This is a genomic window from Streptomyces luteogriseus (assembly GCF_014205055.1).
GTDB lineage: Bacteria > Actinomycetota > Actinomycetes > Streptomycetales > Streptomycetaceae > Streptomyces > Streptomyces luteogriseus.
In genome coordinates this window covers 4,262,706-5,172,211 of record NZ_JACHMS010000001.1, presented here as the reverse complement: position 1 = coordinate 5,172,211, position 909,506 = coordinate 4,262,706, and the positions used below count along the sequence as shown (strand labels likewise).

Here is a 909,506-nt window from a genome sequence, read left to right as displayed (position 1 = left end):
GTGGGCTCCGCATCGAGGTTCCGAGACTATCCGGACGGGTCCCCCGAACAGCGGAAGCGTGGACCGATGTTGTCTTATTTTATTGACGTCTGAGGGTGCATCAGCCCACGGAACGCGCCATCCGCACTTGCCAGTAGCCTTCCGTGCGCCCGTCGGCCGCGCATGCGGAATGACGGAATTTCACCGCCCGAACAAGGGCACTCCACCTGTTCTCGACACCCGGACGCATCGGTTCCCGACAGCGGGGCCCCTCAGGGGTGTTCGTCATCCCCAGGTATGACACCGCCCGCCCCGGTCAGACCCGAGTCGGCCTTCGGAACCGGAACAACGGGTGACTACACGGCGCCGTGGGACCCGGACGATGGAACACGTCCTTCCCGTACACAGCCGTCCGACAGGAGAGCCATCCCGTGACCACCGCTTCCCTCACCGACCGGGCCACCACCGCGGCCGCGCGCGCCACGGATCTCTCGAAGATCTACGGGCAGGGTGAGACCCAGGTGGTCGCCCTGGACCGCGTCTCCGTCGACTTCCGGCAGGCCGAGTTCACCGCGATCATGGGCCCCTCCGGCTCCGGCAAGTCCACCCTGATGCACTGCGTGGCCGGCCTCGACTCCTTCTCCTCCGGGTCGGTGCGCATCGGTGACACCGAACTCGGCTCGCTGAAGGACAAGCAGCTGACCAAGCTGCGCCGGGACAAGATCGGCTTCATCTTCCAGGCGTTCAACCTGCTGCCCACCCTGACCGCCCTGGAGAACATCACCCTCCCGATGGACATCGCGGGCCGCAAGCCGGACAAGCAGTGGCTGGACTCCGTCATCCGGATGGTCGGCCTGGCGGACCGGCTCGGCCACCGGCCGTCCCAGCTGTCCGGCGGTCAGCAGCAGCGCGTCGCCGTGGCCCGGGCGCTGGCCTCCCGGCCCGAGATCATCTTCGGGGACGAGCCCACCGGAAACCTCGACTCGCGCTCCGGCGCCGAGGTGCTGGGCTTCCTGCGCAACTCCGTGCGGGAGCTGGGCCAGACGGTGGTGATGGTGACGCACGACCCGGTGGCCGCGGCCTACGCGGACCGGGTGATCTTCCTGGCGGACGGCCGGATCGTCGACGAGATGCACGGGCCGACGGCCGACTCCGTGCTCGACCGCATGAAGGCGTTCGACGCCAAGGGCCGCACCAGCTGATCCCCCGTCAGGACCGACAGGACTGAGAAGAAGAACCCATGTTCCGTACCGCCTTGCGCAATGTGCTCGCACACAAGGCCCGGCTCCTGATGACTGTGCTCGCCGTGATGCTCGGCGTCGCGTTCGTCTCCGGCACCCTGGTCTTCGCCGACACCCTCTCCAACGCCTTCCGCAACCAGTCGGCGAAGAGCTACGACGACGTCGCCGTCGCCGTCTCCTCGTACACCGACCCGGACAACTCCGAGGAGGAGCCGGGCCTGTCCGGCAAGGTCCTCGACAGGATCTCGGCCGTGGACGGCGTCGCAGGGGTGTACGGCCGCGTCGAGGGCTTCGCCGGGGTCGCCGACCCCGACGGGAAGCTGATCGGCGTCGGCTGGTCCAACAAGGGCTCCAACTTCGCCCCCGGCAAGGACGGCAAGGACGCCGCCTACACGTTCACCGACGGCTCCGGCCCGGTGAAGGACGACCAGATCGCCCTGGACAAGGAGTCCGCCGCCAAGGGCGAGTACAAGGTCGGCGACCGGGTGCGCGTCGCGACCAACGGCCCGGTGAGGGAGTACACCCTCAGCGGGGTGTTCACCACCGAGGACGGTGCGGTCAACGCCGGCGGCAGCCTGGTCCTCTTCGACACCGCCGTCGCCCAGAAGCAGTACCTCAAGCCGGGCTACTTCGACAGCGTCACCGTCACCGCCACCCCCGGCGCCGACGACGCGAGGATCCTGAACGCCGTCAAGCCGCTGCTGCCCGACACCGCCGAGGCGCAGACCGGCCAGGCGCTCGCCGACGAGCAGGCCGAGCAGATCGAGCAGGGCATGGGGAACCTCAAGCAGGTCCTGCTCGGCTTCGCGGGCATCGCGCTCTTCGTCGGGATCTTCCTGATCTCCAACACGTTCACGATGCTGGTCGCCCAGCGCACCAAGGAGATCGCCCTGATGCGCGCCGTCGGCGCGTCCCGCAGGCAGATCACCCGCTCGGTGCTCGCCGAGGCCGCGCTGGTGGGTCTGGTCGCCTCGGCCGTCGGCTTCGGCCTCGGCATCGGCCTGGCCGTCGGACTCCGCTCCGGAATGGCCGCGTTCGACATGAAGATGCCGGACGGTCCGCTGATCCTGTCCGCCACTCCCGTGATCGCGGCTCTCTCGGTGGGCGTGCTGATCACGACGTTCGCCGCCTGGCTGCCCGGCCGCCGCGCCGCGAAGATCCCGCCGGTGGCGGCCATGAACAGTGTCCACGCGGTGGCCACCACCAAGTCGCTGGTCCTGCGCAACTCCATCGGTGCGGTCGTCACCGCCCTCGGTGCGGTGGGGATCGTGGCGGGTGCCTCGACCGGCGGCGACGACGGCCGCATGTACATCGGGGCGGGTGCCTTCCTCGCGCTGATCGGCGTCATCATCCTGATCCCGCTGCTGTCGCGGCCCGTGATCGCACTCGTCCGTCCGTTGCTCGTCGGCCCCTTCGGGGTGGCGGGCAAGCTGGCCGGCCAGAACGCGGTCCGCAACCCGCGCCGCACCGGCGCCACCGCCTCGGCGCTGGCCATCGGGCTGACGCTGGTGACCGGCCTGTCGGTGCTCGGCATCACGGTCGGCACGGCCATCGACAAGATGACCACCGACAACATCAAGGCCGACTACATGGTCTCGATGGCCAACGGCGGTGACCTCGACCGGTCCGCGCTGACGGCGCTGGAGAAGGCCGAGGGCGTGTCCGCGGTCTCGCCGCAGCAGGACGCCTACTTCCAGGTCGACGGCGACGACTTCGTGTCCGCCTCGGCGGTCACCCCGGGCGACATCGAGAAGGTCCTGACCGTCGACGTCGTCAGCGGCAGCGCGGACTCGCTCGCCGACGGCCGGATCGCGGTCGCCGAGAAGACGGCGAAGAGCAGGGGCTGGAAGACCGGCGACACCGTCGCCGTCACCTTCGGCGACGACAAGAAGGCCAAGCTGACGGTCGGCGCCGTCTACAAGGACAGCGAGTTCCTCTCCCCCGTCCTCATCGACCGGAAGATCGTGGACCGGCACGAGACGAAGCCGTCCATCCGGCAGGTCTTCGTGAAGGTCGACGGCGGCCAGACCGCGGCGAACGAGAAGGTCCTCGTCGACGCGCTGGGGGACAACCCCGCGATCACCATGATGGACCGGCAGGACATCCGCAACGAGTTCGGCGGCGCCATCAACACCCTGCTGAACATCATGTACGGCCTGCTGGCGATGGCTTTGATCATCGCGGTGCTGGGCGTGGTCAACACCCTCGCGATGTCGGTCTTCGAACGGCAGCAGGAGATCGGCATGCTCCGCGCCATCGGCCTGGACCGGCGCCGGGTGAAGCGGATGGTCCGACTGGAGGCCGTCGTCATCTCGGTGTTCGGCGCGGTGGTCGGCATCGGTCTCGGGGCGTTCCTCGGCTGGGCGATCGGCGAGACCTTCGCGGACCAGATCCCGGGGTACACGCTGGTCCTGCCCTGGGACCGGATCGGGATCTTCCTGGTGCTGGCCGGTCTGGTCGGCGTCCTGGCCGCGCTGTGGCCGGCCCGCAACGCCGCGCGGCTGAACATGCTGAACGCGATCAAGGCGGAGTGACCGCGTCGCTCCGCGGTACGCCGAAGGGCCGGGTTCCCCGTGACGGGGAGCCCGGCCCTTCCGGTCGTGCCCCGGTCAGTCCCGGGCGGGCGCACCCCAGGTGCGGGCCCGCAACGGCATCCCGGAGGTGCCCGATTCCGGGGTCCGCACGGCGAGGACCTGGTTGACGCCGATGCGGTTGTGTTCGAAGGCGAGGGCGGACGCCGCCATGTAGAGGCGCCAGACGCGGGCGCGGCCGGGGCCGGCCAGCCGGACGGCATGCTGCCAGTCGGCCTCCAGGCGGTCGACCCACCGGCGCAGGGTCAGGGCGTAGTGCTCGCGGATCGCCTCGACGTCGCGCACCTCGAACCCGGCGCGCTCCAGCTGGGCCACGGTGCTGCCGATCGGCTGGAGCTCACCGTCGGGGAAGACGTAGGAGTCGATGAAGGCGTCGACGCTGTACGTCGTCTCCTCCCGCTGCGGGCGGCGGGCGATCTGGTGGTTCAGAAGCCGCCCGCCGGGCTTGAGCAGGTCGTACAGGGCGGCGGCGTACTCCAGGTACTGCTCGGCACCGACGTGTTCGGCCATGCCGATGGAGGAGATCGCGTCGTAGGGCCCGTCGCGGACGTCGCGGTAGTCCTGGACGCGGATCTCGATCCTGTCGGTGAGGCCCTCGTCGGCGACGCGCTTGCGGGCGTAGGCGGCCTGCTCCTGGGAGAGCGTGACGCCGACGACGCTCACACCGTGCTCGCGGGCCGCGTGGATGGCCATCGAGCCCCAGCCGCAGCCGACATCGAGCAGCCGCAGGCCGGGTCTCAGGCCGAGCTTGCGGCAGACGAGTTCGAGCTTGTCCCGCTGGGCCTGTTCGAGGGTGCTGTCCGGCGTGGGCCAGTAGGCGCAGGAGTACACCATGGACGGACCGAGGACGATCTCGTAGAAGTCGTTGCCGACGTCGTAGTGGTGGCTGATGGCGCGTCGGTCGGTGCGCTTGGTGTGCAGGTGGCGGCGGGGGCTGCGGGTCTCCTCGCGGGGCGGGGCGGGCGGCAGCGGGGGGCCGGCCAGCTTGAACAGTCCGCGGACGGCGGCGCGGACCTCGGGGTCGCGCAGGGCCTGGGCGAGGGTGCGGGCGTCGTCGCCGCGCTCCCAGATGAGTCCGGCCAGCAGATCGAGGGTCGTGTAGAGGTCGCCCTCGATGTCGAGGTCGCCCGCCACCCAGGCGCGGGCCAGGCCCAGTTCGCCCGGCTTCCACAGCAGGCGGCGCAGCGCGCGGCGGTTGCGTACGACCAGGGTCGGCGCGCCCGGCGGGCCGGACTGCGAACCGTCCCAGGCGCGGATGCGCACCGGGAGCGGTGCTCCCAGCAACTGTGTGAAGAGGCCCTGCAGCCGCGGCGCGGCGTCTGCCATGGTGTACACCTCCGTGACGGGAATCCCGGAATGTCCGACACCACGTAAACACCTGCGGGGGTCCGGCGCAGTCCCCGGCACGCGTCATGACTGGGCAAAACACGCCGAAGGGCCTCCCGCACCACGGATGGCGGGAGGCCCTTCGTCAGGCAGATGACCGACCGGAGGTCAGGAGGCCTTGGCCTTCTCCTCGGTCTTCTCCTTCGGCGCGGCGGCGACCGGGGCCGGCTTGGCGGCCTCGTAGAACTCCTCGCGCGGCGTCTCGATGGCGCCGAGCGAGACGACCTCGCGCTTGAGGAACATGCCGAGGGTCCAGTCGGCGAAGACGCGGATCTTGCGGTTCCAGGTCGGCATCGCCAGACCGTGGTAGCCGCGGTGCATGTACCAGGCGAGACGGCCCTTGAGCTTGATCTTCATCTTGCCCATGACGATCATCGCGACGCCCTTGTGGAGGCCGAGACCGGCCACCGCGCCCTTGTTGGCGTGCGAGTAGTCCTTCTGCGGGAAGCCCCGCATGCCGGACACCACGTTGTCACCGAGGACCCGGGCCTGGCGCAGCGCGTGCTGGGCGTTCGGCGGGCACCAGGCGTTCTCGTTGCCCGCCTTGCGGCCGACGAGGTCCGGAACCTGGGCGTTGTCGCCGGCGGCCCAGATGTAGTCGGTGCCCTTGACCTGGAGGGTCGGCTCGCAGTCGACGTGACCGCGGGGGCCCAGCGGCAGGCCGTAGCGGGCCAGGGCCGGGTTGGGCTTGACGCCGGCGGTCCAGACGATGGTGCTGGAGTCGACCTCGAGGCCGTTCTTCAGCACCACGTGGCCGTCGACGCAGGAGTCCATGGAGGTGGACAGGTAGACCTCGACGCCGCGGCCCTCGAGGTGCTCCTTGCCGTACTTGCCGAGCTTGGGGCCGACCTCGGGGAGGATCTTGTCGGCGGCGTCGACCAGGATGAAGCGCATGTCCTCACGGGACACGTTCTTGTAGTACTTCGCGGCGTCCCGGGCCATGTCCTCGACCTCGCCGATGGTCTCCGCACCGGCGAACCCGCCGCCCACGAAGACGAAGGTGAGCGCCTTGCGGCGGATCTCCTCGTCGGTGGTGGAGTCGGCCTTGTCGAGCTGCTCGAGGACGTGGTTGCGCAGGCCGATGGCCTCCTCGACGCCCTTCATGCCGATGCCCTGCTCCGCGAGCCCGGGGATCGGGAAGGTACGGGAGACCGCGCCGAGCGCGATCACCAGGTAGTCGAAGGGCAGCTCGTAGGCCTCGCCGACCAGCGGGGAGACCGTGGCGACCTTGCGGTCCTGGTCGATGGTGGTGACCCGGCCGGTGAGAACCTCCGCCTTGGGCAGCACGCGTCGCAGCGGGACGACGGGCGCGGGGAGATGTTGCCGGCGGCGGCTTCGGGGAGGAAGGGCTGGTAGGTCATGTACGACCGGGGGTCGACGACCGTGACGGTCGCCTCGCCGTAGCGCATCTTCTTCTGGATGCGCCGAGCTGCGTACAGGCCTACGTACCCACCGCCTACTACGAGGATCCTGGGACGCTCCGTGGTGCTCATGCCATCGAGTATCCACCCGTCTCAGGGGGGTGGCTCGTGCGCCCCTTCACAAGCTCGGGTGGGGTGTGTGTTATCCTCCGCGACCCACGTGATCCACGTCATGGTGACAACCGGGCTCCTTTGTGCACACCGGAGCGTTGTCAATGCCGCGTGAGCTGCCTCTCTGTGCCGGAGGAGCCTCCGTGAGGCACTCCCCGGGAGCCCCTTCGAGTCGCCCGCCGGACCCCTCCATACCATGCTTCTGAACATGTTCAAAGGGCTGTTCAGCCCCCGGACGGGTCAACGGGACCCCTCTCGTCGCCCGGGAGGGCCGAATTCCTTGTGAAGAACTTCACGAACTTTCTCGACGGGCTGCCGTCCGGGGGTCCCGCGGGACCTCCTAATCGCGCTCATTCGTGATCCATGCCTGCTCAGAAGCGGGCTACGCGACCGACCACGCGATGCCGTCGAGGATTTCCCATGAACGCGCCTCCCGTACGCGACGACGTCCACACCTGGCTGGTGTACACGGAAATGCGTACACTTCTTTCATGGCCGATAACACCGTGACCGTCAGGGAAGCACGCGCACACCTCGCGGAACACATCAACCGCGCCGAGGAAGGCACTCCGACCGTTATAACGCGCAACGGCGCCCCGGTAGCCGCGGTCGTGCCGATCGCCGACTTCGAAGCGCTGGAGGAGGCGGCCGACGTGATGCTGGCCCGGGAGGCGGAAGCGGTTCTGGCCGACGGCGGGCCCACCGTTGCCATGGCCGAGCTGCTGGCGGACCTGTTCAGCGAGCGCGGTGAAGGCGCCGCGTGAAGTACGCCTTCCGGTTCACTACTGCTGCACAGCGGCAGCTGCGGGCCATCAGCCGGCACGATGCCATGCGCATCCTGACCGCCTTGACCGCGCTCGGCGACGATCCGTACCGCGAGGACGCCGATGTCAAGAAGCTCACCGGCCCGTCCGGGCTCTACCGGCTCAGGGTCGGCAGCTACAGGGTCGCCTACCAGATCAACGATGGTGAGCTCGTCATCCTCGTCGTCAAGGTAGGCGACCGGCGGGACGTGTACCGCAACCTGTAGGCGGTCAGGCCAAGGACCAGCCGATGCCGTCGAGGATGTCGTGCTCGCTCACGACGACCTCCCGCGCACCGATCCGCTCCATGATCGCCAGGAGCACGAGGGCACCCGCCCCGATCACGTCGACCCGGCCCGGGTGCATGGAGGGCACGGCCGCGCGCTCGGCGTGGGTGGAGCGCAGCAGCCACTCGGTGATCTCGCGGACCCGGTCGTGGGAGACACGGGAGTGGTGGATGGCCTCGGAGTCGTACTCCGGCAGTTCCTGCGCGATCGCCGACACGGTCGTCACGGAGCCGGCGAGGCCCACCAGCGTGCGCGCCTCGCGCAGCGGAACCGTCTGCTCGGCGAGGTCGAGCGCGGCCTCGATGTCGGCCCGCATGGCCGCGATCTGCTCCGCGGCCGGCGGGTCGCTCACCACCCCGTCCCGGACCAGGTGCCGCTCGGTCATGCGGACGCAGCCGATGTCCACCGAGCGGGCCGCCCGGACCCGGTCGTCGCCCACGACGAACTCGGTCGAGCCGCCGCCGATGTCCACGACCAGGTAGGGCTTCGGGAGGTGGTCGCCCCCGGCGAGCTCCTTGGTGGCGCCGGTGAAGGAGAACGCGGCCTCCTGGTCCCCGGAGATCACCTCGGGCTCGACGCCCAGGATGTCCAGCACGCCTCGCACGAACTCGTCCCGGTTCTCGGCGTCCCGGGAGGCGGACGTCGCCACGAACCGCAGCCGCTCCGCCCCGTGCTCCTTGATGATCCCGGCGTACTCGCGGCAGGCCGCGAAGGTCCGCTGGAGCGCCTCGGGGGCGAGCCGGCCGGTGCGGTCGACACCCTGCCCGAGCCGCACGATCGTCATCCGGCGGTCCAGGTCGACGAGCTCACCGGTGGCGGGGTCGGCGTCGGCGACCAGGAGCCGGATGGAGTTCGTACCGCAGTCCACGGCGGCGACACGGGTCACTGGGCGTCCTCCTCGGCGGTCGTCACACAGGCGCCCTTGCGCCACCACTGCGGCAGCATGGCCAGCGCCTCGTCGCCCAGCGGGTTCACGCCCGGCCCCGCGGCCAGCGAGTGGGCCACCAGGACGTGCAGGCACTTCACCCGGTCCGGCATGCCGCCCGCGCTCGGGAAGTTCTTCAGCTCCTCGATCTCGTCGCGCCGCCGGATGTAGTCCTCGTGCGCGGCCCGGTAGGCGGCCGCCAGCTCCGGGTCCGAGGCCAGCCGCTCGGTCATCTCCTTCATCACGCCGTTGGCCTCCAGCGTGCCGATCGCCGAGTTCGCCTTCGGGCACGTCAGGTAGTACAGCGTGGGGAACGGCGTGCCGTCCGGCAGCCGCGGGGCCGTCTCGACGACGTCGGGCTGCCCGCACGGGCAGCGGTGCGCGATCGCGCGCAGACCGCGCGGGGGCCGACCGAGCTGCTGCTTGAAGGCCTCGACGTCGGCGTCGGTGGGCTCGGTGCGCGGAGTGGTCGGCGGGGGCGTTTCCATGACTGTCTTCAGGCTGTCTTTCTCTGGGTTCAGGTCACTGAGCGGGACGCGGGTCACCGGCCGGAGGCGTCGGCCTTGTCGACCCCGTCCCAGACGTTCGAGTACCAGGGGCGGTCGGCCGTCCCCAGGTCGGTGCGCGACTGCTTCGCCGCGTGCGGGTCGACGACGATGAAGCCCGTCTCCCCCGGCATGACGTAGTGCAACCGCCGCCGGATCTGCTGCTCGGCGTACGCGTCGTCCTGCCAGCGCGCCTTCAGGTCGCGCAGCCGTTCGACGCGCTCGCGGGCCTGCCGCTGTTCGCGCTGGAGGTCCTCGATCTCGGCACGCTGCGAGACGTACTCCCGCATCGGGTAGGCCAGGGCCACGATCAGCGAGCACATCACCAGGGCGAGCAGCGCGGCGCGGCCGGTCAGCCGCGAGCGGCGGGCCTGGCGCTTGGTCTGGGAACGGTAGACCCGGGCCGCGGTCTGCTCACCGAGCAGCCGGATCCTGGTCGCGGTGGAGAACCGGTCCCGGTCCTTCACGGCCATCTGTCCGCCTCCCGCTCCACCGTCATACGCGCGTACGTCCCCGGACACGGTACGGGACCGAGTACGGGGACGTACGTACGACTGGCTAAGGCTTGACCCGGTGGGTCGTTCAGCCCTTGAAGCGCGGGAAGGCGCTGCGGCCGGCGTAGACCGCGGCGTCGTCGAGGATCTCCTCGATGCGCAGCAGCTGGTTGTACTTGGCGACGCGCTCGGAGCGGGCCGGGGCGCCGGTCTTGATCTGGCCGCAGTTGGTGGCGACGGCCAGGTCGGCGATGGTGACGTCCTCGGTCTCGCCGGAGCGGTGGGACATCATGCACTTGAAGCCGTTGCGCTGGGCCAGCTCGACGGCGTCCAGGGTCTCGGTGAGCGAGCCGATCTGGTTGACCTTGACCAGGAGCGCGTTGGCCGCGCCCTCCTCGATGCCGCGGGCGAGGCGCTCGGGGTTGGTGACGAACAGGTCGTCGCCGACGAGCTGGACCTTGTCACCGAGCTTGGCGGTGATGGTCTTCCAGCCCTCCCAGTCGTCCTCGAACAGCGGGTCCTCGATGGAGACGAGCGGGTACGCGTCGACGAGCTCCGCGTAGTACTCGGTCATCTCGGCCGCCGAGCGGTCCTTGCCCTCGAAGGTGTAGACACCGTCCTTGTAGAACTCGGAGGCGGCGACGTCGAGGGCGAGGGCGATCTGCTCGCCGGGCGTGTAGCCGGCTTCCTTGACGGCCTCGAGGATGAGGTCGAGGGCCTCGCGGTTGGAGCCCAGGTTCGGGGCGAAGCCGCCCTCGTCGCCGAGGCCGGTGGCCAGGCCCTTGCTCTTCAGGACCTTCTTCAGCGTGTGGTAGACCTCGGCGCCCCAGCGCAGGGCCTCGGAGAAGGACTCCGCGCCGATCGGGGCGATCATGAACTCCTGGATGTCCACGTTGGAGTCGGCGTGCGAGCCGCCGTTCAGGATGTTCATCATCGGCACCGGCAGCAGGTGCGCGTTGGGGCCGCCCAGGTAGCGGAACAGCGGCAGGTCGCTGGCCTCGGAGGCGGCGTGGGCGACGGCGAGCGAGACGCCGAGGATGGCGTTGGCGCCGAGGGAGCCCTTGTTGTCGGTGGCGTCCAGGTCGAACATCGCCTGGTCGATCAGGCGCTGCTCGGTGGCGTCATAGCCGACCAGCTCCGGGCCGATCTGCTCGATGACCGCGAGGACGGCTTTCTCCACACCCTTGCCGAGGTAGCGGTTCGAGTCGCCGTCGCGGAGCTCGATGGCCTCGAAGGCGCCCGTGGAGGCGCCGGACGGGACGGCGGCACGACCGGTGCTGCCGTCGTCGAGGCCGACCTCGACCTCGACCGTGGGGTTGCCTCGGGAGTCCAGGATTTCCCGGGCTACGACGACGTCGATGGACGGCACGAGCATCTCCTTTTGATGTGACGCGGTGACGCGGGTCGCGCGGACCCGGCGAGGTGCGGGCCTTGGTGGCTCGCGACATGAGCCTAACCGGCTCCGGGCGATCGGCCACCGGGTCGCCCACCTCATGGACAGAACCGAGAGTAAATTGTTTCCGAACGGAACAAAGCCGGTTGCCGAAAGAACCCCGCCCCGGTGCGTACGGGGGAGGACGCACCGGGGCGGGGAGCCTGTGGACCCTGGGCGGGTCCGGGCGGGCCGGGCCCCTGGCGGGCCCGGTGGGCCGCTGGTTACTTCAGGTGCAGCTGCTGGCCCGGGTAGATCAGGTTGGCATCGGTGACGATGTCCTTGTTCAGCTCGAAGAGCTTCTCCCAGCCGCCCTTGACCTTCTCGTCCGCGGCGATCGAGCTGAGGGTGTCACCCTTGACGACCTTGTACTCGCCGTCGCCCTTCTTGACCTTCTTGCCGGTCGGGGTGGTGACGGTCTTCTTGGCCGCGGGGCGCTCGTCGGAGCGGGAGGCCGGCTGCTGGGTCTCGCGGGACTCGGTGCTCTGCTGCTGGCTCTGCGAGGAGCTGCCCGAGTCGTTCGTGGAACCGCCGCCGGTGTAGGCGGCGCTCGACAGGCCCTTGCCGCAGACCGGCCAGGCACCCTTGCCCTGGCCCGCGAGGACCTTCTCGCCGATCTCGATCTGCTGCGCCTTGGTGGCCTGGTCGGCGGTGGCGGCGTACTTGGTGCCGCCGTAGCCGGCCCACGTGGAGGCGGAGAACTGCAGACCGCCGTAGTAGCCGTTGCCGGTGTTGATGGACCAGTTGCCGCCGGCCTCGCACTGGGCGACGGCGTCCCACTCGGAGGCGGTGGCGGCGGAGGCGCTGCCGGCCGCCATCAGCGGAGCGGCGACGGCGGCACCGGTGACGCCGGCGAGCGCGACGACGCGGGTGGCCTTGGACGGACGGCGGTGCTTGCCCTTGCTGGAAAACAGCATGGTGGATCCCCTCACCGACGCCTGCGAGGTGAGCTGTCGGGTTCGGGCCGGTTGAGTTGCCCGGCCGCGCCCCTCCCGGGACGCGGCTTCACCCCAAGCCCTTCCGGCACAACTGTCCGGTCGGGCACCTACCTTGGGTCCCCCGCTCCTGCCTACGGCGCTTGACGCGACGACTGTTCCCGTACGGCCGCTGGCAGGATTCGGCGTTGCGGCAGCCGGGGCTCGTGGTGACGAGCGGTCACGACCGTAGACACGCGATCCACGGAATTTCAAAGACGATCAGGGCTTCTGAGATCTATCTCTCACGGGTCCCAAACGGTACATTAGCCGCTAATCATGACGTGAACTCGCGCGGTTTCGGGGTGACTTCCACCCTCGTTTCCGCACTGCCCGAACGGCTACTTCTCGTCCCCTTCGCCCTCCACCGCGAGCTTCTGACCGGGGTGAATGAGGTTCGGGTCGGTACCGACGGCCTTCTCGTTGCCGTCGTAGAGCGCGTGCCATCCACCGCTGACGTCAAGGGAGTCGGCGATGGACCAGAGACTGTCGCCGACTCCCACGATGTAGTCGCCCTGGGCGGGGTCGACAGAGCCCTCGTCGGAGCCCGCGTCGCCGCGCGAGGCGTGACGGCCCGTGGACTCGTCCGCGCGGCCGCTGTCGGACGGGAGGGTTTCGTCGGCACTGGGGCCGCGGTGACGGCCGGATCCGGTGTCGGTCAGCTCCGAGGAGTCGTCACTCTGCCGCGACTTACCGGACTTGCCACTCCCGGGGGTGGCCGACGGAGAGCTGCCGGACCGCTGATCCCGCTCTGTGGAGTCGGAAGATTCAGGCGACTTGTCCGACTTAGCCTTTTCATCCTCCTCATCCGACGGCGAGTCGGACGACGACGGGGACGAGGACGGACTTGCCGAAGGCGACGACCCGAGCGAGTCGAGCAGGCCGGGCGAGTCCGTCGGGCCGGACGAATCGGATGAACCGGACGCGTCGGAGTCCGAGTCCTTGCCCTGCTCGAGCCCGGAGAGCAGTCCGCAGGTGCGCCACGCGCCGACCCCCTGGTCGGCGAGGATTCTCTCGGCCACGGCTATCTGCTGGGAGCGGCTGGCCAGGTCCGCGCTCGCGGCGTAGTCGAGGCCGCCGTGGTTCTCCCAGTCCTCCTGGGACAACTGCAGGCCGCCGTAATAGCCGTTGCCGCTGTTCTGGCTCCACGCACCGCCGGTCTCGCAGTCCGCGACCCGGTCCCAGGTCGTGCCGTCGGCCGCACTGGCGCCGGAGGCCCCGAGGAGCGGGATCGCGATGGCGGAGCCGGTCACGCCGGCCGCCACGAGGAGAGCCGGAGCCTGACGGGGGCGGCGGTGCCGACCGTTCCCGGAGAGCATACGGAGACCTTTCGCGAGACAGCAGTGAGCAACGCTGCGTGATTCCCCGCCGCGTTGATGGGTGAACGTATCGGCAGACGATCACTTGTCACAAGTTCATGCCGCGCAGATCACGTGAAGATCACAGGTCTGATGTTTCGTCACGTCATGCCGGTGCGAACTCCACCGGCAGCGTGCGCAGCCCTCGCATGATGAGGCCGCCGCGCCACCGCAGCTCGGCCGGATCCGCGGCGAGCCGGAGGTCAGGGAGCCGGGTGAGCAGGGTGGCGAGCGCGGTCTGGCCCTCCAGGCGGGCGAGCGGGGCGCCGAGGCAGTAGTGGATGCCGTGGCCGTACCCGAGGTGTTGGTTGTCACGTCGGGAGAGGTCCAGCACGTCCGGATCGGCGAACCGCTCCGGGTCCCGGTCCGCGGCGGCCAGGACGACGAGGACGGGGTCGCCGGCCCCGATGCGCTGCCCGCCGAGGGTGAGGGGCTGCGTGGCGAAGCGCCAGGTGGCGAGTTCGACCGGGCCGTCGTAGCGGAGGAGCTCCTCGACGCCGGTCTCCAGGAGGCCGCTCTCCCCGGCGGCGAGGGACGCCTGGAGCCGTGTGCGCTGCTCGGGGTGGGTGAGGAGGGCGTAGGTGCCGTTGCCGATCAGGTTCACGGTCGTCTCGAAACCGGCGAACAGCAGGATGAAGGCCATGGCCGCCGCCTCGTTCTCGGTGAGGTGCTCGCCGTGGTCGGAGGCGCGGATGAGACCGGAGATGAGGTCCTCGCCGGGGGCGGCTTGCGCAGGCAGCGCCTCCCGCTTGCGGTGGATGAGGTCGGCGAGGTAGCCGCGCATCTTCTTCACGGACCGCGCGACGCCTCCCCTGGGGCCGCCCTGGTGACGGATCATCATGCCCGCCCAGTCGCGGAAGTCGTCCTGGTCCTCGCGCGGGACGCCGAGCAGGTCACAGATGGCGTAGATGGGGAGCGGGAACGCGAACTCGTGGATCAGGTCGGCGGCCCCCTTGTCCGCGAACCCGTCGATGAGGGTGTCGGTGAGCTCCTGCACCCGCGGCGCGAACTCGGCGACCCGGCGGGGGGTGAACGCCTTGGACACCAGCCGTCGCAGCCGGGTGTGGTCCGGCGGGTCGATGTTGAGCAGATGGGTCATCAGCTCGGCCTTGCGCTCCCCGGGGATCCCGGTCTTGCCCTTGGCGTGCGCCGGTTCGTCGTGGTGCGCGGGGTTCTTGGAGAGCCGGTGGTCGGCGAGCGTCTGCTTGGCGTCGGCGTACCGCGTGACCAGCCAGGCCTCCACACCGCTGGGGAGCCGCGTCCTGTGGACGGGGCTGTGCTCGCGGAGCCAGGCGTACGCGGGGTAGGGGTCGCTCGCGAACTCCCAGGTGAAGAGGTCGGGAGCGGTCGTGGGAGTGCGGGGCTGGGGCTGGTCGGTCACGCCTCGACCGTATCCGTCCTCCGGCTACCGGCAGCCCCGGGCTCCGTCCCCGGCCCGCTCAGCCCTCGGCGTCCCTGATCGTGTCCCGGTACGCGCGGGCCGCCGCTCTCAGGGCCGCTTCCGGGTCGACGCCCTCCGACTCGGCGCGGACGGCCAGGGCCAGGAGGTCGTAGCCGATGCCCTCGACGGGTGGGAGCGGTATCTCCAGGCCCGCCGTGCGGACGCGGGAGGCCAGCTTGGCGGCGAGGGCCAGACCGGGCTGGCCGAGGGGGATGCCCTCGGTGATCGAGGTGCGCTGCTTCTCGACCGCCTTGGTGCGCAGCCAGTGCTCCTTGACCTCCTCGGGGGTGGTGGCGGTCGCGTCACCGAAGACATGCGGATGGCGGTGGATCAGCTTGGCGACGATGCCACCGGCCACGTCGTCGATGGAGAAGGGCTCCTCACCGTCCTCCGGGCGGCCCTCCTCCGCGATGCGGGCGTGGAAGACGACCTGGAGGAGGACGTCGCCGAGCTCCTCGCGCAGTTCGTCGCGGTCGCCCTCCTCGATCGCCTCGACGAGTTCGTACGCCTCCTCGATGCCGTACTTGGCCAGGCCCTCGTGGGTCTGCCGGGAGGACCAGGGGCATTCGGCGCGGATACGGTCCATGACCTGGACGAGGTCGAGGAGCCGGGCGCCCGGCAGGTCGTAGGAGGCGGGCAGCAGCTCCAGCTCGGGCATGGCGATGCGGCCGGTGCCGGCGAGGCGGGCCAGGCCGTCCGTCAGGACCGGTTCACCCTCGCCGGTCGCGACCACGACCAGCGTGTGTCCGCCGGCGCAGGCGTCGACCAGCTCTTGCGCGGTCGGGGACGCCTCGTCGACGGTGATCCCCGCCTCGCGCAGATACGGCAGCTGCGGGTGCGTGCCGTCCGCGCACAGCACCCGGTCGGCCGCGTGCAGGGCCTGCCAGGCGGGCCAGGAGAGCAGACCGGGGGCGACGCGGTGGCTGGTGGTGAGCAGGACGATGCGGCCGGGGGCGGCGGCCGCGTCGGGGGCGGTCCGCTCGGGGCCCGGGGTGACTTCGGGGCTGTTGGCGTTCACGGTTCGAAGCTATCCCACGCCGCCGACGGCGCCCGAAGTTGTCCACAGGGTCCCGAGCCCGGGTTGTCCACAGCCTTCTGAGCCCGGGTTGTCCACAGGCTCAGGAGGTCAGGTTGTCCACAGAGCCCGGCGGCCGGGCGTCCTACATGCCCTGCTGCGTCTGTGCCGCCGTGACGTCCCGCACCCACGGCGTCTTGGCGTCGGCGCGGCTGCTCTTCTGGACGTCCCAGGTGCCGTAGCGCGGGTTGAGGTCGACGTTCAGGTCCTTGGAGGCGTCGGAGAGGGCCTTCCAGAACTCGGGACGGTCGGTGTTCGTGCCGAGCTTCTCGGCGAGCTTCTGGGCCTCCAGCTGGAGCCGGAGGTTCTCGTCGAGGCGCTGCGGCGGGATGCCGTACTGCTGGAGCCAGGTCGTCTCCAGCGCCTTCGCGCCGCCGGCCTGCTGTTCCAGGCCGGACCGCATCGCCTGGATCTCCTTGCGGGAGACGGACACTCCGGCGTTCTCGGCGGCGCGGTGCAGCACCCGGTCCAGGACCATGGTGTGCAGGGTGTCGCGGGTGAGGGTGCCGGTCCTGGCGATGGCCTGCTGGTACTGCGCCTCGTCCGCCACGGCCGCCCGCTGGGCCGCGCGAACCTCGCCGACCCTCTCGTCCAGCTGGGAGACGGTGATCCGCTGGCCTCCCACCACGGCTGCCGCGCCGGGATGCGCGTCGTTGCCGCAGGCCGTGAGAAGGGGCGCCGCGGCGGCGATCGCTGCGGTGAGGACGAGCGCGGTGCGACGGCGGCGGTGCAAGGGAACCTCCCGAGGAGATTGTGCGACGGTGCACAAGGTCTTGCGATGATCGATGGTAGGCATCGGGCAAGCTCTGGCCAACCCATTCGACCAACGATTCACCGGGACTTCCGGCACCGCCGCGCCTCGCCCCGGGCGGTCGTCAGCCGCGGACCTGACTCAGCCACTGCAGTGTCCTGCGGATCTCCGCACCGAGCGGGTGCCCGGGGCCATGGGTGCGCTCCACGTCGTGCAGCAGCCGGGCGAGGGTGTCGTGGGCGGCACCGCGGTCCCCGAGGGCGAGCTGGAGGTGCCCGATCCGGCGGCGGACGTCGTGCGCGAGCTCGGGTCCACCGGCGGCGACGTACTGGTTCTCGTAGTACGGCAGGACCGCCCGGTACTCGGCGAGCGCCGCGACGGGTTCGCCCAGCTGTTCGAGGCATTGGGCGGCTTCGTAGCGGTGGCGCAGGGCCTGCGGGTCGGCCTGGCCGGCCTCGGCGGCGCGTTCGTCGGCGAGGCGGCGCAGCTCGGGCAGGGCGCGCCGGTACTGGCCGTCGTCCAGGAGCGTCGCCGCGTGCTGCTTGCGCAGGGTGCGCACGACCGGGGAGTGCGTGCCGTGCTGTTCCGCGGCGGCGGGCAGGATCGCCCCGAGGATGTCGACGGCCTGGGTGACGCGGCCCTCGCCGAGGAGCCGTTTGACCTCGTCGACGGCGCGGGCGATGCCCGTCTGCCCCGGTGTGTCGGTGACGGGGGTGGCGGGCGTGGGCTGGGGCGCGGGGGTGCGCGCACGGTCGGGCCAGGGGGCGTGCGGGCGCAGGAAGGGGCGGGTGGGATCGAGGGCCGCTCCGGTGGGTGTCCCGCGCGCGGGCAGGAGCAGCTCCAGGTGCTCGTAGACCTCCTGTGCGGAGGCGGGCCGGTGCTGCGGGTCCTTGGCCAGGAGGCGCAGGACGAGGGCCTCCAGGGCCTCGGGGACTTCGGGCCGGGTGCGGCGTACGGGCAGCGGGGGCTCGTACAGGTGCCGGTGCAGGACGCCGAGGGCCGTGGAGCCGGAGAAGGGCACGTCGCCGCTGAGCAGTTCGTGCAGGACGACACCGAGCGCGTACAGGTCGGTGTAGGGGCCGACGGCGCCGCCCATCGCCTGCTCCGGGGCCATGTAGGCGGGCGAGCCGATGGGCGTGCCGGTATGGGTGAGGCGGGTGGTGTCCGCGTCCATGACGGAGGCGACGCCGAGGTCGAGGACGGTGACCGTGCCGTCCTGCTTCACCATGACGTTCCGCGGCTTGAGGTCGCGGTGGACGATCGGCACCGCGTGGACGGCGCTCAGCACGGCGCACAGCTGCGCGGCGACCGCGACCGCCCACTGCCAGGGGTACGGGGTGCGCTCGGCGAGGTGGCCGGCGAGGTCGGCCCCGTCGATGTACTGCATGACGAGGAACAGCTCCTCGCCCTCACTGCCCGCGTCGTGCACGGTGACCAGGCCGGGGTGGTCGACCTGTGCGGTCACCCGGCACTCGCGCACGAAACGGCGCCGCAGTTCCTCCGCGTCCTGGCCCGCCACCTTGTCGGGGCGCAGCAGCTTCACCGCCACGCGCCGGTCGAGCCGCTGGTCGTACGCCGTCCAGACCTGGCCCATGCCGCCCTGCCCGAGGACGGCGGACAGTTCGTAGCGGCCGGCGACGACGCGTCCCGCCGCCGCGGTCACCGTCCGCCCTCGTGGTTGCCGTCCCGGTGGCCTTCGCCCTCGTGCCGACGCAGGTAGTCGCTGAGCTCGTCGAGTTCGGCGCGGACCTGGTCGATGCGGGCCGGGGCGGGGCGCTGGGGCGAGGGGGGCGGCTGGATCGGGCCCGCGACCGGGGGCGTGTGGTGCGGGGCGGGGGTGTGGGGTCCCGGGGGCTGCGGGACGGGCATGGACGTCGGGGCGTAGGGCGGCGCCTGGTGCGGATAGCCGTACGGGCTCTGTGCGACGGTCGGTGCGTGGGGTGAGGCGTAACCGGCGAACCTCCGCCGCTCGCCGTGGTGTCCGATGTCCACGACGAGGAAGTGGACGGCGGCGGCCGCTCCGAGCAGCAGGATCACGGCCAGCGCGATGTCGGTCCGGTAGTCGTCCTCGGACAGTGTGCCGATCACGACGAAGCACGAGATGGACAGCGGGAGACTCACCCAGGCCAGCACCCAGTCGAGGGCCCGCCCGCGCAGGACGGCCACCCGGAACAGTGGTACGCAGGCCAGCACGCCGCACGTGAGGAAGCCGGCTGCGGCGAACAGCACACGCAGGGAGATGACCGTTGCCGCGCTGCGGGGAGGCGGCGCCGCGCCGTGGCCGTACATGACTGCTCCTGGACCGGTGTGGCCGATGGGGACGGACGTGCGAGTGACGGAGACCCTGTTGGGGAATCCGAGCGTATAGCCCGACACGGACAACCGGTCACGGGTTGTACCGAACCGTTGTCATGCTGATCACTTCGTGTGAAGAGCCCGCCCCCGTCCCGTCGTAGGCCGTACCGCCCGTCACGTTCCACAGGGGCGCCGCGACAGGCGGGTGCCGCCTACAGGGAGCCGCCTACAGGGGGTGCCGCATCCACACGTTGGGCTCGACGTACACCGCGTACCCGCGCTCCACCTCGCAGCGCACCGGCACCAGAGCGCCCGGCACCTCGATGTCGCCGTCGGTGTCGAAGGGCAGGCCCGTCCAGCGGCGCCAGTCGGAGAGCGGGGCGGCCACCGTCATGGACGCCGGGGCCACCGAGTCGATGCCGGCTCCGGCCCGGGCGTGGACGCGCAGCCACGGGTCCTGGGGCAGGCCGTCGGGGCGGACGCGGCGGGCGTACTCCTCCATCGGCGTGTGCGGTTCCAGGTGCTTGGCGTTGGGGCGGACCGGGGCGACGACCTCGCGGAAGCCGCGGGCCCGGGCGTTGTCCCGCATGGCCGAGAGCATCACCCCGGACAGGCCGCGTCCCTGTGCCCGCGGGGCGATGGAGACCGAGATCGCGCTGACGGTGTCGGGCCGGACTCCGCGCCGCAGATCGGAGAAGGCCCACACCAGCACCTTGTCCCAGCCGTTGGCCGGCAGCCGGCCGCGGTGTTCGGCTTCGAGGGCGAACGGCACGCTGTAGGCGTTCGCCACGACCTCGCCCCGCTCGTCCTCGGCGAACAGGACGTACTCCGGCAGTTCGGCGGCGATCCGCGGGAAGTGGGCGGCGCCCACGAGGTCCTGGATCACGAACTCCGGCCAGCTGTCCGCCATCCCGACGACCCGCTCCAGCATGTCCGGGCGGTCGGCGAGGCTCGATATCTTCGGCTGCATGTGATCACGGTAGGCCCGGGCGGCGGACACACGGGACCGAATATCCGAGCGGGCTCCCCGGTCCGCCGCCTGGGAAGACCCGGCTCGCTGTGCGGCGATCGGCGTCAACTGCCCGCCGGGCAGGGGCGCTACCCGCCGCACTGCTTCAGCATCATCTCCTTGTCGGCCGCGGTCACCGGGAGTTCGTACTTCAGCGACACCTGGGCGAAACGCACCGAGTAGGCGCAGCGGATCCGCTTGTTCGGGGGCAGCCAGGACGCCGGGCCGGAGTCCCCCTTCGAGCCGTTCGTCGGCCCGTCCACCGGGACGAGGTTGAGCGGGTCGTTGGCGATGGATTCCCGCTTGTCCTTCGTCCAGCGCGAGGCACCCATCTGCCAGTCGTACGACAACGGCATGACGTGGTCTATCTGGACCTTGATCGCATGGGACTTGGTCCACTCGATGACCCTCCCGGTGTACGGGTCGTGCAGCGTCAGCGAGGCGACCACGCAGTCCGACCCCGCACGGAAGCGCAGGTCCTCCCCGTCTCGCTTCAGGAGGTCGTTCCGCGAGTCGCAGCCGTTGTGCGAGAAGGGGACGTCTCGTGGTGCCGAATCCATCCAGGCGTAGCCGAACTTGTCCCTTTCGTAGCCCGTCCTGGGGCCACGGCCCTTCGTCGCCACCTTCTCGATCAGGGCGCGTGCCCGCTCCTTGTCCGCGCCGGAGGTGATCGCCGCCAGTCCCGGTTTGGTGCCGTCCGGGTTGTCCAGCGGGTTCGCCGCGCGTCCGTCGCCGGCCGCCGGGGCGCCGGAAGCGGAGGAGCCACCGCCGTCCGCGGGCGGGGCCAGACCCTCGCAGCCGGCCAGTGCCGAACCGGTGAACACCATCGCGACACACAGTGCCGCCCCGCCCCTCAGACGCGTCACTCTGCGCCCCTCCTCTGTCTGTCCGTTCCGCTCCGGCACGGGCGGCCCGCGCCCGGTCCCACGGTAGCGAGGAAGAGGTTCAGACCACATCGGGCCTCAATGCGCATTCTTCGCATCTCGCGCGTATCGTCGATGTTGAGTCACCTCCGGAGGGAGCTTTGCATGGGCATCTTCGACAAGTTCAAGAGCCAGGCGCGGAACAAGGGCAAGCAGGGCTCTGACACCGCGGAAGAGCGGATCAACGAGAGGACCGGCCGCAAGTACGAGGACCAGGTCGACTCCGGCCAGCAGCGCGTCGAGGGCTCGCTGGGCATGGACCGCGACCGGGAACGACCCGAACAGCAGTAGGCCTCCGACTCCGAGGCCGTCCGCGGAGACCCACGGATGTCTTCTGCGGGCGGCTTCACACGCGTCTGCCGCGGGCGGTCCAGGTGTGTTTCCTGGTTGGCGGCAGCCCGGGTGCCGAGCCCGCTTGACCTTGACACTGGTGTCAGGGTCGGACGATCACCGCATGGCAACCCCGAATCCGAGGACCAGGCGGCAGAACGCGCGGGCGGCCCCGCGAACCGTGCTCGTCACCGGCGCCGGCAGCGGCATAGGCCGTGCCACCGCGCACGCCTTCGCCGACGAGGGCGCACACGTCGTGGCGGTGGGCCGACGCGAGGCACCCCTCGTCGAGACCGCCGGACACGACCCGTCCCGCATCAGCCCGCTCGTCGCCGACATCACGGCCGCCGACGGCCCCGCGACCCTCGTCCGTACCGCACTCAGCCGGCACGGCCGTCTCGACGTCCTGGTGAACAACGCCGGCGTCGTCGACGCCCGCTCGCTGCGCACCTACACGCGTGCCACCGCCGAGCCCCTGCTCGCGACGAACCTCCTCGCCCCCGTCCTGCTCACCCAGGCGGCACTCCCGGCGCTGGAGGACAGCCGCGGTGTCATCGTGAACGTGACGACGTCGGTGGGGCAGCGCGGCTGGCCCGGCAACTCCCTCTACGCGGCCGGGAAGGCGGCCCTGGAGGTGCTCACCCGCAGTTGGGCGGTGGAGCTCGCGCCGCTCGGGATCCGGGTCGCCGCCGTCGCGCCGGGCGCGATCGACACACCCATCGGCGACCACGCCGGTCACACCCCCGAGCAGCGGGCCGCGATCCGCGCCTGGCAGCTCGACCACACGCCGCTCGGCCGGATCGGCCGCCCCGAGGAGGTGGCGTGGGCGATCGCCCGACTGGCGTCGCCGCAGGCCTCGTTCATCACCGGCGTGGTCCTTCCGGTGGACGGTGGCGCGGTCGTCACATGACACTGGCGCACATGGCGGCACCTCGCATGCGGATCGGTGAACTCGCCGACGCGACCGGCACGTCGGCGCGCGCCCTGCGCCACTACGAGCAGGCGGGCCTCATCTCCTCCGAGCGGGCCGCGAACGGCTATCGCCTGTACGACGCCGGTACGGCCGTGCGCGTCCGCAACATCCGGCAGCTGCTCGACGTGGGGCTGACGCTCGACGACGCACGGGTGTTCCTGCCGTGCCTGGACGGTGACGTCGCGGCCGGGCCCGCCTCCGAGAAGGGGCTGCGGGTGGCCGCGGATCGTCTGGCGGTGCTGGAGGCCCGTATCGCCGCGCAGGTCGCCGTCCGCGACCGGCTCGCCACGGCACTGCGTCAGGCCGGCGGCAGCGCACCCGCCCCGCCGGTGACCCGGCACCGGGCCACCGGCGCTCAGGGACGGCCGGCGGGCTGACCGGCCCTCAGCGGGGCCGGGGCGTCGGCGACGCCCCGGCCCCGACGCATCACGAACCCAGCACCGACGTCAGGAACTCCCCGACCCACGCCAGCAGTTCCCGCCCGACCAGCGGCTTGCCGCCCACCTTCGCGGTCTTCGGACGCGGCACCAGCACCTGGTGCACCGCCGGCTTGATGACGACCCCCGGGTACAGCCGCTTGACCCGCAGCTCCTGGGACTCGCGCAACTCCACCGGCGCGAACCGGATGTTGGTGCCCTGGAGCACGATCTCGCCGACGCCGCACGCCCGCGCGAACATGCGCAGGCCCGCGACGAGCAGCAGGTTCTCCACCGGCTCGGGCAGCTTGCCGTAGCGGTCGACGAGTTCCTCGCGGACCGCCTTGATGTCCTCCTCCGAGTTGGCGGAGGCGATGGCGCGGTACGCCTGGAGCCTGAGCCGCTCGCCCGGCGCGTAGTCGTGCGGGACATGCGCGTCGACGGGCAGCTCGATCTTGACCTCGAGCGGCGGCTCCTCCTCGATCTCGCCGGTCTCCAGCTGACGCCGGTAGTCCGCGACAGCCTCGCCGACCATCCGCACGTACAGGTCGAAGCCGACGCCCGCGATGTGTCCGGACTGCTCGCCGCCGAGGAGGTTGCCCGCGCCGCGGATCTCCAGGTCCTTCATGGCCACGTACATACCGGCGCCCATCTCGGTGTGCTGGGCGATGGTCGCGAGCCGCTCGTGCGCGGTCTCGGTCAGCGGCTTCTCCGGCGGGTAGAGGAAGTAGGCGTAGCCGCGCTCACGGCCACGGCCCACCCGGCCGCGCAGCTGGTGGAGCTGGCTGAGTCCGAAGTTGTCGCCGCGCTCCACGATCAGGGTGTTGGCGTTGGAGATGTCGATGCCGGACTCCACGATCGTCGTGGAGACCAGCACGTCGAACTTTTTCTCCCAGAAGTCGACGACGACCTGCTCCAGGGCCGACTCCGACATCTGCCCGTGGGCGGTGGCGATGCGCGCCTCGGGGACAATCTCGCGCAGCCGGGCCGCCGCGCGGTCGATCGACTCGACGCGGTTGTGGATGTAGAAGACCTGGCCCTCGCGCAGCAGCTCACGGCGGATGGCGGCGCCGATCTGCTTCTCCTCGTAGGGGCCGACGAAGGTCAGGACCGGGTGGCGCTCCTCCGGCGGGGTGGTGATCGTCGACATCTCGCGGATGCCGGTGACCGCCATCTCCAGCGTCCTGGGGATCGGGGTCGCGGACATCGTCAGCACGTCGACGTTCGCGCGGAGCTTCTTGAGCTGCTCCTTGTGCTCGACGCCGAAGCGCTGCTCCTCGTCGACGATGACCAGGCCCAGGTCCTTGAACTTCGTCTCGGACGAGAACAGCCGGTGGGTGCCGATGACGATGTCGACCGAGCCCTCGCGCAGACCCTCCAGGACCGCCTTGGCCTCGGTGTCGGTCTGGAAGCGGGACAGGGCCTTCACACTGACCGGGAACTGCGCGTACCGCTCGCTGAACGTCCCGAAGTGCTGCTGCACCAGCAGCGTGGTGGGCACCAGGACGGCCACCTGCTTGCCGTCCTGGACGGCCTTGAAGGCGGCGCGGACCGCGATCTCGGTCTTGCCGTAGCCGACGTCGCCGCAGATCAGGCGGTCCATGGGGACCGTCTTCTCCATGTCCTCCTTGACCTCGGCGATGGTGGTGAGCTGGTCGGGCGTTTCCGCGTAGGGGAAGGCGTCCTCCAGTTCGCGCTGCCAGGGGGTGTCCGCGCCGAAGGCGTGCCCGGGGGCGGCCATGCGCGCGCTGTACAGCTTGATGAGGTCGGCCGCGATCTCCTTGACGGCCTTCTTCGCGCGGGCCTTGGTCTTCGTCCAGTCGGCACCGCCGAGGCGGTGCAGGGTGGGGGCCTCACCGCCGACGTACTTGGTGATCTGCTCCAGCTGGTCGGTGGGGATGTAGAGGCGGTCGCCGGGCTGGCCGCGCTTGGCGGGGGCGTACTCGACGACCAGGTACTCGCGGGTGGCGCCCTGGACGGTGCGCTGCACCATCTCGATGTAGCGGCCCACGCCGTGCTGCTCGTGGACGATGTAGTCGCCCGGCTCCAGGGTGAGCGGGTCGATGGTCTTGCGGCGGCGGGCCGGCATGCGGGCGCCCTCGCGGCCGGACGCCTTCTGACCCGACAGGTCCGTCTCGGTCAGGACGGCGAGTCCGAGGGCCGCGTCGACGAAGCCGTGGTCGATCGAGCCGCACGCCACGTGCACGACGGACGGGGAGATCTCGGCGAGGTCGGAGTCGAGACGGGCCGCGATGCCCTCGCCGCCCAGCACCTCGACCGTGCGGGCCGCCGGGCCGTGTCCCTCGGTGACGAACACCGTGCGCCAGCCGTCGGCGAGCCAGCCCTTGGTGTCGGCGAGGGCCTTGGCGGTGTCGCCGCGATAGGTCTCCGGGGCGTGCATGCCGAGCTTGAGGGTGTCTCCTTCGAGCTCCTCGTCGGCGGCGAACGGCGACACCGACCACCACATCATGTCCAGCTCGCGGGCCCGGTCCCGGACGTCCGCGATGGACCACAGGGAGGCCGCGCCGACGTCGATGGGTGCCTCGCCGCCCCCGGCGGTGGCCGCCCAGGAGGCCTGGAGGAACTCCTGCGAGGTGGCCACGAGGTCCGACGCGCGTGTGCGGACCCGCTCCGGGTCGCACACGACGGCCATGGCGCCCTTGGGCAGCACGTCGAGCAGCAGTTCCATGTCGTCGACGAGGACCGGCGCGAGGGACTCCATGCCCTCGACCGCGATGCCCTCGGCGATCTTGCCGAGCAGTTCACCGAGCTCGGGGTGCTGTTCGGCGAGGGCACGCGCGCGGTTGCGGACGTCCTCGGTGAGCAGCAGCTCGCGGCACGGCGGCGCCCACAGGCCGTGCTCGGCGACTTCGAGGGAGCGCTGGTCGGCGACCTTGAAGTAGCGGATCTCCTCTACGTCGTCGCCCCAGAACTCGACGCGCAGGGGGTGTTCCTCGGTGGGCGGGAACACGTCGAGGATGCCGCCGCGCACGGCGAACTCGCCGCGCTTCTCGACGAGCTCCACGCGCGCGTAGGCGGCTGCCGCGAGGGCTTCGACAATCTCGTTGAGGTCGGTGGTCTGCCCGGTCCTCAGAGAGACCGGTTCCAGGTCACCGAGGCCCTTGACCTGCGGCTGGAGCACGGACCGGACGGGTGCGACGACGACGGAGACCGGGCCGGTCTCGGGGTCGTCGGGGCGGGGGTGTGCCAGGCGGCGCAGGACGGCCAGCCGGCGGCCGACGGTGTCGCTGCGGGGGCTGAGCCGCTCGTGCGGGAGCGTCTCCCAGGACGGGTACTCCACGACCCCCTCGGCCGGGAGGAGGGAGCGCAGGGCCGCGGCCAGGTCCTCCGCCTCACGGCCCGTCGCCGTGACCGCCAGCACCGGGCGGCCCGTCTCACGGGCCAGGGCGGCGACGGCGAAGGGCCGGGCAGCGGGGGGGCCGACCATGTCGACGTGCATGCGGTTGCCGTCTGCGGCCGCCCTGATCGCTTCCGCGAGGGCGGCGTCCTTGACTACGGCGTCGAGCAGACCGTGCAGGCTCATTCGGGGCTTTCCGTCCAGGGGGTGGGCAGGTCGACGGTCAGGAGGTGGGCAAGTCGAGGGCAGGGGGTGGGCAGGACGGCGGGCCTGACGCGCGCCGCGGGCCGGGGGGTCTCCAGCGTACGACGATGCGCGCCCGCGCGGCGGGCCTGTGGATAACGCCCGTTCTCCCCGGAGCGAACACCCGTTCCCCCCGGGGGTGACCGGCGGCCCGTCCGCGCCGGCGGCGCACGGCGGCCGGGGCGGCCGGGGCGCGGCCGGCGCCGACAACGAGACCCGCCCCGGAGGCGATGCCTCCGGGGCGGGCCCGTCCTCCGCAACCCCCGTGTGCGGTGGCTCGTGCGCGACGGCCGGCTACTCCGTCGCGATGGCGTTCAGCACGTTCATCCGGCCCGCCCGGAACGCCGGGATCAGTGCCGCGAACAGGCCCACGAACGCCGAGCTGATGAAGACGCCGATGATCGTCGGCCAGGGGATGTCGAGGACCCCCAGGCCCTCCAGGGCGAGCAGCTGCTGCGCCGTGGCGCCCCAGCCCATGCCCAGTCCGAGACCCAGCAGGGCACCGAAGAGGGCGATGACCACCGACTCCATGCGGATCATGCGGCGCAGCTGGCGACGCGAGAGACCGATCGCCCGCATCAGGCCGATCTCCCTGGTGCGCTCCACCACCGACAGGGCCAGCGTGTTCACCACGCCCAGGATGGCGACGATGATCGCCAGGGCCAGCAGGCCGTAGATCATGTTGAGCAGCTGGCCGATCTGGTCCTTCAGGGCGTCCTTGTAGTCGGTCTGGTCGCGCACGATGTACTGCGGGTAGTCGTGCAGCGCCGACTTCAGGGACGTGTAGGCGGCGTCCTGCCGTCCGTCCTTGGCGCTGGCGAAGACCAGCGAGTCCAGCGGCATCTTGTCGGCCGGGACGTACTTGGCCAGCGTCGAGATGGACGTGTACATCGAGCCCGCGTCGATCACGACGTCGCTGCTGGTGATCGCCCGGACGGTGAGGTCGGCCGCGGAGCCGTCCCTGAAGGCCACCTTGATCTTGGAGCCGAGGCGGATGCCGTGGTCCTTGGCGAACTTCTCGTGGACCGACATCGAGTCGGCCTTGTAGGCGTCGGGGAGCTTGCCGGCGACCGTCTCGGTGCGCAGGTCGGTCGCGTACGTGGGGTCGGCGGCCGTGATCGCCGTGTCCTTGAGCGTCTTGCCGTCAGGGGTGGTGAAGTCGGCCTGGGTCGTTTTGTACTCGGTGACGTGCGCCAGGTCCGGGGACGACTTCACGGCCCGGACCGCCTGCGGGGTGATCAGCTGGCTCCGGTCGGACTGGATGATGAAGTCCGTGCCGACGGTCTTGTCGAGCTGGTCGGTGGCGGACGCCACCATGGAGGAGCCGACCACGGACAGGCACGCCACCAGGGCGAGGCCGATCATCAGCGCGGCTCCGGTCGCGCCGGTGCGGCGCGGGTTGCGCAGGGCGTTGCGCTCGGCCATGCGGCCGACGGGGCCGAACATGCGCAGCAGCACGGCGCCCAGGACGCGGACCACGGCGCCGGCGAGCAACGGGCCGATGACGACGAAGCCGATCAGCGACAGCACGATGCCGAGGCCGAGCCACAGGGAGCCGTCCTTGGCCTTGTCGGCCGCCGACGCGAGGTAGAGAGCGAAGCCGCCGGTCCCGGTGAGGACCGTGCCGATCGCGGCGCGGATCCAGCCGGCCTTGGCGTCCGCGGGGGCTCCCGCGTCGCGCAGGGCGGCCATCGGGGAGATCTTGCCGGCGCGCCGGGCGGGCAGGTAGGCGGCCAGCACGGTGACGATCACGCCGAGGACGAGGCCGACCACCGGGGTCGTCCAGGCCACCGTGAGGTCGTCGGTGGACAGTTCCATGCCCATCTGGCCCATGAGCTTCATCAGGCCGACGGCGAGGCCGACGCCCGCGCCGACGCCGAGCACCGAGCCGACGACGCCGAGCAGCAGCGCCTCGACCAGCACGGAGCGGTTGACCTGCTTGCGGGAGGATCCGATGGCCCGCATCAGGCCGATCTCCCGGGTGCGCTGGGCGACCAGCATGGAGAAGGTGTTGATGATCAGGAAGATGCCGACGAGGAAGGCGATCCCGGCGAAGCCGAGCATCGCGTACTTCATGACGTTCATGAAGCCCGCGACGTCCTTCTGGTTGGCGTCGGCGGTCTCCTTGGCCGTCTTCACCTGGAAGGCGCCGCCGAGTTCGGCGGTGACGTTCTTCTTCAGCTGCGCGTCGGTGACGCCGCTGGCGGCGGTGACGTTGACGTTGGTGTAGACGTCGCTCTCGCCGACCAGGGCCCGCTGGGCGGTCTTGGTGTCGAGGTAGAAGATCGCGGCGCCGGGGTTGGTGACGGTGAAGTCGGCGATGCCGGAGATCTTCGCGGTGTGGGTGCCGACCGCGCTGATCACGCCGATCTCGTCGCCGAGCTTCAGGTCGTGCTTGTCGGCGGTGTCGGCGTCGACCATGATCTGGTCGGCGCTCCGGGGAGCCGCACCGGAAGTGATCTTCATGGTGCGGGCCTCGTTGGCGTTCCAGCCGCCGACGATGGTCGGGGCGCCGCTGGAGGGCGACAGGTTGTCCTTGTCGGCGTCGACGACCGTCACCGAGGTGGAGAACACCGCGCCCTCGGCGGACTTCACGCCCTGCGCCTTGCGGACCTCGCCCAGCACGGAGGCCGGCATGACCGGCGGCTTGCCGTTGTCGGCGGTGGTCTCACCGCTGTCGGAGGCACCCTTGGCGCTCACCGTCACATCGGAGGTGGTGGCCGCGAAGAGCTTGTCGAACGTCGTCGACATGGTGTCCGTGAAGACGAGCGTGCCGCAGACGAAGGCGACCGACAGCAGCACGGCGACCGCGGAGAGCGCCATCCGCCCCTTGTGCGCGAAGAAGTTGCGCATCGAGGTCTTCATGACGGTCATGACGTGCGCCCCCGGGCGTCGAAGTCCTTCATGCGGTCGAGGACGGCCTCCGCGGTCGGCTTGTACATCTCGTCGACGATGCGGCCGTCGGCGAGGTACAGCACCCGGTCCGCGTAGCTGGCGGCCACCGGGTCGTGGGTGACCATCACGATGGTCTGGCCCAGTTCGTCGACGGACCGGCGCAGGAAGCCGAGGACCTCGGCGCCGGCGCGGGAGTCGAGGTTTCCGGTCGGCTCGTCCCCGAAGATGATCTCGGGCCGGGCCGCGAGGGCCCGCGCCACGGCGACACGCTGCTGCTGGCCGCCGGACAACTGGGTGGGACGGTGCTTGAGGCGGTCTGCGAGCCCGACGGTCTCCACGACCCGCGTCAGCCACTCCTTGTCCGGCTTGCGGCCGGCGATGTCCATGGGCAGCGTGATGTTCTCGATCGCGTTCAGCGTCGGCAGCAGGTTGAACGCCTGGAAGATGAACCCGATCCGGTCCCGGCGCAGCCGCGTGAGCTTCTTGTCCTTCAGACCGGTGATCTCGGTCTCGTCGAGGTAGATCTGGCCGTCCGTCACGGTGTCGAGTCCGGCGAGGCAGTGCATGAGCGTGGACTTGCCGGACCCCGAGGGGCCCATGATCGCGGTGAACTGGCCGCGTGCGATGTCCACGTCGACATGGTCGAGGGCGACGACACGGGTTTCACCGGAGCCGTACGCCTTCACGACCTGCCGCGCCCGCGCGGCAACGGCCGTACGCCCTCCAGTACCCCCGTGCCTGGGAATGGTCACAGCCGAAGTCACGGTATGTCTCCTATATCGATCAGCAGATGGTGAAGGCGGTCACCTGGTCGACAGCCGCTGTGCGCGGTGCCGGACCAGGAGTCCGTTCGTCGCGTTGTCAGTCTCGCGGCGGGGAGGGGTCCCGCGCCCTGGTGTTCAGCGCAGTCTTTTGCTGTGGAAAACCCCACCCCCGCCGGTGTGCCAACCGCCCCCCGGCGGCGTAAAGCCAGGTTAAGGACCGGCCCCTGCCCGTCTCGTCCTCCGTCGGTACGAACCCTCCCCAGGTCGTAGTACGGAGGTACCCCTAGGGGCAGTCCACCGCAGGGTGGAGGCGGTCTCAGGGTTTGCTCCACCCGTCGGCCCGTTCAGGCTCCACCCTCCCGCTGCGTCAGGGTCAAGTGGCAAGCTGTCCGCGGTAGGTAGGTGCAAGGGGCAGGCATACGACGGAACCCGTGGCGCGGGCGCGGCCGGGGCGAGGGGGAGGGCACCGGGGGTGGGCAGCACCAGTTCCGCGGCACGAGAGGCCGCACGTCCCGCCACAACCGGCCGGCGCGGGGCCGTCGTCGCGGCGCTGATGCTCTCGATGGCGCTGGCGGCGCTCGACGCGACCATCGTCTCGACCGCCGTCCCGCAGATCGTCGGGGACCTCGGCGGCTTCTCCGTCTTCTCCTGGCTGTTCTCCGGCTATCTGCTGGCCGTGACCGTCACCCTGCCCGTGTACGGCAAGCTCTCCGACACCTTCGGCCGCAAACCGGTCCTCATAGCCGGGTCGGTGGTGTTCCTGCTGGGGTCCCTGCTGTGCGCGGTGGCCTGGAACATGGGGGCACTCATCGCCTTCCGCGTCGTGCAGGGCCTGGGCGGCGGCGCGCTCCAGGGCACGGTGCAGACGCTCGCCGCCGACCTGTACCCGCTGAAGGAGCGCCCCAAGATCCAGTCGAAGCTGTCGACGGTGTGGGCGGTGTCCGCGGTCGCCGGCCCGGGTCTCGGCGGGGTGCTCGCCGCGTACGCGGACTGGCGCTGGATCTTCCTGGTCAACCTTCCGATCGGCGCGGTCGCCCTGTGGCTGATCGTCCGTCACCTCCACGAGCCGGAGCGGGAGACCACCCCGCACGCGCGCGTGGACTGGGCGGGTGCGCTCGCGGTGTTCGCGTGCGGCGGCGTTCTGCTCACCGCGCTGGTGCAGGGCGGGGTGGCGTGGCCGTGGCTGTCGGCACCCTCACTGGCGTTGTCCGGTGCGGGACTCGCCCTGGTCGCGGTGGTGGTGCTGGTGGAGCGCCGGGCGGCGGAGCCGATCATCCCGGGCTGGGTGTGGCGGCGCCGTACGATCGCCGCGGTCAATCTGGCCCTGGGCGCGCTGGGCCTGCTGATGGTCGCGCCGTCGGTGTTCCTGCCCACCTACGCCCAGTCGGTGCTGGGCCTCGCGCCCGTTGCCGCCGGGTTCGTGCTGTCCGTCTGGACGCTGAGCTGGCCCGTGTCGGCGGCGCTGAGCCAGCACGTGTACCGCAGGATCGGCTTCCGCAACACGGCGATGCTGGGCATCGGCACGGCCGCGCTGATCCTGTTCGCCTTCCCCTTCCTGCCCTATCCCGGGCAGGCGTGGCAGCCGACGCTGCTGATGCTGCTGCTGGGCGCCGCGCTGGGCCTGTTCCAGCTGCCGCTGATCGTCGGTGTGCAGTCGACGGTGGGATGGGCGGAGCGCGGTACGACGACCGCGTCCGTGCTGTTCTGCCGCCAGAGCGGCCAGACGATCGGCGCCGCGGTGTTCGGCGCGGTCGCCAACGGGGTGCTGGCCGCCAGGCTCGGCGGAGCGGGCGACCTGGACTCGGTGACGCGGGCGCTCGACGCGGGCACGGCACCGGAGGCGACCCGGCGCGCGATCGCCGACGCGGTGCACGCCGTCTACCTCGGCGCGGCGGGCGCGGCGGCACTGGCGTTCCTGGTGCTGCTGTTCCTCGCGCCCCGGAAATTCCCGGTGCTGGGGGACTGAGCGTCCGTATCCTCACGCCCATGGTGACCTTGGAACCCCTGCGGGCGGATCACGCGGACGCGCTGCTGGCGTTCGAGCGGGAGAACCGGGCGTACTTCGCGCGTACGGTGCCCGACCGCGGGGACGCCTTCTTCACGCCGGCGGGGTTCGCCGCCCGCCTCCAGGCACTCCTCGATGAGCAGCACGCGCGCGTGTGCCGCTTCCATGTGGTCCTCGGGGAGGACGGCGAGCTGATCGGCCGGGTCAACCTGATGGATCTGGCGGACGGCACCGCCGAACTCGGCTACCGCGTCGGCGAACAGGCCGCCGGCCGGGGTGTGGCGACGGCGGCCGTCGCCCAGGTGTGCCGGCTGGCGGCGACGGACTACGGCCTGACGTCCCTCACCGCGCGAACGACCCTCGACAACCAGGCTTCCATGAGGGTCCTGACCCGCAACGGCTTCACCCGGGTGGAGAACACGACGGTGGGGGGACAACCGGGAGTCCGCTACGTGCGCCGGACCCTCGACAGCCTCTGAGAGGTCGTGGCATCGACCAGGGGGAGGCCGACGGCACACGGACTCTCCAGAACGGTGCTTCGCGCAGCGGCGCGCATCAGGCCGCTGACGTCGCCTCGGAGTGCATCCGGCCGGTGCGGGATCCGTAGACCGGGGAATCGGAGCCGTACGTGACCGGGGCATCGCCGATGGTGCCGACGAAGAGCCGGCGGTGCTTCCGCGCGGGAGCGCCGAACTGGATTCGCGCTCCCTCCGACTCCACGACGAAGGGGTGTTCGCGCAGGGCGTCGGGGAGCGCGTCAGTCGTGCGTCAGAACGGCATCAGCGGCGCCGGTCATTGTTGTTCTCAAGAACGGCCCGCGAAACACCGGGCAGTTTTGGGAGAGGTGCCCGGAGCGGTTTATCGGGGGCCTGAGCCTCGGCTCGACGGTCGGGTCCAATGGGCCCACGCAGGTTCGAATCCTGCCCTCTCCGCGGTCCCGTCGAATGACCGGGACAGTATCGGGAGAGGTGCCCGGAGCGGTTTATCGGGGGCCTGAGCCTCGGCTCGACGGTCGGGTCCAATGGGCCCACGCAGGTTCGAATCCTGCCCTCTCCGCGGTCCCGTCGAATGACCGGGACAGTATCGGGAGAGGTGCCCGGAGCGGTTTATCGGGGGCCTGAGCCTCGGCTCGACGGTCGGGTCCAATGGGCCCACGCAGGTTCGAATCCTGCCCTCTCCGCCGGTCTCTCACATGACCTCCAGGAGCCCCTGCACGCTGCGGCTGATGCCGTCGACGCCGGTCGGCGCTCTGCCGACGCTCCGGTCGTCCATGGTGGGCCGCCAGGCCTTGGCCTTTCCCACGCGGGTCCGCGGTGCGGACGAACCACCGGGAACGTACTGACGGCTGCGGCCACGGCGGTGGCCGAGACGCCGCACACCGAGGCCGTCGCCCACTACCGCATCCGTCCGTGAACGACGGCCCCTTCACCGAGATCGCGCTCGCAGCCGCGCCCTGTACGCATCGCGTCCCGCCCGTGGCGATCTCTCCGGGCCGGACCGGGGCTGTCGTCTCACCCCCCGCCGTCGGTCGACGTCTGCACCGACCTGCGAAGAATCCGAGTCAACGCGGGTAACGCCCGAGGTCGGAAAGGTAAGCGCATACCGACCGATCAGTTTGCGGAAACCCTCGCGCTGAACCCCTACTCCGAAGTAGCCTGCGTGGCTCCCGCCCCCCACCTCCCTGCGGCCCGCCGCACCGGATCCAACCCTCGCAAGGAGACCCGGGATGTCCTACGACCCGTCCCCGTCCTACCCGTACCGACCACCCGGTCCGTCCCCGGCCCGCGACCCGTACACGTACGACACCTACCCCTGGGCACCGCAGGAGGCGCCCGAACCGGCCGGACGGCCTCCCCAGCGCCACACCGCGCTCGGGCACCACAGCGACCTGCGGGTCCTGCGCAGCGCCTATCGCCGGCAGCGGCGCGTGGCCACGCTCACGGCGCTCGGCTACTTCGTCCTGTTCCTCATCCTGTCGGCGTTCGCGCCGTCCTTCATGACGAGCACCGTCACCGACGGCCTGCCCACCGGCCTGCTGCTCGCGCTCATCCAGGTCCCCGTGACCTGGCTGGCGATCGCCCTGTACGAGCAGACGGCCCGCCGCCGCGTCGACCCGATCGCGGACCGGATACGCAAGCACGCCGAGCTGGACGCGAAGCGGGAGGGAACGCGGTGAACACCGACTTCAGCGGCAACGCCCAGGCCATGTCCCTGGTCGGCTTCTCCGCCGTCGCCACCATCACGCTGCTGCTGTGCGTCATGACGGGCCCGGACCGGGACGACCTCGACGAGTTCTACACCGGCTACAGCTCCCTGTCCCCCATGCGCAACGGCCTGGCCATCGCGGGCGACTACATCTCCGCCGCGACCGTCCTCGGCACCGGCGGCGTCATCGCGCTGTTCGGCTACGACGGGATCGTGCTGGCCCTGAGCACGGCCCTGTCGCTGATGCTGCTGATGTTCCTGCTGGCCGAACCGCTGCGCAACGCGGGCCGGTTCACCATGGGCGACGCGCTGACCCGCCGGATGCCGGGACGCGCTGTCCGCATCGCGGCCTGCGCGGTGACCCTGGCGGCACTGCTGCCGCTGATGCTGGTCCAGCTGGCGGGCACCGGGCAGCTGATGGCGTTCATCCTCGGCTTCTCCGGCGAGTCACTTCAGACCGGCTGCATCATCGGCGTGGGCGCGCTGATGATCAGCTACGCGGCGATCGGCGGCATGAAGGGCACCGCCCTCATCCAGATCCTGAAGATCGTGATGCTGCTCGGCTCCGGCATGGTGGTCGCGGTGCTGATCCTCAACCGGTTCGACTGGGACCCGGGCGCCCTGTTCACCGCGGCCTCCCGGAACAGCGGCGTGGGCTCGGCGTTCCTCTCCTCGGGTCTGCAGTTCTCCGCCGGCCCCAGCCCCGACCTGGACATGATCACCGCGCAGTTGACGGTGGTCCTCGGTGGTGGCGTCCTGCCGCACGTCACCATGCGCATGTACACGGCCTCCAGTGCCCGGCAGGTGCGGCGCTCGATGTCCTGGGCGGTGTCGGGCGTGGCCCTGTTCGTGCTCGTCATCACGGTCGTCGGCTTCGGCGCGACCGCCCTGGTCGGGCGGGAGCTGATCGCGCAGGTCGACCCGCAGGGCAACACGGCGTATCTGCTGGGGTCACAGGCGGCGTTCGGCGCGGACGTGTCGTCGGCGGAGACGTTCCTCTTCACGACCGTCACCACGGCGGTCTTCCTCACGCTGCTCGCCTCCGTCGCCGGCATGATCCTGGCCTGCGCCAACTCCCTCGCGCACGACGTGTTCGCGGCCCGGGTGCAGGAGATGTCGCCGCGGCGCGAGATGACCGTGGCGCGGCTGTCGGCACTGGCCGTGGGCGTCCCCGCGATCCTGCTGGCCACCCAGGTCCAGCATCGCAGCCTGCAATGGCTGGTGACCCTGTCCTTCTGCCTGGGCGCCTCGGCCATCGCGCCCGCGCTGGTCTACAGCCTGTTCTGGCGCCGCTTCACGCGAACGGGCCTGCTCAGCACGCTCATCGGCGGCTCCCTCGCGGTCCTGTTGCTGATGCCGGGCACCAACCTGGTCTCCGGCTCACCCGTCTCGGCCTTCCCCGAGGCCGACTTCAACTGGTTCCCGTTCACCACCACGGGCCTGGTCTCCATCCCCCTGGGCTTCGCCTGCGGCTGGCTGGGCACGATGGCCTCCGGCCACCGGAAGTCGGAGGAACAGCGCCACCAGTACGAGGCGGTGGAGGGCTGGATCCTGGCGGGCGCGGTCCGCAGGGACCAGTGACGCGGCCGGCGGCACGGCAGCCGAGAACGGCCCCGCCGTGCCGCCGGGGGGACGGAAAAAGACCGACCGACACACATGCGCGGAGCGCGGGGCACCCACTCCCCACAACCGGGCGGCGGCGGTCGTGTGCGGCCGTCGTCGGTCTCACTCCGCCGCCACCCGACCCGCCCAGGCCGTGAGGCTGGTGTGGACGTGGTCGATGTGGGCGCGGGCATCGTCCCGTTGCTCGGCGTGTTCACCGAGGAGGCGGTCCGTCTCCTCCGCCACGGCCTCCGCGTGCTCGCGGGCCCGGGCGACCAGCTCCGCCGCGTGGGTATGGGCCTCCTCCTCCAGGTCTCGGGCGGAGTCCTCCGCGTCGGCGAAGACCTGCTCGGCGTCGGACAGCGCTTCCCCGGCGCGCGTCAGCGCCTCCTCCTCGTGCGCGGCCAACGCCGCCTCGCGGGCGGCCTCCTCGCGCTCCGCCTCCGCCCACCGTTCGGCGTGCTCCTTGTCCTGCTCGGCCAGCATCCCGGCGGTGCGCCGGCGCATCTCCCGCAGCGCGGCCACTGCCTCGCCCCGCTCTTCATCCGCCTCACGCCCTGCCACGCCCAGGATCTCGTCGGCCTCGGCGTGCGCGGCGAGCAGCCGCTGCCGGGCGCGTTCGTCGCCGTCGGCACGCACGGCATCGGCGTGCGCCTGCGCGGCCTCGCGCGCACCGGCCGCGGACGACCGTGCCCCGTCCACGCGTTGCCGCACTTCCCGCAGCGCCCCCTCCCGTACGGCCACGGCCTCCTGCTCGCCGAGCTCGAAGAGCCGCTGCGCGCGTTCCCCGAGCGTCTCGTAGGTCTGTGGGGCCAGCCCGGCCACGGTCTCGCGCAGCCGCTCCAGTTCCTCGTCCATCCGCCGGGCGAGCACCGTCAGGCGGGCCGCCCTCTCCCAGGCCGCGTCCCGGTCCGCGGAGAGGGCCTCGGCGTACGCGTCGACCTGCTCGGGACGGTAGCCGCGCCCCCGCACGGCCGTGAAGCCGTGCGGTGACACCGTCGCGCTGCTCATCCGGACCCCTCTCCACCACACCGATGCGAAGGCGCGCACCGATGTGAAGTAGCGCTAGAAATGGGACGATTTCGCGCACATCTTGGTGGATCAGACGGAAGTGTTCATAACGCGACACTCCGCACAGAGGTCAGGGTCCCACGGCCGACCCGCATAAGCCGTACGGGCCGCCAAGCCCTCCAGGCCGTACGGGCCGTACTCCCCGTCAGCCCCAGGTGGTGCCCGCGGGCTCCTGGATGGTCGTGTTGATGCGGTTGAACATGTTGGTGACCGAGACGGTGAGGATCAGCGCGGAGAGTTCCCTCTCGTCGAAGTGGTCCGCCACCTCGTCCCACAACGCGTCCGGCACCGACTCCCCCGAGAGGTCGGACAGCCGCGTCATCGCCTCGGTCAGCTTCAGCGCGGCGCGCTCGGCGTCCGAGAAGAAGGGCGCGTGCCGCCACGCGGCGACGGCCGCGATGCGCTCCTCGCTCACCCCGGCTTTGCGGAGATTGGCGACGTGCCCGTGCACACAGGCCCCGCAGCCGTTGATCTGGCTGGCGCGCAGCCCGGCCATCTCCGCCACGTCCTGGGCCAGGCCGCCCTCCCCGATCGCCTGGAAGAGGGTGCCGATGCCCTTCATCGCGCCGGAAAGGACGTACGCCGGGTTCGTCATCCGTGCCTGCATGATCTCTGCCTCCTGGGTCGGCGGTGCGTCGCTGTCACTGCACTGACGGAACGGCGGAGGGAGATGTGACAGCCCGGTGCGAGAAATCTTCGGCACGGACGGGAAAAGCCGGGCCCGGTCGTACGAACGACCGGGCCCGGCTCCTTGGGCACGTCAGCGGCGACGTGTCACAGCAGTCCGTCCCACATCTCCTCCAGCAGCACCGACCACCAGCTCTCCGGCGACCCCAGTGCCGCCGGGTCGAGCGCGGCCAGCTGTGCCTGGAAGTCGACGGTCCAGCGGCCCGCCTGCTCCTGGTTCAGCCCGAACCGCAGCCGCCACATCCGCCCGAGCAGCGCCAGACAGCGCGCGAACTCCGGCAGCCCGGTGTTCACGAACTGCGGCGGCACGGGCGCCCCGCCCGGTCCCGCCTCCACCGGCACGGCCACGATGTTCGCCGTGCCGTACTGCACGCAGATCGCCTTGCCGAAGTCGCTGCCCATCACCAGGTAGGAACCGGCGTCCGAGGCCGGCTGCACACCACGCTCGCCCGCCAGCTCCGCCAGCGTCGGAACCGGACGGCCCGGCTGCGCCTGTGCCCAGAAGAACGGGCCCATGTCCATCGGCAGTCCGGCCGCCACCAGCGTGTGCGCGACCACCGGCGGCACACCCTGCCGCGACACGGCGGCCTGCTCGAACCGGAAGACCCCCGGCCCGAACGCCGCCGCCAGCTCCTGCCCGATGGCCTCCGGCGGGATCGGCGGCACCGCCTGCACCGGCGGCAGCGGAGCGCGCACCGGGGCCGGACGCGCCGGGCCGTCCGCCACCTGGTGCAACTCGCCCTGGTGGGCCAGCAGCTGCTGCATGCCCTGCTGCCGGCTCGCATGGTCCGTGCCGTACGGCGCGATGCTCGTGATGCGCGCCTGCGGCCACTGCTCCCGGATCATCCGCGCGCAGTACGCACCCGGCAGCTCGCACGACTCCAGCTCGGTGTGCAGCTCGAGCACCTGGTCCGGGGGCACGTTCATGGCCCGCAGCTCGTGGAAGATCTGCCACTCCGGGTGCGGCGTACCCGGCGCCGAACGCCGGATCAGCTGCTGCTCGGAACCGTCCTGCGCGCGGTAGCGCAGCACGGCCTGGTAGCCGGGGCCCACGGTCGGCTGCCCGGTCGGCGGCTGCGGATAGCCGTACGCCTGCGGCTGCCCGGGGAGGGGCATGCCGGGCGGCGGCATCGCACCCGGAGGCATCGCCCCCGGGGGCATCGCGCCGGGCGGCATACCGGGCGGCACCGCACCCGGCATCCCCGGCGGCAGCGGCTGCGCACCGGGTGTGCCGGGGGCGCCCGGGGCGGCACCCGGGGCGGCGGGCGGCGCGCCGGGAGCCTGCGGCGGCGGAGGCACGCCGGGGCCGCCCGCCGGGGGCGTGGCCAGCATGGTCTCCGCGTGGTGCACGGGCCCCGGACCGCCGGGAGCACCCGGCGCACCGGGCGGGCCGGGCGGGTTGGGGGCGCCCGGCGGATGCGGCACCCCCGGGGCCTGGGGCGCGCCCGGAGCGCCGGGCGCTCCGGGGGGAGCCGGAGGCTGCGGCGCACCCGGGCCCATCCGGCCCGGGTCGGCAAACATCGTGGCAGCGTGGTGGACACCGCCGGGCGGCGTACCGCCCGGGGCCCCCGGCGGGCCGGGCGGGTTCGGGGCACCGGGAGCGCCAGGAGCCCCCGGCGGCGGAAGGGGCATGCCCGTACCCGAAGAGTCCCCGGACGCCGGCCCGGACCCGGATCCACCCGGACCGTCAGGCCCGAGCGCCGACACCATCTGCGTGGGCACGTAGCCACCCGCGGGGGTGCCCGGCGCCCCGGGCCCCGACGGCGGAGGCGTACCGCCCGGCTGAGCACCGGGCGTGCCCGGGGCACCCGGAGGAGGCGGAGTGGACGGACCCGTACCCCGGCGCCCGGGCGGCGGAGCGGCCTTGCTGGTCGCTGCGTCGGCAATGTCCCCGGCGTTCGGAGCGGCCCCCGGCCCGGCGGCCGGCGGAGGCGTACTCCCCGGCTGGGCCTGCGGATACCCGTACGGCTGCCCGCCGGGCACAGGCGGAGGTGTACTGCCCTGCGGCACACCACCGGGCGGCGTCCCGGGGATCCCACCCGGCGGCGTCCCCGGCACACCCGGAGCACCCCCCGGCCCCGCCGGAGAGCCGTACCCGGGACCACCGGACGCCGGCGCGGCCCCCGATCCCAGCGCGTTCGGGTCGTCCACCGCCGGCGACAGCGCCGTCGGCGGCAGCTGACTGCCACCCGACATCAGAGTCGTCTTGGCCCCGGGCGTCGCCGAAGGCGGCGCCCCGTCGCTGTCGGCCCCGCTCAGCGGCGGAGCGAAAACCGTCGCAGGCAGTGGCACGGAACGGTCGTCACCGGCGTCCGCGTTGGTGTCCGTACCGGCCCAGGGCGTCGCCCCCGCGGGCACACCGGGCGCCGCCGGAGCCCCGGGAGCACCCGTGTCGGCGTCGGAGTCGCCGCCCCCGGCCGCCGGCCACGAGGCTCCACTGCCCGGCGCGGCGGGCGCGCCCTGCGCAGGAGTCACCGACCCGGAATCAGGCCCGGAACCGGAGCCCGAGCCAGGCCCGGAACCAGAGCCGGAATCCGGCTCCCCGGCAGCGGAAGGCCCCTGACCCGCGGCTCCCGCACCCGCACCCGCACCCGCACCCGCACCCCGACGATCCGGAATACCCAGCTTGTCCGCCGCATCCTGCAACCACTCCGGCGGAGTCAGCAGGAACGACGTCTGATTCAGATCCACCCGTGCGGCAGGCGCCGCCGGAGCCGGCTCGTCCACCGCGTCCGGACGGCCGTACTCCTCCTCGTACCGGCGGATCACCTCACCCACCGGCAACCCGGGCCACAGCGTCGCCTCGCCGCTGTCCCGCGCGATCACCAGCCGCTGCGCACCACCGTCCGACCGCGGCCCGTCCGCCCGGTCCTCGGCCCACACCACGAACCCGAGATCGAACTCACGCACCCGCACCTCACGATGCTGGTACGACGGCAGATCCCCGTTGATCCACTCCTCCGCACGCTCCTGCGCCTGCGCGAAAGTCACCATCGCCGACCTCACTCCCCCACGGCCGAGGACGACACCGCACCCACCGGCACCACACGCGCGAACCCGCCGTCCACCATCAGGTTCGCCACCGTCTCCAACTCCGGCGGATTGCCCGCCAGCCGCGACAGGAAGACATCGAAGTCGTCCCCGCACGGCAGCAGCAACCGCTCCACCCGCTCCGGCGGCGGCATCGAGGGATCCACGTCCCGCGCGTCGTCGTACGCGCAGAACCACACCGAACCGATCCGCTCGCCCTGCACCTTCACGGCCAGCAGCCCGCCCTGGACGAACGCGATCCCCAGATAGTCCTTGGTCAGATGGTCACGCAGACACTTGTTGACATACACCAGGTCATTGACCGCGGCCTCGTCACGCACCGTGAAGAACGGCTGGTCCACCAGCAGCCCCAGCTCCGCGTCCAGCGCGGCACCCACCGGCGCACAACCACCCGCCGCCTTCAGGAACGACCGGTACGCACCCGGCAACCGGTAGCCGAGGTCCTCCTCGACGCCCTGCACCTGCGACTCCGTCACCGCGACACCCGACTTCGGCAGCCCGAAATGCGCCGGACGCGTCTCCTGCAACGGCCGCGTGCCCCGCTTGGCATGGTCGACACCCGACGTCGCCACACCCCCGTGATGCCGCAGCAGCGCCTTCACCTCGACCGGAACCAGCTCAAGACGCCGCGTGCCCACCACGTGGTGCCACGTCCAGCCGTGCGGCGTCGCCACCGCCGGCACCGTGTCCCACAACTCGTGCCCGGACGCCGACAGCGCCGTGTTCGCCGACACGTAGTCCGTCAGCCGCAACTCGTCGACACCGAAGCCCTCCGGCGGCTCCGCGATCTCCGCGGCCGCGCGCGCGTAAGCCGAGAAGTCGGGGTAACCGTGCTCGTCGACCCGTACCCCTCTCGGGTGACGTGCCGCCCGGACCGGATCCGGGAAATGCACGACCTGCCCGGCGTAGGCCGCGTTCGGCGGCGCGGCTTGCTGCCCGAGCCGACCTGTCGTCATGGCGGTTGCCCCCTGCGGCACTCTGTACGACCCGTATTGACCACCCTTGGCGCACTACGACCCGTATCGACTGTCACTGCACGCGCCGACCCGCGGATCACCCTCCGGTTCACTCCATCGAGCTCCGAACGGATCACCGCATCGCCCGCGGTGCCGACAGCCTATGCGGTACGACGGCACCGGTCACCGGCACCGGCCGGCACCCCCTCCGCTTCCGTGACCAGCCGTCACCCCACCGTGACGGCACACCCCGCAATGGGCGTGTCGCCGCGCCCCAGCTTCCGCACCAGCCACGGCATTTGGCAGTCTGTGCCCCCCGGGGGGATGCACGGAGGGGAAGACGATCATGAATGCCACGCAGACGGGACCACACACCGGCAGGTCCGCCGACCCACGAAACGGCGACCCCCGAGGCGGCCCCCACGGCACCGGCCCCCAGGCCGGCGACCCACGAGCCACCGACCCCCGCAGCGGCGACCCCCGCATCGGCTGGAGCGCCACCGAGGCAGCCCACGCCCCCACCCTCCGACACCGCCGCGACGGCATCCTCCCCACCGTCGCCGCCGCCCTCTCCGTCCGCGGCGCCACCCTCACCGGCACCGCCGCCCGCGGCGACACACCCCCCGCCCTGCACCCCCTCGTCCAGGACTTCCTCGACACCCTCACCAGCGCCCAGCGCGACCGCTACACCGGCCGCTGCGCCGAAACCATCCTCATCTCCCGCCACATCGCCGCCGCCGACACCGCCCGCAGCAAACGCGCCGCACGCAAACCCATGACCAACGGCGAGGCACGCAAAGCCCTCAAGCAGGCCAAACTCACCGCCCGACGCATCCGCGAGGACGGCGACCCCCTCCACGGCAGCTTCGCCACCCCCTGCCGCGCCTGCACCGCGCTCAGCGCCCACTTCGGCGTCCGCATAGTCGACCCGGCATCCCAGAACGGCTGACGCCACCCACCCCCCACACCCGCACGACCCCACACACGCGCGCCCCCACGCACACCACCACCCCATGACCTCGACGAGACGAAGGGCAGATGCACACCGACCGCACCTCCACCACCCGCTTCGCCGTACCCGTCGACGCCGCCCTGCGCGCCGCCGGATGGCAACCCGGACGCTGGGACATCAAACAAGCCGAGATCTGGGCCGACGCCCTGCGCGACCACACCTCCCCCGCCGGCCACCGCCACACCGTCTTCCCCGCCGCCGTCGAGGCCTGGGCCGAATTCGGCGGACTCCACATCACCCCCACCGGCCCCGGCCGCCAGGTCGCCCCCGCCCACCTCCACCTCGACCCACTGCACGGCCTCCACATGGCCCGCACCCTCGGCGACCTCGGCCGCGCCCTCGGCACCGACGTCTGCCCCCTCGGCGCCGAAACCGACAGCCAGGCCCTCCTCGCCATCGACACCGACGGCCGCGTCTACACCCTCGACCACACCGGCGACTGGTACCTCGGCCCCGACATCGACCAAGCCCTCGCCACCCTCATCGGCGGCACCGCACCCGCCCGCCTCACCACCGGCTGAGCACCCAGCCGCATCACGACGCCGGAATCACCGCCGACACCCGAAAACCCCCCGCATCCGTCGGCCCCGACACAAACACACCACCCAGCGCCGCAACCCGCTCCCTCATCCCCACCAGCCCGTTCCCCCCGGACGGCAACCGCGCCGACGACGCCGCCTCCTCAGGCGGCTCGTTCTCCACCTGCATCGCGATCTCCGACACCCGATGCGCCAACCGCACATACGTCTTCGCCCCGGCCGCGTGCTTGTGGACGTTCGTCAACGCCTCCTGCACCACCCGATACGCCGTCTGCTCCACCAACGGCGCATACGACCGGACATCCCCCTCCACCGACAACGCCACCACCATCCCCGCGGCAGCCGACTGCCCCACCAACTCGTCGATCTCCGCCAGACACGGCCCCTCGTCATCCGCCGCCCGCGAAGCCGCCGCAGCAACCGCCGCAGCCACCCCCACCGCCGCCAACGGCGCCGAAGCCCCCGGCTCCCGCCGCTCACCGCCACCACTGCGCAGCACCCCGAGCATCTCCCGCAGCTCCGTCAGCGCCTGCCGCCCCATGTCCCCCACCAGAGCCGCATTCCTGACGGCCTTCTCCGGATCCTTCCGCGCCACCGCCTGCAGCGCCGCCGCATGCACCACCATCAGACTCACCCGGTGCGCCACGACATCGTGCATCTCCCGCGCGATCCGCGTCCGCTCCTCGTTCCGGGCCCACTCGGCCCGCTCCTCCGCCCGCTCCGCGAGCAACTGAAGCTCCCGCTCCAGACTGTCCGCCCGCTCCCGCAGACTCTCCATCAGCCGCCGCCGCGCCCCCACATACAGCCCCAGCAGCACCGGCGGCGCCGTGAAGCCCAGCGACATCGTGATCGCCGCGAAGGGGACGAACCAGTCCCCTATCTCCAGATCTCCCCGCGACATGTCCTGCTGCGTCTTCACGAACGTCACGATCAACGTCCCCACCAGCGACATCCCCGCCAGCGAGGCGATGATCCGACGGGGCATCTCCGCCGCGGCCAGCGTGTACAGACCCACGACGCCCATCAGGAAGCCCATCTCGGCGGGCGTGATGGCGATCGACACCAGAACGACGGCGATCGGCCACCGCCGCCTGACGAGCAGCACGGAACCGGCCACCAACCCGAAGACGACCCCCGCCGCCACCGGGATCCCCGCGTCCCGCGCGAACGGGATCCCCTCCAGCGCGCACTCCAGCGCGGACACCACGGCCAGGCTCACATCGAACACGGCGCTACGCCGCCTGGCCCACCACCACGGCCCTCCCCGGGCCGTCACATGCTCTTCCCCCGTCGCGGTCATGCCTCCCAGCCTAAAGGCGCCCCCCGCCCGCTTTCCGGCGAGTTTCCGGGACTGGCCCGCATCACACTCCGTGACCGTTCGGCTGCGATACCGCCCGATATCCCTCGAACTGCTGAATCGCTCACCGTTCGACCCCGGAAGCGATCATTCCGCCCGGACGGTATGCGTATGACACATGCACCCGGCAAGTACGCCGACTTCGAGGGGCTGCGCGAGAGGGCGGTGGAGCTGCGGCGCGCAGGGCTGAGCCGACGCCAGATCCGCGACCGCCTGCACGTCGACAACAACGACATCCTCAACCGACTGCTGGAGGGCGAACCCGCGCCGGCCTGGACGAAGCGCCCGAACGCGAAGGACGACCTGAGGGAGAAGGCGAGGGAACTCCGACTCCAGGGCTGGACCTACGACCAGATCCAGGCGGAGCTGGGGTGCTCGAAGAGTTCGATCTCGTTGTGGGTGCGGGACTTGCCGAAGCCTGAGCGCAAGCGCTCAACCGAGGAAGCGTCGGCTATCGCGAGGCGGGGCTGGGAAGTCACCCTGCGCCTACGGGACGAAGAACGGCAGCAGATTAAGGAGGCAGCCAAGCAAGCCGTCGGCGCACTGTCGCCGCGCGAGCTGTTCCTCTTGGGTGTCGGCCTGTACTGGGCAGAGGGCAGCAAGGACAAGCCCTACGACCGCCGTGAGAACGTCTGCTTCGTCAACAGCGATCCCGGCATGATCCGGGTCTTCCTGGCCTGGCTCGATCTGCTGGGCGTGGAGCGAGATCGCATTCGGTACGCGGTGATGATCCACGAGTCTGCCGACATCCCGGGCGCCGAACTGTACTGGGCTGAACTCGTCGGCGCCGATCGCTCCGCGTTCCACAAGACGACACTCAAGAAACACAACCCCAAGACGGTCCGCAAGAACACCGGCGACTCATACCGGGGCTGCCTTGCGATCAAGGTCCGGAAGAGTGCCGACCTGTACCGTCGCATCGAAGGCTCTTGGTACGGCATAGTGTTGGGAGCCACCCAGCCAATCGGCGAGATGTCCGATTAGCCGGGCTTATAGTCCCCTGTGGTGTAATCGGCAACACGGGTCACTTTGGATGATTTGTTCCAGGTTCGAGTCCTGGCAGGGGAGCACACACTCGGTTCGGGTCCTGGCTGATGCCAATGCCGGTCAGGCCCCACACCCACACCCCCCACAAAACCCCCCGGTATCCTGCGGATGTCACCCCACCCCATCCACAGCCGAAGGGCATCCCGTGAGCGCCAACCGCCCGGCAGCCGTCGTCGTTCTCGCAGCGGGTGAGGGCACCCGTATGAAGTCGGCCACACCCAAGGTCCTGCATGAGCTCTGCGGCCGCAGTCTCGTGGGGCACGTGCTCGCCGCCGCAGGTGAGCTGCAGCCACAGCACCTGGTCGTCGTGGTCGGCCACGCCCGCGAGAAGGTCACCGCCCATCTCGGCGACATCGCCCCCGACGTCCGCACCGCCGTACAGGCGGAGCAGAACGGCACGGGGCACGCCGTGCGGATGGGTCTGGAGGAGCTGGGCGGGGCCGTCGACGGGACGGTCGTCGTCGTGTGCGGTGATACGCCCCTGCTGACGGGTGCGACCCTCCAGGCGCTGGCGGCCACGCACTCCGCCGACGGCAACGCGGTGACCGTGCTGACCGCCGAGGTGCCGGACGCGACGGGGTACGGGCGGATCGTGCGGGACGACGCCACGGGTGCCGTGACGGCGATCGTGGAGCACAAGGACGCCACCGACGCGCAGCGGTCGATCCGTGAGATCAACTCGGGTGTGTTCGCGTTCGACGGGCAGTTGCTGGCCGATGCGCTGAAGAAGGTGCGGACGGACAACAGCCAGGGCGAGGAGTATCTGACCGACGTGCTCGGGATCCTGCGTGAGGCGGGGCACCGGGTCGGGGCATCGGTGGCCGGCGACCACCGTGAGATCGCCGGGATCAACAACCGTGTGCAGTTGTCGGAGGCCCGCCGGATTCTGAACGACCGGCTGCTGACCGAGGCCATGCTCGCCGGTGTGACCGTCATCGACCCCGCGACCACCTGGATCGACGTGACGGTCACCTTCGAGCAGGACGCCGTCGTCCACCCGGGCACGCAGTTGCACGGCTCGACGCACCTGGCCGAGGGCGCCGAGGTCGGGCCCAACTCGCGGCTGACCGACACCCGGGTGGGTGCCGGTGCGCGGGTCGACAACACCGTGGCCTCGGGCGCCGAGGTCGGCGCGGAGGCGACGGTGGGTCCGTACGCGTATCTGCGTCCGGGGACGCGGCTCGGTGCGAAGGGCAAGATCGGGACGTACGTGGAGACGAAGAACGCGTCGATCGGTGAGGGGACGAAGGTGCCTCACCTGTCGTACGTGGGTGACGCGACGATCGGCGAGCAGACGAACATCGGTGCCGCGAGCGTGTTCGTGAACTACGACGGCCAGGAGAAGCACCACACGACCATCGGTTCGCACTGCCGGACGGGCTCGGACAACATGTTTGTGGCGCCTGTCACGGTGGGGGACGGCGCGTACACCGCTGCCGGGTCCGTGATCACGAAGGATGTGCCGGCGGGTTCGCTGGCCGTGGCCCGTGGTCAGCAGCGGAATATCGAGGGTTGGGTGGCTCGGAAGCGTCCGGGGAGCGCGGCCGCGAAGGCGGCGGAGGCGGCTTCCCGGGAGTCGGCCGGCGAGGGCTGACCGGAAACCGATGCCTGAAACACGGCGTACGGTGATAAGTGCACACCCGCACCCCCACCAGCTGAGACGGCCTCCGGCAAGCCGGCTGCGAGGCTTCTCGACCCCTAGCTGCGACACCTCTGAGGAGACAGTGCTGTGACCGGGATCAAGACGACCGGCGAGAAGAAGTTGATGTTCTTCTCCGGCCGCGCCCACCCCGAGCTTGCCGAGGAGGTCGCCCAGCAGTTGGGTGTCGGGGTTGTCCCGACGAAGGCCTTCGACTTCGCGAACGGTGAGATCTATGTGCGTTATCAGGAGTCGGCGCGTGGCGCGGACTGCTTCCTGATCCAGAGCCACACGGCTCCGATCAACAAGTGGATCATGGAGCAGTTGATCATGATCGACGCGCTGAAGCGTGCGTCGGCGCGCTCCATCACGGTCATCGTGCCGTTCTACGGTTACGCGCGGCAGGACAAGAAGCACCGTGGACGTGAACCGATTTCGGCGCGTCTGATCGCGGACATGATGAAGACCGCGGGTGCGGACCGGCTCCTGACGGTGGATCTGCACACGGATCAGATCCAGGGCTTCTTCGACGGTCCGGTGGACCATCTGTTCGCGTTGCCGCTGCTGGCGGACTACGTGGGGCGGAAGGTGGACCGGGAGAAGCTGACGGTCGTGTCGCCGGACGCGGGCCGGGTGCGGGTCGCGGACCGCTGGTGCGACCGGCTGGGTGCGCCGCTGGCGATCGTGCACAAGCGGCGTGACAAGGACGTCGCGAACCAGGTCACCGTCCACGAGGTCGTGGGTGAGGTGAAGGGTCGCGTGTGTGTCCTGGTGGACGACATGATCGACACCGGTGGGACGATCTGTGCCGCTGCGGACGCGCTGTTCGCGCACGGTGCGGAGGATGTGATCGTGACGGCTACGCACGGTGTGCTGTCGGGCCCGGCGGCGGACCGGCTGAAGAACTCGCGGGTGAGTGAGTTCGTGTTCACGGACACGCTGCCGACGCCGGGTGAGCTGGGCCGGGATCTGGAGAAGATCTCGGTGCTGTCGATCGCGCCGACGATCGCGAGTGCGGTGCGTGAGGTGTTCGAGGACGGTTCGGTGACGAGCCTGTTCGACGAGCAGTAGGAGTCCGTGGTCGGGCTTCTGTAGATCGTTTTGGGTGCGGCCTGTCTTGCCGAGTAGACTGCTGAAGTTGCTCGGCGAGGGAGGCCGTTCCCGTTTCGGGATGTGCGGCTCTCCGTTATCGACGCGCTCTTCGTAGCAGGCCGTTCGTGGCCGGGTGACCACGTCCGTTCTGATTTCGAGGAGTGACTATGTCCGAGGTGAAGATCTCCGCCGCGACGCGCACCGAGTTCGGCAAGGGTGCCGCGCGCCGTATCCGTCGTGAAGACAAGGTTCCGGGTGTCCTGTACGGGCACGGTTCGGACCCGCTGCACCTGACCCTGCCGGGTCACGACCTGCTGATGGCGCTGCGTACGCCGAACGTGCTGATCGCGCTGGACATCGACGGCAAGACCGAGCTGGCGATTCCGAAGTCGGTGCAGCGTGACCCGCTGAAGGGTTTCCTGGAGCACGTGGACCTGCTGCTGGTGAAGCGCGGCGAGCAGGTCAACGTCGACATCTACGTCCACACCGAGGGTGAGCTGGCCCCGGGTGCCTACCTGCTGGAGCACGTGCTGAACGCGCTGCCGGTCGAGGCCGAGGCGACGCACATCCCGGAGTCCGTGACCGTCTCCATCGAGGGTCTGGCGGCCGGTGACTCCATCCTCGCCAAGGACATCCCGCTGCCGAAGGGCACGACCCTGGCCGTCGAGGAGGACACCGTCGTCCTTCAGGTCCTGGCCGCGCAGGCCGAGGAGGCCCCGGAGGGTGAAGAGGCCGCGGGCGACGAGGCCGCCGAGGCCTGATCCTCTTCGTCGTCGTTGCGTCGGCCGCTGTTCCCGTGCGGGGCAGCGGCCGACGCGTATGAAGGAGACATGGACGTGACGACCGATGCCGCCGCTCCCTGGCTGATCGTGGGGCTGGGCAATCCGGGGCCGGAGTACGCGGGGAACCGGCACAACGTGGGTTTCATGGTGGCCGATCTGCTGGCGGACCGGGTCGGGGGGCGGTTCAAGCGGGCCGGGCGGGCGCAGGCGCAGGTCGTGGAGGGCCGGATCGGGCCTCCTGGGCCGTTGAACCGGCGGGTGGTGCTGGCGAAGCCGATGTCGTACATGAACCTGTCGGGTGGGCCGGTGAATGCGCTGCGGGATTTCTACAAGGTGCCGGTGGGCCATGTGGTGGCGGTGCATGACGAGTTGGACATCGACTACGGGGTGCTGCGGCTGAAGCTGGGCGGCGGGGACAACGGGCACAACGGGCTGAAGTCGATGACGAAGGCGTTCGGTGCGGAGTATCACCGGGTGCGGTTCGGGATCGGGCGGCCGCCGGGGCGGATGCAGGTGGCGGATTTCGTGCTGAAGGACTTCTCGTCGTCGGAGCGCAAGGAGCTGGACTACTTCGTGGACCGGGCGGCGGATGCGGTGGAGGCTCTGGTGATCGAGGGGCTGGAGCGGGCGCAGAGTACGTACAACTCCTGACTTGTCACCCGTCGAGTTGACGGGTCGTTCAGGCATGGCCAATGATCCCGGCCATGCCTGCCATTGCCACCTCGTCGTCCCAGGGCTCGGCCGCCGTGCTGCGGTTCGGGCGGTTCGCGGCGATGGGTACGGTCGCGGTGCTGATCCTGATCGCGGGTGTGTGGGCGTCGTGGGGTACGGCGCAGCATGTGATGCTGACGAAGGGCCGGGAGCGGGGCACGGTCGATGTGGCACGGTGCGGGCCGGATGCGTGCTGGGGCCGGTACACGCCGTTGTCGGAGGGGTCGCAGCCGCGGGCGCGGGTGGTGCTGGAGAACTCGGTCGCGGTGGAGAGGGGCCGGACCTATTCGGTGGTCCTGAAGCCCGGTGGTGATGACGCGGTGCGTTCGGGTCCGGCGGGTGTGCTGTACGCGTGGGTTCCGCTGGGTGGCGCGTTGTTGCTGGCGTCGGTCGTGGTGGCGGGTGGTCTGCTGCGGACGCGGGCGGCGTGGGTGATGGCGTTGTCGGGTGTGGGGTTGCTGACGGCGGCGTTCGTGACCGTCTGAGGGGCTGGGGCGTTCTCTCCTTCGGTGGAGGGGCGAGCGTTGTGTGTTCGTGATTGACGTGTCGGCGGGCGAGGCTGGAAGCTGAGCCGCCCCCTCCACATCTTCCCGGTCACTTCTCGAAGATGGACGACCTCCCCATGCGAATGCCTTCTCGCCTCGGCGCTGTCTGCGCCGCCGCTTCCGCGGTCCTTCTGCTCGCTCCGGCCGCCCACGCCACGCCTCCCGGTGACAACGGCACGGTGAAGATCCATGACGCCTCGACGGGTGAGGAGCTGCGCCGCAACGAACCGCATGTGTGCACGTTCTATCTGGATGCCTTCGGTTTCGACGGCGGTCAGCAGGTCGACTGGCACATCGACGCGATCCCTCCGAGCGAGAACAAGGGGGAGACGGTGGAGTCCGGTGCGCTGACGCTGGACGCCCGGGGTCACGGCCGCAGCGAGGACCTGTCGCTGCCCGACGGGCACTACAAGCTGTTCTGGAACTTCGGGGGTGAGAAGGGGTCGGCCAAGCACAAGGTGTTCTGGACGGACTGCGAGGACGAGCAGGAGCCGGGTGGTGCGACGCCGTCCGGGTCGGTTTCGCCGTCGTCCTCGTCGGGGGCGTCCGAGGCGCCGTCGGGTGAGCCGGGTGTGTCGGCGTCCCCGAGTGCGTCGGCGGGCGGGGGTGTGTCGGCGTCCTCGTCGCCGTCCCCGCAGGGCGGTGCGGACGGTGACCTCGCCGAGACGGGCAACGGGGCCCCGGTGGGTGCGCTGTCGGGGGTCGCGGCGGCGCTGGTGGCGGCGGGCGGTTTCCTGGTGCTGCGGCGCCGGCGGGCCGGCCGCGGCTGACGGGTGAACGAGCGTGCCCCCGAGCCTGTACGGCTCGGGGGCACGCTCGTGTCCGGGATGGGTCAGCCGGTGTTGCGCAGGCCGGCTGCCACGCCGTTGACGGTGAGGAGGAGGGCGCGGGCGAGGAGCGGGTCGGGCTGCTCGCCGGCTTCGGCGGCGTCGCGCTGCCGCTTGAGGAGGGCGACCTGGAGGTAGGAGATGGGGTCGAGGTAGGCGTCGCGGATGGTGAAGGTCTGCTTCAGGACGGGCGCGGCGTCGAGGAGTTCCTCTTCGCCGGTGACGCGCAGCACTTCACGCACGGTCAGTTCGTGTTCGGCCTTGATGGTGTCGAAGACGTGCTTGAGCTCGTCGGGGACGAGGCTGTCGACGTAGTGCTGGGCGATCCGCAGGTCGGTCTTGGCCAGGGTCATCTCGACGTTGGAGATGAAGTTGCGGAAGAAGTGCCACTGTCCGTACATCTCGTCGAGGACGGTGTCGAGGCCGGCTTCGCGCAGGGCCTTGAGGCCGGAGCCGACGCCGAACCAGCCGGGGACGATCTGCCGGGACTGGGTCCAGCCGAAGACCCAGGGGATGGCGCGCAGGCCGTCGAGCGAGACGCCGGAGCCGGGGCGGCGGGAGGGCCGGGAGCCCAGGTGCAGGTCGGCGAGCTGGTCCACCGGCGTCGACGCGAGGAAGTACGTCGGCAGGTCGGGGTCCTCGACGAGGCGGCGGTAGGAAGCGTGGGCGGCGTCGGAGACGACGTCCATCGCGGCGTCCCAGCGGGCGAGGGCCTCGGTGGACTGGCGGGGTGCGGTGTGCAGGGCGGAGGCCTGGAGGGTGGCCGCGACGGTGAGTTCGAGGTTCTCCCGGGCCAGGGAGGGGATGAGGTACTTGTCGGAGATGACCTCGCCCTGCTCGGTGACCTTGATCTCGCCTTCGAGGGTGCCCCAGGGCTGCGCGAGGATGGCGTCGTGGGTGGGGCCGCCGCCGCGGCCGACGGTGCCGCCACGGCCGTGGAAGAGGCGCAGGCGTACGCCGTAACGGTGGGCGACGTCACGCAGGCGGCGCTGGGCACGGTGGATTTCCCACTGGCTGGTGGTGATGCCGCCGAACTTGGAGGAGTCGGAGTAGCCGAGCATGACCTCCTGGACGTCGCCCCGGAGCGCGACGAGGCGCCGGTAGGACGGGTCGGAGAGCATGTCCTCGAGGATGGTGTCGGCGGCCTTGAGCTCGTCGGTGGTCTCGAGGAGCGGCACGATGCCGATCTTGGCCCAGCCGGCGTGGAGGTCGATGAGTCCGGCTTCGCGGGCGAGGACGGCGGCGGCGAAGACGTCGTCGGCGCCCTGGCACATGGAGATGATGTAGGACTCGATGACCTCGGGTCCGAAGACCTCCAGGGCGCGCTTGACGGTGCCGAAGACGCCGAGGGTCTTCTCGCCGGGGGCGTCGACGGGCGCCGGGGTGGGTGCGAGCGGCCTGCGGGACCTCAGTTCCTTGGCGAGGAGCTTGGCGCGGTAGTCGCGGGGCATGTCGGCGTAGCGCCAGGATTCCTCGCCGAGCCGGTCGAAGAGCTGGCCGAGGGCGTGGTGGTGGGCGTCGGCGTGTTCGCGGACGTCCATGGTGGCGAGCTGGAGGCCGAAGGCGGCGAGGGTGCGGATGGTGCGGGCGAGGCGGCCGTCGGCGAAGAGTCCGCCGCGGTGCTCGCGCAGGGAGCGCTGGATGATCCGCAGGTCGTCGAGGAGTTCGCCGGTGCCGAGGTAGTCGCGGCCGTCGCGGTGGGCGGTGCCCTTGGCGAGGCGCTTCTTGGTGTTCTCCAGCTTCTGCCGGATGCAGGTGGCCTTGAGCCGGTAGGGCTCTTCGGCGTTGAGGCGCTTGTAGCGGGGGCTGATCTCGGGGAGGTTCTCCAGGTCGGTCTGGAGGGAGGTCAGCAGTTCCTCGGTGGCGCCGGCGTAGCGGATGGAGTTGGAGAGGAAGCCGCGGAGTTCGTCGATGGTCTCCAGGGCGTCGTTGATGCCGTGCTCGTGCTGGAGGATCAGGACGTCCCAGGTGACCTGGGGGGTGACGTTGGGGTTGCCGTCGCGGTCGCCGCCGATCCAGGTGCCGAAGGTGAGGGGGCGGGTGTCGTCGGGGAGCTTGACCCCGGCGCGCTCCAGTTCGGCGGTGAGGTCTTCCAGGACGTCGCCGACGGCGCCCGCGTGCAGTTCGTCGAGGTAGTAGATGGCGTTGCGGGCCTCGTCGGCGGGCTCGGGGCGTACGACGCGCAGTTCGTCGGTCTGCCAGACGAGGTCGATGTTCTCGGCCAGACGGGTGTCCAGGCGGCGCCGGTCGGACTCGATGACCGGGGTCTCGAGGAGTGCGGCGATGCGCCGGAGCTTGTTGAGGACCGAGCGGCGTGCGGCCTCGGTGGGGTGGGCCGTGAAGACGGGGCGGACGTTGAGGTTGGCGACCGTCTCGCGCAGGTGCTCGGGGTCGGCGTCCTTGAGCCGGTCGGCCGTACGGGCGAGGAGTCCGCCTTCGGCGGCGCGGCGGGCGCGCAGCTCGCGGCCGCGGTGGACCTGCTCGGTGACGTTGGCCAGGTGGAAGTAGGTGGAGAAGGCGCGGACCAGCTTGGCCGCGGTGTCGAGTTCGGTGCCGCGCAGCAGCTCGGCGGCGGCCTCGCCGTCCTCGCGGGTGAGGCGGCGGACCTTCTCGACGAGTTCCAGCAGCTCGGGGCCCTCTTGGCGGACGAGGGTCTCGCCGAGCAGGTCGCCCAGCCGGCGGATGTCGGCACGCAGCTCGCTGCTCGTCGTGGTGGTCTGGTCGTCGGCACTGCTCACAGGTGCGGCTCCTTGCAGTGTTGAAGCTCGTCTGGGAGGGGAACCCGGACGGCGTCTCGCGCGGCGGGGCGCCGCTTACGGTCCGGACATCCGGGAAGAAATCAGAGCGGACCGCGCTGTCCGACCGACTCCAGGATAGGTGTCGGCCGAGACGCGCAGGTTCGCGGGCTCTTGCCGCCCGGCGACGCACTGCCATACTTACGATGCCGTAGGTTACGGAACCGTAGGAAGCACGTCACGGTTCGCGTGCCCCGGCCACTCCTTCTCCGTCCACATACCCCCCAGGGGACGCGTATGACCAGTAGTTCCGATGTGATCGAGGACGCCCCGAAGGCGCCCGGTCAGGCCACCGATGCCGCTCACGCCACGCTCGGCGGCGAGAAGAAGCGGTCCATCGAGCAGATCGCCCTGCTCCTCTTCATCACCGTTCCGTTCGTCGCGCTGCTGGCGGCCGTGCCGCTGGCGTGGGGCTGGGGAGTGAGCTGGCTGGACCTCGGTCTGCTGGTCTTCTTCTACTACCTGGGGTGCCACGGCATCACGATCGGCTTCCACCGTCACTTCACGCACGGTTCCTTCAAGGCCAAGCGGCCGCTGAAGATCGCCCTGGCGATCGCGGGGTCGATGGCGGTCGAGGGTCCGCTGGTGCGCTGGGTGGCCGATCACCGCAAGCACCACAAGTTCTCGGACGCGGAGGGCGACCCGCATTCGCCGTGGCGGTTCGGGGAGACCCTTCCGGCCCTGATGAAGGGTCTGTGGTGGGCGCACATCGGATGGATGTTCGACGAGGAGCAGACGTCGCAGGAGAAGTACGCCCCGGACCTGATCAAGGACAAGACGCTCCGCGCCATCTCGCGCCAGTTCGTCCTGTGGACGGTGGTGTCGCTGGGGCTGCCGCCGCTGATCGGCGGTCTGGTCACGATGTCCTGGTGGGGCGCGTTCACCGGGTTCTTCTGGGGCTCGCTGGTGCGGGTGGCCCTGCTGCACCACGTGACCTGGTCGATCAACTCGATCTGCCACGCGGTCGGCAAGCGCCCCTTCAAGTCGCGGGACCGTTCGGGCAACGTGTGGTGGCTGGCGGTGCTGTCCTGCGGTGAGTCCTGGCACAACCTGCACCACGCCGACCCGACGTCCGCCCGGCACGGCGTGATGCGCGGGCAGCTGGATTCGTCCGCCCGGCTGATCCGCTGGTTCGAGATGGCGGGCTGGGCCTACGACGTGCGGTGGCCGTCACGCTCGCGTATCGATTCGCGCCGTGACACCGGGGAAGGCGGCTCCCCGCGCGGAAAGGAGCCCGTCGAGGCGGCATGATGGGCGCTGTGGCGACCGACTCGAGCAGCACCCCCAGCAATGACAAGCCGCGGCGAGCGCGTCGCACCCGGATGACCGGTGCCGAGCGCCGTCAGCAGCTGCTGGAGATCGGTCGCACGCTCTTCGCGGCGAAGGGTTTCGAGGGCACGTCGGTGGAGGAGATCGCGGCGAAGGCCGGGGTCTCCAAGCCGGTGGTGTACGAGCACTTCGGCGGCAAGGAAGGGCTGTACGCGGTCGTGGTGGACCGTGAGATGCGGCGCCTGCTGGACATGGTGACCAGCTCCCTCACGGCCGGTCATCCCCGCGAACTGTGCGAGCAGGCGGCGTTCGCGCTGTTGGACTACATCGAGGAGTACACGGACGGTTTCCGCATCCTGGTCCGTGACTCCCCCATCCCCCAGTCGACGGGCTCCTTCGCCTCGCTGATCTCGGACATCGCCACGCAGGTGGAGGACATTCTGGGCCGCGAGTTCAAGAGCCGCGGCTTCGACCCCAAGCTGGCCCCGCTGTACGCCCAGGCGCTGGTCGGCATGGTCGCCCTGACCGGCCAGTGGTGGCTGGACGTGCGCCGGCCGAAGAAGGCCGAGGTGGCCGCGCACCTGGTGAACCTGGCATGGCACGGTCTGGACGGGATAGAGGCCAAGCCGCATCTGATAGGGCGGCGCAAGGCCTGAACCCGTGGCGTTGCCGCATCGCCTGCGTAAGCGGGAGCGGCGATCATCAGCCCTCCTTCCGGGCGACGGCGAACACCCGGCGGAACGGGAACGGCGTACCGTGCGGTCCTGCCGGATACGCCTCGCGCAGGGCCGCCCGGTACTCGGCCAGGAACGCCTCCCGCGCCTCGGGCTCGTCGGCGAGCGCGGTCAGCACGGGCCGCAGGCCGGTCCCCTTCACCCAGTCGAGCACCGGGTCCTCGCCCTGGAGCAGGTGGATGTACGTCGTCTCCCACACGTCGGCCGCGCAGCCGAGGGACGTCAGCCGCTCCAGGTAGGCCTCGGGGGTGTGGACGGCGTCGGTGTGGCGCAGGGTGTCGGCGAGCGGGCCGCGCCAGCGCGGTGAACCGGCGAGTTCGCGCATGAGCCGGTGGCTGGGGGCGTCGAAGTTGCCCGGCACCTGGAAGGCGAGGGTGCCGCCCGGTTTCAGCCCTGCCACCCAGTCACGGAACCGCTCGGCGTGCCCCGGCACCCACTGGAGCGTGGCGTTGCTGACGATCAGGTCGTGGGGCTCGTCCGGCGTCCACGTCCGTACGTCGGCGTGGCCGAAGTCGAGACGCCCGCCGCCCGAGGTCGGCCCCTCGTGGTCGACGTGGGCCTTGTCGAGCATCTCGGGCGAGTTGTCGTAGCCGGTGATCCGGGCGGTGGGCCAGCGGGCGGTGAGCAGCGTGGTGACGTTGCCGGGGCCGCAGCCGAGGTCGGCGATGCGGGGGCGGTCCGCGGGCGGCCGCGTGGGCAGGTCGGGGACGCGGCCGAGGAGGTCGGCGAAGGGGCGGGCGCGGTGGCCGGCGTGACGGAGGTACTGGGTGGGGTCCCAGGTGGGGATGGCTGCGGGCATGGGTCCTCCTGGTGTCCTGTGTGTCCTGTGTGTCCTCGTGGCGACCGTCGGGACGCACACCCAGCGTGATCTCTCAAATATCTCGATGTCAAGAAACTGGACGTCAAGAGACTCTACGTCGACACAACCACTACACTGATCGTCATGGAGGACGAGGTCGATCGGCTGGTCGCAGCATGGCGCCGGGAGCGCCCTGACCTCGACGTGGAACCGCTCGAGGTGCTCAGCCGCGTGAGCAGACTGGCCCGGCATCTGGACCGGGCGCGCCGGCTGGCGTTCTCGGAGCACCAGCTGGAGCCGTGGGAGTTCGACGTCCTGACGGCCCTGCGCCGCGCGGGCACGCCGTACCAGCTCTCGCCGGGTCAGCTCCTCACCCAGACGCTCGTCACCTCGGGCACGATGACGAACCGCATCGACCGCCTGGCCAAGAAGGGCCTGGTGGAACGGCTTCCCGACCCCAGTGACCGCCGCGGTGTCCTGGTCCGGCTGACGGACGAGGGCCGGGACCGCGCGGACCAGGCCCTGGCGGGTCTGCTGGACCAGGAGCGCGCGATCCTCGCGGAGCTATCCCGGGCCCAGCGCGGCGAACTGGCGGGGCTGCTACGCCAGCTGACCGCCCCGTTCGACAACATCCCCGGCTAGGTCCACGGGTCCGACCCCGGCGCGCCGCGCGAGGGCGACGGCGGCGAGGGTGGAATGCACGCCGAGCTTGCCGAGCACGTTCTGCATATGGGTCCGCACGGTGTGCGGCGACAGATACAGGCGCTCGGCGACGGCCTTGCGCCCCAGCCCCGCGACCATGCACCGCAGCACTTCCCGCTCACGCGGAGTGAGGGACTCGACGAGCCGCTCGCTCTCGGTGCGGTGCTTGCGGGCGGCGGTGAGTTCTCGCAGCACTCCCGTCAGCAGCGCGGGCGGCAGGTGCGTCTCGTCCCGCAGCACGCCCCGGATGACCGTGAGCAGCCGGGACAGCGAGCAGTCCTTCGCCACCCATCCGCAGGCGCCTGCCTGCAGGGCGAGCGCCGCCCGCCGCGGATCGTCCTTCTCGGCGAGCACGACGATCCGTACGTGCGGCTGCGCGGAGCGCACGCCCGTGACGAGGGAGATCCCGTCGACGAGCCCGTCCTCGTTGCCCTCCTGCACGGGTACGGCCGGGCGGGCGCCCGGCACCTTGCCGCCCAGATCGGCGTCCACGAGCAGCACGTCGAAACGCCGCCCCTCGACGACCGCCCGCTCCAGACTGCGCAGCGCGGCCGGACCACTGCCGGCCGCGGAGACGTCGACGTCCGGTTCGGCCGCCAGGGCCGCCGCGAGTGACTCGGCGAAGATGCGATGGTCGTCGACGACCAGGACACGGATGCGAACCACGAAACCCCCTTCCCCGAGCTCCCGAAGAGCAGGGGCTACCCCATCGTCGGAGGAGGACACCGCGCGGGTACGACGCCGGAGTGTCCGGATCCGCCGCGTCCGACCGTGGGTCGGTGCCGCGGCAGCCTGTTCGGGTCGCCGCAGCCGCACGGCCGCCGCCGTGCAGTACCGCTACCCCCACCCCGGGCGTCGTACCCGGCTGTCTCGCCCCCTGAGCGGCACCGGCCCCCACCGGTGCTGTTCATCAGGGTACGGACGGGGGCCCGGAGCGGAAGGTTATTTGCAGAACTGACTGTCCGACGCGTTTATGGTGTGCCGCATGTTCCGTCTTGAGACAGAAGTCGACAAGGCCCGACGTGATCTGCTCCGCACACGCCTGCGGGACACGAACACAGCCGCCTCTCCGATCCTGCGCGCCCTGCGCGGAACACCGGACGAAAGGGACGCCCCCTTGCATGTGTGGGCTGTGAACGACCGGGACGACGCCCTCGCCGGCGGCCTGGTCGGCCACACCTGGGCGACCTGGCTCCACGTGACCTACCTCTGGGTCGACGAACGCCACCGCGGCAGGGGTCTGGGCGCGCGGTTGCTCGCGCAGGCGGAACAGATCGCGACAACCTCGCGCGGCTGCCGCGCGTCCCGCCTGGAGACCTGGGACTTCCAGGCCCCGCGGTTCTACGAGAAGCAGGGGTACGAGGTGGTGTCCGTGGTGCCGGACTATCCCCCGGGCATCACGGAGTACATGCTGACGAAGAGGCTGGGCTGAGGCCTTCCGGCGACGGGATGGCGTTGATCCGTGAAGCTGGTCCTCGAGGATCAGCGGACCGGCGACGCCACCAAGGACACGATCCTCGCGGACAGCGAACGAACCGTCAGCACGGTCTGGCGGGCCATGGCGTACGGCGACATGAAGAAGTCGGGCATGGCCCTCTACTACACGGACAACGCCCTGGTCGGCGTCTACCAGTAGGCGAAGCGCGCCATCGACGAGAAGACCAGCTGGGCCGGCACCCTGCGCTACTACGACCGCAAGGTGACGCTGGTCGGCAAGCGGTCGGCAGCCCTGACCTACTGCGTCGACGAGAGCAAGGCGGACCTCAGGAATCGCCAGGCGAACAAGCTGCAAGGCACCAGGACCACGCCGAACAGCTACGTCGTCCACAACCTCGGCCTGAAGAAGAACGAGGACGGCGTCCGTCAACCGCTGACCGTGACGGCGATGCCCTCCCCCAGTCGCAGGGAGGGCATCGCTCGCCGGGGCCGGTCAGAGGAGGCGGTGGGCGCCTGCCGACGGGACCGCTTCGAAGACGCGGGGGGTCGTGAAGCCCGCCGTCGCGAAGGCCTCTGTCACCGCCTTGGTGATGGCGTCGACGTCCGGCTCCTCCGCGAGGACGATCGCCGAGCCGCCGAAGCCGCCGCCCGTCATGCGGGCGCCCAGGGCCCCGTTGGCCAGGGCCGTGTCGACGACCAGGTCCAGTTCGGGGCAGGAGATGCGGAAGTCGTCGCGGAGCGAGGCGTGGCCCTCGACCAGGACGGGACCGATCGCGCGGGTCTCGCCCGACTCCAGGAGGGAGACGACCCGTTCGACGCGCGCGTTCTCCGTGACGATGTGGCGGACCAGGCGTCGGACCTCCTCCTCGTCGCCAAGGCGGGCCAGCGCCGCGTCCAGGTCGGCGTGGGGGACGTCCCGGAGGGCGTCGACGCCCAGCAGGTCCGCGCCCTTCTCGCAGCCGGCGCGGCGCTTGCCGTACTCGCCCTCGCTGTGGGAGTGCTTGACCTGCGTGTCGACGACCAGCAACCGCATGCCCTCGGCGGCCAGGTCGAAGGGGATCTGATGCTGGGAGAGGTCGCGCGTGTCGAGGAACAGGGCGTGGCCGGTCTCGCAGCAGGCCGACGCCGTCTGGTCCATGATGCCGACCGGGGCGCCGACGTAGATGTTCTCCGCGCGCTGGCACAGGCGGGCCAGCTGCCAGCCCCGCAGGCCGAGGGAGAACAGCTCGTTCAGGGCCAGGGCGACGACGATCTCCAGGGCCGCCGACGACGACAGGCCCGCGCCCGACGGGACCGTGGAACTCAGGTGGATGTCCGCGCCCGTGACCGCGTGGCCGGCCTCGCGCAGGGCCCAGACCACGCCCGCCGGGTACGCCGTCCAGTTCTTGTCCGACTCGGGGGCGAGATCGTCGAGACGGAGCTCGGTCACCCCGCCCTCGACGTCCGCCGAGTGCAGGCGCAGCACGCCGTCCGTGCGCCGGGAGACGGCCGCCACGGCGGTGTGCGGCAGCGCGAAGGGCATCACGAAGCCGTCGTTGTAGTCGGTGTGCTCACCGATGAGGTTGACGCGGCCCGGGGCCGCCCAGACACCCTCGGGGGCGGCTCCGTAGAGCTCCTCGAAACCGTCCCGCACCTGCTGTGCGCCCACTACTGCTCCCTTGAGATGTTCTGCGCGAAGTCCCACGCGTCCGCGACGATCCCCGCGAGGTCCGCGCGGGACGGGTTCCAGCCCAGCTTCTCGCGGGCCGTGCCGGCCGATGCCACCAGGACCGCCGGGTCACCGCCCCGGCGCGGGGCGACCACTTCCGGGATCGCGTGGCCCGTCACCGTGCGGACCGTCTCGATGACCTCGCGGACCGAGAAGCCGTTGCCGTTGCCGAGGTTGCAGATCAGGTGCTCGCCGGGGGCGGCGGCCGTCAGGGCCAGCAGGTGGGCCTCGGCCAGGTCCGCGACGTGGATGTAGTCGCGCACGCAGGTGCCGTCCGGCGTCGGGTAGTCGTCACCGAAGACCGAGATCGCCTCGCGCCTGCCCTGCGCGACCTGGAGGACCAGCGGGATCAGGTGGGACTCGGGGTCGTGGCGCTCGCCGTACGCGCCGTACGCGCCCGCCACGTTGAAGTAGCGCAGGGAGACCGCGCCGAGTCCGTGCGCCGCGGCCTCGCCCGTGATCATGTGGTCGACGGCGAGCTTCGAGGCGCCGTACGGGTTGGTCGGGGACGTGGGCGCCGACTCGACGATCGGGACCTGCTCCGGCTCGCCGTACGTCGCCGCCGTGGAGGAGAAGACCAGCGTGCGCACGCCCGCCTCGCGCATCGCGGCCAGCAGCGCCATGGTGCCGCCGACGTTGTTGTCCCAGTACTTCTCGGGCTTCACGACCGACTCGCCGACCTGCGAGAACGCGGCGAAGTGCAGCACGCCGTCGAAGGAGGGGTCCAGCCACTTGGCGGCGTCGCGGATGTCGCCCTCGACGAACGTCGCGCCCGCGGGGACGCCCTCACGGAAGCCCGTGGAGAGGTTGTCGAGGACGACGACCTCGTGACCGGCCTCCAGCAGGTGCTGCGCGACCACGCTGCCGACGTATCCCGCGCCGCCCGTCACCAGGTACTTCCCGCTCATGAACTCGCTACCTCTCGCAGTCGCTCGGCCGCGCGCTCCGGCGGCACGTCGTTGATGAACACGTTCATGCCGGACTCGGAACCCGCGAGGAACTTCAGCTTGCCGGAAGTGCGGCGGATGGTGAAAAGCTCGAGGTGCAGCGCGAAGTCCTCGCGCACGACCCCGTCGAACTCCTCCAGCGAGCCGAACGGTGCCTGATGCCAGGCCGCGATGTACGGCGTCGGGGATTCACTCTCACCGAAGATCCGGTCGAAGCGCCTCAAGAGTTCCAGATAAATCTTGGGGAACTCTGTGCGCGCGCCCTCGTCCAGGCCGAGCAGGTCGGGCACACGGCGCTTGGGGTAGAGGTGGACCTCGTACGGCCAGTGCGCGGCGTACGGCACGAAGGCGACCCAGTGTTCACCCTCCAGGACGACCCGCTCACCGGCGAGTTCACGCTCCAGGACGGCGTCGAAGAGGTTCTCCCCGCCGGTCATCTCCTTGTGGGTCGCGGCCGAGCGGAGCATCAGGGCGGTGCGGGGCGTGGTGAAGGGGTAGGCGTAGATCTGCCCGTGGGGGTGCTGGAGGGTCACGCCGATCTCGGCGCCCCGGTTCTCGAAGCAGAACACCTGCTCGACGGAGGGGAGATGCGAGAGCTCCGACGTGCGGTCCGTCCACGCTTCCAGCACCAGGCCCGCCTGCTCCTCGGTGAGTTCACCGAAGGACGCGTTGTGGTCGGAGGTGAAGCAGACGACCTCGCAGCGGCCCGAGTCGCCGGCGAGCGAGGGGAAGCGGTTCTCGAACACGACGACGTCGTACGAGGAGTCCGGGATCTCGCTCAGGCGATCGCCCGCCGACGGGCACAGGGGGCACTCGTCGGCCGGGGGGTGGTAGGTGCGGCCCTGGCGGTGCGAGGCGATGGCGACGGAGTCGCCGAGCAGGGGGTCGCGGCGGATCTCGGACGTGGTGACGGTGCGGTCCAGCGGGCGTCGGTCGGTCGCGTTCCGCACGCTGTCGTCACGCAGGTCGTAGTAGATGAGCTCGCGACCGTCGGCCAGCCGGGTCGAGGTCTTCTTCACGCCGGACTCCTTGTCCTTCAAACAGAACCCAACATACCTAAACACGACTCACCCCAATCGTCAACATCACAATCAAACAAAGAGCGTCATCGGACGTGTTCAATCGCTGAAGGCGGAGAAGGAGATTCCGCGATGTATCGGTTCACGCAACGAAGCGAGGGCTCATGCAGACCCCCACATATCTGTCGGCCGAGCTGCGACTCCCCACGAACTGGCTCGACTACACGATCCTCGGGATCTACTTCGTCGTCGTCCTCGGCATCGGCTTCGCCGCACGGCGCTCGGTGAAGACCAGTCTCGACTTCTTCCTCTCCGGCCGTTCGCTGCCCGCCTGGGTGACCGGCCTCGCCTTCATCGCGGCCAACCTGGGCGCCACCGAGATCCTCGGTATGGCCGCCAACAGCGCCCAGTACGGCGTCTACACCACGCACTGGTACTGGATCGGCGCCATCCCGGCCATGGTCTTCCTCGGCCTGGTGATGATGCCCTTCTACTACGGCTCCAAGGTGCGCTCGGTCCCCGAGTTCCTGCTGCTGCGCTTCGACAAGGCGGCGCACCTGCTCAGTTCGATCCTCTTCGCCTTCGCCGCGATCCTCATCGCCGGTGTCAACCTCTACGCCCTGGCCATCGTCGTCGAGGCGCTGCTGGGCTGGCCGGAGTGGGTGGCGATCGTCGTGGCCGGCTTCTTCGTCCTCGCCTACATCACCCTCGGCGGCCTGTCCTCGGCGATCTACAACGAGGTCCTCCAGTTCTTCGTGATCCTGGCGGCGCTCATCCCCATCACGGTCCTCGGGCTGAAGGAGGTCGGCGGCTGGGACGGTCTGTCCGACTCCCTGACCAAGAGCCACGGCGCCGACTTCATGACCTCCTGGGGCGGCACGGGCATCGGCAGCGACAACCCGCTCGGCGCTAACTGGCTGACGATCGTCCTGGGCCTCGGCTTCGTGCTCTCCTTCGGCTACTGGACGACGAACTTCGCCGAGGTGCAGCGCGCGCTGTCCGCGAAGAACCTCTCGGCGGCCCAGCGCACCCCGCTGATCGCCGCGTTCCCGAAGATCTTCATCGTGTTCCTGGTGATGATCCCGGGTCTGGTGGCCGCCGTCCTGGTCCCCAAGATCGGCACCTCGGGCTCCGACCTCCAGTACAACGACGCCATCCCGTACCTGATGGAACAGCTGCTGCCCAACGGTGTGCTGGGCATCGCCGTCACAGGCCTCCTGGCGGCGTTCATGGCGGGCATGGCGGCCAACGTGTCGTCCTTCAACACCGTGTTCACCACGGACATCTGGGCGAAGTACATCGTGAGGGACCGCGAGGACGAGTACTACGTGCGCTTCGGCCGCCTCATCACCGCGGTCGGCGTCCTGGCCTCCATCGGCACGGCGTTCCTGGCGCGGTCCTTCTCCAACATCATGGCCTACCTCCAGACGCTGTTCTCCTTCTTCAACGTGCCGATGTTCGTCGTCTTCATCATCGGCATGTTCTGGAAGCGGGCATCGATGAAGTCGGGCTTCTGGGGGCTGCTCGCGGGCACCACCGCGGCGATGGTCAACTACTTCGTCCTCTACAAGCAGGACATCATCGACATCCCCTCCGACCAGGGCGCCAACTTCGTCTCGGCGATCGCGGGATTCGTCGCGGGCGCGGTCGTCATGGTGGCGGTGTCGCTGTTCACGGCGCCCAAGCCGGCCGAGGAGTTGCAGGGACTTGTCTACGGCACGACCTCGCCCGGCATGGCGGAGCCCCCGGCACCGGGGGACGAGGCCTGGTACCGCAAGCCGGCGCTGCTGGGCTGGGGCGCGATCGTCCTGGCCGCGGCCTGCTACATCCCGTTCTCGTTCTGACCGACGGAGGATTGATCGCACATGTCCGAGTCCCACTCCGAGAAGGACCTGCAACGGGAAATCACCGAGCTGCAGGGCAAGTCGGCGACCGCCGCGCGGCTGTTCGACATCCGGCGGATCATCGGCGGGCTGTTCGTGGTCTACGGCGTCATCGTCACGATCGCGGGGCTGACGGCGTCCGACGCGGACATCGACAAGGCGGCGGGGGTGAACATCAACCTGTGGACCGGGCTGGGGATGCTGGCCCTGGGTCTGTTCTTCCTGGCGTGGCTGAAGCTGCGGCCGGTGGCTCCGCCGCCGCCGGGGGATGAGCCGAGGGAGTAAGGGCGTCTGCCCCCCGCTCCGCATCCGCACATGTGGGCATCGCCTGCCGGTGGAGCGGAGGGGAAGACGCCCTCTCCGCTCCACCGGAGCCGGCAGGCGTCTGCAACCGGCGGTCGCCCCCCCAAGCACTCGCCGTCAATGCGGTCAGACCACCGTGAGCCAGGCCTCGGCAGACCACCGTTCGGGCCGGCTCCAGCTCATATGCGACGCGCTGCGCCAGATTCATCCCTTTATACGGTCAATCGGCACCTGCACACTGCTATTCCAGCGCTCTGCTTTTCACTTCCCGAAGTACGGCCTGACGGCCGCCCACAAGGTGACTCTCGATTACCTTGGCTCGCAGGCCGCGCCCCTCGCTCCACATGGTCCAAGAGGCGCGACGGCGGGTGATGCGATGGGTACTTACGGTGCGGTGGCTGTCACTGTGACGCCCGGTCAGTCGGTCCTGTGAGTGCAGCTTCAAGGGCCTCACCGGTCATGTCGATGACGATCACCTCCTCCTGCATGTCTGCGGGAAGTTGCGTTCGCTCCTCCTCACGGCATACTGCTCTGCCGCTACTCGGATCGATGATCACAGCCCTCAGCTTGACGACCAGTTCAGCAAGAATGGCGAAGACTTCACCGGGCTGTGGGCGCTCCACCAGGATTCCGGTTTCATCGGCGGAGATCTCGGCCTCGCTGCCGTCAGAGGCTCGAACCCAGAACCGCAGACTTCCGTCCTCGCCCACAGCAAGCTGCGGGTCTCCGACATCGTGAGGCTCCAGGACTGCCAGTACCAGTTCCAGGTCCGGCGCAACGGGCATGTCACCACCGTCGATGAATTTATAGATCGACGGGCTGTAACTCATGAGGCTCCTCTCCAATGGCCTGTCATAGCGGTGGCAGGCCAGGGCGAGCGCGTAATGGAAGGTTTCGTCTACAAGGTCACTCCAAGGCCCTTCACCCGGAACCGACTCATAGTGAGCGCTGACGCGTTCGCCGTTCTCATCGGCTCAGTGAAGGGCGGCTCTCAAATAGCGGGTAGCGGAGCCGAGAGGGGGGACGGCAGGTCGGACGGACTGGCGCTGAGCAACGTCCGGACAGAGCGGTGACCTCGTCCTTGCCTGCCGTGGCAGCGGTTCGGGTGGTGAGGTGCGGCACCTGTCCTGCAGAGCAGAGGGTGAAGGCGGGCAAGAAGTTTTCCCGCCCGCCTTCGTGGAACGTCGTTACGTTACAACCTCACTGATCTATGGCTTGTCGGCATTCCTTGAGGACAAAGGAGCCGAGGTCGTCCGCAAGTCTCTCCATGCTGTCGCGGTCCGGGAGGCCAGGGTTCCAGGCGAACACTGGGTACTCACCATCTTGGTCCGGCTGGGAGGTGTCGAGGACAACGTAACCCCAGACATCGTCAACCATGACGACCATCAAGTCGGCCGGAAGTCCGGCCTTGCTCCGTGCCGTCAGGGTCTGCTCGACGGAGCCCAGCAGAACATCGCCCCTGGCGGATGTCCGGTACACGCCGAGGAACTCCTTCGGGGGGACGTCCCAGGTGCCCAAGGCCTCGATGAGACAGCGATAGGACGGCGGGAAGGCGAGGCCCATGGCGTGCTCGGCGGCGGCCAGTGTCTCGGTGTCGCAGCCGTCTGCATGGTTTGCGATGTCCTCGTTATCACGAATGAGCGCGATCACCTGCTCACTCGCCTCTACAGCGGGCGTCATGCACTAATCTCCTTGGCTCGATTCTTCCAGTACAGCTTCTTCCAAGCGTCGAATTCCGGTCGGTCGATGCCGCTGGGAATCTTGGTCCCCGACTTCCAATGCAGCTGATGATAGTTCTCGTCGAGGTGCATCTTCTTCGTCACCTCGGCGATGGGCCCGTCCTGCGTCTGGAGCATGTGATGGAGGTTGAGCGGGTTATCGTCCGGGCCCATGGGGGCCAAGCCCTGCTGCATCCTCTTGAGGTTTGTGCGGCCGTAGTTGTCGTTGGGCGACACGTAGTCCGGGCGGATCAGGTCGTCCCGCTGGTAGACACGCTGGCCCTGGAACTGGGTGAGCTTCCAGAACTTGCAAGGCGGCCCACCTGCCGCTGCAGCGAACGCTCGCGAGAGCCGGGCGGAATCGTCGACCGCCTTGCAGGCCGCCGCGACATCATCCTCGTACGCAGCCACCGTACGACTTATGTTGGCGAGGGCACTGGCGTCCATGTTCAGCGCCCTCAAGGCCTTGTACGCGTCGCTGACTCCGATGCCGGTACGCAGTGACGCGTCGAGGGCACGGATGCCGTCGACCACGGCGTGGGTGATCTTGCCGCCGAAGATGAGGGTGCCGACATCGAATGCTGCCCAGCCGCAGCCTCCCCAGCTTCCGTTTTCGCCGCCCGGGGCCACCTTCTGGGCACAGTCGATCCAGTGCCCCAGGAGGACGTCCACAGGATCGATGCCTGAGTTGAACTCGACCATCGAGATGGTCTTGGTGACTGTGCTCTTCTGCTCCCTGACGGGCTGGGTCCCGAGGAACAGCGTCTCCCATTCGGGGCATCCTGCCTGCGTGGCGGGCAGGTCCAGAGCCGTGCACAGGTACACATCGATTTCGGCCTTGTACCGGATGGTGGCCGTGACCTTGCAGTCACCGGTGTGGCTGATGACGCCGCAGTTGTCCTTCTTGACGTTCTCCGGGTCGCCGACGACCTGGATACGGTCGACGTAGAAGACGTTGCCGATGCCGCCTGCCGAAGCACCTGTCCGGATGCTGCTGTTCTTGCTCGCTGTCTCCGCGCGGCTGGCTGCTTCCTGGGCTTCCTTGGCGTATCTCTCCGCGTCCTTGGCTGCCTCCTCAGCCTCCGTCGCGGCGGTGTCAGCGCGGTTGGCCGCTGCTCGTGCGTCCTTGGCTGCCTCTTCGGCCTGCGAGGCGGCGGTGCGGGCGGCTTCCGCGTCGAGGGCTGCCTGGTCCGCCGAGTCCCGGGCGCCCTTGGCGTGGTTCTCGGCGCGGCCCGCCGCCTTGTCGGCGGCTTCGGCGTCCTCGGTGGCCTGGCGGTTGTACTCGACGGTGCGGGCCAGGGACGCGGCTGCCTTGGACGCGGCCTTGGCGGCGTCCGCGGCGTAGTCGAGGGCCTCCTTGGCGTACGTGCGGGCGGTCGAGGCGTGTCCGGCGGCATTGGCGGCGTGCTGGTAGGCGGCCTTGGCGTCGCCCTTCGCCTGGTCGGCGAGGTTCTTGGCGGCCGAGGCTTCCGCCGCGGCGTTCTTGGCGTGCGCGTCGGCGACCGCCTTCTGCTGCTCGGCGATCGTCTTGGACGCCTGGCCGGTGAGGATCACCAGACCGGCGGCCGAGTCGGTGTCGACGTACGGGGAACCGAGCTGGATCGCGTCGTTGGCCGGCGTGGCGACTTGGGCGGCGGCCTTGCCGGCGTCCACGGCGGCCCGGGCGGTGACGTGGGCGAAGCCCGCCGCCTTCGCCGAGGCGGCCACGGCCTTGGCGGCCTCCTTGTTCGCCTCGTCCGCGTGGGACTTGGCGGTCTTGGCCTGCTTCTCCGCCTCGTCGGCCAGCGCGACCGCCGCCTTCGCCTCGGAGGAGGCGTGCTCGGAGGCGTCGATCGCGTCGGCCGCGGCGCTCGTCGCGGTCCTCACCGCGGCATCGGACTTCAGCTTCGCGGCCTGGGCGGCGTCCGCGTGCGCGCGGGAGCGCTTGGCCGCCGCCTCGGCACGCGTGGCCGCCGCGTCCGCGTCCGCTGCCGCCTTCGTCGCCGCGTCCGCTTCGGAGCGGGCCCTGGTGGCGGCTGCCTCGGCGTCGTCGGCGTGCTGGTCCGCCGCGTTGGCCGCAGCGCGGGCGTCGTCGGCTGCTTCGCCGGCTTCGAGTGAGTCGGCGTACGCCTCCTTGGCATCCGCCTTGGCGCGGGCGGCGTCGGCCTTCTGCTCGGCTTCCCACGCATCGTCCCGCTTGGCCTTGGCGTTGTCTCGGGCCTTTACCGCAGCGTTCTTCTTCTCGACCGCGGTGCCCTCGGCCTCTTCGGCCTTCTCCTTGGCGTCCTTGGCTTTCGTCGCCTCCGCCTCGGCGTTCTTCTTGTGCTGGGCAGCCTCGGCCTGCTTGGCCGCAGCGCTCTTCTTCTCCGCCTCGGCCGTCTTCTCCTCGGCCTCGGCGGCCAGGCGCTCGGCCTTGGCCGTGGCGGCGGCCGACTTGGCCTCTCCCTCAGCCTTCAGCGCCTCGGCGAGTTCGGCCTCCGCGGTCTCCTTGTCCTTCTTGGCGTTGTCGCGGTGCACCTTCGCCGCGTCGGACGCGGCCTTGGCCTGGGACTCGGCCATCGCCGCGGCGGCCTTGCGGAACTCGGCCTTCGACTGCGCGGCCTGCGCCAGAGCCCGCTGCGCGATGGTCGCGCTGTCCCCGGCGGAGGCGCGGGTGGCGGACTCCGCCGTCTCACCGGCCTTCACCAGCGCTTGCAGAGCGGCCACGGATCCCTTGGTGACCTGCGCCTTCTGCTGACCGACCAGCAGACCACGGCCGCGCGGAGCACCGGCCTCGTCGGCGATGAGGTACGCGGCCTTCTGCGCGGTGTCGCTGGCGGCGGCGTCCTTCTGCGCCGTGGCCAACTGGGCCTTGAGGACGTCGAGCTGCTTCTTGGCCTGCGTCTGCGCCGCAGCGACGCCCCTCTTAGCCTTCTCGAACTGCGCCTTGTCCGGGTAGAACTGGCTGTCCGTGCCGTTGTGGCCCTTGGGGACCATCCTGAACTTCTGGGGGTTGGTGCTGTTGCAGCCCCACAGCCAGGCGTTGTGGCTGTTGTCGAACTTGTTCAGGTCCAGGCACTTGTCCGTGGCGACGTTGCGCAGCTCACTGACGGCGCGGACATCGAAGTTCCATTCCTGCGCCTTGCTCCCGTTGCACGTCCAGAGCTGAATCTTCGTGCCGTTGGCAGGGTTGCTGTTCTCGACGTCCAGGCATTTGTCGGACTTCACGTTGACGAGGGCGTAGCTGTCACCGGAAGCAGCGCGGAGCCGCCACTGCTGCCCCAAGGCGTTGTTGCAGGTGTAGATCTGCACCGGGGTGCCGGAGGTCGTCTTGCCTCCCTCCGCGTCCAGGCACTTGCCCTGGGCCGCCTCGACCTGGATGACAGCCGGGGCGTCGCCGATCCAGCCCGCACCGCCGGGGGCCCAGTAGTCCTGCCAACGAACCAGACGGTCGGCGACCCACGAGTGCCCCAGGAGGCTCCCCAGCGCCTTCGCGCCGGCGGCCAGGGCATTGGTGGCGTTCTTGCTGGAGGTGAGGATCTGGTTGCGCTGGGCCGCCTGGGAGGTGATCTCCCGCTGCCACTCCGAAGCGGCCGCGTCGGCCATGCCGTCCAGGACCTTGTTCGGGTCGATCGGGTCCCGCCAGGCGCACGACGCGTACCTGGTCTTCAGGTCCTCGACCGCGATCCGGTGCTCCGCCGTGCCGGGCTCCGGGGCGGTGCGGGGGAATCCGCCGGAGGCAAGGAAGAGGCGGGCGTCGTCGGCGCCCTTGCCGTTGAAGGTGTCGAACAACCCCTCAAACGCCCGTTGTTCCTCGTACTGCCGCTGCCGCTCGTCATTGGGCAGGTCCGGATCGTAGGGCTTCTCGCCATAGAGAGGGCCACCTAGATCGGTGACGACCTTCAGGGTCTTCGCGTCGGCCTTGGGGGTGGAATCCTCGTAGAAGTCGCCCTCGTCTTTCCAGAACTTGTCGGCGACCCACGACGTCAACCCTGTCTGCGTATGGAAGGCGTCCTGATCACTGCCGATCGAGCCGGGCGGGTCCTGCCAGTCGGCCAACGAGTCGAAGCCGCCCGGCTGCTCCAGCCCGTTGAGCGGCTTCTCCCACTCCGCAAGCTGGTCGTTGAGGGCGTCGAGCTCCTTCCGGGCCGCGTCCTTGTCCCGCTGGAACGCGACGGCCAGCGGGGTGTCCTCCCAGTGCTCCCGGTCGGCCAGGGCGTGCAGCTTGTCCGGCGGCTGGTTGAGCCCGTCCTGTGCGGTCGCGGCCATGGACGGTCCGCCCAGGCGCAGCACCTCTGCCATGAGGCACTGATCCTGGCGGAGTTGCTCGGCCGCCGTGTCGTCGGACCAGTCGGACGCGGACGGGGCGCCTGGGACGGCTGCTGCCTGCGTGCCGGTGAGCCGGTCCGGCGCGCCGGACTGGACGGCCACACCGGCCAGTACGGCCACCGCCGTGGCGGACGTGACGACGGACGTCAGGAACCGGGGTCTGCCCGATCCGGTCCGGAATCTGGTTCTGGGCAGGAAAGGCCCTGGTCTCGGGCGCAAGGAAACTCCCCCTCTTCGCAAAGGAAGGCGTCCGGGGGTCAGGTCGGCATACGCGGAGAGACGCGTGACGAACCGGCGATGCCGCCGCGGCATACCGGTGCGCCCCTCCCCCCGTGGCGACGATGTTCCCCCGGTCGCCGGTTGACGCGCCCGTGGCGGAGTGGTCAGCTCCGCCGAGCGCGACGATCACTTTAGGCACAGGAGTTCGAATCGACCAGGATGTTTTGTCGACCCAGGAGTGGAGTGGCGCGAAAGAGCCCTGGGGGTTCACCGACCCGGAGCCACAACTCCCGCTGGCAGCTGTGGATTTACTGTGCGCATCCCGTGAAAACGGTGGGGAGTCGGGTGCCGGTCAGGGCTGAGATCGACCAGAACCCGCACCTGCCCCTCGGCTCGGCGGGCAGCCGGTCAGGTCTCCGGCCCGGTGCCCCGGGTCACCGCGCCCGCCCGGTCCAGCAACCCCGTCCGCGCCGCCAACGCCGCCGCCTCCAGGCGGGAACCCACGCCCAGTTTCATCAGCACCCGCTGGACATGCGTACGCGCCGTCGACGGCGCGATGCCCATGCCCGCCGCGATCAGGCGGGTGTCCTCGCCGTCGGCGACCCGGACCAGGACCTCCACCTCCCGCGGCGTGAGCATCTGGAGCAACCGCTGGCCCTCGTCGTCCGGTTGGGCCGCCGGGTTGAGCAACTCGCTGAACGCCCCCTGCAGCAGCTGCGGCGCCACCGCCGCCTCCCCCGACCGCGCCTTCATGATCGCCCGCTCGACACCCTCTATGCGCTCATCGTGCCGGACGTACCCCGACGCCCCCGCCGCGAACGCCGCGGCGATGCCCCGAGGGTTCGGCACCGGCCCCAGCACCAGCACCGCCACCTGCGGCCGCTCCCGCTTGATCTTCACCACCGGGTCGAAGATCCCCGGCTCCGCCGGCGTCGCCGTCCCCAGCAGGCACACCTCCGGCGCCCGTGTGATCACCAGATCCGCCGCCCCCGCGGCCGGCGCCGCCGCGGCCAGCACCCGGTGCCCCCGCAGCTTCAGCGCCGAAGCCAGCGCCTCGGCCAGCAATCGGTGGTCGTCGACCACCATGAGCCGCACTCCCATCGAGCAACCCCCCAGTCACCCCAGCCCCCCATGGAAGCCCCCCGGCTCCCCCGCCTTCATGCCCCCGGAAGCTACACGCTTGTTCGACGTTGCGCTCCCCCTACCGGCGAGAATCGCCCCGGATCGCCGAAATACCTCTCGTTCCAGGTTGACCGCGCCAAACAGCTGTGGCCCCGCCCCTGAACAGGGACGGGGCCACATCAGCCATCAGTCGATCAAGAACCGGTCAGTACCCGATCAGAGCCCGGCAGGAACCCAATCAGTGCCCGGCCCGGGCCTGGTCAGCTCGTGCCGAAGCCGACCGCCAGGTACTCCTTCTCCCGCACCGTCGACCGCTTGCTCGCGTACACCTTGGACATGTAAAGGTGCCCCTCGGCGTACAGGAACTCGGAGTACTCCGGCGACATGCTGGTCTCCACCTCGCGGACCGACTCCGTCGCGGGGTTCTGCAACAGCGTCGTCTGCTTGAAGCTGTCCCCGGCGATGCTCACGATCTGTCCGCCCTTGTCGTAGGGGGGACGCTTGTACGCGATCAGGTTGCCGCCGTCCATGCGCAGCGGCGAGATCGTGTAGCCGTCGCCCGCGTCGGCCCGCTGCCCGGTCTGCTTGCCGGTGGCGAGGTCGAAGGCGACGATCTCGTTGGTCTGGCTGTACTTGCCGGTGCCGTCGTGCTCCTCGGTCGGCAGGTACAGCCGGTCGTTGCCGACGGCCAGCAGGTTGCAGGCCTCGACGCGGGTGATGCCCTCGCAGCGGGCCGCGAACTGCTCGCCCGGCGCGGAGATGCGCGTGCGCAGCTTGCCGGTCTTGTTGTCGATGGAGAAGAAGTCGGAGATGCCGCTGCCGTCGCCCGCGGAGTCACCGACGTCGGCGGCCACGACCAGCGGGTTGGTCGACACGATGCTCGCGTACTCGATGCCCTCGGTCATCTTGTACTCCGAGATCACCTTCCCGGACTTCGGGTCGATGGTCTGGATGTGCAGCTGCCGCTGGTCGTACGAGCCGCACTTGCGCACCGCGACCAGCTTCTCGCCGCCGCCGTACCCGGCGTCGTAGCAGGAGTCGGCCGGCTTCGGGCTCCACAGGAGCTTGCCGGAGACGTCGAAGGCGGCGCCGCCGCTGGTGCTGCCGACGGCGACGGTCTTCCCGCTGAGCGTGATGTTGTCGAAGTTGATCAGCTGGTCACCGGTCTTGACGGTCTTCGTCCACAGCTTCTTGCCGGCGTCGAGGTCGATGAGCGCGATCTGGCTGCACCCGTGCGAAGGATCGGCCTTGGTGGGCATCGCCGGCTGGTAGAGGATCGCCGTCAGGTTGTCGTCGGTGACGTGGCGGCTGGCCTGACAGACCGGGCCGGCCAGCGGGAGCTTCCACAGCTCGCTGCCCTTGTCGCGGTCGTAGCCGACGATCCGGGCGATGCCGCTCTTGACGTACGCCTTGTCGGTGAGCCACGAGCCGGAGACGACGACCGTGCTGTCGTTCTTCACCTCGGGCGCCGGGACCTGGAAGAGGACCTTGGCGTTGGGGTCGGACGGCGCCTTCTCCTTGCCGGAGGTGGTGCCGCCGTTGTCGTCGTCCGTGCCGCCGGTGCCGCCGCTCTGGCCGGCGGTGTCGTTCTCCCTGCCCTCGTCCTTGCCGGACGAGGCGTACCAGACGCCGCCGCCGATGATCAGGGCGATCGCCACGACCGCGGCGACGATGATCAGCAGCTGCGCGTTGAGCTTCTTGCCGCCGCCGGGCTGTCCGGCCTGCGGCTGGTACGGCATGGTCGGCTGCTGCGGATAGCCGTAACCGGGCTGCTGCCCGTAACCGGGCTGCCCATAAGGCGCCTGCGGCTGTCCGTACGGCGCCTGCTGCGGCTGCCCGTACGCCCCTGGCTGCTGGGGCTGCTGACCGGGGTAACCGTAGCCGGGCGGGCTCTGCGGGGCCTGCGGCGCCGGAGCGCCCTGCGGATATCCGTACCCCTGCGGAGGCGTGGGCGGGGTCTGCGGCGCGGCCGGCGGAGGCGTCTGCGGGGCCTGCGGCGTCTGCGGGGCCTGGGGGTAGCCGTACCCCGGCTCCGGGGTCTTGCCGAGGTTCGGCCCGGCCGCGGGCGGCGGGGTCTGGGGCGGTTGGTCCTGCGGCGGCTGGTCCTGGGGTGGTCCGAAGCCGCCCCCCTGCGGGGGCTGCTGGGGCGGCGGGGGCGGCGGCTGGGTCATGGCGTGGGTACCTCGGGGAAGGGGACGGGCGACGGGGGGATCTCGGAAGAAGGAGGAAGAGTCACTTGCCGTAGGCGAGCATCAACTTCTCCTTCGTGTCGTCGTTCCCGCTCAGCCGGGTCGTCGAGATGTAGAAGCGACCGTCGACCCAGTCGACGTCCTTGGAGAAGAAGCTGTCCTCGATGTCCGCGGCGCCCTCGGGGTTCTGCAGCAGCTTGGACGGCTTGTGGCTGCCGCCTCCGGTCGGGATGGACACGATCTGCCCGCCCGCGTCGTACGACGGCTGCACGTAGGCGATGAGCTTGCCGCCCTCGGTCTTCACCGGCAGCATCGACTCGTCGGCGGGCGACTTCACGCGCCACTTCTCCTTGCCGTTGGCGAGGTCGACCGCGACGATCTCGTTGGCGCCGGTGGTGGCCTTGGTCGGCAGGTAGAGCGTGGAGTCGTCGGCGGCGACGCCCTGGCAGCCCGTGAGGTTGCGCTCGAGGATGGCCCAGCCGCACTCGGGGGCGAAGTCCTCGTCGAAGCCGACCTGCGAGCGGAACTTGCCGCCGGAGGTGAAGGTGGAGATGTTCCAGGCCTTCTTGTCCTCGTTGGTGCTGTAGACCACCAGCGGGCTGACCGAGTAGGTGCGCGCGACCCGCCAGCCCTTGTCGAACGGCTGGGTCCACCTGGCCTTGCCGGTCTTCGGGTCGAGCTCCTGGATCTCGTCGTGCTCCTTGTCGGTGCCCGCGCCGCAGGAGGAGACGGCGATCAGCTTCTCACCGCCGGCGAAGGCGGCGGGGAAGCAGGCGTTGCCGTACTTCTTCTTGTCGAAGAGCTTGTCGCCGTTGGTGACGTCGTACGCCGTGCCGGACTGGGAGCGACCCACCATCAGCGTCTTGCCGGTGATGGACAGTTCGACGGAGAGCGTGGAGTCGAACAGGGCGCCGTCCCCGACCTCCCCCTTCCAGCCCTTCTCGCCGGTGACGAGGTCGATCTCCTGGAGCTGGTTGCACTTGGCGCGGTCGCTGCTGCCGCTCATGTACGCGACGACGATCTTGTCGTCGGACGTCTTCTGCGGAGTCGTCGCGCAGATCTTCTGCGGGAAGGTGATCGCGTCCCAGGACGGCTTGCCGTCACCGACGTTGTAGCCGAAGAGCTGCTTGTAGGCGGCCTTCGCCGCGGTCTTGTCGGTGATCCACATGCCGTCGGCGTCGGCGCCGGAACCGGGGGCGTCGGGCGCCTCCTTGTACCAGAGGACCTTGGCCTCGCCGGCCTGGCGGCCCGCGTTGAGGTCCTCCGGGTCCTCGCCGCCGTCGCCGCTGCCGTCACCGGGGTCGACCGGCGCGGAGGAGCCGGCCTTGGGGTCGTCGGTCTTCTGGGCGACGGGCTTCTTCTTGCTCTTGCCGTCGTCGCCGGTGACGGCCCACACGGTGCCGCCGACCACGAGCAGCGCGGCGACCGCGGCGCCGATGATCAAGGCGGGCTTGCCCTTGAAGGGGTTGTTCGAGCCGCCTCCGGGCGGGGTGCCGGGCGCGCCGGGGTACTGCGGCTGCTGCGGGTAGCCGTAGCCGGGCTGGCCGTACGGCCCCGGCTGCTGGGGCTGGCCGTAGGGGCCGGGGTGGTACGGCCCCGGCTGTCCCGGCTGCCCGTACGGACCGGGCTGCTGCGGTGGCTGCTGCGGGTAGCCGTAGCCCGGCTGCGGCGGGCCCTGCGGGGGCGGCGGCGTCTGGGGCGGGCCCTGGGGCGGCTGCGGTGCCCCGTACCCACCGCCCTGCGGCGGCTGGTTCTGCGGTGCTCCGAAGCCACCGTGCGGCGGCTGACTGGGCGGCTGAGTCATCAGCGGCTCCCCCGTTCGATCACTGATTTTTAGCCACGCCCTGAGATGCTCAACACGCTCAGAGTCGCTTCATAAAGTTCTAAGACGCCTCTTTCTATCACCAGGTTCCGACAGCACACCGGGCCGATCATCCCCTGTTCCCAAGGGAGGACCGGCCCGTGATGCCGTCGTTATGCGTCTTCACGCACCCTTCACGCGTCCTCGGCGAGTTCCAGCCAGCGCATCTCCAGCTCCTCGCGCTGACCGGCCAACTCCCGCAGCTCGGTGTCCAGTTCGGCAACCTTTGCGAAGTCCGTGGCGTTTTCGGCGATTTGAGCGTGGAGCTTGGTCTCCTTCTCGGAGACCTTGTCGAGCTGCCGCTCGATCTTCTGGAGCTCCTTCTTGGCGGCGCGCTGGTCGGCGGCGCTCTTCTCCGGGGCGGCGTTCTGCGACACGGCGGCGGGTGCCGAGGCGGCCGCGGCCTCCTCCATGCGCTGCCGCCGCTCCAGGTACTCGTCGATGCCGCGCGGCAGCATCCTGAGGGCGCCGTCGCCGAGCAGGGCGAACACCCGGTCGGTGGTGCGCTCGATGAAGAACCGGTCGTGGGAGATGACGATCATGGAGCCGGGCCAGCCGTCGAGTACGTCCTCCAGCTGGTTCAGCGTCTCGATGTCGAGGTCGTTGGTGGGCTCGTCGAGGAAGAGCACGTTGGGCTCGTCCATGAGCAGACGGAGCAGCTGGAGCCGGCGGCGCTCACCGCCGGACAGGTCGCCGACGGGCGTCCACTGCTTCTCCTTGGTGAAGCCGAACGTCTCGCACAGCTGCCCGGCGGTCATCTCGCGCCCCTTGCCGAGGTCGACGCGCTCGCGCACCTGCTGCACGGCCTCCAGCACGCGCGTGGCCGGGTCGAGTTCGGCGACCTCCTGGGAGAGGTAGGCCAGCTTCACCGTCCTGCCGACGCGGACGCGCCCGCCGACGGGCTGGGTCTCGCCGTCGGACCGGGCGGCCTCGGCCATGGCCCGCAGCAGGGACGTCTTCCCGGCGCCGTTGACGCCGACGAGGCCGATCCGGTCGCCGGGCCCGAGCTGCCAGGTGACGTGCTTGAGGAGGACCTTGGGGCCCGCCTGGACGGTGATGTCCTCCAGGTCGAACACGGTCTTGCCCAGCCGGGTGGAGGCGAACTTCATCAGCTCACTGCTGTCCCGGGGCGGCGGTACGTCCGCGATGAGCTCGTTGGCGGCCTCGACGCGGAAGCGCGGCTTGGACGTACGGGCGGGCGCCCCGCGGCGCAGCCAGGCCAGCTCCTTGCGGACCAGGTTCTGCCGCTTGGCCTCCTCGGTGGCGGCGATGCGCTCGCGCTCGGCCCGGGCGAAGACGTAGTCGGAGTAGCCGCCCTCGTACTCGTAGACCGTGCCGCGCTGGACGTCCCACATGCGCGTGCACACCTGGTCCAGGAACCACCGGTCGTGGGTGACGCACACCAGCGCCGACCTGCGGGTCTGCAGATGCCGGGCGAGCCAGGCGATGCCCTCGACGTCGAGGTGGTTGGTGGGCTCGTCCAGGACGAGCAGGTCCTGGTCCTCGATGAGCAGCTTGGCCAGCGCGATCCGGCGCCGCTCACCACCCGAGAGCGGGCCGATGACGGTGTCCAGCCCCTTGGGGAACCCCGGCAGGTCGAGCCCGCCGAACAGGCCGGTCAGCACGTCCCTGACCTTGGCGACGCCCGCCCACTCGTGGTCGGCCATGTCGCCGATGACCTCGTGGCGGACGGTGGCCTCGGGGCCGAGGGAGTCGTGCTGGGTGAGCACCCCCAGGCGCAGCCCGCCGGAGTGGGTGACGCGGCCGGTGTCGGCGTCCTCCTGCTTGGCGAGCATGCGGATGAGCGTGGTCTTGCCGTCGCCGTTGCGGCCGACGACACCGATGCGCTCCCCTTCGGAGACGCCGAGGGAGACGCCGTCGAGCAGGGCGCGGGTGCCGTACACCTTGCTGACGTTCTCGACATTGACCAGGTTGACGGCCATTACTCTCCTGCCAAGGGGGATGGATCGACCCTCCAGGGTAGTCGCGCGCAGGGGTGCTCCGGCCGGGGCGGTCAGCCGCCGTCCGCCTCCTCCCGGCGCCGCCGGTAGCGCCACACGTCCAGCAGTCGTTCGTCGCCGCGCAGTTCCGGGGCCACGGGGCCGATGCGGTGCTCGGCCTCCACGCAGCGCGGGTCGTCGCGGTAGGCCAGGCCGGAGACGGCGCAGATGCGGATCGGCTGCGTCTCGTCGTGGGTGAGCGCGACCAGCGCGTCCCCCACCTCGGGCTCGATCCCCCGGTAGTGGCCGAGCCAGCGGCAGGCGGCCTCGCGCACGCCGGGGTCCTCGTCACCGGCCAGGGTGAGCACCGTGGTGAGGCTCTCGGGGCGGACCTGGAAGCGGCCGTCCTCGGAGCGCTCCAGGGTGTCCGGCACCAGGGAGCGCACCCTCGGATCCGGGTGGGTGAGGTGCAACAGCCCCACGGCCTCGATCTCGGGGGCGCTGTCATGGGTGATCGCGTTCAGGAGGGCTGCCAGCACCTCCGGGTCCTCCTCCTGTTCGGCCCAGGGCACCAGCTCCCTGCCCCGCTCCCAGAACGGAGCGCTTCCCTTGACGGGGTCGCCGAGGATCAGAAACAGCAGCGTCTCCGCCGCCAGCAGGCGGTGCAGCCGGTCGGGGTGGTTGAGGAGGTCCCTGGTCCACTGCCATGTCTCCTCGTCCAGTCGGCGGCCGAGGGTGAAGACCACGTCCGACCAGACGACGTGGCCACGGTCGGGGTGAGCGAGGGCCCGGGCGACCAGTTCGTCGAAGGGCGTACGGATCCCGTAGCGCTCCTCCATGGACGTGAGCACCGCCCGGTGCTCGTCGCGCACGGTCATCCCGCCGAGCGTGAACTGCTCGCACCACCAGCCGATCTCGTCGTGCCGGACCCGGATCCGCTCGATGGGCCCGATGAGTCCGGTGACGCGGCGCAGTCCGGCCTCCGCGCCCGCCTCGGCCCATCGCCGGGCCCGGGCCAGCAGTTCGGCGCGCGCCGGTGCCGGGAGCGGGATCCGACTGGTGGCGAGCGCGTAGGTCAGCAGGTGTGACCCGCCGTCCACCGCCCGCAGCAGCGGGGTGCTCCCGTCGGGCAGCCGGCGCAGCGGGTCGGCTCCGGCCCGAAGCAGCGCTTCGGCGACGGGTTCGTCGTACGCCTCCACCGCGAGGCAGAGGACCGGCAGGCCGTCGGCGAGGGTGTCGGGGTCGGCCCCGGACTCCAGCAGTGCCGTGACCTCGTCCGCGTCCCCGCGCCGTACCGCCGCGACCAGTTCCCGCACGCCCGCGCCCCCCTCATGAAACAACCGGGAGAGCCTAGGCGCCCGGCAGCCGCCGGGGCACGTGATTAACGCCCGGCGACCGTCGCCCCGGGCACCGGGCCCGCTGCCGTGCGCACCGTCCGGCACGTCCCGGACGACATCAGCGCCTGCGCCACCGCGGCGGCCGCCTCCGGGTCGCGGACCAGGAACGCGGTGGTCGGCCCGGAGCCCGAGACGAGTGCGGTGAGAGCGCCGGCGGCCCGGCCCGCGGCCAGAGTGCCGGCGAGTTCCGGGAAGAGGGAGAGCGCGGCGGGCTGGAGGTCGTTGGAGACGGCGGCGGCGAGCGCGTCCGGGTCGCCCTTGGCGAGAGCGGCGAGGAGTTCCCCGGAGGCGACCGGTTCGGGAATGTCCGTGCCCTCGCCGAGCCGGTCGAACTCGCGGAAGACCGCCGGGGTGGACAGGCCCCGCCCGGCCATCGCGAACACCCAGTGGAAGGTGCCGCCGACTTCCAGGGGCGTCAGCCGCTCGCCCCGGCCGATGCCGAGGGCGGCCCCGCCGACCAGGCTGAACGGCACGTCGCTGCCCAGCTCGGCGCAGATCTCCAGGAGTTCGTCGCGGGAGGCCCCGGTCCCCCACAGCGCGTCGCAGGCCACCAGGGCGCCGGCGCCGTCCGCGCTGCCTCCCGCCATGCCGCCGGCGACGGGGATGTCCTTGGCGATGTGGACGTGGACGTCGGGGCTGCGGCCGTACCGTGCGGCGAGCGCTTCGGCGGCCCGCGCGGCCAGGTTCGTACGGTCCAGGGGGACCTGGTCGGCGTCCGGGCCGTCGCAGGTGATCCGGAGCCCGTCGGCCGGGGTGACGGTGATCTCGTCGTAGAGGCCGACCGCGAGGAAGACGTTGGCGAGGTCGTGGAAGCCGTCGGGGCGGGCGGCGCCGACCGCCAGCTGGACGTTGACCTTGGCCGGGACGCGGACCGTGACGCTCACGCGGTCTCCTTCTCCTGGTGAGGGGTCGCCTTGTGCTCGGCGATACGCGCGAACTCCTCCACCGTCAGCGACTCGCCCCGGGCCTGCGGCGAGACCCCGGCGGCGACCAGGGCCTCCTCGGCCGCGGCGGCGGAACCCGCCCAGCCGGAGAGGGCGGCCCGCAGCGTCTTGCGGCGCTGGGCGAACGCCGCGTCGACGACGGCGAACACCTCGCGCTTGGACGCCGTCGTCTTCAGCGGCTCGCTCCGGCGGACCAGGGAGACCAGGCCGCTGTCGACGTTGGGCGCCGGCCAGAACACGTTCCGCCCGATGGAACCGGCGCGCTTGACCTCGGCGTGCCAGTTGGCCTTGACCGAGGGGACGCCGTAGACCTTCGAGCCGGGCGGGGCGGCGAGCCGGTCGGCGACCTCCGCCTGGACCATGACGAGGGTGCGCTCGATGGTCGGGAAGGTGTCGAGCATGTGCAGCAGGACCGGGACGGCCACGTTGTACGGGAGGTTGGCGACCAGCGCGGTCGGGGCGGGGCCCGGCAGCTCGGTGACGTGCATGGCGTCCGAGTGGACCAGGGCGAACCGGTCGGCGCGCTCGGGCATGCGGGCCGCGATGGTCGCGGGCAGGGCGCCGGCCAGCACGTCGTCGATCTCCACCGCCGTGACCCGGTCGGCGGCCTCCAGCAGCGCGAGGGTGAGCGACCCGAGGCCCGGGCCGACCTCGACGACCACGTCGTCGGGGCGGACCTGTGCGGTGCGGACGATACGGCGGACGGTGTTCGCGTCGATCACGAAGTTCTGTCCGCGTTGCTTGGTCGGGCGCACGCCGAGGGCTGCCGCGAGCTCGCGGATGTCGGCGGGGCCCAGAAGGGCGTCGGGGGTGGGGCTGCTGGTCACGGGACAAGGGTACGGGGGCCGCGCCGGGGCCTACCCGCGCAGCCGTCCCCCGCAGTGCGGCCACGGGCTGGCCCCGCGCCGCACGTACAGCTTCTTCGCCCGGTACGTCTGCTCCGCCGCCGGGGCGTCCTGGGGACGGCCGGTGCCGCCGAGGGCCTGCCAGGTCCGGGTGTCGAACTGGTAGAGGCCGCCGTAGGTGCCGGAGGAGTCGACCGCGTCGGGCCGGCCGCCGGATTCGCAGGCCGCGAGGCCCTGCCAGTCGAGGTGGTCGGCGCCCCGCACCGAGGCCGGGCGCTGCTTGGTGCCGACCTTCACCACCTGCGCGCGGGGCTCGCGCACCACCTCGGAGCTGATCCGGCGCGGCTTCTGCCGCACGCCGTTGACCGTGCGCAGGAAGAAGGTGATCCGGCGCAGTCCGGGCTCGCCCGCCCGCTCCACGACCTCCGTGCCCCGGAACAGGGTCGGGTCCTCCGTCCGCCGCACCTGGAAGGGGATCGGCTCCTCGCGGACCTCCTTGCCGCCGGTGATCCGCAGCACGGTCACGGTCTGCCCATCGCGCGGGAAGCTGCCCTGCGGGACCGAGGTGGTGTCCTGGCCGTGCAGGGTGATCCCGGCCTCCGCGACGGCCTCCCGTACGGTCGCCGCGTTGGTGCGTACGGTGCGGGCGCGGCCGTCCGCCATGATCGTGACCGTGCGCTCGGTCCGCACGTCCAGCGCCAGCCCCTCGCGCCCGATGCGCCGCGAGCGTGAGGTGGACACGTACGCGCCTTCCTGCCGCACCCCGAGCTGCCGAAGCGCCCCCTCCACCGTGTGGGCGGTCGTCCACAGCTCACGGCGGTGTCCGTCGAGGGTGAGCCGCACGGGGCGGGCGTAGTGCACGGTGACCTCGTCGCCGCTGCTGATCTCCGTGCCGGGCCCGGGTGCCACCACGTCGTGGGCGCCGATCTCGACGCCCTCCTCCGTCAGCAGCTCGGTGACGTCGTCGGCGAAGGTGTGCAGCGTGCGGGTCTCGCCGTCGACGTTCAGCTCGATCGCCTTGTCCTCGGCGACGAACGCCGTGGTGCCGCCGGCGAGGAAGGCGACGACCAGGGCCTGCGGGAGCAGTCGCCGCATGGGGCTGTCGGGGCGCTCGGCGTAGCGCGCCTTGCGCCGGCGCGCGGACCTGCGGTGCGAGCCGTTGCGCGCCGCGGCACGCGACCCGGCGCGCGCACCCGTGCCCGGGTCGGAGTACCCCGCGAGTCCGGGCGCGGGCTCGCCGTCCGGAGCGCCCTGCCGGGGCAGCCCGGGCAGGGTCGGCGCCTCGTAGGCGGGCAGGGTCGGCATCTCATGGGCCGGCAGGGTCGGCGCCTCGTAGGCGGGCAGGGTCGGCGCCTCGTAGGCCGGCCGGTAGGTGTCCTCGTAGGCGCCGGGGGCTCCGGGTGTCCGGTGGGCGAGCGTCTCTGCGCCGTGCAGACCGGCCGGTGGCCCGTCGAAACCGCCGTACACCGGGTCGGCGTAGGCCGGGCCATACGTCTCGTACGTCTCGTACCGCGCGTTGCTCACGCCGCTCCAGGGGCCGGAGGGGTCCAGAGGGGTCCGGATCGGGCCCCCAGAACCTAGCGGAGCGGTCGTCACTCTCCAAAGCGACGCGACTACGCACAGTCGTGCGGCGGGGTCGGCGGCAGCGGTCAGTACCCGAACGCGCGTGCCGTGTTCGCGCCGAGGGCCGCGGCCAGCGTGTCCTCGTCGATGCCGCGCACCTCGGCCATGGCCCGCACGGTGATCGGCACCAGGTAGGGGGCGTTGGGCCGCCCGCGGTGGGGCGCCGGGGTGAGGAAGGGCGCGTCCGTCTCCACGAGGAGGAGCTCCATCGGGGCCACCGCCACCGCGTCCCGCAGGTTCTGGGCGTTCTTGAAGGTGACGTTGCCGGCGAAGGACATGAAGTAGCCCGCGCCCGCGCAGATTTCCGCCATCTCGGCGTCGCCGGAGTAGCAGTGGAAGACGGTCCGCTCGGGGGCGCCCTCCTCCTTCAGCACGCGCAGGACGTCGGCGTGGGCCTCGCGGTCGTGGATGACCAGGGCCTTGCCGTGCCGCTTGGCGATCTCGATGTGGGCGCGGAAGGACCGCTCCTGCGCGTCCTTGCCCTCGGGCCCGGTGCGGAAGTAGTCGAGGCCGGTCTCACCGACGCCCTTGACCTGGGGCAACGCGGCGAGCCGGTCGATCTCGGCGAGCGCGTCGTCCAGGGCCGCCGGGCCGCCGGGTTCGCGCGCGCCCTGCCTCGACCAGCCGTCGGGGTCGCCGTGCACGATCCGGGGCGCCTCGTTCGGGTGCAGGGCGACCGTCGCGTGGACGGCGTCGTGCGCGGCCGCCGTCTCCGCGGCCCACCGCGACCCCTTGATGTCGCAGCCGACCTGCACGACCGTCGTCACTCCGACCGACGCCGCCTTCGCCAGCGCCTCCTCGACCGTGCCGGACTGCATGTCCAGGTGGGTGTGGGAGTCGGCGACCGGCACCCGCAGGGGCTCCGGGAGGGGCGGGGCCGCGTTCTTGTCCTGGCGGCCGGAGACGTTCGAAGGCATGCCCCGATCCTACGAAAGGGGCACGCCCTCCCCGATGGAGGAGGCCCGGGGAGGGCGTCGACAAGGGAAGCCGGACGGGTCAGCTCGCCTTGCGCTGGAAGGGGTGCAGCAGGTCGGACAGGTGCCAGTGGTGGTGCTCGCGCTGCTCCCGGTCGGCCCTCGCCCCGGTCTCGGCGTCCGCCCTGGGTGCCTCCGCGGGGCCGGCGCGTGGTGGCACGCGGGACGGCCGGTGCGCCGCGTCACGTGCCGAGGCGACCCGCCCGGGCCGCATGATCCGCACGACGTGACTGTCGCAGTTGTGACACTCGGGCTTGCTCAACGGGGAGGGCACGACCTTGCCGTCCGCGACGTAGAGGACGAACTCGTGACCCGCGGCGTCCGTGTGGTGCTCTATCTCGTACGACTGCTCCCAGCCGTGCCCGCACCTCATGCAGGCGAAGGAGTAGGACTCGTTGACGACTGCGGTCGCACCGGCGCGGAGCCCGGTCTGCCCTGCGATCTCACTCATGCCAGCTCCTGTTGGTCCGCTGTGGCGTGAGGACGATTCCGTCCCCGCGACCCAGTGGACTCCTCGGCCGGACCGATGGCAGCAGACCTGTCGACTGTTGGCCCCGATTTGGGCTTCCCTTGCCCCTGCGCCCCTTGCGCTTTGCCCACCCATGGGGCGCACGCTCAAACGACATGCGCCCTGCTCAGACAGGGGCTACCTGTCCGGGAGCGCGAGGAACTGCGCGATCAACCACACACGACCCGCCCCCCGCGAACCACCCGGAGCCCCCCCGGGTCACCCCGCCGAGTTCTTCGCAGCGACCACGGCATCGAAGACAACCCTCTTCGGCACCCCGGCCTCCACCGCCACCGCGGCGATCGCCTCCTTGCGCCGCTCCCCCGCTTCCTCCCGCACCCTCACCCGCCGCACCAGCTCCTCCGGCCCGACCTCCTCGGCCCCCTTCTCCGGCGCGCCCTCCACGACGACGGTGATCTCCCCGCGCACGCCCTCGGCGGCCCACTCGGCCAGCTCCCCGAGCCCGCCCCGCCGGACCTCCTCGTACGTCTTGGTCAGCTCCCGGCAGACCGCGGCCCGTCGCTCCGCCCCGAACACCTCGGCCATCGCCGACAGCGTGTCGTCGAGCCGGTGGGGAGCCTCGAAGTAGACGAGCGTGCGCCGCTCGCCCGCGACCTCCCGCAACCGCCCCAGCCGCTCCCCCGCCTTGCGCGGCAGGAACCCCTCGAAGCAGAACCGGTCGACGGGCAGCCCGGACAGCGCGAGCGCGGTGAGCACCGCGGACGGCCCGGGCACGGCGGTGACCCGCACCTCCCGCTCGACCGCGGCGGCTACCAGCCGGTACCCCGGGTCGGACACGGACGGCATCCCCGCGTCCGTGACGAGCAGCACCCGCGCCCCGCCCACGAGCTCCTCGACCAGCTCCGGCGTCCGGGCGGACTCGTTGCCCTCGAAGTACGACACCACCCGGCCCTTGGGCGTGACGCCGAGCGCCTGGGTCAGCCGGCGCAGCCGCCGCGTGTCCTCGGCGGCGATCACATCGGCTCCGGCCAGTTCCTCGGCGAGCCGGGGCGGGGCGTCCGCGATGTCGCCGATGGGGGTGCCTGCGAGTACGAGGGTTCCGATCACGCCCCCATCCTCCCAGGGGCGGAGGGTGCGGACTCCTCCCAGGGGCGGAGGATGCGGACGCATACCGGCCATGCACGGGACTCACACAGAACGGTTCCCTACGATGGCGCGGTGACCAGTACCGCGTCCTCCACGGACACCCGGCAGGGCCAGGCGCCGCTCGACCAGCGACCGTCCTGGCAGCAGCGGCTGCGCCGCTTCGGCTACCAGGGGCAGCCCAGAAGCGACGCCCGTGACGTCCGTGACCGCCTGGTGCCGCCGTACACCGAGCCCTCCCCGCGCCTGTGGGCGGCGCTCGGCGTCCCGCACAAGCTCGCGGGCCGGCTGGTGCGCTGGTCGGGCTGGATCGGCCCGCTGCTGGTCACGCTGCTGGCGGGGGTGCTGCGGTTCTGGAACCTGGGCAGCCCCAGGGCGGTGATATTCGACGAGACGTATTACGCGAAGGACGCGTGGGCGCTGGTCCACCGCGGGTTCGAGCTCAACTGGGACAAGAACGCCAACGACCTGGTCCTGTCCTCGGGCGGGAACGTCACGCTTCCGACCGACGCGGCGTACGTGGTGCACCCGCCGGTCGGCAAGTACGTCATCGGGCTCGGCGAGCTGATGTTCGGGTTCGACCCCTTCGGCTGGCGGTTCATGACGGCGCTGCTCGGCACGCTGTCGGTGCTGCTGCTGTGCCGGATCGGCCGGCGCCTGTTCCGCTCCACCTTCCTGGGGTGTCTCGCGGGCGCGCTGATGGCGGTGGACGGGCTGCACTTCGTGATGAGCCGCACGGCGCTGCTCGACAGCGTGCTGATGTTCTTCGTGCTGGCCGCGTTCGGTTGTCTGCTGGTCGACCGGGACAGGGCCCGCGAGAAGCTCGCCGCCGCGCTGCCGCTGGACGAGGACGGCCGGGCCCGGCCCGACCGGCACGCGGCGGAGACGGCCCGCCTGGGGTGGCGCCCCTGGCGCTGGGCGGCGGGCCTGATGCTGGGCCTGGCCATCGGCACGAAGTGGAACGGCCTCTACATCCTGGCCGCGTTCTGCCTGATGGCGGTGTTGTGGGACGTCGGTTCGCGCCGGGTCGCCGGCGCCCGTCACCCGTACGGGGCGGTCCTCAAGCGCGACACGGGCCTCGCGTTCCTCGCCACGGTCCCGGTCGCCCTGCTCACCTACGTCCTGTCCTGGACCGGCTGGATCCTCTCCGCGACGAACGGCTCCGGCGGCTACTTCCGCAACTGGGCCGCGACCAGCGGCAAGGGCGGCACCTGGTCCTTCCTGCCCGACTGGCTGCGCAGCCTGTGGCACTACGAGCACCAGGTGTACGAGTTCCATGTCGGGCTGTCCTCGCCGCACACGTACCAGTCCAACCCGTGGAGCTGGCTGGTCCTCGGCCGCCCGGTGTCGTACTTCTACGAGTCCCCGGCACCCGGCAAGGACGGCTGCCCCGCCGACGCGGGCGAGAAGTGCGCCCGGGAGGTCCTCGCCCTCGGCACGCCGCTGCTGTGGTGGGTCGCCTGCTTCGCGGTCCTCTACGTGCTGTGGCGCTGGTTCTTCCGCCGCGACTGGCGCGCGGGCGCCATCGCCTGCGGCATCGCGGCCGGCTACCTCCCCTGGTTCATGTACCAGGAGCGCACGATCTTCTTCTTCTACGCCGTCGTCTTCCTGCCGTTCCTGTGCCTGGCGGTGGCGATGCTCCTCGGCGCGATCATCGGCCCACCCCGCTCCACCGACACCCGCCGCGTCGCGGGCGCCACGGCCGCGGGCGTCCTGGTCCTGCTGATCACCTGGAACTTCATCTATTTCTGGCCGCTGTACACGGGCCAGGCCATCCCGATCGACGACTGGCGGTCGCGGATGTGGCTGGACACCTGGGTCTGACCGGCCTTCGGTCAAAAATCGAAACGCCCGCCCCCGTGGTAACCGCTTGCGCATAGAGTGCTCCCGGGATCGAGCTTTCTGAACGCGTTCAAAGGAAGCGCGCGGGGGGCTCAACGGGGAGGGGACGTACCGATGGGCAAGGGGGTCAAAGCCGCCGTCATAGGCGGCGTGTTCGCGGTGATGGTGGGTGGGGCCGGGTACGGCACCTACAACGTCGTCAACGCGCTGAACGGTGACGGGGGCGGCACCGGCGGGGTCGCCTCCGGGAAGAGGACGGGGGCGCCCGACAAGGACGAGGTCGAGGAGACCACCGCCAGGTTCTTCGCGGCCTGGCGGACGGGAGCGACCGCGGAGGCGGCGTCGTACACGAACAACGACGCGGCCGCCGAGCAGCTGCTCGGCGCCTTCGCCGACGACGCGCACATCACCGACGTGAAGATCACGCCCGGCGCCGCCCGGGGCACCACCGTGCCGTACACGGTGAAGGCGAAGGTGGCCTACGGCGGGAAGTCCGAGCCGCTGAGCTACAAGAGCGAGCTGAAGGTCGTGCGCGGGCTGACCACGGGGCGGGCGCTGGTCGACTGGCAGCCCTCCGTCGTGCATCCCGAGCTGAAGAAGAACGACACCCTCGTCACCGAGCGGTCGGCCACCCCGCCCATCGAGGCCGTGGGCCGCGACGGCACCGAGCTGACGAAGGAGAAGTACCCCTCCCTCGGCCCGGTCCTGGACGCCCTGCGCGACAAGTACGGCGAGAAGGCCGGCGGCAGCCCGGGCATCGAGCTCGTCATCCGGCACGAGGGTGACGGCTCTCCCGACACCCCGCTGCTCACCCTGGCCAAGGGCAGGCCGGGCAAGCTCACCACCACGATCAGCCCGAGCGCGCAGGCGGCGGCCGAGAAGGCGGTCAAGCGGTTCGCCCAGTCGTCGGTGGTGGCCGTCAAGCCCAGCACCGGCGAGGTGCTGGCCGTGGCGAACAACCGTACGGACGGCTTCAACGCGGCCTTCGAGGGCCAGGCCGCACCCGGCTCCACCATGAAGATCATCACCGCCGCGATGCTCATCGACAACGGCGTGACCTCGATGAACGGCCCGGCTCCCTGCCCCGACACCGCCGTGTGGCAGAGCCAGACCTTCAAGAACCTCACGAACATGAAGCCCAACGAGAACGCCACGCTCGCGAACAGCTTCATGCGGTCCTGCAACACCGCCTTCATCAAGCTCATCGACGAGAAGCCGCTCACGGACGCGTCGCTGACCCAGGAGGCCGAGGAGCGCTTCGGCCTGGGGCAGGACGACTGGAAGACCGGCATCGTGTCGTTCGACGGCAGCGTCCCCACGGTCGACGGGCCGGACCGGGCGGCGGGCGCCATCGGGCAGGGCCAGGTCCAGATGAGCCCGCTGAACATGGCCTCGGTCACCGCGACCGCGATCACCGGCGCCTTCCGTCAGCCCTACCTGGTCTCGCCGGAGCTGGACGGCCGGGATCTGGCCCAGGCCCGCGGTCTGCGGTCGAGCACCGCGGCCCAGCTCAAGCAGATGATGCGGCTCACCGCGACGCAGGGCACCGCCATGGAGGCCATGGCCGGGCTCGGCGGTGACATCGGCGCCAAGACCGGTTCCGCCGAGGTCGACGGCAACGCCGAGTCCAACAGCTGGTTCACCGGGTTCCGCGACGACATCGCCGCGGCGGCCATGAGCGAGGAGGGCGGTCACGGCGGCGACGCGGCCGGGCCGATTGTCGCAGCCGTGCTACGAACAGGTGGCTGATCTCACCTCAGGAGGACGGGACTCTAGGGTGGTGGCCGTCGTTGGGACAGCTGAGGGCAACGGGGACCCTGGAGATTCGCGGAGGAACGAACAGCAGTGGGCAACAGAAGGCGCGTCGCCGAGCGACGGAAGACGAGACCCGCCGTGGTCGGCGGGATGATCGCCGTGGTCGTCGTGGGCGCCGGGGCGGGGGCCTACGCGCTGTTCGGCGGCGGCGCCGCTGCCGACGACGGGACGCGGGCGGCGGACCAGAAGGCGAAGGTGAAGACCGGCCCGCTGTCGCGGGCCGAAGTCACCGGCGCCGCCCGCACCTTCCTCACCGCCTGGCAGTCCGGAAGGGTCCCCCGGGCCGCCGCGGTCACCGACGACCCCTCCGCCGCCCGGCCGCTGCTCACCGGCTACACCAAGGACGCCCACATCAAGGACGTCACCCTCACCCCGGGCAGGCCCGCCGGTGACAAGGTGCCGTTCTCCGTCAAGGGCACGGTGTCCTACAAGGGCACGGACAAGCCGCTGGCGTACGACAGCGCACTGACCGTCACGCGCCGCACCTCCGACGGAAAGCCCCTGGTCGACTGGCACTCCGCGATCGTCCACCCGGACCTGAAGGACGGCGACGAGCTGGTCACCGGCGAGGCGGGCACGCCCCCGGTCAAGGCCCTCGACCGGGACGGCGGCGAGCTGACCAAGGCCACGTATGCCTCCATCGGCCCGATCCTGGACGGGCTGCGCGAGAAGTACGGCAAGAAGGCCGGCGGCAAGGCCGGTATCGAGCTCCGGGTCGTGCGTGGCAAGGCCGCCAAGGCCAAGGATCTCTCCGACAAGACCCTGCTGGAGCTGAGCAAGGGCACACCGGGCACGGTGAAGACCACGCTGGACCCGGCCCTGCAGGCGGCCGCCGAGAAGCAGGTCGCGAAGAAGGCGCGCTCGTCGGTGGTCCTGCTGCGGGTGTCGACCGGCGAGATCCTGGCCGCCGCCAACGCCTCCCCCGGCTTCAACACCGCGTTCCAGGGTTCCCTGGCCCCGGGCTCCACGATGAAGGTCATCACCTCGTCGCTGCTGCTGGAGAAGGGCCTGGCCCTGGCGGACAAGAAACACCCGTGCCCGAAGTACTTCACGTACGGCCACTGGAAGTTCCAGAACGACGACAAGTTCGAGATCAAGAACGGCACCTTCAAGGCGAGCTTCGCCCGCTCCTGCAACACGGCCTTCATCAGCCAGGCGCCGAAGCTCAAGGCCGACGACCTGACCAAGGAGGCCCAGCAGGTCTTCGGCCTGGGGCTGAACAACTGGGCGATCGGTGTGCCGAGCTTCGACGGCGCGGTGCCGGTGCAGTCGGCGGCCCAGATGGGCGCGTCGCTGATCGGACAGGGCGGGGTCCGCATGAACCCGCTGAACATGGCGTCGGTGTCGGCGACCGTCAAGTCCGGCACCTTCCACCAGCCCTATCTGGTCTCCCCGGACGTGGACGGACGCACGCTGGCCAAGGCCTCGCGCACGATGCCGGCGAGCACCCTCTCCCAGCTGCGTGAGCTGATGTCGTACACAGCCGCGTACGGCACGGCCGCGGAGGCGATGGCCGGGGTCGGCGGCGACGTCGGGGCGAAGACCGGGTCCGCCGAGGTGGACGGGCAGAAGAAGCCGAACGGCTGGTTCACGGCCTACCGGGGCGACCTGGCCGCCGCGGGCGTCGTCCAGCAGGGCGGGCACGGCGGTTCGACGGCCGGCCCGATCGTGGCGGCGCTGCTGAAGATGGGCGGCTGAACACCTCGGCAGAGGGCGGGGCAGGGCTCGGGTTCAGTGCGTCACGGGTTCCGCGGCGGCCATGTACGTCCGCCGCAGGAACCGCAGCAGCGCCTGCCGCTCGAACTGCACCACCGACACGCCCTGCGCGGAGTGGAACTCGACGACGACCTGGACCCGGCCGCACGGCCACACCCGCACCTCGCCGCTCCCGGTGGGGGCCCGCATCCCCTCCTCCAGCAGATCGCGGCTGAAGATCCACTCGTGTCCCCCGGTGCCGGGCAGGGCCATGCGGACCGAACGGGGATCGTGGTCGGGGTCGTACCGCAGGGTGACCGGGACCGCCTCCAGCTCGTCGACGAGCGGCACGGCCGCGTCCGAGACGATGTGGGCTCGTGCGTACTGCTCGACTACGGACATCGGACAGCCCCTTCACCGTGCGCGATCCGAGTGGAAACTCTCCGTCCACTCCTCCTCCAATGTCGCATATTTTCCGTATTGCGCGCTTTGGGGTGCATATATCACGGGTGAGATAAAACGAGCAGCACGCTCTTGCAAATCGTTCGCATCAAGCCACATCATCGGACGGTGCATGTACCTGACGGATTCATCAACGCGCCCACCTCAGCCGCCACCGGTGTGATCGCCGCGGGCGCCGTCGCCGTGAGCCTGCGCGGCGCACGCCGCGAACTCGACGAGCGCACGGCGCCGCTGGCCGGACTCGTCGCGGCGTTCATCTTCGCCGTGCAGATGCTGAACTTCCCCGTCGCGGCGGGCACCAGCGGCCATCTGCTCGGCGGCGCGCTGGCGGCGATCCTCGTCGGCCCCTACACCGGGGTGCTGTGCGTCTCCGTCGTGTTGCTGATGCAGGGCATCCTGTTCGCGGACGGGGGCCTGACCGCGCTCGGCGTCAACATCACCAACATGGCGATCGTCACGACGGTCGTCGCCTACGCCCTCTTCCGCGGCTTGGTGAAGCTGCTGCCCCGCACCCGCCGGTCGGTCACGGTGGCCTCGTTCGTCGCGGCCCTGGTCTCCGTCCCGGCCGCCGCGCTGGCCTTCACGCTGATGTACGCGATCGGCGGCACCACCGACGTCTCCCTCGGCAAGGTCGCCACCGCCATGGTCGGTGTGCACGTCCTCATCGGCATCGGCGAGGCCGTGATCACCGCCCTCACCGTCGGCGCGGTCATCGCCGTGCGCCCGGACCTGGTGTACGGGGCGCGCGGACTGACGCAGAAGCTCAAGCTGCGGGTCAACGGCGAGCTCGTCGACGCACCCGGCGCCGAGCCCGAGCCCGCACCGGTGGCCGCCCGGACCTCGCACCGCAAGGTGTGGGCCGCCGGCCTGGTCACCTCCCTGCTGCTGGCCGGGTTCGTCAGCTTCTACGCATCCGCCGACCCCGACGGTCTGGAGAAGGTCGCCACCGACCACGGCATCGACAAGAAGGCCGAGGAGCACGCGGTGGCCGACTCCCCGCTCGCCGACTACGGCGTCAAGGACGTCGACGACGCCCGCCTGTCCGGGGGGCTCGCGGGCGTCATCGGCGTGGGCGTCACGGTCGTCGCGGGCACCGGCGTGTTCTGGACCGTGCGCCGCCGCCGTACGGCCGACGCCTCCCCGTCGGACACCACCGGCATGACGAGCGTCTGACATGGGGGCCGGGCACGCGCACAAGCTGTACCGGCACGGGCACTCGCCCGTGCACGGCCTGCCGCCGCACACCAAGCTCGCCGCCGTGTTCGCCTTCGTGGTGGTCGTGGTGTCGACGCCGCGCGAGGCGATGTGGGCGTTCGGGCTGTACGCGATACTGCTCGGGGCCGTCGCGTACATCGCGCGCGTGCCCGCCGCCTTCCTGCTCCGGCGGCTGCTGATCGAGGTGCCGTTCGTCGCGTTCGCGGTGCTCATGCCGTTCGTGGCGGAGGGCGAGCGGGTCGACGTCCTCGGTCTGTCCCTGAGCGTGAACGGCCTGTGGGGCGCCTGGAACGTGCTCGCCAAGGGCACGCTCGGCGTCGCGGCCTCGGTACTGCTGGCCGCCACGACCGAGCTGCGCGAACTGCTTCTCGGCCTGCAGCGCCTCAAGCTCCCGCCGCTCCTCGTGCAGATCGCCTCCTTCATGATCCGCTACGGCGACGTCATCACCGACGAGATGCGGCGCATGCGGATCGCCCGGGAGTCACGCGGCTTCGAGGCGAAGGGCGTCAAGCACTGGGGCGTGCTCGCCAAGTCGGCGGGCGCGCTGTTCATCCGCTCCTACGAGCGCGGCGAGCGCGTGCACCTGGCCATGGTCAGCCGCGGTTACGCCGGTTCCATGCCGGTCATCGACGAGGTGACCGCGTCCCGGGCGCAGTGGTCGTACGCCCTCGCCCTCCCCTGCGCCGCTCTGCTCGTCTGTCTGCTGGGATGGTCCCTGTGACTGCTTCTCTGGAGGTCTCCGGCCTCGCCTTCGCCTACCCCGACGGACACCAGGCCCTCTTCGGCGTCGACTTCTCGGTCGCGCGCGGTGAGCGGGTCGCGCTGCTCGGGCCGAACGGCGCCGGCAAGACGACCCTCGTGCTGCACCTCAACGGCATCCTGACCGGCGGCGCCGGCACGGTGCGGGTCGCCGGGCTGCCCGTCGACAAGCGGAACATGGCCGAGGTCCGGCGCCGGGTCGGCATCGTCTTCCAGGACCCGGACGACCAGCTGTTCATGCCGACGGTCCGGGAGGACGTGGCGTTCGGGCCGGCGGCGGCCGGGCTGAAGGGACCCGAGCTGGAGGAGCGCGTGGACCGGGCGCTGGAGCGGGTCGGCATGGCGGAGTTCAAGGACCGGCCGCCGCACCACCTGTCCTTCGGGCAGCGCCGCCGGGTGGCCGTGGCGACGGTGCTGGCGATGGAGCCGGAGATCCTCGTCCTGGACGAGCCCTCCTCCAACCTCGACCCCGCCTCCCGACGCGAACTGGCGGACATCCTGCGCTCCCTGGACGTGACCGTGCTGATGGTCACGCACGACCTGCCCTACGCGCTGGAGCTGTGCCCGCGCTCCCTGATCCTCAGCGACGGGGTGATCGCGGCCGACGGGCCGACCGGCGAGCTGCTCTCCGACGAGGAGCTGATGCGGGCCCACCGCCTGGAGCTGCCGTTCGGTTTCGATCCGCGTTCCGTCCCGGCGGCCGCGGCCCGTCCGTGACAATGGGCGCGTGACGAACGAGGAGAGCGACGGATCGCTGCTGCTGGACGAGCAGCTGTGCTTCGCGCTGTACGCCGCCCAGCGCGCGGTGACGGCGGCGTACCGCCCGCTCCTCGACGAGCTGGGCCTCACCTACCCCCAGTACCTGGTCCTGCTGGTGCTCTGGGAGCGCGGCGAGACCACGGTCAAGGAGCTGGCCGCGGCCCTGCGCCTCGACTACGGCACGGTCTCGCCGCTGCTGAAGCGGCTGGAGGCGGCCGGTCTGGTCCGGCGTGAGCGGTCGGCGCGGGACGAGCGGTCGGTGCTCGTGGCCGTGACGGGGCGCGGGGAGGACCTCCGGGAGCGCGCGGGGCGGGTGCCCGGCGCGCTGCTCACGGCGACCGGCTTCGACGGGACGGAGGCCGGGCGGCTGCGTGCGGAGCTGTGGCGGCTGGCCGAGCGGGCGGAGTCGGCGGCGGACCGGGCCCGCTGAGGGTTACCCCCGGTTGCCCACCCCCTGGTGGCGACCCACGTGTTACCGGCCAGTACCTTGTGCACGATGTGTTTGTGCACACTTGGTTCCGGGGGAGGACAGCATGACTGACGGACCCGCCGTCGACACCCGCCCGACGAAGATCATGTACGTGGCGGAGGCCACCGCCCACGGCGGTCGCGAGGGTTACGTCACCAGCCAGGACGGCCGGCTCGACCTCAAGGTCGCGATGCCCCCGCAGCTCGGCGGCGACGGCAACGGCACCAACCCGGAACAGCTCTTCGCGGCCGGCTACAGCGCCTGCTTCCACAACGCCCTGATCCTCGTCGGCAACCGCGAGGGCTACGACCTGGCCGGCTCCACGGTCGCCGCCAAGGTCGGCATCGGCCCCAACCGGCAGCGCGGCTACGGTCTCGCGGTCGCCCTCACCGTCTCCCTGCCGGTCGTCGACCCGGACCTCGCCACCAGGCTGGTGGACGCGGCCCACGAGATCTGCCCGTACTCCAACGCGACCCGCGGGAACATCGACGTGGCCATCCTGCTTGGCTAGAGCGGAGCAGCCGAGCCATTCGAGGAGTGCGGACGTGGACGTGAACGGCACAGTCGCCGAGGGCTTCGAGCCGGTCAGGGAAGCGTTCGTACGGAACTTCGAGACGCTCGGGGACCGGGGCGCGGCGGTCGCCGTCTACCGGGACGGGCAGAAGGTCGTCGACCTGTGGGGCGGCACCAAGGACGTCGACGGCACGGCCCCGTGGGAGCGCGGCACCGCCCAGGTCGTGCGCTCGGCGACGAAGGGGGTAGCGGCCGCCGTGCTCCTGCTGCTGCACCAGCGCGGGCAGCTGGACCTGGACGCGCCGGTGGGGCATTACTGGCCCGAGTTCAAGGCGCAGGGCAAGGAGCGGGTGCTGGTCCGGCACGTGCTGAACCACCGGGCCGGGCTGCCGGTCCTCGACCGGCCGCTGACCCCGCAGGAGGCCCTCGATCCGCTGCGTGGACCGGCGGCGGTCGCGGCGCAGGCACCGGCCTGGGAGCCCGGCACCGGCCATGGCTACCACGCGCTCACCTACGGCTGGCTGCTCGACGAACTGGTGCGGCGCGTCACCGGGCAGAACACCGGGGAGTGGCTGGCGTCGCAGGTCACCGGCCCGCTGGGGCTGGACCTCTGGCTCGGCCTGCCGGAGTCGGAGGCCGGCCGGGTCGGGCGCGTGGGCCGGGTCGAGGGGGCCGAGCCGGCCGGGGGGCTGCGGGCCCGCCCGAAGCGCTCGGTCACCGAGGCCTACGAGGACCCGACCTCCCTGACGCGCCGGGCGTTCGCCGCGATCTCCCCGTTCCCGGACCAGAACGACCCCGCCTACCGCGCGACCGCCCTCCCGGCGACCAACGCCATGGCGACGGCGGACGGACTGGCCCGCTTCTACGCGATCCTGATCGGCGACACGGCCGGCGCCGCGCGCCTCTTCACGCCGGAGACGGTGGACATGGCCCGGGCCGAGGAGTCGGCCGGCCCCGACCGGGTCCTGGTGGTCGGCACCCGCTTCGGCCTCGGCTACATGCTGCACGGCAGCGCCTCGCCGCTCCTCACCCCCGGTTCCTTCGGCCACCCGGGCCGCGGCGGCGCCCTCGGATTCGCCGACCCGGAGACGGGGATCGCCTTCGGCTACGTCACCAACGGTTTCCGCAAGACGGTGACGGCGGACCCTCGGGCGCAGGGGCTGGTGCGGGCGGTGCGGGGAGTGCTGGGGCTGTAGGGCCTCTGTGACTCGTGCGGGCCCTGTGAGCCCCGAGGCTGTCAGACGTGGATGGGGTGGGAGGTCCGGCCGGACGCCTGGTCGATCTCCTCGTGGGCCTTGGTCAGCAACGCCATGGCGAGTTCGTTGAGTGCCCGGGCCCCGGCGATCTCCTCCCCGACCCGCGGCTGATTCGCGTCGGTCCGGTGCCGGCTGGCGTGCCCGTGCGCCCGTACCTCGCTGCCGTCGGGAAGGCGGACCATCGCGGCCGCCCGCGTGTGCTGGTCGTCCTCCGTGAACTCCATCTCGACGTGCCACCCCACGGTGGTGTGCATCATGACGATCACCTCCGGAACGCTTAGTTCCAGGGTGCTCCTCGCACGGGCCGGGCGCACCCGCCTGACGGGCCCCTATCCGGCGTGCAGCATCAACCCGATGCCGACGACCAGCAGCCCGGCCGCCGCGATCCTCGGCACCCCGAAGCGTTCCTTGAAGAACACGGCGCCGATCGCCGCGCCGACGATGATCGACGACTCGCGCAGGGCCGCGATGGGGGCGAGTTCGGCCCTGGTCTGCGCCCACAGGACGAGGGCGTAGGCGGCGACGGACAGCGCCGCGCCGATCAGCCCGACCCCGGCGAACGGCCGCAGCAGGGCGAGGGTCTTCCCGCGCCAGCGCCACGCGGCGTACGCCGGGATGACGACCCCCTGGACCGCCATGAGCCAGGCGATGTAGCCGAGGGCGGACCCGGAGGCCCGCACGCCCAGCCCGTCCACGACGGTGTACACCGCTATGGTCAGTCCCGTGGCCAGGGCCGCTCCGATCGCCGCCCAGTCGGGCCGCCGCCCGCGCAGTCCCCACAGGGCGACGCCGGTCAGCCCCGCGCACGACAGGGCGATCCCGGCGGCGGCCCAGCCGTCGGGCACCTCGTGTGCGAAGAGGGCGGCGAGCACCGTCACGACGAGGGGCGCGGTGCCCCGGGCGATGGGGTAGGCCTGTCCGAAGTCGCCCAGCCGGAAGGACTTCATCAGCAGGGCGTAGTAGGCGATGTGGATGGCGGCGGAGGAGAGCAGGTACGGCCAGGCCGCGGCCGCCGGGAACGCCACGAAGGGCGCGAGGGCCAGCCCGATCAGGACGCCGCCGCCCGAGATCAGCGCGAACCCGGCCAGCTTGTCGGTGATCTTGTGGGCGATGGCGTTCCAGCTGGCGTGCGTGACGGCGGCGAGCAGAACGGCGGCGGTGACCAGAGGGGTCACGAGGTGCGCTCGCGCACGTCCACCAGGGTGCCGTCGGCGTGGGCGACGAGGTCCTCGGGGGCCATGGGGAAGACGGTGTACGGCGTCCCGGCCGCGGCCCAGACGACGTCGTGCTCCAGCAGGGAGCGGTCGGCGAGCACGCGGGTCCTGGTCTTGTGCCCGAAGGGCGGCACTCCGCCGATGGCGTACCCGGTGGTCTCCCGGACGACGTCCACCTTGGCCCGGGTGACCTTGTCGGCGCCGAGCTCCTTGCGGACGAGTTCGAGGTCGACCCGGGAGGCCCCGTCCATGAGCACGAGCACCGGAACCCTGTCCGCGGCGAAGATCAGCGACTTGCAGATCTGGCTCAGCTCGCACCCGACCGCGGCGGCGGCCTCGGCGGCGGTGCGCGTGGCCTCCGGGAACCGGCGGACCTGCGGCACGAGATCTCCGAGCCCGAGCTCCCGCAGGGCCTCGGCGAAACGGGGATGAGCTCCGGAACCTTCGGCGTCAGTGGCGGCTGTCGTCGTCATGCCCTGCACGCTAGCGGTCCGTGTACGGGGCACGCGAGACCGTTTCAGCTGGTGGCGTCCTCCGGCCGGACGTCCGCGAACTCCCACCAGGCGAGCGGCAGCCAGTCGCCGTCGACGAAGCCGTCGACGGATCCGCCGTTGCCCTGGATGGCCACGCGGGTCCCGACGGGGTAGGTGGTGCCGGACAGTCCGGAGACCGCCACGAGAAGGGTGCCGATACGACGAGACAAAGCCCTACTTCCTTTCTCCTCTGGGTGCAAATCGTCTCATCATGCACCAGCCTGGTATATGAGCCACGGCACAGACGGAGGTGCTTGACGATGAGGGCTGTCGTATACAAGGGGCCCTTCGAGGTAGCGATCGAGCAAGTGGAGGATCCACGCATTCAGCACCCGAACGATGTGCTCGTCCGGGTCACGTCAACGGCCATCTGCGGCTCCGACCTGCACATGTACGAGGGCCGCACGGCCGCGGAGCCGGGCATCGTGTTCGGCCACGAGAACCTCGGAGTGATCGAGGAGACAGGAGAGGGGGTCACCACCCTCAGCAAGGGCGACCGGGTGGTCATGCCGTTCAATGTGGCCTGCGGGTTCTGCAAGAACTGTTCGGCGGGCTTCACGGGCTTCTGCCTGACGGTGAACCCGGGCTTCGCCGGCGGCGCCTACGGCTATGTCGCCATGGGGCCCTACACGGGCGGCCAGGCGGAGTACGTACGGGTCCCGTACGCCGACTTCAACTGCCTCAAGCTCCCGGAGGGCACCGAGAAGGAGACCGATTTCGTCCTGCTCGCGGACATCTTCCCGACGGGCTACCACGGCAACGAGCTGGCCGACGTACGCCCCGGTGACACGGTCGCCGTGTACGGCGCCGGTCCGGTCGGGCTGATGGCCGCCTACTCCGCGATGCTGCGCGGTGCGAGCAAGGTCTTCGTGGTCGACCGGGTGGCGGAACGCCTCCAGAAGGCCCGGGAGATCGGCGCGATCCCGGTCGACTTCACCCAGGGCAGCCCGGCGGAGCAGATCAAGGAGCAGACGGGCGGCGAGGGGACCGACAAGGGCATCGACGCCGTGGGCTACCAGGCCCAGGCTCAGGGCGAGGACCGCGAGGAACCGGCGATCGTGCTGAACTCCCTGGTCGACACGGTCCGGCCGACGGGTGCACTCGGCGTGCCCGGCCTGTACGTCCCGAGCGACCCGGGCGGTCCGGACGAGCAGTCCAAGAAGGGCATGCTGATGGTCGCCGTCGGGCGCCTCTTCGAGAAGGGGCTCCGCATGGGCACCGGGCAGTGCAACGTCAAGCGGTACAACCGCCACCTGCGGGACATGATCATCGAGGATCGCGCGAAGCCCAGCTTCGTCGTCTCGCACGAACTGCCGCTCGACCAGGCTTCGTCGGCGTACGAGAAGTTCGACAAGCGCATCGAGGGCTACACGAAGGTGGTCCTCCACCCACAGGCGGCTTAAGGAGCCAGGGGCGGGGCCGCTCGCCGTCAGCGAAGGCGGGCGGCCCCGGCCCGCGAATCCAAGACCCCGGGCACGCCCCACGCGACCTCTCCGCGGTCGTTCACGCCGCCGCTGAGAGGCCGGTGAGGGCACCGTCCCCACGGTGCCCTCACCGGCCGGTCTCGCGCGATCCGTCAGACGCGGACCAGTTCCCTGTCTCCGTCGTCGTCGCCGGAGGCGGCGCGCAGGGCCTCGCCCTCCACGTCGACATTCGGCAGGGCCCGGTCCAGCCACCTGGGCAGCCACCAGGCCTTGCGGCCGAGGAGGGCCAGGACGGCCGGGACGATGGCCATACGGACGATGAACGCGTCGAAGAAGACCGCGATCGCGAGGCCGAAGCCGATCATCTTGACCATCGACTCGGACGAGCCGATGAAGCCGGCGAAGACCGCCATCATGATGACCGCGGCGGCGGTGACGACCCGCGCGCCGTGCCGGAACCCGGTGACCACGGCCTGCCCGGGCTTCTCACCGTGGACGTAGGCCTCCCGCATCCGGGTCACGAGGAACACCTCGTAGTCCATCGCCAGGCCGAAGACCACACCGACCATGAAGATCGGCATCATCGACATGACGGGCCCGGTCTGCTCGACGCCCATCAGGCCGGACAGCCAGCCCCACTGGAAGACCGCGACGACCGCGCCGAGGGCCGCCATCACCGACAGCAGGAAGCCGAGGGCGGCCTTCAGCGGGACGAGGATCGAGCGGAAGACCACGATCAGCAGGAGGAAGGCCAGGCCGACGACCAGCACCAGATACGGCACCAGCGCGTCGTTGAGCTTCTCGCTGACGTCGATGTTCATCGCCGTGCTGCCGGTGACCAGGACGTTCGCGTCCGTGTCGGCCTTGATGTCCGCGCCCGCGTCCCGGATGCCGTGCACCAGGTTCTCCGTCGTGACGGAGGACGGCTGGGAGCCGGGGATGACGGTGATGGTGGCGGTGTCGCCGGCCTTGTTGGGCTGCGCCGGTGTGACCGTGACGACGTCCTTCAGGCCCTTGATCTCGTCGCCGGTCTGGGTGAAGACCGCCTTCGGGTCGTCGCTGTCCTTCGCGTCGACGACGACCATCAGCGGGCCGTTGAAGCCCGGTCCGAAGCCCTCGGACAGCAGGTCGTAGGCGCGGCGCTGGGTGGTGGAGGTCGGCTGGGAGCCGTCGTCGGGCAGGCCCAGTTCGAGGGAGGCCGCCGGGACGGCCGCCGCGCCGAGGCCGATGACGCCGAGGAGCAGGACCGCGAGCGGGCGGCGGACGACGAAGCTCGCCCAGCGGGTGCCCAGGTTGGGCTTGGCCGGCTTGCCCTGCTCACCCGGCTCGTCCTGCTTCTTCGCCCGGCCGAGGAGCTTGCCCTTCTCCCCCATCGGCTTCACCTTCCGGCCCGCGTAGCCGAGCAGCGCCGGGATCATGGTCAGGGCGATCAGGACCGCGATGGCCACCGTGCCGGCCGCCGCGATGCCCATCTTCGTCAGCATCGGGATGTTGACGACGGACAGGCCGACCAGCGCGATCACCACGGTCAGACCCGCGAAGACCACCGCGGAGCCCGCCGTGCCGACGGCCCGGCCCGCCGCCTCCTCGCGCTCGCGGCCCTCGGCCAGTTCGGCGCGGTAGCGGGAGACGATGAACAGCGCGTAGTCGATGCCGACGGCCAGGCCGATCATCATCGCGAGGGTGGAGGTGGTCGAGCCCAGGTCCAGCGCACTGGCCAGGCCCGTGATCGCGGAGACGCCGATGCCCACGCCGATGAGCGCCGTCAGCAGCGGCAGACCGGCCGCGACCAGCGAACCGAAGGTGATGACCAGGACGACCGCGGCGACCGCGATGCCGATGATCTCGCTGGAGCCGGTGTGCGGCACGGCCTGGAGGGCGTCGCCGCCGATCTCGACGGTCAGCCCGGCCGTCCGCGCGTCCTGCGCGCTGTCCTTGAGGGCGTCCTTCGCGGCGTCGTCCAGCTCCATGCCGGAGACCTTGTACGACACCTGCGCGTAGGCAATAGTGCCGTCCTTGCTGACGGCCTTCGCCTGGTACGGGTCGGTGACGCGGACGACCTCGGAGCCGTCGGACAGCTCCTTCACCGTGTCCTGGACCGTCGCCTTGTTGCCGGGGTCGGTCATCTTCTCGCCGCTCGGCGCCTTGAAGACGACACGTGCGGTGGCCCCGTCGGCGCTGGTGCCGGGGAAGCGCTGCTCCAACAGGTCGAAGGCCTTCTGGGCCTCGGTGCCGGGGATGGAGAACGAGCTGTTGCCCGCGGCGGGGGCGCTGGCCGCGCCGACACCGGCGAGAGTCAGCAGGGCCACCCATATCAGGGCGACGAAGTGCCGCCGCCGGAACGAGAGCCGGCCGAGTTTGTAGAGGAATGTGGCCACGAGGGCCCTCCCGGTCAGTCGTGGGGTGTTCAGGGCAGGGGTGATCAGCCCGACGACGTGAGCGGAGACGTCAGGTAGGGGCTAGTTGAGGGGGACTACTCGGTGGGCACGCCGAGGGCGGGGAGGACCACGGCGTCGATGTACGAGGTGAGGAAGGCCACCGTCGGTGGCCGCTCGTCGACAAGCGCGCAGGTGACGAAGGCGCCGAGCATCATGTGCACCACGAAGTCCAGCGCGGGGCAGTCCGCGCGGATCTCACCCCGGTCCACGGCACGCTGGAGTACACGGCGCGAGTCCGCGATCTCCGGCTCGATGATCTGGCTCCGGAACTCGCTGTGGAGGTCCGGGTTGGCGTGTATCGCCGTGGCCAGGCCTCGCATCAGCGCGCCGCTCTGCTCCATCTCGGTGTCGTCCGCACGCGCCAAGAGGGCGTGGAAGTCGCCGCGCAGCGAGCCGGTGTCGATCTCGTCGAGGTTCTTCACCGGCTTGTTGTGGCGCAGCGCCTTGACGACCAGCTGGGCCTTGCCGCCCCACTGGCGGTAGAGGGTGGCCTTGCTGGACCGGGTGCGCGCGGCCACGGCGTCCATGGTGAGGGCGTCGTAGCCGACTTCGCGGAGCAGGTCGAGCACGGCCGCGTAGAGCTCGGCCTCACGCTCGGGGGTGATCCGACTGCGACGCGCGGTGGCGACCTCAGCCATCTCTCTCACCTGCCTCCTCCGAACGACACCGTTTCGTACGTCACGAATGTAGCGCACCCTCTCATGAAAACGAAACCGTTTCGTACGTGTGCTGGCTCACGACCGGTCATTTGCCTTGAGTTGCCCCGTTCCGTCCTCCGGCAAAGCATGAGGACGTGACCTATCTGCGCCTGCCGCACGTCCATGACGACCTGTTGTGCTTCGTGGCCGAGGACGACCTCTGGCTCGCCCCGCTCGACGCCCCCGGCCGGGCCTGGCGGCTCACCGTCGACCGCACCAAACTGGGCCACCCGCGCTTCTCGCCCGACGGCCGCCACCTCGCGTACACGAGCTGGCGCAGCCTGGTGCCCGAGGTCCATGTCGTGCCGGTGGACGGCGGCCCGGGCCGCCAGGTGAGCCACTGGGGCAGCGCCGACACCCGGGTCTGCGGCTGGACCCCGGACGGCGAGATCCTGGCCGTGGCCTCGCACGGCGAGCCGTTCTCCTACTTCACCTGGGCCTACAAGGTCGCCCCGGCCGGCGACCCGGGCCGCAAACTGCCCTGGGGGCCGGTCTCCGACATCCAGGTCGCCGACGTGGCCGGAGAGCGCAAGTCCCTCCTCCTCACCGGCACCCCGCCGCACGAACCGGCCTCCTGGAAGCGCTACCGCGGCGGTGCCATGGGCAGGCTGTGGCTGCACGGCGAACGGCTGCTGGAGGGCCTCGGCGGCCATCTGCACTCCCCCATGTTCGTCGGCGACCGCATCGCGTTCCTCTCCGACCACGAGGGCGTCGCCAACCTCTACTCCTGCGCCCACGACGGCTCCGGCCTGCGCCGGCACACCGACCACGACGCCTTCTACGCCCGGCACGCCGCGAGCGACGGCACCCGGGTCGTGTACCAGTGCGCGGGCGACCTGTGGATCGTCGACGACCTGTCCCCGGACTCCGTGCCGCGCCGGCTGGACGTACGGCTGAGCGGGTCGCGGGCGGGGCGGCGCCCCTACCAGGTGGCCGCGTCCCGGCACGTCGACGGGCTCTCGGTCGACGAGACAGGGCGGGCCAGCGCCGTCGTCGTGCGCGGCAGCCTGTACTGGCTGACCCACCGCGACGGCCCGGCCCGCACCCTCACCGACACCCCGGGCGTCCGGGTGCGGATGCCGGAGATGCTCGGCGGGAGCGGGCGGGTGGCGTACGTGACGGACGCCGAGGGCGAGGACGCCGTCGAGATCGCCTCCCTGCCCCGGGCGAGCGGCAACCGTGCGCCCAGGCGGCTGGCCTCCGGTGCGCTGGGCCGGGTGCGCGAGCTGGTCTCGGACCCCGACGGCGAGCGGCTGGCGGTCGCCTCGCACGACGGGCGGCTCCTCCTCGTCGACGTCACCGAGGACTCCGGCGGCGAGGTCACCGAGCTGATCCGGTCGGTCAACGGGCCCGTGCGCGACCTCGCGTTCTCCCCGGACGGGGCGTGGCTCACCTGGTCTCACCCGGGCATCGGACGGAGCCTGCGGCAGATCAAGATGGCCCGGCTCGCCGGAACGGCGGACGCCGAGCGGCTGATCGTCGACGTCACCAACGGCCGCTTCGAGGACGAGAACCCGGTCTTCACCCGCGACGGCCGCTACCTCGCCTTCCTGTCCTGGCGCGGCTTCGACCCCGTCTACGACGTGCACACCGGCGACCTGTCCTTCCCGCTGGGCTGCCGCCCCTACCTCGTACCGCTGTCCTCCGCGACGCCCTCCCCGTTCGCGGTGAACCCCGAGGGCCGCCCGGCCGCCGGAGGCCTGGACCCGGTCGAGGACGACGACAACGGCGACAACGGGGCCGTGACCGTCGAGGTCGAGGGGCTGGAGAGCCGCGTCACGCCGTTCCCGGTGGCCGCGTCCAAGTACTCGGCGCTGCACCCGGTCGCGGGCGGCGGGCTGGTGTGGCTGCGCTGGCCGATCTCGGGCGCCCTCGGCGAGACCTTCGCCAACCCGGACGACACCAGCGGCCGGCCGACCCTGGAGCACTTCGGCATCACCAAGGCCAGGAAGACCGAACTCGCCCAGCACCTCGACTGGTTCGCGGTCAGCGGCGACGGCAGCCGACTGGTGATCGTCGACGAGGGCGAGCTGCGTGCGGTCCCGGCCAACGAGCCGGGCGACAGCGACTCCACCGTGTGGATCGACGCACGCCGCATCCTGCACACCGTCGACCCGGCGGCGGAGTGGCGGCAGGCCTACGAGGAGGCCGGCCGGCTGATCCGTGCCTACTTCTGGGATCCGGGCATGTGCGGCATCGACTGGGACGGGGTGCTGGACCAGTACCGCCCGCTGGTCGAACGGGTCGCCTCCCCCGACGAGTTCGCCGATCTGCTCCGCGAGGTGCTCGGCGAACTGGGCACGTCACACGCCTACGTCACCGCCGCCCGGCGCAACGAGGGCCCACCGCACTACCAGCGCCGGCAGGGCCTGCTGGGCGCCAACTTCGTACGCCGGGACGGCGGCTGGGCGGTCAAGCGGATCCTGCTCGGCGACTCCTCCGACTCCAAGGCCCGCTCCCCGCTGGCCGGCACGGGCATCCGGGAGGGCGCGGTCCTCACCCACGTGGACGGCCGCCCGGTGGATCCGGACGCGGGCCCGTATCCGCTGCTGGCCGGCGCGGGCGGCACGACGGTGGAGCTGACGTTCGATCCGGCGGGAGGCTCGGCGGGGAAGTCGGCCGTGGGCTTGGCGGAGAGCATGGCCGCGAACCCGGCAGAGGGCCCGGCAGAGGGCCCGGTCGCGAACCCGGCAGAGGGCCCGGCCGCGAGCCCGGCCGCGAACCCGGCAGCGAGCCCGGAAGCGAGCCCGGTCGAGGGTTCGGTGGAGGCCGGGGGGCCTCCCCGGCGGGTCGCCGTCGTCCCGCTCGTCGACGAGCGGCCGCTGCGCTACCAGGACTGGGTGGCCAAACGCCGCGTCGTGGTGCGTGAGTTGAGCGGCGGACGCTGCGGCTATCTGCACATCCCGGACATGGGCGGTTCGGGCTGGGCCCAGTTCAACCGCGACCTGCGCATGGAGGTGTCCCGCCCGGCACTGATCGTGGACGTGCGCGGCAACGCCGGCGGCCACATCAGCGAGCTGGTCATCGAGACGCTGAGCCGGACGATCCTGGGCTGGGACCTGACCCGGGACGCCCAGCCGGTGTCGTACACGTCCAACGCGCCGCGGGGCCCGGTCGTGGCCCTGGCGGACGAGGCGACCTCCTCCGACGGCGACATGATCACCGCCGCGTTCAAGCTGCTCAAGCTCGGCCCGGTCGTGGGGCAGCGCACCTGGGGCGGCGTGGTCGGCATGACCGGCCGTCACGAGCTCGGCGACGGCACGGTGATCACGGTGCCGATGAACGCGGCCTGGTTCGACGCGTACGGCTGGTCGGTGGAGAACAGGGGCGTCGCCCCCGACATCGACGTCCTGCGCACCCCGCTGGACTGGGCGGAGGGGCGGCACGCCCAGCTGACCGACGCGGTGGAGCTGGCACTCGGGCTGCTGGAGAGCAACCCGCCCGCGACACCGCCGACCTACAGCGACGTGCCGGACCGCTCCCGCCCGAAGCTGCCGCCCAGGACGTGAACGCCTGTGCCGCGCAAGGGAAAGGGGCGCCCCGCTCGGGGGAGCCCCTTCCCTTCGGCACGCAACGTCAGGCGTCGTAGTCCTGGTCGAAGCGGTCCTCCTGGTCACGCTCACGCTCACGGTCGCGCTGCGGCTCGGAGCGCTCACGGTCGCGCTGCGGCTGCGAGGGGTCCATGTCCTCGTCGCGCCGGCGACCGCGGCCCTGCACCTGCTCGCGAGCCTGGTCCGCCTTCTGGCGAGCCTGGTTCTGCCACTGCTCGGACTTCTCCTGGAACTGGTCCTTCATACCCATGTGGGTTCACTCCCGTTGGGGGTGAGGGGATCTGGCTCGATCAGATTCACACGGGCCGTGACGCTGCGCATGTCGATCACTCACGCAGCGTGGTCCGCTGCTGCTCGTCGGCCGCCCCACCGGCCCCGACCAGGCCCGTGCGCATGCCCGTCAGCCGGTCCGCGAACCGCCGCATCTCGCGCTGGCCGACCGTCCCGATGACCCCGGGCAGATAGCCGCGCACGCCCTGCATGCCGCGCAGCCACCACTGCCCGTACACATGGCTCGACCGGCGCTCGATCCCCTCCACCAGCCGGTCCACGGCCGGCCCCAGCGGATACGTCTTGTTGGACGGCCAGGGCAGCCGCTGCCTCAACTCCCGCATGACGTCGTCCTGGTCGGCCCCGCGCACCATGTCGGTGTCGGTCCACGACAGGTACCCGACACCCACCTTCACGCCCCGGTGCCCGACCTCGGCCCGCAGACTGTGCGCGTACGCCTCCACGCCCGACTTGGACGCGCAGTAAGCGCTCATCATCGGCGCCGGGGTGATCGCGGCGAGGGAGGCGATCTGCAGCAGATAGCCCCGGCTCGCCGTCAGCAGTGGCAGGAAGGCGCGGCCGGTCACCGCCGAGCCGATCAGGTTGACCTCGATGACCCGCCGCCAGGACTCCGGGTCGGAGTCGGCGAACGGACCGCCGGTGGCGACACCGGCGTTGGCGACGACGATGTCGACCCGGCCGAAGCGCTCCTCGACCTCGCCCGCGACGCGGGCCATCGCCTCGTGGTCGGTGACGTCGGCGTGCCAGTGGTCGCTGTCGCTGTGCAGCCGCGCGGAGACCTGCTTGAGCGCGTCCGGTTCCAGGCCGACCAGCGCCACCTTCACGCCCCGCGCGGAGAGCTTGCGGGCCAGCAACTCCCCGACGCCGCGCGCCGCCCCGGTCACGACGGCGACCTTGCCTTCGAGGCTCACCCTGCTCATGCGCTCTCCTCGGATACGACCTGGATGTGTGCGTGGACGAGGTCCCGGATGGTGCCGGTGACCAGTTCGGGCGCCTCGACGGGCGTCATGTGGCCGATGCCGGGCAGTTCGGCGATCCCGGTGCACCGCGGCAGCGCCGCGGCCAGGGCCCGGGCCTGGGCCGGCGGGGTCAGCCGGTCCGCCGTACCGACGATCACGGCCGTGGGCACGTCCAGTTCCCGCACGCCGTGGTCGAGGTCGAGCAGATCCAGCACCTGCGACCAGGAGTGGCGGACCGTGCGGGGGCAGGCGTGCACGATCCGGGCGCAGGCCTCGATCATGTCCGGGGCCGAACCGGGGCCCATCGTGCCGTACTTGAGGATCCGGCGGGCCAGCGGTGTGACCGGCCCCAGCGGGGCGCGGGAGCCGAGGATCCGCCGGGTCAGCCAGGTCCGTACCCGCCCGGCCCGCATGGGCACGACGGTGGAGGCCGCGACCAGCTGCGAACTGCCCGTGCTGCACAGCAGGACGGCGGCAGCGTGCGCCCGGAAGGCGGCTCTGGCGGAGGCCGCCATCACGGTCATCCCGCCCATGGAGTGCCCGGCGATCACGGCCTGTTCGCCGGGTGCGAGGGTGGCCTCGAGGACGGCTTCCAGGTCGTCGGCGAGCGCGTCGGCGCTGCACGTGGGGTTCGCGGGGCTGCGTCCGTGGCCGCGCTGGTCGTAGGCGATGACCCGGTGGTCGGCCGCCAGGTCGCGGATCTGCGCCGCCCAGAAGGCGGTGGAGCAGGTCCAGCCGTGGGCGAGGACGACCGGGGGCGCGCTCTCGGGCCCGTGCACCTCGACGTGCAGCCGGGCGCCGTCGGCGGAGACGGCGGTCAGTTCACGCGCCGGGGCGGGCGGGGCGTAGGGGCCGGAGTCGACGTGCAGGAGGCGGCTCACGCGTCCACCCCCGCCTTCTCCGCGGTGGCGGTCTTCTTCGTCGCGGGCGCCCGCAGGACGTCGTACTCGGCGAGGTCCACCCGCCGGGTCGCCCGCCGGAACTCGGCGGTCGTACCGGGCCAGATGGTGGTGTTGCGGCCGCTCGCGTCGAGGTACCAGCTGGTGCAGCCGCCGGTGTTCCACACGGTGCGCTTCATGCGCTCCTGCACCCGGTGGTTCCAGGCGCGCACGGCGTCCGGGCGGGCGTCCAGGGCGACCCGGCCGCCGAGGACGTCGAGCTGACGGACGTAGTCGGCGAGGTAGTTCAGCTGGGACTCGATCATGAGGATCATCGAGGAGTTCCCGAGGCCGGTGTTGGGCCCGATCACCGTCATCCAGTTGGGGAAGCCGGCTGCCGAGGCGCCGCGCAGGGCCTCCATGCCGCCCTTCCAGGTCTCGGCGAGTGTCCGCCCGTCGGCGCCCACCACCCGGTCGGCGATGGGCATGTCGGTGACGTGGAAGCCGGTGCCGAAGACGATCGCGTCGACCTCGGCCTCGCTGCCGTCGGCGGCGACCAGGGTCGAGCCGCGCACCTCGGCGAGGCCGCTGGCGACGACGTCCACGTTCGGCTGCGCGAGCGCCGGGTAGTAGGCGCTGGACAGCAGGATCCTCTTGCAGCCGATGCGGTAGTCCGGGGTGAGCTTCGCCCGCAGGGCCGGGTCCTTGATGGAGCGGGCCATGTTGCGCCGGGCCAGCTGCTCGACGAAGCCGAGCTCGTTCGGGCGCTTGGTGAACGCCTGGACCTGCAACTCCCGGATGCCCCACAGCAGTCCGCGCCTGACCTGCGAGGTGAAGGGCAGCTGCCGGTGGACCCACCGCTCGGCGCCGCTGATGGCCCGGTCGATGCGCGGCATCACCCACGGCGGGGTGCGCTGGAAGAGCGTGAGCCGGGAGACGTCGGGCTGGATGGACGGCACGATCTGGATGGCCGAGGCGCCGGTGCCCACCATGGCGACGCGCTTGCCGCGCAGGTCGGCGTCGTGGTCCCAGCGGGCGGAGTGGAACACCTTGCCCGGGAAGGACTCCAGGCCGGGGATGTCCGGCACCTTCGGGTCGGACAGCGGGCCGGTCGCCGACACGACGAGGTCCGCCGAAATGCTCCCGCTGCTGGTCTCGATGTCCCAGCACAGCCGCTCGCCGTCCCAGGCCATCCGCTTCACCTCCGAGTCGAAGCGGATGTGCGGCCGCAGCCGGAACACGTCCGTCACGTGCTCCAGATAGGCGCGGATGTGCTCCTGCCCCGAGAAGGTGCGCGGCCAGTCGGGGTTGGGCGCGAAGGAGAATGAGTACAGGTGGGACGGCACGTCACAGGCACACCCCGGGTAGCTGTTGTCCCGCCAGGTGCCGCCGACACTGCTCGCCCGCTCCAGGACGACGAAGTCGGTGACGCCCTCGCGGCGCAGCCGCACGGCGGCCCCCAGCCCGCCGAACCCGGACCCGACCACCGCGACCCGCACATGCTCGTGTTCGCGCTCGCCCATGCCGACACCTCCACACCACGAGAACCGTGCCAGTGAACACTGGCGCAATGGGAGCGTAGGACAACGACGTACCGATGGGTAGGGGGCGGGGCCAGGAAAGTTACCCCTGGTACGCCTTAAGGTGCCCAGGTGGCCGAGAAGCGTGAATACCGCATGGAAGAGCTGGCCCGCCTCGCCGGGATCACGGTGCGCACCCTGCGCTTCTACCGCGAACGCAAACTGATCCCGCCACCCCGCCGCGAGGGCCGCATCGCCTGGTACGACGACCACCACCTGGCCCGGCTGCGCACGATCACGGCCCTGCTGGAGCGCGGCCACACCCTCAGCGGCATCGCGGAACTGGCGGAGGCCTTCGACCACGGCCGCGACGTCGGCGACCTGCTCGGCGTCGGCGGCCCCACCGAGGAGGAGCCGGTCCACCTCACCCCCGAGGAGCTCGCCGACCACTTCGCGGGCGAGGCCACCCCGGAGAACCTCGCCGCCGCGATGGACCTCGGCTACCTCGGCACCGACGGCGAGGAGATCGTCCACGTCAGCCGCCGCCTCCTGGACGTCTCCTCGGCCCTGGTCCGCGAGGGCATCCCCCTCGCCGCGGTCCTCGCCGCGGCCAAACAGGTCCGCACCCACGCCGACGCCCTGGCCGAACTCTTCACCGAACTGGTCCTCGACCACGCCGGCCCCGAAGACCTCCCCCGCCTGCGCCCCCTGGCCCGCAGCGTGGTGGAAGCGGAACTGTCGCTGGCGTTGGACCGGAGGATGCGCAGGCCTTAGCAGGCGGTGGACCTAACGCTCGTAGACGACGGTCACGGGCGCATGGTCGGACCACCGCTCGGCATGCGTGGCGGCCCGCTCCACGAACCCCTTGACCGCCCGCTCGGCGAGCCCAGGGGTCGCTACGTGGTAGTCGATCCTCCATCCCGTGTCATTGTCGAAGGCACGCCCCCGATACGACCACCACGAGTACGGCCCCTCGGTGTCCGGGTGGAGCGCGCGGACGACGTCGACGTAGCCGCCGTCGGCCGGGGCGAGGACCCGCCCGAGCCACTCCCGCTCCTCCGGCAAAAACCCGGAGCTCTTCTGGTTCCCGCGCCAGTTCTTCAGGTCGGCCCGCTGGTGGGCGATGTTCCAGTCACCGCAGACGAGCACCTCGCGCCCCTCGGCGGCGGCCCGCTGCCGCAACTCCTTGAGGTAGGCGAGGAACTCATCCATGAAGCGTTCCTTCTCGTCCTGCCGCTCGGTGCCGACCTCGCCGGAGGGCAGGTAGAGGGAGGCGACGGTGACCCCTGGCAGGTCGGCCTCCACGTACCGTCCGCTGCCGTCGAACTCTTCCGACCCGAAGCCGATCTGCACCCGGTCGGGCTCGCGGCGGCTGTACAGGGACACCCCGGCCCGCCCCTTGGCGGCGGCCGGCGCGTGCACCACGTGCCACCCCTCGGGCGCGCGGACGTGCTCCGGCAGCTGCTCCGGCTCGGCCCGCACCTCCTGAAGGCACAGCACATCGGCTTCGGTCCGAGCGAGCCACTCCACGAAGCCCTTCTTCGCGGCGGCACGCAGCCCGTTCACATTCACAGAGGTCACAGTGAGCACCCCGGCACGATACCGGCACACTGGACGAGGTCCAGTTCCGGATCGAATACGGTAGCGGCCATGCAGATACGCCGGGTCTCCTTCGACCACCCCGACGCCATGAAGCTGAACGACCAGGTCCAGGCCGAGTACGCCGTCCGCTACGGCGACGACGGCGACGCCACGCCCATGGCCGCCGCGGATTTCGACCCGCCGAACGGCATCTACCTGATCGCGTACGACGAGGACGGCACCCCCGTCGCCTCGGGCGGCTGGCGCGCCCAGGACGACAACGGCGAGGGCAACGTCGACGGCGACGCCGAGCTCAAGCGCATGTACGTGATCGACGGTATGCGCGGCCGGGGCCTCGCCCGCCGCATCCTGGCCGCCCTGGAGGAGGACGCCCGCGCGGCGGGCCGCATCCGCATGGTCCTGGAGACCGGCACCAAGCAGCCGGAGGCCATAGCCCTGTACACGTCCAGCGGCTACGAGCCGTGCGCCAAGTTCGGCTACTACCGCTTCCACGACGCGAGCCGCTGCTTCGCGAAGGGCCTCTGAGACATGTGGTGCTGAACACACGTCAGAGCCCCGGTCGGGGATCCCGACCGGGGCTCTGAGCTGCGTGGACCTGAGGGGATTTGAACCCCTGGCCCCCTCGATGCGAACGAGGTGCGCTACCGGACTGCGCCACAGGCCCTTGCAACGAGTGAAACTTTAGCACCCCGATCGGCCTGCTTGGAAATCCGTTCCCGAGGGGCGGTCACCTGCGGCTTCGCGGGACTACTCGTTCGCGGCCCGGGGGCGCTCCCCGTCCTCGTACTGGTCGAAAAGCGGGGTGCGGCCGCGCTCCCGGGCCCGTCGGGCGGAGGCCGCCCGGCGCGCGTCGGTGCGCCCGTCGCCGTCGTCCGTGTCCGGGCCGGAGGGGTCCGGCTCGCCCGGGTGGTGATCCACGGCGGGCTCGTTCTCCGCGTTCGGGGTGACCGTGCTCGACCGGGCCGCGCTCCAGGTGTCGGGAGCGCCGAGGTCCACGTCGCTGGTGGCCCGCGGGGCGACCGGGGCCGTCACATACGTCGGCAGCGGCACCGGCACCGGGTCCCAGCTGTCACCGCCCTGCCCGGGCCGACGCTGCCGTTCGCGCTGCTGGTCGACCCACTCCGCGTGGTCGGTCTGCTCGACGAGGGCACGCCGGTCGGCGGCGAGGGCCGACAGGCCGGGGTCGGTCACCGGCTCGGGTCCCTCCTCCGGTTCGTCGTTCTCCTCGGCGGCCAGGGCGCGCCGGCGCGGCTGGCGCTGGCGCTCCCGCAGACGCTGGGCCGCGGCCTCGGCCATGCGGCGGTCCATCTGGTAGGCGAAGCGGCGGCGCTCCTGGGAGCGCAGGTAGGCGATGTAGACGCTGAGCATGACCGCGGGCACGCCGGGGGCCCAGAGGAACGCGAGTCCGCCGACCGCTGCGACGATCGCGCCGAGGGTGAAGGCGAGGAACAGCATGGTGGTGGTGCGCCGGCGGCGTGCGAGCACCTTCGAGCGCCGGGCTCGTGCCGCGGCCGCCTCGTTCGCCTGCGCCGAGGCGTTGCGCCGGGCGGCGGGCACCCGTTCCCGGGGGCGCCCGGATGCCGCCGCGTTCGGTGCGGGCGACTGGCGGGCGGGGGGTTCGGGGGCCGCCGGCCGGGCCTGGGGCTCGGGGGCGGGCGACGGGACGGGCGCCTGGGTCTGCCGGCGGGTCTTGGACACGGCGAAGGCCCGGACGTCCACCGAGTCGGTGACGGCGTCCAGGTCGTCGGCGTCCTGCTCCCCCTCCTCGGTGGAGCGCGCCTGCAGGTCCTTGGCGTAACGGCGCTCCATGGCCGCCTTTCCGGACAGAAGCCGGATGGCGGTGCTGAAGCGTTCCGTCGGACGGGCCTCGTTCAGCTCGTCCTGCCTACGGAGCCACATCGGCACCAAGTAGGCGGCCCAGGCCCCGACAATGACTGCGTAGATGAGGCCGCTGCTGCTCACGCCTCACACGGTAGAGGGGTTTGCGTGAGGCCATCTGCCAATTGAGCCGGTGTGTCGCACGATCTGGCTGATATTTCGAACTTTTCTTGTGACCGATGCGATCAGCAGACCGCGCAGGCCGGGAATTCATTGCCCTGAGACGGTCACCGGCCGATCAATTTCGAACACTTATTCAATTTCCGGGGTGGTGCCGCATTCCCGGATTACTCTGCGATCGTGCCCGGTGCCAGCGTCTGAGCAACCCGTCCGGGACCTCTTCCGCCGTGAGGGCGAAGACGAGATGGTCGCGCCAGGCCCCGTCGATGTGGAGATAGCGCGGCCGCAGCCCCTCCTCGCGGAATCCGAGTTTTTCCACGACCCGGCGGCTGGGCCCGTTCTCCGGGCGAATGCAGACCTCGATGCGGTGCAGTCCGACCGTGCGGAAACAGTGGTCCGTGACGAGCGCCACCGCCGTCGGCATGACGCCGCGTCCCGCCACCGACTCGTCGACCCAGTAGCCGACGTGACCCGAGCACATCGAGCCCCAGGTGATGCCGGCGACCGTCAACTGCCCGACCAGCCGCCCCTGGTACTCGATGACGAAGGGCAGCATCCGGCCCGCGTTCGCCTCCGACCTCAGATGGCGGACCATCTGGCGGAAGGTCGGGCGGTGGGTCATCGGCCCGCCGGGCGTGGGCGGCGGGATGGTCGCCTCCCAGGGGCGCAGCCAGTCGCGGTTGCGCCGGTTGACCTCGCGCCACGCCCGCTGGTCGCGCAGCTTTATCGGCCGGAGGACGATGTCGCCGTCCACCAGCTCCACGGGCCAGGAAGGGCTGTTCAGCTCGCACCCCCGCTGCCGGGTCTGGGGTGGTCGCCGCCCCGGAGCTGCTCTACCGCGTGCACGAGCAGCGGCTCCAGGACGGCGAGGCCGTCCTTCACGCCGCCGCTGGAGCCGGGCAGATTGACGATCAGCGTGCCGCCCGCCACTCCGGCCAGGCCCCGGGAGAGCGCCGCGGTCGGCACCTTCTCCCGGCCGAACGCCCGGATGGCCTCGGCGATGCCCGGCACCTCGTGGTCGATCACCCGGCGGGTCGCCTCGGGGGTGCGGTCGGTGGGGGAGATGCCCGTGCCGCCGGTGGTGACGATGACGTCGTAGCCGGCGTCGACCCCGGCGCGCAGGGCCGCCTCCACGGGGTCGCCGTCGGGGACGACCTGGGGGCCTTCGACCTCGAAACCGAAGCGCTTCAGGGCGTCGGAGATCATCGGGCCGCCCTTGTCCTCGTAGATCCCGGCGGCGGCCCGGTTCGAGGCCGTGACGACGAGAGCGCGGTAGGTCATGCCCGGCTCCAGTCGCCCGACTTGCCGCCTGTCTTCTCCTCCACCCGTACGTCCGTGATGACCGCTCCCTTGTCGACCGCCTTGACCATGTCGATCACGGTGAGCGCGGCGACGGAGACCGCGGTGAGGGCCTCCATCTCGACACCCGTGCGGTCCGTCGTCTTGACGGTGGCAAGGATCTCCACGGCGTCGTCCGCGACCGACAGGTCCAGTTTCACACCGGACACCGACAACGGGTGGCAGAGCGGGATCAGGTCGGGGGTGCGTTTGGCGCCCATGATCCCGGCGATCCGCGCGGTCGCGAGGGCGTCACCCTTGGGGACACCCTCGCCGCGCAGCAGCTCGATCACGCGGGGCGAGACGAGGACGCGTCCGCTGGCGCGCGCGGTGCGCGCGGTCACGTCCTTCTCCGACACGTCGACCATACGGGCGGCGCCCGCCTCGTCGATGTGCGTCAGCCGGTCCGGCGTACGGGCGTCCGGCGGGGATGGGTCCTGCGTGCTCATGCTGTGTGGCGCTCCCGGTCCGGGCCCGTCGCGGTGCGGCGCACGGGCCTGTTGTGCGCGACACGGTACCCCCAACCAGGGGCTATCGGCCGAGCAGGACCACCTCGACCTCGGTGCCGGGCTCGACGGAGACGGTGTCCTCGGGGACGGCGATCAGGGCGTCCGCGTGGGCGAGGGCGGCGACCAGGTGGGATCCGGCGCCGCCGACCGGGGTGACCTTGCCCTCGGCGTAGGTGCCGCGCAGGAACTGGCGGCGACCCTTCGGGGACGTCAGCGCCTTGTCGGCGGTCAGCGTCGCCCGGATCGTGGGGCGGTGGACGTCCGGCAGGCCCATGAGGGCGCGGATCGCGGGGCGGACGAACAGTTCGAAGGAGACGTACGACGACACCGGGTTGCCGGGCAGGGCCAGCAGCGGGGTGTGGTCGGGGCCGATGGAGCCGAAGCCCTGGGGCTTGCCGGGCTGCATGGCGAGCTTGCGGAAGTCGATGCCGCTGCCGGGCTCGTCCTCGTCGCCGACGTGCGACAGCGCCTCCTTGACCACGTCGTACGCGCCGACGCTCACGCCACCCGTGGTGACCATCAGGTCGGCACGGACCAGCTGGTCCTCGATGGTGGAGCGCAGGGTCTCGGCGTCGTCGGCGACGGCGCCCACGCGGTAGGCGATGGCGCCGGCGTCACGGGCGGCGGCGGTGAGGGCGAAGCTGTTGGAGTCGTAGATCTGACCGGTGCGCAGTTCCGCGTCGGGCTGGACGAGTTCGCTGCCGGTGGAGAGCACCACCACGCGGGGGCGCGGGCGGACGCGGACGGTGCCGCGGCCGATCGCGGCGAGCAGGCCGATCTGGGGCGGGCCGAGGATCGTGCCGGCCTCCAGGGCGCGGGCGCCGGCCTTCACGTCGCTGCCCTTGGCGCGCACATGCGCGCGCGCCTCGGCCGGGCGGTAGACGTGCACGTGCCCGGTGGCGCCCTCGGGGCCGAGGCTGCGGGCGAGCATGCCGCGCACCGGGCCCTCGCCGAGCCCGCCGTCGGTCCACTCGACGGGCACGACCGTCTCGGCGCCGGGCGGCAGGGGGGCGCCGGTCATGATGCGGGCGGCCTGGCCGGGGCCCACAGGGAGCGGTTCGGCCTGGCCCGCGGCGACGTCCCCGACGACCTCCAGGGCCGCCGGGAACTCCTCGCTCGCGCCCGCGACGTCCGCGACCCGTACCGCGTAGCCGTCCATCGAGCTGTTGTCGAAGGGCGGCAGGGACACCGGCACCGTGATGTCCTCGACGAGGACGCAGCCCTGGGCGTCGAGCAGATGCAGCTCGATGGGTTCCAGGGGCCGGACGGTGGCGAGGATGTCGTCCAGGTGCTCGTCCACCGACCAGAGGTGGTCGGGGCCGACGTGGTCCTGGCCGGTGACGTGGGGCGCGGCGCTGCTCAACGTGCTACATCTCCTCGGCTACGTAACTGCGAAGCCAGGTCCGGAAGTCCGGGCCCAGGTCTTCACGTTCGCATGCGAGTCGGACAATGGCACGCAGGTAGTCGCCGCGGTCGCCGGTGTCATAGCGGCGGCCCTTGAAGACGACGCCGTGCACGGGGCCGCCGATCTTCTCCGCGGCGGTGGCCGCTGATGCATACGTCTCGGCGAGCTGCTGGAGGGCGTCGGTGAGCTGGATCTCGCCGCCGCGGCCGGGCTGGGTCTTGCGCAGTATCTCGAAGATGTGCGGGTCGAGGACGTAGCGGCCGATGATGGCGTAGTTGGAGGGCGCGTCGGCCTGGTCGGGCTTCTCGACGAGTCCGCTGACCTGGACGACGTCGCTGTCCTCGGTGGTCTCCACGGCCGCGCAGCCGTAGAGGTGGATCTGCTCGGGGGCGACCTCCATGAGCGCGATGACGCTGCCGCCGCGCTGCTCCTGGACCTCGACCATGCGCTGCAGCAGCGGGTCGCGGGGGTCGATGAGGTCGTCGCCGAGGAGGACCGCGAAGGGCTCCTCGCCCACGTGCGGGGCGGCGCACAGGACGGCGTGGCCGAGGCCCTTGGGGTCGCCCTGGCGGACGTAGTGCATCGTCGCGAGGTCGCTGGACTCCTGCACCTTGGCGAGACGGTCGGCGTCGCCCTTCTTCTGCAGGGCCGACTCGAGCTCGTAGTTGCGGTCGAAGTGGTCCTCGAGGGGGCGCTTGTTGCGGCCCGTCACCATGAGGACGTCGTCGAGACCCGCGGCGACCGCCTCCTCGACCACGTACTGGATCGCGGGCTTGTCCACGACCGGCAGCATCTCCTTGGGAGTGGCTTTGGTGGCCGGAAGGAACCGGGTGCCGAGGCCTGCTGCGGGAATGACAGCCTTGCTGATCCGAGGGTGCTGAGTCATGTCCGCCACCCTATCCGGTGCCTTTGGATGGAATCTGCGGCTCCGGTTCATAGGCGCTCATATGAGCGTATTGCCATAGTACGGGAGCAACCATTGAGGCCTATCGCACGTCCGGGCGAGCCTGACAAGCGGAGTTTGCGGCGCGAGATCCTCGCGGTGAGGAACAGGTTGACGGCGGATGACCTGCGGGAAACCTCGGCCGCGCTGGCCGGGCGGGCGCTGGAGCTGCCCGAGTTGGGGCGGGCCGGAGCGGTGGCGGCGTACGTCTCGGTGGGGAGCGAACCGGGGACCCGCGCGCTCCTGGACGTGCTGTACGCCCGGGGCGTGCGCGTGCTGTTGCCGGCCCTGCTGCCCGACAACGACCTGGACTGGGGCGCGTACGAAGGCGAGGGGTCCCTGGCGCGGGTGCAACACGGCGGCAGGATGGCCCTCTTCGAACCCACGGGCGGTCGTCTCGGGCCGGACGCCGTGACCTCCGCCGACGCGGTGCTGCTGCCGGGGCTCGCGGTGGATGCACGGGGAATGCGGCTCGGGCGGGGCGGCGGCTCGTACGACCGGGTCCTGGCACGACTGGAACGGGCGGGCGCTCATCCCGCCCTGGTGGTGCTGCTGTACGACTCCGAGGTCGTCGCGCACGTCCCGGAGGAGCCGCACGACCGGCCGGTGCACGCGGTGGTGACACCCTCGGGCGTACGGCGGTTCCACCCGGGGCCCTGACGCGAAGCGGCCCCCCCCCACGCGCGTGTGGAGGGCCGCTCGTCCTACTGGCGTCAGTGGCTCACGGTTTGAGCACCAGCTTGTCGGCCGTGCTCTTCTCGACCGCCTGGTCCGAGAAGGACCAGGGCAGCAGTTCGCCGTCGGCCCACTTGTCGGTCTGGTCGACGTAGTGGGCGCTGTACGCGTGCCCGGAGGCGCCGGTGAGGTTGATCCACTTCGACTTGTCGAGGTCGCCGAGGTTCACCACCATCCGCATGGACGGCACCCACACCACCCCGTAGCCGCCGGCCGCGTTCCAGCCGGTCGCGTTGACCGTGGCCTCGCCGCCGCCGAGCTCCCAGGGGCCGCGGTTGAGGGCGTACTGGATGAATTCGGGGCCCGCGGTGCCGAGGGTCTGGTTCTTCAGGAACAGGCGGTGCAGTCGGCCCCAGCTCCAGGAATCGATGTCCTTGCCGAGCTTGGCGGTCAGCTCCCAGCGGGCGTCGATCATGGCCCGCTTGAACAGCTGGTCGCGGTCCTGGGCGGCGGGGCGGGTGCCCACCTTGGGGGTGCTCCACCAGTCGCTGTCCGGCTGGTCCATCAGCTTGCGGACCACCTCGAACCACCGGTCGCCGCCGTCCGGCTGCGCCCGGTCGGGGTCACGCTGGCCGCACTCGCGGACCTTCTCGGCCTCGTCGGCGGGGCCGGTGGTGTTGACCGGCTCGACCCACAGGCACTGGCCCTTGGGGCGCAGCTCCTTGGGCAGCTTGTTGCCGAAGGCGAGCTTGAGGACGTTGCGCCAGACCGCGTTGAAGTAGGCGGCTGCCGCGGAGTCGGCGTCCTGGGTGTAGTCCCAGCCCTCCAGGAGCTTCTGCGCCTCGCGGACGTCCTTGTTCTCGGGGTCGATCTTCAGCAGCGTGGGCACCAGTAGCCGGGCGATCTCGCTGCTGTTGTCCAGCTGCATCTGGCGCATGTCGTCCGTGGAGATCTTGCCGCCGTCCTTGATCTTCGACTGGATCAGGTCGGTGATCCGCTGGCTGCGCGCGCCGTAGCTCCAGTCCGCGGTGAGCGTGTACGGGTACGTGTCCGGGTCGATCACGGCCTGGTTGGCGGTGACGATGTAGCCGCGCTCCGGGTCGTACTCGTAGGGCAGCGCGTCCTGCGGGATGTAGCCGGTCCAGCGGTACTTCGGGTCCCAGCCGGGCGCCGGGATGGAGCCGTCGTCGCTCTTCTCGCGCGTGGGGATCTTCCCCGGCAGCGTGTAGCCGATGTGATTCTCGGTGTCGGCGTAGATCAGGTTCTGCGAGGGCACCTCGAACTGCGCGGCGGCCTTGCGGAAGTCGGTCCAGTTCTTCGCCTTGTCCATGGCGAAGACGGCGTCCATGGTGGTGCCGGGCTGCAGGGCGGTCCAGCGCAGCGCCACGCCGTAGCCGTCGCCTCTGTCGGGTGCGGCGGTGTCGACGGTTGCCTTCTTGCCGACCTTCACGAGCTCCTCGTCGCGGTCGGACAGCAGGGGACCGTTGTTGGTCTCACGGACGACGATCTTCTTCGGCTCGCCGCCGGCGACCTTGATGGTCTCCTCGCGCGTCTCGAAGGGCTTGACCTTGCCGTCGTACAGGTAGCCGTTGCCGGTGATCTTCTCCAGGTAGAGGTCCGTGACGTCTACGCCGGAGTTGGTCATGCCCCAGGAGATGTTCTGGTTGTGGCCGATTATCACGCCCGGCATGCCGGCGAAGGTGTAGCCGCTGACGTCGTACTGGCACGTGCTGGAGACGCTGCGGCAGTGCAGGCCCATCTGGTACCAGACGGACGGCAGGGACGGCGACAGGTGCGGGTCGTTGGCCAGCAGCGGCTTGCCGCTGATGGTGTGCGTCCCGCCGACGACCCAGGAGTTGGAGCCGATGCCGTCGCCGTTGACGCCGACGGCCGGCGGGAGGTCGTCCAGGACGTTCGTGAGGCCGCCGAGCTGGCTGTCCAGGCCCGCGGTGCCCGAGGCGCCGGAGGCGGTGCCGCTCGTGCCGGAGGCCGCGCCCTGGGTGCCTGCGGTTCCGGCGGAGGCTCCCGCGGTACCGCCGGTGCCGTTCGCGCCGGACGTGCCGTTCGCGCCGCCCTGCTGGAACGCTCCCGCCAGTTCGCTGTACTGGCCCTCCTGGACGATCGGCTTGTTCCGGCTGTACGGGTACTGCGGGTACAGGTCGGCGATCTGCTTCGGGCCGAGGCGGCTGGTCAGCAGGGCGCGGTCGATCTCGTCCTGCATGTTGCCGCGCAGGTCCCAGGCCATCGCCTTCAGCCAGGAGATCGAGTCGACCGGGGTCCACGCCTGCGGCTTGTAGTCGTTGGTGAAGCCCAGCGCCGCGTACTCCAGGGAGATGTCCTCGCCGTCCTTGCCCTGGAGGTAGGAGTTGACTCCCTCGGCGTAGGCCTGGAGGTACTTCTTCGTGGCGGCCGACAGCTTGGTGTCGTACTCCCGCTTGGCGACCCGGTCCCAGCCGAGGGTGCGCAGGAACTCGTCGTTGTCGACCTGGCTCTTGCCGAACATCTCCGACAGGCGCCCGGAGGCCATGTGGCGGCGGACGTCCATCTCGTAGAACCGGTCCTGCGCCTGGACGTAGCCCTGCGCCATGAACAGGTCCGCGTCGGAGGAGGCGTAGATCTGCGGGATGCCGTAGTTGTCGCGTTTGACCTCGACGGGACCCGACAGGCCCTTCAACGTGAGGGTGCCCTTGGTCTGCGGGAAGGAGGCCCGGACGGTACTGATGGACCAGTACGACCCGTAGGCCACTCCTCCGATGAGGGCCAGCACCAGGACGAGCACGAAAAGTCGGGCTTTGCGCCCCTTTCTCCTGCCGGACTTGCCGGGCTGCTGACCCGTGGAGGCGGTGGTGTTGGGGGGCATCGCTGTCCTTGCTGTCCTAACGCGAGCGGCAGGTTCGGCTGTGCTTTTAACTGAGCGCTGGAGCAACGATAGGCGCAGGGCCTTGCGCCCCTTGACGCGGAGTCGGGAACCGGCGCGGACGGACGTTCGATCTTGCCCCCGGAAGCGTCAAGAAATCGTCAAGAGTTAGGTAAGGTAACGAAGTAGTTGGCGCGGTGCGCCACAGCTTCATGTGCGATGTGTACGTGAGCCCACGCGCGGGTGCGTGCGGGCCAGGGAAGGATTCGGCCGCTGACTGTTCACCACCTCAACCAGCTCCTGCTCGTCTGCTCGCTCGTCCTGCTCGTCGCCGTCGCAGCGGTACGGATCTCCTCGCGCAGCGGGCTCCCCAGCCTGCTCGTGTACCTGGGGATAGGCGTCGCCATGGGCCAGGACGGCGTGGGCGACATCCACTTCGACAACGCCGAACTGACCCAGGTCATCGGATACGCGGCCCTGGTCGTGATCCTGGCCGAGGGCGGTCTGGGCACGAAGTGGAAGGAGATCAAGCCGGCCCTGCCGGCCGCCACGGCACTGGCGCTGGCCGGTGTCGCGGTGAGCGTCGGGGTCACGGCGTCGGCCGCGCACTATCTGATCGGGCTGGAGTGGCGGCAGGCGCTCATCATCGGGGCGGTCGTCTCCTCGACCGACGCGGCGGCCGTGTTCTCCGTGCTGCGCAAGATCCCCCTGCCCGCGCGCGTGACGGGCACGCTGGAGGCGGAGTCCGGCTTCAACGACGCCCCGGTGGTCATCCTCGTGGTGTCCCTGTCCACGGCAGGGCCGGTCGAGCACTGGTACTCGCTGCTGGGCGTGATCCTGCTGGAGCTGGCCATCGGCGCGGCCATCGGGCTCGCGGTGGGCTGGCTGGGCTCCTGGGGGCTGCGGCACGTGGCGCTGCCCGCGTCCGGCCTCTACCCGATCGCCGTCATGGCGATCGCCGTGGTGGCCTACGCGGCGGGCGCGCTGGCCCACGGCAGCGGCTTCCTCGCGGTGTATCTCGCCGCGATGGTGATGGGCAATGCGCGGCTGCCGCACTGGCCGGCCACGCGCGGGTTCGCCGACGGGCTCGGCTGGATGGCCCAGATCGGCATGTTCGTCCTGCTCGGCCTGCTGGTCACGCCGCACGAGCTGGGCGACGACATCGTGCCCGCGCTGGTCATCGGGCTGGTGCTGACCATGGTGGCGCGACCGCTGAGCGTGGTGCTCTGCCTGTCGCCGTTCCGGGTGCCCTGGCAGGAGCAGGCCCTGATGTCGTGGGCGGGACTGCGCGGGGCCGTGCCCATCATCCTGGCGACCATCCCCATGGTGCAGGGCGTCGACGCCAGCCGCCGGATCTTCAACATCGTCTTCGTCCTGGTGGTCGTCTACACCCTGGTCCAGGGCCCGACACTGCCCTGGCTCGGCCGCAAGCTGCGCCTCGGCGACGGTTCGGAGGCCGCCGATCTCGGCATCGAGTCGGCACCGCTGGAGCGGCTGCGCGGGCACCTGCTGTCCGTGGCGATCCCCGACGGATCCAAGATGCACGGCGTGGAGGTCGCCGAGTTGCGGCTGCCGCACGGCGCGGCCGTGACGCTCATCGTGCGCGGGGGCGAATCGTTCGTCCCGCTGCCGACGACGATCCTGCAACGAGGGGACGAGCTCCTGGTGATCGCCACGGACCCCGTCCGGGACGCGACCGAGAGCCGGCTGCGCGCCGTGGGACACGGCGGCAAACTGGCCGGCTGGCTGGGGACGGACGGGGCGGGGCACTGAAGGGGGTTTTGCACCTTTTGGGATTTACAGGGCGGAGCGGCCCGTGGTGCTCACTTTCACAGGCACGCACCCCTTGATCCCTGTACGATGAAGGCGTTACCCAGATCGAACCAACTCTGCCTGACGCAGAGCTGGCGCGACCGTATGGCGGTCGGGACACCCCTCCTCACCGGGCCCCGGCATCTACCGCAGTTCCGCGCAAGAGGACAGCTCTCGGCGCCGCCCGCTACGGGGGCCGCGCTACCAGGCGGCAGAAAGGCACGGGCCGTGGTGTCCACGGTCACCTCGAAGGCGCCGGAGAACCCGACGGCTTCCGCCCGCCCGGGATACGGCCGGCTGCTGCGCACCCGCGGCGCCTGGACGTTCCTGCTCCCCGGCTTCGCGGCACGCCAGCCGTTCGCGATGCTGACCATCTCCATCGTGCTGCTGGTGCAGCACACCACCGGCTCCTACGGTGCGGCGGGCGCCGCCGCGGCCGCCACCGGTGTCTCCATGGCCCTGTTCGCGCCCTACAGCGGCCGCCTCGCCGACCGCTACGGGCAGCGCGCCGTGCTGATCCCCGGAGTGCTGCTGCACGCGCTGTCCGGGCTGACGCTCACCGCGCTCGCGCTGCTGGACGCGCCCCTGTGGACGGTGTTCGCGGCGGCCGTCCCGACCGGCGCCTCGGTCCCTCAGGTCGGCCCGATGGTGCGGGCCCGCTGGGGCGTGAAGCTCAAGGACTCGCCGCTGATGACCACCGCGGCGGCCTTCGAGTCCGTCACGGACGAGCTGACCTTCGTGGTCGGACCGCTGCTGGCCACCGCCCTGTGCACGGCCGTCGACCCGGCCGCCGGACTCGTCACGGAAGCGTCGCTGACCCTGGTCGGCGGCCTGCTGTTCGCCGCGCAGAAGAGCACACAGCCCTCCGTCGCCGCCGACGGGCACGCGCGCGTGGAGCGCGCTTCGGCCCTTCGCGTCCCCGGGGTGCGCGTGCTGATCGTGACCTTCCTGGGCATCGGTACGGTCTTCGGCGGCATGCAGGTCTCGCTGGCCGCGTTCACCGAGTCGATCGGTGAACCGGGCATGAACGGCGTCCTCTACGGCGTCTTCGCCGCGGGCAACATGCTGTCCGGCGTGGTCTGCGGCGCGATCGCCTGGAAGGCGGCCCCGCAGCGGCGCCTGGTCGTCGGCTACACGGCGCTCGCCCTGACCGCGTCGGGCCTGTGGGCCGCCCACTCGGTGCCGGCCCTCGCCGGCCTCGGCCTGCTGGTCGGCATGTGCATCGCGCCTGCCCTGATCACCGGTTACACCCTGGTCGACAGCCTGGTCCCGGCCGGCGCCCGCACCGAGGCGTTCACCTGGCTGACCGGAGCGGTGGCGCTCGGCCAGGCCGCGGCCGTCACGGCCGCCGGACAGCTGGAGGACCGTTTCTGGTCGGGCGCCGGTTTCCTGGTGCCGATGGGCGGCACGATCCTGGCCCTGGCGACCCTCCTGGTCCTGCGTTCCCGGCTTGCGGCGCGGGGCAACGGCCGGACGGTCGCACGTGGCGTGGGTCACCGCGTGCCGGTGGCAGTGGACTGAGCGGCCGGAATACGTCACTATGGATCGTCGTTAGCACTCATCGAGTGAGAGTGCCAGGAGGAAGACAGTGCCGACCTACCAGTACCAGTGCACCGAGTGCGGCGAAGGCCTCGAGGCGGTGCAGAAGTTCACCGACGACGCTCTCACCGAGTGCCCCAACTGCAACGGCCGCCTGAAGAAGGTGTTCTCGGCGGTCGGCATCGTCTTCAAGGGCTCCGGCTTCTACCGGAACGACAGCCGCGGCTCCTCGTCGAGCAGCTCCCCGGCCGCGAAGTCGTCGAGCACCTCGTCCTCGGGCTCGTCGTCCTCCGACTCCGGCTCGTCGAGCTCCGGCTCGAGCTCGTCGTCGAGCACCAGCAGCTCCTCCAGCAGCAGCACCACTGCCGCGTAAGGCCTGATTCTTACGGGACCCTGTCACCTTCGGGCGACGGGGTCCTCGGCGTTTCCGCGTGCGGTTAGGGTGCGGGCATGGCGAACAAGGCGAACGCGACGGACCAGGCAGGCGCCGGGATCGGCGTCATCGGCGGCTCGGGGTTCTACTCCTTCCTCGACGACGTGACCGAGATCCAGGTCGACACCCCGTACGGGCCGCCGAGCGACTCCCTCTTCCTCGGTGAGGTCGCCGGCCGGCGGGTCGCCTTCCTGCCGCGGCACGGACGGGGCCATCACCTGCCGCCGCACCGGATCAACTACCGGGCCAACCTATGGGCGCTGCGCTCGGTCGGCGTACGCCAGGTCCTCGCCCCCTGCGCCGTGGGCGGTCTGCGCCCCGAGTACGGCCCGGGCACGCTGCTCGTGCCGGACCAACTGGTCGACCGCACGAAGTCCCGCGCGGGCAGCTACTTCGACGGGCTGCCGCTGCCCGACGGCTCCGTGCCGAACGTGGTGCACGTGTCGCTGGCCGACCCCTACTGCCCGTCCGGGCGGGCGGTCGCCCTGAAGGCGGCGCGGGGCCGGGACTGGGAGCCGGTGGACGGCGGCACCCTGGTCGTCGTCGAGGGGCCGCGCTTCTCGACCCGTGCGGAATCGTTGTGGCACCAGGCGCAGGGCTGGTCGGTGGTGGGCATGACCGGCCACCCCGAGGCGGCGCTCGCCCGTGAGCTGGAGCTCTGCTACACGTCCCTGACGCTGGTCACCGACCTCGACGCGGGTGCCGAGACGGGCGAGGGGGTCTCGCACGACGAGGTGCTGCGGGTCTTCGCCGCGAACGTGGACCGGCTGCGGGGGGTGCTGTTCGACGCGGTGGCCGGGCTGCCCGGGGAGGGCGAGCGGGACTGTCTGTGTGTGAACGCGCTGGGTGGGATGGATCCGGGGTTCGTGCTGCCGTAGCGTGCAGGCCCCGGTATCCGGGGGAGGGCGGAACGTGCCGTTCGGGTAAGGGAGTTGTCCACAGGCGGGCGGCGGGTCCACAGGCCTGAGCGGGCGGCGCCGGGAAGCCTCATCGTGGGGAGCGCAAGCCGGTCCCTCGTCGCAGGTGGTGGTCTCCGTGTCCCTCGCTCGTTCCTCGGTCGTGCCTTCGTCGCCCTCCTGGTCGCTCGCCTCGTGCCCGCCCGGGGCCGAGGTGCCCGCGACCCGTGAGGTGCCGCGGTTCGATCCGGTCCGGGTTCGCGGCGGTCACCGGTCCGGCCGGCTCGTGCGGCACCGGCGACGGGCCGTGGCCGTCGGGCTCGCCGTCACCGCGACGGCACTCGTGGCGGCGGGCCCGCGCGATACCGACGGGGCCCGCGGTCATCCCCGGGCCCGGCCTCCCGCGCCCACGGCTTCGATGTCCGGCGGGCAGTCCGCGTCCCCGCGCCGTGCCGCCGGGTCGGTGACGGCCCCGGTCCGGATCTCCGACGCGGCCACGGTGCGTCTGCTGCGGCCCGGGGACCGGGTCGACGTCATCGCAGCGGAGGCGGCGGTGCCGGGCGGCGACGCCCGGGTGGTCGCGCGCGGGGCGAGGGTGACGAAGGTGCCCGAGCCGGTGGCGGGCGCGGGCGACAGCGGGGCGCTGGTCGTGCTGTCGGTGCCGCGGGCCACCGCCGCGCGGCTGGCCGGCGCGAGTGCCACGGGGCGGCTGGCGGTGACGCTGTGGTGATGCTGTGCGTGATCCGGTCAAGGCCCTCGTTCGAGGGACCCGAGTACTCGGTCCGGCCCAGGCGTGACGTAGGTTGCGGAGCGTTTTGTTCCACAAGCTGCTTGTGCGAGGAGAGGCCCCGAGGTGAGCGAGAAGAAGGAACCGAGCGTCTGGCAGGGCTTCAAGACCTTCCTGATGCGCGGCAACGTCGTCGACCTGGCGGTGGCGGTGGTGATCGGTGCCGCCTTCACCAACATCGTCAACGCCGTGGTGAAGGGGATCATCAACCCGGTCGTCGGAGCGATCGGGACCAAGAACCTCGACCACTACAGCTCGTGCCTGAGCTCGACCTGCCAGGGCGAGGAGGGCATCCAGATCCTGTGGGGTTCGGTTCTCGGCGCCGCCCTGAGCTTCGTGATCACCGCGGCGGTCGTCTACTTCCTGATGGTCCTGCCCATGGCGAAGTACCTGGCCCGGCAGGAAGCGCGCCGGAAGGCGAAGGAGAACACCCAGGAGGTCCTCGAGGTCACGGAGCTGGAGGTGCTGAAGGAGATCCGGGACGCCCTGGTCGCCCAGCGCGGCTCCGGGCACGACCGGGAGTAGCGCGACGGCCTCAGAGGTGGTGGGGCGGCTTCTCGTCCAGGAAGCGCTTGAGGTCCGCCGCACTGCCGCCGGAGTCGGTGCGCTCGCCCCAGCCGCGGTCGGTGTCGTCGGAGGACTGCTGGTCGAGCGGGTCGTCGAAGACCAGCGCGGGCTTCGGCTCGCGCGGCTCGGGGCCGGGCACGGTACACGCAGGCGGGCGATCTCGTTCTTGATCTGGCGCAGGTGACGGACGGCCTCGACTCATGCAACCAGGGTACGGTCGCGGAGAAATTCCCCGCGCCTTCTGCTGTGCTGGGACGCATGACGTCCAGCACCACTCCCCCGCCCGTCCCCTCCGACGCGCCCGGCGGCCGGGGACCGCTGCGCAGGCTCCGGGCCCGTGGCCGCGACGAGGCGCACCGGACGGCCTCGCCGCTGGAGCTCTTCTTCGACCTGTGCTTCGTCGTGGCCGTCGCCCAGGCGGGCATCGAGCTGGTGCACTCCGTCGCCGAGGGGCACGCGGGCCAGGGGATCCTCGACTACGCGATGGTGTTCTTCGCCCTGTGGTGGGCGTGGATGAACTTCACCTGGTTCGCCTCGGCGTACGACAACGACGACGTGCTCTACCGGGTCGTCACGCTGGTGCAGATCGCCGGTGTGCTGGTCCTCGCGGCGGGGGTCTCGCGGGCGTTCGAGGAGCACGACTACCTCGTGGTCTGGCTGGGCTACGCGATCATGCGGGTGGCCATGGCGGCGCAGTGGCTGCGGGCCGCCCGCGCCGCCGGGGGCCCGGAGCGGACGACGGCCCTGCGCTACGCGGGCGGCGTGCTGACGTGCCAGGTCGGCTGGCTGGGGCTGCTGTTCCTGCCCGAGGGGGCCAGGCCCTGGTGGTTCCTGGTGATGGCGCTGCTGGAGATGTGCGTGCCGCCCTTCGCGGAGAGGGGGCACACCACGTCCTGGCATCCCCGCCACATCGCGGAGCGGTACGGGCTGTTCACCATCATCGTGCTCGGCGAGACGATCGCGGCGGCCACGGTCGCGGTGAAGTCCGGCATCGACGAGAACGACGCGCTGGGCGAGCTCCTCCCCCTCGCGGCGGGCGGGCTGCTGATCATCTTCGCCGCGTGGTGGATCTACTTCGCGGTGCCCGTCCATGGCCATCTGCGGTCCAACCGGCAGGCGTTCCTCTGGGGCTACGGCCACTACCTGGTGTTCGCGTCGGCGGCGGCGATCGGGGCCGGGCTGGAGGTGGCGGTGGAGGAGACGGTCGGCAAGGCGCACATCTCCACGCTGGCGGCGTCGGCTGCCGTGACCCTGCCGACGGCGCTGTATCTGCTCACGGTGTGGGCCCTGCACTCGCGCCACTTCAAGCGGGGCATCACCCAGCAGCTGGTGCTGCCGACGACGGCCCTGCTGGTGATCTGCTGCACGTTCCTGGGGCACTGGGCGTTGCTCGCGGCGGGTGTGGTCTGTGCGCTGTCGGTGGCGGCCGCAGAGACACTGGCGGCCACGCGCCCGGTCGTGGCGGCTGATCCCCCCGGCACATCGAATGGCGCATCGACGGGCTGACGCGGCACTCACCGGCCCGGCACGCCCGCCGGGGTCGGCACGCCCGTCCGGGTCGGCACGCCCGTCCGGGTCGGCACGCCCGTCCGGGTCGGCGGCTGGACGAGACTGTGTGTCATGACAGTTGACGCACTGACGGATGTCTCCGGCCTGCGGGTGGGGCACGCGACGCGCACCGGCGACGGTTGGCTCACCGGCACCACGGTCGTACTCGCTCCGGAGGGCGGGGCCGTGGCCGCCGTGGACGTGCGGGGCGGCGGGCCCGGCACCAAGGAGACGGACGCGCTGGATCCGCGCAACGTGGTGCGGACGGTGGAGGCGGTCGTGCTGACCGGGGGCAGCGCGTACGGGCTCGACGCGGCGTCGGGGGTGATGGCCTGGCTGGAGGAACGGGGGCGCGGTATCCGGGTCGGGGCGGATCCGGCGCATGTCGTGCCGGTGGTGCCCGCGGCCTGCGTCTTCGACCTGGGGCGGGGCGGCGACTTCCGGGCCCGGCCGGACGCGGCGACCGGCCGGGCCGCGGTCGAGGCGGCCGCGGCGAGCGAGCCCGGCGCGCCGGTGCCCCAGGGGTGCGTGGGCGCGGGCACCGGAGCGGTGACCGGGGTGGTGAAAGGCGGTGTCGGCAGCGCGAGCACCGTGCTCGGCTCGGGGATCACGGTGGCCGCCCTGGTGGTGGCCAACGCGGCGGGGTCGACGGTGGATCCGGAAACGGGGGTGCTGTACGGGGAGTTGTTCGAGGGGCGACGGGTGGAGTACCCGGGGGCGGAGGTCCACGCGGCCGCGCGGCGGCGTCTGGCGGAGACGGCCGCGCGGAGCACCCCGCCCCCGCTCAACACCACACTCGCGGTGGTCGCCACGGACGCGGATCTGTCGAAGGCACAGGCGCAGAAGCTGGCCGGCACGGCGCACGACGGCATCGCCCGGGCGGTGCGTCCGGTGCATCTCCTCAACGACGGGGACACGGTGTTCGCGCTGGCGACGGGTGACCGCGCGCTGGACGCCGCGGACCCGCTCGCCCTGAACGAGATCCTGGCGGCGGGCGCGGACATGGTGACGCGGGCGATCGTCCGCGCCGTACGGGCGGCGGAGCCGGTGGACGGTCCGGGCGGGGCGTGGCCGTCGTACGGGGAGTTGTACGTGGGCCGCTGAACAGGTCTGCGGCGCACAGCGGATCCACAGCCGGGCCGGAATTTGTCGCGGTTCTGTCACGTGACGGCCCTCATGGGAAACGGACGGAACCCGACCGGCTCCCCTGCCCCTCTTCTCCCACGTACTGGAGCGGATCACGCAACATCACACGAACTGGGAGCAGCCCGTGACAACGCCGAACATTTCAGCGCGGCGCACTCTGGGGGCCTGTGCCGCCCTGATGGTCGGCGCCCTGACGCTCACCGCCTGCGGTGGCAGCGCCAACGCCGAGGACGACGAGAAGGGCGGCAAGGGCGGCACCAAGACGTCCGTCGCGAAGATCGCCATCTCGGCCAAGGACGGTTCGACCGGCGCGTCCATCAACTCGACCGGCGTGAAGGTCAGCGACGGGAAGCTGACCGACGTGAAGATGACGGTGGCGGGCAGCGGGCAGACCGTGGCCGGCTCGGTCTCCGGCGACGGCAAGGTGTGGAAGCCGAAGGAGCAGCTGGAGCGCGGCACCAAGTACCAGATATCGGCGACCGCCAAGGACGCGGACGGCCGGACGGCCGCGGCCAACTCGATCTTCACGACGGTGACGACGTCGAACAGCTTCATCGGGACGTACACGCCGGACAACGGCACGACGGTCGGTGTGGGCATGCCGGTGTCGTTCACCTTCGACAAGGCCATCACCGCCCGCAAGGACGTGCAGTCGCACATCACGGTGACCTCCAGCAGCGGGCAGAAGGTCGTCGGGCACTGGTTCAACGGGCAGCGGCTCGACTTCCGGCCGGAGGAGTACTGGAAGGCCGGCTCCAAGGTCACGATGAACATCGACCTGGACGGGGTCGAGGGCGCGAACGGCGTCTTCGGGGTGCAGAAGAAGACGGTCACCTTCACGGTGGGCCGTTCGCAGGTCTCCACGGTCGACGTCAACACCCAGACCATGACGGTCGTGCGGGACGGCAAGACCGTCAAGTCGGTCCCGATCTCGGCGGGCAGCCCTGAGCACACCACGTACAACGGGCAGATGGTGATCTCCGAGAAGTTCGTGCAGACCCGGATGAACAGCCGGACGGTCGGGCTGGGCGGGGAGTACGACATCCCGGACGTGCCGCACGCGATGCGTCTGACGACGTCGGGCACCTTCATCCACGGCAACTACTGGTACAACAAGGGCAACCCGCCCTTCGGGCGCCAGGGCACCAGCCACGGCTGCGTGGGTCTCGCCGACGTCCAGGGCGCCGGGGGCAGCACGTCCGCGAAGTGGTTCTACGACAACTCCCTCATCGGGGACGTGGTGATCGTGAAGAACTCCCCCGACAAGACGGTGGCGCCGGACAACGGGCTCAACGGCTGGAACATGCCGTGGAGCCAGTGGGTCGCGGGCGGCACGTCCTGACCTGCTGAAAGTCCGCCCCTCCTGGGGTTTTTGACGGACCGACCGGGCCGCGCGGGAACTTTTCGCGCGGCCCGCGCGTTTTCCCGGACGTACGTTTTCTCGGTTCCCGGACATGATGTCCGACCGAGGGGCTACGGTATGCACCCACAAGGTGACATGCAGCAACGCCGGGAGAAACCTTGAGCGTTCCGTACGAGACGGCAGCGTACGAACCCCACGACTCGCCCGAGTCTCCGGAGGAGCACCTCGCGCGACTCCTCGGCCGTGCGCTGAACTCCTTCGAGCTGCCGGACGAGGCGATAAGGCGCCTGGACTGCGCGCTGGCGCACGACGGTTCGCTGCACTCGGCGCACCACAGCGCGGGCCTGCACCGGGAGACGTACCGGCACACGTGGCTGCTCGCCGACGGTTCGGCGCTCACGCTCTGGGAGCTCGTCCACAACACCGCGCCGGGCAGCGAGCCGCAGCACGAGGTGTATGTCGACGAGGAGGAGCTGCGCGCCGCCACCGCGCGGCTGCCGCTGCCGCCGGACACCCCGGACTTCGAGCTGCCGGTGACGGTGCAGCTGTCTCCGGTCCCCGCGCCCCGGCACGCGTACGCCGCGGAGGACTCGGCGGACCACGCGCGCAGGTTACTGCGCCGGGCGGAGAACTCGGACCGGCCGGGCGCGGACACGGCGGCCCTGCTGGCCACGGCGTCCGGGCACCAGATCACCCAGGCCTTCGGCCGGCCGTGCCGCGCCGGCCGGGCGGGGCTGGGCTTCTCGCTCTACGAGCACGCGTTCCTGCTGCGCGACGGCGCGGAGGTCTCCCTCTGGGAGGTCGAGCACACGGCGACGCCGGACGGGCGGCACATGTGCGAGGTGTACGTCAGCGAGGACGCGGCGCGCGAGGCGATGGAGCGGCGGGCGGCGCAGCTCTCCTGAGGCGGGCCCCGGACCTGCCGGGTGGAGCGGGTCCTAGATACCTCGGTCGCCGAGTTGGCGCACCAGGACGGCGAAGGCGTTTCTCTCCTCGGGGGTCAGCTCCACGGACTCCGACCGGGGGCCCGTCTGCCGCTGTTGCGGGAGGGCGGGGAGAGGGTGATCTTCGGGCCATCGGGAGATGTGCTCGGGCATGCGCCCCAGTAGACACCACGGCCCGGGACTACGGTCCCGGGCCGTGATTTTCGTGATCTATCTCGCAGGTGGCATGAACGGCTCACACGCCTCGAAAGGGGCGAACCTCCAGCCGCTTCAGGCCGCGACGGGCTGCTTCGTCTCCGCCGCCTGGACCGCGCCGCCCTCGCCGGAGGCCGGTGCGGCGCCCGGGGCCGGCTTGCGCATGCCCTTGAGGACGACGACCAGGGCCGTCGTGACGCAGACGCCCGCGGCGATGGCGACCAGGTAGAGGAACGGGTTGCCGATCAGCGGGACCACGAAGATGCCGCCGTGCGGGGCGCGCAGCGTGGCGCCGAAGGCCATCGACAGGGCGCCGGTGACCGCGCCGCCCGCCATCGAGGCCGGGATGACGCGCAGCGGGTCGGCCGCGGCGAACGGGATGGCGCCCTCGGAGATGAAGGAGGCGCCGAGCACCCAGGCGGCCTTGCCGTTCTCGCGCTCGGTCTGGGTGAAGAGCTTGCCGCGCACGGTCGTGGCCAGCGCCATCGCCAGCGGCGGGACCATGCCGGCCGCCATCACCGCGGCCATGATCTTCATGGCCGAGTCGCTGGGGCTGGCGACCGCGATGCCGGCCGTGGCGAAGGTGTAGGCGACCTTGTTGACGGGGCCGCCCAGGTCGAAGCACATCATCAGGCCGAGCAGGGTGCCGAGCAGGATCGCGTTGCTGCCGGACAGGCCGTTCAGCCAGTCGGTCATGCCCTTCTGGGCCTCCGCGATGGGCTTGCCGATGACGACGAACATCAGGAACCCGACGATCGCCGAGGAGATCAGCGGGATCACCACCACGGGCATGATGCCGCGCAGCGCCGCCGGGACGTTCACCTTCTGGATCGCCATCACCACGCCACCGGCGATCAGACCGGCCGCCAGGCCGCCGAGGAAGCCGGCGTTGATGTTGAACGCGATCATGCCGCCGACGAAGCCGGGCACGATGCCGGGCCGGTCGGCCATGCCGTAGGCGATGTAGCCGGCCAGGACCGGGACGAGGAAGCCGAAGGCGACGCCGCCGATCTGGAAGAGCAGGGCCGCCCAGCTGTCGGCCTGGGTCCACAGGAAGTGGTCCATCACCGAGGGGGCCTTGTTGATCTTGTAGCCGCCGATCGCGAACCCGAGGGCGATGAGCAGACCACCCGCGGCGACGAACGGCACCATGTAACTGACGCCGGACATCAGCCACTTGCGCAGCTTGGTGCCGTAGCCCTCGCCGGATTCGCCCGCGCGCTCCACCGGAGTGGCCGGGGCGGATCCGGAGGTGACCTCGCCGCGCGCGGCCTTCTCACGGACCTCGGCGATGAGTTCGGCGGGGCGGTTGATGCCCGCCTTCACGCCGACGTCGACGGTCGGCTTGCCCGCGAAGCGCTCCTTCTCCCGGACGGGGACGTCGTGGGCGAAGATCACGGCATCCGCCGCCGCGATGACCTCCGGGGCGACCCGGGTGAAACCGGCCGATCCCTGGGGCTCGACGGTGAGTTCGACGCCCGCCTCGCGGCCGGCGTTCTCCAGCGACTCGGCCGCCATGTAGGTGTGGGCGATGCCCGTGGGGCAGGAGGTGACGGCGACGATGCGGAACGGGCGCTCCGGGGAGGGCTCTTCGGCGGCGGTGTCGTCGTCGGTGACCGTGGCGGCGGCGGGAGAGGCCGCTCCCGCCGACGCCACGGTGTTCTCGGAACCCGCCGGGGCGGGTGCGTCCGGCTCGTCGCCGCGGATCAGGGCCGCGGCGGCGGAGGCGTCGCCCACCGCGCGCAGGGCGTCGGTGAACTCGCTGTTCATCAGCTGCCGGGCCAGCGACGACAGGATCGTCAGATGGGCGTCGTCCGCGCCGGCCGGCGCGGCGATCAGGAAGATCAGGTCGGCGGGGCCGTCCGGGGCACCGAAGTCGATGCCCGCCGCGCTGCGCCCGAAGGCGAGCGTCGGCTCGGTGACGTGCTCGCTGCGGCAGTGCGGGATGCCGATGCCGCCGTCGAGGCCGGTCGGCATCTGGGCCTCGCGGGCGGCCACGTCGGCGAGGAAGCCGTCCAGGTCGGTCACCCGGCCCAGGGCCACCATGCGCTCCGCGAGGGCACGCGCCGCCGCTTCCTTGGTGTCGGCGGACAGGCCGAGGTCGACCAGGTCCGCCGTGATCATGTCGCTCATCGCGGGCTCCTTAGCACGCGTATCGCCCGGTGGGAGGGGTGGGCGGGGAGGGGTACGGGGGTGCGGTGGGGGGTGACGGGGAGGGAGGCGGGGCCGGTGGGTAACGGGGAGGGGGCTCGCTGTTCGCGCGTCGGTCCGCACTGCTCGTCGTGGATCATGAGGCCGGCTCCTTGCAGGTCATGAGGCCGGCTCCGTCAGCACACGGTCCGCCGGGACCTCGGCCGTGACCGTCACCGCCGCCGGGTCCAGGTCGCCCGGCGTCGGCATCACGCTGCCGGGCAGCTGGACGGCCGCGGCGCCGTGCGCGACGGCGGACGCCAGGGCGTCGGGGCCGTTGCCGCCTGCGATCAGGAAGCCGGCGAGGGAGGAGTCGCCGGCGCCCACGTTGCTGCGGACGGCGGCCACCCGGGCGCTGCCGAACCAGGAACCCTCGTCGGAGACGAGCAGCTGACCGTCGGCGCCGAGGCTCGCGAGGACGGCCCGGGCGCCCATCTCGCGCAGTTCCTCGGCTGCCTTGACCGCGTCACCGACTGTGGCGAGGGGGCGGCCCACGGCTCCGGCGAGCTCCTCGGCGTTCGGCTTGACCACGTCGGGCCGCTCGCGCAGGGCCGCGAGCAGCGCGGGCCCTGAGGTGTCCAGGGCGATCCGGACCCCGGCGGCGTGCGCGCGGGCGACCAGGTCGGCGTACCAGGAGGGGGCGAGTCCGCGGGGGAGGCTGCCGCAGCAGGCGATCCAGGAGGCGTCGCGGGACTGCTGCCGCACGGTCTCCAGGAGCAGTTCCCGTTCGGCGCCGGAGAGTTCGGGTCCGGGGGCGTTGATCTTCGTCAGGACGCCGTCGGACTCGGCGAGGGCGATGTTGGAGCGGGTGGCCCCGGTGACCGGGACGGGCGCGACCTCGATGCCCTGCTGGTGGAGCAGGTCGGCGACGAGTGCGCCCGGGGCGCCGCCCAGGGGCAGGACCGCCACGGTGCGCTGTCCGGCCGCGGCGACGGCGCGCGAGACGTTCACGCCTTTGCCGCCCGGGTCCATCCGCTCGCCGGTGGCGCGGATGACCTCGCCGCGGTCGAGGGACGGCACCTCGTAGGTGCGGTCCAGGGACGGGTTCGGGGTGACGGTGAGGATCATGCGCGCACTACTTCCGTGCCGCCGCGCTCGATCGCGACGGCGTCTTCGGGGCTCAGCCCGCTGTCGGTGATCAGCAGGTCCACATCGCTCAGGTCGCCGAAGCGGGCGAAGTGCTCCTGGCCGTGCTTGGAGGAGTCGGCGAGCAGCACCACGCGACGGGCGGCGGCCACGGCCGCGCGCTTCACGGCGGCCTCGGCGAGGTCGGGGGTGGTCAGGCCGTGTTCGGCGGAGAAGCCGTTGGCCGCCACGAACAGCACGTCGGCGCGGATCTCGCCGTACGCCCGCAACGCCCAGGCGTCCACGGCGGCGCGCGTGCGGTGCCGCACGCGCCCCCCGATGAGGTGGAGCTGGATGCCGGGGTGGTCGGCGAGGCGGGCCGCGATGGGGAGGCTGTGCGTGACGACGGTGAGGGAGGACTCCAGCGGGAGGGCGGCGGCCATCTTGGCCACCGTCGTCCCAGCGTCGAGGATCACCGTGCCCTCGCCGGGCAGTTCGGCGAGGGCCGCCTTGGCGATGCTGTCCTTCTCGTCGGCGGCGGTCGTCTCGCGCTCGGCGAGGTCCGGCTCGAAGTCGAGGCGTCCGGCCGGGATGGCCCCGCCGTGCACCCGGCGGACGAGTCCGGCGCGGTCGAGGGCCTTGAGGTCCCGGCGGATCGTCTCGGCCGTGACCTGGAACTGCTCGGCCAGCGACACGACATCCACTCGGCCGCCGTCACGGGCGAGCCGGAGGATCTCCTGCTGCCGCTCCGGTGCGTACATGTCCGTTCGCCTCCGCCTCGTGCCCGAACGTGTGGTTTCAGCGGGAGGCTACGCCGAGATTTCCGCAAAGTAAACAGGTTCGGACCCAATCGGGCACAGGCAGAGATGCGGGCGGGCCCGGCACCCGAGGTGCCGAGCCCGTTGTGTCCCCGCCCCCGAGGGCACCGGTTTCCTAGGAGACAAGCGCCGGTTCCTTCCCCTCCACCGGCGCCTGCTCCCCCTCCACGTGCTGTGCGGGCCGCTTCGGCAGCGCGAACATCAGCAGGAAGATGGCGCCCATCACCACGACGACCCAGCCGAGCGCGTTCTGGAAGGCGTCCACGAAGGCCGGTCCGATCTGCTCCGGCCGCAGGTGGTCGGAGATCGTGCCGAAGAACACCACCGACACCAGAGCGAGCCCCAGCGCGTTGCCCATCTGCTGCACGGTGTTGATCAGCCCCGACGCCGAACCGGCGTGCTCGCGCGGCACCTCCGAGAGGATCGCGTCGGTCAGCGGCGCGACGATCAGACCCATGCCGACGCCCATCACGACGAGCGGCAGCGCCATCTGCCAGGGGGCGATGGCGAGGCCGTAGTGCCCGGACTCCCAGATGTAGAGGAGCACCCCGGCGCCCATCACCAGCGCGCCCGCCTGGAGCACCTTGCGGCCGAAACGCGGTACCAGCATCTGCACGGACATCCCGGCGGCCGCCGACACGGCGATCGAGAACGGCACCCCCGTCAGGCCCGCCTTCAGCGGCCTCCAGCCCAGCCCGACCTGCATGTACAGCGTCCACACGAGGAAGAACACGCCCAGCGCGATCCCGAAGACGGTCTGCACGGCGATACCGGCCGCGAAGCTCTTGACCTTGAACAGCGACAGCTCGACCAGCGGCGAACCGTCCCGCGCGCCCTTGCGCCTCTCGTACGCCACCAGCACCGCGAGGACGACGAGCGAGCCGGCCATCGAGACGTACCCCCACACGGGCCAGTCCAGCTCGCGGCCGCGGATGAGCGGGTAGAGCAGCATCAGCAGACCCAGCGTCACGAGCGCGACGCCCACCAGGTCCAGCTTCAGGGCGCGCGGCGCCTTGGACTCGGTGATGAAGCGGCTGCCCAGGACCAGTCCGGCGACACCGACGGGCAGGTTGATCAGGAAGATCGACCGCCACTCCCAGCCGAACAGGTTCCACTCGGTCAGCAGCGCGCCCAGCAGCGGACCGGACACGGCCCCGAGACCGACGACCGCGCCGAACAGCCCGAACACCTTGCCGCGCTCATGGGCCGGGAAGGTGGCGTGCACGATCGACAGCACCTGCGGCACCATCAGCGCCGCCATCGCGCCCTGGAGGAATCGCGAGGCGACCAGCATCTCCGGGTTCACCGCGAGGCCGCACAGCGCCGAGGCGACCGTGAACCCGCCGATGCCGACGAGGAAGATCCGCTTGCGCCCGTGGATGTCGCCGAGCCGTCCGCCGGTGATCAGGCCCGCGGCGAAGGCGAGGGCGTAACCGGCGGTGATCCACTGGATCTGGCTGAAGGAGGCGCCGGACTCCTGCCGGATCGACGGTATGGCGATGTTGACGATGGTCACGTCGACGAGGTCCATGAAGGCCGCGGTCATCACGATCGCGAGGGCGAACCAGCGTCGGCGGTCGGTCCCGCCGCCCGCCGTGCCGAGAGTGGTGTCGGTGGAGTTCATGCCTCGAAGGTAGACCCCCATTAGGTCAGGTCGTGTCCTAGTGGTGCGCCATCCTCATCGTCATGACGACGGACACTCCGGCTCGGCTGCTGACCCTCCTCTCCCTCCTCCAGACGCCCCGCGAATGGCCCGGCGGTGAGCTCTCCGAGCGGCTCGGGGTGTCCCGCCGCACGGTGCGGCGGGACATCGACCGGCTGCGGGAGATCGGCTATCCCGTGCAGGCGACCAAGGGCGCCGACGGCGGCTACCGGCTGGTCGCCGGCAAGGCCATGCCGCCGCTGGTGCTCGACGACGAGGAGGCCGTGGCCATCGCGGTCGGGCTACGCGCCGGGGCGGGGCACGCGGTGGAAGGCCTGGACGAGGCGTCGGTACGGGCGCTGGCCAAGCTGGAACAGGTCCTGCCGGGCCGGCTGCGCCACCGCGTGACCACCCTCCAGGCCGCGACCACACCATGGACCAGCGGGGACGGGCCGAGCATCGCACCCGAGACCCTGACCGTCATGGCCTCGACGGTGGCCGGGCACGAGCGGCTGCGGTTCGCCTACCGCGCGGCGGACGGCACGGAGACCCGGCGCCTGACGGAGCCGTACCGGCTGGTGTCGACGGGCCGCCGCTGGTACCTCGTGGCATACGACATCGACCGGGACGACTGGCGCACCTTCCGCGTCGACCGGGTCAGCGAGCCGTTCGCCACCGGGGCACGCTTCGTGCCGCGCGAGCTGCCGACGGGGGACGCGGCGGAGTACCTGCGGCGCTCGATGCAACGGCAGCAGCAGTCCTACGACTTCGAGGTCACGTTCGCCGCCCCGGCCGACTTCGTCGCGGCCCGAGTGCCCCACTGGCTGGGCACGCCCGAGCCGTTGGACGAGGGCAGCTGCCGACTGCGGGGGTCCGTAGGGGACGCGGTGCAGTGGGTGGCGTTCCGGCTGGCGATGCTGGAGTGCGACTTCGTGGTGCACGAGCCGGAGCAACTCGTGACGGCGGTGAGGGAGTTGGGGGCGCGGTTGAGCAGGGCGGCGGCGGGAGGGGACGCGGGCGGGGCGTGAGCCACGGGGCTGAGCCCTCGCCCGGCATCCCCGCGGCAATCCTCACGGCCTCACGCGCTCACGCCTCACCGCCCCCACGGGAAGTCCCGCAGCGCCGTGAGATTGCGCAGGGCGAGTTCCGCCGGTCCGTCCGGCCCCTCCGCGGGGCCGTCCCCCGCGGCCCAGGCCTCCAGGGCGGCACGTACGGCGGCGCTGGCCACGGCGGCGGCGAAGCGCAGCTCGGGGGTGGCGACGAAGGCCGGGGAAGGGGGCGCGGCGGAGGCCGGGGAAGGAGGCGCGGCGGAGGCCGGGACAGGACTTGCGCCAACGTTGTCGTCACTGTCAGCCACCGCGGACATCCCGAGATCCTCAGCCGCCCCGGCACGTGTCACCCGTTGCGCCAGCACCTCCCCCAGCAGCCGCTCGGACGTCTGGCAGACCTCCGCCCACACCCTGCGCAGGGACGGGGTCGACTCGGCCAGACACAGCAGTGCGCGGACCCATTCCCAGGAGGACGCCGAGACGCCGACGTCCGGGGTGAGGGTGTGGCGGACCCCCTGCTCCAAGGCGTGGAGCACGCCCGCTTCGGCGGGAGCGGCGCGCACCGCCTCCACCCAGCGCTGGGCGCCGGCCGCGTAGAGCGGGGCGACGGCTTCCTCCTTGGTGGCGAAGTACCGGTAGAAGGTGCGCGGGGCGATACCGGCGGCCTGGGCGATGTCCTCCGCGCGAGTGGCGCGCAGGCCGTGCCGTACGAAGAGGCCGGCCGCGGCCCGGGCGATCTCCATACGCGTTTCGGTCTTCCGCCGCTCGGTCAGCGAGGACGGAGGCGGGGTCGGGGTGGTGCTGCTCACGCCCGGCAGGCTATGCCCATGTGGCACAATCTGCCATCTGGCGGGCCACCCCGTGGTTCAGGTACGGGGTGGCCCGCCCTCCATTCCGCACGAAGAGAGCCGGGCCCCGGCGTCCGGGGGGAAGGACGCCGAAGCCCGGCTTCGGGGAAAGTCCCGGCGCCGGGGGGAGTGCGACGGGACTTGGCTGTCGGGGGGCGAGGGGCGTGGCCCCGGGCCCGAACTGGTGGACCCAGAAGTCTTGTTCCCTGAGTCCGCGAATTGAAGCGGCGTTACATCGCCATGTTTGCGCGGTCTTTCGCCACCCGGCGTACGCGGTGCCCTCCGGGCGTACACGCTGCGTCACCCACTGGCCGTGGGAGCGAGTCGTACGCCCGGACGTTCACCGTCTCACCGGTGCCGGCCGCCGCGCACCGGGCCGCCGCGGACGGTGTCACGCCGCCGCGTCGAACCCCGTGCTGCGGGCGAGCTTCTTCAGCTCCAGCAGCGCGTGCTTCTCGATCTGCCGGATGCGCTCGCGGGTCAGGCCGTGCTCCTTGCCGACCTCGGTCAGCGTGCGCTCCCGGCCGTCCTCGATGCCGTAGCGCATCTTGATGATCGACGCCGTGCGCTGGTCGAGCCGGCCGATCAGGTCGTCGAGCTCCTCGCTGCGCAGCAGGGTGAGCACCGACTGCTCGGGCGACACCGCCGAGGTGTCCTCCAGGAGGTCGCCGAACTGGGTCTCGCCCTCGTCGTCCACCGACATGTTCAGCGAGACCGGGTCGCGGGCCCAGTCCAGGACGTCGGTGACGCGCTCCGGCGTCGAGCCGAGCTCGGTCGCGATCTCCGCGGGCTCCGGGTCCCGGCCGTGCTCGCGGTTGAACTCGCGCTGCACACGGCGGATCCGGCCGAGCTCCTCCACGAGGTGGACGGGCAGACGGATCGTACGGGACTGGTCCGCTATCGAGCGGGTGATGGCCTGGCGGATCCACCACGTGGCGTACGTGGAGAACTTGAAGCCCTTGCGGTAGTCGAACTTCTCGACCGCGCGCACCAGGCCGGCGTTGCCCTCCTGGATCAGGTCCAGCAGCGGCAGACCGCTGCGGGGGTAGCGGCGGGCGACCGCGACGACCAGGCGCAGGTTGGAGCGGATGAAGACGTCCTTGGCCCGCTCGCTTGCGTCGACCAGGGCCTGCAGCTCCTCGGGCGAGGCCCCGGCCTTGTTCTCCTCGAGGCCGTCGAGGATCTGCTGTGCGAACACACCCGCTTCGATGATCTGGGACAGCTCGACCTCCTTGGCGGCGTCGAGCAGTGGTGTGCGCGCGATCTCGTCGAGGTACATGCCGACCAGGTCGCGGTCGGCGATCTCGCCGCCATGGGCGCGAACACTGCTTGCCGCGTCGGCCGTCTCGCCGGTGGCGGACTGACGACGGGCGACGGCACGGGTTGCCATGCGAGCTCCCTTGCGATGGTGAGGTCAGCGGGTGGTCCTTCGGACGCTGGACTCCGTCTTCCGGGACTCTCCGGACTCTCCTCGGGTGCCCTGCATCCGATGGAAACAACGACTGGAATCAGGACAGAATTCCCAACCCGGCCTCCAATTTTTCTGATCATGCAGTACCCTGTCCGGCCACACAGGGAGGCACGATGCCGTCGCAACGCACAGAGGTGCAGGTCAGGCCGGGAGTCGAGGGTGACCTCGAGGCCCTCACGGCCCTCTACAACCACTATGTACGTGAGACGGCGATCACATTCGATACCGCGATCTTCACTCCGGAGGAGCGCCGCCCTTGGCTGCTCTCCCACCCTGAAGACGGACCGCACCGCCTGATGGTTGCCACGACGGCGGACCCACGGGAGATTCTGGGCTACTCCACATCAAGCCCTTTCCGAACGAAGCCCGCCTATGCCACCTCCGTGGAGACGACCGTGTACGTCGCCCCGGAGGCCGGCCGGCGCGGCGTCGGCACGCTCCTCTACACGGCCCTCTTCGAGGCCCTGTCCGGCGAGGACCTGCACCGCGCCTACGCCGGCGTCGCGCTGCCGAACGAGGCGTCGGCCCGGCTGCACGAGCGCTTCGGTTTCCGTCATGTCGGCACCTACCGGGAGGTCGGCCGCAAGTTCGGCCGCTACTGGGACGTGGCCTGGTACGAGAAGCCGCTGTAAACGGCCGGCCTGACGCGCAGCCCCTTTTCAGCCGAACTGCACCGACCGCTTCGCCAGCCCCATCCAGAACCCGTCGATCACGGACTTCTGCGCGTCCAGCTCCCCGGCCGCGTCGGCCGCGCCCATGGTCACGAACAGCGGGGCGAAGTGCTCGGTGCGCGGATGGGCGAGCTGCCCCGCGGGCGACTTGCGGGTGAAGTCGAGCAGCGCGTCCACGTCACGCGCCTCCAGCGCCCGCCGGCCCCAGTCGTCGAACTCGGCCGACCAGGCGGGGATGCCGCCCTGCCGCAGCGCGGCCAGGTTGTGGGTGAAGAAGCCGGAGCCGACGATCAGCACGCCCTCGTCCCGCAGAGGGGCGAGCTTGCGGCCGATCTCCAGGAGCCGGACCGGGTCCAGCGTCGGCATGGACACCTGGAGGACCGGGATGTCGGCCTCCGGGTACATCTCGACCAGCGGCACGTACGCACCATGGTCGAGGCCGCGGTCGGGGACGTCCTGGACGGGCATGCCGGGGGCGCGCAGCAGCTTACGTACGGACTCGGCGAGCTCCGGTGCGCCGGGGGCGTCGTACGTCACCCGGTAGTAGTGCTCCGGAAAGCCCCAGAAGTCGTAGACGAGCGGGACGGTCTCGGTGGCGCCGAGGGCGAGCGGGGCCTCCTCCCAGTGGGCGGAGACGATCAGCACCGACTTGGGTCGCGGCAGTCCGGCGGACCAGGCGGCCAGCTCACCGGGCCAGACCGGGTCGTCCGCCAGGGGCGGTGCGCCGTGACTGAGGTACAGAGCGGGCATGCGCTCCTGAGTGGCGGCGGACATGCTGCGGCTCCTTCCAAAACATGGTTCCCTACAAAACTGTACGGGCCATTTGTTTAAAGTTCAAGGAGGGTCCACGTAGAGTGGAACGCATGAAGGCACCCGCACCCGCACCGGCATCCGCACCGGCAAACGGCTCCGCCGCGGAGCCCAAGGAACCCCGCTGGCTCACCGACGAGGAGCAGCGCGTCTGGCGCTCGTTCATGGAGGGCGTCACCCTCCTGGACGACCATCTCGACCGGCAGCTGCAGCGCGACGCCGGCATGCCGCACGTCTACTACGGCCTGCTGGTCAAGCTCGCCGAGGCGCCGCGGCGGCGGTTGCGGATGACGGAGCTCGCGATGCTGGCGAAGATCACCCGGTCCCGCCTCTCGCACGCCATCGCGCGGCTGGAGAAGAACGGCTGGGTGCACCGCGAGGACTGCCCCGACGACAAGCGGGGCCAGTTCGCCGTCCTCACGGACGAGGGCCTGGAGGTGCTGCGGCAAACCGCGCCGGGCCATGTGGAGGCCGTACGGCAGGCGGTCTTCGACCGGCTCTCCCCGGAACAGCAGAAGTCCCTCGGCGAGATCATGCGGATCGTCGCCGAGGGACTTCAGCCGGCCGAAGCGGGTGCGGACCTGCCCTGGCTCCGCTGAGGCGGGGGCAGGGCAGGTCCTGGATTCCGTGGGTACGGGGCGTCCCCTTCCCCGTGCCTACGGAGGGCCCGAAGGGGTGTCGTGCGCGGCCGTCAGTGGGCGACGACCGGGATCTTCACCTCGTCCGCCGCGTCCTCGCCGGAGGACGTGACCGTCGTACCGCCCGGGCGGCCGGCGTTGACGAAGGTCAGGGCGATCGCGGCGGCCACCACGAGGATGCCGACGGCGAACCAGATGGCGCTGGTGTAGCCCTCCACCATGGCCTCCAGCTGGACCAGCTGCTGCTGGGACCGGCTGGTCGCACCGGCGATGTGGTCGGCGACGTACGCCGTGGTCGCCGAGGCGGCGATGGTGTTCAGCAGGGCCGTGCCGATCGCGCCGCCCACCTGCTGCGAGGTGTTGACCATCGCGGAGGCGACACCGGAATCCCGCGGCTCGACGCCCTGGGTGGCCAGCGACATGGCCGGCATGAACGCCGTACCCATACCGAGGCCGAGCAGCAGCATCGCCGGGAGCAGCAGCGCGGCGTACGAGGAGCCGATCTCCAGCTGGGTCAGCAGCAGCATGCCGAGCGCGGCGACCAGGAAGCCCGGGCCCATCAGCAGGCGCGGCGCGACCCGGGTCATCAGACGGGTGCCGATCTGGGTGGAGCCCGTGATCATGCCCGCGATCATCGGCAGGAAGGCGAACCCGGTCTTGACCGGCGAGTAGCCCTTCACGATCTGCAGGTAGTAGGTCAGGAAGAGGAACAGGCCGAACATCGCGATGATCGCGAGACCGAGGGAGAGGTAGATCCCGCCGCGGTTGCGCTCGGTGATCACGCGCAGCGGCAGCAGCGGGGCCTTGACCTTCGACTCGACGAGCACGAAGGACGCCAGCAGCACGGCCGAGGCGACGAACATGCCGACGGTGACGGAGTCACTCCAGCCGTCGGACTCGGCGCGGGTGAAGCCGTAGACGAGGGCGACCAGGCCGAGGGTGGAGAGGATGACGCCGGGGATGTCGAGCGCGGAGCGGTTGCGGCCGCCCTCGGGCTCACGGATGACGAAGTAGGCGCCGGCCGCTGCGACGATGGCGAACGGGATGTTCACGAAGAACGTCCAGCGCCAGTCCAGGTACTCGGTGAGGAAGCCGCCCAGGATCAGACCGACGGCGCCGCCGCCACCGGCGATCGCGCCGTAGATGCCGAACGCCTTGGCGCGCTCCTTGGCGTCGGTGAACATCACGGCGAGCAGGGAGAGCGCGGCGGGCGCGAGCAGGGCGCCGAAGACACCCTGGAGGGCGCGGGCGCCGAACATCATCGCCTCGTTGGTGGCCGCGCCGCCGAGCGCGGAGGCCGCGGCGAAGCCGCCCAGGCCGACGACGAAGGCCTTCTTGCGGCCCCACAGGTCGGCTATCCGGCCGCCGAACAGGAGCAGACCGCCGAAGGCGAGGGCGTAGGCCGTGACGACCCACTGCCGGTTGCCGTCGGAGATGCCGAGGTCCTGCTGGGCGGAGGGCAGGGCGATGTTCACGATGGTGGCGTCCAGGACGACCATCAGCTGGGCGAGCGCGATGAAGACGAGCGCTTTCCAGCGGCCGGCATCCGGTTCTGCGGCCGGATCGCGGAGAGCCTTTGAGGCTGTTTCAGACATGGGGATACCCACTTCGGGACTTCGTGACGGAAAAACGGGACGTCGTGACGGAAAAGGGTGACGAAAGGTGACGGCTCGTCCGCGGGGACGGCCGTGATGACTGCGGATCAGGCGATCAGACGATCTGGCGGTCAGACGGCAGGTGGCAGGTGGCAGGTGGCAGGTAGCAGGTGGTCGGGGTTCAGACGGGTGGGGCGGCCTGAACTAATCGGTCAAGGTCGGCGCAGGTCCTCCAGGGTCACCGGCGCGCCCGGGAGGGCGGAGCGAGCCGGAGCGCGCAGCCCGTCCAGGAACAGCTGAAGATGGCGGTGGACGAAGCGGTCGGCGCGGAAACAGTCCGTACCGGCCGGGGGCCGGCTGAGCTGGGCCACGGCGATCATGACGTCCCCGACGTCCACGTCGGACCGCAGCTGCCCGGCCGCCCCGGCCCGCTCCATGACCTCCGCGACCAGTCGTTCGACCCGTTCGCGCGCGGCCTCCAGGTCCGGGTGGTGCTGGTCGAACGTGCTGGAGACCATCGGGCACAGCGCGCTGATCCGCTCGTCGGCCGCGGCGTGCACGAAGCGCTCCAGGGCCTCGAACGCGTCGCCGGTCTCGGTGAGCGCGGCCTCGGCGGCGGCGGCCGTACGGTCCATGACGGAGCAGACGACCTCGCGGACGAGCGCGTCGCGGTCCGGGAAGTTGCGGTACACCGTGGCATTGCCGACGCCGGCCCGGCGGGCGATGTCGTCGAGCGGCACCTCGGGGCCGTGCTCGACGAACATCTCGCGGGCGGCGGTGACGATCCGCTCCCGGTTGCGCAGGGCGTCGGCGCGGGGCCGGGGCGCCTTGCGCGTGACGGGGCTGGCGGTCTGCACGGCGTACTCCTGATGTCGGTGTTGACGTGTGTGGCGCTTGAAAGGTGCCTCTCGGTTCGATCCGGGGAGCGGGTCCCCGTTTCGTTCCGACACATGGCTAAACGGGGAGTGGGTCCCCGGTATTTCCCGCCCCTGAGGAAATTGTTTGTGACCTGGCTCACAAACCCCACCGGTCGCTACTGACGGGAAACCCACGATCGGTCTCTTCCAACGCGCGTCCCCCCACCCCGCGACGCAGGGTGATCGCAAGGGTGCAGCCGGATACGGGAGGCTGCCGCGGCGCGGGAGGTCCCTTGCAGGTCCCTTGCACACAGCCGCGGCCCCGGCGCCCCCGCCCGGACGGCACGGGGCCGCCCGGCGGCCGGATACCCAGGCGCCGGCTGGCCGCCCTGGCCTGCGTGACCGCCCTGACCTTCACGGTCAGCACCTCGGCCGGCACGGGCCGTCTCACCCCGGGCACCAGTACGGCGGGGTCCGGCCCGATCACCCTGTCCCACACCGCCGAGCACGGCCCCTGCATGATCCGTGGCGCGCGCGAGGTCCAGATGTCCGAGGGCATCCCCACCTCCACCGGCTACACCCGCTCCACCGGCACGGTCCGCGCCCTCACCCTGATGGTCGACTTCTCCGACGCCCCAGGCCAGGGCGACGCCCAGGACCGCTACCACGAGTTCTTCCCGCAGACCCGCGAGTGGTTCCGCACCAGCTCCTACGGCCGCCTCGACTACCGCCCCGAGACCCCGATACCGGGCTGGCTGCGGATGCCGAAGTCCTTCCACGAGTACGGCATCGAGCGCGGCGCTCCGTTCGACCCCGGCTACCGCGCGCTGGTCCAGGATCTCGTGGCCGAGGCCGACCCGAAGGTCGACTTCCGCGCGTACGACCTGCTGAACGTCCTGGTGAGCCCCAACGCCGGCCCCTCCGCCCTGGACACCGTCCTGTCCGTCACCTTCGCGGGCAACCCGGAGGCGCCCCTGGCCGACGGCATACCCGTGGCCAACGCCTCCTTCGTCTACTCCCGCCAGGACGACGGCTCCGGCTCCTACGGCCGCACCGGCTACCGCGTCCTCCCCCACGAGAACGGTCACGTCTTCGGCCTGCCCGACCTGTACACCGCGGAGGGCGGGGGCGCGGTCGGCCACTGGGACATCATGAGCGAGGACTGGGGCGCCAACAACGACTTCCTCGGCTGGCACAAGTGGAAGCTGGGCTGGCTCGACGCCGCCCAGGTCCACTGCGCGGCCTCCCCCGGCACCACCGAGTACACCCTGACGCCCCTGGCCCTGGCCGGTGGCTCCAAGCTGGTCTTCGTCCCCCTGGACGGCAGAACCGGCTACGCCGTCGAACTGCGCACCCGCGCCGGCAACGACGAGGCGGTGTGCCGTCCCGGCGTCCTCATCTACAAGGTCGACGCGGAGGTGGACACGGGCATGGGCCCCGTATCGGTCGTCGACTCCCGGCGTGACAGCGGCGGCTGCACGCGCGCGCCGAACGTCCACGCGGAGCTGTCGGACGCGCCCTTCACGCCCGGGGAGACGTTCCGCGACGCGGCGAGGGGGATCACGATCGAGGTCACGGGCGCGGGGGCGGGAGCGGCGGGGGCCGGGGCAGGGGTGGAGGAGGGGTACCGGGTGCGGGTGACGAGGGAACAGGGAGTCGGGTAGGGGGTCACCTCGACACACAGGGGCGGGAGGTCACGGCGGCCTCCCGGCCTACGGGTCACCGATTCCGGATTACGGTGGGCCTGCCGCGACCGTCGCGAGCGCCGTACCGGAGAACCGATGCCAGCGAAGCGCACGCCCGAGACCCCGGAGGGGTCCGCCCCACCGGCCGCCGAGTGGCAGCCGCCGGCCGGGGAAACGACCGCGTCGGCGACTCGGAGGGGCGAGCCGGGCGCTGGGGCGGGGAGATCGGCCACTGGAACGGGCTCGACCTCGGGGAAGGGTGGATCGTTCGCTGGGACGAGCGGCTCGACCTCGGGGAAGGGCGGATCGGCCACTGGGACGGGCTCGACCGCGGGGACGGGCGGATCCGCCGCGCAGACAGGGGCCCCCGCCGAGGCGGTCACTCCCCTGATCCGGGGCGTCACGGTGCTGCGGGAGCTGACGGAGGCGAACGGCACGCTGAGCCTGAGCGGTCTGGAACGCGCCACCGGCCTGGCCCGCTCCACGGTCGACCGCGTCACGGCCACGCTCGCCCGCATGGGCTACGTCCGTTTCGACGGCCGGGACGTCCATCTGTCCCCCCGTCTGATGGAACTCGGCAACGCCTACATGTCGGCCCTGCGCCTGCCCGCCCTGCTCTCCCCGCACGCGGACGCCCTGGCCGACGAACTGGACGAGTCGGTCTCCCTCGCGGTCGCCGACCGCGACGGCATCCGCTTCATCCACCAGGCGACGCGCCGCCGCGCGATGTCCCTCAGCTTCCGCATCGGCGACCTGCTCCCCGCCGAACGCACCGCGCCCGGCCCGCTGTTCGCCACCCAGTGGACGGCGGCGGACTGGCAACGCTGGCGGGAGCGCCGGGCGGCGGACCCGAGGGACCTGTCCTTCACGGCCGTACCGCCCCGCACGTACGGAGGGGACGCGGAGGACGACGAGACGTTCGCACACCGCACGCGAGAGGCGTCGGCGCACGGCTGGTCCCTGGACGACCAGCTCATCGAGCCGGGCCTGGTGGCGATCTCGGTACCGGTCCGCTCCACCCCGGGCGGCCGCATCGCGAGCGTGGCGAGCGTGGTCAGCCACACGAGCCGCCACACCGCACGCGGCCTGCGGACGACGCTGCTGCCGCGACTGCGGTCCGCGGTACGGGCGATGGAACGCGAACTCCACGCCGCCCGGCCCCCCGAGCCCGGCCCGCCCCCGTCGGACCTGGCGCTCTGGACGGGCGCGTCCAAGCAGCAGCTGGGCCGCGAGTTCATCGAATCCCTGGCCCGGGGCCTGACGGTCCTCACCGCCTTCGGCGAGGGCAGGCCGGAGCTGACCCTCACGGAGGTGTCCCAGGCGACGGGCCTGGCCCGGGCGACGGCGCGCCGGGCCCTGATCACCTACGAACACCTGGGCCTGGTCGCCACGGCAGGCCGCACCTTCATGCTGACCCCCCGGGTCCTCTCCCTCGGCTACCCTCCCCTGTCCCGCACCTCCCTCCCCGAGATCGCCCAGCCGCACCTGGCCGACCTGACGTCCCGCATCCACGAGTCGACGTCACTGGCGGTGTTGTCGGACTCCGGCGAGGAGATCCAGTACACGGCCAGGGTGGCCACGGCCCGGGTGATGAGCGTGAACATCACGGTCGGCACGCGGCTGCCGGCGTACGCGACGGCACTGGGCAGGGTCCTGCTGGCGGACGCCTCCGGGGACGCCCTACCGGAGTCCCTGCGGGCCTTCACCTCGCACACGATCACGGACAGGCGGACACTGACGGAGGCCCTGACCTCGGTCCGCGCGCAGGGCTACGCCCTGGTGGACGAGGAACTGGAAGAGGGCCTCCGCTCGATCGCGGTCCCCGTCCGCGACCGCTCGGGCCAGGTGGTGGCGGCCCTGAACACGGCGATGCACGCGAGCCGCCGCACCCCGAGGGAGTGCGTGACGGACCTCGTCCCGGAACTGACGGCCACGGCGACCCGCATCCAGACAGACCTCCACACAGCGGCCCGCTTCACCCACGTCCCCCTGACCTGACCCCCACACCCGCCCCACCCACATCCGGTACGCTGACGCCTGTGGTCCTCCCAGACCACGGGCACGTCGCTGCTTGCGTCCACTGCCACTGCCTTCGTAGCTCAGGGGATAGAGCACCGCTCTCCTAAAGCGGGTGTCGCAGGTTCGAATCCTGCCGGGGGCACAGCCAGAAGGGCCAGCTCAGGAGGGGTTTCCTCCCAGGCTGGCCCTCCCTCGTTCCGGGGGTCGTGCCACAGGCGTGCCACTACGTCCGCTCGGCCCCTGAGCAGGATTAGGGCGCGGTGCTCGCTTCTTCAGTCAGCCGAGCGTCCGTGTCCAAGATCCACCTGACGCCGGCGGCGTCCTTGAACTTGCACGTCGGATAGATCTCCTCCAGGCGGTCGATGTGAGTCGACTGGGAAGCGAAGGCGACCACATGCCCCGGACCCACGACGCATGGCTGATCCATCAGGATGTGATCAGGGCGCAGTCGTACCGCCTGTGGCTCCTCCCAGCCGTCGTAATCAACGGTCACATCGGTGACGGCTTCGTCCGACTGGTTCGTGACTTCAGCGGAATACCAGCAGCTCTCCGGCCCATCAGGAAAGTCCTGACCTGGTGTTATCTGAAGGCTGAACTTCACCCTCCGCGCCTGGGCGGTGTGCCGGTCTCGGACTTCAGCAGCAAGGGCCTTCTGCTCCAGCCGCAAGTTCTTAAGCTGTTCCTCGTTGAGCTCCTGTTGGGCCCTCAACTGCTTGGTCTGTTGACGCACAGTGAAAGCTGTGAAGCCGAGCGCTGCCGCACCGGCGACGCTTCCGAACCAGGTAGGAGCATCGCCCCAGTCAATCGATCCCAGAACCATCCGCAGACCATATGGTGAGCACGTCGTTGCAGGCACCGGTTTCTGCCCATCAAGTCGTCACGCCGTTCCGGCCCTCGTGCGCACGAGTACCGCTACATCCAGTCGGTACCCTCTCCAACTGAGTCCGGGCCCGCTTTAGGGACAGACACCCCCGGTTGATCTTCTTCCCGCTCCAGAAGACTGCCCGCCTGAGCCACGTCACCGAACTCCTCGGCTAGATGCGCGCCGCAGTGGCCGTCCCGGCTAGGCCTCCTGACCAACCTCGGCTCCACGCCCCGTCCGGGACCGGACATCACATCCGCCGGTATCCAAGCTGGCCAGGCCGGCTCCAGAACGAGATCACGACGTTAGGCTTGAGTAAGCCCGACACAGCAAATTTGTAAGGGTCTTGGGAGCGGGCACTGTTCCAGTAGGGCGTTGTGGACCATCCATGGACAGGTCCGCTCAGCCGGCCGCAGACATGGCTCCAACCTGCAACGTTTCGTAGGGCAGAAGCGCCCTCCGGAGCCGCGCCAGGTACAGCAACTATGGCGACTGGCACAGACCGCCGGTGACTCTGACAGACGATCTGATCAGTGCGTCAGACCTCAGCGACCTTGCTGCGAGTAGTTCGCATCGAGGCGCACGCACGGCCACTTAGCTCAGGCCAGGCTCTAGAGCCGACCCGTCTGCCAGATCGGGTCGTCCGGTGCGGGGCGTCCGTCGAGGCGCTGGAGGGGTTCTCCGGTGAGCGAGAGATGCCGACGAGCGACGGCTATGAAGTGCCCCTGTGCGGCAACGACTCTCCCTCTGAGTACCATCCAGTTCTCCTCGGGAGTCAGACCCCGCCGAATGGCAATGTGAAACCGCCAGATCTGCTCGTCAATGGCGTGCGCGGCTGCTGCAATGTCCCTGCTGGCAACGAGATTGACGCTGCCGAGGGCCTCGCCCCAGGGGCGCCAGTCGACTGTCGTCGGGGCCAGCACGCCTTGAGGGATGTCGTCAGGCCGGTTGCGGTCCATGTCGCTGAGGTCTACAAGCACTGAGGATGATTCCCGCAGTACGCGGACGCACGCTGCCGCCTGCTGTTCCCTGATCCAGTGGCGATCTTGAGCCCTTCTGCTGACGATGCTCCCAACGAATACGCCAATCAGTGTGGTCAGCACGGCCCCGACCGGAGCCGCCAGTAAGGCCAGCAACGACGTCATATCAGTCATTCTGGCGACGATGCGGTGGCTTGAGTAGCGGCTCATCTCAGCTCGTTGCGGTCGGCCGGTGGGCACTGCCGGGCACAGTGCCGAAGCCGTTCAGGAACCCAGAGACCGCAGCCCACTCGTTGACCACCTCCACCGGCCTCGGCTCCGGCGGCCGGATCTGCGGCGCCGCTGACTCACCCCCTGAACATGCCCTCGTGCCTACGACGCCAACGGAGCCGGTGAGGTGCCGCTGCTCGTTGAACGGAGGAGCTGGACCGGCTGACCGGCCCTCTGTGTGTCGGGGGTCGCTGGCGATGGCGACTTGGAGCTGCGCTGTTACTCACTTTCGGGTGACACCCCCTGCCGTTTGGGGGGTGGTGGAACCTGGCGAAGAGACCTCGCACCGCAACGCCCACAAGGGGTGTGGGTCTGCGAAGGCGTCAACTTCGCGCCCGAGGTGAATAGGTGGACGTTACATCCGAGAGTCATAGAAAGTTGGACAACAGGTAACAGAGGCCATGTTTCCCCCACGGCTTCTTCACTGGATGGACAGAGTGTGTGTGCGGCCAGCCGGCCGCGACCGCACACGCACCAACATCCCCGGAAGGCCACGGTGGCTGCGCCGGGGAGGGTGTCCGCACCGTAAGGGGACCTCATGTCCGCTTTCGCATCCGTCACCGCTCGCCGTATCGCCGCTGCCACACTCACCGCCGGCGCCCTCGTCTCGGTGGTGACCCTCCCGGCATCCGCCGCCGACCACGCCCGCCCCGAGCGGCCGAAGGTGAAGATCTCGGACGTCCAGTACAACTCCCCCGGCCGCGACGACCACTCCAACCGCTCCCTGAACCGTGAGTGGGTGGAGATCACCAACACCACCCGCCGCGCCGTGAACCTCGACGGCTGGACCCTCCGGAACGAAGACGGCCAAACCTACACCTTCAACCACTACCGCCTCGAAGGCCGCGCCACCGTGCGCATCCACGCCGGCATCGGCCGCGACACCGACAGTGACCTGTACCAGGACCGCCGCGACTACGTGTGGGACAACCGCTCCGACACCGCCACCCTCCGCAACGACCGCGGACGCTTCATCGACAACGAGTCCTGGGGCCACCACCGCCACGGCGGCGGCCACGGACACGGGCACGGGCACGGGCACGGCCACCGCTGACCCCCCACCGGCGGCGATGAACTGAAAGCGCCATCGCCGCCCCGATATCGGCACCGACGCCCCCGGCTCCAAGGCGACTTCCATGGCCGGGGGCGTCGCCATGGTCGCCAGAAGGCAAAGCTGATGGTCTGCCACCCGCCTTGACCTTGTAGGTAGGCCCTGGTCGGCTGGCCCCATGGCCACCGACCCGATCGAGTACGGCAAGGCGATGCCGATAGTGGCGGCCCATCTGGCGCAGGTCGGGCGGGCCTTCAGCCGGACCCGTTCCTCTCACACCGGACAGCCATACACGACGGTTCGGCAAGCCCTCCTCGAAGCACTACAGCATGGGCCGCCAGCGCGAAAGACGCCCAACGAGTCGTACCGCAGGTCGTCGACGAGTTCGCCCGGCGGATCTCTGAAGAGCGGGAACGGCTCCCGTTCCGACATCCACTCCTGACATCAACGACGGTGGACAACAGCAGCCCCGGACGGCCGACGACGGCCCCCAATCCCGCGATTCCGAGTTCTGTCAGGCCCCGGTGATCGAACTCCTGAAGCGGGTGTCGCAGGTTCGAATCCTGCCGGGGGGCACAGAGCTGAGGGCCAGTTCAGAGGCTTGATCCTCTCGAACTGGCCCTTTCGCATGATCACGGTCGTGCCACACGGTCACGGCCGTTGACCATGTGCTGCATTCCCAATGTGTCGAAGAGCGGCAGCGGCGCCGGCCGCCGCGGCCGCGTCCATGTCGGCACCAACGGACGCGGCCTCCGGTACGGCGACCCGCCCTGCCCCAACCCCCGAGCGGGGCCGCGGACACGACCGCCGCGGCCCCGCCATGGCCGAGGGACGTCGCGCAGGCGTCGGGCGCGTCACTTCGTGGGATCGTCTGTCGGCGTGAGTCAGTTCGTCACGCGGAAGGTGGCGTCGCTGCGGGCCGTCGTGGTGGTGATCGGGTCGAGGCGGAGTTCGTAGGCGTAGTGGCGGATGTACCGGTCGGGGTGGCTGTACGACTGGAAGGACGACCATGTCGGGTCGGCGAGGCCGGCGACCTGGCGGAAGGTGGCGTCCGCGGCGAACCGGGTGGTGCCGTCGTTGTAGGCCAGCTGGAAGTCGTAGTTGGAGTGCCGCAGGAAGTGGCCGGGGAAGTTCACCGACTCGAAGGACACGGTGCCCGAGCCCGCCAGGCCGGGCCTCAGCCGGAACTGGGCGTCCGGGCCCGTGACGTTCTGGTCGATGCGCACGTCGAAGTTGGCGTGCCGTACGTACCGGTCCTGGAAGTTGAACGACTGGAGCCGCTTGGCCGGGGTGTTGGCCCAGCGTGCGAGCACGCGGCTCTCTTCGGCGGCCGTCAGGTCGAGGATCGCACCGTGGCGCTTCTTGGTCCCGCCCAGGTTGTAGCTTCCCGACGCCGGGAGCCGGTAGGTGCCGGCGGCGGAGGGGTTGGTCGTCGTGACCGGCATGTAGCCGCGTCCGGAGGCGTACTGATCGAGGTACAGGGTCCACTCGTTGCGGTCCCTGAACTTCATCCACATCGGACCTTCGACCTGGGAGCCGGTCAGGCCGATGCCGGAGAGGTTGCCGAGGTCGGTCCACGTACCGAGGATCGAGTTGCTGCCTTCGAGCGTGATCTGGCCGTCGCCGGAGGCCCGCACGTAACGGAAGTCACCGACGCCGGACGGCACCTCGACGATCTGGGTGTCGATGATGTTCTGGGTTCCGGGGCGGTCGATGTAGAGCTGCGGGGTGGTGATGGTGCGGAAGTCGGTGGTGCGGGCGTAGTAGATGCGGTGCTTGAGCACGCCGCCTCGGGTCGCGTTCGTCGCCCAGTACAGGACGTAGTCGTTGGTCTCGGAATTCCAGATCGCTTCCGGCGCCCAGGCGTTGCGCCCGTCGGGGATCGCGCCGGCGACGTTGAGCAGCCACGGCTGCGACCAGGTGACCAGGTCCGTCGACTCCCACACCACGAGGTTGCGGCTGCCGTTGTTCACGGCGTCGTCCCATGACTGCCCGCAGCCGATGCACAGATCGGTCGCGATGATCCAGTACTTGTCACCGCCGGGGGCTCTGACCAGTGCGGGGTCGCGCACCCCACGGGTTCCCACCGTGGAACGCAGGGTCATCCCGCCGCCGTTGAGGTCACTCCAGTTCAGGCCGTCCGTGCTGTGCGAGAAGTAGATCTGCTGACCGGTCGAGCCCTCCCCGATGAAGTGCGTCATCAGGTAGCCCGGGTCGGCGGCGGCGGCCCGCTGAGGTGTGGTCAGGGCCTGGCCTGTGAAGAGGAGGCAGGCGGCGAGCGATATCGCCGACAGCCTGGAGAGAAGCGTGCGCATGTGCGTTTCCTGTCCTTTCTCCGGCTTTTCGTTGCACTCGTGACCGCTGCGCCGACGGCGTCGGCTCACTTGACGCTGTGGCGGCTCTCAGCGGTGCCCGTCAGGTCTTCCGGCGTGCCGTCATGGTCCGCTGGATCAGGATGAAGGCGCACAGCAGCACACCCGTGGCGATCTTCGTCCACCAGGAGCTGAGCGTCCCCTCGAACGTGATGACGCTCTTGATCAGGCCGAGCACCAGCACCCCGAAGAGCGTGCCCAGCACATACCCGGAACCGCCGGTCAGCAGGGTGCCGCCGATGACCACGGCGGCGATGGCGTCGAGTTCCATGCCGACGGCGTGCAGCGGGTCGCCCGACTGGATGTACAGCATGAACAGCAGACCCGCCAGGGCCGAGCAGAAGCCGCTCACCGTGTATACGGCGATCTTCGTGCCGCCCAGCGGAAGGCCCATGAGCAGGGCCGACTGCTCGTTGCCGCCGATGGCGTACACACGGCGTCCGAAGCGGGTGTAGTGGAGCACGTAGCAGGCGACACCGAGGACGACCAGGGCCACGAGGGCGCCGATCGACAATTCCCCCATGCCGAGCGACACTCGCGTCTGGGCCAGGGTGCCCACCGAGGCGTCGCTGATGGAGATCGACTCCTTGCTGATGACCAGGCACAGTCCGCGGAAGAGGAAGAGCCCGGCGAGCGTGACGATGAACGGCTGGATCTCGAAGTTGTGGATCACGTAGCCCATCAGGAAGCCGCCGAAGGCGCCTACGGCCAGTGCGAGGGGGACGACGAGGAGCAGCGGCAGTCCCTGGCGTTCCACCAGCCACGCCGTGAACATGGTGGTGAACCCGATCACCGAGCCCACGGACAGGTCGATGCCGCCCGACATGATGACGAAGGTGGCACCGATGGCGGCGACCAGCAGATAGCCGTTGTCGATGAACAGGTTGAGGAACACCTGGGGTTCGCCGAACCCGTAGTTCTGGTACCGGCTGAGGCCGGCGACATACATGGCGATGAACAGGGCGGCCGTGACCAGGACGGGCAGACGCCGGTCGCCGAGCAGGCGCGCGGCACGGGCACGGGGGGCGGTGCTGCCGCGCGGAGCCGCCTTGGGGGTCTGGGCGGTCGCGCTCATCGCGACACCTCCATCTTCGGTGCGGCGTCGGCCGCCGGAGCGGGCTCCACCGGGGCGGTGTCCCGCTGCGGGCCCTTGGGGCCCTTCGCGCCGAAGACCTTGGCCCGGAACTTCGGGGACTGCAGCAGGCAGACGACGATGACGACGGCGGCCTTGAAGACCAGGTTGGTCTGGGTCGGCACGCCGATGGTGTAGATCGTGGTGGTCAGGGTCTGGATGACGAGGGCGCCGACCACCGTGCCGCCGATGGAGAACCGGCCGCCGAGCAGCGACGTGCCGCCGATCACCACGGCGAGGATCGCGTCGAGTTCGATCCACAGACCGGCGTTGTTGCCGTCCGCGGCCGAGGTGTTGGAGCTGATCATCAGGCCCGCGATGCCCGCGCACAGCGCGCAGAACATGTAGACCATGATCTTGATGCGCGTGGACCTGATGCCGACCAGGCGGCTGGCCTCGGCGTTGCCACCGACCGACTCGACCAGCAGGCCGAGCGCCGTGCGGCGGGTCAGCGCCACGGTGACGGCCACCACCGCGGCCACCACGAAGACGGAGAAGGGCAGGGTCAGCCAGTAGCCGCCGCCGATCAGCTTGTACGGCTCGCTGTTGACGGTGATGATCTGGCCGTCGGTGATCAGCTGGGCGACGCCTCGGCCCGCGACCATGATGATGAGGGTCGCGATGATGGGCTGGATTCCCATCCTGGCCACCAGGAAGCCGTTCCACAGACCGCAGACGACGGCGGCCACCAGCCCGATGCCCATCGCCAGGAACACCGCGGACAAGGTGTTCTGGTCGGCCTGGTCGCTGATGTACGAACAGGTCAGGGCGCCGGTGATGGCGACCACGGCACCGACGGAGAGGTCGATGCCGCCGGTGGCGATGACCAGGGTCATGCCGACCGCGACCAGGATCAGCGGTGAGCCGAACAGCACGATGGAGACGAGGCTGCCGTAGAGGTGGCCGTCCGTCATGTTGATCGAGAAGAAGTCGGGCGTGAAGGGGACGTTGACGAGCAGCAGGGCGATCAGGACCGCGACCGGCCAGAACAGGTGGTGATGCGTCAGTGCTCGCCGGCGGGAGGTGGTGGTCACTGGTGATCTCCGCTCGCGATGGTCTCGAGGATCTTGCTGGTGGTGATCTCCGGCCCGTTGGTCAGCCGCGCCACCAGCCGGCGGTCGCGCAGCACTCCGATGGTGTGGCTGAGCCGGAGCACCTCCTCCAGTTCGGCCGCGATGTACAGCACCGACACGCCCTCCTCGGAGAGGGACACCACCAGTTTCTGGATCTCCGTCTTGGCGCCGATGTCGATGCCGCGCGTCGGCTCGTCCAGGATCAGCAGCTTGGGCTGGGTGATCAGCCAGCGGGCGAGCAGTACCTTCTGCTGGTTGCCGCCGCTGAGCCGGCCGACGCGGGCCTCCGGGTCGGCGGGGCGGATGTCCAGTGCCTTGATGTACGTGGCGACGAGTGCGTCGCGCTGGGAGGCCGGGATGGGCCGGGTCCAACCGCGGGCCGCCTGGAGAGCGAGGATGATGTTCTCGCGCACCGTCAGGTCGGGGACCAGGCCCTCGCTCTTGCGGTTCTCCGAGCAGAACGCCACACCGGCCTCGATGGCGTCGTTCGGGGCGCTCATCGAGACCTGCTTGCCGCCGATGGTCACCTTGCCGCTGTCGGGCTGGTCGGCTCCGAACAGCAGCCGGGCGAGTTCGGTGCGGCCCGATCCCAGCAGGCCGGCGAGTCCGAGCACCTCGCCCTTGTTGATCTCCAGGTCGAAGGGGGCGACCCCGCCGGTGCGGCCGAGCCCCTCGGCCTTGACCAGGGTGTCGCCGACGTCGGTGCGCATCTGGTGCTCGTGCAGTTCCTCGAGCTGGTCCAGGGCCTTGCCGATCATCAGCTCGATCAGCCCGACCTGGTCGAGGTCGCGGACCAGGTGCTCGCCGACCAGGGTGCCGTTGCGCAGAATGGTCATCCGGTCGCAGACCTCGTAGATCTGGTCGAGGAAGTGCGACACGAACAGGATCGCGACGCCCTCGTCCCTCAACTGCCTCATCAGGCGGAACAGTTCGAGTACCTCGTCGCGGTCGAGGCTGGAGGTCGGCTCGTCGAGGACCAGCACCTTGGTGCCGAGTCCCGCCCCGTCCCGGGCTCCGGTGCCCACCGACCGTACGATCGCGACCAGTTGCTGCACGGCCAACGGGTACGAGGACAGCGGCGCGGCGACGTCGATGTCGAGTCCGAGCCGGTCGACCAGCTCCGCCGCCTCCTTGCGCATCCGCTTCCACTGGATGCGGCCGGCGCGGGTGGGTTCGCGTCCGATGAAGATGTTCTCCGCCACCGACAGGTTGGGGCAGAGGTTGACCTCCTGGTAGACCGTGCTGATGCCGGCCTGCTGCGCCTGCAGCGGGCTGCCGAACCGTACGGACTCGCCGTCCAGGGTGATCGTGCCGCCGTCCAGGGAGTAGGCGCCCGTCAGCACCTTGATGAGAGTGGACTTCCCCGCACCGTTCTCGCCCATCAAGGCGTGGATCTCGCCAGGGAAGAGCCGGAAGTCGACGCCCGACAGAGCACGTACCCCCGGAAACCCTTTGACTATGCCCGTCATCTCCAGGACGGGTTGCGGCTCTGCCATGGCAGCGCTCCTCGTGAATGGTCCAGGTCCGCGGGGAGCCGCCCGGCCGAGGGATGTCGGCCGGCCGGAGGCTCCCGCCGGTGGGGACGGTCGGTCAATACTTGCGGGTGGGGAGCGCGTCCTTGGCCTGGTCCTGCATGAAGTCGCTCTCCTTGGTCTTGATCCAGCGTTCGACCGTCTCGCCGTCCTTGACCTTCTTCACGACCTCCATCAACTGCGGGCCGAGCAGCGGGTTGCACTCGACGATGGCGTTGATCTTGCCTTCGGACATGGCGACGAAGCCGTCCTTCACGCCGTCGATGGAGACGATGAGGATGTCCTTGCCGGGCTTCTTGCCGGCCGCCTCGATGGACTGGATGGCGCCGATGGCCATGTCGTCGTTGTGCGCGAAGAGCACGTTGATGTCCGGGTTGGACTGGAGGAAGGCCGCCATGACCTGCTTGCCGCCGGCCCGGGTGAAGTCACCGGTCTGGCTGACGACGATCTTCCAGTCGTCCGCGTGGTCCGCGTCCATGACCTCCTTGAAGCCCTTGGCGCGCTCGATCGCGGGGGCGGCGCCGGTGGTGCCCTCCAGCTGGGCGATCTTCACGGCGCCCTTGTGTCCTGCCTTCTCCAGGACCTTCTCCAGGATCTTGGCGGCGCGCCGGCCCTCGTCCGTGAAGTCGGAGCCCACCAGGGTCACGTACAGGGAGTCGTCGGAGGTCTCGACGGAGCGGTCAGTGAGGACCACCGGGATCTTCGCGGCCTTGGCCTCCTTGAGCACCGCGTCCCAACCCGTGACGACCACCGGCGAGAAGGCGATGACGTCGACCTTCTGCACGATGTAGTTGCGGATCGCGGAGATCTGGTTCTCCTGCTTCTGCTGGGCGTCGGAGAACTTGAGGGTGTACCCCGCCTCCTTCGCGGCCGACTTCACCGAGTCGCTGTTTGCGGTGCGCCAGCCGCTCTCCGAGCCGACCTGGGAGAAGCCGAGGGTGATCGCCTTGCTGCCGCTGCCGCTGCCACTGCCGGCGGCGGCGGCAGTAGAGCTGCCGTCCTCCTTGGCACAGGCCGCGAGTCCGGTCGCAGCCGCCACACCGACCGCGGCGGTGAGGAAGTTTCTTCTGCTGAGCATGCTTGATCTCCTTCATTGAGCCGGCCCGGGGATGGGGCTCGGTTGCTGCGACTTCTGACGTTCCGTCGGAAACCAGGGGAGTGATGATGTTCTGTGGGCCGACCAATGTTCGAAATATTGAACATGCGTGGCGCGCGCCGTCTGAGGGTGGTCAGGGTGGACTGCGGCCAGGAACGGCCGGACACGGAGGGCGGGGAGCCGGCGAGGTGCTCGGCTCCGGAAGAGCAGATCGGCGGGCAGGGCGGGATCAGGGAGGGGCCGGCGAAGTGGTCGTGGCGCTGATGTCGCCCGGCCGACGCGGGCGATGGGTCCGGGCTCGATGACGACCGGAGGTGCTCCGGTCGGGCCGCACCCTCGTTCCACTCCTCGACGGCTCCAGGAGCAGCGCGGCTTCATTCCGCCACTGTGAAGAGGCGGACCGCGCTCAGCAGAGGTGCCGAGAACTCCGGCTCCGGGGCGCGAACCCGGACCCGGTGGCGTCGCAGGGAGTCCGGGCGCTCACTTCGCCCGGCTTCCGCAGGGAGAGGCGCGAGCTAATCGTTGGCCGCAACCTGCCGGGGAGGTACTGCTGTGCGCCGGATGTGCCACGGCCGTACCTCCCTCAAATGTGTCGGTGATGGGGAGGTCATATGAGCGCCCACCGTCCCCCCTGGTCAAGAGGTTGCGCGAGAAGCAGGCCATCACGTTTGGGTAACACGGGGCAGCGGGCGAGGCGGGCTGCCTGCCGGCTGCCCGGCGCGAAAGCGGCTTCTTCGGCAGAGGTATTGACGCTCGGCAGACATGCCCATACTTTCGATCGCCGGGCGAAGTATCGAACCGCGTACGACATCCCGGACGAGCCCTGCTGACGGTCCCTCCTTGCCCGCTGGTCCGGGTCGGAGCCACGAAATGAGGGCACCGTCATGACGGCGACAGATCCGGCAGCGCCGCGTCCGGGCGACCCGTCCCTGCCTGCTACCGCCCACGGGAGGGGATCGCGAACACCGGACGCCTCGCCCGGACCACGGCTCGGCTCGGGGCGGCGCCCCTCGTCGCACGGCGCGCACCTGAGGGGCTGGGCATCGGGCGCACCGAGGCAGCACATCCGGATTCAGCTCCGGACGCTGTCTCGCCTGCCATGACCAGCCACCGCCCAGCGATGCGCCGGGCGAGCGGGGGCGGCCGGGCACGTCGACAACCGAAGCGCCTGAATCATCAGCGCCCGTACCCCGCTTGGTGGTCACTCAGTAATGGCTCGACACCACAACGAAGAGGCATGCGACAACCGCGACTACGCAGAGAACTGCGACGGTGAACAGCACAGAGCCGAGGACGCCCGTAGTCAAGGCGATCGCTGACCATCCGAACCGTGTCGCTCGTTCCGCCCGCTGCACTGCTTCGTGGTAGTCACTGTCGTCATACCAGCCGCGATCAGCCATGTTTCCCCCTCTGCTGGCGGGGACCCTACAGTCCGGCCGTCTCGCCGGAGACCGGGCGTGACCACCCCCCTTCTTCCAGGCGGGCTTTTCATCCGCTTTTGCGGATCATGTCCCCGAGCCGGTCCGTGATAGCTCGGTCCCGGTCACTGGTCATGTGCGGGTGGATCAGTGCCGCCCGGGAGCTGCTGTGTCCCATCCGCGTCATCAGCTCCCGCGTGCCGGCCCCGGCCGTGGAGGCCGGCGTGTTGCCCGTGTGCCGCAGGTCGTGAAGGTGCCGTTCGGCCGTGACGCCGCCTGCCTTCCGGGCCTTGACCCAGTCGCCGCGGAAGTTGCTGCGGCTCAACTGCCAGCCCTGGTGTCCGACGAAGACGTGCCCCTCGCGGCCGGGATCGGCAACCACCGGGTGCTCGATGTGAAGGCGTTGCGGGACGGGGAGTACGAGCTGACGGTGATCACGGACCCCGGCCTGCTTTCGCCTGAGATCACCGTCAGCCGCCGCTTCGCCATGGAGAGCACCCAGCCCCGTACCAAACCCCGCACCCAGCCCTGATCCCCCTCGAAGTCCCGGACGGCTTCGGGCACTTCCGCGTCAGAGCAATCACGTCCGGACCGTTGACGCGGTGGCCGGACGGTGCCCCATAATCGGGCACTCGCTGTCATCGATGACACATGTCAACGATGACTCATGTCAACGATGACATCTCGGGTCGACGGCAAGGGATGGCCGGCACCGGCCCGAGGCGCACTACTCGGCCCGTCGCGCGGAAGCCGCGGTCACCACCGCGCCGACGGCCGCGGGACAAGGAGAGACCATGAGCTCTGTACGCGTATCCCGGCATGCCCGCACACGGATGATGGCGGCGGTGGCGACCGTCTGCGCCCTGTCGGCTGCCCCGCTCGCCCCTCGGACCGCGGTCGCGGCCGACCCCCCGGCGTACACCGAGACCTACCGACCCCAGTTCCACTACACCTCGCAGAAGAACTGGATGAACGACCCCAACGGCCTCGTGTACCACCAGGGCGAGTACCACCTCTTCTACCAGTACAACCCGAACGGCAACTCCTGGGGCGACATGTCGTGGGGGCACGCGGTGAGCAAGGACCTCGTGCACTGGAAGGAGCTGCCGCTCGCCCTGTCGCACGACGACGAGGAGATGGTCTTCTCCGGCAGTGCGGTGATCGACCGGGACAACACCACCGGGTTCGGCACGAAGGAGAACCCGCCCATGGTGGCGATCTACACCAGCGCCTCCAAGAACGGCGGCAAACAGGCCCAGTCGCTCGCCTACAGCACCGACCGGGGCCGCACCTGGACCAAGTACCAGGGCAATCCCGTGATCGACATCGGTTCCACGGAGTTCCGCGACCCCAAGGTCCAGTGGTACGCGCCCACCCGGAGCTGGCTGATGGCGGTGTCGCTGTCCGCCGAGCACAAGGTGCGGTTCTACTCGTCCAAGAACCTCAAGGACTGGGAGTTGCAGAGCGAGTTCGGGCCGGCCGGCGCGACGGGCGGCGTGTGGGAGTGCCCGGACCTGTTCCCCCTCGCGGTCGACGGCGACAAGAAGAAGATCAAGTGGGTTCTGGTCGTCAACATCAACCCCGGGGGCATCGCGGGTGGTTCGGCCGCCCAGTACTTCGTCGGAGACTTCGACGGCAAGAAGTTCACCCCCGACGACAAGGGCAGCTACACCCCGCCCGTGGGCGAGGTCGTGCAGGACTTCGAGGGCGCCGGCTTCGGTGACTGGACGGCGACCGGGACCGCCTTCGGCCAGGGACCGGCAGCCGGGGCGGTGGACGGTCAGGGGCCCGTCTCGGGCTTCGACGGCCATGGCCTCGCCAACAGCTTCCACGGCGGTGACGGCGCCACCGGCCTCCTCACCTCCCCGTCCTTCACCGTCGACAGCCCCTACCTGAACTTCAGGATCGGCGGCGGGCGGCATCCGCACGAGGCCGGAACCGTCCTGGACAACCCCGCGCCCGAAGGCACGGTCCTCGCCGACTTCGAGGGCGGAAACTACGGCGGCTGGACGGCGACCGGGGACGCCTTCGGCACCGCACCGGCCGGCGGCACCCTCCCCGGCCAGCAGCAGGTCTCCGGCTTCCTCGGAGACGGCCTGGCCAACACCTTCCTGCACGGCGACGCCACCACCGGCACCCTCACCTCGCCCGAGTTCACCGTCGACAAGAAGCACATCAACTTCCTCATCGGGGGCGGCAACCACCCCGCCGGCTCCGCCGAGCCCACCGCCGTCGAGCTCCTCGTGGACGGCCGGGTCGTCCGCAGCGCCACCGGAAGGGACGCCGAGGCGCTCAACTGGGCTTCGTGGGACGTCGGCGACCTCGCCGGCAAGAAGGCGCGAATCAGGATCGTCGACGACAACACCGGCGGCTGGGGCCATCTCAACGTCGACCACATCGTCCTGTCCGACACCCGGGCCGCGCGAGTCTCCCAGGAGACGTCCGTCAACCTGATCGTCGACGGCAAGGTCGTCCGCAGCGCGACCGGCGCCGACAGCGAGACCCTGGACTGGGCGTCCTTCGACATGCGCCCCTACGAGGGCCGGACGGCGCGGATCCAGGTCGTGGACATGAACACCGCCGGCTGGGGCCACGTCATGGCCGACCGGTTCACCGCCGCTGACAAGCCCGCCAAGTCGGTCGTACAGCGCGCCGACTGGGCCGACTACGGCAAGGACTACTACGCGGCGGTGTCCTGGGAGAACGCGCCGGGCGGCAAGCGCCGCATGATCGGCTGGATGAACAACTGGGACTACGGCCAGTCCGTTCCCACCTCGCCTTGGCGCGGCGCTCAGAGCGTTCCGCGGGAGATGGCCCTGCGCACGGTCGACGGCCGGATCCGGCTGACCAGCAAGCCGGTGAGCGGTCTGGAGTCCCTCCGCCAGAAGCGCCCGGCGACGGCGTCCGGCCTCACCCTCAAGAGTGCCTCGACGTCACTGACCGGCCCCGGGGCCAAGGGCAAGGCACTCGACATCGAGGCCACCTTCTCCCTCGACGACGCGGACCGCTTCGGCCTGAAGGTGCGTACCGGAGCGGGCGGCGAGGAGACCGTCATCGGCTACGACACCACCACCCAGGAGTTGTACGTCGACCGCACCCGCTCCGGTGCGGGGGACTTCAACAACACCTTCCCCGGTGTGCAGACCGCGCCGCTGAAGGCCAGGAACGGCAAGGTCAAGCTCCGTGTCCTCGTCGACTGGTCGTCCGTCGAGGTCTTCGGCGGCGACGGCGAGGCCGTGATCACCGACCAGATCTTCCCCGACCCCACCAGCACCGGCGTCGAGGTGTTCGCCGAGGGAGGCACCGCCACCCTCGACGACCTGCGCGCGTGGCGGCTGGGGTCCATCTGGCGGTGATGCGGCGGAGGTTCATGCCGCGGAGATACATCCGCCGGTGATACGGCGGAGGTTCATCTGGCGGTGACCGGTGACCGGTGATCGGTGACCGGTGACGAGGCCGAGGCCGTGCGCCGGTCGGCCGCGCGCGGTCGGCCGCGCGCGGTCTTCCGGCGCGCGGTCTTCCGGCGCGCCACTTCCGACACGCGGCTTTCCGACACGCGGCTTCCGGCGCGCCATTTCCGACGAGGCATGCGTTCAAGAAAGCGACGCGCAGAGGCAGGCCCGCGGACTCAAGCGCAGCCGATTCATCCGCGGTCGATCCCCTCAAGGAACGTGAGTACGGAGGCGTCCTCCTCGATCAGCGGGATGAGGGCGGCGTTGAACGGGGCGCCGTAGGGGGCGTTCAGGTGTGCCTGGAAGGCGTCCTCGTCCCGGTAGACCTCGAAGATCCAGTAGGCGCGGGGGGCTGCCGCTTTGGTGTAGACGTCGAAGGCCAGGTTGCCTTCCTCCTCGCGCACCTTCCGGGCGTACTCCCGGATCAGGCGGGTGACCTCGGCCTCCGTTCCCTCTCGGGCGGTGAATTCGGCGAGCAGGGTCTTCGTCATGGTTGGGTTTCCGTCCTTGTCCATCCGGGGAGATCGTGGGATTCAGTGGGCGGCGTCGAGATGCAGGACGGCTCGGGCGTCCGTCGTGTGCGGCGCCGTCTGGTCCTGCCAGGGCGGGTTGGGTCCGGCCACCGAGCAGGTCAGGGCGGCGACCTGCACGGCGAACAGGCAGGCCGCCTCTACGTCGCCGAGACTCAGGTCCGTCAGCCTGCCGCCGAGGAGTCCGTGGGTGCCGAGGTGGTGCAGCAGTCCGGCGGTGAAGGAGTCCCCCGCGCCGACCGTGTCGACGACCGGCGTCGCCACCGCCGGTACCTGGACGCGCTCCCCGTCGAGTGAGGCCAGGGCGCCGTCGGCGCCGCGCGTGATCACGACGAGCCGGGCCCCCGCCGCGTGCCAGGTGTCGCAGGCCTGCTCGGGTGGCGTGCCGGGCAGGAGGAGGTCCAGGTCGTCCTCGCTCAGCCGCAGCACGTCCGCGAGGCCGCACCAGTGCGCCAGCCGGGCGCGGTAGACCTCGGGGTGCACCAGGAGCGGGCGGACGTTGGGGTCGATGCTGATGGTGGCCCGGGGGGCGGCCGCTGCCAGGAAGTCCTCCACCACCGCCGCCCCGGGTTCCTTGACCAGGGCCAGGGACCCGGTGTGCACGCAGGCGGTGCCGGCCAGGTCCACCCCGGCCAGTTCCGTGCTGGTCCACTGCCAGTCGGCGGTGGCCTGGGCGTGGAAGGAGAACGCGGCCTGGCCCCGGTCGTCCAGTTCGGCCACGGCGAGCGTGCTCGGCTCGGTGGCCTCGACGGCGTGCGAGAGGTCCACTCCGGATTCCGTGAGGTGGGCCCGGAAGAGGCGGCCGAACACGTCGCCGGACAGCCGTGCGAGGAAGCGGGCCGGGGTGCCGAGCCTGGCCAGGGCCACCGCCGTGTTGGCCGGTCCGCCGCCCGGCAGGACGCGGAGGGCGAGTTCGTTCTGGGCAGGCGCCGCTTCGGTGAACGCGTCGGCGACGCATTCTCCGAGGACGGTGATCTGGCGCGGGCTCATGGGCGGCTCTTCTCTGAGGACGCGTCCTCTGGGAACGCGCGGAGCGGGAACGGGCATGACCCGGGCACGCGGACGAGCGGCTTCGGGCGGGCGGCCCGTGCGGACTCGGCCTCGGGGCGTTGCCGATTTGTGACGAGTGCAAGGCATTGACGTTGCCGGGGAACGGAGTCCATCATCCTCGCCAAGCAGTGTCAACGATGACATCAGTCATCGTTGACATCGCGGGACGGCAGGCCCCACTGCCGACCACCCGCCCGACATCCGCAGGAGTCGTTCATGTCACGCACCTCTCGTCTGCCCTCCTCCTTGCTCAGAGCCGCTGCGTGCACGGGTGTCGCAGCGCTCGCCCTGACCGCCTGCGGATCCGGATCGGGATCGGGCAGCACGAGCAGCGGCTCGGGCGACGTCAAGGTCGGTCTCATCACCAAGACCGACACCAACCCCTTCTTCGTCAAGATGAAGGAGGGCGCGGAGAAGTCCGCGAAGGCCGAAGGCGTCACGCTCATGACGGCGGCCGGCAAGTTCGACGGTGACAACGCCGGTCAGGTCACCGCCATCGAGAACATGGTCGCCTCCGGTGTGAAGGGCATCCTGATCACCCCGAGCGACTCCAAGGCGATCGTGCCCGCGATCGAGAAGGCCAAGGCCAAGGGTGTCCTGGTCATCGCCCTGGACACTCCGACCGAGCCGCAGAGCGCGGTGGACGCCCTCTTCGCCACCGACAACCTGAAGGCCGGCGAGCTGATCGGCGAGTACGCCAAGGCCGCCATGAAGGGCAAGACGGCGAAGATAGCCGCCCTCGACCTGGCGCCGGGCGTCTCCGTCGGCGTCCAGCGGCACAACGGCTTCCTGAAGGGCTTCGGCGTCACCGACAAGGATGTCGCCTGCGCCCAGGACACCGGCGGTGACCAGTCCAAGGGCCAGACCGCGATGGAGAACTGCCTGCAGAAGGAGCCCGGCATCAACGTCGTCTACACCATCAACGAGCCCGCCGCTCTGGGCGCGTACACCGCGCTCAAGGCCAAGGGCCGGGAGAAGGACGTCCTGATCGTCTCCGTCGACGGAGGCTGCACCGGCACGCAGGCCGTCAAGGACGGCAAGATCGCCGCGACCTCGCAGCAGTACCCGCTAAAGATGGCCGCCGAGGGCGTCAAGGCCGTCGTGACGTACGCCAAGGACGGTAAGAAGGCGTCGGGTTACACCGACACCGGCGTCACCCTGATCACCGACAAGGCCCAGGACGGGGTCGCCGCCAAGGACACCGCCTACGGCCTGGAGAACTGCTGGGGCTGAGCCGCCGCCCCCAGCCGCCCCCGTAGCCACCGCCGTTCGTCACCTCTCGGCGGGGCGGCCGGCCCCACCTCCCCGACCTGGGACGGCCGCCCCCTCGTCCTCCTGCCGTCCGGCAGGGACGGACCAGGACTTCTGTCTTCCGACAAGGACCTCGCATGACTGCCACGTCCACGCCACCCTCCACGTCCGCGCCGTACGCGGGGCTCAAAGCGCCGACCACGGCCCGCAGACTGCTCACGCAACCGACCACCGGCCCGCTGGTCGCGCTCCTGCTGGCCTGCGTCTTCTTCTCCGTCTCGACCGACCAGTTCCTCACCGGCGGGAACTTCTCGCTGATCGTGCAGCAGGTCATGGTCGTCGGCACGCTGGCCATCGGCCAGACCCTGATCATCCTCACCGCGGGCATCGACCTGTCCTGCGGAGCGGTGATGGCGTTCGGCAGCATCGTGATCGCGAAGATGGCCGCCGAGGGCAGCCTGCCACCGCTCGCCGCCATCGCGCTGGGCCTGGTCGTCTGCGGCGGCTTCGGCATGCTCAACGGGACACTGGTGAAGAAGATCCCGCTGCCGCCGTTCATCGTCACCCTCGGCATGCTCAACGTGGCTTTCGCGCTGACCCACATCTACTCCGAGGAGCAGACGGTCACCAACCTGCCCGGCCCGCTGACGGCCCTGGGGCAGACCTTCCCGCTGGGCAAGACCGACATCACCTACGGCTCGCTGGTCACCATCGCCCTGTTCCTCCTCCTCGCCTACGCGCTGAGCAGCACCGGCTGGGGCCGGCACGTCTACGCCCTGGGCAACAGCCCGGAGGCGGCGCGGCTGAACGGCATCCGCACCTCCCGCCTGACCATCGGCGTCTACACCGCGGCCGGTGTCCTCTACGGCATCGCCGCCCTGCTGCTCATCTCCCGCACCGGCGTCGGCGACCCGCAGGCCGGGCAGACCGACAACCTCGACAGCATCACCGCCGTGGTCCTCGGCGGCACCAGCCTCTTCGGCGGACGCGGGTCGGTCCTGGGCACGTTCATCGGCGTCCTCATCGTCGGCGTCTTCCGCAACGGGCTTCAGCTGATGGGCGTCGCCTCGATCTACCAGACCCTGATCACCGGTGTCCTGGTGATCCTCGCGGTGACCGTCGACCAGATCTCCCGGAGGAAGGCCCGATGACCACGACCCCCACCACCGAGACCCCCGTCCTGCAGGCCCGCGGTCTGGTCAAGCGCTACGGCCACGTCACCGCCATCGACGGTGCCGACTTCGACCTGCTGCCCGGCGAGGTGCTGGCCGTCATCGGCGACAACGGCGCCGGCAAGACCAGCCTCATCAAGGCCCTCACCGGCGCGGTGGTGCCGGACGAGGGCGAGATACGCCTGAACGGCAAGCCGATCCAGTTCTCCGGCCCGCAGAGCGCCCGCGCCCACGGCATCGAGACGGTCTATCAGGACCTAGCCGTGGCGGCCTCCATGGACATCGCCTCGAACATGTTCCTCGGCCGTGAGCTGCGCCGCCCGGGGTTCCTCGGCAGTGCCTTCCGCATGCTCGACAAGAAGCGCATGCGTCAGGAGGCCGCCGAGCACATGGCCGACCTGAAGATCGGCCTGCGCTCGCTGACCCAGTCGGTCGAGACTCTCTCCGGCGGACAGCGCCAGGCCGTCGCGGTGGCCCGCGCCGTCGCCTGGGCCCGCAGCGTCGTCGTCATGGACGAACCCACCGCCGCCCTGGGCGTCAAGGAGTCCGGACAGGTCCTCGATCTGATCCGCCGCGTCCGAGACAAGGGCATGCCGGTCGTCCTGATCAGCCACAACATGCCGCACGTCTTCGAGATCGCGGACCGGATCCACGTCCACCGGCTGGGCCGGCGCGCCGCGGTGATCAAGCCCTCCGACTACTCCATGGCCGAGGTCGTCGCCATCATGACCGGCGCGCTCGGCGTCGACGCGGCTGGAGATACTGTCGTAGCGGATTCCGAGGCCGCGAAGGCCGCCGGAGTACAGGCCACCTGACAGCGCAACCCGCTCTCGCATGTCCCGGCCGAGGCCGCGGCCCGGGGCCCGAGAGCATCCAGGAGACGGTTTCCTCCATGGCAGCGAGCCGCCGCCCCACCTTGGCCGACGTCGCACGAGAAGTAGGTGTCAGCGCCAAGACGGTCTCCCGGGTCCTCAACGAGGACGGGCCCGTCTCGACGCGGACGCGGGAACAGGTACGCGCCGCGGTGGCCAAACTGGGCTTCCAGCCGAACCTCATGGCCCGCAACATCCGCGTCGGCGGTCCGGACACGACGATAGGGCTGGTCGTCCCCGACCTGGCCAACCCCTTCTTCGGAGCCGTGGCCCGCGGTATCGAGGAGACCGTGCGGGACCGTGGACTGACGCTGCTCATGGGATCGTCCGCGGACGATCCGGAGCGCGAACGGGCCCTGACGGCCCAGTTCCTCGCCCGGCGCGTCAGCATCCTGATCGTCGTGCCGGCCGTGGGCGCCGACCACTCCGACCTCAAGTCGCACCGTACGGCCGGGCTGCCCGTCGTCTTCCTCGACCGGCCCGGGGTCGGCCTCTCCACGGACAGCATCGTCAGCTCCAACCGTGCGGGCGCTCAGGAGGGCGTCGCCCACCTGATCGCCCACGACCACCGCCGCATCGGCTTCGTCGGCGACCTGCCCACCAAGCTCTACACCCGCCGCGAACGCCTCGCCGGATACCGCGCGGCCCTGCAGGAAGCCGACATCCCCTACGACCGTTCGCTGGTCGTCAGTGCGCACGATCAGCAGGGCGCGCAAGCCGTGACATCCCAGCTTCTCGACCTGGCCGCTCCCCCCACGGCCCTGTTCGCCGGGAACAACATCATGGCGCTCGGCATCATCGCCGAACTCGCCCGCGCCAAACGCAAGGACGTGGCCGTCGTGGCCTTCGACGACGTGGCCCTCGCCGCAGCACTGGAACCGGCCCTGACGGTCGTCTCCCAGGACCCCGAGGAAATCGGCCGCAGCGCCGCGACCACCGCCCTGTCCCGACTCGACGGCGACCGCTCCCGCGCGCGCACCATCACCGTCCCCACCCGCCTGATCGTCCGAGGATCGGGGGAACAGCAGGCGCCCAAGCCGTAGGCTGCGCAGACCCGTTGGCCCCGGCACCGGAACGGAGTGCGGCGCGTCCCCGTACTGCGGGGACCGGTACGGCGAGCGCTGGGCAGTCCACTCCGGTCTCGCCAAGAGGCTGCGTCATGAGCTGGGGGCACGGCACCCAGAGCTGCGGCTGCACGACACCAACACTCCCAGGAGCGGGCGACCAGGCAGAGCCGAGCAGTCGCGGCCCACGCCCGCTCCACCAGGAAGTCGGCAGCCGCGGGGCCTACCCTCGCGTGAACCCCTGGCTCCGCTCCACCTTCGCCACATGCAGCGTGTAGCTCTGGTACCACTCGGCCTGCCCGCGCTTTTGCGCCGCGCGGTGCTCGGCGTTGTTCCGCCACTCCGTGAGGGCGTCGGCGTCGCGGAAGTACCCCACCGTGATGCCCAGGCCGCCAGGAGTCTGCGCGTGGTCCATCCCCAGGAACCCGGGGACGTCCTTCACCAGGTCTTCCATGCGTGCGTTGGTCTCGCTGTAGCCGCTCTGGTCCTGGGTTCGCACCGTCGTGAAGACAGCCACGTAGTAGGGGGGTTCATAAGCCTCGACGGGCGTGACAGGCGCTTCCGAGTGATCGCTCATGGCGTCACCGTAAGGCGGGGCGCGTCAACGATCCAGCGTCCTTCCTGAACGGTCTTCGCGCACCCGGTCGCCGTCCACGGCCAGAGCCGCTGCACCGGCCTCGGGGACTGGATCACGCCTGGTCGGTGACGCGCGTGTAGGTGAGGAACAGCGCTCCGCTCTTCAAGACGGTGTGGTCCGTGAGTTCCCAGCGACGTGGATCGAAGGTGGCGTTGCGGGAAAAGAGCGGTATCCCGGCACCGATCGTCAGGGCTCCCACCTTGAGGATCAGCTGATCGATCTCGGAGTACAGGGCATCGGCCAGCGCCCCGCCACCGATCAGCCAGATGTCCTTACCGCCCTCTTGCTTCAGCTCTCGTACCGTGGCCACCGGATCGTCGGCCACCAGCTCGACGGCGGGGTCCGGGCTCTCGGACAGGGTGCGTGAGAACACGAGATGCCGCAGGTGCGGGTAGGCGTCGGTGATCCCGGCCGCGAGGCCGATCTCGTAGGTACGCCGTCCTTCGAGGACGGTGTCGAAGCGTGTTCCTTCGTCCGTGACGGACAGGGCCGCCCGGGCCGGAGCGGGCAGAGTCTCCGGGTACTCGGTCACGATGTGCTGGAGGTAGTCGTCGGGGATCGGCCAGAAGCCGTTCGGGCCGGTGGGATCGGCGCCGTCCGGCCCGGCGATGAAACCGTCGATCGTGGTGGCTATGTAGTAGACGAGCCTGCGCACGGATGGCCTTTCGTCGATGGCTGCGATGGTGCGGCCCGAAGCGACCGTTTCGTGCAGAGTTGACGGCCCCCCGATCGCCTGAAGATCATCGCACGGCCCCTTGGTGCCACAGGGGGGATCCGGGAAATCCTGTGCCTGAGGGTCGTGCCACGGACGTGCCCTCCTGGGGAAGCAACCGACGGCACCGACCAGCGTGTTACCGGCCCGACCTGGAGTATCCCCTCTCCAGGGAGGCGCTCCGTTCGGTCTCGGGCTCCTTGTCCGGGGCCCGTCTGCGTGAGCGGACCGGGAGGTCGTGTGGGGGTCACGACGCGATGGGGCCGAGGTCCGCGGCCGTTTCGGCCATTGCGCGGATGGTGGGGTTGCCGTCGGCCGGCCGCCAGGTGAGGGCCCATTGAAGGGGTGGGGCGTCCGGGACGGGCAGGAAGACTATGCCAATGAGTTGTTGTACCAGGCGGCGACTTCACCCAGCGGCTGAACGCATTCCCCGGAGGCGACCAGCGTGAGGACCTCATGGAAGGTCCGCGCGACAGGTCCGCGCGGGACACGTCGGCCGAGCGGCGCACGCGTGGGGAGCATGGACGCCACCCAGTACTCGGGGGCGTCGGGACCCAAGTCGACGACTCGGTTGTCTCCGAGGTCCTCCAGCGACGCGGTGCCGCGCGCGGCCAGTGGATGGCCTGCCGGCACGGCCAGCCCGCGGCCTCCGGTCAGTACGGTGGGGCCCACGGTGAGATCCGGCTCGGCGACGGGCAGCCACAGCACGTTCACGTCATGCTCGCCGGTGCGCTGGAAGCGCAGCCCACCGGAAGGGTGGAACACGCCTGACCCGTCGTCGACAAGGCAGGGGGTCGATGAGTGACATGCAGGCCGTCGCCGACCACTTCGAGATCGAGGCATTGCGCGTCGAGATCACCGACGCGGTGATGATGCGCGACTACGACCGAACCGCATCCCTGTTCACTCCCTGTGGCGCCGTGCGATGGCCGCACATCGACAAGGAATTCGTCGGCCGGGAGGAGATCCGCGCGGGGAGCGAATGGGGGCAGGGGCTCTGGGAGTTCTTCGTGCAGAACCTCCATCCGGGCTTCACCCGGCTGGACGGCGACACCGCGGTCGGCCGTGCGTACATCCAGGACTTCGGGCGGATGCGTGACGGCAGCTCGCATCTGAACCACGGCCTGTACCACGACGGTTATGAATGCACCTCTGACGGCTGGAAGTTCAGCGAGCGCGTCTACGAGGTCAGGTACACGGACCGGTCTCCGCTCGCGGACTCCCCGCCGTCCCACGCGCCGGTGGCCCAGGCGCGTCGGCAGCCACTCACCCGACCGGGGTCTTCGTAGACCGCCTCGGCCCGTCGCGTGATGAGCGAACCTCACGGTCCCGCCCGAGCATCGAGTGAAGGAGCGACCATCATGATCTTGATCACCGGAGCCAATGGCGTCGTAGGACGTCAGGTGATGAAGCAGCTGATCCACGAGGGTTTTGTCGCGGAACCGATGCTCCAGACTTCCGTGTGCCCGGGCCCCCGACAACGTTAGGTTATTGGCATGGGGTACGGGGACAAGGAATGACGAGCCAACAAGAGCTCTCCTACAGAGCGGAGTCGGATCGGCAGTGGAACACGATCGCCGCCGGCACTGCACGAGTCAGCCTGCATCCGGATGAGAGGGTGCCCGAGGTCATCGTGATCAGCGGACCGTGCCCGCGCTGCCAGCATGAGACTGTTCACTCCGAGCCGCTTGTCGCGTACGCAAGCGCGCTCCCTCGTCCCGGCCTGTTGGCTCGCCTGATGCAACGCCGCGCAACCGGACCAGCCTCTCGGGACGTTGAGGTCATCTGTGCTTGTCCCGCTGCTCACCCGGAGGCTGGTGAGCTCAAAGGATGTGGGGCTTCCTGGGTGCTGCACATCGAATGGGGCGTGTGATGGCGGTCCGCGTTACAGCCGGCACTCCCAGTACGCAAGCCGGCCGGCTGAGAGCCGACCAGTCTCGCCGCCTGATGGAAGACGAACTCGACCGCGTTCGCGCTCAAGCTGAGAACTGGCGCAACGGTCTGGCGGCTCTACTGGGTCTGCTGACGGCGGTCGGGGTCGTCAAGGGACCCGACACTGTGCAGGGACTGTCGGGCGTGGCACACGCCATGGTGGGGCTGCTGCTTCTGGGCGGCTTGCTGCTCGCGGCAGGCGGTGCCTTCTTCGCCATGCGGGCAGCGTTCGGGCTGCCGCGGCGCCGCTTCGCGGAAGCCTCGCTTGAGGAACTACTCACCCGTCAGCGCCTCAGCACACGGGAGGCAGTGAGGGATCTCAGGCTGGCCATAGGCGCCGGATTCCTGGCCCTCGCTCTCGTCACCACCGGGATCGGGCTGACCTGGTACGGACCGCGAGCCGGGAAGCCGGGGGTGCGCATCGTGGAGAAGGACGGGAGCACGTTGTGTGGGGCGCTGGTCGGAGTTGACGCCCAAGGCGTGCGGTTGCGGGTCGGCGGAGCGGAACGACGTGTGCCGATGCAACGGCTCGAGTCGGTGAAATCGGGGGGCTGTTCCTAAGCCTTCGAAGACGGGGTTGTCCAGCGCGGGTCGGGCTGAACACCACGCCGGTACCGGTCGAGGACGACGGGGGCCGTGTGCTCCCAAAGGATGTTGACTATGTGGCGAATCGCTGTTCCGAGGGTGATGGCGGGCTCCACCTCACCCTCGTACAATTCCCGAAGAGACATCTGCAGCACATCGCGTCGCTCGGCGACCGGCGGATGAGTCGCAGAAGACCGATGCACATCGCTCCGGCCCGTGATCAGCATCGAGAGGGCCCGCTCAAGGGTCTCACAGGCGGAGAAGAACAGCTCGACACCTGCATGCGCCACCGCCAGATCGCATTCCTCAGTCATCACCGACATGCACAAGTGCCAGCCGAGCAGGTCGGCCTCATGCTCCTGCTCCCATTTCCAGGTGACCTCGGTGACCTCCCCATCGTCGGCTCCCAGCAACCGACGTGGGCCGTGCCCGTCTGCCAGGTGGCCGGCCAGGACGTGACCATATTCGTGACCGAGAACGAAAAACTCCAGCCCTTCGAGCAGGAAGGCGGCAGGCACCTCGACGGAGGGTGGAGCGAAGTACTGGGGAGCTCGGCGCGGTCTGCCCTTGAGGAGGTAGGCGAGAACGACTTCCTGAAAGCGTTGCAGGGCCTCTGGGAAATCCTGCAGATGCCTGCGCACCTTGTCGGGGGCGAAGAAGAAGGCGTTCATCCCTTCTCCGAAGGAATTGAATGGCATCGCCAGGGCCACGGCTTTGCTGAACAGGTTGGCGAAGGTGGTGAGTTCACTCTCGAAGACGACCAGATGGGTGCGGGCATCGGGTGCTAATAGCGTGACAGCGTTGATCTCGCCGGTCTCCAGCGAGCCAAGCACAGGACGAGTGAAGTGGTCTGGGGTGTACTTCTCCAGCCGGTCGGCGAGACCATGGATAATGGAGAATTCACAGTAGGATTCCTCGGGCCCGCAGGGCGGCCAGAACTGCTGAAGTCTCAAGGCCTCAGCGTATCGTGCGTCCAGCGACTCTTGGGCGGTCCGTGTTTTGATCAAGTCTTGCATTAGCTGTCGTTCGTTCGCGTTCCGTCCTCGTCGTCCGAGTGCCTCCGCGACCTGCGCCTGTAACTCCCAAAGATAGACTCGGGCCCGATCCGTCTCTGTCGTCACTGTATTGCCCTCATTTCTCTCGCAGCGCACCGATGCATCACGTGAGATCGTCGGATGCCTACCATCGCCCCGCCCGTCAGATCGCGGCCCGCAACACATACCCGAAGCGGGGTATGGCGATCAAATGGGGAGCCGTCGGGGCCGCAGTTCACAGAGGAGCGACCGAACGGAACGGCATGACATCGCTCCGGATGGTCGGGACAACGGAGGGCGCCCGCAGGCCCCGAGGAGCACCAGCGTCCGTGCGACGCCCCGGGCGAACCACGCCATGGACCCCGTCAGGCCAACGCCAGCGTGAAGCGCTCCTCACGCTGAGGCTGGCCGACCGCCCTTCCAGGCAGCGACGCTGGGCCGTATCTCCGGGGGTGGCCGAAGCCGCTCGCCAATGGCCGGGGACGGTCGACGACCACCACTGGGAGCTCCGGAGCACCACTCCTGAGCAGCAAGAAGACCGATCAGTAAGATCCCCGAAATGATCAGGCAAGAAGGAGCAGCCTTCCTGCCCCACACCTGCGCACCGCCTCCGCGGTCGAGCACAAGACTCGTCGCTACGCCCGTACCGCCTGAAACCGAGGCAGCTTTTTGTAACCAACAACTGACATCTCCGCATCTGCCACCATATGCTGCGCTGGCGACCCAAGGCGGGAGCCGCACGCCGAGACCCAAATAGGCGTCTGCCGGCTTGAGAGGAAGCGGTCAGTGAACACAATGACACCTGATGAATTCGAAGAGGAAGTACGCCGAGTAGCGCGAGCTTTATGGCCCGAAGCAGAGCATGGCGGCCCTGAAATGGTGAATGGTCGCGAGGTCGACGGGATCTTCAAAACCGAAGAAGTTTCGCACATGGTCGAGGCGACTATGGATCGCCGCATCGACAAAGCCCATAATGTCGGGCCGAAACTGTTGGGCCATCTGAAGACGGCGCGCAAGCAAGGCTATTTCGCCAAGTCCTGGTTCGTCACCTACCACCCCCCGACCGCGGACCAGCGCAAGATCCTGCACAATCAGTATGACCGATCAATCGAGGTCATCTCCTACGATCAGTTCAGGTCAAAGATCATCAACGCTCGCGAGTACTTGGAGTTGCGTGATCTCGTCGGGTGGGGAAGTGCGGCGAACCCTAAAACCAACAGCACCACCGAGTTGGTGAAGTACGTTCCTTTGGGCATCTACAGCTCTTCCGGGGTCGTGCGCCCAAGGATTGCTGATTCCGGTCGGAGGGTCCAGCGAGAGGAGCCGAAGAACGTCTCCGTCAGCGATCTCTCCATGTCCGTCGAGTCGGGCGAAAGGATTGCGCTTCTGGGCGACTACGGCGCCGGGAAGAGCATGACGCTGCGTGAAGTTCACACCTACCTCAGAAAGCGCTACCTAAAGGGCGACACGCACATCTTTCCCATCACCTTGAGCCTGCGTCGCCACTACGGGCAGGACGACCCGGCGGAAGCTCTCACGCGCCACGCGAACTACTTGGGATTCCAGAACCCGGCAAAACTCGTCAGCGCGTGGCGCAACGGCTACGCCCATATTCTCCTCGACGGGTTCGACGAGCTCGCAGCTCCGGGCTGGAGCGGTTCGCCCGAAGCAATCCGGGAGAACCGGCGCGCTGCCACCGTGTTGGTCAAGGAGTTCAGTCGCGAGTCACAGCCGGACACTGGAATCATCGTGGCAGGGCGCCGTTTCTATTTCGACACCCTGGGTGAACTGGGCGATTACCTCTTTGATGGATCTCCGCATGTCATCGCCACCCTGAGTGATTTCTCGGCAGACCAGGCCAAAACTTTCTTGGCTCAATTCAACGAGAAAGGGGCGGTCCCTGATTGGCTTCCTCAGCGACCCCTGCTTCTTGGGCACCTAGCAGCCGAAGGAATCCTACGCGGCTTTGAGGACAGCGCTGGGCTGGCACCCGCTCCCGGTTGGGAGTGGCTCCTCGACCGGATTAGCGAGCGGGAGTCCTTCATCAAGCAAGGCGTCGACGGGCCTGCGGTGCGACAGGTGATCGAGCAGTTGGCGAGCTTCGCACGGCAGACGTCCCTGGGAGTGGGACCCGTGTCCATGCGGGACATCGTGGACGCCTTCACGATCGTTCGAAAGAGGCCGCCCAGCGATCGCGAACTGACTCTGTTGCAGCGCCTGCCGGGGCTGGGCGGCGAGGAGGAGGACTCCGAGAACGGCACACGGCGCTTTGTCGACCAAGACCTGGCGAGTGCCGCCCAAGCCGCACATGTGAGCCGGTTCGTCATCGACCCTTACGGCGACTACGCCGGATTCCAGCCGACGCAATGGCATTCTGCCATGGAGCCGCTGGGCGTGGAAGTGGCCACAGAACAGATCAGCAACTTCCAGGTTCAGCCGGGCATACTGCGGACCGCGCTGGGTCGGGCCATCAAGACCGACTGCCACGAATTGGCCGCAGATCTCGTCGGTATGGCAATCGCCTCTGGATTCGACATCACGAACGAGGGGACGAGTAAGCACACCGTCTCGGGGGCCGTGATACCGAGTCTGGACCTGGGCGAGGGGGGACCGAATCTGAGCGGCGTCGAATTCACGGACTGCATGTTCGAGGAGCTCGTCCTGTCCGGCGACCCCGACCCTTCACTGCTTCCTCTTTTCAACCAATGCACGTTCTTTACCGTGATCGGGAGGCTTGGAGAGACCGACATGCCACTCGGTCGCTTCACTGACTGCACGTTCGAAAGCTTCCCGGACGCTGCGGACCGAAATGCCGCGATCATGGATTCTGCCATTCTTCCCGCCGGTACGCGTGTGGTGATGACCTTGCTGCGTAAGCTCTATCTGCAGCGAGGCCGCGGAAGGAAGGACAGTGCTCTGACCAGGGGCATGGGCGGAAATGACGCAGCGTTGGTCACTCCCGCCATGCAACTCTTGCAACAAGAGGGCCTTGCGGTTCCAACTCGCCAGGGAAAGAACAAGATCTGGCTTCCTGATCGCAGTGCAGGACCTCGTGTCAGGCAGTTCCTGTCGGCTCCCAGGGTCGGAGACGATCCCCTGGTGTCGGGAAGTCGATCTCTTACCGGATCCGGGAGTTGACGCCTGCACGCGGGAAGTTCTGAAGACGTTGGTATTTCGTGCGGTGCTGATCGTTGGGCGCTCTGCTGGGCCGCCCCGATCTCCCGCAGAGAGGCGCCTCGCGCGGCGGGCGGTCCACCAGTGTCGTCGCCGCCCTGGAGCGGCCCCGATCCAGAAAGTACGAATCGATCAGGAACGCGGGCTCTCACTCAGCCCGTTCACGGCCGTTCAAGCGAACGCCTCAGGGTGCCCCCGTGGAGCAGCACCCACAGCGTCACTCAACGCAGGTTCGAATCCTGTCGGGCACACAGGTGAAGGGCCGGTTCACAAGGGTTTTCCCCCCGAGCCGGCCCTGCGGCGTCCTCGGGGATCCGCTCCTCCCCCGGCCCTGCATCGAGGCCGTCACCTCGGTGTGAACGCGCAATCTCGTCCCATGAGGGATAGCCGCGCGCCTCTCGTCACGTCGTGATGTTCGAGAAGGGGAGGGTCGATGGAGGCGTCGAGTCATGACGGGTTCCGGGAGTTCGTGGCGATGCGGTCCACCGCGTTGCTGCGGCTCGCCGTGCTGCTCACCGGCGGGGACCGGCACGCCGCGGAGGATCTGCTGCAAATCGCGCTGATGAAGGCCTACGGGCGCTGGGCGCGTATCGAGCAGCACGAGGCCTACGTCCGGCAGGTGATGTATCGCCAGCAGGTCAACCGGTGGCGGCTGCGAAGACATCGCGCGGAGACGACGGTGCCGGTGCTGCCCGAGTCGGGCACCGGCGCCGATACCGGGGCGGACTCCGAGTTGCGGATCGCCCTGTGGGCGGCGCTGGGTCGTCTGTCGAAGCGGCAACGGGCCGTGGTCGTGCTGCGCTACTTCGAGGACCTGCCGGAGGCCGAGGTCGCCGCGCTGCTGGGGTGTCCGGTCGGCACGGTGCGCAGTACGGCGCACCGGTCGCTCGCCAAGCTGCGGACGCTCGTGCCGGAGCTCGGGCCCGAAGGGCCCGCGGGACGGGTCCAGCCGCTCACCTGCACGCCGAAGGAGGCCCAGCGATGACGACGGAGCGCGTGGAGGAGAAGGTCCGGGAGACGCTGGACGCGGTCGCCCTGGACCGGGTGCGGGCGCCCGGGGACCTGGCGGAGAGGGTGGTGTGGCGGCGCAGCCGACGGCGTTTCTCGCAGGCCGCGGGTGCGGCGGTCGCCGTTGCCGCGATCAGTGTGGGGGCGGTGTTCGGCTTCGGGAACGGGGGTGCTGCCGGGCCCGACCGGCCCGTGCGGCCGGCGGCTTCGCCCGCCACTCCGCCGGAGGGCTGGGAGCCGTGGCGGAGCAGCAGCCCGGGCGCCAGCGAGCGGGGGTGTCTGGTGGACGGTTCCGCGCTGTACTGCAGCGGGTCCGAGTACGATGCCGCGAAGGTCGACGCCAACACCGGCAAGCGGTTGTGGACCGTACCGGTCAACCGCGAGGGCGACAGTATCGACCACCCCTTCGCCGTGCGTGACGGGGTCGTGTACGCCTACCGCAACCACACCGCGGAGAATCTGCCGGACGGTGACTACGCCGGCGGTACCGATCTGATGGCGGTGGACGCCGGTACCGGTGACGTGCTGTGGAAGGTCGAGATGCCGCAGGACGACCGCACGGCCCAGGCCGCCATGCTCATCGACGGAGCGGTGCTGGCGAACACCCCCTCGGTGCGCACGATGTCGGCGCTCGATCCGCGTACGGGTAAGGAGAAGTGGCGCCACACCTGGGACAAGGGCACCGCGTGTCAGCGGGCCGTGCTGAGTGGTGTGCCGTATCTCCTGTGCATGCGGGACGTCGAGAAGCCGGACGCCACCGAGGTGCTCCGGCTCGATCCCGCCGACGGGAGCGCCACGAAGATCGCGGCCCTCCCCGGCGGGCAGCAGCTCGTCGGCACCACCGGGAACCGGATGGTTCTGATCGCGGCGCAGGGTGCGGACGGCAAGGATCTGCGGCTGACCACCGTCAGCGGCTCGGGGGAGCGGGTCTCGCGCCCCTACCGGACCATGGGGGCGACGGCCACCTCCGAGGTCATCGGTGACCGGCTGTTCTCCGTGTCCTGGCAGGGCAAGGCCTCCGCCTACTCGCTGACCACGGGCAAGACCCTGTGGACCCGTCCGGTGGGCGTCAAGTTGCCCGACCGGGACACGATGGCGAGCTTCCCGTCGCCCGTGGTGTCGGTGGCGCAGGGGGTCGTGTACTTCTACAGCCCGACCGGGGATCTGTCCGGCCTCGATCTGCGCACGGGTGAGCAGGTCTGGCGCGATCACGTCGACACCGGCGAGGCACGGCCCGGGTTCGGGGCGCCCCAGCTCCTGCTCTACGAGGACGTGCTCATCGCGCGCAACGGCAGCACGATCGTCTCGCAGCTGCCTCGGGTCGGCGACTGACCCGAGGGGTCCGGTGGACGCGCCGACCGGCCTCGGGCTCCCCTGCCCGGGGCCGTCACCGTGAGCCGGCGGCTGCCCGGTCACCTCTCAGCGGCGACGGTCCTTCCCGGCCGCGGCCGCTGAGGCGTCTCACCCGTCCCACGGTCACGGCAGATCCGCCTCCTTCCTCTTTTGCGCGATTCGCCCCCGCGGCGCCATAGGGGTGGATACCGTTGTCCGCCCTGGAGATGCAGGTCACATCCGAGGAGGGGGCAAGGACGTGGACATCTCTTCACACATTGCTTGGGCGCAGAGTGCGTTTCCGTATCCGGAGGGGGCGACGTACCCCGACCCGAGGAAGTCGCCGCAAGGGATCGTGCAGTCAGCGGCGAACCTGGCGCGCGCCTACGATCATCATCGGCGCCAGGTCGAGGTCGACCAGGTCCCGTTCTGGCTGGGCGCGGGTCTCAACGGACTGGCCAAGGAGCTCGTACAGCAGGGGAGAGAGAAGGACGCCGCACTCTCCTTCCAAGTGGCACATCTTGTGCTGACCGGCGACCCGGGCGAGGGCCCGCCGGCGCAGCATATTGAAAAGGCGGCATTCTTCAGCCGCCGTAACCTCCAGTCACTCGGTGCCGACACCACGACGGCGCTCCCCGATCCGGTCGGCTCGCCGATCCTCGTCCTCGGTGACATCCTCGGGGGCGCGGAATCCATTCAGGCCGAGGGAGCCGGGCACGAACAGAGGACCGAGCGGGACACGGAAGGACCTCGGCACAGTGGCGCCGAGCGGGAGCCCTCCACTGCGGGAGAACTCGTCGCCCAGCTCACCAGAAGCTGGGCCCCCGGGCGGGTCCCGATCCGCGAGCAGAACGACGTTCTGCTCGATCACTTTGCCGGCATAAGCGGTCAACTCGGCGCTCTGGACCGAGACTTGGGACGCGAGTACCGGGCTGACGTCGAGGCGGTCACGGCGGTCTTCCCGGACGGGTTACCCGAGGACCGTCAGGACCTCGAAGCACTGGCCCAGCGGATGCGCCGCTTCGCGTTCGACAGCAGGGCACTGGAGGAGCGCGGGGAGCGCCGCGTGCGGTGGCTGGCCTCCGCCACCACCAACTACCTCGTCTGGAAGATGCCCGGCGGCATCCCCACCAACGGCCCTCAGGTACTCATCGACCTCATGGGCTACATCGGTGCCATCCTCAGCAGCGAGAAGCGTTACCAGGACTCGGCACGTGACCTGCTCCTCGACTGCACGGAAGCCCAGGTGTGCCTCGCGCACCGGCTGCCCGCTGTGGTACTCGGCCGCTTCCCCTACCTGCGTGTCTGGCTGCTGGCCTCCGTCGGCACCTATCTGATGCTGGCCGGCCCCAACCCGTCACGCCCACAGGACAGCTACTACGACCCTCGCATCCACAGCGACGACGCGACCAACCGTGGTCTGCACCGGGCGCAGCGGGAGCACTGGCCGGAGATCCTCCTCCGTCAGTGGCGCGATCAGGAGAGTCTGAAGGGGGCCTGCTTCGCCCTGGCTTCCGTGTCGGGCTGGGACGACGTCCGGGCCCAGTGGCTGGTGGAGCGCATCTTCGAGGCGTCGAACGACGATCGGAAGGAGCTGGACAGGAACTTCTGGAGTCAGGCCGTCGAGGAACTGATGAGCGCCGCCCGCAAGGTACGTGTGGCCACCAACCCGTGGTCACACGAGGAGTCGGGCTCCTCCCGCGGCAATGTCATCAGCAGCGACGACGCCGGGCGCCTGCGCATCCCGTCTCCCGTGCTCCAAGCGGCCGTGGCGCAGGGGCTGTCGCCCGGTGACGTGATCACCGTGCACGGCAACCTGTTCAAAGGGCGCCGGATGCCCACGTTTCTCCTCACGAACCGCTACGGGCCCCTCTCGGTGCTGAAGGTCGACTATCGCGACAAGGTCGTACGCGAGGTCGGCAACTTCAAGCGGTACGCGAAGCGGCTCCACCAGAGCAACCGGCCCAGTGAGTGCGCTTCGCACGCCATGGAGATGTATCTCGGGGAGAACGGCGACCCGTTGCGGGCCATCGAGACCGAATACGCCTTCGAGGAGGGGGAGAAACCCCTCACCCTGAGCTCCTGGATCCAGCAGGCCGAACCGGACGACGCGACCGCGATCGTGGACCGGCTGCTGCTCAACACCATGCGGCCCTGGGTCGCCCACGTCCGGCGCGACCGGATCGATCTGCGGTCCGAGTACCCGATCTTCCGGCCCGCGCCCGCGTCGGACAAGCAGTCGCCGGACAGCTGGGCCAGCGTGGAACTGGCCCGGATCACCGATCCCCGTGTGCGGTCGGAACTCGGTGCGCCGCTCAACGCCCACGAACGCGCCGCCGGGGACTGGACGCAGAAGGCGCCCGGGCTTCCGGAGGCGATGGCGCGCATCGGTGACGCCGTCGAGTGGATCAGCCCGCTCTGGTTCGCCGCGGAGCTGGCCGAGGTCGGCAGCGGAGCGCTGACCGCCGTCATCGACTCGTTCGAGGTCGGACTGCGGGACTTCGACACTCTGCTCACCCTGTCCCACGGCGACCTGCATCTGGACAACGTGCTGTGCACCTCCGGCGGTCATCTGCCCAAGACCGTGCTCATCGACTTCGAGAGCGCCCACTACGGTCATGTGTGCAAGGACCTCGCCCGGCTCGAGGCCAGTGTGCTGTGCCAGGTGTTCACCTGGGACCAGGCGGCGGCCACGCGCATCGCCGCCCGGATCGCGGACAGTTGCTTCCGACCGGAGGCCGGCCTGCTGCTGCCCCAGGAGGACATGGACCTGCTCACCCACTCGGAGCGCGTCGCCCTCACCGTCAGTCAGCGGGTCAGGGAGATCGCCGAAGGCTGCGGTCAAGGGCACTGGCCGATCCGGAAGGAGGAGTATCAGCTGGCGCTCGCCGGGGCGTTGATCCCCATGGCCCGCTACAGCACGATGTCCGTCCCCCAGCGCTGGTTCGCGATCACCCTGAGCACGATCCTCTGCTCGGCTCTCCAGCACCATTGGCAGCTCGCCGACTGGGAAGGCGGGGACGCTTGACCGAGTGGATCAGCACGATCATCGCCCTGTGCGCCCTGGGTCTGTCGAGCGTGACGGCGTTCGCACAGCATCACAACCGCAAGAAGGAGATCCTCGCGGCCCGGGTGACGGCGTACTTCCACCGTACGTCCGCGTTCGCCAAGATCCGGCTTCCTGACGGCACGCTGCGTCAGGCGGGATACCACCTGGTCATCTGGAACCAGGGCCCCGCCTCCGCGGAGCACGTGGAGGTGGAGGTCAGGGACCCTGAGGGTGTCACCGTGACCTTGGCGGACTGCCTGGACGGCGAGTTCCCTCTGGAACGCCTCGACGTCTCGGGCCGGTACCCCATTCCCTGGCTTCCCACCGCAGACATGCACAGGGGCGCACGTCGGTTCATCGTCGTCCTGCGCTGGCGGGACGGTAACGGCAGGCACGAGCGGGTGCTGCCCATACGGCGCGGGGAGACCAACTTCTGACCGCTCCTCGTCGGCGGGAAGGGCTGCGCCTGCGACAAGGCCTCGGACCTGTCCATGGTCCGGGGCCTTCGCCGTCCTGCCGGCCGGCCCGTGTCGGGGCCCGGCGTGCAACTCCCTGCCAGGCAGCTTCCTGGCGTGGCCGGATGCGGACAGCGGGGGCGGCGGGATGGTTCTCTCTTCTCAGCGGCCGGGAAGCGCGGGGAACGCGGAACGGTCCGGGGGAGCTGAAGCACCACTGGCTCCATGCGCATCGTCGCAGAGGTCCTGACTCACGCAGGGAAACGGAGACCAGAAATGATCCGCATCACCAAGCGTTGTTCCGCCGCCGCCGTGGTCGTCGGCTCGGCCGTGCTCGCCACGCTCGCCTGGGCGGCGCCGGCTCAGGCCGCCGACCAGCAGGGGTCGTCCGGCGCGGCCGTCGCCGCGCACGCCGGGGTCCCGGGCGACGTCGTACTGCCGCACCTGCCGGGTACGCCCGACGACTTCACCTGGACGCCGCTGCCCCTGGGCGGTGACGACTTCACCTGGACGCCGGTCCCGCTGCACGACCGTGACGACTTCACCTGGCACCAGTCGCCGGCCGAGGGCCCCGACGACTTCACCTGGCAGCCCGGTCCGGTGGGCGAGCGGTGATCTCGGCGACCACGGCGGTTCCGGCGATCGCGATCGCCACGGCTGCCGAGACCGTGGCCCGTCGGCCCGCCGGCCAGGACATGAGCCGCCGTCAGATCCACTGGCGGCGGGCCGCCTGGACCCCCGCCTCGAAGCGGCTGGAGGCGCCCAGGCGCTCCATCAGCTCGGCCATGATGCGGCGTTCGGTGCGGACGCCGATGCCGAGGGCCCGGGCCACCGCCTCGTCGGTGAGGCCGGTGGCGAGGAGCTGCAGGAGTTTGCGCTCCTGCGGGGTGAGGCCCTGTGGGTCCTCGTCGGGTGAGGGGTGCTGATGGAACGGCGTCGCGTGTTCCCAGTAGGCCTCGAACAGGGCCCGCATGGCGAGCACCACGGGCCGGCTGTGGAACATCAGCGCCGCGGGGCCCGTCTGGCCGGGCAGGTTGGCCACGATGGCCGCGGTCGTGTCGATGATCAGCAGCCGCATCGGCAGGGTCGGCGACGTGCGGATCTCGCTGTTGTGCTCCGCCATCCACTGCGCGTGGGACCGCGTCACCCGGTCGTTGACGGCACTGTCGAGGTAGATCGAGCGGAACCGTACGCCCCGGGCGAGCGCCCGTTCGTTCAGCGGCCGGGATGCCTCGATGGCCTCCTTGGTCAGGCCGCCCACGGGGTGGAAGACGAGGGACTCCTGCTGGCACGACTCGGCGAGGGCCTCCAGCCGGATGCGGATCTCGTCGACGTTGTCGAGCTGCTCGGTGCCGTCCGAGCCGGACCCGCCCGACGCCGTGTACTCGGCGGCGAGCGCGGCGAGTGCCGCCCGGTTCTGCTCGATGCGCTGCTGCCGCCAGGCCAGTTCGTCCTGTTCCCGCTGGAGCAGGACCTTCAGGCCGAGCGAGGGGTTCACCGCGCGCAGCGTGCCGGGTGAGTCGCCCGAGGGAGCGAGCAGGGACAGGTCCGACAGGCGCACGAGCGCCGCGTGCACATCGTCGGGACCGATGTCGAGGAGCTCGGCGAGCTTGTCCGGATCATGCTGCTTGTGGAACAGGATCGCGCGGTACACCGCGAGGGTCTGCTGATCGAGCGGCGATACGTCGTCCACGTGGCGTCTCCCCCTTGAACCACATGTGAACCGCATGTCTGGACCGGACCGCCGCGCCGGCTCGAGAGCGAAGGCGCGGTTCGGGGGAGTCGTCGCGAGTCAGACGAAGATCCCCCGTAGATCGTTCACATATTGGTCACGTTACCCGCTCAGGAGTTCCGGTGTCGCACACAGTCGCACATGTACCACCGCCGTTGCACGGCTGTGTCGTCCTCGTCGTAGACGCCACCACCGGCGTCGGCCGGCGGGTCACCAGTCAGCTGTGCGCGCTGGGCGCCGCGGTCGCCGTGGTCGGCGCCGGGCACCCGGGGCGTGACGACGACGCCGCCACGAACGCGGCGTTCCTGTGCAAGGAACTGGCCGGAATCGGGCTGGTCGCACTGCCCTATCAGGCCGATGTGGAACGGCCGGAGAGCTTCGGCGCGCTGACCGGCCAGATCGCCGCCGACCTCGGCCCGGTCACCGCCAGTGTCGTGGTCGTGCCGTCCGCAAGCGGAGGCGAGGAACTGGCCCCGGCGTTCCGCGTGCTGTCGGGTGTCGTCGCGGCCTCCCTGCCGGGCGGCGCCGAGCACATCGAGGTCGACGTGGGGCACGAGGGCTTCGGCCTGGAGGAGGCGGCCCAGGCGGTGGTGGAGCGGCTGGTGCGACTGCACGAGCGGTGGCGCACCCCCTCCGGCTGACGGACACCACCTGTCATGTTTTTCAGAGTCTTTGCCTTAGTCCTGCCGTACGGGGGTCGAGCATGTCGATACGCATAGTCCTCGCTGGTGATCACCAACTCGTGCTGGAGGCCTTCGCCGAGACGCTCAACGGCGTCGACGGGCTGGAGGTGGTCGGCCTGGCCACGTCGTACGACTCCGTGCAGCCGGCCGTGGAGCGGCACCGGCCGACGGTGCTGCTGCTCGGCGAGTCCACGATGGGTGGGAAGGCGCTGCGCGTCGCCACCGATGTGCGCAGCCGGCATCCCCGGTGCGGGGTCGCGCTGATGGTCGGGGCGGCGACGTCGTCGGTGGTGGACCGGGCGGTGGCGGCCGGTGCGCTGGGTGTCGTGCCGAAGAACGCCCGCCTCCCCCAGCTCGTCACGACGCTGATGGGCGTCGCGGGTGGCTGCCTGACCGTCGACCCCTCGCTGCTGCGGCCGGTCTCCGTCGGTGAACTGTCCCTGAGCACACGGGAGATGGACGTGCTGCGGCTGACGGCCGGCGGGGCGACGGTGAAGGAGATCGCGGGCGAGCTGTATCTGGCGGCGGGCACGGTGCGGAATCTGACGTCCGCCGCGATCAAGAAGCTCGGCGGACGCAACCGGTTCGACGCGGCGCGGATCGCCGGGGAGCACGGGCTGCTGTGAGGGGTGTCCGGGGCGTGGGCGAACGCGCGCCGGCCCCGGCACAAGGGGTGCCGGGGCGGGGCGTTGGTGCCGTGCGAGCGCTGGTCGGGCTGGTGCGGTCGCTGCGGCGGTGGGTGTGCGGTGAGGTACCGGGGTCACTTCTCCAGGCAGAACTCGTCGATCGGGTAACCGACATGGCGGTCGGCCGTGGGCAGGTGCCCGAGGATGGTGTCGCCGGGCTTCAGCTCCGTGGAGTTGAGGACGGCGGCGTTCGGGCCGAGGACGCGGACGTGCCAGTCGTCCTGAAGGATCAGGTTGACCGTCTGCCCGCTCGGGGCGACCGCGTCGATGGAGATCAGCGGACGGGTCTCGATCTTGACACGGCCGACGCTGACGGGCCGGGTGCGGCCCTTGACGTCGACGGCCAGCACCTTGCTGCCGGCGTGGAGTTCGCTGAGGTAGTGGGTGCGGCCGGCCTGCGAGACGGTGTACGAGTGCAGGGCGCCGGCGTTGACCCGGAAGGGGCGGGTCGGCATGTAAGGCAGCGGGTGGGTCTCGCTGACGCACAGCACCATGCCCTTGGAGTGCGAGCCGACCAGGATGCCCTCGTCCTTGCGGAAGTGGGTCGTGGTGTCGACGCAGGCCCGCTCCCCCATGCCGATGTGCGTGGTCCGGGTGACGGTGAGCTCGACCAGGTCGATCTCACCGCCCCGGGCGCTGGCGGCGGTGCGCAGGGCGGTGGCGTCGCCGACGGTGTTGGCCCGCATCAGGACGCCGTCCGAGCCCAGTTCCAGGACGCCGTAGATGATCTCGGCCTCCTCGGTGTTGGACGCGGTGGTGATGATGGAGCCGGGGGCGCCGGTGGCGGCGGCGATCACGATCTCCAGCGGGATCTTGGTGGGGTCGCGGAAGTCGAGCACGCTCCACGGCTCCAGGCGGGCCGCGAGGCAGGCGTCCTCCAGGGTGTCGGCGTCGACGATCTCCACGTAGCGGCCGAACTCGACGTCCGGGTGGGCCTTTTGGAGCGCCGCCCGCTCCTCGCGGGGGCCGGGGACGACGACCAGGTCGGCGGCGCCGAGGTCGGCGGGGACGGCGTCGAGCCCGTCCTCGAAGAGCAGGACCTTGCGGACGGTGGGCGGCAGGCCGGTGAAGGCGGCCGGGTCGGCGGCGACGATGCCGTCGATGCGCTGGTGCAGGGCCTCTTCGAGGACGGCCTGGGTGGCGGAGCCGGCGCCTCGGATGTCAAGCCAGCACAGTTTTGCGTCCGTCATGATGCGGACCTCCTGTCGGGTGTGAGGTGTACGAAGGGTCGGCGAGGTGGTGCGTGTCGTGGTCGAGCGGGGAGCCGGGCGCGCCGGCCGGGGCGTCCAGGTGATCGGGGGTCAGCCGCTCGGCCCGGTGTGCGTCGGCCGGGAAGGCCAGCGGGGCGAAGTGCTGCTCCGGGAAGTGGTGGATCAGCCGGGCGACCTTGGCGGCGAGCTGCCGCGGGTCGGAGGCCTGGAAGATGTTGCGGCCCATCGCCACCCCACCCGCACCGCCGGCCAGGGCGTCCCGGACATAGGCCAGCACGTCCTCCTCGGTGGGCATCGCGGGACCGCCCGCGACGAGGACGGGCACCGGGCAGGCCGCGGTCAGGTCGAGCATCTCCGCGGTCGAGCCGAGGAAGACGGTCTTGACCAGGTCCGCGCCCAGGTCGGAGGCGACGGTGACGGCGTGCGCCACCAGGTCCGGGTCGCGCGGGTCGGTGACCCGGGGGCCGCGCGGATACACCATGGCGAGCAGCGGCAGGTTCCACCGGTCGCAGGCGTCGGCGATCCGTCCAAGGTCGCCGATCTGCTGCCGCTCGTCGTCCGAGCCGACGTTGACGTGGACGCTCACCGCGTCCGCGCCGAGCCGGAGGGCCTCCTCGACCTGCGTCACCACGTACTTGGCGTCGGGGTCGAGCGCCTGGCTGGTGGACGCGTTGAGATGGATGATCAGCGACATCGCGGCGAACCGCTCCGGGCTGATGTGCCGGACGCTGCCCTTGTGCACGACGACCGCGTCCGCGCCGCCGGCGGCGAGCTGCCCGGCGAGGTGGTCGAGGCTGGTGCCCTTGGGAGCGACGGGCCCGTCGCTGATCGAGTGGTCGAGAGGGGTGATCATCAGGCCTGCCGTGCTGTGGCGGTAGAGCCGCCGCAGCCTCAGTGACCTGGCGAAGTGGCCGAATGCGGTCATGGGATGCCCTTTCTGTTGCGCGGATCGGTACGCGTACGCCGGTCGGTGGCCGGGCGGGCGTCTGGTCCGGCGGAGCCGCCGGGGTCGGGCGGACCGGTGCCGCGTCGCTCCGCGGGCGGCGGTGCGGGGCCGCCCGTCGGGCCTGTCGGCGGCAGGCCTTCGGCCGGAGGGTGTCCCGCCGGGCGGCCTCCAGCCGAGGGGATGGGTCCCGTCCCGGACACCGGCCCCGTCCCGGACACCGGCCGCGTGCCGGGCACCGGCCGCGTCGGGGAGCCGATGACCCTTGTCGGCGGAACGTCCCCCGCTGGGCGGGCCCGTACCGGGGCCGTGACCTCGCGCAGCCGTGCACGGTCCGGCTTGCCCGACGGGGTGAGGGGGAGTTCGGGCCAGACCGAGACGTCGACCGGCGCGTGTTCCGGGGTGAGCGTCGCGGCGACGTAGCCGCGCAGGTCGCAGGAGGTGTGGCCGGCGCCGGAGTGGAGTTCGACGGCGGCGTGGACCTGCTCCACCAGGTCCTCGTCGCGTACGCCGAACACCGCCGCCTGCCGCACCTGCGGATGCTGGAGCAGGGCCGCCTCGATGGCGGCCGGGTCGAGCTTGAGGCCGCCGTGCTTGATGACGTCACCGACCCGGCCGTCCAGCCGGAGGTAGCCGTAGCGGTCCCAGTGCCCGAGGTCGCCGGTGCGCAGCCAGCCGTCCCGGTAGGTCGCCCGGGTCAGCTCCGCGTCGTCGAGGTAACCGGCCGACACGGTGGGCGAGTTGACCCAGATCTCGCCGGTCCGGCCGCGGCCCAGCGGGGTGCCCGACTCCGGTGCCCGGATCTCCACGCGCACCCAGGGGAAGGGCCGGCCCGCCGAGCCCAGCAGTTCGGGTTCGCGGTGGTCGAGCGGGGTGAGGCTGCTGATGCCGCCCGCTTCCGTGGTGCCGTACACCTGGATGAGGACGTCGCCGAAGACCCGGACCGCCTGCCGGACTCGCTCGGGGGCGGCCGGGGTGCCGCTGTAGGTGATGCGGCGCAGCGAGGACAGGTCGAACGAGGTGACCAGCGGGTGGTCGAGCAGGCGGTACAGGTGGGGTACCGCCAAGTAGACGTCGGTGACGCCCAGTTCGGCGATGGCCGTCAGGGTCGCGTCGGCGTCGAACTCGTCGTGCAGGACGATCGTGCCGCCTCCGCACAGCACGGCGTCGGCCATGGGTGCCGTCGTGTGGCTGACCGGCGTGACCGACAGCAGTGTCGCCGGGCCCCGGGGGTCGAGGCCGGAGGCCAGTCGGTGGACGAGGTGTTCGCGGGTGCCGTAGCGCTGGGCGACCATCTTGGGCCGGCCGGTGCTGCCGCTGGTGAAGTCGACGACGGCCAGGTCGTCGGGGTGCGGTGGCGGGGCCGGTGGCACGGTGTCGTGCCCGTCCGCCGTGCGCGGGATCGCCCGCACGGTCAGGCCGGGCCGGCGCCGCGCCAGCCATCTGCCGCGGGCCGTGCTCTCCTCGTCCGTGTCGTCCACGAGCAGCAGCGACACCCCGAGATCGCGCAGGAGCCCGGTCTGGGTGGCGACCGAGAAGGTCTCGGTGTCCGTGCGCGGGTTCATCGAGCGGACGTAGACGGAGGTGGCGCCGAGCAGGTGGACGGCGTAGCGGGCGCTGAGCATCAGCGGGTGGTTGGGGCCGGTCAGGACGGCGACGGTGGTGCCGGGGCGGACGCCGTGGGAGTGCAGGAGCGCTGCGCTGCCCAGGACGGACGAGCGCAACTCGCCTGCCGTCACCGTGCGTTCCGGCCGGTGCAGGACGATGCGGGTCGGGTCCCTGCCCAGCGCCGCGAGGACGCGGCGCGCATAGGGGCGGGGAATGGCTTCGGTGGTCATGGTCCTCCTCTCCAGAAATAAGGAAGTGTTTCCGAAATCGCGAAACGCTTTCGGGAAGAACGCATTCAGGAAGAAACGTTTCCGGGAATCAGGCGATCTTCATCTGCGCCATCATTCCCATGGCGCTGTGGTCGATCATGTGGCAGTGGTACGGATAGACACCGCGGTGCGAATCGAAGGTGAGCTGGAGTTTCGCCGTCTGGCCGGGGAAGAGCAGCACGGTGTCCTTCCAGCCGGTCTCCGCCGGATACGGCGGCTGCCCGTCCCGTTCGAGAATGCGGAACTGCACCAGGTGCGTATGGAAGTTGTGCGGGACGGTCGCGCTCTTGTTGGTGACCGTCCACACCTCGGTGCTGCCCCACTCGATGTGGGTGTCGATGCGGTCCGGGTCGAAGGTCTTGCCGTTGATGTAGGCCTGGTGGCCGCCGGAGCCGGGCTCGTCCATGGAGAGCTCGAAGCTGCGCTCCACGGTCGGCTCGGGCAGTGCCGGCAGCGTGGCGAGGGTGTCCGGCACCCTGCTGGTGTCGGCGGTGCGCTCGCCGATGTCGAACCGCATGACCTGGCCGACGAGTTCCGTCGGGCCGGGGCCCAGCATGTTGGCGAGGGTGAGCTTGGTGCCGGGCGCGTACTTCGAGAAGTCGACGACGAAGTCGATGCGTTCACCCGGGGACAGGACCAGCACGGGCGTCTCGGCGGGCGCGGCGAGCAGGCCGCCGTCGGTGCCGATCTGCCGCACGGGGTGCTGGGTGGCCGAGCCGTCGGACAGCGCGAGGATGAAGATGCGCAGGTTGCAGGAGTTGACCAGCCGGAAGCGGTACTTGCGGGCCTCGACCTTGAGGTGGGGCCAGGGGCGGCCGTTGACCAGGATGGTCGTGCGGTTCTCCGCGTCGTCCATCGTGTAGACCATCTGCGCGCCTGCGTCGAAGTGCGCGTCGCGCAGCACCAGCGGGATGTCGTACTTCCCGGACGGCAGGCCCAGCTTGTCCTCGGCGGGGTCGCGCAGCAGGTAGAGGCCCGACAGGCCCCGGTAGACGTGCTCGGACTCCATGTGGTGCGCGTGGTCGTGCGTCCACAAGGTGGCGCCGGGCTGCTTGTTCTCGTAGACGTAGGTCCGCTTGCGGCCGGGGGCGATGATGTCCATCATCCCGCCGTCGTGCGCCACCGGGTTGTTGCCGCCGTGCAGGTGCACCGAGGTCGGCATGTCCAGCGCGTTGACCTGCTGGACGACGGTGGTGCGGCCGGTGCGGGCGCGGATGGTGGGGCCCGTGAACGAGCCGTTGTAGGTCAGGGCGTCGGTGCGGGTGCCGGGCAGGATCTCCACGCCGGCGCGGCGCATCGTGATCCGATAGAAGTCGGCGGTCTTGGTGCGGCGGTAGGGGGCCAGGACCGGCGGGGTCGTCAGGGGCAGCGAGAAGGGTTCGACCGGGGCGGCCGCAGCGCCGGCCGGTGCGGCCTTCCCGGCCGCCGCGCCGGCGGCCGCGGCCGACTGTCCGGCGGTGAGCGTCCGGAAGACCCCGCCCGCCGCGCCGACCGCGCCGACGGCGCCGGTGGTGAGGCCGAGACGTATCGCATGTCGACGACTGAACACGAGGTTTTCCTTCACTGTCGGTGAGTTGCGGGGAGAATTCCTGTTCCGAGGATGCGCTTCGGGTGCCGGATGTCCGAGCGATTGAAGTCCGCCCCTGTCATCTGTCATGCATTCCATGACCCCGGTCACGAGCGGGAATGGCGACTGTCATTCGGTGCGGCCGGTGAGGGGGGAGCCGGTGTAGCGGGCCGCAGAGTGGATTTCGACAGGTCCGCCCACGCGAGTTGAGTACCGGAGGCCCGATGAATCCCGCAGGCACGAAAGCGATCACCGAGAAACCCCCCGGGTCCATCGCCCGGGCGCTGCGCACCGATGTGCGGGTGACGTTCGACGACGGAACGGCCACGGCGCTGCTGAGGGGGCCGGTCACCTCCCTCGTCCTGCGCCCGGTGCGCGGCCCGCTGCGCACGGTCCTGCTCCGGCTTGCCGAGGGACCGCTGCCGTGGGAGGAGCTGTACGAGGGGCTGGACACGGCCGGCCGGGAGCGGGCCGACGCCCTGCTGGAGCGGGCCGGGCAGCTGCTGGCGTACAGCGTGCTGACGCACGACGAGCCGCCGCTGCGGCGGGAGTTGCTGCGGCTGGAGCCGACGGCGCGGGATGCCGGGCACCGGGTCGTGGACGTGGCCGCCGGCGACCGTGTTCGCCTCTCCCGGTTCGCGTTCTGCCGGACGCGCGAGGGCGTGCTCGTCCTGGAGTCACCTCTGGTGACGTTCCGCGCGGTGCTGGTCGACCGGGCGGCGCGTGAACTCGCCGCCGCCCTGGGGCAGCCGGGCCGGGCCGGGAGCGCCGGGGAGGTCACCGGGCTGAGCGAGGCGGAGACCCTCGACGTCCTGGCCCACCTGGTCGGGTTGGGCTTCGCCGAGGTCGCCGGCCCGGACGGCACGTTCGCCTCGGACTGCGAACCGGTGCTGCGGCAGTGGGACTTCCACGATCTGCTGTTCCACTCGCGCGTCCGTTCCGGGCGCTGGGACGGCGTCTTCGGGGCCGTCTACCCCTACCGGGGCGAGATCGACCCGCTGCCCGCCGTGAAGCCCGCGCCGCCCGGCCCGGTCACCGAGCTGTACCGCCCGCGCCGCGCCGACCTCGACGCCGCCGACCCGTCGCTGACCGCCGCCATCGAGTCCCGCCGCTCCCACCGCACCTTCGGGGAGCGGGCGTTGACGGCGCGCGAGCTGGGCGAATTCCTGTACCGGGTGCAGCGCGTACGGGTCCACCGCACCCCGGGCGCGGACTCCCCCGGCGAGGACGAGGTCGTCTCACGGCCGTACCCGAGCGGCGGCTCGCTGTACGAACTGGAGCTGTACGTCACGGTGCTGCGCTGCGACGGGCTGGAGCCGGGCGTCTACCACTACGACTCCTACGCCCACCGCCTGGTCCAGGTCAGCGCCGAGGAGGCGGACCGGCGGGCCCTGCTGGGCGTCGCGTCCCGCTCGGTGGGCTTCGACGTCCGCCCCGACGTGCTCTTCACGGTGACCTCGCGGTTCCAGCGGATGGCGTGGAAGTACCGGGCGATGGCCTACGCCACGACGCTGCGGCACACCGGGGTGCTCTACCAGACCATGTATCTGGTGGCCACGGCGATGGGTCTGGCGCCCTGCGGGCTGGGCAACGGGGACGCCGACCTGTCGGCCCGGGTGCTGGGCCTGGACTACCTCCGGGAGTCCTCGGTGGGCGACTTCCTGCTGGGTACGCCGGCCACCGGCACCGAGCTGCCCGCGGACCCGGGCGAGGAATGGCACATGGTGAACAGCCCTGACTGGGCAATTCCGCTCGACGGCCCCGGAAAGCCGGGCGGCGGCGAAAAGTCATCCGCCCCGTGATAAATGTCAGCCGGCGGCCGCGAACCCTGGCGCCGGGGTGATTGCCCGAGCAATATGGATGTCAGAGCCGGACGGGGAGAAAACAAATCCCGGAAGGCGACCAGGAATTCATGGCCGGGATTTCCGGTGACGGAATCCACGGCCTCGACGAAAGGAATGCGACATGACCGCCAAGGACATCAAGAACCAGGACGCGGACAAGGCGTTCGAAGGCTTCGACGCGGACGAGCTGGAGACCCTCGAGGTCACCGACGGCGTCGCCCTGCCCGAGATGGGCGCCTCCAGCGGCTCGATCGGCACCTCCTCCTCGTCCTCCAGCACCTGCTCGGCCTGCTGAACCACTCATCCAGGATCTTCGGAAGGATTTCGACATGACCGCCAAGGACATCAAGAACCAGGACGCGGACAAGGCGTTCGAGGGCTTCGACGCGGACGAGCTGGAGACCCTCGAGGTCACCGACGGCGTCGCCCTGCCGGAGATGGGCGCCTCCAGCGGCTCGATCGGCACCTCGTCCTCCTCGTCCAGCACCTGCTCGGCCTGCTGAACCGGCGTCAGCGCATAAGCACCACAGCCTGAACGCGTCAAGGATGCGCCTGTCCGGCCTCGGCCGGTCGGGCACATCCTTGCGTTCGGATCGTCACGCGAACGGCGAGGTCAGCCGCGCAGGGCCAGGTGGTACGACGAGGCCCACAGCACCACCGCGCTGCCCAGGCCCACCACGATCCGCACGGTCTCGGTCGCGACGCCGGCCGCGACGAGCACGAACCCGGCGACCGCGACGACGGTCAGCAGCGACGCCGTCCACCGGTACTGCCACTGGTCGTACAGGCGGGCGAGCGGGAAGAAGTGCAGGCCCACGACGAGAGCGATGCCCGCCGGGATGACCTCGGGCCGGCCCGCGGCGTTGGACGCGGCGATGACGGCGAAGATGGCCGCCAGCTCGACGGTGTTGACGATGCCCACGCCGCGCGCCCAGTTGGCCGGGAGGTCGACCATCCGGGGCGAGGGCGCGGCGTCCTTGCGGTACCCCAGGTAGATCGCCACCGCGGTGATCAGCAGCGCCGCCACCTCGATGCCGAGGGGCGCGACATCCGTCGCCGAGCCGGTCCCGGAGGCCGCCGCCACGGCCCACATCAGGCCGAACACGGAGAGCACGGCCACGCCTCGGCGGCGCAGGTTGCGGGTGAGGGCGAGGCACTCGGCGTCCGTGGCGGACGGGGTGGGGGGTGTTGTGGGGGACGTAGATGTCACTCGCGGAGAGTACACCGGCCGGCCTGCCTTCTTGACGGTTTCCGGCCAGTTCACCGGCACCCTCGGATCATCCCACCGGAACCCTCGAAGTGGAATACGACATTCCGTCATCCTGGCCCGCAGTCGGGCGTCACGGAAACGATGACGTATGTAAGCGCCGGACCGTTTTCCCTTCCGGCTCGAATTCCCGGCGCCAATCATGGGATTCAGGTTCACGAATTCATTGTGACTCTTCTCGGAAGGTGAAAGGACATGGGGGTTCACGCTCCGGAGCGCATTGCCGTGAGGCCGGATTCCGCCGGCCTGACGGGGGTGCGACTCCATACCCGGATGCCGGTGACACCGGCCTGGCTGGCTCGGCACGTCGTCCCGGTCGCCCGCGAACTGGGCGGGCGGGGCGTGCCCGGCGTGCAGGTGCGGCGCGGCTGGCTGCACGGACCGCACGTCGACGTGCTCGCCCCGGCCGGCGCGGTGCCGCCCGGCGGCGCCGTCGACTGGGCGCCGATCGAGGCCGCGCTGGACGCCGGCCCCCTCGATCCGGCCCGGGCGCTGACCGAGGAGGCATACCTGGACCAGGCCCGCGAGTTCGGCCGCCTCGAAGCGGTGGAACCGCCGTATCTGCCGCTGCGCGAGCACGGCGCGGTGCTGCGCGTCGAACCCGGCGACCCCGCGCTGCGCTCCCGGGAGCCGCGTCTCGACGCCCTGCGCACGGTCGTGTACGGCGCCCTCGCGACGCCCGTGCTGACGATGATCGAGGGGATGGCCGAGGAGCCGGGCAGCGGCACGGTCCGCCTCGCGGAGGCGTTCGCCGCCCTCGTCGACACCCACGCCCTGGGGCCGGCCTACGGGGTGTTCTCGCCCCGCTCGCACGTGGAGGCCTTCCTCGCCTGGGCGGCCCCGCGCAAGGACATGCGCCCGGTCTTCCGGGAGCGGCTCGCCAAGGAGGGGCCCCGCATCCGGGAGGTCGTCGAACAGCGCCTGAACGGGGCGGTGTCCCCGGCCGCGGCCCAGTGGCGCACGGCGTTCGCCTACGGCGCCGGGGTCCTGGACCACGCGGTCGCCACGGGCGCCCTCACCCCGGACCTGCTCGACTCCGTCACCGACGGTGTCGACCGCAGCCGGATGGGCCCGCCCGGCGCGGAGACGGTGGTGCCGCGCGGCGAGCAGCCGGACACCGACTTCCACCGGACCGTGCACGGCTCGGGGGCGATCAGCACCCCGTCCCCGTTCTTCGCCGCCTACCGCCTGTTGACGAACCTCTTCTACCAGCAGCTGCCCCTGCTCACGGTCTCGCCGATGCAGCGCTACTACATGTGCTTCGCCCTCGCCGAGACCGTCGACGAGGTGCTCGGCAGCAGCTGGCGGGAGCGCCTCACCGCCACGGAACCGACGGGAGCCCCGCGATGACCAGCCCCGAACCCCAGTGGTTCCTGCGCGTCAACCCGCTGCGCAGGTCCCGCCTCGCCGACCCGGAGCAGCGCCGACTGCTCGGTGAACTCGCCGTGGCGGAAGCCGAGTTGGCGGAGGCCGCCGAGGTGTGCTCGCAGGAGCTGTACGAGCGGATCGGCGCCGCCGCCTCGGACGCCGAGCGGCGCGAGCTGATCGCGCTGCGCCGCGCCATCCACAACGGCCGCGCCCCCAAGAAGACGCCCGAGAGCCTCGAAGCGACCCCGTCGGTGGCTCGCTGGCTGGCCGCCTGGACCGGGCGGGAGCGGCTGCGCACCACGATCACCCAGGGCTACCCGGCCGCGGCCGACCGCGAACGCGCCGTGCTGGCCGCCCTGCTGGGCGACGGCGACCTGCTGCGCTCGCTGGCGCTCATCGCCCCCGAGGTGCACCAGGAGGCCGAGCGCTACCGGGCCGCGGTCGAGGGCCCGGGCAAGGTGTCCGCCCGCACCCGCAAGTCGGAGCGCGGCCTGATCCAGTACGTGACCCGGGCGATGGTGCGCACCAGCCCGCTCTCCCGGTTCACCGCGGTGGGCATCGCCGAACCGGCCCCGGCCGGCGACCCGGAGGCCGTCCGCCCCGGCGACGTGCCCTTCACCGGCGCGCGGGCCGTGCCGGGCCTGGACCGGGTCATGCTCCACTACGTCCTCGGCGGCCTGCCCACCGGCGACACCGACCTGACCGCGCTGTGGGTGGGGATGCCGCCCACCTCGGCCCCCGACCCGGAGACGGGCAAGCTGTTCTTCCTGAAGTTCTCCGAGCAGGGCATGCACCGCCTCGCGGTCCCGCTCGACGGGCCGGTCGGGGACCTGCTCGACGCGCTGTCGATGGGCCCGCGCAGGTTCCCGGCGGTCGTCGCACACGTCGCCGCCCGGGCCGGCTGCCCCGCCGAGGAGGCCGCGCGGCGCGTACGGCAGGCCCTGCACCAGGGCGTGCTGTGCACGTTCGGCAGGCCCGAGGAGGAGACCGCGGCGGGCGACTACGACGACCTGCTGTCGCTTGCCGACGCCGAGCAGCCTCCCGGAGTGCGGGAGTTGGCGACGCGGGTGCGCGCCGGGCTGCCCCGGGTGACCGAGGCCCCGGCCGCCGAGCGGGGCGCGCTGCTGGCCGGACTGCGCGGCGACCTCGGCCGGTTCAGCCAGGCGGCGGGACGCCCGGCGCACATCACGGTCGAGGAGGACTACGTCATGCCGCCGCTCAAAGTGGCGGCCTCCGACTGGCACGCCCCGCTGGCCGACCTCGGCCCCGCGGTGGAACTCCTGACCGTCTTCGACTGGCTGCACGACGTACGGGTCCTGATGACCGCCGCGTTCACGGAGCGGTTCGGGGCCGGGGCGAACGTGCCGCTCGCCGAGCACGCGGCGTTCATCGTCGGGGAGGTCTCCCGGCGGGCCGCCGCGATGGCGGCCGTCTACGGGCCCGAGGGCACCGGCCAGGCCGCCGCGCTGTCCGGGATCGGGCCGGCGGACGGCTGCCTGGAGCGCATGTACCTGCTGCGCCGCGAGCTGTCCGAGGAGGTGCACGCCCTCCTCACCAAGACGGCCCAGGCCGGTGAGGACACCCTGCGGCTCACCGCGGCGGACGTCGCCGAGCTGACCCGGGCGCTGCCCGACCGTTTCCGCAGCGACCCGTTGATCTACGGGGTACTGCTCCAGCAGGCCGGCAACCAGCTCGTCCTCAACGACGGACTGCCGGGCCACGGCATGCTGTACGCGCGTTTCCTGGAGGCCGACCGCCGCCAGGGCGGCCGCGCCCTGCCCCGCCTGGCCGACCGTCTGAACCGCTTCTACGGCCACGACGGCACCCGCATCACCGAGGACCTGGGCCTGCACCGCCTCAACGTCAACGCGCACACCCCCGTGCTGCCGGGCGGGCTCACGGCCGAGGACTGGTTCACGCTGCGCCTGGCGCACGACCCGGAGACCGACACGCTGCGGGTCGAGGACGCCGACGGTGCCCCGCTGCGGGTGCTGCCGCTGGGCACCGGCCACCCGGGCCTGTTCCCGCCGCCGCTGTCGGTCGCCTCCGGGCTGGTGATCAGCGGCCGGCTCTTCAACAGCCTGCCCAACTCCTGGCACGCGGCGACCCCGTGGGACGGCAAGCACACGCGGGTCGCACCGCGCATGGCCGTGGGCGACGTCCTCATCGGACGCCGCCGCTGGTACGGCGGTGCCGAACTGGACACGGCGGTGGCCGCCGGGCCCGACGAGCACGAACGGCTTCTCGGACTGACCGCCTGGCGCTCCCGCCACGGCGTCCCCGAGGAGGTCGTCATCAAGTCGGCGCCGGAGGACGAGGGCCCGCTCTCGGTGGGCGCCCCCGACGTCCAGTCCAAGCGGCTGGCGCAGAAGCCGCAGTACGTCGACCTGTCCAGCGCACTCGCGGTGCGGGTCCTGCCGCGGATGCTGGAGCGCCGCGGCGCCGGCACGAGCTATCTGGAGGAGGCCCTGCCCGGCGTCACCGACGGCACCCACGCCACGGAGTGGGTGCTCGAGGTGGGGCGGCGGGCCGGTGGCCGCTTCGTGTACGACCCGGCGCACACCGGGGCAGCGGAAGGAGTCCGGCCATGACCGTGACCGATGTGGAGAGGAGCGCGGTCGAGTCGCCCCCGGCCGCCGCGCCGCTCACGGCCCGGCCCGGGCTGCACTACGCGCCCGTGCCGGGGGGCGTCTACTTCAGCGGCACTCGCGGGCAGTTCGTGCTGCGCGGCTCGGAGTTGCTGTACGCGGTGGCGGACGGCTGTGTGCCGTTGCTGCGGGCGGGGACGACGGAGGACGCGCTGGTCGCCGAGTTCGGCACCGAGCGGGCCCGGCCCGCCGTACGGCATCTTCTGGGCAAGCTCCGGGAGAACGGCCTGCTGCTCGACCCGGCCACGCTCACGGAGCCGGAACCGCCGGCCGAACTGGCCGCCCGGCACGCCGACACGCTGGCCCGCCTCACCGCCCGCCTCGACGACCCGTACGCGGCGTTCGCCCGTCTGCGCCGGGCCCGGGTGCGGCTGCACGGCCCGACGACGGCGACCGCTCCCGCCCTGCGCGGACTGCGCCGGGCGGGCGTGACCGACGTGACGGCGACGGCTGTTCCACAGACGCCGGCACCCCTGGTCCCGGTCTGCGACCCCGCGATGTACGCGGACCCCGCCCTGCTGTCCGGCAGGAGCGGGTCGGCAGGCGGCTCCCGGGCCCTGATCCCCGCCGGCGACCCGGCGGTGCGCCCTCCTTCGACTCCCGCCGGCGACCCGGCGGTGGAGGGAACCGGTACGCGAACTCCCGTCGGCGACCCGGCGGTGAACGGACACGGTGCTGGAACTCCCGTCGGCGACCCGGCGGTGGAGGGAACCGGTACGCGAACTCCCGTCGGCGACCCGGCGGTGAACGGAACCGGTACACGAACTCCCGTCGGCGACCCGGCGGTGAACGGACACGGTGCCACAACTCCCGTCGGCGACCCGGCGGTGACGGCACCTGTGACGACCGAGGGCGTGCCCAGGGTCGTCGTCGAGTTCCTCGACGGTGACCGGACGTGGACGGAGGAGGCCGGCACGCTGCACGTGCCCGTGCTGCTCGGGCCCGGGCCGGTGCTGGTCGGGCCCGTCGGAGTCACACCCGGCGTCTGGGAGGTCTTCCGGGACCGGGCCAGGGCCTGGGCGGACGCCGAGGGCGTCGAGGCGGCGACCGGGCCGATCGCCCACTCCCTCGCGGGAGCCCTCGCCGCACAGCTCCTGACCGACACCCTCACGGGTGTCGCGGAGCCCGGTGAGGCCCACGTCGTGCACGGCCCCGATCTGACGGCCGACCGCGTCACCGTCACGGGCGCCCCCGTGAACGAAGCGGTCGCCGTCCGTCTCGACGACGCCCCCGCCGAACCCCTCCCCGCCCCCGAGGACGCACTCGAGGCCGCCGGTGTGCTCAGCGCCCGCTGGACCGGCCTGTTCGCCTCCGCGCAGGGCGAGGACCTGCCGCAGATGCCCCTCGCCCTGCGCGCGGCGGAGCACCGGGCGGACCGCACGGGCACGGTCACCGCATGGGCCGCCCACCAGGAGACGGCGACCATCGCCGCCGCCCTGGCAGCCCTGCGCGACCGCGTCACCGACGGGTCCGGTACCCCGGCGGCGGGTCTCACCCGTGAACACTGGCTGCTGGACGGCGCCCTGCGCCGACTCGCCCGGACGGAAGGGGACGTCCTCGACACGGACGCGCCGCTGCACGCCGAAGGCCGGCGCATCGCCGCAGAGTTGGCGGCGCTGCTCGGCGGTGCCGAACCGGTCCTCGCCGTGGCCCGGTACGCCCACGTCGGCTGGCCGCTGGCGGAGGTCACCGTCGACGGGCGTCCGCTCGGCGCCGGCTGGGGCCCGACCGCCGTGGAGGCGACGTACGCCGCGCTGTGCACGGCACTGGCCGTCGCGCAGACCGGCGGCACGGCCGGCCGGCTCTCCACCGACGCCCTGCTGACCGCGGACGACGTGACCCGGGCGGCGCTGCGCGAGCAGCTCACGGCCCGCGGCGTCCACGAGGGGCGGCCCCGCCGCAGCGACCCGGTGCTCGGCGAACTCCCCTTCTGGCACGGCCCGGTGACCGCCCACGCCGTCCCCACGAACGCCGAGGAGGCCACCGATGCCGACCACTGAGCCGTTGACGACCGAGCCGTCGACCGCCGTGCGGGCCGGCCCCGGCCTGCCGGTGACGGCGTACGACACCTGGCTGCCCGCCCTCGCGCGCCTGGCCCGCGCCACCGGGGCCACCGTCTCCGTCAACCTCGGCTGGGACCTGGACTGGGAGCGCGACGGCGTGACCGGGGCGACGGGTCCGCACCTGTCCGTGCGGGTCCACGACGACGAGGTCATGGTGGGCCCCCTGTGGGTGCCCGGCACCACGTCCGGCTGCGCCGCCTGCGCCGAGGTGCGCGAGCGCACCGTCCTCGACCACCCGCTCGTGGGCGACCTCACCCAGGCCACCCGCGTTCCGGCCGCCCCCGCGCCCCTCCTGCCCGAGCTCCTGCGCACCGGCCTGGACCACCTGGCCGCCCACCCCCTCGCGCCGGGCGAGGCCTACTCGGTGACGGTCCGCGGCACCCGCCGGCACCGCATCGCCCGCAGCTTCCACTGCCCGGCCTGCGGCCCCTCCCCCGAGGACCTGGTGGCGACCGAGCCCCCGGCGCCCCGCCCCCTGCGCTCCCGGCCCGCCGTCCCCGGGGACGCCACCCGCACCGCGGCGAGCCGCCTCGTCGAGCCCGGCTTCCTGCGGGACCGGCTCGTCGACGACCGTTTCGGGCCGGTCCGGGCGATCCTGCGCGAGTCGCACGCACCGTTCGCGATGAGCATGGCCGTCGTCGCCGACGCCCCGGCCATGGGGCACGGCAGGGCCCGTACGTTCACGGAGACCGAACCGGTCGCCGTCCTGGAGGCGTACGAACGGCTCGGCGGCTACCCCTACGACATCCCCCTGCTGACCGGCCGCTCGTACCGCGAGGTCGCCGAACGGGCCGTCGACCCGGGCAGCCTCGGCCGCTACACCGCCGAGCAGCTCGCCCACCCGACCAGCAGGGCCACGCCGTTCACCGCCGACACCCCGATGGACTGGGCCTGGGGCCACGACCTGGCCGACGGCACTCCCCTGCTCGTCCCGGCCGACCACGCCTTCTACCAGTACGAGTACGCCTTCCGCCGGGACCGGCGCGCGGCCCGCGTGGCCGGGGCCGCGAACCGCCGGCACTACTTCTTCGACTGCTCCAGCGGCTGCGCGGTCGGCGCCAACTACGAAGAGGCCGCCCTGCACTCCCTGTTCGAACTGGCGGAGCGCGATGCCTTCCTGACCTCCTGGTACCGGGCCGCGCCGCTCCCCCACATCCCGGTCGGCACGCTCACCGACCCCACCAGCCGGGCCATGGTCGAGCTGATCCGGGCCCGCGGCTACGACGTCCATCTCCTGGTCGCCACCCGGGACATCGGACTGCCGGTGGTGTGGGTGATCGCCGTGAACGAGAAGGACCCCTTCCCGGCGACCTTCTCCTCCGCCGGTTCGGGCGCCGAGCCCGAGTCCGCGATCCGCGGCGCGCTGCGCGAGGTCGCCCAGCTCGTCACCAACCCGGTCGACTGGACGCGCGAGCAGGTGGAGCGCATGGTCGAGGACCCGTGGCTGGTGGAGGAGCTGGAGGACCACGTCCGCTTCTCCTCCATCCCCGAGACCCGCGACCGCGCCCTGGCGGGGCTCGGCGGTCCGGCCGTCACGCTGGAGGAGGCGTTCCCGGACTGGCCGGGGCGGCTGGAGCGCGCGGCCGGCGGTGACCTGCGCGGCACCCTCCGGTACGTGGCCTCGCTCTTCGCGGACGCGGGCCTGGACCGGATCGTCATCGTCGACCAGACCAGCCGGGAGCACGCCGACGCCGGAATCGCGGTCGCCCGTGCCGTCGTCCCCGGCATCGTGCCGATGTGCTTCGGCCACGCCCAGCAGCGCCTGGACGGACTGCCCCGGCTGCGCGCCGCCCTGCGCGGCACGGGTCAGGAGCACCGGGCCATCCCCTACGACCCGCACCCGTTCCCGTGACGGCCCCCGCCGAGCCCTGGACGCGGCGCGCCCCGGTCGACCTGCCGGGCCCCGAGGGCGACAACAGCATCGCCCGCGAACCCCTCTGGTACGCCTACGGCACCGGCGACGACGCCCCGGAACCACCGCCGTGGACCTGGGCGGCCACACCGCCGCCCGACTCCCACGTGCCGCCGCCGCCCCCACGCCCGGCGGGGCCGGCGACCCCGTTGCCGCCGGGCACGACGGACCGCTTGTCGGCGCTCCCGTACCCGCGCGTCCCGGCCCCGGGCGGCCCTGCCTCACCGGACGCCCTGGCCCACGCCCTGACCACCACGTTCGCGCCCCTGCGCCGTGAACCGGAGAACCCGTACAACGAACACCGCCCCTACGCCTCACCGCGCTGCCTGTTCCCGGTCCACGCCTTCGTGGGGGACGGCGCGGCCTGGCGACTCCTGGAACCCACCCGGCACACCCTGACGGGCCCCGGCACCGGCACCCCCACCCGCATCGCCCTGACCGGCCGCTACACCGCTATCCCCCTGGCGTACCAGTGGTTCCGGGGCTCGCTGGTGGCGATCGAGACGGGCATGGTGCTGCGCGCGTTGAGCCTGGGCCTGGAGCTCTTCGGGATACCGGCGACGCTGACACCGCCGACGGCGGACGGCCCGGAACTGCTGCGCGAGCTGGGCGCGGAGCAGACCTGGGAGTGGTCGCTCCCGTGGCTGATCGACCTGGACCAACCACACCCCGCCGTACGCCGACCGACTGAGCCGGAACCGCCGGCCCCTGAGGGGGATCCGTCCCTCAGGCATGTAATCGACGTCAACAGGGGTTCCCTAAGGGGCGCGGGGCAGCATTCGATATGCGGCTACCGCAGCGCGGGCGCGACCAGCCACAACGCACCCGCACCCGTCACCACCGCCGTACCCCCCGCCCTGCCCCCCTCACAACGCACCCCCACCTGGTCCGAACTCCTCTGGCACCGCCACTCCGGACGCATGCCCAGAGCCCTCCACGGCATGGACTCGGCCACGTGCCTCACCCCCCTCCCCACCAGAACCCTCACCACGGCCCTGGCCTGGCTCGGCGTCCCCCCACCGCACCCCACCCTCGCCGCCGCCTTCGACGCGGTCACCGTCACCGCCGTCGTGCAGCACATCGACGGCCACACCCCCGGGATCCACCGCGTCCACGACGGCACCGCGCACCTGCTCCGCCAGGACCCCACCGCCGCCGCCGGCCTGGAGGCCAGCTACGGCTACGGCCTGACCCCGGTCAACGGCTGCGGCATCGCCAACGCCCCCGTCACCGTCTTCTTCTCGGTACGCCCCCGCGAACTCTTCGCCCGCTTCGGCCCGGCCGGCTGGAGCGCCGCCCAGCACGCCTGCGGCTGGGCGGTCCACGGACTGTGCCTGGCCGCCGCCGCGGAGGGGCTCTTCGCCCGGCCGGTCCGGGCGTTCAAGGAGATCCAGACCAAGGAGGTCATCGGACTGGACGAGGACGAGACGATCGTCCTGTCGGCGGTGGTCGGCGTACCGCGCGAGACCGGGGGTGCCGTGCTGGACCTGCGCACGTGACGACGCGACATCCGACCGGACGACAAGGAACCCCGCATGCCCACCACACCACACCGCTGGAGCGCCTGGCACCTGCACCTCGGCACCACGGCCCGCAGCGCCCACGACCGCGTCCTCACGGACGTCATCGGCCCCACGGCCGCCGAACTCCCGGCCGGTACCCCCTGGTTCTTCATCCGTTACTGGCAGTCCGGGCCCCACCTGCGACTGCGCATCGCGGACCTGCCCGAGGGCACGGACGCGCACGCGCGCGTGGAGCGGGCCCTGCGCGACCGGCTCGCCGGGGCGGGCCGGCTCGCCCCCGGTGAGGAGCCGCTCGCGGAGGAGGCCTACCAGCAGGGCGCGTCCCGGCTCGCCGCCGCCGGGGAGACCGGCGTCAACACCTCCGTCCACGCGCTGCTGCCGCCCGGTGTGCACCGGGCCGACTACGACCCCGAGTACGAGCGCTACGGCGGCCGGACCCTCATGCCGGCCGCCGAGTCCCTCTTCCACCGCTCCAGCGAACTCGTCCTGCGGCTGGCCCCGCTCGTCACCTCCGAGGCCCGCCGCGCCCGGCTCGCCCTGCGCGGCACGCTGTCCGCCGCCGTCGCCCTCGGCGGCCCGGACGAACGGGCCCACTACTTCGCGCGCGGCCGGGACGCCTGGCGGGCCTGGGCCCGTGACGCCGGACACCCCGACGAGCTGCTGGACCGGATCACCACCGTCGACCAGGACCCCGCCTCGGCAGGCGTCTCCCCCGACGCCCACGGCCCGTTCACCGACTGGTTCGAGGCCCTGACCGCCCACGCGGAGGAGATCCGGCGGCACTCGCCGGTCCACCCGGGCATGATCCTCTTCTCGCACGCTCACATGCTCCACAACCGCCTCGGCCTGAGCCTGCTGGAGGAACTGCGCACCTACGCCTGGCTGTCCCACGTCTTCCCCGCACCGGCACCAGCGCCCGCACCGACAGCGACACCGACCCCGACCCCGACACCCGACCTGGCATCCACGGGGTGATCCCCCGCCCCCGTGGGCGCCCACGCAGAGGCCCGGCCGGATTCCCCTTCACCGGCCGGGCCTCTTCGGCGTGTGCGCCGCGCGGCTCATCCCTCCCGCACGAACACGGCCCGGACCCGCACGAGCAGCGCCGCCCCGACCAGCCCCCGCATGCCACCGACCCCGCAGGCGTGCCGGTCGACCCGGGCGGTGGCCCGTACGACGACGCGGTCGCCCCGCTCGGTGAGTTCGTCGACCGTGAACGGCACCGGGGTCGCACGGCCCTTGACCTCCAGCCGCGCCGTGAGGCTCAGGTCGTCCGCCAGGCCCTCTCCGGCCAGACGCAGTTCGGGATGACGCTCGGCGTCCAGGAAGCGCGGGCCGCGCACCGCCGTGTCCCGCTGCGGGTTGCCGGTCTCGAAGCCCGCGGCGGCGACCGTGGCCTCGAGGTGGCGCAACGCGCCGTCCGGGGCGAGTTCGACGCGGCCCGAGCGCACCGGGAACGAGCCCCGTACGGGTAGGAGGAAGAAGTGCCGGCCGGTGAACTCCACGGTGGAGTCGGCCGGTTCGAGGCGCCACGCTCCGGTCGGGACCCGGTGCGGGCGGGCGGTGTGGTCGAGCGACATGGTGGGGGAATCCTTCCGGGAGTACGGGAGTACGGGAGTACGGGAGTACGGGGGTGGGGGGGCGGAGGCCGGGGCACGCGCCGAGGGGGCCTCCCGGAGGCCCCCTCGATGGTCGGGACGGAGCGCGTTCTACTCGGGGCGCGGGTCCCAGCGGAAGCTGCGCACGGCGATCAGGGCGCCGACGACGCCCCAGGCCGCCAGCACGGCCAGTTCCTTCCACTGGAAGCCACCCTGGTGCGCGAACGGCGCGAGCATGGCGTCGTTGAACGGCTTCACCGGCAGCAGCCCGGCGATGTTGTTCATGACGTCCGAGTGGATCGGGAAGTAGCTGCCGGAGATGAACACCAACGGGAACTGGATGAACTGCACGACCGCGGGCGCCGCCTCGGAGTTGCGGATCAGCGAGGCCACACCGACGCCGAGGGCGCAGAAGCTGGCCGCGCCGAGCACCAGGGTGAGCGCGAGGGCCGGCCAGTCGGCGGGCCACGGCACCCCGTACAGGCGCCCGATGCCGATGACCAGTGCCACGTCGACGACGCTGACGACGACGCAGTGCACGAGCAGACCCGCGAAGTACACCCAGGCGGGCAGCGGGGTGGCGTGCAGCCGCTTGAGGACACCGGTCTGCCGGCGCATGGCGAGGACGATCGCCAGCTGGCCGTAGCAGGCGCCGAGCACGGAGACGGCCGCGATGGTCGGCGTGTAGTACTGCAGGCCGCTCAGGCCGAAGAAGAAGTCCTCGCTCTGGCTGCCGGAGAACACGGCGCCGAAGACCGAGATGATCACGATGGGCAGGACGAAGGTGAACACCATCGACTGCGGGTTGCGCCAGAACGACAGCTGCTCGTAGCGGATCTGGTGGGCGAGCAGGGCGAGGGACCCGCGTTCGTCGGGCCGTTCGCGCCCGGCGCGGTCGGCCCGCCGGGTGGTCTCGGTGGTCGTGGGGGGCAGGGTGCTGGTCATCGTCGGCTCCGTCCGGGTCGGCGCCCTCGGCGCGCACGCGCCGCCGAGGACGGTGTGCTGCCCCGCTCGGTGGACGGGGACGAGGCGTCCTGCTGTGCGTACGAACTGGTCAGCCCCAGGTAGACGTCCTCCAGGGTGGGCTGCTCGACGGTCAGCCGCTCCAGCGGCGTGCCCCGGTCCAGGGCCCAGGAGGTGAGCCGGTGCAGGGCGGCGGTGGGCTCCTCGGCCTCGGCGGTGACGAGGCCGTCCTCGGCGTCACTGACCTGGATGGGCACGTCGTCGATGGCGGCACCGGCCGGCAGGGCGAACCGGATCCGGGCGAGGGCGCTGTCGCGACCGCCGATGGTGTCCGGTGTGCCCGCGGCGACGATCCGCCCTGCGGCGATGACGGCGACGGAGTCGGCCAGGGCCTGCGCCTCGTCCATGTAGTGGGTGGTCAGCAGGATGGTCGTGCCGGCGTCGCGCAGGCTCCGCACGACCTCCCAGGCGCCGCGGCGGGCGCCCGGGTCGAAGCCGGTGGTCGGCTCGTCGAGGAACAGCAGCTTCGGGTCGCCGATCACGCCGAGGGCGAGGTCGAGCCGCCGCTTCTGCCCGCCGGACAGGTCCTTGACCTTGGCGTCCCGCTTCTCCTCCAGGCCGACGAGGTTGATGACCTCGTCGATGTCGCGCGGGGCCGGGTAGTAGCCGGCGTTGCGGGCGATGGTCTCCCGCACGGACAGGTAGGGCTCCACGGCGATGTCCTGGAGCACGAGCCCGATCTGCCCGCGCAGCCGGCGTCCGTCGGCCTTGTCGCCGGGGTCGCGGCCGAGGACCCGGACGTCGCCGCCGTCGCGGTGGCGGAAGCCCTCCAGGATCTCCATCGTGGTGGTCTTGCCGGCGCCGTTCGGTCCGAGCAGGGCGAAGATCTCGCCCTCCTCGACGGCGAAGTCGACGCCGCGCACGGCCTCGTGGTCTCCGTACTTCTTGAGCAGGCCCTCGACGGCCACCGCGGTCACCGCGGTCGCTCCACTTCTCGTTCGCGTGTCACCGCATGCCTCCAGGTGTCGTAACCGGTCTTCTCCCTCCGGAAGTTAGGGCCGGGCGGGGGTGCGGCAGCAGGCGTGACGGGGGTTTCGATGACGTCCGTCACGCGAGCGGCGACAGTTGTCAGCACGGTGGGGCGTGACGTTGCCGCCCGGTGCCGGGCGCCACATGCTCGGGGACACGACCGATGACAGTGCGTCCACGTCGCCCGCGATGGTGCGGTGCGCCGGCAGGGCGCGAAGACCCGGAAGGCGGTCCCTGAGGTGCTGTTGGGCGAAGACACAGGAGGGCGGCGGCTGCCCGGGAACACCGCGGAGCCGGCCGGCGGACAGCTGCCGACGGTCGACATCGTCGGCGCGGGCATCGGCGGACTGACCCTGGCCGGCGCGCTGAGCGCGAGCGGCACGCCGTACGTGATCCACGAGCAGACCCGCGAACTGGCCGAGGTGGGCGCCGGCGTCCAGCTCTCCCCCAACGCGATCCGGCCGCTGCTGCGCCTCGGCCTCGGCCCGGCGCTGGAGGAGCACGCGGTGCGGATCGACGCGATGGAGGTGCGCGGCTGGAACGGGCGGCCCATCGCGCGCACGCCGCTCGGCGCGGACTGCGAGCGCATGTTCGCCGCGCCGTATCTGACCATCCACCGGGCGCATCTGCACGACGCGCTGCTCTCCCTGGTCGACCGGGACCGGCTGGGCCTCGGCCGGAAGCTGAGCGCGGCACGCGAACTGCCGGGCGGGACGGGCGTGCGGCTCACCTTCGACGACGGCTCGGTGCGCGAGGCGGACGTGGTGGTCGGCGCGGACGGCATCCACTCCACGGTCCGCGAGACGCTGCGCCGCGACGAGCCGGTCTACTCGGGCCTGGGCATCTACCGGGGCCTGGTGCCCGTGGAGGCGCTGCCTGCCGAGGCCCGCGAGCGGCTGGTGCGGCTGTGGCTCGGGCCGGGCGGGCACTTCGTCGCCTACCCGGTCGCGTCCGGCGCGTACCTCAGCTACGCCGCGACCGTGCCGCTGCCCTCCGACGCGCCGCCCCGCGAGTCCTGGTCGCGGCCCGGTGACCCCGACGAACTGCGGGCGGTCTTCGGTTCCTGGACGGGTCTGGTCGCCGACATCGTCGCGGCCGTGGAGACGACCCACCAGTGGGCGCTGCACGACCGGCCGCCGCTGCGGACCTGGTCCACCGGCCGCATCACGCTGCTCGGCGACGCGGCCCACCCCATGCTCCCGTTCATGGCGCAGGGCGCCAACCAGGCGATCGAGGACGCGATGGACCTGGCCGCCTGCCTGGCCGGCGCCCCGGCCGGGGAGATCCGCGACCGTCTGGCCCACTACGAGGCGCTGCGCGTCCCGCGCACCGCCGAGGTCCAGCGCGGCTCCCGCGGCAACGCTGGCATCCTGCACCTCCCGGACGGCCCTGCCCAGCGCCGCCGGGACGCGCAGATGGCGGTGCACGCGGCCCTGCGCGACCGGGCCGCGCTCTACGCGCACGAGACGGGCCGCAGTGTGGTGCCCGTACCGGCGTGAGCGGGACACCGGACTTTCCCGTGTTCCGCATCCCCCGGCATGAACAGCGGGCAGGATGCACCTAGCTCGTGGTTCGCCGACCGGCCGGGGGGAGCCTGCCATGCCGTACGACTCCGTGGAGTGGCCCGCGCGCAGTCTGCTGGGGGCGGTGCCGTCCGAGGCGCGGCGGGAGCTGCTGGGCCTGGGGGTGCCGACGCGGTTCGAGGCCGGGAAGGTACTGATCGGCGAGGGCGCCCGCGACCGGCACCTGCTGGTGCTGCTGTCCGGCTTCGCCAAGGTGACGGCCCGGGTGGAGAACGGGGAGGAGTCCCTGCTGGCGGTGCGGGTCGGAGGGGACAGTGTCGGTGAGATGGCCGCGCTGGACGGGTCTCCGCGCTCGGCCACGGTGACCGCGTGCGGGCCGCTGAGCGCCCGGGTCGTCCAGCCGGCCGCCCTGCACGCCCTGCTGGCCAAGCGGCCTGAGGTGCATCTGGCCCTGACCGGGATCCTGGCCGAACGGCTGCGCTGGGCCAACCGCAGGCGCCTCGACTTCAAGGGCTACCCGGCGAAGGTACGGCTCGCCCGGCTCCTGGTGGAACTCGCGACCTTGTACGGCCGTCCCGTCGAGGGCGGCATGGTGCTCGGCTGCCGGCTCACCCAGCCCGAGCTGGCCGCGCTCACCGGCGCCGCCGAGACGACCGTCCACAAGGGGCTGCGCGACCTGCGCCGGGACGGGCTGCTGGAGACGGGCTACGGCTCCACGGTGATACGGGATCTGCACCGGCTCCGGGACATCGGCGACCTGCCACCGGAGGAGTGAGGCGGTCAGTCCAGCACCGGCCGCAGCACCACCAGCAGCCCCGCGCTGAGGCCCATCACCGCCGTGCAGACCACGGCCGCCGTGACGCACCGGTACTTGCGCACCGCCACCTGCGACAGGAACCGGATCGTCTGGGAGAGTTCCTTGCGCTCCTGGTCGGTGTCGCGGTCGCCGGAGCCGCGGGCGGGCAGGATGTCGGGGCCCTCGGCGAGGTGGACGAAGCTGTAGCGGTTGGCGCCGTCGGGGCGCAGGACCCGGGGGCGCAGGGTGGCGGCGAGGAAGCCCGCGCCGCCGAACATCGCGCACAGGAACAGGGCGAGCAGCAGACCGGCGGCGACGGCCGCCGGACCGTCCCCGGACGCGGCGCGCAGGGCCGGGGCGCTCCAGTAGCCGGCCGTGCCGACGAGCGCGGCCTGGGCGGCGGCGAGGATCCCGGCCTTGGTGTCGGCGTGCTGGTGGGTGGTCTGCAGGGCGCTGAACATGAACTGCGCGGGGCGGCTGTCGGGGCGGGTACCGGTGGACGACGGCATGCTGCTCCTTCTGGGGCCGGTGGGCTGTTCACCCTGTGGTGGGCCGGGTGCTTCCAGTACGCCCCGAAACCGGCCACGGAACCCGGGATTTCTGCGGGTTTTGGGACTTCGGCTGTCAGTCGTCGGCACCAACCGGCCGAACCCGTCCGTAACTTCATGCCACCGCTGTATGTTTCCGCACCTTTCCGCATCCCGTATTTCGACGGGGTTCCGGGCGGACGGCGCGTGTAGGACTGGCCTACCGGCGTCCGCCTCTGGGGGGAGCGGACGCCGGTGTCTGCCGGAGTGCGCCCTCAGATCCGATCCCGGGGTGCGGCTCCACTTTCAGTGAGCGGGGAGTTCAGGCATGGGAACGTTCGGTCGCAGACTGCTGCTGGCGGTCGACGCGAAAGGGTACGGCGGCGTCGATGTGGTGACGCAGCGCGAGTGGCAGGAGGCGATCCGGCGGCTGCTCGAAGAGGCGGCCCACGTGGCCGGGCTCGACTGGGATCAGTGGGTGACGCAGGTCGGCGGTGACTCCGTGTTCGCGGTTCTGCCGCAGGGGGCGTCCGAGCCCGCTCTGGTCGACCCGTTCATGCGGCAACTGGAGTCCGGCCTGCGCATGTTCAACCGCAACCGGCGCGACGAGGCCTGGCTGCGGTTGCGGGCCGCGGTGCACTTCGGCACCGCCTCGCCCGCGGCCAACGGCTTCGAGGGCCGCGCCCCGGTCGAGATCGGCCGGCTGCTGGACAGCAGGGTGCTGAGGGCGGCGCTGGCGGCGGCTCCGGAGGCGCACCTGGCGCTCGCGGTCTCGGCGACCGTCTTCAACGACGTGATCGGCGAGGCGTACACGACGATCCGGCCCCAGGAGTTCCGCGAGGTGCGCATCGCGGAGAAGGAGTACGCGGGGCGGGCGTGGATCCGGGTGCCGGGGTACGACGTGGAGCGCCTCGATCTCGGGGTCACCGGACCCGGCGCGGAAGGGGGCTCGGGGGGCGCGGGTGCTGCCGCCGTGCGCCCCCGGAGTACCCCAACTGCTCCGGGAGACACGGTAGTTCACGTCATCAACGGAACCGTCCACGCCCCGGGTGCCGTCTTCGGGATCTCCAAGTGACCTGAGTGACGGCCGAGGATGAACGAGCAACACGAGGAACACAGCGAGCACAGCGCCGCGCCCCGGCCCGAACCGGACGCGCACCACTCGGACGACGCGCCGGACCCCCCGGCCGCACGGACGCCGCCCGATCCGAAGCCGGAACCAGAAGCAGAACCGGAACCGGAACCGGAACCGGCGAGCACGGTCGAGCCCGAGCACCGGCAGGACCCACCCGACCCGGCGAAGCCGACGGCCCCCGCCGGCCCGCCCGGGCAGGTCCACCACAACAACGTCAACCAGTACTTCTACGGAGAACTCAACGCCTCCGGTGCCCAGTTCGGCCTCGGCACGGCCGGCTCCGACAACGCCCGCCGCCGCGCCGTGGGCCGCCTCGACGCGGGGGAAGCGGACGCGATCCTCGCGCCGTACGTCAAGCCCGCCTGCTTCGAGCAGGCCGTACTCGCCCTGGAGCAGGACGCGGTCGTGGTCCTGGTGGGGCCCCCGGGTTCGGGCAAGCGGTCCGGAGCGGTGGCGCTGGTCGACGCCCTCGCGGACGGGTCGGAGTACGTCGTGCTCTCCCCGGGCCGCAGCCTGGACGACCTCGCGAGCGGGAAGGTCGCCTTCGAGAAGGGCGTCGGCTACGTCCTGCTCGACCGGACGGGCGAGGACAGCTCCCAGACGGCGGACTTCGACTGGCGGCGCGTTCGCGACACCGTCCGCGAGCACGACGCCCACCTGGTCGTCACCACCGTGCACCCGGTCGACGGCGCTGTCGTGGAGTCCGTACGGCACGTGCCCTGGCACCTGCCGGACCTCACGGCCGTCCTGCGGGTTCGGCTGGCGCGGGCCGGGTGCGCCGAGGACACCGTGGAGCGGGCCGCGGCGCTGATGCCCGCAGGCTGCAGGATCGCGGAGGTCGCGGCGGCCGCCGGGCGGATCGCGTGCGGCGGGGCACCGGAGGAGGTCTGGCAGGACTACGGCAGCAGCGCGGCGCAGCCCGTGCGCGAGTGGTTCCTCCAGGAGCGCACGCCGCAGGAATGGGCCGAGGTCACGACGCTGGCCTTCGTCAACGGCGCCGGCTACCGGGACTTCGAGACCTGCCAGGAGCGGCTGGAGGGCTGGGTGGCCCCGGCGTTCCCGGAGCCCGTCACCGAGGAGGAGCAGCACGCGGCGGCCCGGCGCGCCGTGGACCGCCGGCTGTCGCTGTCGCGCAACGCGCTCGTCGCCGTGGAGGACCGCAAGAACGGCGCGCTCACCCGGACCGCGCTGGTCTTCCCGCATCCGCAGTACCGGCAGTGGGCCCTGGAGGAGCTGTGGACCAAGCGGTCCACGCCGTACTGGAACGGCGTACGGGACTGGCTCACCGAACTCGTCGCCGCCCAGCCCGGGCTGGGGCTCCAGCTGTCGGTGGCGCAGGGTCTGGCGCTGCTCGCCCGGCCCGCCTTCGACGAGGTCGCCGACAACTACCTGCACCCGTGGGCGAGCGGCACGGCCGGGCCCGCCGGGCAGTCGACGGCCACGCTGGTGCTGCAGTGCATGTGCCTGCACGAGAGCCTCGCCGCCACCGCGCTGGGTCTCGCCCGGGGCTGGGCCCGCTCCTACGACCCGGCGCTGCGCTCGACCGCGGCGGCCGCGTTCAGCGGCGCGCTGGGCGTGCGCTTCCCCACGGACGCCGTCACCCACCTGCTCCGGCTGATCGTCCGGCGCGGCGGGCTGCCCGTGGACGCGGCGTTCGCGCTGGCCGGGCTGGTCGCGGTGCTCGCGGAGTGCGGGCAGGACACCGGCGCGGTGCTCCGGCCGCTGGCCTACCGGCTGCGGCAGCAGCGCGAGACGCTGACCGGTCAGCCCAAGGAGAACATCCTGGGCGCCGCGATGACCGTCCTGCGTGCCCGGGACGCGCGGACCGAGCGGCTGGTGTGCGCCGCGCTGCTGGAGCGGGACGACCGGCAGACCACCACGATCGGCCAGGTGTGGGCGGGCGTCCTGGACAACCTGCCGCGCCGGGGCCGGGCCCTGGCGGCCCTGTTCGCCACCCTGCGCGAGCTGCCGGCCGTGTCCGAACATCCGGAGCGGCTGGCCGAGCGGTTCGGCCACGCCGTGGGCGCGGCCCTGCCGGCGGACGACCGTCCGCCGCTGGCCGGCGCGCTGCGGCAGGTCGCCGCCCGCGCCGACGAGGCGGTCACCGCCCTCGTCGAGATCTTCCTCACCGCCGTACTGAGCACGAAGGGCTGACAGGCATGGCTGAGAAATACCCGCTCGTCGAGCAGCGGGAGTACGGGCGGCCGGAGAAGCGCGGCGGCCTCTGGCGCAAGCGGACGACGCGCGGCGACGACGAGCTGCCCAAGGTGGCCGCCCACCAGGTGCGGGTCTTCCGGGTCGGCGAGGAGTACGTCGAGGACCACGGACAGCTGCGCGCCGACGACCCGGTGGTGCTCGACGCCAGCTCGGTCACCGTCGTGGACCGGCGTATCGAGGTCCCCGTCGTCGTGGAGACGCGGATCCCCTCGTCGGAGGCGGGTGACTTCACCGTGCGGGCCTGGTTCCACTGCACGGTCACCGACCCGTGCGCGGTCGTGCGCGACGGCGTGACCGACGTGGAGGCACTGCTGCTCTCGCATCTGCGCGAGGTGCCCGGCCTCACCGAGGACGGCAGCGACCTGCCCGTCGTCGAGACCGCCGCCGTGCGCAACCGGATCGACGCCCGGCTGACCGCGTACCACGAGATGCGGCCCTCCGTCGTGTCGGGGATCCGCGCCCGGCACGGGGTGATCGAGGTTCTGACGCCCGAGGAGATGTCCGCGTACGTCGCGGAGCTGGAGCGGACCCGCCGGGACCGCGAACGCGACCGCCAGCGGGAGGAGATGGAGCAGGAGGCGGCCCTGGACCGGGCCCTGCGCGAGGCCGAGCTGGAGCTGAAGCGCGAGGAGATCCGCAGCCTGCAGGCGGTGCGCAAGGAGCGCAACCGGCAGCAGGAGGAGACGCTGCGCACCGGCTACGAGCGCGAGTCCGGTGCCGATCAGCAGAACTACGAGCTGGAGATCGAGCGTCGGCGCAACCGTTTCACCAGGGCCGAGATCGAGGACGACATCAAGCTGATCGGTTCCGACCCGGTCGCCGCCGACTACCTCGCCTGGCGCAACGGCGACATCAGCGCCGACGAGCTGTCCCAGCGGCTGCACCAGGCCGAGGAGCGCTGGGACTCCCGCAAGGACGACCGGCTGCGCCTGGATCGGGACTACGAGCTCACCCGCCGCGGCCTGGACCGGGAGGACGAGCGCTGGAAGGTCGAACGTGACGACCGGCGCCAGGAGCTGACCCGCAAGGAGGAGCGGGAGGAGACCGCCGCCGAGCGGGAGGAGAAGGCCCGGCGCTGGGATCTGGAGCACCAGGACAGCCTGCGCCGGCGCATCGAGAAGCGCGAGGACGCCAAGGAACTCCAACGCGACCAGCACGAGCTGGCCAAGCAGCAGCTCACGGTGCGCGCCACCCTCGGCAAACAGGCCATCGACCGGGGCCTGTTCGACAGCACCATGTACGACGCGGGCGCCTTCATCAACAGCGTCGGCGACGTCCCGTACAACCAGACCACGCCACAGGGCGGCGGGCCCGGGGCTCCGCAGCAGGAGCTGAAGGGTGAGGTGAAGGGTGCGCTGCGCCGGGCGCCCGGACGGCCCGCCCCCGACACCGGAACCGCCGTGGACGACGACACCGACGTCGACGACTTCGACCCCGCGAACCAGGAGGGGAGCCTTGGCCACTGACACCCCGCTCCGCCCGGCCGACAGCGCCGCCTACGACGACGACCGGGGCGGCAGCCAGTCGCGCCCGGCGCCCCCGGCGTACGGCTGGGCCCCCCGGCTGCGCCGCCTCATCGGCATCGAGGAGGGTCTCCTCTCCTGGGTGCCTGAGGACCGTCCCCGCTACACCTGGTACGGCGCCCTCGTCGTCAACACGGCGCTGCTGGGCGCGATCTCGATGGTCCTGGCGCTCTCCAGCTTCCGCTCCGACCTGCCGTTGGCGGCGGTCCTCGGGGTGGCCGTGGTCTGGTTCTGGGTGATCCTGGCCCTGGACAGCTGGCTGGTCTCCAGCACCCACGGCACCGGAGTCCGCAAATGGACGCTCCTCGTCCGCTTCTTCCTCTCGGTGCTGCTGGGCCTGTTCATCGCCGAACCGATCCTCTTCCAGATCTTCGACAAGGAGATCCGCCAGGAGATCGCCGTCGGCAACGAGCAGCGGGTCGCCGACTACCGGGGCATGCTCGTCTCCTGCAACCCGACCGACGGCGCCGCCACCACCGGCCGCGCCGAGTGCGCCCGCTACCAGCTGAAGGTGGCGGGCTCCCCGGCGGAACTGGCCCGCCAGATCGACACCAACAGCGACCGTGCGGCAGCCCTGCGCACCCAGGTCGCCGGCATCAACAAGACCCTGAACGACAAGCTCGCCACGGAACAGCGCCTGTGCGGCCCGAAGTACTGGATCTGGCGGGGCGGCGTCCGGGACGTCACCATCACCTGCGAACGGGCCCGGAAGGCCACGTCCGAGTACGAGAAGAACAGCAAGGTCAAGACGTACGAGAAGCAGCTGGAGAACATGGTCGCGGAGGGCCGGACCCTGTCCGCCCGCAAGGACCGGGCCGCCGACGGCTACCAGCCCGCGCTCCAGAAGGCCATCGACGACAAGACCCGGCAGCGGGCCGCCGACCTGGACACCGACGGCATCCTCACCCGCGCCCACGGCCTCAAGGAGGTCGCCGAGTCGGACGGCTTCGCCCTCTTCCTGACGATCGTGCTGCACCTGCTCCTGCTCTGCCTGGACGCCATGCCCGTCCTCGCCAAGGTCCTCAGCGGCGCCACGGCCTACGACACCCTCCTCGGCGCCCGGCACCGCACGAGTCGCAAGCTGTACTCCGAGGAACTCGAGGTCCAGCAGACCTGCGCCCGCCTGGAGCACGACGTCCGTCGCCACCGCGTCCAGCTGGACACGGCCGACCGCATGAGCCGTCTGGACCAGGAGTACCAGCGGGCCCAGGCGGAGCGCGCGGTGGCGGAACGGGCGGAACTGGAGGCGAGGATGGAGCGGATCATGCGGACGCGTGGGACCAGCACCACCGTTTGATCCGGAAGTTCGGCGAAACATTCGACGACCGGAACTCTGCCCTCCGAACCTGCCGGGCAGAGTTCCCCTCACCTCTTGAACTCAAAACCCCACCGAACAGTACAAAACAACCCTCAGGCACTCCGTGTGGTCGGCGAATATTTCGCAATCGGCGTCGAAACCATTGACAGTTGACAGGGTCAGACCAACACTCCCGGGTGACAGAGCGCCTCCATCGACCCCCCGCATACGAGGAGGAAGCACCCCCATGACTCATGCACTCAGCCGCTTACGGCTGCTGCTCAGCAGCACCGTCACCCTGCTGCTGGTCGCCGTCGCCGCCCTCGCCCTGCCGGGCACCGCCCACGCCGACACCGTCGTCACCAGGAACCAGACGGGCACCGACAACGGCTACTACTACTCGTTCTGGACGGACGCGCCCGGCACGGTCTCCATGAACCTGTCCTCCGGCGGCAGTTACAGCACGTCCTGGCGGAACACCGGGAACTTCGTCGCCGGCAAGGGCTGGAGCACCGGCGCCCGCCGCACCGTGACCTACTCGGGCTCGTTCAACCCGTCCGGCAACGCCTACCTGACCCTGTACGGCTGGACGGCGAACCCGCTCATCGAGTACTACATCGTCGACAACTGGGGCACCTACCGGCCCACGGGCACCTACAAGGGCACCGTCACCAGCGACGGCGGCACGTACGACATCTACAAGACGACGCGGTACAACGCCCCGTCGGTCGAGGGCACGAAGACCTTCGACCAGTACTGGAGCGTGCGGCAGTCGAAGCGGACGGGCGGCACCATCACGACCGGCAACCACTTCGACGCGTGGGCCCGGGCCGGGATGCCCCTGGGCAACTTCAAGTACTACATGATCATGGCGACGGAGGGTTACCAGAGCAGCGGCAGCTCCAGCATCCGGGTCGGGTCGTGACGACGAAACGGGTGCTGGCCGTCCTCGCGGCGGCCGCGGCCCTCACCGTCCCGGCCGCCACGACCGCGACCGCCGCCCCGGCCCAGGCCGCCGCCTGCAACGGCTACGTCGGACTCACCTTCGACGACGGCCCGTCCGGCAACACCACGAAACTGCTCGGCGCGCTCCGGCAGAACGGCCTGCGGGCCACCATGTTCAACCAGGGCCAGTACGCGGCCGCCAACCCGTCCCTGGTCCGGGCCCAGGTGACGGCCGGCATGTGGGTCGCCAACCACAGTTACACCCACCCGCACCTGACCCGGCTGAGCCAGGCGCAGATCGACTCCGAGATCTCCCGCACCCAGCAGGCCGTCGCCAACGGGGGAGGCGGCACACCGAAACTGTTCCGCCCCCCGTACGGCGAGACCAACGCGACGGTGAAGTCGGTCGCGGCCCGGTACGGCCTGACCGAGATCATCTGGCACGTCGACTCCCAGGACTGGAACGGCGCGAGCACCGACGCGATCGTCCAGTCCGCAGCCCGCCTCACCAACGGCCAGGTCATCCTCATGCACGACTGGCCGGCCAACACCCTGGCGGCCATCCCCCGCATCGCCCAGACCCTGGCCTCCCGAGGCCTGTGCGCGGGGACGATCTCCCCGCAGACGGGCCGCGCGGTCGCCCCCTGAGAGCCCGTGGCGCGGCGGCCACCGCCGCCGCGCCACGGGTCGTTCCGGCGGGGCGGCCCGGGGCGGGCGACGTGCGGACACATGAACGCACGTCGTACTTGAGTACGCGTGCTCATGACGCCCCCGGCACCGCACCCCGATCCTGGGCGTATGACGAATCGGGGAATCGTGGCGGCCGGGGCCGCGCTCGTCGGCGGAGTGCCGGTGGCGGCCTGGGGGCTGATGGGGCAGCAGAACTACGCCGGGCTGCCGGCGAGTGAGCTGGACTACGCGTTCCGGCCGTGGGACATCGGGGACGGCGTGGCCGCCGTCGCCGGGGGGCTCGGGCTGGTGCTGGCGGTGGCCGGTGCGGTGGTGCTCGTGCGGAGCTCCCTGCGCGGGGCGCTGGACGGGCGGTGGTGGGGGGTGCTCGGGCCGTTGGTGGCGCTGGGGCTCATGGCCGGTGTGGGGTGGCGGATCCTGACCGCCGGGGGCATCGGAGCCAACATCGGAGCCGGGCTGCTCATCATCTTCGGTACGCCGATCGCCGCCGGGCTGCTGCTGTGGTCCCTGGCATGGGCGTTCTGGCTGGTCACCCAGGGCCGCGGGCACGACAGTGGCGGCGAGTTGGGCGGCATCGCCTCCCGCGGGGTGTAGCACCAGCGGGCCGTGGCCGAAACCCCACGGCGGGCCGGCCCCGGGGAGTGGCAACATCCGTACTCCTCCTGGAAGTTCGCCTAGGTTGGTGGGCCGGTGTCCCTTCCCCGCCCCCCAGGAGGCCCCGCCGTGTCCGACGACAGCCCGCGCGACCGCATCGACACCTCCAAGCCGCACTCGGCCCGCTTCTGGAACTACTTCGTCGGCGGCAAGGACAACTACGAGGTCGACCGCGAGATCGGCGACCAGATCAAGTCGATCTTCCCGGGCCTCGTCGACGTGGCGGTCACGAGCCGCCGGTTCCTGGGGCGGGCCGTCGGCCATCTCGCCGGTGAGCAGGGCGTACGCCAGTTCCTGGACATCGGCACCGGGCTGCCGACGGCCGACAACACGCACGAGGTCGCCCAGCGCGTCGCACCCGACGCCCGGATCGTCTACGTCGACAACGACCCCATCGTGCTGGCCCACGCCAACGCCCTGCTCACCAGCACCCGCGAGGGCAGGACCGCGTACCTGGACGCCGACCTGTACGACCCCGAGGCCGTCCTGAAGGCCGCCGCCGGCACGCTCGACCTGTCCCGGCCGGTCGGCCTGATGATCCTCAACACCCTCGGCCACGTCGCCGACTACGAGCAGGCGCGTGAGCTGGTGCGGCGGCTCATGGCCGGGCTGCCGTCCGGCAGCCACCTGGTGATCAGCGACAGCACCGCGACCAGTGAGGGCATGATCGCCGCGTCGGAGGCGTACAACGCGAGCGGGGCGGTGCCGTACTACGTCCGGCCGGTCGCGGAGATCGCCGGGTTCTTCGACGGGCTGGAGCTGGTGGAGCCGGGCGTGGTGAGGGTTTCCGAGTGGCGGCCTGAGATTTCCGGTGATGCCGGTTCCGGGGTCGGTTCCGATGCCGTGGACGCGTACTGCGGGGTGGGGCGGAAGGCGTAGGCGCGTGGTCCGGTGCGGCGGGGTGGGGGCCGATCGCGCAGTTCCCCGCGCCTCCGGGAGGGCGCCTCGGGCCAGTCCCCTGTCACCCGTCCGGGCCGGTCGCCTCAGCTCTCCACCGCCCTCACGGGATAATCAGGACATGCCCGACGCTCCCGCCGTCCCCGAGCCCATCGGTCGGCTTCTCGGTGATCTGCTGGCGGTGGGTGAGGCCTACTCCCTCGTCCTCGCCGGCGGGTACGCGGCGCTGGCGCACGGGCTGGTGGAGCGGACCGGGCCGGACGTGGACGTGGCCACCGAGCACCCGGCCGCGCTGGAGGGCGTCGCGGACGCCGTCCGGAGCGGGCTGGTGGGGCGCGGCTGGATGGTGCAGACCCTGGAGGCCGGGCCACTGTCCGCCCAGTTCCTCGTGACCGACGCGCCGAGCGGTGTGGAGTGCGAGGTCGCCCTCCACAAGGAGGTGCTGTGGCGCCCGCCCGTGGAGACGGAGCTCGGGCCGGCGCTCTCCCTCGACGACCTCGTCGGCACCCGGGTGCGGGACCTGGCCGACCGCGGTCTCGCGCGCGACCTGGTCGACGTCCGGGCCGCCTCGGCCCGTTGGAGCCACCCCGAACTCGAGGAGCTCGGCCGCCGCCACGCCCCCGACACCTTCGACCTCACCGACCTCCAGGCCCGGCTGACCGGCACGGAATGGCTCGACGACAGGGCGTTCACCGTGCAGGGCCTCGACGGACCGTCCGTCGCCGGGCTGCGCCGCTGGGCCCAGGAGTGGGCCGACGACATCGCGGAACGGCTCATCGAGGGCGAGGCCCCCGCCGAGGAGTGACGCAGGAGCGACCCGCACGCCCCGTGCGTGGACCTACCGGTCGGTACCCTGAGCCGATGGGGAACGGGGCAGCCGGGCAGGTGGGGGTCGTCGCCGCGCTGGTGCGCGCGGCGTTCCTGGTCGACGGTGTGTACGCGGAGGCGAGCCGGGCGTACGGACTGACGCCGCAGCAGGGGCAGTTGCTGTGCGTGCTGATGCCCCAGCCGTACGGGATGAGCGAGCTCGGCGAGACGCTCGGGCTGGCGAAGTCCAGCCTGACCGGGCTGGTGGACCGGACGGTGCGGCGCGGACTGGTACGGCGGGAGGGCGACCCGCGCGACGGGCGGGCCGTGCGGGTGGGTCTGACGGACGAAGGGGCCGCGCTCGCCGAGAAGTTCTACGCCGAGACCTGCCGTCGCATGGAGGCACTGCCGTCCGGGCTGAGCGGCGCGGAGCGGGACCGGCTGGCCGTCCTGCTGTCGCGGGTCGTGGCGGACAACGAGGTTCCCGAGGTGTTCGTGGAGGCCGGGACGGCGTCGGTCCTCGGCGGCTCACCCTCCTGAGCCGGTCGCGCAGCTCACCGTCCTGAGCTCCTCCCGCTTCCCCGCACGCATCAGCAGGACCGTCACTCCCGCCGACCCCACGGCCATCATCGTCATCGCCTGGGCGGGGGAGGTGAGTTGGGCCAATGATCCCGCCAGTGCCGCCGCGGCCCCCTGCGTCGTGAGCATCCCCGCCGAGTGCAGTCCCAGGGCGTGCCCCGACAGTTCGTCGGGGGTGAGGGCCACCAGTCGTTCCTGCTGCACGAGGCTCGCGCCGAACCCCACGGAGGCCAGTGTCACCGCGGCCGCCGCGAGCGGAAGCGCCGGGTGCAGGAGGAACGGCACGTACGGGACGGCCAGGAGCAGCAGGAGCGGGAAGCCGAGGCGGGGGCGCAGAGGCGGGGGGAGGACGCGACCGACCAGCACGTCACCGGCGAGCATGCCCAGCGCCGCGCAGGCGAACAGGGTGCCCGCGGAGTCGGGGGCGTAGGAGACGTAGAGGGATTCGCAGCCGACGACCAGGCCGTTGGGGATCCACAGGGCCAGATAGACCTGGCGGCGGGGCGGGGAGGACCAGAGCAGCGCGTTGGCGCGCCAGGTCGCCGACACCGAGGGGCGGCCCGTCGTGCGGGGCGGGCGGCGGGTCAGGCCGAACCGGACGACGACGGCCGCCACGACGTACAGGGCGGCGGCGGCCAGCAGGGCCGGCCGCGGGGACAGCAGGGCCACGAGGGCGCCGCCGGTCGCGTAGCCGGCGATCTGCATGAGGCCGCTCATCATGTTGAACACCGAGCGGCCGAGCAGATAGCCGTCCTTGGAGAGGACCTCGTTGAGCAGACCCCAGCGCACTCCCCCGCCCACGGACTCCGCCAGCCCTTTGGCGAGGACGACGGCGAAGAGGCCCCAGAGGGGCAGGCCGGGCAGGGCCAGGGCGGCGGTGGCCGCGGCGAAGAGCAGGGGCAGGGCCGTCAGGGCCGCACGCGGGGGCAGCCGGTCGGCGGCGGAGAGCAGGAAGGTCGCGCCCAGCACCTGCACCAGCGAGGAGCCGAACATGCTCACCGCGGACAGCAGCGGTGACTCGGTCGCCCGGTAGACCAGGGTGCCCAGGGCCAGTCCGCCCATGGTCTGGGCGACCGTCTGCGCCGACGCGGCCAGGAAGAACGGGGTGAATTCGGGCGTGCGGAACAGATCGCGGTAGCTGCGCATACGCGGAGTCTTCGACGCCCCTGTCCGCGTGGTTATTGTTTCGCGCAGACGCGAAACCTCGGGGAGGGGGCGGCCCGTGGGCTGGTGGCAGATCAACGCCGACACCCTGGCCGGGAGCCGGTTCGTGATCTCGCCGTTCGCCGAGGCCTTCGCGAGTCTGCGGCTGCTGCACGGGGCCGAGGCGGCGCATCCCGGCGAGCGGCGGTGGCTCGACGCCCATCTGCCGGACTACCGGCGGCGCCTCGCGCGGGACCCGGTGACCGCGCAGCTGGTCCGTGCCGGGATCGGACGGGAGTGGACGGCCGACTTCCTCTCCCCCGCCCCGCGCGACGGGGAGACCTTCGAGCAGGGGGTGGGGCGGGTGCGGGCGGCCGATCCGCAGTCGGCCCGCGCCGACCTCACCGTCTCGCTGCGCGGCCCGGTTCCGGCCCGGCTGTACCGGGGCGACCTGCCGGAGCGCGCCGCGGACCTGCTGACGTGGGTCTGGACCACGGCCGTGCTGCCGTACTGGCCCCAGCGCCGGCGCGTCCTGGAGGCCGATGTGGTCGCGCGGACCGCGCAGGTCAGCCGGGGCGGCTGGGCGAGCGCGCTGGACACGTTGCGGCCGGGCACGCAGTGGCTCGGGGAGAACCGGCTCCAGGTGAACGCGCACGAATACCCGCCGCGCGAGCTGTCCGGGGCCGAGCTGGTGTTCGTGCCCATCACGACGCAGCGCATCGGCTGGGTGGCCTGGGAGGGCACGGACCGGTACGCCCTGGTCTACCCGTGCGCCGGGGCGCTCGCCGACCCCGGCGGCAGGCCCGTGCCCGCGAGCCTCGGCGCGCTGCTCGGCACCGCCCGTGCCGGGGTGCTGGTCCGGCTCGGTTCGCCGCTGAGCACCAGCCAGCTGGTCGCCGTGACCGGGCAGGGTCTCGGCTCGGTCGGGCGGCATCTGCGGGTGCTGCTGGACGCTGGTCTGGTGGAGCGGCGACGGGCGGGCAGGTCGGTGCTGTACTCGCGGACGGCGGCGGGGCAGGTCCTGGTGGAGGCCACCGAGGCCCGCAACCGGTCCGGCACCCGGCGGAGCTAGGGTCTGCTCATGACGACTACCAACGGTTCCTCTCCCCTCGACGTCGAGATCGGTGCGCTGCAGGGTGGCCCGGCCGACCTGTCCCAGTACGCGGGCAAGGCGGTGCTCGTGGTGAACGTCGCCTCCAAGTGCGGCCTGACCCCGCAGTACACGGGCCTGGAAAAGCTCCACGAGCAGTACGCCGGGCGCGGTTTCAGCGTCCTCGGTGTGCCCTGCAACCAGTTCCTCGGGCAGGAGCCCGGCAGCGCCGACGAGATCGCGGAGTTCTGCTCGGCCACGTACGGCGTGACGTTCCCGATGACCGAGAAGGTCGAGGTGAACGGCGAGGGCCGGCACCCGCTGTACGAGCGCCTGACCGGCTTCGCCGACGCCGAAGGGCACAGCGGCGACATCCGCTGGAACTTCGAGAAGTTCCTCATCGGCCGCGACGGGCAGGTCGTCGCCCGCTTCTCGCCGCAGACCGAGCCGGACGCGGCCGAGGTCGTGGCGGCGATCGAGGCCCAGCTGGCCTGACGGCCCGCTGCTTGACCTTGCCCCTGGGTCAGGCCCGAGCGTCCTCGTCATCGGGCGGAAGAGCCGCCCGGTGACGGAGGATGCCGTGGTGGACGGACCGGAACGGAACCTGGAGCTGCTCACCATCGGGGCGTTCGCCGCGCGCGCCCGCCTGTCGGCCAAGGCCCTGCGGCTGTACGACCGGCTCGGCCTGCTCGCGCCGGCGCACGTCGACGAGGTGACCGGCTACCGCTACTACCGCGTCGGCCAGGCCGAACGGGCCCGGCTCGTGGCCATGCTGCGGCAGCTGGACATGCCGCTCGCCCGGATCGCCGAGGTGGTCGAGGCGGGCGACGGGGCCCGGGCCGCCGAGCTGCTCGGCGCGTACTGGGCGGATGTCGAGGCGCGGGTGGCGGGGCAGCGGACGCTCGCCGAGTACCTCCGTGGACGGCTGTCGGGGAGGAGCTCCGAGATGCACGGGAAGTTCGCGGTCGAGACGGTGGAGACACCTGCGCAGGTGGTGATCTCCGAGAAGCGGCACACGCTGGCGGACGAGCTGCCGGCGTGGATCGGGGCGGCGCTGGGCCGGCTGGAGGAGGCGGCCCGGGAGTGCGGGGGCGTGGCCGGGGTGCCGTACGTCGCCTATCACGCGGAGGTGTCGATGGAGAGCGACGGGCCCGCGGAGGCGTGTGTGCCGGTGGCCGACGAGGCGGCGGCCCGGGCGTGGGCGGAGCGTCGGGGGCGGGCGTGGGAGACGGCCGTGCGGGTGGAGCCGGCCCGGCGGCTGGCGTACACCAGGATCACCAAGGCGCAGGTGGCGTACCCGCAGATCCTGGCCGCGTTCGAGGCGGTGGAGGAGTGGGTGGAGGCGCGGGGGCTGACGGCGACGGGCCCTTGCCGGGAGCTCTACTTCGCGGACTGGGCGGCGACGGGGCCCGGGGACCCGGTGTGTGACGTGGCGTTCCCGGTGAGCTGAGCTCCCTCAGGGATCTCCGGGCACGAGCGGAGCCCTCTCGGCAAGGACGGCGATGCTGGTCGAGAGGGCTCTGTCGGTGGTGCTTGTGGCGCTGTGATCGCGGGGTCAGGCCTTGACCGAGGCCACGAAGGCGCTCCACGCGTCGGCGGGAAACGCCAGCTTGGGACCTTCGGGGACCTTGGTGTCCCCGAGCTCCAGGGCCTCGTCGACGGTCGACCTGACCATCACGCATGCGCCGTTGTTGTTGGTGTAGGAGGACGTCGTCCACGTTTCCGTGGCGCCCAGACGAATTGCCATGTTCGCTCCGTTGCCAGTTGCGTTTACGCCAACCTGTGCTGGTGGTTGGCGTGATCGACGCTACTCGCCAACATCCTCGTTCGGAGCAGTCATTCACTCGACTGGATGGCATATTCCAGAGGACACTTCCAGTCAGGCGTGTCACGGGTGTAACATCCCGCGCTTTGCCCGACGGAAGGTCATCCGGCGGCGGCTCAGCGCGCGTAGTCCTTCGCGACGTTCTCGATGAGCTGCCGGGACTGGTCCACGTTGAGCGACTGGGCGCGCAGGTGCTCGTACATCACCGTGTACTTCTGCACGTCGAGCGGCTTCTCCAGGTACAGGTCGCTCGTGACGCCCTCGATGTAGACCACGCTCGAGTCGGCCGCGTCGGCGAACTCCAGGATCGAGTACTGGCCGTTGATGCCCGCGTGCGCGCCGACCTCGAACGGCAGGACCTGCACGGTGATGTGGGGCAGCTGCGACATCTCGATGAGGTGCTCCAGCTGCTCGCGCATCACCGGCCGGCTGCCGACGATCCGGTGCAGGGACGCCTCGTCCAGGACCACCCACAGCCGCAGCGGTTCGGTGTCGGCGGTGATCCGGCCCTGGCGGCGCAGCCGGACCTCGACCCGCTTGTCGTTGTCGGCGTCCGAGGCCTCGGGCGAACCACCGCGGATGATGGCCTCGGCGTACGCCCGGGTCTGCAACAGGCCGGTGATGATCTGGGGTTCGTAGACCCGCAGCGACTCGGCGTCCGTCTCCAGGCCGATGTAGACGCTGTAGGGGATGTCCCCGAAGGCGTGCCACCAGCCCTGCTGCCGGGAGTCCTTGGCCATCTGCATCAGCGAGTCGACGATGCGCTGGTCCTCGACCTCGTAGACCCCGCACAGGTCGCGGACGTCGCGCTGGCTGATGCTGCGCCGGCCGTTCTCCAGCCGGCTGATCTTCGACTGCGACACCAGCAGCCGCTCGGCCACCTCTTCGGCCGTCATGCCCTTGAGCTCACGGAGCCTGCGGAGCTCCTGGCCCAGCCGGCGCCGCCTGACGGTGGGATTGACATTGGACGCCACGGGACGTGCACCTCCGGCTGCGTGCCTCTACTTTGCGTATCTGCTGTTGAGCAGACTGCCACCAAGGTGCTTACTACCGCTGGGAAACGGTGGATATGCGACGGGTACACGCCAGTTCGGGCACGGCACGCCGAGCGGGGCGGAGAGAGTGTGTGCTCTCTCCGCCCCGCTCGGACAGCGGCTCCCGTGACCGGGTCGGTGGGTCCCGTGGTGCGTGGTCCGGTCGTAGGTCGTGCGGGTGCGGCGCGGCTCAGTGGGCCGCGACGCGCGCCATGCTCCCGTGGCGCGGTTGCATCGGAACGCCTCGGGCGGGCTCCGCTGCGGGCCTGGTGCCGCCGGCGGCCTGACGGCCGGACGGTGCCGGGTTGCGGCGCGGCTGGGCCGCGACGCCGTTCTGGACGTCCATCACCGCGTGCGCGACGAGACCGCCCATGGGGTCGTGCCTGATCAGGTCCCTGAGCCGGGAGCGAGAGGAGCGTCCCTCGTTGCCCGGGTACAGGTGCTTGCCGAGGCCGACCGCGTGGGCGAGGGCGGCGAGTGCCGCGGTCCGCGGGTCCGGCGGGACGCCGGTGCGGATCGCGGAGTCCAGCCGGGCCTTGATCTCCCGGCTGATCTCGGTGTCCGTCGCCTGGTAGCGAGTCGTCGGCAGCACCCCGCACATCTGGCCCGCCACGGCATGCACCATGCCGCACCGCTCCAGATGCGAGAGGTAGGTCTGGCGCAGCCCGAGACGCGGCCCGCCAATCCAGTTCACCGCACGTACGGGAGCGCCACGCCTTCGCAGCAACTCCAACGCGCAGTCCAAAGTTGGATCTCCAGTCGGCCGTGGGGCCACCACGGCGATACGATCCCCGTCTGGGGCTATCCGTCCGGCCAGCGCCAGCTCCACTAGCTGCGCTCCGGCCAGACCGAGGTCGAGCGACTGCGGCTGTGCGGTGGTACCCGTGGTCGGGTCCAACGCCAGCAGCAGAAGCTCCTCCGGAAGTGTTCTGCGGCTCCTGCCCATCCATGCCTCCCCGCGTGGATGAAAGACAGGGTGACCCCTCTCACATTGGTCTGTCGAGGGTGCGTGACCGGTTCGTAGTGGAACCAGTAGGTATGTCGTTCTCGTCTACCGGATGGGTTTGGCCCGCACACAGGACACTGGTACATGGTTCGGACAGCGCCGGAGCGGTGTCACGGGCGGCGGTTCACGGTTCGGTACGCGCACGCGGGGATCAGCGGCGCGAGGAGGAGGCATCGGTGGCGGGCGAGTCCCCCGACAGGTCGAAGCAGCGCGAGTCGTCGGCACGAAGGACGTCGGGGAGCGCGAGTCCGGTTCCGGAGGCCAGGAGTGAAGCGGCCGACCCGCGGCTCGCGGTCGCCCGGGACGCGGAGAGGTCCTCGGCACGAGGCGGTGCCGATACGGCGACGCGCGTGCTGTCCACACGCACGGCCCAGGAGCCGAAGAACACCGGGCGCGCCGCGGGCGACTCGGAGCCGGAGGACGACGCGGACCGGGGCGAGAGCGACTCGGACACGGAGAGCACCGCGGGCGACACCGGGCGGGCTGCGGGTGCCGCGGACCCCGAGGGGGCCGAGAGCGACTCGGGCACCGAGGGCGCGGCGGACGCGGCCGACGGCGCCGCGGGTGACGCCGGGCGGTCCGGGAGCGGCTCGGACGCCGAGGACGCGGACGAGTCCGCCGAGCGCGGTGCGAGTGATGACTCGGACGCCGAGGGGGACGTGAGCGACTCGGGCACCGAGGAGGCCGCGGCTGACGCCGGGGAGGGCGCTTCCGGCTCCTCCGAAGGGTCCGAGGAGTCCGGGACCGACAAGGAGGCCGCCGACGCCGAGGGCAGCGACGGGCGGCTGCGGGATGCCGTCGCCGCGTGGGTCGCCTCGGCGGACGGGGGCGAGGAGTCCGCCGCCGCCAAGGGTGACGCCAAGAACGCCAAGGACGCCCGAGAGGCCGCCGAGCGCACGGACGAGCCCGCCGAGGCCGACACGGACACCCAGGAGGCCGGGAAGGCCGCAGGGGCGTCAAAGGCCCCGTCGGACACCGAGGACGCCGAGGACGCCGAGGACACCGAGGACACCGAGGACGCCGAGGACGCCGAGGACGCCGAGGACGCGGACAACGGCGCGGACGACTCCGACGACCGCCGCGAGGCTAGGCGCGACAAGGTGGCCCAGGACGCCGCGGACGACGCCGACGAGCCCCAGGCGGACCGTTCCGCCAAGGGCGGCAGCACCGGCACCGCCGGGGCCGACGAGGAGACCGGCGACGGCGCCTCCAAGCCCGCCGACCCGCGGGTCTCCGGCGACGCCAAGGCCGAGTCGAAGGCCCCCGCGGCCAAGACGGCACCCAAAGCCGCCGCCCCCAAGACCGCCGACGCCGAGAACGACGCCGCCGAGACCAAGGCCCCGGACGAAGGCCCCAAGTCGAGCGAGCCGGACAAGGCTGACGGCTCGACCGACGACGACGCCCCCGCCGAACGCCCCGTCGACCAGCCCACCGCCGTCTTCAAGACCCTGCGGCCGCCGGTCGATCAGCCCACCACCATGCTGAAGCTCGGGGGCGCGGCCAAGGACCTCCCGAAGTCGGACCTCCCGAAGACGGACGCTCCGAAGAAGGACGCCCCGAAGAAGGACGCTCCGAAGAAGGACGTCCCGGAGAAGGACGTCCCGGAGAAGGACGCCGAGCGGACCAGCAAGTTCGTCGCGCTCAAGCCCCTGGACGACCCGGCGGCGAAGAAGCCCGTCGCCCCGGCCGAAGCCACCGCGCCCGTCCCCACCGTCGGCCCCGAGCGGACCACGCAGCAGCCGCTGCCGCCCAGGCCGCCGCTGGATCTGCTGGCCGAGCTGACCAACACCCCGCCGCCCCCGGAGACCCCGCTGCGGACGGCGGCCCGGCGGGTGAAGATCTGGACGCCGCTGGTGCTGCTGCTGGTCGTCGTCTTCGCGGTCGTGCAGAGCGTGCGCCCGCTCCCCGCCCCCACCCTCGAACTGACCGCCAAGGACAGCTACACCTTCGAGGGCGGCAAGGTCGACATCCCCTGGCCCACCGACGGCCAGGCCGCGCTGGACGTCCAGGGCATCGGCACGTTCGGGTCCTCCGGCGAGCAGAAGCCCGTCCCGATCGCGAGCGTCGCCAAGGTCATGACCGCCTACGTCATCCTGCGCGACCACCCGCTCAAGAGCGGTGAGGACGGCCCGAAGATCCTGATCGACCAGGCCGCGCAGGACCAGTCCGACGCCGGGCAGGAGTCCACCGTCGACGTCACCAAGGGCGACAAGATCACCGAGCGGGAGGCCCTGGAGAGCATCCTGATCGCGTCCGCGAACAACGTGGCGCGACTGCTCGCCCGCTGGGACGCGGGATCCGAGAAGGCGTTCGTGCAGAAGATGAACGACGCCGCCAAGGACCTCGGCATGAAGAACACGACGTACACCGACCCGTCGGGCCTGAACAACACGACCGTCTCCACGGCCGTGGACCAGGTGAAGCTCGCCAAGGCCGCCATGCTCCAGCCGGCGTTCCGCGAGGTCGCGACGATGATGTCGTACGTCGACTACAAGCAGAAGAAGCACGACAACTGGAACCGCCTGGTCGGCTACAACGACGTCACCGGCATCAAGACCGGCACCACCACCTCGGCGCTCGGCAACCTCGTCTTCTCGGCCAGGAAGGACGTGAACGGTGAGGTCCACCGGATCATCGGCGCGGTCGTGCGCCAACCCGCCGGCGGCCCCGACAACACGATCCTGGGCGCCGCGCTCCACGAGGGCGACAAGCTGATCCGGGCCGCGCAGGGCGCGCTGGAGTCGGCGACGATCCTGAAGAAGGGCGACGTCGTCGGATACGCGGACGACGGTCTCGGCGGCCGTACGCCGGTCGCCGTCACCGAGGACGTCACGGCCGTCGGCTGGGCGGGCCTGTCCGTCAAGCTGACGTTCGCCGGTGACGACCTGCCGCACACGGCCAAGGCCGGCACGAAGGTGGGCACGCTCACCGTCGGTGACGGCACGACCAGTGCCGTGAAGGTCCCGGTCGCCCTCCAGAAGGACCTGGCGGAGCCGGGCTTCGCGGCCAAGCTCACGCGCCTCGGCTGACCCCGGGGCGGTCGCACCACCGCACTCCGCCGGCGACGGCCCGTCCGGGCGCTGACCGGCGGGGTGCGTGCTAGCGTCCCGAACCGGGACAGGTCGCCGCTCGCGGCGGCGCGGCAGCGGAAGCCGAGAACAGAAGACGGGACACGGGGAGTGCCTTCGAGTGGCCACTGCGGAGCCGACACGCGCAGACGACGCCGAACCGGGCTCGGTACCAGGCCCGCGAATACGCCTGCCCGAAACACCGGAAGGCGAGACGCCGGAACGCGAGACGCCGGAAGACGAGACGCCGGAGGCCGTCCCGGCAACTGAAGGCGGCGGCCGTGACAGCGGCTCGCGGTTCGAGTGGCCCGCCCCCGTCCTGGCGCTGCGTGAGCGCATGCTGCGGCATCCGGTCCTGTCCGTCACGGGCCTGGCCGCGGCGCTGCACATCCTCTGGTTCTTCACGTTCGCGAACAGCGGCGGCGATCTGGCCGCGCAGGACGCGTGGGCCGAGTTCGTCGGCCGGCACCCGGACTCGGCGTACAACCTCGCCTGGTACGGCGGCATGCACCCGGTGTCGTACAGCGTGGTGTCGCCGTATCTGATGTCGGTGCTCGGCGTGCGGACGACGATGATGATCGCGGGGACGGTCTCCGCCGGTCTGCTGACCCTGCTCCTCCTGCGCAGCCGCTCCGTGCTCAACCCCCTGTGGGCGTCGATGGCGGGCGTGTTCGGGCTGTTCTGCAACGCGGTGTCCGGGCGGGTGACGTTCGGTCTCGGCATGATGTTCGCGCTCGGCGCGGTCGCCGTCGTGTTCTGCTGGCCGTACCGGTGGCGGTACAAGCGCTGGGCGAAGGCCCTGAGCGCGGCGCCGCTGGCCGCGCTGGCCACCATGGCGTCGCCGGTCGCGGGCCTGTTCGTGGGTCTGGTGGCGGTGGCCCTGTTCCTGCAGAAGCGGCGGCCGGGCGCGTGGGCGCTGGGTCTGGCGCCGAGCGCGGTGGTGGCGGTGTCGGCGTGGCTGTTCCCGTTCTCCGGCACGCAGCCGATGATGATCGGCTCGGTGCTGCTGCCGCTGGCGTTCTCGGTCCTCGCCTATGTGCTGGTGCCGCAGGACTGGAAGACGGTCCGGCTCACGGCCGCCGTGTACGGCCTGGGGGTCGTGCTGGTGTGGCTGATCAGCTCCCAGATCGGGTCGAACATCACCCGGCTGGCGATGCTGTTCGCCGGGGTCGCGCTGGTCGCCGCGCTGCCGTTCACGGTGCCGCGCAGCCGCAAGTGGTACGCGGCCGTCGTGGCGCTCTGCGGTTTCGGCGTATGGATCGGCTTCAAGACGGTCGACGACATCGTGCACACGGCGCCCGCGGCGTCCTGGTCCCGTGAGCTCGCGCCGCTCGTCAACGAGTTGCAGGAGGTCGGCGCCGAGAAGGGCCGGGTCGAGGTCGTCCCCGCCCGCTCCCACCGCGAGGCCTCCGCGCTCGCCCCGTACGTCAATCTGGCCCGCGGCTGGAACCGCCAGGCCGACATGGAGCGCAACCCCCTCTTCTACGACGACACCCTCAACTCGGCGAACTACCACGAGTGGCTGAAGCGCTGGGCGGTGCACTACGTCGTGCTGCCGAAGGGCGAGCCGGACGGTGACGGGGGTCAGCGGGAGCGGGCGCTGGTGCGGCGCGGGCTGCCGTATCTGACCCAGATCTGGGGCAACGACACCTGGCAGCTGTTCAGGGTGACCGCCCCGACCCCGCTGGCCGAGCCGAACGCCGTGGTCGACCGGGCCGAGCAGGGCGAGATGGTCCTCCAGGTGAAGAAGGCGGGCCGGGTCCTGGTCCGTATCCCGTACTCGCCGTGGCTGAGCATCGTCGACGCGGAGGGCAAGAGCCTGAAGCCGCCGCAGGAGACGGAGGAGTCCCGGAGCCGTCCCGAGGATGAGCCGAAGACGTATGTGAACGTCAACGGCTGCCTGGCGGAGACGGAGGAGGACGCGCAGGGCGACAAGTGGACGGAGCTGCTGGCCCCGAAGGCCGGGACGTACCGTCTGGCGGCGCCGTACCAGTTCCCCCGGGGCACGCCGTGCCCGGAGGAACTGCGCTGAACCGGTCCGTCGCTCCCCTCTGAACCCCTCGTTCCCGTTCGATTACAGTGCTGAGCTGTCGTACGTGTGAACGGTGCCCCGGGGAGGTCTAGGTGGGTGCGACTGCCGGCGCCGTCTGGGGCCGTACAGAGCAGCAGGACTTCCGCAGCCGGGTGCGCGGGACCCTCCTCGGCGTGGCCGTGGGAGACGCGCTGGGCACGCCGGTCGACGGGCTGACGGTCGACGCCGTTCGGGAGGCGCACGGGGCGGAGGGCCTGGTGGACCTGGCCCCCGCCTACGGCAGACGCGGCGCGGTCACGCACCTCACCCAGCTCACCCTGTTCTCCGTCGACGGGCTGATCCGAGCCCAGGTCAGGCGGGACACCGGCGCCTGGCATCCGCCGACCGACCTGCACCGGGCGTATCTGCGCTGGGCCGCCACGCAGCGCGACTGGGGGCCCGACGAGCGCCGCAAGGAAGACGGGTGGCTGGCGCGGGAGGAGTGGCTGTACGCGCGCCGGGACCCCAGCCGCGCCCTGCTGCTGGGGCTCGGCGACGAGACCATGGGGACCCCGGAGGCGCCCAAGAACCCCGGGGAGGCCGGGGCCGAGGCCGCCGCCCGGTCGGCCCCGTTCGGGCTGCTCGTGGGCTGGGAGCCGCAACTGGTCGTCCAGCTCGCCGTGGAGTGCGCCGCGCAGACCCACGGCCATCCCACGGCCTCGCTCGCGGCGGGTGCGTACGCCGTGATCGTGCATGCGCTGGCGTTGGGCGAGAGCCTCGACGCGGCCGTGCAGCGGGCCTTGGGACTGCTGGCCGTCCGGCCGGCGCACCAACCGGTGTCGGACGCGCTGCAACATGCGCTGGGCGCGGTGCGGCAGGGCATGCCGGGCCCGGAGCGCGTGGCCGAGCTGAGCGGGGCGGGTACGGCGGAGGGACTCGTGGCCGCCGCCGTGTACTGCGCGCTGGTCGCGGCGGACGTCCGGCACGGGCTGTGCCTCGCGGTGAACCACGACGGCCCGTCCGCCACCACCGGCGCGCTGACCGGCGGCCTGCTGGGTGCCCTGCACGGAGAGACGGCCCTGCCGCCGGCCTGGCTGGCCGAGCTGGAGGGCCGCCCCACCATCCTGGAACTCGCCGACGACTTCGCCATGGAGATGACCCAGGGCCCGGCCCTGCACGGCCCGGCCGGCTCGTCGCCGGGGTGGCTCGCCCGCTACCCGAGGGCCTGAGCCCGCGTCGCCGGTGAGCCGTCGGCGGCTGAGCGCGCGTGGTCAGTCGCGGCGGATCAGTTCCGGGTCGATGCGCCGTCCTACGAGCGGAAGTGTGCCGACGGCGGACACGGCCGCCACGCCCACTGCCGCCAGCGCGAGCACCGGGAGACCGGCGGAGTCCCAGTAGATCTCACTGCCCCCGGTGATCAGATAGCAGGACTCGGCGAGCTTTCCCGTCACGAGCGCCAGTACGAGCCCGACGCTCAGGGGCAGCACGACCTGTACGCACTGCACGGCTCGCATCGTCCGCGCCGGTGCTCCGATCAGCGTGACGGCGGTGACCTGAGGGCGCCGCTCCACCGCCCGGTCGGTCGCCGAGACGACGAAGGCCGCGGTCCCGATGACGAGACCCATGATCATGCCGACGGCAAGCAGGGTCTCGAGGACGGCGATCTGCTGGAGGCCCTCGATGTTCACGCCGATGGGTTCGACCGCGACGGTCGGGGCGACGGCGGCGATACCGTCGAGGACCTTGCGGACCTCGTCGTGGTCGGAGCTGCCGGTGAGGACGTACTGCGCCCCCTGCGGGCGGGCCGCGGCGAGCACGGCCGACGGCGGGATGAGCACGTCAGCTCCGTGGACCGCCGACGGGTCGTAGGCGCTGTACGTGATCTCGTCTTGCGGAAGGGTGATGGTCAGGGTCGTGACACGACCGCCCTTTGACAGGCGGAACGGGAGCTCGTCACCAGGGCGCGCGCCCTGGCCGGTGCCCGCGTTCGGGTCGCTGAGCCGCATCACCTTGCCGTCCACGCAGCCCTCGGAGTGCCGTACCAGTTTGGTCAGCTGGTCGCAGGTGGCGACGACGGCGCTGGCCCAGGGCTGGTCGGAGGGCCCGTCGGGGTCGGTCCAGGACATCACCGTCACCGCGTGCGCGCGCACCCCTGGTACGTCGGCGACTTCGTGCTGCTGTCGCGTGGTCAGCGAGGTCAGGGGGACGGAGTAGTCCTGCACGGGAGCGGACGGCCGGGTGACCTGCTCCAGCTGGATGAGGACGCCCTGGGCGAGGGAGGCGGAGAAGACGAGCAGCACGAGGCCGGTGACGACGCGCATGGTGCTGCCCGGCTCGACCTCGTTGCGGCGCATCGCCAGGTTCAGGGTGAGGGACTGGGTGGTGCGCGCGAGCCCGCGAGCGATGCTGTAGGAGATCAGAGGCAGCGTCAGCACCAGCCCCAGGCCCGTCAGCAGAATGCCCGCCGGCATCACGATGGCGTTCAGGCCGAGGCTGTTGGCGGGGTGGTCGGTGAAGCCGGTGGCGCAGTAGCCGGCGACGATACCGAAGCCGGTCACCAGGAGCAGACCGCCCCACTTGGTGGGGCGTTTGGGGGCGGCGGTGCGGCGTACCGCCAGGGGATTGGCGGCGGCTTCGCGTGCGCTGGCGCGGCCGACGAACCAGGCGAGGAGCGGGCACCCGATCAGACAGACGGCGATGGTCGTCACGGACAGCGCGCCGTCGGCCGGGTACCACCTCAGACTGGGCAGCCCGGTCCGGGTCATGACTTGGTTGAGGACCCAGTACTCACCGAGGCCGAGAAGCGCGCCGAGGAGGGCCGCGACGACGGTTTCGGCGGCGTTGACCCGCTGGGTGCCCTTGGTACTCAGGCCCAGCAGGCGCAGGGACGCGAGGCGGCGGTTCCGGCTGGCGGCGGAGAGCCGGGCACAGACGGAGAGGAAGATGCCGAGGGGGAGCAGGACCAGTGATCCGAGGGCGAAGCGGATGTAGGTCAGGGTCGAGGGTTCGACGGCGGGGAAGGGGGCGTAGTCGTATCCCCAGCCTTTCAGGGCGCGGCCATCGTCGGCGATCTTGTCACGTGTCGTGCCGATGTAGGCGAACAGCTCGTCGGGATGGGCGAGCCCTCTCGCGCCGATCAGACCCTTCTCGTGACCTGGCAGGAGTCCTTTGATGCCGGGCTGGTCACGCAGCAGGTCGTGTGCGCGGGGAGAGAGGACCACCTCGCCGGGGTCGGGGAGCTCCTTCAGCCCTGGCGGGAACTTGCCGGCGTTCTCGGTCCCCTTGGCGATGAACACCCGGGTGAACGCCTTGGAGCCGTAGGGGTCGGTGCGCTGAAGGAGCAGAGTGGAACCCGCGGCCTGGGCGGAAGTGGTCCGCGGCTGGCGCGCGGCGGCCCGACCGTCGTGCGCGTCGAGGATCTGCGGGATGGTGAGGACGAGGGCGAGGCAGCAGACCCCGAGGGAGCCGCCGGCCGCCATGAGGAAGAAGCGTATGCGGTTGCCCCGGCCCGCGCCGAACAGCAGGCGCAGACCGAGCAGGAGCTCCCTCACACCGCCCCCTGGGGGGTGAGGACTCCGTCGGACATCGTGTAGTGGCTGTCGGCCTGTGCGGCGACGGTGGGGTCATGGGTGACCAGGATGACGGCAGTGCCCTGCGAACGCGCCAGGCCGAGGAACTCCTTCAGTACGGCGGATGCGTTGGCGCTGTCCAGTGACCCGGTCGGCTCGTCGGCGAACACGACGGCCGGGCGGTGGACCAGGGCCCGTGCGACGGCGACGCGTTGGTTCTGACCACCTGACACCTGCGACGGACGGCGCTCGCGCAGCTCGCCGAGTCCCAGCCGGGAGAGGACCTCGCCGGCGGCCGCGAGCGCGGGCCGCTTGCGCTGCCCGGCCAGGCGCAGTGGCAGGGCGGTGTTCTCCTCGATGGTCAGCTCCGGGAGCAGTTCGCCGTACTGGAAGACGAAGCCGAAGCGTTCACGGCGGAGTTCACTGATCTCGTCATCGGTGAGATCCCCGAGCGACTGCCCTTCGAACCTCACTTGTCCGCGCGCCGGAGGCAGCACTCCCGCGAGGCAGTACAGCAGCGAGGACTTTCCCGATCCGCTCTGTCCGGTGATGGCCGCGACCTCCCCCCGGGAGATCGAGAGATGGGCGTCACTGACAGCCAGCTGCTCGCCGTAGGAGAGGTCAATGCCCGTGGCGGTCAGGACTTCTGACGTACTGATGGCTTCCCCCAAAGAAGCGACCGGGCCCAGGAGACAAGCCTGGGCCCGGTACGTGGAGCTGTGGTTGCGCTTACCTCTGGTAGTGCTTGGTGGTCGAGCAGTTGTCCGGGTTGAACGAACCCTTGTCACGGCAGACACGGATGTACGCGTCGTCGGTGTAGCGCTGCGGGGGCGCCCAGTTGGAGGCGCCCACGGGAACGGTCTTCTTCTGCTTGCCGTCGTAGCGGTTCCAGTCGTAGCCCTCGACCTTCACCTGGACGTACACATTGTGGCCGTCACCGTGATCGGCGTCCTGGAGCTGGCCCTTCCACTCGAAGGCGCCGTGGTTCACGCCCGCGGGGTGCCACTTGTACTGGCCATGGTGGAACTTCGCGCCGCCGGTCGAGAGCGTCGGAATGTCGTGCCACGAGGCCGCGAATGCCGTGCCCGCCCCCATGGCGAAGAGGCCAGCCGCGAGGGCGCCTACTGCCAACTTACGCACATTTTCTCCCGTTTGTTTTCTTTTCTGTGGCTCTGGTGGTCAAGTCAGAGCAGCGGTGAAAATTAACATCCGTCACAGAGTGAGCGGCGGGAGATGTGTTCGATCTTGCCCCGTCTGTCCGGGATCTCGATGGACACCCTTTGCGGTGGCTTTGCCTTTTCCTTGCAAGGGCTTGACTGTATGCCGCGCCCTCGAGGCCGAGTGACCCCGACCGGATGGAGCGGTCGGCCTTGAGGGGAGCAGTCAATCCCTGGTCGTCGTCCGTACCACCTCGTCCGCCGGACCAGCCGGGGTCGGGACGGCGGCCGATGCCGCGCCGTCGTCGTCCGTGTTGATCTTCTCGATGATCGCCAGCCGCTCCGGAGTGTCCTCCGGCCTGATGTAGCCGACCAGGATGTACAGGACCAGCGAGACGGCCAGCGGGATCGACACCTGGTACTGGAGCGGCACGCCGCCCTCGACGTTCCAGTTGATCGGGTAGTTCACCAGCCAGAACGCGAGCAGACCCATCGACCAGCTGGCGAGGGCGGCCGTCGGGCCGGAGCGGCGGAACGCCCGCAGCAGGCCCAGCATCATCGGGATCGCCATCGGGCCCATCAGTCCGGCCACCCACTTGATGACGACCGTGATGATGTCCTTGAAGGCGGGGGAGTTGACCTGCGTCGCCGCCGCCATGGACAGACCTAGGAAGACGACGGTGGCGATGCGGGCCACCCGCAGGCCCTGGCTCTGGTTCCAGGCCCGGGCCCGCGCCCAGATCACCGGCGCGCAGTCCCGGGTGAAGACCGCCGCGATGGCGTTGGCGTCGGAGGAGCACATGGCCATGGTGTGCGAGAAGAAGCCGACGATGACCAGGCCCAACAGGCCGTGCGGCAGGAGCTGTTCGGTCATCAGGGCGTAGGAGTCCGAGCCGTCCGGCTTCTGCGACTCGACCAGCAGGGGCGACATCCACATGGGGAAGAACAGCACCAGCGGCCAGACCAGCCAGAGGATCGCCGAGAGGCGGGCGGAGCGCTCGGCTTCCTTGGCGTTCGGCGTGGCCATGTAGCGCTGGGCCTGGTTGAGCATGCCGCCGTTGTACTCGAAGAGCTTGATGAAGAGGAACGCGAGCAGGAACACCGTGCCGTAGGGCCCGACGAGCGGTTTCTCGTGGCCCTGGAGCTCGGGCGAGTCCCAGACGCCGAAGAAGCCGCCGTGGTCGTCGAGGCGTACGAACACCGCCACGAACATCGCGATGCCGGCCAGCAACTGGATGATGAACTGGCCGAGTTCGGTCAGCGCGTCCGCCCAGAGGCCGCCGATCGTGCAGTAGATCGCCGTGATGCCGCCCGTGATGAGGATGCCCTGGTTGAGGGAGATCCCCGTGAAGACGGACAGCAGGGTGGCGATGGCGGCCCACTTGGCGCCCACGTCCACGATCTTCAGCAGCATCCCGGACCAGGCCAGCGCCTGCTGGGTCTTCAGGTCGTAGCGGTTCTTCAGATACTCCAGCGGGGAGGCCACATGGAGCCGGGAGCGCAGCCGGTTGATGCGCGGCGCGAACAGCTTCGATCCGATGGCGATACCGAGGGCGATGGGGAAGGACCAGGTGACGAAGGACGTGACGCCGTAGGTGTAGGCGATGCCCGCGTACCCGGTGAACATCACCGCGCTGTAGCCCGACATGTGGTGCGAGATGCCGGACAGCCACCAGGGCATCTTGCCGCCGGCGGTGAAGAAGTCGCTGACGTTGTCGACGCGTTTGTGCGACCAGACGCCGATCGCGACCATCACGGCGAAGTAGCCGATGAGCACGGCCCAGTCGAGACCGTTCATGTGCGCCCTCCCAGGGATCAGCCCGGCGCTCATCGTGAGTGCTGCCGCGTGGACACGACAAGTAACCGTAAGGTCAAGGGGAGGCAAAATCGTTCGGCGTGATGGCCTTGGTTCATCTACATGAACCGATCGTCTCAGTTCATCGCATCAGCTCCCCCGCGTTGACCAGCAACGATTGCCCGGTGATCGCCCGCGCCCGGTCCGACGCCAGGAACACCGCCGCATCGGCCACGTCCGCGTCCGTGGCCAGCTCGGGCAGCGCCATCCGCCCGGCCAGCCGCTCCAGGACGGTCGCCTCGTCCACGTCCTCCGTCTGCGCCGTGAACCGGACGTACGCCTGCACCGGCGGCCCCCACATCCAGCCGGGCAGCACGGTGTTGACCCGGATCCGGTGCGGCCCGAGCTCCCGCGCGAGCGAGTACATCGCACTCGTCAGCGCCCCCTTCGACGCCGCGTACGCCGCCTGCCGCACCTGCGACGGGGCGGCCACCGCCGACTGTGTCCCGACGAACACGACGGACCCGCCGGCCTCCTTGAGCGACGGCAGACAGGCCCGGGTCATCCGCAGCGTGCCCAGCAGGTTCACGTCGAGGACGGACCGCCAGGACTCGAAGTCGGCGTCCTCGAGTCCGCCGAAGTAGCCGTCGAACGCAGCCACATGGACGACGGCGTCGATCCCGCCGAACCGCTCCCGTGCCACCGCCGCCAGCGCCTCGCACTGCGCCTCGTCGGAGATGTCCGTGGCGCGGTACGCGGTGCACGCCCCGCCGGGGTCGATCTCGGCGGCCGCCTTCGCCAGGTTCGCCTCCGTACGGGCCCCGAGCACGGCCCGCCCGCCGTCCCGCACGACGGCCGCCGCGACCTGCCGCCCGAGCCCGGCCCCGACCCCCGACACGACGACCGTCTTCCCCGCGAGCAGTGACATGGCGAGACCTCCCCGGACCCGGACCCTGGCGTTCTATCTGACGGAGCGTCAGAGTATGAGCGAGCCACCGACGAAGGGGAAGGCCATGAGCGAGGACACCCGCAGCGAGCTGTACGCCGAACTGGCAGCCGTCGGCCCCTACGGCACCCACCCCGGGCACGCCCTCATCACCATGGTCGAGCCGCATCCCGGCCACGAGTACGCCTACAACCGCTGGTACGAGGACGACCACTACTACGCAGGTGCGATGGCCATGCCCTGGATGTACGCGGGCCGCCGCTGGGTGGCGACCCGGGACCTCCAACTCCTGCGCTACCCCGAGAAGTCGGCGATCGCCCAGCCGGTCACCGCGGGCTGCTACCTCTCCACGTACTGGATCACCGCCGGCCGCTACGACGACCACATGCGCTGGACGGTCGCCATCAACAAGCGCCTCAACCGGGACGCCCGCGTCTACCACGACCGCACGCACGTCCTCACGGCGTTCCAGAACCACGAGGCGACGGTGTACCGCGACGGCGCGGCCGGCCCCCGGGACGTCCACGCCCTCGACCACCCCTACGCGGGCCTGGTCCTCCAGGTCGTCGAGGCGGACACCCCCGGGCAGCGCGCCCCGCTCCTGGAGTGGCTGCGCACCCGCCACCTCCCCAAACGACTGGCCGGCTCCCCGGCCGCGCTGGTGACGGTCTTCAGCCCGACGCCCCTCCCGGGCGACCGCATGACCTACGTGAAACAGGTCGAGGGCATCGACACCCGCCTGACGCTCCTGTGGTTCCTCCAATCGGACCCGAGGGAGTGCTGGAACCCCCACTTCACGGACCTCGACGCGGCGGTGACGGAGTCGGGCCTGGGCAGGGTGGAGCTGGTGGCCCCGTTCATCCCGACGGTGCCGGGGACGGACACGTATGTGGATCTGCTGCGGTGAACAGCGCGGCCGCGTTGTCGTGGCACACGGCCCGCAGCCACTCCTCGCCGAGCCCCAGCCGTTCCAGGGCCTGGAGCTGGTGCAGGTACGGGTAGGGGATGTTGGGGAAGTCGGAGCCGAACAGGATGCGGTCGCCGAGCGCCGCGAACCGGGGCAGGGCCGCACGCGGGTACGGCATGAAGCCCTCGGTGAAGTCCGTGAACGCCATCGTCGTGTCCAGCCGCACCTCGTTGTACCGCTCGGCGAGGCCGAGGAACTCCTCGTACTCGGGCATGCCCATGTGCGCGACGATCAGCCGCAGCCTCGGGTGCCGCGCCAGCACCCGCGCGACGGGCTCGGGGCCGGTGTGCTTGCCGGGCGCGGGCCCGGAGCCGCAGTGCATCACCACGGGTGTCCCGGCCTCGGCCAGCACTCCCCACGCCGGGTCGAGCCGCTCGTCGGCCGGGTCGTAGGCGCCCACCTGCACATGCGCCTTGAACACACGCGCCCCCGCCGCCACGGCCTCGCGGACGTACGTCTCCACGTCCGGCTCGGGGTAGAGGGTGGCGGTGTGCAGGCAGTCTGGAGTGCGGCGGGCGAAGTCGGCGGCCCAGCCGTTCAGCCACCCGGCCATGCCGGGCTTGTGCGGGTAGAGCATCGAAGTGAAGGCCCGCACGCCGAACTCCCGCAGCAGTGCCGCCCGCTCTTCCTCGGCCTTCCGGTACGTGATCGGCCACTCCAGCCCGCCGACCAGCGGCCCGTTGGTGTCGAAGTAGGCCCACACCTTGTGCAGGACTCGCTCGGGCATGAAGTGGGTGTGCACGTCGATCAACCCGGGAAGACCGAGCCGACCCCAGAACCGACGGACCTCCCCGGCCTCCTCGGACACCTTGCGCTGCTCACTCATGCCGATCTCCGTCACGGGGTGCGGTCCTGCTCCCCGAAGTCGCGGAGCAGGGCGGTGGAGTCACCGTAGTAGGAGGGCATCTCCACCGCGTGATCTGCTCCGGAGCCCTCCGTCACACCCAGGTCCCGGCGCATCGCCTCCCGCATGGCGGCGATCAGCGGCCAGACGCCGTGCTGCGCCTCGGCGGCCGACCGCAGGGTCTCGCCGGGCCGAGGGTTTCCCTGCTCCAGCCGCTTGACCTGTCCGTACACCCGGTTCAGGGCGCCGTTCACCTCCCGGGCCGGGGCGACCACACCGTCCGGCGCGATCATCAGCGCCTCGGACCAGCGGTCGCGGTACGTGTCCTTCGCGGACTCCAGCGCCTGGATGTCCTCGTCACCGGGCGTACGGTCGCGCATGACGTACAGATGCCTGCTGAGCGCCGTACAGAACTGCCGTGCATCGCGATGCAGGCCCGAGTAGCAGCTCCGCCGCAACTCACGGCTCTCCCGCGCCTCCTGAAGCGCCTGCGCCGTCTCCAGCTCGCGCCGCTTGGCCTTCTCGGCGCCGCGCTGAGTGAGCAGGGCACCCCCGAGCGTCCCCGCCACACCGGCCACGGCAATCAGCACCGCCCCCACGTCCATCGGATCAGCCTAGACGGCGGGCCCCGGCAAGTCCTCCTGCTCCAGGCTCACTTCGGCCCAGACGGTCTTGCCGTGAGCCGGCGCCTCCACCACACCCCACCGATGCGCGTACGCCGAGACGATCCGCAGCCCTCTCCCGCTCTCCGTGTCGTCCACGACCGGCCCCGGGAGCTGTGGGATCCGGTCGCCCCGGGCGTCGGTGACCTCGATACGGAGCGTGCGGTCGGCGTGCAGCTTCAGCGTCAGCCGGAAGTCCCTGCCCTGGACGCGTCCGTGCAGCACCGCGTTCGAGGCGAGCTCGGCCACCACCTGTGCGGCGGCGTCGTACGTCTCGCCCCATTCGTCGAGCTGGCGTTCGGCGAGCAGGCGGGCCAGTCGAGCACCTCTTCGAGTGGCGGACAGCTGGATCGTGAAGTGGCGTACGGGGGTGCTGATTTCAGCGAGGGATTTCCGACTCATGTCACCCAGCGTGGTCGTCCGTCCCTACTCTGAACAGCAACGACCTCGGTACGGAGCGTGACTGTCCGGACGCGTGGCGGGGTCGTACGGCTCGTACGTCAGGAGGGGAAGGCGTGGAGGACGAGGAAGCGGCGGCTGTGCTCAGGACGGTCGGACGGCAGATCAAGATGTGGCGCGAGGCCGCGGGTCTGAAGCAGGCGGAGTTGGGGGCGGCCATCGGGTACGGGGAGGAGATGGTGTCGTCCGTGGAGCGGGCGCGGCGCGTTCCCAAGTCCGACTTCCTGGACAAGGCCGATGAGGTGCTCGGTGCCGGCGGCAAACTGTCGGCGATGAAGGAGGACGTCCAGAAGGCTCGGTACCCGAAGAAGGTGAGGGACCTGGCAAGGCTGGAGGAGGAGGCCGTCGAGCTCGGAGCCTACGACAACCACCAGATCAACGGACTGCTCCAGACGCCGGAGTACGCCCAGGCCCTGTACGCCATGAGGCGTCCGGCTTTCACAGAGGACGAGATCGAGCGGCACGTCGCCGCACGCATGGCACGGAAGGCCGTGTTCGATCGCGCGCCGCGGGCGCTCATCACCTTTGTCCAGGAAGAGACGACGCTGCGGAGGCCGATCGGGGGCAGAATGGTGCTGCGCCAACAGCTCGAACACCTGTTGGAGGTCGGCAAGTTGCGTCATGTGTCGATCCAGGTCATGCCAACGGATCGGGAGGATCACGCGGGCATGGCGGGGCCGTTCGGGGTCCTGAAACTCCAGGAAGGCAAGACGCTGGGGCACTTCGAGGCCCACCTGCACAACCGCGTGATCAGCGACCCTCGCGACGCCCAGGTTCTGGATATGCGCTATGGAATGATCCGGGCGCAGGCCCTCTCACCGCGGGAGTCCCTCGCCTTCATTGAGAAAGTTCTGGGAGAAGAGACGTGACCACTGAGCTCGAATGGTTCAAGAGCAGCTACAGCAGCAACGACGGTCCTGCTTGCGTCGAAGCCGCCATATCCCCCTCCCCTCAACTCACCATCCACATCCGCGACTCCAAGACCAAGGACGCCCGCCTGGCGTTCCCCGCTGAAGTCTGGGCCGATTTCCTGGAGTTCACGGCAGGGCGCTGACCGGCGGGGTACACCGGACGGCCGCGCTTGGGGAGAATGACCGACATGATCACCTCCACCCCCCAACGCGGCGCCCTGTCGCTCGCCGCCACCCTGCTCACCGCGACCATCGCCCTCTACATGGCGCTCGTCGCGTTCGGGAACATCACCGACTTCGGGACCAACCAGCAGTTCGTCCGCCACGTGCTGGCCATGGACACCACGTTCAAGGACGAGGACCTGATGTGGCGGGCCGTCACGAGCCAGGGGCTCCAGGACGCCGCCTACGTCGGGATCATCGCCTGGGAGACGATCGCCGCGCTGGTCCTCATATACGGGAGCTGGCTGTGGGCCAGACGCGATGATCTGCGCGCCCGGCGGATGTCCACGTACGGGCTGCTGATGGTGATGCTGCTGTTCGGGGCCGGGTTCATCGCGATCGGCGGTGAGTGGTTCTCGATGTGGCAGTCGAAGAACTGGAACGGGCTGGACGCCGCGACCCGCATCTTCCTGTTCAGCGGAGTCGTGCTGATCGTCAACCAGCTCTCGGCCCCGAGGGAGACGCCCGCTACTTGACCACGGTCACGGTCGTGCCGACCGTGCCGAACGCCCACAGTGCCGTGCCGTCCGCCTTCCGCATCCTGACTCCGCCCGTCTTGGTGCCGGAGGCGGCGGGCGGCGGCGAGGCGCCGTCGACGGCGTTGGAGAAGGCGACCGAGATGCCTGACTTCGCGGCGAAGTACATGATGTGCTCGATCTGCACGCCGTCCGAGCCGGTCGTGGCCGCGTTGCGCGACGACACCGTGTAGCTGCCCGGGTCGGGGCTGACCGAGCCCGGCCAGACGGTGAACGTGCGGCGGGTCGCCTCGCTCGCGTCCACCAGCCAGACCCGCTTCTCGCCGAGGGAGTAGACGACGCGCCGGCCGGTGCCGGAGCCGTCGGGCACCCTCGCCGGGGCCGACGCCGTGGGGGTGGGCTGCGCCGAGGCCGTGCTGCTCGGCTTGGCCGAGGTGGCGGTGGGGTGCGAGCCCCGGTCCGCCTGCACGCCCAGGACCGTCACCGCGGCTATCGCTCCCACGGTCAGCCCGGTCACCCAGGCCCACGAAGGAAGTCGGGCAGGCACCGGCACGCATCTCCTCAGTCACGGGACCCCGCACCGAAACGGGGTTCCGATCATCGTACTGCGCACGCCGTGCCCGTCAGTGCCCTCAGGGCCCGTCGACGGCCTTGCGGATCGGGACCGGGCCCGTGCCGGCGCCGCGGACGGCGTAGCGCGGCGTGCGCACCGGGGCCGGGTAGGAGAGGTGCACCAGCCGGGTCTGCTCCTGGCGCATGTGCATGAGCGACTCGAGGATGTAGCCCACGAGCAGCACGAGCGCCGCGATGGTCATGATCGCGGCGGCGAGGATCGCCGTGGGGACCCGGGGGACGGTGCCCGTCTCGACGAAGTCGGCGATGACGGGGATGCCGAGGATGACCGAGACCAGGGCGAGCACGCCGGCGAGCACGGTGTGGACCAGCGAGGGGCGCTCGCGCCGCGCCAGGTCGAGGATGACCCGCAGGATGCGCCAGCCGTCCCGGTAGGTGCGCAGCTTGCTCTCGCCGCCGGCGGCCCGGACCCGGTAGTCCGTGAGGATCTCCGCGGTGGGCAGCCGCAGGTGCAGCGCGTGGATCGTCATCTCGGTCTCGGTCTCGAACTCGCGGGCCAGCGCCGGAAACGACTTCACGAAGCGCCGCGAGAAGACCCGGTAGCCGCTGAGCATGTCGGTCACGTCGTTGCCGAACAGGGACCTGACCGCCCCGGTGAGCACCTTGTTGCCGACCGCGTGCCCGGCCCGGTAGGCCCCGTCGTCGGTCACCCGGCGGGCTCCCACGACCTGGTCGTACGGTCCCTCGAACAGCAGGTCCACCAGGTCGCGGGCGCGGGAGGCGTCGTAGGTGTCGTCGCCGTCGATGATGAGCAGCGCGTCGGCGTCGACGTCGGCGAAGGCGCGGCGGATGACGTTGCCCTTGCCCTTGCGGGTCTCCTGCCGGACCATCGCGCCCGCGGCCCGGGCGACCTCCACGGTGCGGTCGGTGGAGGCGTTGTCGTACACGTAGACGACGGCCTCGGGCAGGGCGGCGCGCAGGTCGCGGACCACCTTGCCGACGGCCGCCTCCTCGTTGTGGCAGGGCACGACACACGCGATCGTCGGTTCCACGACCACTCCTCACTCGACCGGTTCCGCATAACCGTCAGCACCTCATACATCAGCACCTCATACAGTCGGACATAGTGCGATATGAGCGCGCCTGACCGGATGGTGCGCGCCGGGTCGTTAGGCTCGCCGTGTGCCGGTCCTCGACTCTGTGACGCTGCGTGCGCGTGACGCCATCAAGGGCATCTGGCGCGAGGCCGCCAAGTTCGGCGTCGTCGGGGCCCTGGCCTTCGTCGTCGACAACGGCGGCTACAACCTGCTCGTCTTCGGCCTGCCCGGCGGCGCGGAGGGCGGGGTGATGCGGACCGCTCCCGTGCAGGCGTCCGTCATCGCGACGACCGCGGCCGCGCTCTTCAGCTGGATCGGGAACCGCTACTGGACCTACCGCGGCCGCCACCGCGAGAAGGTGACCCGCGAGCTGCTGCTGTTCCTCGTCGCGAACGGCGTCGGGCTCGCCATCACCGCGGGCACGGTCTACGCCTCACGGCACCTGCTCGGGCTGGACTCACCGCTCAGCGACAACACCGCCCGCATCTTCGGCTGGGTGCTCGCGACCCTGTTCCGCTTCTACGCCTACCGGCGCTACGTCTTCGTCGCATCCTGAGCCGCTAACATCCGGCATATGGGACAAAAGCCACTGACGGCGGGTGCGCAGCGCTGGGTCTGGGTTCTGGCCGCCGTCGCCGCGCTCTGCTGCCTGGCCACGGTCCTCGTCTTCGCCCCCGGATTCCTGAGCCCCGACAGTCTCGACCAGCTCCGTCAGGCCCAGGGCAAGGCTCCCCTGACCGACTGGCATCCGCCGGTGCTGAGCCTGGTGTGGCGGGCGCTCATCGCCGTGACCGGGTCGATCACGTCGATGCTCGTCCTCCAGTCCGCCGTCCTCTGGGGCGCGCTGGGGGTGCTGGCCGGATGTGTGTGGGAGCTGACCCGGAGCCGCGGCGGGTCACTCGCCGTGCTCGGCGTGGGGCTCGCGCCCTTCGTGCTGAACTTCGCGGGGGTGGTGTGGAAGGACGTGCACGCGGCGTTCGCGCTGCTCGCCGCCTGCGCGGTCGCCTTCACCGGGCTGCGGCTGCGCGACAGGGACCCGCGTCCGGCCGTGCGGTGGGCGCTGCTCGGGCTGGGGGCGCTGTTCCTGGCCTACGCCATGCTGGTGCGCAAGAACGCCTTCGTCGCCGCGATCCCGGTGTTCGTGATGCTCGTCCTCGCCCTGTGGCGCGCTCCGGGACGCCGAACGTGGCTGACCTGCACGGCCGCGCTCGTCGCGGCCCTGGTGGTGCCCGCGGCCGCGATCTCCCTGTTCGCGAACCCCCTCCAGACGAAACAGGGCGCGCAGATCATGCTCGACGACCTCGTCCACGTACTGACGGTGGACGACCTGCGCTCCGCGGACGTGCCGCCGACACTGCGGGACCGACTGGTGGACTCGGCGCGCGAGTGCGAGCGCGTCGGCGCCCTCTCCGACGCCTACTGGGCCTGCTACCAGCGCCCGGCGGACGGGCTGCGCGGGGACTCCGGCGAGATCACCTCGCTGTGGCTGCGCGAGATGAGCGGGCACGTTCCGGACTATCTCCAGTACCGGCTGCGGCTCTTCGCGACGCTGCTGTTCGAGACCGACTACGTGTACAAGGCGGGCATCACCCGCAACGACCTCGGCATCGAGGTGGCGCACCCCCAGCTGGCGGACATGCTCGGCACGTACGTCGAGGGCATGGCCACGGACCTGCGGTGGCTGTTCCGCGGCTGGTTCTGGCTCACGGTCGCGCTGGTGCTGGCCGTCCGCCCCGGCCGGGGCCTGTTCGCCATGCCCGTGCGGGCGCTGGGCATCAGCTCGGCCGCCTACGTCCTCGGCTATCTGCCGATCATGCCCGCGACGGACTTCCGCTACGTGTACTGGCCCGCGCTCGCCTGCACCCTCGGCCTGCTGCTGCTCCGGCTGGGACGCGGCAGGACCGCACCGCCCCCCGCGGCTCCCGGCGCCACGGCCGGCCGCGCCCTGCCGGCACACCAGCCGGCGGACGCCGGAAGCCAGTAGGGAGCAGGAGGCCGGTAGCGCCGGATGCCGCTAGGGCGCCGGTCAGTCGAGCACCGGCAGCAGCTCGGGCAGATGCCCGTCCGAGGCCGCCGCCGCCCGCTGCCGCTCCTCCGGGACGTCCCCGTAGAGGGTGCTGCGGGCCCTGGCGGGACGCCCGGCCGCCTCCGCCACCGCGATGAGGTCCTTCACCGACTTGTACGACCCGTACGACGACCCCGCCATGCGGGAGATGGTCTCCTCCATGAGCGTCCCGCCGACGTCGTTCGCGCCCGAGCGGAGCATCACGGCGGCGCCCTCCGTGCCCAGCTTCACCCAGCTGGTCTGGATGTTGGGGATGTGCGGGTGCAGCAGCAGCCGGGCCATGGCCGTGACCGCGCGGTTGTCCCGCATGGTCGGGCCCGGGCGGGCGATCCCCGCGAGGTAGACCGGCGCGTTGGTGTGCACGAACGGCAGCGTCACGAACTCGGTGAAGCCGCCCGTGCGCTGCTGGATGCCGGCGAGGGTGCGCAGGTGCCCGAGCCAGTGCCGGGGCTGGTCGACATGGCCGTACATCATCGTCGAGGACGAGCGGATGCCCAGCTCATGGGCCGTCGTCACGACGTCGATCCAGTCGGCCGCGGGCAGCTTGCCCTTGGTGAGAATCCAGCGGACCTCGTCGTCGAGGATCTCCGCGGCCGTGCCCGGGATGGTGTCCAGGCCCGCCTCCTTGGCGGCGGTCAGCCACTCGCGGACCGACATGCCGGTGCGGGTCGCGCCGTTGACGACCTCCATCGGCGAGAAGGCGTGCACATGCATGCCGGGGACCCGTTCCTTCACGGCCCGCGCGATGTCGAAGTACGCCGTGCCCGGCAGGTCCGGGTGGATGCCGCCCTGCATGCACACCTCCACCGCGCCCACGTCCCAGGCCTGCTGGGCCCGGTCGGCGACCTGGTCCAGGGAGAGGGTGTAGGCGTCGGCGTCCGTGCGGCGCTGGGCGAAGGCGCAGAAGCGGCAGCCGGTGTAGCAGACGTTGGTGAAGTTGATGTTGCGGGTGACGATGTAGGTGACGTCGTCGCCGACGGCCGACTTGCGCACGTCGTCGGCGACGCGGGCGAGGGCGTCCAGCGCCGGGCCGTCCGCGTGCAGCAGGGCCAGCGCCTCGTCGTCGGTGAGCTTCGTCGGGTCGTCGGCCGCCGTGCGCAGGGCCTCGCGCACGTCGGTGTCGATGCGCTCGGGGACCATGCCCGGGGCGGCGGCCTCCCGCAGAGCACCCCAGTCGCCGTACACCTCGTCGAAGTCGTCCCGGCGGTCCGACGTACGGCCCTCGGTGTCGATGGAGCTGTGCAGGTCGGTGCGGCCGGACGCCGTGAAGACCTCCTCAGGCTCCTGCCACGGCAGGCCCTCGGGCAGGGCTTCCGGGCGGGCCAGGCCGGTCTCCGGGTCGGCCAGCGCGGCCACGTGCGGACGCAGCCGCGGGTCCAGCCAGGGCTCGCCGCGCCGCACGAACTCCGGGTACACGCAGAGGCGTTCGCGCAGTTCGAAACCGGCCGCGCGGGACTTCTCGGCGAGTTGCTCGATCTGCGGCCAGGGGCGCTCGGGGTTGACGTGGTCGATGGTGAGCGGGGAGACCCCGCCCCAGTCGTCGATACCGGCGCCGATCAGCCGCTCGTACTCGTCGTCGACGAGGTTGGGCGGGGCCTGGATGTTGCCGCTCGGGCCCATGAGGAGCCGGGCGACGGCCACCGTGGCGACCAGTTCGTCCAGTTCCGCGTCGGGCATGCCGCGCATCGCGGTGTCCGGCTTGGCGCGGAAGTTCTGGATGATCAGCTCTTGGACGCCGTGGTAGGCCCGCGACACCTTCCGCAGCGCGAACAGCGACTCGGCGCGCTCCTCGTAGGTCTCGCCGATGCCTATGAGGACGCCCGAGGTGAAGGGCACGGAGGACCTCCCCGCGTCCTCCAGCACCCGCAGGCGGACAGCCGGTTCCTTGTCCGGAGAGCCGTGGTGGGGGCCGCCCGGCTCCGACCAGAGGCGGGTCGCGGTGGTCTCCAGCATCATGCCCATGCTGGGCGCGACCGGCTTCAGACGCTGGAAGTCCGTCCAGCTCATGACGCCCGGGTTCAGGTGCGGGAGCAGGCCCGTCTCCTCCAGGATCCGGATGGAGACGGCCCGGACGTAGGCGAGGGTGTCGTCGTAGCCGTGCGCGTCGAGCCACTCGCGCGCCTCCGGCCAGCGGTCCTCGGGCTTGTCGCCGAGGGTGATGAGGGCTTCCTTGCAGCCGAGGGCCGCGCCCTTGCGGGCGATGTCCAGCACCTCGTCCGGCGACATGAACATCCCGTGGCCCTCCCGGCGCAGCTTGCCCGGGACGGTGACGAAGGTGCAGTAGTGGCACTTGTCCCGGCACAGCCGGGTCAGCGGGATGAAGACGGACTTGGAGTACGTGATGACGCCGGGCCGTCCGGCCGCCGCCAGGCCCGCGTCCCGCACCCGGGCGGCCGAGGCCGACAGGTCCTCCAGCTGCCCGCCCCGGGCCTGGAGCAGCACCGCCGCCTCGGCGACGTCGAGCGAGACACCGTCCCTGGCCCGTTTCAGGGCGCGACGCATGGAGTTGTCGGTGGGGCCGGTTCCGGAGGTCGCGGAGGTCGTCATCCTTCGAGCATACGAGTGCGTTGATCAGAGCCGGGGAAGCCCCGTCAGTGGAACGCCAGCCACCCGATGCCCAGGGCCGAGGTGAGGCCGGCGGCGGCGACGGCGGCCGGTCTGTGGCGGTGCAGGGCGAACCAGACCAGCGCGGCGGTCACCAGCACGGCCGTGGTGCCGATCGCGGCGCGCAGCAGCCCCTGGCTGTACCCGTACTCGGTGAAATGGCGCAGGAGCCAGGAAAACCAGGCAAGCCTCATGACGTTCTCTCCCCCGTGGCGAACTGACCGGCAGTTTAGAGGCGGCGCCAACCTGCCTGCCGGGCAGGGGAGTTGTCAGAGATGAGCGGCGAGGCCGTCCAGCGCCTTCAGCACCTCCGTCTCCCCCGCCGGAGGCAGCTGCGCCACGACCTCCTCGATGCCGAGGTCGGCGAAGTGGGCGAGTTTGCCCGGGGAGGGGTGGACGGCGTAGGGGACGACCTGGAGGGCCCGGGGGTCACGGCCGGCGTCGGCCCAGACGGTGCGCAGGAGGGGCAGCGCCTCGCCGAGACCTCGCCCTCCGATCGGCAGCCAGCCGTCGGCGTACTCGCTGATGTGGGTGAACAGCCGGGGTCCCGCGGCCCCGCCGACGAGCGTGCGCGGGCCGACGACCGGACCGCGCGGCTGCCGCACGGGCTTCGGATGGGCGTGGCTGGCCCGGACACCGCCGAACTCCCCTTCGTAGGCCACCGGCCGCTCCGACCACAGGGCCCGCATCAGCGCCATCCGGTCCCGGACCAGCTCGCGCCGGGAGCTCCACCGCACGCCGTGGTCGGCGGCCTCCTCCACGTTCCAGCCGAAGCCGAGACCGAGTGTGAACCGGCCGCCGGAGAGGTGGTCGAGGGTGGCGATCTGCTTGGCCAGGGCGATCGGGTCGTGCTGCGCGACGAGCGTGATGCCCGTGCCGAGCCCGAGCCGCTCGGTGACGGCGGCGGCCTGGCCGAGGGCGACGAACGGGTCGAGGGTGCGGCCGTACTCGGGCGGCAGCTCACCGCCCGCCGGGTACGGGGTGGTCCGCTCGACGGGGATGTGGGTGTGCTCGGGCAGGTACAGCCCGGCGAAACCGCGCTCCTCCAGCTCCCGGGCGAGCCGGGTCGGGGTGATCGTCTCGTCGGTGAGGAAGATCGTCACGGCGATGCGCATGACCCACCTGTACCCGAGGGACGGGACGGTGTCGATACCGACCGGTCGGCATTCACCGGGTGCCGTGCGGGTGAAATCTGCCGATCCCCTTCCCTTGCACCGGAGTTCACGGCTCAATACGAGGTTGGACACAAGGTTGTACGCACCACCCCCGCACCACCCGTGCCATGTCACCGACGACACCTGGGGAGCAGCAGCATGTGCGAGGACAGCCACGGCGGGCTCGGTCGGCGCGCTCTGTTCGCGACGGGAGCGGCGGCCGCGCTTACCTTGGGAAGCGTGAGCTTCGCTTCAGCGGCCGACGGGGGCCAGGAGAGCAGAACCGTGCGCGGCACGCTGCCGCCCGGCTCCCCGGACTTCGTGTACGTGCCCGTCGAGGTCCCGGCCGGGGTCCGGGAGCTCGAGGTCGCCTACACCTACGACCGGCCGTCCGTCCCGGCCGGCACTCTGGGCAACGCCCTCGACATCGGCGTCTTCGACGACCGCGGCACCGAGCTCGGCGGCCGGGGCTTCCGCGGCTGGTCGGGCGGGGCGCGCACCGAGTTCTTCATCCGCGCGGACGACGCCACCCCGGGGTACCTCCCCGGCCCGGTACGCGAGGGCACCTGGCACATCGCGCTCGGCCCGTACACCGTCGCCCCGCAGGGGCTGTCCTACGAGATCACGATCACGCTGACGTACGGGGCGCCGGGCGAGACCGCCGAGCCGGTGTATCCGCCGGAGCGGGCGAAGGGCCGGGGCCGGGCCTGGTACCGGGGCGACTGCCATCTGCACTCCTGGCACTCCGACGGCCGCCGCACCCCCGCCGAGATCGGGGAGCTGGCCCGGGCGGCCGGCTTGGACTTCATCAACTCCTCCGAGCACAACACGCACTCCGCGCACGCCCACTGGGCCGACGTGGCCGGGGACGACCTGCTCGTCATGCTGGGCGAGGAGATCACCACCCGCAACGGGCACGTCGTCGCGCTCGGCACCGACCCGGGCACGTTCGTCGACTGGCGCTACCGGGCCCGCGACAACCGCTTCGGCCGGTTCGCCCGGCAGATCCGCCGCGCCGGCGGCCTGGTCGTCCCGGCCCACCCGCACGCCACCTGCGTCGGCTGCAACTGGAAGTTCGGCTTCGACGAGGCGGACGCGGTCGAGGTGTGGAACGGCCCCTACACGCCCGACGACGAGGTGGCGCTGGCCGACTGGGACAGCATGCTCGTGGCGTCCGTACGGGACGGGCGCGGCTGGCTCCCGGCGATGGGCAGCAGCGACGCCCACCGCTCCCCGGACGCGGTGGGCAGCCCCCAGACGGTCGTCCTGGCCGACGACCTGACCCGGGAGGCGATCCAGGAGGGCATCCGGGCGGGACGGTCCTACGTCGCCGAGTCCGCGCGGGTGGCGCTGTCGCTGCGGGCGTCCGGCGGACGCGGCGAGCACGCGGGCATCGGCGAGCGGCTCACCGTCGGCCGCGACACCCCGGTCACGGTCCGCCTGGAGGTCACCGGCGCCCCGCGCTGCACGGTCCGCCTCGTCACCGACCAGGGCGTCGTGCACACCAGCGGCCCGCTGCCGGTCTCCGGCTCGGGCGTGGTCGAGTGGCGGACGACCCCGTCGTACGCCGCGTACGTACGGGCCGAACTGCGGCACGAGGCGGCGGCGGGACCGCTGCCCGGGCCACTGGCGGCGTTCACCAATCCGGTCTTCCTGGGGCGCCGCTGAGGCCTGTCGTCCGGATCAGCCCGGCCGTGAGGTGCGGGGCCTCTCGAGGCCCTGACCCCGCGACGCCGGGACAGGAGACCCTAGTTGCACGCGAGGAGCAGGTCGCAGGTGCTGGTGCCCCTGTTCAGGTCCAGTGTCGTCTCGCTGTTCAGTACGTAGAACCCGAGCGGCTGTGGTGCCGTCGTCGGGATCACGGTCATTGTTTGGTTTCCCATCTGGTCGGCCGCCGGGAGCATGTCCCGCAGAAGGTGGAAGAGGTTGTCGGCGGCGAGGCTTTTGACGAAGAGGACCCGATAGGAGCGCACCTGCGGTTGCGGCGGCGTCTGCGTGTCCTTTCTGCCTGGCACACGCAGAATGCTGTTGGGCCAATCGACCGGCTTCTGGGCGACTTTGCCGAAGTTGGCGTCAAGATACTTCTTCGCCTCCGGCTCGAAGGGGGCCAGATGGATGTGGAGCTGGTCCTCCTTGCGGGCATACTTCGAGTTGATTCCCAATCCGATGCTGCTGGGGCTCATATGTCTCGCGGCGTACGTCAATGCCCCCACCCAGTAGTTCGGATTGGGATGCTCCCAGATGGCCGGGCACTCTATTCCCTTTTTGCGGTCGGTAGGGATCAGTAGATAGATCTGCACACCGCCGCTCGTCCCGTCGTTCCACAGCACCCACTTGTTGGTCGTGTCGACCTCTATGCAGGGGTTACAGGGACCGGCCTTCAGCGGCGCCCAGTGCTGCACCTGGAGCCAGAGCCAGAGACCTTGCCCGTCTCCGGGTGAGCCGCAGTCGGGGGTGACGGGTGCACCAGTATGGTCTCCCCAGCCGTTCTCGGACATGTGCCGCCTCCTGAGGGTCGAACATGGGAGCAGGAACTCGGCCGTTACGTGAGGTTCCTGGTCATGGGGCCGACTGCCGCGGGCTTCTTGACCTGACGACTTGGCGTACGAGTGCTTCTAGTTGCCGCCGTCCGCACAGACGATCTCGACGGTGGCCCGCGTACCGTTCTTCGGAACCCCCGTGAACACGACCGAGTACGCCTCGGTCCATGCGCCTGCCGCTGAGAGCCACAGCCGGCCATCCGCAATGTACGGCCTGAGGGTCGGCCGAGGGTTCGTGCCATCGGCGCCGGTTGTTTCGCCAACTCCCTTGCGACTGAGCGCTTCTAAAAGGGATGACGACTCTTTCGATCCTAGCGAGCAATGGACATTACGTCCACTTTGGGACTTAATGCGAGCGGTTCACCTGTCAATCAATGCGGAGATACCCTCGGCATTTGGTGCCTGCTTCAATCAAGAGCTTTGCACGAAGGAGACTGGCAGACGATGTCCCGCCGCACCGACCTGAGGTTCCGCGCCACCACGGCTTTCCAGCGCCGTCTCAACCCGATCCTGCGCCGCCTCCCCCTCCAGACGGTCCTGGAGACCACGGGCCGCGTCTCGGGGCTGCCCCGTCGGACGCCGGTGGGCGGGCGCCGCGTCGGCGGCTCCTTCTGGCTGGTGTCGGAGTTCGGCGAACGGTCGCAGTACGTACGCAACATCAAGGCCGATCCGCGGGTGCGGGTCCGGATCCGCGGGCGATGGCACGGGGGCACCGCCCATCTGATGCCGCAGGACGATCCGGTGGCGCGGCTGCGGGGGCTGCCCCGGGTCAACAGTCTGGGCGTGCGGGCCCTCGGCACGAACCTGCTGACCGTACGGGTGGACCTGGACACCTGAGCGGCGTCACCCCGGCCACACGATCGCCTGCACCTCGCTGTAGGCGTGCAGCGCGTAGCTGCCGACGTCCCGGCCGACGCCGCTGCGCTTGAAGCCGCCGAAGGGCGCCTCCATGTTCCGTCCGACGGTGTTGACCCCGACGCCGCCGGCCCGCAGCCGCCGTGCCACCCGGAAGGCCCGGGCCACGTCGCCCGACCAGACGTAGTCGATGAGCCCGTAGTCGGTGTCGTCGGCGAGCGCGATGCCCTCCTCCTCGTCGTCGAAGGGGACGACGGCCACCACCGGCCCGAAGATCTCCTCGCGGACCACGCGCATGTCGTTGGTGCAATCCGCCAGGAGGGTCGGGGCGACGTAGAAGCCCGAGGGCAGATCGGGGCGTTCGCCGCCCGCCACCACCACCGCTCCCTCCTTGCGCCCCAGTTCGACGTACGACTCCACCCGGTCCCGGTGCGCCGCGGAGATCACCGGCCCGACCACGGTGTCCGGCTCGCGCGGGTCCCCGACCCTCAACCGGGCCGCATAAGCGGTCAGTTGCTCCACCAGCCGGTCGTACACCCCGCGCTGCGCCAGCACCCTCGTCGGTGCCGTGCAGATCTGCCCGCTGTAGAAGGAGAAGGTGGTGCCGATCCCGGCGACGGCCGAGCGGAGGTCGGCGTCGTCGAAGACGATCGCGGCGCCCTTCCCGCCCAGCTCCATCAACTGCCGTTTCATGCCCCGCCCGCACACCTCGGCGATGCGCTGCCCGACCGCGGTGGAGCCGGTGAAGCTGACCATGTCGACGTCCGGTGAGGCCACGGCCGCCTCGCCGGTCTCCGTACGGGAGCCGCTGACCACGTTCACCACGCCCGGTGGCACGCCCGCCGCCTCCAGGGCCTCCGCCATCCGGTAGACCGACAGCGGGTCCTGCGGGGCGGGTTTCACCACGACCGTGTTGCCCATGGCCAGGGCCGGGGCGATCTTGCCGGCCGGGTTGGCCCACGGGTTGTTGTACGAGGTGATGCAGGTGACGACCCCGACGGGCTGGCGGACGGCCAGGGCGCCCATCACACCGGCCTTCCCCATCGGTCCGGCCTCGTTGATCTGGGGCGGGATCGCCCACTCGGCGGGCTCCACGCGCGCGTAGCGACGGAAGCGGGCGGCGGCGACACCGACCTGCATGCCGCGTGCGGTGCCGAGCGTCGCGCCCGTCTCCGCCCGGGCAAGTTCCGCGTACTCCGTCAGCCGCCCGGCGATGATCCCCGCAGCCCGGCCGAGCACCGCGGCCCGCTCCTCCGGTGAGGTGCGCGACCACGGCCCGAAGGCCTCTCGGGCCGCGGCGCAGGCCGCGAGCACCTGATCCCGCGAGGCCTCCGGCGCCCACCCGACGGTCTGCTCGTCCGCCGGGTCGATCACCTCGTAGTGCCCGCCGTCCGGCTCCACCCAGAAGCCACCGACGAACAGCGGCTGCCGAACCGTCACCGCGTGCTCACCGTCTCCGTGTCCCGCCCGGAGCGCAGCACCCGGCCCGGTACGGCCCCGGTCACCACGTCGTCCCTGATCGCCTCGACCCCGTTGACCCACACGGCCCGTACGCCGAGCGCGCGGGAGTCCAGCCGAGGGCTGTCGCCCGGCAGGTCGTGCACCAGGGTGGCCGGGCCCGCGTCGATCCGCTCGGGGTCGAGCAGCACCAGGTCGGCGTGCCAGCCCGCCTTGATCCGCCCCCGCTCGCGCAGCCCGAAGAGCCGGGCCGGGTCGTCGGTCAGCATCTTCACGGCCTGCTCCAGACCGACCAGCCTCCGCCCCCGCAGGCAGTCCCCGAGGAACCGGGTGGTGTACGGCGCCCCGCACATCCGGTCCAGATGGGCACCCGCGTCGGACCCGCCCAGCAGCACGTCCTCGTGCTGCCAGGTCTCGGCCCGCAGCGCCCAGGACGCCGGGTCGTTGTCGGTCGGCATCGGCCACAGCACCGTGCGCAGCCCGTCGTTGGCGCAGATCTCCACCAGGCAGGCGAAGGGCTCCTGCCCGCGCTCCTCGGCGATGTCGTTCACCACGCGCCCGGTGAGCCCGGCGTTGGCCTCGCTGTAGGTGTCGCCGATGACGTACCGCCCGAAGTTCGACAGCCGCCGGAAGACGCCCGCCTCCTTGGACCGGGCCCGCCGCAGCAGCTCGGCCCGCACCTCCGGGTCGCGCAGCCTCTCGATCCGCTCGGGCACGGGGAGACCGAGCACCGGCCCCCACCCGGGGATGAGGTTGAGCGCGCAGAACGTTCCCAGCGACATGTTCATCGGCGTGAGGATCGGCATGGTCAGCGCCACGACCCTGCCGCCGGCCTTCCGCGCCTGCTCGCTCGCGAGCAGCTGCCGGGGCACCCGCTCGGGCACGGCCGCGTCGATCGTCAGCACGTTCCAGTTCAGCGGCCGCCCCGCCACCGCGCTCATCTCCACGAACAGATCGATCTCCGCGTCGCTGAACTGATCCAGACAGCCCGCGACGATCGCCTCGAGCTGCGTGCCCTCGCACTCCCCGACGGCCCGCGACAGCGCCAGCAGTTCGGCCGGCTGGGCGTGCCGTGAGGCGACGGGTTGCCCGTCGCCGTCGGAGTGGCTGGTGGACTGGGTGGTGGACAGCCCCCACGCCCCGGCGTCCATGGCCTCCCGCAGCAACCGCACCATCGCGGCGAGCTGCTCCTGACTCGGCTGCCCGCCCACCGCCTGCGGCCCCATCACGTACCGCCGCAGCGCACAGTGCCCCACCATGAACCCGGCGTTGACGGCGATCCGCCCCTCCAGGGCGTCCAGGTACTCCCCGAAGGAATGCCAGTTCCAGGGCGCCCCCTCCTCCAGCGCCACCAGCGCCATGCCCTCGACCTTGGACATCATGCGGCGCGTGTAGTCGGCGTCCTCGGGACGGTCGGGGTGCAGCGGCGCGAGCGTGAACCCGCAGTTCCCGCCGGCGACGGTGGTGACCCCGTGGTTGAGCGAGGGTGTGGCGTACGGGTCCCAGAAGAGCTGGGCGTCGTAGTGGGTGTGGGGGTCGACGAAGCCGGGGGTGAGGACGAGGCCGGTGGCGTCCTCGACCGACCGTGCCTCCTCGGTGACCGTCCCTACGACGGCGATACGGCCGTCCCTGATGCCGACGTCGGCGATGAAGCCGGGCGCACCGGACCCGTCCACGACGGTCGCCCCTTTGATGACGTGATCGAGCATGACCACTCAACTCCCTGAGCTGCATGTCCCTCGGGGGCGCGGGGAACTGCACGACCGGCCACACCCCACCCGCACCCGCCAATGACGCTCAAACACCCTGCCGGAACCGCGAAGTCCGATGCACAGGATCCGTATCGATCTTGGGAATCACGTGCTCCCCGACCAGCCGGATCGTCTGAAGCGTCTCCTCCTTCGGCACCCCCACCGGCAACCCGAAACTCAGCTGATCCGCCCCGGCCCGCTCCCACCGCTCGCACTGCCGCAGCACCTCGTCCGGATCGCCGCAGACCAGCAACTCCTCCTCGATCAGCACCTCCACGAACTCCTCGGTGTACTCCGGCAACGTCTCCGGCCACACCGGGAACCCCTCGGGCCGCGGGAACGTGTCGTGGTACCGGAACACCAGCGAGGGCAGATAGTGCAGCCCCCCGCTCGCCGCGATCCGCACCGCCTCCGCATGGGTCGGCGCGCAGATCGCCGTGGTCGTCACCATCACGTTGTCGTTCACGAAGGCCCCGACGGGCTCGGCGTCGACGATCGCCGTCTTGTACTGCTCCAGCACCCACTCCATGTCGGAGACCTTCTGCACGCTGAAGCCGAGCACGCCGAGCCCCTTCTTCGCGGCCATGGCGTACGACGGCGGCGACCCGGCCGCGTACCACATGGCCGGGTGCGCCCCTCCGTACGGCTTCGGCAGGACCTTGCGCGGCGGCAGCGACCAGTGCTTGCCCTGGAAGCCCTGGTACTCGTCCTGGAGCCACATCTTGGGGAACTCGGCGATGGTCTCCTCCCAGAGCTCCTTGGTGTGGTTCATGTCGGTCACTCCTGGCATGAACCCGAGGATCTCGTGCGATCCGGCGCCCCGCCCGCTGCCGAACTCGAAGCGGTTGCCGCTGAGGTGGTCGAGCATCGCGACCTTCTCGGCGACCTTCACCGGGTGGTTGACCGGGGCCAGCGGGTTGAAGATGCCGGAGCCCAGGTGGATCCGGTCGGTCGCGTGGGCCAGGTAGCCGAGGAAGACGTCGTTGGCGGACAGGTGCGAGTACTCGTCCAGGAAGTGGTGCTCGGAGGCCCAGGCGTACTTGAAGCCGGACTTGTCCGCCTGGATGACGTACTCGGTCTCCTCCATCAGCGCCTTGTGCTCGGCGAGCGGGTCGGTCTCGGCCCGCTTGCCGACATATCCCTGAACGAAGATGCCGAATTCCAAGGAGGTTCACCGCCCCACGATCGGTCCATCGTTTCTGACGGAGTGTCAGATTTAGCTCCGACTGTTCCACCGGCCTCCGGGAGCGTCAATAGCTGATGATGCGTCAGATAGGTCAGATGACGCTGACCCCGGCCAGCCACCCGCCGTCGATCACGAACGGCTGCCCCGTGATGTACGAGGAGTCCTCCGAAGTCAGGAAGAGCGCGAGGCCGGCCACCTCCTCGGGCCGCCCGACCCTGCCCAGCGGCACCAGCTTGCGGTACAGCCGGTCCAGGCCCTTCGCCGTCTCGGCCGGGTCGGCGTCCGGGTCCAGCCGGGCCGGGTTGGACATGGCCGTGTCGATGGCCCCGGGGCAGACGGCGTTGACGCGTATCCCGCGCCCGGCCAGCTCCAGGGCGGCGACCCGGGTCAGACCGACGACGGCGTGCTTGGTCGCCGCGTAGGCGCCCACCGCGGCCATCCCGGTCAGACCCGTACAGGAGGCGGTGTTGACGATCGTGCCCCCGTCGGCCATCTCCGGGGCGACGGCCCTGATGCCGAGGAAGCAGCCCACCTGATTGACCTGGACGACCTGCATGAACTCGTCGAGGGGTGTGTCGAGGAGGGAGTTGAAGCGCAGGATGCCGGCGTTGTTGACGAGCCCGTCGACATGGCCGTAGGCGTCCTTGGTGGCCGTGACGGCGGCCTGCCAGTCGTCCTCGCTGCCGACGTCGAGATGGACGTACCGCGCGCCGATCTCCTTCGCGAGGGCCTCGCCCCGGTCGTCGAGGACGTCCGCGACGACCACCCGGGCCCCCTCGGCCGCGAACAGCCGGGCCTCCTGCTCACCCTGGCCGCGTGCGGCGCCGGTGACGATGACGACCCGGCCGTCGAGCTTGCCCATGGGGTCTCCTCACAACTCGGGGGCGACCTCGGCGCCGAACGCCGAGATCTGGTCGGTGAGTTCGACACGGCTCCGGCTGCGGAACCGCACCTGGATCTGGTGCACACCCATCGCCCGGTACGCCCGCAGCGACTCGGCGAGCTCCCGCGGTCCCCCGGTGAGGGTCCGGCGCCCCACCTCCCACCGGGGCGTGCCGACGTAGAGCGGTTCGACGATGGCGCCGACGGTGAACGGGCCCTGCACACGGGCCTCTTCGCGCAGCTCCCTGATGCGTGCGATCTGCGCGGGCAGCCGGTCCCTCGGGTCCCCCTGCGGCAGCCATCCGTCGCCCTTGAGCGCGGCCCGGCGTACGGCGGCGGGCGAGGAGCCGCCCACCCAGACGGGGACCCGGACCTGCGCCGGCCGGGGCCGCTGCCCGAGCCCCTCGAAGTCGTACAGCTTGCCGTGGTGCTCGGGGAACTCGTCCGGTCCGAGGGCGGCACGCAGGGCGTCGAGACACTCGTCGAGCACGGACCCGCGCTGCCGGAAGTCCACGCCCAGGGCCTCGAACTCCTCCTGGACGTGCCCGGCGCCGACCCCGAGGATCAGGCGACCGCTCGAAAGGTGGTCGAGGGTGGCGTACTGCTTGGCGGTGAGCAGCGGGTGCCGCAGCCCGACGATCGCGACATGGCTGAGCAGCCGGACGCGTTCGGTGGCGGCGGCCAGGAAGGCGAGTGTGGCGACGGGGTCGTACCAGACGGTACTCATGGCGGCGGCGAGGCGACGCGGGATGCCGACGTGATCACAACCGGCCAGGTAGGCGAAGCCGGCACGGTCGGCGGCGCGGGCGATCGCCAGCAGGTCGTCCGGCCCGGCCTCCGCCTCCCAGCCCTCGGCGTAGAGGGTGCTCTGCGACTGGACGGGCAACTGCATCCCGTACCGCAGGCTCACCGCGCACCACCGGCGCCGCCCGGCCACAGCCCTTCCTTCGTCAGCCCGAGCAGCTCGATGGCGTTGCCGCGCACGATCCGCTCCACGACCTCCGGCTCCAGGTGCCCCATCTGCGCCTCGCCGACCTCGCGGGACTTGGGCCAGGTGGAGTCGGAGTGGGGGTAGTCGGTCTCGTAGAGGACGTTGCCGACGCCGATGGAGTCGAGGTTGCGCAGCCCGAAGGCGTCGTCGAAGAAGCAGCCGTGGACGTGCTCGGCGAACAGCTCGGACGGCGGCCGGTGCACCTTGTCGGCGACGCCGCCCCAGCCGCGGTTCTCCTCCCACACCACGTCGGCCCGCTCCAGGATGTAGGGGATCCAGCCGATCTGCCCCTCGGCGTACATGACCTTGAGGTTCGGGAACTGCTCGAACTTGCCGCTCATCAGCCAGTCGACCATGGAGAAGCAGCAGTTGGCGTAGGTGATGGTGGAGCCGACGGCGGGCGGGGCGTCGGCGGAGGTGGAGGGCATGCGGCTGCTGGAGCCGATGTGCATGGCGACGACCGTGCCGGTCTCGTCGCAGGCCTGGAGGAACGGGTCCCAGCCGTCGGTGTGGATCGAGGGCAGTCCGAGGAACGGCGGTATCTCGGAGAAGGCGACGGCCCGGACCCCGCGGGCGGCGTTACGCCGGACCTCCGCCGCCGCCAGCTCGGCGTCCCACAGCGGGATGAGGGGCAGGGGTATGAGCCGCCCGTGCGCGTCCGGGCCGCACCACTCCTCCACCATCCAGTCGTTGTAGGCGCGCACGCAGAGCAGGCCCAGTTCGTGGTCCTTGGCCTCGGTGAAGGTCTGGCCACAGAAGCGCGGGAAGGTCGGGAAGCACAGGGCGGACTGGACGTGGTTGACGTCCATGTCGGCGAGCCGCGCGGTGACGTCGTAGGACCCGGGCCGCATCTGCTCGTAGGTGATGACCTCGAGCTTGATCTCGTCCCTGTCGTACCCCACGGCGGTGTCGAGCCGGGTCAGGGGCCGCCGCAGCTCCTCGTAAACCCACCAGTCCCCGACCGGCCCGTCGTCCCCGGGCTGCCCCATCACCGGCTTGAAGCGGCCTCCGAGGAACGTCATTTCCTTCACGGGGGCCCGGACGATGCGCGGTCCGACCTCCCGGTACTTCCCCGGAAGCCGGTCCTGCCAGACGCTCGCGGGCTCCACGGTGTGGTCGTCCACGGAGATGATCAGCGGAAACGTGCTGTCGTGGGTGTCCATGCCGCTCACGGTAGCGCTGATCTGACGGGGCGTCAGCTATGCCTGCGGGGGTCGATTCCGGCCACGATGGCGTGATTCACCCGACTCGGCCGGGTGGGTGCGGAGAGAGTGTGCAGACCTGGTGGACTCCCGTGTGCCGCCCTGTGATCGGTGTCTCCCACGGCTGACGTATCCGCCGCCAACAAGGCAAACTGGCGTGGTTGCTCAGGATGTCTAGGGGGACTGCATGGACGGTGTACCGGACGGTGTGCCGCGCGTACCGGAGCAGCGGCGTCCCGACTCCACGCCGACGCCGTCGGAGCCGGCCATGACGACCGAGGCGGAGAGGCCCGCGGAGTCCGCGGCCCTGCGCTTCAGCGTGCTCGGGCCCGTGCGCGCCTGGCGCGGTGACGAGCCGGTCACCACCGGGTCCCCCCAGCAACGCGCCCTGCTCGCCGCCCTGCTGCTGCGCGAGGGCCGCACCGCCACGGCGGCGGAGCTGATCGACGCCCTGTGGGGCGAGGAACCGCCCTCGCAGGCGCTGGCGGCGGTACGGACGTACGCCTCCCGCCTGCGCAAGGTGCTGGACCCGGGCGGCGAGGTCCGCCGCTCCGGCGACGCCGCGGCCACCGCCTCGGCCGTCCTGGTCAGCGAGTCCGGCGGCTACGCGGTCCGCGACCTCGCCGAGGACGCCCTGGACCTCACCGTCGCCCAGGACCTGGTGACCGAGGCGGAGAAGGCCCGCTCCGCGGGCGAGCTCAGCCACGCCCGCGAGACCCTGCGCCGCGCCCTCGCCCTGTGGGACGGGGAGACCCTGGCCGGAGTGCCGGGCCCGTACGCGGAGGCCCAGCGCGTCCGGCTGGAGGAGTGGCGGCTCCAGCTCGTCGAATCGCGCCTGGACATGGACCTGGAGCAGGGCTGCCACACCGAGGCCGTCTCGGAACTCACGGCCCTCACCGCGGCCCATCCGCTGCGCGAGCGCCTCCGGGAGCTCCTGATGCTGGCGCTCTACCGCAGCGGCCGCCAGGCCGAGGCCCTCGCCGTCTACGCCGACACCCGCCGCCTGCTCGCCGACGAACTCGGCGTGGACCCGCGCCCCGGCCTGAGCGAGCTGCAGCAGCGGATCCTCCAGGCGGACCCCGGGCTGGCGGAGCCCTCCTCACCGGCGCCCGAGCCGGCCTCCGCCCCGGTCCGCCCGGCACAACTGCCCGCGACCGTGCCGGACTTCACCGGCCGCTCGGCCTTCGTGCGTGAACTCGGCGACATCCTCGCCTCCGCCGAGGGCCGGGTCATGGCGGTCTCGGCCCTGGCCGGCATCGGCGGCGTCGGCAAGACGACCCTCGCGGTGCACGTGGCGCACCAGGCGCGCGCGGCGTTCCCGGACGGGCAGTTGTACGTCGACCTCCAGGGCGCGGGCGCCCGGGCGGCGGAGCCGGAGACGGTCCTGGGCTCCTTCCTGCGCGCCCTCGGCACGGCCGACTCGGCGATCCCCGACTCCCTGGAGGAGCGCGCGGCCCTGTACCGCTCGGTCCTCGCCGGGCGCCGGGTGCTGGTCCTGCTGGACAACGCCCGGGACGCCGCCCAGGTACGCCCCCTGCTGCCCGGCACGGACGGCTGCGCCGCGCTGGTCACCTCCCGGGTGCGGATGCTGGACCTGGCGGGCGCCCACCTGATCGACCTCGACGTGATGTCCCCGGACGAGGCGCTGGCGCTGTTCACGAAGATCGTGGGTGAGGAGCGGGTGGCGTCCGAGCGGAAGGCCGCGCTCGACGTGGTGGCGGCCTGCGGTTTCCTGCCGCTGGCGATCCGTATCGCGGCGTCCCGCCTGGCGGCCCGCCGCACCTGGACGGTGTCGGTCCTCGCGGCGAAGCTCGCCGACGAGCGCCGCCGCCTGGACGAACTCCAGGCCGGCGACCTGGCCGTCAAGGCCACCTTCGAGCTCGGCTACGGCCAGCTGGAACCCGCCCAGGCCCGCGCGTTCCGCCTGCTCGGCCTGGCGGACGGCCCCGACATCTCCCTCGCCGCCGCCGCGGCGGTCCTGGACCTGCCCGTCGAGGACACGGAGGACCTGCTGGAGTCCCTCGTGGACACCTCCCTCCTCGAATCGGCGGCCCCCGGCCGCTACCGCTTCCACGACCTGGTGCGGCTCTACGCGCGTGCCTGTGCGGAAAGGGACGAACTCCCGCCGAGCGAACGGGGCTCGGCACTGTCCCGGCTGCTGGACTTCTACCTGGCGTCCGCGGCCGGGGTGTACGCGATCGAGCGGCCGGGCGACCGGCTGGTGGATCACCTGGAGCCCACGTCGTACCCGGGGCTTCGCTTCGGCAACCGGCACGCGGCGCAGGACTGGCTGTACGCGGAGGCCATCTGCCTCCTCGCCTGCGTACGGCAGGCCGCGGGGCGGCCGGAGACCCTCCCCCGGGCGATCGACATGCTGTGGGCGGCGCACGACCTCTCCGAGTCGGGGGCCAACTCCAAGGAGTACGAGGCGACCGCCCAGGCGCTCGTGGGCGCGGCCCGGTCGCACGGGCTCGGGCGGGCGGAGGCCCGGGCGCTGATGACGCTCGTCAACGTCCATCACGTGAGCGGCCGTTTCGAACGGGCCGAGGAGGAGGCGGAACGGGCCATCCTCCTCGCGCAGGAGTCCGACGACCTGCTCCCCGTCTGCTGGGCGCGCAACGCGCGCGGCATCATCGCGCTCTACCAGAACCGCCACGCGGACGGCGAGGAGCACCTCTCCCGGGCCATCGAGCACTTCCGGGCCCTGGGCGACCGCCCCGGCGTCGCCGCCGCCCTCTGCAACCTCTCCCGGATCCATCTCGCGACCGGGCGCACCCAGAGCGCCGTCGCGCTGGCCCAGGAGGGCATCGACATCTACGACGCCATGGGCAACGCCCTGCGCGGGGCCAACGCCCGCTACGCCCTCGGCCTCGCCCTCACCCAGAGCGGGGAGCTGCACGACGCGGCCGACCGGCTCCAGGAGGCGCTGGAGGTCTTCCGCGACAGCAGGCAGCGCCTGTGGGAGGGCATGAGCCTGTTCCGGCTGGCCGAGGTGGATCTCGCCGCCCGCCGCGCGGCGCGGGCCGCCGCCAACGCCGAGATGGCCCTCACGGTGCTCCGCGGGATCGGCGGGGAGTGGCGGCGGGGCAACGTCCTCACGGTCCTCGGACGCGCGCTGAGCGGCATCGGCCAGACCGGCCGGGCCCAGGTCTGCTGGCAGGAAGCGGCCGGCATCTACGAGGAGCTGGGCTCACCCGAGGCCGCCGAGGTGCGCGCGCTGCTGTCCCCGGTGCAGGCGGCCTGAGGCGTCGTCGGGGCGTTCATCATTCGTTTATCGCCGCACGTCATGATTGACGTAGTCGATCCGTCGCGTCGGGGGGCAGACGGGTCGCTGCACGGGCCTCGCTCTGACGTTCCGGGGTGAGCCCGGGCGGGCCCGCCCGGCCGCACTCGGGGGAGTGACCGGGCGGCCCGCCGACCTCACTGCTTGATTTACGCCAAGGGGAGTTGACGATCATGGGCGACGAGCTCAAGCCGCAGGACCTGCACGCCACGGACGAGCCGCTGGAGACGAAGGACCTGCACGCCACGGACGAGGGCGCCCTCAAGAAGCAGGACCTGCACGCCACGGACGAGCCGCTGGAGACGAAGGACCTGCACGCCACGTCGGAGCCTTTCAAGCCGACGAAGTAAGCCACCGTTACACGGGGTTCGGCCGCGGCGGCGCGGAGGGGGAGCCGTCGCGGCCGAGGTGTGTCCGCGGGCAGGTGCCGTCATGTCACAGCGGAACGACCCGCACGCCCGGCCCGCACAGCTTTCCCATGTCGTCCTCGTCGGACGTGAAGAGCACCGCGCCTGCGGGCTGCCGGCCCGCGATCACGGCCAAGGCCGCGTCGATCGCGTACTTGTGGCCGTGCAGACCCGTTTCCTGGAGCAGGGTGACAGCGGCGTCGGCGACTTCGCGGGTCACGGGTTCCACGACGACACGCGACATCGCCCACGCCCAGGCCGCGCGCCTCACCCGGCCGTGGTATGCCTCGATCAGCGTCATCGAACTGGTCACGACGCGGATCCCAGAGCGGTGCGCGTCCTTGAGCCGCGCGAGCATCACCCGGTCGCCCAGAACGGCCCGGGACAGCGCCTCGCAGTCCAGCACGTAGCAGGACGGCACCACTAGCTCGCCCTCCGGTCCCGCTCGCCGGTCCCCGTGCCCTGCTCGGTGAAGTGGCGCTCGAATTCCCGGCGCTCGGCCTCGGCCGACGCGAGTTCGGCCTCGGTGACGGGGCCGTGCTCGTGCTCCAGCCAGGTCACCAGCTCTCCCAGCCGGTCCTGCTCCCGCTGGCGCTCTATGGCCCGCGTCACATAGGCGCTGAAGCCGCCGGACCCGACCTCCTGCCGGATCTCCTCGGCGAGCTCCTCCGGCAGCGTCACGGTGTACTTCTTCGTTGCCATACCGCTTACCATACCGGCCCTGAGCGCCGTCGGCCCGGCGTGGTGCGCCGCCGGCCGCGGCGCGCGATAGTGGGTTCGCGCAGATCACCCGTCGGCCCACTCATGAAGGCGGCCCCCCATGCCCGGCGAGCAGCCCCATCTCTACGAGACCCTCGACGAGCGGTTCCGGACGGGGCGGTGTCAGGCGGGGGACTCGCGGCTGGAGATCCTCTACGAGGGGTGCCGGTGGGCCGAGGGGCCGGTGTACGTGCCGGCCGGGCGGTATCTCGTGTGGAGCGACATCCCCAACGACCGGCTGCTGCGCTGGGACGAGACCACCGGGTCCGTCGGGGTGTTCCGCTCCCCCGCCGGCTACCCGAACGGCAGCACCCTGGACGCCCAGGGGCGTCTCGTCACCTGCGAGCAGGGCAATCGGCGGGTGACCCGGACCGAGCACGACGGCTCGGTCACCGTGATCGCGGAGCGGTTCCGGGGCAAGCGGCTGAACAGCCCGAACGACGCCGTCGTGCGGTCGGACGGGTCGGTGTGGTTCTCCGACCCCGAGTTCGGGATCGCCACCGACTACGAGGGGCATCGCGCCGAGAGCGAGATCGGCGCCCGGAACGTCTACCGGGTCGACCCCGCGAGCGGCGAGGTGCGGCTGGTCGCCGACGGGTTCGAGGGGCCCAACGGGCTGGTCTTCTCGCCGGACGAGCGGCGGCTGTACGTGTCCGACAGCCTCGCCAATCACATCCGCGTCTTCGACGTGCACGAGGACGGGACCTCGCTCTACGGCGGCGAGGTCTTCACCACGTGCGCGCAGGGCACCTTCGACAACATCCGTTTCGACGACCAGGGTCGGCTCTGGGCCGCCGCCATGGACGGGGGCGTGCACTGCTACGACCCCGACGGCACGCTCCTGGGCCGCATCCTGGTGCCCGGCACCGTCGCCAACGTGCGGTTCGGCGGTGCCCGGCGCAACCGGCTCTTCATCGCCGCCGACACCACCCTGTACTCCCTGATGATGTCGGTCACCGGCACCCCGGCCGTGCCGCTCAGCCGGTGACCTGATCCCGCAGAGCGCCCTTCACGACCTTCCCGCTCGCGTTGCGCGGCAGCTCCGCGACGAACTCCACCGTTCTCGGGACCTTGTAGTTCGCCATCTCCCTGCGGGACCAGGCGATCAGGTCGTCGGCGGTCAGCAGGGCGCCGGGTCGCCGTACGACGTAGGCCCGGCCGACCTCCCCGAGCCGGGCGTCGGGTACGCCGATCACCGCCACGTCCGCCACGTCCGGGTGCAGGCCCAGGAGCTGCTCTATCTCGGCGGGGTAGGCGTTGAAGCCGCCGACGATGAACATGTCCTTGAGGCGGTCGGTGATGCGCAGGTTGCCCGCGGCGTCCAGGACGCCGATGTCGCCGGTACGCAGCCAGCCGTCGGGCGACAGCACCTCGGCGGTGGCCCGCTCGTCCTCGTAGTAGCCGCGCATGACGTTGAAGCCGCGCACCAGGACCTCGCCCGGCAGGCCGGGTTCCAGGGGCCGGCCCTCGGGGTCCACGACCCGTAGTTCAGTGCCGGGGACGGCCCTGCCCGACGTGGACGCGATGACCGTGGGGTCGTCGCCGCGCCGGCACATGGTGACGATGCCGCTCGCCTCGGAGAGGCCGTAGGCCGTGAGGACCGTGCCGACGCCGAGTTCGGTGCGCAGGCGCTCCACCAGGCGCAGGGGCACGACCGCCGCTCCCGTCACGACCAGGCGGAGGGCCGAGAGGTCGTGGGCGTCGCGTGCGGGGTGGTCCAGGAGGGACTGGAGGAGGGTCGGCGGGCCGGGGAGTACGGAGACCCGCTCGGCGGCGATGTTGGCCAGGACCGTGTTCACGCCGAACACCGGCTGGGGGATCATCGTCGCGCCGCGCATGAGGCAGGCGATCACCCCGGCCTTGTAGCCGAAGGTGTGGAAGAAGGGGTTGACGATCAGGTAGCGGTCGCCCCGGGCGAGGCCCGCGAGGCCGCCCCAGATGTCGTAGGCGCGCAGCGTCTGGTCGTGGGTGATGACCGCACCCTTGGGGCGGCCCGTCGTGCCCGAGGTGAAGATGATGTCCGAGGGCCAGGCCCCCCGTACGGCCGCGGACCTGTCGCGTACGTCCGCCGTTCCGACCCCCTCCCCGCCGGCCAGGAAGTCCTTCCAGGTCAGGAAGTCGGCGGGGGCGTCCTCCGAGAGGACGACCGCGTGCTTCAGGGCGGGCAGGCCGGGCAGCGGGCCGGTGCCGGGGCCGTCCCCGGCCGCCCTGCGCAGGGACGCCACGTACGACGTGCCGAGGAACGTGCCCGTCACGAACAGCAGCCGGGCGCCGCTGCGGCGCAGCACGTCCGCCGCCTCGGCGCCCTTGAAGCGGGTGTTCAGCGGCACGAGCACCGCGCCCGCCGACACCGCTCCCAGGGCCGCGACGATCCAGTCGAGGGAGTTCGGGGCCCAGATGCCGACCCGGTCGCCCGGCTCGACACCGGTCGCCATGCAGGCCGCCGCCGCGCGCTCCACGCGTGCGCCGAGTTCCGCGTAGGTGACGCGGGTGCGGCCCTCGACGACCGCCTCGACGTCCGCGTAGCGCTCGGCCGCCGTCCTGACCAGGTCCGGAACGCTTTCCCATGCCGTATCCGCTCGCACAGCACGCCTCCCCACGCCATAGGAGCTGACTACCCGTCAGATTATCTGTAATCTGACGGCCTGTCAGCGACCGTTCGGGCCTGGAGGTGCGCGCAGCATGGCAGCAGGATCGGGAGGCCTCAAGGACGCCACCGCCCTGGTCGGCATAGGCCAGACACCCTTCGCCAAACGGCTCCCGGAGGACGAGCGCACCCTGGCCTGCCGTGCCGTCCTGGCCGCTCTCGACGACGCCGGGATCGCGCCCGGCGAGGTCGACGCCCTCGCCTCCTACACCATGGAGGAGACGGACGAGGTGGAGCTGGCCAAGGCCTGCGGCTTCGGCGACCTCACCTTCTTCAGCAAGGTCGGCTTCGGCGGCGGGGGTTCGTGCGCCACCGTCGCCCATCTCGCCGCCGCCATCACCGCCGGGCAGGCGAGCGTCGGGGTGGCCTGGCGGTCCCGCAAGCGGGGCAGTGGGCCACGGCCCTGGACCAACACGACCGTCCAGCTTCCGACCCCGGCCCAGTGGACCCGCCCGTACGGGCTGCTGAGGCCAGCCGACGAGATCGCGATGCTCACCCGCCGCTACCTGCACGAGTACGGCGCCACCCGCGACCACCTGTTCAACGTCGCCCTCGCCTGCCGCAACCGGGCCAACCAGAACCCCGCCGCGATCATGTACGACCGCCCGCTGACCCGCGAGATGTACATGACCTCCCGCTGGATCAGCGAGCCGCTCTGCCTGTTCGACAACTGCCTGGAGACGGACGGGGCGCTGGCGTGTGTGGTGGTCTCCGCCGAGCGCGCCCGCGACTGCCGGCGCAGGCCCGTCTACGTCCACGCCGCCGCCCAGTCGCTCCCCGCCCAGCACCACGGCATGGTCAACTACTGGAACGACGACCCCCTCTCCGGCCCCGCCTGGAGCGCCGCCCGGCACCTGTGGAAACACTCCGACCTGGCCCCCGAGGACATCGACGTCGCCCAGATCTACGACGCCTTCACGCCCCTGGTCCTGCTCTCCCTGGAGGGCTACGGCTTCTGCGGGCGCGGTGAGGGCGGGGCGTTCACCGAGGGCGGGGCACTGGAGACCGGCGGGCTGCTGCCGCTGAACACCGGCGGCGGCGGGCTGTCCGAGGCCTACGTGCACGGCTTCAACCTCATCAACGAGGGGGTCAGGCAGCTGCGCGGAACCAGTACCGCGCAGGTGCCGGGCGCCGCCGCCTGTCTGGTCACGGCGGGGGAAGGGGTCCCGACCTCCGCCCTGCTGCTGAGGAGTTGAGGAGCCGCTCATGCTGCGTCCCGTCCCCGACACCGACGGCGCCCCCTTCTGGGAGTACGCCGCCCAGGGCGAACTGCGCGTCCAGGCCTGCGCCGCGTGCGGAGAGCTCCGCTTCCCGCCCCGGCCCTGCTGCCCGCACTGCCAGTCCTTCGAGAGCGAGTGGCGTGCGGTGTCCGGCCGGGGCCGGGTCTGGTCGTACGTCGTCGCCCATCCGCCGCTGCTGCCCGACTACGCGGCGCAGGCGCCGTACAACGTGGTCGTCGTCGAGCTGGACGAGGCGCCGCGCATCCGGCTGGTGGGCAACCTGGTCGCCGGGGCCGGGCAGCCGCTCGGCTCCTTCCCGCGGGAGAGTCTGCGCATCGGCGCCCGGGTGCGGGCCGTCTTCCACGACGGCCTTCCCCAGTGGGTTCCGGAGCGGCCATGAGCAGCGTGCTCGTACGCGCCGACCGGGACAGCGGGGTCGCCGTGGTGACGCTGAACCGGCCCGAGCGGCTCAACGCCGTCGACCTCGCCATGGCCGATGAACTCGCCTCCGTCTGGCACGAGTTGCGGTTCGATGACACCGTGCGCGCGATCGTCCTCACCGGGGCCGGTGACCGCGCCTTCTGCACCGGCATCGACCGGAACGCCGTCGTGCCGCAGCCGAACTCGCCGTACGCGCAGGACGATCCCCTGCTCGGCATCGGCCCCAAGGCGAACGACCTGTGGAAACCGGTCGTCGCCGCCGTGCGCGGCATGGCCTGCGGCGGCGCCTTCTACCTGCTCGGCGAGGCCGAGTTCCTCGTCGCGGACACCACCGCCACCTTCTTCGACCCGCACACCACCTACGGCATGGTCAGCGCCTACGAGTCCGTCCTGATGGCGCAGCGCATGCCGTACGGGGAGGTCGCCCGGATGGCGTTGATGGGGACGGCGGAACGGATCTCGGCCCGGCGGGCGTACGAGGTCGGGCTTGTGTCGGAACTCGTGGCGGAGGGCGAGGCCCTGGAGGCGGCGAACTCGTGCGCCGCCGTTCTCGCCGGGTATCCGACCGAGGCCGTGCAGGGGACCGTGCGGGCGCTGTGGGCCGCGAGCGAGGCGGGGCGCTCGCAGGGGGTCGCGCAGGCGCCCCACCTCATCGCACTCGGGAACGCGGCGGGCGAGCGGCAGGCCCGGTTGTATGGGGAGCGGTCGCGGGAGTACCGGTTGCGGGAGTAAAAGTCGTTTCCTCATACATGCGTATGCTCGGGGTGTGGTTGAGCATCGGATGATCGACGTCAATGGCATACAGCTGCACATCGCGGAGCAGGGCGAGGGCCCGCTCGTGGTGCTGCTGCACGGATTCCCGGAGTCCTGGCACTCCTGGCGGCACCAGTTCGGTCCGCTGGCCGAGGCCGGTTTCCAGGTGGTCGCGCCCGACCAGCGCGGATACGGCGGCAGTGACCGCCCCGAGGACGTATCCGCGTACAGCATCCTCCACCTGGTGGGGGACGTGGTCGGGCTGATCCACGCGCTGGGCGAGGAACGGGCGTTCGTCGTCGGGCACGACTGGGGCGCGCCGGTGGCCTGGCACACCGCGCTGCTGCGGCCGGACGTGGTGCGCGGTGTGGCGGGGCTGAGCGTGCCGCCGCCTTTCCGTGGGAGCCGGCCTCCGCTTCAGACCATGCAGGAGCGGTTCCAGGGCCGCTTCTACTGGAACTACTTCAACCGGCCCGGAGTGGCGGAGGCCGAGTTCGCCGACACCCGCACGACCCTGCGCAAGCTGCTGTACTCCGCCTCCGGTGACGCGCCGGGCGCCGGGCGCCCCGAGCAGGCCCTGGTCGACCTGGAGCGCGGCTGGCTCACGGACGCGCCGGACCCCGAGGTGCTGCCCGGCTGGCTCACCGAGGAGGACCTCGACGTGCTGACCGAGAGCTTCGAGCCCGGCTTCACCGGCGCCCTCAACTGGTACCGCAACCTGGACCGCAACTGGGAGCTGACGGCCCCCTGGCAGGGCGCGGTCGTGTCCCCGCCCGCGCTGTACGTGTACGGCGACCGGGACCTGGTCCCGGCCTTCCCGGGGACGCCCGAACTGATCGAGCGGCTGCCGGAGTTGATGCCGGACCTGCGCCGCAAGCCGCTCGTGCTGCCGGGCTGCGGCCACTGGACGCAGCAGGAGCGCCCCGCCGAGGTGAACGAGGCGCTGATCGACTTCCTGACGGAGCTGCGGGGCTGAGCCCCGGTTCCGTCAGTCGTCGACGAGGGCCTGGCGGTCGACCTCGCAGTGGTCGACGGAGTCCACCAGGGCCGCGCCGCCGCCCACCCGGACGTCGACGGTGGCCGTGCCGTTCGCGGGGACGGTGACGTCCCCGTACCGGCTGACGACGGTGATGCCCTGGGCGTCCTCGAAGGTGACCGAGACGGAGAAGTCCGCCTTGCGGCCGTTGGGGTTGCGGACCTCGACGGTCGCGTACGGCCGTGCGGAGGTCGCGCAGCTCACCAGCCGCGCCGTGCCGTCCTCCAGCGCCTTGCGGCTGCCGGATCCGGAGGACGACGTCGGCGTGGAGCCGTAGCCCGGCCTGCGGGTGTAGGAGCTGCCGCCGCCGCTGCCACCGCTGCCGCCGTAGTAGTCATCGTCATCGTCGTCGGAGCCATAGGACCCGCCGCTCGAACCGCTGGAGCCGTACGAGCCGCCGCTCGACGTCGACGACCTCGAACTGTCGTGGTCCTGGCTGGAACTGCTGCACCCGCCGCCGCCTCCGCCGCCGTGACCGTGGCTGCCGCCGCGGCCCCGGCCGGACGAGAAGCCGGTCAGTGCCAGCACCACCAGGACCAGCACCGCTGTGAACCTGAGCCTGCGCCCCCGTGTCTGCATGGCGAAGAGCCTAGTGATCGCCTGTCACGACCATGTCACTGCGTGGCGACCGGTGCGTCCCCGGCGTAGCTTCGTGGGTGGAAGCGGTGAACGGACCGCTTCCCGACAAGCGACGGCCGCCGTCCGGAGCCCCTTCCGGTACGCCGGTACGACGGCCGTCCCGGGGCCGGTCAGGTGGTGCGCGCCGTGCCCGTGCCCTTCTCCGCGTCCAGTGCGTACACACAGCGGTCCTTGCTGCACGCGTACACCACCCCGTCCCGGACGACCGGGGAGCCGGTGATCTCGCCGCCGGTGGCGAGTTTCCAGCGCAGCCGGCCGTCGTCGGCCTTCAGGGTGTAGAGCAGGTGGTCGGTGGAGCCGAAGTGGATCCGGCCCTCGGCCACCGAGGGGGTGCCCACGATGTCGCCGCCCGCCTGGAAGCGCCACTTGGGCGTGCCGGTGACCGCGTCGAGGGTGTAGAGGCCCTTGCCGCTGCCCACGTGGACATGGCCGGCCGCGACCAGCACGGAGTCGACGGAGGAGCGGGACTCGGTGGCGATGCGCCAGCGGTCACGGCCGTCGGTGGCGTCGAGGGCGTAGACCGTGCCGAGGTAGTCGGCGAGGTAGATGCCGCCGCCGGTGACGGCCGGGCCGGGGACGAAGGTGGGCGGGCAGAGGAACACGGCCGGGGCCTCGAAGTGCCACTTCACGTGTCCGGCGGCCACGTCCAGGGCGAGGACGCGGGTGCCGGCGCAGACGTAGACGTAGCCGTCGGTGGCCTGGGTGAGGCGGATCGGCACGCCGCCGCAGGACGCCGCGTCGCCGATCGGGTACGACCAGCGCTCCTCGCCGGTGCGGGCGTCCAGGACACGCAGCCGGGCGTCCTGCCACACATAGACCGTGCCGTCGTGCAGGGCGGGTCCGGCCTCGGGGGACTCGAAGTCGGACTGGCAGCCGGTGATCTCCCAGAGCTTCTGGCCGCCGGAGGCCTCCCAGCCCTGGACGCCGCCGCCGCGGGTGCCGGTGACGACGGTGCCGCGGCCGGCCTGGAGCGAGTAGACCCAGGCGTCCGTCTGCAGCCGCCACAGGTCGGCGCCCTCACGGGCGTCCAGGGCGAACAGGGTGGGCCCGTCGGAGGCGTGGATACGGCCGTCCGCGACCGCCATGGACCAGGCGACGTCCCGGGTCTTGAAGCGGCGGCGGCCGGTGGCGACGTCCAGGGCGTGCACCTCGAAGGAGGTGACGTAGACCAGGTCGTCGGCGACCGAGGGCGTGCCCCAGACGTCGTTGGACATGCGGAAGCGCCAGGGCCGCCAGCCACCGGCCTGCTCCGGGGGCGCGGCCGGGGCCGGAGGGGCGGCGACGGCGGGGCCCACGGCGGGGTCCGTGCCGTTGACACCGGGGCGGGGCTTGGACCAGGAAGCGGCGAGGGCGGCCTCCGGCCGGGGCGCCATGACGGCGGCGGCGCGCACGTCGGCGACGCGCGGGCCCGGGCCGATGGGCACCGGGGCGCCGGCGAGGCGCACCGGGCCGGTGTCGGGGCCACCGGCGGGCGCGGGCACGGGCACGACGGGGTCGTGCGAGGGCGGGGGCGGGACGGGCGCGGGGCCCGGGGCGGGGCGTCCGCCACCGCTGCGGCCCGCGCCGGGGGCGGGCTTGCCGGCCGGGCGGCCGTTGCGGCGGGACTCGATCAGGCTCACGGCCCGCTCGGGCAGCCACGCGGAGGCCGTGCCGCTGTCGTCGGAGCCGGAGCCGAAGAGGTGCGGGGCCAGCTGGGACTGGAGGTCGGCCGGGTTGGGGCGGGCCGTCGCGTCCATCTGCATACAGGACTCGATGAGCGGACGCAGTTCGTCCGGGAGTCCTTCCAGGTCCGGGCCCTCGCGCAGCAGCATGAAGACCGTCTCGACCGGATTGGCGCCGTGGAAGGGCGGGTGTCCGGTGGCGGCGAAGACCAGCATCGAGCCGAGGGAGAAGACGTCGCTGGCGCCGGTGACGCTGCGGGAGTCCTTGGCCTGCTCGGGCGACATGTAGGCGGGGGTACCGACGGCGACGTTCGTCATGGTCAAACGCGTGTTCGACACACCCGACGCGATACCGAAGTCGATCACCCGGGGGCCGTCCTCCACGACGAGGACGTTCGACGGCTTGAGGTCCCGGTGCACCAGACCCGCACCGTGGATGGACTGAAGCGCCTCGGCCACACCCGCCGCCAGCCAGCGCACCGCCTGGGCCGGCATCGGCCCGCAGTCGTTCACTATCTCCTCGAGGGAGGGCGCGGGGACGTACGCGGTGGCCAGCCACGGCACGGCGGCACGCGGGTCGGCGTCCACGACCGCGGCCGTGTAGAAGCCGGAGACGGCGCGTGCCGCCTCCACCTCACGCGTGAAGCGGACCCGGAACAGCTGGTCCTCGGCCAGCTCCGTCCGGACGGTCTTGATCGCCACGCGCCGGCCGGACGCCGAACGCGCGAGATAGACCAGCCCCATGCCGCCGGCACCCAGCCGTCCCAGCACCTCGAACGGCCCGATCCGCCGCGGATCGTGCTGCGTCAGCTGATCCACCACTCTGCCTGCCACCTCCCCGTACGAGCCGCGCCAAGCCACATGTTCCACGCGACCCCGTGCAGCGTCTCACCACCGCACCGCCATGGCGGCACGCACCCTGATTCTTCCTGGCCGGAGCCCCGGTTGCGAACCCGGTGACAATTGGGATGTCTCGGCACAGAAGAGATCAAACGCTGACCAAAGCCTGCCTGGTCAGCGGTGCAGCAGCGCGAAGGACGCCCCCTGATTGTCGGTGACGACGGCGACCTCGCCGTACGACGTCTCGAAAGGCGGAACCTGGACCCGGCCGCCGAGCCGCGTCACGTCCTCCAGCGCGGCCGCCACGTCCTCGACGGCGAAGTGGACGAGGAAGTGGGGCGGCATCTCGGCCGGGTACACGTCGGTCACGGGGGCGCGGCCGAAGTCGGGTGCCGCGTCCGGCCCGAACAGGGCCTCCCGGAAGAGGTCGCCGTAGAAGGCGTTGGCCGCCTCGGTGTCCCGGGCGTACAGCTCGGCCCAGGCGAAGGTGCCCGGCTCGTGCCGTTTGCCGAACCCGGGGTGCTCCTCCGGCTGCCACAGGGCGAAGACGGCGCCCTCGGGGTCGGTGACGAGCGCGGTGACGCCCAGTTCCCCGGCCGGCACCGGCGCCGAGACGATCTGCCCGCCCGCGTCCCGGATGCGCCGGGCCAGGGCCGGGGCGTCCGGGGTCGCGAAGTACACCGTCCAGACGGTGGGCAGCCGTCCGTCCACCTTGCGGACGAGGGCGGCCACCGGTTCGCCGTCCTTCAGCGCCTCGGTGAAGGAGCCGAACCACTCGTCCTCGAAGGTCCACCCGAAAAGTTCACCGTAGAACCGCTTGCCCGCCTCGACGTCACGAAGCTGCGCGTCCACCCAGCAGGGGACGCCCTCTCCGTACACCGATGCCCTGTTTTCGGCCATGCCGACAACGTAACCGCGACTGCCGCACCCCGCAGACCAGGCACACCAGCCCCGGCACCCTCCCGCACCCCATTTGCAGTCGGCCGAATCGCGCCCCGATCACGCCTCGGTAAGCTGACGGCATGACAGGACAAGTGCGTACCGTCGACGGCCGCGTGGCCGGCCGACGTGGGCAGGCGACCCGGCAGAAGCTGCTCGACTGCCTCAGCGAGATGCTCAGCTCCTCCCCGTACCGCGACGTCAAAGTCATCGATGTCGCCCGGAAAGCGGGCACTTCACCCGCGACCTTCTACCAGTACTTCCCGGACGTCGAGGGCGCCGTCCTGGAGATCGCCGAGCAAATGGCCACCGAGGGCGCCGCGTTGACGGAGCTCCTGGAGGGCCGCTCCTGGGCCGGCAAGGCCGGCTGGCAGACGGCGCAGGAGCTCGTCGACGGCTTCCTGGAGTTCTGGCGCAAGAACGACGCGATCCTCCGGGTCGTCGATCTCGGCGCCGCCGAGGGCGACAAGCGCTTCTACAAACTCCGGATGAAGATCCTCAACTCGGTGAACAACTCCCTGGCGGACGCCGTCGCCGAGCTCCAGGCCAAGGGCAGGGTCGACAAGGACGTGAACCCGGCGGCCGTCGCCGGCTCGCTGGTCGCGATGCTCGCGGCTGTCGCCTCCCACCAGAAGGGCTTCTCCTCCTGGGGCGTGAAGCAGGCCGAACTGAAGCCGAACCTCGCCCTGTTGGTGCACCTGGGCGTCACCGGCCGGAAGCCGACGAAGTAGCGCGGCGCACCAGCCTCTTACGTTCCCTTGTCCTGTCTGGCAGGCGGTGGTCCACCCGGGTGGACCACCGCCTGTTGCGCTTTCTCCGCCCGCCGTCAACGCCGCACGAGGCGGAACACCCGGATCTCCCGCTCCACCCGCGCCTGGTACGCCGCGTAGGGCGGCCAGAACCGCAGCAGCGCCTGCCACGCGGCAGCCCGTTCCTCCCCCGCCAGCAGCCGGGCCGTGACCGGGACGTCCCGGCCCTTCCAGCTGATCTCCGCATCGGGATGCGCCAGCAGGTTGTGACTCCAGGCGGGGTGCCCGGGCCGCCCGAAGTTGGACCCGACGAGGATCCAGCAGCGCCCGCCGTCCTCGGGCATGCAGGCCAGGGGGGTACGGCGGGGCAGTCCGCTGCGCGCCCCGGTCGAGGTCAGCACCACCCCGGGGAGCAGTTGCGCGCTGAGCAGCACCCGCCCCCTGGTGAGCCGGTGGACGGCACGGTCGAGGGCGGGCACCACATGCGGTGCCACGCGGGCGAAGCCCCTGGTCGACGACACCTTCTGCACCACACGCGCACCCCTCACGGGCCGGCCTCCTCGAAGACGTGTGCCGCGTCGGCCGCGTGCGCCCGCAGCCGGTGCACCGGCCCGAACAGCAGCTCGTCGCCCGCGGCACGCTTGAAGTACAGATGAGCCTCGTGCTCCCAGGTGAAGCCGATGCCGCCGTGCAGCTGGATCCCCTCGGCGGCGGCGCGGCGCAGCGCTTCGAGCGCCTGGGCGAGGGCGAGACCCCCGGCCGTCTCCTCGGGGGCGGTTCCGCCGCTCGGGGTGGCGGTGGCTTCGGTGGCGGCCGCCCAGGCCGCGTAGTACGCCGCCGAGCGGGCTGTCTGGACCTGGACGTACGCGTCGGCCAGCCGGTGCTTGACCGCCTGGAAGGAGCCGACCGGCCGCCCGAACTGCTCGCGCTGCCCCACGTACTCGACCGTCCGCTCCAGCACCCGGCCGGCCGCCCCCACGGCCTCGGCTGCGAGGCAGGCGGCTGCGGTGCCGCCGAGCCGGGCGAGGGCGGGGAGGGTGTCCACGGTCTCGTCGCCCAGCAACTCGGCTTTTGCATGACGCAGTTGGATCCGCCCCTGCGGGCGGGTGGCGTCCAGCGCGGTCTGCCGTACGCGGGTCAGCCCGGCGGCGTCACCGCGCACCAGGAAGAGCAGGACGCGGGAGCGGGCGAACCCCCCGGCGTGCGCGGCGACCACGAGCAGTGGGGCGCTGTGCCCGTCGAGCACCTGGTCGGCCTGCCCGTACAGCTGCCAGCCGCCCTCGGCCCGCCGGGCCTGGACGCCCCCGGCCCGTCCCCCGCCGGCCCACTCCCCGCGCGGGTCGTGGCCGGTGAGCGCGAGGGCGGTGGCGAGGGCGGGCCCCGGTACGGCGAGGGTGGCGGTGAGTGCGCCGGAGGCGATGCGCGGCAGGAGCTCGGCGCGCTGGGCGTCGGTGCCGAGGTCGAGCAGCAGCGGGGCGGCGAGGACGGCGGTGGCGAGCAGCGAGGTCGGGGCGAGGGTGCGGCCCGTCTCCTCGCAGGCCAGGGCCAGTTCGGTCGCCGTGCAGCCGACACCGCCGTAGGTCTCGGGGAGGGCCAGTCCGGGCAGGCCGAGTTGCTCGGCGAGGGTGGTCCACAAGGCGGGGTCGTGTCCGGCCGGGGTGTCGACGGCGGCCCGCAGCTCGTCCGGACCGCACCGCTTGCCGAGGAGTTCGCGCAGGGTGCGGCTGATCTCGTCCTGTTCGTCGGTGAAGCGGGCGTCCATGGGGCACCTCTCTCCGCATCTGACGATGCGTCATATTAGGGCTGCGGAACGGGGAAGCCCAGAGCCCTGCCGCCCCCACCGTCATCTGATGTACCGTCAGATTCATGGTGGCCCGGAGGAAAGTGGCCGTCGTCGGCGTGGCCCTCTCGGACTGCGGCCGTGTGGACGACGCGACCCCGTACGCGCTGCACGCCCAGGCGGCCCGCCGTGCCCTGGCGGACGCGGGCCTGGACCGGTCGCTGGTCGACGGCTTCGCCTCGGCGGGCCTCGGCACCCTGGCGCCCGTCGAGGTCGCCGAGTACCTGGGCCTGCGCCCCACCTGGGTCGACTCCACCTCCGTGGGCGGCTCGGCCTGGGAGGTCATGGCGGCTCACGCGGCGGACGCCATCGCCGCCGGGCACGCCCGCGCGGTCCTGCTCGTCTACGGCTCGACGGCCCGGGCGGACGTCAGGGCCGGCCGCCGCACCGGGACCCTGTCCTTCGGCGCCCGGGGGCCCATGCAGTTCGAGGTCCCGTACGGCCACACCCTGATCGCCAAGTACGCCATGGCGGCCCGCCGCCACATGATCGAGTACGGCACGACGATCGAGCAGCTGGCGGAGGTGGCGGTGCAGGCCCGGGCCAACGCGGCCCTCAACCCGGAGGCGATGTTCCGCACCCCGATCTCGGTCGACGAGGTGCTGTCCGGGCCCATGATCGCGGACCCCTTCACCAAGCTGCACTGCTGCGTCCGTTCCGACGGCGGGGCGGCGGTGCTGCTGGTGGCCGAGGAGTACGTACGGGACTGCCGGACGTCGCCGGTGTGGGTGCTGGGGAGCGGGGAGTCCGTGTCGCACGCGACGATGTCCGAATGGCCGGACTTCACGGTGTCGCCCGCGGCGGTGAGCGGGCGGCTGGCGTTCGAGCGAGCGGGGGTGCGGCCGGCGGAGATCGAGGTCGCCGAGATCTACGACGCGTTCACCTACATGACGCTGGTGACGCTGGAGGACCTCGGTTTCTGCGGGAAGGGCGAGGGCGGGGCGTTCGTGGCGAAGGGGCGGCTGCGGGTCGAGGGCGGTGAGCTGCCCGTGAACACCGACGGGGGCGGCCTGTCGGCCCAGCATCCCGGGATGCGGGGGCTGTTCCTGCTGGTGGAGGCGGTGCGGCAGCTGCGCGGGGAGTGCGGGGAACGGCAGGTGCGGCGGGGCGACGGCTCACCGCCACGACTGGCGGTGGCGTCGGGGACGGGGGGGTGGTTCTGCTCGTCGGGGACGGTGGTGCTGGGGGCGGGGTGAGGCGCTGGGCGGGGTGAGGCGCTGGGGCAGGGCCGGAGAGGCCCGGGACGGCGAAGGCGGGGGCGGGGCGCCCGCACCGGCGAAAGCGGGGCCGGAGAAGCCCAGGACCGGCGAAAGCGGGGCCGGAGAAACCCAGGACCGGCGAAGCGGGGCCGGAGAAACCCAGGACCGGCGAGCCGGGGAGGCCCGCGTTCCCCGGCGCCGGGCGGAACGGGACACAATCGAGGCATGGCAACCGATCTTCACGAGCTGCTGAGGTCACTGCGGGTCTGGGACCCGAAGGTCACGGACCTGCCCTCCTTCGAGCCGGCCACCGCCCCGGCCACTCCCCTGCCCCTGTTCGCCGAGTGGTTCGCGGCGGCGGTGGCGGCCGGGCAGACCGAGCCGCACACCATGTCGCTGGCGACCTCGGACGAGTCGGGCCTGCCCGACGTGCGGATCGTGATGCTGCACGGCGCGGACGCCGACGGCTGGTCCTTCGCGTCCCACGCCGGCAGCCGCAAGGGACGGCACCTCGCCGCCCGCCCGTATGCCGCGCTCGGCTTCTACTGGCCGGTGCTGGGCCGCCAGGTCCGGGTGCGCGGCCCGGTGACGGCGGCGCCGTCCGGGGATGCCCAGGGCGATCTGCACGCCCGCTCGACGGGCGCGCTGGCCGCGGCGCTGACCGGGCGGCAGAGCGAGGTCCTGCCGTCCTTGGACGACCTGGCCCGTGCCTCGCAGTCGGCGTGGGAACGGGCGTCACGGGAACCGGAGGCGCCGGTGCCGTCCTGGACGCTGTACCGGCTGCGGGCCGAGGAGGTCGAGTTCTTCCAGGGCGACGAGCGACGGCGGCACGTCCGGCTCCGCTACCGGCGGGAAGAGGAGCAGGACGGGGAGGAGTGGTCGCGCGAGCTGCTGTGGCCGTGAAGGGCGGGGGCCAGGGGCCTGGCCACCCACCTCCTTCTACGTGAAGTCGTACACGTCGAAGTCCGCCACCGGCCGGTAGCCGATGCGCTGATAGAGGCCGTTGCTGGTCGGGTTGTCCAGGTCGGTGAAGAGGAGCACCTCGTCCGCGCCGGAGGCCAGGGCGGCGCGGCTGACCTCGGTCGTCGCGGCGCCCGCGTAGCCGCGGCCGCGGAGGTGGGGCGGGGTGTAGACCGGGGCGACACGGACCTGCCCCGCGACCCGGGGGCCGGTGCCGGCCATGGCGACGGGTGTGCCGTCGGCGGTCTCCCACAGGGTGATGCCGCCGCCGGCGATGCGGGCGTCCACCCACTCTGCGGAGTCGCGGACGCTGCCCAGGCCGACGGACACGCTGAACTCGTCGTGCCAGCGCAGCAGAAGCTCGCGGTCCGCCTCGACGGCGATCCGGGGGCCGCCCGGCGGCACGGGGCCCGGCTGGGTCAGGGTGCCGAGCCGGTAGAGCCGCTGGCGCTGGCGGAGGACCGCCGGAGTGCCCGTGTGCCGCTGCCAGGCCTCGGCGAAGGCGGCCGCGGTGTCGCACTCCGCGTTCACGCCGGGCAGACGACGGCCGAGGGCGGCCAGCCGCGCCGCGAGGGAGTCGGCGTCCTCGGGGGTGAGGGCGGTGAGGTTCAGCCAGTGCGGCGGGGTGCGGAAGAAGGCCGCCCGGACCTCTCCCGCCCGTTCCAGCACGCCGAACTCCGGTGCGCCGTCGCCGTACACGCACCGGCCGCGTGTCCGCAGGGTCTCCGTGACGGTCAGCGGCACGGTGTGCAGCGCCGGCCGGGAGCGGAGGAACGCGCCGGCGCGGGTCAGGAAGTCGTCGAGGTCATGGGTGAGGTGCCAGCCGCCCGTATCGGCGTCGGTATCGGTTTCGGTTTCGGTTTCGGGGTCAATTCCGGTTCCGGTGTCCATGATTCATGGTGCCGCGGACCCCCGCCACGGCTCACCCGCTTTTCCGGCGGCCCCCCGCCCGCTCACTTGCCGCTGTTCTCGGCAAGCGTGTGCGCGACCAGCGCGTTGGCGTGGCCGTGGCCCAGGCCGTGTTCGGTCTTGAGCCAGGTGACGAGCTCCATGTGCCGGGTCAGCGGCGAGGAGCGGATGAGCTCCTGCCAGTCGGCGATCGGTCGGCCGTACTTCTTCTCGATGGAGGGGAAGTAGGAGGCGGGGCCCTTCACGGGTGCGGTCATCTCGGCCGGTCCCTTCACTTCTCGGCGGTGCGGCGGCGGTTGCGCTGCGGTTGCCGGGTATGACCGGCGGGGCCGGGCGGACTGATCGGCCAGTCGACGTGACACGCATCACATCGGCCTGCCCCGCCCTCCTCACGGATCCGCCGGCTCCGGGTCCGTGGCCAGGCGGGCGTGCAGATGGGCGTCCCGGAACGCGTCGTGCCGCCCCTCCTGGAAGATCGCACCGCGCAGGGTGCCCTCGTACGGGAACCCGCACCTCTCGGCGATCCGGCAGGACGCGTCGTGACCGACCGCGTGGTCCAACTCCAACCGGTGCATGCCGAGTTCCGTCAACGCCCAGTGGGCGGCGAGCAGCAGGGCCCGGGTGGCGACGCCCTGGCCGCGGGCCTCGGGCAGGACCCAGTAGCCGACCCGGGCGACCTTCAGGTGGTACTTGATCTCGTTGACCCCGATGTGCCCCAGCGGCGCGTCGCTGCGGGCGTCCGCGACCCGGAACGACACCGACGTCCCCTCCAGGGCGCTCTGCGCCCGCGCCCGCAGCGACTCCCGCGCACTCGCCCGGTCCGTGACCAGCCGCAGCGGGGTGTTCCAGCGCCGGAACTCCGGATCGCGCAGCCCCCGCAGCCAGGTGTCGACGTCGGCACCGGATCCGGCGTCCCAGGGGCGCAGACGGAGACCGTGGCCGTGGAGATCCGGGTGGGGGCCGGTGAGGGACTGGTCACGTATGGGGGCCATGGGTCCCATTCAAACCCGTGGTTCGCGGAAACCGGCCTCCCGTGCGCCAAGGGCGGGCAAGGAGTGGGGGAGCCGACTGGGCCGTGGGCAGCGGCCTCCCGCCCGACCGCCTCAGCCCCTCGGCATCCTCCGGAACACCGGCACCCCTGCCCGGAACGCCACCGCCAGTTCCGCCCCGCCCGACAGGTCCGGGTCCTCGCCCGCGAGCGGTGCCGGCGGCTCCCCCTCCCCCACGATCTCCGTCATCATCCGCGGCCCCTCGGCGAGTTCGACCACGGCGGCGACATAGGGGACGCGTTCCGCGAAGGGGGGCAGGTCGTTGCGGTGGACGACGGACCAGGTGTAGAGCGTGGCGCGGCCGCTCGCCGTCTCCCACGTCACGTCCTCGCTCCAGCAGTGGGGGCAGAACTCGCGCGGGTAGTGGTGGGCCCGGCCGCAGGCCCCGCAGCGGCGGATCAGGAGCCGGCCCTCGGCGGCGGCGTCCCAGTACGTCCGCGTGAAGGCGTCGGGCTCGGGCAGGTCGAAGCGGCGGCCGGTCACAGGAACAGTCCGAGCGCGCTGTCCAGCGACCACGTCTGCCAGGACATCCCGAACAGCCCGACCACCGACATCAGCGCCATCATCGAGTTCTGCCCCTGCTCGGCGACGTCGTGCACCATGAGCGTGAAGTACAGGGCGTTGAGGAGGAAGCCGCCGACCAGGGCGATCGGCGTGAGGAAGCCGGTGATCAGGCCCAGTCCGAGCGCCAGTTCCGCGTAGACGACGACGTACGCCAGCACGCGCGGGTGCGGCGCGACGGCCTTCTCGAAGCCCGAACGGACGGCGCTCCAGCGGTGCTCGGCGGCTATGCCGACCGCCCACGCGATGCCGGTTCCCCGCTCGAACCAGGCCTTGCGGTCCTTGTGCCGCCAGCTCTCCAGCCACCACAGCCCGAGCCCGATCCGCAGCACGGCCAGCCATTCCGCCCCGGTGAGCCAGATCGCGTCCATGCAATCTGACGGTACGTCAGATGGGCGGATGCGCAAGACCCGGCGAGCACCATTGCCCACCGGCCACCGCCGTCGCCCACCGGACACCGGGCACCGGACACCGGACACCGGACGCCGGGCACCGGGCACCGGGCACCGGGCACCGGGCACCGGGCACCGGGCACCGGGCACCAGCCACCAGCGCGGCCGGCCGGTCGGCCGGCATCCGTCACGGCCTCCGACCTCCCCCCCTCGGCACCGGAAGCCGTGCCCGCCCCACACCAGGAACGACCAGGGACGATCACCGCCCCGCCACAACCGGGCCCGCTACACCACGAGCCCCACCCTCTCCTCCTACAGCCGTGATCAATCCGAAACCAATTCCGGTCTTGACCGAGACCCATCAAGCGGTCCCGTGATTACGCTCGCGCTCATGGCCGACTCCACACCCCCCACACACGCCTCCGCACAGCCCCCACCCGACCGCCCCGTCTACGTCATCGGCGGTGGCCCCGGCGGGCTCTCCGCGGCGTACGCGCTGCGCGCCCGGGGCATACGGGCCGTCGTCCTGGAGAAGTCCGACCGCGTCGGGGCCTCCTGGCGCCGCCACTACGACCGGCTGCACCTGCACACCACCCGGCGCCTCTCGGCCCTGCCCGGGCTGCCGATGCCGCGCCGGTTCGGGCGGTGGGTGTCCCGGGACAACGTGGTGCGGTACCTGGAGAAGTACGCCGAGCACCACCGCCTGGAGATCGTCACCGGTGTCGAGGTGTCCCGCATCGAGCGCACCCCCGACGGCACGGGCTGGCTGCTGCGCGCCACCGGCGGCCGGGAACTGACCGGCGCGGCCGTGGTCGTCGCCACCGGCTACAACCACACCCCGCGCCTGCCGGACTGGCCCGGCCGCGACGGCTTCACCGGCGAGCTCCTGCACGCGGGCGAGTACCGCAGCGGCAAGCCCTACGCCGACCGGGACGTCCTCGTCGTCGGCGTCGGCAACACCGGTGCCGAGATCGCCGTCGACCTGGTGGAGAGCGGCGCCTCGCGGGTCCGGCTCGCCGTGCGCACCGTCCCCCACATCGTGCGCCGTTCGACCGCCGGCTGGGCCGCCCAGTACAGCGGTGTCCTGGTCCGTCGGCTGCCGGTCGGCCTGGTCGACCGGATCTCCCGGGCGCAGGCCAGGGTGGCCGTGCCCGACCTGTCGGCCCACGGGCTGCCGCGTCCCGACACCGGGCTGTACACGCGGGTGAGGCAGGGGGCCATCCCGGTACAGGACGTCGGCCTGATCGACGCCGTGCGCCAGGGCACGGTGGAGATCGTGGCGGCCCTGGACGGTTTCGAGGACGGCGGCAAGGTCGTCCTCGCCGACGGCACCCGGATCTCCCCGGACGTGGTGATCGCCGCCACGGGGTACGTCCGCGCCCTGGAGGACCTGGTCGGTCACCTCGACGTCCTGGACGACCACGGCAGGCCCGTCGCCCACGGCCCCCGCCCCCCGAAGACCGCCCCCGGCCTGTACTTCACCGGGTTCACCAACCCCATCAGCGGCAATCTCCGCGAGATGGCGCTCGACGCGATGAAGATCGCGAAGGCCGTGGCGAAGAGCGGCACGGGGACGGTCTCCCGCCTGCCGGGCTGAGCACCCGCCGCCATGGCCGGCATGCCCTGAGTCGGTCCCCTCGACAACTTCATGCGCCCACACCGTTCCTGACGTCGCATCAGTTCAGTAATCTGACAGTGCGTCAGTTGGCTGCTGTCTCACAGGAGCGGGCGGAAACGATGCTTGGATCGACCCACGGCACCCTCACCACCGACTCCCGCCGGACCCGGGCCATCGCCTGTGGCGAGCGGTCCGGGCCCGCCGTGCACGGCAGGCCGGCCCAGGCGGGCGACCTGGACGTCAGCGGCCGGCCGCTGCACGCCGGCGTCCCCGATCTGGACCGCTTCTTCCGCCCCCGGTCCGTCGCCGTGGTCGGCGCCTCGGACGCCGAGGGGCGCCCGAACACCGGGATCACACGACAACTGATCGACTGGGCCGAGCGGGTCGGCGCCACGCTGTACCCGGTCCATCCCGGCCGGCCGTCCGTGTTCGGCATCCCCTGCTCCCCTTCCGTCGCCGGCCTGCCCGAACAGGTCGACCTGGCCGTGGTGCTGGTCGGTGACCCCCTCCCGGTGATCGAGGAACTGGCCGAGGCCAAGGCGCGGTTCGCGGTCGTCTTCGCCTCCGGGTTCGCGGAGACCGGGCCGGAGGGCGAGGCCGCCCAGCGACGGCTGGCCGCCGCCGTGGAGCGGTCCGGGCTGCGGCTGCTGGGACCCAACACCAACCTGAACGCCTTCGAACGGTTCCGCGACGACCTTCAGGGGCCGGCGATCGCGTTGATCACCCAGTCCGGCCACCAGGGCCGCCCCGTCTTCGCCCTGCAGGAACTCGGCATCCGCCTCTCCCACTGGGCCCCCACCGGCAACGAGGCCGACCTGGAGAGCGCCGACTTCCTCTCCTACTTCGCCGAGCAACCCGAGGTCGGCGCCATCGCCTGCTACCTGGAAGGCCTGAAGGACGGCCGTTCCTTCCTGCTCGCCGCCGACCGGGCCGCCCGGCTCGGTGTGCCGGTCGTCGCCGTCAAGGTGGGCCGCACCGAGGCCGGGGCCCGCACGGCCGCCTCCCACACCGGCAAACTGACCGGCGCGGACGCCGTGGTGGACGCGGCGCTGCGCCAGTACGGCGTGATCCGGGTCGACGGGCTCGACGAACTCCAGGACACGGCAGCCCTCCTGGCCCGGGCCCGTCCGCCGCGCGCCGACGGGGTCGTCGTCTACTCCATCTCCGGCGGCACGGGCGCACACGTCGCCGACCTGGCGACCGGGGCGGGCCTGAGCCTGCCGGTCCTGTGCGAGGCCAAGCAGGCCGAGCTGCACCAGTGGATCCCCGAGTACCTGAGCGTCGCGAACCCGGTCGACAACGGCGGGCATCCGGTCGGGGACGAACGCGGCCGGAAGATCATCGACGCGATCCTCGACGACCCCGCGGTGGGCGTGCTGATCTGCCCGGTCACCGGGCCGTTCCCCCCGCTCAGCGACCGGCTCGTACGGGACCTGGTGGACGCGGCCGAGCAGACCGACAAACTCGTCTGCGTGGTGTGGGGTTCACCGGTCGGCACCGAACCCGCCTACCGCGAGGTCCTGCTCGGCTCCTCCCGCGTGGCCACCTTCCGCACGGTCGGCAACTGCCTCACCGCCGTCCGCGCCCACCTCGCCCACCACCGCTTCGCTGCCTCCTACCGCTCCCCCTTCGACGAGGCCCCGCGCACCCCCTCGCCGTCGTACCGCAAGGCGCAGGCCCTGATGCAGCCCGGCCGGCAGCTCAGCGAGCACGCGGCGAAGCAACTGCTGCGGGCGTACGGCATCCGCGTACCGCGCGAGCAACTGGTGACCAGTGCGGCGGCGGCCGTCCGCGCGGCCGGGCTGGTGGGCTACCCGGTGGTGATGAAGGCCTCCGGCGCCCGGATCGCCCACAAGACCGAGCTGGGCCTGGTGAAGATCGGGCTGACCTCGGCCAGCCAGGTCCGCGACGCCTACCGCGAGCTGACCGACATCGCCCGCTACGAGGACATCGCCCTGGACGGCGTCCTGGTCTGCCAGATGGTGGAGCAGGGCGTGGAGATGGTCGTCGGTGTCGCCCACGACGACCTGTTCGGCCCGACCGTGACCGTCGGGCTCGGCGGCGTGCTCGTCGAGGTGCTGCGCGACACGGCCGTGGCGGTGCCGCCCTTCGGGGAGGAGCAGGCACGGGACATGCTCGCCGGGCTGCGCGGGCGGGCCCTGCTCGACGGGGTCCGGGGGCGGCCGGCCGCGGATCTGGACGCGCTGGTCGAGGTCGTCCTGCGCGTGCAGCGCATGGCCCTGGAACTCGGGGACCAGCTCGCGGAGCTGGACATCAACCCGCTGGTGGTCCTGCCGCACGGGCAGGGTGCCGTGGCGCTGGACGCGCTGGCGGTGTGCCGCTGATGACGCGGATGGCGGTACTGCACTCGACCGGCGACCACATCCTGTCCGTCACCCTCAACCGGCCCGAGAGCCTCAACGCCCTGACACCCGGGCAGCGCGAGGACATCATCGGGCTGCTGTCGGAGGCGTCCGCGGCTTCGGAGGTGCGGGCCGTGGTGATCACGGGAACGGGCCGCGGCTTCTGCGCCGGGGCGGACCTCCGGGCGGCCGGCGCTCCCGGCGAACGCCTCGCGGGCGACGTCGCCCGCACCCTGCGCACCGGCGCCCAGCGTCTGATCGCCGCCGTGCTCGACTGCGAGAAACCGGTGATCGCGGCCGTGAACGGCACGGCGGCCGGCCTCGGCGCGCACCTGGCGTTCGCCTGCGATCTGGTCCTCGCGGCCGAATCCGCGCGCTTCACCGAGGTGTTCGTACGGCGCGGACTGGTCCCCGACGGCGGTGGCGCCTATCTCCTGCCGCGCCTGGTCGGCCCGCAGCGCGCGAAGGAGCTGATGTTCTTCGGCGACACGCTCACCGCCGCGGACGCCGAACGCCTCGGGCTCGTCAACCGGGTCGTAAGGGACGAGGAACTGGAGAAGACGGCGCGTGCCTGGGCCGAGCGTCTCGCCTCCGGCCCGACCCGCGCCCTCGCCCTGACCAAGCAGCTCGTCAACGCCTCCCTCGACAGCGACCGCGCCGCCGCCTTCGCCGCCGAGGCCGCCGCACAGGAGATCAACATGACGACGGCGGACGCGCGGGAGGGTGTACGGAGCTTCGTGGAACGGCGGAGCCCGGAGTTCAGAGGACACTGACCCTTCCTATCTGACGGTCTGTCAGTTTCAATGACGGGGTGATGGGACAAGCAGGGATGGCGGAAGCCGCCGTCCGCTACCTCAGGTCGGTCCGCACAGCCGCCCCGGAGCCCGTCGAACCGCTGCCGCGCCCCGAGTTGAGGTGCGTCGGCGCCGACGAACGGGCTCCGCTGGACGCCCGGGAGTTCCGCAGGGTGCTGGGGAACTTCGCCACGGGCGTGGCCGTGATCACGGCACCCCCGGCCGCCGGCGGCGGCTCCCCCGCCGGCTTCGCCTGCCAGTCCTTCACCTCCCTCTCCCTCGACCCGCCGCTGGTCGCCTTCATGGTGGGCCGTTCGTCGACGACCTGGCCGCGGATCGCCCGCGCCGGGCTGTTCTGCGTGAACGTGCTGGCCGAGGGCCAGGACGAGTTGTGCCGGGCCTTCGCGGTGAGCGGCGCGGACAAGTTCGCGGGCGTGGCGTACGACGCGGCGCCGGTGTCGGGCGCGCCGCGTCTGACGGGAGCCGTGGCGTGGATCGACTGCGCGATCCACGCCGTGCACACCGGCGGCGACCACCTCATCGTGGTGGGCCGGGTGAACGCCCTCGGCGCAGAAGACACCGACGGCCCGCTGCTCTTCCACCGGGGGCGTTTCGCCCGGCTGGCGCCCTCGTAGAGCTCACACCGTCGTCAGCCGCCACAACGAGGTGACTTCGCCGGCCCGCGCGGCATGGAGCGGATCGCCGGTGTCCCCTGCGCGGGAGTGGCGCGGGCGGGTGTCGAGCCGGTCGGCGACGCGCAGCCCCGCCGACTCGATGGCGGCCGGCAACGCGCCCCGGTCGCGCAGCCCGAGCCGTTCGGCGAGGTCGGACAGGACGAGCCAGCCCTCGCCGGAAGGGCGTTGCCGTACCGGCGCTGGGCGCGCAGATCCACGCGCCAACGGGGTGTTCGCACCGACCAGCGGCGAGTACGTCGACCTCGTCGCACTGGCGCCCCTGCCGTGTGGTCCTCCTCCAGCAGGGCGAACGAACTTGCCGAGCACACGCGCGCGGTGGGCGCGGAACCGGCGGTGTTCAGGCCACCGTCGCGAGCACCGGCCTGCGCCGGATCACCAGCGCCATCAGCGCCGCCGCCGCGCACAACGCCCCGGAGGCGTACCAGACCACGTCGTACGACCCGAAGGCGTCCCGCACGACACCGCCCAGGAAGGCGACGAGGGCCGCCCCGACCTGGTGGGAGGCGAGGACCCAGCCGAAGACGATCGCGCTGTCCTCGCCGTACTGCTCGCGGCACAGGGCGAGGGTGGGCGGGACCGTGGCGACCCAGTCGAGGCCGTAGAAGACGATGAAGAAGATCATCGGGGGATGGACGGCGGGGCCCAGCAGGAGCGGCAGGAACATCAGGGACACGCCTCGCAGCGCGTAGTACACGGCCAGCAGGCGGCGTGGCTCGAAGCGGTCCGTGAACCAGCCGGAGGCGATCGTGCCGACGACGTCGAAGACGCCGATGACGGCGAGCAGGGACGCGGCGGCCTGGACGGGCATGTGGTGGTCGTGGGCCGCGGGGATGAAGTGGGTCTGGATCAGGCCGTTGGTGGAGGCGCCGCAGATCGCGAAGGTGCCGGCGAGCAGCCAGAACGGGCCGGTGCGTACGGCGGACAGCAGCACGGTCACGGCCCGGCGGGCGGCGCCGGGCACGGGCGGCGGCTTGGGCACGAACTCGGTGGCGCCGTACGGCTTCTGGCCCACGTCGGCCGGGTGGTCGTGCAGCAGCAGCCAGACGAACGGGACGACCGCGAGCGCGGCGAGCGCGACCGTCACGGCCGCCGGGCGCCAGTCGTGGCGGTCGATGATCCAGGACAGCAGGGGCAGGAAGATCAGCTGGCCGGATGCCGAGGCGGCGGTGAGGATGCCGCTGACCAGGCCGCGCCGTGCGGTGAACCAGCGGTTGGTGACGGTCGCGGCGAAGGCCAGCGCCATGGAGCCGGAGCCGAGACCGACGAGCAGGCCCCAGCACAGCATCAGCTGCCAGGCCTCGGTCATCCACACGGTGAGCAGGGATCCGGCCGCGATCACGGTCAGGGCGACCGCGACGACCCGGCGGATGCCGAAGCGGTCCATCAGGGCCGCCGCGAACGGGGCCGTCAGACCGTAGAGCGCCAGGTTCACCGAGACGGCGGCGCCGATCGTGCCGCGCGACCAGTCGAACAAGTGGTGAGCCTCTGGGGCACTACCGAGGAGGTCACCGATGGAACTCACCTGGCAGAAGGAAGCGGCCAGTAGCTACTACGCCACCAACCAGAGCGGCAACGTCGTCGCCACGGCGCACAAGGAAGCCAAGGTCTGGCACGTCGAGGTGGCGCACGACAACCGCGTCCGGCAGGTCGGCACGTACCGGCAGGCTCGGGAGGTTGCGGCCCGAGGGCTGGAAGACCAGCGCTGGGAGAGCGTACGGGCCGAGGTGCTGGCCGAGGGGGACACCCTGCGCTTCTACGAGGGGGAGGGCACGGTTACGGCCGTTGAGGAGGTGGGCAACAACCTCGGACAGCTTCGGGTTACGACCCTCTTCAATGGCGAGAGCAGCACGATCACGGTCTACCCCGGTTCCACGTTCGAGCGTCTGCGCAAGCCTGAGCCGGTCGAGGAGTCTGCTCCCGTCCGCACTCTCGATCACCCTGCGGACGCTCAGGCTCTCGCCGAGGCCGAGGCAGGCGAGCGCTTCGCTCCCGAGGCGCTGGGCATGCAGACGATCGACCTTCACCCGTTCATCGCCGTTGTCGACGTGATCGCCGGTACCGGCGTCCTGATCTCTCCCCCGGCGAGTGAAGACCTGCCCCTGTCTGAGGGCGGCGCCACGCTGCATGACGCCTTGCTCGCCGACACCTGCCGCCGCCTCTCCTCGCTCGGCGTCGAGCCGCTCGAAGGGGAGGACGGCAGCCTGTCCCTCGAAGGGGTCACCGATGACGGCCGGAAGGTGTTCAGCCTCTTCGTCTCGTACTGCATCACGACTGAGCCGGACTTCGAAGAGGTGGCCGCATCCGTCGAGGCGCTGCGGCAGGCTGCCGGTCTCTGAGAGACGCACGTCACGGGGAGGCCGGTACCGGCTGGCCTCCCCGCTCCCTCATCATCGAACACAGACCAGAGCAGGAGAGAGACCCGGTGAACGTCACCATCTACGTACGGCTCAGCCTCGATCAGCACGGGGACGAGTTGGGTGTTCAGCGGCAGGCGGACGAGTGTCGAGCGTTCGCCGAGTCGCGAGGCTGGACCGTGCGAGAGGTCATCGCAGACAACGACATCAGTGCCACCTCGGGCAAGGTGCGTCCGGGGTTCGAGCGACTGTTGGCGTCCAAGCCTGAAGCGATCCTCAGTTGGCACACGGACCGGCTCATCCGTAAGACCGAGGATCTTGAACGAGTCATCAATCTGGGTGTGAACGTCCACGCCATCCACGCCGGACACCTGGACCTGTCAACGCCCGCCGGTAGGGCAACGGCTCGCACGGTTACGGCGTGGGCGACATACGAGGGTGAGCAGAAGGCGCTGCGACAGAAGGCGAGCAACCTTCAGGCAGCGAAGAACGGCACCCCGCACAAGGCAGGCATCCGCCCCTTCGGGTACGCCAACGACTACGTGACCGTGGTCGAGGCCGAGGCGGAAGCGATCCGCAAGGGTGCCGAGATGGTTCTTCAGGGCGAGACCCTGGCGGCCGTCGCTCGCTACTGGACCAGCCTCGATCTGCTCGCTCCCCGCTCGTCGTCCGGCAAGGCGAAGGGCGAGGCGAAGGGGTGGGGCGTCGGCGGAGTGAAGAAGGTGCTCGTCTCCCCCCGGTACATCGCTCAGGCCACCTACCGGGGGGAAGTCGTCGGCGAGGGCCAGTGGCCCGCCATCCTTGACGAAGCGACTCACTACGCTCTCATCTCGGCACTGACCAACCCGAAGCGGTTCACGGGTGGCGCCCGTACCGGCTCGGCCCCTCAGACCCTCCTCGCCGGACTGGCCACCTGCTCGAAGTGCGGGGAGGCCGTACGGGGTGGCATGTACCGAGGGACGCCGGTCTACCGGTGCGGACAGAAGCACGTCAGGGTGCCCCGAGAGCTGGCCGACAAGCGGGCCGGTAACGCCGTCCTCGCCCGGCTCGTCTTCCCTGACTTCCTGCCCTCGATCCTCGCCGCCCGACAGGAGCAGGGCGACGACTCGGCCCACCTTCATGCCGAGGCGCAGACGCTGCGCGAACGGCTCGACGGGTTGGCCGTGGCCTACGCCTCGGGAGCCATCACCCTCTCGCAGATGACGGCCGGTACCGCGGCGATCCGGGCCCGGCTCGACGAGATCGACGAGAAGCTGTCCGGGGTTACGGGCCTGCCTCCGATCGACCCCGTGAAGGGCGTTGCTGCCTTGATCGAGGACTGGCCGAAGACTCCGCTCCCCGTCCGTCGGGCATGGGTGAAGTTCGTGCTCACCATCGAGATGCACCCGAACGGCTTCAAGAAGGCGGTGAAGATGACCGTGGACGACTACATGACGAGCGAGTGGAATCACCCCGAGGTCGAGGTGACCCGCGAAGGCGTCGAGCTGTACGCCCAAGCCCTCGCCGACGAGAAGGAGTGACGGCCGGCTGAACCCTCCCCAGCCGCCGACTCGACCCCGTCAGACCCCATCACTGGGCGTCTGGCGGGGTCTCTGCGTTCGGCTACTCGGCTCGCTCGACGAGAGCGAGCGACGTGCACGACCGCCGGAAGGTCGCGTGCCCTGTCCGGCCGGTGTGGGTCATGCACTCGACGTCGACCGGCGCACCATCTGTCGACGACTTCGCCTTCCAGTCGCACGTCATGCACTCGGCCGCGAACGTCAGCCAGGTGTCCGGTTGTTGGGTGATCCGATGCTTCACGTACCGCATGACGGAGCGGGTCACTGCGCGCCCTCTCGGGCCCTCATCGCCTCGGCCAGCAGCTCGGCAACGTCCGCTCGAACCATGCCTACCTGTACGTAGGCCGTGCCCTTGTGGGTGACAACAGGGCGCACCGTCCCCCAGACGCTCTCTGGGACGCCGAGAGAGACGAGAGCCGCCCGCAGTGCCTCGGTCGCTGCAACGGCCGTAGCTCGGCCGTCTCGCCACGTCCGCATGTCCATCACTCGGCCCCGTGGTCTTCCCGCAGGTGTGTACGGAGCACGACGTTCGCGTCCGACACCTTCGAGTAGTCCCCGACCGATCGGGCGTTGGTTCGAGTCACTGCGTGGCCGAGGCATTCCCGGCAGCTTGCTACGGGTTCCGGCTCCTGATCCGGGGCCGTCAGGTGTACCGGCCCCGTGATCGTCGTCTTCGGTGTACTCATACCGTACGGCCTCCCGGACTTCGTATCTGCCGAAGCATGATCCCGCGGAATGTGCACCGGTCCTCGGTTCATGCGCGTTGTCGACTGAAGTCATGCACGGCAGGCAGCCGACCACTCGGCGAGCCTCGCTCGAAGTTCCTCACCGAACAGCGCGCATTCCTCGTATCCCGCGAATTCCTTCAAGTAGGACTGCACGTCTCGGCCGTCACGCAGTACGAGACTTCCCGCCGATGTTTCGATGGTAACCAACGACGCATCGTAGATGGTGAAGGTATTCAACGGCGCCCGAGGAGTTACCGCACCCACGGGAATCACGCCGATGTGCACATTCGGAAGGTAGGACAGGGAAGACAAGCGGTCCATCTGTTCGGCCAAAGCCAACGGCGAAACGACAGGCCAGCGAACGGCCTGCTCGGTCAGTAGGAACGTGAACTGTTTCGACACGTCGTAGAGAACGGCTTGCCGTTCCAGCTTTCCCGCGACTGCCTTACTCGTATCTGCCGGGGAGTGAGCGAGGCTCGCCCGTACGTATTCCGGCGTGGCGAGGAGACCGGTAATCATCGAGAGCAGGAAGTAGCGCATGTCCGTCGAGGATGCTTCAAGCCCTTTCAGCTCTGCCTGTCGTGTTCCGAGCCCCTTACGGCGAAGCTCCCGCAGGTTCCGCCATTCCGTGTTGGCCATCCTGGCGAGCGCGGACGCCTCGGCGACCAGTTCGGGCGGCGCCTCCAAGGCTCTGAGGATCGCCTCCACGTCGACCAGGGACGGCCGTGTCCGGCCGTTCTCGATCCGGCTCACCTTGGACTGAGACATGTTGCAGCGCGCGGCGAGCCGATCCCCTGAGAGACCGGCTCGCTTGCGTAGCTCTCGGAGCAGGGAGGCAAGTTCCGGGCCGGACTCGCCGAGCTGCTCGGCCTCGAACGTCACCCCTTCACGTACTCCAGGAACGGGACCGACTCAGCCACGGCGATGCGCTGGTATTCGATGAAGGCGGCCGGCTCGCCCTCGAACAGCTCTCGACTCACCTGCGTGCCGTCGCGCTCGTAATGCATGAGAACGACCGTCGAGCGATCGAACATCCAAAAGTCTTGGACTCCCGGCAAGGGATTCTCTCGCTCGGTCACGTCGAGAATTCGGATGTCCTCCCCGGCGAGTACGTGCGGGGCGTAGTACCGGGAGAACTCGAATTGCAGATACTCGGAGAGTGGCCGAGTCACGATGTGCACTCGCCCCTTACGCCTCCCCTCACTGCGAAGCCTCTTCAGGTCTTCCGTGTACGGCGACGAGTAGGTTTCCGGGTCGACTCGCCTACCCGATCGGAAGGCTTCGAGCTCTCCGGATTCCTGCGGTACGAGGTACTGCGGCAAGGTTTCCAGTCGCCACGCCTCGGACTGGAATCCCCGAAGGGTGGCCTTCCAGTCGTCACCATCCAAGAGCACGAACAGCCTCCCGAAGAACGCTCTCGGGAATCTCCACAAGCCCTTCCCCCTGCGGCGGAGCGAAGGCACTGGAAACGTCGCCCTGCACGACGAACGTTCCCCGCTCGGTCCGGTAGACATTCGGGCAGTCGTCTTCGCCGCACTCGCCGTTTCCGTTGCCGGTAAGCCGAGTCAGTTCTTCGCGTGCCATGCGAAACTCCCTTGTCTGACGGCCCGGCTGGGCCGTTGGACACGACCGTACGAGCGTCATGCTCGGCCGTCCATGCACGTTCGTGGGTATGCACGTTGTTGCATGAACTGCCCGGCGTGACACCGCCTCATGGGAGAAGGGGGCGCCCCTCCTGCGCGGCCTTGATGTGCTCGGGCTTCAGCGCCTCCTCGCCGTACCGGGCAGTGAAGGCGCGCACTCGACCGAGGGGGGAGTCTGGCAGGGGCGGCTCCTCGCTGATCGTGAAGCCGAGCGCCTGTGCCCAGAACGCGGCGCCTACGTCATGCGGGTTGTTCATGTCCATGCGGAGACCGTAGATCGAGGGTCTGACAGTTGGGTGACCGGCGTCACGGCAGGCCGACCTTGTCAAACCAAGATCGTTCTCCCACCAGTAAGTGAGGGCACTTGGGGCACCGGCTCGAAGGCCGCAAGTGAGCCCGCTCGCAGTCTCGACGGGTCGCTTGTGGAACACCCTGCTCGTTGGCTCTTTGTAAGTGAGGGCAGTTGACCCCTCAGCCAACAGGTGACCGGCGTCACTCGAAGCCGCCTTTGTGGGACCATGATCGACTTCCGTACAGTAAGTGAGAGTGCTTCGCTCCCGATTCGGCGGGTGACCGGCACCACGTTGGGGCGATGGAAACTCCCACCCCGCCCACTGCATCCTTCTTGGTAGGAGGGTTCGCCCCTCGCTCGCCTGGCCTACACGGTCGGGCCCCTCCTCCTTGTGCTGCTCGGTAACGACGGCGCAGCCATCAGACCTCGCGGACGCGTCCTCCTCCTGCGCGTCCTTCTCGGGTCGAGCCTCGGTTCACTCCTGTCCGAGCGCTCCCCACAGGTCACCCTCGCCTCGTCGGTCCCGGTCACTGATCAGCGAGGCGGGGGTGACGCACACAGGCTTCCCCCTCTGGCTCCTTGGCGTTCTTCGCGGCTCGCCGGATCTCGACCGAGGGGGATCACTCGTCCGCCCCTCGCGCGTGGGGGCGGAACGGCCCTGGGCCGCCTGCTCCGGTAGGTGGCTCGGGGCCTCTCTCATTTCGGCACTCACTCACAACAACGCAGCAAGGAAGGAGGTCCGCGAGTGGACCTTGAAGCAGGAACGTACATCGGCACCCGAGAGGCCGCCGCCATCGTCGGCGTGTCCTCGGCCGCACTCCGCCTCTGGCGCTCCGAAGGGCGAGGCCCCGACTACGTGAAGCTCGGCGCGAACGTCGTCTACCGACAAGACGTCGTCGAGGACTTCGCCCGCAAGCGGGAGGCCAGCCAGTGAGCGACGGACACGACTACTGGACGGTCAGAGATACCGCCGCCTACCTCGTCGGGTGCCATCAGAGCTGGCTTCGAGCGGACTTCGGGGTCAACGCGGAGTTCTGGAAGCCGCTGTTCACGACGGGCCCGGATGGTGGCTGTCTGATCGACGTCACCGCGCTTGCGGACATCATGGCTCGCGCCCCTGAGCGGATGTCCTGGCCGAAGACTCGGGCGCCGTGGTCCACGCGCTCAGCCAAAAGGCGCCGCAAGCGTGAGCGGGAGGCTGGCCGCACCACCCTCTGACAGCTCCTCTCACCCTCCCTCTCGCCCCTCTGGCCACCGATTGGCCGAAGGGGCTTTCTCATGCCCGCACGCAGCCTCGTAGCGCCGCACAGACAGGCCGCCGGCTCGCGCGGGGGCGCCTACCAAACCCCATGACCGGCACGTATCCCGTGCCAGAACAGGAGACCCGAACAGTGGCTACCAAGACGGCCCCGAAGACCTTCGCTTCCCTCGTCGCCGACGAAGAGGCCGAGGTCCTGAAGACCGCCCCCGCCCTCGCTGAAGAGGCGGCCGAGGCGAAGGCCCTGATCTCATCCCGCGAGGAGGAGCACGAAGACGCACAGGATCACCTGTCCGGCATCCTCGGTTCGTTCAAGCAGGGCAACGACACCTACACCGCCGCCGATCTGGCCGAGGCGCGCGCCGCCGTCGAGCGTTCCGCCCTGCTGGCCGAGGGGCAGAAGGCCAAGGCAAACCGGCTCGCGAAGGATGCCCCGAACGTCGACAAGAGCCTGTCGGTCCTGGTGACCGAGGCCATGGCGAAGGTGGTCCCCTACGCGGCCGAGGTGATCCCCTCGTTCCTCCGTCCGGCCGAGGCGCCCGAGAACCTGGCCGCTGGCCCGGTCGTCGTCATCACGCAGGAAGGCAAGGCCACCGAGGAGGGCGGCATCCTCACTGCTGGAATCACCATCCGCAGCTTCCGCCTCCCCCACTTCCAGCAGATCGACAAGCGCGACATGATCCGGGAGTTCGGCGCCCGAGGCTGGAACATGCGCTTCGAGCCCTCGCAGAGCACTGACCGACAGGACGGGTTCACCGTGGACGTGATCCGAGTGCAGCAGCTCGGCGCGTACGCCTCGGTCCCTGTCATCGCGAAGGAGCCCGTCGAGCGTGACGTCAAGGCGGTCGTCGGCACCCTGTCCGTCGAAATGGTCAAGGCGTTCCCGATTCGCCGCGAGATCGCTGGTGGCCTCACCGTGTCCCCCGGCGGTGGCGTCTCCTCCCCGGACATGAGCGCTCGCCCCGAGTCGAAGCGGTTCACGGTCACGGCCAACGGCAGTACCCGAACCGTCATCGTCGAGGCTCAGTACAAGGTTCGTTCCAACACCCCGAACTTCCCGATCGACTCCGTGCGCGCGGCTGCGGGCAAGGGCGCTCAAGCCATGGTGGGCAAGTTCTTCCCCGGCGTCGGTGTGGTCGAGAAGGTGTCGCACTTCGAGTCACAGACGGACAACCCCGAGAGCGTCGGGGTGCGTGTGGCGCTGGCGAGCAAGACCGCGTGACGCTGGCCCGCTGAGTGTCGTCCCCGAGTGGTCCGCCTCGGGGGCGGTGCTGAGCGGTCCACCGTGGATCGCCGGTCCCGAAGGAGCCCGCCCCATGACCGTCGCCGTCGCCGCCCTGTACGTTGCCCTACTCGTCGAGGTCTTCACCCTCGCTCGCGTCGGCGTCAACGTCTTGTCCTCCGCGAAGCCTGTCGGCCGAGGAGTCCCGTACTCCGGTGCCCTGCGGCGCCACATGACCCACGACCGCTACGTCCGCGAGACGGCCCGCAACGCCTGACCGCCCCGGCCGCGCACGTCGACCGCATGCCCGGTCACGTACGTACGTCTCCCGCTTGACGTACCGCGCGCCCCTGCACTCGCCCATCGGCAGCGTCCGGACTGCTGGCGCTGTGACCATCCCGAGCCTGGCGGGTCACCGACAGACTTGTAATCACCTGAGCACCTTGTGTTACATTACCCATACCGGAACGGAACTTACCGAACCGGACAGGCTTGTTGGTGCCAGTCCCCAACAGGTCGAAGGAGACAAGAGACCAGGCCGTCCCGCTCTGGGGTGGCAGCCAACCCCGCTCTGGGGTGGCAAACGGGCACAGTGTGTCCGTGTAGTACCGAGTACCGACGCCGGACTGGGGCGACAGGGCTCGACCGACTCCTCTGGAGGCGCGTCCAGTGACGCGAACCGAAGGAAGTCAACGTCATCTGCGGGTGCAGGTGGCTGGTCGAGGCCGTCGCGCATTCATCAGCCACCGAATCCCGCCCAACAGGGAGGGAATGTTGGTGAGCGCCAACAAGAAGAAGCTCATCGTCCTTGGGTACGGCGCCCTGCTGTCCACCGTCGTCTCGCTCATCGCGTGGGCGGTGTTCTACGTCAACGGCACGTCCGGGCTGGACAGCCTCAAGGTCGCGGGCGCCGTATTGGGCTCCGGCCTGGGCATCAGTCTCGGGATCATCGCCGCGTTCAAGTTCGAGGATGACGACACGGCACCCCCGAACGACAGCACCACGGCGCCCGCCGCTCAGGACCCGTCGGGAGCGCCGTCGACGGGTGATCGCGCGGGGCAGGTGCCTGATGCGCGTTCTTCGTCGATGCCGCCCGCAACTGTGCCGCCATCGGCGGATGACCGGCCCCGTAGGGAATGAACTCGTTGACGGCGATCCGCTCGCACTTGGTCTGCGGGCGGATGCCGTCGGGGTTCAGCCGGCAGTCGACCGAGCATGACCGAACCCACCACCAGTGATCACAAGACGACGTGATCCCACCTCACCTTGTAGGCGCCCGCATGCCGCTGCATCATCTGGTAGTAGTCGTAACCCTGGTCGATGTCGCGGAAGTCCCTGACGTGGTCCACGTCGGGGCCCGTGTCGACGTCCTTCCACGTCACCCGGTAGATCGTCTCGGCCACGGTTCCTCCTCGGCTGGTCAACGGGTCGAAACTGAGAACGCCGCCGAGAGTCGCACGGTTCCGAACACCGAACCGCACGATGTGCGAAGTTGACGACAAGCCGCCCGATCATGCACAAACTCCCTTCCGCCCACCGAGGGCGGACACCGTGACTCCCACCCTCTGAGGTGGTCGAGTCGGCTCCTCCGAGAGAAGCCAAGGGACGCCGAAGGCATCCCACCCGGACGGTCAGTGTCCGGCAGTGCGTAGCGGTACGCGCGATCTCCCCTCACGCGAAGGAGGTCGCACACCCGTGCCCAAGACCAACCCCGCCGCCCCTTCCTGGGTCGGCTACACGTCCCGTCACCTCACGATCCCCGCAAGCGAGCCGTTCCGCCTGTCCCCGCGGAAGCTGGCCCGGAAGTGCTCCATCCCCGCAGCCGAGTTCGAGTCTGGCCTTCGCTCCCTACAAGAGGAGGGGTGGCTTCGGCGGCTCGACTACGACACCTGGCAGCTCTCTCGGCCGGTGGGGTGACCCGTGCTCGAAGACCTGTTCCCCAAGATCGAGGAGAACCGAAACAGGCTGCGTAAGCGCGGCTACGCCCTGGCAGCCGAGCACTTCCCGCCGTCCGGGCAGGCTGCGCAGTGGTACGCCGACGTCATCCAGTGCGTGCCTCGCAGCGGCCAACGGGTGGCGAAGCAACTCGCCCGACTCTGCGGCGAAGACTCCCGCGTCACGGTGTCGTGGCGTTCCCTCGCCGATGCCGTGGGCGTCCGCGACAGTGCCGGAAGAGAGCGCGCCTACGCCGAGCGAGGCGTTCGGGTCCTCGTCGATGCCGGGTGGCTGACGGTCGAGACGATCGGCGCCAAGCGCGGAGCGAAGACGACGTTCAGTCTGGAGCCCGGAGACCGGGCCACGGAGTGGCTGGGCTGGGTCGATGCTGACGACTGGCTCGACGATGCCGCCTGAGAAGTTTTGGCCAGAGTAAGAGCCCCTGCCTGTTGAGAAGTTTTGGCCAGAGTAAGAGCACTGTCGTGCTCGACTCCTGGCGGAGTCTCCGCGCGGACAGACACAGTCCGTCTCGGGCAACGGCGAGAGCAAGCAGTAATTGGCTCTGCGCTGTGGCCGGGTTCCCGCCCGGCACCATCCGAAGACGTCTTACAGCTCTGCTCTGTGGCGCCCTACGGGCGCCCCTGACGCATGCCCGCTTACTCACTGGGCCGCGTACGCGGCCACTTCCCGAAGACGCTCACGGCAAGCCACTTCACCTTGCCGTTGCAGCTCTACCAAGTGGCGCCCGACAGGGCGCCCCATCACAAGGAGGACTTACACACAGTGGCACCCCGAAAGCTCGACCTGACCAGCCATCGCTACGGCGCTCTCGTCGTCATCGCCGAGACGGACCCCATCACCTACCCCAGCGGCTCGAAGGCCGCTCGTGCGGCGGTAGCCGCGTGAGTCAAACTGAAGATCAGACGTAACACGCGCCAACTCTCTACAATCCGGGCCATGCTGATCGCAGAGTCCTGGTACGAGTCCGGCTCGTTCTGGCAGTTCGCCATCACAACCATCGTTGCCGTGGCCGTGGGTGCACTGGCGGCGTGGGCGACCATGCGGTCCGCCAACCCGAAGCGGCGACTCAACTACGGGACACGCACAAACGCTTCGCTGTTGATCGCCTCCCACAGTCAGTCGGGGGCGTTGCAAGTGACTCACAACGGCACTCCCGTAAGCCGCCCACGAATCGTCGAGCTGGAGCTACGGAACTCCGGCCGTCGCGACATTACTGCGGCGCAATTCCATGCCAACGAGCCGCTGAAATTCAACCTCGGCGCCGACGTGGTCGGGGTGCTCGGCATGGCATCCGAACCTTCGGGGACAATCGCCCCGTCGATTGAGTTGCCCCATGCGACGCCTCGGGTGATCGCGATTCCGCCGAGCCTTCTGGCTCGTAAGCAGGTCTTCCGTGTTGCCCTCCTTGTGGATGGCCCGCGAGCGGAGGTGTGCTGTGTTCAAGCGCCCCTGGTGGATGTGGCCGTTCGGTCGGGCATCCAGGAGTCGTCCTCTCGGCTCCTGTCGACGATCGTCGTCCCCGCGCTCACTACCGCTGGAGTGGTTGCCGTGTTTGCAACGAACTCCACACTGAGGTAGCACCGCCCGGACGGTGCTTCAGATCGACCCTGAAACCGTGGCGCAAGGACGGGCGGTAAGACGTAGCGGTACGGAAGGACGCGCTCAGGGGGTCATACCCCCACCCCGACCGGCGCCCGACCGAACGGGCAGGCATCAGGGCAACCGAGGACGGCGCACGCGACGCACTGGCGAACGATCACGCAGCCTCGGGCCCGACCCGCTCGGCCACTCGCTCAAACGCCCAGCACAGCGACTCTCAGCGGCTCGACGAGAGCCGACAGGCGGAAGCGAGCAAGACAGACCAGAGCCCCGGCTCATCTCTCCTCGCGAGGGTTGAGACCGGGACCCTACTCACAGTTGTGAGCTCGGCCACATTCCACGCCCTCGGGCTTGACAAGATCACCCGCCCTCGTGAGAGAAACGAGACGCAAGTTCGTTCCCCCAAGCATCACCAGTCGAACTCGGCGTGCAGCGGGTCGATGAGCAGGCCCGGCACGGAACGGAAGGCTGCGGCGCCGATGATCGTCACGAAGGTGACGGCGGCGACGAACCAGGCACGGTGCACCCGGGCACGGGTCGGCTTCGGCGGCTGCTGGACGGCCGCGGCTTCGGTTGTCTGGGTCACGACATAGAGCTTCCGATTCGCGGCACGCTCCATCGAGTGGCCCGAAGGACAGCATTCGCTAGGATCGGGCCATGAGCCGTGAGCCGGAGTTCCGCCCGCACCGGGTCGTCGTCCTCGCCCTCGACGGCCTGCTCCCCTTCGAGCTGGGCATCCCGCACCGCATCTTCGGCCGCCCCCGGGACGCCCGGGGGCGCCTGCTGTACGACGTCGTGACCTGCTCGGTCCGCCCGCCGGGCCCGGTGCAGACCGACGCCGACTTCGCCATCCGGGTCGAGCACGGCCCCGAGGCCCTCGCCACCGCCGACACCGTGATCATCCCGGCGTCGTACGAACTCGGCCCGGTCTTCGAGCAGGGCGTGCTCACCGCGGAACTGGCCGCCGCCCTCGACCGCATCCGCCCCGGCACCCGGCTCGCCTCCATCTGCACCGGCGTCTACGTCCTCGCCGCCGCCGGTCTCCTCGACGGCCGCCCCGCCACCACGCACTGGGCCGACGCCGACCGTTTCCAGCGGCTGTTCCCGCGGATCGAGGTCGACCCGGGCGTCCTGTTCATCGACGACGGCGACGTCCTGACCTCCGCCGGCGTCGCGGCGGGCATCGACCTGTGCCTGCACATGGTGCGCCGCGACCACGGCACGGCGGTCGCGAACGAGGTGGCCCGCCGCACGGTCGTACCGCCGCACCGCGACGGCGGTCAGGCGCAGTACATCCACCGGCCGGTGCCCGACCCGCAGCAGGCGACCACGACGTCGGCCCGCGCCTGGGCCCTGGGCCGTCTCCACGAGCCGATCCAGCTGCGCGACATGGCCGCCCAGGAGTCGATGTCGGTGCGCACCTTCACCCGCCGCTTCCGTGAGGAGACCGGCGTCAGCCCCGGCCAGTGGCTCACCCAGCAGCGCGTGGAGCGGGCCCGCCACCTCCTGGAGTCCACGGACCGTTCCGTCGACCGGGTGGCCCGGGACGCGGGCTTCGGCACGGCCCAGTCGATGCGCCAGCACCTCCAGTCGGCCCTCGGCGTCACACCCACCGCCTACCGGCGCACGTTCCGGGCGGAGAACGACACCGCCGAGGCCGTCAGAAGGTGAGCACCGCCCGCGCCACCCGGCCCGCCTCGGCGTCCGCCGCCGCCTCCTCGAAGTCCTCGACCGGGTAGGTCCGGGTGACCAGTTCGTCGAGCAGGAGGCGCCCCCGGCGGTACAGGTCGGCGTACAGGGCGATGTCCCGCTGGGGGCGGGAGGAGCCGTAGCGGCAGCCCAGGATGGACTTGTCGAGGTACATCGAGGAGACGCGGAAGGACGCCTCGGCGGTGGCGGGCGGGACCCCGAGCAGGATCGCCTGGCCGTGCCGGTCCAGGGCGTCGACGGCCTGCCGGATCAGCTCCACGCGGCCGACGCACTCGAAGGCGTGGTCCACGCCCGTGGGCAGCAGGTCGCGCACGCCGCCGGCCGAGGTGAGGAAGTCGGTCGCGCCGAACCGGCGTGCCATCTCCTCCTTCGCCGGGTTGGCGTCGACGGCCACGATCCGCCCGGCGCCCGCGAGCCGTGCCCCCTGGAGCACGTTCAGGCCGATGCCGCCCGCCCCGATGACCAGCACGCTGTCGCCCTGGTCCACCCGGGCCCGGTTCAGTACGGCGCCCACCCCTGTGAGCACTCCGCACCCGATGAGCGCCGCCGATGTCATGGGGATGTCGTCGGGGATCCGGACCGCCTGGACGGCCTTGACGACCGTGCGCTCCGCGAACGCGGAGTTGGACGCGAACTGGTGCACCGGCGAGCCCTCGTGGGCGAACGGCCGACCCGGGCGTCCTATGGCCTGCCGGCACATGGTCGGCCGGCCCCGGTCGCATTCCGCGCACGTCCCGCAGTTCGCCAGGGTGGACAGCGCCACATGGTCACCGGGCGCGACATGGGTGACGCCCCCACCCACCGCCTCCACGACACCGGCCCCCTCATGGCCCAGCACCACGGGCACGGGGAAGGGGATGGTCCCGTCCACCACCGACAGATCGCTGTGGCACAGTCCGGCCGCCGAGATCGCCACCCGCACCTCGCCCGGCCCCGGCTTCCGCACCTCCAGGTCCGTCACGACCCGGACCTGCTTCCCGTCGAAGATCACGCCCCGCATCACGCGGCCCCCTTGGGTTCCCTGGGCAGGCCGAGCACACGCTCGGCGATGATCGTGCGCTGGATCTGGTCCGAGCCGCCGTAGATCGTGTCGGCCCTCGAGAAGAGGAACAGGTGCTGCGCGGCGTCCAGTTCGTACGGCGCCGAGGCCGACCAGTCTGCGGGGCCCACCCCCGCCGCCGCGCCCCGCACCAGCACCGCCAGCTCCCCGAGCCGCTGGTGCCAGCCGGCCCACAGCAGCTTGGCCACGCTCGGGGCTCCCGCGTCACCGGAACCCCCCAGCGTGCGCAGGGCGTTCCAGCGCATCGTCCGCAGCTCGGCCCACTGCCGCACGAGCCGCTCCCGTACGACGGGGTCGTGCACCGCGCCCGACTCCACGGCCGTCCGCACCACAGCGTCCAGTTCCTCGGCGAACCCGATCTGCTGGGCCAGCGTGGACACCCCGCGCTCGAAGCCGAGCAGGCTCATGGCGACGCGCCAGCCGTCGCCCTCACCGCCGACCACGTACTCGGCGTGCGCGCCGTCGAAGAAGACCTCGTTGAAGTCGCTGGTGCCGGTCATCTGGCGGATGGGCCGGACCTCGATCCGGCCTGGCTGGTCCATGGGGACGAGCAGGAAGGTCAGCCCGTGATGCCGCACCGAGCCGGGCTCGGTCCGGGCCAGCACGAAACACCAGTCCGCCTCGCGGGCGAGCGACGTCCAGATCTTCTGCCCGGTCACCCGGTACGCACGGCCGCCCGGCTCGCGCACGGCCGCGGTACGGACACCGGCCAGGTCCGACCCGGCGCCGGGTTCGCTGTAGCCCTGGCACCAGAGTTCCTCGCCGGCGGCGACCGGCGGCAGGAACCGGGCCTTCTGCTCGTCGGTGCCGTGGGCGAGGAGCGTGGGCGCGAGCAGGTTCTCCCCGATGTGGCCGGAGCGCGGCGGCGCGTCCGACCGCGCGTACTCCTCGGCCCAGACGACCTGCTGGGTGAGGGTGGCCCTGCGATTCCCGTAGCCGTCCTCGCCCCACCCCAGCCCGATCCAACCGGCTGCGCCGAGGGTGCGCTCCCAGGTGCGCCGGTCGGTGGCGCGCTCGGCATGCGCCGCCAGCCACTCCCGCGCCTCGACACGAAAGTCCTCATCCTCTTGCCCGAACCCGAACTCCACGCTCGACCGCCTTAGATTGGCCAGGTCCCTGCACATGGGCAGCGGGGGCACCCCCTCAGGGGCGCGGGGAACTGCGCGACCAGCCACAACCCACCCGCACCCGCCACACGACCGCCACCTCCCGAGCTACTGGGCGTTCGGCCGCTCCCCTCGAGCCGCAGCCCTCTCCATCCCCTCCACCCGCTCCAGCAACGGCATCGGATCCACCCCCACCGACCCGGGCAGAAACTCCGCGATCCGTTCCACCGTCCATCCGCCGGAGGCATACGCCGCACGCAGCTCCCTCGGCTGCGCCCACACCGCGATCTTCTCCCCGGCCACCGTGTAGACCTGCCCGGTGATCCCCGCCCGGGAGGCCGCGTCGGACAGCAGGTACACCACCAGCGCGGCGACGTCCTCCGGTTCTCCGATCTCCGCCAGTTCCATCGGCACTCCCGCCGACATCCGGGTCCGGGCGACCGGCGCCACCGCGTTCGCGCTCACCCCGTACTTGTGCAGCCCGAGCGCCGCGCTGCGCACCAGCGAGATGATCCCGCCCTTCGCGGCGCTGTAGTTGGCCTGCGACACCGACCCCTGGTGGTTGCCGCTGGTGAAGCCGATCAGCGTCCCGGCCCGCTGCCCGCGCATCACCGCGGAAGCGGCCCGGAACACGGTGAACGTGCCCTTCAGATGCGTCGCGACGACCGGGTCCCATTCGTCCTCGGTCATGTTGAACAGCATCCGCTCGCGCAGGATCCCGGCCACGCAGACCACCCCGTCCAGCCGCCCGTACGACGCCAGCGCCACGTCGACGACCCGCTGCCCGCCCGCCATCGTGGAGATGTCGTCGGCGACGGCCACCGCCTCCCCGCCCGCCGCCTCGATCTCCTTGACTACGGCCTCGGCGATCTCGCTCGTCGGTGAGGCACCGTCGACCGCGACGCCGTAGTCGTTGACCACGACCTTCGCTCCCTGGGCCGCCGCGGCGAGCGCGACCGCCCGGCCGATGCCCCGGCCCGCCCCCGTGACGGCGACGACCTTGCCTGCCAAGAAGTTCCCCACGCCCGGCCCCTTCCCGTCCCACGGTTTCTGACGGACCGTTAGATTCTCGATTTCCGAATTCTACGACCCGTCAGATACGGGAGGGCAAGCCCCGGGGAGGACCCATGTCACTGCCGGACGCGTTCCACGACATCGCCAAGCGCGTCAACAACTGGGGGCGTTGGGGATCCGACGACGAGATCGGCACACTGAACCTGATCACCGACGAGGTCGTGAGGCAGGCCGCGGCAACCGTCCGCACCGGCCACCGTGTCCCGCTGGCCCTGCCTCTCCAGCAGGACGGCGTACAGACCGGCATGATCCCCGGCCGGGTCGACCCCCTGCACGCCATGGTGCAGATCAACCAGGAGATCTTCGGCCCGGGCACGGTCGCGTGCAGCGACGACATCGTGACCATGGGGCTCCAGGCGGCCACCCACTGGGACGCCCTGTCCCACGTCTCGCACGCGGGCCGGCTCTACAACGGCCGACCGGCGCACACCGTCACCGCGCACGGCGGGGCCGGGTTCAGCGGCATCGGCACGGTCCGGCACGTCGTCTCGCGCGGGGTGCTGCTGGACGTGGCCCGGGCCCGGGGCACGGACCGGCTCGACGGTGGGTACGCCGTCACGCCCGAGGATCTGGACGCCGCCGAGGCACTGGCCGGCACGCGGGTGCGGGCCGGTGACATCGTGCTCGTACGGACCGGACAGATCCAGGCCTGCCTGGCCGGGGACCGGCACGGCTACGCGTATCCGTCACCGGGGCTGTCGATCCGCACGCCGGAGTGGTTCCACGCGCGCGATGTGGCGGCCGTCGCCAACGACACCCTGACCTTCGAGGTGTTCCCGCCGGAGGTGGAGAACCTCTGGCTGCCCGTGCACGCCCTCGATCTCGTGGAGATGGGCATGCCACAGGGCCAGAACTGGAATCTCGAAAAGTTGTCCACAGCCTGTGGAGAAGCGGGCCGCTTCGCATTCCTGCTGACGGCGACCCCCGAGCCGTTCACCGGGGCGACCGGCTCCCCGGTGGCGCCCGTCGCCGTCCTTTAGGCCGAGCCGGGCCGCCATCCGCTGCAGTTGGATGGCGGCGCCGCGCTGCCCGCCCCGAGCACGGCAGCGCGCGCCACCACCCGACTCCGGCGCTCCCGCCCCGACTTCCCGGCCCTGAAGGAAGCCGACGCCGAATCGCGACTCGCACTCGCCGAGGGCTGCCGTCCACCGAAGCCCTCGTCGTCCCCTCACGGCGAATCGCTGACCACAAGCGTGAGCAAACGGTCACGACGCGTCAACACCGGTTCGGTGATATGTCACTCGATGAGGTTTTTGCCCTGGGCGCGCACGGAAGCACGTCCCGGCGCATCGCCGCACCCTCCGAGGGAACCCGCCGACTCGCCGCGCGTGCGTGCCCCGGACCCGGCGCACGAACCCACGGCATGTGCCGTCGCCCGGCGGGCTCGGGCGCCGGCCGACGGTGCTACACCGCCTCGTACGCCAGCCCCTCGAACGCCGCACCGCCGCCGTACGCCGCCGTGCCACCCCCGCATGACGCCGTGAGGTCGCGGGACTTCGCGCACCGGTCCAGTTCGCACCAGATGCGCTTGCCGGTGGCCTCGACGCTCCAGCCCCAGCGGTCGGCCAGGCCGTCGACGAGCGCCAGCCCCCGGCCGCCGGTCGCGTCGTCACCGGCGCACCGGGGCACGGGGGCCCGGCCGCTGTGGTCCGCGACCTCGAGACGGACCGTGGCCTCCTCCGTCACCATGTGCGGCAGCGACAGCCGCAGGACCGCCGGACGGCCGGTGTGCACCACGGCGTTGGTGACGAGTTCGGAGACGAGCAGGATCAGCGTCTCGGCAAGGGGTTCGTCGGCCTGTATGCCGGACCCGGCCAGGCGGGAGCGGGCCCACCGCCGGGCGCGCCCCACTTCTGCGGGGTCGGGCCGGATCTCCAGCTGCACTTGAAGCACCTGCACCGCTCACACCATCCGAACCGGCGGACACTTAGGCTCGCGCCTCACGAGGGCCACGATCGTAGCCATTTTCTGCATGGCCAGAACAACGGCCGGGACAAGGATCACGGAACGTGAATCCCTTGTGGGACAGCATGGTTGACGTACAGTCACGCCAACAAGCGCTTCGGGCATATTCCAGCGCGAAGGAGTACCCGTGCGGCATACTGTGCGACGCTCGCCGCGGGCAGTCGAACAGGCGGCGCCACGGGGTCGCACTGCGCTCGGAGCCACTCGCATTTGACACAAGGTACCGGAGCGGGCAATCGACTCCAGGCCGTAACGAGTCACACTGAGGACACAAGCCGATATCAACGCTCCGTGATTCCGGTATGCCACGATCCGCGACATCTCCGGGAGCGCGTACGGCGACAGCCCAGCCAGACGGCCCGTCAGGCCGCTTCAGCCGTCAGAGCCGCCGCGAGAAATTCCTCACTCTCCGTGACTCCGCCCGCACGTTGGGTTCGAACCCATGCGCGTTTCAGATGCAGATGGACCTCGGACTCCCAGGTGAAGCCCATGCCGCCGTGCACCTGGAGACAGTCGCGGGCGCCGCGCACGGCGGCCTCGTCGGCGAGGATCCGGGCCGCCGCGATGTCGGCCGGGGCGGCCGTGACGGCGGCCGCGTAGACCGCGGCGCGGGCCGTCTCCACCCGGACCAAGATCCCCGCGCACAGGTGTGCCACCGCCTGAAAGGCGCCGACGGGCCGCCCGAACTGTTCGCGGGTCCGGGCGTGTTGCGCCGCGAGTTCGCAGACGCGGCCGGCCGTGCCGAGTTGTTCGGCGGCGGTGAGGAGGACGGCGACGGGGTCGGGAGCAGCCCGCCCGGCGGGGACACGGTGCAGGGGCGTCAGCGGGTCGAGCGAACGCAGCGGTACGGCCCCGGTGGTGTCCCCGCGTACGACGTCCGCCTCGCCCAGCCACTCCACGAGCCCGCCGTCCACGGCCGCCACCACCGTCTCCCCGGTGGCCGCGCCCGGTACGTCACCGGCCGCGAGGTGGGTGGCGATGAGCGGCCCGGGCAGCAGCGCCCGCCCCGCCTCCTCGAAGATCAACACGGCCTCCGGCAGCCCGAGTCCGACGCCGCCGTCCGTCTCCGGCACCCGCAGCGCGAAGAACCCGAGATCCCCGAGCGCCCGCCACAACGCCCGGTCGAGCCGCGTCGACCCGGCCGTTCGACAGGCCCCCGCGGCGCCCCCGTCCACCTCGGCAGGGCCTATCGGCCGGCCAGCGGCCCCGGCACGGCCCACCCGTTCACCACCGGCCCCGGACACACCCGCCCGCCCGCCGGCCGACGCGGGACCGCTCACCCCGCCCCCGCCCTTCCCGGAACGGACCGTCCCGTCACCGTCCGCACCGCCTCCGCCGTTTGCGGAACGCCCCGTCCCCCCACCGCCGCTGCTCCCGGAACAGCCGGCCGCCCCCACCCCGCCCGACGCGGCACCGCCACCCCCGCCGGAACCCGCCCCGTCACGCTCCGTGCCCCCACCGCCCGCGCCGCGACGACCCATCCCCTCACCCTTCGTGCCGCCCTCCGTCCCGGCGGCCCCCACCACGGCCGCCCGCAGGGCGTCCGCGCAGAAGCGCCGGGCCAGCGCCTCGCGCAACCCGTCCCGCAGCGCCCGCTGGTCGTCCGTCAGCCGGAACCGCACGGCACCTCACCGTCCCTTCGGCAGGCCGAGGATGCGCTCGGCGATGATGCTGTGCTGCACCTGCGACGTGCCGGCCGCGATGGTGTACGACAGGGAGCTCAGTCGTTCGAGGGCCCAGGGCCGGTCCAGGTCCAGGCAGTCGGGGCCCAGCACCTCCGCGGCGGCGTCGTAGAGCTCCTGGCGGGCGTGCGAGTAGCGGAGTTTGAAGACCGAGCCGCCGGCGCCCGGCACCCCGCCGGATGCCTCCGCCGCGCTGACGTTCCACTGCGTGAGCCGCCACAGCGCCCGGAACTCGGCATGGAGCCTGCCCAGCCGGCGCCGGATGGCCGGCTCGTCCCACCGGCCGTTCTTGCGGGCCTCGACGGCCAGTTCGCCCAGCACGCGCCGGCAGGCGACGACCTCGCCGGCGAAGGCCGTGCCCCGCTCGAAGGACAGCGTCACCATGGTGACGCGCCAGCCGTCGTTCTCGTCCCCGACCCGGTTCGCCACCGGCACCCGCACCTCGTCGAGGAACACCTCGGCGAACTCCGCCGACCCGGTGAGCGTGCGCAGCGGCCGTACGGTGACGCCGGGCGTGTCCATGGGCAGGGCGAGCCAGGTGATTCCCCGGTGCTTGGGGGCCCCGGGGTCGGTGCGGACCAACAGCTCGCACCAGTCGGCGACTTCCGCGTGGGAGGTCCAGATCTTGGAGCCGGTCACCACATAGGTGTCGCCGTCGCGCCGCGCGCGCGTGCGCAGGGCCGCGAGATCGGATCCGGCGCCCGGTTCGCTGAACCCCTGGCACCAGATCTCCTCGCCGCGCAGGATCGGCGGCAGCCAGCGCGCCCGCTGCTCCGCCGTGCCCTCGGCGGCGATGGTCGGACCGGCGTGCAGCAGGCCCACGAAGTTGGCGCCCACATAGGGCGCGCCCGCCTTCTCGGTCTCCTCCAGGAAGATCAGCCGCAGGGTCGGGGAGGCGTCCCAGTGGACGTCGGCGTATCCGGCGTCGTGGAGCCGCCGCTGCCAGCCGAGGTCGTACGCCCGCCGCCCCGGCCAGTCGTCGGGGGACGGCTTGGGCGGGAGGGTGGGAAGCTCCCCCGCGAGCCAGTCCCGCAGCCGGGCCCGGAAGTCCTCCTCCTCGGGCGTGTACGACAGGTCCATCGGCGGGCCTCAGCGGTCCCGGTCCAGGTCGAGGCCGAGCATCCGGATGGCGTTGCCCCGCATCAGCTTGTACACCGTCTCGTCGTCGAGGCCCTTGACGTGGTCGAGGGCGACCTCCTTGGTGTGCGGGAAGGTCGAGTCGACGTGCGGGTAGTCGGTCTCGAAGGTGGCGTTGTCCCGGCCGACCACGTCCAGCGACGCCACGCCGTGCTTGTCGCGGAAGAAGCAGCAGAACATCTGCCGGTAGTAGTACGTCGACGGCGGCTCGGGGATCGTGTCGCGCACCCCGCCCCAGGCACGGTGCTCCTCCCACACGTCGTCGGCACGCTCCAGGGCGTACGGGACCCAGCCCATCTGCCCCTCGGAGTAGGCGAGTTTGAGGCGGGAGAAGCGCACCAGGACCCCGCTGAAGAGGAAGTCCATCATCGAGGCCATCGCGTTGTTGAAGCTGAGGGAGGCCTGGACGGCGGGCGGGGCGTCCGGTGAGGCGGCGGGCATCTGGGAACTGCTGCCGATGTGCATGTTGACGACCGTCCCGGTCTCCTGGCAGACGGCGAAGAACGGGTCCCAGTAGCCGGAGTGGATGGACGGCAGCCCGAGGTGGGTGGGGATCTCGGAGAAGGTCACCGCCCTCACCCCGCGCGCGGCGTTGCGGCGGATCTCCTCGACCGCCAGGCCGACGTCCCACAGCGGGATCAGGCACAGTGGAATGAGCCGCCCGCCGCTGTCGCCGCACCACTCCTCGACCATCCAGTCGTTGTAGGCGCGCACGCAGGCGAGGGCGACCTCCTTGTCGTGGGCCTCGGCGAAGGTCTGGCCGCAGAAGCGCGGGAAGGACGGGAAGCAGAGGGACGCCTCGACGTGGTTGAGGTCCATGTCCTCGAGGCGGGCCTTCGGGTCCCAGCAGCCGGGCCGCATCTCCTCGCGGGTGATGCCCTCCAGGGTCATCTGATCGCGGTCGAAGCCGACGGCGGCGATGTTGCGCTTGTACGGGAACTTCAGGTCCTCGTAGATCCACCAGTCGGTGGGCTGGCCGTCCGGGTCCATGGTGATCCGGTACTTGCCGCCGATGTAGGCGAGTTCACCGATCCCGGCGGTCAGCGCCCTGGGGCCGCGCTCGCGGTACCTGGCCGGCAGCCAGGTGTCGAAGAGGTGTGCGGGCTCGATCACGTGGTCGTCGACGCTGATGATGCGGGGCAGTTCGGTCGCCATGGGTCCCCTCCGCCGGACGGTACTTATCTGATGCAGCGTCAGATAGCATCCCACCTGACGATCCGTCAGCCAAGGAGCACTGCCGAGGAGCAGGGGGCAGCCGTGAACGACACCCCGCACGCCCTGAGTTCGTCCCGCACCCTGTGGGAGCTGGTCACCCGCCGTGCCGCTCTGACGCCCGACCGGCCGCTGTTCCTCCAGGACGACCGCACGCTCACCTTCGAGGCGTTGCGCGCACGTGCCGAGCGGGTCGCGGCTGGGCTGTACGGCATGGGCGTACGGCCCGGCACGGTGGTCGCCTGGCAGCTGCCCACCCGTATCGAGACGGCCGTGCTGTCCTTCGCCCTGGCCCGGCTCGGCGCCGTGCAGACCCCGGTGATCCCCTTCTACCGGGACCGCGAGGCCGGCTTCGCGCTACGCGAGTCCAAGGCCGAGTTCTTCGCGGTGCCGGGCGCCTGGCGCGGCTTCGACCACGCGGAGATGGCCCGGCGGCTGGGCGCGAAGGGCGTCTTCGAGGCCTACGACGACCTGCCCGACGGCGATCCGTCCCTCCTGCCTCCCCCGCCCTCCGACGGCACCGCCGTCCGCTGGATCTACTGGACGTCCGGGACGACCTCCGACCCCAAGGGCGTGCTGCACACGGACCGTTCCCTGCTCGCGGGCGGCTCCTGCCTGGCGCACGCGCTGCGCCCCTCGGCGCAGGACGTGGGCTCGATCGCCTTCCCGTACGCCCACATCGGCGGGCCCGACTACACGGTGATGCTGCTGCTGTACGGCTTCCCGGCGGTGCTGTTCGAGCAGTTCGCGCTGCCGGAGGCGCTGGCCGCGTACCGCGCCCACGGGGTGACCGTGGCGGGCGGGTCGACGGCCTTCTACTCGATGTTCCTGGCGGAGCAGCGCAAGCATCCGGGAGAGCCCGTGGTGCCGACCCTGCGGCTGCTGGCGGGCGGCGGGGCGCCCAAGCCGCCGGAGCTGTACCACGCCGTCGTGCGCGAGATGGGCGTGCAGCTCACCCACGGGTACGGCATGACCGAGGTGCCGATGATCACCATGGGGGCGCCGGACGACGGTCCCGAGCTGCTGGCGACGACCGAGGGGCGTCCGCCGCCGGGCATGGAGATCCGGATCGTGGACGGGGAGGTGCGGCTGCGCGGGGAGGCCGTGTGCCGCGGGTATCTGGATCCGGGGCAGACGGCGGAGGCCTTCGACGAGGACGGGTTCCTGCGCACCGGTGACCTCGGGCGGCTCACGGAGACCGGGCACCTGGTCCTCACCGGCCGGCTGAAGGACGTGATCATCCGCAAGGGCGAGAACATCTCGGCCCAGGAGATCGAGGACCTGCTGCACCGGCATCCGGCGGTCGGGGACGTGGCGGTCATCGGCCTGCCGGACGCGGCGCGCGGCGAGCTGGTGTGCGCGGTGGTGGAACAGCCGCCGGGGGCCGAGGCCTTGACGCTCGCCGGCGTGACCGCCTTCCTGCGCGCCGAGGGGCTGTCGGTGCACAAGCTGCCGGAGCGGCTGGAGGTGGTGGACGCCCTTCCGCGGGGCGACACCCTGCGGAAGGTGCTGAAGTACAAGCTCCGCGAGCGCTACTCGGGCACGTGACCCGCTGTGGGCAGCCCCTTCAGGGGCGCGGGGAACGGCGCGAACAACCACCGACAACCCGCAGCCGCCCGTCAGGGAACCACCCCCACGGCGTGGACGCGTGGCCCTACTCGGGCACGGTGAAGTAGCGGGCGAAGGCCGGGACGACGTCCGCCTCGCCGACCTGGCCGTCGCCGTCCGCGTCGAGCGCGGCCGCGGCCGGGCCCGCGGAGTCCTCGGGGACGCCGAGGCACTTCAGGACGCGGCCGGCCTCATCGGTCGTCACGGCGCCGTCACCGTCGGTGTCGGCGACGTCCAGGGCCGCGTGCAGGAAGGGGCGGGCGATCTCGGCGAACCGGTCGGGGTTGTCACGCAGGCGCTTGACCGCGCCGTTGACGAACTCCTCGCGCGTGATGCGCTGGTCGCCGTCGCGGTCCGCTATCCCGGCCATGCCCTGCCAGAACGCCTCGGCTCCGCCGTACAGGGCCTGCCCCTTGTCGGAGCGGGCCGCCACCGCGAACTCCGTGAGCAGCGCCTTGGCCGCGCCGTAGAAGTCCTCGCGGTCGATGTAGCCGTTGCCGTCCTGGTCGAAGGTGGCGAACCGGGCGGCGATCCGGCGCTCGTACTCGCTGCTGACCATGTCTTTTTCAGGCCGCCTTACGTCAGGTGGGGTGCGTCTCGGTCGGAGCGTACGACGGAGGGCGCCGTTCGGGCGCGGGAAAACGTCACTTGTGCCAAGACCGGGGGAATTCCGGGACAACGGCGTGTCGGAACGGCGACACTCGGCCTACCGTGCGTCGTCGGGCCGTCACGCGGACAGCGGTTCGCCCTCGTCGCCGAGCGCCGCGTCCACGTCGCCGTACACGTCGAACAGCCTGCGCACGCCCAGCGCGCCGAGGACCCGGTTGACATGGGAGCCGTCGGCCGCGCCCCGGGCGGGCAGCACGAGGCGCAGCCGGCCCTGGCAGGAACGGATCAGCCGGCGGGCCGCGATGAGCACGCCGACGCCGCTGGAGTCGCAGAAGAACACCTCGGACAGATCCAGGACGAGACAGTGATGCCCTTCGGCCACCACGTCGTGCACGCGCTGACGCAGCACCGGTGACGTCACCAGATCCAGTTCGCCGGACACCTGGAGCACGGCCCACTCGCCCTGCTCGCCGCCGGTCACTTTGAAGGTCACCACCACGCCCTTCGATCGCCAAAACGGAAGCAGACCCTACGCTTCCTTGCAGCGCGGCTGCCCAGCGGCCGTTCCCTGAAACACAACCCGAAAAACGGATCCCCCGCGGAAGAGGCTTGTTTTAGTCGACTTCGATCCTGTTCGATCCTCTTCAGTCAGGTCTGATCGGAGGGCAGCGGGGTAGGCGCGACCCCAAAGGCAACCGGTACGAGCACCGGTGGCCCTCTACCACCTACGGCCGGTCAGGGGGCGCACATTGCCACAAAGGGGCGTGCGTTACCGGACGTGCCGACTACATTCGAGGAGACGACGGGCACAGGCTGGACAGAGCACGGGCGCGGGACACGAGCAGGGGGTGAGGGGGCCGCATGGCGAAAAGGGACGTACCGCCTCGCTGGGACCGCAAGATGCAGCAGCGGCTCGCCCGCGGGGAAGCCGCCGCCCTCGGTGAGCTCTACGACCGGTTCGCCTCCCTCGTGCACGGCCTCGCCCACCGCGTCCTCGGCGACGAGCGCGCCGCCGACGGCATCACCCGTGAGGTCTTCATCCACGTCTGGGAACACCCCGACTCCTACGACCCCAGGCAGGGCCCGCTGCGCACCTGGGTCGCCACCCTGACCCACCGGCTCGCCGTGCAGCGGCTGCGCGCCACGGAGACAGCCGCCCTGGCCGGCGAAGGCTCCGGCACCACCGAGGAACTGGAGCACAGGGTGCGCCGCGCCTCGGTCGCCGCCCGCGCCGACTACATCGCGCAGTCCATGCCCGTCCCGCTGCGCTCGGCCCTGGAGCGGGCCTACTTCCAGCGCCGCGACTACCGCCAGACCGCCGCCGACCTCGGCATCACCGAGGACGAGGCGCGCCGTCGCCTGCGCCTGGGCCTGCAACTGCTCTCCACCGCCCACGACACCGAGGCGCCGGGCGCACCGCCCTGGTACGGGGGTGCGGTGTGAACGGGCCGGAGCGGTTCGAGGCGTACGACGGCGACGAGGGTGAGAACGACCACGACCGGAAGGGCAACGCCTGGGACGAAAGCGGCATTCGGGATGAGGGCGGCGATGGCGGGCGCGGTGCCGGCACCCCCTCGGACCCGGGCATGTCCGACCGGCCGGAGGGACCCGGCGGGCCGGACGCGCCCGGACCCGGCGACGCCCCTGAGCGCGGGCGTACGCCGCGGATACCCATGCCCCGGGCCTCCGTCGAGGACGGCGGACTGCCGCTGCCCGCACCGGCGGACCCCGGCCACCCGGCACCGCCGCCCGCCCCGCCCGTCTTCGCGCACCCCGTGTTGAAGGCCCTGCTGGGCGCCTGGGCGCTGGCCGCGTGCTCGGCCGAGGAGGCCACGGCCGTCGAGGAGCACCTCGGCGAGTGCGGCTCCTGCGCCGACGAGGCCCGGCGGCTGCGCGAGGCGGTCGGACTGCTGCAACGCCAAGAGAGCCTCGACCTGGACCCGGGGCTGCGCACGCGCGTCCTGGACATCTGCCTGGAGCGGCGCCCGCCGCGCATCCCGGTACCGGACTGGGCCGCCGCCTACGACGCCGAGACCGCGCGCCTGGACGCCCTGCTGCAGGACTTCGGCGACGCCGAGTGGCACGCGCCGGTCCGGCTGCGCTGGTTCCGCTCCGACGAGTCGACGAGCCGCCGCACCACCGTCGCCGGGGTCATCGCGCACCTGCTCGGCGTCGACGGCCTGGTGGCGGTCGCGCTCGGCCTGGACGACCCGCTGGGCGACGTCCCGTCCCGGCAGCCGACTCCGGCGGCCCGCACCGAGGCCCTCTGGCGCGCCTCCCACTTCCCACCGACCCGGTTCGTCCGCGCGCCCTGGCGCGAGCAGAGCCACAGCCTCGTGCGCACGGTGTCCTTCACGGGCGGCGGCGCCGGGAAGATGCCGGTGTCGTACGGCGACTTCGAGCTGCCGCTGCACGACGCGATGCTGGATCGCGCCTTCGAGTGCTGGGTGCACGCGGAGGACATCGCCGACGCGGTCGACTACCCCTACGACCCGCCCTCGCCGCGCCATCTGCACCGCATGATCGACCTCGCGGCCCGGATGCTGCCGACGGCCCTGGCGCACCGCCGCCGGGCCGGCCTCGCCTCCCCCGCCCACCACCGCCATCTGGTCGCGGCGGGCGAACCGGGCCGCAGCCTCCGGCTGGAGATCGAGGGCTCCGGCGGCGGCGAGTGGCTGATCCCGCTGGATTCCCCCGCGGCGAAGGGCTCCGCCGAGCACGAGGTGGCCCACGTGGCCCTGGACGGCGTCGAGTTCTGCCGCCTGGCCGCCGGCCACGTCCCTCCGCAGGAGGCGGCGGCAGGCCAGGTGGGAGACAGGGAGGCGATCAGGGACGTCCTGTTCGCGGCGGCTTCACTCAGCAGGATGTAGAAGCCGGCTTCGGGGGCACGCCCCCAGGGGCGCGGGGCTCTGTCTGATATGCGGCTCCGCCGCGTGCGCGCGATCAACCACACGCAACCCGCACCCGCCACACAACGGGACGACCCGAGCTCTTAGGCGAAAATCACAGTCCGCCGCCCGTTGAGCAGAATCCTCCGCTCTGCATGCCACTTCACACCCCGGGCCAACGCCTGGCACTCCACATCGCGCCCGATCGCGACCAGCCCCTCGGGCGTCACGTCGTGCCCGACCCGCTCGACCTCCTGCTCGATGATCGGCCCCTCATCGAGATCGGCCGTCACATAGTGCGCGGTGGCCCCGATCAGCTTCACGCCCCGCGCATGGGCCTGGTGATACGGCTTCGCACCCTTGAAGCTCGGCAGGAACGAGTGGTGGATGTTGATGATCCGCCCGGAGAGCGCCTTGCAGAGGTCGTCCGAGAGCACCTGCATGTACCGGGCGAGCACGACCAGTTCGACACCCTCCTCTCGCACGATGTCGAGCAGCCGCCCCTCCGCCTCGGCCTTCGTGTCCTTCGTCACCGGAATGTGATGGAAGGGGATGTTGTACGACCCCACCAGCTCCGCAAAGTCCGTGTGGTTCGACACCACTCCGGCGATCTCCACCGGCAGCGCCCCGGTCCGCGCCCGGAACAGCAGGTCGTTCAGGCAGTGCCCGAACTTGCTGACCATGAGCAGGATGCGCATCTTCTGGTCGGCCCGGTTGATCTGCCAGTCCATCTGGAACGAGTCACCGATCGCCGCGAAACTGGCCCGCAGCTTCTCCACGGTCACCGGCGCGTCCGCGGAGAAGTGGACCCGCATGAAGAACAGGCCCGTGTCGTGGTCGCCGAACTGCTGGCTGTCCTCGATGTTGCAGCCGGTCATGAACAGATAGCTCGACACGGCGTGCACGATGCCTTTCCTGTCCGGGCAGGAAAGGGTGAGGACGTACTGGTCGGCCGGGACCGCGGCGCTGGAGGACTGCTCGTTCATGCAGGACAGGTTCCCACAAGGAACGACACCCCCGGCAATCGTCCCGCAGGGCGGACCGCAGCGCGAAACCGCTAGGCGGACCTCGTCATGATCCGCAGCACTTCCAGGCTGCGCGGCGCCGCGTCCGGCTCCTCGCCGTCACTCGCCGCGAGCCGCACATGCGCGTCCCGGGCCGCCTGGACCGCCTCCGGCCACGCCTCGTGCTCGAGGTACGCGGCGACCGGCGCGTCCGGCCCGACCTGGTGCATGATCCGCAGCACCCGCAGCACCGCGCTGTCGACCAGGGCGGCCTCCTGCGAGTCGCGGAAGATCGTGCCGACGTACTTCTCGGCGGACCAGTGGTCCAGCCACGTGTCCTCGACCAGCCGGTACACCGCGTCGGTCACGTCGCCGAAGCCGTCCACACCGGCCAGCCAGACGTCCCGCTGGAACCCGGGATCGGAGAGCATGTGCAGCGCCGAGCGCACGTTGCTGCGCCAGCGCCACCACGGCATGTCGTTGGCAGGCATGCCGCCCATGGTGGATGAGCGACGGCCACGACGGGAAGAGTTCTCCGAAGCTTGCACGGTCATCGATCGTACGTTCCCCTCCACATCGGTTACACCAGCCCCCGTAATTCACCTGCGCGTCACCGATTGTCAACCCGGGATCACTCACGGGTTGGCCGTGTGACGGAATCGTGCGGAACCATGACCGGCAGGCGACGCACCCGCAGCACATTCCTCCCCGGCCTCCTCACCCGTCACGCCAGAAACGGCGTCCTCTCCGCGGGCACGGCGGTCGCGTGCGCGTCCCTCCTCGCAGGATGCGGGGTCGTCCCCGGCACCACGGGGGATGCCGGGGACGGCACCATCACCGTCATGACCTGGGCCCCGCAGGACACCAAGGCCACCAACAAGCCCGGTATGCCTGCCTTCGCCCAGGCCTACGCCCGCTGGATCAACGCCGCGGGCGGGATCAACGGCCGCAAGCTCAACGTGCTGACCTGCAACGACCACAACGACAGCGTCGACGCCGCGAAGTGCGCCCGGCGGGCCGCCAAGGAGAACGCGGTCGCGGTCGTCGGATCCTACAGCCAGTACGCGGACTCCTTCTTCCCCTCGCTGGAGGGGGCCGGCATCCCCTACATCGGCGGCTACGGCATCACCAACGCCGAGTTCACCAGCCCGCTGTCCTACCCCGTCAACGGCGGTCAGCCCGCCCTGCTCGCCGGTCTCGGCAGCGCCCTCGCCGGCTGCGGGCCCGTCGCCCTGATCCGGCCCGACACCATCGCGGGCGACCAGCTGCCCCCGCTCCTCGACTCCGGTCTGAAGGCCGGCGGGCACCGTGCCTCGACCGACCAGCGGGCGGCGGAGGACGCCACCGAGTACGACGGCCAGGCCGAGCGGGCGCTGCGCACGACGACCCGCGGCGCGGCGGACGACGGGTGTGTGGTGCCCGCGCTGGGGGACCGCAACGGCACCTTCATGGACTCCTTCCGGCGAGCCCGCGGGGACTACCCCGAGGTGCGGACGGCCACCGTGCTGGGCAGCGTCGACCAGACGGTGATCGACGCGACCGGTGGCGCGTCGGGCCCCTACGAGGGCTCGTACATCACCGGCTGGTACCCGGTGGCGAGCGATCCGCGCTGGGACGGCATGAAGCGGGTGATCCGGGAGCAGGCATTCGGCGACAACCGCATCGACCCCGCGGACGCCGGAGTGCAGACCACGTGGATCGCCTACACGGTGTTCCGGCAGATCGTCGAGTCGCTCGGGGACGGCGAGGTGAGCGCCGACACGGTGGCGGAGGCCCTGGACGACGGCCTGGAGGTCGGCACGGGCGGGCTCACGCCGACGCTGCGGTGGCGGTTCCAGGACAAGCTCGCGTCGGTGGGCTTCCCGCGCCTGGTCAACGCGAACGTGACCCTTCAGGTGGTGCGGGACGGGCGGCTGGTGTCGGCGCGCAAGGGCTTCGTCGACACGACGAAGACGCTGCAGGACGCCGACGTGAACTACTGAGCGTCCCCGCCCGGCAGGTCACGCCCCCGCCCGTCGGCCGCTCCGGCCCGTGTCAGTCCACGGCCCGGTCAGTCCACGGCCCGGTTCGGGCCGTGCCGGGCCGGGCCGTGCCGGGCCGTGCCGTGCCGTCACAGCTGGGTCGGCTGGCGCTCGGTCAGGCCGTACTTCTTCGCGATCCCGTTCCACAGCCCGGCCGCCTTGGCCTTCTCGGTGCTGGCGACGCCACTGGCCCGGTTGCCGGCCTGGGTCTGGTTGGTGGCGCGGGCCTGGCCCTTCTTGCAGCCCTTCTTGCCGGCGGTCTGGTCGGCCCAGGCCGCGTAGTGGTTGTCGGCCGAGGCGGAGGCCCGCCAGGCCTTGGTGAGGGCGGTGGTCAGCGCGGCGTGGTCGGGCAGCCGGTCGACCTCGATGCCGGAGAGCCGGGTGACCAGCTGGTTGCGCTGCTTGGCCGCGTCGCGCAGGTCCTTGGCGGCGCCGGGGAGGTTGTCGCAGCCCTTGACGTCGGCGACCGCTTTGATCACGGTGCTGCGGCTGTTGCCGCTGTCGGCGAGCAGCTTGTCCAGCTCGACCGCCTGGGCCCGGGCCGGATCGGCGGACGGGGAGGCGGAGTCGTCCGTCGCGGGTGCGGAGGCGGCCACGGTCTTCTTGTCGCCGCTGTCGTCGTCGTCACCGCCGCCCCCGCCCACGGCGAGCAGCGCGCCCGCGCCGACGCCGAGGACGGCGATGCCGATGCCGACGGCTGCGATGACGGGCACGCGCGAGCCGGAACGGCCGCCGCCGCGCGACCGGCCCCCGGCGGGCGGGGCGTGGGAGGGCTGGGGGGCACCGTACGGGGCCTGGGGCTGCTCGACGCGGGGCATCTGCTGGGTGGCCCCGGCCGGGCTCTCGGCGCCCTGGTCGCTGCGGAAGAGGTTGTCGAACTCGGCGGGCGGCTGCTTGTCGCCGCCGGGCACCGGCGGGATGTACTGCGTCGCCTCGGCGTCCGGGTGCGCGGCGGGCGGCAGCGGTCCGGCTCCCGCCCCGGCGCGAAGCCCGGTCCCGAGGAACCGCGTCGCCTCGGGGTCCTCCCCCGCGGGCGTCTCGGGCGGCAGCGCCCCCGGGACCACCGGGGGTATGTACTGGGTCGCGCCCTCGTCGGCGGACGGCGCGACGGGCGGCAGATACTGCGTGGCCGCGGCGGCAGCCTCCCCCGTGACGGGCGGTATGTACTGGGTCGCCCCCTCGTCGGCGGGCGGGGGCAGGGGGGCACCTCCGGCGGCCCCGTACGCCCCCGGCCGGCCACTCCCGTACGCACCGGAGGCCGGCGGCATGCCACCCCCGTACGCCTCGGCACCCGGCTGCTGCGGGGCTCCCCCACCGGAGGCGCCTCCGGCAGGCTGTCCGTACGCACCGGAGGCCGGCGGCACGCCGCCCCCGTACGTCTGGGCACCCGGCTGCGGCTGCCGGGGGGCTTCCCCGCCCGGGACCCCGTACGCTCCGGCGGCGGGCGGCAGACCGGCCCCCTGCGGATATCCGTATCCCGAGCCGCCCTGCGGCGGCTGCCCGCCGGCGTTACCGGAACCGGCCCCGCCGGGCCCCGGCTGTGACTGGCCGCTCCCCGCGGCCGCGCCGTAGGCGCCCGCGGCCGGCCCCTGCGGATATCCGTACCCCGAGCCTTCCTGCGCCGGGCCGCCCCCGGCAGGGGGCCCGTACCCGGCGGCGGAATGCGGGGGCTGCCCGGCCACGGGGGCGCCGGAAGCCTCCGGAGGCAGCGGGGCCACGCCGCCGGGCGTGCCGTACGGGTCGTACCCGGCGCCGCCCGCGGGCGGCTGGGCCGTGCTCCACTGCTCGGGCTGGGACTGCCAGGTCCGGCCCGGCGCGGGCGGGGTCTGCTGCGTGTCGGGGCCCCAGGGCTGACCCCAGGTCTGGCCCTCCGCGGGGGCCGAGGCCTGCGGTCCGCCCGTCGACGGCGGGGCGGGTCGGCGGCCGGAGGCGTCAGCGGGTCCGCCCGTCATGCCCGGCAACAGCGGTTCGCCACCGTCGGAGGGCAGCACGATGCCTTCGCGCGCGGGGCGCGCCGAGGGCTCCTCGCCCTGTCCACTCTGCGTCACCGGGACTCCTACTAATGGGGGACCTTGTGAATCGTCGGGTCACGCTACCGGGTCCCCAGAGCCCCGTGCCACGCAGCACAGGGCGCGACCCCATGCCCTGTGAGCGCGGTAACACCCCCGGCTCACGGCGCGCCTTTCCTGTCACCTCCCGCGCGCCGACCCGCCGTTTCCCGCACGTTCACGCACCCGCAGACCCTGTGTTCACGCGGCCGCCTGCAGGTCGAGCCGCGCCCCGAACTCCCTTACCACCGCCTCGTCCCGGTACGGCTCCAGCCGCTGCTGGAAGTCCTCCAGGTACTCGGCGCCCCGGTTGGAGCGCAGCCCCTCCAGCAGTTCCACGGCCTTCATGCCTGTGGCGCACGCCTCTTCGATCTCGCGCTGCTGCACCTGCGCCGTGGCCAAGAGGACATAGCCGATGGCCCGCCTGCGCGCCCGCGTCTCGGGATGCCCGGCCAGCGACTCCTGCGCACACCGGGCCGCCGCCTCGGCCTGCCCGAGGTCCCGGTGGCAGTGGGCCAACTCGTCGGCCAGATACGCCTCGTCGAAGTGCGCGATCCACACCGGGTCGTCCCCCGCCGCCGGGTCGGCCGCCTCCAGGGCGCTCACCGCGCGCCCCGCCGAGGACTGCGCGGCGCGCACGTCGCCCATGAGGGCGTGCCCGCGCGCCTCCGCCGCCAGGAACATCGACTCCGCCCGCGGCGACACGCGCCCCCGCGCCCCCTCCTGCGCCGCCCTCGCCAACTGCGCGATCTCCCGTGGGTTTCCGAGCTGCGCGGCGAGATGGCTCATCGAGGCGGCGAGGACGTACCCGCCGTAGCCGCGGTCCCCGGCGGCCTGCGCCAGCCGCAGCGCCTGGATGTAGTAGCGCTGGGCCAGGCCGGGTTGCCCCGTGTCGACGGCCATGTAACCGGCGAGCTCCGTCAGCCGGGCCACCGCGGCGAACAGGTCCCGCCCGACCGCCTCCCGGTACGACCCGGCCAGCAGCCCGGAGACCACGCTGTTGAGGTAGTGCACGACGACCGGCCGCACATGCCCGCTGCCGTACTGGTGGTCGAGGTCCACCAGCGCCTGCGTCATGGCCTGGACCGCCTGCACGTCGGACTGCCCCACCCGCGGCCCCGCCGAACGCGACACCTGCGGGTCGGGCGAGGAGATCAGCCAGTCACGGCTGGGCTCGACCAGCGCGGACGCGGCGACGGAGGAGCCGGACAGGAAGTCCCGCCGCCCCACGTCGCTGCGCCACAGCTCGCAGACCTGCTCGATGGCCCCCAGTACCGTCGGCGAGAACTGGAGGCCCACGCCCGAGGCGAGGTTCTTGCCGTTGGCCATGCCGATCTCGTCGATGGTGACGGTCCGGCCGAGTTTGCGGCCCAGGGCCTCGGCGATGATCGCCGGGGCCCTGCCCCGTGGCTGCTGCCCGCGCAGCCAGCGCGCCACCGACGTCTTGTCGTAGCGCAGGTCGAGGCCGTGCTCGGCACCGCACATGTTGACCCGGCGGGCCAGGCCGGCGTTGGAGCATCCGGCTTCCTGGATGAGCGCCTGGAGCCGTTCGTTCGGCTGCCTGGCGACGAGCGGCCTTGCGGCCATGGCGTACCCCCTGTGGCTGCGGTGCCTGCCCACGCACCGAGTTGACGTGTCTTCCGCGGCCGAACCCCTCACGTCCCAGCGAAAAGATCCGGCCGTGAAGATCAATGCCCCGCCGACCAGGCGAAAATGCGAGGCATGTGAGGAATGCCGGGGTAACGACTGCTGCCGGCCCCACTCGTGGCTACCCAGCTCGGGCCCCGGTTCCTCCTGCGCGCCCCCGCACATGCACCCATGCGCCCCGGGAACAGGGGCGATGCTCTCCCCCGCGCACGCGGGCGGGCGTAACCCCTGGTGACGACCAGAGTTGTGTTCATCGTGGAAGAGACGATCGCCGGCACGGAAGCCGCTCAGATCCCGAAGCAGCGCGGGGAATCGCTGCTGGAGACCGCTGTTCGCTACGCCGAGGAGCGCCACTGGGACGTGTTCCCCGGCACCTGGCTGGAAGCCGTCGACGGGAGCCAGCGCTGCTCCTGCGGTGACGCGGTGTGTCCGGCACCCGGGTCGCACCCGGCGCGTCCGGACTGGGCGACGCAGGCCACGGGCAGCGCGACGGTCGCGCGGCGGATGTGGCAGAAGCAGCCGACCGCGTCGATCCTGCTGCCGACGGGGCGGACGTTCGACGCGATCTCCGTGCCGGAGACGGCGGGGTTCCTCGCGCTGGCGCGGATGGAGCGGATGGAGCTGACGCTCGGGCCGGTGACGCTCACGCCGGATCGGCGGATGGAGTTCTTCGTGCTGCCGGGGGCCGGGGTGAAGGTGCCCGATCTGGTGCGGAAGCTGGGGTGGTCGGTGTCGTCGCTGGATCTGACGGTGCTGGGTGAGGGGGCGTATGTGGCCGCGCCGCCCACGCGGTTCGGGTCCCGGGGGGCTGTGCAGTGGGCCTGCCGGCCGACGCCCGCGAATCGGTGGCTGCCGGATGCGGAGGAGTTGATCTCGCCGTTGGCCTATGCGTGCGGGCGGGATCGGTAGCGCCTGATCGTCTGCGTGGTTCCTCTTCGTCGGCGGCTGCGGGTCGTCGGTGGCTGATCGCGCAGTTCCCCGCGCCCCTGGGGCACCACCGAAACCGTAGGGTGCACGGTGACGGAGGGAGGCGCGGTGGGATCCAGCGCTGTACGTGTGCAGGGGCTCTGGAAGCGGTTCGGGCAGCAGGTGGCCGTTGCCGGGGTCGATCTCGAGTTGCCCGCGGGCAAGTTCATCGGGCTCGTCGGGCCGAACGGGGCCGGGAAGACCACCACCTTGTCGATGGTGACCGGGCTGCTCCGCCCCGACCACGGGACCGTCGAGGTGGTCGGGCACGACGTGTGGCGGGACCCCGTCGAGGTGAAGGCCCGGATCGGGGTGCTGCCGGAGGGGCTGCGGCTCTTCGAGCGGCTGTCGGGGCGGGAACTGCTGGCGTACACCGGGCGGTTGCGCGGTCTGCCCGGTGCCGAGGTCGACAAGCGGGCCACACAGCTCCTCGACGTCCTTGACCTGGCCGGGGCCCAGCACAAGCTGGTCGTCGACTACTCGACCGGCATGCGCAAGAAGATCGGGCTCGCCACCGCTCTCCTCCACAATCCCGAAGTACTGTTCCTGGACGAGCCGTTCGAGGGCGTCGACCCCGTCTCCGCCCAGACCATCCGGGGCGTCCTGGAGCGGTACACCGCCTCGGGCGCCACGGTCGTGTTCTCTTCCCACGTCATGGAGCTCGTCGAGTCGCTGTGCGACTGGGTCGCCGTCATGGCCGCCGGGCGGATCCGCGCCACCGGCACGCTCGCCGAGGTGCGCGGGGACGCGCCCTCGCTGCAACGGGCGTTCCTCGAACTCGTCGGCGCGCAGAGCCGGGACGCCGGGTCCGACCTGGACTGGCTGGGCGGCGGGGCGCGGTGAGCGCCCCCGCGATCACCCCCGTCTTCGTCCGGCTGAAGCTGTCGCTGCTGCGCAACGGGCTGCGGCAGTCCGGCGGGAGGAAGGCCGCCTACATCACGTCGGCCGTCTTCGCCCTGCTGTTCGCCGCGCTCCAGCTGATCGGCCTGATCGCGCTGCGCGGGCACGCGCACGCCGAGTCGGTGGTCGTGCTGGCGCTGGCGGTGCTGGGGCTCGGCTGGGCGGTGATGCCGCTGTTCTTCCCCAGCGGTGACGAGACCCTCGACCCGACCCGGCTGGTGATGCTGCCGCTGCGGCCCCGACCGCTGGTGGGGGCGCTGCTCACGGCCTCGCTGGTGGGTATCGGGCCGCTGTTCACGCTGTGCCTGCTGGTCGGGTCCGTGGTGGCGGTGGCGCGGGGCGGTGCGGCGTTCGCCGTCGGTGCCGTCGCCGTCGTCCTGGCGCTGCTGGTGTGCGTGGCCCTCGCGCGGGCCGTCGCCGTCGCCAACGTACGACTGCTGACCAGCCGCAAGGGGCGGGATCTCGCGGTGCTCAGCGGGCTCGTCATCGCCATCGGGGCGCAGATCGTCAACTTCGGCGCGCAGCGGCTCGGGGCGTCCGGGCTGGGTGAACTCGACCCGGCCGCCGAGGTGCTCCAGTGGGTGCCGCCCGCGTCGGCGATCGGGGCCGTGCACGCGGTGAGCGAGGGCTCGTACGGCCCGGCCGTCGCGCAACTGGCGCTGACCGCGGGTGCGCTGGGGGCGCTGCTCGCGTTCTGGTCGCGGCATCTGACCCGGCTGATGACCTCGCCCGACGGCTCCACCCTGCCGGGCGCCGAGTCGGCCGCGAAGGAGCGCTCGTCGACCGGGCTCGCGCGGCTGCTGCCCGCGGGCCGCACGGGCACGGTCATGGAGCGCAGCCTGCGGTACGTGTGGCGCGACCCGAAGACCAAGGCCGCCTGGGTGACGTCGCTGGCGATCGGGCTGATCGTGCCGGTGTTCAACGCCTGGCAGGGCACCGGGTCGGTGTACTTCGCGTGTTTCGCCGCCGGGATGCTCGGCATCCAGATGTACAACCAGTTCGGGCAGGACACCTCCGCGTTCTGGATGGTCGCGATGACGATCTCCTCGCCGCGTGACGCCTACGTCGAGCTGCGCGCCCGGGCGTACGCCCTGCTGCTGATCACCCTGCCGTACGCCACGCTCGTGACGGTCCTGACGACGGCCATGCTCGGCGACTGGCGGCGGCTGCCCGAGGCACTGGGGCTGTCCTTCGCGCTGCTGGGCGCGATGCTGGCGACCGGTGCGTGGACCTCCGCCCGCTTCCCCTACTCCATCCCGCAGGAGGGCTACAAGAACGTCGCCCCCGGGCAGACCGGGCTCGCCTGGATCTCCATCTTCGGCGGGATGATGGCGGCCGCCCTGCTGTGCGCGCCGGTCATCGCGCTCACGATCTGGCTGAACGTGAGCGCCGACGGCGACGACTGGACGTGGCTGCTGCTGCCAGCGGGCACGGTCTACGGGGCGGTGCTCACGGCGGTGGGGCTGAAACTGGCCGCTCCGCGGACGGCCCGGCGACTGCCGGAGATCCTGGCGGCGGTCAGCAAGGGGTGAGGCGGCCCCTGGAGGCCTACGGCCCGGAGGCCCGCGCCGCTCGGGGGCCCACGCCGCCCGGGGGGCCCGTGCCGCGCGGAGGCCGGCGTCGCCCGGGGCCCACGCCGCCCCGGCGTCCGCGCCGCGGAGACCAGCGTCGCCCGGGGGCCCGTGCCGCCCGGGGGCCCGCGCCGCCCGGGGGCCGGCCTCAGTGGAGGGTCAGCGAGTCCAGGAACGGTTCGATGGCGGCGCGCCAGGCCTCCGGCTGGTCGTAGTGCACCAGGTGTCCGGCGTCGGCGACCTCCGCGTACTGGCCGCGGGGCAGGACGCGGACCATCTCCTGGGCCTCGGCGCGGCCCAGTTCGCCGTCCAGGCCGCGCAGGACCAGGGTGGGGCAGCGGACCTGGGTCAGCTCCTCCCAGTGCGCGTCGTAGACCCAGGTCTCGCGGGAGCGGAGCATCTGCTCCGGTTCGAAGACCGGGCGCCAGCCGTCCGGGGACTCGGCCATCACCTCGGCGTAGAACTCGCCGCGGGCCGGATTGGGCCGCTCCACCCAGGGGTCGTCCTCACCGAACCACTTGCGGACGTCGGCGAGCGTGGCGAAGGGCAGCGGCCAGGACTCGAACCACTGGCCCCACTCGCGCTGCGAGGCGGCGCCCAGCGCGGAGGCCCGCATGTCGCAGATGATCAGCCCGCGCACCAGGTCGGGACGCTTGGCGGCGAGCTGCCAGGCGGTCAGCGCGCCCATGGCGTGGCCGATGAGGACGACCGGGGCGAGGCCCAGCTGCTCCAGGGCGGCCTCGGCGTCGTCGACGTAGGCGTCCCGTGTGAAGGAGCCCTGCGGTGGTTTGTCGCTGCGGCCGTGGCCGCGCTGGTCGAGGGCGACCGCGCGGTAGCGCGCGGAGAGCCAGCGGGCGGTGGACGCCCAGTGCGAGGCGCGGCCCATGAGGCCGTGCAGTAACAGCACGCCCGGGGAGCCCTCCGGTGCGGTGTGCCCGTCGTGCGCCCCCCGGCCGTCCTGCGCCGGATCGGTCTTGGGCGGGTCGCCGAACTCCCAGGCCGCCAGGCGTACGCCGCCCGTCCCGGTCACGTCGATGCGTCGCGCCATGTCCTGGCACCCCCCAAGCTTCGCGCGGACCACGGCTCCCTCGAGCCGTCCGGTCCTGTGAACCGTGTTCTGCCTGCTGTGCCTTCTGCCGTACTGGTTGCCGTTGTCCGTCGGTGCAAGTGTGCCGTGCGCCGCCCGCAGACTATCGAATGCGCATTCGAGAATCGGGTTCCCGCGGGCAACACCCCTCGTTCGAGTGACCACCCCAGGGGATTGATCGCCGCTGCCGAGGGGAGATCTTCAGCGGGGGACGGACCGCTCGGGGAAACCGGTCCGTGGGGAATGACCCTGAGAGCTCGGGGCTCCGGGTCAGCACAGGGGAGGACAGGCCCCGGCGCCACACGGCGCCGGGGCCCTCCCCATGTCCGCGGCACATCCTCCCGCCCCCTCCCCGGCCGGGCGACATCGCTGTCGAGCCACGGCCCAGAGCCCCTCAGGTCATATGCCTCACGCGACAGCGTCGCACGGGAAGCGTACGAGCGCTGCCATTCGCCGGACTGCATCCCGGATTCGGTCCGGATCACGCCAACGCCGCAAGAACCCCACACGCAAAGCCAGTTGGCGCCCGCCCTGCCGTGCGGGCGATCGGTTCAGGGCTTGGCGACGAACACGTGGGAGGCGACGTCCGACTCCAGCTCGGCCGCCTCGCCGCCGCTGCCCACCAGCACCCCGCCCGCCGACTCGGTCACACTCACCACCGAGCCGGGCTGCACACCCGCCCGCCGCAGCGTGTACATCAGCTGCGCGTCCGTCTGGATCGGCTCGCCGATCCGGCGCACCACGACCGTCTTGCCCTCGGCGCCCGGGTCGAGGCTGGCCAGCGACACCATGCCCTCGTCCAGGAACGGGTCGGCGCCGTCCTTCTCGCCGAGCTCCTCGAGGCCCGGGATCGGGTTGCCGTACGGCGACTCCGTCGGATGCCGCAGCAGCTCCAGGACGCGGCGCTCCACGGCCTCGCTCATCACGTGCTCCCAGCGGCACGCCTCCGCGTGGACCTGCTCCCACTCCAGACCGATCACATCGACGAGCAGACACTCGGCGAGGCGGTGCTTGCGCATCACACGCGTGGCCAGCCGGCGACCCTCGTCGGTCAGCTCCAGATGCCGGTCGCTGGCGACGGACACCAGGCCGTCACGCTCCATGCGCGCCACGGTCTGGCTGACGGTCGGCCCGCTCTGGTCCAACCGCTCGGCGATACGGGCGCGCATGGGGACCACACCCTCTTCCTCCAGCTCGAGGATGGTGCGGAGATACATCTCCGTGGTGTCGATCAGTCCGGACATACGTGCCCCTCGAATGAGATCTGCCGGAGGCTGGACGGCTCACCGGCGTGTGCGCTGGCCCTGCACCCAATTCTGCCGGATACCACCGACAACCGGGCCTCGGGAGGGAAAGCCGGGGATTACCCGGCCGGGCGCAAGGGTACGGACTTCCCTTTCGGACACGTCCCCCGGCTCGGCGCGGGCACCCACGGCCGTATTGACACCACACTGGTCCAGACCGCACCGTGATGCGCGACACAAGCCGCCGAGGCCAGCCCGAAGGGACCCCGTATGAGCGACCGCGCGCCGGCCGGCCAGTTCCTCGACGCCGCGATCGGCCTGCTGGAGCGGCTCCGCGACGAGGAGGCCGACGGCATCGCAGCGGCCGGGACGCTCCTCGCCGACACCGTCGCGGACGGAGGCCGCCTCTTCGCCTTCGGCGCCGGGCACTCCTCCCTCGCCGCGCAGGACCTCGTCTACCGCGCCGGTGGCCTCGCGCTGATGAACCTCCTCGTGGTGCCGGGCGTCGTCGGAGTCGACGTCATGCCCGCACCGCTCGGCTCCGCCCTGGAACGCGTCGACGGCCTCGCGAGCGCCGTCCTCGACAGCTCCCCGCTCCGCGAGGGCGACGCCCTGCTGATCATCTCCCTGTCGGGGCGCAACGCCCTGCCCGTGGAGATGGCCATGACCGCCCGCGCCCTGGGCGTGAAGGTCATCGGCGTGACGTCGGTGGCCTACGCCTCGGAAACGAAGTCCCGGCACGCCTCCGGCACGTATCTGAAGGACCACTGCGACCTCGTCCTCGACTCGAAGATCGCGGTCGGGGACGCGGAACTCACCCACGACGACATCCCGGCCCCCTTCGCCCCCGCCTCCACCGTCGTCACCTCGGCCCTCCTCCAGGCCGTGATGGCGACGACGGCCACCACCCTCGCCGACCGGGGCATCGAACCGCCCCTGCTCCGCTCCGGGAACGTCGACGGCGGCCACGACTGGAACACCCGAGTGATGGAGCAGTACCGCGACCGGATCTTCTACCGGTACTAGCCCCCGGGGGCGGCGGGCACATCTCACGCCGGACCGGCCGGCCCGCCTGTGCCCGGGAGCGGCGCGCGCATCTCACTCCCGATCAACCACCCCGCCCGCGCCCCGAGACGGCCCGCGCATCTCACTCGGGGGCGAGTGCCCCGCCCGTGCCCGGGGCCGCGGCCGTCACCGCTCGGCCGCCGGCGAGGCCCGGCCCGGCAAAGCGGACCACGGCCGACGCCCCCGCCTCCAGCGCCTCCGGCCGAGGCGGCACAGTCGGCGAACTCCACCGCTCGTCGGACCGCCCAGCCCGCGCACCGCTGCCGGCACCCGTCTCACTCCCCGTCCGACAACCCCGCCAGATCGAGTGACGCCGCGATCCGTACCGCCACGTCCTCCGCGTACATCGCGTCGGAACGCTCGAAGGCGCTGCGGCCCGCGCCCCGCAGGAACGTCACGACACCCAGGGTCCGGCCCCGGCTGCGCAGCACCGCGCACAGGGCGTGCACCGCGTCCGGGGGCCACTGGCGGGCCAGGGCCCACTCGCGGGCCGCCTCGGGCGGAGCCGTACCCGCACTCGCGCGCACGGCTCCCACGCGCTCCACGCACTGCAGGGCCGGGTGCCCCTCGGCGTAGCGGACCGGCAGGCCCGCCAGGTCGGCCAGCTTGCTCGGGCCCGGCGCACCGGACGGCGTGGCCGCCACCCGGACCAGCCGGACGGGCCCCTCGGCCTGCGTGTCGGTGAGCGCGCCGCCGACGACCCGGTCGATCACCGCGTGGTCGGCGAAACCGGCCAGGGCGAAGTCCAGGTGGACCGTGGCCGCCTCCGCCGGGTCCTCGCACTCGGCCGCGGCCCGTGACGCCCGGTGCAGCTGCTGCATACGGAACCGCAGCAGGGACGCCTCCTGCTCGGCCTGCTTGGCCTCCGTCACGTCCTGGAACAGCCAGCCCACACCCAGCGGAACGGGCTCCTCCGCGAGCGGCGAGGCCAGCCGCAGGAAGCCGCTGCGCCAGCACCGCCGCTTCTCACCCTCCGACGCGCGCACACTCACCCACACCTCGGCGGGCGCGGGCGGCGCACCCTCCGCCAGCACATGCTGCAGCGCGCTCTCCAGCTCCTCCACGCCCTGCGACAGCAGCTCGCCGAGCGGACGTCCCAGCACCGACGTACGCCCCGTACCCAGCGCCCGGGCCGCGTGCGCGTTCACCACGGCCGGCCGCAGATCCACGTCCACCAGCACGACGCCCCAACTGGCGTCCTCGAACAGCGCCTCGCTCAGCGCGATCGACCGCTCCAGATCGATCTGCGCGTGCACCTCGCTGAACGCGCAGTACACCCCCGCCGGCTTCCCGTCGGGCCCGTGCACCGCTGCCGACTGCGTCCGCACGAGCACCCGTCCGCCGTCCTTGGTCAGGAGGGCGAACTCGTGCACCTGCCGCCCGGGCGCGTGCATCACGGACAGCAGCCGCCCCTCGACCTCCTCGGCGTCCGCGGTGCGTACGGCCCACCCGGCCAGACCGCGCCGCCCCACGGCCTCGTCCGCGCTCCACCCCAGGATCCGCTCCGCCTCGCGGTTCCAGTGCGTCACGACACCGTCGGCGTCGAAGGCGCACAGCGCCGCGTCCATCCCGTCCAGCAAAGCGGCAAGCAGATCCGAACCATCCGAGTTCTCCCGCTCGGGCTCATCCGGCCCCAGCTCGTCGGTGGTCCCACTACGCCGGGAAGCACTCACCTGGACCCCCTGCAGGCTGCGTCCGCACGTACGGCACGTCGGTTCGCTCCTTGCAATCATTCAACTGGAACGTGACCCAGCGCACACCGAGTTCCCACAACATTGAAGGAATCGTTGTACGGCGGCAATCCCCACGTCAACGCCACGGAGGCCGTCCGGCCGGACAGATCATCAGCCGATCGTCGCCGTTAGTCGTCATGCCATGAACGTTGGGCAGGAGATCGTCAACTCGTCCGCGAAGAACCGACCGCGCCTGCTTGATAACAGAAAGATCGGCCAACCGTTCGGAATATCGGAACATTTCGCACGTGCGAGCGCTTCCCGGGTCAAGGTGCCCTCCAACGTTGCGCAGTTCGCTACGTTCAGTGGCATACACGAGACAGGAGGTCACCCGCTCCCCGGTCGCCGACCGTCGGGTGACCAGCCCCAGTCATCACGATCCGACGGGTCAGGGAGGTGCAATCCGATGACTACGTTTCCTGTGGGCGAGCAGACCCACCTGGCTGTGCTTCCTCAGCAGCCCGCTCTGGAATCCGTGGGAGCAGACACCCCTGGGAGCAGGGACGAAACGGCTCACGGACACTCCGCCGCCGCGCGGGGCACCGGCAGGGAACATGGGCGAGGGGAGACCGGCGGGCGCGGCACCGCGGCCGATCGGCGTCACGCCAAGCGCGTCGTCGCGACGGCGCAGGCGGCAGAGGACGGGAGCGGTGACGCTCCCCACTGGAGCAGAGCGACTGCTCGTACAACTGCGGGATCGGCGGGAGCAGAGTGTTTGTGCTGTCGCGGAGAGGGCAACCACTCATGCCCTGTCACCCCGCCCGCGCCCGCGCTTTGCTGCGCAAGGGGCGGGCCGTGGTCGTCCGGCAGGCACCCTTCGTGATCCGCCTGAAGGACCGCACTCGGGCCGCGTCCGAAGTCAAGGGAATGCAGTTGCGCATCGACCCCGGCTCCAAAGGTACCGGCCTGGTCCTCACCGACGAGAAGGAGGAATACGACGATCACGGCGCCATGGTCACCGTCAGACGTGGCTTGATTTCTGTTGAGCTGCAGCACCGGGGCGATCAGATCCGCGCCGGCATGCGTCAACGCGCCGGATACCGCCGCCGCAGGCGCAAAGCCAACCTTCGCCATCGGTCACGGCGTTCGGGCAACCGTGCTCGCCGGGCAGGCTGGCTGCCGCCCTCCGTCCAGCACCGCGTCGACACGACCTTTTCGCTGGCTGACCGGCTGTGCCGCCATGCGCCCGTGGCAGAGATCCACATGGAACGCGTCGCCTTCGATACCCACTCGCTGAGCGTCGGCAGGCGCCTCAAAGGAACCGAGCACCAACGAGGCCCCCTGACGGGCACCACCATCCGAGGACATTTGCGAGTCACATGGAAGGGTGCCTGCGCCTACTGCGGAGTCACGGGTGTGCCCCTGAACGTCGAGCATCTCAGGCCCCGCAGTCGAGGAGGATCGCACCGCGTGGCCAACCTTGTCTTGGCCTGCGTTCCGTGCAACAGGGCCAAAGGCAGTAATCCGGTCAGGATCTTCCTGGCGGATCGGGCCGAGCGCCTTGCGGCGATCCTTCCCCAGCTGAGCGCGCCACTCGATGACGCCGCCACCATGAACGCCACGCGACGACAGCTCTCCGATGTGCTGTCCACCCTGGGTAAGCCGTTGCATGCCTGGGTCGGGGAGCTCACCAAGGCGAACCGCCTCGCCACGCGTTTGGACAAGACACATACCCTCGACGCCCTGTGTGTGGGACCTCTTGATCACGCAGCCGGCGATCGGATCGTGAGGTTTCCCAGCCATGTGCTGACAGCGAAAGCCACGGGGCGCGGCTCGTATGCCCGCACCACTCCGGACAGATACGGGTTTCCCCGGCTGCTCAGGACCCGCGCCAAGCAGCACTTCGGATACGTCACCGGAGACCTCGTGCGTGCCGTCGTGCCCCGGGGCAAGTGGGCGGGGACATGGACCGGGAGAGTCTCGGTCCGCACCAGAGGGCAACACAGCCTCGCCACCGCCCTGGGCCGGATCAACGTCTCCCACCGGACCCTGCGGTTGCTCCAACGGGGCGACGGATACGGATGGGGCATCCGCCAGGAATCGACGGCGTCAACGTCCCGGAAAATGGGTTGATCGGCGACCGCGTGGTTCTTAGTGTGGGGCTCACACCGAAAGGAGGTGATCCGGCAGATGTATGAATCCCGGACGCGTGAGGTGGCTGCGGGCTAGCGGCCCGTCACCACACAGTGCGGTGCCGGACCAGCGTGTGAACGCAGCGCGCAGCCGGCCCAATCTCCAGCAGTCACCCGACCCGCGAGTCGCCGGTACGTCCGGCCGGCTCCTCCCCAGGAGGAACCAGACTCGCGGGTCGTCTGCGTTTTGTGCGGATTCCCGAGGGGGCCATGACGGTGGGTGCGTGGCGTGACGACCGGATCGGGAGCGCCCTGCGGGGTGAGAACCCCGCCGTGATGCGGCGGCTGCGATCGGGGTTCGCGGTGATCGGTGATGTGCAGTTCCTGCCCGGCTACTCGGTGCTGCTGACCGATGATCCCGCGGTGCGGCGGTTGTCGGAGCTGCCGCGGAGCGGGCGGCTGGCGTTCCTGGCCGACATGGACCGGCTGGGGGAAGCCGTCGAGCGGGCCTGCCGGCGGGTGGAGTCGGGATTCCGGAGGGTCAATCTGGAGATTCTCGGGAACACCGACGGGTTCCTGCACGCCCATGTGTGGCCCCGCTACGACTGGGAGCCCGAGGAACTCGTACGGCTGCCCGTGTGGCTCTATCCGCGGGAGCGGTGGAGCGAGGAGCGGTACGCGGTCGGACCTCGGCAGGACCGGCTGCGGGAGGCCATCGGCGAGGAGCTGGACCGGCTCGCGGGGTGAGACGTACCGACGGCCCCACCCGGAGCCGGGTGAGGCCGTGGAGGGGGCGCCGTCAGTGGGCGATGTCCTCGTAACCCTCGATCTCCCGGGGGTTGCGGGTGCCGGGGCCGACGTAGCGGGCCGAGGGGCGGACCAGGCGGCCCGTGCGCTTCTGCTCCAGGATGTGGGCGGACCAGCCGGCGGTGCGGGCGCAGGTGAACATGGACGTGAACATGTGGGCCGGGACCTCGGCGAAGTCCAGGACGATGGCCGCCCAGAACTCGACGTTCGTGGCGAGCACGCGGTCGGGGCGGCGGGCGTGGAGTTCCGCGAGGGCCGCCTTCTCCAGGGCCTCGGCGACCTCGAAGCGGGGGGCTCCCAGCTCGCGGGCGGTGCGGCGCAGCACCCTCGCCCTCGGGTCCTCGGCGCGGTAGACGCGGTGGCCGAAGCCCATGAGGCGTTCACCCTTGTCGAGGGCGTTCCTGACGTAGGCCTCCGCGTCGCCGGTGCGTTCGATCTCCTCGATCATGCCGAGGACGCGGGAGGGGGCACCGCCGTGCAGCGGGCCGGACATCGCGCCCACGGCGCCGGAGAGCGCCGCCGCCACGTCCGCGCCGGTCGAGGCGATGACCCTCGCCGTGAACGTGGACGCGTTCATGCCGTGCTCCGCGGCGCTCGTCCAGTAGGCGTCCACCGCCGCCACGTGCTTGGGGTCCGGCTCGCCGCGCCAGCGGATCATGAAGCGCTCGACGACGGACTGAGCCTTGTCGATCTCCCGCTGCGGGACCATGGGCAGGCCTTGGCCGCGGGCGGACTGGGCGACGTAGGACAGGGCCATGACGGCCGCTCGGGCCAGGTCGGCGCGGGCCTGCTCGGCGTCGATGTCGAGGAGGGGTTTGAGGCCCCAGACGGGCGCGAGCATGGCCAGGGCGGACTGGACGTCCACGCGGATGTCGCCGGAGTGCACGGGGATGGGGAACGGCTCGGCGGGCGGCAGGCCGGGATTGAAGGCGCCGTCGACGAGCAGGCCCCAGACGTTGCCGAAGGAGACGTGGCCGACCAGGTCCTCGATGTCGACGCCCCTGTACCGGAGTGCGCCGCCCTCCTTGTCCGGTTCGGCGATCTCCGTCTCGAACGCGACGACTCCCTCGAGCCCGGGTACGAAGTCGGACATCAGGCGGCTCCTCGTGATGTAAGTGACAGATGGTGTGGGGTGGGGCGAACGAACCATGTGTCAGTCAGCTTGCGAAGCGGGCGGCCGTCCGGGGGATCCACGGTCGTCTGTGCGACTCGCGGTCCTGGCCGGTCTCCCCCTGTGATGCCCCGAACGGTCGGCGGTCACCCAACCGATACGGCACCGAAACGATATCCCCGAGTGCCATATTTGGGGAGGGTTCACGGCACTCAGTGCCACGCAGTGACGAAGGACACCGTCCGTACGGCAAGATGACCGGGTGACCGACCGCGACGACGTCCCTTTCGATCTGGCCTCGATGCGCAAGCAGTACCGGGCCGAGGGGCTCTCCGAGACCGAGCTGGCCGCCACGCCCGTCGAGCAGTTCGCGCGCTGGTTCAAACAGGCCGCGACGGACGGCGGGCTGTTCGAGCCCAACGCCATGATCGTCTCGACGGCCGACGCCGAGGGGCGGACCAGCGCCCGTACGGTGCTGCTCAAGCACTTCGACGAGCACGGCTTCGTCTTCTACACGAACTACGGCTCCCGCAAAGCCCGTGACCTGGCGGAGAACCCGTACGTCTCGCTGCTGTTCCCCTGGCACCCGATGGCCCGGCAGGTCATCGTGACCGGGGTCGCCCGGCGCACCGGCCGGGACGAGACGGCGGCGTACTTCCGCACCCGGCCGCACGGCTCACAGCTCGGGGCGTGGGCCAGTGCCCAGTCCTCGGTGGTCTCTTCCCGTGCCGACCTCGACGCGGCGTACGCGGAGCTGGCGGCCCGCTACCCGGAGGGCGAGCAGGTGCCGGTGCCGCCGCACTGGGGCGGTTTCCGGGTGGCCGCGCAGACGGTGGAGTTCTGGCAGGGCCGGGAGAACCGGCTGCACGACCGGCTGCGGTACGTGGAGCAGACGGACGGCGGCTGGCGGGTGGAGCGGCTCAGTCCGTGAGGCTCAGATGCCGATAAGCCGGACTCGGTCGCCGCACAGCCGCGCCATGTCGTCGACGTCGGACGTCAGCACGGCCACTGGGCCCGGCTGCCGCAGTGCCACCTCGGCGACGGTCGCGTCGATCGCGTGCTTGTGGCCGTGCAGCCCGGCGGCCTTCAGCAGTTCCGCGGACGCTTTCGCGGCGCCCTCGGTCACCGGCTCGACCTTGACGCGGGAGAGCGCCCACTGCAGACGGGGCATGTTCACGCGCGCATGACTGACTTCCACGATGGTGTTGGCGCCGATGACGAAATCGGCGCCCATGGCGTGGAGAACCTGGAACATCGCCAGGATCTTGCGATCCTGGGCGATCCAGGCGGAGAGCCCCTGAGAGTCCAGGACAACCGTCTCGACGTGCTCCATCACGCCGCGCTCCCCGATCCGCCGGCATCCGCAGTGCCGAAGATCCTGGAGCGGGCCTCGGCCAGCTCCTCCTCGGTGAACGCCCCGTGCTCCTCCTGGTGACGCATCAGGTCGGCGCCGAGCAACTGATGCCGCAGCTGGCGTGCCACAGCCTCGGCGACATAGCCGGAGACGTTGTCGGTGAGCTTCCTGAGTTCGGCGACCTGGTCTGTCGGCAGTGTCACCGTGATGCGCGTCGTGTCCGCCATGCTCCGAGCATACCGCGGTATGCACACTCCGCGTCCGTGCTGCCACCAGCCCCTCAGCCCAGCGACTCCTCCAGCAGCCCCGCCCACTGCGCGACCACCCGTTCCCGGCGGGCCGCGTCGTCCGTGAGGAGGTTGGCGAGGCCCAGGCCTCGGGCCATGTCGAGGAGGCCCTGGACGGTTTCGCGGACGCCGGGGACGGATTCGTCGGCGGACAGCAGGTCGACGGCTATGCGGTGGGTCTCGCGGCCGACGCGGGATTCGAGTTCGGTGACACGGGGCCGGAGCTGCTCCTCGTTGGAGGCGGCGACCCAGAGGTGGAGGGCGGCGCGGAACAGCGGGCCGGTGTAGAGGTCGACCAGGGCGGCGACGACGGCGTGGCGGTCTCCGGCCGCGCCGTCGGGGAACAGGGCGCGCAGGGCGGTGGAGCGTTCCTCGGCGACGTACTCGACGGCCGCCGTGAAGAGGTCCTCGCGGGTCGGGAAGTGGTGCTGGGCGGCGCCGCGGGAGACGCCGGCGCGTTCGGCGACCACGGAGACCGTGGAGCCTGCCCAGCCGTGTTCGGCGAGGCAGGACACGGCGGCTTCGAGGAGCCGCTGCCGGGTGGCCCGGCTGCGGTCCTGCTTGGGGACTCTCTCCGCACGGTCGACCGTGCTCACACCACCCATGCCGGATCCCGTCGTTCGAGGAAGGCCGTCATCCCCTCGCGGGCCTGCGGGGAGGAGAACAGCCGGGCCGAGAGCGCGGTCAGGTCGGCGGCGTCCCGGTCGAAGGCTTCCAGCACCCTAGCCGTGAGCAGCCGCTTCGTCTCGGCCAGGGCGTCGGGGGCGGATCTGCGCAGGCCGTCCAGGATGGGGCCCAGGGCCGTGTCGACATCGTCCGCGCAGGTCGTGAGCAGGCCCGTCGCCTGCGCTTGTGCCGCGTCGAAGCGTTCGCCGGTGAGGTAGTGGCGGGCCAGGGCACGTGGGTTCGTGCGGGGCAGGAGCGGGAGGGAGATGACCGCGGGGGCGACGCCGATGCGCACCTCCGTGAAGGCGAAGGTGGCGTCCGTGGCGGCGGCGGCGATGTCACAGGCGGCCAGGAGGCCGAGGCCGCCCGCGCGGACGTGGCCGGTGACCCGGGCGACGACCGGCTTGGGCAGTTCGATGATCTGCCGCAGCAGGGCGACCAGCGCCTCGGGCGGGGGCGGGTCCTTGAGGTCGGCGCCGGCGCTGAAGGTGTTGCCGGTGTGGGTGAGGACGATCGCGCGGACGCCGGTGTCCTTGCCGGCGTCGGTGAGCGCGTCGGCCAGTTCGCCGACCAGGGCCGCCGACAGGGCGTTGCGGTTGTGCGGCGAGTCGAGGGACAGGGTCTCCACGGCACGGTCGCGGGTACGGGCGATCAGCGTCATGCGTTCTCCCTGAGCTGTCGGCGGAGGATCTTGCCGGAGGCCGCGCGGGGGACGCCGACGATGAAGGTGACGTGGCGTATCCGCTTGTAGGGGGCGACGCGTTCGGCGACGTACATCATGATCTCCGCCTCGGTGAGGTCCGCGGCGGAGGGCTGGCGGACCACGTACGCGTGCGGGACCTCGTTGCCGTCGGCGTCGTACCTGCCGATGACGGCGGCGTCGGCGACGCCCGGGTGGGTGAGGAGCAGGGCCTCCAGCTCGGCGGGGGCCACCTGGAAGCCCTTGTACTTGATGAGCTCCTTGACGCGGTCGACGACGAACAGCCAGCCCTCCCCGTCGACATGGCCCACGTCGCCGGTGTGCAGCCAGCCGTCGGTGTCGATCATGGCGGTGGTGGCGTCGGGGCGGCCGAGGTAGCCCTTCATGATCTGGGGTCCGCGGATGAGGATCTCGCCGGATTCGCCGGCGGGGAGGTCCTTGCCGGGGTCGTCGAGGGAGACGACGCGCATCTCGGTGCCGGCGACGAGTTTGCCGACGGTGCCGGGCGGGGCGTCGTTCATGGCGGCCAGGGGGACGACGTGCGTACCGGGCGACAGTTCGGTCATGCCGTAGGCCTGGCCGACGGGCGGCAGGCCGAGGCGCCGGGAGCAGGCGGCTGCGAGGCGGGCGTCCAGGGGTGCGGCGGCGCTGATGATGTACCGCAGGGACGACAGGTCGTACTGAGCGACGGCCGGGTGCTTGGCGAGGGCCAGGACGATCGGCGGGGCCACGTACAGGGCCGTGATGCGGTGGTTCTGGATGGCCGCGAGGAACTGCTCCAGGTCGAAGCGGGGCAGGACGACGACGGTGGCGCCCTGCCGCAGGGGCGCGTTCATCAGGGCGGTGAGGCCGTAGATGTGGAAGAAGGGCAGCACGGCCAAGACGCGGTCGCCCGGACCTGCGGGGATCGCCGGGTGGAGCTGGGCGAGGTTGGTGGCGATCTGCCGGTGCGTGAGCATCACGCCCTTGGGGATGCCGGTGGTCCCGGAGGAGTACGGCAGGGCCGCGACGTCCTCGGCGGGGTCGATGGCGATCTGCGGCTCGGGGGCCGCCGAGGCCAGCATGTCGATCAGGGAGCGGTGGCCGCTCGCGCCGTCGCACACGAATATCTCGCGTATGCCACCCGCGAGTTCGGCGGCCCGGCGGGCGACGTCCAGCAGCGGTGACACGGTGACGATCCAGCGGGCTCCCGAGTCCCGCAGTTGCTTGGCGAACTCGTCGGCGGTGGCGAGCGGGTGCACGGTGGTGACGGTGGCACCCGCGCGCGTGGCCGCGTAGAAGGCGGTGGGGAAGGCGATGGTGTTGGGGCTGTGCAGGGCGAGGACGTCGCCCTTGTGGACACCCGCCTCGGCGAGGGCGGCGGCTATGCGCCGGTGGAACCGGTCCACCTGCTCGTACGAGAGGGTGGTGCCGTCGGTGCCGTCGATCAGCGCCGGGGTGTCGCCGAACTCGGCGGCCCGGGCCAGGACCGCGTCGTGGATGGGCAGGTCGACGGGCGGGACATCTGCGTACTCGCTGCGGAACATTTCGGGTTCCTCCTCGCGGCGCGGGCCGTCTCAGTACGACTTGGGCAGGCCCAGTGTCTGGTGGGAGACGTAGTTGAGAATCATCTCCCGGCTCACCGGGGCAATACGAGCCACGCGCGCGGCCGTTATCAGCCGGGCCAGGCCGTACTCGCGGGTGAGGCCGTTGCCGCCGAGGGTGTGCACGGCCTGGTCGACGGCCTTCACGCAGGCCTCCCCGGCGGCGTACTTCGCCATGTTGGCAGCCTCTCCGGCGCCCATGTCGTCGCCCGCGTCGTAGAGGGCGGCGGCCTTCTGCATCATCAGGCGGGCGAGTTCGAGGTCGATGTGCGCCTGGGCCAGGGGGTGGGCGATGGCCTGGTGGGCGCCGATGGGGGTGTTCCAGACGGTGCGGTCGCGGGCGTACTCGATGGCCTTGGCGAGGGCGTGGCGGCCCATGCCGATCGCGAAGGCGGCGGTCATGACGCGTTCGGGGTTGAGCCCGGCGAAGAGCTGGAGGAGGCCCGCGTCCTCGTCGCCGACCAGGGCGTCGGCGGGCAGCCGTACGTCGTCCAGGACCAGTTCGAACTGCTTCTCCGAGGCGTTCAGTTCCATGTCGATGGGGCGGCGGGTGAAGCCGGGGGTGTCGCGCGGGACGATGAAGAGGCAGGGCTTGAGGCGGCCGGTACGGGCGTCTTCCGTGCGGCCGACGATGAGGGTCGCGTCGGCGATGTCCACGCCGGAGACGAAGACCTTGCGGCCGGTGAGGAGCCAGTCGCCGGTGTCCTGGTCGCGGCGGGCCGTGGTGGTGATGCGGTGGGAGTTGGAGCCGGCGTCGGGCTCGGTGATGCCGAAGGCCATGAGGCGGGTGCCGTCGGCGAGGCCCGGGAGCCAGGCCTCTTTCTGGGCGTCCGTGCCGAAGCGGGCGATCACTGTGCCGCAGATGGCCGGGGAGACGATCATCATCAGCAGGGGGCAGCCCGCTGCGCCGAGTTCCTCGAGGACGATGGAGAGTTCGGATATGCCGCCGCCTCCACCGCCGTATGCCTCCGGCAGGTTGACGCCGATGTAGCCGAGCTTGGCCGCGTCGGACCAGAGTTGGGTGGTGTCGCTCTCTCGTCCGCGGCGTTTGCCGAGTGCGGAGACGGCTTCTCGTAGGGCTTTGTGGTCTTGGGTCTCGATCGCGGTCATGTGACTCCTTCGTCGTGGCTGAGCGCGCAGTTCCCCGCGCCCCTTCAGGCCTCCTGCACAACCGCCAGCAACATGCCCGGCTCCACTTGTTGACCGGCGCTGACCGGCAACGAGGTCAGCGTTCCCGTCGCCGGGGCCGTGATCTTGTGCTGCATCTTCATCGCCTCCAGCCAGAGGAGGGGCTCGCCCGCCTTCACCGGAGTTCCTGCCGTGAGGCCGTCGGCGATGCGGACGACCGTGCCCGGCATGGGGGCCAGGAGGGAGCCGGGGGCGTGCTGGGCGGTGGGGTCGAGGAAGCGGGGCAGGGCGGTCAGGGCGGTGGTGTTGACGTACACGCGGTCGCCGTAGCGGGAGACCTCGAAACGGCGTTCCACCCCGTCCACGTCCAGGATCACCAGGTGCGCGTCGGCGTGCACCACCCGCACCCCCTCCGCCTCCAGGCCCTGCCTGCCGTGCCGGTAGCGGGCCTCGTGCTCCTCGCCCGCCATCAGGTACCGCTTGGTCTGCGGTTGTGAGGGGACATTGCGCCAGCCGCCGAAGCGGGAGCGGCCGTGGGCGTCGGCGAGGGCGGCGGCGAGGGGGGCGTGCGGGTCGGGGGCCGGTTCGGCCAGTCCGGGCAGATGGCGGTCGTAGAAGCCGGTGTCCATGCGGGCCGCGGTGAACTCGGGGTGCCGCAGGGAGCGGACCAGGAGGTCCCGGTTGGTGACGGGGCCGTGGATCACCGCGCGGTCGAGGGCGGCGGCCAGTCTGCGGATCGCCTCGGCACGGGTGGGGGCGTGGGCGACGACCTTGGCGAGCATGGGGTCGTAGTGGACGCCGATGTCGTCGCCGTCCGCGTAGCCGGTGTCCAGGCGTACGGCGTCGGGGACGGCCAGGCGGTGCAGACGGCCGGTCTGCGGTGCCCAGTCCCTGGCCGGGTCCTCGGCGTAGAGGCGGGCCTCGACGGCGTGTCCCCGCGCGTGTGGGGGGTCGTGCGCGAGGGCGTGGCCCTCGGCGACACGGATCTGCTCGGCGACGAGATCGACTCCGAACACCGCCTCCGTCACGGGGTGTTCCACCTGGAGGCGGGTGTTCATCTCCAGGAAGTGCGCCCGGTCGCCCGCGACGAGGAACTCCACGGTTCCGGCGCCGGCGTAACCCACCGCGCGGGCGGCCCGTACGGCGAGGGCGTGGACCTCCGCGTCGAGTGCGGCGGGCAGTCCGGGCGCCGGGGCCTCCTCGATGACCTTCTGGTGACGGCGCTGGAGGGAGCAGTCGCGGGTGCCGAGCGCCCACACCGTGCCGTGCGTGTCGGCGAGCACCTGCACCTCGACGTGCCGGCCGCCCTCCACGTACGGCTCGACGAACACCTCGCCGTCACCGAAGGCGCTCGCGGCCTCGGCCCGGGCTGCGGCCAACTCGGCGTCCAGGTCCGCCAGGTGCCGTACGACGCGCATGCCGCGGCCGCCGCCGCCCGCCGCCGCCTTCACCAGCACCGGCAGATCGGCCTCGGTGACCTCCCGCAGGGGCTCGATGCCCAGCAGCTCCTTGGCGCGCGTCTTGGACGCCATCGCCTCGATCGCCTCCGGGGACGGGCCGATCCACACCAGACCGGCGTCCCGGACGGCCCGCGCGAAGCCGGCGTTCTCGGAGAGGAAGCCGTACCCGGGGTGCACGGCGTCCGCGCCGGCGGCAAGGGCGGCCTTCACGATCAGGTCGCCGCGCAGATAGGTGTCGGCGGGCGCCGACCCCGGCAGCCGTACGGCGGTGTCGGCCACGCGCGCGTGGAGGGCGTTCGCGTCGGCGTCCGAGTGCACGGCGACGGTGCGGATGCCCAGCTCGCGGCAGGTGCGGACGACACGGCAGGCGATCTCGCCCCGGTTTGCGACAAGAACTGAAGTGATCATGGGCCTCACATCCGGAAGACGCCGAAGCCGCCGCGGGCGCCCTCGTAGGGGGCGGTGTGGATCGCGGACAGGCACAGGCCGAGGACGGTGCGGGTGTCGCGCGGGTCGATGACGCCGTCGTCGTAGAGCCGCCCGGACAGGAACATCGGCAGCGACTCGGACTCGATCTGCTGCTCCACCATGGCGCGCAGCGCGGCGTCCGCCTCGTCGTCGTAGGGCTGCCCCTTCGCGGCGGCCGACTGGCGGGCGACGATCGACAGCACGCCGGCGAGCTGCTGCGGGCCCATGACGGCGGACTTGGCGCCGGGCCAGGCGAAGAGGAAGCGGGGGTCGTAGGCGCGGCCGCACATGCCATAGTGGCCGGCGCCGTAGGAGGCGCCCATCAGCACCGACAGGTGGGGGACCTTCGAGTTGCTGACGGCGTTGATCATCATCGCGCCGTGTTTGATGATGCCGCCCTGCTCGTACTCCCTGCCGACCATGTAGCCGGTGGTGTTGTGCAGGAAGAGCAGGGGGATGTCGCGTTGGTTGGCGAGCTGGATGAACTGGGCCGCCTTCTGCGACTCCTCGCTGAACAGGACGCCCCGGGCGTTGGCGAGGATGCCGACGGGGTAGCCGTGCAGGGCGGCCCAGCCCGTCGTCAGGCTCGTCCCGTACAGCGGCTTGAACTCGTCGAAGTCGGAGGCGTCGACGATCCGGGCGATGACCTCGCGCGGGTCGAAGGGGCTCCTGAGGTCGCCGGGGACGACGCCCAGCAGCTCCTCCGGGTCGTACGTGGGCGGTTCCGAAGGCCCCGGATCCTCGTACGCCTTGCGGTGGTTGAGGCGGGCGACCACGCGGCGGGCCTGCCGGAGAGCGTCCGGCTCGTCGACGGCGAAGTAGTCGGCGAGGCCCGAGGTGCGCGCGTGCATCTCGGCGCCGCCCAGGGACTCGTCGTCGCTCTCCTCGCCGGTGGCCATCTTCACCAGCGGCGGGCCGCCGAGGAACACCTTCGCCCGCTCCTTGACCATGATCACGTGGTCGGACATGCCGGGGATGTAGGCGCCGCCGGCGGTGGAGTTGCCGAAGACGACCGCCAGGGTCGGGATCCCGGCGGCGGACAGCCGGGTGAGGTCGCGGAAGATGGCGCCGCCGGGGATGAAGATCTCCTTCTGCGACGGAAGGTCGGCACCTCCCGACTCCACCAGGCTGATGCAGGGCAGCCGGTTGGCGAGAGCGATGTCGTTGGCGCGCAGGGCCTTCTTCAGCGACCAGGGGTTGCTCGCTCCGCCGCGCACGGTCGGGTCGTTTGCGGTGATCAGGCACTCCACGCCCTCCACCACCCCGATCCCGGTGACGAGGGACGCGCCGACGGTGTAGTCGCTGCCCCAGGCAGCCAGCGGGGACAGCTCCAGGAACGGCGTGTCGGGGTCGAGGAGCAGCTCGATGCGCTCACGGGCGAGGAGCTTGCCGCGCCCCCGGTGCCGTGCGACGTACTTCTCGCCGCCGCCCGCGAGGGCCTTGGCGTGCTCGGCGTCGAGGGCGGCGAGCTTGGCGAGCATCTCCTCGCGGTTGGCCCGGTGCTCGGCGCCGGCGGGGTCGAGCGCGGAGGTCAGGACGGTCACAGCAGGGCCTCCGGTATCTCCAGGTGGCGGGAGCGCAGCCATTCGCCGAGGGCCTTGGCCTGCGGATCGAAGCGGTGCTGCGCGGCGACGCCGGCGCCGAGGATCCCCTCGACGACGAAGTTGAGGGCACGCAGGTTCGGCAGCACGTGCCGTACGACGGTCAGTTCGCGGCTCTCGGGGATGAGCTCGCGGAACCGGTCGGCGGTCAGCTCGTGCGCGAGCCACCGCCAGGCGTCGTCCGTGCGCGCCCACACCCCGACGTTGGCGTTGCCGCCCTTGTCGCCGCTGCGGGCGCCCGCGACCAGTCCGAGGGGGGCGCGCCGGGTGGGCCCGGGCTCCGGCGGCTCCGGCAGGGGCGGTTCCGGCACCGCGTCGAGTACGGCCGTGTCGTGGGCCGCAGGCACGGGGATCCGGGTCCCGTCGTTGAGGACGGCCACATGGTCGACTGCACCATGGGGGACGTACACATCCTCGAACACCCCATAGGGCGAGCCCTTTCCGGGTGGGGCCAGCACATGGAAGCCGGGGTAGCTGGCCAGCGCCAGTTCCACTGCCGCCCCGCTCAGCGCCCGCCCGACGGCCCCCTGGTCGGGGTCCCGTACGACGAGCCGCAGCAACGCGCTCGCCGTCTCCTCGGTCGGGGCGTCGGGGCGGTCGGTGCGGGCCAGCTCCCAGCGCGCGTCGGCGACCTTGCCCAGGGCCGGTTCCATCTGGTCCCGCACCAGGGCGGCCTTGGCCTCGATGTCGAGACCGGTGAGCACGAACACGACCTCGTTGCGGAAGCCGCCGAACCGGTTGAGCCCGACCTTGAGGGCGGGCGGCGGTGCCTCCCCGCGCACGCCCTCGATCCGCACCCGGTCGGGCCCGTCCTGGCTCAGCCGTACGGTGTCAAGCCGGGCGGTGACGTCCGGCCCCGCGTACCGGGCACCGGCCGTCTCGTACAGCAGTTGCGCGGTGACCGTGCCGACGTCGACGAAGCCGCCGGTGCCGGGGTGCTTGGTGATCACGCAGCTGCCGTCCTCGTGCAGCTCGGCGAGCGGGAAGCCGGGGCGGCGGACGTCGCCGTCCCGGAAGAAGGCGTAGTTGCCGCCGGTGGCCTGCGCCCCGCACTCCAGGACGTGCCCGGCGACCACGGCACCCGCGAGCCGGTCGTACTCCGTCGCGCTCCACCCGAAGTGCGCGGCGGCGGGCCCGGTGACCAGGGCCGCGTCCGTCACCCGCCCGGTGACGACGACGTCGGCGCCCGCCCGCAGACATTCCGTGATGCCGAAGCCCCCGAGGTAGGCGTGCGCGGCGAGCGAGCCCGGGTGGGAGGCGGTGAGGTCGTCACCCACCACATGGGCGACGCGTACCGGGATGCCCAGCCGGCCGGCCAACCGCCCCACCGCGTCGGCGAGTCCGGCCGGATTGAGCCCGCCCGCGTTGGTGACGATCCTGACCCCCCGCTCGTACGCGAGCCCCAGGCACTCCTCCACCTGCCGCAGGAAGGTGCGGGCGTATCCGGCGGCGGGGTCCTTCAGACGGTCCCGGCCGAGGATCAGCATGGTCAGTTCGGCGAGGTAGTCGCCGGTGAGGACGTCGAGTTCGCCGCCGGTGAGCATCTCGCGCATCGCGTCGAAGCGGTCGCCGTAGAAGCCGGAGGCGTTGCCGATACGCAGGGTCGTCACGAGGCCGCCCCCAAGCCGCTGTGCTCGGGCGTCACGAGCCGGCCTCCTTCGGCGGGCGTCCGCCGCCCGGTGGTCCCGCGAAGGCCTGCGCGATGTCCAGCCAGCGGTCGGCGTCGGGGCCGTCGGCCCGCAGGGCGAGGTCGGTGCGGTGGGCGCGCTGGGTGACCAGCAGGCAGAAATCCAGGGCGGTCCCGGTGAGGCGCTGGGCGGCGTCCTCGGGGCCGTACGTCCACAGGTCACCGGAGGGGGCGCGCAGTTCGACCCGGAAGGGGGCGGCGGGCGGGGTGAGGCCGTGCACACCGAAGGCGAAGTCACGGGTCCGTACCCCGAGCCAGGCCACATGCCGCAGCCGGTCGGTGGGTGGGCTCACCACACCCAGGGCCTCGGCCACATCCTGCCCGTGGGCCCAGGTCTCCATCAGGCGGGCCGTCGCCATGGAGGGGGCCGACATGGGCGGGCCGTACCAGGGGAAGCGCGCCCCGGGCGGGGCTGTCCGCAGCGCCTCCTCCAGTGCCGCACGGCCGCCGCGCCACCGGGCGAGCAGTTCGCCGGGCGGGAGTTGCGCGCTCTCCTCGGCGCCCTCGTCGACGAAGGAGTCCGGCGCGGCGAGGGCCTTCTCGACCAGCGTGTGGAAGCCGTCGGCGTCCGTGACGGCAAGCAGCGCCGAGTGGTCCGTCCAGGCGAGATGGGCGATCTGGTGGGCCACGGTCCAGCCGGGCGCGGGGGTCGCGAGCAACCAGCGCCGCGGGGGCAACCCGGCCACGAGGCGGTCGAGTTCCTCGCTCTCCTCGCGCAGATCGTCGATCACGGACGTCGGATCGGACACGGGGCGCTCCCCTCGGGGCACGGCGGTGTGCGGGGTGGTGCGGTATGCGGGGTGGTGCGGCGTGCTGAGGAGCATGGCAGCGGCACGAGAAACAATCAAGCGTGCTTGCATGAATTTGCGGCGGTGGCCGGAAGCGTGCTCTTCGGCGGCGAGATCAATACACTCCGGGGTGCGCTCGTTCCATTGGTCACGCGTCGGGGGAGACACAAGAATGAGCACCTGGAGCCCGGGCGGGCAGCCGCCGTACGACCCGAACGGTCCGCAACCGTACCCACCGCAGCCGGGGCCCTGGCCGCCCTCGCCCGGGCCGTACGCGCCACCGGGGGGCGGGTATCCGCCCCAGGTGCCGCCGCCCGGAAGCGGTTATCCACCCCATGTGCCCCACCCCCATGTGCCCCACCCGGTGCCACCGCCGCCGCCCGGCCCCGTCACGCGGCTGCGGCGGCGGATCGGGCCCGTCAACACCGCGCGCCGGGTGTTCAGGCCCTCCCGGCCGGACCTCGTCGAGGACGCGTTCGTCGCCCGCATGCAGAAGATCCGCACGCTGGTGGGGCTGGCCGCGGTGGTGTGGGTGTCGGTGAGCTACAAGGTCGGCAGCTCCCTGCGGGACGTCGCCGACGACCGCCTCGACCAGTCGTGGCACAGCGTGCTGGTGCTCTCGGTGACGTTCCCGGTGGTCGTGGGTGTCCTGCTGACGCTGACCGCCCCGTCGGCCCGGCGGGACCTGCTGCGCCGGGCCGCGAAGCCGTTCGGCGCGATGGTGGCCCTGATCGCCGCGGTCTTCGTGTTCCCGCTGATGGTCCTGACCGGCTTCGTCGAGGGGCGGTTCGCCACCAACCCGGCGATGACCGTGGTCACCTGGGTGGTCGTCGTGCTCGTCCTGGTGTGGGTGCTGCCGTTCATCGCCTGGGGCGTCGGCCTGGCGCTGCTGCACGTGTTCCGCACGGCCGACATCCACCAGACCATGCCGCCGCTGCTCGCCATGACGCTGGTGTGGGAGATGACGCTGATCGACCTGTTCACCGGGGCGTACGCGGGTGTGCCGGGGCCGGTACGGGCGGTGTTCATGCTCGGGGCGCCGTTGTCGGTGACCGCGGTGGGGCTGTGGGAGCTGCGCCGGCTGCGGGCGCATTACGGGATCACGGTGCGCGGGGTGCTGGTGCGCTAGCCCTCGCTCATACCCCCGGCCGGGGCCGCGGGACTCAACCGGCCGCGCCCGCTTGGCTCGCCGCCTCCTCCAGCCTGCGGTGATGGGCCTCCCACACGGCCCGGTCGCCAGGCGGCATGCTGCCCTTGCCCGGCGTCAGCCCGACCGACCCGTCGATGAGTTCACGCACGATGTCGGCGTGACCGGCGTGACGGCTGGAGTCGGCGATCACCCGCACCAGGAGGTGGTGCAGTGTGGCCTCACGCCGCTCCTCGGGCCACCACGGGACCCGCCCGACCGCGTCCAGCGGCAGCGCCGCGATCGTGCCGTCCGCATGCTCCCACGCCCGGCGGTAGAGCCCGGTGATGTCCTCGCGCGACTCGTCCGGGGTGGCCCACATGTCGGCGTTGGGTTCGGCGTCCTGCGTGTACCACCAGGGCGGTGGGTTCTCGCCGAAGTACGGTCGGCCGAAGGTGTCGCCGAAGTAGCCGAGCTCCACCCCCGCGGTGTGCTTGACCAGCCCCAGCAGATTGGTGCCGGTGGGTGTCAGGGGACGGCGGACGTCGTACTCCGAGAGCCCTTCGAGCTTCCAGAGCAGGGCGTCACGCGCCTCCTGGAGGTAGCGGAGGAGGTCGGCCTTGGGGTCCGATGCGGTCATGCGGGCAGTCTGGCACCCGGCACCGACAACCGGGCCGGGCCGGACAGGGGCCGCTTCCCTCGGCGGACGGCGGCCGCTTACTCCGCGAGGCGTTCAGCCCTCCAGGCCCGTACTCTCCAGCGCCGCCCGCTTCCTGCGGCCGCGGCCCACCTGGGTGCGCACCGCGCCCATGCTCGCCGCGACGACGAGGGCGATCGCGGCGGCCTCGGCGGCGCTGAGGGCCTGGTCGAGGATGAGGAAGCCGGCCGTCGCGGCGATGGCCGGTTCGAGGCTCATCAGGATCGCGAAGGTGGAGGCGGGCAGGCGCCGCAGGGCGAGGAGTTCGAGGGTGTAGGGCAGCACGGAGGAGAGCAGGGCGACCGCCGCGCCCAGGCCCAGCGTCACCGGGTCGAGCAGCTTCGTCCCCGACTCGGCGATGCCCAGCGGCAGGAACAGCACCGCCCCCACCGCCATGGCCAGGGCCAGTCCGTCCGCCTGCGGGAAGCGGCGGCCCGTACGGGCGCTGAAGACGATGTAGGCCGCCCACATGGCGCCTGCCCCCAGGGCGAAGGCTGCTCCTGTGGGGTCGAGCCCACTGAAGCCTCCCCCGCCGAGCAGGAACACACCGGCGAGGGCGAGCGCCGCCCAGACGACGTTGATCGCGCGGCGGGAGGCGAAGACCGAGAGGGCGAGCGGGCCGAGCACCTCCAGCGTGACGGCGGGGCCCAGCGGGATGCGCGCGACGGCCTGGTAGAAGAGGCCGTTCATCGCGGCCATCGTGATACCGAAGACGACGACCGTGCCCCAGTCGGTGCGCGAGTGGCCGCGCAGCCGCGGGCGGCAGACCAGGAGCAGGACGACGGCCGCGACCAGCAGGCGCAGGGCCACCACCCCGAGAGCGCCGGCCCTGGGCATCAGCGTGACGGCCAGGGCGCCGCCGAACTGCACGGAGATCCCGCCCGCCAGCACCAGGCCCACGGGCCCGAGGGAGCCGAGCCGGCCCAGGCCTGCGGGCGGCACAGTGGCGTCGGCGGTCGCGGACGGGGGTGAGGTGGCGGTCTCCGGCGTGGTCACGGGCGGGTCCTGTGCTTCGGGGGCGGTGTCAGGGGTGACGCGAATGTGCGGTGCGTACACCGGAATGCACTCAACGTACATCCCGATGCACTGCACAGTCCAGGGTAATGGACTTCGTCAGGTGCGTGAACCCCTTTTGCCTCTGTCTCGGGCCGTGAGACGTCAGCGGCGGCCGAGGTAGAGGTTCAGCGCCTTGTAGAGCAGCCGGTTGATCGGATAGTCCCATTCGCCGAGGTACTCCACGGCCTCGCCGCCGGTGCCCACCTTGAAGCGGAGCAGGCCCAGCAGGTGGCTGGACTCCTCCAGGGTGTCGGTGATGCCGCGCAGGTCGTAGACGGCGGCGCCGAGTTCGTGCGCGTCGGTCATCATGCGCCACTGCACGGCGCTGCTCGCCTGGACCTCGCGGCGGCGGCCGGTGGAGGCGCCGTAGGAGTACCAGACGTGGTCGCCGACGGTCAGCATGGTGGCCGCGGCGAGCACCTCGCCGTCGTGGTAGGCGAGGTAGAGCCGCATCCGGTCCGGGTGTTCGGCGGTGAGCGCGCTCCACATGCGCTGGAAGTACGGCAGCGGGCGGGGGATGAACCCGTCCCGTTCGGCGGTCTCGCCGTACAGCTCGTGGAAGGCCGGCAGGTCCCCCAGGTCGCCGCGCACGACCTTCACCCCGGCCTTCTCCGCCTTCTTGATGTTGCGGCGCCACTGCTGGTTCAGGCCGTTGTGGACGTCCTCCAGCGACCGGCCGGCGAACGGCACCTGGAAGACGTACCGGGGCTGCCCGGCAGCGAAGCCGTCCTCGCCCGAGGCCTCGGACTGCCGCCAGCCCATGCGGCGCAGACCGTCCGCGACCTGGCCCGCGCGCGGTTCGTACGACGTCGCCCGCACGTCGCGCAGCCGCCGGGCGGCCGGGTCCGCGATCGCCGCCTTGACCGTGTCGGCGCTCCAGCGGCGCACCACGACCGGCGGGCCCATCCGCACCGCGAAGGCGCCGCGCCGTCTCAGGTGCGCGAGCATCGGCTCCAGCAGCCGTTCGAGGCCGGGCCCGTACCAGTCGAGCAGCGGGCCCTCGGGCAGATACGCGAGGTAGCGCGGCAGCCCGGGCACCCGCGGCCCGGGCAGCGGGCGCAGCAGCACCAGTCCCGCGCCGACGAGCTGCCCGCCGTCGTCGAACCAGCCGAGGCTCTCCGCCTGCCAGTCGGGCTTCACCTCGCCCCAGGACGGGAGCTGGGTGTGGCTGGCGGAGGGGCGGGCCGTGACGAACGCGAGGTGCTCGTCACGGGTGATCGGCTGGACGCGGACGCTCATGCGCGGGCTCCTTCGAGCAGCGGCCCTCGACGGGCAGTGACTGGTGCCGTGAGCCTAGGAGCGGGCCCGTCCCTCCCAAGCTCAGACACTCGGGCGGGCCCGTGCCGTGGCCCGAACGCCTCACGCGCCCTCGCGCCGGAGGTCCTCCTCCAGCGCCTCGGCCAGCACCTCCGCCAGATGCCGGCCCCGCACACCCGCCAGCTGCTCCAGCTGGGTGCGGCAGGAGTAGCCGTCCGCCAGCACCACCGTGCCGTCCGGGGCGTCCCGTACGGACGGCAGGAGTTGCTCCTGCGCGCAGGCGGCGGACACCTCGTAGTGGCCCTTCTCGAAGCCGAAGTTTCCCGCGAGGCCGCAGCAGCCGCCGCTCAGTTCGCCGGTGAGCAGGGCCGCCTCCCGCAGCCGGCGGTCGGCGGCGTCGCCGAGCACCGCGTGCTGGTGGCAGTGGGTCTGCCCGGCCACCGGGCGGTCGACGCGCGGCGGTGTCCAGCCGGGGGCGTGGCGCTCCAGCGTCTCCGCGAGCGTGAGGACTTTCGCGGCGAGCCGGGCCGCGCGCGGGTCCTCGTGCAGCAGCTCGGGGACGTCCGTGCGCAGGGCCGCGGCGCAGCTCGGCTCCAGGACGACGACCGGGGCACCGGTCTCCAGGACCGGTTCCATCAGGTCGAGCGTGCGGCGCATGACGGCCCGGGCACGGTCCAGCTGCCCCGTCGACACGTACGTCAGCCCGCAGCAGACCCGGCCCCGGCCGCGCAGCAGGGACAGCGGGTCGAGGGCGACCGTCCTGCCGTCGCCCACCGGCGGTTTCTCCAGGCGCAGCGTCGGCGGCAGCGCCACCCGCAGCCCGGCCGCCTCCAGCACCCGTACGGCGCCCCGCCCCACGGCCGGTGAGAGGTGCTCGGTGAAGGTGTCGGGCCACAGGATCACCAGGTCGCCCTGCGCGGAGGCTCCGGGTGCCCTGCGCCGCTCCCACCACCGGCTGAACGTCCGCGTCGCCAGCCGTGGGATCTCCCGCTCGGGCGCGAGACCGCCCAGCCGTTTCGCCGCCCATGCCAGGGGCGGTACCGCGGACAGCGCGTTGACCAGCCACGCCGTGCGGGTGCGGGAGACCGCCCGGAGCCACTCCGGCAGGCGGCCCAGCGCGTGGTGTGCGGCGGGGCGGCGCCGGCCGGCGTAGTGCCGGTGCAGGAACTCCGCCTTGTACGTGGCCATGTCGACCCCGACCGGGCAGTCCGACCGGCAGCCCTTGCAGGACAGGCAGAGGTCCAGCGCGTCCCGGACCTCCTCCGAGCGCCAGCCGTCCGTCACCACATCACCGGCGAGCATCTCGTGCAGCAGCCGGGCCCGCCCACGCGTGGAGTGTTCCTCCGCGCCCGTCGCCCGGAAGGACGGGCACATGACGCCCGGGCCGGACACCGAGGTCGTACGGCACTTGGCGACGCCCACGCAGCGCCGCACCGCCGCCGCGAAGTCGCCGCCGTCCGAGGGGTAGCCGAAGGCCACGTCGACCGGCTCGCGGGGCAGGACGGAGAAGCGCAGGCCGCTGTCCAGGGGCGCGGGGCGGACGAGCATCCCGGGGTTGAGCAGGTCGTCCGGGTCCCACACGCCCTTGACCCGCTCGAACAGGCCGACCATCTCGGCCCCGTACATCCTCGGCAGCAGCTCCGCCCGCGCCTGCCCGTCCCCGTGCTCCCCCGACAGCGACCCGCCGTGCGCCACCACCAGCTCCGCGAGCTCCTCGGAGAAGCGGCGGAAACGGGCGACGCCGGGCGCCGTCAGCAGGTCGAAGTCGATCCGGACGTGGATGCAGCCGTCCCCGAAGTGCCCGTACGGCGTGCCGCGCAGCCCGTGCGCCGTCATCAGCGCCCGGAAGTCCCGCAGATACGCCCCGAGCCGGGCGGGCGGCACCGCGCAGTCCTCCCAGCCCGGCCACGCCTCGGTGCCGTCCGGCATGCGCGTCGCCGTACCGCTCGCGTCCTCCCGGATCCGCCACAACGCACGCTGCCCGGCCGGGTCGGTGACCACGAGCGCGTCCACGACGTCGGCGGCCCGCACGATCGCCTCCGCACGCGCGCGTGCCTCGACCGCCGACTCCCCGCCGGTCTCCACGAACAGCCAGGCCCCGCCCCGCGGCAGCGCGGCCGGGGACGGCACCAGGTCCGCGGCCATCCCCTCCACCGTGAGCGGCCCGAAGGGCAGCAGCCCGGCCGCCGCCTCGGCCGCCGCGCTCTCGTCGGCGTACGCCAGCACGGCCAGCGCACGCGCGCGTGGCGCCTCGACGAGGCGTACGACCGCCTCCGTCAGCACCCCGAGCGTGCCCTCGGAGCCGCAGAAGGAGCGGGCCACGTCGGCGCCGTTCTCCGGCAGCAGGGCGTCCAGCGCGTAGCCGGAGATGCGGCGGGGCAGCTCCGGGAAACCGGTGCGCAGCCGGGCGAGTTCCCCCTCGGCCAGTTCTCGCAGCCCGTCCGGTGCCCCGGCCCAGTCCCGCCCGAGCCGCAGCCGCCCGCCCCGCGCGGTGACGACGTCCAGCTCGCGCACGCTGTCCGCGGTCGTCCCCCACGCCACGGAGTGCGAGCCGCACGAGTTGTTGCCGATCATGCCGCCGAGCGTGCAGCGGCTGTGCGTGGACGGGTCGGGCCCGAAGCGCAGCCCGTGCGGGGCGGCGGCCTCCTGGAGCCGGTCCAGCACCAGCCCCGGCTGCACCACGGCCGTCCGCGCCTCGGGATCCAGGGCGACCAGCCGGTTCATGTGCCGGGTGAAGTCCAGGACGACACCGGTGCCGGTGGCCTGCCCGGCGATGGAGGTGCCTCCGCCGCGGGCGACGACGGGCACCTCTCGCTCCCGGCACACCGCGAGTACCGCCGCGACGTCGTCGGCGTCACGCGGAGCGACCACGCCCGCCGGGACCCGCCGGTAGTTGGACGCGTCCATGGTCGTCAGCGCCCGGGACGTGACGTCGAACCCGACCTCGCCCCGGACGACGGCACGCAGCTGTGCTTCGAGATCCGTCATGCGTCCAGGATGCATCCGGCCACTGACGGTGACGGCCCGGCTCAGCCCTTGACCGCGGAGCTGGCCACGCCCTCGACGAACCAGCGCTGGAAGAACGCGAAGACGATCAGCACGGGCAGCACCAGCAGCACTCCGAAGGCGAGGATCTGGCCCCAGTCCGGCGGCTGCTGGCCCTGGAAGACGCTCATCTCCAGGGGCAGGGGGCGCACGGACGGGTCGGACACCATCAGCACCGGCCACAGGAAGGAGCCCCACTGGATGAGGAAGGTGAGGATCGCGACCGAGGCGAACACCGGCCGGGACATCGGCACGATGATCGCGAAGAAAGTGCGCCAGGGTCCCGCGCCGTCCAGCCGGGCCGCCTCCTCGATGCTCGTCGGGATCTTCTTGAAGAACGTGTGGAACTGGTAGATCGCGAAGGCGTTGGCGACGAACGGCAGCGCCTGGATGAACAGCGTGTTGCGCTGGCCGTTGAACATGTAGAACAGCGGCACCGCCACCGACTCGAACGGGATCAGCATCAGCAGCAGGACCAGGGTGAACACCGCGTTCTGCCCGCGCCACTTCAGCCGTGTCAGCCCGTAGGCCGCCATCGAGTTGACGATCAGCCCGCCCGCCACCACCACGAACGACAGCAGCACCGACACGCCCATGAACTGCCAGAAGTAGCCGGTGCTCTCGGAGTTCAGGCTGTCGAGAACGGCTGTGTAGTTGTCGAAGGAGAGGTGGGTGGGCAGGAAGCCGGACAGGCCGTTCAGGACCTCGTCGGACGGCTTGAGGCTGCCGAGGAAGAGGTAGAGCGCGGGGAGGGCGAAGACGAACGCCAGGACGCTCAGGACGGCGTAGTCGAGGACGCGGCGTACGGGCGTACGGGTCATGGCCATGGGTCAGTCAGTCCTCGTTGTCGGGCCGGACGACGCGGCGCTGGACGATCGTCAGGGCGACGACGATCAGGAAGAACACCACCGTGACGGCCGAGGCCTGGCCGATGTTGTTCTGGTCGAAGGCCGTGGTGACGGCCTGGTACATCACCGTCCGGGTGGCGTCCTCGTCCAGGCCGCCGCCGCGGATGAGGATGTACACCTGGTCGAAGACCCGGAAGGACAGCACCGAGGTCAGCATCGCGACGAAGACGAGGGTGCCGCGGATGCCGGGCAGGGTGACGTGCCGGAACTGCTGCCAGCGCGAGGCCCGGTCCAGCTCGGAGGCCTCGTAGAGCTCGCCCGGGATCTGCTGGAGGCCGGCGAGCAGGATGACCATCTGGAAGCCGACGCCCTGCCACACCGACAGCACGATGATCGAGCCCATCGCGGTGAGGCCGTCACCGAGCCAGTCGAAGGCGCCCCAGTTGCCGAAACTCACCGTGTCCAGCAGGGAGTTGAGCATGCCCTGCTCGCTGCGGGCGAGGATCAGCCGCCAGATCACGGCGACCAGCGCCATGGGGAAGACCACCGGCATGAAGAAGAAGGACCGGAACAGGCCGATCGCCTTCAGCTTGCGGTTGAGCAGGATCGCCAGCGCCAGCGCCAGCCCCGTCTGGAGCGGTACGACGACGACGGCGAAGGTCAGGTTGTTCAGCAGCGCCCGCAGGAACGGGCCGGACAGGTCGGGGTCGGTGAACAGCCGCCGGTAGTGCTCCACGCCGAAGAAGGCGGGCTCCAGGGGCGAGCCGAGGCGGACGTTGTAGAAGGAGAGCACCACGGCGTAGCCGAACGGGATGCCGACGAAGGCGATCAGCCCGACGACGGCCGGGGCGGACATCAGCAGCCCGTGCAGCCGGTCACGGTTGCCGCGCGCGGGACGCGGGGGCTTGGCGGGGGGTGCGGACGAGACGGCCTGCGCCCGGCCTGGGGCCGCGACGTGCGCGGGTTCCACGGTTTTCACGGGAGGGGTCCTCTTCCCGGCGGGGCGGGCCCGGCCGGCACGCGGGCCGCGTCGCGGCACCACGTCACCGACGGCCCGCCCGGGCCGATGCGTCCTGCGGGTTACGGGATCTCGTAGCCGGCGTTGTCGGTGAAGTCCCGGTCGATGGCGCGGGCGGCCTTCCGCAGGGCTTCCTCGGGGTCGGCGCCGCCGTAGATCGAGTTCAGGGCCGTGTTGAACTTGGCGGTGACGGTGGGGTATCCGGCGGTCACCGGGCGGGTGACGGCGACACAGGAGGAGGTGATGTCGCTGTCGCCGCAGGGCGCCGCGAGCTGGTCGGCGAAGAGCTGGAGCGGGCCGCCCTTCTTGTAGAGGTCGCTCTTGGCCAGCGCGGTCTTGGTGGCGGGCACCGCGCCGTTGGCCTTCGTCATCGCGCCGACGTTGTCGTCGTTCAGCAGGTAGTCCAGGAAGGTGCCGGCGGCCTTGCCGTTCTTGCTGTCGGCGCCGATGCCCCAGGCCCACGAGCCCTGCCCGGTCTTGGGACCGTTGCCGAAGTCCGGCAGCGGCAGCACGGCGAGGTCGTCACCGAGGGCCTTGCTGTAGGCGGGGTAGTTCCAGTGGCCGACCCAGCTCAGCGCCACCTTGCCCTTGGCGAAGGCGTTGCCGTCGGTGTTGGGGTCGACGTAGGGCTTCCAGGACTGGAAGGTCTTCATCGCGGAGACGGCCTTCGGGCTGTCGAGGGCGCCCTCCGCCTTGCCGTCCTTCAGCAGCCCGCCGCCGGCCGACCAGACGATCGGGGAGAAGCCGAAGGTGCCCCACTCGGAGGCCAAGCCGTACTGCTCGGATATGTCGAGGACCTTGCCGTCGGAGTCCTCGCCCTTCAGCGCCTTGAGGGCCTTGCCGAACTCCTCGGCCGTCCAGGCGTCGTCCGCGCTCGTCGGGTACTTCACGCCGGCCGCGTCCAGCAGCTTCTTGTTGGCGTACATGCCGAGCCCTGCGTCGAACATGCCCAGGCCGTAGTGCTTGCCGCCGATCTCGCCCTGCGCCTTGATCGCGTCCGTGGCGTTGCCGAGGGTCTTGGCGGAGACGTGGCCGTCGACCGGGGCGAGCTTGCTGTTGTAGACGAAGTTCGCCATCGTCGGGCCGTCGAACTCCAGCACGTCCGGCAGTTCGGAGGCGTCGGTGGCGGTGATGGTCTTGGTGTAGTCCTTCTCGGGGATCAGCTTCAGCTCGGCCTTGACGGCGTTCTGCGAGGAGTTGAAGGACTTCACCGCGCTCTGCAGCGCGGCCGTCTCGCTCGCCTGGCCCTGGTGGGCCCAGACGCTGATGGTGCCCTTGCCGCTGCCCTCCTCGGCGGACGTGTCGCTGCCGCCCCCGCCGCCACAGGCGGCCAGCGCGGCCAGCGGCAGCAGGGCGAGGGCCGTCAGGCCCGTACGGCGGTGTTTTCCGTGGCCGGTGATCATGGTGGTGCCTCCGAGCGGGGTGTGCGGGTGGCTGCGCGGACAGTGGGGAGGGGCAGGGGGGAGGAGAGGGAGCAAGGGGGGAGCCGGGGAAGGACGAGGCGCTACCGCTGGCGGCCGGTGTGCGGCGGAGCGGTGGTCTCGCGGAGGATGAAGCGGATGGGCATCTCGACGGGGCGCGACGACCCGGCGTTCGGTCCCTCAAGACGCCTCAGCAGCAGCAAGGCCGCCTCCCGGCCCTGGGCCGCGACCGGCTGGGCCACGGTGGTCAGCCCGACCACCTCGGACAGCTCGTGATCGTCGAAGCCGACCACGGACACGTCCTCCGGAACCCTCAGCCGGTGCCGGCGCAGGGCGCGCAGCGCGCCCATCGCCATCTCGTCGGACTGGGCGAACACGGCGGTCGGCGGATGGCGCAGCGCCAGCAGCTCCGTCATGGCCCGCTCACCGCCCTCGACCGTGTAACCGCCGTCGGCTTCCAGGGCGGTGTCGGGCTCGATCCCGGCGTCGGCGAGCACGTCCAGGTAGCCCTGCCGGCGGTCGAGGGGCGTGGTCCAGTGCAGCGGCTCGCTGGCGCCGGAGATCATGCCGATCCGCCGGTGGCCCAGGTTCACCAGGTGCCGTACGGCACTCTCCGCGCCGCCCCGGTCGTCGATGCCGACCACCGTGAAGCCGGTCCGGGCGCCGCCGACCGTGGTCGCCAGCGGCACGCCGAGGGAGCACAGGGCCGCGGCCTCCTCCGGGTCCGGGATCAGCAGGGACAGCACGGCGTCGACCCGCTTGCGGATCGGCAGCTTGGTGAAGAAGCGCTTGCGCGCCTCCGGTGAGCCGAGGTTGTACAGCAGGACGTCGTAGCCGGCGGCGCTGAAGACCTTCTCGGCCGCGTCCAGCACCGTGCCGAAGAACCAGCGGCCGACGTACGGGACGACGACGCCGATGGTGTAGGTGCGTCCGCTGGCCAGGCTGGAGGCCGAGCGGGAGGCGGTATAGCCCAGTTCGGCGGCGGCCGCGACGATCCGGGCCCGCATCTCCTCCGACACTCCCGAGCGGCCGCGCAGGGCGCGGGACACGGTGGACGCCGAGACCCCGGTGGCCTCGGCGACATCGGTGATGCTGACCGTCACGGGACGCTCCTTGATCGGGTGCGCGCCGCGTGGCCGGGGGTCCGGAGCACGTCGGCGGGAGTGGGAGTGACGAGACCGTAAACCCGCTCACCTGGTTGCGCAAGCGTTTGCGTTCAGATTTACTTCGGCTGACTCTCAGAGGAACTCCCCCCAGCAAGATCACAGCGCACGCGTTTGAGTGCCGCTGTCGGCAGACAGGACCTGTCCATGCGATACGCGCCGCCCGGCCTCTGCGTGAACGACTTCGACCTCCTGCGCCACGCGGACGGCACCTACACCGCGCTGCATCTCCAGGGCCCGTGGACGGCCGAGTTCGACCACCTGCGCATGGAGACCTCCTACGGCCGGGCCACCTCCACCGACCTGGTCCACTGGGAACCGCAGGGCACGGCCTTCGGCAACGGCCTGCCGGGCCGCTTCGACCAGCAGGCGGTGTGGACCATGCATGCCTTCCCGCACGGCACCGGCATGGCGATGCTCTACACCGCCGTCTCCGGGCTCACCCCGGGCGGCTGGCCCCTGCAGTCGGTCGGCCTGGCCCGCTCCGACCGCACCGACGGCACCGGCTGGCGCCGTCACGGCACGGGGCCGGTCGTCGAGGCGGACGGGCGCTGGTACCGCACGGGCGAACGCATGGGCTGGCGCGACCCCTTCGTCGTACGCGACGACGAGTCCGACGGCTGGGTCATGCTGGTCTGCGCCGCCGACGCATCCCTGCCGGTCGAGGTCAGCGGGTGCGTCGCCTGGGCGACCTCCGACGACCTGGAGCACTGGACGGTCCACCCGCCGCTCGTCTCCCCCGGTGACGTCGACGAGTTCGAGTGCCCGGTCCTGGAACGCCTCGACGACGGCGGCTGGCTGCTGCTCGGCTCCATCGGCGCCACCCGGGGCTTCGAGGCGTGGACCGCTCCGCGCCTGCGCGGTCCGTGGACCCGCCGCGGCCCGCTCGGCCCGACGGGCGCGTACGCGCCACGCGTCGTCACCGCCCCCGACGGCTCCCGCGTCGTGCTGCACACCACCCCGCGCCGCGTGGACCTGACCGACACCGGTGACCGCTGCCGCGGCATGCTCGCCCAGCCCAAGTCCCTCGTCGTACCGCAGGACGCGGCGCCCCGTCTGGAATGGTGGCCCGGCCTGGACCGATGGCTCGGCGAGGAGACGTACGACGCCCCTCTGCACGCGGTCGGCGACGTCGACCTCTCGGGACGCACCGAAGTCACCCTGCGCACGCATGTCTCCGACGGGGACCGGCCCGCGCTCACGGTCGGCTGCGACGGCAAGAACCTCCGGGTCACCGGCCCCGACGGCACCCCGCTCGGCGAGACCCTCCTGCCGGAACCCGCGGCCGGCTTGCGCATCCTCACCGTCGGGGAGTACGTCGAGGTCTACGCCGACGGCGTCTTCGTCCTCACCACCCTGTGCTACTCCGGCCGCCCCGCACCCTGGACGGCCGTCACCGAGGACGGGGTCCGGCCCGTCGCCGTGCGCCCCCTCCGGCTGCCGGACCCGCACCGCGACGACGCCTCGGCCGTCTGGCCCGGCCCGGTCCCGTGCTGACCCGTCCACATCCCGTCTCACCCGACGGACGACGTTTCGCCCACGTTTCTGGAAACGGCTACGCTCCCCTCCGTGGCTGAGATCCGGATTCCCGCTGACATCAAGCCCGCCGACGGACGTTTCGGCGCGGGCCCCTCCAAGGTGCGGACGGAAGCGCTGGACGCGCTGGCCGCGACCGGCACCTCCCTCATGGGCACCTCCCACCGTCAAGCTCCCGTCAAGAACCTGGTCGGCCAGGTGCGCGAGGGCATCAGTGAGCTGTTCCAGCTCCCCGACGGCTACGAGGTGATCCTCGGCAACGGCGGCTCGACCGCGTTCTGGGACGTCGCGACGCACGGCCTGATCGAGAACAAGTCGCAGCACCTCAACTTCGGCGAGTTCTCCTCGAAGTTCGCCAAGGCCGCCAAGCTGGCCCCCTGGCTGGCCGAGCCGACCGTCATCTCCTCCGACCCGGGCACCCACCCCGAGGCGGCCGCCGAGGCGGGCGTGGACGTCTACGCGTTCACCCACAACGAGACCTCGACCGGTGTCGCCATGCCGATCAAGCGCGTGGCCGGTGCCGACGAGGGCTCCCTGGTCCTGGTGGACGCCACGTCCGGCGCCGGGGGCCTGCCCGTCGACGTGTCCGAGACGGACGTCTACTACTTCGCCCCGCAGAAGTCCTTCGCCTCCGACGGCGGCCTGTGGATCGGCGTCTTCTCCCCGGCCGCGATCGAGCGCGCGGAGCGCGTCCACGCGTCCGGCCGTCACGTCCCGGAGTTCTTCTCGCTGCCGACGGCGATCGACAACTCCCGCAAGAACCAGACGTACAACACCCCGGCGCTGGCCACCCTCTTCCTGCTGAACCAGCAGCTGGAGTGGATCAACGGCCAGGGCGGCCTGGACTGGTCGGTCCGGCGCACCGCCAGCTCCGCCCGCACGCTCTACGGCTGGGCCGAGGACATCAAGTACGCCAACCCGTTCGTCACCGACCCGGCCAAGCGCTCGCAGGTCATCGGCACGATCGACTTCACGGACGAGGTCGACGCCGCCGCCGTCGCCAAGGTGCTGCGCGCCAACGGCATCGTCGACACCGAGCCCTACCGCAAGCTCGGCCGCAACCAGCTGCGCGTCGCGATGTTCCCGGCGATCGACCCGGCGGACATCGAGGCGCTCACCAAGTGCATCGACTACGTGATCGAGAAGCTCTGACCTTCTCGCACCCGACGTGAGTGTCGAGGGCGTCCCGCTCGTGCGGGGCGCCCTCTTCCGCGCTCAGGCCGGTGTCGAGCGCGCCACCCGGAACCCCACGTCGTCGATCCGGAACGTCGGATGGCTCCGGCGGCGCACCGAGGCGCGGCAGCTCCAGTGCTCGTCGGACCAGCCGCCGCCCCGCAGCACCCGGTACGTGCCGTAGACCTCGGCGTCGTAGAGGTCCCAGCACCAGTCCCAGACGTTGCCGAGCATGTCGTACAGGCCCCAGGCGTTGGGCTGTCGGCCGCCCACGGACCGGACGCGGTCGCCGGAGTTGCCGCGGTACCAGGCGATGTCGTCGAGCGGGCCGTAGCGCGGGCCGGTTCCGCCGGCGCGGCAGGCGTGTTCCCACTCGGCCTCGGTGGGCAGCCGGTAGCCGTCGGCGGCGGGGTCCCAGTGGGCGGTGGCGTCCCCGTCGGCGCTCCCGGTGCCGTGCTCCACCTCGTACGCGGGGGTCAGGCCCTCGTGTACGGACAGCGCGTTGCAGAACCGGATCGCGTCCCACCAGGACACGCCCTCGACGGGCAGCCGGCCGCCCCTGGCCGTGCTCGGACGCTCGCCGGTGACCCGGGCGTACCACTCCTGCGTGACCGGGACCGCCGACATGCGGAACGACGCGACCTCCACCGCCCAACTGCGCTGCGTCCGCCGGTCGGACAGCGTGACGCGCCCCGCCGGGACGGCCACCATCTCGTTGTCCGCGTTCTCCCCCATGGCCGGACACCCTAGAGGGCGCCCGGCGAGTGTCGCCGGGCGCCCCGTGTGTCCGTGTCAGGCCTGGGCCGGTGACGCGGTCAGCGTCCGGACCCCAGGATCCCGCGCAGGCTGTCGCCGACCGCCGCGACGGCCGGCTGCGTCGCGCTCGGAGCCTTCTGCGCCGCCGGCTGCGGCTTGGGGTCGGGGTTCTTCTTGCACACCGCGTCCGCCACACCGCTGCCGTGCGGGACCTTGCCGTTGGTGAGGTACGTCGCGAGGTGCTTGTCGAGGCAGGCGTTGCCGCTCAGCGTGATGCCGTGGTTGCCGCCGCCCTGCTCCACCACCAGGCTGGAGCCCTTCAGCAGCCGGTGCATGGTGACGCCGCCCTGGTAGGGCGTGGCCGCGTCGTCCGTCGCCTGGAACAGCAGCACCGGCGGGAGCTTGGTGTTGGCGACGTTCACCGGCTTCAGCGTCTTCGTCGGCCAGAACGCGCACGGCGCGTTGTACCAGGCGTTGTTCCACGCCATGAACGGCGCCTTCTCGTACACCGCCCAGTTGTCCTTGCGCCACTGCTTCCAGTCGCGCGGCCAGGACGCGTCACGGCACTGCACCGCCGTGTAAACGCTGTAGCCGTTGTCACCCGAGGCATCGATGGCGGCGATGTTGTCGTACGCCTCGACCAGCGCCGCGGTGTCGTGGTTGTTGACGTACGCCGCGAACGTCTGCGCGAGCGTGGGCCAGTAGGCGTTGTTGTAGCCGCCGGGTATGAAGATGTCCTCCAGCTCGGAGGCGCCCACCTTGCCGCCCGCGGGCTTCTTGGCCAGGGCCGCCCGCATGGCGTACCACTTGGCCTCGATCTTCTTCGGGTTCGTGCCGAGCTTGTACGTGGAGTCGTACTTGGCGATCCACGCCATCAGGGCCTTGTGGCGCTTGTCGAAGGCGTAGTCCTGCTGGATGTTGTCGTCGTACCAGACGCCGGTCGGGTCGACGATCGAGTCCAGCACCAGGCGCCGCACCCGCTCGGGGAACAGCTTGGCGTAGACGGCGCCGAGGTAGGTGCCGTACGAGTAGCCGAAGTAGTTGATCTTCGGTGCGCCGAGGGCCTTGCGGATCGAGTCCATGTCCTTCACGGCACTGACCGTGTCGATGTACGGCAGGACGTCCGCGTACTTCGTGCCGCAGGCCTTGGCGAAGGACTTGGCGCGCGCGAGGTTCGCCTTCTCCAGCGCCGGTGTGCTCGGCACGGAGTCGGGGCGCACGGGGTCGAAGTGGCCCGGCTTGCAGTCCAGGGCGGGCTGGCTCTTGCCCACTCCGCGCGGGTCGAAGCCGATGACGTCGTACTGGGCGGCGACCGCCTTGGGCAGGGAGGACGCGACGAACTCGGCCAGCGACAGGCCGCTTCCGCCGGGACCGCCGGGGTTGACGAGCAGCGGGCCCTGGGACTTCGGCGCGGTGTGCGGCACGCGGGAGAGAGCCAGCGTGATCTGCTTCCCTCGCGGCTTCGCGTAGTCGAGCGGCACCTTGACCGAGCCGCACTGGAGCGTCGGGGTGTCGTCCGTCGCGCACTTCTTCCAGCTGATCTTCGCGGCGGCGGTCGTCAGGGCGGTGTTCTCGGCGTGCGACGCGCTGGCGTTGGCGGGGACGGCGGTGAGTGTCCCGGCCAGGACGACCGTGGCGCCGCACAGGACGGCTGCGCTTCTTCTCATGGAGTTCTCTCGCAACGGTGAGGGGGGTCAGGCCCGCGAGTGACACGGGCCGTGCCGAATCGTTTCGGAATACCGCACCGCGCATGTACGAATTCGAGCAAGACTTGACCAAATCGAGGCACAGCCCGCCCTCAGGAAGCCCGCAGAAACGGGGCGTTCTGACAATTCCGGACAGACGGACCGGCAGACGGACCGGTAGACGGACCGGCAGACGGACCGGCAGACGGACCGGCAGACGGACCCGGGCGGTCGGTGCGGCGGGCCGGGCAGTGGGGGGCCCGGCGGACACCGGGCCCCCACCTCATTCCCTGCTCACGTGGCCGTGCACCTCACGCTCGGCACGTCCCCGCCCCCGGGCGCGCCGCCCAGGCCGAAGCTCGCCGAACCGCCCACCGGCACACTCCCGTTGTGCGCCGCGTTCACCGCCGTGACGGTCGCCCCGCTCTGGGTGTGCGAGGCGTTCCACATGCTGGTGACCTTCTGGGAACCGCTCCAGGTCCAGCTCACCTTCCAGGACTTCAGCGGCAGCGTGCCCGCGTTGGTCACCTTCACCTCGGCGTTGAAGCCGCCGCCCCAGTCGCTGCTGACGGTGTAGGCGGCGGTGCAGGCGGGCGTGCCGTTGCCGGGGTCGCCGGGACCGCCCGGGCCGGGGCCGGAGCCGCCGGTGTCGAAGCCCGGCGCCTTGACGGACGCCAGGTACCCGTCCTTCACCGTGTCGACCGTCTGCCAGTCGTCCTTCAGGATGCCGCCCGTGTCACCGGAGTTGGGGTTCCAGGACCAGAACGTCCAGTGGAAGCTGTCGGCACCGTACGTCGACGTCGAGCGCAGGTACTTCACCAGCTCGGCCAGCCACTTCTGGTCCACCGAGGGCTGGAGCGTCGTACCGAACTCGCCGAGCCACACCGGGGCGATGTTCTGCTTGAAGATGTAACCCCAGTACTTGTCCCAGATCCCCGGCATGTTGGCGGGGAAGGACGGGTCGGAGAACCAGGACTGCTGCGCCACCGATGTCGCGTAGTCGTGCGCCGAGTACACCAGCCGGTCCGGGACGTCCAGTTGGACCGGGTACTGGGCCACGCCCATGAGGTTGCCGCCCCACCAGCCGTTCACGCCCTCGTGCGACTGCACGCCCTCGACCATGATCAGCAGGTCGGGGTTGGCCGACAGGACCGCGTTGCCCGCGCGCTGGGCGGCGAGGCGCCAGTCGCGGGAGGTGTCGCCACAGCCCCAGCAGGCCGGGTCGTGCGGCTCGTTGTGCAGGTCGATGCCGACGACGGTGGAGTTGCCCTTGTAACGCGTCGCCAAGGCCTTGAGGTTGGTGATCCACGTCGACTCGGGGACCGACGCCGTGTACCAGAGGGCCGATTGGCCCGCCGCGTCCGGGCGGTGCCGGTCCAGGACGACCTTGAGGCCGGACTGCCCGGCGTAGGCCACGATCTTGTCCAGGACCTGGAGGGACGTCAGCCCGCGCAGGTCCGTGTTCTTGCCGTCGGTGTTGATGCTGTCCGGCATGGCGCCGGGCTTGAGGATGTCGTCGCTGTAGGGCATGCGGATGGTGTTGTAGCCCAGCGACTTCATCTGGTCGATCATGCTCTTGTAGTCGCGGGCCCACAGGCCGTGGACGACGTGGTTGGCGGTCTCGAAGCCGAACCAGTTGATGCCGGCGATACGGACGGGCTGTCCGGCCGCGTCCAGGATCTGCCGACCGCTGGTGTGCCAGTAGCCGCCGCCGGCGGCCTCCGCGGCGACATCGGCCCGTGCCGACTGCACGCCCGCCAGCGGTAACAGGAGCGCCGCGGCGACACACAGCGCTCTGCGCAGAGTGCGGAACATGGGCTGCTTCCTCTCGGGTTCCTCTTGGGTTCCTCTTGGGGAGGGGGGAAGCACGGCACCCGGAACGGATGGGAGCGCTCCCATCATGCCGCGCACCTCCCAGAGAACTGACGCAACATGAGCACGTCAAGACTCTGGGACGCGCGCAACCGCTATCGGCTCAGCTTCTTGAACCGCCGTACGGCCAGCGGCAGGAAGATCGCGGTCAGGATCACCGGCCACACTCCGGCCATCAGCAGCGCGTGCTGCTCGACCCAGGTGTCGCCGTCGACCGGGTTGCCGAACAGCTCGCGGGTCGCCGCCGCCGTGGAGGAGATCGGGTTCCAGACCGCCACCCAGCCGAGCCAGTCGGGCATCAGCTGCGGTGCGACGAAGATGCTGGAGATCATCGTGAAGGGGAAGGCGACCGCGTAGAGGCCGCCCGCCGCCTCCGGGTTGGGCACGATCAGGCCGAGCCACACCCCGATCCAGATCAGCGAGAAGCGCAGCCACAGCAGCAGTCCGAACGCGCCGAGGAAGCCCGCGCCGCCGTCCGGCCGCCAGCCCATGGCGAGCGCGGTGAGCATCATGATCGCCAACTCGGCGCAGGCGACGATGATGTCGGTGACCCCGCGCCCGGCCACCACGGCCGAGGACGCCATCGGCATCGAGCGGAACCGGTCGATGACGCCCTTGGTGGAGTCGTACACCACGACCGTGGCGGTGTTCATGAAGCCGAACGCCATGGTCATGACGAACATGCCCGGCATCAGGAAGTCCTGGTAGTTCCCGCCGCCCGGCACCTTCATCGCGCTGCCGAAGACATAGCCGTACATCAGGACGGACAGAATCGGGAAGCCCAGCTGCCAGGCGATGTTGACCGGCTGGCGCTGGTAGTGGGTCAGGCCGCGGCGGACGATGTTCCAGCAGTCGGCGAGCAGCCAGTACGCGCCGCTCCGCGAGCTCGGGGTGCTCAGGTCGGTGGCGCTCATGCCGCGGACTCCTTCTCGGTGCGGTGTCCGGTCAGGCGCAGGAACACGTCGTCGAGGCTCGGCCTGCGCAGTCCGATGTCCTCGACCCGGACGCCCTCGTCCTGGAGGGTCCGGGCGACCTCGGTGAGAGCGGTGACCCGGTCGGTGACGGGTGCGTGCACCCGCAACTCCGTCTCGTCCGCCTCGGGTTCGCCGTCCGCGACCCGGGCGACGGTCTTCACCACCCGCGGGATCTCGGACCGCTCGGCGACCACGACCTCGATACGGTCGCCGCCGACCAGGCTCTTCAGCCCGTCCGGGGTGTCGTCGGCGATGGCCCGCCCCTGATCGATGACGGTGATGTGCGAGGCGAGCTTGTCGGCCTCCTCCAGGTACTGCGTGGTCAGCAGCACGGTCGTGCCGCCGGCCACCAACGCCCGGACCGATTCCCAGACTTCGCCCCGGCTACGGGGGTCGAGACCGGTCGTCGGCTCGTCGAGGAAGAGGACCGCCGGGGCGAGGATCATGGACGCCGCGAGGTCGAGGCGGCGCCGCATGCCGCCGCTGTACTTGCCGACCCCCCGGTCGGCGGCGTCGGTCAGGTCGAACTGCTCCAGCAGCTCGGCCGCCCGCAGCCTGGCCCGCTTCCCGCCCAGGTGGAACAGGCGGCCGAACATCTCGAGGTTCTGCCGGCCGGTCAGCACCTCGTCGACCGCCGCGTACTGGCCGGTGAGGCCGATCCGGGCCCGCACCTCGCGCGCCTGCCGGGCGACGTCGAGACCGGCGACCGTCGCACGGCCCCCGTCGAGCCGGATGAGCGTGGACAGGATGCGCACGGCCGTGGTCTTGCCCGCCCCGTTCGGACCGAGCAGGCCGTGCACCGTGCCCTCGCGCACCGCAAGGTCGAAGCCGTCGAGTGCGCGTTTCTCGCCGTACCTCTTCTCCAGCGCCTCGGCCCGCACCGCGTATCCGTCCATGCCGCCCCCTCCCGTCCGCCCGTGCCGCCTCGGCACCGAACTGGGTACAGCGTACCCGATTACGCGTACGGTGTACCCAGTTGTTTGCCGGGCGCCTTAAGCTGGCTCCATGACGAGCGGTACGAGTGGCACGGGCGGTACGGAGACCAGCGGCAGCGGCGACATCGCCCGCACCCTCGAACTGCTGTGGGAGACCGGCCGCCGCCCCAGCCGGGGCCCCAAACCGGCCCTCACGCTGGACCGGATCGTGGAAGCTGCCATCCAGGTGGCGGACACCGAGGGACTGGAGAAGCTCTCCATGCGCCGCGTCGCCGCGGAGCTCGGCACCGGCACCATGTCGCTGTACCGGTACGTGCCCGGCAAGGGCGAGCTGCTCGACCTGATGCTGGACCGGGTGCAGCGCCCCTCCGAGAACCCGGCCGACCTCGGCGACGACGGCTGGCGGGGGGCCCTGGAGGCACTGGCCCGCGCCACCCTCGCCCTCTACCGGCGCCACCCCTGGCTGCTCCAGGTCAACCAGTCCCGCCCGATCCTCGGCCCCAGCGCCCTCGACGGCATGGAGAAGGTCCTCACCCGGATCCGCCCGATGGGGCTGACCGACCCCGAACTGGTTTCCGCGATCATCATGATCGACGGATATGTCGTCGGGGCCGCGCGCACGCAGCTCTACGAACAGGAGGCGGAGCGCCGGACGGGCCTGACGGACGCCGAGTTCTGGCAGGCGCAGGTGCCGGCGCTGGAGAAGGCCATGACCTCGGGCCGCTACCCGGTACTGGCGTCCCTCTCCGAGGACGCCTTCGGCGCGGAGTTCGACCACTTCGAATTCGGACTGCAACGGATCCTGGACGGGCTGGAGATACTGGTGGCCCACCGGACCTAGGGGCACCCCACCGTCCCGCCCGGACGGGCCCGTCGGGACCTTGAGACGGCGGCGGGCCGGGCGAGGACGGCCGGCACGGCCCCGGGCCTGCCCCGCAGCGGGGGGCGCGCCGCGGCGGGGGGGGGGGGGGGGGGGGGGGGGGCGCCGACCCGTCGCGGGGTGTTAACCCCGCCGCCTCATCCCCCGCACGCCCAGGACGACCACCAGAAGGACCCCCGCGGCGATCGCGCCCGTCTTCAGGTTGCCGGTCAGTCCGTCTCCCCCGCTCTCGGACGTGGCCGAACTCCCGCTGCCGGAGGAGGAGTCGGAGTCTCCGCCACCGGGGGCGTCCTGGGGCTCCACCGGGCTGTCCGCGCCCTCGGCGCCGTACATCAGCCTCTTGCCGTCCGCGGTGTATGTGACGGACTCGCCCTGCCCGAGGAACGGCACGCCGAGGCGTTCCTTCTTCTTGATCTTTCCGCCGTTCCAGTCGTACGCGATCGCGCCGAAGTAGCTGCGTACGACGAGGTGTTCGCCGTCCGGGGAGAGCGTGGCGTCGGTGGCCTCCAGGTCGGGGACCGCGGCGACCGGGCGGAAGACGTTCGCACCGGACGGGGAGAGCTCCGCCGGGCCTTCGAAGAGGTGCCCGCCCTTCTCGTTCTTGTCGACGATGTAGACGCGGCCGGTCTTCGGGTGCACGACCAGGGACTCGGCGTCCCGCGCACCGCCGGAGTACTTCACGACGTACTGCGTGGCCTTGATCGTCTGGTCGCGCAGGTTCTTCGGCTCGGGCAGCCGGTAGATCCAGACGTACGGCCAGGTGCCGCCGAGGTTGTCGCCGATGTCGCCGACGTAGATCTGGTTGTCCGGCCCGATGGAGATGGCCTCGACGTCGCGCGGACTGCCGACGCCGGACATGGTGATCGTGGCGACCGTCTCGCCCGTCGAGCTGTCGACGGCGTAGAGGTACGCGCCGTCGTCGCTGTCGTTGTGCGTCCAGTAGATGCCGGGGTGCTGCCGCGAGGCCGCCAGGCCGCTGGACTCGGTGATGCGCGGGTCCTTGATCGTGAACTTCTCGTCGCCGTCGGCGGCGGAGGCGGGCACGGCGAGGGCGCCCGTGAGGAGGGCCGCGGCGAGAAGGGCGAACGGTCTGCGCATGCCCCAAGCCTGCCATCCGGCTCGGCGGTTCACCGGCGTAACGGATCACAGGACCGACGGCAGGACATGGGGCGTGTTCCGGCTCACACCCCGTCGGGCGCCGAGATCGTTCATCATGAGCGGATGCTCAGGTTCATGCCCGTCGGTGACTCCATGACGATCGGGAGCACGGGCGAACACACATGGCGCTACCGGCTGTGGCAGCACCTGTGCCGTTCCTACGCCGGGCCGTGCACGCTCGTCGGCCCGCGCGAGACGCTCTACGACAAGCTCGCCGACGCCCCGGTGTCGTACGCCTACGCCGAACCGGACTTCCCGCGCTCCCACCTGGCCGGCTGGGGCGAGGGCTGGCAGCACATGGCGCCGCTGATCGGCGACGCGGTGCGGTCCTGCCGCGCGGACGTGCTGCTGGTCTCCCTGGGCCTGATCGACCTGGGCTTCTACACGAACGCCGAGCAGACCGCCGAGAACGTCCGGGCCTTCACGGCCGAGGCACGGGCCGCGAACCGCCGGGTGCGGATGGTGTGGCTGCCGGTCACCCCGAACGTCCGCGCCCAGTCGGACGCGCCCTTCGCCGGCGAGGTCGCCCGCTTCAACGAACTCCTCGCCAAGACGGCCGCGGACCTCGACGAACCCGGCTCCCCCGTGCTCCTGGCCTCGCCCCCGCCCTCGTACGACGTCGCCACCGACACCTACGACGGCACCCACCCCAACGCGAGTGGCGAGCACAAGATCGCGGCGGCTTTCGCGGAGGCGATGCACCAGGGCTGGGGCCTGGCCGGGCCTTACGGGACGTAGCTGTCCGGCCGGCCTCGACGAGCGCGCCACCCGCCTCGCCCACCGGACCCGCGACCGGCTGGTCGGCGAACAGTGCCGTTCGGACGCATGGAGGGGTGGAGGAAAGCACTCTCGCCCACGGGCGTGCTTGCCTGGAGCGCACTCCAAGACGTTGGCTGGGAACCATGAAGTACACGCAGCTCGGACGCACGGGCCTCAAGGTCAGCCGGCTCGTCCTCGGAACCATGAACTTCGGCCCGCAGACCGACGAGGCCGACAGCCACGCCATCATGGACGCGGCGCTGGACGCGGGCATCAACTTCTTCGACACCGCCAACGTGTACGGCTGGGGCGAGAACAAGGGCCGTACCGAAAGCATCATCGGCAACTGGTTCGCGAAGGGCCAGGGACGGCGCGACAAGGTCGTCCTCGCCACGAAGGTGTACGGCAACATGGGCGCCGACGGCCCGGCCTGGCCCAACCACGACAAGCTCTCCGCGGTCAACATCCGCCGGGCGGTGGACGCCAGCCTCAAGCGGCTCCAGACGGACCACATCGACGTCTACCAGTTCCACCACATCGACCGGGACACCCCCTTCGACGAGATCTGGCAGGCGATCGACGTCCTGGTCCAGCAGGGCAAGATCCTCTACGTCGGATCGTCGAACTTCCCCGGCTACAAGATCGCCCAGGCCAACGAGATCGCCGCCCGGCGCGGCGGGACCATCGGCCTGGTCAGCGAGCAGTGCCTGTACAACCTCGCCGAGCGGCGCGCCGAGATGGAGGTCGTCCCGGCCGCGCAGGAGTACGGACTCGGGGTCATCCCGTGGTCGCCGCTGCACGGCGGTCTGCTGGGCGGTGTCCTCAAGAAGCAGGTCGAGGGCGGCCGCCGCGCCTCCGGCCGCGCGGCCGACGCGCTCAACGACGCCGCCACCCGGGCGCGGATCCAGTCCTACGAGGACCTGCTCGACAAGCACGGCATCGAGCCCGGCGAGGCAGCCCTGGCCTGGCTGCTCACCCGCCCCGGCGTGACCGGCCCGATCGTCGGCCCGCGCACCGCCGAGCAGCTCGCCTCCGCCGTCCGCGCGTCCGAGCTGGAGCTCTCCGAGGAACTCCTGACCGCCCTGGACGAGATCTTCCCGGGCCCGGGCCCGAGCCCGGAGGCTTTCGCCTGGTGATCGGGCCGGCGCCCGTCTTCCGGGGCGCGAGGCTGTGTGGCGAGGTCCGCGGTTTCCCCGACGCCCTTCAGGGGCGCGGGGCCGTGTCGATGTGCGGCTCCGCCGCGTGGGCGCGACGAGCCCCCACCGGCCCGCGGCCGGTACACGACCGACCGCGCGACCCCGCCCCGCTACCTCCCGATCACGGAGGCGAGGGCGACGACGAGAAACATCAGCACGAGCACACCGGCCATGATCCGGTTGCGGGTTTTCGGGTCCACGGCACCGAGCCTAACCGGCACCCCCGAGTGCCCAGCGTCCGACCGCCTCGTACCGCGGCTGCTCCCCCGCGACCCCGGACGCCGGCAGATGGCTCCGGACCAGGCAGAGCTCCCGCACGGTCCAGGTCCGGCCCGTGAAGCCCGCGAGGGTGTCCAGGAAGGCCCGCACGTCCCCCGCCGCCCGGCTCCGCGCCACGGTCAGGTGGGCCTTGTACCGCCGGTGCTCCCCCATCGGCACCCCCGCCTTGCGCCCCGCCGCCTCGGCCCGCTCGGCCAGCAGCCGGAGGGTCGCCAGGTCCCCCTCGGCCCCGGCCCCGGCCCACAGCGCCTTCCCGTGCCCGAACTGCCCGCCACCCCGTACGGCCAGCGGGAACGGCTCGGTGCGGCGCGCCGCCCGCTCCAGCCGCTCCGACAGCGCGGGGACGAGCCCGTCGTCGACCTCGCCGTAGAAGGCGAGCGTGAAATGCCAGCCGGGCCGACCGGTCCAGCGCATGCCGTCGGCGCCGGGCTGCCGGCGCAACTCGTCTACCACGGAACCGAGTTCACGGCACACGTCGTCCGGGGGCAGCAGGGCCGCGAAGAGTCTCATGAGCCCAGCCTGGCACCATGGGGCGATGCAGATCACCATCCGGGACGGCGGGCCCGACGACATTCCCGCGATACTCGGCATGCTCGACAGCTGCGTGGAGTGGCTGGTCTCCCAGGGGCGCACGGGGCAGTGGGGGACGAAGCCGCTGTCGCAGAGCCCGAAGACGGTGGAGTCGGTCGGCCGGTACATGGCGGAGGGCAGCGTGTTCATGGCCGACGTCGACGGCGTCCCGGCCGGCACCCTCACCCTCACCGGATCGGCGGGCGCCTACCTGTCCCACCTCCCGCAGCCCGGCGAACCCGAGCGCTACATCCACTGGCTGGCCTCCGACCGCCGATTCAAGGGGCACGGCGTGGGCAGTGCCCTGCTGACCCACGCCGCCGAGGAGACCCGCCGCGCCGGGATCTCCCTCCTGCGCGTGGACTGCTATGCCGGCGACGACGGCAAGCTCGTCCGCTACTACGAGGCCAACGGCTTCACCCGCACCGAGGCCTTCACGGTCGGCGAGAACGACTGGCCGGGGCAGTTGCTGGCCCGGAGGGTGTAGGCGGACTCCAGGGCCGGGCGTGTCCCGGTCACCGTGCGTATCGTTGTACTGCGCGGCCGGCTCCATCCGCGGGTGCGGCCGGGGAGGAGCGCCACGATGACCGTCCTTGCAGACAGGATCGAGATGGCCGACAGCAGCGGTGAACTCACCCTCGACACGATGTTCGAGTGGGTGGAGACGATGCCGGTCCCCGAGGGCTACAAGGTCGAGATCGTCGGGGGGAACATCTTTATGGCGCCTCAGCGGGCCACTCACTGGGACATCATCCTGGACATCGTCGAGCAGCTGCGCGCCAAGTATCCGCGCAAGCGCGTGAGGTCCGACGTCCGCGTCGACTACCCGGGCCACCTCAACGGCTTCGCCTCCGACGTGACGGTGATGGCGGAGGGCGCGACGGAGAACGCCAAGGGGCTGTGTCGGTACCAGGACGTCGAGTTCGTAGCCGAGGTGATCTCCAGGAAGACCGGCGCCAACGACTACGGCCCCAAGAAGGACGCGTATGCCGCCGCCGGTGTGCCGGTGTACCTGATCGTGGATCCGTACACCGGCCGCTGGCATCTGCACACCAAGCCCAAGGACGGCGAGTACCGGGGCGAACTGAGCCTGGACTTCGGGGACGAGATCGACCTGACGGGGACCGTGGTCGGGCTCGTCCTCGAGACCGGCGAGTTCCCCCGGGACTGACGCCGCCCTACGCCGCCGGGGCCAGCGCCTCCTGCTGCTCCCGGGGCACGAAACGCACCCGGGGATGCCCGCCGTGCCAGCCCACCGACAGCCGCAGGTTACCGAGCCGGGCCAGGATCAGGCCGATGACGGCCGCGGCGAGTGCCGCCACCGCACCGCCGGCCGCGAGGCCGACCCTGGCGCCGTAGGTATCGGTGATCCAGCCGACGATCGGGGCACCGACCGGGGAGCCGCCGAGGAAGATCATCATGTAGAGGGCCATGACCCGGCCGCGCATGGCGGGGTCCGTGGACATCTGGATGCTGGTGTTCGTGGTGACGTTGACCGTCATGCCGAACAGCCCCAGCGGGACCATGAGCAGGGCGAACATCCACAGTGTGGGGGTCGTCGCCGCCACGATCTCCAGCGCGCCGAAGGCCATGGCCGCCACGATCAGCAGCCGCAGCCGGGCCGTGCCCCGCCGTGCCGCGAGCAGCGCGCCCGCGACCGAGCCGACCGCCATCAGCGTGTTGAACATGCTGTACGCGCCCGCCCCCGCGTGGAACACGTCGTCCGCGAACGCCGAGAGGTACACGGGGAAGTTGAAGGCGAAGGTGCCGACGAAGCCGACCAGGACGATCGGCCAGATCAGTTCGGGGCGGCCGGTGACGTACCGCACGCCCTCCCGCAGTTGTCCCTTGCCGCGCGGGGCGCGCTCCACGACGTGCAGCTCGCGGGCGCGCATCAGCAGCAGTCCGGTGAGCGGCGCGATGAAGGACAGGCCGTTGAAGAGGAACGCGTAGCCGGTGCCGACGCCGGTGATGAGTATGCCCGCGACGGCGGGGCCGACCAGGCGGGCGGACTGGAAGTTCGCCGAGTTCAGGCTGACGGCGTTCTGCAACTGCCCCGGGCCGACCAGCTCGGAGACGAAGGACTGCCGGGCCGGGTTGTCCACCACGGTGGCGAGTCCGACCGCGAACGCTGCGACGTACACGTGCCACACCTGGACGTGCCCGGTGAGGGTGAGGACGGCCAGGGCGATCGCCGTGAGCGCCATCGCCGACTGCGTCACGAGCAGCGTGGGCCGCTTGCGCAGCCGGTCGACGAGGACACCGCCGTAGAGGCCGAAGAGCAGCATCGGCAGGAACTGGAGGGCGGTGGTGATGCCGACGGCCGCGGAGGAGCCGGTGAGGCTGAGCACCAGCCAGTCCTGGGCGATGCGTTGCATCCAGGTGCCGATGTTGGAGACGACCTGCCCCATGAAGAACAGGCGGTAGTTCCTGACCTTCAGGGAGGAGAACATCGAGGACTTGCGCGTCAGCGGATCGGAGGCGGGCGGGGAATCGTGGGGATCAGGTGCGGGGGCGGAAGCTGCTCCGGGTCCCGAACTCAAAAGGTTCGCCTCCTTGCGACGTACTGCTTACAGATGCGCGAGCTTCTCCAGCACGGGGGCGGCGGCGCGCAGTTTCGCCCACTCGTCCTCGTCGAGGTTCTCCACCAGCGTGGCCAGGAACGCGTTCCGCTTGGCGCGGCTCTCCTCGAGCATGGCCTCGGCCTGCTCGGTGCGTGTGACGACCTTCTGACGCCGGTCCTCGGGGTGCGGCTCCAGCCGGACCAGCCCCTTGGCCTCCAGCAGCGCCACGATGCGGGTCATCGACGGCGGCTGGACGTGCTCCTTGCGGGCGAGCTCGCCCGGCGTGGCCCTGCCGCACAGCGACAGGGTGCCCAGCACCGACATCTCGGTGGGGCTGAGCGATTCGTCGACCCGCTGGTGCTTGAGCCGACGGGACAGCCGCATCACTGCGGATCGGAGGGAGTTCACGGCGGCTACGTCGTCGCCATGGCTGAGGTCCGGCATGTTCTTTAGCGTAACTCATTACTCTCGCTAAAGACCAGCCGGGACGCGCACGAACGGCCGTGACGCCCGCCACTGAACCGTGACATCACTCATATGGGTGACACGGCGGCGGAACGCGCCCCGCCGCACCGAACGGTGCCGCGACCCTCATGGCCATGGGGACCAGTGTGCTCAGCCTGCGAATAGACCAGGACCTGCTCGAACGGCTCAGGCACCATGCCGCGAAAAGGGGAATGAGCGTCCAGGACCATGTCGTCCGGACGCTCATCCGAGATGACTTCGATCAGCGCTTCCAGGCCGCCGTCGAGGAGACGGAGAGGTTCTACGGGCCACCCGACTCCGGCGACGAGGATCCGGATCAGGTCAGACCCAGCGCCGGCATCAGGTAGTAGAACGCGAACACCGCCGACACCACGTACATCGCCCCCGGCACCTCGCGGCCCCGCCCGGCCGCCAGCCGCAGCACCACGAAGGTGATGAAGCCCATGCCGATGCCGTTGGTGATCGAGTAGGTGAACGGCATCATCAGCATCGTCACGAAGGCAGGGACGGCGATCGTGTAGTCCGCCCAGTCGATCTCCTTGACCGAACCGGCCATGATCAGGAAGCCGACGGCGACCAGCGCGGGGGTGGCCGCCTGGGACGGGACCATCGTGGCGACCGGCGTCAGGAACAGGGCGACGGCGAAGAGGCCACCGGTGACGACGTTCGCCAGACCGGTCCGGGCACCCTCGCCGACACCCGCCGTGGACTCGACGAAGGCGGTCGTCGCGGAGGAGGAGCTGGCGCCACCGGCGGCGACCGCGAGGCCGTCGACGAACAGCACCCGGTTGATCCCGGGCATCTGCCCCTCGCCATCGGTCAGCTTCGCCTCGTCGGAGACGCCCATGATCGTGCCCATCGCGTCGAAGAAGCACGACAGCAGCACGGTGAAGACGAAGAGCACGCCGGTCAGCATGCCGACCTTGCCGAAGCCGCCGAACAGGCTGACCTGCCCGATCAGCCCGAAGTCGGGGCTCGCGACCGGGTTGCCGGGCCACTTGGGCGTGGTCAGGCCCCAGCTCGGCACCTTGGCCACCGCGTTGATGACCACCGCGAGGGCCGTCATGGCGACGATGGAGATCAGGATCGCGCCGGAGACCTTGCGCACGATGAGCGCGAGGGTCAGCAGGACGCCCAGGACGAAGACGAGGACCGGCCAGCCGTCGAGGTGACCGTCGCCGCCCAGCTGGAGCGGGACGGTGGTCTGGGCGGCGTCCGGGATCCGGGAGACGAAGCCCGCGTCGACGAGCCCGATCAGCATGATGAACAGGCCGATACCGATGGAGATGGCCTTGCGCAGGCCGTAGGGCACGGCGTTCATGACGCGCTCGCGCAGTCCGGTGGCGACCAGCAGCATGACCACGAACCCGGCGAGGACCACCATGCCCATCGCGTCCGGCCAGGACATGCGCGGGGCGAGCTGGAGGGCGACGACGGAGTTCACGCCGAGGCCGGCGGCCAGTGCGATCGGGACGTTGCCGATGACGCCCATGAGGAGGGTGGTGAGCGCGGCGGTGAGGGCCGTCGCGGTGACCAGCTGCCCGTTGTCGAGCTGGTGACCGTACATGTCCTTGGCGCTGCCGAGGATGATCGGGTTCAGCACGATGATGTAGGCCATCGCGAAGAAGGTGGCGAGACCGCCGCGGACCTCACGGGGCAGGGTGCTGCCCCGCTCGGAGATCCGGAAGAAGCGGTCGAGTGCGCCGTACGTGGGCCCGGCTCCCGGCTGCTGAGGGGCGGGGACCTTGGCAGGAGCCGAGGAGGACATGTGTTGGTGTTTCCTACGAAGAGAAGTGGTCAGACACAAACCGTTTCAGTATGAACATATAAAACCACCCTCGGCCATCTCCGCGCGTAGACCTGATCGCCTCGTAAGCTGTCCCCATGGCGAAGTGGACCCCCAGGCACGAGGCGCCGGAGCCCCTTGAGGGCCCCGTGGTCGCCACCATCACCGGCGGCACCATCCTGTGGTTCGTCCTCTTCCTGGTGCAGCTCCCCTTCTACGGCTGGTTCGACGACCGCGGCCTCACCTGGTGGGTGTGGACGTGCCTGGCCGGCGGCGGGCTGGGACTGATCGGCATCTGGTACGTCCGCAAGCGCGACGCCGCGATCAAGCGCGCGGCGGCCGCCGACGGGCTGACCGCGACGCCCTCAACCGACTGATGCCGGGAGACTGGGCACCTTCCTGCCCGCTCTCCCGCGAGACACGTCCCCGCACCCTCCCTACGCTCGTAGAAGGCGGCTGAACGCTCGAAAACCGTCAGCGCGAAACCGCCGTCCGACCGGTGAGGAGCGCAGCGATGACGATGCAGAACAGCGCGGCCGAGGCCGACCGTGCCCTGAAGTCCAAGCACCGGGCGATGTGGGCCCAGGGCGACTACCCGTCCCTGGCCGCCGAGGTCATCCCCGAGCTGGGAGCGATCCTGGCCGAGGCGTGCGGGGTGCGCTCCGGCCTACGGGTGCTGGACGTGGGCGCCGGCTCCGGAAACGCCGCGATCCCGGCGGCCCTGACCGGGGCGGACGTGGTGGCCTCCGACCTCACCCCCGAGCTGTTCGAGGCGGGCCGGCGGGTGGCCGAGAAGCAGGGCGCCCGCCTCACCTGGCAGGAGGCCGACGCCGAGGCCCTGCCCTACGGGGACGCCGAGTTCGACACCGTGCTGTCCTGCGTCGGCGTCATGTTCGCCCCGCACCACCAGCAGGCCGCCGACGAACTCGTGCGGGTCTGCCGCCCCGGCGGCACCATCGGGCTGCTCAGCTGGACGCCCCAGGGCTTCATCGGCCGGATGTTCGCCGCCATGAAGCCGTACGCGCCACCGCCCCCGCCCGGCGCCCAGCCGCCCCCGCTGTGGGGGGACGAGGACCACGTCCGCGCCCTCCTCGGCGACCGGGTCACGGACGTCAGCGCCGAACGCCGCACGGTCCGGGTGGACCGCTTCGAGACGCCGGAGATGTTCCGCGACTACTTCAAGGAGCGCTACGGCCCGACCATCAGCGTCTACAAGAACATCGCCGGCGAGCCCGAACGCACCGCCGCCCTGGACGGCGCCCTGGTGGACCTCGTCCGCGACGGCGACCAGGGCACGGGCTCCGGCAGGACCGTCCTGGAGTGGGAGTACCTGCTGTTCACCGCCCGCCGGGCGGGCTGACACCGGGACGCGGCACCGTGGTCCGACGGCGCACAACTGCCGTACGACCACGGCACGAAGTCCGTCCTTCCCAGGTCGGATCTTCGCCGCATTCAGCGGGTGAAGCGGCAAATCCGCACGTACCGTCGAATGCATGACGCATCTCGACGCGGGTGCCCGCCCCGACTCCGCGCTGCCGGCGACGGTCACCTCCCGCGAGACCGGCCTGACCGGTGCTCAGGTCGCCGAACGGGTGGAGCGCGGCCAGGTCAACGACGTGCCGGTGCGCAGCAGCCGGTCCACCGTCGACATCGTCCACGCGAACGTCTTCACCCGCTTCAACGCGATCATCGGCGTGCTGTGGCTGATCATGCTGGTGGTCGCGCCGATCCAGGACAGCCTGTTCGGGTTCGTGATCCTCGCCAACACCGGCATCGGGATCGTCCAGGAGTGGCGGGCGAAGAAGACCCTGGACTCGCTCGCGCTGATCGGCGAGGTGCGGCCCACCGTACGGCGCGACGGGACCGCCGCACCGGTCAGCACCTCCGAGATCGTGCTGGACGACCTGATCGAGATCGGGCCCGGGGACAAGGTCGTCGTCGACGGTGTCTGCGTCGAGGCCGACGGTCTGGAGATCGACGAGTCGCTGCTCACCGGCGAGGCCGACCCGGTCGTCAAACACCCCGGCGACCACGTCATGTCGGGCAGCTTCGTGGTGGCGGGCGGCGGGGCCTTCCAGGCGACGAAGGTCGGCCGCGAGGCCTACGCCGCCCAGCTCGCCGAGGAGGCCTCGCGCTTCACCCTCGTCCAGTCCGAGCTGCGGTCGGGCATCTCCACCATCCTCAAGTACGTCACCTGGATGATGGTCCCGACCGCGATCGGCCTGATCATCAGCCAGCTGGTCGTGAAGGAGAACGCCTTCGACGACTCCGTCGCCCGCACCGTCGGCGGCATCGTCCCGATGGTCCCCGAGGGGCTGGTCCTGCTCACCTCGGTCGCCTTCGCCATCGGCGTGATCCGCCTGGGCCGCAAGCAGTGCCTGGTGCAGGAGCTGCCCGCGATCGAGGGACTCGCCCGGGTCGACACCGTCTGCCTCGACAAGACCGGCACCCTCACCGAGGGTGGCATGGACGTCACGGAGCTGCGCCCGCTCCAGGGCGCCGACGAGACCTACGTACGGAGGGTGCTCGGCGCGCTCGGCGAGTCCGACCCGCGGCCGAACGCTTCCCTGAAGGCGATCATCGACGCCTACCCGGCCGTCGAGGGCTGGCGCTGCACCGAGGCCCTGCCGTTCTCCTCCGCCCGCAAGTACAGCGGCGCCGTGTTCAGCGAGGGCGACGGGCAGACCGGCCGGTGGCTGCTGGGTGCACCCGACGTGCTCCTCGCGGACGACGATCCGGCCCTGGCCGAGACCGGGCGGCTCAACGAGCAGGGCCTCCGCGTGCTGCTGCTCGTCCGGGTCGCGCGGGACCTGGACGATCCCGACGTGACGCGCGGGGCGAAGCCCACCGCCCTGCTCGTGCTGGAGCAGCGGCTGCGGCCGGACGCCGCCGACACGCTGCGCTACTTCGCCGACCAGAACGTCCGGGCCAAGGTCATCTCCGGCGACAACGCGGTGTCGGTCGGGGCGGTCGCCGCCAAGCTCGGGCTGTCCGGCACGACCGTGGACGCACGGCGGCTGCCCGCCGAGCCGGACGGAATGGCCGACGCGCTCGACGACGGCACGGTGTTCGGGCGGGTCACCCCGCAGCAGAAGCGGACCATGGTGGGCGCGCTGCAATCCCGCGGCCACACCGTCGCGATGACGGGCGACGGGGTGAACGACGTCCTCGCCCTGAAGGACGCCGACATCGGCGTTGCGATGGGCTCCGGCTCGGAGGCGACCCGGGCGGTCGCGCAGATCGTGCTGCTGAACAACAGTTTCGCGACGCTGCCGTCGGTGGTCGCCGAGGGGCGCCGGGTCATCGGCAACATCACGCGGGTGGCGACGCTGTTCCTCGTCAAGACGGTCTACTCGGTGCTGCTGGCCGTCCTGGTGGTCTGCTCGCAGGTGGAGTACCCGTTCCTGCCGCGCCATCTGACCCTGCTGTCGACGCTGACCATCGGCATCCCGGCGTTCTTCCTCGCGCTCGCGCCCAACAAGGAGCGCGCGAAGCCGCATTTCGTACGGCGGGTCATGCGGTACGCGATCCCGGGCGGGGTCGTGGCGGCGGTGGCGACCTTCGCGACGTACCTCCTCGCCCGGGAGCACTACACGGGGCCGGGGGCGCTGGACGCGGAGACCAGCGCGGCGACGCTCACGTTGTTCCTGATCTCGATGTGGGTGCTGGCGATCATCGCCCGGCCCTACACCTGGTGGCGGGTCGCCCTCGTCGCGGCCATGGCCGGGGCGTTCCTGCTGGTGCTGGTCGTGCCGTGGTTGCAGCACTTCTTCGCGCTGAAGCTGGTGGGGGTGACGATGCCGTGGACCGCCGTCGGCATCGCGGCGGTGGCGGCGGCCGCCCTGGAACTCCTGTGGAGGTGGGTGGACCGCCGCTTCGCCGCGTAGCGGGCCCTACTTCACGTCGACGAAGTCACCCGTGGCGTTGACCGCCGGGGTGGTCGTGGTGCCCGCGAAGGAGTAGCGGAAGTAGCCGTCCTCCGAGGCCTTGACGGTGGTCTTCAGCTCGCCCGTGGAGTTGGACTTGATGGTCTTCACGGTGGTGTAGGTGTTGCTGTTCTTCTTGCGGAACTGCAGCTTCACCGACTGGTTGGTGTAGCCGTGGTACTTGTTGTCGTCCCAGTTGGCGCGGGACAGCTTGCCGGTGACCGTGATGGTCTTGCCCTTCTTCACCGGCTCGGGCGAGGCGTTGACCGTCAGCTTCGAGTAGCGCTGGAGCTTGAAGGAGTTCGTCGGGTCCTTCACCGCGACACCGACGTTGTCCAGGTTCGGGTTCTCGGGGTCCTCGCCGTTGAACGCGACCGCGAACGCGGCCGCCTTCCAGGAGCCGGCGTCCTCGTTCAGCAGCGCGAACGGGTCGATCTCGACGGTTGCCTTGCAGCTCGCGACGGTCGCGGACGAGTCCGTGCAGGTCGCGTCGTTGCTGTCGAAGAAGAAGGCCGAGTCCTCGAACGAGGCACCGCGGTACAGCTCGACGCCCGCGAAGAAGTCCGCGGCGTGGATGTTCACCTCCTTGCCGTGGGTCAGCGTGAAGGACACGGGGACCTTGACCACGTTGGTGGTGCCGACGGCGATGTTCTTGCCGTTGTTGACCTTGACCGAGGAGAAGGTCGCGTTCAGCGCGATCGGCGCGCCGTCCACGGTGCCGACGAAGGCCGAGCGGCCGGAGTCGGAGTGGAGGACCTCGCTGGCGGCGGCGATGTCGGCGGGAACCTTCGGCTCCGCGGCCTGCGCGGCCGGAACGGCGAGGGCGGAGAGGGCCAGGGCGCCGGTGACGGCGGCCACGGTGGCTCGGATACGCATGCGTTCTCCAGGTGGAGAGGGGCCCCGGTGCTCGTCGTCGGCTCTCGGGGCCCAAGTGATCGTGGAGTCTGTTGACTCACGTGATCAGATAGCCCAGCCATGCGCATGGTTGTACGACAGGTGAAAAATATGTGCGGAACTTTTCACCAGCGGTCACACGTCACCACTGGGCTCGGTCGCACGTCACCACCGGCTCAGTCGAACCACCGGTCCCGCGCCAACTCCTCGGTCCGTGACGGGTCTTCCAGCAGCGCCGCCACCTCGAACCGCCGCGGCCACTGCCCCGCCGCCCAGGCGAGCCCCGCGGCGACGCCCTCCAGGGTGGCGGCGTGCAGGACGCCGTCGACGGTGAGGCGCCAGTCGATCTCCACGCCGTCGACGACGAGTTCCTCGTGCTCGACGTAGAACGACGGGGTGTTCCGGCCGAGCAGCACCCGCACCGGCTCGGGCACGTCGTGCTCGGTGCCCTCGGAGGTGACCTCCCCGGTGACGGACTCGCTCAGCCGCCGCACCTGGAACAGTTCGGCCAGATCTGCGGCGCGCGACGGCCGTACGGGAAGCAGCGGGACGCCCTCGGTGAACGGAAGCAGGTCGGGCGAGTCGCACACCACGGCGTCGGCCGCGTCGACGACCTCCACCCGGCCGTCGGTGACGGCCCGCAGGTCGTCCGGCAGCGTCACCTGCTCCGGGTCCAGCTCAGCCAACGACCCGTACAGAGCGTGCAGCTGAGAGCTCGTCACCTCGCGCTCGGGGTCGGCGAGCCGCTCCAGCAGCTCGGCGGCGCCGCCGGGCTCGTCCAGCAGCGCGGCGACGGACGTCCGCACGCCCAGTGCCCGCAGCACCTGCTCGTCCTCGAACCCGGTCGCGTCGGCCTCGTCGTAGAGCCCGCGCAGCAGCGGGTCTCCGCCGGCGGCCCGCAGACCGGCCGGGCGGCGGCCGTCGAGCACCGGGTTCCCGCGCAGCCACCAGGCGGTGTAAGGGCGGACGACCTCGTGCGTCCCGTCCGGCAGCAGGATCCGCACCGGTTGGACGATGGCGTCCCGGAGCGGCGGCCGGGACAGCAGCGTCAGCGCCTGCGCCCACTTGTCCTCGTCGACGAGGTCCAGATCCCGTACGGCGACGATCTCGGTGGCGACCGGCGGCACCGGGCTGTCCGGGAAGCGGTCGAGGACGTCCTCGCACCACACATCGACGGCGTCCAGCAGGCCCGCGTCGTCGGGCTCGGCGAAGTCGCCCTCGCGGGGCTCCAGTTCGTCCGGGTCGAGGACGACGTCGGTGGCGCGGACGATCACGAAGTCCACCAGGACACCGCAGGCGGCCAGCGGCTGCTCGCCCCACTTGTCGGCTACCTCGGCGTCCACGGCGGCGAGTTCGCCCTCGCGCATGACCTGGGCGAAGGGGCTGCCGGGGTAGACGAGTTCGCAGGCCGGGGCCGGTTCGCCGTCCTCGTCGGGCAGGGCGAGCGCGCCGAGCCAGGGCTCGTCACCGGGCTCCAGGCCGGCGTCCCGCACCAGCGCGAGCACGGTGTCGGCCAGTTCGTCGGCGTCGAGGACGTCCTCCTCCCAGTTCACGCCGCCCTCGTCGTCCAGGGACGCGGCGACGGCGGCCCGGACCTGCGGGGTGGTGAGGACGGCCCGGGGCGTCGCGGGCAGGGCGCCCAGCTTCTCCAGGATCGGGTGGGCGGCGTCCGGATGGGCGACCTTCAGGCCGAGCCGGGCCAGCACCTCGGGGTCGATCCGGGCGGTCTCCGCGCCGGGCAGCAGGATCTGCCGGGGCCCGATGGTCGTCCGGCCGTCGGCCAGCGGGACCGGGAGCCCCGACAAGCGGTCGGGGTCGGTCCCGGCCAGGCTGTCGTAGAGCCGCCGCCACCAGCCGGGCTCCTTCTCCAGCCCGGCGAGGCGGTCGATCGCGTCGGTCAGCGGGACGCGGGCGACGCCCAGGGTCCGCAGCTCCGCGCGGCGCTCCAGCCCGGCGGGCAGCAGGGTGGGCAGCACCTCGGCGAGCACCCGCACGGTGTCCGCGCCCGCGCCCTCGACGATCTCGGCGTCCCGGGGCCGCAGGGCATCGGGCAGGTCGTCGCCCTCACGGGGAGGGAGGGCGGGCGGCAGGAACGAAGTACGAGGCAGCCGGTCCAGGATCGCCTGGCGCAGGGCGCCGTCCAGCTCGCCCTTGCCGAGCGGGCCGGGTACCAGGCCGATGATCCCGGAGGTCACCGGCCGCCAGTCGCCGAGGAGTTCGGCGTAGGCGTCGGCCGCGCGCTGGACGAGGAAGTCGGTCAGCGGGCCGGGGGCGGCGTGCCGGCGGGTGGAGTCCAGCGGGAACGAGGCGATGAGCAGCGCGGGGACGCCGAGCGGTTCGTCGCTCGGGGTGGGGGCGTGCACGACCGCGCTGGTGCGGGGCCGGGCCGGGCTGCCGTCGCTGTCCACGGGGACGGCCCAGGTGACGGACCAGTGGGGCCGCAGCCGCTCCTCGACGGGCCGGTCGGTGAGGAGGTCGGGGGTGAGGGGGCCGTGAGCAGCCGTGGTGCGCCAGTGGGTGACACCGTGGACGGAGTCGTCGACGACGGTGAAGGCACCGTCGGTACGGCGGGTGAGGGTCCGCGGGCTCTCCCCGTTGATCTCGACGACCAGCTCTTCGAGGCCGGGGAGGGTGAGCAGCAGGGCGTCGTCGACGGCCCGCAGCAGCCGCTCGGCGAGATCGGCGGCGGCCGCGTCGCGCAGCGGCAGGATGACGGCGGTGTCGTAGGGGTCGGGTGCGGTGCCCTCGGCGGCGTACGGCAGCCGCAGCAGCGGTACGTGTCCGTCCCGGCGCCGGACCTCGTCGCCGAGGCCGGGGCTGTGCCGGGCGGTCTCGGCGGCCAGTGCCCTGGCCTCGGCGAGGGACCAGCGCACACCGCCGTGACGGCCGACGACGGCGGGCTCGTCGGTGACGGAGAGGACGGCGGCGAACCCGACACCGAACCGTCCCACGGAGGACGTGTCGCGCGGGTCCCTCTTGGCCGAGGCGCGCAGCGTGGACAGGGACTCCACGCCGGCGGCGTCCAGCGGGGCGCCGGTGTTGGCGGCGACGAGCACCCCGTCGCGCAGGGTGAGCCGCAGCCGGCCCGGCTTTCCGGCCCGGGCCGCGGCGTCGGCGGCGTTCTGGGCGAGCTCCACGACGAGCCGGTCCCGGTAGCCGCCGAGGACCAGGTCCTCCTCGGCGTTGGCGTCCTCGCGGAACCGGGCGGGGCTGGTGGCCCAGGCGTCGAGGACACCGCGCCGCAGGCGGGCGGTACCGAACGGATCGGCCCCCTCGGCGGCGGGCCGCACGAACTTGCTGCTCACGTTCCGTTCCTTCTCCTCGTGGACGTGAGGACGAAGGTACCGCCTGAGAAGCACCCACCGTGCGCCCGCCCGACGCGGACCACCGGGGCCCGGGACCTCGACGGCGTCGCGGGCGACCGGTGGCTCGGCGGCACAGGGCACCCCCGCCGAGCGGACCCCCGATGGGTCGGTGGCGTGCGGGACCCCGCCGGAGCGCCCCCCAAGATTCGGCAGTGTGCGGCACTCCGTCCAGGCCAGCCGCCGGTGACCCGGCCGGGTGCGGACCCCGGAGCCGAGCGGCTCCCAAGGACCCGGCAGCGCACGGGACCCGTCCCGGGCAACCACCGACCGCACGGCCGGGCGCGAGCACCGTAGCCACGCAGACCGCCGGTGACACAGCCGGGCGCGGACCCCGGAGAGCCGAGCGGACCGCCAAGACTCGCCAACCCAACGCACCCCGACCCGGGCCAACCACCGGACGCACGGCCGGGCGCGAGCAGCCAGGCAGACCGCCGGTGACACAGCCGGGCGCGGACCCCGGAGCCGGGCGGACCGCCAAGAACTCGGCAGCGCGCAGCGCCCCGCGTCAGGCCGGCCGCCGTCGGCTACGAGTGGCCCAGGTCCTCCGAGTCCGCGTCCGCCGTCGGTGTCACCGAGCCCGAGTCCGAGGACGGGCGCAGCGGGAACGGGTCGACGCGGGTCTCGTCGATGACCGGGGCGGCCGGCTGGGGCGGGCGGGGCATGACCGCGGCCTCGGAGTGGCCGCCGCAGCCGTAGGCGAGGGAGACCAGGCGGCCGTCGGCCGGGGAGAACTCGTTGGCGCAGGCGCCGAAGGCCTGGCCGAGGGAGCCGCCGATGGGGACGAGGAAGCCGCAGCTGACGCAGGCGGCCGGGGCCGACTGGGCCATGGGCGTCTTGGGGCCGAACGCCTCCTCCCAGCGGTCGGCCGCGGTGTGCAGGCCGTAGCGGGACAGGACGCGGGCCCGGCGCATGCCCAGTTCCTCGGCGATCGCCGGGATCGAACCGCGCAGGGGGGCGACCGTGAAGCCGGACGAGGGGCCCGTGGTGAGATCCGCGTCCTCCGCCTCCACCAGGTCGGCCATCTCGTGCGACACGGGAACGTTCGGCGCGGGCTCGTCCTCGCCCGTGTAGCCCGGCTCCAGCCGCAGGTCCTCGGCGTCGGTGGGCAGCAGGTCGCCCGGCCCCATGTCGCCGGGCCGCAGCCGTTCGCTCCACGGCACCCACTCGGGCGCCAGCACGGCGTCCGGGCCGGGCAGCAGCGCGGCCTCGTCCACCGTGACGATCTTCGCCCGGGACGCCCGGGCCACCGTCACGGCCCAGCGCCAGCCCCGGTACCCGAGCTCCCGGCACTGGAAGAAGTGCGTGACGACCCGGTCCCCCTCGGAGATCAGGCCTACATGCTCCCCGACGATTCCCGGCGCGGCGGCCTCCTCGGCTGCGGCGCGTGCGAGGTCGACGGCCTCGGCGCACAGACGGTCAGGGGTGCGGCTTCGCGTTGTCGCTGCGCTCACAGGTATCGCTTCTCTCCATACGCCGTCTCACGAGTGCGCCACTCCCAGCGCGGGGGCGGACGGAGCGGACCGGGGGACCGCGTCGACATCCTTCATCCATTTTGCGGGATGGCTGAGATACGCACGCTACCCTTCCGCCCCACTTCGCGTACACCGACGGTCCTGTTGCACCGCCCACCGGACCCCTGGCCGCCCCCCGGACAGTCACCCCACAGGCCCTATACAAGCGGTAATGGCACTACCCACGGCCTTATCGGGGCACTATGACGTCGTGGCAGCCGCGAAGACACCCCCGGGCGCCACCGGGACCGGTGGGTCGAAAGGGGTCAAGGGAAGCAGCCGACTGAACGGACCGGGCCGTCTGCGCGGCTCCTTCCGTGCGGTCGGCCGTGCCCTGCACTTCCCCGTGACCGGCACGGCCCGCGGTATCCGCAAGGCCACCCACGCGCACGGCGCCGGCGAGTCCGGCCTCGGCAAGCTGATCGAACTGCACGGCGTGAACGGCGCCGGCGACGTCATGATCACCGTCGCCCTGGCCTCCACGGTCTTCTTCTCCGTGCCCACCGACGAGGCCCGCGGCCGCGTCGCTCTGTATCTCGCCATCACCATGGCGCCCTTCACCCTCCTCGCGCCCGTCATCGGCCCGCTCCTCGACCGCATCCCGCACGGCCGCCGTGCCGCGATGGCCGGCGCGATGCTGGCCCGGGCGCTGCTCGCGATCGTCCTGTCCGGCGCGGTCGTCAGCGGCGGCCTGGAGCTCTATCCGGCCGCGCTGGGTGTCCTTGTCTCGTCGAAGGCGTACGGCGTGGTCAGAAGCGCCGTGGTGCCCCGGCTGCTGCCACCGCGCTTCTCCCTGGTGAAGGCCAACTCGCGGGTCACCCTCGGCGGCCTCCTCGCCACCGGCATCGCCGCGCCCATCGGCGCCGGACTCCAGCAGATCGGGCCGCGCTGGCCCCTTTTCGGCGCCTTCGTGCTGTTCGTCGCGGGGACGATCCTGTCGTTCACGCTGCCGCCGAAGGTCGACTCCGCCAAGGGCGAGGACCGCGCCCTGCTGGCCGCGGACGAGCAGCACCTGCACGGGCCGCACCGGCAGCCCGTCAAGCGCCCCGGGCTGCGCACGGTCGGCCCGGCCGTCACCCACGCCCTGGCCGCCAACGCCGCCATCCGCTGTCTGACCGGGTTCCTGATCTTCTTCCTGGCGTTCCTGCTGCGCGAGCACCCGGTCTCCGGCCAGAGCGCCGCCGTGTCGCTGGGGATCGTCGGCGTGTCGGCGGGCGTGGGCAACGCGCTCGGTACGGCCGTCGGGGCGTGGCTGCGCTCCCGGGCGCCGGAGATCATCATCGTGACGGTCGTGGCGGGCGTGGCGGGCGCGGCGATCACGGCCGCGGTGTTCTTCGGCGCGGTCCTGGTGGCCGCTCTGGCGGCGATCGCCGGGTTCGCGCAGGCCCTGGCCAAGCTGTCGCTGGACGCGCTGATCCAGCGGGACGTGCCCGAGAGCGTGCGTACGTCGGCCTTCGCCCGCTCCGAGACGCTGCTGCAGATGTCCTGGGTGCTGGGCGGGGCGGTCGGCATCGCGATGCCGCTCAACGGCACGGCCGGGCTGGCGGTGGGCGCCGCGATCGTCGGCGTCGGGTGGCTGACGACCGTGCGGGGGCTGATCGACTCGGCCCGGCGCGGGGGCCCGGGGCGGGCGCGTGTGGCGTAGGGCCCTTCTGATGGATCTCCGGGGGAGCCGTACCCCGCGTGGGCGGTGCGACCCGCGCGCCCTATAGCCTTCGCCCATGAACACGTTGCAATCCGTTGTGCGACGCCGCCGCGCCGTCGCCGTCGCCGGTGTCGTATCCGCCGGACTGCTCGTCCTGTCTGCCTGTGACAAGCCGACGCCGATGGCCACGGTCACCGTGGGCAGCGACTCGGTGAACTCCGAGGCCACCTGCGGCGGCGAGGGCGACGCCCTGAAGCCGTCCGACCTCTCCGGGTGCCTGAAGAACAAGGGCATCAAGAGCATCTCCGTCGACCCCGACGAGACGGTGCGCTTCGGTGTCGACCCCGAGATCGCCGACAACGGCTGGACGATCCTGATGAACGGTCAGCCGCTGACCGACTCCAGCACGAAGACCTACCGCACGATTCCGGGCAGCGTGTTCTTCAACGCCCAGTACGGCGCGCAGGGCAACTCGACGCTGGTCTCCATCAAGGAAGGCGACAAGGACACCTCCGGGCTCTGGAACTTCAAGCTCAAGAAGGACGCCTGATCGCTGCCACCGGCCTTGGCCGGGTTCTTGTGGCCACCGCAGTCTCCGTGGAGAGGGACGCGGTGGCTCAGGCCTTTCCCGGCCACGGCGGGTTTGAGGTGATCGCCGCCGGTGTCGGGCCCGCGCTCGCCGCCGCCTCCACCGCCTCCGCGCTCACCGCCGCCGCCCTGAAGGGCGCGCCCTACGGCCTGGTCGTGTCGGCCGGGATCGGGGGCGGGTTCCAGCCCGAGGCGCCGGTGGGGTCGCTCGTGGTCGCCGACGGGATCGTCGCGGCCGATCTGGGGGCCGAGACCGAGGACGGGTTCCTTCCGGTGACCGAGCTCGGGTTCGGGACGGTCCTGCACGAGCCGTCGGCGGATCTCGTCCGGCGGGTCGCCGAGAACGCCGGGGCGAGGACCGGGGCCGTGCTCACGGTGTCGACCGTGACCGGGACGGCCGCCCGGGCCGCCGTGCTGCGGGAGCGGCACCCCACCGCCCTCGCCGAGGCCATGGAGGGCTTCGGCGTCGCCGAGGCCGCCGCCGCGCAGGGGGTGCCCGTGCTGGAGATCCGCGCGATCTCCAATCCCGTCGGGCCGCGTGACCGCGCCGCATGGCGGATCGGCGAGGCTCTGGCAGCCTTGACCGAGGGGTTCGGGAAGCTCGCGCCCGTACTGGAGAGTTGGAACCGGCATGACAGTTGAGCTGCAGATCGCGTACTCGCCCTGCCCGAACGACACCTTCGTCTTCGACGCCCTCGCCCACGACCGGGTCCCCGGCGCCCCTGCCCTCGACGTGACCTTCGCCGACATCGACATCACCAACGGCATGGCCGAGCGCGGCGAGTTCGACGTGCTGAAGGTGTCGTACGCGGTGCTGCCCTACGTGCTCGACGACTACGCCCTGCTGCCCTGCGGGGGCGCGCTGGGGCGGGGCTGCGGGCCGCTGGTGCTGACGCGGGAGGCCGGTGGTGGGGGCGCCTCCCTGCTCGAGCGAAGCCGAGGGCTTGGGGGACTCACGGGGCGGACCGTGGCGGTGCCCAGTGATAAGTCGACCGCGTACCTGCTGTTCCGGCTGTGGGCCGCGGACACGATGGCGGACGGGGTCGGCGAGATCGTCGTCATGCCGTTCCACGAGATCATGCCGGCCGTGCGGGACGGGAAGGTAGACGCGGGGCTCGTGATCCACGAGGCGCGCTTCACGTACCGGAACTACGGGCTGCACAAGCTCGCCGACATGGGCGAGCACTGGGAGAACACCACGGGGCTGCCGATCCCGCTGGGCGCGATCATCGCCAAGCGGTCCCTGGGCGAGCAGAAGCTGCGGCTGCTGGCCGACTCGATCCGCACGTCCGTGCGCGCCGCCTGGGACGATCCCGAGGCGTCCCGGCCGTACGTCATGGAGCACGCCCAGGAGATGGACCCGGCCGTCGCCGACCAGCACATCGGGCTGTACGTCAACGAGTTCACCGCGGACCTCGGCGAGGACGGCTACGCGGCCGTGCGCGGGCTGCTGACCCGCGCGGCGGCCGAGGGACTCGTACCGCCCCTCGGCCCGGACGCGCTGCGTTTTCCCTGAGGCCTCACACGTCCAGCTGGTCGGCGACCGCGCGCAGCAGGCCGGCGATCTTCTTGCCCGCCGTCTTCTCGGGGTAGCGGCCGCGCTCCAGCATCGGCGTGATGTTCTCCAGGAGGGTCGTCAGGTCCTGGACGATGGAGGCCAGCTCGTCCGGCTTCTTGCGGGTCGCTGCGGCGACGGAGGGGGTCGGGTCCAGGATCGTCAGGGACAGCGCCTGGTCGCCGCGCTGCCCGGCGACGACGCCGAACTCGACGCGCTGGCCCGGCTTGAGCATCTCGACTCCGGCGGGGAGGACCGAGGAATGGACGAAGACGTCACCGCCGTCGTCGCGGGAGAGAAAGCCGAAGCCCTTCTCGCTGTTGAACCACTTGACCTTGCCGGTAGGCACGTCTGTCCTCGTCCTCGTACTCGTCGGAAAACTGCTTCTGGAAACGGCTCTTGATAGCACTCGGGCGGGTCGTACGACCCGCCGGTACCCAGGCTAATGCTCTTGCAGCCGGTGACAAGACGTCACCCGGTTGTTCCTTCGCGCTGGGAACTACCCTGGTCGGGTGCGTGACAAAACCCAAACGAATTCCGCCGCTCCCGGTGACCGCCTGGTCCGTGCCGGAGCCGTCGTCTTCTTCATCGGCGCCCTGGCCACACTGGTCACGGTCGCCCCGCTGTTCCTCGGGACGACTCCCTTTCCGACGTACATGTTCGGATTGAGCATGCTCATGGCCGTCGGATTCCTGATGGCCGGTGCGGGAGTACTGCGTTCCGTGGCGGCGGGCCGCCGTCAGGCGCGCGCGGGGCGGTAGTCCGAAAGCCACCGCGGGAATTCGGTCAGATCGGTGAGGACGACGTCCGCGCCCGCCGCGCGCAGTTCCTCTTCGGGGCAGGGGCCGGTGGCCACGGCGACCGAGAGCGCCCCGGCGGTCCGGGCGCCGCGGACGTCCCCGACGTGGTCGCCGACGTAGACGCCCGCGTCGTGCTCGCGCAGGGCCTCCGCCTTCTGCTCGGCCCACAGGTCGCCGATGACGGCGTCGGGCTCGATGCCGAGGTGGGCGAGGTGCAGTTTGGCGTTGGGCTCGTACTTGGCGGTGACGACTATCGCGCGTCCGCCGGCCTCCCGTACGGCCGCGATGGCCTCGCGGGCGCCGGTCATCGCCGGGGTCGCGGTGATGGCGATGGCCGGGTACATCTCCCGGTACAGGTCCGCCATGGCCGCGATCTCCTCGGCCGGGAACCAGTTGATCAGCTCCTCGGCCAGCGGCGGCCCGAGCCGTGTGACCGCCAGGTCGGCGTCGATGTACGTGCCCGTCCGCTCGGACAGCGCCTGGTAGCAGGCGCGGATGCCGGGCCGGGAGTCGATGAGGGTCATGTCGAGGTCGAAGCCGACGGTGAGCGCGGGCGGGGTCATGAAGGCCATATGGGCCATTGTGCCCAGAGGGTGTGACCGCCAGGCGTCCGGCTGTGGCGCCCTAGCGCGGGCGCTGTGAGCGCCACACCAGGAACAGGGCGGACGTCACCGCCGCGCCCCTGACCACCCACGGCCAGGTCTCCGCCACCGCGGCGTTCATGTGGCCCTCGGCGATCGGGTCGCCCCAGCGGCCGTTCATCCGGCCCCACAGCCACACCAGGCCCCCCGCCACGGAGAGGCTCGGCAGGATGACGACCGCCCACTTCGTCTCGGCCTGGGTGAGGCGGCGGGAGGCGTAGGCGATGAGCCAGCCGAGCAGGAGGACGAACCAGTTGCCGAGGACGGCACCGGCGACGAGGAGGCCTGCGGCGATCAGGAGGAGCGGGTTGCTCCAGTTCGTCGTGGGCAGACGCGGGAGACGGCGGCGGCCGCCCTGCTCGGTCACCTCGGCGGTCTCGACGACCGGGGCCGTTTCCTCGGCGTCCGGCTTGGCCTTCTCCGCCTTCCGCGGCGCCGGCGGCTTCAGCAGGTCCGGCACCTCCACGCCGCCCACGAACCCCGGCACCTCGTCGCCCACGCCGAAGGGGCCGCTGTCCACCCGCCACCAGTCCGGCTTGTGCGTGCTGTCGCCGAGCTCGTGCCCGGCGGCCAGGTGCGGCGGGGCCGGGCCGTCGGAGGGCGCGGGATGCGGCTCCCCGGCGGACCGCGCGGGCCGGGGACGCGGTACGACGCGCCGCATGACGCCCTGCGTCCGCTCCTCCGGCTCGGCCTCGCGCTGCACGGGGACCGAGGCGGGGGCGGCGCTGTGCGGCTCACCGCCCGTACCGCCCGCCGCCGCGGTCACGATGTCGTCGGGGCTGCCCAGGCGGGACAGGATGCGGCGGACGGCGGCGGGCGAGTCGACGGTGGCCTTCGCGCGGCGCTTGTCGATCTCGTTGCGCAGGTCCGCGACCAGACGCATACGGGTGGCCGACGACAACTGCCGCTGCTGGGCCACGTCGCCGACGCGGCTCAGATACTCGTAAACGACCTGGTCGCTCTCAATCCCCACGAAGTCCCCTCCGGGGCGGGTGCGTTGCGTGACGCCGTCGCACGACGGTACCGCGAGTGCCCACGAAGCGGCCAAAACCCCGTCCCGCGTTCGGGTAAGGGGACCCGGCCGGGGCCCCGCACAGTCGGCCCTGCCGCCGGGGCCGACCCGCTACCGTGGACCGGATGAGCACCGAGGACAGGCCCCCGGCCCCCCGCTCCCTCGCGGAAGAGCTCCGCGCGCGGGGCGACGCTTCGCTGGGCGCGCTCCTGCGCAGCCGCCCGGATCTCATCACGCCCGTCCCCACCGACCTCACCCAGCTCGCGACCCGGGCCGGCACCCGTGCCTCGGTCGTGCGGGCGCTGGAGCGGCTGGACCGGTTCGCGCTCCAGACGGCGGAGGCACTGGCCGTGGCGGCGGACCCGGCGGCGTACGGCGAACTGCTCGGGCTCATGGCCGGGGACGACGCCGACCCGGCCGTCGTCGCCGCGCTGCCGCACGCCCTGGACGTTTTGCGCGAGCAGGCCCTGGTGTGGGGTGACGACGACCGGCTGCGACTGGTGCGCACGGCGCGTGAGCTGCTGGCGCCCTCGCCGCAGCACCCCTCGCCGACCGGGCTCGGCCCGACGGTCCAGGAGGCCACCGCCGGAATGTCCCCGGGCCGGATCCAGGAGATCGTCACGGCCGCGGGACTCGCCTCGACGCACGACTCGGTCTCCGCGGTGACCGCCCTGGCCGGGCTGTTCACGGACCGGGCCCGGATGGCCGCGCTGCTCGCCGACGCCCCGGCCGACTCCCTCGACGTGCTGGAGCGCCTGGTGTGGGGGCCGCCGTACGGGCAGGTCACGGCCGATCCGGCGCCCCGGCTGCGCTGGCTGCTGGACCGCGGACTGCTGCTGCCGACCGCGCCCGGGACGGTCGTCCTGCCGCGCGAGGTCGCCCTGCATCTGCGGCGGGGCCTGGCGCACCGGACGCCCGAGCCGATGCCGCCGGTGGTCGAGACGGCGGCCGTTCACCGTCCACAGGTTGTGGACAGTGCCGCGGCCGGGCAGGCGTACACCGCGCTCGCGACCGTCGAGGAGCTGCTGAAGGACTGGGACGAGGGCGGGCCCGCGGTGCTGCGGGCCGGTGGGCTGAGCGTGCGCGACCTGAAGCGGACCGCCGTCGCGCTCGACGTGCCCGAGCCGGCCGCCGCGTTCTGGGTGGAGCTGGCGTACGCGGCGGGCCTGATCGCCTCGGACGGCGAGGCCGACGAGCGGTACGCGGCGACCCCGGCGTACGACGAGTGGCTGGAACTGCCCGCCGCCGAGCGCTGGTCGCTGCTGGTCACGGCGTGGCTGGCGGCGACCCGCACGGCCGGTCTCGTGGGCGGGCGGGACGCCAAAGACCGTACGTTGTCGGCGCTCGGGCCGGGCCTGGACCGCTCGGCCGCGCCCGAGGTACGGCACCGGGTGCTGGCGCTGCTGGCCGGGCTACCGGAGGGCGCCGCGCCCGCCGCCGGGTCGGTGCTGGCCCGGCTGCGCTGGGAGCGGCCCCTGCGCGGCGACCGGCGCGAGGACGATCTGCGCGGCCGGCTCGCCGAATGGGCGCTGTCCGAGGCGGAGCTGCTGGGTGTCACGGGCCGGGGCGCGCTGTCGGCGCAGGGCCGGGCGCTGCTGGGCGCGCCCGCGGCTCCCACGCCGGGCCCGGAAGCGGAACCTGCCGGGCCGGGGGACAAGCTGCCCGTCCACCACCATCACCGCACCACCCCGCTCGCTCCCCTCTCCCCCGCCGAACAGGCCGTTGCCTCCGCCGCCGCGGCCCGGCTGCTCGCGCCGCTGCTGCCCGAGCCGCTGGACCACGTGCTGCTCCAGGCCGACCTGACGGCGGTGGCGCCCGGCCCGCTGCAACGGCCGCTCGCGGACATGCTGGACGTGCTGGCGGACGTCGAGTCCAAGGGCGGGGCGACCGTCTACCGGTTCACGCCCGGCTCGGTGCGGCGGGCGCTGGACGCCGGGCAGGCCGCCTCCGACCTGCACGCCTTCCTCGCCACGCACTCCCGCACGCCGGTACCGCAGCCGCTCGCGTACCTGATCGACGACGTGGCCCGCCGGCACGGGCATCTGCGGGTCGGCGCGGCCTCGGCGTATGTGCGCTGCGACGACGACGCGATGCTCAGCGAGATCCTGGCCGACAAGCGGGCCGCCGGGCTGGGGCTGCGCCGGCTCGCCCCGACCGTGCTGGCCGCCCAGACCGACCCGGCCGGGCTCCTGGAAGGCCTGCGGTCGATGGGGTTCGCACCGGCCGCCGAGTCCGCCGAGGGCGATGTGCTGATCACCCGCGCCCTGGCCCACCGCACCCCGCCGCGCACCGCGCCCGAGCCGGTCCCGGACGGCCCGCCGGTCCCCGACGACACCCTCCTCGCGGCCGCGCTGCGCGCCATCCGAGCCGGCGACCTCGCCTCCACCACCCCGCGCAAGCCCGGTGCGGCCCCGGCGGCCAACGGCGAGCTGCCCCGCACCGGTGCCGCCGAGACCCTCGCCACCATGCAGGCCGCCGTCCTCACCGGCGAGGCCCTGTGGATCGGCTACGTGAACGCCGAGGGCGCCGCCAGCCAGCGGGTCGTCGCCCCGATCCGCGTCGAGGGCGGCTTCGTCACGGCGTACGACCACACCGCGGACGAGGTCCGCACGTATCCGCTGCACCGGATCACCGGGGTGGCGGAGCTCGCCGACGACGCGGGCTGACGACCACACGGACCACCGCACTGACGAGGACGCGGGGGCCGTCACCCGTTCGGGTGCAGGCGGGCGTTCATGCACGCCACGCCGGGGATTTCCCACGCTCGGGCGACCTTCCCGGGCGTGCCGCATCACGTCGTGCGCGCGGGGGCAGCCACCGGGTGTCCTCGTGAGCTCCGCCGAAAGGAAGTCCGCGCATGCGCGCTGTCCGCCGAGTCGCCGCCGTCCTCGTCACCGCCGCCCTGATGACGTTCGGGGGGCTCGCCACCCCGGCCTCCGCGGTGAGCATCGACGTCGCCGGCCTCGTCCTGGAGACACCGCAGATCTGATCCGCTTCCGCGCGCTCCGCGTGCCGGTCCGGGCGTCCCCCCGGGCCGGCACGCGGCGGTGCGGTGTCGCCGTCCCCCGATGTCAGTCTCCGAAAGGCCCTGCCGTTCCCATGCGTGAGAACCTGCCCGCCGCCGCCCTCTGTGCCGTCGCGCTCGTGGGGGCGCTCGCGCCCTCCGCCGCAGCGGCCCCCGCGCTGCCCCTGCCCCTGCCGGTCGCCGCCGTGGAGCCGCTGGTCACCGAGGGGGTCACCGTCGAAGGGCCGTTGATCCAGAACGTCAGTCTGCCCACGTTGAAGTAGCGCGGCGCGTCCGGTAGCTGTCCCCGTCCAGCCGCACGACGTCGGCGTGATGGGCGAGCCGGTCCGTCAGCGCCGGGGCGGACGGGCCGAAGACCTCGTCCCAGCGGCCGAGCGGCCGGTCGCTGGTGACGATCAGCGAGGCCCGTTCATAGCGGTGGGCGACGAGCTGGAAGAACAGGCCCGCCGTCGCCGGGTCGAGGGGCGTGTAGCCGACCTCGTCGACGATCAGGAGGGGGTGATCGTCGAGGGCGGTCAGCTCCGCGTCGAGCCGGCCGGCGGCCCGGGCGTCCGCGAGCCGGGCAGCCCACTCGGCGGCGGTCGCGAACAGCACGCGGTGCCCGGCCTGGCACGCACGGACGCCCAGGGCGACGGCCAGATGAGTCTTGCCGGTGCCGGTCGGGCCGACGAGGACCACGTTGCGCCGGGCGGTGACGAAGTCCGCCTTGCCGAGCCGCGCCACGGCCTCCCGGTCGAAGCCCCGGGGGTGCTGCTCGTCGAAGTCCTCCAGCAGCTTGCGCGCGGGGAACCCGGCGGCGCGGATGCGGGCCTCGGCGTCGGCGTCCGGTTCGGGCTGTCGCGGGAGGGCGGGCGGGGCGGCCGGGGTCTCGGGGTCCGGCTTCTCCTGCCGCCGGCCCGTGTGCCCGTGCTCCTGGGGGCGGGCGGCCTCGGCCGGTGCGGACGGGGAACGGTCGCCGTGGGCGCGGTCCGTCTGGGCGACCATCGGCCCCGACATGTAGGCGAGGATCGCCGCCGACGCGATGAACGCCATGTGGATCACCGTCCCCCACAACAGGGCGTGGTGGGACGTGTGGTGGACGTCCACGAACATCTGGAGCAGGTGCACGGAGGAGATGCCCACGATCGCCGTGGCGAGCTTGACCTTCAGTACGTTGGAGTTGACGTGGGAGAGCCATTCGGGCTGGTCACGGTGGCCCTGGAGGCCGATGCGCGAGACGAACGTCTCGTAGCCGCCGACGATCACCATGATCAGCAGGTTGGCGATCATGACGACGTCGACCAGCTTGAGCACGGCGAGCATCACGTACGTCTCGGTGGCGTGCCCGCTCACGCACATCAGGATTAAGGTCCACAGCTCCTTGAAGAACTTGTAGACGTAGACGCCCTGGGCGGCCACCAGCCCGAAGTACAGCGGGGCCTGGAGCCAGCGGGTGGCGAACAGGGCGTAGCCCAGCGTGGTGGTCGTCGGGTTCTGCACCCTCGCCATTCTTCGGGGCCGCGATGGAAAAACTGAATTCACACCACACGTTGGGATGAATAGGCATTCAGTACGACCGGACGCGCAGATCACACCACCCGACCCGGTCGATCAGGCACACTGGACGTTTGGCCGAGGCGTCGCGCTGTCGAGCCGTCCGAGTCCTCCGGCCGCAGAAAGGGTGCCGCGCGTGAATGGTCCGCTGATCGTCCAGTCCGACAAGACCCTGCTCCTGGAAGTCGACCACGAGCAGGCCGACGACTGCCGCCGGTCCATCGCCCCGTTCGCGGAACTGGAGCGGGCGCCGGAGCACATCCACACCTACCGCGTCACCCCGCTGGGCCTGTGGAACGCCCGCGCGGCGGGCCACGACGCCGAGCAGGTCGTGGACGCGCTCGTGCAGTACAGCCGCTACCCCGTGCCGCACGCGCTGCTCGTCGACATCGCCGAGACGATGGACCGCTACGGCCGTCTCACCCTCTCCAAGCACCCGGCGCACGGGCTGGTGCTGACCACCACCGACCGCCCGGTGCTGGAGGAGATCCTCAGATCGAAGCGGGTCACGCCGCTGGTGGGGGCCCGCATCGACCCGGACACGGTCGTCGTGCACCCTTCCGAGCGCGGGCAGATCAAGCAGACGCTGCTGAAGCTGGGCTGGCCGGCCGAGGACCTCGCCGGGTACGTCGACGGCGAGGCGCACGAGATCGAGCTGGCCGAGGACGGCTGGGCGCTGCGGCCGTACCAGAAGCAGGCCGTGGAGAACTTCTGGCACGGCGGCTCGGGCGTCGTCGTCCTGCCCTGTGGCGCCGGGAAGACGCTGGTCGGGGCCGGGTCGATGGCCCAGGCGAAGTCGACCACCCTCATCCTCGTCACGAACACCGTCTCCGCCCGGCAGTGGAAGCACGAGCTGGTGAAGCGGACCTCGCTCACCGAGGAGGAGATCGGCGAGTACAGCGGGACGAAGAAGGAGATCCGGCCCGTCACGATCGCCACGTACCAGGTGCTGACGACCCGGCGGAAGGGCGTCTACCCGCACCTGGAGCTGTTCGACTCACGGGACTGGGGCCTGATCGTCTACGACGAGGTGCACCTGCTGCCCGCGCCGGTCTTCAAGTTCACCGCCGACCTCCAGGCCCGGCGGCGGCTCGGCCTGACCGCCACCCTGGTGCGCGAGGACGGCCGGGAGTCCGACGTGTTCTCCCTGATCGGGCCCAAGCGGTTCGACGCGCCGTGGAAGGAGATCGAGGCGCAGGGCTACATCGCGCCCGCCGACTGCGTCGAGGTCCGGGTCAATCTGACGGACGCCGAGCGGCTCGCGTACGCCACGGCCGAGACGGAGGAGAAGTACCGCTTCTGCGCGACGACCGCGACCAAGCGCAAGGTCACGGAGGCCATCGTCCGCCGCTTCGCCGGGCAGCAGATCCTGGTCATCGGCCAGTACATCGACCAGCTCGACGAGCTCGGGGAGCATCTGGGCGCGCCCGTGATCAAGGGCGAGACGTCGAACGCGCAGCGGGAGAAGCTCTTCGACGCCTTCCGGGAGGGCGAGATCAGCGTGCTCGTCGTGTCCAAGGTCGCGAACTTCTCGATCGACCTTCCGGAGGCGACGGTCGCCATCCAGGTCTCGGGCACCTTCGGCTCCCGGCAGGAGGAGGCCCAGCGCCTCGGCCGGGTCCTGCGGCCCAAGTCCGACGGCCACCAGGCGCACTTCTACTCGGTGGTCGCCCGGGACACCATCGACCAGGACTTCGCCGCCCACCGCCAGCGGTTCCTGGCGGAACAGGGGTACGCGTACCGGATCATGGACGCGGACGAGCTGCTGGCGGAGAGCTGAGCCAGGAGGGGCGGGGCCCGTTACCTGCGGCGGCGGACCACGCCGACTTCCTCTCCGTACTCACCGAGTACGACCACGTCGAAGGCGGCGCCCGCGAAGACCTTGACGGCGCGCAGGGCATCGCCGAGGCGGTGGCGGTGACTGCCGGCCACGGCGGTGGCGCCGGGCGGGCGGCCCGGTGCCGGGGCGGGGTGGATGGTTGCTGCGCTCATGTCTCCATGGTGCGTTTTCGACCGTAAAGCCTGCGTCGGTCTCTGGACCGAACCTTGCGGCGGTCCGCGTACGCCCATGGGGCGACCCGTTCCCCTGAGGGAGGAGGGCCCTGTCCCCTAGGGGATGAGGGAGCGAGGACGGGCTGAGAAAACCGTTGGCGACCGGCGCCCCCGCTCCTCTAAGATCTCCGCTCTTGCCCGCCTCCCTCACGGAGCGCCGCCGACCGGACGGAAACCGGCCGGCATCTCACCGCCCACTCTTCAGCAGGTCCCTCCGGAGGCACCCCCTTGTCCACGCCCGTCGACGACCCGCTCTCGCGTGAGCGCTCCCACCTCTCCGCGTCCCGTTCCGCCCTGCGCGCCATGCGCGAGGACGTCGAGGCCCTCGACATCAGCGACGTCACCGCGAACTGGGTCAACGCCGAGGTGCTGGCCCGCCAGATCGAGGAGCGCATCAAGGCCCTCGCGGACCTCAGCGACACCCCGCTGTTCTTCGGCCGGCTCGACTACCTGTGCGCGCCGGGCGCCGAGCAGGCCGAGGGGGCGCAGGGGGAGCGCTTCTACATCGGACGCCGGCACGTGCACGACCACGACGGCGACCCCATGGTCATCGACTGGCGCGCACCGGTCTCGCAGCCGTTCTACCGCGCCTCCAAGAAGGACCCGATGGACGTCGCGCTGCGCCGCCGCTTCGGCTACACGCGCGGCGACATCACGGCGTACGAGGACGAGCACCTGTCGGACCCGGCGGAGGCGGCCCGGACCAGCAAGTTGCTCCAGCAGGAGATCGAGCGGCCGCGCGTCGGTCCGATGCGGGACATCGTCGCGACGATCCAGCCGGAGCAGGACGAGATCGTCCGGTCCGGCCTCTCCGGCACGGTGTGCGTGCAAGGGGGCCCGGGCACCGGGAAGACGGCCGTCGGCCTGCACCGGGTCGCCTACCTCCTCTACGCCCACCGCGAGCGCCTCGCCCGCACCGGCACACTGGTCATCGGGCCGAACCGGTCCTTCCTGCACTACATCGAGCAAGTGCTGCCCGCGCTGGGCGAGTTGACCGTGCAGCAGGCGACCGTCGACGACCTCGTCGCCCACGTCGAGATCAAGGGCACGGACGACGCGCGAGCCGCCGTGGTCAAGGGCGACGCCCGGCTGGCGCGGGTGCTGCGCCGGGCCCTCTACGCGCACGTCACGATGCCCGTCGAGCCGGTCGTGGTCGTGCGCGGCTCCCGCCGCTGGCGGGTACCGGCGTACGAACTGGAGGAGCTCGTCCGCGAGTTGCTCGACCGGGACATCCGCTACGGCGCCGCCCGCGAGGCCCTGCCGCAGCGCATCGCGCACGCCGTGCTGGTGCAGATGGAACGGTCGGGTGAGGCGCCGGACGACCGGGTGCAGGACGCGGTGGCCCGCAACAGCGCGGTCAAGGCGGCGGTGAAGGCGGTCTGGCCGGCGGTCGACCCGGCGAAGCTGGTGCTGCGGCTGCTGTCGGACGCGGAGTTCCTCGCGGCGCACGCCGAGGGAATCCTCGACGCGGACGAGCAGAAGGCGATCCTCTGGGCGAAGCCGGCACGCAGCGTGAAGTCGGCCAAGTGGTCGGCGGCGGACGCCGTCCTGATCGACGAGGCCACGGACCTGATCCAGCGCACGCACTCCCTCGGGCATGTCGTCCTCGACGAGGCGCAGGACCTCTCCCCCATGCAGTACCGGGCGGTCGGCCGCCGCTGCACCACCGGCAGCGCGACCGTCCTCGGCGACCTGGCGCAGGGCACGACGCCGTGGGCGACCCGGAACTGGCAGGAGGCGCTGACGCACCTGGGCAAGCCGGAGGCGCTGGTGGAGGAGCTGACGGCCGGTTTCCGCGTCCCGACGGACGTCATCACCTACGCCTCCCGGCTGCTCCCGCACATCGCCCCCGGGCTCACCCCGGTCGTCTCGATCCGCGAGAACCCGGGCCACTTCGAGGTGCGGCCGGTCTCCGGCCCGAAGGACGTGGTCGAGGCCTGTCGCGAACTGCTGCGCCACGAGGGCTCGACGGGCCTGATCGCGGCGGACGCCCGCGTCCCGGAGCTGGCGGGGGCCCTCGAGCAGGCCGGGATCCCGTACCTCGGCCCCGGTGAGGAGACGACCATGGACACCCGCCTGACCCTGGTCCCGGCGTCCCTCGCGAAGGGCCTGGAGTACGACTACGTCGTCCTGGACGAACCCCAGGCCGTGGTCGACGGCGAGCCGGACGAACGGACGGGGCTGCGGCGGCTGTACGTGGCGCTGACGCGAGCGGTGTCGGGTCTGATCGTCACGCACACGGCCGGGCTGCCGCCGCAGCTGGCGTGACCGCTCAGGTCGCGACGTAGCCCCCGTCGGCGGCGAGCACCGCGCCGGTGATGTAGCCGGCCTTGTCGGAAGCCAGGAACGCCACGGCCTCGGCGATCTCCTCGGGCTCGCCGGCGCGGGCGAGCGGCGTGTTCCGGCTGAACTCGTCGAACATCTCGCCCACCGTTTCGACGGCCATGTCGGTGCGGATCGGGCCGGGCGCCACGGAGTTGACGCGCACGCCCGCCGCGCCGAACTCGACGGCCCACGACCGGGTCAGCGCGTCCATCGCGGCCTTGGTGGCGTTGTAGGCGGAGCCGAACGGGGTGCCGATCTGCCCGGCGACCGACGACACGTTGACGATCGTGCCCTTCCCCTTCGCCACCATGGCCGGCACGAGCGCGGCCGTCAGGAAGTAGGTCGCACGGACATTGACGTCGAACACCCGGTCGTAGCTGTCGAGCGGTTGCTCGGGGGTCGTCGAGAACGGGAAGATGCCGGCGTTGTTCACGAGCACGTCCACCTCGCCGACCTCCTCGGCGAGCCTGCGGACGTCGTCGATGTTCGCGACGTCCGCGACGACGAAGTGGCCCGTGCCGCCCGCCCGCTCGATCAGCTCGACGGTCTCCTTGCCGAGCTCGGCCCTGCGCCCGGTCACATAGACGGTGGCTCCCGCCTCCGCGAGCTTGACCGCGATCGCGCGGCCGATGCCCGACGTGGCGCCGGTGACGAGTGCCTTCTTGTCCTGCAGTTCGTTGGTTGTCATGTCGGCCAACTTGGCCGCGCCGGATCGTCAGAGCATAACTTCCGCATATACCGCCTGGTCAGGCACCACATGGTCAGGTACGCCATGGTCAGGTACGCCATGGTCGGATGGTGAGAAAGCCGCCGCGTGCAGCCTGAAGCAGAGGCGCACGAACTGCGGCAGCCGATAGCGGCCGAGTACGAGCGGCTCGATCAGATGCACGTCCGCGAGCGATTCCAGCACCAGCTCGATCTCGCCGGGGTCCCCCCCGGACATCTCCGCCGCCTCGTGACTGTCGATCACCTCGGCATCCTGGCGCGCGAAGCACGAGAGCATGTGCCGTTCCGGATCGCTCAGCTGCTTCTCGGCCTCGATCAACGGGGCCAGCATCGCGACGCAGTCGGGCGGGACCACGTTGGTGAGCCTGCTGCTCCGCTCCATCTGGAGCAGCATCATCTCGATCGTCCAGTGCGGACGCGAGCTGAGCCGGCCGCCGATCACCCTGATCGGGTGCGGCAGTCGCGAGAGGCGTTCCAGCAGCACCTCAACCTGCTCGGATTCCGCGTCCGCGCGTACCGGGCCGAGGACCTTGCGGAAGAACTCCCGCGCCTCCCTCCCGGTCAGCCCGGCGATCTCCAGCCAGGTCACCCCCGGCAGCTCGTTCAGCCGGCGGACACTCGTGAGAATCATCGCCGAGCCGGGCGTGGCGAGATCGCGTACGGCCGCCGCGTCCTGCACGTCGTCGGCCACGACCAGGAAACGCTTGCCGCGCGCCTTCTCCCGCCACAGTGCGGCTCTGTCGCCGGTGGGGTTCTCCACGCCGACCGCACGCAACAGCTCGCCCGCGACGTCCCCGCCCCTGACGAAGATCTGCCCGTCCGGGAAGCGGCCCTTGACGAGGTGGCCGATCCGGGTGGCCAGCGCGGTCTTGCCGCTGCCCCGCATACCGGTGATGCCCACGGTGTCCGGCAGCGTCCTCAGAGCCTGCGCGATCTCCTCGGCGCGGCCGGTGAAGTCGGTCAGATCCGGCAGCAGCTGCTCCGGCCTGCGCGGCGGGGTGAGTTCGCCGTTGAGGATCCGCGCGTGGACCTCGCGCAGCTCGGGTCCTGGTTCCAGGCCGAGCTCCTCGTTGAGGAGTGCGCGCGCCCGGTGGAAGTGGTCAAGTGCTTCGCCCTGCCTGCCCTCCAGGTAGAGCGCGCGCATCAGGAGAGCGCGCGGTCGTTCCCTGAGCGGGAAGGCGGCGACGTGCTTCTGCAGCTCCAGCACGTCGAGTTCACGTTCGAGGCAGTCCTCCCGCGCCTTGAGCCGGTGGTCGCCGAGCCGCACCCGTTGCGCGTCGAAGTAGGCACTCCTGAGGCCTTCCAAGGGCTCTCCGCGGCAGTCTTCGACGATCTCCGCGCGGACCGTGTACCCCCCGTCCCTGGACTTCAGGTTCAGCTCCGGAAGCGTCTTGCGGATCTTGTACACGTATGTCCGTAACGCCATCACCGCGCTCGGCGTCGGGTTGTCCCAGACCATGTTGATCAACTGATCGTTGCTCAGCCGGATGCCGTTGTTCAGCAGCAACGCCGCCAGCACTGCCCGCTGCTGGCGCGGCCCCAGTTCGACCTCCTCTTCGTCGCGCCAGGCTCGTACCGGACCCATCAATGAGAAGCGCAGGCTCATGCAACGGCACAACGCACGGACACGGCCCCTGCTTCCGGGTACAGAGGCAACGTGGACAAACGCGGGACGGCGAACTGCCGTCGCCCGTCGGGGACATGGCAGTTCAGACGGCGTCCAGGGCGGCCCGCCACCGTGCGACGGCATCCGCCGACACCGGCGCCTCCCAACCCCCAGGCCGAGCCGCTCCGCCGATGTGGAAGCCGTCGACCCCGGCCGTCAGCAGCGTCGGCACGTGGTCGAGCCGGAGCCCGCCCCCCACCAGGAGATGCTGCTCGTACCCCGGCTCTCCCTGCCGGGCCGCCTCCGCGAGCAGCACGGGCAGCCCCTCGTCGACCCCACCGGAGGCCCCGGCCGTCAGGTACGTGTCCAGCCCCGGCATCCCGTCCAGCTGCTTGCGCAGGGCGTCCCGGTCGGAGGCCCGGTCGATCGCCCGGTGGAACGTCCACGGGCTTCCGTCCAGAACGGCGACCACCCGCTCCACGGCCGCGAGATCAACCGCGCGCCCCGCGTCAAGGAAGCCCAGCACGAACTCCGACGCCCCGGCCTCCCGCAACTCCGCGGCCGTACCGGCGAGCCGTTCGACATCCCCCGCCGCGAACCCGTCCGCCAGACGGATCATCACCCGCAGGGAGATGTCGACCGCACGCCGGATCCCCGCGACGGTGGCGGCCGACGGGCTGAGCCCGTCGGCCGCCATGTCGCTGACCAGCTCGAGGCGGTCCGCGCCTCCCGCCTGGGCGGCGACCGCGTCCTCGACGCCGAGGGCGATCACCTCCAGGACTGCACGCTTGCTCATGGGGCCCCTTCGTCGGCATGGCGTCGGCGTACGGACGCCTGACGGTTGCGACAGGTCTAGTCCAATCAAGACTACGCTGCCCACTCCCGCCGGATCCCAAGCCCCCGGCCCCCTCGGGCCGCGTCAGCCGAAGATGTTCAGCTCCTTCGCCTCCACCCCGGCCAGCTCGAACGCCGGCACCCCGTCGACCGGCCGCCCCGCGTACAGCCGTACGAGCGTCGGCCCGTCCCCGATGAAGCGACCCGGGGGCCGCTCCCCGCCGCTCTCCCCCAGCCGCAGCGGCTCGTCCAGGTCGTCGAGGTCGGCGTGCAGCGCCACATGCCCCCGCTCGCGGGTGATCCGGGCGAGCAGCGCGAGCGCGTCCGGCAGACCGGCCCCGCCGTACGCCCCGGCCTCCCCGAGGGCCTCGCGCACATCACCGGCGTGCACCCACTCCCCGAGAGCGAGACCGTCCAGCTTCCCGCCGGCCCCGGCGATCACGGGCCCGGCGGCGCCCATCCCCCGCTCCAGCTCGTCGACGATCTGCGCGTCGCTCCAGCCGGCCCGCTCGGCGATGTCCCGGTCGTTGGACTCGGGCGAGAACACGCCCTCCTCGAACCTGCCCTCCGCCACCCGGGTGAGCGCGGCCGAGCAGTGCGCCAGCACATCCCGCACCGTCCAGCCCGGACACGCGGCGACGGGCCGCGCGAAATCCTCCCCGGCCCGGCCCCGCAGCAGCGGGATCAGCGCCTCACGCTCGATCGTCAGCAGCCGTCCGGGCTGCTCGGGGTCCCGTACGTCAGGAACATCAGCAGGAGTCGTCATGCCCACCACGCTAGATCCCCGACCCCGCCCGGCGGGAGAATGCCCCCATGCCCGACCTCGACTCCCCGCACTCCCTGCACACCCGCTTCGCCCGCACCCTGGAAGCGGCCCGCGGCCCGGCCGGCGGCCCGGACCCGGCGCCGTACGCCGACGCCCTGCTCACCCGCTGGCAGGAGCCGCAGCGCCGCTACCACACGGTCGAGCACCTCACGGCGGTCCTGGACCGCGTCGACGAACTGGAGCGGTACGCGCACGACCCGGACGTGGTCCGGCTCGCCGCCTGGTTCCACGACGCGGTCTACCTGCCCGACCGCTCCGAGAACGAGGAACGCTCGGCCCGCCTCGCCGAACGCGCCCTCGCGGAGGCCGGCGTCCCGGACGCGAAGACCGCCGAGGTGGCCCGCCTGGTCCGGCTCACCGTCACCCACGACCCCGCCGACGACGACCCCGACGGCCAGGTCCTGTGCGACGCCGACCTCGCGATCCTCGCCTCGCCCCCGTCGGCGTACGCCGCCTACACCACGGCCGTCCGCGAGGAGTACCACTTCGTCCCCAACGACGCCTTCCGCGAGGGCCGCGCCGCGATCCTGCGCCAACTGCTCGACCTCCCACATCTGTTCAGGACACCCCACGGCGCGGCGGAGTGGGAGGCCACGGCCCGCTACAACCTGCGGTCGGAACTGGAGCTGCTCGAGGATTCGCCCTCCGGCCCAGGCTCCGCGTCCTAGGGTTGGCCCCACCGCGCCACAGGGAGGGAACACGGATGGACCACACCAGCGAACCCGAGGCCATCGAGCCGAGCCTGCCGTTCTGGGTCACCGTCGCCGAGGAGGGCGACGACGACTCCATGGGCCTGTTCGGCAACGGCAGCGGCGAGCCGGCCCTGCGGTCCGTCCCGCTCGGCCCCCTGCGCAAGAACCTCGCCGAGACCGTCGACGCGCTCCAGCAGTTGTTCGAGGACGCCGCGGCCCGGGGAGGCACCCTCCCGCTCGCCGAGGCCCAGCTGTCCTTCCAAGTCACCGCGAGCGGCGGCATCCAGCTCCTCGGCACCGGCCAGATGCAGGGCACCCGTGGACTCACCCTGGTCTTCAGGCGTCCCTGAGAACACCGCTCAACCAGGGACGCAACGACCGCCCAGTGAACTAAAGTTGTCGGACGAACGGCCGAGCGGCAGGGGGACGGCATGAGCGGCAGCGCGGTGAACCGGAGACCAGCGGCGACCACGACCGCGAGGGTCGCCTCGGTCCAGCCCGCCTGACCCGCCGCGCATGCCTCAGCACAAGGCGCTGCTCATCGGGGCAAGCGATTACGACGACCCGCGCATCCAGGACTTGCCGTTCGTCCGCGACGACCTCCAGCGGGTCCGGGACGTGCTGGTCGAGCGCGGGTTCCAGTCGGCGGAGATCGTCGAGAGCAAGCGCGGCATCACCCCGAACACCGTCAACGGCCGCATTCGCGGTTTCCTGCGCGACGCCGGCCAGGGCGACACCCTGCTGATCCTGCTCAGCGGCCACGGCCAGCACTTCGAGGGCAAGGACTTCTTGATCCCGGAGGACGCCACTTTCGACGTCGGGGTGTTCGCCGAGAGTTGCATCGAGATCGGCTGGGAGCGTGAGCTGGAGGACTCTTCGGCGGCCCATGTCGTCTTCCTCGTCGACGCCTGCCGCGAGGGCATCGACCGCGACACCATGGCGGCACCGCCCGGCGTGCAGCCCTGGCCCCGGCGCAAGGTCGCCAACGCGCTGCGGCGCAAGGTGGCCTACGTGCACGCCTGCACAGCACCCCAATTCGCGCTGTTCGTCGGCGAGAAGGAGACGGTCCGGCCGGGCTTCGACGCCGGTACGCAGCCGGGTGAGTCGTTCAGCCTCTTCTCCCGCGCCCTCGCCGACACCATCGCGGCGGACCCCCACGCCCTGCGTCTGCGCGAGTTCGCCGCGCGGATCCAGACCCGGGTAGAGGAGCTGCACCGCGCCTACGGCAAGACCCGCGCACCCCAGCAGGTCACCGTCGTCACGGAGACCGCGGCCACCTCGGGCGGGGTGGACTTCCCTCTGTTGCCGGGGCCCGACCGTCACACCGAGGCCCACCCCTGGATCCGCTCGGCGGAACGGCACCCCATCTGGCAGCGCACCCCTGAGGGCCCCGCACGCCGCCACCTCCAGGAGACGTGCGCAGCCCTGGCGACCCGGCTTGCCTCGGCGTACGAGGGCGCGGCGCACGCGCTGCGCGACGACCCCTGGCACGATGCCGAGCTGGCCCGACGCACCCACGACAGGCTGGGCTTCCTCACCGGCCGGCTGGCTGACGGCGTCCTGCTGTCACCGACCGAGGCCGCGCTGGCGGTCCTGCTGCCCCTGGTCGAGCAGACCTTCTGGACCCAGGAGGCCGCACAGCGCGTCGGCGTGCTCGGCACGGACGGCTGCGCCACCGGTCCAGACCACACCCGCTTCCGTAAGTTCGGCCAGGGCTTCCCACGGCTCAGACGGCGGCTGCTCACCCTGCACGACAAGCCGGCGGCCCGCGACTCCGTAGAGCGGATCCGCTGGTGGCTGTTCCACCGCTGGCTGATCCAGCAGCCGGAGCTGTACGCGGCGGAGGCGCTCAAGTCCCTCCTCGGAGAGGTGCCGAGCGGCTCCGACCAGCCGCAGTGGGCGGCCGACGCGCTCTCCGCGGACCGCCTGATGCGGCTGCTGAAGGAGCACCGCACGGCTCCGTTCTCGGTGCGCCGGACCGTCACCCGCCCCGCGAGCGGCACGCACCACGAGGAGCACGACGTCATCGCCGCCGCCACGGGCGACGAGCACGAGGTGCGCGCCCCCCTGGTATCCGCCCTGCTCAAGGCCGCCTCCGCGATGGCCGTGGACCCCGTCGACCTGCCCGAGATCGTCGTGGAGCACATCGGCATCTACGACAGCGTCGACCTGGGCGACCTCCTGACCACCGTGCGCCGCTCCGACTGGCGCCATTCCGGTGTGGGCCGGTCGCTGAACGCGGTGTGCACCCACCCGGCCGTCCAGATCGCGCTACGGGAGCACGCCACCCGGGTCGATGCTCTCCTCCGCGAGATCAACCGCGGCGACAACCCGGCCCTGGCCGCGCTCGGCGCGCTTCCGCCCTACGCCGACGGCAGTCGGGTACGCCTCGACGGCAACACGCCCGACCAGTTCTCCGACGGCATCCGCTTCCAGCTCGCCGAGGACCGCGTCCAAGAGCTCCTCATGGGCGAACAGCTGTATGGGGACCGGGAGCTGGCGGTCCGCGAGCTGTACCAGAACGCGCTGGACGCGCTGCGCTACCGGGACTGCCGCACGCAATACCTCCAGCGCACGGGACAGCCGACGGATTCCTTCGAAGGCCGGATCGAGTTCGTCCAGGGCGTCGGCTCCGATGGCCGCCCCTATCTGGAATGCCGCGACAACGGCATCGGCATGGGCATCACCGAACTCGGCAGCGTCTTCGCCCAGGGCGGCACCCGCTTCGTCGACCTGCCCGAGTACATCGAGGAACAGGTCGCCTGGAGCGAACTCCCCGACCCCAAGCTCCGCCTGTACCCCAACTCCCGCTTCGGCATCGGCGTCCTGAGCTACTTCATGCTGGCCGACGAGATCGTGGTCCGCACCTGCCGCATGGGGCGCGACGGCCGGCCCGGGCGGCTGCTGCAGGTGACGATCGCGGGGCCGGGGAACCTGTTTCGGGTGGAGGATCTGGGGGAGGGGATCGAGCCGGGGACGGCCGTGCGCTTGCTGCTTTCGCGCCAGGGGAAGCACGTGTCGTGTGTGGATGCGCTGCAGCGGCTGCTGTGGGTGGCGCCCTATCGGACGTCGGCGGTGCACGGGTCCAGGGAGCACAGCTGGATGCCTGGGGAACTCTCCCGCACGGCACTCGCGAGGGAGCTCTCCAAGCGGAAACCGAGTCGCCGGCACGGGAGTCATGTCTGCATCGACTCGGACTCCCCCGACCTCTGGTGGATCCGGGCCAAGGGAATCATCCTGTCGGACGGCTTGCTGACGGACTCGGAAAGGCTCCGCTCGTCGAGGCTCCCCTATGGAATCGTCGTGAATCTGCACGGAGCACACGCGCCCGTGCTCACTGTGGACCGTAGGAGGGCGCGTTCCTTCGATGCGGGCCATGTTCGCGCTGTTATGACCCGCGCCGCACCGAGCCTGACGCGTCCCGGACTCCCTCTCTTCACCGTCGGCTGGTTGACCGAGGTCAGCGCGTCCACCCTCGAATTCGGTGACCTCGTTGCAGAGCACGCGCTGCACGCCGATCTGGAGTTGCGGGTGGGAGACGTCTCACTGCCCTTCAGCAAGGTCGGCTTCTTCCTCCCGGACAGGGGCCTTCTGCCGCTGGTGACCGGCAGCTATCCGGAGGATCACACCTCTCACGCAGCACAGTTCTTCCGCACCATGCCCTCTCCTGTGCTGCGGTGGCGTCTGCGAGCGCTCTACCGGGCCGCGTCGGGGGAGTCCGCATCTCTGCCGGGAACCGCCCCGTCCGACGAACTCAGTGCGCGCCCGTCGGACCTTCTGCTTCTGTCCCGTGGATATGCCCGGTTTCCGCGCTGGGACCTGACGTACAGGAACTGGCGCACCGACTCGACGCTGGCGCACCCCGTGAACAAGCTCAGCTCCCTGTTTCGCTGGAAGGACCCCGCAGAGCGCATCCGCACCGCTGAGGTGTTCAGGCTGAGTCAGTGTTCGAAGCATCCGCCTGCTGAGGTGGCTGCCCGGTTGACCGCCCTGGGGTACCAAGTGGAGCCCCTGTCGGGCTGCGCGCATGCGGACTGTGATGATCTTCCCTTGTTGCGGCAGATCGGCGACCGGTCAGGCTGGCTCACACCCGACTCCGTGCTCTCCGCCACGCAGGTCTGCGTCAGCGCGGTGCGGCGCGACTGCTCCACCCGCGAGGCGGCAGAGCGTCTGCACGAGCTGGGCTTCACCGTTCCGGCGGATCTCCCGGTCCGACTCCGCTGGACCGACGAGGAACGAAGCATCATCAGCACCCTCTGGGCTTCGCACGCCACTCCGCCGGCCGCCCCGGAAGCCGCTCTCTCGGTCTCCCAGGCCCAACTGGCCTCGGTGGCGCACAGTATTGACATGACGATCGGCCAGATCGTCGAGTTCCTTTCGGAACTCGGCTTCCTTCTGCCCCCCGACGCTTCGGCATTCCCCGAGCCGACGGTGGACGACCAGGCCCTCCTCTTTTCCAGCGGCCAGCGTCCGTGGGTGGACCAAGAAGTCTCACTGCTCTACATGAGCGCTGTCGCCCACCGTGTCGACAGGCCGGTGCACGAGGTGGCAGCAAGGCTACGTGAGCTCGGATTTGCGGCAGCGCCTGTCCCCGACGACGAAGGCCAACTGCCCTCACCGGAAGAAATCGCCCTCGTAAACCCGAACGTCATCCTGGACTCGAGCCGCCCGCTGCCCCTGAGCACGGTGTTCGGCAGCGCGGAGGAGGCGGACATTCCCCTGTCCGAGGCCATCGACCTGTACACCTCGTGGGGCTTCCAGTGCTCAGTCAGCTCCAGGGTCGTGTCCCGCACGAGCGACAGGCTTTCCGCCCTGCTCCTGTTCAGCAGGGTTCCCGATCCCGCGTCCCTCGGCCCTGTGTCCCCGGCCACACTTCATGCCGTGGACGAAACAAGTGCCACCACCTCTCTGGTCGATTTCGGCTACGACGTCGTCTCTCCGTCCGCAGTCTGGCTCAGAGAGTGCGAACGGGGGAAAGACCTCCTCCAGTACCTGACCGCCGAGAACCACTCCCCGTCCGCCCCTCACCCGGAAGACCCCCCACTCTCCCTCGTCACCCTGACCGTCGTAGCGATGTCCGCCGCCAGGACGCTCCGGGAGACCGCCCTCAAAGCCACCGAACTCGGCATGCGCCACGAGATCGAGGACTGGTTCCCGGAACCGGAAAACCCGTCGCCCCCTTCGCCCACCCCCTCGTAGCCTGCCCCCATGTGGACAACGGGTGCGGAACAGGTGGAGCAGGCCGTCGCCGAGTGCGTGGGCCTGTTGGGGGCGGTCACCGAGCGGGACTGGGAAGGCGTGCGGGCCGGGCGGCTGGAGTGGGACTGCCGGGAGACGGCGGTGCACATCGCCGAGGACCTCATCGCGTACGCGGGGCAGCTGGCGGGGCGGGAGCAGGACGGGTACTCGCCGTTCGAGCTGTCGATGGAGGAGGACACCGGCAACGAGGACGTGCCGCGGGTGATCGGCACGACGGGGGCCCTGCTCGCGGCCGCGATCCGTACCGCCCCGCGGCATGTGCGGGCCTTCCACCCGTACCCGTTCCGCAGCGCGAACCGCGAGGGGTTCGCCGCGATGGGCGTGGCCGAGGTGCTGCTGCACTCGCACGACATCGCCGAGGGGCTCGGCGTGCCGTACGAACCGGCGCCCGAGCTGTGCGGCTTCGTACTCACCCGGCTCTTCCCGCACGTCCAGCCCGGCCCCACCCCGTGGCCGACCCTGCTGTGGGCCACCGGCCGCGGGGAACTGGACGGCCGTGCCCCGGTCACGCAGTGGCGCTGGAGCAACAACCTGGTGATCGGCACCGAGCGGCTCACCCTGGAGGGGGTCACCCCCGCGGCGGCCGCCGACCTGTCCACGATCGGCGACGGCGGCTTCGAGTGGATCGAGGGCGGCCCGATGGAGGGCACCCGGGTCGGAAGCGGGCTGGTGTACAAGCAGTACGAGGACGGCGTCCACCGGCCGGAGTGGGGCACGTACGCGCTGGTCCGGCGCGAGGACGGCCGCGCGATCGGCGCCATGGGCTTCCACGGCGTCCCGGACGGGGCGGGCCGGGTCGAGGTCGGCTACGACCTGGTCGAGGGCGCCCGCGGCCACGGCTACGCCACCGAGGCGCTGCGCGCGCTGTCGGCCTGGGCACTGGAGCGGGACGAGGTGCGGACCGTGGTCGCGAACGTCGAGCGGGACAATCTGCCGTCGCAGAACGTGCTCGCGCGGGCCGGCTTCACCCAGGTCGCCGAGGACCCCGAGCACCTGACCTACGAGCTGCGCGAACCCGGCGAGGGATAGCGCCCCTTGGGCCGCCGCAGCCCCGCCGCGTGCAGCAGCCGCACCACCTCGCGGCTGCTGACCTCCACCGCCCCGGCCCGCACCGCGTCGGCGTACCGCTGGTCGGGGATGTCGTAGTGGTCGCGTTCGAAGGCCCGGCGGGGGACGCCGAGGCCGGCGGCGAAGGCGTGCAGTTCGTCGTAGGAGACGTCGCTGACGAGGTGGGACCACAGGCGGCCGTGGCCGGGCCAGGTCGGCGGGTCGATGTAGATCGTCACGAACGCCTCAGGCCTTCGGCCCGCCGATGGCCTCGCCCAGCGATCCCACGGCGGCGACCTTCACGCCCGCCTCGCTGCACACCCAGTGCGGGTCGGGCCCCAACTCCGGTTCCACGTCGAGCGCGTGCGGCTCGCCGGTGCCGCACACCGGGCACAGCGGCCAGCGGCCGTACCGCTCCAGCAGGGCGTCCTGGACGTCCTGCGCGACCAGGCCGGCCACGTACCGGGCACCCTCGGGCCACTGCTCGACCCACCATCGCCGCTGCTTGACGGACTCCTCGACCAGGGACACGACGTCCGCGTCGGCGACGCGTCCCGCGACGAGGTCGGCCAGCACGAGGGCGCGCGCGGCGTGCAGCGCCTGCTCCAGGGGGCTGATGGGATCCATGCACCCATTGTGCGCACTCTTGACCCCACTGCCGCCCCGAAAATATCTTTCAATCGTGACCCGAGACGTGAAGGAAATTTTCGCCCGCGAGCGTGGCGGCCCCTCGGGCGCGAGCGGCGCCCCGCCCGCCCCGGCCGCCCTCGCGGCCAAGGTCCGCACGCTGGGCCCGTCGATGACGCGGTCCATGCAGCGCGTCGCCGAGGCCGTGGCGGGCGACCCGGCCGGCTGCGCGGCCCTCACGGTCACCGGCCTCGCCGAGCTCACCGGCACCAGCGAGGCGACCGTCGTACGCACCGCCCGCCTGCTGGGCTATCCGGGTTACCGGGACCTGCGCCTGGCCCTCGCCGGTCTCGCCGCGCAGCAGCAGTCGGGCCGCGCCCCCGCCATCACCACGGACATCGCGGTGGACGACCCGATCGCCGACGTGGTCGCCAAGCTCGCCTACGACGAGCAGCAGACCCTCGCCGACACCGCCGCCGGCCTCGACACCGTCCAGCTGGGCGCGGCCGTCACCGCCCTGACCGCGGCTCGCCGCACCGATGTGTACGGCGTCGGTGCGTCCGGCCTGGTCGCCCAGGACCTCACGCAGAAGCTGCTGCGCATAGGGCTGATGGCGCACTCCCACAGCGACCCGCACCTCGCCGTCACCAACGCCGTGCAACTGCGCGCGGGCGACGTCGCGATCGCCATCACGCACTCCGGGTCGACCGGGGACGTCATCGAGCCGCTGCGGGTCGCCTTCGAGCGCGGGGCGACGACGGTGGCGATCACCGGCCGCCCGAACGGCCCGGTCACGCAGTACGCCGACCACGTCCTCACCACGTCCACCGCACGCGAGAGCGAGCTGCGCCCGGCGGCCATGTCGTCCCGGACCGGGCAGCTCCTCGTGGTGGACTGCCTGTTCGTGGGGGTGGCGCAGCGGACGTACGAGAAGGCGGCGCCCGCGCTGTCGGCGTCGTACGAGGCGCTGGCCCACCGGCACCGTTCCTGAGGCCGCCGCACCGCCCAGCACCGGAAAGACACGGAAAGAGCCGTTCATGACCTCCACCTCCCACCCCCGTGATCTCAGGACCGAGTTGGAGTCCCTGACCACCGAGGCCTTCCGACCGGAGCTCGCGGACATCGACCGGCTGCCCACCCTCGACATCGCCCGGCTGATGAACGGCGAGGACGCCACCGTGGCCGGGGCGGTCGCGGCGCGGCTGCCGCAGATCGCCGCCGCGATCGACGCCGTCGCGGAGCGGATGGCCCGGGGCGGGCGTCTGGTCTACGCGGGCGCGGGCACGGCGGGCCGGCTGGGCATCCTGGATGCCTCCGAGTGCCCGCCCACGTTCAACACCGATCCCTCCCGGGTCGTCGGCCTGATCGCGGGCGGCCCGGACGCCGTGGTCACCTCGGTCGAGGGCGCGGAGGACTCCCGGGCCCTGGCGAGGACCGACCTGGAGACCCTCGCCCCGACCCCCGACGACACGGTGGTCGGCATCTCCGCCTCCGGCCGCACCCCGTACGCCATCGGCGCCGTCGAGCACGCCCGGGCCCGCGGCTGCCTCACCATCGGCCTCGCCTGCAACCCCGGCAGCCCGCTCGCAGCCGCCGCCGACCACGGCATCGAGATCGTCGTGGGCCCCGAACTGCTCACCGGCTCCACCCGCCTGAAGTCCGGCACGGCGCAGAAGCTCGTCCTCAACATGCTGTCGACGATCACGATGATCCGGCTGGGCAAGACCTACGGGAACCTGATGGTCGACGTCCGCGCCTCGAACGACAAGCTCCGCGCCCGCTCCCACCGCATCGTCGCCCTCGCCACCGGCGCCGGGGACAAGGAGATCGAGGACGCCCTCACGGCCACCGACGGCGAGGTGAAGAACGCCATCCTCACGATCCTGGCCGACGTGGACGGCCCGACGGCGGCCAGACTCCTGGCGGAGTCCGACGGTCATCTGCGGGCGGCCCTGGCGGCGAGCGGCTGATGCGGCCGTGGGCCGGGCCCTGCCGCCCCGAGGCCTGTCCGGTGGTCACGTAACCGACGTGTCCGACGTAACCGCGGAGTGTGCTGATCGCGCCCGTCGACACCGCGGGTGTCCCGGGGCGGGTGACACGGACCAGGTCCTAGCCGCGGCGGCGCTGCCCGCCGTAGAAGGTGCCCGCGGCGACGAGCAGCGTCAGTCCGGCGGTGACCGCGATCGTGATCTCCGTGGTGTTCCGCTGGTCGGGGCTGTCGGGCAGCCTCGGGTCGAGCAGTCCGAGAGGATCCTTGCGGATCTCGACGCGGTCGCCGGGCCGGGCCTGCCCGAAGCAGTTCTCCTGCTGGGACACCTCGTACGTCTCGCGGCCCCCGCCCAGCTCCCGAACCGTGCAGAACATGTCCGGCCCGCGCCGCTGATCCCGGTCGGCCACCTGCGTCACCACGGCGTCGACGGGCTCTCCGACGGTCTTCATGTACGCCTCGTACATGGCGGGTCCCGCGAACAGCATCAGCGCGAAGCCGGCGAAGGAGACGAGGGTCGCCGCCCCGGCCCGGTGCCAGGAGCCGCCGACGACGCAGGCGGCGACCGCGATGGTCGCCAGCGCGACGACGACTCCGGCCCAGGTCATCCACTGCCCGAGCGCGGCGCCGAGGAGCAGCAGCGCGGGCACCAGCACGGCCCACAGCACGGAACTGACGGCCCTGCGTCCGCCGGACGGGGCGGGCCGCGAACTCCCCGTCCCTCCGGCACCGTCGGCCGCCATCGCGGTACCGGACGCGCTCATGGTCCCGATCCCCTGTCACTCGAACGTTCGTCGGCGCCCGCCACGATATCCAACGAGGTCCACGCCCCGGCTCACCGGCCATCGGATCGGCCCCCGTCAGCCCAGAAGCTCGACCACCACCGACTGCCTCGCCTCGCAACGCTCTTCCTGCTCGGCCGTCGCCTTCTCGGCCAGGGCGTTGACCGCCGCGTTGAAGCGCTCCATCGAGGTGGGGCGGTCCGGGCCGAGGACGTACTCCTTGAGGACCCGGCGCTCGGGTGCCATCGGGTCGCGGCCCGGTGTGCGCACCGAGTCGAGGATCTCCGGCAGCCGGGTGCAGGCCCGGTCCAGCAGGTACGCGCCGCCGGCCGTGGTGTAGGCCGCCCGGAAGTCGGCGTCGGGCAGGTCGTTCGCGTTGGTCAGGACGTACGGCTTGAGGCTCGCCACGAAGTCCGCCACCACCGAGGAGACATCACTGACGAGGATGTCGGCCTGGTCGAAGCACGCGTACAGCGTGGGCAGCTGCTTGACGATCACCTGGTGCCCGAGCGGGCCCCGGCTCTCCCAGAACAACCGGTGCCATTCGGCGCGCAGCTCGTGCCACTCGGCCTCCCCGTCCAGGCCGGACGGGCGGGCCTCGCGCGTCTGCTGGGCGTCGTCGCCGGCGAGCCGCCCGGACAGTTCACCGAGCCGGGCCTGGATCTCCGCGAGCCTCGGACGGACGGCGGCGATCGCCGCCTCGGTCTCCTGGGCGCCACGCCGCTCGTTGTCGGCGCGCAGCAGCTCCCGGACGGCCCGGTCCGCCTCGGCCGCCGCGCGGGAGCGCTTGCCGGTGAGGGGATGCGGTTTGTAGAGGACCCGCACGTTCTCCGCGAGCAGCTTCTCGACCAGCGGCACGCCCATCGGGATCAGCGACGTGTGGCAGTCGTCGTCGCTCCAGCCCTCCCAGGTCGGCGCGTACAGCACGGTCGGCAGCGGCCCCGGCACATGGTCGGCGTGCAGCCGGATCGACGACAGCTGCGGACGGCCCACCTCGACGATCGCCGAGTCGCTGATCGCGTGCCGCACCCGCTGGTAGCGGTCGCGCCCGGCCCGCCCGGCCACCCAGATCTCGTCGTACACCTTGCTCACCCGGTTGCTGCTGGCGAGCTTGTCGCTGTCGCCGTGCCCGATGAAGACGTGCTTGGCCTCGGCGACGCGCAGCATGTGCACGTTCTTGCCCGCGTTGCCCGGGTAGAGCACGACCCGCAGCTCGGGCAGCTCCAGCTGCGCCACGTCGTCGGCCTTCGGCACGCACAGGACCGGGATCGACGTACGGCCCAGGAAGCGGAACGAGGCCCGCTCCCGGAGGATGATCAACGGCCGCCGGTCGAGCTGCTCCAGCGTCTCGATCCACATGTTGACCTGGTACATGAAGTCCCGGGACACGGACGCGAAACTGAAGTACAGCGCCACCTCCGGCCGGTACCCGGCCAGTTGGCGGTTGACCTCGGCGATCACCTCGTCCCCCGACGGCATCCGGCGGGCCCGGCGCAACTGCCCGAGCAGCGCCACCACCGCCGCGACCGCGAGCCCGGCGGTGACGGCGAAGCCGATGCCCGCGGGCTGCCACGCCCCGGCCGCCAGCGCGACGAGCAGCCCCGCGTGGGCCGGCAGGTCCAAGTGCAGCAGCTTGCGCAGGAAACGCCGGTAGAGAAGACCGGGCGGCGACTGCGGAATGCCCGCCCCGCTCATGTCGAGATTGCGCACCACGACCGGCAGCGTGCGCCGTCGCCGGATGGCGTGGTGCACCGCCGTGAACAGGATCACCAGCGTGAAGTGGGCGGCGAACACGGCCAGCGCGGCCACCAGCACCCCGCCCGGCGCGTCCATCCGCTCGGCCAGCGCGAGCAGCATCACCGTCCGCACGGCGAACCGCATCGTACGGGTCAGCTGCAACGCGGCCAGCCGCCGCACGAACGCGGGCGAGCGGGTGTGCAGCACCTCGTCCACGGCGTACGTCACGGCCGAGGCCGCGGCGAAGCCCCACAGCGACGGGAGCAACGCGAAGACGGGCAGTGCGGCGAATCCGGCGGCGAACAGGAACACGAGGAAAAGGTCGGTCTTCCCGCGCACACGCAGGACACCACACAGCCAACGGAACGTCATGAAGAGTGCTTTCTCTGGGAAAGGACGTGCATTTCCGGAGTGGCGTGCGGTGGGGCGAACGCCGGGTGTATGCGCGATACGTCTGTTCGACGGCATGGGCGGGTGAATGGTTGTACACCTGCCGGCCACTATTACTTCACCGCGACTTGGGTTCCCGGTTGACCTGCCGCACGCGCGCCCGCAGCGTCTCCCCCGCAGGCAGCGAGCGCAGTACGTCGGTGAGGTGCTCGGCCGTCCGTACGTTGCAGCGCCCCAGATCGACCAGCGCGAACGGCTCGTCGCTCGCACCGGTCACCGGGTCGACGCCCAGCGACGGCAGCACGACCCCGACTCCGGCGAGGGCGTCCCGCAGCGATTGCACGATCTCTTCGGTCGAACGCACCGTTCCCTACCTCCACGCTGAGTTTGTGATTCACCACACAGCGTGGCCGACGCGTCTCTAACCTGGCCAGATACGGCGGCCCAACAACCCGATCTGTACGACAGGGAGTTGCCCATGCCCGGTTCCAGGGACCTCGACCCGTCCTCCTCCCCTCGAGCCCTCCTGGGCGCCGAACTCCGCCACGCCCGCGAGAAGGCCGGGCTCAGCCAGGAGGAACTGGGGCAACGGCTGTTCGTGAGCGGGTCGTTCATCGGGCAGTTGGAGGCCGGGACGCGGAGGCTGCAGGCGGAGTACGCCCGTTTGCTGGACGAGGAGTTGGGGACGGGGGACTTCTTCCAGCGGAACTGCGGGGCGGCGGCGAAGTCGAAGTATCCGGAGCACTTCGCGGAGGCGGCGGAAGCGGAGGCGGCAGCTACGGAAATCAGGCAGTTCGCGCCGCTCCTCATTCCCGGGCTGCTGCAAACCCCCGCGTACGCACGGGCTGTGTTCCGCGCGTACCGGCCCACAGCACCGGAGGCAGTGATCGAGGAGTTGGTGGCCGCCCGGATGGACAGGGCCCGCATCCTCGACGATCCAACAAGCCCGTTGTTGTGGATGGTGATTGACGAGGCCGCACTACGGAGGGAGACCGGTGGGCGAGAGGTCATGGCAGGAGCGCTACGCCATGTCACAGCCCTGATCCGCAGGAACCGGATCATCGTGCAGGTGTTGCCGTTCGGCGCGGGAGCCCACGCGTCGATGGAGGGCTCCATGAAGCTGATGGATTTCGACGACGCGCCTCCGTTGCTCTACTTCGAGGGAGTCGGCACGGGACGACTGGAGGACGACCCGGCAACCGTCCACCACCAGCGGCGCACTTTCCAGCTCCTCACCGCCTGCGCCCTCTCCCCGGACGGATCCCTGGCTCTCATCGAAGACATCGCGCAGGATTGCGGCCATGAGGAACACGCCTGAGTGGTACAAGTCCAGCTACAGCGGCGGCAGCGGCGGCGACTGCCTGGAAATAGCCGACGGCCACCGCGCCCTCATCCCTGTTCGCGACTCCAAGAACCCCGAAGGCCCGAAGCTCGTGTTCCGTGCCGCCGCCTGGTCCGCTTTCGTCGAGAACCTCAAGGGCGAGAGGGCCTGAGCTTCGGGATCCGAGCTTCGAGCTCTCTTTTCAAGGAACGGGTGGGAGGGCCTCAACCCGCCCTCCCACCCCGCGTGTTGACTTGAAGCGTTCGGCTTGCCACGGACAGTGACAGCCCTCTAACGTGCCTGCATACGCAACAGCCCCCGCCCGGTGCTACCAACACCTGCGGGGGCTTGACCACTTAGATCGAAGGACAAGTTCGATCCCATGGCTGAAGCCAACTGTAGTGCTGCCTCCCCGTCCGCGCACCCCATGGCGGGGCCGGGCTACGGCAAACGCACGGCCCCCGACCAACCCCCGCGCACGAAACACGACTTCGCCCACCTCCCACCCCGCGAAGCCGCCATCGCCGCCTACCTGGACCGACTCCCCGACGGCGCGGACATCTCCGTGAAGACGCTGGCGAAACAGCTCCCGTACGGACAGTGCGCCCTGGGCACCGCCCTCAACCGCATCCAGCAGGCAGGCCACCTGCGCCGAGGCCGGGAGTGCGTGACGGCCGACGACGGCAGCTCGCGCTGGATCACCCGATCGTGGTGGTCCCGTACCGCCAGGGATGACGATTGGTGGACGTCGTTCACCCGCGGCGACGCACCACGGCCGCAGGCAGCACGCCCCACCCGCTCCCGCGCCCACATCCTCCTGGCCGCCCTCGGCCGCACAGCCCCCGTCCTGTCCCTCTCCGATGCGGACTGCGCGACACTCGCCCCACTGGTGACGGACTGGTTCGCACGGGGCGCATCGGAGGAGGACGTACTGCGCGCCCTCACAGCCGGCCTGCCGACACCCGTCCACCACGCCGCAGCCCTGGTCCGCAACCGCCTGACCAGCAAACTCCCGTCTCCGCCCACCCCGCGTCCGCCTCTCCGAGTCCTGGAGTGCGCGAACTGCGGCGCCCCGGGCCGTCCGGAATCCCTGCCAGGGGGCCGTTGCAGCGCCTGCCGGGGTGAACGCGTCCCCGCACAACCCCCCGCACCCCTGCCCGCCCCCACGGTCCACGACCACGCGGCCCAGATCCGCGCCGCGATGTCCCGACAACGACAAGAGAGGGCACACACATGACGGCTCCTACGGTGCGACGCCACTCCCTGAGGGCACGATGGAAGGGAGGAGGCACCACCATGACGCCTGGTACCGCTGACCGCCCGCTGATGCCCATCGAGGACTTCGAGGAGCTGGTCGACGTGGCCCCGAACCACGTACGGCTCGAGTACGTCGACGGGCGCGTCCGTACGAAAGACCCGCTCAGCGTCGAGGACTTCGAAGAGCTGGAGCGCCGCGCCCCGGAGACCGTGCGGCTGGAGTACATGAACGGAAAACTAGAGGTCAAGGCCATGCCTGACGGCAACCACCGCTCGATCTTCATGTGGCTGTTGCGCCAGTGCATGCAGCACCGTCCCGACCTGGATCTGGTACCCGAGTCCGGTGTCAAGGCCGAGACCTACCGCACGGGCCGCGCGCGCACGGACGGAACTCTGGTGCCAGTGGACCACTTCCGAGGCGATGGCGAGTGGTCGAACCCCGACGGATCCCTGATGGCCGTGGAGATCACCTCCCACGACCGCGACACCGACCAGCGCGACCGCATCGACAAGCCCCTCGGCTACGCGGCGGCCGACATCCCCGTCTACCTCCTCATCGACCGCGACAACAACACACTCACCGTCCACAGCGAACCGAAAGACGGCCGCTACCAGCAGATCTCCCGGCACCCCTGGGGCGCCACCGTCGAGCTCCCCGCCCCCGTGAACATCACCCTGGACACCGAAAAGCTCAAGGACTACGCCGACTGAGGACAATGGACGCATGAACCACGCCCAGCTCACCGCCCTAGGCCGCGCCCTACGCCTCCTCGGCGAGCACGGGGAAGCCCTCGGCTCCGACACCCCGGACGCCAAGCTGCACGAGGTCAAAGCCGACCTGAAGCGCGCCCTGGACCTGCTGGACGAGAGTGTCACGGGCGCCGCGCCCACTACCCGCTGCCCCGAGCACCCGAACGGCCCGGTCGACGAGGCCGCCCCCGATCTGTGCCTGCTGTGCGAGACGCGCCGCAGGGCAGCCCGCCGGAACGAGTTCAACGGGCCCGCGCCCCAGCAGCCGCACACCGAGCCCGTCCAGTCCCGCTACGGCGTGCGCGGCGACCGCCCCCAGCCCCAGCAGCGCTGGCTTGCGGAGCTGTGGAACGGCCAGACCTGGCAGCTGTGCGGCACCCCGCGCCGGGACCGACGGGAGGCCGAACTCTTCATCAACGCCCAGCGCAAGGCTCCCCGGGCCGCCATGGCGTACCGGCTGGTGCACGAGTTCACCGACTACGAGGTGCTGCGCGTGTGGGGGACGCCGGTGAGGGTGGACATCGAGCCCATGGGCAACCTGTAACGGATCGCCCTCACAGCAGCGGAAGCGGCAGGAACTCGTACCCCTCCCACAGCCGCCGTGACCGCTCCTCCGGGTACGCCCTCACCACCGGCTCCGCGTCCAGCACCTGCACCAGCCGCCGCTCGTCGTCGTACGCCGGCCAGCCCGGGTCGCCCGACCTCGCGAAGGACGTCCAGGACGCACGGAAGCGGGACGACAGGTCGAGGGCCTCGGCGGAGGGCTCCGCGCCAGCGAAGAGCAGCAGCCCCAGGTCCGCCCCGTAGGTGCCGAACAGCAGCGGGATGTCCAGGCCGTGGCAGGCGCCGAGCGCGCCGCCGTTGCCGGGGGCCGGCCAGGTCAGTTCGTAGACGTACGCGCTGCCGCCGCCCGCGCGCTGGGCCTCGGCCAGGTGCAGGGAGGGCATGTTGAACAGCCAGTCCGTCTGGACGCGTTCGTAGAGCTCGCCCGGGGAGGCGTCGGGGAAGGCGTCGCGGTATGCCTGTTCACCGCCGGGAGCGAAGAGGCTCAGGGCCGAGGCGGCCCTCTCGTCGGATATCTGGCCGAGCTGTCCGGCCATGGCGATGAAGAGGCGGTACTCGTCGCGGTTGTGGCCGACGAGGAGGTCGACGTCCTTCGCCGATCCGGACCGCAACGCCTGCCACGGGCTCGTCGGCAGGACCTCGCCGTCGACGACCGGGGAGAACGGGGTGACGGTGGGCGCCGCCTGGCCCCAGCGGTCGATGCGCTGGAGCATCTTGGCGCTCAGCGTCTCGCCCGCCGACGTGAGCCGGTGCGGGGCGATCGTCGCGAGGTCGGCGACCGTGGGGCGCAGCCCCACCTCGGCGGCGAGGGCGGTGCCGATGTCCCGGGCGAGCGCGTCGGAGAAGAACGTCCCCGGCACGCTCTGGGCGATCGCGCGCCGGAACAGCCCGGCCGCGCGCGGCATGGAGAGCAGCGAGGCGACCGACCCGGCGCCCGCGGACTCCCCGAAGACCGTGACCTGGTCGGGGTCGCCGCCGAACGCCTCGACGTTGTCCCGTACCCACTCCAGCGCGGCCACCTGGTCGAGCAGTCCGCGGTTGGCGGGCGCTCCCTCGATGTGCGCGAAACCCTCCATGCCCAGGCGGTAGTTGAGGGACACGACCACCACGTCGCCGTCGGCGGCGAGGTGCCGGGCGTCGTAGCCGGGGCTGCCGGAGTGGCCGAGCTTGTAGGCGCCACCGTAGATCCACACCATCACCGGGCGGCGGGCCCCCGGGTCGGGTTCGGGTGTCCAGACGTTGACCGTGAGCCACTCGTCGCCCTCGGGAAGTTCGAGCAGGCCCGGGCCGGCCAGGTTGCCGAGGTCCTGCGGGGGCGGCGGGCCGAAGGCGTCGGCGTCGCGTATGCCGTCCCAGGGCCGGGCGGGGCGGGGCGCCTGGAAGCGGGCCTCGCCCACCGGCGGCGCCGCGAACGGGATACCGCGGAAGACCGCGAGCCCCGTCTCCCTCCGGCCCCGGACCGCACCGGCGGTGGTGCGCACCACCGGTGCGGGCTGATCGGACGGGCCGTCCGTCGCCGTACGGGACTCGGTCGTCGTCATCTGGATCTCCTCGCTCAGTGCCGGTGAACAGGCGCTCAGCCAGTGTCCTTGACTGACGCAAGCAGATCCAGGCCTCAGGTGACGGAGGTCAGCTGAGGGACTTCAGCGACGCCGGGTTGTAGGGCGCCAGCTCCTCCACGCGGCCGTCGAGCACCTTCCGGGCCCACTCGGGGTCCTGGAGCAGCGCGCGGCCCACGGCGACCATGTCGAACTCGTCGCGCTCGAAACGGTCCAGGAGGTTGTCGAGGTCACCGATCTCGGCGCCCTGGCCCTGGAAGGCCTTGATGAAGTCGCCGTTCAGGCCGACCGAGCCGACGGTGATGGTCGGCTTGCCGGTCAGCTTCTTGGTCCAGCCGGCCAGGTTCAGGTCGGAGTCGTCGAACTCGGGCAGCCAGTAGCGGCGGGTGGAGGCGTGGAAGGCGTCGACACCGGCCGCCGCGAGCGGGGTCAGGATGGCCTCCAGCTCCTCGGGCGTCTCGGCGAGGCGGGCGTCGTAGGCCTCCTGCTTCCACTGGGAGAAGCGGAAGATGACGGGGAAGTCGGCCGACACGGTCTCGCGGACGGCCGCGACGATCTCCTCCGAGAGCTTGGCGCGGGCGACCCGGTCGCCGCCGTAGGCGTCGGTGCGGCGGTTGGTGCCCTCCCAGAGGAACTGGTCGAGCAGGTAGCCGTGGGCGCCGTGCAGTTCGACACCGTCGAAGCCGATGCGCTCGGCGGCCGCTGCGGCCTCGGCGAACGCGCCGATGACGGCGTCGATGTCGGCCTGGGTCATGGCCTTGCCGGTGGCCTCGTCGGCGCCGATGCGCAGGCCGGAGGGGCCGACGGCCGGGGCGTCGGCGAACGGGGGCTCGCCCTGGTTGCGGACCATGCCGATGTGCCACAGCTGGGGCACGATCGTGCCGCCCGCGGCGTGCACCGCCTCGGCGACCTTCGCCCAGCCCGCGAGCTGCTCGTCACCGTGGAAGCGCGGCACGCGGTCGCTCTGCCCGGCCGAGTCGTGGCCGACGTAGGTGCCCTCGGTGACGATCAGGCCGACTCCGGCGGCGGCGCGGCGCGCATAGTACGAGACGACATCCTCGCCGGGCACGCCGCCCGGGGAGAACATGCGGGTCATCGGCGCCATCACGATCCGGTTCGGAACGGTCAGGCCGCCCAGCGATACGGGCCGGGACAGGATTTCGGCGGCGCGGGATGCGGAGGCGGCGACAGTCACGTGGGGGGCTCCCTCGGGGGTACCGGATGGTATGTGCATACGCATAGGACGCATGGTTCAACCACCCGGCCCGGCCGCGCCATCCCGCGCCCACTGTGATCCCGGACACGCGAAAGGGCGCGCCCCCGAGCATGCGGCAGGGTGCGCCCCGGCCATGCGGCAGGGCGCACCCCCGGACACGCCCGAGGGCGGCACCCCCTGTCGGAACAGGAAGTGCCGCCCTCGGCAAGGACGTTGATCAACCCTGGGGTCGATCAGAAGTCCATGTCACCGCCCGGCATGCCGCCGCCGGCGGGCGCGGCGGACTTCTCCGGCTTGTCGGCGATGACGGCCTCGGTGGTGAGGAACAGCGCGGCGATGGAGGCGGCGTTCTGCAGGGCAGAGCGCGTCACCTTCGCCGGGTCGATGATGCCCTCGGCGATCATGTCGACGTACTCACCGGTCGCGGCGTTCAGGCCGTGGCCGACCTGGAGGTTGCGGACCTTCTCCACGACGACGCCGCCCTCGAGACCACCGTTGACGGCGATCTGCTTCAGCGGGGCCTCGAGCGCGAGCTTCACGGCGTTGGCGCCGGTCGCCTCGTCACCCTCGAGGTCCAGCTTCTCGAAGACGCTGGAGGCCTGGATGAGGGCCACGCCACCACCGGCGACGATGCCCTCCTCGACGGCCGCCTTGGCGTTGCGCACGGCGTCCTCGATGCGGTGCTTGCGCTCCTTGAGCTCCACCTCGGTGGCGGCACCGGCCTTGATGACCGCGACACCGCCGGCGAGCTTCGCCAGGCGCTCCTGCAGCTTCTCGCGGTCGTAGTCCGAGTCGCTGTTCTCGATCTCGGCGCGGATCTGGTTGACCCGGCCGGCGACCTGGTCGGCGGAGCCGGCACCGTCGACGATGGTGGTCTCGTCCTTGGTGATGACGACCTTGCGGGCCTTGCCCAGCAGGTCGATCGTGGCGTTCTCCAGCTTGAGACCGACCTCCTCGGAGATCACCTCGCCGCCGGTGAGGATGCCGATGTCCTGCAGCATCGCCTTGCGGCGGTCGCCGAAGCCCGGGGCCTTGACGGCGACGGACTTGAAGGTGCCGCGGATCTTGTTGACGACCAGGGTCGACAGGGCCTCGCCCTCGACGTCCTCGGCGATGATCAGCAGCGGCTTGCCCGACTGCATGACCTTCTCGAGGAGCGGCAGCAGGTCCTTGACGTTGCTGATCTTCGAGTTGGCGATCAGGATGTACGGGTCGTCGAGGACGGCCTCCATACGCTCCATGTCGGTGGCGAAGTACGCCGAGATGTAGCCCTTGTCGAAGCGCATACCCTCGGTGAGCTCCAGCTCCAGACCGAAGGTCTGGGACTCCTCGACGGTGATGACGCCTTCCTTGCCGACCTTGTCCATGGCCTCGGCGATGAGCTCGCCGATCTGGGTGTCGGCGGCGGAGATGGAGGCCGTGGAGGCGATCTGCTCCTTGGTCTCGACGTCCTTCGCCTGCTCCAGCAGGGCGGCGGAGACAGCCTCGACGGCGCGCTCGATACCGCGCTTGAGGGCCATCGGGTTGGCGCCGGCGGCTACGTTGCGCAGACCCTCCTTGACCAGGGCCTGGGCGAGAACGGTCGCGGTGGTCGTACCGTCACCGGCGACGTCGTCCGTCTTCTTGGCGACTTCCTTGACCAGCTCGGCGCCGATCTTCTCGTACGGGTCCTCGAGCTCGATCTCCTTGGCGATGGAGACACCATCGTTGGTGATCGTGGGCGCGCCCCACTTCTTCTCGAGGACGACGTTGCGGCCCTTGGGGCCGAGCGTCACCTTGACGGCGTCCGCGAGCTGGTTCATGCCGCGCTCGAGGCCGCGCCGCGCCTCCTCGTCGAACGCGATGATCTTGGCCATGTGAAGTGGTCCCTCCAGGACTGGGGGTGATTACTTCGGACCGCGCCCGCGCCCGCGACGGACGGCTCGCTTGCCTTGTGGTTCCTTCCCCACCTGGCCTGCGGGCCTCACCGACCCGGTCCTTACGTTGTCACTCTCACCTTCAGAGTGCTAACGCAATGATTAGCACTCGACCCCCGAGAGTGCAAGGCGCGCTCGCGTAGCGAGTGCGCGTTGAGGGGTGGTGGTCGGGTGACGGGCGGGCGCAAGCGCCTCCCCGGGATCGGGCGGGGGCGTCAGCCACCCGCGAACACCGCCCCGCAGGCCGTTCGAACAGGCCGAAGGGCCCGCACCCCGGGGGGTACGGGCCCTTCTGAGAAGACCGGTCGCGTGAGCGTTGGTCGTGGTGCGCGTTCAGGCAGCGACGCGAACCATGTCGGCCTGCGGTCCCTTCTGGCCCTGCGAGATCTCGAACTCGACCCGCTGGCCCTCTTCAAGGGTGCGGTAGCCGTCCATCTGAATCGCGCTGTAGTGGACGAAAACATCCGCACCACCGTCGACCGCGATGAAGCCGTACCCCTTCTCCGCGTTGAACCACTTGACGGTGCCCTGAGCCATGCCTAACTCCCCTATTACTGGCCCTTGCACAGATCCACACTTCGTGAACCCGGGTCAGACCTCACCCCCCACGGTTGGGGGCGTGCGCCGGAACGCGTCGACCGCGGCTGAATGTATCTGTCCAACTGCCGTCTGCAACAGGTCAATCGGACGAGAATTCTGGACGCGCCGGGTCCGGAATGTGGGGGGAATTCGCCCGAATTCAGGGCAAGTCGGGCCACACAAAGGGAACAAAAGCCGCAAAAGATGTACACACTTTGGCTACATCTTGTCGGGCTCGCAGCGGGAATTCAGGGTTCCGATCAGCGGATCAGGACCGCGTTCCCCAACTGTACCGCGCTCAATCACGCAGAATTGCCCCCTCCGCTTCTCTCACGGAGGGGGCAATTCGATGAACTCTCAGTGACGGCAGTTACCGAAGGTAATAACAGGCCGCTCGACCGGTTCAGCCGCCGGCGACGGCGGGAATGATCGACACGCCGGCACCGTCCGGGGTGGCCGTCTCCAGACCCTGCTCGAACCGCACGTCGTCGTCGTTGACGTACACGTTGACGAACCGGCGCAGCTTGCCCTGGTCGTCCAGCACCCGGGCGGCGATCCCGGTGTGGTTCTTCTCGAGGTCGGCGATGACCTCGCCGAGGTTCGCGCCCTCGGCGGCGACCTCGGCCTGCCCGCCGGTGTAGGTACGCAGGATGGTGGGGATCCGAACGGTGACGCTCATCGAACATGTCCTCCGGTTCATTTTGGGCTACGGCTGGGGCGCGCCCTCAGGGGCGCGGGGCTGTGTCGATGTGCGGCTCCGCCGTGTGGGCGCGACCAGCCCCCACCGGCCCGCAGCGAACGACGATCAGACGAGTCCGGCTTCCCGGAACGACTCCAGGCTGGGACGGATGGTCGCGGTGAGCCCGGTCCCCGCCACCGCGTCCAGCGTCTTCAGACCATCACCGGTGTTCAGAACGACGATCGACTTCGACGGGTCGAGCAGCCCGTTCTCCAGCAGCTTCTTCGTCACGCCCACCGTCACACCACCGGCGGTCTCCGCGAAGATCCCCTCGGTGCGCGCGAGGATCTTGATCGCGTCGACGACCTGCTCGTCGTTCACGTCCTCCACCGCACCGCCGGTCCGCCGCGCGATGTCCAGCACGTAGGGCCCGTCCGCCGGGTTGCCGATGGCCAGCGACTTGGCGATGGTGTTCGGCTTCTGCGGGCGGACGACGTCGTGCCCGGCCTTGTAGGCGACGGACACCGGCGAGCAGCCCTCGGCCTGCGCACCGAAGATCTTGTAGGGCTTGTCCTCGACCAGACCGAGCTTGATCAGCTCCTGAAGACCCTTGTCGATCTTCGTCAGCTGCGAGCCGGAGGCGATGGGCACCACCAGCTGGTCCGGCAGCCGCCAGCCGAGCTGCTCGCAGATCTCGTACGCGAGGGTCTTGGAGCCCTCCGCGTAGTACGGCCGGAGGTTGACGTTGACGAAGCCCCAGCCCTCGCCCGCCGGGTCGCCGATCAGCTCGGAGCAGAAGCGGTTCACGTCGTCGTAGTTGCCCTCGATCCCGACGAGCTCGCCGCCGTAGACCGCGGCCATGACGACCTTGCCCTGCTCCAGGTCGTGCGGGATGAACACGCACGAGCGGAAGCCGGCGCGGGCCGCGGCGGCGCCCACCGCACCGGCGAGGTTGCCGGTGGAGGAGCAGGAGAGCGTGGTGAAGCCGAAGGCGCGGGCGGCCTCCAGGGCCTGCGCGACGACGCGGTCCTTGAAGGAGTGCGTCGGGTTGCCGGAGTCGTCCTTCACGAACAGCTTGCCGGCGTCGACGCCCAGCTCGCGCGCGAGGTTGTCGGCCTTGACGAGCTTGGTCCAGCCGGGGTTGATGTTCGGCTTGTCCGCGACGTCGGCCGGGACCGGCAGCAGCGGGGCGTAGCGCCAGATGTTCGCGGGTCCCGCTTCGATGCGCTTGCGGAGCTCTTCGGTGTCGTAGGCCGAGAAGTCGTAGGCGATCTCCAGCGGGCCGAAACACTCCTGGCACGCGAAGACCGGTCCGAGGGGGACGCGGTGACCGCACTCGCGGCAGCTCAGCGCCGCGGCGGGACCGAGGTCTACGGTGGAGTCAGTGGTGCTTGCAACAGTCTGCACAGCCATGTGAGGCGAGGCCCTTCCTCATCTTCCTCACGACGCATCTCGCCGTGAGACGGATTTGGCACCTTCCCGAGCCGGGACCTCGCGGAGCGGTCGACAGTGACCTACGAGTATCGGCTGGAGGGTTGCCGGGGCTTCATCGGGCCGTATCCCTCTGCCCCTCTGGATGAGCTGTATGTGGTTGTAGGCGGCGGGTGACCCCGGACATGCGATGGTCATCCGCGTTGTTCAAGACTGTAACCGACGACCAGGACAGTTGAGATAGTCGTCCGAACCGCGAGATGGATCACAGTCCGTCCCGCCGAGAGTACGCAGAGGAGCCGCCACGGTGCTGGAAGAAGTCGAGCGCTGGCTGAGCACCCGTTCCTGGTCCGCGACCGAGCGCCCGCTCCACCGGATCCTGGCCGCCAAGCAGCGCACCGGCCAGACGGTCAGCGTGGTGCTGCCCGCCCTCAACGAGGAGGCGACGGTCGGCGACATCGTCTCCGTCATCCGCCACGACCTGATGCGGCAGGTCCCACTCGTCGACGAGCTGGTCGTCGTCGACTCGGGGTCGACCGACCGCACGTCCGAGGTGGCCGCCGCCGCGGGCGCGCGGGTGGTGCACCGGGACGGGATACTCCCGCACCTGCCCGCCGTGCCCGGCAAGGGCGAGGTGCTGTGGCGCTCGCTGCTCGTCACCCACGGGGACATCGTCTGCTTCGTCGACGCGGACCTGAGGGACTTCTCGTCCGACTTCGTCTCGGGGATCGTGGGCCCGCTGCTCACGGACCCGGACGTGGACCTGGTGAAGGCCATGTACGACCGCCCCCTCGCCGGCGCCGCGGGGCAGGGCGGCCGGGTCACCGAGCTGATGGCACGCCCGCTGCTCAACATGCACTGGCCGCAGCTGGCCGGCTTCGTGCAGCCGCTCGGCGGCGAGTACGCGGCCCGCCGCTCCCTGCTGGAGCAGCTGCCGTTCCCCGTCGGGTACGGCGTGGAGCTGGGCATGCTGGTCGACGCCCTGCACCTGGCGGGCCTGGACGCCCTCGCCCAGGTCGACGTCGGCGTGCGCAAGCACCGGCACCAGGACGGGCAGGCGCTGGGCCGGATGGCCGCCGCGATCTACCGCACGGCCCAGCTGCGGCTGGCCCGCGGGCATCTGATGCGGCCCTCCCTGACGCAGTTCGAGCGGGGCGCGGACGGCTTCGAGCCGCGGACGTACTCCGTGGACACCGAGGAGCGTCCGCCGATGGTGGACATCGCCGAGTACCAGGCGCGGAAAGCGGCCTGACCGGGGCCGTTTTCGGCCGGGCACGACAGATCCGCACGTTTGAGCGTTTCCGGGCCGGGCTAGGTTGAGGCTTATGGCTTCAACGTACGGTGCTGCGCAGGTGCTGGTGGCCTCCAACCGGGGTCCCGTCTCGTACACGGTGGGCGAGGACGGTTCGCTGGACGCCAAACGAGGCGGCGGCGGACTGGTCTCCGGGCTCTCCGCCATCGGCTCCGACGCGGACGCGCTGTGGGTGTGCTCGGCGCTGTCCGACGGCGACCGGGAGGCGGTCCGGCGCGGAATCGGCGAGGACGGCGTGCGGATGCTGGACATCCCGGCCGACGTGCACGCCGACGCGTACAACGGCATCGCCAACTCGGTCCTGTGGTTCGTGCACCACATGCTCTACCAGACGCCCCTGGAGCCGGTCTTCGACGCGGAGTTCCGGCGGCAGTGGGCGTCCTACGAGGCGTACAACCGGGCGTTCGCCGAGGCGCTGGCCGAGGAGGCGGCGCAGGGCGCGGCGGTCGTGGTGCAGGACTACCACCTGACGCTGGTGCCGGGCATGCTCCGCGAGCTCCGGCCCGACCTGCGCATCGGGCACTTCTCGCACACGCCGTGGGCGCCGCCCGAGTACTTCCGGATGCTGCCGGACGACGTGGCCGGGCAGGTGCTGCGCGGCATGCTCGGCGCGGACCGCCTCGGCTTCCTCACCGAGCGCTGGGCGGAGGCGTTCACCGCGTGCGCCGAGCGGTTCGCCGGTGGGCTCGGCGGCACCAGGGTCGGGGTGCACGGCCTCGGTGCCGACGCGGACTTCCTGCGCAAGCGGGCGCACGAGGCGGACGTCGAGGAGCGGATGGCCGCGCTGCGGCAGGAGATCGGCGAGGGCCGCCGCACCATCGTCCGGGTCGACCGCACCGAGCTGTCCAAGAACATCGTGCGCGGCCTGCTGGCCTACCGCCGGCTGCTGGAGGCGCACGCCGAGTGGCGCGAGCGGGTGGTGCACGTCGCCTTCGCGTACCCGTCCCGGCAGGACCTCGCGGTGTACCGGGACTACACGGCCGAGGTGCAGCGGCTCTCGGAGGAGATCAACGCCGAGTACGGGACGCCGGGGTGGACCCCGGTCGTACTCAACCTCAAGGACGACTTCGCCCGCTCTCTGGCCGCCTACCGGCTGGCCGACGTGGCCCTCGTCAACCCCATCCGCGACGGCATGAACCTCGTCGCCAAGGAGGTCCCGGTGGTCTCCGACGCGGGCTGCGCGCTGGTGCTGTCGCGGGAGGCCGGGGCGCACGAGGAGCTGGGCGAGGACGCGATCACGGTGAACCCCTACGACGTCACGGGCACGGCGGCAGCCCTGCACGAGGCCCTGTCGATGCGCCCGGAGGAACGCGCCGAACGCAGCAAGCGCCTGGCCGCGGCGGCGACGGCACTGCCACCGGCGCAGTGGTTCGTCGACCAGCTCGACGCGCTGAGGGGCTGAGGGCCGGATGAGCAGCCTTCCCACCCCCGCCACGCAGGCCGGGCAGGACGGCCTCGACGCCCTCCTCGCACAGCCCGGCAAGGCACTGATCGGGCTCGACTTCGACGGGACGCTCGCGCCGATCGTGGCCGATCCTGAGCTGGCCCGGGCCCATCCCCGGGCGCTGTCCGCGCTGGCCGCCCTCGCGCCGAAGGTGGCCGCCGTGGCGGTGATCACCGGCCGGCCGGCCGAGGTCGCGGTCCGCAACGGCGGCTTCGCGGACGTGCCGGGTCTGGAGCACCTCGTCGTTCTCGGGCACTACGGCGCCGAGCGGTGGGACGCCCGCAGCGGCAAGGTCACCGCGCCCGAGCCGCACCCGGGCGTCGCGGCCGTACGCGCCGAGCTGCCCGGGCTGCTCGACGGCAGCGGGACCTGGGTCGAGGACAAGGGCCGGGCGGTGGCCGTGCACACCCGCCGGGCCGCCGACCCGCAGGCCGCCTTCGACGCCCTGCGCGAGCCGCTCACCGAGCTGGCGACCCGGCACGGCCTGATCGTCGAGCCCGGCCGCATGGTCCTCGAACTGCGCCCGCCCGGCATGGACAAGGGCGTCGCCCTGAGCGAGTTCGCCCGCGAGATCGACGCCGGATCCGTGCTCTACGCCGGCGACGACCTGGGCGACCTGCCCGCCTACTCCGCCGTCGACACCCTCCGCACGACCGGCACCCCGGGCCTGCTGGTGTGCAGCGGCAGCGACGAGGTGACCGAACTGAGGGAGCGGGCGGACGTGGTGGTGGACGGCCCGGAGGGAGTGGTGGACTTGCTGGCCGAGCTGGCCGATCGGGTCGGTTGAGGGCCGCACCCCCTAGGGGCGCGGGGAACTGCGCGAACAACCACGACGCACCCGCACCCACCCGACAGCCGGATGCCCCACGGCCCTCACCGCTCGGACCGACGCCGCTCCCGAACACGCCGCAGCCGATTCACCGTCACCGGATCATGCGCCAACGCCCGAGCGTCATCCAGCAGGGCGTTGAGCAGCTGGTAGTAGCGAACGGGAGCGAGGTCCAGCTCCTCACGTATGGCCCGTTCCTTCGCACCGGGCCCGGAGAAGCCCCGGCGTTCGAGCGCGAGAATGTCCCGCTCCCTACGCCCCAGCCCCTGCTCACCCGTGTCCTCATCCATGAACGGCACCGTAACGCCCCCCACCGACAGCACAGCGGAGCTACTCCGCGCTCTCCGCCCGGACGGCCGCCGCCTGGAGATGGCCGAGGACGCCCGAGGGGCTGCCGCCGGGCGCGACGGCCTTGCCGATCTGCTGCTTGACCTGGGAACTGACGTCGGCCCAGGACGTCTTGCCGACGGGGTAGAGCTCGGAGGCCAGCAGCTCCTCCAGGAACGGCCTGAGGTGCCGGTCCTCGTCGGAGGCGGCCATCGTGCCGGACGCGGAGGAGGTGACCGGCAGCAGGTCGTACTCGCGGGAGAAGGCCAGCACGTTCTTCTCGCTGTAGACGAAGTCGAGGAACTCGCCCACCTGGTCGCGGTGGCCGTTCTTGCGGAACGCCGTCATCCAGTCGGTGACGCCGAGCGTGGACCTGCTCGGGCCATCCTTGCCCGGCGTGGGCACCATCCCGTACTTGACGCCGTTCTTCGCGGCGATCTTCATCAGCGAGGGGTGGCCGTTGAGCATGCCGACCTCGCCCTTGGCGAAGGCGGCGAACGCCCCGGCCCGGTTCAGCTCGCCGGGCGCGACCGGCCCGGTCAGGTCCTTGCCGACCAGGTCCTCCTTCAGCCAGGAGAAGGTGTCGATGTTCTCCGGGGAGTCGATGCCGTAGCTGTCGACGCCGTCGGTGTAGCCGCCCCCGCCGCTGAGCATCCACTGCATCGTCTCGGCCTGCGCCTCCTCCGGGCCGAGGGGCAGCGCGTAGGGGTACTTCACGCCCTTCGCCTTGAGCGCCTCGGCGTCCTCGGCCAGGTCGTCCCAGGACTCGGGCGGGGTGATGCCGGCCTTGGCGAAGAGGGTCTTGTTGTAGAAGAGGACGCGGGTGGAGGCGGCGAACGGCAGCCCGTACTGCACGCCCTTCACCTGGCCCGCGGAGGCCAACTGCCCGACGAAGTCGGCCTGCGTGCGTATGGAGAGCAGCTCGTCGGCCTTGTAGAGCTGGTCCTGGGCGGCGTAGTCGGCGTACGCGCCGATCTGCGCCATGTCCGGCGGGTCCCCGGCGGCGACCATCTCCCTGACCTTGCGGTCGACGTCGTTCCAGGAGTAGACGCTGACCTCGACCTTGACGTCGGGGTGGTCGGCCTCGTACTCCTCGACGAGCTTGTCCCAGTACTTCTTCGAGCCGTTGGACGCGCTGTCGCCGTAGTCGGCGGCGACCAGCTTCAGGGTCACGTCGGCCGAGCCGCCCGTGACGCCGCAGCCGCCGAGGACCGCCGTCATGCCCAGTGCGGACACCACCGCGATCGTTCCTGCCATCCGCCGCCGCTGCACCGCTGTTCTTCCCCAACCCCGGCGTCACCGCCGCCGAACCATTTCGATATCCGGAACAAGGTCTACACCACGTGAGTGGACTAGACCTCTTGCGGGTCCCCGGGTCACACTGTTCTCCGTGAGACATGTCATCGCCCTCGACGTGGGCGGCACCGGAATGAAGGCCGCGCTGGCCGGGCCCGGGGGCGAGGTACTGCACCGGGCCCGCCGGGCCACCGGACGCGCCCAGGGACCGGACGCCGTCGTCGCGGGCATCCTCGACTTCGCCGCCGAGCTGCGCGCGTACGGCGCCGAGCACTTCGGCACGCCCGCGTCCGCCGCCGGCGTGGCCGTCCCCGGCATCGTCGACGAGGCGCACGGCGTCGCCGTCTACGCGGCCAACCTCGGCTGGCGCGACGTCCCGCTGCGCGCCCTGCTGGCGGAGCGGCTCGGCGTCCCGGTCGCCCTCGGCCACGACGTGCGCACCGGCGGCCTCGCCGAGGGGCGGGTCGGCGCGGGCCGGGGCGCGGACCGGTTCCTGTTCGTGGCCCTGGGCACCGGCATCGCGGGGGCCATCGGCGTCGACGGCCGGGTCGAGGCGGGCGCGCACGGTTTCGCGGGCGAGATCGGCCACATCGTCGTACGCCCCGGCGGAGCCCCATGCCCCTGCGGGCAGCACGGCTGCCTGGAGCGCTTCGCCTCGGCGGCTGCCGTGAGCGAGGCCTGGGCCGCGGCCTGCGGTGACCCGGGCGCGGACGCGGCGGACTGCGCGAAGGCGGTGGACTCCGGCGCCCCGAAGGCCCGGGCGGTCTGGCAGCAGGCGGTCGACGCCCTGGCCGACGGCCTGGTCACGGCCCTGACGCTGCTGGACCCCCGCATTTTGATCATCGGTGGCGGGCTGGCGGAGGCGGGAGAGACCCTGTTCACGCCGTTGAGGGAGGCCATCCGCCAGCGGGTCACCTTCCAGAAACAGCCGTCACTCGTCCCGGCGGCGCTGGGTGACAGCGCAGGCTGTCTCGGCGCGGGCCTGCTGGCCTGGGATCTTCTGGCATCGACCGACCGCATGGAGGTAACGCCCTGATGGCAGCCGACCCGGGGGCGCGGGGAACTGCGCGCCAAGCCCCCACGCACCCGCACCCCGCAACGGCCGGACACCCCACGGTCCTGACCGGCGCGACCGTGATCCTCCCGACGGAAACGGTCACGAACGGCCGGGTCGTCGTCAACGGAACGCGCATCACCGCCACCGCCCCTGAGAACGCCCAGGTCATCGACGCATCCGGCCACTACGTCATCCCCGGCTTCGTCGACCTGCACAACCACGGCGGCGGCGGAGCCTCCTTCACCTCCGGCTCGGTCGACAACATCCTCAAGGGCATCCACACCCACCGCCTGCACGGCACGACCACCCTGGTCGCCTCCACCGTCACCGGCGACATGGACTTCCTCACGCAGCGCGCGGGTCTGCTGAGCGAACTGGCCGAACAGGGCGACATCGCCGGCATCCACTTCGAGGGCCCGTTCATCTCCCCCTGCCGCAAGGGCGCCCACTCCGAGGCCCTCCTGCGCGACCCCCACCCCGCGGACGTCCGCAAGCTGATCGACGCGGCCCGGGGCCGGGCGAAGATGCTCACGCTGGCCACCGAACTGCCCGGCGGCCTCGACTCCGTACGCCTCCTCGCCGAGCACGGCGTGATCGCGGCGATCGGCCACACGGACGCCACGTACGAGCAGACGGTGGAGGCCATCGACGCGGGCGCCACGGTCGCCACCCACCTCTTCAACGCGATGCCGCCGCTCGGCCACCGCTCCCCCGGCCCGATCACGGCTCTCCTGGAGGACGACCGCATCACGGTCGAGCTGATCAACGACGGCACGCACCTGCACCCCGCGGCGCTGCAACTGGCGTTCCACCACGCGGGAGCGGACCGGGTCGCGTTCATCACGGACGCGATGGACGCGGCCGGCTTCGGCGACGGCCGCTACTGGCTGGGACCGCTGGAGGTGGAGGTCGCCGACGGCGTGGCCCGGCTGACGGAGGACGGCACGATCGCCGGCTCGACGCTCACCCTGGACCGCGCGTTCAAGCGGGCGGTCACGGTCGACGGCCTCTCCGTGGAGGACGCGGTGACGGCCCTGTCCGCCACCCCGGCCCGCCTGCTCGGCCTGGCCGACACGATCGGCTCACTGGAGCCCGGCAAGTACGCCGACCTGCTGCTCCTGGACGCCGATTTCGAGCTGAAGGGCGTCATGCGCCGGGGCGAATGGGTGGTCCCTCCCCAACTGGGCTGATCCATCCCGCAGTCGGGAAACGGTGGCCGACTCCAGGGCTGGGCCGACCGCCGTCTCTTTGGCATGATCGTGCTTCCTGCACGTTCACGTCGGCTAGCACATCGGGGGAGGTCGGCCCAGGTGATCCTCACGGTCACGCTGAACACCGCTCTCGACATCACCTATCGCGTACGGGCCCTCCGGCCGCACGCCTCCCATCGCGTCTCCGAGGTGACGGAACGCCCCGGCGGCAAGGGCGTCAACGTGGCCCGGGTGCTGGCGGCCCTCGGGCACGAGGTGACGGTGACGGGGTTCACGGGCGGGGCGACGGGCCGGGTCGTGCAGGAGAAGCTCGCGGCGGTGCCGGGGGTGGTGGACGCGCTGGTCCCGGTGGCGGGCGCGACCCGCCGCACGGTCGCCGTGGTCGACGACCGGTCCGGCGACACGACGCAGCTGAACGAACCGGGCCCGACGATCACGCCGTCCGAATGGTCGGCCTTCCTGGCTGCGTACGACGACCTGCTCCCCGCCGCCTCCGCCGTGGCCCTGTGCGGCAGCCTGCCGCCGGGAGTCCCGGTGGGCGCGTACGCGGGCCTGGTCCGCACGGCCCGCTCCTTCGCGGTGCCGGTCCTCCTGGACACCAGCGGCGAACCCCTGCGCCGTGGCGTCGCGGCCCGCCCCGACATCATCAAGCCGAACTCCGACGAACTGGCGGAACTGACGGGCTCCCACGACCCACTCCGCGCGACCCAGGACGCCCGCCGCCGGGGCGCGGGCGCGGTCGTCGCGTCCCTCGGCCCGGAGGGCCTGCTGGCAGTCACCCGCGAAGGGCGCTGGCAAGCCGTCCCACCGGCTTCCGTACGCGGCAACCCGACGGGCGCGGGCGACTCGGTGGTGGCGGGCCTGCTCTCGGGCCTGGTGGAACACCTCCCCTGGCCGGCCCGGGTGGTACGGGCGACAGCCCTGGCGGCAGCGACGGTGCAGGCACCGGTGGCCGGGGAGTTCGACCGGGGGGTGTACGAGGAGCTGCTGACGAGGGTGACGGTTTCGGGAGAGGTCAGCGCGGCCTAGGCCGGTCAGTCCTTGACCTGGCCCGCCTTCAGCCACAGCTGGTCCAGGAGGACGTTGCACTTGTCGCCGTCCGCGCAGGAGACCGTGATCGTGTTGGTGCCCTTGTTGAGGGTCGGCCAGGCGTAGGTCTTCGTCCAGCCCTTGGCGAAGTCGCCGTCCTTGGCGTGGGCGAAGTTGCCCATGTTCAGCTTGCTGCCGAACGGCTTGCCGTTGACGGTGAGCGTCATCTCCTGGTCCTCGTCCGCCGTGCTGTAGCGGGCGAAGACGGTGTACGCGCCGTCCTTGGGGACACCGTTGACGGTCCAGGTGACCGACGAGCCCACCTGGTTGAGGTTCCCGACGTAGATGCCGCCGTCGGACTGCGCGCCCTCGACGTCCTGGGCGAGGGTCGCGGCACCGCCGAGACGCAGCGCCTTGGCGTCGATTGTGGGCAGCTCCGCCGCGCTCTCCCCGGCCTTGCTCTTCGAAGGGCTCGGCTTCGACTCCTGGGACTGGGTCGGGTCGGTGCCCACCTCGTCGGACGCCTTGTCCTTGTCCTTGTCACCGCCCAGCATGGCCACGCCGATGCCGATCACGACCGCGGCGACCACCGCGATCGCGCCGATCAGCAGGCCCTTGTGGTTCGGGCCGCGGCCACCCCGGCCGCCACCGCCGCCGCCCGGCACCTGCTGCTGGGCGGTGGTCGCACCGCCGGGCAGCGTCTCCGGCGCGGCGTAGTGCGCGTTCGGCTGGCTGTAGGAGCCCTGCTGCGGGACCTGGCCGTACGGCGCCGTCTGTGCGTTCTGCGGCTGCTGGCCGTACTGGCGCGTACCGACCGCTCGCACCCGGTTGACCGAGTTCGGGTAGCCGTAGCCGCCCCCGGACGGCGGCTGGGCCCCGTTGGCCTGCCCGTCGGCGTAGAGATAGCCGAACGGGTCGTCGTCCTCGGGCGTGCTCGCGCCGTTGTTGCCGGGCGTCATCCCTTGGTCTCCTCAGTCAGGTGCGGTGCATGCGGTACACGGGTGAGTAAGCGAGCCTACCCGCTCCCAGAGACCCAAATGGGTGACTCAGACCGCATCAACTCACTGACCTGGGCTTCAGCCGGCGCGTCTGTGTTGTTTGGGACGAGATCGTTTCTCGACGTACATCCGCTCGTCAGCGGATTTCAACACTTCGTCCGCCGTCATTCCACAGTGTGCCCATCCGATGCCGAAGCTGGCGCCCACGCGGACGGCCCGCCCCTCGGCGCGGATGGGCTGGATGATCTCGTTGCGGAGCCGGACCGCGAGGTCCTGCGCGTCGGCCCGGCCGAGTCCGTCCGCCAGGATGACGAATTCGTCACCCCCGAGCCGCGCGACCGTGTCACCGTCACGGACGCCGCCGCTCAGCCGACGGGCCACCTCGATGAGAACCGCGTCACCCGCGTTGTGCCCGAACCGGTCGTTGATCGACTTGAAGCCGTCGAGGTCGCAGAAGAGCACGGCGAGGCCCTTGGTGCCGTCGTCGTGGTTCCCGTCCGGGGCGACGGTGTGCACATGGTGGTCGTAGGCGTCGAACGACTCGGCGCCCTGCCGGAAGTCGAAGCCGGGCCCGACCACGTCGAAGGCGGGATGGCCGTAGGCCGCGTCGACGGACTCCACGGCGGCGTGCGGGGACGACGCGCGTTGACAGAGCCGGGAGGACAGCCGGGAGCGCAGCTCCGCGGAGTTCGGCAGGCCGGTGAGCGAGTCGTGCGAGGCACGGTGGGCGAGCTGGAGCTCGCGGCGCTTGCGCTCCTCGATGTCCTCGACGTGGGTGAGCAGGAAGCGCGGCCCGTCGGCGGCGTCCGCGACGACGCTGTTGCGCAGCGACACCCACACGTATGTGCCGTCGCGGCGGCCGAGGCGCAGCTCCGCGCGTCCGCCCTCGGCCGAGGTGCGCAGCAGGGTGCCTATGTCCTCGGGGTGGACCAGGTCGGAGAACGAGTAGCGGCGCATCGCGGACGCCGGGCGTCCCAGCAGCCGGCACAGCGCGTCGTTCGTGCGCAGGATCCGGCCGTGCTGGTCGCCGCCCATCTCGGCGATGGCCATCCCGGACGGGGCGTACTCGAAGGCCTGCCTGAAGCTTTCCTCGCTGGCCCGCAGTGCCTGCTGTTCGCGCTCCAGCCGGACGAGGGCGCGCTGCATGTTGGCCCGCAGCCGGGCGTTGCTGATGGCGATGGCGGCCTGGAAGGCGTACATCTGGAGCGCCTCGCGGCCCCATGCCCCGGGCCGGCGGCCGTTGCGCGGCCGGTCCACCGAGAGGACGCCGACCAGTTCGCCGCTGTTCCCGCTGCCCTGCGGGCCGGGTGCGTACATGGGGGCGAAGAGCCGGTCGGCCGGGTGCCACTCGTCCTCGAAGCGGGGGGCGGGGCCGTCGGTGTACCACTGCGGGACGTCGTCGTCGTCGAGGACCCAGCCCTCGGTGTGCGGTATGAACACCAGGTCGCCCCAGTGCTCGCCCATGCCGAGGCGGCGTTCCCAGGAGTCGCGCGAGCCGACACGGCCGGTGATGAGGGCCTCGGCGGCGGGGTTCCCGGCGAAGGCGGCGACGACGAGGTCGCCGTCCGGCCGTACCAGGTTCACGCACGCCAGCTCGTACCCGAGGGCCGCCACGACGCCCTCCGCGACGGTCTGCAGTGTGTCCGCCAGGCTGCGGGCCGTGTTCATGTCGGCCATGACCTGGTGCAGTTGTCGCAGGGACGCAAGACGGACGTAAGGCTCCGACTCGGTCTCCATGCTCGCCCTCCCCCCGAGTACTCGCAGCGATTCAAGGGTTCTCGTCGGCGTATCGTCCTGGCAGCTTCCCCGCCACTGAATCACAGCGCGCTGCTCACTCGGTACACAGGGTCAACAATTCCTGCCCCTTGTGACTCAAGTCACAGGCAAACCTGAACAATTGAGTGGAGTTTCTGCGTTCTTCACATGCTCTCCCGAACGCAAACTTTGTCGGGTTGCGCACATGTATTTCCCTGGTGACCGCCGGAGACCGCGGATGTCCGTCGCGAGTCCTAGGACCGTGATCGGGCGGGAGCCCGATGCGGGGCGCGCGGGACGGAGATTAGCGTCTCCGGTGTGCCGAACACTCCCGCTGCCACGTCCCCGATCATTCCGTCACCCACCTCCGGGCATGCTGAGGGGGTGAGCAACGACGAGTTCCGCGCCGCCATGTCCCGGCTGGCCTCGGGCGTGGTCCTGGTGACCGCGCAGGAGCCGCCGCTCGACCCGGACGACCCGACGGCGCCGGGCGGCGAGGACGTGGGCATGACGGCCACGGCCTTCATGTCGGTGTCCCTGGACCCGCCCCTGGTGCTGGTGAGCCTGCGCGAGGGCTCCCGTATGGACGAGCTGCTGGAGGAGCAGGACCTGTGGGCGGTCTCGGTCCTCTCCGAGAGCCAGCGGCACATCGCGGGCCGTTTCGCGATGAAGGGCCGGGTCAGCGACCGGCTGCTGTTCGCGGACATCCCGTACACGCGCGGCGAGTACAGCGGCTCCCCGATGGTCGGCGGCGCCCTGGCCGTCCTGGAGTGCCGCACCGAGCAACGCGTGCCCGCCGGCGACCACACCCTGGTCATCGGCCGGGTCCTGACCGCCGCCGTCCCCAGCGCGGAGGGCGGCCCCCTGACGTACTTCCGCGGCAGGTACCGGCAGTTGGGCTGAGGAATTCGCTGGCCGGGTGCCGTGCCCCCCGCCTAGGGTGCGCCCATGACGACGACCGGCCCGCGGCTCGAGGAGATCACCCCCCGAAACCTCGACGCCGCCCTCGGCATCCGCGTCCGCCCCGACCAGGAACACGCCGTCGCCCCCGTGGTGAAGTCGCTCGCCGAGGCCTACGTCCATCCCGGCCACGCCTGGCCCCGCCTGATCGTCGACGGCGACCGCCCGGTCGGCTTCCTCATGGCCTGCCTCGGCATCGACTGGTTCGAGGACGGCAGCGCCTTCCGCTCGGGCCTGTGGCGGCTGAACATCGCTGCCGGGGAGCAGGGCAAGGGGTACGGCCGCTTCGCCGTCGAGGCCGTGGCGGCCGAACTGCGCCGGCGCGGCAGTGAAGAGCTCTACGTCACCTGGCACCCGGGACCCGACGGCCCGGAGGGCTTCTACCTGGGACTCGGCTTCCGCCCGAACGGGGAGACCTCCGGAGGCCAGACCGTGGGCGTGCTGGAGCTGACCTAGCCCCAGTTCTGCGCGCCGCGCCCCCGCTTCGTCTCCGAGCGCTGCTTCTTCTCCCGCAGCCGGCGTTCGTTGATGCCCCGGGGAATCCGGGTCGGCTTGCGGGGCTTGGGCGGGGGTGCGGTGGCCTCGGCCAGGAGCGCGGTGAGGCGTACGGCGGCGGCCTCGCGGTTGCGCCACTGGGAGCGGTGCTCGGAGGAGCGGACGGTGACGACACCGTCGACCAGGCGCCCCGCCAGCCGCTCCAGGGCGCGCTGCTTCCACACCGCGGGCAGTGCCTCGGTCTTCGCCAGGTCGAAGCTCAGCTCGACCTTCGAGTCGCTGGTGTTGACGTGCTGCCCGCCCGGCCCCGACGACCGCGAGAAACGCCACATGAGCTCGGCCTCGGGCAGGGAGACGGAGCCGCGGATGACGTGGGAACCGGACATGCCGTCCATGTTCCCGCTTCTGTCCCGTCCACGTCACCCGAATAATCGTGAGTAAAGAAAGTAAAGGAGCTGGAACCTCGCGTACCCCTCTCCACGTTCAAGGGGGTAGCTGTAGCTTCTTTGCCGTACGTAAACGAGGGAAGGGACTCCCAACAATGGCTGTAAGCCTGTCCAAGGGTGGCAACGTCTCGCTCACCAAGGAGGCTCCGGGCCTGACCGCCGTCACCGTGGGCCTCGGCTGGGACGTCCGCACCACCACCGGCACGGACTTCGACCTCGACGCCTCCGCGATCGCGGTCAACACGCAGGGCAAGGTCTACTCGGACGCCCACTTCGTGTTCTTCAACAACAAGCAGACGCCGGACAACACCATCGTCCACACGGGCGACAACCGCACCGGCGAGGGCGCCGGCGACGACGAGGCGATCAACGTCAACCTCGCCGCCCTCCCGGCCGACATCGACAAGATCGTCTTCCCGGTCTCGATCTACGACGCGGAGAACCGCTCGCAGAACTTCGGCCAGGTCCGCAACGCCTACATCCGCATCGTCAACCAGGCCGGCGGCGCGGAGATCGCCCGCTACGACCTGTCGGAGGACGCGGCGACGGAGACGGCCATGGTCTTCGGCGAGCTCTACCGCAACGGCGCGGAGTGGAAGTTCCGCGCGGTCGGCCAGGGCTACGCCTCGGGCCTGGTCGGCATCGCCCAGGACTTCGGCGTGAACGTCTGACGGACGCCTGAGCGTTTCGCGGGAAGCCCCCCGGCCGGACGACCGGTGCGGGGGGCTTCGCCTCAGGGGGCGCGGGGAAACTGCGCCGCCCGGGGACTTCGCCCTCAGGGGGGCGCGGGGCCGTGCCGCATCGGTGGCTCCGCCGCGGGGCGCGACAAGCCACACCCCACCCGCACCGGCCAAGACCCCGAGCCCCTACGGCGCATCGAGGCCCCTCCACCAGAGATACGTCTCCCCAATGATCCTCGACCCCCTGCCCGCGGACCCTCTGGCCGATTCCCTCCTCACGGAGCTGACCGCCCTCTACGCCTCCAACCATGCGTTCCACACCCTCAGCGGCGACTTCCCCGACCCGCACGGCATCCGCCCCGAGCAGGTCGCCACCGCACTGTCCGAGGAGCGGGAGCGAAGCGGCACCGAGATCCTGCTCGCCCGCAGCCCCGGCCGCCTGACCGGCATCGCCGTCACCCTCGCGCACCACCCCGACCCCGCCGACCCGGACCCGTGGATCGGCCTGCTGATGGTGGACGCGAGCCTGCACGGCCAGGGCCACGGCCGTCGCCTGGCCGCACTGGTGGAGGACCGCTTCCGCGCGGCCGGCCGCACCGCCGTCCGCCTGGCCGTCCTGGCCAACAACCCGAAGGCCCTGGCCTTCTGGACCGCCCTCGGCTACGAGGTCGTCGACCATCGTGAGGACAAGCAGCTGGGGCGCCCCTGCGCGGTCCTGCGCAAGGAACTGACCGGGCCGTGAGGCCTCAGGGCTGCTCCGGCTTCCCCTCCCCGTACAGCCACGCGTCCCAGACGCTCTCCAGGTCCTTCCCGGGCACCTGCTTCTCCACGTAGGCCGTGAAGTCGGAGGTATCGGCGTTGCCGTGCCGGTACGCGGCCGCCCACCCCCGCAGGATCGGGAAGAACCGGTCGTCCCCGACGGCCTGCCGCACCTTCTGCAGCACCATCGCCCCCCGCCAGTACACGGGCGGGTCGGAGATCTGCCCGGCGTTCGGCGGGTCCGCCGGCGGGAACTCCCAGATCTCCTCCCCGGCCTCCTTCGTGTCGAAGTAAGCGCCGGAGTACACCGCGTCGAACGTCTCCTGCGCGCTGTCCCCGCCGTGGTCCTCCTCCCACAGCCACTCCGCGTAGGTCGCGAACCCCTCGTTGAGCCACATGTCCCGCCAGCTCTCGGGCGTGACGGAGTCGCCGTACCACTGGTGGGCGAGCTCATGGACGAGCAGCGTGAGGTCGGGGGCGCCGGGGAAGACCGGCCGGGTCTGTGTCTCCAGGGCGTAGCCGACGGAGGCCGCGCTGTCGACGATCGCGCCGGTGGAGGAGAAGGGGTACGGCCCGAACCTCCCCTCCGCCCACCTCAGCACCTCCGGAATCCGCCCGAGCACGGGCCGGCTCGCCGCCGCCTCGGCCGGGTCGACGGCCGTGTACAGGGGCAGGTCCCCGGCCCTGGAGCGGCTGATGTCGAAGCGGCCGATCGCGAGGGTGGCGAGGTAGCTCGCCATCGGCTGGCCGCTGTGCCACACGAACGTCGTACGGCCCCGCGCGGTCCGCTCGCTGCGCAACTCCCCGTTGGAGACGGCCCGCAGCCCCTTCGGCACGGTCACCGCGAGGTCGTAGGCCGCCTTGTCGGAGGGGTGGTGGTTGCCGGGGAACCACGCCATCGACCCCGTCGGCTCGCCGAGTGCGAGCACCCCGTCCGTGGTGCGCAGCCAGCCCTCCTGGGTGCCGTCCGGGTCGGTGACGGTCTCGGGCGTTCCGGAGTAGCGGACGGTCACGCGGAACGTGCCGCCCCGGTCGATGTCTCCGGGCGGGCGGACGGTGAGTTCCTGCCCGGCGCGGTTGAAGCGGGCGGTCTCGCCGCCGACGGTGACCTGCTCGACCTCCATGCCGAGCAGGTCGAGGTTGAACGCGGAGAGGTCCTCGGCCGCGCGGGCGGTGAGGGTGGCCGTGCCGGTGAGGTGGTGGGCGTCGGGGTCGTAGGCGAGGCGCAGGCCGTAGTGGGCGACGTCGTAGCCGCCGTTGCCGGCCTTCGGGAAGTACGGGTCGCGGACGCCGGAGCCGCCCGGGGTGCCGTGCACCCCGCCGCCGCACGCGCTGAGGACGAGCGCGCATGCCAGCAGGGGGGCGGCGGGCAGCGGGCGGACAAGACGTACAGATCGGGCCACGCTCGTGATCCTACGATCGCGTGACACCATCACCCCCGTGCTCGACATCGGCTACGCCCTCTCCAACCGCTTCCCCGACCCGCCGCAGACCGACTACCGCCGCGCGGACGTCCGGGCGCTGCGGCACGACCTGTTCTGCGGGGACGTCTATCTGGCGGACACCAAGACGGACCACGAGGTGTCCACAGCCTGGGGATGGGTGCCGGTGCTCGACTTCGCGTGGGCGCTGTGCGACATCGTGGAGCGGATCGACCGGGACCCGGCGGGCTCGCGGGCGTCCCGGCCGCAGCGGGCGGAGCTGGACTTCACCGAGTCGACGGACCGGATGCTGTTCGAGCGCCGCTTCGGCTGGGTGGACATCGAGGCCGACTGGATGCGCGCGGAGGAGCCCGCACTCACCGTCTCCCACAGCGAACTGCGCCGCGAGGCACGGGACTTCCTGCACGACCTGATCGCCGACCTCACCGACCTGCACGACGACCTCGCGGAGAACCCGGCGATCTGGACCCTCCAGGCCCGCTTCCCCCGGGTCTCCTGAGGCGTTCCCGCGACCGCGATGACACCGTCACCGGTGATCAGTACCTGACACGGGGAGAGCGGGAGCATGACGCAGGGGCGCGTGACCTACGGGATGAACCACAAGGTCAGTCCACCGGCCGTCGTCGGCGGTGAAGGACCGGGTCAGGGCAACGCCCTCATCGGGCTGCACCAGTCCTACGACTGCCCGGAGCAGGCGGGATCGGAGGGCTGGTACGGGAGGTGAGAAACCCCGTCACCCCTCCACCCGGATCCCCCACTGCGCGGCCAGCACCGGCGCCAGGTCCAGCAGTTGCGCCGTGCTGATCACGGCCCCCGACAGCCGGTCCAGCCCGCGGCTGATCTCCAGGGACGCGGCGCCGCGCAGGTCGACGTCCGTGAGGGTCGCCGCGTGCAGGTCGGCGCCCTTCAGGGCGCAGTCGACGAACTCCACGCGCTCCAGGCGGGCGCCGCCGAAATCCGGCTCGACCAGCACGCAGCCCTCGAAGACGACGTCCCTGAGCCGGGCCGTGCGCAGGTTCAGATAGTCGATCTTGCCGCCGCGGATCAGCACCCGCTCCAGCACCGCCCCGTGCAACTGCGGTCCGCCGAGCCGGGCGTCGGTCAACTCCACATCGCGCAGGGTCGCCTCGGCGAGGTCGGTGCCGACGCCCCGGACGGCGGTGAGGGTGGAGTCCAGGACGCGGGCATGCCGCAGCCGGGTCTCGTCCAGCGCGCAGCCCGTCAGGGCGCAGTCCATGAAACGGGCGCCCGACCCGTCCTGCCCGGCGAGGTCGGCCTCCCGGAAGTCCAGCCCGTCGTAGTCCCCGTCCGGCTCCAGCCCGCCGCCCTCGTACGGCTCCAGCACCGGCAGCCGCACCTCCGGTCGCCGCGCGCCCTTCACACCCGTACCGCCCGCCGCTCTCCTCGCCATGCGCCCATGCTGCACCCCGCCACTGACAACAGGCCTTGACCTGCACGGACACCGGTGATGTCACATTCCGGGGCCCTCGATCGGTCGTACTCACAGAAGGCGACCCCGACCCGAGGGAGATCTCCAGCCATGCACCGCATCACCGTCATCGGCGGTGGCCTCGCCGGACTGACCGCGGCGATCACCGCTGCCGAGGCGGGCGCCAAGGTCACCATCCACGAGGCCCATCACACCCTCGGCGGCCGGGCGCGCACCGCCGAGGGCCCGTACCGCACCAACGAGGGCCCGCACGCCCTCTACAACGGCGGCCCGCACTGGGCCTGGCTCAAGCAGCGGGACCTCATCGGCCCGCTCGCCCCGCTCCCGCCCCTGGAGGCCGCCCGGCTCCGGCTGCGGCACCAGGGCGTGCTGCGCCGCACCCCGCCCTTCGCGATGCTGAAGCTGCTGCGCCGGACGGGCCGCCAGGCGCCCGTGGACGCGGACTTCCTGACCTGGGCGACGGACATCGCGGGCGAGGAGGGGGCCCGGGCCGCCGCCCACTACTCGGCGGTCGCCCTGTTCCACCACGACCCCGGGTCGCTGTCGGCCGCGTTCGTGCAGGAGCGGCTGCGCCGCGCCACCAAGCTGCCGCCCGAGGCGCACTACCCGCGCGGCGGCTGGGCGAGCCTCGTCGACCGGATGGCCGCCCGCGCCTGGAACCTGGGCGTCCGGATGGAGACGCTGTCCCGTGTCGACACGCTCCCCACGGACACGCCCGTCGTCGTCGCCACCTCCCTGGACGCCGCCCGCCGCCTGCTCGGCGACGACTCCCTGACCTGGCCGAGCGGCCGTACCGCCCTGGTCGACCTGGCCGTGCGCACCCGGCGCGGAGACGCCTTCGCGATCTCGGACCTGGACGCGCCCGGCTGGCTGGAGCGGTTCACCGCCCAGGACCGCAGTCTCGCCCCCGCCGGCGAGCAGCTGATCCAGGGGCAGATCCCCCTCGCCCCGCACGAGTCCAAGGCCGACGGCACCGCCCGTGCCGAGCAGCTGCTCGACCTCGGCTTCCCGGGCTGGCGGGAGCGCGTCACCTGGCGGCGCGAGTCGGTCGCGAGCGGCCGTACGGGCGCGGTCGATCCGCCCGGCACCAGCTGGCGCGACCGTCCGGCCGTGGACCGGGGCGACGGGGTCTACCTCGCCGGCGACCAGGTCGCGGCTCCCGGTGTGCTGTCGGAGGTCTCCTTCAACAGCGCCCTGACGGCGGTCTCGCTGGCCCTCGGACGACGCGCGCTTGACCTCAAGCAAGCTTGAGGTTGAAAGCTGGTCGCAGCGAACGCCCCGTCAGAGGAAACGAACGCCCTCCAGAGGAGCTGTCATGCGCGCCATCCGCCTGCACGCCTTCGGCCCGGCCGAGAACCTCACCTACGAACAGGCCGAGGACCCCCGGCCGGGCCCCGGCCAGGTCCGCATCGCCGTGCGGGCGGCGGGCGTCCACCTCCTGGACGCCGCCCTGCGCGAGGGCATGCCGGGCGGCCCGGCCCACGAGCCGGCGACCCTGCCCACGGTCCCCGGCCGCGAGGTCGCCGGGGTCGTCGAGTCCCTGGGTGACGGCGTCCCCGCCCTGTGGCTCGGCAGACGGGTCGTCGCCCACCTCGGCTTCGTCCCCGGGGGCTACGCCGAGCTGGCCGTCACCGAGGTCGAGCGCCTGCACGAGATCCCGGGCGATCTGGACTTCGCCGAGGCCGTCGCCATGATCGGCACGGGCCGTACGGCGATGGGCATCCTCCAGTTCGCCGAGCTCGGCCCCGACTCGGTGGTGATCGTCCCGGCCGCGGCCGGAGGCATCGGCACGCTTCTCGTGCAGTACGCCAAGAACGCCGGAGCGACGGTCGTGGGCCTCGCGGGCGGGCCGGAGAAGACCGCGCGCGTGCAGGAGGGCGGCGCCGACCTCGCCGTCGACTACAAGGACCCCGCCTGGCCCGCGAAGGTCCGTGCGCACCTCGGCGGCCGGAGGGCGACCGTCGTCTTCGACGGCGTCGGCGGCGACATCGCCCGCGAGGCCGTCGGCCTCCTCGGTCCCGGCGGCAAGCACATCGTCTTCGGCTGGTCCGGCGAAGGCATCCGGGACGGCGGGCCCTACCTCGTCGACGGCGTCTCCGAGCAGGTCCTCGGCCCGGTGATGCTGGGGAAGGCCGGCGGGCCCGACCCCATCCGCACCCTCGAACTGCGCGCCCTCACCGAGGCCGCCGCGGGCCGGCTCACCCCCGCCGTGCAGCGCTTCCCGCTCGCCGAGGCCGCGGCCGCGCACCGCGCGCTGGAGACCCGCGGCACGATCGGAAAGGTGGTTCTGGAGCCATGACCCGACGCCCCACCAGCGGCGAAGGATCCGCGGATGCAGGCCGCCTGGATCCATGGTCTTCTGACGGGATGAGTGTCACCCGGACAGGCGAACAGGGCCCTCCCGTGGACACCGACCCGCGCCGCTGGTGGGGCTTGGTCGTCATCGCCCTGGCCCAGCTCATGGTCGTGCTCGACGCGACCATCGTGAACATCGCCCTGCCCTCCGCCCAGCGCGACCTCGGCATGTCCGACGGCAACCGGCAGTGGGTGATCACCGCCTACACCCTCGCCTTCGGCGGACTGCTCCTGCTGGGCGGCCGGATCGCCGACCTGGTGGGCCGCAAGCGGACCTTCGTCATCGGGCTGGTCGGCTTCGCCGCCGCCTCCGCGCTCGGCGGCGCCGCAATCAACGCGGGCATGCTCTTCGGCGCCCGCGCGCTCCAGGGCGCCTTCGCCGCCGTCCTGGCCCCCTCCGCGCTGTCCCTGCTGACGACGACGTTCACCGACCCCAAGGAGCGCGGCAAGGCCTTCGGCATCTACGGCGCCCTGGCCGGCAGCGGCGCCGCGATCGGCTTCATGGTCGGCGGGCTGCTCACCGAGTACCTGGACTGGCGCTGGTGCCTCTACGTCAACGTGCCCATCGCGATCGTCGCCCTGTTCGGCGCACTCACCCTGCTGCACGACCGCCCCGGCCACACCGGCGCCCGCCTCGACGTCCCCGGCGTCCTGCTGGGCTGCGGCGGACTCGTCGCGATCGTCTACGGCTTCAGCGAGGCCGAGTCCCGGGGCTGGACCGACGCGCTGGTGCTGGCGCTGTTCGCCGCGGGCGTCGTCCTGCTCGCGGTGTTCGTGTGGTGGCAGTCCCGGGCGCCCAGCCCGCTGCTGCCGCTGCACATCATCCGCGACCGCAACCGCGCCGGCTGCTTCCTGACCATGGCGCTGGCCGTGATCGGCATGTTCGGCCTGTTCCTGTTCATGACGTACTACCTCCAGGCCGTCCTCGCGTACTCCCCCGTCAAGACGGGCCTGGCCTTCCTGCCCCTCACCGGCGCGATCATCATCGGCTCCACGCAGATCTCCGCCCGGCTCCTCCAGCGCGTGCCGCCGCGCATGCTGATGGTCCCCGGCATGGTCCTGGCCGCGACCGGCATGGTGCTCCTCACCCAGATCACGACGCACTCCTCCTACGCCTCCGAGATCCTGCCCGCGCTGCTGCTGCTCGGCCTCGGCATGGGCCTGACGTTCATGCCGGTCTTCGCCACCGCCACCGCGGACGTCGCCCCCCAGGACTCGGGCGTGACGTCCGCGACGGTCAACACCTCGCAGCAGGTCGGCGGCTCCATCGGCACGGCCCTGCTCAACACCATCGCGACGACCAGCACCGCGACGTACGTCACCGCGCACCTCACCGACCCCTCCGACCGCACCCGGGTGATGCGCGAGGGCGTCGTCCACGGCTACACCGTCGCCATCTGGTGGGCCGCCGGCATCATGCTGCTGGCCGGGCTCATCGCGGGCCTGATGGTGACGAAGAAGGCCCCGAAGCACGGCACCCCGACGGACACACCCGTGCCGGAACCGGTGGTCTGAGGGACCCGGAGCCCGGGCCCGGGCGAAATTCGCCTGACCCGCCCCGCGCGCGCCACTACCGTGCCGGGAGTGATCGACATCCCCCGGGAACTGGCGGCATCACAGGAGAAGTTCAACGGCGAGGCGGGCCGCGCCTTCATCGCCGGGCTGCCCGAGCAGACGGCCCGCTTCCTCGACCACTGGGACCTGAGACCCGACGGCACGCCCATGCACGGCGTCTGCGCCCTGGTCGTCCCGGTCGTCCGGACCACCGACGGCACCCCGGCGGTCCTCAAGCTCCAGATCCTCGACGAGGAGAGCGAGGGCGAACCGGTCGCACTGCGCGCCTGGAACGGCGACGGAGCCGTACGCCTCCTCGACCTCGACGAGCCCACCGGCACCATGCTGCTGGAACGCCTCGACGAGACCCGCATGCTGTCCCATCTGCCGGACCCCCACCAGGCCGTGGTCACCATCGCCGAACTCCTGGCCCATCTCACCTCCTTCCCCGCGCCGCCCGGCATGCGCCGCCTCGGCGACATCGCGCAGGGCATGCTCGACCGGACCCCGTGGGCCCTCGGCCGCATCCCCGACCCCGAGGCCCGCCGCGTCGTCGCCGACTGCGCGGCCGCCGTACGCGAGGTGATCGACGAGCCCGGCGACCGCCTCCTCCACTGGGACCTGCACGACGAGAACGTCCTTGCCGGCACCCGCGCCCCCTGGCTCGCGATCGACCCCAAGCCCCTCGCCGGCGACCCCGGCTTCGAACTGTGGCCGGCCCTCGACAACCGCTACGACCCCGACGACATCCTCTGGCGCTTCGACGCCATGACCGACATCCTCGCCCTGGACCGCCCCCGAGCCCACGCCTGGACCCTCGCCCGTCTCCTCCAGAACGCCCTGTGGGACATCGAGGACGGCCGCCCGGCCGACGACGGCCAGCTGGAGATCGCCCGCCGGCTACGCGGCCACGGGCGCTGACCGATGCCGCGGTCCCTCCGCGGTCAGCGCGCCGTGACGTCCCACTGACCGGTATTGCCTGCGAAGCCGCTGCTCATCGCGAACTGGACCTTGGCGATCCGGGAGCCTGCCGGGACCTCGAAGGTGATGAACCCCAGGACGCTGTCACCCGGTGCGGCCGTGACGCTTCCCGGGAAACCGGGGCCCGCGGCGGTCCCCTCATACGTCGAGTCGAACTGCTGGCCCTGAGCGTCGACGAGCCGGGCCCCGTTGCCCGGGGAGTCGGAGTAGACGGCGGTGCCGGTGTTCTTCAGCCGGAACTGGACGGCCACGAATCGCTTGCCCGCGTCCGGAGTGGAGTACTCGTCCTCGGCCCGGGCCGGGTCCACCACCCTCACCACGGTGACGGCGAGGGCCTCGCCGTCCTCCAGGCCTTTGAGGTCGAGAACGTCACCCACGGAGGCGGAGGCCGGCCCGGACGGCGCCGGGCTGGTCGCCGAGGAGGTGGCGGGCCGCGGCGTAGGCGCGGTGGTGAGCGGCGGGCTGGAGTCCGGTTGAGTGGTGACCTCCTTGTCGCCGGCACAACCGACAGCGACTGCGATGAAAGCGGCGAGAACCAAACCGAAGGTGCGGCGCATCGGACCTCCACCGGGAGAGCACCCAGCAGGACACCACCCATGCTGCTTCTCGCAGGAGGCGCGCACACGCCGAAGGGGGATCGTGTCGCACCCGCAGCTGCCTACCTGGGGTCGAAACAGGTAAGCATCACATCGACGCAAACCCCAGGTCGGATCACACCCGACCTGGGGTTCAGCGGAGCCCCCTGTCGGATTCGAACCGACGACCTACGCATTACAAGTGCGTTGCTCTGGCCAGCTGAGCTAAGGAGGCGGGCGCCGTGTGTCGCGTTGCCGCGCGCGAGGGCGGCTCCACTGTACACAGAGCCCGTTACGCCGAGCCACGAAGTTCCGTTCGGGCCGGGGTCGCGGTCACGGCGTCTCGTACTCGAAGCGGTACGGCACAGCCGGCTCGCCGTGCCGTGCTGTGAAGCCGCCCTTGCCCTTCAGGCCCGACAACTGCCCGCTTCCCGAGCCCGGCACCACCTCGAAGGTGCAGTGCACGGTTCCGTCCTCGTCGAAGAACCCCCGCTCCTCGACCGCGAAGCTCCCCTCACGGCCGTCGACGCTGCCCGTGAGGAGTTCCATGCCGCTGAAGGAGCCGGTCTTCGCGGTGACGTAGACGATCGCGTACTCGCAGTGCGTCCCGGCGGCCTCGATGCCGCCGGTGAAGGTGTTCCGGACGGAGGCGTGGGCCAGGCGCGGGTTCGCGTCCTCGCCGGGGCCGATCACGCGTTCCTGCCAGTCGGCGAAGGTGAAGTGGCCGGTCGTGGTGCGCATGGTGTGTCCCCTCGGTTCGTTCAGCCGGACTTCCACGACCAGTCTGGGCGCCGTACCTGACATCTCCTGTCAGGTACGGCGACGCACGCCCGGACAATGGCCCTATGCGCGCCGACCGGCTCCTCTCCCTGCTCCTGCTGCTCCAGAACCGCGGCCGGATGACCGCGCCCGAGCTCGCCGCCGAGCTGGAGGTGTCGGTGCGGACGGTCTACCGCGACGTCGAGGCGCTGGGGGCGGCCGGTGTGCCGGTGTGCGCGGACCGGGGGCCCGAGGGCGGCTACCGGCTGGTCGACGGGTACCGGACCCGGCTGACCGGCCTGACCGACGCCGAGGCCGGTTCGCTCTTCCTCGCCGGGATGCCCGGGCCCGCGCGGGACCTGGGGCTCGGGGCGGTGCTGGCCAGTGCCCAGCTGAAGGTCCAGGCGGCCCTGCCGGCCGAGCTGTCCGGGCAGGCGCGGCGGGTCCAGGAGCGATTCCACCTCGACGCACCCGCGTGGTTCCGGGAGGCCGACCCGGTGCCGTGTCTGGAAGCCGTTGCCGCGGCCGTGTGGGAGCGGCGGGTGCTGCGGCTGCACTACCGGCGGTGGCGCGGCGAGGTGCGCCGGGAGGTGCGGCCGCTGGGGCTCGTCCTGAAGGGCGGCATCTGGTACCTGGTGGCCCTGGCGGAGGAGGCCGTACGGACCTACCGGGTGTCGCGCGTGCTGGACGTGGAGGACACGGGGGAGGTTTTCGAGCGCCCGGCGGGGTTCGACCTGGCCGCCTCCTGGGCCGAGTCCTCCCGGCGCCTGGAGGCCGCCCTGCGGCAGGACACCGCACGGCTGCGGATCTCGCCCCGCGCGCGGCGGCTGCTGCCGATGCAGTTCGGAGCGGCGGGCGTACGGGCCCTGGAGAGCGCAGGTCCGCCCGACGGGGACGGCTGGGTGGAGGTGGAGCTCACCGTCGAGTCCGAGGCGGTGGCCGTGGGCGACCTGCTCCGGCTCGGCCCGGAGGCCGAGGTCCTCGGCCCTCCCGGCCTGCGGCAGGCCGTGGCCCGGGCGGTAGCGGTGCTGGCGGACCGGTACGGGGAGACATGAGCCGGCAGCACAGCCGTGACGTGCCGCTTCGAAAATTTCCGCGAAGTTCACAGGCCCGGAACTACTGACAGACGTGTGAACGCCAGGTACCGTCCTGAGCCAGTTCACACGCGTGGACTACACCACAACGGAACACCCGTCGTGGCACCGCCTTCCTACTCGGATCGTCCGGCACGTTCCTGCCGGTAGAAGGGGTTCATTCACCATGGCCACAGTCTCGTTCGACAAGGCGACCCGGATCTACCCGGGTTCCACCAAGCCCGCCGTCGACGCGCTGGAGATCGACATCGAGGACGGCGAGTTCCTCGTCCTCGTCGGCCCCTCCGGCTGCGGCAAGTCCACCTCGCTCCGCATGCTCGCGGGGCTCGAGGACGTCAACGGCGGCGCCATCCGCATCGGTGACCGCGACGTCACGCACCTGCCGCCCAAGGACCGGGACATCGCCATGGTGTTCCAGAACTACGCGCTCTACCCGCACATGACCGTCGCCGACAACATGGGCTTCGCGCTCAAGATCGCCGGCGTCAACAAGGCGGAGATCCGGCAGAAGGTCGAGGAGGCAGCGAAGATCCTCGACCTCACCGACTACCTGGACCGCAAGCCGAAGGCGCTCTCCGGCGGTCAGCGCCAGCGTGTCGCCATGGGCCGCGCCATCGTGCGTGAGCCCCAGGTGTTCCTCATGGACGAGCCGCTGTCCAACCTGGACGCCAAGCTCCGGGTGTCCACGCGTACGCAGATCGCCTCGCTCCAGCGCCGCCTGGGCATCACCACCGTCTACGTCACCCACGACCAGGTCGAGGCCATGACGATGGGCGACCGTGTGGCGGTCCTCAAGGACGGTCTGCTCCAGCAGATCGACACCCCGCGCAACATGTACGACAAGCCCGCCAACCTCTTCGTGGCCGGCTTCATCGGCTCCCCGGCGATGAACCTCGTCGAGGTGCCGATCACCGACGGCGGTGTGAAGTTCGGCAAGTCGGTCGTGCCGGTGCAGCGCGACGCGATCGCCGCCGCCACCGACAAGACCGTCACCGTCGGCGTCCGCCCCGAGCACTTCGAGGTGGCCGGCCCGGACGCCGAGCTGGGCCTCGCGGTCACGGTGAACGTCGTCGAGGAGCTCGGCGCCGACGCGTACGTCTACGGCACCGCCAAGGTCGGCGACGAATCCAAGGACCTCGTCGTCCGCGTCAGCGGCCGTGACGTCCCGGAGAAGGGCAGCCAGCTGCACGTCGTGCCCCGCTCCGGCGAGACCCACGTGTTCTCGACGTCGACGGGTGCGCGCCTGTCCGACTGATCAACCAGCAGACGCACGACCCCGGGTGAATCACCCAGGTTGACGACGAGGGCCCCGCAGCGTGCTGCGGGGCCCTCGTCGTTGTCGACAAATACCCCGGCAGACCGGACTTTTCGAGCTTTGTGCGTCAACGCCATACCCGGAAAGTGGCACTCTCTCATCCCCCGAACCGGTGACTAAATGTCTACAAACCATTACGGGGCGCTACCCTCACACGCGTGAAGCACTCCATGAACCAACAGACGCGACGCGGCCGGGGCCCCGCCCGCCGGATCGGCCGCACCCTCGCTTTCGTCCTGCCCGTCGTCCTGGTGCTCTCCGGGACCCTCGCGGTCACCCGAGTCAACTGGTCGGGGAACTCCACCGACCCGGTGCTCACCGCCGCGGACACCTCCGTGGGTTCCCCACGGGTCGCCAAGCGTGCCCCCCAGGACGTCCTGCGCGACAAGCTGCTGACCGAACTGCAGGAGGAGGACCCGGGCGTCGCCCTCACCCACCTCCAGCAGGCCGTCAACGGCCGTCCGTCGCTGGCGAAGCACTGCGCGTCCATCGCCCGCGCCCTCGGCCAGGCAGCCGTCCGCGTCTACGGCCCCACCCGCGCCCAGTCCTACGCGCGCCCGGTCTGCGACACCGCCTTCGCCACCGGCGTCGCCGCCGCGCACAGCTGAGCGCACCGCCCTGCCGACGGGTGGGAAGTCCATTACGGCTGACGTGAGATCGATCGTCGGCCGCCGTCCCGGGCGGGACGCCACGTACAGTTCGTGTCCATGAGCGATCCGAGCGCCGCGTCCCGCCCCGTTCAAGCCGTCGTTCTGGCCGGCGGCCAGGGCTCCCGGCTGCGTCCGTACACCGACGACCGGCCCAAGCCGATGGTCGAGATCCCCGGGACGGGGACGCCGATCATCGGCCATCAGCTGTCCTGGCTCGCCGACGAGGGTGTGACGGACGTCGTGGTCTCCTGCGGCCATCTCGCCGAGGTGCTGCAGAAGTGGTTGGAGACAGCCGAGTTGCCCGTCGCCGTCACAACGGTCGTCGAGCCGGAGCCGCTCGGGCGCGGTGGCGGCCTCAAGTACGCCGCGGCGCATCTCCCGCACCCCGACCAGCCGTGGTACGCGACCAACGGGGACATCTGGACGCGGTTCTCGCTGCGGGACATGGCCGACTTCCACGCCGAGCGGGACGCCGTCGCGACGCTGGCGCTGGCGCGGCCCAGGCTGCCGTGGGGAGCGGTGCAGACCGACGGGTTCGGGCGCATCACCGACTTCATCGAGGCGCCGCCGTCGACGTTCGAGATCAACGCCGGCGTGTACGTCTTCTCCCCCGAGTTCGCCGGGTTGTTGCCGCACCGGGGCGATCATGAGCGGACGACGTTTCCCCATCTGGCCCGTGAGCGGCGGCTGGCCGGGTTCACGATTCCCCAGGGGTCGTACTGGCGGGCCATCGACACGGCGAAGGATCTGACGGAGGCGGCGAAGGAACTGGCCGCGTTGGGGCGCTGAGGGCTCCGCCGGTTGGGCCGGGTGGCGAGGGCCGGCCTCCCCCGTCAAGGAGCTGGGACGTTCAAACGCCGAGACTCGGCCGGTTGCTTCCCGTCGGCGGCTGACCGCTCGTCGTGGCTCGTCGCGCAGTTCCCCGCGCCCCATGAGGCCCTTGTCCCCGAGCCCGCTTGCCCCTTGATGAGCCTTGTCTCCTACGCGTGAGAAGGCCCCGCATCTGCGTGATGCGGGGCCTTCTGTCGCTCCGGTCGGCCGCTAGCCCAGCAGGCCGCCCACCAGGCCCGGTCGGCCCGTGGAGGACGAGCCGCCGGTGCCCGAGCCGCCCGTCGAGCCCGAGCCGCCCGTCGCCGTGCCGCCGGAGGTGGGGCCGGTCGTGGTGCTCGGGGCCTGGTTCTCCGGGGTGGACTGCTGGGGCGGGACCTGGCCCGCGGTGCCCTGGGTCTGGCTGGGGGCGCCACCGGTGACCGTGCCGGTGTCGCGCGTGGCGTCCGGCCTGGTCGTGGTGCCCGCGCTGGGGCTCGCCGAGCCGGCCGTGGCGCCCTGGGTGGGCGACGAGGAGGCCGACGGGGTCCGCTTGTCCTGCCGCTTGTCGGGCTCACCCGGGAGCGGGGAGCCGGGCAGCTCGTTGCGCGGGGCCTCGCCGGGGCCCGGGACGACGACCCGGTCGGCGTCACGGACGGCGCCGCCGAGCAGCGAGCCGACGAGCAGGGTGATGCCGGTGACGATGGCCGTGACGAGGGCACCCCGGCGCAGCACGTAGCGGCGCAGGTCCCAGATGTCGGCGCGGGGGCCGAGCCGACGCCAGGCACTGCCGGCGAGACGGCCGTCCACGGAGTAGACGGGCGCACCGGCGATGATCAGCGGGGACCACGCGGCGAGATAGATGATGTCGGGGGTCTCGTAGGCCGGGACGCTCTTCCAGCTGACCGTGACCAGCAGCGCGGCCGACAGCAGGGCGCCGAGGCAGGCGGCGACGCGCTGCCAGCAGCCCAGCACCGTCAGGACGCCGACGATGACCTGCGCGAAGGCGATGACCAGACCGGCGCCGACCGGGTGCTCGAGGGCGAACTGGCGCAGTGGCTCGGCAACTTCCCACGGGTGCAGGGTGTTGAGCCACTTGACCATGGAGCCGCGCTTGCCGCCTTCGAAGTAGACGGGGTCGCACAGTTTGCCCATGCCGGCGTAGATCGAGATGAAGCCGAGGAAGACGCGCAGCGGCAGCAGGACGACGCCGAGGTTCATCCGGCGGCCCGGGTAGTAGGCGTGCCGGGCCGGGTCGTCGCCGTGCCGCTTGGCCCGGCGGCCGGTGCCGTCCGCGTCGGTGTCGGACTCCTCGAACTCGTCGTCCGCGTAGGCCGGTTCGTCGTAGGTGCTGCCGACGGTGCGCATGGGCGGCAGCAGCCGGGTGCCGTCGGCGGGCTCGTGGGTGCGCTGGGGGCCGACGACCGGGGTCTCGACGGTATGGGCGAGGTCGTCCCCGTAGCCGTAGCCGTCGTGGCCCGCGCCCTGGTAGCCCGGGCCGTCGTAGCCCGGTCCCACGCGGGAGATGACCTGGGTGGCTCCGGTGTCGGAGGCGGGCTCGTCGGCGTGGCGGACGCTCTCGTGCCGCACCGCCTGCAGGAGCCGGTGCGCGCCGGTGTCGTCGGGGGCGGATCTGCCGCTCCAGACGACCGGCCGGCGGCGGGCGGTGGCCCCGTCCGCCTCGCCCCCCACCTGGGGGATGCGGGCGGTGTCCTCGGTGGCGGTCAGATGCCGTGCGACCCGGGGGGACTGGAGACGACGCGTCGATACGCCCAACTGCACGCGGAAGCTCGCGTGGTTGACGATGACCTGCGCCGGGTCGCTCGGCACCTTCACCATGCTCAGCGCGGGAGCGTCGTCGAGTCCCGACGAGCGGTCCCCCGTGGGTGTGCGGGGTGTTCTGGTGTCCACACTCATCTAACCGAGTGACGTCGGGTTAGGACACTGCTTTGACCCGCCGGATCTGTCCGGACCCCGTCAAGCTTGTCCTCGTCGCCCCGATGACACCGGAATTACCCCGTACGGGTGAAGTTCCGGACGCCTGTTCAGCTGCGTCGGCGGGCCGCCTCGTACAGCACGATGCCCGCCGCCACACCGGCGTTGAGCGACTCCGCGCCGCCCGGCATCGGGATCCGCACCCGGTGGTCACAGGTCTCCCCGACCAGCCGGGACAGCCCCTTGCCCTCGCTGCCGACGACGATGACGACGGGGCCGTCCAGCGCCGGAAGCTCGCCGACCTCGGACTCGCCGTCGGCGGCCAGGCCGACGACGGTGATACCGGCCTTCTTGTACGCCTCCAGGGCCCGGGTGAGGTTCGTGGCACGGGCGACCGGGGTGCGGGCCGCCGCACCGGCGGACGTCTTCCAGGCACCGGCCGTCATGCCGGCCGCGCGACGCTCCGGGACGACCACACCGTGCCCGCCGAAGGCGGAGACGGAGCGGACGACCGCGCCGAGGTTGCGCGGGTCGGTGACACCGTCGAGGGCGACGATCAGCGGGTCGACACCGTCGTCGTAGGCGGCGGACGCCAGGTCCTCGGGGTGGGCGTACTCGTACGGCGGGACCTGGAGGACCAGGCCCTGGTGGTTGAGACCGTTGGTCATCCGGTCCAGCTCGGGACGCGGGGCCTCCATGAGGTTGATCCCGCCGCGCTCGGCGGCGACCTGGAGAGCCTCGCGCACCCGCTCGTCGTTGTCGATGAACTGCTGGACGTAGAGGGTCGAGGCCGGGACGCCCTCGCGCAGCGCCTCCAGGACCGGGTTGCGTCCGACGACCAGCTCGGACGTGCCCTTGCCGCCGCGGCCGCGCACGGTGGGCCGGCGGACGGCCTGCTTCGCCTTGGCGTTGGCGACGCGGTTCTTCTTGTGTCCCTTGCGCATCTCGGCGGGCGGGGTGGGGCCCTTGCCTTCGAGGCCCCGGCGTCGCTGGCCGCCACTGCCGACCTGCGCGCCCTTCTTGCCGGACATGCGGCGGTTGTTCGCGGCCATTGAGCTACTCGTCTCCGTGAAGTGATGCGTACGTACGATCGTGTCCGTACGGCTGTGTACGTCTGTTCCGTCTATGCAGTGTGCCGCCCGGAGGCCCGGGCGGCACAGTCGATCAGCCCGTGGGGCTCGTCTCAGCGCGGGCCGAGGCTCCAGCGCGGCCCCTGCGGGCCGTCCTCGATGACCAGGCCGGACTGGCCGAGCTGGTCGCGGATGGCGTCCGCGGTGGGCCAGTCCTTGCGGGCCCGGGCGGCCTCGCGCTGGTCGAGGACCATGCGGACGAGCGTGTCGACCACGCCGTGCAGGTCGTCGCCGCGGTCGCCCTCCCCGGCCCACTGGGGGTCCAGCGGGTCGAGGCCGAGCACGCCGAGCATCGCGCGGACCTCGGCGAGCCGGGCCACGGCGGCTTCCTTGTCGTCGGCGGCCAGCGCGCTGTTGCCCTGCCGGACGGTGGTGTGCACCACGGCGAGCGCCTGCGGCACGCCCAGGTCGTCGTCCATGGCCTCGGCGAAGGCGAGCGGCACCTCGGGGGCGGGCTCGACGACGCCGGCCTTCTCCACCACGCGCTGCACGAAGCCCTCGATCCGCGCGAACGCCGACTCGGCCTCGCGCAGCGCCTCCTCGCTGTACTCGATCATCGACCGGTAGTGCGGGGTGCCGAGGTAGTAGCGCAGCACGATGGGACGCCAGCGCTTGACCATCTCGCTGACCAGGACCGAGTTGCCGAGCGACTTGGACATCTTCTCGCCGCTCATGGTGACCCAGGCGTTGTGCACCCAGTAGGCGGCGAAGTCGTCGCCGTAGGCCTTGGCCTGCGCGATCTCGTTCTCATGGTGCGGGAAGACCAGGTCGAGGCCACCGCCGTGGATGTCGAAGGCGGTCCCGAGGTATTTGTGGGCCATCGCCGAGCACTCCAGGTGCCAGCCCGGGCGACCTCGCCCGAACGGCGTCTCCCAGCTCGGCTCCCCCGGCTTCGCCGCCTTCCACATGGCGAAGTCACGCGGGTCGCGCTTGCCGGTGATGCCCTCCTCGGCGGGCTGCCGCATCTCGTCGAGGTCCTGCCGGGACAGCTCCAGGTAGGAGGGCCAGGAGCGGACGTCGAAGTAGACACTGCCGTCGGCCTCGTAGGCGTGCCCGCGCTCGATGAGGCCGCGCATCATCTCGACCATCTCGGTGATGTGGCCGGTGGCCCGCGGCTCGTAGGTGGGCGGCAGGCAACCGAGCACGGTGTAGCCGTCGTTGAAGGCGCGCTCGTTCTCGTAGCCGATGGCCCACCACGGGCGGTTCCGGTCGGCCGACTTGGCGATGATCTTGTCGTCGATGTCCGTCACGTTCCGCACGAACGTGACGTCGTAGCCGCGGTACTCGAACCAGCGGCGCATGATGTCGAAGTTCAGCCCGGAGCGGATGTGCCCGATGTGCGGGGCGGCCTGCACGGTGGCACCACACAGGTAGATCGAGACGCAACCCGGCTGGAGCGGGGAGAAGTCACGGATCTGCCGGGCGCTGGTGTCGTACAGGCGAATAGTCACCACTCCAGGGTAGTGGGCCCCGGGGTGTGCCTCAGGACCTTCCCCTCGGGGCGCACATATTCGTGACATTGGCAACGGGAACGCCCCGAACCCTTGCCTTCAGCCGGTGCGCACGACCAGCGCCGTGGCCACCGCCATCAGCCCTTCCTCCCGGCCGGGGAAGCCGAGGCCGTCCGTCGTCGCGCCCGACACCGACACCGGGGCGCCGGCCGCCTCCGACAGGAGTTTCTGGGCCTCGTCCCGCCGCTTGCCGATCTTCGGACGGGGGCCCACCACCTGTACGGCGATGTTGCCGATCCGGAAGCCGGCCTCGCGCACGATGCGCGCGGCCTCCGTCAGGAGGGTGACTCCGGAGGCTCCGGACCACTCGGGGCGGCCCGTGCCGAAGTGCTGCCCGAGGTCGCCGAGGCCCGCGGCGGAGAAGAGGGCGTTGCAGGCGGCGTGGGCGACGACGTCCGCGTCGGAGTGGCCGGCCAGGCCGGGGCCCGCGCCCTCCCACTTCAGGCCGGCGCACCACAGCTCCCGGCCCTCCTCGAAGGCGTGGATGTCGGTGCCGATGCCGACCTGGGGCAGAACAGGCTGGTCAGAAGCCATCGTTGAGCCTCCTGCGGGCCAGGACCGCCTCCGCGAGGACCAGGTCCAGGGGGCGGGTGACCTTGAAGGCCTCCTCGTGACCGGGGACGGCCACGACGGTGAGGCCGAGCTGTTCGACCATGCCGGCGTCGTCGGTGACCTCGCCGGTCACCGTCTCGTGCGCCCGCACCAGCGTGGCCCGGTCGAAGCCCTGCGGGGTCTGCACCGCCCGCAGCAGCGAGCGCTCCGGCGTGGCGACGACCGGCTCCGGCTCGCCGGGCGTGCCGGCGGGCTCGACCTGCTTGACGGTGTCGGCCAGCGGCAGCGCCGGGACCACGGCCGGTGCGCCGTCCCGGACGGCCTCGATCACGGCGTCGACCGTGTCCACCGGCACCAGCGGCCGGGCCGCGTCGTGGACCAGCACGATGTCGTGGCCGGGCGGCAGCGCGTCCAGGCCGATCTTCACCGACTCCTGGCGGCTCCGCCCGCCAGGGACGACGAGGAAGTCCGTCCGCTCGGGCAGGGCGTGCGCGTCGAGCAGCGACCTGACCTCGGCGGCACCGTCGGGCGGGGCCACGACGACGACCAGGGAGACGGCGCGGGAGGCGGCCATCGCGCGGACCGCGTGGACCAGCATGGGGGTGCCGCCCAGCGCGCGGAGCGCCTTGGGGGCGCCCGGGCCGAGCCGGACACCCCGGCCGGCGGCCGGGATCACGGCCGCCGTGCGGGCCGCGGAAGGACCGGTGGAGGGCGAGGGACGCGAATCGTCAGACATCGGTTCCTGTCAGGTTTGTGTGCTGGCCTGGCGTGGGTATGGCCTGGAGGAGTGCCGGGCGCGACGCGCTCGACCGGCCCCTTCCGTGACGCCGGTCGAGCCGGCTGCCCGGGCCCGGCACACCAGACGAACAACCGGGGCGTGAGTGATAACACATCCCGGGGTGGCGGTGCATCGGGTACGAACATGCCGCAGCGCCCGGCGACAAGAAATTCGTCATCGGGCACCGCGGCATTTCGATGTGCAGGCGCGCGCTTGATCAGCAGCCTTGACAAGCGCAGCGCTGAGCGACCGAGCTTCGCCTCAGGAGGCGAGAACCTCGTCGAGCAGAGCTTCGGCCTTGTCCTCGTTGGTGTTCTCCGCGAGGGCCAGCTCGCTCACCAGGATCTGGCGGGCCTTGGCGAGCATGCGCTTCTCACCGGCGGAGAGTCCACGCTCACGCTCACGACGCCACAGGTCACGCACCACTTCCGCGACCTTGATGACATCGCCCGAGGCGAGCTTCTCCAGGTTTGCCTTGTACCGACGGGACCAGTTCGTGGGCTCCTCGGCGTACGGTGCACGCAGCACCTCGAAGACCCGGTCCAGCCCGTCCTGACCGACCACATCACGCACGCCGACGAACTCCGCATTGTCCGCTGGCACACGTACCGTCAGGTCACCCTGGGCGACCTTCAGCACCAAGTAGGTCTTGTCCACGCCTTTGATCTGGCGAGTTTCGATAGCCTCGATCAGCGCGGCCCCGTGATGGGGATAGACCACGGTGTCGCCAACCTTGAACGTCATGTGACAGGTACCCCTTCCGTGGCTATCCAGGGTAACACGGAAACTGCGGGTTCTGAATGACGTTTTCGCAGGTCAGGGCATATCTCGGGGCTTGACAACTCCAACAGGAACGTGCTTCGGACAGGGAGTGGAAGAAGGTATTCGCAGGTGGGAGCGGCTGTCCGGGGTGAGCGAAACGCGTACGTTACACGCATCCGGAGCATCCTCCAGAAGGCCGAACATCCCCATATGTCCGGTTCCATGCGATCGACTTCCGCTACTCCGTTCGGAGGCCCGAGCCGGGTTCCGGTCGAATCCGAAATTGATCACGAGCCGGCCCGACGGGCCGTTGATGATCAATTCCGCGGTGCTCCGCGCATTCCTTCACGGAACATTTGCGGTACTGCCGGGGGCTCTTAGCGGTACTGCCCGGGGCTCTTATGTGAATGCCGGACGAGCGCCGCGTCAATGCGACCCGGGAGTCATGTGTGACTCAGGTGGGATCACCGGTGACGGGGGGTCGGGTGCGGCCGGACGCGGACGGCTCGGTAACCTAAGGCCCGCTGACAGACACTTAGGGCGGCTTTTCCGGCCGCTCCGCTCGAGTCAAGGAGTTGCCGCCGCCGTGAGCAGCAGCCTTCGACGCGGTGCCCTCGCCGCCGTCGTCACCGCGTTCTCGATCGCCTCGCTCGCCGCGTGCGGCGCCGGCAACAACGCCCAGACCTTGGAGATCCAGCCGGACAACGCGGCCACGAGCGTCGGTGACATCAAGGTCCAGAACGCGATCGTGATCACGCAGCCCGACCTCGAGTCGACGGGCCCGGCCGCGGTCTCCGCGACCCTGTTCAACTCCGGCAAGAGCGCCGAGACGCTGGAGTCCATCACCCTCCCCGGCACCGGCAAGACCGCCGAGCTCAAGCCCGCCAAGGGCGGCAGCCTCAGCATCCCGCCCGGCGGCTCGCTGATCCTGGGCGGCGCGAACAACGCCACGGCGATGCTGCCGAGCAGCCGTGAGGCCGTGCAGGACGGAAACGCCCAGAAGGTGACCTTCACCTTCAGCAGGACGGGTGCCGTGAGCCTGCGCGCGTTCGTCGTCCCCGCCGAGCACTACTTCAAGGAGTGGGGCCCGTCCGAGGTGCCGGCCGCGCCGGGCGCGTCGGCGTCCCCGTCCGGGTCGCCCTCCGGTTCCCCGGCCGAGGGTGCGTCGGGCGCGCCGGAGAGCCCCGCGGGCAGCGAGAAGCCGGGTGGCCACGAGGCGTCCGGCACGCCGACCGACGCGGCCTCGGCGAGCGCGGGTGCCGGGCACTGAGCCGGTCCTCGAACGAGTAGAACGAAGGGCGGGACCTCCCCTCGGGGAGGTCCCGCCCTTCGTTCTCTGCCGTCGTGCGCGGCCGGTCTACGGCTCGAACTTGTAGCCGAGGCCGCGGACCGTCACCAGGTAGCGCGGGGCGCCCGGATCCGGCTCGATCTTGGCGCGCAGCCGCTTGACGTGGACGTCGAGGGTCTTGGTGTCCCCGACGTAGTCGGCACCCCAGACGCGGTCGATGAGCTGCATGCGGGTCAGGACGCGGCCGGCGTTGCGCAGCAGCATCTCCAGCAGGTCGAACTCCTTCAGCGGCAGGTCGATCTTGGTGCCGCCGACGGTGACCACGTGCCGGTCGACGTCCATACGGACCGGACCGGCCTCCAGGGCCGCCGGGGTGACCTCCTCGGGCTCGCCGCGGCGGCGCAGCACGGCACGGATGCGCGCGACCAGTTCGCGCGAGGAGAACGGCTTGGTGACGTAGTCGTCGGCTCCTATCTCCAGCCCGACGACCTTGTCGATCTCACTGTCCTTGGCGGTCACCATGATGACGGGGACGTTGGAACGGCCGCGCAACTGGCGGCACACCTCGGTGCCCGGCAGGCCGGGCAGCATCAGATCGAGCAGGACGAGGTCGGCGCCGTTGCGCTCGAACTCGTCGAGCCCGTCGGGCCCGGTGGTCGCGACGGCGACCTCGAAGCCCTCCTTGCGGAGCATGTACGACAGGGCGTCGGAGAAGGACTCCTCGTCCTCGACGACGAGCACTCGGGTCACGGAAGGACCTCCGGGGCGGGAAGCGTTTCGTACGCGGTTGATTCGGGGGATGTGGGGGTGGACCGCCCGGCCTCCTCGTCGAGGCCCGCGCCTCCTGCGCGCTCGTGTCGGGCGGGCTGCTGATGTGAGCGGTCGCGGGCCGCACCGGCCTCCGGCAGCCGCAGGGTGAACGTGGAGCCCTGGTTCTCGGCGCTCCACACCGTGACCTCCCCGCCGTGCGAGGCGGCCACGTGTTTCACGATCGCCAGCCCCAGCCCCGTACCACCGGTGGCACGGGAGCGGGCCGGGTCGACGCGGTAGAAGCGCTCGAAGATGCGCTCCTTGTCCTTGTCGGAGATGCCGATGCCCTGGTCGGTGACGGCGATCTCGATGTGGTCCCCGCCGGGCGCGTTCACACTGCGGGCCGCTATGCCGACGCGGGTGCGGGCGGGTGAGTAGTTGACGGCGTTCTCGACGAGGTTGCCGAGGGCGGCGGCCAGCTGGCCGCGGTTTCCCCATACACGCAGGTCCGCGGCGCCTCCCGCGGCCATCGTGATCTGCTTCGCGCCGGCCTGGTGCCGGCAGCGGTCGATGGCCTCGGCGACGAGCTCGTCGACGCGGACCGGCTCGGCGTCCTCCAGCGGGTCGTCGTTCTGCACCCGGGAGAGGTCGATGAGCTCCTGCACCAGGCTGGTCAGCCGGGTGGCCTCGATCTGCATGCGCCCGGCGAACCGCTCGACGGCCTCGGGGTCGTCGGAGGCGTCCATCACGGCCTCGGAGAGCAGCGAGAGGGCGCCCACCGGCGTCTTCAGCTCGTGGCTCACGTTGGCGACGAAGTCGCGCCGGACCGCCTCGATACGGCGGGCCTCGGTCAGGTCCTCCACGAGCAGCAGCACCAGCCGGGAGCCGAGCGGCGCGACCCGCGCGGAGACCGCCAGGGCCTCTCCGCGTCCGGTGCCGCGCCGTGGCAGGTCGAGCTCGACCTGACGTATCTCGCCGTCCCGCCGGGTGTCCCGGGCCATCTGCAGCATCGGCTCGACGGCGAGCTTGCCGCCTCGGACCAGGCCGAGGGCGTACGCCGCCGAGCTGGCCTTGACCACGGCGTCCGCCTCGTCGAGGACGACGGCGGACGACCTGAGGACCGACAGGACGGTGTCCACGCCCGGCGGGAGTACCGCGTCGGTGTGCAGGGAGCTACGGGTGGGGCGCTTCTGCTCGCGCTCACTCCACCGGAACGCCAGTACGGCGATGACACCGGTGAGCACCCCGGCGATCGCTGCCGCTGCGGCGACCGCCGCGTTCACGTCCATGCACCCAGGTTAGGCATGGCCCGGGCCCCCTCCACAGCCGTCGGGGTGCGAGCTCGAACACTCGTCGCCCAGAGTTCACCTTGGAGTCAGTATTGGTTCATTTGGGATGACGGAAACGGACGCGTACGGGGCGGAACGTGGGAGCGTGGGGTTCGGACCGCCGGTAATACGACGGTCGTACCGCCGGTTGTTCGGTGGGCCCCGGCTCGTTCGGCGGGCCCCGGCCCGATGAACCCCGACACGGACGCACGAGAGGGAAAGCCTGATGCGGGACGCGTACCACGAGGAACTGGACTCGATAAGCGACAGTCTGGTGGAGATGGCCCGGCTGGTCGGGTCGGCGATCGGGCGCGCCACGACCGCCATGCTCGACTCCGACCTGAAGCTGGCCGAGAACGTCATCGAGGCCGACCAGAAGGTCGACGAGCTCCAGCACGACCTGGAAGCCCGGGCCATAGCCCTGCTGGCGCGGCAGCAGCCGGTGGCGACGGACCTGCGCATCGTCGTCACGTCGCTGCGGATGTCGGCCGACCTGGAGCGCTCGGGCGACCTCGCCCAGCACGTGGCGAAGCTCGCGCGCCTGCGCTACCCGGACCGCGCGGTCCCGAGCGACCTGCACGCCACCATCCTGGAGATGGGCCAGCTCGCGCAGCGCCTGATGGCGAAGGCCGCCGAGGTGATCATCACCAAGGACGTCGACCTGGCGCTCCAGCTGGAGCAGGACGACGACGAGATGGACCTGCTGCACCGCACCCTCTTCCAGCACCTGATGGACGACCGCTGGAAGCACGGCATCGAGACGGCCGTGGACGTCACGCTGCTCGGCCGCTACTACGAGCGGTTCGCCGACCACGCGGTGTCGGTCGCCAAGCGCGTGGTGTACCTGGTGACGGGTGAGCACGCGGACGAGCTCCAGACGGACTCGCAGCCGGAGATCCAGGCGGTCGCTGGGGCCGAGAGCGCCTGACGGGGGGTGCCGGGTGCCTGGCCGGGCGGGTGCCCGGTGCCGCTGGGGGCGGGCGGGGATCGGCTGGGGCGCGTGGGCGCCTCAGTGCGCCGTTGATGCGCCCAGCGGAACGGGCATCCAATGGGCACAGGCACCAGCCTCGAGGAGGGACCCATGGCCGAATCCCCCAGTACGAATCCCGACCCCGCCCGGCAGCGCGAGACCGAGCAGCCCGCCGAGATCAGGAGCCTGCCCCTGATCGCCGCGTGCGGCTGCGGCTCGGGCTGCGGCTGCGGATGTCAGTCGGGCAGCCCCTGCCAGTGCGGCTGACGCCGGCGCGTCGACGTTCGTACGACCTGTAGGGCCTCGGCGGTGTCGCCGGGGCCCTACGGCGTGGGGTCTCCGGTCATGGCCGCGGGGCCTGGGGTCGCCCCCGTGGCCGCACGGGCGGAGCATGGGAGGGAGGCAAGGCGGCGCTGGCCGGCGCCGTGCCGGGAAGGAGACGCGCGGCATGCCAAAGTTCATGGATGTCCATCGCGGCATGAAAGGCATCACGGCGGAACAGCTCCGTGAAGCCCACAACGCGGACCTCGCCATAGAGAAGGACGAGCAGGTCCACTTCGAGATGGCCTGGGCGGACCCGGAGTCCGGCCACGTCTACTGCCTCTCCGAGGCGCCCTCGGCCGAAGCGGTACAGCGCATTCACGAGCGGGCCGGGCACATGGCGGACGAGGTGCACCCTGTGCCTCTGACCGTCAAGTGATCTGCCGCACACGGCCCGTCAGCGGCGCCGGCCGGCGTTGAGGCGGGCCGCCTGGCGGGTCAGGTAGTCGCGTTCGGCGAGGTTCGGAGCCTTGCGGGCCGCCTCGGCGTACAGGCGGGCGGCCGTTTCCGGGTCGCCGTCGCGCTCGTGGAGGTACGCCGCCACCGCGGTGTGGCGGGGCAGCAAGTCGTCCAGTGCCGCGAGCGCCGCCAGTCCGGCGCGCGGTCCGTCGGCCTCGCCCACGGCCACCGCGCGGTTGAGCCGGACGACCGGGTTGTCCGTCAGGCGCAGCAGTTCGTCGTACCACTCCACGATCTGCACCCAGTCGGTCTCCTCGGCGGTGAACGCGTCGGCGTGGAGTGCCGCGATGGCGGCCTGCGCCTGGAACTCGCCCAGCCGGTCGCGGGCGAGTGCCGTCTGAAGGATCCCGATGCCCTCGGCGATCGACGCGGTGTCCCACCGGCCGCGGTCCTGCTCGGCGAGCGGCACCAGGCTGCCGTCGGGCGCGGTACGGCCGGCGCGCCGGGCGTGGTGCAGCAGCATGAGCGCCAGCAGCCCCGCCACCTCGGGGTGGTCGATGGTGCCCGCGAGCTGCCGGGTGAGCCGGATGGCCTCGGCGGCGAGGTCGACGTCGCCGGAGTAACCCTCGTTGAAGACCAGGTAGAGGACGCGCAGCACGGTCGCGACATCGCCGGGCTGGTCGAACCGCACGCCGGACACGGTGCGCTTGGCACGGCTGATGCGCTGCGCCATGGTCGCCTCGGGCACCAGGTAGGCCTCGGCGATCTGCCGCGTGGTGAGCCCGCCGACGGCACGCAGGGTGAGCGCGACCGCCGACGACGGTGTCAGCGAGGGGTGGGCGCACAGGAAGTAGAGCTGGAGCGTGTCGTCGGCGTCGGGCGTGGGCCCGGGCGTGGGCTCCTCGTCGACCAGGTCCTCACGCCGGCGGCGGGCGCTGTCCGCCCGTGCCTGGTCGAGGAACTTGCGCCAGGCCACGGTGACCAGCCAGCCCTTGGCGTCCCTCGGCGGGTCGGCCGGCCACACGCGGAGCGCCTCGATCAGCGCGTCCTGCACGGCGTCCTCGGCCGCCGCGAAGTCGGCTCCGCGGCGGACGAGGACGGTGAGCACGGTCGGGGTGAGGCTGCGGAGCAGTGCCTCATCCATGGACGGAGCACTCCGGGATGGTGGGCGGCGCGGTCAGGAACGGACGCACCTCCAGCCACTCGTGGATCGGCTTCCCGCCCGCGCCGGGAGCGGCGGACAGCTCTCCGGCCAGCTCGACGGCACGCTCGTAGCTGTCGACGTCGATGATCATCCAGCCGGCGATGAGGTCCTTGGTCTCGGCGAACGGGCCGTCGGTGACCGGCGGGCGCCCCTCACCGTCGTACCGGACCCACGCGCCCTCGGGGGCGAGCGCCTGACCGTCGACGAACTCGCCGGTCTTCTCCAGCCGGGCCGCGAAGTCGTTCATGTACTGGATGTGCGCGGAGATCTCCTCCGGCGTCCAGTGGTCCATGGGCACGTCATTGACCGCTGCCGGGGCGCCGCGGTAGTGCTTCAGAAGCAGGTACTTGGCCATCGTGGTTCTCCTCGGTGCTGGTGCGGCCCATCCTGGCCGCCTTCACCCCGGGGACGGAGCCGGACGCGGGTTCTCGACATCGCCGCCGAAGTTTTTTCTCAGCGGCTTTCGTTCACTGCCCGACGCGGCCGTCGATGCGTTCGCGCAGGAGGTCGGCGTGGCCGCAGTGCCGGGCGTACTCCGCGATCTGTGCGACCAGGATGTCGCGGAGCTGGACCTGTCCGCCCGGTTCGGGGCCGTAGTCGGAGAAGCCGGCGTTGCGGGTGGCGAGGTCGGTGACGCCGGCCAGGAAGCGGTCGGTGCTCTCGATCTCGGCTCGCCACGCCCGCCAGGCCTCGTCCACGACCGCCTGGTCGGCGACGGCACCGTTGAAGTCACCGTCCCGGTCCTCCTCCGTGCGGTACAGCTTCGGCGCGTCCTCGCCGGCCATCACCCGCCGGAGGTGCCGCTCGTCCTCGGTCAGGTGCCGCACCAGCCCGAGCAGGGACATCGTGGACGGCGGGACGGAACGCCGGGCCATCTGCTCGGCGTTGAGTCCCGCGCACTTCATCTCGAACGTGAGGCGGTAGTTGCGCAGGTAGTCGAGGAGGATGCCGCGTTCGTCGACGGGCTGGACGTCGGTCTCGCGGGGGTCGTCACCGGGGTCGACCCACATGTCGGGATAGACGGTCGCCCGCGTCCACCGCGTCGTGTCCGAGTCTTCTGGCATCGCTGCTTGACCGGTGTGCTCACCTGAGACCATGCGGGCATGGTGGACCGGCGGGAGCGGTGCCGCCACCGAATATCGGGCTGGCGGGGGTCGGACGCCCGTGACCAGGATCCGGTAGCCGAGGGCCCGGCCCTCTGACGGCCTGACTGCCGTGGTGTTCGGTGGACGGCCCACCGTCCGGATCTTCGGCCCGAGCCGGCACGGCGACGGGACGACGGCCGCCATCCGCAAGGCCGACGTCGAGCGGTGCACGTCCCACGGCCGAACAGCGGCTACCGAGGACGCAGTTCCTCGTCCAGGACGCTCGGCCAGTCCCCATGGCCCAGCCCGCCGGCCATGAGGAGATCACGCCAGTCCGTGCGCGCGAGGCGGACCGCCGAGCGAAAGCGGTCCACGTCCCCGTCCGCGATCACCACGGCCGCGGTCAGGAGCCGCTCCGGGCTCTGTAGCGAATCTTCGAGCTCCACCGCCAGCTTCCGCAGGGCCCCCCTCTATCCCTGTGGCGGCGTCGGGGTCCGGGAAATCCCGCCGGATACGGTCTCGCAGTCGATCACTGATCGGCTCCTCAGCCATGCCCTCCCCCTCCACCAGCACCGACGAGGCGGCCCTCAGCCTTTCGCGTCCAGGCGCCGGCCCCGAGATGTTACGCAGGTGCCTGGTCGGGCTCGGTGCCTTCACCGTGATTCCCCGCTGTTCCCCACCCGACAGATCGCTCCATGGCCCAGGGGGCCAATGGGCACGGGGGGGGTTGCTGAGGTTGCCGCATTCCATTGTTGCAGTGCATCAACTTCGAGAAATCTCAGCCCGTAGCGCCTGGTCCGCTAATCGTGTCATTGAGGTTCGGCGTGGGTACATTCGCCTCGTTGACCGTGAAGCTCCCGGAGGACAATGAATGTCGCCCCACGGTTCCGTCAACCCCCCGGCACCTCCTGGTGCGCTGACTCCTCAGCGCCAGATCGAGCATGAGATAGCGACCCTTTTCGAGGAGTATCGGACCTTACGTGAAGAGGTGACACAGCGCGTGGCCTCACGCATGCAGATGATCGGGTTCGCCGGCGTTGTCTCTGCCTTGTTGGCTGTGTCCAAGAAGTTCACCTTCGGCGCCCCGACTGTGTACGTCGCGGTGCTGGTTCTGCTGTTGGCAGTGTTGTGGTTACGTGGATTCAACAGGGCCATTCAGAGGATCGGACGACACTTGCGCACCCTCGAAGCGCGGATCAACGCGCTTGCTGCTCAGGCATGGGGCACGCCTGAAGCACTGCTCACCTGGGAAACCGGGACCCAGAACGCGCGGATGCAAGTACGGGGCGTACCTGGCCAGGTCGGCCGCCTCGGCGGCTGGTATGTGCCGTGAACCTCCTGTCTCCACGTGACGGCGTAGGACAGGATGTGACCCATGGCAACAGTTGTGGCCTTTCACGCCCACCCTGATGACGAGGTGCTCATGACAGGCGGCACGCTGGCGCGTGCTGCTGCGGAGGGGCACCGAGTGGTGATCGTTGTGGCCACCGACGGCTCGACGGGTGAGGTCGGTCAGGGTGAACCACCGCGCCTGGGCGAGCTACGCGCCAGTGCGGCGGTGCTGGGCGCGGCTCGCGTGGTGCATCTGGGGTATGCGGACAGCGGAAACGGACCGGTGTTGTATCCGGATCCGCCGGACCGAGTGCGCTTCACGCGTGCCGATCCGCAGGAAGCCGCCGCGCGGCTGGCAGCGATTCTCCAGGAGGAGAAAGCGCAGGTACTTCTCAGCTACGACGCCAACGGGGGCTACGGCCATCGCGATCACGTCAGGGTTCACGAGGTTGGGAGGCGCGCCGCGTCTTTGGCCGGCGTGGAACAAGTGCTGGAAGCGACCATTCCCCGGGATCTGGTGGCTCGGGTTCTGAAGCTTGTTGACTGGTTGAGACTTCCTGTCCGGCATGACGCCGTGGCTCCCGGCACCGCATACAGTTCACGCGCCGCCATCACGCATCGAGTGAACGTACGCAAATTCGCCAAGCAGAAACAAGCGGCGCTCGCTGCTCACCAGTCACAAGTGAACGGAACTGGTCGGCTGGCGCCAATCATGCGGGCACTGATCCGGATTCCCGCCCCTCTGTTCGGTCTGCTGCTCGGGCGAGAATGGTTCATCAGATCCGCAGAGTCCGGGGCGACCAACCACTCGGATCTCTTCAAAGGTTCACGATGAGGAGCACACACGACTCACCACGGGAAGCCGCCGCGTCTGGCAGAGGCGAAGAGGGCTCCGGCACCGAGGGCGCCATCGCGCTCGAACTCGGGCGAGGTGGCGTCGCTCGCGCCGTCGCCCCTGGCGGCCCAAGCCCAACAACAAGCCCCCTACCAGCGGACAAACCGCAGGTAGGGGGCTTCTTCAGCGCTGCTTACTTCTTCTTGCCCTGGGTCTGGAGGGCCCGTTTTTCGGCCCTGGTCAGCGCGTCACGTACCTCAACTGACCTGCGATTGGGCCGTCGTTGTTTGTCGTCGTTGGTCGTCGTCGGTCGACCCCGGAGGGCCCAGAGAGGGCCCGGCGGTGTGGGCCCGAACTCTCGTCACGAAGAGGAGCAGCCTGCCTGGCGGCCCCGGATCCACGAGGTCGGCGTAGCGACGAGCAGGGGAAGTTCTACGGCGCCCAGGGGGAACGGCTGCCAAGACCGGCCGGATCTGCACGGCCGAATGCGACTTGACCTGCCCAAGGGTCCCATCATCGGGCGCCGCCTACGCCTGGTTGGCCAGCGGTTTGCCGCGCCGCCGGTGGATTGGCGCGGCCAACCCCCGCCAGGAACCCGCGGCTGTCCATCCTCACGGATGGTCGCTTATAGAGGCCGACGCTCGGGCTTCCGCTGCAAGGGCGTCGTCCCCATTCAGGTGAGCACTGGCGGCGGCCATGAAGATGCCCACACGACGGCTGAAGGCGTAGTCGGCCTTTTCGGGGTCGGGCAGCGCAAACGTGCCGGGTGCCGTCGGAGTATCTTGGATCGCCGTTTCGGCATCCTCCTGGTTCTTGCGGGCCTGGTTCATGGCCGTGATGACGAGCTGGCTGACGTGCTTCGGGCCTTCCAGGTGCACCAGCATTGAAGCATCTTGCATGGGCTTGATATCGACAGCGGCTCGGATGCCAGCTGCGAGACGCCGCACTGCTTCGGCGCTCTCCGGATGGGTCGAGGCGGCTGTTTCCCTGGTGGCCAGCGCTACGCACCGTCGCCAGTCCATTTGATCAGCAAAGGAGATGGCGGCGGACAGGAATGCGGCGTATGCGTCGCGCTGGTGTTGGCGGCGCACAGCGTCCACGGTGCCTCGCCCCTGGGCTCGACCGGCGGCGTATGCGGTGACGGCAGCAAGGACTGCGGTCGGGGTGGTTATGAGAGCAGCGATGACGGCAGGGTCCATGCTGGTTGATCCTGCCTGATGTGCCGAACCGCCGGAGGCGTATTCAACCGCTCTGGGTCGGCTCGGTTAGCTGATGTCAGAGCGGCAGAGACCAGCCGAATTCACGCGACGGGATGGGACCCTGACCTGCACATACGGCCCCCCAGAGCAATTCGTCTGGCCCGAGTGGGCCAGAGGATGGCCCTAAGGCTCCGCCCCGGGGAAGTCACGCTGCGAATCGGAGCCGCTCGGGCGCCGGCGTACGGTCCGTGAAGCCGTGATCCGCGACCACTCGGGCCGCCCGCTGTGCAAGCCATCCGGAAACCCGTGGCCCACCGTTGACGGCCGTGCCCTCACAGACAGTGCGAACATGCGTGAATCCCTGCGCGAGGTAGTACCGCTGGAGCCCCTCGTTCGTCGTCCACGCGTCCAGTCGGAGCCACCGAGCACCAGCACGGTACGCGCGGTCACCAGCCCAATCGAGCAAGCGGCCACCGAGGTTCTGCCCGGCGTACTCACGAGCAACGGTGAGCTTGTTGATGAAGAGTGACGGCTCGGTCAGTTCCTCGTCAGTCCACAGCCCCTCTTCGGCCTCTGGGGTAAGCGTGATCGTTCCGGCGGTCGTATGCCCGTCGCGGAGCATGAACACGGTGCCCGCTTCGATCGTGGCCAACAGCTTGTCAGCCGGGTACGGACGGCTCCACTGGTCCGAGCCGAGACCGCGCAACCAAGCTGCCGCCTCCTCCCGGAAAGCCAGCAGCTTGGCCACGTCACGCGGCTCTGCGAGAGAGATGATCACGAGTTCTCGCTTCGGGCGGACAACTCGCCGATCTCGTAGTTCATCCGGTTCAGGTCACCCCGGAACGTTGTGATCGTGCATCGGATGGGCCGATCCGGCGAGTAGCCCGTTCGGGTCCAGAGCATGACCGGCACACCGGCTCCAATCTCCAGCAGACGGGCTTCCTCAGGCGTGGGCATTCGAGCCGCGATCTCGTCGAAGTACCCGACCTGTTCGATACCCCGAGAGGCGAGATACCGCGTCGTGCCCTCGGCAATGTCGCCTGGCTCAGCTAGTCGCGGCGACTCGTCTACCAGCCACGACGGATAGTAGGTCGCCTGTGTGGACCACGGAACGTCGTCCACATAGCGATGACAAAACCGCAATACCGTCTTCGTACTTGGCTCGATCTTCAGGCGCTCAGCGATCTCCTGCGACGCCGGCAGCATTTCCACACGGAACGTCTGGTGTGGCCGGCGGCCCGCGTTTGTCACGTCCGTGTTGTACGCGTCGCCGTTCTGCGGGAAGGTCAGGTTCTCGAAGCGAGACGCGTTGAGCTCGAACACCTCGTGCGACTTGACTTCGTACCCGAGTCCCTGACTGGACGAGATCAGCCCCTCACTGACCAGCAGACTCAGCCCGTTGCGGACGGTGTTCCGCGACGCGTCGAAACGCTGCTGTAGGTCGTTCTCAGAGGGCAGCCGCGATCCAGGCGCATGGGTGCCGTTGACAATCTCGCGGCGCAGGACGTCGGCCACTTGCCGGTACTTCGGCTGCTTGTTCATGGCCCCATCATGACGCACTCGCGCAACTTGTTGGTACATGCAGTTCCTAACCCCTTGACGCATCACTGTCCGTCGGTGCAGCATCACTGCATCAGCTTGTACCAACAAGCTGAGCAGGTGGTGCAACACCTTCGAGTGTGCCTGCCTGTACTGACAGCGCCCGACGGGTCCCGTGAAGACGGGAGCCCCTCTGACCAGGGGTTACCGCGCCCGCCGGTAGCGACCGTTCTTTGAGAAGTGAACAGAGTGCCTCAGGTAGACCGCCCCACCTCCGCGAGCAAGAGGGCGGCGTGCGCGGGTTCTGTCCCGCGTGCGAGTACAGCGCAATTCGACCTTTCCGCGGCTCATCTGCTGCGGCCGGTTGCCTCCGCTGCTCGTCACGCACGAGCAGCGCTGAGGGGAGCCGGATCTACCGACTTCAACGGCGCGCGGCCCCGGTGCTGGAACACCGGGGCCGCTGTTCGGGCCGTTCCACCTGCAAGGGAGAACACGACCCAATGGACCACATCGTCACTGTTCAGGACGCTGTTACCGCGTTCGCCGACTTCATGGAGCCGACGGACGCGGAGCTGGACGCGATCGAGCTGGAGATCCCCGTCATCCTGGCGGAGGTCGACCTCCTGGACGCGCAGATCGTCACCATCGACCGCGCCCCGACCGAGCTGGACGAGCGGCGCATTCGCCGGGCCCGTCGGCGCGTGCTCGCCGCGCACCGCGACCACGTCAACGGCCTGGCCGGGCAGACGGGCGGTGTCGCATGATCCGCATCGTCACCCAATCCCGCATCGAGCAGCTTGAGCACGACTTCCGTGACGCCTGTGAGCTGGCCCGGGAGACCAGCGGGGCGGCTAACGAGGCGTTCGGCCGGCACGTCCGTGAGCTGTACACCGCCACCGACCGCGCCGAGCGGGCGGAAGCGACCACCTCTGAGGTGGGCCAGCTCCTGGCCCGCGCGATGGAGGAGCTGTCCGCCGCGCAGCAGGAACTCTTGCTGAAGGACATCGAGATCCGCCGGCTGCGGGCCGAGCTGGAGGGCGATTCGATGGAGGGGCGGACGCTGACGGTGCTGCTGCACTACGGCGAGCCGCACACCGTCTACGCCTCCCGCGAGGACGCCTACGCCGACACCGCCACCCACGGAGCCTCCCCGGACGGGTGGGTGCCCTCCGGTGAACGCCCCGCCGCCGAGTGCAAGTGGCGATGTGAGGCGTTCATCTACAACGCCGCATCCAACGGCTTCCGCCGCGCGTACGCGCCCGTCCCGAAGCCGATCGGGGAGGCAGCGTGAACAGCGTTCAGACCCGTTCAGCAGAACGTGCCCTGTCGGGCGGTACGTGGCTGATCGTGTGCGGGGCGATGCTCTATTCCATCCTCACGGTCACGCCGCTGATGGCCGAGCACACGGCCGAGGAGTGGGACTGGACGGCGCCGATCCTGCCTCTAGTGGTGGATGCGGCTGTGGTCATCGTGGTCAAGCTCGATGACGTGCTGGCCCGCCTGGGCGGGAACGGCGGACGCTGGCCCATCACGCTGCGCTGGATGACCGGCCTGATGACCCTCGCACTCAATACGGCCGATTCCGCGCTGAAGAAAGACCTGGTCGGGGCGGCTGTCCATTCGGTGGCGCCGCTTCTGCTGATCGTCACTGCAGAGACCAGCCTGGCCTACCGCCGGGCCATCGCCCGCGCCGTGACGGCCCTGGAAGCCAAGGAGCAAGCCGAGCAAGAACGCCGGGAGCGGGTGGCCCATGAGCGCGCCGAGCAGGCCCGTGCAGAGGCGCGGGAGGAGCGCGAGCACGCCGCGCAGTTGGCGCGTGAACAGCGTGAACACGAAGCCCGCATCGCCCGCGAGACAGCAGAGCGGGAGGAGCGGCAGCGCCGCGAGGAGCGGGAGGCCCGGGAGCGGGCTGAGGCTGCCGAGCGGGAGGCCCGTGAACGCCGTGAACGCGAGCGTGAACAGCGTGAACAAGAGCAGCTCGCGCTTGAACAGCAGGCCCGGGAACGGGCCGAAGCCGAGCAGCGTGAGCGCGTCGAGCAGGCGGAGCGTGAACGCCGTGAACGCGAGGAGCGGGCCGAGCGTGAACGCGCCGTGCTACTGGAGCGTGGCCCGGCGGAGAGCAAGCTGCCGGAGGATGAGGCGCGCCGGATCGTGGCCGCCGCCTTCGCAGCGAACCTGTCGGTGCGGCAGGCGGCGGAACTGTGCGGCTGGTCGGTCGGCTGGGTCTCCCACCGCTACGCCGAGCACCGCGACCCCGCCGCCGGCGGTCGTGCTGATCTCGCCATCGCGGGTCAGTGATGGGCGCCTTACCCGTCTACCCGTGGAAGTTCGCGCCGGATGGCCTGGCCACTCGCCGTCAGCTCCGTGCGAAGGGGCTGCGGCCCGGCGGACAGGACGTGGCCGCTCAGCTCGAACGCCCCCGCAGACGGCGTGAACCGCTGGTCGCCTACCTCTACCGCGTCGAAGACGCCAAGCCGGTACGTCCCATGACGCCGGCGAGGTGGGTGGCCCTGGCTAAGGCCAACACCGCCCGCCGCACCTGCCCGTCCTGCCAGCTCGATGCGGGATACGTCCTCCCGACCTCACTCGGCATGTGCGTCACCTGCGCCTACCCCGAAGAATCCGCCGCCTGACCTGCGGCGACCCCTGAGACGGAGATCTGTCGTGAAGACCACTGTGGGCACGCACAAGCTGCCCGGCTACGGCTCCACCCTCCGCACCGCGAAGAAACTGACCGAGCAAGCCGTCAAGCTCGTGAGCCGTTCGGTGTCCGGCCGCATGCCGGACGTGGAAGTCGTCCTGACCACCGAGCGCGCCATGCCCGAACTGATGGTCGCCGCTGATATCGCCCTGGCCGGGGCCGTCGACCGCCGCGCCCTCAACCGCGCAACGCGGGAGGCCAAGCGCACCGCCCGCGAGGTGCAGGCAGCGGCGATCCCGCGCCCGGACGGCTCGACGCTGATCCTGATCGACGCCGACAAGCACCCGACCCCGGCGGACTTCGCAGTGACGCTCGTGCACGAGCTGGTGCACGCCATGCAGTTCAGCCGCAAGGGCGTGCTGGAACGGATCGTGCGCAACACCCGGGCCAGGCTGGGCATCGAGCGACAGTCCCGCCGCCAGGCCCGCGAGTACGAGCAGCTGGTGGAGCTGGACGAGAACGAGGCGCACAGCCGCGAGTACCTCGCCGAGAAGCTCGTCCCCGGCGCCCGCGCCGCCGCCTGAACCCCGCACTGCGCCCGGGGGTGGCCTCTCGTCTGCCAGGACCAGGCCACCCCCGGTCTCTCCCTCAACGCCCGCCCCTGATCGGGGCAGTCAGGAGAACCCTCAGCATGTCCGACAACGTCGTACGCCTCCACAAGACCCCCGAACCTGCTCCTCAGGACGCGCCGGTGACCACGCTCACCGTGGTGACCGACCCGGCCGCCCCGGCCCCGGTGCCGCTGTGGGTGCGCTCCGGGCGGGCCGTGAAGCGCGTCGCCACCGACGAGCGCACCACGACCGCACTTCGTGCGGTGGCCCGCCATGGGATGTACACGTTCAACGGGGGCCGGATCGTGGCCCGCCGCACCTGGGATGGGCGCACCGGCTCTCGCTACGAACGCATGATCCGGGCTGCGGAAGCCGCGGGGAACCACGAGCTGGCTGAGGAGTGGGAGGAGCGGTTGCAGCGCTTCCGGGATGCCCGGCACCGTCGCCGCATGGACCTGCTCACCTCGCCCGTCGACGTGGCCAAGGGCGCCGCCATCGGCACCGGGATGAGCATCGGAACCCTGGTCGCCCTCGGCATCGTGATGGCCCTCAACACCAAGGACGTCGCCGACGTCATCACGCCGCTGACTGCGGTGATCGAGTTCATCGGCCTGCTCATCACCATCGTCCAGGTGGTCTGGCCCTACGCCGTCACCCTCGGCCCGCTGTTCGCCCTGCTCGCACTGTGGTCGGTCGGCCGCAAGCAGCAGGCCGCACCCCAGTGGGCATTGCCCGACAGCGTCCGCAACGGGGAGGGGGAGCCGATCACGCCGTCCATCGTGGTCAAGGCCCTGCGCGACCTCGGCGTGCCCGCGCTGCGCAACGCCATCAAAGAGATGGGCGACGCCGGCGCTTCGATGCTCGGACCGATCCGCATCGCCGGATGCGGCGTGGAAGTCGACGTAACCCTCCCTTCCGGGGTGTCGACGGTGGAGGTGCAGAACAAGCGCCGGAAGCTTGCCGAGAACCTGACCCGGCACGAGCACGAGGTGTTCATCACCATCCCCCAGGCCGCCCGCACGGTGCGGCTGTGGATCGCCGACTCCGGGGCGCTGGACGAGCCGATCGGCCCGTCCCCGCTGGCCGTCGACGAGTCACTCACCGCCGACTACGCCAAGGGCCGCGCCCCCTGGGGCCAGGACCTGCGCGGGGACGCGGCTCTGCTGAGCCTGTATCAGCGGATGCTGCTGGTCACGGGCCTGTCCAACCAGGGCAAGACGGCCGCGCTGCGGGCGCTCGCGCTGTGGCTCGCCTTTGACCGCACAGCCGAGTTCCGCATCGCCGACCTCAAGGGCGTGGGCGACTGGGCCATGTTCGATGGCCTGGCCACGGTGCTGATCCAGGGTCCCACCGATGAGCACGTGATCGAGGCGACCGAGATGGTCGAGGACGGCGTCGAGGAGATGAACCGCCGTCTCCAGGCCCCGCCCGGCACCGCCTTCCCGCCGCTGATCCTGCTCGTGGACGAGGCGCAGGTGGCGTTCATGTGCCCCGCCAAGGACGAGCAGAAGCGCCCCTACGGCGGGTCCCGGAACGAGTCCCGGTACTTCATGGCCTGCCGGAAGGTCCACAACCAGGGCCGTGCGGTCAACGTGCTGCTGTGGCAGGGCACGCAGGACCCCACCGACCAGAACCTTCCCAAGCTGGTCCGCGAGGGCGCCCACACCCGCGCCTCCCTCGCCCTGGGCACCGAGTCACAGGCCCGCATGGCGCTGGGGGACAAGGCCGTCGACGGCGGCGCCGCCCCTCACCTACTGCGCCAGGGCCTGGACAAGGGAACCCTGGTCGTCGCCTCCGACGGCATCGACATCCCGGCCGGTCAGGCGTCCATCACGGTGCGCACGCACTACATCAGCACCGACGACGCAACCGAGATCGCCGAGCGGGCCAAGGCCCTGCGCGACGGGGTCACCACCCTGCACGTCATCGAACGGGGCGAGGAACGCGACCACCTCGCCGACATCGCTTCCGTCCTCGGCAACGCCTCCCGCGTCCTGACCGCCGACGTCCTCAAGCGGCTCTCCGCGCTCAGCGAGGACACCTACGGCCGGTGGACCCCCGGCGACCTCAAGCGCGTGCTGGAGGACGTCGACGCCGAGCCCTACAAGTCCGAGGGCCGCATGGTCGTCGGCCGCGACCGCGTCGCCCGCGCCCTCGCCAACCGCAACAACGAGGGTTCCGCTTCCGTCGGCGAATGACAGGGAGCCGACCCCCAACGGGCCGGGGAGGCAGGGAGAACTCCCTACACGCCTCCCTGACCCGCCTCCCCCGCCCTGAAGTGCGCAAATGATCACTCAGGGAGGCAGGGAAGCGCGCAGACCAGACCCCCGAAACACCCCTCCACAACGCCCCCGCCAGGGGGTGTCCCCGCCTCCCCGACCACGTACCGGAAGGGATTCCGCATGTACCCCGACCACACCCACCAGCCGCCCGCCGAACGGGCCATAGAGGTGCACCAGCCGACCCCGCTCCCGCCCGCCGTCACCGTCCCGGCACCGGTCGTGCAGGCGCAGCCGGGCAGCATCCCCGCGGTGGCGAGCATCGTCCTGCCCGACGGCCGCGTCGTCACCGGCTACGCCATCAACCCCGTCCAGCCCGAGCCGGTCGCGGCCAAGCCGGCCGTGTCCCGCACGGCCGTGAACGTCGCCCTCGGAGGCGTCGGGTTCCTCGCCGTGTGCGGCGGGCTGATCCTGCTCACCTCGTTCATCGCCGCACTCACCGCTTTCATCACCCAACTCATCACCCTGGCCGCCGTCATCTTCGGCGGATGGATCGCTGTGCAGCTCTTCAGCGCGAGCAGCCACCACGGCGGGACCACGGTCAACATCCGTAAGGCCACGTTCAAGCGCAACCACTTCCACAGCTAGCTGCGCCAAGGGCGGCCCCCTTCCGCCAAGAACGCGGGGCCGCCCTTGCCTAACCAGCACCCCAACAAGGAACTGGAGACAACCCAGCATGACGCAACCCGCTACCTTCCGGCGAGTACACGGCCGTCGGCCGCGCTTACTGGATCTGTACTGCTGCCAGGGCGGCGCCGGCAAAGGCTACGACGACGCCGGGTTCAACGTGACCGGCGTCGACAAGACGCCCCAGCCCCGCTACCCCTTCCGGTTCGTGCAGGCAGACGCGATCGCGTTCATCCTGGAACACGGGGCCGCGTTCGACTTCATCCACGCCTCACCGCCCTGCCAGCACGACACCGAGTGCCAGCGCATCCAGGGCAACACCCACCCCGACCTGATCGCCCCGACCCGCGCGGCGCTGGAGACGACCGGCCGGCCGTGGGTCATGGAGAACGTGCGCGGCGCGGTGCCCAAGCTGCACGCTCCCGTGATGCTGTGCGGGCAGATGTTCGGCCTGGCCAACTACCGGCACCGGTACTTCGAGACCGGCGGCGGCTTCACCCTGGCCCAGCCCGGCCACCCCGCACACCTCGTACCGCAAGCCAAGATGGGCCGCCCCGTTCCGCCCGGCCACTACGGGCAGTTCGTCGGCAACTTCTCCGGCGTCGACCTCGCCCGTCGCGTGCTCGGGGTGCCGTGGATGAACCGCGACGGCATCCGCGAATGCATCCCCCCGGTCTACACCGAGCACATCGGGCACGCCGCACTCACCCTGCTGACCGCAACCGGTCTGGAGGCTGCCGCATGAACACGCTGCCCGATCCCCTGCGTACCGCACTGATGTTGGCTGCTACCGGCGTGCCGGTGCTGCCCCTGCGCGCGGGAAAGGCGCCATTCGGCAACTGCCGTGCCTGCGCGAACAACGCCTGCGGCGGCCGGCCGAACATGAAAAGCGCGGGCCCCTGCCGCTGCCCCGGCGTCTGCCACGCGTGGGCCGCCGCCACCACCGACCCGGACGTCCTCACCTCACCGGCCTGGACGGCCGCATGGCGCCGGGCCGTCTGCGTCGCCTACCACCCCGGCGCCGCCGGGCTGACCGTGGTCGACCTCGACGACGCGGCAGCCGTCGCATGGGCCCGCGAGACCCTGCCCGCCACACGGGCCGTGCAGACGACGCGCGGTGAGCACTGGATCTACCAGGGCGCCATGACATCGCACAACGCGGTCCGGCCCGGGGTCGACATCAAGTCGACGATGGCATACGCACGATGGCTCGGGCCCGGCACCGGCACCATGACCGACCTGCCCGACCTCGTCCGCGCGCTGGCCTTGAAGGGGCCCTCCCCGTCCCTGCCAGCGCCCTGTTCCATCTCCGCGCCCGTACGGTCCGGCGGCGGCCAGTGCCCGCACCGCACGCCCGCCTTCCTGGAACGCGGCATCGCCATGGCCGAGCAGCGCATCACCGCCGCCCGCACCGCGATCCACGCCACCGTCTACCGGACGTTCCTCGCCGTGCTGTCCACGCACGGCCGGTGCGGCTGCCTCACCGACGCCCACATCGGGCGGCTGTTCACCGCCGCGCAAGCCAAGGGCGAATCCCCCCGGCACTGCACCGACGCGTGGACCAACGCCCTGACCACGTTGGGACTGTGACATGGCCGACGACGAGAAGAATCCCGCCCGCGAGATCATCACCGACTACGCGCAGGCGCACTTCCGCTACTTCCGCACCGCCGACGGAACCGTATACGCGCAGCGCAACGGCCACCCCGTGGCCCGCCCCATCCGCTCCCAGGGCACGACGGGCAGCCACCGGCAGGAACTCATGGTCGGCCTTTTCAAGGACGGGCTCGGCGTATTCAACGGAACCGCACTCAAGGAGGCGTTGGACCTGATCGAAGCACTAGCGCTCACCGAGGACGTGCAGCCCGTACACATCCGCGTCGCCCCCGGATTCGACGGGGCGACGTGGCTGGACCTGGGCCGCGCCGACGGCCAGTCCGTCCGCATCCACCCCACCGGCTGGGACATCACCGTCCCCGACCCGCGTGAGGTGTGCTGGCGCCGCACGCAGCTCACCGGCGAACTCCCCCTGCCGGTCAAGAACACCGACGGCAAGGGCATCGATCTGCTGCTCAGGCTGTGCAACTTCGCCACCGCCGAGACCGAGTGCCTGGCCATCGCGTGGCTGGTCGGCTGCCTCGGTCCATCCGTGCCCGTCCCCGCCCCGTTCCTCACCGGGCCGCAGGGCGCCGGCAAGTCCACCGGCGGCCGGATGCTCGTGCGCATCATCGAGGGCATGACCGGCGACCTGCGCCGAGCCCCGAAGGACGAAGAGAACCTGCTCGCAGCCGTGGCCGCCGGATGGGTCACGGCCCTGGACAACCTTTCCCACATGAGCCCGGACCTGTCCGACGCGATGTGCTGCATCGTCACCGGCGCCGAGAACGTCAAGCGCGCCCTGTTCACCGACGGGGACGTGTTCCGCGTCGGCTACCGCCGCCCCCTGCTCCTGACCGGTATCGACGTCGGAGTCATCCGCCCCGACCTCGCCGAACGGCTGCTGCCGCTGCGGTTGGAGCGGCCCCGGGTGCGGCGCACCGAGGACGAGCTGTGGACGGAGTACGCGGAGGTGCTGCCCGTCGTCCTCGGCTCGCTCCTGGACCTGACGGTCAAGGTCCGTGCGGTGGAGGCAGAGACCCCGACCGATCTGCGCATGGCCGACTTCGCGCACCTGTGCGCGCAGCTCGACGCCGCCACCGGTCTCGGAGCGCTCACCGCCTACAGGGCGAGTTTGGACGACCTGAACGACGACGTGATCGAGGGTGACCTGCTGGCGCAGACCGTGTTGCAGCACGCCGCCGGTCTCGAAGCGGGCGCGGAGCAGCGGATGACGTCCACGGAGTGGCTGCACTGCCTCAGCCGCGTCTACACGGGGGAAGACTTCCGTCCCCTGCCCAAGGGCTGGCCCACCACCGGCAAGGTGCTCTCCGACCGGCTCAAGCGCCTACAGCCGACCCTCGCCGCACGTGGCGTCCTCATCGACTCCGGCCGCACCCGCGAGGGCCGCTTCATCCTGATGACCCGCTCCCCGGCCGCCCCGCCCTCGCACGAGCAGCAGGCGTTCTGACCTGTGCCGCCGCGCACGAGCAAGAGGAGCACCACCGGCCAGGCGTGCTCCTCTTGCTGTTCGGCGGCGCCGCCGCCCTGCGCTGGACGCGCCGCGCAGCGGCTCCTTCTTCACGTCCTGAGCGGCACTGCACCACCACAAACACCCGCTCTTTTTCCTAAGTAGGGGAACGCTGCGTCACAGCGTCACACGGCACCCCGAAAACAGCGGGTGACCTGCGCAGACGGGGCGTGACGCAGACGCTCCCGACTGCGTCACGCCGCGTCACCTGCGTCACGCGTGACGGACAGCCTGCGTCACGCGTGACGCACCCCCACCCCTCTGCGTCACCCAAAATCCGCAGGTCAGAAGCCTGAGTGACGCAGGTGACGCTGTGACGCAGAAATCCCCACCTCGGACACACGCTGAGTCCGAGACCCCCAAAGCCAACGCGACTCAACCTCTGAGGACTCCATGAGCCGACCTGGTTCCGCTCAACCCGACCCCCGCGCCACCCTCCGCAGCGATCTCCCCGACCGGTACCTCAAGCCCGACGACATCGCCGAGATCTTCGGCGTCCCCCTCGAAACCGTCTACCAGTGGCGCAGGAAGCGCACCGGTCCCCCCGGCTTCCGCGTCGGCAAGCACGTGCGCTATGACCCCGCCGAAGTGGGGGCCTACGTGACTCAGCTCAAGAACGTCGACGGCGTCGCGGCCTGACGCAACCTCGCACACCACCAGGGGTGGCCGTTGAACGGCCACCCCTGATCCATGCTGAGAAGGGACTCCGCCTCCGATGGCAGGCAGCATCCAAGACCGCTGGTACAAGACCCAGACCGACACGAACGGCAAGACCGTCCGAATCAAGACCGAGCGCTATGGGACCGGCCTGCGCTACCGGGCTCGCTACTTCGCGCCCGACGGGAAGCGCAAGGGCAAGTCGTTCCCCGACGGACAGAAGCGACTCGCCGAGCAGTGGCTGAGCAAGGTCACGGCGGACGTCGCCCGGGGCGACTACATCGACCCGAACGCGTCCCGGACGTCGTTCCAGGAGTTCGCGGAAGGCTGGCTCGCGAGCCAGAGCGGAGACCCGAACACCCGCGCGTCGATGCAGTCTCAGCTCAAGCTGCACGCCTTCCCCCGCATCGGGTCACGGCCCCTGGGGTCCTTCCAACCCAGCCACATCCGCGAGTTCGTGACACAGCTCGAAGCGTCCGGCATGTCGGGCGCATACGCCCGTGTGATCTTCTCCAACGTCCGGGCCGTGCTCTCTGCGGCCGTAGAGGACGGCTACCTTCGCCGAAACCCGTGCAACTCGCGCACGGTGACGCTCCCCGAGATGGGCATGCGCCGGGTCGTCCCCTGGGAGCCGGGACGCGTCTTCGCCATGCGGGCCGCCATGGTCGAACGCTTCCGGCCCATGGTGGACATGGGCGCCGGCTGCGGCCTACGGCAAGGCGAGATCCTCGGACTCTCCCTGGATGAGCTGGACTTCGACAGCGGCACCCTGCATGTGGTGCAGCAGCTCAAGCTCAGCCTGAGTAAGGCCGTGTTCGCGCCCCCGAAGGGCGGCAAGCTCCGTGACGTCCCGCTGCCCGATCCCGTGGCGGAAGCACTCAAGGAGCACATCAAGCGCTTCCCGCCCGTCGAGATCACGTTGCCCTGGATGCGGGCGAACGGCCAGCCCGTCACCAAGCGGCTGATCTTCACCGGGCCCAACGGCGGCCACGTCTGGCGCACCTCGCTGAATGAGGACCATTGGAAGCCCGCCCTGGCCTCCGTGGGCGTCATCCCGAAGGCCAAGAGCCGGGAGCACACCGCCGCGCGCGAGCACGGCATGCACGCCCTGAGGCACTTCTACGCGTCGGTACTGCTGGACGCGGGCGAGAGCATCAAGGCCGTGAGCGAGTACCTCGGGCACTCCGACCCGGGACTCACGCTGAAGGTGTACGCGCACCTCATGCCGAGCAGCCGCGACCGGGCCCGGAAGGCTCTCGGTCAAGCACTCCGCCCGCCGCAGGACCCGCCGCGCTGAGGTCCCACAGAGGGCCCAGGCCGTGAAAATGCCCCCGCCCCGCGCCGTCTGCGCAGGTCGGGGGCATGATCACGAACCCTACTTCTTCTTGCCCTGGTTCTTGACCGCCTCGATGGCCGCTGCCGCCGCTTCGGGGTCCAGGTACGTGCCGCCCGGGTTGAGCGGCTTGAAGTCGGCGTCGAGTTCGTAGGAGAGCGGGATGCCCGTGGGGATGTTGAGCCCCGCGATGTCCGCGTCGGAGATGCCGTCCAGGTGCTTGACCAGGGCGCGGAGCGAGTTGCCGTGGGCCGCGACCAGGACCGTGCGGCCGGTCAGCAGGTCGGGGACGATCGCGTCGAACCAGTACGGGAGCATGCGGACGACGACGTCCTTCAGGCACTCCGTGCGCGGCCGCAGCTCCGGCGGGAGGGTCGCGTAGCGCGGGTCGGCGAACTGGGAGTACTCGGCGTCGATGTCGAGCGCCGGGGGCGGGGTGTCGTAGGACCGGCGCCACAGCATGAACTGCTCCTCGCCGAACTCGGCGAGCGTCTGGGCCTTGTCCTTGCCCTGGAGAGCGCCGTAGTGGCGCTCGTTGAGGCGCCAGCTGCGGTGGACCGGGATCCAGAGGCGGTCGGCGGATTCCAGGGACAGCTGCGCCGTGCGGATGGCGCGCTTCTGGAGGGACGTGTGCACGACGTCGGGGAGCAGGCCGGCGTCCTTGAGCAGCTCGCCGCCGCGCGTCGCCTCCTTCTCGCCCTTCGCGGTGAGGTTGACGTCCACCCAGCCGGTGAACAGGTTCTTCTCGTTCCACTCGCTCTCGCCGTGGCGGAGGAGGATCAGCTTGTACGGTGCGTCGGCCATGCCTCAGAGCGTAATCCACGCTTTCGCCCGTTCGCGTGGCTGCCCGGCAGGCGGACGTTTGACCGGATCTGTTAATCGAGTGGCCCCCGGCGACCGGCGGCTTGTAATTTGCGCATGCGGTCGGCGCCGCTTACAGGCGCCGCGAGCGCTGCTCAGCCGGCGCCGCCGACGCCTTGTTGCCTCCGGGGGGATCCATGCCGTACGCCCTGCGTGCCCGACGCGCCGTCCGGGAGACGGTCTCCGGTCTCCCCCGCGAGTTCTGGTGGCTGTGGACCAGCACGCTGGTCAACCGGCTCGGCGCCTTCGTCGCCACGTTCATGGCGCTGTACCTGACCCTCGACCGCGGCTACTCCGCCACGTACGCCGGTCTGGTCGCCGCGCTGCACGGGCTCGGCGGGGTGGTCTCCTCGCTGGGCGGCGGGGTGATGACCGACCGGCTGGGCCGGCGGCCGACCCTGCTGATCGCGCAGTCCTCGACCGCCGCGTCCGTGGCACTGCTGGGGTTCGTGCGCGACCCGGTGGCGATCGCCGGTGTCGCCTTCCTGGTCGGCATGGCGAGCAACGCCTCGCGGCCCGCCGTGCAGGCGATGATGGCCGACATCGTCCGGCCCGAGGACCGTATCCGCGCCTTCTCCCTCAACTACTGGGCCATCAACCTCGGCTTCGCCGTCTCCTCCATGGCCGCCGGGTTCATCGCCGAGGTCAGCTACCGCGCCGGGTTCCTGATCGAGGCGGGGATGACGATGCTCTGCGCGGTCCTCGTCTTCCTGCGGCTGCCGGAGTCCAAGCCCACCGCGACGGTGGCGGAGGCGGCGGCTCCCCGGGACGACTCCGTCAGCCTGCGCACCGTCCTGCGCGACGGTCCGTTCATGAGCGTCGTCGGACTGTCCTTCCTCGTCGCGCTGATCTTCCAGCAGGGGGCGGTGGGGCTGCCGGTGGCGATGGGCGAGGCCGGTTTCACTCCGGCCGAGTACGGCATGGCCATCGCCGTCAACGGCGTGCTGATCGTCGTCCTCCAGATCCCGGTCACCCGCTTCATCCAGCACCGTGACCCCCGCCGGCTGCTGGTCGTCTCGTCCGTCCTCGCCGGGTACGGCTTCGCGCTCACCGCCTTCGCGGGGTCGTTTGGGGTCATCGCGCTCACGGTGTGCGTGTGGACGCTGGCCGAGATCGTCAACGCGCCGACGCAGACGAGTCTGGTCGTACGGCTGTCCCCGGTGCACGGGCGCGGGCGCTACCAGGGCATGTACACGATGTCCTGGTCCGTGGCCGCCCTCGTCGCTCCGCTGCTGTCCGGGTTCGTCATCGACCGGTTCGGGGCGGAGTGGCTGTGGGGGCTGTGCGCGCTGGTGGGGACGGTGGCCGGGGTGGGATACGCCGTGTTGATGCGGCGGGTGTCGGAGGAGGGGGAGAAGAAGGAGACGGACAAGGACCAGGACCAGGAGGAGACGAGGACGGCGGACGGGGTCCTTGGGGTGGCGGACGGGGTGAGCGGGGAAAGCCGGAGCAGCGGAACGCTGTGACCACACGGCACCCGGAGCTCCTCTCCGGACGCCGGTGGCGAGAGACGGACCCGCCGGGGCGGCGTCGTCTCCTGGCCCGTCACATCGGCAGGGAGTACAGCCGCACTCGCCCGGAGATCCGGGGCGCGGTCTCGTGCAGGGGCGTCACCATCGTGCACAACGGCATGGTCACCGGAGCGGAGCCGGGTTGCTCGACGAGTACGTCCGTGTCGAGCGGATGCCAGCCGAGGCGTTGATACAGCGGCACGAGGGGCGACCGGCAGAACAGGAGCGCGTGGGCGGGACCCTGCGTACGAGCGTGGTCGAGGGCCGCCGCCAGCACGAGCCGGGCCAGGCCCCTCCCCCGTACGTCGGGCGCCACGGCCACTCCGCCCACTCCCATGACCTCTGTCTCCACGTCCCCGATCGCGACCGGCAGCCGCAGCAGACCGGCGTGTGCCACCAGTCGGCCGTCGAGCCGGACGCCGAAGTGATCCTCCTTGGGGAGCCAGGTCAGACCGGTCCCGGCAACGCCGAAGGGATCGTCGCCGGGGCCGAGGATCTCGTCCTGGTCGGTCTTCGTGTAGCTGGGGAGCCGCGTGACGGCCGGGGCCGTGGGGGGCTGGTTCGCAGGCATACCGGAATGATGATCCGGCATACCGGAACCATGCCCCGGGCCGCGCGGCCGGCTCTGGCAGGTCTCCTCCTGGCCATCGGCGAAGCTCGACCGTCGGCTGGGTCCCGGACGACTTCTCCGGGCCGCCCCCGGACAGGCCGGGGATGTAAACCGTTCCCTACAGAGCTGGAACCCCCGGAAGCCGGTCGCGCGCTGCGGACCATAGGCCCCGGCACTGACAACAGGGCTCCGGGCGCCGAGGCGTCCCCGTCCCGGGGCGGCCGCGCTACCCGTCCATGAAGCCGAGCTCCGTGTCCGGCCGGCACTGCGGGCAGGCCTTGACTCCGTCGGCGAGGGCGCGCCGGGCATGGTCCCGGTCGACGCCCTTGCTGCGCCGGCCCGCGTTCCAGCAGCCGCCGACGTGGACGTACACGGCTTCGTGTCCGGACAGGCCGCGTTCGATCAGCCAGTCCGGCACGGGCGGCCGGGCCAGGAGGCCGCGCCGGTGTTCGGCCTGGCGGCGTTCCTCGTCCGCGATCCAACGGCGGGTGCGTGCCAGGTCGCGCGCCTGCACGCGCTCCAGGAAGCGGAGCAGCGCGAGCCGCGACTCTGGATCGTTCATGCGTTCGATTTTAGGTCAAGCGGCGGCCCGGTCCGACGTACGCGGCCATGTCCGATGCATCGCGAGCCATGGGATCGACACACGCCGACACGTCTGCGCGCCCCACGTCTGCGCCGACGGCGCGCGGAGGCTACCTCCGAGGTAATCGACACAATTCGGACACCCCGGCAGGCTGGGTTCCATGACGCCCACCGACACCGCCGAAGCCACCCGCTCCACCGTCCGGAGGTTCCTCGAACTCCGTCTCGCCGGTGACACCGAGGGGCTCACGGACCTCTTCGCCGACACCGTCGACTGGATGCTCGCCGAGAACCCCGCCGTGCCCTGGATCCGGCCCCGGTCCACCGCCGCCGAGTGTGCGGCGCAGGCCGGCGACCTGGCCCGCCACACCATCCCCGAGGACGCCCGCGTGTCCGTCGACACGATCCTCGTCGACGGGACCGACGCCGTGCTGACCGGGCACCTGTCCGGGACGGTCCGGGCGACCGGCAAGTCCTTCTCGGGTCCCTTCGCGCTACGGCTCACGGTCGAGGACGGACGGATCACCCGGCACCACCTGTACGAGAACAGCGTGTCGATCGCCGCGGCCTGCACGCCCTGACGCCCGGCGCGTGGCTCACCGGCGCCGCGGCGAGAACCCCATCCCCCCAACCCCGCCGTTTCCGAGTCACCCGCCGACGTCACCGGTCGACGTCACCGGTCACCACCCGGACGTACTGCCGTCCGTCCTCGTCCCGTACGACCACGCCCAGCCGCAGCAGTTCCCCGCGCAACTCCCGGGCCTCCTCGGCGTCGTCCTCGTCCCTGCGGGCCAGGGCGCGGGCCCGCAGCAGGGCGTCCGCGCCCGGGGGCAGGCCGGGGGTGCCGGGGACCCAGCGGCGGAACTCGGCGCGGTGCGGGTCCTGCCCCGCCCAGGTGTGGCCGTGGGCGGTGAGGGCGTCGGCGAGGCGCTGCCAGTTCAGGCCGCAGCGCTCCCGCGCCAGTTCGAGACCGCTCGGGCCGAGCAGTACGAGCTGCTTGCCGTCGCGGAAGAACACGGCGATCTCCTCGCGGGTGAACTCCTGGGCGCTGTCCCGGATCGTCAGGGTCACGTGGGTGTCGCCGACGCGGACGGACAGCGACTCGTGGACCGCCGTGAAACCGAGCAGCAGCCCGCCGAGCACGCCCACCGCGATCGTGCCGAGGGTGCGGGCGGGCTCCGGCACCGAGGTCAGCAGTTCGGCCGGGCCTTCGAGCGGTGCCCAGGGCAGGGCCAGGAGCAGCCGGGCGAGGAGCGGGAGCAGGGCGCCGGCCACGGCACCGCAGGCGGCGCAGAAGAGCACGATGGCCCAGGCCGACTCGGCGAGTTCGGTGGCTGCGCCCACCCGCTGCCGGGAGCTCTTCCGCATGGGAACGTTTCTGGCTTCCTCCATGGCACGAGTCTCTTCGGAAGCCGTCCGCCCTGTCGTCGGCCGTTGGTCTACGCGCCCGCGACTTTGGTCGTCCTCCCACCCCGGCCCAGCCCGATCCCGTCCGATCCCGTCTCACGGGTGCATCCGCGCCCCCTTCACCACCTTGTCCACCGCGTTCTTCGGGCCGTACACGGCGAGCCCCACGAGGTCCAGGTCCGCGGTCGGCACGGCCCGTACGGCGGCGCGGTTGTCACGGTCGTGGCCCGTGGCGAAGAGGTCGGAGGTGAAGACCGCGCGGGGCAGGGCGCGGGAGAGGGCACGGGCGTGGGCGGTGGTCAGGGTTTCCTTGGTGGCCTCGAAGACCATGACCGGCTGGCGGAACATGGGGAGGTAGGGCACGCCGTCCGCGTCCTCGTAGGGCTCGCCGATCACCTCGGGAAGCTGTGTCCCCAGGCCGCTGACCAGGAACGATGTCACATTGAGGCGCTGCCAGGGCTCCAGGTCGGAGCGCAGCAGTACGGCGATCTTCGTGTCGAAGCGGATCGGCTCCGGGGAGGGTGCGGTGTCCATGGTCCGAGCGTGCCCGGCAGCATTCACCGGGGTCTTGTACGTTCTTTGCATGGCCTCCGAGTCCTCCCGGATCGTCTCCGCCTGGCGGCCCGCCGTCCCGGGTGTCGTCGAGGTCTTCCACGCGCGGTTCACCGAGTACGCGTATCCGATGCACGTCCACGACGCCTGGACGCTGCTGATCGTCGACACCGGCGCCGTACGGTACGACCTCGACCGGCACGAGCACGGCACCCCGCACGACACCGTGTCGCTGCTGCCGCCGCACGTGCCGCACAACGGCTCCCCCGTCACCCCGGAGGGCTTCCGCAAGCGGGTGCTGTACCTGGACGGGACGCACCTCGGGGACGAGTTGATCGGAGCGGCCGTCGACCGGCCCGATCTGCGCGATCCGCTGTTGCGGCGCCGGGTGGGGCAGTTGCACGGCGCGCTGGGGCGGCCCGGTGAGGAACTGGAGTCCGAGAGCAGGCTGTTGTTCGTCGGGGAGCGGTTGCGCGGGCACCTGCGGGGCGTCGGCGACCCCGCTTCCGCGCGGCCGGCGGATCCCGTTCTCGCGCGGCGGCTGCGCGAGTTGCTGGACGAGCGGATCGTCGAGGGCGTCGCGCTGCGGGAGGCCGCCGGGCTGCTCGGCGCCCATCCCGCCCATCTCGTACGGGCGTTCAGCGCGGCCTACGGCATCGCCCCGCACCAGTACCTGACGTCCCTGCGCGTGGGGCGCGCCCGGCGGCTGCTGCTGGAGGGGCGCTCACCGGGCGATACGGCGGTGGCGGCCGGGTTCTACGACCAGTCGCACCTCACCCGGCACTTCCGCAGGCTGGTGGGGGTGCCGCCGGGGCGCTACAAGGCGGGTTAGCGCTCGCTGGGTGAGGCCGGCGGGGTTCAGCGCTCGGGGCGCTGGGTGAGGTGGACGGGGTTCAGCGCTCGGGGCGCTGGGTGAGGTGGGCGAACGCGTCCAGGTTGCGCGTGGACTCACCCCGCGACACCCGCCACGCGTACTCCTTGCGGATCGCCGAGGCGAAGCCCAGCTCCAGCAGGGTGTTGAAGGCGCCGTCGGAGGCCTCCAGGACCTGGCCGAGCAGCCGGTCGAGCTCGTCGGGGGTGACGGAGGGCAGGGAGAGGCGGCCGGTGACGTAGACGTCGCCGTGCTGGTCGACGGCGTAACTCACGCCGTAGAGCTTGAGGTTGCGTTCCAGCAGCCAGCGGTGGACGCCCTGCTCGTTCTCGTCGGGGTGGCGGATGACGAAGGCGTTCAGCGACAGGGAGTGGCGGCCGATGATCAGGGAGACGGTCGTCTTGAGCTTGCGGGTGCCGGGGAGCTGCGCGACGTAGGTGCCGGGCTGTGGGCTCTCCCACTCCAGGTCGGCGTCCTTCAGCGCTCCTTCGACGACCTGCGCCGCGCGCTGTTCCTGATCGGTTTCACCCATACAGCGAGCGTACGCGACGGCGGTGCGCCTGCATCGCGGCCGTGTAGACGTCCGCCGTGGCGGCGGCGGCCGTGTCCCAGCCGAAGGACTGGGCGTGCCGGGCGGCCTGCCCGCCGAGCCGGTCCGTCAGCCGCGGGTCGTCGGCGAAGTCGCCGAGCACGCGCGCGTAGTCGGCCGGATCGTGCCCGCGGACGAGGAAGCCGGTGTGCCCGTCGCGCACGGCGACCGGCAGGCCGCCGACCGACGCCGCGAGCACCGGGGTGCCGGCCGCCTGCGCCTCTATGGCGACCAGACCGAACGACTCGCTGTAGGAGGGCATGACCAGCACGGAGGCGGCACGGAACCAGTCCGCGAGCTGCTCCTGGCCGACCGGCGGGCGGAACCGTACGACATCCGCGACACCGAGGCGCGCGGCGAGCTTCTGCAGGCCCTCGGGCTTGGCGAGGCCGCTGCCGGAGGGGCCGCCGACCACGGGCACGAGGAGGCGTGAGCGCAGCTCGGGGCGTTCGTCGAGGAGGACGGCGACGGCGCGCAGCAGCACGTCGGGGGCCTTCAGGGGCTGGATGCGGCCCGCGAAGAGCGGGATCAGCGCGTCCTGGGGCAGACCGAGGCGGGCCCGGGCGGCGGCACGGCCGTCGGCGGGCGAGAAGCGGCTGAGGTTCACGCCGGGGTGGACCACGGCGACCTTGTCGGTCTCGGCCGCGTAGTGCCGTACGAGTTCGTCGGCCTCTTCGGTGGTGTTGGCGATGAGGCGGTCGGCGGCGGTGACGATCTGGGTCTCACCGATGACGCGGGCGGCCGGCTCCGGGGTGTCGCCGTCGGCCAGGTTGGCGTTCTTGACCTTGGCCATGGTGTGCATGGCGTGCACCAGGGGGACGCCCCAGCGCTGGGCGGCGAGCCAGCCGACGTGGCCGGAGAGCCAGTAGTGCGAGTGGACCAGGTCGTAGTGGCCGGGGCGGTGGTGGGCCCAGGCCTGCATCACGCCGTGGGTGAAGGCGCACAGCTGCGCGGGGAGGTCCTCCTTGTTGAGGCCCTCGTAGGGGCCGGCGTCGATGTGCCGGACGAGGACGCCGGGGGCCAGCTCCACGGTCGGCGGGAGGGCGGCCGCGGTCGCGCGCGTGAAGATCTCGACCTCGATGCCGTGCGCGGCGAGGCGCTGGGCGAGCTCCACGATGTAGACGTTCATGCCGCCTGCGTCGCCGGTGCCCGGCTGGTGGAGCGGGGAGGTGTGCACGGAGAGCATGGCGACGCGACGGGGCCTGCGATGCAGTCGAAGGCGCGCCGTCGACGACGTGGAGCGCCGGCCGAGCCTGCCGATGTACTGGCTCACGTGGCGTTCCTCCTCGCCTCGGGCATGCCTCTCGCAGGGCGCACGGTGCCCTCCGACGGGGTCCAACACCGGAAAGGGATGCTCCATTTCCCGATTCGGGAGTTTTACCGAATCATTACCGCTCGTCGCTCAACCGTTCGAGGGTGGAGGGCGGGCGTAGCGGCCGAGGAACGGAAAGGGCGAGGCGGCAGGGCCCCCGGGCCCCCTAGCCTCACCGGCATGACAGGCCCACGGCACCACCCCGCACCGCCGCCTCCGCCCGAGGAGTTCCTCCCGTGCCCGTGCTGCGGCCACCAGACCCTCGGCGAGCTGTGGGCCTACGAGATCTGCCCGGTCTGCTTCTGGGAGGAGGACCCCTCCCAGCTCCGCCATCCCACGTCCGGCGGCGGCCCCAACCACGGGCTGAGCCTGATCGAGGCGCAGGCCAACTACCTGCGGATCGGCGCAGTGACCGAGGAGATGCGGCGCCACGTACGGCCACCACGGGACGACGAGCCGCGGGACCCGGGCTTCCGGCCCGCCGACCCGGGCCGGGACCCGTTCGAGGAGGGTCCGTCCCACGACCCGATGCCGGACGACCTCACCACCCTGTACTACTGGCGCCCCACCTACTGGCGGCGGCACCTCGCGCCCTGACAGCGCCGGAGGCCGCTTAACCTCGTACGCATGACACCCCGCGCAGCCACCCGCCCTCTCGGCACGGTGACACGCGGGACGACCAACCCCAACCGGCTGCGCCGCATGGACCGCTGGATCGCGGCCACCCACGGAGCCGAGCTGCGCCGCGCCGCCGACCCGGTCGCGGTCGACCTCGGGTACGGCGCCGCCCCCTGGACGGCCGTCGAGCTGCTCCAGCGCCTGCGCACGGTCGCGCCCCGCGCGCGGGTGGTGGGCGTCGAGATCGAACCGGCCCGGGTCGCGGCGGCGCTGCCCTACGCGCGGCCGGGGCTCGTCTTCCGGCACGGCGGCTTCGAGATCCCGATCCCCCAGCGGCCCCTGCTCGTCCGCGCGGCGAACGTGCTGCGGCAGTACGACGAGGGCGAGGTCGCGGCCGTGTGGGAGCGGCTGTGTGCGCGGCTCGCACCGGCCGATCCGGCGACCGGGGCACGCGGCGGTCTGCTGGTCGAGGGGACCTGCGACGAGATCGGGCGCCGGCACGTGTGGGTCGCGCTCGGCCCGGAGGGCCCGCGCACGGTCACCTTCGCGACCCGGCTGGGCTCCCTGGAACGCCCCTCGGACCTGGCCGAACGCCTGCCGAAGGCGCTCATCCACCGCAACGTCCCGGGCGAGCCGGTGCACACCTTCCTGCGCGACTTCGACCGCGCCTGGGCGGCCGCCGCGCCCTACGCGTCCTACGGCGCCCGGCAGCGCTGGATCCGGGCGGTGCGGGACCTGACGGCGGACTGGCCGGTGACGGACGGGCCGGTGCGGTGGCGGCAGGGCGAAGTGACGGTGCGGTGGGAGGCTTTGGCCCCGGGCGCCTGATTGCTCCCGCCCCGACAGGGCCCGTTGGAACGATCTCTTTGAGTCGTTCGTCACACAGGCGGGGAGATCGCCATGCCGGGGCATACCGGCGCGGCGGCAGCGGGAAGCACTACCTCTGTCGCTTTACTGGCCGACGTGGCAGCATCCCCAGGCGAACCACAAGTTACTGACGATTAATCAGTTCGGGGGCTGAGGTATGGGAACGGGCAAGCGTGGCCTGATCGCGACGGCGGTGGCCGTGGTCTGCGCGGTCACGGTGCTGGCCGCACCGGGCACGGCGTTCGCGAACCCCACCCCCTCACCCACCCCGAGCGCGGGACCGGCGCTCGCCCCCGCCAAGGACCTCGAGGCCGTCCGTAGGAAGCTCGACAAGCTCTACCGCGCCGCGGGCCGCGCCACCGACGAGTACAACGCCGCGGACGAGAAGGCCGACAAGCAGTCCGCCGAGGTCGTCGAGCTGGCCAAGAAGATCGTCAAGGGCCAGGAGAAGCTCAGGAAGCTCAAGGACCGCGCGGGCGCCGCTGCCGCCGCCCAGTACCGCGGGGGCGGACTGCCCCCCGAGGCCCATCTGGTCCTGAGCGACGACCCGCAGGACTTCCTCGACGGCGCGGGCCGGGTCCGCGAGGGCCACCACGCGACGAAGGGCCTCCTCGGCGAACTGACCCGCACCCAGGAGGACTTGGAGCAGTACGCCAAGGACGCCTCCGCGCAGCTGAAGAAGCTGGAAGCGGGCCGCAAGGCCAAGGCCGCCGCACAGAAGAAGATCGAGAAGCAGATCGCGCAGGCGGAGAAGCTCGAGTCCGCGCTGCAGAAGGAGGAGCAGGAGCGCCTCACCGAGCTGGAGAAGGATGCGGCGAACAAGGCGCAGACCGCCTGGCTGGGCTCCGGCATCCTCGAAGAGATCAACGGCAAGGCCTCCGAGCAGGGCAAGAAGGCCGTGAAGTACGCCACGGCCCAGATCGGCAAGCCGTACCAGTGGGGCGCCGAGGGCCCCGAGACCTACGACTGCTCGGGGCTGACGTCACAGGCCTGGGGATCCGCCGGACGCGGCATCCCGCGCACCTCGCAGGAGCAGTGGAAGCGGCTGCGGCACATCGAAATCCAGGACATGCGCCCCGGCGACCTCATCATCTACTTCGACGACGCCAGCCATGTCGCCATGTACATCGGCGACGGGGCGATCGTGCACGCGCCGCGCCCCGGGCGGACCATCACGATCGCGGGCGCCGGAACCATGCCCATCCTCGGGGTGGTGCGGCCGGACGCCGGCGCCGACGCCAACTGAGCGCGGACGGCGGCCGAGGGCGGCCGGAGGGCGGCACACCGAAAGGCCGGGCACCGCACCCCGAATATCGGACACCCGCGGTGACCTGGCCCACGTGACCCACCGCACGCTCGACCACGAGCAAACCGTGCGCCGACGTGACGTTCGTCATCCCCGCAGCATCTCCGAGCTGTCCAACTGCGGGGCATATCGCGGCATATGACACTGGCCGGTGGCGCAGCGGCGTGGCTCACACCATTCCAATGCGGCGCCGACACCCGCTATGGTCCCGCTCGGTGGGTCGAGGTCCCTCGCCCCACCATGCCCTCGGGGGGAGGGAAGGAACCCAAGACGATGCCCGTACCCATACCGCGGCAGAGAGCGATCCCGGCCGTGGAGAGTGGTCAGGCGCAGGCCGCGTCCCCGCACGGCGGCTCGGCCGGGGAGTCCGTGAAGGACGCCTCGCCCGTGAGCCGCATGCCGGACACCGCCGGGAACACCACGGACAAGGTGGAGAACAACACCGCTCACACCAACCTGACGCTGCTGCTGATCGAGGACGACCCGGCCGGTTCGCCGATCGTGCCGGACATGCTCGACCAGGCAGGCAAGCCGATCCGCGTCCGCACGGCCCGCAACCTGACGGAGGCCGGGCGGCTGCTGACCGACGACGTCCACTGCATCCTGCTGGACCTGGCGCTGCCCGCGCCGGGCCACGCGGACCCCGAGGACGAGCTCGCCGTGCTCAGGCACGTGCTGGAGCTCGCGCCCCGGCACGCCGTCCTGGCGCTGACCGCGTCCGGCGACGCCGAGCGCGGCGCCGAGGCGGTACGGGTGGGGGCCCAGGACTATCTCTTCCGCGACGAGCTGGACGGCAGGCTGCTGAGCCGGGCGATCCGCTACGCGGTGGAGCGCAAGCGCTCCGAGTCGGCCGAGCGCCGGCTCGCCGAGGGCCGGCTGCGCGCGCAGGAGAACCGCCGCCTGGAGCGCGGCCTGCTGCCGACGCCGCTGCTGGAGGGCTCCCCCCTGCGGTTCGCCGCCCGCTACCGCCCCGGCCGCTCGCGCGCGCTGCTCGGCGGCGACTTCTACGACGTCGTCCGCACGCCGGACGGCACCGTGCACGCCATGATCGGCGACGTCTGCGGCCACGGCCCGGACGAGGCCGCCCTCGGTGTGGAGCTGCGGATCGCGTGGCGCGCGCTGACCCTGGCGGGCCTGTGCGGCGACCAGCTGCTGGGCACGCTGCAGCAGGTGCTGGAGCACGAGCGGGCCGACGACGAGATCTTCGCGACCCTCTGCACGGTGGACATCGCGCCGGACGGCCGCCGTGCCGGGCTCTGCCTGGCGGGCCACCCGTCGCCGCTGCTGGCCCGCCCGGGCAAACCGGCCCGCCTGCTGCCGTACGACAACAACGGACCGGCCCTCGGGCTGTTGCCGGGCGCCCGCTGGCCGCGGATGCAGGTGGAGCTGGGGGCGGAGTGGAGCCTGATGCTCTACACCGACGGCCTGATCGAGGGGCACATCGGCCAGGGCCGGGAGCGACTCGGCCAGGACGGCATGACGGAGATGGTCCGCCGCCAGCTCGCCGAGGGCCTGCGGGGCGAGCAGCTGCTGCGGGCGGCGGTGAACGAGGTGCGCGACCTCAACGGTGGCGAGCTGACGGACGACGTGGCGGTACTGCTGCTGGACCGGGTGCCGTAGGTTCTGCCGCAGGCGGGTCGGGCCGGGCTCGGCCGGGGGCGGACGGTAGGGCCGGGCCAAGAGCCGGAAGGCCCGGGCGAGGGCCAAGAGCCGGAAGGCCCGGAGGCCCTGAGGCCGGAGTCGGAGGACCCGGAGCCGGAAGTCTGGAGCCGCAGGAACCCGAGCCGGAAGCCTGAATCCGCAGGACCCCGAGCCGGAAGCCTGAATCCGCAGAACCCGGAGCCGGAAGCCTGGAACCCGAGGGAAGACCTCAAGCCGAAGGCCCCGGCACGAGGGCCGGGGCCTTGGGGCTGAGCGCGAGGATCGAGGGCCGGGGGGGGGCGAAAGCGCGGGTGCCGGGCGCCGGGCGCCGGGGCTCTTACCGGCCGCCGTTCCACGGCCCGTACGGGCCGTCGCTGCTGGAGCCGCGGTTGCTGCGCCCGCCGCCCGGGAGCGCGCGGATCGCGGGCCGTACGTCGACCATGTACACGATCGTCGCGATGAGGCCGATGATCGGCAGGAACGACAGGATCGGGAACAGCAGGTTCACCACGAAGGCGATACCGAGGATGATCAGCCAGAAGGGCTTGGTCTTCTTGTCGGCCGCACGGTAGGCGTCCTCCCGGCGCACAGCCGCGTCGAACAACGCGAAGCCGCTGAAAACGATCAGGGCCATGCTCAGAAGCCACATAAACCCTGCGAAGCCCTGCATCAGCACAACGTCCACCACCTGACTCGGCTCGTCCTACGCGGTCACCGTACCCGTACAACGGGCCGGACACCCCCAGGGTGCCCGGCCCGTGTGGCCGCTCCGCGGTCCTACTTGGCGGGCGGGGTGGGCTTCTTCGCGGTGGTGGGCTTGCGCGCCGGGGCCTTCTTGGCGGCGGGGACCTTCTTCGCCGGGGCGGCGGCGGCCGGCTTCACCGGCTCCTCCTTGACCTCGACCGGCTGCGGCTTCGGCTCGACGGCCACGGCCAGCTCCTCGACGCCCTCGGCGACGTCCTCGATGCTGTCGGCGGCCTCGCCGCGCCAGGTGCGCACGGCCTGCTCGCCGTGCTCGGCGACCTTCTCGTAGGTCTCGCGGGCCTTGACGGCGTACTCGGCGGCCACGCCGACACCGCGCAGCGCGAAGTCCTGGGCGTTCTCGCCGAACTTCTTCAGGTCCGCATCGAGGTTGCTGCCGAGCTTCTTGAAGTCGGAGTCGAGGGAGCCGATGAACGCCGTGACCTTGGTCTGGAGGGTCTCCTGCGTCTCCTTGACGCGGGCGGAGGCCTCCTTGGCGCGGGCGGACGCCTTCTCCTGGACGGCCTTGGTGTCGGTGTTGCGCACGGCTTCGATCCGCGCGGGGGCCTCGGAGCGCAGCTGCTCCACCAGGGCCGGCACCTTCTTGGCCTGCTGAAGGGCGAGGTCGGCGGTGCCTGCGGCGAAGTAGAGCGGCGTCGGGTCGCTGAAGGTCTTGCGCAGGTCGTCGGTGATGGCCATGGTGATGGTCCTCCCGGATTCTGTCTCGCTTGAGGGTTCGGCTGAGGGTTGTGTGATCCGCGGCGGGCGGCCCATGCCCTGGTCCGGCCGGCTCAGCCGGCCGTCTGCTGCGGATCGGTGTCGCTGCCGCCGGTGCTCTTGCGGGTCCGGCGGGTGGCGGTCGTACCACCGTCGTTCGTACTGTCGTTCGTGCTGTCGTTCGTGCCGGCGCCCTTGCCGGCGGTCTTGCGGCTGCGGCGCCGGGCGGGCTGACCGCCGTCGGCCGGGCCGGTCCGCGATATCTCGCCACCGGCGTCGGGAGCATCCCCGTCCACGCTCACCGCACCGTCACCGGTGACGACACCGACGACGCCCGCGCCGCGGGGGCCGTCTTCGGCGCCCGGGACATCGATGCCCTCGCCGATCCCGAACCCGTTCTCCTTGCGGAAGGACTCGTAGATCTGCAGCAGCACCTGCTTCTGCCGCTCGTTCAGCGTCGGGTCGGCGAGGATGACGGCCCGCGTCTCCACCTCGTCCCGGTCCCGCTCGGCGTCGAGGATCCCGGCCCGGACGTACAGCGTCTCGGCGGAGATCCGCAGCGCCTTGGCGACCTGCTGCAGCACCTCCGCGCTCGGCTTGCGCAGCCCGCGCTCGATCTGGCTCAGATACGGATTGGACACCCCGGCGGCATCGGCGAGCTGCCTGAGCGACAGCTGCGCAGTGCGCCGCTGCTCGCGCAGATAGTCACCGAGATTGCCGACGTTGAGCGATGCCATGCCTCCACAGTGCAGCACCCCGCTAACTATTGCAAGCACCCGCTTGCAAAAGTGCGCCACGCCACCTGGGATGAGTACGTCAGCGCGTCCGGCCCGGTGGTGGGTCTATGACCGCGCGGGCTGGTTGGCGATCAGCAAGGTGCTGCCGACAGGGCGGAATCCCAGGCGCGCGTACATGCGAGCGACGGCGTCTTCCGCATAGGCGAGGAAGACGGTGGTCACTCCGTGGTCACGCGCGTGGACGGCCAGGGCCGTCGTCACGGCGGCGGCGAGGCCCTGGCGGCGGGCGATGGGAAGGGTGCCTATGCCGCCGATCTCGGTGGTGTCGTTCGCCGGGTGGTAGTGGCCGGCGGCCAGCGGGGTGCCGTCCGGGGCGAAGGCGGCGATGAGCGTTTTGTGCCCGGCGCGCAGGGTGGGGCGGACCGTTGCCACCGTGCCGTTCTTCATCAGTTCCCCGGCCACCGCCGACAGCTCCCCGCGACCTGCCGGGGCAACCGCCGTGCCCTCCTTTGCGAAGGCCAGGCGGGGAAGGGCGAGGACTGCGGGCAGCGCGGGGTCTTCGGCCGTCAGCGCGCGGAGCGTCACGCCCTCCGGCAACGGCTGCGAGGGGAGCCGGTGGTGCGGATCCAACACCATCAGCGGGCGTTCCGCTACGGGCAGGCCGACGGCCTCGACACAGGAGCGCAGCATCGGTGCCGCCTCGGCCAGCCACTCGAAAGCCTCCGGCACGCCGAGCTCGCGCTGCCGTGCCCGCACCCGGGCGATGTCGGCGGCGGTGACCGCCGACGCCCCCTCCGCGGTGGGCTGGGCATGGCTGGGACCGCCGTAGTACGGGGCACCTGGCTTCCTCCGCACGAAAAGCCGTAAGGGACCGAACTCTTCGGCCTCGGAGAACAGCAACGGCACGGTGGAGTAGTACTGCTCGATACGAGCAGGCAGCGAGTCGCTCATGCGGCGCATCCCATCACGGGAGCGCGCCGCCGTGGGCCGCCCGCCGACCAACACTCAGGCCAGGAACGCGTGCAGGTCGGCCACCGCGAGGGTCTGTTCGGCTTCGTAGGCCTCGAAGGTGCTCACGCGTCGGAAGCCGAGGCGGGCGGCCAGGTCGAGGGAGCGGGTGTTGGCCGTCTGGGTCACGATCAGGACCGGCTGGTCGGGCAGTTCGGACGCGGCGGTGCGCAACGCGGCCGTGGCTGCTTCGAGGGCCAGTCCGGCGCCCCAGGCGGCGCGGCGCAGGACGTAGGTCAGTTCCAGTTCCCCGCCCTCCTCGGTGACGTGTCCGGGGAGGTCGACGGGGCGTCGGTGGATCAGGAGTACGCCGACGAGGTCGTCGGTCGTCCGGTCGGCGACCACGAACGTGCCGGGCTTGTCGGTGACGTGCGCGACGCCCATCGCGTCGAAGTACTGCTCGACCGCACCGCGCGGCCTCGGGCCGCCGAGGTGTAACCGGACCCAGGGGTCGGTCTGCAGCTCGATGAGCCCGGCGCGGTCGGCGTCGCGCGCCTTGCGCAGCCGGAGCCGGGGCGTGGTGATCTCCGTGGCGGACAGGGTGAGTGAGGCGGGCACCGGGGCCGGGCCATTCAGTGTGTCCGATGCGTTCGGTGTGTTCGGTGTGTTCGGCGAGGTCATGGATCCCATGCTGGCCGAGCCGCCGCACGCCGGCCGAGGACTCGTTCCCAGCCGACGAGCCGACCGTCTCATTCAGGCTCGGCGAGCCCCCCGACGATGCAGAAGGGATGCCCGGCCGGGTCCGTGAGCACCCGCCATCTGCCCGCGTTCGGCTGATGCTCCGGCTTGCCGGCGCCCAGCTTCAGCAGTCGTGTCTCCGCCTCGTCCAGATCCGTGACCCGGAAACAGCAGTGCAACTGCTGCGGAACGGCAGGGTCGGGCCAGCCGGGAGGCCGGTGGTCGTCGACTCGCTGGAAGGCGAGGGAGAGGCCGTTGTCACCCTCCAGCGCGGCGAAATCGGCGTCCGACTTCGGGTGCGGCTCCAGTCCGGTGGCCTGCTGGTAGAACGCCGCCAGGGCGAGCGGATCGGCGCAGTCCAGGGTGATCGCGCTCAGCTTCATCCGGCCAGCACCTCCTGGCAGTCCGCCCAGGCGGGTCGGCTCAGCAGGGGACGGATGCGGGTGAAGAGGCTGAGGAGTTCGGGACCCCACCGATCACGGAAGGCGGGGTCGAGGCGAGCGAGGTCGATCTCGTTGGCGGCGGACAACTCGGCGAAGTCCCGCCGCGACTGCGGCTCCGGGATGTGGCTCAGGCCTGTGAACCGGTCGCGGAAAGGTCCCTCGGCATCCGCGAGCGTCGGATAGGTGGCCCCGCGATCGCACGAGGCGTACAGGTACACCAGAGCCTCGGCCTCGGCACCGACCGCCGCCGCGAGTTCGCCACGGCGGTCCAGGGGCAGCAGGGCGCCCGGAAAGCCGTCGGTGCCGTAGAACGCGTGGCACAGTCCCGCCAGTTGGAGGGCCGGGCGGGCGCCCCACGCGGCGAGTTGCCTCTGCACCCGCGTGAGGTGGGCGAGGAGGGTGCCGCCCGGGTGGTCCATGTCCGCCGCGCCGAGCCCGCTCAGGAGCGCGACGGCCGGTCCGGTTTCGGCATGGGAAGCAGTCACAGGGTGAAGTCCTTCCAGCAGTGGTCGGCGGCGGCAACCATCAAATCGGTGGACGGACCGGGCCGGCCATCGATTTGATCCACGTCATGACGACTTCGCGGCAAGCCCTGGTCCGGGCCGCCGCCCGGAACAACGCCGAGTGGTGTGCGGCGATGTGCCGGGCGCACGGGGTGGCGGGCGAGTTCGGGGCCGAGGCCTGGGCCGCGGCGGTGCGGACGCCGCTCTACTACCCCGACGCGGTGACGCTGGAGCCGGAGACCGGCCGGGACGCGCTCGTGACACGGATCGACACGGCCTCGCCGGGCGCCTCGATCAAGGACAGTTTCGCCGACCTGGAGTTGGCGGCAGCCGGGTTCCAAGTGCTGTTCGAGGCGCGGTGGGTCCACCGGCCGGCCGGGGCACCCACCGCGTCATCCGATCTCGTGTGGGACGTGGTGGGCGACTCGGACACCCTGCGTGCCTGGGCATTGGCCTGGGATGACGGGGCCGGGGACGCGGACCTGTTCCGGCCCGGGCTGCTCGCCGACCCGGGGACCTTCGTGATCTCGGGCCGCTCCGCCGACGGACGTGTCGTCGCCGGAGCCGTGGCCACGCGCAGTGAGCAAGTGGTCGGCGTGTCCAACGTCTTCGGGCCTCCCTACGCGGCCTGGCCCCTCGTCCTGCACGCGCTCGCCCACCTCTTCCCCACCCTTCCCGTCGTCGGCTACGAGCGGGGGGACGATCTGAGGGTCGCCCTCCGGCACGGCTTCGAGCCGATCGGCCCGTTGCGGGTGTGGACACACCGCGGGTAGCCCTCTCAGGGGTCCTCAGTGTCCGGTACCGGCAGGCGCATCCCCCGGGACTCGGCGACCCGCAGGGCGTCGGTCAGGCACTCGGCGAGACGGAGGCCGGCGAAACGGACCTCCCTGTACGGCGAGGCCGGATCGTCCAGCACCTTGCGGGCGTGTCCGAGTACGTCCGCGCCGGTGGCGAGCTGGACGGCCTCCAGGTCGTCGGCGAGACGGGAGAGGTAGCTGCCGTCGTCGTCGGTCACCAGGTAGCAGGGGTTGCCGTCGGGCGACGGCCAGGGCAGGAGCCGGGGTGGCGGCGTGACGTGTGTCCGACCGGTGGGGCGTTCCATCAGGCGGCCACCTCCCGCGCGCCGATCAGATGCTGGTCGAGATCGATACCGAAGTCGGCGGCGAGCACGAGGGCCAGGCGGCGGCGTTCCTGGAGAGCGGCTTCCTGTTCGTGGGCGGCGAGGTAGGGGCGGACGAGGGAGGAGTCTGCCCCGTCGAGGGGACTGTGCAGGCCGTACGGGGAACGGGGGCGGGGGAGCTGCGGCGGCTGCGATGCGCAGGGGCAGCTGACGAGGGTGAGGTGCACGTGGGGGAAGAGGTGACGGCGGGGGCGACACCGACGCCGTCGCCCGGTCCCAGGGGCGAAAAGGAGGCGCAGCCATTGGAGGGCGCGGGGGATAAGGTCATGCATGTCGACGCTCCTTGAAAGCGTTGGCCGTGCCCCGGGAGGTCTAGCCACCTCGCCGGGGTCTTTCCGTCTTCGACGCTACACCTGCATACAGCCCTCTACATACAAGTACAGAGGGATCCACACGACCGGGCAGGTCGCTACCGCTCTACGTTGGACGTATGAGCGATACCGAAGCGTCGAAGCCCACTCTGGACCCGATGAGCGCAAGACCGCTCTACGTGCAGTTGGCCGACGTCATCGCCGGGAAGATCGCCTCCGGTGAGCTGGCCCCGGACAGGCCCATCCCCTCCGAGAACCACCTCGCCGACGAGTACGGCGTAGCACGACTGACCGCGCGTCGGGCCGCACAGGAGCTCCGCGAGCGCGGCCTGATCGTCACCGTGCGAGGCAAGGGATCCTTCGTCGTCGAACGGCCGGTCGGCGACGCCCCCGAAGAGGCCGAACCGAGCAGCTGAGACGGCGCCTGGGCAGTGACCACCTCGTTGTCGCACAAGCCGTAGCGCAAATCCGCAGCCGCTTACCGAAGCGGCGTCCCTGCCGGGCATCCGTCGCACCTGGGCCAGCTCGAACAGCGAGGCCACCGCAGCCGAAGAGATCGAAAACCGGCGCCAGGGGGCGCGGGCTGCGGCACGGTGGGGAGATGACGGAGCTCCCGCGCTACGAGTACGTGAAACTCGCCGACGCCATCGCCGCAGAGGTGGCGTAGTACGCGAGGATGCCGCCGAGTTCACCGTCGGCGATGTCCAGCGCGGTCATCGAGCCGACGGCGAAGCGGAGTTCCGGATACGCCGCCCGGGCCAGCTCGATCATCCCCGGTGACACGTCCACGCCGAACACCGGTACTCCGAGGGCGGCCAGGTGTGCCGTCACCTTGCCGGGGCCGCAGCCCAGGTCGGCGACCGGCCCGAGAGGCGCCGCGAGTTCGGCGAAGGCGGCCAGCATCGCTCGGGACACCGGGTCCAACTCGGCCGGCTCCGGCACGCGTCGGGCGTAGTCGGCGGCGACGGTGTCGTAGGACTCGCGGACGGCGGTGACGTACGAGGGCTCGGTCATGCCGCGAAGGTAGGTGACGGCACTGACACGGCCCTCCGGTACGGGCGGCAGCCCTGTACTCCGACGCCAGTACGCCCGGTTACTCCCGTCGTAAGACGCCCTCCCGCCCCCTCCCCGGCACCGTGTGCCCCATGCAGAAACTCAGCCGCCCCGCCCGCCGGGCCGCGCTCGTCGTGCACGTCACCGTCTCCGCCTGCTGGCTCGGGCTGACGCTCGGGCTGCTCGCGCTCGGGATCACCGCGGCCACCACCGGGTCCCCCGTGACCGTGGAGGCCTCCGTCCGGGCCATGAAGCTCTTCGCCGACTGGCTCCTGCTCCCCGTCGCGTTCCTCACGCTCCTCAGCGGCCTGCTGCTGTCGCTGGGCACGAAGTGGGGCCTGGCCCGGTACCGGTGGGTGTACACGAAGTTCTGGCTGACCCTCGCCACCACCACCGCCACGGTGTTCGCGCTGCGCCCCGGCGTGAACTCCGCGGTCACGGCCGTCGCCGCGGGCGGGCCGCTGCCGGACGCCGGTGACGTGCTGTTCGGGCCGCTCGTGTCGCTGTCCGCCTACGTGTTCATGACGGTGATCTCCGTCCTCAAGCCCTGGGGGAAGACCCGCCGCGGCCGCGAAAGGTCACAGGCATTTGCCTAAAAGGTTTAGGCACGGGCACACTCTCTTCAGGTAGAAGGGAGAACCCTCATGGCACGCGTAGGACTGACGCCGGAGCGTCTGACCGAGGCCGGCGCCGAGCTCGCCGACGAGGTCGGCTTCGAGCAGGTCACCGTCTCGGCGCTCGCCCGGCGGTTCGACGTCAAGGTCGCGAGCCTGTACTCGCACGTGCGGAACTCCCACGACCTGAAGACGAGGATCGCCCTGCTCGCCCTCGCGGAACTCGCCGACCGGGCCGCCGAGGCCCTGGCCGGACGGGCCGGCAAGGACGCCCTGGCCGCCCTGGCGAACGTGTACCGCGACTACGCCCGGGAACACCCCGGCCGCTACGCCGCGGCCCAGCTGCGGCTCGACCCGCAGACGGCGGCCGCGAGCGCCGGTGTCCGGCACGCGCAGATGACCCGGGCACTGCTACGCGGCTACGACCTGACGGAACCGGACCAGACCCACGCGGTCCGGCTGCTCGGCAGCGTCTTCCACGGCTACGTCAGCCTGGAGCTCGGCGGCGGTTTCAGCCACAGCGCGCCGGACACCGAGGAGACCTGGGCCCGGATCCTCGACGCCCTCGACACGCTGCTGCGGAACTGGCCCGCGGCCCCTACCGATCCCCGAGGCTGACACCCATGCACACCGAGCACGACTGGATCACCACGCCCGTCACGGCGGACCTGCTGCGCGGCGCCCTCGACGTGGAGCGCACCGAGCACGGCCTGCTCCCCCACCGGCTGCCCGCCCGGGCCCGCGCGCAGAACACCAGCCCGCAGCTGGCGATGGCCGAGGCCCAGCCCTCGGGCGTACGTCTGGCGTTCCGTACCGCCGCGACCGCCGTCGAGCTGGACACGCTGCGCACCAAGCGCGACTACGCCGGCTTCCCGCCGCGCCCGGACGGGCTGTACGACCTGCTCGTCGACGGCCGCCAGGCCGGCCAGGCGGCCGGGACCGACGGCAACGTCCTCACCGTCGACCTCGCCACCTGGGCGGGCGAGGTCACGCCCGGCCCGGTCGGCACGGTCCGTTTCACGGGCCTGCCCGCGCGGGACAAGGACGTCGAGATCTGGCTCCCGCACAACGAGACCACCGAGCTGGTCGCCCTGCGCGCAAACGCCCCCGTCACGCCCGTGCCGGACCGGGGCCGCAGGGTGTGGCTGCACCACGGCAGCTCGATCAGCCACGGCTCGGACGCCGCGAGCCCCACCGCGATCTGGCCCGCGATCGCCGCGCTGCGGGGCGGTGTGGAGCTGGTCAACCTCGGCTTCGGCGGCAGCGCGATGCTCGACCCGTTCACCGCGCGCGCCATGCGGGACACCCCGGCCGACCTGATCAGCGTCAAGACGGGCATCAACCTCGTCAACCAGGACGCGATGCACCTGCGCACCTTCGGGCCCGCCGTGCACGGCTTCCTCGACACGATCCGCGACGGGCACCCGGACACCCCGCTGCTGCTCGTCTCCCCCATCCACTGCGCCATCCACGAGGACACGCCCGGCCCCACCGCACCCGACCGGGAAGAGATGAGCAAGGGCCGCATGGTCTTCGCAGCCATGGGGGACCCGGCGCAGACGGCCGCCGGCAAGCTCACGCTCACCGTCATCCGCGAGGAACTGGCCCGCATCGTCGAACAGCGCGCCGCCGACGACCCGAACCTCCACTACCTCGACGGCCTCGACCTCTACGGCGCGAAGGACGCCGCCGCCCTCCCCCTGCCCGACCACATCCACCCGGACGCGGCCACCCACCGCCACATCGGCGACCGCTTCCACGAACTGGCCTTCGCGAACGGAGGGCCTTTCGCCGCGGCGTAGCGGCCGGCCTGCCGAGACCGGTCGGTCAGTCCACGAAACCCTGGTCCGCGAGGATCGTGGCGATGCGGGTGCGGTGGGCCGACTCCCAGTCGTCCAGGGACTGCGCGGCCTCCTTCGCCAGCTTGGCCCTGGCCGTCGCCAGCACCTCCTCGCGGCGGGCCCCGGGGACGACCACGACGCCCTCCTCGTCTGCGACGACCGTGTCGCCCGCGTCGACCGCGACCCCGCCGCAGCGCACCCGCTCGTTCAGCGGCCGGGCGGCCGACTTGGTGCCCGGGATGGGGATGACGCCGCGTGCGAACACCGGGAAGCGCATGTCCCGGACCTCGGCGAGGTCGCGGATCAGCCCGTCGGCGACGAACGCGGTGATGCCCCGGCGCCGTGCGACGGCGCAGACGTTGCCGCCGGCCAGGGCGTAGTCCAGGTCGCCCGACTCCACGACGACGACCGAGCCGGGGCCGGCCCGGTGGATCGCGGCGTGCAGCATCAGGTTGTCGCCGGGCGGGCACCGTACGGTGAAGGCCGGTCCGGCCACCCGGGGCACCGGCTCCCACAGCGGCCGGATCCCGATGTCCATGACCTGCTCGCGGCCCAGCAGATCGGCCAGCGTGGTCGTGGGTATGTCCGTGAACGCGTCGACGTCAGCCATGACATGGGACCCTAGCCGCCGAAAAGGGTGCCTAGAACGGCAGTTCCCTACCCCGCACCACCTCCAGCCGCGACACCGCCCGGGTCAGCACCACGTACAGCCGGTGCAGGCCCCGTTCCTCCGCCTCGGCGATCGCGGTTGGCTCGACGGCCACGACATGGTCGTACTCCAGGCCCTTGACCACGCTCGCCGGCACCAGGGCGACCCGCGCGCCGAGTTCGTCCGGGCCCGCCGCCGCGATGCCGGCCGCGTCCAGTGCGGCCCGCACCCGGGGGACGTCCGCGTCCGCCGCGACGACCCCGACCGAGCCCTCCCGCCCCAGCGCGTCCCGTACGGCCGCGACGACCGCCCCGGGCACGCCGTCGACGGTGGTCTCCCGCATCCGCAACTCCCCGTCCCCGCGTAGCGAACGGGCCGCCGGCACGTCCACGTCGAGGTGCTCCAGCAGCCGGTTGGCGAGCCCGACGACGGCCTGCGGCACCCGGAAGCCGGTGGTGAGGGCGACCTCGACCGCGTCCGGTTTCCCCAGGTGCGCGAGGACCGTGCGCCAGGACCGGGCCGCCCACGGCGTCGTCCCCTGCGCCAGATCGCCCAGCACCGTCAGCGAACCGAAGCGGGCCCGGCGGGCGATGGCCCGGCACTCCATCGGGGACAGGTCCTGCGCCTCGTCGACGACGACGTGCCCATACCCCTCCGGATGCCCGATCAGCCCGGCCACCTCGTCGAGCAGCACCAGATCGGCGGCCGACCAGCGCGCCGACTTCCACGACCGCGGCGGCCGTTTCCACCGCAGCGCCCGCTGCTCACCGGCGTCGAGCAGCCCCTCGGCGGCCGAGGCCAACGCCTCCTCGCCGCCCAGCAGTTCGGCCACGACCTCCTCGGGCCGCACCCGCGGCCACACGGCATCGACGTACGCCGACACCGGCCGCGCCCGCTCGACCCGCCGCACCCAGGCGTTCGGCGGCGGCCCGGCCCGCCGCTCGACCTGTTCGCGCAGGCACCGCACGATCCGCGCCCGCACCCGCTCCCGCCCGACCCCGTAGGGCGGTTCCTCCTCCCGCACCTCGGCCACGATCCGGGCGAGTTCCCCCGCCGGCACCCGCCACCGGTAGGCCCCGTCGGGCAGGGCGATCTCCGCGCCGTTCCCCCCGGCGCGCACCCTCGCGTACAGCGCCCGCCGCAGTACCTCGGCCATCCGGGCGTCGTGCTTCACGACGGCGGCCCGCGCGTCGTCGACGCCCCGGACCTCGCAGCGCGCGATCTCCTCCGCCAGGGTCGACTGCCGCACGCCGGTCTCGCCGAGGGCCGGCAGCACCTCGGCGATGTACGACAGGAAGGTGCGGTTGGGCCCGAGGATCAGCAGGCCGCCGCGGCGGATGCGCTGCGGGTGCGTGTAGAGCAGATAGGCGGCCCTGTGCAGGCCGACTGCGGTCTTGCCGGTGCCCGGCGCTCCCTGCACGCACACCGACAGCGCCAGATCCCCCCGGACGAGGTCGTCCTGCTCGGGCTGGATCGTCGCGGCGATGTCCCGCATGGGCCCGACCCGGGGCCGCTCGAGCTCCCGGGCGACGATCTCGCTGTCGCGCGACTCGCCCTGCTCCAGGCGCTCGTCCTCCAGGCCGGTGAGGTCCCCGGAGTCGCCCCGGCTGCCGGGCGCCCACCCGAACCGCCTGCGCACCGCCACGCCCTGCGGGTCCCGGGCCGACGCCTGGTAGAAGGCGCGTGAGACGGGTGCACGCCAGTCGACGACCAGGGGCGGTTCGGCCGGGTGCTCGGAGATCCGCAGCCGCCCGATGTGCAGCGTGCCGTCCCCGCCCTCCAGCGCCCCGAAGAACAACGGCCCCTCGGGCAGCTCCCGCAGCGCCTTCGCCCGGCTGCGCAGCTGGTAGCCGAGGACTTCGGCATCGGCCCCGGACGCGGACACGTCCTCCCCGATGACGACCTGTTCACCGGCGCCCTCGACCATCGCGGCGAGGGCGGTCCGGCAGCGCTCGTGGTGGGCGCGTTCCCGGTCGAGGACGTACTGGAGGGCAGGCTCGGTCGAGGTCATTCCACCGAGCGTACGCGAAAACGTAACCGAGTTAAATAATTTACCGAGACTCACCCCGTGGGTGCGGCGGCAGCCCGGCCGCGAGCCACCCGAACGCCCGCTGCGCCGCCGCGACCGCGTCCGGCCGTACGTCCGCCACCCGCTCACCCGCCGCGATCCGCCGCCAGTTCTCCAGCGCCAGCACCCGCAGCACGGCCATGATCTGCCCGGCCGCCAACCGCGCGTCCAGATCACCCCCGAGCACCTCGGCGAGCGCGGCCTCCGACCGCTCCTGGTGCGTGTGCGCCCGGGCGACCAGGGAGGGCGTGCCGTAGAGCAGCGCGTGAAAGGCGAGCACGTCGGGATGGTCGTTCAGCCCGGTCACGGGGTCCCCCCGCTCCAGCCCCTCCAGGAAATGCCGCCGCAACGCCTCCACGGGCGCCCCCTCGGCCCCCGCCACCACCCGGGCGGCCTCCCCCTCGTGATCGGCGATCCGGTGCAGCACCAGATCCTCCTTGGCCGGGAAGTACCGGAACAACGTCGGCTTCGAGATCTCGGCCGCCGCCGCCACCTCCGCGACGGACACCGCGTCGAACCCCTTCTCCATGAAGAGCCGCACGGCGACGTCCGACACGGTCTCGTACATCCGCTGCTTCTTGCGCTCACGCAGGCCGGGGTCGCTCATGGGGGGAGCCTACGCAGGCGCGGGGCCGGACCGGGGCGCGGTACGGGGCGAGGAGCGGGGCGGCAGGCCGGGGCGAACGGGCTGCCGCGGCGGCCCCGGGTCAGTAGACGTCCGACGCGGTGGGCATGGGCCGTTCGTCACGCGACGCCTCGCGTTCCCCGTGCCAGCGGACGAGCGCGGCCATGATCTGGGGCCGGCTCGGTACCTGCGCCAGGCCGAGCGGCCGAGCGGCGGCAGCCAGGATCTTCTGCAGCCGGCCCGCGGCGACGGGAACGGCCATCCAGTTGAAGCCCCACTCCTCACGCAGGGACAGCGCCACCCGGATGACGTCGGTGAAGACCGACTGCGCCCTCTTGAAGTCGAGGATCATCGGCAGGTCCCGTTCCCAGCCGGACGAGCCACCGGGCCGGATCCCCTCGACGACCCGGCACCACTCGCGCACCATGCGGTTCTCCTGATCGGCCGGATAGCGCATCAGGTACAGATGGGTGGCCAGGTCGTAGAGCGGGTCCCCCAGCATCGCCAGCTCCCAGTCGATGACCCAGAGCCGCTGTTGGTGGTCGAGGACGAAGTTCTCCCGGTGCAGGTCCGCGTGCAGAAGGCAGAAGCGGCGCTCCTGAAGCCCCAGCACGTGCTTCCTGAGCAGGGTGAACGATTCCTCCGAGATGCCGAGCGCGTGGAAGAGCCCTGCGAAGGTCCCGTGGTTCTTCTCGTAGACCTGCTCCTCGACGAAGACGATCAGGCGCTCCAGGAAGCCGTCGCTGTCACCGTCCTCGGCGCGGTCCCGGTCCTCGCAGCGCCGCTCCACGCTGAGCATGTCCGGCGTGACCCGCACCATCTCGCGGAAGACGTCGACGATCTGACCGAACGTGGCGTCCGAGACGCGCCGCCCCGGCCGGCGATGCCCGCCGAGCGTCCGCCCCTCGATGAAGCCCTGCAGCGCCATGCCGCCGACATCGACGATCTGCGGGACGCGGCTGAGGTGCGCCTGGAGAGCCTTGAGCAGCTCCTCCTCCGACCTGAAGCACCTCCGGTCGAACCACAGGATCTCGGCCCGCGGCTCCCGTACCTTGACGGCTCCCGTCCGGCCCGGCAGTGCGAGGACGTACGTCTCGTGGTGATACCCCTTGAGCGGCCCCTTGACCAGATTCGGGTCGCCGCTCATCTCCTCTGCTCGCTCTCGAGCACCGGAGACCAAGGGGGGTGTCATTCGCTGGTTCAGCCTGTTCCGGTGGTGCCGATGGTGTAGGGGGAGACGCACGTTACTCCACCGCACTCGGTCGCCGGAGGAAAACCCGGCCATCCGGGAACGGGTCCCCTCCCAGGGGTGACCGACGCACACCCGGACGACGGTCCCCCGTCGGCGCGGGGCCGTTCTTCGCTCACCCGCGCAGCAGTCGCAGCAGCGTCTCCAGGGACCCCACGACCGTCTCCGCCCCGGACTCCAGCAGGAGCTTCGCCTTCCTGTCGTTGCGCGCGTAGCCCAGGAAGGGCACTCCGGCCCGCTCGGCCGCCTTGTGGTCCGTGGGGGCGTCGCCGATCATCAACGCCTCGCCCGGCGCGGTGCCCATCGCCCGCAGTGCCCGGTTCAGGCAGTGCGGGTCGGGTTTCAGGTGGTGGAGCTCCTGGGTGCGGCCGTAGATGTGGGGGGCGAAGCAGTCGGCGAGGCCGCGTCCCGCGAGGTACGTGCGCACCACCCGCGGCGCGTTGTTCGTGGTGATCGCGAGGCGGGACCCCACCGCCGTCCAGGTGCGGATCAGCGGATCGGCGTACGGGGTCGGCATCGCCGAGGACGCGGCCCGCAGTTCCTCCTGGGTGAGACGTTCCTCCAGCTCGGCGACGAGGTCGCTGCCGGGATGCCGGCGGTCCACGGCGCGCAGGACCACCTGGGGGTCGAGGGACTCGCGCTCGGTCTCCGTGAGCAGTCCGTGCAGACCGCGGCCCTCCAGCCAGGACACCAGGTCGCCCGACACCCGCTCCGCCGAGTGCCCTGCGAACAGGCGGCAGATGGGCCCGTCGAAGTCCCACAGCACGACACGGGCACGTCTGATCAGATGGCGGAGTCGGTTCGGATCGTTCTCGGCCGCGATGTGCGCCGCACCAGTCTGCTTCGTATCAGGAGTCACTAGGAGAGTGTCAGGTCCGTCGTGATGGTTTCCCAGAGGGCGTTGAACCACTTCTGGGATTCCTTCACGAACGCCGCGTCCCGGCGGCCCGTCCGCTTCACGAAGGAGAAGAGGAGGGACTGGGAGCCGAGGACGTCGTACATGTCGAGGGTCTGGCTGCCCCACTCCTCCGCGCGCCTGGTCAGCATGTAGTAGCCGATCAGGGCCTCCTCCTCGTTGAGGAGGTACAGCTTCACCGGCGGGGTGAACGGCAGCGCGCGGAACGTGACGCGCACGTCGATGCCGTGCGTCGAGCGCAGCGCCTTGAGGTTGTGCTGGAGGACCTGCCCCTGGGCGTTGCGCATGGCCAGCCAGCGCTGGTGGACCGGGTTGTCGTCGCCGTGGGCCTCGACCGGGACCGGGAAGGCCAGCTCGATGTCCCGGGAGGGGACCAGGATGCGGACGTCGATCGACTCGGGGTGGATGCGGCCCTCGTGGATCTGGCGCAGCGGCTCGCCGATGGCGACCATCAGCGTCTCCGCGGTGTGGCAGAGGACGTCGGCGCGGACATGCCGGGCCGAGAAGGCCTCGGTCAGTCGTGGGGCCAGGCCCACCATGGTCGGCTGGGGTTCGCCCCGGACCGGCTCCGGGGCCGCGATCCGCGGTGGGCTGCCCTTGCTGACGTTGGTGAGGAGGCCGTCCTCCTGGAGGACGCGCAGGGCCTGGCGGACGGTGCCGCGCTCGACGCCGAACTCCTCCGCGAGTTCGGCCTGGGTGGGCAGGCGGTCCCCCGGCTTGAGCTCACCGGCGCGGATGCGTTCCCGCAGGATGTCGGCGATCTCCTGGGGCGAGGGCCTTCTGCTGCCGTTCACTGCCACGTTCTCCGCCACGTTCTCCTGGGTCACGACCAAACGCTACAACTCTGATCCATCTGGCGGGAGTTGTTTGGAAGTTGTTTATGAGTAGGGGCCAAGTGGGGACAACTTAATCAGAGTTGGTTGCCAACTTCTCGGAGTTGGCGGAAGTTTTGCTTCCGTACGTCCGAAGGGGGAACACCGATGCCCGCCCTCGCTCTCCTCTCCGCCGCCTTCGTCGTCGCCTTCGAACAGCTCGTCCAGTGGAAGTACGGTCCGGCCGGCCTCGTCGGCCTGATCCTTCTCACCGTAGGCGTCAAGGCCAAGAGCCCGGCCGTCAGCTCCGCGGGGGCCGTGGTGCTCGCGCTGCTGATGACGGGGCCCGCCCGATGAGTCACCGCACCGCCCCGGAACGACCCGTGGGAGACGTCAGTCCGTGAGCACCAGCTCCGAACTGATCGTCTCCCACAGTGCGTTGAACCACAGGTGCGACTGCTCCACGAACGTCGTGTCGCGCAGCCCGGCGCCCTGCTCGAAGGAGAACAGCACGGACTGGGTGCCCAGGGCGTCGTACAGCGCCGGCTGTTCGTGCTCGGCCTCGGCCTCCCGGCGCGTCAGCGTGTAGTACGCGAACAGCGCCTCCGCGCCGTTGAGCAGGTACAGCTTCACCGGCGGGGTGAAGGGCAGCGCCCGGAACGTGACGCGCACGTCGATGCCGTGGGTGGCGCGCAGGGCCAGCAGGTTGTGCTGGAGGACCTGCCCCTGGGCGTTGCGCATCGCCAGCCACCGCTCGTGCACCCAGTCGTCGCCGCCCCCCTCGACCGGTACCGGGAAGGCCAGGTCGATGTCCCGGCTCGGCAGCAGCACCCGGACGTCGACCTTGGCCGGTTTCAGCCGTCCGGCGTGGATCTGCCGCAGCGGCTCACCGATGGCGAGCGTGAGCGAGATGGACGTCAGGCACACGGCGTCGATCTCGACGTGCTCCGCGCCGAACGCCGCCGCGATCCGGGGAGCGAGGGCCACCGTCGTCGGCAGCGGAGGCGCCTCCGGGCCGGTCAGGGCCCCGACGGGGTCGGGGGCGACGGTCGCCGGACTGCCCTTGGACACATTGGTGAGCAGCCGCTCGGACTGCAGGATGCGCAGCGCCTGCCGCACCGCCCCGCGCTCGACACCGAACTCGTGGGCCAGCTGGGCCTGGGTGGGCATACGCGCACCCGGCCGCAGCGCCCCTGACCTGATCCGGGCGCGCAGCTCGTCGGCCACCTCGTGATGTGTCCTCTGTGGCCGTTGCGACCTCTTCCGCCCATTGACGGAGTCGTGTTCCGGGTCCACATCTGCACAGTACAACTTCCCGCCAACTTTGGGCAGTTCAGGGAAAGGTGGTTATGAGCCGCTTCCAAGCGGAGATAAGTACAGTGAAGTTGGTCGCCAACTTCGGGCACATGGTCAGACCTTCAGGAGGTTGGCCGCCCGCCAAGGGACTCCCTTCCGGAGGGGAGCCGGGAGTCCCGCCCGGCCGACACGGCCGCACGACAACCACAACAGAACAGCTCGCTACGGATGCGGGTTCCAGCACACCACCGGCAGGAGGGAGCGGCTCAGAACATGTCCGGGCACCAAGGCCGCCTGGACGTACGCAGCAGGGCGTCGGCCTTCCGGGCGGCGCCCGCTCGTTCCTCGCGCACCCGCCCCAGCGCCGCCAGCCGCACCGCCGACTCGTCCCCGAGCCACAGCGCCCCCAACTCGCCCAGACCGACTTCGAGTTCCGCGCTCTCGGTGGTCGGCGTACAGGACGCCCCCTCGGGCGAGGCCTCCAGCCGGTAGCGCCCGCCGGTCAGCCCGTCCACACCGGCGACCTCCAGCACCAGCGTCCCCGTGCCCTCGTACGTCCGCGCCTCCAGCGCCCGTTCGACGTCCAGGATGCGCACCCACAGCCAGTCCGCCAGCGAGGTGATCCTCGCCGCCCGCGGGTCGGGCAGGAAGTGCGGGAGCAGGTCGTCGGGCGCCCGCCAGCCGCTCTTCACCTTCACCACCCAGTCGACGGAGCAGACGTACTCCCACAGCGCGCGTTCCGCGGCCGGTGTCACGCCGATGAGCCACCGCACGGTCGCCGTGTTCAACGGCTGCTTGGCGTCACCCCAGTTGTCGTCCACCTCGTACACGGCCATGCCCTCGACCTCGCCGGACGCCGAGCGGTACACGGCGTAGAAGGGCGGCTTCCACGACGTGTCCCACCCCAGGGCTCCGGTGTTCAGCTTCCACCACATGTCGTCGCGGTCGATGGCGCCGGGCTGGCGGCGGCGCAGCCGCTCGTGCAGCTCGGGGCCGAGCTTGCGGACGTCCTCGCCCTCGACCAGGTCGATCCGCCCGCCCTCCGCGGGGCCCGCCCAGCGGGCGTCGAGGCCGGCGCGCGGCACGTCGACCGTCCACTCCGCCATCCAGGTCGCCGGCCCGAAGCCGTAGCGGCCGTAGATCGGGTACTCGGCGGCGATCAGCGTCGCGACGACGTCCCCGCGCTCCGCGGCCGTCAGGTCCCGCGCCATCATGCGGCTGAGCAGCCCGCGACGGCGGTGGGTGGCGGTGACGGTGACGCCCGAGATCGCGTCGGCCGGGACACTCGCGCCGCCCACGGCCGTGAGCTCCTGGTCGAAGGACCGGAAGGTCGCCACACACCTGCCGCGGTCGAAGGCTCCGAGGTTGCGGCCCTCCACGAACCGCTCGCGCCGGCCCTCGACCTCCTCGTCGGTCAGAGGGGCCGCCCGCAGGAAGCCGGTGTTCACGGCACGCAGCCAGTCGGCGAACTCGGACTCGGCGATCGGGCGTACGTCGATGTCGTCGGCACGGGACTCGGGGGTCATGAACTCACGCTAGGCGGAGGGCCGGTCGGTGTCGCGTCAATATCCGACCGCCGGCCCTCCCCGCAGCGGGTCCCGGCCCGGGACGGCTCACACCAGCAGGTCGTCGACCTGCGCCTCCCCCTCGCGGTAGCGGCGCGCGATCTCCGCGCTGCACTCGTCGGCCGTGCGCTGGAGCCGCCGGCGGCGCCGGGAGACCTGCTGCTCGTGGCGCTCGAGCCGTCCCATCGCCGCGGTCAGCTCCAGGTCCGTGCGCGCGTCCAGGTCGGACAGCGCCACCTCGGCGAGCATCTCGGCGGCCAGCCGCCGGTACTCCTCGCCCTGCGGGGTGCCCAGGGTGACGTGGCGGGCGGAGGAGCGGTGCCGGGCCGGGGAGTCCCGCAGGATCTCCGCCAGCCGCTCCACCACCGAGGTCTCCTCGGACACCGCGACGGAGGCCTCGTCCGCCGGAGCGCGTCGGGCCATCTCCGCGCGCAGGATGTCGATCCGCCCCTGGAGCAGCCGCCGCAGATAGCTGAGGTCGGCCTCGTCGCGCTGGGCCTCGCGGCGCAGCGTGCGCAGGTCGGGCAGGCTCAGCGCGGGCACCTCTGGTCCGGAGGTGTCCGAGGGCAGCCGCGGGCTGTCCGTGCGCTGTGTGGGCGGCCGGTGATACTCCGACGCGCCCCTCCCCGTGTACGTCGACCAGACAGCCGCCTGCTGCTGTCCGGTGCTTGATGTGCTCATGTGCCTCAACCGTCCCCTCGACCGGTGTGTGCAAGCATCGTGCCACCCCAAGTGGCCGCTATGGGAACGAGTGCCCCCGATAGACCCCAGATGGGCGGTATAGCAGCAAAATACGTCCGTGCAGGGGCTGTTGGCGTCCGCGCAAACCACCCTTTCGGTGCATCCGCCGACCACGCGCGGCGCCGATGTCACCGCCCTGCATGATGGACGTATGCGAGCAGTGGTGCAGAGGGTGGACGGCGCGAGCGTCGTCGTGGACGGCGAGACCGTGGGGGCGATCGAGGGCGAGGGGCTGTGCGTCCTCGTCGGCGTCACCCACGAGGACACCAAGGAGAAGGCGGCCCAGCTGGCCCGCAAGCTCTGGTCGATCCGCATGCTGCACGACGAGAAGTCGTGCAGCGACATCGACGCCCCGCTCCTGGTGATCAGCCAGTTCACCCTCTACGGCGACGCCCGCAAGGGCCGCCGCCCCACGTGGAACGCGGCCGCCCCCGGCGACGTCGCCGAGCCGCTGGTCGACGAGGTGGTCGCCCAGCTGCGCGCGCTGGGCGCGACGGTGGCCACGGGCCGTTTCGGGGCGGCGATGCGTGTATCACTGACGAACGACGGCCCGTTCACCGTGCAGATCGAAATCTGACCCGAAAGATCTACAAGCCTCAGGGCCGAAGATCGACACGGAGGGTCTACGGCTCCACGACGACTTCCTGGGCCGCCGCCGTGTCACCGGCCACCAGCGGGGCGTCCACCGCCACGTTCCGCTTCACCAGGGCGAGGGCGACCGGGCCCAGCTCGTGGTGGCGGGCGGACGTCGTGATGAAGCCGACCTTGCGGCCGTCGGGGCCGTCGTCGGCGAGCCGGAGCTCCGTCCCGGCCACGGGCAGGTGGACCTCGCTGCCGTCCAGGTGCAGGAAGACCAGCCGACGCGGCGGCTTGCCCAGGTTCTGCACCCGGGCGACCGTCTCCTGCCCCCGGTAGCAGCCCTTCTGCAGATGCACCGCCGAGCCGATCCAGCCCAGCTCGTGCGGGATGGTGCGGTGGTCGGTCTCGAAACCGAGCCGGGGCCGGTGCTGCTCCACACGCAGCGCCTCGTGGGCGAGGATCCCGGCGGGCGGCCCGGCCTGCGCCGCGTAGGCCTCCAGGTCGGCGCGCGGCAGGAACAGGTCCCGGCCGTGCGGCGTCTCCCGTACGACGACGCCCTCGGGGACCTCGGCGATGGAGCCGGCCGGGAGGTGCACGACGGCGATGTCGGCCGTGCGGTCGGCGACCTCGACCTTGTAGAAGAACTTCATCGACTCCAGGTAGGCGATCAGCGCCTCCTGGGTGCCCGGCTCCACATGGGCCCAGACCGTCGCGCCGTCGTCGACGAGGTACAGGGCGTGCTCGATGTGGCCGTTCGCGGAGAGGATCAGCGCCTCGGTAGCCCGGCCCGCCGGGAGGTCGCTGACGTGCTGGGTGAGCAGCAGGTGCAGCCAGGCGAGCCGGTCCTCGCCGGTGACGGCGACGACCCCCCGGTGCGAGAGGTCCACGAATCCGGTGCCGTCGGCGAGGGCGCGCTGCTCACGGAACAGATCGCCGTAGTGGGCGGCGACACCTTCGTCCACGCCCTCGGCGGGGACGGCGCCGGGCAGGGTCAGCAGGGGGCTCTTCATGTCCGTAAGCCTACGACTCGGTAGTCGAAGCCTTCAGTGTGCAGTCCTCGCACCGGCCGAAGATCGCGAAGTGCTTCAGGTCGGTGTCGAAGCCGAACGTCTCCCGCAGCTTGGCGGTGAACTCGGCGGCCACCGAGACGTCCGCCTCGATCACGTTCTGGCAGTCCCGGCAGACCAGGTGGATGTGGTGGTGCCGGTCCGCGAGGTGGTACGTCGGCGCCCCGTGCCCCAGATGCGCGTGACTGACCAGCCCGAGCTCCTCCAGGAGCTCAAGTGTCCGGTACACCGTCGAAATGTTGACCCCCGACGCCGTCTTCCTCACTTCCACGAGGATGTCGTCGGGGGTCGCGTGCTCAAGGGTGTCCACGGCTTCGAGCACAAGTTGCCGCTGCGGGGTCAGCCGGTAGCCGCGCTGCCGCAGATCGCTCTTCCAGTCGGTGCTCACCACACCGGCCAGTCTAGGACTACTTGAAGAAAGCGATGCCGTCGTCCGGCATGTCGTCGGGCAGGGCCTTGGCCCAGCGCTCGACCTCCTCCGGGGTGACGACCTTCTTCAGGTGGGCGGACATGTAGGGGCGCAGCTCGACCTCGGGGGTCTGCTTCTCGCCGACCCACATCAGGTCGCTCTTGACGTAGCCGTACAGCCGCTTGCCGCCGGTGTAGGGCTGGGAGGCGGCCGTGCGGGCCACCGCGTCCGTCACGAGGTCGATCTGGGGCTTCTTGTCGGCCAGCTCGCCGTACCAGATCTCGATGACGCCGTCGTCGCGGGTCATCGTCACCTCGACCTTGCGGGCGGCGTCGATCCTCCAGAAGCCGTGCTCGGACTCCAGGGGGCGGACCTTGTTGCCGTCGTTGTCCAGGACCCAGCTGTGGGACCGGTACTCCAGGAAGTCCCGGCCGTCGTGGGAGAAGGTGACCTCCTGCCCGAAGTTGCACTTCTCGGAGCCGGGGAAGTCGTGCACGCCGGCGCCCGCCCAGTTGCCGAGCAGGAAGGCGAGCGGGACGAGGTCCTTGTGGAGGTCGGACGGGATCTCGATCATGGGAACTTCCTAGACGTGGGTCAGCGCTGGCCCTGGTACAGCTTCTTCACGGTCAGTCCGGCGAAGGCCAGGACGCCGACGGCGACCAGGACCAACAGGATTTCGAAGAAGATCTCCACGGGGTGCTCCTTGAGCGGGGGTGCGAATGGGTGCACAGGGCCGGGGGCCAGCTTACGCGGGCCCCTTCGGCACTTCGATTCCGGACTACTCTTCCGGCTATGGCGAAGAAGCTGGTGATCAAGGTGACGGCGGGGGCCGACGCCCCCGAGCGGTGCTCTCAGGCGTTCACGGTGGCGGCGGTGGCCGTGGCCAGCGGCATAGACGTCTCCCTGTGGCTGACCGGCGAGTCCGCCTGGTTCGCCCTGCCCGGCCGGGCCGCCGAGTTCGAGCTGCCGCACGCCGCTCCCCTGCCCGACCTGCTGGACTCCCTCCTCACCGCCGGCCGCGTCACGCTGTGCACGCAGTGCGCGGCCCGTCGTGACATCTCGGAGCAGGACGTCATCGAGGGCGTCCGGATCGCCGGCGCGCAGGTCTTCGTCCAGGAGGCGATGGCGCAGGAGACGCAGGCGCTCGTCTACTGAGGCTCCGTGTACAGGCAGAACGGGTGCCCGGCCGGGTCCAGCAGCACCCGGACGTCGTCCTGGGGCTGGTGGGCGGCGAGCCGCGCCCCGGCGGCGACGGCCCGCGCGGTCTCCCGCTCCAGGTCGTCGACCTCGATGTCGAGGTGGACCATCATCCGCGGCCGGTCCGGCTCGCTCGGCCAGACCGGCGGCCGGTAGTCGGGTTCCGTCTGGAAGGCCAGCCCCGTGCCGCCACCGGGCGGCCGGATGTGGACCCAGTCGGGACCGTCCTCGTCCCGCCGGACGGCCCAGCCGGGCAGCAGCCGCAGATAGAAGAGCGCGAGCTCCCGTGCGTGCGGGGCGTCCAGAACCGCCGCTGTCAGTCTCATGGAGCGCGGATACCCCGGACGGGCGGGGCGGACGCGCCGCTCAGCGCGGGCGGGCGGGATGGACGCCGCTCAGCACGAGCAGGGGCGGGACGGGCGCCAGTCAACACGAGCCGGCGCGGGACGGACGCCGGTCAACACGAGCAGGAGCAGGACGGACGCCAGCACGAGCCGGCAGGGCGGACGCCGGTCAACACGAGCAGGCGCGGGGCAGCACGAGCCGGCGAGGCGGACGCCGCTCAGTGCGGGCGCTTCTTGCCGTCCAGTTCGTCCCACCACTCGTCGGACTTGGGATCGCCGGACGGGTCGTCCCACCACCGGTCATCCGGTCCGCGCCGGTTCGCGACCATGGCCGCCACGGGCGGGATGACCATGGCGACGACGCACATCCCGACGGCGACGGGAACGGACCACAGCCGCACGACACCCCAGGCCAGCACGAAGAGGCCGATGCAGAGGCCCATCATCGCGAAGTACGTATGACGCCGCCGTGCGTACATGCCTCCAGCGTAGGTCCGGGCAGGCCGAAGGGCCGCACCCCAGGTGTCCAACCCGCGGGGTGCGGCCCTTCGAGGACCGGTCGTCGTCAGACGGCGATCGCGACCTCCGCCAGGCCGCCCTGCTGGGCGACGACCGTGCGGTCGGCGGTGGCGCCTGGCACGAGGGCACGGACGGTCCAGGTGCCCTCGGCCGCGTAGAAGCGGAACTGTCCGGTCGCCGAGGTCGGCACCTCGGCCGTGAACTCGCCGGTCGAGTCCAGCAGACGGACGTAGCCCACCACGGGCTCGCCGTCCTTGGTCACCTGACCCTGGATGGTGGTCTCACCGGGCTTGATCGTCGAGGCGTCGGGGCCGCCGGCCTTCGCACCGCACATGTCGTACTCCTGAAGTCTGGAAAGGTCGGTCGGGGAGAGTTACTTGTTGGCGCCGAGCTCGATCGGCACGCCCACGAGGGAGCCGTACTCGGTCCAGGAGCCGTCGTAGTTCTTGACGTTCTCCACACCGAGGAGCTCGTGCAGCACGAACCAGGTCAGCGCGGAGCGCTCACCGATGCGGCAGTAGGCGATGGTGTCCTTGGCCAGGTCGACGCTCTCCGCGGCGTAGAGCTCCTTGAGCTCGTCGTCCGACTTGAAGGTGCCGTCGTCGTTGGCGTTCTTGGACCACGGGATGTTGCGGGCGGACGGGACGTGACCCGGGCGCTGGGACTGCTCCTGCGGCAGGTGGGCCGGGGCGAGCAGCTTGCCGGAGAACTCGTCGGGCGAGCGCACGTCGACGAGGTTCTGCGAACCGATCGCGGCGACGACGTCGTCGCGGAAGGCACGGATGGACGTGTCCTGGGCCTTGGCCTTGTAGTCCGTCTTCGGACGCTCGGGCACCTCGTCGCCGGGAACCAGCTCGCGGGCGTCGAGCTCCCACTTCTTGCGGCCGCCGTCGAGGAGCTTGACGCTCTCGTGGCCGTACAGCTTGAAGTACCAGTAGGCGTAGGAGGCGAACCAGTTGTTGTTGCCGCCGTAGAGGACCACGGTGTGGTCGTTGCCGATGCCCTTGTCGGACAGGAGCTTCTCGAAGCCCTCCTGGTCGACGAAGTCACGGCGGACCGGGTCCTGGAGGTCCTGCGTCCAGTCGATCCGGATGGCGTTGCGGATGTGGTTCTTCTCGTAGGCGGACGTGTCCTCGTCCACCTCGACGATGGCGATGGTCGGGTCGTCCAGGTGCTCCTGGAGCCAGTCGGCGTCGACCAGGACGTCGTTGCGGCTCATGCTTCTTCTCCTCCGGGGCAGTTACGGCGGGGCGTGCGAGGTCTGCAGGGCGCGCCCTTGAGGCAGGGCGGCGCACGGGTGCCCGTGATGCGGGGCTGCGGGGATGCGCGCGCCGACGCGACTGCCGACGCGATCGCTCAGAAGGTGCGACAGAGCATGGCGGCGACGCGGCACAGGTCTACTGCCCGCCGCTTCGTGAGATCCGCCTGTCGCTTCATAGCGTCGATCGTAGGGACGGTCGGGCGGGCATGTCACCGGCGTGTCGCATACTGAGACGCAACAATCCGCCATATGGGATCGGAAGGCCTCCGGGGCGCTCGCCGCACGGCGTCCGGCCGACCGCATCCCTCGTCACATCTACGCTACGGACATCACCGTCTCGCCCACCGGACAGCGCAGGTCGGATCCGCCGGGCGACCGCCTACCCGGCCAGGCGGACGTCGGAACCCTTCACCGTGATCTCGACGCCGTCCGGGGCGGCCTGGACCGTGTCCAGCTTGATGCCGCCGGGCAGACCGTCGATCTTCTGCTGGAAGTCGGTGATCGCCCGGACGCGGTTCTCGGCGATGTCGACACCGCCGAACTTGGGCAGGCCGTCGGCGTGCACGCGGACGGTGCCGTTGTCCACCTTCACCGAGCTGAGCACGGAGACCGGCTCCGGGAGCCTGGTGCCGAGGACCGTGGCCTCGACGGTGACCTTGATCTTGCCGTTGCCGCCGTCGGAGAGACCGATGACGTTGGCGGTGACGCCCGGGGCGACCTGGGTGGGCTCGGACTTCGCCGTCTTCAGCAGCTCGTCGTAGGCGATGGTCGCTGTGCCGGTGGCGGTGGAGGCGGTGGCGGAGCTGTAGTCGCCGGAGAACTCGACGCCCTTCATGTCGGCCCGGAGGTCGTCGATACGGATCTTCTGGCCGCCGTTGCCCGCGGCGGCCTCGTAGTCCTTGATGCCGACCTCGATGTCGTCCAGGGAACCGCCGGCGACCTGGGTGAGGAACGGGAAGCCCTTGATCGACACGTCGGGCGTCGCCGACAGGTTCTCCGTCGTCTTCAGCCGGTCGGCGGCCTCGTCCTCGGCGAAGTTGACCGCGACGCGGTCGGCGATCACGAAGAGCCCGCCCAGGATCACGACGAAGATCAGCAGTATTCGCAGTGCGCGCATGCGGTGTGTCCCCCACCGGTCCGGTGCTTCGACGACCCGGTGGCCGTCCCTTGCGCGAGGGTAACGCCGGGGGAAGGGGCACCGGAGGATTGTTGATCACCTGTGACAGGGCGGAGGTCCGGCGTCGGAGCCCCGCGAGGTCGTACGGACGCGGTCCGGCGCGGGGGGCATGCCGGGTTCTCCAGGCGCTGGGCACGCTGGGTGAGGTGGCGGCGCTCGGGGGCGCTGGTGGTGCGGGCGGCGGCCTCACGGTAGGCACTCGCGGCGGCCTGGTGCCGGCCGAGCTGTTCCAGAAGGTGACCGCGGGTGGCGAGCAGCCGGTGGTGGTGCGCCAGGCGTTTGCCGCTCTCCAGCTTCTCCAGCAGGTCGAGACCGGCGGCCGGGCCCTGGACCATGGCGACCGCGATGGCGCGGTTGAGACTGACCACCGGGTTCGGCCCGAACCGCTCCAGGAGGTCGTAGAGGGCGAGGACTTGGGGCCAGTCGGTGGCGTCGCTGTGCTCGGCCTCGTCGTGCACGGCGGCTATGGCCGCTTGCAGCTGGTAGGGGCCGACCTGCCCTCGGGGCAGGGTGCGGCTGATCAGGTCCACGCCTTCCGCGATGAGTCCGCGGTCCCACCGGCCACGGTCCTGCTCCGTCAGGGGAACCAGCTCGCCGTGGGCTCCGGTACGCGCGGGGCGGCGTGCGTCGGTCAGCAGCATCAGGGCGAGCAGTCCCGCGGTCTCGGGATCCTCGGGCACAAGGCGGTGCAGCAGCCGGGTGAGCCGGATCGCCTCGTCGGACAGTTCCGGCACGGTCAGGTCGGTGCCGCCGGTGGTGGTGTAACCCTCGTTGAAGATCAGGTAGAGCACGTGCCGGACCGCGGCCAGCCGCTCGGCGCCACCGGAGCCCTCCGGCATGGTCAGGGGCGTGCCGGCTGCCTTGATGGTCTGCTTGGCCCGGCTGATGCGCTGGGCCATCGTTGCCTCGGGTACCAGGAAGGCCGCGGCGATCTGCGCGGTACTCAGGCCGCCGACCGCACGCAGGGTCAGCGCGATCCGGCTCGGTGCGGACAGCGAGGGGTGGCAGCACAGGAACAGCAGGGCCAGGGAGTCGTCCCGGTCCGCGGCGGGCACGGCGTCGGCGGAGTGCGCCAGCAGGGCGGACTGCGGGGTGGCCAGCGCCAGGGCGTCCTCACGGCGGCGACGTGCGGCCTCGCTGCGCACCTGATCGACCAGCTTGCGGGAGGCGACAGTCACCAGCCAGCTGCGCGGGCTGTCCGGTACCCCCTCCTCGGGCCACTGCAGGGCGGCGGCCAGCAGCGCCTCCTGAACGGCGTCCTCACACGCGTCAAAGGAGCCGTACCGGCGGACCAGCACGCCGAGGACCTGCGGCGCCAGCTCGCGCAGCAGGTCCTCGGCGCCGCGGTGCGGGGTGCTCACATGTCCGCCGCGGACTCATGCAGCACCGGCCACAGCTCCACCGGCTCCACATCGGCGAACGGCATGTCCGCGGCGATCCGCTGCGCCCGCTCCAGGCTCTCGCAGTCCAGCAGGTAGAAGCTGGCGATGTACTCCTTGGTCTCCAGGTACGGCCCGTCGGTCACGGCCGGGGCGCCGTCCTCGCGGCGCACCAGCTGGGCAGCGGCGGCATCCGCCAGGCCGTAGGCGCCCACCAGCTCGCCGCTCTCCCGGTACTTCTTGTTGAACGCCTCCTGCTTGGCGATCGCCTCCGGCCAGGCCTCTGCCGGGAAGGAGTCCCACTTCGCCTGGTTGCCGTAGATCATCGCGACGTACTTCATCTCGGGTGTCCTCCCCGTCCCGCACGCCCCGTCGGCGCGCTGTCACCCTTCAGTCGGAGCAGGGAGGCAGGTCCTCGACATCCGACGACGACTTTCTCCGATCGTTTTCCGAACCACCGCGAGCGCCACCCTGAGCAGGGGCGACGCCGGCAGTGTGCGAGGTCCGGAGGGCTACGCCAGCGCCCTGCCCAGGACGTACACCGCCGGGGCCGCCGCGGCCAGCGGCAGGGCCACGCCCGCCGTGAAGTGGACGAATCGGGACGGGTAGTCGTAGCTCGCGACCCGGTGGCCGATCAGGGCGCAGACGGCGGCGCCCGCGCCGAGGAAGGCGCCCGACGTGCCGAGGTCCGTGACCGAGCCCATCGCGATGCCCGCGCCCGCCGCGGCGAGCAGGGACACCACCACCGAGGCCGGGGTCGGCAGCGGCAGCGCGCGGGCCAGGACGGCGACCCCGACGGCCACCGCCCCCACCGTCACCGCGTCCGCGGCGGCCGCGAGGTACCCGCCGGCCACGATCGCCAGCGCCGAGGCCGCGACCGTCGCCATCAGGCCGTACATCCGCTCGTCCGGGTCGGCGTGCGAGCGCAGTTGCAGGACCAGCGCGAGCAGCACCCACACCCCGATCGTGCCGAGGATCGCCGACGGCGAGCGGCCCGAGGCCAGCAGCGCCGCGTCCGCGGCCAGCGCGCCCGCGAAGCCCAGCGCGATGCCCTGCCGGGCCGGCCACATCCCGTTCAGCCGGAACCAGCCCGCCGCGGTGACGGCCTGGAGGACCACGAGCGGCACGAGCAGCGCGTACGTCCCGACCGCCGCGGCACCGGCCAGCAGCAGCCCGAGCAGCGCCGTCAGCGCGGCCGGCTGCATGCCGGGCTCGATGATCGGGGAGCGGCCCTCGGCGCGGGCCCGCTGCGCGTCGGTGACGCGCGCGTTCCCGCCCACGGTGGCGGGGCCGTATCCGGAGGCGTCGGCGTCGGCTCCGGCGGGCGCCGCAGGACCCTGCGGCGCCCGGGGAGTCTGCGACATCCGGGGAGTCTGCGGGGACTGCGGTGTCAGGATCGCCGTCTCCGGATCCGGCGCCTGCGCCTGCGCGGACACCGCCTGATGGTCAGGCGCCTGCGCGGACACCGCCTGATGGCTCTGCGTCTCCCAGGTCTGCCCCTGCCACTGCTGCGTGTACTGCTGAGCGGCGTGCGGGTCCTCGTACCCCTGCTGCTGGTACGCCTGCCCGGGCCACGCCTGCGGCTGCTGCCCGTAGGGGTCGTACGGCTGGTTCTGCCGGTTCGGCTGGTTGGTCATCGCTCATCCTCCTGCGAACGGCGGGAGCACCTCGACCGTGCCGCCGTCGGCCAGCCGTACCGTCTCATGTCCGCGGGTGCCCACGGGGTCGCCGTCCACCAGGAACGAGCACCGGCGCAGGACGCGCTCCAGCTCACCGGGGTGCCGTTCCCGCACTCCGGCGAGCGCCTCGGCGAGAGTGGCCGCCTCGTACGGCTCCTCGGCCACCCCGGCCGCGGCCTTGGCGGCGGCCCAGTAGCGCACCGTGACCTTTGGCATCTGCTTCCTCAATGAATTCGGCGGTGAACCCCGTCAGGCTAGCCCGCCCGGCCCGCGACCCACTCCCCGATCCGGGCCAGCAACGCGTCGCCGGCCGCGTGCTCGGCGTGCCCCATCCCCGGCTCCAGCCACAGTTCGCCCTGGTCACCGGCGGCAGCGGCCAGCATCCGCGGGTGGTCGAGGGGGAAGTAGCCGTCGGCCTCACCGTGCACGATCAGCAGCGGGGTGGGGGCGATCCTGGGCACCGCCTCCACCGGGGAGAGCGGAACCGGGTCCCAGTCCCGGTGGTGGATGCGCGTCCCGAAGCCGTACCGGCCGACGATCCGCCCCTCCGGCCGCGTCACCAGCCAGTGCAGCCGCCGCATCGGGGCGGTCCCCCGGTAGTACCAGCGGGCCGGTGCGCTGACCGACACCACCGCGTCGGTCTCGCGGGGGTGCAGCGCCGCGTGCCGCAGCACCACCGAGCCGCCCATCGAGAACCCGACCGTCCCCACGCGCGCGTGCCCGAACTCCCGCGCCCACCGCACCGCCGCCGCCAGGTCGAGCACCTCCCGGTCCCCGACCGTGGACCGCCCGCCGGACGCGCCGTGCCCCCGGAAGGAGAACGTGACGACCGCCCCGTAACGGGCGAAGGCCTGCGCCACCCTTCGTACATGCGGCCGGTCCACGGCCCCGGTGAAGCCGTGGGCGACGACGAACACGGGGTGACCGGAACGTGTCCGCGAGGCGTCGTGCACGGCGGTGCCCGGGTCGTACACGGCGTCGATCGTCACCCCGTCGGCCGTACGCAGAAACGTCCTCGAAGACCTCCGCACCGGCGTTGCCGCGGGCGTCTCGGAGTGTGGACGTTCGGTGGAACGCGCCACATGACCTGCCGGACGAGAGCTCATGTGGGCTATTCTGCTGGGCAGAGGACTCGGGCAGCGTAGCCCCCGGGTCCTTTTGTGCTTTCGGAAGCGTTGTATACGAAGCGGGAAACCGCAGGTGTACGGGGCCTTCGGGATCGCAGACAGAGCGGTGCTGTGCCAACAAGCGTCCTCGCAGGGACCGAGGAGGAACCAGACGTATGAGTTCTCTGCTGCTCCTGACCAACGCCCTCCAGCCGTCGACGGAGGTGCTCCCCGCCCTCGGCCTGCTCCTGCACAACGTGCGCGTGGCCCCCGCCGAGGGCCCCGCCCTCGTCGACACCCCCGGCGCCGACGTCATCCTTATCGACGGCCGGCGTGATCTGCCGCAGGTCCGCAGCCTGTGCCAGCTGCTGCGCTCCACCGGGCCCGGCTGCCCGCTCGTCCTGGTCGTCACCGAGGGCGGCCTCGCCGCCGTCACCGCGGACTGGGGCATCGACGACGTCCTGCTCGACACCGCCGGCCCGGCCGAGGTCGAGGCGCGGCTGCGGCTGGCCATGGGGCGGCAGCAGATCGTCAGCGACGACTCCCCCATGGAGATCCGCAACGGCGACCTGTCGGTCGACGAGGCCACGTACTCCGCCAAGCTCAAGGGCCGCGTCCTCGACCTCACCTTCAAGGAGTTCGAGCTCCTGAAGTACCTCGCGCAGCACCCCGGCCGCGTCTTCACCCGCGCCCAGCTGCTCCAGGAGGTCTGGGGCTACGACTACTTCGGCGGTACGCGCACGGTCGACGTGCACGTACGGCGGCTGCGCGCCAAGCTCGGCCCCGAGCACGAGTCGCTGATCGGCACCGTCCGGAACGTCGGTTATCGATTCGTTACGCCGGAGAAGCCGGAGAAGATGGAGCGCGGCGCCGAGGAGGCGAAGGCCAAGGCGGCCACGGCAAAGCCGGACACCGCGGACAAGTCGGCCGCCCTGGACGCGGCCGAGGCCCGCGCGAAGGCGTAAAGAGGCGTATTGCGGCGTCGACCTGGGCATCGCTTCCCGCACGGGGTCCCCCGGACGGCGGTCGGGATATCGTACGGAACCTCCTTTACGCCCTGCCCAGAGCCGGTATATCCGCGTAGACTCCGCGCGTGGCCAAGGTGACTCGGGATGATGTGGCGCGGCTGGCAGGGACTTCCACTGCCGTGGTCAGCTATGTCATCAACAACGGACCCCGGCCGGTCGCCCCGGCCACGCGCGAGCGTGTCCTCGCCGCGATCAAGGAACTGGGGTACCGGCCCGACCGGGTGGCCCAGGCCATGGCGTCCCGGCGCACGGACCTCATAGGCCTGATCATCCCGGACGCCCGCCAGCCCTTCTTCGGGGAGATGGCGCACGCGGTCGAGCAGGCCGCCTCCGAGCGCGGAAAGATGGTCCTCGTCGGCAACACGGACTACGTGGGCGAGCGCGAGGTCCACTACCTGCGCGCCTTCCTGGGGATGCGGGTCTCCGGGCTGATCCTCGTCAGCCACGCGCTCAACGACCTGGCCGCCGCCGAGATCGAGGCCTGGGACGCCCGGGTCGTGCTGCTGCACGAGCGGCCGGAGGCCATCGACGACGTCGCCGTCACCACGGACGACCTGGGCGGCGCCGAGCTCGCCGTCCGGCACCTGCTGGACCACGGCTACGAGTACGTCGCCTGCATGGGCGGCATAGCCGAGACCCCCGCGGTCGGCGACCCGGTCTCCGACCACGTCGAGGGCTGGCGTCGCGCGATGGACGAGGCCGGCATCTCCACGGAGGGCCGCCTCTTCGAGGCCCTCTACAACCGCTACGACGCCTACCAGGCCGCCCTGAAGATCCTCTCCGGCCCCGAGCGCCCGCCGGCGATCTTCTGCTCCACCGACGACCAGGCGATCGGCCTGCTGCGGGCCGCGCGCGAACTGCGCATCGACGTCCCCGGCGAGCTGGCGGTGGCCGGCTTCGACGACATCAAGGAGGCGGCGCTCACGGACCCGCCCCTGACGACGATCGCGTCCGACCGCCCGGCGATGGCCCGGGCGGCGGTGGACCTCGTCCTCGACGACGGGCTGCGGGTCGCGGGGGCCCGTCGGGAGCGGCTGAAGGTGTTCCCGTCGCGGCTGGTGACCCGGCAGTCCTGCGGCTGCGCGTAGCCTCCGGCGGTTCAGGCAGCGGGCGTCCTTATATCGGGCATACGAGGTTCTGTCGGGCTTCTCAGGGAGCACTCAGGAAGCTCTCATGGTCGGGCGCCAAGCTCTGTTCCATGACCGAGAGCTTCCACCGCAGTGGCGAGTACGAGAACCCTTACGAGGGTCAGCAGCAGGCCCCGGTGAACCCCGAGTGGCCGCCCCCGCCGGCGTACGCCCCGGCGCATGCTCCGCATCCGACGAAGCGCGGCCGCGGCCCCCTCGCCCTGATCGCCGCCGTGGCGATCGTGGCGGCGGCGATAGGCGGCGGCACCGCCTACGGCATCCAGGAGCTGACCGGCAACGACACCGTCGCCTCCAGCTCCACCAGCACCAACGTGGTCCCTTCCAGCCAGAAGGGCACCGTGGCCGGCGTCGCGAAGGCCGTCAGCCCGAGCATCGTCGAGATCAGTGCCGACTCCAACGCCGGGTCGTCCACCGGCTCCGGCGTGATCATCACCAGCGGCGGCGAGATCGTCACCAACAACCACGTCGTCTCCGGCGCCTCCCAGATCAAGGCGACGACCAGCGACGGCAAGTCCTACACGGCGAAGGTCGTCGGCACCGACAGCAAGAAGGACCTGGCGCTGATCAAGCTGGAGAACGCCTCCGGCCTGAAGACCGCCACGCTCGGCGACTCGGCCGGGATCCAGGTCGGCGACCAGGTCGTGGCCATCGGCTCCCCCGAGGGGCTGTCCGGCACCGTCACCAGCGGCATCATCTCGGCCCTCGACCGCGACGTCACCGTCCCGACCGAGGAGGGCCAGGACCAGGGCCAGCAGCAGTGGGGGCAGGGCCAGGGGCAGGGGCAGGGCGACCAGTGGCCGTTCGAGTTCGGCGGGCGCCAGTTCAACGGCGACACCGGGTCCAGCACGACGACGTACAAGGCGCTCCAGACCGACGCGTCCCTCAACCCGGGCAACTCCGGCGGCGCGCTGATCGACATGAACGGCAACATCATCGGGATCAACTCCGCGATGTACGCGCCGACGAGCCAGGCCTCCTCGTCCTCCGACGCGGGCAGCGTCGGACTGGGCTTCGCCATCCCGATCAACACCGTCAAGGCCGACCTCGCGAAGCTGCGGGCGGGGTCGACCGACTGAGCCCGGGCACCGACAGCGAGGAGTACGGCGATGATCGAGCAGGTCGTGCACACGGAGCCGGGCGGGGACCCGGCGGCGATCGGTCCGGCCCTCGCGGTGGCGTCCGCGCTGCACCCTCCGACGGGCCGGGCGGCGGAGACGGCACCGGCCACGGCGACCCGCAGGGCGAGCCGCGCCGGGAAGGCCCGGCGCCGGGCGGTACGCGGCTGACGTTCCCGCCGGCTCACGCCTCCCACGTGCGACGCTGAGAGCGTCAGAGCACCCCCGCCCCCCTTCACCCCCGAGGACCCCCGACCCATGAGCCCCGCAGACGGCGACCGTGACCCGCAGCGCATCCTGATCGTCGACGACGAGCCGGCCGTACGCGAAGCGCTCCAGCGCAGCCTCGCGTTCGAGGGGTACGGGACCGAGGTCGCCGTCGACGGCGCCGACGCGCTCGACAAGGCTGCGGCCTACCGGCCCGACCTGGTCGTCCTCGACATCCAGATGCCGCGCATGGACGGCCTGACGGCAGCGCGCCGCATCCGCGCCACGGGCGACACCATGCCGATCCTGATGCTCACGGCCCGCGACACGGTCGGCGACCGCGTCACCGGCCTCGACGCGGGCGCCGACGACTACCTGGTCAAGCCGTTCGAACTCGACGAACTCTTCGCCCGCATCCGCGCCCTGCTGCGCCGCAGCTCCTACGCGGCGGCCGTGGGTGCGGCCGACCCGGCCGACGAGGACGCGCTCACCTTCGCCGACCTGCGCATGGACCTCGCCACGCGGGAGGTCACGCGAGGCGGGCGCCAGGTGGAGCTGACCCGCACCGAGTTCACGCTCCTGGAGATGTTCATGGCCCATCCGCGCCAGGTCCTGACCCGGGAGCAGATCCTCAAGGCCGTGTGGGGCTTCGACTTCGAGCCGTCGTCGAACTCCCTCGACGTGTACGTCATGTACCTGCGCCGCAAGACCGAGGCGGGCGGCGAGCCGCGCCTCGTCCACACGGTGCGGGGTGTGGGCTATGTGTTGCGGCAGGGCGGCGCGGAGTGAGTTCCTGGACGCACAGGGTGGTACGCCGGTTCCGCTCCCTGCCGATCCGCTCCCGACTGGCGCTGCTGGTGGCGGCGGCGGTGGCGTTCGCGGTGGCGGCGGTGTCGGTGACGTGCTGGTTCATCGTGCAGGGGAAGTTGTACGACCAGGTGGACGGTGACTTGAAGTCGTCGTTCCGGACGTTGCAGGCCGACGACTTCGAGGCGTTGACGAAGTCGTGCCCCCAGAAGCCGTCGAACACGCTCGGCGGGGCCCCGCGGCCACAGACCTACGCGCAGGTGGTCAGGGTCGACGGCAAGGTCTGTCTGTTCAGCAGCCTCATGCCCCAGGTGAAGGTCACGAGCGGCGACAAGGCCGTGGCGAAGGACCCCGACCCGACCGTCGTCCGGCTGCGCAACGGCACGGACAGCGACGGCAATTCGGTGCGGGTGCTGACCACGGCGGTCGTCGTGAAGAACGGCCCGTTCGAGCAGGGCGTGGCCGCCGACTACGCGCTGGTCATCGCTGTGCCCCTCAAGGGAACGGAGTCCACCCTCAACGAACTGGCGCTGATCCTGCTGCTGGTCTCGGGGGTCGGGGTGGTGGGCGCCGGGGCGGCCGGCCTCACCGTGGCGCGGGCGGGCCTGCGCCCGGTCGACAAACTCACCGAGGCCGTCGAGCACGTGGCCCGCACGGAGGATCTGGACGTCCGCATCCCGGTGGACGACACCAGCGAGGACGAGGTGGCCCGGCTGTCCCGGTCCTTCAACTCGATGACGTCGGCCCTGGCCAGCTCCCGTGACCTCCAGCAGCAGCTGATCGCGGACGCCGGCCATGAACTCCGCACACCCCTCACCTCCCTCCGCACCAACATCGAACTCCTCACCCGCAGCGAGGAGACGGGCCGCCCCATCCCCGAGGCGGACCGCAAGGCGCTGCTCGCGTCGGTGAAGGCGCAGATGACGGAGCTGGCCGCGCTCATCGGCGACCTCCAGGAACTGTCCCGCCCGGACACGGGCCAGCACGCGGGCAGGACACAGATCGTCGCCTGGCAGGACACAATCGAGTCGGCGCTGCGGCGGGCCCGGCTGCGGGGCCCGGAGCTCACGATCACGGCGTACGTCCGGCCGTGGTTCGTCCGGGCGGAACCCTCCGCCCTGGAACGGGCGGTGGTCAATATCCTGGACAACGCGGTGAAGTTCAGCCCGCAGGGCGGCACGGTCGAGGTCCGCCTGGCCGAGGGCGTCCTCACGGTCCGCGACCACGGCCCGGGCATCCCCGCCGACGAACTCCCCCACGTCTTCGACCGCTTCTGGCGCTCCCCGAGTGCACGGGCGCTGCCGGGCTCTGGCCTGGGCCTGTCGATCGTGGCCCGTACGGTGCAGCAGGCCGGCGGCGAGGTGTCGTTGTCCCACGCCGAGGGCGGCGGCACGGTGGCGACGGTACGCCTGCCGGGAGCGGCGGTGCCTCCGCCGGAGGATCTGCCCTCGGCCTGAGGGCCAGGGCAGACGGCCCCTTAGGTCGGCTGCTCAGCCGCTCCGCGATGCGGGGCGCACTGGGCAGGGCGGCGGCGGCAGGCTCACCCGGCGCTGCGAGGTTCACGGCGCCGGTACGGCACCGATCTGCTGCATCACCCCGAGGAGATCGGGCTGGCCCCGTTCGCCGACGATCCGGCCGTCGGCCAGGTAGTAGAAGTTCATGGCCTGCACCGAGATCTTGTTGCCGCTCGCCGGGATCCCGAGGAATTCACCGTCGTGGGTTCCCCGCATGGTGAACCGTGCGGCCACGGTGTCGCCTTCGGTGACTGTCTCCTCCAGCGTCCACTGGACGTCGGGGAAGGCACTGCGCATCATCCCGATGACTTCCATGTACCCATCGGGCCCCCGCAGTGGTTCCGGGTGGCTTGGCGCGTGGAACACCGCATCCGGAGAAATGACCTCGTGGGCGAGATCCTCGTCGCCCGTGTTGATGAACTCGACGAAACGGTTCATCACTGACTCGGTGGACTGCGATGGCATCTTGCTGTGCCTCTCCAGAGACGTTTGGGCGGGTGCCTGCGAGCGTAACATCGATTCGATGTTCACATCGATTCGATGTTCACGTGCGAAGATGGGCTCATGCTGGAACTCGCGATACTCGGCTTCCTCGCCGAGGGACCCCTGCCCGGACATGAGCTGCGCCGCCGCATCTCACAGCTGACCGGCTATACGCGGCCGGTCAGTGACGGCAGCCTGTATCCGGCGATCAATCGCCTGACCAGGGCGGGCTTGATCGAGCGGCGCGCAGACCCGGCCGCGGGGGCGGCCCGGTACCTGCTCAGCCTGACCGCGGCCGGACGGGCCGACATGCTTCAGCGCCTGCGCAAGCCCGCCGACCACGAGATCACCGACTTCACCCGGTTCTACGTCGTCCTGGCCTTCCTCTCCCACCTGCACGACGTGGCCGAACAGCATGCGGTGCTGCGCAGACGGCTGGAGTTCCTGGAAGAGCCGGCGAGCTTCTTCTACGACAACGAGCGGCCTCTGCGTGCCGAGGAGATCGCCGACCCCTACCGGCGGGGCATGCTGCTCACCGCCCGCGCCACCAGCCGCGCCGAACGGACCTGGCTGCGCGAGACCCTCGGCGAGGAACCGCCCGCATTCGACACCGCATGCACCGACAGCGATCCATATGCGCCCGCCGCTCCCGCGGGCTGACGGCCCACGGAGGTACCCCCATGCTTGCTTCCTGGTACGACGCCCAGGGCCCCGCCTCCGATGTCCTGCACGTCGGCGAACTACCTGATCCCGTCCCCGGCCCCGGCGAGGTCCGCGTCCGCGTCACCGTCTCGGGCGTCAACCCCGGCGACACCAAGAAACGGCGCGGCTGGCTCGGCTCGTCCATGCCCTTCCCGCGGGTGATCCCGCACAGCGACGGCGCCGGAGTCATCGACGCCGTGGGCGCCGGAGTCGACGTCCACCGCGCCGGACAACGGGTCTGGGTATACGGCGCCCAGTCCTACCGCCCCTTCGGCACGGCCGCCCAGTACACCGTCGTACCTGACCACCAAGCCGTACCTCTGCCCGACCATCTCAGTGACGAACTGGGCGCGAGCCTCGGCATCCCCGGCATCACCGCCCACCGCACTGTCTTCGCCGACGGCCCGGTCGACGGCCGACTGGTTCTGGTCCACGGAGTTCTCGGCGGCGTCGGCTCCCTGGCCGCCCAGCTCGCCCACTGGGCCGGCGCCACCGTGATCGCCACCGTCCGCCGAACCGCGGACCTCGACCACGTCGACCCGGGCGTCGCCCACGCCATCGCCCTGGACACTGGCGAGCCCGCCGCTGCCATCCGCTCGTACGCGCCGCGGGGCGTCGACCGGATCATCGAGGTCGCGCTGTCCGACAATGCCGATCTCGACAACGCCGTCGCCGCCAACAACGCCGTCATCGCCGCCTATGCCACCCGCTCGGACCGCACCGAGATCCCCTTCTGGCCTCTGCTGTTCAACAACGTCACCCTGCGGCTGTTCGGCAGCGACGACTTCCCCGCCGAGGCCAAGCGCCAGGCCGCCCGCGATCTCACCTCCGCCGCCGCCGTCGGCGCCCTCACTGTCGCCGTCGGCGACCGTCACCCGCTGGACGACATCGCCAAGGCCCACGACCGCGTCGACGCCGGCGGTGGTCACGGCCGCATCCTGGTCACCATCCCCCGATAGCCCGGACTCGGACCACTGCCCTGCTCAACTGCCTGACTCTGCGGGGCGGCCCGTCGCGCTGTGCCACCCGAGTCACCCGGAAATGTGCGCCGGGCTCTCGTCCTTGACGCCGGCCAGGAACGACCCCCAAGGGCTGGCGCCGAACACGAGTATCGGGCCGTGCGGCTGCTTGCTGTCGCGGACGGGGACTACGCCAGGGCAGTTGTCGGCGATCTCGACGCAGTTGTTGGCTCCCCCGTCGCTGTAGCTCGACTTGCGCCAGGTGGGCTTCATGATCTGTGCTCCTCCAGTACGTCCCGGATGAACGTCAGCGAGTCCGACGGGGACATCGCCAGATCCCGCAGCAGATCGTAGGACAAACGGTGGCGCAGGACAGCCTCCGGATCATCCGTCAGCAGACCGCTGCTGTCTCCTTCCGTGTAGGCCGCGGCGCTTCCGTCCTCCTGCCAGAGCAGGGTCAGGGACCCCTTCCCCATGAGGGGATGTACCCCAGCGGAGAACGGCAGTACCTGCACGGCGACATTGGGCCACTGGGCGACGGCCTCGACGTGCAGCAACTGGTCATCCCAGATTTCCGCGTTGGCCGAGGGTCGGCGGAATGCAGGCTCGTCGATGATGAATCGGGCACTGGGTGCCGGGTCCTTGCGCAGCAGAAGCTGCCGTCCCAGGCGTGCGGCCACCTGTTCTTCGACGTCATCGCTGTTGTCTGCCGTTGTCTGGGGCCCAGACAACACCTCTCGGGCGAACTCCTCTGTCTGCAACAGCCCAGGCACGTCCGGCGTATACACGCGCAGGATCCGAGCTGTCGCCTCCAGCTCCATGTACCTCTTGTACTTGTTCTTGAAGGCGTCGAGCTGCGCCATCCTCCAGAGGGTCACCAGCAGGTCACCGGACCCGTAGTAGCTGTCCAGGTCCTCCATGACCGCCCGTTTGGAAAGCCGTTCCCCCTTCTCCAGGCGGCTCAGGTAACTCTTGTCGTAGCCGGTGTCGTCAGCCAGCTGCCCCAGCGACTTCCCCGCCTTCTCCCGCAGGAACTTCAGCGTCCGGCCGAGAACACCCCGCCCCGACTCCCGCTCCCCGTCAACCACTTCGCCCACGTCACCCCTCACCGTTGCCTGGAGCGCCAGGCAACACCTGACCCCTTCCGCAGCGTACGCGCGAGCCGTAACCATCGAGGCACGAACGGTAATCACCGCTCGTCAGACCCCCTGCCTGCCCCTGGAAGGGACACCCATGCGTCTACGCCTCCGCGCCGCCGAACTCTGCGAGTCCCTGCTCCTGACCCTCGTACGACTCCTGCTCCCCGCCCAAGGCCGCCACCGAGCCACCCCCGGTCCACAGCCACCGCCTCTTCCCGGTCCCCCTACACGCCTCCTCGACACAGAGCCCCTCGTCATGGACACCCCGCTGGTCCGGCCCTACCTCCACGCCCTGGAGGTCTACGCATGAGGCTGCTCCCCTGGACCGGCGCCGACGGCAAGGCCTGCTATCTCTCCACCGACGACCCCCACAGCCTCCTCTCGCACCTCGCCGACGACGTCGAGGCCGCTCAACTCGCCTCCGCCGAGCAGGTGCTCGCGGGCGCCAGATCCGTACTCGGCGACCCCAAGGCCGGTGAACGCGCCGTGCGTTTCGCGCTGACGAGGGCCGTGGAATCCCTGGGAGACGTGCTGCGTGTTGCTGTCAGTCGCAGCAGCGACACCCGATAAAGCGGGACATGACTCCCGGCCAGCTGTCAATGTCCTGTCATACCCGTCAGTAGCGCAAACTCCCGCAGCTGTTCTGACATCTTCAACGCCGTCATAGAACCGCAAGCAGGAGTGAGCCAACCCCCATGCGTCTCATTCGCAAGTCAACTCTCAAGAAATGCGGCGCTGTTGCCGCAACCACCGCCCTCGCCATATCCGGTCTGCTGACCGGCGCGGGGACCGCCGCCGCCGGGCCCGCCGGGGCCACCAACATCCGGGGTGTGGATCCCGGGGACACGGATCTGATGATCGAACGGCTCTGCAGTCAGGAGACGAGCCTGACGGGCGTGTACGGCGCCCTCAATGTCGACACCGGCGAGTTCAAGACCCAGGACGAGTACCTGCGGGACGTCTTCGGGCTGTGGAAGCCCGCCGGGCCGTGGGAGCTGTTCCGCGGCTGGTGCGGGTACGCCGAGGCCTCGACCTGGTCCATCAAGGGCGACACGGTCCGCACGTCACGCTGGATCGGCAACCAGGGCTCCGCCGACGACAAGGAGACCTTCGTCAGCAGCTACAGCACCAAGACGTTCGCGAAGAAGAGCGTCGGAGGCACCATCAGCCTCTCCCTCGCCAAGAGCATCTTCAGCGGCACCGTGGGCGGCAGCGCCGGGTACGAGTGGGGCTGGGAGAAGGAGTCCCGGTTCGAGACCCGCAGCGAGAAGACCATCCCGCCCTGCCGGCAGGTCGCCGTGACCTGGACGCCGTACCAGCGCGTGGTGCGCGTGAACCCCGTCTTCCACGTCGAGGACTACCAGTGGGACAAGGGGGACGGGGAGCGGACCGTGCACAGCTGGCGTGACCGGGGCTATCAGACCGTCTACTCCCACGGGTACTACATCGACGGGATCTCCGACAAGCTCCTGCCGAGCGGCCAGCCGGACGGCCGTGAGGACAAGATCGAGGAGAAGCTCGACCCCAAGTCCTGTACGGACTGAGGCAGATACCCCGGCAACCTTTCCGTGTGGGGCGACGACTGATCAGCGGTCATTCCCCCACACGGAACGGATCGCCGTATGAGTGAGCCGCGTAGCAAGGCCCGTCCCCGTCACCGCAGAAGCCGCACCGCCCTGGCGGTCGGGGTCCCCCTGGCCCTGACCGCCGCCGGTACCTTCGCCTACGGCACCGACCTCGGCGTCCTCGGCAGCAGTGTCCAGCAGGCCTCCGCCGCCGCCCCCACCTGGGCCGCCGACACCGCCGACGGGTTCGCCTCCGTCAACTCCCTCGGGCAGAACGGGACGTACGGCGGGCGCGGAGGCCAGATCGTCACCGTGACCACGCAGGCCGAGCTGGAGAAGTACGCCACCGCGACCCAGCCGTACGTCATCGTCGTCGCCGGGACCATCGCCATGAACCCGGTCGGCAAAGAGATCAAGGTGCAGTCCGACAAGACCATCGTGGGCCGCGGAACCGCCGGGCACATCGTCGGCGGCGGGTTCTTCCTCGGCCAGGGCGTGCACAACGTGATCATCCGGAACCTGACCATCCGGGACGCGTACCAGGGCATCTGGAACGACAAGGACCATGATTTCGACGCGATCCAGATGGACGGCGCCCATCACGTGTGGATCGATCACAACGATCTGCGGCACATGGCCGACGGGCTCATCGACGTCCGCAAGGACAGCACGAACGTCACCGTCTCCTGGAACAAGCTGAGCGACAACAACAAGACCTTCGGCATCGGCTGGACCGAGAACGTCAAGACCGACATCACGATCCACCACAACTGGATCCGCGAGACCGAGCAGCGCAACCCCTCCACGGACAACGCCGCCCACGCGCACCTCTACAACAACTTCCTGGAGGACGCCCCGGGCACCGCCATCAAGTCGGCGTACGGGAACTACTCGCGCGGCGGCACGAAGATGGTCCTGGAGAACTCCCTCTTCCAGGGCGTCAAGAACCCCGTCATCAAGGACAGCGGCGCCGCCGTCGTGCAGCGCGGCAACTCCTTCTCCGGCACCAGCGGGCGCAACGAGAGCGGCGGAACCGCCTTCGACCCGAAGACGTACTACCCCTACAGCCTGGACAAGGCCACCGACCTCCCGTCGGTCCTCAAGGCCGGAGCGGGGCCCCGCGCGTCCGTCGGTACGACCGCCTCCACCAAGGCCGCGGCCGCCACCACCCTCACCGTCGCCCAGGACGGCAGCGGCCAGTACCGGACCGTGCAGGCCGCCGTGAACGCCGTACCGGCGAACAACTCCTCGCGCGTCGTGATCGCCGTGAAGCCGGGGACGTACCGGGAACTGGTGAAGGTGCCGTCCAACAAGCCGCACGTCACCATCCAGGGCACCGGCGGCAGCCGCAAGGACACCACGATCGTCTACAACAACGCCTCCGGTACGCCGAAGCCCGGCGGCGGCACGTACGGCACGGGCGGCAGCGCCACCGTCGCCGTCGAGGCGGACGACTTCCAGGCGCGCAACCTGACCATCTCCAACGACTTCGACGAGAAGGCCAACCAGTCCCTCAACGGGCACCAGGCCGTCGCCCTGCGGACCGCGGCCGACAAGGTGTTCCTGGACGGGATCATCGTCAGCGGGGACCAGGACACGCTGCTGCTCGACACCGCCGCCAAGGACAAGCTCGGGCGGGTCTACGTCAGCAACTCGTACGTCATCGGCAACGTCGACTTCATCTTCGGCCGGGCCACGGCCGTCATCAACAGGTCCGTGATCACGCTGAAGAAGCGCTGGAACGGCACCTCGGCCGGGTACATCGCCGCGCCGAGCACCGCGGCGAACCGCAAGGGCTTCCTGATCGCCGACTCCACCGTGAACGGCGACGTCTCGGCCGGCAGCTTCTACCTCGGCCGGCCCTGGCACGCCGGCGGGGACGCGTCCCTCGATCCCCAGGCCACCGTGCGCAACACCAACCTGAGCAACGCGATCAAGTCGGCCCCGTGGACCGACATGAGCGGGTTCTCCTGGAAGGACGACCGGTTCGCCGAGTACAAGAACTCCGGCGCCGGGGCGGGTCCGGCCAGCACGAACCGGCCGCATCTGAGCGACGCGCAGGCCGCGAACCAGGAGGTCGCGGACTGGCTCGCGGGCTGGACGCCTTCGGCGTCCTGATCGGCTCCCTTCCGGGTCCGGCTGACGAGCGGCGCCGGGCCCGGAAGGGCCACCATCGTGATCCCGTGGGGGACTCCTACCGGTTCCTACTGCTTCCAGGCGTAGTGCAGCCGGTCCAGGCCACTCTGGTTGTTCACCGTGAGGCTGAGGTTCGTGCCCGTGCCCTGGAGCGTGGTGAGCGAGTAGGTGTCACCGTTGCGCAGGCCGGGCCAGTAGACCGAGCCCAGGCCCAGCTCGCGGATCGTGTCGGTCGCGGCCTGGATGTACGCGATCTCGTTGGAGGTGCCGGCCGGGCCGTTGTAGTCCAGGCCGGTCGTCATGGAAGCACCGAACTCGTCGAGGATCGTGCGTGAGGCGCAGTCGCCTATGCGACTCTTGAAGTCGGCCTTCCACTGGTCGACGCTGGTCCAGTCGGTGTGCCAGAAGCCGTAGTTGTGCAGGGCCAGGCGCGTGCCCTTCAGGCGCGGGTCGGCGCAGACCGGCTTGACGTCCTCGCTGTACTTGTAGCCGCCGATCAGGATCCGGTCGCGGGGCACGTTGCCGTGGCTGCTCACCCACTTCGCGGCGATGTCCGTCCACTCCTGGGCGGTGTAGCCGAACGGCTCGTTCATCGGCTCGAAGTACACCTTGGAGTTGCGGGCGTAGGCGGAGGTGATGCGCGCCCACATCCGGTCCCAGGACGCCTGGTCGTCGATCTTGCCGTCCTTGGCGTTGTCGGCCTCCCAGTAGCCCAGGATGACCTTGAAGCCCTTGGCGGTGGCGGCGTCGATCGCGCCCCGGTACGACGTCCAGAACGGGCCGTTCACGGAGGTCGGGTTGACCGGGAGGCGGACGGTGTTGGCGCCCAGCTTGGAGAATCCCCCGATGATCGCCTTGGACTTGGCGTAGGTGGTGGCGTAACTGTCCGACGTGGACAGGCCCGAGGGCACGACCGCGTCATGGGCGTAGTTGTCGCGCGGGTCGGCCCAGTTGACGCCCTTGAAGTCGCTGACGGGCGGCGGGGTGGCGGGACGGTGGGCGGGTGAGGCGGCGGCGGGGGAGGCGAGCGCTCCACCGAATGCCGTGACACAGGCCAGCAGCGCCCCCACGCACGCTGTCCCGCGATGGTTCCTTTGAGACACGACATCCCCTTCTGAGAGGTGCACGGTGAGCGGCCCGTAGACGGACCGCCCAGTGATGCACGAAACTAGAAGGCGACTCGAACAGAGGTCAACACATCAGAACATAAAGTTTCACCCCGAGGCGGCACGGGCGGGTCAGGAAGACCTCGCGGCCGGGCCGCCCCCAGGGAGTCACTTCCCGACCGTGAGCCCCGATCCCGACACCCGCACCCGGATGCCGTCCTCCTCCACCCGTACGTCCCGCAGCCGGACGTTCCCCTGCTCCGGCTCGGGCAGTTCGAACGCCAGGGACAGCCGGTCGGCCAGGACCGGGCGGGTCAGGCCCGACAGGGAGTCGAGCAGGTTGGGGTCCAGGCCCAGACGGCGCATGACGTCGGGGTTCTCCAGGGCCAGGTCGATGAGGTTGAGGCCGGCGGCCTGGCGGGCGAAGCGCGGGGAGCCGGTCAGCTCGGCGAGCTTGCCGTCGTCGGCCAGCGCCTCGCGCACGGTCGCCTCGGGCACGCCCATCCGCTGCACGATGGCCGGCACCGACAGCAGCGCCTTGGCCTTGCGGGTCTCCCGGGCGAGGTCGGCGGTGCCCTTGGGCGTCAGGTGCAGGCCCTCCGAGGCGCGGGTGCCGGGCCGGTAGGTGGCCAGGTCGCCGATGTCCAGGCGCATCCTGCCGATCTCGGTGGCGATACCCCGCTCGCCCTGCCGCTGGATCCGGGCCTCGGCGCGCAGCCGCAGGTTGTGCCCGGCGACCGGCAGGGTGCCGTCCGCCCGGACCCTGTCGCGGCCCTCGCCGGTGAACGTCACCTGGGAGGCGCCGAGTTCGCGGTTGAGGTCGGCGAAGGTGAGCTGGACGTCCCCGTCGAAGCGCGGGACGTCGGCGCCGCGCACGGAAGTGAGGCCGTCGGCGTTCAGCCGCACGTCGTGGGCCGTGGCCGACACCTTGGCCAGGGAGACCCGGTCGGCGGCGACGTCCGGGACGGTCACCTTCACCGAGTCCAGGCGCTTGTCGGCGAGTTGGGTGAGGAAGGGGAAGCCGCCGATCTCCACCTCGGGCGCCGCGGCGAGGTCGAGGCGGTCCTTGAGGGTGTCGGCGGCGCGGTGCTCGGCGTACAGCACGGCCCAGCGGTCGCCGAGCGCGGCGAACGAGGCGAGGACGACCAGGCCGACCACCGCCTTCACCGCGAGCGGCAAGCCAGCGAAACGATTCTTCCTACGCCGCTTGCCGCCGCGGCGGTGGTCCGGCGGGGCCCAGGCGTCCTCGGCGCCCGCATCGCGTTCCTCCGTGAGGAACTCATCCAGAGGGGTCTCCTCCAGAGGCCCGTCATCGAGGGCGGCGAGCTCCTCGTACGGGTTCGGACGGGGATGCGCATCTAGGTGGTGGGGGGTACGCATCGATCCATGTGATCATGCGTACCTCCCCCACCCGCAACCTGAACCCCGGGTATGCGACTTACTTCACGATCGTGATGCGGTCCGCCTTCGGCGGGGCGATCGGGTTCGACGCCGAGGAGTTGGCCGTCAGGTACTGCTCCAGAGCCGTCAGGTCGTCGCTGCCGACGACGTCGTTCGTGCCCTGGCCGAGGGTCGGGAAGCCGTCGCCGCCGCCCGCGAGGAAGCTGTTCGTCGCGACGCGGTAGGTGGCGGCCGGGTCGATGGCCGCACCGTTCAGCTTGATGCTGTCCGTGACCACCCGGTCGGCGCCGGACTTGGTGAGGTCCAGCGTGTAGGTCAGGCCGGACGAGACCTGGAGGACCTTCGGGGCTGCCGCGTTCGGGCCGGACACCTGCTCCTTGAGCGCCTGGACGACCTGCGCGCCCGTGAAGTCCTGGAGGTTCACGGTGTTCGCGAACGGCTGGACCGTGAAGCCCTCGGCGTAGGTGACGACACCGTCGCCCTCACCGGCCTTGGCCGCGTAGGTCAGCGGGGCGCGGATACCGCCCGGGTTCATCAGCGCCAGGTCGGTCTCCGGGTCGAGCTGCTTGCCGTGGGCGAGCTGCGCGTCGGCGATGAGGTCACCGAGCGGGGACTCGCTGCCGGTGTTGCCGATGTCGCCGGAGATGTAGCCGATCGGCTTGTTGCCGATGGGCGCGGCCAGGGTGTTCCACTTGCTGATCAGCTCGGTCATGTCGGGCGCCTTGGGGACGTCCCGGGTGACCACGCGGTTCGCCGACTTCACGGCCGTACGGGCGATGTCGCCGGTCCTGCGGTCGTAGGTCAGCGTGGTGTCGGTGTAGAGGCGGCCGAAGGACGCGGCCGAGGTGACCATGCGGGGCTTGCCCGCCGGGTCGGCGATGCTGCACACGTACGCGTTGTGGGTGTGGCCGGTGACCAGCGCGTCCACCTGCGGCGTGACGTTCTTGGCGATGTCGACGATCGGCCCGGAGATGCCGTCGCCCGCGCCCGGGGAGTCACAGTCGTAGTTGTACGACGTCGACGCCGGGAAGCCGCCCTCGTGGAGGAGGGCGACGATCGACTTCACGCCCTGCTTCTGCAGCACCTTGGCGTACTTGTTGATCGTCTCCACCTCGTCCTTGAAGGACAGGCCCTTGACGCCCTCGGCGGAGACGATGTCCGGGGTGCCCTCCAGGGTCACTCCGATGAAGCCGACCTTGACGCCGTTCTTCTTCCACACCCAGTAGGGCTTGAGGATCGGCTTCTTCGTCTTCTCGTCGAGGACGTTGGCGGCCAGGTAGGGGAAGTCGGCGCCCTTGAACTTCTCGTCCGCGTAGCAGCCGTCCTTCGGGTGGCAGCCGCCGTTCTGCAGACGGGCCAGCTCCTTGGCACCCTCGTCGAACTCGTGGTTGCCGACGGAGGTGACGTCGAGGTCGAGCTTGTTCAGCGCCTCGATGGTCGGCTCGTCGTGGAACAGCCCCGAGATCAGCGGGGAGGCGCCGACCATGTCGCCGCCGGCCGCCGTGATGGAGTACTTCTCGCCCTTGCGGGCCTGCCGCAGATGCGTGGCGAGGTACTCGACACCACCGGCGTCGATGGTCTTCGTCGTGCCGTCGGGCTGCGTCTCGGTGACCCGGCCGGAGGAACCGGCGGGCGGCTCCAGGTTGCCGTGCAGGTCGTTGAAGGACAGCAGTTGCACGTCCTGGTAGCGGCCGTGCCCGTGCCCGCCCTCGTGGCGCTCCTCGCCGGCACTGGCCGAACCGGGCAGCGCCGCGGCGGCCAGCGCGCCGACGGTGACGACACCGGCGGTGAGTGCGACGAAACGGTTCGTACGACGTCTGCGGCGCTCCTGGTGCGCCGACGCCGGTGAAGTGGCTGGCATACGCCCCCCTGTGGGTGTGCTGGGACAGTGATGTCGTCCGGCGCAGCCTAGAGTCAACGCGCGTAGCGCAACAGGTGTTTCGTGGTTACGGCTGGGTTGCTTCTTTGCCGCCGATTTGCCGGTGGCGCCCCGTACCCTCGTACGCATGACCAGCGACGACACCGTACGGCCCGGACACCCCCGCTCGATCGAGACCCTTGCCGCGCTCTCCGCGGAGCAGACCGAGGCCGTGCTCGGGCTGCTCGACGAGGCGGCCGGGACCGACGGGCAGCAGGCGGTGTCCGAACAGGGCCGGTTGCAGCTGCGCGGCGGGGAGCGGGAGGGCGTGTCCCATCTGCTGCTCACCGCCGGCGGGGAACTTGTCGGTTACGCCCAGCTGGAGGACACGGACCCGGTGGAGCCGCCGGCCGCCGAGCTGGTCGTGCACCCCGGGCACCGCGGGCACGGGCACGGGCGGGCGCTCGGCTCGGCGCTGCTGGCGGCCTCCGGCAAGCGGCTGCGGGTGTGGGCGCACGGCGGGCACTCCGCCGCCCGGCATCTCGCGCAGGTCCTCGGCCTGACGCTGTTCCGCGAACTGCGCCAGATGCGGCGGCCGTTGACCGACTTCGACGCTCCCGAGCCGGTGCTCCCCGAGGGCGTCACGGTCCGCACCTTCGTCCCGGGCAAGGACGACGCGGCCTGGCTGGCGGTGAACGCCGCCGCCTTCGCCCACCACCCCGAGCAGGGCTCCCTCACCCAGCGCGACCTCGACGACCGCAAGGCCGAGCCGTGGTTCGACCCCGAGGGCTTCTTCCTCGCCTTCCGCGGTGACGAACTCGTGGGCTTCCACTGGACCAAGGTGCACGCCGAGGAGGGCCTGGGCGAGGTCTACGTGCTCGGTGTCGGCCCCGGCGCGCAGGGCGGCGGCCTCGGCAAGTCCCTGACCACGATCGGGCTGCGGCACTTGGCGGAGCGCGGGCTGCCCACGGCGATGCTGTACGTCGACGCCGACAACAAGGCGGCGGTGTCGGTGTACGAGCGGCTGGGGTTCACCACGCACGAGGTGGACCTGATGTACCGCACGGAGACGTGAGCTCTTCCACGGTGCCGGGCCTGTGTGTCCGCCCGGCCGTCGCGTCCGACCTCGCCGCCCTGGTCCGGCTCCGCGACGACGCGGCCCGCTGGATGCTGGCCCGTGGCATCACCGGGCAGTGGCGGCCGGGGGAGCTGGACGAGGAGCACTTCCGCCGGGTCATGGCACGCGGCGAGGTCTGGCTGGCGGAGACCGGCACGGGCCTGGCCGGCGCCTGGGAGCTGTGGTGGCAGGACGAGGATGCCTGGGGCCCGCAGCCGCCGGTGGCCGGGTATGTGCACCGGCTGATGGTGGACCGGACCGCCGCCGCGCCCGGGACGGGGCGGGCGCTGCTGGCGGCCGCGGAACGCCGCGTGGCCGAGGCGGGGCGGACCTGGATGCGTCTGGACTGCCTGGCGGACAACGAGCGTCTCAACGCCTACTACGTGGACGCCGGTTACCGGGTCGTGGGCCGCAAGGAGGGCAAACCGCAGCCGGGTGGGCCGCCCAAGTCCTTCACGCTGCTGGAGAAGCGGGTCGGGTAGGCGGGGGTTGTGCCCACGACGGCCGCCAGAGCTCGCCCTCCGGGGCGCGCGGCCGGGTGGCCACCAGGTGGTCGTGGAGTGCCGTCAGGCCGGGGTGCGGGTTGTCCGCGCGCCGGAGCAGCGAGTGCGGGTAGACCGGGACCGGATCCACGAGCGGGACGAGCCGCAGGTCGTGGGCGACCGGCCAGACGTGCGGGGTCCGTTCGCTGAGGAAGGTCGCCACGGTCGAAGAGTCCGCGATCGTGTCGAGGAGCGCTTCGAGGCCGAAGTTGGGCCCGATGGTGTCGATGGCCGGCCCGAAGGCCGCTGCGAGTTCCTCGTAGTAGGCGTGCCATTCGGTCCCGGGCACGTTGCCCGGCATCCAGATGCGGTGGCCGGCGAGCTGCGCGGTCGTCACCGAGCGGGCCCGGGCGAACGGGTGGCCCGGGCCGACGCAGAGCCGCAGCGGCTCGTCGAGGACCGGGGTGGCCGTGATGCCGTCGGGGAGCCGCTGCCCGGGCATGGTGACGGCGCGGAAGGTGGCGTCGACGGCCCCGTCCCGCAGTGCCGTCACGGCGGTCTCCACGTCGAACAGCGTGACGACGTCCAGCGCGATCTCCGGGTGCGCCCGGTGGAAGTGCTGCACCAGCCCGCCGGTGGCGGCCCGGCGCCCCACGACGTCGACCCGCAGCGCCCGGTCCCCCGGCCGCACGGCGGCCGTCGCCCGGTCCTCGGCCCGGAGCAGGACCCGGGCGTGCGGCAGCAGGGCCTGTCCGTCGATGGTGAGCTCCGCGCCCCTCGGCGTGCGGACCAGCAGCCGCACGCCGAGGTCCTTCTCCAGAGCGGCGATCCGCTTGGACACGGCCTGCTGGGTGAGGGCCAGGTCCACGGCGGCCTTCTGGAACTGCCCGGAGTCGGCGATCGCGACGAAGGCGCGTACGGCTTTGAGGTCCACGAGGGGCAGCCTAGCCACACACCATGTGGTTGTCGGGGAGCTCGGAAACCTTCGGCTCTGAGGCAGCATGCGACCCGGTGCACAACCACTGGATGTGCACCGATCCTCCGCTAGAAGCGGACCCGCCGCCGCAACGGCTCCACCGCGCACACCGCGCCCAGGATCACGGCCCCGGCCAGCACCACGCCCCACCGGTCGTGGGACGCGGCCCACCGTTCGTCCTCCACCGGCACGAACAGCGCCCAGCGCCCGGGCCAGAACAGCATCGTCAGGACGGCGGTGGTCAGCAGCCCGCCCGCGACCGGCAGTCCGGGCCGGGCGGCCTCGCTGAAGCGCACCACGGCCGCCGCGCCGGTCACCGCCAGGACGCAGGCGGCCCCGGCTTCGAGCGTGATGTCGCCGACCGGGGGCCGCGCGCCCGGCGGCACGAGCAGCAGGGCCACCGTCCACCAGGCCGCCGCGACCGGGGCGGCCAGGGCGACGCGCAGGGCGACCCGGACCGGGCGCGGGGTCGGCACGACGGCCGTGGTGTGCCGGGCCGGGTCGTCCAGGAGGAAGGCCAGGCCCACCGCGAAGGCGAGGACGGCGGCCCGCAGCATGTACAGGGAGAGCCGTTCCGCGCTCTCGCCGGTCCGGGTCAGCGCGGTGAGCAGCAGTCCCGCCGCCCCGGCCGCGCCGACCACCCCCCACGGCAGCGTCCGGTGGACGGGGAGCACCAGGTGCCGGGTCAGGAGCACTTGTCCTCCCCGTCGGGTGCGGGCAGGTCCAGCAGCGCGGCGGCCCGGGCCGCGGTGACCTTCGGCGCGGTCAGTTCGCGCCACCGGTCCTTGACCCGTGCGCCGGCCTCGCCCCGGGGCAGGTCGAGCAGTGCGCGCAGCACCTCGGTCTGGGCCACGGTCATGGACAGCCCGCTGGTGGGCTGGAGCACCATGGCGGAGCCGGTGATGCTGTCGTCGAGCCGGACGCGGCGCAGCGCGTCGAGAGGGTCGGACTCCCAGCCCACGGCCAGCCACATGAGGGGGATGATGCGGGCGTCGCAGATCGAGGTCGCGGCCTTCTCGTCGCCCGCGATCAGCACACCGGCCACGGCTGCGGAGAACTCGGGGACGCGGTTGCCGCCCCACTGGGTGCCCACCGTCACCTCGTAGGGACGCTCCAGCGGCATCAACGCGCCGTCGCCGGAGAGGCCGTAGCGCGCATCGACCCGCTGCCGTACGACGACGTCCTGCTCGTGGGCGCCGCCCCCGGCCAGCGAGCGGACCCGGTCCACCACCGCGGCCCAGTCCCCGACCCGTGGCCCCCAATCGGGAAACGCGCAGTAGGTGGAGCCGTCCCGGCGGACACAGGTCTGCACCTGCTCGGGGTGCACGGTGGCGCTTTCGCGTGCCTTGACCAGCTGAGGGGAGTCGCCGCCCGACTGGGCCACTCCTCCGACCAGCGTCATGGCGAGCGCTCCGGCGGTACCGGCCAGGACGGCCGGCTTGCGGCCACCGGCGGCCAGGACCGCCACCAGGCCCAGGGTCAGGGCCAGTCCGGCGAGGTACAGGGCGTGCCAGCCGGCGGGCCGGCCCATCAGGTCGGACGGCAGGGTGTTGCTCGTGGCCTCGCCGACGGCCGGCAGCAGCCAGCGGCTCGCGTCGTCGCTCGTGCTGGAGAAGAAGGCGAACAGGAAGAGACCGAACACGACCAGCAGCGGGGCCGCGAGGACCGACCTCACCAGAACGGCCAGGAGCAGCCCGGCCAGCCCCGACAGCAGCACGGTCAGCGGCCCCACGAGCAGTTCGCCCACCGACCCCTGCCCGATCGCCCCGGGCCGCAGCGCCTCCCGACCGAACTGCCCGGCCACGCACACGGCGGTGACCAGGGCCGCGGCCACGACCGACAGGGCGTGGGCGACCGTACGGCACCAGTGCGGGAGCAGCAGCACCGCGAAGTGCCGCTCCGTGCCGTACCGTCGGGAGCGCAGCGCGGCCTGGTTGACGGACAGCAGGACCGCGAGGCCGACCAGCAGCGGGGCGTTCTGGGTGGCGCGGTCCGCGTCCTGGAGGGCCGGGTAGTCGCCCCATGCCCTTCCGGAGCGCCACACGGTCCAGCCGAGGTAGACGGCGAAGGCGAGCAGCACCGGGATCCGGGTCAGCAGCCGGCGGGACTCGAACAGGGCCAGGGCGAGCACGGCCTTGAAGGGCCCCCCGGGCTCGTTCCGTATCCCGGGTGCGAGCGGCTTCTCCACGACCGTGGTCATGCCGCCACCTCCGCTCCGGCGTCGTCGAGCGTGAGCAGGTAGCCGTCCTCCAGGGTGGGTTCGAGCAGGTCGGCGCCGGGTGGCGGGTCCCCCACGTTGCGGAAGGTCCCGGCGCCGGTGCGCCAGCCCGCCTTCGCGCCCGGGTCCCGCCCGGTGCTGCTCCACACGCGCCCGGCGGCCCGCGCGGTCAGCTCGGCCGGAGTGCCCTCGAACCGCACCCGGCCGGCGGCCATGACGATCACGCGGTGGCAGAGCATCGCCACGTCCTCGGTCTGGTGGGTGGACAGCAGGACGGTCCGCCCCTCCCCCGCTCCGGCGATCAACTCCCGGAACCGCATGCGCTGTTCGGGGTCCAGTCCCACGGTCGGCTCGTCGAGGACCAGGAACCCGGGCTCACCGACCAGGGCGGCCCCCAGGGCGACGCGCTGCCGCATCCCGCCGGACAGCTTGCGGATCCGCTTGCCCCGCACGTCCGCCAGGCCGACCTCGTCGAGCACCCGCCGCACCTCCCGGTGCCGGGCGCCCCGGTCGGTCATCTCCTTCAGGATCGCCACGTAGTCGACGAACTCGAAGGCGGTGAAGTCCGGGTGGAAGCCCGGCGTCTGCGGCAGGTATCCCAGCCGGCGCCGCACCTCCTGGCGGCCGCGGGCGGTCCCCGGGTCGTGCCCGAGGACGGTGAAGGCCCCCCGGTCGGCGGGCAGGGCCGTGGCGAGCACCCGCAGCAGCGTGGTCTTGCCGGCGCCGTTGGGGCCGAGCAGCCCGGTGACGCCGGCGGTCAGCCGCAGCGACACGTCGTCGAGGGCATGGGTGCCGCCGTAGCGGAGGCTCAGCCCGGAGGCGGACACGGTCGGGGTCATACGGCACGTCCCTGGAAGAGGTCGAATCGGTCACGGAGCAGGAAGAGCAGCCCGGCGGCGAGCGCGGCGACCACCGCCGCCACCCCCTGCCCGGCCACGGTGAACGGCGCGAGCGGCACGTCCGCCCCCGTCCGCAGGGCGTCGGCGGTCAGCAGCAGCCCGACCCACACCCCGCCCACCAGGGACGGCGCGAGGGCGGGCCCCAGCCGGGGCGTCAGCGCGAGCCCGGTCGCGGTGAGCGCCAGCGCGGGCAGCAGCCAGGCCAGGCCGCGCAGGCCGTAGGCGGGCAGGGCGAGGGTCGCCAGCCCGTTCAGCCCCAGCACGACAGCCAGCACGGCCACCGTCCGGATCATCAGCAGCCGGAACCCGTGCATCGGCGCGACGACGGCCATCTCGTACGTCGGGTCCAGCGCGGGTCCGTACGACAACGCCACCCCCGCCAGCGGCAGCAGCGGCGCGAGGGCCAGGAACAGCGTGGGGAACTCCCCGCCGCGCACGGCGTGCCCGGCCGCCACGCTCAGGAGCAGCACGGCGACGACGGCCCCGAGCCATGACCGGCGCAGCACGGGCGTCGCCGCCAGCAGCCGCGCGGTGTGCCCGGCCACCCCGATCCGCACGAGCAACCTCTCCAGCAGCCCCGCCCGGGGTGCGTCCAGCTCGGCGTCGAGCCGGTCCCACCCGGCGTCGAGGACGACCGGGTCGCTGACCTCGGCCAGTGCCCCACGGCACCGGGCGCACGAGGTCAGATGCGCGTCGGCGGACCAGAGCACAGGGGCTTCCAACTCCCCTCGCGCATAGGCGCGCAGATCCTCCTCGGACACGTGCCAGCTCATGCCAACGCCTCCCGCAACTGCTTCCGGGCCCGCATCGCCCGCGTCTTGACCGTCCCCGGCGGAATGCCGAGCAGCACGGCCGCCTCACGGGTGGTCAGCCCGTCGATGACGGTCGCCTGCAGCACCGCCCGCAGCTCAGGCGACAGCCGGACCAGGGCCCCGGCGAGGTCCCCGTGCTCCACCCCCGCGAGCACGCGCTCCTCCGCCGACACCTCGTCGCGGTGCCGCAGCCGCGCCAGGGCCTGCCGCAGCCGCCCGCGCGCCCCATCGCCCCGCAGCACGTCCACCAGCCGCCGCGACCCGATGCGCCACAGCCATCCGGCGGCGTCCGCGGCACCGGCCTCCTCCCGGTAGCGGGCCTTGCCGCGCCACACCGCGAGGAACGTCTCCTGCACGACGTCGTCGACGACCCCGAGGTCGGCGCACCGCCCCCGCAACCGGGCCCGGAGCCAGGGCGCGTAGCGCCGGTACAGCTCCTCGAAGGCGCGCCGGTCGGCGTCCGCGGTGATGGCCCGCAGCAGCTCCCCGTCGCTTCTCGTATCGCTCACGTCTCCTCATCGGACGGCCCGGGTCGAACGGTTCACGAAAGCACGGTTGACTTTTCGGCCCTCCATCCACCACCCTTTCACTACTCAATTAGTGAAAGGCTGGTTCAGCAGTGGTCGAGTACCGCATCGACCGGCGCAGCGGTGTGGCCACCTACGTCCAGATCGTCCAGCAGACCAAACAGGCCCTGCGCCTGGGCCTGTTGGAGCCGGGCGACAGACTGCCCACGGCCCGCGAGGTCGTGGAGGCCACCGCCATCAACCCGAACACGGTCCTCAAGGCCTACCGGGAGCTGGAGCGCGAGGGCCTGGTCGAGGCCCGCCGGGGACTGGGCACGTTCGTCCGCAAGTCCCTGAGCACCGCCCCCGCCGACTCCCCGCTCCGCGCGGAACTGGACGCCTGGGCGGTCCGGGCCCGCGAGGCCGGTCTGGAGCGCGAGGACGTGGCCGCCCTCTTCACTTCCGTACTCGACACGCACTTCGCAGAATCCAAGGGGGACGCATGACCGACACCGCCATCGAGGCGGCTGGGCTGGGCAGGAGGTTCCGGCGACGCCGCGGACCCGCGCTGGACGGCTGCGCCTTCCGGCTCCCCGCGGGCCGCGTCTGCGCCGTCACCGGCCCGAACGGCGCCGGCAAGTCCACCCTGCTCGCCCTCGCGGCCGGGCTGCTCCGCCCCACCGAGGGCACCATCACGGTGCTCGGCACCACCCCGGCCGCGGCCCGCGAACGGCTCGCCCACGTCGCCCAGAACAAGCCCCTGCACCCCCAGCTCACCATCGCCGGCACCCTGCGGCTGGGCCGCGACCTCAACCCCCGCCGCTGGGACGCCCGGACCGCCGAGCGGATCGTCGCGGAGGGCGGCCTCGACCCGGACACGAAGATCCGCGCGCTCTCCGGCGGCCAGCGCACCCGCGTCGCGCTCGCCCTCGCCCTCGGCAAGCGCCCCGAACTGCTGCTCCTGGACGAGCCGATGGCCGACCTCGACCCGCTCGCCCGGCACCAGCTGACGGCCACGCTGATGGCCGACGCCGCCGACCGCGGCACCACGGTTGTCATGTCCTCGCACGTGGTGGCGGAGCTGGAGGGCTCCTGCGACCACCTGCTGCTGCTCGGCTCGGGCCGCGTCCGGCTCGCCGGGCCGCTGGACGACCTGCTCGCCGCGCACACCCTGGTCACGGGCCGGGCGGGCGACGCCCTGGACCCGCACACCGTGGTCGAGTCCCGCACCACCGGCCGCCAACTGACCGCCCTGGTCCGGCCCGCGGGTCCCCTCGGCGACGGACTCCGGCGCGACCGCCCGTCCCTGGAGGAGGTCGTCCTGGCCCATCTGCGCTCCCCCGAGGCCCCGCCGCTGCTGCTCGACGCGCGGGAGGCCGCCGTATGACCGCCGTGACGGCCGAGACGCCCGTCGCCGCCCGGTCACACCCCGGGCCGCGTGGTCTGTTCCGCGCCATGGCGCGGGTGCACCGCACGGCGCTGCTCTTCTGGATCGGACTGGTGGCGGTGGAGGTCGTGGCACTGCTCTGGTCGCTCGGCCCGGGCGCGAACGCTGCCTGGGCCGAACACCGGGCCATGGGCTGCCACAGCGGCGGCCCGAACCTGGGCTGCGACATGCCCGGCCCCGCGATGCTCCGGTACGAGACGGCCGTCACGCTCGCCGCCGGCCTCCTCTCCCTGCTGCCGGTCCTCACCGCGGCCTGGGCGGGCGGGGCACTCATCGGCCGCGAGCTGGAGGACGGCACCGCCCAGCTGGCCTGGACCCAGTCGGTCACCCCGGCCCGCTGGCTCGCCGCCAAGCTGGCTGTCCCGGCACTGCTGCTGGTACCGGGCACCCTCGCGGTGACCCTGGTGCACCGCGCTCTGTGGTCCGCGCACAGCGATCTGGCCCGCGCCATGGGCTGGCGCGAGTGGCACGACGACAGCGTCTACGAGGCCAACGGCATCCTCGCCACCGTCCATCCCCTGGCCGCCCTGGCCCTCGGCGTCCTGGCGGGCGTGCTGCTGCGGCGCGCCCTGCCGGCCCTCGGCGTCGCGGTCCTGGCCGTGTCGACCCTGATCTGGGAGCTCGACGAGCTGCGCCCGCGTCTGTGGCCGACCCCGCCCGGGACGCCGGCCCTGATGCACCAGCACCCCTCGTCCCACTTCTGGCCCCTCCAGCTCGTCGAGACCGGCATCGTGCTGGCCGTCGCCGCCCTGGCCACCGCGACGGCGTTCCTCGTCCTGCGCCGCCGCACGGGAGCCGCCGTATGACCGCCACCGCCGCCGACCCCGGCACCCGGCGGGGCGGCCTGCTCCGGGCCGTCGGCCGGACGCACCGTGCCGCGCTCGTCCTGTCACTGATGGCCCTGGCCGCCGCCGCGGTCGCGCTGATCTGGCTGCACTCCCTCGGAGACGAGGCCCGGGCGGGGGCGAGCGCCTGCGCCACACCCCCCACCGGCCGGCTCCCCTCCTGCGCGGTGGTCGACGCGATCAACGCCGACGAGACCTACCGGGACGGCATGTCCGCACTGGCGACCGCCCTGTCCCTGCTGATGTTCCCCGTGGCCGCCTGGGCGGGCGGCGCCCTGATCGGCCGCGAGCTGGAGAACGGCACCGCCCAGCTGGCCTGGACCCAGTCGGTCGCCCCGCCCCGCTGGCTGGCCGTGAAGCTGGCCGCCCCGGCCGCCCTGCTCACCGCCGGCACCGGCGGACTCCTCCTGCTGAACGCCTGGGCGCGCGGGGACGGTGATCCCAACCTGGTCGGCGACTGGTACGACCCGGACGCGTTCGTCTCGACGGGACCGGTGGCCGTGGCCTACGCCCTGGCCGGTCTCGCCCTCGGCGCGCTGGCCGGACTCGTGTGGCGCCGCGCCCTGCCCGCCGCGGGCGTGGCCCTCGCCGCCTCCCTGCTCCTCTACAACGTCCTGGAGCGGTACCGGGAGAACCTCTGGCCGGCCGTCACGCGCACCGAGGCCGGCACCCTCGAACTCCCCCGCTCGGCCTTCCAGGTCGCCTGGTCCGACGTGCCCCGCGACGGCGTCCTGCTCACCCGTGCGACCTTCCACCCCGAGTCACACTTCTGGCCGCTCCAGTACGTGGAGACCGGCCTCCTGCTGGCCGTGGCCGGCACCGCGACGGCCGCCGCCTTCCTCCTGCTGGCCCGCCGCCTCCCCTGAACCCGGTCCGCGCGTCCTTCCACGGGGGGATGGACGCGCGGCCCGCCCCTCGTCACCCCTCGGGGAGACTCCGGGGCATGCGGCCGGCCCGTCGGGGAGACTCCGGGGCGTACGGATGGGCCGAGCTCTGTCCACAGCCTGTGGGCACCCGCCCCCGCCCCTCACCCGGCCCTGTGGGCGCCCGCGAGCCGCTTCCCGATATCCCTCACGTCATGTCGCCGTAACCAACGATTCAGACGGGCTTGCGAAGCTCGGCCAATGAATCCCGCCGTGCCCGAGCCTTCCCCGCCCCGCGAGGGTCCCGAGGGAAACGGGAGCACTCATGTGACACCTCCGCTCCCGCCCGCGCTGTCCGACGCGCCCGTGATGCTCGCGGCGCGGAAGAATGGGTCCATGAGCCAGCCGAACACCCAGGCACAGGTCCAGCACGCGCAGCCCTCCGTGGGCTCCATCGCAGCCCACCGCCCGCACACGGTGGCGGCAGCGGTCTCCGATCTGGAACCCGACATCGACGCCGACCTCGACGCCTACGAGGAGTCGCCGTACGACGGGCCCCAGCTGCCCCAGGGCCGTTTCCTCGACCGGGAGCGCAGTTGGCTCGCGTTCAACGAGCGCGTGCTCGAACTCGCCGAGGACCCGAACACGCCCCTGCTCGAGCGGGCCAACTTCCTCGCGATCTTCGCCAGCAACCTGGACGAGTTCTTCATGGTCCGGGTGGCCGGTCTGAAGCGCCGCATCGCCACCGGCGTGGCCACCCGCTCCGCCTCCGGCCTCCAGCCCCGCGAGGTGCTGGAGATGATCTGGGCCCGCTCCCGCGAGCTCATGGCCCGGCACGCCGCCTGCTACCACGAGGACGTCGCCCCCGCACTCGCGGAGGAGGGTATCCACCTGGTCCGCTGGAACGAGCTGCAGGAGAAGGAGCAGGCCCGCCTGTTCACCCTGTTCCGGCACCAGATCTTCCCCGTGCTGACCCCGCTGGCGGTCGACCCGGCGCACCCCTTCCCGTACATCTCGGGCCTGTCCCTGAACCTGGCCGTCGTCGTACGGAACCCGGTCACGGGCCACAAGCACTTCGCCCGGGTGAAGGTGCCGCCGCTGCTGTCCCGCTTCCTGGAGAGCTCCCCGGGCCGCTACGTCCCCATCGAGGACGTCATCGCCGCCCACCTGGAGGAGCTCTTCCCCGGCATGGAGGTGCTGGAGCACCACGCCTTCCGCCTCACCCGCAACGAGGATCTGGAGGTCGAGGAGGACGACGCGGAGAACCTGCTCCAGGCCCTGGAGAAGGAGCTCATGCGGCGCCGCTTCGGGCCGCCGGTGCGCCTGGAGGTCGAGGAGTCCATCGACCGCGAGGTCCTGGACCTGCTGGTGCGCGAGCTGAAGATCGGCGAGGCCGAGGTGTACCCGCTGCCGGGCCCGCTGGACCTCACGGGCCTGTTCCGCATCGCCTCCCTGGACCGGCCCGAGCTGAAGTACCGCAAGTTCGTCGCCGGCACCCACCGCGACCTCGCCGAGGTCGAGTCGGCGTCCGCGCCGGACATCTTCGCCGCGCTGCGCGAGCGGGACGTGCTGCTGCACCACCCGTACGACTCGTTCTCCACCTCCGTCCAGGCCTTCCTGGAGCAGGCGGCGGGCGACCCGGACGTCCTCGCGATCAAGCAGACCCTGTACCGGACCTCCGGCGACTCCCCCATAGTCGACGCCCTCATCGAGGCCGCCGAGTCCGGCAAGCAGGTCCTGGTCCTGGTCGAGATCAAGGCCCGCTTCGACGAGCACGCCAACATCAAGTGGGCGCGCAAGCTGGAGGAGGCCGGCTGCCACGTGGTCTACGGCCTGGTCGGCCTGAAGACCCACTGCAAGCTGTCGCTGGTGGTCCGCCAGGAGGGCGAGACACTCCGCCGCTACAGCCACGTCGGCACCGGCAACTACCACCCGAAGACGGCCCGCCTCTACGAGGACCTCGGCCTGCTCACGGCCGACCCGCAGGTCGGCGCGGACCTCTCGGACCTCTTCAACCGCCTCTCCGGCTACTCGCGCCGGGAGACCTACCGCCGTCTCCTGGTGGCCCCCAAGTCGCTGCGCGACGGGCTGGTCTCGCGGATCGCCAAGGAGGTCCAGCACCACCGTGCGGGGCGCCCCGCGCACGTCCGCATCAAGGTCAACTCGATGGTCGACGAAGCCGTCATCGACGCCTGCTACCGCGCGTCCCAGGCGGGCGTGCCGGTGGACATCTGGGTGCGCGGCATCTGCGCGGTGCGCCCGGGCGTGGCGGGCCTGTCGGAGAACATCCGGGTCCGCTCGATCCTCGGCCGCTTCCTGGAGCACTCCCGGGTGTTCGGCTTCGGCAACGGCGGCGAGCCCGAGGTGTGGATCGGCAGCGCCGACATGATGCACCGCAACCTCGACCGCCGGATAGAGGCCCTGGTCCGGGTGACCGACCCGGCCCACCGGGCAGCCCTGAACCGGCTGCTGGAGACCGGTATGTCCGACTCCACCGCCTCCTGGCACCTCGGCCCGGACGGCGACTGGACCCGGCATGCGACCGACGCGGACGGACAGCCGCTGCGCAACGTCCAGGAGATGCTCATAGACGCCCGGAGGCGCCGGCGTGGCACAGCAACACCTTGACCCGACGAACCCGCTGACCGGGCCCGCGGCCACCGGTGACGCCCTCGCGGGCTATCTGCGGGCCCAGGCCACGGAGTTCCTCCGAGCGCTGCGCCTGCACCGGGAGACGGGGTCGGGGGCGAGCGGCTCGGAGGGGTCCGCCGAGGCGGCCCGTGCCCTGCGCCGCTCGGCCCGGCGCATCAGCGCCGGACTGCACACGTTCCAGTCCCTCCTCGACTCGGACTGGTGCGAGGCGATGCGCCCCGAACTGGCGTGGGTGTCGGGCACGTTGGCGATGGAGCACGCGTACACGGCCCGCCTGGAACGCCTGTTGACGGCGCTGCACCGCCTGTCGGGGTCGACGGCGCTGCCGGGGCAGACGGCCGGCACCGTCGCCGCCGGCCGCGCGGACGCACCGGCGGTCACGCGCGCCGACTCGACTGCGGGCCGTCGCCCCGACTCGATTGCGGGCGGCCGCGCCGACCCGGCTGCGGGCGGCCGCACCGCCGCGGTCGCACCCGTCCCGCAGCGAGCGGCGGCCCGCGACGCCGGGCCGCGCAGCCCGTCGGCACCGGCCGCGGCACCGGAACGCGGCAACCTGACGGTCGGAGCGGCGAAGGCGGGCGCCCTGCTGGACCGCCAGCTGACCCTCGCCCGCACCCGGGCCCACTCCACGGCCCTGCAGGCCCTGGGCAGCAGCCGTTTCCACGCCGTCGCGGACAAGGTCGCCGTCCTGGCCAGCGAGGTCCCCCTCACCAGGGCCGCCGGCAGCACCGACCTGCGCCCCCTCGCCGCCGCCGCCCAGGACCGGCTGGCCGACGCCGTCGCCGCCCTCCCCCTCGTCACCGCGGGCAACCCGTACAACGCCGCGGCCCTCGTCCACGGCCTGTCCCCGGACACGGTCCCGCACCCGCAGGACGCCCCGTGGCACCAGGTCCGCCTGCTGCTGCGCCTGCACCGCTACGCGCGCGAGGCCGTCAGCGGTCCCAAGGGCAACGCCGTGGTCGACCTGCGGCTGCTCTCCGCGGGCCGGGCCCTGAACCGGCACCGGGACGCCTCCGAGGCGGCGGCAGCGGCGGCCCAGGCGGCCCGCACCCCGCGCATCGCCCCCGCCACGGCGTACGCCCTCGGCGTGCTCCACGCCGACCAGCGGCACGAGGTGGAGGCGGCGCGTTTCGCGTTCCAGCAGGCCTGGCAGAAGGAGACCGTCAGCGCATCATGACCGCACGGCACCCAGAAGGCGGTGAACACCAGGTGAGCTCCCCCGAGGACACCACCGTTCAGGCCGCGGGCTGCGTCCTGTGGCGCCGCTCCCCCGCCACCGGCGAGCCGGAGCTCTGTCTCGTCCACCGGCCGAAATACGACGATTGGTCCTGGCCGAAGGGCAAACTGAAGCGCGACGAGGAACCGCTCGCCGGTGCCCTGCGCGAGGTGGCGGAGGAGACGGGCTGCCGGGCCGCGCCGGGTGCCGAGCTGCCCACCCTGCGCTATCTGGCGAACGGCCGCCCCAAGCAGGTCCGCTACTGGGCCGCCGAGGCGCTGGCCTGCACTTTCGTGCCGACGGACGAGGTGGACCGGATACTGTGGCTGTCACCGGCCGCGGCCCGCGCCCGCCTGACGCAGCCCCACGACCGCCCCCTGGTCGACGCGCTGTTGGCGGTGCTGCACCGGCCGCAGTCGGCCGGCAGACCGGAATGAGACCGTCCGCCGCCGTCCACGGCGACACGCGCGAAAAGCGGAATCGCCACGTGCTCTCCCCGTGAGCATTCCGTGACCTAACCACACCTTCGGCAGGGGTTCACCCGTCGTTCATGTCTGGCCATCGGTGGCTTCATCTGATCTGCCTAATTTCGGCCGTACCAGATGCGAGCCGCGCCTTCTGGGCGCGTCCGTGTCCGCGTCCTCAAGACTTTCGCACGCCGCCGATTCAGGACGGCGGCTCCTGGAAGGAACTCAAGTGAAGCTTCAGCGCATGAACCGGCGGGCCCTCGCTCTCGGTGCTCTCGCCGTCTCCGGCGCCCTGGCCCTCACGGCGTGCGGCTCCGACGAGACCGGCAACCCGGACGGAGGCTCCTCCAACGCCGCCGCTCCGAGCAACATCAAGTGTGACGACGCCTCGGGTCAGGTCCTCGCCGACGGCTCCTCCGCTCAGAAGAACGCGGTCGACGCCTGGGTGAAGCAGTTCTCGGCGGCCTGCCAGGTGGAGATCAACTACAAGGCCGGCGGTTCCGGCGCCGGTGTCACCGCGTTCACGCAGGGCCAGGTCCCCTGGGCCGGTTCGGACTCGGCACTGAAGCCCGACGAGGTCGCGGCCTCCAAGAAGATCTGCTCCGGCGGCCAGGGCATCGACCTGCCGATGGTCGGCGGCCCGATCGCCGTCGGTTACAACGTCCCGGGCGTCGACAAGCTCGTCCTGGACTCCGCGACGATCGCCAAGATCTTCGACAGCAAGATCACCAACTGGAACGACCCGGCGATCGCGAAGCTGAACCCCGACGCGAAGCTGCCCAACCTCAAGATCCAGGCGTTCCACCGCTCGGACGAGTCCGGCACCACGGACAACTTCACCAAGTACCTGATCGCCACCGCCAAGAAGGACTTCCCCTACGAGGGCGGCAAGGCCTGGCAGGCGAAGGGCGGCCAGTCCGCTCCGCAGTCCTCCGGCGTCGCCGCGCAGGTCAAGCAGACCGCCGGCGCGATCGGCTACTTCGAGCTGTCGTACGCCAAGGACGGAATCAAGACCGTCGCCATCGACACCGGCGCCGCCGAGCCGGTCGAGGCCACCGTCGACAACGCCACCAAGGCGATCGCGGAGGCCAAGGCCGTCGGCACCGGCAAGGACCTCGCGCTGGAGCTGAACTACGCGACCAAGGCCGACGGCGCCTACCCGATGGTCCTGGTGACGTACGAGATCGTCTGCGACAAGGGCAACAAGTCCGAGACCCTGCCCGCGGTCAAGGCGTTCCTGCGCTACGCGGCCTCGGAGGACGGCCAGAAGATCCTCGCCGAGAACGACTACGCGCCCATGCCCGAAGAGATCATCACCAAGGTTCGCACGACCGTCGAGAGCCTGAGCTGACCTGAGTGCGGTCCGGTCCCAGCGGGACCGGACCGCACCGTCCGGTGCACCGCCGCCAAGGGCCGCACAGCACGTGCGGTTCCGCAGACCGGAGAACCCGATGGACACAACACAGATAGCTGACGCACCTCCCCCCACGGCCGAGCAGAAGCGCGCGGCCCGTGGCGCCACCCGGCCCGGAGACCGGATCTTCCTCGGTCTGTCCCGTGGCTCGGGCATTCTGCTGCTGGTGATCATGGCCGCGATCGCGGGCTTCCTCACCTACCGCGCCGTCCTCGCCATCAGCAAGGACGACGGCAACTTCCTGACCACCTTCGAGTGGAACACCGGAGTCAACCCGCCGGTCTTCGGCATCGCGGTCCTGGCCTACGGCACGATCGTCTCCTCGATCATCGCCATGGTCATCGCGGTCCCGGTCTCGGTCGCCATCGCGCTGTTCCTCACGCACTACGCCCCGCGCCGGCTGCGCGGCCCCATCGCCTATGTGATCGACCTGCTGGCCGCCGTGCCGTCCATCGTCTACGGCCTGTGGGGCGCCCTGGTCCTGGTCCCGTACATGAGCGGCCTCTTCGGCTGGCTGGACGACTACCTCGGCTGGACCGGCATCTTCTCCTGGCAGGGCGGCGCCGCGCGCTCCATGCTCACCGTGGGCATCCTGCTCGCGATCATGATCCTGCCGATCGTCACCAACGTGAGCCGCGAGGTCTTCCGCCAGGTCCCGCAGATGCACGAGGAGGCCGCCCTGGCGCTCGGCGCCACCCGCTGGGAAGTGATCCGCATGGCGGTCATCCCCTTCGGCCGCTCCGGCGTCATCTCCGCCTCGATGCTCGGCCTCGGCCGCGCCCTCGGCGAGACGATGGCCGTCGCCACCGTGCTCTCGCCCGACTTCCTGATCCACACCAGCCTGCTCGACCCGGGCGGCGGCACCTTCGCCCAGAACATCGCCAGCAAGTTCAGCGAGGCCAGCGAGTTCGGCCGTGACGCGCTGATCGCCTCCGGTCTGGTCCTGTTCGTCATCACCCTGCTGGTCAACGGCGCGGCCCGCGCGATCATCGCCCGCCGCAAGGAGTACTCGGGGGCCAACGCATGAGCACCACACCCTCCCTCGCCGCCAAGCGCCCCAGCACCCTGCGCGGCGGCCACCTGCCCAAGTGGGCTCCGTGGGCCATCGCCGCCGGATCCGTCGCCCTCGGACTCGGCGTCAGCGCCGCCGCCGGCCTGCACAGCAGCGTCCAGTGGGCGCTGATCGCCGCGATCCTGCACGTCCTCGGTACGTACGTCATCGCGGCCCGGGTCGAGAACCGCCGCCAGGCCAAGGACCGCGTGGTCACCTCGCTGGTGTGGGTCGCGTTCCTGCTCGCCGTGGTGCCGCTGGCCTCGCTGGTGTGGTCGACCGTCCAACGCGGCGTGAAGGTCCTCGACGTCTACTTCCTGACCCACTCGATGGGCGTGGTCACCGACGCGGAGACGGGCGGCGGCATCTACCACGCCATTCTCGGCACGCTGGAGCAGGTCGGCCTCGCGACGCTGATCGCCGCGCCGGTCGGCGTGCTCACCGCGATCTACCTGGTGGAGTACGGACGCGGCAACCTCGCCCGGGCCGTCACCTTCTTCGTCGACGTCATGACCGGCATCCCGTCGATCGTCGCGGGTCTGTTCATCCTCAGCCTCATGCTGATCTTCGAGATGCAGCCCTTCGGCTTCGCCGGGTCACTCGCCCTGGCGATCCTGATGATGCCGGTCGTCGTCCGCTCCACGGAGGAGATGCTCAAGCTCGTCCCGAACGAGTTGCGCGAAGCCTCCCTCGCGCTCGGCGTGCCCAAGTGGCGCACCATCCTGAAGGTGGTCCTGCCGACCTCGCTCGGCGGCATCACCACCGGCATCATGCTGTCCATCGCCCGCATCGCCGGTGAGACCGCGCCCGTGCTGCTGCTGGTGTTCGGCAGCAAGTTCATCAACGCCAACCCCTTCGAAGGCGCGCAGGCGTCGCTCCCGCTGTACATCTACCAGCAGTACGGATCGGGCGAGGTCACGGCGTACGACCGCGCCTGGGCGGCGTCGCTCACCCTGATCGCCTTCGTGATGATCCTGAACCTGGTGGCCCGCGGGATCGCCCGCTGGAAGGCCCCGAAGACCGGTCGCTGACGCGACAACCTGCGGCTACCGCCGCGCGGGGCCACAGCGACCCCCCAGACTTTTGGAAGTGAAGTAGTCATGGCCAAGCGAATCGACGTAAGCGGACTGACCGCCTACTACGGCTCCCACAAGGCGATCGAGGACATCTCGATGACCGTCGAGCCGCGCTCGGTGACGGCGTTCATCGGCCCCTCCGGCTGCGGCAAGTCGACGTTCCTGCGCACCCTGAACCGTATGCACGAGGTGACGTCCGGCGGCCGGGTCGAGGGCAAGGTGCTCCTGGACGACGAGGACCTCTACGGCACGGGCATCGACCCGGTGTCGGTCCGCCGTGAGGTCGGCATGGTGTTCCAGCGTCCGAACCCGTTCCCGACGATGTCGATCTTCGACAACGTGGCGGCGGGGCTGCGGCTGAACGGCAACTACAAGAAGAGCGAGCTGGCTGACGTCGTCGAGCGCTCCCTCAAGGGCGCGAACCTCTGGAACGAGGTCAAGGACCGCCTGAACAAGCCCGGCTCGGGCCTGTCCGGTGGCCAGCAGCAGCGTCTGTGCATCGCGCGGGCGATCGCGGTCGAGCCGAACGTCCTGCTCATGGACGAGCCCTGCTCCGCGCTCGACCCGATCTCCACGCTCGCGATCGAGGACTTGATCGGCGAGCTCAAGGAGCGCTTCACGATCGTCATCGTGACGCACAACATGCAGCAGGCGGCCCGCGTCTCCGACCGCACGGCGTTCTTCAACCTCGCGGCGGTCGGCCAGCCCGGCAAGCTCATCGAGACAGACGACACGGAGCGCATCTTCTCCAACCCGTCGGTCCAGGCCACGGAGGACTACATCTCCGGCCGCTTCGGCTGATCCGGCCTGCCGAGTCTCCTCGCGGTGCTGCATGGCGGTGCCACCGCGAGGCCGAAAAAGGGCCCGCCCCTCTCCCAGGGGCGGGCCTTTTCGCGTACTGCTCCACCCAGCCGCGGGCATGCGTGCCGCCACCGCTGCGGACCTGCGCAGCCGCCCAGCCGCGGGGCGGGCGCAGCCGCCCAGCTGCGGGCATGCGTGCCGCCAGGGGCGGCACGGGTGGGCGCAGCGGCACCTCGTCGCGCCGAGCTGCGCAACGCCCCGCGTCCAGCCCCCACGCAGAGCACCGGCTACAGAAACGCCGGGTTCACGACCTACAGAAACGCCAGGTTCACGATCCCGAAGGACGCCGCGGCCACGATCGCCGCGGCCGGCATCGTGATGAACCACCCCAGGATGATGTTCTTGGCGACGCCCCACCGCACGGCGTTCACCCGCTTCGTCGCCCCGACGCCCATGATCGCGGAAGTGATCACATGCGTCGTGGAGATCGGCGCCTTGAACAGGAACGCCGAAGTGAACATGATCGACGCGCCCGTCGCCTCCGCCGCGAAGCCCTGCGGCGGGTCCAGCTCGATGATCTTCCGCCCCAGCGTCCGCATGATCCGCCATCCACCGGCGTACGTGCCCAGCGACAGCATCACCGCGCAGGCGATCTTGACCCACACCGGGATCGGATCGCCGTAGTCCTCGACATCGGCGATGACGAGCGCCATCACCACGATGCCCATGGTCTTCTGCGCGTCCTGGAGACCGTGTCCCAGCGCCATGCCGGCCGCCGAGACGGTCTGCGCTATGCGGAAGCCCCTCTTGGCCTTGTGCGGGTTGGCCTTCCGGAAGATCCACATGATCGCGGTCATCACCAGATAGCCGGCCACCAGGCCGACCACCGGCGAGACGAACATGGGGATGACGACCTTGTCCAGCACCCCGTGCCAGTAGACCGTCGTCCCGCCGGCCAGCGCCGCGCCGACCATTCCGCCGAACAGCGCGTGCGAGGAGGAGGACGGCAGCCCGAAGTACCAGGTGATGAGGTTCCAGACGATCGCGCCCACCAGCGCGGCGAAGAGGATGCCCATCCCCTTCGACCCGGTCGGTGTCTGGATCAGGCCCTCACTGACGGTCTTGGCGACCCCGGAGCCCATGAAGGCACCGGCGAGGTTCATCACCGCGGCCATGGCCAGGGCGGCCCTCGGCGTCAGCGCCCGCGTGGAGACCGACGTGGCGATCGCGTTCGCCGAGTCGTGAAAACCGTTGGTGTACGTGAAGAAGAGCGCGACGCCGATGGTCGCGACCAGAGCGAAGGTGTCCATGAAGGGCTCAGGACTCCTTGACGGCGATGGTCTCCACCGTGTTCGCCACGTGCTCGAACGCGTCCGCCGCTTCCTCCAGCACATCCACGATCTGCTTGAGCTTGAGCACCTCCATGGCGTCGTACTTGCCGTTGAAGAGGTGCGCCAGCAGCTTGCGGTGGATCTGGTCGGCCTGGTTCTCCAGCCGGTTGACCTCGATCCAGTACTCGGTGAGGTTCTCCATGGTGCGCAGATGCGGCATCGCTTCGGCCGTCAGCTCGGCGGCGCGCGCCAGGACCTCGATCTGCTGGTCGACGCCCTTGGGCAGTTCCTCGATGTTGTAGAGGACGACCAGGTCGACGGCCTCCTCCATGAAGTCCATGATGTCGTCGAGGGACGACGCGAGGGAGTAGATGTCCTCGCGGTCGAACGGCGTGATGAAGGAGGAGTTCAGCTGGTGGAAGATCGCGTGCGTGGCGTCGTCACCTGCGTGTTCCGCTGCCCGCATACGCTCTGCGATCTCGGCTCGGGCGGGTGAGTCCGCCCCGAGCAGTTCCATCAGGAGCTTCGAGCCCGTGACGATGTTGTCCGCGGAGGCGGCGAACATGTCGTAGAAGCTCGTCTCCCTGGGGGTCAGACGAAAGCGCACGTGGGGTCCTCGGGGTGCTTCGGTTTCGGTCAGGCTGATGCTAGGCGCATCATCCGGCCACGGCTATCGGCCGCCCACCAGTGTCGCCCATCGGGCACAGTGATGAGCACGGGGGCCGTTTCCAGGGCCGTGTACCCCGCAAAGTTCGGTACCATATACCCACCAGGGGTATATATCGGCCCGCTGCCGACCAGGAGGAAGCGATGACGGACGTGACCGACGCAACAGATGTCGCACATGTCACCACCGGCACCGCCGACCACGCCGGTGCGGACGGGACGGCCGATCACGACCACGGTGTGCACGGGTACCACAAGCAGAAGGACGAGCACCTCAAGCGGCTGCGCCGCATCGAGGGCCAGATCCGCGGCCTGCAGCGCATGGTCGACGAGGACGTCTACTGCATCGACATACTCACGCAGGTCTCCGCCTCCACCAAGGCCCTGCAGTCCTTCGCCCTGCAACTGCTCGAGGAGCACCTGCGGCACTGCGTGGCGACGGCAGCCGTTGAGAGCTCCGCTCAGGGGGCCCTCAAGGGGGGCGACGAGATCGACGCGAAGGTGAAGGAGGCGACCCAGGCGATCGCCCGCATGCTGCGGACGTGAGCCGGGTCCCGCGGCCTGTGGTCAGCGCCTGGAGGAGTCCCGTTCCTCGGCCACCTTCAGGACCTCGTCGATGCTCTCCAGGCTGAGCCGCTCCTGGGCGGCCGAGGCCGCGATGATCAGCTCTCCGCACAGCTCGATCTCGGCGAGGGCCACGTGGTCCTGAACTGCCGTACCGCCGACCGGAGCCACGTGCATCACCTCATCTCTGCCGTTGCCGACTTCCTAGAGTAGGGAGCGGCCTACACGCCGCGCATGGCACGGACGGGCTAGTTCACGCCGGTCATTCCTCGGCGATCTTGCCCGCGTAGATGTCGTCGGCCCGCGGCAACCGTACGCGCACCGAGGCCCCGAAATCGTAGAGCAGCGTGGTCGAGGCGACGGCCACGGGCCTCTTCTGCTGCCCGTTCAGGAAGCTGAAGCGGTGCCTGACCTTGCGGATGCGTCCCTCGTCGTCGAGATAGGCGTCGAACGGCACCTCGGCGGTGGCGAACCCCTCGGCCGCCGCCTTCAGGGGACCCTTGTTCCCGTCGGAGGCCCGCCGGGCCGCGTCACCCAGGTGCGCCGTCCCCCGGTAGTGCCGCACCCCGGTTCCCGCGACCTCCGTCCTGCCCACATACGTCGCCGTCCGCGTCCCGAGCAGCACCTCGGCCGCCGTGAACGGATCGGTGGCCCCGCCGGTGACGAGGTTCCCGTCGGACAGGGTCCGCGTGTCCACCCGCACCCATTTGTCCCGCGGCACACCGGCACCCCTGTTCTTCATGAACAGCGCACCCGGCGCGAGCAGTTCGGTGATCGGCCGACGCTCGACGACCCCCGCGGGATCCTGCGGCAGCAGCACCTTCAGCTGCCCCATCCGCTTGCGGTAGTCGTAGACCCCGGCACCCCGGATGGTCACCCGGGTCCCGCCCGCGGCCATCTCCATCGATGTACGGGCCCTCGAACTCCCCGCGCCGATCAGCCGGTCGGGCGCCTTCCGCAACGCGACGACCGCGTCCCCGCCACGGGCGTCCCCGGCGACCGCGTCACCTCCGGAGCACCCCGCGGTCCCCAGCCCCGCCCCCGCCAGGAGCACGGCCGTGACGACCGCCGCGCCCGTCCGCCTGTGCCGCCGTTCCCGCTGCCGTCCAGTCATCGCCTGCCTACCCCCAGCCGGTACGTCCGTCACGGGCACCCTCGTCGTTCCGGTTAACGACGGGTTTGTGCCCTCGTCACGCGAGCCCGTGCCGACCGTCGTACGAACCCTTTACCTGCGCTGGGTAACGTTGTCGCCGTGGCGCAGCAGGACGGGCTGGAGGCTCCCCCCAACCTCCCGGAACACCGCACGACGACCATGGAGAAGGGCCCTTTCTGCATGGCCCACTGCTCCTGCGGCTGGCGCGGCCCGGCCCGAAGAGCGAGAAGCCAGGCACGCACGGACGCGGAGAAGCACGCGACGGACTGAGACCCGCGGCGAACGCCGCCACCGCCCCGCGGCGGACGCCGCCCGAGTCCCCGGACGTCTCCCCGACCGCCGCCGGACCCGTGGAACCCCCACCCCCCATCACCCCGTCTCCCAGGACGGAACCACCGGGAGGCCCCATGGAACGGCGCACGATCCTCACAGCCGGCACGGCGGCGATCGCCGCGGCCGCGACCCCCTTCACCACCGCCTGTACACAGTCGGGCACCCGCTCCGGGGCCGCGGCCACCACCGTCGCGCGCACCACCACAACCTCGAGAACCACCGCCGCCAACTGGTCCGCCCTGGCCCGCGACCTCGACGGCCCCCTGATCCGACCCGGCGACGCGAACTGGCCCGCGGCCCGGCAGCTCTACAACACCCGCTTCGACAACCTGAAGCCCGCCGCGGTCGCGTACGTGTCCCACCCGGACGACATACGCACCACCCTGGCCTACGCCCGCGCACACGCCCTGCGCGTGGCGATCCGCAACGGCGGCCACTCCTACGCCGGCTGGTCCTCCGGCGACGGCCGCCTGATCGTCGACGTCTCGAAGCTCAACCGCGTCCGAGCCTCCGGCACCACCGCGGTGGTCGGCGCCGGCGCCAAACTCATCGACGTCTACCGCGCCCTCGCCGCGAAGGGCGTCACGATCCCCGCCGGCTCCTGCCCCACCGTCGGCGTCTCGGGCCTCACCCTCGGCGGCGGTCACGGCGTGGTCTCCCGGGCATACGGACTGACCTGCGACAGCCTCACCCGGGCCACCCTCATCACCGCGGACGGCAAGCAGCTCACCGCCGACGCCCGCGAGAACAAGGACCTCTTCTGGGCGCTGCGCGGCGCCGGCAACGGCAACTTCGGCGTGGTCACCGAGCTGCACTTCACGACCCACCCGGCCCCGCAGGGCGTCTCGGCGTATCTGTCCTGGCCCTGGTCGAAGGCGGCCGCGGTGGTGAAGGCCTGGCAGGAGTGGGGCCCGTCGCAGCCCGACGAGATCTGGTCGTCCCTGCATCTGGCGAGCGCCGCGGGCGGCACGCCGACGGTCTCGGTCGCGGCGTTCTCCCTCGGCACCCACGGCGAACTCAAGAACGCCGTCGACCGCCTGGCCGACCGCGTCGGCGCCCCGGCCCGCAGCGTCTCCCTGAAGCGCCGCTCGTACGAGGAGTCGATGGAGGTGTACGCGGGCTGCTCGTCGTTCCCGACGGACGCGCAGTGCCATCTGCCCGGCGCGACCCCGGGCCGCTCCCCGAAGGGCGCGCTGGGCCGTGAGACGTACGCGGCGGCGTCGGACTTCTTCGACCGCTCCCTCTCCACGGCCGGCATCCGCACGCTGCTGGCCCAGATCGGTTCGGTGCGCGGCGGCTCGGGCAGCATCGCGCTGACCGCGCTCGGCGGAGCGGTCAACCGTGTCTCCCCCACGGCCACGGCGTTCGTCCACCGCCGCTCGCGGATGCTGGCCCAGTACATCGGGGCCTGGCGGGCCGGCACGAGCGGTGCGACGTCCCGGGACTGGCTGGCGTCGGCGCACAAGGCCATGCGCCCTTACGCCTCGGGGGCGGCCTACCAGAACTACACGGACCCGACGCTGACCGACTGGCGCAAGGCGTACTACGGAGACGCGGCGACCCGCCTGGCCAAGCTGAAGAAGCAGTACGACCCCAACCGCTTCTTCACGTACCCCCAGGCGCTGTAGGCGGGTTGTCCCCGGGCGCGGCAGGGCGCCGCAGGCGGGTGGTCGCACCAGGCACGGCGGGGCGCCGCAGGCGTTTGTGCCCGCGCGCCCGGCGGTCGTCGCTACGCGGCGAGGTCCCTCTCCGAGGTCCGCTCACTGCGGGCCTCGGGGATCACCGCGTCGTCCCGTTCCGCCCGCCCTCTGCCGCGCACGAGCCACCCCAGCCGGGGCGAGCGCTCGACGGCCCTCGCCACGGGCGTCAGCAGGGCCATGGCGAGCGGCGACAGCAGCAGCGCCACGGCCGTCCCCAGCGCGAATCCGCCCACGACGTCGGTCGGGTAGTGCACGCCCATGTAGACGCGGATGAACCCGCCGAACAACGCGAGCACCAGCGCGACGAGCCCGAACCTGCGGTTCGCGACGAACAGGCCGACGGCCATCGCCATGACGATCGTCGCGTGGTCGCTGACGAACGAGTAGTCGGTCTTGCCCTGGACGAGCACCTCGAGCCCCTGGTGGTCCAGGAACGGCCGGGGCCGCTCCACGAAACCCCGTATGGGCACATTCACCAGCACGGCGATCCCGGCGGCCAACGGCGCCCAGACCAGCGCCGCGACGCTGGACGCCGCGTCCTCGTCGCCCCGGCGCCGCACCGACCACCAGCACCACACCACGAGCAGGACGATGGCGAGCAGCAGCCCGTACTCACCGACGTACTCCATGACGCGGTCGAACCAGGCCGGCGCGTCCTTGGCCAGGCCATTGATGTCGTACAGCAGGTCGACGTCGGGGTTCGACCCGGAATCGGCGAGTCCAGCCATGGCGCTGCGGCCCCTTCGTCGTCTCTCCCGGCGCACCTGTGCGTGCGCCGCTCCTGCCACCCCCGTGGTTGTAGACCCGCTTCCGCCGCACGCGTGCATGACACGTACCGAATGAACGTCTGCTCGGCTACGTCAACAGGAACGCACGGTCCCCGTCGATCCGTTCCACACTCCACCGAATGATCACGCAGACGTTATCGAAGAGAGACACGTCTTCGCAGCTCAGGGGGTGGGTTCACACACGGTTCACACCGTCGTGGGCAGTGCTTTCGCGCCATCTTCGGTGACGCGGGTGGCTCCGAAGTAGTCAGGGGTGTCGATCGGGTCGAATCGGATGACGGCACCGGTCCGGGGCGCGTCGATCATGTACCCGCCTCCGACATAAATACCGACATGCCGGATGGCACGGGAATTGGTCAGGTCGTCCGAGAAGAACACCAGGTCGCCGGGGAGCAGTTCGTCCCGCGAGGGGTGCGGACCGGCGTTGTACTGGTCGTTGGCGACGCGCGGGAGCTTGATGCCCACGGTCTCGTAGGCGGCCTGGGTCAGACCCGAGCAGTCGAAGCGTCCGCCCTGCTCAGCGGTGCCGGTGCCGCCCCAGAGGTAGGGCGTGCCCAGCTTCTTCTGCGCGTACTCGATCGCGGCGGCGGCCTGCTCGGAGGGGTCGACCCGCCCGACCGGCGCGGCGAAGCTCTCCGAGAGCGTCGTGATCCGCTTCACGTAGTTGCGGGTCTCGCTGTACGGCGGCACGCCCCCGTACTTGATCACCGCGTACGCCCCCGCGTTGTAGGCGGCCAGCATGTTTTCGGTCGCATTCCCGCCAACCTTCTTCACGTACGACGCGAGTTCGCAGTCGTAGGAGGCGGCCGAGGGAATCGCGTCCTTCGGATCCCACACATCACGGTCGCCGTCACCGTCGCCGTCGATGCCGTGACTGGCCCAGGTGCCGGGGATGAACTGCGCTATCCCCTGCGCGGCGGCGTGGCTCTGGGCCCGGGGGTTGAAGCCGCTCTCCTGGTAGAGCTGGGCGGCGAGCAGGGCCGGGCTGATGGCGGGGCAGAGGTTGCCCCACTTCTGCACGAGGGCCGCGTACGCGGCGGGCACCGACCCCTTGGCCAGTGATTTCGCCCCACCGCCCACGCCGTTGACCAGGTTCCCCGCGACGAGGTAGACGCCGACGACGAGCAGCATCACGAAGGCCAGGGCGGAGCTGATGGCGACACCCGCCACGATCCATGCCTTACGCACCGTCAACCGCCCCTCACCGCCCAGGAGTCCGTTGGTCAGTGTAGAGGCGGCCGGCACGCCCGGGAATGATCACGGGGAGGAGAGTCGGGGGCGGACGGAGGAACGGGGCACGGCACGGGCAGCACGGCGAGAGCACGACGGCTCCGGCCGGCGCACGGGGTCGCGGCGCGTCATGAGAGCCCCGCCGCCTGCCGGTACAGCCGCCGGGCCTCCGCGCCTAGGACCACGCTGCAGGAGACACCGGGGGTGGTCCCGCCCTGGTCGTGCCCGCCGAGGACCCCGACGACCTGCCCGTCCCCGTTCACCCAGGGGCTGCCGCTCGTACCCCCGCTGAAGCCGGGGCACGCGACACGCTGCTGGGTGCGGCCGAGCGCGGCCGGCTTGTCGGTGCAGCCGACGGGCGTCTCGCGGGCGTCGGGGTACCCGGTGACGGTCACTCCGGTGGCCCCCCCGTCGCCGTTCCGGTCACGAACCGGTTCCCGCCGACGACGTCCTGCACCTGAGTGCCGCCCCGCGGCGCGAGCACGGCGAACCCGACGTCACTTTCCTCGTGCCGCCCCTCGACCCACCCGCGGGGCAGGAACCGCCGCCGCACCCTCCACTCCCCGTAGGGCGCACGCCCGTCCCGGTAGCCCGGCACGAACACCAGTCCACCCTCGCCGCCCAGGCAGTGCGCCGCGCTGACGATCAGATCCCGCCGCGGCGCGTCCACCACGGACGCCGTGCAGAACTGCCCTCCCCGGCGGCACGCAGGAGCACCCCGACCCGGGCATCGCGCCCGGCGACGGTCACCCCGAAGGACCCGGCCCCGTCGTCGCCGGTCGCGGCCGACGCGGTGACGAGCCCGCCGAGCACCACGACGACGGACAGGACACGCTTCACGGGAGCGACTGTGCCCGGCGAAGGTGAGAGGAACGTCAGACAGCGGTCCGCCCGTCGGACACCGCCTGGCCGTCAGGCACCACAAGCGCCCACCTGTCCGTCTGGCGCCCGCCCGTCCGTCGGGCACCCACCTCCTCGTCGGGCGCCGCCGTCCTCGTCAGACACCCGCCTCTTCGTCCCGTGACAGCGGGAAGCGCGTCCCCGTCAGCTCCTCCGAGACCCGCCACAGCCGACGGGCCGTCAGCGGATCGCCGGCCGCGCGGGAGCGGCCCACCAGTGTCGGTTTGCCGCGCATCTCGCCCAGGCCGTCGGGACCCACGTAGCTCGCCCCGGGGAGGTCCTCGGTGGCGGCGTAGAGGGTGGGGAGGGCGCCCGCGCGGTCGTCCTGCGCGAAGAACCTGTTGCCGAGGCGCATGAGGGCGCGCAGCAAAGGGTTGGCAGCGTGGCTCTGGAGGTTGGTGGCCGCGTATCCGGGGTGGGCGGCCAGGGCGCGGACCGCGGAGCCCGACTCCGTGAGCCGGCGCTGGAGTTCCAGGGTGAACAGGAGGTTGGCCAGCTTGGACTGGGCGTAGGCGCGCTGCGGGGTGTAGTTCGCCGCCATGTCCAGGTCGTCGAAGCCGATCCTCGCGCCGCCCCAGCGGTGGGCGCCCGAGGAGACGGTGACGACGCGGTCGGTGATGCGCGGCAGCAGCAGGTTCGTCAGGGCGAAGTGCCCGAGATGGTTCGTGCCGAACTGCATCTCGAAGCCGTCCTTGGTGCGCTGCCTGGGGAGCATCATCACGCCGGCGTTGTTGACGAGAAGGTGCAGCGGCCCCTGCCAGGCGTCGGCGAACGCCCGCACGGAGGCCAGGTCCGCCAGGTCCAGTCGGCGCACCTCGATGCTGCCCGGCACGGTCGCCGCCGCGGCCCGCCCGCGCTCGGTGTCCCGTACGGCGAGGACGACGTGCGCCCCCGCCCGGGCCAGCGCGTGGGTCGCGGCGAGGCCGATGCCACTGTTGGCGCCGGTGACGACGACGGTCCGCCCGTCGAGGCCCGGGAGGCGGTCCGCGCTCCACGTCTCGCTGCTCTGGGTCTTCGCCTTCTCAGCCATGCCCTGAATGTAGGCGGCGCCAACAATGCTGTCAATGACAACAATGATGGCATTGACAACATCGGGATACGATGGTCCGCATGCCAGCAACCCGCCCCACCCCGGAGAGCCGCCCCTACCACCACGGGGATCTGCGCTCCACCCTGCTCGCCGGCGCGGAGCGCACCCTGCGGGAGAAGGGGGCCGGCGCACTCTCGCTGCGCGAGCTGGCCCGGGAGGCGGGGGTGAGTCACGCCGCACCCGGCCGCCACTTCAAGGACAAGCAGGCCCTGCTCAACGCCCTGGCACTCGACGGCTACGACCGGCTGGGCCAGGCCCTGGAGGGCGCGGACGACCCCACGCTCCCGCTGGAGAAGCGGCTCACCGCGCTCGCCCGGGCCTACCTCGCCTTCTCGATCGACAACGCCGAGCTGCTGGAGCTCATGTACGCCCGCAAGCACGAGCCGGACGCCTCCGAGCAGATGGCCGCGGCCGTCGACCGGACGGTCGGCTCGCTGGAGCGGGTCATCGCCGACGCCCAGGAGCGCGGCGAGATCATCGCGGGCGACCCGCAGTACCTCACCCTGGTGACCGGCGCCACCCTCCAGGGCATCGCCTCCTTCGCGGCGGGCGGCATGCTCGCCCCCGATGCGGCCCTCGCCGGTACCGAGGAGTTCGTCCACCTCCTCCTGCACGGCCTCAAGCCCCGCTGAATCCGGGCCCCTCGGTCAAGTCGCGCCCATCGCCCGGCCATCGACCCGTCAGCGATCAGTAAGCCCCACGCCCCCTTCGGTAAGGCGGAAGTCAGGATTCCGATCACCGCCTTGTTGTCACGTACTCAACAAGCGATGGTCGTCGCGGGCCGCCGCCCCCGCCGGGAAACACACCGGCGGTTCCCCCCACCCGCAGGCCTCTGCCCACCACTGCCAGGAGGCTGTACCTTGCGCACGACACCCCCCGATTCCGCCACCACCCGCCGCAGATGGCGCCGCGTCGCGTCCGCCGTCACCGCCACCGCCGCACTCCTCCTCACCGGCCTCACCACCGCCGCCCAGGCCCAGACCGCGGACACCGGCACCGCGAAGGTCACCTGGACCCGCTCCTGCGCCCTCCCCCGCCACCACGACGAGATGGCCTGCAACGCCCTGCGCGTCACAGGCGGCCGCACCGCCTTCCAGCAGCAGCACGGCATCTCGGCCCAGGCCGCCGAGGCCTCCTCCCCCTCCGGCTACGGCCCCACCGACCTCCGCAGCGCCTACGGCCTGACCTCCGCCGCCGCGAACAACGGCTCCGGCCGCACCATCGCCATCGTCGACGCCTACGACGACCCGAACGCGGAGTCCGACCTCGCCGCCTACCGCTCGCACTACGGCCTGCCCGCCTGCACCACCGCGAACGGCTGCTTCAAGAAGGTGAGCCAGACCGGCTCCACCACCGCCCTGCCCACCCCCGACAGCGGATGGGCCGGCGAGATATCCCTCGACCTCGACATGGCGAGCGCCATCTGCCCGAACTGCCACATCCTCCTCGTCGAGGCGAAGTCCTCGTCCATGACCAACCTCGGCACCGCCGTCAACGAGGCCGTCTCCCTGGGCTCCAAGTACGTGTCCAACAGCTACGGCGGCGGCGAGTCCTCCTCCGACGCCTCCTACGACTCCGCCTACTTCAACCACCCGGGCGTCGCCATCACCGTCAGCGCCGGCGACGCGGGCTACGGCGCCGAATACCCGGCGGCGTCGACGTACGTGACGGCCGTCGGCGGCACCAGGCTCTCCACCTCCTCCACCACCCGCGGCTGGACCGAGAGCGTCTGGCGGACCAGCAGCACCGAAGGCACCGGCTCCGGTTGCTCCGCCTACGACACCAAGCCCACCTGGCAGACCGACACCGGCTGCGCCAAGCGCATGATCGCCGACGTCTCGGCCGTCGCCGACCCGGCGACCGGCGTCTCCGTCTACGACACCTACGGCGCCGACGGCCAGGGCTGGGCCACCTACGGCGGCACCAGCGCCTCCGCCCCGATCATCGCGAGCGTCTACGCCCTCGCCGGCATCCCGTCCACGGGCTCCTACCCGTCCGCGTTCCCCTACGCGAACACCTCCGCCCTGAACGACGTCACCAGCGGCAACGACGGGAGCTGCACCACCAGCTACTTCTGCACCGCCCGGACGGGCTACGACGGCCCGACCGGTCTGGGCACCCCGGAGGGACTCGGCGCCTTCACCGGCTGACGTCTCCCCTCCGGTGACAGACCGTCACCGCAGAGCATTCCCCGGGACCATGGGGACTCAGGGACGGCCCGGAAACACAGGGGCCGCGGCCACCCAGCCGCGGCCCCTTCGCCGTGCCGGGTAGCCTTCACCCGGGGAACACCGGCGCGACCACTCACCCGACCAGCCGTCAGAAACAGCCCCCAAAGGTGAGAAAGGCCGCGAGAGGGCACAACGACGGAACCACACACCAGGTTCCGCTCCGGCCTCATTGCCCGGCGTGACCTGCCGTGATACACAGAGTGACCATACGATCCTTTGCACCCCACCCGTCGCCACCCCTAGGGGCCGGAGCGGAACGGTGGCAAGGTATTCGTACGAAACCCGCCAATCAATGACGCCAAGTCGACATACGACAGCATCATTGTCGGCGAGAATGAGGCCTGACCTCTGCACCACCGCAGGGGGTGCGGAACTACCCAACAGGGGCGGTGACTTACATGCTCTTTGCGGCCGACAAGGGAGACATCAACACCATCATCGGTGGGATCGCTCCGGACTGGGGCCCCTTCGGCAGCCTGGGCAACGAGGCCAAGGTGATGATCGAGGTCGTGATGGCGGTGGCCATCCTGCTCTGCCTCGGCATCGCCATCTGGGGCGCCGCCAAGCAGCGCATCGGAGCCACCGCACTGCGCGACACCTTCAGCGCGGAGCAGGGCAAGGGCCTCATCATCGCGGGCCTGACAGGCGTCTTCATCATCGGCTCACTCGGGACGCTCTTCACCATCGTGTACGGCATGGCCGTGTAGCCCGGGCACCAACCGCCCGGCCGGGCGCGCCCGGCTCCCCCTCCATCCCACCCGCCCGTCGTGCCCACCGGCTGAGGTTGCGTTTCCCTGATGTCGAGTCACCACACCGCGCCCGCGCGGGAACCAGCACGGCTACCGTCGTACGAGGAGTATGAGAAGTACGACCGGTACGAAGTGTTTCCGCACGACGTCGAGGGGGCGTACGCGGCATGAGTCTCGGTGACGACCACGAGTCCTCCGGTGGCTACGGCGGCACGGGCCAGACCCGCACCCGCCTGCCCGACTCCGGCGACGCCTTCGGCGACCCCCGCCGCCGCTCCTCGTCCCGCAGCCTGGTCACCGTGGTCGGCGTGGTGGTCCTCCTGATCGCAGCGATCGCCTTCGCGAACCGGGGGGACGGCGATACCGAGAGCAGTGGTTCGGGCAGCGACAAGGCAGAGAGTTCGGCGACGGCGCCCACCGGAGAGCAACCGGTGAAGTCGAAGGCCGGGGACATCGCCACGGGCTACGCCCACACCGAGCAGGGCGCCCAGTCCGCAGCCACCAACTACGGCATCGCCCTCGGGTCGGCCGACATGTACAACCTCGAGAAGCGGCACGCGATCGTCAACACGGTGTACGCACCCGACGTCGCCGCCGCGCAGCTGCCCGAGTTCGACCAGGTGTACTCGAAGGAGAGTTTCCTGGAGAAGCTCGGCCTCACCAAGGACGGTGTCGCGCCGAGCGGCCAGACCTTCGTCTCACGCGTCGTCCCGGTTGGCACCAAGGTCGCCTCCTACAACGGCGGCACCGCCTCGGTCGCCCTCTGGTACACCTCCCTCTTCGGCCTGTCGGGGGAGGGCTCCAAGAACCCCGTGACCGAGAGTTGGTACACCACGACGTACCAGCTGAAGTGGGTCGACGGTGACTGGAAGGTCACCGGCTTCACGCAGAAGGACGGCCCGGTCCCGGTCGGGCGCGATCAAAGAGCCTCCACCGCGGAAGACATGAGCAAGGCTGTCGAGGAGTACGGAGGGTTCACCTATGCCCGTTAGGGATCACGTACTCAAAGTCGGCGCCGCGGTCGCAGCGGTGCAGACAGCCACGATCCTGCTGGCCACCCGCGCCTTCGCCGCCCCCACTCCGTCCCCGTCACCCAGCAACAACGCCTGCGACCTCCTCAGGGGTGAGGCCCGCGAGATCTGCGAAGGCGACACCGGCAGCGGCGGAGGCGGCGGCGGAACCTCCCGCATCGACCCCACCTCCACCCTCGACCCCCTCTCCTCCCTCGCCAAGGGCTGCGCCGACGCCGCCTCCTGGACCGTCGACAAGCTCAGCGACGCCGTGAAGGAGACCGCCAACGTCGACTTCACCAACCCCAAGTTCCTCCAGCAGTACGCCGTCGTCTTCGCCGCCTCGACGATCCTCACGCTCCTGCTCTGGCTCCTGGCCGTAGCCAAGCGGGCCGTCCGCGGCGTGCCCATGACCACCGCCCTGTCCGAAGCCATCGGCTTCCTCTGGCTGACCGTCCTGGCCTCCGCCTTCACCCCCCTGATCCTCTACACCGTCGTCTCCGCCACCGACGGCATCACCGAGGTCCTCGCCAAAGCCACCGGCGACCAGACCGACGCGTTCTTCGGCACGTTCTCCGAGGCCCTCAAGAAGGGCGAGGACATCGGCGGCGGCCCGATCATGCTGATCGTCGTCTCCCTGGTCAGCATCCTCGCCGCCGGCGTCCTCTGGCTGGAGCTCGTCATCAGGGCCGCGCTCCTCTACGTCGGCGCCCTCCTCGGCACCGTCGTCTACGCCGGCCTCGTCGACAAGAACCTGTGGGGCCACGTCCGCCGCTGGGCCGGAATCATGATCGCGGTCATCCTCATCAAACCGGTCATCGTCATCGTCCTCGGCCTCGCCGGCGCACTCTCCGCCGACGACGGCCCGAACGCCTTCTCCGCCGTCGTCTCCGGCCTCGCCATCATCCTGCTCGCCATCTTCGCCAGCGCGATGATCTACCGCTTCGTCCCCGGCTTCGGCGACGAGATCGCCGGCTCCCGCAACAACCGCCTCATGCAGGGCGCCGAGAGCAAGGCCGCGGCCGTCATCAGCTCCCCGGCCTCCCTCGTCGCGCAGGGCATCAAGACCCACAGCACCCGCGCCGACAACAACGGCGGAGGCAGCCAGTCCTCCGCCCCCCGTCCCAGCAACCCCGCCTCCGGCGGAGTCGCCGCGCACAGCGCGCGCACCTCGAACGGCGGCGGCGGATCTGTCCCCTCCGCCGCACCCGCCCCCCGTTCGAGCAGCCCCGTCAACACTCCCCACGCCAGCAACACCCGCAACAGCAGTACCAACCGCACGGGAGGTGAAGGGCGTTGACGACCGAGTCCCACGTGTCCCATCCGGTCACGCCCCGCCGGACATATCTGATCGGCCGCGCCCGGCCGAACGCGATCATCGGCCGCAACCGCGAGACCGGCGAGATCGCCCTGATCGTCGTGGGCGCGTTCCTCGGCATGATGTGCGGGCTCCTCGTCCCGGTGCTGTCACTGCGCATCGTGCTGCTCGCCGGGTTCCCGATGCTCGCGCTGTCCGCGGTCTACGTGCCGTACAAGCACCGCACGTTCTACAAGTGGTTCGAGATCAACCGCAGCTACAAGCGGACCCTGAAACGGGGCACCGCCTACCGCTCCGCCGTCATCGAGGCCGGCACCCGGCTCGACGGCCGCGAGGTGGAGATCGGCCCGCCCCCCGGCATCGGCCGCATCACCTGGCTGGCCGCCCCCTTCGGACCCGACGAGATCGCCGTGCTCCTGCACGCCGACCGCAAGACCGTCACCGCCGCCATCGAGATCGAGGGCCCCGGCGTCGGCCTGCGCGACAGCGAGGACCAGGAAGCCCTCGTCGACCGCTTCGGCACCCTGCTCAAGCACGTCGCCAACGGCGACGGCTTCGTCACCCGCATCCAGATGCTGGCCCGCACCCTCCCCGCCGACCCGGACGCCCACGCCAAGGACGTCGCCGTCCGCGGCGACGAAAAGGCCCTCCCCTGGCTCCAGGAGTCCTACGACCAGCTCCAGTCGATGGTGTCCACCAGCAGCGAGCAGCACCGCGCCTACCTCGTCGCCTGCATGCACTACACGCGCGACCTCGCCGCCGAGGCCAACGCCATGGCCCGAGCCGCCCGCGCCCACGGCGGCAAGGTCGACCGGGACGCCGGACTCGCCGTCGTCATGGCCCGCGAGCTCACCGACATCTGCTCGCGCCTCCAGGAAGCCGACATCCGCGTCCGCCAGCCGCTCGGTCAGGGACGGCTGGCCTCGCTGATCCACTCCATGTACGACCCGGACCACCCGATCGACCACATCCAGGCGATGACCAAGCGCAACGCCTGGCCGGCCGAACTGGACGCCATGGAGCCCACCTACCTCCAGGCCAAGACCCGCGAGTCCTCCACCCGCGCCCCCTGGTGCCACGCCACGGCCTGGGTGAAGGAATGGCCGATGACCCCCGTCGGCGTCAACTTCCTCGCCCCGCTGCTCGTCCACACCCCGGACGTCATCCGCACGGTCGCCGTCACCATGGACCTCGAACCCACCGAGGTCGCCATCGAGCGCATGCTCACCGAGAAGACCAACGACGAGGCCGAGGCGTCCCGCGCCGCCAAGATGAACCGCACCGTCGACCCCCGCGACATCGCCGCGCACTCCCGCCTCGACCAGCGCGGCGAGGACCTCGCCAGCGGCGCCGCCGGCGTCAACCTCGTCGGCTACATCACCGTCTCCTCCCGCTCACCCGACGCCCTCGCCCGCGACAAGCGGACGATAAGGGCCTCGGCCGGAAAGTCGTACCTGAAGCTGGAATGGTGCGACCGCGAGCACCACCGCGCCTTCGTGAACACCCTTCCCTTCGCCACCGGCATTCGGAGGTAGGACCTGATGCGGGACCCGCTGTCCGTCCTCACCGACGCCTTCACGTCCTTCCTCTTCGGGAAGGTCGAGACGACCCGGCTCCCGGTGCGCACGTCCACGGGCCAGGCCCAGGCGGTCTACCTCCCGACCGCCGCCCCCGGCCTCGGCGACTCCGGCGTCATCATCGGCCGCGAGGTGTACTCCGGAAAGGGCTACATCTACGACCCCTTCCAGCTCTACGGCCAGCAACTCCCAGCCCCCCACTGGCTGGTCCTCGGCGAGTCCGGCAACGGCAAGTCGGCGCTGGAGAAGACGTACGTCCTGCGCCAGCTCCGCTTCCGCGACCGCCAAGTCGTCGTCCTGGACGCCCAGGGCGAGGACGGCGTCGGCGAATGGAACCTCATCGCGCAGGAGCTGGGCATAACCCCCATCCGCCTGGACCCGACAGCGGCCCTGGACATGGGGATCCGCCTCAACCCGCTCGACCCCGCGATCACCACCACGGGCCAGCTCGCCCTGCTCCGGACGATCATCGAGGTCGCGATGGGGCACGGTCTCGACGAACGCTCGGGCTTCGCCCTCAAGGTCGCCCACGCCTACGTCAACGAGGCCATCGTCGACCGCCAGCCGGTCCTGACCGACATCGTCGAGCAACTACGCCACCCCGAGCCCGAGTCGGCCCAGGCGATGAACGTCGCCATAGACGACGTACGGGCCTGGGGCCTCGACGTCGCCCTGGTCCTGGACCGCCTGGTCGACGGTGACCTGCGCGGCATGTTCGACGGCCCCACCACGGTCGGCATCGACCTCGACGCCCCCCTCATCGTCTTCGACCTGTCCCACATCGACCGCAACTCCATCGCCATGCCCATCCTCATGGCGATCGTCGGCGTGTGGCTGGAGCACACCTGGATCCGCCCCGACCGGAAGAAGCGCATCTTCCTGGTCGAGGAGGCCTGGCACATCATCAACAGCCCCTTCGTCGCCCAGCTGTTCCAGCGCCTGCTGAAGTTCGGCCGACGCCTGGGCCTGTCCTTCGTCGCGGTGGTCCACCACCTGTCCGACGTCGTCGACGGAGCGGCGGCGAAGGAAGCGGCGGCGATCCTCAAGATGGCGTCCACCAGGACGATCTACGCACAGAAGGCGGACGAGGCGAGGGCGACGGGACGGGTGCTGGGATTGCCCAGGTGGGCGGTGGAGATCATCCCGACCCTCAGCCCCGGCATCGCCGTCTGGGACGTCAACGGCAACGTCCAGGTCGTCAAACACCTGATCACGGAGACCGAACGCCCGCTGGTCTTCACCGACCGCGCGATGACCCAGTCCTCCGCCGACCTCGCGGACGACGCCCTGCACGCCGCCGAACTCGAGGCGGAGGAACGCGCCGCGGCCTTCGTGGAGCACCACCTGGGCGACTCCGAATCGACGGTGGCGTAGGCACAGGGGAGCACGCGTGAGACCGGACGACCGCCACACCCAGCGCGGCCCCCAGGGAGGCATCCCGGACGGCCTGCTGGTCGGCATACTCGCGTTCCTCCTCGGCATGACCGTGCTGGCGTGGACGGCCACGGGCCTCGCCGCCCTGTTCGCCCACGGCTCCTGGCCCTCCGGCGTCACCTTCGCCCGGACGCCGCTCGCCATGCGCGGCCTCATCGCCCAGCCCCACGACATCCCCGGCGCCTGGCCCGACACACCCCCCGGCGAACTCTCCGGCTACGGCCTGTTCTGGGGCCTGTTCATCGGCCAGCTGATGATCCTGGTCGTCCTGACCGTGTTCGTCATGGGCACCCTGGCCCGATGGCGGGCGGTCCGGGCCAGGCGCCGCGAGGAGAGGATCCTGGCGGCGGAGGAACGGCCGGCACCGACGCAGCACGAGGTACCGGCAGCGGCGCAGGAGCACGCATCCACAGCTGTGCAGCACGAGGTGCCGACACCTCGCCGCTCGGCATCGGATCCCGCGAGCCCTCCGGGCCCGCCGGCACACCCGGCCGGCCCCCCACAGTCGACGGCGACCGCCACCCCACCCCCGGCGACCGCCCCCGCGGCCCCGGCATCTCTGTTCGCCCAGGAACGCGCGGCCGGGTGGGAAAGAATCCTCGTAGCCCCGAGGGAAACCCGCCGAACCACCGCCGCCCAGGCCGTACGCGACGCCGAAGGCCCGGCCCTCATCGTCACGTCGAACCCGCTCCTCTGGCAGGACACCAAGGACGCCAGAGCCAAGCTGGGCCCCACCCACCTCTACGACCCCACCCATCTCTGCGACACCCCGTCCCGCCTCCACTGGTCCCCCACCAGCGGCTGCGAGGACAAGGACACGGCATCCCAGCGGGCCACCGCTCTCCTCGCCCCCGTACGCCCCACCGCCAAACTCGACCAGGCCCTCACCGACACGGCCACCACACTCCTGCGCAGCTACCTGCACGCCGCAGCGATCGACGGCCGCACCATCCGCCACGTCCACCGCTGGTCCCAGGGCACCCAGATCCAGGACGCCGTACGCATCCTCCGCACCAACCCCAAGGCCGCCCCCGGCTCCGCGGGTGAACTCGAGGGAGCCCTCACGGCCCACCCCGAACGCCGCGACATGGCCCAGCAGTTGACCACCCGTGCCCTCGCGGCCCTCTCCACGGTCAATATCCGCGAGGCCTGCACTCCCAACCGAACTGATGCCCTCGCCTTGGATTCCTTCGTCCACGAAGGGGGCACGCTTTATGTGGTGGGGGAATCCATCGAGGACCCCAGGACGAACCCGGGCGCCATGCCCCTCCTGACGGCCCTCGTCTCGAACGTGGTCGAGCGCGGCCGGCACATGGCCGAACGGTCATCGGCCGGTCGCCTCGACCCACCAATGACGCTCGTCCTCGACGACGTCGCGGCCGTGGCCCCGCTTCCCCAGCTCCCGGAGCTGCTGGCCACCGGAGCGGACCGGGGCATGCCGACCCTGGCCCTGCTCCGGTCCCGCGAACAGGGCCGCGCCCGCTGGCCGCACGACGAACTGCCCGTCTAGGCCCGGCCCCGGTCACTCCCGCTCGAGGACGAACTCCAACTCGCGCTCCCCCGCGTCCCCCAGCGGCACGGTCACACCACTCGGCAGGAACCCCACCCGCCGGTAGAACCGCTGCGCCCGCCCGTTCTCCTCGTGCACGATGAGCCGCACCCGCTCCAGACCCTGCGCCCACGACCACTCCAGGGCCGCGTCGAACAGCACCTCGGTCAGCCCGCTCCCGCGCTCCTCGGGCCGTACGAACACACCGACCACATGCCCCTGTTTCCGCTCCACCGGAAACCCGGCCCAGTCGGTCGTCCCCGGCTCCTCCACGAGCACGGTCAGCGTCCCCACCCACCGCCCGTCCGGCCCCTCGGCGATGATCTGCTGCGCCGTGTCCGCCCCTTCGGCGGCACCCGCGGTCCGCTCCTGCCAGAAGGAGTCCGGTCGGGCGGCGGCCTCCTCGTACGTCTCCAGAAAGGCCAGGTGCGCCACCGGATCCCGCAGCGCCGCGAGCCGCAGCTCCTTCGCCGCGGCCCACTCGCCGGCACGCACGGACCGGATCACATAGCTCATGCGGCCACGGTAGTACCCGGGTACGACACTCCTCACCCCGATTAACCCGCCGGTCCGACGCCCGCCGCCCCCGCACACGCGAGCATCGATGCATGCTGACGGCGCACGAACCGACCAACCGCTACGGCGACGTGGACGCCGCCGCCCGCCACCGCGAAGACGCATGCCGCCCGGCACCGGATCCCGCACGATGGACCCCGTGACGGACAACCGGGCGCCGGAGCCCCTCACCGAATACGCCCAGCGCCTCGCCCACCGGGTACGCGCCTTCGACGGACGCCACCCCCTCCTGTGGGACCTGCCCTTCACAGGCTTCTGGGTGACAGCCGCCCTGATCGACTACACCGGAGGCGGCTGGCGCCACAACGCCCACCAGCTCGACGCCCCCGGCTGGCTGCTCCTCACCCTGAGCCTCGGCCTCTCCGTCCCGCTCCTGTGGCGCCGCACCCACCCCGCGGCGGTCCTGGCCGCCATGGTCCCCTTCGCCGTCCTCAACGCCTGGACCGGCGCCGCCCTCCAGGCAGCCCTGCTCCAACTGGTCCTCGTCTACCACCTCGCCCTGCGCCGCCCCCTGCGCGACCTGTGGTGGGCGACGGCCCTGGTGCTCGTTCCGGTCGTCCTGTCTGCCGTCCGCCATGGGGAGGGCACCTGGGACCAGCAGATCGGCTCACAGCTGATGTCCATCACCGTGGCCGCCCTCATCGGCGTCACGGTCCGCACCCGCCGCACCTACACCGAGGCCCTGGAGGACCGCGCCCGCCGCCTGGAGACCGAGCGCGACCAGCAGGCCCAGCTCGCGACGGCGGCCGAACGCGCCCGCATCGCCCGCGAGATGCACGACATCATCGGCCACAATCTCTCCGTCATCACCGGCCTCGCCGACGGCGGCCGCTACGCCGCCGCCAAGTCCCCCGAGCGCGCGGCCCAGGCCCTGGACGCCATCGCCACCACCAGCCGCCAGGCTCTCACCGAACTCCGCCGCCTCCTCGACGTCCTGCGCGAGGAGGAGCAGCAACAGCCCGACCTGGCCCCCCAGCCCGGCCTCACCGACCTGGGCCGGCTCCTCGACGGCGTACGCTCCGCGGGCCTCCCCGTCAGCACCACCGTCCACGGCAGCCCCTGCCTCCCCCCGGGCCGCCAGCTCACCGTCTACCGCGTCATACAGGAAGCCCTCACCAACACCCTCAAGCACGGCGGCCCCGAGGCCACGGCTCACATAGAGCTCTCCTACGAGGAGAAGGCCGCGGTCACCGTCACGATCACGGACACCGGCAGCCGCGGCGACACAGGCGGGATCTCCCGGAACGGACGCGGACTACCCGGAATGCGCGAGCGAACCGCCTTGTACGGCGGCACACTTGAGGCCGGCCCTCGCCCCCAACCGGAGCAGGGCTGGCGCGTCCGCCTACGTCTCCCGGAGGAATCCCCGCAGTGACCACGGTCCTCATCGCCGACGACCAGCCCCTTCAGCGCTTCGGCTCCCGCATGCTGCTGGAAAGCCAGGACGACATGACGGTCGTCGGCGAGGCGGCGAACGGCAGCGAAGCGGTGCGCATGGCGGCCGAGCTCCATCCCGATGTCGTCCTCATGGACATCCGCATGCCCGGCCTCGACGGCATCGAGGCGACCCGCCGTATCACCGCCGCCGGCGCCCGCACCCGCATCCTGATCGTCACCACCTTCGACCTGGACGAGTACGCCTACGCCGGCCTTCGCGCGGGCGCCTCAGGCTTCCTCGTCAAGGACGCCCAGCCCGAGGAACTCCTCGCCGGCATCCGCGCGGTCGCGACGGGCGACGCGGTCGTCGCCCCCAGCCTGACCCGCCGCCTCCTGGACGCCTACGTCCACCACCTCCCGGCCGATCCCACCGCGGAGACCGAGGGGCACGAGGACGCCCGCCTCACGTCCCTCACCGACCGGGAACGCGAGATCCTCACGGTCATCGGCCAGGGCTGGACGAACACGGAGATAGCCACGCGCCTCCACTTGGCCGAGTCGACGGTGAAGACCCACGTGGGCCGCATATTGGCGAAGACCGGTTCCCGGGATCGCATTCAGGCGGTCATTCTGGCGTACGACACAAAGCTGGTGCAGCCGTCCTGAGCGAATTGGACCCTGAACGCAGAAAACCCCCGCATCCGAAGATGCGGGGGTTTTCCCAAAAATTGTTCGGCGGCGTCCTACTCTCCCACAGGGTCCCCCCTGCAGTACCATCGGCGCTGTAAGGCTTAGCTTCCGGGTTCGGAATGTAACCGGGCGTTTCCCCTACGCTATAACCACCGAAACACTATGAAACTGTCAGCCACACCACGCTGTGGCAACGTGGGGCTGTTCGTGGTTTCAGAACCAACACAGTGGACGCGAGCAACTGAGGACAAGCCCTCGGCCTATTAGTACCGGTCAACTCCACACGTTACCGTGCTTCCATATCCGGCCTATCAACCCAGTCGTCTACTGGGAGCCTTACCCTCTCAAGGAGGTGGGAATACTCATCTCGAAGCAGGCTTCCCGCTTAGATGCTTTCAGCGGTTATCCCTCCCGAACGTAGCCAACCAGCCATGCCCTTGGCAGAACAACTGGCACACCAGAGGTTCGTCCGTCCCGGTCCTCTCGTACTAGGGACAGCCCTTCTCAATATTCCTACGCGCACAGCGGATAGGGACCGAACTGTCTCACGACGTTCTAAACCCAGCTCGCGTACCGCTTTAATGGGCGAACAGCCCAACCCTTGGGACCGACTCCAGCCCCAGGATGCGACGAGCCGACATCGAGGTGCCAAACCATCCCGTCGATATGGACTCTTGGGGAAGATCAGCCTGTTATCCCCGGGGTACCTTTTATCCGTTGAGCGACGGCGCTTCCACAAGCCACCGCCGGATCACTAGTCCCGACTTTCGTCCCTGCTCGACCCGTCGGTCTCACAGTCAAGCTCCCTTGTGCACTTACACTCAACACCTGATTGCCAACCAGGCTGAGGGAACCTTTGGGCGCCTCCGTTACTCTTTAGGAGGCAACCGCCCCAGTTAAACTACCCATCAGACACTGTCCCTGATCCGGATCACGGACCCAGGTTAGACATCCAGCACGACCAGACTGGTATTTCAACGACGACTCCCCCTGAACTGGCGTCCAGAGTTCACAGTCTCCCAGCTATCCTACACAAGCCGAACCGAACACCAATATCAAACTGTAGTAAAGGTCCCGGGGTCTTTCCGTCCTGCTGCGCGAAACGAGCATCTTTACTCGTAGTGCAATTTCACCGGGCCTATGGTTGAGACAGTCGAGAAGTCGTTACGCCATTCGTGCAGGTCGGAACTTACCCGACAAGGAATTTCGCTACCTTAGGATGGTTATAGTTACCACCGCCGTTTACTGGCGCTTAAGTTCTCAGCTTCGCCCCACCGAAATGGAGCTAACCGGTCCCCTTAACGTTCCAGCACCGGGCAGGCGTCAGTCCGTATACATCGCCTTACGGCTTCGCACGGACCTGTGTTTTTAGTAAACAGTCGCTTCTCGCTGGTCTCTGCGGCCACCCCCAGCTCACCGTGTAAAACGGATCACCAGACGTGGCCCCCCTTCTCCCGAAGTTACGGGGGCATTTTGCCGAGTTCCTTAACCATAGTTCACCCGAACGCCTCGGTATTCTCTACCTGACCACCTGAGTCGGTTTAGGGTACGGGCCGCCATGAAACTCGCTAGAGGCTTTTCTCGACAGCATAGGATCATCCACTTCACCACAATCGGCTCGGCATCAGGTCTCAGCCTCATGTGATCCGGATTTGCCTAGATCACGGCCTACACCCTTACCCCGGGACAACCACCGCCCGGGATGGACTACCTTCCTGCGTCACCCCATCACTCACCTACTAACCGCTTGGTTCGGCGGCTCCACCACTCCCCTTTGCCCGAAGGCTCCAGGGCGGCTTCACGGCCTTAGCATCACGATGCTCGATGTTTGACGCTTCACAGCGGGTACCGGAATATCAACCGGTTATCCATCGACTACGCCTGTCGGCCTCGCCTTAGGTCCCGACTTACCCTGGGCAGATCAGCTTGACCCAGGAACCCTTAGTCAATCGGCGCACACGTTTCTCACGTGTGAATCGCTACTCATGCCTGCATTCTCACTCGTGAACCGTCCACAACTCGCTTCCGCGGCTGCTTCACCCGGCACACGACGCTCCCCTACCCATCACGATCCCCGTTGGGGGTATATATCGCAATGACACGACTTCGGCGGTACGCTTGAGCCCCGCTACATTGTCGGCGCGGAATCACTAGACCAGTGAGCTATTACGCACTCTTTCAAGGGTGGCTGCTTCTAAGCCAACCTCCTGGTTGTCTCTGCGACTCCACATCCTTTCCCACTTAGCGTACGCTTAGGGGCCTTAGTCGATGCTCTGGGCTGTTTCCCTCTCGACCATGGAGCTTATCCCCCACAGTCTCACTGCCGCGCTCTCACTTACCGGCATTCGGAGTTTGGCTAAGGTCAGTAACCCGGTAGGGCCCATCGCCTATCCAGTGCTCTACCTCCGGCAAGAAACACACGACGCTGCACCTAAATGCATTTCGGGGAGAACCAGCTATCACGGAGTTTGATTGGCCTTTCACCCCTAACCACAGGTCATCCCCCAGGTTTTCAACCCTGGTGGGTTCGGTCCTCCACGAAGTCTTACCTCCGCTTCAACCTGCCCATGGCTAGATCACTCCGCTTCGGGTCTTGAGCGTGCTACTGAAACGCCCTATTCGGACTCGCTTTCGCTACGGCTTCCCCACACGGGTTAACCTCGCAACACACCGCAAACTCGCAGGCTCATTCTTCAAAAGGCACGCAGTCACGAGACATCAGCAAGCTGATGTCCGACGCTCCCACGGCTTGTAGGCACACGGTTTCAGGTACTATTTCACTCCCCTCCCGGGGTACTTTTCACCATTCCCTCACGGTACTATCCGCTATCGGTCACCAGGGAATATTTAGGCTTAGCGGGTGGTCCCGCCAGATTCACACGGGATTTCTCGGGCCCCGTGCTACTTGGGTGTCTCTCAAACGAGCCGCTGATGTTTCGACTACGGGGGTCTTACCCTCTACGCCGGACCTTTCGCATGTCCTTCGCCTACATCAACGGTTTCTGACTCGTCCCACGGCCGGCAGACCGTGGAAGAGAGATCCCACAACCCCGCATACGCAACCCCTGCCGGGTCTCACACGTATACGGTTTAGCCTCATCCGGTTTCGCTCGCCACTACTCCCGGAATCACGGTTGTTTTCTCTTCCTGCGGGTACTGAGATGTTTCACTTCCCCGCGTTCCCTCCACATGCCCTATGTGTTCAGGCATGGGTGACAGCCCATGACGACTGCCGGGTTTCCCCATTCGGAAACCCCCGGATCAAAGCCTGGTTGACGACTCCCCGGGGACTATCGTGGCCTCCCACGTCCTTCATCGGTTCCTGGTGCCAAGGCATCCACCGTGCGCCCTTAAAAACTTGGCCACAGATGCTCGCGTCCACTGTGCAGTTCTCAAACAACGACCAGCCACCCATCACCCCGAACCAACCGGTTCGAGTTCACTGGGGCCGGCGACTGAGGAAAACCATTCCCTCAGACACCCAACAGCGTGCCCGGCCCAAAACCCGTCCGGAGATCATGCGTTCCACGCTCTTGCGAGCAGTACTAGCAGCCTCCGACCCGAGGTCCTGGCCGAATAGTCAACGTTCCACCCATGAGCAACCAGCATCAGACATTCGCCGATGTACTGGCCTCTGACCTCATCCCGAAGGACTCGGTAAGAAGTGCTCCTTAGAAAGGAGGTGATCCAGCCGCACCTTCCGGTACGGCTACCTTGTTACGACTTCGTCCCAATCGCCAGTCCCACCTTCGACAGCTCCCTCCCACAAGGGGTTGGGCCACCGGCTTCGGGTGTTACCGACTTTCGTGACGTGACGGGCGGTGTGTACAAGGCCCGGGAACGTATTCACCGCAGCAATGCTGATCTGCGATTACTAGCGACTCCGACTTCATGGGGTCGAGTTGCAGACCCCAATCCGAACTGAGACCGGCTTTTTGAGATTCGCTCCACCTCGCGGTATCGCAGCTCATTGTACCGGCCATTGTAGCACGTGTGCAGCCCAAGACATAAGGGGCATGATGACTTGACGTCGTCCCCACCTTCCTCCGAGTTGACCCCGGCGGTCTCCCGTGAGTCCCCAGCACCACAAGGGCCTGCTGGCAACACGGGACAAGGGTTGCGCTCGTTGCGGGACTTAACCCAACATCTCACGACACGAGCTGACGACAGCCATGCACCACCTGTACACCGACCACAAGGGGGCGCCTGTCTCCAGACGTTTCCGGTGTATGTCAAGCCTTGGTAAGGTTCTTCGCGTTGCGTCGAATTAAGCCACATGCTCCGCCGCTTGTGCGGGCCCCCGTCAATTCCTTTGAGTTTTAGCCTTGCGGCCGTACTCCCCAGGCGGGGCACTTAATGCGTTAGCTGCGGCACGGACAACGTGGAATGTTGCCCACACCTAGTGCCCACCGTTTACGGCGTGGACTACCAGGGTATCTAATCCTGTTCGCTCCCCACGCTTTCGCTCCTCAGCGTCAGTATCGGCCCAGAGATCCGCCTTCGCCACCGGTGTTCCTCCTGATATCTGCGCATTTCACCGCTACACCAGGAATTCCGATCTCCCCTACCGAACTCTAGCCTGCCCGTATCGACTGCAGACCCGGGGTTAAGCCCCGGGCTTTCACAACCGACGTGACAAGCCGCCTACGAGCTCTTTACGCCCAATAATTCCGGACAACGCTCGCGCCCTACGTATTACCGCGGCTGCTGGCACGTAGTTAGCCGGCGCTTCTTCTGCAGGTACCGTCACTTTCGCTTCTTCCCTGCTGAAAGAGGTTTACAACCCGAAGGCCGTCATCCCTCACGCGGCGTCGCTGCATCAGGCTTTCGCCCATTGTGCAATATTCCCCACTGCTGCCTCCCGTAGGAGTCTGGGCCGTGTCTCAGTCCCAGTGTGGCCGGTCGCCCTCTCAGGCCGGCTACCCGTCGTCGCCTTGGTGAGCCACTACCTCACCAACAAGCTGATAGGCCGCGGGCTCATCCTGCACCGCCGGAGCTTTCGACCATCACAGATGCCTGCAATGGTCAGTATCCGGTATTAGACCCCGTTTCCAGGGCTTGTCCCAGAGTGCAGGGCAGATTGCCCACGTGTTACTCACCCGTTCGCCACTAATCCCCACCGAAGTGGTTCATCGTTCGACTTGCATGTGTTAAGCACGCCGCCAGCGTTCGTCCTGAGCCAGGATCAAACTCTCCGTGAATGTTTTCCCGTAATCGGGATGACACGCACGAGAGCGGAACAGTCAGGCGGAATAGGCCCGACCGTTCACAGCGTCCTCGCTGTGTTTTCTTCAAAGGAACCTCGACCATCGGGTATCCGATGGACGGGGTATCAACATATCTGGCGTTGACTTTTGGCACGCTGTTGAGTTCTCAAGGAACGGTCGCTTCCTTTGTACTCACCCTCTCGGGCTTTCCTCCGGGCTTCCCTTCGGTCTTGCGTTTCCGACTCTATCAGATCTTTCCGATCCGATTTCCTCGGTGCTTTCCAGGTTCCCGCTTCCGCGTTTCCCTTTCCGGCGGTTCCGACTCTATCAGATCCTTTCGGGCCTGATCCCCGGTCAGCGGGGTTTGTCTTTGCGGCTGTTGGGCCGTTCCGACGTCCCTAACCTTAGCGCGCCCTCTCGGCGATTCCCAAATCGAAGCCCTGAGGAGTCGATCGGTCGTCGAGTCCCAATTCGAATTGAATTCGGGCGTGCCGAAATCAACCCTGCTGGGAGGTCGAGCTGGTGGTTTGGGTGCCGCTGATGCGGCGGAAGTACTGCCGGAGAACCGTTACGGCTCTGCGGCAACCCGAAGAACTCTACGGATCCACCAGGGGGCTGTCAAGCAGCCCCTGTCAAGATCTTTTCGGCCCGGGAGTCAGTCCAGATCGGTGAGGCGTCCGCCGGCGTCCGGCTGGGCGTCCTCGACCCGTCGCAGCAGACGCGTGAGCACTTCGCCCAGCGCCGTGCGCTCGCCGGGGGTCAGGTCCTGGAGCAGGTCCTCCTCGAAGACCGACGCCAGGCGCATCGCCTCCAGCCACTTCTCCCGCCCCTCTGATGTCAGCTCCACGATGACTCGTACGCGGTTGGACTCGTCCCGCTCACGGGTCACCAGGGATTCGGCAACCATGCGGTCGATCCGGTGGGTCATCGCGGCCGGGGTGAGCCCGAGGCGCTTGGCGAGGTCGCTGGGGCCCAGACGGTAGGGAGCGCCGGAGAGGACGAGGGCCTTGAGGACCTCCCACTCCGCGTTGCTGATGCCGAGGGCCGAGGTCTGACGGCCGTAGGCGACGTTCATGCGGCGGTTCAGGCGGGAGAGGGCCGAGACGATCTGCTCGACCTGGGGGTCGAGGTCCCGGAACTCGCGCTGGTACGCGGCGATCTGCTCTTCGAGGGTCGGCTCGCTGGGGCCGGGGGTGTCGCCCATGTGCGCAGTATCGCACGATCGTTCTTTGCCTTGAAGTCCTTGGGTATGTACTCTTTAGCTTCGAACTTTAGTTTCGAAGTCTTCACTCCTAACTTGTGAGAGAGGTGAACGTGACCAGGGCGATGGGCGCAGCGATGCGCCGGATTCACGTGGGCAACGCACTCAGCGCGTTCGGGCTCGGCTTCACGGTCCCGTACCTGTACGTCTATGTGGCGCAGGTGCGAGGGCTGGGGGCCATGACGGCGGGTCTCGTACTCGCCGTCTTCGCCGTGGCCGCGCTGGTCGTGCTGCCGTTCGCCGGGCGGGCCATCGTCCGGCGGGGCCCGCTGCCGGTGTTGCTCACCGCCCTGATCACCGCCGCTGTGGGCGCGCTCAGTCTGGGGATCGCGAGCAGCGCCGCGGCGGTGCTGGTGTCGGCTTCCCTGCTGGGGGCCGGGCAGGCCGTGATGCAGCCGGCGCTCGCGACGATGATCGTCGACTGCTCGTCGGCGGACACGCGGTCGCGTGCCTTCGCCATGCAGTTCTTCCTGCAGAACCTGGGGCTCGGCGTCGGTGGCCTGATCGGCGGGCATCTGGTGGACACCACCAGCGCCGCCTCCTTCACGCTGCTCTTCGCGATCGAGGCGGCGATGTTCCTGCTGCTGGTCGTGGTGATGGTGACCGTGCGGATGCCGCACGCGCCGCGGATGGAGGGCGCTCCCCAGGCCTCCGGCCGGGGCAGCTGGAAGCAGCTGATGGGCAACCGGGCCATGGTGCAGCTGTGCGTGCTGGGCTTCGTGCTGTTCTTCGCCTGCTATGGGCAGTTCGAGTCGGGGCTCAGTGCGTACGGGGTCGAGGCCGCCGGGATCTCGACGTCCGCACTGGGGACCGCGCTCGCCGCCAACACGCTGATGATCGTCGTCGCGCAGTTCGCCGTGCTGCGGTTCGTGGAGCGGCGCCGGCGCTCGCGGGTGATCGCCGCTGTAGGGCTGATCTGGGCCGTGGCGTGGGCCGTCGCCGGGTACGCGGGGCTGGGGCACGGAAGCCAGGAGATGGCGACGGCCGCGTTCGTCTCGACGTACGCGCTGTTCGGGCTGGGTGAGGCGATGTTGTCGCCGACCGTGGCCCCGCTGGTCGCGGATCTCGCGCCGGAGGGCATGGCGGGGCAGTACAACTCCGCGTTCGCCCTGGTCAAGCAGCTCGCGCTGGCCGTCGGGCCGGCGGTGGGCGGGCCGCTGGGGGCCTCGCTGCACGCGCCGTACATCGTGGCGTTCCTGGTGTTCTCGCTGGGGATCACCGTCCTGGCCGTGCGGTTGGGGCGGCAGCTGACCGATGCGCAGGATCAGCCGTGGCTCGGCAAGAGCCGGGTCGTGGCGCGGGGTGGGGCGCCCGTTTCCGCGGACGTCTGATCCCGCTTGCCCGTCTACGTGTTCTGGGTGCGGGGCAGTGCGAACTCGCACCAGACCGCCTTGCCGCCGCCGGGTGTGCGGCGGCAGCCCCAGTTCGAGGCGATCGTGGCGACGATGGCGATGCCGCGGCCCGATTCGTCGCCCGGTTCCGCGCGGCGGCGTCTGGGGAGGTGGTCGTCGCCGTCGGTGACCTCGATGATCAGGCGTCTGTCCGTGCGGCGCAGGCGCAGTCTCATCGGCGGGGTGCCGTGCTGGAGGGAGTTGGCGACCAGTTCGCTGGTGGCCAGGACTCCCAGGTCGTGCAGGTCGGCGGGGAAGCGCCAGCTGGTCAGGACGCCGGAGGCGAAGGCACGCGCGCGGGGGGCCGCTTCCACGCCGCCCAGGAGTTCCAGGGCGGCGTTGCGGAAGAGCTCGCCGTCCGCGCCCGTGCGGGCGGGGTGCTGGAGGACCAGGACGGCCACGTCGTCGTCGTGGTCGGGAGTCACACCGGCGGAGCGGACCAGGCGGTCGCAGACGACCTGGGGGGTGCCGGTGGCTCCGGCCAGGGCGCGTTCCAGGGCGGCGATGCCCTCGTCCAGGTCCGCGTCACGGCGCTCCACCAGGCCGTCCGTGTAGAGGACCGCCGTGGAGCCGGGGGCGAGGGGGATCGAGCCCGAGGTGTGCATCCAGCCGCCGGTGCCGAGCGGGGGGCCGGTGGGTTCTTCGGCGCGCAGGACCGTGCCGTTCTCGTCGCGGACGAGGATCGGGAGGTGGCCCGCCGAGGAGTAGATCAGCTTGCCCTCGTTCGGGTCGTGGATGGCGTACGCGCAGGTGGCGATCTGGTTGGCGTCGATCTCGGCGGCCAGGCCGTCCAGGAGCTGGAGGACCTCGTGCGGCGGGAGGTCGAGGCGGGCGTAGGCGCGGACCGCGGTGCGAAGCTGGCCCATGACCGCCGCGGCGCGGACGCCCCGGCCCATGACGTCGCCGATGACCAGGGCCGTGCGGCCGCCGCCCAGGGTGATGACGTCGTACCAGTCGCCGCCGACCGCGGCTTCGGTGCCGCCGGGGTGGTAGGTGGCGGCGATGCGCAGGTCGTCCGGCTGCTCGAGCTCCTGGGGGAGCAGGGAGCGCTGGAGGGTGACCGCCGTTTCGCGCTGGCGGCGTTCGCTCGCGCGCAGGCGTTCGGCGGCTTCGGCGTGGTCGGTGACGTCGGTGGCGAAGACCAGGACGCCGCGGCCGTCACCGCCGCCCTTGCCGTCGCCCTGGGTGACCGGGGTGCAGGTGAAGGTGTAGGAGCGGCCGTCGGGGGCCTTGCGGGACTTGACGGTGCGCGGCTTGCCGCTGCGCTGGACCTGGTCCAGGAGGGGGAACAGGCCGAGGGCGTCCAGTTCGGGGAGGGCCTCGCGGGCGCATTCGCCCAGGGGGCGTACGCCGAAGGCGGTCGTGTAGGCGTCGTTGACGTAGGCGATGCGGTGGTCGGGGCCGTGGACCAGGGCGACGAGGGAGGGGGCGCGGTCGAGGACCTCACGCACCCGCAGTTCGTCGACGGCGGGTACGGACGGCGACTCGTCGGTCAGTTGTTCGGCACGGGCGGCGGGTACGGAGCCTTCCGCCCGCCGGTCCGGGGAGGCCGTCTGCTCGGTCCGCGCTGCGGCGCGGCGCTGCGTTCCGGGGAGCCGGGCGCTCCAGCGCGTGAAGTTCACGAATCCTTGCCTCGTGTAGTGGTCGGCGGCCGGCACCGGAACCGGCCGGTGCCCCAAAGGGCCCGCACCGGGGCGAGTCGTGGCATGCCCGCGGTGGTGGATCAGTCTGGCAGTGCGCGGACCGGACCGACATCCGTCAGACGCCGGGCCGGCCGATGGAGTTCCTGGGTCCGGTCAGGACGACCCCTTCGGGTTGTGCGGAGGGTCCAGAGAAGGCTTTCCACCGGCCGCGAGTTCGAACTCCGCCCGGGGGTGTTCGAGTGAACCCAGGGAGACGATCTCCCGTTTGAACAGACCGGACAGGGCCCATTCGGCGAGCACGCGCGCCTTGCGGTTGAAGGTGGGCACGCGGCTGAGGTGGTAGGCGCGGTGCATGAACCAGGCGGGGTAGCCCTTGAGCTTGCGCCCGTAGACATGGGCGACGCCCTTGTGCAGGCCCAGGGAGGCGACCGAACCGACGTAGGCGTGTTCGTACCTCTCGAGGGGTTCGCCGCGCAGGGAGTGGACGATGTTGTCGGCGAGGACCTTGGCCTGGCGGACGGCGTGCTGGGCATTGGGAGCGCACTCGCGGCCCTGCTCCCCGGCGGTGACGTCGGGGACGGCGGCGGCGTCTCCCGCGGCCCACGCGTGTGTGGTGCCGTCGACCGACAGTTCCGGCGTACAGGTGAGGCGTCCACGGCCGTTGCGGGGCAGGTCGGTGGCGGCGAGCACCGGGTGGGGTTTCACTCCGGCCGTCCAGACGACCGTACGGGTGGGGAAGCGGGCGCCGTCGCTGAGGACGGCGACCCGGTCGGCGCAGGATTCGAGCCGGGTCTGCAGGCGGACGTCGATGTTGCGGCGACGCAGTTGGGTGACGGTGTAGCGGCCCATCTCCTCGCCGACCTCGGGCAGGATGCGGTCCGAGGCCTCGACGAGGATCCACTTCATGTCCTCGGGCTGGACGTTGTGGTAGTAGCGCGCGGCGTAGCGGGCCATGTCCTCCAGCTCGCCGAGTGCCTCCACGCCCGCGAAGCCGCCGCCCACGAAGACGAAGGTGAGGGCCGCGTCGCGGATCGCGGGGTCGCGGGTGGAGGAGGCGATGTCCATCTGCTCGATGACGTGGTTGCGCAGGCCGATGGCCTCCTCGACGGTCTTGAAGCCGATGCCGTGGTCGGCGAGGCCGGGGACCGGCAGGGTGCGCGAGACGGAGCCGGGGGCGAGGACGAGCTGGTCGTAGGAGAGCCGCTGTCCGCCCGTGCCCTCCTCCTCGGTGGCGAGGGTGGTGACGGTGGCGGCGCGTTTGGCGTGGTCGACAGCGGTGACCTCGCCGATCAGGATCCGGCACCGGTCGAGCACGCGGCGCAGCGGTACGACGACGTGCCGGGGTGAGATCGCTCCGGCGGCGGCCTCGGGGAGGAACGGCTGGTAGGTCATGTACGGGTCGGGGGTGACGACAGTGATCTCGACCTCGCCCCGGCCCAGTTCCCGTTTCAGTCTGCGCTGCAGGCGCAGGGCCGTGTACATCCCGACGTAGCCGCCACCGACAACGAGAATGCGCGCACGTTCCTTCACCATCCCATGACGCACCCGTCGCTTGCGTTTGTCCACAGCCTCGACGAATTGTGTGACCGGAGCGGGAGCGCGCGCGGAGTTGGCCGGAATACCGACGTTCGATGCATACATGCAGGTCAGAAGGGGTGGTGCGAGGGGCGCATGGGGGCACATTCGGGACGTATGCGGCCCGTACTCCGATCGGTGAGCGCTCCGTGCGGAACCTGCCCCTTCTGAATTGACTCCCTCTCAACTATGTTCGTGTGTCGACGGGGTGTAGGGGGATGTGCTCACCGGGGTCCGCGACGGGCGGGCCGCGGGACCGGGCCGTTTTCTCGCTCCGGCATCGTATGGCGGGGAGTGTCTCCGGGGGGAGACGTCATTACCGGGGGAATACTTATGCATGTTCAGGACTCTCATTGGTCGCCCGCGTCCGCACTCGCGGCGGGCGGCATGACCATGAGCGCGGCGGCGGGCAACGGACGCGACGTGTCGCGGACGACGCCGCTGCGCGTGGACGCACAGCGCAATCTGGAGCACGTGCTGCGTGCGGCGCGCGAGGTCTTCGGCGAGCTGGGGTACGGCGCGCCGATGGAGGACGTGGCGCGGCGCGCGCGGGTCGGTGTGGGCACGGTGTACCGGCGGTTCCCGAGCAAGGACGTCCTGGTGCGGCGGATAGCCGAGGAGGAGACCTCCCGGCTGACCGACCAGGCGCGTGCGGCGCTCGGGCAGGAGGACGAGCCGTGGTCGGCGCTGTCGCGCTTCCTGCGGACGTCGGTGGCCTCCGGCGCCGGGCGGCTGCTGCCGCCGCAGGTGCTGCGGGTCTCGGTCGAGGACGGTCCCGGAGGCCCGCGGGTGCCGCAGCAGCGGCCCCAGCCGGGCGCGACGGAGCTGCGGCTGGTGCCGGACCAGCCCGTGGCGGTCGCTTCGGTACCGGCGGTCGCGGCCGACGACGCCGGCACGTCGGCGCTGCTCGAGGTCGTGGGCCAGCTCGTGGACCGGGCGCGTGCGGCCGGTGAGCTGCGGGCGGACGTGTCGGTGTCGGACGTGCTGCTGGTGATCGCCACGGCCGCGCCCTCACTGCCGGACGCCGCTCAGCAGGCGGCCGCGTCGGCCCGGCTGCTGGACATCCTGCTGGAGGGGCTGCGCTCGCGACCGGCGTGAACCGGCCGAGGCCCGGAAGCCTGGGCCCGGGGCGAACAGACCCGGGCCGGGTGGGGCCCCGGCCCGGAGCGACAAGGGAAGTCTCTTGGCCCGGAGTGACAGAGGAGCCTTCCCCGAATGAGTGACGGCTAGTACTGCCGTGCGGCAACTCCCCACGGATGGGTGATGGTCCGAACTACGAGGTTCTGACCAAATGCCAATATGGCACGCTGACCCGGTGGTCTGGACGGGTTGGGCGGCTGGCGGGGGCTTTCCGCGATGAGCGGTGACGGGCGGGACGAGTCGAGTGGCAGCGGGAGCGGCGACGCCACGGCCGGCGGCCCGGTCCCGCCCCAGGTGCCGAGCCAGGGCGGCCGCGCGAGCGTGCCGCCCGACGGGCACCCCGCCGACGGCACGGTCCCGGCCCAGCGCGACGGGCGCGAGGACAGCGTCCTGCCCCCACCGCGCGAGATGCCGCCGTCCGACGCCGACCTCATCGACCGCATGCGCGCGGGCGACGACACGGCGTACGAAGAGCTGTACCGGCGCCATGCCCAGGCCGTGCGCCGGTACGCCCGCACCTGCTGCCGGGACGCCCACACCGCGGACGACCTGACCGCCGAGGTCTTCGCCCGCATGCTCCAGGCGGTACGCGGCGGCGCCGGCCCCGCGCACGCCGTGCGCGCGTACCTGCTCACCTCCGTCCGGCGCGTCGCCGCCTCCTGGACCCGGTCGGCGCGGCGCGAGCAGCTCGTCGACGACTTCGCCGTGTTCGCCGCCCAGTCCGCACGCGGATCGGACATGTCCGACGACGACGCGCTCGAACTCGGCGCGGACGTACGGGCGATGCACCAGGCAGAGCAGTCCATGGCCATGCGGGCCTTCCGGTCGCTTCCGGAGCGCTGGCAGGCCGTGCTGTGGCACACCGAGATCGAGGACGAGTCGCCCAGCAAGGTCGCCACGCTGTTCGGGCTGGACGCCAACGGCACGCGCGTGCTCGCCAGCCGGGCCCGCGAAGGTCTCAAGCAGGCCTACCTCCAGGCCCACGTCAGCGCCACGCTCACCGGCGACGAGGAGTGCGCCCGCTATGCCGACCAGCTCGGCACCTACGCCCGGGGGCGGCTGCGTACCCGGGCGGAGCGGGGGCTGCGCAAGCACCTGGAGGAGTGCGCGAAGTGCCGGCTGGCCGCGCTGCAGATCGAGGAGGTGGCCGGCGGTATCCCGGCGGTCGTCCCGGTCGCGGTCATCGGCTGGTTCGGGGCCGCCGGGTACGCGAAGGCGGCCGGGCTCATCGCCGGGGGTGCGGGAGCGGCCGGCGCGGCGGGGGCGGCGGGAGGCTCGACCGGCGGTTCGGCCGCGGCGGGCGGCGGCACCGCCTCCGGCGGGGCCGGAGGCGGGGGTGGTGCGGCGGCCTCCGAGGGGCTCGGCGCGCCGGTGAAGGCCGGTATCGCGGCCGGTGTGGTCGCCGTCGGCGTGGTGGCCGCGGTGGTGATGGCCCTGGCGGGCAACGAGCAGCCGAAGGACGAGGCCAGGACCGCTCCCTCCTCCCCCAAACCGTCGTCGGTGGTACGACCCGGTGAGCCCACGCCCACGCCCTCACCCCCACGGCAGGACCCGGACCCCGAGCCGCGACCGCCCGGGATCATGCCCGCGCGCGCCGGGACACCCGCTCCGACACCGAGGTCCACGACCAGCCCGAGCCCGGACCCGGACCCGGACCCCACGCCGCCCCGGAAGCCCGCTCCGCCACCCACGCCTCCTGCCCCGCCGGAGGCGGAACCGCCACCCGCGCCTGCCCCGCCGACTCCGCCTCCCGCCCCGGCCGTCTACCCGTGGAGCGAACTGTCGTACGACGTCAGCGGCGACGGCACCAAGCCCGAGATGCGGATCGGTTCGAGCAGCTGGGTCTGGAGGCGTTCCGGCCTGTCGGTCGGCGACCAGCGGTACGCCCACGGCGTCACCGTGCACGGCCGCTCGTCCGTCACCATCGACCTCAACCGTTCCTGCTCGTCGTACGACGCGCTCGTGGGTGTGGACGACATGACGCTGCGGCTCGGCAAGGTGTACTTCTCCGTCTACGCCGACGGTGCCCGGCTCTGGCGCTCCCCGCTGGTCGAGGGCGGCGACCCGGCCGTGCCCGTCCATGTGAACCTCACCGGCCGCAGCACGGTCCGGCTGGTGGTGGAGCCACGCAGCGCCCTCGACAACCTGATGCCGGTGGACTGGGCACAGTCCAGGTTCACCTGCGGTTAGGGGTGTTGCGGGTACGGCGGCTCACGGCATCCGGCCGGTGGCGTACACCCTGCGCGCGCTGCCTCCGGAGCGGGGTGCTCGGCGTCGCTGCTGAGGCCGGGTGGGTCCGCGACCCGGCGGAGCGGGGAGCCGCTGCGCCCACCCGTGCCGCCCTTGGCGGCACGCATGCCCACAGCTAGGCGGACCCGCAGCGGTTGGCGTACGCAACGGGTCGTGTCGGGGGGTGTCCGCCCGCAGCGGTTGGCGCGTCAACGAACAGTCAGTCGGCGTGGCACCCCGTCGCGCCGTTCCGAGGGCGGACATCCCCCCGGCGCGGCCCCGACCCACCCCCCACGCGAAGGCGAAACGCACGCGCACCCCCACCGGCACCAGGCACAACCACCCGCACCACCCCGCGTCAGGCGAAGCGCCCGCACCCGGAGATCAGCCCTACACCCGCCGTCCCCCACCGGCCCCCGCCCCCAACGCCCCCCGCTGCGGGGCGATCCCCGCCGGTACCGCTCGTTGCCTGGCGGGCGTGCCCGTCCAGCAGGTGCCGCGGCGGGACAGCAGGCGGCGCAGCCACAGCTCCAGGGAGACCAGATCCGCGAGACCGTCCAGGGGCAAGGGTTCACCCGCCGCCGCGCCACGCAGCGCCTTGCGGACCACGCGGGCCTCGACCAGCCCGGCCTCCGCGAGCAGCGGGGTGTCGAACAGGGAGACCAGGGAGTCCGCCGCCACGCGCAACCCCGTACGCTCCGCGGCCGCCGCGGTCGCCTGGGTCGGGGCGCCCCAGCCGGGCGGCAACTCCCGGACACCGGCCCCTTCCAGCACCGTACGCAGGATCGCCGCCCGCGCCCCCGGCCGCACCCGCAGCGCCTCCGGAAGCGCCCGGGCCGCCCGGACGACCTGGTTGTCGAGGAACGGCGCGTGCAGCCGCTGGAAGCGGACCTCCGCGGCCTGCTCCAGCACCCGCAGGTCCGCCGCATGCCGGGCCAGCGCCGCTCGCGCGCGGAAGGCACCCGGCCGCTGCCCCGGTCCCACCAGCTCGGACCGGTGTGTCGCCGCCTGAAGGCGAACCGATACTTCAGCGAGTGCCTCACCGGTCAGCCAGCGCGCGGCCGGCCCGGGTCTGCCCCAGGTCAGCGCGGCGAGCGAGGCGTCCAGCGCACCCCCGGGCGCGTCGAGGCCGTCGTCGGAGCGGGGGTCGAGGAGGCGCTCGGCGAGGGACTCCAGCCCCGACCGGTACGGCGTACGGGACAGCCGCCGCGCCGCTGCGTACACCCGTGCGGGCACCAGCACCGACCCGTCGGCCTTGGCCAGCGCGGCGACCGGCCGTACGAGATGACGCCGCCGGCGGTCCATCAGCAGGTCGGCGAGGCGCGCGGGATGGGCGTCCAGGACCTGCCGGGCACCGTGCCCGGTGAAGTGGTCCGCGCTGCCCGCCGCGAGCCGGGCCCGATGCCGCGCCGCCGACACCAGACACGGCCCGGGTTCGTCGGTCAGCGGCCCGTCCAGCTCGGCGTACGGGAGGGTCTCCTCGCCACCCGCCACGACGACGTGGTGGAGCCTAGGGTTCGCCGCCAGCGCGCCCGCCCGCTCCAGTTCGGCCTCCCGCCCTCCGACGGCGAGGTCGTTGAACGTGACGGCCAGCAGCCGCTCACCGGCGCCCGTGCCGTGTCCCAGCACGGTGCCCGGCATCCCGGGAAGCCCCGCGGCCAGCAGCGCCAGTGCACCGGAGGCCGGCCCGCCGGACAGGTCCGCGCCGATCCCCGGCACCGGCATCCCCCGCGCGGCCCGTCGCTCGGCGGGTCCCATGCCGGGCACCGGACCCGGGTCTATGTCCGCCCCGGGGACGTGCCGAGGCGCGGACAGCCGCGTCCGTACGGCCTCCACGAGCGCGTCGCGCACCGCGTCGACCGCGCTGTCGGGGTCGGCCGGGGGCGCCGCCACGGCCAGCGAGGCGACCGGCTCGTACCCTGCGATCTCGCGCGCCCCGGCGCGCAGGATGAGGGCATGCCCGGGCGGAATGCGCTTCACGCCGTCGTACGGCGTGGAGTCGTGCAGAGCGGCGGGCACGTCAGGGGCGGCCAGCAGCGCGGCGAGATGCCCGAAGTCGAGGTTGGCCTCGATGAGGTCGGCCAGGGGCAGCGCGGCGGTCGCGTACGCCGTACCGCCGGCCCAGGGCGTGTGGAACACCGGCCGCGCGCCCGCGAGGTCGCCGCAGACGGTGATCCGCCGGCCGACCTGGACGATCGCGGTGTAGCTGCCCGGCCAGGCGGTCAGATGCCGAAGTGCCCCGCCGCGCGCGGCGAACAGCGCGACGCGCAGTTGCTCGTCGGTGGCGCCGCAGATGCCGAGGACCGCGATCCTGGTCCGGTCGTCGGCCTTGACGACCCGCACCTCGTCGGGGCGCCAGTCGCCGACCGCCCACAGCGGATCGGGATCGCCCCACAGGAGTTGGGACCCCACCGGGTGCAACGTCTCACCCTCGCTGCCGGTCGCCCCCGCCGAACCGGCAGCGACGGCTCCCGCGGCGGTGCTGCTCCATCCCACCAACCACCGCATCGCCGCCTCCACAGGCTGTGGACAACCAGTGCACCGTACGAACCGGTTCACCATGCTGCCATGAAGGAAGCGTTCCAGAGGGTGCCGACGCCGCTTGCGCTCCGCTGAATGCGCCCCGGCGGAGCCACCCACACCGCCCCGAATCCCCCGAACACCCGCACACCGCCCGCGAACTCGGGCGGACGGGACAACGAACGAAGGGACGACGGAGACAACGAAAAGACGACGAAGAGACGACGAAGGGACGAGGACGCACCGAACGCGCCGCCGAACAAGACGGCACCGAAGCGAGGGCAAACACAGAGGAACGGAGCGAGGAGCGGAGAGAGAAGCGGATCGACGGCCAAGAATCAAGGCACGCCAGCGACATGTCTGCCGTATGACTGCGACGCGAATGCGCCCCCGAAACGCGCCCCAATCACGCCCGACGCGCCCTCAAGTGCCATGGTAGGAGCCCTGATACCCCGCGATCGGCGGGGTCGATTTTCGGCCAAATCGCTGTCGCGCAGACAGCTTCGAACACTCTCCGTACAGGCCCGGCGTGCCGCCATCCGGTCGCGCAGTCCGGGAGACGGAGTACGCCTCCCGGACCGTTCCGCCGCCCGCGGGGATGTAGGCGGCGGTGTCCCCCAGCCCACTGGATCCAGTACAGCGGGCCGACCCACGCGATGACCATGGAACCGCTCCCGCGATGGCCGGAGAAGAGCGCACGGACAGGCGCACGGCCACACAGTGGGAGCACGTCGCAACAGCCCGTATCTGAACCGCACTTCAGTACGGACCACAATCCCGCCAACCGGAACAATGCCCCTTAACGCTTGGGATGCGGCGAACTACGCTGGGTTTACGAATGCCGCGTGGTTATGCCAGTGCGGCAGCCGTCTGTGTCGAGGGGTGGCGCATGTCCAGGGAGCAACGCGGGCCGAACGAAAAACTCGGCGCCGTTCTCGCCCTCGCGGGAATCTCGAACGCGGGCCTCGCGCGGCGCGTCAACGACCTTGGCGCCCAGCGCGGCCTGACGCTGCGCTATGACAAGACGTCGGTGGCGCGCTGGGTGTCGAAGGGCATGGTGCCGCAGGGTGCCGCCCCGCACCTCATCGCCGCCGCCATCGGCCAGAAGCTCGGCCGCCCGGTGCCGCTGCACGAAATCGGCCTGGCGGACGCGGACCCCGCACCCGAAGTCGGCCTCGCCTTCCCGCGGGACGTCGGCCAGGCGGTCAGGTCCGCGACCGAGCTGTACCGCCTCGACCTCGCCGGCCGACGGGCCGGTTCCGGAGGCATCTGGCAGTCGCTGGCCGGCTCGTTCGCGGTGAGCGCATACGCAACGCCCGCCTCACGATGGCTGATAACCCCGGCCGACAGTTCGGTCGCGCGTGACGTGGGCCCCGGCGAGGGCTCCGGCGCACCGCTCAAAGTCGGCCACAGCGATGTGCAGAAGCTGCGGGAGGCCGCCGAGGACGCGCGACGCTGGGACTCCAAGTACGGCGGCGGCGACTGGCGTTCGTCGATGGTCCCCGAGTGCTTACGGGTGGAGGCCGCCCCTCTGCTGCTCGGCTCCTACTCCGACGAGGTCGGCCGGGCCCTCTTCGGCGCCTCCTCCGAACTCACCCGTCTCGCGGGCTGGATGGCATTCGACACCGGCCAGCAGGAAGCCGCCCAGCGCTACTACATCCAGGCCCTGCGGCTGGCCCGGGCGGCGGCGGACGTCCCCCTCGGGGGCTACGTGCTGGCCTCCATGTCCCTCCAGGCCACCTACCGCGGCTTCGGCGACGAGGGCGTGGACCTCGCCCAGGCCGCCCTGGAACGCAACCGAGGACTGGCGACGGCCCGCACCATGAGCTTCTTCCGCCTCGTCGAGGCGCGCGCGCACGCGCGCGCCAACGACGCCCCGGCGGCCGGCGGCGCCCTGAAGGCGGCCGAGAGCTGGCTGGAGCGCGCCCGCCCCGGCGACAACGACCCGAGCTGGCTCGGCTTCTACTCCTACGACCGTTTCGCCGCCGACGCGGCCGAGTGCTACCGCGACCTCAAGGCACCCCGCCAGGTCCGCCGCTTCACCGAACAGGCCCTGTCGAAGCCGACCGAGGAGTTCGTCCGCTCGCACGGCCTGCGTCTGGTCGTCTCGGCGGTCGCCGAACTGGAGTCGGGGAACCTGGACGCGGCCTGCGAGCAGGGGGTGCGGGCGGTGGAGGTCGCCGGCCGGATCTCCTCGGCCCGTACCACCGAGTACGTCAAGGACCTCCTGCACCGGCTGGAGCCGTACGGGGACGAGCCGCGGGTGGTGGAGCTCCGTGAGCGTGCACGGCCGCTGCTGATGACTCCGGCGTAGTCGGAGCAGGTGTGCCGCCCGTCCCGCGTTTGAAGGCATTGTCAGTGGCGCAGTGCACTATCGAAGCGGGAGGTGGTGCGAGTGCGGATCACATACGACTGTGACGTGCTGGTGATCGGCGGCGGCATCGTCGGCCTGTCGACGGCGTACGCGATCACACGCGCCGCACCGGGCACACGTGTCACCGTCCTGGAGAAGGAACCGGGCCCGGGCCGCCATCAGACCGGCCGCAACAGCGGCGTCATCCACAGCGGCATCTACTACCGCCCGGGCTCCCTCAAGGCGCGCTACGCGGTGCGGGGCGCCGCGGAGATGGTCAAGTTCTGCACCGAGTACGGCATCCCGCACGCGGTCACCGGCAAGCTGATCGTCGCCACCGACCGCGCGGAGCTGCCCCGTCTGCACGCGCTCGTGCAGCGAGGCCGGGAGAACGGCATTCCGGTGCGGGAGCTGGGCGGCCCCCAGATCGCGGAGTACGAACCGGAGGTGCGCGGGCTCGCCGCGATACACGTCGGGACGACCGGCATCTGCGACTTCGTGGCCGTCGCCCGCCAGCTGGCCCACGGCTCGGGCGCGGAGATCCGCTACGGCACGCGGGTCGTGCGTGTCGACCGGCGCCCCGAGCGGGGGGTCGCCGTACTCACGGCCGCGGGCGATGTCGTACGCGGGCGGGTCCTGGTGAACTGCGCGGGTCTGCAGTGCGACGAGATCGCCCGGCTCACCGGGGACGACCCGGACATGCGGATCGTGCCGTTCCGGGGCGAGTACTACGAGCTGGCCCGGCCGGAGCTGGTGCGTGGCCTGGTCTACCCCGTGCCCGATCCGGCGTTCCCGTTCCTCGGGGTGCATCTCACCCGGGGCATCGACGGGGGTGTCCATGTCGGTCCCAACGCGGTGCCGGCCCTGGCCCGCGAGGGGTACGGGTGGGGCACGGTCCGCCCACGCGAGCTGGGCTCGACCCTGGCCTGGCCCGGCTCCTGGCGGATAGCCCGCCGGCACTGGCGGTACGGGGCGGGTGAGCTGCGGCGGTCCCTGTCCAAGACGGCGTTCACCGACGCGGTGGGCAGGCTGCTGCCCGGGGTCTGCGAGGACGACCTCGTGCCGACGGCCGCGGGTGTGCGCGCACAGGCGGTTCTCCGTGACGGGACCCTGGTCGACGACTTCCTGATCCGCGAGGGCGCCAGAACCGTCCACGTCCTCAACGCACCGTCCCCCGCGGCCACGGCGTCCCTGCCGATCGGCAGGGAAGTGGCACGCAGAGCACTGAGCGCGCTGTGAGGCCTGTGGGGCTGCCCTGCTCTGAAGCCGGGTGGATCCACGACCCGGCGTCGGGGGGGGTGCCGCTGCGTCGGTGCTGAGGCCGGGTGGGTCCGCAGCCCGGCGTAGCGGGGTGCCACTCTCCTTGGGACGGGTGCCGCCCCTGGCGGCACGCATGCCCGCAGCCAGGCGGCTGCGCATACCCGCAGCTGGGCGGACCCGCACCCGCGTACGGCGAGAAGGGGCCGTGTCGGGGGGTGTCCGCCCGCAGCGGTTGGCGCGTCAACGGACAGTGAGTCGGTGTGGCACCCCATCGCGCCGTTCCGAGGACGGACACCCCCCGGCGCGGCCCCGACCCACCACCGGCGCGTACGCGCCACACCTCAGCCGTAAAATCAGGGGCACTGTGTCTGACTCCGCGAACACCCCCGAAACCCCGAACCCGCACCCTGCCTCGCACCCGGACCCGGACCCGCACACCCCCGGTGTCTCCGTCCGGCGTACCCGGTCCAAGGGCGAGCCGCGCTTCCCCGACGGGCCGAAGGCCGACCCCGCCGGGTCGCACTTCGAGCGGCGGATCCGGAGTTTCCAGCCCCGCCGCAGCCGCGTCACCGCCGGTCAAGCGGACGCGCTCCAGCGCCTGTGGCCCAAGTGGGGCCTCGACATCGACGGCAGCCGGACCCTCGACCTGCCCGAGCTGTTCGGCAACGACAACCCCGTCGTCCTGGAGATCGGCTTCGGCATGGGCGAGGCCACCGCCCAGATGGCCGCGGCCGACCCCGCCACGAACATCCTCGCCGTCGACGTCCACACCCCCGGCCAGGGCAACCTGCTCAACCTCGCCGACCGCAACGGCCTGTCCAACATCCGGGTCGGCAACGGCGACGCGATCATCCTCCTGCGCGAGATGCTCGCCCCGGACTCCCTCGACGGCCTGCGCGTCTACTTCCCGGACCCCTGGCCCAAGAAGCGGCACCACAAGCGCAGGATCATCCAGCCCGACTTCCTGACCCTCGCCGCCACCCGCATCAGACCCGGTGGCATCGTCCACTGCGCCACCGACTGGGAGCCGTACGCCGAGCAGATGCTCGAGGTCCTCACGGCGCACCCCGACTTGGAGAACACGCAGGCGGACGGTGGTTTCGCGCCGCGCCCCGACTTCCGTCCCCTGACCCGTTTCGAGGGCCAGGGACTGGACAAGGGACATGTCGTGAACGACCTCCTCTTCCGTCGCGTACAGCACGTGGACCAGCCCCCCGCCGGCGCCTGACCACCCCTGGCACCTCTCCCGCCTGCGGACAGCGCCCATCCGTCGTTAGGGTCAATTCCGTGGCCACCAGCCCCCCGCATCCGTCGTACCCCAGCGGTCCCACCGACGGCGCACCCTTCGTTCCCTCGGACACGGCCGGCCCCGGCACGGCCGGCCCCGGCACGGCCGGCCCCGGCACGGCCGGCCCCGGCACGGCCGGCCCAGCCACACCCGGCCCAGGCACGACCGGCCCAGGCACGACCGGCCCAGGCACGACCGGCTCCCTGCGGCACGCCCACTGGTGGCACCGCGCCTGGGTGCGCTACGGCGCGCTGAGCACACTCCTCGCGATATCCGGCCTGGTCATCCTCGCCCTGGTCCGCGAGGAGACCGGCACGGAAGGGTTCCTGGTCGGGCTGGGGCTGGCCGTCCTCCCGGTGCCCCTGCTGATAGCCGCGTTCCGCTGGCTGGACCGGGTCGAGCCCGGCCCCTGGCGGAACCTGGTGTTCTGCTTCGCCTGGGGCGCCTGCGCGGCGGCACTGATAGCGATCGTCGCCAACAGCTTCGCGACGAGATGGATAGCGACGGCGACGGCGGACCCGTCCAGCGCGGACACCCTCGGCGCGACGGTGATAGCGCCGGTGGTCGAGGAGTCGGCCAAGGCGGCGGCCGTCCTCCTGGTCTTCCTCTTCCGGCGCCGCGACTTCACCGGCATCGTCGACGGGGTCGTCATAGCCGGCGTGACGGCCACCGGCTTCGCCTTCACCGAGAACATCCTCTACCTCGGCACGGCCTTCGGCACCGACCAGCTCACCGGCGGCCGCGGCATCGCCTCCGTCACGGCGGCGACCTTCTTCGTGCGCATCATCATGTCGCCGTTCGCGCACCCGCTGTTCACGGTCCTGACCGGCATCGGCTTCGGGATCGCCGCGCTCTCGGCGGGCCGCCGGCCCCTGCGCCGCATCGCCTTCCCGCTCGGCGGGCTGCTGCTCGCGATGGGGATGCACGCGATGTGGAACGGCTCGTCGGCCTTCGGCGAGTACGGGTTCTTCGCCGTGTACGCGGCGTTCATGGTGCCCATCTTCGGGCTGCTGACGTGGCTGGTGATCTGGACGCGGCAGCGGGAGCTGAGGACCGTACGGGCGGAGCTGCCCGCCTACGCGGTCGCCGGCTGGCTGACCCCGGCCGAGCCGTACGCTCTCGGCTCGATGCGGGCCCGCCGGATCGCCCGCCAGTACGCCCGCCGGCACGCGGGCAGGGCGGCGGCCCGGGAGGTGGCCCGGTACGAGGCGTACGCGACGTCGCTGGCGTTCCTGCGGCACCGGGCCCGGCGGGGCAGCCCCGGGGCGGACTTCGCCGTACGGGAGCGGGAACTGCTCGGCGAGCTGTGGCGGCGTCGGGAGGTGGCCCGCCCCGCCCTGGACCACGCGGCCCGGATCACCGCCCCTCCGGTCCCGGTGACGCCACCGCCCTGGCCGATGTACGGGGTGTACGGGTACGGCCACCCGTCGGCGCCGTATCCCGCGTACACGCCGTACCCCGCGTACAACCCCTACCGCTCCTGAAGCGGCTCCCCGCAACCGCGCGCCCGAAGCTCCGCTACCGAATCCGCTCCCCGAAGCTTCTCCCGAAGCCGCTCCCTGAAGCCGCTCCCGAAGCTCGGATCAGGCCGAGGCCCGGGTGAGCCGCGCGATCTCGGTCTCCGAGAGCGTCAGCTCCCCGACGCCGAGCAGCGCGGGCAGCTGCTCCACCGTCCGCGCGGAAGCGATCGGCGCCGCCACGGTCGGCTGCGCGGCGAGCCAGGCGAGGGCCACGGTGGCGACGGGAGCGCCGTGCACCCCGGCGACCTCGTCGAGGGCGTCGAGAACCCGCCGCCCCCGTTCGGTCTCCAGATGCTTGGCGGCACCGCCCGCCCGCGCGCTCTCGACCTGCGTACCGGGCCGGTACTTGCCCGTGAGGAAGCCGGACGCGAGCGCGTAGTACGGAACGGCCGCGAGGCCGGCCCGCTCGGCGAGGTCCTGGATCTCGCCCTCGTAGGTGTCACGGGAGACCAGGTTGTAGTGGGGCTGGAGGGCGACGTACCGGGCGAGGCCCTCGCGGTCGGAGAACTCCAGGGACGCCCGCAGCCGCTCGGCGGTGATGTTGGAGGCGGCGATGTGCCGCACCTTGCCGGACTTCACGAGGTCGTCGAGCGCGCCGATGATCTCCTCGACGGGCACGTCGGGCTGGTCGAAGTGTGTGTAGTACAGGTCGATGTAGTCGGTGCGCAGGCGCCGCAGGGAGGCGTCGGCGGCGGCCTTGATGTTGGCGGCGGACAGGCCCCGGAAGCCGGGATGCTGGCTGACCTTCGTGGCGACGACGACGTCGGAGCGGTTGCCGCGCGCTTCGAGCCACGCGCCGAGGATGGTCTCGGACTCACCGCCCTGGTTGCCGTCGACCCACGCCGAGTAGACGTCGGCGGTGTCGACGAAGTTGCCGCCGGCGGCGGTGTAGGCGTCGAGGACGGCGAAGGACCGGTCCTGGTCGGCGGTCCAGCCGAACACGTTGCCGCCGAGGGCGAGGGGGAAGACCTCGAGGTCGGAAGTACCGAGCTTGCGAAGAGTCGTCATGGTCGGTGTCAACGACCGCGCAGGAACGCCTCATTCCGCAACGGACGCAAAACTCCCGTAAACCCCACGCCACCCCGCACGCCGCCGCACCGGACGAAGCCGCTCCGCGCCACACCGCAAAAGCCGGCGGCCCTGACGTCGAGGGGTCGTCGTCAGGGCCGCCGATGCTTCGACGAGCGCGCACTGCTCAGGGAGTCAGTCCCTTGCCCCGCAGCCAGGCCATCGGGTCGATGCCGCTGGCGGATCCGCCGGAGTGGACCTCGAGGTGCAGGTGCGCCCCGGTGACGTTGCCGGTGGCGCCCACGCGGCCGATGACGTCGCCGGTGCTGACCTTCTGGCCGACGCTGACGCCGATGGAGGACTGGTGCGCGTACCAGATCTCGGTGCCGTCATCGAGGGTGAGCACGGTCTTGTAGCCGTAGGAGCCGTTCCAGCCCGCCTCGGTGATGGTGCCGCTGTGCACGGCCTTGATCGGCGTGCCCGTGGGGGCGGCGAAGTCGAGGCCGGTGTGGTAGCCGGAGGACCAGTAGGCGCCGGCCTGGCCGAACGTCGAGGTGAGGGTGTAGGAGGAGGTCGGCAGCGTGAACTGCTTGGCGAGGGCGGCGAGCCGCTCGGCCTCGGCCTTCTTCCTGGCCTCTTCCTCCGCCTTCTCCTTGGCCTCGGCGGCCTTGGCCTTGGCTTCCTTCTCCGCCTTTGCGACCGCTTCCTTGGCCGCCTTCTCGGCGGCGGCCGCGGCGTCCTCGGCGGCCTTGGTCTCGATCTGTTCCTGCTGGTGCTCGACCTGCGCCATGATCCGGGCACGCAGCGCGTCACCGGCGCCGGCGCGGGCGCCGGACGTGTCCTTCGCGGTGTCCGCGGTGGCGGTGCCGAGGCTGCTGAGCGGGGTGGCGGAACCTTCGGGGGTGTCGTCGTCCGAGATGAGGGAACCCACCGAGGGCAGGTCCGGAACGGAGATGGACACCGGGGGCTTGCCGGTCTGGGCGCTGGCCATGCCGCCGGCACCCACGGCGGCTATGACACCGACGCCGAGGACGGTGGAGCTGCGGGCGAGGCCTCCGCCGCGCTGCTTGGTGACGCGATGCCGGCCGCGGACGGGACGGATGGACTCCTCGGTGGGGTTCCACTCCTGGAACGGGCCCTCGTCGGTGTGCTGGCCGCCGAATCCGAAGGTGTCGTTCTCGCGCTTCGGCGCGTACGGGGCCGCGGGGGCAGGCCGGTTGGACGCCACGTGGGCGTACTCCTTTCCTTCCTTCTCGCCTACCGGGTTAGCTGACGGGTTCGGAGCAGGAAGGTCTCCTACGCGCGTATACCTGCCGTGCTTCCACGGTGGTATCCGCCCGATTCACCCCAAGTGGTGGTTCCCCGGTTCCCTTTCGGGATTCGGCGCGTGCGCACGGAGCCGCCTTCTGTGACGGCTGGGACGACCGCGCTGCGTTATCGAACGTTAATGGAGGCGCGAGGGGTATTCCAGCGATTCCACTTGATCATTAACCTTTTTCGCGCGGACTTACCTGCCATGACCGGCTTAAATCGGGCGAGTTGACCGCACCGCAGGTGACTGACGGGTTTTGACGGTGCGTCAGTTGTTATGCGGAACGGGACGGTTCGCTCACCGACCGTAGTGAGCCATCGGGCAAGCATGGGAAAGCACCGAGGGCCGGAACCCTTTCGGATTCCGGCCCTCGGCCTTCAGTAGCGGGGACAGGATTTGAACCTGCGACCTCTGGGTTATGAGCCCAGCGAGCTACCGAGCTGCTCCACCCCGCGTCGTTGTGACTCCAGTGTACGCCATCCGCGGGACCACTCGCACACACCCACCGATCGGGCCGGTGCTCAGCCCGGCAGGTGATGGTTCGGGGCCTTGGCCCGCTCCTCGTGTTCCGGGAGGACGACGACCTCCACCCCCCGGGCCGCGAGGAGCCCGCTGCCGTCGGCGTCCGTCACGAAGGTGTCCGGCTCGCGCCAGGCCGTGACGACCCGCCGTACCCCCGCGTCGAGGATCAGCCGGGCGCATGGGGCGGGGCGTGAGGCGCGGCGGGCGCACGGCTCCAGGCTGCTGTACACCGTCGCGCCGGGCAGGCGCGGGTCGGCCGGGTCGATCTTGGCGAGGGCCGCCTCCTCGGCGTGCACGACCGGGTCGCCGGCCTCTCGGGAGTGGCCGCGGGCCAGTTCCGTGCCGTCGGCGGCGACCACGACCGCGCCCACGCTGAACGCCGTGTCCGACGGCGGGCAGCGCTCGGCCAGTTCACAGGCGAGGGCGAGCCAGTGGTGGTCGGCGGCGGCGGGGAGCCCGCCGGTGCCCGGGGCGGTCGGCTCGTAGCGCATCAGGACCACGTCCTCGATCCGCCGCGTCTCCAGCAGCCGGAGCCGGCCGCCCTGGTAGCCGCCGGGGCCGAAGAGGCGGGGGGCCCGGGGGTCGCCCACGAAGAGCGGGGCGAGGACGAGTTGGAGTTCGTCGGCGAGGCCCTGGGTGAGGAGCTGGGTGTGGATCAGTCCGCCGCCCTCGACCATGAGCCGCCGTACGCCCCGGACGTCGTGCAGGTGCGTGAGCAGCCGCCGCCAGTCGAGGTCGGCGCCGAGCGGGACGACGTCGGTGTTCAGGCCCAGGGAGCGGGCACGCTCGGCGCCCTGGTCGGTGGTGTAGAGGATCTTCCCCCCTCCGGTGTGCCAGAAGCGGGCGTCCGGGTCGAGGTCGCCGGAGCCGCTGACGGTGACCTTGAGGGGGTACTCGGGCTTGCCTGCGGCGGTGCGGGCGGCCCGGCGGCTCTCCGAGTTCACCAGCAGCCGCGGGTTGTCGGCGCGGATGGTGCCGGCGCCGATCAGGATCGCGTCGACGCCGGCCCGGACCTCGTCGACCCGGTCGAAGTCGGCCGGGCTCGACAGAAGCAGGCGGTCGGGCCCGGTGTCGTCCAGGTAGCCGTCGAGGGAGACGGCGGCGGACAGCAGGACGTACGGACGAGGCATCGGTGCTCCGCGGCTGGTCGGGACGGCGGGACGGGAGGGGCTTGGTTCAAGTTTGAAACAAACCTACACTGGTGGCATGACGACTCGCTGGCTCACCCCCGATGAGCAGCGCGCCTGGCGCGCCTACATCGCCGCCTCGCTGCTCCTGGAGGACGCGATCGACCGGCAGCTCCAGCAGGACGCCGGCATGCCGCACCTGTACTACTCCATCCTGTCCGTCCTGTCGGAGTCCCCGGAACGGCGGCTGCGGATGACCGATCTCGCCGAGCGGCTGAAGATCACCCGCAGCCGGCTGACGTACGCGGTCGCGCGGCTGGAGAAGGACGGCATGCTGCGGCGCGAGGCCTGCCGCCACGACAAGCGGGGCAGTATCGCCGCGCTGACCGACGAGGGGTTCGCCGTGCTGGAGCGGACGGCTCCCGGGCATGTCGAGACGGTGCGGGACTTCTTGTTCGACCGGCTCAGCGAGGAGCAGGTGGGGCAGCTGGAGGAGATCTCCACCGCGATCGCACAGGGGCTCCAGGAGGACGGGGCCCGGCCGGCGGCGGACGACGTGCCGTGGCGGCGGAGGTCGTCGCCGTCCTGCTCATGACGCGCCGGTGACGCGCATCACACAGAGCCTCAATCTCATTGCTTCAAATTTAAAGCATGAGTAGGGTTCCGGTCGTGGAGCTGCTTCAAATCTGAAGCAGTACGGTTGTGCAGCCGAACAGGAAACGGAACCCGGAGGCCCCGCATGCCCGACACCCCCGCCGTCATCGCCACCCCGCGCTCCCGCGTCCGGGTCCCGCTGCGCTTCCACGACGGCTACGAGGCCGACGCCGAGCTCGTCACCTTCCACGGGCTGGCCGACGGCCAGGAGCACGTGGCCATGGTCCTCGGCGAGCCCGGCCCCGTCCCGCTGGTGCGGCTGCACTCCGAGTGCCTGACCGGGGACGTGTTCGGCTCGGCCCGCTGCGACTGCGGCCCGCAGTTGCGCGAGGCGGTCGAGAGCATCGCCGAGCGCGGCGGCGTGCTCCTCTACCTCCGACAGGAGGGCCGGGGCATCGGCCTCTACAACAAGCTCGACGCGTACGCCCTCCAGGACGAGGGGCTGGACACGTACGAGGCGAACGCGGCGCTCGGGCTGCCCGAGGACGCCCGCGACTACACGGCCGCGGCCCAGATGCTCCGGGCCCTGGGCATCGGCGAACTGGACCTGCTCTCCAACAACCCCGACAAGGCTGAGCAGTTGCGGTCCTTGGGCGTCGACGTCCGCGACCGGATCCCCACGGGCGTCTTCACCACCGCCCACAACGTCCGCTACCTGCGGGCGAAGGTGCTCCAGACCCAGCACACGCTGCCGCTCACCGCGCTGACGGAACTCAGCGCCGGCTGAGCCGCCCCCGGTCCGGCCGGCCTTCGAACCGGGCTGCTTGCCGCTCGGTTCATCGGGTACAGCCTTTGAAAGAGGGCGATCTCATCAGTACCCGAAGCTTTATGGAAGTGACCGTTCGTGACCGATCTCGGCGGCCCCGGCAACCACCGGGCGAGGGGACCGGGCGATGGCCCGGAGGCCGTCGCATCGCAGATCGCAGATGCGGTGGAGAGTCTGACGGCGCTGTGGTCGGTCGCCGCGCAGGAGGCGTCCCTGCGCCTGTCCCTGCACCAGTTGCGGGCGCTGCGCACCGTGCAGACGGCGCCCGGCCTGAATCTGACGGCCCTGGCGGAGGGCCTGGACATCGGGCTCCCCACGGCCAGCCGCCTCTGCGACCGTCTGGCCGCGGCCGGTCTGCTGGAACGGGCCCCGCACCCCGACACCCGCCGGGAAGTGCAACTGTGGCTCACGACACACGGACAGCGCGTCCTGGGTGACGTCGCCGGCCGTCGCGCCCGGGCCCTGGCCGCGGCCCTGGCGGCGATGGAACCGGGCGAACGGGCGGCGCTGAGCAGGGGGTTGCGGGGTTTCCTGGCCGCCCAGGACACGGCGCCGGGTGCCGGCGGGGCGGAGTAGGTTCCGGCGCGAGGAGCCGCGGTGGCGAGAAAGCGAGCTCTCGCGGCGCGGCCCGGCCGCGCGGACGGTGACCGCTCACCGGTCCTGCCGACCACACCGTGATGAATCTCGGCGGCGATTCCGCGGCCAGGACCGTGGGCGTGTGCGGGCGTTCGGCCACCCTCCCTGCGCGACCCGTCCTGCGCGACCCGCCGCCGGCGAACCCTGGAACCCGGCCGATGCAGCCGCACCGCGCGACGCCGCCGGTCGTCCCCGCCCCGCCCAGCCCCCTCAAGCCCCCGAACCGTGGCGGCTCACGCCGCCGGCGGCCAGGACCGCCACACAGGTGTCGTCCCCCGCCGGCCGGGCCGCGCTGCCCGCGTCGCGGAGCACCACCGCGGCCGCCACCGCCGGGTCGCAGCCCGGCAGCACGCCGTCGTCGGGCGGTGTCCAGCGGCTGGGCAGGCCGTCGCTGTGCAGGACCAGCAGGCTGTCCGCGTGCCAGGGAACACGCTGCACGGGCACGGAAGCCGGGGCCTGCGCGCCCACGATGCCGGGGTGGGACAGCAACGCCTTCCACGTGCCGTCGGTCCGCAGCCGGGCGCCGACGTTGCCGATCCCGGCGAAGCTCAACCGACCTGCCGTCATGTCCAGTTGGGCCACGGCGACGGCCGCGCCCCGGGTGGGCCGCAGCGCCCGGCCCAGACTCCGCAGGATCTCGACGGGCGGCAGCTCGGCCAGGCCACGCAGCTCCTTCACCGCCGCCGCCGAGGCCTCGGCGGCCTTCACGCCGTGCCCCAGCCCGTCGGCGAGCAGCAGGGTCAGACGGTCCCCGCCTCGCACCCGGCCCCAGGCGTCCCCGGAGTACTCGGCCCGGCCGAGGGGGACGTTGACGCCCCCGGCGCGCGGACCGGGCGGGGGCGGGCCCTGGTTGCGGACGGCGGGCTCGTGGCCGATCCGGGCCATCACGACGGTGCCCCGGCCGGGCGCACTGTGCAGATCGAAGTCGTTCGCTATGCGCCGGCACGTGCCCAGGCCGGCGCCGAGCGAGGCGGCGACGGTCGTGGTGTAGCCGTCACGCATCGCCGCCGCGACGTCCGGGATGCCGGGGCCGTGGTCGAGCGAGACGAGCTGCACCGCCGTCCGGCCGCCGTCGTCGTGCCCCCGCTCGACGAGGCTGATCAGCACCCGCCCGCCGTCCGCGTGCCGCAGCAGGTTGGTGGCCAGCTCCGTCGCCACCAGCGCGGCGGCCGCGGTGCGGCCGGGGGGCAGGCCCGCGCAGGCGCTGGCCTCCTCGGCCGCCACCCGCACGTCCCGCACCCGGGTCGAGTCGTCCACCGGCACGTCCCAGACCCTGCTCATCACGGCACCGTCCGGGAAGGCGGTACGACGGTGGCCCAGGCGGTGACGGTGACGGTGGTCCCCTCACCGGGCCGGCTGTCCACCTCGAACTCCTGCACGAGCCGCTTGGCGCCGCTCAGGCCCAGACCGAGCCCGCCGCCACTGGTGTAACCGTCGGTCAGCGCCTGGTCCAGGTCCCGGATGCCGGGCCCGGTGTCGACGAAGTCCAGCCGCAGCCCGTACGACGACCCGGCGTCCAGCGGGGTGATCCGCACATGGCCGCCCCCGCCGTGGACGAGGGTGTTGCGGGCCAGCTCGCTCGCAGCGGTGACGAGCTTGGTCTGCTGCACCAGCCCGAACCCGAGCTCGGCGGCTGCCTGCCGGACCTGCTGCCGCACCCACGCCAGATCGGCGTCCGAGCCGATCGGCAGGCTGGCCGGACCGGCATGGCGGGAAGCCTGCATCACGGACTCCCCTCGCCCCGGCGCGTGGTCACGCCCAGCAGCTCCATCGCACGTTCGACGTCCAGGGCCGTCCGCAGGCCGGGCAGGGTGAGCCCCAGCTCGACCAGGGTGATCGCCACCGCCGGGCGCATCCCGGCCAGGACCGTACGGGCCGCCAGCAGCTTGGCTCCGGCGGCGATCTCGGCGAGGACCCTGCCCAGGAAGGAGTCGACGATCTCCACGCCGGAGATGTCGATCACGACCCCGCTCACCCGGCTGTCCGAGATCCGCGCCGTGATGTCCTGCTGGAGCTGCTCCGCCATCCCGTCGTGCAACTCCCCCTGGAGGGTGACCAGCAGGACATCGCCCAGCTGGAGGACCGGCACGGTGAAGCCGTGCCCGCCCATGGGCCCGTGTCCCGCGAAGGCGGTCACCGTGCGCCCGCGTCCGCCGTCGCGCCGGTCGCCCTCAGCGGTGCGATCTCGACCCCCTGCTCGCTGAGCGCGTAGGCGAGCGCGTCCGCCAGGCTCGAACGGGTGAGCACCGTGCCGAGGTCGATGCCCAGGTGGACGATGGTCTGCGCGATCGCGGGCCGGATGCCGGACACGATGCACTCGGCGCCCATCAGCCGCGCCGCCGCCACGGTCTTCATCAGGTGCTGGGCGACCAGCGAGTCGACCGTGGGCACCCCGGTGATGTCGAGGATGGCGTACCGGGCGCGCTCGGCGACGATCGCGTCCAGCAGGCTCTCCATGACCACCTGGCTGCGCGCGCTGTCCAGGGTCCCGATCAGCGGTACGGCGACGGTGCTCTCCCACAGCTTGATCACCGGGGTGGCCACCTCGTGCAGCTGCTCGCGCTGCCGGGCGATCAGCTCCTCGCCCGCGCTGACGGTCGTCTCCAGCACCACCAGGCGCAGCGTGCCCATGAGCACGGTCAGCGCCACCACGGCCTCCTGGGCCTCGGGGGCGTAGGGCTCGGGGAACTCGGCGCGCAGCAGCTCGGTCACCGGCTCGCGCAGTGCGGCCACCTCGGTGGCGACTCCGTCCGGGTCGGTGCCCGTACGGGCGCGGGAGGCCGCCATCCGCCCCAACTGGTCGCGCACGGACTCGAATCCGGACGCCCGGACGTCGTCCAGCCGCCCGGAGGCCGCCACCGCCGCCAGGGCGGCGGCCACCGCCCTGCCCGCCTCCACCGCCTCGTCCCGGGAGACGGTGAAGACCGTGCGGAACAGCGCGGCGTCCGCCCAGCGTTGGGCGATCTGCTCCCGTCGCCGCTCCAGAAAGGCGCTCACCTGGTATGCGGCCGGCTCCTGTTCCTCGTTCTCTTCCGACACCGACACTTGCATCGCTCCCTTGCACGGGCCGGACCGAGGTCGCGCGACAGCGCCTCAGCCATTACTTGCCGTATGACAAACATTAGTGCCGGCGTCCGGCACCACCAAACAACTGCCCACGGGGGCCCCCGACCTGCGTCTTCCCCGTCCCTTACCGACCACGCCAGTCCAGACACACCACGAGGGCGTCGTCGTCCGGGGTCGACCGGCCGCGGTGGCCCCTCAGTTCGCGCAGGACGGCCCGGGGCACCTCGGCGGCCGGCAGCAGCCGGGTCGACTGGATCGCCCGGGCCAGGGCGGCGTCCCCGTAGGCCTCGCCGCCCGGGGAGGCGACGTCGTAGACCCCGTCGCTGACGAAGACCAGCCGGTCGCCCGGCTCCACGTCGAACTCCTGGACCACGTAGTCCGTCTCCTCGAACATGCCGAGCGGCAGCTGGGCGTCGAAGGGCACCCGCTCCACCCCGCCCCCGCGCAGCCGCAGCATCTGCGGCGAACCCGCGTCCACCGCACGGACCCGGCCGGTGGCCAGGTCGAAGTCGAGCATCAGCACGGACAGGTAGCAGCGGCCCCGGTAGTGGGCGTACACCGCCTGGTCGGCCAGGGCCGCCTGGTCTTCGATGGACAGCCCGGCCCGGCGCGCGTTGCGCAGGGCGTTGATCGCCAGGTTCGTCAGCAGGGAGGCCTCCATGCCCTCGTCCATGCCGTTGGTGACGTAGAGGCTGAGCCGGTCGGCCGAGGCGGACCAGTCGAAGTTGTCGCCGAAGATCGCGTACGCCGGTTCCAGCTGCGCGCCCAGCTCGTACTCGGGGCGGGCGCAGGAGCGGCCCGGCAGCAGCTGCCACTGCATCTCGGCGGCGAGCGTGAGCCGGTCCCGGCGGCGCGCCTGGAGATACAGGTCGGTGTCCCGCTCGGCCACGACGACCTCGTGCCCGAGCACCTCGGCGATCTCGGCCAGCTCGTCCAGACAGCCCTCGGCGTGCTCGCCGCCGGGCAGGGTCACGGTCAGCACGCCGAGCCGGTCACCGCGCACGGTGACGGGCAGATGCACCCGCACGAGATCGCCCGAGGGGTCTTCCACGTACGGCTCCTGCGCGCCGAAGGCCCGGCCCGCCGGGCTGTTGTGCACGGACACCGGCCGGAGGGTGTGCGGCAGCACGGACACCGGCTGAAGCACCGTCAGTCCGTAGTCCGCGAGGAAGAGCTCGACGGAGTCCGCCGCGTACTGATCGGTCAGTACACGACGGACCGCGTCCAGCAGCTGATGGGGGGCCGCCGTGCGCAGGGCGCGCTCGGCGGCCACGAATCTGTTCGTGATCGTGTTCACGGTGTTCTGTTCACCATCCTCGACGGGACGCCGACGCGTCCTCGAAACGGGTTCTCGTCCACGGGCCGGGAAGCGGGTCCCGGGCGGTTCAGCTCACGCCTAGTACGCTGACGGCCATCCCGGCGCCTGCGAGAGTGTGACTGTGACTTCCCTCCGACCCCGCCCTGAGCCAGCAGAGGTCGCCCGTGTGACCTCCACGGCCGCGGAGTTGCTGGAAGTCCTCTGGGGCCGGGCCTCGACCGCGCCGGCCTCCGCGTCCCAGCTGCGGGTGCTGCTCATCCTCGAACACCACGAGGGCATCAACCTGCGCACGCTCGCCGACTCCCTCGCCTCCACACCGCCCTCGACCAGCCGGCTGTGCGACCGGCTGCAGGCGGCCGGTTTCGTGGAACGCGAGGTGAGCCCGGCCGACCGGCGCGAGGTCCGCCTGCACCTCAGCGGCCACGGCCGCGCCTTCCTCGCCGACCTGCGGGTGCGCCGGGAGCAGGCGCTGCGCGCGGTGCTCGACCAGATGCCCGCGGCGAAGCGGGTCGCGCTGCTGCAAGGACTGGAGGCGTTCTGCGACGCGGCGGCGGCCCGGATACACGACGACTCCGAAGACTCCCGCTCCTCCGACACCCGCACCGCCTGAACAGCCCGCCGCCGAACGGAGTCGTCCGTTCCGGCCTCTTCCCCGCGCACGTCCGGCACGCCTAGGCTGTTGCCCTCCACCTATAGTTGTCAAACGACAACCGTCCGCTCCACGAGCCCCTCGGCCTTCTCTCCCGCACCCCACCGCCCGCCCTCCCCGCTCGTACCGTCGCAATACCGGTCCGGGTACCCCGACACCGCCTCGACCTGCACCGACTGTGGTCTACATCTCGCCGGGGCATATGCGGGGCATGACCGGGGCGAGCGCGGGTAACGGCGCTGGAGGTGGCCTGTCGGGGGATCGGAGCGGGCCGGAACGAGAGGGAGGGCCCGTGACGGCGACCATGCGCATCGACACGACGACGGATTCCGCCACCTGCACCGGTGAGGAACTGCCGCAGATCGCCGAACCCCAGAAGCTCGCCCCGCAGGACGCGCGCGGGCTGACCGGACAGTTCCTCGACCGGCTCGCCGTGCTCGAGGAGGGCACGCCCGAATACCAGTACGCCCGCAACACGCTCATCGAGATGAACATGTCTCTGGTGCGCTTCGCGGCACGCCGGTTCCGCACCAGCGGCCAGTCGATGGAGGACATCGTCCAGGTCGGCGTCATCGGGCTGATCAAGGCCATCGACCGGTTCGAGGTCTCCCGCGAGGTGCAGTTCACCAGCTTCGCGGTGCCGTACATCATCGGCGAGATCAAGCGGTTCTTCCGTGACACCTCCTGGGCCGTACACGTGCCGCGCCGCCTTCAGGAAGCCCGTACGGAACTCGCCAAGGCCACCGAGGAACTGGCCTCCCGCCTCGGCCGCGCGCCCAAGGTGGCCGAACTGGCAGCGTTGATGAACCTGTCGGAGGAAGAGGTCGTCGAGGCCCAGATCGCCGCCAACGGCTACCTGTCGTCATCCCTCGACGCGACGGTCACCGGCGACCCGGACGAGAGCGACACGACGCTGTCGGAGTTCATCGGCGAGGAGGACCCGGCCCTCGAACTCGTCGAGGACTTCCACGCCCTGGCCCCCCTGGTCGCCGAACTCGACGACCGCCAGCGCCTCATCCTGCACCTGCGCTTCGTGGAGGAGCTGACTCAGGCGGAGATCGGCGCCCGGCTCGGCATCTCGCAGATGCACGTCTCCCGGCTCATCTCCCGCACGGTCGCCCGCCTGCGGTCGGGGATGCTGACCACCGGCTGACCACCCCCGGCAACGACAAGAGCCCCGGTCCGGAGACGATCCGAACCGGGGCTTCCTTGTAGGCCCTGTGGGACTCGAACCCACAACCAATGGATTAAAAGTCCACTGCTCTGCCAATTGAGCTAAGGGCCCAGGCGATGTTGCCCCCACGAGCATAGCCGGACGATGCCCGGTCTCCGATCGGGTATCGGGGTCCGGGCCCCGCCAAAGGGACGAACTGGCCCGATGAGGGCCACGGACCGACCGGCCCGGGCGTGTCCGCGCGGCCCCCGGAGAGCCCGCCACAACGACAGAGCGCCGTGGCCCGCCCGTTGGGACGGAGCCACGGCGCTCCTCATGCGCTGATGTCAGCCGTTGCGCTTCCAGCGCGGCTTGTCCTCGCGACGCTGGAACGAACCGCCGCCGCGGTGGTCGTCACGACGGCCCGAGGGGCGGTCGTGACCGGAGGCGCGGAAGCCGGGACGGTCGCCCTGACGGTCACGGTTGAAGGGGCGGTCGCTGCCACGGTGCCCACCGCGCTCGTCCCGGCGCTCGAAGGAACGGCCCGGACGGTCGTCCCGGCGGAAGCCACCGCCACGGTTGTCGTCACGACGCTCGAAGCCACGACCACCACGGTCGTCACGACGCTCGAACGAACGGCCACCACGGTCATCACGACGGTCGTCCCGGCGGAAGCCACCGCCACGGTTGTCGTCACGACGCTCGAACCCACGACCACCACGGTCGTCACGACGCTCGAACGAACGGCCACCACGGTCATCACGACGGTCGTCCCGGCGGAAGCCGCCACCACGGTTGTCGTCACGACGCTCGAACCCACGACCACCACGGTCGTCACGACGCTCGAACGAACGGCCACCACGGTCATCACGACGGTCGTCCCGGCGGAAGCCGCCACCACGGTTGTCATCACGACGCTCGAACCCACGACCACCACGGTCGTCACGGTCCACGTCCTGCGCCACCGGCTGCTCGGGCACGGACACCTCGGCCGCCGCGGCCACCACCGCCGCCTGGGCCTCGGCCACCGCGGCCTCCGGGTCCTCACCCTGCTCGCGGGCGATCCGGGCGATCAGGCGGTCGGCCTCCTCGCGGAGCTCGTTCGCACGCCGCTGCGCCCGCTCCAGCTCCTTGGTGAGCTGGGCGACCTCACGCTCGGCCTGCTGCGCGGCATTGCCCACGGACTCGGCCTGCACCTCGGTCATCGACCGGGCGCCGGTGATCTCGGCAACCTCCGGGTCGAAGGCGCCGGCGCCCTGGATGATGTGGCGCGTGGCGTCGACGCCCGCGTCCTCCATCAGCCGGAAGATCTGACGCCGCTGGTGCGGCAGCGACAGCGACACGACCGTGCCGGAACGGCCCGCACGCGCGGTACGGCCGGACCGGTGCAGGTAGTCCTTGTGGTCCCCGGCCGGGTCCACGTTCAGCACCAGGTCGATGCCGTCGACGTGGATACCGCGGGCGGCGACGTCGGTCGCGACGAGCGCGTTGACGTAGCCCTTCTTGAAGTCCTCCAGCACGCGGGTGCGCGCGCCCTGCGTCATACCGCCGTGCAGCGCATCGGCCTTCACACCCGAGTCGCACAACTGCTCGGCGATGCGGTCGGCGCCCAGCTGGGTGCGGACGAAGATGATCGTGCGGCCCTTGCGGGAGGCGATCGCGGCGGTGACCGGCGCCTTGTCCTTGGGCTTCACGATGAGGATGTGGTGCGACATGGTCGTGACGTTGCCCTGGGCACTGTCGACCTCGTGCGTGACCGGGTTGCTCAGGTAACGCTTGACCAGCGTGGAGATCTCGTTCTCCATCGTGGCCGAGAACAGCATGCGCTGGCCGCCGGCCGGGACCTGGTCGAGCAGCTCGGTGACCTCGGGCAGGAAGCCCAGGTCGGACATCTGGTCGGCCTCGTCGAGGACGGCGACCTCGACGTTCTCCAGGGAGCAGGCGCCACGGTTGATGATGTCGCGCAGCCGGCCCGGGGTGGCGACGAGGACGTCGACGCCGCGCTCCAGGGCGTAGATCTGGTTGCCCATCGACGTACCGCCGCAGACGACCTTCATCTTCAGGCCGACGACGTCGCCGTACGGCTGGAGGGCGTCCGCGACCTGCATCGCGAGCTCACGGGTCGGGGTGAGGATGACCGCGCGCGGCTTGTGCTTCTCGGTGCGGCCGCCGGCGAGACGCGCCAGGGTCGGCAGACCGAACGACAGGGTCTTGCCGGAGCCGGTGCGGCCACGGCCCAGGATGTCCTTGCCGGCCAGGGCGTCCGGAATGGTCGCGGCCTGGATCGGGAAGGGAGTGGTCACGCCGTTCTGCGCGAGCTTGCGCACAACGCCTTCGGGGAGACCGAGGTCCGCGAAAGTGGCCTCGGGGACGTCCTCGGTTGCCTCGTTCTCGGGCACGACGACGTGATCAGTACTGGCGATGGACATGCGAATGCGAAACCTTCCGGAGTCTCAAGTCGGCACGCGCCCGTCAACTCCGTGATTCGCGATTCGCAATACGACCGCCTCAATGCGGTCCACCACGGCAAGGGAGAGTACGCGCCACACGGCGCGCTCTGCAGTGGCGCCGGGCAAGATGGGATCAAACGATCTGCCACCATACGCACTCCGGGCCCCTCAAGGCAAACCGGACCGTGCAGACGGCAGTGGACAGCCGTCCGACGACCGGACAGCCTTCCGAGGGCTCCAACCACCCTCCGGCCGGGATTGTTCCCGCCCCCGCAGAAAATTTCCCCGCCCCACCGGCACCTCCTCACGGCACGCCCCACCAGCGCATCGTCACGACACACCCCACCGGCCCCTCCCCACGGCCCTACGCCGGCGACCCGGCCTCCGGCGCCGGCTCCCGCTGCGCCAGCTGCGGCCCCGGCGGCTCATGCGCCGACGACGACGGCTCCGGCGTCGGCTCCGGCGACGCCGTCGGCTCCGGCGGCGTCGGCGTGGGCTCCGGTTCGGCCGTGCGGGTGGGCGTCGGCGGGGCCGGCGGCTTCGGCGTAGGCCGCGCCGGCTTCCCCGGCTTGTCCCGCCCCGGCACGGTCGGGCTCGCGTCAGCGCTCGGCGACGCCTCGGGAGGGGCCGACTCCCCCGCCCGGCCTCCCTTGCCCTTCTTGCCCTTCCCGCCCTTGCCACGCCCCCGCTCGCCCCCGGCCCCGGCCGCGCCGAACCCGGCACCGCCGCCCGACACCGCCGGCCCGCCGTCGGACGCCTCGCCACCCCGCTGCCCGGCGGAGTGCGACGGCTTGACGCTCCCGCCCGCGTCGTCGCCGACACTCATGCAGCCGGCGGCAGCGGCGACCGCCACGACCGTGGCGGCCAGTCGGACGGGTACGTACAAGGGGCGCACGGGGCCACCTCCGGAAAGGGTGAGGGAGTCAACACCTCCAACTCCCCCCGCCCACAAGAGGACACGCGCCCCGTATTCACAACCCGGTCAGCCATAACCCAGGGCGTGAAGACGGGCGTCGTCGATCCCGAAGTGGTGGGCGATCTCATGCACGACGGTGATCTCCGTCTCCGCGACGACGTCCTCCCGCGACTCGCACATCCGCAGCGTCGGATTCCGGTACACCGTGATCCGGTCGGGCAGCACACCGGCGTACCACTCACCCCGGTCGGTCAGCGGAGTCCCCTCGTACAGCCCGAGCAGCTCGGGATCATCCGACGGCGGCTCGTCCTCCACGAACACCGCGACGTTGTCCATCAATCGCGTCAACTCCGGCGGGATCCGGTCGAGCGCCTCGGCGACCAGCTCCTCGAACTCCTCGCGCGTCATCTCCAGCACAGGCCCATTGTCGGCCACGACCCCGCCGTACGAGAGCCGTACGGCGCCGCATATCCGGCCCCGGACTTGGGCATACGGGATCAATGGCCCGCGTCCCCGCCGCAGTCCTGAGTGTCCTGAACCCGATCCGCAGGGCCCCGCGCGCCCTGGCCCGCCACTACCGCTCCCGCCAGGCACCCACCACGATCGAGCTCGTGGCACAGCCGCACCCGTGGACCCGTGCAGTGGGACTCGTCGCCGTGGTCCTCCTCGGCGCCTGGCTGGGACTGCTGGCCGTGGGCGACGTCCGGGTCCCGGTCGGCCCCATGAACACCACCATGACCCTGCGCCCCTCCTTCACCGGCGGCACCAAGATCAACATCTCACCGCTGGGCGCCCTCCAGCTCGACAGCCACATCGCCCCCGTCCGCCTCGACGTCAACGTCGACCAGCTCGACCCGGACCGCTCCCAGGCCCTGGTCGACCACCCCGAACGCCTCTCCGGTCTCCAGGACGAGGTCACCGAGGACGTCGGCCGCGGCACCCTCGACCTGGCCCTGCGCTCCGGCGTCGCCGTCGTCGCCGGAGCCACCGCCCTCGGCCTCGCCGTCTACCGCCGCCCGCGCCGCGCCCTGGCCGCCGGCGGCCTCGCCCTCACCCTCCTCGCCGCCTCGGGCGGCACCGCGTACGCCACCTGGCGCCCCGACTCCGTCCTGGAGCCCAAGTTCTCCGGCCTGCTCACCTCGGCCCCCTCCCTGGTCGGCAACGCGCGCAGCATCGTCACGGAATTCGACGTCTACCAGAAGGAACTGGCCCGCCTGGTCACCAACGTGACCAAGCTCTACGACGCCACCTCGACGCTCCCCGCCTACGCGCCCGACCCCTCCACGATCCGGGTCCTGCACGTCTCCGACATCCACCTCAACCCGGCGAGCTGGAAGATCATCGCCTCGCTCGTGGAGCAGTACAAGGTCGATGTCATCGTCGACTCCGGCGACACGATGGACCACGGCACCGCCGCCGAGAACGGCTTCCTGGACCCCATCGAAGACCTCGGCGCCCCCTACGTCTGGGTCCGCGGCAACCACGACTCGATGATCACCCAGCGCTACATGCAGGACCTGAGGAACGTCCACGTCCTGGACGACGGAAAGGCGCGGACGATCAAGGGCCTGCGCTTCGCGGGCATCGGCGACCCCCAGTTCACCCCCGACCGCTCACAGCAGACCGGCGCCGAGCAGTCCCAGGAACTGGCCGGCGCCCGCCTGGCCACGGCCCTGCGCGACCAGAGCACGGCGGGCACCCCGGTGGACGTCGCCGTCGCCCACGAGCCCTCCGCCGCCCGCGAGGTCGACGGCGAGGTCCCCCTCGTCCTGGCCGGCCACCTCCACCACGACGAGATGGAGGACCTGCCGTACGGCACCCGGCTGCGCATCGAGGGCTCCACCGGCGGCAGCGGACTGCGCGCCATCGAGGGCAAGCACCCCGACCCCATCGAGGCGTCGATCCTCTACTTCGACCGCGACACCCGCCACCTCCAGGCCTGGGACGAGATCGAGCTGGGCGGCCTCGGCCTCACGACGGCGGAGGTCAGCCGCCACCTCCCGAAGGAGAACCAGCCCGGCGCCAGCCGGTCCCCCAGCACCCCGTCCGAGGGCACTTCCTCGCCCTCCTCCTAAACCGTTTTGGCGATAGCTCCCGCCATCCCATATGCTTCTCACGTCCCCGACGCGCTGCGAAGCGCACAGGCGGGCCGATAGCCCTCATCGTCTAGCGGCCTAGGACGCCGCCCTTTCAAGGCGGTAGCACGGGTTCGAATCCCGTTGGGGGCACGCACCACCCTGTGCGACACTGTCGTACGAAGCTTGGTCCTGTGGAGCAGTTTGGAGTGCTCGCCACCCTGTCAAGGTGGAGGCCGCGGGTTCAAATCCCGTCAGGACCGCTGAGGTTTCACGTGAAACCTCGTGGCTGGGTAGCTCAGTTGGTACGAGCGATCGCCTGAAAAGCGATAGGTCGCCGGTTCGACCCCGGCCCCAGCCACAGCTAAGGCCCCGATCTTCGGATCGGGGCCTTGTTGTATGCCCGTGATCACGCCCGAGTGTACGAGCGTCCGCGTCCGCTACCGGAGAGCTAAAGCTCACCAGCTCGCAGCTCGCCCCGTCGATGGCTTCGACGGCAGCGGCGCATCCAGCCCTACGCGATCAGCGTGAGAGCAGGGACCTGTGACTCGGCCCCGCGGACCCACATCCACCAACCGCGATCGGCGATGACGTGGGACGCATTCAGGTCCGCGTGCTCAACGAAGCCGCAGTTCCTGCACGAGAACACGGCCTGTGTCGGCCGGTTTCTCTTGTCGACGTGATGGCAACGGGAGCACTCCTGGCTGGTGTACGCCGGATGGACGTGTACCACCGGCACTCCGGCCCTGCGGGCCTTGTAGGCGATGAAGGCGCCGAGCTGGGCGAAGGCCCAGGAGTGGAGCGTGACGCGTTGGGGCTTCTTCAGCCGTACCCGTTCGCGGATGCCGCCCAGGTCCTCCAGGGCGATGCCGCGACCGGTGCGTTGGGCCTCCGTCACGATGTGCTTGCTGATCTTGTGGTTGATGTCTCGGGTGCGCCGGGCTTCTCGTCCGGCGCGGCGTTTGGCTCGCCGTTTGGCGGACCGGGTCTGCTTTTTCGCGAGGTTGTCTCGGTTGCGGCGGTCGTTCTGTCTGCTGCGGTTGAGACGTCGGCCGCTGTGCCGGTGGCCGGTCGAGGTGGTGGCGATGTTGGTGATGCCGAGGTCGATACCGATGAATCCCCGGGGGTCCGGGGTGGTGGGGTTTTCCGGGAGGTCGACTGTGGCCAGGAGGTACCAGTGACCGTTGTGGCTGATCAGGTCGGACTCGCCCTGGCGGTGGTGGGCGAGGAGGAGGAGCTGGCTTTCCTCGCCGGTGAAGGCGAGTCGTTTCATGCGTCCGGCCACGGTCCAGATGGAGACGGTGCGTTGCGGCATCTGCCAGGACAGCATGCGGTCGTCGTAGGGCTGGGCGCCTTGGGGGCGGAAGGCGATGGGCTTTTCGGTGGCTCTGCGGAAGCGTTTGGAGCCGGGTTTGCCGAGGTTGCCGGCTTTGAGGTTGCCGGTGAGTGCTGCGTAGGCGTCGGCGGTCTTCTTGATGACGTGTTGGGCGGCCTGGGCGCCCAGGGACCATCGGGTCTTGAGGTGGGTGTAGGTCAGGGCACGTAGTTCGCGGTTGCGTTTGGTGCCGGTGGTGAAGGCGATGTGGGAGACGTGGTTGGCTGCCGCGTTGCAGGCGTGGAGGGTCGCCTGCAGTGCCGATGCCTGTTCGGGGGTCGGCAGGAGTTTGACGCGGATCACGAGCTTCACGTGCAGGAATCTAGGGCGCGGTCAGCGTTGTGGTCATTCGATCGAACCCCGGACGCTCGATCGAATGACTGCTCGATCAAGCGCTCGATGGGTGTCTCCGTGGTCTGGTCGAAATCCAGTCGCCTGTGTTTTGCGCGGGATGAGATCCTGGATCGCGTATGTCTACGCACCCTGCCCCCGCCCTCGGCGCCCTCGCCCCCCGCCTGACCGAGCTGTCCCTGCGCGATGCGCACCGGCTCGGGCGCAGGCTCGAAGGTGCGCGCAAGATTCGTAAGCCGGAGGCGCGGGCCGCCGTGCTCGCCGAGATCGAGGCGGAGGTCGGCAGGGCCGAGGAACGGATGGCGAGTCGGCGTGCCCTCGTGCCCGAGGTCACTTACCCCGAGCAGCTGCCGGTCAGCCAGAAGAAGGATGCGATCGCCGACGCCATTCGCGATCACCAGGTCGTGATCGTGGCCGGTGAGACCGGCTCCGGCAAGACGACGCAGATCCCGAAGATCTGTCTGGAGCTTGGGCGCGGCGTACGGGGCATGATCGGACACACGCAGCCCCGCAGGATCGCCGCCCGTACGGTGGCCGAGCGTGTCGCCGAGGAGCTGGACACGCCACTCGGTGAGGCCGTCGGCTGGAAGGTGCGGTTCACCGATCAGGTGAACCAGGACAGCACCTTCGTCAAGCTCATGACGGACGGCATCCTGCTCGCCGAGATCCAGACCGACCGCGAGCTGCGCGCCTACGACACGATCATCATCGACGAGGCCCACGAGCGGTCTCTCAACATCGACTTCCTGCTGGGTTACCTCGCGCAGCTGCTGCCGAAGCGTCCGGACCTCAAGGTCGTCATCACTTCGGCCACGATCGACCCCGAGCGCTTCTCGCGGCATTTCGGCGACGCCCCGATCGTCGAGGTCAGCGGCCGTACGTACCCCGTGGAGGTCCGTTACCGGCCGCTGCTGGAGGAGGACGGCGAGGACGCCGACCGCGACCAGATCACCGCGATCACCGACGCGGTGGAGGAGCTCCAGGCGGAGGGCAAGGGCGACATCCTCGTCTTCCTCTCCGGTGAGCGGGAGATTAGGGACACGGCGGACGCGCTCACCAAGAAGAACTACCGCTTCACGGAGATCCTGCCGCTGTATGCCCGGCTTTCCCATGCGGAGCAGCACCGTGTCTTCCAGCCGCACACCGGCCGCAGGATTGTTCTGGCCACGAACGTCGCCGAGACCTCGCTGACCGTGCCGGGCATCAAGTACGTCATCGATCCGGGCTTCGCGCGGATCTCGCGCTACAGCCATCGCACCAAGGTCCAGCGGCTGCCCATCGAACCGGTGTCGCAGGCCAGCGCGAATCAGCGCAAGGGCCGCTGTGGCCGTACGTCGGACGGCGTCTGCATCCGTCTGTACAGCGAGGACGACTTCGAGGCCCGGCCGGAGTTCACGGACGCGGAGATCCTCCGGACGAACCTGGCCTCCGTCATCCTGCAGATGACCGCGGCCGGCCTCGGCGACATCGAGAAGTTCCCCTTCATCGACCCGCCGGATCACCGCAACATCCGCGACGGCGTGCAGCTGCTTCAGGAGCTCAACGCCCTCGACCCGGCGCAGAAGGACCCCCGCAAACGGCTCACGGACACCGGCCGCAAGCTGGCCCAGCTGCCCGTCGACCCCCGGTTGGCCCGGATGGTCCTGGAGGCGGACAAGAACGGCTGTGTGCGCGAGGTCATGGTCATAGCCGCCGCGCTGTCCATCCAGGATCCGCGCGAACGCCCCGCCGACAAGCAGGCCCAGGCCGATCAGCAGCACGCCCGTTTCAAGGACGAGACCAGCGACTTCCTGGCCTATCTCAACCTCTGGCGCTATCTCCGCGAGCAGCAGAAGGAGCGGGGGTCGTCCTCGTTCCGCCGGATGTGCAAGCAGGAGTACCTCAATTTCCTTCGCATCCGCGAATGGCAGGACATCTATACGCAGTTGCGCACGGTCGCGAAGCAGATGGGCATCCACCTCAACGAGGAGGACGCCCCGGACGACCGTATCCATCTCTCCCTTCTGGCCGGCCTGTTGTCGCACATCGGCATGAAGGACGTGAAGGAGGCCGGAGGTGAGGGCGGGAGGAGCTCGGCGAAGAACGAGTACCTGGGGGCGCGGAACGCGAAGTTCGCGATCTTCCCTGGTTCGGCGCTCTTCAAGAAGCCCCCGCGTTTCGTGATGTCGGCCGAGCTCGTGGAGACGTCCCGCCTCTGGGCCCGCGTCAACGCGAAGATCGAGCCCGAGTGGGTCGAGCCCCTTGCGGCGCATCTCGTCAAGCGCACGTACAGCGAGCCGCACTGGGAGAAGGACCAGGCCGCGGTGATGGCGTACGAGAAGGTCACGCTCTACGGCGTGCCGATCGTGGCGCAGCGGAAGGTCAACTACGGGCGGATCGATGCGGAGATCAGCCGTGAGCTGTTCATCCGGAACGCGCTGGTCGAGGGCGACTGGCGTACGCACCACAAGTTTTTCTCGGACAACCGCCGTCTCCTCACCGAGGTCGAGGAGCTGGAGCACCGGGCCCGGCGCCGGGACATCCTGGTCGACGACGAGACGCTGTTCGACTTCTATGACCAGCGGATCCCCGAACACGTGGTCTCCGGTGCGCACTTCGACTCCTGGTGGAAGCACAAGCGGCACGAGCGGCCCGACTTCCTCGACTTCGAGCGCGAGATGCTCATCAACGAGAAGGCGGGTGAGGTCAGCAAGGCCGACTATCCGGACTCGTGGCGGCAGGGGAATCTGAAGTTCCGGGTGACGTACCAGTTCGAGCCGGGCGCGGACGCCGACGGCGTGACGGTGCACGTCCCGCTGCAGGTCCTCAACCAGGTGACGGACGAGGGCTTCGACTGGCAGATCCCGGGGCTGCGCGGGGAGCTGGTGACGGAGCTGATCCGGTCCCTGCCCAAGCCGATCCGGCGGAACTACGTTCCCGCGCCGGACTTCGCGAGGGCGTTCCTGGAGAGGGCCGTCCCTCTCCAGGAACCTCTGACGGTGACCATGGCGCGCGAGCTGAGACTGATGGTCGGGGTGCCTTTCGAGGCGGACGACTTCGACCTGTCCAAGGTCCCCGACCATTTGAAGGTCACCTTCCGGATCGTCGATGAACGGCGCCGCAAGCTGGCCGAGGACAAGGACCTGGAGGCGCTGAAGCTGAGGCTGCGTCCGAAGGCCCGCAAGGCTCTCTCCCAGGCGGCCGCGGCGACGGCCGAGCGCTCCGGCGGGGAGTCCCTGGAGCGTTCGGGGCTGACCGACTGGACGATCGGCTCGCTCTCCCGCGTCTTCGAGACCCGCCGGGCCGGTCAGCCGGTGAAGGCGTATCCGGCGCTGGTCGACGACGGTGACACGGTCTCCGTGCGCCTCTTCGACACGGAGGCGGAGCAGGCGCGGGCGATGTGGAGGGGCACGCGGCGGCTGATTCTGCGCAACATCCCGGTGAACCCGGCGAAATTCGCGAGCGATCGTCTGACGAACGCGCAGAAGCTGGCGCTGTCCGCGAATCCGCACGGCTCCGTTCAGGGCCTGTTCGACGATTGCGCGATGGCGGCCGCGGACAAGCTGATCGGCGACTTCGGCGGGCCCGCGTGGGACGAGGAGTCGTACCGGAAGCTGTACGAAAAGGTGCGCGCCGAGATCGTGGACACGACCGTCCGCACGGTGGGGCAGGTGCAGCAGGTGCTGGCCGCCTGGCAGGCCTGTGAGCGCCGTCTGAAGGGCGTACGCAGCCCGGCGCTGCTGCCGAACCTCCAGGATGTGCGGGCGCAGCTGGACGCGCTCGTGAAGCCGGGCTTCGTGACGGAGGCGGGGCTGCGGCGCATGCCGGATCTGATGCGTTATCTGGTGGCGGCCGACCGGCGTCTGCAGCAGATGCCGACGAACGTCCAGCGGGACACCACGCGGATGCAGAAGGTCCACGAGATGCAGGACGAGTACGCCTGGCTCCTTGAGCAGTTGCCGCAGGGCCGGCCGGTGCCGTCGTCCGTCCTGGACATCCGCTGGATGATCGAGGAGCTGCGGGTCAGCTATTTCGCCCATGCGCTGGGCACGGCGTACCCCGTGTCCGACAAGCGGATCGTGAAGGCGATCGACGCGGCGGCGCCGTAACGGCACCCGTACACAGGGTGAGTTCGACCAGGGCCTCACCCTCCTGTACAGTCTCTTCTCGCAGCGCAACGCACGAATGGCGCCGCGAAACCTGGTCCTGTGGAGCAGTTTGGAGTGCTCGCCACCCTGTCAAGGTGGAGGCCGCGGGTTCAAATCCCGTCAGGACCGCATGGCAAGAGCCCGGATCTTCGGATCCGGGCTCTTTTGCGTGTCCTGACCTCGCCGTAAGCCCCTCGGGCCGCCACACGCCGTCTTGACGGCCCCTCATTCCGTCGGTACCCCAGAACCAGGGCCGTTCTCCGTGCGGCCTTCAGGAGGTGGCGTATGGCGGCAGCGACCAGGCATGAGACGCGGGCCCTGCTCCGCGCGCACCTGTCGGCCGCGTCGTCGTACCGGCATCTCACGCGGCATTGTCCGATCTGCCATCGCCTGCTGAGGCTGGCGATGGAGTCGGCGCCGTCTGTGCCTCACGTCGTGGCCCCGGCCGGGGAGGACGAGAGTCCGGCGCCCGCATGATCCACGAGCGGCCTCAACACCCGTCAGGGCAGGGGCCGCTGGAGGCGGAGGCTTCTCTACCGCACCCGTAGCGGAGCTAACAAGCCGCTCGGTATGTGACGGGTGTCACCGCATGAGTTTTGGAAAGTGCGGTACTTACGCCCCACCTACAAAGGGTCAATTTAATATGTGCAATTGCACCCTGTCCGGTGTGCCGCACACAGGTGATCCGACACCCCTCCCCAGGCTCCTACAAGCCCGCTCACAGCAGGTGCGGCAGATCCACCCCGGGCGCACAAAAAAGATCGCGCTGGACCCGGCGGAGTCCAGCGCGATCGACGACGCACCCTGTTGTATGCCTGCAAAGCTCTGAGTGGCTTGGGCGTGGGGCCTGTTGGGGCAGGGTCCCGCGTCGCTTGGAGCTGTGGTTCCGGACGCCGCGGCCAGTTGGGGGACCAGCCGGTTTGCCCGGTTATTCAGTTGTTCAGGCCTCGCTGCGCTGCTGCGGGATGCCCGCGAGCAGAGCGCGGACCTCGGCCTCGCGGTAGCGCCGATGCCCGCCGAGCGTGCGGATCGACGTGAGCTTGCCGGCCTTCGCCCACCGCGTGACCGTCTTGGGGTCGACACGGAACATGGTGGCGACCTCAGCCGGGGTCAGCAGCGGCTCGGCATCAGGGGTGCGAGCGGTCATGAGCGGCCTCCTCGGGAGAACCGAACCTTCTCGGTTCTTTCCTCTAAATTCTGCACCTTGACCCGCGTTGCCCGAAATGGCGGACGCGAGTCGAGTCGGTTATAGGACGAACGGCTTGTCCTCGGCACTACAACTACACCATCTGTCCAGCCGCGTCGGCCAAACCGATGGAATTGCCCTCCAGGTGTTCATCAGCGACGGAAGCCGATGGACCATGCCATAGCGGACAGTCACACCACTGTGACGATCAGTCACAGGGCGATCAGGAAGTCACCAGGCCCCCCAAAGCGTGCAATGCTGAGATTCCGCCCATAGTGCAGCACTGTAGGACGGAAGGAGTCCTCCCCGGACTCCTTGTCCTATTTTGGCATGAGGAGGGGCAAGGGGCGCAAGAGCCTCGTACGTGTAGTCCGTCACGCTTGGCCTACTTGAGAGGTCTGCCCGGATCGGGTCCTACGCCCCTTGTTGACTAAGCCTCAGGAGACGCAGAGCCCGCTTCAGGAACTCGGTGCGAGGACGAAACCCCAAATCGGGCGGTTCGTCAAACGTCAGTTCGTGACCTAATGCGAGCGGTCTGTACGGACATCAAGCTCAGGCGTCAGTTGGCCGACCGCAGATTCCGTACCGAACGCCACCGCTCCACGAGCCGGGCGTAGGCCTCCCCGGCGCCGGCCCCGTCGCCCCTGCGCAGCGCGGCGATGCCCTCGGCCACGTCCGCCGCGGAGTGGTCGTCCTCCAGCGTCCCGGCCGGCACCACGTGCACCAGGCCGCCGTAGTCCAGCTCCACGAGCGAGCGCGGGTGGAACTCCTCCAGCCAGCGGCCGACGTCCGTCAGACCGTCGATCAGCGGCCCCTCGTTCATGGCCTCCCTCAGGGCGCGCAGCCCCCGGGCCACCCGTCGCCGGGCCTGGACCATGGGGGTGCGATAGCGCAGCACGGGCGGGCTGTCGGCGGAGGCGCCCTTGTCGTACTCGCGCTCCTCGTCGGAGACCAGCACGAACCAGTTGATCGGCACCTGCCAGGTGGCCGTACGGATCCACGGCCGGGCGTCGGGGTTGATCGTCAGCCAGCGCTCGTAGTCCTGGGCCGCCTGGCGCCGCAGCACGGGCGGCAGGACCGCGTCCATGACGGGCGGGGGGAGCTCCTCGGAGAGCTCCTCCAGGGCCAGCCAGCCGCGCAGCCGGGTGCGCCAGGGGCAGACGCAGACGACGCCGTCCACGTCGAGGACGAAGGCGTCATCGCTCTCGTGCACCGGCACCGGGACCGGCGGGATGGGGGCCAAGTCGGCGAGCGCACGGCGAAGTTCGTCCTGGTACGAGGGGCGGTCCGTACGGCGGGCGTAGCGGGCCCACTGGCTGCGCTCGGGCTCGGGGAAGGCGGCCAGCGGTTCGTACACGCGCAGGTAGGTCGCGTAGGGGACGATCACCGAGGTCACCTTGGGCACGCCTGCTCCCTCCCCCGCGCACCGCCGCGAAAACCTGCGGAACCCACTCACGATCGCGCGGGAAATCCATGCAAATCGTCGCACGGGTGTACTCCGGTCGGAGGTGATCCTGTGCACGGTGCGGCCGGCGGGGCCCCCAGGCTCTAATCTCATGCTCAACAGTCCCCGCCACCCGCACGAGGGCTGGTCTCCACCCGCCGCACCTACTCAGGAGTCACCACAGTGACCGACGTAACCGGCGCACCTGCTGATGTACTGCACACCCTGTTCCACTCGGACCAGGGCGGACATGAGCAAGTCGTGCTCTGCCAGGACCGTGCGAGCGGCCTCAAGGCCGTCATCGCCCTGCACTCCACCGCTCTGGGCCCCGCGCTCGGCGGTACGCGCTTCTACCCGTACGCGACCGAGGCGGAGGCCGTCGCCGACGCGCTGAACCTCGCCCGCGGGATGTCGTACAAGAACGCCATGGCCGGTCTCGACCACGGCGGCGGCAAGGCCGTGATCATCGGCGACCCGGACACGATCAAGAGCGAGGAGCTGCTCCTGGCCTACGGCCGGTTCGTGGCCTCGCTCGGCGGCCGGTACGTCACCGCCTGCGACGTCGGCACGTACGTCGCCGACATGGACGTGGTGGCCCGCGAGTGCCGCTGGACGACCGGCCGCTCGCCCGAGAACGGCGGCGCAGGGGACTCCTCCGTCCTCACCGCCTACGGCGTCTACCAGGGCATGCGGGCCTCCGCGCAGCACCTGTGGGGCGACCCCTCACTGCGCGGGAAGCGGGTCGGCATCGCCGGCGTCGGCAAGGTCGGCCACCACCTGGTGGAGCACCTGCGGGCCGAGGGCGCCGAGGTCGTCATCACCGACGTGCGCGAGGAGGCCGTGGGGCGGATCCTCGCGGCGCACCCCACGGGTGTGACGGCCGTCGCCGACACCGCGACCCTGCTCCGCGCCGAGGGCCTCGACATCTATGCCCCCTGCGCGCTCGGCGGGGCGCTGAACGACGACACCGTGCCCGCGCTCACCGCCAGGGTGGTCTGCGGCGCCGCCAACAACCAGCTCGCCCACCCGGGCGTGGAGAAGGACCTCGCCGACCGCGGGATCCTCTACGCGCCGGACTACGTGGTGAACGCCGGCGGTGTCATCCAGGTCGCCGACGAGCTGCACGGCTTCGACTTCGACCGGTGCAAGGCGAAGGCGTCGAAGATCTTCGACACCACGCTGGCCATATTCGCACGTGCGAAGGAGGACGGCATTCCGCCGGCCGCGGCGGCCGACCGGATCGCCGAGCAGCGGATGCACGACGCGACCCTGGCCCGCCGGGCTCGCTGACCCCGGGGCGATGCGGGACTGATCCACGGCGTCACGTACGTTTGACCGGTACCCGCCGGTGGGCAGTTAGAGAGAACTCTCACTTCTACCGGCGGGTCGACCGTCGATAAGTGGTTAAAATCGCGGTTGACCAGCGAGGACGGGGCGCCTCGAAGGTCCTGGGCGCGGGCACGTCATGCGGGCGACGTACCGTATGGGCGCGGGCTCAGGTACCGTGGAAGCCCTACGGACCGGTCTCTCCGCGGAGAGTCCGTGCCGGACCATGAACGCGTGTCAAGACTCTGGGGCCGTCGAGCCCCGTCGTTGAGGGGGTCGAGCCATGGGGCGCGGCCGGGCCAAGGCCAAGCAGACGAAGGTCGCCCGCCAGCTGAAGTACAACAGCGGTGGGACTGATCTCTCACGCCTGGCTGAGGAGCTGGGTGCATCGCCTTCGAATCCGCAGCCGCCTAACGGCGAGCCGTTCGAAGACGATGATGACGACGACCTGTACGCACGGTACGCCGACCTCTACGAGGACGACGACGACGAGGACGGCCAGTCCTCGCAGCATCGTCGCGGCGCTTGACCTTGCACTGAGCACTCACCCGGTCGGTGACTTCGGTCACCGACCGGGTTCTGTGCTGCGCGCAAGGCCACGGCCTCCGTGCCTCAGCTCGCGTAGTCACCGATCAGGGCGGCACCAGTGGTGTGCTCGCCCCGGTCCGTGATCTCTCCGGCCACCCAGGCGTCCACGCCGCGGTCGGCGAGGGTGGCCAGGGCCACGTCCGTGGACTCCTGCGGCACGATCGCGATCATGCCGACGCCCATGTTCAGGGTCTTCTCGAGCTCGAGGCGCTCGACGCTGCCCGTACGGCCGACGAGGCCGAAGATCGGGGCCGGCGTCCAGGTGGAGCGGTCCACGATCGCGTGCAGCCCGTCCGGGATGACCCGGGCGAGGTTGGCCGCGAGTCCGCCGCCGGTGATGTGGCTGAAGGCGTGCACCTCGGTGGTGCGCATCAGGGCCAGGCAGTCCAGCGAGTAGATCTTCGTGGGCTCCAGGAGCTCCTCGCCGAGGGGGCGGCCGAGCTCTTCGATGTGCGCGTCCAGTGCAAGGCCCGCCTGGTCCAGAAGGACATGGCGGACGAGGGAGTACCCGTTCGAGTGAAGACCGGAGGACGCCATGGCGATCACCGCGTCACCCGTCCGGATGCGATCCGCGCCGAGCAGCCGGTCGGCCTCCACGACGCCCGTACCGGCGCCGGCGACGTCGAAGTCGTCCTCACCCAGCAGGCCCGGGTGCTCGGCCGTCTCGCCGCCGACCAGGGCGCAGCCGGCGAGCACACAGCCCTCGGCGATGCCCTTGACGATGGCGGCGACCCGCTCGGGGTGGACCTTGCCGACGCAGATGTAGTCGGTCATGAACAGCGGCTCGGCGCCGCAGACCACGATGTCGTCCATGACCATCGCGACCAGGTCGTGGCCGATGCTGTCGTAGACGCCCAGCCGGCGGGCGATGTCGACCTTGGTGCCGACTCCGTCCGTTGCTGAGGCGAGCAGGGGCCGCTCGTAGTTCTTCAGGGCGGAGGCGTCGAAGAGGCCGGCGAAGCCGCCGAGGCCACCGAGGACCTCGGGGCGCTGGGCCTTCTTCACCCACTCCTTCATCAGTTCGACGGCGCGGTCGCCGGCTTCGATGTCGACGCCCGCGGCTGCGTAGCTGGCGCCGCCCTCGGCAATGGGTTTCTCAGACATGGCTAAGCAGAACCTTCGTGTCGTACGGCAGGTGTTACGGGCCGTCTACGGGCGGCGGATCGCGTCGGCGGCGGCCGTGGCGGCCGGGCCGGCGGCCAGCTCCGTCTCCAGCAGCTGCTTGCCGAGCAGCTCGGGGTCAGGGAGCTCCATCGGGTACTCGCCGTCGAAGCAGGCGCGGCACAGGTTCGGCTTGGCGATGGTGGTCGCCTCGATCATGCCGTCGATGGAGATGTAGGCCAGGGAGTCGGCGCCCAGGGAGGTACCGATCTCGTCGATCGTCATGCCGTTGGCGATGAGCTCGGCGCGGGTGGCGAAGTCGATGCCGAAGAAGCAGGGCCACTTCACGGGCGGCGAGGAGATCCGGATGTGGACCTCGGCGGCGCCCGCCTCGCGGAGCATGCGGACCAGGGCCCGCTGGGTGTTGCCGCGCACGATCGAGTCGTCGACGACGACCAGGCGCTTGCCCTTGATGACTTCCTTCAGCGGGTTCAGCTTCAGGCGGATGCCCAGTTGGCGGATGGTCTGCGAGGGCTGGATGAACGTCCGGCCGACGTAGGCGTTCTTGACGAGGCCGGCGCCGAACGGGATGCCGGACGCCTCCGCGTAGCCGATCGCCGCGGGCGTGCCCGACTCCGGGGTCGCTATCACCAGGTCGGCCTCGACGGGCGCTTCCTTGGCGAGCTTGCGGCCCATCTCCACGCGCGAGAGGTACACGTTCCGGCCGGCGATGTCGGTGTCCGGGCGGGCCAGGTACACGTACTCGAAGACACAGCCCTTGGGCTTCGCGTCCGCGAATCGGGAGGTTCGCAGGCCGTTCTCGTCGATGGCGACGAACTCGCCCGGCTCGATCTCCCGGACGTAGCTGGCGCCGCAGATGTCGAGGGCGGCGGACTCGGAGGCCACCACCCAGCCGCGCTCCAGCCGGCCGAGGACCAGCGGGCGGATGCCCTGCGGGTCGCGGGCCGCGTACAGGGTGTGCTCGTTCATGAAGACGAGCGAGAACGCACCCTTGACCTGAGGGAGGACCACAGGGGCGGCCTCCTCGATGGTCAGCGGCTTGCCCTCGTCGTCGACCTGGGCCGCGAGGAGGGCGGTGAGCAGGTCGGTGTCGTTGGTCGCCGCGACGCGCGGGGTGCGGCCGCCTTCCTGCTTGGGCAGGTCGGCGACCATCTCGGCGAGCTGGGCGGTGTTGACGAGATTGCCGTTGTGGCCGAGCGCGATGGATCCGTGTCCGGTCGCGCGGAAGGTTGGCTGGGCGTTCTCCCATACGGAGGCACCGGTGGTCGAGTAGCGGGCGTGACCGACCGCGATGTGACCCTGGAGCGAACCGAGGGAGGTCTCGTCGAAGACCTGGGAAACCAGGCCCATGTCCTTGAAGACGAGGATCTGTGAGCCGTTGCTGACCGCGATTCCCGCGGATTCCTGGCCTCGATGCTGGAGGGCGTAGAGCCCGAAGTACGTGAGCTTGGCGACCTCTTCGCCCGGAGCCCAGACACCGAAGACGCCGCAAGCGTCCTGGGGGCCCTTCTCACCGGGGAGCAGGTCGTGGTTGAGTCGTCCGTCACCACGTGGCACGCCACCGAGTGTAGGCGAGGTCGACCACTGGTCCGAATTGGGGATACCGGACTTTCCGGTGGATCACCGCTCGGCGACCGCTCGCACACTCGTACCGTTTTCGCTGGTCAGCGTGAGAGTTTGGTGATCGACTCGGTACTTCGGCTTCCCGTCGAAAAGACGCAGCAGCTTCTTCTCGCCGTCCATGAGTGAGTCTTCGCACATCATTCGGGTCGTGGCGGGAGGGCCGAGGGTGATATGGCCGTCGCGGACCGTGGCCTTCGCGTTCACCTTGTTGCAGCCGAGGCTGCCGGAGACGGTGCCCTTCTTCCCGTCGAAGGTGAGGTGGGCCCGGCCGTCGGTGTTCGGGGTCGTGACGGTCCACTTGGTGCCGGCCAGCGGGGCGTCCTTCGCCTTGGTCAGGCGGACGGTGTCACCCGCGTCGGTGGTGAGGGTGAGGCGGTCGTCGTCCACCGTCGCCTTCAGCTCCTGGTCGGAGAAGGTCCGCGCGAGGGTCGTCTCGAACTCCATGGGCTTGTTCTCGCAGGCCATCTCGGTGGACCTGGTCTTGCCCAGCCGGACGCGGTCGCCGTCGACGGTGGCCTCGGCGCTGAAGTTGTTGCAGCCGAGGCTGCCCTCGGCCCGGCCCTGGTCGATGGTCACGTGGGCGCCGGTGGGGGCCTTCTGCGTCCTGCCGTCAGCGGTGACGCTGTCCACGCTCCACCGCACACCGGTGACCGGCTTGTCGGCACCGACCGAGCCGCTGCCGCTGTCCGCCTTCTCGCTGCCGCAGGCCGCCAGGAGCGGGACGAGCATGGCGGCGGCCGTCAGGGTCATACGCTGCTTCTGCCTGTCCATGCCACTTCGACGGGGGACCCGGGGGGATCGGTTCCCCTTACGGCGGGGATTCCTTCTGATGCCATCAGCATTCAGGCCGTGAGCGGCAGAGACTCAGGCCATCAGCGGCAGATGGGCCGAGAGATCCGCGCGCTCCCCGCTCGCGCTGACCTTGGCGTCGTGGAGGGCCTCGGCCCAGGCCAGCCGCCCGGTCGCCAGCCGGATCCAGGTCAGCGGGTCCGTTTCGACGACGTTGGGCGGGGTGCCCCGGGTGTGCCTCGGCCCCGCCACGCACTGCACCACCGCGTACGGCGGTACCCGCACCTCCGTCGAACCGCCGGGCGCCTTCGCGGCGAGCGCGTCGGCCAGCAGCCGGGTGCAGGCGGCCAGGGCCTGACGGTCGCAGGGGATGTCCAGGCCGGGGACGGCGGCGTTGAGGTCGTCGGTGTGGACGACGAGTTCGACGGTGCGGGTGACGAGGTAGTCGGCCAGAGGCAGGGCTCCGGCGCTGGTGGGGAGCAGCCGGGTGCCGGGATGGGCGGCGAGGTCGGCGGTGAAGCGCTCCTCGACGGTCGCGAGGTGGGTGGCCGGGTCGGGGTGGCTCTCGGCCGACTCGCGGGCGTGGGCGGCGATGTCCGGGGCGTCGGCCGCGATCGCGCGGGGCCAGTCGAGCAGGGTGCCGTCCTGCTTGGGCGGCTCCGGCAGGGCGAGCAGCCGGGAGACGGCCCCGAGGCTCATCCCGACGTGGGCCACCAGGTCCCGGACGGTCCAGTCGCCGAGCCGGGTGGGCAGGGCGAGCTGTTCGGGGGTGAGGCCCGCGACAGCGGCGCGTACGTTCCCGAACTGGGCGAGCACCGCCGTGCGGATCTTGGCGGGGTCGTAGTTGCGGGTGCGCTTCTTGGCCGGTGGCATGGGGGCCAGCCTAGGTGCGGGCTGTGACAGTGGGGGGTGCCTCGAAGGTCTCCCCGTTCCGGGGCACGCCGATGCCCCGCCACCTGAAGGGCACGCCCCGGGCCGCGTCCGGGTCCGGGCCGTCCATCAGCTGGAAGTGCAGATGCGGCTCGGAGGAGTTGCCGGAGTTGCCGCAGCGGGCGAGCACCTGCCCGGCCCGTACCCGGTCGCCCTCGCGGACGGTGAGGGAGCCGCGATGGAGGTGGGCGTAGGCGGCGTAGGTGTGGTCGCCGAGGTCGAGGACGAGGTGGTTGCCGAGGATGCGGTGGACGCCCGCGACCTCTCGCACCATTCCTTCGGGAAGCATCAGGTACAGCAGCCCCGGCAGGGAGGTGCGGCTGAGGTGGTCGCGCTGCCGGGCTTCCGCCCGCACGACCGTGGCGTCGGCGACCGCCAGGACGGGGGCGCCGTAGGCCGGGTAGTCCTGCGGGCGGCGGGCGAGCGGCCACAGCCATCCGAAGGCCGGGCGGGCGCCCTGCCCGGGTTCGGCCAGGATGTCGATGGCGAAGGTCTGGCCGTAGCTGTGCACGCCGTGGCTGGGGGTGCGGTCGGCCGGGCTGTTCAGCGCGGACCAGCGGCCGGTGACGGGCGAGGCCACCTCGACGGGCTCACGGGCGGTGCGCGGCCGGTCCGGGGCGCCGCCCCACCGGTTGACCACGATGATGACGGCGTACGCCAGGACCGCCGGCGCGAAGTGCCCCCACCAGGGGACGGCCGACAGGCCGAAACCGAGGTCGGCGGCCATCAGGCCGAAGAAGACCAGCCACAGGACGCGGTAGGTCACCATGCCGAGCTTGCGTGCGGACATCCTGTCCCCCCGTTCCGCTATGGGCGGGTGGTCGTCAGCGCCGTCAGGAGCGGCACGACCCGCGCCGGCGGCACCTCGTGGCGGCCCCGGCCGGTGGTGTGCAGCCAGCCCGCGGTGGTGAGCTGGCGCAGGTGGTGGTAGATCTGGCCGGTCGTGCCGACCTCGTCCAGTTCGGCGAGTTCGGCGGCGGTGCGCCGGCCGCAGAGGATCTCGCGCAGCAGTCGGATCCGGACGGGGTGGCCGAGCGCGGCGAACGACTCGGCGGCCGTCGTCCACTCGTCCTCCAGCAGGTCCTGGGTGAGGGCGGTCATCTGCCAGGCGCACTCCTCGCCCGTCGGCAGGCGCACGGAGCCGGTGTAGAGGACACCGCCCTCGGGCGCCCCTGCCTCCGACAGCTGATGCTTCAGCCCGTTCAGGGCCCAGAAGTCGTTCCCGTCGATGCGGGGGCCGGTGGGCTGGGCGCCTTCCAGGGCGGCCAGGCGGCGTTCGAGGTCGGCTACGCGTTGTTCGAGATCCACGATTTCGATATTACGGAACTACGTAATTACGTGCAAGGGGCCGGGCCCGTCGGTGCGGGTACGGCGAAGCCCCCGCCCGGCGGACCGGGCGGGGGCTTCGGAGCGGTTGCCTACTTCAGCAGCGCCGGGATCGTGCCCTCGTGCGTCTCGCGCAGCTCGGACAGGGTGAGCGCGAACTCGCCCTGGACCTCCACGACGTCACCGTCCACGACACCGATGCGGGTGAGCGGGAGGCCCCGCGCACCGCACATGTCGTTGAAGCGGACCTCTTCGGAGCGCGGCACGGCCACGACGGCGCGGCCTGCCGACTCGGAGAAGAGGAAGGTGAAGGCGTCCAGACCGTCCGGGACGATCAGACGGGCGCCCTTACCGCCCAGCAGCGCCGACTCGACGACCGCCTGGATCAGACCGCCGTCGGACAGGTCGTGCGCGGAGTCGATCATGCCGTCTCGGGAGGCGGAGATCAGGATCTCCGCGAGCAGCCGCTCCCGCTCCAGGTCGACCTTGGGCGGCAGACCGCCGAGGTGGTCGTGCACGACCTGCGACCAGGCCGAGCCGCCGAACTCCTCACGGGTGTCGCCGAGGAGGTAGAGCAGCTGGCCCTCCTCCTGGAAGGCGACGGGCGTGCGGCGGGCCACGTCGTCGATGACGCCCAGGACCGCGACGACCGGGGTCGGGTGGATGGCCGCCTCGCCCGTCTGGTTGTAGAGCGAGACGTTGCCGCCGGTCACCGGGGTGCCGAGCTGAAGGCATCCGTCCGCCAGACCGCGCACGGCCTCCGCGAACTGCCACATCACCGCCGGGTCCTCGGGCGAGCCGAAGTTCAGGCAGTCGGAGACGGCGAGCGGCTTGGCACCGGTGGTGGCGACGTTGCGGTACGCCTCGGCCAGGGCCAGCTGGGCGCCGTGGTACGGGTCGAGCTTGGCGTACCGGCCGTTGCCGTCCGTGGCGATGGCCACGCCGAGGCCGGTCTCCTCGTCGATCCGGATCATGCCGGAGTCCTCGGGCTGGGCGAGGACGGTGTTGCCCTGCACGAAGTGGTCGTACTGGCTGGTGATCCAGGACTTGGAGGCCTGGTTCGGGGAGCCGACCAGCTTCAGGACCTGGTCCTTCAGCTCCTCGGAGGTCGCCGGCCGGGGCAGCTTGTTCGCGTCGTCGGCCTGCAGCTCGTCCTGCCAGGAGGGGCGGGCGTAGGGGCGCTCGTAGACCGGGCCCTCGTGCGCGACCGTGCGCGGGTCGACGTCGACGATCTTGCCGCCGTGCCAGTAGATCTCGAGGCGGTCGCCGTCGGTCACCTCACCGATGACGGTGGCGATGACGTCCCACTTCTCGCAGATCTCCAGGAAGCGGTCGACCTTCTCCGGCTCGACGACCGCGCACATGCGTTCCTGCGACTCGCTCATGAGGATTTCCTCGGGCGAGAGCGTGGAGTCGCGCAGGGGGACGTCGTCCAGGGTGACGCGCATGCCGCCGGAGCCGTTGGAGGCGAGCTCCGAGGTGGCGCAGGACAGGCCCGCCGCGCCGAGGTCCTGGATGCCGACGACCAGCTTCTCGGCGAAGGCCTCCAGGGTGCACTCGATGAGGAGCTTCTCCTGGAAGGGGTCGCCGACCTGGACGGCCGGGCGCTTCGACGGCTTGGCGTCGTCGAAGGTCTCGGAGGCCAGGATCGAGGCGCCGCCGATGCCGTCGCCGCCGGTCCGGGCCCCGTACAGGATGACCTTGTTGCCGGCGCCGGACGCCTTCGCGAGGTGGATGTCCTCGTGCCGCATGACGCCGATGGCGCCGGCGTTGACCAGCGGGTTGCCCTGGTAGCAGGCGTCGAAGACGACCTCGCCGCCGATGTTGGGCAGGCCCAGGCAGTTGCCGTAGCCACCGATGCCCGCGACGACACCCGGCAGGACGCGCTTGGTGTCGGGGTGGTCGGCGGCGCCGAAGCGCAGCGGGTCGACCACGGCGACGGGCCGGGCACCCATGGCGATGATGTCGCGCACGATGCCGCCGACACCGGTGGCCGCGCCCTGGTAGGGCTCGACGTACGACGGGTGGTTGTGCGACTCGACCTTGAAGGTGACCGCGTAGCCCTGGCCGACGTCCACGACGCCGGCGTTCTCGCCGATGCCGACGAGCATCGCGTCGGACTCGGGGGCCTTCTCCCCGAACTGGCGCAGGTGCACCTTGCTGCTCTTGTAGGAGCAGTGCTCCGACCACATCACCGAGTACATGGCCAGCTCCGCGCCGGTGGGGCGGCGGCCGAGGATCTCGACGACCCTCTCGTACTCGTCCTTCTTCAGGCCCAGCTCGGCCCAGGGCAGCTCGACGTCGGGGGTCGCGGCCGCGTGCTCGACCGTGTCCAGAGGCGTCCGGCTCATGCGTTGACCAGCTTCTTGAGGATCGAGGTGAAGAACGGGAGGCCGTCGGTACGACCCGTACCGATCAGCGGCTCCACGGCGTGCTCCGGGTGCGGCATGAGGCCGACCACGTTTCCGGCCTCGTTGCTGACGCCGGCGATGTCCCGCTGCGAGCCGTTGGGGTTGAAGTCCACGTAGCGGAAGGCGACGCGGCCCTCGGCGTCCAGCTTGTCGAGCGTGTACGCGTCGGCGACGTACTGCCCGTCGTTGTTCTTCAGCGGGATGTGGATCTCCTGGCCGGCCGTGTAGTCGGTGGTCCAGGCGGTCTCGGCGTTCTCCACCCGCAGCTTCTGGTCGCGGCAGATGAAGTGCAGGTGGTCGTTGCGCAGCATCGTGCCGGGCAGCAGGTGGGCCTCGGTGAGGATCTGGAAGCCGTTGCAGATGCCGAGCACCGGCAGTCCGGCCTTCGCCTGCTCCAGCAGGGGCTCCATCACCGGCGAGAAACGGGCGATGGCCCCGGCGCGCAGGTAATCGCCGTAGGAGAAACCACCGCACAGCACCACGGCGTCGACCTGCTTGAGGTCTTTGTCCTTGTGCCACAGGGCGACCGGCTCGGCGCCCGCGACGCGGATCGCGCGCTGTGTGTCACGGTCGTCCAGACTGCCGGGGAAAGTGACGACGCCAATACGAGCGGTCACTTCGCGGCCTCCGCGACTTCCTCGACCCGGATCGTGAAGTCCTCGATCACGGTGTTCGCGAGGAAGGACTCCGCAAGATCATGAATGCGGGCGAGGGCGGCCTCGTCGACCGGCCCGTCAACTTCCAGTTCGAAACGCTTTCCCTGACGGACGTCCGAGATCCCCTGGAAACCCAGCCGCGGCAGTGCGCGCTGCACCGCCTGGCCCTGGGGGTCGAGGATCTCCGGCTTGAGCATGACGTCGACTACGACGCGTGCCACTGGCACTCCCGGTGTGTGGTGCTGAGCAGGTCCCTTCAGACTACCCGCACAAAATTTCTACGCGCGTTGACTTGTAGGAAACTACGTGACCGTCATCACGATCCGGCATCGACGGACCCACACACGAAATTTTCGGGAAAGATCCCGGATCGACACCCGGGATCTATTGCGCCCGCCCGTCTCCCGACACCACCCTTCCAATGAAGTCGCTGCGCTCCCTCTTGCTTTTGGACACGCAGAAGGATTTAGTCGGGCTTCACAATGTATTGCCGGGCACTGTACAAATGAATTGGCATAGTGCCGCATGAAGGGACCGATATTCGTGGCGCAGAAGGTCGTGGTCACTCTCTTTGACGACATCGACGGCTCGGAAGCGACGGAAACGATCGCCTTCGGACTGGACGGCAAGTCGTACGAGATCGACCTGAGCGAAGTCAACGCCGGAGAACTGCGGAAGGCGCTCGCGCCCTACGTGGAAGCCGGCCGCAAGCGGTCCCGCTCGGGCAAGGCCTACCGGCAGACGGAGGTCGCCCCCGACCCGTCGGCCGTGCGCGCCTGGGCCCAGGCCAACAAGATGGAGGTCCCCGCGCGCGGGCGCATCCCCAAGAAGGTCTACGAGGCGTTCACCGCCGCGCAGTGACGGCCCGTCGGGCCCGGACGGTGCCCGGCCACCCGCCCCTCGCGGCAACCGACTTGCGCAGCACCCCGGCTGATCAGCTAGAGTCTGGAGCACGCCGAGGGGCGAGGCCGAAAGGCCCAGCTCACGGAAACATGCGGGTGTAGTTCAGTAGTAGAACATCCCCCTTCCAGGGGGAAGGCGCAGTGTGCGATTCCTGTCACCCGCTCTGCATCGCCGTACCGGCCACTGTTGTGGATCAGGTAGGCTGGTGCCCGCACCGGTCAGTGAAAGCTGATCGGGAGCACATGCGGACGTAGCTCAGTTGGTAGAGCGCAACCTTGCCAAGGTTGAGGTCGCGAGTTCGAACCTCGTCGTCCGCTCGGGAAAGAAGCCCCGGTCCTTCAGGACCGGGGCTTCTTCGTGCGCTGCTCCCCGCTTCTGACATTTGTCATGCCGAGTGATGACAGCGCGCACTGCTTGCGGACCCGTACGGCCGGGACGCTTGGAGCATGGAAACCAACGGACACGAACACGTGATTGAGGTCACTGACCTGCGACGTGTGTACGGGGGCGGGTTCGAGGCGGTACGCGGCATCAGCTTTTCCGTCCGGCGCGGGGAGATCTTCGCGCTGCTCGGCACCAACGGCGCGGGCAAGACCTCGACCGTCGAACTCCTGGAGGGACTCGCACAGCCGGCCGGCGGACGGGTACGGGTCCTCGGGCACGATCCCTACACCGACCGGGCCGCCGTACGGCCCCGCACCGGCGTGATGCTCCAGGAAGGCGGCTTCCCCTCCGAGCTCACCGTCGCCGAGACCGCCCGGATGTGGGCGGGATGCGTGAGCGGGGCCCGGCCCCCGGCGGAGGTACTGGCGCTGGTCGGTCTGGAAGCGAAGGCCGGCACCCGGGTCAAGCAGCTGTCCGGCGGCCAGCGGCGCCGCCTCGACCTGGCCCTCGCCCTGCTCGGTGACCCCGAGGTGCTCTTCCTCGACGAGCCCTCCACCGGGCTGGACGCCGAAGGCCGCCGGGCCACCTGGGAGTTGGTGAGCGCGCTGCGCGACGGCGGCACCACCGTGCTGCTGACCACGCACTACCTGGAAGAGGCCGAGAACCTCGCCGACCGGCTCGCGATCATGCACGAAGGCCGCATCGCCACCACCGGCACCCCGGCCGAGGTGACCGCCGCCGAGCCGTCACGGATCTCCTTCGAGCTGCCCGACGGCTACTTCGTCGGCGACCTGCCGCCGCTCGGCGAACTGGGCGTGACCGGCCACGAGGCCGACGGCCGGGCCGTCCGGCTGCGCACCCATGAACTGCAGCGGACGGCCACCGGCCTGCTGATGTGGGCCGCGCAGGCCCGGGTCGAGCTGCGCCGCCTGGACGTGCGCTCGGCCTCCCTGGAGGAGGCGTTCCTCGGGATCGCCAAGGACGCTTCCACGCAGCAGGCCGTGAGCATGACGACGAAGGAGTACGCGGCATGAGCGCCACGCACACGACGCCCCGCCCGACCGCGGCGGCGACGACGACCCCGCTGAGCCGGATGACCTCCCTGGCCCGGGCCGAACTGACCCTGCTCGGGCGGACCCGGGGCGCGCTCTTCGCGGCGCTGTTCGTGCCGCTGGTGATGCCGGTCAGCGTGCGGGCGGCGTCCGAGGACATGGACCTCGCCGGGGCGGGACTGAGCACCGGCACCCTGGTGCTGCCCGCCGCGGTCGGCTTCTCCCTGCTGTTCGCCGTCTACTCCGTGCTCGTCGGCGCGTTCGTCGTGCGGCGTGAGGAGCTCGTGCTCAAGCGGCTGCGCACCGGCGAGCTGCGGGACGTCGAGATCCTGGCCGGCACGTCACTGCCGGCGGTCCTCACCGGGCTCGCGCAGTGCCTGCTGCTGGTGGTGGGGTGTGCCGTGCTGATGGACCTGTCCGCGCCGTCGGCGCCGCATCTGGTCGTCCTGGGGCTGTTGTTGGGGCTCGTGATGAGCGCCGCCCTCGCCGCGGCCACCGCGAGTTTCACCCGGACCGGCGAGAGCGCCCAGGTCACGCCCATGCCGCTGCTGATGGTCTCGATGATCGGCTCCGGCATGTTCGCACCGCTGGAACTGTTCCCGGACCGGGTGGCCTCCGTCCTCGAACTGCTGCCGCTGACGCCCGTCGTCACGCTGGTGCGCGGCGGCTGGACCGGGGACCTCTCCGCGTACGAGGCGCTGGGCGCTCTCGCGACCGCCATGGCCTGGATCCTCATCGCGGTGTTTGCTGTACGGCGGTGGTTCCGCTGGGAACCGCGGCGTTGACCGAAGGGGAGTGACGGGGCGCATGCGCACGCCGGGCGGCTGGTGGCGGCACAAGACCACGCCGGAGAAGGTCGAGACGTACACGCGGTGGTCGTTCCACTTCTTCGCGGTGATGGAGTTCTTCTCGGTCGGGTTCACGTCCGTGGCCCCGCTCGGGCTACGGCTGGGCAGTGCAGCCATGCTGGTGGTGGCCGTGCACGCCGGCCTCTGCTTCGTGACCGTGTCCCGGTCGATCGACTGGACCCGGGGCCGCAGGCCCCAGCCCACCGGACTGCTGTGGACGCTGGCCGCCGTCACCGCCGCGATCGCCGCCGCCGCGCTCGGACTCGCCGAGCACGGGCCCGACCGCGAGGGCGTCGCCACCGCCGCCGGTGGCGTCTTCGGAGTGATCCTGATCTTCGGCCCCGGCATCATCGCGCTCGGCGTCCGCTCCCGGCGGCGCGCGTTCGGCATCGCGGGCGGCTTCGCGGCGGGCACCTGGGCCGTGACGTCCGCGCTCGGCGCCCCCGCACTCACGGCCCTCTTCACGTCGCTGATCGTGCTCATCGGCAGCGTGTTCATCGCCTTCACCGCCGTCTTCTCGGTGTGGCTGCTCAACGCCGTCTACGAGCTCGACGAGGCCCGCGAGACCCGGGCCCGGCTCGCCGTCGCCGAGGAACGGCTGAGGTTCGGGCGGGATCTCCACGACGTCATGGGGCGCAACCTCGCGGTGATCGCCCTGAAGAGCGAGCTGGCCGTGCAGCTGGCCCAGCGGGGACGGCCCGAGGCCGTGACGCAGATGGTCGAGGTGCAGCGGCTCGCACAGGAGTCGCAGCGGGAGGTACGGGAGGTCGTGCGCGGCTACCGGGAGGCCGACCTCGGCTCGGAACTCGCCGGGGCGCAAGGGGTGCTGGCGGCAGCCGGAATCGCCTGCACGGTCGGCGGGGCGACGGCGGCAGGGCTGCCTGCGCCGGTGCAGTCCGCCCTGGGGTGGGTGGTGCGGGAGGCCGCGACGAACGTTCTGCGGCACGGGGACGCGCGGAGCTGTGTGGTGCGACTGCAGGTACTGGAGGGGCGGGTGGTGTTGTCCGTGGAGAACGACGGGGTGAGCGAGGCGGGGCCGGAGTCCATGAGCGAGCCGTCCGGCTCGGGGCTCGCCGGGCTGCGGGAACGGCTGGCGGAGATCGACGGGACGCTGGAGGCCGGGCCCGTGGGGCAGGGGCTGTTCCGGCTGACGGCGGAGGTTCCGCTGCCGTCGCGGTCCGGCCCCACCGGCCCCACCGGCGCCGTCCCGGCCGCCGTCGCCGCGCACGCTGTGAGTGAGGTCATGCCGTGACCGCCGTGGAACCCGTGCGACTGCTGCTCGCCGACGACGAACACCTCATCCGGGGGGCGCTCGCCGCGCTGCTGTCGCTGGAGGACGACCTCGTCGTCGTCGCCGAGGCGGCCACCGGGCCCGAGGCGCTGGCGATGGCCCGGGCGCACAAACCCGATGTCGCCGTGCTGGATCTCCAGATGCCCGGCGCCGACGGTGTGAAGGTCGCCACATCCCTGCGGACCGGACTGCCCGGCTGCAAGGTGCTCATCGTGACCAGCCACGGACGGCCCGGGCATCTCAAGCGGGCGCTGGCGGCCGGGGTGCGCGGGTTCGTGCCGAAGACCGTGAGCGCACAGCGGCTCGCGGAGCTCATCCGGACGGTGCACGCCGGGAACCGCTACGTCGACCCGGAGTTGGCCGCCGACGCGATCGCCGCCGGGGACTCGCCGCTGACCGCCCGGGAGGCCGAGGTCCTGGAACTCGCCGCCGACGGTGCGCCCGTCGCGGAGATCGCCGAGCGGGCCGCGCTGTCGCAGGGAACCGTACGGAACTATCTGTCGTCGGCCGTCTCGAAGCTCGGGGCGGAGAACCGTCATGCGGCGGTACGGCTCGCGCGGGAGCGAGGTTGGGTATAGTGGTTCTCGCGCCACGGCGCATGCGAACGTAGCTCAGTTGGTAGAGCGCAACCTTGCCAAGGTTGAGGTCGCGAGTTCGAACCTCGTCGTTCGCTCCATCGAAGAAGCCCCCCGGTTCCGCCGGGGGGCTTCTTCGTGTCCTACGACCAGCTGGTGCCCGTCAGGCGCTCGTACGCCTCCACGTACTTGGCGCGAGTGGCGTCGACGACCTGCTGGGGCAGGGCGGGCGGCGGCTGCTCGCTCTTGCGGTCCCAGCCGGACTCCGCCGAGGTCAGCCAGTCCCGGACGAACTGCTTGTCGTACGAAGGCTGCGCACGGCCCGGCTGCCACTGGTCGGCCGGCCAGAAGCGGGAGGAGTCCGCGGTGAGGACCTCGTCGGCCAGGACCAGCTCGTCGCCGTCGAAACCGAACTCGAACTTCGTGTCCGCGAGGATGATGCCCCGCTCCCGGGCGATGTCCCGGCCCCGGGCGTAGACGGCGAGGGTCGCCTGGCGCAGCCGGGCCGCGGTGTCCGCGCCGACCTGTCGGGCGACCTCCTCGTAGGAGACGTTCTCGTCGTGCTCGCCGACGGCGGCCTTGGTGGCCGGGGTGAAGATCGGGCCGGGCAGTTCACTGCCGTCGGTCAGGCCCTCCGGCAGGGCGAGACCGCAGACGGTGCGGGTCTCGTTGTACTCGGCGAGCCCCGAGCCGGTGAGATAGCCGCGGGCCACGCACTCGACCGGGACCATCTGCAGGGACTTGCAGATCAGCGTGCGGCCCGCCCAGTCGGCGGGGGCGCCGGCGGGCAGTTCCGTGCTCAGCACGTGGTTCGGGACCAGGTCGGAGAGCCGGTCGAACCACCACAGGGACAGCTGCGTGAGGATCCGGCCCTTGTCGGGGATCTCGGTCGGCAGCACCCAGTCGTAGGCGGACATGCGGTCACTGGCGACCATCACGAGGTCGCCCGTCTCGTTCCGGTACAGCTCGCGCACCTTGCCGGTGTGCAGATGCACCAGGCCCGGAACCTGGATCGGCTCGGGCTTTTCGACGAATCCGGACACGGTTCCTCCCCGTAATTCTGTCCAAGTGGCTCGATTCTCCCGTATCCGAGCCTGATCACGGACAGGGGGTCAGTCGCGTTTGCAGATGCGGTCCAGGAGATTGGCCGTGGCCCGCTGGACACGACTGTCGACGTGGCCGGGGCGGTCCAGCGCCGGTGACCAGGCGAACGTTCCTGCTGCGAAGACCCAGGCGCCGGAGGGAGCGCGGTAGAGGGACGTCTCCTGGTGGCGCAGGACGCCCGCCTTGTCGGTGTACGGGGAGTGGGCGAGCAGCATGCGCTCCTCGTGCTCGGGCAGCGGGGTGCGCGGGAAGTAGCGGTCGGCCTCGCCCGCCACCAGGTTCTCGATCCTGTCGCCCTCGTGTGCCCCGGTCGCCTCCCACAGCCAGTGCCCGGCGTTGCGCACGATCAGCGGGTGCGGCTCGGGGACGGGCCCGGCGTACTGGATGCCCAGGAGCTGCTGCTCCGCCCGGTCGATCTCCCGCCACAGCACCGGCTTGCCCGGGCCTCGGCGCTTGCGGCAGGTCAGCAGCCGGTCGGGGACGCCGGACGGGGAGGGGCCAAGCTCCACTTGCCAGTACATGGAGTTGGCGGAGAGGAAGACCAGCGAGGTGCCGGCGTCGCGGGCACGCTCCACCGTGGCGCGCATGGCGGCCGACCAGTACTCGTCGTGGCCCGGGAAGACCAGGCCGCGGTAGCGCGTGGGGTCGACACGGCCCGCGTGCAGGTCGCTCGCGTCGGCGTAGGCGACGTCGTAGCCGTAGCGCTCGGCCCAGCGGATGAAGTCGTAGGCGTGGCCGACGTGCAGGGGCAGGCCCGCGCCCGCGTACGGGCGGTCGAAGGAGACCGTGGTGGCGGCCTCGGACTCGCCGAGCAGCCGGCCCTCCTCGTCCCAGGCGTGGTAGAGGCTGGCGCCGGTGCGGCCGTCCTCCGGGTAGAGGTTGTACGCCTGCCAGGTGATGTCGGGCAGCACGAGCAGCAGGTCGGCGGGCTGGTCGTGGCGGACGGTGAAGGGGACGTGGGAGCGGTAGCCGTCGGCGGTGGTGAGGACGGCGACGTACGCGCCGATGTTCCAGTACGAGGGGACCTGGAGGCGCCAGGACAGCCACCAGTGGTGGCAGGAGACCGTACGGTCCGCGGTGAGCGGGGCGGGCTGGACGATGCCGGACAGCCGCGGGCTGGTGGTGATCTTCGCGGCGCCGTCACCCCCGTAGTGGCCGATGCGGTAGATGTCGACGGCGAACTGCTGCGGCGGGTCGACGGTGATGTGGAAGTCGATGGCCTCGCCGGGGGCGACCGCGCCGGTCGAGGTGAAGCCCTTGATCTGGCGGTTGACGTCGTCGGCCGCGCGAGGGCCGCCCGAGCGGCTGCCCTGCTTCGGCGGGTGCGACGCGTCCTGGTCCACGTACCAGGGGACGACCTGGCCCGAGTCGTCGAAGTACGTCACGTTGCCGCGCAGCCACGGAACGGGGCCCTGCCCGAAGGGATCCGTCACGGCGTGCGCCAGCGCTCCCGACTCCCAGCGGCGGATCTGCTCCGAGCCCATGGTTGCTTCCCCTCCCCTGTGCCCCCGTGGTGGTGCATGCCGGTGTGGTGCGTGCGGTGCTTGTGGTGCTCCGCGGTGCTCTGCGGTGCTTGGGGCGTTCCGCGGTCCGTGCGACGCCGGCGTGCCTATGTGCCTGTCGTATGTCGCAAGCCCTTGCCATGCACGCGAACGGTCCAAGCACATCACATAAAGCGCGCACTTCGTCACTGTTCGTTTTGAATTGGCCAGAACCGGAAGCTCGCGCTCCGGTGTTCAGCCGAGGCGGACCGGCTTCTCCGGGCGTATGCCGAGCTGGGACAGCCAGACCCGCAGGGGCGTTGCGTCGCCGTCCTCGATGAGGGTGAGGACCTTGGGCGCCAGGTCGGCCGTGCGCTCACCGTCGATCAGGAGGGTCGGGCCGTCCAGCCAGTCCAGGCCCGGGGTCGCACCGGCGGTGTCCATCGCGGCGCAGCAGACCATCGCGGTGAGGTGGTCGGCGAGCAGCTCCCTGGCCGTGCGCGGCGGCTGGAGGGGGAAGAGGGGGAGGGCCCGGTCGTCCCAGAGGGCGGCGGGGTCGGGGGCCGGGGAGGCGGGTGACGGGGCCGCGGGGGAGGGGGCGGCCTCCTCACGGGCCAGTTCGGCGCTGAGGCGGGCGGCGAGGGTGGCGCTGGGGGCCGTCGTACCGGCGAGGTCCTCGTCGTCGAGGGGGTCCGGCCTGCCGGGGGGCGGACCGGCGGTTTCGGACCGGGCGATGTCCGGCCCCGAGCCGATGGAGCCCGCTGCGGGACCGGTCGCTCCGGCATTCCCGGCCGTCCACGCGGGGCCCGGGTCCGTGAGGTGGTCGAGGACGCGGGACAGGGTCGGGGCGACGGTGGCGGGAGCCGTGGGGCCGGTGGTGGGGCGGACACCCATCGCGTCCAGGACGCGGTGCAGGCGGGCCGCGTCGAGACGCCACTTGCGGTCCACGACCTCGTCCGGGTACTCGCTCCAGTCCACCGGTGACCAGTCGGGGCCGGGACCGGCGGGGCCGCCGTGGAAGAGGCGGGCGGCGAGGAGGGAGGCGGCCTCGTCGACCGTGCCCGGCTCCTCCAGAAGATCGCAGGCGGGCCGCTCGCCGAGCCGGGACGCGAATCCCTCGGCCAGGCGGTCGCGCCGGGACAGCTCCGTGAGCGCCGCGACCACACCGGCGTCCAGCCGGGACGGCCAGCGACCCATCCGCCAGGCGGGCAGCGCGACCCGGGTCAGCAGCCGGTCCCAGCCCGCGTACGCCAGGCCCACCTGCTCCTGGGCGACGATCCGCAGCCCGTAATCCACAGCCTGTGCACGCTCCGCGGCCGCGGCCGCCACGCCCCTCTCCAACTCGGCGGCATGGACCCGGCAGCTGCGCAGCAGAAGCCGGGCGACCCACCCGACCCCGGCGAGCACCGCCCGCGACACCGGGTCACGCCGGGGCTCCGAAGCCACGGCCACAGCGGCGTCCAGGCCCCGGACGAAACGCCGGGCCGCGGCTATGTCCGGGTGAGCCGAGGGGCCCGTACCGGCGATGACGGGGGCGAGGACCGCGCGCAGCTCGCCGACCCGCATCCACCACAGGAACGGGGAGCCGATGACGAGGACCGGCGCGGCCGGGTGCCGGCGGGCCTGCTTGCCCGCTCCCGCGATGTCGTGGTGCTCCTCGGCCGGGGGCGGTGCGTGGGCCGGGTGGGTGCGGTCCTCCAGCCAGCTGTCGCAGTCCGGGGTGAGCGCTATCGCGGAGGGCGCGGGGACGTCGAGGCGGTCGGCGAGGTCGCGGACCATCCGGTACAGGTCGGGAGCCGCCTCCTCGGTGACCGCGACGGTCGGGCTCATGGCGGGCCGGGCCCGGGCGACGACCAGGGCGATCCCGGCGGCGGCCAGCAGCACGAGGACCGCGAACGGCGTCATGACCCAGCGGGCCGCGTCCCAGACGGGGCCTTCGAGGCGGTCGCCGACGGCGCCCGCGAGCAGGATCACGGCGACGGCGGCCGGCAGCAGGGCGACGGCCAGGGCACGGCTGCGGATGCGCAGCACGGCCAGTGCCCGTGCCCGCGCGGCCTGCGCGCCTGCCTCCACACCCATTCCGGTCACGACCGACCTCACCCCCTCCCCGTAGATCCGACGCTGCCCTTGCTCACTCCCCCACTGTGGCACCCGTCACTGACATCGCAATGCCGGTGGGCCAAGTGCCGGAACGCTTGCGCCGCACCCTAGTTGGGGCTCCGCCCCCCGTCAGCAGGAAAAGGCATCGGTCACTCGATGGAATGGCTTTGGGGAGAGGTGGATGACGGAAAACGAGCGCCAGGCCCCCGTCTCTCCCATACTTCAGGCCCCGGATCCTGAGACGGATCCGGGGCCTGAGGGGTTCATCCGCGGCGGGGGCGTTTTCCAACCGCAGGAGGGGGTCTACGCGGGAGCGGGCCTACGGGGGGAGGAGCCCTACGCGGGAGGAGCCCTACGCAGGAGGAGCCCTACGCAGGAGGAGCCCTACGCAGGAGGAGCCCTACGCGCCTGCCGCCTTCGCGGCGATGTCCGTGCGGTGCTGGGAGCCGTCGAGGCGGATGCGGCCGACGGCCGTGTAGGCGCGGTCGCGGGCCTCGGCGAGGTCCTTGCCGGTGGCCGTCACGGACAGGACGCGGCCGCCCGCGCTGACCACGGCGTCGCCCTCCTGCCGGGTGCCGGCGTGCAGCACGTACGCGTGCGGGGCGTCTTGGTCCGCGACCTCGTCGAGTCCGCCGATCGGGTCGCCGGTGCGCGGGGTGCCGGGGTAGTTGTGCGAGGCGACGACCACGGTCACGGCCGCGTCGTCGCTCCAGCGCAGCGGCTCCAGGTGGGCGAGGTTGCCGGTGGCGGCGGCCATCAGCAGGCCGGCCAGGGGCGTCTTCAGCCGGGCCAGCACGACCTGGGTCTCGGGGTCGCCGAACCGGGCGTTGAACTCGATCACGCGGACGCCGCGGGAGGTGATCGCGAGACCGGCGTAGAGCAGGCCGGAGAACGGCGTGCCGCGCCGCTGCATCTCGTCCACGGTCGGCTGCAGCACGGTCTGCAGCACCTCGTCGACCAGCTTCGGGTCGGCCCACGGCAGCGGGGAGTACGCGCCCATGCCGCCGGTGTTGGGGCCCTCGTCGCCGTCCAGGGCGCGCTTGAAGTCCTGGGCGGGCTGGAGGGGGACGACCGTCTCGCCGTCGGTGACGGCGAACAGGGAGACCTCGGGCCCGTCGAGGTACTCCTCGATGACCACGCGCTCGCAGGCCGCCGCGTGAGCCCGGGCCGCTTCGATGTCGTCGGTGACGACGACGCCCTTGCCGGCGGCGAGTCCGTCGTCCTTCACGACGTACGGAGCGCCGAAGGCGTCGAGGGCCGCGTCGGCCTCTTCGGGTGTCGTGCAGACGTACGACCGGGCGGTGGGCACCTCGGCCGCCGCCATGACGTCCTTAGCGAAGGCCTTGGAGCCCTCGAGCTGCGCCGCCCGGCCGGACGGGCCGAAGACCGGGATGCCCGCGTCGCGCACGGCGTCGGCGACACCGGCGACCAGCGGGGCCTCCGGGCCGACCACCACGAGCTCCGCGCCGAGGCGGGTGGCCAGCTCGGTGACCGCGGCGCCGTCGGAGGCGTCGACCTGGTGCAGCTCGGCGACCTCGGCGATGCCGGCGTTGCCGGGGGCGCAGTGCAGCGCGGTGACATCGGGGTCGTGGGACAGGGAGTGGCACAGGGCGTGTTCGCGGGCGCCGCTGCCGATGACGAGGACCTTCACGGGGGTCAGCCTAACGGGAGACGCCGGGTTCCCCTTGTGCGGGCTTCCGAAGGGAGGGGGAATCCGGAGCTGGATGTTCCTCCAAGACGACCCCGGGTTCGCCGGGCCGCACGCGCGAGGCCGGGCTATTCGTTCGTGAACTCCTCGACCACCGTGGCCCCCAGCTCCCGGACGATCAGCTCCTGGCCGGAGAGGGCCGACTCGTCGAGGTCGGGGTCGTCGTCCTCCGGGATGTCCTCCTCGGCCGAGACATGGCGGGGCTGCGGGGCGGAGGGCTGGGGGACGGAAGCGGCCGGTGCCGGGGTGGAGGCGGGGGCGGAGCTGCTCGACTGCTGGGTGGAGGCGGCCGGGGGTGCCGACTGGGGCGGGGCGGGACGCTGGGCCGTGGCCGTACCGCCGCCCGCGTTGTATCCGCCGCCACCGCCGGCGTTGTATCCGCCGCCACCGCCGGCGCTGTGGCCGCCGCCGAACCCGGAGGGGCCGCCCGGTGCCGGGGGCGCGGAGCCGCCCGAGGGGTCGACGATCGCCTCGATCTTCCACTGCACGTTGAACTGCTCGCCCAGCGCCTGCCGCAGCACGTCCTCGCTGCCGCTGCTCAGGAAGTTGTCCCGTGCGCCCGCGTTCACGAAGCCGAGCTGGAGAGTCGTGCCGTCGAAGCCGGCCACCTGGGCGTTCTGGCTGAGCAGGATCCAGGTGAAACGCCGGCGGTTCTTGACCGCCTCCAGGATGTTCGGCCAGAGCATGCGGGGGTCGAGACCGCCGCCGCCCGACGCCGCGGGGGCAGGGGCCGGGGCGGCGACCGGCGCCGGGGGCTGGGCCGTCGGTGGGGTGCTGGGGGCGGGGGTGCTCGCCGGCGGGGTGTGTGCCGGTGGGGTGTTCGAGGCCGGCGCGCCCGGGGCGGCCGTGGGCCAGCCGCCCGGGCGACGGCCGCCGCTGCCGGCGGAGGCGGCGGTGGGCCAGGCGCCCGGGGCGGGCGCGACCGGGGACGGCTGCGGCTGTCCACCCGGGGCAGGGGTGGAGGCGGCCGGGGCCTCGTCGGGGGCGCGGGGCCCTTCAGGGGCGCCGGGTCCGGGCTGCGAGCCGGAAGCGGGGGCGTGAGCCGGGGGCGCGGCCGGTGCCGTCGGCGCCGCGCCGTGGCCCGGTGCCGACTGCGGGGCGCTCTGGCCTGGCGCGGGCTGCGGCGCACCCTGGCCCGCCGCCGGAGAGCCGGAATCGGGCGCGGTCGGCGTGGGGCCGACGCCACCGGTGCCGGGCGCAGCACCGCCATTGCCCGGTGCTCCTGCTCCTGTTCCTGCTCCCGCTCCGGACGCACGGACGGCAGCGCGGGCCGCGGCCGGGCCACCGCCCGGTGGCACCGCACCGCCGGCACCCGCCTGGACCGGAGCGGCAGCCGCTCCCCCATGGCCTTCCGGCCCGGGTACGTATCCCGCGGCGGGCATGCCGGCGGGGCCCGCGGAGTAGTTCACGCCGCGCTCGATCCGGTCGAGGCGGGCCATCACGGACCGCTCGTCGCCGTAGGCGGCGGGGAGCAGGACGCGGGCGCAGATCAGTTCGAGCTGGAGACGGGGCGAGTGGGCGCCGCGCATCTCGGTCAGGCCCCCGTTGACGAGGTCGGCGGCGCGGCTCAGCTCGGCGGGACCGAAGGTGCCGGCCTGGGCCTGCATGCGCTCGATCACATCGGCGGGGGCATCGATGAGCCCCTTCTCCGCCGCGTCCGGGACGGCGGCGAGGATCACCAGGTCGCGCAGCCGCTCCAGGAGGTCGGCGACGAAACGACGGGGGTCGTTGCCGCCCTCGATCACGCGGTCGACGACCTCGAAGGCCGCGGCTCCGTCGCCGGTGGCGAAGGCCTCGACGACCGAGTCGAGGAGGGAACCGTCGGTGTATCCGAGCAGGGCGGTGGCCATGGCGTACGTCACACCGTCCGCCGCGGCGCCGGCGAGGAGCTGGTCCATCACGGACATGGAGTCACGCACGGACCCGCCGCCCGCGCGCACGACGAGCGGGAGCACGCCCTCCGCGACGGGGATGGCCTCCTTCTCGCAGACCTGGCCGAGGTACTCCCGGAGGGTGCCTGGGGGCACGAGCCGGAAGGGGTAGTGGTGCGTCCGGGACCGGATCGTCCCGATGACCTTCTCGGGCTCGGTGGTCGCGAAGATGAACTTGAGATGCTCGGGCGGCTCCTCGACGACCTTCAGCAGCGCGTTGAAGCCGGCCGACGTGACCATGTGGGCCTCGTCGATGATGTAGATCTTGTACCGGCTGCGGGCGGGCCCGAAGAAGGCCTTCTCGCGCAGGTCACGGGCGTCGTCCACGCCTCCGTGGGAGGCGGCGTCGATCTCGATGACGTCGATGGATCCGGGGCCGTTGCGCGCGAGGTCCTGGCAGGACTGGCACTCCCCGCAGGGGGTCGGCGTGGGCCCCTGCTCGCAGTTCAGGCAGCGCGCCAGAATGCGGGCGCTGGTCGTCTTGCCGCAGCCGCGCGGCCCGCTGAACAGGTACGCGTGGTTGACCCGGTTGTTCCGCAGCGCCTGCTGCAGCGGGTCGGTGACATGCTCCTGCCCGATGACCTCGGCGAAGGTCTCGGGGCGGTAGCGGCGGTACAGAGCGAGAGACGACACGCATACGAGGTTATAGGCGCCCACTGACATCGGAACCCGGCGAGGAGATCCGGTCCGGGAACGCAGACGCCCCCCACGCACCCGCCAGAGCCGACCTACCCTTGCTGCCTTCCGGCCCTGGGGGAGTTCAGTCAGATAGCGCCGCGTGAGGGGCTGCGCCAAGGCTACCTGATGTCGGAGGCGGGAACGAGTTCGCGAGCACTCCTCAACGTCTTGTATTGTTTGCGGCGGAGGATTCGCCTAGAGGCCTAGGGCGCACGCTTGGAAAGCGTGTTGGGGGCAACCCCTCACGAGTTCGAATCTCGTATCCTCCGCCGGATCAGAGGGCCGGACCGCGAAAGTGGTCCGGCCCTCTGGCGTTTCCCGTTCAGGGGGACTTCGCGGCCGTCCGCTTCGCGCTCCTGGCCTTGCCGGTTGCCGTGGCGCTTCGGGGCGCCGCGGTGGGGCTGTTCTTCCGCTCGGGCTTCTCCGCCGGTGCCTCGGTCCGAGACCGTGTCGCCCGCGTCGGTGCGGTCGTCCACTTCAGTTCGATCTCCAGCTCGATCTCCCCATCGCCGATCTCGACCTCCAGCTCGCTGTGCAGGTCGTCGGGGATGCGCAGCCCCAGCGTTCCGAGGCCGAATTCCAGCTCGGCGTCCCCACCCTCCCTCAGCGCGTCTGCGAGTGCCGTGAGCTGGTCGGCGGCTTCCTGGCGTGACAGCGAACGCTTCTGCTCGAACGTGAGGTCCTTCATGAGTGCCCTCCGATGCGGCAACGGCACAAAAGAGTGGATAAGGCCATTTTGGCGCGATGTGGAGGTTGGGACATCCTCATGCGGCCCGCGGGGAGAGACGTACTTTCACGCCCTCGTACTCCGACTCCCACGGCATACCGCTTTCCAGGGTCCGACGCCCCTCGTCGAGCATCGTCTCGCGCACCCGCAGCGCCGAGTCCTTGAGCCTCCGCCACTGCCACTCGGTGTCGAAGGCGCGCCTGGAGCGTTCCGTCGAGTCGACCAGCCACCTGGCGGCCTCGTCCACGCCTTCCACGGACTGCGAGGCCGTGCCGACCCCTTCAAGGTCCCACGTCATCCACAAAGCCACGGCACCAATGTCCCGTTCACCGGCGGCGAGCGCACTCCGAGGCGCGTCCGTGGAACCGGGCTCTTCACGGGTCAGCCGCCCGTCTGCGGGCCCCAGTGCTCGGGCCCCACTCCGCGCCAGTCGATCCACGGCACCTCCGCCACGTCCGCGGGGTCGATCTCCAGGCCGGCGCGGCGGAGGAACTCCGCGACATCGGTCACATTGTGGGCGAGCCCGAGGATCTCGCCGTCCACGCGCACGCGGCGGCCGCCCGAGGGCGACGGTGGGTGCACGATCACGCGAATCGGTCCGGCCATACCTTCAGGATCATCCGGGACGTACGGTCCCGCAGGCCGGCGCGTCACCCGTGGCGCCGCTCGCGCACGCCCCCGGCCGTCCGCCCCAGCTCGCGCAGCTCCCACCACGCCGCCGGGCAGGGCCGTCGCCGCTGCCAGTAGGGGTGGAAGAACGCCTGGACCGACAGCCGGTACAAGCGTCGGCGCAGCTCGGTGCGGCCGGGCCGGTCGGCGAGCTGCCGGTAGGTGGCACTCCACTCCTGTTGCGCCCGGACGAGATCGTCGGGAAACGTTCGCATGGCCGAATTCAATCATGTGTTCGATTTTTTGAGCCAGCGCAACGCTTCTCTTACGTCTCGGTTCGGGCACTGGACGTGGACAGCAGCAGCGCAACGGGCGTCGGTAGGCGCATACTGAGGCCAATGACTAAGCCTGCTGCTCCCAAGCGTCATTTGCCTACCAGCCCCTTCAAGGCTCCGGTCGCCCCCGCTCCCAAGTACTTCGCCGTGGGTGACCAGGTCACGCACGACATGTACGGGCTCGGCCGGGTCATCGGCATCGAGGACGGAATCGCCGCGCTCGTCGACTTCGGTTCGGCGCAAATGCGGATCCTGAGCCCGTACGCCAAGATGACCAAGCTGTAGGACCTCCGTGCCCGGTCAGGGCACGCCTGGCCCCGACCTGGGCCAGTAACGAAAAGAGACCTCTCATCGAACCGACTTCGCTGTTCTCCGCCGTGGAAGGGCAACCCCGCCGTTCCAGCGCGGCGTCGCCGTCTCCGGCGACCAACCCCTTCCAGGCCCCGGACTTCGGGGAGGACGAGACCTTCCCGTTCGACGACGACGTGACGGAGCAGCCCGCCCCGTCCAGGCGTCCCGCGGCGCGCCGCAGGGCCGCCTAGTCCCCAGGGACCCGTCGGTTCCGGGACGGCTGCCCGCCCGTGCGGTCCGATGTCGGCCAGACGTAGGGCAGATCGTCGGGGACGTCCGGGAAGAGGGTCGCGTAGGTCTCGGGGGCCTTGCGGACCAGGGCCGAGCGGTGGCTTTCGTGGAAGGGGCCGTCGCCGAGCCAGGGTGGCAGTTCGCCCTCTGCGGCCAGTCGGTGCTGGTCGCGGATCGGGGCGTGGGGACGGGTCGCCGCGAGGTCGGCCACGAGCGTCGCCGCGCAGGTGTCCTGGTGACCCTGTTCGCGCCAGACGCGGCAGATCTCCAGGCCGTAGCGGACCAGCGCCTCCTCGTAGCCGAGCCACATCTTCACGGCCGGGTGGCGGCGCCACCCGTAGCCGGGGACGACCAGGCCCCGCAGGACCTGCAGCGCCTCGACGCGCTGTTTGCCGAGCCGGCGGCGGTCGAGGGCCAGGGCCGTGGTGCGGAAGTCGGGGTAGGGCAGGAAGGTCTGCATGCCGTCCTCGGTGATCCTTACCGTGTCTCGGTGCGCGCGCCACGCCGACCGAGGGCCAGGCCCAAGCCGATCATGGCGATGCCCAGGACGAGGTGGAGCCAGTCGTCCGCGGTGTTCAGCGGCACGAAGTTGGCATCGCTGTCATGGCCGACCGACAGGCCGTACACCCACAGCACCAGGTAGACGGCGCCGCCGACCAGCAGGTACGCGTACGCCCCGGCGGCCGTGCCCGCGAGGATCAGCCCCGTGAGGCCGTAGGCCAGGTGCACGAGGTTGTGCAGGATCGACACCTGGAACAGGGCGAACAGTTCGGCGCCCGACTCGTGCGAGGCGAACTCCAGCGAGCCGTAGTCGGTGGTGACGCCGGGGATGAAGCCCAGCGCGCCGACCACGACGAAGACCAGGCCGAGCAGCAGGGCGGCCTGCTGGACGGGGGCGCGGGCGGCCCGGTGGGACGCGGGTGTGCTCATGACCGGTGGCTCCTCACGCGGGGGGCAGGGTCTGTTCCGCCCAGATGGTCTTGCCCGCGGCGCTCTGGCGGGTGCCCCAGCGCTCGGTCAGCTGGGCGACGAGGAGCAGACCGCGGCCGCCCTCGTCGTAGGTGCGGGCACGCCGCAGGTGCGGAGCGGTGTTTCCGCCGTCGGAGACCTCGCAGATCAGGGTCGAGTCGTGGATCAGGCGGAGTTGGACCGGCGGCTCGGCGTGCCGGATGGCGTTGGTGACGAGCTCGCTGACCACCAGTTCCGTGACGAACTCGGCGTCGGAAAGGCCCCACCGCTCCAGTTGCGCCACCACGTCCTTGCGGGTCTGCGCGACCGCGGACGGGTCGGACGGCACCGACCAGGTGGCGACCTGCCGGGCGTCGAGCGCGCGCGTACGGGCGATGAGCAGGGCCACGTCGTCGGCCGGGCGCTGCGGCAGCAGCTCGGCGAGGACCGTGTCGCACAGGGCGTCCAGCGAGGCCGCAGGGCGGGCCAGGGCCTTCCGCAGCCGGTGGACGCCGGTGTCGAGATCCCGGTCGGGGGTCTCGACCAGGCCGTTGGTGTAGAGGGCGAGCAGGCTGCCCTCGGGGAGGACGACCTCGGTGGCCTCGTACGGCAGGCCGCTCACGCCCAGCGGGGGCGCGGCCGGGAGGCCGACGAGGTCGACGGTGCCCTCGGGGCTCACCACGGCCGGAGCGGGATGCCCGGCGGCGGCCAGGGAGCAGCGTCGCGTCACGGGGTCGTAGACGGCGTACAGGCAGGTGGCCCCCACGTCGCTCGAGGTCTCGGTGGACCCGGCCGGCCTCCCCCCGGTGTCGCCCTCCTCCTCGGTGTTCAGGCGGGCGACCAGGTCGTCGATGTGGGTGAGCAGTTCGTCGCAGGGCAGGTCGATGTCGGCCAGTGTGCGGACGGCCGTGCGCAGCCGCCCCATGGTCGCCGACGCGACCAGGCCGTGGCCGACCACGTCTCCGACGACCAGGGCCACCCGCGCGCCCGAGAGCGGGATGACGTCGAACCAGTCCCCGCCGACGCCGGCGTGGGGGACCGCCGGGAGGTAGCGGGAGGCGACCTCGACGGCCGCCTGCCGGGGGAGCCGTTGCGGCAGCAGGCTGCGCTGGAGTGTGACCGCGGTAGCGCGCTCGCGGGTGTAGCGGCGGGCGTTGTCGATGCTGACCGCGGCCCGGGCGGCCAGTTCCCCTGCCAGGACCAGGTCGTCGTGCTGGAAGGCCTCCTGGGTGCGGTGCCGGACGAAGAAGGCGACGCCCAGCGTGGTGCCGCGGGCCGCGAGCGGCACGGCCATCACGGAGTGGATGCCGAACGCCCGGACCCGGGCGGCGCGGGCCGGGTCGCGGGCGAGCCAGGCGGTGAACGCCGGGTCGGTCACCTCGTGCAGGGCTGGGCGTTCGGTGCGCAGGCTCTCGAAGGGCATCGAGCCCGCCGGGTAGGAGCCCACCGCGCCGGCCGCCACGGCCGACTCCGGGGTGCCCGGGATGACCGACCGCAGCGCCACCCGGCGCAGCAGCAGCGGCCCGTCCGCCGGAACCGCCCGCTCGGGCGGCTCGGGTGCGTCGTCCAGCGCGGCCAGCAGATCGACGCTGACGAAGTCGGCCAGGGCCGGCACGGTCACGTCCGCGAGCTCCTGGGCCGTGCGCGTCACGTCGAGTGTGGTGCCGATGCGCCGGCCGGCCTCGGCGATCAGCTGGAGGCGCTTGCGGGCCCAGAACCGCTCGGTCATGTCGTGCGCCGAGAGACAGACGCCCCGGACGGTGCCCTCCTGGTCGCGCAGCGCGGAGATGAAGACCGACCAGGCGTGCTCATGGTCCTCGCCGGGCGCACGCAGGTAGTTCTCCTGGTACTCCGGCTCGCCGGTGCGCAGGACCCGGGCCATGCTGCGTTCCGCCCGCACGCCGGCGTCGTGGTCGATGATCTCGGACACGCGCAGGCCCCGCATCTCCTCCTCGGTGAGCGCCGTGGACCGCTCCATGTCTGCGTTGGCCCGGCGCAGCCGGAGCCGGGTGTCGTAGATCGCCTGGGCGCAGCACGGGGACTGGGCGAAGCTCCAGCTCACGAGGGAATCGTCGAGACCGGCCGGTGGCTGCCGGCCGCTCCGGGCGGAGACGATGAGCCAGGCGGGGGCGTCGGCGCCGGGTGGCCTGTGGTGGGCGAGGATCCCGACCGTCAGTTTCCGGCCGTCGCGGTGTCGGAGCGCCACGTCGCCGTTCCAGCGGGGCAGCCCGGCGAGCGTGGGCAGGCCGCCCCGTACCGGGATCGGCTCGGCCAGCAGATCCGCCGCACGGCGGCCGGCCAGTTGCCCGGCCGAGTACCCGAGGAGCAGCTCGGCGCCCTCGTTCCAGCCGGTCACGGTGCCCTGTTCGTCGAGGGTGACCCGGGCCGTGAGGGATGCGTCGACGAGGGATTCGAGGACGTCCGGTTCTTCTCCGAACGACCGGCCGGCCCGGCCGACGGTGACGGGCTGTTCCATGATCGGTCATCTCGCTCTCGGAGGGGAATCAGCCGTAACCCCGGATTTGCACAGTTATCACCTGGTTACCCCGATTGGTGCGGGTCTCACCGTGCCGTCCCGGCCGGGAGGCGGAGCCTGCCGCCGCCGGGCCCGGGTAACCGCTCCCCCATGGGTCAGATCCTCGTGGGCACGTGTTCCTGGACCGACCGGGCGCTGGTCGGCAGCGGCTGGTACCCGCCGGGGCGGCGGGACGCCGAGGGGCGGTTACGGCATTACGCCGAGCAGTTCCCGGTCGTCGAGGTCGACGCCTCGTACTACGCGCTGCCGGGCGAACGGAACAGCCGGTTGTGGGCCGAGCGCACGCCGAACGGGTTCGTGTTCGACGTGAAGGCGTTCTCCCTGCTCACCGGTCATCCGACCCGGGAGGCGGTGATGCCGGACGGGTTGCGGGCCGACTCCCGGGACCCGGAGGTGGTCGACGAGGTGTGGGCCCGGTTCGCGGCCGGGATCGAGCCGCTGCGGGAGGCCGGGCGGCTCGGGAGCGTGCTGTTCCAGTTCCCGCCCTGGTTCCGGCCCGGGCAGCGGGCGGAGGCATTCCTCCGGGAGTGCGCGGAGCGGACCGAAGGCTGGCCCGTCGCCGTCGAGTTCCGGCACCCCTCCTGGTGGGAGCCGGGGCAGGACGAGGCGACCGGCGCGCTGCTGACCCGGCACGGCATGGCCGCGGTCGCCGTCGACATGAACCAGACGCTGCCCTCCTCCGTCCCGCCCGTCACGCCGGTGACCTCGGCCCGGCTCTCGGTGGTCCGGTTCCACGGCCGCAGCACCGCGTGGGGCACCGGCAGCAAGGAGGACCGCTTCCGGCACGCCTACGACGAGGACGAACTCGCCGAGTGGCTGCCCCGCGTGCGCCGGCTGGCCGAGCGGACCGAGCAGGTCCACGTCCTGTTCAACAACTGCTGCGGTGACGCCGCCGTCCGCGCCGCCGAGACCATGACACGGCTCCTCGGCGACGACGTCTCGGCGGAAGGCGCGGTGGCGGCGCGGCTGCCTAGGGCCTGACCCGCACCCGGCGTTCCACCGACACCTGGTCCACGTCCGACACCCGCACGGTCGTCTTCATCGTCCAGTTCCCGGCGAGCGGCAGGTTGACGGCGTTGGTGCTCCAGTAGCCGCCCCGGTCGGTGAGTTCGGCGTCGATCGGGCCGACGTCGCGGGAGGGCAGGGTGAAGGTGATGCGGACCTCGGGGACCACGACGATGCCCGTGTCGGAGCCGTAGACGATGGCCTGTATGCCGTTCTCGCCGACGCGGGCCGGGTCCAGGCTGATCTGCACCTTGCCGCTCCCGGTCACGGATCCCGTGCCCGTCTCGAAGGGCACGGTGATCTCGGTCGTGGGCGGCAGCGCCCCCACCGGCGCCTGCTGGGCCGCCTCGGCCTGGGCCCGGCTCGGAAGGGTGCCCGTGAGCACGGTCGTGATCATCAGCACCACGGCGGCGACGGCGACTTCGACCAGGACGGAGCGGCGCAGGCGGCGCCGGATGCCGGGGTCGCCGGATCCCGCCCCCGGCTTCACCGGGCCGCCGGGCGGCTCCGGTTCCCCGGAGGTCGGCCCCGCTTCGCCCGTCTCCCCGGGCGGCGCCGCTGACACCTGTCCTGTCTCGGGTCCCTCGGCGGCTTCGTGGCCTTCCGCAGGCGCGCCGACCGGCTGCGGGACCGGTGCCGGTACGGCCGCCCGGGCCGGAACCGCCGGTGCCGCGATCAGCGCCGTCCAGCGCCGCGAGTACCCGGCCACCAGCAACAGCACGCAGACTCCGACGAGTTTGGCGAGCAGCAGACGCCCGTACGAGGTGCCGGTCAGCGCGGAGAGGGAGCCGAGGCCGCGCCAGGACTGGTAGACCCCCGTGACGGCCAGGACGGTCACCGAGGCGAAGGCGATCCGCGAGAAGCGGGGGACGACCTCCCACAGGTCGTCGCCGGCCGAGCGGCGCAGGGTCAGCAGCAGCGCCACGAGGCCGCCGAGCCAGACGCCGGTCGCCAGCAGGTGCAACACGGACGACGTCATCGCCAGCGGCACCTGGATCCCGGCGGAGGCGTGCTCGGCCGCCGCCCAGGTCAGGGCCAGGGCCGCGGCCAGCGCCGTGCCGATCGCCAGGACGGCGGGCCGCTGCTCGGGGCCACGGCGCCTGGACAGCCGTATCAGGAAGACGGCGGCCAGCAGGAGGACGACCAGCCGGGCGAGCAGGGCCTCGCCCGGGCGGCCGGTCAGCGTGCGGCCGAGGGCGTCGGCGTCGAAGGCGGCGGCCGGGCCCGTGCCCGTCTCGTAGGGGGCGCGCAGCAGGAGCAGGACGACCGTCGAGCCCAGCAGCGTCCACCAGGCGGCCACCAGCGGCCTGCGCAGGGGGGAGGTGTCCGCGGGCCGGCACAGCAGCGCGAACGCGGCCAGGCCCACGAGCAGCGCGGCGGCGAGGTAGGCGAGGTAGCGGGCGGCGTCGTGGAGGCCGCCGGTGAGCGGGTCCTCGATGGGGCCCGTGTCGATCTGTCCCGTGGTCGCGGACGGTTTCCCCACGGAGAAGCTGAAGGCGCCGGAGACGGGGTGGCTGTCGGCGGAGACGACGCGCCAGGCCACCGTGTACGTGCCCTGGGCGAGCTTGCCGGGCAGGCCGACCCGGGCCGTGTCGGAACGGCCGTCCGCGTGGGTGGCCTCGTCGGTGTGGACCCGGCGCTGGTCGGGGCCGAAGACCCGGAAGGAGTCGTCGAGCAGGCCGACCGACTCGGTGAAGGTCAGGGTGACGTGACGGGGCGCCCGCTTGACGACGGATCCGTCGTCGGGGTCGGTGCCGCGGAGGGCGGCGTGGGCGGAGGCGGGGGCTGCTCCGGCGAGGAGCAGTACCAGCACGGTGCCGAGCAGCACCAAGGCTTGGAATCGCCGGGGATGTCCGACATTGCGATCCTCGTTCCGCCGTTGGTCCACGTGGGTCTCCGGGGTCGGGCTGTGCGGCTACGAGTGAAGTACGGACCGGATCGGTGTAGTGCTCACCGGGCTCGGGAGAGGCTCGAGGGAGGTGGAGTGCTCACCGGGCTCAGGAGGCGGGCCCGGACAGCCCCGCGATCTCGTCGGCCACCGCCGGGTAGCGGGCCGTCAGCTCCGCGGCGTCCCCGTGCTCGTAGCCGCCGAACGTGAAGCCGGGTGCCATCGTGCAGCCGAACAGGGTCCACTGTCCGGCCCCCCGCACCCGCCCGCCCATCCAGGTGCCCGCCGGGACGGTGAACTGGACGTGCTGGCCGTGCAGGACGTCCGGCCCGAGGACCACCGTCCTCGTCGTGCCGTCCGGGGCGAGCAGGAGCAGCTCCAGCGGGTCGCCCCGGTAGAAGTGCCAGATCTCGTCCGTCGGCAACCGGTGGAAGGCGGAGAAGTCGCCCGCTGCCAGGAGCGCGACGATCGCCGTGCCCTCCGGCCTGCCGTCGGGGCGTTCGGGGCCGGCCCAGGTCTGGCGGAACAGGCCGCCCTCGCGCGGGATCGGTTCGAGGCCGAAGTGGGCGATGAGGTCCTCTGGGGTCACCCGGGGAACAGTATCTCCCGGTCCAGGAAGGCGAGCTGGGCCTTCTTCTCCGGCAGGTACACGTCCGGGAGGTCGATCTCCGGCAGCACCACCACCGGCCCCGGAGCGAAGCCGAGCTTGAGGAAACGGGCGACCGCCTTCTCGTTGCGCACGTCCGGATCGACCACGACCCGCCGGCGGTCCAGGCCCAGCAGGACGTATCCGGCGACGGCCGTCACCAGCCGGGCCGTCCAGCCACGCTGTCCGCCGCCCGGTCCGGCGGGGGCGAGGAGCAGGTGGACGCCGATGTCGCCGGGGCGGACCTCGTAGCACTCGCTCACCCGGTCGGCCTCCGGCTCGTAGGTCTGGAGGAGCGCGACCGGCTCGCCGTCCCGGACGACGAGGTGGGCGTGGTGGGTGTCGAGCGTGGCCATGTGGGCGTAGATCCCGGCGACCTGTCGTTCGGTCAGCTCGGTCATGCCCCAGAAGGCGGCCCGGTCCTCGCCGACCCAGCGGTGGATCACGGCGGCGTCGGCCTCGGCGTCCAGCGGCAGGACGCGGACGGTGCCGAAGCCTTCGAACGCCTGCTCGTGGACGGGGGTGCGGGAGGCGTACGGGTCAGACATCGGTTTCCTTCTTCAGCCGGGTCCAGTCGGTGACGACCGGGACGAGGTCTCCGGCGAGCCAGCGGGGCAGCTGGTCGCGGTGGTGGGGCGAACCGGGGACGCCCGAGGCGCCGAGCGGGACCACCCAGCGGCTGTCCTCGCGCCGGGCCAGGTCCCAGACGTAGCGGGCGGCCGGGCCGCGGGCGGCACGGTCGGTGACGCCCGGCACGCCCGAGGTGCACAGCACGCAGTCGTGGTCGCCGGACAGCCCCGGTTCGTCGTACGGCTGCTCCGGCTCCAGTGCCCGCCAGGGGGCGAGGTGGTGGGTGTCGCCCCAGACACCGGCCGGCGGGCGCAGGGCCACGTCCTCGACGGCGGCACGGACGGCCGCCGGGCGGTCGATTCCGTAGAGGTCGTCGGCCCGCAGCAGGTGCTCGAGGGCGAAGCCGACCCGGGGGACGAGGGCGAGCCAGGGCCGGAACACCTCCGGGTACGCCGGTGGTGTGGTGAGCGCGGCGAACGCCGGGTGCGCCGCGAGCCGCCGTACGACCGCTCCGCGCACGGCCGCGTAGAGGGCCGCGTCTGCGCTGCCGGCGTCCATGCGGCGGTCCCAGCCGAGGAGTCGGTCCCGGAGGGCGGCGGCCTCGGCGGTGAGGCCGTCGAGGGCGTCGAGGTGGTCCAGGAGAGGGGACGCGGAGGCCAGGTGGGTGTCCGTGTGGAGGGCGGGCATGTCGGCGGCGGACCAGCGCTCCTTGCCCGCGAGCAGCGCGGCGATGCGGGCGGCGCGGTGCGGCGGGGCGAACTCGACGCCGAGGGGTTCGGCCGGGCCGCGCTGGTTGGCCATGACGGCGACGCCGTCGGTGAGTCCGGCGCGCGGCGGCACATGCCAGCCGTGCCACTCGTGGCCGGGCTTCCAGGCGGGCACCACCCGGAGGGAGTTGGCCTCGGCGCGCCGCGGCACCCGCCCGGCCACGCGGTGCAGGACACCGCCCTCGGTGTCGGCCGCCTGGACGACGTTGACCGGCTCGGCCCAGCGGTCCAAGGCCCGGTCCACATCGGTCACCCGGCGGGCGCGCAGCAGCGGCAGCAGCGCACTGAAGCCGAGGTCGCCGGTGACGCGGGGCGGGTAGCGCAGGCTGATCGCCACGGGCGGGGCGAAGGGGTCGGCGGGATCGGCGGAGTCTGCGGGATCGGCAGGATCTTCGGAATCGGCGGGGTCGGCGGAATCGGCCTGGTGGCCGTCGTACGCCAGGTCCGCCGGCTCGCCGTCGATCCCCTCGGGTCCGCCGATGATCACCGGGCCCCTGTCGGTCTCGATCACCTCGACCTCGACCGGGTCCTCGCCCGCCACCTCGACGGTCTCCGTGTGCCGGGACGCCCGCCGCCAGACCCCGTCCGGGCCGAGGGCCTCCACTCCGGCGCCGGTGCGCCGCAGCCGCTCCCGGTAGAGGTCCTGGTAGTCGGCCATGGCGTTGGTGATGGCCCAGGCGACCGTGCCGGTGTGCCCGAAGTGGGCGATGCCGGGGACACCGGGGACGGCCAGGCCCACGACGTCGAACTCGGGGCAGGACAGGTGGATCTGCTGGTAGACGCCCGGGTCCTCGATCCAGCGGTGGGGGTCGCCCGCGATCACGGCCTGCCCGGTCACCGTCCGCTCGCCGCCGACCAGCCAGCCGTTGCTGCCGGAGGTGCCGGGGCCGTCGGTGGCGAAGAGGCCGATGGCGTCCGCGTCCAGGTGCGCGGCGACCTGCTCACGCCAGAGCTTGGCCGGGAAGCCCGCGAAGAGGATGTGGGTGGCGAGCCAGACGCCGAGCGGGGTCCAGGGCTCCCAGCGGCCCGGAGTGAGACCGGTGCGGGCGAACTCGGGGGCGGCGCTGCCGGCCAGACCCTCGTTGACCCCGTCGACGTACGCCCGCACCCACCGCGCGGTCCCGGGGTCCCGTCTCTCGAGGTCCGCGAAGCAGCGTCTGGCGGTGTCGTCGACTCTGGCCCGTCTCGCGAACCGGTCCCAGTCCAGGGCGCTCCCGCCGAGGAAGGCCGCCGAGGTGCCCCGCGCCCGGTGGCGCTCGACCTCCAGCTGCCAGGCCCGGTCGCGGGCGGTGACGAGGCCCTGCGCATGGGCGAGTTCGGCCGCGCTGCCCGCGCGCAGATGCGGAATGCCCCAGGCGTCACGGTAGATCTCGGTGGCCACGCGTGCCCCCTCTTTTCTTTAGGTTAGGCTTGCCTAAGTCACAGCTGTGGCCGGAATCGTACGCGAAGGGGCGGAAAAGCGATGGGGCAGGGGCGGGGTTGGGAGGGCGCGGTCCTCAAACTGATGCGCGGCAAGGACTTCGAGTTCACGGTGACGGATGTCGAGGACGTCACCGTGAACTACCGGCGGCTGCGCTTCACCGACGGCGGCCTGCTGGCCGCGACCGGTGTGCACCCCACCATGTGGGTACGGCTGTGGTTCGACAACGCGGGCAAGCCGCACCAGCGGGCCTACACCCTGGTCGACCCGGACGCCGAGGCCGGCACCTTCGCCCTGGAGTTCGCCCTGCACGAGGGGTGCGCCAGCGACTGGGCCAGGGCGGCGAAGCCGGGCGACACCATCGAGGCCACCGTCCAGGGCACCGGCTTCGACCACCCGGACCCCGCACCCTCGCACGTCTTCGCCGTCGGCGACCCGGCCTCGCTCCCCGCCATCAACTCCCTCCTGGACGCCCTGGGTTCCGCCCCGGCCACCGTCTGGTTCGAGGGCGGCGACGACGACCTGCCGTTCCGCACCGACCCGGAGCGGCACGAGCTGCGCAAGGTGCCGCGCCAGGACTCCGGAGCCCACCTGGTCGACCGCGTGAAGGCGGACCTGCCCGGGCTGCTGGACGCGACCGCCGACCCCTACGTCTGGATCGCCTGCGACACGGTGACGACCCGGGCCCTGACGGCGTACGTCCGCAAGGAACTGGGCCTGCCCAGGCAGCGGGTGCACGCGCTGGGCTACTGGCGGGCCACCTGAGCAGCGGGAGGGCCTGCCCCGGGGGATGATCGGGGCATGGACGTCACCCTTCACCTCGCCCAGGATCCCGAGGCCGACGCGCTGCTCGGCCGCAGCCCGCTCGCCGCGCTGGTCGGCATGCTGCTGGACCAGCAGGTCCCCATGGAGTGGGCGTTCAAGGGCCCGGCGACGATCGCCCAGCGGCTCGGTACGGACGATCTGGACGCGCACGAGATCGCCGCGCACGAGCCGGAGGCCTTCGCCGCGCTGCTGTCGCAGAAACCGGCGGTGCACCGCTACCCGGGCTCCATGGCCAAGCGGATCCAGCAGCTGTGCCAGTACCTCGTCGAGCATTACGACGGTGACGCCGAGGCCGTCTGGAAGGACGTCGCCACCGGCAAGGACCTGCTCAAGCGGCTCGCGGAACTGCCCGGCTTCGGCAAGCAGAAGGCCCAGATCTTCCTCGCCCTGCTCGGCAAGCAGCTCGGGGTGCGGCCCACGGGCTGGCGGGAGGCGGCGGGCTCCTACGGCGAGCCGGACTCGTTCCGCTCGGTCGCCGACATCACCGGCCCCGAGTCCCTGGTCAAGGTCCGGGCGCACAAGCAGGAGATGAAGGCGGCGGCCAAGGCGGCGAAGGCCTCCGGCGCCTAGGCCAGGGCCTGTCGTTCGGATCAGGCCGCAGGAACTCGACGGTGCTCCAAACGGCAGGCCCTGGACCGGGTCCGCCAGACCGTGACAACGGCCTGGCGCCCGTCGTCCGCCTGGCCCGCCCGGGTGGCGAGCCCCTCGGGCCCGCGCCGAGCATGAACCATGGCCGAGCCACCGAGCGGCTCCCCCCGGGGCCGGGAGCACGACACCGACCGCGACCGCCCGCCCCTGGGCCTGGAACCCCCTGTCCCGCAGGGGCCGGGCCCGAATGGCCCCCACTCCCGTGGCCAGCCCGAACGGCACGGCCCCCACTCCCCTGACCAGCAGCCAGAACGGCACGGCCACACACCGCCCGTGCCCCCGGAGCAATGGCCGTACGACCCGCAGGCGCCCCGGGCCGCCGGCCCCCGCGAACGAACCGGGCGGCCCGGCCCGCAGGCCCCCTGGCCATCCGACCCGCACGGGCCGGGCCCCTCCGCGCAGAGCCACCGTGTCCCGGGCACCGGCATGGGCCGGCCGGGCGGATCTCGCGGCCGGCGGGATGAACGGCGTGGCCGCGGCGGGGAGTGACCTCCCGTGACCTCCGCACCGCAGCAGGCCCCCCGCAGCCCGCGCCGGCACGCCTGGCTGCGGGTGCTCGTGCTGCTGCTCGCCCTGCTCGTGCCGGGCGCGCACGCGGAAGCCCACACGGGATGGACGGCCGCCGTCTCCGGCGAGAGCACCACCGTCGAGTGCGACCCCCTCGACACCGCCCTGCGCCCACCGGCCAGAGCCGCCCGCCGCACCACCGTCCCGCTGAACCCCGCCCCGCTCCCGGCCTCCGGGCCCGCGTCCACCGCGCGACACCCCGTCCCCGTACCGCCGAGCCCGCCGCTCGACCCTCGCCCCCTGCGTTCCGAGGTCCTGCGCTGCTGACCGACCGGCCCGCCCCCGGTCCGTCCGTCCCGCACGGAACCAGAACGACGAGGAACGACGAGGAACCCCGCCATGCTTCAAGACCCGTACGCCGTCCTGCGCGCCCTCCTGCGTGCGGAGGCCGCCCGCAGCACCCCCAGGTCCCATTCCGAGCCCGACACGCGGAAGCCGCAGCAGCCCCCGAAGGGGAGGCGAGGGGACCGCGGCTGACGAACGCGCGCGGCGGAGGCGCACCGACGCCTCCGCCGGCCCGAGAATTCCGCCGGCCCGAAAGCTGGAAACCCGCCTAACGCCCGCGCCGTCCCGAACGCCGGGCCGTGCCGAACAGCGACCTCGTGATCTCCCGCCCGATCTGCGTCCCGACCGACCGGGCCAGGGACCGGAACACCCGCTCCCGACCACCTGCTCCACAGCAGACTTCCGCTGCTCGCCCCGGGGAGCGGCGGCGTCCCGCATCTCGTCGGGCCCCTTCGCGCCCCGCCCGCGCTCCAGCCGCTCGTACGCCGACTCCCGGTCCACGGCCTGCGCGTACCGCTCGTACAGCGCGGACTCCGCGACGGCCCGCTCCAGGGCGTCCTGCCCGAGCGGGCCCATCAGCGACTCGGGCGCCCGCAGCCGGGTCGCCGCGACCGGCGTCGGCGCGCCCCTCTCGCTCAGCACCGTCACGACCGCCTCGCCCGTGCCCAGGCCGGTCAGCACCTCTTCGAGGTCGTAGGGCGACTTCGGGAAGGTCTTCACCGTGCCGTTCAGGGCCTTCTGGTCGTCGGGGGTGAAGGCCCGCAGCGCGTGCTGGACGCGGTTGCCGAGCTGGGCGAGGACGTCGGCGGGTACGTCCTTCGGGGTCTGCGTCACGAAGAAGACGCCGACCCCTTTCGAGCGAATCAGTCGCACGGTCTGCGTGATCGCCTCCAGGAACGCCTCGGAGGCGTCGTCGAACAGCAGGTGCGCCTCGTCGAGGAAGAACACCAGCCGCGGCTTGTCGACGTCGCCGAGCTCGGGCAGATCGTGGAAGAGGTCGGCGAGCAGCCACATCAGAAAGGTCGAGAACAGCTGCGGCCTGTCCTGCACGGCGCTCAGCTCCAGGACGGAGACGACGCCCCGCCCGTCCTCGGCCGTGCGCAGCAACTCGCTCGTGTCGAACTCCGGCTCACCGAAGAAGCCGGACGCGCCCTGCGCCTCGAAGACGGTGAGGGACCGCAGGATCACCCCGGCCGTGGCGGTTGAGAGACCGCCGATCGTCTTCAGCTCCGGCCGGCCCTCGTCCGAGGTCAGGAAGGTCACGACCGCCCTGAGATCCTTCAGGTCGATCAGCTGAAGGCCCTTGCTGTCCGCGTAGTGGAAGATCAGCGCGAGGGACTGCTCCTGGGTCCGGTTCAGCCGCAGCACCTTGGACAGCAGCACCGGACCGAAGCCGGTGACCGTTGCCCGGACGGGGATGCCGCGCCCGATGCCGCCGAGGGCGTAGTACTCGGCCGGGAAGCCGGTCGCCGTCCAGCTCTGGTGGACGTCCGCGGCCCGGCCCTCGACCCGGGCGTCCTGGCGGCCCGGCGCGGCGATCCCCGAGAGGTCGCCCTTGATGTCGGCGAGGAAGACGGGCACACCCTGGGCGGACAGCTGCTCGGCGATCAGCTGGAGCGTCTTGGTCTTGCCGGTGCCGGTGGCGCCCGCGACCAGGCCGTGGCGGTTGAGCATCGCCAGGGGCACCCGGATCTGTGCGTCCGGCAGGCACTGCCCGTCCCACAACAGGGCCCCCAGGTGCAGAGCCGGACCGGAGAAGGCGTAGCCGGAGGCGATGCGCAGGGCGTCCTGGGGAAGGGCGGCCGCGCGGGCGGACACCTCCGGGGCGGGGGCCGACGGCATGGTCTCGCGATCCGGCATGTTCACGCACCTGTTCCCGGTTCGTACCGCCTTGTATTGATTTTTTCAGCGTCGCACTCGCCCGCCATGGCTGCGCCCGGAAGGTCTTGACCGGTAGGCTTTCCGTGTGATCTTCAAGCGCATCGGAAACGGCCGGCCGTACCCCGACCACGGCCGGGAAAGCACCCGGCAGTGGGCGGACGTCGCGCCGCGCCCGGTCCGCCTCGATCAGCTCGTGACGACCAAGGGTCAGCTCGATCTGGAAACACTGCTCGCCGAGGACTCCACGTTCTACGGCGACCTCTTCGCGCACGTCGTGAAGTGGCAGGGCGACCTGTACCTGGAGGACGGACTGCACCGCGCGGTGCGGGCGGCTCTCCAGCAGCGTCAGGTGCTGCACGCGCGCGTGCTCGAGCTCGACTGATCCCCGCCGGTCACGGGTTGGCCCTTTCGGGTTCCGCTGGGCGACGTCGAATGATCATCTAGTAGGCATCGTCGCCCGGGCGCACTACGCTGCGCTCATGAGCATGCTGACTCCCCCCGGCATGGGCGGCAAGTACCGCATCACGGGCAACAAGTACCCCAAGATGCGCCGGCCCCGGCGGCGCGGCAGGCTCGTCGTCCTGACCGTCGCGTCCGTCGTCGTCCTCGGCGTGGGCGGGTGGGGCACGCTGCAGCTCATCGACGTCTTCACGGGCGGCGGCAGAGAGGCTTCGGCGGCCGGAGACGGGACGGACTGCGGCGTCAGGACCAAGGCGAGCCCCTCGCCCAGCGCCAAGCCCCTGCCCGAGCCCCGCACGATCACCGTCAACGTCCTCAACGCCACCACCCGCGGCGGCCTGGCGAAGAAGACCGCCGACGAGCTGAAGAAGCGCGGCTTCAAGATCGGCGACGTGGGCAACGCGACCAAGCAGTACGACAAGAAGGTCAAGGGCACCGGCCTGCTCCTCGGCCCCGCCACCGCCCTCGACACCACACTGCCCGTGCTCGGCACCCAGCTGCCGGGCGCCGAACGGCGTACCGAGGCGGCCCGCAAGGGCGCCACCGTCGATCTCGTCATCGGGGACGGCTTCAAGGCGCTGGCCCCACAGCAGGACGCCGACCGGGCACTGACCAAGCTGGCCAGGCCCGAGCCGGCGCCTACGACGAAGAAGGACTGCTAGGGCCTGCCGCCAAGCCCTCGGGGTTACCCGGCCGGGTTACTCGGCCGCCCCGTACATCCGGTCCCCCGCGTCTCCGAGGCCCGGCACGATGTAGCCGTGCTCGTTCAGCCGCTCGTCGACCGAGGCGGTCACGACCGTCACCGGCGTGCCCGCCAGCTCGCGCTCCATGATCTCGACGCCCTCGGGGGCGGCCAGCAGCACCACGGCGGTCACGTCGTCGGCGCCGCGCCGGATCAGCTCCTGGATCGCCGCGACCAGCGTGCCGCCGGTGGCGAGCATCGGGTCGAGCACGTACACCTGACGCCCCGACAGGTCCTCCGGCATCCGTGTCGCGTACGTGGAGGCCTGCAGCGTCTCCTCGTTGCGGATCATGCCGAGGAAGCCCACCTCGGCGGTCGGCAGCAGCCGGACCATGCCGTCCAGCATGCCGAGCCCGGCCCGCAGGATCGGCACCACCAGCGGGCGCGGGTGGGACAGCTTGACGCCCGTGGTCCGCTCGACCGGCGTCTGGATGTCGACCTGTTCGGTGCGCACGTCACGCGTGGCCTCGTAGGCGAGCAGGGTGACCAGCTCGTCGGCGAGACGGCGGAAGGTCGCGGAGTCGGTGCGCTGGTCGCGCAGCGTGGTGAGTTTGTGGGCGACCAGAGGGTGGTCGACGACGTGGAGACGCATGTCCACAACATTAACCGGCGGGGTGCCCCGGACCGCACGGCACGGCCGCCGTCCGGCCGTCACCGGATCGCCGGCGTCAAACAGCCCGTCCGGGGGAAAGCGGGAAAGACGGACCAGGGGTGGTGAAGCAGATGCCCGACCGGAAATTCCGAGACGATCCATTGCCGCGCACATGGCCGGGGACGGGCCCGGAGCCCGACCGGACGGACGGGACCGACGAGTCCGACGCCGAGCGCCGCCGGCGTCGCGCCCGGTTCCTGCGCGATCTGGCCGAGGCCCGGGAGCTGCGCGACCGCGTCCAGCCGCGCCGCGCCAAGACGGCCCGGCTGCGCCACGCCATGCGCATGCGCACCTTCCGCTGGTAGGAAACGGGTGAGGAAACCCCCGGCGAAGATCACGAACCGCGCGGAGGTTGTCGCGGTCGACCGGGCGTGGAGCGGGGCAAAGCCGCGTACGATCCGCAGGTGGCGGCAACGGGCGTGCGGGCAGAACTGCCCAACACAGGGTGTCGAAGACGTCCCCTGAACGCCTTCTTTCTGCCACGATTCCGAGTGGGTGGGGCTCGGACGAGCACTCCCCGCCCGTAACCTCCGCCGGGGGGACCCCCAACCGGCACGCCTATGACCAGTGGGAGAGTCACGGTGTACTTCGCCGCACTGCTCGCGCGCACCGAAGACGGGTGGGAAGCGAGCGACACAGAGCTCGACGATGTGGAGACCCTGTCGGATCTGGCCGACCTGGCCCGTGAAGCCTCCCCCGACGAGGACACGGTGCTCGTGCTCATCGAGCAGGAGGACGCCTGGTTCGGCGTCGTCCGGGTGGACGGCGAGGAAGACCCTCGCATCTACGTCTCGGACGCCGCCGCCGCTGCCCGCAGCAGCTACGGCGAGATCCTGCTCACCGATGAGCTGCTCGGCCGCGATCCGGATGACGGGGACGTCCTCGACGCCCTCGACCTCGACGGCACCGAGGACGGTGAGTCCGACGAGGACGACGACGACGCCGAGGAAAGCGCCGGGACCGCCGGGGCCGCCGACGTGCCGCACGGCCCGGTCGGCGACGCCCTGATCCTGGACGACCTCGGCGTGAGCGAGAAGGAACTGCGCCTGATGTCGAGGGACGCCGTCACCGAGATCGCCGAGTCCCTGGGCGCCTCGGAGACCCTGGAGACCGTCCGCTGACCGGCCGTGCCGCCGCGGGTCCGCCGGATCCGGTCCCCGCGGGACTTCCGGATCCGGCCCCGGTGGAACCACCGGATCCGGTCCGGGACCCCTGGCGGCCCGCGATGCGACTCGCCCTGGACGAGGCCGCCGAGGCCGTCCGGGGCGGGGACGTCCCCGTCGGCGCCGTCGTCCTGGCGCCGGACGGCACGACCGTGCTCGCGGCCGGGCACAACGAACGCGAGGCCGGCGGCGATCCGACGGCCCACGCGGAGCTCCTCGCCCTGCGGCGGGCCGCGGCCGCCCTCGGCGCGTGGCGGCTCGCCGGCTGCACCCTCGTGGTGACGCTGGAGCCCTGCACGATGTGCGCGGGCGCCATCCAGCAGTCCCGCGTCGACCGGCTCGTCTACGGCGCCCGCGACGAGAAGGCCGGCGCGGCCGGATCGCTCTGGGACCTCGTCCGCGACCGGCGGCTCAACCACCGTCCCGAAGTGATCGAGGGCGTGCTCGCCGAGGAGTGCGCCGGAGTGCTCACCGCGTTCTTCCGCGGTCGCTGAATACCGATTTCAAAGCATGCGGCACCTTGCTGTAAGGTCTCCCTCGGTAGCGTGTCCGAGCGGCCGAAGGAGCTCGCCTCGAAAGCGAGTGTGGCGCAAGTCACCGAGGGTTCAAATCCCTCCGCTACCGCTTGAGAAGGGCCCCGTCGTCAGACGGGGCCCTTCGTGCGATCAGCCCCTTCGTGTGATCGGCCCTTCGTGCGATCATGTGCGCTGCATGGGACACCAGTGACAGGGGAGGCCGCGATGGCGGTGAACGCGAAGAAGGTCGCCGTCTACGCCCTCGTGGTCTTCGCGCTGTACGTGATCATCACGGACCCGAAGACGGCAGCCGACTACGTCCTTATAGGGTTCCAGGGCATTTCGGACGCCGCCGGGGCCCTCGGCGACTTCGCCACGTGGGTCGCCAAGGGAGGAAAGTGATGATCCGCCACCTGGTTCTCTTCAAGCTCAACGAGGGCGTCGAGCGTGACGACCCCCGGGTCGTGCGGGGCGTCGAGGCGTTCCGCGCGCTCGGCGACAAGATCCCGGAGCTCCGCTTCTGGGAGCTCGGCTGGAACGTCAGCGACCGTCCCATCGCGTACGACTTCGCCATCAACTCGGCCTGCGACGACGCGGACGCGCTGCGGCGGTACGTGGAGCACCCGGACCACCAGGCGGGGGTCGCGCTGTGGCGGGAGTTCGCCACGTGGGTGATCGCGGACTACGAGTTCTGAGACCGGCCGCCGCCCGGCCGCCTCGGCCCCCTGTCGCTGCGACAGGGGGCTCTTCCGTTGCCCGAGCTGATTTGTGCGGCTTTCATTCCTCAACACGTAGTTATGGGGTGCTTGCACACAGTGCACATGTCTTGTGATGCTATGACCGCTTTTGATGGAAGAGTTGACGGATGAGTTGACGATGACGAGGTGGAGTTGACCGTGCTGGCCAGTACCGCACCTCAGGCACCGTCCCCTCCAGCGCCGGTTCCTCAAGCGCCCGCTCCGCAAGCGCCGGCTTCTCAAGCACCGGCCCTTCAGACGGCGCCTTCCCAGACGGCACCCGCCCAGGCGGCGTCCCCTCAGGCAGCCGTTCCGGAGACCGCCCCGGAGACCGCCCCGGCCGCGCCTCAGCGGAGCAGCCGTGGCGCCGATACCCGGGCGCTCACTCAGGTCCTCTTCGCGGAGCTCAAGGAGCTCCAGCCGGGCACGCCGGAGCACGACCGCGTGCGCGGGGCGCTCATCGAGGCCAACCTCCCGCTCGTGCGCTACGCGGCCGCCCGGTTCCGCTCCCGCAACGAGCCGATGGAGGACGTCGTCCAGGTCGGCACCATCGGGCTCATCAACGCCATCGACCGCTTCGACCCGGACCGGGGCGTGCAGTTCCCGACGTTCGCGATGCCGACGGTCGTCGGCGAGATCAAGCGGTACTTCCGCGACAACGTACGCACCGTCCATGTGCCGCGCCGGCTGCACGAGCTGTGGGTACAGGTCAACAGCGCGACGGAGGACCTGACGACCTCCTTCGGGCGGACCCCGACGACCTCGGAGATCGCCGAACGGCTGCGCATCACCGAGGACGAGGTGCTGTCCTGCATCGAGGCCGGGCGGTCGTACCACGCGACCTCCCTGGAGGCCGCGCAGGAGGGCGACGGGCTGCCGGGGCTGCTGGACCGGCTCGGCTACGAGGATCCCGCACTGGACGGCGTGGAGCACCGGGATCTCGTACGGCACCTGCTCGTCCAGCTGCCCGAGCGGGAGCAGCGGATCCTGTTGCTGCGGTACTACAGCAATCTCACGCAGTCCCAGATCAGTGCGGAGCTCGGTGTTTCGCAGATGCACGTCTCGCGGCTACTCGCGCGTAGTTTCCAGAGATTGCGGTCTGCGAACCGTATCGACGCGTAACCGCAAACGTGAGCGAGAGGTCACCGGGGGGAGGGAATCGCTCATCAGCGCCGTTCCCGACAGTTGAAAGCCGATGAGCCGTCAGACCCCTTGTTTGCAGGGCGGATTCGCGTCTCAGATGTCGACATGTCACTACAGCGCGTTGCCGACATGTGACATTCTGCGGGAAGCGCGTTTGCCGGAGCTTCGGCTCCGGTATTCAGGTGAAGGCTGCGTTCCTCCGACGGGACGTTCGCCGCGACCGTCCCGCGACCCAAAGGGGGTGGCATGTCCGTAGAACAGGGCAGCTCGAAGGTGCTCACGCTCGCTGAGAGCGAGACAGCTCCCCATGCTCTCGACTCACTCGGCCCCATCGATGACGTACCGGCCCTTCCGGCCGAGCCCGTCCCGGTCCTTCCGGCTGCGGGCGCCATCGACACCCGCACCCTGTCCCGCTCCCTGTTCCTGCGGCTGGCCGCGCTCGACGAGGACAGCCCCGAGCGTGCGTACGTCCGTGACACGCTCATCGAGCTCAATCTCCCGCTGGTGCGGTACGCCGCCGCGCGGTTCCGGTCCCGGAACGAGCCGATGGAGGACATCGTCCAGGTCGGCACGATCGGGCTGATCAAGGCGATCGACCGGTTCGACTGCGAACGGGGCGTGGAGTTCCCGACGTTCGCGATGCCGACGGTGGTCGGGGAGATCAAGCGGTTCTTCCGGGACACGTCGTGGTCGGTGCGGGTGCCGCGCCGGCTGCAGGAGCTGCGACTCGCGCTGACCAAGGCGAGTGACGAGCTCTCGCAGAAGCTGGACCGGTCGCCGACCGTGACCGAACTGGCCGCCGTGCTCGGGGTGTCCGAGGAGGACGTCGTCGACGGGCTGGCGGTGGGGAACGCGTACACCGCGTCCTCGCTGGACTCGCCGGCGCCGGAGGACGACGGTGGCGAGGGGTCGCTGGCGGACCGGCTGGGGTACGAGGACACCGCGCTGGAGGGTGTGGAGTACCGCGAGTCCCTGAAGCCGCTGCTGGCGAAGCTGCCGCCTCGGGAGCGGCGGATCATCATGCTCCGCTTCTTCGCGAACATGACGCAGTCGCAGATCGGCGAGGAGGTCGGCATCTCGCAGATGCACGTCTCCCGGCTGCTGACACGGACGCTCGCGCAGCTGCGGGAAGGCCTGATCTCGGACTGACGAAGTCCTGACGGGTCCTGACGGAGGGCTGGGGCGCGGTCGTTGGGGCCGCGCCGTTTGCCTGTGCCTCCGGCGGTGGGGGCGCGCGTGCGCTTCGCCTGACCGTTGGGTGTGGGTCGTGGCCGCGCCGGGGGGGGTGTCCGTCCTCGGAACGGCGCGATGAGCCCTGACACCGACTGACTGTCCGTTGGCGCGCCAACCGCTGCGGGCGGACACCCCCCGACACGGCCCCTTCTCGCCGTCCGCGGGTGGCGGGAGCGTCGTGGCCTGCGCCGCAGGCGCACGGGTGCGGGAGCGTCCCGCTTCGCGTCGCGGGCGGGTTGCGCGTGCGTGCGGCGGCTGCCTCAGCTGCGGCCCGCCCCCGCTGCGGGCATGCGTGCCGCTGAGGGCGGCACGGGCGGGCGCAGCGGCACCCCGCTGCGCCGGGTTGCGGACCCACCCGGCCCCAGCCGCTACGCCCCGTGCCGGACGGCGACAGCAGCCGTGTGTGTTACGCCAGTGCCAGCCAGGCCACCGCCGCGACGATCACTACGGCGACGACCACGCCGAGGATGAGGCCGATACGCGGGCCGCCGCTGGAGGTGGCCGCCGCCCGACGGCCCTGCGGGGCCTCGTCGACGAACGCGCGGAACATCTGGGTGCTGCCGGCGGGGTCGTGATTGCCCTGCGGGGCCTGGTTGTTAGCCATGGCCCGAGACCCTAGCGAAAACGGCGGGGCTCCCCAAGTGGGGGTTGGGGTTCCGTTTGGGATCGGTCGGCCCGTACCGCCGGGGTTGTCACCAGCGCGTTTACTCCCGCAATACTTGCCTTTGCCAACTTTTTATGCCGCACCCCCCACTTTTATTTGCCTGCAGCAACCAACAGCTCCTATGGTTGCCCTAAGCAACGAAAGCGGGAGGTGTCATGGCCGAAAAGGCGCAGTACGAAGAGCTGGTCCGCCAGTTCAGCGCCTTCGGCGCCGTGAAGCGGGAGCTCGGACGGATCATGCCCGCCGAGTGCCCCGGCGGGTCGGCGGCCGTGCTGACCCTGCTGGGCCGCCACGGCGACATGCGCATGAGCAAGCTCGCCGAGCTGCTGGCGGTGGACATGTCGGTCACCAGCCGTCACGTCGCGCACGTCGTGGACCGGGGCTGGATCGAACGCTCCCCCGACCCGGCGGACAAACGCTCACGCATCCTGCGCCTCACACCCGCGGGCCACACACAGCTCGACGAGCTGTCCCGGCGGACCACCGAGGTCCTCGCCGAGCGCCTGAGCGACTGGACCGACGACGAGGTCGGCCAGCTCACGAACCTCATGGCGCGGCTGAGGGAGAGCTTCGACTGCCGGTCCGGGAGCCGGGCCGCGCCGGCCGCTTTCGACCCGACCACCCGTACACCCGCAAGCACGTAAGAAAAGGAAGCCCATGGCAACGACCACACCAGCCGGTGTGCGGGCTCATGCCAAGCACGGGGGAGGCTCCCACGGCTCCTCCGGCGACGGCACTCCGATGACGCACCGGCAGATCATGGAGGCCCTCACCGGCCTTCTGCTCGGCATGTTCGTCGCGATCCTGTCGTCGACGATCGTCTCCAACGCCCTGCCCCGGATCATCAGCGACCTCGGCGGCGGCCAGAGCGCCTACACCTGGGTCGTCACCGCGTCCCTGCTGACGATGACCGCCTCCACCCCGCTGTGGGGCAAGCTCGCCGACCTGTTCTCCAAGAAGCTGCTGATCCAGTTCGCGCTCGTCATCTTCGTGCTGGGTTCGGCGGCGGCCGGCATGTCCCAGAACCCGGGCATGCTCATCACCTTCCGCGCGGTTCAGGGCATCGGCATGGGCGGTCTGTCCGCGCTGGCCCAGATCATCATGGCGGCGATGATCTCGCCGCGTGAGCGCGGCCGGTACAACGGCTACCTCGGCGCTACCTTCGCCACCGCCATGGTCGGCGGCCCGCTGGTCGGCGGTGTCATCACCGACACCGACTGGCTCGGCTGGCGCTGGTGCTTCTACGTCGGCGTGCCCTTCGCCGTGATCGCCCTGATCGTGCTGCAGAAGACCCTGCACCTGCCCGTGGTCAAGCGGAAGGTCAAGGTCGACTGGGCCGGCGCCTTCTTCATCACGGCGGCCGTCTGCCTGCTGCTGGTCTGGGTCACCTTCGCCGGTGACAAGTACGACTGGGTCTCGTGGCAGACGTACGCCATGGTCGGCGGGTCGGTGGCGCTGCTCGCGCTGTTCGTCCTCGTCGAGGCGAAGGCGAGCGAGCCGATCATCCCGCTGCGGCTGTTCCGCAACCGCACCATCGCGCTGGCCTCCGTGGCCTCCCTGTTCGTCGGTGTCGCGATGTTCGCCGGGACCGTCTTCTTCAGCCAGTACTTCCAGCTGGCCCGGGACAAGTCGCCGACGATGTCCGGCGTCATGACGATCCCGATGATCGCGGGCCTGTTCGTCTCCTCCACCGTCTCCGGCCAGGTCATCACCCGGACCGGTCGCTGGAAGGCGTGGCTGATCGCCGGCGGTGTGCTGGTGACCGCGGGCCTCGGCCTGCTGGGCACGATCCGGTACGACACCGAGTACTGGCACATAGCGATCTTCATGGCACTACTGGGTCTCGGCATCGGCATGATGATGCAGAACCTGGTGCTGTGCACCCAGAACCAGGTGGAGCCGGGCGACCTGGGTGCCGCCAGCTCCACGGTGACGTTCTTCCGGTCCCTCGGCGGTGCGGTGGGCGTCTCCGCCCTGGGCGCGGTCCTGGGCAACCGGATCACCGACTACGTCAAGGACGGCCTCGCCGACCTCGGTCCCAAGGGCGCGGCCCTCGGTCACGCCGGCACGGGGGGCGGCGGCATCCCCGACCTGAGCACGATGCCGGCGCCGATCCGCACCGTCGTGGAGAGCGCGTACGGCCACGGTGTCGCGGACGTGTTCCTCTACTCGGCCCCGATGGCGCTCCTCGCGCTGCTGGTGGCGCTGTTCATCAAGGAGGTCCCGTTGAAGACCAAGGGCGGGCTGGCGCAGGCCGCCGACACGGAGACGCCGGCCGTGGTTCCGGCCGAGGCCGCCGTCGAGGCCGCCGAGGCGGAGCAGGCCGTGCCGAGCTGGGCCGTGGCCGAGGCCGAGGCCGCCGACGGGACCGGACCCGAGGGGACGCAGCGGCTCGCCGCCGTCGCCACGGCGGTGCGTGCCGAGGACGCCTCCGGTGGTGTTCCGGTCCGCGGTTTCGTCCGCGGGAACGAGTCCGCGCCCGTGCCGCAGGCCGCCGTCACGCTGATCTCGCTGGCCGGGCGCCAGCTGGGCCGGTCCGTGGCGCAGGCCGACGGCTCGTACGCGGTGGACGCCCCGGGCTCCGGGTCGTACGTCCTGATCGCCTCCGCCGACGGCTTCCAGCCCCAGGCGTCCACGGTCGTGGTGAACGACGAGCCGGTCGCGTACGACATCCTGCTCAGTGGCACCAGCGGGCTGACCGGTCTGGTGCGGTCCGCCGAGAGCGGGCAGCCGGTCAAGGACGCCATGGTCATCGTCACGGATGTGCGCGGGGACCTGCTGGCCAACGGGACCACGGGTGAGCAGGGCGAGTTCTCCTTCGCCGAGCTGGTGCCGGGGGCGGTGACCGTCGCGGTGAACGCCGCCGGGTACCGGCCGCGCGCCCTGCCCGTCGAGGTGGGCGGCACCGGGGTCACCCGGGTCGAGATCGACCTGGACTCGGGCGCCCGCGTCCAGGGTGTCGTCCACGCCCCGCACGGCCCGCTGGCCGACGCCCGGGTGACGCTGGTCGACCAGGCGGGCAACGTCGTCGGCTCGGCCACGACCGGGACGGACGGGGCGTACGCCTTCACCGACCTGGACGGCGGCGAGTACACCGTCATCGCCACGGGCTACCCGCCGGTGGCCACCGCCCTGACGGTCACGGGCGCCGGTACCGACGCCCACGACATCGAACTCGCCCACCCCGGCGAGTAGCGACGACCCCGGCCCGTGACAGGTGGGCGCGCTCCAAGCGGAGGTGCGCCCCCTGTCGCGGGCCGGTTTCTTTCCGAGGAGTAGCTGAGATGGGACTGACCGCGAGGATCCGTACCCGGGACGGATGGGCCGTGTCGCACGCGGTCGTCACGGTGGCGGACATGACCGGTGCGCAGGTGCTGCGGGCCGAGGCCGACGCGGAGGGCGCCGTACGGGACGCGACGCCGATGGAGCCGGGGGCGTACACCGTCATCGTCACGGCGGTGGGCTATGCGCCCGCGGCCTCCAGCGTGATCGTGACCGCGAGCGGACGGGCCGAGGTCGGGCCGGTGACGCTGGCGCGGCAGGGCGGTACCGAGCTGCCGCCGCCCGGGCCATGGACCGTCGACCCGGTGCACTCCAGCGTGGCCGCCGTGGCCCAGCACCTGGGCATCTCCAGCGTGCACGGCCGGTTCACGGAGTTCTCCGGCTCGATCGAGATCGCCCCGGACGACGTCGCCAAGTCGCGTGTGGAGGCGGTGATCCGGGCCGCGTCCATCGACACCGGCAACGGCATGCGCGACGGGCACCTGAAGTCGCCGGACTTCCTGGACGTCGAGCGGTTCCCGGAGATCACCTTCCGGTCGACGGGGCTGACGGCAACCGGGTCCGACCGGTGGACCGTCCACGGCGAGCTCGGCATGCACGGGGTGGTACGGGCCGTGGACCTCGACCTGGCCTGTCTAGGCACGGGTCCGGACCCGTGGGGCGGCACCCGCGCGGCGTTCCGCGCGACGACCGAACTGCACCGCGAGGACTTCGCGATGAACTACAACCAGGTCCTCCAGGCCGGCATCGCCGCCATCGGCACGACGCTCAAGGTGGAGCTGGACATCCAGGCCGTGCAGGGCGAGTCACTTCCCCCGGCGTGAGTCCGGGGCGGACACTCTCGCCACCAACTGGCCGCACAGGTCCCGGAGCTTGACGTTCCGGTCCTGCGAGACCCGGCGCAGCCGCTCCAGCGCGATCCGCGCGTCGATCCGTTCCCGGGCCATCAGGATCCCGATCGCCTGGTCGATGACGCTGCGGGAGAGCAGCGCGGTGCGCACATCGGCCGCCGACTGGCGCCGGCGCTCGATCCGCAGCGCCACGTCGATCGCGTCCCCGGACCGGGCCGCGAAGGCACGGGCCGCGTCCCGGCCCGTGCCCAGCGCTCCGGCCCGCACCCCGTAGAAGTTGATCGCGGCGCCGCTCTCGCCCTCGACGGCGACCGGCACCGCCAGCACACAGCGGACGCCCGCGGACAGCGCGTACTCCGTGAACGAGGGCCAGCGCGACTCCTCGGCCAGATCCGGGGCGTACTGCTCCTCGCCGGTCTCGGCGGCGTCGACGCAGGGCCCCGAGCCGTTCTCGTACTGACGCAGGTCCAGGCCGCTGGGCATGCCGTCGCTGCCGGCCAGGGTGAGCAGCCGGCCGGCGCGGCGCACGGTGATGCTGCAGGCGTCGGCGCCGCGCACCTCCTGCACCGCGCGGTCGGTCAGATCGCGCAGCAGCGTGTCGAGACCACTGCTGCGCACCATCGCCTGGTCCAGCGTGTCGGACGTCTCGGAGCTCATGGCCGTACGGGTATCCCGTCACCGGCCATACACGCCACCGACGTAATTCACCTCACCTCAGGGGGTGTTGTGAGCCCCCACGATCCGGCGGGCCAGTTCGCGCAGCTTCACGTTCTCCCGCTGGGAGGCCCGTACCAGGCTCTCGAAGGCCGCGGCCGCGTCGATGCCCTGGCGCTCCATGAGAATGCCGGTGGCCTGGCCGATCAGGTCCCTGGTGTGCATGGCCTCGGTGAGCTGCTCGCGTACGGTCGCGGAGTCCAGGGCGATGCTGACGTGCGCGCTGAACAGCCGGCCGACGCGCGTGGCCTCCTCGTCGAAGGCGCCCGGTTTGCGCGCGTAGGCCGTGAGGACGGTCAGCCGGCGCCGGTCGGCGCGCAGCCGCAGCGACAGTGCCGAGCGCAGGCCCAGGGCCGCCAGCACGTCCCAGCCGTCGTCCGCCTCGCTGTCCGTTATCCGCGCGACCGGGCTGCTCCACAACTGCTCCCACAGCCCGTGCTGTTCACGGCCGGTGTGCCGGGATTCGGCGGAGCGCACGAGCTCGTCGGTCCAGGCGAGCGTGCGGATCTTGTTGCCGCGTTCGATCACGGAGATGCCGGCGTGTTCGGCGCCCGGCATGAGATGCACGGCCAGCCGGACCGCGGTGCGCAGCGTGCTGTGGGGTGTGAGGGTCTCGTGCAGTTGCTGCGACGCCACCGTCAGCGCTTCGGCCAGCTCGGAGCCGACCGGAAAACGGGGCAAATCAGGAAACTCGGACGCAGCCACCACGAACCTCTTCGGCATGCACGGCCAACGGCCGTGCGCAGGAGAGCTCCGCAGCACATTCCCGACTGCGAGCACAGGACGGACAGCACTCTAACTGCTCGGTTGCCTCCAAGTGACGTCCGGCCGACGCCGCCACGGGCGCTTCCACCACCCGCCCCCCGCATGGTGGAATGGCACCGCGGGTCAGGAAGCGGCCTTACCGGAATCCGGACGAACGTCTGCCAGGTGAGTGCCGTGACCTTCTTCACGAATCCCACAGATCAGCGCGACCTCCCCGGTCGCGTCCACCTCACGATGCCCGCCGAGATCGACTACTGCAACGCGGCGGAGCTGCTGCCGCTCCTCATGTCCGCGGTCCGCGCCCGTGGCGACCGGCTCGAGGTCCTCGTCCTCGACCTGACCACGACGTCGTTCATGGACTCTCAGGGTGTCCGCCTCATCAACGACGTACGACGCCTGCTGCGCCCCGGGGCCGCGGTGCGTCTGGTGGCCCGGCCGGAAGGCGTCACCAGCCGCGTCCTGGAGCTGACGGGCATGCGCCGGGACGTCCCCGTGTACGACAACCTCGCCGAAGCCCTGGCGTCGTAGGCTGCGGCCCATGGCACCGAACATCGCGACGAACACCCGTGTCTCCCTCGACGAGTTGCTCGACTTCGTACGCCCCCGGCACCACGCGATCCTGCTGACCCGGCGGACCGACGGCGGTCCCCAGGGCTCCCCGCTGACCTGCGGTGTCGACGACTCCGGCCGGATCGTGGTCTCCACCTACCCGGAGCGCGCCAAGACCCGCAATGCCAAGCGGGACCCGCGCGTGAGCCTGCTCGTGCTCAGCGACGACTGGAACGGCCCCTGGGTGCAGATCGACGGCACGGCCGAGATCATCGACTCCCCCGACTCCGTCGAACCGCTCGTGGAGTACTACCGGAACATCGCCGGGGAGCACCCCGACTGGGACGAGTACCGCGCGGCCATGCTCAAGCAGGGCAAGTCGATCATCCGGATCACGCCGGAGCGGTGGGGGCCGGTGGCGACCGGGGGGTTCCCGGCGCGGCTGGTGGAGGGGGAGTAGGTCAGTTCGCCCCGGGGGCTTCTGCCTCCCCAGGGGCTTCTTCCTCACTGGAGGCTCCGCCCTTGAGGGCGACCATCGCCTCGATGCCCGCGATCAGCAGTTCCAGCGCGAACTCGAAGTCGCGCTCCAGCATCTCGGCGACCGTGTCGCCGCCGCGCGCCGCCATGAGCTTCTGCGACTCCCGCATGACGTCCGCGGCCTGCGGGGCCTCGGTCACCGTGCTCACGGCGTCCTGGAAATACTCGTCCATGGTCATGCCGACGGCGGCGGACCGGGTGGAGAGGTGGCCCTCGAGCGTGCCGTAGCCGTAGACGAACTGGAAGACGGCCGAGATCCCGCTCGTCAGCCGTTTCGCGGGCAGCCCCGTCCTGCGCATGACGCGCTGTACGACCCTGGAGAAGGCCAGGTTGTTCGGGCCGATGTTGAGGAAGGTGCCGACCAGCGCGGACACCCAGGGGTGACGCACCAGCAGGGTCCGGTACTCACGGGCCAGCGCCCGCATCTGGTCGCGCCAATCAGCGTCGGCGGCCTCCGGATCGGGCAGGGACATCTCGCCCATGGCCGCGTCCAGGGCGAGTTCGAGCAGGTCGTCCTTGGTGTCGACGTACCAGTAGACGGACATCGCCGTGACGTTCAGCTCGCCGGCCAGCCGCCGCATGGAGAACTTCGGCAGCCCCTCGGCGTCCAGCAGACGCACGGTGACCTCGATGATCCGGTCACGGTCCAGCCCCGAGGGCTGCCCGCCCCCGCGCCGCCGGTGCGCCTTGCCCTCCAGCCAGACGCTGGACCGCGCGGCCTTCTCGGCTGTCTTCGCCATGGCGCACCTTCCTCGACCTCTTGCTGCCGATCATGCCAGGCGCCCTCGGGGCGCTGGGCAGTGTCATCGCGCGGCTCCGCCGCGGGGGCGCGAGCAGCCACAACCCGCGGCCGCCCACCGCCCCGGCCGCCCGATCCCCTAGGCAGACTCTGCCCGCTCAGCACGCCGAAGCAACGCCGCCGCGACCAGTCCACCGGCCAGCACGGCAACCGCGCCCACCAGCTGACTGGTCTCCAGCCCGGAGGCGAACGCGTCGGAGATCCTGGCCTTCTCCTCGGCCGAGTCGGCCGCCGCCAGCGCCGCCGGCAAGGACGCCGCGGACACGGCCACCAGCGACGCGAACCGGGAGTTGAGCACGGCGCCGAGGACGGCGACGCCCAGCCCGTTGCCGAACTCCGCCAGCGTTCCGTTGATCCCCGCTCCCACACCCGCCTTCTCCGGCGGTATCGCGCCCATGATCGCGTTGGCCATCGCCGGCATGGACAGGGCCACACCCGCGCCCATCACGATCAGCCCGAGCAGCATGCCGCCGTACCCGTGCCCCCCGAGCAGCGCGATCGCCGCGAGCCCGGCGGACACCAGCGTCATGCCGAGCGCGATCGCCGCCGGCGTCCCCGCCTTCAGCACCACCTTCGCCCCGACCCCCGTGAAGTTGAGCGCGACGACGGTCAGCGCCAGCGGCGCCGTCCGCAGCCCGGCGTCCAGCGGCTCGTACCCGAGCACGAACTGGAGGTGCTGCGTGAGCAGGAACAGCGACCCCGTCATACCGAACGCCACGAGGATCGTGCCCGCGACCGCGCCCACGAACTTCTGGTTGCGGAAGAAGTGCATGTCGAGCATCGGGTGCTCGGTCCGCAGCTCCCACAGCACGAACAGACCGAGCACGACCACGCCGATCAGCGCCGAGACCAGCACCTGCGCGGAGGTCCAGCCGTGCTCGGGCCCGGTGATGATCGCGTACACCACGGCCGTCATGCCGATGGTCGACAGCACGGCGCCGACCAGGTCGGGCCGGTCCCCGGCCTTGTGCCTGGACTCCGGCACCAGGGCGGCGACCGCGACCAGGCCGAGCAGGGCGACCGGAATGTTGATCAGGAAGATCGCGCCCCACCAGAAGTGGTTCAGCATCACGCCGCCGATCAGCGGGCCGGCGGCGAACCCGAGCGAACTGACCGTCGACCACAGCGCGATGGCCTTCACGCGCTCCTGTTCGTCGAAGATCTGCACGACCACGGCGAGGATCGTGGTCATCAGCAGCGCGCCGCCGACGCCCATGCCCGCCCGGGCCGCGATCAGCTGGCCCGGGCTCTCGGACAGTCCGGCCGCGAGCGAGCCCAGGCCGAAGATCGCGAGGCCGGACATCAGCAGCAGCTTGCGGCCGTAGCGGTCGGCGGCGTTCCCGGCGGTGAGCAGCAGGCCGGACTGCACCAGCGCGTACGCGTTCATCATCCACTGGACGTCGGCGGTCGAGGCGTCCATCTCGCGGGTGAGCGAGGGGATGGCCACGTTGAGGATCGTGTTGTCGAGCAGCACGGTGAGCTGCGCGAGACAGATGACACCGAGGATCAGCCAGCGCTGGGGGTGGCCGCCCGGTGCGGTGTGCGGCAGGGCCGTTTCCTGGGGGGACGTCGTCATGCTGTACACCGTAGAACAGCTCCTATACGGCGTACAACGGAGTTTCGGCGGGGACGGCGAAGGGCGGTGGCTTTCGGCCACCGCCCTTCGCCTGGTCAGGGACGTGTCAGCTGCTCGCCTTCTGCGTGAGGTCGTAGAACGTGGCCGAACCGACCGTGACCTTCTTGAAGGTGGCCTCGACCCAGGAGGTGATCTGGGAGGAGGTGCCGTCGCCGCTGCCGCCCCTGCCGCCGCCCATGCCTCCCGAGGCGATGAAGTAGTGGATTCTTCCGTCCGCCACGTACTGCTTGAACTGGGCGAGGGTCGGGGACGGGTCGGTCCCGTTGAAGCCGCCGACGGCCATCACCGGGTCGCCGGTGGACAGCTGGTAACTCGCCGCGTTCTGCGCACCGATGGCCGCGGCGGCCCAGGTGTACTGATCGGCGTCGGTCTCCAGCAGCTTCTTGGCCTCGGAGCCGACGCCGGCGCCGTTGAGCAGGCCGCCGACGCCGCCGCCCATGCCGCCCATGCCTTCCGTACGACCGCCGTTCTGCTGGCCCTGGCCTTGTCCCTGGCCCTGCTGGTTCCGGCCGCCGCCGGGGAAGCCGCCTCCGCCGGGGAAGCCGTTGCCCTGCCGACCCTGGGCGTTGCCGTTGCCAGTGCCGTTCTGCTGGTTCGGCCCCTGGCCCTGCTGGTTCTGGCCGCCGCCGGGGAAGCCGCCTCCGCCCGGCATGCCGCCACCGCCCGGGCCGCCTCGGCCGCCCGCGACCGCCGGACCCGCCGTGACGATCGAGCCGGTGTGCCCCTCGTTCACGGTGGTGAGGGTGTACGCCGCCGGACCGGCCAGCGCGGCGACGAGGCCCAGCCCGGCCGCTCCAAGGGCCAGCCGGCGCCCCAGCCGCCCGGCGAAGATCAGGCCGAGGGCCGCCGTCAGACCGCCGACCAGAACCAGCCACTTGAGCCAGGGCAGGTAGTCGGAGGAGCGGTTGAGCAGGACGTACCCCCAGGCCGCGGTCGCCGTCATCGCGGCGGCCAGGGTCAGCGACGCCCACGCCTTGTCCCGCTTCTCCCAGAGCAGCGCCGCGCCCATGCCGACCAGCGGGGCGATGTAGGGGGCGAGGGCGACCGTGTAGTACTCGTGGAAAATGCCCTGCATGTAGCTGAAGACCAGCATGGTGGTGAGCAGCGCGCCGCCCCACACCAGGAACGCGCCCCGGGTCGCCGAGGTCCGGGCGGCCTTGCGTGTGGCCACCAGGCCCGCGACGAGCAGGATCAGCGCGGCCGGGATCAGCCAGGAGATCTGGCCGCCGATGGAGGAGCCGAACAGCCGGTCCCAGCCGGTCTCGCCCCAGGCTCCGCCGCCGTTGCCGCCCCCGCCGCCGCCTCCGACGCTGCCGGTCTCGTCGCCGTTGAGGCGGCCCAGGCCGTTGTAGCCGAAGGTCAGTTCCAGGAAGCTGTTGTTCTGCGAGCCGCCGATGTACGGGCGGGAGGACGCGGGCCAGAGTTCGACGATCGCGACCCACCAGCCCCCGGAGACGACGATCGCGGCGAGCCCCGCGGCGAGTTGGCCGATCCGCTTCTTCACCGGCACGGGGGCGCAGACGCCGTAGACGAGGGCGAGCGGCGGAAGGATCAGGAAGGCCTGGAGCGTCTTCGCGAGGAAGGCCAAGCCGATCGCGGCACCGGCCCACAGGAGCCACTTGGTGCGGCCGTCCTCCAGGGCGCGGACGACGAAGTAGCAGGCCGCCGCCATCAGCAGCGCCAGCATCGCGTCGGGGTTGTTGAAGCGGAACATCAGCGCCGCGACGGGGGTGAGCGCGAGCACGGCGCCCGCTATCAGCCCGGCAGCCGGGCTGAACCGGCGGCGCACGGCCGCGTACACGACGGCCACCGTGCCGACGCCCATGAGGACCTCGGGCACGAGGATCGCCCAGGAGCTGAGGCCGAAGAGCCGCACGGAGAGGGCCATGGGCCACAGGGCGGCCGGGGGCTTGTCGACGGTGATGGCGTTTGCCGCGTCGAGCGAGCCGAAGAAGAACGCCTTCCAGGATTCGCTGCCCGCCTGTACGGCCGCCGAGTAGAAGGAGTTGGCGTAGCCGGAGGCGCTCAGGTTGCAGAGGTAGAGGACGGCCGTCACCAGCAGCAGGGCGAGGAAGGCCGGGCGGGCCCAGCGGGGGTCCTCGGGGCGGCCGTGCCACAGCCGTCGTACGAAGGGCCGCTTGGTGGCGCCGGAGGCACGGGCCGGTTCGGGCGTCGCGGGGCGGGTCCGGCTGCCCGGACCCGCGTCTCCGCCCGTGGTCGGCTGGTCGAAGTGGACGGTCATCGCAGGTCCCTCGAATCGGAGTCGTGCGGGCGCGCCGGCTGCGGTTGCAGGGTGGCGTCCGGCCAGGTGCGGTCCGCGGCTTCACCGGCGCGGAAGGTGGTGACGTAGGGAGCGGCTTCGTACGGGGCCGGGTCGTACGGGGCTGTGTCGTACGGGGCCGTGTCGTGAGGCGGGGTGTTGTGAGGCGGGGTGTTGTACGGGGCGGGCGGCGGTGAGTCGTCCTCGCGCCGGTCCGGGAAGACCCACGCCCGGAAGAGCAGGAAACGCAGCACGGTCGCCGCGAGGTTGGCCGCGACGAGGACGGCCAGTTCGGTGGAGTGCGCGGGCTCGGAGGTCGCCGCGTTCAGTGCCGCGAGCGAGCCGCTGGTCAGGGCGAGTCCGATGCCGAAGACGACCAGGCCCTGCGCCTGGTGCCGTACGGCCCCGCCGCGCCCGCGCACCCCGAAGGTGAGCCGCCGGTTGGCCGCGGTGTTGGCGACCGCCGAGATCAGCAGAGCGAGTGCGTTGGCGGTCTGGGAACCGGAGAAGACCCGGAGGCCGCTGTAGAGCAGCAGGTAGAAGAGGGTGGACAGGGCGCCGACCACGCAGAATCCGACCAGCTGGCGGGCCAGTCCCTTCGGCACGTCCTCGATGTCACGGTCGCGCGGGTCGTCGCCGAACGGCCGGGCGATCCGGTCCAGCGGCAGCGAGCCGGTGGCCAGGGCTCTGCCGACCCGCCACACGCCCTTGAGGTCGTCGGTCGCGGTCCTGACGATGTGCACGGTCGAGTCGGGGTCGTCGACCCAGTCGACCGGCACCTCGTGGATCCGCAGCCCGGCACGCTCGGCGAGCACCAGCATCTCGGTGTCGAAGAACCAGCCGGTGTCCTCGACGAGCGGCAGCAGCACCTGCGCCACGTCCCTGCGGATCGCCTTGAAGCCGCACTGGGCGTCGGAGAACCGCGCCTGGAGCGAGCCGCGCAGGATGAGGTTGTAGGCCCGGCTGATGAACTCCCGCTTGGGCCCGCGCACCACCCGCGAACTGCGGGCCAGCCGGGAGCCGATCGCGAGGTCCGAGTGGCCGGAGATCAGCGGCGCCACCAGCGGGAGCAGGGCGTTGAGGTCGGTGGACAGGTCCACGTCCATGTAGGCGAGGACGGGGGCGTCCGATGCCGACCAGACGGCCCGCAGGGCCCGGCCGCGCCCCTTCTGTTCCAGGCGGACGGTGGTGACCTCGGGGATCTCAGCCGCCAGCCGCCCGGCCACCTGCGGGGTGGTGTCCGTGGAGGCGTTGTCCGCGATCGTGATGCGGAACGCGTACGGGAACGTCCGGTCGAGGTGCTCGTACAGTCTGCGGACGCACGGCTGGAGGTCCTTCTCCTCGTTGTAGACGGGGATCACTACGTCCAGGACAGGCGTACCGGCTGGTGCGGCCGGGAGGTGCTCCCGCGCCGGCAGGGTGCCGGGAGAAGAGTCGGTTCGCATGGAACCGACTTTCGTCAGGCGCCCTGTCGCGCCCGTGTGGTGACGCTGTGGTGTGCCTGTGAGTGCGGCTGCCGGCTCATGTCCGGCCGCGGCTCGGGCGGCAGCGTGGGCAGGTGCACCGTGAACACGGTCCGCCCTGGCACGCTGTCGACGGTCACGGAACCGCCGTGCGCGGTCGCCACGGCCTGCACGATGGCGAGGCCGAGACCGGTCGAACCGGTGGAGCGGGAGCGCGCGGAGTCGCCTCGGGCGAACCGCTCGAAGACGTGCGGGAGCAACTCGGCGGGAATGCCCTGCCCGTTGTCCTCCACCTCCACGCACAGCCACCGGTCGCGCCGCTGCACCCGCGCGGTGACGGTCGTGCCGGGCGGGGTGTGGGTTCGGGCGTTGCCGAGCAGGTTGACCAGGACCTGTTGCAGCCGGGCCGCGTCCGCCGACACGAGCGCGGGCTCGTCGGGCAGGTCGAGCCGCCAGTTGTGGTCCTGGCCGGCCGCACGGGCGTCGCTGACGGTGTCCACGACGAGCGGGACGAGGTCGGTCTGCTCGAACTGGAGCGGCCGTCCGGCGTCGAGCCGGGCGAGCAGCAGCAGATCCTCGACGAGGAGGCTCATCCGGCCGGCCTCGGACTCGATCCGGCCCAGGGCGTGCCGGGTGTCGGGCCCGACCTGCTCTCCGCCGCGCCGGGTGAGTTCGGCGTACCCGCGGATGGAGGAGAGGGGGGTGCGCAGCTCGTGGCTGGCGTCGGCGACGAACTGTCTGACGCGGGTCTCGCTCTGCTGCCGTGCGTGCAGCGCCGCGTGGACGTGGTCCAGCATCCGGTTGAGCGCGGCGCCGACCTGGCCGACCTCGGTGTGCGGGTCGGTCTCGGAGTCGGGGACCCGCTCGCTCAGGTTCACCTCGCCGGTGTGCAGGGGCAGTTCCGAGACCCGGGTGGCGGTGGCGGCTACGCGGCGCAGGGGGCGGGTGGCGACACCGACGAGCACGAACCCGGCGAGACCGGCAGCGGCGAGACCGGCGCCGGTGACGCAGACCTCGACCAGGATGAGGGTGTTGACGGTGTTGGTGACGTCCGTGGTCGGGATGGCCACGTAATAGCTGCCCTTGTCACCGCTCTTGTACTCGACCCGGTACTCGCCGAGGCCGGGGATGTCGACGGTTCGCGGCGGGCCCTCGGTCTGTGGCACGGAAGCGAGGGCGGCTCTCTGCTCGGCGTTCAACGACCGTGAGGTCATCTGGTAATTGCCCTCGGAGACGCCGTACACGGACTGCGTGATCCGGCCGCCCTCGATCTTGGCGGCGACCGTACCGCCCGGCTGCGGCCCCCTCGTGACGAAGTCGGTGAGGCTTTCCACCTTGTTCTTCGCGAGCCCGTCGGCCCCGCCCTCGCCGGGCACCAGGGGCGGGCTCTGCGCGGCCCTGGACGCGGCCGCGTCGACCTGGCCGTCCAGCTGCTCGTACAGGTGGGACCTGAGCGCCAGCGTCGTCACCGTCCCGATCACCGCACACACCACGGCGATCAGCACCACGGACGCGACGACGAGCCGCGTCCGCAGCGTGCGCGGCTTGCCTCTTCGCCGCCCGCCCGCCTGCTGCTGCGTCCGCTGCCGCCGCCGTCCGCTCATGACGCCGCGGGCTTGATCAGGTACCCGGCGCCGCGGCGTGTGTGGATCATCGGTTCGCGCCCGGCGTCGATCTTCCGCCGCAGATAGGAGATGTACAGCTCGACGACGTTGGCCTGGCCGCCGAAGTCGTACGACCACACGCGGTCGAGGATCTGGGCCTTGCTGAGCACGCGGCGGGGGTTGCGCATGAGGAACCGCAGCAGCTCGAACTCGGTCGCGGTCAGGTGGATGTTGTTCCCGGCCCGGGTCACCTCGTGGCTGTCCTCGTCGAGGGTGAGGTCGCCGACGACCAGCGTGGAGTCCGAGCGCCGGTCGGCGGCACCGGAGCGGCGTATCAGCCCGCGCAGCCGGGCGACGACCTCCTCCAGGCTGAACGGCTTGGTGACGTAGTCGTCGCCGCCCGCCGTCAGCCCGGCGATCCGGTCCTCGACGGCGTCCTTGGCGGTGAGGAACAGCACCGGCACATCCGGCAGTTCCCGGCGCAGCCGCCCGAGCACGGCCAGCCCGTCCATGTCCGGCAGCATCATGTCGAGGACGACGGCGTCGGGCCGGAAGTCGCGGGCGGCCTGGATCGCGCCCGTGCCGTCACCGGCGCTCCGGATCTGCCATCCCTCGTACCGCAGGGCCATGGACAGCAGCTCGGTGATCGACAGCTCGTCGTCCACCACCAGCACGCGCACTGGGCTCCCGTCCGGCCTGAGCAGTTCGGTGCGCCCCTGGGGCGAGGTCGTGGTCATGTGAACACGATGTCGAGGACCTCTGAGAGCGCCCTTTCGGCAACCTGTGATTTCCCTGAGAAACACACAGGTGCTTCTCAGGGAGCTCCTGGGAAGGCCGCGCTGGAACGCGTGGCACGACCGCGCAGGAACTCGTGGCAAGCCGCGCGGGTCAGAACAGGCCGTCCTGCACGCCGGCCGCCTCCTTGAACTGCCTTACGGGCACGGTCAGTTCGTCTCCCGTGGCGGGAACCAGCGCCCATCCGGTCATCAGCCGCGTGTCGAGCACGACGACCCCGCCGCCGGTGGCCAGGTGCAGATCGGGCCCGGCGGCCGCGACCAGCTCCCCGCCGACCGCACCCCCGGCGACGAGCTCGCTCACGCCGCCGATGGCGACGGGCACGTCCGCCAGCCCGAACACCCCCACGTGATCGACGACCCGCAGCGGCTCCCGCACGAGCGACTCCGGCCACGCGGGAAGAGCGACCGCCCGTTCATACAGCTCGGCGACCTCACGGGCCCGGTCGGCGGCGGTCTCCGGCAGCGCGGCCCGCACCGCCCGCTTCTCGGCGTACGGAATCCGGTCGGGTACCCGCAGGGCCGCCCTGAGCAGCTCCTCCGTACGCCGCGCGGCCATGAGCGGACCCACGCCGAGCCAGCTGAAGCAGACGGCGCCCTGCTCGAGCAGCCGGGCGGAGCCCCGCTCCTCGGCCGTGATCCCGACCTTGACCATGCCGGGTCCGAACCACGCGAGATAGACGTGGTACGGCCGGGGGTCGTCGGCGATGGTGTCCGCGGCCACGGAGTGCGCCCGGTCCAGCCGCGCGCACTCCTCGCACCGCGCCCCCGTACTCCGCCCCGGCACGGCGGCCCCCACGGGGCAGGCGTGCCCCCGAGCCCCCACGCAGATGCGCGCACCCCCTCCCGAGACTCCGAAGGTCACGCGTTTCCCCCAGGTCAGCGCGCTGCGCCGCCCGCCGTCCCACACCAGCACGGGACCATCCGCCGACCACCGCAGCCCCGAGCACTTCCACGCCTGTGCCATCTCTGCCGAGCGTAGGGGGCACCACTGACAACGGGGGAGGGCGGCCGGTGGGGGCGGCCGGTGGGGGGCGACCGGTGGGGGGCGACCGGCGGGAAGGCCGGTGGGGGGGCGACCGGTGGCAAGGCCGGTGGGGGGCGACCGGCGAGGAGACCTTTGGGGGGCGACGGGCGAGGAGAAGCCTCAGCTCGCGGAGTCACCACCGGCAGCGGCGACGGTCTCAGCGCACGGAATCGCCACCGGCAGCGGCGACGGTCTCAGCGCACGGAATCGCCACCGGCAGCGGCGACGGTCTCAGCGCACGGAATCGCCACCGGCAGCGGCGACGGTCTCCGGCTCGCTCTCGCGCTGAGCCGGCATGACCGGCACCACCGCGGACGCGCCGCGACCCCGCCCGGCCAGCCGGCACCCCAGGCACTCCTGGTGCCCGCCCGGCGCCGCCGAGTCCCGGACCCGCCACCCCCACTCCGCCCGGGGCCGCACGCCCGGCCCCTTCCCCCATCCGGAGAGATGCAGGGCCCAGGTGACGAGCAGACTCACGACCCCGATCGCCGCCCCGCCCGCGATCAGCACACCGGAGACGGTGCAGACCCCCAGCCCCGCCACCCCGGCCCCGACGGTGGCGATGCCGCATCCGACCCAGCCCGCGACCGTGTGCCCGTGGTCATACTGATGTGCACTCACGTGTCACTCCCTCGCGCCCGAGGACTCCGACCCGCCGAACCCCTCACCTGCTAAGACTTTTATCGCCCAAACATCTCACGAACTAAGGGATCTGGGAATGCAAGCGAAGCCTCGTCCGGCCGCCACACCGGAGCAGGCACTGTCGGCGATGGACCAGCTCATCGCGACGCACCTGGTCGGACAGCACGAGATCGCCCAACAGGTGGGTCTGAGTGTGACGGACCTCACCTGCTTCGCCTACGTCATCGAGGCCGGTGAGAACCTCCCCACGGCCGGCGATCTGGCGGCCCGCGTCCATGTCACCACCGGCGCGGTCACCGGCATCCTCAACCGCCTGGAGCGCGCCGGCTACATCACCCGCCGCCCCGACCCCGCGGACCGCCGCCGCATCCGGGTGGCGGCCCAGCCCGAGGCGGTGGCCCGCGTCCGGGAGGTCTACGAGCCGTACTACGCCCGCCTCACCCACCTCTTCGCGGACTACTCCCCGGAGGAGGTCGCGGTCCTGCACGACTGGTTCACCCGCGCGAGCACGCTGGCGGCGACCTACCTGGAGGAGCACTGCCGCCCCGACTGAACCAGGGCCCCTGTCGCTACTTGGGCTGACGGGAGTGCCGCTTCGCCCGTCGGCGCACGGTGAAGACGCAGGCGAGCAGGCCGAGCGCCCAGGCGATCAGGAGCGCTCCCCACAGCGGCATGGTCACGATCGGCACGAGAAGGCGGATCTCGACATCCGAGCGGTTCTCGAAGATGAAGACCAGAGCGACCGCGGTGATCAGAACGAACGGTGCGAAACGGCGGACGCCGGGCCGGGCGAAGAACGGCTGGCGCGCCTTGTGGTCCGGGCTGGGCTGAGCCATGGAGCACCTCTCCATCACGTTGCCCCTGACTCCAGCGTCCCCTGCCCCCACGCGTCCCGCCACGGCAACCGTCGCTGCCATGGCGACCATCACTGCCATGGCCACCGTCGCCGCCATGGCAGCCGGCGCCGCTGCGGTCACCGCAAACCGTCGAGCGGCCAAATCCGGCGAACGTCGTAAGCGTCGCGGCTTCCTTACCGCCACTCCAGGACGTCACCCACGCTCAGCGCCCTGTCCGCGCCCCCTGCTGTGATCTTCTTCGGGGTTGCGCCGGGAGTGATGGCGGAGACGAAGTACTCGAGCCGCGTGCCCTGGAGCGAGGCGAAGATCATCTGCTTGCCGTCCGGCGAAATGGCCCGCACCGTGTTCTTCCGATCCGTCGCCGGGATGATCGGATCACCCAGGGTGCCCTTCGGGGCATCCGCCGTGCCGTCGAGCCGAGAAGCGTCCAGCGTCCAGAAGGAGTTCTTCCGCTTCGGATCCTCGGCCTTGCCGAGCCGGGGGCCGCACAGCACGGTCTTGTCGTCGACCCAGCCGTTGGGGTGGCAGTCGGCGTCGAAGGGCATGCGATCTGCCTTCACACGGCCGGCCTTGAGCAGCGCACCGCGCTGTGGCACGTCGACGACGTTGTAGCCCTGCCAGGTGATGAAGGCCGTCGCCCTACGCCCGTTGGGACTGATCCGGACTTCCTTGCCGAAGACCCCGCGCGCCGGGTCGCCCGCGAGCGCAAGGCCGGCACCGTCCATGTAACTGCCATCACCGCCCGCCTGTTCGGTCACCGCGTGATCTCCCGTGACAGAGCGGCTGGCGATCCGCACATGATCCGAGGAGTCGGTCTCGGTGAACCAGACAGCACTGCCGTCCTGGGCGAAGACGGCGTTCTCCTCTTTGGGCGTGTCGCCGAAGCCCTCGCCCTGTTCACCGGACAGCTTGGTCAGCTTGCCGCTGGCATCGACGTAGCCCACCCCCGTCGCCTCGGTCTCTCGATCGAAGAGGACGACGGCCATCCGGGAGAAGTCCTTGTCGAAGAGTTGCCGCAGCCGGGTGACGGCGACAGTGCGCGGCCCGTCCTCGGACGTGCCGACACCGGGGAAGTTGTCGGCGCACAGCTCCACGAGCGGGGAGGCGACATCGTCGGCCTCTGCGACCACGGCCTCGGCCGGGACGGTGAAGGTCCGGGAGACGGTCCGTTTCCACGTCGTCGGATCCCAGCCCGTCACCGTCACGCTGGCCGGATTACTCGCGGGCACCGAGCACGAGGCGGTGACGATCACACCGCTGCCCGGAAAGGCCCCGCTCCCCTGGCCCGCGTCCTTGGTCCCACCCTGCTGTCCGGCAGTCGCCTTGGCGCCCTTGGCGTCGGAGCCGTCATGGCCCCCGCCACACCCCGCGACGAGCGGAAGCACCACCGCGGCGACAGCCAACGCGGTCGGGCCCCCGCCCCACCGACGCCCTCCGTGACCCTCTGTTCCCCTCACGTCCGCGTCCCCTCACGATGTCCTGCCCAGCAGCGGCCACGTGATCGTAATGCGAACCGGCGCGAGTCGGGGTGTAGTTGACGGTCGAGGCTGGACAGGCCACACCGACGCCCGGACCGGGCCATGGCAGGGCAGGGTGAGGACCCACGAGACACCAAAGGCCCCCGGGATTCATCCCGGGGGCCTTTGACTTATGTGCACTCGGCAGGATTCGAACCTGCAACCTTCTGATCCGTAGGCGCGTGCAGCACCGCCACGAACCGCTCGCCTGCTGGGATCCGTTGGCTCGTGCGCCGATCACGGGGGTGCCACGGTGCGCGGTTGTACGCCTGTGTTGATGTCAGCTACTGATGTCGCTCAACATGCCGGGTCGGGGGCGTGTGGGGTGGGTTAGAAGCAGCCGGGGCCGGTGGCGGGGTTGAAGCAGGCGTTGATGCCGGGGCCGCCATCGTTGGTGTTGGTGCCGGGGCCGCCGAAGAGCGCGTCGCTGCCGGGACCGCCGAAGAGGGCGTCGTTGCCGTTGTTGCCGTTCAGGTTGTCGGCGCCGTTGCCACCTTCGATGCGGTCGTTGCCGTCACCGCCGGACAGTACGTCGTTGCCGTCGCCGCCGCAGATGATGTCGTTGCCACCGCGGCCGTCGACCACATCGTTGCCGCCGAGAGCGAAGATCACGTCATTGCCAGGAGTGCCGATCAGGATGTTGTTGCCGTTGGTACCGGTGATGGTGGCCGTGGCGGTCGCGCAGGTGGGGGGCGCCGGCTCGTAGGTGACGGTCACATGAGCCGGCCCCGCTGCGGGAGCGGAGGTACCACCCGTGGGGACGCGGTTCGACCCGCCACCGCCACCACCAGGACCTGCCGTGCCATCGCTGTTGATTTGGCCGCAGCCGCCTCCTCCGCCGCCTCCGAACCAGCCGCCTCCGCCGCCGCCTCCCCCGAAGCCGGTGCCGCCGGTGCCGGCGGCACCGGCCGTACCGTCGGTGCCGGCGGTGGTTGGGTTCGGCGAGCATGCGGCTCCGCCGGTGCCGCCGGTGGTCTGGGTTCCTCCGCCACCGCCGACGCCGCTCTGCGGTCTGTCGCCGCCGTCGCCTCCGATGTCGCCGGCGTCCCCGCCGGTGGCCTCGGGGACCTGGAAGTCGCCGATGGCGGAACCGTAGCCGCCGCCTCCTCCGCCTCCGGCGACGATGAGACGCGGGTCGGTGCCGGGGCTGCCGGTCAGGGTGCAGCCTGGGCCGGCCGAGCTGCAGGTGCGGACGTCGCTGGAACCGCCGCCGACGCCGCCCGAGAAGTTTCCGGTGCCTGGTCCGCCGCCGGTGTTGACGTTCACGAACAGGGTGCTGCCCGGGGTAGCGGTCAGGGTGCCGGTGACGGTGGCCCCGCTCCCGCCTGCGCCACCATTAGGCACGTTCTGGCCTGCGGCGCCTGTGGCGGTGACCGTCAGTTGGGTGACGCCGGACGGGACGGTGAAGGGCTGGTTGGCGCCCACGTTGAAGGTGACCGTCACCGGCGCCGCAGCAGCGGGCGTGGCCGTGGGCACGACCAGGGCCGCCGGCAGTGCCACCGTGGCGAGCAGCACGGCAGCACGCCGGGCCGGGCGCCTCCGCTCACCCGCGACTCCGGCGCCACGTCTCTGGAGCATGGCATGTTGCAGGGTCCGTCTCACGATGGGGACTCCTCGGCAAAGAGCGCGGCACTCAGCACACGCCACGGACATCGGTTGATGTTCAGGCCCCTGCCGGGACCGCCCGACGATCAAGCCACACCCGCCCTGCGTGGTCGTACAGACACACCGTCATACCGCCCGCAATCCGCCGACCAGACGCTCCCCGACCCCGAACTCGCTCCGGTGATCCGTAGGCGGGCGAACCCAGCAGGAGCAGGAACGCAAGTCGCGGGGAAGAAGTGGCAGCCCGCGCCCGGACAGCCGGACGGTCTGATCTTCACCACGACGTATGGTCGGATCACAGACCCCCGCAGCCTGAACAGGATGCTCACCATCCTGTGCCGGGATGCCGGCGTGCGGCGGGTGCGGGTGCACGACCTCCGGCACACATGCGCCTCACTGCTACTCGCGCCAGGGCGTGGACGCTCGCACGATCATGGAAACGCTCGGGCACAGCACCATCACCATGACCCTGGACACGTACGCGCACGTGATGAGCACGACGCTTAAGGCCGCCGCCGACCGGATGGACGACGCCCTTGGGCTGGACGAGTCGGGCGGAGAATCCAGGAGCGAGCAGGAGGCGGACACCGAGAAGTGATCGGCGCCTCTGACCGCGTTGATGTCAGCTGTTGATGTCAAAGGCCCCCTGGGATAATCCCAGGGGGCCTTTGACCTGTGTGCACTCGGCAGGATTCGAACCTGCAACCTTCTGATCCGTAGGATCGGGCAGCACCCCGCAAGGGGAGCCAGCGGGCCATGACCGCGATCGCTCAGGTTAGCGATCATGTGAGTCTGTGTGCCGTCGTTGCCGTCAGCGCTGCCGTCAAATCCCAGCCCAGCCCTGGGAGCCCGCCGAGTCCGAATCAGCCTAGGACAAGTGGTCGGCGAACAAAAGCGCGACCCATGTGCACGCCGATGCTTGCAATAGATGGTGCATGCGAGGAAGTAGGTGAGCCGCGGGTCCCTGTCGACGTTGCCCGCAGAGCCTCGTTGACCTGAATAAAGCCTCGCAATATTCGATCTTGAGAAGGTTCGAGCAACCAAGGTGGTTACGAGTCGCAGTGGGTTATGTCACCATGAGTCACGAGTTGGCGATGACTGGGGGTACTCATGAGCATGATGAGTGGCGAGGACCGTCGGAAGATCTGGATCTATACGCTGTGGGTCGTGGGGGCCGTAGCCTTGGCAATTGTCGGCATCTTCACTGTATCGGCGAACGTGGGCGGGAGTAACAACAACTGCCAAGGGGCTGTTTGCGGAGATAAGAATGTCGGCAATACCGTAGGCGCTACGGAACCCAGCAGGTGAAGCACGATGCGCCGTCTCACTTCGTTGTTCCTGCTTGCTTTTGCGTTCAGCGTGACTGGCTGCACAGACAATACTTGCAATGATTCCATCTGCGGGGATCACAACAAAGACAACAGCGTCGACACGCGAGGATCCGCCTCACCCTTAAAGTCCGCTGCAGAACGAATAAAAGAGCTTGATCTGGGACTCGATGTCGATCTTTTCGAGAGGACTCTTGGCAGAGAGAATAGAGTCTCTACCTACGCGGGCGACAGTGAGGACTTCTTCTACGCAGGAGAGGGCGGAAAGGTTCGAGAGCTCACTGCGAGGATCTACAGAGTTGGCAGTTTCTTCGTTCAAGTGGGAGCGAACAAGGCTGGGACTGTTGTCGTTATGATAATTCAGTCCTGCGATCCAAAGGCGCGACTGGCCTTACCCCGCCAAGGTGAAACCGTAGTACTCAACTCAACTCGCTTTTCCGAGATGGCCAAGGATCCACCCAAACGGGCCAGCTACAACATTCCCGCTTCGAATCCGGGCGAATTAATCGAGTTCTCTACACCCGGTGGAGTTGATGACGGCGTGGGAGAGGTCTGGGGTGTCGGGCCCGCTTGCAATAGCAAGTGGGCCGGAAGCGGGGAAGAACCAATGATCAACTGGAATGGCACTGGTGGGCACTTACGCGTGCCGGCAGTAACCCATTACCCTGCCATACCGAATCCTACGGTCAGTCCGTGGCGGGAGCTGAGTCGCTTCCGCGCGGGGAAAACCATCAACCTTTACGGAAAGGCTTCACCAGTTTTTGACCCGGATCAATTCCCCTTGCTCCCAGGTCATGGCACACCACACGAGATTGTGTCTCGACTGGAGAAGGCCTCCAGTAAGAGTTCACCGCCGGGAGTAGGTACATGAGTTACGTCAGGCGGTCGAGGTCGAGGTCGATTGCATGTTGTGCAGTGACAGCCCTGGCGCTAATAACGGCACTCCTGAGTGGCTGCACTAGCAGTAATTGCACTGGGTCGATCTGCGGAACGGATATCGACAATGGGAATGTGACACGTAGCGAGAGTAGCTCTACCTCACGAGTAAACATTTCCTATCTCGCCGATCTTATACGCAAAGGCCCATTTTTGGAGCCTCTGCCCAGGCCGCTTGAGGTGAAGGGAATCAAAGACGTTCAGATCGCGGACAGCTCGCCTCGAATCGACGCCGTGGCAATCGATTTGCAGTATGTTCCTGGAGAGCAAGAGTACGGCCCCACACCTACTCCGAGTGCACATATTGAAGTTTACAGAAATGCAGAAGACGCTGCGCGACAAGGGAAGCGTAGACTCAATGCGCTTCGCGAGCAGTACAAGAATTCCGATACGCGAGGAGATTCGAAGAGCTTCTTCGTATATGCACCCCATGAGATCATAGCTGGTGGCGTTCGGGGCTTCGTTTACGTTGAGGCCTATTCGTTCCCCGCCGCTAATGCATTTATCTCGCTAGCGACGGGGACAGTCAGTTCGATGCTGCGATATGCGGACAAGATGACTGCACTTGCAACCGGAACAAGCTAATGGGCTTGAGCCGCACGCGCGCGAAACAGGTTGTAGCCGATCGCGGACGCTGCCATCAGAATTTCGGGATCTGGGCAGCTCGCCTAAAGAAGTGCTGGCAGCAGCGACAGGTCCGTCAGCTCACGGCACAGATACATGGCGATCTCCCGGGCCGTGACGAGCTAGCGGGCGCGCGATCCGCCTCACAGGTCCTCGATGGTCAGCCCGAAGTAGTCCGCCGTTCGCGCCCATGATGGCAGTCGACGTGATCTCCGGCGTCGCGTCCTCGCTACGAGGGAGCAAGTCCTTCGTCGACACTGCGCAGAGCTGGGCCCCGTCCCCTCGGCCCGCCACGCCCACATCTGGGGCCCGCTGGTGTCACCTAGATTGTCATCGGCCCCCGATACTCTGGCAGTTCACCGGGGAGGGGACGCCATGGGGAAGCGTCAGCGGCGACGCCAGCAGAACAAGACCACCAAGCAGCAGACACGGACCGTGCAGCGCCATCTCATCCCGAGCGCGGCCGCGCCGCTCGTCGAGGTGGTCTTCCACGAGGACGTCTCCAGCCAGGACAAGCAGACCTGCCTGGACTACTGGGCGTTCACCGAGCCCGGCACCTGGACACGCAAAGTCTCCGACATCGGCCCAAACGCGCAAGTCCTGCGCACAGTGAAAGCCTCCTGCCACGCCGACCTGCTCACGGTCATCTGCCCCGACTGCGCTGGCCCGCGCAGCGTGTACAGCCGCTCCGACGTGACCGCGACCCGTCTGTGGTTCCCCGACGTCTTCCCTCACGAGGAGACCGTGTCGCCGGTCAAGTGCCAGACGTGCCGGGACGCAGAAGCCGCAGAACGAGCCAGGGAAGCCGAACGCGCATCCGAGGAGGAGCGCGAACGGACTGCACGGCAGGTCGAAGCGGCTGGCGTCTGGCTTCGAGAGCAGGCCGACCGGGATGCCCCGAGCAGCCTCCCAGGCCTGGTCGGCGCCCTCACCCTGCTGGCCATGGTGGACATCATGCAGCGCAAGCAGGCGGAGTCGATCGGCCCGCTGAGCAACCTGAACTACACGCTCACCGCGTCCGCCGACACGGACATTGAGGTCATCCGGACCCTCCACCAGGACCGGTGGATCTGCCCCACCACGCCAGCCACCACCAGCAACTTCACCTTCAACGAGGACGGCACCGCCCGCGGCGTGTACATCACCCAGGTTCCCTGGATGCTGGCCCCTCCCTTGAGCGACCCGGCAGGGCGTCGTGAACTGATCGCGCTCCTGCACGACATGCTGTGGGACCGGCCTGATGATCTGCACGAGCAGATCTACAAGCTCGAGGCTGGCATGGCCGTCGACTACCTCGAGGGCCTCCTCACCCGGAAGTACAACGAGGAACCCATCCCCGAGCACCGGCTCCCCGACGCCTACGAGACGTTCCTAAACGCCCGCGAGGAAGGCTTCACGCTCGGACAGCTCGTCGCTGTCGCATGGAGCTCCGCCGCTGGCTCCGTCGCATGGGGGCAGCGAACCCCAGGCCTGAAGCCGGGCAGCGTGTCCGCCGCGTCCGTCACAAACCTGGAACGCCGTATCGGCTACGCCAGGGACCGCCGCATCGACGAATACGAGCTGCCCAGCTGGGTGCCGCGGCCCGCCATCCACTCCACGGCCCTACGACTGCTCCAGCAGCAGGAAGCCGAGCTGGGTGCGCTGAGCCGGTTCCGTGCCCTGCGGCAGCAGGTCGTCAGCCAGGACATCGAGGATCTCGACTACGACCAGGAGGACACCCCAGCCTCCGGCAGCGATGAAGCCCTTGATGCGGCCGACTTCCTACAGAGGCTGCGTTCTGGCGCCGCGCGGGAAAGCACAGACCCGCCCATCACCTACGGCCTGGTCACTCCTGACGGAAGTCTGGAGTTCCACACCGAGCCGCCCGACAAGATGCGAGACAAGGTCAGCCTCGCCGGCTCGGGCTACGTCGACCGCGTTGTGCTCCCCGATCAGGCCCGCGTCCACGCCTACATCGCCGAGCTGGTGCCCGCCTCCGAGGAAAACGCCAATCCAGTCGCTGATCAGATGCTCAGGCTGATGGAGTGCTTCGACGGGCCCTTCTACGGCCCTCTCGCCTTCTTCGGCATTGGGCACAGCAGCCGACGGCCACGCAGCTTGGACGCGGAGCAGCAGGACATGCTGCGCGCCGCCTATGAGGTTGCGGCAGCGAGGGTCAAGTAACCGCTGGTCAGACGTCGCTTCACATTCCCCGGAGAAAAGATGCTGATCGCAGCTCACGATGACGGGTCACGTATCGAGGCCTCACGCGACTTGCCCACAGCAACCTACCTGTGCCCGATGTGCGAGTCACAGGTCATCCTGAAACGCGGGCGCTCAAGGCGGACTCCCTCAGCGGCCTCCCGGTCGCCACCAACAAGATGACCATCGCCGAGTACCTGACGTACTGGCTGACGAACGTCGCCCAGGGCAAGGTCCGCCGGACGACATACGTCAACTACGAGTCCCTCGTCCGTAACTACGTCACCCCGGACTTCGGCCGGAAGAAGCTGGCAAGACTCACTACCCGCGACATCCGCGCCTTCCTCGCAAAGACGGCTGTCACCTGCCATTGCTGCGCCCAGGGCAAGGACAGGAAGCGGCCGGAGCACAAGCGGCGCTGCTGCGCCCTCGGCAAGTGCTGCAAGAAGCTCCCCTCTGACGGGACGGTGCGCTTTCTCCTGGTGATCATGCGCGCTGCTCTCCAGCACGCCGTTCGTGAGGACGAGCCCCGAAACGTGGCCCGAAACGTGGAACTGAGCATGGGAACGAAGCGAGAGATCGAACCGCTCACGGCCAAGGAGGGGCGCCAGCTCCTGGCGGCTGCCCGTGACAACCGGCTCTGGGCCGCATACGAGCTGGCGGTCCGCATCGGCCTGCGGCGTGGTGAGCTGCTGGGGCTGCGCTGGTCGGACGTGGATCTCCACGAAGGCGTCCTCACCGTCCGGCAGGCCCTACAGCGGGTCGGCGGCGAGCTGCTGATCGTCGCGCCGAAGACTCAGCGCTCGGCCCGACGCGTGGCCCTGCCGTCCGAGTGCGTGACAGCGCTCCGCGCTCAGCGCGCCCAGCAGATCGCCGACCGGAAGGCGGCGGGTGCCAACTGGAAGGGGACGGCCCACGGCCTCGTCTTCACCACGAAGAACGGGACCCCCATAGAGCCGCGCAACCTGAACCGCTCCTTCGAGGTGCTGTGCGTCCGTGCCGGCGTCCGCAGGGTCCGTTTTCACGACCTGCGTCACACGTGCGCCTCGCTGCTCCACGAACAGGGCGCCGATGCCCGCATGATCATGGAAGTCCTCGGCCACAGCTCCATCCGCGTGACCATGGACATCTACACCTTCGTACGGCTCGACTCTCAGCGCTTGGCGTTCGACCGTGTCGGGGATGCCCTGAAGTAGGCCGGAGATCTCACTCCGCTTTACGGGCCCGCGCCAAGGCAAATTGGCGCGGGCCCTTGCGTCCTACCGGCAGCCCCCGGGCGGACACGGGTTGTAGCAACCGCCAGGCGGGCATCCGCCCTTATCACCCGGGTAGTAGTCCTCCTCGCTGCTACCACTGTCTCCACTGCTGCCGTCGTCAGCAGACGATCCGTCGTCAGCAGACGTTCCATCGTCAGGTTCGGCGTATTCCCGATCGAGGTAGTCCGGATCGTATTTGGGGTTCTTGTAAAGCCCCTTCGACGACGGACACGCATCGTCCTTCTCTACGGCGTGAAGGATGACATCTGGTTCTTGCGCCAGCCGCGTCCCAGCCTTGACGCTCTGGAAGCACACTTTCCAGTTCGCATAGTCACCAGCTTCGTTGTTCGTGTCGTAGGCCGCCTCGTCCTCGTAAGCAGCCTCGATGGTTACCGCGCCGACGGCATCACCCAGCTTCTCCACCGCGTCGGCGTACGTGGCGCCCTTCACGTTCGGCATCTTGGGCCAAGGGATGCGCTGACCGTCCTTCTTCGGGCATGGTGCCCCGTCTGGCACGGCAGCGAAGTCGACCTTGCTCAAGGTCGCCATCTCGAAGCACACCGTCCAGTCCCCGCCTGGCTTCTCGTCCCGGTCGCTGGCGTCGTGCACTACAACGCTCAGCCCGGTCTGCCTTACTCGCTCCAAGGCACTCTCGACGCTCTTACCGACCTGGCTCCCAGCTGGGCTCGGAGTGGCCGTGATCGTGAGCGTCGCGTTCGGCGTCGACGCCGCATCGTCACAGTCATCGCCACAAGATCGGAGTAGGAGTAGAAGCAGCACCACAGCCAAGACGGCTATGCCACTGAACAACCCCTTTTCACCCCTATTCATCGCCAATGTGGTGATATCCCCCTGACTCGCATAGTGATCCCGGTAGACCCGCCCGGGGCGCGGCTGCTGTCGCTCCGCTGACATCCACGACAGAGGAGAGCGTGAGCACGTCACCACCAGCAGCGGATGGCAGGTGATGATCCGCGCGTATCGGGTTCTATCGGAGCGAGAGAGGTGACGGCAACAGATCGGACGAAAGGCGACGGCCTGAACGTATGCCCCATCGCCGCGCGATCAACGGTTGCCGTCAGACACTGCCGTCAAGACAAAAGCCAGAGGCCCTGTGGATCACTCCACAGGGCCTCTGGTCTGCTGTGCACTCGGCAGGATTCGAACCTGCAACCTTCTGATCCGTAGTCAGATGCTCTATCCGTTAAGCTACGAGTGCTTGTTCTGTTTTTTCGCCGCTCTCGGGCCTTCCGGCTCGCTCGCGGCGACAGGAAGAACATTACATGACTGCCGCCGCCATGTGAAATCCGTTAGCCGCACCCCTTGTGAGCTGGGGAAACGGCACTTCCGGGCGCACTTCGGGGTGCAACGACAGCGAAGCCCCGGTCGAGTGACCGGGGCTTCGTGATCGAGTGCGGAGGCGGAGGGATTTGAACCCTCGATGGGCTTTAAGGCCCAAACCGCATTAGCAGTGCGGCGCCATAGACCGGACTAGGCGACGCCTCCAGCATCACTCCCGCGCGAGCGCGGGCGGTGCGTGCCGATGATGACACAGTCGAGCGTGCTGTCACCAATCGACCCCCACGGTACTAGGCGGGCGGGGCGCAGGGCAAAGGCCTTGTCAGGCCCCTGCGGGTCCCCGCTCGGGCGTGCGCGCGCAACATCCGGGGCCGCGCCGCGTTAGGCAGGGCATGTTGCGTGCCACTCCCCGGGCCACCGCCCGCCCTGCCCTGCGGCGCCTCCTCGTCGGTGCCGCCACCTCCGTCGCCGTCGCCGGGTCGCTGACCGCGGCACCCCAGGCCGCGTATGCCCAGGCCGGCGGGTCCGACCTGTTGTCCCCCTTCATGCCCGGCGACGGCCCGGACCGCGATCACCTCACCGTCACCGTGCGGAACGCCGGCGACGGGGCCGATGGAACCTTCGAGCTGTACTGCGACCCCGACGGCGGCAGCCACCCCGACCCGGGCGGTGCCTGTGCCGCACTGGAGAAGGACACGCGGTGGGGGCAGGACGTCTTCGCGCCCGCACCGGAGGGCGGCTTCTGCACCATGCAGTACGGCGGGCCGGCCACCGCGCACGTCACCGGCACCTGGGCCGGACGGCCCGTCGACGCCACCTACGACCGCCGGGACGGCTGCCAGATCTCCCGCTGGGACCGGCTCGTGCCGCTCCTGCCGGGAGTGGGGGGCGACCGGGCCGCCACCAAGGGCTGAGCCGACACCGCGAGTACCTGAGCCGACCGCCGGGGCATCGAGGCGTCGTCAGGGCATCGGGGCGTCGTCAGCGCGTCGCGCCGTCGGTGGCGCGCCGCGTCCGCCACCCTGCCCCGCACACCCCGTACGCCCCATACGCCCCGTACGCCCCGCCCCCACACCCCATTTGCGCCACTCTCCGCCCCCATCACGCCAGCCCGGCCAAAAGGTACAGAAACGCCGTCGTCGTAAAGGTCCCGCGAAGGTCCCGCGACGTCGTCGCAGGAGGGCGGGCGTTTGGCGGTTACTCGGTCGTCAGTTCGGGGTCACCTCCTCGTGCGACGTCGCTCTCATCCGGCGTCGCGAGCGCAACCGCAGCCCTTAGACTCCCTCGCGTGACACGCCGCGGGACGGTTGGCAAGATGGCCCGAGCGGTCGGCAAGGTGCGGTAACAGGGAGGAAGCGTCTCGTGAGCAGCAGGCCATCCCGAGGCGCTGCTCGCCTCGCAGCCATACTGGACGCCCTTCCTGACGCGTTGGTGCTGGTCAACGCCAACGGCACGGTCGTCAACGCCAACACCATCGCCCTCGAGGCCTTCGAGACCCCGGGCACCGCTCTGGTGGGGCGCGGGTTGCTCGATCTGCTGCCGCAGTTCGACTCCAAGCTCATCCCCGGCTCCATGCGCCGGCCGGAGCACCTCGATCCGCACGCCCGGACCAAGCCCACCCGGATGATCGCGCGCAGGACGGACGGGACCGAGTTCCCCGTCGAGGTCACCAGTGCGAATCTCGAGAACGGGCAGCAGGCCTACGACGGTTACGGCTACACCGGCGACGAGCTGCTGATGCTCGTCGTGCGCGACCTGTCCGGGACCGTGGACACCGAGGCCGAGCTCGCCCGGTCCCAGCGGCAGACCGAGATGATCCTGCGGGCCGCGTCCGAGGGCGTCGTCGGCACCGACACCGACGGGCGGATCGTGCTCGTCAACCCGGCCGCCGCCCAGATACTGGGATTCCGGGCCAGCGATCTCGGCGGACGCAAACTGCACGACCTCGTCCTGCACTCGCGCGCCGACGGCTCGCCCTTCCCCTACGAGGACTCGCCGCTCGCCGACACCCTGCGCTCCGGGCGCAAGCACCGGGTGCGCGGGCAGGTGCTGTACTCCAAGGACGGCGGCAAGGTGCCGGCCGACCTGACGACCGCGCCCGTGCGCGACGGCGACCAGCTCGTCGGCGCCGTGATGACCTTCACCGACCGGCGGCCGTACGACGCCGTCGTCGAGGAGAAGGAAGCCGCGGAGAAGCGGCACGCCGAGGAACTGGAACGGATCGCCGAGGAGCACGCCTCCGAGCTCACCGCCCTGCGCCAGCAGCACGTCACCGAGCTGGAGGAGCTGACCGAGCGGCACGCCGAGGAACTCGCCGCCGACGAGGACCGCTACGCCGCGCTCGGTGAACGCGAGAAGGACCGGTTCGAGGCGCTCGCCGCCCGGCACGAGCAGTTGCTGACCCTGCTGGGCCGGTCGCTGCGCGGGCCGCTGGAGGAGCTGCGCCGCGAGCTGGCCGCGCTGGCCGCCGACGACGCCGGGCAGCTGTGGCCCGAGGCCAACCAGGTGCTCCACCACCTGTCGGCCGGCTACTCGCGCATCACGACGCTGATCGACAACGTCCTCGGCTACCAGCGGCTCGACACCGGCAGCGAGAGCGTCTCGCGTACGAAGGTGATGCTGGACGCCGTCGTCGCCGCCGGCGTCGACGGGGCCGTCGAGCTGATCGGGCCCGGGCGGGTGCAGTTCGCCGTGCACGCGCCGCCCATCGAGGCCGAGGTCGACGCCCGGCTGCTCGCGACCGCCCTCGCGCATCTCGTCGCCGACGTGGCCGGGGTCGACGCGACCGGCAACACGCCCGTGTCGGCGGGTGGTTACCTGGACAACACCGTCGTGGTGGCGGCGGCGCAGCGCGGCGAGGTCGTACGCATCGAGGTGCGCGGGCCGTACGCCGGTGGCGACACCGTGCACGAGCCCATCGTGCGCGGGATCGTCCGGGCCCACGGCGGTGTGCTGCAGACGCATGACGTGCCGGGGATGAGCGGGAGCGCGTACGTCCTCGAGGTGCCGATCGGGGGCGGGGCCGGGGCCGTTGCCGCCCAGCCGGTGGACGAGTCCGCCGCGCTCGCCCTCGTCGAGCCCTCCGACCGGACCTCCGACCAGACCTCCGGTGGGGGGCGGCGCCGGGCGCGGCGGGCCACCACCGACGCCTTCCTGGACGGAGACGTTCCGGGCGGTGAGGGCGACGGGGCCGGTGGTCCCGGAACCGACGCGGCCGGTGGTGCCGGAGCCGACGGGGCCGTGCCCACCGGGCGGCGCAGGCGCCGGGCCGGTGGAGAACAGGCCGCCCTTCCGGCGCAGGCATCCGGTGAGGGCTCCGCGTCGAGCGGTACCGGGCGACGACGGCGCTCGGCCGAGGACTCCGGTGCGGACGCTGTCGGCAGCGCCGTCCAGGGTGTCGCCGAAGGGGCCGTGATGACGGCTGCCGAGCATGCGGCGGGGGCCGCCGCCTCGAACACGGGGCTGGGCGGGACCGTGCCGCCGCAGGGTGTGCCCGGGCCCTCCGGGCGGCGGGCCAGGCGTGAACCCGGTGAGCAGGCCGCGCTGCCACCGGCGCTGCCCGCGGCGTCCTCCGGTGGTACGGCCGCGGGTTCGGCCGACGCGGAGCAGGGACAGGCCCAGCAGCCGACCGGGCGACGGCGGCGTGCGCTGGCCGCCGCCAACGAGCGGGCCGCGGCCGCGCAGGAGGCCGCCGCCGGGCCGCGTCCGGTGTTCGCGCTACCGCCTGCCGAGGCCGATCAGTCTCCGGCCCCGGTCCCGGCCCCTGGCCCGGCCCAGGCCGCGGTTCAGCAGGAGGCTCAGGCCGGGCAGGGGCAGCAGGTCGCCGGTGGTTCCGGCGAGCCCGCGGGAGCGCCGGGTGTGCCGGGTACGCCGGGTATGCCGGGTACGCCGGGTACGCCGGGTGTGGTACCGCCTCAGGGGCAGGCGCCGGTTCAAGGGCCGGAAGCCGTGGCTGTCCCCGGTGCGGGTGCTGCCGGTGCGGGTGCCGCCGGTGCGGGTGCCGTCGGTGCCGTCGGTGCCGTCGAGGAGGGCCGACACGACGCCGTTCCGCACGACCAGTCCGCCGATCACACTCCGCCGCAGCCGCATCCGACCAGCGCGCCGACCGGCCGCCGGCGACGGGCCGTCGCGGCGCCGCAGCCGGCCGAAGCGGCCGGGGTGGCCGGAGCGCAGGTGCCGGGGAGTGCCGGCCAGGTGAGCCCCGTGGCCCCGGGTGCCGCACCGGCAGCAGGTCCCGTGCCTGCCGCTGCCGTGCCCGGCGGTCCGGCGCAGGGTGTTCCGGCGGCGCAGGACGCCACCGGCCAGGTCCTCCTGGGGCAGGCCGGGCCGGGCACGCCCGCCCAGGCCGGTGTCCCCGCATCCCCCGTCGCGCCGGGTGCGGCCGTGCCGCCGCAGGGCACGCCAGTCGCCGCCCAGGGGAACACCGTGCCCCCGCAAGGCGTGCCGGTCGCCCCGCAGGAGAACACCGTGCCTCCCCAGGGGAACGCCGTGCCCCCTCAGGGGCACGCCCCCCAGGTGGGCGCTCCGCAGGGCGTGTCCGTCCCCGCTCAGGGCGGGCTCGGGCAGAGTGTGCAGGCCGCCCTCCCTGGGCAGGGCCTCCAGCCTCTCGCCCCGGCCCAGCCACTGCCGCAGCAGGGCATCGCCGCACCGGGTCAGCAGCAGTCCGCCGGACGGCCGCTCCCTGCGGAGGCCGCTCCCGGGCAGGGCACCCCGCCCCAGGGCACGCCTGCTCAAGGCACGGGCGCCCACGGAACCCCGCCGCACGGCGGCGCCCCCGCCGTCCAGCCCTGGTCCGCCGCCGACGAGACGTCCGGGACCGGTGTCGCGCACCCCGCGCACCCGAACGGCACGTCGCCCCGGGCCCCGCAGCAGAACACCCCCGCGCCGGGCACGCCGCTGCCGCCGGAGGGCACGCCGCGGGCGGCTCAGCCGCTGCCCGCGGAGGCCGCGGCGTCCCCCGTCGATCCGAACTCCACGCAGGGGCGGGCGATCAGCGTGCGGACCCTGGGCCAGGGCGTGCCGTTCACCCGGCAGGCGGCCCAGGTGCAGCAGCCGTCGGCCATGCCCGTGCCGCAGGCCGTCCCGCAGAACCTTCCGCCGCAGTCGGCGACGCCTCCCCCGCACCAGCCGGGTGGATCGGGCCGGCGCCGCAAGCTGGGCACGCCGCCCGACCCGGCGACGCGTACGGACCAGGCGGCCCGCCCGGAGCAGGGGCAGCCCCGTCAGGGGGATCAGGGGTCCCGGCCGGAGCAGGCCGCGCGTCCGCACCCGGCGGCCGATCACACGCCGCCGCCCGTCGCCGCTCAGATTCCGTCCCCGGCCACCGCTCCCGTCCCGGCGCAGCCGTCCCTCGCTGGTCAGTCGCGCCTGGCGCAGATGACCGAGGGCGGCGGACGGTCGTACGCCATAGGCGCCCCGGACGAGAACGCCGCCGAGGGACCCGAGCCGCTGGACGGGCCCGGCGGGGCCGTCGAGGTGGCCGATCCGCCGCGACCGCAGCCCATGGACGACGAGTTGCCGCCCGAGCCGCTGGACAACCCGCGGCGGCTGCTGGTGTGGCCGGCGCCGGACGTCAGCACCCAGCAGGCGCTGAGCGACCGCGGTTACCGGCCGGTGATCGTGAACTCGCGCGAGGAGGTCGACGCGCAGATCGCGGCCTTCCCCGCCGCGCTGTTCGTCGACCCGCTGACCGGGCCGATCACGCGGACGGCACTGCAGTCGCTGCGGCAGGCCGCCGTGGCCGCCGAGGTGCCCGTCCTCGTCACGGCCGGACTCGGACAGGCCTCGCGGGACGCGGCGTACGGCGCCGATCCGGCCGTCCTGCTGAAGGCGCTGGCGCCGCGCGACAGTGAGCAGCACCCGCCGCGGGTGCTGCTGATCGAGGAGCACGCGGAGATCGCGCTGGCGCTCACGGCGACGCTGGAGCGGCGCGGGATGCAGGTCGCGCGGGCCGCGAGTGACGCGGACGCGGTGACGCTGGCGGGGCAGTTCCGGCCGAACCTGGTCGTGATGGATCTGCTGCAGGTGCAACGGCGGCAGGAGGGGTTCGCCGGGATCGTGGACTGGCTGCGGGCGAACGGGCAGCTCAACCGCACCCCGCTCGTCGTCTACACCGCCGCCGTCGACCAGGCCGACCTGCCGCGGCTGGCCTCCGGGGAAACAGTGCTGTTCCTCGCGGAGCGGTCCACCAGCTCCGAGGTCCAGACCCGGATCGTCGAACTGCTCAGCCGGATCGGCACCAACTGACCGACCAGCAGGTGCGGACGGGCCGCCCTGCCAGGACTTGTCTCGCCCGCCGCCCGGCAGGTCCTAGCGTGCCGTCAGCCGGCGCGCCGCCTCCTTCACCGACGCCCGCAGGCGGTCCCGGTCCGGCTCCCCCTCGCCGACGAGGATGCGCCGCATCTGCGGGACGACGGCGGTCCAGTTGGCCAGGGCGGTCAGCAGGAACAGCAGGTCGGCCGCCGGGATGGCGTCGGTGACGACGCCGCGCTCCTGGCCGTCCCGGAGGGCGGCGACCTTGCGGGCGTAGTGCTCCTGGCGGTCGGACTCGTGGGGCAGTTCGGTGTTGCCGTACTCGAGGCCCTCCCAGAAGAGCAGGCGCAGCAGCTCCGGGTGGGCGGCGTGGTAGTCCATCAGGCGGTCGACCCAGCTCTCGATGTCGTCCGGGTCGACGGGGACGGCCTCGGCGAGGTGGAGCATCTTCTTCTCGAGGACGATCGCGAACAGCTCGGCCTTGTTGCCGAAGTAGGCGTAGATGAGCTGCTTGTTCGCCTTCGCCTCGCCGGCGATGCGGTCGATGCGGGCGCCCGCGATGCCGTGCCGGGCGAACTCGGCGACCGCTGCCTCGAAGATCCGGGCCTTGGTGGCCTCGGGGTCCCTTGCTGCCATGGGGGAGAGGGTAGCGCGCCGAGGTAACCAACTGTTTGGTTGACAGGGAATGGCAGGGCGACCCAGACTGTTCCCCCATCAGCCAACCAACCAGTTAGTTGCTAGAGCCGACTCCAAGGAGTCCCCTCCCATGCCGTCAGCCACCACCACCACCGCCCGGGCCACGGCCCCCGTGCAGACCCGCGAGCCGGCCCCCGGGCTCTTCCTCACCCTGATCGCCGTGTGCAGCGCGGTCACCGCCGCCAACATCTACCTCGCCGCGCCGCTGCTCCCGCTCATGGCCCGCGACTTCGGCTCGGCGCCCTCGGCCCTCGCCTGGATCGCCTCGGTCGCCCAGCTCGGTTACGCGGTCGGGCTGTTGTTCTTCGCCCCGCTCGGCGACAGTGCGAACCGGCGTCGGCTGGTCGCCGGGCTCACGCTCGTCACCGCTCTCGCGCTGAGTGCCAGTGCGGCAGCCCCGGGCGCCGCCGCCCTCGCGGCCGCGATGTTCGTCGCCTCGGCGGCGACCGTCATCCCCCAGCTGCTCGTCCCGCTGGTCGCCGAGCGGGCTCCCGCCGAGCGGCGTGCCCGCCATGTCGCGGCGGTCATCGCGGGGCTCTTCACCGGCATCGTCGGGGCCCGGGTGCTGGGCGGACTGGCCGGGCAGGCCTTCGGCTGGCGCTGGGTGTTCGCGGGCGCGGCCGTGCTCACCCTCGCCCTGGGGCTCGCGACCGCCGCGGTCCTGCCGTCGCGGCGGCGCCGGGAAGGCCCGCTGTTCGCGGGGCTCGTCGCGCTGCCGTCGGTGCTGCGGAGTTCGCCGGAGCTGTGGCGGGCATGTGTGCGGCAGGCCGGGATGTTCGGTGCGTGGAGCGCGCTGTGGACCTCGCTGGCCCTGCTGCTGACCGGGCCGGAGTACGGTCTGTCCACGGCGACCGCCGGGCTGTTCGGGCTGTTCGGGCTGACCGCGAGTGCGGTGGCGCCGCTGGCGGGCGGACTGGTGGACCGGTTCGGGGCGGCGCGGGTCGTGCGGTCGGCGTATCTGATCGCCGCCGTGTCGGTGCCGCTGTTCTGGCTGGGTGGGCAGGTGCTGTGGGCGCTGTTCGCCGCCGCGATCGCGGTGCACGCCGCGCTGGTCGCCTCCCACGTCGCCAACCAGACCCTCGCGCTGACCGCGACCTCCACCCCCGCCACGGCCAACACCGCCTATGTGGTCGCCGGTTTCGCGGGCGGCGCGGCCGCCTCGGCCCTCGCGGGCGCCGCCTTCGGCCACTTCGGGTGGGGCGGGGTGTGCGGGGTCGCGGGTGTGTGGCTGGTGCTGGGGTGGGGGCTGACCTCCGTACGCCGGTGAGGCGGTCCAGCGGCACGCGCGCGTGCCCGCCGTGCGGATACGGGAGAGCCCCCGGCCACGGCCGGGGGCTCCTCGGGGGCCGGCCGGTCAGCCGAGGGACGTGACGTCCAGCTCCCCTTGCGCGTACTGCCTGCGCAGCACCTTCTTGTCGAACTTTCCTACGCTCGTCTTCGGCACGGCCTCGATGACCGTCCAGCGCTCCGGGAGCTGCCACTTGGCGATGTGGCCCTCGTCGGCGAGGAAGGCGCGCAGGGTCTCGAAGGTGGCGGTGGAGCCCTCCTTGAGGACGACCGTGGCCAGGGGACGCTCGCCCCACTTCTCGTCGGGGACGGCCACGACGGCCGCCTCGGCGACGTCCGGGTGGGACATCAGCGCGTTCTCCAGCTCCACCGACGAGATCCACTCGCCGCCGGACTTGATGACGTCCTTGGCGCGGTCGGTGAGGGTGAGGAAGCCGTCGGCGGAGATGGTGCCGACGTCGCCGGTCTTGAGCCAGCCGTCCTCGCTGAACTTGTCGGCAGGGCGCAGCGGTTCGGCGTCGGGGCCGTTGTAGTAGGCGCCCGCGATCCAGGCGCCGCGCACCTCCAGCTCGCCGGCGGACTCGCCGTCCCAGGGGAGGCGTTCGCCGCCGGGGCCGGTCAGGCGGGCCTCGACGCCGGCCGGGAAGCGGCCCTGGGTGAGGCGGTAGGCGAACTCCTCCTCCGTGCCGGCCACACCGGCCGGCGGGCGGGCGATGGTGCCGAGCGGGGACGTCTCCGTCATGCCCCAGGCGTGGCAGACCCGCATGCCCAGCTTGTCGAAGGCCTCCATCAGCGCGGGCGGACAGGCCGAGCCGCCGATGGTGACCTGGCCGAGGGAGGAGACGTCACGGGGGTTCGCCGTCAGCTCGGCGAGCAGACCCTGCCAGATGGTGGGGACGGCGGCGGCGTGGGTCGGCCGCTCGCCCTCGATCATCGCGGCGAGCGGGGCCGGCTGGAGGAAGCGGTCCGGCATCAGCAGGTTCACGCCGGTCATGAAGGTCGCGTGCGGCAGGCCCCAGGCGTTCACGTGGAACTGGGGGACCACGACCAGCGAGGTGTCCTCGTCGGTCAGGCCCATCGACTGGGCCATGTTGACCTGCATGGAGTGCAGGTAGATGGAGCGGTGGCTGTAGACCACGCCCTTGGGATCGCCGGTGGTGCCGGAGGTGTAGCACATGGCGGCGGCCTGGCGTTCGTCCAGCTCGGGCCAGTCGTAGGAGGTCGGCTTGGAGGCGATCAGGTCCTCGTACTCGTGGACGCTGACGGCCGCGTCGGCGAGGAGGGAGCGGTCTCCGGGGCCCGTGACGACCACGTGCTCGACCGGCTTCAGATGCGGCAGCAGCGGGGCGAGCAGCGGGAGCAGCGAACCGTTGGCGATGATCACGCGGTCGGCGGCGTGGTTGACGATCCAGGCCAGCTGCTCGGGCGGGAGGCGGAGGTTCAGGGTGTGGAGGACCGCACCCATGGACGGGATCGCGAAGTAGGCCTCGACGTGTTCCGCGTTGTTCCAGGCGAGGGTCGCGACGCGCTCGTCGCCGGTGACGCCGAGGTCCTCCCGCAGCGCGTGGGCCAGCTGGGCCGCGCGGGCGCCGATCTCCGCGAACGAGCGGCGGTGCGGCTCGTCCTCACCGGTCCAGGTGGTCACCTGCGAGGTCCCGTGGATCGTCGACCCGTGGGTCAGGATCCTCGAGATCAGCAGCGGTACGTCCTGCATCGTGCTCAGCACGGCGTCCTCCCGGGGCGACATTGCCTACGCGGTGGTAAAGGTTGCGCTGATTCTGCGCACATACCGCGCGGTATGTCACTAGGACCGGGCGATCGATCACATCACGCCATGCCGGAGGGTCGGCTCACAGCCGGGCGGGACAGCCCTTCACTGGCACCTTCACTGGCGGACAAGCCCCAGCTCAGCGTCCTCGCGGAGCTTGCCGAGCGCCCGGGAGACGGCCGACTTCACCGTACCCACCGAAACGCCGAGCACCTCGGCCGTCTGCACCTCGCTGAGGTCCTCGTAGTACCTGAGGACCACCATCGCCCGCTGCCGGGCGGGCAGCCGCATGATCGCCCGCCACATCGCGTCGCGCAGTGCCTGCTGCTCGGCCGGGTCGTCACCGCCCGGGACCGGGTCCGGCTCGGGCAGCTCCTCGCAGGCGAACTCGTCGACCTTGCGCTTGCGCCACTGCGAGGTCCGGGTGTTCAGCAGGGCCCGGCGCACATAGCCGTCGAGGGCGCGGTGGTCCTCGATGCGCTCCCAGGCGACGTACGTCTTGGTGAGGGCGGTCTGCAGCAGGTCCTCCGCGTCGCTCGGGTTGCCGGTGAGCGAGCGGGCGGTACGCAGCAGCACCGGCTGGCGGGCCCTGACGTACGACGAGAACGACGGGTACGGAAGGGTCTGCGCCGCTGGTCCGGCCGCCTTCGAAGCGCTCGTGCAGACGAGTGTGGTCATGGCTCAACGCTATGAGCGGGAGCACCGCGAGCGGATCGGCCGCAGGTCCCGAAGCGGGGTCCCCCTCAGGTTGTATGGGTAGGGCCTGCCGCACCTCCTACAGGTGGAGCGGCGGCCCCCGGGTACTGCGGGTTCACCCCTGCGGGTCGGCGGTCAGTACGAGTCCCGACGTGGGTACGCCCGTCCCCGCCGTCACCAGGACCCGCCCGGCTCCGGGCACCGGGTTCGCCGCGGTGCCCCTGATCTGCCGGACGGCTTCCGCGATGCCGTTCATGCCGTGCAGATACGCCTCCCCCAGCTGCCCGCCGTGTGTGTTGAGGGGCAGGTGCTCCTCGGCCACGAAGTCCGCCGCCTCGCCGGGGCCGCAGAAGCCGAACTCCTCCAGCTGCGTCAGCACGAATGGCGTGAAGTGGTCGTAGAGGATGCCCACGTCGATGTCGGCCGGCCCGAGCCCCGAGGTCCGCCACAGCTGCCGGGCCACGACCGCGGTCTCGGGCAGGCCGGTCAGGTCGTCGCGGTAGAAGCTCGTCATCTGCTCCTGCGCGCGTCCGGCGCCCTGGGCGGCCGCCGCGATCACGGCGGGCGGGTGGGGCAGGTCCCGGGCCCGTTCGACGGAGGTGACGACGAGGGCCTGGCCGCCGTCCGTCTCCTGGCAGCAGTCCAGCAGCCGCAGCGGTTCGACGATCCAGCGCGAGGCGGCGTGGTCGGCCAGCGTGATGGGGCGGCCGTGGAAGTACGCCGCCGGGTTGGTCGCCGCGTACTTCCGGTCGACGACCGCCACATGCCCGAACGCCTCGGGGGTCAGCCCATAGGTGTGGAGGTAGCGCTGGGCTGCCATCGCCACCCAGGAGGCCGGGGTGAGCAGGCCGAACGGCAGCGACCAGCCGAGGGCCGCGCCCTCCGCCGAGGGTTCCCGGTGCCGCACCCCGGAGCCGAAGCGGCGGCCCGAGCGCTCGTTGAACGCCCGGTAGCAGACCACCACGTCGGCCACGCCCGCGGCGATGGCCAGGGCGGCCTGCTGGACGGTGGCGCAGGCCGCGCCGCCGCCGTAGTGGACGCGGGAGAAGAAGGAGAGCTCCCCGATGCCCGCCGCCTGGGCGACGGTGATCTCGGGGCTGGTGTCCATGGTGAAGGTGACCATTCCGTCGACGTCGGCCGGTGTCAGCCCCGCGTCCGCGAGGGCCGCCCGCACCGCCTCGACGGCGAGGCGCAGTTCGCTGCGGCCCGAGTCCTTGGAGAACGCGGTGGCACCCACACCGACGACGGCCGCTCGGCCGCCGAGTCCGTCCCGCCCTGCGGGGCTCATGCCGGGACCCTCACCGTCACGGTGCCGGTGACGTGCTCTCCGAGGCCGTTCGCGCCGACGACCCGGACGGTCGCCGTGTCACCGTCGACCTCCTCGACCGTGCCGGTCAGCACCATCGTGTCGCCGGGGTGATTGGGCGCGCCGAGCCGGATGGCGACCCGGCGCAGCTGCGCCCGCGGGCCGAAGTGGTCGGTGATGTAGCGGCCGACCAGGCCGTTGGTCGTCAGGATGTTCATGAAGATGTCGGGGGAGCCCTTCTGCCGCGCCAGGTCCGGGTCGTGGTGGACGTCCTGGTAGTCGCGGGAGGCGATCGCCCCGGCGACGATCAGGGTGCGGGTGACCGGGATCTCCAGCGGCGGGAGCCGGTCACCGGCCCTCACGGCGTCACCCCCTGGAAGACGGGCAGCACCAGTTCGTCGTCGTAGCGCCGGAACTCCAGCCGCACCGGCATGCCGATCCGCACCTTGTCGTACGGCACGCCCACCACGTTGCTGACGATCCGCACGCCCTCGGCGAGTTCGATCAGGCCGACCGCGTACGGCGGTTCGAAGGCCGGGAAGGGCGGGTGGTGCATGACGACGTAGGAGTAGACCCTGCCCTCGCCGCTCGCCTCGACGGTGTCCCAGTCGGGGGAGCCGCAGGTGCCGCAGCCCGGCAGCCAGGGGAAACGGAGAGTGGTGCAGGTGGTACAACGCTGGATGAGGAGCGCATGGCGGGCCACGCCCTCCCAGAAGCCGGCGTTGTCGCGGTTGACGACGGGGCGAGGGCGGCGTTCGGCCGGCTTCGAAGACCGGTGTGCGGGGGCGTACTTGAGGATGCGGAAGCGGTGGGTGCCGGCGGGCTCGCCGTTCGCGCGGACGTCCGTGCGGGTGGTGACGAAGTAACCCGCCCCGAGCTTCGTGGCCTTGCGGCCGGACACCGACTCGATCACCGAGTCGAAGGTGATCTCGTCGCCCGGGCGCAGCGGGCGCAGGTACTCCTGTTCGCAGTCGGTGGCGACGACCGCGTGGTGGCCCGACTCGTCGAGCAGGGTGAGGAGTTCGTCGTAGGCGGCCGTGCGCTCCGGGCGGCTGGTGAGGCCGGCCATGGTCCACGCCTGGAGCATGGTGGGCGGAGCGATGGCGTCCGGTCCCGTGTACGCGGGGCTGGTGTCGCCCATGGCCTCGCACCAGTGCCTGATCATCGGCTCGTTGACCGGGTCCCGGCCGACTCCGGTGGCGGCGGCCGACCGGCCCTCGTAGGCCTTCAGGCGCGCCTCGAACTCCTCGTGGACCTCCGGCTCACCATTCACGATGTCTGACTGTCCGTCAGATACGGCGCCCCGTCAAGACCGCGCAGACGCGAGAACGCCTGCGCGGCGGTACCGGAGCACCGCCGCTCAGACGCTTGTCACCCCACGAGACACACCCCCCGCGACACCCGGGCCGATGCCGCCGCACCGGCCCCGGTCAGCTCACCACCACAGCGGGGAGAAGCTGACGGCGGTGTTGGCGTTGCCCTGGTTGACGGCCGCGAACTCCGAGCCGTTGACCTGGGCGGTGTTGCTCTGGTTCGAGGCGCCGTCACCCACCGCCTGCTGCTGGGTGGTGGCCACGGTGCCGAAGTTGTCGCCGCCGACGCCGCTGCCGAGGTTGCCCTGCTCGGCCTCCGTGACGGACGCGATGGATCCGTTGTCCGCGAAGGCGCCGTTGTCCGCCGTCGCGACACCGGTGAAGAGGGCGGCCGCGAGCGGAAGGGCGGAGACGGCTGCGATGACGCGGGCGGTACGGATGCTTGCCATGTTTCTTGTCCCTCCAGGACTTTCCGGAACCGAGGACGCACCGGCTCATGAACGCCAGGTGCGTGAACCACTGCTGTCACCAGGGAAGTTGGCCGGCCACCCCGGTGCGCTGCTCGACGTCGCGAGTCCAGAGTTGCCCACCGAATCCCCGGCGAACCACACCGGAAGCCGCTATTCGCACGCAAGCGTGAGGACATGTCGATAAACCCCTATCCGCCACTTCCGTACCGGACGGGAGCGAAAGGGGGCGCTCGAACCCGGGTGCCGCAAGGGGCGAAGCGTTCCCGCACTTTCCCCGCCACCACCCCGCCCCGGCGCGTCGCACCCGCTCCCTCTTTCCTTTTTCGAACGCACGTACGAAACTAGAGTCATGGCCACCACCGACCGGCAGGCCACGACGCTGGCCCTCGCGCACGCCCTGTCAGCCGCCGAACGCGGACTGGCCGTCATCCCCCTGTCCCGCTCCAAGCTCCCGGCCCTGCGCTCCCCGCACCGCGACGACCCCGCCCCCTCCCCCTGCCACGGCGCCTGCGGTCGGCTCGGGCACGGGGTGTACGACGCCTCCAGCGACCCGGACCGCATCCGCGAGCTGTTCGCCGCCGCGCCCTGGGCGACCGGTTACGGCATCGCCTGTGGGCTGCCCCCGCACCATCTGATCGGCCTCGACCTGGACGTGAAGACCGGCACGGACTCCTCGGCCGCCCTGCGCGAGCTGGCGCTGCGGCACCTGTTCACGATCCCGCCGACCGTGGTCGTCGTGACCCCGTCCGGCGGACGGCACCTGTGGCTGAGCGGCCCGCCCGAGGTGGTCGTCCCCAACTCGGCGGGCCGGCTCGCCCCCGGCATCGACATCCGGGGCGCGGGCGGCTACCTGGTCGGCCCCGGTTCCCGCACGGACCAGGGCGTGTACGCCGCCGCCCCCGGCACCTCGCACCTCGCCCCGGCCCCCTGCCCGCGCTCCCTGCTACGGCTGCTGCTCCCGCCGCCCCGCGCCGACCACCCGGGGCCCACGGCGGTCGGCGGGCACGGCCAGGGCCTGGTCCAGTTCGTCCTGGCCGCGCACGAGGGCCAGCGCAACACCCGCCTGTTCTGGGCGGCCTGCCGGGCCTACGAGGACGGCATCGGCCCCGCGCTCGTGGCTCCCCTGGTCGACGCGGCGCTCCACACCGGCCTGTCCGAGCGGGAGGCGCGGACGACGATCGCGTCGGCGGCACGGATGACGGGGCACCGGCCGTGAGCACGGCCCCGCCCATCACCACCAGCGAAAGACCTCGATGCACCACCACGCAAAAGCGCCGGCCCTGGCGCTCGCCCGCCTCGTCCTGGTCTCCGGCCGCCCGGTGGACCTCGCCGAGCTGCGCTTCTCCTCGACCTACGGCGACCTCCAGGACGGCTACCCCTGCAAGCCGCTGAACGACCTGCGGATCCGGGAGCTGCTGCGGGCCGCCGAGCGGTCCCGCCCGGGCACGCCGGTGCACCTCGTCCCACCCCGGCGCGAGTACCCCGACCAGTACGCGGGCGGCCTCGGGCCGGTCGAGGTGCTGCCCGCCGTGGCCTGCCTCGGCACGTTCCACTCCGCGGCCCTGGACCCGGCCCGCGACCCGGTCGCCTACCGCTCGCGCCTGACCGTCGTCTGGTTCCAGTCCACACCCCGCCTGCCCTCGGGCTGCGACGCCGAGCCCGCGCTGCGGAACCTCGACTGGCCGTTATTGGCTCGCGACGCCCCCGGGCGCGTGCGTAGGGTCGTCCGATGAGCGCTTCCCGTACGGAACTGCTGCGCCGGCAGTTCGAGTTGACCTGGTCGCTGTTCGAGTACCACCTGGAGCGGCTGGAGCCGGAGGACTTCCTGTGGGAGCCCGCGGCGCACTGCTGGACGGTGCGCCGGGGGCCCGACGGCGGCTGGGTCCCGGACTGGGCGGACGCCGAACCCGACCCGGTCCCGGTCCCCACCCTCGCCTGGGTGAGCTGGCACCTCGGATGGTGGTGGAGCGTCACCCTCGACCACGCCCAGGGCCGCCCGCCCCGCGACCGCGAGGACATCGAGTGGCCCGGCGAGGGCGCTCCCACGGTGGAGTGGCTGCGCGGCCTGCGCACCGAGTGGGTCAAGGTCCTGGACGACCTCACCGACCCGGACCTGGACACCGCGGCCTCGTTCCCCTCGCCGGACGACCCCGAGTACACCGTCGCCCACATGCTGGCCTGGGTGAACGCGGAGCTGATGAAGAACGTGGCCGAGATCGGCCAACTGCGGCTGCTGCGGGTGGCGTCCGCACAGGGCGAGGTGCGCTGAACGCGTTCGGCCCGGCCGGGGCCCGTCTCCCGGGGCACGACCCGCCCCGTGCGTGACATCGTGGGGGCATGAGCATCGATGTCCGGCCGGCCGGGGACTTCGAGGACGTCCGTGCCGTGCTCGGGCCGAAGTCGCCCGGGGCGAACGTCTGCTGGTGTCTGAGCTACCGGATCCCGTCCCGGCTCAACAACGAACTGCGCGGCCCGGCCCGCGGCGAGTACGTCGCCGAGCTGTGCCGCGCGCAGCCGCCCCCGGGCGTGCTCGCCTACGACGGTGACGAACCGGTCGGCTGGGCCGCCGTCGCCCCTCGCGCGGACACCTCGTTCGCCCGCAACCGCAAGATCCCGCACGTCGACGACCTGCCCGTGTGGTCGCTCTGGTGCGTCCGGGTCCGCCCCGGCCACCGCAAGCAGGGCATCTCGCACGCCCTCATCGCCGGCGCGGTCGCGTTCGCCCGGGACCGGGGCGCACCGGTGATCGAGGCGTACCCCCTGGACAACGGCGACGCCAAGGTCGACCTGACGATGGCGTACGCGGGTCTGCGGAAGAACTTCGAACGCGCCGGCTTCGTCCACGCGGCGGACACGACCTCGGTCCTGGCCGGCCATCCCCGGGTTCTGATGCGCCTCGATCTGCGCGGAGAGGTGGGCCTCGGCCGGCGCTGAGAGATGCGCCTCGGCCTGCGCTGAACAGGGCGTTGAACAAGGCGCTGAAAAGGACGCTGAAAAAGGCTCGACCGCTGGCGACGGGGGATGCACCAGCGGTCGAGCTATGGCCAAGGGTAACAAGCGCTTGCGCACCACGAGCCGACTGACCGTCAGGAATCCCCGGTTGTGACTCGTATCACGCAACTGCCCTGCCTGCCGGGCCCGTTGGGCGAGAGGGCCTCGTCAGCCCTCGCACGGCGGATCGTAGGAGAGCCGGGGCAGGTACTCCCGCCAGGTGTCCTGCGTCAGCACGCCCCGGGTCATCGAGCAGATGCGGCGGACGGCCGTGTCGACGTCGAGATCCCAGAGCCGGATGGTGTCCGCGCCGCTCGACACCCCCAGCATGTGGCTGTTCGGGCTGAACGCCAGGAAGGTGCCGGTCTTGGAGTGGGGGCTCATCGACTGGCCGATCGCGGTGGCGTGCGAGGGGTCGGAGACGTTCCACAGCCGGACGGTGCTGTCGTTGCCGCCACTGGCCAGGGTGCGGCCGTCCCGGCTGAACGTCAGCGACACGACCGCCTCCGCGTGGCCCGTGAGCCGGGCCTGCTGGGAGGCCTCGGCGGGGGCCGAGATGTCCCAGAGGCGGACCGAGTTGTCGTCACCGGCGCTGGCCAGCGTGCGGCCGTCGCGGCTGTAGGCGAGCGCGTTGACCGCTCCGAGGTGGCCCCGCAGCGGCTTCCCGACCAGGGCCGCCCGGCCGGGGGCGGTCACGTTCCACAGCCGTATCGTGCCGTCCGCGCTGCCGCTGGCGAGCGTCCTGCCGTCCGGGCTGAACACGAGGTGGTTGACATAGCCCTTGTGACCGGCGAGAGGCTTGCCGAGCGGGCGCGGGCGGGCCGGGTCGCTCACGTTCCACAGCTGGATGGTGCGGTCGTCGTAGGCGGTGGCCAGGACCCGCCCGTCCGGACTGAAGGCCAGCGGGTCGGCGTACCGGATGTGCAGGGGGGCGGGAGAGCCGTGGCGGACCGGGTGTCCGGGATCACCGACGTTCCACAGCTCGACCACCCGGTCACCCGTGACGACCGCGAGGGTGCGGCCGTCCGGGGCGAACTCCAGGGAGCGCACGTCGCCCTTGCCCGGCCGGAACGGCTCGCCCAGCCGCACCGGCCTGCCGGGCGTCCGCACGTCCCACAGCCGGATCCGCCCGTCCCGCGCCGCCGTCGCGAGCAGCCGCCCGTCCGGCCGGAACACCCCGGTCCGGCCGGTCATGTCCGACGTCGGCAGCGACCACAGGCGGACCTTGTTGTCGCCCGCCCCGGTGGCGAGGGTGCGCCCGTCGGGGCTGAAGCCAAGCGCGTACATCTCGCCGCTGCTGCCCGCGAGGGGCCCGCCGACCTGCGCCGGGTACGCCGGATCGCTGACCTTCCACAGGCTCGCGGTGCTGTCCGCGCTGGCCGCGGCGAGCATGTTCCCGTCGGGGCTGAAGGCCACGGACCAGACCGGCCCGGTGTGACCGGTCAGCGGCGCGCCGATCTCGGCCGGGCGGCCCGGGCCGGCCATGTTCCACAGTTGTACGGTGCCGTCCGCGCTGCCGCTGGCGAGGGTGCGGCCGTCGGGGCTGAAGGCCACGGAGTGCACGGTGGCCGTGTGCCCGGTCAGCGGCTTCCCGACGGGCTCCGGGCGCGCGGGGTCGGACACGTCCCACAGCCGGATCGTGCCGTCGTCGCCCCCCGCGGCCAGTGTCCTGCCGTCCGGTCCGAACGCCACCGAGCGCACGGCGGCCGTGTGCCCCGTCAAGGGTTCGCCCAGGGCCCGCGGCCGGCGCGGATCGGCCGTGTTCCACAGCCGGACGGTGTGGTCGTCGCCCGCGGAGGCCAGCGTGCGCCCGTCCGGGCTGAAGGCGATCAGGTAGATCGTGCCGTCGTGACCGGTCAGAGGCTTGCCGAGCGACTTCGGATGCCCGGGGTCGGACACGTCCCACAGCCGTACGGTGCCGTCGTCGGAAGCGCTGGCGAGCGTCCGGCCGTCCGGGCTGAAGACCGCGCTGCTCACCCAGCTCGTGTGCCCGGTCAGGGGCTTGCCCAGCGGCTTCGGGCGTTTGGGGTCGGAGACGTCCCACAGCCGCACGGTCCGGTCGTAGCTGGCGGTGGCCAGGATCCGCCCGTTCGGGCTGAAGGTCGTGAGGTAGACGGCGCCCGTGTGGCCGGTGAGGGGCGTGGAGAGCGGGGCGTTCACGATCGAGATCAGACGGCTGTTCGCGCCCTTGTCGTCCGGCCGCAGACCGTGTGCCACCAGGTCGAGCTGCGCGGACAGCGATGGATCGGTGTCCTGCACGCGGTCGGACTGCGCGAGCACCTGCTCGAAGACGGCCTCGTCCCGCTGCTTCCAGGCGACGACTGCCGACCCGGCCGCCAGTATCGCCAGCACGACCAGGGTCGCCACCGCCCCCCGGCTGATCCAGGTGATCCGCCTGCGCAGCCGGACCGACGCGGCCAGGAACTCCACGGCGCTGCGGGTCAGGAACGTGTCCCCGGCGGTTCTCGCCCAGCCGTGGGCCTGCTCCAGCCGGGAGCCCCGGTAGAGCAGTGAGGTGTCGCGGTTCGACTCCTCCCAGGCCCGGCCGTCCTCCTCCAGACGCTGGCGCAGCAGATTGTCCTGCCGGTCCTCGTCGATCCAGTCGCGCAGGCGCGGCCAGGCGTGCAGCAGCGCCTCGTGGGTGATCTCCACGGTCTCCGCGTCGAGCGTCACCAGCCGGGCGCGGACCAGCGCTTCCAGGGACTCCTCCGTCTTGCCCGGGTCGGTCGACTCCTCCGCCAGCTGACGCCGGGTGCCGCGGCGGCGCGTGGCCTGGGTGTCCTCGCCCAGCCGGACCAGGCGGAGCAGGAGCAGCCGGGCCGCGGTGCGCGCGGCGGGGTCGAGGCCGGTCCAGGCCCGTTCGGCCGTCGCCGCGACCGCGCCCTGGATGCCACCGGCCGCGCGGTAACCGGCCAGGGTGAGCCGGCCCGCCTTCCGGCGCTGCCAGGTCGCGAGCAGGGCGTGCGAGAGGAGCGGCAGCACACCGGCGTCGTGCGCGCCGCGCGGGCCGTCCGTGCTGACCTCCCGGACGATCAGCTCCGCGAGCCCCGGTTCCAGCTCCAGGCCGACGGCCTTCGCGGGGCCGGTCACCGCCTCGCGCAGTTCCGTGGTGGTCAGCGGCCCGAGCACCATGTGCCGGTGCTGGAGCGCGTCGGCCAGCTCGGGGTACCGCAGGCAGCGGTCGTAGAAGTCGGCGCGTATGCCCAGCACCACGACGGCCGGGGCCGGTTCGCCGGGGCCGGCGGGCGAGCAGGCGGCGTGCAGGACCTCGATGAAGGTACGCCGCTCCGCCTCGTCGGGGCAGAGGGTGAACGTCTCCTCGAACTGGTCGACGATGACGACCGGACGGGCGCCGGAGGGGTCGGCGCGCCGGGCCCAGGCGGAGACGGCGGCGCGGACGGCTTCGGGGGAGGGCGGGGTGGTGAGGGGCGGGGCCGTGGTGAAACGAGGGGCGTCGGTGAGGGGCGGAGCGTCGGATTCCGGGGTGGTCGGGCCTCCGGGCTGCTGCGGGGTGGGGTCCGCGGGGGAGGGAGGCGGGGTGGGCGCTGCCGGGGTGGGGCCCGCCGGGGAGGATCCGGGTCGCTCCACGGGGGAGGGTGCGGTGCTCCCGGCGGGGGAAGGCCCGGGTGCCTCCGCGAGGGAGGCGGCGGAAGATCCGGGTCCCTCCGAGGGAGAGGCGGCGGAAGGTCCCGGTCCCTCGGCGGGAGAGGCGGGGGAAGATCCGGGTACCTCCGAGGGAGAGGCGGCGGAAGCCCCCCGTCCCTCGGCGGGAGAGGCGGCGGAAGGTCCCGGTCCCTCCGCGGGAGAAGCGGCGGAAGATCCGGGTCCGTCTCCGGGGAAGGCTGCGGATCCCACTGCCGCCGACCGGGGCGGGGATTGTCCGGGCGGGATCGAGGCGGAGACGACGGGTGCCAGCTCGGGGATGTACCGGCTCAGTTCCGCCAGCGGATCTCCGCCCGGTACGAGCTGCACGACCTCTCGCGCCCGGCCGCTCCCGCCGTCGGCACCGTCGCCTTCGCCGTGGCCGTCGTCACCGCCCAGCGCGCCGTCCCGCAGGGCGGGCACCAGACCGGCGTTCAGCAGCGAGGACTTCCCCGCCCCCGACGCGCCCACGAGCATGACCAGCCCACCCGCCCCCGCGACGGCCCCGAGCTGGGTGACGAGCGCGTCCGTGCTCCGCTCCCGGCCGAAGAACCACCGGGCGTCCTCCCGCCGGTAGGAGGCCAGCCCCCGGTACGGGCACACCCCCCCGGGCGCGGACGCGGTCTCGTCGGCGGGCCGCTGCCGCTCCTCGGCCTCGGACGCGGCCGGACGCTCGCCGACCGGGTCGGCCACCGCGCGTTCCCACAGCCGCTGCCACTGGCCGAGGTCGTACAGACCGGGGGAGACCGGCGTGGGCCGCGAGCGCCGCGCGTCGGGGATCAGCACGTGCAGCACCGCCGCCAAGGCGGGGAACTGGGCCGGCACGTTCCGGGCCCGCCGCCAGTCGCTGATGCGCTGGGCGGACACCCGCACGGGCCGCCCGCGTTCATCGACGCGCTGGAGCCGGACCACCGCCTCGGACACCCGCTTGAGGGGAGGGTTGCCGGCTTCCTTGTACAGCAGCGCGAGGCGTTCCGCGAAGGCGGTGCGTGCCCCCGAGTCGGAACTCAAGGTCTCAGCTCCTTACTTCCACGCCTGGACGTCCGGACCGGAAAACTCACTCTATACGGCTGACCTGCGGCAATACCGTCCGCTAGCCCCCGGAACCTCCTCCTCCGTGGCCGGAAATGGCAGGATCCCGAGGCAGCGGGCCACGCATCCGGTCAGCTTCCGTCCGAGCCGGACGACGACAGCTCCACCGTTCGGTACCGGTCCCCACGAGGGGAGGGACCGGTGCCGGACGTGGTGAGCCTCCCCGGCCGACCCCACACCGCAACCCCGGCGGGCCCCTACCCCGCAACTCTGCGGACCGAGCGCTCCGACCCCGCCGAACACCGTGGGCCGACCCCGCTGAACACCGTCGCCCGGCCCCGGATAACCCCGTAGACCGACCCTGGATAACTGACGACCCGTCAGCTATGGTCGCCCTGCCGTACCGCCGCTTCCGGAGCGATGCACAGGGGTGAGCGCAGTGGAGTCACGTCCCGAGAGCCCACGACCGCAGGGTGCTCCGCGCTGGGTCGCGATGTTCTACCGTCCGGCCACGGGCTCCTGGCGGACGGCCGCGCAGTCCCCCCACCGCACGCCTGTGCTGTACGCCCTCGGCGAGATGACCCAGACCCTGCGCGCACGGGGCGACGAGGTGACCGTCGCCCTCTGGGGACCGAAGGACGGGGCGTGGCACCGCTTCGACACCCCGCAGCGGCAGACCGCCACTTCTCAGCCCATTCTTGAGCCCACGCCCGAGCCCGCGCCCGAGCGCTCCCCCGGCGAACCCGCCAAGCTGGCGGAACGGATGACCGGGCGCCGCCACCAGGTCCTCATGGCCGGGCTGACCAAGGCGGGCCTGTACGACCTCTCCCCCGAGGACGACACCACGGTCCAAGCCCTGGTGGAACGACTCGACGAGGCCGCCGTGCGACGGGTCGCCCACTGGCTGGCGACCGCCGGAGGCGCACGGTAACCAGCCCGGTTCAGCCCGCGTCCCGCTGGGCAGTCAACTCCCGACGGCCATGGGGTCCCTGTCCCGATGCCGTCAGGAGGGGGACAAAAGGAGCATGAAGGTCTTCGTGGACCGCGATCTCTGCTACGGCTCCGCCGAGTGCGCCCACCGGGCGCCGGCGGTCTTCGATTTCGTCGACGGCTTCGGCGTCGTCCGCCCGGGCCGCGAGGAGGCGGGTGCGGATCCGGCGGTTCTGGAGGCGGTCGAGAAGTGTCCCAGCCAGGCGATCGGCATCACCCAGGCACCGCCGTCGCCCCCTGACCATCCGTAGCGAGAGCGGATGCCGGCACCGAGCCTGCTCGCGGTCTTCGCCCATCCCGACGACGAGTCCCTGTCCGCGGGCGGCGTGCTCGCCCGCCACGCGTCCGAGGGGGCGCGCACGGCGGTCGTCACGGCCACATGGTCGGCGGACAGCCCGCGCGCCGCGGAACTGGCCGAGGCGCTCCACATCCTGGGCGCGGGCACCCCCCACATGCTGGGCCACGCCGACGCCCGCGTCCCGCACTCGGCCCCGGGCAGGCCCCGCTGGTGCGACGTCCCGCTGGACGAGGCGGTGCGGGAACTGGTCGCACACCTCCGGGACTTCCGCCCGGAGATCGTCGTCACCCACGACGCCTACGGCGGCCCGACCGGCCACGAGGACCATGTGCACACCCACCGCGTGACCGTGCTCGCCGCCCAAGCCGCCGGCCTGGAACGCCTCTACCCGGACGCCGGAGAGCCCTGGCAGCCGAGCGCCCTGTACCTGTCCACGCACCCGCATACGGCGGTCCGGGCCTGGGGCGGACACCTGGCCGCCGTCGGAAAGGCACTGCGCACGGTCCCCGCCGAACGCGTCACCGCCACCGTCGACGTCACCCCCTGGCTGGACCGGAAGGTCGCGGCGATCCTGGCCCACCGCACGGAGGTGGAGCGACGGGCGGCACCCGGACTCGTCGCCGCCCTCCCCGGCCCCGAACGGGAACGGCTGCTCGGCACGGAGTACTACACCCGCCACAACCTGGCGCCGACGGCCCCGGCGCGGACCGGGCTGCTCTCATAGCGCGGCCGACGCACCCCACCGGAGCCGGGACAGCGCCCTGGCCCTGGCCTCCACGACAGCCATCCGTACTTCCCGCTCGGCCCGGTCCACGTGGGCCGCCTGCCCGGTCACCTGCCCGTCCCACTTCCGGTACAGCAGGCCCACCTCCCCCGAGAACCAGCCCCGGCTCACCGCGTTCAGCGCCAGCAGCAGGCCCGTGTCCTCCGAGGCGGGCAGCGCCATCCAGCCGCCCAGGGCGAGCAGCAACTCCCGTCGTACGAACAGCGAGGCGGGATGCACCTGCGCGAGGAAGCCGTTCGCCTTCCAGTACGCGAGCACCGCCCCGCGCTCTATCGGCCCCTGGTCGGGGTCGCCCGGGAACCCGACGGTCGACCCGTCGGGCATCAGGTCGAGCACCCGCGACGTGGCCCATCCCAGACCCGGGTCCTCTTCCAGCGCGGCGAGATCCCGCGCGAGGGCGCCCGGAGCCAACCGGTCGTCGGCGTCGAGGACCTTCACGTACGCCCCGTCCGCGTGGGCCAGCGCCATGGTCCTCGCGACACCGGGCCCGCCGGCCCGCCCCTGCCGGAACGTCACGCGGGTGTCCCGCGGCACGTACGGTTCGACGTCCTCGCTCTCCCCGTCCTCCTGCACGACCCAGTGCCACTCCCAGCCCTCGGGGAGCCGCTGCGCGCACAACGACGCGTGGGCCTCCGGCAGGAACCGGGCATGGGGGCCGTGCACGGCGGTGACGACGACGATGCGCCGACTCACGGCGACGCTCACCCACCCTTCTCCGACCGGCACGCCCTGGTGATCGTAGTGCTCAGTGCGTGCCCGGCCCGCTGCCCAGTTCGACGACCAGGTGATAGCCGCCCGCCAGGTCGATGCCGGTGCGCTCGCGCAGCAGCTTGACCGCGGCGATCTGCCGGCCGCCCTCGAGCAGCGCGGACAGCTCCCCGACGAGCGGTCCATCGAGCCGGCGCAGGGCATCCAGTGCCTGACCGCTGCTCGTGGGCAGCGCCTGCCCGTCGACCAGCAGCGCCAGGGCCTCCCGTGCGGGCCCTCGCTTGAGCCACGAGTCCTTGCGCAACCGCCGCACGGCCTTGCCCGTCCGCCCGTCCCGCGCCAGCGCCCTCGCCTCGTCCTGGGCTTCCTGCCCGACGGGGGTGATCATCGCGGCCGTTCGGGCCTTGGTGTTGGTCATGGCACTCCTGGCGTCGTGGTGGCTCACGCCTGAAGACGACGCAGAGCCCGCCGCCGTTGCCCGACGCGAAAGGGGCGCTTCTCGCCGAGAGACGCCCCTTCGGTACTGCCACATCCATGACCTGCGCGGAAGCGGTGGGATTTGAACCCACGGTGACATCGCTGCCACGACGGGCAGACCTGGACAAGGTCGAGGCCGAGCTGAACAGCCGGCCACGCAAGCCACTCGGCTGAGAAACCCCGACCGGGCGGCTTCCAGGACGCTGTAGACGCAGCCCCGCCCGCAGCCTTCGTAGGCCGCGGGCGGGGGTTGTGGGCGCTGAGCCCGAGGTGGTCAGACGTCCAGCAGGCGGACCGTGACCGACCCGTCGGGGCCAGAGATCGTGTAGTCGCCGGGGCCGTCGACCGGCACGCAGCCGTCGGCGAGGATGTCGTCGCGGTTGATGCCGGTGTCGTCCTCGCCCACCTGGGCGCACAGCTCGGTGACGGGATGGTCGACGAACCTGAACGCGTAGGGGCCGTCGTCGGGATAGCGCGGCAGGGTGGGGGTGTTGATGTCGACGTCCGGGTGCTCCCACAGCGCGGTCTGCTGGAGCCAGGGGGACTGCACCCAGATCCGTCCGTAGGGCTCGGGCAGGTTGTTGTTGTCTTGCTCCTGGGGGTTGGAGAAGTCGATCGAGTACAGGACGGGGCCAGGCGCCGACGCCTGTGCTGAGGTGGCCGCCCCACCGAGCAGCAGCAGCGCTGCCGAGGCAACCGCCGCCAGTCGGCCCACGGAGTTGAGTCGCATACCCTCTCCCCTTTCACTTCTTGTAGTCAGATGACTACGAAGAGGTACGTTATGAGAGAGGGAGCGTGCTCTTCCGGGAGCGGCGGTCAAACCACTCAGGGGACTGACTCGGGAGCCACGGCGCAAAACGTGCGCGCCTCCCGGCGCGTCGTGAAGTACGCGCACGGATTCCAAGGCCTTTCGGCGATTACGGTCGCCGTCCGCCACGGGGCAGGTCAGACGCGTACGGGCACTCCCATAGACCCGTCACCGTGATCGCCGCGGCCCCTACGTGCCCCATGGGTCCGTCGTGCCCGCTGGGCCAGGAGTCTGCAGCTTCGGCGACCTGGTCATCACGACCGGCGACCGGACGGGCGTAATGCCGGGTGGTGGCGCTCGCGTTGGAGTGGCCGAGCCGGTGAGCGGCAGTCATGACCCCGAACTTGTCGGCGACCCAGGTCCCGTGCGAAGCGCGGAGGTCATGCGGGGTCACGTCGGTCAGCCCGGCCGCCGGCACGGCAGGGTCGAAGTACGCCTTGCGCCACTGGTTGTAGCGGAGCGGCTTCCCCGCGCACCAGATGGCAGCGCTGATCACGGCCGTCGCCAGCCTGATCACGGCCCTGACCGGCCTGGTGGCCCTGCTGCTGCATCAGACGTAGCTCTGCGACACTCGCGTGCCCCACCCGTGCCCGCTAGAGCGGGAAACCACACGAACACTGGTCAGTCACGGCACCCGGGACAAGACAACGACCCCCGACCAAAAACCCGGGTCAGGGGCCGTTCTCACTGCTCACAGTGCGGAGGCGGTGGGATTTGAACCCACGGTGACATCGCTGCCACGACGGTTTTCAAGACCGTTCCCTTCGGCCGCTCGGGCACGCCTCCCCGCGCCGGCCGTGATCGGCGGCGCGGGGACAAGGGTAACGGGTCGGTGCGGGCGGGTGGGGGTCAGTTGTCGCCGACGCGGGAGCCGAGCGTGACGTCGACCGTGTGCTGCTTGCCGCCGCGCTCGTAGGTGATCGTGACCTTGTCGCCGGGCTGGTGGGTCCAGATCTCGCCGATCAGGGTGGGGCCGGAGTCGATCACCCGGTCGTCGAGCTTGATGATGACGTCGCCCGGCTTGAGGCCCGCCTTGGCGGCCGGACCGCCCGGCTCGACCGGGGCCGCGCCGCCCGCACCCTGGTCGGTGATCTGCGCGCCGTCGGAGCTGTCGTCCAGGGAGACGGACGCGCCGATCTTCGCGTACACCGGCTTGCCGTTCTTGATCAGCTCCTGGGCCACGTACTTGGCCTGGTTGATCGGGATGGCGAAGCCCAGGCCGATCGAGCCCGACTGGCCGGTGCCGAAGCCGCCGTTGCCCGTGGACTGGATCGCGGAGTTGATGCCGATGACATTGCCCTGGGCGTCCAGCAGCGGACCGCCGGAGTTGCCCGGGTTGATCGAGGCGTCGGTCTGCAGGGCGCTCATGTAGGACGCCTGGCTGCCGCTGCCGTCGCTGGAGGCCACCGGGCGGTTCTTGGCGCTGATGATGCCCGTCGTCACCGTGTCGGACAGGCCGAACGGGGCGCCGATCGCGATGGTCGAGTCGCCGACGGCCACCTTGTCCGAGTCGCCGAGGGTGAGCGGCTTCAGGTCGGAGGGGGCGTCCTTGAGCTTGATGACGGCCACGTCGTAGCCCTGCGCGTGACCGACCACCTCGGCGTCGTACTTCTTGCCGGTCGGGAAGGTCGCCGTGAGCTTGCCGCCGTCCACCGCGTCCGCCACCACGTGGTTGTTGGTGACGATGTGGCCCTGCTTGTCGAAGACGAAGCCCGTGCCGGTGCCGCCCTCGCCGCTGGTGCTCTCGGCCTGGATCGTGACCGTGCTGGGCAGCGCCTTGGCGGCGACACCCGCGGTCGTACCCGGGTCGCGCTTGACGTCACCGCCGTTCGCGGAGGCCGAGACCGTCGTCGAGCCGGTGCTCTCGTCGTTGTCCTTCGCCAGCACGTAGCCGAGCCCGCCGCCGAGCCCGCCCGCCACCAGCGCGGCCACCAGTACCGCGGCGACCAGACCACCGCGTCCGCGGCCGGACTTCGGCGCCGGCTGCTGGTACGACGAACCCCAGCCGCCCGGGCCGGACCCGGAACCGCCGTCGCCGTAGGGGGCGGTCGGCGGCGGGGGCGGGGGCCAGGACGGGTCGGGGGCGGACGAGGAGGCGCCGGGGTGGTGGGCGGCGTCACCGCCGGAGGCGCCCTGCCCCTGGGAACCCTGGGGGGCCTGCCCCTGTGCGTCCTGCCCGTACGGCCCCTGGGGAGCCTGTGCCTGGGGCGCCGGAGCAGCGGGAGCGTCCACCGGCACGGGGGGTGCGGACGGGGCGGGGGGTACCGCGGTGCCCTCGTTCTCGGTGCTCACAGCTTCTCTCCTAGATCCACGGCTGTTTTCCGGGTCGCACTCGGTCACGCTTTTCCACACCGGTCGATGGGTCCGGCGCGCTGCAGCTGTGCTTGTCCCTTTGTATGCCGTCAGCTTTTCCCACAGGCCGTCAGAGCACCATAAGCGGTGCCTGTGCATCCGAGGCCATTCCTTATATAGGTCATTACCGGCGAAAAGGATGCAATCCCAATGCCTCCGTCCGGACCCGTCCATCCGTCGAGTCCGTCCGACCGGACGCGTACCCGCACTCGGTGGCACCATGACGCGGTGACCCACGCACGACAGCATGCGATTCAAGTCGTCGCCCACCGCGGAGCCTCCGAGGACGCCCCGGAACACACCCTGGCCGCGTACACCAAGGCGATCGAGGACGGCGCGGACGCCCTCGAATGCGATGTGCGCCTCACCGCCGACGGCCACCTGGTGTGCGTACACGACCGCCGGATCAACCGTACGTCCAACGGCCGCGGCGCGGTCTCCGCGCTGGAGCTCGCCGACCTCGCCGCCCTGGACTTCGGCTCCTGGAAGACGGGCGAGGCCTGGAAGGCACGCGACGAGGAACCCGACTGGGAGCATCGTCCGGAGGACCGCGAGGCGACCTCCGTGCTCACCCTGGAACGGCTGCTGGAGCTGGTCGCCGACGCCGGGCGCCGGGTGGAACTGGCCATCGAGACCAAACACCCCACGCGCTGGGCGGGCCAGGTCGAGGACCGGCTGCTGGCCCTGCTGAAGCGGTTCGGCCTCGACGCCCCGGCCTCCGCCCAGGAGTCGCCGGTGCGGGTCATGAGCTTCTCCGCCCGCTCGCTGCACCGCGTGCGTGCCGCCTCGCCGACCCTCCCGACGGTCCATCTGACGCAGTTCCCCTCTCCCCGGCTCCGCGACGGACGCCTGCCCCCGGGGGTGCGGATCTCCGGCCCCTCCATCCGGATCGTGCGCAACCACCCGGCTTACATCGAGCGCCTGAAGCAGGCCGGCCACCAGGTGCACGTATGGACCGTCGACGAGCCCGAGGACGTGGACCACTGCGTCGGGCTGGGCGTCGACGCCATCATCACCAACCGCCCGCGGGCCGTGCTGGACCAGCTCGGCCGCTGACGCCCGGCACCGCACTGCCAACCTCTCAAGTCACACCAGAACCACGCACACCTCTTGACCCCACGCATCGGCAGGCGGGATCCTCCCATCTCGGCCACACCGATGATTTCCGGCCATGCGGTTACAGGGAGTGCTCCGGCGCGTTCGGTCCGTATTCGCTCATGGTGAATGCGTCACCGGACGTGGATTGGCCGGTTTCCGGTACAGGCCAATGGGGCATCCACACCGTGGCGTGGGGCGAAGGAGGTCTCGGGGGTGGCGTTGGTGGTGGCACAGGAGGTGCCCACGTCGTCGAGCATGGCCGTACCCCATGGCCCTGCGGGCGTGGGGGAAGCGCGACACCGGATGCGTACGCAGCTGCGCAGAGGCGGAGTCGCGGAATCGGTCATCGACGACGCCGTACTGATCCTGTCCGAGCTCTTGAGCAACGCGTGCAAGCACGGCAGGCCGCTGGGCGACGCGCTCGCCGGTGACGGTGACGTCCGTGCCGCGTGGCGCGTGGAACCGGCCGGCCGGCTCGTCGTCGAGGTCACGGACGGCGGCGGCCCGACCCGCCCCGCCCCCGCGACCCCGTCGGTCACGGCGCACGGCGGCCGCGGGCTGAACATCATCACCGCGCTCGCCGACGACTGGGGTGTGCGCGACGACATCCACGGCGAGGTCACTGTGTGGGTCATCGTCCACGACGACGTCCACGACCCCGATGCGGGCCACCGCCGCGACGACTTCGCCACGCGCGTGATCGCCCCCGCGGTCTCCCGGATACCCGGGCTCGACTTCGCGGACGCCTTCGACGACATGGACTGAGCGCGACAGAGGCTCAGATCGGCAGTGGTTCAGATCGGCAGCGGCCGAGAGCGACAGGGACCGGCGACGGCACGGGGCGGTGGCCGCGGCTCCTGAGCACGTACGCCGCGCTGGAACGGTGTTGTCCACAGGACCCCGTGGCCCCGGGCACGAACGGCTAGGCTCGCGATCGTACGAGACGAGCCGTAACCGGGAGACCCATCGATGGCCAAGAAGCGACCCCAGACGAAGGCCAAGCGCCCGCAGACCACGGGCGGAGCCCGCACCGCAGGTGCCGATGGAGACGTTCCGGTCGTCGGCGCTCGTGAGCCCTGCCCCTGCGGCAGCGGCCGCCGCTACAAGGCCTGCCACGGCCGGGCCGCTTCGCACGCCGCGACCGAGCTGGTGCACCGTCCCTTCGAGGGCCTGCCCGGCGAGTGCGACTGGGTGGCCCTGCGCGAGCTGGTCCCGGCGGCCACGGTCGAGCTCACCCTCAAGGACGGTCTGCCCGAGGGCGTCCCGGCGGTCACCCTGGCCACGGTGCTTCCCATGGCCTGGCCGGCCCTGCGCCGCGACGACGGCTCGGTCCTGATCGGCCTGCAGAACGACACCTCGTCCGGCGACCTCAGCCGCGACCTCGCCGACACGCTCCAGCGGGCCCTGGAGGCCGAGCCCGGCACGCCCGTACAGGGCCGCCGCGCCCCGGCCGACAGCCCGCGGCTGCAGGACCTGCTCGACCCCGAGGGCGCGTTCGAGCCAGAAGTGCACAGCGGCTTCGAGTTCTGGGTGCCGGACCCGGAGAACGCCACGCCCGACGTGACCGCCTCCCTGGAGCGGGCCAACGCCGCGGCCATCCCGACCGTCAAGCTCCAGGGCGTGGACGCCGCGTACTGGTGCGAGACGCCGGAGAAGAACCATCTGCGGTGGGTCATGCCGCACGCCGAGGAGCTGCTTCTGGACGCGCTGGCGCGGCTGCACGCCGCGGGCCGCTCCAGCCTCGGTGAGGGCACCCGTCTGGTGGGCTCCTTCCGCGCTCACGGACTCACGGTGCCGGTGTGGGACCTGCCCAGCGGGGTCACGGCCGAGGACGTCGAGAAGCCGGCGGCGGAGTTCGCCGAGCGCCTCGCCGCCGCCCTCGCGACGGACGCGCCGCTCACCGCGGACGAGCGCCGCGCCCGCGGCGGCCTCACCAACCGGCAGGTCACGCTGAGCTGACGCGCGCCTCGACACCCCGGTCGGCCGGACCCCGGACGGCCGGGGTGTCGCGCCCTCTGCGGATCACAACTCCCGTCGGGGACAAGCCAGTCGGTGACTGGAAAGGCGAGTTCGAATTTGCGAACCGCCGATCTCTTGTTACCGTTCCTGTAGCCCGGTTGCTGGTGCATCCCCCGTCGCCAGCAACCGGGTCTTTGCGTCTCCGCTTCCGTTCACCGAACGCAGCCGCTCGTCAACTGCCCGTTCTCGCGGGCGAGTTGCTCCCCGAGCGCAGCAGCAGCGGCCCCAGCCCGCCCCGCTCGGCGAACTCCGCGACGGCCGTGTACGCCGCCGGATTCCCACGTGTCGGCTCCCGGGGCGTCTCACACGTCCCCGGCTCGTCCTCCGCCTCCACGGCGCACGTCATCCGCACGTTCCGGTCGCCAGGACCCATCAGGCTCAGTACGGCGTCCAGCGCCTCGCCCGTCGCATTGCGGTAGTAGGTCCGCGCCCAGGTACGCGCACCCTGCGTCACCACACAGGTCTGCGCCTCGATGCCGTCGGGGGAGGAGAGTTCGGGGCCGCAGCGCACGGCGGTCGACAGCCCCTGGCCGAGCACCGGGAGAGCGGCGACGGCGGGGGGCGCCGAGGCCCCCGGCGCCTTGCCGTCGGCGCGCGGGGAGGGCCGTAGGGCACCGGAACCGGACGGGCGGGCGCCGGCGCCCGTCGAACCCTCGGCCCCCTTGGAGCCCACAACGTCTTCGGCACCCACGGCGCCCCTGGACCCTGCGGACCCGACAGACCCCGCGGACCCGACGGACCCTGCGGACGCCACCGCCAGCGGCAGTGCGATCGCGCATGCCGCCACGACGCCCGCGAGGGCGAGGAGTCTGGTCTTCCGGGAGTCCCGGGAGGGACCCCGGGCGTGTCGCCGCATGGTTCCGGAACTTAACGCGCCGGGGCGGACGCGGGGCCCGGCGCGCCCGACAGCCCTAGAACTCGGGCGCGCTCACACCCGTACGAGTGAGGGCTTCGACCACGGCGTCGACCACGGCCTCGACATCGGGCACCCACGGGGAGGCCGAGCCGGGCAGCGGCGCACGCTCCCAGCGGATCTCGCCCTGACCGGTCTCGGACGGGGGCAGGGCCAGGTAGCCGCCCTCACTGTGGAAGCGGAGGGAGCCGGGCACGAAGTCCTTGGCGTAGAGCAGTTCGCCGAGCTGCTCCATGGAGTACGGCTTGACGAGGATCGCCCAGCGGGCGGGCGAGGCGACGACCGGGCCGAGCCGCATGCCCATCTGGTCGAGCGCCGTGAGGGCGCGGGCGGCCGGCAGGGCCGGCAGGGACACCGCGCAGGGGGCGTGGCCGCCGGTGGCCAGGACGATCGGCGCCGTCGGCCGGTTGCCCCACCACCAGCGCACCATGCGCCCGTCGGTGGTGGCCGCGAGAAGGCCGGGGTCGAAGGGGTGCGCGCCGGGCACCGTGCAGTCGGGGTCGGGGCAGCTGCAGCGGGAGTGCCCCTGCGGGTCCGCCGCCACTCCCGGGAGTACGGGCCACCGCCACTGCGTCGCATAGGTCAGAGCCGCGTCGATCAGCTCAGGCTTCCCGTCGCTGCGCTGGGACAAGAGCCTGCGTCGCCTTCCGAGGATCTCGCGCATGAGCGCTCGTTCCTTTCCGTTGCACGCCTGGCAACACCGTGGTCCACATCACATCATGTGTCGATCACTTCACTGTGCGTACCTGTTGGCGCATCACACCCCTGCTTGAAGCAAGGGGAACCCCTGTGGGTGGTGCTTCGGGCTGCCTCCGCGGCCGTCCCGCCCATACTGCGTCTGTCGAAAGCACGGGCGTGGCGTAGGGGTGGCGAAGTATGGCGTTTGCCGTCGCGCGTATTTCTCTCCGCCTCCGCCACGGGAGGATGGGGCACGGTCGTCGGTGGATAGGACGCCCGGTTCCCTCACCAGGTTCCGGGTGGTTCCCAACCACCCCTGGCCTTTACCGAGTACGTACCCATCACGACCGTTGTGACGCTCCGTCGAGCAAGCCCAGTCGACCGCAATAAGCCGTCCCCTGAGGCAGTTTTAAGCCAACTTTGCATTTCCGCAAGAGGAAGGGGAGTTGTTCTCTCGGCCCTCATGGACACCAGATATCCCAGCAGGACAATGCTGGACATCTCCTCACGAGTGCGTGTACATGTGGAGACACTGCTAGCGACGCAGAATGACATGGGGGTTTGCGATGCTTTTGAGCAGTACGTACCGGTTGGAAGGCCGGACGCCATGAACGCTCCGCACCCTCCGAAAGTGGCTGGAATCGATTCAACGGTTCCGGCACCCGCACACACTGTCGCGCCCGTGGCGGCGGGTTCGCCCGCGGCCGCCCCCGTACCTCCCCCGGCCCCTCCCGGTGCGGTGCTCCAGGACCGTCTCGCCGGCTGGGTCTCCGACCTCACCACCCTGCACGAACTCACCGAACGCCTGGCCCGCACGGCCACGCTCGACGAGGCGCTCCAGGAACTGCTGCGGGCCGGCGCCGCCCTGGTGGGCGCCCGGCGCGGCCTCGTCGTCCTGGAACCGGGCGACGGACTCGGCCCGGACACCACCCTCGGCCTGGGCCTCGCCCGCGCCGATCTCGGCCACATCGAGACGGTGCCCCGCAGCGCCCTGTCCTACGGCCGGATCCTCGAAGGGCTGCAGAGCGGCGAGGGCGGCATCGCCGTGCCCGACCTGTTCGCGGAGGAGGGGCTCGACCCCCGCCACCGCGAGGTCGCGGTCCGCCTCGGCTACGCCGCCAGCTACGCCCTCCCCCTGACCGCCGACGCCGCCGGCCGCCTCGGCGCCGCCGTCTGGCTCTACGACGAGCCCGCCGAACCGGGCGAGCGGCAGCGCCACCTCGCCGGCCTCTACGCGCGGTACGCCGCCGAGCACCTGGCCCGGCTCCTCGAACTGGAACGCACGCGCACGTCCATGACCACGATGTCCGACGAGCTGCTGCCCGCGCGGCTGCCCCGGGTCGCCGGCGTCCAGCTCGCCGCCCGGCACCGCACCGGCCCGCGCGGCGGCGGCGACTGGTACGACGCGCTGCCGCTGCCCGAGGCCGCCCTCGGCCTCGCCGTGGGATCCGTCACCGGCTCGGGTCCCAGCGCGGTCGCCGCGATGGGACGCCTGCGGGCGTCGCTGCGCGCGTACGCCGTGATGGAGGGGGAGGACCCGGTCGCCGTCCTGTCCGACCTCGAACTGCTGCTGCGGCTGACCGAGCCGGCCCGCTCGGCCACCGCCCTGTTCGGCTACTGCGAACCGGCCGCACGCAAGATCACGCTGGCCGGTGCCGGGCACAGCCCGCCGCTGCTGATCGGACAGCGCCGCACCGAGTTCGTCGAGACGTCCGTCTCGGCCCCGCTGGGCATGCTCGCCTGCTGGGAGGCGCCCAGCGTGGAGATCCTCGCCGAACCCGGAGAGACGGTTCTGCTGTACACCGATGGGCTGCTGCACCGTACCGGCGAGGCCACCGACCGCGCCTTCGCCCGGCTGCACGCGGCGGCGGCCTCAGTGCCCCGGGCCCTGCGCGGCGACCCCGGCGCGATCGCCGACCACGTCCTGCGGAGCGTGCTGCCGGACGGGCTGGACGCGGCGGAGGGCGCGGAGGACGTCGTCCTGCTTGCGGTGCGGTTCGAGTAACGCTCCTCGTCATCGCCCTGAGGCCGCTTCCGCGCCGCCGTACAGTGGAGGACGGTCCAGTGCCGTATCGAGGAGGATGACCGTGGCCGAGGAGCTCATCCCGGAGACCCCGGACGAGAGCGAAGAGCCGATCAAGCAGCGGAAGAACGGACTGTACCCGGGCGTGTCCGACGAGCTTGCCGAGAACATGAAGAGCGGTTGGGCCGACACCGAGCTGCGCGACCTCGAGCCCGTCCCCCAGGCCGCCGAGACCGCCGCCCGCCGGGCCGCGCTCTCCGCGCGCTTCCCGGGTGAGCGTCTGGTGATCCCCGCGGGCAACCTGAAGACCCGCTCGAACGACACCGAGTACGCCTTCCGCGCCTCCGTCGAGTACGCCTACCTCACCGGCAACCAGACGGAGGACGGCGTCCTGGTCCTGGAGCCCCAGGGCGAGGGCCACGAGGCGACGATCTACCTCCTGCCGCGTTCCGACCGGGAGAACGGCGAGTTCTGGCTGGACGGCCAGGGCGAGCTGTGGGTCGGCCGCCGGCACTCCCTCACCGAGGCCGGGACGCTGTACGGCATCCCCGCCTCCGACGTGCGCGAGCTGGCCGGTGCCCTGCGCGAGGCCACCGGGCCGGTACGGGTCGTGCGCGGCTACGACGCCGGCATCGAGGCGGCCCTGACCGACAAGGTCACCGCCGAGCGCGACGAGGAGCTTCGGGTCTTCCTCTCCGAGGCGCGCCTGGTCAAGGACGACTTCGAGATCGGCGAGCTGCAGAAGGCGGTCGACTCGACCGTGCGCGGCTTCGAGGACGTGGTGAAGGTCCTCGACAAGGCCGAGGCGACCTCCGAGCGGTACATCGAGGGCACGTTCTTCCTCCGCGCGCGCGTGGAGGGCAACGACGTCGGCTACGGCACGATCGCCGCGGCCGGGCCGCACGCCTGCACGCTGCACTGGGTGCGCAACGACGGAGCGGTCCGCTCCGGCGAGCTGCTGCTGCTCGACGCGGGCGTGGAGACGCACACGTATTACACGGCCGACGTGACGCGCACGCTGCCGATCAACGGACGGTTCAGCGATCTTCAGCGCAAGATCTACGACGCCGTGTACGAGGCGCAGGAGGCCGGGATCGCGGCCGTGAAGCCCGGCGCGAAGTACCGCGACTTCCACGACGCCGCGCAGCGGGTGCTGGCCGAGAAGCTGGTCGAGTGGGGGCTCGTCGAGGGCCCGGTGGAGCGGGTGCTGGAGCTCGGGCTGCAGCGGCGCTGGACGCTGCACGGGACCGGGCACATGCTCGGCATGGACGTGCACGACTGCGCTGCCGCGCGGGTCGAGGCGTATGTGGACGGTGTCCTCGAGCCGGGGATGTGCCTGACCGTGGAGCCCGGGCTGTACTTCCAGGCCGATGACCTCACCGTTCCCGAGGAGTACCGGGGCGTCGGGGTGCGGATCGAGGACGACATCCTCGTGACGGAGGACGGGAACCGGAATCTGAGTGCGGCGTTGCCTCGCCGGTCGGATGAGGTCGAGGCGTGGATGGCGTCGCTCAAGGGCTGAGTTTCGGGTGCGGGTGATCTGTGGCTCGTCGCGCAGTTCTCCGCGCCCCTAAGAAATCAGGGCGTCCAAGAACAGGGCGCCGGTGAGGAGCGCCCCGCTGCCCCTGGGGGCCCATGCGTGGGACGCCAGGTTCGTGTCCAGGGCTGTCAGCGCTGCCGCGCCCCGCTCCGTCGACGTACCGCCCGCCTCCAGCACACCGCGCGCTCCCGCCTGGACCTGCCGCAGGCCCATCGGCCCCGCCGTGTAGAGCAGCTCCGTGTCCTGGAGCGTGGACATCACCGTGAGCAGGGCGTCCAGGCGGGCCTGGGGCTCGGTGGCGCCCTGGCTGCGGGCCGTGGTGAGGGCGGTCAGGGCGCGGCGGACGTGGGGGAAGCCGGCCCTGGCCTCTCCCCGCGCGCCGGCCGCGCCGTAGCGGGCCGACATCGTGGAGCCGCGCGAGGGGCGGCGCGGGGCTCGGCGGTCCGGGTGGGCGGCCAGCTGTCCGGCCAGGGTGGTGATGCCGGCCGGTCTGGCTTCCGGTCGCAGTGCGACCGCCGCCACCAGCAGGCCGAGTGTCCACAGGGCGCCTCGGTGGCCGCCGCCCGTCAACGCCACCGTGTGTTCCGTGGAGCGGCCGATCGCGCCCAGGTCCGTTCTGAGGCGGGCACTGGGCTCGCCCGTGCGGCGGGCCGTGGCGGCCATCGCCGTGAGGCCGGGGAGCAGTGCCCGGGCCGACCAGCGCAGGGCGCTGTGGTCGCGGCGGGTGGTCCGGGCCGTCAGGTCGCGCGGGTCGGGCAGGCCCGGCTTGGGTGCCAGGGCCAGCTGGCCGACCAGGGCGTCCACGGCGGACCGGGCGAGCGCCTCGTCCTCACGGTCGTCGCTGTGCTGCGTTCCCGTCATGGGACCGTGAATGTAGGGGCGCCACTCATGAGGGGCATGGGGCCCGGCTGTGGGCCCACTGTGAAACCCGGCCAGGGGTGTCCGACCGGTCGGTCAAGAAACAGCAGGTCAGCGGTAGTTGACGTATGAGATCATGGCCGACCTTGCCGGTCCGACTCGGGGAACAGGCGCGATCATTATGAAGAACGCTCAGACGGCGCTGACCATGCAGGACGCCATCCTCACCCTCCAGAAGTACTGGAGCGACAACGGCTGCATGATCACGCAGCCGCTGAACACCGAGGTCGGAGCCGGTACGGCCAACCCGGCCACGGCGCTGCGGGTGCTCGGACCCGAGCCGTGGAGCGTCGCCTACGTGGAGCCGAGCGTGCGGCCCGACGACTCGCGCTACGGCGAGAACCCCAACCGGCTCCAGACCCACACCCAGTTCCAGGTGATCCTCAAGCCCGACCCGGGCAACCCGCAGGAGCTCTACCTGGGCAGCCTCCGCGCCCTGGGCGTCGACCTGAACGCACACGACGTGCGGTTCGTCGAGGACAACTGGGCCTCGCCCGCCCTCGGTGCCTGGGGGCTGGGCTGGGAGGTCTGGCTGGACGGCATGGAGATCACGCAGTTCACGTACTTCCAGCAGGTCGGCGGTGTCGCCCTGGACCCGGTGTCGGTGGAGATCACGTACGGGCTCGAACGCATCCTGATGAACCTTCAGGGCGTGTCCCACTTCAAGGACATCGCGTACGCGCCGGGCATCACCTACGGCGAGGTGTTCGGGCAGAACGAGTACGAGATGAGCCGCTACTACCTCGACGACGCCGACATCGACACCAACCACCGGCTGTTCGAGTCGTACGCGGCCGAGGCCCGGCGTCTGCTGGACCTGGAGCTGCCGGTCCCCGCGTACACCTACGTGCTGAAGTGCAGCCACACCTTCAACGTGCTCGACGCGCGCGGTGCGATCAGCACCACCGAGCGGGCCAAGGCGTTCTCGCTGATGCGCGGCCTGACACACGAGACGGCCAAGCTGTGGGAGCGGCGGCGGGCCGCGCTGGAGCATCCGCTCGGGCTGGCGGCGGCGCCCGCTCCGGCCGAGCGGGCCACCCTGCCCAAGGTGCCCGGCGTCGAGACACTGCTCTTCGAGATCGGTGTGGAGGAGCTGCCCTACGCCGATGTCCCCGCGACCACCGAGGCGGTGCGCGAGTCGGTCACCGCCAAGCTCGCCGCGACCCGGCTGGGGCACGGCGCGATCAACGTGCTCGCCACCCCGCGCCGGATCGTGATCACCGTCGACGGTGTGCAGCCGCGTGAGCGGGACACCATGAAGACCGTGCGCGGGCCCAAGGTCGCCGCCGCCTTCAAGGACGGCGCTCCCACCCCCGCGTTGCTGGGCTTCGCCCGCAGCCAGGGCGCCGAACCGACGGACGTGCGGATCGTCGACGTCAACGGGGTCGAGTACGTGGCCCTGACCCGGCACGAGGAGGGCCGCCCGGCCGTCGAGGTGCTCAGCGATCTGCTCGCCGAGGTGGTCTCCGGGCTGCGGGCCGGGCGCAACATGCGCTGGAGCGATCCGGGGCTGTCGTTCTCGCGTCCCGTGCGCTGGCTGCTCGCGCTGCTGGGCCGTACTCCCCTGCCGGTGGTGGTCTCCTCGCTGTCCGCCGGCGACACCACGCGGGTGCAGCGGCAGGCCCCCTACCCGGAGGTACGGGTGACCTCCGCCGAGGGTTACCCGCACTTCCTGCACATGCACGGCATCCTGCTCGACCGGGACGCCCGGCGCGGTGCGGTCGTGCGCGGGGCACTGGAGGCCGCCGCCGAGGTGGGCGGGCGCATCGACGTGGCGGGCCAGGCCGGGCTGATCGACGAGATCACCGACATCCTGGAGTTCCCGTACGCCGTGCGGGGGTCGTTCGACGAGCGCTACCTCGAACTGCCCGCGAGCGTCCTGACCACCGTGATGCGCAAGCACCAGCGCTATCTGCCGGTGCTGGACGGCGAGCGGCTCATGCCGCACTTCGTGACCTTCGCCAACGCCCTGTGCGACGACGACGTGGTGCGGGCGGGCAACGAGGCGGTACTGCGGGCCCGTTACGAGGACGCCGCGTTCTTCTGGCGGGCGGACCTGAAGGTGGCGCCGGAGGAGTTCCGGCGGCGGCTGGACAAGCTGACCTTCGAGGACAGGCTGGGCACGGTCGCCGACCGAGCCGTCCGGCTCGCCTCCCTCGCCCAGGACCTGGCCGGGCGGGCCGGGCTCCCGGAGGAGTCGGTGGAGGTCGTGCGGCGGGCCGGTGCACTGGCCAAATTCGACCTGGCCTCGCAGATGGTGATCGAGTTCTCCGGTCTGGCCGGGGTCATGGCGGAGGAGTACGCCCGCCGGGCCGGCGAGTCACCGGAGGTCGCCCGGGCGCTGGCCGAGATGGAGCTGCCCCGGTCCGCCGGTGGCGCCCTGCCCGCCGGGGACGCGGGGGCCGTGCTGTCCCTGGCCGACCGGTTCGACCTGGTGACGGGCATGTTCCTGATCGGCGCCGCACCCACCGGGAGCTCCGACCCCTACGGGGTGCGCCGGGCCGCGATCGGGCTGCTCAACGTGCTGCGAAGTCTGCCCGCCGTGGCCGGGGTGCGGGTGAGCGAGGGGCTGCGCGCGGCGGCCGTACGGTATGCCGCGCAGGGCGTCGAGGTGCCCGCCGAGCGGGTCGCCGAGGCCGCCGAGCTCATCACCCGTCGCTATGAGCAGCAGCTCACGGACGCCGGGCACGAGCACCGGCTCGTCCAGGCCGTCCTGGTCTGGGCCGACCGGCCCGCCCATGGCGATCACACGCTGGCCACACTGGAGCGGCATGTCGGGAGCGAGGCGTTCGAGGCGCTCGCTGCCGCGTTCCAGCGGGTGGTGCGCATCCTGCCCGAGGGCGGTGTCGAGGCGGCGGACGTGTCGCTGCTGACCGCTCCCGCCGAACTGCGTCTGGTCGAGAGCGCGCAGGCCGTGCGCCAGGCGTTGCAGGGCCGCGAGGACGATCTGGGCGCGCTGATCGAGGTCTCCGCCCCGCTGGTCGACGCGATCGGCGTGTTCTTCGACGAGGTGCTGGTGATGGACCCCGACCCTGCGGTCCGGGCGGCACGGCTCGCGCTGCTGACGGAGGTGGCGGGGCTGGCACGTACGACGCTGGACTGGGGCGCGCTGTAGGGCGTCCGCCCGGTCGGGGGCGGGGATCCACACGGCCGGTCGGGCGGGGATCCGCACGGCCGGTCACCGGCGGGGATCCGCACGGCGACTCACCGGCGGTGTTTCACGCGGTCGGCCGCGGGCGGTGTTTCACGTGAAACACCGCCCCACAGGGGAGGTCAGACCGCCATCAGCGGTGCGCCGGAGCGCCACTTCAGGACCTTGTCGAAGCTCACCACGGCTCCGCCCCGGCCCGGCTTGTTGCCGATGTGGACGTGGTCGGCGAGCTCCTCGATGAGGCACAGCCCCCGGCCGTTCTCCGCGTCGTAGTGCGCGGGGCGGATCGGCGGGCGGGGCCGGCCGGCGGACGCCGCGGGGAACCCCGGGCCCGCGTCGGCGACCTCGATCCGGCACTTCTCGCCGTCGAGATACGCGGTGACCCGATACGCCTCCGAGCCGGGACCGCACTCCATGTCCCCGCCGTGCTCCACGGCGTTCGCGCACGCCTCGCTGAGGGCGACGGAGAGGTCGTAGGAGATGTCGGGGTCGACGCCCGCGGTCTCCATCGTGCCGATCAGCAGACGGCGGGCGAGCGGCACGCTCGCAGCTTCGCGCCGCAGATGGAGTGACCACCAGATGCTCATGCTCCAGCCTCCTGGCTGCGGCTCGACATACCGTTACGTATTGCCCTGAGTGCCCGTGTGTAAGCGTGAAGTTGACGTGACGCCGCCCATACGGCGGATGCGTACTGGTCCTGATCGGTGTATGCGGGGGCAAACATCGGCGCATCCAGGGGCGCGCGTGGCCAGAGCGTGACGTTCCGGTCGTTCGGCATCTTGTGGACCTGCCGCACGGGGCGTGCGGGGCCAGTGCGATGATGAGCCCGCCATGACTGCCCCCCACGCGCGCGCGACGCGCTCCGGACACACGCTCCGGATCCTGCGGGCCGCGGTGTTCGCCGCGGTCTGTGTCGTGCTGGCCGGGGCAGGTCACGCACTCGCCTCCTGCGACGGCATCCCGCTGTGGACGCTGGGCGCCGGGTTCCTCGGGGTGGCCGCTGTGGCGGCTCCGCTCGCCGGGCGCGTGCGCTCGCTGGCGGGGATCACGACGCTGCTCGCGGTCGGTCAGACGGCACTGCACACCCTGTTCGGCCTCGGCCAGCACGGTACGACCGCCGTCACGTCCTCGATGCCTGCGGGCGGGAGCGACGCCGCGCTGGTCCAGCAGGCCGCGCGGTTCGTGTGCGGCACCACGGCGGCTGCCATCAGCCCGGCGCAGGCCCACAGGATCCTCACCGAGGCCCGGATCCAGCCGTCCGCGGGGGCGCACACGCATCTGGCGTCGGACGCCGTGTCCGGCTCCTCGGCCTCGCTGTGGCCGTCTCTGCCGATGCTGCTCGGCCACGTCCTCGCGGCCCTCGCCGCCGGCTGGCTGATGCGCCACGGCGACCTGGCCCTGCTGCGGCTCACCGAACTGTCGGCGCAGGGAGTCTCCGAGGGGGCACTCGTGCGCTCCCTGCGGGCGGCACTCGCGCTGGTCCGCGCCCTGCGCACCGGGCTCCCGGGAGCCCCGGAGGCGCATCCGCGCCCGGCGCACACGGCCCGGCCCGCGCCTCTGATGCCACGCACCACAGCGCTCCAGCACTCGGTGATCCGGCGCGGCCCGCCGCTCGCCCCGGCTTCCGCAGCCGCCCTCGCCCTCGCCGCCTGACGCGACGCGACCACGACCACTCCGCTGATGCGGAGGAGGGGTCGCCGTCGTGCGGCACGCGCGTGGGCGCGCATCCTTCCTTCCTCATCCAGACCGACTCACAGCGGAGTGCTCCTTCCATGAAGGCTTCCCGAATCGTCGCGGCCGGTGCCGCCGCCGGTGTCACCGTTCTCGCCCTGTCCGCCCCCGCCTTCGCGCACGTCAGCGTGCAGCCCGAGGGCACGGCCGCCAAGGGCGGCTACGCGGTCATCGACTTCAAGGTCCCCAACGAGCGCGACGACGCCTCCACCACCAAGCTCGAGGTCAACTTCCCCACCGACCACCCGCTGGCCTCCGTCATGCCGGAGCCCATGCCGGGCTGGAAGATCGAGGTCACCAAGTCCAAGCTGGCCAAGCCGCTGGAGATGCACGGCGAGAAGATCACCGAGGCCGTCTCCAAGGTCACCTGGACCGCCGACGGCAAGGGGATCGAGCCCGGCTACTTCGAGAAGTTCCCGCTCTCCGTCGGCCAGCTGCCCGAGGACACCGACCAGCTGGCCTTCAAGGCCCTGCAGACGTACTCCAACAAGGAGGTCGTCCGCTGGATCGAGGTGCCGCAGGAAGGCAAGGACGAGCCCGACAACCCGGCCCCGGTCCTGGAGCTGTCCGCCGCCTCCGAGGACGGGCACCACGGCTCGGCGGCCGATGAGGGCTCCGACGCCAAGTCGGCCGAGAAGGCCTCCGCCGACACCGCCGCCTCCGACTCCTCCGGCGGCACCGACACCACCGCCCGCGTGCTGGGCATCGTCGGCATCGTGGTCGGTGCAGCGGGCGTCGCCTACGGCGTGCTCGCCGGGCGCCGGCGGTCCAACGCCTGAGGCTGCTTCCGTTGACGGCGCGCACCGGATCCCCGCCTCGCGCGGGGGCACCCCGGTGCGCGCCGGGTCACCGAAAACTGGGACATCTTTCTATGCGCACCAAGACCTTCGCCGCGGCCGCACTCCTGGCCGCCGCCTCCCTGACCCTCACCGCCTGCGGCAGCGGCGACGACGGCAACAAGCCCGTCGCCGTGGTGTCGGAGGAAGCCGGCAGCGACAAGGCCGCCACCGTCCTCGACAAGCCGTTCGAGAAGCCGGACCTGGTCCTCACCGACACGCAGGGCAAGAAGTACGACCTCCGCAAGGAGACCGCGGGCAAGCCCACGCTGATCTACTTCGGCTACACCCACTGCCCCGATGTCTGTCCGCTGACGATGAACAACATCGCCGTCGCCAAGAAGCAGCTGCCCAAGGCCGAACAGGACGAGCTGCGCGTGGTGTTCGTCACCACTGACCCCAAGCGCGACACCTCGGCCGAGCTCGGCAAGTGGCTCAAGGGCATCGACAGCCGGTTCGTCGGCCTCACCGGCGACTTCGCGACCATCCAGGCCGGCGCCCGCACCCTCGGCATCTCCATCGAGCCGACACGCAAGGACAAGAACGGCAAGCTCATCTCCGAGCACGGCACCCAGGTCATCGCGTTCTCCCCGAAGACCGACGGCGGCTATGTGCTCTACGGCGAGGACGCCGACGTCGACGACTACACCAAGGACCTCCCCAAGATCATCAAGGGGGAGAACCCGTGAGGCGGCGGCTCGGCCCGGCGGCCCTGGCCATAGCCGGAGCGCTGGCCCTGGCGGGCTGCGGCGGCTCGGACTCGGGCGACTCCGGCGACGGCGGCTCCGGGAAGGCGGAACTGTCCGCCGGCTCCGCGTACATGCCGCAGCCGGTGTCCGGCGACATGGCGGCCGGCTTCCTCACCGTCACCAACAAGGGCGGTGCCGCCGACGAGCTGACCTCGGTCACCAGCGACATCGCCGGGCAGGTCACCGTGCACGAGACCGTCGACGGGGCGATGCAGGAGGTCAAGAGCCTCAAGATCCCCGCAGGCGGCCGGCTGGAGCTGAAGAGCGGCGGCGACCACCTGATGTTCGAGCAGCTGAAGAGCAAGCCGAAGGAAGGTCAGACGGTCTCCGTCGAGCTGCACTTCGCCCACTCCGGCCCCATGAAGGTCGAGATGCCGGTGAAGCCCGCGACCTACACCCCGAAGACCGGACACTGAGGGAGGGACCCCTGTGACGCAGACCATCGCCCCCCGCGTCCGGACACTGGTGCTGCTGCTCCTGGCCGCGGCCTGCGCACTCCTCGCCGGAGCCGGCCCGGCCTCCGCGCACGCCGCGGTGACCGGCAGCGCCCCCGGGCAGGGGGCGGTGGTCGACAAGGCCCCGGCCCGCGTCACGCTCACCTTCTCCGAGCAGGTCGCGCTCTCCGACGACTCGCTGCGCGTCCTGGACCCCGAGGGCAAGCGCGTCGACACGGCCGAACCGGCCACCGTCAGCGGCACGACATACGCCGTGCCCCTGCACCCGGGCCTGCCCGACGGCACGTACACGGTGGCCTACCAGGTCGTCTCGGCGGACAGCCATCCCGTCGCCGGCGCCTACACCTTCTCCATCGGCGCCCCCTCCAAGACGTCCGTGTCGGTCTCCGGGCAGTCGGCCGACGACGGGGTCGTGGGATGGCTGTACGGCTTCGGACGGTACGTGTCGTACGCCGGGTTCATCGTGATGGCCGGCGGCGCCGCCTTCGTGCTCGCCTGCTGGCGGCGTGGTTCCGGGGTGCGGCCGGTGCAGCGGTTCGTCGTCTCCGGATGGGTCGCGCTCACCGCGTCGACCCTCGCCCTGCTGCTTCTGCGCGGCTCCTTCACGGGCTCCGGGAAGGTCTCCGACATCTTCGACCTGTCCTTGCTCGGGCAGGTCCTGCAGACCAAGAGCGGTGCGGCCCTGGTGTCACGGCTGCTGCTGCTCGCCGCGGCGGCACTCTTCATCGCCGTGCTGTTCGGGGCCTATGACAAGCGTGAGGACGCCGAGGAGAAGCGGGACCTGACCTTCGGACTGTCGATCGGCGGCGTCGTGGTGGCGGCCGGGCTCGCGGCGAGCTGGGCGATGTCCGAGCACGCCTCGGTCGGTCTCCAGGCGGGCATCGCCATGCCGGTCGACGTGCTGCATCTGCTGGCCGTCGCCGCCTGGCTCGGCGGACTGGGCGCGCTGCTGGTCGCCCTGTTCCGCGCGCCCGCCGACACACCCCTCGACGCACCGGCTGTACGCCGCTTCTCCCAGGTCGCCTTCGGCAGCGTCCTCGCCCTGATCGCGACCGGCACGTACCAGTCCTGGCGCCAGCTCGGCTCGTGGTCGGCCTTCACCGACACCCGTTACGGGCAGCTTCTCCTGGCCAAGATCGCCCTCGTGGTCGTCCTGGTCGGCGTCGCGTGGATCTCTCGCCGGTGGACGGGACGGCTGGCGGAGACGGTGCCGGTGGAGGCACCGGCGGTACGGGAGAAGGAGCGGGTCGTCGCGGGGGCGGAGACCGCCGGTGACGCGGACATCGCCGCCGTCGGCGACGGGGAAGCCCCCGTGACGGGCGAGGGCGACAGTGGACGCGACACCGAGGAGCAACCCGACTCCGAACGTGCCGCGCAGCTCGCCCGGCAGCAGGCCGCCCGGGACGCGGCCCGGCAGAAGCGGATGCGGGACGCGGACCCGAACCGCTTCGGGCTGCGCCGCTCCGTGCTGGCCGAGGCCGGCGTCGCGGTCGTGCTGCTCGCCGTGACCACCGTCCTGACCCAGACCGAGCCGGGACGCACCGAGCAGGAGGCCAAGGCGGCCACCGCGTCCTCCGCGTCCTCCTCCGCAGACGAGGGCGCGTCCGGGGCGCTGACCCTGAACATGCCCTTCGACACCGGCGGCGAGGATGGCAAGGGCATCGTCACCATCGACGTCGACCCCGCCCGCGTGGGCGGCAACGAGATGCACGTCTATGTGGAGCGCCCCAACGGCCGGGCCTTCGACATCCCCGAGGTGAAGGTCGAGTTCACCCTGAAAGCCAAGGACATCGGTCCCCTGCCCGTCGTCCCCGACCACATCGCAACCGGACACTGGTCGGCGAACGGAGTGCAGATCCCCATGGCCGGGGACTGGCAGGTCGACGTGACCGTGCGGACCTCCGACATCGACGAGGTGACCGTCTCCAAGAACGCGCAGATCGGCTGAACGACCATGCCTGACCAGTCCCTTCCCAAGGCCCGCACCCCCGAGGCCACCACGGGTGAGAGCGAAGCGATCCCCGCCCACGAGGGCATCTCACGACGGCGCCTGCTCGGCACCGCGGGCGCCACCGGGATCGTCCTCGGCACGGCGGGCGGTGCCGTGGGCTACGCCGCCGCACCCTCCGAAGCGGCCGCTCCGCTCACCTCGCTCGGCACGGACCAGGCGATGTTTCACGGGAAACATCAGCCCGGCATCACCGACGGCCTCCAGGCGCGCGGCCACCTCGTGGCCTTCGACCTCGCGGCGGGCGCCGGCCGCAAGGAGGCCGCCGCCCTGCTCCGCCGCTGGTCGGACACGGCCCGGAGGCTGATGGCGGGCGAGCCGAGCGGCCACGAGGACACCGACGTGGCCCGCGACGCCGGTCCCTCGTCGCTCACGATCACCTTCGGCTTCGGCCACACCTTCTTCGCCCGGACAGGTCTGGAGAAGCAGCGCCCCACCGCCCTGGACCCGCTGCCCGAGTTCTCCTCCGACCACCTCGACAAGAACCGCAGCAACGGCGATCTCTGGGTGCAGATCGGCGCCAACGACGCCCTGGTCGCCTTCCACGCCCTGCGCGCGATCCAGAAGGACGCGGGCCGGGCGGCCAAGGTCCGCTGGCAGATGAACGGCTTCAACCGCTCACCGGGCGCCACCTCCCACCCCATGACGGCCCGCAACCTCATGGGCCAGATCGACGGCACCCGCAACCCCAAGCCGGCCGAAGCCGACTTCGACCAGCGCATCTTCGTGCCGGAGAAGCCCGAGAAGGGCGAACCCGCCTGGATGGCGAACGGCTCCTACGCCGTCGTACGCCGGATCCGCATGCTCCTCGACGACTGGGAGAAGCTCTCCATCAGGGCGCAGGAGGACGTGATCGGGCGCCGCAAGTCCGACGGGGCGGCGCTGTCCGGGGGCACGGAGACGACCGCGATGGACCTGGAGAAGACGGACGCCCAGGGCAACCTGGTGGTCCCGATCAACGCCCACGCCCGCATCACCCGGCCCGACCAGAACGGCGGCGCGGCCATGCTCCGCCGCCCGTTCTCCTTCCACGACGGCATCGACTCCGACGGGGTGCCCGACGCGGGCCTGCTCTTCGTCTGCTGGCAGGCCGATCCCCTGCGCGGGTTCGTGCCGGTGCAGCGCAAGCTCGACCGCGGCGACGCCCTGTCGCAGTTCATCCGCCATGAGTCGAGCGGGCTGTTCGCGGTGCCCGGCGGGGCGGCGGAGGGCGAGTACGTGGGGCAGAAGTTGCTGGAGGGGTGAGAGTTCACCCTTGTGAGGACTTGTGGGGAGAGCGCTTCCGCGGGCCCATTAGGGTGAGGACATGCCAGCGAGCTACGCGTATCTCGGTCCTGAGGGCACCTTCACCGAAGTCGCCCTGCGCACGCTTCCCGAAGCCGCCACCCGGGAGCTCATCCCGTACGTGTCCGTCCAGTCCGCGCTCGACGCGGTCCGCGCCGGCGAGGCCGAGGCCGCGTTCGTGCCGATCGAGAACTCCGTCGAAGGCGGCATCACCACCACCCTCGACGAGCTGGTCGCCGGCGCGCCGCTGATGATCTACCGCGAGGTGCTGCTGTCGATCACCTTCGCGCTGCTGGTCCGCCCGGGCACGAAGCTGTCGGACATCAAGACCGTCTCCGCCCATCCGGCCGCGCAGCCGCAGGTGCGCAACTGGCTGAAGAAGCATCTCCCGGACGCCCACTGGGAGTCCGCCGCCTCGAACGCGGACGCCGCCCGCCTGGTCCAGGAGGGCCAGTACGACGCGGCCTTCGCCGGTGAGTTCGCGGCCGCCCGCTACGGCCTGGAAGCCCTGGAGACCGGGATCCACGACGCGGAGAACGCCCAGACGCGGTTCGTGCTGGTGGGCCGCCCGGCCCGGCCCGCCGCGCCGACCGGCGCGGACAAGACGTCGATCGTGCTGTGGCAGCGCGACGACCATCCCGGCGGGCTGCGCGACCTGCTCGGCGAGTTCGCCACCCGTGGCATCAACCTGATGCTGCTGCAGTCCCGGCCCACCGGCGCGGGCATCGGCAACTACTGCTTCTGCATCGACGCCGAGGGCCACATCTCCGACCGCCGGGTGGCCGACGCCCTGATGGGCCTGAAGCGGATCTGCCTCCAGGTGCGCTACCTCGGCTCCTACCCGCGCGCGGACATGCAGCCGGGGGACGTGCGGCCGCCGCGGCTGGGGACCTCCGACGAGGAGTTCGCGGGGGCGGCGGACTGGGTGGCGCGGTGCCAGGACGGGCGTTTCTGACCGGGTTCCGAGCCCGGTCCCCGGCCTGTCGTACCTGCTGATAGTCGTTATCCACAGAAGTTATCCACAGGTCCGCTTCTCGACCTGGGGACAAGTCGACAACGAAGCGTGAGCCAGTCGACATATCACCCTGGGGACCCCTGATGCGTCCATCATCGGCCAAGTCACCCTTCGTCCACCGTTCCCCCTTCGGTAACTCTTCGGAGTGACCCGTTTCCACTCGAAAGTGAGGGTAGAGCGGGTTTACAGCGGGAATTCATGGGGTGGCCGAGCCGTCCGGAGTGATCGATTCCGAAGTCCACAGATCTTGCACACAGCCTGTGGATAACTCTTGCCCGGATGTGGATCCCTGTGGACAACCGAAGCCCAAGTCCCTTCTACCGCAAGGGATTCGAGTCAAGGAGACGCCCGCCCGATGCCTCGTTCCGGGGAGGGGAGCCTTCTTTATTGACACTGTGCGCAATTCACCCATAACGGTAGGTAAGCCGCAATCGGAATAGCGAGTCGTGGGCGGTCACCCCACACCGGTAGCCTTGGGCGCGTGATTGACCTTCGCCTGCTCCGTGAGGACCCTGACCGTGTGCGCGCGTCGCAGCGCGCCCGTGGAGAGGACGTCGCGCTCGTCGACGCCCTCCTGTCTGCCGACGAGAGGCGAAGGTCGTCCGGCGTCCGCTTCGACGAGCTGCGCGCCGAGCAGAAGGCGCTCGGCAAGCTCATCCCCAAGGCGGCCGGCGACGAGAAGGCCGAGCTGCTGAAGAAGGCGGGCCAGCTCGCCGCCGACGTCAAGGCGGCCGACGCCGAGCGCGACGCGGCCGCGACCGAGACCCAGGAGCTGCTCCAGAGGCTCGGCAACCTCGTCCACCCGGACGTGCCCGTGGGCGGCGAGGAGGACTTCGTCACCCTCGAGAAGCACGGCACGATCCGCGACTTCGCCGCCGAGGGCTTCGAGCCCAAGGACCACCTGGCGCTCGGCCAGATCCTCGGCGCGATCGACGTCGAGCGGGGCGCCAAGGTCTCCGGCTCGCGCTTCTACTTCCTGACCGGCGTGGGCGCCCTTCTGGAGCTCGCCCTGGTGAACGCCGCGATGGCGCAGGCCACCGCGGCCGGCTTCACCCCGATGCTGACCCCCGCGCTGGTCCGCCCGCAGTCCATGGCGGGCACCGGCTTCCTCGGCCAGGCCGCCCAGGACGTCTACCACCTCGCCGACGACGACCTCTACCTCGTCGGCACGTCCGAGGTGCCGCTCGCGGCGTACCACATGGACGAGATCCTCGACGCCGACCGCCTGCCCCTGCGCTACGCGGGCTTCTCGCCCTGCTTCCGCCGCGAGGCCGGCTCGCACGGCAAGGACACCCGGGGCATCTTCCGCGTGCACCAGTTCGACAAGGTCGAGATGTTCTCCTACGTCGCTCCCGAGGACTCGCAGGCCGAGCACCAGCGCCTGCTGGAGTGGGAGAAGCAGTGGCTGACCTCGCTGGAGCTGCCGTACCGCGTGATCGACGTGGCGAGCGCCGACCTCGGCGCCTCGGCCTCCCGCAAGTTCGACTGCGAGGCGTGGATCCCGACCCAGGGCAAGTACCGCGAGCTGACCTCGACCTCGGACTGCACCGAGTTCCAGTCCCGCCGCCTGTCGATCCGCGTCCGTGACGGCAAGCAGGTCAAGCCGCTGGCCACGCTCAACGGCACGCTGTGCGCCGTTCCCCGCACGATCGTGGCGATCCTGGAGAACCACCAGCAGGCCGACGGCTCGGTGCGCGTGCCCGAGGTGCTGCGCCCGTACCTGGGCGGCCGGGAGGTCCTGGAGCCGGTGGCCAAGTGAGCGACACGGCTTCTCCGGGAGGCTTCCCGTACCGGCTCGTCGCCACCGATCTCGACGGGACGCTGCTGCGCTCCGACGACACGGTGTCGCCGCGGACCCGTGACGCGCTCGCCGCGGCCACCGCGGCGGGCGCCGCGCACATCGTCGTCACCGGCCGCGCCGTCCCGTGGACCCGGCACATCCTCGACGACCTCGGCTACCAGGGCCTGGCCGTCTGCGGCCAGGGCGCGCAGGTCTACGACGCCGGCGCGCACCGCCTGCTGACGTCGGTGACGCTGGACCGGCAGCTGGCCGGTGTGGCGCTGGCCAAGATCGAGGCGGAGGTCGGCCCGCTGTACCTGGCGGCGAGCCGCGACGGCCTCGACGGCGAGGTGCTGGTCGGCCCGGGCTACGCGGTCCAGGGCGCCCTGCCCGCCACGCCCTTCACGGACGCGTCGGACCTGTGGACGGCGCCCCTGAACAAGCTGTACATCCAGCACCCGACCCTGTCGGACGACGAGCTGTGCGAGGCGGCCACGCGGACCGCCGGAGGGTTCGTCACGGTCACGATGGCGGGCGAGGGCATCGTCGAGCTGCTCCCCCTGGGGCTGTCCAAGGCGACGGGTCTGTCCCTGGCGGCCCGTCGGCTCGGCATGAAGGCGGCCGACACGATCGCCTTCGGTGACATGCCCAACGACATACCGATGTTCGCCTGGGCCTCCTACGGCGTCGCCATGGCGGACGCCCACGAGGAACTGAAGGCGGTGGCCGACGAGGTGACGTCCTCCCACGACGAGGACGGCATTGCGGTGGTGCTGGAGCGGTTGCTGGGCTGAGCGTCGGGCCGTCGCTCCTGGCACTTCGCTCGTCGCTCGACTGAGTGTGAGGCCGGTCGCCCGGCGTCGGGTGGTGCTCGGCGGAGGATGCACGGATCGAACGTGCGCGGGCCTTTCGACCCGACCACGGTTTAGCAAACCGGTGCCTTACCACTCGGCCAATCCTCCGGGTGGGCGGCCCACGCGAGGTGCGATTCGCGTGCTCGAAGCGGCCGCCCCGGGCAGCTCCCCGTGTGGGGCGGGTTCGACGGAGGGGTAGTGGCTACTCCGGATCCCGCCGCGGGCTGCCCTGAAGGGAGCTGGACGTACTGCCGTGCATGGACATCGTCCCGCTCCTCTCCCAGAACGCGGCGCCGGGCTGTCCGCCCGGCCGTGATGACAACCACTGTGCCCGCCGGGCGAATTGGACGCCACTGATTAAATCGGCGGCCGGATCGGCAGCGCGGCCGGTTACTTCCTGCGCCACCTGCGCCGCCGAACCTTGCTGAAGAACCAGCCCGCGGGCGGCTCGTCGGAGCGCCAGGGCTGCGGTTCCGGTTCCTCACGGCGCCACTTCGCGGCGAGCATCCGGGCACGGGCGGACGGCTCGGAGGTCCCGGCGGAGCGTATGAAGTCCTCGTCCAGTACGACATCGTCGAAGCCGTCCTTCTCGCCCGCCATTTCCGTCCTCCCAGCCGTCCAACTTCCGTATTGATTGCCCTACATCCCGTTCGCCCAGTGTGCCCTGACAGAGGTGAGGACTCCGTCAGGGCCGGGGCACGTCACTCCTCGCCGGCCAGGGTGAGGGAACGCAGCTTCTGTCCGGCGAACCAGGTGGCCAGCACCGTGACGGCCAGCAGCAGCACCGTCGCCGTCGTCAGACCCACGTCCGAGGAGACCAGGTCCCCTCCGGACACCTTCTGGGCCACGGCCAGCGACCACTGCTGGACGCTCAGCGTGCGGGCGCCCGGCACCAGGGAGCCGAACAGGGCCTCCCAGACCAGCGCGTAGACGAGACCGAACACCACCGCGTGCCGGGAGACCGTGCCGAGCAGCAGGAACAGGGCCGCGTAGGCGATGGACGCGACCAGCGCGGCCACCGTGTAGGCGACGGCGACCTGCTGGCCGTTGCCGTTCAGGATGAAGCCGGCGATGAGCGTCGGCACCGCGGAGAACACCATGGTCACCGCGATCGCGACGATCAGCTTGGTGAAGATGATGGTCGGCCGCTTGATCGGCTTGGACAGCAGGTACACCACCGAGCCGTCGTCGATCTCCGGCCCGATCGCGCCCGTTCCGGCGATGACGCCGATGATCGGCACCATCGTGGCGAGGGCGAGGCCGCCCAGCAGGTCGGCCGCGGTCTGGTCGTCCGCCCCGGCCAGACCGCGCACCGCCAGGGCGATCACGATCAGCAGCATCGGCAGGGCGCCGAGGATGAGGGCCCGGCGACGGCCGAGCAGGGCCCGGTATGTGAGCCGGGCGACTGTGGGGTCGTACATCAGGGCCTCCTACGCCGCGACGAGGTACGAGAAGACGGACTCGAGGGACTCGTCGGACGGCGAGACCGTGAGCAGCCGGATGCCGTGGTCCCTTGCCACCCGCGGCAGCAGGGCCGTGAAGCGGCCGAAGTCGACGGCCTGGATGCGCAGCGCGCCCTCGGCGAGGTCGACCTCGATGCCGGCCGTCGACGGGTCGGCGATCAGCGCGGCCGCGAGGGCGCGGTCGTCGCTGGAGCGCACCAGGTAGCGGTGCGGCCGGTCGGTCATCAGGCGGCGGATCTTGCGGAAGTCACCGCTGGCGGCGTGCCGGCCGGCGACGACGACCTCGATGTGCCAGGCGAGTTGCTCGACCTCTTCGAGGATGTGGGACGAGAACAGCACGGTGCGACCCTCGTCGCCCATGCGGCGGAGCAGGTCCATCAGCTGCATGCGCTGACGGGGGTCCATGCCGTTGAAGGGCTCGTCGAGCAGCAGCAGCGACGGGTCGTGGACCAGAGCGCTCGCCATCTTCACGCGCTGTCGCATGCCCTTGGAGTAGGTCTGGATCTTGCGGTCCTGGGCGTACTCCATCTCGACCGTGGCCAGGGCCTTCTGCGCCGCCTTGGCGCCCAGGCCGTGCAGTTCGGCGTTGGCGAGGACGAACTCCTTGCCGGTGAGGAAGTCGTACATCGCCTCCCGCTCGGGGACGACGCCGATGTGCTTGTAGATCTGCTCGTTGCGCCACACGGCCTGGCCGTCGAGGGTGACCGTGCCGGTGGAGGGGGCCAGGAAACCGCCCATCATGTTGATGAGGGTGGACTTCCCGGCGCCGTTGGGGCCGAGCAGGCCCGTGACGCCGGGGCCGATCGTCATCGTGATGTCGTTGACGGCGACCACGTTGCCGAACCAGCGGGAGACGTGGTCGATGTTGAGCGTGGTCACAGTCCCACCTTCTTGTAGCGGCGCATCAGGAGGCCGTAGCTCGCCGCGATCAGGCCCAGGGCGACGACGACGTAGACGACGCCCTCGGCGGTGCTCGGGCCCACCCCGCTGGGGGAGGCGGACGTCGCGCCCAGGAACGCGGACTGCACACCGTCGATGATCGTGATCGGGGAGAACAGCCCGATCCACGGCACGGCGTCGCCGCTGCCCTGCGCGTCGGCGATGGCCTGGAGGGTGGAGACAGCGCCGTAGGTGATGGTCAACACGGCGATCACGGCCGCGATACCGAAGCCGCGGCGCGGGGTGAAGGACGCGATGACGAGGCCGATGCCGGCGAAGAGCAGTGAGAGCAGTGCCACCGAGACGAGTCCCTGTGCGAATCCCTTGGTCTGGTCGGCGAAGTCGAGCTTGGCCAGCAGCGCGCCCACGTAGAGCAGGAGCAGGGGGCCGGCGGTGAGGATGAAGAGTGCCGAGGCCAGCGCCGCGAACTTGGCGCGGACGTAGTCGGCGGTCTCGATGGGCCGCGAGAAGTACAGCGGCACCGTCTTGAAGCGCAGGTCGCGCGAGACGGACTGGGGTGCCTGCGAGGCGACGTACAGGCTGATGACCGCCTGCATGATGATCGCGTAGCGCGTGTAGTCGACGGGTAGGGCGTTGGCCTTGGTGGCGACCGCGACGGCGACCATGATGGCCGCGGGTACGCACATCACCACGAAGAGCAGCATCGGCAGCACCTTGGACTTCACCGAGCGGCCGAGGCCGTAGGCGCCGCGCAGGGACTGCGAGTACAGGGAGCGGCGGGCGTAGGCGCGGCCGAGGCGCGGGCCGTCGTAGCTGCGGTAGCCGATGTTGTGGATGCGGGTCTGGTCGCCCGGGGCCGGGGCGGATGTCCCCGTGGAGTGCTCAACCGCCATGGCCGACCGCCTCCTTCCGCTGCTCGCGCTCGTCGCTGCTGGTGAAGACCTCGGAGATGTGGTGCCGGCGCTGCTCCATGCGCACCAGGCCGAGTCCGAGGTCGGCGATCACGTCCCGGACCACGTCGTACGTCTCCTCGCCCTGCGCGGTGAGCAGCAGGACGTGGCCCGCGCCGGGCAGGCCGCTGCCGTCCTCGACGCTCACCCCGCGCGCGTGCAGCGCCTCGCGGACCGCGCGGGTGCCGTCCGGGTGCTCGTCGGTGTCCGTGACCTCGATCGCGAGGGTGGTGGTGATCTGCGTGAAGTCCGTGGTGGAGCTGGAGCGCAGGAGTTTGCCGCCGTCGATGACGACGACGTGGTCGCAGGTGCGCTCCAGTTCGCCCAGCAGGTGGGAGGTGACCAGGACCGAGATGCCGAAGTCGGTGTGGATGCGGCGGATCAGGCCGAGCATCTCGTCGCGGCCGACCGGGTCGAGGCCGTTGGTCGGCTCGTCCAGGAGGACCAGCTGAGGGTCGTGGACGAGGGCCTGCGCGAGTTTGACGCGCTGCTTCATGCCGGTCGAGTAGCCGCCGATGGGGCGGTAGCGCTCCTCGTACAGCCCGACGTGGCGCAGGGTGTCGGCCGTTCGCTCGCGCGCCGCCGTGGGCGGCAGACCGGACATGCGCGCCATGTGGACGACGAACTCGGTGGCCGAGACGTCCGGCGGCAGACAGTCGTGCTCGGGCATGTAACCCACCCGCTCGCGGATGGCGCCGCCCTTGGTGGCGACGTCGAGACCGAGCACTTCGGCGCGGCCCTCGGTGGCGGGGGACAGACCCAGCAGGATCTTGATCAGTGTGGACTTGCCGGCTCCGTTGGCTCCGACGAGTCCGGTCACACCGGGTCCGACGTCCACGGAGAGCCGGTCAAGCGCGGTCACCCGGGGGAACCGCTTGCTCAGGCTTTCGGTCGCGATCACAGTCACCCCTCGAAGGTAGGGCCCGTGCGCGTGGCGGGCATCACTCCGCAGAGCTGTCTTGGGGTCAGCCCTGAGTATTACGGGCCCCTAGGGGGGCTGGTTCTTCAGAGTTACCACGGCGGGTGCGGCCGGGGCGGCGCCCTATTGACGAACTCTCTAACAACTGCCAGATTCGCCGGATGACGTTGCTGACGGGTGCGCGGGAGCGCAGGGTGCGGACCGGCGAAGTCGAGCTGTGCGTGGCCGAGATGGGGGATCCCGGGCGGCCCACGGTCGTCCTGGTGCACGGCTACCCGGACAGCAAGGAGGTGTGGTCCGAGGTCGCCGAGCGCCTCGCCGGGCACTTCCATGTGGTGGCGTACGACGTCCGCGGCCATGGCCGGTCGACGGCGCCGCGGCCGCTGCGGGGCGGGTTCACGCTGGAGAAGCTGACGGACGACTTCCTGGCCGTCGCCGACGCGGTGAGCCCTGGCGAGCCGGTGCACCTGGTCGGGCACGACTGGGGCTCGGTGCAGGCCTGGGAGTTCACCACCGTCCGGCGCACCGAGGGACGCATCGCCTCCTTCACCTCGATGTCCGGGCCGTCCCTCGACCACTTCGGCCACTGGATCGCCAAGCGGGTGCAACGGCCCACCCCGCGCCGGGTCGGACAGCTTCTCGGGCAGGGCGCCCGGTCCTGGTACGTGTACCTGCTGCACACGCCCGTCCTGCCCGAGCTGGCCTGGCGCGGCCCGCTCGGCAAGCGCTGGCCGCGGGTGCTGGAGCGCGTCGAGAAGGTGCCCCGGGGCGACTACCCCACCGCGTCCCTGCCGTCGGACGCGGCTCACGGGGCCTGGCTGTACCGGGACAACGTCCGGCCCCGGCTGCGCACGCCACGCCCGGACGCGCACGCCCACGCGCCCGTGCAGATCATCACGCCCCTGGAGGACCGGTTCCTCTCGGAGCGGCTCCACGAAGAACTCGAGCAGTGGGTGCCGCGGCTGACCCGCAGGACGGTCCAGGCGGGGCACTGGATCCCGCGGACCCGCCCGGACCTGCTGGCCTCGTGGATCGAGGAGTTCGTGACCTCCGTCGAGAGCGGGCGGTCTCCGCTGGCGGCGACCGGTGAGCACGCCGAGCGGTTCGGCGGCCAGCTCGTGCTGGTCACCGGGGCGGGCAGCGGCATCGGGCGAGCTACGGCGCTCGCGTTCGCCGAGGCCGGCGCCCGGGTGGTGGCCGTCGACCGGAACGCGGAGGCCGCGGCCCGCACCGCCGAGTCCTCCCGTCTGCTGGGCGCCCCCGACGCCTGGGCGGAGACGGCCGACGTCTCCGACGAAGCGGCCATGGAGAAGCTCGCCGACAAGGTCACCACGGAGTACGGAGTGGTGGACATCCTCGTGAACAACGCCGGGATCGGGCTGTCCGGCTCCTTCTTCGACACCACACCGGAGGACTGGAAGAAGGTCCTCGACGTCAACCTCTGGGGGGTCATCCACGGTTGCCGGCTCTTCGGCGGGCGGATGGCCGAGCGCGGGCAGGGCGGCCACATCGTCAACGTGGCATCGGCCGCGGCGTACCAGCCGTCCCGGGCGCTGCCCGCGTACAGCACCTCCAAGGCGGCCGTGCTGATGCTGAGCGAGTGCCTGCGGGCGGAGCTCGCCGGGCAGGGGATCGGCGTGACCGCTGTCTGCCCCGGCATCGTGAACACCGCGATCACGTCGACTGCCCACTTCGCCGGGGTCGACGAGCTGGAGGAGAAGCGGCTGCAGAAGCGCACCGCCCGTCTGTACGGCCTGCGGAACTATCCGCCGGAGAAGGTCGCCCGTGCGATCCTTCGGGCGGTGACGCGCGACGAGGCGGTGGTCCCGGTGACTCCGGAGGCGCGGGGTGCTCGCTGGCTGTCGCGGTGGGCGCCGGGGGCGCTGCGACGCCTGGCGCGGGTGAAGCCGCCGGTGTGAGGCCGAGGGCCCAAAACCCCTTCAGCGGGCGTTAGTTGTCCACAGAACTGCCAATTCCCCTGTGGATAACCGCACTTGGCTGTGGACCAAACCTGGGAAGGGAAACTCGATCGCGTGATTCCCGTCTCTCCCGCACCCTGGTGGGATGGACGAGAGACGCACCGTGAAGGTGTCGAAGTACCTGTCGAAGCATCTGCGCCATCAGCCGGAGCGCATCGGGCTCACGCTCGACGAGGCCGGCTGGGTCGAGATCGACACACTGATCGCCGCGGCCACCGCACACGGCTTCCGCTTCACCCGCGACGAGCTGGACCAGGTCGTCGCCACCAACGACAAGAGGCGTTTCGCCGTCGAAGGCACCCGGATCCGTGCCAGCCAGGGTCACAGCGTGGAGGTCGACCTCGGTCTGGCGTCGGCCATCCCGCCCGCGTACCTCTATCACGGCACCGTCGCCCGCAGCCTGGACGCGATCCGTGCCGAGGGGCTCCGTCCGATGAACCGGCATGCCGTGCACCTCTCACCCGACCGGGAGACGGCGACCCGAGTCGGCGCCCGCCGGGGCCGGCCGGTCGTCCTGGCGGTGGACGCGGGCGCCATGCACCGCGACGGCCATGTCTTCCACGTCAGCGCGAACGGGGTGTGGCTGACCGAGGCCGTCCCGGCACGGTATCTGCGCTTCCCCGGACCGCACTGACCTGCCGCATCCGGGCCACCGCGCCAAGATGACGGTGTCGGCCCGGCCTCGCACTGCTCCCGTGTTCACCCGGGCGCGCACGGTGACTGTTTCACGTGAAACACGGGTCACCATCGGCGCTCCCTTACGCTCGATGCCATGAGTCTGCGTCTGAGCACCGTGATCCTCCCGTACCGCCGCTGGCACGAAGGTGGCCGTTCGGCCTGGACACGTGCTGAGCAGCTCGGCTTCCACACCGCGTACACCTACGACCACCTGTCCTGGCGCACGTTCCGGGACGGCCCGTGGTTCGGCGCCGTACCGACCCTCACGGCCGCCGCGAGCGTGACCGACCGGCTGCGGCTCGGCACCCTGGTGACCTCGCCGAACTTTCGGCACCCCGTGACCCTCGCCAAGGAGCTGATCTCCCTCGACGACATCTCCGGCGGGCGGGTGACGCTGGGCATCGGCGCGGGCGGCTCCGGCTTCGACGCCACCGCGCTCGGCCAGGAACCGTGGACGCCGCGCGAGCGTGCCGACCGCTTCGCCGAGTTCGTCCCGCTGCTGGACCGGCTGCTCAGCGAGGACGCCGTGTCGTACGAGGGTGACTTCTACTCCGCCCACGAGGCGCGGAACATTCCCGGCTGTGTGCAGCGCCCCAGGCTGCCCTTCGCGGTGGCGGCCACCGGGCCGCGCGGGATGCGGCTAGCCGCCCGGTTCGGGCAGGCGTGGGTGACCACCGGCGACCCAAAGCTGTACGAGAACGGCACGCCTGAACAGTCGATTCAGGCCATTCGCGGGCAGGCGGAGCGGCTCGACGACATCTACGCCGAGGTCGGCCGGGACATGACCGATCTCGACCGGATCCTGCTCACCGGATTCACGCCGGACCGTGTCGCCCCGCTCCAGTCCCTGAACGCGTTCGTGGACTTCGCCGGACGGCATGTGGAGCTGGGCTTCACGGAGATCGTGATCCACTGGCCGATCCCCGACTCGCCGTTCGCGGCCGACGAGAAGGTCTTCGAGCAGATCGCCATGGAGGCGCCGGCGCAGCTGCGCTGAGCGTCGGCTGATGCACCGGGGGCCTCTGGCGAGGGGCGCCTGGCGAAGGACCACTGGCGAAGGGCTCCTGGTGAGGGCGGTATCCACTCACCTGTGCGGAGCCCCGCACGGCCGTGCAGGCATGTGCGGGACAATGGCCGGGTGACCTCAGCGACCCGACAGCCCGAGACCGCGGCCGAGACCCTCCCGCCGCGGCTGATCGCCACCGACCTCGACGGCACCCTGCTGCGCGACGACAAGTCGGTGTCCCCCCGCACGGTCGCCGCGCTGGCCGCCGCCGAGGAGGCGGGCATCGAGGTCTTCTTCGTCACGGGCCGCCCGGCCCGCTGGATGGACGTCGTCAGCGACCACGTGCACGGCCACGGCCTGGCGATCTGCGGCAACGGCGCCGCCGTGGTCGACCTGCACGGCGGCCCCGGCGCCCACCGGTTCGTAAAGGTGCGGGAGCTGGCCCGGGAGAACGCCCTGGACGCCGTACGGCTGCTGCGCGACGCGGCGCCGGGCACGGTGTACGCGGTGGAGCAGACGTACGGCTTCTACCAGGAGCCGGCGTACCCGAAGCTGCATATGGAGATACCGGACAGCCTCGCCCCGGCCGAGGAGCTGCTGGGCCCGGACCACCCGGCCGCCGCGGAGCCGGTGCTGAAGATCCTCGCCTACCACCCCGAGATCGACCCCGACGCCTTTCTGACCCTGGCCCGCCTCGCCATCGGCGACCGTGCCAACGTCACCCGCTCCAGCCCCAGCGCCCTGCTCGAGATCAGCGGCCCCGGGGTGTCCAAGGCCAGCACCCTCGCCCTGTGCTGTGCCGAGCGCGGCATCTCGCACGAGCAGGTCGTGGCCTTCGGTGACATGCCGAACGACGTGGAGATGCTGACCTGGGCGGGCCGGTCGTACGCGATGGGCAACGCGCACCCGGACGTGCTCGCCGCCGCCTCGGGCCGGACGGTCGCGAACAACGACGACGGAGTGGCGGTCGTGATCGAGGAATTGCTGACGGAACTGCCGTAGCCGCCGTGGGCCGGGGTGTCTCAGAGGGACACCCCGCGCGCCGACAGCCACGACACCGGGTTCACCGCCGAACCCGACTCCGGTGTGACCCGGGCCTCGAAGTGCAGGTGCGGCCCGGTGGAGTTGCCCGTGGTGCCCGACTGGCCGATCCACTGCCCGGGGCTGACGTGCTCCCCTTGGTCGACCGCGAGGGAAGCGAGATGGGCGTACTGCGTGTAGTAGCCGCCCGCGTGCTTGAGCACGATCTCCATGCCGAAGGGACCACCGCAGGCCACCTTCACGACCCGGCCCGCACCCACCGCCCGCACCGGAGTGCCGATCGGAACGGCGAAGTCCTGCCCGGTGTGCCGGTTCGACCACCGCGCACCGCCGCTGCCGTAGGACGCCGACAGCTCGTACGTCTCGACCGGCGCGACCCAGTCGCCGTCGGTGAAGCCCGTCTCCGGCTGATCCAGCCGGACGGCCCCGCGGCACGCCCCGGCGGCGACCGCGGCGTCCGCCTGCCCCTGGAGATCCGAGCGGGCCGTCTCCAGTTTCTGCTCGATGTCCGCCTTCAGGCCGGCGAGTTGGGTGTTGCGCTTCTCCAGCGCCTGCCACTGGGCCGCTGCCCTGGCCTCGTCCGCCGCGAGCCGGGCCTCGGCCCGCTTGTTCTTGGAGATCGCGTTGTTCACGGCGAGATCCGCCTGCGAGAAGGCGTGCTGACCTCGCATCAGGCCCTCGGGGCTGTCGGCCAGGATCATGTGGGCGGCCACCGGCAGACCACCACTGCTGCGGTACTGCGCCCGAGCGATCCGGCCCAGATCCTCGTGCAGGAGGGCGATGTGTTGCCGCTGCGTGTCCAGGAGGGCCTCCGCACGCTGGGCTTCGGCCCGCTGGTCCTCGGCCTCCTTGCGGCCGGCCTCGTACTGCTGTGTCGCCACCGCGGCCTCCTCGTACAGCCGCACGACCTCGGCGCTGAGGCCGGCGGCCGGGCCGGTGCCGGTTCCGGTGTCGCTCCCGGGATCCTTGCCGGCCGCCGTCGGCCGGGCCCCGAGCACGGCCAGCGCGCACAGGAGGACCGGAACGAGCAGCCGATGACGACGATATGAGCGCATGTCAGCGATCGTCGCCCAGCACGGCCGCCCCGGTCCTGTTCACGTCGTACGGCTGGGGGACCGGCTGCGCCGAACGGCCCAGTGCGCGCCGCTTCCGGCCGCCGGCCGAGGGCGCCGAGGTCGCGGGTCCTACCTCGCCCCCACCAGCGACTCCGACGCCGCCTCCCGTTCAGCCATCCCCCGCAGCGGCCCGTCCGCCGACAACAACTCGGCGTACGGTCCGCGTTGCACCACCCGTCCCTCGTCCAGCACGATCACCTCGTCGACCGCTTCGAGGCCCGCCAGCCGGTGCGTTATGAGCAGCGTCGTCCGGCCGGCGGTGGCGGCCAGGAGATCGGCGGTGAGCGCATCGGCGGTCGGCAGGTCGAGGTGCTCGGCGGGCTCGTCCAGCACCAGCACGGGGAAGTCGGCGAGGAGTGCCCGGGCCAACGCCAGCCGCTGCCGCTGCCCTCCCGACAGCCGCGCCCCGTGCTCGCCGACGAGCGTGTCGAGCCCGTCGGGCAGGCTGTCGGCCCAGTCCAGCAGCCGGGCGCGGCCGAGTGCGGCGCGCAACTGCTCCTCGGTGGCGTCCTTCCTGGCGAGCAGCAGGTTCTCACGCAGCGAGCTGTCGAAGAGGTGCGCGTCCTGCGCACACAGCCCGACGAGCCCCCGTACGTCGTCGCTGCGCAGCCCGTACGCGTCCACGCCCGCCAGCGTGTACGAGCCCGCCCGCGCGTCCAGGAACCGCAGAAGCACCTGCGCCAGCGTGGTCTTGCCGGAGCCGGAGGGACCGACCACGGCGATCCGGCGGCCCTCCTCGAGGGTCAGGTCCAGTCCGGCGAGGGCGTCCCGGTCCTGCCCGGCGTGCCGTGCGGTCAGCCCCGCGACGACGAGTGGAAACGGCGACGCGGGCGCCTGCCGGGGCCGCTCCGGCTCCCGCACGGGCTCCGGGGCGTCCAGCACCTCGTACACCCGCTCCGCGCTCCGGCGCACGCGCTGCCGGTACTGCACGGCGAGCGGCAACCCGAGCACGGCCTCGAACGCGGCGAGCGGGGTGAGGACGACGACGGCCATGGTCACGCCGTCGAGCCGCCCGGCAGCGACCGCCTGCGCGCCGACCAGCGCGGCGGCCGTGACGGTCAGTCCGGAGATCAGCGCGGTGAGGCCGTCGCCGAGGGCCGTGGCGGTAGCGGCGCGTGAGGCGATCCGGGTGAGCACCCCGTCGGCCTCGCGCGCCTGGGCGGTCCGCGCGGGCAGCGCACCGGCGACGGTCAGCTCCGCGGTGCCGGTGAGCAGGTCGGCCACCCGTGACGCGAGCACGCCGCGGGCGGGCGCCAGCCTGTGCTCGGCCCGCCGGGCCACCGCGCCGGTGAGCAGCGGCACGCCGATCCCCGCCGCCAGGAGCCCGGCCGCCAGCACCGCCCCGGCCTCGGGCAGCAGCCATGCCGTGAAACCGACCGACGCGGCCGACACGACGACGGCCGCCCCGGCCGGCAGCAGCCACCGCAGCCAGTAGTCCTGCAACGCGTCCACGTCCGCCACCAGCCGGGAGAGCAGATCACCCCGGCGGACCCGGCGCAGCCCGGCCGGTGCCAGTCGCTCCAGCCTGCGGAACACCGCGACCCGGGTGTCCGCCAGCATCCGCAGCACGGCGTCGTGCGACACCAGCCGCTCGGCGTACCGGAAGACGGCGCGCCCGATCCCGAACGCCCGCGTCGCGGTGACGGCCATCATCAGATACAGCACGGGCGGCTGCTGCGAGGCCCGCGAGATGAGCCACCCTGAGGTGGCCATGAGCCCCACGGCACTGGCCAGCGCGAGGCTCCCGAGCAGCAGCGCGAGCCCCAGGCGTCCGCGCCGGGCGCCCGACAGGGCGCGGACACGTGCGAGGACGTCGCCTGAAGTGGGCTCCTCGACGGACTCGGCCGGGGTGGGCAGCCCGACCTCGTCGGCCCGCGTTCCGGTCCCCCGGGCCACGGCGGAGGCCACCGGCGAGGCAGCGCCGGTCTCGGGCTCCCCGAGCCGCACCACCCGGTCCACGACCTCCAGCAGCGCCGGCCGGTGCACCACCAGCAGCACCGTCCGGCCTGCCGCGAGGCGCCGCACCGCGGCCACGACCTCGGCCTCGGTGGCCCCGTCCAGCGCCGCCGTCGGTTCGTCGAGCAGCAGCACGGGCCGGTCCGCGAGGAACGCCCTGGCCAGCGCGAGCCGCTGCCGCTGCCCGGCGGACAGGCCTGCGCCGTCCTCCCCGAGCACGGTGTCGACACCCTCGGGCAGCGCGTCGACGAACTCCAGGGCCCCGGCGTCCCGCAGAGCCCGCCGTACGGCGCCGTCGTCGGCGCCGGGCCGCGCCAGCCGGACGTTCTCGGCGATGGTCCCGGCGTACAGGTGCGGGCGCTGCGGCACCCATGCGATGCGGGAGCGCCACTGCTGAAGGTCGGCATCGGCGAGATCGACCTCCCCGACCCGCACCCGTCCCTCGGCCGGTCGTACGAACCCCAGCAGGACGCTCAGCAGCGTCGACTTGCCGGCGCCGCTCGGGCCCACCAGCGCGACCGTCTCCCCGGGCTCGACACCGAAGGTCACGTTCGAGACGGCGTCCGCCGCCCGCCCCTGATACCGGACGCTCACGCCCTCGAACGACAGCGCACCCCCCGGCACGGCTGCGGAGCCGGACGCCGGGACGGGCGTCTCCAGGACCTCGAAGATCTCCTCGGCGGCGGCGAGCCCTTCCGCCGCCGCGTGGTACTGCGCTCCGACCTGCCGCAACGGCAGATACGCCTCGGGCGCTAGGACCAGGATGACGAGGCCGATGTACAGGTCCATCTCGCCGTGCACCAGCCGCATGCCGATGGTGACGGCGACCAGTGCCACCGAGATCGTCGCGAGCAGTTCCAGGGCGAAGGAGGAGATGAACGCGATCCGCAGCGTCCGCATGGTCGCCTGCCGGTACTCGCCGGTGATACGCCGGATGGACTCGGCCTGCGCCTTGGCCCGACCGAAGACCTTCAGCGTCGGCAGCCCGGCGACGACGTCCAGGAAGTGTCCGGACAGCCGCGACAGCAGCCGCCACTGACGGTCCATCCGGGACTGGGTCGCCCAGCCGATCAGCACCATGAAGACCGGGATGAGCGGCAGGGTGCCCACGATGATGGCTGCCGAGACCCAGTCCTCGGTGACGATCCGCGCCAGTACCGCCACGGGCACGACCACCGCGAGACCCAACTGCGGCAGATACCGCGAGAAGTAGTCGTCGAGGGCGTCGACGCCCCGGGTGGCCAGGGCGACCAGCGAACCGGTCCGCTGCCCGCTCAGCCAGTCCGGCCCCAGTTCGGCGGAACGCTCCAGCAGCCGTCCTCGCAGCTCGGATTTCACAGCCGCGCTCGCCCGGTGCGCGGCGAGCTCGGTGAGCCAGCCGACCAGCGCCCGCCCGACCGCGACGGCGGCCAACAGCAGCAGGGGAGCGCCGAGGTCGGACACCGCCATGCGGTGCTGGAACGCACCGACCACCACCTCGGCGATGAGCATCGCCTGCGCGATGACCAGCCCCGCCCCCACGGCCCCCAGGGCCACGACCGCCACCAGGAAGAACCGGGTGGCACGGGCGTACCGGAGCAGACGCGGATCGATTGGTTTCACGTGAAACACACCTCAGTGCACGGTCTCGGCGATGTGCTGCGTACCGATCCGCTTGCGGAAGACCCAGTACGTCCAGCCCTGGTAGAGCAGGACGACCGGGGTGGCGATCCCGGCACACCAGGTCATGATCTTCAGCGTGTACGGGCTGGACGAGGCGTTGGTGACCGTCAGGCTCCAGTCCGGATTCAGCGTCGACGGCATGACGTTCGGGAAGAGCGTCAGGAAGAGCATCGCCACCGTGGCCACGATGGTGAGTCCCGACAGGGCGAAGGCCCAGCCCTCACGCCCGGCCCGTGCCGCGACCAAGGCCACGAGGAGCGATGCCACGGCCGCGACCATCGCCACGAGCGACGCACCGTCGCCCCGGTCGGACTGCGTCCACAGCAGGAAGGCGAGCGCCAGCAGGGCGGTCACCAGTCCGACGCGCAGCGCCAGCTTCCGCGCCCGCTCCCGGATCTCTCCGACGGTCTTGAGTCCGACGAACACCGTCCCGTGGAAGGTGAACAGCGACAGCGTGACCAGGCCGCCGAGCAGTGCGTACGGGTTGAGCAGATCCAGGACGCCGCCGGCGTAATTGAAGTCCTGGTCGATCTTCACGCCCCGCACGATGTTGGCGAAGGCCACTCCCCACAGGAACGCCGGCAGCAGTGAGGCCCAGAAGACCGCCGTCTCCCAGTTGCGCTGCCAGTTCTCCTCGGGCCGCTTCACCCGGTACTCGAAGGCCACGCCCCGGACGATCAGGCAGACCAGGATGAGCAGCAGAGGCAGGTAGAAGCCGGAGAAGAGGGTCGCGTACCACTCGGGGAAGGCGGCGAAGGTCGCGCCGCCCGCCGAGAGCAGCCACACCTCGTTGCCGTCCCAGACGGGCCCGATGGTGTTGATCAGTACCCGCTTCTCGGGCCGGTTGCGGGCGAGCAGCTTCGTGAGCACACCGACCCCGAAGTCGAAGCCCTCCAGGAAGAAGTAGCCGGTCCACAGGACGGCGATCAGGACGAACCAGACGTCGTGCAGTTCCATGACTGTGCAGCTCCCTCGGCCTAGTACGAGAAGGCCATCGGCTTGTCGGCGTCACGGGAGTCGCCGCCGATCTTCGTGGGCGGGTTGAGGTCTGCCTCGGTGAGCTCCGGCGGGCCTGCCTTGACGTACTTGACCAGCAGCTTGACCTCGATGACGGCGAGGATCGCGTACAGCGTGGTGAAGACGACCATCGAGGTGATGACCTCGGCCGTGGAGACACCGGGGGAGACCGCGTCGCGTGTCTGGAAGAGGCCGTAGACGACCCACGGCTGGCGGCCCATCTCGGTGAAGATCCACCCCCAGGAGCTGGCGATCAGCGGGAAGCCCAGGGTGAGGATCGCGATGCGCCAGTACCACTTGGTGAGGGTCGGGCCGAGCGCCTTCTTCGGCAGCAGCACCAGATGCGGCACTTCGTCGTCACCCACCCGCAGGTGCTGCGGCAGCATGAACTTCTTGCGGGTCAGCCAGAGCCCGGCCAGGCCGATGGCGAACGACGTCATGCCGAAGCCGATCATCCACCGGAAGCCCCAGTACGCCACGGGGATGTTGGGCCGGTAGTCGCCAGGGCCGTACTTCTCCTGCTCGGCCTTGTTGACGTCGTTGATGCCGGGCACGTACGAGGTGAAGTCGTCCTTCGCGAGGAAGGACAGCAGGCCGGGAATCTCGATGGCGACCTTGTTGTGCCCCTTGTCGACGTCGCCGACGGCGAAGACCGAGAAGGGCGCAGGCTTCTCGCCGTCCCACAGCGCCTCGGCCGCGGCCATCTTCATCGGCTGCTGCTGGTACATGATCTTGCCGAGCACGTCGCCGCTGATCGCGGTGAGAAGGCCGCCTATCACGACGGTGACGAGGCCCAGCCGCAGCGAGGTCTTCATCACGGGGACGTGCTTGTTACGGACCAGGTGGAAGGCGGCGATGCCGACCATGAAGGCGCCACCGGTCAGGAAGGCCGCGGTGAGCGTGTGGAAGACCTGGGCGAGCGCGGTGTTCTGGGTGAGCACCAGCCAGAAGTCGGTGAGCTCGGCCCGGCCCTTCGCCTCATTGATCCTGTAGCCCACCGGGTGCTGCATCCAGGAGTTGGCCGCGAGGATGAAGTAGGCCGACAGGATCGTGCCGATCGAGACCATCCATATACAGGCCAGATGGATCTTCTTCGGCAGCTTGTCCCAACCGAAGATCCACAGGCCGATGAAGGTCGACTCGAAGAAGAAGGCGATCAGAGCCTCGAAGGCCAGCGGCGCACCGAAGACGTCACCGACGAAGCGCGAGTAGTCGGACCAGTTCATGCCGAACTGGAACTCCTGCACGATGCCGGTGACCACGCCCATCGCGATGTTGATCAGGAAGAGCTTGCCCCAGAACTTCGTCGCCTGGAGGTACTTCTCCTTCTCCGTCCGCACCCAGGCCGTCTGCAGACCGGCCGTGAGCGCGGCCAGCGAGATCGTCAGGGGAACGAACAGAAAGTGGTAGACGGTGGTGATGCCGAACTGCCATCGCGCCAGGGTCTCCGGCGCCAAAGCCAGGTCCACGTCGCCGCTCCTTACCTACGCTTGTGAAAGCGTTCACATTCACAAGCCATTATGCAGCACGGACTTTCGAGCCCTGGAGGGGACCCCCTGTCTCCCCGGTCACAGTCGACCTCTTGGCACGAACTTCAACATATTGTTGAATCGACGGCATGCAGGCACCGACATCGATACAGATACGGATCTCCTGGCCCGCGGGCCATCTCGACGCGTCCCTCGACGACACCCCGACCAGTCAGGCCCTGCTCAAGGTGCTGCCCCTCGTATCCAGCGCCCGCACCTGGGGTGAGGAGGTGTACTTCGACACGGGGGTGTCGGTTTCACGTGAAACAGGCGCCCGGGAGGTGGTCGAGCCGGGCACCGTCGCCTTCTGGACCGACGGCGACGCCCTCGCTCTCCCCTACGGGCCCACGCCGATCTCTCGGGTCGGCGAGTGCCGCCTCGCCGGTCCGTGCAATGTCCTGGGCCGCCTGGACGGCGACCCCGGTCTGCTCGCGACCGTCCGGGACGGTGACCCCGTACGCGTGGAACTCCTGGACGCCTGACCTGGCCCGCGGGGCCCCTTCAGCTCTCCGTGGAGCCTCGCCGCTCCTCTCAGAGACCCCGCCGCCCCTCGCCGAGTACTACAGCTCCTTGCGGAACCCTTCCGACACCTTCAGGAAGATGTCGTTCGCCTCGGCCTCCCCGACCGTCACCCGCACACCCTCGCCCGGGAACGGCCGGATCACCACACCCGCCTGCTCGCAGGCCTGCGCGAACGCGACCGTGCGCTCCCCCAGCCGCAGCCACACGAAGTTGGCCTGGGTCTCGGGCACCGTCCAGCCCTGCGAGCGCAGCCCGTCGACCACGCGCGTGCGCTCGCACACCAGCGAGCCGACCCGGCCGAACAGTTCGTCCTCGGCCCGCAGTGAGGCGATCGCCGCCTCCTGCGCGAGCTGGCTCACGCCGAACGGCACCGCCGTCTTGCGCAGCGCCGCCGCCACCGGTTCGTGGGCGATGGCGAAACCGACGCGCAGGCCGGCGAGGCCGTACGCCTTGGAGAAGGTCCGCAGGACACAGACGTTGGGCCGGTCACGGTAGATCTCGACGCCGTCCGGCACCGCGGGGTCCCGGATGAACTCACGGTAGGCCTCGTCGAGGACCACCAGCACATCGCTCGGCACCCGGTCGAGGAAACGCTCCAGCTCCGCCCGCCGTACCACCGTCCCGGTCGGGTTGTTGGGGTTGCAGACGAAGATCAGTCGCGTCCGGTCGGTGATCGCGTCGGCCATCGCGTCGAGGTCGTGCACATCCCCGGGCGTCAGCGGCACCTGGACCGACGTCGCGCCGCTGATCTGCGTGATGATCGGGTACGCCTCGAAGGACCGCCAGGCGTACATGACCTCGTCGCCGGGGCCTGAGGTGGCCTGGATCAGCTGCTGGGCGACACCGACCGAACCGGTGCCGGTGGCCAGGTGGGAGAGGGGCACGCCGAACCGCTCGGACAGCTCGTTCATCAGCGCCGTACAGGCCATGTCCGGGTAGCGGTTGAAGGTGGCGGCCGTCGCCGTCACGGCCTCCATCACGCCCGGTAGCGGCGGATACGGGTTCTCGTTGGAGGACAGCTTGTAGGCCACCGGACCACCTGCCGCGGCGGGCTTGCCCGGCTTGTAGGTGGGGATCCCCTCCAGCTCGGCGCGCAGCTTGGGGTTCGTCTCGCTCACCGCAGTCCTCCTCGTGAAGACCGGCGGCCCATGACCGCCGCCGACATCCAATACTGCTCACCTTATGAGGATTCAGCGCCGGTGCGTATAGCCACGACCGAGCGGCCGGCTCCGGTCTCCCCCGCCCCACCGGCATCAGGGGCATCAGCGCACCAAGGCGTACGAATCCGGGGGCGCGCTGCACATATATCTACGCGCCGGTGGTGCACGCCGTGGCGCGCATCCCCCGTGCAGGTGAGTTGAGACCTCTTCGCAACATCGACCCCTTGGCAGGCCCGTGCACGCCGACAAGCCACGTACTGGCATGAGAGCGCTCAACACCCTTTGTTTCCCAAGCAATTGGGGTTAAATGATCATGCAGAAACGTGCCTGTCAACGCGTGCATATGCGTCCGCACTACCCCACCTCATGAGCCCTACTATCGGCTCGCCATGACAGCAGCAGGGAAGCACCAGGTGAGCCGCGCGGAAACCTCACGGCGAGGCAGTCGGCCGGGTCGGGCCGGCATCAGAGACGTGGCCGCCGCCGCCGGAGTCTCCATCACGACCGTCTCCGATGCCCTCAACGGCAAAGGCCGGCTCCCGGACGCCACCCGGCGCCATGTCCGGGAGGTCGCCGACCGGCTGGGCTACCGGCCTTCGGCGGCCGCCCGGACCCTCCGTACCGGCAAGTCGGGACTCATCGGCCTGACCGTGACCACGTACGGGGATGAACCTTTCACCTTCACGGAGTTCGCGTACTTCGCCGAGATGGCGCGGGCCGCAACCTCCGCCGCGCTCGCCCGCGGCTACGCCCTCGTCATCCTGCCCGCGACGTCCCGCCACGACGTGTGGTCGAACGTCGCCCTGGACGGCACGGTCGTCATCGACCCCTCCGACCAGGACCCGGTCGTCAGCGAACTCGTCCGGCAGGGGCTGCCGGTCGTCTCCGACGGCCGTCCGGCCGGTGCGCTGCCGGTCACGGCCTGGGTCGACAACGACCACGAGGCCGCCGTCCTCGGCATCCTCGACCACCTCGCCGACGCCGGCGCCCGCCGCATCGGCCTGCTGACCGGCACGACCACGGACACGTACACCCACCTGTCGACCACCGCGTACCTGCGCTGGTGCGAGCGCGTCGGCCAGGATCCGGTGTACGAGGCCTACCCGGCGCACGATCCGTGCGCGGGCGCCGTCGCCGCCGACCGGCTCCTCGCCCGGCCCGACCGGCCCGACGCGGTCTACGGACTGTTCGACCCGAACGGCACCGACCTGCTCGCCGCCGCCCGCCGCTACGGCCTGCGCGTCCCCGAGGACCTGCTGCTGGTCTGCTGCAGCGAGTCCACGGTGTACGCCAACACCGAGCCGCCCATCACCACACTCTCCCTGAAGCCGCGCCGCATCGGCACGGCGGTGGTCCAGCTCCTCATCGACGCCATCGAGGGAGCGGACTCCGACCGCCCGGTGGAGCAGGTGATACCGACGGAGCTGATCGTGCGCACCTCGTCCCAGCGACGCCCGCCGCGCACGACGGTCAGCCCGCCGCGGTCTCCCGAGGGGACCTAGACCCCGGGTGCGGTCCTTCAGGTCCGCACCCGGGTGAGTGGAAGGTCGTACTCCTGGGGAGAAACAGGGCCGGTCCCCCGGAGAGAAGGGATCGTTCTCGCGAAGAGAAGAGGAGCGAGGGCGGTCACACGGTGGTCAAAGCCCGGCGCAATCGGGGCGAAAGCCGCGGTGAACTGGACTCTTGCTCTGATTCACCACCCCTGGGTCATCACATGGCGCGATCCGCATTCCTATGATGGGCCCACGACACCCGCGGGCCGCTACGACCAGGCAGTCCGATGCGGTGCAATGCGGCGCGATGGTGGAGGGGTCGATGACTCAGGGGGCCGGTCAGGGACCCGAGGTGGAGCGGACGGCGACGTTGCGCGACTTCCGGGTGCCCGCGTACGTCCACGAGGCCGGTCCGCACATTCACACCGTCCACCCCGGCGAAGTCGCCCCGCCCCCCGAGGAGACCTACCCCGAGGGATACACGCCGACCCAGCGCGACCTTCCCGTCATCAACCGGGGTGACACTGTCCAGGTGACCGTGGACCCCGAGACCGCCGCCGCCCCCCAGGCCTCCACCGGGCAGGGCCCGCTGTACGTCGTGGGTGACGTGCACGGTTACCTCGACCAGCTGGTGTCGGCCCTCCAGGAGAAGGGCCTGCTCGACGCCGCCGGCAGCTGGTGCGCGGGCACCGCCCGGCTGTGGTTCCTCGGCGACTTCACCGACCGTGGCCCGGACGGCATCGGGGTCATCGACCTGGTGATGCGGCTGTCCGCCGAGGCCGCCGCGGCGGGCGGCTACTGCAAGGCGCTCATGGGCAACCACGAACTGCTGTTGCTGGGCGCGAAGCGGTTCGGCGACACCCCCGTCAACTCCGGCGCGGGCACCGCCACCTTCCAGGCGGCCTGGCTGCTCAACGGCGGCCAGAAGACCGACATGGACCGTCTCCAGGACCACCATCTGCAGTGGATGTCCCGCCTGGACGCGGTGGAGGAGGTCGACGGCCACCTGCTCGTCCACTCCGACACCACCGCCTACCTGGACTACGGCCGCTCCATCGAAGAGGTCAACGACACCGTCCGCGAGACGATCACCCGCAACGACGCGGACGAGGTCTGGGACCTGTTCCGCAAGTTCACCAAGCGGTTCTCCTTCCGCGACGAGGGCGGCGCCGACGCCGTGCGCTCCCTGCTCGATACGTACGGGGGCACCCGCATCGTTCACGGGCACAGCCCGATTCCGTATCTGCTGGGCGAGGTCGGCTCCGAGGACGACGAGGACAACCGCGACCCCGTGATCGAGGGACCCCACGTCTACGCCGGCGGACTCGCCATCGCCATGGACGGCGGCGTGACCATGGCCGGAAAGCTGCTGGTCCAGCAACTGCCGCTGGATACGTGAACCTTCACCGGGCAGGTCCTCCCGGTCGGAGGACCGAACCGGTGAGGGGCCAATTTCGGTAAACCCCCTGTCACCGCATACCGTCGCCGCTCTACCATCGGCTTATCCGTAGCAGGCTCCCCTCCGTTTCTGCCCGACGGCTCGTCAGCATGCCGAGCCCCAAGCCCTACGGAGCATCGGGGGATGCACATGAACAGCGTTCCGCAGCACCTGCTGAGCGAGGACCGCCAGGAATACGAGCGGATCCTCGATGAGGCGCTGCGCTCCGCACCACACCGTCCGGAACTGGCCGCTGTAGGACAGCGCCTCAACCTCGAACAGCTGCGCACCATGGCGCTGAACGCCACCGCGCTCATCACGGCGGCCGCGTCGACCGAGTACCAGCACTACGTCAAGGTCCGCGACGAACTGCGGCAGCCGGCGTCAGCCGGCACACCCGCCCTGCGTGACTCCGGTTCCTCCGAGCCGGGTACGGGTGTGTCGGGGCTCGCCGCGACCATGGGAGGGGTCGCCGAGACCGCCGGCGCGGGCGCCGTCGCCGTCGTCGCCGTGCTCGCACCCGTCCTGGCCGGGACCGCCGCGGCGATCTTCCTGCTCGTCGGCTACATCCTGCGGATGATCGACCCCGAGCAGGGGTTCGCCCGGACCATGCTCACCACGGGCTGGGTGTTCGGCGCCGTGACCGCGGTCGCGATCCTCGTCGCCGCCGTGGGGCTGCTGCTCACCGCCCTGCGCAACAAGCCCACGGCCGAAGGCGGGCCCTACGGCGAACTGCAGGGCGAGGTGGCCCAGGCGAAGGAGGCCTGGCACGAGGCCCTGCTGGAACGCGGCATCCTGCCCTTCCTGCGTGAGGCTCTCGTCGACCCCGGCGCGGCCGCCGCGCTGCGCCCCACGCCGTCGTCGACACCGGTCAGCCGCATGCCCCATCTCGGCTACGACCGCCCCGGGTTCACCAGCCCGGACGACGGCGACCGCGGCTCGCGCCCCAGCTTCAGCAGTCCGGACTACAGCAGCCCGGACTTCGGAGGGCCGGAGCACCAGCCGGAGTAACACCCGTCGGAGCCCGTCGGCGCGGGCGGATCCGAAGGGGCGCGTCCGAGCGGGCGGGCCCACAGGCCAGGGGACCAACGGCCCCCGGGCCTGTGCGCGGCCGGGTCAGTCCGCGATGGGCAGATACACACGGTTCCCGCTCGCGGCGAACTCCTTCGACTTCAGGGCCATGCCCTCCTCGATCTCGGTCCGGGTGCCGCCGTGTTCACGGCGGATGTCCTGCGAGATCTTCATGCTGCAGAACTTGGGACCGCACATCGAGCAGAAGTGAGCCGTCTTGGCCGGTTCCGCGGGCAGGGTCTCGTCGTGGAACTCCCGTGCCGTGTCCGGGTCGAGGGCCAGGTTGAACTGGTCCTCCCAGCGGAACTCGAAGCGGGCGTCGGACAGCGCGTCGTCCCACTCCTGCGCACCCGGGTGTCCCTTGGCGAGGTCGGCCGCGTGGGCGGCGATCTTGTAGGTGATGACGCCGGTCTTGACGTCGTCACGGTTCGGCAGGCCCAGGTGCTCCTTGGGCGTGACGTAACACAGCATCGCGGTGCCCCACCAGGCGATCATCGCGGCGCCGATACCGGAGGTGATGTGGTCGTACGCCGGTGCGACGTCCGTGGTCAGCGGGCCGAGCGTATAGAACGGAGCTTCATCGCAGATCTCCTGCTGAAGGTCGATGTTCTCCTTGATCTTGTGCATCGGGACGTGGCCCGGGCCCTCGATCATGGTCTGAACGTTGAAACGCTTCGCGATCCGGTTGAGTTCCCCGAGCGTGCGCAGTTCCGCGAACTGCGCCTCGTCGTTGGCGTCCGCGATCGACCCGGGCCTGAGGCCGTCCCCGAGCGAGTACGTGACGTCGTACGCGGCGAGGATCTCGCAGAGCTCCTCGAAGTTCTCGTACAGGAACGACTCCTTGTGGTGCGCGAGGCACCACGCGGCCATGATCGAGCCGCCGCGGGAGACGATGCCGGTCTTGCGGTTCGCCGTCAGCGGCACGTACGCCAGGCGCACACCCGCGTGAACCGTCATGTAGTCCACGCCCTGCTCGGCCTGTTCGATGACGGTGTCCTTGTAGATCTCCCAGGTCAGCTCCTCGGCCCGGCCGTCGACCTTCTCCAGAGCCTGGTAGAGCGGCACGGTGCCGATGGGAACGGGGGAGTTGCGCAGCACCCACTCGCGCGTGGTGTGGATGTTGCGGCCGGTGGACAGGTCCATGACCGTGTCGGCGCCCCAGCGGGTCGCCCAGGTCATCTTCTCGACCTCCTCCTCGATGGAGGACGTCACCGCCGAGTTGCCGATGTTGGCGTTGACCTTCACCAGGAACCGCTTGCCGATGATCATCGGCTCGATCTCCGGGTGGTTGACGTTGGCCGGCAGCACGGCCCGCCCCGCGGCGATCTCGTCCCGCACGACCTCGGGCTCCACGTTCTCCCGGATGGCGACGTACTCCATCTCGGGTGTGATCTCACCGCGGCGGGCGTACGCGAGTTGCGTGACCGCCTGCCCGGCCCTGCCGCGGCGCGGCTGGCGGGGCCGGCCGGGGAAGACCGCGTCCAGGTTGCGGAGGCCGCCCCGGGGCGAGGTGTGCTTGATGCCGTCGTCCTCGGGACGGACGGGACGGCCCGCATACTCCTCGGTGTCGCCGCGGGCGATGATCCAGTTCTCGCGCAGCGGCGACAGGCCCCTGCGGACGTCGGTGTCGACGAGTGGATCGGTGTACGGGCCCGATGTGTCGTACAGCGTGACCGACTGGCCGTTGGTGAGGTGCACCTGGCGGACCGGCACGCGCAGGTCGGGGCGGGAGCCCTCGACATACGCCTTGTGCCAGCCGATGGACTTCCCGGCCTCCGCGGACGTCTCGTCCTGAACGGAGGCAGGCGTGCGTGCGTCCTTGCTGGTCATGAGACCTACTCCCTACGCCGGCATTACCCGGTAACAGGTTCGGCGGTCGACGCAGCGATTTCCGTCCGGCGACGTTTCGTGTGAAACATCACTCGACTCCGGCGATGTTTCATGTGAAACATCGCTGGGACGGAGGTCAGCGCCCTCTCAGCCCGGTGCTCCGAGCTCCCGCGTGTACAAAAGGTGCCTCCACGCTAGCGGCAATTCTGGCGCGGTGAACAGAGGGCCCCCCTCGTTCTTGCGATGATCGGGCGGTGACCACGACGCAGCGTCCCCCCTACCCACCGCCCGAGCCGCCCCGCGGATCCGGTGCCGGAAACGGCAACGGCCGTGGTGACGGCCATCATTTCGCCGCCCCCGACGGGCACGGGCCTGGCAGAGGGCAGGGCCCCGAGCTCGGGTACGGGCGGGACACGGGTGCCGGTCCCGGCTCCGGCGTCCGCTCCGGTCACGAGGGTGAGTACGGGTCGGGTTCCGGTGGGGGCCAGGGTGCCGGTTCGCCCCATGGCCACGGTGGCCCCGGTGATCCCACGGGTGGGCAGGGCACTGGCCACGGCCCCGGTGCTGGACACGGTTCCGGCTCTGGTGCTGGACACGGTTCCGGCTCTGGTGGCGGACACGGTTCCGGGCCCGGCGGTGGGCACGGTTCAGGGCCGGGGGGAGGTGACGGACACGGTCACGGACCCGGTTCCGCCCCGAGCGGCGGGCACGGGCACTCCCACAGCCACAACCACGGTCCGGCCGCGCCCGTCTCCCGGCATCTGCGCAAGGTCATCGCGGCGATCCTGATCCCGTTCGCCGCGGCGGTGCTGGTCGGTCTCGCCGTGCTGTGGCCGGGCGGCGCCCCGGCGCACGAGCGCACCGGCGTCGGCTTCGACCGGCAGACACAGGAGGCCACGGTCACCGAAGTGGTCGAGGTGAGCTGCAAGGAGGCCGGCGCTTCGGGCGTTCCGCCGACCGGCGACACCTCCACCGCCGAGGGTTCCTCCGCGGTGCAGCAGGAGAAGGGCACCTGCAAGCGCGCGACGATCCGGGTCGACAGCGGCGACGACAAGGGCCGTACCTTCACCGAGATCGTCCAGCCCGACCAGTCCCGCCAACTGCACGAGGGCCAGGAGGTCGTGGTCGCCTACGAGCCCTCGGCGCCCAAGGACCTGCAGTACTCGGTCACCGACATCAACCGCCGTCTGCCCATGGGGTTGCTCGCCGGCATCTTCGCGATCGCCGTCGTGGTCGTCGGACGGCTGCGGGGCGTCATGGCCCTGGTCGCACTGGCCATCAGCTTCATGGTGCTGAACCTCTTCATCCTGCCCGCGATCCTGCAGGGCTCGAACCCGCTGGTCGTGGCGGTGGTGGGTGCCAGCGCCATCATGCTCATCGCCCTGTACCTGTGCCACGGCCTGTCCGCCCGGACCTCCGTGGCGGTGCTGGGCACCCTGATCTCGCTGCTGCTGATCGGCGTCCTCGGCTCGGTGTTCATCGACTGGGCGGCCCTCAGCGGCAACACGGACGACAACACCGGCCTGATCCATGGCCTCTACCCGACGATCGACATGAGCGGTCTGCTGCTCGCCGGCGTCATCATCGGCTCCCTGGGCGTGCTCGACGACGTGACGGTCACGCAGACCTCGGCGGTCTGGGAGCTGCACGAGGCCAACCCCTCGATGGGCTGGCGCGGGCTTTACCGCGCGGGCATCCGGATCGGCCGCGACCACATCGCCTCGGTCGTCAACACGCTGGTCCTCGCCTACGCGGGTGCCGCGTTGCCGCTGCTGCTGCTGTTCTCGATCGCGCAGAGCAGTGTGGGGACGGTCGCCAACAGCGAGCTGGTCGCGGAGGAGATCGTGCGCACGCTGGTCGGTTCGATCGGGCTCGTCGCCTCGGTGCCGGTCACCACGGCTCTGGCGGCGCTGGTGGTCGCAGCCGACCGTCCCGGCACGGAGCCGCCGGCCGTGGAAGCCTCTGCCGTCCCTGCGCGCGGGGGAAGGGGCCGTCGGCGCAAGCGCTGACACCGCCCGACCCGCGAGAAGATCGCCCGGTCATACGAAGATCGCAGGAAGAAGCGTTCCTGCACAGCTCGGCGGCATCCGGTGAAGCGTTACTCCACCGTGCCGCCGGGCCCATGTCTCAACCAGCGCCCTGCTCGGCGAGGATGCGGTCCAGGGCCTCGTCGAGGTGCGCGTCGAAGTCGGCGAGCGAGCCCTCCTGCCCCAGCGGCACCAGCTTGTCCGTACGGTCGAGGAAAGCGACGAGCGGTGCCGTCGACGACTTGAACAACGCCTGGTCATTGCCCACCTGAAGACGGATCAACACCTCGCCCAGAGCGTCGGGGTCGACGGGTGTGACCCGCACATCGCCCTCCCCGCACGGCCGGCCCACCCCGTCGATCAGCAACTCCCGCCCAAAAGCCCACGTCACCGGGGCATCACCGGGCAAGTGGAACGTCAGCCGGACGGCATAGGGATCACTGGACTCATAGCGCAGCTCCACGGGAATGCGGAAGGAGAGCTCCTCGGACACGAGAAAACTCATCATGACCTCTGCTTGTACGGACTCGCGCATCGATAACCCCGTCATTCGCCGTGACTGGCCGGGAACGAACCTCTGACACTTGGTGGAATCTTGCTGAACGTACACAGCAGATCACAAGGAGTGAGTTTTCACATACTGATAGAGAGCGCGAGCGAGCCGAGCACTCGCCCGATCTCGGCCTGCAATTGCCGGGCCGCAGGCAGCAGCCGATCGGCCTGGTGTGCGGGGAGTGAGATGGCCATCGTCGCGGCCGTGGTGCCCAGCGTGAGCGGAATCGCGGCGCAGACCGCACCCAGGGCGTACTCCTGACGCTCGGTCACCGGTTCCATGCGCCGGATCCGCTCCAGGCGCCGGAGCAGGCTGTGGTTGTCGCGCACCGTGTACGGCGTGAGGGGCTGCACCGGGTAGCGGTCGAGGTGGTCACGGCGGGCCTCGCCGTCCAGCTGGGACAGCAGGCACTGGCCGATGGCGTGCGCGTGCCCGGTCTCCCGGAAGTCGGCCCACTCCTCGACCGCCGGGGTGCCCGGAGCGTCAGCGACGCACATGACCTCGATCTCACCCTCGCGGTAGACCGCGTAGTACACGGGCGCCCCCAGGACGTCCCGCCAGTGGGCGAGCGCGTCGACGACCGTGCTGCGACGTTTCTGCCGCGCTCCGCTGCTGCTCAGCCGCTCGGCGGCCTCACCGAGGAAGAACAGGCCCTTGTCCCGGCGCAGATAGCCCTCGTGCACAAGGGTGCGCAGCAGGTGGTACGTCGTGGGCAGTGCCAGGCCGGTCTCGCGGGCCAGTTGCTTGGCGGGGGCGCCGTACTCGTGCCCGGCGACGGTCTCCAGCAGGCGCATCGCGCGCTGCACGGATCCGATGAGGGTCGGCGGAGGGGGTGGTGCGGAAGGGGGTGGTGGACCTGAAGGTGCCGCCGAGCGAGGTTGTGCGGGGACGGTGCGGAGGTGGACGGGGGCGGTGTCAGCCGGGACCAAGGGGGCTCTCCCGAAGCGCGAGGGGGCAGCCCGTGCGGAGGAACACGGGTGGGGGTGGATGCCGCTCGCGGGGAAGTCCCCGCGTCGAGTTCCGGACTCTATTCGCCTGCCACCGCGTGCAGACGGCCCCGCCGGGAAACTTCCCCCGCCCGAGGGAACCGGTGATTCCAGGCGTTTCCCGCTACCCCCACCGGTTTCCCATGCGTCTCACCAGTCGCTGCGCGACGACGAGCTGGACGTGAACTTCCGTACGACGTAGATCAGTCCGCCTACCAGTGCCACGAAGACCAGCAGCTTGAAGAGCAGTCCGATGACGAACCCGACCACACTGGCGATCAGTCCGCCGAACACGACCAGGGCGATGACCGGCACCGCGATCCACTTCACCCACCACGGCAGTCCCGTGAAGATCTCTCGCATCGCCCTCGTCCTTACCTCTCCACCCGTTCGAGTGCCGGGCCCTGTCGGTCCTTCTGGATCTCTGATGTCCTGCACTCGATGCTAGGTCCGGGGAGGGGTCGAACGGGGGCCTCGCACCCCTTGTCCTCCCCTGACCGATCCCCTAGGGAACCCTGAGGCGGTCCGTCACCTCTCGGGGGGAGAGAAGACCACCAGCACCCTCAGATCCTCGGTGATGTGGTGGAACTTGTGGGCGACGCCCGCCGGCACGTAGATCACGCTGCCGCGCGCCACCTGGGTCGTCTCCAGCCCGACGGTGATCGCGGCACGGCCGCTCACGACGAAGTAGACCTCGTCCTGATTGTGCGGCTTCTGTGGATCCTGGTCGCCCGCGTCGAGGGCGTACAAACCGACCGACATGTTCTGCTCCCGCAGAAACTGCAGGTAGGCGCCCTCGTTGGCGGCGCGCTCCGCCTCCAGTTCATCCAGCCGGAATGCCTTCATCGCCTGGTACGCCCCTGCCTCTTGTGCCCGTGTCCGATCAGGTCTGCCACGATCAGACACATGATGAATTTCGTAGTCAAGACGATCGCCAACGCGGGCGCCCTGGCGGTCGCCGTATGGCTGCTCGACAAGATCACCCTGACCGGTGACAGCACGGGCAAGGAAGTCGGCACGCTGCTCATCGTGGCGCTGCTCTTCGGCCTGGTGAACTTCCTGGTCAAGCCGCTTGTCAAGCTCCTCAGCCTGCCGCTGCTGATACTGACGCTCGGTCTGTTCACCCTGGTCGTCAACGCCTTGATGCTGCTGCTCACCTCGTGGCTGGCGGACAAGCTCGACCTGAGCTTCCACGTGGAGGGCTTCTGGACGGCCGTCGTGGGCGGCCTGATCATCTCGGTCGTCTCCTGGGCGCTGCACGTCGTGCTGCCCGACGGGGACTGAGCGGACATGACGTACCGGGTCTGCTTCGTCTGCACGGGCAACATCTGCCGTTCCCCGATGGCCGAGATCGTCTTCCGCGCGCGGGTGGCGGAGGCGGGTCTCGACGAACTGGTGGAGGTCGACAGCGCCGGCACGGGTGGCTGGCACGAGGGCGACGGAGCCGACCCGCGTACGGTGGCCGTCCTCGAGGACAACGGCTACGCCGGCGACCACACGGCCCGGCAGTTCCGGTCGTCCTGGTTCTCCCGCCTCGACCTGGTGATCGCCCTCGACTCCGGCCACCTCGGGGCCCTGCGCAGGCTCGCCCCCACGGAGCATGACGCGGGGAAGGTGCGGCTGCTCCGCTCCTACGACCCAGCCGTCGGCGACGACGACCTCGACGTGCCGGACCCCTACTACGGGGGCCTGGACGGCTTCGAGGAATGTCTTGAGATGGTGGAGGCGGCGAGCACCGGTCTGCTCGCCGCAGTGCGCGAGGACGTGGAGGGACAGGCGGTATGAACGATTCCGCGACGGGTGACGCGGGCGGGACGACGGGTGACCCGGCCCGGGCTACCGACGACGCGGGCCAGGTGAAGGATGCCGCGAGCCAGGTGACACGTGCGGTGGGCCGGGCGAAGGGGGCCGTCGACGAGGTGACGGACGCCGTGGACGACGTCACGGACGCGGTGGACACGGCGACGGGTGCCGTGGACGAGGTGACGGGCGCCGTGGGGCAGACGGCCATGGGCACCGGGGACGGCACGCGGGCCGTGCGGGCCGGGCTGCCCGAGCCGGTCAAGCACGAGCCCACGCTGCCCGGCCCCGTGTTCGCCGCCCACTTCCACCTGCCGGGCGACCCGACCGGTCCCTACACCTACGGCCGTGACGAGAACCCGACCTGGACGCTGCTGGAGCGCGCCGTCGGCGAGCTGGAGGCGCCCGGCCAGGACGGTGCCGAGACGCTCGTCTTCGCCTCGGGCATGGCCGCGATCTCGGCGGTGCTCTTCTCGCAGCTGCGCACCGGTGACGTGTGCGTCCTGCCCGACGACGGCTACCAGGCACTGCCGCTGGTCCGCGCCCAGCTGGAGGCGTACGGCATCGAGGTGCGCACCGCGCCGACGGGCGGTGATGCCCAGCTCGACGTCCTCGACGGCGCCCGGCTGCTGTGGATCGAGACCCCGTCGAACCCCGGGCTCGACGTGTGCGACATCAGGCGGCTCACCGAGGCGGCACACGCGCGTGGTGCCCTGGTGGCCGTCGACAACACCCTTGCGACACCGCTCGGCCAGCGTCCGCTGGAGCTCGGTGCCGACTTCGCGGTGGCCAGCGGCACCAAGCAGCTCACCGGCCACGGTGACGTCCTCCTGGGCTATGTCGTCGGCCGGAACGCCGGGGCCATGGCCGCCGTGCGCCGCTGGCGCAAGATCGTCGGCGCGATTCCCGGGCCCATGGAGGCCTGGCTCGCGCACCGTTCGATCGCGACGCTCCAGATGCGGGTCGACCGGCAGAGCGCGACGGCCCTGGCGGTCGCCGAGGCGCTGCGCGAGCGGCCCGAGGTGACGGGGTTGCGTTACCCGGGGCTTCCCGACGACCCCTCGCACCAGATCGCGGCACGGCAGATGCGGCGCTTCGGCTGCGTGGTGTCGTTCACGCTGCCCACCCGCGAGCGTGCCGACCGCTTCCTCGACGCACTGCGGCTCGTGGACGACGCGACGAGCTTCGGCGGAGTACGGTCCACCGCGGAACGGCGTGGACGCTGGGGCGGGGACGCGGTGCCGGAGGGCTTCATCCGCCTGTCGGTCGGCGCCGAGGACCCGGAGGACCTGGTGGCGGACCTGCTGGGGGCGCTGGACGCGTCGGGCGCCTGACCATCGTCACGGACGGTCCGAGCCTCCCCCCTCGTGGCTCGGACCGTCCCCCGGTTCCGCGCGCAAGAACCGCGCGACCAAGGCTAGTTGACTCTCTGTCAGTGTCCAATCACAGTAGCGACAGAGACCTATCGACTTATTTATAGTTGAGCACGGTCGGGGCAGGGAGCGGGGCCGGAGAGGGGAGTGCACGGTGGATCTGGCCTTGCTGCGGACCTTCGTGACCGTGCACCGGGCCGGCTCCTTCACCCGCGCCGCCGCTCTGCTCGGTCTCTCCCAACCTGCTGTCACCTCGCAGATACGGACGCTGGAGCGGCAGCTGGGCCGCCCTCTGTTCTTGCGACAGGCCCGAGGTGTGACCCCGACGAGCATCGGCGACGAACTCGCCCACAAGGCCGCACCCCATCTCGACGCCCTGGTGGAGATCACCGAGACCGGCCTCGACGACGACTCCTCCTTACGGACGCTGCACCTCGCAGGCCCACCGGAGTTCACGGCCGAACGAGCCCTGCCCGCCCTCACCGAGCTGACCGGCGAGGACGGCCAGGGCTTCGCCTTGCGCGCCTCCTTCGGGAACGCCGAGGAGACGCTGGACGGACTCTCCGCCGGACATCATGATCTGGCCATCAGCACGGCCCAGCCGCGCGGCGCCCTGCTCACGGCGACTGCGCTCTGCGACGAGGAGCACGTCCTGGTCGCCGCCCCGCGCTGGGCCGAACAGCTCGGCACGGGCCCGCCTGACCGCAGGCCGTCACCGGCCCTCGAGAAGATGCCGGTGGTGGAGGTGCACGAGTCGCTGCCGTTCGTCTCCCGTTACTGGGTCTCCGTCTTCGACTCGCCCCCGGCCGCGCCGGGAACCGTGATCGTCCCGGACTTGCGTGCGGTCCTGGCCTGCGCGGTCGCGGGCGCCGGGCTGGCGGTGCTGCCCCGCTACCTCTGCGCGGCGGCACTGGAGCGGGGCGATGTCGTCGCCCTGCACGAGCCGGCCGTGCCACCACTGCGCACGTACTTCCTGGTGGTCCGCACCGGGACGCTCGCCATGCCCCATATCGCGCGGGCCCACGACTGGCTGCAGCAGGCTTCGGCCGACTGGTGCTGAGGGCCTTGGATGCGCGGTGCGACACACGGGCGCCGAGGCCCTCGGGAGCGGCTTCGAGCGATGGGTGCCGAGACCTTCGGAGGCGGCTTCGACCTGCGGGTTCCGAGACCTTCGGAGGCAGCTTCGACCTGCGGGTTCCGAGACCTTCGGAGGCGGCTTCGACCGACAGACAGGGGCGCTCGGGACCGTGGCTCACTCTGGGAGCTCGGACGGTGACGTTTCGCGATGTTTCACGTGGAACCAGCCGGGCCACATTTCACTCATGACCGTCCGACCCGTGGTCAAGCGCACCGCCCGCGCCGTTCTGCTGGACGGTGTCGACCTGATCCTGATCAAGCGCACCAAGCCGGGTGTGGACCCGTACTGGCTCACCCCCGGTGGCGGCGTCGAACCCGGCGACTCGACCGTCGTCGACGCCCTGCACCGCGAGGTGTACGAGGAACTCGGCGCGAAGATCACCGACGTGGTGCCCTGCTTCGTGGACACCATGGAGCACATCGGGGAGGACGGCGGCGCGACCGGCGTGAAGGTTCAGCACTTCTTCGTCTGCCGCCTGGAGTCCATGGACCCGTCCCTGCGCCACGGCCCCGAGGTCGACGAGCCGGTCGGCGAGTACGAGATCGTGCGCGTGCCCTTCACCCGGGTCGGGATCGCCTCCGTCCATCTCGTGCCGCTGTCGCTGCGGCATTATCTCGACGGCAACATCGAGGGCGTCCTGGCGATGCACGCGCCCGACCTGGGCTGAGACCCGGGTCAGCTTCCGGCGGCGACCAGTTCCTCCACGGAGTCGTGCCGTATGCGGTCCGACGGGATGCCACTGTCCCGCAGGGCGTTCACACCGCTGCGGATCATCCCGGGCGGACCCGAGAGGTAGGCGTCGAACTCGTTCCACGGCCCGTAGGCGCGTACGGCGTCCGGCAGCTGCTGGTGCGCCTGCTGGTCGATGATCGCCCTGACCGAGAGCCACGGGTGTGTTTGCTGGAGGCGGAGCATGGTGTCGATGTCGTACAGGTCGTGGTCGGTGCGGGCCCCGTAGAAGACCTCGACGGACCTGTGTTCGCCGTGCTCGGCGACGTCCTCGACCAAGGCCTTGATGGGCGCTATGCCCGTTCCACCGCCTACGCAGAGCAGGCCGCTGTCGGTGGTGTGGTCGACGGTCATGGAACCCGCGGGCGGGCCGAGCCGGATGATGTCGCCGGGGCGGGCGCGGTGCACCAGGGCGTTGGAGACCCAGCCCGCCGGGACGGCCTTCACGTGGAACGACAGCAGACCGTCGGAGCGGGGCGCCGAGGCAAACGAGTAGTGCCGCCAGATCCGGGGCCACCAGGGCGTCTCAAGGCTCGTGTACTGCCCGGCGAGGAAGGGGTACGGCTGGTCGGGGCGGACGGTGACGACCGCGACGTCCGGGGTTCTCATGTCGTGCGTGACGATCTCGGCGTACCACCAGGCGGGGGCGCGCAGTTCGTCCGCGGCCGCCGCGTCGATCATGACCTGGGAGATCGTGGTGTAGGCCCGGACCCAGGCCGCCTCCATCTCCGGGCTCCAGACACCGGCGGCGTACTTGCTCAGTGCGCCGATCAGACACTCGCCGACGGCCGGATAGTGCTCGGCCCGCGTGCCGTACTTCCGGTGGCCCCGGCCGAGGTTCTGAAGGTAGTCGACGAGGACGTCCTTGTTGTCGATGTGTTCGGCGGCCGTGAGCAGCGCCCTCAGCAGCCGGTCCCGCTGAGTGTCCATCGCGGCCGGGAACAGCGACCGCAGATCGGGGTGGCGGACGAAGAGCAGGGCGTAGAAGTACGACGTCACCTTGTCGGAGACCGGGGCGACCTCGGCCATGGCGCGGCGAATGAGGACGGCGTCCGGGGAGCCCGCTGCGGCGGGCGCGGCTGTGGCCTCCACTGCGGGCGGCACCGGAGAGGGCCGCTGGGCGGGAACACGCGCTTCCGAGGCAGCTGTGGGCGGCGGAGCCAGGGTGGAGGCGAAGGGGGCCGGGGTGAGAGGTGTCGGTACGGGTCCCGGCGACGTGGCGGTGGCAGGGCTCGAGTCCGCGGGAGACGGAGCAGGCTGTGCGGCTGCCGGAGCGGGCCGGGGTGTCGCCTCCGGAGTTTCACGCCCGTGGTCCGGCTCACCGGTGCTTGTGCCGGTGGGGGGCGCGGGGGTGCCGGCCGCCGGTGCTTCCGAGGCGGCTCCGGGCCTGCCCACGGGGCGTATCGAGGCCGGTCGACGCCCTTCCGCCGGCCTGTCTGCGGTTTCGGCGCCGCTGTCCGGCGCCGTCGTCGGGTTCTTGCGGGGTGTGAACCAGCCGCCCCCGCCGCCAGAAGTGCCGTTGTCGGCCGACGTGGTGGTCGGAGCGTCCATGGTGTGCCTCGCCTCGAGCATCTTTCGGTCGGTCTGCGCACTTCCCCAGTCGGAAGGTGCCTGCTTTCCCCCGTGGACGGTCTGCGTTCCCATCCTTGTCGCGGCCAATGCGGCCACATTCAACCCGTATTCCGGCTCCGTACGGACAAGTAAGGCGAGAGTGTGACATTGGCCGCAGTCACTCTCATCGAGCCTCTCACTCGCCAGGATCGCATCCGTCGCAAAAGCGGAAACGCGGGTCTTCGATCTCTCCGTCCCGTTAGGCTGCGTTGCCCTGCACTCGGCCCACACGGAACGGGTCGTCCCATCCCGGATGCGAACCGGAGTCGACCCTACCGGCCACCGCCGCGCACACAAGTCCCCCCTCTCCTCATCACGAATACGCGCGCCAGGCGAATCTTCAAGTCCGTCAACTACGGGACGAGAAGGCACCGTTCGGCGCCTCGATCGGCCACTCGGTGTTCTTGCGTGTTTCACGTGAAACACGCAGCAGTGGCACGCGCCGTGTGCGAGCGGCGACAACTGGCCAAAAGCTCGTATGACTCCACTGAAAGAGGTGGACGCCGGGGGCCCTTGTCGGACAGCCTGACCTGCGTGTCGACTCCTTCCCTTGCCTCATTGCCCATCCGCCGTCTGACGCTCCGCGATCAAGCCGCCTGCGCGGACTTGTCCGAGGACCGGGGGTGGCCACGGGAGGAGCACAAGTGGGGCTTCCTTCTCACGGCCGGGAAGGGCTACGGGATCGACGCCCCCGACGGCGGTCTCGCGAGCGCCTGCGTGGTCACCGAGTACGGACCCCAGAACCCCACCCTCGCCGCTCTCGGCATGGTCCTGGTCGCCGGACGGCACGCACGGCAAGGTGTGGGACGCCGGCTCATGCAGCACGTCGTCTCCGCGATGGGCACCACGCCCCTCACTCTGCACGCGACACCGAACGGCCGGCCCCTCTACGAGGAACTGGGCTTCAAGGCCACCGGGCGGGCCGAGATGGTGCGCGGGCGTTTCACTCCCGTTGGACCGGAGCCGAGGGTCGCCACCCGTGCCGCCACCGCCGAGGACCTCACCGCGATCCTCCGCCTCGACGAGCAGGTGTTCGGGACCGACCGCACGCACATCGTCACCCGACTCCCCGCCTTCGCCGACCAGTTGCGGGTGGCCGAGGAGGGCGGGCAGATCATCGGGTACGCGGCCGCCTGGCCCAACATGGACACCCATGTCGTCGGCCCGCTCATCGCACGCGACACGTCGGTGGCCCAGGCGCTCCTGGCCTCCCTCGCCGCCCACACCGACCGCCCCCTGCGCACCGACATCGACGTGCGGCACGAGGAACTTCTCGCGTGGGTGAAGGAGCGCGGCCTGGAGTCCGTCGCCTTCAACTCGGTGATGACGTACGGGATCACCGAGCTGCCCGGAGATTGGACCCGCCGGTTCGCGCCGGTGACGGTCGCGGCGGGCTGACGAGTCTCGATACGGCGACGCCGGCTCCCCGGGGATCGGGGAACCGGCGTCGTCGCGCTGAAGGGGCCGGGTCAGGCAAGGGCCTCCACAGCGTCTGTGGCGAAACCGTGGTCCTGTTCCGGGGCACCGCCGCCGACGCCGATCGCGCCGATCAGGCGGCCGTCGCGGAGCACCGGCACTCCGCCCGCGATGAACAGCAGCGGGCGGTCGAGTGCGGTCGGCAGCGTGTGGAAGAGGCCTCCGGGCTGCACCGACTCGACCAGGTCGGCAGTAGGCGCGTTCAGCTGGAGAGCCGTGTAGGCCTTGCGAGTGCTGGTCTCGCCGGAGATCAGCACGGCGCGGTCGTCCCGCCGGAAGGCGAGCAGGTGGCCGCCCGCGTCCAGGACGGTGACGCTGACAGTGACGCCTGCGGCTTCGGCGGCGTGGTGGGCCGCGGCGACGAGGGTGTCGGCGTCCCGGGTGGTCAGCGGGGCGACAGCGGTGGTGGTGCTCATGAGGGGTTCTCCTAGCAGACGTGCTGGTGGTGCCGGGTCATGGGTGGACCGGGACGATCCGGTTGTTCAGTGGTGGACAGCGGCTCGCTGCTCGGCCGGCGCGGACCCCGTGACGACGGTGCTGGGGCCACCGGAACGGCGCTCCAAGGCGGCCGAGAGGAGGGCCAGGACCAGCGCGCCGACGGCCAGGGCGGCACCGACCCAGTTGGGTGCCGTGTAGCCGAGGCCCGCGGCGATCACGAGGCCGCCGAGCCAGGCGGACAGCGCGTTGCCGAGGTTGAAGGCGCCGATGTTCACGGCGGAGGCCAGCGTCGGAGCCCCGTGCGCCTGGTCGAGGACCCGCTTCTGGAGCGGTGGCACGGTGGCGAAGCCCAGGGCGCCGATCAGCACGATGGTGATCGCCGACAGCAGCTTGTCGTGGGCGGTGAGGGTGAACAGCGCCAGGACGACGGCCAGGGCACCCAGGGAGACGTACAGCATGGGCATCAGGGCGCGGTCGGCGAACTTGCCGCCGACGAGGTTGCCGCCCACCATGCCGAGGCCGAAGAGGACCAGTAGCCAGGTGACGGAACCGTCTGCGAAGCCTGCGACGTGGGTCATCATCGGCGCGATGTAGGTGATGGCCGCGAAAACGCCGCCGAAGCCGAGGACGGTCATGGCCATCGCGAGCAGGACCTGCACGTTCTTGAACGCGGCCAGTTCGTGCCGCAGGTGCACGCCCTCCGGCTTGGGCATGTCGGGGACGAGCCGGGCGATGCCGGCCAGGCCGATGACACCGAGGGCGGCGACGAGCCCGAAGGTCACCCGCCAGCCGACGGACTGCCCGACCAGCGTGCCCAGCGGAACGCCGACCACGTTGGCGACGGTCAGACCGGTGAACATCATCGCGATGGCTCCGGCCTTCCTGTCCGGGGCGACAAGATCGGCCGCGACGACCGCGCCGATACCGAAGAAGGCGCCGTGGGCCAGCGAGGCGACGATCCGGCCGATCAGCATGACGGAGAAGGCCGGGGCGAGTGCCGAGACCAGGTTGCCGATGACGAACAGGCCCATCAGCAGCATCAGCATCCGCTTGCGGGAGATCCTGGTGCCGAGCACGGTCATCAGCGGGGCGCCGAACATGACGCCGAGCGCATAGCCGGTCACCAGGTATCCGGCCGTGGGGATGGAGACCCCGTAGTCACCCGCGACCTCGGGCAGCAAGCCCATGATCACGAATTCCGTCGTTCCGATCCCGAAGGCCCCGATCGCGAGGGCCAGAAGCGCGAGAGGCATGGAGGGGTTACCTTCCCAGACGATTGCATGAGCGCTTTGCGTGCGTTCACAATAGTTGCAGGCGCGGGCTATGTGCAACCGCCGTCAATTGCGGCCGTGCTCTATCCTGGGCGGTACGGCTCCGGGACGGAGGAAACGCCAATGACAGCGACGGACCCCGCGCTCACCGCTCTCGCCCAGAGCTGGTGCGCCCTCTCCCTGCTCCACGGGAGGATCGAGGCCCACATCGAGCGCGCCCTGCAGGCCGGGCACGACCTCAGCGCGCGCGAGTACTCCCTGCTGGACGTGCTCAGCAGGCAGCACGACGGGGACGGCGGGCATCTGCAGATGAAGCAGGTCGCCGACGCGGTCGTCCTCAGCCAGAGCGCCACCACACGCCTGGTCACCCGGCTGGAAGACCGCGGCCTCCTGGAGCGCTACCTGTGCCCCACCGACCGTCGGGGCATCTACACGAACGTCACCACGGCAGGTCTTGAGCTGCTGGAAGCGGCGCGGCCGACCAATGACGCCGCCCTGCGCGAGGCTCTCGACGAAGCGGCGAAGAATCCCGAGCTGGCCCCGCTGGTCCGGGTCGTGGAAACACTGAAGGCCCCGGTGCCCGCCTAGGACGCGCTGACGTGATCACCCCTCCGCAGGCGGCTGCCTCTGCGTAGGGTGCGGCCATGGGAGATCTTGAAATACGTGCCGCCGTCGCTGACGACGTTCCGGCGATCGTCGGAATGCTCGCGGACGACCCACTGGGCGCACAGCGCGAGTCACCGGACGACCTCACCCCCTACCTCTCCGCGCTGGAGCGGCTCAGCGCCGACCCGAACCAGCGCCTGGTGGTGGCAGTCAGGGAGGAAAGGGTCGTCGGCACGCTCCAGCTCACCATCATCCCCGGACTCTCCCGACGGGGCGCGACCAGGTCGATCATCGAAGGCGTGCGCATCCACGCGGAGGAGCGGGGCAGCGGCCTGGGAACCGAGCTCATCGAATGGGCGATCGAGGAATCCCGGGCCCAGGGATGCCAGTTGCTCCAGCTGACCTCCGACAAGACCCGCGCCGACGCCCACCGCTTCTACGAGCGGCTCGGCTTCACGGCCTCCCACACGGGCTTCAAGCTCCAGCTGTGACCAGCATGTGTGGGCGCTCTGTTTCACGTGAAACAGAGCGCCCACACATCTCTCCGCCTAACCGATGCCGCGCCACCCCTCGGGGTCGACGCCACCCGGCACAGGAGCCCCCTCGTCGTACGGCTGACGCGTGAACACGAACGAGCCGAGGTCCAGATGGCCCACGGACCCGTCCGGCCGCCGTACGGCCTTCAGGAGCTCGCCGGCGTAGTAGCCCTCCAGCCCTGTCCATGTGCCGTCACCGTTCGGGCGAAACCGCGAGCGGCGGCCCGCGCCGGTCAGCGGCCCGAGCGACATCAACCCGTCGGCCGTCAGCCGCAGCGCGAAGGCGTGCGTCCCCCAGTACCACTGCCCCGTCAGCTCCAGCAGCGACGGGTCGACGTCACCCAGCGGCTTCCACGGTGCCGGGATACGCGGTTCCGCCTCGGCGACGATGCGGACCAGGTCGGCGGCGACAGCGAACAGCAGCGGTCCTGACGTGGAGTTGGCCAGGGCGATCGCGGCAACGTCGTCCTCGACGCTGATCATGAGGCAGGCGAGGAAGCCGGGCAGCGAACCGGTGTGGCCGACGAGGGACCGTCCGTTCCGTCGCCGGATCTCCATACCCAGGCAGTAGGCGTAACCGCTCGCCACGTCCGCCGCCTCGTGGGGCGCGGCCGGTGTCCTCATCTCCCGCAGCGACTCGGCACTCAGTACCCGCTCGTCACCGTTGACCAGGAAGACCGCGAACCGCGCCAAGTCACCTGTCGTCGACCAGAGTTGGCCGGCCGGCGCCATGCGCCCCAGATCCTCGGTGGGCTCGGGAAGCATCACATCGGCCCAGGGATGAACGGCCCAGCCGCCCGCATGGGGCGCCTGGGGCCGCACGCTCGTTCGATGCAGCCCCAGGGGTTCGAGCACTTCGCGCCGAAGAACGTCCTCCCAGGAAGCCCCGCGGAGCTTCTCGACGAGCGCGCCGAGCAGGGCGTAGCCCGGGTTCGAGTAGTGGAACCGTCGGCCGGGCGGGGTCAGCAGGGGCCGCTCGCCCAGCACGTCGGCGAGTTCGGGACGCAGGGATCCAGGACTCCGCTCCCACCACGGACCCGGCGTCTCGGCCGCCAGCCCGCCTGTGTGCGCGAGGAGTTCGGCGACGGTCGCCTCCCCCACTCCGGCGCCCGGCAGATGCTTCTCGAGTGGATCCCCGAGAGCCAGCGCGCCCTCGTCGCGCAGCCGCAGCACGAGAACGGCCGTGAACGTCTTGGTGATCGAGCCGATCCTGTACTGCACATTCTCGTCCGGCGCGTGCCCTTCCACCGAGGTCCGTGCGCCCGTCCACACCGTCGCCCCGTCCCGCACGACGGCCGCGACGAGCGACGGGGCCCGCCCTTCGGCCTGTGCGACGGCGATGCGGTGCAGCAGAGCGCGACGTGTGCCGGGAAGCAGTTCTCCCTGAGATGTCGTCATGGGCCCAGTCCACCCGGCCCGGCATCCCCGCGTCGAGCACATTCGGGGGCAGGGCCGGCGAGGTCGGGGCCGATCAGGTCTGCGCCATGTCCACGAACCGCGAGTAGTGGCCCTGGAAGGCGACGGTGATCGTCGCCGTCGGGCCGTTTCGGTGCTTGCCCACGATGATGTCCGCCTCGCCCGCGCGGGGCGACTCCTTCTCGTACGCGTCCTCGCGGTGCAGAAGGATCACCATGTCGGCGTCCTGCTCGATGGAGCCCGACTCACGCAGGTCGGACACCATCGGCTTCTTGTCCGTGCGCTGCTCGGGACCACGGTTGAGCTGGGACAACGCGATCACCGGAACCTCCAGCTCCTTGGCCAGGAGCTTGAGGTTCCGGGACATGTCCGAGACCTCCTGCTGACGGCTCTCGGAGCGCTTGGAGCCGCCGGCCTGCATCAGCTGGAGATAGTCGATGATCACGAGCCTGATGTCGTTGCGCTGCTTCAGCCGGCGGCACTTCGCGCGAATCTCCATCATCGACAGGTTCGGGGAGTCGTCGATGTATAGGGGCGCCGACGAGACCTCGGGCATCCGGCGCGCCAGACGCGTCCAGTCGTCGTCCGTCATGGTGCCGGACCGCATGTGGTGCAGGGCGACGCGGGCCTCCGCGGACAGCAGACGCATCGCGATCTCGTTACGCCCCATCTCCAGGGAGAAGATGACGCTCGGCAGGTTGTGCTTGATCGACGCGGCCCGGGCGAAGTCCAGGGCCAGCGTGGACTTACCCATGGCGGGACGGGCCGCGATGACGATCATCTGCCCGGGATGCAGGCCGTTGGTGAGCGAGTCGAAGTCGGTGAACCCGGTGGGCACGCCGGTCATCTCCCCGCTGCGCGAGCCGATGGCCTCGATCTCGTCGAGCGCGCCCTCCATGATGTCGCCGAGCGGCAGGTAGTCCTCGCTGGTGCGCTGCTCGGTGACCGCGTAGACCTCGGCCTGGGCACGGTTGACGATCTCGTCCACGTCGTCGTCGGCCGCGTATCCCATCTGCGTGATGCGGGTTCCGGCCTCGACCAAGCGGCGCAGGACGGCCCGCTCGTGGACGATCTCCGCGTAGTACGCAGCGTTGGCCGCCGTGGGCACCGTCTGGACGAGGGTGTGCAGGTACGAGGCCCCGCCGACCTTGTTGATCTCGCCGCGCTTGGTGAGCTCGGCCGCGATCGTGATGGGGTCGGCCGGCTCGCCCTTGGCGTAGACGTCGAGGACGGCCTGGTAGATCGTCTCGTGGGCCGGCTTGTAGAAGTCGTGACCCTTGAGGATCTCGACGACATCGGCGATGGCGTCCTTGGACAGAAGCATGCCGCCGAGCACGGACTGCTCGGCGTCGATGTCCTGCGGGGGCACCCGCTCGAAGGACGAGGCCGATCCGCCGTCCCACGCTCCGCTGTCCCTGCCGCGCTCGTGCTGTTCGTCGCGGCCCCGGGCTCCGTCACCCCGCCGTCGGGAGGCGGGCAGACGATCACTGGGCCCGCTGTCGGCCCACGGGTCGTCCAAGGGCTCGGAAATGCTCACCGAGCCACCTCCTCCCGTCCGCCGAAGCAGACCTAGCCGTGCCCCTCTGTTCTACGGCACGGCACTGACAAATAAGAGGCCCAACTCCGGTTGGCACGCGCCGGTTTTGTAGCGTTTTGAAAACCGGCGGACGGAGCGGGCGCCGGACTACCGTAGGCCCCTCGGCACCGTCAGCCAATCTGGTTATCCACAGGCCATGTGGACGACGGCCCAGATGCTGTGGAGAACTCCGCGAAACCTGTGCACGACCCGGTGGACAGGCCTGTGAACAAGCAGCGACTTCCGCGAAAGAAGCCACCTTGACCTGCGTCTTTGCCGTCCACCGGTTGTGCAGAAGAAAAACTTTCCCAACCAGCCCAAGATCGCCTCACACCGGGTACAGCAGTGCGCACCCCAGGACGGTAAGTAAGGGTTGCAAAAGCTTTGCATCTCTTACCTGTGGACGATTAGATTGGTGCACATGACACAGGCCCCTGCGCGCCGACCCGCCGGCCGGAGACAGCACGACCGCGAGATCGTCGCACTGGCCCTTCCGGCCTTCGGCGCCCTCGTCGCCGAGCCCCTCTTCCTCATGACCGACACTGCCATCGTCGGCCATCTGGGCACCGCCCAGCTCGCCGGCCTCGGCATCGCCTCGGCCCTGCTGATGACCGCCGTGAGCGTCTTCGTCTTCTTGGCCTACGCCACAACAGCGGCAGTTGCGCGCCGTGTCGGAGCGGGCGACCTCCCGGCCGCCATCCGGCAGGGCATGGACGGCATATGGCTGGCACTGCTCCTCGGCGCCGCAGTCGTCGCCGTCGCACTGCCGACAGCACCCCACCTCGTGGACCTCTTCGGCGCCTCGGATGCGGCAACCCCCTACGCGATCACGTATCTGCGCATCTCCGTGCTCGGCATACCGGCCATGCTCGTCGTCCTCGCGGCGACCGGCGTCCTGCGTGGCCTGCAGGACACCAAAACGCCGCTCTACGTCGCCATAGTCGGCTTCATCGCCAACGGCGCCCTCAACGCCGGGCTTGTCTACGGCGCCGGCCTGGGGATCGCCGGTTCCGCGTGGGGCACCGTCATCGCCCAGTGCGGCATGGCTGCGGTCTACCTAGCGGTGGTACTGCGAGGAGCGCGAAAGCACGGTGCTTCGCTGCGCCCGGATGCCGCCGGGATCAGGGCGTCCGCCCAAGCCGGTGTGCCTCTGCTGGTCCGCACCCTCTCTCTGCGGGCGATCCTGATGATCGCCACAGCGGTCGCCGCTCGCCTCGGGGATGCCGACATCGCCGCCCACCAGATCATCCTCTCCCTGTGGAGCCTGCTGGCCTTCGCCCTCGACGCCATCGCCATCGCGGGGCAGGCCATCATCGGTCGCTACCTCGGAGCCGGTGACGCCCAGGGCGCCCGGGACGCATGCCGTCGCATGGTGGAGTGGGGCATCGCCGTCGGGGTCGTCCTGGGCGTACTGGTGGTCATCACCCGACCGGTCTTCCTGCCCTTGTTCACCAGTGACCCGACCGTCAAGGACGTGGCGCTCCCCGCTCTGGTCATCGTCGCCCTGTCCCAGCCGATCTCCGGCATCGTCTTCGTCCTGGACGGAGTCCTGATGGGCGCCGGTGACGGTCCCTACCTCGCCTGGGCCATGCTGCTCACCCTGGCGGTGTTCACACCTGCGGCCTTGCTGGTCCCCGTACTGGGCGGTGGTCTCACCGCCCTCTGGGCCACGATGACGCTGATGATGACCGTGCGGATGCTGACCCTGTGGCTTCGTGCCCGATCTGGCCGCTGGATCGTGACGGGAGCGACCCGCTGACCGTTTCACGTGAAACGCTGCCTGTTTCACGTGAAACAGGGGGTGCTCCGCAGAACGCGGTGTTTCACGTGAAACGCAGACGCCGCTCCGCAGGGGCGACACGAAAGGGGCCGCACCCTTCAGGGTGCGGCCCCTTCGTTACTGCTTCAGCAGGCGCGACACTCAGGCCGCGACGACCTCGATGTTGACCTTGGCGGCAACCTCGGGGTGCAGACGCACGGACGTCTCGTGAGCGCCCAGCGTCTTGATCGGCGAGCCGAGTTCGATACGGCGCTTGTCGACCTCGGGACCACCGGAGGCCTTGATCGCGGAAGCGACGTCGGCCGGCGTGACGGAACCGAAGAGACGACCGGCGTCGCCGGAGCGAACGGCCAGACGGACCTTGACGCCCTCGAGCTGGGCCTTCACAGCGTTGGCCTGCTCGATGGTCTGGATCTCGTGGATCTTGCGAGCACGACGGATCTGCTCGACGTCCTTCTCGCCACCCTTGGTCCAGCGGATAGCGAACTTCCGCGGGATCAGGTAGTTGCGAGCGTAACCGTCCTTGACGTCGACGACGTCGCCCGCGGCACCGAGGCCGGTGACCTCGTGGGTGAGGATGATCTTCATGAGTCGGTCACCCTTCCCTTATCGCGCGGTGGAGGTGTAGGGCAGCAGCGCCATCTCACGGCTGTTCTTCACAGCCGTGGCGACGTCACGCTGGTGCTGCGTGCAGTTGCCGGTCACGCGGCGGGCACGGATCTTGCCGCGGTCGGAAATGAACTTCCGCAGCATGTTCGTGTCCTTGTAGTCCACGTACGTGACCTTGTCCTTGCAGAATGCGCAGACCTTCTTCTTCGGCTTGCGCACAGGCGGCTTAGCCATGGTGTTTCTCCTGTGTGATCAAGAAGTGTGAGTGCGAACCCGTCCCTAGAAGGGGGGCTCGTCCGAGTAGCCGCCGCCACTGCCGCCGCCGGAGTTTCCACCCCAGCCGCCGCCACCGCCCTGGTTGCCACCGGCGGGAGCGCCGGTCGCCCACGGGTCGTCGGCGGGAGCGCCGCCGCCCTGCTGGCCGCCACCGGGGCCGCCGCCCCAGCCGCCGCCACCCTGGGCGCCACCGCCACCGCCGCCGTAGCCACCCTGGCCGCCCTGGCCACCGCGGCCGGTGGTCTTGGTGACCTTGGCCGTGGCGTTGCGCAGGCTGGCGCCGACTTCCTCGACGTCCAGCTCGTAGACCGTGCGCTTGACACCCTCACGGTCCTCGTAGGACCGCTGCTTCAGCCGGCCCTGCACGATGACGCGCATGCCTCGCTGGAGCGACTCCGCGACGTTCTCCGCCGCCTGACGCCAGACCGAGCAGGTCAGGAACAGGCTCTCGCCGTCCTTCCACTCGTTCGTCTGGCGGTCGAAGGTGCGGGGGGTGGACGCGACACGGAACTTCGCGACCGCCGCACCGGAGGGGGTGAAGCGCAGCTCGGGGTCGTCGACAAGATTGCCGACGACCGTGATGACGGTCTCGCCTGCCATGGGGGAACCTCTCGGCGGGTTTGCTCTGGCTGCTTGCTACTCGAATCCCGGGATCAGCTGAGCCGGAAAGCTCAGTGGGTCTCGGGACGGAGGACCTTGGTCCGGAGGACCGACTCGTTCAGGTTCATCTGGCGGTCGAGCTCCTTGACGACCGCAGGCTCGGCCTGCAGGTCGATGACCGAGTAGATGCCCTCGGGCTTCTTCTTGATCTCGTACGCGAGACGACGACGGCCCCAGGTGTCGACCTTCTCGACCTTTCCGCCGCCGTCACGGACGACAGAGAGGAAGTTCTCGATCAGCGGAGAGACAGCGCGCTCCTCGACCTCGGGGTCGAGGATGACCATCACCTCGTAGTGACGCATGTGGAACCCACCTCCTTTGGACTCAGCGGCCACGGTCGTTCCGTGGCAGGAGGGTTGTGATGCGTAGGCAACGGTATCGGCCACCACTGACAGTCGGGGTTTCTGGCGAGAAGCCCCTGCCATGACATGGGCAGACACCGGTGCGGACGGTACAGAGTACCCGCACAGCGGCTTGCGGTTGAAATCCGGCCGCCAGGGCAGCCAATCTGTACACATCGGGTGTGTATGGCGCTACGATGCGCCGACTTTCGCAGGAGGTGCCCTATGGCACAGGCATTGCGACCCAACACCGCCGGCGGCCTCTTCGCCACGGACGGCAAGCCCCATCCCCTCCAGGACGCGCTGCTCGCGGTGACCCTGGTGCTGGGCCTCACCTCGTTCCTCTCGGCGATCATCGACGAGGACCTGCATCTGCTCAGCTCCTGGGCCGGTCTCGTGGGCATCCTCACGGGCGCGTACGGCCAGTGGATCTCGGAAACGACCCGAGAGCGCTTCGGCCTGATCCTCGGCTTGGGCGCATCGGGCGTCGGGTTCTTCCTGGGCATGGCGCACGGCGGCCTCATCGGCTGACGCCAGGGCACCCCTCATCTGAACACCGGGTCACGCCCCGGCCGGCCTCGGGCCGGGGCGAAGGTCCCGTACGCCCAACCGGCGCGCTTCCACGGCGCAGTAGGCTTCGCGCGAGAGCCGGAGCCCCTGTACCCATGGGGACACACCAGCCCGAGGAGCGCCCCGAAATGAGCCTGACCCTGAGGACCATCAGTCGCGAGCAGCATCTGGCATACATCCAGAGCCTGCCGTCGGCGAGCCACATGCAGGTCCCGGCCTGGGCTGACGTCAAGGCGGAGTGGCGCTCCGAGAACCTCGGCTGGTTCGACGACCGCACCGGCGAGATGGTCGGTGCCGGTCTGGTCCTCTACCGGCAGCTTCCCAAGATCAAGCGCTACCTCGCCTACCTGCCCGAGGGCCCGGTCATCAACTGGTTCGCGCCAAATCTGCAGGACTGGCTCGAACCGATGCTGGCGCACCTGAAGCAGCAGGGCGCCTTCTCCGTGAAGATGGGCCCGCCGGTGATCATCCGGCGCTGGGAGGCCCCCTCCATCAAGGCGGGCATCCAGAACCCGGACGTCAAGCGCCTGCGCGACATCGAGGCCGACCACATCGAGCCGCGCGCCTTCGAGGTCGCCGACAAGCTGCGCCGTATGGGCTGGCAGCAGGGCGAGGACGGCGGCGCCGGCTTCGGCGACGTCCAGCCCCGCTACGTGTACCAGGTGCCGCTGGCGAACCGCTCCCTGGAAGAGGTCCACAAGAACTTCAACCAGCTGTGGCGCCGCAACATCAAGAAGGCCGAGAAGGCCGGCGTCGAGGTCGTCCAGGGCGGCTACCAGGACCTCGAGGAGTGGCAGCGCCTGTACGAGATCACGGCCGTGCGCGATCACTTCCGCCCGCGCCCGCTGGCGTACTTCCAGCGCATGTGGACGGCCCTCAACACCGAGGACCCCAACCGCATGCGGCTGTACTTCGCCCGGCACAACGGCGTGAACCTGTCGGCCGCGACGATGCTGATCGTCGGCGGACACGTCTGGTACTCCTACGGCGCCTCCGACAACATCGGCCGTGAGGTCCGCCCCTCGAACGCGATGCAGTGGCGGATGCTGCGCGACGCCTACGCGCTCGGCGCCACCGTCTACGACCTGCGCGGCATCTCCGACTCGCTCGACGAGACCGACCACCTCTTCGGGCTGATCCAGTTCAAGGTGGGTACCGGCGGCCAGGCGGCCGAGTACCTCGGCGAGTGGGACTTCCCGCTGAACAAGCTGCTGCACAAGGCGCTCGACATCTACATGTCGCGCCGCTGATGTCCCATTCAGTGCTTCTATACCCCTGATACACGGCAACCGCCGATACACGGCACCGCGAGAAAGGTTCCAGGTCCGGCCATGGCGCTCACGCTCTACGTCGACACCGCGCGCTGGCGTGCGCACCACAAGCACGTGCAGGAGCAGTTCCCGGGCCTCGTGCCGGTCTGCAAGGGCAACGGCTACGGCTTCGGGCACGAGCGGCTGGCGGAGGAGGCCACACGGCTGGGCTCGGACGTCCTCGCCGTCGGCACGACCTACGAGGCCGCCCGGATCAAAGACTGGTTCGGCGGGGACCTGCTGGTGCTGACGCCCTACCGGCGGGGCGAGGAGCCGGTGCCGCTGCCGGACCGGGTCATCCGCTCGGTGTCGTCGATAGACGGTGTGTACGGCCTGGTCGGCGCCCGTGTGGTGATCGAGGTGATGTCCTCGATGAAGCGGCACGGCATCAGCGAGCAGGACTTGGCGCAGCTGCACGCCGCCATCGAGAACGTCCGGCTGGAGGGCTTCGCCATCCACCTGCCGCTGGACCGCACCGACGGCTCGGACGCCGTCGAGGAGGTCATCGGCTGGATGGACCGGCTGCGTGCCGCCCGGCTGCCCCTGCACACCATGTTCGTCAGCCACCTCAAGGCCGAGGAACTCGCCCGGCTCCAGCAGCAGTTCCCGCAGACCCGCTTCCGGGCCCGCATCGGCACGCGGCTGTGGCTGGGGGACCACGACGCCACCGAGTACCGCGGCGCGGTCCTGGACGTCACACGCGTCGCCAAGGGCGACCGCTTCGGCTACCGGCAGCAGAAGGCGGCCTCCGACGGCTTCCTGGTGGTCGTGGCGGGCGGTACGTCGCACGGAGTGGGCCTGGAGGCTCCCAAGGCACTGCACGGCGTCATGCCGCGCGCCAAGGGCGTCGCCCGCGCCGGCCTCGCGACGGTGAACCGGAATCTTTCTCCGTTCGTCTGGGGCGGCAAGCAGCGCTGGTTCGCTGAGCCGCCGCACATGCAGGTCTCGATCCTGTTCGTGCCGGCGGACGCGCCCGAGCCGAAGGTCGGCGATGAACTCGTGGCCCATCTGCGGCACACCACCACGCAGTTCGACCGGATCATGGACCGCTGACCGTCACGGGCACCGACCCTCGCAGCGCGGCAAGAAGGCCGTACACGGCTTACCGTGTACGGCCTTTGGCCTTTCCGGCTACGGCCTCTCGTTCCGTTCGCTCAGAGCGAACCCCGTGGGTCCTGGCCTGCCCCACTCGACCGATGGCGCGTCGAACCGGGCATCGGTCTCGTGCCGCCGGGGGCGAGCCGCCGGGCCGAAGACGAAGACATCCACGGCGCCGTCGAGCACTCCGCCCGAGGGATCGTCGTCGCCGGACCGCCGCACCGGATCCCGCTCCGGCATGAAGATGTCGCGCACGACCATCACGCACAGGTACAGCGTGCCGAGCAGGTGCAGGCCGATGGCCCAGTGGTAGCCGTCAGTGGGCAGCCCCTTGTGAGCGTCTCCACTGGTCGTGTACGCGAGGTACAGCCAGATCCCGAGGAAGTACGCCACCTCGCAGGCCTGCCAGATCAGGAAGTCCCGCCACTTCGGCCGGGCGAGAGCGGCCAGCGGCACCAGCCACAGGACGTACTGCGGCGAGTAGACCTTGTTGGTGAGGATGAACGCCGCGACGATCAGAAAGGCGAGCTGGGCGAAGCGCGGGCGGCGCGGGGCGGTCAGTGCGAGCGCCGCGACGGCCGCACAGCACACCAGCATCAGCAGCGTGGCGAGCGTGTTGACGGTGTCGGTGCTGAGCGGGTCGTCCGAGTTCTGGGCCATGATCAGCCAGAAGGAGCCGAAGTCGACGCCCCGCTCCTGGCTGAACGTGTAGAACTTCGACCAGCCCTCGAAGGCGAAGAGCATCACCGGCCCGTTCACGACGACCCAGGCGACGATCGCGCCGCCCAGCGCCGTACCGAACTCGCGCCACCTGCCAGCGCGCCAGCACAGCACCATCAGCGGTCCGAGGAGCAGGAAAGGATAGAGCTTGGCGGCCGTGGCCAGCCCCAGCAGGACGCCGAACGCGAGAGAACGGCCACGTGACCACATCAGCATCGCCGCCGCCGTCAGAGCCACGGCGAGCAGGTCCCAGTTGATGGTCGCCGTCAGCGCGGCAGCAGGCGCCAGGGCGACCAGTAGTCCGTCCCAGGGACGCCGGGCGTGGGTGCGGGTCACACAGACGACGATGACCGCCGCGCACACCATGAGCATTCCGGCGTTGACCATCCAGTACCACTGCTCCTGGTACTGGATGGTGCCGCTGCCGGGCGTGAGCCAGGAGGCGACTTCCATGAAGACACCGGTGAGGACCGGGTACTCCAGGTACTGCATGTCGCCGGGAAGCCGGTCGAAGTACGGCACGAGCCCATCAGCGAAGCCCCGCCCCTGGTAGAGGTGGGGAATGTCCGAATAGCACGCGTGCGTGTACTGGGAGCTGGCGCCGAAGAACCAGGCCCCGTCGTAGCAGGGCGCCTTCTGGACCAGGCCGAGGGCGAACATGCCGATCGCCACCAACGCGATCACCCGCACCGGAGTCCACCAGGACGACCCGAGCAGGGCACGCCGCCCGAGCGGACCGCCGATCAGCTCGCTGCCGGCCGCGGCGACCTCGTCCTCCTTGGTCGGTCGCACGGGCTCCCGCTCATGGACGCTCGCTTGCGTCGATTCTGCACTGGGCATGTCGCACATCCTGCCGTACGAGTCTGGCAATACGCCGAGGGCCGCCGTACCCGAGGGGGACGGCGGCCCTTGTTTCACGTGAAACGCCCTCGCGTTTCACGTGAAACACCCAAGCCGGGCGATCTGTCGGCGGCGGCTATCCCTCGGGGCCTCCGAAGATGCCTCCGTTGCCATTGCCCCTGCTGTTGCCGCCGTCCTCGGCTGATTCGGTCGGTGCGGGCGGAGAGGTCACTCCTCCGTCGGTTCCACCGTTGTCCGTGCCACCGTTCTCCGTGCCACCGTCGTTCTCGCATCCGAAGAACCCACAGGTGTTGCTCGGTGTGGGCGACGGAGTCGAGCTCTCGGTGGGCGTGGGGCTCGGCGACTCGGTCACGGTCTCGCTGGGCTCCACGCTGGGCGTCGGCTTCGGCGACGGAGCGCCCGCTTCGTGCTGGACGACGCCGATCTTCTCGGCCTCGGGGAAGCCGAGGTCGGTCTCACCCTCGAGCGCGGCCCTCATGTACTCGGTCCACACCAGCGTGGGAACGTCACCACCATGAATGGACTTCTCACCCGCGGTGCCGTTCATGGAGAGCAGCTTGGCGCTCTTGGGGTCCTCACGGAACATCGCGACCGAGGTCGACAGCTGCTGGGTGTAGCCGACGAACCAGGCCGACTTGTTCTCGTCGGTGGTACCGGTCTTGCCGGCCGCGGTGCGGCCCAGGGAGAGCGCCTTCTTACCCGTACCGTTCTGGATGACGTTCTCCAGAACGTCCGTGACGTTGTTGGCCACTTGCTCCGGCATCGCTCGCGTGACCCTCGGCTTCTCGAAGCCCTCGATCTCCCGGCCGTTGGACTTGACGCTGGTCACCGAGTACGGGGCGGCCTGCTTGCCCGACGCGGCGAACGTCGCGTAGGCGTCGGCCATACGGATCGCACTGGGAGTCGACGTACCGAGCGCGAATGAAGCGTTGAGACCGGCGAAGCTGCTGTTCAAGATGCCGGACTTCTCGGCCAGGTCGGCCACGTTCTTCATCCCCACGTCCATGCCGAGCTGCACGAACGGCGTGTTCACGGACTGCTCCATCGCCTTGTGCAAGGAGATGTAGCCCCAGGGGTAGTCGCTCTCGTTCTCCTGGAAGAACGGCGTGTTGTCCTTCTTCAGGACGTAGGTGCCGTCGTTGTTCCTGACCTTGAGGTGGTCGTTGCCGTTGTACTTGCTCAGTGGCGAAAGGGGGCCCTTGCTCCGGTAGGTACCGTGCTCCATCGCGGCGGCGAGCACGAACGGCTTCCACGTCGAACCGACGGGGACACCCGAGGTGTCGGCGTTGTTGTTGAAGTGGCCGTTCTCGTACCCCGCGCCGCCGTAGAGCGCGACGATCGCGCCGTCGTTGGGCTTCACCGACGCACCACCGAACTGGACGTGCTTGTCCAGCTCACGGTTCTTCGGGTCGAGCTTCTCCTTCTCGACCTTCTTGACGGCCTTCGCCAGCGCCTCGACCTTGTCCTTGTCGAAGGTCGTCTTGATCTGGTAACCGCCCTGGTCGAACTGCTTCTCGGAGATGTTGGAGTGGTTCAGGACGTACTTCTTGGCCGTGTCCACCAGGTAGCCGATCTGGCCGGTCATGCCCTTGGACGCCTTGCGGGGGTCGGGCATGGGGTACTTCTTGATCGCTTCCTGGTACTGCTGGTCCGTGATCCTCTTGTCGTTGTGCATCTGCTCGAGGATCCAGGCCCAACGGTCCTTGGACCGCTTGGTGTTCTTGTCTCTGCTCGCGTTCTTATCGAGGCTTTCGTTGCCCGCGGGGTCGTAGTACGTCGGGCCCTTGAGCAGCGCGGCGAGGAAGGCGGACTCACTCGGAGTGAGGTATCGCGCCTCCTTGCCGTAGTAGGCCTGGGCGGCGGCCTGGATACCGTATGCGCCGCGGCCGTAGTACGACGTGTTGAGGTACCCCTGGAGGATCTCGTCCTTGGAGAGCTTCGTGCCCACCTTGATCGAGATGAACATTTCCTTGAACTTACGGCTGACCGTCTGTTCCTGGCTCAGGTAGGTGTTCTTGACGAACTGCTGGGTGATCGTCGAACCACCCTGCGTGTCACCGCCCCGGGCCATGTTCGCCAGGGCACGGGCGATACCCATGGGGTCGACACCGGAGTCCTGGTAGAAGCTCTTGTTCTCGGCCGAGATCACCGCCCACCGCATGGCTGGGGGAATCCGGTCGATCGTGACGTTCTGCCGGTTCTGACCACTGCCCGCGGCGACCATCTGGGTGCCGTCGGCCCAGTAGTAGACGTTGTTCTGCGACCGGGCCGCAGCGTTCTCCTCATTGGGGACGCCCACCATGGCGTAGCCGATGCCCGCCACGGCAACCAGGCTGCCGAAGAAGGCGATGCACAGGCCGGAGACGAGCTTCCAGGACGGCATCCAGCGCTGCCAGCCGTACTTGCCGGCCCGCGGATAGTCGATCAGCCGCTTCTTGTCGGGAACGGCGGCAGCGCGGCCCCGGCCCCGTCCGGGCCCGCCCGGCCCGCCGGGCGCGGCACGCCGGCCACCTCGGGTCGGTTCGGCGCCTCTGCGGCGGCCGCCCCCCGTACTTCTCTGCGCCGCACGGCGGGCCTCGGCACGGCCGCCGTACTGACGCTCCTCACCCCCCGAGTCGTAGGAGTCCGACCCGTAAGAGTCGGACGGAGACCCGGTGGCGCCTCGCGGTGCCGCACGGCGGCCGGGGGACGAGCCGGACTGGCCGCGTCGGGCCGCGGCACGTCCGCCTCCCTGCGGCTGCGGCGGTTTGCGACGGTGCTCGCTCATCGAACGACTACTCCTCGGGCAGGCGCACCCCTGCGCGCCTGGAAACGGCGGCTAGTTTCCGGTCCCCCCGAAGTACGGATGCGGTCGGCTCCGCATTCATCGGTCCCGCATGCACCCGTACTACACCGAAGACGACGACGCTCACAGGCGTCACTCGGTTCCCGGTGATGTGCATGGCGCACAGACTACGCACCGCCAAAACCTGCCGAGCCCCGAAGTTCACCTCAAATCAGGCAACTCGCGTCGGATGAATCGGTGATGTGATCCCGTTCACCCGACCCCCTCTTGTCGCATCAGGAGGGCCGTTCTATCGTCGTGATGTATCGAGTCGATACATCAGCTCGACACATCGGTCTGATACATGCGCACCGCGGCGAGAGGAGGCGACGATGAGCCGGCGTTCCGGGATCCTCGAGTTCGCCGTACTCGGCCTGCTCCGCGAGTCTCCGATGCACGGCTATGAGCTGCGCAAACGGCTCAACACATCACTGGGCGTCTTCCGTGCGTTCAGCTACGGGACGCTCTACCCCTGCCTCAAGACGCTGGTCGCCAACGGCTGGTTGATCGAGGAACCAGGGAGCACCCCCGAGGAAGCCCTCGCCGCCCCCCTCACGGGGCGCCGCGCCAAGATCGTCTACCGGTTGACGGCGGAGGGTAAGGAGCACTTCGAGCAGCTGCTCTCGCAGACCGGGCCGGACGCGTACGAAGACGAAACCTTCGCAGCCCGTTTCGCCTTCTTCGGACAGACCTCACGCGATGTCCGCATGCGCGTGCTGGAGGGCCGCCGCAGCCGGCTGGAGGAGCGGCTGGAGAAGATGAGCGCGTCCCTGGCCCGGACCCGGGAGCGCCTCGACGACTACACGCTCGAGCTCCAGCGCCACGGGATGGAGTCCGTGGAGCGCGAGGTGCGCTGGCTGAACGAGCTCATCGAGAGCGAGCGGGCGGGGCGGGACCTCAAGGGTCCGGCCTCCGGAGAGCCCGCATCGCGCGACACCACATCTGGAGCGTCGGGCGCCCTGCCCCGGCCTGGGGACGACCCCCGGCCGGATGCGCCCGACGACACCGCCACGTGAGAGCCCACTCAGGGCCTCACTCGTACACACAGGGAGCAACCGCCATGGGTTCGGTTCGCGTAGCCATCGTCGGTGTGGGCAACTGCGCCGCATCGCTGGTGCAGGGAGTCGAGTACTACAAGGACGCCGACGCGGCGTCCAGGGTGCCGGGCCTGATGCACGTCCAGTTCGGCGACTACCACGTCAGTGACATCGAGTTCGTCGCCGCGTTCGACGTGGACGCCAAGAAGGTCGGTCTCGACCTCGCGGACGCGATCGGTGCCTCCGAGAACAACACCGTCAAGATCTGCGACGTCCCCAGCACGGGTGTCACGGTGCAGCGCGGCCACACCCTCGACGGCCTCGGCAAGTACTACCGCGAGACCATCGAGGAGTCCGCCGAGGAGCCGGCCGACATCGTCCAGGTCCTCAGGGACAAGCAGGTCGACGTCCTCGTCTGCTACCTGCCGGTCGGCTCCGAGGACGCGGCGAAGTACTACGCGCAGTGCGCCATCGACGCCAAGGTCGCCTTCGTCAACGCCCTTCCGGTCTTCATCGCCGGCACCAAGGAGTGGGCGGACAAGTTCACCGAGGCGGGCGTCCCGATCGTCGGCGACGACATCAAGTCGCAGGTGGGCGCCACCATCACGCACCGGGTGATGGCGAAGCTGTTCGAGGACCGGGGCGTCGTCCTGGACCGCACGATGCAGCTGAACGTCGGCGGCAACATGGACTTCAAGAACATGCTCGAGCGCGACCGCCTCGAGTCGAAGAAGATCTCCAAGACGCAGGCCGTCACCTCCCAGATCCGCGACCGCGAACTGGGCGAGGGCAACGTCCACATCGGCCCGTCCGACTACGTCGCCTGGCTGGACGACCGCAAGTGGGCCTACGTCCGCCTCGAGGGCCGCGCCTTCGGTGACGTCCCGCTGAACCTGGAGTACAAGCTCGAGGTCTGGGACTCCCCGAACTCAGCCGGCGTCATCATCGACGCCCTGCGCGCCGCGAAGATCGCCAAGGACCGCGGCATCGGCGGTCCGATCCTCTCCGCGTCGAGCTACTTCATGAAGTCCCCGCCCGTGCAGTACTTCGACGACGAGGCCCGCGAGAACGTCGAGAAGTTCATCAAGGGTGAGGTCGAGCGCTGACGCGCCGCAACCAGTCGCTCCTGCCAGGGCTGTGAGGGTCCCCGGGTCGTACGACCCGGGGACCCTCCCCGTATGTGAGGCTGTGCCCCATGGCCGTCGTCCGTGACCTGCGCGTCCTGTTGCGCTTCCAGGGCTTCCGGCGCCTGCTCGCCGTACGCCTGCTGTCTCAGGGTGCCGACGGCGTCTACCAGGTCGCGCTCGCCGCCTACGTGGTCTTCTCGCCGGAGAAGGAGACCACGGCGGCCGGTGTCGCGTCCGCGATGGCGGTGCTACTGCTCCCGTACTCCCTCGTCGGCCCCTTCGCCGGTGTCCTGCTGGACCGTTGGAGGCGCCGTCAGGTCCTGCTGTTCGGCAGCCTGTTGCGCGCCCTGCTGGCCCTGGTGACGGCCCTGCTGATCCTCAGTCCGGCTCCGGACTGGCTCTTCTATATCTCGGCCCTGTGCGTCACCGCCGTCAACCGCTTCGTCCTGTCGGGCCTCTCCGCCGCGCTGCCGCGTGTGGTGGACGCCGACCGCCTGGTCATCGCCAACTCCCTCTCCCCGACCGCCGGAACGCTGGCCGCGACCGCGGGCGGCGGACTCGCCTTCGCCGTGCGCCTGGCAGTAGCGGACTCGGACGCCGCGGTGGTGCTCGTGGCAGCCGGGCTGTACCTGTGCGCCGCGCTCGCATCGCTGAGCATGGCGCGGGAACTCCTCGGCCCTGACAGGCCCTTGCCACGCGAGGAGATCGGAACGGCTCTCACGGGCACCGCCCGCGACCTGGCGGCGGGCGTGCGTCATCTGGCCGCGCCGCAGCGCCGGGAGGCCGCCTGGGCGCTCATGGCGATGTCGCTGATGCGGTTCTGCTACGGCGCTCTGCTGGTCATGCTGCTGATGCTGTGCCGGTACGCGCTCACCTCGACCGCGGACGACGGACTCGCGCTACTGGGGCTGGCGTTGGGCGTCTCGGGCGCAGGGTTCTTCGCCGCGGCCGTGGTGACCCCCTGGACCGCGGGGCGGCTCGGGCCGGGCCGCTGGATCGTCGTGTGCGCGGGGGCCGCGGCGTTGCTGGAACCCGCACTCGGACTGCCGTTCGCCGCCGCCCCGCTGCTCGCCGCGGCCTTCGTCCTGGGGCTGACCACCCAGGGCGCGAAGATCGCCACGGACACCATCGTCCAGTCTTCCGTCGAGGACGGCTTCCGTGGCCGGATCTTCTCGGTTTACGACGTCCTCTTCAATGTTTCCTTCGTCGGCGCCGCCGCTGTGGCCGCCCTGATGCTGCCGCCGGACGGTCGGTCCGCGCCGCTGGTGATCACGATCGCCGTTATCTACGCGACAGTAGCTGTAGCTATGGCCCGCTTTGGCCGCCAGTAAGTGTCACATCAATGACACAGAGCCACTTCTGACTACTGCGTTGTCAGTGGGGACCGCTACCTTACGTGGGTCTTATCTCGCGACATGTTCGCGTCACTCACCATGTTCAAGGGGGACCCCCAAGTGACTACTCCGCCGCCCCAGGGCAATCCATTCGCGCAGGGCCAGCCCGCAGCTGCTCCCCAGGCTCCGGTCCCGCCCCAGGGCGGCTACCCCCAGCAGCCCGGACAGCCCGGCTTCCCGCCCCAGGGCGCCGCTCCGTACGCTCCGGTCCCCCCGCAGCCGTCCGGTCGCAAGCTCAGCTTTAAGACGATCAAGAACATCGTCATCGTCATCGCTGTGGCGGCCATAGCCATCGTCGGCTACGTGACCAGCCGGGACGACGCCAACACGGCGGCCGTCGGCGACTGCATGCACCGCGGCAGCACCAGCGACAACAACCCGGACCTCGAGGTCGTCGAGTGCAGCGACGCGAAGGCCCAGTACAAGGTGCTGGCCAAGATCGAGGGCTCGTACCTCACGCAGACGCTGGCCTCCAGCAAGTGCGAGGCCGAGGCCAAGGACTTCCAGTACACGTACACCGAAAGCGGTGACGGCAAGGACTTCCTGCTCTGCCTGAAGGACTACAAGAAGTAGGCAGATGTGACGAGGGGCGGTGTTTCACGTGAAACACCGCCCCTCGGTCTGTCTTCGGCAGGCTGTTCGGCCGCATTGGGGGTCATGTTTCACGTGAAACATGACCCCGTTTCACAGCCTCAGCTCTCCTGTCCGGCCCACCACTCCTTGAGCGCGGCCACTGCAGCGTCATGCTCCATCGGCCCGTTCTCCAGGCGCATCTCCAGCAGGTACTGGTAGGCGCGGCCGATGGCCGGGCCGGGACCCACGCCGAGGATTTCCATGATCTGGTTGCCGTCGAGGTCCGGACGGATCGAGTCCAGCTCCTCCTGCTCCTGCAGCTTGGCGATCCGCTCTTCCAGCCCGTCGTAGGCACGCGACAGAGCCGCGGCCTTGCGCTTGTTGCGTGTCGTGCAGTCCGAGCGGGTCAGCTTGTGGAGGCGGTTCAGGAGCGGACCGGCATCACGGACGTAGCGGCGGACCGCCGAGTCCGTCCACTCACCGGTGCCGTAGCCATGGAAGCGCAGGTGGAGTTCGACCAGACGTGAGACGTCCTTCACCAGTTCGTTCGAGTACTTCAGAGCCGTCATGCGCTTCTTGGTCATCTTCGCTCCGACCACCTCGTGATGGTGGAACGAGACCCGGCCGTCCTTCTCGAACCGGCGCGTGCGCGGCTTGCCGATGTCGTGCAGGAGGGCGGCCAGGCGGAGGGTGAGGTCGGGACCGTCCTCCTCCAGCGCCATCGCCTGTTCCAGGACGATCAGTGAGTGGTCGTAGACGTCCTTGTGGCGGTGGTGTTCATCACGCTCCAGCCGAAGGGCCGGCAGCTCGGGCACCACACGTTCGGCGAGGCCCGTCTCGACGAGCAGCGTCAGACCTGTGCGCGGCTGCTGGGAGAGGATCAGCTTGTTCAGCTCGTCCCGCACCCGCTCCGCCGAGACGATCTCGATACGCCCGGCCATCTCCGTCATCGCCGTGACGACCTCGGGGGCGACCTCGAAACCGAGCTGAGCGGCGAAACGCGCGGCTCTCATCATCCGCAGGGGGTCGTCCGAGAAAGACTCCTCCGGAGTGCCGGGAGTACGCAGCACACGCGCCGCGAGATCCTCGAGCCCTCCGTGCGGGTCGACGAACTCCTTCTCCGGCAGGGCCACCGCCATCGCGTTCACCGTGAAGTCACGGCGGACGAGATCCTCCTCGATGGAGTCCCCGTACGACACCTCGGGCTTGCGCGAAGTGCGGTCGTAGGCCTCGGAGCGGTAGGTGGTCACCTCGATCTGGTAGCCGCCCTTGTGGGCACCGACCGTGCCGAAGGCGATGCCGACCTCCCAGACGGCGTCCGCCCACGGCCGCACGATCTTGAGGACGTCCTCGGGGCGGGCGTCGGTCGTGAAGTCCAGGTCGTTGCCGAGCCGGCCCAGCAGCGCGTCCCGTACCGAACCGCCGACGAGGGCAAGTGAGAACCCGGCCTCCTGGAAGCGGCGGGCGAGGTCGTCGGCGACAGGAGCGACCCGCAACAGTTCACTCACCGCGCGGTGCTGCACCTGGCTCAGGGCACTGGACGTTTCTTCGTTGGCGTTCGGCACAACAGAAGAGGGTACGTGGCCCGGGCCACCGCGAGCTCCTCCTATTCCGCACGCAGATGCCTCGGGACACGTCCGTCATAGGCGCACAAGCGCTACTCCCGGGCCGTATGGAACCGCTCCCGCCCATAGAGTCATATACCGGGCAACATGGAGTCGCGGCGGTGATCTTGTGAAGCGGACCGCGGCACTTCCCCTCAGCGCACATCGTTACCATGCGTGGACGCACATTCCGACGACCACTGACGACGACGAGGGACGGACGAGCGCGTGGCCGAGGCGGCAGACTTCCAGGGGACCAGTGCCTCACCTGCCCGCCGCTGGCTGCGGCGCACCGGGGCACTGCTCACCGGCGCGCCGCTGCTGGCCGGACTCCTCCAGCTGCCCGCCGCGACGCCGGCGGACGCGGCAGGGCAGGAGTCCCTGCAGGCTGCCGCCGCCAAGGGCTCGGTATCGGTCGCGGTCGACTCGCTCACCCCCAGCGCCCCCTCCGACGGGGACACGATCACTGTGTCGGGCACGGTGACCAACAACGGCAAGCAGACGGTCACCGGCGCTCACGTGGACCTCCAGGTGGGGCCCCCTCTCGAGACCCGCTCGTCGATCGACACCCTCGCCAAGAAGAGCGCCGACCTCCAGGGACCCTCCGGCGAGAAGGTCGGGGGCAAGTACACCGAGAAGTACTCCGCGCTCACCCCCGGCGTCGCGGAGCCCTTCAGCATCTCCGTGCCGGCCGACAAACTGGATCTCGGCCGTGACGGCGTCTACCAGCTGGCGGTCTCGCTCTCCGGGGAGACCTCGGCGCAGCCCTGGGACCAGGTTCTCGGCGTCCAGCGCACATTCCTTCCGTGGCAGCCGGAGGAACCCGACACCAAGACGAAGACCACCTTCCTGTGGCCGCTCGTCTCCAGCGCCCACATGGCGGCCGAGACGGGGTCGAACGAGCAGCAGACGCCGGTCTTCCGTGACGACGAGCTGGCCAAGGAGATCGCCCCGGGCGGCCGCCTCGACCAGATGGTGTCGCTGGGCAAGGGCCTCGACGTCACATGGGTCGTCGACCCGGACCTGCTGGCGTCCGTCGACGCGATGACGCGGAGCTACCAGGTCCGCGGCGCGGACGGCAGTACCACCCCCGGCAGGAACCAGGAGGTCGCCAAGCACTGGCTGGCCGAGCTCCAGCAGGCGGTCACCGGCGAAGAGGTCGCCGCCCTGCCCTTCGGCGACCCGGACCTGGCCTCCCTCGCCCACACCGGCACGAACGTCACCGGATCCCTGGGCCACCTCAAGGAGGCCACCGACGTCGCCGACGAGACGGTGGACACGATCCTTCATGTGAAACCGTCCACGGACTTCGTCTGGCCGATGGACGGCGCCGTCGACCCGTCGATCGTGAAGGTCGCCACATCCGCGGGCGCCGACAAGGTGATCACCCGCAGCGACAGCCTCCAGGACAACCTGTCGTACACGCCCTCCGCGGCCCGGCCCATCGGCGGCGGGACCACGGCCGTCGTCGCGGACGCCCGGATGTCGACGGCTTTCCAGGGCGACCTGACCAGGGCCTCAGCCTCCACGCTCGCCGTGCAGCGCTTCCTGGCCCAGAGCCTCACGCTCGGCCTGCAGACCGGCAAGCAGCGCAGCGTCGTCGTCGCCCCGCAGCGCATGCCGTCCGTGAGCCAGGCACAGGCCATGGCCGAAGCTCTGGGAGCCCTCCAGGACGGGGGCTGGTCCGAGTCGCAGGACCTCACGGCCGCCGCCAAGGCCAAGCCGGACCCGTCGGCCAACACAAGGGTGCCGTCGGCCTCCGCGTACCCTTCCGCGTTGCGAAAGAAGGAGCTGCCGCGGGCCGCTTTCGAGCAGATCGCCAGGACCCAGGGCAAGCTCGACAAGTTCAAGGTGATCCTCACCCGCCAGTCCCGGGTGGTGACCCCGTTCGGGCGGGCCATGAACCGCGAGATGTCCACGTCGTGGCGCGGCAGGGGCGTCGCGGCCGTGGGATACCGCGATGGCATCGAGTCGTACCTCAACGGGCTCATCGACGGGGTCAAGCTGATCCAGAAGTCGGAGACCAAGCTCTCCGGCCGCAGCGCCATGATCCCCGTGACCGTCCAGAACAACCTGGTCCAGGGTGTCGAGCACCTGGAGCTGCGGCTCACGTCGAAGAACCCCACGCGACTGAAGATCGGCGGGGACGCCTACGAGGAGCAGCGCGTCGCCGTCAACGGCGGCCACGCCCAGTCAGTGAAGTTCACCACGTCGGCCAACGCCAACGGCCGGGCGGAGGTCGTCGCCCAGCTGTACACGGAGGACGGGCAGAAGTACGGCGCCCCGGTCACCTTCGACGTGAAGGTCACCGAGGTCACGCCCACGGTGATGCTGGTCATCGGTGGTGGCGTACTGCTCCTGGTCCTCGCGGGCTTCCGGATGTACACCCACCGCAAGCGCGCCGCCGCCCGTGAGGCCGAGGACGGCTCCGCCGAGGCGGACGAGAGCGACGGCCCGCAGAACCAGGCCGACACTCCGCAGAACCCGGAGTCCTCCGACGCACGTCTCACGGAGGAGTCCGCGGCCGGCTCACGGGCGGACGCCCCCGAGCAGCCGAGTGACCCGGCCCCGGACACCGCAGCGGAAAGCGCCGACCCGTCCGGCACGGGTGAGAGAGTGGACCGTTGAGAAGTCGTGGCCGGTGGGCCCGGGACGATGAGGTGGGGTAACCATGAACGCGCCGTACGACGGTGACCGCGGCCGTGCCGCGGGCAACTCGGGCTACCCCGACGCGGGTGGACCCGAGGGTTCACCGCCCGAGCACGGCCAGGTGCCGCCGCAGCCGCCCGCGGACATCTACCTCCAGGACGCCTACGGCCAGGACCCCTACCGGGCACAGGACCTCTCCGCACAGGACCCGGTCGGCGAGGCGCTCTACGACCGCGCCGCGCATCCGCCGCCCGATCCCGGCACGTACCAGCCGCAGCAGCCGATGTACGGCCAGCCGCCGCAGTCGCCGTACGCGCCCGACCCCCAGGTGTGGGCGCAGACGCCCGCGCCGGAGCCGGAGGGCCCGACGCGGCATCTGCCGTACGGCGACGACCCCCGCACCACCCAGTACGTCGGCGTGGACGACCTCGTCTCCCAGGCGGGCGAGCCGCGCCAGGAGCCGGACGCGTTCGCACATCTCTTCCGGGACCAGCAGCAGAGCAGCGGTCACCCGTCCTACGACTCGCCGTCGGTCCCCGGCCCGTCCCCGGCCCCGGGGCAGATGGCGCAGGGCCCGTACGCACCGCAGGGTCAGTACGCGGAGCCCGGCCGGACCGCGGCGGTACCGCGCGTGGACGAGACACCGGACCCCGAGCCCGCTCCCGCCTCGGCCCCGAAGAAGGGCGGCCGTGCCGCGGGCCTGATGAAGTCCAGCGCCGTGATGGCGGCGGGCACGATGGTCTCCCGCCTCACCGGCTTCATCCGCTCCGCACTGATCGTGTCGGCGCTGGGCGTCGGCCTCCTCGGTGACACCTTCCAAGTCGCCTACCAGCTGCCGACGATGATCTACATCCTCACCGTCGGCGGTGGTCTCAACTCCGTCTTCGTGCCACAGCTCGTGCGTGCCATGAAGGAGGACGACGACGGCGGCGAGGCGTACGCCAACCGTCTGCTCACCCTGGTCATCGTCACGCTCGGCGCACTCACCGCGCTCTCGGTCCTCGGCGCGCCGCTCCTGATCCGCGTGCTGTCCGACCCGGTGGCCAGCGACCCGGCGGCGAACCAGGTCGCCGTCACCTTCGCCCAGTACTTCCTCCCCACCATCTTCTTCATGGGCATCCATGTGGTGATGGGCCAGATCCTCAACGCCCGCGGCAAGTTCGGCGCGATGATGTGGACCCCGGTCCTGAACAACATCGTCATCATCGTGACGCTGGGCATGTTCATCTACGTCTACGGCACCGCTGCCGACTCCGGGATGAAGGCCGCGAACATCCCGCCGGAGGGCCAGCGCCTGCTCGGCATCGGCGTCCTGCTCGGTCTCGTGGTCCAGGCGCTCGCGATGATCCCCTACCTGCGCGAGACCGGCTTCCGGCTGCGGCTGCGCTTCGACTGGAAAGGCCAGGGGCTCGGCAAGGCCGTCACGCTGGCCAAGTGGACGGTCCTGTTCGTCCTCGCCAACCAGGCCGGCGCCATGATCGTCATCCAGCTGTCCACCGCGGCGGGCAAGGCCTCGCCGGTCGACGGCACCGGCTTCGCCGCCTACGCCAACGCGCAGCTGATCTGGGGGCTGCCGCAGGCCATCATCACCGTCTCCCTCATGGCCGCCCTGCTGCCGCGCCTGTCGCGCTCGGCGGCCGAGGGCGACGGGGGCGCCGTCCGCGACGACATCTCCCAGGGCCTGCGCAACACGGCGGTCGCGATCGTCCCGATCGCGTTCGGGTTCCTCTCCCTCGGCATCCCGATGTGCACCCTGATGTTCGGCTCCTCGGGCACCAGCGAGGCCACCAACATGGGCTTCATGCTGATGGCGTTCGGTCTCGGCCTGATCCCGTACTCCGTGCAGTACGTGGTCCTGCGTGCCTTCTACGCCTACGAGGACACGCGAACTCCCTTCTACAACACGGTCATCGTGGCCGCGGTCAACGCGGGCGCCTCGGCGATCTGCTTCTTCGTCATCCCGTCCCGCTGGGCCGTGGTCGGCATGGCCGCCTCGTACGGCTTGGCCTACGCGATCGGCGTCGGCGTCGCCTGGCGCCGGTTGCGCAAGCGGCTCGGCGGGGATCTCGACGGCGCCCGCGTCCTGCGGACTTACGCCCGGCTGTGCATCGCGTCGGTCCCGGCCGCCCTGCTCAGCGGTGCGGCCTGCTACGGCATCGGCCACTCGCTCGGCCAGGGCCCCGCCGGCTCGTTGGCCGCGGTCCTGGCCGGCGGCGCCGTGCTGCTCGGGATCTTCTTCGTCGCCGCCCGCCGCATGCGCATCGAGGAACTCAACTCGCTGGTCGGCATGGTCCGCGGACGCCTGGGACGCTGAGTCGGGGGGTAGGCGCACAACCATCGTCAGCCACCGCGTGTCGTGCATAGCGGCGGACTGTGGGCACAATTGGTTTCGGCGTCGGACGGCACGCATTGGACGCCGGCACGGCGCGTAATGGATGGGGAGGCAGGAACGACGGTGGCGGAACGGAGTACGGCTGCCGTCGACGTGGCAGACAACAGCGACGAGACGTCGCTGACCGCACAGGCGGACCAGTCCACGGCCGACGGGGTGGCCAAGAACCGGGAGCGGGACACGGACAGCGACGAGGTACAGGAGAGCACCAGGCCCGAAGGTGCCGGAACGACCTCGCCGCCCGAACTGCACAGTGGTCACAAGCTCGCCAGACGCTACCGCCTCGAGGAGTGCGTCACCCGTCTGGACGGTTTCAGCAGCTGGCGTGCCGTGGACGAGAAGCTCCGCCGTGCCGTCGGGGTGCACATCCTGCCCGCCGAACACTCGCGGGCCCGCTCCGTCCTGGCGGCCGCCCGATCGTCCGCCCTCCTGGGTGACCCCCGCTTCGTCCAGGTGCTGGACGCGGTGGAGGAGAACGACGTCGTCTACGTCGTGCACGAATGGCTTCCCGACGCGACGGAACTGACCACGCTCCTCGCCTCCGGGCCCCTGGAGCCCTACGACGCCTACCAGATGGTCAGTCAGGTCTCCTCCGCCATGGCCGCCGCACATCGTGAGGGTCTCGCCCATCTGCGGCTCAACCCCAACGCCGTGCTGCGCGCCTCGACCGGCCAGTGGCGCATCCGTGGCCTCGCCGTCAACGCCGCCCTGCGCGGCGTCTCGTCCGACACCCCGCAGCGCACGGACACCGAAGCGATCGGCGCCCTGCTGTACGCGGCGCTCACCCAGCGCTGGCCGTACGAGAGCGACGCCTACGGCCTGTCAGGCCTGCCCAAGGACATCGGCCTGATCGCGCCCGACCAGGTGCGGGCCGGGGTACACCGCGGTCTGTCCGAGCTCTCCATGCGCGCACTCGTCAACGACGGCGCCACGGCGTCCCGGCACGAGTCGCCGTGCACCACTCCGGAGGAGCTGGTGAAGGCGATCGGCGAGATGCCCCGCATCCGTCCGCCGGAGCCGGCGTTCACCGCCCCGCCCGAGTACCAGCGCACGACGTACCAGCAGGGCACGTACGGACGTCAGACCCCGCGTCCCGGTGCCACCCAGCCTGTCCCGACTCCGCCGCCCCCGCTCCAGAGCCGCACCGGCAAGGCCCTCAAGTGGGCCGTCTCCGCGCTCCTGATCGCCGCGCTGGGCCTCGGCAGCTGGCAGCTGGCGGACGCGCTGATGGACCAGGGCGGCAAGAACGAGGACCCGGGCCAGACGCAGACGAACGACGGGAACGACAAGAGCCCGAAGAAGCCGATCAGCAAGCCGATCGCCATCAAGGGCGCCCAGGATTTCGATCCGCTGGGCAATGACGGTTCCGAGAATCCTGATGAGATAGACCGCCTCTACGACAACGCCCCCGGCACCTACTGGGAGACGAGCTTCTACACCAGCGCCGACTTCGGCCGGCTGAAGTCCGGTGTCGGCGTCATCCTCGACCTCGGCAAGGTTCAGGACGTCGGGAAGGTCACGGTCTCCCTCAAGGGGGAGACCTCCGTGGAACTGCGTGCTGCCAGTGGCGTGGCGACACAGCCCCAATCGCTCGACGGCTACACCAAGGTCGCCCAGGGGTCCGGTACCACCGTGGCCCTCAAGCCCGACGAGTCCCTCAAGAGCCGGTACCTCCTGTTGTGGCTGACCAAGCTGCCGCTGACGGACGACGGCAACTACCGGGGCCGGGTCGTGGACGTCAAGGTGACCAGCTGACGGCATCTGCCTCGAGGAAGGAGGCCGATGGCAGACGGCACCGGATATGACGGAGTGAGCGATCAGGATCTGCTCGCCCGGCACGTCGAAGGCGACCCCGACGCGTTCGGTGAGATCGTGCGGCGGCATCGCGACCGGCTCTGGGCCGTCGCCCTGCGGACGCTCGGTGACCGCGAGGAGGCCGCAGACGCCGTGCAGGACGCCCTCGTGTCCGCCTACCGGGCCGCCCACACCTTCCGGGGCCAGTCGGCCGTCACAACGTGGCTGCACAGGATCACGGTGAACGCCTGCCTGGACCGTGCCCGCAAGGCGGCCTCCCGGAAGACCTCTCCCGTCGACGACACCGAGCGCCTGGAGCAGCTGCTGGAGCCGCACGAGTCGGCTTCGGCCCCCGCCGAGCGCAACGATCTCCACCGGCAGCTCATCGAAGCCCTGGGGACCCTGCCGGCCGACCAGCGCGCCGCGCTCGTCCTGGTGGACATGCAGGGCTACCCGGTCGCGGAGGCGGCTCGCATTCTCGACGTGCCGACCGGCACGGTGAAGAGCAGATGTGCGCGCGGAAGAGCCAGACTCCTGCCGCTGCTCACCCACCTGAGGCCTGACAACGGCGGTGAGGGCAAGAACCCGGGCGGAGAACGGAACCGGACGCAGGGGCCGACCGTCCCACCCGCAGCGGGACCGCGCCGAGCGGAACCCCCGGACACAGGACCGAGCGACTCAGCTGCGGTGAAGGGCGGAGGTGGACGAGCGTGACGTCGACGACAGACATGGCCGGGCACCCGGACGTCGCGGAGATCTCCGACCTCGCCGAGGGGCTCCTCCCACCGGCCCGGACCACCGAGCTGCGCCGGCACCTGGACGACTGCGAGCTCTGTGCGGATGTCTACGCCTCCCTGGAGGAGATCCGCGGGCTGCTCGGCACGCTGCCGGGTCCGCCCCGCATGCCCGCCGATGTCGCGGGCCGCATCGATGCCGCTCTCGCCGCCGAGGCCCTGCTGAACGCCGGGGGACCGGAGGCCGTGGAGAGCCCGGAGCCGGTGAGTGCTCCTGGTTCCGTTTCCGAGGACGCCGACGGCGCGCATGTTTCACGTGAAACATCGACGTCCCCCGACCGACCTGCGGGCCGTCCCCGGTCCTCCACCACCGGCCCGGGCCGCAAGAGCGGCACGCGCATCGGACGCCGCAGGATCGCCGTCCTGGGGACCGTCTTCACCGTGGCCGCCTTGGGTCTCGGAACCGTCCTGCTGTCGTCGCTCGGCGACAACAAGCCGCCCCATGACACGGCGGGCGAGCGGCAGACCACGGCCGCGGACACCTTCTCCGAGGGAAAGCTGCAGGAACAGGTCACCGGTCTCCTGGCCGAGAACAAGACCAAGGGCGGCGGCTCCCGCACTCCCTTCGGAGCGGCGACAGCGCCCGGCACCAACCAGCCGAAGGTCCTCAGAGAGGTCGTCGTGCCCGGCTGCGTCCGCGACGGCATCGGACGCGACGATGCGGCCCTGGCCACCGAGAACGGCACCTATCAAGGGAAGAAGGCCATGCTCGTGCTGCTTCCCGACGCCGCCGACGCCACTCGGGTCACCGCCTACATCGTCGACGCGGCCTGCGTGGATCATGAGGCGTCCACCGCCGCCGGCAAGGTGCTCCTCAGGCGCAGCTACCCGGCTGCCTGAGCCAACGCTTCGTACTCGCCCTGCGGGCTCACCGCAGGGCGTTGCCTCTCCGTGTGCCCGGACACAGCGGGAATGCGCGCCCCTTAGGATCCGTTGGGTGGGGTGAGAGGTCATAGAGAACTCCCACCGCTCGACCGACGCAGTCCAGAGACGAGGAAACAAGCCGTGAGCGACGTCCGTAACGTGATCATCATCGGCTCCGGGCCTGCCGGCTACACGGCGGCGCTCTACACCGCGCGCGCGTCGCTGAAGCCACTGGTGTTCGAGGGCGCCGTCACCGCGGGCGGTGCGCTCATGAACACCACCGAGGTCGAGAACTTCCCGGGCTTCCAGGACGGCATCATGGGCCCCGAGCTCATGGACAACATGCGCGCCCAGTCGGAGCGCTTCGGAGCCGAGCTCGTCCCGGACGACATCGTGACCGTCGACCTGAGCGGTGAGATCAAGACCGTCACGGACACGGCCGGCACCGTGCACCGGGCGAAGGCCGTCATCGTCGCCACCGGCTCGCAGCACCGCAAGCTCGGACTGCCGAACGAGGACGCCCTGTCGGGCCGCGGTGTGTCCTGGTGCGCCACCTGTGACGGGTTCTTCTTCAAGGACCAGGACATCGCCGTGATCGGTGGTGGCGACACCGCGATGGAGGAGGCCACCTTCCTCTCGCGGTTCGCCAAGTCGGTGACCATCGTCCACCGCCGCGACACTCTGCGCGCCTCCAAGGCCATGCAGGAGCGCGCCTTCGCCGACCCGAAGATCTCCTTCGTGTGGGACAGCGAGGTCGCCGAGATCCAGGGCGACCCGAAGCTCTCCGGTCTGAAGCTGCGCAATCTCAAGACCGGTGAGATCTCGGACCTGCCGGTGACCGGACTCTTCATCGCCATCGGCCACGACCCGCGCACCGAGCTCTTCAAGGGCCAACTCGACCTGGACGAAGAGGGCTACCTGAAGGTGAGCGCGCCGTCGACGCGCACGAACCTGACCGGTGTCTTCGCTGCCGGCGACGTGGTCGACCACACCTACCGTCAGGCGATCACCGCGGCCGGGACCGGCTGCTCCGCGGCTCTCGACGCCGAGCGCTACCTCGCCGCCCTGGCGGACGAGGAGCAGCCCGAGCCCGAGAAGACGGCCGTCTGACCTCCCCCCTACCCGCCCCACGCACCAACCAGTTAAGGAGCCCGCCGTGGCCGGCACCCTGAAGAATGTGACCGACGACTCCTTCGAGCAGGACGTCCTCAAGAGCGACAAGCCTGTTCTGGTGGACTTCTGGGCCGCCTGGTGCGGTCCGTGCCGCCAGATCGCGCCGTCCCTCGAGGCGATCGCCTCCGAGTACGGCGACAAGATCGAGATCGTCAAGCTGAACATCGACGAGAACCCGGGTACGGCCGCCAAGTACGGCGTCATGTCCATCCCGACCCTGAACGTCTACCAGGGCGGCGAGGTCGCCAAGACCATCGTGGGCGCGAAGCCGAAGGCCGCGATCGTTCGCGACCTCGAGGAGTTCATCGCCGAGTGAATCGGCTGAACTGTCGCTCCGACAGTGCGTGTTTCACGTGAAACACGAATGGGCCAACCCGGAAGGGTTGGCCCATTCGTTTGTCTGCTCTACAGCGGTCGCAGCGCCGGCTCCTTCTGCACGGCTCCCAGGAGCCGGTCCAAGGCCATCTCGACGTCTTCCTTCCAGGAGAGCGTCGACCTCAGCTCCAGCCTCAGCCGCGGATGGGTGGGATGCTGGCGGACCGTCTTGAAGCCCACCGCCAGAAGATGATCGGCGGGCAGCACACAGGCAGGTTCTTTCCAGCGCGCGTCTCCGAAGGCCTCGATCGCCTTGAAGCCACGTCGCAGCAGATCCTTGGCGACCGTCTGAACCATCACTCTGCCCAGTCCCTGCCCCTGGTAGCCGGGCACGATGAACGCAGTCATCAGCTGCACCGCGTCAGGCGACACAGGACTCGTGGGAAACGCCGTGGAGCGGGGGACGTAGGCAGGTGGGGCGTACAGCACGTAGCCCACCGGCACATCGTCGACGTACACGACCCGCCCGCAGGATCCCCAGTCCAGCAGAACCGCTGAGATCCAGGCTTCCTTCTCCGGAGCGGACGTGCCCTCGTTTACCGCGGCCTCACCGCTGACTGGGTCGAGCTCCCAGAAGACACACGAGCGACAACGCTTGGGAAGGTCCTGGAGGTTGTCCAGCGTGAGCGGTACGAGCCGGCGGCCCATGAAGGCTGTTCCTCGCTTCCTTCGCCCGCCACCGCGTCGCGGGCGGCTGTCAGAGCGCTCCGTTCCCTGAGGAGACTGCCGATGAATCCACCGACCGCTCCCAGTCCCAAACCGGCGCTCACCAGTCCGGTGCGGCTCATGGTTCGCATGGCCCCTGCCTCCCTCTCAGAGGTGCTGCCGAGTGGTCGCGCCATACCTGACGCATCGTATCCACGATGCGATTCCATCGATACCGCCAGAAAGGAAAGAGCGAGCCACGTTCCGGCACACACCGGACACGGCCCGCTCTGTCTCCCTGCACAGCAGAGGCTCCCTGCTGGAGACTCAGGAGTCGCTCTCCTCGGAGTCACCCTCCGAGAGACTCTTCTGCAGGACCGGTCCCTCGCCAGGAGCGAGTGATCCGAGGATCCGCTCAAGATCCTCCATCGAGGCGAACTCGACGGTGATCTTGCCCTTCTTCTGCCCCAGGTCGACCTTCACCCGAGTTTCGAAACGGTCCGAGAGCCGTGTGGCGAGGTCGGACAGTGCCGGAGAGACCCGGGCGCCGGCCCGCGGACCCTTGGGCTTCTGAGCCTTCTGAGGCCGCGACCCCATCAGGGTCACGATCTCCTCGACGGCTCGCACCGAGAGCCCCTCGGCCACGATGCGGTGAGCCAGCCGGTCCTGCTCCTCCGAGTCCTCGACGGAGAGCAGTGCCCGCGCGTGACCGGCCGAGAGCACCCCGGCGGCCACCCGGCGCTGCACAGCCGGCGAGAGCTTCAGAAGTCGCAGCGTGTTGGAAACCTGCGGGCGGGATCGGCCGATGCGGTCCGCCAGCTGGTCGTGCGTGCAGTTGAAGTCCCTCAGCAGCTGGTCGTAGGCGGCAGCCTCTTCCAGCGGGTTCAGCTGGGCGCGGTGCAGGTTCTCCAGCAGTGCGTCCAGGAGGAGCTTCTCGTCCTCGGTGGCCCGCACGATCGCCGGGATCGCCTCCAGCCCGGCCTCGCGGCAGGCTCGCCAGCGGCGCTCACCCATGATGAGCTCGTAGCGGTCGACACCCACCTGCCGTACGACGACCGGCTGGAGGAGCCCTACTTCCTTGATGGAGGTGATGAGCTCGGACAGCGCGTCTTCATCGAAGACCTCACGCGGCTGACGTGGGTTCGGTGTGATGGAGTCGAGCGGGATCTCGGCGAAGTGCGCGCCGATGGGAGCCGCAGGCAGGGCAGGAGCACTCGGCTGCGTCGGCTCTTCTGTTTCACGTGAAACAGTCGGCAGCGTCGCTACCTTCGCTGCGGCCACCCCACGATCGTTCGGCAGCAGAGGCACTGCCGCCGGGGACGTGGACGCGGCGTTCCCCGCCGCAGCCTGCGCCACCGACTTCTCCGTCGGTGCGGCAGGGATCAGTGCGCCGAGACCACGGCCCAGCCCCCTCCGTCGCTCGCTCACTGGATACCCTCCACCATGCTCGGGTCGTTCTGCTGTGCGCCGATATGGGCGTGCGTGGCGTCATAGCTGATGCCGACGCCCTTCAGCGCGATCTCGCGTGCCGCCTCAAGGTAGGAGAGGGCACCACTCGATCCTGGATCGTAGGTCAAAACCGTCTGCCCATAGCTCGGGGCCTCCGAGATACGGACGGAGCGGGGGATGCTCGTTCGCAGCACCTCGTCGCCGAAGTGGGTGCGCACCTCTTCGGCGACCTGGGACGCGAGGCGCGTTCGGCCGTCGTACATGGTGAGCAGGATGGTCGACACATGCAGGGCGGGGTTGAGGTGCCCCCGCACCAGGTCGACGTTGCGCAGCAGCTGTCCGAGGCCTTCCAGCGCGTAATACTCGCACTGGATGGGGATCAGGACTTCCTGGCCCGCCACGAGCGCATTGACCGTCAGGAGACCGAGTGAGGGCGGGCAGTCGATGAGGATGTAGTCCAGCGGCTGCTCGTACGCCTGAATCGCGCGCTGCAGCCTGCTCTCCCGCGCCACGAGTGACACCAGCTCGATCTCCGCACCGGCGAGATCGATCGTGGCAGGAGCGCAGAAGAGGCCCTCGACATCGGGAACCGGCTGGACGACCTCGGAGAGAGGCCTGCTCTCGACCAACACGTCGTAGATGGAAGGTACTTCGGCGTGGTGGTCGATGCCCAGTGCGGTGGACGCGTTGCCCTGTGGGTCGAGGTCGACCACCAGGACCCGGCTACCGTGCAGCGCCAGTGATGCGGCAAGGTTGACGGTCGTCGTCGTCTTGCCCACACCACCCTTCTGGTTGGCGACCACGATAATTCGGGTCTGCTCGGGCCGTGGCAAGCCCTCGCCGGCACGGCCCAGAGCCTCCACCGCCAGTTGGGCAGCACGACCGATGGGAGTGTCGTCCATCGGAGGCGGTGTTTCACGTGAAACATCCGCCCCCATCGACTCGGTACGGGGACCGGGGACCGGATCGGTCATCGGTCCCGCGATGTTGGCGTCGGACCGCAAGGATTCACTCTCCTCGACTTCAGGCTCGCAATGAACAGAGCCTCCCATGTCTTCGGGGTCGTGAACCAGTGAGGCCTGGCGTTCTGTGGAGAAATCCACCTCTGTGGATACCTCAGGTCCCTCATCGAGTGAACCAAGAGGCTTTCGGTCGCGGGGTTCGGCCGCGGCGCGGCCACGACTGATGATGCCGTGCAGCAGTGAGCGACGTTTCACGTGAAACACGATGCACAGCAGCCGTGGCCGGACTGTCGCGACACTCCGGCATGCATCGGTTTGGCAGCTTGTGTGGAGTACGTCTCGTCCTCAGGACGGATCAGCGCCGACGACGCGTCCGACCCGTGCGAGCCGCCTTGGCACGCTTCGCAGCGAAGCGCACACCGCCAGGGCTCTCCCCGACCTCCACCCGCACGACGGTGGACAACGGGTCCACCACGCCCTCACCCACATGCAGGATGGACGTCTCCGCCGCACCCAGCTTGCTCAGCGCCACCGACGCGCTCTTCAGCTCCTCCTCGGCGGTGTCGCCTTTGAGCGCGAGCATCTCCCCGTACGGCCGCAGCAGCGGAATGCCCCAGGTGGCGAGCCGGTCGAGCGGGGCGACAGCGCGGGCCGTCACCACGTGGACGGGCTGGATCTTCCCCATGACCTCCTCGGCCCGGCCGCGTACCACGGTCACATGGTCGAGGCCGAGCAGCTCCACGACCTCGGTGAGGAAGTTGGTGCGCCGCAGCAGCGGCTCCAGGAGCGTGATCTTCAGGTCGGTGCGGACCAGCGCCAGGGGAATACCCGGGAGACCGGCGCCCGAGCCGACATCGCACACCGTCACACCCTCGGGCACGACCTCCGAGAGCACCGCACAGTTCAGCAGGTGCCGCTCCCACAGGCGCGGCACCTCACGCGGGCCGATGAGGCCGCGCTGCACACCGGCCTCAGCGAGCAGCTCGGCGTACCGCACCGCATCCGCGAAGCGATCACCGAACACCTCGCGCGCCTGCTCGGGCGCGGGGGGAAGCTCCGCTGCCTCCGTCACGGGGGACCGTCCTTCCGTACCGCGTCAGCGCACTCGGCGCCGACACCAGAACCACCAGAACTATCAGGCTGACAAAGTTCGGCCCCGCCTGCGCAACAGACGGGGCCGGGGAACCTAGGGCCGATCAGGCAGGCAGCACGACGACGAAGCGCTGCGGCTCCTCGCCCTCGGACTCGCTGCGCAGACCCGCGGCCTTGACCGCGTCGTGCACGACCTTGCGCTCGAAGGGCGACATCGGCTTCAGCTTCACGGCCTCACCGCTGCTCTTGGCCTCCGCGGCGGCCTTGGCGCCCAGCTCGGACAGCTCGGTGCGCTTCTGTGCCCGGTACCCCGCGATGTCGAGCATCAGCCGGCTGCGATCGCCGGTCTCCCGATGCACGGCCAGACGGGTGAGCTCCTGGAGCGCCTCCAGTACCTCGCCGTCCCGGCCGACCAGCTTCTGCAGATCACGGCCACCCGAGTCGCTGATGATCGAGACGGAGGCGCGGTCGGCCTCGACGTCCATGTCGATATCGCCGTCGAGGTCGGCGATGTCGAGCAGACCCTCCAGGTAGTCCGCCGCGATCTCGCCTTCCTGCTCCAGGCGAGTCAGGGTGTCTGCACCCTCGGCAGCGGCAGAGGTGGTGCCTTCCGTCACGGGATGGACTCCTTCTTACTTCTTGGACGGGGACTTGGGCCGCTGCGGGCCCTTGCGCTGTCCGGACTGGGCCTTACTGCGGGTACCGCCGGCGGGCTTCGCGCCGCTCTTCTTGGCAGCGGCGGAGGGCTTGGCGTCCTCGGGCTCGTCGGACTTGGTCAGCGACGTCTTCGGCTCGTCGGTCTCACCGGCCGCCTTGGCGCCGCCGTGCTGCCGCTGCGACTTGCTCTGCCGCTTGGGCTGCTGACGCTTCGGGGTACCGCCGGTGGTGGTCGGCGTACCGTCCTCGGCCTGGGCCGTGGCCGTGTCGCTCTTGATCACGGTGCCGTCGGCCTGGGCGGCGAGGCCGGCCTTGCTCAGGCCGTTGATGAACTTGCGCTCGAACTCGTTACGGTCGCGGCCCTTGGCGACGATCGCCTTGACGATGGCCCGGTCGCGGCGCTTGCTGACCTTGTTGTGCTGGGCAACGTGCTTGGTCAGGCGGTCGAGGTACGAGGCCTGGGCCTTGGAACCCGGGGTCGGGTTGTTGTGGATCACGTACATCTGCTGGCCCATGGTCCACACGTTGGTGGTCAGCCAGTAGACGAGGACACCGACCGGGAAGTTGATGCCGAAGACGGCGAACATGACCGGGAAGACGTACATCAGCATCTTCTGCTGCTGCATGAACGGGGTCTTCACCGTGGTGTCGACGTTCTTCGTCATCAGCTGGCGCTGGGTGAAGAACTGCGACGCCGACATCAGGACGATCATGATGGCGGTGACCACACGGACGTCGGTGAGGGAGGCACCGAGTGCTTCCACCTTCGACGCGCTGTCGGTGAACTTTGCGGCCAGCGGAGCGCCGACGATGTGCGCCTTCTGCGCGCTCTGCAGCAGGCTCTGGTTGATGACACCGATGGTGTCGCCCGTCGCGATGCTGTTGAGCACGTGGTAGAGGGCGAAGAAGAACGGGGACTGCGCCAGGATGGGAAGGCACGAGGAGAGCGGGTTGGTGCCCGTCTCCTTGTACAGCTTCATCATCTCTTCGGACTGACGCTGCTTGTCGTTCTTGTAGCGCTCTTGGATCTTCTTCATCTCGGGCTGCAGCGTCTGCATGGCCCGAGTCGACTTGATCTGCTTCACGAAGAGCGGAATGAGGCAGATACGGATCAGGATCACCAGGGACACGATCGACAGGCCCCAGGCCCAGCCGGTGTCGGGGCCGAAGATGGCGCCGTACACCGAGTGGAACTGGACGATGACCCAGGAGACGGGTGTGGTGATAAAGCTGAAGAGGCTGGCAATCGTGTCCACTAATCATGCTCCTTGGGCATGGGACGGTGTCTCTGCGGCCGGGCCCGAAGGACTGGACGGACTTGTGGGAGAAGTCTGTCCCCCGGTGACCGGTCCGGCGGCGGAGGGCCCGCCCTTGCGTGCACGCCACGCGTTACGCAGCATTTCGTGCCACCGCGGGCGCTTGCGCGGCGGGACATGGTCCACACCGCCCAGCGACCACGGATTGCATCGCAGGATGCGCCAGGCCGTGAGTGCCGTTCCCTTGATGGCACCATGCCGGTCGATGGCCGTGAAGCCGTAGTGGGAGCACGACGGGTAGTACTTGCAGACCGGCCCGAGCAGCGGACTGATCGTCCACTGGTAGAGCTTGATCAGAGCCAGCAGCGGGTACTTCATCGCGCGCCCCCTCCCAGCAACCGCTGGAGAGCGGCATCCAGGTCTCGGGCCAGCTGTGCATGGTCGGCGTCGCCCGCTCCGGGCAGCGCTCGTACGACTACCAGGCTACCGGGGGGCAGCTGGGCGACTCGCTCGCGCATCAGGTGGCGAAGCCTGCGCTTCACTTTGTTCCGCACGACCGCGCCACCCACTGCTTTGCTCACGACGAAACCCGCACGCGTCGGGGGAGCGCTCTCCCCAGGCGCGTGCGGGTCCGTGGAACCGCTACGTAGGTGGACGACGAGGAGTGGGCGTCCGGCCCGGCGTCCTCGTCGTACCGCGGTCGCGAAGTCCTCGCGCCGCCTCAGCCGATGCTCGGTAGGCAGCACGACGTCATGACCTGATCAGGATCAGGCGGACAGGCTGGCGCGACCCTTGCTGCGACGGTTCGCGAGAATCGCGCGACCGGCACGGGTACGCATCCGCAGGCGGAAGCCGTGGGTCTTCGCGCGACGACGGTTGTTCGGCTGGAAGGTGCGCTTGCTCACTCGGGGGCTCCAGAAGAAATCGGTAGTTGCGGGGTGCCGTCCTGGCTGTCACCGTGCGCCCACGAGTAGCTCGCAGTTACGCCCGAGTGCACCGCTGACCGATCACCCAAATGATCTGTGCCCATCGGAGGCAGGCGGCAGCAGCCATCGACAACTCGACCTGGTTACGGTACGCGCGGCTACGCCATCCGGTCAAACCAGGAGTCGCCGGGAGACACTTGTCCACAGGCTGGGGACAACAACTTGAACCGTACCGGCCGCCCTGACTACCGTGACGGAACTCCGATTCGTTCCCTTATCCCTGCCCCACCCGATTTACATCCCGAGCCGTCCCAGAACCACACGTTCGTGGGACCTGTGAGAGAGCGTGCCCTGTGGCTGACGTACCTGCCGATCTTGCCGCAGTGTGGCCACGCGTATTGGAGCAGCTCCTCGGGGAGGGCCGCGGCCAAGGGGTCGAAGGGAAGGACGAGCACTGGATCCGGCGCTGCCAACCACTCGCGCTGGTCGCGGACACCGCGCTGCTCGCCGTACCGAACGAATTCGCGAAGGGCGTACTCGAGGGCCGGCTGGCGCCGGTCGTCAGCGAGACGCTGAGCCGCGAGTGCGGCCGCCCGATCCGGATCGCGATCACGGTCGACGACTCCGCGGGCGAGCCCCCAGCCGCGCCGGCGCCCCCGGCCCGCCCCCAACCGCGCTACGAGGAGCCCGAGCTCCCCGCATCGCGCCAGGACCGCGAGGGATACGACCGGCCGGACCGCGACGGACGCCAGGACCGCGACGGATACGAACGACCCGAGCGTGACGGGTACGACCGGCCGGACCGCGACGGATACGACCGTCCTGAGCGTGACAAGTACGACCGTCCGGACCGCGACTCCTATGACCGCCAGGGCCGAGACGGGTACGAGGGATACGGCCGCCACCGCGCCGACCAGCCGCCCGGGCCGGCCGGCGACCAGCTTCCGCCTACGCGCGCAGATCAGCTTCCCACCGCCCGCCCCGCATACCCGTCCGAGTACCAGCGCCCCGAGCCCGGCGCCTGGCCGCGTCCCGCGCAGCAGGACGAGTACGGCTGGCAGCAGCAGCGCCTCGGCTTTCCCGAGCGTGACCCGTACGCGTCACCCGGGCAGGACTCGTACGGCTCGCAGGACTCCTACGGCCCGCCCTCCCAGGACGCCTACGGCTCCCCGTCGCAGGACTACCGTCCGCAGCCCATGGAGCGCCCCTCCTACGAGCAGCAGCGCCCCGACTACGACGCGTCGCGCGGCGACTACGACCAGCGCGACCCGGTGCGCCGGGAGCTGCCCGAGCCGCCGGTCGGCTCGGGGCACGTCCACCGAGGCGGCCCGGTCGGCCCGAACCTGCCGACGACCGGTGCGCCCGGCCCGCTGGCCGCACAGCCCGCGCCGGCGACCGGCCCGGGCGAACCCACCGCGCGTCTGAACCCGAAGTACCTCTTCGACACGTTCGTCATCGGTGCCTCCAACCGCTTCGCGCACGCGGCGGCGGTCGCTGTGGCCGAGGCACCGGCGAAGGCCTACAACCCCTTGTTCATCTACGGGGAGTCCGGGCTCGGCAAGACGCACCTGCTGCACGCGATCGGGCACTACGCGCGCAGCCTCTACCCGGGCACGCGGGTGCGGTACGTGAGCTCGGAGGAGTTCACCAACGAGTTCATCAACTCCATCCGCGACGGCAAGGGCGACAGCTTCCGCAAGCGGTACCGCGAGATGGACATCCTGCTCGTCGACGACATCCAGTTCCTGGCGGACAAGGAGTCGACGCAGGAGGAGTTCTTCCACACCTTCAACACGCTCCACAACGCCAACAAGCAGATCGTGCTGTCCTCCGACCGGCCGCCCAAGCAGCTGGTGACGCTGGAGGACCGGCTGCGGAACCGTTTCGAGTGGGGCCTGATCACCGACGTCCAGCCGCCCGAGCTGGAGACCCGGATCGCGATCCTCCGCAAGAAGGCGGTGCAGGAGCAGCTCAACGCTCCGCCCGAGGTGCTGGAGTTCATCGCGTCCCGGATCTCACGGAACATTCGTGAGCTGGAGGGCGCGCTGATCCGGGTCACGGCGTTCGCCTCGCTCAACCGGCAGCCGGTGGACCTGGGGCTGACGGAGATCGTCCTCAAGGACCTCATCCCCGGTGGCGACGACTCGGCGCCCGAGATCACGTCGACGGCCATCATGGGCGCGACGGCGGACTACTTCGGGCTGACCGTCGAGGACCTGTGCGGCACCTCGCGCGGCCGCGCCCTCGTCACGGCCCGGCAGATCGCCATGTACCTGTGCCGTGAGCTGACGGACCTGTCGCTGCCGAAGATCGGCGCGCTGTTCGGCGGCCGCGACCACACCACGGTCATGCACGCGGACCGCAAGATCCGCAATCTGATGGCCGAGCGCCGCTCCATCTACAACCAGGTCACGGAACTGACCAACCGCATCAAGAACGGCTGACGGCTACGGCTGCCACTGCCACTGCCACTGCCACTGCCACTGCCGCGACGACAGCTCGTCGCTGAAGGCCACTGAGGGCGCCCCCGGGAGGATCCAGGGGCGCCCTTCTTCTTGTGCTGCGCCGTGCCGGCGGCCCGCTACGACCTGCTGCACCGTGCCGCGGCCCGATCTCCGGGCCGCCGAGCCCCGTCACCGGCTCCCGCCTCGCACACCCCGCCGCAACCCACTGTTCGATTAATCGCCGGGTTACGGCCTCCCTCCACAGATTCGGGGACTTTCTGCCGTCCACATCCTGGGGACCGGAGAGTTGTCCAGATCGTGTCCACAGCGGCCCCTGTTGAAAGACCATCAGACCAGCTCAGGTGGTTGTGGATTCGTGGACGAAGGATCTCCACAGACTGTGGACGACGAGATGATCCACAGGCTGTGCATCGAGTTGTCCACCGGCTGCCCACAGGCTGGGGGAGGTTGTCCCCAGCGATCGGCCGCTTCTCCACATGCCTGTCCACTGTTCGGCAACGCGACGCGCCTTCTCACCGGGTCGAGTGAAAGGCGTCACACGAAGGTGCCGGGTTGGGCTGTGGGAAAGGTGGGTAAAGCTGGGGACGGCGCTGGGGAGAACTCGCCTCACCCTGTGCACGGCGTGTGCAGAACTTTCTGTTCTCCACAGATACGCCCGGTTGTCCACCGCCTCCACCCACAGGACCCGTGGACAAAATTCCCGCCCTGAGCTGGGCAAACGAGGTTATCCACGGTATCCACAGCCCCTACTACTACTCCCGACTAGAGAGAGCTGGGAATCCGTTTCGAAGGGGGCCCTGTGCACAACTCGCTCTTCGGTGCCCGGCTGCCCCTCGTCACGACTTGACCCCGACAGGCACCTACTGTCAGTGCGGTGCGTCAGACTGGTCCCCGGTGTCCTCCCCGTCACAGGGACCGTCGACACCGAGACAGACGACGAGGGCCAGGCAGAGCGAGAAGCGCCGGCAACAGCAGGAGGCGGCAACAGTGAAGATCCGGGTGGAACGCGACGTACTCGCGGAGGCAGTGGCCTGGGCGGCACGCAGCCTCCCGGCCCGTCCGCCGGCGCCTGTCCTCGCCGGCCTGCTGCTGAAGGCCGACGAAGGCCAGCTGAGCCTGTCCAGCTTCGACTACGAGGTCTCCGCACGGGTGTCCGTGGAGGCCGAGGTCGACGAGGAGGGCACGGTCCTGGTCTCCGGCCGCCTGCTCGCGGACATCTGCCGCGCGCTGCCGAACCGGCCGGTGGAGATTTCCACAGACGGTGTACGGGCGACCGTGGTCTGCGGCTCGTCCCGGTTCACACTCCACACCCTGCCTGTGGAGGAGTACCCGGCCCTGCCCCAGATGCCGAACGCGACGGGCACGGTCCCCGGCGAGGTCTTCGCCTCCGCCGCCTCCCAGGTCGCCATCGCGGCCGGCCGTGACGACACGCTGCCCGTGCTCACCGGTGTCCGCATCGAGATCGAGGGCGACACCGTCACGCTGGCGTCCACCGACCGCTACCGTTTCGCGGTCCGCGAGTTCCTGTGGAAGCCGGAGAACCCCGACGCCTCCGCCGTCGCCCTCGTGCCCGCCAAGACGCTCCTGGACACCGCCAAGGCCCTGACCAGCGGCGACCAGGTGATTCTCGCGCTGTCCGGCTCGGGCTCCGGCGAGGGCCTGATCGGCTTCGAGGGCGCCGGCCGCCGTACGACGACCCGGCTCCTGGAGGGCGACCTCCCGAAGTACCGCACGCTGTTCCCGACGGAGTTCAACAGCGTCGCCGTCATCGAGACCGCCCCCTTCGTGGAGGCCGTCAAGCGTGTGGCCCTGGTCGCCGAGCGCAACACCCCGGTGCGGCTGAGCTTCGAGCAGGGCGTGCTCATCCTGGAGGCCGGTTCCAGCGACGACGCACAGGCTGTGGAAAGGGTCGACGCACAGCTCGAGGGCGACGACATCTCGATCGCCTTCAACCCGACGTTCCTGCTGGACGGCCTGAGCGCCATCGACTCCCCGGTGGCCCAGTTGTCGTTCACGACGTCCACCAAGCCCGCGCTGCTCAGCGGCAAGCCGGCGCTGGACGCCGAGGCGGACGAGGCCTACAAGTACCTGATCATGCCGGTGCGCCTCAGCGGCTGACCCCGCCCGAGGGCCGGTGAGCCGCAGAGGATCGCCGGCGGTCGTCCACAGGCTGAGGACAAACCTGCAGGTGAGGGCGTACGACTGAGCGCGTATGCCCACAGATGTGCGCGAGCGTCCGGGTTTAGGCTCGGACGCGGGTACGAAAGTGCCTCGCGGTACGCACGTGCCGCCACGCCACGTCGCAGAACCTAAGGAACACAACTGATGGAGCTCGGTCTCGTCGGCCTCGGCAAGATGGGCGGCAACATGCGCGAGCGGATCCGCCGCGCAGGCCACACCGTCCTCGGATACGACCGCAACCCGGACCTCGCCGATGTCCACAGCCTGGAAGAACTTGTGGGCAAGCTCAGCGGCCCGCGCGTGATCTGGGTGATGGTCCCGGCCGGTGAGGCCACGCAGACCACGATCGACCAGCTCGCCGAGCTGCTGGAGCCCGGCGACGTCGTCGTGGACGGCGGCAACTCCCGCTGGACCGATGACGAGAAGCACGCCGAGGAGCTGGCTGCCAAGGGCATCGGCTTCGTCGACTGCGGCGTCTCCGGCGGCGTCTGGGGCCTGGAGAACGGCTATGCGCTGATGTACGGCGGCGACAAGGAGAACGTCGCCAAGGTGCAGCCGGTCTTCGACGCCCTCAAGCCGGAGGGCGACTCCGGCTCGGTGCACGCCGGCAAGGTCGGCGCGGGCCACTTCGCGAAGATGGTCCACAACGGCATCGAGTACGCGATGATGCAGGCCTACGCCGAGGGCTGGGAGCTCCTGGAGAAGGTCGACTCCGTGACCGACGTCCGGGAGGTGTTCCGTTCCTGGCAGGAGGGCACGGTCATCCGCTCGTGGCTGCTCGACCTCGCGGTCAACGCGCTCGACGGGGACGAGCACCTGGACGAGCTGCGGGGTTATGCACAGGACTCCGGCGAGGGACGCTGGACTGTGGAAGCGGCCATCGACAACGCGGTGCCGCTGCCGGCGATCACCGCGTCGCTGTTCGCGCGGTTCTCCTCCCGCCAGGAGGACTCGCCCCAGATGAAGATGATCGCGGCGCTGCGGAACCAGTTCGGCGGCCACGCGGTCGAGAAGAAGTAGTCCAGACGAGCAGCGGTCCCGTCGGGAAGTATTGGTCCACAGGACTGCACGGCAGTCCACGAACGTCCGGGGAGGTCGGCGAAACGACCATGCACGTCACGCATCTGTCGCTGGCCGACTTCCGCTCGTACCCCCGGGTCGAGGTCCCGCTCGACCCCGGGGTGACGGCCTTCGTCGGGCCGAACGGGCAGGGCAAGACCAACCTCGTCGAGGCCGTCGGCTATCTCGCCACCCTCGGCAGCCACCGGGTCTCCTCCGACGCCCCCCTGGTCCGCATGGGTGCCGAGCGCGCGATCATCCGGGCCCAGATCCGGCAGGGCGAACGACAGCAACTGGTCGAACTGGAGCTGAACCCGGGGCGTGCCAACCGGGCCCGGATCAACCGGTCCTCGCAGGTCAGACCGCGTGACGTGCTGGGGATCGTCCGGACCGTGCTGTTCGCGCCCGAGGATCTCGCGCTGGTCAAGGGCGACCCCGGGGAGCGGCGCCGCTTCCTCGACGAGCTCATCACCGCCCGCTCCCCGCGCATGGCAGGGGTCCGTTCCGACTACGACCGGGTCCTCAAGCAGCGCAACACCCTGCTGAAGTCGGCGGCGCTGGCCCGCCGGCACGGCGGTCGCACCATGGACATGTCCACCCTCGACGTATGGGACCAGCATCTCGCGCGCGCGGGCGCCGAGTTGCTCGCCCAGCGCCTGGACCTGATCGCCACGATCCAGCCGCTGGCCGACAAGGCGTACGAGCAACTGGCCCCCGGCGGCGGCCCGATCGCGCTGGAGTACAAGCCGTCCGCGCCGGGCGAGGCGCACACCCGCGAGGACCTCTTCGAGCAGCTGATGGCCGCGCTCGCCGAGGCCCGCAAGCAGGAGATCGAGCGCGGCGTCACCCTGATCGGCCCGCATCGGGACGACCTCCAGCTCAAGCTCGGCCAGCTCCCGGCCAAGGGCTACGCCTCCCACGGCGAGTCCTGGTCCTACGCGCTGGCGTTGCGCCTGGCCTCCTACGACCTGCTCAGGGCGGAGGGCAACGAACCGGTGCTGGTGCTCGACGACGTCTTCGCGGAGCTGGACACCCGTCGCCGGGAGCGCCTCGCCGAGTTGGTCGCGCCCGGCGAGCAGGTCCTGGTGACGGCCGCGGTCGACGACGACGTACCGCATGTGCTGTCCGGGACGCGGTTCGCCGTGTCCGAGGGGACGGTGGAGCGCGTATGACGGAGAACACATCCGGCGGCGTCCCCGAGCCCTCCAAGAGCCCCGAGCCCTCCGGCGTCGACCTCGCGCGCGTGGCGCTGCGCGCCGCGAAGGAAGCCGCCCGCGCGCGGGGGGACGCGGCGCAGCAGAAGAAGCAGGCGCGCCGCAGTGGTCTGCGCTCCGGCGCGCGCGCCGACGGCCGTGACCCCATGGCGCTCGGCTCCGCCATCAACCGGCTGATCACCGAACGCGGCTGGGAGGCGCCGGCCGCGGTGGGCGGTGTGATGGGCCGCTGGCCGCAGATCGTGGGCGAGGACGTCGCCAAGCACTGTGTGCCGGAGAAGTACGACGAGGACGAGCGCGTCCTGACCGTGCGCTGCGACTCGACGGCCTGGGCGACCAACCTCCGGCTGCTCGCCCCCACGCTGGTCGCGCGCCTCAACGAGGACCTGGGCCACGGCAGGGTGACGCTGATCAAGGTCCAGGGCCCCGCAGGCCCCGCCCGTCGCTACGGCCCGCTGAGGGCCCCCGGCAGCACCGGCCCGGGCGATACCTACGGCTGACCGGCACCGGTTTCCCACCCGTAGACAGCACGTGACTGACATCACATCAAGGGCTTCCGTCTGCTCTTTCGGAGCGTCGGCGGCCCGCTCGTGGTGTGCCCGCACACGGTTGCGAATCGCGACCTGACTCCGAAGTAGCCAAGGGTTGACGGCCGGAAGCGCTGAGTGCCTCTGTGAGCCTCTTGGGGCCCCCATCCGTATATCGGGAGTCGGACAAGACCCGTCGAGGGCGGCACATGCGGACTCAGGTACCGGCAAACCCCCATCAGTGTCAGTGCTACCGGTAGACTGGAAGCAATCCCGCCCCACTCGCTGGGGACCGTCCGGGAAAAGCTGAGCAACGCTGATCAAGGCTTACCAACGCAACATGCCGCAGCCGCTCCGGCAACCCGCCGACGAGCCTGGCTCGTGCTGTGCCAGAAAGGGCGCTTCGTGGCCGATTCCGGCAACCCCAACGAGAACATTCCGTCCACCGACGCCGGCGCCACCGGCGCGGTCAGCTCGCCGAACGGCGAGGTGACCGCCTCGTACGACGCCAGCGCCATCACCGTCCTCGAGGGTCTGGACGCGGTCCGCAAGCGACCCGGTATGTACATCGGCTCGACCGGTGAGCGCGGACTCCACCACCTGGTGCAGGAGGTCGTCGACAACTCGGTCGACGAGGCGCTGGCCGGGCACGCGGACACCATCGACGTCACGATCCTCGCCGACGGCGGCGTGCGGGTCATCGACAACGGACGTGGCATCCCGGTCGGCATCGTCCCCTCCGAGGGCAAACCTGCCGTCGAGGTCGTGCTGACGGTCCTGCACGCGGGCGGCAAGTTCGGCGGGGGCGGCTACGCGGTCTCCGGCGGTCTGCACGGCGTGGGTGTCTCCGTCGTCAACGCCCTGTCCACCAGGGTCGCGGTGGAGGTCAAGACCGACGGCCACCGCTGGACGCAGGACTACAAGTTGGGCGTCCCGACGGCCCCGCTCGCCAAGCACGAGGCCACGGACGAGCACGGCACCTCGGTCACCTTCTGGGCCGACCCGGACATCTTCGAGACCACCGACTACTCCTTCGAGACGCTGTCGCGGCGCTTCCAGGAGATGGCGTTCCTCAACAAGGGCCTGCGCATCAACCTCACCGACGAGCGCGAGTCGGCGAAGGCCACCGCCGGCGCGGACGAGGCGGGCGAGGACGAGAAGCACGAGGTCAAGAGCGTCTCGTACCACTACGAGGGCGGCATCGTCGACTTCGTGACGTACCTCAACTCCCGCAAGGGAGACCTGGTGCACCCCACCGTCATCGACCTTGAGGCCGAGGACAAGGACAAGAGCCTGTCCCTCGAGGTCGCGATGCAGTGGAACGGCGGCTACACCGAGGGCGTGTACTCCTTCGCCAACATCATCCACACCCACGAGGGCGGTACGCACGAAGAGGGCTTCCGCTCCGCGCTGACCTCGCTGATCAACAAGTACGCGCGCGACAAGAGGCTGCTGCGGGAGAAGGACGACAACCTCACGGGTGACGACATCCGCGAGGGTCTGACGGCGATCATCTCGGTCAAGCTGAGCGAGCCCCAGTTCGAGGGCCAGACGAAGACCAAGCTGGGCAACACCGAGGTCAAGACCTTCGTGCAGAAGGTCGTCTACGAGCACCTCGCGGACTGGCTGGACCGCAACCCGAACGAGGCCGCGGACATCATCCGCAAGGGCATCCAGGCGGCCACCGCGCGCGTGGCGGCCCGCAAGGCCCGTGACCTCACCCGCCGCAAGGGCCTGCTGGAGACCGCGTCCCTGCCCGGCAAGCTCTCCGACTGCCAGTCGAACGATCCCACCAAGTGCGAGATCTTCATCGTCGAGGGTGACTCCGCCGGCGGCTCGGCCAAGTCCGGCCGCAACCCGCAGTACCAGGCGATCCTCCCGATCCGCGGCAAGATCCTGAACGTCGAGAAGGCGCGGATCGACAAGATCCTTCAGAACCAGGAGATCCAGGCGCTGATCTCGGCCTTCGGCACCGGAGTCCACGAGGACTTCGACATCGAGAAGCTGCGCTATCACAAGATCATCCTGATGGCCGACGCCGACGTCGACGGCCAGCACATCAACACCCTGCTGCTGACCTTCCTGTTCCGCTTCATGCGGCCCCTGGTCGAGGCCGGGCACGTGTACCTCTCCCGCCCGCCGCTCTACAAGATCAAGTGGGGCAAGGACGACTTCGAGTACGCGTACTCCGACCGTGAGCGCGACGCCCTGATCGAGATGGGCCGCAACGCGGGCAAGCGCATCAAGGACGACTCCGTGCAGCGCTTCAAGGGTCTCGGTGAGATGAACGCCGAGGAACTGCGCATCACCACCATGGACCAGGAGCACCGCGTCCTCGGCCAGGTCACCCTCGACGACGCCGCCCAGGCCGACGACCTGTTCTCGGTCCTCATGGGCGAGGACGTCGAGGCCCGTCGCGCGTTCATCCAGCGCAACGCCAAGGACGTCCGCTTCCTCGACATCTGAGTCGGTCTCAGCTGACCGCATCAGGAAGGATCTTCACCAGCAATGACCGACGAGAACACTCCCGTGACGACGCCCGAGGGTGACGCCCTGGCCATGCGCGTCGAGCCCGTCGGGCTCGAGACGGAGATGCAGCGCTCGTATCTCGACTACGCGATGTCCGTCATCGTCTCGCGTGCGCTGCCGGACGTCCGTGACGGCCTCAAGCCCGTCCACCGCCGTGTCCTGTACGCCATGTACGACGGCGGCTACCGCCCCGAGCGCGGCTTCTACAAGTGCGCCCGCGTCGTCGGCGACGTCATGGGCAATTACCACCCGCACGGCGACTCCTCGATCTACGACGCGCTGGTCCGCCTCGCGCAGTCGTGGTCGATGCGCATGCCGCTCGTCGACTCCAACGGCAACTTCGGTTCCCCGGGCAACGACCCGGCCGCGGCCATGCGGTACACCGAGTGCAAGATGGCGCCGCTGTCGATGGAGATGGTCCGCGACATCGACGAGGAGACCGTCGACTTCACGGACAACTACGACGGCCGCTCCCAGGAGCCGACCGTCCTGCCGGCCCGCTTCCCGAACCTGCTGATCAACGGCTCGGCCGGTATCGCGGTCGGCATGGCCACCAACATCCCGCCGCACAACCTGCGCGAGGTCGCGTCCGGCGCCCAGTGGTACCTGGAGAACCCCGAGGCCTCGCACGAGGAGCTGCTGGACGCGCTCATCGAGCGCATCAAGGGTCCGGACTTCCCGACCGGCGCGCTCGTCGTCGGCCGCCGGGGCATCGAGGAGGCGTACCGCACCGGGCGCGGCTCCATCACCATGCGCGCGGTCGTCGAGGTCGAGGAGATCCAGAACCGCCAGTGCCTGGTGGTCACGGAGCTGCCGTACCAGGTCAACCCGGACAACCTGGCGCAGAAGATCGCCGACCTCGTGAAGGACGGCAAGATCGGCGGTATCGCCGACGTCCGTGACGAGACCTCCTCGCGCACGGGCCAGCGCCTGGTCATCGTGCTGAAGCGGGACGCGGTCGCCAAGGTCGTGCTGAACAACCTCTACAAGCACACCGACCTGCAGACGAACTTCGGCGCCAACATGCTGGCGCTGGTGGACGGCGTGCCGCGCACGCTGTCGCTCGACGCGTTCATCCGCCACTGGGTGACGCACCAGATCGAGGTCATCGTCCGCCGTACGCGCTTCCGGCTGCGCAAGGCCGAGGAGCGGGCGCACATCCTGCGCGGTCTGCTGAAGGCCCTGGACGCCATCGACGAGGTCATCGCGCTGATCCGGCGCAGCGACACCGTCGAGATCGCCCGCGGCGGCCTGATGAGCCTGCTGGAGATCGACGAGATCCAGGCCAACGCCATCCTCGAGATGCAGCTGCGCCGGCTCGCCGCCCTGGAGCGCCAGAAGATCGTCCAGGAGCACGACGAACTCCAGGCGAAGATCAACGAGTACAACGAGATCCTCGCCTCCCCGGTCCGCCAGCGTGGCATCGTCAGCGCCGAACTGGCCGCGATCGTCGAGAAGTTCGGCGACGACCGCAAGACGACGCTGATCCCCTACGAGGGCGACATGTCCATCGAGGACCTGATCGCCGAGGAGGACATCGTCGTCACGGTCACCCGGGGCGGCTACATCAAGCGCACCAAGACCGACGACTACCGTGCCCAGAAGCGCGGCGGCAAGGGCGTGCGCGGCACGAAGCTCAAGGAAGACGACATCGTCGACCACTTCTTCGTGTCCACCACGCACCACTGGCTGCTGTTCTTCACCAACAAGGGCCGCGTCTACCGCGTGAAGGGCTACGAGTTGCCCGACGCCGGCCGGGACGCACGCGGCCAGCACGTGGCGAACCTGCTCGCCTTCCAGCCGGACGAGGCGATCGCCGAGATCCTGGCGATCCGCGACTACGAGGCGGTTCCCTATCTCGTGCTCGCCACCAAGGCCGGACTTGTGAAGAAGACGCCTCTGAAGGATTACGATTCGCCCCGTTCCGGCGGTGTGATCGCCATCAACCTGCGTGAGGGTCAGGACGGTTCGGACGACGAACTGATCGGCGCCGAACTGGTCTCAGCGGATGATGATCTGCTTCTGATCAGCAAGAAGGCGCAATCGATCAGGTTCACCGCATCGGACGACACCCTGCGACCGATGGGCCGTGCGACCTCGGGTGTCAAGGGCATGAGCTTCCGCGAGGGCGACGAGCTGCTCTCGATGAATGTTGTTCGACCCGGTACGTTCGTGTTCACTGCCACTGACGGCGGGTACGCGAAGCGGACCAACGTCGACGAGTACCGCGTCCAGGGTCGCGGCGGCCTCGGTATCAAGGCCGCCAAGATCGTCGAGGACCGTGGCTCCCTCGTCGGCGCGCTGGTGGTCGAGGAGACCGACGAGATCCTCGCCATCACGCTGTCGGGCGGTGTGATTCGTACGCGAGTCAACGAGATCAGGGAAACCGGCCGTGACACCATGGGCGTCCAACTGATCAATCTGGGCAAGCGCGATGCCGTCGTGGGCATCGCTCGCAACGCCGAGGCGGGGCGCGAGGCGGAGGAGGTCGACGGCGATGTGGTCGTCGACGAGACCGCTGAAGGCGCCGCGTCCACCGGCACGGACGAGGGTGAGGCGCCCTCGGCCGAGTAGGCACGAGGAGTGAGTCAGCGTGAGCGGAGCCACGGGCGCCGGACCGGCCGGAACCTCGAGGGGTACGGAAGCGGACGACGGCGGTCGTGGCTCCGCCGCGCGTGCGGCGGACCCGCACACGACCAACCTGAAGGCGATCAAGTCCCCGACCAAGGACACGCCCTCGCCTGACGTGCATGAATCACAGGGGGGAACTGTGACGGACACCCGAGGTCCGCAGACCCAGAAGAGCAAGGCCGGCGCGGGCCCGTCCGCCGCCGCGCAGCCGCAGCCGGCCGCTCAGGAGCCGGGCACGGCCTCGCCCCTGCCCGGGGAACGGCAGGCGCAGCAGCAGGCCGGGCCGTACCACCCGCCGCAGGCCTATCCGGCGCAGCAGGCGGCGGCCGGGGCCGGTGCGGGCGTCGGTGCCGGTGCCGTTCGGCGTCCGCGCACGGGGGCGCGCACCACGCCGCGCGTCCGCAAGGCGCGGCTGCGGGTGGCGAAGGCCGACCCGTGGTCGGTGATGAAGGTCAGCTTCCTGCTCTCCATCGCCCTGGGCATCTGCACGATCGTCGCGTCCGCCGTGCTGTGGATGGTCATGGACGCGATGGGCGTCTTTGCGTCGGTCGGCGGCACGATCGCCGAGGCCACCGGCTCGAACGAGTCCAACGGCTTCGACCTGCAGGCCTTCCTGTCGCTGCCCAACGTCCTGGTGTTCGCGTCGATCATCGCGGTCATCGACGTCGTCCTGGCGACCGCCCTCGCGACCCTCGGCGCGTTCATCTACAACCTGTCCGCGGGCTTCGTGGGCGGCGTCGAGCTGACCCTCGCCGAGGACGAGTGACGTCACCTCTGTCGTTGCCCTGACGGTGCCCCGACAACCGATTTTGGGACTGCCCATGTCGTGCGCTAATCTTCAGGAGTCAGCGCGCGGGACACACCGCAGAGCGCGGCGGGGCTATAGCTCAGTTGGTTAGAGCGCATCCCTGATAAGGATGAGGCCACAGGTTCAAATCCTGTTAGCCCCACCAGAGAAAAGAGCACCACCTCACATGAGGTGGTGCTCTTTGACGTATACGACTGACATCAAGAGCACCGCACGCTCGGGGCAGCGCGGCGGTGGCGGGCGGCTCCCTGTCGGGGCGGCCCACCGGGCATCTCCTGGTCCAGGGCCCGATCCGTGGATCAGGACATGCGTGAGCCCGGCGGCTCTGTCGAGCTGCCGGGCTCTGTACGCAGATCGCTTGGGTGTTGTCGCGGGGTTCAGCGCTGGAGGGGCGTGAGTTGGTCCGCCTCGGCGTCGGGGTCCTCGTCGGTGCAGTCGGTGCCGGGGGAGGACGCCGTGTCCGCGGGCGAGCGGTGCCGGCAGCGGGGGCTCTTGCCGTGGGCCTCGGCGCGGATGCGCTGCTTCATCGTGGGGGGCAGGGCCCTGGGGGAGGACCAGGGGAACGTCGCCGGTGCCGCCGTCCGCTGCTGCGGGATGCTCGCGCCGTTGCTGTTGCTGTTGCTCTTCTGCTCGGTCTGCGGTACGGCCGCTGCGGCGGTCGTGGTGACGAGTCCGAGCGCCGTGCACAGCGCGATGAATGCGGTGACGATGGCGGTCCACACCTTCATGACCTTGTTCCGGGCCACGGCCCCTCACTTTCGGGTTGGGCGATTTGCGTACTTTCCTCATGATGTGTATGGGGGCCGAGAAGTGGTGGACCTACGCCCGTGGCGCGTCGATGTTCAGATCAACACCACTCGGATGGCCCCAAGAGCGGCGAAAAGCAAAGGAGAGGGGAGAAAGGAGGGCGAAGTAACCGTCCGTCGGGGTGTGATCACCCTCCGATCGGAGTGGTGGACTCCGCTTCTACCCCGGTTCCCGGGGCCGGAGTTGAGGGCCGACTCAGGTCACCGATCGGTATCGGTCGGTGTGTATAGTCGGGCGCCAGAGGTCCCCTACGTCAACGAAAGACGAGGTCGCGCGGTGAAGAAGCTTCTCCTGGTCGCACTGGCCGCCATCGGCGGGCTCCTCGTGTACCGCCAGATCCAGGCGGATCGCGCCGAGCAGGATCTGTGGACGGAGGCGACTGACTCCGTGCCCACGGGTTCGTGAGTCACGACAACCCAGACCGAGCACACCCCGGCCGCCTCGCGGTCGGGGTTTTGTGTGCCGAGGGCCGGTCGTGAACCCGGCCGGCGCGGCAGGATGGGCCACGGTGGCACGGCTTCGTGATCCGGCGACGGTGGGGGGTGGCGCGTGAGGGGTCGGTGTCGTACGGAACGGCGTCGTACGGCGTGGGGGCGACGTGTGGGGGCGTGGCGCTCCCGTCCGGCAGTGGCGGTGCGTGTCGCCGCCGCGGCGGTGGTGCTGGGGGCGACAGCGGCCGTGGGACCGGGACAGGCCGCCGCCGCAGGTCAGGTCTCCGGCACGCCGAGCCCGTACGCCTTCGCCGACGGCGCGCAGAGCGTCGAGGGAGCGAGGAGCACCGGTGAGGCCGCCCTGCTGAAGCCCGGCGGCACCTACAGGAGCTCCCTGCCGAGCAGCGGCAAGGTCAGCTACCGACTCGACCTCGACGCCGCGACGAACGCCTATGTCTCCGTGACCGCCGTCCCCTCCCCCGGCAGCACGGTCTCGGTCATCGACGGGGCCAGGGTGACCGTGCAGGATGCCGAGGGCAACACCTGCTCGGTCGACACCGCGAGTTTCGGGGCCGCCCGCAGCCCCCACCCCATCGCGGCCTGGGGCAGGCGCGAAACCGGCAAACCACTGTGCGGGAAGGCCGGTGCCTACTTCGTGTCCGTGGAGCGCGTCGACCCCGACGGCGAGGGCTCCTCGCCGGACGCCTGGGACCTGGAACTCGTCGCGATGACGGAACCCCAGGTGGCCGACACGGAGGCGACCGGGGCGCCCGGGACGTGGAACTCCGCCACGCCCCAGCCGCTCCAGGGAGAGCCACAGCGCCGGAAGGGCGGCGCGGGATTCAGCGGGGCGACCCCGGTCGACCAGGGAATCTGGCAGGACGACATCCGGCCCGGCCAGACCCTCTTCTACGCGGTGCCGGTCGACTGGGGGCAGCAGGTGTCCGTCACCGCCGAGCTCGGCAGCTCGGACTCCGGCGCCACCGGCTACGCGTCCGACGCGCTGGACCTGGACCTCTACAACCCGGCGCGTGGTCGCGTCGCCGACGTGGGGGTCGGTTACAACGGCGGCCAGAAGTCCGGAAGCCTGCCTCCCCTGCCCCCGGTCGACCACGCCAACCGCTACGCCGCCACCGCACAGGTCGGCGCGCTGCGGTTCGCCGGTTCCTACTACCTCGTCGCCCACCTCTCCAAGGGCGTGGCCGACACCTTCGGGGACGGGCCGTTCGTGATGACGCTGCGCGTCCGGACGAGCGGGGAGACGCGGGGCGGGCCCGAATACGCGGGGGAGTCCGTGCCTAAGGGGGTCTTCGAGGTCTCGGAGCAGGACCGGGAAGCGGCCGCGGAGGGCGTGGCCGCGGGGGACGACACCGCCATGAGGGCGCTGGCCGTGGGCGGCATCGGCACCGGGAGCGCCCTGCTGGTGGGGCTCGGGGTGTGGACGGTGGTGGCCAGGCGGAGGATCACCACGTAAAGGGCGTGCTTCCTGGTCTGGCGCGGGATCCCTCAGATGCGGGTGAGGGCCCAGAAGCCCACCGCGTAGCAGGCCAGCGCGAGGAGCAGCAGCGGTACCGCCACCTTGGCCGGAGGCCCGGCGTGGGAACGCCGCTGTGCCCGGTGCCGTGTCGGCGTCTGGCCGGCCGGCGGGGCCTGGGGGCTCTGGGCGGTGTACGAGGCCGTGGAGGCGTCCGTGCGGTACTGCTCCGCAGGAGGCAAGGGCGGCCCGGCGTAGACCGGCGGGAGGGGCTGGGCGGGGGACAGCCGGTGCGTCGGGTCGTAGGGGGAGACGGGGGCCTGCTGGTATGGAGCGGGCCGGGTCGGTCCGGGCGTGGGTGCCGAGGTGACGGTGGCCTGCGGAGGCGGCAGATGGAAGCTGCCGGTGTCCGACATCGAGGGCAACAGGGCAGGGTCGGGGCCGGTGGTGCGTCGCGGGTCGGTCGTCGGCGTCGGGCCGCCCTGCTGCCGAGGCTCGGCGCGCTGCCCGCCGGGCACCGAGGAATCACCGTCGTCGTCTCCCCGCCGGGACCTCCGCTCGCCGGTCCCCGAGGAGTCGGGCAGCCCCTGCCCCGGCCCCAGACCCTTCGCTCTCTCCAGCGGACCCTCGAGGGCGAAACCCCTGGGGAGCGGGCCGAGTTGGTCGAAGATCTCGATCAGTTCGTCGTCCGGTCCCGGTTCCGGCAGGAGCTCCGCGGCGGCGGCGAGGGCCTTGCGTGCACCCGTGGCGGTACGGAAGCGCGCCTCCGGATCCGGCTGGAGCAACATGGCCACCACCTGCCACAGCGGCTCCGGGATGCCCTTGGGCGCACCGGGCGTCCCGTGCTCGGCGAAGTACTGGATGAGCGCCTTGCTGTCCGGCTTGGCACCCTCCAGCAGATACAGCGCGACCAGGCCCACGGCGAACAGGTCGGCGGGGAAGTCCGGTTCGGCGCCCATCATCTGCTCGGGTGCGAGATACCCGGGCGTCCCGACGACGAGGTTGGTCTCCGTCAGGCGGGGCTCGCCCAGCCGCATCGCGATGCCGAAGTCGGACAGCCGCAGCCGCGGCCGGCCCGTGCCGGTGGCCTCCAGCAGCACGTTGGCCGGTTTGACGTCACGGTGCACGACGTCCTCCGCGTGCACCGCGGCCAGGCCCGCCAGCAGTTGGTCGAGCAGGGTGCAGACGAAGGCCGGCGGGAGGGGACCGTAGTCCCCGACGAGATGGGCCAGGGAGCCCCCCGCGACCAGATCCATGGTGAACAGGACCTTGTCGTCGTCGGCGGCCCAGCTGGTGGGGGCGAGTACATGGGGGTGGTCGATCCGCAGGGCCTGTTCCCGGACGAAGCGCAGCAGCGAGTGCGCGTCGCTCTGGAGCAGGACCTTGGCGGCCACGTAGCGACGGCGGCGGTGGTCCCAGGCGCGCCAGACGGCGCCGACCCCTCCGCGTCCGATCGGGTCGACCAGTTCGTACCGGCCGGCGAAGACCTCACCCATGGCTGTACGTCGCTCCTCCCCCTGTGGCTTCCCCCCTTGCTTCCCCTTCGGTGAGTGCTACGACTCCCCGACGGGTGAAACGGCCCCCTGAATCCCCCGCGTCCCCTGGGTCCGTGGAGTCCCCCGACTCCCCCGATGAGCGATACATCCCCCTGGCGTCGACCGGTCCCCCGTACGAACACGCCCCCTCGTGCCCGTCCGTCCGTGACGCGTCCCCCGTCACCTCACCCGCTGCCCGCTGCCGAACCCCCTTCGGCGCCGGGCGGTGGGATCAGCTCTGGTGGGACTGGTAGTGCGAGACCGCGTCCGAGGTGCGGCCGGCGCCGTAGACCCGGAGGAACTCTGCCAGTTCCGGATGGGTCGGGGCGAGGGTGTCGGCGGCGTCGATGATGTCGCCCGCCGCCGCGACCGACCGCAGCAGCGACTGGATCTCGCGGACGACCCGCTTGACCGTGGGCGCCCCCGAACTGCTCGTCGTCTGTGTGGTGTTGCTGAGCACCGATCCCCCCTGTGACTTCTTGATCTCCTCCATGCGCTCGGTGGCCTCGGCCGCGCTCACGCTGCCGTCCGCGACCTGCCCCGCCAGGTCCTGCAGCAGCTGCACCCGCTGCACGACGGCGGGATTGCCGATCTTCGCCCGCTGACCGCTCATCAGCTGCGACAGCATCGGTGCGGACAGTCCCAGAACCCCCGCGAGACGAGCCTGGTTGAGACCAAGATCGTCGATGAGCTTACGGAAGAGCGCCCCCAGTGGCTCCCCGTACCAGTTCCGCTGCAGTTCCCGCGCTCTTGCGGTCGCTTCCTGCTGTGCGGCGTCCATTGCGTCTCCCCATCGCTTCCCCATGTACGGCGGTTCGCGGTAGCGAACCACGCCGAGCATCTTACGGAGAGTGGTCGGCGACGGGGACCCCCAATCTTTTTGCGGAACCACGGGGGTGACCCGGTACTCTGGTCTCCGACGCCCGCCGGGATGCGGTTTCTCCGGTCGGACGTCCCCGTCCGGGGCCTTAGCTCAGTTGGTAGAGCGCTGTCTTTGCATGGCAGATGTCAGGGGTTCGACTCCCCTAGGCTCCACGTATGGAAATGCCCTCCGAACTGCGGAAACGCGGTCTCGGAGGGCGTTTTTGTGCGCCCGCGCGGACGCCGGTGGCCTGTGTTTCACGTGAAACAGCACGGCGGGGCGGGAGACCCTCAAGTCTCCCGCCCCGCCGTGCTGTTGAATCCGGTGCGCCCTCAGGAACGGTCGTCGCGCTGGGCCGCCTCGTCCTCGGCCTGCTTGGCCTCGACCTCCGGGTCCAGGACCGACGGGCCGGTGCCGTCGACGGACGACAGGTGTCCCGACTCGGGGACCTCCGTCGCGGCCGGCGGCTCCACCAGCCAGTCCGGGTTGGCCTGCTTGTCCCACCACTTCCACGCGGCGAAAGCACCGCCCGCCACGGCGCCGAGGATCACCAGCGTCTTCATGGCCTTGCCGGCCTTGGCCCGCCGTTCGTGCTTGCGGACCAGCTTCTGGATCTCCTTGGACGTGACCTGGCCGCGCAGCGCGGCCATGGCGGCCACACTCCGGGCCGCGGCCTCGGTCGTGACGGGCACGGCGGCGGCCACCGCCTGCTCGATCCTCGGCCTGGAGTACTCGGCCGCCTGGCGGGCGGCCTTGCGGGTGCGTTCGGCGGCTTCCTGGGCGGCCTGGTCGACCTTCGGCGGCACATGCGTGCGGGCCTGCTCCAGATACGGCTGCACATGCGTGCCGTACTGGACGCGCGCCTGCCCTGCGGCCTGCGTCACCTTGGGCGCTAGCCGTACGCGTGCCTCGTGTGCGTAGTGCGCGGCCCTGTCCTTGGCCGTGTCGGCGTAGGGCGCCACCACTTCCGCGGCGTGCAGCACGCTGTCCTTCGCCGAACCAGTCGCGGCGCGCACGCTGTCGATGCGGGTCACGGGTTCCTCCTCCTCGGTGGCGTACGGTATTTCGACTTTCCACCCTTTTACGGATCATGCCTCCTGGCGCACGACCAGGCATGCGCGGAAGGGCATCCGGGTCACACAAGTCGGCATCCGGAGCCGATCACGTGCAATAGCAGCTGAATAGGGGGCAACAGGAGCTTGTCGTCGACAATGCCACGGATCGCCGCCCGGCGCCCCCGCCCCGGCCCTACTGGCCTGAATTTCCGCGGGCGCCCGCCGAGGGTTTCCCCCCGCCGCACCGAGGCCGGACGACGCGAGGTCCGGTCCGTGCGAGGATCAGGGAGTCACGGAAAGACAACGGAAGGCAGATCGTGGCTGAGCAGCTCTATGCCACCCTGAAGACCAATCACGGCGACATCGAAGTCCGGCTTCTGCCGAACCACGCGCCCAAGACGGTCAAGAACTTCGTCGAGCTCGCCCAGGGCGAGCGGGAGTGGACCCACCCGGAGACGGGGAAGAAGTCCACGGACAGGCTCTACGACGGCACGGTCTTCCACCGGGTGATCAGTGGCTTCATGATCCAGGGCGGTGACCCGCTGGGCAACGGCACCGGCGGTCCCGGCTACCAGTTCGAGGACGAGTTCCACCCGGACCTGCGCTTCGACAAGCCCTACCTGCTGGCGATGGCCAACGCCGGCCCGGGCACCAACGGCTCGCAGTTCTTCGTCACCGTCTCCCCGACGGCGTGGCTCAACCGCAAGCACACCATCTTCGGCGAGGTCACCGACGCGGCCAGCCAGAAGGTCGTCGACACCATCGCCACCACCCAGACGAACCCGCGCACCGACCGTCCGCTGAACGACGTGATCATCGAGTCGGTCGTCATCGAGACCCGCTGAGTGCGACGGCTCCCGCAGGGAACCAATCGCCCCGCTCATCCGTAAGGATGGGCGGGGCGGGCTTTTCTCACACGACCTAGGGGAGACCATGGACGACCAGGCTGCGGGCAGCCCGCAGGACGCCCACAGCGTCCCCATGTGTTACCGCCATCCGGACCGCGAGACGGGCATCCGCTGCACGCGCTGCGAGCGCCCGATCTGCCCGGAGTGCATGGTCAACGCCTCCGTCGGCTTCCAGTGCCCCGAGTGCGTCCGGACCGGCTCCGGCACGGGCCACGCGCCCACGGCCGCCATGCCCCGGACCATCGCGGGCGGCTCCATCGCGGCCGACCCCCGACTGCTGACCAAGATCCTCATCGGGATCAACCTGGCCGTGTTCATCGCCGTCCAGGTCCACGAGTCGCTGCTGAACGACATCGTGCTCCGCGGTGCCTGGCCGCCCGCCCCCTTCACGCCCACACAAGGCGTGGCGGGAGGCGAGTGGTACCGCATGGTGACGTCGATGTTCGCCCACCAGGAGATCTGGCACATCGCGTTCAACATGCTCAGCCTGTGGTGGCTCGGAGGCCCGCTCGAAGCGGCCCTCGGGCGGGTCCGCTATCTCGCGCTCTACTTCATCTCCGGCCTCGCGGGCAGCGCGCTTGCCTACCTGCTGACGCCTCCCGACACTGCGACCCTCGGAGCCTCCGGCGCGATCTTCGGACTCTTCGGCGCCACGGCCGTGCTGATGCGCCGGCTCAACTACGACATGCGGCCGATCATCGCGCTGCTGGTGATCAACCTGATCTTCACCTTCAGCCCGGGGTTCAACATCTCCTGGCAGGCCCACATCGGAGGCCTGGTCGCCGGTGTCGTGGTCGGATACGCCATGGTCCACGCCCCGCGGGACCGCCGCGCGCTGGTCCAGTACGGCACCTGCGCCCTGGTCCTGGGTGTGGTCGTGCTCATGACCGTCCTGAGGACGGCGCAGCTCGCCTGACCAGGCGTTGTCCACAGCGGGTGTCGGATCTTGTGCATACGGTGCGGGAACACATGTGCCCCCTGTCACCGACCTGCGTTTCCGCAGGTCAGGCAGGGGGCGAACAAGTTTTCGAAGACCGGTACTTCCGTCATACCGGCGTCAACGTCCAGCGGGTTATCCACAGATCGTCTTCATTATCCCCATGTGGAAAACTGCTGTGGATAACTCAGCGAACAGCCCTGGGCAGAGCTGCGTTCACCGTGTGGTGACCGCTACTTCCACTGGGTCGAGACACCGAATCCGGCGGCGATGAAGCCGAAGCCCACCACGATGTTCCAGTTGCCCAGCGAGTCGATGGGCAGCGATCCGTCGGTGACGTAGAAGACGACGATCCAGGCCAGGCCGATGAGGAACATGGCCAGCATGACCGGCGCGACCCAGGCACGGTTGCTCAGCTTGATTGCGGTCGTCTGCTTGGCAGGCGGCGGCGTGTAGTCGGCCTTCTTGCGGATACGTGACTTCGGCACGAGGGTCTCTCCTGTCGATGCGCTGCGTGGCCGCGCAGGTAACTGAGTCGGTCTCGGGGCAGCGTGAGGGGACTCCGATTGCTCCCCCGGGCGTCCGTTAGCGTAGTGCTTCCGCCGCGCCGAAGGAGATAAGGGTACGTTGAGCAATTCTGCCGACTCCCCCGGGACGGGATCCACCCCTGAGCCCGCGCGCCGTTTTCGGCCGGTGCGCATCCTCACGGCGGCCGTGTTCGCTCTCGCGGGACTCATCTTCTTCACCAGCTTCGACACCGCCAAGGGCACCAACATCCGCACGGACACCTCCCTGCTGAAGTTGTCCGACCTCATCCACGAGCGCAGCCGGGAGAACGGCGAGCTGGACGAGACCAACGGCACCCTGCGCCAGGACATAGAGGCCCTCGCCGAGCGCGACGACGGCAGCACCAAGGCGGAGGACGACAAGCTCGCCGCGCTGGAGAAGCGCGCCGGCACGCAGAAGCTCAAGGGCGACTCGATCTCGGTCACGCTCAACGACGCCCCGCCGGACGCCACTGCCAAGCTCCCCGGCTACCCGGAGCCGCAGCCCGACTACCTGGTCATCCACCAGCAGGACCTCCAGGCCGTGGTGAACGCGCTGTGGCAGGGCGGGGCCAAGGGCATCAAGGTCATGGACCAGCGGCTGATCTCCACCAGCGCCGTGCGCTGCGTGGGCAACACCCTGATCCTCCAGGGCCGCGTCTACTCACCGCCGTACAAGATCACGGCGGTCGGTGACCCGGGCAGGCTGCAGAAGGCGCTCGCGGCCTCCCCGGCGATCCAGAACTACATGGTCTACGTCAACGTCTACGGGCTCGGCTGGAAAGTCGAGGAGAACGGCCCGGTGACTCTGCCCGGCTACTCGGGCACAGTGGATCTGCATTACGCGAAGCCCGTGGAGCAGTAGCCGGACCGGGGGAGCTGCCGGTGCGCGTGATCGTCAGGACCGTCAGCGAACTGTGCATCACCGTCGGCAGCCTGATCGTGCTGTTCGTCGTCTATGTGCTCTTCTGGACCGGCGTGCGGGCCGACGGCGTCATGGACGACCAGATCGACCTGCTCCGGAAGGAGTGGTCCAGGCCCCGTGCGCCGGCTGCCGGCTCCCCCGCGGGCCCGGCGAAGCCCGCGCCCTACGCCAAGGGCAGGCCTTTCGCGATCATGTACATCCCGCGGCTTGGTTTCACGTGGAACAAGCCCGTGCTCGAAGGCACCGCCCCCGGCACCTTGAAGAAGGGCCTCGGCCACTACGCCGAGACGGCCCAGCTCGGGCAGAGGGGAAATTTCGCGGTCGCCGGCCACCGTCGCACGTATGGGGACCCGTTCAAGGACTTCCCCGAGCTCAGGCGGGGTGACGCCGTGGTGCTGACCGACGGCACGACCTGGTTCACGTATCGGATCGACAAAGGACCGTACAAAACAGTGCCCTCGGACATCGAGGTGATCGACCCTGTCCCACGTACTTCCGGGTACACGCGTTCGGGCCGGTATCTGACGCTGACCACGTGCGAACCGGAGTGGGGGCACAGTCACCGTCTGATCGTCTGGGCGCACCTGGACTCCACCCAGCCCGTGGAGGCCGGGAAACCGGAGGCGCTGCGCCGTTAGTCTGGTGGCTGTACGGCGTGGGTCTGGTGCCGTGGTACGACGGAAGGGACGGCATGTACGGCTGGATCTGGCGGCATCTGCCGGGTAACACGTGGGCGAAGGCAGTGACCTCACTCGTCCTGGTCGTGGCCGTGGTCTACGTCCTCTTCCAGTACGTCTTCCCGTGGGCGGAACCGCTGCTGCCCTTCAACGATGTGACGGTGGACAACCAGTGAGCGCGCGCATTCTCGTCGTCGACAACTACGACAGCTTCGTCTTCAACCTGGTCCAGTACCTCTACCAGCTCGGCGCCGAGTGCGAGGTCCTGCGCAACGACGAGGTGTCCACGGCGCACGCCCAGGACGGTTTCGACGGGGTCCTGCTCTCTCCGGGCCCGGGCACGCCCGAGCAGGCCGGCGTCTGCGTCGACATGGTCCGGCACTGCGCCGCCACGGGTGTTCCGGTCTTCGGCGTCTGCCTCGGCATGCAGTCGATGCAGGTGGCGTACGGCGGTGTGGTGGACCGCGCGCCCGAGCTGCTGCACGGCAAGACCTCCCTGGTCGAGCACGGTGGCGGCGGCGTCTTCGCCGGTATGCCCTCCCCCTTCACGGCGACGCGCTACCACTCGCTGGCCGCCGAGCCCGCCACGGTCCCGGCGGAGCTGGAGGTCACCGCCCGTACGCACGACGGCATCGTGATGGGTCTGAGGCACCGCGAACTGCCGGTCGAGGGGGTGCAGTTCCACCCCGAGTCGGTCCTGACCGAGCACGGACACCGGATGCTGGCCAACTGGCTGGTGGAGTGCGGCGACCAGGGCGCGGTGGCGAGGTCGGCCGGGCTCGCCCCGGTGGTGGGCAGGGCCTCGGCGTGACCGCCCTGCGCCCCGAGCGCGAGTCCGACACCTCGTACGGGCAGCAGTCGTACGGGGCGCGGGGTGCGTTCGAGGAGTGGTCGGACGGGGAGACGTACGGTGTGTCCCCGCAGTCACAGCCGCAGCAGCAGCCGCAGCAGCCGTACGCGTCGTACGAACCCGTCCCGGACGAGACGTATCTGCCGCCCGTCGACGAGGAGACGGTGGCGCTGCGGATTCCGGATCCCCCGCCGGCAACAAGCGCCTCCACGACCGGCTCTGCGGCTTCTTCCGCACCGCGGCGGGATGGACCCACCCACGGTGGCCGCGCGGCCCGCAGAAAGGCCGCCAAGCGCCGTCACGGGCGCCATGGCGGAACCTCGGACACGTCGGACACCCCGTCCGCGCCCACCGGCTCCGGGAGCCGGTCACGGGCGCCGCTGTCGCGGGTCGAGGCGCGGCGGCAGGCGCGGGCGCGCAAGCCCGGCGCGGCGGTCGTCGCGAGCCGGGCGATCGGTGAGGTGTTCATCACGGCCGGCGTGCTGATGCTGCTGTTCGTCACCTATCAGCTGTGGTGGACGAACGTCCGGGCGCACGCCCAGGCCGGCAAGGAGGCCAGCAGCCTCCAGAACGACTGGGCGAGCGGCAAGCGCAACCCGGGGGCCTTCGAACCCGGGCAGGGCTTCGCCATCCTGCACATCCCGAAGCTGGACGTGGTGGTCCCGATCGCCGAGGGCACCAACAGCAAGGGTGTGCTCGACCGGGGCATGGTCGGCCACTACGCCGAGGGCGCACTGAAGACGGCGATGCCCGGCGACAAGAGCGGCAACTTCGGGCTCGCGGGGCACCGCAACACCCACGGAGAACCGTTCCGGTACATCAACAAGCTCGCTCCGGGCGACCCGATCGTCGTGGAGACGCAGGACGAGTACTTCGTCTACAAGATGGCGTCGATCCTGCCGGTGACGCCGCCGAGCAACACGAGCGTCCTGAATCCGGTGCCCACGGGCTCCGGATTCACCAAGCCCGGCCGCTACATCACGCTGACCACGTGCACGCCGGAGTTCACCAGCAAGTACCGGATGATCGTCTGGGGCAAGATGGTCGAGGAACGGCCGCGCAGCAAGGGCAAGCCGGATGCGCTCGTCAGTTAAGGGCAGATGACCAGTGGCAGCGACCACCGACACCGACCACGAGAAGCACACCGGCGGGGCGTCCCGGCCGCCTGCGGCACGTCGCAGGCCCGGCCCGGTCGCCATGGCGGTCAGCTTCTTCGGGGAACTCCTCATCACCGCGGGCCTGGTCCTCGGCCTGTTCGTCGTCTACTCACTGTGGTGGACGAACGTGGTCGCCGACCGCGCGGCCGGCAAGCAGGCCGACAAGGTCCGTGAGGACTGGGCGCACGGCCGTGGCGGCCCCGGCGCGCTGGACACCAGGAACGGCATCGGCTTCCTGCACGTGCCCGCGATGAAGAACGACGAGGTCCTGGTCGAGAAGGGCACGTCGAACAAGATCCTCAACGACGGTGTCGCCGGCTACTACACCGACCCCGTCAAGTCGGCCCTGCCGATGTCGGGCAAGAACGGCAACTTCTCCCTCGCCGCCCATCGCGACGGCCACGGCGCCGCGTTCCACAACATCGACAAGATCGAGAAGGGCGACCCGATCGTCTTCGAGACGAAGGACAAGTGGTACGTCTACAAGGTCTACGACATCCTTCCCGAGACCTCGAAGTACAACGTCAAGGTCCTGTCCAAGGTCCCGAAGGAATCGGGGAAGAAGAAGCCGGGCCACTACATCACCCTGACGACCTGCACGCCGGTGTACACGAGCACGTACCGGTACGTCGTGTGGGGCGAGCTGGAGCGGGTGGAGAAGGTGGACAGCGAGCGGACTCCGCCGAAGGAACTGGGCTGACTGCCTTCTTCGTGGGAGGTGGGCCGCTAGCATGGCGGAGGCCCGAAGCCGCAACTTTCTCTTGCGGCTTCGGGCCTTTTGGCTGCCCGCTGGTCGCTACTCCAGGACGCCCAGGGCCGCCCCGGCGCTCCATTCCTCGACCAGTCGACGATGGACGGCGGTGATGCCGCTTTCGGCCGCGATGTCGAGGGCGTCGCGGGTGAAGGGGCATGTCGCCACGAACAGGGCGACCTCGGAGTCGTGCAGGACCTTGGCGGCGCCGAGGAACTTCTGGACTTCGGGGCTGGTGATGGAGAGGTGGGGCGCGAACCTCTTGCATTGAACGACGACGCGCCGCCCGTCGGCCGTGAGCGCGGTGATGTCGATGCCCCGGTCCCTTCCGCCGCCCTGCACGACGACGTCGGTGCAGCCGTCGCGGCGGAGCAGCTCGGCGATGTGTTCTTCGAACTCGCGCCCGTTCATGGCGTCCATGGCGGCCATGACTCCGGCGAGGGGGCGGTTCTCCCGGGGGCTTTCCAGCCGCTGCAGCCGGGTGTGGTGCTGTCGGAGCCGCTTCTCGATGCGCTGGACGCCTGCCCGGAGGGCGATGAGCTCTCGTCGGTGCTCGCTCGACGTTTCGATCAGGGCGTTGAACATGGGGACGACGGTCGTTCCCAGGACGTGGGTGATGCGCTGGTCGATGCGGGCGTCGAGGGCGGCGGCGTCCAGTGGGGCGGGCTTTTCCACAGGCTGTGTGCGCGCCAGGTACTCCGTGTCGAGGAGGTACACACGCACCTGACGTGCGACATCGCTGTCCCGGAGCAGCATGGCGATGTTGAGGACGGCGCGCCGGGGGAAGAGGGCTAGGGAGCGGGTGCGTGACTGGATTCCACTGAGTTGCTTGAAGTCACTCAGTTCTGTCCCTGTCAGAACTCGATATCCGCTCGCTTCGAGTTCTGCGCGGTGGTCGTGTACGAGGGCGCGGATGACCTCCACCGTCACCGAGAAGTACGACGCCACCATCGCGGTCGTCACATGCATCCCGTCCGGCAGGAGCGACAGTGCCTTGACCCTGTCGAGTACGTCCGTGCGGGCGAGCACGCTGCCGCGCAGTGTCGGTGATTCCAGCAAGGCCGTTTCGTTGATCACGTTCTGCCCTTCGGCTCGTGTGTGGCCGGGGCGGGGTTCCGATTCCCCACCCCACCCGGTGAACGAGTCGGGACATATGAAGGCACGATCGACGTACGTACGCTCTTGCGGGCCTGTCGTCGGCTGCGCACGCCAGAGCCCCCGGCCTCTGTGGGGCCGGGGGCTCTGGGGGTGGGTCGGTGTGGTGCGGGCGGGGTCAGTCGTCCTCGTTGCTGCCGCTCAGGCCGCCGAAGATGCCGCCGTTGCCGTTGCCGCCGTTGTTGCCGCCTCCGACGCCGACGGTCTGGAGGGTGATCGTCGTGGCCGCCGGGTCGTCCACCTCTTGGTTCGGACCCGGGTTCTGGCCGGCCACGAGGGCGTTGTCGCTCTGGTCGCTGCCGCCCGCGAACTGGATGTTGGTGAAGCCGGCCTGCGCGAGGATCTGCTTGGCCTGGCCGACCGTCTGGCCGACGACCTGCGGGACCTTGACCTTCTGCTGCTGCTTCTTCTTGCCGATCTGGATGTTGACCGAGGAGTTCGGGTCGACCGACGTGCCGGCCTGCGGCGTGGTCTGGATGACCTTGCCGACCTGGTTGTCGTCGTCGGTCTCCACCTCGGTGCAGTTGCCGACCAGGTCGCTGGCCTGCATCTGCTGCTTGGCCGCGTCGCAGCTCTGGCCGAGGACGTCCGGGACGGTGGACTTCTCCGCTTCCTTGGCGATGGTCAGGGTGATCGTGGAGCCCTTCTCGACTTCGTCGCCCGTGCTCGGGTCCTGCTCCAGCACGGTGCCCGGGTCCTCCGGCGACTCCCGAGTCTCCGTCTGGACGTCGAACTGGTACCGGTCGCCCTCCAGCTTCGCCTTCGCCTCGTCGAGGCTGAGGCCGGTCACGCTGGGGACCGCCACCTTCGGCGCCCCGGTCGACACGACCAGGGAGACGGTGTCGCCCTTGTTGACCTTGATCCCGGCCTTCGGGTCCTGGGAGCAGACGTTGCCCTTGGCCTGGTTCTCGCAGGGCTTGCTGGAGAAGGTCAGTTCCAGGTCGGAGTTCTTGGCCAGCTGCTGGGCGCTCTTCTTCGACTCGCCGACGAAGTTGGGCGCCGGGAGCGAGTCGTTGCCCACGCCGCCGTCGCCGCTGAACGCCCACCGGCCGATCAGGATCGCCCCGACCAGGACCAGGATGCCCGCCACCACCAGCAGGATCGTGGAGGTGTTGGACTTGCGCTGCTGCCCGCGACGCCGGTCGGGGCGGTCGTCGTAGCCGTAGCCGCCGTCGTCGGGGTTCATCGGGGGCAGCATGGACGTGGCGCCGGCGCCGGAGTCCGCGCGCAGGGCCGTCGTCGGCTGGTCGTCGGGGTAGCCGCCGTAGCCCACCGCGCCCATCGCGGCGGTGGCGGCGACGGGCTGGCCGTCGAGGCAGGCCTCGATGTCGGCGCGCATCTCGTCGGCCGACTGGTAGCGGTAGTCCGGGTCCTTGACGAGCGCCTTCAGTACGATCGCGTCCATCTCGGGCGTGATCTCGGGGTCGAAGACGCTCGGCGACTGCGGCTCCTCCCGCACGTGCTGGTAGGCCACGGCCACGGGGGAGTCGCCGACGAACGGCGGGCGGACGGTCAGCAGCTCGTAGAGCAGACAGCCGGTGGAGTACAGGTCGGAGCGGGCGTCGACCTGCTCGCCCTTGGCCTGCTCCGGCGAGAGGTACTGGGCGGTGCCGATGACCGCGGAGGTCTGCGTCATCGTCATGCCGGAGTCGCCCATGGCGCGGGCGATGCCGAAGTCCATGACCTTGACCTGGCCGTTGCGCGTCAGCATGACGTTCGCCGGCTTGATGTCGCGGTGCACGATGCCGGCGCGGTGGGAGTACTCCAGGGCCTGGAGGATGCCGATGGTCATCTCCATGGCACGCTCCGGCAGCAGCTTGCGGCCGGAGTGCAGCAGCTCACGCAGTGTCGAGCCGTCCACGTACTCCATGACGATGTACGGGATCGACACGTTGTCGATGTAGTCCTCGCCCGTGTCGTAGACCGCGACGATCGCGGGATGGTTGAGCGAGGCGGCCGACTGGGCCTCCCGGCGGAACCGGGCCTGGAAGGAAGGGTCACGCGCGAGATCCGCGCGCAGCGTCTTCACCGCCACGGTGCGGCCGAGGCGGGTGTCATGCGCGAGGTAGACCTCCGCCATGCCACCACGCCCGAGCACCTGGCCCAGTTCGTACCGGCCGCCGAGGCGACGCGGCTCTTCCATAGCTACCTACCAGCCCTCTCCGTCGGTCCCGACCGGCACGCTTGTACGGTCGGAGGCTGCCGTCCGGGCCTACCGTACCCGGCTCGCTTTGTGTGACCTGGTCAAGCCCCTCAGCCGATACAGGACCGGTATCGCAACGTGCACCGATGTGAAGCAGGCGTGAGCGGAGTCACTTCTTGCTGTTGATGACCGCCTCCATCACGTTCCTCGCGATCGGGGCCGCGAGGCCGCCTCCGGAGATGTCGTCACGGACGGCGTTGTCGTCCTCGACGACGACTGCCACGGCGACCGGCGAGCTGTCGTCGTCGCCCTTGGCGTAGGAGATGAACCACGCGTAGGGGTTCTCGCTGTTGTCGACGCCGTGCTGGGCGGTACCGGTCTTGCCGCCGACCGTGACACCGGGGATCTTGGCGTTCGAGCCGGTTCCCTTGTCGACGACCGTCTCCATCATCGACTGGAGGATCTGGGCGTTCTCCGCCGACAGCGGCTGGCTCAGCTCTTCGGGGTCGGTCTTCGCGATCGGGTCGACGCCGGGAGACTGAAGCTCGTCGACCATGTACGGCTTCATCAGCTTGCCGTCGTTGGCGACGGCCGAGGCGACCATGGCCATCTGCAGCGGGGTGGCGGCGGTGTTGAACTGACCGATCGAGGACAGCGCGGTCTGCGACGGGTTCATGTTGTCGGAGAAGACGGAGGCGTTGGCGCGGACCGGTGTGAACTGCTCTTCGTCGAAGCCGAACTTCTTGGCCATGTCCAGCATCTTGTCGTTGCCGAGGTCCGAGCCGATCTTGCCGAAGACGGTGTTGCAGGAGTACTGGAGGGCGACCCGCAGCGTCGCGTTCTTGCAGGGGATGTTGCCCTCGTTGGGCAGCTTGGTGGTGGTGCCCTTCATGATCCACGGGTCAGGCGAGTCCGTCTTGGCGTCGGCGGACGTGTACAGCCCGTCCTCCAGAGCGGCGGCCGCGGTGACCACCTTGAAGGTGGAACCGGGCGGGTAGGTCTCGCGCAGCGCCCGGTTGAGCATCGGGTCGTCCGGGTTGTTCTTCTTCTGGAGCTTCTGCCAGGCCTTGCTGTCCGTCGTCGTGGAGTTCCCGGCGAAGGACGACGGGTCGTACGACGGGAACGAGGCCAGCGCCAGGATCTTGCCGGTGGACGGCTCCAGGGCGACCACGGAGCCCTTGCCGCCCTGCCGCTTCAGGCCGTTGTACGCGGCCTTCTGCGCGGCGGCGTTCAGTGTCGTGACGACGTTGCCACCCTGCTGCTTCTTGCCGGTGAGCATGTCGAGAGTGTTGCGGAAGAACAGCCGGTCGTCATTGCCGGTGAGGATGCCGTCCTCGAGGTTCTCGATCTGGCTGGCGCCGAAGGCCTGGGAGGCGTAGCCGGTGACGGGCGCCCACATGGGGCCGTCCTTGTAGGTGCGCTTGAACTTGAAGTCGCTGCCCGGCGTCTCGGCGGAACCGGTGATCGGCTTCCCGTCGACGATGATGTCGCCGCGGGGTGAGGCGTAGCGCTCGATGATGACGCGGCGGTTGTTCTTGTCGGTCCTGAGCTCGTCGGCCTGGACGTACTGGATCCAGTTGTCGCGGATCAGCAGGGCCAGGACGAGCAGGCCGCAGAAGATCGCGATCCGGCGCAGGGGCTTGTTCATGACGGGCGGACCACCTGGGTCATCTCGGCGTCGGGGTTGGCGGCGGGAGCGGGGGCCGGGCGGCGGGCCGTGTCGCTGATCCTCAACAGGATGCCGATCAGCGCCCAGTTGGCGATCACGGAGGAACCGCCGTACGCCACGAACGGCAGCGTCATACCGGTCAGCGGGATGAGGCCCATCACGCCGCCGGCCACGACGAAGACCTGGAGGGCGAAGGCGCCGGACAGACCGATGGCCAGCAGCTTGCCGAACGGGTCGCGGGCCGCGAGGGCGGTGCGTACGCCTCGCTCGACGATCAGACCGTAGAGCAGCAGGATCGCCATGACGCCGGCCAGGCCCAGCTCCTCGCCGAAGGTGGCGAGGATGAAGTCGGAGTTGGCGGCGAAGCCGATGAGGTCGGAGTTGCCCTGCCCGAGACCGGTGCCGAGCGTGCCGCCGGAGCCGAAGGCCCACAGGGCCTGCATGGCCTGCTCGGAGTGGAGGATGCCGTCGCTGGCCCCGGAACGGCTGAGCTGGAACTCGCGCATCGGGTCCAGCCAGGCCTGCACGCGCGTCTGGATGTGCGGCTCGAAGCTTGCCACGCCGACGGCGCCGACCGCGGACATCAGCAGACCGAAGACGATCCAGCTGGTCCGCTCGGTGGCGACGTACAGCATGATGACGAACATTCCGAAGAACAGCAGGGATGTACCGAGGTCGGTCTCGAAGACCAGGATGAGGATCGAGATCACCCAGACCACGAGGATCGGGCCGAGGTCGCGGCCGCGCGGCAGGTACAGCCCCATGAAGCGGCGGCTGGCCAGGGCCAGGGCGTCTCTCTTGACCATGAGGTAGCCGGCGAAGAACACCGCGAGGGCGATCTTCGCGAACTCGCCGGGCTGGAGCGTGCCGAGGCCGGGGATCTTGATCCAGATCTTGGCGCCGTAGATGTTCGCGCCGAGTCCGGGCACGAGCGGCAGGACCAGCAGCAACAGCGCACCGGCCATGGAGATGTACGTGTAGCGCTGCAGGACCCGGTGGTCCTTGAGGAAGATCAGCACGACCACCAGCAGGGCGACGCCCATCGCGGAGTACAGCAGCTGCCGGGGAGCCGCCTCGACGAACTGCTTGCTCGCCTGCAGCTTCTCCGACTGGTCCAGGCGCCAGATGATGACCAGTCCGAGCCCGTTGAGCAGCGTCGCCAGCGGCAGCATCAGCGGGTCGGCGTACGGTGCGAACTTCCGTACGGCGAGATGCCCGACGCCCGCGAGCAGACCGAGTCCGAGCCCGTAGCTCAGCAGACCCGGAGGCACCGAGTCGTTGAGGGCCAGGCCGACGTTGGCGTAGGCGAACACCGGGATGACGACGGCGAACAACAGCAGCGCGAGCTCGGTGTTGCGCCGGCTCGGCGCGCCGATGGCGCCGATCGTGGACGTGTGGTGCGTCGGCGAGTGCGACGTATTCGTACCGCTCATCGTGTGACAGGGCCTCTCACGGCTACTGCTTACCGCACAGCGAGACGACCTTCTGCTCTTCCTCCGAGAGGCTGGGGCCGGGGCTGGGGGTGGGTGCGGTCGTGGTCGGGGGCGTGGACTTCTCCGGTGCCGACGGTGAATCCGACGGGCTGGTCGGGTTCGGCGTCGGTGTGGCCTTGGACGTGAAGGAGGCGGGAGTGGTTCCCGTGGTGCCCCCGGCCTCGCCTTCGCCGGTCTTGGAGTTGTTCTTGCTCTCGGCGTCGCGCCGCTGCGCCTCCTTCTTGCACGCGGAGGCCTGCACCGACAGTTCCTGGATCTTCGCCTGGGCGTTCTTGAGCCCGCCCTCGGCGATGGTCGCCTCGACCAGCTTCTGCTGGTAGGGCGGCAGGTACTTGAGTTCGATCTCGGGGTGGTCCTTCTCGACCTTCGAGAGCGAGACCCAGGCCAGGTCCTGGCTGATGCCCCGGTACAGCGCGACGTGCTCGTCCTCGGCGCCGACGTAGTACTGCGTCTGCGTCCAGCGGTATCCGCCGTACAGGCCGCCGCCGATGACGGCCAGCGCGAGGGCGCCGTAGAGCGATCTCTTCAGCCAGCGGCCCTTCTTGCGGGGCTTGGTGAAGTCGTCGTCGCCGTAGTCGAAGCCGGACGCCGGGATGTAGCCGGTGGTGTCGCCGGATCCGGGCGGGCCGAACTCGCCGCCCCCGCCGCCCCGGCCGTGTCCCTGGCGGCCGAGCCCGGAGGCGCGGCCGGCGGGGGTCTGCATGATGCCGTTGTCGTGGTGCTGGTGCTGGTTCTCGGCGACGGCACCGACCACGACGGGGGTGTCGGACAGCTGCCCCGCGAGGGTGTCACCGGTGTCGAGGTCGAGGACGTCGGCGATGATGACGGTGATGTTGTCCGGGCCGCCGCCGCGCAGTGCCAGCTCGATCAGGTTCTGGACGGTCTCCTGGGGGCCCTGGTAGCTGGCGAGGGTGTCCTCCAGGGTCTGGTGGGACACCACGCCGGACAGGCCGTCGGAGCAGATCAGGTAGCGGTCGCCGGCGCGGACCTCGCGGATGGACAGGTCCGGCTCGACGTGGTCGCCGGATCCGAGGGCGCGCATCAGCAGCGAGCGCTGCGGGTGCGTGGTCGCCTCCTCCTCGGTGATCCGGCCCTCGTCGACCAGGCGCTGCACCCAGGTGTGGTCCTGGGTGATCTGTGTGAGGACGCCGTCGCGGAGCAGGTACGCGCGCGAGTCGCCGACGTGCACCAGGCCGAGGCGCTGGCCCGTCCACAGCAGGGCGGTCAGGGTGGTGCCCATGCCCTCCAGCTCGGGGTCGTCCTCGACCATCGAGCGCAGCTGGTCGTTGGCGCGCTGCACCGCCGTGCCGAGCGAGGTGAGGACGTCGGAGCCGGGGACGTCGTCGTCGAGGGCGACGATGGTGGAGATGGCTTCGGAGGAGGCGACCTCACCGGCCGCCGCGCCGCCCATGCCGTCGGCGATGGCGAGCAGGCGCGGGCCGGCGTACCCGGAGTCCTCGTTGCCCTCCCGGATCATGCCCTTGTGCGATCCGGCCGCGAAGCGCAGTGACAGACTCATGCGCACCTCGCCTGTCGGCTCCGGGTACAGCCGGTCGTGTCGAGCCACACTGCCCACCCTCCGGTCGGGAGCGCGCGGGGGGCCGGGGTGGGGCCCGCCACTGCGTGCTCGCTCCGCTCGCGCCTATCCATGATGTAGCACTACTTCCGCAGCTCGATGACGGTCTTGCCGATGCGGATCGGCGCGCCCAGCGCAATCGGTGTGGGAGTCGTCAGCCGGGACCGGTCCAGGTACGTGCCGTTGGTGGAGCCGAGGTCCTCGACGATCCACTGGCCGTCGCGGTCCGGGTAGATCCTGGCATGGCGGCTGGAGGCGTAGTCGTCGTCCAGCACGATCGTCGAGTCGTGCGCCCGGCCCAGGGTGATGGTCTGGCCCTGGAGCGCGACCGTGGTGCCGGTGAGGGTGCCCTCGGTGACGACCAGCTTGGTGGGGGCGTTACGGCCGCGCCGGCCTCCGGCGGGCTGCTGGCGCTGCTGCGGCGGCGCCTGGCGGGCGGCGGCCTGCTGCTGCCTGCCTGCCTCGCGGCGCGAACCGCGCTGCGTGACACGCGTACCGAACAGGTCGCTGCGGATGACCTGCACGGCCACGATCACGAACAGCCACAGTACGGCCAGGAAACCCAGCCGCATGACCGTGAGGGTCAGCTCTGACATTGCCCCCGCTTCACCCTTCGGCTTGCCGGTAAATGATGGTGGTGCTGCCCACGACGATCCGCGAGCCGTCGCGGAGCGTAGCGCGGGTGGTGTGCTGTCCGTCCACCACGATGCCGTTGGTGGATCCGAGATCCTGGATCGTCGAGGGCGTTCCGGTCCGGATCTCGCAGTGCCGGCGGGAGACGCCGGGGTCGTCGATCCGCACGTCGGCGTCGGTGCTGCGGCCCATCACCAGCGTCGAGCGGGAGATCTGATGGCGGGTGCCGTTGATCTCGATCCAGTGGCGGGTGCGTCCGCCGGCGGCCGGGGGCCGCTGGCCGCTCGCGGCGGGCGGGTAGCCGTAACCACCGGGACGGCCGCCGGGCGGCGGCGCGGCCGGCATGGGCGGGGCGCCGGAGGGCGCCGCGGCGGGCGGGTAGCCGTAGCCACCGGGGCGTCCGCCCTGCGGGGCCGCGGGTGCGGCGGCGCCGCCTCCCGGGCCGCCCTGCTGGCTGCTGGAGGAGGCGAGCGTGCGGCTGCGGACCCGGTACAGGCCGGTGTCGAGGTCGTCCGCCTTCTCCAGGTGGACCTTGATGGGGCCCATGAAGGTGTAGCGCTGCTGCTTGGCGTAGTCGCGCACCATGCCGGCGAGCTCGTCGCCGAGCTGGCCGGAGTAGGGGCTGAGCCGCTCGAAGTCCGGCGTGCTCAGCTCCACGATGAAGTCGTTGGGCACGACCGTCCGGTCGCGGTTCCAGATGGTGGCGTTGTTGTCGCACTCGCGCTGGAGCGCTCCCGCGATCTCCACGGGCTGGACCTCGGACTTGAACACCTTGGCGAAGGTGCCGTTGACCAGACCTTCGAGACGTTGCTCGAACTTCTTCAGGACTCCCATGGGGCACCTCCTCCTTGGCTGCCGTCCTGTGCACTGCCCTGCGGGCCGCTTGCCGGGTACTGCTGGTACTGCTTACTGATCGTATCCACGCGCCGGTCGATCGGCTGGTTCCCCCTGTCAGCGCGGCCGACGGGTGTCGACGCATGACGAAGTTCCCTGTGGAGCTCCTCTTCGAACTCCTCCGGCGGCACTGCTGCGCGTAGCCGCCTCCTGTATGCCTGACAAGGATCGTAGAGGCGGCCGAAGACCAGTGTCCCGCACCTGACTGTGGACCCCGCCCCCTCCTGCGGAGACGGCGGGTACCGGTACGAGGTTGATACGTGAACCGGTACGGGTTGATACGTGGCAGGGACATCGAAGGTTCGGTGGGCGGTCTGCCTGCGGGATAAGGGATGTGAACCCACCCCTTCCAGCGTGCTAATGTTCTGGGTGTCGGAAGGCGCCCGCCCCAAGGGGCAGACGCCCAGGACACACCCAATGCGCGGGTGGCGGAATAGGCAGACGCGCTGGATTCAGGTTCCAGTGCCCGAAAGGGCGTGGGGGTTCAACTCCCCCCTCGCGCACCGTCGGAACGGGCGGCATCGATCAGATGCCGCCCGTTCTTCGTGTTGATGGCTGTGAGGGTTCTCTCGGGCCCGACCCGGAGCTCCTCCGTGTGAGGAAGCTCTCAGGCCTGGTCGGCCGGGCCGGTGCGGGCGGTCAGGTCCCGCTCGTCCGTCGGCGGGTACGCGTGGCGGACCGGGTTCCGCCGGTGGAGGCGTCGCCGCAGCAGGCCCTCGGCCTCCGGGCGCCGCAGCCGGCCGGTGAGGGTGGTGCGGGCGATGCCCGGCGTGCCGATGGCCCGGGCCGGAGGGCCACTCCCCGGCCCGGCACCGAGGGCTTCTCGCGTGGCCCGGCCCGGTCCCGAGGGCTTCTCGCGTGGCCCGGCCCGGTCCCGAGGGCTTCTCGCGTGGCCCGGCCCGGTCCCGAGGGCTTCTCGCGTGGCCCGGCCCGGTCCCGAGGGCTATTCGTGTGGCCCGGCCCGGTCCCGAGGGCTATTCGCGTGGCCCGGCCAGGTCAGCCGGGCGGCGGCGCAGGGCGAGGGCGGCGGGGGCCGTCGCGCAGGTCGCGGCCAGGAGGGCGCAGGCGAGCGCCGTCGTGCCGAGGGCCTGCCACGGGAGGGTGGCGGTGGGCCGGACCGACAGCAGGGCGAGGGCGCCCCACATCCCGGCCAGGTTGACGACGGTGACCAGCAGACCGAGGAGCGCACCGGCCGCGACGGCCGTCAGGGACTCGGCCGTGGTCAGCCGCAGCACCTGCCACCGGGTGGCTCCGGTCAGCCGCAGCACGGCCAGGTCGCGGACCCGGTCGGAGGCCGCCATGACCGTGGTGTTGGCCACGGAGATGCCCGTGTAGAGCAGGGCGATGCCGAGGACCAGGAACAGGCCTAGGCGGGTGGTGCGGTTGGTTTCGGGGTGGGTGGCCCGGATCCATGCGTCCCGGGTGAGGACCTGGCCGCCTCCCGCGCCGAGCGCCTCGCGCAGGGCGGCGGCCACGGTGCCCGGAGCCGTGCCCTGCTCGAGGGCCACGTCCACGCGGTCGACTCCGGCTCCCGGGGCGTTGCGCGGGGTGACGTAGACGCCGTTGCCGCCGGTGCCGGTGGGCATCACCGCGGCGATGCGGAGGGTGCGCGGTGTCCCGTCGCCGAGCCACACCCGGACCCGGTCGCCCACCCGGTGCCGCTGCCACTCCTCGTTGACGACGATCGAGCCGTCGTCGAGGTCGCTCAGCCTGCCCGCGGTGAGCGGCAGGTGGGTGGTGGCCGCCAGGGCGCCGGGCAACGCGGCGCGGGCCTCGGAGCGGATCAGGGCCACACCGTCCTCCAGGACGTGCACGGCCGTCGACGACGTCGGTGAGATCCGCGCACCCGGTACCGCGCCAAGCCGGTGCAGGGCGGCGGTGTCGAAGGCCGTTCCGGCGGCCGGGGTGACGATGAAGGCGGCGGTGGTGCGGTCGCTCGTCTCGGTGGTCTTCGCGTCGTTCAGGGTCGTGGTGGCACCGAGGAGTGAACCGGCGAGCGCGACCGTGACGAGGACGGGGGACGCGAGTGCCGCGGTGCGGCGTGCGCCGGTGGCCGTGTTCGCGCGGACCAGCATGCCCACGGCTGACGGGAAGCAGCTCAGCAGTCTGGTCAGGGGCCGCAGTAGCAGGGGCGCGAGCAGGGCGGCCGCGGTGATCAGCAGCATGGGGCGGCTGATGTACGTCTTGCGGTGGAGCAGGTCGGACGGGTCCGCGGTGAGGGCCAGGGCCAGGGTCACGGCGGCGGCGAGCAGGAGGGCCACGCCGCAGAGCAGGCGTCCCCGGGTCAGGGGCCCGCTGTCGGCCGCCGCCTCGCGCAGGGCCTCGGTGGGGGCGGTGCGGCCGGCCCGCCAGGAGGCCGCGGTCGCTCCGCAGAGGGCGACGAACAGGCCTGTCCAGAAGGAGGCGTGGTACGGCCAGGTGTGCGCGCCGATGGTGAACCAGGCCGGGGCGAGACCCTCGTCGGCCACGCGGGCGGCCAGCAGCGGTGCCCCGTAGGAGCCGAACGCGCAGCCGGCGGCGGAGGCGAGGGTGCCGACGGTGAGGGCCTCGGCGAGGACGCTCCGGCGGATCTGGGCCGGGGTCGCCCCGGCGGTGCGCAGCAGGGCGAACTCCTTGCGGCGCTGGGCGACCGCGAAGGCGAAGGTCGACGCCACGACGAAGACCGACACGAAGGCGGTGACGCCCCCGGCCGTGCCGAACAGGGCGTTCATGGCGGTGAGCGCCTCACGGTCACGGCTGGGGTCGGCGTCGGCGAGGCGGCGGGCGTCGCCGGTGAGGACCTGGGCGCTGTCGCCCACCGCCCTCCGTACGGACGCCGGGTCGGCCCGCACGGCGAACTGGGCGGTGGCCGGGTGCAGTCGGGCCGCGCGGGCGTCGGTGAAGAACATGGCGTTCTCGAAGCCGCGCGCGGTGAGAGTGCCGACGACGCGCACCGTGCCGCGGCCGGTGCGCACCCGTTGGCCCGGGTGGGCCCAGTCGCCGGTGACGACGACCTCGCCGGTAGCGCGGGGTGCCCGGCCGGTGGCGAGGTCGTAGGGGGCGAACGCGGCGGTGGACCAGGGGTGGCCCACCAGGTCCGCGGGGCCGCCCCGTGCCCGGACGGGGAACGAGCGGTCCGCGATGACCGGGCCCAGCGTCCGCAGCCGCGAGACGACCGCCGCCGGTACGGGGCGCGGGTGGGCGAGCGGGGACGCGCGGTCACCGACCGGGGTCGGTACGCGCAGGGTGTCCTGGCCCTTGACCACGACCGGCGCGGCGGCGAAGCGTTCGGGGCCGCGTTGCGGGGCGTCGGCCGTCGAGGCCAGGGCCAGGCCCATCACGGTGAGCAGTGCCACGCCCAGACAGAGCGCGACGAAGCTGCCGGTGAAGCCGGCCCAGCGGATGCGCAGCGTGCGCAGGGTGACGCTCAGCACGGCACGGCCTCCAGTCGGGTCATGCGGGTGGCGATGGTGTCGGCGCCGGCGCCGGTCAGCTCTCCGCTCACCCGGCCGTCGACGAGGAAGATCACACGGTCGGCGTACGCGGCGGCGACCGGGTCGTGCGTGACCATGACGACCGTCTGGCCCTCGCGGTCGACCATGCCGCGCAGCAGCCCGAGCACCTCGCGGCCGGTCCGGGTGTCCAGGGCGCCGGTCGGTTCGTCGCCGAACAGCACGTCCGGCCGGGTGATCAACGCACGCGCCAGGGCGACGCGTTGCTGCTGACCGCCGGAGAGCTCGGACGGTCTGTGCCGGGCCCGGTCGGCGAGACCGACCTGCCCGAGCGCCTGGCGCACCCGGGCGGAGGGAACGCGGCGGCCGGCCAGGCGCAGGGGCAGCGCCACGTTCTGCTCGGCGGTGAGCGAGGGCAGCAGGTTGAACGCCTGGAAGACGAACCCGACGCGCTCGCGCCGCAGCAGGGTCAGCCGCCGTTCGCCGAGACCGGTCAGTTCGGTGCCGCCCACGGTGACCGATCCGGAGGTGGGCCGGTCCAGGCCGGCCGCGCACTGGAGCAGGGTCGACTTGCCGGACCCGGAGGGGCCCATGACGGCGGTGAAGCTCCCGGCGGGGAACGCGAGCGATACGTCGTCGAGTGCGGTCACGCGTCCGTACGTCCTGGTGACGGAGTCCAGTTGGACGGCGTCTTGTGTCATGGGTTCCCCCCGGTGTCGGTGTCGCCCCAACGAAACCGGGTGGGGGCGGGTCCGCGCAGTGCGGCGGGGCCTAGACCTGGGGTAGGGCCAGGCATACCTCCGGGGCTCCGGCTGCGCCCATGGCCGGGGCGCCGAGCGGCTTCTACGGTGATCCCCATGCACCCTCGCGACGTGTGGCAGGCCCTGTCCCGCCCCGGTTACCTGCTGTCGGCGTGGCCGTGGCGGTCGGCGTGTTACCTGCTCACCGGCGCGGTCACCGGTGCCGTCGTGCTCGTGGGGATCGTGCTCTCGGTCGTGGTCGGCGGGGTGCTCGCACTGGCGCTGGTGGGGCTGCCGTTGCTGCTCGGGGCGGCCCTGGCGGGGCTGCCGGTGGCGGCTCTCGAGCGGTCGCGGCTGCGGCTGGTCGACGCGGAGCCGTCGTCGGATCCGCACCGGTCGCCCGGGGAGCCGGGGCTGCGGGCCTGGCTGTCGACGCGGCTGCGGGAGCGGGCCACCTGGCGGGAGCTGGGTCATGCCCTGCTGTTCGCGGGGCTGTTGTGGCCGGTCGACGCCCTCGCGTTCGCCGTCTTCCTGCTGGGGCCGCTCTCCGTGGTGGCGACTCCGCTGCTCCTGGCCGTCCTCGGCGAGGCGAAGGTCCTCAAGGTGTGGCTGGTCACGACCTGGCCGGCTGCCGTCGGGTGGGCCGTCCTCGGGCTGGTCCTGCTCGTCCTGGGCGCCTATCTGATGGGCGTGGTGGCCGGGGCACGGGCCGGGCTGGCGCGGCTGCTGGTCGCGTCGCCGGAGGCCGATCTGGGGGCCCGGGTGGTCGAACTGGCCCGGTCGCGGGTGCGGTTGGTGGACGCCTTCGAGGCGGAGCGGCGGCGCATCGAACGCGATCTGCACGACGGGGCGCAGCAGCGGCTCGTCGCCCTGACGATGACGCTCGGACTGGCCCGCCTCGACGCCCCGCCGGGCCCGCTCGCCGACCAGCTCGCCACGGCGCACCAGGAGGCGGGCGCGGCCCTCGCGGAGCTGCGCGAGCTCATCCACGGCATCCACCCCAAGGTCCTCGCCGACTACGGCCTCGAAGCCGCCGTCGCCGACGCCGCGGACCGTTCGGCCGTACCCGTGGACGTCGACCTGGAGCTGCCCGGCCGGCTCCCGACGGCGGTCGAGGCCGCCGCGTACTTCGTGGTGTGCGAGGCGCTCGCCAACGTGGGCCGGCACAGCGGGGCGAGCCGCGTCGAGGTGAGCGGCGGGCACCGCGACGGGCGGTTGCTGCTGCGGATACGCGACGACGGTTGCGGGGGCGCGCGGGCCGGGCAGGGCAGCGGACTGACCGGACTCGCGGACCGCGTGTCGGTGCTCGATGGCAGACTCTCCCTGACCAGTCCGCCCGGCGGACCGACCCTGCTGCGTGTGGAGATCCCTTGTGACCCTGCGAGTTGAGCGGTCGCTGCGGGTCGTCCTGGCGGAGGACAGCGTCCTGCTGCGGGACGGACTCGTGGGACTGCTCGGCCGCTGCGGGCACGAGGTCGTCGCGGCCGTGGGGGACGCCGAGGCCCTGGTCGCGGCCGTCGGGGAGCATGACCCGGACGTGGTCGTGACGGACGTGCGCATGCCGCCCGGCTTCCAGGACGAGGGCCTGCACGCGGCCGTGCGGCTGCGCGAGGAGCGGCCCACGCTGCCCGTGCTGGTCCTCAGCCAGTATGTGCAGCGCCGGTACGCCGCCGAACTGCTGGACTCCGGCGACGGCACGGGCGTCGGCTATCTCCTCAAGGACCGCGTCGGCCAGGTCGAGGAGTTCGTCGAGGCGCTCGGCGAGGTGGCGGACGGCGGCACGGTCGTCGACCCCGAGGTCGTACGGCAGTTGCTGCGCCGCCGACGCGACCCGCTGGAGCGGCTCACCCCGCGCGAGCGGGAGGTGCTGGCGCTGATCGCCGAGGGCAGGTCCAACGGCGCGATCGCCCGCGAACTGGTCGTCTCCGAGGCGGCCGTGGGCAAGCACGTGTCCGGCATCCTCACCAAGCTGGACCTGCCGCCGGCGGACGCGACCCACCGCCGGGTGCTGGCCGTGCTGGCGTATCTGCGGGCGTGAGGAGCCGCTCCAGGAGCCTTGAGGCGCCGTCCCAAGACTCTTGGAAGCCGTCCCAAGACCGGTGGGCTGTCGACGCGTTGTATAAAAGCGAGCGAGTTGGTTTCATTGCGTCGCCATCAGAGCCCTGCCAGGGGAGCCATGGGTGACCAAACAGGACCGGGCCGTCCGGACCCGTCTCGCGCTGATCCGGTCGGCGGCCGAACAGTTCGAGACCCGCGGGTACGTCCGCGCCAGCCTGGCGGAGATCAGCGCGGGAGCCGGCGTCAGCTCCGGCGCGCTGCACTTCCACTTCGCCAACAAGGCCGCCGTCGCCGAGGCCGTCGAGCACGCGGCCGAGGACGCCCTGCGCGAGGCCGCGGCCCGTCATCAGCACGGCGACGGCAGCGCCCTGCAACGCCTCGTGGATGTCACCCACCACATCGCCCGGCTGCTGTGCGCCGACGTCGTGGTCCGGGCCGGGCTGCGGCTGAACGCCGAGCAGGCCGCAGGGCGGGTGCGGGACCTGCGCCGGGGATGGCGGGAGTGCGTGCTGGGGCTGCTGGCCGAGGCGGAGCGCGTGGGCGAACTCGCCGCCGGTGTGACGCCGCAGCGCACCAGCGCCGTCGTCCTGGCCGCCACGACCGGCATCGAGGTGCTGGCCCGCGAGGACCACGGCTGGCTCGCCCGGCCCTCGCTGACCGACCTGTGGCAGCTGCTGCTGCCGTGCCTGGCGGCGCCGTGTCTGGCCGGGACGCTGGATCCGGCGGGGAGTCCATCCGTGGGGAGTTCATCAGCGGCGAGCGGGCAGGCCGAGCCGGGTGTCCGGGCTGACGCGGGCCGAGCGGACGCGGGCCGGGCGGGGCTCGCGCTGCGGTAGCCACCCGCCTCTGGCCGACCGATGGGTGAAGCCATGGCCAAAACAAACCGGTTGCCAAGTTTTTTCGCCCTGCGGATCGCACGATGGTGCCCCAGCCTCTGGACCGAGGAGCGATGAGTCATGGCACAGCAGGCCTGCCCCTTCCTGTCGATCGACCCGTCCGGTCAGGACCTCTACGGCGAGATATCCCGGATCCGTGCCCAGGGCCCGGCCGTGGAGGTGGAACTCCCCGGCGGTGTACGGGCGTGGTGGATCACCGGCCTGGAGCTGAACAAGCGGCTCCTGGCGGGCTCCGAGACGAGCAAGGACGCCTACCAGCACTGGCCTGCCTGGATCAACGGGGACATCTCCCGCACCTGGCCGCTCGCCATCTGGGTCTCGGTGCGCAACATGGTCACCGCCTACGGCGCCGACCACAGCCGGCTGCGCAAGCCGATGGCCGCCGCCTTCACCAAGCGCCGCGTCGACGCGCTGCTGCCGCGCGTCCAGGAGATCGTCGACCGGGCGCTGGACGCCCTGGAGCACGTTCCCGAGGGTGAAGTCGTTGACCTGCGGGCGGCGTTCGCGGCGCCGATCCCGCACGAGGTGGTGTGCGAGCTGTTCGGCGTACCGCCCGGCGAGGAAGGTCCGCGCGCGGCCCTCTACCGCATCATCAACCGCTTCTTCGACACGGCGATCTCTTTGGAGGACGCCCAGGCCAACGCGGTGGACCTCTACGGCACGCTGACCGCGTTCCTCCGGCACAAGCGCGAGCATCCGGCCGACGACCTGACGACGGCACTCATCGCCGCGCACGACGAAGGAAGCATCGGCGAACAGGAGTTGATGGACAACCTGATCCTGCTGCTCACCGCCGGGTTCGAGACGACCGTCAACCTCATCGACAACACCGTGCACAGCCTTCTCGCCCATCCCGACCAGCTCGACCTCGTCCGCTCCGGGAGGGCCACCTGGGAGGACGCCCTGGAGGAGTCACTGCGCTTCGAGGCGCCGGGCGCCATGTCGGGTCTGCGCTACGCCGTCGAGGACATCGAGATCGAGCCGGGCCTGACCATCCCTAAGGGCGATCCGCTCGTGGTCTCCTTCGCGGGCGCCGGGCGCGACCCCGAGCGGCACGGGCCGGACGCCGAACGCTTCGACGTCACACGCGCCACCAGCCGCGACCACGTGTCCTTCGGCCACGGTGTGCACCACTGCCTGGGCCGGCCCCTGGCCATGGCCGAGGCCACCGTGGCCCTGACGTCGCTGTTCGCGCGCTTCCCCCGGCTGGCCCTGGCCGATCCGTCGCGTCCGCCGAAGCGGCTGCGGTCCATCATCTCCACCGGTCACGAGGAGTTGCCGGTGCTGCTGCACGGATCGGAGGCTGGTGCGGTCAGGAAACCCTCCGGCCCTGGAGGAACGCGCGATACCAAGGCGCCGCGCGGCTGAACGCGGCCGCGAACCCCTCGCCGGGCGAGCAGTCGACGTCCTTCCAGAACGCGTCGTCGACGAACCAGTGGTCGACCGTGAGCATGCCGAGGTGATGGAGGGCGAGGGGGGATCCGGCGGCCCGGTCCAGGGCGGTGGCGACGTCCACGGCCGCACCGCCGCCGGGCTCCTCCAACTCCCGCCGAACGGAGGCCAGCAGGTCGGGGACCGCCACCGGCACGGGGTGGTTGACATGATGCACGCCGCCGCCGGACGCCGGGGCGAGCGCGGCGGCCACCACCGCACGGCCGAGGGTGTCGACGTCGATCATCGACTGGAGCGCCGCACAGCCGGTCAGGGTGGCCGACAGCTCCTTCATCAGCCACACCAGGCCGGGTATCACCCAGCGGTCGCCCTCGCCGTACACGAGGTGCGGGCGCAGCACCACGCCTCCCGCGTCGAGGACGTACCGTTCGGCGGCGGCCCGGGTGCGGCTGGTGGGCGACGCGGGCGCGATCGGCACCTCCCCTGGCCGCACGCCGCGGAAGGGGCCCCGCCCGTGGACGGCGGCCGTACTGACGTACACGATCCGGCTCACTCCGGCGCGCACGGCCTCCTCGACCAGGGCACGGGTGCCGTGGTCGTTGACCGCCTCGACGGTCTCGGCGTCGCCTCCGACCCGCGCGGCGCAGTGCACCAGGACGTCGGTGTCGGCGCAGACGCCGCGCAGGGAGGGCGGGGCGCACAGGTCGCCGTGGACGTACTCGGGACCGTGCGGTGCGTGCCGGGACAACAGGCGTACATGGGCGTCCGGTTGACGCTGCGCCGTGGCCGCGACGCGGCTGCCGACGAAGCCGCTCGCGCCCGTGATCAGAATCTTGACCGTCACGAAAGGGACCGTACCCGCGGCGGCCGGGCGGCGGTCAGGGCGGCGGTGAACACGGACCCGCCGTCCTGCAGCCCCGACACCCTTACGGTCACCTCCCCGGGGCGCTCATGGAGGACCTCGGCCTCGATCCGGCACGGGGCGTGCAGCTCGGCGTACCTGGTGAAGCCGGCCGTCATCGCGGCCGGCAGGAAGGGGCGCAGGCCGGACGCGGCGGTCGCGGCCTGGCGGGCCGCCTCGAACAGGACCATGCCGGGGACGTGGTCGTTGGGCCGCGGGAAGAGCACCGGGTGGCCGGTGTCGACGCGCAGGTGCCAGACGTCGGGGCGGTCCGTGGGTGCGAGGACGACGTCCTCGGCACGTGCCCGCCCCGCGGTCCGCGGCGCTATGCCGGGCAGCAGCGGCACCGGGGTGTCCAGAGCGCTCAACTTGGCTGCCCGCAGGCGGCGGTAGGCGCGCGGGGAGGTGCAGCCGGTGCTGCCGGTGCCGCTGGCGACGAGCCGCCCCGCGCGGCGGAACTCCATCGTCGTCCGCATGCTGTGCAGCCCGCTGCCGCGGCGGCGGACCTCGGAGCACACGACGTCGAACTCGACCGGCTCGGCGGCATCCGCCAGCAGCAGCGCGGACGGGTCGAGGCGAACCGTCAGGTCCCACATGACGAAGTGCGTGTCGGCAGGAGCGCCGAACTCGGCGTGCGCCAGCACCATCGAGGCCTGCCGCAACGTTTCTCCCACGACCATCGGGTCCTGGTGGCGGTCGTCCACGGGGCCGAAGAAGGCGTGGGCGGCCGGCCAGTGCGCGGTGAAGCGGAAACGGGTGTCGGAGATTCGCGTCCACCGCGCGGGGAAGACGTCCGTCTCAGTATTGCGGTGGGCGAGTTCCTTGGTGACGACGGTGTGGGCGTGGGGGGCGGGGCGTTCGGTGACGGGGGATGGTGGTGCGGAGTCTTCGGTGAGGGTGGCCGGTGACACGGGTGCATCGGTGGCGGTGGCGGCGGGCGTGGGTTCGTCGGTGACGGTGACGGCTGCCGGGGGCTCGGGTGCGTCAGTGGCGGGACGCGGTGATGCGGTCTCCGGTGCGACGGTGCTCTGTGGCGGGTTCTCGACGGTCGTAGCGGTTCCGTTTGCCGGGCGGCCCCCGCGTCCGGTCTGATCGTCCGTGAGTGCGCTTAAAGGCCCTGTCTGCGGCATGAGAACCCCCAGGATCGGCTGCCCGGCCGTGATCGACGCCTGACTAAGATACGGACGAACCGGTTTTTTTCAAAGGGGGAGCCAAGCCGCCGGCCAGGCCCTCGCGCCCTCGCCACACAGCGACTTCACAGGGATCGACGGAGATCAGGAGGCACCCGATGGCGCGACAGGAGCGCGCGATCCGCACCCGGCGGACCATCCTGGAGGCGGCGGCGGCCGTCTTCGACGAACGCGGCTACACCTCGGCGACCATCGGTGAGATCCTGGACCGGGCAGGCGTCACCAAGGGCGCGCTGTACTTCCACTTCGGTTCCAAGGAGGAGCTGGCGGTGGGGGTGTTCGAGGAGCAGCTCGCGATCACGCTCCCGCCGCAGTCCAGCAAGCTCCAGGAGCTCGTCGACTCCGGTCTGGTGATGGCCCGCCGGCTGCGGTCCGAACCGCTGGTGCGCGCCAGTGTGGGGCTCGCCCTCGACCAGGGGGCCATGGACCTCGACCGCACCCCGGCCTTCCGGATGTGGATCGACCAGAACGCGCAGAAGCTGGCCGAGGCGAAGACGCGGGGCGAGCTGCTGCAGCACGTCGACGTGGCGGAGACGGCGGAGCTGCTGGTCGGCAGCTTCTCCGGGGTGCAGCTGCTGTCCCAGCTGCGCTGCCAGCGGCAGGATCTGGAGCGCCGGGTCGTCGTGCTGTTCGAGCACTTCCTGCCCAGCATCACCGTGCCGGCGGTGCTGGCCCGGCTCGACATCACCGTGGCCCGGGCCGAGCGGCTGCTGACGCAGGCGCTTGCGGACGAAGAGACGGTGGCGCCGGTGGAGGCCATCGTGCCCTCGGGGACGTAGCCGGCCCCTGCCGTACGGACCCGGCGCGGATTGTCCACAGCTGTGGAGTTGTCCACAGGGTCTGACGCGTTTCGGCCGCCGGTTGTACGGTCGGCACGAGTGATGTTCGTGCGCATGCGGGGGAGGCGGTCGGGATGACCAGGGCCGGAGCTCAGGACGAGGGCGGGGCCACGGCGAAGGACGGTGCGCCGCGCAGACTGCCCCGGGTGCGTGGCTTCGCCGAGTGGCCGGCCGAGGGCTCGCCCAAGGACGAGGGCAAGGCCCTGCGCAGGCGGGTCCCGCGCAGCGCGCACGCCACGCTCGACCTGGACGCATCCCGGCCCGACGCGGTGAGCGCCGTCGAGGAGTCCGGCCGCGGGCGGCTGCCCGAGCTGACCCCCATCCGGGTCGGCCGCATGGCCGCCACCCCGTTCGCCTTCCTGCGCGGCTCGGCGGGCCTCATGGCCCACGACCTGGCGCGCACGCCCCTGACCGGGATCGGGGCCCAGCTCTGCGGCGACGCCCACGCCGCCAATTTCGGTTTGTACGGGGACGCGCGCGGCGGCCTGGTCATCGACCTGAACGACTTCGACGAAACGGTCTTCGGCCCCTGGGAATGGGACCTCAAACGCCTCGCGGCCTCCCTGGTACTCGCGGGCCGGGTGGCCGGCGCCGACGAGGACCAGTGCCGCAAGGCGGCGTACGACGCGGCGGGCGCGTATCGAAGGACCATGCGGCTCCTGGCCAAGCTCCCGGTGCTGGACGCGTGGAACGCCATCGCGGACGAGGAGCTCGTCTCCCACACGGACGCCCATGATCTGCTCGGCACGCTGGAGCGCGTCTCCGAGAAGGCCCGCCACAACACCAGCGGCCGCTTCGCGGCCAAGTCGACCGAGGCCACCGAGGACGGCGGACGCCGGTTCGTCGACGCCCCGCCGGTGCTGCGGCGCGTCCCGGACGCGGAGGCCGCGGCGGTGGCCACGTCCCTGGAGGAGTACGTCGGCACGCTTCAGGAGGACCGTCTGCCGCTCCTCGCCCGGCACGCGGTGCAGGACGTGGCCTTCCGCGTCGTCGGCACGGGCAGTGTCGGCACCCGGTCCTACGTCGTGCTGCTCCTGGACCACCGGGGCGAGCCGCTGGTGCTCCAGGTCAAGGAGGCGCGGGCGTCGGCGCTGGTGCCGCATCTGGTGACGGCCGGTTTCGAGGTGCCGGAGGCCGGTCACGAGGGCCGTCGGGTCGTGCTGGGCCAGAAGCGGATGCAGGTCGTGAGCGACAACCTGCTGGGCTGGACGACGGTCGACGGGCTCCCCTTCCAGGTCCGCCAGTTCCGCAACCGCAAGGGCAGCGTCGACCCGGCCGCCCTGGCCGCCGACCAGATGGACGACTACGGCCGCATGACCGGCGCGCTCCTGGCCCGCGCGCACGCCCACAGCGCCGATCCGCGGCTCATCGCCGGGTACTGCGGGAAGAACGAGGATCTGGACGAGGCGATGGCCGACTTCGCCGTGGCCTACGCGGACCGGACCGAGGCGGATCACGCGGAGCTGCTGGCGGGGATCCGGGTGGGGAAGGTCGCGGCGGAGATGGGGGTGTAGGGGGTTGGGGCGCAGGCGGCCGGCGCCGATGGCACAAGACCCGCTGGAGCGCTGCTTCAGGAGGCAGCCTGAGCCAGGAATCCCCTCCCCCTTAGGGAGGGGAGGATTCAACTAGGCTGGGCGGGTGACGACCCCGGAAGCTGAGCAGGACGGCGACGACGCCGCACGGCCCGAGGCGCGGCTGGAGCGGGCCGTGCGGGCCGCCGAGCAGGCGTTGATCGAGTACGAGATCGCGGTGGAGACCTTCCGCGTCGAGGTCGAGAACTTCTCCCGGCTGCACGAACAGAAACTCGGCCCGCTCTACGCCCGGCTCGAGGAGCTGGACGCCCGGATCCTGGAGGCCAGAGCCGCCCGCAGCGGCGACCCCGCGGACCGGCAGCGAGCGGACGAGGCCCGGGCGCGGCTCGCCCCCATCCCCGGCGTGGAGGAGCTGCTGCACGGCTGGATGGACGGCAGCGGTCTGTTCCCGGAGGCTTCCGCGATGCTCACGGACCAGCCGGTGCGGCCCCCGCAGCGGGTCCGCCCCAGCGAGGAGGCCCGCAAGCTCTACCGCGACCTCGCCCGCAAGGCCCACCCGGACCTGGCGCAGGAGGAGAAGGAGCGCAGGCGGCGCGAGGAGTTCATCACGCGCGTCAACGCCGCCTACGCCCGGGGCGACGAGGCGGAGCTGCGGGAGCTCGCCGCGGAGTGGGCCAAGGGGCCCGAGCTGAAGCGGGGCCCGAGCCGCGCCGAGGAGCTCTACGCCCGCCTCGAATGGCTCGCCCAGCGCAAGGAGATGCTCGCCCTGCTCGCCGGGGAACTGGAGGACAGCGCCATCGGCCACATGCTCCAGCTGGCGCCGGACGACCCGGACCGGCTCCTGGACGAGATCGGGCAGGGCCTGCTCGCCCAGGTCTCCGAGCGGGAGACGGAGCTGGCCGCGCTGCTCGGCGAGGCCGGGGGCGAGGGTACGGGCGCCGGCGGGGGACAGGGCTGAGCCCGTGCCCCGTCCGGTGTCCCAGCCGGTGCTCCGGCCGGTTCGGGTAGCGTCGGACGTATGAGTTTTGGAGCTGGTGTGCCCACGGTCGCGGTCGCGGACCTCAAGGACGGCGACTTCCTGTTGGACGTCCGGGAGGACGACGAGTGGAAGGCCGGTCACGCCGAAGGGGCGCTGCACATCCCCATCAGCGAGTTCGTCGGCCGGTACGGCGAGCTGACCGAGGCCGCCCCGCAGGACGGCCGGGTCCATGTGATCTGCCGCTCCGGCGGCCGGTCCGCCCAGGTCACGATGTACCTGGCCCAGCAGGGCGTCGACGCCGTGAACGTCGACGGCGGTATGCAGGTGTGGGAGGCGGTGGGCCGCCCCGTGGTGACGGACGACGGGCAGCAGGGGTTCGTGCTCTGACACCCGGCGATCAGCCCGGCTCCCTGACCGCGCGGTCAGGCCAGTGGGTGGGCCGCCAGCAGGTCGCCCAGGGCCTCTTCGTGGGCCGCGGCCGGGCCCAGTGACAGTTCCAGGTGCTTGGCCCAGGCGTGGTAGCGGTGCAGGGGGTAGTCGACGTCGGCGCCGAACCCGCCGTGCAGGTGCTGCGCGGTCTGCACGACCCGGCGTACGCCCTCCGCCGCCCAGATCTTGGCGACGGCCACGTCCCCGGCGGCGGGCAGCGGGCCCGGTGCCCCGGAGGCGATCCGCCATGCGGCCTGCCACAGCGTGGCCTCCATCGCGCGCAGGTCGATGTAGCGGTCGGCGGCCTGCACGGCGACGGCCTGGAAGGTCGCGATCGGGAACCCGAACTGCTCCCGCTTGCCCGTGTACTCCCCGGTCATCCGCAGCACGCGCTCCCCGAGCCCGAGCGCCAGCGCGCACGTCCCGGTGGCCAGCAGGTCCCGCAGCCACTCCCACGCCCCGTCGGTGTCGATGACGTCCCGGCCGGGCAGCCGCGCCGACTCCAGCCGCAGCTCGCCGAGCCGCTCGCCGCTGGTCGAGAACTGCTCCGCGAGGACGGCGCCCTCGTGCCCGCGCGGCACCAGGGCGAGCACGGTCCGGCCGGTCCCGGTGTGCGCGGGGACGAGCGTGACGTCGGCGTCGTAGGCCCAGGGCACGGCCGTCTGCACCCCGTCCAGCACCCAGGTCCCGCCGTCCTGCCGGGCGGTCACGGCCTGCTCGGCCGGGTCGTGGCCGGTGCGGCCGTGCGGGGCGACGGTCAGGACGGTCTCGCCCCGGCCGGCCCGGGCGAGCAGGTCCGCTTTCGCCTCTTCACCGCCGTAGGCCTGGACGGCCGCCGCTGCCGCGCAGCTCTCCAGCAGGGGCACCCTGGCCAGGACCTTCGCCGACTCCCGCAGCACCAGGCAGAGCGCGACGGCGTCCAGACCGGCCCCGCCGTACCGGGCGTCGAGCAGCAGGCTCAGCAGGTCCGCGTCGGCGAGCCTGGCCCACAGGGCGCGGTCGCAGGTCTCGGCGACGGCGCCCGGGGTCATGGCCGGGCTGGGCACGGCGTCGGGTGCGACACCGGCGAACACGCCCTTCGCCGCCTCGGCCGCCGCCTGCTGCTCCTCGGTGAAGGTGAAGTCCACGGTTCCTGTCCTTCCGGCCGGTCCCGTTGAGCTGACGGGGCGTCAAGATAGAACAGGTTCTAGAAGAAGGGAATGGGTGTGCGGGCGGGCGCCGTAGGGTGTCACTCCGGTGGGCGAACGGCCGGGGCACCCTGTGGATAACCTGCGGGGGTCCCCTGTGGACCAAGGGGACCGCGGCTCTCGGACGGTCGTACTCGCCGTACGGTCGGCTTCCACGGTGTGGCGACGGCCACGGCGGGACCTGCGGACAGGGGCTGTGCCCGGGTGGGTGTCCTGAGTACCGTGCCCGTGCCGACGCCGCGCAGGACCGGGCGGGCGGAACGACGCCCTCGCGGCCGGGCGGACGGAACGACGGACCGGGATCGTGGAACGGGGCGGAATGGACGCGTACGACGAGGGCTCGAACGCCCGGCACGGCCCGGACGCGCCCCGCCGCCCGGCACCGCCCGCGCAGCGGAGCGCCCCGGCGGACTCCGCCGCGCCGGACGTCTCCCCCGGGCCCGAGCTCGCGCCGGACGTGTCCCCCGGGCCCGAGCTCGCGCCGGACGTGTCCCCCGGGCCCGAGCTCGCCCCGGACGTGTCCCCCGGGCCCGAGCTCGCGCCGGACGTGGCGCCCGCACCGCCCGCGCCGGTCGTGGCGCCCGCACCGCCCGGGTCGTGGCCGCCCGGTGAACCCCGGACCGGCATCGCCGCGCTCTCCCCCCGCTATCAGGTCGGCGTCGCCCTGGCGCTCGCGGTCGTGGCCATCGGCGTGTGTGTGCACATCGGCATGACGTTCCTGCACGTCGCGCCGGCGAACACGGTCACCAGGGCGCACGGCGAGGCCGTGGACGACTGGATCTATCCGGAGTTCGAGCAGAACTGGAAGCTGTTCGCGCCGAACCCGCTCCAGCAGAACATCTCGATCCAGGTCCGTGCAGGGGTCCGGGGGCCGGACGGCATGACGCAGACCACCGGCTGGTACGACCTGTCCGCCGAGGACGGGCGCGCCATCGACGGCAACCTGCTGCCCAGCCACACCCAGCAGAACGAACTGCGCCGCGCCTGGGACTTCTTCGTCGCCACGCACGACAGCGAGAACCGCCCGGTGGGCCTGCGCGGCTCGCTCTCGGAGTCGTATCTGCGCCGGATCATGGTGCTGCGTCTCGGCCGCGACGACGCGGTGCGGGCCGCGACCGGGAGTTCCGGGGTGATCGAGCGGGTGCAGGTGCGCTCCCGGACCAGCAACGTGCCGCCGCCCGAGTGGAGCCGGGAAAAGGTCTCCACGACACCGTCCTACCGGGAGCTGCCGTGGTGGAGGGTCCCGCAGGACGAGGCCCGGGGAGGCGTGCGGTGAACCGCTTCTCACTGGCCGTCTCGGCCGGTATCGCCCGTGTCACCGAGGCGGCGCTCGGCCCCTACCAGACGGCCGTCATCCGTATCGGCTTCAGCGCCACCTGGCTGCTGTTCCTGCTCCGCGAGATCCCCCACCGCCACGAGCTCTACGGTCCCGAGGGCCCCTGGAGCTGGGATCTCGCCGAGCAGCTCGTCGGCTCCAACGGCTCGTTCACCGTGCTGATGTGGTCGGACGGCCGGATCTGGTTCGAGATCGTCTACGCGCTGGCGGTGCTCTCCAGCGTTCTGCTGATGCTGGGCTGGCGCACCCGCACCATGTCGGTGCTGTTCATGGCCGGCGTGCTGTCGCTGCAGAACCGCAGTGTCTTCATGGGCGACGGCGGCGACAATGTGCTGCACCTGATGTCGGTCTACCTGGTGTTCACGCGGTGCGCCCGGGTGTGGTCGCTGGACGCCCGGCGGGCCGCGCGGCAGACGGCGGCACGCGCACGGGGCGAGCGGGTCACGGACCGGACCGGCCCGGTCCTGTGGGGCGTGCTCGGGTTCGTGCTGGTCGCGGTCACCCTGGTCGGCCGGATGCAGGGCGACTGGCTGATACCGGCACTGCTGTGGACGGTATGGGTCGTGCAGGCCCTGTGGTGGCTGGTCGGGCGCCGGGCCGGGACCGGTGAGCCGCGGATCATGCTGGACGTGATCGCCAACGTCGTGCACAACGGCGCCCTGCTCGTGATCATGGCCGAGGCGTGTCTGATCTACGCGACGGCCGGCTGGTACAAGATCCAGGGATCGCGCTGGCAGGACGGCACCGCGGTCTACTACCCGCTCCACCTGGAGTACTTCTCGCCCTGGCCGGCGCTCGCCGACCTGCTGTCCGCCAGCGGCACGATGGTGATGCTGGTGACCTACGGGACGGTCCTCGTGCAGGTCGCCTTCCCGTTCACCCTGTTCAACCGGCGGGTGAAGAACGTCCTGCTGGCGGTGATGATGACCGAGCACGCCGTGATCGCCGTGGTCCTGGGGCTGCCGTTCTTCTCGCTGGCGATGATCGCGGCGGACGCGGTGTTCCTGCCGACGGGCTTCCTGCGCCGCCTGGGCGACCTGGCGGCACGCACGCGTGACCGGCTGCGGCGCGGGGGCGGGCGTAGGCCGCTGCCCGGGCCACGCGCCCAGGGGAGCTCCGAGGCCACGCACGTAGGCTTCGGGGCATGACCGATCCCGTGACCGTCTGGCACCGGCTCGCCGGCGACACCGTCCTGCTCGACGGGTTCCACGCGCTCAAGCACGCGCTGCGCTTCGGCGCCGAGGTGCCGGTGGCGGTCACCGCCGACCGGGCGGCCGCCCTGGCCCTCGCCGACGAACTGGCCCCGGACGTACGGGACGCGCTGGCCGGGCTGCTGACGGAGGTGCCGCACGCGGCGTACGCGTCGTTCGTGCCGCGCCCGCATCCCACCGCCGTGGCGGCCCTGGCCGTCAGGCCGTCCCGCGCCTCCAACCTGGAGAAGCTCGCGCACGTGCCCCGCTCGGCCCCGGTCGTGGTCCTCGACAACCCGCGCAACCTGGGCAACGCGGGTGCGGTGATCCGCCTGGCCGCAGGTTTCGGGGCGACCGGTGTGGTGACGACCGGGACGGTCGACCCCTGGCACCCGACCGTCGTGCGGGGCGGGGCGGGGCTGCACTTCGCGACGGCGGTGGAGCGGCTGACCGCGGAGGAACTGCCACCGGGGCCGCTGTTCGCCCTGGACCCGGAGGGCGACGACATCCGGGGCGTCAAACTCCCGGACGACGCCGTCCTCGCCTTCGGCTCCGAGCGCACCGGCCTGTCCACGGAACTACGCGCGCGTGCGGACCACTTGCTGTCCCTTCCCATGCGCCCCCAGGTCAGCAGCTACAACCTGGCGACGAGCGTGGCGATGACGCTGTACCACTGGAGTTTCGGGGCGCCCCTTTAGAAGCGCCCCGTCAGGGGCGCGGGGCACTGCGCGAGCAACCACAACGCACCGGCACCCGCGCGCCAACGAGAACCCCCGAACTCCTGGGCGCCCCCGAGCCCCGGCTACGCGTCCCGCCGCACCTCGACCACCCGGAACCGGTTGGCCACGAACGCCCCGTCGCACAGCGCCGCACTCGCCGCCGGGTTGCCACCCGACCCGTGGAAGTCGGAGAACGCGGCCGTCTGGTTCACGTACACCCCGCCCGTGAGGTTCAGCGACAGCTGCGCGGCCTCCTCCAGGCAGACCTCCTGGACGGCCTGTTCGACCTCCGGGTCGGTCGTGTACGCCCCGACGGTCATCGCGCCCTTCTCGCGGACGGTCCGCCGCAGCAGCTCCGCCGCGTCCGCGGCCGAGTCGACCGCGACGGCGAAGGACACCGGCCCGAAGCACTCGCTCATGTAGGCGGCCTCGTCGTCCGGCTTGGCCCCGTCCAGCTTCACGATCACCGGCGTACGCACGACCGCCCCCGGGAAGTCCGGGTTGGTGATCTCACGGGAGGCCAGGGCGACCTCGCCCAGCCCGGAAGCGGCCTCCAGACGGGCCTTCACGTCCGGGTTGACGATCGCGCCGAGCAGCGCGTTCGCCCGGGCGTCGTCGCCGAGCAGGCCGTCGACGGACCTGGCGAGGTCGGCGACCACCTCGTCGTAGGACTTGGGGCCCTGGTCCGTGGAGATGCCCTCGCGGGGGACGAGGAGGTTCTGCGGGGTCGTGCACATCTGGCCGCTGTACAGGGACAGCGAGAACGCCAGGTTGGAGAGCATGCCCTTGTAGTCGGACGTGGAGTGGACGACGACCGTGTTGACGCCGGCCTTCTCCGTGTAGACCTGCGCCTGGCGGGCGTTGGCCTCCAGCCAGTCGCCGAACTCGGTCGAGCCCGTGTAGTCGATGATCCGGATCTCCGGACGCGTCGCCAGGGTCTTGGCGATGCCCTCGCCGGGGCGCTCGGCGGCCAGCGCGATCAGGTTCGGGTCGAAGCCGGTCTCCGCGAGCACCTCGCGCGCGACCTGCACGGTGAGGGCGAGCGGCAGCACCGCGCGCGGGTGGGGCTTGACCAGGACCGCGTTGCCGGTGGCGAGGGAGGCGAACAGGCCCGGGTAGCCGTTCCACGTCGGGAAGGTGTTGCAGCCGATCATCAGGGCGATGCCGCGCGGGACCGGTGTGAACTGCTTGTTCATGGCCAGCGGGTCGCGCTTGCCCTGGGGCTTGGTCCACTCGGCGTTGTCGGGCGTGCGCACCTGCTCGACGTACGCGTAGGCCACCGCCTCCAGGCCGCGGTCCTGCGCGTGCGGCCCGCCCGCCTGGAACGCCATCATGAACGCCTGGCCGGAGGTGTGCATGACCGCGTGCGCGAACTCGTGCGTCCGGTCGCTGATGCGCTTGAGGATCTCCAGGCAGACCACCGCGCGCTGCTCCGCGCCCGCGTCCCGCCAGGCCCGCTGGCCGGCCTTCATGGCGGGCAGCAGCACGTCGAGGTCCGCGTGCGGGTACGTCACGCCCAGGTCGATGCCGTACGGGGATGTCTCGCCGCCCACCCAGTCGTCGGTGCCCGGCTGGCCGAGGTCGAGGCGGGAGCCGAGCAGGGCGTCGAAGGCGGCCTTGCCCGCCGCCGCGTCCAGGCTGCCGTTCTCCCCGTAGGCCTTGGGGTGCTCGGGGTGCGGGGACCAGTAGGCGCGCGTGCGGATCGCTTCCAGCGCCTGGTCGAGGGTGGACCGGTGCCGGGCGATCAGCTCGTGCGCCGAGAGTGCGGCGGTCATGGGTGACCATCTCCTCGTCTCAAGAACTCTTCGTCGAGTTCATGACCTGGGCAGAAACCTGGGCAGGAACACTCGGACAGAGCTAGAGTAACCGAACGATCGGTCGGTTCAAGGGGGTCCGCCGCATCTGTGGAAAACCCCGTGCGGGAGGATCGCGCACATGACAGCACTCGACCTCAGCAGCCCCGTGGCCGTCGTCGGCACCGGCACCATGGGCCAGGGAATCGCCCAGGTCGCGCTGGTCGCGGGCCATCCCGTACGGCTGTACGACACCCTCCCCGGGCGGGCCCGGGAGGCGGCCGACGCGATCGGTGCCCGCCTGGACCGGCTCGTCGAGAAGGAGCGGCTCACCGGCGCCGACCGGGACGCGGCCCGCGCCCGTCTGCTGCCCGCCGAGGACCTCCCCGAGCTCGCCGACTGCGCCCTCGTCGTCGAGGCCGTCCTGGAGCGGCTGGACGTCAAGCAGGACCTGTTCCGCGCGCTGGAGGGCATCGTCGCCGACGACTGCCTGCTCGCCACCAACACCTCGTCGCTGTCCGTCACGGCCATCGGCGGAGCCCTGCGCAACCCCGGCCGGTTCGTCGGGCTGCACTTCTTCAACCCCGCGCCGCTGCTGCCGCTGGTCGAGGTCGTCTCCGGGTTCGCCACCGACGTCACGTACGCCACGCGCGCGTACGAGACCGCCCGCGCCTGGGGCAAGACGCCGGTCGCCTGCGCGGACACCCCGGGCTTCATCGTCAACCGCATCGCCCGGCCCTTCTACGCCGAGGCCTTCGCTGTCCACGAGGCGCAGGTCGCCGACCCGGCCACCATCGACGCCGTGCTGCGCGAGTCGGGCGGCTTCCGGATGGGCGCGTTCGAGCTGACCGACCTGATCGGCCAGGACGTCAACGAGTCGGTCACGCAGTCGGTGTGGCAGTCCTTCTTCCAGGACGTGCGCTTCACACCGTCCCTCGCCCAGCGGCGCCTGGTCGAGTCCGGCCGGCTCGGCCGCAAGACAGGCCACGGCTGGTACGACCACCGGGACGGCGCCGAGCGTCCCGAGCCGGACACCGCCGAGCAGCGGCAGCCGCCCGCGTACGTCGTCGCCGAGGGCGACCTGGGCCCGGCGTCCGAACTGCTCGAGCTGATCCGCGAGGCGGGCATCCCGGTCCGTGACGACAGTGACGACGACGACCAGGGGGCGTGTCTGCTCCTCCCGAGCGGCGGCCGGCTCGTCCTCGCCGACGGGCAGACCGCCGTGGAGTACCGGGACTTCGTCTACTTCGACCTCGCCCTGGACTACCGCACGGCCGGCCGGATCGCCCTGTCCGCCTCCCAGGACACCTCCCCGCAGATCCTCGCCGAGGCCATCGGCCTCTTCCAGGCGCTCGGCAAGCGGGTCAGCGTCATCGGCGACGTCCCCGGCATGATCGTCGCCCGCACGGTCGCGCGCATCATCGACCTCGCGCACGACGCGGTCGCCAAGGGCGTGGCCACCGAGGAGGACATCGACACCGCGATGCGCCTCGGCGTCAACTACCCCCTGGGCCCCTTCGAGTGGAGTCGCCGCCTCGGCCGCACCTGGGCCTACGTGCTCCTGGACGACCTGCACCGGCGCGATCCCTCGGGCCGCTACGCGCCGTCCCTGGCCCTGTACCGCCACGCCCACGCCTCCGACTCGCGGGAGGGCACCTCATGACCACCGCCAAGCGCGACACCTACACCCCGGACACACTGCTGTCCGTGGCCGTCCAGGTGTTCATCGAGCGTGGCTACGACGGCACCTCCATGGAGCACCTCTCCAAGGCCGCGGGCATCTCCAAGTCGTCGATCTACCACCATGTCGCCGGCAAGGAGGAGCTGCTGCGCCGGGCCGTGAGCCGGGCCCTGGACGGCCTCTTCGGGATCCTCGACGAGGAGCACGCGTGCGTGGGGCGCGCCTCGGACCGTCTGGAGTACGTCGTCCGGCGCATGGTCGAGGTGCTCATCGCCGAACTGCCCTACGTGACGCTGCTGCTGCGCGTGCGCGGCAACACGGACACCGAGCGGTGGGCCCTGGAGCGGCGCCGCGACTTCGACCACCGGGTCGCCGACCTGCTCAAGGCGGCCGCCGCGGACGGTGACGTGCGCGCCGACATAGAGGTGCGGCTGGTGACCCGGCTGGTCTTCGGCATGATCAACTCGATCGTCGAGTGGTACCGGCCGGACGGCCGCGGCATGAACGAGCGCGAGGTGGCCGACGCGGTGGTGCAGCTGGCCTTCGGAGGCCTGCGCAAGGCCTCCTGACACGGGCCGGCCCGTGACCCGCTAGCCCTGCGGCTCCAGGTCCTCCTCCTCGAACACCAGCAGCGTGCGCGTGCTGAGCACCTGCGGGATCGCCTGGAGCCGGGTCAGCACCAGCTCGCGCAGCGCCCGGTTGTCGGACACGTGCACCAGCAGCAGCACGTCGAAGTCGCCGCCCACCAGGGCGATGTGGGAGGCACCGGGCAGCTGCCTGAGCTCCTTGCGCACCGTGCGCCAGGAGTTCTGCACGATCTTCAGCGTGATGTACGCCGACGTGCCCTGGCCTGCCCGCTCGTGGTTGACGCGGGCGCCGAAGCCGCGGATGACGCCGTCCTCGACGAGCCGGTTGATGCGGGCGTAGGCGTTGGCGCGCGAGACGTGGACCCGGTCGGCGACGGACCGTATCGAGGCGCGGCCGTCCGCCTGGAGCATCCGCAGGATGTCCTGATCGATGGCGTCCAGGGGCCGCGGCGGCGGAAGGGCGGCGCTGTCGTCCTGGCTCTCGGCCATTTGTTCAGATGCCACCCGTCCCCGCCTCTCTGCCATGGACGTACTGCGTCCATCTCAGGCTGTGGAGAACCGTTTGTCCACAGCCTGAGGCCACCCATAGCCAAATTGTGCCGTCGACCGAACAATCGGTAGGTGAGGCGGGTCACAGCCGACACGCCTCTTCGAGCCGCTCCCACGAGGAGGTGCCGTCATGACGGTCATGGAGCAGCGGGGCGCGTACAAGCCGACCCCGCCGCCCGCCTGGCAGCCCCGGACGGATCCCGCGCCGCTGCTGCCCGACGCCGAGCCGTACCGCGTCCTCGGCACCGAGGCGGCCGCGAAGGCCGACCCCGAGCTGCTGAGGACGCTGTACGCGCAGCTGGTGAAGGGCCGCCGCTACAACGCGCAGGCCACCGCCCTCACCAAGCAGGGCCGTCTCGCGGTCTACCCCTCCACCACCGGCCAGGAGGCCTGCGAGGTCGCCGCCGCGCTGGTGCTGAAGGAGCAGGACTGGCTCTTCCCCAGCTACCGCGACACTCTCGCCGTGGTCGCCAGGGGCGTGGACCCGGTCGAGGCGCTCACGCTGCTGCGCGGCGACTGGCACACCGGCTACGACCCCTACGAGCACCGGGTCGCCCCCCTGTGCACCCCGCTCGCCACCCAGTTGCCGCACGCCGTCGGTCTCGCGCACGCCGCCCGCCTCAAGGGCGACGACGTGGTCGCGCTGGCCATGGTCGGCGACGGCGGCACCAGCGAGGGCGACTTCCACGAGGCCCTGAACTTCGCCGCCGTCTGGCAGGCCCCGGTGGTCTTCTTCGTGCAGAACAACGGCTTCGCGATCTCCGTCCCGCTGGCGAAGCAGACCGCGGCCCCCTCGCTGGCCCACAAGGCCGTCGGCTACGGCATGCCGGGCCGTCTGGTCGACGGCAACGACGCCGCCGCCGTGCACGAGGTGCTCTCCGACGCCGTACGCCACGCCCGCGCGGGCGGCGGCCCCACCCTGGTCGAGGCGATCACCTACCGCGTCGACGCCCACACCAACGCCGACGACGCGACCCGCTACCGCGGCGACGCCGAGGTCGAGACCTGGCGCGAGCACGACCCGATCCGGCTGCTGGAGCGCGAGCTGACCGCGCGCGGCCTGCTCGACGAGGCCGGCATCGAGGCCGTCCGCCAAGATGCCGAGACCATGGCGGCGGCCCTGCGCGAGCACATGAACCAGGACCCGGTCCTGGACCCCATGGACCTGTTCACCCACGTCTACGCCGAGCCCACGCCGCAGCTGCGCGCGCAGCGGGACCAGCTGCGGGCCGAGCTGGAGGCCGAGGCCGACACCGAGGGGGGCACCCACCGATGACCACCGTCGCCGTCAAGCCGGCCACCATGGCGCAGGCCCTCACGCGCGCGTTGCGCGACGCCATGGCCGCCGACCCCGCCGTGCACGTCATGGGCGAGGACGTCGGCACCCTCGGCGGCGTCTTCCGCGTCACCGACGGCCTCGCCAAGGAGTTCGGGGAGGACCGCTGCACGGACACCCCGCTCGCCGAGGCGGGCATCCTCGGCACCGCCGTCGGCATGGCCATGTACGGCCTGCGCCCGGTCGTGGAGATGCAGTTCGACGCCTTCGCCTACCCGGCGTTCGAGCAGCTCATCTCGCACGTGGCCCGCACGCGCAACCGCACCCGCGGCAAGATGCCCCTGCCGATCACCATCCGCGTGCCCTACGGCGGCGGCATCGGCGGCGTCGAGCACCACAGCGACTCCTCCGAGGCGTACTACATGGCGACTCCGGGGCTCCATGTCGTCACGCCCGCCACGGTCGCCGACGCCTACGGGCTGCTGCGTGCCGCCATCGCCTCCGACGACCCGGTCGTCGTCCTGGAGCCGAAGCGGCTGTACTGGTCGAAGGACTCCTGGAACCCGGAGGAGCCGACGCCCGTTGAACCGATCGGCCGCGCGGTGGTGCGGCGCCCCGGCCGGAGCGCCACGCTCATCACGTACGGGCCGTCCGTACCCGTCTGCATGGAAGCGGCCGAGGCGGCCCGGGCCGAGGGCTGGGACCTCGAAGTCGTCGACCTGCGCTCCCTGGTGCCGTTCGACGACGAGACGGTGTGCGCCTCGGTGCGGCGGACGGGACGCGCGGTCGTCGTCCACGAGTCGGGTTCCTTCGGGGGCCCGGGCGGGGAGATCGCGGCCCGGGTCACGGAGCGCTGCTTCCACCATCTGGAGGCGCCGGTGCTGCGTGTGGCCGGGTTCGACGTCCCGTACCCGCCGCCGATGCTGGAGCGCCACCACCTGCCCGGTGTGGACCGGATCCTGGACGCCGTGGGGCGCCTGCAGTGGGAGGCGGAGAGCTGATGGCACAGGTGCTCGAGTTCAAGCTGCCCGACCTCGGGGAGGGGCTCACCGAGGCGGAGATCGTGCGCTGGCTGGTCGAGGTCGGCGACGTGGTCGCGATCGACCAGCCGGTCGTCGAGGTGGAGACGGCCAAGGCGATGGTCGAGGTGCCGTGCCCCTACGGCGGTGTGGTCACGGCCCGCTTCGGCGAGGAGGGCACGGAACTGCCCGTCGGGGCACCGCTGATCACGGTGGCGGTGGGGGAGCGACCCGCCTCCGGCGCCGATGACACCGCCTCCGAGGGGTCGGGCAACGTCCTGGTCGGGTACGGCACCTCCGAGGCGCCCGCGCGCCGCCGCCGGGTACGGCAGGAGCGGCCGGTGTCCGGCGGGTCCGCGACCGCGGTGACCACGCGGGAGGGCGAGCCCCCGGCGTCGGTGAACGGGCAGGCCGGCGGCTCCGGGACGGACGACGGTCCCGTCCCCGTGATCTCGCCCCTGGTGCGCCGACTGGCGCGGCAGAACGGCCTGGACCTGCGGGAACTGACCGGGTCCGGCCCCGACGGACTGATCCTGCGGGCGGACGTCGAGTACGCCCTGCGCGCCGCGGGCCAGGGCGCCACGGCGGCCGAGCCGCAGCCGCGCGTGCCGCAGGCACCGAGCCCGGCCCTCGCGTCCCGGTCCTCGGCGCCGGCGGCCCCCGGCGAGATCCGCACCCCGCTCAAGGGCATCCGGGGTGCCGTCGCCGACAAGCTGGCGCGCAGCCGCCGCGAGATCCCGGACGCCACCTGCTGGGTGGACGCCGACGCCACGGAGCTGATGCGGGCGCGGGCGGCCATGAACGCGGCCGGCGGTCCGAAGATCTCCCTCCTGGCCCTGCTGGCCAGGATCTGCACCGCGGCCCTCGCCCGCTTCCCCGAGCTCAACTCCACGGTGGACGCGGAGGCCAGGGAAGTCGTCCGGTTCGACCACGTGCACCTGGGCTTCGCGGCGCAGACCGACCGGGGCCTCGTCGTCCCGGTCGTACGGGACGCGCACGCGCGGGACGCCGAGTCGCTGACCGCCGAGTTCGCGCGGCTGACCGAGGCGGGCCGCACGGGGACGCTGACCCCGGGCGAACTCACCGGCGGGACCTTC

At 71.0% G+C, this 909,506-nt stretch carries 824 protein-coding genes, 25 tRNA genes, 3 rRNA genes, 1 other RNA gene, 12 pseudogenes and 3 riboswitches (1 of these 868 only partly in view); of the genes and pseudogenes, 424 read left to right on the top strand and 441 right to left on the bottom strand.

What is annotated here, in order from left to right; all coding sequences use genetic code 11:
• Positions 1–410 precede the first annotated feature (410 nt).
• Positions 411–1,181: an ABC transporter ATP-binding protein gene (locus tag BJ965_RS22985; protein ID WP_030844800.1), complete on the top strand. Its 771-nt coding sequence runs from the start codon at positions 411–413 to the stop codon at positions 1,179–1,181.
• 38 nt (positions 1,182–1,219) lie between these two features.
• Positions 1,220–3,754 (top strand): ABC transporter permease, encoded by a 2,535-nt coding sequence (locus BJ965_RS22980; protein WP_184910389.1) that lies wholly within the window; start codon positions 1,220–1,222, stop codon positions 3,752–3,754.
• A 75-nt stretch (positions 3,755–3,829) separates the two neighbouring features.
• On the opposite strand, the gene BJ965_RS22975 is transcribed toward BJ965_RS22980, so the two are convergent.
• Both BJ965_RS22975 and BJ965_RS22970 read right to left on the bottom strand, forming a co-directional pair.
• Positions 3,830–5,137 (bottom strand): SAM-dependent methyltransferase, encoded by a 1,308-nt coding sequence (locus tag BJ965_RS22975; RefSeq protein WP_184910388.1) that lies wholly within the window; start codon positions 5,135–5,137, stop codon positions 3,830–3,832.
• A gap of 168 nt (positions 5,138–5,305) precedes the next feature.
• Positions 5,306–6,690: pseudogene (locus BJ965_RS22970) on the bottom strand (NAD(P)/FAD-dependent oxidoreductase).
• Positions 6,691–7,220: 530 nt separating this feature from the next.
• Between BJ965_RS22970 and BJ965_RS22965 the strand changes: the two are divergent.
• Positions 7,221–7,493, top strand: a complete 273-nt coding sequence (locus BJ965_RS22965) for a type II toxin-antitoxin system Phd/YefM family antitoxin (RefSeq protein ID WP_184910387.1) — start codon at positions 7,221–7,223, stop codon at positions 7,491–7,493.
• On the top strand, positions 7,490–7,759 hold the full coding sequence (locus BJ965_RS22960; RefSeq protein WP_184910386.1) for a type II toxin-antitoxin system RelE family toxin: 270 nt from the start codon (positions 7,490–7,492) through the stop codon (positions 7,757–7,759). The genes BJ965_RS22965 and BJ965_RS22960 overlap by 4 nt, the downstream gene beginning before the upstream one ends.
• Before the next feature lie 4 nt (positions 7,760–7,763).
• Here the strand turns inward: BJ965_RS22960 and BJ965_RS22955 are convergent, their stop codons facing one another.
• From BJ965_RS22955 to BJ965_RS22895, 13 genes are all read right to left on the bottom strand, one after another.
• Positions 7,764–8,705 (bottom strand): Ppx/GppA phosphatase family protein, encoded by a 942-nt coding sequence (locus BJ965_RS22955; RefSeq protein WP_184910385.1) that lies wholly within the window; start codon positions 8,703–8,705, stop codon positions 7,764–7,766.
• Entirely contained in the window at positions 8,702–9,232 is a 531-nt protein-coding gene (locus BJ965_RS22950; RefSeq protein ID WP_031102805.1) for a DUF501 domain-containing protein, read from the bottom strand. The genes BJ965_RS22955 and BJ965_RS22950 overlap by 4 nt, the downstream gene beginning before the upstream one ends.
• Positions 9,233–9,285: 53 nt before the next feature.
• On the bottom strand, positions 9,286–9,762 hold the full coding sequence (locus tag BJ965_RS22945) for an FtsB family cell division protein (protein WP_184910384.1): 477 nt from the start codon (positions 9,760–9,762) through the stop codon (positions 9,286–9,288).
• 109 nt (positions 9,763–9,871) lie between these two features.
• Positions 9,872–11,152, bottom strand: a complete 1,281-nt coding sequence (gene eno, locus BJ965_RS22940; protein ID WP_184910383.1) for a phosphopyruvate hydratase — start codon at positions 11,150–11,152, stop codon at positions 9,872–9,874.
• A gap of 287 nt (positions 11,153–11,439) precedes the next feature.
• A complete protein-coding gene (locus BJ965_RS22935; RefSeq protein WP_184910382.1) occupies positions 11,440–12,132 on the bottom strand; it encodes a LysM peptidoglycan-binding domain-containing protein in 693 nt (230 codons plus the stop codon).
• A 3-nt stretch (positions 12,133–12,135) separates the two neighbouring features.
• Positions 12,136–12,302: riboswitch (cyclic di-AMP (ydaO/yuaA leader) on the bottom strand.
• Positions 12,303–12,530: 228 nt separating this feature from the next.
• Positions 12,531–13,508: a LysM peptidoglycan-binding domain-containing protein gene (locus BJ965_RS22930; RefSeq protein ID WP_184910381.1), complete on the bottom strand. Its 978-nt coding sequence runs from the start codon at positions 13,506–13,508 to the stop codon at positions 12,531–12,533.
• Between the two features lie 145 nt (positions 13,509–13,653).
• Positions 13,654–14,928 (bottom strand): cytochrome P450 family protein, encoded by a 1,275-nt coding sequence (locus tag BJ965_RS22925; RefSeq protein WP_184910380.1) that lies wholly within the window; start codon positions 14,926–14,928, stop codon positions 13,654–13,656.
• Between the two features lie 58 nt (positions 14,929–14,986).
• Complete coding sequence (locus BJ965_RS22920) at positions 14,987–16,006, bottom strand: nucleoside triphosphate pyrophosphohydrolase (protein ID WP_184910379.1); 1,020 nt, start codon at positions 16,004–16,006, stop codon at positions 14,987–14,989.
• A 142-nt stretch (positions 16,007–16,148) separates the two neighbouring features.
• Entirely contained in the window at positions 16,149–16,796 is a 648-nt protein-coding gene (locus BJ965_RS22915; protein ID WP_030844825.1) for a SurA N-terminal domain-containing protein, read from the bottom strand.
• A gap of 142 nt (positions 16,797–16,938) precedes the next feature.
• Entirely contained in the window at positions 16,939–18,435 is a 1,497-nt protein-coding gene (locus BJ965_RS22910) for a serine/threonine-protein kinase (protein WP_221514065.1), read from the bottom strand.
• 38 nt (positions 18,436–18,473) lie between these two features.
• Positions 18,474–19,103 (bottom strand): hypothetical protein, encoded by a 630-nt coding sequence (locus BJ965_RS22905; RefSeq protein ID WP_184910377.1) that lies wholly within the window; start codon positions 19,101–19,103, stop codon positions 18,474–18,476.
• A 232-nt stretch (positions 19,104–19,335) separates the two neighbouring features.
• Positions 19,336–20,079, bottom strand: coding sequence for a GNAT family N-acetyltransferase (locus BJ965_RS22900; RefSeq protein WP_030844831.1), 744 nt, complete (start codon positions 20,077–20,079; stop codon positions 19,336–19,338).
• 128 nt (positions 20,080–20,207) lie between these two features.
• Entirely contained in the window at positions 20,208–20,984 is a 777-nt protein-coding gene (locus BJ965_RS22895; protein WP_313666989.1) for an HNH endonuclease family protein, read from the bottom strand.
• A 162-nt stretch (positions 20,985–21,146) separates the two neighbouring features.
• Between BJ965_RS22895 and BJ965_RS22890 the strand changes: the two genes are divergently transcribed.
• The 3 genes from BJ965_RS22890 (at position 21,147) to BJ965_RS22880 (ending at position 22,721) form a co-directional block, all read left to right on the top strand.
• Positions 21,147–21,332, top strand: a complete 186-nt coding sequence (locus BJ965_RS22890) for an antitoxin (RefSeq protein WP_030844835.1) — start codon at positions 21,147–21,149, stop codon at positions 21,330–21,332.
• A 163-nt stretch (positions 21,333–21,495) separates the two neighbouring features.
• Positions 21,496–22,281 carry an SDR family NAD(P)-dependent oxidoreductase gene (locus BJ965_RS22885; RefSeq protein ID WP_184910376.1) on the top strand — a complete coding sequence of 262 codons (786 nt, stop codon included), beginning with the start codon at positions 21,496–21,498 and terminating at the stop codon, positions 22,279–22,281.
• Between the two features lie 26 nt (positions 22,282–22,307).
• Positions 22,308–22,721: a MerR family transcriptional regulator gene (locus BJ965_RS22880; RefSeq protein ID WP_184917461.1), complete on the top strand. Its 414-nt coding sequence runs from the start codon at positions 22,308–22,310 to the stop codon at positions 22,719–22,721.
• A 49-nt stretch (positions 22,722–22,770) separates the two neighbouring features.
• On the opposite strand, the gene mfd is transcribed toward BJ965_RS22880, so the two are convergent.
• From mfd to BJ965_RS22865, 3 genes are all read right to left on the bottom strand, one after another.
• Positions 22,771–26,304, bottom strand: a complete 3,534-nt coding sequence (gene mfd, locus BJ965_RS22875; RefSeq protein WP_184910375.1) for a transcription-repair coupling factor — start codon at positions 26,302–26,304, stop codon at positions 22,771–22,773.
• Between the two features lie 351 nt (positions 26,305–26,655).
• A complete protein-coding gene (locus BJ965_RS22870) occupies positions 26,656–29,235 on the bottom strand; it encodes an ABC transporter permease (protein ID WP_184910374.1) in 2,580 nt (859 codons plus the stop codon).
• Complete coding sequence (locus BJ965_RS22865; protein WP_030844842.1) at positions 29,232–30,020, bottom strand: ABC transporter ATP-binding protein; 789 nt, start codon at positions 30,018–30,020, stop codon at positions 29,232–29,234. Before BJ965_RS22865 ends, BJ965_RS22870 begins: the two co-directional genes overlap by 4 nt.
• A 472-nt stretch (positions 30,021–30,492) precedes the next feature.
• Here BJ965_RS22865 and BJ965_RS22860 point away from each other — a divergent pair, with 472 nt between their 5' ends.
• Together BJ965_RS22860 and BJ965_RS22855 are read left to right on the top strand one after the other, a co-directional pair.
• Entirely contained in the window at positions 30,493–31,986 is a 1,494-nt protein-coding gene (locus BJ965_RS22860) for an MFS transporter (RefSeq protein WP_184910373.1), read from the top strand.
• A gap of 20 nt (positions 31,987–32,006) precedes the next feature.
• Positions 32,007–32,504 carry a GNAT family N-acetyltransferase gene (locus BJ965_RS22855; protein ID WP_184910372.1) on the top strand — a complete coding sequence of 166 codons (498 nt, stop codon included), beginning with the start codon at positions 32,007–32,009 and terminating at the stop codon, positions 32,502–32,504.
• A gap of 76 nt (positions 32,505–32,580) precedes the next feature.
• Here the strand turns inward: BJ965_RS22855 and BJ965_RS22850 are convergent, their stop codons facing one another.
• On the bottom strand, positions 32,581–32,745 hold the full coding sequence (locus BJ965_RS22850; protein ID WP_184910371.1) for a hypothetical protein: 165 nt from the start codon (positions 32,743–32,745) through the stop codon (positions 32,581–32,583).
• A 118-nt stretch (positions 32,746–32,863) separates the two neighbouring features.
• Between BJ965_RS22850 and BJ965_RS22845 the strand changes: the two genes are divergently transcribed.
• From BJ965_RS22845 to BJ965_RS22825, 5 genes are all read left to right on the top strand, one after another.
• Positions 32,864–32,957, top strand: a tRNA-OTHER gene (locus BJ965_RS22845).
• Positions 32,958–32,987: 30 nt separating this feature from the next.
• Positions 32,988–33,081: transfer RNA gene (locus BJ965_RS22840), tRNA-OTHER, on the top strand.
• Positions 33,082–33,111: 30 nt separating this feature from the next.
• Positions 33,112–33,205, top strand: a tRNA-OTHER gene (locus tag BJ965_RS22835).
• A gap of 546 nt (positions 33,206–33,751) precedes the next feature.
• Positions 33,752–34,201 carry a DUF485 domain-containing protein gene (locus tag BJ965_RS22830; protein WP_184910370.1) on the top strand — a complete coding sequence of 150 codons (450 nt, stop codon included), beginning with the start codon at positions 33,752–33,754 and terminating at the stop codon, positions 34,199–34,201.
• A gap of 29 nt (positions 34,202–34,230) precedes the next feature.
• A complete protein-coding gene (locus tag BJ965_RS22825; RefSeq protein ID WP_221514064.1) occupies positions 34,231–35,811 on the top strand; it encodes a sodium/solute symporter in 1,581 nt (526 codons plus the stop codon).
• A 144-nt stretch (positions 35,812–35,955) separates the two neighbouring features.
• On the opposite strand, the gene BJ965_RS22820 is transcribed toward BJ965_RS22825, so the two are convergent.
• The 4 genes from BJ965_RS22820 to BJ965_RS22805 all read right to left on the bottom strand — a co-directional run bounded on the left by BJ965_RS22820 (position 35,956) and on the right by BJ965_RS22805 (position 41,597).
• Positions 35,956–36,843 (bottom strand): cellulose-binding protein, encoded by an 888-nt coding sequence (locus BJ965_RS22820; RefSeq protein WP_184910368.1) that lies wholly within the window; start codon positions 36,841–36,843, stop codon positions 35,956–35,958.
• 205 nt (positions 36,844–37,048) lie between these two features.
• Entirely contained in the window at positions 37,049–37,510 is a 462-nt protein-coding gene (locus BJ965_RS22815; RefSeq protein ID WP_184910367.1) for a carboxymuconolactone decarboxylase family protein, read from the bottom strand.
• 167 nt (positions 37,511–37,677) lie between these two features.
• Positions 37,678–40,584, bottom strand: a complete 2,907-nt coding sequence (locus BJ965_RS22810; protein WP_184910366.1) for an SUKH-4 family immunity protein — start codon at positions 40,582–40,584, stop codon at positions 37,678–37,680.
• An 8-nt stretch (positions 40,585–40,592) separates the two neighbouring features.
• Positions 40,593–41,597: an SMI1/KNR4 family protein gene (locus BJ965_RS22805; protein ID WP_184910365.1), complete on the bottom strand. Its 1,005-nt coding sequence runs from the start codon at positions 41,595–41,597 to the stop codon at positions 40,593–40,595.
• 346 nt (positions 41,598–41,943) lie between these two features.
• On the opposite strand from BJ965_RS22805, the gene BJ965_RS22800 reads away from it, so the two are divergent.
• Together BJ965_RS22800 and BJ965_RS22795 are read left to right on the top strand one after the other, a co-directional pair.
• On the top strand, positions 41,944–42,546 hold the full coding sequence (locus BJ965_RS22800) for a YwqJ-related putative deaminase (RefSeq protein WP_184910364.1): 603 nt from the start codon (positions 41,944–41,946) through the stop codon (positions 42,544–42,546).
• Positions 42,547–42,635: 89 nt separating this feature from the next.
• Positions 42,636–43,130, top strand: coding sequence for an SUKH-3 domain-containing protein (locus BJ965_RS22795; RefSeq protein WP_184910363.1), 495 nt, complete (start codon positions 42,636–42,638; stop codon positions 43,128–43,130).
• Between the two features lie 13 nt (positions 43,131–43,143).
• On the opposite strand, the gene BJ965_RS22790 is transcribed toward BJ965_RS22795, so the two are convergent.
• On the bottom strand, positions 43,144–44,448 hold the full coding sequence (locus BJ965_RS22790; protein WP_184910362.1) for a sensor histidine kinase: 1,305 nt from the start codon (positions 44,446–44,448) through the stop codon (positions 43,144–43,146).
• Positions 44,449–44,616: 168 nt separating this feature from the next.
• On the opposite strand from BJ965_RS22790, the gene BJ965_RS22785 reads away from it, so the two are divergent.
• The 8 genes from BJ965_RS22785 to BJ965_RS22750 all read left to right on the top strand — a co-directional run bounded on the left by BJ965_RS22785 (position 44,617) and on the right by BJ965_RS22750 (position 51,091).
• Complete coding sequence (locus BJ965_RS22785; protein WP_184910361.1) at positions 44,617–45,489, top strand: hypothetical protein; 873 nt, start codon at positions 44,617–44,619, stop codon at positions 45,487–45,489.
• Positions 45,490–45,501: 12 nt separating this feature from the next.
• Positions 45,502–45,573: transfer RNA gene (locus BJ965_RS22780), tRNA-Gln, on the top strand.
• Between the two features lie 124 nt (positions 45,574–45,697).
• Entirely contained in the window at positions 45,698–47,146 is a 1,449-nt protein-coding gene (glmU, locus tag BJ965_RS22775) for a bifunctional UDP-N-acetylglucosamine diphosphorylase/glucosamine-1-phosphate N-acetyltransferase GlmU (RefSeq protein ID WP_184910360.1), read from the top strand.
• Positions 47,147–47,281: 135 nt separating this feature from the next.
• Positions 47,282–48,262 carry a ribose-phosphate diphosphokinase gene (locus BJ965_RS22770; RefSeq protein ID WP_184910359.1) on the top strand — a complete coding sequence of 327 codons (981 nt, stop codon included), beginning with the start codon at positions 47,282–47,284 and terminating at the stop codon, positions 48,260–48,262.
• Positions 48,263–48,450: 188 nt separating this feature from the next.
• Entirely contained in the window at positions 48,451–49,044 is a 594-nt protein-coding gene (locus tag BJ965_RS22765; protein ID WP_184910358.1) for a 50S ribosomal protein L25/general stress protein Ctc, read from the top strand.
• Between the two features lie 69 nt (positions 49,045–49,113).
• Positions 49,114–49,716, top strand: coding sequence for an aminoacyl-tRNA hydrolase (gene pth, locus BJ965_RS22760; protein WP_184910357.1), 603 nt, complete (start codon positions 49,114–49,116; stop codon positions 49,714–49,716).
• 53 nt (positions 49,717–49,769) lie between these two features.
• Positions 49,770–50,261: a hypothetical protein gene (locus tag BJ965_RS22755; protein ID WP_246545948.1), complete on the top strand. Its 492-nt coding sequence runs from the start codon at positions 49,770–49,772 to the stop codon at positions 50,259–50,261.
• 137 nt (positions 50,262–50,398) lie between these two features.
• Positions 50,399–51,091 (top strand): LPXTG cell wall anchor domain-containing protein, encoded by a 693-nt coding sequence (locus BJ965_RS22750; RefSeq protein ID WP_184910355.1) that lies wholly within the window; start codon positions 50,399–50,401, stop codon positions 51,089–51,091.
• Between the two features lie 62 nt (positions 51,092–51,153).
• On the opposite strand, the gene ppc is transcribed toward BJ965_RS22750, so the two are convergent.
• Positions 51,154–53,886, bottom strand: a complete 2,733-nt coding sequence (gene ppc, locus BJ965_RS22745; RefSeq protein WP_184910354.1) for a phosphoenolpyruvate carboxylase — start codon at positions 53,884–53,886, stop codon at positions 51,154–51,156.
• A 294-nt stretch (positions 53,887–54,180) separates the two neighbouring features.
• Between ppc and BJ965_RS22740 the strand changes: the two genes are divergently transcribed.
• Together BJ965_RS22740 and BJ965_RS22735 are read left to right on the top strand one after the other, a co-directional pair.
• A complete protein-coding gene (locus BJ965_RS22740; RefSeq protein ID WP_184910353.1) occupies positions 54,181–55,194 on the top strand; it encodes an acyl-CoA desaturase in 1,014 nt (337 codons plus the stop codon).
• The gene (locus tag BJ965_RS22735; RefSeq protein ID WP_030844886.1) at positions 55,191–55,868 is read left to right on the top strand and encodes a TetR/AcrR family transcriptional regulator; all 678 of its coding nucleotides are present in this window, start codon (positions 55,191–55,193) and stop codon (positions 55,866–55,868) included. Before BJ965_RS22740 ends, BJ965_RS22735 begins: the two co-directional genes overlap by 4 nt.
• Before the next feature lie 46 nt (positions 55,869–55,914).
• Here the strand turns inward: BJ965_RS22735 and BJ965_RS22730 are convergent, their stop codons facing one another.
• Positions 55,915–56,745: a trans-aconitate 2-methyltransferase gene (locus tag BJ965_RS22730; RefSeq protein ID WP_184910352.1), complete on the bottom strand. Its 831-nt coding sequence runs from the start codon at positions 56,743–56,745 to the stop codon at positions 55,915–55,917.
• A 144-nt stretch (positions 56,746–56,889) separates the two neighbouring features.
• Here BJ965_RS22730 and tamR point away from each other — a divergent pair, with 144 nt between their 5' ends.
• Positions 56,890–57,387, top strand: a complete 498-nt coding sequence (gene tamR / locus BJ965_RS22725) for a MarR family transcriptional regulator TamR (RefSeq protein ID WP_030844890.1) — start codon at positions 56,890–56,892, stop codon at positions 57,385–57,387.
• Here tamR and BJ965_RS22720 read toward each other — a convergent pair.
• Complete coding sequence (locus tag BJ965_RS22720) at positions 57,346–58,113, bottom strand: LuxR C-terminal-related transcriptional regulator (RefSeq protein WP_184910351.1); 768 nt, start codon at positions 58,111–58,113, stop codon at positions 57,346–57,348. The genes tamR and BJ965_RS22720 overlap by 42 nt on opposite strands.
• A 307-nt stretch (positions 58,114–58,420) precedes the next feature.
• On the opposite strand from BJ965_RS22720, the gene BJ965_RS22715 reads away from it, so the two are divergent.
• Both BJ965_RS22715 and BJ965_RS22710 read left to right on the top strand, forming a co-directional pair.
• Positions 58,421–58,879 (top strand): GNAT family N-acetyltransferase, encoded by a 459-nt coding sequence (locus BJ965_RS22715; protein ID WP_184910350.1) that lies wholly within the window; start codon positions 58,421–58,423, stop codon positions 58,877–58,879.
• Positions 58,880–58,909: 30 nt separating this feature from the next.
• Positions 58,910–59,083, top strand: coding sequence for a hypothetical protein (locus BJ965_RS22710; RefSeq protein WP_184910349.1), 174 nt, complete (start codon positions 58,910–58,912; stop codon positions 59,081–59,083).
• Between the two features lie 294 nt (positions 59,084–59,377).
• Here BJ965_RS22710 and galK read toward each other — a convergent pair whose 3' ends face one another.
• The 3 genes from galK to galT are packed head-to-tail and all read right to left on the bottom strand — an operon-like array spanning position 59,378 to position 62,558.
• Positions 59,378–60,532, bottom strand: coding sequence for a galactokinase (galK, locus tag BJ965_RS22705; protein WP_184910348.1), 1,155 nt, complete (start codon positions 60,530–60,532; stop codon positions 59,378–59,380).
• The gene (gene galE / locus BJ965_RS22700; protein ID WP_184910347.1) at positions 60,532–61,500 is read right to left on the bottom strand and encodes a UDP-glucose 4-epimerase GalE; all 969 of its coding nucleotides are present in this window, start codon (positions 61,498–61,500) and stop codon (positions 60,532–60,534) included. Before galE ends, galK begins: the two co-directional genes overlap by 1 nt.
• On the bottom strand, positions 61,497–62,558 hold the full coding sequence (gene galT / locus BJ965_RS22695; protein WP_184910346.1) for a galactose-1-phosphate uridylyltransferase: 1,062 nt from the start codon (positions 62,556–62,558) through the stop codon (positions 61,497–61,499). The genes galE and galT overlap by 4 nt, the downstream gene beginning before the upstream one ends.
• Before the next feature lie 164 nt (positions 62,559–62,722).
• On the opposite strand from galT, the gene BJ965_RS22690 reads away from it, so the two are divergent.
• Both BJ965_RS22690 and BJ965_RS22685 read left to right on the top strand, forming a co-directional pair.
• Complete coding sequence (locus BJ965_RS22690) at positions 62,723–64,402, top strand: sodium:solute symporter family protein (RefSeq protein WP_184910345.1); 1,680 nt, start codon at positions 62,723–62,725, stop codon at positions 64,400–64,402.
• 21 nt (positions 64,403–64,423) lie between these two features.
• Positions 64,424–64,726 (top strand): hypothetical protein, encoded by a 303-nt coding sequence (locus BJ965_RS22685; protein WP_184910344.1) that lies wholly within the window; start codon positions 64,424–64,426, stop codon positions 64,724–64,726.
• 419 nt (positions 64,727–65,145) lie between these two features.
• Here the strand turns inward: BJ965_RS22685 and BJ965_RS22680 are convergent, their stop codons facing one another.
• From BJ965_RS22680 to rsmI, 14 genes are all read right to left on the bottom strand, one after another.
• Positions 65,146–65,574 (bottom strand): hypothetical protein, encoded by a 429-nt coding sequence (locus BJ965_RS22680; RefSeq protein WP_184910343.1) that lies wholly within the window; start codon positions 65,572–65,574, stop codon positions 65,146–65,148.
• Positions 65,575–65,944: 370 nt separating this feature from the next.
• Complete coding sequence (locus BJ965_RS22675) at positions 65,945–66,424, bottom strand: SMI1/KNR4 family protein (protein WP_030844915.1); 480 nt, start codon at positions 66,422–66,424, stop codon at positions 65,945–65,947.
• Positions 66,421–70,722, bottom strand: a complete 4,302-nt coding sequence (locus BJ965_RS22670) for an RICIN domain-containing protein (RefSeq protein ID WP_313667781.1) — start codon at positions 70,720–70,722, stop codon at positions 66,421–66,423. The genes BJ965_RS22675 and BJ965_RS22670 overlap by 4 nt, the downstream gene beginning before the upstream one ends.
• A 654-nt stretch (positions 70,723–71,376) precedes the next feature.
• Positions 71,377–72,069, bottom strand: a complete 693-nt coding sequence (locus BJ965_RS22665; protein WP_184910341.1) for a helix-turn-helix transcriptional regulator — start codon at positions 72,067–72,069, stop codon at positions 71,377–71,379.
• Positions 72,070–72,350: 281 nt separating this feature from the next.
• A complete protein-coding gene (locus BJ965_RS22660) occupies positions 72,351–74,261 on the bottom strand; it encodes an outer membrane protein assembly factor BamB family protein (protein WP_184910340.1) in 1,911 nt (636 codons plus the stop codon).
• Between the two features lie 61 nt (positions 74,262–74,322).
• Positions 74,323–76,083 (bottom strand): outer membrane protein assembly factor BamB family protein, encoded by a 1,761-nt coding sequence (locus BJ965_RS22655; RefSeq protein WP_184910339.1) that lies wholly within the window; start codon positions 76,081–76,083, stop codon positions 74,323–74,325.
• 191 nt (positions 76,084–76,274) lie between these two features.
• The gene (locus BJ965_RS22650; RefSeq protein WP_184910338.1) at positions 76,275–78,083 is read right to left on the bottom strand and encodes an ABC-F family ATP-binding cassette domain-containing protein; all 1,809 of its coding nucleotides are present in this window, start codon (positions 78,081–78,083) and stop codon (positions 76,275–76,277) included.
• Positions 78,084–78,154: 71 nt separating this feature from the next.
• Positions 78,155–79,396 (bottom strand): HEAT repeat domain-containing protein, encoded by a 1,242-nt coding sequence (locus BJ965_RS22645; RefSeq protein WP_184910337.1) that lies wholly within the window; start codon positions 79,394–79,396, stop codon positions 78,155–78,157.
• Positions 79,397–79,461: 65 nt separating this feature from the next.
• On the bottom strand, positions 79,462–80,361 hold the full coding sequence (locus tag BJ965_RS22640; protein WP_184910336.1) for a 4-(cytidine 5'-diphospho)-2-C-methyl-D-erythritol kinase: 900 nt from the start codon (positions 80,359–80,361) through the stop codon (positions 79,462–79,464).
• Positions 80,358–81,248, bottom strand: a complete 891-nt coding sequence (gene rsmA / locus BJ965_RS22635) for a 16S rRNA (adenine(1518)-N(6)/adenine(1519)-N(6))-dimethyltransferase RsmA (protein ID WP_184910335.1) — start codon at positions 81,246–81,248, stop codon at positions 80,358–80,360. The genes BJ965_RS22640 and rsmA overlap by 4 nt, the downstream gene beginning before the upstream one ends.
• 30 nt (positions 81,249–81,278) lie before the next feature.
• Positions 81,279–82,790, bottom strand: coding sequence for a resuscitation-promoting factor (locus BJ965_RS22630; protein WP_184910334.1), 1,512 nt, complete (start codon positions 82,788–82,790; stop codon positions 81,279–81,281).
• A gap of 125 nt (positions 82,791–82,915) precedes the next feature.
• The gene (locus tag BJ965_RS22625) at positions 82,916–83,806 is read right to left on the bottom strand and encodes a TatD family hydrolase (protein WP_184910333.1); all 891 of its coding nucleotides are present in this window, start codon (positions 83,804–83,806) and stop codon (positions 82,916–82,918) included.
• A gap of 79 nt (positions 83,807–83,885) precedes the next feature.
• Positions 83,886–84,314, bottom strand: a complete 429-nt coding sequence (locus BJ965_RS22620; RefSeq protein ID WP_184910332.1) for a hypothetical protein — start codon at positions 84,312–84,314, stop codon at positions 83,886–83,888.
• 276 nt (positions 84,315–84,590) lie between these two features.
• Entirely contained in the window at positions 84,591–85,439 is an 849-nt protein-coding gene (gene rsmI / locus BJ965_RS22615; protein WP_184910331.1) for a 16S rRNA (cytidine(1402)-2'-O)-methyltransferase, read from the bottom strand.
• A gap of 111 nt (positions 85,440–85,550) precedes the next feature.
• Here rsmI and BJ965_RS22610 point away from each other — a divergent pair, with 111 nt between their 5' ends.
• The 3 genes from BJ965_RS22610 to BJ965_RS22600 all read left to right on the top strand — a co-directional run bounded on the left by BJ965_RS22610 (position 85,551) and on the right by BJ965_RS22600 (position 90,830).
• Positions 85,551–87,299 carry a dolichyl-phosphate-mannose--protein mannosyltransferase gene (locus BJ965_RS22610; protein WP_184910330.1) on the top strand — a complete coding sequence of 583 codons (1,749 nt, stop codon included), beginning with the start codon at positions 85,551–85,553 and terminating at the stop codon, positions 87,297–87,299.
• Positions 87,300–87,431: 132 nt separating this feature from the next.
• Positions 87,432–89,066, top strand: a complete 1,635-nt coding sequence (locus BJ965_RS22605; protein ID WP_184910329.1) for a penicillin-binding transpeptidase domain-containing protein — start codon at positions 87,432–87,434, stop codon at positions 89,064–89,066.
• 96 nt (positions 89,067–89,162) lie between these two features.
• Positions 89,163–90,830, top strand: a complete 1,668-nt coding sequence (locus BJ965_RS22600) for a penicillin-binding transpeptidase domain-containing protein (protein ID WP_184910328.1) — start codon at positions 89,163–89,165, stop codon at positions 90,828–90,830.
• Between the two features lie 33 nt (positions 90,831–90,863).
• On the opposite strand, the gene BJ965_RS22595 is transcribed toward BJ965_RS22600, so the two are convergent.
• Entirely contained in the window at positions 90,864–91,229 is a 366-nt protein-coding gene (locus BJ965_RS22595) for an SsgA family sporulation/cell division regulator (RefSeq protein ID WP_184910327.1), read from the bottom strand.
• A 168-nt stretch (positions 91,230–91,397) separates the two neighbouring features.
• On the opposite strand from BJ965_RS22595, the gene BJ965_RS22590 reads away from it, so the two are divergent.
• The 6 genes from BJ965_RS22590 to BJ965_RS22565 all read left to right on the top strand — a co-directional run bounded on the left by BJ965_RS22590 (position 91,398) and on the right by BJ965_RS22565 (position 96,200).
• Positions 91,398–92,462, top strand: coding sequence for an energy-coupling factor ABC transporter permease (locus BJ965_RS22590; protein WP_184910326.1), 1,065 nt, complete (start codon positions 91,398–91,400; stop codon positions 92,460–92,462).
• Between the two features lies 1 nt (position 92,463).
• Positions 92,464–93,225: a cobalt ECF transporter T component CbiQ gene (gene cbiQ / locus BJ965_RS22585; protein ID WP_184910325.1), complete on the top strand. Its 762-nt coding sequence runs from the start codon at positions 92,464–92,466 to the stop codon at positions 93,223–93,225.
• Positions 93,213–93,980: an energy-coupling factor ABC transporter ATP-binding protein gene (locus BJ965_RS22580; protein ID WP_184910324.1), complete on the top strand. Its 768-nt coding sequence runs from the start codon at positions 93,213–93,215 to the stop codon at positions 93,978–93,980. The genes cbiQ and BJ965_RS22580 overlap by 13 nt, the downstream gene beginning before the upstream one ends.
• A 10-nt stretch (positions 93,981–93,990) precedes the next feature.
• Positions 93,991–94,452: a MarR family winged helix-turn-helix transcriptional regulator gene (locus BJ965_RS22575; protein WP_184910323.1), complete on the top strand. Its 462-nt coding sequence runs from the start codon at positions 93,991–93,993 to the stop codon at positions 94,450–94,452.
• A 103-nt stretch (positions 94,453–94,555) separates the two neighbouring features.
• A complete protein-coding gene (locus tag BJ965_RS22570) occupies positions 94,556–95,002 on the top strand; it encodes an organic hydroperoxide resistance protein (RefSeq protein ID WP_184910322.1) in 447 nt (148 codons plus the stop codon).
• A 34-nt stretch (positions 95,003–95,036) separates the two neighbouring features.
• On the top strand, positions 95,037–96,200 hold the full coding sequence (locus BJ965_RS22565) for a serine hydrolase domain-containing protein (RefSeq protein ID WP_184910321.1): 1,164 nt from the start codon (positions 95,037–95,039) through the stop codon (positions 96,198–96,200).
• A gap of 41 nt (positions 96,201–96,241) precedes the next feature.
• Here BJ965_RS22565 and BJ965_RS22560 read toward each other — a convergent pair whose 3' ends face one another.
• The 4 genes from BJ965_RS22560 to BJ965_RS22545 form a co-directional block, all read right to left on the bottom strand.
• The gene (locus tag BJ965_RS22560) at positions 96,242–96,517 is read right to left on the bottom strand and encodes a DUF1876 domain-containing protein (protein WP_030844963.1); all 276 of its coding nucleotides are present in this window, start codon (positions 96,515–96,517) and stop codon (positions 96,242–96,244) included.
• Positions 96,518–96,589: 72 nt separating this feature from the next.
• Positions 96,590–97,435, bottom strand: a complete 846-nt coding sequence (locus tag BJ965_RS22555) for a DMT family transporter (protein ID WP_184910320.1) — start codon at positions 97,433–97,435, stop codon at positions 96,590–96,592.
• Entirely contained in the window at positions 97,432–97,947 is a 516-nt protein-coding gene (locus BJ965_RS22550) for a YbaK/EbsC family protein (protein ID WP_184910319.1), read from the bottom strand. Before BJ965_RS22550 ends, BJ965_RS22555 begins: the two co-directional genes overlap by 4 nt.
• 44 nt (positions 97,948–97,991) lie before the next feature.
• Positions 97,992–98,177: a hypothetical protein gene (locus tag BJ965_RS22545; RefSeq protein ID WP_184910318.1), complete on the bottom strand. Its 186-nt coding sequence runs from the start codon at positions 98,175–98,177 to the stop codon at positions 97,992–97,994.
• A gap of 90 nt (positions 98,178–98,267) precedes the next feature.
• Between BJ965_RS22545 and BJ965_RS22540 the strand changes: the two genes are divergently transcribed.
• Complete coding sequence (locus tag BJ965_RS22540; RefSeq protein ID WP_184910317.1) at positions 98,268–99,410, top strand: glutathione-independent formaldehyde dehydrogenase; 1,143 nt, start codon at positions 98,268–98,270, stop codon at positions 99,408–99,410.
• Between the two features lie 173 nt (positions 99,411–99,583).
• Here BJ965_RS22540 and BJ965_RS22535 read toward each other — a convergent pair whose 3' ends face one another.
• Both BJ965_RS22535 and BJ965_RS22530 read right to left on the bottom strand, forming a co-directional pair.
• Entirely contained in the window at positions 99,584–101,809 is a 2,226-nt protein-coding gene (locus BJ965_RS22535; protein WP_184910316.1) for an MMPL family transporter, read from the bottom strand.
• A gap of 95 nt (positions 101,810–101,904) precedes the next feature.
• The gene (locus tag BJ965_RS22530) at positions 101,905–102,507 is read right to left on the bottom strand and encodes a TetR/AcrR family transcriptional regulator (protein WP_030844978.1); all 603 of its coding nucleotides are present in this window, start codon (positions 102,505–102,507) and stop codon (positions 101,905–101,907) included.
• A 155-nt stretch (positions 102,508–102,662) separates the two neighbouring features.
• Here BJ965_RS22530 and BJ965_RS22525 point away from each other — a divergent pair, with 155 nt between their 5' ends.
• Positions 102,663–106,076 carry a S41 family peptidase gene (locus BJ965_RS22525; RefSeq protein WP_313666984.1) on the top strand — a complete coding sequence of 1,138 codons (3,414 nt, stop codon included), beginning with the start codon at positions 102,663–102,665 and terminating at the stop codon, positions 106,074–106,076.
• Between the two features lie 67 nt (positions 106,077–106,143).
• Here the strand turns inward: BJ965_RS22525 and BJ965_RS22515 are convergent, their stop codons facing one another.
• The 4 genes from BJ965_RS22515 to BJ965_RS22500 all read right to left on the bottom strand — a co-directional run bounded on the left by BJ965_RS22515 (position 106,144) and on the right by BJ965_RS22500 (position 109,769).
• Positions 106,144–106,368, bottom strand: a complete 225-nt coding sequence (locus BJ965_RS22515) for a hypothetical protein (protein ID WP_030844982.1) — start codon at positions 106,366–106,368, stop codon at positions 106,144–106,146.
• A 76-nt stretch (positions 106,369–106,444) separates the two neighbouring features.
• Positions 106,445–107,329: an SDR family oxidoreductase gene (locus BJ965_RS22510; protein ID WP_184910315.1), complete on the bottom strand. Its 885-nt coding sequence runs from the start codon at positions 107,327–107,329 to the stop codon at positions 106,445–106,447.
• The gene (locus tag BJ965_RS22505) at positions 107,326–108,249 is read right to left on the bottom strand and encodes an alpha/beta fold hydrolase (protein ID WP_184910314.1); all 924 of its coding nucleotides are present in this window, start codon (positions 108,247–108,249) and stop codon (positions 107,326–107,328) included. The genes BJ965_RS22510 and BJ965_RS22505 overlap by 4 nt, the downstream gene beginning before the upstream one ends.
• Positions 108,246–109,769, bottom strand: coding sequence for a flavin-containing monooxygenase (locus BJ965_RS22500; protein ID WP_184910313.1), 1,524 nt, complete (start codon positions 109,767–109,769; stop codon positions 108,246–108,248). The genes BJ965_RS22505 and BJ965_RS22500 overlap by 4 nt, the downstream gene beginning before the upstream one ends.
• 153 nt (positions 109,770–109,922) lie before the next feature.
• Here BJ965_RS22500 and BJ965_RS22495 point away from each other — a divergent pair, with 153 nt between their 5' ends.
• Positions 109,923–110,540, top strand: coding sequence for a MerR family transcriptional regulator (locus tag BJ965_RS22495; RefSeq protein ID WP_184917458.1), 618 nt, complete (start codon positions 109,923–109,925; stop codon positions 110,538–110,540).
• A gap of 12 nt (positions 110,541–110,552) precedes the next feature.
• On the opposite strand, the gene BJ965_RS22490 is transcribed toward BJ965_RS22495, so the two are convergent.
• On the bottom strand, positions 110,553–111,356 hold the full coding sequence (locus BJ965_RS22490; protein WP_184910312.1) for an exodeoxyribonuclease III: 804 nt from the start codon (positions 111,354–111,356) through the stop codon (positions 110,553–110,555).
• 60 nt (positions 111,357–111,416) lie between these two features.
• Between BJ965_RS22490 and BJ965_RS22485 the strand changes: the two genes are divergently transcribed.
• Positions 111,417–111,893 (top strand): GNAT family N-acetyltransferase, encoded by a 477-nt coding sequence (locus BJ965_RS22485; RefSeq protein WP_184910311.1) that lies wholly within the window; start codon positions 111,417–111,419, stop codon positions 111,891–111,893.
• Positions 111,894–111,958: 65 nt separating this feature from the next.
• On the opposite strand, the gene BJ965_RS22480 is transcribed toward BJ965_RS22485, so the two are convergent.
• The 7 genes from BJ965_RS22480 to galU all read right to left on the bottom strand — a co-directional run bounded on the left by BJ965_RS22480 (position 111,959) and on the right by galU (position 117,504).
• Positions 111,959–112,032: transfer RNA gene (locus tag BJ965_RS22480), tRNA-Ala, on the bottom strand.
• An 83-nt stretch (positions 112,033–112,115) separates the two neighbouring features.
• Positions 112,116–113,330, bottom strand: coding sequence for a divisome protein SepX/GlpR (gene sepX / locus BJ965_RS22475; protein WP_184910310.1), 1,215 nt, complete (start codon positions 113,328–113,330; stop codon positions 112,116–112,118).
• Between the two features lie 172 nt (positions 113,331–113,502).
• Positions 113,503–114,150, bottom strand: coding sequence for a GNAT family N-acetyltransferase (locus BJ965_RS22470; protein ID WP_031108727.1), 648 nt, complete (start codon positions 114,148–114,150; stop codon positions 113,503–113,505).
• A complete protein-coding gene (locus tag BJ965_RS22465; protein WP_184910309.1) occupies positions 114,147–114,647 on the bottom strand; it encodes a MogA/MoaB family molybdenum cofactor biosynthesis protein in 501 nt (166 codons plus the stop codon). Before BJ965_RS22465 ends, BJ965_RS22470 begins: the two co-directional genes overlap by 4 nt.
• On the bottom strand, positions 114,644–115,153 hold the full coding sequence (gene moaC / locus BJ965_RS22460) for a cyclic pyranopterin monophosphate synthase MoaC (protein ID WP_030845003.1): 510 nt from the start codon (positions 115,151–115,153) through the stop codon (positions 114,644–114,646). The genes BJ965_RS22465 and moaC overlap by 4 nt, the downstream gene beginning before the upstream one ends.
• A gap of 82 nt (positions 115,154–115,235) precedes the next feature.
• Positions 115,236–116,576, bottom strand: coding sequence for a molybdotransferase-like divisome protein Glp (gene glp, locus BJ965_RS22455; RefSeq protein WP_184910308.1), 1,341 nt, complete (start codon positions 116,574–116,576; stop codon positions 115,236–115,238).
• 4 nt (positions 116,577–116,580) lie between these two features.
• The gene (galU, locus tag BJ965_RS22450; protein ID WP_184910307.1) at positions 116,581–117,504 is read right to left on the bottom strand and encodes a UTP--glucose-1-phosphate uridylyltransferase GalU; all 924 of its coding nucleotides are present in this window, start codon (positions 117,502–117,504) and stop codon (positions 116,581–116,583) included.
• 168 nt (positions 117,505–117,672) lie between these two features.
• Here galU and BJ965_RS22445 point away from each other — a divergent pair, with 168 nt between their 5' ends.
• Positions 117,673–118,221, top strand: a complete 549-nt coding sequence (locus BJ965_RS22445; protein ID WP_376777934.1) for a 5-formyltetrahydrofolate cyclo-ligase — start codon at positions 117,673–117,675, stop codon at positions 118,219–118,221.
• A 61-nt stretch (positions 118,222–118,282) separates the two neighbouring features.
• Here BJ965_RS22445 and BJ965_RS22440 read toward each other — a convergent pair whose 3' ends face one another.
• Positions 118,283–121,096: a penicillin acylase family protein gene (locus BJ965_RS22440; protein ID WP_184910305.1), complete on the bottom strand. Its 2,814-nt coding sequence runs from the start codon at positions 121,094–121,096 to the stop codon at positions 118,283–118,285.
• A gap of 240 nt (positions 121,097–121,336) precedes the next feature.
• Here BJ965_RS22440 and BJ965_RS22435 point away from each other — a divergent pair, with 240 nt between their 5' ends.
• The 6 genes from BJ965_RS22435 (at position 121,337) to mscL (ending at position 127,085) form a co-directional block, all read left to right on the top strand.
• Positions 121,337–122,866 (top strand): potassium/proton antiporter, encoded by a 1,530-nt coding sequence (locus BJ965_RS22435; RefSeq protein WP_184910304.1) that lies wholly within the window; start codon positions 121,337–121,339, stop codon positions 122,864–122,866.
• A gap of 267 nt (positions 122,867–123,133) precedes the next feature.
• On the top strand, positions 123,134–124,426 hold the full coding sequence (locus BJ965_RS22430; protein ID WP_184910303.1) for an MFS transporter: 1,293 nt from the start codon (positions 123,134–123,136) through the stop codon (positions 124,424–124,426).
• 67 nt (positions 124,427–124,493) lie between these two features.
• Complete coding sequence (locus BJ965_RS22425; RefSeq protein WP_184910302.1) at positions 124,494–124,817, top strand: FmdB family zinc ribbon protein; 324 nt, start codon at positions 124,494–124,496, stop codon at positions 124,815–124,817.
• A 77-nt stretch (positions 124,818–124,894) separates the two neighbouring features.
• Positions 124,895–125,755: an S-methyl-5'-thioadenosine phosphorylase gene (locus BJ965_RS22420; protein WP_184910301.1), complete on the top strand. Its 861-nt coding sequence runs from the start codon at positions 124,895–124,897 to the stop codon at positions 125,753–125,755.
• Positions 125,756–125,912: 157 nt separating this feature from the next.
• Positions 125,913–126,503, top strand: coding sequence for a hypothetical protein (locus BJ965_RS22415; RefSeq protein WP_313666981.1), 591 nt, complete (start codon positions 125,913–125,915; stop codon positions 126,501–126,503).
• Positions 126,504–126,626: 123 nt separating this feature from the next.
• A complete protein-coding gene (gene mscL, locus BJ965_RS22410; RefSeq protein WP_184910300.1) occupies positions 126,627–127,085 on the top strand; it encodes a large conductance mechanosensitive channel protein MscL in 459 nt (152 codons plus the stop codon).
• Positions 127,086–127,095: 10 nt separating this feature from the next.
• Here the strand turns inward: mscL and BJ965_RS22405 are convergent, their stop codons facing one another.
• The gene (locus BJ965_RS22405) at positions 127,096–127,266 is read right to left on the bottom strand and encodes a hypothetical protein (RefSeq protein ID WP_184910299.1); all 171 of its coding nucleotides are present in this window, start codon (positions 127,264–127,266) and stop codon (positions 127,096–127,098) included.
• A gap of 119 nt (positions 127,267–127,385) precedes the next feature.
• On the opposite strand from BJ965_RS22405, the gene BJ965_RS22400 reads away from it, so the two are divergent.
• The 4 genes from BJ965_RS22400 (at position 127,386) to BJ965_RS22385 (ending at position 132,089) form a co-directional block, all read left to right on the top strand.
• Positions 127,386–128,633: a low temperature requirement protein A gene (locus tag BJ965_RS22400; RefSeq protein WP_184910298.1), complete on the top strand. Its 1,248-nt coding sequence runs from the start codon at positions 127,386–127,388 to the stop codon at positions 128,631–128,633.
• 114 nt (positions 128,634–128,747) lie between these two features.
• A complete protein-coding gene (locus BJ965_RS22395; RefSeq protein ID WP_184910297.1) occupies positions 128,748–129,779 on the top strand; it encodes a P1 family peptidase in 1,032 nt (343 codons plus the stop codon).
• Between the two features lie 166 nt (positions 129,780–129,945).
• Entirely contained in the window at positions 129,946–131,163 is a 1,218-nt protein-coding gene (locus tag BJ965_RS22390; protein WP_184910296.1) for a L,D-transpeptidase, read from the top strand.
• Between the two features lie 179 nt (positions 131,164–131,342).
• Complete coding sequence (locus BJ965_RS22385) at positions 131,343–132,089, top strand: DUF6227 family protein (RefSeq protein WP_184910295.1); 747 nt, start codon at positions 131,343–131,345, stop codon at positions 132,087–132,089.
• Between the two features lie 309 nt (positions 132,090–132,398).
• On the opposite strand, the gene BJ965_RS22380 is transcribed toward BJ965_RS22385, so the two are convergent.
• The 4 genes from BJ965_RS22380 to BJ965_RS22365 all read right to left on the bottom strand — a co-directional run bounded on the left by BJ965_RS22380 (position 132,399) and on the right by BJ965_RS22365 (position 138,020).
• The gene (locus tag BJ965_RS22380) at positions 132,399–134,456 is read right to left on the bottom strand and encodes a PTS fructose transporter subunit IIABC (protein ID WP_184910294.1); all 2,058 of its coding nucleotides are present in this window, start codon (positions 134,454–134,456) and stop codon (positions 132,399–132,401) included.
• Between the two features lie 177 nt (positions 134,457–134,633).
• On the bottom strand, positions 134,634–135,581 hold the full coding sequence (gene pfkB, locus BJ965_RS22375; protein WP_184910293.1) for a 1-phosphofructokinase: 948 nt from the start codon (positions 135,579–135,581) through the stop codon (positions 134,634–134,636).
• Entirely contained in the window at positions 135,578–136,339 is a 762-nt protein-coding gene (locus BJ965_RS22370; RefSeq protein ID WP_184910292.1) for a DeoR/GlpR family DNA-binding transcription regulator, read from the bottom strand. Before BJ965_RS22370 ends, pfkB begins: the two co-directional genes overlap by 4 nt.
• A gap of 172 nt (positions 136,340–136,511) precedes the next feature.
• The gene (locus BJ965_RS22365) at positions 136,512–138,020 is read right to left on the bottom strand and encodes an MFS transporter (protein ID WP_184910291.1); all 1,509 of its coding nucleotides are present in this window, start codon (positions 138,018–138,020) and stop codon (positions 136,512–136,514) included.
• Between the two features lie 62 nt (positions 138,021–138,082).
• Here BJ965_RS22365 and BJ965_RS22360 point away from each other — a divergent pair, with 62 nt between their 5' ends.
• Positions 138,083–139,066 (top strand): helix-turn-helix transcriptional regulator, encoded by a 984-nt coding sequence (locus BJ965_RS22360; protein WP_184910290.1) that lies wholly within the window; start codon positions 138,083–138,085, stop codon positions 139,064–139,066.
• A 65-nt stretch (positions 139,067–139,131) separates the two neighbouring features.
• On the opposite strand, the gene BJ965_RS22355 is transcribed toward BJ965_RS22360, so the two are convergent.
• Together BJ965_RS22355 and BJ965_RS22350 are read right to left on the bottom strand one after the other, a co-directional pair.
• Positions 139,132–139,896 carry a TetR/AcrR family transcriptional regulator gene (locus tag BJ965_RS22355; protein WP_313666980.1) on the bottom strand — a complete coding sequence of 255 codons (765 nt, stop codon included), beginning with the start codon at positions 139,894–139,896 and terminating at the stop codon, positions 139,132–139,134.
• A 430-nt stretch (positions 139,897–140,326) separates the two neighbouring features.
• Positions 140,327–141,325, bottom strand: coding sequence for a sigma-70 family RNA polymerase sigma factor (locus BJ965_RS22350; protein ID WP_142163091.1), 999 nt, complete (start codon positions 141,323–141,325; stop codon positions 140,327–140,329).
• A 194-nt stretch (positions 141,326–141,519) separates the two neighbouring features.
• Between BJ965_RS22350 and BJ965_RS22345 the strand changes: the two genes are divergently transcribed.
• A complete protein-coding gene (locus BJ965_RS22345; RefSeq protein ID WP_184910289.1) occupies positions 141,520–142,038 on the top strand; it encodes a GNAT family N-acetyltransferase in 519 nt (172 codons plus the stop codon).
• 27 nt (positions 142,039–142,065) lie between these two features.
• Here BJ965_RS22345 and BJ965_RS22340 read toward each other — a convergent pair whose 3' ends face one another.
• Positions 142,066–142,851: a dioxygenase family protein gene (locus BJ965_RS22340; RefSeq protein WP_030849899.1), complete on the bottom strand. Its 786-nt coding sequence runs from the start codon at positions 142,849–142,851 to the stop codon at positions 142,066–142,068.
• A gap of 89 nt (positions 142,852–142,940) precedes the next feature.
• On the opposite strand from BJ965_RS22340, the gene BJ965_RS22335 reads away from it, so the two are divergent.
• Complete coding sequence (locus tag BJ965_RS22335) at positions 142,941–143,486, top strand: MarR family winged helix-turn-helix transcriptional regulator (protein WP_184910288.1); 546 nt, start codon at positions 142,941–142,943, stop codon at positions 143,484–143,486.
• 92 nt (positions 143,487–143,578) lie between these two features.
• On the opposite strand, the gene BJ965_RS22330 is transcribed toward BJ965_RS22335, so the two are convergent.
• Positions 143,579–145,120, bottom strand: coding sequence for an MFS transporter (locus BJ965_RS22330; protein ID WP_184910287.1), 1,542 nt, complete (start codon positions 145,118–145,120; stop codon positions 143,579–143,581).
• A 212-nt stretch (positions 145,121–145,332) separates the two neighbouring features.
• Complete coding sequence (locus BJ965_RS22325) at positions 145,333–145,977, bottom strand: TetR/AcrR family transcriptional regulator (protein WP_184910286.1); 645 nt, start codon at positions 145,975–145,977, stop codon at positions 145,333–145,335.
• 389 nt (positions 145,978–146,366) lie between these two features.
• On the opposite strand from BJ965_RS22325, the gene BJ965_RS22320 reads away from it, so the two are divergent.
• The 3 genes from BJ965_RS22320 (at position 146,367) to BJ965_RS22310 (ending at position 149,823) form a co-directional block, all read left to right on the top strand.
• Complete coding sequence (locus tag BJ965_RS22320) at positions 146,367–147,641, top strand: M6 family metalloprotease domain-containing protein (RefSeq protein WP_246547897.1); 1,275 nt, start codon at positions 146,367–146,369, stop codon at positions 147,639–147,641.
• 426 nt (positions 147,642–148,067) lie between these two features.
• Positions 148,068–149,660, top strand: a complete 1,593-nt coding sequence (locus BJ965_RS22315) for an IclR family transcriptional regulator domain-containing protein (RefSeq protein WP_376777933.1) — start codon at positions 148,068–148,070, stop codon at positions 149,658–149,660.
• Between the two features lie 90 nt (positions 149,661–149,750).
• Positions 149,751–149,823: transfer RNA gene (locus tag BJ965_RS22310), tRNA-Arg, on the top strand.
• 108 nt (positions 149,824–149,931) lie between these two features.
• On the opposite strand, the gene BJ965_RS22305 is transcribed toward BJ965_RS22310, so the two are convergent.
• Together BJ965_RS22305 and BJ965_RS22300 are read right to left on the bottom strand one after the other, a co-directional pair.
• Positions 149,932–150,501, bottom strand: coding sequence for a hypothetical protein (locus BJ965_RS22305; protein WP_184910284.1), 570 nt, complete (start codon positions 150,499–150,501; stop codon positions 149,932–149,934).
• 653 nt (positions 150,502–151,154) lie between these two features.
• A complete protein-coding gene (locus tag BJ965_RS22300) occupies positions 151,155–151,688 on the bottom strand; it encodes a hypothetical protein (protein ID WP_184910283.1) in 534 nt (177 codons plus the stop codon).
• A gap of 643 nt (positions 151,689–152,331) precedes the next feature.
• Between BJ965_RS22300 and BJ965_RS22295 the strand changes: the two genes are divergently transcribed.
• Entirely contained in the window at positions 152,332–152,847 is a 516-nt protein-coding gene (locus BJ965_RS22295; protein WP_184910282.1) for a lamin tail domain-containing protein, read from the top strand.
• Between the two features lie 881 nt (positions 152,848–153,728).
• Here the strand turns inward: BJ965_RS22295 and BJ965_RS22290 are convergent.
• From BJ965_RS22290 to BJ965_RS22265, 6 genes and pseudogenes are all read right to left on the bottom strand, one after another.
• Positions 153,729–155,159 carry a glycoside hydrolase family 43 protein gene (locus BJ965_RS22290; protein WP_184910281.1) on the bottom strand — a complete coding sequence of 477 codons (1,431 nt, stop codon included), beginning with the start codon at positions 155,157–155,159 and terminating at the stop codon, positions 153,729–153,731.
• Between the two features lie 100 nt (positions 155,160–155,259).
• Positions 155,260–156,291, bottom strand: coding sequence for a galactofuranose ABC transporter, permease protein YjfF (gene yjfF / locus BJ965_RS22285; RefSeq protein ID WP_184910280.1), 1,032 nt, complete (start codon positions 156,289–156,291; stop codon positions 155,260–155,262).
• Positions 156,288–157,382 carry an ABC transporter permease gene (locus BJ965_RS22280; protein ID WP_184910279.1) on the bottom strand — a complete coding sequence of 365 codons (1,095 nt, stop codon included), beginning with the start codon at positions 157,380–157,382 and terminating at the stop codon, positions 156,288–156,290. The genes yjfF and BJ965_RS22280 overlap by 4 nt, the downstream gene beginning before the upstream one ends.
• Positions 157,379–158,917 carry a sugar ABC transporter ATP-binding protein gene (locus BJ965_RS22275; RefSeq protein ID WP_184910278.1) on the bottom strand — a complete coding sequence of 513 codons (1,539 nt, stop codon included), beginning with the start codon at positions 158,915–158,917 and terminating at the stop codon, positions 157,379–157,381. Before BJ965_RS22275 ends, BJ965_RS22280 begins: the two co-directional genes overlap by 4 nt.
• A 94-nt stretch (positions 158,918–159,011) precedes the next feature.
• On the bottom strand, positions 159,012–160,031 hold the full coding sequence (locus BJ965_RS22270) for an ABC transporter substrate-binding protein (RefSeq protein WP_184910277.1): 1,020 nt from the start codon (positions 160,029–160,031) through the stop codon (positions 159,012–159,014).
• Between the two features lie 1,506 nt (positions 160,032–161,537).
• Positions 161,538–161,864: pseudogene (locus tag BJ965_RS22265) on the bottom strand (tyrosine-type recombinase/integrase); the annotation flags it as partial.
• Here BJ965_RS22265 and BJ965_RS39460 point away from each other — a divergent pair.
• On the top strand, positions 161,805–161,999 hold the full coding sequence (locus BJ965_RS39460) for a hypothetical protein (RefSeq protein WP_246545947.1): 195 nt from the start codon (positions 161,805–161,807) through the stop codon (positions 161,997–161,999). The pseudogene BJ965_RS22265 and the gene BJ965_RS39460 sit on opposite strands and share 60 nt — an antisense overlap.
• A 262-nt stretch (positions 162,000–162,261) precedes the next feature.
• Complete coding sequence (locus tag BJ965_RS22260; protein WP_184910276.1) at positions 162,262–164,823, top strand: glycoside hydrolase family 32 protein; 2,562 nt, start codon at positions 162,262–162,264, stop codon at positions 164,821–164,823.
• A 287-nt stretch (positions 164,824–165,110) separates the two neighbouring features.
• On the opposite strand, the gene BJ965_RS22255 is transcribed toward BJ965_RS22260, so the two are convergent.
• Both BJ965_RS22255 and BJ965_RS22250 read right to left on the bottom strand, forming a co-directional pair.
• A complete protein-coding gene (locus tag BJ965_RS22255; protein ID WP_184910275.1) occupies positions 165,111–165,410 on the bottom strand; it encodes a putative quinol monooxygenase in 300 nt (99 codons plus the stop codon).
• A gap of 42 nt (positions 165,411–165,452) precedes the next feature.
• Complete coding sequence (locus BJ965_RS22250; RefSeq protein WP_184910274.1) at positions 165,453–166,439, bottom strand: carbohydrate kinase family protein; 987 nt, start codon at positions 166,437–166,439, stop codon at positions 165,453–165,455.
• 276 nt (positions 166,440–166,715) lie between these two features.
• On the opposite strand from BJ965_RS22250, the gene BJ965_RS22245 reads away from it, so the two are divergent.
• The 4 genes from BJ965_RS22245 to BJ965_RS22230 all read left to right on the top strand — a co-directional run bounded on the left by BJ965_RS22245 (position 166,716) and on the right by BJ965_RS22230 (position 170,837).
• Positions 166,716–167,732: a sugar ABC transporter substrate-binding protein gene (locus tag BJ965_RS22245; protein ID WP_184910273.1), complete on the top strand. Its 1,017-nt coding sequence runs from the start codon at positions 166,716–166,718 to the stop codon at positions 167,730–167,732.
• 155 nt (positions 167,733–167,887) lie between these two features.
• On the top strand, positions 167,888–168,901 hold the full coding sequence (locus BJ965_RS22240) for an ABC transporter permease (RefSeq protein WP_184910272.1): 1,014 nt from the start codon (positions 167,888–167,890) through the stop codon (positions 168,899–168,901).
• Positions 168,898–169,737: an ATP-binding cassette domain-containing protein gene (locus BJ965_RS22235; RefSeq protein ID WP_184910271.1), complete on the top strand. Its 840-nt coding sequence runs from the start codon at positions 168,898–168,900 to the stop codon at positions 169,735–169,737. The genes BJ965_RS22240 and BJ965_RS22235 overlap by 4 nt, the downstream gene beginning before the upstream one ends.
• 77 nt (positions 169,738–169,814) lie before the next feature.
• Positions 169,815–170,837, top strand: a complete 1,023-nt coding sequence (locus BJ965_RS22230; RefSeq protein ID WP_184910270.1) for a LacI family DNA-binding transcriptional regulator — start codon at positions 169,815–169,817, stop codon at positions 170,835–170,837.
• A 244-nt stretch (positions 170,838–171,081) separates the two neighbouring features.
• On the opposite strand, the gene BJ965_RS22225 is transcribed toward BJ965_RS22230, so the two are convergent.
• The 3 genes from BJ965_RS22225 to BJ965_RS22215 form a co-directional block, all read right to left on the bottom strand.
• The gene (locus BJ965_RS22225) at positions 171,082–171,435 is read right to left on the bottom strand and encodes an antibiotic biosynthesis monooxygenase family protein (protein ID WP_184910269.1); all 354 of its coding nucleotides are present in this window, start codon (positions 171,433–171,435) and stop codon (positions 171,082–171,084) included.
• Between the two features lie 112 nt (positions 171,436–171,547).
• A complete protein-coding gene (locus BJ965_RS22220) occupies positions 171,548–172,150 on the bottom strand; it encodes a dihydrofolate reductase family protein (protein WP_184910268.1) in 603 nt (200 codons plus the stop codon).
• A 429-nt stretch (positions 172,151–172,579) separates the two neighbouring features.
• On the bottom strand, positions 172,580–172,972 hold the full coding sequence (locus BJ965_RS22215) for a LysR substrate-binding domain-containing protein (protein ID WP_184910267.1): 393 nt from the start codon (positions 172,970–172,972) through the stop codon (positions 172,580–172,582).
• A gap of 32 nt (positions 172,973–173,004) precedes the next feature.
• Between BJ965_RS22215 and BJ965_RS22210 the strand changes: the two genes are divergently transcribed.
• Entirely contained in the window at positions 173,005–173,496 is a 492-nt protein-coding gene (locus BJ965_RS22210; RefSeq protein WP_184910266.1) for a nuclear transport factor 2 family protein, read from the top strand.
• 658 nt (positions 173,497–174,154) lie between these two features.
• A complete protein-coding gene (locus BJ965_RS22205; RefSeq protein ID WP_184910265.1) occupies positions 174,155–174,700 on the top strand; it encodes a hypothetical protein in 546 nt (181 codons plus the stop codon).
• Here BJ965_RS22205 and BJ965_RS22200 read toward each other — a convergent pair.
• On the bottom strand, positions 174,697–175,677 hold the full coding sequence (locus tag BJ965_RS22200) for a hypothetical protein (protein WP_184910264.1): 981 nt from the start codon (positions 175,675–175,677) through the stop codon (positions 174,697–174,699). The genes BJ965_RS22205 and BJ965_RS22200 overlap by 4 nt on opposite strands.
• A gap of 876 nt (positions 175,678–176,553) precedes the next feature.
• Here BJ965_RS22200 and BJ965_RS22195 point away from each other — a divergent pair.
• The 6 genes from BJ965_RS22195 to BJ965_RS22170 all read left to right on the top strand — a co-directional run bounded on the left by BJ965_RS22195 (position 176,554) and on the right by BJ965_RS22170 (position 185,391).
• A complete protein-coding gene (locus BJ965_RS22195) occupies positions 176,554–178,896 on the top strand; it encodes an NACHT domain-containing protein (RefSeq protein ID WP_246547885.1) in 2,343 nt (780 codons plus the stop codon).
• Between the two features lie 469 nt (positions 178,897–179,365).
• Positions 179,366–179,917, top strand: coding sequence for a SigE family RNA polymerase sigma factor (locus tag BJ965_RS22190; protein WP_184910262.1), 552 nt, complete (start codon positions 179,366–179,368; stop codon positions 179,915–179,917).
• Positions 179,914–181,272, top strand: coding sequence for a PQQ-binding-like beta-propeller repeat protein (locus BJ965_RS22185; RefSeq protein ID WP_184910261.1), 1,359 nt, complete (start codon positions 179,914–179,916; stop codon positions 181,270–181,272). Before BJ965_RS22190 ends, BJ965_RS22185 begins: the two co-directional genes overlap by 4 nt.
• 355 nt (positions 181,273–181,627) lie before the next feature.
• Positions 181,628–184,300, top strand: coding sequence for a phosphotransferase (locus BJ965_RS40180; protein WP_184910260.1), 2,673 nt, complete (start codon positions 181,628–181,630; stop codon positions 184,298–184,300).
• A complete protein-coding gene (locus BJ965_RS22175) occupies positions 184,297–184,758 on the top strand; it encodes a hypothetical protein (RefSeq protein WP_184910259.1) in 462 nt (153 codons plus the stop codon). Before BJ965_RS40180 ends, BJ965_RS22175 begins: the two co-directional genes overlap by 4 nt.
• Positions 184,759–185,052: 294 nt before the next feature.
• On the top strand, positions 185,053–185,391 hold the full coding sequence (locus tag BJ965_RS22170) for a hypothetical protein (protein ID WP_184910258.1): 339 nt from the start codon (positions 185,053–185,055) through the stop codon (positions 185,389–185,391).
• 91 nt (positions 185,392–185,482) lie between these two features.
• Here the strand turns inward: BJ965_RS22170 and BJ965_RS22165 are convergent, their stop codons facing one another.
• Positions 185,483–186,469 carry a helix-turn-helix domain-containing protein gene (locus BJ965_RS22165; RefSeq protein WP_184910257.1) on the bottom strand — a complete coding sequence of 329 codons (987 nt, stop codon included), beginning with the start codon at positions 186,467–186,469 and terminating at the stop codon, positions 185,483–185,485.
• A 161-nt stretch (positions 186,470–186,630) separates the two neighbouring features.
• Between BJ965_RS22165 and BJ965_RS22160 the strand changes: the two genes are divergently transcribed.
• Positions 186,631–187,149, top strand: coding sequence for a hypothetical protein (locus BJ965_RS22160; RefSeq protein ID WP_313666977.1), 519 nt, complete (start codon positions 186,631–186,633; stop codon positions 187,147–187,149).
• Positions 187,150–187,211: 62 nt separating this feature from the next.
• Positions 187,212–187,817, top strand: coding sequence for a response regulator transcription factor (locus BJ965_RS22155; protein ID WP_031104995.1), 606 nt, complete (start codon positions 187,212–187,214; stop codon positions 187,815–187,817).
• A 134-nt stretch (positions 187,818–187,951) separates the two neighbouring features.
• Here the strand turns inward: BJ965_RS22155 and BJ965_RS22150 are convergent, their stop codons facing one another.
• From BJ965_RS22150 to BJ965_RS22135, 4 genes are all read right to left on the bottom strand, one after another.
• Positions 187,952–189,067 carry a 3-dehydroquinate synthase II gene (locus tag BJ965_RS22150; RefSeq protein WP_184910256.1) on the bottom strand — a complete coding sequence of 372 codons (1,116 nt, stop codon included), beginning with the start codon at positions 189,065–189,067 and terminating at the stop codon, positions 187,952–187,954.
• On the bottom strand, positions 189,039–190,013 hold the full coding sequence (locus BJ965_RS22145) for a 2-amino-3,7-dideoxy-D-threo-hept-6-ulosonate synthase (RefSeq protein WP_184910255.1): 975 nt from the start codon (positions 190,011–190,013) through the stop codon (positions 189,039–189,041). The genes BJ965_RS22150 and BJ965_RS22145 overlap by 29 nt, the downstream gene beginning before the upstream one ends.
• Positions 190,010–191,869: a class I adenylate-forming enzyme family protein gene (locus BJ965_RS22140; RefSeq protein WP_184910254.1), complete on the bottom strand. Its 1,860-nt coding sequence runs from the start codon at positions 191,867–191,869 to the stop codon at positions 190,010–190,012. The genes BJ965_RS22145 and BJ965_RS22140 overlap by 4 nt, the downstream gene beginning before the upstream one ends.
• A gap of 88 nt (positions 191,870–191,957) precedes the next feature.
• A complete protein-coding gene (locus tag BJ965_RS22135) occupies positions 191,958–193,457 on the bottom strand; it encodes a multicopper oxidase family protein (protein WP_184910253.1) in 1,500 nt (499 codons plus the stop codon).
• Between the two features lie 242 nt (positions 193,458–193,699).
• Here BJ965_RS22135 and BJ965_RS22130 point away from each other — a divergent pair, with 242 nt between their 5' ends.
• The 3 genes from BJ965_RS22130 to BJ965_RS22120 all read left to right on the top strand — a co-directional run bounded on the left by BJ965_RS22130 (position 193,700) and on the right by BJ965_RS22120 (position 195,822).
• Positions 193,700–195,277: a SagB/ThcOx family dehydrogenase gene (locus tag BJ965_RS22130; protein ID WP_184910252.1), complete on the top strand. Its 1,578-nt coding sequence runs from the start codon at positions 193,700–193,702 to the stop codon at positions 195,275–195,277.
• A gap of 163 nt (positions 195,278–195,440) precedes the next feature.
• Entirely contained in the window at positions 195,441–195,614 is a 174-nt protein-coding gene (locus BJ965_RS22125) for a thiazolylpeptide-type bacteriocin (RefSeq protein WP_078615318.1), read from the top strand.
• A 34-nt stretch (positions 195,615–195,648) separates the two neighbouring features.
• Positions 195,649–195,822 carry a thiazolylpeptide-type bacteriocin gene (locus BJ965_RS22120; protein WP_078615318.1) on the top strand — a complete coding sequence of 58 codons (174 nt, stop codon included), beginning with the start codon at positions 195,649–195,651 and terminating at the stop codon, positions 195,820–195,822.
• A 110-nt stretch (positions 195,823–195,932) separates the two neighbouring features.
• On the opposite strand, the gene BJ965_RS22115 is transcribed toward BJ965_RS22120, so the two are convergent.
• Entirely contained in the window at positions 195,933–196,529 is a 597-nt protein-coding gene (locus BJ965_RS22115; protein ID WP_313666976.1) for a DUF7010 family protein, read from the bottom strand.
• Positions 196,530–196,859: 330 nt separating this feature from the next.
• Between BJ965_RS22115 and BJ965_RS22110 the strand changes: the two genes are divergently transcribed.
• From BJ965_RS22110 to BJ965_RS22085, 6 genes are read left to right on the top strand one after another with little or no spacing between them, the layout of a single operon-like run.
• Positions 196,860–197,936: a hypothetical protein gene (locus tag BJ965_RS22110; RefSeq protein WP_184910251.1), complete on the top strand. Its 1,077-nt coding sequence runs from the start codon at positions 196,860–196,862 to the stop codon at positions 197,934–197,936.
• Complete coding sequence (locus tag BJ965_RS22105; RefSeq protein ID WP_184910250.1) at positions 197,933–200,545, top strand: lantibiotic dehydratase; 2,613 nt, start codon at positions 197,933–197,935, stop codon at positions 200,543–200,545. The genes BJ965_RS22110 and BJ965_RS22105 overlap by 4 nt, the downstream gene beginning before the upstream one ends.
• On the top strand, positions 200,542–202,602 hold the full coding sequence (locus BJ965_RS22100; protein ID WP_184910249.1) for a hypothetical protein: 2,061 nt from the start codon (positions 200,542–200,544) through the stop codon (positions 202,600–202,602). The genes BJ965_RS22105 and BJ965_RS22100 overlap by 4 nt, the downstream gene beginning before the upstream one ends.
• The gene (locus tag BJ965_RS22095; RefSeq protein WP_184910248.1) at positions 202,589–204,517 is read left to right on the top strand and encodes a TOMM precursor leader peptide-binding protein; all 1,929 of its coding nucleotides are present in this window, start codon (positions 202,589–202,591) and stop codon (positions 204,515–204,517) included. The genes BJ965_RS22100 and BJ965_RS22095 overlap by 14 nt, the downstream gene beginning before the upstream one ends.
• Positions 204,514–206,076, top strand: a complete 1,563-nt coding sequence (locus BJ965_RS39960) for a nitroreductase family protein (RefSeq protein WP_184910247.1) — start codon at positions 204,514–204,516, stop codon at positions 206,074–206,076. Before BJ965_RS22095 ends, BJ965_RS39960 begins: the two co-directional genes overlap by 4 nt.
• A gap of 36 nt (positions 206,077–206,112) precedes the next feature.
• Positions 206,113–207,075 (top strand): thiopeptide-type bacteriocin biosynthesis protein, encoded by a 963-nt coding sequence (locus BJ965_RS22085; protein ID WP_184910246.1) that lies wholly within the window; start codon positions 206,113–206,115, stop codon positions 207,073–207,075.
• Positions 207,076–207,161: 86 nt separating this feature from the next.
• Here the strand turns inward: BJ965_RS22085 and BJ965_RS22080 are convergent, their stop codons facing one another.
• The 3 genes from BJ965_RS22080 to BJ965_RS22070 form a co-directional block, all read right to left on the bottom strand.
• Positions 207,162–207,680, bottom strand: a complete 519-nt coding sequence (locus tag BJ965_RS22080; RefSeq protein ID WP_184910245.1) for a YceI family protein — start codon at positions 207,678–207,680, stop codon at positions 207,162–207,164.
• A gap of 129 nt (positions 207,681–207,809) precedes the next feature.
• Positions 207,810–208,643 (bottom strand): ABC transporter permease, encoded by an 834-nt coding sequence (locus BJ965_RS22075; protein WP_184910244.1) that lies wholly within the window; start codon positions 208,641–208,643, stop codon positions 207,810–207,812.
• Positions 208,640–209,638 (bottom strand): ABC transporter ATP-binding protein, encoded by a 999-nt coding sequence (locus tag BJ965_RS22070; RefSeq protein ID WP_184910243.1) that lies wholly within the window; start codon positions 209,636–209,638, stop codon positions 208,640–208,642. Before BJ965_RS22070 ends, BJ965_RS22075 begins: the two co-directional genes overlap by 4 nt.
• A 291-nt stretch (positions 209,639–209,929) precedes the next feature.
• On the opposite strand from BJ965_RS22070, the gene BJ965_RS22065 reads away from it, so the two are divergent.
• Positions 209,930–211,189, top strand: a complete 1,260-nt coding sequence (locus tag BJ965_RS22065) for an FAD-dependent monooxygenase (RefSeq protein WP_184910242.1) — start codon at positions 209,930–209,932, stop codon at positions 211,187–211,189.
• A gap of 100 nt (positions 211,190–211,289) precedes the next feature.
• Positions 211,290–211,988, top strand: a complete 699-nt coding sequence (locus BJ965_RS22060) for a Crp/Fnr family transcriptional regulator (RefSeq protein ID WP_184910241.1) — start codon at positions 211,290–211,292, stop codon at positions 211,986–211,988.
• A gap of 5 nt (positions 211,989–211,993) precedes the next feature.
• Here the strand turns inward: BJ965_RS22060 and BJ965_RS22055 are convergent, their stop codons facing one another.
• Positions 211,994–212,518, bottom strand: coding sequence for a Pycsar system effector family protein (locus tag BJ965_RS22055; protein ID WP_184910240.1), 525 nt, complete (start codon positions 212,516–212,518; stop codon positions 211,994–211,996).
• 346 nt (positions 212,519–212,864) lie between these two features.
• Here BJ965_RS22055 and BJ965_RS22050 point away from each other — a divergent pair, with 346 nt between their 5' ends.
• The 10 genes from BJ965_RS22050 to BJ965_RS22005 all read left to right on the top strand — a co-directional run bounded on the left by BJ965_RS22050 (position 212,865) and on the right by BJ965_RS22005 (position 223,241).
• The gene (locus tag BJ965_RS22050) at positions 212,865–213,611 is read left to right on the top strand and encodes a hypothetical protein (protein WP_184910239.1); all 747 of its coding nucleotides are present in this window, start codon (positions 212,865–212,867) and stop codon (positions 213,609–213,611) included.
• 18 nt (positions 213,612–213,629) lie between these two features.
• Positions 213,630–215,825 (top strand): hypothetical protein, encoded by a 2,196-nt coding sequence (locus BJ965_RS22045; protein ID WP_184910238.1) that lies wholly within the window; start codon positions 213,630–213,632, stop codon positions 215,823–215,825.
• Between the two features lie 5 nt (positions 215,826–215,830).
• Entirely contained in the window at positions 215,831–217,354 is a 1,524-nt protein-coding gene (locus tag BJ965_RS22040; protein ID WP_246545944.1) for a hypothetical protein, read from the top strand.
• Entirely contained in the window at positions 217,344–218,708 is a 1,365-nt protein-coding gene (locus BJ965_RS22035) for a DUF4407 domain-containing protein (protein WP_184910237.1), read from the top strand. The genes BJ965_RS22040 and BJ965_RS22035 overlap by 11 nt, the downstream gene beginning before the upstream one ends.
• 247 nt (positions 218,709–218,955) lie before the next feature.
• Positions 218,956–219,633, top strand: coding sequence for a glycoside hydrolase family 11 protein (locus BJ965_RS22030; protein ID WP_184910236.1), 678 nt, complete (start codon positions 218,956–218,958; stop codon positions 219,631–219,633).
• A complete protein-coding gene (locus BJ965_RS22025) occupies positions 219,630–220,301 on the top strand; it encodes a polysaccharide deacetylase family protein (RefSeq protein WP_184910235.1) in 672 nt (223 codons plus the stop codon). The genes BJ965_RS22030 and BJ965_RS22025 overlap by 4 nt, the downstream gene beginning before the upstream one ends.
• A 150-nt stretch (positions 220,302–220,451) precedes the next feature.
• On the top strand, positions 220,452–220,937 hold the full coding sequence (locus tag BJ965_RS22020) for a hypothetical protein (protein ID WP_184910234.1): 486 nt from the start codon (positions 220,452–220,454) through the stop codon (positions 220,935–220,937).
• Between the two features lie 129 nt (positions 220,938–221,066).
• Positions 221,067–221,876, top strand: coding sequence for an SAM-dependent methyltransferase (locus BJ965_RS22015; RefSeq protein WP_184910233.1), 810 nt, complete (start codon positions 221,067–221,069; stop codon positions 221,874–221,876).
• A 139-nt stretch (positions 221,877–222,015) separates the two neighbouring features.
• Positions 222,016–222,699 carry a hypothetical protein gene (locus BJ965_RS22010; protein WP_184910232.1) on the top strand — a complete coding sequence of 228 codons (684 nt, stop codon included), beginning with the start codon at positions 222,016–222,018 and terminating at the stop codon, positions 222,697–222,699.
• Between the two features lie 56 nt (positions 222,700–222,755).
• Positions 222,756–223,241: a MarR family winged helix-turn-helix transcriptional regulator gene (locus tag BJ965_RS22005; protein ID WP_184910231.1), complete on the top strand. Its 486-nt coding sequence runs from the start codon at positions 222,756–222,758 to the stop codon at positions 223,239–223,241.
• Here the strand turns inward: BJ965_RS22005 and BJ965_RS22000 are convergent.
• Positions 223,230–224,426, bottom strand: coding sequence for an MFS transporter (locus BJ965_RS22000; protein WP_184910230.1), 1,197 nt, complete (start codon positions 224,424–224,426; stop codon positions 223,230–223,232). The two genes, BJ965_RS22005 and BJ965_RS22000, sit on opposite strands and share 12 nt — an antisense overlap.
• Positions 224,427–224,502: 76 nt before the next feature.
• Here BJ965_RS22000 and BJ965_RS21995 point away from each other — a divergent pair, with 76 nt between their 5' ends.
• From BJ965_RS21995 to BJ965_RS21985, 3 genes are all read left to right on the top strand, one after another.
• Positions 224,503–225,495, top strand: coding sequence for an ArsR/SmtB family transcription factor (locus tag BJ965_RS21995; protein ID WP_184910229.1), 993 nt, complete (start codon positions 224,503–224,505; stop codon positions 225,493–225,495).
• 9 nt (positions 225,496–225,504) lie between these two features.
• On the top strand, positions 225,505–226,008 hold the full coding sequence (locus BJ965_RS21990) for a glutathione peroxidase (RefSeq protein ID WP_246545943.1): 504 nt from the start codon (positions 225,505–225,507) through the stop codon (positions 226,006–226,008).
• Positions 226,009–226,078: 70 nt separating this feature from the next.
• Positions 226,079–226,963 (top strand): MerR family transcriptional regulator, encoded by an 885-nt coding sequence (locus BJ965_RS21985; protein WP_184910228.1) that lies wholly within the window; start codon positions 226,079–226,081, stop codon positions 226,961–226,963.
• A gap of 105 nt (positions 226,964–227,068) precedes the next feature.
• Here the strand turns inward: BJ965_RS21985 and BJ965_RS21980 are convergent, their stop codons facing one another.
• The 3 genes from BJ965_RS21980 to BJ965_RS21970 form a co-directional block, all read right to left on the bottom strand.
• Positions 227,069–227,260, bottom strand: a complete 192-nt coding sequence (locus tag BJ965_RS21980; RefSeq protein WP_184910227.1) for a DUF397 domain-containing protein — start codon at positions 227,258–227,260, stop codon at positions 227,069–227,071.
• Between the two features lie 194 nt (positions 227,261–227,454).
• Positions 227,455–228,312, bottom strand: coding sequence for a helix-turn-helix domain-containing protein (locus BJ965_RS21975; RefSeq protein WP_184910226.1), 858 nt, complete (start codon positions 228,310–228,312; stop codon positions 227,455–227,457).
• Between the two features lie 250 nt (positions 228,313–228,562).
• Positions 228,563–229,318, bottom strand: coding sequence for a GOLPH3/VPS74 family protein (locus BJ965_RS21970; RefSeq protein ID WP_030849719.1), 756 nt, complete (start codon positions 229,316–229,318; stop codon positions 228,563–228,565).
• A 236-nt stretch (positions 229,319–229,554) separates the two neighbouring features.
• Between BJ965_RS21970 and BJ965_RS21965 the strand changes: the two genes are divergently transcribed.
• From BJ965_RS21965 to BJ965_RS21955, 3 genes are all read left to right on the top strand, one after another.
• Entirely contained in the window at positions 229,555–232,407 is a 2,853-nt protein-coding gene (locus tag BJ965_RS21965; RefSeq protein WP_184910225.1) for a D-alanyl-D-alanine carboxypeptidase, read from the top strand.
• Positions 232,408–232,567: 160 nt separating this feature from the next.
• Positions 232,568–234,478: an MFS transporter gene (locus BJ965_RS21960; RefSeq protein WP_184910224.1), complete on the top strand. Its 1,911-nt coding sequence runs from the start codon at positions 232,568–232,570 to the stop codon at positions 234,476–234,478.
• A gap of 92 nt (positions 234,479–234,570) precedes the next feature.
• Positions 234,571–235,686, top strand: a complete 1,116-nt coding sequence (locus BJ965_RS21955) for an ADP-ribosylglycohydrolase family protein (RefSeq protein ID WP_184910223.1) — start codon at positions 234,571–234,573, stop codon at positions 235,684–235,686.
• Positions 235,687–235,728: 42 nt separating this feature from the next.
• On the opposite strand, the gene BJ965_RS21950 is transcribed toward BJ965_RS21955, so the two are convergent.
• From BJ965_RS21950 to BJ965_RS21930, 5 genes are all read right to left on the bottom strand, one after another.
• A complete protein-coding gene (locus tag BJ965_RS21950) occupies positions 235,729–238,008 on the bottom strand; it encodes an FtsX-like permease family protein (RefSeq protein ID WP_184910222.1) in 2,280 nt (759 codons plus the stop codon).
• Positions 238,005–238,697 carry an ABC transporter ATP-binding protein gene (locus tag BJ965_RS21945; RefSeq protein ID WP_221513189.1) on the bottom strand — a complete coding sequence of 231 codons (693 nt, stop codon included), beginning with the start codon at positions 238,695–238,697 and terminating at the stop codon, positions 238,005–238,007. The genes BJ965_RS21950 and BJ965_RS21945 overlap by 4 nt, the downstream gene beginning before the upstream one ends.
• 58 nt (positions 238,698–238,755) lie before the next feature.
• Positions 238,756–239,166 (bottom strand): hypothetical protein, encoded by a 411-nt coding sequence (locus tag BJ965_RS21940; RefSeq protein WP_184910221.1) that lies wholly within the window; start codon positions 239,164–239,166, stop codon positions 238,756–238,758.
• Between the two features lie 243 nt (positions 239,167–239,409).
• On the bottom strand, positions 239,410–240,981 hold the full coding sequence (locus tag BJ965_RS21935; RefSeq protein WP_184910220.1) for a sodium:solute symporter family protein: 1,572 nt from the start codon (positions 240,979–240,981) through the stop codon (positions 239,410–239,412).
• A 139-nt stretch (positions 240,982–241,120) separates the two neighbouring features.
• Complete coding sequence (locus tag BJ965_RS21930) at positions 241,121–241,906, bottom strand: SDR family oxidoreductase (RefSeq protein WP_184910219.1); 786 nt, start codon at positions 241,904–241,906, stop codon at positions 241,121–241,123.
• Between the two features lie 85 nt (positions 241,907–241,991).
• Between BJ965_RS21930 and BJ965_RS21925 the strand changes: the two genes are divergently transcribed.
• Positions 241,992–242,831, top strand: a complete 840-nt coding sequence (locus BJ965_RS21925; protein ID WP_184910218.1) for a hypothetical protein — start codon at positions 241,992–241,994, stop codon at positions 242,829–242,831.
• On the opposite strand, the gene BJ965_RS21920 is transcribed toward BJ965_RS21925, so the two are convergent.
• The 3 genes from BJ965_RS21920 to BJ965_RS21910 are packed head-to-tail and all read right to left on the bottom strand — an operon-like array spanning position 242,782 to position 244,799.
• Positions 242,782–243,717: an amidohydrolase family protein gene (locus BJ965_RS21920; protein ID WP_184910217.1), complete on the bottom strand. Its 936-nt coding sequence runs from the start codon at positions 243,715–243,717 to the stop codon at positions 242,782–242,784. The genes BJ965_RS21925 and BJ965_RS21920 overlap by 50 nt on opposite strands.
• A gap of 11 nt (positions 243,718–243,728) precedes the next feature.
• A complete protein-coding gene (locus BJ965_RS21915; protein ID WP_246545942.1) occupies positions 243,729–244,340 on the bottom strand; it encodes a hypothetical protein in 612 nt (203 codons plus the stop codon).
• A 9-nt stretch (positions 244,341–244,349) separates the two neighbouring features.
• Positions 244,350–244,799: an ATP-binding protein gene (locus BJ965_RS21910; RefSeq protein WP_184910216.1), complete on the bottom strand. Its 450-nt coding sequence runs from the start codon at positions 244,797–244,799 to the stop codon at positions 244,350–244,352.
• Positions 244,800–244,912: 113 nt separating this feature from the next.
• Between BJ965_RS21910 and BJ965_RS21905 the strand changes: the two genes are divergently transcribed.
• The 3 genes from BJ965_RS21905 to BJ965_RS21895 are packed head-to-tail and all read left to right on the top strand — an operon-like array spanning position 244,913 to position 246,465.
• Positions 244,913–245,725 carry a helix-turn-helix domain-containing protein gene (locus tag BJ965_RS21905; protein WP_184910215.1) on the top strand — a complete coding sequence of 271 codons (813 nt, stop codon included), beginning with the start codon at positions 244,913–244,915 and terminating at the stop codon, positions 245,723–245,725.
• Entirely contained in the window at positions 245,722–245,910 is a 189-nt protein-coding gene (locus tag BJ965_RS21900; RefSeq protein WP_184910214.1) for a DUF397 domain-containing protein, read from the top strand. The genes BJ965_RS21905 and BJ965_RS21900 overlap by 4 nt, the downstream gene beginning before the upstream one ends.
• Before the next feature lie 45 nt (positions 245,911–245,955).
• A complete protein-coding gene (locus BJ965_RS21895; protein ID WP_184910213.1) occupies positions 245,956–246,465 on the top strand; it encodes a DUF2165 domain-containing protein in 510 nt (169 codons plus the stop codon).
• Here BJ965_RS21895 and BJ965_RS21890 read toward each other — a convergent pair.
• On the bottom strand, positions 246,458–247,012 hold the full coding sequence (locus tag BJ965_RS21890; protein WP_184910212.1) for a hypothetical protein: 555 nt from the start codon (positions 247,010–247,012) through the stop codon (positions 246,458–246,460). The genes BJ965_RS21895 and BJ965_RS21890 overlap by 8 nt on opposite strands.
• Before the next feature lie 85 nt (positions 247,013–247,097).
• Positions 247,098–248,096 (bottom strand): glycosyltransferase family 2 protein, encoded by a 999-nt coding sequence (locus BJ965_RS21885; protein WP_184910211.1) that lies wholly within the window; start codon positions 248,094–248,096, stop codon positions 247,098–247,100.
• 124 nt (positions 248,097–248,220) lie between these two features.
• Here BJ965_RS21885 and BJ965_RS21880 point away from each other — a divergent pair, with 124 nt between their 5' ends.
• Positions 248,221–248,691, top strand: a complete 471-nt coding sequence (locus tag BJ965_RS21880) for a GtrA family protein (protein ID WP_184910210.1) — start codon at positions 248,221–248,223, stop codon at positions 248,689–248,691.
• 18 nt (positions 248,692–248,709) lie between these two features.
• Positions 248,710–250,119 carry a hypothetical protein gene (locus BJ965_RS21875; protein WP_184910209.1) on the top strand — a complete coding sequence of 470 codons (1,410 nt, stop codon included), beginning with the start codon at positions 248,710–248,712 and terminating at the stop codon, positions 250,117–250,119.
• Positions 250,120–250,161: 42 nt separating this feature from the next.
• Here the strand turns inward: BJ965_RS21875 and BJ965_RS21870 are convergent, their stop codons facing one another.
• The 3 genes from BJ965_RS21870 to BJ965_RS21860 all read right to left on the bottom strand — a co-directional run bounded on the left by BJ965_RS21870 (position 250,162) and on the right by BJ965_RS21860 (position 253,919).
• Complete coding sequence (locus tag BJ965_RS21870) at positions 250,162–252,747, bottom strand: bifunctional FO biosynthesis protein CofGH (protein WP_184910208.1); 2,586 nt, start codon at positions 252,745–252,747, stop codon at positions 250,162–250,164.
• 44 nt (positions 252,748–252,791) lie between these two features.
• Complete coding sequence (locus tag BJ965_RS21865; RefSeq protein ID WP_184910207.1) at positions 252,792–252,998, bottom strand: hypothetical protein; 207 nt, start codon at positions 252,996–252,998, stop codon at positions 252,792–252,794.
• Positions 252,999–253,073: 75 nt separating this feature from the next.
• Entirely contained in the window at positions 253,074–253,919 is an 846-nt protein-coding gene (locus tag BJ965_RS21860; protein ID WP_184910206.1) for a TIGR03619 family F420-dependent LLM class oxidoreductase, read from the bottom strand.
• Positions 253,920–254,117: 198 nt separating this feature from the next.
• Here BJ965_RS21860 and BJ965_RS21855 point away from each other — a divergent pair, with 198 nt between their 5' ends.
• Positions 254,118–255,626 carry a CehA/McbA family metallohydrolase gene (locus BJ965_RS21855; RefSeq protein WP_184910205.1) on the top strand — a complete coding sequence of 503 codons (1,509 nt, stop codon included), beginning with the start codon at positions 254,118–254,120 and terminating at the stop codon, positions 255,624–255,626.
• Between the two features lie 80 nt (positions 255,627–255,706).
• On the opposite strand, the gene BJ965_RS21850 is transcribed toward BJ965_RS21855, so the two are convergent.
• Positions 255,707–256,456, bottom strand: a complete 750-nt coding sequence (locus BJ965_RS21850) for a CDP-diacylglycerol diphosphatase (protein WP_184910204.1) — start codon at positions 256,454–256,456, stop codon at positions 255,707–255,709.
• Positions 256,457–256,942: 486 nt separating this feature from the next.
• Here BJ965_RS21850 and BJ965_RS21845 point away from each other — a divergent pair, with 486 nt between their 5' ends.
• Positions 256,943–257,335 (top strand): nitroreductase/quinone reductase family protein, encoded by a 393-nt coding sequence (locus tag BJ965_RS21845; RefSeq protein WP_184910203.1) that lies wholly within the window; start codon positions 256,943–256,945, stop codon positions 257,333–257,335.
• Between the two features lie 6 nt (positions 257,336–257,341).
• Here BJ965_RS21845 and BJ965_RS21840 read toward each other — a convergent pair whose 3' ends face one another.
• The 6 genes from BJ965_RS21840 to BJ965_RS21815 all read right to left on the bottom strand — a co-directional run bounded on the left by BJ965_RS21840 (position 257,342) and on the right by BJ965_RS21815 (position 264,784).
• Positions 257,342–258,793, bottom strand: coding sequence for an aldehyde dehydrogenase family protein (locus BJ965_RS21840; RefSeq protein WP_184910202.1), 1,452 nt, complete (start codon positions 258,791–258,793; stop codon positions 257,342–257,344).
• The gene (locus tag BJ965_RS21835; protein WP_184910201.1) at positions 258,790–260,520 is read right to left on the bottom strand and encodes an N-acyl-D-amino-acid deacylase family protein; all 1,731 of its coding nucleotides are present in this window, start codon (positions 260,518–260,520) and stop codon (positions 258,790–258,792) included. The genes BJ965_RS21840 and BJ965_RS21835 overlap by 4 nt, the downstream gene beginning before the upstream one ends.
• 88 nt (positions 260,521–260,608) lie before the next feature.
• Positions 260,609–261,727, bottom strand: a complete 1,119-nt coding sequence (locus tag BJ965_RS21830; protein WP_184910200.1) for an LLM class flavin-dependent oxidoreductase — start codon at positions 261,725–261,727, stop codon at positions 260,609–260,611.
• A gap of 112 nt (positions 261,728–261,839) precedes the next feature.
• Positions 261,840–262,610: an SDR family NAD(P)-dependent oxidoreductase gene (locus BJ965_RS21825; RefSeq protein WP_184910199.1), complete on the bottom strand. Its 771-nt coding sequence runs from the start codon at positions 262,608–262,610 to the stop codon at positions 261,840–261,842.
• Between the two features lie 9 nt (positions 262,611–262,619).
• The gene (locus tag BJ965_RS21820; RefSeq protein WP_184917423.1) at positions 262,620–263,522 is read right to left on the bottom strand and encodes a TIGR03619 family F420-dependent LLM class oxidoreductase; all 903 of its coding nucleotides are present in this window, start codon (positions 263,520–263,522) and stop codon (positions 262,620–262,622) included.
• 14 nt (positions 263,523–263,536) lie between these two features.
• On the bottom strand, positions 263,537–264,784 hold the full coding sequence (locus BJ965_RS21815; RefSeq protein WP_184910198.1) for an amidohydrolase family protein: 1,248 nt from the start codon (positions 264,782–264,784) through the stop codon (positions 263,537–263,539).
• Between the two features lie 226 nt (positions 264,785–265,010).
• Between BJ965_RS21815 and BJ965_RS21810 the strand changes: the two genes are divergently transcribed.
• Positions 265,011–268,067, top strand: coding sequence for an AfsR/SARP family transcriptional regulator (locus BJ965_RS21810; protein WP_281402934.1), 3,057 nt, complete (start codon positions 265,011–265,013; stop codon positions 268,065–268,067).
• Between the two features lie 212 nt (positions 268,068–268,279).
• On the top strand, positions 268,280–268,456 hold the full coding sequence (locus tag BJ965_RS21805) for a hypothetical protein (RefSeq protein WP_184910197.1): 177 nt from the start codon (positions 268,280–268,282) through the stop codon (positions 268,454–268,456).
• A gap of 85 nt (positions 268,457–268,541) precedes the next feature.
• Here BJ965_RS21805 and BJ965_RS21800 read toward each other — a convergent pair whose 3' ends face one another.
• The gene (locus BJ965_RS21800; protein WP_376777981.1) at positions 268,542–268,871 is read right to left on the bottom strand and encodes a hypothetical protein; all 330 of its coding nucleotides are present in this window, start codon (positions 268,869–268,871) and stop codon (positions 268,542–268,544) included.
• 65 nt (positions 268,872–268,936) lie between these two features.
• Positions 268,937–269,215: a hypothetical protein gene (locus tag BJ965_RS21795; protein WP_184910195.1), complete on the bottom strand. Its 279-nt coding sequence runs from the start codon at positions 269,213–269,215 to the stop codon at positions 268,937–268,939.
• 118 nt (positions 269,216–269,333) lie between these two features.
• Here BJ965_RS21795 and BJ965_RS21790 point away from each other — a divergent pair, with 118 nt between their 5' ends.
• A complete protein-coding gene (locus tag BJ965_RS21790; protein WP_184910194.1) occupies positions 269,334–270,260 on the top strand; it encodes an SMP-30/gluconolactonase/LRE family protein in 927 nt (308 codons plus the stop codon).
• Here BJ965_RS21790 and BJ965_RS21785 read toward each other — a convergent pair.
• The gene (locus BJ965_RS21785) at positions 270,250–271,857 is read right to left on the bottom strand and encodes a FadD3 family acyl-CoA ligase (protein WP_184910193.1); all 1,608 of its coding nucleotides are present in this window, start codon (positions 271,855–271,857) and stop codon (positions 270,250–270,252) included. The genes BJ965_RS21790 and BJ965_RS21785 overlap by 11 nt on opposite strands.
• 97 nt (positions 271,858–271,954) lie before the next feature.
• On the opposite strand from BJ965_RS21785, the gene BJ965_RS21780 reads away from it, so the two are divergent.
• From BJ965_RS21780 to BJ965_RS21765, 4 genes are read left to right on the top strand one after another with little or no spacing between them, the layout of a single operon-like run.
• Complete coding sequence (locus tag BJ965_RS21780) at positions 271,955–273,115, top strand: lipid-transfer protein (RefSeq protein ID WP_184910192.1); 1,161 nt, start codon at positions 271,955–271,957, stop codon at positions 273,113–273,115.
• Between the two features lie 10 nt (positions 273,116–273,125).
• Positions 273,126–273,539: a Zn-ribbon domain-containing OB-fold protein gene (locus BJ965_RS21775; protein WP_184910191.1), complete on the top strand. Its 414-nt coding sequence runs from the start codon at positions 273,126–273,128 to the stop codon at positions 273,537–273,539.
• The gene (locus BJ965_RS21770) at positions 273,536–274,312 is read left to right on the top strand and encodes an enoyl-CoA hydratase/isomerase family protein (protein ID WP_184910190.1); all 777 of its coding nucleotides are present in this window, start codon (positions 273,536–273,538) and stop codon (positions 274,310–274,312) included. The genes BJ965_RS21775 and BJ965_RS21770 overlap by 4 nt, the downstream gene beginning before the upstream one ends.
• A gap of 49 nt (positions 274,313–274,361) precedes the next feature.
• Positions 274,362–275,309, top strand: a complete 948-nt coding sequence (locus BJ965_RS21765; RefSeq protein ID WP_184917418.1) for an alpha/beta fold hydrolase — start codon at positions 274,362–274,364, stop codon at positions 275,307–275,309.
• Between the two features lie 12 nt (positions 275,310–275,321).
• Here the strand turns inward: BJ965_RS21765 and BJ965_RS21760 are convergent, their stop codons facing one another.
• From BJ965_RS21760 to BJ965_RS21750, 3 genes are all read right to left on the bottom strand, one after another.
• A complete protein-coding gene (locus tag BJ965_RS21760; protein WP_184910189.1) occupies positions 275,322–275,948 on the bottom strand; it encodes a hypothetical protein in 627 nt (208 codons plus the stop codon).
• Between the two features lie 170 nt (positions 275,949–276,118).
• A complete protein-coding gene (locus BJ965_RS21755; RefSeq protein WP_184910188.1) occupies positions 276,119–278,491 on the bottom strand; it encodes a serine/threonine-protein kinase in 2,373 nt (790 codons plus the stop codon).
• A gap of 192 nt (positions 278,492–278,683) precedes the next feature.
• The gene (locus BJ965_RS21750; protein WP_184910187.1) at positions 278,684–279,409 is read right to left on the bottom strand and encodes a VOC family protein; all 726 of its coding nucleotides are present in this window, start codon (positions 279,407–279,409) and stop codon (positions 278,684–278,686) included.
• A gap of 122 nt (positions 279,410–279,531) precedes the next feature.
• Between BJ965_RS21750 and BJ965_RS21745 the strand changes: the two genes are divergently transcribed.
• Positions 279,532–280,179, top strand: a complete 648-nt coding sequence (locus BJ965_RS21745; protein ID WP_167345935.1) for a TetR family transcriptional regulator — start codon at positions 279,532–279,534, stop codon at positions 280,177–280,179.
• A gap of 95 nt (positions 280,180–280,274) precedes the next feature.
• On the opposite strand, the gene BJ965_RS21740 is transcribed toward BJ965_RS21745, so the two are convergent.
• Positions 280,275–280,745, bottom strand: coding sequence for a nitroreductase family deazaflavin-dependent oxidoreductase (locus tag BJ965_RS21740; protein ID WP_184910186.1), 471 nt, complete (start codon positions 280,743–280,745; stop codon positions 280,275–280,277).
• Positions 280,742–281,959 (bottom strand): acyl-CoA dehydrogenase family protein, encoded by a 1,218-nt coding sequence (locus BJ965_RS21735; RefSeq protein ID WP_184910185.1) that lies wholly within the window; start codon positions 281,957–281,959, stop codon positions 280,742–280,744. The genes BJ965_RS21740 and BJ965_RS21735 overlap by 4 nt, the downstream gene beginning before the upstream one ends.
• A 104-nt stretch (positions 281,960–282,063) precedes the next feature.
• Between BJ965_RS21735 and BJ965_RS21730 the strand changes: the two genes are divergently transcribed.
• Both BJ965_RS21730 and BJ965_RS21725 read left to right on the top strand, forming a co-directional pair.
• On the top strand, positions 282,064–283,233 hold the full coding sequence (locus tag BJ965_RS21730; RefSeq protein ID WP_184910184.1) for a thiolase C-terminal domain-containing protein: 1,170 nt from the start codon (positions 282,064–282,066) through the stop codon (positions 283,231–283,233).
• Positions 283,234–283,461: 228 nt separating this feature from the next.
• Entirely contained in the window at positions 283,462–284,139 is a 678-nt protein-coding gene (locus BJ965_RS21725; protein ID WP_184910183.1) for a pyridoxine/pyridoxamine 5'-phosphate oxidase, read from the top strand.
• Positions 284,140–284,175: 36 nt separating this feature from the next.
• Here the strand turns inward: BJ965_RS21725 and BJ965_RS21720 are convergent, their stop codons facing one another.
• From BJ965_RS21720 to BJ965_RS21700, 5 genes are all read right to left on the bottom strand, one after another.
• Positions 284,176–285,087 carry a GNAT family N-acetyltransferase gene (locus BJ965_RS21720; protein ID WP_184910182.1) on the bottom strand — a complete coding sequence of 304 codons (912 nt, stop codon included), beginning with the start codon at positions 285,085–285,087 and terminating at the stop codon, positions 284,176–284,178.
• 62 nt (positions 285,088–285,149) lie between these two features.
• Positions 285,150–285,362 (bottom strand): DUF4287 domain-containing protein, encoded by a 213-nt coding sequence (locus BJ965_RS21715; RefSeq protein WP_184910181.1) that lies wholly within the window; start codon positions 285,360–285,362, stop codon positions 285,150–285,152.
• A 132-nt stretch (positions 285,363–285,494) separates the two neighbouring features.
• Positions 285,495–286,097, bottom strand: coding sequence for a GNAT family N-acetyltransferase (locus BJ965_RS21710; RefSeq protein WP_184910180.1), 603 nt, complete (start codon positions 286,095–286,097; stop codon positions 285,495–285,497).
• A 111-nt stretch (positions 286,098–286,208) separates the two neighbouring features.
• Positions 286,209–286,637 carry a Zn-ribbon domain-containing OB-fold protein gene (locus BJ965_RS21705; protein ID WP_184910179.1) on the bottom strand — a complete coding sequence of 143 codons (429 nt, stop codon included), beginning with the start codon at positions 286,635–286,637 and terminating at the stop codon, positions 286,209–286,211.
• Entirely contained in the window at positions 286,634–287,086 is a 453-nt protein-coding gene (locus BJ965_RS21700; protein WP_184910178.1) for a DoxX family membrane protein, read from the bottom strand. The genes BJ965_RS21705 and BJ965_RS21700 overlap by 4 nt, the downstream gene beginning before the upstream one ends.
• A gap of 412 nt (positions 287,087–287,498) precedes the next feature.
• Here BJ965_RS21700 and BJ965_RS21695 point away from each other — a divergent pair, with 412 nt between their 5' ends.
• The 4 genes from BJ965_RS21695 to BJ965_RS21680 all read left to right on the top strand — a co-directional run bounded on the left by BJ965_RS21695 (position 287,499) and on the right by BJ965_RS21680 (position 292,517).
• Positions 287,499–288,704 (top strand): flavin-containing monooxygenase, encoded by a 1,206-nt coding sequence (locus BJ965_RS21695; protein ID WP_184910177.1) that lies wholly within the window; start codon positions 287,499–287,501, stop codon positions 288,702–288,704.
• A 140-nt stretch (positions 288,705–288,844) separates the two neighbouring features.
• Positions 288,845–291,070, top strand: a complete 2,226-nt coding sequence (locus tag BJ965_RS21690) for an acetate--CoA ligase family protein (RefSeq protein WP_184910176.1) — start codon at positions 288,845–288,847, stop codon at positions 291,068–291,070.
• The gene (locus tag BJ965_RS21685) at positions 291,070–291,861 is read left to right on the top strand and encodes an enoyl-CoA hydratase/isomerase family protein (protein ID WP_184910175.1); all 792 of its coding nucleotides are present in this window, start codon (positions 291,070–291,072) and stop codon (positions 291,859–291,861) included. Before BJ965_RS21690 ends, BJ965_RS21685 begins: the two co-directional genes overlap by 1 nt.
• Before the next feature lie 41 nt (positions 291,862–291,902).
• On the top strand, positions 291,903–292,517 hold the full coding sequence (locus BJ965_RS21680; protein ID WP_246545941.1) for a flavin reductase family protein: 615 nt from the start codon (positions 291,903–291,905) through the stop codon (positions 292,515–292,517).
• A 3-nt stretch (positions 292,518–292,520) separates the two neighbouring features.
• Here BJ965_RS21680 and BJ965_RS21675 read toward each other — a convergent pair.
• Positions 292,521–292,739, bottom strand: a pseudogene (locus BJ965_RS21675) (methyltransferase); the annotation flags it as partial.
• A gap of 175 nt (positions 292,740–292,914) precedes the next feature.
• Positions 292,915–294,057: pseudogene (locus BJ965_RS21670) on the bottom strand (MFS transporter); the annotation flags it as partial.
• Positions 294,058–294,088: 31 nt separating this feature from the next.
• Here BJ965_RS21670 and BJ965_RS21665 point away from each other — a divergent pair.
• Both BJ965_RS21665 and BJ965_RS21660 read left to right on the top strand, forming a co-directional pair.
• Complete coding sequence (locus BJ965_RS21665) at positions 294,089–294,913, top strand: hypothetical protein (RefSeq protein ID WP_184910174.1); 825 nt, start codon at positions 294,089–294,091, stop codon at positions 294,911–294,913.
• A gap of 86 nt (positions 294,914–294,999) precedes the next feature.
• Positions 295,000–296,451: a recombinase family protein gene (locus tag BJ965_RS21660; protein ID WP_184910173.1), complete on the top strand. Its 1,452-nt coding sequence runs from the start codon at positions 295,000–295,002 to the stop codon at positions 296,449–296,451.
• An 82-nt stretch (positions 296,452–296,533) separates the two neighbouring features.
• Here the strand turns inward: BJ965_RS21660 and BJ965_RS38755 are convergent, their stop codons facing one another.
• The 5 genes from BJ965_RS38755 to BJ965_RS21640 all read right to left on the bottom strand — a co-directional run bounded on the left by BJ965_RS38755 (position 296,534) and on the right by BJ965_RS21640 (position 299,124).
• Positions 296,534–296,740 (bottom strand): DUF7848 domain-containing protein, encoded by a 207-nt coding sequence (locus tag BJ965_RS38755; RefSeq protein ID WP_221513188.1) that lies wholly within the window; start codon positions 296,738–296,740, stop codon positions 296,534–296,536.
• A gap of 526 nt (positions 296,741–297,266) precedes the next feature.
• The gene (locus tag BJ965_RS21655; protein ID WP_184910172.1) at positions 297,267–298,100 is read right to left on the bottom strand and encodes a helix-turn-helix domain-containing protein; all 834 of its coding nucleotides are present in this window, start codon (positions 298,098–298,100) and stop codon (positions 297,267–297,269) included.
• Positions 298,097–298,612: a DUF6879 family protein gene (locus BJ965_RS21650; RefSeq protein ID WP_184910171.1), complete on the bottom strand. Its 516-nt coding sequence runs from the start codon at positions 298,610–298,612 to the stop codon at positions 298,097–298,099. The genes BJ965_RS21655 and BJ965_RS21650 overlap by 4 nt, the downstream gene beginning before the upstream one ends.
• Positions 298,596–298,802 (bottom strand): hypothetical protein, encoded by a 207-nt coding sequence (locus BJ965_RS21645; RefSeq protein ID WP_184910170.1) that lies wholly within the window; start codon positions 298,800–298,802, stop codon positions 298,596–298,598. Before BJ965_RS21645 ends, BJ965_RS21650 begins: the two co-directional genes overlap by 17 nt.
• A 127-nt stretch (positions 298,803–298,929) precedes the next feature.
• Positions 298,930–299,124, bottom strand: a complete 195-nt coding sequence (locus BJ965_RS21640) for a hypothetical protein (RefSeq protein ID WP_184910169.1) — start codon at positions 299,122–299,124, stop codon at positions 298,930–298,932.
• 774 nt (positions 299,125–299,898) lie between these two features.
• Between BJ965_RS21640 and BJ965_RS21635 the strand changes: the two genes are divergently transcribed.
• From BJ965_RS21635 to BJ965_RS21615, 5 genes are all read left to right on the top strand, one after another.
• Entirely contained in the window at positions 299,899–300,087 is a 189-nt protein-coding gene (locus BJ965_RS21635) for a helix-turn-helix transcriptional regulator (protein ID WP_184910168.1), read from the top strand.
• A complete protein-coding gene (locus BJ965_RS21630; RefSeq protein WP_184910167.1) occupies positions 300,084–300,371 on the top strand; it encodes a hypothetical protein in 288 nt (95 codons plus the stop codon). Before BJ965_RS21635 ends, BJ965_RS21630 begins: the two co-directional genes overlap by 4 nt.
• 173 nt (positions 300,372–300,544) lie before the next feature.
• Positions 300,545–301,633, top strand: a complete 1,089-nt coding sequence (locus tag BJ965_RS21625; protein WP_184910166.1) for a hypothetical protein — start codon at positions 300,545–300,547, stop codon at positions 301,631–301,633.
• A 94-nt stretch (positions 301,634–301,727) separates the two neighbouring features.
• Positions 301,728–301,910, top strand: coding sequence for a hypothetical protein (locus BJ965_RS21620; protein WP_184910165.1), 183 nt, complete (start codon positions 301,728–301,730; stop codon positions 301,908–301,910).
• A gap of 500 nt (positions 301,911–302,410) precedes the next feature.
• Positions 302,411–302,773, top strand: a complete 363-nt coding sequence (locus BJ965_RS21615) for a hypothetical protein (RefSeq protein WP_184910164.1) — start codon at positions 302,411–302,413, stop codon at positions 302,771–302,773.
• 98 nt (positions 302,774–302,871) lie between these two features.
• Here BJ965_RS21615 and BJ965_RS21610 read toward each other — a convergent pair whose 3' ends face one another.
• Positions 302,872–303,036 carry a hypothetical protein gene (locus tag BJ965_RS21610; RefSeq protein ID WP_184910163.1) on the bottom strand — a complete coding sequence of 55 codons (165 nt, stop codon included), beginning with the start codon at positions 303,034–303,036 and terminating at the stop codon, positions 302,872–302,874.
• A gap of 517 nt (positions 303,037–303,553) precedes the next feature.
• Between BJ965_RS21610 and BJ965_RS21605 the strand changes: the two genes are divergently transcribed.
• From BJ965_RS21605 to BJ965_RS21600, 3 genes are all read left to right on the top strand, one after another.
• Positions 303,554–303,985 carry a hypothetical protein gene (locus BJ965_RS21605; protein ID WP_184910162.1) on the top strand — a complete coding sequence of 144 codons (432 nt, stop codon included), beginning with the start codon at positions 303,554–303,556 and terminating at the stop codon, positions 303,983–303,985.
• A gap of 366 nt (positions 303,986–304,351) precedes the next feature.
• Complete coding sequence (locus BJ965_RS39955) at positions 304,352–304,474, top strand: hypothetical protein (RefSeq protein ID WP_281402933.1); 123 nt, start codon at positions 304,352–304,354, stop codon at positions 304,472–304,474.
• 51 nt (positions 304,475–304,525) lie between these two features.
• Positions 304,526–305,167 (top strand): hypothetical protein, encoded by a 642-nt coding sequence (locus BJ965_RS21600; protein ID WP_184910161.1) that lies wholly within the window; start codon positions 304,526–304,528, stop codon positions 305,165–305,167.
• A 433-nt stretch (positions 305,168–305,600) separates the two neighbouring features.
• On the opposite strand, the pseudogene BJ965_RS21595 reads toward BJ965_RS21600, so the two are convergent.
• Positions 305,601–305,774, bottom strand: a pseudogene (locus BJ965_RS21595) (MFS transporter); the annotation flags it as partial.
• A gap of 71 nt (positions 305,775–305,845) precedes the next feature.
• On the opposite strand from BJ965_RS21595, the gene BJ965_RS21590 reads away from it, so the two are divergent.
• Entirely contained in the window at positions 305,846–306,859 is a 1,014-nt protein-coding gene (locus BJ965_RS21590) for a GlxA family transcriptional regulator (RefSeq protein WP_184910160.1), read from the top strand.
• Here BJ965_RS21590 and BJ965_RS21585 read toward each other — a convergent pair.
• The 3 genes from BJ965_RS21585 to BJ965_RS21575 all read right to left on the bottom strand — a co-directional run bounded on the left by BJ965_RS21585 (position 306,849) and on the right by BJ965_RS21575 (position 310,087).
• Complete coding sequence (locus BJ965_RS21585; protein WP_184910159.1) at positions 306,849–307,898, bottom strand: alcohol dehydrogenase catalytic domain-containing protein; 1,050 nt, start codon at positions 307,896–307,898, stop codon at positions 306,849–306,851. The genes BJ965_RS21590 and BJ965_RS21585 overlap by 11 nt on opposite strands.
• Entirely contained in the window at positions 307,898–309,046 is a 1,149-nt protein-coding gene (locus tag BJ965_RS21580) for an acyl-CoA dehydrogenase family protein (RefSeq protein WP_184910158.1), read from the bottom strand. Before BJ965_RS21580 ends, BJ965_RS21585 begins: the two co-directional genes overlap by 1 nt.
• Positions 309,047–309,172: 126 nt before the next feature.
• Positions 309,173–310,087 carry an SDR family NAD(P)-dependent oxidoreductase gene (locus BJ965_RS21575; RefSeq protein ID WP_184910157.1) on the bottom strand — a complete coding sequence of 305 codons (915 nt, stop codon included), beginning with the start codon at positions 310,085–310,087 and terminating at the stop codon, positions 309,173–309,175.
• 104 nt (positions 310,088–310,191) lie between these two features.
• Between BJ965_RS21575 and BJ965_RS21570 the strand changes: the two genes are divergently transcribed.
• Positions 310,192–311,118, top strand: coding sequence for a cyclase family protein (locus BJ965_RS21570; protein ID WP_184910156.1), 927 nt, complete (start codon positions 310,192–310,194; stop codon positions 311,116–311,118).
• 424 nt (positions 311,119–311,542) lie between these two features.
• Here BJ965_RS21570 and BJ965_RS21565 read toward each other — a convergent pair whose 3' ends face one another.
• The 4 genes from BJ965_RS21565 to BJ965_RS21545 all read right to left on the bottom strand — a co-directional run bounded on the left by BJ965_RS21565 (position 311,543) and on the right by BJ965_RS21545 (position 316,077).
• Complete coding sequence (locus BJ965_RS21565) at positions 311,543–312,022, bottom strand: ATP-binding protein (RefSeq protein ID WP_184917412.1); 480 nt, start codon at positions 312,020–312,022, stop codon at positions 311,543–311,545.
• A gap of 443 nt (positions 312,023–312,465) precedes the next feature.
• On the bottom strand, positions 312,466–313,278 hold the full coding sequence (locus tag BJ965_RS21560) for an acyl-CoA dehydrogenase (protein ID WP_313667779.1): 813 nt from the start codon (positions 313,276–313,278) through the stop codon (positions 312,466–312,468).
• A gap of 453 nt (positions 313,279–313,731) precedes the next feature.
• Entirely contained in the window at positions 313,732–314,865 is a 1,134-nt protein-coding gene (locus BJ965_RS21550; protein ID WP_184910155.1) for an acyl-CoA dehydrogenase, read from the bottom strand.
• Between the two features lie 9 nt (positions 314,866–314,874).
• Complete coding sequence (locus BJ965_RS21545; RefSeq protein ID WP_184910154.1) at positions 314,875–316,077, bottom strand: amidohydrolase family protein; 1,203 nt, start codon at positions 316,075–316,077, stop codon at positions 314,875–314,877.
• A 102-nt stretch (positions 316,078–316,179) separates the two neighbouring features.
• On the opposite strand from BJ965_RS21545, the gene BJ965_RS21540 reads away from it, so the two are divergent.
• Positions 316,180–317,682 carry a class I adenylate-forming enzyme family protein gene (locus BJ965_RS21540; protein WP_184910153.1) on the top strand — a complete coding sequence of 501 codons (1,503 nt, stop codon included), beginning with the start codon at positions 316,180–316,182 and terminating at the stop codon, positions 317,680–317,682.
• Positions 317,683–317,788: 106 nt separating this feature from the next.
• On the opposite strand, the gene BJ965_RS21535 is transcribed toward BJ965_RS21540, so the two are convergent.
• Together BJ965_RS21535 and BJ965_RS21530 are read right to left on the bottom strand one after the other, a co-directional pair.
• Entirely contained in the window at positions 317,789–318,301 is a 513-nt protein-coding gene (locus BJ965_RS21535) for an EF-hand domain-containing protein (protein WP_184910152.1), read from the bottom strand.
• Between the two features lie 168 nt (positions 318,302–318,469).
• Positions 318,470–318,850, bottom strand: coding sequence for an STAS domain-containing protein (locus BJ965_RS21530; RefSeq protein WP_030849533.1), 381 nt, complete (start codon positions 318,848–318,850; stop codon positions 318,470–318,472).
• A 362-nt stretch (positions 318,851–319,212) separates the two neighbouring features.
• Here BJ965_RS21530 and BJ965_RS21525 point away from each other — a divergent pair, with 362 nt between their 5' ends.
• Together BJ965_RS21525 and BJ965_RS21520 are read left to right on the top strand one after the other, a co-directional pair.
• Positions 319,213–319,794 (top strand): sigma-70 family RNA polymerase sigma factor, encoded by a 582-nt coding sequence (locus BJ965_RS21525; RefSeq protein ID WP_184910150.1) that lies wholly within the window; start codon positions 319,213–319,215, stop codon positions 319,792–319,794.
• A complete protein-coding gene (locus BJ965_RS21520; RefSeq protein WP_184910148.1) occupies positions 319,791–321,221 on the top strand; it encodes a zf-HC2 domain-containing protein in 1,431 nt (476 codons plus the stop codon). Before BJ965_RS21525 ends, BJ965_RS21520 begins: the two co-directional genes overlap by 4 nt.
• A 122-nt stretch (positions 321,222–321,343) precedes the next feature.
• Here BJ965_RS21520 and purU read toward each other — a convergent pair whose 3' ends face one another.
• On the bottom strand, positions 321,344–322,225 hold the full coding sequence (purU, locus tag BJ965_RS21515; protein ID WP_030849525.1) for a formyltetrahydrofolate deformylase: 882 nt from the start codon (positions 322,223–322,225) through the stop codon (positions 321,344–321,346).
• Between the two features lie 71 nt (positions 322,226–322,296).
• The gene (locus tag BJ965_RS21510; protein WP_030849522.1) at positions 322,297–322,797 is read right to left on the bottom strand and encodes an SCO4402 family protein; all 501 of its coding nucleotides are present in this window, start codon (positions 322,795–322,797) and stop codon (positions 322,297–322,299) included.
• Between the two features lie 117 nt (positions 322,798–322,914).
• Between BJ965_RS21510 and BJ965_RS21505 the strand changes: the two genes are divergently transcribed.
• Positions 322,915–324,225 (top strand): ABC transporter substrate-binding protein, encoded by a 1,311-nt coding sequence (locus BJ965_RS21505; protein ID WP_184910146.1) that lies wholly within the window; start codon positions 322,915–322,917, stop codon positions 324,223–324,225.
• A 128-nt stretch (positions 324,226–324,353) separates the two neighbouring features.
• Here the strand turns inward: BJ965_RS21505 and BJ965_RS21500 are convergent, their stop codons facing one another.
• Positions 324,354–326,312, bottom strand: a complete 1,959-nt coding sequence (locus tag BJ965_RS21500) for a hypothetical protein (protein WP_184910144.1) — start codon at positions 326,310–326,312, stop codon at positions 324,354–324,356.
• 201 nt (positions 326,313–326,513) lie between these two features.
• Positions 326,514–327,899, bottom strand: coding sequence for a transcriptional regulator (locus tag BJ965_RS21495; RefSeq protein ID WP_184910142.1), 1,386 nt, complete (start codon positions 327,897–327,899; stop codon positions 326,514–326,516).
• 306 nt (positions 327,900–328,205) lie between these two features.
• Here BJ965_RS21495 and BJ965_RS21490 point away from each other — a divergent pair, with 306 nt between their 5' ends.
• The 3 genes from BJ965_RS21490 to BJ965_RS21480 all read left to right on the top strand — a co-directional run bounded on the left by BJ965_RS21490 (position 328,206) and on the right by BJ965_RS21480 (position 331,357).
• On the top strand, positions 328,206–328,868 hold the full coding sequence (locus BJ965_RS21490; protein ID WP_184917406.1) for a bifunctional DNA primase/polymerase: 663 nt from the start codon (positions 328,206–328,208) through the stop codon (positions 328,866–328,868).
• Positions 328,869–328,976: 108 nt separating this feature from the next.
• Positions 328,977–329,768, top strand: a complete 792-nt coding sequence (locus BJ965_RS21485; RefSeq protein WP_037832989.1) for an ABC transporter ATP-binding protein — start codon at positions 328,977–328,979, stop codon at positions 329,766–329,768.
• A complete protein-coding gene (locus BJ965_RS21480) occupies positions 329,765–331,357 on the top strand; it encodes a transporter (protein ID WP_184910141.1) in 1,593 nt (530 codons plus the stop codon). Before BJ965_RS21485 ends, BJ965_RS21480 begins: the two co-directional genes overlap by 4 nt.
• Before the next feature lie 187 nt (positions 331,358–331,544).
• Here BJ965_RS21480 and BJ965_RS21475 read toward each other — a convergent pair whose 3' ends face one another.
• Both BJ965_RS21475 and BJ965_RS21470 read right to left on the bottom strand, forming a co-directional pair.
• Positions 331,545–332,444 carry an alpha/beta fold hydrolase gene (locus tag BJ965_RS21475; RefSeq protein WP_184910140.1) on the bottom strand — a complete coding sequence of 300 codons (900 nt, stop codon included), beginning with the start codon at positions 332,442–332,444 and terminating at the stop codon, positions 331,545–331,547.
• 590 nt (positions 332,445–333,034) lie between these two features.
• Positions 333,035–333,727 (bottom strand): metal-dependent transcriptional regulator, encoded by a 693-nt coding sequence (locus BJ965_RS21470; RefSeq protein ID WP_010035781.1) that lies wholly within the window; start codon positions 333,725–333,727, stop codon positions 333,035–333,037.
• A gap of 270 nt (positions 333,728–333,997) precedes the next feature.
• On the opposite strand from BJ965_RS21470, the gene BJ965_RS21465 reads away from it, so the two are divergent.
• On the top strand, positions 333,998–334,753 hold the full coding sequence (locus BJ965_RS21465) for an SIS domain-containing protein (RefSeq protein WP_184910138.1): 756 nt from the start codon (positions 333,998–334,000) through the stop codon (positions 334,751–334,753).
• Positions 334,754–335,067: 314 nt separating this feature from the next.
• Here the strand turns inward: BJ965_RS21465 and BJ965_RS21460 are convergent, their stop codons facing one another.
• Positions 335,068–336,465, bottom strand: coding sequence for a PAS domain-containing protein (locus tag BJ965_RS21460; protein ID WP_376777932.1), 1,398 nt, complete (start codon positions 336,463–336,465; stop codon positions 335,068–335,070).
• A 771-nt stretch (positions 336,466–337,236) separates the two neighbouring features.
• Here BJ965_RS21460 and iscB point away from each other — a divergent pair.
• A complete protein-coding gene (gene iscB, locus BJ965_RS21455) occupies positions 337,237–338,598 on the top strand; it encodes an RNA-guided endonuclease IscB (RefSeq protein WP_184910134.1) in 1,362 nt (453 codons plus the stop codon).
• Between the two features lie 269 nt (positions 338,599–338,867).
• The gene (locus BJ965_RS21450; protein ID WP_184910133.1) at positions 338,868–339,344 is read left to right on the top strand and encodes an HIT family protein; all 477 of its coding nucleotides are present in this window, start codon (positions 338,868–338,870) and stop codon (positions 339,342–339,344) included.
• Positions 339,345–339,396: 52 nt separating this feature from the next.
• Here the strand turns inward: BJ965_RS21450 and BJ965_RS21445 are convergent, their stop codons facing one another.
• A complete protein-coding gene (locus BJ965_RS21445) occupies positions 339,397–340,497 on the bottom strand; it encodes a citrate synthase 2 (RefSeq protein WP_184910130.1) in 1,101 nt (366 codons plus the stop codon).
• A gap of 280 nt (positions 340,498–340,777) precedes the next feature.
• Between BJ965_RS21445 and pdxH the strand changes: the two genes are divergently transcribed.
• Positions 340,778–341,446, top strand: coding sequence for a pyridoxamine 5'-phosphate oxidase (pdxH, locus tag BJ965_RS21440; RefSeq protein ID WP_184910129.1), 669 nt, complete (start codon positions 340,778–340,780; stop codon positions 341,444–341,446).
• 3 nt (positions 341,447–341,449) lie between these two features.
• On the opposite strand, the gene BJ965_RS21435 is transcribed toward pdxH, so the two are convergent.
• From BJ965_RS21435 to BJ965_RS21390, 10 genes are read right to left on the bottom strand one after another with little or no spacing between them, the layout of a single operon-like run.
• A complete protein-coding gene (locus BJ965_RS21435) occupies positions 341,450–341,851 on the bottom strand; it encodes a DNA-binding protein (protein ID WP_184910127.1) in 402 nt (133 codons plus the stop codon).
• Positions 341,848–342,096 (bottom strand): type II toxin-antitoxin system CcdA family antitoxin, encoded by a 249-nt coding sequence (locus BJ965_RS21430; RefSeq protein WP_184910125.1) that lies wholly within the window; start codon positions 342,094–342,096, stop codon positions 341,848–341,850. Before BJ965_RS21430 ends, BJ965_RS21435 begins: the two co-directional genes overlap by 4 nt.
• A 53-nt stretch (positions 342,097–342,149) precedes the next feature.
• Positions 342,150–342,761 carry a TetR/AcrR family transcriptional regulator gene (locus BJ965_RS21425; RefSeq protein WP_031106281.1) on the bottom strand — a complete coding sequence of 204 codons (612 nt, stop codon included), beginning with the start codon at positions 342,759–342,761 and terminating at the stop codon, positions 342,150–342,152.
• Entirely contained in the window at positions 342,749–343,483 is a 735-nt protein-coding gene (locus BJ965_RS21420; RefSeq protein WP_184910123.1) for an enoyl-CoA hydratase family protein, read from the bottom strand. Before BJ965_RS21420 ends, BJ965_RS21425 begins: the two co-directional genes overlap by 13 nt.
• Positions 343,480–345,048 (bottom strand): 4-coumarate--CoA ligase family protein, encoded by a 1,569-nt coding sequence (locus BJ965_RS21415; RefSeq protein ID WP_184910122.1) that lies wholly within the window; start codon positions 345,046–345,048, stop codon positions 343,480–343,482. Before BJ965_RS21415 ends, BJ965_RS21420 begins: the two co-directional genes overlap by 4 nt.
• Before the next feature lie 30 nt (positions 345,049–345,078).
• Positions 345,079–346,215, bottom strand: coding sequence for an acyl-CoA dehydrogenase family protein (locus BJ965_RS21410; protein WP_184910121.1), 1,137 nt, complete (start codon positions 346,213–346,215; stop codon positions 345,079–345,081).
• 44 nt (positions 346,216–346,259) lie between these two features.
• Positions 346,260–348,101, bottom strand: a complete 1,842-nt coding sequence (locus BJ965_RS21405) for an acetyl/propionyl/methylcrotonyl-CoA carboxylase subunit alpha (RefSeq protein WP_184910120.1) — start codon at positions 348,099–348,101, stop codon at positions 346,260–346,262.
• Between the two features lie 5 nt (positions 348,102–348,106).
• Entirely contained in the window at positions 348,107–349,705 is a 1,599-nt protein-coding gene (locus tag BJ965_RS21400) for an acyl-CoA carboxylase subunit beta (RefSeq protein ID WP_184910118.1), read from the bottom strand.
• Positions 349,702–351,372, bottom strand: coding sequence for an acyclic terpene utilization AtuA family protein (locus tag BJ965_RS21395; RefSeq protein ID WP_184910116.1), 1,671 nt, complete (start codon positions 351,370–351,372; stop codon positions 349,702–349,704). Before BJ965_RS21395 ends, BJ965_RS21400 begins: the two co-directional genes overlap by 4 nt.
• A 31-nt stretch (positions 351,373–351,403) precedes the next feature.
• On the bottom strand, positions 351,404–352,198 hold the full coding sequence (locus tag BJ965_RS21390) for a TIGR03084 family metal-binding protein (RefSeq protein WP_184910115.1): 795 nt from the start codon (positions 352,196–352,198) through the stop codon (positions 351,404–351,406).
• 376 nt (positions 352,199–352,574) lie between these two features.
• Here BJ965_RS21390 and BJ965_RS21385 point away from each other — a divergent pair, with 376 nt between their 5' ends.
• Complete coding sequence (locus tag BJ965_RS21385; RefSeq protein ID WP_313666973.1) at positions 352,575–353,366, top strand: hypothetical protein; 792 nt, start codon at positions 352,575–352,577, stop codon at positions 353,364–353,366.
• Between the two features lie 34 nt (positions 353,367–353,400).
• Here BJ965_RS21385 and BJ965_RS21380 read toward each other — a convergent pair whose 3' ends face one another.
• From BJ965_RS21380 to BJ965_RS21345, 8 genes are all read right to left on the bottom strand, one after another.
• Positions 353,401–354,003, bottom strand: coding sequence for a DinB family protein (locus BJ965_RS21380; RefSeq protein ID WP_184910113.1), 603 nt, complete (start codon positions 354,001–354,003; stop codon positions 353,401–353,403).
• Between the two features lie 93 nt (positions 354,004–354,096).
• Positions 354,097–355,056 carry an EamA family transporter gene (locus tag BJ965_RS21375; protein ID WP_184910112.1) on the bottom strand — a complete coding sequence of 320 codons (960 nt, stop codon included), beginning with the start codon at positions 355,054–355,056 and terminating at the stop codon, positions 354,097–354,099.
• A gap of 162 nt (positions 355,057–355,218) precedes the next feature.
• The gene (locus BJ965_RS21370; protein ID WP_184910111.1) at positions 355,219–356,355 is read right to left on the bottom strand and encodes a lipid II:glycine glycyltransferase FemX; all 1,137 of its coding nucleotides are present in this window, start codon (positions 356,353–356,355) and stop codon (positions 355,219–355,221) included.
• Positions 356,356–356,475: 120 nt separating this feature from the next.
• Positions 356,476–359,361, bottom strand: coding sequence for an FAD-binding and (Fe-S)-binding domain-containing protein (locus BJ965_RS21365; protein ID WP_184910106.1), 2,886 nt, complete (start codon positions 359,359–359,361; stop codon positions 356,476–356,478).
• 41 nt (positions 359,362–359,402) lie between these two features.
• A complete protein-coding gene (locus BJ965_RS21360) occupies positions 359,403–360,245 on the bottom strand; it encodes a carbohydrate ABC transporter permease (protein WP_184910105.1) in 843 nt (280 codons plus the stop codon).
• A gap of 7 nt (positions 360,246–360,252) precedes the next feature.
• Complete coding sequence (locus BJ965_RS21355; protein WP_184910104.1) at positions 360,253–361,245, bottom strand: carbohydrate ABC transporter permease; 993 nt, start codon at positions 361,243–361,245, stop codon at positions 360,253–360,255.
• Positions 361,246–361,346: 101 nt separating this feature from the next.
• Positions 361,347–362,687, bottom strand: coding sequence for an ABC transporter substrate-binding protein (locus BJ965_RS21350; RefSeq protein ID WP_184910103.1), 1,341 nt, complete (start codon positions 362,685–362,687; stop codon positions 361,347–361,349).
• A 101-nt stretch (positions 362,688–362,788) separates the two neighbouring features.
• On the bottom strand, positions 362,789–363,808 hold the full coding sequence (locus tag BJ965_RS21345; protein ID WP_184910102.1) for a LacI family DNA-binding transcriptional regulator: 1,020 nt from the start codon (positions 363,806–363,808) through the stop codon (positions 362,789–362,791).
• 207 nt (positions 363,809–364,015) lie between these two features.
• Between BJ965_RS21345 and BJ965_RS21340 the strand changes: the two genes are divergently transcribed.
• Complete coding sequence (locus tag BJ965_RS21340; protein WP_184910101.1) at positions 364,016–365,365, top strand: mucin-1; 1,350 nt, start codon at positions 364,016–364,018, stop codon at positions 365,363–365,365.
• 72 nt (positions 365,366–365,437) lie between these two features.
• Positions 365,438–366,556: a phosphoserine transaminase gene (serC, locus tag BJ965_RS21335; protein WP_184910100.1), complete on the top strand. Its 1,119-nt coding sequence runs from the start codon at positions 365,438–365,440 to the stop codon at positions 366,554–366,556.
• A gap of 63 nt (positions 366,557–366,619) precedes the next feature.
• Here the strand turns inward: serC and BJ965_RS21330 are convergent, their stop codons facing one another.
• From BJ965_RS21330 to BJ965_RS21310, 5 genes are all read right to left on the bottom strand, one after another.
• Positions 366,620–367,312 (bottom strand): formylglycine-generating enzyme family protein, encoded by a 693-nt coding sequence (locus tag BJ965_RS21330; protein ID WP_246545939.1) that lies wholly within the window; start codon positions 367,310–367,312, stop codon positions 366,620–366,622.
• Positions 367,313–367,392: 80 nt separating this feature from the next.
• Positions 367,393–369,000 carry an alpha/beta hydrolase gene (locus BJ965_RS21325; protein WP_184910098.1) on the bottom strand — a complete coding sequence of 536 codons (1,608 nt, stop codon included), beginning with the start codon at positions 368,998–369,000 and terminating at the stop codon, positions 367,393–367,395.
• 312 nt (positions 369,001–369,312) lie between these two features.
• A complete protein-coding gene (locus BJ965_RS21320; protein ID WP_184910096.1) occupies positions 369,313–370,833 on the bottom strand; it encodes a cellulase family glycosylhydrolase in 1,521 nt (506 codons plus the stop codon).
• A gap of 152 nt (positions 370,834–370,985) precedes the next feature.
• On the bottom strand, positions 370,986–371,804 hold the full coding sequence (locus BJ965_RS21315; protein WP_184910095.1) for an ABC transporter permease: 819 nt from the start codon (positions 371,802–371,804) through the stop codon (positions 370,986–370,988).
• Positions 371,801–372,760, bottom strand: a complete 960-nt coding sequence (locus BJ965_RS21310; RefSeq protein WP_184910093.1) for an ATP-binding cassette domain-containing protein — start codon at positions 372,758–372,760, stop codon at positions 371,801–371,803. Before BJ965_RS21310 ends, BJ965_RS21315 begins: the two co-directional genes overlap by 4 nt.
• Before the next feature lie 109 nt (positions 372,761–372,869).
• On the opposite strand from BJ965_RS21310, the gene BJ965_RS21305 reads away from it, so the two are divergent.
• Positions 372,870–373,640 carry a TetR/AcrR family transcriptional regulator gene (locus BJ965_RS21305; RefSeq protein WP_184910092.1) on the top strand — a complete coding sequence of 257 codons (771 nt, stop codon included), beginning with the start codon at positions 372,870–372,872 and terminating at the stop codon, positions 373,638–373,640.
• 162 nt (positions 373,641–373,802) lie between these two features.
• Here the strand turns inward: BJ965_RS21305 and BJ965_RS21300 are convergent, their stop codons facing one another.
• On the bottom strand, positions 373,803–374,777 hold the full coding sequence (locus BJ965_RS21300; RefSeq protein ID WP_184910091.1) for a WD40 repeat domain-containing protein: 975 nt from the start codon (positions 374,775–374,777) through the stop codon (positions 373,803–373,805).
• Between the two features lie 123 nt (positions 374,778–374,900).
• Between BJ965_RS21300 and BJ965_RS21295 the strand changes: the two genes are divergently transcribed.
• Both BJ965_RS21295 and BJ965_RS21290 read left to right on the top strand, forming a co-directional pair.
• Positions 374,901–375,575 carry an SGNH/GDSL hydrolase family protein gene (locus BJ965_RS21295; RefSeq protein WP_184910090.1) on the top strand — a complete coding sequence of 225 codons (675 nt, stop codon included), beginning with the start codon at positions 374,901–374,903 and terminating at the stop codon, positions 375,573–375,575.
• Positions 375,576–375,739: 164 nt separating this feature from the next.
• Positions 375,740–376,732 carry an aldo/keto reductase gene (locus BJ965_RS21290; RefSeq protein ID WP_184910089.1) on the top strand — a complete coding sequence of 331 codons (993 nt, stop codon included), beginning with the start codon at positions 375,740–375,742 and terminating at the stop codon, positions 376,730–376,732.
• 270 nt (positions 376,733–377,002) lie between these two features.
• Here BJ965_RS21290 and thpR read toward each other — a convergent pair whose 3' ends face one another.
• The gene (gene thpR / locus BJ965_RS21285; protein ID WP_184910088.1) at positions 377,003–377,581 is read right to left on the bottom strand and encodes an RNA 2',3'-cyclic phosphodiesterase; all 579 of its coding nucleotides are present in this window, start codon (positions 377,579–377,581) and stop codon (positions 377,003–377,005) included.
• Positions 377,582–377,606: 25 nt separating this feature from the next.
• On the opposite strand from thpR, the gene BJ965_RS21280 reads away from it, so the two are divergent.
• Positions 377,607–378,128: a GNAT family N-acetyltransferase gene (locus BJ965_RS21280; RefSeq protein WP_184910087.1), complete on the top strand. Its 522-nt coding sequence runs from the start codon at positions 377,607–377,609 to the stop codon at positions 378,126–378,128.
• A 96-nt stretch (positions 378,129–378,224) separates the two neighbouring features.
• Complete coding sequence (locus BJ965_RS21275; RefSeq protein ID WP_184910086.1) at positions 378,225–378,812, top strand: Uma2 family endonuclease; 588 nt, start codon at positions 378,225–378,227, stop codon at positions 378,810–378,812.
• 7 nt (positions 378,813–378,819) lie between these two features.
• Here BJ965_RS21275 and BJ965_RS21270 read toward each other — a convergent pair whose 3' ends face one another.
• Entirely contained in the window at positions 378,820–380,184 is a 1,365-nt protein-coding gene (locus tag BJ965_RS21270; protein ID WP_184910085.1) for an MFS transporter, read from the bottom strand.
• A gap of 27 nt (positions 380,185–380,211) precedes the next feature.
• Entirely contained in the window at positions 380,212–380,649 is a 438-nt protein-coding gene (locus BJ965_RS21265) for a MarR family winged helix-turn-helix transcriptional regulator (RefSeq protein ID WP_030849396.1), read from the bottom strand.
• 149 nt (positions 380,650–380,798) lie between these two features.
• On the opposite strand from BJ965_RS21265, the gene BJ965_RS21260 reads away from it, so the two are divergent.
• The gene (locus BJ965_RS21260; RefSeq protein WP_184910084.1) at positions 380,799–381,038 is read left to right on the top strand and encodes a ribbon-helix-helix protein, CopG family; all 240 of its coding nucleotides are present in this window, start codon (positions 380,799–380,801) and stop codon (positions 381,036–381,038) included.
• On the opposite strand, the gene BJ965_RS21255 is transcribed toward BJ965_RS21260, so the two are convergent.
• Positions 381,008–382,459, bottom strand: a complete 1,452-nt coding sequence (locus BJ965_RS21255; protein ID WP_184910083.1) for an NCS2 family permease — start codon at positions 382,457–382,459, stop codon at positions 381,008–381,010. The two genes, BJ965_RS21260 and BJ965_RS21255, sit on opposite strands and share 31 nt — an antisense overlap.
• A 116-nt stretch (positions 382,460–382,575) precedes the next feature.
• On the opposite strand from BJ965_RS21255, the gene BJ965_RS21250 reads away from it, so the two are divergent.
• The 3 genes from BJ965_RS21250 (at position 382,576) to BJ965_RS21240 (ending at position 386,364) form a co-directional block, all read left to right on the top strand.
• The gene (locus BJ965_RS21250) at positions 382,576–382,854 is read left to right on the top strand and encodes a DUF2530 domain-containing protein (protein ID WP_184910082.1); all 279 of its coding nucleotides are present in this window, start codon (positions 382,576–382,578) and stop codon (positions 382,852–382,854) included.
• A gap of 137 nt (positions 382,855–382,991) precedes the next feature.
• On the top strand, positions 382,992–383,837 hold the full coding sequence (locus tag BJ965_RS21245; protein WP_184910081.1) for a class I SAM-dependent methyltransferase: 846 nt from the start codon (positions 382,992–382,994) through the stop codon (positions 383,835–383,837).
• 133 nt (positions 383,838–383,970) lie between these two features.
• On the top strand, positions 383,971–386,364 hold the full coding sequence (locus BJ965_RS21240) for an HAD-IC family P-type ATPase (protein ID WP_184910080.1): 2,394 nt from the start codon (positions 383,971–383,973) through the stop codon (positions 386,362–386,364).
• A gap of 6 nt (positions 386,365–386,370) precedes the next feature.
• Here the strand turns inward: BJ965_RS21240 and BJ965_RS21235 are convergent, their stop codons facing one another.
• The 3 genes from BJ965_RS21235 to BJ965_RS21225 form a co-directional block, all read right to left on the bottom strand.
• Entirely contained in the window at positions 386,371–387,279 is a 909-nt protein-coding gene (locus BJ965_RS21235; protein ID WP_184910079.1) for a hypothetical protein, read from the bottom strand.
• 194 nt (positions 387,280–387,473) lie between these two features.
• Complete coding sequence (locus tag BJ965_RS21230; RefSeq protein WP_184910078.1) at positions 387,474–390,602, bottom strand: sacsin N-terminal ATP-binding-like domain-containing protein; 3,129 nt, start codon at positions 390,600–390,602, stop codon at positions 387,474–387,476.
• A gap of 584 nt (positions 390,603–391,186) precedes the next feature.
• A complete protein-coding gene (locus tag BJ965_RS21225; protein WP_184910077.1) occupies positions 391,187–392,113 on the bottom strand; it encodes a DUF3027 domain-containing protein in 927 nt (308 codons plus the stop codon).
• A gap of 271 nt (positions 392,114–392,384) precedes the next feature.
• On the opposite strand from BJ965_RS21225, the gene BJ965_RS21220 reads away from it, so the two are divergent.
• From BJ965_RS21220 to BJ965_RS21205, 4 genes are all read left to right on the top strand, one after another.
• Entirely contained in the window at positions 392,385–393,818 is a 1,434-nt protein-coding gene (locus BJ965_RS21220) for an MFS transporter (RefSeq protein WP_184910076.1), read from the top strand.
• A gap of 76 nt (positions 393,819–393,894) precedes the next feature.
• Positions 393,895–394,368 carry a DUF2771 domain-containing protein gene (locus tag BJ965_RS21215; RefSeq protein WP_184910075.1) on the top strand — a complete coding sequence of 158 codons (474 nt, stop codon included), beginning with the start codon at positions 393,895–393,897 and terminating at the stop codon, positions 394,366–394,368.
• A gap of 29 nt (positions 394,369–394,397) precedes the next feature.
• On the top strand, positions 394,398–395,048 hold the full coding sequence (locus BJ965_RS21210; RefSeq protein ID WP_184910074.1) for a futalosine hydrolase: 651 nt from the start codon (positions 394,398–394,400) through the stop codon (positions 395,046–395,048).
• The gene (locus BJ965_RS21205; RefSeq protein ID WP_184910073.1) at positions 395,038–395,922 is read left to right on the top strand and encodes a 1,4-dihydroxy-6-naphthoate synthase; all 885 of its coding nucleotides are present in this window, start codon (positions 395,038–395,040) and stop codon (positions 395,920–395,922) included. Before BJ965_RS21210 ends, BJ965_RS21205 begins: the two co-directional genes overlap by 11 nt.
• 4 nt (positions 395,923–395,926) lie before the next feature.
• Here the strand turns inward: BJ965_RS21205 and BJ965_RS21200 are convergent, their stop codons facing one another.
• Entirely contained in the window at positions 395,927–396,310 is a 384-nt protein-coding gene (locus tag BJ965_RS21200) for a cold-shock protein (protein ID WP_030849358.1), read from the bottom strand.
• 163 nt (positions 396,311–396,473) lie between these two features.
• On the opposite strand from BJ965_RS21200, the gene BJ965_RS21195 reads away from it, so the two are divergent.
• On the top strand, positions 396,474–396,722 hold the full coding sequence (locus BJ965_RS21195) for a hypothetical protein (RefSeq protein ID WP_031110609.1): 249 nt from the start codon (positions 396,474–396,476) through the stop codon (positions 396,720–396,722).
• On the opposite strand, the gene BJ965_RS21190 is transcribed toward BJ965_RS21195, so the two are convergent.
• Positions 396,701–397,333 (bottom strand): HAD family hydrolase, encoded by a 633-nt coding sequence (locus BJ965_RS21190; RefSeq protein ID WP_184910072.1) that lies wholly within the window; start codon positions 397,331–397,333, stop codon positions 396,701–396,703. The genes BJ965_RS21195 and BJ965_RS21190 overlap by 22 nt on opposite strands.
• Before the next feature lie 52 nt (positions 397,334–397,385).
• Positions 397,386–398,375 carry a hypothetical protein gene (locus BJ965_RS21185; RefSeq protein WP_184910071.1) on the bottom strand — a complete coding sequence of 330 codons (990 nt, stop codon included), beginning with the start codon at positions 398,373–398,375 and terminating at the stop codon, positions 397,386–397,388.
• A gap of 164 nt (positions 398,376–398,539) precedes the next feature.
• Here BJ965_RS21185 and BJ965_RS21180 point away from each other — a divergent pair, with 164 nt between their 5' ends.
• The 3 genes from BJ965_RS21180 to BJ965_RS21175 all read left to right on the top strand — a co-directional run bounded on the left by BJ965_RS21180 (position 398,540) and on the right by BJ965_RS21175 (position 401,702).
• Positions 398,540–401,080: a helicase C-terminal domain-containing protein gene (locus BJ965_RS21180; RefSeq protein ID WP_184910070.1), complete on the top strand. Its 2,541-nt coding sequence runs from the start codon at positions 398,540–398,542 to the stop codon at positions 401,078–401,080.
• Between the two features lie 191 nt (positions 401,081–401,271).
• Positions 401,272–401,403 (top strand): hypothetical protein, encoded by a 132-nt coding sequence (locus BJ965_RS39945; RefSeq protein ID WP_257027809.1) that lies wholly within the window; start codon positions 401,272–401,274, stop codon positions 401,401–401,403.
• A 110-nt stretch (positions 401,404–401,513) separates the two neighbouring features.
• Complete coding sequence (locus BJ965_RS21175) at positions 401,514–401,702, top strand: hypothetical protein (protein ID WP_184910069.1); 189 nt, start codon at positions 401,514–401,516, stop codon at positions 401,700–401,702.
• Here BJ965_RS21175 and istB read toward each other — a convergent pair.
• Positions 401,680–402,927, bottom strand: coding sequence for an IS21-like element helper ATPase IstB (gene istB / locus BJ965_RS21170; RefSeq protein ID WP_184910068.1), 1,248 nt, complete (start codon positions 402,925–402,927; stop codon positions 401,680–401,682). The two genes, BJ965_RS21175 and istB, sit on opposite strands and share 23 nt — an antisense overlap.
• A 181-nt stretch (positions 402,928–403,108) precedes the next feature.
• On the opposite strand from istB, the gene BJ965_RS21165 reads away from it, so the two are divergent.
• Positions 403,109–404,752, top strand: a complete 1,644-nt coding sequence (locus tag BJ965_RS21165) for a DNA repair helicase XPB (RefSeq protein ID WP_184910067.1) — start codon at positions 403,109–403,111, stop codon at positions 404,750–404,752.
• Positions 404,753–404,772: 20 nt separating this feature from the next.
• On the opposite strand, the gene BJ965_RS21160 is transcribed toward BJ965_RS21165, so the two are convergent.
• Complete coding sequence (locus BJ965_RS21160) at positions 404,773–404,964, bottom strand: hypothetical protein (RefSeq protein WP_184910066.1); 192 nt, start codon at positions 404,962–404,964, stop codon at positions 404,773–404,775.
• Between the two features lie 288 nt (positions 404,965–405,252).
• Here BJ965_RS21160 and BJ965_RS21155 point away from each other — a divergent pair, with 288 nt between their 5' ends.
• Positions 405,253–407,292 (top strand): HelD family protein, encoded by a 2,040-nt coding sequence (locus BJ965_RS21155; RefSeq protein ID WP_184910065.1) that lies wholly within the window; start codon positions 405,253–405,255, stop codon positions 407,290–407,292.
• A gap of 4 nt (positions 407,293–407,296) precedes the next feature.
• Here the strand turns inward: BJ965_RS21155 and BJ965_RS21150 are convergent, their stop codons facing one another.
• From BJ965_RS21150 to BJ965_RS21135, 4 genes are all read right to left on the bottom strand, one after another.
• Positions 407,297–408,037 carry an SDR family NAD(P)-dependent oxidoreductase gene (locus BJ965_RS21150; RefSeq protein ID WP_184910064.1) on the bottom strand — a complete coding sequence of 247 codons (741 nt, stop codon included), beginning with the start codon at positions 408,035–408,037 and terminating at the stop codon, positions 407,297–407,299.
• A 27-nt stretch (positions 408,038–408,064) separates the two neighbouring features.
• On the bottom strand, positions 408,065–409,660 hold the full coding sequence (locus BJ965_RS21145) for an AfsR/SARP family transcriptional regulator (protein ID WP_184910063.1): 1,596 nt from the start codon (positions 409,658–409,660) through the stop codon (positions 408,065–408,067).
• Between the two features lie 124 nt (positions 409,661–409,784).
• Complete coding sequence (locus tag BJ965_RS21140) at positions 409,785–410,477, bottom strand: copper homeostasis protein CutC (protein WP_184910062.1); 693 nt, start codon at positions 410,475–410,477, stop codon at positions 409,785–409,787.
• Between the two features lie 123 nt (positions 410,478–410,600).
• Positions 410,601–411,281 carry a maleylpyruvate isomerase family mycothiol-dependent enzyme gene (locus tag BJ965_RS21135; protein WP_184910061.1) on the bottom strand — a complete coding sequence of 227 codons (681 nt, stop codon included), beginning with the start codon at positions 411,279–411,281 and terminating at the stop codon, positions 410,601–410,603.
• 47 nt (positions 411,282–411,328) lie between these two features.
• Between BJ965_RS21135 and BJ965_RS21130 the strand changes: the two genes are divergently transcribed.
• From BJ965_RS21130 to BJ965_RS21115, 4 genes are all read left to right on the top strand, one after another.
• Positions 411,329–412,009, top strand: a complete 681-nt coding sequence (locus BJ965_RS21130) for an HD domain-containing protein (protein ID WP_184910060.1) — start codon at positions 411,329–411,331, stop codon at positions 412,007–412,009.
• A gap of 35 nt (positions 412,010–412,044) precedes the next feature.
• Positions 412,045–412,383 carry a Pepco domain-containing protein gene (locus BJ965_RS21125; RefSeq protein WP_030849312.1) on the top strand — a complete coding sequence of 113 codons (339 nt, stop codon included), beginning with the start codon at positions 412,045–412,047 and terminating at the stop codon, positions 412,381–412,383.
• Positions 412,384–412,549: 166 nt separating this feature from the next.
• The gene (locus tag BJ965_RS21120) at positions 412,550–417,232 is read left to right on the top strand and encodes an HD domain-containing protein (RefSeq protein WP_184910059.1); all 4,683 of its coding nucleotides are present in this window, start codon (positions 412,550–412,552) and stop codon (positions 417,230–417,232) included.
• 33 nt (positions 417,233–417,265) lie between these two features.
• The gene (locus tag BJ965_RS21115) at positions 417,266–418,321 is read left to right on the top strand and encodes a GNAT family N-acetyltransferase (protein WP_184917397.1); all 1,056 of its coding nucleotides are present in this window, start codon (positions 417,266–417,268) and stop codon (positions 418,319–418,321) included.
• Here BJ965_RS21115 and BJ965_RS21110 read toward each other — a convergent pair.
• The gene (locus BJ965_RS21110) at positions 418,291–418,578 is read right to left on the bottom strand and encodes a DUF4031 domain-containing protein (RefSeq protein ID WP_184910058.1); all 288 of its coding nucleotides are present in this window, start codon (positions 418,576–418,578) and stop codon (positions 418,291–418,293) included. The two genes, BJ965_RS21115 and BJ965_RS21110, sit on opposite strands and share 31 nt — an antisense overlap.
• Before the next feature lie 7 nt (positions 418,579–418,585).
• Positions 418,586–418,966, bottom strand: a complete 381-nt coding sequence (locus BJ965_RS21105) for a hypothetical protein (protein ID WP_184910057.1) — start codon at positions 418,964–418,966, stop codon at positions 418,586–418,588.
• Between the two features lie 55 nt (positions 418,967–419,021).
• Between BJ965_RS21105 and BJ965_RS21100 the strand changes: the two genes are divergently transcribed.
• On the top strand, positions 419,022–419,957 hold the full coding sequence (locus BJ965_RS21100; RefSeq protein WP_184910056.1) for a MurR/RpiR family transcriptional regulator: 936 nt from the start codon (positions 419,022–419,024) through the stop codon (positions 419,955–419,957).
• Between the two features lie 46 nt (positions 419,958–420,003).
• A complete protein-coding gene (gene murQ, locus BJ965_RS21095; protein WP_184910055.1) occupies positions 420,004–420,936 on the top strand; it encodes an N-acetylmuramic acid 6-phosphate etherase in 933 nt (310 codons plus the stop codon).
• A 139-nt stretch (positions 420,937–421,075) separates the two neighbouring features.
• Here murQ and BJ965_RS21090 read toward each other — a convergent pair whose 3' ends face one another.
• The 3 genes from BJ965_RS21090 to BJ965_RS21080 all read right to left on the bottom strand — a co-directional run bounded on the left by BJ965_RS21090 (position 421,076) and on the right by BJ965_RS21080 (position 424,226).
• Positions 421,076–421,717, bottom strand: a complete 642-nt coding sequence (locus BJ965_RS21090; protein WP_246545937.1) for a hypothetical protein — start codon at positions 421,715–421,717, stop codon at positions 421,076–421,078.
• A 96-nt stretch (positions 421,718–421,813) separates the two neighbouring features.
• The gene (locus tag BJ965_RS21085) at positions 421,814–423,811 is read right to left on the bottom strand and encodes a hypothetical protein (RefSeq protein ID WP_313666971.1); all 1,998 of its coding nucleotides are present in this window, start codon (positions 423,809–423,811) and stop codon (positions 421,814–421,816) included.
• 169 nt (positions 423,812–423,980) lie between these two features.
• The gene (locus tag BJ965_RS21080; RefSeq protein ID WP_037832982.1) at positions 423,981–424,226 is read right to left on the bottom strand and encodes a hypothetical protein; all 246 of its coding nucleotides are present in this window, start codon (positions 424,224–424,226) and stop codon (positions 423,981–423,983) included.
• A gap of 114 nt (positions 424,227–424,340) precedes the next feature.
• Between BJ965_RS21080 and BJ965_RS21075 the strand changes: the two genes are divergently transcribed.
• From BJ965_RS21075 to BJ965_RS21055, 5 genes are all read left to right on the top strand, one after another.
• Positions 424,341–425,180 carry a helix-turn-helix domain-containing protein gene (locus BJ965_RS21075; protein ID WP_184917391.1) on the top strand — a complete coding sequence of 280 codons (840 nt, stop codon included), beginning with the start codon at positions 424,341–424,343 and terminating at the stop codon, positions 425,178–425,180.
• Positions 425,164–425,355, top strand: coding sequence for a DUF397 domain-containing protein (locus BJ965_RS21070; protein ID WP_184910053.1), 192 nt, complete (start codon positions 425,164–425,166; stop codon positions 425,353–425,355). The genes BJ965_RS21075 and BJ965_RS21070 overlap by 17 nt, the downstream gene beginning before the upstream one ends.
• Before the next feature lie 255 nt (positions 425,356–425,610).
• Positions 425,611–426,420 (top strand): hypothetical protein, encoded by an 810-nt coding sequence (locus tag BJ965_RS21065; RefSeq protein WP_184917388.1) that lies wholly within the window; start codon positions 425,611–425,613, stop codon positions 426,418–426,420.
• A gap of 59 nt (positions 426,421–426,479) precedes the next feature.
• Positions 426,480–427,151 carry a Uma2 family endonuclease gene (locus BJ965_RS21060; RefSeq protein WP_246545936.1) on the top strand — a complete coding sequence of 224 codons (672 nt, stop codon included), beginning with the start codon at positions 426,480–426,482 and terminating at the stop codon, positions 427,149–427,151.
• A 13-nt stretch (positions 427,152–427,164) separates the two neighbouring features.
• On the top strand, positions 427,165–427,734 hold the full coding sequence (locus BJ965_RS21055; RefSeq protein WP_184910052.1) for a hypothetical protein: 570 nt from the start codon (positions 427,165–427,167) through the stop codon (positions 427,732–427,734).
• Positions 427,735–427,744: 10 nt separating this feature from the next.
• Here BJ965_RS21055 and BJ965_RS21050 read toward each other — a convergent pair whose 3' ends face one another.
• The 6 genes from BJ965_RS21050 to thrC all read right to left on the bottom strand — a co-directional run bounded on the left by BJ965_RS21050 (position 427,745) and on the right by thrC (position 435,116).
• Positions 427,745–429,295 (bottom strand): carboxylesterase/lipase family protein, encoded by a 1,551-nt coding sequence (locus BJ965_RS21050; RefSeq protein WP_184910051.1) that lies wholly within the window; start codon positions 429,293–429,295, stop codon positions 427,745–427,747.
• 88 nt (positions 429,296–429,383) lie between these two features.
• Positions 429,384–430,547, bottom strand: a complete 1,164-nt coding sequence (locus BJ965_RS21045; protein WP_184917382.1) for an NADH:flavin oxidoreductase — start codon at positions 430,545–430,547, stop codon at positions 429,384–429,386.
• Positions 430,548–430,762: 215 nt separating this feature from the next.
• A complete protein-coding gene (gene groL, locus BJ965_RS21040; RefSeq protein WP_184910050.1) occupies positions 430,763–432,385 on the bottom strand; it encodes a chaperonin GroEL in 1,623 nt (540 codons plus the stop codon).
• A gap of 393 nt (positions 432,386–432,778) precedes the next feature.
• Positions 432,779–432,982, bottom strand: a complete 204-nt coding sequence (locus BJ965_RS21035; RefSeq protein WP_003949956.1) for a cold-shock protein — start codon at positions 432,980–432,982, stop codon at positions 432,779–432,781.
• Positions 432,983–433,427: 445 nt separating this feature from the next.
• The gene (locus BJ965_RS21030; RefSeq protein ID WP_003991133.1) at positions 433,428–433,703 is read right to left on the bottom strand and encodes a MoaD/ThiS family protein; all 276 of its coding nucleotides are present in this window, start codon (positions 433,701–433,703) and stop codon (positions 433,428–433,430) included.
• 126 nt (positions 433,704–433,829) lie between these two features.
• On the bottom strand, positions 433,830–435,116 hold the full coding sequence (gene thrC / locus BJ965_RS21025) for a threonine synthase (RefSeq protein ID WP_184910049.1): 1,287 nt from the start codon (positions 435,114–435,116) through the stop codon (positions 433,830–433,832).
• A 15-nt stretch (positions 435,117–435,131) separates the two neighbouring features.
• Positions 435,132–435,286, bottom strand: a riboswitch (SAM riboswitch).
• A gap of 155 nt (positions 435,287–435,441) precedes the next feature.
• Here thrC and BJ965_RS21020 point away from each other — a divergent pair.
• From BJ965_RS21020 to otsB, 3 genes are all read left to right on the top strand, one after another.
• Positions 435,442–436,386 (top strand): glucosyl-3-phosphoglycerate synthase, encoded by a 945-nt coding sequence (locus BJ965_RS21020; RefSeq protein WP_184910048.1) that lies wholly within the window; start codon positions 435,442–435,444, stop codon positions 436,384–436,386.
• Positions 436,387–436,459: 73 nt separating this feature from the next.
• On the top strand, positions 436,460–437,848 hold the full coding sequence (locus BJ965_RS21015; protein ID WP_184910047.1) for an alpha,alpha-trehalose-phosphate synthase (UDP-forming): 1,389 nt from the start codon (positions 436,460–436,462) through the stop codon (positions 437,846–437,848).
• Positions 437,849–437,855: 7 nt separating this feature from the next.
• Positions 437,856–438,677 carry a trehalose-phosphatase gene (gene otsB / locus BJ965_RS21010; RefSeq protein ID WP_184910046.1) on the top strand — a complete coding sequence of 274 codons (822 nt, stop codon included), beginning with the start codon at positions 437,856–437,858 and terminating at the stop codon, positions 438,675–438,677.
• A gap of 86 nt (positions 438,678–438,763) precedes the next feature.
• Here the strand turns inward: otsB and BJ965_RS21005 are convergent, their stop codons facing one another.
• The gene (locus BJ965_RS21005) at positions 438,764–439,009 is read right to left on the bottom strand and encodes a DUF3263 domain-containing protein (RefSeq protein ID WP_097217367.1); all 246 of its coding nucleotides are present in this window, start codon (positions 439,007–439,009) and stop codon (positions 438,764–438,766) included.
• 40 nt (positions 439,010–439,049) lie between these two features.
• A complete protein-coding gene (locus tag BJ965_RS21000) occupies positions 439,050–440,303 on the bottom strand; it encodes an ABC transporter substrate-binding protein (RefSeq protein WP_184910045.1) in 1,254 nt (417 codons plus the stop codon).
• 133 nt (positions 440,304–440,436) lie between these two features.
• Here BJ965_RS21000 and BJ965_RS20995 point away from each other — a divergent pair, with 133 nt between their 5' ends.
• The 3 genes from BJ965_RS20995 to BJ965_RS20985 all read left to right on the top strand — a co-directional run bounded on the left by BJ965_RS20995 (position 440,437) and on the right by BJ965_RS20985 (position 443,639).
• Positions 440,437–441,378 (top strand): ROK family protein, encoded by a 942-nt coding sequence (locus BJ965_RS20995; protein WP_184910044.1) that lies wholly within the window; start codon positions 440,437–440,439, stop codon positions 441,376–441,378.
• Positions 441,378–442,589, top strand: coding sequence for an N-acetylglucosamine-6-phosphate deacetylase (gene nagA / locus BJ965_RS20990; RefSeq protein WP_184910043.1), 1,212 nt, complete (start codon positions 441,378–441,380; stop codon positions 442,587–442,589). Before BJ965_RS20995 ends, nagA begins: the two co-directional genes overlap by 1 nt.
• Positions 442,590–442,709: 120 nt before the next feature.
• Positions 442,710–443,639, top strand: coding sequence for a 1-phosphofructokinase family hexose kinase (locus BJ965_RS20985; protein ID WP_184910042.1), 930 nt, complete (start codon positions 442,710–442,712; stop codon positions 443,637–443,639).
• 5 nt (positions 443,640–443,644) lie between these two features.
• Here BJ965_RS20985 and BJ965_RS20980 read toward each other — a convergent pair whose 3' ends face one another.
• Together BJ965_RS20980 and cdgB are read right to left on the bottom strand one after the other, a co-directional pair.
• Entirely contained in the window at positions 443,645–444,598 is a 954-nt protein-coding gene (locus BJ965_RS20980) for a carbohydrate-binding protein (RefSeq protein ID WP_184910041.1), read from the bottom strand.
• A gap of 117 nt (positions 444,599–444,715) precedes the next feature.
• Positions 444,716–446,374 (bottom strand): diguanylate cyclase CdgB, encoded by a 1,659-nt coding sequence (gene cdgB / locus BJ965_RS20975; RefSeq protein WP_184910040.1) that lies wholly within the window; start codon positions 446,372–446,374, stop codon positions 444,716–444,718.
• A 336-nt stretch (positions 446,375–446,710) separates the two neighbouring features.
• Between cdgB and BJ965_RS20970 the strand changes: the two genes are divergently transcribed.
• Positions 446,711–447,295: a flavin reductase family protein gene (locus tag BJ965_RS20970; protein ID WP_184910039.1), complete on the top strand. Its 585-nt coding sequence runs from the start codon at positions 446,711–446,713 to the stop codon at positions 447,293–447,295.
• A gap of 45 nt (positions 447,296–447,340) precedes the next feature.
• Positions 447,341–447,808, top strand: a complete 468-nt coding sequence (locus BJ965_RS20965; RefSeq protein ID WP_184910038.1) for a GNAT family N-acetyltransferase — start codon at positions 447,341–447,343, stop codon at positions 447,806–447,808.
• On the opposite strand, the gene arfB is transcribed toward BJ965_RS20965, so the two are convergent.
• Positions 447,805–448,242 carry an alternative ribosome rescue aminoacyl-tRNA hydrolase ArfB gene (gene arfB / locus BJ965_RS20960; protein ID WP_030849230.1) on the bottom strand — a complete coding sequence of 146 codons (438 nt, stop codon included), beginning with the start codon at positions 448,240–448,242 and terminating at the stop codon, positions 447,805–447,807. The two genes, BJ965_RS20965 and arfB, sit on opposite strands and share 4 nt — an antisense overlap.
• A gap of 146 nt (positions 448,243–448,388) precedes the next feature.
• Between arfB and BJ965_RS20955 the strand changes: the two genes are divergently transcribed.
• A complete protein-coding gene (locus BJ965_RS20955) occupies positions 448,389–448,964 on the top strand; it encodes a TerD family protein (RefSeq protein WP_030829245.1) in 576 nt (191 codons plus the stop codon).
• 238 nt (positions 448,965–449,202) lie between these two features.
• The gene (locus BJ965_RS20950) at positions 449,203–449,715 is read left to right on the top strand and encodes a GNAT family N-acetyltransferase (protein ID WP_184910037.1); all 513 of its coding nucleotides are present in this window, start codon (positions 449,203–449,205) and stop codon (positions 449,713–449,715) included.
• 4 nt (positions 449,716–449,719) lie between these two features.
• Here BJ965_RS20950 and BJ965_RS20945 read toward each other — a convergent pair whose 3' ends face one another.
• Positions 449,720–451,165: a M1 family metallopeptidase gene (locus tag BJ965_RS20945; protein ID WP_184917378.1), complete on the bottom strand. Its 1,446-nt coding sequence runs from the start codon at positions 451,163–451,165 to the stop codon at positions 449,720–449,722.
• Between the two features lie 7 nt (positions 451,166–451,172).
• Between BJ965_RS20945 and BJ965_RS20940 the strand changes: the two genes are divergently transcribed.
• Positions 451,173–451,673 (top strand): hypothetical protein, encoded by a 501-nt coding sequence (locus BJ965_RS20940; protein ID WP_184910036.1) that lies wholly within the window; start codon positions 451,173–451,175, stop codon positions 451,671–451,673.
• Between the two features lie 66 nt (positions 451,674–451,739).
• Positions 451,740–451,898 carry a hypothetical protein gene (locus BJ965_RS20935; RefSeq protein WP_184910035.1) on the top strand — a complete coding sequence of 53 codons (159 nt, stop codon included), beginning with the start codon at positions 451,740–451,742 and terminating at the stop codon, positions 451,896–451,898.
• Positions 451,899–451,907: 9 nt separating this feature from the next.
• Here the strand turns inward: BJ965_RS20935 and BJ965_RS20930 are convergent, their stop codons facing one another.
• The gene (locus tag BJ965_RS20930; RefSeq protein WP_184910034.1) at positions 451,908–452,585 is read right to left on the bottom strand and encodes a pentapeptide repeat-containing protein; all 678 of its coding nucleotides are present in this window, start codon (positions 452,583–452,585) and stop codon (positions 451,908–451,910) included.
• A 129-nt stretch (positions 452,586–452,714) separates the two neighbouring features.
• Between BJ965_RS20930 and BJ965_RS20925 the strand changes: the two genes are divergently transcribed.
• The 4 genes from BJ965_RS20925 to BJ965_RS20910 all read left to right on the top strand — a co-directional run bounded on the left by BJ965_RS20925 (position 452,715) and on the right by BJ965_RS20910 (position 457,454).
• Complete coding sequence (locus BJ965_RS20925; protein ID WP_184910033.1) at positions 452,715–453,875, top strand: FAD-dependent oxidoreductase; 1,161 nt, start codon at positions 452,715–452,717, stop codon at positions 453,873–453,875.
• A gap of 64 nt (positions 453,876–453,939) precedes the next feature.
• Entirely contained in the window at positions 453,940–454,923 is a 984-nt protein-coding gene (locus tag BJ965_RS20920; RefSeq protein WP_184910032.1) for a zinc-binding dehydrogenase, read from the top strand.
• A 68-nt stretch (positions 454,924–454,991) separates the two neighbouring features.
• Positions 454,992–456,494, top strand: a complete 1,503-nt coding sequence (locus BJ965_RS20915; RefSeq protein WP_184910031.1) for an MFS transporter — start codon at positions 454,992–454,994, stop codon at positions 456,492–456,494.
• Between the two features lie 60 nt (positions 456,495–456,554).
• Entirely contained in the window at positions 456,555–457,454 is a 900-nt protein-coding gene (locus BJ965_RS20910) for an aminoglycoside phosphotransferase family protein (RefSeq protein ID WP_184910030.1), read from the top strand.
• Positions 457,455–457,477: 23 nt separating this feature from the next.
• Here BJ965_RS20910 and BJ965_RS20905 read toward each other — a convergent pair whose 3' ends face one another.
• From BJ965_RS20905 to BJ965_RS20895, 3 genes are all read right to left on the bottom strand, one after another.
• Positions 457,478–458,071 carry a DUF4352 domain-containing protein gene (locus BJ965_RS20905; RefSeq protein WP_184910029.1) on the bottom strand — a complete coding sequence of 198 codons (594 nt, stop codon included), beginning with the start codon at positions 458,069–458,071 and terminating at the stop codon, positions 457,478–457,480.
• Positions 458,072–458,250: 179 nt separating this feature from the next.
• Positions 458,251–458,324 (bottom strand) — tRNA-Thr (locus tag BJ965_RS20900).
• A 98-nt stretch (positions 458,325–458,422) separates the two neighbouring features.
• Positions 458,423–458,830 carry a DUF3224 domain-containing protein gene (locus BJ965_RS20895; protein ID WP_184910028.1) on the bottom strand — a complete coding sequence of 136 codons (408 nt, stop codon included), beginning with the start codon at positions 458,828–458,830 and terminating at the stop codon, positions 458,423–458,425.
• A 104-nt stretch (positions 458,831–458,934) separates the two neighbouring features.
• On the opposite strand from BJ965_RS20895, the gene BJ965_RS20890 reads away from it, so the two are divergent.
• The 4 genes from BJ965_RS20890 (at position 458,935) to BJ965_RS20875 (ending at position 462,696) form a co-directional block, all read left to right on the top strand.
• Positions 458,935–459,903, top strand: coding sequence for a helix-turn-helix transcriptional regulator (locus BJ965_RS20890; protein WP_184910027.1), 969 nt, complete (start codon positions 458,935–458,937; stop codon positions 459,901–459,903).
• Between the two features lie 205 nt (positions 459,904–460,108).
• Positions 460,109–461,197, top strand: coding sequence for an ABC transporter ATP-binding protein (locus BJ965_RS20885; RefSeq protein ID WP_030849194.1), 1,089 nt, complete (start codon positions 460,109–460,111; stop codon positions 461,195–461,197).
• 218 nt (positions 461,198–461,415) lie between these two features.
• Positions 461,416–461,865 carry a hypothetical protein gene (locus tag BJ965_RS20880; RefSeq protein WP_030849191.1) on the top strand — a complete coding sequence of 150 codons (450 nt, stop codon included), beginning with the start codon at positions 461,416–461,418 and terminating at the stop codon, positions 461,863–461,865.
• A gap of 99 nt (positions 461,866–461,964) precedes the next feature.
• Positions 461,965–462,696 carry a nucleotidyltransferase family protein gene (locus tag BJ965_RS20875; RefSeq protein WP_184910026.1) on the top strand — a complete coding sequence of 244 codons (732 nt, stop codon included), beginning with the start codon at positions 461,965–461,967 and terminating at the stop codon, positions 462,694–462,696.
• 252 nt (positions 462,697–462,948) lie between these two features.
• Here the strand turns inward: BJ965_RS20875 and BJ965_RS20870 are convergent, their stop codons facing one another.
• From BJ965_RS20870 to BJ965_RS20845, 6 genes are all read right to left on the bottom strand, one after another.
• Complete coding sequence (locus BJ965_RS20870) at positions 462,949–464,631, bottom strand: DoxX family protein (RefSeq protein WP_184910025.1); 1,683 nt, start codon at positions 464,629–464,631, stop codon at positions 462,949–462,951.
• Positions 464,632–464,759: 128 nt separating this feature from the next.
• Positions 464,760–465,701 (bottom strand): 23S rRNA (guanosine(2251)-2'-O)-methyltransferase RlmB, encoded by a 942-nt coding sequence (gene rlmB, locus BJ965_RS20865; RefSeq protein ID WP_184910024.1) that lies wholly within the window; start codon positions 465,699–465,701, stop codon positions 464,760–464,762.
• A gap of 131 nt (positions 465,702–465,832) precedes the next feature.
• Positions 465,833–467,230 carry a cysteine--tRNA ligase gene (gene cysS / locus BJ965_RS20860; RefSeq protein WP_184910023.1) on the bottom strand — a complete coding sequence of 466 codons (1,398 nt, stop codon included), beginning with the start codon at positions 467,228–467,230 and terminating at the stop codon, positions 465,833–465,835.
• A gap of 99 nt (positions 467,231–467,329) precedes the next feature.
• Positions 467,330–467,824 carry a 2-C-methyl-D-erythritol 2,4-cyclodiphosphate synthase gene (ispF, locus tag BJ965_RS20855; RefSeq protein WP_184910022.1) on the bottom strand — a complete coding sequence of 165 codons (495 nt, stop codon included), beginning with the start codon at positions 467,822–467,824 and terminating at the stop codon, positions 467,330–467,332.
• A complete protein-coding gene (ispD, locus tag BJ965_RS20850) occupies positions 467,814–468,578 on the bottom strand; it encodes a 2-C-methyl-D-erythritol 4-phosphate cytidylyltransferase (protein ID WP_184910021.1) in 765 nt (254 codons plus the stop codon). Before ispD ends, ispF begins: the two co-directional genes overlap by 11 nt.
• A 303-nt stretch (positions 468,579–468,881) precedes the next feature.
• Positions 468,882–469,364 (bottom strand): CarD family transcriptional regulator, encoded by a 483-nt coding sequence (locus tag BJ965_RS20845; RefSeq protein ID WP_003953493.1) that lies wholly within the window; start codon positions 469,362–469,364, stop codon positions 468,882–468,884.
• A 604-nt stretch (positions 469,365–469,968) separates the two neighbouring features.
• On the opposite strand from BJ965_RS20845, the gene BJ965_RS20840 reads away from it, so the two are divergent.
• Positions 469,969–470,652: a DUF461 domain-containing protein gene (locus BJ965_RS20840; protein ID WP_184910020.1), complete on the top strand. Its 684-nt coding sequence runs from the start codon at positions 469,969–469,971 to the stop codon at positions 470,650–470,652.
• Positions 470,653–470,739: 87 nt separating this feature from the next.
• Here BJ965_RS20840 and BJ965_RS20835 read toward each other — a convergent pair whose 3' ends face one another.
• Both BJ965_RS20835 and BJ965_RS20830 read right to left on the bottom strand, forming a co-directional pair.
• Positions 470,740–471,420 (bottom strand): response regulator transcription factor, encoded by a 681-nt coding sequence (locus BJ965_RS20835; RefSeq protein ID WP_030243122.1) that lies wholly within the window; start codon positions 471,418–471,420, stop codon positions 470,740–470,742.
• Positions 471,417–472,709, bottom strand: coding sequence for a sensor histidine kinase (locus tag BJ965_RS20830; protein ID WP_184910019.1), 1,293 nt, complete (start codon positions 472,707–472,709; stop codon positions 471,417–471,419). Before BJ965_RS20830 ends, BJ965_RS20835 begins: the two co-directional genes overlap by 4 nt.
• Before the next feature lie 265 nt (positions 472,710–472,974).
• On the opposite strand from BJ965_RS20830, the gene phoU reads away from it, so the two are divergent.
• The 3 genes from phoU (at position 472,975) to BJ965_RS20815 (ending at position 474,418) form a co-directional block, all read left to right on the top strand.
• On the top strand, positions 472,975–473,676 hold the full coding sequence (phoU, locus tag BJ965_RS20825) for a phosphate signaling complex protein PhoU (RefSeq protein WP_184910018.1): 702 nt from the start codon (positions 472,975–472,977) through the stop codon (positions 473,674–473,676).
• A gap of 153 nt (positions 473,677–473,829) precedes the next feature.
• Positions 473,830–473,985, top strand: coding sequence for a hypothetical protein (locus BJ965_RS20820; protein ID WP_184910017.1), 156 nt, complete (start codon positions 473,830–473,832; stop codon positions 473,983–473,985).
• A gap of 181 nt (positions 473,986–474,166) precedes the next feature.
• Positions 474,167–474,418, top strand: a complete 252-nt coding sequence (locus BJ965_RS20815) for an SCO4226 family nickel-binding protein (RefSeq protein ID WP_097217393.1) — start codon at positions 474,167–474,169, stop codon at positions 474,416–474,418.
• Between the two features lie 18 nt (positions 474,419–474,436).
• On the opposite strand, the gene BJ965_RS20810 is transcribed toward BJ965_RS20815, so the two are convergent.
• From BJ965_RS20810 to BJ965_RS20795, 4 genes are all read right to left on the bottom strand, one after another.
• Complete coding sequence (locus BJ965_RS20810) at positions 474,437–475,582, bottom strand: RNA polymerase sigma factor (protein ID WP_184910016.1); 1,146 nt, start codon at positions 475,580–475,582, stop codon at positions 474,437–474,439.
• Positions 475,575–475,997 carry a YciI family protein gene (locus tag BJ965_RS20805; RefSeq protein ID WP_030849154.1) on the bottom strand — a complete coding sequence of 141 codons (423 nt, stop codon included), beginning with the start codon at positions 475,995–475,997 and terminating at the stop codon, positions 475,575–475,577. Before BJ965_RS20805 ends, BJ965_RS20810 begins: the two co-directional genes overlap by 8 nt.
• A 112-nt stretch (positions 475,998–476,109) precedes the next feature.
• On the bottom strand, positions 476,110–476,706 hold the full coding sequence (locus BJ965_RS20800; RefSeq protein WP_221513178.1) for a DinB family protein: 597 nt from the start codon (positions 476,704–476,706) through the stop codon (positions 476,110–476,112).
• A 272-nt stretch (positions 476,707–476,978) separates the two neighbouring features.
• Positions 476,979–477,173 (bottom strand): hypothetical protein, encoded by a 195-nt coding sequence (locus BJ965_RS20795; RefSeq protein ID WP_184910014.1) that lies wholly within the window; start codon positions 477,171–477,173, stop codon positions 476,979–476,981.
• 425 nt (positions 477,174–477,598) lie between these two features.
• Here BJ965_RS20795 and BJ965_RS20790 point away from each other — a divergent pair, with 425 nt between their 5' ends.
• On the top strand, positions 477,599–478,060 hold the full coding sequence (locus BJ965_RS20790; protein WP_184910013.1) for a hypothetical protein: 462 nt from the start codon (positions 477,599–477,601) through the stop codon (positions 478,058–478,060).
• Positions 478,061–478,102: 42 nt separating this feature from the next.
• Positions 478,103–478,894, top strand: coding sequence for a PIG-L deacetylase family protein (locus BJ965_RS20785; protein WP_184910012.1), 792 nt, complete (start codon positions 478,103–478,105; stop codon positions 478,892–478,894).
• 611 nt (positions 478,895–479,505) lie between these two features.
• On the opposite strand, the gene BJ965_RS20780 is transcribed toward BJ965_RS20785, so the two are convergent.
• The 3 genes from BJ965_RS20780 to BJ965_RS20770 all read right to left on the bottom strand — a co-directional run bounded on the left by BJ965_RS20780 (position 479,506) and on the right by BJ965_RS20770 (position 481,635).
• Complete coding sequence (locus BJ965_RS20780) at positions 479,506–480,093, bottom strand: hypothetical protein (RefSeq protein ID WP_184910011.1); 588 nt, start codon at positions 480,091–480,093, stop codon at positions 479,506–479,508.
• Between the two features lie 205 nt (positions 480,094–480,298).
• On the bottom strand, positions 480,299–480,871 hold the full coding sequence (locus BJ965_RS20775) for a GNAT family N-acetyltransferase (protein ID WP_184910010.1): 573 nt from the start codon (positions 480,869–480,871) through the stop codon (positions 480,299–480,301).
• On the bottom strand, positions 480,868–481,635 hold the full coding sequence (locus BJ965_RS20770; RefSeq protein WP_184910009.1) for a GntR family transcriptional regulator: 768 nt from the start codon (positions 481,633–481,635) through the stop codon (positions 480,868–480,870). Before BJ965_RS20770 ends, BJ965_RS20775 begins: the two co-directional genes overlap by 4 nt.
• A gap of 497 nt (positions 481,636–482,132) precedes the next feature.
• On the opposite strand from BJ965_RS20770, the gene BJ965_RS20765 reads away from it, so the two are divergent.
• The 12 genes from BJ965_RS20765 to BJ965_RS20710 all read left to right on the top strand — a co-directional run bounded on the left by BJ965_RS20765 (position 482,133) and on the right by BJ965_RS20710 (position 492,871).
• Positions 482,133–482,396 (top strand): DUF6284 family protein, encoded by a 264-nt coding sequence (locus BJ965_RS20765; protein WP_184910008.1) that lies wholly within the window; start codon positions 482,133–482,135, stop codon positions 482,394–482,396.
• A complete protein-coding gene (locus BJ965_RS20760) occupies positions 482,393–482,923 on the top strand; it encodes a hypothetical protein (RefSeq protein ID WP_184910007.1) in 531 nt (176 codons plus the stop codon). The genes BJ965_RS20765 and BJ965_RS20760 overlap by 4 nt, the downstream gene beginning before the upstream one ends.
• Positions 482,920–483,930 carry a DUF2637 domain-containing protein gene (locus BJ965_RS20755; protein ID WP_184910006.1) on the top strand — a complete coding sequence of 337 codons (1,011 nt, stop codon included), beginning with the start codon at positions 482,920–482,922 and terminating at the stop codon, positions 483,928–483,930. The genes BJ965_RS20760 and BJ965_RS20755 overlap by 4 nt, the downstream gene beginning before the upstream one ends.
• Positions 483,930–484,265, top strand: a complete 336-nt coding sequence (locus BJ965_RS20750; protein WP_184910005.1) for an RRQRL motif-containing zinc-binding protein — start codon at positions 483,930–483,932, stop codon at positions 484,263–484,265. Before BJ965_RS20755 ends, BJ965_RS20750 begins: the two co-directional genes overlap by 1 nt.
• A 31-nt stretch (positions 484,266–484,296) precedes the next feature.
• On the top strand, positions 484,297–484,857 hold the full coding sequence (locus BJ965_RS20745) for a hypothetical protein (RefSeq protein ID WP_184910004.1): 561 nt from the start codon (positions 484,297–484,299) through the stop codon (positions 484,855–484,857).
• A 107-nt stretch (positions 484,858–484,964) separates the two neighbouring features.
• Positions 484,965–487,082: an ATP-binding protein gene (locus tag BJ965_RS20740; protein WP_184910003.1), complete on the top strand. Its 2,118-nt coding sequence runs from the start codon at positions 484,965–484,967 to the stop codon at positions 487,080–487,082.
• A 204-nt stretch (positions 487,083–487,286) separates the two neighbouring features.
• On the top strand, positions 487,287–487,751 hold the full coding sequence (locus tag BJ965_RS20735) for a hypothetical protein (protein WP_184910002.1): 465 nt from the start codon (positions 487,287–487,289) through the stop codon (positions 487,749–487,751).
• 88 nt (positions 487,752–487,839) lie between these two features.
• A complete protein-coding gene (locus BJ965_RS20730) occupies positions 487,840–488,535 on the top strand; it encodes a class I SAM-dependent methyltransferase (RefSeq protein ID WP_184910001.1) in 696 nt (231 codons plus the stop codon).
• Positions 488,532–489,380: a bifunctional DNA primase/polymerase gene (locus tag BJ965_RS20725; protein WP_184910000.1), complete on the top strand. Its 849-nt coding sequence runs from the start codon at positions 488,532–488,534 to the stop codon at positions 489,378–489,380. The genes BJ965_RS20730 and BJ965_RS20725 overlap by 4 nt, the downstream gene beginning before the upstream one ends.
• 1 nt (position 489,381) lies before the next feature.
• Positions 489,382–490,857 (top strand): ATP-binding protein, encoded by a 1,476-nt coding sequence (locus tag BJ965_RS20720; RefSeq protein ID WP_184909999.1) that lies wholly within the window; start codon positions 489,382–489,384, stop codon positions 490,855–490,857.
• 453 nt (positions 490,858–491,310) lie between these two features.
• Positions 491,311–491,556 carry a helix-turn-helix domain-containing protein gene (locus tag BJ965_RS20715; RefSeq protein ID WP_184909998.1) on the top strand — a complete coding sequence of 82 codons (246 nt, stop codon included), beginning with the start codon at positions 491,311–491,313 and terminating at the stop codon, positions 491,554–491,556.
• A gap of 76 nt (positions 491,557–491,632) precedes the next feature.
• Complete coding sequence (locus BJ965_RS20710) at positions 491,633–492,871, top strand: tyrosine-type recombinase/integrase (RefSeq protein WP_184909997.1); 1,239 nt, start codon at positions 491,633–491,635, stop codon at positions 492,869–492,871.
• A gap of 78 nt (positions 492,872–492,949) precedes the next feature.
• Here BJ965_RS20710 and BJ965_RS20705 read toward each other — a convergent pair whose 3' ends face one another.
• On the bottom strand, positions 492,950–493,711 hold the full coding sequence (locus tag BJ965_RS20705; protein ID WP_030849132.1) for a phosphoglyceromutase: 762 nt from the start codon (positions 493,709–493,711) through the stop codon (positions 492,950–492,952).
• Between the two features lie 194 nt (positions 493,712–493,905).
• Here BJ965_RS20705 and BJ965_RS20700 point away from each other — a divergent pair, with 194 nt between their 5' ends.
• Positions 493,906–495,234 (top strand): MDR family MFS transporter, encoded by a 1,329-nt coding sequence (locus BJ965_RS20700; RefSeq protein ID WP_246545935.1) that lies wholly within the window; start codon positions 493,906–493,908, stop codon positions 495,232–495,234.
• A gap of 79 nt (positions 495,235–495,313) precedes the next feature.
• Here BJ965_RS20700 and BJ965_RS20695 read toward each other — a convergent pair whose 3' ends face one another.
• Positions 495,314–495,850 (bottom strand): GNAT family N-acetyltransferase, encoded by a 537-nt coding sequence (locus BJ965_RS20695; RefSeq protein WP_184909996.1) that lies wholly within the window; start codon positions 495,848–495,850, stop codon positions 495,314–495,316.
• A 265-nt stretch (positions 495,851–496,115) separates the two neighbouring features.
• Entirely contained in the window at positions 496,116–496,451 is a 336-nt protein-coding gene (locus BJ965_RS20690) for a DUF6233 domain-containing protein (RefSeq protein WP_184909995.1), read from the bottom strand.
• 181 nt (positions 496,452–496,632) lie between these two features.
• On the opposite strand from BJ965_RS20690, the gene BJ965_RS20685 reads away from it, so the two are divergent.
• On the top strand, positions 496,633–497,052 hold the full coding sequence (locus tag BJ965_RS20685; RefSeq protein ID WP_184909994.1) for a nuclear transport factor 2 family protein: 420 nt from the start codon (positions 496,633–496,635) through the stop codon (positions 497,050–497,052).
• A gap of 79 nt (positions 497,053–497,131) precedes the next feature.
• Here BJ965_RS20685 and BJ965_RS20680 read toward each other — a convergent pair whose 3' ends face one another.
• Both BJ965_RS20680 and BJ965_RS20675 read right to left on the bottom strand, forming a co-directional pair.
• Positions 497,132–497,839, bottom strand: a complete 708-nt coding sequence (locus BJ965_RS20680) for a YqeB family protein (protein WP_246545934.1) — start codon at positions 497,837–497,839, stop codon at positions 497,132–497,134.
• A gap of 135 nt (positions 497,840–497,974) precedes the next feature.
• Positions 497,975–498,412, bottom strand: coding sequence for a DUF2000 domain-containing protein (locus BJ965_RS20675; RefSeq protein ID WP_184909992.1), 438 nt, complete (start codon positions 498,410–498,412; stop codon positions 497,975–497,977).
• A gap of 49 nt (positions 498,413–498,461) precedes the next feature.
• Here BJ965_RS20675 and BJ965_RS20670 point away from each other — a divergent pair, with 49 nt between their 5' ends.
• Positions 498,462–499,262, top strand: coding sequence for a helix-turn-helix transcriptional regulator (locus BJ965_RS20670; RefSeq protein ID WP_184909991.1), 801 nt, complete (start codon positions 498,462–498,464; stop codon positions 499,260–499,262).
• A gap of 61 nt (positions 499,263–499,323) precedes the next feature.
• Here BJ965_RS20670 and BJ965_RS20665 read toward each other — a convergent pair whose 3' ends face one another.
• The gene (locus BJ965_RS20665; protein ID WP_097217406.1) at positions 499,324–499,833 is read right to left on the bottom strand and encodes a type III secretion system chaperone family protein; all 510 of its coding nucleotides are present in this window, start codon (positions 499,831–499,833) and stop codon (positions 499,324–499,326) included.
• Positions 499,826–501,163, bottom strand: coding sequence for a D-inositol-3-phosphate glycosyltransferase (gene mshA, locus BJ965_RS20660; protein ID WP_184909990.1), 1,338 nt, complete (start codon positions 501,161–501,163; stop codon positions 499,826–499,828). Before mshA ends, BJ965_RS20665 begins: the two co-directional genes overlap by 8 nt.
• A gap of 219 nt (positions 501,164–501,382) precedes the next feature.
• On the opposite strand from mshA, the gene BJ965_RS20655 reads away from it, so the two are divergent.
• From BJ965_RS20655 to BJ965_RS20640, 4 genes are all read left to right on the top strand, one after another.
• Entirely contained in the window at positions 501,383–501,799 is a 417-nt protein-coding gene (locus BJ965_RS20655) for a CPCC family cysteine-rich protein (protein ID WP_184909989.1), read from the top strand.
• A gap of 30 nt (positions 501,800–501,829) precedes the next feature.
• Positions 501,830–502,648: a class I SAM-dependent methyltransferase gene (locus BJ965_RS20650; protein WP_184909988.1), complete on the top strand. Its 819-nt coding sequence runs from the start codon at positions 501,830–501,832 to the stop codon at positions 502,646–502,648.
• 196 nt (positions 502,649–502,844) lie between these two features.
• Entirely contained in the window at positions 502,845–503,933 is a 1,089-nt protein-coding gene (locus BJ965_RS20645) for a C40 family peptidase (protein ID WP_184909987.1), read from the top strand.
• Positions 503,934–504,266: 333 nt separating this feature from the next.
• The gene (locus BJ965_RS20640) at positions 504,267–505,613 is read left to right on the top strand and encodes a PP2C family protein-serine/threonine phosphatase (protein WP_184909986.1); all 1,347 of its coding nucleotides are present in this window, start codon (positions 504,267–504,269) and stop codon (positions 505,611–505,613) included.
• 358 nt (positions 505,614–505,971) lie between these two features.
• Here the strand turns inward: BJ965_RS20640 and BJ965_RS20635 are convergent, their stop codons facing one another.
• The 7 genes from BJ965_RS20635 to BJ965_RS20605 form a co-directional block, all read right to left on the bottom strand.
• On the bottom strand, positions 505,972–506,304 hold the full coding sequence (locus BJ965_RS20635; protein ID WP_179879122.1) for a DUF2516 family protein: 333 nt from the start codon (positions 506,302–506,304) through the stop codon (positions 505,972–505,974).
• A 107-nt stretch (positions 506,305–506,411) separates the two neighbouring features.
• The gene (locus BJ965_RS20630; RefSeq protein ID WP_184909985.1) at positions 506,412–507,074 is read right to left on the bottom strand and encodes a hypothetical protein; all 663 of its coding nucleotides are present in this window, start codon (positions 507,072–507,074) and stop codon (positions 506,412–506,414) included.
• 92 nt (positions 507,075–507,166) lie between these two features.
• Positions 507,167–507,829, bottom strand: coding sequence for a helix-turn-helix domain-containing protein (locus BJ965_RS20625; protein ID WP_184909984.1), 663 nt, complete (start codon positions 507,827–507,829; stop codon positions 507,167–507,169).
• 105 nt (positions 507,830–507,934) lie between these two features.
• Complete coding sequence (locus BJ965_RS20620; protein ID WP_184909983.1) at positions 507,935–508,780, bottom strand: GNAT family N-acetyltransferase; 846 nt, start codon at positions 508,778–508,780, stop codon at positions 507,935–507,937.
• A 54-nt stretch (positions 508,781–508,834) separates the two neighbouring features.
• On the bottom strand, positions 508,835–509,395 hold the full coding sequence (locus BJ965_RS20615) for a GNAT family N-acetyltransferase (RefSeq protein ID WP_221513177.1): 561 nt from the start codon (positions 509,393–509,395) through the stop codon (positions 508,835–508,837).
• Positions 509,396–509,526: 131 nt separating this feature from the next.
• Positions 509,527–509,898 carry a VOC family protein gene (locus BJ965_RS20610; RefSeq protein WP_184909981.1) on the bottom strand — a complete coding sequence of 124 codons (372 nt, stop codon included), beginning with the start codon at positions 509,896–509,898 and terminating at the stop codon, positions 509,527–509,529.
• Positions 509,895–510,443, bottom strand: a complete 549-nt coding sequence (locus BJ965_RS20605; protein WP_184909980.1) for a DUF6817 domain-containing protein — start codon at positions 510,441–510,443, stop codon at positions 509,895–509,897. The genes BJ965_RS20610 and BJ965_RS20605 overlap by 4 nt, the downstream gene beginning before the upstream one ends.
• A gap of 86 nt (positions 510,444–510,529) precedes the next feature.
• On the opposite strand from BJ965_RS20605, the gene BJ965_RS20600 reads away from it, so the two are divergent.
• On the top strand, positions 510,530–511,234 hold the full coding sequence (locus BJ965_RS20600) for a hypothetical protein (protein ID WP_184909979.1): 705 nt from the start codon (positions 510,530–510,532) through the stop codon (positions 511,232–511,234).
• Between the two features lie 5 nt (positions 511,235–511,239).
• On the opposite strand, the gene BJ965_RS20595 is transcribed toward BJ965_RS20600, so the two are convergent.
• Together BJ965_RS20595 and BJ965_RS20590 are read right to left on the bottom strand one after the other, a co-directional pair.
• A complete protein-coding gene (locus BJ965_RS20595; protein WP_184909978.1) occupies positions 511,240–511,563 on the bottom strand; it encodes a hypothetical protein in 324 nt (107 codons plus the stop codon).
• Positions 511,563–511,913 (bottom strand): hypothetical protein, encoded by a 351-nt coding sequence (locus BJ965_RS20590; protein WP_184909977.1) that lies wholly within the window; start codon positions 511,911–511,913, stop codon positions 511,563–511,565. Before BJ965_RS20590 ends, BJ965_RS20595 begins: the two co-directional genes overlap by 1 nt.
• A 158-nt stretch (positions 511,914–512,071) precedes the next feature.
• Here BJ965_RS20590 and BJ965_RS20585 point away from each other — a divergent pair, with 158 nt between their 5' ends.
• Entirely contained in the window at positions 512,072–512,368 is a 297-nt protein-coding gene (locus BJ965_RS20585) for a GntR family transcriptional regulator (RefSeq protein ID WP_246545932.1), read from the top strand.
• A 241-nt stretch (positions 512,369–512,609) separates the two neighbouring features.
• On the opposite strand, the pseudogene BJ965_RS20580 reads toward BJ965_RS20585, so the two are convergent.
• Positions 512,610–512,966: pseudogene (locus tag BJ965_RS20580) on the bottom strand (class I SAM-dependent methyltransferase); the annotation flags it as partial.
• 131 nt (positions 512,967–513,097) lie between these two features.
• Here BJ965_RS20580 and BJ965_RS20575 point away from each other — a divergent pair.
• Genes BJ965_RS20575 through BJ965_RS20565 form a run of 3 tightly spaced genes read left to right on the top strand, consistent with a single transcriptional unit; the run spans position 513,098 to position 515,421 of the window.
• Positions 513,098–513,601 carry a DUF2269 domain-containing protein gene (locus BJ965_RS20575; RefSeq protein ID WP_184909976.1) on the top strand — a complete coding sequence of 168 codons (504 nt, stop codon included), beginning with the start codon at positions 513,098–513,100 and terminating at the stop codon, positions 513,599–513,601.
• Between the two features lie 48 nt (positions 513,602–513,649).
• Complete coding sequence (locus BJ965_RS20570; RefSeq protein WP_033312327.1) at positions 513,650–514,237, top strand: TetR/AcrR family transcriptional regulator; 588 nt, start codon at positions 513,650–513,652, stop codon at positions 514,235–514,237.
• Between the two features lie 5 nt (positions 514,238–514,242).
• Positions 514,243–515,421 (top strand): GDSL-type esterase/lipase family protein, encoded by a 1,179-nt coding sequence (locus BJ965_RS20565; protein WP_184909975.1) that lies wholly within the window; start codon positions 514,243–514,245, stop codon positions 515,419–515,421.
• Positions 515,422–515,446: 25 nt separating this feature from the next.
• Here the strand turns inward: BJ965_RS20565 and BJ965_RS20560 are convergent, their stop codons facing one another.
• From BJ965_RS20560 to BJ965_RS20535, 6 genes are all read right to left on the bottom strand, one after another.
• On the bottom strand, positions 515,447–516,070 hold the full coding sequence (locus BJ965_RS20560) for an RraA family protein (protein ID WP_184909974.1): 624 nt from the start codon (positions 516,068–516,070) through the stop codon (positions 515,447–515,449).
• 31 nt (positions 516,071–516,101) lie between these two features.
• Complete coding sequence (locus BJ965_RS20555; protein WP_184909973.1) at positions 516,102–518,120, bottom strand: HelD family protein; 2,019 nt, start codon at positions 518,118–518,120, stop codon at positions 516,102–516,104.
• A 40-nt stretch (positions 518,121–518,160) separates the two neighbouring features.
• Positions 518,161–518,784: a TetR family transcriptional regulator gene (locus BJ965_RS20550; RefSeq protein ID WP_184909972.1), complete on the bottom strand. Its 624-nt coding sequence runs from the start codon at positions 518,782–518,784 to the stop codon at positions 518,161–518,163.
• 100 nt (positions 518,785–518,884) lie between these two features.
• Entirely contained in the window at positions 518,885–519,949 is a 1,065-nt protein-coding gene (locus BJ965_RS20545) for an aminoglycoside phosphotransferase family protein (RefSeq protein ID WP_246545931.1), read from the bottom strand.
• Between the two features lie 217 nt (positions 519,950–520,166).
• Positions 520,167–520,910 (bottom strand): HAD family hydrolase, encoded by a 744-nt coding sequence (locus BJ965_RS20540; RefSeq protein ID WP_313666968.1) that lies wholly within the window; start codon positions 520,908–520,910, stop codon positions 520,167–520,169.
• Entirely contained in the window at positions 520,910–521,800 is an 891-nt protein-coding gene (locus tag BJ965_RS20535; RefSeq protein WP_221513176.1) for a GntR family transcriptional regulator, read from the bottom strand. The genes BJ965_RS20540 and BJ965_RS20535 overlap by 1 nt, the downstream gene beginning before the upstream one ends.
• Before the next feature lie 147 nt (positions 521,801–521,947).
• On the opposite strand from BJ965_RS20535, the gene BJ965_RS20530 reads away from it, so the two are divergent.
• Positions 521,948–522,136, top strand: a complete 189-nt coding sequence (locus tag BJ965_RS20530; RefSeq protein ID WP_030849031.1) for a hypothetical protein — start codon at positions 521,948–521,950, stop codon at positions 522,134–522,136.
• Between the two features lie 36 nt (positions 522,137–522,172).
• Here BJ965_RS20530 and BJ965_RS20525 read toward each other — a convergent pair whose 3' ends face one another.
• The 3 genes from BJ965_RS20525 to BJ965_RS20515 all read right to left on the bottom strand — a co-directional run bounded on the left by BJ965_RS20525 (position 522,173) and on the right by BJ965_RS20515 (position 525,321).
• A complete protein-coding gene (locus BJ965_RS20525; protein ID WP_184909969.1) occupies positions 522,173–523,090 on the bottom strand; it encodes a FadR/GntR family transcriptional regulator in 918 nt (305 codons plus the stop codon).
• 251 nt (positions 523,091–523,341) lie between these two features.
• Complete coding sequence (locus tag BJ965_RS20520; RefSeq protein WP_184909968.1) at positions 523,342–524,601, bottom strand: GNAT family N-acetyltransferase; 1,260 nt, start codon at positions 524,599–524,601, stop codon at positions 523,342–523,344.
• Between the two features lie 87 nt (positions 524,602–524,688).
• Positions 524,689–525,321, bottom strand: a complete 633-nt coding sequence (locus BJ965_RS20515) for an RsiG family protein (protein ID WP_184909967.1) — start codon at positions 525,319–525,321, stop codon at positions 524,689–524,691.
• A gap of 211 nt (positions 525,322–525,532) precedes the next feature.
• Here BJ965_RS20515 and dtd point away from each other — a divergent pair, with 211 nt between their 5' ends.
• Positions 525,533–525,958: a D-aminoacyl-tRNA deacylase gene (dtd, locus tag BJ965_RS20510; protein WP_184909966.1), complete on the top strand. Its 426-nt coding sequence runs from the start codon at positions 525,533–525,535 to the stop codon at positions 525,956–525,958.
• Between the two features lie 46 nt (positions 525,959–526,004).
• Here the strand turns inward: dtd and ygfZ are convergent, their stop codons facing one another.
• Genes ygfZ through BJ965_RS20495 form a run of 3 tightly spaced genes read right to left on the bottom strand, consistent with a single transcriptional unit; the run spans position 526,005 to position 528,010 of the window.
• Entirely contained in the window at positions 526,005–526,970 is a 966-nt protein-coding gene (gene ygfZ, locus BJ965_RS20505; protein WP_184909965.1) for a CAF17-like 4Fe-4S cluster assembly/insertion protein YgfZ, read from the bottom strand.
• A 10-nt stretch (positions 526,971–526,980) separates the two neighbouring features.
• Positions 526,981–527,418 (bottom strand): Fur family transcriptional regulator, encoded by a 438-nt coding sequence (locus BJ965_RS20500; protein WP_030849015.1) that lies wholly within the window; start codon positions 527,416–527,418, stop codon positions 526,981–526,983.
• A 16-nt stretch (positions 527,419–527,434) separates the two neighbouring features.
• A complete protein-coding gene (locus BJ965_RS20495; RefSeq protein WP_030849012.1) occupies positions 527,435–528,010 on the bottom strand; it encodes an FABP family protein in 576 nt (191 codons plus the stop codon).
• Positions 528,011–528,228: 218 nt separating this feature from the next.
• On the opposite strand from BJ965_RS20495, the gene BJ965_RS20490 reads away from it, so the two are divergent.
• Complete coding sequence (locus BJ965_RS20490; RefSeq protein ID WP_184909964.1) at positions 528,229–528,591, top strand: DsrE family protein; 363 nt, start codon at positions 528,229–528,231, stop codon at positions 528,589–528,591.
• Here the strand turns inward: BJ965_RS20490 and BJ965_RS20485 are convergent.
• The 11 genes and pseudogenes from BJ965_RS20485 to BJ965_RS20440 form a co-directional block, all read right to left on the bottom strand.
• Complete coding sequence (locus tag BJ965_RS20485; RefSeq protein ID WP_184909963.1) at positions 528,585–528,959, bottom strand: VOC family protein; 375 nt, start codon at positions 528,957–528,959, stop codon at positions 528,585–528,587. The two genes, BJ965_RS20490 and BJ965_RS20485, sit on opposite strands and share 7 nt — an antisense overlap.
• A 236-nt stretch (positions 528,960–529,195) precedes the next feature.
• Positions 529,196–529,456 carry a DUF3099 domain-containing protein gene (locus BJ965_RS20480; protein WP_184909962.1) on the bottom strand — a complete coding sequence of 87 codons (261 nt, stop codon included), beginning with the start codon at positions 529,454–529,456 and terminating at the stop codon, positions 529,196–529,198.
• Positions 529,457–529,542: 86 nt separating this feature from the next.
• Positions 529,543–529,830, bottom strand: a complete 288-nt coding sequence (locus BJ965_RS20475; RefSeq protein WP_003991226.1) for a DUF1416 domain-containing protein — start codon at positions 529,828–529,830, stop codon at positions 529,543–529,545.
• A 39-nt stretch (positions 529,831–529,869) separates the two neighbouring features.
• Positions 529,870–530,715 carry a sulfurtransferase gene (locus tag BJ965_RS20470; protein ID WP_030848996.1) on the bottom strand — a complete coding sequence of 282 codons (846 nt, stop codon included), beginning with the start codon at positions 530,713–530,715 and terminating at the stop codon, positions 529,870–529,872.
• A 137-nt stretch (positions 530,716–530,852) separates the two neighbouring features.
• Positions 530,853–530,933, bottom strand: coding sequence for a putative leader peptide (locus BJ965_RS40455; RefSeq protein ID WP_350310325.1), 81 nt, complete (start codon positions 530,931–530,933; stop codon positions 530,853–530,855).
• A gap of 203 nt (positions 530,934–531,136) precedes the next feature.
• Entirely contained in the window at positions 531,137–531,874 is a 738-nt protein-coding gene (locus BJ965_RS20465) for an LmeA family phospholipid-binding protein (RefSeq protein ID WP_184909961.1), read from the bottom strand.
• A gap of 179 nt (positions 531,875–532,053) precedes the next feature.
• Positions 532,054–533,295: pseudogene (locus BJ965_RS20460) on the bottom strand (RNA polymerase sigma factor); the annotation flags it as partial.
• On the bottom strand, positions 533,292–533,654 hold the full coding sequence (locus BJ965_RS20455) for a YciI family protein (RefSeq protein WP_184909960.1): 363 nt from the start codon (positions 533,652–533,654) through the stop codon (positions 533,292–533,294). The gene BJ965_RS20455 and the pseudogene BJ965_RS20460, both read right to left, overlap by 4 nt.
• A 171-nt stretch (positions 533,655–533,825) precedes the next feature.
• Positions 533,826–534,950 carry a hypothetical protein gene (locus BJ965_RS20450; protein ID WP_184909959.1) on the bottom strand — a complete coding sequence of 375 codons (1,125 nt, stop codon included), beginning with the start codon at positions 534,948–534,950 and terminating at the stop codon, positions 533,826–533,828.
• Positions 534,951–534,953: 3 nt separating this feature from the next.
• Positions 534,954–535,208 (bottom strand): MoaD/ThiS family protein, encoded by a 255-nt coding sequence (locus tag BJ965_RS20445; RefSeq protein ID WP_059418772.1) that lies wholly within the window; start codon positions 535,206–535,208, stop codon positions 534,954–534,956.
• 38 nt (positions 535,209–535,246) lie between these two features.
• Complete coding sequence (locus BJ965_RS20440) at positions 535,247–536,098, bottom strand: alpha/beta hydrolase (protein WP_184909958.1); 852 nt, start codon at positions 536,096–536,098, stop codon at positions 535,247–535,249.
• A gap of 176 nt (positions 536,099–536,274) precedes the next feature.
• Here BJ965_RS20440 and BJ965_RS20435 point away from each other — a divergent pair, with 176 nt between their 5' ends.
• The 6 genes from BJ965_RS20435 to BJ965_RS20410 all read left to right on the top strand — a co-directional run bounded on the left by BJ965_RS20435 (position 536,275) and on the right by BJ965_RS20410 (position 541,860).
• The gene (locus tag BJ965_RS20435) at positions 536,275–537,063 is read left to right on the top strand and encodes a response regulator transcription factor (RefSeq protein WP_184909957.1); all 789 of its coding nucleotides are present in this window, start codon (positions 536,275–536,277) and stop codon (positions 537,061–537,063) included.
• 128 nt (positions 537,064–537,191) lie between these two features.
• Positions 537,192–538,214 (top strand): LacI family DNA-binding transcriptional regulator, encoded by a 1,023-nt coding sequence (locus BJ965_RS20430; RefSeq protein WP_078615287.1) that lies wholly within the window; start codon positions 537,192–537,194, stop codon positions 538,212–538,214.
• 110 nt (positions 538,215–538,324) lie between these two features.
• Positions 538,325–539,350, top strand: coding sequence for a S1C family serine protease (locus BJ965_RS20425; protein ID WP_184909956.1), 1,026 nt, complete (start codon positions 538,325–538,327; stop codon positions 539,348–539,350).
• Positions 539,351–539,380: 30 nt separating this feature from the next.
• The gene (locus BJ965_RS20420) at positions 539,381–539,560 is read left to right on the top strand and encodes a hypothetical protein (protein WP_184909955.1); all 180 of its coding nucleotides are present in this window, start codon (positions 539,381–539,383) and stop codon (positions 539,558–539,560) included.
• 87 nt (positions 539,561–539,647) lie between these two features.
• Positions 539,648–540,385: a response regulator transcription factor gene (locus tag BJ965_RS20415; RefSeq protein WP_184909954.1), complete on the top strand. Its 738-nt coding sequence runs from the start codon at positions 539,648–539,650 to the stop codon at positions 540,383–540,385.
• Positions 540,382–541,860 (top strand): sensor histidine kinase, encoded by a 1,479-nt coding sequence (locus BJ965_RS20410; RefSeq protein WP_313666967.1) that lies wholly within the window; start codon positions 540,382–540,384, stop codon positions 541,858–541,860. Before BJ965_RS20415 ends, BJ965_RS20410 begins: the two co-directional genes overlap by 4 nt.
• Positions 541,861–541,962: 102 nt before the next feature.
• Here the strand turns inward: BJ965_RS20410 and BJ965_RS20405 are convergent, their stop codons facing one another.
• On the bottom strand, positions 541,963–542,448 hold the full coding sequence (locus BJ965_RS20405) for an ester cyclase (RefSeq protein WP_313666966.1): 486 nt from the start codon (positions 542,446–542,448) through the stop codon (positions 541,963–541,965).
• A 33-nt stretch (positions 542,449–542,481) separates the two neighbouring features.
• On the opposite strand from BJ965_RS20405, the gene BJ965_RS20400 reads away from it, so the two are divergent.
• A complete protein-coding gene (locus tag BJ965_RS20400) occupies positions 542,482–543,060 on the top strand; it encodes a PadR family transcriptional regulator (RefSeq protein ID WP_184909953.1) in 579 nt (192 codons plus the stop codon).
• Between the two features lie 20 nt (positions 543,061–543,080).
• On the top strand, positions 543,081–544,061 hold the full coding sequence (locus tag BJ965_RS20395) for an NADPH:quinone reductase (protein ID WP_184909952.1): 981 nt from the start codon (positions 543,081–543,083) through the stop codon (positions 544,059–544,061).
• Positions 544,062–544,133: 72 nt separating this feature from the next.
• On the opposite strand, the gene BJ965_RS20390 is transcribed toward BJ965_RS20395, so the two are convergent.
• Both BJ965_RS20390 and BJ965_RS20385 read right to left on the bottom strand, forming a co-directional pair.
• On the bottom strand, positions 544,134–544,334 hold the full coding sequence (locus BJ965_RS20390) for a DUF397 domain-containing protein (protein WP_184909951.1): 201 nt from the start codon (positions 544,332–544,334) through the stop codon (positions 544,134–544,136).
• Positions 544,331–545,158: a helix-turn-helix domain-containing protein gene (locus BJ965_RS20385; protein WP_313666965.1), complete on the bottom strand. Its 828-nt coding sequence runs from the start codon at positions 545,156–545,158 to the stop codon at positions 544,331–544,333. The genes BJ965_RS20390 and BJ965_RS20385 overlap by 4 nt, the downstream gene beginning before the upstream one ends.
• A gap of 348 nt (positions 545,159–545,506) precedes the next feature.
• Here BJ965_RS20385 and BJ965_RS20380 point away from each other — a divergent pair, with 348 nt between their 5' ends.
• The 3 genes from BJ965_RS20380 to BJ965_RS20370 all read left to right on the top strand — a co-directional run bounded on the left by BJ965_RS20380 (position 545,507) and on the right by BJ965_RS20370 (position 548,883).
• Complete coding sequence (locus BJ965_RS20380; protein WP_184909949.1) at positions 545,507–545,770, top strand: hypothetical protein; 264 nt, start codon at positions 545,507–545,509, stop codon at positions 545,768–545,770.
• A 125-nt stretch (positions 545,771–545,895) separates the two neighbouring features.
• Entirely contained in the window at positions 545,896–546,744 is an 849-nt protein-coding gene (locus BJ965_RS20375; protein WP_184909948.1) for a hypothetical protein, read from the top strand.
• A gap of 78 nt (positions 546,745–546,822) precedes the next feature.
• Complete coding sequence (locus BJ965_RS20370) at positions 546,823–548,883, top strand: pectinesterase family protein (protein ID WP_184909947.1); 2,061 nt, start codon at positions 546,823–546,825, stop codon at positions 548,881–548,883.
• An 86-nt stretch (positions 548,884–548,969) separates the two neighbouring features.
• On the opposite strand, the gene BJ965_RS20365 is transcribed toward BJ965_RS20370, so the two are convergent.
• From BJ965_RS20365 to BJ965_RS20355, 3 genes are all read right to left on the bottom strand, one after another.
• On the bottom strand, positions 548,970–550,004 hold the full coding sequence (locus BJ965_RS20365) for a glycoside hydrolase family 5 protein (RefSeq protein ID WP_184909946.1): 1,035 nt from the start codon (positions 550,002–550,004) through the stop codon (positions 548,970–548,972).
• 171 nt (positions 550,005–550,175) lie between these two features.
• The gene (locus BJ965_RS20360; protein ID WP_184909945.1) at positions 550,176–551,387 is read right to left on the bottom strand and encodes an LmeA family phospholipid-binding protein; all 1,212 of its coding nucleotides are present in this window, start codon (positions 551,385–551,387) and stop codon (positions 550,176–550,178) included.
• A 58-nt stretch (positions 551,388–551,445) separates the two neighbouring features.
• Entirely contained in the window at positions 551,446–553,269 is a 1,824-nt protein-coding gene (locus BJ965_RS20355; RefSeq protein WP_184909944.1) for a bifunctional metallophosphatase/5'-nucleotidase, read from the bottom strand.
• Between the two features lie 145 nt (positions 553,270–553,414).
• Between BJ965_RS20355 and mshD the strand changes: the two genes are divergently transcribed.
• Together mshD and BJ965_RS20345 are read left to right on the top strand one after the other, a co-directional pair.
• A complete protein-coding gene (gene mshD / locus BJ965_RS20350) occupies positions 553,415–554,341 on the top strand; it encodes a mycothiol synthase (protein WP_184909943.1) in 927 nt (308 codons plus the stop codon).
• Positions 554,338–554,865, top strand: a complete 528-nt coding sequence (locus tag BJ965_RS20345) for a GNAT family N-acetyltransferase (protein WP_313666964.1) — start codon at positions 554,338–554,340, stop codon at positions 554,863–554,865. Before mshD ends, BJ965_RS20345 begins: the two co-directional genes overlap by 4 nt.
• Here the strand turns inward: BJ965_RS20345 and BJ965_RS20340 are convergent.
• The 6 genes from BJ965_RS20340 to BJ965_RS20315 all read right to left on the bottom strand — a co-directional run bounded on the left by BJ965_RS20340 (position 554,837) and on the right by BJ965_RS20315 (position 560,279).
• Entirely contained in the window at positions 554,837–555,799 is a 963-nt protein-coding gene (locus BJ965_RS20340) for a LysR family transcriptional regulator (RefSeq protein WP_184909942.1), read from the bottom strand. The two genes, BJ965_RS20345 and BJ965_RS20340, sit on opposite strands and share 29 nt — an antisense overlap.
• A gap of 110 nt (positions 555,800–555,909) precedes the next feature.
• Positions 555,910–556,536 (bottom strand): ABC transporter, encoded by a 627-nt coding sequence (locus BJ965_RS20335; RefSeq protein ID WP_313666963.1) that lies wholly within the window; start codon positions 556,534–556,536, stop codon positions 555,910–555,912.
• On the bottom strand, positions 556,527–558,041 hold the full coding sequence (locus tag BJ965_RS20330) for an ABC transporter permease (protein WP_184909941.1): 1,515 nt from the start codon (positions 558,039–558,041) through the stop codon (positions 556,527–556,529). The genes BJ965_RS20335 and BJ965_RS20330 overlap by 10 nt, the downstream gene beginning before the upstream one ends.
• Positions 558,038–558,898, bottom strand: a complete 861-nt coding sequence (locus tag BJ965_RS20325; RefSeq protein ID WP_184909940.1) for an ABC transporter ATP-binding protein — start codon at positions 558,896–558,898, stop codon at positions 558,038–558,040. Before BJ965_RS20325 ends, BJ965_RS20330 begins: the two co-directional genes overlap by 4 nt.
• Positions 558,895–559,731, bottom strand: a complete 837-nt coding sequence (locus BJ965_RS20320) for a zf-HC2 domain-containing protein (protein WP_184909939.1) — start codon at positions 559,729–559,731, stop codon at positions 558,895–558,897. The genes BJ965_RS20325 and BJ965_RS20320 overlap by 4 nt, the downstream gene beginning before the upstream one ends.
• A complete protein-coding gene (locus tag BJ965_RS20315; RefSeq protein WP_184909938.1) occupies positions 559,728–560,279 on the bottom strand; it encodes an RNA polymerase sigma factor in 552 nt (183 codons plus the stop codon). The genes BJ965_RS20320 and BJ965_RS20315 overlap by 4 nt, the downstream gene beginning before the upstream one ends.
• A gap of 110 nt (positions 560,280–560,389) precedes the next feature.
• Between BJ965_RS20315 and BJ965_RS20310 the strand changes: the two genes are divergently transcribed.
• The 11 genes from BJ965_RS20310 to pstB all read left to right on the top strand — a co-directional run bounded on the left by BJ965_RS20310 (position 560,390) and on the right by pstB (position 572,108).
• Positions 560,390–560,782, top strand: a complete 393-nt coding sequence (locus BJ965_RS20310; protein WP_142166994.1) for a GntR family transcriptional regulator — start codon at positions 560,390–560,392, stop codon at positions 560,780–560,782.
• Positions 560,779–561,663 carry an ATP-binding cassette domain-containing protein gene (locus BJ965_RS20305; protein WP_184909937.1) on the top strand — a complete coding sequence of 295 codons (885 nt, stop codon included), beginning with the start codon at positions 560,779–560,781 and terminating at the stop codon, positions 561,661–561,663. The genes BJ965_RS20310 and BJ965_RS20305 overlap by 4 nt, the downstream gene beginning before the upstream one ends.
• A complete protein-coding gene (locus BJ965_RS20300) occupies positions 561,660–562,529 on the top strand; it encodes an ABC transporter permease (protein WP_184909936.1) in 870 nt (289 codons plus the stop codon). Before BJ965_RS20305 ends, BJ965_RS20300 begins: the two co-directional genes overlap by 4 nt.
• On the top strand, positions 562,526–563,434 hold the full coding sequence (locus tag BJ965_RS20295) for a hypothetical protein (protein ID WP_184909935.1): 909 nt from the start codon (positions 562,526–562,528) through the stop codon (positions 563,432–563,434). Before BJ965_RS20300 ends, BJ965_RS20295 begins: the two co-directional genes overlap by 4 nt.
• Before the next feature lie 258 nt (positions 563,435–563,692).
• Complete coding sequence (locus tag BJ965_RS20290) at positions 563,693–566,059, top strand: RNA degradosome polyphosphate kinase (protein ID WP_184909934.1); 2,367 nt, start codon at positions 563,693–563,695, stop codon at positions 566,057–566,059.
• Positions 566,040–567,260: a CHAD domain-containing protein gene (locus tag BJ965_RS20285; RefSeq protein WP_184909933.1), complete on the top strand. Its 1,221-nt coding sequence runs from the start codon at positions 566,040–566,042 to the stop codon at positions 567,258–567,260. Before BJ965_RS20290 ends, BJ965_RS20285 begins: the two co-directional genes overlap by 20 nt.
• Positions 567,257–567,736 carry an NUDIX hydrolase gene (locus BJ965_RS20280; RefSeq protein ID WP_184909932.1) on the top strand — a complete coding sequence of 160 codons (480 nt, stop codon included), beginning with the start codon at positions 567,257–567,259 and terminating at the stop codon, positions 567,734–567,736. Before BJ965_RS20285 ends, BJ965_RS20280 begins: the two co-directional genes overlap by 4 nt.
• 259 nt (positions 567,737–567,995) lie before the next feature.
• Complete coding sequence (gene pstS / locus BJ965_RS20275; RefSeq protein ID WP_184909931.1) at positions 567,996–569,117, top strand: phosphate ABC transporter substrate-binding protein PstS; 1,122 nt, start codon at positions 567,996–567,998, stop codon at positions 569,115–569,117.
• Positions 569,118–569,217: 100 nt separating this feature from the next.
• Positions 569,218–570,207 (top strand): phosphate ABC transporter permease subunit PstC, encoded by a 990-nt coding sequence (gene pstC, locus BJ965_RS20270; RefSeq protein ID WP_184909930.1) that lies wholly within the window; start codon positions 569,218–569,220, stop codon positions 570,205–570,207.
• Complete coding sequence (gene pstA, locus BJ965_RS20265) at positions 570,204–571,262, top strand: phosphate ABC transporter permease PstA (protein ID WP_184909929.1); 1,059 nt, start codon at positions 570,204–570,206, stop codon at positions 571,260–571,262. Before pstC ends, pstA begins: the two co-directional genes overlap by 4 nt.
• A 69-nt stretch (positions 571,263–571,331) precedes the next feature.
• Complete coding sequence (pstB, locus tag BJ965_RS20260; RefSeq protein ID WP_184909928.1) at positions 571,332–572,108, top strand: phosphate ABC transporter ATP-binding protein PstB; 777 nt, start codon at positions 571,332–571,334, stop codon at positions 572,106–572,108.
• A 311-nt stretch (positions 572,109–572,419) separates the two neighbouring features.
• On the opposite strand, the gene BJ965_RS20255 is transcribed toward pstB, so the two are convergent.
• Both BJ965_RS20255 and BJ965_RS20250 read right to left on the bottom strand, forming a co-directional pair.
• On the bottom strand, positions 572,420–573,418 hold the full coding sequence (locus tag BJ965_RS20255; protein WP_097217510.1) for an inorganic phosphate transporter: 999 nt from the start codon (positions 573,416–573,418) through the stop codon (positions 572,420–572,422).
• A 7-nt stretch (positions 573,419–573,425) separates the two neighbouring features.
• Positions 573,426–574,046 (bottom strand): DUF47 domain-containing protein, encoded by a 621-nt coding sequence (locus BJ965_RS20250; RefSeq protein WP_184909927.1) that lies wholly within the window; start codon positions 574,044–574,046, stop codon positions 573,426–573,428.
• 203 nt (positions 574,047–574,249) lie between these two features.
• On the opposite strand from BJ965_RS20250, the gene BJ965_RS20245 reads away from it, so the two are divergent.
• Positions 574,250–574,651 (top strand): metal-sensitive transcriptional regulator, encoded by a 402-nt coding sequence (locus BJ965_RS20245; protein WP_184909926.1) that lies wholly within the window; start codon positions 574,250–574,252, stop codon positions 574,649–574,651.
• 21 nt (positions 574,652–574,672) lie between these two features.
• Here BJ965_RS20245 and BJ965_RS20240 read toward each other — a convergent pair whose 3' ends face one another.
• On the bottom strand, positions 574,673–574,840 hold the full coding sequence (locus BJ965_RS20240) for a hypothetical protein (RefSeq protein WP_167345922.1): 168 nt from the start codon (positions 574,838–574,840) through the stop codon (positions 574,673–574,675).
• Between the two features lie 91 nt (positions 574,841–574,931).
• Complete coding sequence (locus tag BJ965_RS20235) at positions 574,932–575,783, bottom strand: hypothetical protein (RefSeq protein ID WP_184909925.1); 852 nt, start codon at positions 575,781–575,783, stop codon at positions 574,932–574,934.
• 138 nt (positions 575,784–575,921) lie between these two features.
• Between BJ965_RS20235 and BJ965_RS20230 the strand changes: the two genes are divergently transcribed.
• Both BJ965_RS20230 and BJ965_RS20225 read left to right on the top strand, forming a co-directional pair.
• Positions 575,922–576,092, top strand: a complete 171-nt coding sequence (locus BJ965_RS20230) for a hypothetical protein (protein WP_184918074.1) — start codon at positions 575,922–575,924, stop codon at positions 576,090–576,092.
• Between the two features lie 137 nt (positions 576,093–576,229).
• Positions 576,230–577,783 carry an FAD-binding oxidoreductase gene (locus BJ965_RS20225; protein WP_184909924.1) on the top strand — a complete coding sequence of 518 codons (1,554 nt, stop codon included), beginning with the start codon at positions 576,230–576,232 and terminating at the stop codon, positions 577,781–577,783.
• A 101-nt stretch (positions 577,784–577,884) separates the two neighbouring features.
• Here BJ965_RS20225 and BJ965_RS20220 read toward each other — a convergent pair whose 3' ends face one another.
• From BJ965_RS20220 to BJ965_RS20205, 4 genes and pseudogenes are all read right to left on the bottom strand, one after another.
• A complete protein-coding gene (locus tag BJ965_RS20220; protein WP_184909923.1) occupies positions 577,885–578,583 on the bottom strand; it encodes a phosphatase PAP2 family protein in 699 nt (232 codons plus the stop codon).
• Between the two features lie 246 nt (positions 578,584–578,829).
• Complete coding sequence (locus BJ965_RS20215) at positions 578,830–579,774, bottom strand: bifunctional lytic transglycosylase/C40 family peptidase (protein WP_376777980.1); 945 nt, start codon at positions 579,772–579,774, stop codon at positions 578,830–578,832.
• A gap of 227 nt (positions 579,775–580,001) precedes the next feature.
• Positions 580,002–580,713: pseudogene (locus BJ965_RS20210) on the bottom strand (trypsin-like serine peptidase).
• A 157-nt stretch (positions 580,714–580,870) separates the two neighbouring features.
• Entirely contained in the window at positions 580,871–581,803 is a 933-nt protein-coding gene (locus tag BJ965_RS20205; protein WP_184909922.1) for an oxidoreductase, read from the bottom strand.
• A gap of 71 nt (positions 581,804–581,874) precedes the next feature.
• On the opposite strand from BJ965_RS20205, the gene BJ965_RS20200 reads away from it, so the two are divergent.
• The 8 genes from BJ965_RS20200 (at position 581,875) to BJ965_RS20165 (ending at position 591,692) form a co-directional block, all read left to right on the top strand.
• Positions 581,875–582,495 carry a TetR/AcrR family transcriptional regulator gene (locus tag BJ965_RS20200; protein ID WP_184909921.1) on the top strand — a complete coding sequence of 207 codons (621 nt, stop codon included), beginning with the start codon at positions 581,875–581,877 and terminating at the stop codon, positions 582,493–582,495.
• Positions 582,496–582,723: 228 nt separating this feature from the next.
• Positions 582,724–584,013 (top strand): S53 family peptidase, encoded by a 1,290-nt coding sequence (locus BJ965_RS20195; RefSeq protein ID WP_184909920.1) that lies wholly within the window; start codon positions 582,724–582,726, stop codon positions 584,011–584,013.
• Between the two features lie 479 nt (positions 584,014–584,492).
• Complete coding sequence (locus BJ965_RS20190; protein ID WP_003991275.1) at positions 584,493–584,801, top strand: hypothetical protein; 309 nt, start codon at positions 584,493–584,495, stop codon at positions 584,799–584,801.
• A gap of 209 nt (positions 584,802–585,010) precedes the next feature.
• Positions 585,011–585,835 carry a hypothetical protein gene (locus tag BJ965_RS20185; RefSeq protein ID WP_184909919.1) on the top strand — a complete coding sequence of 275 codons (825 nt, stop codon included), beginning with the start codon at positions 585,011–585,013 and terminating at the stop codon, positions 585,833–585,835.
• Entirely contained in the window at positions 585,825–587,153 is a 1,329-nt protein-coding gene (locus BJ965_RS20180) for a hypothetical protein (protein WP_184909918.1), read from the top strand. Before BJ965_RS20185 ends, BJ965_RS20180 begins: the two co-directional genes overlap by 11 nt.
• Positions 587,150–588,706: an SCO6880 family protein gene (locus BJ965_RS20175; protein WP_184909917.1), complete on the top strand. Its 1,557-nt coding sequence runs from the start codon at positions 587,150–587,152 to the stop codon at positions 588,704–588,706. The genes BJ965_RS20180 and BJ965_RS20175 overlap by 4 nt, the downstream gene beginning before the upstream one ends.
• 6 nt (positions 588,707–588,712) lie before the next feature.
• The gene (locus BJ965_RS20170) at positions 588,713–590,122 is read left to right on the top strand and encodes an ATP-binding protein (RefSeq protein ID WP_184909916.1); all 1,410 of its coding nucleotides are present in this window, start codon (positions 588,713–588,715) and stop codon (positions 590,120–590,122) included.
• 16 nt (positions 590,123–590,138) lie between these two features.
• Positions 590,139–591,692: a type IV secretory system conjugative DNA transfer family protein gene (locus BJ965_RS20165; protein WP_184909915.1), complete on the top strand. Its 1,554-nt coding sequence runs from the start codon at positions 590,139–590,141 to the stop codon at positions 591,690–591,692.
• Between the two features lie 12 nt (positions 591,693–591,704).
• On the opposite strand, the gene BJ965_RS20160 is transcribed toward BJ965_RS20165, so the two are convergent.
• Positions 591,705–592,247 (bottom strand): GNAT family N-acetyltransferase, encoded by a 543-nt coding sequence (locus BJ965_RS20160; RefSeq protein WP_184909914.1) that lies wholly within the window; start codon positions 592,245–592,247, stop codon positions 591,705–591,707.
• Positions 592,248–592,437: 190 nt separating this feature from the next.
• Here BJ965_RS20160 and BJ965_RS20155 point away from each other — a divergent pair, with 190 nt between their 5' ends.
• Together BJ965_RS20155 and BJ965_RS20150 are read left to right on the top strand one after the other, a co-directional pair.
• Entirely contained in the window at positions 592,438–593,682 is a 1,245-nt protein-coding gene (locus BJ965_RS20155) for a sensor histidine kinase (RefSeq protein ID WP_184909913.1), read from the top strand.
• Complete coding sequence (locus BJ965_RS20150) at positions 593,679–594,350, top strand: response regulator (protein ID WP_184909912.1); 672 nt, start codon at positions 593,679–593,681, stop codon at positions 594,348–594,350. Before BJ965_RS20155 ends, BJ965_RS20150 begins: the two co-directional genes overlap by 4 nt.
• Before the next feature lie 64 nt (positions 594,351–594,414).
• Here BJ965_RS20150 and rrf read toward each other — a convergent pair.
• The 4 genes from rrf to BJ965_RS20130 all read right to left on the bottom strand — a co-directional run bounded on the left by rrf (position 594,415) and on the right by BJ965_RS20130 (position 600,785).
• Positions 594,415–594,531: ribosomal RNA gene (gene rrf / locus BJ965_RS20145) — 5S ribosomal RNA — on the bottom strand.
• 86 nt (positions 594,532–594,617) lie between these two features.
• Positions 594,618–597,738, bottom strand: a 23S ribosomal RNA gene (locus BJ965_RS20140).
• 311 nt (positions 597,739–598,049) lie between these two features.
• A 16S ribosomal RNA gene (locus BJ965_RS20135) occupies positions 598,050–599,575 on the bottom strand.
• Together the 16S, 23S and 5S rRNA genes form the textbook arrangement of a ribosomal RNA operon.
• 661 nt (positions 599,576–600,236) lie before the next feature.
• Positions 600,237–600,785 (bottom strand): MarR family winged helix-turn-helix transcriptional regulator, encoded by a 549-nt coding sequence (locus BJ965_RS20130; protein WP_184909911.1) that lies wholly within the window; start codon positions 600,783–600,785, stop codon positions 600,237–600,239.
• Positions 600,786–600,907: 122 nt separating this feature from the next.
• On the opposite strand from BJ965_RS20130, the gene BJ965_RS20125 reads away from it, so the two are divergent.
• The gene (locus tag BJ965_RS20125; protein ID WP_184917357.1) at positions 600,908–602,173 is read left to right on the top strand and encodes an MFS transporter; all 1,266 of its coding nucleotides are present in this window, start codon (positions 600,908–600,910) and stop codon (positions 602,171–602,173) included.
• 14 nt (positions 602,174–602,187) lie between these two features.
• On the opposite strand, the gene BJ965_RS20120 is transcribed toward BJ965_RS20125, so the two are convergent.
• Together BJ965_RS20120 and BJ965_RS20115 are read right to left on the bottom strand one after the other, a co-directional pair.
• Entirely contained in the window at positions 602,188–603,855 is a 1,668-nt protein-coding gene (locus tag BJ965_RS20120; RefSeq protein WP_184909910.1) for an ATP-binding SpoIIE family protein phosphatase, read from the bottom strand.
• 174 nt (positions 603,856–604,029) lie between these two features.
• Positions 604,030–605,409, bottom strand: a complete 1,380-nt coding sequence (locus tag BJ965_RS20115; RefSeq protein ID WP_184909909.1) for an NAD(P)/FAD-dependent oxidoreductase — start codon at positions 605,407–605,409, stop codon at positions 604,030–604,032.
• 375 nt (positions 605,410–605,784) lie between these two features.
• Between BJ965_RS20115 and BJ965_RS20110 the strand changes: the two genes are divergently transcribed.
• Positions 605,785–606,549, top strand: a complete 765-nt coding sequence (locus BJ965_RS20110) for a TetR/AcrR family transcriptional regulator (RefSeq protein ID WP_184909908.1) — start codon at positions 605,785–605,787, stop codon at positions 606,547–606,549.
• A gap of 258 nt (positions 606,550–606,807) precedes the next feature.
• Positions 606,808–608,781, top strand: coding sequence for a sigma-70 family RNA polymerase sigma factor (locus tag BJ965_RS20105; protein WP_184909907.1), 1,974 nt, complete (start codon positions 606,808–606,810; stop codon positions 608,779–608,781).
• 429 nt (positions 608,782–609,210) lie between these two features.
• Here BJ965_RS20105 and BJ965_RS20100 read toward each other — a convergent pair whose 3' ends face one another.
• The gene (locus tag BJ965_RS20100; RefSeq protein ID WP_184909906.1) at positions 609,211–611,328 is read right to left on the bottom strand and encodes an asparagine synthase-related protein; all 2,118 of its coding nucleotides are present in this window, start codon (positions 611,326–611,328) and stop codon (positions 609,211–609,213) included.
• Positions 611,329–612,229: 901 nt separating this feature from the next.
• On the opposite strand from BJ965_RS20100, the gene BJ965_RS20095 reads away from it, so the two are divergent.
• The 4 genes from BJ965_RS20095 to BJ965_RS20080 all read left to right on the top strand — a co-directional run bounded on the left by BJ965_RS20095 (position 612,230) and on the right by BJ965_RS20080 (position 617,725).
• Positions 612,230–613,654 carry an MFS transporter gene (locus BJ965_RS20095; protein ID WP_184909905.1) on the top strand — a complete coding sequence of 475 codons (1,425 nt, stop codon included), beginning with the start codon at positions 612,230–612,232 and terminating at the stop codon, positions 613,652–613,654.
• Positions 613,655–613,729: 75 nt separating this feature from the next.
• Entirely contained in the window at positions 613,730–614,932 is a 1,203-nt protein-coding gene (lhgO, locus tag BJ965_RS20090) for an L-2-hydroxyglutarate oxidase (RefSeq protein ID WP_184917353.1), read from the top strand.
• A 385-nt stretch (positions 614,933–615,317) separates the two neighbouring features.
• On the top strand, positions 615,318–616,181 hold the full coding sequence (gene trmB / locus BJ965_RS20085) for a tRNA (guanosine(46)-N7)-methyltransferase TrmB (protein WP_184909904.1): 864 nt from the start codon (positions 615,318–615,320) through the stop codon (positions 616,179–616,181).
• A gap of 263 nt (positions 616,182–616,444) precedes the next feature.
• A complete protein-coding gene (locus BJ965_RS20080; RefSeq protein ID WP_184917349.1) occupies positions 616,445–617,725 on the top strand; it encodes a PrsW family intramembrane metalloprotease in 1,281 nt (426 codons plus the stop codon).
• Positions 617,726–617,824: 99 nt separating this feature from the next.
• On the opposite strand, the gene BJ965_RS20075 is transcribed toward BJ965_RS20080, so the two are convergent.
• The 4 genes from BJ965_RS20075 to BJ965_RS20060 form a co-directional block, all read right to left on the bottom strand.
• Positions 617,825–618,769 carry an aldo/keto reductase gene (locus BJ965_RS20075; RefSeq protein WP_184909903.1) on the bottom strand — a complete coding sequence of 315 codons (945 nt, stop codon included), beginning with the start codon at positions 618,767–618,769 and terminating at the stop codon, positions 617,825–617,827.
• A 187-nt stretch (positions 618,770–618,956) separates the two neighbouring features.
• Positions 618,957–619,997, bottom strand: coding sequence for a M23 family metallopeptidase (locus BJ965_RS20070; protein ID WP_184909902.1), 1,041 nt, complete (start codon positions 619,995–619,997; stop codon positions 618,957–618,959).
• A gap of 11 nt (positions 619,998–620,008) precedes the next feature.
• Positions 620,009–620,165: riboswitch (cyclic di-AMP (ydaO/yuaA leader) on the bottom strand.
• Between the two features lie 297 nt (positions 620,166–620,462).
• Positions 620,463–620,536: transfer RNA gene (locus tag BJ965_RS20065), tRNA-Met, on the bottom strand.
• Between the two features lie 66 nt (positions 620,537–620,602).
• Positions 620,603–621,733 (bottom strand): dihydrofolate reductase family protein, encoded by a 1,131-nt coding sequence (locus tag BJ965_RS20060; RefSeq protein WP_184909901.1) that lies wholly within the window; start codon positions 621,731–621,733, stop codon positions 620,603–620,605.
• A 76-nt stretch (positions 621,734–621,809) separates the two neighbouring features.
• Between BJ965_RS20060 and BJ965_RS20055 the strand changes: the two genes are divergently transcribed.
• The 3 genes from BJ965_RS20055 (at position 621,810) to BJ965_RS20045 (ending at position 623,726) form a co-directional block, all read left to right on the top strand.
• Positions 621,810–622,325: a MarR family winged helix-turn-helix transcriptional regulator gene (locus tag BJ965_RS20055; protein WP_184909900.1), complete on the top strand. Its 516-nt coding sequence runs from the start codon at positions 621,810–621,812 to the stop codon at positions 622,323–622,325.
• 144 nt (positions 622,326–622,469) lie between these two features.
• Complete coding sequence (locus BJ965_RS20050; RefSeq protein ID WP_184909899.1) at positions 622,470–623,111, top strand: GTP cyclohydrolase II; 642 nt, start codon at positions 622,470–622,472, stop codon at positions 623,109–623,111.
• A 117-nt stretch (positions 623,112–623,228) separates the two neighbouring features.
• A complete protein-coding gene (locus tag BJ965_RS20045; RefSeq protein WP_184909898.1) occupies positions 623,229–623,726 on the top strand; it encodes a MarR family winged helix-turn-helix transcriptional regulator in 498 nt (165 codons plus the stop codon).
• Between the two features lie 270 nt (positions 623,727–623,996).
• Here the strand turns inward: BJ965_RS20045 and BJ965_RS20040 are convergent, their stop codons facing one another.
• From BJ965_RS20040 to BJ965_RS20020, 5 genes are all read right to left on the bottom strand, one after another.
• Positions 623,997–625,067, bottom strand: a complete 1,071-nt coding sequence (locus tag BJ965_RS20040; protein WP_184909897.1) for an ATP-binding SpoIIE family protein phosphatase — start codon at positions 625,065–625,067, stop codon at positions 623,997–623,999.
• Entirely contained in the window at positions 625,067–625,510 is a 444-nt protein-coding gene (locus BJ965_RS20035) for an anti-sigma regulatory factor (RefSeq protein WP_184909896.1), read from the bottom strand. Before BJ965_RS20035 ends, BJ965_RS20040 begins: the two co-directional genes overlap by 1 nt.
• The gene (locus tag BJ965_RS20030; RefSeq protein ID WP_184917346.1) at positions 625,510–625,896 is read right to left on the bottom strand and encodes an STAS domain-containing protein; all 387 of its coding nucleotides are present in this window, start codon (positions 625,894–625,896) and stop codon (positions 625,510–625,512) included. Before BJ965_RS20030 ends, BJ965_RS20035 begins: the two co-directional genes overlap by 1 nt.
• A gap of 23 nt (positions 625,897–625,919) precedes the next feature.
• Positions 625,920–626,837, bottom strand: a complete 918-nt coding sequence (locus BJ965_RS20025) for an STAS domain-containing protein (RefSeq protein WP_184909895.1) — start codon at positions 626,835–626,837, stop codon at positions 625,920–625,922.
• A 139-nt stretch (positions 626,838–626,976) separates the two neighbouring features.
• Positions 626,977–628,149, bottom strand: coding sequence for a PP2C family protein-serine/threonine phosphatase (locus BJ965_RS20020; protein ID WP_313666962.1), 1,173 nt, complete (start codon positions 628,147–628,149; stop codon positions 626,977–626,979).
• 136 nt (positions 628,150–628,285) lie between these two features.
• On the opposite strand from BJ965_RS20020, the gene BJ965_RS20015 reads away from it, so the two are divergent.
• Both BJ965_RS20015 and BJ965_RS20010 read left to right on the top strand, forming a co-directional pair.
• Positions 628,286–628,780, top strand: coding sequence for a MarR family transcriptional regulator (locus BJ965_RS20015; protein ID WP_184909894.1), 495 nt, complete (start codon positions 628,286–628,288; stop codon positions 628,778–628,780).
• A gap of 343 nt (positions 628,781–629,123) precedes the next feature.
• The gene (locus tag BJ965_RS20010; RefSeq protein ID WP_030850443.1) at positions 629,124–629,972 is read left to right on the top strand and encodes an RNA polymerase sigma factor SigF; all 849 of its coding nucleotides are present in this window, start codon (positions 629,124–629,126) and stop codon (positions 629,970–629,972) included.
• A gap of 59 nt (positions 629,973–630,031) precedes the next feature.
• Here the strand turns inward: BJ965_RS20010 and BJ965_RS20005 are convergent.
• The 4 genes from BJ965_RS20005 to BJ965_RS19990 all read right to left on the bottom strand — a co-directional run bounded on the left by BJ965_RS20005 (position 630,032) and on the right by BJ965_RS19990 (position 633,755).
• A tRNA-Lys gene (locus BJ965_RS20005) sits at positions 630,032–630,104 on the bottom strand.
• Positions 630,105–630,319: 215 nt separating this feature from the next.
• The gene (locus BJ965_RS20000; protein ID WP_184909893.1) at positions 630,320–632,401 is read right to left on the bottom strand and encodes a DEAD/DEAH box helicase; all 2,082 of its coding nucleotides are present in this window, start codon (positions 632,399–632,401) and stop codon (positions 630,320–630,322) included.
• A gap of 385 nt (positions 632,402–632,786) precedes the next feature.
• Entirely contained in the window at positions 632,787–633,317 is a 531-nt protein-coding gene (locus tag BJ965_RS19995; protein ID WP_184909892.1) for a hypothetical protein, read from the bottom strand.
• Positions 633,318–633,404: 87 nt separating this feature from the next.
• Entirely contained in the window at positions 633,405–633,755 is a 351-nt protein-coding gene (locus BJ965_RS19990) for a metallopeptidase family protein (RefSeq protein ID WP_031108284.1), read from the bottom strand.
• Positions 633,756–633,838: 83 nt separating this feature from the next.
• Between BJ965_RS19990 and BJ965_RS19985 the strand changes: the two genes are divergently transcribed.
• The 4 genes from BJ965_RS19985 to BJ965_RS19970 all read left to right on the top strand — a co-directional run bounded on the left by BJ965_RS19985 (position 633,839) and on the right by BJ965_RS19970 (position 635,774).
• Entirely contained in the window at positions 633,839–635,413 is a 1,575-nt protein-coding gene (locus tag BJ965_RS19985; RefSeq protein ID WP_184909891.1) for a metallophosphoesterase family protein, read from the top strand.
• Between the two features lie 80 nt (positions 635,414–635,493).
• Positions 635,494–635,566 (top strand) — tRNA-Glu (locus BJ965_RS19980).
• A gap of 35 nt (positions 635,567–635,601) precedes the next feature.
• Positions 635,602–635,676: transfer RNA gene (locus BJ965_RS19975), tRNA-Asp, on the top strand.
• A 24-nt stretch (positions 635,677–635,700) separates the two neighbouring features.
• Positions 635,701–635,774: transfer RNA gene (locus BJ965_RS19970), tRNA-Phe, on the top strand.
• Between the two features lie 153 nt (positions 635,775–635,927).
• On the opposite strand, the gene BJ965_RS19965 is transcribed toward BJ965_RS19970, so the two are convergent.
• Complete coding sequence (locus BJ965_RS19965; RefSeq protein WP_184909890.1) at positions 635,928–637,100, bottom strand: RNA-guided endonuclease InsQ/TnpB family protein; 1,173 nt, start codon at positions 637,098–637,100, stop codon at positions 635,928–635,930.
• A gap of 158 nt (positions 637,101–637,258) precedes the next feature.
• On the opposite strand from BJ965_RS19965, the gene hrpA reads away from it, so the two are divergent.
• The 3 genes from hrpA to BJ965_RS38750 all read left to right on the top strand — a co-directional run bounded on the left by hrpA (position 637,259) and on the right by BJ965_RS38750 (position 641,743).
• Positions 637,259–641,227 carry an ATP-dependent RNA helicase HrpA gene (gene hrpA / locus BJ965_RS19960; protein WP_184909889.1) on the top strand — a complete coding sequence of 1,323 codons (3,969 nt, stop codon included), beginning with the start codon at positions 637,259–637,261 and terminating at the stop codon, positions 641,225–641,227.
• A gap of 93 nt (positions 641,228–641,320) precedes the next feature.
• Positions 641,321–641,395: transfer RNA gene (locus tag BJ965_RS19955), tRNA-Asp, on the top strand.
• Between the two features lie 156 nt (positions 641,396–641,551).
• Positions 641,552–641,743: a DUF6274 family protein gene (locus BJ965_RS38750; RefSeq protein WP_221513172.1), complete on the top strand. Its 192-nt coding sequence runs from the start codon at positions 641,552–641,554 to the stop codon at positions 641,741–641,743.
• A 463-nt stretch (positions 641,744–642,206) separates the two neighbouring features.
• Here the strand turns inward: BJ965_RS38750 and bldC are convergent, their stop codons facing one another.
• Positions 642,207–642,413 carry a developmental transcriptional regulator BldC gene (gene bldC / locus BJ965_RS19950; protein ID WP_003949541.1) on the bottom strand — a complete coding sequence of 69 codons (207 nt, stop codon included), beginning with the start codon at positions 642,411–642,413 and terminating at the stop codon, positions 642,207–642,209.
• Positions 642,414–643,011: 598 nt separating this feature from the next.
• Entirely contained in the window at positions 643,012–643,857 is an 846-nt protein-coding gene (locus tag BJ965_RS19945; protein WP_184909888.1) for a hypothetical protein, read from the bottom strand.
• 222 nt (positions 643,858–644,079) lie between these two features.
• Here BJ965_RS19945 and BJ965_RS19940 point away from each other — a divergent pair, with 222 nt between their 5' ends.
• Entirely contained in the window at positions 644,080–645,186 is a 1,107-nt protein-coding gene (locus BJ965_RS19940) for a Leu/Phe/Val dehydrogenase (protein WP_184909887.1), read from the top strand.
• A gap of 319 nt (positions 645,187–645,505) precedes the next feature.
• Complete coding sequence (locus BJ965_RS19935; protein WP_142162243.1) at positions 645,506–645,751, top strand: DUF3073 domain-containing protein; 246 nt, start codon at positions 645,506–645,508, stop codon at positions 645,749–645,751.
• An 83-nt stretch (positions 645,752–645,834) separates the two neighbouring features.
• Here BJ965_RS19935 and purM read toward each other — a convergent pair whose 3' ends face one another.
• The 9 genes from purM to purS form a co-directional block, all read right to left on the bottom strand.
• The gene (gene purM / locus BJ965_RS19930) at positions 645,835–646,914 is read right to left on the bottom strand and encodes a phosphoribosylformylglycinamidine cyclo-ligase (RefSeq protein WP_184909886.1); all 1,080 of its coding nucleotides are present in this window, start codon (positions 646,912–646,914) and stop codon (positions 645,835–645,837) included.
• 45 nt (positions 646,915–646,959) lie between these two features.
• The gene (gene purF, locus BJ965_RS19925) at positions 646,960–648,489 is read right to left on the bottom strand and encodes an amidophosphoribosyltransferase (RefSeq protein ID WP_184909885.1); all 1,530 of its coding nucleotides are present in this window, start codon (positions 648,487–648,489) and stop codon (positions 646,960–646,962) included.
• Between the two features lie 63 nt (positions 648,490–648,552).
• A complete protein-coding gene (locus tag BJ965_RS19920; protein WP_184909884.1) occupies positions 648,553–649,326 on the bottom strand; it encodes an META domain-containing protein in 774 nt (257 codons plus the stop codon).
• 93 nt (positions 649,327–649,419) lie between these two features.
• Complete coding sequence (locus BJ965_RS19915) at positions 649,420–650,217, bottom strand: maleylpyruvate isomerase family mycothiol-dependent enzyme (protein ID WP_184909883.1); 798 nt, start codon at positions 650,215–650,217, stop codon at positions 649,420–649,422.
• 10 nt (positions 650,218–650,227) lie between these two features.
• A complete protein-coding gene (locus BJ965_RS19910; RefSeq protein ID WP_184909882.1) occupies positions 650,228–651,064 on the bottom strand; it encodes a M23 family metallopeptidase in 837 nt (278 codons plus the stop codon).
• A gap of 17 nt (positions 651,065–651,081) precedes the next feature.
• The gene (locus tag BJ965_RS19905) at positions 651,082–651,582 is read right to left on the bottom strand and encodes an ArsR/SmtB family transcription factor (protein ID WP_184909881.1); all 501 of its coding nucleotides are present in this window, start codon (positions 651,580–651,582) and stop codon (positions 651,082–651,084) included.
• 110 nt (positions 651,583–651,692) lie between these two features.
• Positions 651,693–653,951, bottom strand: a complete 2,259-nt coding sequence (gene purL, locus BJ965_RS19900; protein WP_184909880.1) for a phosphoribosylformylglycinamidine synthase subunit PurL — start codon at positions 653,949–653,951, stop codon at positions 651,693–651,695.
• A complete protein-coding gene (gene purQ, locus BJ965_RS19895) occupies positions 653,948–654,628 on the bottom strand; it encodes a phosphoribosylformylglycinamidine synthase subunit PurQ (protein ID WP_184909879.1) in 681 nt (226 codons plus the stop codon). Before purQ ends, purL begins: the two co-directional genes overlap by 4 nt.
• The gene (gene purS, locus BJ965_RS19890; protein ID WP_030850392.1) at positions 654,625–654,888 is read right to left on the bottom strand and encodes a phosphoribosylformylglycinamidine synthase subunit PurS; all 264 of its coding nucleotides are present in this window, start codon (positions 654,886–654,888) and stop codon (positions 654,625–654,627) included. Before purS ends, purQ begins: the two co-directional genes overlap by 4 nt.
• A gap of 322 nt (positions 654,889–655,210) precedes the next feature.
• On the opposite strand from purS, the gene BJ965_RS19885 reads away from it, so the two are divergent.
• The 8 genes from BJ965_RS19885 (at position 655,211) to BJ965_RS19850 (ending at position 659,821) form a co-directional block, all read left to right on the top strand.
• Entirely contained in the window at positions 655,211–655,528 is a 318-nt protein-coding gene (locus BJ965_RS19885; protein ID WP_031109676.1) for a histone-like nucleoid-structuring protein Lsr2, read from the top strand.
• 133 nt (positions 655,529–655,661) lie between these two features.
• Positions 655,662–655,733: transfer RNA gene (locus BJ965_RS19880), tRNA-Gly, on the top strand.
• An 81-nt stretch (positions 655,734–655,814) separates the two neighbouring features.
• Positions 655,815–655,887 (top strand) — tRNA-Gly (locus BJ965_RS19875).
• Between the two features lie 129 nt (positions 655,888–656,016).
• Positions 656,017–656,988: an ABC transporter ATP-binding protein gene (locus BJ965_RS19870; protein WP_184909878.1), complete on the top strand. Its 972-nt coding sequence runs from the start codon at positions 656,017–656,019 to the stop codon at positions 656,986–656,988.
• Positions 656,985–657,791, top strand: a complete 807-nt coding sequence (locus BJ965_RS19865; protein ID WP_184909877.1) for an ABC transporter permease — start codon at positions 656,985–656,987, stop codon at positions 657,789–657,791. Before BJ965_RS19870 ends, BJ965_RS19865 begins: the two co-directional genes overlap by 4 nt.
• Positions 657,792–657,813: 22 nt before the next feature.
• Positions 657,814–659,106, top strand: a complete 1,293-nt coding sequence (locus BJ965_RS19860; RefSeq protein ID WP_184909876.1) for a sensor histidine kinase — start codon at positions 657,814–657,816, stop codon at positions 659,104–659,106.
• On the top strand, positions 659,103–659,723 hold the full coding sequence (locus tag BJ965_RS19855; RefSeq protein ID WP_184909875.1) for a response regulator transcription factor: 621 nt from the start codon (positions 659,103–659,105) through the stop codon (positions 659,721–659,723). Before BJ965_RS19860 ends, BJ965_RS19855 begins: the two co-directional genes overlap by 4 nt.
• A gap of 22 nt (positions 659,724–659,745) precedes the next feature.
• A tRNA-Gly gene (locus BJ965_RS19850) sits at positions 659,746–659,821 on the top strand.
• A gap of 42 nt (positions 659,822–659,863) precedes the next feature.
• Here BJ965_RS19850 and BJ965_RS19845 read toward each other — a convergent pair.
• The 6 genes from BJ965_RS19845 to ffs form a co-directional block, all read right to left on the bottom strand.
• The gene (locus BJ965_RS19845; protein WP_184909874.1) at positions 659,864–660,763 is read right to left on the bottom strand and encodes a phosphoribosylaminoimidazolesuccinocarboxamide synthase; all 900 of its coding nucleotides are present in this window, start codon (positions 660,761–660,763) and stop codon (positions 659,864–659,866) included.
• A 69-nt stretch (positions 660,764–660,832) separates the two neighbouring features.
• On the bottom strand, positions 660,833–662,308 hold the full coding sequence (locus BJ965_RS19840; protein WP_184909873.1) for a N,N-dimethylformamidase beta subunit family domain-containing protein: 1,476 nt from the start codon (positions 662,306–662,308) through the stop codon (positions 660,833–660,835).
• Positions 662,309–662,560: 252 nt separating this feature from the next.
• Positions 662,561–664,384, bottom strand: a complete 1,824-nt coding sequence (locus BJ965_RS19835; RefSeq protein ID WP_184917341.1) for a hypothetical protein — start codon at positions 664,382–664,384, stop codon at positions 662,561–662,563.
• 421 nt (positions 664,385–664,805) lie between these two features.
• Positions 664,806–666,056, bottom strand: a complete 1,251-nt coding sequence (gene purD / locus BJ965_RS19830; protein ID WP_184909872.1) for a phosphoribosylamine--glycine ligase — start codon at positions 666,054–666,056, stop codon at positions 664,806–664,808.
• Between the two features lie 125 nt (positions 666,057–666,181).
• Positions 666,182–668,677 (bottom strand): DNA polymerase III subunit gamma and tau, encoded by a 2,496-nt coding sequence (locus tag BJ965_RS19825; RefSeq protein WP_184909871.1) that lies wholly within the window; start codon positions 668,675–668,677, stop codon positions 666,182–666,184.
• Positions 668,678–668,739: 62 nt separating this feature from the next.
• Positions 668,740–668,834, bottom strand: an RNA gene (gene ffs, locus BJ965_RS19820) — signal recognition particle sRNA small type.
• A 72-nt stretch (positions 668,835–668,906) separates the two neighbouring features.
• Between ffs and BJ965_RS19815 the strand changes: the two genes are divergently transcribed.
• Positions 668,907–668,991, top strand: a tRNA-Ser gene (locus BJ965_RS19815).
• A gap of 53 nt (positions 668,992–669,044) precedes the next feature.
• Here BJ965_RS19815 and BJ965_RS19810 read toward each other — a convergent pair.
• The 4 genes from BJ965_RS19810 to BJ965_RS19795 form a co-directional block, all read right to left on the bottom strand.
• Positions 669,045–669,410, bottom strand: a complete 366-nt coding sequence (locus BJ965_RS19810; protein ID WP_184909870.1) for an amphi-Trp domain-containing protein — start codon at positions 669,408–669,410, stop codon at positions 669,045–669,047.
• A 76-nt stretch (positions 669,411–669,486) separates the two neighbouring features.
• Positions 669,487–669,747, bottom strand: coding sequence for a hypothetical protein (locus tag BJ965_RS19805; protein WP_184909869.1), 261 nt, complete (start codon positions 669,745–669,747; stop codon positions 669,487–669,489).
• An 83-nt stretch (positions 669,748–669,830) separates the two neighbouring features.
• Complete coding sequence (locus tag BJ965_RS19800; RefSeq protein WP_030850309.1) at positions 669,831–670,055, bottom strand: hypothetical protein; 225 nt, start codon at positions 670,053–670,055, stop codon at positions 669,831–669,833.
• Between the two features lie 44 nt (positions 670,056–670,099).
• Entirely contained in the window at positions 670,100–670,333 is a 234-nt protein-coding gene (locus tag BJ965_RS19795; RefSeq protein ID WP_184909868.1) for a hypothetical protein, read from the bottom strand.
• A gap of 123 nt (positions 670,334–670,456) precedes the next feature.
• Here BJ965_RS19795 and BJ965_RS19790 point away from each other — a divergent pair, with 123 nt between their 5' ends.
• Positions 670,457–670,678 carry a hypothetical protein gene (locus BJ965_RS19790; protein WP_030850304.1) on the top strand — a complete coding sequence of 74 codons (222 nt, stop codon included), beginning with the start codon at positions 670,457–670,459 and terminating at the stop codon, positions 670,676–670,678.
• A gap of 92 nt (positions 670,679–670,770) precedes the next feature.
• Entirely contained in the window at positions 670,771–670,935 is a 165-nt protein-coding gene (locus tag BJ965_RS19785) for a hypothetical protein (RefSeq protein WP_246545930.1), read from the top strand.
• On the opposite strand, the gene BJ965_RS19780 is transcribed toward BJ965_RS19785, so the two are convergent.
• Genes BJ965_RS19780 through BJ965_RS19770 form a run of 3 tightly spaced genes read right to left on the bottom strand, consistent with a single transcriptional unit; the run spans position 670,932 to position 674,399 of the window.
• Entirely contained in the window at positions 670,932–671,435 is a 504-nt protein-coding gene (locus BJ965_RS19780) for an MSMEG_6728 family protein (RefSeq protein ID WP_184909867.1), read from the bottom strand. The two genes, BJ965_RS19785 and BJ965_RS19780, sit on opposite strands and share 4 nt — an antisense overlap.
• A 17-nt stretch (positions 671,436–671,452) precedes the next feature.
• Entirely contained in the window at positions 671,453–671,905 is a 453-nt protein-coding gene (locus tag BJ965_RS19775; protein ID WP_184909866.1) for a DUF4383 domain-containing protein, read from the bottom strand.
• Positions 671,906–671,918: 13 nt separating this feature from the next.
• Positions 671,919–674,399, bottom strand: a complete 2,481-nt coding sequence (locus BJ965_RS19770; protein WP_184909865.1) for an ATP-binding SpoIIE family protein phosphatase — start codon at positions 674,397–674,399, stop codon at positions 671,919–671,921.
• 150 nt (positions 674,400–674,549) lie between these two features.
• Between BJ965_RS19770 and BJ965_RS19765 the strand changes: the two genes are divergently transcribed.
• Entirely contained in the window at positions 674,550–675,440 is an 891-nt protein-coding gene (locus BJ965_RS19765) for a DUF72 domain-containing protein (RefSeq protein WP_184909864.1), read from the top strand.
• Here BJ965_RS19765 and BJ965_RS19760 read toward each other — a convergent pair.
• The 4 genes from BJ965_RS19760 to BJ965_RS19745 form a co-directional block, all read right to left on the bottom strand.
• A complete protein-coding gene (locus BJ965_RS19760) occupies positions 675,430–677,292 on the bottom strand; it encodes a copper resistance CopC/CopD family protein (protein WP_184909863.1) in 1,863 nt (620 codons plus the stop codon). The two genes, BJ965_RS19765 and BJ965_RS19760, sit on opposite strands and share 11 nt — an antisense overlap.
• Before the next feature lie 169 nt (positions 677,293–677,461).
• Entirely contained in the window at positions 677,462–677,941 is a 480-nt protein-coding gene (locus tag BJ965_RS19755; protein ID WP_184909862.1) for a cupin domain-containing protein, read from the bottom strand.
• The gene (locus BJ965_RS19750; RefSeq protein WP_184909861.1) at positions 677,938–678,546 is read right to left on the bottom strand and encodes a GNAT family N-acetyltransferase; all 609 of its coding nucleotides are present in this window, start codon (positions 678,544–678,546) and stop codon (positions 677,938–677,940) included. Before BJ965_RS19750 ends, BJ965_RS19755 begins: the two co-directional genes overlap by 4 nt.
• Positions 678,539–680,716 carry a penicillin acylase family protein gene (locus BJ965_RS19745; RefSeq protein WP_184909860.1) on the bottom strand — a complete coding sequence of 726 codons (2,178 nt, stop codon included), beginning with the start codon at positions 680,714–680,716 and terminating at the stop codon, positions 678,539–678,541. Before BJ965_RS19745 ends, BJ965_RS19750 begins: the two co-directional genes overlap by 8 nt.
• Before the next feature lie 81 nt (positions 680,717–680,797).
• Here BJ965_RS19745 and BJ965_RS19740 point away from each other — a divergent pair, with 81 nt between their 5' ends.
• The 3 genes from BJ965_RS19740 to BJ965_RS19730 all read left to right on the top strand — a co-directional run bounded on the left by BJ965_RS19740 (position 680,798) and on the right by BJ965_RS19730 (position 683,062).
• Positions 680,798–681,520, top strand: coding sequence for a siderophore-interacting protein (locus BJ965_RS19740; protein WP_184909859.1), 723 nt, complete (start codon positions 680,798–680,800; stop codon positions 681,518–681,520).
• Between the two features lie 36 nt (positions 681,521–681,556).
• Positions 681,557–682,150, top strand: a complete 594-nt coding sequence (locus tag BJ965_RS19735) for an HhH-GPD-type base excision DNA repair protein (RefSeq protein ID WP_030850270.1) — start codon at positions 681,557–681,559, stop codon at positions 682,148–682,150.
• A 573-nt stretch (positions 682,151–682,723) separates the two neighbouring features.
• Positions 682,724–683,062 (top strand): hypothetical protein, encoded by a 339-nt coding sequence (locus BJ965_RS19730; protein WP_184909858.1) that lies wholly within the window; start codon positions 682,724–682,726, stop codon positions 683,060–683,062.
• Positions 683,063–683,348: 286 nt separating this feature from the next.
• Here BJ965_RS19730 and BJ965_RS19725 read toward each other — a convergent pair.
• Positions 683,349–684,940, bottom strand: a pseudogene (locus tag BJ965_RS19725) (helicase HerA-like domain-containing protein).
• Positions 684,941–685,046: 106 nt separating this feature from the next.
• Here BJ965_RS19725 and BJ965_RS19720 point away from each other — a divergent pair.
• Positions 685,047–685,343: a type II toxin-antitoxin system VapB family antitoxin gene (locus BJ965_RS19720; RefSeq protein ID WP_003999914.1), complete on the top strand. Its 297-nt coding sequence runs from the start codon at positions 685,047–685,049 to the stop codon at positions 685,341–685,343.
• A 121-nt stretch (positions 685,344–685,464) separates the two neighbouring features.
• Positions 685,465–686,082: a LytR C-terminal domain-containing protein gene (locus BJ965_RS19715; RefSeq protein WP_184917335.1), complete on the top strand. Its 618-nt coding sequence runs from the start codon at positions 685,465–685,467 to the stop codon at positions 686,080–686,082.
• A gap of 36 nt (positions 686,083–686,118) precedes the next feature.
• Here the strand turns inward: BJ965_RS19715 and upp are convergent, their stop codons facing one another.
• The gene (gene upp / locus BJ965_RS19710; RefSeq protein WP_030850262.1) at positions 686,119–686,754 is read right to left on the bottom strand and encodes a uracil phosphoribosyltransferase; all 636 of its coding nucleotides are present in this window, start codon (positions 686,752–686,754) and stop codon (positions 686,119–686,121) included.
• A 131-nt stretch (positions 686,755–686,885) separates the two neighbouring features.
• Here upp and BJ965_RS19705 point away from each other — a divergent pair, with 131 nt between their 5' ends.
• From BJ965_RS19705 to BJ965_RS19670, 8 genes are all read left to right on the top strand, one after another.
• The gene (locus BJ965_RS19705; RefSeq protein WP_184909857.1) at positions 686,886–687,119 is read left to right on the top strand and encodes a hypothetical protein; all 234 of its coding nucleotides are present in this window, start codon (positions 686,886–686,888) and stop codon (positions 687,117–687,119) included.
• Between the two features lie 276 nt (positions 687,120–687,395).
• Complete coding sequence (locus BJ965_RS19700; protein WP_184917332.1) at positions 687,396–687,935, top strand: tRNA adenosine deaminase-associated protein; 540 nt, start codon at positions 687,396–687,398, stop codon at positions 687,933–687,935.
• Positions 687,936–688,039: 104 nt separating this feature from the next.
• On the top strand, positions 688,040–688,471 hold the full coding sequence (gene tadA / locus BJ965_RS19695; protein WP_031105387.1) for a tRNA adenosine(34) deaminase TadA: 432 nt from the start codon (positions 688,040–688,042) through the stop codon (positions 688,469–688,471).
• A gap of 45 nt (positions 688,472–688,516) precedes the next feature.
• A tRNA-Ser gene (locus tag BJ965_RS19690) sits at positions 688,517–688,601 on the top strand.
• 116 nt (positions 688,602–688,717) lie between these two features.
• Positions 688,718–688,894 (top strand): hypothetical protein, encoded by a 177-nt coding sequence (locus BJ965_RS19685; protein WP_030850257.1) that lies wholly within the window; start codon positions 688,718–688,720, stop codon positions 688,892–688,894.
• Positions 688,894–689,187 (top strand): Dabb family protein, encoded by a 294-nt coding sequence (locus tag BJ965_RS19680; RefSeq protein WP_030850255.1) that lies wholly within the window; start codon positions 688,894–688,896, stop codon positions 689,185–689,187. Before BJ965_RS19685 ends, BJ965_RS19680 begins: the two co-directional genes overlap by 1 nt.
• Positions 689,188–689,376: 189 nt before the next feature.
• Entirely contained in the window at positions 689,377–690,351 is a 975-nt protein-coding gene (locus BJ965_RS19675) for an RNA polymerase sigma factor SigF (RefSeq protein WP_376777931.1), read from the top strand.
• A 267-nt stretch (positions 690,352–690,618) separates the two neighbouring features.
• On the top strand, positions 690,619–691,521 hold the full coding sequence (locus BJ965_RS19670) for an RNA polymerase sigma factor SigF (protein WP_184909856.1): 903 nt from the start codon (positions 690,619–690,621) through the stop codon (positions 691,519–691,521).
• 490 nt (positions 691,522–692,011) lie between these two features.
• Here the strand turns inward: BJ965_RS19670 and BJ965_RS19665 are convergent, their stop codons facing one another.
• The gene (locus BJ965_RS19665) at positions 692,012–692,209 is read right to left on the bottom strand and encodes a hypothetical protein (RefSeq protein ID WP_184909855.1); all 198 of its coding nucleotides are present in this window, start codon (positions 692,207–692,209) and stop codon (positions 692,012–692,014) included.
• Between the two features lie 215 nt (positions 692,210–692,424).
• Between BJ965_RS19665 and BJ965_RS19660 the strand changes: the two genes are divergently transcribed.
• The 3 genes from BJ965_RS19660 (at position 692,425) to BJ965_RS19650 (ending at position 696,375) form a co-directional block, all read left to right on the top strand.
• Positions 692,425–692,913 carry a MarR family winged helix-turn-helix transcriptional regulator gene (locus BJ965_RS19660; protein ID WP_184909854.1) on the top strand — a complete coding sequence of 163 codons (489 nt, stop codon included), beginning with the start codon at positions 692,425–692,427 and terminating at the stop codon, positions 692,911–692,913.
• A 13-nt stretch (positions 692,914–692,926) separates the two neighbouring features.
• Complete coding sequence (locus BJ965_RS19655) at positions 692,927–695,464, top strand: MFS transporter (protein WP_184909853.1); 2,538 nt, start codon at positions 692,927–692,929, stop codon at positions 695,462–695,464.
• Between the two features lie 89 nt (positions 695,465–695,553).
• Entirely contained in the window at positions 695,554–696,375 is an 822-nt protein-coding gene (locus BJ965_RS19650) for a YceI family protein (RefSeq protein ID WP_184909852.1), read from the top strand.
• Here the strand turns inward: BJ965_RS19650 and BJ965_RS19645 are convergent.
• Together BJ965_RS19645 and BJ965_RS19640 are read right to left on the bottom strand one after the other, a co-directional pair.
• Positions 696,358–697,059: a GAF and ANTAR domain-containing protein gene (locus BJ965_RS19645; RefSeq protein WP_184909851.1), complete on the bottom strand. Its 702-nt coding sequence runs from the start codon at positions 697,057–697,059 to the stop codon at positions 696,358–696,360. The two genes, BJ965_RS19650 and BJ965_RS19645, sit on opposite strands and share 18 nt — an antisense overlap.
• 57 nt (positions 697,060–697,116) lie before the next feature.
• The gene (locus tag BJ965_RS19640; RefSeq protein ID WP_184909850.1) at positions 697,117–697,839 is read right to left on the bottom strand and encodes a GAF and ANTAR domain-containing protein; all 723 of its coding nucleotides are present in this window, start codon (positions 697,837–697,839) and stop codon (positions 697,117–697,119) included.
• A gap of 276 nt (positions 697,840–698,115) precedes the next feature.
• Between BJ965_RS19640 and BJ965_RS19635 the strand changes: the two genes are divergently transcribed.
• Together BJ965_RS19635 and BJ965_RS19630 are read left to right on the top strand one after the other, a co-directional pair.
• Positions 698,116–698,409: an STAS domain-containing protein gene (locus BJ965_RS19635; protein WP_246547526.1), complete on the top strand. Its 294-nt coding sequence runs from the start codon at positions 698,116–698,118 to the stop codon at positions 698,407–698,409.
• A gap of 10 nt (positions 698,410–698,419) precedes the next feature.
• The gene (locus BJ965_RS19630) at positions 698,420–698,890 is read left to right on the top strand and encodes a PPOX class F420-dependent oxidoreductase (RefSeq protein WP_184909848.1); all 471 of its coding nucleotides are present in this window, start codon (positions 698,420–698,422) and stop codon (positions 698,888–698,890) included.
• 1 nt (position 698,891) lies between these two features.
• Here the strand turns inward: BJ965_RS19630 and BJ965_RS19625 are convergent, their stop codons facing one another.
• From BJ965_RS19625 to BJ965_RS19590, 8 genes are all read right to left on the bottom strand, one after another.
• On the bottom strand, positions 698,892–699,707 hold the full coding sequence (locus BJ965_RS19625) for a TetR/AcrR family transcriptional regulator (RefSeq protein WP_184909847.1): 816 nt from the start codon (positions 699,705–699,707) through the stop codon (positions 698,892–698,894).
• Between the two features lie 138 nt (positions 699,708–699,845).
• A complete protein-coding gene (locus tag BJ965_RS19620; RefSeq protein ID WP_184909846.1) occupies positions 699,846–701,342 on the bottom strand; it encodes an MFS transporter in 1,497 nt (498 codons plus the stop codon).
• Between the two features lie 106 nt (positions 701,343–701,448).
• On the bottom strand, positions 701,449–703,644 hold the full coding sequence (locus BJ965_RS19615; protein ID WP_184909845.1) for an ArnT family glycosyltransferase: 2,196 nt from the start codon (positions 703,642–703,644) through the stop codon (positions 701,449–701,451).
• Positions 703,641–705,107, bottom strand: coding sequence for a bifunctional glycosyltransferase family 2/GtrA family protein (locus tag BJ965_RS19610; RefSeq protein ID WP_184909844.1), 1,467 nt, complete (start codon positions 705,105–705,107; stop codon positions 703,641–703,643). Before BJ965_RS19610 ends, BJ965_RS19615 begins: the two co-directional genes overlap by 4 nt.
• Before the next feature lie 14 nt (positions 705,108–705,121).
• On the bottom strand, positions 705,122–706,729 hold the full coding sequence (locus BJ965_RS19605) for a sensor histidine kinase (RefSeq protein ID WP_184909843.1): 1,608 nt from the start codon (positions 706,727–706,729) through the stop codon (positions 705,122–705,124).
• Positions 706,726–707,466 carry a response regulator transcription factor gene (locus BJ965_RS19600; RefSeq protein WP_184909842.1) on the bottom strand — a complete coding sequence of 247 codons (741 nt, stop codon included), beginning with the start codon at positions 707,464–707,466 and terminating at the stop codon, positions 706,726–706,728. Before BJ965_RS19600 ends, BJ965_RS19605 begins: the two co-directional genes overlap by 4 nt.
• Positions 707,467–707,617: 151 nt before the next feature.
• Positions 707,618–708,490 carry a DUF2797 domain-containing protein gene (locus tag BJ965_RS19595; protein ID WP_184909841.1) on the bottom strand — a complete coding sequence of 291 codons (873 nt, stop codon included), beginning with the start codon at positions 708,488–708,490 and terminating at the stop codon, positions 707,618–707,620.
• Positions 708,491–708,781: 291 nt separating this feature from the next.
• Complete coding sequence (locus BJ965_RS19590; protein WP_184909840.1) at positions 708,782–709,171, bottom strand: HGxxPAAW family protein; 390 nt, start codon at positions 709,169–709,171, stop codon at positions 708,782–708,784.
• A 97-nt stretch (positions 709,172–709,268) separates the two neighbouring features.
• On the opposite strand from BJ965_RS19590, the gene BJ965_RS19585 reads away from it, so the two are divergent.
• Positions 709,269–709,745 carry a MarR family winged helix-turn-helix transcriptional regulator gene (locus BJ965_RS19585; protein WP_184909839.1) on the top strand — a complete coding sequence of 159 codons (477 nt, stop codon included), beginning with the start codon at positions 709,269–709,271 and terminating at the stop codon, positions 709,743–709,745.
• Positions 709,746–709,761: 16 nt separating this feature from the next.
• Here BJ965_RS19585 and BJ965_RS19580 read toward each other — a convergent pair whose 3' ends face one another.
• The 3 genes from BJ965_RS19580 to BJ965_RS39940 all read right to left on the bottom strand — a co-directional run bounded on the left by BJ965_RS19580 (position 709,762) and on the right by BJ965_RS39940 (position 713,144).
• Complete coding sequence (locus BJ965_RS19580; RefSeq protein ID WP_184909838.1) at positions 709,762–710,028, bottom strand: hypothetical protein; 267 nt, start codon at positions 710,026–710,028, stop codon at positions 709,762–709,764.
• A 194-nt stretch (positions 710,029–710,222) separates the two neighbouring features.
• Entirely contained in the window at positions 710,223–711,452 is a 1,230-nt protein-coding gene (locus tag BJ965_RS19575; protein ID WP_184909837.1) for a hypothetical protein, read from the bottom strand.
• 444 nt (positions 711,453–711,896) lie between these two features.
• Positions 711,897–713,144, bottom strand: coding sequence for a calcium-binding protein (locus tag BJ965_RS39940; RefSeq protein WP_184909836.1), 1,248 nt, complete (start codon positions 713,142–713,144; stop codon positions 711,897–711,899).
• Between the two features lie 442 nt (positions 713,145–713,586).
• On the opposite strand from BJ965_RS39940, the gene BJ965_RS39435 reads away from it, so the two are divergent.
• Both BJ965_RS39435 and BJ965_RS19560 read left to right on the top strand, forming a co-directional pair.
• Positions 713,587–713,769, top strand: a complete 183-nt coding sequence (locus tag BJ965_RS39435; protein WP_246545929.1) for a hypothetical protein — start codon at positions 713,587–713,589, stop codon at positions 713,767–713,769.
• A 716-nt stretch (positions 713,770–714,485) separates the two neighbouring features.
• Entirely contained in the window at positions 714,486–715,370 is an 885-nt protein-coding gene (locus tag BJ965_RS19560) for a hypothetical protein (protein WP_184909835.1), read from the top strand.
• Positions 715,371–716,121: 751 nt separating this feature from the next.
• Here BJ965_RS19560 and BJ965_RS19555 read toward each other — a convergent pair.
• Positions 716,122–716,311 (bottom strand): annotated as a pseudogene (locus BJ965_RS19555) (helix-turn-helix domain-containing protein); the annotation flags it as partial.
• A 123-nt stretch (positions 716,312–716,434) separates the two neighbouring features.
• On the opposite strand from BJ965_RS19555, the gene BJ965_RS19550 reads away from it, so the two are divergent.
• The 3 genes and pseudogenes from BJ965_RS19550 (at position 716,435) to BJ965_RS19545 (ending at position 719,436) form a co-directional block, all read left to right on the top strand.
• A complete protein-coding gene (locus BJ965_RS19550) occupies positions 716,435–718,222 on the top strand; it encodes a hypothetical protein (protein ID WP_184909834.1) in 1,788 nt (595 codons plus the stop codon).
• 39 nt (positions 718,223–718,261) lie between these two features.
• Positions 718,262–718,354 (top strand): annotated as a pseudogene (locus BJ965_RS40610) (hypothetical protein); the annotation flags it as partial.
• The gene (locus tag BJ965_RS19545; protein ID WP_313666960.1) at positions 718,333–719,436 is read left to right on the top strand and encodes a site-specific integrase; all 1,104 of its coding nucleotides are present in this window, start codon (positions 718,333–718,335) and stop codon (positions 719,434–719,436) included. The pseudogene BJ965_RS40610 and the gene BJ965_RS19545, both read left to right, overlap by 22 nt.
• A 63-nt stretch (positions 719,437–719,499) precedes the next feature.
• Here BJ965_RS19545 and BJ965_RS19540 read toward each other — a convergent pair whose 3' ends face one another.
• From BJ965_RS19540 to BJ965_RS19530, 3 genes are all read right to left on the bottom strand, one after another.
• A complete protein-coding gene (locus tag BJ965_RS19540; protein WP_221513167.1) occupies positions 719,500–720,285 on the bottom strand; it encodes a PASTA domain-containing protein in 786 nt (261 codons plus the stop codon).
• Between the two features lie 357 nt (positions 720,286–720,642).
• A tRNA-Arg gene (locus tag BJ965_RS19535) sits at positions 720,643–720,715 on the bottom strand.
• A 196-nt stretch (positions 720,716–720,911) separates the two neighbouring features.
• A tRNA-Ser gene (locus BJ965_RS19530) sits at positions 720,912–721,002 on the bottom strand.
• 185 nt (positions 721,003–721,187) lie between these two features.
• Here BJ965_RS19530 and BJ965_RS19525 point away from each other — a divergent pair.
• Both BJ965_RS19525 and BJ965_RS19520 read left to right on the top strand, forming a co-directional pair.
• Complete coding sequence (locus BJ965_RS19525) at positions 721,188–721,709, top strand: SSI family serine proteinase inhibitor (RefSeq protein ID WP_184909832.1); 522 nt, start codon at positions 721,188–721,190, stop codon at positions 721,707–721,709.
• Positions 721,710–722,157: 448 nt separating this feature from the next.
• Positions 722,158–727,041 carry a hybrid sensor histidine kinase/response regulator gene (locus tag BJ965_RS19520; protein WP_184909831.1) on the top strand — a complete coding sequence of 1,628 codons (4,884 nt, stop codon included), beginning with the start codon at positions 722,158–722,160 and terminating at the stop codon, positions 727,039–727,041.
• A 63-nt stretch (positions 727,042–727,104) separates the two neighbouring features.
• Here the strand turns inward: BJ965_RS19520 and BJ965_RS19515 are convergent, their stop codons facing one another.
• Positions 727,105–727,683 (bottom strand): TetR family transcriptional regulator, encoded by a 579-nt coding sequence (locus tag BJ965_RS19515; protein ID WP_030850179.1) that lies wholly within the window; start codon positions 727,681–727,683, stop codon positions 727,105–727,107.
• A 130-nt stretch (positions 727,684–727,813) separates the two neighbouring features.
• Between BJ965_RS19515 and BJ965_RS19510 the strand changes: the two genes are divergently transcribed.
• The gene (locus tag BJ965_RS19510) at positions 727,814–729,010 is read left to right on the top strand and encodes an MFS transporter (protein WP_184909830.1); all 1,197 of its coding nucleotides are present in this window, start codon (positions 727,814–727,816) and stop codon (positions 729,008–729,010) included.
• 87 nt (positions 729,011–729,097) lie between these two features.
• On the opposite strand, the gene BJ965_RS19505 is transcribed toward BJ965_RS19510, so the two are convergent.
• The 6 genes from BJ965_RS19505 to BJ965_RS19480 form a co-directional block, all read right to left on the bottom strand.
• Positions 729,098–730,777 carry a long-chain fatty acid--CoA ligase gene (locus tag BJ965_RS19505; RefSeq protein ID WP_184909829.1) on the bottom strand — a complete coding sequence of 560 codons (1,680 nt, stop codon included), beginning with the start codon at positions 730,775–730,777 and terminating at the stop codon, positions 729,098–729,100.
• Between the two features lie 138 nt (positions 730,778–730,915).
• Positions 730,916–731,476: a SigE family RNA polymerase sigma factor gene (locus tag BJ965_RS19500; protein WP_031108631.1), complete on the bottom strand. Its 561-nt coding sequence runs from the start codon at positions 731,474–731,476 to the stop codon at positions 730,916–730,918.
• Positions 731,477–731,609: 133 nt separating this feature from the next.
• Positions 731,610–732,782 (bottom strand): lipid-transfer protein, encoded by a 1,173-nt coding sequence (locus BJ965_RS19495; RefSeq protein WP_184909828.1) that lies wholly within the window; start codon positions 732,780–732,782, stop codon positions 731,610–731,612.
• Positions 732,779–733,162, bottom strand: a complete 384-nt coding sequence (locus tag BJ965_RS19490) for a MaoC family dehydratase (RefSeq protein ID WP_184909827.1) — start codon at positions 733,160–733,162, stop codon at positions 732,779–732,781. Before BJ965_RS19490 ends, BJ965_RS19495 begins: the two co-directional genes overlap by 4 nt.
• A complete protein-coding gene (locus BJ965_RS19485; protein ID WP_184909826.1) occupies positions 733,159–734,073 on the bottom strand; it encodes a bifunctional MaoC family dehydratase N-terminal/OB-fold nucleic acid binding domain-containing protein in 915 nt (304 codons plus the stop codon). Before BJ965_RS19485 ends, BJ965_RS19490 begins: the two co-directional genes overlap by 4 nt.
• 162 nt (positions 734,074–734,235) lie before the next feature.
• A complete protein-coding gene (locus BJ965_RS19480) occupies positions 734,236–734,562 on the bottom strand; it encodes a hypothetical protein (RefSeq protein ID WP_184909825.1) in 327 nt (108 codons plus the stop codon).
• Between the two features lie 370 nt (positions 734,563–734,932).
• Between BJ965_RS19480 and BJ965_RS19475 the strand changes: the two genes are divergently transcribed.
• From BJ965_RS19475 to BJ965_RS19460, 4 genes are all read left to right on the top strand, one after another.
• Entirely contained in the window at positions 734,933–735,799 is an 867-nt protein-coding gene (locus tag BJ965_RS19475) for a bifunctional DNA primase/polymerase (protein ID WP_184909824.1), read from the top strand.
• Between the two features lie 37 nt (positions 735,800–735,836).
• Entirely contained in the window at positions 735,837–736,316 is a 480-nt protein-coding gene (locus BJ965_RS19470; protein ID WP_184909823.1) for a hypothetical protein, read from the top strand.
• Complete coding sequence (locus tag BJ965_RS19465; RefSeq protein WP_184909822.1) at positions 736,313–736,852, top strand: DinB family protein; 540 nt, start codon at positions 736,313–736,315, stop codon at positions 736,850–736,852. The genes BJ965_RS19470 and BJ965_RS19465 overlap by 4 nt, the downstream gene beginning before the upstream one ends.
• Positions 736,853–736,920: 68 nt before the next feature.
• Entirely contained in the window at positions 736,921–737,517 is a 597-nt protein-coding gene (locus BJ965_RS19460; RefSeq protein ID WP_184909821.1) for a GNAT family N-acetyltransferase, read from the top strand.
• A gap of 225 nt (positions 737,518–737,742) precedes the next feature.
• On the opposite strand, the gene BJ965_RS19455 is transcribed toward BJ965_RS19460, so the two are convergent.
• On the bottom strand, positions 737,743–742,227 hold the full coding sequence (locus BJ965_RS19455; RefSeq protein ID WP_184909820.1) for a WD40 repeat domain-containing protein: 4,485 nt from the start codon (positions 742,225–742,227) through the stop codon (positions 737,743–737,745).
• A 514-nt stretch (positions 742,228–742,741) separates the two neighbouring features.
• Here BJ965_RS19455 and BJ965_RS19450 point away from each other — a divergent pair.
• The 3 genes from BJ965_RS19450 to BJ965_RS19440 all read left to right on the top strand — a co-directional run bounded on the left by BJ965_RS19450 (position 742,742) and on the right by BJ965_RS19440 (position 744,260).
• Entirely contained in the window at positions 742,742–743,179 is a 438-nt protein-coding gene (locus BJ965_RS19450) for a hypothetical protein (RefSeq protein ID WP_221513166.1), read from the top strand.
• 94 nt (positions 743,180–743,273) lie between these two features.
• Entirely contained in the window at positions 743,274–743,489 is a 216-nt protein-coding gene (locus BJ965_RS19445) for a ferredoxin (protein WP_184909818.1), read from the top strand.
• A 9-nt stretch (positions 743,490–743,498) separates the two neighbouring features.
• Complete coding sequence (locus BJ965_RS19440) at positions 743,499–744,260, top strand: PIG-L deacetylase family protein (protein ID WP_184909817.1); 762 nt, start codon at positions 743,499–743,501, stop codon at positions 744,258–744,260.
• On the opposite strand, the gene BJ965_RS19435 is transcribed toward BJ965_RS19440, so the two are convergent.
• The 6 genes and pseudogenes from BJ965_RS19435 to BJ965_RS19410 form a co-directional block, all read right to left on the bottom strand.
• Positions 744,255–745,025, bottom strand: a complete 771-nt coding sequence (locus BJ965_RS19435; protein ID WP_313666959.1) for a glycosyltransferase family 2 protein — start codon at positions 745,023–745,025, stop codon at positions 744,255–744,257. The genes BJ965_RS19440 and BJ965_RS19435 overlap by 6 nt on opposite strands.
• A gap of 40 nt (positions 745,026–745,065) precedes the next feature.
• Positions 745,066–745,446 (bottom strand): hypothetical protein, encoded by a 381-nt coding sequence (locus tag BJ965_RS19430; RefSeq protein WP_184909816.1) that lies wholly within the window; start codon positions 745,444–745,446, stop codon positions 745,066–745,068.
• Between the two features lie 333 nt (positions 745,447–745,779).
• Positions 745,780–746,235 (bottom strand): hypothetical protein, encoded by a 456-nt coding sequence (locus tag BJ965_RS19425; RefSeq protein WP_184909815.1) that lies wholly within the window; start codon positions 746,233–746,235, stop codon positions 745,780–745,782.
• 215 nt (positions 746,236–746,450) lie between these two features.
• Positions 746,451–746,782: pseudogene (locus BJ965_RS19420) on the bottom strand (tyrosine-type recombinase/integrase); the annotation flags it as partial.
• Positions 746,783–747,012: 230 nt separating this feature from the next.
• Positions 747,013–747,099, bottom strand: a tRNA-Ser gene (locus BJ965_RS19415).
• A gap of 63 nt (positions 747,100–747,162) precedes the next feature.
• Positions 747,163–748,605, bottom strand: coding sequence for a S1C family serine protease (locus tag BJ965_RS19410; RefSeq protein ID WP_184909814.1), 1,443 nt, complete (start codon positions 748,603–748,605; stop codon positions 747,163–747,165).
• 288 nt (positions 748,606–748,893) lie between these two features.
• On the opposite strand from BJ965_RS19410, the gene BJ965_RS19405 reads away from it, so the two are divergent.
• The 3 genes from BJ965_RS19405 to BJ965_RS19395 all read left to right on the top strand — a co-directional run bounded on the left by BJ965_RS19405 (position 748,894) and on the right by BJ965_RS19395 (position 751,722).
• Positions 748,894–749,721: a glycerophosphodiester phosphodiesterase gene (locus BJ965_RS19405; RefSeq protein ID WP_184909813.1), complete on the top strand. Its 828-nt coding sequence runs from the start codon at positions 748,894–748,896 to the stop codon at positions 749,719–749,721.
• A 168-nt stretch (positions 749,722–749,889) separates the two neighbouring features.
• On the top strand, positions 749,890–750,528 hold the full coding sequence (locus BJ965_RS19400) for an ATP-binding protein (RefSeq protein WP_184909812.1): 639 nt from the start codon (positions 749,890–749,892) through the stop codon (positions 750,526–750,528).
• Between the two features lie 204 nt (positions 750,529–750,732).
• Positions 750,733–751,722 carry a DUF5926 family protein gene (locus BJ965_RS19395; RefSeq protein WP_184909811.1) on the top strand — a complete coding sequence of 330 codons (990 nt, stop codon included), beginning with the start codon at positions 750,733–750,735 and terminating at the stop codon, positions 751,720–751,722.
• Positions 751,723–751,954: 232 nt separating this feature from the next.
• On the opposite strand, the gene BJ965_RS19390 is transcribed toward BJ965_RS19395, so the two are convergent.
• Both BJ965_RS19390 and BJ965_RS19385 read right to left on the bottom strand, forming a co-directional pair.
• Positions 751,955–752,638, bottom strand: coding sequence for a hypothetical protein (locus BJ965_RS19390; protein WP_184909810.1), 684 nt, complete (start codon positions 752,636–752,638; stop codon positions 751,955–751,957).
• Between the two features lie 55 nt (positions 752,639–752,693).
• Complete coding sequence (locus tag BJ965_RS19385; protein WP_184909809.1) at positions 752,694–753,359, bottom strand: bifunctional DNA primase/polymerase; 666 nt, start codon at positions 753,357–753,359, stop codon at positions 752,694–752,696.
• Between the two features lie 504 nt (positions 753,360–753,863).
• Between BJ965_RS19385 and BJ965_RS19380 the strand changes: the two genes are divergently transcribed.
• Positions 753,864–755,378, top strand: coding sequence for a PP2C family protein-serine/threonine phosphatase (locus BJ965_RS19380; RefSeq protein ID WP_184917323.1), 1,515 nt, complete (start codon positions 753,864–753,866; stop codon positions 755,376–755,378).
• A 76-nt stretch (positions 755,379–755,454) separates the two neighbouring features.
• A complete protein-coding gene (locus BJ965_RS19375) occupies positions 755,455–756,918 on the top strand; it encodes an aminopeptidase P family protein (protein ID WP_184909808.1) in 1,464 nt (487 codons plus the stop codon).
• 48 nt (positions 756,919–756,966) lie between these two features.
• On the opposite strand, the gene BJ965_RS19370 is transcribed toward BJ965_RS19375, so the two are convergent.
• Positions 756,967–757,797: a triphosphoribosyl-dephospho-CoA synthase gene (locus tag BJ965_RS19370; RefSeq protein WP_184909807.1), complete on the bottom strand. Its 831-nt coding sequence runs from the start codon at positions 757,795–757,797 to the stop codon at positions 756,967–756,969.
• A gap of 178 nt (positions 757,798–757,975) precedes the next feature.
• Between BJ965_RS19370 and BJ965_RS19365 the strand changes: the two genes are divergently transcribed.
• Positions 757,976–760,969: a glycine--tRNA ligase gene (locus BJ965_RS19365; protein WP_184909806.1), complete on the top strand. Its 2,994-nt coding sequence runs from the start codon at positions 757,976–757,978 to the stop codon at positions 760,967–760,969.
• A gap of 158 nt (positions 760,970–761,127) precedes the next feature.
• Here the strand turns inward: BJ965_RS19365 and BJ965_RS19360 are convergent, their stop codons facing one another.
• Positions 761,128–761,592, bottom strand: coding sequence for an ATP-binding protein (locus tag BJ965_RS19360; protein WP_184909805.1), 465 nt, complete (start codon positions 761,590–761,592; stop codon positions 761,128–761,130).
• A gap of 244 nt (positions 761,593–761,836) precedes the next feature.
• Between BJ965_RS19360 and BJ965_RS19355 the strand changes: the two genes are divergently transcribed.
• The 9 genes from BJ965_RS19355 to BJ965_RS19315 all read left to right on the top strand — a co-directional run bounded on the left by BJ965_RS19355 (position 761,837) and on the right by BJ965_RS19315 (position 771,657).
• Positions 761,837–762,658, top strand: a complete 822-nt coding sequence (locus BJ965_RS19355) for a hypothetical protein (protein WP_184909804.1) — start codon at positions 761,837–761,839, stop codon at positions 762,656–762,658.
• A 119-nt stretch (positions 762,659–762,777) separates the two neighbouring features.
• Positions 762,778–763,515, top strand: coding sequence for a YcnI family copper-binding membrane protein (locus BJ965_RS19350; protein WP_184909803.1), 738 nt, complete (start codon positions 762,778–762,780; stop codon positions 763,513–763,515).
• Between the two features lie 92 nt (positions 763,516–763,607).
• Positions 763,608–764,261 carry an SCO family protein gene (locus BJ965_RS19345; RefSeq protein ID WP_184909802.1) on the top strand — a complete coding sequence of 218 codons (654 nt, stop codon included), beginning with the start codon at positions 763,608–763,610 and terminating at the stop codon, positions 764,259–764,261.
• A complete protein-coding gene (locus tag BJ965_RS19340) occupies positions 764,258–764,737 on the top strand; it encodes a copper chaperone PCu(A)C (protein WP_184909801.1) in 480 nt (159 codons plus the stop codon). The genes BJ965_RS19345 and BJ965_RS19340 overlap by 4 nt, the downstream gene beginning before the upstream one ends.
• Before the next feature lie 13 nt (positions 764,738–764,750).
• Positions 764,751–766,724, top strand: a complete 1,974-nt coding sequence (locus BJ965_RS19335) for a copper resistance CopC/CopD family protein (protein ID WP_184909800.1) — start codon at positions 764,751–764,753, stop codon at positions 766,722–766,724.
• A 6-nt stretch (positions 766,725–766,730) separates the two neighbouring features.
• A complete protein-coding gene (gene efeB / locus BJ965_RS19330) occupies positions 766,731–768,029 on the top strand; it encodes an iron uptake transporter deferrochelatase/peroxidase subunit (protein WP_184909799.1) in 1,299 nt (432 codons plus the stop codon).
• Between the two features lie 61 nt (positions 768,030–768,090).
• Positions 768,091–769,023 carry a prephenate dehydratase gene (gene pheA / locus BJ965_RS19325; protein WP_030850069.1) on the top strand — a complete coding sequence of 311 codons (933 nt, stop codon included), beginning with the start codon at positions 768,091–768,093 and terminating at the stop codon, positions 769,021–769,023.
• 541 nt (positions 769,024–769,564) lie between these two features.
• Positions 769,565–770,842: a serine--tRNA ligase gene (serS, locus tag BJ965_RS19320; RefSeq protein WP_097217803.1), complete on the top strand. Its 1,278-nt coding sequence runs from the start codon at positions 769,565–769,567 to the stop codon at positions 770,840–770,842.
• The gene (locus tag BJ965_RS19315) at positions 770,839–771,657 is read left to right on the top strand and encodes an HAD family hydrolase (protein WP_184909798.1); all 819 of its coding nucleotides are present in this window, start codon (positions 770,839–770,841) and stop codon (positions 771,655–771,657) included. The genes serS and BJ965_RS19315 overlap by 4 nt, the downstream gene beginning before the upstream one ends.
• Positions 771,658–771,738: 81 nt before the next feature.
• On the opposite strand, the gene BJ965_RS19310 is transcribed toward BJ965_RS19315, so the two are convergent.
• From BJ965_RS19310 to BJ965_RS19285, 6 genes are all read right to left on the bottom strand, one after another.
• A tRNA-Ser gene (locus BJ965_RS19310) sits at positions 771,739–771,825 on the bottom strand.
• Between the two features lie 282 nt (positions 771,826–772,107).
• Entirely contained in the window at positions 772,108–772,317 is a 210-nt protein-coding gene (locus tag BJ965_RS19305; protein WP_030850059.1) for an SGM_3592 family protein, read from the bottom strand.
• 101 nt (positions 772,318–772,418) lie between these two features.
• On the bottom strand, positions 772,419–773,138 hold the full coding sequence (locus BJ965_RS19300; protein ID WP_030850056.1) for an ABC transporter permease: 720 nt from the start codon (positions 773,136–773,138) through the stop codon (positions 772,419–772,421).
• 9 nt (positions 773,139–773,147) lie between these two features.
• Positions 773,148–774,059, bottom strand: coding sequence for an ABC transporter ATP-binding protein (locus BJ965_RS19295; RefSeq protein WP_097217810.1), 912 nt, complete (start codon positions 774,057–774,059; stop codon positions 773,148–773,150).
• Complete coding sequence (locus tag BJ965_RS19290) at positions 774,056–774,973, bottom strand: ABC transporter permease (RefSeq protein WP_184909797.1); 918 nt, start codon at positions 774,971–774,973, stop codon at positions 774,056–774,058. Before BJ965_RS19290 ends, BJ965_RS19295 begins: the two co-directional genes overlap by 4 nt.
• Positions 774,963–775,931, bottom strand: coding sequence for an ABC transporter ATP-binding protein (locus tag BJ965_RS19285; RefSeq protein WP_030850048.1), 969 nt, complete (start codon positions 775,929–775,931; stop codon positions 774,963–774,965). The genes BJ965_RS19290 and BJ965_RS19285 overlap by 11 nt, the downstream gene beginning before the upstream one ends.
• Before the next feature lie 179 nt (positions 775,932–776,110).
• Between BJ965_RS19285 and BJ965_RS19280 the strand changes: the two genes are divergently transcribed.
• From BJ965_RS19280 to BJ965_RS19265, 4 genes are all read left to right on the top strand, one after another.
• The gene (locus tag BJ965_RS19280) at positions 776,111–777,868 is read left to right on the top strand and encodes an SDR family oxidoreductase (protein WP_184909796.1); all 1,758 of its coding nucleotides are present in this window, start codon (positions 776,111–776,113) and stop codon (positions 777,866–777,868) included.
• A 145-nt stretch (positions 777,869–778,013) separates the two neighbouring features.
• Entirely contained in the window at positions 778,014–778,562 is a 549-nt protein-coding gene (locus BJ965_RS19275; RefSeq protein ID WP_184909795.1) for an RNA 2'-phosphotransferase, read from the top strand.
• 138 nt (positions 778,563–778,700) lie between these two features.
• On the top strand, positions 778,701–779,603 hold the full coding sequence (locus tag BJ965_RS19270) for an LLM class flavin-dependent oxidoreductase (RefSeq protein WP_184909794.1): 903 nt from the start codon (positions 778,701–778,703) through the stop codon (positions 779,601–779,603).
• A 141-nt stretch (positions 779,604–779,744) separates the two neighbouring features.
• Entirely contained in the window at positions 779,745–780,614 is an 870-nt protein-coding gene (locus tag BJ965_RS19265; RefSeq protein ID WP_313666958.1) for an HAD-IIB family hydrolase, read from the top strand.
• Positions 780,615–780,634: 20 nt separating this feature from the next.
• On the opposite strand, the gene BJ965_RS19260 is transcribed toward BJ965_RS19265, so the two are convergent.
• The 4 genes from BJ965_RS19260 to BJ965_RS19245 form a co-directional block, all read right to left on the bottom strand.
• The gene (locus BJ965_RS19260; RefSeq protein WP_184909792.1) at positions 780,635–781,708 is read right to left on the bottom strand and encodes a M23 family metallopeptidase; all 1,074 of its coding nucleotides are present in this window, start codon (positions 781,706–781,708) and stop codon (positions 780,635–780,637) included.
• A 129-nt stretch (positions 781,709–781,837) separates the two neighbouring features.
• Positions 781,838–785,326, bottom strand: a complete 3,489-nt coding sequence (gene cydD, locus BJ965_RS19255; protein ID WP_184909791.1) for a thiol reductant ABC exporter subunit CydD — start codon at positions 785,324–785,326, stop codon at positions 781,838–781,840.
• Between the two features lie 12 nt (positions 785,327–785,338).
• On the bottom strand, positions 785,339–786,343 hold the full coding sequence (gene cydB / locus BJ965_RS19250) for a cytochrome d ubiquinol oxidase subunit II (protein WP_184909790.1): 1,005 nt from the start codon (positions 786,341–786,343) through the stop codon (positions 785,339–785,341).
• A 20-nt stretch (positions 786,344–786,363) separates the two neighbouring features.
• Positions 786,364–787,872 carry a cytochrome ubiquinol oxidase subunit I gene (locus tag BJ965_RS19245; RefSeq protein ID WP_184909789.1) on the bottom strand — a complete coding sequence of 503 codons (1,509 nt, stop codon included), beginning with the start codon at positions 787,870–787,872 and terminating at the stop codon, positions 786,364–786,366.
• A 149-nt stretch (positions 787,873–788,021) separates the two neighbouring features.
• On the opposite strand from BJ965_RS19245, the gene BJ965_RS19240 reads away from it, so the two are divergent.
• Positions 788,022–788,414, top strand: a complete 393-nt coding sequence (locus BJ965_RS19240) for a cyclophilin-like fold protein (protein WP_184909788.1) — start codon at positions 788,022–788,024, stop codon at positions 788,412–788,414.
• 78 nt (positions 788,415–788,492) lie between these two features.
• Here the strand turns inward: BJ965_RS19240 and hisC are convergent, their stop codons facing one another.
• Positions 788,493–789,572, bottom strand: a complete 1,080-nt coding sequence (gene hisC, locus BJ965_RS19235; RefSeq protein ID WP_184909787.1) for a histidinol-phosphate transaminase — start codon at positions 789,570–789,572, stop codon at positions 788,493–788,495.
• 431 nt (positions 789,573–790,003) lie between these two features.
• On the opposite strand from hisC, the gene BJ965_RS19230 reads away from it, so the two are divergent.
• From BJ965_RS19230 to BJ965_RS19220, 3 genes are all read left to right on the top strand, one after another.
• Complete coding sequence (locus BJ965_RS19230; protein WP_184909786.1) at positions 790,004–791,116, top strand: LacI family DNA-binding transcriptional regulator; 1,113 nt, start codon at positions 790,004–790,006, stop codon at positions 791,114–791,116.
• 298 nt (positions 791,117–791,414) lie between these two features.
• The gene (locus tag BJ965_RS19225) at positions 791,415–792,506 is read left to right on the top strand and encodes a metallophosphoesterase (protein ID WP_246545927.1); all 1,092 of its coding nucleotides are present in this window, start codon (positions 791,415–791,417) and stop codon (positions 792,504–792,506) included.
• 183 nt (positions 792,507–792,689) lie between these two features.
• The gene (locus BJ965_RS19220; protein ID WP_184909784.1) at positions 792,690–793,556 is read left to right on the top strand and encodes a hypothetical protein; all 867 of its coding nucleotides are present in this window, start codon (positions 792,690–792,692) and stop codon (positions 793,554–793,556) included.
• Between the two features lie 105 nt (positions 793,557–793,661).
• Here the strand turns inward: BJ965_RS19220 and thiC are convergent, their stop codons facing one another.
• The gene (gene thiC, locus BJ965_RS19215; RefSeq protein WP_221513163.1) at positions 793,662–795,446 is read right to left on the bottom strand and encodes a phosphomethylpyrimidine synthase ThiC; all 1,785 of its coding nucleotides are present in this window, start codon (positions 795,444–795,446) and stop codon (positions 793,662–793,664) included.
• Between the two features lie 806 nt (positions 795,447–796,252).
• On the opposite strand from thiC, the gene BJ965_RS19210 reads away from it, so the two are divergent.
• Complete coding sequence (locus BJ965_RS19210) at positions 796,253–797,455, top strand: YibE/F family protein (RefSeq protein ID WP_376777929.1); 1,203 nt, start codon at positions 796,253–796,255, stop codon at positions 797,453–797,455.
• A 118-nt stretch (positions 797,456–797,573) separates the two neighbouring features.
• Here the strand turns inward: BJ965_RS19210 and BJ965_RS19205 are convergent, their stop codons facing one another.
• From BJ965_RS19205 to BJ965_RS19190, 4 genes are all read right to left on the bottom strand, one after another.
• Positions 797,574–798,008 (bottom strand): SsgA family sporulation/cell division regulator, encoded by a 435-nt coding sequence (locus BJ965_RS19205; RefSeq protein WP_184909782.1) that lies wholly within the window; start codon positions 798,006–798,008, stop codon positions 797,574–797,576.
• 98 nt (positions 798,009–798,106) lie between these two features.
• Positions 798,107–798,841, bottom strand: coding sequence for an IclR family transcriptional regulator (locus BJ965_RS19200; RefSeq protein ID WP_376777979.1), 735 nt, complete (start codon positions 798,839–798,841; stop codon positions 798,107–798,109).
• A 321-nt stretch (positions 798,842–799,162) separates the two neighbouring features.
• Positions 799,163–799,375: a DUF5326 family protein gene (locus BJ965_RS19195; RefSeq protein ID WP_030189024.1), complete on the bottom strand. Its 213-nt coding sequence runs from the start codon at positions 799,373–799,375 to the stop codon at positions 799,163–799,165.
• A gap of 165 nt (positions 799,376–799,540) precedes the next feature.
• Complete coding sequence (locus tag BJ965_RS19190; protein ID WP_059414731.1) at positions 799,541–799,858, bottom strand: cupin domain-containing protein; 318 nt, start codon at positions 799,856–799,858, stop codon at positions 799,541–799,543.
• Between the two features lie 60 nt (positions 799,859–799,918).
• Between BJ965_RS19190 and BJ965_RS19185 the strand changes: the two genes are divergently transcribed.
• From BJ965_RS19185 to BJ965_RS19165, 5 genes are all read left to right on the top strand, one after another.
• Positions 799,919–800,296 carry a phage holin family protein gene (locus BJ965_RS19185; protein WP_030849985.1) on the top strand — a complete coding sequence of 126 codons (378 nt, stop codon included), beginning with the start codon at positions 799,919–799,921 and terminating at the stop codon, positions 800,294–800,296.
• A gap of 6 nt (positions 800,297–800,302) precedes the next feature.
• Entirely contained in the window at positions 800,303–800,797 is a 495-nt protein-coding gene (locus tag BJ965_RS19180) for a low molecular weight protein-tyrosine-phosphatase (RefSeq protein ID WP_184909781.1), read from the top strand.
• A 224-nt stretch (positions 800,798–801,021) separates the two neighbouring features.
• The gene (locus tag BJ965_RS19175) at positions 801,022–802,146 is read left to right on the top strand and encodes a cystathionine gamma-lyase (RefSeq protein ID WP_184917317.1); all 1,125 of its coding nucleotides are present in this window, start codon (positions 801,022–801,024) and stop codon (positions 802,144–802,146) included.
• Between the two features lie 193 nt (positions 802,147–802,339).
• A complete protein-coding gene (locus tag BJ965_RS19170) occupies positions 802,340–803,245 on the top strand; it encodes a LysR family transcriptional regulator (RefSeq protein ID WP_184909780.1) in 906 nt (301 codons plus the stop codon).
• 262 nt (positions 803,246–803,507) lie between these two features.
• Positions 803,508–803,990 carry an NUDIX domain-containing protein gene (locus BJ965_RS19165; protein ID WP_184909779.1) on the top strand — a complete coding sequence of 161 codons (483 nt, stop codon included), beginning with the start codon at positions 803,508–803,510 and terminating at the stop codon, positions 803,988–803,990.
• Between the two features lie 8 nt (positions 803,991–803,998).
• Here BJ965_RS19165 and BJ965_RS19160 read toward each other — a convergent pair whose 3' ends face one another.
• Complete coding sequence (locus tag BJ965_RS19160) at positions 803,999–805,603, bottom strand: globin domain-containing protein (protein WP_376777928.1); 1,605 nt, start codon at positions 805,601–805,603, stop codon at positions 803,999–804,001.
• Between the two features lie 594 nt (positions 805,604–806,197).
• On the opposite strand from BJ965_RS19160, the gene BJ965_RS19155 reads away from it, so the two are divergent.
• Positions 806,198–807,061: a GNAT family N-acetyltransferase gene (locus BJ965_RS19155; RefSeq protein WP_184909777.1), complete on the top strand. Its 864-nt coding sequence runs from the start codon at positions 806,198–806,200 to the stop codon at positions 807,059–807,061.
• Positions 807,062–807,132: 71 nt separating this feature from the next.
• On the opposite strand, the gene BJ965_RS19150 is transcribed toward BJ965_RS19155, so the two are convergent.
• Together BJ965_RS19150 and BJ965_RS19145 are read right to left on the bottom strand one after the other, a co-directional pair.
• Positions 807,133–807,555 (bottom strand): GlcG/HbpS family heme-binding protein, encoded by a 423-nt coding sequence (locus BJ965_RS19150; RefSeq protein WP_184909776.1) that lies wholly within the window; start codon positions 807,553–807,555, stop codon positions 807,133–807,135.
• 66 nt (positions 807,556–807,621) lie between these two features.
• On the bottom strand, positions 807,622–808,830 hold the full coding sequence (locus BJ965_RS19145) for an MFS transporter (protein ID WP_184909775.1): 1,209 nt from the start codon (positions 808,828–808,830) through the stop codon (positions 807,622–807,624).
• A gap of 141 nt (positions 808,831–808,971) precedes the next feature.
• Here BJ965_RS19145 and BJ965_RS19140 point away from each other — a divergent pair, with 141 nt between their 5' ends.
• Both BJ965_RS19140 and BJ965_RS19135 read left to right on the top strand, forming a co-directional pair.
• Positions 808,972–809,436 (top strand): MarR family winged helix-turn-helix transcriptional regulator, encoded by a 465-nt coding sequence (locus BJ965_RS19140; RefSeq protein ID WP_184909774.1) that lies wholly within the window; start codon positions 808,972–808,974, stop codon positions 809,434–809,436.
• 56 nt (positions 809,437–809,492) lie between these two features.
• Positions 809,493–809,945 carry a GNAT family N-acetyltransferase gene (locus BJ965_RS19135; RefSeq protein WP_184909773.1) on the top strand — a complete coding sequence of 151 codons (453 nt, stop codon included), beginning with the start codon at positions 809,493–809,495 and terminating at the stop codon, positions 809,943–809,945.
• 57 nt (positions 809,946–810,002) lie between these two features.
• Here the strand turns inward: BJ965_RS19135 and BJ965_RS19130 are convergent, their stop codons facing one another.
• Together BJ965_RS19130 and dnaB are read right to left on the bottom strand one after the other, a co-directional pair.
• On the bottom strand, positions 810,003–811,388 hold the full coding sequence (locus tag BJ965_RS19130; RefSeq protein ID WP_184909772.1) for a serine hydrolase domain-containing protein: 1,386 nt from the start codon (positions 811,386–811,388) through the stop codon (positions 810,003–810,005).
• A gap of 73 nt (positions 811,389–811,461) precedes the next feature.
• Positions 811,462–812,943, bottom strand: a complete 1,482-nt coding sequence (dnaB, locus tag BJ965_RS19125; RefSeq protein ID WP_184909771.1) for a replicative DNA helicase — start codon at positions 812,941–812,943, stop codon at positions 811,462–811,464.
• Between the two features lie 460 nt (positions 812,944–813,403).
• Here dnaB and BJ965_RS19120 point away from each other — a divergent pair, with 460 nt between their 5' ends.
• Positions 813,404–814,741 carry an MATE family efflux transporter gene (locus tag BJ965_RS19120; protein ID WP_184909770.1) on the top strand — a complete coding sequence of 446 codons (1,338 nt, stop codon included), beginning with the start codon at positions 813,404–813,406 and terminating at the stop codon, positions 814,739–814,741.
• Positions 814,742–814,903: 162 nt separating this feature from the next.
• On the opposite strand, the gene rplI is transcribed toward BJ965_RS19120, so the two are convergent.
• The 4 genes from rplI to rpsF form a co-directional block, all read right to left on the bottom strand.
• A complete protein-coding gene (gene rplI / locus BJ965_RS19115) occupies positions 814,904–815,350 on the bottom strand; it encodes a 50S ribosomal protein L9 (RefSeq protein WP_184909769.1) in 447 nt (148 codons plus the stop codon).
• Between the two features lie 18 nt (positions 815,351–815,368).
• Positions 815,369–815,605 (bottom strand): 30S ribosomal protein S18, encoded by a 237-nt coding sequence (rpsR, locus tag BJ965_RS19110; RefSeq protein WP_003949403.1) that lies wholly within the window; start codon positions 815,603–815,605, stop codon positions 815,369–815,371.
• A 45-nt stretch (positions 815,606–815,650) separates the two neighbouring features.
• On the bottom strand, positions 815,651–816,247 hold the full coding sequence (locus BJ965_RS19105) for a single-stranded DNA-binding protein (protein WP_031102703.1): 597 nt from the start codon (positions 816,245–816,247) through the stop codon (positions 815,651–815,653).
• A 71-nt stretch (positions 816,248–816,318) separates the two neighbouring features.
• Positions 816,319–816,609, bottom strand: a complete 291-nt coding sequence (gene rpsF, locus BJ965_RS19100) for a 30S ribosomal protein S6 (protein ID WP_030847098.1) — start codon at positions 816,607–816,609, stop codon at positions 816,319–816,321.
• Positions 816,610–816,873: 264 nt separating this feature from the next.
• Here rpsF and BJ965_RS19095 point away from each other — a divergent pair, with 264 nt between their 5' ends.
• The 3 genes from BJ965_RS19095 (at position 816,874) to BJ965_RS19085 (ending at position 819,581) form a co-directional block, all read left to right on the top strand.
• Positions 816,874–817,179, top strand: coding sequence for a hypothetical protein (locus BJ965_RS19095; protein ID WP_184909768.1), 306 nt, complete (start codon positions 816,874–816,876; stop codon positions 817,177–817,179).
• A gap of 167 nt (positions 817,180–817,346) precedes the next feature.
• Positions 817,347–818,468 carry a peptidoglycan bridge formation glycyltransferase FemX gene (gene femX / locus BJ965_RS19090; protein ID WP_184909767.1) on the top strand — a complete coding sequence of 374 codons (1,122 nt, stop codon included), beginning with the start codon at positions 817,347–817,349 and terminating at the stop codon, positions 818,466–818,468.
• Positions 818,469–818,549: 81 nt separating this feature from the next.
• Complete coding sequence (locus BJ965_RS19085) at positions 818,550–819,581, top strand: alanine racemase (RefSeq protein WP_030847092.1); 1,032 nt, start codon at positions 818,550–818,552, stop codon at positions 819,579–819,581.
• A gap of 78 nt (positions 819,582–819,659) precedes the next feature.
• Here the strand turns inward: BJ965_RS19085 and BJ965_RS19080 are convergent, their stop codons facing one another.
• Entirely contained in the window at positions 819,660–821,195 is a 1,536-nt protein-coding gene (locus BJ965_RS19080) for a glycosyltransferase family 87 protein (RefSeq protein WP_184909766.1), read from the bottom strand.
• A 127-nt stretch (positions 821,196–821,322) separates the two neighbouring features.
• Positions 821,323–823,974 (bottom strand): transglycosylase domain-containing protein, encoded by a 2,652-nt coding sequence (locus tag BJ965_RS19075; protein ID WP_246545926.1) that lies wholly within the window; start codon positions 823,972–823,974, stop codon positions 821,323–821,325.
• Positions 823,975–824,363: 389 nt separating this feature from the next.
• On the opposite strand from BJ965_RS19075, the gene BJ965_RS19070 reads away from it, so the two are divergent.
• The 4 genes from BJ965_RS19070 (at position 824,364) to BJ965_RS19055 (ending at position 828,162) form a co-directional block, all read left to right on the top strand.
• Positions 824,364–825,047 carry a PadR family transcriptional regulator gene (locus tag BJ965_RS19070; protein WP_184909765.1) on the top strand — a complete coding sequence of 228 codons (684 nt, stop codon included), beginning with the start codon at positions 824,364–824,366 and terminating at the stop codon, positions 825,045–825,047.
• A gap of 44 nt (positions 825,048–825,091) precedes the next feature.
• Positions 825,092–826,174: an inositol-3-phosphate synthase gene (locus tag BJ965_RS19065; RefSeq protein WP_184909764.1), complete on the top strand. Its 1,083-nt coding sequence runs from the start codon at positions 825,092–825,094 to the stop codon at positions 826,172–826,174.
• Positions 826,175–826,263: 89 nt separating this feature from the next.
• Positions 826,264–827,526 carry an MFS transporter gene (locus tag BJ965_RS19060; protein ID WP_184909763.1) on the top strand — a complete coding sequence of 421 codons (1,263 nt, stop codon included), beginning with the start codon at positions 826,264–826,266 and terminating at the stop codon, positions 827,524–827,526.
• Positions 827,527–827,649: 123 nt separating this feature from the next.
• Positions 827,650–828,162, top strand: a complete 513-nt coding sequence (locus BJ965_RS19055; RefSeq protein ID WP_184909762.1) for an LppU/SCO3897 family protein — start codon at positions 827,650–827,652, stop codon at positions 828,160–828,162.
• Between the two features lie 119 nt (positions 828,163–828,281).
• Here the strand turns inward: BJ965_RS19055 and BJ965_RS19050 are convergent, their stop codons facing one another.
• On the bottom strand, positions 828,282–829,727 hold the full coding sequence (locus tag BJ965_RS19050; protein WP_184909761.1) for a CCA tRNA nucleotidyltransferase: 1,446 nt from the start codon (positions 829,725–829,727) through the stop codon (positions 828,282–828,284).
• Positions 829,728–829,994: 267 nt separating this feature from the next.
• Here BJ965_RS19050 and BJ965_RS19045 point away from each other — a divergent pair, with 267 nt between their 5' ends.
• From BJ965_RS19045 to trxA, 7 genes are all read left to right on the top strand, one after another.
• The gene (locus BJ965_RS19045) at positions 829,995–832,394 is read left to right on the top strand and encodes a DUF6049 family protein (protein ID WP_184909760.1); all 2,400 of its coding nucleotides are present in this window, start codon (positions 829,995–829,997) and stop codon (positions 832,392–832,394) included.
• A 43-nt stretch (positions 832,395–832,437) separates the two neighbouring features.
• Complete coding sequence (murJ, locus tag BJ965_RS19040) at positions 832,438–834,729, top strand: murein biosynthesis integral membrane protein MurJ (RefSeq protein WP_184909759.1); 2,292 nt, start codon at positions 832,438–832,440, stop codon at positions 834,727–834,729.
• A 141-nt stretch (positions 834,730–834,870) separates the two neighbouring features.
• Positions 834,871–836,562: a protein kinase family protein gene (locus BJ965_RS19035; RefSeq protein ID WP_184909758.1), complete on the top strand. Its 1,692-nt coding sequence runs from the start codon at positions 834,871–834,873 to the stop codon at positions 836,560–836,562.
• A 27-nt stretch (positions 836,563–836,589) separates the two neighbouring features.
• Positions 836,590–837,315, top strand: a complete 726-nt coding sequence (gene sigM, locus BJ965_RS19030; protein ID WP_184909757.1) for an RNA polymerase sigma factor SigM — start codon at positions 836,590–836,592, stop codon at positions 837,313–837,315.
• On the top strand, positions 837,312–838,235 hold the full coding sequence (locus BJ965_RS19025; protein ID WP_184909756.1) for an anti-sigma factor family protein: 924 nt from the start codon (positions 837,312–837,314) through the stop codon (positions 838,233–838,235). Before sigM ends, BJ965_RS19025 begins: the two co-directional genes overlap by 4 nt.
• 165 nt (positions 838,236–838,400) lie before the next feature.
• Positions 838,401–839,369, top strand: a complete 969-nt coding sequence (trxB, locus tag BJ965_RS39430) for a thioredoxin-disulfide reductase (RefSeq protein WP_184909755.1) — start codon at positions 838,401–838,403, stop codon at positions 839,367–839,369.
• Between the two features lie 46 nt (positions 839,370–839,415).
• Complete coding sequence (gene trxA, locus BJ965_RS39425) at positions 839,416–839,748, top strand: thioredoxin (protein WP_030847066.1); 333 nt, start codon at positions 839,416–839,418, stop codon at positions 839,746–839,748.
• An 89-nt stretch (positions 839,749–839,837) separates the two neighbouring features.
• Here the strand turns inward: trxA and BJ965_RS19010 are convergent, their stop codons facing one another.
• The 9 genes from BJ965_RS19010 to rpmH all read right to left on the bottom strand — a co-directional run bounded on the left by BJ965_RS19010 (position 839,838) and on the right by rpmH (position 846,773).
• Positions 839,838–840,455: a GNAT family N-acetyltransferase gene (locus BJ965_RS19010; protein WP_184909754.1), complete on the bottom strand. Its 618-nt coding sequence runs from the start codon at positions 840,453–840,455 to the stop codon at positions 839,838–839,840.
• Between the two features lie 324 nt (positions 840,456–840,779).
• Positions 840,780–841,880 (bottom strand): ParB/RepB/Spo0J family partition protein, encoded by a 1,101-nt coding sequence (locus BJ965_RS19005; protein WP_184909753.1) that lies wholly within the window; start codon positions 841,878–841,880, stop codon positions 840,780–840,782.
• Positions 841,877–842,953, bottom strand: coding sequence for a ParA family protein (locus tag BJ965_RS19000; RefSeq protein ID WP_184917313.1), 1,077 nt, complete (start codon positions 842,951–842,953; stop codon positions 841,877–841,879). Before BJ965_RS19000 ends, BJ965_RS19005 begins: the two co-directional genes overlap by 4 nt.
• A gap of 265 nt (positions 842,954–843,218) precedes the next feature.
• A complete protein-coding gene (gene rsmG / locus BJ965_RS18995; RefSeq protein ID WP_184909752.1) occupies positions 843,219–843,935 on the bottom strand; it encodes a 16S rRNA (guanine(527)-N(7))-methyltransferase RsmG in 717 nt (238 codons plus the stop codon).
• A 124-nt stretch (positions 843,936–844,059) separates the two neighbouring features.
• Positions 844,060–844,572, bottom strand: coding sequence for a Jag family protein (locus tag BJ965_RS18990; RefSeq protein ID WP_030847053.1), 513 nt, complete (start codon positions 844,570–844,572; stop codon positions 844,060–844,062).
• 15 nt (positions 844,573–844,587) lie between these two features.
• Positions 844,588–845,868 (bottom strand): membrane protein insertase YidC, encoded by a 1,281-nt coding sequence (gene yidC, locus BJ965_RS18985; protein WP_184909751.1) that lies wholly within the window; start codon positions 845,866–845,868, stop codon positions 844,588–844,590.
• Positions 845,869–845,871: 3 nt separating this feature from the next.
• Positions 845,872–846,246, bottom strand: a complete 375-nt coding sequence (gene yidD, locus BJ965_RS18980) for a membrane protein insertion efficiency factor YidD (protein ID WP_030847047.1) — start codon at positions 846,244–846,246, stop codon at positions 845,872–845,874.
• Complete coding sequence (rnpA, locus tag BJ965_RS18975; protein WP_184909750.1) at positions 846,243–846,614, bottom strand: ribonuclease P protein component; 372 nt, start codon at positions 846,612–846,614, stop codon at positions 846,243–846,245. Before rnpA ends, yidD begins: the two co-directional genes overlap by 4 nt.
• A gap of 21 nt (positions 846,615–846,635) precedes the next feature.
• The gene (rpmH, locus tag BJ965_RS18970; protein WP_005482975.1) at positions 846,636–846,773 is read right to left on the bottom strand and encodes a 50S ribosomal protein L34; all 138 of its coding nucleotides are present in this window, start codon (positions 846,771–846,773) and stop codon (positions 846,636–846,638) included.
• Between the two features lie 374 nt (positions 846,774–847,147).
• Here rpmH and dnaA point away from each other — a divergent pair, with 374 nt between their 5' ends.
• From dnaA to BJ965_RS18925, 9 genes are all read left to right on the top strand, one after another.
• Positions 847,148–849,238, top strand: a complete 2,091-nt coding sequence (gene dnaA / locus BJ965_RS18965) for a chromosomal replication initiator protein DnaA (protein ID WP_184909749.1) — start codon at positions 847,148–847,150, stop codon at positions 849,236–849,238.
• A 1,008-nt stretch (positions 849,239–850,246) separates the two neighbouring features.
• Positions 850,247–851,377, top strand: a complete 1,131-nt coding sequence (gene dnaN, locus BJ965_RS18960; protein ID WP_030847030.1) for a DNA polymerase III subunit beta — start codon at positions 850,247–850,249, stop codon at positions 851,375–851,377.
• A gap of 207 nt (positions 851,378–851,584) precedes the next feature.
• A complete protein-coding gene (gene gnd / locus BJ965_RS18955; protein ID WP_097217915.1) occupies positions 851,585–852,460 on the top strand; it encodes a phosphogluconate dehydrogenase (NAD(+)-dependent, decarboxylating) in 876 nt (291 codons plus the stop codon).
• An 89-nt stretch (positions 852,461–852,549) separates the two neighbouring features.
• Positions 852,550–853,671 (top strand): DNA replication/repair protein RecF, encoded by a 1,122-nt coding sequence (gene recF / locus BJ965_RS18950; RefSeq protein ID WP_031105338.1) that lies wholly within the window; start codon positions 852,550–852,552, stop codon positions 853,669–853,671.
• Entirely contained in the window at positions 853,668–854,213 is a 546-nt protein-coding gene (locus tag BJ965_RS18945; protein ID WP_184909748.1) for a DUF721 domain-containing protein, read from the top strand. Before recF ends, BJ965_RS18945 begins: the two co-directional genes overlap by 4 nt.
• A gap of 432 nt (positions 854,214–854,645) precedes the next feature.
• On the top strand, positions 854,646–856,706 hold the full coding sequence (gyrB, locus tag BJ965_RS18940) for a DNA topoisomerase (ATP-hydrolyzing) subunit B (protein WP_184909747.1): 2,061 nt from the start codon (positions 854,646–854,648) through the stop codon (positions 856,704–856,706).
• 42 nt (positions 856,707–856,748) lie between these two features.
• A complete protein-coding gene (gene gyrA / locus BJ965_RS18935) occupies positions 856,749–859,343 on the top strand; it encodes a DNA gyrase subunit A (protein ID WP_184909746.1) in 2,595 nt (864 codons plus the stop codon).
• Between the two features lie 19 nt (positions 859,344–859,362).
• Positions 859,363–860,166 (top strand): DUF3566 domain-containing protein, encoded by an 804-nt coding sequence (locus tag BJ965_RS18930; protein ID WP_184909745.1) that lies wholly within the window; start codon positions 859,363–859,365, stop codon positions 860,164–860,166.
• Positions 860,167–860,276: 110 nt separating this feature from the next.
• Positions 860,277–860,353: transfer RNA gene (locus BJ965_RS18925), tRNA-Ile, on the top strand.
• A gap of 232 nt (positions 860,354–860,585) precedes the next feature.
• Here BJ965_RS18925 and BJ965_RS18920 read toward each other — a convergent pair.
• Complete coding sequence (locus BJ965_RS18920; RefSeq protein WP_184909744.1) at positions 860,586–860,954, bottom strand: DUF6344 domain-containing protein; 369 nt, start codon at positions 860,952–860,954, stop codon at positions 860,586–860,588.
• Between the two features lie 337 nt (positions 860,955–861,291).
• Between BJ965_RS18920 and BJ965_RS38740 the strand changes: the two genes are divergently transcribed.
• Positions 861,292–861,420 (top strand): DLW-39 family protein, encoded by a 129-nt coding sequence (locus BJ965_RS38740; protein WP_003999697.1) that lies wholly within the window; start codon positions 861,292–861,294, stop codon positions 861,418–861,420.
• A 144-nt stretch (positions 861,421–861,564) separates the two neighbouring features.
• The gene (locus BJ965_RS18910; protein ID WP_376777927.1) at positions 861,565–862,920 is read left to right on the top strand and encodes a hypothetical protein; all 1,356 of its coding nucleotides are present in this window, start codon (positions 861,565–861,567) and stop codon (positions 862,918–862,920) included.
• Between the two features lie 32 nt (positions 862,921–862,952).
• Here BJ965_RS18910 and BJ965_RS18905 read toward each other — a convergent pair whose 3' ends face one another.
• Positions 862,953–864,416: a serine/threonine-protein kinase gene (locus tag BJ965_RS18905; protein ID WP_184909742.1), complete on the bottom strand. Its 1,464-nt coding sequence runs from the start codon at positions 864,414–864,416 to the stop codon at positions 862,953–862,955.
• A 271-nt stretch (positions 864,417–864,687) separates the two neighbouring features.
• Entirely contained in the window at positions 864,688–865,236 is a 549-nt protein-coding gene (locus BJ965_RS18900) for a helix-turn-helix domain-containing protein (RefSeq protein WP_184909741.1), read from the bottom strand.
• 181 nt (positions 865,237–865,417) lie between these two features.
• Between BJ965_RS18900 and BJ965_RS18895 the strand changes: the two genes are divergently transcribed.
• Positions 865,418–865,490: transfer RNA gene (locus BJ965_RS18895), tRNA-Ala, on the top strand.
• A gap of 159 nt (positions 865,491–865,649) precedes the next feature.
• Here the strand turns inward: BJ965_RS18895 and BJ965_RS18890 are convergent.
• The gene (locus tag BJ965_RS18890; protein ID WP_030846995.1) at positions 865,650–866,351 is read right to left on the bottom strand and encodes a DUF5324 family protein; all 702 of its coding nucleotides are present in this window, start codon (positions 866,349–866,351) and stop codon (positions 865,650–865,652) included.
• A 338-nt stretch (positions 866,352–866,689) separates the two neighbouring features.
• On the opposite strand from BJ965_RS18890, the gene BJ965_RS18885 reads away from it, so the two are divergent.
• Positions 866,690–867,217, top strand: a complete 528-nt coding sequence (locus tag BJ965_RS18885; RefSeq protein WP_030846991.1) for a peptidylprolyl isomerase — start codon at positions 866,690–866,692, stop codon at positions 867,215–867,217.
• A gap of 88 nt (positions 867,218–867,305) precedes the next feature.
• A complete protein-coding gene (locus tag BJ965_RS18880) occupies positions 867,306–868,196 on the top strand; it encodes a rhomboid family intramembrane serine protease (protein WP_184909740.1) in 891 nt (296 codons plus the stop codon).
• 254 nt (positions 868,197–868,450) lie between these two features.
• Here the strand turns inward: BJ965_RS18880 and crgA are convergent, their stop codons facing one another.
• Positions 868,451–868,705, bottom strand: a complete 255-nt coding sequence (crgA, locus tag BJ965_RS39420) for a cell division protein CrgA (RefSeq protein ID WP_030846986.1) — start codon at positions 868,703–868,705, stop codon at positions 868,451–868,453.
• A 139-nt stretch (positions 868,706–868,844) separates the two neighbouring features.
• Between crgA and BJ965_RS18870 the strand changes: the two genes are divergently transcribed.
• Genes BJ965_RS18870 through BJ965_RS18845 form a run of 6 tightly spaced genes read left to right on the top strand, consistent with a single transcriptional unit; the run spans position 868,845 to position 873,071 of the window.
• Entirely contained in the window at positions 868,845–869,627 is a 783-nt protein-coding gene (locus BJ965_RS18870; protein WP_184909739.1) for a DUF881 domain-containing protein, read from the top strand.
• A gap of 20 nt (positions 869,628–869,647) precedes the next feature.
• Complete coding sequence (locus BJ965_RS18865) at positions 869,648–870,325, top strand: class E sortase (RefSeq protein WP_184909738.1); 678 nt, start codon at positions 869,648–869,650, stop codon at positions 870,323–870,325.
• Positions 870,326–870,342: 17 nt separating this feature from the next.
• The gene (locus BJ965_RS18860; protein ID WP_184918072.1) at positions 870,343–870,540 is read left to right on the top strand and encodes a hypothetical protein; all 198 of its coding nucleotides are present in this window, start codon (positions 870,343–870,345) and stop codon (positions 870,538–870,540) included.
• Positions 870,537–871,175, top strand: a complete 639-nt coding sequence (locus BJ965_RS18855) for an aminodeoxychorismate/anthranilate synthase component II (protein ID WP_184909737.1) — start codon at positions 870,537–870,539, stop codon at positions 871,173–871,175. The genes BJ965_RS18860 and BJ965_RS18855 overlap by 4 nt, the downstream gene beginning before the upstream one ends.
• Positions 871,172–872,308, top strand: a complete 1,137-nt coding sequence (locus tag BJ965_RS18850) for a class E sortase (RefSeq protein ID WP_184909736.1) — start codon at positions 871,172–871,174, stop codon at positions 872,306–872,308. The genes BJ965_RS18855 and BJ965_RS18850 overlap by 4 nt, the downstream gene beginning before the upstream one ends.
• 13 nt (positions 872,309–872,321) lie before the next feature.
• Positions 872,322–873,071 carry a class E sortase gene (locus BJ965_RS18845; protein WP_184909735.1) on the top strand — a complete coding sequence of 250 codons (750 nt, stop codon included), beginning with the start codon at positions 872,322–872,324 and terminating at the stop codon, positions 873,069–873,071.
• A 96-nt stretch (positions 873,072–873,167) separates the two neighbouring features.
• Here the strand turns inward: BJ965_RS18845 and BJ965_RS18840 are convergent, their stop codons facing one another.
• The 7 genes from BJ965_RS18840 to BJ965_RS18810 form a co-directional block, all read right to left on the bottom strand.
• Positions 873,168–874,199 (bottom strand): restriction endonuclease, encoded by a 1,032-nt coding sequence (locus BJ965_RS18840; RefSeq protein ID WP_184909734.1) that lies wholly within the window; start codon positions 874,197–874,199, stop codon positions 873,168–873,170.
• Between the two features lie 196 nt (positions 874,200–874,395).
• Entirely contained in the window at positions 874,396–876,420 is a 2,025-nt protein-coding gene (gene pknB / locus BJ965_RS18835) for a Stk1 family PASTA domain-containing Ser/Thr kinase (RefSeq protein WP_184909733.1), read from the bottom strand.
• Positions 876,421–876,589: 169 nt separating this feature from the next.
• Positions 876,590–878,068, bottom strand: coding sequence for a peptidoglycan D,D-transpeptidase FtsI family protein (locus BJ965_RS18830; RefSeq protein ID WP_184909732.1), 1,479 nt, complete (start codon positions 878,066–878,068; stop codon positions 876,590–876,592).
• Entirely contained in the window at positions 878,065–879,522 is a 1,458-nt protein-coding gene (locus BJ965_RS18825) for an FtsW/RodA/SpoVE family cell cycle protein (protein ID WP_184909731.1), read from the bottom strand. Before BJ965_RS18825 ends, BJ965_RS18830 begins: the two co-directional genes overlap by 4 nt.
• Before the next feature lie 22 nt (positions 879,523–879,544).
• Positions 879,545–881,101, bottom strand: a complete 1,557-nt coding sequence (locus BJ965_RS18820; protein ID WP_221513159.1) for a Stp1/IreP family PP2C-type Ser/Thr phosphatase — start codon at positions 881,099–881,101, stop codon at positions 879,545–879,547.
• 140 nt (positions 881,102–881,241) lie between these two features.
• The gene (locus tag BJ965_RS18815) at positions 881,242–881,754 is read right to left on the bottom strand and encodes an FHA domain-containing protein FhaB/FipA (protein WP_033309926.1); all 513 of its coding nucleotides are present in this window, start codon (positions 881,752–881,754) and stop codon (positions 881,242–881,244) included.
• A gap of 10 nt (positions 881,755–881,764) precedes the next feature.
• The gene (locus BJ965_RS18810; RefSeq protein ID WP_184909729.1) at positions 881,765–882,625 is read right to left on the bottom strand and encodes an FhaA domain-containing protein; all 861 of its coding nucleotides are present in this window, start codon (positions 882,623–882,625) and stop codon (positions 881,765–881,767) included.
• Between the two features lie 479 nt (positions 882,626–883,104).
• Here BJ965_RS18810 and BJ965_RS18805 point away from each other — a divergent pair.
• Positions 883,105–883,188 (top strand) — tRNA-Leu (locus tag BJ965_RS18805).
• 471 nt (positions 883,189–883,659) lie between these two features.
• Here the strand turns inward: BJ965_RS18805 and BJ965_RS18800 are convergent.
• Together BJ965_RS18800 and BJ965_RS18795 are read right to left on the bottom strand one after the other, a co-directional pair.
• A complete protein-coding gene (locus BJ965_RS18800; RefSeq protein ID WP_184909728.1) occupies positions 883,660–886,098 on the bottom strand; it encodes an FtsX-like permease family protein in 2,439 nt (812 codons plus the stop codon).
• Entirely contained in the window at positions 886,092–886,817 is a 726-nt protein-coding gene (locus BJ965_RS18795) for an ABC transporter ATP-binding protein (RefSeq protein ID WP_184909727.1), read from the bottom strand. The genes BJ965_RS18800 and BJ965_RS18795 overlap by 7 nt, the downstream gene beginning before the upstream one ends.
• Before the next feature lie 156 nt (positions 886,818–886,973).
• Between BJ965_RS18795 and BJ965_RS18790 the strand changes: the two genes are divergently transcribed.
• From BJ965_RS18790 to BJ965_RS18775, 4 genes are all read left to right on the top strand, one after another.
• Positions 886,974–888,245 carry a sensor histidine kinase gene (locus tag BJ965_RS18790; RefSeq protein WP_184909726.1) on the top strand — a complete coding sequence of 424 codons (1,272 nt, stop codon included), beginning with the start codon at positions 886,974–886,976 and terminating at the stop codon, positions 888,243–888,245.
• Complete coding sequence (locus BJ965_RS18785) at positions 888,235–888,894, top strand: response regulator transcription factor (protein WP_184917311.1); 660 nt, start codon at positions 888,235–888,237, stop codon at positions 888,892–888,894. The genes BJ965_RS18790 and BJ965_RS18785 overlap by 11 nt, the downstream gene beginning before the upstream one ends.
• A gap of 142 nt (positions 888,895–889,036) precedes the next feature.
• On the top strand, positions 889,037–889,750 hold the full coding sequence (locus tag BJ965_RS18780) for a ScbR family autoregulator-binding transcription factor (RefSeq protein ID WP_184909725.1): 714 nt from the start codon (positions 889,037–889,039) through the stop codon (positions 889,748–889,750).
• A 120-nt stretch (positions 889,751–889,870) separates the two neighbouring features.
• Positions 889,871–891,178, top strand: a complete 1,308-nt coding sequence (locus BJ965_RS18775; RefSeq protein WP_184909724.1) for a cytochrome P450 family protein — start codon at positions 889,871–889,873, stop codon at positions 891,176–891,178.
• Here the strand turns inward: BJ965_RS18775 and BJ965_RS18770 are convergent.
• Together BJ965_RS18770 and BJ965_RS18765 are read right to left on the bottom strand one after the other, a co-directional pair.
• Positions 891,123–892,046, bottom strand: a complete 924-nt coding sequence (locus BJ965_RS18770) for an NAD-dependent epimerase/dehydratase family protein (RefSeq protein WP_184909723.1) — start codon at positions 892,044–892,046, stop codon at positions 891,123–891,125. The genes BJ965_RS18775 and BJ965_RS18770 overlap by 56 nt on opposite strands.
• On the bottom strand, positions 892,043–893,014 hold the full coding sequence (locus BJ965_RS18765; RefSeq protein WP_184909722.1) for a ScbA/BarX family gamma-butyrolactone biosynthesis protein: 972 nt from the start codon (positions 893,012–893,014) through the stop codon (positions 892,043–892,045). The genes BJ965_RS18770 and BJ965_RS18765 overlap by 4 nt, the downstream gene beginning before the upstream one ends.
• 377 nt (positions 893,015–893,391) lie before the next feature.
• Between BJ965_RS18765 and BJ965_RS18760 the strand changes: the two genes are divergently transcribed.
• The 4 genes from BJ965_RS18760 to BJ965_RS18745 all read left to right on the top strand — a co-directional run bounded on the left by BJ965_RS18760 (position 893,392) and on the right by BJ965_RS18745 (position 897,030).
• On the top strand, positions 893,392–894,072 hold the full coding sequence (locus tag BJ965_RS18760) for a ScbR family autoregulator-binding transcription factor (protein ID WP_184909721.1): 681 nt from the start codon (positions 893,392–893,394) through the stop codon (positions 894,070–894,072).
• 134 nt (positions 894,073–894,206) lie between these two features.
• A complete protein-coding gene (locus BJ965_RS18755) occupies positions 894,207–895,646 on the top strand; it encodes a DUF2252 domain-containing protein (protein ID WP_184909720.1) in 1,440 nt (479 codons plus the stop codon).
• Positions 895,647–895,770: 124 nt separating this feature from the next.
• Positions 895,771–896,622 (top strand): hypothetical protein, encoded by an 852-nt coding sequence (locus BJ965_RS18750; protein WP_184909719.1) that lies wholly within the window; start codon positions 895,771–895,773, stop codon positions 896,620–896,622.
• A gap of 78 nt (positions 896,623–896,700) precedes the next feature.
• Entirely contained in the window at positions 896,701–897,030 is a 330-nt protein-coding gene (locus BJ965_RS18745; RefSeq protein ID WP_184917309.1) for a rhodanese-like domain-containing protein, read from the top strand.
• A gap of 35 nt (positions 897,031–897,065) precedes the next feature.
• Here BJ965_RS18745 and BJ965_RS18740 read toward each other — a convergent pair whose 3' ends face one another.
• Entirely contained in the window at positions 897,066–898,199 is a 1,134-nt protein-coding gene (locus BJ965_RS18740; protein WP_184909718.1) for an acyl-CoA dehydrogenase family protein, read from the bottom strand.
• A 379-nt stretch (positions 898,200–898,578) separates the two neighbouring features.
• Between BJ965_RS18740 and BJ965_RS18735 the strand changes: the two genes are divergently transcribed.
• From BJ965_RS18735 to BJ965_RS18725, 3 genes are read left to right on the top strand one after another with little or no spacing between them, the layout of a single operon-like run.
• Complete coding sequence (locus BJ965_RS18735) at positions 898,579–899,535, top strand: DUF5819 family protein (protein ID WP_184917307.1); 957 nt, start codon at positions 898,579–898,581, stop codon at positions 899,533–899,535.
• A complete protein-coding gene (locus tag BJ965_RS18730; RefSeq protein ID WP_184909717.1) occupies positions 899,532–900,743 on the top strand; it encodes an HTTM domain-containing protein in 1,212 nt (403 codons plus the stop codon). Before BJ965_RS18735 ends, BJ965_RS18730 begins: the two co-directional genes overlap by 4 nt.
• Positions 900,740–901,483, top strand: coding sequence for a TrmH family RNA methyltransferase (locus tag BJ965_RS18725; RefSeq protein WP_184909716.1), 744 nt, complete (start codon positions 900,740–900,742; stop codon positions 901,481–901,483). The genes BJ965_RS18730 and BJ965_RS18725 overlap by 4 nt, the downstream gene beginning before the upstream one ends.
• Before the next feature lie 104 nt (positions 901,484–901,587).
• On the opposite strand, the gene paaN is transcribed toward BJ965_RS18725, so the two are convergent.
• Complete coding sequence (paaN, locus tag BJ965_RS18720) at positions 901,588–903,279, bottom strand: phenylacetic acid degradation protein PaaN (RefSeq protein WP_184909715.1); 1,692 nt, start codon at positions 903,277–903,279, stop codon at positions 901,588–901,590.
• Positions 903,280–903,439: 160 nt separating this feature from the next.
• Between paaN and BJ965_RS18715 the strand changes: the two genes are divergently transcribed.
• Positions 903,440–904,960 carry a 3-hydroxyacyl-CoA dehydrogenase gene (locus BJ965_RS18715; protein ID WP_184909714.1) on the top strand — a complete coding sequence of 507 codons (1,521 nt, stop codon included), beginning with the start codon at positions 903,440–903,442 and terminating at the stop codon, positions 904,958–904,960.
• Positions 904,957–905,547, top strand: coding sequence for a TetR/AcrR family transcriptional regulator (locus BJ965_RS18710; RefSeq protein ID WP_030846890.1), 591 nt, complete (start codon positions 904,957–904,959; stop codon positions 905,545–905,547). Before BJ965_RS18715 ends, BJ965_RS18710 begins: the two co-directional genes overlap by 4 nt.
• A gap of 21 nt (positions 905,548–905,568) precedes the next feature.
• Here BJ965_RS18710 and BJ965_RS18705 read toward each other — a convergent pair whose 3' ends face one another.
• Positions 905,569–906,054 (bottom strand): Lrp/AsnC family transcriptional regulator, encoded by a 486-nt coding sequence (locus BJ965_RS18705; protein WP_142166940.1) that lies wholly within the window; start codon positions 906,052–906,054, stop codon positions 905,569–905,571.
• Between the two features lie 190 nt (positions 906,055–906,244).
• Here BJ965_RS18705 and pdhA point away from each other — a divergent pair, with 190 nt between their 5' ends.
• The 3 genes in view from pdhA to BJ965_RS18690 are tightly spaced (each overlapping or abutting the next) and all read left to right on the top strand, a layout consistent with a single transcriptional unit that may run on beyond the window.
• Positions 906,245–907,390 (top strand): pyruvate dehydrogenase (acetyl-transferring) E1 component subunit alpha, encoded by a 1,146-nt coding sequence (gene pdhA / locus BJ965_RS18700; protein WP_184909713.1) that lies wholly within the window; start codon positions 906,245–906,247, stop codon positions 907,388–907,390.
• A complete protein-coding gene (locus BJ965_RS18695) occupies positions 907,387–908,391 on the top strand; it encodes an alpha-ketoacid dehydrogenase subunit beta (protein ID WP_184909712.1) in 1,005 nt (334 codons plus the stop codon). The genes pdhA and BJ965_RS18695 overlap by 4 nt, the downstream gene beginning before the upstream one ends.
• Positions 908,391–909,506: the 5' portion of a dihydrolipoamide acetyltransferase family protein gene (locus BJ965_RS18690; protein WP_184909711.1), read on the top strand. It continues 255 nt past the right edge of the window; the window shows 1,116 of its 1,371 coding nt (coding positions 1–1,116); its start codon is at positions 908,391–908,393; the stop codon falls past the right edge of the window. The genes BJ965_RS18695 and BJ965_RS18690 overlap by 1 nt, the downstream gene beginning before the upstream one ends.

What these genes read in the sequence shown, in the direction of transcription:
- BJ965_RS22980 (WP_184910389.1), top strand. Translation starts at nt 1,220, where the DNA reads ATGTTCCGTACCGCCTTGCGCAATGTGCTCGCACACAAGGCCCGGCTC.
- BJ965_RS22975 (WP_184910388.1), bottom strand. Translation starts at nt 5,137, where the DNA reads ATGGCAGACGCCGCGCCGCGGCTGCAGGGCCTCTTCACACAGTTGCTG.
- BJ965_RS22965 (WP_184910387.1), top strand. Translation starts at nt 7,221, where the DNA reads ATGGCCGATAACACCGTGACCGTCAGGGAAGCACGCGCACACCTCGCG.
- BJ965_RS22950 (WP_031102805.1), bottom strand. Translation starts at nt 9,232, where the DNA reads ATGGAAACGCCCCCGCCGACCACTCCGCGCACCGAGCCCACCGACGCC.
- BJ965_RS22945 (WP_184910384.1), bottom strand. Translation starts at nt 9,762, where the DNA reads ATGGCCGTGAAGGACCGGGACCGGTTCTCCACCGCGACCAGGATCCGG.
- BJ965_RS22935 (WP_184910382.1), bottom strand. Translation starts at nt 12,132, where the DNA reads ATGCTGTTTTCCAGCAAGGGCAAGCACCGCCGTCCGTCCAAGGCCACC.
- BJ965_RS22930 (WP_184910381.1), bottom strand. Translation starts at nt 13,508, where the DNA reads ATGCTCTCCGGGAACGGTCGGCACCGCCGCCCCCGTCAGGCTCCGGCT.
- BJ965_RS22905 (WP_184910377.1), bottom strand. Translation starts at nt 19,103, where the DNA reads ATGTACGGCCACGGCGCGGCGCCGCCTCCCCGCAGCGCGGCAACGGTC.
- BJ965_RS22900 (WP_030844831.1), bottom strand. Translation starts at nt 20,079, where the DNA reads ATGCAGCCGAAGATATCGAGCCTCGCCGACCGCCCGGACATGCTGGAG.
- BJ965_RS22890 (WP_030844835.1), top strand. Translation starts at nt 21,147, where the DNA reads ATGGGCATCTTCGACAAGTTCAAGAGCCAGGCGCGGAACAAGGGCAAG.
- BJ965_RS22885 (WP_184910376.1), top strand. Translation starts at nt 21,496, where the DNA reads ATGGCAACCCCGAATCCGAGGACCAGGCGGCAGAACGCGCGGGCGGCC.
- BJ965_RS22880 (WP_184917461.1), top strand. Translation starts at nt 22,308, where the DNA reads ATGCGGATCGGTGAACTCGCCGACGCGACCGGCACGTCGGCGCGCGCC.
- mfd (WP_184910375.1), bottom strand. Translation starts at nt 26,304, where the DNA reads ATGAGCCTGCACGGTCTGCTCGACGCCGTAGTCAAGGACGCCGCCCTC.
- BJ965_RS22870 (WP_184910374.1), bottom strand. Translation starts at nt 29,235, where the DNA reads ATGACCGTCATGAAGACCTCGATGCGCAACTTCTTCGCGCACAAGGGG.
- BJ965_RS22855 (WP_184910372.1), top strand. Translation starts at nt 32,007, where the DNA reads ATGGTGACCTTGGAACCCCTGCGGGCGGATCACGCGGACGCGCTGCTG.
- BJ965_RS22830 (WP_184910370.1), top strand. Translation starts at nt 33,752, where the DNA reads ATGTCCTACGACCCGTCCCCGTCCTACCCGTACCGACCACCCGGTCCG.
- BJ965_RS22825 (WP_221514064.1), top strand. Translation starts at nt 34,231, where the DNA reads ATGTCCCTGGTCGGCTTCTCCGCCGTCGCCACCATCACGCTGCTGCTG.
- BJ965_RS22820 (WP_184910368.1), bottom strand. Translation starts at nt 36,843, where the DNA reads ATGAGCAGCGCGACGGTGTCACCGCACGGCTTCACGGCCGTGCGGGGG.
- BJ965_RS22815 (WP_184910367.1), bottom strand. Translation starts at nt 37,510, where the DNA reads ATGCAGGCACGGATGACGAACCCGGCGTACGTCCTTTCCGGCGCGATG.
- BJ965_RS22810 (WP_184910366.1), bottom strand. Translation starts at nt 40,584, where the DNA reads ATGGTGACTTTCGCGCAGGCGCAGGAGCGTGCGGAGGAGTGGATCAAC.
- BJ965_RS22805 (WP_184910365.1), bottom strand. Translation starts at nt 41,597, where the DNA reads ATGACGACAGGTCGGCTCGGGCAGCAAGCCGCGCCGCCGAACGCGGCC.
- BJ965_RS22800 (WP_184910364.1), top strand. Translation starts at nt 41,944, where the DNA reads ATGAATGCCACGCAGACGGGACCACACACCGGCAGGTCCGCCGACCCA.
- BJ965_RS22795 (WP_184910363.1), top strand. Translation starts at nt 42,636, where the DNA reads ATGCACACCGACCGCACCTCCACCACCCGCTTCGCCGTACCCGTCGAC.
- BJ965_RS22790 (WP_184910362.1), bottom strand. Translation starts at nt 44,448, where the DNA reads ATGACCGCGACGGGGGAAGAGCATGTGACGGCCCGGGGAGGGCCGTGG.
- BJ965_RS22785 (WP_184910361.1), top strand. Translation starts at nt 44,617, where the DNA reads ATGACACATGCACCCGGCAAGTACGCCGACTTCGAGGGGCTGCGCGAG.
- BJ965_RS22765 (WP_184910358.1), top strand. Translation starts at nt 48,451, where the DNA reads ATGTCCGAGGTGAAGATCTCCGCCGCGACGCGCACCGAGTTCGGCAAG.
- pth (WP_184910357.1), top strand. Translation starts at nt 49,114, where the DNA reads ATGGACGTGACGACCGATGCCGCCGCTCCCTGGCTGATCGTGGGGCTG.
- BJ965_RS22755 (WP_246545948.1), top strand. Translation starts at nt 49,770, where the DNA reads ATGCCTGCCATTGCCACCTCGTCGTCCCAGGGCTCGGCCGCCGTGCTG.
- BJ965_RS22750 (WP_184910355.1), top strand. Translation starts at nt 50,399, where the DNA reads ATGCGAATGCCTTCTCGCCTCGGCGCTGTCTGCGCCGCCGCTTCCGCG.
- BJ965_RS22740 (WP_184910353.1), top strand. Translation starts at nt 54,181, where the DNA reads ATGACCAGTAGTTCCGATGTGATCGAGGACGCCCCGAAGGCGCCCGGT.
- BJ965_RS22735 (WP_030844886.1), top strand. Translation starts at nt 55,191, where the DNA reads ATGATGGGCGCTGTGGCGACCGACTCGAGCAGCACCCCCAGCAATGAC.
- BJ965_RS22730 (WP_184910352.1), bottom strand. Translation starts at nt 56,745, where the DNA reads ATGCCCGCAGCCATCCCCACCTGGGACCCCACCCAGTACCTCCGTCAC.
- tamR (WP_030844890.1), top strand. Translation starts at nt 56,890, where the DNA reads ATGGAGGACGAGGTCGATCGGCTGGTCGCAGCATGGCGCCGGGAGCGC.
- BJ965_RS22715 (WP_184910350.1), top strand. Translation starts at nt 58,421, where the DNA reads ATGGTGTGCCGCATGTTCCGTCTTGAGACAGAAGTCGACAAGGCCCGA.
- galE (WP_184910347.1), bottom strand. Translation starts at nt 61,500, where the DNA reads ATGAGCGGGAAGTACCTGGTGACGGGCGGCGCGGGATACGTCGGCAGC.
- BJ965_RS22690 (WP_184910345.1), top strand. Translation starts at nt 62,723, where the DNA reads ATGCAGACCCCCACATATCTGTCGGCCGAGCTGCGACTCCCCACGAAC.
- BJ965_RS22685 (WP_184910344.1), top strand. Translation starts at nt 64,424, where the DNA reads ATGTCCGAGTCCCACTCCGAGAAGGACCTGCAACGGGAAATCACCGAG.
- BJ965_RS22680 (WP_184910343.1), bottom strand. Translation starts at nt 65,574, where the DNA reads ATGAGTTACAGCCCGTCGATCTATAAATTCATCGACGGTGGTGACATG.
- BJ965_RS22675 (WP_030844915.1), bottom strand. Translation starts at nt 66,424, where the DNA reads ATGACGCCCGCTGTAGAGGCGAGTGAGCAGGTGATCGCGCTCATTCGT.
- BJ965_RS22670 (WP_313667781.1), bottom strand. Translation starts at nt 70,722, where the DNA reads ATGGCAGAGGTGCTGCGCCTGGGCGGACCGTCCATGGCCGCGACCGCA.
- BJ965_RS22665 (WP_184910341.1), bottom strand. Translation starts at nt 72,069, where the DNA reads ATGGGAGTGCGGCTCATGGTGGTCGACGACCACCGATTGCTGGCCGAG.
- BJ965_RS22660 (WP_184910340.1), bottom strand. Translation starts at nt 74,261, where the DNA reads ATGACCCAGCCGCCGCCCCCGCCGCCCCAGCAGCCCCCGCAGGGGGGC.
- BJ965_RS22655 (WP_184910339.1), bottom strand. Translation starts at nt 76,083, where the DNA reads ATGACTCAGCCGCCCAGTCAGCCGCCGCACGGTGGCTTCGGAGCACCG.
- BJ965_RS22650 (WP_184910338.1), bottom strand. Translation starts at nt 78,083, where the DNA reads ATGGCCGTCAACCTGGTCAATGTCGAGAACGTCAGCAAGGTGTACGGC.
- BJ965_RS22625 (WP_184910333.1), bottom strand. Translation starts at nt 83,806, where the DNA reads ATGCCTTCGAACGTCTCCGGCCGCCAGGACAAGAACGCGGCCCCGCCC.
- BJ965_RS22620 (WP_184910332.1), bottom strand. Translation starts at nt 84,314, where the DNA reads ATGAGTGAGATCGCAGGGCAGACCGGGCTCCGCGCCGGTGCGACCGCA.
- BJ965_RS22605 (WP_184910329.1), top strand. Translation starts at nt 87,432, where the DNA reads ATGGGCAAGGGGGTCAAAGCCGCCGTCATAGGCGGCGTGTTCGCGGTG.
- BJ965_RS22595 (WP_184910327.1), bottom strand. Translation starts at nt 91,229, where the DNA reads ATGTCCGTAGTCGAGCAGTACGCACGAGCCCACATCGTCTCGGACGCG.
- cbiQ (WP_184910325.1), top strand. Translation starts at nt 92,464, where the DNA reads ATGGGGGCCGGGCACGCGCACAAGCTGTACCGGCACGGGCACTCGCCC.
- BJ965_RS22580 (WP_184910324.1), top strand. Translation starts at nt 93,213, where the DNA reads ATGGTCCCTGTGACTGCTTCTCTGGAGGTCTCCGGCCTCGCCTTCGCC.
- BJ965_RS22570 (WP_184910322.1), top strand. Translation starts at nt 94,556, where the DNA reads ATGACTGACGGACCCGCCGTCGACACCCGCCCGACGAAGATCATGTAC.
- BJ965_RS22560 (WP_030844963.1), bottom strand. Translation starts at nt 96,517, where the DNA reads ATGATGCACACCACCGTGGGGTGGCACGTCGAGATGGAGTTCACGGAG.
- BJ965_RS22550 (WP_184910319.1), bottom strand. Translation starts at nt 97,947, where the DNA reads ATGACGACGACAGCCGCCACTGACGCCGAAGGTTCCGGAGCTCATCCC.
- BJ965_RS22540 (WP_184910317.1), top strand. Translation starts at nt 98,268, where the DNA reads ATGAGGGCTGTCGTATACAAGGGGCCCTTCGAGGTAGCGATCGAGCAA.
- BJ965_RS22530 (WP_030844978.1), bottom strand. Translation starts at nt 102,507, where the DNA reads ATGGCTGAGGTCGCCACCGCGCGTCGCAGTCGGATCACCCCCGAGCGT.
- BJ965_RS22515 (WP_030844982.1), bottom strand. Translation starts at nt 106,368, where the DNA reads ATGGGTATGAAGGACCAGTTCCAGGAGAAGTCCGAGCAGTGGCAGAAC.
- BJ965_RS22510 (WP_184910315.1), bottom strand. Translation starts at nt 107,329, where the DNA reads ATGAGCAGGGTGAGCCTCGAAGGCAAGGTCGCCGTCGTGACCGGGGCG.
- BJ965_RS22500 (WP_184910313.1), bottom strand. Translation starts at nt 109,769, where the DNA reads ATGGGCGAGCGCGAACACGAGCATGTGCGGGTCGCGGTGGTCGGGTCC.
- BJ965_RS22495 (WP_184917458.1), top strand. Translation starts at nt 109,923, where the DNA reads ATGGAAGAGCTGGCCCGCCTCGCCGGGATCACGGTGCGCACCCTGCGC.
- BJ965_RS22485 (WP_184910311.1), top strand. Translation starts at nt 111,417, where the DNA reads ATGCAGATACGCCGGGTCTCCTTCGACCACCCCGACGCCATGAAGCTG.
- BJ965_RS22465 (WP_184910309.1), bottom strand. Translation starts at nt 114,647, where the DNA reads ATGACCTACCGCGCTCTCGTCGTCACGGCCTCGAACCGGGCCGCCGCC.
- moaC (WP_030845003.1), bottom strand. Translation starts at nt 115,153, where the DNA reads ATGAGCACGCAGGACCCATCCCCGCCGGACGCCCGTACGCCGGACCGG.
- galU (WP_184910307.1), bottom strand. Translation starts at nt 117,504, where the DNA reads ATGACTCAGCACCCTCGGATCAGCAAGGCTGTCATTCCCGCAGCAGGC.
- BJ965_RS22440 (WP_184910305.1), bottom strand. Translation starts at nt 121,096, where the DNA reads ATGCCCCCCAACACCACCGCCTCCACGGGTCAGCAGCCCGGCAAGTCC.
- BJ965_RS22420 (WP_184910301.1), top strand. Translation starts at nt 124,895, where the DNA reads ATGGCGAACAAGGCGAACGCGACGGACCAGGCAGGCGCCGGGATCGGC.
- BJ965_RS22400 (WP_184910298.1), top strand. Translation starts at nt 127,386, where the DNA reads ATGACGTCCAGCACCACTCCCCCGCCCGTCCCCTCCGACGCGCCCGGC.
- BJ965_RS22395 (WP_184910297.1), top strand. Translation starts at nt 128,748, where the DNA reads ATGACAGTTGACGCACTGACGGATGTCTCCGGCCTGCGGGTGGGGCAC.
- BJ965_RS22380 (WP_184910294.1), bottom strand. Translation starts at nt 134,456, where the DNA reads ATGAGCGACATGATCACGGCGGACCTGGTCGACCTCGGCCTGTCCGCC.
- pfkB (WP_184910293.1), bottom strand. Translation starts at nt 135,581, where the DNA reads ATGATCCTCACCGTCACCCCGAACCCGTCCCTGGACCGCACCTACGAG.
- BJ965_RS22370 (WP_184910292.1), bottom strand. Translation starts at nt 136,339, where the DNA reads ATGTACGCACCGGAGCGGCAGCAGGAGATCCTCCGGCTCGCCCGTGAC.
- BJ965_RS22365 (WP_184910291.1), bottom strand. Translation starts at nt 138,020, where the DNA reads ATGAACTCCACCGACACCACTCTCGGCACGGCGGGCGGCGGGACCGAC.
- BJ965_RS22360 (WP_184910290.1), top strand. Translation starts at nt 138,083, where the DNA reads ATGACGACGGACACTCCGGCTCGGCTGCTGACCCTCCTCTCCCTCCTC.
- BJ965_RS22350 (WP_142163091.1), bottom strand. Translation starts at nt 141,325, where the DNA reads ATGGCAACCCGTGCCGTCGCCCGTCGTCAGTCCGCCACCGGCGAGACG.
- BJ965_RS22345 (WP_184910289.1), top strand. Translation starts at nt 141,520, where the DNA reads ATGCCGTCGCAACGCACAGAGGTGCAGGTCAGGCCGGGAGTCGAGGGT.
- BJ965_RS22340 (WP_030849899.1), bottom strand. Translation starts at nt 142,851, where the DNA reads ATGTCCGCCGCCACTCAGGAGCGCATGCCCGCTCTGTACCTCAGTCAC.
- BJ965_RS22335 (WP_184910288.1), top strand. Translation starts at nt 142,941, where the DNA reads ATGAAGGCACCCGCACCCGCACCGGCATCCGCACCGGCAAACGGCTCC.
- BJ965_RS22330 (WP_184910287.1), bottom strand. Translation starts at nt 145,120, where the DNA reads ATGTCTGAAACAGCCTCAAAGGCTCTCCGCGATCCGGCCGCAGAACCG.
- BJ965_RS22305 (WP_184910284.1), bottom strand. Translation starts at nt 150,501, where the DNA reads ATGGTTCTGGGATCGATTGACTGGGGCGATGCTCCTACCTGGTTCGGA.
- BJ965_RS22300 (WP_184910283.1), bottom strand. Translation starts at nt 151,688, where the DNA reads ATGACGTCGTTGCTGGCCTTACTGGCGGCTCCGGTCGGGGCCGTGCTG.
- BJ965_RS22295 (WP_184910282.1), top strand. Translation starts at nt 152,332, where the DNA reads ATGTCCGCTTTCGCATCCGTCACCGCTCGCCGTATCGCCGCTGCCACA.
- BJ965_RS22290 (WP_184910281.1), bottom strand. Translation starts at nt 155,159, where the DNA reads ATGCGCACGCTTCTCTCCAGGCTGTCGGCGATATCGCTCGCCGCCTGC.
- yjfF (WP_184910280.1), bottom strand. Translation starts at nt 156,291, where the DNA reads ATGAGCGCGACCGCCCAGACCCCCAAGGCGGCTCCGCGCGGCAGCACC.
- BJ965_RS22275 (WP_184910278.1), bottom strand. Translation starts at nt 158,917, where the DNA reads ATGGCAGAGCCGCAACCCGTCCTGGAGATGACGGGCATAGTCAAAGGG.
- BJ965_RS22270 (WP_184910277.1), bottom strand. Translation starts at nt 160,031, where the DNA reads ATGCTCAGCAGAAGAAACTTCCTCACCGCCGCGGTCGGTGTGGCGGCT.
- BJ965_RS22260 (WP_184910276.1), top strand. Translation starts at nt 162,262, where the DNA reads ATGAGCTCTGTACGCGTATCCCGGCATGCCCGCACACGGATGATGGCG.
- BJ965_RS22255 (WP_184910275.1), bottom strand. Translation starts at nt 165,410, where the DNA reads ATGACGAAGACCCTGCTCGCCGAATTCACCGCCCGAGAGGGAACGGAG.
- BJ965_RS22250 (WP_184910274.1), bottom strand. Translation starts at nt 166,439, where the DNA reads ATGAGCCCGCGCCAGATCACCGTCCTCGGAGAATGCGTCGCCGACGCG.
- BJ965_RS22245 (WP_184910273.1), top strand. Translation starts at nt 166,716, where the DNA reads ATGTCACGCACCTCTCGTCTGCCCTCCTCCTTGCTCAGAGCCGCTGCG.
- BJ965_RS22240 (WP_184910272.1), top strand. Translation starts at nt 167,888, where the DNA reads ATGACTGCCACGTCCACGCCACCCTCCACGTCCGCGCCGTACGCGGGG.
- BJ965_RS22235 (WP_184910271.1), top strand. Translation starts at nt 168,898, where the DNA reads ATGACCACGACCCCCACCACCGAGACCCCCGTCCTGCAGGCCCGCGGT.
- BJ965_RS22230 (WP_184910270.1), top strand. Translation starts at nt 169,815, where the DNA reads ATGGCAGCGAGCCGCCGCCCCACCTTGGCCGACGTCGCACGAGAAGTA.
- BJ965_RS22225 (WP_184910269.1), bottom strand. Translation starts at nt 171,435, where the DNA reads ATGAGCGATCACTCGGAAGCGCCTGTCACGCCCGTCGAGGCTTATGAA.
- BJ965_RS22210 (WP_184910266.1), top strand. Translation starts at nt 173,005, where the DNA reads ATGAGTGACATGCAGGCCGTCGCCGACCACTTCGAGATCGAGGCATTG.
- BJ965_RS22205 (WP_184910265.1), top strand. Translation starts at nt 174,155, where the DNA reads ATGGAAGACGAACTCGACCGCGTTCGCGCTCAAGCTGAGAACTGGCGC.
- BJ965_RS22195 (WP_246547885.1), top strand. Translation starts at nt 176,554, where the DNA reads ATGACACCTGATGAATTCGAAGAGGAAGTACGCCGAGTAGCGCGAGCT.
- BJ965_RS22190 (WP_184910262.1), top strand. Translation starts at nt 179,366, where the DNA reads ATGGAGGCGTCGAGTCATGACGGGTTCCGGGAGTTCGTGGCGATGCGG.
- BJ965_RS22185 (WP_184910261.1), top strand. Translation starts at nt 179,914, where the DNA reads ATGACGACGGAGCGCGTGGAGGAGAAGGTCCGGGAGACGCTGGACGCG.
- BJ965_RS22170 (WP_184910258.1), top strand. Translation starts at nt 185,053, where the DNA reads ATGATCCGCATCACCAAGCGTTGTTCCGCCGCCGCCGTGGTCGTCGGC.
- BJ965_RS22155 (WP_031104995.1), top strand. Translation starts at nt 187,212, where the DNA reads ATGTCGATACGCATAGTCCTCGCTGGTGATCACCAACTCGTGCTGGAG.
- BJ965_RS22150 (WP_184910256.1), bottom strand. Translation starts at nt 189,067, where the DNA reads ATGACGGACGCAAAACTGTGCTGGCTTGACATCCGAGGCGCCGGCTCC.
- BJ965_RS22145 (WP_184910255.1), bottom strand. Translation starts at nt 190,013, where the DNA reads ATGACCGCATTCGGCCACTTCGCCAGGTCACTGAGGCTGCGGCGGCTC.
- BJ965_RS22140 (WP_184910254.1), bottom strand. Translation starts at nt 191,869, where the DNA reads ATGACCACCGAAGCCATTCCCCGCCCCTATGCGCGCCGCGTCCTCGCG.
- BJ965_RS22130 (WP_184910252.1), top strand. Translation starts at nt 193,700, where the DNA reads ATGAATCCCGCAGGCACGAAAGCGATCACCGAGAAACCCCCCGGGTCC.
- BJ965_RS22125 (WP_078615318.1), top strand. Translation starts at nt 195,441, where the DNA reads ATGACCGCCAAGGACATCAAGAACCAGGACGCGGACAAGGCGTTCGAA.
- BJ965_RS22120 (WP_078615318.1), top strand. Translation starts at nt 195,649, where the DNA reads ATGACCGCCAAGGACATCAAGAACCAGGACGCGGACAAGGCGTTCGAG.
- BJ965_RS22110 (WP_184910251.1), top strand. Translation starts at nt 196,860, where the DNA reads ATGCCGGTGACACCGGCCTGGCTGGCTCGGCACGTCGTCCCGGTCGCC.
- BJ965_RS22105 (WP_184910250.1), top strand. Translation starts at nt 197,933, where the DNA reads ATGACCAGCCCCGAACCCCAGTGGTTCCTGCGCGTCAACCCGCTGCGC.
- BJ965_RS22100 (WP_184910249.1), top strand. Translation starts at nt 200,542, where the DNA reads ATGACCGTGACCGATGTGGAGAGGAGCGCGGTCGAGTCGCCCCCGGCC.
- BJ965_RS22095 (WP_184910248.1), top strand. Translation starts at nt 202,589, where the DNA reads ATGCCGACCACTGAGCCGTTGACGACCGAGCCGTCGACCGCCGTGCGG.
- BJ965_RS22085 (WP_184910246.1), top strand. Translation starts at nt 206,113, where the DNA reads ATGCCCACCACACCACACCGCTGGAGCGCCTGGCACCTGCACCTCGGC.
- BJ965_RS22080 (WP_184910245.1), bottom strand. Translation starts at nt 207,680, where the DNA reads ATGTCGCTCGACCACACCGCCCGCCCGCACCGGGTCCCGACCGGAGCG.
- BJ965_RS22075 (WP_184910244.1), bottom strand. Translation starts at nt 208,643, where the DNA reads ATGACCAGCACCCTGCCCCCCACGACCACCGAGACCACCCGGCGGGCC.
- BJ965_RS22060 (WP_184910241.1), top strand. Translation starts at nt 211,290, where the DNA reads ATGCCGTACGACTCCGTGGAGTGGCCCGCGCGCAGTCTGCTGGGGGCG.
- BJ965_RS22055 (WP_184910240.1), bottom strand. Translation starts at nt 212,518, where the DNA reads ATGCCGTCGTCCACCGGTACCCGCCCCGACAGCCGCCCCGCGCAGTTC.
- BJ965_RS22050 (WP_184910239.1), top strand. Translation starts at nt 212,865, where the DNA reads ATGGGAACGTTCGGTCGCAGACTGCTGCTGGCGGTCGACGCGAAAGGG.
- BJ965_RS22045 (WP_184910238.1), top strand. Translation starts at nt 213,630, where the DNA reads ATGAACGAGCAACACGAGGAACACAGCGAGCACAGCGCCGCGCCCCGG.
- BJ965_RS22040 (WP_246545944.1), top strand. Translation starts at nt 215,831, where the DNA reads ATGGCTGAGAAATACCCGCTCGTCGAGCAGCGGGAGTACGGGCGGCCG.
- BJ965_RS22030 (WP_184910236.1), top strand. Translation starts at nt 218,956, where the DNA reads ATGACTCATGCACTCAGCCGCTTACGGCTGCTGCTCAGCAGCACCGTC.
- BJ965_RS22020 (WP_184910234.1), top strand. Translation starts at nt 220,452, where the DNA reads ATGACGAATCGGGGAATCGTGGCGGCCGGGGCCGCGCTCGTCGGCGGA.
- BJ965_RS22010 (WP_184910232.1), top strand. Translation starts at nt 222,016, where the DNA reads ATGCCCGACGCTCCCGCCGTCCCCGAGCCCATCGGTCGGCTTCTCGGT.
- BJ965_RS22005 (WP_184910231.1), top strand. Translation starts at nt 222,756, where the DNA reads ATGGGGAACGGGGCAGCCGGGCAGGTGGGGGTCGTCGCCGCGCTGGTG.
- BJ965_RS22000 (WP_184910230.1), bottom strand. Translation starts at nt 224,426, where the DNA reads ATGCGCAGCTACCGCGATCTGTTCCGCACGCCCGAATTCACCCCGTTC.
- BJ965_RS21990 (WP_246545943.1), top strand. Translation starts at nt 225,505, where the DNA reads ATGACGACTACCAACGGTTCCTCTCCCCTCGACGTCGAGATCGGTGCG.
- BJ965_RS21980 (WP_184910227.1), bottom strand. Translation starts at nt 227,260, where the DNA reads ATGGCAATTCGTCTGGGCGCCACGGAAACGTGGACGACGTCCTCCTAC.
- BJ965_RS21970 (WP_030849719.1), bottom strand. Translation starts at nt 229,318, where the DNA reads ATGGGCAGGAGCCGCAGAACACTTCCGGAGGAGCTTCTGCTGCTGGCG.
- BJ965_RS21935 (WP_184910220.1), bottom strand. Translation starts at nt 240,981, where the DNA reads ATGAACGGTCTCGACTGGGCCGTGCTCATCGGCTACTTCGCCGTGATG.
- BJ965_RS21930 (WP_184910219.1), bottom strand. Translation starts at nt 241,906, where the DNA reads ATGTCACTGCTCGCGGGGAAGACGGTCGTCGTGTCGGGGGTCGGGGCC.
- BJ965_RS21925 (WP_184910218.1), top strand. Translation starts at nt 241,992, where the DNA reads ATGAGCGAGGACACCCGCAGCGAGCTGTACGCCGAACTGGCAGCCGTC.
- BJ965_RS21920 (WP_184910217.1), bottom strand. Translation starts at nt 243,717, where the DNA reads ATGAGTGAGCAGCGCAAGGTGTCCGAGGAGGCCGGGGAGGTCCGTCGG.
- BJ965_RS21915 (WP_246545942.1), bottom strand. Translation starts at nt 244,340, where the DNA reads ATGGACGTGGGGGCGGTGCTGATTGCCGTGGCCGGTGTGGCGGGGACG.
- BJ965_RS21910 (WP_184910216.1), bottom strand. Translation starts at nt 244,799, where the DNA reads ATGAGTCGGAAATCCCTCGCTGAAATCAGCACCCCCGTACGCCACTTC.
- BJ965_RS21895 (WP_184910213.1), top strand. Translation starts at nt 245,956, where the DNA reads ATGATCACCTCCACCCCCCAACGCGGCGCCCTGTCGCTCGCCGCCACC.
- BJ965_RS21875 (WP_184910209.1), top strand. Translation starts at nt 248,710, where the DNA reads ATGGGACAAAAGCCACTGACGGCGGGTGCGCAGCGCTGGGTCTGGGTT.
- BJ965_RS21870 (WP_184910208.1), bottom strand. Translation starts at nt 252,747, where the DNA reads ATGACGACCTCCGCGACCTCCGGAACCGGCCCCACCGACAACTCCATG.
- BJ965_RS21865 (WP_184910207.1), bottom strand. Translation starts at nt 252,998, where the DNA reads ATGAGGCTTGCCTGGTTTTCCTGGCTCCTGCGCCATTTCACCGAGTAC.
- BJ965_RS21860 (WP_184910206.1), bottom strand. Translation starts at nt 253,919, where the DNA reads ATGCGCATCGCCGTGACGATCTTCCTCACCGACGAGACGATCACCCCG.
- BJ965_RS21855 (WP_184910205.1), top strand. Translation starts at nt 254,118, where the DNA reads ATGTGCGAGGACAGCCACGGCGGGCTCGGTCGGCGCGCTCTGTTCGCG.
- BJ965_RS21850 (WP_184910204.1), bottom strand. Translation starts at nt 256,456, where the DNA reads ATGTCCGAGAACGGCTGGGGAGACCATACTGGTGCACCCGTCACCCCC.
- BJ965_RS21845 (WP_184910203.1), top strand. Translation starts at nt 256,943, where the DNA reads ATGTCCCGCCGCACCGACCTGAGGTTCCGCGCCACCACGGCTTTCCAG.
- BJ965_RS21835 (WP_184910201.1), bottom strand. Translation starts at nt 260,520, where the DNA reads ATGCTCGATCACGTCATCAAAGGGGCGACCGTCGTGGACGGGTCCGGT.
- BJ965_RS21825 (WP_184910199.1), bottom strand. Translation starts at nt 262,610, where the DNA reads ATGGGCAAGCTCGACGGCCGGGTCGTCATCGTCACCGGCGCCGCACGC.
- BJ965_RS21820 (WP_184917423.1), bottom strand. Translation starts at nt 263,522, where the DNA reads ATGCAGTTGCCCGTCCAGTCGCAGAGCACCCTCTACGCCGAGGGCTGG.
- BJ965_RS21815 (WP_184910198.1), bottom strand. Translation starts at nt 264,784, where the DNA reads ATGGACACCCACGACAGCACGTTTCCGCTGATCATCTCCGTGGACGAC.
- BJ965_RS21810 (WP_281402934.1), top strand. Translation starts at nt 265,011, where the DNA reads ATGGACGGTGTACCGGACGGTGTGCCGCGCGTACCGGAGCAGCGGCGT.
- BJ965_RS21805 (WP_184910197.1), top strand. Translation starts at nt 268,280, where the DNA reads ATGGGCGACGAGCTCAAGCCGCAGGACCTGCACGCCACGGACGAGCCG.
- BJ965_RS21800 (WP_376777981.1), bottom strand. Translation starts at nt 268,871, where the DNA reads ATGCTCGCGCGGCTCAAGGACGCGCACCGCTCTGGGATCCGCGTCGTG.
- BJ965_RS21795 (WP_184910195.1), bottom strand. Translation starts at nt 269,215, where the DNA reads ATGGCAACGAAGAAGTACACCGTGACGCTGCCGGAGGAGCTCGCCGAG.
- BJ965_RS21790 (WP_184910194.1), top strand. Translation starts at nt 269,334, where the DNA reads ATGCCCGGCGAGCAGCCCCATCTCTACGAGACCCTCGACGAGCGGTTC.
- BJ965_RS21780 (WP_184910192.1), top strand. Translation starts at nt 271,955, where the DNA reads ATGGCAGCAGGATCGGGAGGCCTCAAGGACGCCACCGCCCTGGTCGGC.
- BJ965_RS21775 (WP_184910191.1), top strand. Translation starts at nt 273,126, where the DNA reads ATGCTGCGTCCCGTCCCCGACACCGACGGCGCCCCCTTCTGGGAGTAC.
- BJ965_RS21770 (WP_184910190.1), top strand. Translation starts at nt 273,536, where the DNA reads ATGAGCAGCGTGCTCGTACGCGCCGACCGGGACAGCGGGGTCGCCGTG.
- BJ965_RS21765 (WP_184917418.1), top strand. Translation starts at nt 274,362, where the DNA reads ATGATCGACGTCAATGGCATACAGCTGCACATCGCGGAGCAGGGCGAG.
- BJ965_RS21760 (WP_184910189.1), bottom strand. Translation starts at nt 275,948, where the DNA reads ATGCAGACACGGGGGCGCAGGCTCAGGTTCACAGCGGTGCTGGTCCTG.
- BJ965_RS21750 (WP_184910187.1), bottom strand. Translation starts at nt 279,409, where the DNA reads ATGGCCGAAAACAGGGCATCGGTGTACGGAGAGGGCGTCCCCTGCTGG.
- BJ965_RS21745 (WP_167345935.1), top strand. Translation starts at nt 279,532, where the DNA reads ATGACAGGACAAGTGCGTACCGTCGACGGCCGCGTGGCCGGCCGACGT.
- BJ965_RS21735 (WP_184910185.1), bottom strand. Translation starts at nt 281,959, where the DNA reads ATGGACGCCCGCTTCACCGACGAACAGGACGAGATCAGCCGCACCCTG.
- BJ965_RS21730 (WP_184910184.1), top strand. Translation starts at nt 282,064, where the DNA reads ATGGTGGCCCGGAGGAAAGTGGCCGTCGTCGGCGTGGCCCTCTCGGAC.
- BJ965_RS21725 (WP_184910183.1), top strand. Translation starts at nt 283,462, where the DNA reads ATGGCAACCGATCTTCACGAGCTGCTGAGGTCACTGCGGGTCTGGGAC.
- BJ965_RS21720 (WP_184910182.1), bottom strand. Translation starts at nt 285,087, where the DNA reads ATGGACACCGGAACCGGAATTGACCCCGAAACCGAAACCGAAACCGAT.
- BJ965_RS21715 (WP_184910181.1), bottom strand. Translation starts at nt 285,362, where the DNA reads ATGACCGCACCCGTGAAGGGCCCCGCCTCCTACTTCCCCTCCATCGAG.
- BJ965_RS21710 (WP_184910180.1), bottom strand. Translation starts at nt 286,097, where the DNA reads ATGGCCCCCATACGTGACCAGTCCCTCACCGGCCCCCACCCGGATCTC.
- BJ965_RS21700 (WP_184910178.1), bottom strand. Translation starts at nt 287,086, where the DNA reads ATGGACGCGATCTGGCTCACCGGGGCGGAATGGCTGGCCGTGCTGCGG.
- BJ965_RS21695 (WP_184910177.1), top strand. Translation starts at nt 287,499, where the DNA reads ATGGCCGACTCCACACCCCCCACACACGCCTCCGCACAGCCCCCACCC.
- BJ965_RS21690 (WP_184910176.1), top strand. Translation starts at nt 288,845, where the DNA reads ATGCTTGGATCGACCCACGGCACCCTCACCACCGACTCCCGCCGGACC.
- BJ965_RS21685 (WP_184910175.1), top strand. Translation starts at nt 291,070, where the DNA reads ATGACGCGGATGGCGGTACTGCACTCGACCGGCGACCACATCCTGTCC.
- BJ965_RS21680 (WP_246545941.1), top strand. Translation starts at nt 291,903, where the DNA reads ATGGGACAAGCAGGGATGGCGGAAGCCGCCGTCCGCTACCTCAGGTCG.
- BJ965_RS21665 (WP_184910174.1), top strand. Translation starts at nt 294,089, where the DNA reads ATGGAACTCACCTGGCAGAAGGAAGCGGCCAGTAGCTACTACGCCACC.
- BJ965_RS38755 (WP_221513188.1), bottom strand. Translation starts at nt 296,740, where the DNA reads ATGCGGTACGTGAAGCATCGGATCACCCAACAACCGGACACCTGGCTG.
- BJ965_RS21645 (WP_184910170.1), bottom strand. Translation starts at nt 298,802, where the DNA reads ATGGCACGCGAAGAACTGACTCGGCTTACCGGCAACGGAAACGGCGAG.
- BJ965_RS21640 (WP_184910169.1), bottom strand. Translation starts at nt 299,124, where the DNA reads ATGGACATGAACAACCCGCATGACGTAGGCGCCGCGTTCTGGGCACAG.
- BJ965_RS21620 (WP_184910165.1), top strand. Translation starts at nt 301,728, where the DNA reads ATGACCGTCGCCGTCGCCGCCCTGTACGTTGCCCTACTCGTCGAGGTC.
- BJ965_RS21600 (WP_184910161.1), top strand. Translation starts at nt 304,526, where the DNA reads ATGCTGATCGCAGAGTCCTGGTACGAGTCCGGCTCGTTCTGGCAGTTC.
- BJ965_RS21590 (WP_184910160.1), top strand. Translation starts at nt 305,846, where the DNA reads ATGAGCCGTGAGCCGGAGTTCCGCCCGCACCGGGTCGTCGTCCTCGCC.
- BJ965_RS21585 (WP_184910159.1), bottom strand. Translation starts at nt 307,898, where the DNA reads ATGCGGGGCGTGATCTTCGACGGGAAGCAGGTCCGGGTCGTGACGGAC.
- BJ965_RS21570 (WP_184910156.1), top strand. Translation starts at nt 310,192, where the DNA reads ATGTCACTGCCGGACGCGTTCCACGACATCGCCAAGCGCGTCAACAAC.
- BJ965_RS21550 (WP_184910155.1), bottom strand. Translation starts at nt 314,865, where the DNA reads ATGGACCTGTCGTACACGCCCGAGGAGGAGGACTTCCGGGCCCGGCTG.
- BJ965_RS21545 (WP_184910154.1), bottom strand. Translation starts at nt 316,077, where the DNA reads ATGGCGACCGAACTGCCCCGCATCATCAGCGTCGACGACCACGTGATC.
- BJ965_RS21535 (WP_184910152.1), bottom strand. Translation starts at nt 318,301, where the DNA reads ATGGTCAGCAGCGAGTACGAGCGCCGGATCGCCGCCCGGTTCGCCACC.
- BJ965_RS21525 (WP_184910150.1), top strand. Translation starts at nt 319,213, where the DNA reads ATGGCGAAAAGGGACGTACCGCCTCGCTGGGACCGCAAGATGCAGCAG.
- purU (WP_030849525.1), bottom strand. Translation starts at nt 322,225, where the DNA reads ATGAACGAGCAGTCCTCCAGCGCCGCGGTCCCGGCCGACCAGTACGTC.
- BJ965_RS21510 (WP_030849522.1), bottom strand. Translation starts at nt 322,797, where the DNA reads ATGACCGTGCAAGCTTCGGAGAACTCTTCCCGTCGTGGCCGTCGCTCA.
- BJ965_RS21505 (WP_184910146.1), top strand. Translation starts at nt 322,915, where the DNA reads ATGACCGGCAGGCGACGCACCCGCAGCACATTCCTCCCCGGCCTCCTC.
- BJ965_RS21495 (WP_184910142.1), bottom strand. Translation starts at nt 327,899, where the DNA reads ATGGCCGCAAGGCCGCTCGTCGCCAGGCAGCCGAACGAACGGCTCCAG.
- BJ965_RS21475 (WP_184910140.1), bottom strand. Translation starts at nt 332,444, where the DNA reads ATGGCGCGACGCATCGACGTGACCGGGACGGGCGGCGTACGCCTGGCG.
- BJ965_RS21470 (WP_010035781.1), bottom strand. Translation starts at nt 333,727, where the DNA reads ATGTCCGGACTGATCGACACCACGGAGATGTATCTCCGCACCATCCTC.
- BJ965_RS21465 (WP_184910138.1), top strand. Translation starts at nt 333,998, where the DNA reads ATGAGCGACCGCGCGCCGGCCGGCCAGTTCCTCGACGCCGCGATCGGC.
- BJ965_RS21450 (WP_184910133.1), top strand. Translation starts at nt 338,868, where the DNA reads ATGACGGTGGGTGCGTGGCGTGACGACCGGATCGGGAGCGCCCTGCGG.
- BJ965_RS21445 (WP_184910130.1), bottom strand. Translation starts at nt 340,497, where the DNA reads ATGTCCGACTTCGTACCCGGGCTCGAGGGAGTCGTCGCGTTCGAGACG.
- BJ965_RS21430 (WP_184910125.1), bottom strand. Translation starts at nt 342,096, where the DNA reads ATGGCGGACACGACGCGCATCACGGTGACACTGCCGACAGACCAGGTC.
- BJ965_RS21425 (WP_031106281.1), bottom strand. Translation starts at nt 342,761, where the DNA reads ATGGGTGGTGTGAGCACGGTCGACCGTGCGGAGAGAGTCCCCAAGCAG.
- BJ965_RS21420 (WP_184910123.1), bottom strand. Translation starts at nt 343,483, where the DNA reads ATGACGCTGATCGCCCGTACCCGCGACCGTGCCGTGGAGACCCTGTCC.
- BJ965_RS21415 (WP_184910122.1), bottom strand. Translation starts at nt 345,048, where the DNA reads ATGTTCCGCAGCGAGTACGCAGATGTCCCGCCCGTCGACCTGCCCATC.
- BJ965_RS21410 (WP_184910121.1), bottom strand. Translation starts at nt 346,215, where the DNA reads ATGACCGCGATCGAGACCCAAGACCACAAAGCCCTACGAGAAGCCGTC.
- BJ965_RS21405 (WP_184910120.1), bottom strand. Translation starts at nt 348,101, where the DNA reads ATGATCACTTCAGTTCTTGTCGCAAACCGGGGCGAGATCGCCTGCCGT.
- BJ965_RS21380 (WP_184910113.1), bottom strand. Translation starts at nt 354,003, where the DNA reads ATGACCGCATCGGACCCCAAGGCCGACCTCCTCCGCTACCTCCAGGAG.
- BJ965_RS21370 (WP_184910111.1), bottom strand. Translation starts at nt 356,355, where the DNA reads ATGAGCGTCCGCGTCCAGCCGATCACCCGTGACGAGCACCTCGCGTTC.
- BJ965_RS21365 (WP_184910106.1), bottom strand. Translation starts at nt 359,361, where the DNA reads ATGACGGATCTCGAAGCACAGCTGCGTGCCGTCGTCCGGGGCGAGGTC.
- BJ965_RS21360 (WP_184910105.1), bottom strand. Translation starts at nt 360,245, where the DNA reads ATGGCCATGACCCGTACGCCCGTACGCCGCGTCCTCGACTACGCCGTC.
- BJ965_RS21350 (WP_184910103.1), bottom strand. Translation starts at nt 362,687, where the DNA reads ATGATCACCGGCCACGGAAAACACCGCCGTACGGGCCTGACGGCCCTC.
- BJ965_RS21340 (WP_184910101.1), top strand. Translation starts at nt 364,016, where the DNA reads ATGCGATACGCGCCGCCCGGCCTCTGCGTGAACGACTTCGACCTCCTG.
- BJ965_RS21330 (WP_246545939.1), bottom strand. Translation starts at nt 367,312, where the DNA reads ATGGGGGAGAACGCGGACAACGAGATGGTGGCCGTCCCGGCGGGGCGC.
- BJ965_RS21325 (WP_184910098.1), bottom strand. Translation starts at nt 369,000, where the DNA reads ATGAGAAGAAGCGCAGCCGTCCTGTGCGGCGCCACGGTCGTCCTGGCC.
- BJ965_RS21320 (WP_184910096.1), bottom strand. Translation starts at nt 370,833, where the DNA reads ATGTTCCGCACTCTGCGCAGAGCGCTGTGTGTCGCCGCGGCGCTCCTG.
- BJ965_RS21315 (WP_184910095.1), bottom strand. Translation starts at nt 371,804, where the DNA reads ATGAGCGCCACCGACCTGAGCACCCCGAGCTCGCGGAGCGGCGCGTAC.
- BJ965_RS21310 (WP_184910093.1), bottom strand. Translation starts at nt 372,760, where the DNA reads ATGGACGGATACGCGGTGCGGGCCGAGGCGCTGGAGAAGAGGTACGGC.
- BJ965_RS21305 (WP_184910092.1), top strand. Translation starts at nt 372,870, where the DNA reads ATGACGAGCGGTACGAGTGGCACGGGCGGTACGGAGACCAGCGGCAGC.
- BJ965_RS21300 (WP_184910091.1), bottom strand. Translation starts at nt 374,777, where the DNA reads ATGCGCAGACCGTTCGCCCTTCTCGCCGCGGCCCTCCTCACGGGCGCC.
- BJ965_RS21295 (WP_184910090.1), top strand. Translation starts at nt 374,901, where the DNA reads ATGCTCAGGTTCATGCCCGTCGGTGACTCCATGACGATCGGGAGCACG.
- BJ965_RS21290 (WP_184910089.1), top strand. Translation starts at nt 375,740, where the DNA reads ATGAAGTACACGCAGCTCGGACGCACGGGCCTCAAGGTCAGCCGGCTC.
- thpR (WP_184910088.1), bottom strand. Translation starts at nt 377,581, where the DNA reads ATGAGACTCTTCGCGGCCCTGCTGCCCCCGGACGACGTGTGCCGTGAA.
- BJ965_RS21280 (WP_184910087.1), top strand. Translation starts at nt 377,607, where the DNA reads ATGCAGATCACCATCCGGGACGGCGGGCCCGACGACATTCCCGCGATA.
- BJ965_RS21275 (WP_184910086.1), top strand. Translation starts at nt 378,225, where the DNA reads ATGACCGTCCTTGCAGACAGGATCGAGATGGCCGACAGCAGCGGTGAA.
- BJ965_RS21265 (WP_030849396.1), bottom strand. Translation starts at nt 380,649, where the DNA reads ATGCCGGACCTCAGCCATGGCGACGACGTAGCCGCCGTGAACTCCCTC.
- BJ965_RS21260 (WP_184910084.1), top strand. Translation starts at nt 380,799, where the DNA reads ATGGCCATGGGGACCAGTGTGCTCAGCCTGCGAATAGACCAGGACCTG.
- BJ965_RS21255 (WP_184910083.1), bottom strand. Translation starts at nt 382,459, where the DNA reads ATGTCCTCCTCGGCTCCTGCCAAGGTCCCCGCCCCTCAGCAGCCGGGA.
- BJ965_RS21250 (WP_184910082.1), top strand. Translation starts at nt 382,576, where the DNA reads ATGGCGAAGTGGACCCCCAGGCACGAGGCGCCGGAGCCCCTTGAGGGC.
- BJ965_RS21245 (WP_184910081.1), top strand. Translation starts at nt 382,992, where the DNA reads ATGACGATGCAGAACAGCGCGGCCGAGGCCGACCGTGCCCTGAAGTCC.
- BJ965_RS21240 (WP_184910080.1), top strand. Translation starts at nt 383,971, where the DNA reads ATGACGCATCTCGACGCGGGTGCCCGCCCCGACTCCGCGCTGCCGGCG.
- BJ965_RS21235 (WP_184910079.1), bottom strand. Translation starts at nt 387,279, where the DNA reads ATGCGTATCCGAGCCACCGTGGCCGCCGTCACCGGCGCCCTGGCCCTC.
- BJ965_RS21215 (WP_184910075.1), top strand. Translation starts at nt 393,895, where the DNA reads ATGAACACGTTGCAATCCGTTGTGCGACGCCGCCGCGCCGTCGCCGTC.
- BJ965_RS21205 (WP_184910073.1), top strand. Translation starts at nt 395,038, where the DNA reads ATGACAGTTGAGCTGCAGATCGCGTACTCGCCCTGCCCGAACGACACC.
- BJ965_RS21190 (WP_184910072.1), bottom strand. Translation starts at nt 397,333, where the DNA reads ATGGCCTTCATGACCCCGCCCGCGCTCACCGTCGGCTTCGACCTCGAC.
- BJ965_RS21180 (WP_184910070.1), top strand. Translation starts at nt 398,540, where the DNA reads ATGAGCACCGAGGACAGGCCCCCGGCCCCCCGCTCCCTCGCGGAAGAG.
- BJ965_RS39945 (WP_257027809.1), top strand. Translation starts at nt 401,272, where the DNA reads ATGCGCGCTGTCCGCCGAGTCGCCGCCGTCCTCGTCACCGCCGCCCTG.
- BJ965_RS21175 (WP_184910069.1), top strand. Translation starts at nt 401,514, where the DNA reads ATGCGTGAGAACCTGCCCGCCGCCGCCCTCTGTGCCGTCGCGCTCGTG.
- istB (WP_184910068.1), bottom strand. Translation starts at nt 402,927, where the DNA reads ATGGCGAGGGTGCAGAACCCGACGACCACCACGCTGGGCTACGCCCTG.
- BJ965_RS21160 (WP_184910066.1), bottom strand. Translation starts at nt 404,964, where the DNA reads ATGAGCGCAGCAACCATCCACCCCGCCCCGGCACCGGGCCGCCCGCCC.
- BJ965_RS21150 (WP_184910064.1), bottom strand. Translation starts at nt 408,037, where the DNA reads ATGACAACCAACGAACTGCAGGACAAGAAGGCACTCGTCACCGGCGCC.
- BJ965_RS21145 (WP_184910063.1), bottom strand. Translation starts at nt 409,660, where the DNA reads ATGGGTCCGGTACGAGCCTGGCGCGACGAAGAGGAGGTCGAACTGGGG.
- BJ965_RS21140 (WP_184910062.1), bottom strand. Translation starts at nt 410,477, where the DNA reads ATGAGCAAGCGTGCAGTCCTGGAGGTGATCGCCCTCGGCGTCGAGGAC.
- BJ965_RS21135 (WP_184910061.1), bottom strand. Translation starts at nt 411,281, where the DNA reads ATGACGACTCCTGCTGATGTTCCTGACGTACGGGACCCCGAGCAGCCC.
- BJ965_RS21130 (WP_184910060.1), top strand. Translation starts at nt 411,329, where the DNA reads ATGCCCGACCTCGACTCCCCGCACTCCCTGCACACCCGCTTCGCCCGC.
- BJ965_RS21125 (WP_030849312.1), top strand. Translation starts at nt 412,045, where the DNA reads ATGGACCACACCAGCGAACCCGAGGCCATCGAGCCGAGCCTGCCGTTC.
- BJ965_RS21120 (WP_184910059.1), top strand. Translation starts at nt 412,550, where the DNA reads ATGCCTCAGCACAAGGCGCTGCTCATCGGGGCAAGCGATTACGACGAC.
- BJ965_RS21105 (WP_184910057.1), bottom strand. Translation starts at nt 418,966, where the DNA reads ATGGATCCCATCAGCCCCCTGGAGCAGGCGCTGCACGCCGCGCGCGCC.
- murQ (WP_184910055.1), top strand. Translation starts at nt 420,004, where the DNA reads ATGACCTCCACCTCCCACCCCCGTGATCTCAGGACCGAGTTGGAGTCC.
- BJ965_RS21090 (WP_246545937.1), bottom strand. Translation starts at nt 421,717, where the DNA reads ATGAGCGCGTCCGGTACCGCGATGGCGGCCGACGGTGCCGGAGGGACG.
- BJ965_RS21075 (WP_184917391.1), top strand. Translation starts at nt 424,341, where the DNA reads ATGCCCGGTTCCAGGGACCTCGACCCGTCCTCCTCCCCTCGAGCCCTC.
- BJ965_RS21070 (WP_184910053.1), top strand. Translation starts at nt 425,164, where the DNA reads ATGAGGAACACGCCTGAGTGGTACAAGTCCAGCTACAGCGGCGGCAGC.
- BJ965_RS21065 (WP_184917388.1), top strand. Translation starts at nt 425,611, where the DNA reads ATGGCGGGGCCGGGCTACGGCAAACGCACGGCCCCCGACCAACCCCCG.
- BJ965_RS21060 (WP_246545936.1), top strand. Translation starts at nt 426,480, where the DNA reads ATGACGCCTGGTACCGCTGACCGCCCGCTGATGCCCATCGAGGACTTC.
- BJ965_RS21055 (WP_184910052.1), top strand. Translation starts at nt 427,165, where the DNA reads ATGAACCACGCCCAGCTCACCGCCCTAGGCCGCGCCCTACGCCTCCTC.
- BJ965_RS21050 (WP_184910051.1), bottom strand. Translation starts at nt 429,295, where the DNA reads ATGACGACGACCGAGTCCCGTACGGCGACGGACGGCCCGTCCGATCAG.
- BJ965_RS21045 (WP_184917382.1), bottom strand. Translation starts at nt 430,547, where the DNA reads ATGCACATACCATCCGGTACCCCCGAGGGAGCCCCCCACGTGACTGTC.
- groL (WP_184910050.1), bottom strand. Translation starts at nt 432,385, where the DNA reads ATGGCCAAGATCATCGCGTTCGACGAGGAGGCGCGGCGCGGCCTCGAG.
- BJ965_RS21035 (WP_003949956.1), bottom strand. Translation starts at nt 432,982, where the DNA reads ATGGCTCAGGGCACCGTCAAGTGGTTCAACGCGGAGAAGGGGTACGGC.
- BJ965_RS21030 (WP_003991133.1), bottom strand. Translation starts at nt 433,703, where the DNA reads ATGAGCGTCACCGTTCGGATCCCCACCATCCTGCGTACCTACACCGGC.
- thrC (WP_184910049.1), bottom strand. Translation starts at nt 435,116, where the DNA reads ATGGCTGTGCAGACTGTTGCAAGCACCACTGACTCCACCGTAGACCTC.
- BJ965_RS21015 (WP_184910047.1), top strand. Translation starts at nt 436,460, where the DNA reads ATGGCTTCAACGTACGGTGCTGCGCAGGTGCTGGTGGCCTCCAACCGG.
- otsB (WP_184910046.1), top strand. Translation starts at nt 437,856, where the DNA reads ATGAGCAGCCTTCCCACCCCCGCCACGCAGGCCGGGCAGGACGGCCTC.
- BJ965_RS21005 (WP_097217367.1), bottom strand. Translation starts at nt 439,009, where the DNA reads ATGGATGAGGACACGGGTGAGCAGGGGCTGGGGCGTAGGGAGCGGGAC.
- BJ965_RS21000 (WP_184910045.1), bottom strand. Translation starts at nt 440,303, where the DNA reads ATGGCAGGAACGATCGCGGTGGTGTCCGCACTGGGCATGACGGCGGTC.
- nagA (WP_184910043.1), top strand. Translation starts at nt 441,378, where the DNA reads ATGGCAGCCGACCCGGGGGCGCGGGGAACTGCGCGCCAAGCCCCCACG.
- BJ965_RS20980 (WP_184910041.1), bottom strand. Translation starts at nt 444,598, where the DNA reads ATGACGCCCGGCAACAACGGCGCGAGCACGCCCGAGGACGACGACCCG.
- cdgB (WP_184910040.1), bottom strand. Translation starts at nt 446,374, where the DNA reads ATGGAGACCGAGTCGGAGCCTTACGTCCGTCTTGCGTCCCTGCGACAA.
- BJ965_RS20965 (WP_184910038.1), top strand. Translation starts at nt 447,341, where the DNA reads ATGACGACGACCGGCCCGCGGCTCGAGGAGATCACCCCCCGAAACCTC.
- arfB (WP_030849230.1), bottom strand. Translation starts at nt 448,242, where the DNA reads ATGGACGGCATGTCCGGTTCCCACGTCATCCGCGGCTCCGTCTCCCTG.
- BJ965_RS20955 (WP_030829245.1), top strand. Translation starts at nt 448,389, where the DNA reads ATGGCTGTAAGCCTGTCCAAGGGTGGCAACGTCTCGCTCACCAAGGAG.
- BJ965_RS20950 (WP_184910037.1), top strand. Translation starts at nt 449,203, where the DNA reads ATGATCCTCGACCCCCTGCCCGCGGACCCTCTGGCCGATTCCCTCCTC.
- BJ965_RS20945 (WP_184917378.1), bottom strand. Translation starts at nt 451,165, where the DNA reads ATGGTGTCACGCGATCGTAGGATCACGAGCGTGGCCCGATCTGTACGT.
- BJ965_RS20935 (WP_184910035.1), top strand. Translation starts at nt 451,740, where the DNA reads ATGACGCAGGGGCGCGTGACCTACGGGATGAACCACAAGGTCAGTCCA.
- BJ965_RS20930 (WP_184910034.1), bottom strand. Translation starts at nt 452,585, where the DNA reads ATGGCGAGGAGAGCGGCGGGCGGTACGGGTGTGAAGGGCGCGCGGCGA.
- BJ965_RS20925 (WP_184910033.1), top strand. Translation starts at nt 452,715, where the DNA reads ATGCACCGCATCACCGTCATCGGCGGTGGCCTCGCCGGACTGACCGCG.
- BJ965_RS20920 (WP_184910032.1), top strand. Translation starts at nt 453,940, where the DNA reads ATGCGCGCCATCCGCCTGCACGCCTTCGGCCCGGCCGAGAACCTCACC.
- BJ965_RS20915 (WP_184910031.1), top strand. Translation starts at nt 454,992, where the DNA reads ATGAGTGTCACCCGGACAGGCGAACAGGGCCCTCCCGTGGACACCGAC.
- BJ965_RS20905 (WP_184910029.1), bottom strand. Translation starts at nt 458,071, where the DNA reads ATGCGCCGCACCTTCGGTTTGGTTCTCGCCGCTTTCATCGCAGTCGCT.
- BJ965_RS20895 (WP_184910028.1), bottom strand. Translation starts at nt 458,830, where the DNA reads ATGCGCACCACGACCGGCCACTTCACCTTCGCCGACTGGCAGGAACGC.
- BJ965_RS20890 (WP_184910027.1), top strand. Translation starts at nt 458,935, where the DNA reads ATGCGCGCCGACCGGCTCCTCTCCCTGCTCCTGCTGCTCCAGAACCGC.
- BJ965_RS20885 (WP_030849194.1), top strand. Translation starts at nt 460,109, where the DNA reads ATGGCCACAGTCTCGTTCGACAAGGCGACCCGGATCTACCCGGGTTCC.
- BJ965_RS20875 (WP_184910026.1), top strand. Translation starts at nt 461,965, where the DNA reads ATGAGCGATCCGAGCGCCGCGTCCCGCCCCGTTCAAGCCGTCGTTCTG.
- BJ965_RS20870 (WP_184910025.1), bottom strand. Translation starts at nt 464,631, where the DNA reads ATGAGTGTGGACACCAGAACACCCCGCACACCCACGGGGGACCGCTCG.
- rlmB (WP_184910024.1), bottom strand. Translation starts at nt 465,701, where the DNA reads ATGGCCGCGAACAACCGCCGCATGTCCGGCAAGAAGGGCGCGCAGGTC.
- ispF (WP_184910022.1), bottom strand. Translation starts at nt 467,824, where the DNA reads ATGGCTTCTGACCAGCCTGTTCTGCCCCAGGTCGGCATCGGCACCGAC.
- ispD (WP_184910021.1), bottom strand. Translation starts at nt 468,578, where the DNA reads ATGTCTGACGATTCGCGTCCCTCGCCCTCCACCGGTCCTTCCGCGGCC.
- BJ965_RS20845 (WP_003953493.1), bottom strand. Translation starts at nt 469,364, where the DNA reads ATGACGTTCAAGGTTGGCGACACCGTGGTCTATCCCCATCACGGGGCC.
- BJ965_RS20830 (WP_184910019.1), bottom strand. Translation starts at nt 472,709, where the DNA reads ATGGACGTGAACGCGGCGGTCGCCGCAGCGGCAGCGATCGCCGGGGTG.
- phoU (WP_184910018.1), top strand. Translation starts at nt 472,975, where the DNA reads ATGCGGGACGCGTACCACGAGGAACTGGACTCGATAAGCGACAGTCTG.
- BJ965_RS20820 (WP_184910017.1), top strand. Translation starts at nt 473,830, where the DNA reads ATGGCCGAATCCCCCAGTACGAATCCCGACCCCGCCCGGCAGCGCGAG.
- BJ965_RS20815 (WP_097217393.1), top strand. Translation starts at nt 474,167, where the DNA reads ATGCCAAAGTTCATGGATGTCCATCGCGGCATGAAAGGCATCACGGCG.
- BJ965_RS20810 (WP_184910016.1), bottom strand. Translation starts at nt 475,582, where the DNA reads ATGGATGAGGCACTGCTCCGCAGCCTCACCCCGACCGTGCTCACCGTC.
- BJ965_RS20805 (WP_030849154.1), bottom strand. Translation starts at nt 475,997, where the DNA reads ATGGCCAAGTACCTGCTTCTGAAGCACTACCGCGGCGCCCCGGCAGCG.
- BJ965_RS20800 (WP_221513178.1), bottom strand. Translation starts at nt 476,706, where the DNA reads ATGCCAGAAGACTCGGACACGACGCGGTGGACGCGGGCGACCGTCTAT.
- BJ965_RS20790 (WP_184910013.1), top strand. Translation starts at nt 477,599, where the DNA reads ATGTCGCCCCACGGTTCCGTCAACCCCCCGGCACCTCCTGGTGCGCTG.
- BJ965_RS20785 (WP_184910012.1), top strand. Translation starts at nt 478,103, where the DNA reads ATGGCAACAGTTGTGGCCTTTCACGCCCACCCTGATGACGAGGTGCTC.
- BJ965_RS20780 (WP_184910011.1), bottom strand. Translation starts at nt 480,093, where the DNA reads ATGGACCCTGCCGTCATCGCTGCTCTCATAACCACCCCGACCGCAGTC.
- BJ965_RS20770 (WP_184910009.1), bottom strand. Translation starts at nt 481,635, where the DNA reads ATGAACAAGCAGCCGAAGTACCGGCAAGTGGCCGACGTCCTGCGCCGC.
- BJ965_RS20765 (WP_184910008.1), top strand. Translation starts at nt 482,133, where the DNA reads ATGGACCACATCGTCACTGTTCAGGACGCTGTTACCGCGTTCGCCGAC.
- BJ965_RS20760 (WP_184910007.1), top strand. Translation starts at nt 482,393, where the DNA reads ATGATCCGCATCGTCACCCAATCCCGCATCGAGCAGCTTGAGCACGAC.
- BJ965_RS20750 (WP_184910005.1), top strand. Translation starts at nt 483,930, where the DNA reads ATGGGCGCCTTACCCGTCTACCCGTGGAAGTTCGCGCCGGATGGCCTG.
- BJ965_RS20740 (WP_184910003.1), top strand. Translation starts at nt 484,965, where the DNA reads ATGTCCGACAACGTCGTACGCCTCCACAAGACCCCCGAACCTGCTCCT.
- BJ965_RS20735 (WP_184910002.1), top strand. Translation starts at nt 487,287, where the DNA reads ATGTACCCCGACCACACCCACCAGCCGCCCGCCGAACGGGCCATAGAG.
- BJ965_RS20730 (WP_184910001.1), top strand. Translation starts at nt 487,840, where the DNA reads ATGACGCAACCCGCTACCTTCCGGCGAGTACACGGCCGTCGGCCGCGC.
- BJ965_RS20725 (WP_184910000.1), top strand. Translation starts at nt 488,532, where the DNA reads ATGAACACGCTGCCCGATCCCCTGCGTACCGCACTGATGTTGGCTGCT.
- BJ965_RS20720 (WP_184909999.1), top strand. Translation starts at nt 489,382, where the DNA reads ATGGCCGACGACGAGAAGAATCCCGCCCGCGAGATCATCACCGACTAC.
- BJ965_RS20715 (WP_184909998.1), top strand. Translation starts at nt 491,311, where the DNA reads ATGAGCCGACCTGGTTCCGCTCAACCCGACCCCCGCGCCACCCTCCGC.
- BJ965_RS20710 (WP_184909997.1), top strand. Translation starts at nt 491,633, where the DNA reads ATGGCAGGCAGCATCCAAGACCGCTGGTACAAGACCCAGACCGACACG.
- BJ965_RS20705 (WP_030849132.1), bottom strand. Translation starts at nt 493,711, where the DNA reads ATGGCCGACGCACCGTACAAGCTGATCCTCCTCCGCCACGGCGAGAGC.
- BJ965_RS20700 (WP_246545935.1), top strand. Translation starts at nt 493,906, where the DNA reads ATGCCGTACGCCCTGCGTGCCCGACGCGCCGTCCGGGAGACGGTCTCC.
- BJ965_RS20695 (WP_184909996.1), bottom strand. Translation starts at nt 495,850, where the DNA reads ATGCCTGCGAACCAGCCCCCCACGGCCCCGGCCGTCACGCGGCTCCCC.
- BJ965_RS20690 (WP_184909995.1), bottom strand. Translation starts at nt 496,451, where the DNA reads ATGAACGATCCAGAGTCGCGGCTCGCGCTGCTCCGCTTCCTGGAGCGC.
- BJ965_RS20685 (WP_184909994.1), top strand. Translation starts at nt 496,633, where the DNA reads ATGACGCCCACCGACACCGCCGAAGCCACCCGCTCCACCGTCCGGAGG.
- BJ965_RS20680 (WP_246545934.1), bottom strand. Translation starts at nt 497,839, where the DNA reads ATGCGGAAGAGCTCCCGGCAGCGGGTGGGCGCAGCCACCGAACTCGCC.
- BJ965_RS20675 (WP_184909992.1), bottom strand. Translation starts at nt 498,412, where the DNA reads ATGGACACCGCACCCTCCCCGGAGCCGATCCGCTTCGACACGAAGATC.
- BJ965_RS20670 (WP_184909991.1), top strand. Translation starts at nt 498,462, where the DNA reads ATGGCCTCCGAGTCCTCCCGGATCGTCTCCGCCTGGCGGCCCGCCGTC.
- BJ965_RS20665 (WP_097217406.1), bottom strand. Translation starts at nt 499,833, where the DNA reads ATGGGTGAAACCGATCAGGAACAGCGCGCGGCGCAGGTCGTCGAAGGA.
- BJ965_RS20655 (WP_184909989.1), top strand. Translation starts at nt 501,383, where the DNA reads ATGACAGGCCCACGGCACCACCCCGCACCGCCGCCTCCGCCCGAGGAG.
- BJ965_RS20650 (WP_184909988.1), top strand. Translation starts at nt 501,830, where the DNA reads ATGACACCCCGCGCAGCCACCCGCCCTCTCGGCACGGTGACACGCGGG.
- BJ965_RS20645 (WP_184909987.1), top strand. Translation starts at nt 502,845, where the DNA reads ATGGGAACGGGCAAGCGTGGCCTGATCGCGACGGCGGTGGCCGTGGTC.
- BJ965_RS20640 (WP_184909986.1), top strand. Translation starts at nt 504,267, where the DNA reads ATGCCCGTACCCATACCGCGGCAGAGAGCGATCCCGGCCGTGGAGAGT.
- BJ965_RS20635 (WP_179879122.1), bottom strand. Translation starts at nt 506,304, where the DNA reads ATGCAGGGCTTCGCAGGGTTTATGTGGCTTCTGAGCATGGCCCTGATC.
- BJ965_RS20630 (WP_184909985.1), bottom strand. Translation starts at nt 507,074, where the DNA reads ATGGCCATCACCGACGACCTGCGCAAGACCTTCAGCGACCCGACGCCG.
- BJ965_RS20625 (WP_184909984.1), bottom strand. Translation starts at nt 507,829, where the DNA reads ATGGCATCGCTCAACGTCGGCAATCTCGGTGACTATCTGCGCGAGCAG.
- BJ965_RS20620 (WP_184909983.1), bottom strand. Translation starts at nt 508,780, where the DNA reads ATGAGCGACTCGCTGCCTGCTCGTATCGAGCAGTACTACTCCACCGTG.
- BJ965_RS20610 (WP_184909981.1), bottom strand. Translation starts at nt 509,898, where the DNA reads ATGAAGCTGAGCGCGATCACCCTGGACTGCGCCGATCCGCTCGCCCTG.
- BJ965_RS20600 (WP_184909979.1), top strand. Translation starts at nt 510,530, where the DNA reads ATGACGACTTCGCGGCAAGCCCTGGTCCGGGCCGCCGCCCGGAACAAC.
- BJ965_RS20595 (WP_184909978.1), bottom strand. Translation starts at nt 511,563, where the DNA reads ATGGAACGCCCCACCGGTCGGACACACGTCACGCCGCCACCCCGGCTC.
- BJ965_RS20590 (WP_184909977.1), bottom strand. Translation starts at nt 511,913, where the DNA reads ATGCATGACCTTATCCCCCGCGCCCTCCAATGGCTGCGCCTCCTTTTC.
- BJ965_RS20585 (WP_246545932.1), top strand. Translation starts at nt 512,072, where the DNA reads ATGAGCGATACCGAAGCGTCGAAGCCCACTCTGGACCCGATGAGCGCA.
- BJ965_RS20575 (WP_184909976.1), top strand. Translation starts at nt 513,098, where the DNA reads ATGCAGAAACTCAGCCGCCCCGCCCGCCGGGCCGCGCTCGTCGTGCAC.
- BJ965_RS20570 (WP_033312327.1), top strand. Translation starts at nt 513,650, where the DNA reads ATGGCACGCGTAGGACTGACGCCGGAGCGTCTGACCGAGGCCGGCGCC.
- BJ965_RS20565 (WP_184909975.1), top strand. Translation starts at nt 514,243, where the DNA reads ATGCACACCGAGCACGACTGGATCACCACGCCCGTCACGGCGGACCTG.
- BJ965_RS20560 (WP_184909974.1), bottom strand. Translation starts at nt 516,070, where the DNA reads ATGGCTGACGTCGACGCGTTCACGGACATACCCACGACCACGCTGGCC.
- BJ965_RS20555 (WP_184909973.1), bottom strand. Translation starts at nt 518,120, where the DNA reads ATGACCTCGACCGAGCCTGCCCTCCAGTACGTCCTCGACCGGGAACGC.
- BJ965_RS20550 (WP_184909972.1), bottom strand. Translation starts at nt 518,784, where the DNA reads ATGAGCGACCCCGGCCTGCGTGAGCGCAAGAAGCAGCGGATGTACGAG.
- BJ965_RS20545 (WP_246545931.1), bottom strand. Translation starts at nt 519,949, where the DNA reads ATGAGCGGCGACCCGAATCTGGTCAAGGGGCCGCTCAAGGGGTATCAC.
- BJ965_RS20530 (WP_030849031.1), top strand. Translation starts at nt 521,948, where the DNA reads ATGCCCGCCCTCGCTCTCCTCTCCGCCGCCTTCGTCGTCGCCTTCGAA.
- BJ965_RS20520 (WP_184909968.1), bottom strand. Translation starts at nt 524,601, where the DNA reads ATGACCCCCGAGTCCCGTGCCGACGACATCGACGTACGCCCGATCGCC.
- BJ965_RS20515 (WP_184909967.1), bottom strand. Translation starts at nt 525,321, where the DNA reads ATGAGCACATCAAGCACCGGACAGCAGCAGGCGGCTGTCTGGTCGACG.
- dtd (WP_184909966.1), top strand. Translation starts at nt 525,533, where the DNA reads ATGCGAGCAGTGGTGCAGAGGGTGGACGGCGCGAGCGTCGTCGTGGAC.
- ygfZ (WP_184909965.1), bottom strand. Translation starts at nt 526,970, where the DNA reads ATGAAGAGCCCCCTGCTGACCCTGCCCGGCGCCGTCCCCGCCGAGGGC.
- BJ965_RS20495 (WP_030849012.1), bottom strand. Translation starts at nt 528,010, where the DNA reads ATGATCGAGATCCCGTCCGACCTCCACAAGGACCTCGTCCCGCTCGCC.
- BJ965_RS20490 (WP_184909964.1), top strand. Translation starts at nt 528,229, where the DNA reads ATGGCGAAGAAGCTGGTGATCAAGGTGACGGCGGGGGCCGACGCCCCC.
- BJ965_RS20485 (WP_184909963.1), bottom strand. Translation starts at nt 528,959, where the DNA reads ATGAGACTGACAGCGGCGGTTCTGGACGCCCCGCACGCACGGGAGCTC.
- BJ965_RS20480 (WP_184909962.1), bottom strand. Translation starts at nt 529,456, where the DNA reads ATGTACGCACGGCGGCGTCATACGTACTTCGCGATGATGGGCCTCTGC.
- BJ965_RS20475 (WP_003991226.1), bottom strand. Translation starts at nt 529,830, where the DNA reads ATGTGCGGTGCGAAGGCCGGCGGCCCCGACGCCTCGACGATCAAGCCC.
- BJ965_RS20470 (WP_030848996.1), bottom strand. Translation starts at nt 530,715, where the DNA reads ATGAGCCGCAACGACGTCCTGGTCGACGCCGACTGGCTCCAGGAGCAC.
- BJ965_RS40455 (WP_350310325.1), bottom strand. Translation starts at nt 530,933, where the DNA reads ATGAAGCGACAGGCGGATCTCACGAAGCGGCGGGCAGTAGACCTGTGC.
- BJ965_RS20465 (WP_184909961.1), bottom strand. Translation starts at nt 531,874, where the DNA reads ATGCGCGCACTGCGAATACTGCTGATCTTCGTCGTGATCCTGGGCGGG.
- BJ965_RS20455 (WP_184909960.1), bottom strand. Translation starts at nt 533,654, where the DNA reads ATGAAGTACGTCGCGATGATCTACGGCAACCAGGCGAAGTGGGACTCC.
- BJ965_RS20450 (WP_184909959.1), bottom strand. Translation starts at nt 534,950, where the DNA reads ATGACCAACCAGCCGAACCGGCAGAACCAGCCGTACGACCCCTACGGG.
- BJ965_RS20445 (WP_059418772.1), bottom strand. Translation starts at nt 535,208, where the DNA reads ATGCCAAAGGTCACGGTGCGCTACTGGGCCGCCGCCAAGGCCGCGGCC.
- BJ965_RS20440 (WP_184909958.1), bottom strand. Translation starts at nt 536,098, where the DNA reads ATGAGCTCTCGTCCGGCAGGTCATGTGGCGCGTTCCACCGAACGTCCA.
- BJ965_RS20435 (WP_184909957.1), top strand. Translation starts at nt 536,275, where the DNA reads ATGAGTTCTCTGCTGCTCCTGACCAACGCCCTCCAGCCGTCGACGGAG.
- BJ965_RS20425 (WP_184909956.1), top strand. Translation starts at nt 538,325, where the DNA reads ATGACCGAGAGCTTCCACCGCAGTGGCGAGTACGAGAACCCTTACGAG.
- BJ965_RS20420 (WP_184909955.1), top strand. Translation starts at nt 539,381, where the DNA reads ATGATCGAGCAGGTCGTGCACACGGAGCCGGGCGGGGACCCGGCGGCG.
- BJ965_RS20415 (WP_184909954.1), top strand. Translation starts at nt 539,648, where the DNA reads ATGAGCCCCGCAGACGGCGACCGTGACCCGCAGCGCATCCTGATCGTC.
- BJ965_RS20400 (WP_184909953.1), top strand. Translation starts at nt 542,482, where the DNA reads ATGCTGGAACTCGCGATACTCGGCTTCCTCGCCGAGGGACCCCTGCCC.
- BJ965_RS20395 (WP_184909952.1), top strand. Translation starts at nt 543,081, where the DNA reads ATGCTTGCTTCCTGGTACGACGCCCAGGGCCCCGCCTCCGATGTCCTG.
- BJ965_RS20390 (WP_184909951.1), bottom strand. Translation starts at nt 544,334, where the DNA reads ATGAAGCCCACCTGGCGCAAGTCGAGCTACAGCGACGGGGGAGCCAAC.
- BJ965_RS20380 (WP_184909949.1), top strand. Translation starts at nt 545,507, where the DNA reads ATGAGGCTGCTCCCCTGGACCGGCGCCGACGGCAAGGCCTGCTATCTC.
- BJ965_RS20375 (WP_184909948.1), top strand. Translation starts at nt 545,896, where the DNA reads ATGCGTCTCATTCGCAAGTCAACTCTCAAGAAATGCGGCGCTGTTGCC.
- BJ965_RS20370 (WP_184909947.1), top strand. Translation starts at nt 546,823, where the DNA reads ATGAGTGAGCCGCGTAGCAAGGCCCGTCCCCGTCACCGCAGAAGCCGC.
- BJ965_RS20360 (WP_184909945.1), bottom strand. Translation starts at nt 551,387, where the DNA reads ATGCGTACCCCCCACCACCTAGATGCGCATCCCCGTCCGAACCCGTAC.
- BJ965_RS20355 (WP_184909944.1), bottom strand. Translation starts at nt 553,269, where the DNA reads ATGCCAGCCACTTCACCGGCGTCGGCGCACCAGGAGCGCCGCAGACGT.
- mshD (WP_184909943.1), top strand. Translation starts at nt 553,415, where the DNA reads ATGACCAGCGACGACACCGTACGGCCCGGACACCCCCGCTCGATCGAG.
- BJ965_RS20330 (WP_184909941.1), bottom strand. Translation starts at nt 558,041, where the DNA reads ATGACCACGGTCGTGGAGAAGCCGCTCGCACCCGGGATACGGAACGAG.
- BJ965_RS20325 (WP_184909940.1), bottom strand. Translation starts at nt 558,898, where the DNA reads ATGACCCCGACCGTGTCCGCCTCCGGGCTGAGCCTCCGCTACGGCGGC.
- BJ965_RS20320 (WP_184909939.1), bottom strand. Translation starts at nt 559,731, where the DNA reads ATGAGCTGGCACGTGTCCGAGGAGGATCTGCGCGCCTATGCGCGAGGG.
- BJ965_RS20305 (WP_184909937.1), top strand. Translation starts at nt 560,779, where the DNA reads ATGACCGACACCGCCATCGAGGCGGCTGGGCTGGGCAGGAGGTTCCGG.
- BJ965_RS20300 (WP_184909936.1), top strand. Translation starts at nt 561,660, where the DNA reads ATGACCGCCGTGACGGCCGAGACGCCCGTCGCCGCCCGGTCACACCCC.
- BJ965_RS20295 (WP_184909935.1), top strand. Translation starts at nt 562,526, where the DNA reads ATGACCGCCACCGCCGCCGACCCCGGCACCCGGCGGGGCGGCCTGCTC.
- BJ965_RS20290 (WP_184909934.1), top strand. Translation starts at nt 563,693, where the DNA reads ATGAATCCCGCCGTGCCCGAGCCTTCCCCGCCCCGCGAGGGTCCCGAG.
- BJ965_RS20280 (WP_184909932.1), top strand. Translation starts at nt 567,257, where the DNA reads ATGACCGCACGGCACCCAGAAGGCGGTGAACACCAGGTGAGCTCCCCC.
- pstC (WP_184909930.1), top strand. Translation starts at nt 569,218, where the DNA reads ATGGACACAACACAGATAGCTGACGCACCTCCCCCCACGGCCGAGCAG.
- pstA (WP_184909929.1), top strand. Translation starts at nt 570,204, where the DNA reads ATGAGCACCACACCCTCCCTCGCCGCCAAGCGCCCCAGCACCCTGCGC.
- pstB (WP_184909928.1), top strand. Translation starts at nt 571,332, where the DNA reads ATGGCCAAGCGAATCGACGTAAGCGGACTGACCGCCTACTACGGCTCC.
- BJ965_RS20255 (WP_097217510.1), bottom strand. Translation starts at nt 573,418, where the DNA reads ATGGACACCTTCGCTCTGGTCGCGACCATCGGCGTCGCGCTCTTCTTC.
- BJ965_RS20245 (WP_184909926.1), top strand. Translation starts at nt 574,250, where the DNA reads ATGACGGACGTGACCGACGCAACAGATGTCGCACATGTCACCACCGGC.
- BJ965_RS20235 (WP_184909925.1), bottom strand. Translation starts at nt 575,783, where the DNA reads ATGACTGGACGGCAGCGGGAACGGCGGCACAGGCGGACGGGCGCGGCG.
- BJ965_RS20225 (WP_184909924.1), top strand. Translation starts at nt 576,230, where the DNA reads ATGGAACGGCGCACGATCCTCACAGCCGGCACGGCGGCGATCGCCGCG.
- BJ965_RS20220 (WP_184909923.1), bottom strand. Translation starts at nt 578,583, where the DNA reads ATGGCTGGACTCGCCGATTCCGGGTCGAACCCCGACGTCGACCTGCTG.
- BJ965_RS20215 (WP_376777980.1), bottom strand. Translation starts at nt 579,774, where the DNA reads ATGCTGCTCGTCGTCGGCGTCTACCTCGTCGCGGGGAACCTGGTCAAC.
- BJ965_RS20205 (WP_184909922.1), bottom strand. Translation starts at nt 581,803, where the DNA reads ATGGCTGAGAAGGCGAAGACCCAGAGCAGCGAGACGTGGAGCGCGGAC.
- BJ965_RS20200 (WP_184909921.1), top strand. Translation starts at nt 581,875, where the DNA reads ATGGTCCGCATGCCAGCAACCCGCCCCACCCCGGAGAGCCGCCCCTAC.
- BJ965_RS20190 (WP_003991275.1), top strand. Translation starts at nt 584,493, where the DNA reads ATGCTCTTTGCGGCCGACAAGGGAGACATCAACACCATCATCGGTGGG.
- BJ965_RS20185 (WP_184909919.1), top strand. Translation starts at nt 585,011, where the DNA reads ATGAGTCTCGGTGACGACCACGAGTCCTCCGGTGGCTACGGCGGCACG.
- BJ965_RS20180 (WP_184909918.1), top strand. Translation starts at nt 585,825, where the DNA reads ATGCCCGTTAGGGATCACGTACTCAAAGTCGGCGCCGCGGTCGCAGCG.
- BJ965_RS20170 (WP_184909916.1), top strand. Translation starts at nt 588,713, where the DNA reads ATGCGGGACCCGCTGTCCGTCCTCACCGACGCCTTCACGTCCTTCCTC.
- BJ965_RS20160 (WP_184909914.1), bottom strand. Translation starts at nt 592,247, where the DNA reads ATGAGCTATGTGATCCGGTCCGTGCGTGCCGGCGAGTGGGCCGCGGCG.
- BJ965_RS20155 (WP_184909913.1), top strand. Translation starts at nt 592,438, where the DNA reads ATGGACCCCGTGACGGACAACCGGGCGCCGGAGCCCCTCACCGAATAC.
- BJ965_RS20130 (WP_184909911.1), bottom strand. Translation starts at nt 600,785, where the DNA reads ATGGGCGACACCCCCGGCCCCAGCGAGCCGACCCTCGAAGAGCAGATC.
- BJ965_RS20125 (WP_184917357.1), top strand. Translation starts at nt 600,908, where the DNA reads ATGGGCGCAGCGATGCGCCGGATTCACGTGGGCAACGCACTCAGCGCG.
- BJ965_RS20115 (WP_184909909.1), bottom strand. Translation starts at nt 605,409, where the DNA reads ATGGTGAAGGAACGTGCGCGCATTCTCGTTGTCGGTGGCGGCTACGTC.
- BJ965_RS20110 (WP_184909908.1), top strand. Translation starts at nt 605,785, where the DNA reads ATGCATGTTCAGGACTCTCATTGGTCGCCCGCGTCCGCACTCGCGGCG.
- BJ965_RS20105 (WP_184909907.1), top strand. Translation starts at nt 606,808, where the DNA reads ATGAGCGGTGACGGGCGGGACGAGTCGAGTGGCAGCGGGAGCGGCGAC.
- BJ965_RS20100 (WP_184909906.1), bottom strand. Translation starts at nt 611,328, where the DNA reads ATGCGGTGGTTGGTGGGATGGAGCAGCACCGCCGCGGGAGCCGTCGCT.
- BJ965_RS20095 (WP_184909905.1), top strand. Translation starts at nt 612,230, where the DNA reads ATGTCCAGGGAGCAACGCGGGCCGAACGAAAAACTCGGCGCCGTTCTC.
- BJ965_RS20075 (WP_184909903.1), bottom strand. Translation starts at nt 618,769, where the DNA reads ATGACGACTCTTCGCAAGCTCGGTACTTCCGACCTCGAGGTCTTCCCC.
- BJ965_RS20060 (WP_184909901.1), bottom strand. Translation starts at nt 621,733, where the DNA reads ATGCCTCGTCCGTACGTCCTGCTGTCCGCCGCCGTCTCCCTCGACGGC.
- BJ965_RS20055 (WP_184909900.1), top strand. Translation starts at nt 621,810, where the DNA reads ATGACGACTCGCTGGCTCACCCCCGATGAGCAGCGCGCCTGGCGCGCC.
- BJ965_RS20050 (WP_184909899.1), top strand. Translation starts at nt 622,470, where the DNA reads ATGCCCGACACCCCCGCCGTCATCGCCACCCCGCGCTCCCGCGTCCGG.
- BJ965_RS20040 (WP_184909897.1), bottom strand. Translation starts at nt 625,067, where the DNA reads ATGAGCAGGGTCTGGGACGTGCCGGTGGACGACTCGACCCGGGTGCGG.
- BJ965_RS20035 (WP_184909896.1), bottom strand. Translation starts at nt 625,510, where the DNA reads ATGCAGGCTTCCCGCCATGCCGGTCCGGCCAGCCTGCCGATCGGCTCG.
- BJ965_RS20030 (WP_184917346.1), bottom strand. Translation starts at nt 625,896, where the DNA reads ATGGGCGGGCACGGCTTCACCGTGCCGGTCCTCCAGCTGGGCGATGTC.
- BJ965_RS20025 (WP_184909895.1), bottom strand. Translation starts at nt 626,837, where the DNA reads ATGCAAGTGTCGGTGTCGGAAGAGAACGAGGAACAGGAGCCGGCCGCA.
- BJ965_RS20010 (WP_030850443.1), top strand. Translation starts at nt 629,124, where the DNA reads ATGCGCATCGACACGACGACGGATTCCGCCACCTGCACCGGTGAGGAA.
- BJ965_RS20000 (WP_184909893.1), bottom strand. Translation starts at nt 632,401, where the DNA reads ATGTCCATCGCCAGTACTGATCACGTCGTCGTGCCCGAGAACGAGGCA.
- BJ965_RS19985 (WP_184909891.1), top strand. Translation starts at nt 633,839, where the DNA reads ATGGCCCGCGTCCCCGCCGCAGTCCTGAGTGTCCTGAACCCGATCCGC.
- hrpA (WP_184909889.1), top strand. Translation starts at nt 637,259, where the DNA reads ATGTCTACGCACCCTGCCCCCGCCCTCGGCGCCCTCGCCCCCCGCCTG.
- BJ965_RS38750 (WP_221513172.1), top strand. Translation starts at nt 641,552, where the DNA reads ATGGCGGCAGCGACCAGGCATGAGACGCGGGCCCTGCTCCGCGCGCAC.
- bldC (WP_003949541.1), bottom strand. Translation starts at nt 642,413, where the DNA reads ATGACCGCTCGCACCCCTGATGCCGAGCCGCTGCTGACCCCGGCTGAG.
- BJ965_RS19935 (WP_142162243.1), top strand. Translation starts at nt 645,506, where the DNA reads ATGGGGCGCGGCCGGGCCAAGGCCAAGCAGACGAAGGTCGCCCGCCAG.
- purM (WP_184909886.1), bottom strand. Translation starts at nt 646,914, where the DNA reads ATGTCTGAGAAACCCATTGCCGAGGGCGGCGCCAGCTACGCAGCCGCG.
- BJ965_RS19920 (WP_184909884.1), bottom strand. Translation starts at nt 649,326, where the DNA reads ATGGACAGGCAGAAGCAGCGTATGACCCTGACGGCCGCCGCCATGCTC.
- BJ965_RS19915 (WP_184909883.1), bottom strand. Translation starts at nt 650,217, where the DNA reads ATGCCACCGGCCAAGAAGCGCACCCGCAACTACGACCCCGCCAAGATC.
- BJ965_RS19910 (WP_184909882.1), bottom strand. Translation starts at nt 651,064, where the DNA reads ATGTCCGCACGCAAGCTCGGCATGGTGACCTACCGCGTCCTGTGGCTG.
- purL (WP_184909880.1), bottom strand. Translation starts at nt 653,951, where the DNA reads ATGAGCCGGACGCCTCTGGACACGGTCGAGCACGCGGCCGCGACCCCC.
- BJ965_RS19870 (WP_184909878.1), top strand. Translation starts at nt 656,017, where the DNA reads ATGGAAACCAACGGACACGAACACGTGATTGAGGTCACTGACCTGCGA.
- BJ965_RS19865 (WP_184909877.1), top strand. Translation starts at nt 656,985, where the DNA reads ATGAGCGCCACGCACACGACGCCCCGCCCGACCGCGGCGGCGACGACG.
- BJ965_RS19860 (WP_184909876.1), top strand. Translation starts at nt 657,814, where the DNA reads ATGCGCACGCCGGGCGGCTGGTGGCGGCACAAGACCACGCCGGAGAAG.
- BJ965_RS19840 (WP_184909873.1), bottom strand. Translation starts at nt 662,308, where the DNA reads ATGGGCTCGGAGCAGATCCGCCGCTGGGAGTCGGGAGCGCTGGCGCAC.
- BJ965_RS19835 (WP_184917341.1), bottom strand. Translation starts at nt 664,384, where the DNA reads ATGGGTGTGGAGGCAGGCGCGCAGGCCGCGCGGGCACGGGCACTGGCC.
- BJ965_RS19810 (WP_184909870.1), bottom strand. Translation starts at nt 669,410, where the DNA reads ATGAAGGACCTCACGTTCGAGCAGAAGCGTTCGCTGTCACGCCAGGAA.
- BJ965_RS19805 (WP_184909869.1), bottom strand. Translation starts at nt 669,747, where the DNA reads ATGACGTGGGACCTTGAAGGGGTCGGCACGGCCTCGCAGTCCGTGGAA.
- BJ965_RS19800 (WP_030850309.1), bottom strand. Translation starts at nt 670,055, where the DNA reads ATGGCCGGACCGATTCGCGTGATCGTGCACCCACCGTCGCCCTCGGGC.
- BJ965_RS19795 (WP_184909868.1), bottom strand. Translation starts at nt 670,333, where the DNA reads ATGCGAACGTTTCCCGACGATCTCGTCCGGGCGCAACAGGAGTGGAGT.
- BJ965_RS19790 (WP_030850304.1), top strand. Translation starts at nt 670,457, where the DNA reads ATGACTAAGCCTGCTGCTCCCAAGCGTCATTTGCCTACCAGCCCCTTC.
- BJ965_RS19780 (WP_184909867.1), bottom strand. Translation starts at nt 671,435, where the DNA reads ATGCAGACCTTCCTGCCCTACCCCGACTTCCGCACCACGGCCCTGGCC.
- BJ965_RS19775 (WP_184909866.1), bottom strand. Translation starts at nt 671,905, where the DNA reads ATGAGCACACCCGCGTCCCACCGGGCCGCCCGCGCCCCCGTCCAGCAG.
- BJ965_RS19770 (WP_184909865.1), bottom strand. Translation starts at nt 674,399, where the DNA reads ATGGAACAGCCCGTCACCGTCGGCCGGGCCGGCCGGTCGTTCGGAGAA.
- BJ965_RS19765 (WP_184909864.1), top strand. Translation starts at nt 674,550, where the DNA reads ATGGGTCAGATCCTCGTGGGCACGTGTTCCTGGACCGACCGGGCGCTG.
- BJ965_RS19750 (WP_184909861.1), bottom strand. Translation starts at nt 678,546, where the DNA reads ATGTCTGACCCGTACGCCTCCCGCACCCCCGTCCACGAGCAGGCGTTC.
- BJ965_RS19740 (WP_184909859.1), top strand. Translation starts at nt 680,798, where the DNA reads ATGGGGCAGGGGCGGGGTTGGGAGGGCGCGGTCCTCAAACTGATGCGC.
- BJ965_RS19735 (WP_030850270.1), top strand. Translation starts at nt 681,557, where the DNA reads ATGGACGTCACCCTTCACCTCGCCCAGGATCCCGAGGCCGACGCGCTG.
- BJ965_RS19715 (WP_184917335.1), top strand. Translation starts at nt 685,465, where the DNA reads ATGGGCGGCAAGTACCGCATCACGGGCAACAAGTACCCCAAGATGCGC.
- upp (WP_030850262.1), bottom strand. Translation starts at nt 686,754, where the DNA reads ATGCGTCTCCACGTCGTCGACCACCCTCTGGTCGCCCACAAACTCACC.
- BJ965_RS19705 (WP_184909857.1), top strand. Translation starts at nt 686,886, where the DNA reads ATGCCCGACCGGAAATTCCGAGACGATCCATTGCCGCGCACATGGCCG.
- tadA (WP_031105387.1), top strand. Translation starts at nt 688,040, where the DNA reads ATGCGACTCGCCCTGGACGAGGCCGCCGAGGCCGTCCGGGGCGGGGAC.
- BJ965_RS19685 (WP_030850257.1), top strand. Translation starts at nt 688,718, where the DNA reads ATGGCGGTGAACGCGAAGAAGGTCGCCGTCTACGCCCTCGTGGTCTTC.
- BJ965_RS19680 (WP_030850255.1), top strand. Translation starts at nt 688,894, where the DNA reads ATGATCCGCCACCTGGTTCTCTTCAAGCTCAACGAGGGCGTCGAGCGT.
- BJ965_RS19670 (WP_184909856.1), top strand. Translation starts at nt 690,619, where the DNA reads ATGTCCGTAGAACAGGGCAGCTCGAAGGTGCTCACGCTCGCTGAGAGC.
- BJ965_RS19665 (WP_184909855.1), bottom strand. Translation starts at nt 692,209, where the DNA reads ATGGCTAACAACCAGGCCCCGCAGGGCAATCACGACCCCGCCGGCAGC.
- BJ965_RS19660 (WP_184909854.1), top strand. Translation starts at nt 692,425, where the DNA reads ATGGCCGAAAAGGCGCAGTACGAAGAGCTGGTCCGCCAGTTCAGCGCC.
- BJ965_RS19655 (WP_184909853.1), top strand. Translation starts at nt 692,927, where the DNA reads ATGGCAACGACCACACCAGCCGGTGTGCGGGCTCATGCCAAGCACGGG.
- BJ965_RS19650 (WP_184909852.1), top strand. Translation starts at nt 695,554, where the DNA reads ATGGGACTGACCGCGAGGATCCGTACCCGGGACGGATGGGCCGTGTCG.
- BJ965_RS19645 (WP_184909851.1), bottom strand. Translation starts at nt 697,059, where the DNA reads ATGAGCTCCGAGACGTCCGACACGCTGGACCAGGCGATGGTGCGCAGC.
- BJ965_RS19640 (WP_184909850.1), bottom strand. Translation starts at nt 697,839, where the DNA reads ATGCCGAAGAGGTTCGTGGTGGCTGCGTCCGAGTTTCCTGATTTGCCC.
- BJ965_RS19635 (WP_246547526.1), top strand. Translation starts at nt 698,116, where the DNA reads ATGCCCGCCGAGATCGACTACTGCAACGCGGCGGAGCTGCTGCCGCTC.
- BJ965_RS19630 (WP_184909848.1), top strand. Translation starts at nt 698,420, where the DNA reads ATGGCACCGAACATCGCGACGAACACCCGTGTCTCCCTCGACGAGTTG.
- BJ965_RS19625 (WP_184909847.1), bottom strand. Translation starts at nt 699,707, where the DNA reads ATGGCGAAGACAGCCGAGAAGGCCGCGCGGTCCAGCGTCTGGCTGGAG.
- BJ965_RS19620 (WP_184909846.1), bottom strand. Translation starts at nt 701,342, where the DNA reads ATGACGACGTCCCCCCAGGAAACGGCCCTGCCGCACACCGCACCGGGC.
- BJ965_RS19615 (WP_184909845.1), bottom strand. Translation starts at nt 703,644, where the DNA reads ATGACCGTCCACTTCGACCAGCCGACCACGGGCGGAGACGCGGGTCCG.
- BJ965_RS19610 (WP_184909844.1), bottom strand. Translation starts at nt 705,107, where the DNA reads ATGCGAACCGACTCTTCTCCCGGCACCCTGCCGGCGCGGGAGCACCTC.
- BJ965_RS19605 (WP_184909843.1), bottom strand. Translation starts at nt 706,729, where the DNA reads ATGAGCGGACGGCGGCGGCAGCGGACGCAGCAGCAGGCGGGCGGGCGG.
- BJ965_RS19600 (WP_184909842.1), bottom strand. Translation starts at nt 707,466, where the DNA reads ATGACCACGACCTCGCCCCAGGGGCGCACCGAACTGCTCAGGCCGGAC.
- BJ965_RS19595 (WP_184909841.1), bottom strand. Translation starts at nt 708,490, where the DNA reads ATGGCACAGGCGTGGAAGTGCTCGGGGCTGCGGTGGTCGGCGGATGGT.
- BJ965_RS19585 (WP_184909839.1), top strand. Translation starts at nt 709,269, where the DNA reads ATGCAAGCGAAGCCTCGTCCGGCCGCCACACCGGAGCAGGCACTGTCG.
- BJ965_RS19580 (WP_184909838.1), bottom strand. Translation starts at nt 710,028, where the DNA reads ATGGCTCAGCCCAGCCCGGACCACAAGGCGCGCCAGCCGTTCTTCGCC.
- BJ965_RS39940 (WP_184909836.1), bottom strand. Translation starts at nt 713,144, where the DNA reads ATGCTCCAGAGACGTGGCGCCGGAGTCGCGGGTGAGCGGAGGCGCCCG.
- BJ965_RS19560 (WP_184909835.1), top strand. Translation starts at nt 714,486, where the DNA reads ATGCGCCGTCTCACTTCGTTGTTCCTGCTTGCTTTTGCGTTCAGCGTG.
- BJ965_RS19550 (WP_184909834.1), top strand. Translation starts at nt 716,435, where the DNA reads ATGGGGAAGCGTCAGCGGCGACGCCAGCAGAACAAGACCACCAAGCAG.
- BJ965_RS19525 (WP_184909832.1), top strand. Translation starts at nt 721,188, where the DNA reads ATGTTGCGTGCCACTCCCCGGGCCACCGCCCGCCCTGCCCTGCGGCGC.
- BJ965_RS19515 (WP_030850179.1), bottom strand. Translation starts at nt 727,683, where the DNA reads ATGGCAGCAAGGGACCCCGAGGCCACCAAGGCCCGGATCTTCGAGGCA.
- BJ965_RS19510 (WP_184909830.1), top strand. Translation starts at nt 727,814, where the DNA reads ATGCCGTCAGCCACCACCACCACCGCCCGGGCCACGGCCCCCGTGCAG.
- BJ965_RS19505 (WP_184909829.1), bottom strand. Translation starts at nt 730,777, where the DNA reads ATGTCGCCCCGGGAGGACGCCGTGCTGAGCACGATGCAGGACGTACCG.
- BJ965_RS19500 (WP_031108631.1), bottom strand. Translation starts at nt 731,476, where the DNA reads ATGACCACACTCGTCTGCACGAGCGCTTCGAAGGCGGCCGGACCAGCG.
- BJ965_RS19495 (WP_184909828.1), bottom strand. Translation starts at nt 732,782, where the DNA reads ATGAGCCCCGCAGGGCGGGACGGACTCGGCGGCCGAGCGGCCGTCGTC.
- BJ965_RS19480 (WP_184909825.1), bottom strand. Translation starts at nt 734,562, where the DNA reads ATGGCAAGCATCCGTACCGCCCGCGTCATCGCAGCCGTCTCCGCCCTT.
- BJ965_RS19475 (WP_184909824.1), top strand. Translation starts at nt 734,933, where the DNA reads ATGGCCACCACCGACCGGCAGGCCACGACGCTGGCCCTCGCGCACGCC.
- BJ965_RS19470 (WP_184909823.1), top strand. Translation starts at nt 735,837, where the DNA reads ATGCACCACCACGCAAAAGCGCCGGCCCTGGCGCTCGCCCGCCTCGTC.
- BJ965_RS19465 (WP_184909822.1), top strand. Translation starts at nt 736,313, where the DNA reads ATGAGCGCTTCCCGTACGGAACTGCTGCGCCGGCAGTTCGAGTTGACC.
- BJ965_RS19460 (WP_184909821.1), top strand. Translation starts at nt 736,921, where the DNA reads ATGAGCATCGATGTCCGGCCGGCCGGGGACTTCGAGGACGTCCGTGCC.
- BJ965_RS19450 (WP_221513166.1), top strand. Translation starts at nt 742,742, where the DNA reads ATGTTCTACCGTCCGGCCACGGGCTCCTGGCGGACGGCCGCGCAGTCC.
- BJ965_RS19445 (WP_184909818.1), top strand. Translation starts at nt 743,274, where the DNA reads ATGAAGGTCTTCGTGGACCGCGATCTCTGCTACGGCTCCGCCGAGTGC.
- BJ965_RS19440 (WP_184909817.1), top strand. Translation starts at nt 743,499, where the DNA reads ATGCCGGCACCGAGCCTGCTCGCGGTCTTCGCCCATCCCGACGACGAG.
- BJ965_RS19430 (WP_184909816.1), bottom strand. Translation starts at nt 745,446, where the DNA reads ATGACCAACACCAAGGCCCGAACGGCCGCGATGATCACCCCCGTCGGG.
- BJ965_RS19425 (WP_184909815.1), bottom strand. Translation starts at nt 746,235, where the DNA reads ATGCGACTCAACTCCGTGGGCCGACTGGCGGCGGTTGCCTCGGCAGCG.
- BJ965_RS19400 (WP_184909812.1), top strand. Translation starts at nt 749,890, where the DNA reads ATGCGTCACCGGACGTGGATTGGCCGGTTTCCGGTACAGGCCAATGGG.
- BJ965_RS19395 (WP_184909811.1), top strand. Translation starts at nt 750,733, where the DNA reads ATGGCCAAGAAGCGACCCCAGACGAAGGCCAAGCGCCCGCAGACCACG.
- BJ965_RS19390 (WP_184909810.1), bottom strand. Translation starts at nt 752,638, where the DNA reads ATGCGGCGACACGCCCGGGGTCCCTCCCGGGACTCCCGGAAGACCAGA.
- BJ965_RS19385 (WP_184909809.1), bottom strand. Translation starts at nt 753,359, where the DNA reads ATGCGCGAGATCCTCGGAAGGCGACGCAGGCTCTTGTCCCAGCGCAGC.
- BJ965_RS19380 (WP_184917323.1), top strand. Translation starts at nt 753,864, where the DNA reads ATGCTGGACATCTCCTCACGAGTGCGTGTACATGTGGAGACACTGCTA.
- BJ965_RS19375 (WP_184909808.1), top strand. Translation starts at nt 755,455, where the DNA reads ATGACCGTGGCCGAGGAGCTCATCCCGGAGACCCCGGACGAGAGCGAA.
- BJ965_RS19370 (WP_184909807.1), bottom strand. Translation starts at nt 757,797, where the DNA reads ATGACGGGAACGCAGCACAGCGACGACCGTGAGGACGAGGCGCTCGCC.
- BJ965_RS19365 (WP_184909806.1), top strand. Translation starts at nt 757,976, where the DNA reads ATGAAGAACGCTCAGACGGCGCTGACCATGCAGGACGCCATCCTCACC.
- BJ965_RS19360 (WP_184909805.1), bottom strand. Translation starts at nt 761,592, where the DNA reads ATGAGCATCTGGTGGTCACTCCATCTGCGGCGCGAAGCTGCGAGCGTG.
- BJ965_RS19355 (WP_184909804.1), top strand. Translation starts at nt 761,837, where the DNA reads ATGACTGCCCCCCACGCGCGCGCGACGCGCTCCGGACACACGCTCCGG.
- BJ965_RS19350 (WP_184909803.1), top strand. Translation starts at nt 762,778, where the DNA reads ATGAAGGCTTCCCGAATCGTCGCGGCCGGTGCCGCCGCCGGTGTCACC.
- BJ965_RS19345 (WP_184909802.1), top strand. Translation starts at nt 763,608, where the DNA reads ATGCGCACCAAGACCTTCGCCGCGGCCGCACTCCTGGCCGCCGCCTCC.
- efeB (WP_184909799.1), top strand. Translation starts at nt 766,731, where the DNA reads ATGCCTGACCAGTCCCTTCCCAAGGCCCGCACCCCCGAGGCCACCACG.
- pheA (WP_030850069.1), top strand. Translation starts at nt 768,091, where the DNA reads ATGCCAGCGAGCTACGCGTATCTCGGTCCTGAGGGCACCTTCACCGAA.
- BJ965_RS19305 (WP_030850059.1), bottom strand. Translation starts at nt 772,317, where the DNA reads ATGGCGGGCGAGAAGGACGGCTTCGACGATGTCGTACTGGACGAGGAC.
- BJ965_RS19300 (WP_030850056.1), bottom strand. Translation starts at nt 773,138, where the DNA reads ATGTACGACCCCACAGTCGCCCGGCTCACATACCGGGCCCTGCTCGGC.
- BJ965_RS19290 (WP_184909797.1), bottom strand. Translation starts at nt 774,973, where the DNA reads ATGGCGGTTGAGCACTCCACGGGGACATCCGCCCCGGCCCCGGGCGAC.
- BJ965_RS19280 (WP_184909796.1), top strand. Translation starts at nt 776,111, where the DNA reads ATGACGTTGCTGACGGGTGCGCGGGAGCGCAGGGTGCGGACCGGCGAA.
- BJ965_RS19275 (WP_184909795.1), top strand. Translation starts at nt 778,014, where the DNA reads ATGGACGAGAGACGCACCGTGAAGGTGTCGAAGTACCTGTCGAAGCAT.
- BJ965_RS19270 (WP_184909794.1), top strand. Translation starts at nt 778,701, where the DNA reads ATGAGTCTGCGTCTGAGCACCGTGATCCTCCCGTACCGCCGCTGGCAC.
- BJ965_RS19260 (WP_184909792.1), bottom strand. Translation starts at nt 781,708, where the DNA reads ATGCGCTCATATCGTCGTCATCGGCTGCTCGTTCCGGTCCTCCTGTGC.
- cydB (WP_184909790.1), bottom strand. Translation starts at nt 786,343, where the DNA reads ATGGAACTGCACGACGTCTGGTTCGTCCTGATCGCCGTCCTGTGGACC.
- BJ965_RS19240 (WP_184909788.1), top strand. Translation starts at nt 788,022, where the DNA reads ATGCAGGCACCGACATCGATACAGATACGGATCTCCTGGCCCGCGGGC.
- BJ965_RS19230 (WP_184909786.1), top strand. Translation starts at nt 790,004, where the DNA reads ATGACAGCAGCAGGGAAGCACCAGGTGAGCCGCGCGGAAACCTCACGG.
- BJ965_RS19225 (WP_246545927.1), top strand. Translation starts at nt 791,415, where the DNA reads ATGGTGGAGGGGTCGATGACTCAGGGGGCCGGTCAGGGACCCGAGGTG.
- BJ965_RS19220 (WP_184909784.1), top strand. Translation starts at nt 792,690, where the DNA reads ATGCACATGAACAGCGTTCCGCAGCACCTGCTGAGCGAGGACCGCCAG.
- thiC (WP_221513163.1), bottom strand. Translation starts at nt 795,446, where the DNA reads ATGACCAGCAAGGACGCACGCACGCCTGCCTCCGTTCAGGACGAGACG.
- BJ965_RS19205 (WP_184909782.1), bottom strand. Translation starts at nt 798,008, where the DNA reads ATGCGCGAGTCCGTACAAGCAGAGGTCATGATGAGTTTTCTCGTGTCC.
- BJ965_RS19195 (WP_030189024.1), bottom strand. Translation starts at nt 799,375, where the DNA reads ATGCGAGAGATCTTCACGGGACTGCCGTGGTGGGTGAAGTGGATCGCG.
- BJ965_RS19190 (WP_059414731.1), bottom strand. Translation starts at nt 799,858, where the DNA reads ATGAAGGCATTCCGGCTGGATGAACTGGAGGCGGAGCGCGCCGCCAAC.
- BJ965_RS19185 (WP_030849985.1), top strand. Translation starts at nt 799,919, where the DNA reads ATGATGAATTTCGTAGTCAAGACGATCGCCAACGCGGGCGCCCTGGCG.
- BJ965_RS19180 (WP_184909781.1), top strand. Translation starts at nt 800,303, where the DNA reads ATGACGTACCGGGTCTGCTTCGTCTGCACGGGCAACATCTGCCGTTCC.
- BJ965_RS19175 (WP_184917317.1), top strand. Translation starts at nt 801,022, where the DNA reads ATGGGCACCGGGGACGGCACGCGGGCCGTGCGGGCCGGGCTGCCCGAG.
- BJ965_RS19165 (WP_184909779.1), top strand. Translation starts at nt 803,508, where the DNA reads ATGACCGTCCGACCCGTGGTCAAGCGCACCGCCCGCGCCGTTCTGCTG.
- BJ965_RS19160 (WP_376777928.1), bottom strand. Translation starts at nt 805,603, where the DNA reads ATGGACGCTCCGACCACCACGTCGGCCGACAACGGCACTTCTGGCGGC.
- BJ965_RS19150 (WP_184909776.1), bottom strand. Translation starts at nt 807,555, where the DNA reads ATGAGCACCACCACCGCTGTCGCCCCGCTGACCACCCGGGACGCCGAC.
- BJ965_RS19145 (WP_184909775.1), bottom strand. Translation starts at nt 808,830, where the DNA reads ATGCCTCTCGCGCTTCTGGCCCTCGCGATCGGGGCCTTCGGGATCGGA.
- BJ965_RS19140 (WP_184909774.1), top strand. Translation starts at nt 808,972, where the DNA reads ATGACAGCGACGGACCCCGCGCTCACCGCTCTCGCCCAGAGCTGGTGC.
- BJ965_RS19135 (WP_184909773.1), top strand. Translation starts at nt 809,493, where the DNA reads ATGGGAGATCTTGAAATACGTGCCGCCGTCGCTGACGACGTTCCGGCG.
- BJ965_RS19130 (WP_184909772.1), bottom strand. Translation starts at nt 811,388, where the DNA reads ATGACGACATCTCAGGGAGAACTGCTTCCCGGCACACGTCGCGCTCTG.
- BJ965_RS19120 (WP_184909770.1), top strand. Translation starts at nt 813,404, where the DNA reads ATGACACAGGCCCCTGCGCGCCGACCCGCCGGCCGGAGACAGCACGAC.
- rplI (WP_184909769.1), bottom strand. Translation starts at nt 815,350, where the DNA reads ATGAAGATCATCCTCACCCACGAGGTCACCGGCCTCGGTGCCGCGGGC.
- rpsR (WP_003949403.1), bottom strand. Translation starts at nt 815,605, where the DNA reads ATGGCTAAGCCGCCTGTGCGCAAGCCGAAGAAGAAGGTCTGCGCATTC.
- BJ965_RS19105 (WP_031102703.1), bottom strand. Translation starts at nt 816,247, where the DNA reads ATGGCAGGCGAGACCGTCATCACGGTCGTCGGCAATCTTGTCGACGAC.
- rpsF (WP_030847098.1), bottom strand. Translation starts at nt 816,609, where the DNA reads ATGCGTCACTACGAGGTGATGGTCATCCTCGACCCCGAGGTCGAGGAG.
- BJ965_RS19095 (WP_184909768.1), top strand. Translation starts at nt 816,874, where the DNA reads ATGGCACAGGCATTGCGACCCAACACCGCCGGCGGCCTCTTCGCCACG.
- femX (WP_184909767.1), top strand. Translation starts at nt 817,347, where the DNA reads ATGAGCCTGACCCTGAGGACCATCAGTCGCGAGCAGCATCTGGCATAC.
- BJ965_RS19085 (WP_030847092.1), top strand. Translation starts at nt 818,550, where the DNA reads ATGGCGCTCACGCTCTACGTCGACACCGCGCGCTGGCGTGCGCACCAC.
- BJ965_RS19080 (WP_184909766.1), bottom strand. Translation starts at nt 821,195, where the DNA reads ATGTGCGACATGCCCAGTGCAGAATCGACGCAAGCGAGCGTCCATGAG.
- BJ965_RS19075 (WP_246545926.1), bottom strand. Translation starts at nt 823,974, where the DNA reads ATGAGCGAGCACCGTCGCAAACCGCCGCAGCCGCAGGGAGGCGGACGT.
- BJ965_RS19070 (WP_184909765.1), top strand. Translation starts at nt 824,364, where the DNA reads ATGAGCCGGCGTTCCGGGATCCTCGAGTTCGCCGTACTCGGCCTGCTC.
- BJ965_RS19065 (WP_184909764.1), top strand. Translation starts at nt 825,092, where the DNA reads ATGGGTTCGGTTCGCGTAGCCATCGTCGGTGTGGGCAACTGCGCCGCA.
- BJ965_RS19060 (WP_184909763.1), top strand. Translation starts at nt 826,264, where the DNA reads ATGGCCGTCGTCCGTGACCTGCGCGTCCTGTTGCGCTTCCAGGGCTTC.
- murJ (WP_184909759.1), top strand. Translation starts at nt 832,438, where the DNA reads ATGAACGCGCCGTACGACGGTGACCGCGGCCGTGCCGCGGGCAACTCG.
- sigM (WP_184909757.1), top strand. Translation starts at nt 836,590, where the DNA reads ATGGCAGACGGCACCGGATATGACGGAGTGAGCGATCAGGATCTGCTC.
- BJ965_RS19010 (WP_184909754.1), bottom strand. Translation starts at nt 840,455, where the DNA reads ATGGGCCGCCGGCTCGTACCGCTCACGCTGGACAACCTCCAGGACCTT.
- BJ965_RS19000 (WP_184917313.1), bottom strand. Translation starts at nt 842,953, where the DNA reads ATGGGAGGCTCTGTTCATTGCGAGCCTGAAGTCGAGGAGAGTGAATCC.
- yidD (WP_030847047.1), bottom strand. Translation starts at nt 846,246, where the DNA reads ATGAAGTACCCGCTGCTGGCTCTGATCAAGCTCTACCAGTGGACGATC.
- gnd (WP_097217915.1), top strand. Translation starts at nt 851,585, where the DNA reads ATGGAGCTCGGTCTCGTCGGCCTCGGCAAGATGGGCGGCAACATGCGC.
- recF (WP_031105338.1), top strand. Translation starts at nt 852,550, where the DNA reads ATGCACGTCACGCATCTGTCGCTGGCCGACTTCCGCTCGTACCCCCGG.
- BJ965_RS18945 (WP_184909748.1), top strand. Translation starts at nt 853,668, where the DNA reads ATGACGGAGAACACATCCGGCGGCGTCCCCGAGCCCTCCAAGAGCCCC.
- gyrA (WP_184909746.1), top strand. Translation starts at nt 856,749, where the DNA reads ATGACCGACGAGAACACTCCCGTGACGACGCCCGAGGGTGACGCCCTG.
- BJ965_RS18905 (WP_184909742.1), bottom strand. Translation starts at nt 864,416, where the DNA reads ATGGGTGAGGTCTTCGCCGGCCGGTACGAACTGGTCGACCCGATCGGA.
- BJ965_RS18900 (WP_184909741.1), bottom strand. Translation starts at nt 865,236, where the DNA reads ATGGACGCCGCACAGCAGGAAGCGACCGCAAGAGCGCGGGAACTGCAG.
- BJ965_RS18880 (WP_184909740.1), top strand. Translation starts at nt 867,306, where the DNA reads ATGGACGACCAGGCTGCGGGCAGCCCGCAGGACGCCCACAGCGTCCCC.
- pknB (WP_184909733.1), bottom strand. Translation starts at nt 876,420, where the DNA reads ATGGAAGAGCCGCGTCGCCTCGGCGGCCGGTACGAACTGGGCCAGGTG.
- BJ965_RS18830 (WP_184909732.1), bottom strand. Translation starts at nt 878,068, where the DNA reads ATGAACAAGCCCCTGCGCCGGATCGCGATCTTCTGCGGCCTGCTCGTC.
- BJ965_RS18825 (WP_184909731.1), bottom strand. Translation starts at nt 879,522, where the DNA reads ATGAGCGGTACGAATACGTCGCACTCGCCGACGCACCACACGTCCACG.
- BJ965_RS18820 (WP_221513159.1), bottom strand. Translation starts at nt 881,101, where the DNA reads ATGAGTCTGTCACTGCGCTTCGCGGCCGGATCGCACAAGGGCATGATC.
- BJ965_RS18815 (WP_033309926.1), bottom strand. Translation starts at nt 881,754, where the DNA reads ATGTCAGAGCTGACCCTCACGGTCATGCGGCTGGGTTTCCTGGCCGTA.
- BJ965_RS18810 (WP_184909729.1), bottom strand. Translation starts at nt 882,625, where the DNA reads ATGGGAGTCCTGAAGAAGTTCGAGCAACGTCTCGAAGGTCTGGTCAAC.
- BJ965_RS18795 (WP_184909727.1), bottom strand. Translation starts at nt 886,817, where the DNA reads ATGACACAAGACGCCGTCCAACTGGACTCCGTCACCAGGACGTACGGA.
- BJ965_RS18790 (WP_184909726.1), top strand. Translation starts at nt 886,974, where the DNA reads ATGCACCCTCGCGACGTGTGGCAGGCCCTGTCCCGCCCCGGTTACCTG.
- BJ965_RS18775 (WP_184909724.1), top strand. Translation starts at nt 889,871, where the DNA reads ATGGCACAGCAGGCCTGCCCCTTCCTGTCGATCGACCCGTCCGGTCAG.
- BJ965_RS18760 (WP_184909721.1), top strand. Translation starts at nt 893,392, where the DNA reads ATGGCGCGACAGGAGCGCGCGATCCGCACCCGGCGGACCATCCTGGAG.
- BJ965_RS18755 (WP_184909720.1), top strand. Translation starts at nt 894,207, where the DNA reads ATGACCAGGGCCGGAGCTCAGGACGAGGGCGGGGCCACGGCGAAGGAC.
- BJ965_RS18735 (WP_184917307.1), top strand. Translation starts at nt 898,579, where the DNA reads ATGGACGCGTACGACGAGGGCTCGAACGCCCGGCACGGCCCGGACGCG.
- BJ965_RS18725 (WP_184909716.1), top strand. Translation starts at nt 900,740, where the DNA reads ATGACCGATCCCGTGACCGTCTGGCACCGGCTCGCCGGCGACACCGTC.
- paaN (WP_184909715.1), bottom strand. Translation starts at nt 903,279, where the DNA reads ATGACCGCCGCACTCTCGGCGCACGAGCTGATCGCCCGGCACCGGTCC.
- BJ965_RS18715 (WP_184909714.1), top strand. Translation starts at nt 903,440, where the DNA reads ATGACAGCACTCGACCTCAGCAGCCCCGTGGCCGTCGTCGGCACCGGC.
- BJ965_RS18710 (WP_030846890.1), top strand. Translation starts at nt 904,957, where the DNA reads ATGACCACCGCCAAGCGCGACACCTACACCCCGGACACACTGCTGTCC.
- BJ965_RS18705 (WP_142166940.1), bottom strand. Translation starts at nt 906,054, where the DNA reads ATGGCCGAGAGCCAGGACGACAGCGCCGCCCTTCCGCCGCCGCGGCCC.
- pdhA (WP_184909713.1), top strand. Translation starts at nt 906,245, where the DNA reads ATGACGGTCATGGAGCAGCGGGGCGCGTACAAGCCGACCCCGCCGCCC.
- BJ965_RS18695 (WP_184909712.1), top strand. Translation starts at nt 907,387, where the DNA reads ATGACCACCGTCGCCGTCAAGCCGGCCACCATGGCGCAGGCCCTCACG.